Raw genomic sequence first — 828,580 nt, forward strand, 5'->3', positions numbered from 1 at the left:
GTGAATGCACAGCGCAGCTCTGACTCGCCTCAAGTTGAGGTACATTTTTCCATATTAACTTTCGATCAAGTTGAAAATAAAAAAGAGCGCGCAAAGTTCGATGCCATGCCAACCACTTTTCATCTGCAACCTAAACAAGTTGATGAGTTGCGGGAGTTAGGCAGCAGCTTACTTGATCAATCTGAGGAATTCCAAAATTTTCGTAAAGCGCTACAGTGACGAATAGCAAAGTTGTGGTCTGGACTAAACGGGCTACTTGAAGCCAAACAAGACACTCACTATTACACTCTAACTCTAATGTATTGACACTCCAGTGCCGACCCTCTAAAGATTTCGATTCAGTAAACTCTAACAAGGATGAAGCGTTATCTACCCTGTAAACAATCCAATGTCTCTGTTTTTTGAAATCATATCATTTACATATGATAACAAAGCATAACAATATAATTTGAGTGATTACTCAAATTCATCTTGAATGACTGCTCAAGCTAGTTTAAAGTGAAATTAATCAGTTTTATAATTATAACTGTAGTTATCAGCCTACTTCCCTCACAGACGCAATTTACCATTATTAAAAAAGGATCTTTTATGTCCTCTAACCAATCACCCTCGATTATCGTATTTGATGTCAATGAGACTCTACTAGATATCGATACCCTTACGCCTTTATTCGCTCGCCTGTTCGGTAACAAGCACATGTTAAGGGAGTGGTTTGCCCAATTGGTGCTTTATTCGCAAACCATGACTTTATCAGGACTTTATACGCCTTTTGGTGAGCTTGGCGTCGGTGCGTTACAGATGACAGCTGATATCCATGAAATCACACTGACAGATGACGATATCGATGAGTTAAAAGAGCGCATGAGCAAAATGCCTGCTCATCCTGATGCAATACCAGCATTAACCAAACTACGTGATGCAGGGTTTCGACTAGTGACGTTGACCAATTCACCCAGTAGTGCTTCTCCTACGCCACTTGAAAAAGCAGGATTGAGTGAGTTCTTTGAGCAGTCTTTTAGCGTTGAGAAGGTTGCAAAGTTCAAGCCTGCGCCTGAGACTTATCAAATGGCAGCTAAAGAGCTGGCTGTTGAAATGTCAGATTTATGCCTAGTGGCTTGTCATCTTTGGGATACGATTGGCGCTCAAGCGGCTGGCTGCCAAGGGGCGTTTCTCAAACGTCCTTATAACGCCATGTTGCCTGCCTCCAATGTGCCAACACCGAACTTTATGGCCTCAGATCTTGTCACGCTTGCTGAGCAGATTGTTAATGGACAACATGAGTAACCTTAAAACCTGAACAAGTAAAACCTGAACAAGGAATGTTTACCATGAATAAATATATGTCAGGAATTATTGCAGGCTTCATTGCCACCGTCGTTATGACTATTTTACTAATGCTAAAAAGCATGATGGGTCTGATGCCTGATTTAGACATCATAGCTATGCTCGCATCAATGATGGGTGACAGTCTAGTATTGGCATGGCTCGCTCACTTTATGATTGGTTCTATCGGCTATGGTCTAGCAATGGCAGTAGTGGCTGGTGCGGATAGGAGTAAGAATTTTACGCTGATTGGTGCGGTTATAGGTGCTGCTGGTTGGCTTATGATGATGATTGCTCTTATGCCGATGATGGGTAATCGCCTATTTGGTCTAGCTATGCCAAGCGGTATCATGATTCCTATCGCAACCTTAGTGCTCCATTTAATCTTTGGTGTGGTATTAGGTAAGGCTTATGCCAAGCTCGTTTTTAAACATTGAAGCTTATTAAAAATAGCCAACTTATTGTAGAAGGTTTAATTTACCTACCAAGCCTTCTATGTCTCAACACGAATTATTCACATTCATGCAAACCATTAAATAAAGGATAAATCATGCAGTCAAATTACGCACAAAAACTTCAAGCTGGTGTCAAATTTCCCAGTATAGATGTACAAATGCTAAATGATGATGTGAAGTCGCTTGGCACGCCTGAGAACGGTCACGATTGGAAATTAGTCGTTGTTTACCGAGGTCAACATTGTCCAATTTGTACGAAATACCTTAACCAGTTAGAAACCGTAAAAGCATCATTTGCTGAGGCAGGTGTCGATATCATTGCGATATCAGGTGACAGTAAAGAGCAATTAGAGAGTCATTTAGAAAAATTAGATATCAATTTTCCTATTGCTTATGGTTTAACTATTGAGCAAATGAATACGCTAGGGCTCTACATTTCTGACCCACGTTCAGAGAAAGAGACTGATCATCCCTTTGCAGAGCCTGGTTTGTTTGTCATTAATGCTGATGGAGAGATTCAAATCGTCGATATCTCCAACGCGCCTTTTGCTAGACCTGAACTTGAAACCCTTGCGAATGGTTTATCCTTTGTTCGAAAAAACGATTACCCTATTCGTGGTACGCATCGTTAGATATAATTTTATCTAATCTAAAACTCTCATCGATAGAAGTAGTTAGATTCACTCATTTATTCATAATATTGTTATAAATAAATGGGATTTCCAGCAGCTGTGTGAGAATGCGCGCTCAATTACCTAACTCAAGGACGACACATGAAAACGCTCAGAACCCCCGATTCGTGTTTTGCGAATCTGCCCGATTATGATTTTGCCCCGCACTACTTAATGGTTGACGATGGCGAAGGGGGTGAGTTGCGCGTGCATTACCTCGACGAGGGCCCAAGGGACGCCTATCCGGTGTTACTGCTCCATGGGGAACCTTCATGGTGTTATCTGTATCGTAAAATCATCCCAATACTGACTGCAGCAGGACACCGCGTGATTGCACCAGACCTCCCCGGTTTTGGACGCTCAGACAAACCCGCATCCCGTACTGACTATACCTACCAGCGTCATGTCGACTGGCTACAATCAGCACTCGACCAGTTAGATCTAAAGGACATCACCTTGTTTTGTCAGGACTGGGGCGGCCTGATTGGTCTGCGCTTGGTTGCGGCACATCCAGATCGGTTTGCTCGGGTAGCGGCTGGTAATACCATGCTCCCCACTGGCGACCACGATCTAGGAGAAAGTTTTCGAAAATGGCAGAAATTCTCACAGGAAACACCAGAATTTAATGTGGGAGGCGCTATAAAGAGTGGTACTGTTACGGAGCTGCCGCAAGCGGTAATCGACGCTTACAATACGCCATTTCCTGATGAGTCTTATAAGGAAGGTGCTAGGCAGTTTCCATTACTAGTACCTATAACTCCGGATGACCCTGCCTCTGAGAATAACCGCACTGCTTGGATTGAGCTGAGCAAATGGACTAAGCCCTTTATTACTCTATTTAGCGATTCTGATCCGATTACTGCTGGCGGTGATCGAGTAATGCAAAAACTTATTCCCGGAACCAAAGGCCAAAATCATACGACTATTGCCAACGCTGGACATTTTCTTCAAGAAGATCAAGGCGAGAAAGTGGCCGAGCTTTTGGTCAAGTTCATTAATGACAACTAGAGCGTGTTCTCAATCTCAACGAGTGAACCTCTAATGCGTTAAAAATGGCTATATTTCTGTCACTCTTTAAAAATTTCTAGACAATATATTCATACCCTCTGTAAAATTTCCTTTGTAACGTAAGCACATCTTAAAATAAACATTTTAAAACTGCTATTTCATCATGCAAAATGCCGCCCCCATTAGGAGCGGCATCTTTATTTTATGACACTGTTATCTTATAACGCTAAATTTATAACCAATATCGTTAACCATTATTTTTAGAAAGTATTTCTTAAAAATGAATAACCGTACGAATACTCTCACCCTTGTGCATCAAGTCAAAGGCTTCGTTAATGTCTTCTAATGGCATCGTATGAGTGATAAAGTCATTTAATGGGATGTCACCTTGCATATAACGATCGACGTAGCCGGGAAGTTCGCTGCGTCCTTTGACCCCGCCAAATGCTGAACCTTTCCAGACGCGACCAGTCACTAGCTGGAATGGACGGGTTGAGATTTCTTTCCCTGCACCAGCGACACCGATGATGACCGACTCGCCCCAGCCTTTGTGGCAGCACTCAAGCGCTGAACGCATCACATCGACATTACCAATACACTCAAACGAATAGTCTACGCCACCATCAGTCATCTCAACGATGACCTCTTGGATAGGCTTGTCATAGTCTTTAGAATTGATGCAATCAGTCGCGCCAAGCTTCTTAGCCAACTCAAACTTATCTTCGTTGATATCAATACCGATAATACGACTGGCTTTTGCCATTTTTGCACCAATGATGGCGGCAAGGCCAATACCACCAAGACCGAAAACAGCAACGGTAGCCCCTTCTTCAACCTTAGCGGTATTCATAACCGCACCCATACCGGTGGTCACGCCACAACCGAGTAGACAAACCTTTTCTAACGGTGCGTCTTTATCTACTTTGGCCAAAGAAATCTCTGGTAGGACAGTATATTCAGAGAAAGTTGAGCAACCCATGTAATGATAAATTGGCTCACCATCTTTATAAAAACGCGTGGTGCCGTCTGGCATTAAGCCTTTACCTTGAGTCTCGCGTACGGCTGAGCATAGGTTGGTTTTACCTGAAGTACAGAATTTACAGACGCCGCATTCTGCGGTATATAAAGGAATAACGTGATCGCCGACTTGAACGCTGGTCACGCCTTCGCCGATTTGCTCAACGATACCGCCGCCTTCATGACCTAAAATAGCTGGGAATACACCTTCTGGATCTTCACCAGATAAGGTAAAGGCATCGGTGTGGCAGACACCACTGGCGATGATTTTTACCAATACTTCGCCTTTGCGCGGCAGCATGACATCCACTTCTTCGATAGATAGTGGTTGGTTTGGGCCCCAAGCGATGGCGGCTTTCGATTTAATAAATTTATCTGACATAGTTGTCTCTCTTTTTAATTAGTTTTATCGATTATTGAGCACAGACCTATTCATCTTATAGTGCTGACTTAGTAGAGGCAAGCTACAGTTGTACCAGTCTGTGAAGCATTAAACTTTATACTGACCATTATAGTCGTTTCTGCCATGATAACAATGTGCTATATTTACAAATATCTTTTACACAGTGGTAATAATCATGCGCTGGGATGGTATTAGCGAGTTCGTCTATGTGGCGGAGTACGAGAGCTTTACGCGCGCTGCAAAAGAATTGGGCGTCTCAACCGCGCAAGTCAGTCGGCAGATAAGCGCTTTAGAGAAACGTCTCAATATTAAATTGCTATATCGTACAACTCGTAAGGTATCACTGACTGAGGAAGGCCGCGTATTTTATCAGCATTGCCGCAGTGTACTCGATGGCTTGGATGCCGCTGAGCAAGCAGTAAGTAACTTACAATCAAAACCCCAAGGCAGGATTAAACTGACCGCTCCTGTCACTTATGGCGAGCAGCAATTATTGCCACTGGTCAATGATTTCATGGTGCAATATAGTGATATCGAAGTGACGGCATTTTTGAGTAATCAAAAAATCGACTTGGTTGATGGCGGCTATGATTTAGCGATTCGTATTGGTAAATTAAGCGATTCGACGATGATGGCAAAAAAACTTAGCCGTCGTACCAACTTCGTTTGTGCTGCGCCCGCTTATCTCGAAAAATACGGCACGCCTCATGTTCTGTCCGAGCTAAGCCAACATAACTGCTTACTTGGCACTCGTGATTATTGGCACTTTATAGATTTTAAAGAAACAGGTTCTAGAAAAACAGATTCTGGCAAAGATGCTAATAAAGAAAAAAACCTGCGCGTGTCTGGCACGGTGCAATATAACAGTGGTCATAGCCTAGTTGATGCTGCGTTAAAAGGTCTGGGTATTGTGCAGCTACCTGATTATTATGTGCAAAAGTACTTAGCATCAGGCGCGCTGGTCAGCTTACTAGATAACTATAGAGAGCCCGAGGAAAGTATCTGGGCCGTCTATCCGCACAACCGTCATTTATCACCAAAGATTAGGTTGCTCGTAGATTATCTAGCAGAGCGTTTGGCTGTGTAATTAGTTTTGGCTTAGTCATTCTTTAAGAGGTGTTGTAATGCGACCCTTTACTATACGCAGTTTATTACGCACAATGTTATGGTTCACAATGAATATTCGATGTTGTCAGCCATGACTCGCTGAATAAACGACCACAATAAAAAAGGATTTTTTTATGCTTAAGATTATCTCTATCGCTGCCCTAGCTTTGGCCGTATCCTCTTGCGCCAGTGTTGAAAATATTTTAAACGCGCCGGATAAGGTGCAGTCGACGCCAGAAACGATGACTGCTATCAATGCTGAAAAGGGTCTGATTACGATGCAAAGTAATCACTCCGTTCAAGATACCGCTGATAAGCTAGCGGCAATTATTGAAAGCAAAGGCATGAAAGTATTTGCGCGCGTCGATCATCAGAAAAATGCGCAAGGTGTCGATTTAACATTAAGACCGACGCAAGTGATTATGTTTGGTAATCCGAAAGCGGGTACGCCATTGATGAATTGCGAGCAAAGCGTCGCTATCGACTTGCCGCAAAAAATCCTCATCAGTGAAGATGCTGATAAAAAAGTTTGGTTGTCGTACAACAATCCTGAATATCTCAAAGACCGTCATAATATAAAAGGTTGTGATACCCAGTTAGCGAATATCGCAAAAGCCCTTGATGGTGTTAGTAAAGCAGCTATTGCAAAGTAATACCGTTCCCAAAAAATACGATTAACAGCGTTAAACTCGCTTAATCTACTAGATGTAGTACTTGCACTCGTTTTCCTTGCTACTCTAATTTTTGGGAATGTTATAAGCTTTGGGTGAAAATCTGAACAAAAAAAGGTGGGATGCAAAGGCACTCCCACCTTTTTTAGGTCTTTGAAAGATTAACTTATTAGCAATCCTCAGACCGTGCTATTTGCTCATGTAACTCTACTTTCAACTTCTTTGCACATTCGATAATCTTTTTTCGACCAGCAGGAATAGCGCCATATTCAATCGCTATCTCTCGCATTTGTACCGTGACATCATAGTGCGGATAACTGGCATTACGGTGGAATAAACGCTCATCCACTTCAATTAGTGCGGCAAAATCATGCAACTCTTGCAGGGTATCTGCCAGCATGTGGCACCATTTATAGCCTTTAAATTCTATCTGCATAAAATCGACGTATATCGCCATAGAGCTGTACCTTTGAGATTTTTAAATAATTTGGTTTTATTTTAATACAAAACTAACTTAACTTTACGTTTTGATTATTAACCTACTTTCAGAATCGGCTTAATGGTAATGCCACTTGCCGAATCTTCAAACGCTTGGTTAATGTCCTCAAAATCGTAAAACTTAACCAATTTATCAAATGGGAATTGACCAGTTTTAAAGTAAGTAATCAACTGTGGAATAAATACTCGAGGAATAGAGTCGCCTTCGATGACGCCAATCATGCTCTTACCTTCGGCCATCAAGTCATTATGGACATCAATATTCATCTCTGGTGTAATACCGACAATTGCGACTGTACCCAAAGATCGCAAGGCATTCAATGATTGCTTAACAACCGTAGGCACGCCTGTGGTTTCAACGGCATAGTGGCTGCCACCGTCAGTTATTTTTTTGACTTCTATTACGACATCGACATTTTTACCGTTGAGAGTATGGGTCGCGCCAAGCTCTTTTGCCAGCTCAAGACGACTATCATGTACATCAACGGCAATGATATGCTGACAGCCAACAATCTTGGCTGCCATCACTGCACTGAGGCCAACTGCACCAGCACCATAAATCACGATACTAGAACCAAACTCTGGCTTTAGACGATTTAACACCGTTCCAGCGCCAGTCTGAATACCACATCCTAACGGTCCAAGTAGCGCTAAATCGACATCCGGATCGACTTTCACGGCATTTCTAGACTTAGCAATCGCATAAGTGGCAAATGAGGACTGTCCAAAAAAAGTCGCCAGCGTCTCACCATCTTGCGCAAGTCTACGGGTGCCATCGTCCATCGCACCACCGAAGTTCAGCTCATTAAAAGTGTCGCAAACGGTTGGATGACCCGTCAGGCAATGCCCACAATTACCGCAGTGCGCAAATGATAACACTACATGATCACCGACTTGCAAATCAGTTACCCCTGCGCCGACAGCATCCACTATCCCAGACCCTTCATGACCCAGTACGATAGGAAATGGCGCTATGCCCATATCACGCGCGACCACATCAGTATGACAGACGCCAGCTGCAATAATTTTAACCCGTATCTCGTCAATCTCAGGCGTTGCAAGCTGTACAGGCTCTAATTCGAACGCCGCGCCTTGGTTATGAGTTACTGCTGCTTTAATATCCATTAGTATTACCTCTTCAATTAGTTACTTCAGCTAGTTTCTCTCAGGAGCCATATGCTTATAATTTAGCTACGCCTCAACAATGACAATCTGATTTCAATATAGATTACTACTCAGTATATTACTGCTCAGTCGTTTAAGCTCAAAAAGAGACACAAAAGCTAGTCTGCCTCTACATCTCTCTTGAGATATCAATTCTCTTTAAAGTTGTTCTTTAAGCTTATTCTCAAAATGATTTCTATCTACCAAGAATCCAGCCACCATCCATAAATACGTTAGAACCATGCATGTAGTTAGAGTCGTCAGAGGCTAGGAATACAGCACAATCTCCTCTAACTTTTCCGCGCGCTATGTCAGGCATTGATTCGGCAGGCAGTTACAGTAGTCATTGTAGATCTAACTACCATATTAACCCTTCAACCTCGCCTAGCTATCTTGCAATAATTTCAACGTCTGACATGTCTTAGCGCACCAAAATCACCGGTGTCAGTGTGCTGGCGATGATTTCTGTAGTAGTGCTGCCAAGAAACAAGCGCTGCAATTTAGAGTGGCCATAAGCACCAACCACAATAATATCGACATCATTATCTATCTGAAACGACAACAGTCCATCAACAGCATCAAGCTCAGGCAAATGATGAGCCTCTACCTTAAAACCCGCTGACGTTATATGTTCAACGGCATCAGCAAGACTTTTTTTGGCGGCGTCTTTGTCATTACCTACCATCACGATATAACCTTGCAACCCTTTTAATAGCTCACTTCTTGCCACCATCTGTGTAGCTTTGATAGCGGTTTTACTAGCATCAAATGCGACCATGTATGACCTGGGCTCTTCAAATTTCTCTGAGCAAATCAAGACAGGTATGCTTGATGCTCGTGCGACAGTTTCGATTTGGCTGCCGATATTGATGCGGCTGTTCTTATGATCTTCGCCGCGACGCCCCATAATGATGGCACGATTTTCTTCTTTAAAATGTTCAATGGCAGGTAACAATTTACCGCGACGTTGATAAATATTAACTTCTACATCTTCAAAGCTACTTTGCAGATAGCTTTTTGCATCTTGTACCAAGGCATTGCTATAACTGTTCACAACCTTTGCTCTTTTTTCATCCAATTCTGTTAATTCTTCTAATAAATATTCACGACTATTGATTCCTATCGCTCCTGATAAGTCACGTCTGGTCGACGCCGGAACATCGCTAACATGCAGTAACCCAACCGGTAGACCCAACCTGCTGGCATACCATGCCGCATAATCACAAACCGATTCAGTAACCGCTGAGCCGTCAATACAGGCTAAAACGTGCTGTTCTGTTTTCATGATTCATCCTTAAATTTCTAATTATCGAATGGATAGAGTTATCAATGCGCGTCAATAACGCTATTGCATTGCGTCTGTCACTACAGAAATCGTTGCTAGCTGACTACTAAGCAAGCTCATTACTGCTGCAGTAACGGACGTACAACCCGACTTATAGATCCACACCTATAATCATTAAAATACAATAGCTTAGGGGTTATAGACTCAGGCGATGATCATACTATTTAGCATATCATCTCTATCATTGGATAACCGTTTCAAGATGTACTTTTACGATTTGTATAGATTAGCGCCCATTCAGCCTATTCACACTGGCAATCAGCGCCACCATAACCATGCCTATAACGATAAGAATACCTGACATCAGGTGCGCGGCTTCGTAGTTGAGCGCCTCAACTTGCTCATAGATTGCGATGGATACGACTTTGGTCTCGCCGGAGATACTGCCGCCTATCATGAGCACCACCCCAAACTCACCAATAGTATGAGCAAAGCTGATGAGGCTGCCCAAAATAATACCTACCTTTGCTTGTGGGAGCGCGACTCTGATAAAGCGTCTTAGACGGCTGGGCTCTAATAAATGCGCCATCTCCATGACGCTTTGCGGTATACGTAAAAATTGGGCATAGACAGGCTGAATATAGAAAGGTAAGGAATAAATGATAGAGCCGATGACCAGACCTTCAAAGGTAAAGATCAAAGGGCTGATGTTGTGTTCACTGAGCCACTTGCCAATACCCATGCTAGGGCTTAGTAGGAGTAATAAATAAAAACCAATGACGGTAGGGGGTAGTACGAGTGGCATGGCGATAATGCCCATAAGTATAACTTTAAGACGTGCAATCAGTTGCCCACGACTGGGCTTAGCAAGCCAATAAGCGACAGGTGTGGCAAAGAGTAATAAGCATAAGGTGGTAACAGTAGCAAGCTTGATGCTGACTAGAAACGGGCTAAGCATGTTTGACATTAGGGATGGGGCTATCATGATGTCATTGCTCGTTGCGTTAAAGGGTTTATTGTATTTAATGAATCACTATTGAACCGCTAGATAGCCCGCTTGTGAGAAGTGTTGTTGTCCTGCTTTGGAGGTTAAATAATCGCTGAAGTCTGTTGCCGTAGAGGTGTCACTGATTATAATACCGTCTTGCAGGATAGCCGGATAAGAATCGGGCGCTAGGGTAACGAACTGCTCAGGCGTGGCTTTAATAGCTATAATTTGTGATTGCGCAACAAAACCATAATCAACACTACCAGTATGCGCATATTGAAACGCTTGACCAATATTTTCCGCTTGTATTAAACGTTTTTGCTTATCCAAAACATCATACACATGTTGCGCTTGTAGATAAGATTTTGCCGATGCACCATAAGGCGCAAGCTCAGGACTGGCAATGGTTATTTTGGCATTGGTATCGCTCATGAATAAATCAGTCAATGCCGATGGTTTCAGCCCAACCAAAGATTTAGTGACACTATAGAGCACTAGTTGACCTTGCGCATAGGTAAAAGGTTGATGAGACATTTCGCTTTGGGAGCTATCAATAGCTAATTTGGCAGGGAATTCTTGATTGGCTGATAAAAATATATCGTAAGGTGCACCCGCTTTAATCTGCGCGTATAACTTACCAGAAGAGGCGTAAGTAACATCTATATCTTGGTTAGGTAAGCCTTTATCTGTTTTATAGCTTTCTACAATGGCAGGCAGTACGTCAGATAAATTGGCAGCAGCAGCGATACGTAGCGTTTGTGTTTGCTCAGTAGTATCAGCAGCAGAAGCTGTATTTGTAGTATTCTCCTGCGTGCATGCACTTAAAGCCAGTACCGCACCAACTAAAACCGCTGTTTTAACCATTATTACTCAGCCATTTAGAAGAATCATCCTCATAATATTCCTGCTTCCATACCGGAATGTCCGCCTTGATGGTATCGAGTATCCAGCGGCAAGCATCAAAAGCCGGATAACGATGGGCAGAGACGACCCCTACCCATACTGCCACATCACCTATCTCTAATGCGCCAATACGGTGAATAGCAATGGCATGAGTAATCTCAAAACGCTGTTTAGCTTCCTCAATAATGGCACGACCTTGATTCAGCGCTAAGTCTTCGTAACCGTAGTACGTTAAACGATCAACGCTGCTGGCATTATTATGATTGCGCACGCGACCCTCAAAGCAGACAAAAGCACCACAACTGTCATTATCAAGGGTGTTTTTAAGTCTGTCTTCGTCGATAGCCATGTCTAATAAGGCAAAGCCATCGCGTTTAGCTAATTGGTATACCTCATCAACGCTACGTTTGATGGTCATTGAATGGCTATGAACGTTGTCTGTCATTTGCTGTCTCTATTTTCTGTCTTGTTAAATATGAAGCTGTCTACTAAAACTTAACCACCAGCGACTGGGGTGATAAATACCACACTGTCGCCATCATTAATCTGATCTGTCCATTTAGCAAAGTAATCATTCACAGCAACGCGCAGCTCTGACTGCGGACGACTAAAACGATGCTTTTGGCTAAGCTGCTGATACAGCTCAGTCAATGAGGTCGACTGCTGCACGCTGACGGTTTCTTGTTGGCAGTTGGCTTCGTCGGCTAGACTAGCAAAGTATAGGACGTTGATATTCATGGTGGCTGCGGTGTTGGTTGCTACCTCTAAAGTACTCATAATATTCTCCATTCTTGTCAAACTATCCAGCTCAGCTCTGTTGCATAACATCGCTGGTTCTCAAAACGTATTTACTCTTTTAAGCATGACTATAATCTGATTTACCGCCCGTTTTTGTTATCAAACGAACATTATCAATAACGATATCATGTGATATGGCTTTAGTCATGTCATAGATGGTCAGGCAAGCAATACTCACAGCGGTTAAGGCTTCCATCTCGACCCCTGTTTTATGAGTGACTTTGACAGTGCCGCTGACGATAATACTATTCAGTGCATCATCATATTTAAAGGTTAAACCAATCTTATCTAATGGTAGTGGATGGCACAGTGGAATAAGATCGTGGGTGCGCTTGGCGGCCATGATGCCGGCGATATGCGCGGTTTGAGTAATGCTACCCTTTTTAGTCATGCCATCGGCAGCTTTGATTTGTTGATAAATCTCGCTGGGAAAACGCACTTGTCCAACCGCGTTGGCTTCTCGTGTTGTGGCGGTCTTGCCACTGACATCCACCATAGTGATATCGCCGTCACTGTCTAAATGCGATAAAGCGGATTGGGTTACAGCAGATTGGTTATTTTCCTGACTCTTGCTATTCATTTATAGTTTCTCTTACATTTTTTATAAATCACTTAACGATGCACAGGCACGCTTAAATTCCTCAGGCGTATTAAAATTGGTCAAGTGCTGCCAGTTTTTTTCAAATGGTACAGCTTGTACAATAGGTTTGATGAATTGCATTACTCGCCGCTGTCCGCTATCAATATAAGCTTTTAAGTCAGGCTCAACGCTTAATTGATAAAGTCCTAACAATGGATATAAATGGCTGTCATCGGTTAAGCAAATTACTTTTTTATCAACTGCTTGGCTATCTGTTGTTTCGCTTTCGGTAGCTTGACTATCAGTTGCTTGCATTGCTGAAGACTGTAACTTTTGCCATAAATCTATGGCCGATATTAAGCTATCACAGCTGATAACCAGCAGCCACGATGATTGTTTTTTTACTAAAGCATCTGATAAATAAGTATTTACCATGGTTTGCAGGGCCGACTCGATAGCGACTAACGCACCACCTGTATCAATTTGGCTGTTACTATTCTGCCCATCAACATGGTCAGCGCCATAATCAGCAATATGAATAATAGATGCTTGCGAGTTGCTGACTTTTAGCGCTGATTCAACGCAAAAACCGCGTCCATTATCAGCAATCATAATTGGAGTGTTTAAATTTAATGCATGCCGCACATGATAATCAATCAGGCGCTCACCTGTAGGTAGGATGAGTTCCGCTTTAGGCGTGCCCATACGGCTAGACGCGCCGCCCGCTAAAATGACCACACCTGCCAAGCTATCTAAACGGTTTACAGTATCAATCATGACTAGGGTTAGTACGCATAAAGTGTGGCACAAAATTGCACGGACGCGTACGGCTATCAAACTGCTCTTTTAAGATACTCTCCCAACCTGTACGGCACGCGCCTGACGAACCCGGTAGACAGAAAATACCCGTACCATTTGCCATCCCCGCAATCGCGCGCGACTGTACCGTTGACATGCCAATCTCATCTTTTGAGATTAAGCGGAACATCTCACCAAAGCCATCAATCGATTTATCAAACAAGACATTCACCGCCTCTGGCATACTGTCTCTGATATAGAAACCGGTACCACCTGTGGTAATCACGGCATGGACTTTTGGATCAGCAATCCAGCCGCTGATAACGGCTCTTATCTGATAGATATCGTCGGTAATGATCTTGCGATCAGCTAAGGTATGACCTGCTTCGGTCAAGCTATCTGCTAGATACTGCCCTGAGGTATCTTCTGCAAGGGTGCGACTGTCAGAAACGGTTAGAATAGCAATGTTAAGGGGGATAAACTCGGCAGCAGGCTTGCTCATAAAGGTTTCCTTAATAGATGTAAAACTAAGTCGTTAAAAGAATAATGATTAACTTCTTATTATTAGAGATAAAAAAATATAAATCAGACTAACCTATAAATCCGACAACCTAACCACCGATAATCGATAGGTTATGCATAATACCGCTATTGGACTCATGCAAATGATGATGTTCAGGTTTGATTGGCATAAAGCGATGTAAGGTATCAACGAGTCCTTGCACATCGTTTGTTTGCAAATGCTGACGGATATCGTAGTTGCCTTGGTCAAATAAACACAGATGTACACGGCCTTGGCTACTGACCCGTAGACGGTTACAGGTATCACAGAAGTGTTCAGCGTAAGGGGCAATCATACCAATGCGTCCAACATAGTCTGGATGACTGTATTCTACTGCTGGGCCATCGCTACTACCCCGTTCATGCGGTTGCCAACCTTGCTCTATGAGATAGTCGATGATGGTATCGGAGTGCGCATGCTGGGCAAAGAACAAATCACTGTTATCACTGGTTTGCATAAATTCAATAAAGCGGTAAGTGACAGGTCTGTCTTTGACATAGTCGATGGCGGTGACTAGATTCTCAAAAGCGGTCTCTGCCATCAGTACACTGTTTATCTTTAATTTGATATCCGTGGTTTCTAATAAGGTATCCATATCAACGAGCAGCTGCGGCAAGGTATTAAAGCCCGTCATCTTATAAAAGGTGGCGGCATCAAAGCTGTCCATGCTGATGTTGAGTTGATTTAGTCCAGCGGCTTGCCAACTAGCTAGGTGCTTACCAAGTTTATAACCATTACTAGTCATAGCAACAGTCTCAATGCCCGGTGTCTGTTTAATAGTTTGGATAATCTCAACGACGTCGCGGCGAATGGAGGGCTCACCGCCTGTGATTCTGACCTTTTTAGTACCAACTTGGGCAAAGCCGCGAATAAGCGTGGCAATCTCAGGGATGCTAAGCTCGTCATCAGGGCGCTTGCCTTGATAGCCATTGGGTAGACAGTATTCACAGCGAAAGTTGCAAAAGTCGGTGATGGATAGACGCAAGTAAGTCAGACGACGAGAGAAGCCATCGGTTAGGGGCTGATGGTTTTTAATAGCATCATCAGTAGCACAAGTAGTATCGTAAACAACAGGCGCAGCAACAGACGACGGCCTATAGCTATCGAATATAGAGGACTCTGAGGTAGGCGAATATATTTGAGCGCTGCCTATTTTAACGTTGTCATTATTCATATATTACTGCCATCAGTATTGCTAATCACAAGCGCTGCTTTACTACTTATGCTTATCGTTTATCAACCTATTGTAGCGTTTATCTTCAACTTTTCTTGTAGTCATCTTATAGTAAATTAGCAAACGCTCACTTAGCTATGCAACCAAGGAAAAGGTTGCACGATCACCTTACTATTTGCTGCCACATCACCGCTGTCTTTATCTAAAACGATAAAGCAATTGGCACGACTAAGTTGTTTGATTCTATGCGATTGCTGACTTGAGAAACACTCAACTTGATAGTTTCCTGCCTTACCTTGTGATAATACCCCACGTTGAAAGTCTTTGCGACCGACTGATTTTCTAATGTCATTGGTGAGCGTGGCTTTGACGTTGAGTTGCATGGGTTGCTCTGACACGCTAGCGCCTGACATCTGCCACAACGCTGGAATCACAAATTGTAGCGCCCCGACGACAGTGGATAACGGATTGCCAGGTAAGCCAAAGTACAATACGGGCTTATCTAAATCTTTATTCAATTCACCAAATAACTCACCAAACACGAAGGGCTTACCAGGTTTCATCGCTACTTTGTAATGGTTAATCTGCCCGAGCTGCTCAATCACTGTGGTCAAAAAATCATAATCTCCCACCGACACGCCAGCTGTAGAAATCAGTACGTCACAGTCTTGCATGGCTTCGTTGACAGCGGCAGTCGTCTTATCCAAATCATCAGGGATAATGCCATAATCACGAATGGTAATCGGCAAGTCTGTCAGCAAGGTTTTAAGAGTTGGGGTATTGGAGTTATATATCTGCGCTAAGCTTGTGAGCTCATCACCAACAGCAACGAGTTCATCACCGGTCGCGAGCACCCCTACGATAAGTGGTTCAAATAGCTTCACTTGGCTAATGCCTAAATTGGCAAGTAAGCTAATATCAGCAGGATTAATACGTTTGCCTACTTTTAAGACGGCTTCACCTGATTTTATCTCTTCGCCTTGTCGACGAATATTGCTATCGATTTGAGCAGTTTGTGTGAGCGTTATAGCATAAGGCTGAGATTTATCGAGCGTGTCTTTTATTTCCGCAAAATTTGTATTCTCTTGCATAATGACCGTATCACAGCTATCTGGCACGACTGCGCCTGTGAAAATACGCACGCCTTGTCCTGCTGCTAACTCACCAGTGTAAGCACTGCCCGCTTGTGACTCGCCAATGATTTCAATCGTGCTGTCTTTCGATAACGTACTGCCTTGAGCAATCGCATAACCATCCATCGCGGATAGATTTTGTCTTGGCACATCAAAAATTGATTTGATATCTTGCGCCAGTATTTGATTGCGGCTGTCCAGTAGCTTGCAAGTATCGACTGCTCTTTGTTTTAGGGAAAAGTCGTTATTGTTATATTTTTCTACGCGCAGCTTTATCGCTGACTGCAATTCTTCCATGGTAATCATAAAGGGTTACTCTTTTTATTTATAGTAGTGGGACAAAAGGTTAAAAAATAGAAGGCAAAAAGATTTCAACGATGCAAGCAGTCTCTTGGTCTGTTTTTATTATCATTACTAGATCAACTATAATTAGTTCAAGATAAGGAAATTACACTTACTATAACGTGCTACGGATATAAGTTTTTCGCAGCCTCTGTCTGCGTAGGCACAGCAGGCCAGAAAAACTTATATCCGTAGCACTATATTACTTTTAAATTAAATCGACTCTATCCAGCCATCTCTGTGCTCTAGCATGAGCGAGTTGCTCAGGCGTGTCAATATCATAACTGAGCTGATGATTATCCACAGTACTTATCTGACTAGTTGGCAGTCCTCTAATTAAGTAACGCAGCCCTTTATCCCCTGTTAGCAATGCTTGCCATTGTTTTAGCAACTCGTAATCAATCGATAAAGGCAGTCCAATGATATCTTTTTTAAGGGTTTCAGTAGCGGTTGTCTCATCAATAGCATTTTTCTTATCAATAACAGCTTTCTCATCTAAATCCTGCCAGTTGCTCCAATTTTCCAAACTACTATAGCCACTTGCAACCACCGTCTGTGTACCTGCTAGCAAGGTTAGCAAATGCTCCTCATCGAGTAAAATTTGATCAACGCCCATGATTAATACTCGATTGATTAATAAGCTATCGCAGCTATCGGCACTATCCAAACGATTTAACGCTTTAATACCTAAATATAAACTATGCGCCATCCCTGTTTCGGGTATTGGATTCATTATCGTGTGAACATTGTCATGCTGAGTAGCTAACTCGGTAATCGCACTGGCTATTAATAGATTATCTTCAGGAATAACAATGATAATGGCTTGCGGCTGGGTCGCTAATGCAAGCTTGGTCATATAGCAGATTAATGGCTCACCATCTTTGTTGAGGAGTTGCTTCACTTGACCCAAACGCTGGCTTAATCCACTTGCTAAAACAATAACGGCATGGTTTTGAGTCATCATGCGTGGCTCATCATAGCTATATCGCTATTTGCTAAATCTACACATTTAGCTGGCGATGCTTGATTATGCATGACCGCATTTATTTGCGCCATGATACCCAGAGCTAAAGCTTCGGGGCCATCGCCACCTAACTTATAGCCGATAGGATAATGTAATTTGTTTATACCAACAGATAAACCCGCAGGATTGACGTTAGTAGCACTGATTTCTTCAATCAGACGCTCGGTACGATAGCGCGGCCCCAATTGCCCAAGGTACTGATAATGATTGGCATGCGCTAGTAATACAGCAAGGCGAGCGCGATCTTGGCTAAGGCTATGCGACATCAAAGCGACGGCAGCATTATCGCTAAGTTTGAGTAGAGTATCGGTATCTTCTAACGCTAGCGGCAGCACTTCATCTGCTTGCGGAAAACGCATACGCGTAGCATATTGCGCACGACTGTCTACAACGGTGACATGCCAATCTTGCAGCTTTGCCATGGTGACCAGCGGCATGACATCATTGCCTGCACCGCAAATCAGCAGACGGATTTGTGACTCTAATCTTTGTACCAGCCACTCTGTTGTTAAATTAACATTGTCATCATTGTCATCATCTTTTAAAACGACGTATTCGGCATTTTTATCACCAAGCTCATACTGTGCTAAATATTCAACCGTATTGATAAGAGTATTTGAAGCATCAGACCCGGATTGATTTAAGCTGTTATTAGTACCAATACGATTAGTGCCAATGCCATTAGCGCCTATAGTCGTAATTTGTCCTGACTCGGTATAATCATCTAAATTAACGCGCATACCGATTTGCAGTTCAGGATTTGAGTTTTGGCGACTAGCAGAGCGAATTAATGTGGCTATTTTGACAAGTTGCTGCGTACCTCGAACTTGACCAATAACATCCAAAAGCGCCGTCGCTGTCGTTAAGCGCTCAAACAAAACATGTACCCGTCCATTACATCCTAAGCCAAAATTCAACTCGTCTAAATCAAGATCTGGCTCATCATGGAAATCAACATTTAAAAAATCGTCTTTGGACGTCTCTTCTTTAGCAGCTGCTTTCGCTTCGCCATTTTCAGTGTATTCAATATCATCGCCCGTTTGATAAACTTGGACATTAGCGCCATTACGAGTAAGCCAAAAGGCACGTTTGATAATATGCGGCTCAAGGCAGCCACCACTTATCATTCCGACCGAGCGTCCATCTGCGCATATAAGCATCATAGCGCCAGCACGACGATATGCTGAGCCTTCGGTACGGACCACCGTTGCCAATACAGCATCAACGTTTTGTTGCTGAGCCTCGCGTGCCAGCTTAAGAATGTCAGCGATTTGATTCATAACGCCTCTTGTTTTGCTTATGTTATAAGTTGCTTATGTTATAAACAGTTAGGTTGTAAAAACCCGCTAACTAAGCGGGTTTCTTTAATGCAAAAACTTCTATTAAAACGACACTCGTATTTAAAATTACTCTGGCATCTCAGCGAGCAGTTTATCAAGCGTAATCGGAAAGTCATAAACTCTGACGCCAACTGCATTATAAATGGCATTCGCAATGGCAGCAGCCGCACCGGAAATTGCTGTTTCACCAATCCCTTTAATATGCATAGGGTTGGTATAGGGATCGTCTTCTTCTACCAAAATAACATCGAGCTGCGGTACATCGGCATTGACAGGAACATGGTATTCAGCAAGGTCATGGTTGCATAGGCGACCGTCACGCTTGTCATGGATGACTTCTTCCATCAAAGCAGAGCCAATGCCAAATATCATACCGCCATAGCACTGCGAGGTAGCCGTTTTGTGGTTTAAGATACGCCCTGCTGCGAATGCGCCAGTCATACGTTTGACGCGAATCTCACCAGTGACTCTATGTACAGCAACTTCAGCGAAGTTGGCACCAAAGGAAGATTGACGGTATTTTTTGCCATTTTTACCCGGTTTGATTTGACCTTTAGCACTGACTTTTTGATCGTCATATTTAGCGATGATATCTGCCAACGCGTAAGGCTGAGAACTACTAAAATCATATTCTTCCGTCTTAGCTTTCGGAATTGGTAAGCCAGTCTTTTCAGCCACTTTATCCGCTAAGCCCGTTGCCTTTTCTGTTAGACCAGAGAGCTTATCCGTCAAGCCCGGTACTTTTTGAACCAATCCTGTAGCTTTTTCTTTACCAAGTTCAAGCGCAGCTTCAAGAGCAATTTCTGTCACGCTAGGATCATGCTCGCCTGTTTGCTTGATTTGACCATTATCTAACTGGATATTATCAGGATAAAGACCAACCTTATCTGCAATCATCTCACGCAACTGCTCACAGGCTAAATAGACGCTACTGCCCGCACTTGCAGCACCAAAACTACCACCCGAGCCTGATGCAGCTGGTAAATCGCTATCGCCTAATTTCATCTCAACATGGTCAATAGGTAGCCCCAATAGATCCGCAGCGACTTGGGAGAATACCGTATAAGAGCCAGTACCAATGTCAGTCATATCAGTTTCAATAATGGCTTTCACGCCAAGCGCTTTTGAGCTGTCTATCTGCAAGGTTGCACGTGCTTCAGAAGGCTGTAATTGGTTACCACGAGCAGAAGCTGCCATGCCTGTGCCTATCCACCAATCTCCCTCTAACTGACTGGCAGGCTTGGCATTACGTTGACTCCAACCGAACTGCTCAGCGCCTTGTTCCATGCAGGCAATGAGCTGACGCGTTGAGAACGGAATGTCCTGACTGGGGTCATTTTTAGGTTCATTACGGCGGCGCAGCTCAATAGGATCAATATCCAACTGCGAGGCCAGCTCGTCCATGGCACATTCAACCGCAATCATACCAACAGCCTCGCCCGGCGCACGCATCGAGCCTGATAATACTTGGTTCATATCCATTTGTTGGTAGTGTACTCGGCGGTTCTCACCACGATATAAATACTGGGTAGACAATGCGGTTGGCTCAAAAAACCCTTCTTCAGGTAAATTACTAGTCACCGTATCGTGAATCATGGTATTGATAAGACCGTTTTCATCGCAGCCAATAGCGATACGCTGACGGGTGTTTGAGCGCCTTACCGTTGCTTCCATTACCTGTGGGCGAGTCATAGTAATCAGCACTGGACGACCAAGCTCTTTTGCTGCAATCGCTGCCGCAATTGACTCTGGAGCGATGCCCAGCTTACTGCCAAAACCACCACCGACATAATAAGCAATCAGTTGCACTTGATCTTTCTTTAAGTCTAAAGCGTCCATTACTTGCTGTTTGCAAGACGCCAACATCTGGTTAGAGGTGTACATAATGAGCTTATCATCTTCCCAATGTGCCAATGTCGCATGCGGTTCCATAGCTGAGCTGTTTTGGCTTGGGGTATGATAGAGGCGATCAACGGTCACCGCAGCATCAGCCAGTCCTTGCTCCGGATCACCCTGTTCAGAATTTTTATCTGAGCCTTCTTTTTCATTAACATCATGAGCATTGGGCAGCTCTTTGGTAAAGTCGACAGCGGCTTTGTCAGTTTCGTCTTTATAGGTCACTTTGATAGCATTTGCGCCTTCTGTTGCCGCCTCAAAAGTTTCTGCAATCACGACAGCTATGGGTTGACCATGATAAAACACTTCACTCACACCTTGAGTAGGTGCTTTTGTTGCCCCGCCTTGCTGAGCATTACGTAAAAAATGCTTAGGATCGGTCACCACTTTGATGATACCGGGAATATCCTCTACAGAGCTACTGTCAATATTCTCCACTTCACCCTTAGCAATGGTTGCCCCAACCAAGACGCCATACACTTGGTTTTCTAGATGAATCTCTGCCGAATAAGGCGCTTGACCACTGACCTTTAATGAGCCATCAACGCGATTAATGGGTTTACCAACCAGTTTGCTTGCCGTTTTGTCGAACAAAGTGTCAACAGGCTTATCCATGGTCATTTTTTTGGTCGATTCTGCTGGAAGTACTGAGTCCAATAATGACATGATTATGCTCCCTTGCCCGCTAATGCGCGCTGAATAACTTGTTTTAATAAGCGACGTGTCAGTGGTATTTTGAAATCGTTTTGACCACTACCCTTGGCATCTTTTAATAATAAATCCGCCGCCTGCGTAATAACACCATCATTGCCATCGGTGTCAGTTAATAATGCTTCGACTGCCTCATTGCGCCATGGCTGAGTACCGATACCGCCAAATGCTAAGCGAACCGTGTCCAAATTACCGCTATCATCAACGTCTATTACTGCTGCACAAGATACTAAGGCAAACGCGTAAGAGGCACGGTCACGCACTTTGTCATAAGTGTGCATACCTTTGATAGGCGCTGGCAGAACCACATGAGTGATAAGCTCGCCTGACTCTAAAACGTTTTCGATATGCGGCGTATTTTTTGGCAAACAATAAAAGTCTTTAACATCAATCTTGCGAGTTGAGCCGTCCGCTTTAACCGTTTCAATGGTGGCATCAAGCAAACGCATCGCCACCGCCATATCGGATGGATGCTGAGCGATACAAGAGTGGCTCGTGCCTAAAATTGCCAAAGTGCGGTTTTCACCCTCAATAGCAGGGCAACCTGAGCCCGGATTACGCTTATTACAGGCGCTGTCTGTCTGATAAAAATAGTAGCAACGAGTACGCTGTAAGAAATTACCGCCAGTCGTGGCTTTGTTACGTAGCTGTCCAGTTGCACCAGCTAATATTGCACGAGACAATACCGGATAATTTGCAATGACATCAGGATGGGCAGCCAAATCACTATTGCTGACCAGCGTACCGATACGCAGTCCGCCGTCATCAGTCGTTTCTATCTGTTGTAATTCTAAGCGCGTCACATCAACCAATTTAGTTGGCGTTTCAATCTCTAGCTTCATCAAATCTAAGAGGTTGGTACCGCCTGCGATAAATGAGGCTTCTTTAGGAGTAGCAAACATAACCGCTTGCTGCGGTTCAAGGGCACGAATATATTCAAAGCGTTTCATGAGCGGCCTCCTGATGTGCTATTGGCAGTCTTATTATTCGACGACTTGTTACCTAGCTGCGCCTCACTTGGCGGCGGCGACCAAATACCGGTTACTTCTGAGCCTTGTACTGAGTTACTTACAGGCTTTGTAGATTTGTCGGCTATTTGGTTCTCTAAAACTTGAGAGATGGCTTTAATAATATTGGGATAAGCGGAACAGCGACAAATGTTGCCACTCATACGCTCAGCGATTTCTTGTACTAACAGCCCATCAGGATTTTGCAGATCAGTAGTGACGTGGCTTGGCCAGTTTTGTTTGACCTCTTCTATCAGTGCCGTCGCTGAACAGATTTGCCCAGGGGTACAATATCCACACTGGAAAGCGTCATGATCTTTAAAGGCTTGCTGCAACTCAGATAACGACTCAGGCAATCCAATACCCTCAATCGTCGTAATCTCATCGCCATCGTGCATGACCGCTAGCGTCAAACATGAATTCACGCGCTCGCCATTAATGAGGATGGTACAGGCACCACATTGACCGTGGTCACAGCCTTTTTTGGGTCCAGTGATTTGTAGATGTTGGCGGCAGACATCGAGCAATGTCGTGCGCGGGTCGAGATTATCAAGCTGATAATCCTGCTTATTAATCGTTAACGTCAAAGTAGACATGCTGGCTTCTCGCTGGCGGATGATGATAGTTTCCAGATGAGATATTGCTATTCATCCATCTATTCAATATTAATTAACGTGCTGTTAATCATTAAAATTTTAAAAAGTATTGAGGTTATTTTTCCTTAATTGTTCTTAGCTTATAAATCCTTAGTGACTTTTTATTGGCAGCTTCCTATTCCTTTACAGTCTCTTATCAACGGAGACAAATCAGCCTATCAATACGATGAAAATCGACTCAAATAATCCGTTATTTGGTCAACTGTCAAGCTACTGTCAGGTATTAAATACAGCCTAACATCATAATTAACATAGAAAAATAAGCTCAAAACAAGCTATACATTAATATGCTTGGCACAGCTTAGGATATTGTTTTTTTGTAGTAGATAGGAAAAAAATGTTAACGCTCAAGAAAATCTGCCTCTTTCTCATTTGCGCTTACTGAACTAAAATTCCAACTGGCTTAATTTCACTTTTCATCTTACTTCAACCTTTTATATAGTCATTTTATATAGTCATTAACTTATAACGACCAATCTAAAATTTCACTGTTAATAAGATAAATTTCCTATTGTCATCAAACTGTCATCAAAGCTTGGCAAACTACGACACATCTCACAGGAAGTACATTTTGCACTGTTGTCAAACTTTAGGAGTCTTACATGCGTTATTCGTTATTAGCAGTAGCCGTTAGTTGCACTTTAGTACTTACAGCTTGTAATAAATCAACCGACACCGCAGAGTCAGCTGCTGATAGTAGTAGCGCCGTAACCAGCACAGAAACAACTAACAAAACAACCTCCTCGTCAGCAACCGATTTTAAATCTGCTGAAAACATCGCTATGAATATCACCGGTGCAGGCGCTTCGTTCCCGCAACCTATCTATGCCAAATGGTCTTATGACTACAATGCCGCGACTGGTGGTCAAGTGAATTACCAATCAATCGGCTCCTCAGGCGGCATCAAACAAATTCAATCAAAAACGGTAGACTTTGGCGCGTCCGATGCACCGATGACACCTGAAGAGTTGGATGCAGCAGGACTTATTCAGTTTCCGACCGTTATCGGTGGCGTAGTACCGATTGTAAACATCGATGGCATAGAGCCAGGCCAGTTAAAATTGGACGGCACAACGTTAGCAGATATCTATCTGGGTAAGATTAGCAACTGGAATGACCCAGCAATTAAAGCTATGAATCCGGACTTAACGCTTCCTGACGCTGCTATTACTACCGTGTTCCGCTCGGACGGTTCAGGCACGACTTTTAACTTTACCGATTATCTGGCTAAGGTTTCAACTGACTGGAAAGATAGCGTTGGTGTCGATAAAACAGTCAAATGGCCGACCTCTAGCACTGGTGCTGGCGGTAAAGGTAACGAAGGCGTATCAAGTTACGTCAATCGTATGAAAAACTCTATCGGCTACGTCGAGTACGCTTACGCCAAGCAAAATAACATGTCACATGCTGCACTAAAAAATGCGGCTGGCAACTTCGTGCAGCCATCTGCTGAGACCTTTGCAGCGGCAGGTGATATCGACTGGTCACAGCAAGCAGGCTTTTATAAAGTCATCACCAACTCTGAGACTGAGCAAGCATGGCCAATCGCAGCGGCAACCTTTATCTTAGTGCATAAGCAGCCAGAGAATCCGCAGCAAGTGGCTGGCGTGTTGAACTTCTTTGATTGGGCTTACACTCAAGGCGATGATAGTGCCATGGCACTTGATTATGTTCCTTTCTCTGATACCGCTGTTGCGCTCTTTAAAGCGCAGTGGAATGAAGTCAAAGGCAGCGATGGTCAACCCGTCTACAAACCAGCTCAATAGTTTTTAAAAACCCGGTAATGATTCTCGAATTACCCTCTTAAACAATTATTCTCCGGTAGTTGTTTAAGAGGTTTTATCACAGTAAATTTATAAGTAGAGCCGATAATGCATATCGATAGCGCTACTTAATAAGATTTAGTTTGCTGTGATAAGACCTTATTAATCTTTTTGAACCTTTTGATTTAACCCTATTTAATGCTGAGACACTTATGAATGACCTAAGGTCCCAACTGGCTAAACAAAAACGTTACGACGCGCTATTCGTCAATGCAACCAAGGCTTTTGCCATCCTCGTTCTCTTATCATTGGGCGGCATTTTAGTCTCTCTAATCATTGGGGCTTGGCCGAGCATTCAAACATTTGGTCTCGGCTTTTATACCAGTAATAACTGGGATACGGTTGCCAATGAGTACGGTGCGCTAGCGCCTATTTATGGCACGCTGATCACTTCGTTTATCGCTATTTTAATTGCCGTGCCAGTCAGCTTTGGTATTGCGATATTTCTGACCGAGATGTGCCCGAATTTCTTAAAAAAGCCACTTGGTATCGCTATTGAGCTGCTAGCAGGTATCCCTTCTATCATTTACGGTATGTGGGGTTTGTTTGTATTTGCGCCTTTTTTTGGCGATCACATTCAGCCGTGGTTTATTGAACACGTCGGTCCACTGCCTATCATCGGTAAGCTATTTACGGGTGCGCCAATGGGACTCGGCATGTTTACCGCTTCACTGGTACTTGCCATCATGATTATTCCTTTTATCGCGGCCACCATGCGTGATGTCTTTTCCGTGGTACCGGATTTATTAAAAGAATCGGCTTATGGCATGGGTGCGACGACATGGGAAGTCATGTTTAAGATTATCTTGCCCTATACCAAAGCTGGCGTCGTTGGTGGTGTCATCTTGGGACTGGGTCGTGCCCTTGGCGAGACCATGGCAGTGACCTTCCTTATCGGCAATGCCTTTAATATCAGTCCAAGTTTATTTACTTCTGGGGTTACCATTACCTCAGCCCTTGCCAATGAATTTGCAGAAGCCTCTAGTGAGCTACATCTGGCGTCGTTGTTACATTTAGGCTTAATCCTATTTGTCATCACTTTCATTGTGCTGTCGTTGGCTAAGCTCATGCTGATGCGCATGGATCAAAAAGCAGGTAATCGATAGCAGTTCGATTACCTCGGTAAATTTCGATGGTTATTGGTATTGATAAAAATATGGGAAACAAGTTCTATGCCTTCTAACAACGCGGCTAATGCAAACAGCGCAATCGACGCAATCAATAATGGCTTACCTATTAAAAACAGTTTTGAAGGTCGTTATAACAAGCGCCTTTATAACAAACGGCGCTGGGCCAATAAGCTTGGTTTAGGCTTTGCGATGTCAGCGATGTTTTTTGGCTTATTTTGGTTGTTTTGGATTTTATTTACGCTCTTCGTTGAAGGTTTCCAAGGTATAGTGCAAATGCCTATTTTTACCGCCGACACCCCACCTCCTATGAGTGCAGGCGGTTTACGCAACGCCATTGTCGGTTCAGTCATGTTGGCGTTTTCAGGATTGTTTATCGGCGCGCCTATTGGCCTGATGACAGGGATTTATTTATCTGAGTTCTCTCAGGGCAGCATGCTTGGCAAAGTGACACGCTTCTTAAATGATATTTTGCTCTCTGCACCGTCGATTGTCATTGGTCTCTTTATTTATGCATTGATGGTAAAAGGCCAAAGCTTTTCTGGTTGGGCCGGCGCACTGGCATTGGCACTAATTGTCATTCCTGTAGTCGTGCGTACGACTGAAAACATGCTCAATTTAGTGCCCAATAACATTCGTGAAGCAGCCTATGCACTGGGTACACCCAAGTGGAAGATGGTAACACAAGTCACTATTAAAGCGGCTCGAGCTGGACTTACCACAGGCGTATTGTTGGCCTTTGCCAGAATCACGGGTGAGACTGCGCCGTTACTATTTACGGCATTGAATAATCAATACTTTAGTACCGATATGAGCCAGCCAATTGCTAACTTGCCTAATACCATCTATCAGTTTGCCATGAGCCCTTATGACAATTGGCATGCACTCGCATGGGCAGCGGCACTGCTTATTACTGCTTCGGTATTGGTATTAAATGTCTTAGCAAGATTCATTGGCAGTCGAGGTCAAACCAAATAGCAGTCAGAGTCAATAAAGCCTCCCGCCAAATCACCTTACATATAACATTTACTTAAATTTATATTCATTAAGCTAGGTTGGATAAATTATGAATAACGTCATAAGCAAAATCCGTACAACAACTAATACTAACAACTTTAATACGCCAAAAGGCAATCTATTAAATAGACCGATGTCGACAGCAGCGCAAATGCAGCAACCAGATGCGTCAAACTTAAATAAGCAAACACTGCATGATATTCCTAAAAACATGCCTGCAGCTAAAATGCAGATTCGAGATTTGAGTTTTTATTATGGTGATTTTCAGGCACTAAAAAACATCAATATCGACATTCCTGATAAAAAAGTGACTGCCTTTATCGGCCCCTCAGGTTGCGGAAAATCGACCCTGTTACGTACTTTCAATCGTATGTATGACTTATACCCAGGCATGCGTGCAGAAGGCAATATCAATCTTGATGGCAAAAACATCTTAGGTAAAGACGTCGATGTCAACTTGCTACGCGCGCAGGTCGGTATGGTCTTTCAGAAGCCAACCCCGTTCCCAATGTCCATCTATGACAATGTCGCCTTTGGTGTGCGTCTCTATGAAAAGCTAAGCAAAGCTGAGCTGGATAATCGTGTGGAATGGGCGCTAAAAAAATCGGCATTATGGCCAGAAGTAAAAGACAAGCTAAAAGCGTCAGGCTTATCTTTATCAGGCGGACAGCAGCAACGATTATGTATCGCCCGTAGTGTCGCTACCAAGCCTGAAGTACTGTTGCTCGATGAACCAACCTCTGCATTGGATCCTATCTCAACGGGTGCAATCGAAGATTTGATAGAAGATTTAAAAAATGACTACACCATTGCCATCGTCACCCATAACATGCAGCAGGCTGCGCGAGTTTCAGACTACACGGTCTATATGTATTTGGGCGACATGATTGAGATGGGTGAGACGGATCAAGTATTTACCACGCCTGCGCAAAAAGCGACGGAAGATTATATTACGGGGCGTTATGGTTAACGTTGAGCTGATTAAAATTATTGACGCATATTAAGAAAATCACGCCATAAAATACGAATATTCAGGGAATACCTCTCATGCAAAGTGACAAGCATATCTCTAAAAGTTTTGACCAAGATCTGGATGAAGCCATTCGCTTATTTTTATACATGGGTGATAGCGCCGCCAACCAAGTCGCCAAAGCCATCCACGCCCTTATTGATAAAGATGAAACGCTGGCACAAGAGGTCATCGATATGGACTTCGATATCAATCGGATGGAAGTTGAGCTCGATGAGCATATCCTATTATTGGTCGCCAAACGCCAGCCAGCTGCCAGTGATTTACGCTTGGTGATGTCCATTAGTAAAGGTGTGGTTGATTTAGAGCGCATCGGCGATGAAGCGGTCAAAATTGCCCAAATGGCAAACAAAATTGCAGTACAAGGCAAGTCATCATACGGTTACGCTGAGGTCCAACATCTCAGCAATCAGGTTCGTCTCATGCTACATAATGCGCTAGAAGCCTTTAGCCAGTCCAATGCTGAGCAAGCATTTGAAGTCATGCGTAATGATGGCTTGGTCAATGATGAATACCAATCGGCGATTCGCGCTTTGATGACTTATATCATGGAGGACTCGCGGCACGTCTCAAAAGTAATCAATATTATGTGGGTATTGCGCGCGCTTGAGCGTATTGGTGATCATGCACAGAACGTCGCTGAGCTAGTGATTAACTATATTAGTGGGCAAGATGTGCGCCACTCGGACTATAAAATGGTAGAAAAAGCCGTGCAAGAAGCCAATGATAGAATGGCTGCACGCCAAGTCAGTACGACATCAGCCACCATGTCGATAACTGACTTTGAATCGTCAAATAATGGTGAAGGCTGACAAAATAGACCCAGCTTGTTGTAAGATATGCCTCGCATTGTTACCCTGATGAATTATTAGTACCGTTGAGGAATATCATGAAAAAACTACTGGCTGTAACTCCTATTATTTTGTTATTAGCGGCATGCGCGACTAACGCACCCATGCATAGTGGCAACAGCACTCAGGCACAGAAAACTCAAACCTTTACCTGTGACGATAACGCTAAAGTAGCCGCCGCTTATTCAGTGAACGGAAAGGTTGCCAACTTAAGCTTGACCTTGCCTAAGCTTGGCTTACGCAATAAAAGAGTTAATCTTAAACAAGCAGTGTCAGGTTCTGGTGCTCGTTATATTAAGGAATCAAGCTCCAAAGCCAGCTACGAGTGGCAGACTAAAGCCAATGTTGGCGTCCTGAGTATCAGCTCAGTAAACGATCGCAAATACAGCGTTACTTGCCGACTATAAAATCAGCAGTAATATGTTTTCCTAAGCAATTTTTTTTCTAAGTAAACCCTCTTTCTATCATTAGGAAGACCTAAAAAAAGTGCCAGTCGGAACTGACTGGCACTTTTTTTATCAAAAGACACTGTTATTAATAATTATTCCTAAGCTGGTGGCGTACCTTCAGCGTTGGATACGACAGTGTCAATCTGTATCAAAGCATCCATAGGAATAGCGGCGACGCCAATCACTGTTCTCGCTGGCAAGTCGCCATCAAAGAATGTCTTATAAATATCATTTACCGCATCGATATCTGTGATATCTGTAAGTTGGATAGTCATTTTTACCACATCATCCATAACATGGTCGATACTTTCTACAATAGCTTTGATATTTTCTAAGCATTGCTTTGTCTGCGCTTTTATATCACCATCGATTAGTTTACCCGTTTCAGGATTGATAGGTAGTTGACCTGAGAGATGGTTGTAATGAGAGAACGCCACCGTTTGTGTGGATAGCGGATTCTTCGGCGCTTTATCCGTGTTGTTAGCCTTAATAGTGATGCCATGTTTATCTTCAGTGGCTTGTGGCGGTGTGCCATTTCCATGAGACACGATAGCATCAATCTGTACTAAAGCATCCAGCTGTAAATCTGACGCTATCACCATTGTTAGTGCCGGTAAGTAGGCCGCGCTTCCATCACTGGTCGACTCTGGAAAGAACTCTTTATAAACGTCATTTACTACGTCCACATCGGCAATATTCTTTAAAAAGATATTTACTTTGACAATTTCATGGAGAGGAACATCGATACTTTCTAAAATCGCTTCGATGTTTTGTAAGCATTGCTGCGTTTGCTCTTTGACACCACCAGCGACCAGCTCACCAGTTTCAATATCTACAGGCAGTTGCGCTGAGATATTGTTGTAATGAGAAAAAGCGACCGTATGCGGCGATACCGAATCCTTTGGTACTTGTTCATTATTTTTTGGCACTTTTACCAGCTCAACGGGTGCTTGCGGATAAGTACCTTCACCGTTTGAGATAACAGCGTCCATTTGTACTAGAGCATTTCCCATGGGTAGTGCTGCTACTGCTATGACCGTCCGTGTCGGCAGATAGCCTTGAAAAAATGCGGGATAAATTGTATCTATTTCTTTAATATCAGCGATATCTTTTAAAAATATATTAATTTTGATTACATCATTCATGTCATGATCGATGCTTTCTACAATAGTTTTGATATTTTTTAGGCACTGTGCTGCCTGCACTTTTATATCATTCGCGACTAATTCACCGGTGGTAATATTGACAGGTAATTGCGCTGAAATATAGTTGTAATGCGAAAAAGCAACGGTTTGTGTAGATAGTAAATTTTGCGGGGCAATGTCCGTGTTTCTTGATACTTTTATGATAGTGTCATTAATAGTGTCATTAATAGTGTCGTTCATATCGGTATTCCCTATTTGATATGTGTTTTTATATAAGTCTCAGTTTGATGCAGTTTTATCGTGTTCTATAAAAAGCTGGTTGTGGAATAAGACGAGAAAATTAAACTCAAAAAGCCGCAAGAAATCTGTGCGGCTTTTTAGATTTATCATGATAACTGGGTTGCAGCACTAATAGAGATTAGCTAGTGAAGATTAGCCAGCAGCCAATACTCCACCAATGATAGCAACCACGCCGCCTAATGCACGAGTAATACGGTTATCGGCTTTAAGCATCATGGTACCTAGACCGCGACCAATAAAGGTAATGGCTAAGGTTGCGACAACGAAGCCGGCCATATAAAGCAGTAAACTTGAACCTTGGGTCATCTCAGTTCCGTGAGCATAACCGTGGGCGACCATAAACAGCGCAACCAAAGTGCCACCAACAGCAGTCGGCAGTTTTGCCAGCGTCGCAATTAGTACACCAACTAGCAGTACTGACATGGCAATGCCTGTCTCTATCCCAGCCAAACTGACACCAGCCCAAGCGAGGCCTGCGCCCGCTATCATGCCACCGACGACAAATAATGGCGTGCCACGTTTCATCGTGGTGTTTTGGCGAATACTCCAAAAACCAATCGCACCCATGGCTAATAAGTGGTCAAGACCCATTAATGGATGCAGCAAACCGCTAAGAAAACCATTGCTCACGTGCTCGCCATGGCCAGGGTGGGCAATAGCTAAAGTGGCCGTCAGCATCAGCCCGATGGTCATTAATAGCTTCGCCACTGGCAACTTAGTCATTTTATTCATGGTGTTCTCCCTCTGTTCTTTTTGTTTATTATTAACTGGTATATAACTGTTTTTTATATCTTACTTGTACTATAAAGGCGTATCAGCACTGGCAGTTAAGCATTAATAATTAAGCACTTATTCTTAAGCATCAGCGCTTAGCTTTCCAGGACGACGCTCAGGTAACATGCCCTGCTTTAAAATAAAGCTAATGATTTCTTCTACGCCCACGCCGTCATACAGGTTGGTGAATATAAAAGGACGCTCGCCGCGCATCTTTTTCGAGTCACGTTCCATCACATCCAGGGAGGCGTGTACATATTCAGCGATGTCAATTTTATTGATAATCAATAAGTCTGATTTGGTAATACCTGGGCCGCCTTTACGAGGAATTTTATCACCAGCAGCGACGTCGATGACGTATAGGGTTAAATCAGAAAGCTCTGGGCTAAAAGTAGCCGCTAAATTATCGCCACCAGACTCTACTAACACCAGCTCTAGATTAGGATGACGCGTTTGCAAGTCATCGATTGCGGCCAGATTCATAGAAGCATCTTCGCGGATAGCCGTATGCGGACAGCCGCCCGTTTCCACACCAAGAATACGGTCAGCAGGCAAGGCGTCGTGCTTAAGTAAAAAATCAGCATCTTCACGGGTGTAGATGTCGTTGGTGACCACGGCAATGTCATAGTGGTCTTTTAGGGCGCTACATAACTGACGCAATAAGGCCGTTTTGCCAGAACCAACTGGCCCACCGACACCTATTCTTAAACAATGTTTCATGGCTATCTTTCCTTATATATTAGTCGAAATGTATTAGGGCGTGTTGAACATTGAGTATAAATTTCTGGCAAAAAAAATAGCGAACGGGTAATCTTTAAGTTCTCACACAAAAAAGATCTCGTTCGCTATGCCTCGTACTATGCTCAAAAATGAACACTGGACAAGACTAAGACCTATATTACTAGAACTTAATATCTATGACAAAGGAAATCTGAGACTGACCATTGAGGGCATCCTTTATCGTATGCGAACCGGCTGTCCTTGGCGCGATTTACCGGCTTACTTTGGAAAGCCCAATACTGTCTACAAGGCTTATCAACGCTGGTTTCGCAGTAATAAGCTCATTGGACTATTTGCTTTAGTTATCAGAGAGCCTGACCTTGAGTGGGTATTTATAGATGGTACTCATATCAAGGCACATCAGCACAGTAGTGGTCGTCATGAAGCTGCTCAAGCCATTAGTAAGAGTGTCGCAGGACGTGCCACTAAAATTCATCTAGCGGTCGATGCTCATGGCAATCCGATTACCTTTATTCTGTCAGATGGCACAACCCACGATGTTAAAGTCGCATCTGACTTAGTAGATAAGGTTGATTTGAGCAAGACAGACGTTGTATGTGCAGATAAAGGCTATGACTCTGACACACTACGAGAGTATATTGAACAAACAGCAACTTGTAATAATATCCCTCGGAAACGAAACACCAAGTCCTCTAACGACCATATGGATTGGGAGTTGTACAAAGCACGACATTTAGTAGAAAATGCTTTCGCTAAGCTAAAACAGTATAGAGCGGTTGCCACCAGATTTGATAAGCTAAGACAGAGTTATGAGAATACGGTCGCTCTTGCTTGTGCTTATATCTGGCTAAAATTATGAATGTTCAACACGCCCTAGTTAAAGCTGTTATAAAATCGAAGCGGCTATAAAATTAAAGCGCTCGTAAAATAAAAACGATCAGCTTCTAAATAATCTTGAATATTGGGTTTCATGTTGGGCACTACCGAGCGCTAAGCCCGGTAAAACCGGACCCAATTGCTCATCAGTTAAGGCCAGCGCAGTATCAACGGCAGCGACCAGTTGCGGGCGCAATTGCTCGTTTAAACGTTGCGCAGCAGTATGACCTAAGGGCATTGCTTTACATGCGACCGCCAGTTGGTTTTCCAGCCAGCCCCAAGCAAAGCCGAGTAGACTTTGGCGTACAGGCACTTGGCGTTGGTGGGCGGTCCAAGCAAAAACGGTCACATAACCGGGCTCTTCTGGTAGCTTGGCATGACCTAACGCTGTCTGCGGCTGCAACTCTAAACTATTCAGCAAGCGTATCAATGCTTGACCCAAGCGTGTGTCTTCATCGCTGAGCTCAGCGGTCTCACGATTGGCATGTATCCAGTCATTCCAAAAGGCAAGCCCTTCACTGTCACCATTCTCCCAGCAGGTTTGCAAACGTGCCAGCACTGGTAATTCGCAGCGGGACATACCATCGTCAAGTACGCCCTCTAACCACTCGCCAAGCTCAGCCTCATTACATACCCAGCCAAGCTCAAATGCACTCTCTAAGCCTTGCGACCAAGCGAATGCACCGATTGGCAATGCAGGGCTAATCAGTTGCATCAGTCCCAGCAGCGCCAGATCGCTGGTTGCGTTTGGCTGTACGTCAGTGTGCATGGTTATGGTCGTCATTATGGGAATGTCCATGGGCATGATTGTGTTCGTGAGAGTGATCAGTTGCATGCTCATGGGCATGAGAGTGTTCACGGCCAGCTTGCGCATAAGCACCAGATTCAGGATCGAATGGCGCCTGGTGATGACTCAAGGTTGCCCCCAGCAGCACTGCCAATTCTTCTAACACGTGATCTGGCGGGAACCGCACCCAATGACGCCCATCTTCGTCGCTACCAAGGGCGAGCGATACATGACGATTACCTAAGTGATAGCCAAGTCGTCCCAATGCTAAACCGCCCTCAACATAAGCGGTAGTGACTGGCTCATCAGCGGCGCATACTTGGATGATCTCGCCACTACTCGCTTGTAGTAAATCACCATGACGCAGTACCGGACCACGATCAAGGAACAAGCCGACATCAAGGCCGCTATCAGTCACCGCTTTTAGGCGGCCACGTATGCGCAGCTCATAAGGTAAAGTCAGGGTGTCGTGTACATCGGCCTGAGTGCTGCCGTCGATTCTCTTTATTAATTCAAGCATGTTGATATCCTTACAAGCGCTCTAAAACAAATGGTAACGTTGGGCTAATGGTAATTCTGACAGTGGCTCACAAGTTAATAACACGCCATCTGCGCGAACTTCATAAGTTTGTGGATCTACTGTCAGCTCTGGGCAGGCGTCATTGAGCTTCATATCACTCTTACGCATTTGACGGACGTTTTTACATGCCACCAGCCTGCTCTTTAGACCAAGTCTTTCTTCTAATCCGGTATTCATAGCTGCTTGACTAACAAAAGTAATTCGAGTTGCGGCAGCGGCACGACCAAGCGCACCAAACATACGGCGATAATGCACAGGTTGCGGCGTAGAAATAGCCGCATTGGGATCACCCATAGCAGCGCCAGCTATCATGCCACCCTTGAGAATAATTGATGGCTTAACGCCAAAGAAGCCCGGCTTCCACAATACGAGATCTGCCAATTTATCCACTTCAACAGAACCGACTTCATGGCCAACGCCATGAGTGATGGCTGGATTAATAGTGTATTTGGCAATGTAGCGCTTCACGCGGAAGTTGTCCGTACCGCGTTCCTCATCTTCTGGTAACAGACCACGTTGCAGGCGCATTTTGTGCGCAGTTTGCCAAGTACGGCACACTACTTCGCCAATACGACCCATCGCTTGCGAATCAGACGAAATCATCGAAATCACACCCATATCATGCAGGATGTCTTCAGCAGCAATAGTCTCACGGCGGATACGCGAATCGGCAAAGGCAACATCTTCTGGAATACTGGGATCTAGATTATGGCATTCCATCAACATATCGAGATGCTCATCAACGGTATTAATCGTATAAGGGCGTGTCGGATTGGTAGATGATGGCAAGACGTTGGGCAAGCTACAAGCGACGATAATATCGGGTGCATGACCACCGCCCGCACCTTCAGTGTGGTAGGTATGGATACAGCGGTCTTTGAACGCCGCTATGGTGTCTTCCACAAAACCAGACTCATTTAAGCTATCAGCATGAATGGCAATCTGTATATCATAGCGATCGGCCACATCCAAAGCGTTGCTGATAGAGGCTGGAGTCGCGCCCCAATCTTCATGGATCTTTAGACTCATCGCGCCAGCTTCTACTTGTTGTACCAGCGCTTCAGGAGTACTGGCACTACCTTTCCCAAGAAAACCAATGTTAATGGGCAGGTCGTCCACGGCTTGCATCATTTTGCCTAGATGCCAAGGGCCGGGCGTATGGGTGGTTGCGATTGAGCCAGTCGCTGGTCCCGTACCGCCACCAATCATAGTCGTCAAGCCACTCATTAATGCTTCGTCAACCTGCTGCGGACAAATATAATGCACATGAGTGTCAACACCGCCCGCCGTCAAAATTTGACCTTCACCCGCTATAATTTCGGTACCAGGGCCAATGACAATATCGACATCAGGTTGGGTATCAGGGTTACCAGCTTTTCCGATAGCAGCGATGCGGCCATTTTTTAGACCCACATCGGCTTTCACGATACCCCACCAGTCGATAATGACAGCATTGGTAATGACAGTATCCATCACGGTATCGTCGCAGCGCTGACTTTGACCCATACCATCACGAATCACCTTGCCACCACCGAACATGACCTCTTCACCATAATGCGTGTAGTCTTTTTCTATCTCGATCCACAGCTCAGTATCGCCTAAACGAATTCTATCGCCGGTCGTTGGACCATACATATCTGCATAAGCTTGGCGAGTAATTTTCATGAGTTCGCTCCTGAGTCTGAGTTTTGGTTCTGACCCTGATCTAAGGGACCCATTACCTCACCACGGAAACCATAAATATGGCGTAAACCTGAAAAAGGAATTAACGGTACGTCACGGTGTTGACCCGGCTCAAAACGTATTGCCATACCTGCTGCAATCGCTAAGCGGTGCCCATAAGCTTTTTTACGGTCAAAGTCTAAGGCCGCGTTGGTCTCGGCAAAGTGATAGTGAGAGCCGACTTGGATAGGACGGTCACCCGTGTTTGCGACATTGATAGTGATAGGTTCACGATCGACACATAACTCAATGTCATCGCTCTTTAGCTGATATTCACCAGGAATCATAGCAAGTCTCCTCAGACAATAGGGTTATGAACGGTCACAAGCTTCGTGCCGTCGGGAAAGGTTGCCTCAACTTGCAGGCTTTCAATCATCTCAGCGATGCCATCCATGACGTCATCTCGGGTAAGGATCTCGCGGCCCGCACTCATCATATCTGCCACAGTACGGCCTTCACGCGCACCCTCCATAATGGCGCAACTGATCAGCGCTATTGCTTCAGGATAATTCAGTTTGAGGCCTTTAGCCTTACGGCGCTCAGCAAGCAGCCCTGCGGTAAACAATAGCAACTTATCTTTATCTCTTGGCGTTAATTCCATCGCTGACTCCTTCTTATATTATGGTTATCGTTTTATGGAAAGCCTATGTCATTAGAAGGCTTATGTTATTAGTTATTAGTTATTAGTTATTAGATATTAATTGTTAATAGACAGATAAAAGCGTTTGTCAGCACCTAAGCAACTGCTTGGGCGCCAATCGTTAGGTCAACCAAATTCGTGGTGTAATAGCTTTGTGTCCAGTCAATCGCGGACGCAGCACTTCTCGTGCTTGCTGAAATATATCCCAAGCTTCGTTACGCTCTATGCCTAAATAGCGTAGCAGCAATACGCCGCGACGATAGGTAACTGCCCAATGATTGGCAGCGGGTATATGCTCACGTAGTGCAGTGATGGCCTCTAGCGGATCGTCCAATCCAACCGCCCATAACGTCGCATGGACGGTGGCACCGCCCTGCCCCCACATGCCAGCAAATCTTGGATGATCGGGGTCTATGCATTGGCGTTCTATCCATAATGGGCGGCCATTACGGGTGAGATGAAAGCGCTGTTCGAGACGCCCACTAACGAAAGGGAGCTTGCTGGCAGGACGGCCAAGACCGAGAATCTCCCACCCTAAGCATTTGGCGTTATCTTCTAAATCAATGATGATAGTCTGCTCGCCGCGAGAGCCGTCAAAAGCGAGCGTTTCTTGCGGTAGCCATTCTAAAGTAGCGTCATTAGCAATTTTTAGGTGGGTATGCTGGTTCCAAGCAACGCCGTTACTATCAGCTTTATAAAGCTTATTGGCAGCTGGTGTCGTTAATAAAGTATGGGCGTTTGCCGCCACGGTGACATCTATATTGAGCGCATCGCCACTCGCTATACCACCAGGCGGATGCAGCAGATAAACGTGACAGCAGCCATCGCGACCTTCAGGATAGAACGGTCTTTGCACACGCAGGGGACCATAATGGCGAGCTATATTCATGCGGGTAATGCTAATCTCAGCTTCGGCGTGAGCACCAAATCCCAACGTTAAAAATGCCGCCCAATGACGGTTGGCATCAAATTGGTGTCCTGAGTCTGTAGCAGTCTGTTGTACTGTAGATTTATGAGATAAAGTTGTCATTCCATCAAACACCTTTTTATAGGCCCAGCGCGACACATATCGCTGAATCGTTAGCCAATCGTCCTGTTAGACAGGCAATCAACTTAAAATAGCAAAATGAGCAAAATATTCACGTGCGCGGGTGAGGTCAGGTTGACAATACTGGCTTATAGTTGATTCAATTTAAAAGAGAGTCAAGGCAACCGAGTGCAGATGGTTATGTGATACTTCAAGCGAGGTTAACGCTGTTACTCTTTTATAGAGGATTGAATACATTAGCCGTCAATGAATGTCAATATATGGGCATTAAATGCCTAGAAATTGTAAAACTAATTAGTACAGGTAGATTCGATTAAATGTCAGGGTAGTAGATTATATCCCTTGATATGAATATTGGTTTTGGTCACTCAGGACTTGAAAAGAACACTTATGAGAAAACACCTATACTCTATAACTCTTATAGGTTATTAACTAAGGCTTGTCAAGATAATAATCGGAATTTAGCGAAGGACAAACTATGGTTGAATCTAAGTATTATCAGACTTTTAGCTTAATATCATTAGCCAAATCACAGCTCTCGCCAATGTAACCACAAGCGTGTGTCCAACTCAAACTGATGATAATCTGGCTCCATGTGACAGCACAATTGATAAAAAGCCTTATTATGCTCATGCTCTTTAAAATGTGCCAATTCATGCACGACAATCATGCGTAAAAATTCAGGCGGCGCTTCTTTGAATAGGCTTGCCACCGTAATGCTGTTATGCGATTTTAGCTTACTGCCTTGTACACGAGACTGGGTAGTATGAATGCCCAGCGCATGCTTGAGGACTTTTAACTTGCTACTGTAACTGACGTTCGATAACTGACCAATCTTGCGCATAGATTGGTTTTTTATGTCATTTATGTATTGATAAAGTGCTTTATCGCTTTGTACTTGGTGCTGATTAGGGTACTTGTTTTCTAGGTACTCTCCTAGCCTACCATCACTAATGAGCAGTGCCGCTTGGGTTTGAATTTGCTCAGAGTAATGAGCGATGTACTTGAGTGTGGTCACAAATTTATCCTTTGCTTATACAGGGTATGTCCTAGTCAAAACACCTTAAAAATATTACGGTACTGCTGGTATAAGTTTTTCTTGCTTGCTGTGCCTACGCAGACAGAGGCTGCAAAAAACTTATACCAGCAGTACGTGATGTATCGATATTAATTTTCACTGACTAGACTTTAGAACTTGTCTCTATAGATTTTACTCTATCCCTGTTTATTTTTTTCAATAAAAAACCCCATAAGCTGCATTTAACTTATGGGGTCACCTCTTACGATATTTTTATTTGAACATTTAAAACCTATTACTTAATATCATTGTCACGCAATACTACAATAGATTGCCAATGAATCAGTTAACGCTCTAAATGTAGATACTGCAAATGGCGCTCGTACTGATTTAAGATATCGACCAATACTTGCTCTTTAGAGTAGCCAACCAAGTCATACTCTTGCGAGCCATCACTTAAGAATACCTCAGCACGATAATAGTACTCTGCGTGCTTGGTTGAGGTATTGAGCGTGAAATTAGGACGCTCAGCTTTAATCAAATTAACTTCATAAATAAAGTCATCTTCATCACCATGTCCAACTCGTAATTTTAGACCATCTATTTGACCGCTACTCTCATCCATGCCTTCATCTATATCTTGCCCGATATGTGCAGGGTTACGGATATCCAAAGACGTTTTTAGACCGCCAGCTTTAAGTTCATTTTCAACTTCAGTCATTGCAGGTCTGACCACATTTTGCAAAAACCGTTCAACTTGCGCATGTCCAGGGAAGCTAACAATACGTTGTAAACGCGCTTTCCAGCTCTTACCGCTATCAAGCACGTTTGCGGTGCCAACCGTACTGGCTTTGCGTTTATTGCCCTCTTCTTTTAATGATTTCCACATCGACATCATATAGAGCACAAGGATAAGTGAGAAAGGCAAGCCGGCTATCACAGATACTGACTGTAATGACGCAAAGCCACCAGCGAACAGTAGACCCAAAGTAATCAAACCCGTTGCCGCTGCCCAAAACAGACGCAACCAAACTGGTGCGTCGGTATCATTGGTCATGCCTCTTGAGCTTAGGTTCGCCAATACTAAAGCGCCTGAGTCAGCTGAAGTCACAAAGAATACTAGCCCGATAACCACGCCAGCGAACGACAAAACATCACTGTAAGGAAAATACTCAAACAAGGCAAACATGCCCATCGCTGCATCATTAACAGCAATTTCACCAAGCTCGGTTGCCCCATTGGCCACTAAATCTATCGCTGAATTACCAAAGATAGAGAACCATGCAAAGATGAAACCAAGCGGGATAAACATCACACCAAACACAAACTCTCGCAAAGTACGACCACGGCTAATACGCGCGATAAACAAGCCTACAAATGGCGCCCAAGCAACCCACCATGCCCAGAAAAATATCGTCCAGCCTGATTTCCAATCGGCACCAGCAGTACCGTCATAGGCATACACATCAAAGGTTTTGTAGATAATGGTTTGGAAGTATTGACCAATACTTTGGGTAAAGGTATTCAATAGATAAACCGTATTACCCATCACTAATATCGCGATTAATAGCAATATCGAAGAGAGCATGTTGAATTCGGATAAACGGCGTACGCCTTTTTCAACACCGGTCATCGCAGAGATAGCTGCTGCAGCAACCACGCCCACAATGATGAAAGTCTGCACCATTTTACTGGATTCAATACCAAATACATGGGTTAGTCCAGCATTGGCCTGCAATACCCCAATGCCTAAGCTGGTCGCAATACCCATCAGCGTACAGACGACGCCAAAGGTATCAATGCCATCACCCAGCCAGCCTTTAATTAAGCGCTCACCAAAGATAGGCGTCAGTGGTGAACGTAAGGCTAACGGCATGTTTTTACGATAAGCAAAGTACGCCAATGCCATCCCGATTAGCGCATAAATGCCCCAGCCATGTAGACCCCAATGTAAAAAGGTCTGAGCAAGTGCTTCACGCATGGCCGCCTCACTGGCAGGCTCGAGCCCAGTATGCGGCGTTAGATAATGCATCAACGGCTCAGACGCACCAAAGAACAATAAATCAATGCCGATACCAGCAGAGAACAGCATCGCGGCCCACGCTAAAAAGGGAAACTGAGCTTTTTCATGATCTTGACCAAGCTTGATATCACCATACTTGGAGAAGCCAACAAATAATGCAAATATACTATAAGCGGCAACTACCAACATGTAATACCAGCCAAAACTCTCTGATACCCATGCCATACTTGAGCTTAATAATGCCTCACTATAATCTGGAAACGCAATCGTCCAGATGATTAATAAAATAGAAATAATAGCTGAACCTAAAAAAACCGTCTTATTTAGAGTCAGGGGTTTCGTCGCATCTTTTGATGGCGAGCTGTACATAAAAGACCTCAATAGGTAAATTAAACAGGGTCTGATATTGCTTTGTCCGTCATAACCTTATGACTGATAACCGCATGACATATAAATAACCGCATGACGCACAAAGCAGTACCAATGAATAAATTTGCTACCTTTAAACTGTTAGAAAAATAGCAAAGCAAACGATAAACAGAGGCAGCTATAAAGGCTTCATCTGCTTAACATGAGCGCTGATAAAAAAGACCTTTACTGTGAAAGGCCTTCTTACTTGAAATCGTCTTATATTATTTATTATCCAATAGCTTATACAGTCGTTTATCCAACAGAACTATAATCGCGCATCGGCTCCGCTCTGAGCGGTGCGCCATTGGCGACATAATAGTCTGCCGTTGAGCGTGGCAGCTGCACACCGCGCATTTTATCAACGATTTTTTCGGCGAGCATAATCGTAGTCGCGTTAAGATTACCACTAATTATATTTGGCATGATAGACGCATCAACGACTCGCAAGCCACTAATACCGTGCACTAGGCCTTCTCCATTGACCACCGAATCATTACCTTCGCCCATTGGACAAGTACAAGAAGGATGATAAGCCGTCTCACTGTGGTTACGTACATATTCATCCAACTGAGCATCGGTCACCAAATCATCGGTCGGCGCAATAGCACGTCCACGATAAGGATCAAGCGCTGGCTGATGCATAATCTCACGAGTGATACGCATGGCAGCGCGGAACTCTTGCCAGTCTTGATCATGAGACATATAGTTAAATAAGATACTCGGATGCGCGCTTGGGTCTTTTGAGGTTAGCTTGACACGGCCACGACTTGGCGAGCGTAATGAGCCAACGTGTGCTTGGAAACTATGAGAGTTCACCGCACTGCGGCCATCATAACGCACCGCTAACGGCAGGAAATGATACTGGATATTAGGATGGGTAAACTTCTCATCGGTACGGATAAAGCCGCCACCTTCAAATTGGTTTGATGCACCAAGTCCTGTCCCCATAAACAACCATTCAGCACCAATCGCTGGCTTATTCCACCATTTATTGGCAGGCGCAATTGAGACTGGTAGCTTACATTCGTACTGCATATACAGCTCTAAATGGTCTTGTAGATTATTACCGACACCCGGTAAATCCAAAACCTCAGTCACGCCTACATCTTTAAGCCATTGACCAGGACCAATCCCAGAGCGCTGCAACAGTTGCGGTGTGGCAATCGCGCCCGATGAAACAATCACTTCACGAGATGCGTAAAAGTTTTTAGTTTGACCTTGATGTTCTACTTTGACACCGACAGCACGCTTGCCATCGAACAAAATCACATCGGTCAATGCACCCGTTAAAATGGTGATATTGCTACGTGGTTTGGCACGGTCAAGATAACCACGCGCCGTTGATGCGCGGCGACCATTAGGTGTCACAAAGCGATCCATTGGCCCAAATCCTTCTTGCTGATAGCCATTTAAATCATCTGTGCTTGGATAGCCAGCTTGCACGCCCGCTTCAATCATCGCTTCAAACAGCGGATTGACTCCAGGCTTTGAAGTGGTCATCTCAACCGGACCACCCACGCCATGATAATCGTTTTCGCCAGCGTCGCAGTTTTCTAGCTTTTTAAAGTAAGGCAGACAGTCTGAATAAGTCCAATCTTCTAAGCCTTTGATTTTCGCCCAATCGTCAAAATCGAGCGCATTGCCACGGATATAGCACATACCGTTAATCAACGATGAGCCACCAAGCCCTTTACCTCGACCGCAGTCCATCACGCGATTATTCATATTCGGCTCGGGATCGGTTTTGTATCCCCAGTTATAAGTGGTGCCTTGCAACGGCATCGCGAGCGCCGCTGGCATCTGGGTGCGAAAGTCTAAGCGATGGTCTGGACGACCCGCCTCTAACAGCAACACCTTAATGTTGGCATCTTCGGTCAAACGGGTGGCCAGCACGTTTCCTGCTGAGCCTGCACCAACAATGATGTAGTCATACTCAGGTGTGATTGTTGTCATAAAATGCTCCATAATATTGAAAATAAATCATTTAATATCAGTAAGATTGAATCAAAAGGACAAATTAGCCCAAATGAATCAATCTTACTGATTAAGAATCTTCTCAATACAAATTATTAAAATACAGACTCAAACGCGCCCAACTCTACTTGAATAGATTTGGTCTGTGTATAGTGCTCAAGAGCTTCAATACCATTCTCACGGCCAATACCCGAATGCTTATAACCACCAACTGGCATTTGCGCAGGTGATTCACCCCAAGTATTTAACCAGCAAATACCGGCTTCAATCTGAGCAATCACTCGATGTGCGCGAGTCAAATCAGCGGTCACCACCCCTGCTGCCAAGCCGTACTCGGTATCATTGGCACGGCGAATGACTTCTTCTTCGGTCTCATAAGTCAATATCGACATCACTGGGCCAAAGATTTCCTCACGTACGATAGTCATATCATCGCTGCAATCGGTGAACACAGTCGGTGCGACAAACGCACCGTTGGCAAGTTCGCCTGAGGTGATACGTTCGCCGCCAGTTAATAGACGCGCGCCACCCTTTTTACCTTGCTCGATATAGCCAAGTACTCTTTCCATATGCGTAAAGCTGACCATTGGACCCATATTGATATTTTCATCCATTGGATCGCCCAATTTGATACGCTCAACACGCGTTAAGATAGCCTCTTCAAACTTGGCTTGTAGCGCTTTAGGGATAAACACACGCGTGCCATTGGTACAAACCTGACCGCTGCTATAGAAGTTCGCCATCATGGCGATATCAGCAGCGGTATCGATATCGGCATCTTCAAATATAATCAATGGCGACTTACCACCAAGCTCTAAGGTCACGTCTTTAAGAGACGATGATGCTGCACTCGACATGACTTTTTTACCAGTCGGAACGCCGCCAGTAAACGATACTTTGGCGATATCAGGATGCTGGGTTAATGCTTCGCCCACTTCATAATTACCTTGCACGACGTTAAAGACGCCATCTGGCAAGCCCGCTTCGGTAAATATTTCCGCCAGTTTTAAGGCGGTTAATGGCGTGACTTCTGATGGTTTAAAAATCATTGCATTACCAGCGGCTAATGCTGGTGCAGCCTTCCACATCGCGATTTGAATCGGATAATTCCACGCGCCAATTCCGGCGACCACGCCAAGTGGCTCCTGACGGGTATAGACAAAGCTGGTATCACGCAGCGGAATCTGACGACCTTCAATCATCGGTGCAAGACCTGCATAATACTCAATGACATCGGCACCAGTGACGATATCGACATATTTGGTCTCAGAGTAAGCTTTACCTGTGTCTTTGGTCTCAAGTAACGCCAGCACATCATTGCGTTCGCGCAGTATGGCTACTGCGTTTAATAGAATACGACTACGTTCAACTGGCGTCATCGCTGCCCAAACTTTTTGACCTTTTTGCGCCGCAATAACGGCTTCATTAATCTGCTCAGCAGTCGTTTGCTGAATGGTTGCCAGCACTTTACCCGTCGCTGGATTAATATCTTCAAAAGTAGTTAACGAGTCATCGACAGCCAGATAGCGACCATTAATATAGGCGGTTTGTACTTGTTCTAAATCGATAATGTCTGTTAAGTTACTTAGATTTGGGTTCGGATTTGGGTTTGGGTTTGTCTTTGAATCTGTCATGAGTTCTCCTGTCGACGATTGATACAAGCTTTGTAAAAAAGTTAATACCGAATAATTTCGTCATTGTTTAAGTTTTAAAAAATAAAATTTATATGGTTCTTTCTTAAGGTTTCTTTCTTGAGTTATTTGAGAGCGGCGTTTTAATCATTCTCAGGTTGCGTCATTTTTATCAAACGCGCGCGTAATGATTTTTTGTCCGATATATTAATTCCTGAAAAATCAGAGAGCCAAATACCATCAGCGACCAAACGCACCATACACAAGGTTTCGGTATTATCGGTTGCTTCATGCTTCTTTAATTGCTCATTTGACCAATCGGCCCACAGCTGACGTAGCTCGCTATCACCCAGCATCAATACATATAAAGTGGCTTGATTATCAAACTCTTCCTGCCCTTTTTCGCCTAAGCTAATCGTGGCATCGATATAAGCGCGGGTGAAAGAGCCATAACGCACAGGGTCTCCCGCCATAGCTTGATTCACTTCTGCCTCAAACTTGGCCATGGCGTCATGAAACACTTCAAGGATGAGCGCATTCTTAGTAGTAAAGTGATGCATCACGCCACCTTTGGTCACCCCGACCGCATCAGCAACGGCTTGAAAAGTTACCTTTGACAGCCCCTGCTCTAACGTTATTCGTGCCGCCTGATCTAGCAGCGCACGACGCACTACTTCTGGCTGTTTTTTACGTTTATAAGCGTTTTCTGTTTCCATTTTTATTTCCATGTTCATTTTTACCTACCTGTCAGTGCACCACAGAATTAGACAGTAAGTTCATTACAATGACACCGCCAACAATCATCGCAATGCCCACCACCGCTGCTGTATCAAGGCTTTGCTTAAATAACACAATGCCCACAAGCGAAGTTAAAACGATGCCCAGTCCGCCCCACAGCGCATAAGCGATACCAAGCGGTATGGTCTTGATGGTTTGCGTCAACAAGTAAAATGAGATGGCATAAAGCACGCCCATAATCAGGGTCGGCACCAAACGCGTAAATTGCTCTGACTTTACTAAAAACGTCGTGCCAATCACTTCACAAATGATAGCAATGGCTAGGTAACCGTAAGCGATAGTAGTAGGACTCATATTTAGGATACCTATTCAAAACAAACATGGTTTTTCAAATCAAGCATAACTTCTTGATTAAGCATAAGTTAATAAGAATAAAATTTTAAAGCACGTAGCAAAGAAACCATACGGTCGGTATTGTATAGAAATATTCTAGCAATGTGAAGGGCTGGTTTGTATCCTTACCATTCATAGATAGTCAAATGCATCAACTTAACATCTCGTCTCTAATAAGAGCCAGATTAGTATATAGTTGGATATAGGATTGAATATATAATTAAATATAAAGTACGTTGCGCAAAAATGATGGATGAGAATCTTTCGATTTGTTTAGGATTAATAACTAATGATCAACAACCAATGATTAAGGTATCTAACTATGAAACGTGCCAATCAACTACAGCCCTTATCGCGTCAACATCACCTCGGTCTCCATATTGGACGCCACGCCAAAGAATGCGTAGATAATCCTGAGCAGATCGCTGAACATTGGCAAGCGCTGTCCTCTTATATGAGCGATATGCGTCATCATTTCCAGATTGAAGACAATCTAATCATCGCAGCTTTATTGCCTCATCAATCTACTCAGCCTGAGGTCGCATCCATACTCGATACATTGACTACGCAGCATAAGCTGTTGCATGAATCAACAGCAGACATAGAAGCATCTCAAGAGAATAAAAGTGATGCCGTCACTGTGCAGCAAGTTAGACAACTTGCTAACCTGCTATATGACCATGTGCGTTTTGAAGAACGTGAGCTCTTCCCTATCGTTGAAAAATATCTAACAGAGGATGAGTTGGATGTGATTTATGAGGCGAGTCCAGACAGTATTAAGCGCTCAAATGAAAGTCGCTAAATCGAATAGTGATTAGGTTGTAAAAGCAATTCATCAACGCTGATTCAACCTATTCACACTGGCAATCAACGCCACCATAATCATGCCCATAATGATAAGAATACCTGACATCAGGTGTGCCGCTTCGTAATTGAGCGCTTCGACTTGCTCATAGATTGCGATGGACACCACTTTGGTCTCGCCGGAGATACTGCCGCCTATCATCAGCACTACCCCAAATTCCCCAATAGTATGGGCAAAGCTGATGAGGCTGCCGAGGATAATACCCACCTTTGCTTGTGGGAGCGCGACTCTGATAAAGCGTCTTAGACGACTGGGCTCTAATAAGTGCGCCATCTCTATCACGCTTTTCGGTATGCATAAAAATTGGGCATAGACAGGTTGGATATAGAAAGGTAAGGAATAAATGATAGAACCGATGACCAGACCTTCAAAGGTAAAGATTAATGGGCTGATGTTGTGTTCACTGAGCCACTTGCCAATACCCATGCTAGGGCTTAGCAGTAGCAATAAATAAAAACCAATGACGGTAGGAGGCAGTACGAGTGGCATGGCGATAATGCCCATAAGTATAACTTTAAGACGTGCAATGACTTGCCCACGACTCGGCTTAGCGAGCCAATAAGCCACAGGTGTGGCAAAGAGTAATAGACATAAGGTGGTGACAGCAGCAAGTTTGATGCTGACTAAGAACGGACTGAGCATGTCTGACATTAGGGATGGGGCTATCATGATGTCATTGCTCGTTGCCGTTAGTTAGTTAGATCATGTTCATCAGTTTATCATTGGGCAATTTTGCCTACCCATTATTACTCAGCCACTTAGAAGAATCATCCTCATAATATTCCTGCTTCCACACTGGGATGTCCGCTTTGATGGTGTCGAGTATCCATCGGCAAGCGTCAAAAGCTGGATAACGATGCGCAGAAACAACCCCCACCCATACCGCCACATCGCCTATCTCTAATGCGCCAATACGGTGAATAGCAATAGCATGGGTAATCTCAAAACGCTGTTTGGCCTCTTCGATAATAGCTCGGCCTTGATTGAGCGCTAAGTCTTCATAACCATAATAAGTTAAGCGCTCAACACTGGTGGCATTATTATGATTGCGGACGCGACCTTCAAAGCAGACAAAAGCACCGCAACTATCATTATCAAGGGTATTTTTAAGTCTGTCTTCATCGATAGCAATATCTAATAAGGCAAAGCCATCGCGTTCAGCTAATTGGTATACCTCATCAACGCTACGTTTGATGGTCATTGAGTGGCTATGGACGTTGTCTGTCATGTGGTATCTCTATAAGTTATAGTCAGCTGAAAATAAAACTGTTATTTAAATTCAAAAGCGCTACTGGAATGGATTTTGCGCCGCCTCTGTCGGCGTAGGCACAGCACGCAAGTAAAATTTATACCAGTAGCGCTACATTTCTTTGAAAGTGTATCAGCTATATTCTATAAAGTTCTTACTCAACCACCAGCGACTGGGGTGATAAACACCACACTGTCGCCATCATTAATCTGGTCTGTCCAGTTAGCAAAGTAATCATTCACAGCAACGCGCAGCTCTGACTGCGGACGACTAAAACGATGCTTTTGCGTCAACTGCTCATAAAGCTGGCTCAATGAGGTCGATTGCTGCACGCTGACGGTTTCTTGTTGACAGTTGGCTTCGTCGGCTAGACTGGCAAAGTATAAGACGTTGATATTCATGGTGGCATTCAAGTTGGTTTCTACTTCGGTTTCTAATTCAACAGTGTTCATAACATTCTCCATTCTTTACAAACTATTCAGCTTCATTTCATTGCTAATCATTAAAACGAAATCTTATTATCTTAAGCATGACTATAATCTGACTTGCCGCCCGTTTTTTTCACTAAACGCACGTTATCAATAACGATATCATGTGATATGGCTTTGGTCATATCATAGATGGTCAGGCAAGCAATACTCACAGCGGTTAAGGCTTCCATCTCGACCCCTGTTTTATGAGTGACTTTGACAGTGCCGCTGACGATAATACTATTCAGTGCATCATCATATTTAAAGGTTAAACCAATCTTATCTAATGGTAGTGGATGGCACAGTGGAATAAGATCGTGGGTGCGCTTGGCGGCCATGATGCCGGCGATATGCGCGGTTTGAGTAATGCTACCCTTTTTAGTCATGCCATCGGCAGCTTTGATTTGTTGATAAATCTCGCTGGGAAAACGCACTTGTCCAACCGCGTTGGCTTCTCGTGTTGTGGCGGTCTTGCCACTGACATCCACCATGGTAATGTCGCCGTCACGGTCTAAATGCGATAAGGCAGATTGGCTCACAGCAGCTTGGTTATCTTTTTGGGCAGTAGCACGCATTACATACTCTCTTTATCAAACGATCTCTTTGTTTTATTAGTTAACTATTAGACCGTCTTAGATGTTTAAATTATCGCTTTGGCGGCAATCAATCATTAACCAAAACCTGTTTTATAATTTAGTCATAACTTAATCATGGCTCAATCATGACTAGGATTGGTACGCATAAAGTGCGGCACAAAGTTACACGGACGGGTACGGCTATCAAACTGCTCTTTTAAGATACTCTCCCAGCCTGTACGGCATGCGCCTGATGAGCCCGGCAAGCAGAAAATACCCGTACCGTTCGCCATCCCCGCAATCGCGCGCGACTGTACGGTTGACATACCAATCTCATCTTTTGAGATTAAGCGGAACATCTCACCAAAGCCATCAATCGATTTATCAAACAAGACATTCACTGCCTCTGGCATGCTGTCTCTGATATAAAAACCTGTGCCACCAGTAGTAATCACGGCATGGACTTTTGGATCAGCAATCCAGCCGCTGATAACGGCTCTTATCTGATAGATATCGTCGGTAATTAGCTTGCGATCAGCCAAAGTGTGACCTGCTTCGGTTAAGCTATCTAATAGATACTGCCCTGAAGTATCTTCTGCCAGCGTGCGACTGTCAGAAACGGTTAAAATAGCAATGTTAAGGGGGATAAACTCGGCAGCGGGCTTGCTCATAAAGGTTTCCTCGGGAAACTTGGTTTTAATGATTAAAATGAAAGTGGATGGCTGACCAACCTAACCACCGATAATCGATAGATTATGCATAATACCGCTATTGGACTCATGCAAATGATGATGTTCAGGTTTGATTGGCATAAAACTATGTAAGGTATCAACGAGTCCTTGCACATCGTTTGTTTGCAAATGCTGACGGATATCGTAGTTGCCTTGGTCAAATAAACACAGATGTACACGGCCTTGACTACTTACCCGCAGGCGGTTACAAGTATCACAGAAGTGCGCGGCATAAGGGGCAATCATGCCGATTCGGCCGAGATAATCTGGATGACTATACTCTACTGCTGGACCGTCGCTACTGCCCCGTTCATGGGGTTGCCAGCCATGCTCTATGAGATAGTCGATGATGGTATCGGAATGGGCATGCTGGGCAAAGAACAAGTCACTGTTATCACTGGTTTGCATAAATTCAATAAAACGATAAGTGACGGGTCTGTCTTTGACATAGTCGATGGCGGTGACTAGGTTTTCGAAAGCGGTCTCTGCCATTAAAACACTGTTTATCTTAAGTTTGATATCCGTGGTTTCTAATAAGGTATCCATGTCAGCAAGTAGTTGCGGCAAGGTATTAAAGCCCGTCATCTTATGAAAGGTATCTGCATCAAAGCTGTCCATGCTGATATTGAGTTGATTTAGTCCAGCGGCTTGCCAACTAGCTAGGTGCTTACCAAGTTTATAACCGTTACTGGTCATGGCAACGGTTTCTATGCCTTCAGTTTGTTTAATGGTTTGAATAATCTCAACGACGTCGCGGCGAATGGAAGGCTCTCCGCCCGTGATTCTGACCTTTTTGGTGCCAACTTGGGCAAAGCCGCGAATAAGCGTGGCAATTTCAGGGATGCTGAGCTCGTCATCAGGGCGCTTGCCTTGGTAGCCATTGGGTAGACAGTATTCACAGCGAAAGTTGCAAAAGTCGGTAATCGATAGACGCAGATATGTCAGACGACGAGAAAAGCCGTCGGTTAGGGGCTGCGTCACTATATCAGGATTTGCAAAAGAAGTTGATGGAACAGCAGGTGAAATAGGTGCGTACCCATCAGGAGCATGGGGCGTATAAAGAGATACACTCTCTATAGTTGGGGCGAGATAGTTCATAGGTAATTACCGTAATATTGAATATGTTGTGTGCTCTAAGCGTTGCCTCAGGTTGTGAATAGGAAAAGTTCTGTTTAAAGCTTATTATGACAAATAAAGCGCAAATACAAAATAACCCTAAGTAACCTAAAGTCTACCACTAAAGTAGTAGACGCTAAGTTGCTTAAGGTCGTTTAATGATAAGTTTTTTAATAACAGGGTTTTAATAACGGGTTTTTAATGAGGAGCTTTTTAATAACGGATTTTAATAACGGGTCTCTTGCTAATAATCCGAGAAAACTTCTAACTATGCAGCCAAGGAAAAGGTTGTACCGTCACAGTATTACCCGCTGCTACATTGCCGCTGTCTTTTTCTAACACGATAAAGCAATTGGCACGACTAAGTTGTTTGATTCTATGCGATTGCTGATTTGAGAAACATTCAACTTGGTAACTGCCTGCCTCACCTTGCGTTAACACCCCGCGCTGAAAGTCAGCACGTCCGACTGATTTTGTAATGTCATTCATTAGCGTGGCTTTGACATTCAGTTGCATGGGTTGCTCAGGCAAGCTAGCGCCTGACATTTGCCACAATGCTGGAATCACAAATTGCAACGCTCCTACTACCGTGGATAACGGATTGCCGGGTAAGCCAAAGTATAAAACAGGCTTATCAACGTTTTTTGTTAGTTCGCCAAACACGAAAGGTTTGCCAGGCTTCATCGCCACTTTGTAATGATTAATTTGGCCTAGCTGCTCGACGACTGTCGTCAAAAAATCATAATCTCCCACCGACACGCCAGCAGTTGAGATTATCACATCACACTTTTTCATGGCTTTATGAATGACTTTGGTAGTCTGAGCCATATCATCAGGGACAATGCCGTAGTCATTAATGACGATAGGTAAAGAGTCTAATAGGCTTTTAAGAGTCGGCGTATTGGAGTTGTATATTTGCGCTAAAGTTTTTAGCTTATCACCAAGTGCGACAAGCTCGTCACCAGTCGCCAGCAGTCCGACAGTGAGTGGTTTAAACACTTTTACTGTGCTGATGCCTAAATTGGCAAGTAAGCTGATATCGGCAGGATTAATGCGTTTGCCTTGCTGTAAGACCAGCTCATTCTGCTGTATCTCCTCCCCTTGCTTACGAATATGGGCATCTACGTCTGCCGCTTTTGATAAAATAATATCGTAAGGCTGGGTTTTATCAATGTTATCTTTGATATAAGCAAAATTGGTGTTCTCTTGCATGATGACTGTATCGCAACTATCCGGTACGACTGCGCCGGTAAAGATACGAATGCCTTGGCCCTTTTTGAGCTTACCTGTGTAAGGAGCGCCTGCTTGCGACTCGCCAATGATCTCAATGATCATGCCTTTGGGAAGATCACTATTATGAGCAATAGCGTAGCCATCCATCGCCGATAGATTGTGTCTTGGCACAGCAAATGATGAAATAATATATTCAGCCAATATCTGATTACGGCTGTCTAACAGAGCGCAGCTACTCACTGACCTTTTAGATAGCGGCCAGTCGTTTTGATTGTAGTTATTGACCCGCTGCTTTATCGCTGACTGTAACTCTTCGATAGTAATCATAAGCGTACACTCTTTTTATTAACCGTAAGCATTCGCATCTCAAAAGAGACACGTCAAAAGTAGTTAATTAACCCCGAAAGACGTTTTCTTGCTCAAGCGTCATCTCAATCCCTTCTATGTCTGCTTCATCTGCTAAGGTAAACAGATAGTCGCACAGTGACTGATGAAAGGCTCGCTGGCTCAACTTATTGTGTATAGCAGGGCTTACTTGCTCATAAGTCATTTGTATGCCTAGTTGCTTATCCATTACGTCGACGATATGAAAACCATATCTGCTTTCGATAGGACTAGGTGCCAGTCCTGCATCTAATTTGAATAACGTGCTTTCAAATTCTGGTACAGTTTGGCCTTTACTGATGATACCTAACTCACCGTCCTGCTCTTTTGAAGGGCAAGCAGAATATTGCCGAGCTAATTGAATAAATTCAGCATTAGGATTGATATCATTGTTAATTTGTTCAATAAATTCGTAAGCGCTCTTTTTGAGTTTTAGTCTCTCATCACCATCTTCTGGCAAACACGCCAATAAGATATGACGAACGGACATAATCGGGTCGGTCATAAAATCGTGCATATTTTGCTGATAGTAACGCTCGCATGTTGCCATATCAGGTATCGTCGCTTGGACGTTTTTGTCTATTAATGCAGAGATTGCTTGTTCTTCATCTTTTGTCCATGCCGGCTCACCTAGGCTAGGTTCATTCAACACGGCAAGCTTTAATAATTCACGCACTACCAAAGCTTGGGTCGCTAAGAATACAGCGTCTTCTTTGTCTTCTGCTGGATGATACTGTAGCTCTTGCGCGATAGCGGTTCTATCGATCATCACACCGTTGACCAGCACCGACGGTAGCTCGTCGCGGCTAGAGGCAATTAGATTTTTATGATTGCTACGTTCTTCTGCCATCGCTTTTTCGATAAATTCTTGGTCAGAATGCGGTTTTTGAAGATCAGATAATGTTGGCATCATACGAACGATATCATCGCCATTACTCATAGGAATACTATTGGCGACATTTGAAGTATTAGCAGCATGATTGTCACTGTTAACTTTACTAGTAGCATTGCTATCATTAACATAGTCGGCTGGGTTATAGGTACTGACATTCATGGCTGGTACTCCACTAATAATTCATATAATAGAAAATAATATTGAAAACAACATAGGAAATTTAAAAATATTATTCAGACTTTGATTTAAGATAAGTGTATCTCACTCTCAACTCAGTATGGACTATCGTAGGCTGTGGCTTTAGCCCAGCGTTTTTAAATAGTTGAGAGTGGGGTACAAATGTATAAAATAAAGCAGCACTTAAAATCTTAATTATCATGCAACCTAGCTTTTTCTAATAAGCTAACTGTTTAATAATTTACTTAATAAGCCCTCTAAGTGCCGCTCTATTTTTATGATTAAGACAGCTCTAAGCTCATTTTAGGACCGAACGGCTCGTAATGAACATTATCTACCCCATGATCGAGCTTCATCAGCCCATCAATCATACTTTCCATAAATGGCATTGAACCGCACACATAAATATCAGCTGGCTCTGGCAACGTAGCAAGCCACGCTTCATCAAGTATTTGTCCAGAGTCAAAATAGAAAATATGTTTTTCAACGTTTGCCGCTGATTCTAAAAGTTTATTGACCTCAGTATCAAAGGCATGATGCTCTTCATTTTGACAAGCATATACCCAAATGATAGGTCTCTCTGGGTTCGCCGTCACTTGCGCCTCTAACATCGACAAGATAGGTGTGACTCCAACGCCAGCACTCATCAGTACTAATGGGATATCGTTTTGCTGCACTAGATCTTGGTTGAGCTCAAAGTCGCCAGCAGGTGCAGATAATAAAATAGTATCGCCAACCTCTACTTCATCATGTAAATGGTTGGAGACCAAACCATAATGGCCGTCACGATTGTCCCGTCTTACTGCAAACTGAATACCTTTATCGGTATTAGTTGAATATAAAGAATAATGACGCAGGGCTACATGATCACTATCTTCAGGATCGGTTTTTACCGTGATATATTGACCAGCTGTTAGGTTGAGCTTACTTAGATCAATGTTTTGGCTGGTTTCTGAACTTTCATTAACTGGAACGACAGTAAAAGCAGCAATATCTTTAGCAGCAGCTGACTTTGCAACCACTTTGAAAGGTACGAAACCTTCCCACATTGCCTGCTCATACATATCTTCTTCTAGCTGAATAAAGACGCCAGCAATCTCATCATAAGCTTCAGCCCAAGCGTCGATGATGTCATCATTAGCCGCCTCTCCTAGCACTTCTTTTATCGCGCCAAGTAGATGCTTACCCACGATAGGATAATGCTCTGGCAGGATTTGTAAGGCACGGTGTTTATGACTGATTTGTGTCACCTGCGGCAGCAAGATTGCTAAGTTTTCAAGATGCTTGGCAGCGGCTAAAACTGTAGTCGCCAATGCAGTCTGTTGCCGACCTAGCTTTTGATTGGTCTCGTTAAAGATGTCTAACAGTTCAGGATGCTCTTTGAACATGTTCTGATAGAACACAGTGGTAATCGCGGTGCCATGCTCTTCGAGTACAGGTACGGTTGCTTTTACGATTTCTATAGTCTTTGGTGAAGCCATTATGTTTTCCTTAGTGAGTATTGATTGAGTGTTATTTGGTATATATTATAAGATTCATTTTAAATGAATCTTATAATAACTTATCATAACATCAATGCTGTATCACTGTTGTGACTTTTTCTCTTACGACTGTTTCAGCTATCACTGCGACTCTTACCACTATTACTATTGTGAGTTTTTCTGCCTAACAATCTGATAACGGCGACCGAAATACCAGACGGGTGCGCTAATAATATGGATCAATCGAGTGAACGGGAAAATCATAATCAGGGTAATACCCAGCGCCATGTGCAGCTGGTAAATCAGATCGGCTTGCTCAATACGTGCGGCGGCTTGGATAGGTCTTAAGACGGTAATGTCTTGTGCCCAACCAGCAAAGTTCATCATCGTATAACCATCTAAGTGTTGCACAGAAGTAAAAATGGTTATCAAGCCTAAATTAAGCTGAACGAATAAGAGTACGAGTACCAGCTTGTCTGAGAATGATGAAGTGTTGGAAATACGATCATCAGTGAAGCGTCGCCACATGAGCATCGCCAGACCAATCCAGCAAAATACACCGGCTATACCGCCCACTACCACGGCTGCAATCTGTTTATTACCGGCACTGATAAAGGTTTCATAAATAAAATGCGGGGTTAACAATCCGAATAGATGACCAAGTAGCACGACAATGATACCGACATGAAAAAAGTTGCTTGCTAAGCGCATATTTTTGGTTCTGAGCATCTGAGTAGAGCCGGTCTTCCATGAATACTGCGATAAATCAAAACGCACCCAAGTACCAACGATAGCGACGGCCAAAGCAATATAAGGATAAACACCAAAAAGGAATATCTGTAGCAAATTTAGGCCGGCTAGAGCCTCTAAATTAGGACCTGCAATATCCATGTCTTATCTCCTTACGATTAATTGACCGATGATTTTTGGTTCTGGCTTTGTTGGAAGTCCACCCAGTGCACAGGAGCATCAACCACTTTGGCGGCCGCAGATTTTCTAACCCCTGCTTTTGCAGCAAGGCTCTGGGTACTTGTCTGCGAGGGACAGCGCTCTTCTTGCTGTGCATCCAAAAAGGTGACGACTTCTTCTTCCCATTCTTTATCTAGCGCTTCAAAACTGTCGTCGCGCTGCTCTTTACTGATTTTTTCTTGATACTCATCAACCATATCGAGTGGCTTGCCAGCAATCTGTAATAGCGCATTGAAGCAGCCTTTATACAAGCTTCCGCGGTCTTCGAGTCTGGCAGCAAGCAAAGCAATAATGTGACTGACATCAGCGATATCCATACGAATCTGAATATCATCTTCAATAACCGCTGCTTGGTAAGCCAAAAATTCCAAATATAAAGGCAAGAAATCTGGCAACTCTTTAACGCTAATCTCAAAGCCCGCTTCTTGGTATTGATTCATCAAATCGACCATCGCTTGCCCGCGATCACGGGACTCCCCATGCACATGCTCAAACAGCCAAAGCGATAAAGAACGACCACGCTCAAAGAGACCGTCATAACGCGCTTGCGCCTCAAGAGATCCCGTCTCAATTAAGTCTTCAATCAAATTAATAATCTGGATACGCACATCCGGACTAATGAGTGTGGATTTCGCCACTATCTCTGCACAATCTGCGAGCGTATCGCCTAAGAACAGCTCATTACTGGGATAATCTATAAGTAGGCTCAATACTTTTAATAGCTTGAGATCTGAATTGCCAATACTAGGCGGCACAATTGGCTCATTCACTGAATTGGCATTATAAACTTGAGAAGTTTGCATCTTACGACTCCCACTTTTGTACAGTGTCGATGAAATCACGGCGATTGGCTTTACGTTGACCAAACATACTGTTGTCAGAATGTCCTGAGCAGCCTTCACCGAAGGTGAAACCGCAGCCATTACGCTCAGCAAAAGCATCACTTAATGCTTCTTCACGATGGGCAGTTGGAATGACAAAACGATCTTCATAGTTAGCAATAGCAAGATAGCGGTACATCTCTTCAACTTGCAGTTTAGTGAGACCCACGTCATCCAAGATACTTTGTACTTCTTGCTTTTCAACCAGCTGCATACGCTTGTAGCTACGCATGGCCAGCAGACGTTTTAACGCTAAACGTACTGGCTCTTCATCGCCTGCTGTCAGCAGGTTAGCAAGATAACGTAGCGGAATACGCAAACTATCGACATCTGGAATCAGTCCATCCATACCGACTTTGCCAGCTTCGGCAGCATTCTGAATTGGTGACAATGGCGGCACATACCACACCATCGGCAAGGTACGATATTCAGGATGTAGCGGTAAGGCGAGCTTCCAATCTACCGCCAGCTTATACACAGGTGAGCGCTGCGCAGAATCAATCACCGACTGCGGCACGCCATCTTTTAATGCCTGGGCAATCACGACAGGATCATTGGGATCTAAAAACAAATCTAACTGCGCTTGATAGATATCCTGCTCATTAGGAGTGCTAGCCGCTTCGGCAATCTTGTCAGCATCGTATAAAAGCACGCCTAGATAACGGATACGACCGACACAAGTCTCCGAGCATACGGTCGGCATACCTGCTTCGATACGCGGATAACAAAAGATGCATTTTTCAGATTTGCCGGACTTCCAGTTGTAGTAAATCTTTTTATAAGGACAGCCTGAGATACACATCCGCCAGCCGCGACATTTTTCTTGGTCAATCAGCACGATGCCATCTTCTTCACGCTTATAAATCGCGCCACTAGGACAGGCAGCCACACAAGTCGGATTCAAGCAATGCTCACAAAGACGCGGTAGATACATCATGAAAGTATTTTCATATTCGCCATAAATATCCGCTTGGATATTATCAAAGTTCTTATCCTTACGACGTTTTTCAAACTCCGTACCTAGGATTTCTTCCCAGTTGGGACCCCATTCTATCTTTTGCATGCGCTTGCCTGTGATGGCTGAACGCGGGCGGGCGATAGGCTGGTGGTTACTGATAGGTGCGGTATGCAGATGCTGATAATCAAAATCGAATGGCTCGTAATAATCATCAATCTCTGGCAAGTCAGGGTTAGCAAATATATTGGCGAGTACTCTGAATTTACCGCCGATGCGTGGGTTTATGCTGCCGTTGGCATTACGTATCCAACCGCCTTTCCATTTGGTTTGATTCTCCCACTCTTTGGGGTAACCGATGCCGGGCTTAGTTTCAACGTTATTGAACCACGCATATTCCATCCCTTCACGGCTGGTCCAGACGTTTTTGCAGGTGACTGAGCAAGTGTGACAACCGATACATTTATCAAGGTTAAGCACCATGCCTACTTGTGAACGAATTTTCATGGGGTGTGCTCCAAGTATTTATATAATAAGTATTAGTAGAAAAAAGTGCCTTTACCCATCAATGCTGTTTGGCAGTGGACGAGGTAATGCGTTATCTGGCTTGTCTTCTAACCAGTCGATTTTTGACATTTTGCGGATAACGACAAACTCATCACGATTACAACCCACGGTGCCATAGTAGTTAAAGCCATAAGACTGCTGAGCATAGCTACCAATCATATGCGTTGGCTTTAAGATAGTACGAGTCACCGAGTTATGAATACCGCCACGAGTGCCCGTTTGCTCAGAGCCTGGAATGTTGACCAGTTTTTCTTGTGCGTGGTACATCATGGTCATGCCTTCTTTGACCCGTTGGCTGACGATGGCACGAGCGGTGATTGCACCGTTGGCATTAAACAGCTCAATCCAGTCGTTATCGACGATATCGGCTTTTTGTGCATCAACTTCTGACATCCAGACACAAGGCCCACCACGGCTGAGTGTCAGCATGAGCAAGTTTTCAGAATAAGTGCTATGGATGCCCCACTTTTGATGCGGCGTTAAGAAATTCAGCACAATCTCTTTATTACCATTCGGCTTAGCATCTTTGAGCATCTCAGTGGTTTTGGTATCGATAGGTGGACGATACTGCTGCATTTGCTCACCAAATGCCTGCATCCAAGGATGATCTTGATAAAACTGCTGACGCCCAGTAATCGTACGCCAAGGGATAAGCTCATGAACGTTGGTATAGCCCGCGTTATAGCTCACCTCATCAGACTCAATACCGGACCACGTTGGGCTGGAGATGATTTTGCGCGGTTGTGCGACGATATCTTTAAAGCGAATTTTTACATGCTCACTTGATTTGGCCAGATGAGTATGTTCGCGACCAGTAAATTCAGATAATGCTGCCCAGCCTTTGACCGCGACATGGCCATTGGTCTCAGGAGCTAACATCAAGATAGTTTCAGAGGCGTGAATAGCAGTGCTAATATTAGGCCGACCTTCAGAGACGCCGGGTTCAGTGACTCGGTAATTAAGATCACCCAATTGCTTGACCTCAGTTTTCATATCCCAATTCAGTCCTTTTGAGCCGTTGCCTAGTTTTTCTAAGGCAGGGCCAAGCGAGGTGAATTTTGCGTAAGTACTAGGATAGTCACGTTCAATGACTTTAATCATTGGGCAGTTTTTACCGGGTACTGGCTTTTCACCTGCGGTTTTCCAGTCTGTACCACCAAATGGCTGGGCTAATTCGCCAGGGGTATCATGTTGCATCGGCAGAGTGACGACATCAGTCTCAACCCCTAAGTGACCTTTTGAGACTTCAGAGAAGCTCTTAGCAATCCCTTTGTAGATCTCCCAATCCGTTTTAGATTCCCAAGCAGGGTCTGTCGCTGCCGTTAATGGATGAATAAAGGGATGCATGTCTGAAGTATTCATATCGTCTTTTTCGTACCATGTTGCGGTTGGTAGTACGATGTCGGAATATAAACAGGTTGAGGACATGCGGAAGTCTAAGGTGACCACCAAATCTAATTTGCCAGTCGGGCCTTTTTCTACCCAATCCACTTCTTTTGGTTGTAAATGTCCGGCAGGATTCTCTTCATTGAGCAGACCGTTTTTGGTGCCCAAGAAATAATGGAGCATATACTCATGACCTTTACCTGATGAGCCCAATAGGTTTGAGCGCCAGATAAACATGTTGCGCGGGAAGTTGGCGGGATTATCAGGAGATTCACAAGCAAAGCGTAAGCTGCCATCTTCTAGAGAATCGACCACATATTCTTCAACCTCTTTGCCACTTTCTTTCGCTTTGGCGGCGATGGTTAGCGGATTACGGTTCAGCTGCGGTGCAGATGGTAGCCAGCCTGCCCGTTCTGCTTGAATGTTGTAGTCAAGCATATGCTCAGGGAAGAACTTCTTATCGACGAGTGGCGAGAGTATTTCATGGGCAGAGATAGTCTCATGACGCCACTGTGAGCTGTGGTTATAGAAGAAGCTCGTACCATTCATATGACGCGGCGGACGATGCCAATCAAGGGCAAACGCCAGCGGTAACCAGCCGGTTTGAGGACGTAACTTTTCTTGGCCAACATAATGCGCCCAACCGCCACCTGATTTCCCAATACAGCCACAAAGCATGAGCATATTGATGACACCGCGATAGTTCATATCTAGGTGATACCAGTGGTTCATGCCAGCACCAATGATAATCATCGATTTACCATGAGTCTTATGCGCATTTTCAGCGAACTCACGCGCGACTTGGATGACGCGCTCACGGCTAAGACCAGTAATTACCTCTTGCCAAGCAGGCGTGCCCGGTACGGTGGCATCATCATAATCATCAGTGACATGCTCGCCGCCAACGCCATTATCGACACCAAGGTTGGCAACCGTTAAGTCAAATACGGTCGCGACGACAGCGGTCGTGCCGTCAGCCAGTTGTATAGTCTTACATGGGACGGTTTTTTGTTGGATGGGCTCGCCCGGTACTGAGGTGAAGTGCGGATGATCTACATGACCAAAGTAATCAAAGCCAACGACGCAAGTTTCGCTGCTATCTTTTAGCGTAAGCGTCAGGTCAATCTCTGCGCCTGTCGCACCGTTTTTACTTTCAAGATTCCACTTACCCTTCTCGCCCCAGCGATAACCGATAGAACCAAGCGGAGACACCAGTTCGCCATCATGATTAAGTCCGATGGTTTTCCATTCTGGATTGTTTTCTTGACCTAAGTTATCCACTAAGTCAGAAGCACGCAAATAACGACCAGCATGGCGCGCGCCCTCTTCACCCTCTAACATAACGAGTACTGGCAAATCCGTATAGCGCTTGGCGTAATCCAAGAAATAATCACTAGGCTGCTTGAGGTAAAACTCTTTGATAATCACATGGCAAAAGGCTTGCGCGACTGCGGCATCAGTACCTTGCTTGGGGTTCAGCCATAAGTCCGTTAGCTTAGAGACTTCCGCGTAGTCAGGCGTGATAGAGACCGTCTTGGTGCCTTTATAACGAACTTCCGTAAAGAAATGCGCATCTGGTGTTCGAGTTTGTGGAACGTTTGAACCCCAAGCAATGATGTAGTCGGAGTTGTACCAATCGGCTGATTCTGGCACGTCTGTTTGCTCGCCCCAAGTCATTGGAGAGGCTGGCGGCAAGTCACAATACCAGTCATAAAATGACAAGCAAACACCACCAATAAGCGATAGGTAACGACTACCAGCCGCATAACTTACCATCGACATCGCAGGAATCGGTGAAAAGCCAACAATCCGATCAGGACCATAAACTTTGGCAGTATAGACGTTGCTGGCAGCAATGATTTCGTTAACTTCGCTCCACGTTGAGCGGATAAAGCCGCCAAGCCCGCGCTTGGATTTATACTGTTCTGCTTTGATAGGATCTTCTACGATACTGCCCCATGCATCGACTGGATCTGGATACTGCCCTTTGGCTTCGCGCCATAATTTTAATAGAGGCTTACGCACTTTTGGGTATTTAACCCGATTAGCAGAGTACATATACCAACTATAACTTGCCCCACGAGGACAGCCACGCGGTTCATGATTTGGTAGATCTGGGCGCGTTTCTGGATAGTCAGTTTGCTGAGTTTCCCACGTGACTAGACCGTTTTTGACATAGATTTTCCACGAACAAGAGCCAGTACAGTTGACGCCATGAGTCGAGCGGACGATTTTGTCATACTGCCAGCGGCTGCGATAAACGTTTTCCCAATCACGAGCCTCATCACGTGTCTCGCCATGTCCACCGGCGAATTCTCCCTGTTTGCGTTTAAAAAAGCGGAATTGGTCGAGTAAATGACTCATTTTGCTATCCTCTATTTTGTAGCTTATGTTTATGGTCTACGATTAGTTTGACTAATGTTCTTAGCATTGGCTGCATAGCTGAGTACGAATTGGTCTCTCTATATATAAAATCTTGATATAAAAGCTATAAATACTTTTCGATATCATCATTTTAGGGAAGCGCTGGAGGTCTTACTATTATCTAAGATAGGCAGATCACTACTCCCTTAGTGGTAGCCACTTTAAAAATACTATTGCCAAAATATCCCTAAAATATCCATTGAATAAAACCAAGGGCGCTTAGCCAATACATAAATAATGGGAAAATAGCCAAAGAAAACATCGAAAAATGGCCAAAAAGAATGCTACTTACAGAAGCAAGTAGCATGATGAAAAATTTTAACACTATGGCGGCTGTCTAAAACAAATACAAAAACTATAACGCGCTATTGGAATAACTGTTCCTTGCTTGCTGTGCCTACGCAGACAGATGCTGTGCAAAAGTTATCCCTGTAGCGCTATATTTATTTTATAGTGGCTCGACTATATGTTTTTATTAGAAACCTGTTTTTAGCTTGGAAATTCAGCGTTTTTACGACTGTAGTACCACCATGTTAAGACAATACAAACGAGGTAATAGATTATTAAAGCGATAAAAGTACCAAATACGCCCAAACCTGAGCCAAACATTTTTGGCACAAAGAACGCTCCATAAGCGGCAACAGCTGAGGTAAAGCCTACGACTGCAGCTGACTCTTTGCGTATCTCTACGAACAGCGCTTCTGTCCCAATTTTCTCTGGTTTAAGGCGCTCATGCAACGTTCTAAAAATGATAGGAATCATCGTAAAGGTAGAGCCGTTACCAATGCCAGTTGTGATAAACAACACCATGAATGAGATAAAGTAACCAACAAAGCTCCCCTCCCTACTCTCACTAGGCAAAAAGTACATCACTGCCAGTACCGCTAACACCATGACAATGTAATTCCAAAAAGTCACTTTAGCGCCACTGGTCTTATCGGATAACCAACCCCCAAATGGACGAAACAGTGCCCCTACCAATGGACCCAAAAAGGCGAATTTTAAGGCATCTATAGCGGGAAACGAGTGCTTGATAAGCATAGGAAATGCCGCTGAAAAGCCAATAAACGAGCCAAAAGTAGCCATATATAGGATGCACATGATCCAGTTATTCTTACGCTTAAAGATAATAGACTGGTCTTTAAAGGAGGCTTTGGCAGTGGCGATGTCATTCATCCCAAACCAAGCCAATACCGAAAATAGCAAGATAAAGGGCACCCAAATAAAACCAGCATTTTGTAGATAGAACAATGTGCCTGTCTCAGATACCTGAGGATTCCCACCTAGCGACCCAAATGCTGCAAACAGTATCACTAGCGGTACTGTGAACTGCATGACTGACACGCCCAAATTACCAAGGCCTGCATTGAGACCAAGCGCAGTGCCCTGTTCCGCTTTTGGATAAAAGAACGAAATATTGGACATAGATGAGGCAAAGTTACCTCCACCGAAGCCGCATAATAGTGCGATGATGGCAAATATCATAAAGGGTGTATCGGGATTTTGTACCGCAAGCCCCATCCATAGTGACGGAATTAATAAAGAAGCCGTCGATATAGCCGTCCAACGCCTGCCACCAAAGATAGGCACCATAAAAGAGTAGAATATACGTAGCGTAGCTCCAGTCAACCCTGGTAGAGCGGCGAGCCAGAATAGCTGACCATCATCAAAATCAAATCCAATCTCTGGTAGATGTACAATGACTGCACTCCATACCATCCACACTGCAAAGGCAAGTAGCAGTGCCGGTATCGATATCCATAAGTTACGCTTGGCGACTTTTTTGCCGCCACCTTCCCAAAATTCTGCTACCTCAGGACGCCAGTCGGTGATGAGCTTACCGCCTTTCGTATAGTATTTATTGCTCATTCTATTCCTCACTTAGTATCGGCTATGCCTAATTATGATCAGTAACACTCACTTGATGTGCTAACAAAAAGTGATAACTTACGGTACTGTGTTATCACGTCTATTAGTATTAGTACGTAGTGGTAGACCGATACTTGGAAGGGGTAGTATTTAGCACACTAAATTAACTACTGCTTTAGAGGTATATTAAAGATTGACCCTTTAATGATAGATTTATACTGGGGCTTGTACTCTTGGATGTTTTGCAAATATTTCAAACTCAAAAATCTTATAAACCTATACTCCCTGAGAGGTAAAACCTTATTAATTATGAATAGTCGTCTGTTACGTCATTCTCTGCCCCTACATGTTTGGGCTGCTATATTTACAATCTCCATCCTATGCTTCATATCCGCAATAGGTAGCGGCATGCTCGCGTGGATGTCTGAATCAGATGCGCAAGCCATTAATACCGCAGGCTCGATACGTATGGCGACTTATCGTATTAACTATCAGTTAGCGACTGACTTTGCCGAAGATTATCCTTCTAATTTGAATATCGGTCTTGAGAAAAGTGACTTTTCAAGTAATGACATAGTAAGTAATGACTCAGCAAGTAACGACCTAGCAGCCAATGAAATAGCAAATAGGGCTCAAGAACAAAATGAGTTAAGTTATCTCGATAAAGGTAAGTCTGAAAAAGTACAAGTACTCATTGAAGACATGGAAGATAGGCTGACGACATTACGCGACTATCAATCAACCAATGCCAATGAACATAAAGTGATAAACAATGAACTTGGAATAATTGAATCACAGTGGCTTCAAGATTTGAAACCTGCATTGTTAGTGCAAGATAAGCCGAGATTTTATGCTGTGTCATCTCAGTATATTAAGGACGTGGATAGCTTCGTCAGTGAGCTACAGTTTAGAAATGAGCAACGTCAGACTTGGCAGCAGTCTCTACAAGTTGCGTCATTAGCGCTGACTATCATTATTATGTTGGTGGGTATGCAAAAGCTACGTCAAAACGTGCTGCTACCTGTCAAACGCCTTATCCAAGCCAACAGTCAGTTTAAACAAGGCAAGCGCGATACTAGAGTATCGATATCGGGTTATGAAGAGTTTAATAAACTTGGCAACTCTTTTAATGATATGGCGAGCACCATTGAGACTCACCAGCGTTTACTTGAAAATGAAGTACAGATAAAAACCCAGCACTTAGTCAAGGCCAACCAAGTGTTATCGCTGTTCTATGACTTTTCTAAACACCTAACCACCAGTCAAGTGAGCTTGCATCGGCTCGATAATTTAATCACAGACTTTGGCGACCTGTTTCCTCATTTAGACTTCACTTTATGTATTCAAAACAACGCCCTACATAATAAAGACTCTATAGCTTTACATGATGACAAAATGAAAGAGCTATGTACCAAGCTCAACTGTGACAATTGCCTCATTAAAGAAGACGCCCATACCAAGACCTACCCTATTGCCCACCAAAAAGTTGAATTTGGTGAGCTTAAAGTTCGACCTAAATCAACGTTGCTGATGAATAGTGAGTTGTCGCTAGATGATACAGAGCCAAGCAACCAATCCTCACAGCGTATCAAGACGGTAGAGATAGACAGTACCTATCTAAATTCTGAAAATAGCGAGCTGATTGTCGCGCTCACTAACCTTATCAGCACAGCTTTGTCTCTACGTAAACAGCGTCAGCAAGAACATCAGCTCATACTGTTTGAAGAGAGAAGCACTATTGCAAGGGAGCTACATGATTCTTTGGCTCAGTCGCTGTCATATCTAAAAATCCAAGTTAGCGTCTTAGAAAGACATCTTAGTAATGTCTCTGATAAAGAATGTGCAACAGTTATCTCGCAGTATATTGCACAAATAAAAGCAGGCCTCAATTCAGCCTATCAATCACTGCGCGACTTATTAGTTACCTTTCGTCTCACTATAGACAGTGATAACTTTGACGATGCTTTGCATGAGACCGCCAACGAATTTTCTCTAAAAGGCGACTTCCATGTCGTGGTAAATAACAGAGTGATGACGCTAAATTTAAATGCTAATGAACAGGTAAATTTGATTCAAATTACTAGAGAGGCATTATCAAATATCAGCAGGCATGCGCAAGCTGACAAAGTAGAAGTTGACTTGAGTTACGATGAAGACAGATATATTGTCATGACCATTGTAGATGATGGAGTCGGAATATCAGGCACTGTAGACCAGTCTCAGCATCACGGCTTAATGATTATGAAAGAGCGTGCGCATAACTTGGGCGGCGAATTAGTGGTATCTAATAAAGAGCCTCATGGAACGATCGTCACGACTAAATTTATTCCCCATTTCTTTGAAGAGTATGCAACCGAAGAGGCTCATTTATAAGCCCTTAACAACAGTACGTATCAATATTATTATGGATTGACGATAACTTATTATTTTTGAAGACTTATTATTTTTGAAAACTTAAATACCTTATTTTGTAGAATTTTTAATTTGCGAGTATGTTATGAGTACCCATGTTTATACCCCTACATCTCCAGCTAAGCTTTTATTAGTCGACGACCATCCTATGTTGCGCCGAGGCATCGCAGAATTATTGAGCCTTGAAAATGATGTAAAAGTGGTTGGTGAAGCCAGTAACGGACAAGAGGCGCTAGCATTCTTAGAAAATAATGAAGTAGACTTGGTTATCTTAGATCATAAAATGCCTATCCTGACTGGTCTTGAAACCTTAAGAGAAATCAGGGCTAGAGATATTGAGGTAAAAACCTTGCTGTTCACCGTCTCCGATAGTGGCGAAGACGTGCAGGAAGCTTTGAAATTGGGCGTAGATGGTTACTTACTAAAAGATATGGAACCTGAATTAATCATCGTTGATATCCGAAAAGTATTGCGAGGAGAGCTGGTTATCAGTCCAAATCTGGCATCAATACTGGCACAAACACTACGCAAACCCAGCATCGACGATATCGCAAGCAATCTGACTGCCAGAGAATTACAAGTCATCCAAATGATTGCAGAAGGTCTTAGTAATAAAATGATTGCCAATAAACTGGATATCGCAGAATCAACGGTAAAAGTCCATGTTAAACATATTCTGAATAAGACTGGCCTACGGACGCGCGTAGAAGCCGCCGTTTGGACAGTGAATCATTTGTCCAAATAAGCTTATAGTTTAAGGCGTTATAATAGACTCTATTAAACATTCAAATATTAAGACTGACTATAGCTAATCCACCATACTCAAATCTGAAAGGACTAAGAATATGTCGAAGATTAAAATCAGAAGAGCCTATACAGAAAAAGGCAAAGATGATGGGTACTGTATATTGGTGGACCGTTTGTGGCCTAGAGGTATTAAAAAAGAAGATTTGAGTTTTAGCTGGTGGCCAAAACAAATAGCCCCATCGGATAAACTTAGAAAGTCTTTTGCTCATGATGAAGATAAATTCAATGATTTTAAAAAGTCTTACAAAGAAGAACTAGACGACAATGATATGAAAGAGGAATTTTTAGATAAGGTAACTACTCAGCTCAAAAAGCATAACGTTACTTTAATCTACGGCGCAAAAGATGAAGAACATAACCAAGCCGTAGTATTAAAAGAATGGATTGAAGACCAGTTAAAATGATAAAAAATCCACCTAATGATACGCTAGATGGATTTTTTATGGACAGAAAAAACACTATCAACCGTTGTATTCTTTGGCAATTTGCAAATCTACCGACGACATCTTATAGTCTTCACCAAAGGCGTCTTCAGGCTCTTTTAACCAGAAGAAACAAACCATCCAAGCAATAAACGCACCGGCAGCGATGATTAAAAAGAACTGACTTGGCTCTACAAAGGTATAAACAAACAAATAGAATACTGCGCCCACATTGCCATACGCGCCTGCCATACCCGATATCTGGCCGGTCAAACGGCGTTTGATTGATGGAATAATACCAAAGGTCGCCCCTTCTGCGCCTTGCACAAACACTGAGCAGAGAATGGTAAAAACGACGGCGATAAATAATGGCCACTCGGCATTTAGCAATCCCATTAACCCAAATCCGATACCGATGCCAAACATATATATCAGCATAACTAGGCGTCGATTACCGACACGATCAGAGATATACCCTCCTAACGGACGCGCCCACAAATTAACGAACGCAAAAGTTGAAGCCACCAAGCCTGCTACGGTAGGATCGAGCTTCCAAGTCGCGGCAAAAAACATTGGGAGCATAGAGACCACCGCAAGCTCAGCGCCAAAGTTTGCAAAATAGCTTACATTAAGGGCAGCAACGGATTTGAACGGATACTTATCATCTTCCGGGATACCTGCTTTTAGCATGGGTGCATTGACGCTAATCGCCTTATAGATCTGATAGATAACGACAGCGGCGATAAGGAGATAGAAAGCCCAAGCACCGGTCTCACTTAAAAAACCCATGTTTTTAGTGCGATAAACCAATACTCCTAAGATGCCATACAAAGGAATAGTAAATAGGCAGTATAGCCAAAGATCTCGCCAGCTTGAGACCTCTAATGCGCCCGACTTACGTGATTTTTTGTGGGTATCTTCTGTAGGCCCATCTGTTATCAAAAACCAGTACGCAACACCGTATATAGCCATCAGCAAGCCTGATAAGGCAATCGCCCAGCGCCACCCATCATCACCACCGAAGAACTGCAGTGCTACCGTTGGAATAGTAATCGCCGCTGCTGCTGAACCAAAATTCCCCCAACCAGCATAGAACCCCTCCGCAAAGCCAATGTCTTTAGGCTTGAACCATAGCGCCGTCATATGGATACCAACGACGAAGCCTGCACCCACGATAGACATAAATAAACGCGCGACAAATAGCTGCATGGCTGAGGTGCCAAAAGCGAAAAACCATGTCGGTATCGCCATCACTACCATCAATATAGAAAACACCCTTCTAGGCCCAAAACGATCTAAGGCCATGCCCACAACCACTCGGCCAGGAATGGTCAAAGCGACGTTCGCAATCAAGAAGAGCTTGATATGATCTGAGGTTAAATAGCTCTCTGTCTGTAACATAGACGTCGCGAGTGGCGCCATATTGAACCAAACATAAAAGGTAAGAAAAAAAGCAATCCACGTATAGTGAAGCGCTCTTATCTCACGGCGCTCCATTTCCAGCAGCTCTTTTGCATGCATGATAAATACTCTCCACCATAAAACTTGTCAGTTATGAATAGTTCTGATGGAGACAAGATAGCAATAAGTAGTAGCCTTAACTATTGAGCAAAAGCAGTATAAAACCTAGTTTTAATACTACTTAATGAGGATTAAAAGCTATCACTCATTTCTTTTATACTTATTAATACTTAAAGTCGCATGACGATATTGTAGATCCACTATAAAACAAATACAGCACTACTGGGATAAATTTTGCGCAGCCTCTGTCTGCGTAGGCACAGCAAGCAAGGAAAATTTATTCCAGTAGTGGATTATAATTTATGTACTTCTTTTATTTAGGACTGACCATAGTAAAACAGTCTGTAAGTTGTTATATTATGAGAATGATTATCATTAATATTTAAGAACAAGCTTAAAATAAACTAAAAACAAAAGACTTATTAACCAAGGAGCTATCATGACTCGTGCAATCATCCCAAGTCACTGGAAAATAAAACGCTCTACGCACTTTTTTACCAAAGATAAAGTTCCCAAAGCCTTATTAACTCATCACAATACTGCAGAGGGCGTATTTGGCCAAATTTGTGTCATGCAAGGTGTTGTCACCTTTTACGGATTTGCCAACGAAGCCGCTACCGAACCGGAGCAGACCATAGTCATTAAAGCAGGAGAATTTGCCGTTAGTCCACCGCAATACTGGCATCGCGTAGAGTTGAGTGACGACGCACAATTCAATATCAACTTTTGGACCGAAGGTGATACTGCTAACAAGTCACTGTTCAACAGCTCTACCATTCATAGCAAACCTATTAAGAAGTTATTTGATAAGCCTGATGAGCAATAATAATTCTCTATATACTCTAAGTATTGGTTCTAAAAATTCAGCTAAAAAAACCCCCAGTCATTAAACTGGGGATTTTTGGATTTTGCACTACCACATAAGCAACAATCATCGAACGCATGTCAATTGCCAATGCTCAGCAAGTACAACAATCTAGGCTCAACGTACTAAATAGCTGCTGACACAAACTAACACTTCAAAGCCTTAAGCGAAGCCAGTATCATAGCAGCATTGAATTAACCCTAATATTTGAAAATTCAACAGACCCTAATCAAAGGAAAATACAGTGTCACAGGCTCAGCCAACTATCGAACAAACACCTCACCTCACAGACAAGCAAAACAGCGCACTAAAAAACCTTACCATCATGGGCTATCTAGAGGGCACTTCTTTCTTGTTATTGCTCGGCATCGCCATGCCACTAAAATATATGATGGGCATTCCAGAAGCTGTGAAATATGTCGGTATGGCACACGGCGTGTTATTTATCGCCTACATCGTAATACTCATGGGCTCAACCATCAAAATTAAAATGCCGCTTTGGGCTATGCCCGCAGGTGTGCTCGGCTCGTTTTTACCGTTTGGCCCATTTATATTCGACCACTTTTTGAAAAAAAGCTTAAGTAAAAACGAGAAGATAGCAGCCTAAGATAAGTTCTGCTGTGGATACTATTGATGCATGCTTAGTTTAAAACACAGCTTTGATAAATAAGAAGCAATCGGCAACCTTAATTGCTGCATGCTAGTCAGCTCTTAAGTGAGTTTAAATAGCTATTATAAATAGTCGTTCTAAACAGCTACTGCAAATTGCCTTTTTCTAAATTTGCTAAAAATGCTGCAAAACCTTCTGTCGCTCGAGCATCTAGACGGCTGCTAGTAATCACACGGACGCGATTACTCCAAGTAATAGCATAGCCTTGGCTCTCAAACTTTTTAACCAAGTCCACATCTTCATGGCACCTTAATGGGGCAAAGCCGCCAACGGTGAGATAGGCCTCACTGCTAAAACTTAAGTTTGCCCCATGAATATGGCGATGTCCCATCATATCTTGATAATGAGCCATATAATCTTCGCGCGTTTGCGGGGTTAAATTCACCCAGCTATCAACGCTCACCACGCCGCAAATCATATCGGTGGGCTGGTCAGTAATATGGGTAATTTGCTGCACCAGCCAATCTTTAGTCACTACTGAATCGGCATCTGTACAGGCAATCCAAGTTGCGCCATGTGTAATCGCATGGCGAATACCCAAATCTCGCACCCGTCCCACACAGCGATAATCATAGCTTATATAATCAACGCCTGTACCTTTGACTATCGTAAGCGTCTCATCAGTGCAGCTATCAAGCACCACCAGCGGATACGCCGCAATAGTTGAGGGTAATTGCGCAATAGCGGTCTGAACCGATGCCAAGCAATTGGCAATAGTCATCGCCTCATTATGAGCGGGAATCACGATAGCGATTTTCATGTCGACGCTGTGCCTCCCCTTATACCGCCCAACATGCCACCCACTATTTTGCAGACTGTCATACGCGGTTATACCCCATCATATTAAGTTTTCTTGCATAGCAACGGACTTTGGAGAGTGTTGCCAAACATCTAATAAAAAATCACTATCTACAATCTGGCTTTGATGAGTAAAAGCAGGGTGAATAAAAGCGAGATGAGTAAAAACTGTATGAGTAAGAGCTGAACGATCCACTTCATTATTTGTCATATTAAACGCTCGCTGTAAGCGTTGGTGCACCGTCTCGCCAGTCATTACAAAGCCGTCGATAGCATAGCGCCAATGACAGCACAGCAATGTACCGCCTACAGCTAGGTTTTGTTTAATCCAAGTGATAACCGTATCAATATCAATGGACGATAAATAATATAAAATCTCACTAATAACGATTAAATCAAAGGGTGGTTTATTAGCAGATGCGCCATCCGATAAAGGATAAGATTGTAGAAGCACATCTTCTAAACTCAGTAATACGTGAGGAATAACTCCTTGTATCACCTTAGAATGCGATGACTTTCCCAAGCGTTGTTTGGCAAGTTTCACCGCCTGAGCGTTACCATCTATACTGAGCAAAGCCTGACAACGACGGGCTAGTAATTCACTAAACACCCCGTTACCACAGCCCAATTCAATGGCATTGTCATACTCTGCTTGTGGCAATACGGCGAGACACATCTCACGTTTTCGTTTTTCATACCAGCGCGTCTGATACTGCCATGGGTCGCTATTATCACTATATAACGCATCAAAATACGTCTCTGAATAGGTATCAGATTGGGAGTTAGATTGAGTAGCAGTTTGGTTACAGCCCATCGAAGTAGCGTCAGCAACATTTAAACTATTGCTAAGATTCATTGACGGCGTAGATTTAGGATTGTGGCTCATACAAATAAACCTCCCAAGGTTGGCTAATTCTGGCGATGGTTTGAGCCGATAAAATAGGCAGATTACCCGTACTCTCATCAATGGTAATTTGGCTAGTAAAGCAAGCAATAGCTTGAGATTTACGCTGTACTTGCTCATCGGTTAAATCAACTCTGACAGCAGAATGCCAAGGAATCCGACTATCGGCAGGCTGTGCCCAATGCCACGCCCAAATCAATACTTGATAACAGGCTAGATGATGCTGCTTGGCAAATGCGGCGACCACTTGTCCCGTTGCCTCGTGGTCAGGATGTCCATCATGAATAAAGGGCGTCACTAAAATATCGTCAGGCTGGATAATGGCTGCTAACTTTTCAGTAAACTGTGCCTGCGCAGCGAATACCTCGCCATCAGTCAATTCTAAGGCAATAGTCGTCACTTGATGAGCTACGCCCAATACAGCTAATGCGTTGACGCTTTCTTGCGGACGGATAATATCAAGCTGATCTGGAGGATAAATCTTTGAGTCTGGATGGCTTTGTGTGCCGTTAGTCACGTGAATAAGAATGATAGGATTGCCATTAATAGCCAGTTGTTGCAGCAGACCACCACAGCCTAATACTTCATCATCAGGATGTGGCGCAAAGATACACACCCGCTGGTGCGGTGAAAAGTGTTTCGCCATATTTAATCGAGGCAGATTGTGCAGCCCTTGCCAATTTTGCCACGCGTCTTGACTGGTACCATCGCCTTCAATAATACGGTCGCCAACAATCGGATGGTTGCTTTTTATAACATTATCTTTTGTAGGCTCAGCCTTACTAGGCATTATAGTTGCCATATGTTTTCTCGCCTATCAGTTAAGTCGCTGGTTAAGTCGCTAGCTGATTCTCCAGCTAAGACACTAGATAACTCGCCAATCTTTTGCAGATCAAACGCGCCATGACTTTGACGAATAAATACGGGCAAATCTGCTGCTAATCTTGCAAAATGAGCATTACTACAAAACGGTGCTGCGCCTAATGCCTGTCCGACGCCCTCCAGTACTTGGCGCGCCACCTGCTCAACGTTTGCTCTTAATTGACGAATAGCAAGCTCATGGCTGTGCTGCGGCTGGGTATCTATTAAGTGAGCAACATGATAAAAATACTGCCGAGTGACTGCCAATGCTGTCCCAATTTGCCCCAAATACATGGCTTTATAATCGTTCGGTTTTTGTTGATACGCGGTGATTAAATAGCCTGCGAGACAGGTCGCTGCGCCATACCAGCAAGCGGCAACCCCTGCTGCCCCATGCCAAAATCCCACCCGTTCTAAATACACATTTGCTGCCCCAACCTTACTGGTCGCCACCCCATTAAACTGTAGGGTGGCGGTATCAGTGGCTTGCATGCCGACTGCTTGCCAAGCCCTGTTGTCAATCTCAATGCCAGCTTGCTGCATATCTACTATAAGTAGCTGCGAATGACCTTGCTCATCTCGATAAGTGATTAGCCCATGATCAACAATATTTGCCCCCGAACACCATGCTTTGATGCCTGTAACTTTACCCTCTTGATAGCTCAGAGGATGTCCCTCTGCCGCCCAAACCGCCCATAGTCCTTGTGCCGGTTTGTCACAACCCACTTCATGCAAAATACTGAGCGCATCCAAATGTGATTCAAACCATTTGGCAATCGTCAAATCAATACCTGCCACATAAGCCAAAACTTGCCAGCGGATGAATGTATTTGAGTTAGTTTCACATTTGTTTTTTTTAACATCAGCGGCAGCACTAGCAGGATGAGGAATTCTATCGCTATAAGTGACTAAAGTATTTAATATCTCATGGCGCAATTTATCAGTTATACAAAGCGTGCTGAGCGCTTGATTATCAGCGGCTACAATCTCTTCTACAACAGCTTGAATGTTTTCTAACAAAGAACTTTCTGCATTTAACCGTAACATAGGGGTTTCCTAATTATTCTTGTAAGTCAAACGCATGGACCGTGGCTGAGTGCGGGTTATTTGTCTGAGGTCTGTTACCACCGTATAGGTCATCTAAGAAATTTTGCTGCCAAGCGTGTAAATCATCTTGCTGCAGTCCTTGCAATAACGTCTGATAGCGGGACTTTCGCTGCGCTAATGGCATCGTCAAGGCAGTTTTTAAACCCTGTATTATACTTTTCGGCTGATGCGGATCGACAATCACCGCCGCTTGCATTTGCTCGGCTGCCCCTGCATAACCTGACAGCAATAACACTCCAGGATTCTCAGGATTTTGGGCAGCAATGTATTCTTTGGCGACTAAATTCATACCATCTTTGAGCGAATTTACCCAACCAATATCACTGTGCCAAAATGCTCTCATCAATGTCTCGTGGTTCAACACTTTTTCGCTATACGTAATCGCCTGCCAATTATTTGTTAAGTCGTCTGTCAAATCGTCTATCAAAGCATCAGCATCCAAAAAACCAATTTCAAAGGTATCCGCTTGATATTCATTAGGCAGAAATTGCTGATTGATATCATTGACCGCTTGTTTGACACTTTTATAAAGCTGTTGATAAACCGGTAAGTCTAAACGACTAGGACAAGCAATTTGTAATAGCTTTAGCTGATTTTGATAGATTGGATTTTGCTGTAGAAAAGAACCATACGCTGAAAAACGCTCTAATAAACCTTTAGAATAATCAATCCTATCTACCGCTATTATTTGCTGGGCGGCAGGCTTTGTAGCACTATCTTTATGCGTATGTTTTGCAAACTGGGATGAGAAATGTGAGGATAAATGGCTAACTTGCTGCTGGATTTTGTCTACATTAACGCCGATTGGATAGGCATTAATTGCTAAACAGTGCGGAGCACTTAAGTCTAGATTGAGCATCAGCTGTACACCAGCGGAGTTTGTAGTTTTGGAAAAACTTTGCTCGGCATGCAAAGCGTTTGGTAGAGAAGCTTTTGAAAAACTTTCCTGCAAATACCTATCTTTTAAATAACTGTCTCTTGAATAGCTATCTTTTACATACCTGCTTTTTAAAAAAATTTTTTCCAAAAATTCATCCTTTAAATAATGTTGGAATACGTCAATGCAGTTGGTTTTATCTTGCTCAGTTTGGGTGCCGAGCACATCATAATGAGCAAGATACCTAATCAGTTCAGAGCTTTTTTCAAGCTGTTGCCAAAATGCTAACGGGGCAAACGGAATGTGCAAAAAGAAGCCGATACGATTTGTCATACCCATTTGCTTGCAATAATAAGCCATGCTTAAAAAGTGATAATCATGTACCCAAATCACATCATCGGGTTGAATAATGTTTTTTAACTGTCGGGCAAAAAGGCAATTTACCTCTTGATAACCTGCATAATCCTCTGCTGTTTGACTGATTAAATCAGGTTGCTCATGCAGTAGCAGCCACAGCACATTATTGGCAAAACCGCAGTAAAAGTGCTGATATTGTTTGCTCGTTAGGGCCGTAGTCATATAAGTGACTTCTGCATTGGTCTCATGCAGATATGCTGAAGTAGCTTGTTTATTGATGCTGAATTCATTGTTATCACAGTTGTCATCAGCCTCAACAACCTCACCATTCCAACCCATCCAGATGACTGAATTTCCTACTAATACGTCGTGCAAGGCTACTGCAAGCCCGCCTGCCATTGGATTGCCATCGGGCATTTTTACCCGATTAGATAAGACGATTAATCGGCTCATATGATTTATCTCGTTGTTCTTTCAGCAATGGAAGATTAGAGTCTGCTAAATCAGACGATAAAGTGGCGTTTTTTTGATAAAAGACGAATTGGCAAAAGCTTAAAAAGTTATCAAGCAAGACTGTTACTTCATCAATATTACGTACATAGTAATGAGCACACGTTGGCTCACTGCCTACTTTAATACCCATACCTTTTACTGAACTATTCACTGAGCTATTCGCTGAACTACGATATTTTTGTATTGCTCTTTTTTCACTTACCTTGTTTTTGGATACTTCGTTTTCAAATACTGTGTTTTCATTTTGTACGGCAATAAAACCTGCCTCATCAGTAATGTCATCACCAATAAAAATGGCACACAGCTCCTTGTCAGTTTGCATTTTTTCTAACAAGGTTAAGATCGCTGTACCTTTATCCGCTCCTTTTGGCACAATCTCCCAGACGTATTTACCCTGTTTCAACGTCCAGTTAGCATAGTTACTTAAGGTTTTTAGCATAATGGTATGAGCCACATTGGCTAATGTAGGATTTTTACGAAAGTGCAGAGCAACGGAATAAGGCTTATTTTCTATGGTTAAGTCACTATATGACGTACTATATTGGCTAATAATCTGCCTTATAGCAGTAAGTTCGGCATTATCAACATGCGCGGTGCTTGCAACGTTATTGTCGTTTTTTTTGCCTATAGCACTATTAAAGCTACCATTAAGTGCTATTTCTAATCCGTGCGTTGCTGCAATTGGCAATTGTAAAGGTGAGAGCATTTGCTTTGCTTCAGCAAGACTACGCCCTGTCACGATGGCGACTTGTACCCCATAGTTTTGTATTCGTTGTAAAAGCAATAATGTTGCATTTGGGATGATGCTATCTTTTGGATCAAGGGTAAAATCTGCAAGCGTACCGTCTATATCCAAAAACAAACAATAATCTCGCTGATGAGATAAATAATTAGCAAAATTATTTGGTTGGATGTATATAGCTGGCGTATTTAAGCTATGATTTCTTCCTGAAGTCACGCTCGTTCCTTTTTCTTTTTAATAGGACGTTGTGTCTAGCCTAATTTAATTCATATTCAAAATAAATTATGTATTAAAAGCTAACATGTTCGTAAGTGTTTGTTTGTAAACAATAATAACCTACTAGTAAGTTTGCCACAAAGCCAGCTACCCTGTGATGGCAAAAGTATTCAATTTGGTATAAATTTCTTTAGTGTAAGTCTTTTAGTTCATAAACATTGCAAGTAACCGCAAACCACATCATCAATTTCAACTACTGAAAAATCATCGCCTTTGGTAACTACGCCGGCATCATCACGCCAGAGTTTTGATTTTCTATGCTTATGAATAACTTTGCCTTTTTATGAAAAAGCATGCGTTATAGAAAGATTAATCTTGTTTCTCTATATGTCTAATGGCTATTATTGATAACACTTAGTCATAACACTGGGATTCCAACCAACGGCTCAACTTAATAATGTCAGCTTGGTTAGATTTTAGCTCATTGTAAAAAAAATAAAACTCATCCCCTGTTAGCAATTCGTGCATCGGAATTTTGACGAGATTCTGCTTATGGGCTTGATCCAACATCATATAGTTATCAATAAGCGCAATACCTAGGTTATAACGTGCAGCCTCTGTGGCAAGTAGTACGTGGCTGAATTGATTGATTTTTACATTGTTCGGTAATTCAAACCCACCTGCTTTACACCACCTCAGCCAATCATTAGCCGCATTTTCACTTTTCCCAGAATATCTTACTGATAGTATGGGATGTTGCCACAATGCCTCAGGCAATGGTTTGTCCTTTATTTTTTCCCATAGCTTTTGACCACAAACAGGAAATAACTTTTCAGCGAATAAAAACGTGCTGACCACGTTACGCTTTGGCGGATTGACGGTAATAAAACAATCTGAGAATTGCTCATTATAATCGTCTTGGTCTGTCACCATATTTAAGGTTAGCTCAATCTCTGGGTGTTGTTTACGAAAGTCTTCTAATCGAGGAATTAACCAATTAACGGCTACTGAGCTATACAGTGCTAGGCGAATATGCCCAGGTTTATCATATCGAATAGCCTGACTGGTATTCGAAATAACAGCCAATGATCGGTTTATTTCTGTGAAATAACGCGCCCCTATTTCTGTGAGCGAAAGGGTCCGACCTTGCCTATAAAATAAAGCTTCCCCTAGATATTCTTCGAGAGTTCGAACTTGATGGCTCACAGCGCTTTGAGTCACATTCAGGCTTTCTGCTGCTTTTGAAAAACTATTAAATCTTGCAACTGATTCAAAGCATTGTATTGCACGCAATGGTGGTAGTTTCATTATTATCTCAGCTAATACTAAACGTCTTTATATCATTATACGTCATGGGTATATACGAATATACTGCTTACTTAAGCATTAAATTAGCGTCATTCAATTTGATTTCTTGAATATTTTTAGGATAAAGCTGAGGACTACAATGCCAAAGATGAGTGTTGGATTTGCAATGATTTTATTGGTTTTAGGGAATATGGTTGCAATCCTTTCAGATGCGTTGATAAAGGACTTACCGGCTGGAACGGCGGTATATCAATTTGTTCTGTTTCGCCAACTGACAGCTGTTTTAATGCTACTACCCTTTTGCTTCTTGAATAAGCAAGCCAAGCTATTTAGTAACATAAAATGGCATTTCGTACGTGGCCATGTTTGGTTGTTGGGTGCGGTATTTATGGTACTGTCTCTTCAAGCGCTCCCTCTGGCAACGGCTAATGCTATTTTTTATACCACCCCATTGCTTATGTTACCGTTGGGTTTTTTGTTTTATAAAGACAGACTCACAGCACCAAGCATAATCGTGTCAATGCTAGGTTTCGCCGGTATTCTTATCGTCGTAAAACCGACACAAATTAATATGGGCGCTATATTTGCACTGATAGTGGCTGTGACTATGGCTACAAACAACTTATTAGTGCGTAAACTACCCAAGCAGCATACCGTCGCTCAAACTTTGTTTTTGACTAATTTAGTGGGCATACCGTTTGGGCTTAGTTTGGCCTTTTGGGAAAACCAACCGTTGGATTGGTACCCGCTATTGATAGCAGCGGGCTCAAATTTATTTATTTTGATCTATGCGGGTATATGCGTGCTGGTATACCGAGTAGTTGAAGCGCATAAAATCTCTAGTGCAGAATATACGGGGCTGTTAGGGGCAGTGTTCATCGGCATCGTGTGGTTTGATGAGATACCAGATGTCAGTTTATTGGTGGGTTCAGCGTTGATTATTATCCCTTTAATTTGGCTAGCAACACTTGAGTCCACTAAATATAAAAAGCCGGTTCCGATAGAGTAAATATTAATTTTAACAACATTCCTAACCTCTCTTAGATATCAGACATCATGTAAAAAAATCACATCGAGTTGATGTGATTTTTAATTAATAAAAGTCTACAACTATTTTTACTTTTACTTTTAGATATGACGACAATACCCAGTGCCTTAAAAACTCATTTAATTCGAGTATAAAATCCATGCTTTAAATAAGTTGAATGAATATTCAAGTGTTAATTTGAAGGTAAAGATAACACTAACACTACGTTAATTTTCTACAAATTACTAGCTATGATAGCGAATAACAAGAAAAACTAGTCACTCTTTGTATCTTAGGTTAGCTTTTTATTCGTTACTCTTAACATTGCTTGCAACCGCTGACATTAAGTCAGGTACAAACCTTTCGCTAAACCCTGCTATAAAAGCAAAGCAAACCAAAGCATATATATTTTCTTTAAAAGGAGCCAAAGCTAACTCAGAATTAGCACAAAAAACTATGAACAAACCAAACACAATACCAATAAATATTCTAGATATTGCTTCACTATATAGTCCGCGATAACTAATATAAGGATCGATAGAAATTTCATTATTTCTCTGCAAGGATGAAATCATAGTTCCCAAAACTCCAGCGCTGGCTCCAGAGAAGTATATTAAACCCCTATCAAAATATAAATAGCCACATAAAAATAAAATAAGCATAATAATGGTTGTCAGTAGACTAACACAGAAAATTTTTATTTTAAGGTAGCTTTCTATTTGTGAGTATATAAACACTCTCGGTTTCTCAAATAGATCAACATTATCTTGTATTACTTCTTGTCTAAAAGCGTTAGATAATGAAGCGCTCAGCAACCTTGAAACTGCTTTACGTTGGGATTTAGGTAAAGCAGATGTAGCTAAAGACTGTAATGCATTGAAGTCTTCAGCGGGCTTTCTTAAAGATTCATGAAGTTTAGAGTGATGCCATTGTATTAGATCTCCTTTTACCCTATAAATCTTAAAGCGCGGCCCTCTAGAAACAACAGATAGTATTTCATCTTTGTATTTCTCGATATAACTTTCAACTTCCTTGAATAGAGCTTCGGTAGATTTAAGATCATTAGTCCTTAAAGATTCAGAAATTATGTCTGCTAGCATATCATTGATAACTGAAATTCTATTCTGGGTTAGTACGCTCCCAGCTAAAGTTCTTATTCGTTTAGCCGCTAGAAGCACATTGTTTGCATTGTCACTTATTTTATCTATTTCCCAGCAAAGCCCACCATTTGCATTCCAAAATAAAATATAATTTATGGAACTATCATATATGCCAGAAATTTTTGATCCTGTTCTTGTCATATCTCCAATACTATAAAGACGCTTGTCTCTATTTTTTTCTTCTAATGTATTTTCTTCATTTTCTTGAAAGATCAATTTAACCTCCTGAGTTTAAGTATGACTAATATCTCATTCTGTGCTATTCCAGTTTTTTATAATACTCTAAAACGGCACTCAATTTATAATGTTATCAAAAAACAATAACCACTATAAATGTACTAAGCATAAATGATCTCCTGATCTCTATCTTTATATAGAGAAAACTAAAAAGATAAAGCTGCTTACTAGAGGCCTTGATACTGAATCAAGATCGATGTATCTTTGTAAAGATATATCTGGTTTAGCAACTACCTCTTAGATACGCTAAATTAACTGACCACTACCTTTATCCTCTCAACCAAAAAATCTACAGCCGCTTTTACTTTTGGCACTAGATAGCGCTGCTTTTGATATAACAAATACACGGCCATATCAGCATGTTGCGTGATTGCCAATTCATGCTCAAACTTGAGCTCTTGCAACTGCCCTGATTCAAGATATGACGCTAACGCCCAGCGAGTTGACATCAGAATACCTTCATCCTCACAAGCTTTTCTCGCTAGCCACGGTCCATTATTTGAAATCGCAACCGCTGGCCCTGAGACATCATGCCATTGACCATCGATATGACATAACCAAGGCGTTGGCCCTGTCGGCGCTTTAAAATATAGGCCATGATGTTCTTTTAACTCCATCACATTTTTAGGCATACCGTATTTTTCTAAATAGCTTGGTGAAGCGACAGGGATAAACCCATTATCCATGAGCCTTATTGCTAATACACGCTCATTAGGTGCGTAACCACCACGAATAGCGATATCAACATCATCACGTCCCAGCGTCGATAACTCATCACTTAAGCTAACATCTAGGACAATCTCAGGGTATAAAGCGCTAAATTCATCCAGTAATGGCAGTAGTATTTTTTCACCAAAACCCACCATCGAGCTGATACTCAAACGCCCCATTGGCGTGGTTTGATAACTGCGCACCGTTTCATGGCTTTGTTTTAGCTGACTTAATATTTGCTGTACATCGTTATAGTAAATTTGCCCTACTTCTGTCAGTTTGACGATGCGAGTCGAACGCTTTAATAACGTCGCACCCAAACTCTTTTCTAAATCAGCGACTCGCCTTGAGAGCGATGAGGGCGGCACATCAAACACCTTCGCCGCTTTGGTGAAACTGCCCGTTTCGGCGACTTTACTGAAATAGCGTATTGCCCGTAATTGATCCAACTCACTTCTCCATTTAAGAAACAATCGTCAATAATTAGCTTTTAAGAAGCATCTACGCATTTTCGCTCTATTATTGTCTTAAAAGCAATAGTGATTCACATATACCCTTATATACAAGCCAATTAAAACCAGTAATAATAGATTCAACTTAGACATTGCAGCCTTAGTTTTGTTTCTTCGGCAATGCTTCGGCAATAAAAATAACAATCACCTTAATAATGGATAACTGACTGATGATTACTTTGCACGGTTTTGCTGCTAGCAACTATTACAACCTAGTAAAACATGTCCTTTTATATAAACAACTGCCATTCCAAGAAAATCTGGTCTACGGTGGTAGTGACGAGTTACTGGCAGTCAGTCCAGTTGGCAAAGTACCTGCTATCACAACGCTTGAAGATTTTAATATTTCAGAATCGAGCGTCATTTGTGACTTTATCGAAGAGCGTTACCCTGACACTCCTCTATACCCTACAGATGCTGGCGAACGTGCGGTTGTGCGTCAAATCATGAAAATAGCAGAGCTTTATTTAGAGCTGCCAAGCAGACGACTGATTCCTTTTGCCTTTTCAGGTACGGCTATTCCTAAGCCTGTTGCAGCGGAAGTACGCCAAGTATTAGAGCGTGGCATTTCTGCCTTAAATCGCCTAAGTCAGTTTTCACCTTGGATTGCTGGCGAGCAATTTACCATGGCTGATATCTACGTTTATTACGTTAGCACCATTGTTAGCAATTTTGCCTCAAAGCAACTTGACTGGGATGTATTGGCAGAGATACCAGATATGAAAGAGTGGAACGAAGCGATGAGTCAATCTGCCATTGCTCAAACAATAGAAGCAGATCGCTTGGCAAACATGCCTGAGTTTATGCAGAAAGTAAAAGAGCAAATTCAAGCAGTCAACGCCGATTAGTTTTAGCATTAAAAGAATAGCTCAAACTAAGCTTTATTTAAATTCAATAACACATACTTTGACCAATATAAAAAGTGATTGGTTTAACACCCTTAATTATTTGCAGGAGCAAAACATAATGTCAGATACAAACATCCAACTGGTTTCAACCATCAGCGCAGACAATAAATTAACCTTATCTTTGCAAGACATCGATATGCCGCAGCCAGGTGCTGACGAAGTCGTTGTACGCATTGAAGCGGCGCCATTAAACCCATCTGACCAAGCCGTGTTGTTTAGCGCCGCTGATATGTCCACAGCGACTCAGTCAGGTACAGAAGAGCGTCCCGTTATCACAGCGGACGTTGCCGCGCAGTTCATGTCAGCGCTGAAAACGCGTGTTGGCAAAGACACACCTGTAGGCAATGAAGGCGCAGGAACCGTGGTCGCAGCGGGATCATCACCTGCAGCACAAGCATTGATGGGTAAAACAGTAGCGGTGATTGGCGGCGGTACTTATCGTCAATATTTATCTGCCAACGTACAAAGCTGCTTAGTATTAAAAGACGGCACAACCGCTAAAGAAGGTGCTTCCTCTTTTGTGAATCCGCTGACTGCACTGGCAATGGTTGAAACCATGCGTGCCGAAGGTCATAAAGCCATCATTCATGCGGCAGCAGCCTCTAGCCTCGGTCAAATGCTCAACCGTATTTGTATGGCTGATGGCATTGATTTAATCAACATTGTACGTAAAGAAGAACAAGAAACCTTGCTACGTGATATGGGTGCAAAATATGTGGTTAACTCAAGCAAAGATTCTTTCCTTGCTGACTTGACGGCAGCAATTACTGAAACGGGTGCTACGATTGCATTTGATCCTATCGGTGGCGGTCAATTAGCCAGCGATATCCTTAACTGCATGGAAGCGGCAATCACTCGCGATGTCGAAGAATACAACGTGTATGGCTCTAATACGTTCAAACAAGTTTATGTTTATGGCGGATTAAACCGTGGCCCTATTACGCTCAATCGTAACTTCGGTTTTGCTTGGGGTGTTAACGGCTTCTTGTTATTCAATGCACTAGGCAAATTAGGCACTGAAACGGCCATGTCGATGCGTAAACGTGTGGCAGAAGAAATCACCACCACCTTTGCTAGTCGCTACACCCATGAAGTGTCATTGGCAGAGGCGCTACAATTGGATTCGATAGCGGCTTACTCTAAACAAGCGACAGGTGAGAAATACTTAATCACCCCGCAAAGCTAGTGGTTGCTGAAATAATAGATTTTTAAATTATAAAAAAGCAGATACTATTTCTAGTATCTGCTTTCGTATATCTTTAACGGTTATCTAACGCAAATAGAAAAAAGTTTCTACTTCAACAAAACCTCTTGCAAGCTGCCTTAAATTAGCTGATCTTTACTTATCGTTTACAACTATTAGTCTTTGACCTTAAGCCTGCTTACTTGCTATACATTTCTTCATCGCTTCTTTTTCAGTAACGCTTAGGTGACCTTGTGACCTATCCATATCCAAATTAGCTCGACATTCCTGTCTCATTTTTTTTAATTCAGTAGATGCGGCTGGTTTTTGAATATCATTCATCTCATCTGCAAAGGCGATACTCGGCACCATAGCATTGGCAGAATAACTTGTTGCACTGAGTAATGTGGCTAACAATATAAACAAGGTCTGTTTCATTAGAGGTCTCTATCAATTTTTAAAGTGCGTTTTTAATTAGTGTCAAGATCGACTAACGAATAATTTAAAGCACTGTTTGTGACTCTAAGCTCGCTCAGGCTATTATGCCGACTGATTGCTATCATAGCTGGTATATACGTTACGTAGTTTGATGAAAATTAAAGAAAGGTAACAGTTTTTGCGCTCAATAAGGATTTATAGAAATATTGGCTTGCGATGATGAGATGCGACCAAAACATCCTAACAATCGCACTCAAATGATTTGGTAAAAAAAGGTATGTTAGAAAATTCTGCTGCTTCAGGACGTAGTACGAATTAGATTTATAGCAAAGACTATGAGCTTTGAAGGGGTTTTATACTGAGTGCAAGTCTATTACATTAAAACAAGATATATGAATAAACTCCTGTTAATACGCTCAGTTTATCAAGTTTGGTTCTACGGTTTCTTCAGCATACCTCTCTTTTTAAATATGATCACATTACAAACTCGAAAGCAGAACACTTGTTTCGCTATTCAAAATGCCATCAATCTCTCTTACTTGACGCAGCACTTCATCAAATTCTCTCAAGCTTGTAGTGTGTATCTCTGCTACCAAGTCCCACGCACCATTTGTCGTATGTAGCTTAATGAGTTGCGGGATGCCTCGTAACTTCCTAATTACTTGTGACGTAGACTTTCCTGTTACTTCAATCATCATCATAGCTTTGACGGTTTCTTTGTCTAGTGCCTCATGTACTCGAATCGTAAATCCTAAAATAGCACCGTTATGAATCAATCTATCCAATCTGTTTTGGATAGTGGCACGAGAGACTTTGAGTTTTTTAGCAAGGTTTGAGATGGTTGCTCGACCATCTTGTCGAAGTTCAGATATCAGTTCGCTATCTAAAGAGTCATAAGTGTAATACGCCATAAAAATGCTTCCTTCATTGAGTTTTGACATTATGCTAAATAGCACCTAACAATATGCCAAAAAAATGTCCATATTTAATAACTTATTGACATTTTAACTGACAATTATAGTTGGTAGGATATTAATTGTCGGTTCAATAAACAATATTCATGAAAAGGAACAGAATTAATGTCTAAATTTATCGTACCACCCAAGGAAGGCATTCCATTCGTTAGTGTACAAGCGATGGCTAAAATGATTCATGATTATGGCGTTGAGCAATGTATCACAGATCTAGTGGATGCTTTAGAGCAAGATTTCCTTCGTTGGGATCAATTCGAAAAATCTTCTCGCTTTGCTTCGCATTCAAAAGACGGCGTCATAGAGCTCATGCCTGTAAGCGATGGAGAGATGTTTGCTTGTAAATATGTCAATGGTCATCCAATTAATACCAAACGAAATTTACAGACCGTAGCGGCTATGGGTATCTTGTCTGATGTTGAAAACGGGTACCCTATTTTGCTGACAGAAATGTGTATCCTTACGGCATTACGTACGGCTGCCACATCAGCTATGTTGGCCAAACATTGTGCACCAAAAGGCGCTACAAAACTGGCGTTAATAGGAAACGGTGCTCAGTCTGAATTTCAAGCGTTGGGTATGAAAGCCATAATGGGTATCTCAGAAGTTCGTTTGTATGATATTGACCCAGCGGCATCACAGAAAACAGCTGATAACCTTTCAGACTCAGGTTTGAAAGTGATTGTTTGTCGCACGTTAGAAGAAGCTGTTTTGGGTGCAGAGATCATTACTACCTGTACGGCTGATAAAACAAATGCCACTATTTTACGAGACGAGATAATTACAAAAGGTGTTTATATCAATGCGATAGGCGGTGATTGTCCTGGTAAGACAGAGCTGGATAGCAATATATTAATGCGAGCAGATCGTGTGATTGTAGAGTTTGAGCCTCAGACACGCATTGAGGGAGAGATCCAAAATCTATCAAGCGACTTCCCTGTTATTGAATTTCATCGAATCCTCAAAGGTGAAGTGCAAGCTCGAACGTCAGCTGATGATCTCATAGTGTTTGATGGCGTTGGTTTTGCATCAGAAGACTTTACGGCTTTGGTATTTTTACGCGACTTGATCAGAGAGCAAGGAGGATATGAGATTTTAGATCTGATACCTCAGCAAGCTGACCCTAAAAATCTATACTCGGTAGTGAAAGACCATAGCATAGTGACCAATGAAGCTACGGCTGTGTCATAAGTAATTAATATAGTCAGTCCAATATGAAAAAGATACAGCGGGACTGGGAAGAATTTTTTACAGCCTCTGTCGGCGTAGGCACAGCAAGCCAGAAAAATTTATACCAGCTTCGCGTTATTAAATAATGTATCCGTTTTATTTAGTATCGACTATACAAAAAAAATAAGCCCTTCTCATTTTGTGTAACGTTTAAAACCAACATCATTTTTTAAATTTTATCTATGTTTAGCAAGGCTCTTGGACAGCTATGGATATGTTTATTATTTTAAATCTATCTGCTATTTTTCAAGAGCTTTAATATAGAAAAATCAATTTAATCCCAAATTTAAATGATATAAAAAATTTATTTTCTTTAATAGAGACAAAATCATGACTGATATGATGAAAAATATAAGAATAGTAGAAGTTTATTCAGATATTGCAGGATATAAAAAAGGCGCCTCTCTAGGAATTGATGCATTAAAAGCGTCATCAAAAGAACTCAATGCAGATTATTTTGAAAAATTGCAATTCGACAGTATTGAGGATGATAGTAATAGTGAAGGGGAATCACAATTTTCACATGCAAAATATGCTGATGTGATTGAACCGATTATCTCTAAGTTAGCACATAAAATAAAAGATATAAGAAATGAGAATAAATTCCCAATTGTTTTAGCTGGAGATCATTCTAGTTGTGCAGGAACGATGCATGGCCTTAAGATGGCGCATCCCAATTCTGAAATTGGTGTGGTCTATATAGACGCACATGCTGACTTTCATTCACCATATACCAGTGGCTCAGGAAATATGCATGGAATGCCTTTGGCTATGGCTTGTGCAATTGACAATCTGGAATGTCAGCGAAATGAGCTTTCTGAAAAAGAAAAAGAGTATTGGGAGAGATTAAAATTTATGGCTTCTGATGAGCCGTCAATCAAGCCTGAAAATGTGGTTTTTTGTGCCGTTAGAGATTATCAAGAAGAAGAGATGGATTTAATTAAAAGACATAAAATCCCTTTATATACCGTTGCTGAGATAACTCAAAAAGGAATCAGTTCCACAGTAGAGGAAATCTTCAAAAAATTGGAATATTGCGATCACATTTATGTCTCATTTGATGTTGATAGTGTGGATCCTTTATATGTTCCAGGAACAGGTACGCCTGCAATGAATGGGCTGTCATATGAACAAGCAATGCAACTTAACATAGAATTAATCAAGAATAAGAAAGTATGCTGTTGGGAAATGGCAGAAATCAATCCTTTGTATAACAATTCAAAAGATGACTCAACCAGAATATTTAAAATTTTAGAAAAAGTGACACAGTCTCTTTTAAATAATTACTAGTGTGAAGTTATTTAAAATGAGTTAAAGCATCTAACCTAAGTATATTTATTGCAAATATTTCTTTAGGTTAGTTAAAAAATGGACTGCGAGTAACAATAATATGGACATTATTAAAGCCAGTGCTTCGAGTCAAGATGTTAGCAGTATCAATATCAGACAGTTTTTAAAATTCTTTATACCATCTATAATAGGTTTGATGCTTTTCGTATTTCCAATTCCATATGTAGATGGTAGATTTGTATCATATGCAGAAGGATTTACCATTCCTATCTCTGTGTTAAAGGACTATATACAAGGTTACATGGGTAACCTTTTGCCACTGTTCGTCGTAATCTCAATTATGATTACATTGTGTTGTACGTTATATACTAAAATCATGAAACCTTCAGTGATTTTAAATAATGCGTTTTTAAATAATTTACTGAACGTTACAACACCTTGGCTTATTATTAGAATGCTTGGTGCGTTTTTTGTTGTTGTTACCTATTTCAAGTATGGTTATGAATTCATATATTCAGATAGTATCGGGGGATTAATCTTATATGAATTAATGCCAATACTTTTTATCGTGTTTTTCTTAGCTGGATTATTGCTACCACTACTACTTGATTTTGGCTTATTAGAGTTTTTTGGTGTTTTATTAAGTAAAGTGATGAGACCTCTATTTGGTTTGCCAGGTAGATCATCTGTAGATTGTTTAACATCATGGTTGGGTGATGGAACCATTGGCGTATTACTAACTGATAAACAATTGGAAGGTGGGTTTTATACTAAAAAAGAAGCGGCCGTTATTGCTACAAGCTTTTCAGCAGTCTCGATTACATTCTGTTTGGTTGTCATCTCTCAAGTTAAGCTAGAAAGCTACTTTCTCAATATGATTGGGGTGGTTGCTTTATGCGGGATCGTTTGTGCTTTAATAGTACCGAGGTTATTACCTTTATCTAGAATTGAAAATACGTATGTAGTAGAAAATAGCGATAGAGATCATGAAACCATCCCTGAAGGAAAAACATTATTTACGCACAGCTTACATAAAGCCGTTCAAAAAGCAGAAAAGAGCCCAAGCTTTTCTACTTTCTTAAAGGATGGGTTAAAAAATATTTTGGATATGTGGATCGGAATACTACCTGTCGTTATGGCAATCGGGACGATGGGGTTAATCGTTGCAGAAGAAACACCTGTATTTGATTATTTAGGTATGCCGTTTATTCCATTCTTAGAGTTATTGAATATACCTTTTGCAGCAGAAATGTCAAAAACCATTATGGTGGGTTTTGCAGATATGTTTTTACCTGCTATTATCGGCTCTTCAATAGAATCAGAATTAACTCGATTTGTAATAGCTTGCTTGTCAGTTTCTCAATTGATCTATATGTCGGAAGTAGGCGGATTGATTTTAGGAACGAAGATTCCAGTGAGCTTTTTTCAGTTACTAATAATTTTTCTATTAAGAACCATTATTTCATTACCGATTATTGCAATATGTGCTCATATGATTTTTTAAGTATAAGGCTATTTATAGATTAATCTAGTTTTATTCATCGTTGCTTTTTCAGGTAATTTAAAGCTAATTGAATTTTCGTTATTGTAAAGTGTTATAAATAAGATATTCCCGCTATAGTCCATATTTTATAAGCAAAAAAAATCCCCAGTCGTTAAACTGGGGATTTTTTTGTCGAGCTGAATTTGGTAGGCATAAGCAGATTCGAACTGCTGACCTCTACCATGTCAAGGTAGGTCAACCAAAACCCATAAATGTATCTTATATTACATCCCTTTACTTATAATGCCTACAGCGATTTTTAACTTCACGAAAACGCAAAGTTATTTAAAATCATATTAGATTTATTTCGTAAATAGGCACTATAAAATTATAGTGTTTTTACCTCCACTCCCTCCTCGGTTTTTTGAGCTAATTACCTATATTTTCTCCACTTTTTCTGTCCTTTTTACTAAAAAGGCTAGGTTTAACTCATCATTTCGGCGATGACTTTCCTTGTTTATTAAGTTTAATCTCTGCATAATATAAGGAGAATAGCCCTCTAACTTCTGCAGGTTTTGGTCTTATTATGAAACACGTTACTTATATTCATGAACACCCCAATTGGACAGATTGGCAATGGTCAGATAAAAAACTGTTGCCGCTGGTAAGCCAAGTGCGATTGCTTCAAGGTCAGCTTCTCGGAAAATTGCTGACATTAGGATTTGATTTAAATGTTGAAGCTCAGTTAGACGCCGTTACTCTTGAAATCGTTAAAACATCTGAGATCGAAGGTGAAATTTTAAAAACAGATCAAGTAAGATCCTCTGTTGCTCGGCATTTAGGGGTTGATGACCATAATATGCCTGCAGCCTCACGAGAAATTGATGCAGTGGTTGAGATGATGCTAGATACAACATTCCACTATCAAAAGCCCTTATTGTTAGAAGATTTGCTCGGTTGGCATCGAGCGCTGTTCCCAGAAGGCTATAGCGGGCTTTATCGTATTAAAGTTGGCAAGCTTCGGGATGATAGTCAAGGCACTATGCAAGTAGTTTCAGGAGGCTATGGCCGAGAGCGAGTGCATTTTGTTGCTCCTCATGCAGACAGGATTTTTGATGAGTTGGATCTTTTTTTACAGTGGCTTAATATGCCGTCTAGCCAGCAAGATAATTTAGATTTGGTCATTAAAGCGGGTATCGCGCATTTATGGTTTGTGACGTTGCATCCTTTCGATGATGGTAATGGACGGCTGACAAGAGCAATCACGGAGCGAATGCTAGCAAAAAGTGATGGTAGCGCTCAGCGCTTTTATAGTATGTCCGCGCAAATTCTAAATCGGCGCAATGATTATTATAAGGTGTTGGAACGTACACAAAAAGGCGATCGCGATATTACTTTGTGGCTGGTTTGGTTTTTAGAAACGCTGAAAGACGCTTTACTTGCAGCTCAAGCGACCACCGATAAAATTATGGATAAAGCCAGCTTTTGGCAGATGCATCGACATCATGCGTTAAATGATAGACAGATTAAGATGCTTAATAGTTTGATGAGTGACTTTTACGGCAAGTTGACCACTAAAAAATGGGCGACTATTAATAAGTGCTCGATTGATACCGCACTTCGAGATATCAATGATTTGATAGAAAAAGGAATGTTAGAGAAGTCCGCTGCTTCAGGGCGTAGTACAAATTATGAGATTGTTTTATAAGCTTGGGCACTGATTGACAGCTAGTCCTAGTTATACCCTCCCGCAACCTTCTTGACAGCTTCAGCTTTAAATTCGGCTCTAGGAGGTAGTTTTCTTGTTTCTGGTAAGCTCCGATTAATACGCTTAGTTTACCAAGTTTACCTCTACGGTTTCTTCAGCATAGCTCAGCCCCCTTTGGTTTTTATAGTTAATCAAAACAATATACATATTACAGTAATACTAAACCAGTGAGTACACCTGAAAACCTATCATTAGCCTATACCTAAAACATAAAACTTCTAAACGATAACTTAGCTATCATTAGACTTGTTTCTAAAATTAAATGATAGTAATATCTTGCTATTATCAATGAACATTAATTATTAAGTCTAAGTAATAGAGGTCGCGTTATGACCGTTCGTATTTATGTGAGAGCCAGCACTAAGGATCAAGACGCTAAGAGAGCCTTGTCTGACTTGATTACCTTTAGCCAAAGCTATAACGTTAAACATGTTGAGTACGTTGAGCATTTCAGTGGTACAAAGCTCGATAGGCCAGTATTAGCTAAGCTATTAAAAGACGCTGATCAAGGCGATATTCTGCTGGTTGAAAGCGTGGACAGATTAAGCAGGCTATCTCAAGATGATTTTGCAATTCTAAAGCAGCGCATCAAAGACAAGGGCTTGCGATTGGTGGTGGCTGATCTACCAACTACGCATACGGTAAGTAAAGGCATGACAGGTGAGATCCTAACAGTGATTAACCATATGCTGATCGACTTATTAGCAACGATGGCAAAGCTTGATAACGACAAGCGTAGAGAGCGTATCAAGCAGGGATTGGCTAACAGTGGCTATAAGCCCTCCGGTAAGAAGCCTAATACAACGAAACACAATCGTATTAGAGAATTAGACAGTCAAGGCAATATGACAAAAGAGGAGATCGCTAAGGCGGTTGGTGTTGGGGTAGCTACGGTTTATCGGGTGTTAAAGCAGGGCTAGACGACACTATGTCGGAGGGTCTCCAAACCCGGTACGGTTCACCTAGCAAACATTCGTTATTTTTTGGCCTTAACTAAACTTTGTGCGTAATGGTATTTTCTGGCTGACTTCTACTTTGAACGCATGTTACCGCGCACTCAAGGTCATGCTGAAGAATGGTCAATCCTTCAAAAACCATGACGTCATTGGCCGCTGAACACTTTAGCTTTGACTACTAATTAATAGTGTCAAAACGATAAAAAGAGCGCCGATGCACTCTTTTTATTCCTAGTCCGACCTTACAATTCAACTTCCCCCAGCAACTTAGCTGTCGCTCCAATTTTCTGGCCTCATCCTTAGACTTTGGCAAAAGCGTCCCCTACAGTTAAAAAGAGTTCACTACGCTCACTGATAGTTTCTTTAGAGTAAGTGCATTAAAAATTCCGTCATGTCTCTGTCTTTCTACAACTTAAATTTAAGTAAGAAAATCGCGCTAATATTTAAAAAACTCTTTAACAAAAAAAATAATATAAATATTTAAATACATCAGCAAAACAAATATTATCAACATTCACATATCAATAAAGGGAATAAAAATGTCAAAAAATTATAAGCTCAGCCACTATATCTTTCCGCTCATGCTGGGCTTTTTATCAATGAATGCTATAGCGGCAATTAATGTCTATGGTCCAGGTGGACCAGCACCAGCGATGCACGAAGCAGCGAAACAATTTAAAAATAAAACAGGGATTGATGTCCATGTAACCGCGGGCCCTACTTCACAATGGAGCGACAAAGCCAAGCTTGATGCCGACGTCATCTATAGTGGTTCGGAAGCCATGATGTCTGATTTCGAAAGCTTATTTGCCGACAAAATCGTAAAGGACTCGATTGAGCCTATTTACCTACGCCCTGCTGCCATTTTAGTCAGAAAAGGCAATCCCAAACATATTCAAGGATTTAAAGATCTAAGCAGGCCAAACACTAAAGTTTTGGTCACCCATGGCGCAGGCCAAGTCGGCATGTGGGAAGATATTGCAGGTAGAACGGGCAACATTCAGCTCACAAAATCCTTCCGTAAAAATATCGCCATGTATGCACCCAATACAGGCACAGCGAAAAAAGCATGGGAAACTGACAGCAGCTATGATGCATGGTTGGTGTTTAATATTTGGGGAGTCAGTAATCCAGACATTGGGCAAATTATCCCGATCGAACCTGAACTGGTGATTTACCGTGATGCAGGTGTTGCACTAACTCAACACAGTCTAAAAAATCCTGAAGCAAAAAGTTTTATTACGTTTTTAAGCTCTGCACAAGGCCATGCGATTTTTAAACAGTTTGGTTGGAACAAATGAGTGCTTAATTTTAATCTTTGATCCACATTCAAGATCAGTTTCCAAGCTTAAAAAATCGAACTTTTAACAAGCAAATTGGACATAAAAAAGAGCGCCACGGCGCTCTTGATTGAAGAAAATATAACTACTGAACCTCGGCCAAAAGCGTTTGTGCTGCCATTTTACCCAAGGTATTCGATGCCAAAGGACTATCTCCTGTAATTAACTTACGGTCTTGAATACACTGTCTCGACATCTCTTTATTAACCACTTCCACACCCAACTTTTCTAAGCGATCTGCCAGCAACCATAGTCAACATGAAAAAAACGAAAATCTCATGCAAGCCTTTGAAGCGATCCAAGCCAAATACGGCAAATCTAAAATTGCATTGAGTGGTTGTTATTTGCCAAATCGTGCTTGGAGTATGAGCTGAGATCGTTTGACGCAGAATTATTTTAGTTGGGATGGGTTACTTCGGGTGTAGCACCGCCCAGTTCAACATCAGTAAATTCATAAAGTTAGCAACACAATCCAAGAAATAAGAAATTTATCTCTGCACACGACAAAAAAACAAAAAAGTCTGTTAAAGCAAAGGCATAATAGTAATTTTTAAGACGAATAGACCATGCCAAACTTTAACAGACTTAGTGAAACTTTAACTCAAAACCTGAGTATGAACAAGGCAAGAATCACATGTTTGAGCCTAATGATAATAGCCCTGATTACTGCTCAAAGCAGTAATCTTAAAAAAAATAGCAAGACACCTCCCTAAGGGTGGCAAGACCGACAGTCACTATCGCAGACTACAGCGATTTTTTGCCGAAGCGAGGATAGACTACGATCAACTGGCTTTAATGATATATCGACTATTTGGGCTAGGCAAAGTCACCTTAACCATTGACCGCACCAACTGGAAATGGGGTAAAAGTAACCTCAACATCTTTATGCTAGGGGTGGTATATAAAGGGATAGCCATCCCCTTATACTGGCAAATGCTAGATAAGCGAGGTAATACAAACCATCTTGAACGCTGTGAACTTATTGAGCGGTTTATCAAACAATTTGGCAAAGATAACCTTGAGATGATAGTAGCAGACAGAGAGTTTGTTGGCGAAAAATGGTTTAACTGGCTCACCAATAATCACATACCCTTTGCCATACGGATTAAGAAGAACAGTAAAGTTAAGAATCATCATGGCAAGTTGGTACAGATTAAAGAGTTATTGCGCCATGTTAGCCATCAAGAAACATATCGACATGGGCGAATACTGACTGTCGATGGTTGTTTGGTTCGAGTATTTGCCAAGCGTGATAAAGACTATGGTTTAGTGATTGTGGCCACCAATCAACTAGAAACAGTGGATGCGATGACAAGCTATGCTAAGCTAAGCGTTGGGAGATTGAGACTTTATTTGCTTGTCTAAAGGGCCGTGGCTTTAATCTTGAAGATACCCACTTAACCCATCTTGATCGGGTCAGTAAATTAGTCGCAGTGAACGCCTTAGCATTTTGTTGGGCTTATCATGTCGGTATTTATAAAGACAAAGATAAGCCGTTAAAGCGCAAGTTGGGGAGTTTCCCAAACTTTGTGTAACTGCTTATAATCCACTAACAGGAGAATAAGCAATGACTAACCAATCTGACATCAAGAAACTGGCTGAGCAAATGGCCAGCAGCATGAAAAGCTTCGATGACATCAAAGACTTTCAAAAGCAGCTCATGCAGTCCTTCATCGACACTGCCCTAGAAGCAGAAATGGAAGAGCATCTCGGCTACCCCAAGCATGAAAAGGCAGACAGGCCTAATAAGCGCAATGGGCACACTAAAAAGAGAGTCCGTAGCGACACAGGCGAGCTTGAGATCTCCACCCCCAGAGACCGCGACAGTAGCTTTGAGCCTGTACTTGTCAGTAAGCATCAAACCCGTATTTCAGGTCTTGATGATAAAATCATATTTCACTACAGGCATAGCCTTACGTCTTGCGCTTCGGGCAAGTGTCTCCCAGACACTTGCTGATCCTCGCTCATACGCCAAAGGTCAAACCACCACTGAGATCGTAGAGAGCATTAAAGAGCTCTACGATGTCGACATCTCAAGCTCTCTTGTCTCAAGAGTCACCGATAACATATTAGAGGACATCACCGCTTGGCAGAACCGGCCGCTGAGCAGTGTTTATCCTATCGTCTATTTAGACTGCATTGTCATTAAAGTACGTCAAGACAAGCAGATCATCAACAAGGCAATCTATCTGGCCTTAGGCGTTGCTCTTGATGGTAAAAAAGAGCTGCTTGGCATGTGGCTATCAGAGAACGAGGGCGCTAAATTCTGGCTTGGTGTTCTCACTGAGCTACAAAACCACGGGGTTCAAGATATTCTTATTGCCTGTGTAGACGGCCTAAAAGGCTTCCCTGATGCCATTAATACGGTCTACCCTAACGCTCAGGTTCAGCTGTGTATCGTGCATATGGTGCGCTATTCGATGAAGTTCGTACCTTGGACGGACAAGAAGGCCGTAGCAGCTGATTTAAAGGCCATCTACGGTGCTGATACGCTTGAGATGGCAGAGGCCAACCTTGAGCACTTTGATGAAGTATGGGGCAAAGAGTACCCGCATGTCATCAAGTCTTGGCGTAATAACTGGGAGGGCTTAACGGTGTTCTTTGAGTACCCTAAAGACATCAGAAAAGTCATTTATACCACCAATGCGATAGAGTCGCTAAATAGTGTCATTCGAACAGCGGTGAATAAGCGTAAGGTGTTTCCCTCTGATCAAGCCGCCTTCAAGGTGGTCTATTTGGCAACTCAACAGGCATCGTCAAGGTGGTCGATGCCGATTCGTAACTGGACGGCGGCTCTTAATCGCTTTATAATTATGTTTGATGATCGTATCAGTAAGCATTTAATCTAAATGGCAGTTACACAGAATCTGGGATGGGCTCTTGCTGGTATCATTAATTTCGAGCTAAACCTATGACTTTTGCAAGAGGTCTACTGACTAATCATTTTCTAAGAATAAGGAAGTTACTATGAAGCGTATTATGATGTTATCTGCACTAAGTGGTGTTTTAGCGCTTACAGGCTGCTCGACAATGGATAAAGTATTTGGCACTAATATGTCAGGAATGAATGATAACCAGATGGTTAGTAGCAGCGCCGTACCAGTGACTAGTAGAAACGGTATGCTGGTTGATTCTACTAATTACATGACGCTATATACCTTTGACAAAGACACTGCCAATAAGTCGAACTGTACAGGTGATTGTTTAGCGGCTTGGCCAGCACTTACCGCCCCTAACAATGCCAAAAGCGTCGGTCAGTTCTCGACTTTTCAGCGTGATGACGGTACTTATCAGTGGGCTGCCAATAACATGCCGTTATACTTCTTTGTAAAAGACACTAAAGCTGGAGATGCAAACGGCGATAATGTAAAAGGCGTTTGGCATATTGTTCCAACTCAATAAAGCCCAATATATTGTAGAGACAAAAAACAGCAGCTATAACTAGTTATAGCTGGTGTTTTTTTATAGTGATACTGTCTGCAATAATACTTTTTAATACTACCTTATTAAGCAGGTCTGTTCGCCTCATCTTCAGAAGCAAGTGCTGCCTTTTTCCTATATAAAGGAAAGAAGTCAGAATTCAAATCTTCCTCGCTCAGACCAACCTTGGCTACCAATTCGGCATATTTCTCTGGGTTGACAATGAGTCTATAGGTTTTAAAATCAAACTCCTCAGAGGGGGAGCTAAAGCCTTTTTTATATTTGTATAGTGAGTCGAGGCTAGCACCAAGGCCACCGCCAAGGTGAAGTAATTTATAGTTATTTTCCCGCCCCCAGTCTCTTGCCACATGAGTAATCAGTTTAGCAGGCTGCAGTTTTCTATAATCGTCGAGCGTTCCTCCTAAATGATACTGCATAATCCCTGACTCCTCACAGGCAGTGTATAAAGAAGAAGCAATAGGCTTATCTTCTTGATAAGCCGTTATCAACAGCAATCTGCCTTGTAGGTTTTTAGACAAATTATAGTAATAATTGTCATCAAAAAAATAATAATCAGTGGCACCAACATTCGCCATCGTCTCTTCATAAATCTTTGAAAAGATTTTAGCGTTTTCTTCGTCCAACGCTTCAACCTTAGTAGTCACATCCATTTTCATTGCTTTTTTGATGCCACGGCGGTGCTGATTTTGAGTTTCTTGCCAGTATTCTTCTTCAGATTTAGTCAAATCAGAGGCTACTGTTAAGCCATGCTTTATTATTTTGCCAATAGCTGGGGGGCGCTCTCGTTCTTTGTTAATGATGGGATGCAGGCGCATAAACAAAGAGACACAGCCTTCTTCATAAAGAAAATCCTGAAGGCCTTTCAACATAATATCCAGCTCATCAGTGGTCACAGTGTCGTCAACCAGCGGACCGCCATACCCATAAGTAGAAGTGGCATCCCAGTACTTAGCGTCAATCTCTCTTATCATTAAAGGCAAATATATTTTTTTATTATTATAACCCCAGTTCGGGATAAGTGATTCATTAAGCTGCTGATAGTATTGATATTTTCTATTACTCTTGAAGACCAGCTAAGTCTTTGAAGACAGGCTTCTCTATAAACTACTGTCAAAAGCATGACTTTATAAGGTCAGATAATAATTATACAAATAGTATCAACAACTTAAGCACTGGCTTATCCCGAACTGGGGTTTTACTACTAAAATCAATCTTCTGTCAAAATATCAATAAAACTCTGCCAAATGGGGCTTTGATGACGCGCTTTATGCCACACCAGCCACCACGTGCGCGCTAAATCAATACCTGCTACTTTCACCTGCACCAGCTCTGCTTTATCCAATTCTGCTTGAATGACATACTGCGATAAGCAGCCAAGCCCAATATCGGCGCTGACCATATGCTTAATGGCTTCTGACTGCTGAATTGCCATGACAATCTCGGCATGCGGTAGATGCTGCAATAACTGCTCATCGATAATCTGCCGCGTCCCCGAACCCGCCTCTCGTACCAGTAATGGCAGCCTTGCCAATCGTTCAGCGCTGAGCTCATAGCATTTTTCTTTATGGTTATAGTCCATGTTTGCCAGCCATTTACTATGAGATTTAGCAAATACCATCAAGGTATCGGTCCGCCAAGCGCGCTGCTCAATGACTTTCATATCTGTCGGGCGCGGCATACCTTCTACAAGCGCAATATCGATATTTAATTGCTCAACCTCGCCGACCACTTCTTGGGTATTGGCAATATACATATCGATATGGGCATCGGGTAGCGCTTCGTACAATTTGGCAAGCAGCGGTGGCAATACATAATTACCGATAGTCGTGCTAGCACCAATATGAATCTGCCCTGCTTGATGCTTATGATAATGCTCAAGCGTTAAAGCTTGTCCCAAAATCGCTTGTGCCTGTATATAGATAGGATGGGCGTTTGGATGCTGATTGAGCCTGCGCCCGACGCGCTCAAATAGCGGCATTTGTAACCGCGCCTCCAGCTCAGTGAGTGCACTGCTGACCGCTGATTGCGATAAATGCAGCTCTTCACTGGCACGGCTGGTACTGCCAGTTTGATAAATACTGACAAACACTGATAATTGCTTGAGGGTAATCTTTGGTAATACCTGCATGGCTTTTTTCATAATTTCTCTGACACCCTATCTTATTGATACAACCTAAAAACCACCTGTTATTTTAAAAACCCTTTATTATCTAAAAAACCATCTTTTTAGCCCAAAGACTTTTATTAACCTAAAAAATCGATAGTTTTTATCTAATTAATCTGTTTTTATTATAGATTGGTCTGCCTTATAATGTCTATTCATAAGCTTATGCTTATTTCGATTATGGACAATAGGACACTTCGTCATGCACGCCTTAACTAAAACAGTGACCAACTACTTCCCAACCAATCGCCATTTCGCAGGTTTGATAGTGGTGTTTGTCGGTAGCTTATTTTGCTTATGGCTAAATACGAGCTTGGATGTCTGGAGTCACGGGCGCATTATAGGCTTGTCTTCGTTAACGCTAGCGATTTTGATCGGTATGATATTGGGCAATACCGTTTATTCTAGTTTCGCTGAGCAGCTACATGTGGGCGTGACATTTGCCAAAGGTCAAATACTGCGTCTCGCCATCATGTTTTATGGCTTTAAGCTGACCCTAACGCAAGTATCAAGTGTCGGACTGTCTGCGGTGATGAGCGATGCGTTGGTATTGACCTCGACTTTTTTAATCACTTATTGGTTAGGTACAAAATGGCTCAAAGTCGATAAACAAACGACGTTATTGATTGGTGCAGGCGCGAGTATTTGCGGGGCAGCAGCTGTTATCGCCGCAGAGCCAGTGATCAAGGCCGAAGCGCACAAAGTCACTATCGCTGTGGCTACGGTCGTGGTCTTTGGCACCATTGCGATGCTGCTTTATCCGTTTTTATACCATCTTGGTTGGTTGCAACCTTGGCTAAATGCTCAGCAGTACGGGATTTATACGGGTGCCACCATTCATGAAGTGGCGCAAGTCGTCGTCGCTGGTAACGCAGTCAGTCCCGAAGTGGGTGACACAGCGGTTGTCACCAAGATGATACGCGTGATGATGCTCGCGCCGTTCTTATTGGTTTTATCTTTTGCGTTGACCAAAGGCAGTAACGATCAAGGTAACAAACCCTCTGTAATGAGCCGCATTCAACAAGTCAAAGTGCCTTGGTTTGCCTTCATATTCATTGCCATCGTCTTACTGCACACTTGGGTGCCGATGACCGCAAGCTTTGAGCGTAGTATGGTGATACTAGACGATGTGCTGCTCACCATGGCAATGTTTGCGCTGGGTCTAACCACGCATTTGGGCGCTATCAAACAAGCTGGCGTTAAACCCCTTATCTTAGGTGCGATTATGTTTGCTTGGTTAATCGTTGGTGGCGGCTTGATCAATATTGGCATCGCTTCACTGTAAAAAAGCTATTTAACCCCAGTTCGGGATAAGCCACATTGTAACTCATTGATACTATTTACAATGTTGCTACCTGTCCCTGCTGAGGCATATTTTTGATGGTGGGTTTATAGGGAAACCAGCAATAAGCAATTAAACCTGACAGCAAGTTTGTGATAAACCCCGTGACACTACGATGGCGTGAGTGTTCGATTTGGCACAAGTTTTTAAGCTCTCCAAACACCGTTTCAACCAAAGAGCGATGATTGAGTAGTGCCTCATCCATAGGCTCAAGTAATTGGGGTTTCATATTACGCCGAAGTTTGGTTATCAACGTGGTATCACTGTGTTTTGTGAGCCACTCGTTTAGGGCTTTACTGATATAGCCTCTATCCCCAAACACCTTGCCAAACACAGGCGTTGCCATATCCTTAACAGGCGCTCTATCATCGGTATTACCCTCAGTGACTTTGACGGATACCAGCTCACCTTTATGATTGATAATGGCGTGTAGCTTAAAGCCATAGAACCAGCCCATGCTGCTTTTGCCTCGGGTTGCAAGTCCTTCAAAGACTTTATGACGGTAGATACGTTTGTTATGACAAACTGCTATCTTGGTTGAATCAATATAGCTGATACCCGTACAGTCGCCCATCATGCTTTGCAAGTAGGCACATAGTGGCATGATACTGCGCGGCACAAGCTTTATAAATCGCGAGTAGCTCGGCAGATTTGGAAACTCCCGTTTCATCATGCCAAGCATGTGATGGTAGTAAAACGCCTTAAACTGTCGATAACGTAATTGATGAAACAGTACCAAGATGGTCATAATCTCTGCTACACTTATCTGGCATGCTCTTAGCCGTTGACGGCCCGTTGCGATTAAATGAGCGTCAAACTCAGGTTTGAATTGCTGATAAAAGTCGTCAATATGGCAGTATAGTTCGGTTAGGTTGTCCATGTAAGAAGTCCTTGTTGTGAAGTTTGTCTTGGTAAACTCACTTTAGCAATTTTGGGCTTCTTTTTTTATCTTTTTTTGAGCGCTTATCCCGAATTGGGGTTAAATATCAAATGCAACAATAAACAATAAATGACGAGAGGGTATGTATGAAACCTGATAACCATAACTTAACTTTTAAGCAGCATAAATTGTTTGGTGCGCTTATCCTACTGACAGTGACATCGTCGTTATTTGCTTGTAGCGAAACCAATACCACTGCTGCAACCACAGCGACTGTAGAGACGGCAACAGACAGCCAGAATTCAAAAGTCCAAACGCCTAAAACGGTGACTCCGAGCGCTAGCAGTAACAGTGATGCGCTGAGAAACGTCTCTGCGACGGTTTATAAAGATGCCAATTGTGGCTGCTGTAAAGAGTGGATTAGCCATGCCGAAGATCATGGTATGACCGCTGAGGGGCAAGATGTTGCCGACTTAGCGGTATTTAAACAGCGCTACGGCGTCCCTAATAATATGCGCTCTTGTCACACCACGGTCACGAGTGATGGTTATGTGTTTGAAGGCCATGTACCCGCTAAGCATGTTGCAGAGTTTTTAGCAAACCCGCCAAGCGACGCCATTGGCCTTGCTGTACCGGGTATGCCTATGGGGAGTCCTGGTATGGAATATAACAATCAGTTCGACCCTTATCAAATCATGCAAATAAATAAAGATGGTAGCACAGCGGTATATGCTGAGGTTGATAGCGCCAATGCCCAGTTATAGCTGAAAAGGATGATTTTTACTGTCCATCGCTAACTTATTAATAACCCCAGTTCGGGATAAGCGCTCAAAAAAAAGATAAAAAAAGAAGTCCGAAGTTGCTAAAGTAAGTTTACCAAGACCACTTAAGCAAAAAGGACTTCTTACATGGACAACCTAACCGAACTATACTGCCATATTGACGACTTTTATCAGCAATTCAAACCTGAGTTTGACGCTCATTTAATCGCAACGGGACACCAAAGGTTAAGAGCATGCAAGATAAGTGTAGCAGAGATGATGACCATCTTGGTACTGTTTCATCAACTGCGGTATCGACAGTTTAAGGCGTTTTACTACCATCACATGCTTGGCATGATGAAACGGGCGTTTCCAAATCTGCCGAGCTACTCGCGATTTATAGAGCTTGTGCCGCGCAGTATCATGCCACTGTGCAGCTACTTGCAAAGCATGATGGGCGACTGTACGGGTATCAGCTATATTGATTCAACCAAGATAGCAGTTTGTCATAACAAGCGTATCTACCGTCATAAAGTCTTTAAGGGACTTGCAACCCGAGGCAAAAGTAGCATGGGTTGGTTTTACGGCTTTAAGCTACACGCCATTATCAATCATAAAGGTGAGCTGGTCTCCGTCAAAGTCACTGCGGGTAATACCGATGATAGAGCGCCTGTTAAGGATATGGCAACGCCTGTGTTTGGCAAGGTGTTTGGGGATAGAGGCATGGTTGCCTGTGCGGTACTAATTCTAAATAGTGAGCAGCAAGCAAACCTTTGCCACCGTATTTACTCATGGTCCCACTGTTAAAAAGTCTTTAGTAGAGTTATTAAGCCATATACCTCTTCTGCGGGAAGCTGAAAATGAGCTGTCTGTTATGTTTAATCAAGACTTTCTATAGTCATCCGTCCAATTATTTCACTAGCAAAACACCATAGCCGTTTTTTACTTCTTTACTAATAGGTTATACAGCTATTGATAGCACCACTTTCAAAAGCTGTCCTACATACGGTTCTAGTATTATGAAACTTACTGTAATAATCATTTGTTAAGGGATCTGTTGATTGATTTCAATATTAACTTGAGTCTGTTCAGCGCTAATCACTACTGGGTTACCTGATAGATCACCCGACTCTGCGGACGCAGTCCCACTATGGCTAACACGAGCAACGACTGCTAACTGAGTTTTGTCGCTACGGGCAGATTGTAACGTGCGTTCTGGCATCATCGCATCAAGATCGCTTAAACGGATACTGGCTTTACCTTGCTTGATGATACTAATAGGTAAACGTTTGGCGGCAAACGGAGGGCCCCCTTTCACATCACGTATCGCTACAAACAACACATCATTGGCTTTAACCAATGGTAATAGACTCGCATCAATAGAGACGGTAACTTCGATACCTTGCGCGGCTTGCTGCTCTTGCTCGATGACATTAGCACTTAGCTCATCAAGGCTCGCTAGCGCTTTACTATGGTCACCTGGTTTGGCAGCGATGCTCTCACGTAAACGCTTAATCCAACCTTGCGCTTCTGCAAAGTTACTACCACGTGCCTCACCCATTGCCATTAGCATCTGCGCACCTTCATGCTGTGGATTTTTGGCAAGGACATCTTGTAATACACGGCGGCTACTGGCATCAAGCTGACCTTTATTGGCAAAAAAGCTAATCTGCGCATAAGTGGTCGCAATCTCTTCATTGTCTGGTGACAGACGGTAAGCGCGTGACAAAGCTTCAATCGCTGAGTCGGTAGCTTCAAGCGATAAAAACAGCTCTGACAAACGCATCCAGCGATCAGGATCATCGGCATGACGATAAACGTTGGTCTGCATCGCGCTGATAAGCTGCTGGCCGTTTTCGATTGCCCATACAGGTGGCTGATCGATTTTGCCAGTCAACAAGTCATCAGCGACTTTTCCGACCTTGTCTTCGGCCGTCCACAGATCAAACACAGGCGTTCGGTCACCCACCATCAGATACGCCAGCGCAGCCAATACAGGCACCCAAACCATGAGGATCAAGCGGCTTTTGATACCAGGGGTGACCATCGGCGTGACTTCACGCTGGGCATCCAATAGTTGCCGCTCAAGCTCAAGCTTTTGGTTTTGGTAGTGAGCATCATCGATGGTGCCACTGTCTTTGTCTGTTTTTAGCTCTGCCAGACGCTCGCGAAACACCGCCACGTTGATATCTAGTAGCTGGTTGTCCACAGAAGTGCCTGATGTACGCGTGGCGCGCAGCCATGGCATGATGGTAATAACAGCAAGGAGTAAGGCAATCAGTAAGCTTAGAGCAATAAATAAGCCAGCAGTAGAGAATATGGTCATTTTTTGTCCTCGGGGCTTGTGGTGTCATGAGCGTCATTATCGGTGCTATTGGCACGCGATAGCAGACGATCAAGTTCGGCTTTTTCGGCGGCAGTCAGCTCCGAGGCGGTATTATCTACCGTCACTCTACTCTGACCGCTCGCTACCAGCTGGCGGCGACGGCTTTGCCAAAACCACCCTATCAATAATACGATCAGTAGCAATGGCGGAAAAAACCATAAAATCCATGTCGATGGACGTACAGGCGGCTTGTAGCTGATAAAATCGCCGTAGCGCTCTTGCATATAATCCCGGATTTCCGCATCACTACGTCTGTCTTTAATCAAATCATAGACTTTTTGCTTTAAGTCTTGGGCAATCGGTGCATCAGAACCTGCCAAGTTTTGGTTTTGGCATTTCGGGCAACGTAGCTCTTCGATCAATCCTCGGTATTGTGCTTCTTGTTGGACAGAATCAAAATCATAGACGTCAATCGCCGCATAGCTGGTCACACTTAGGAGACAGGCAAGTATTAAGCTCGCTACTTTTATCGTAACGGCCTTTATTGAAAGGGCTATCATTTGCACACCTCTTCAACCTGAATCGCATCTGGACTGACGTTATTATCATTGGCATCATTGAGTACCGTTAAGCAAGGCTCAATACGATCTTGCCAGTTACTCTCGTTAATCTCACCAACAATGTGCTGGCGAATAACGCCTTCACCATCGACAGTGAAAGTCTCAGGCGCACCCGTCAACCCTAAGTCCAAGGCAAACTGGCCGGACAAATCCTGAATAGACATCGAAAAGGGATCACCGCCTCGGTTGAGATAGCTGAGCGCATCACCGATATCGTCTTTATAATTCACGCCAACCAGATTGACACCACGCTCTTCTAGTTGCATCAAAAAAGGATGCTCAATAACGCAAGTTGGGCACCAAGAGCCCCAAATATTCATCAAAAAGGGCTCATCAGGTAAGTTGTCATTGGTCATGATCCGACTGGTATCGGACAACAATGGCAGCTCAAACGCTGGTACTGGGCGTTCAAGCGCGGTATTGGTTACGATTTCAGTCGGCTGCCCCAAACGAAAATAAAGCATAACCATAACAGCAGCAAAGATGATCAGCGGGATCAAAAACCATATTCTAATTTGGCTTTTTTTCATTGTTCGATTACCTTTTGTTTCAGGGGGTTGCTCGGAAAAATGATTAGACTTAGTCATTTTGCTTCTCCCCTATTAGTGTCGTGTTATTAGTAGTGCTTTTAACATCTAAATCAGTAACCGTCGTAAAGCCTGACTTACTCGCTGCAATTTGTGCAGGGGTCTTGGATGTTTTGAGACGATAGCGCCTATCAAGCATACTCAGCAGACCACCCAATGCCATAATAATAGCGCCGAGCCATATCCAACGAATCAATGGCTTCACATAAATACGTACGGCCCATTTATTACTGCCTTCAGCTATAGGTTCACCAAGTGCGACGTACACATCACGCATCAGACTGTCATCAATCGCTGCTTCGGTCATTGGCATCATGCTAATAATGTAATTGCGTTTTTCAGGGTATAACGTAGTCACAGCACGGCTATCTTTACTCACTTCGACCTCAGCTTGGGTCGCATCATAGTTACTGCCTTTGACTTCGCGGAAGCCTTTAACGGTGAAGTCGTAACCTTGGACATGGACCGTTTCGCCAACACTCAATGCCACATCGCGCTCGATACTCAAGGTACTGGTAAAGGCAACACCGATGACCGCTACAATCACACCAATATGTGCCGTTTGCTGACCCCAGTAGCTTAAACGCAGCTTATTTAAGCCTTGCAAAAAGCTTGGTGCATTTTTGGTTTTGTCTTTGAAATCAACCACCATCCAGAACAGTACCCAAAAACTTACTGCTAGTGTTACACCAATATTAAGCATGGCAGATGGACTGACAAAGTAAGTGATGACTGCAGCTAATACTAGACTGCTCGCCGCAATGACCATACCAACGCCTAACAATGGACGCTTATCTTGTTTCCAGCGGATATTGGAGCCCATACCCATGGCAACCAGCAATAGCCATGTTAAAGGCACAAATAGCGCATTAAAGTACGGAGGACCTACCGATACCTGACCCAAGCTAAAGGCGTCGGCAATGATAGGATAGAGGGTACCAAGCAATACCACTAACGTTGCAATCAAAATGATGATGTTGTTAATGACTAAAAATGACTCACGCGAAACTAGTTGATACTGACTTTCAATCGTCAAACGCCAGCCACGCAGCGCAAACATCAGCAAACCACCACCGACGATGATGCCAAGAATCACTAAAATTACCAGACCACGAGTGGGGTCAGCGGCAAACGAATGCACTGAGGTAATAACCCCTGAACGTACAAGGAAAGTACCCAAGAGACTTAAGGCAAAAGCAAAGATAGCCAGCATAATGGTCCATGCTTTAAAGACACCGCGCTTCTCAGTCACTGCCAACGAATGCAGCAAGGCTAAACCGGCAAGCCAAGGCATCAGTGAGGCGTTTTCTACAGGATCCCAAAACCACCAGCCGCCCCAGCCAAGCTCATAATACGCCCACCAAGAGCCAAGAGCGATACCAACGGTCAAAAACCCCCAAGCCGCTAGCGCCCATGGACGCGACCAACGTGTCCATACTGCATCCAAACGCCCTTCCCACAATGCCGCCATACAAAAAGCAAATGGCACCGCTAAGCCCACATAACCCATATACAGCATCGGTGGGTGAACGATCAGCCCAAAATCCTGCAAAAGTGGGTTGAGATCTACCCCATCTACGGGCAGATTGGGCAAGGTACGATCAAATGGCGACGAGGTAAAAATCAGCATCGCTAGCATCATGACCTGCACACCGGCCAATATCACGAGTACCCGCGCGCGCATCGACAACGGTAAGCCACGGCTAAAATAGGAGACCAGCGCGCACCACGTGGCCATGATGGTCATCCACAACAAGAGCGAGCCTTCGTGTCCGCCCCATGTCGCCGAGAGTTTATAGTACCAAGGCAACAAAGTATTAGAGTGCTGCGTGACATAGACGAGACTAAAGTCATTGAAATAAAAGCCTGCCATCAATGCAACAAATGAAAAAATCATGGCAGCAAACTGTGCCCACGCGAGACTGGGCGCGAGACGCTGCCAAGCAACGTGATCGCGCATGACGCCAACGGTTGGTAATACCACCTGCAAAATCGCCAATATAAAGGCGGCCAGCAAGGCAAAATAACCCAATTCTGTGATTAACATACGGTCTAACCCTGTTTACTCTAATATGATTTAAGCTCACTGTAACGGTTGGATTTTTATTATTGGAAACTATTGAAATTTACTGCTATCTCTAGCTCCAATTGTTTTCGAAGTGTTTTGAAAAGCGTGCCGAAAGTAATAGACAATCATAAATATACAACCATCTTTTGTTAGGTAAGAAGAATATTGAATTAGTTAACCGGACTTATAACAGCCTAATGCCATCTAAATAAGACCTAGACGATCACACCTGAAAGACAGGCGCGAATCCACCGCCTGGCGTACGGAAGTTAGTCACCTGACCTTGATACACACGCGCAGCAGGTAGTAACAGTTTTCCGCCATACGTATAAAGACGTATATCTACCTTTCTTGTTGTTACGATGTCATCAATTTTGAGTGATCTCTCTCCTGCAGGGACAAAGGTCTGTGCGATATAATCTTCATCCAGAATGTTTTCGAAGACGCGTCGAGTCAGTTTGCTACCGCGATAAACGCCTTTGCTTCCATGACCAGCAACTGGCTTAAAAAACAGTTGCCGCCGAGTAAGCCACAACTCTGCTGCATCGTCTCTTGATACAATCTTAGTCCTCGGTACAGACCTTTCGAGGCACTCCACTGCAGCCTCATCCAGACCCCAAGAGCGCAATATTTGGGAGTCTGATAGCAATGTCAGGTTTTGCTTATTGGCCAACATAGCATGTACGCGGGGATTGGGTGTCACTACCACAGCACCCTCTAAATAAGCCTGCTTAAGCAATACATGGTCAGGGTCCTCAAATGCAAAGTCGACAAGCCGATTGTAAATCATATCGATTTTCTGGCCATGGGCTGTTAACGTACCGTCGATATACTCGAGTTCAGAGGGATCAAGTATCACAGTATCAATACCTCTAGCTTGGAGCAGTTGACAGGCTAACTCAAACTCTAAGAACATGAACTGACTCTCGGGGTCATTGTCCACAATGGCTATCCGATTGGGCATAGCAACAGCGGACTGTCGCTGCCATTCCTGTTTGAACATGTCAAACACTGCTTCCTCGAACCTATCTAGCATTTGATTGGTTACAGCGCTTTGCTCTGAGGGGTTGCAACAGCGTTTTTGTGCGCGAGCGAGCAACACATTCAGAAATGCGCCACCGGCATTAGTATTGACCTCGATGAGCTGAGGTCCATCGCTACCCAAGTGAAAGTCATAACCCATGAGGGCCCCTATTGGGCCTGGGTCGAAAGCAGCTATTTCTGGTGCCCACGACAGCACTTGCTCTTGATACAATGGCAGTTCGGCAGCTGACTCGATAGCCCTGACGATTCGCTCCATCGCCTCTATCTCTGTTTTGGGAACGAACACGGGTGTTGCTGAAAAAAGCTTATTAAGCTCGTTCGCTCCTATTGGATTGTTTCTAGTTTCTACCAATTGATCTTGAAGGCTTGTATTAAGCGCTTTACGATCAAGGGTAATGCAGTAGCACTCTTGGTTAAGTCGATTTGCAAGACCGTCATTTTTTTCGTTGTTATTAGTTGGGTGTTCCATTTAGAGTCCGTCGCTAAGTAGAGTACTCACGCTGACATACTCTAGTAAAAAGTAAAAAAGGTTCTTGGCGTGTTTAAGTAGTGCTAGCTACTTTCTAATGTTTCATTCCCTGAGACTAAATCATTATTTCGTTCATTTTTAATTAATATCTTTGCTAAGAGTAAACCCAGCTCAAATAATAGCCACATAGGAATCGCCAACAACAGCATTGATACACCATCAGGCGGTGTCACTACCGCGGCGATCCCAAAACAGCCGACTATGATATAACGACGCTTATCTTCTAAACTTTGAGTAGAAACGATTCCGGCCATTATCAGCAATAAGGTAACCACTGGAATCTCAAAAGTCAGTCCAAACACCATAAATAGCTTGAGGGCAAAGCTCAGATAACTGTCAATATCGGTCATTGGTATAACGTTCTGCGGAGCGAACATAATAAAAAATTTCAATACCCCTTTGAGTACGACAAAGTAGGAAAAAGCAACACCAGCATAAAATAGAAATATCGAAGATAGCAGTACAGGAATGGCAATTTTCTTCTCTTTTTTATATAAGCCGGAAGCTACAAATGACCAAATTTGATACAGGATATAAGGCATTGCTAAAAATGCGGCGACGAATATCGTTAAGCGAATGGGTGCCATAAAGTTTGACGTTATATCAGTGGCAATCATGGTCGAATTGATGGGTAACTGCGCCACTAATGGGTCTGATAAAAGATTATAAAGCTCGCGTGAAAATCCCACCAATACTAAGAATATAATTAAGACGACCACGCATATTCTTATTAAGTGCGTACGCAGCTCGATTAAATGTCCGGTAATAGGCATATCGCCAAGCGTACCTAACGTATCTCCAGACTCACTATTCTGTGTTGTATCTGTTGGCGCCTCAAACTCTATATCTGTTATTTTTTCTTGTCGACTTTTTTGCCGTTTAAATAGGCTCACTGATCCGCCTCCTGTTTAATGAACGAGGAGGTAGTATTCTGTTGATGGTCTTTATCATAAGGGGTGATTGACTGATGTGAAGCGTCTAGGCTTTGGTTCTGTGACTGCTCAAACTTTTGCATACTGCCACGCATTTCTGCTAATTCGCGCTTCATATCCGACTCGGTCTGACGGATTTTCGCAAGTTCATTTTGCATTTGTTGACGTGTTTCAGCTAGATCAAGCTCAGCTTCTATTTCAGATTGTAGAGTGGATACTGTACGGCGCAGTTTGGCATACCATTGCCCAGCGGTACGTGCGGCTTGCGGCAGTTTTTCTGGGCCCAATACGATTAAAGCAATGACGCCAAACAAGAGTAATTCGGAAAACCCAATATCAAACATAACAGTCACATATATTAATAGACTACTTAGTGCCGCTATTTATAAGCGGCGCGCTTCATACTTTAGGCTGGTCATCAGTGGAAATAGGGCTGATTTCCATATCATCAGCCTGATTACCTACACGCGTATTTAAATCATTACTTGCAGCTGGCGTACTATTTTCATGGCTAAGCACATGATTTTTGCGAGCATTCTCGGGTTCTTCATCTTTGACCGCTTCTTTAAAACCCTTCACCGCACCGCCTAAATCTTTACCTGCATTTTTAAGCTTGGCAGTACCAAATACGACCACCACTACGACCAATAAAATCAGCCAATGTGTAATAGAAAAGCTGCCCATAACGGTATCCTTATATTTTGTGATCTTGTTTAGACCAGTATGTGTCAGTGTGCTTTAGAACACTTTTTACCGTACCAGAATTATAGTTTCAAACGGCGCAATCGCAGCGCGTTAGCAATCACCGAGAATGACGACAAGCTCATCGCTGCCGCTGCTATCATCGGACTGAGCAGAAGCCCAAATATGGGATAGAGCACACCTGCGGCAATAGGAACACCAAGTGCATTGTAGATAAAGGCAAAAAACAGATTCTGTCTGATATTGCGCATGGTGGCGTGGCTAAGCTTATAAGCTTTGGCAATGCCCATTAAATCACCTTTTAGCAGGGTAATGCCCGCACTCTCCATCGCCACATCGGTACCGGTTCCCATAGCGATACCAACATTAGCTTGCGCTAGCGCTGGTGCGTCGTTGATACCATCACCCGCCATAGCGACCAATTTACCGCTGTCTTGCATTTCTTTGACGATACGGTTTTTATCCTCTGGTGAAACATCCGCATGAACTTCATCAATACCTAATTTATTAGCGACTGCCTGAGCAGTTTTTTCGTTGTCACCGGTTAGCATCACAACTTTTAAACCTGCGTCATGAAGCAGTGAAATAGCCTCTTTAGTGCTTGGTTTAATAGGGTCAGCAACTGAAATAATACCAGCAGCTTTACCGTCTATAGCCACAAACATTACCGTTTCACCGTCTTTTCTACGGACATCAGCTTTAGTGGACAGCTCATTATCAAAACTATTTAGGCTTTCCATAAGCTTAGAGTTACCAATAGCGACTTTCTTACCATCGACCACGGCTTGTACGCCTTCGCCAGTAGTCGAATTAAAGTCAGTAGCTTTAGGAATAATGAGTGATCTTTCTTGAGCTGCTCTAACGATAGCTTCTGCTAAAGGATGCTCGCTAGCGCTTTCTACTGAGGCTACCAATGCGAGGAACTCGTCTTCATCTTGACCTACCTGCGCATCAATTGCGGTAAGCTCGGGCTTACCAGCGGTCAGTGTTCCGGTCTTGTCGACGACAATGGTATCGACTTTTTCCATACTCTCTAACGCTTCAGCATTTTTGATGAGGACGCCGTTTTGCGCGCCTTTGCCGGTACCAACCATAATGGACATCGGCGTCGCTAGACCAAGGGCACAAGGACAAGCAATAATCAGTACCGCAATCGCGTTAACCAAAGCATAGGTCATAGCGGGCTCAGGGCCGAATATCGCCCAGACAATAAAGGTTATGATAGAGGTGACAATAACAATAGGTACGAACCAACCCGCCACTTGATCTACCAATTTCTGTATAGGTGCGCGGCTACGCTGGGCTTCAGCAACCATTTGTACAATTTTAGATAATACTGAATCTGCTCCAACATTGACCGCTTCGACTAATAGCGTTCCGGTGCCATTTACCGTACCACCAGTCACTGTATCTCCTGCTACTTTTGATACAGGGATTGGCTCACCCGTCACCATTGATTCATCAACACTACTATTACCATCGATCACTGTACCATCTACGGGTAGTTTCTCACCTGGTTTAACCCGTAGCTTATCGCCAGTGACGACCTCATCAAGCGAGACTTCGACTTCTTCACCGTTTTCATCGACACGTCTTGCGGTTGGTGGTGCGAGCTCAAGCAAAGCTCTAATCGCACCTGAAGTTTGACTTCTAGCTTTGAGCTCTAATACTTGACCCAGTAGCACCAAGGTCACAATGACCGCTGCCGCTTCATAGTAGACTCCGACTTGACCAGAGGCATCTCTGAAACTGTCTGGGAAAATATCGGGAAAAAAGGTCGCGACAATACTAAAAATATAAGCAGCGCCTACGCCTATCGCAATCAAGGTAAACATATTTAGATTGCGGCTTTTTATAGACTGCCAGCCACGGACGAAAAACGGGGCGGCGCCCCAAAGCACTACAGGGGTCGCGAGCACTAACTCAGCCCATTGTAAGATCTTTGAAGAGATACCATACTGACTAAAATTAACTACGTTTAAGTCAAACATACCGCTCATCACATATATTAATAGCGGTACAGTCAACACGGTACATATCCAAAAACGACGAGTCATGTCGTCAAGCTCTGAGGTGTCCTCTTCACCGATAGTAAGCGTTTCGGGCTCAAGCGCCATACCACATATCGGACAACCGCTATTTCTAACGTCTCTCACTTCAGGATGCATAGGACAGGTATATACCGTGCCATCGTAATCAGCAGGTACTTTATCGTATTTACCGCCTTTAACAGATTTTACTCCGCTACTATCAGTATCCTTTCCATGACAACTGGCGTGACTATCATCTTTAGCAACTTCGTCTTCAGGTTTAAGAAACATGCCACATATTGGGCAGTCACTTTTTTCAACATCTCTTACTTCTGGATGCATAGGACAAATATAAATCGTGCCGTTATAATTTTCTGGTATCTTGTCGTACTTATTGCCTTCGACAGACTTTAACTCAGTACTATTATTAGCATCCGCTTTATGACAATGCGCATGACTGCCCTCATTACTGTTGGATTCAGCAACCTCGTCTTCAGGTTTGAGAAACATGCCGCATATCGGACAATCGCTCTTCTCAGTATCTCTAACCTCAGGATGCATCGGGCAGATATAAACCGTACCACTATAGTTTTCTGGCACTTTATCGTACTGACCACCTTTGATAGATTTTTCATCGGCAATATGTTTCATAAAATCACTCCTTGAAGACAATAAATAAAGCTTTTAAAGCACAATCATCAACCTTTAATTGCTATTCATCTAATTACTAATCTAGATATCTCGAAAATTAAGTTTCAATTGGAACTTAATCTTTATTACGCAAATATTTGAGTAAGGCCATAATAGTCAATATCAGTACCGCAAAAACCAGTACTGTAAACAATAAGGAGACAATAGATTCTCCCCAACCCATACCGTGCATCGATCCATTCATCATGCCGTGCATAGTCCCGTTCATCATACCGTGCATCATAATAACCATTACAAGGACTCCTTATTTGTTATTTCCTTAGTATAAGTAATGATATAGTGCTAGTGTGTGAACGTACACCTCTCAATAGTCTGCTTACTTAATAACACCTAATACAAAGTGCTCAAAATTTGTGACTGCCTATTCCAACTCATCAATAAGCGCTTGCATCTCACCGATTTCACGCTTTTGTGCTTCGATAATGTCATCAGCAAGCTGGCGTACACGTGGATCTTCGATATCAGCACGCGAACTGGTCAAAATAGCAATCGAGTGATGCGGTATCATCGCCTGCATCCAATCCACTTGATTCTACTAATAAATACTAGCGCAATCGATTTACTCAAATTGAAAAGGTTTGCTGACTATTAATACACTAATACCTTCGACCTATTTTGCGAACCAACGATATAGTGGCACGAACAAGATGGCGAAATACCAACCGTAAAGATATGATTCTACAAGTCCAATTAGAAAACCTGTCCACGTCAACCACTCAAAGCCAGGTAGCAGAGGCGCCCAAGCTTCATGCATACTTATCTGTTCGGGTGCAAGTAAGCCAAAGCCTATGCATAACAGGTAACTAATGAGTAGAAACAACGATACACTGTTGCCAACAGGGACAATTCTCAAAGGACTTGTCGTTAAGTTTGATTTGGCCATCTTAGTAATCCTCACTATTGTATGATGTGGTTCAAGCTCAAGATAACCAATCGTATCTAACCATGCTAACTCTAAGGATTTGTATGAATTAAAGCTTTATCCTGTATTGATATTACTTTTTAACTCGTGCGGCGGCGGCAAGTTGACGCCATTGACCCCATTGAGGAATAAACATTGGCACTTGCTGTTTGTAAGCAAGGTAGTCTTTACCAAACTCTTCAAACATATGCCGTTCCTCACGTCGAGCTAACCATGTGTATACAAGCACAATCACTGGAAACAGACCGATTGAAAACAGAGTTGGCCAATGCACCACACCCTCACCGAACAGTGCAATAAACAACCCGGTGTACTGAGGATGACGTACGTAGGCATAGAGTCCATCAGTTACTAAACGATTTTCCCCTCGTGCTTTGTGGACTTGGCGCCAACCTTGAGCAAAAAGACCGACTCCTAAAAATGCAATAGCATAGCCGAGTAGCATTGAGATCATCATGCCTGTCTCACCTAAACCAACAAGGGTCGACCATAAGCTAGCGCTGACATATTGGCTGTCCAAACCAAAAAACCGTACTAATAAATATATAGTGAGCGGAAAGCCATACATTTCTGCGTAAAGTGCAATAATGAAAGCCTGAACTACACCAGCACCCGCCCATTCACGCCAGTTCTTTGGTGCGAAATAACGGTAAAAGAACCAAGAAATCAGAACAATAACAATTAGTGCGAGACCCCAAGTTCCAGCGTGATTAAATGACTCATTCATAGCTTACTTTCCCTGTTGTCTTTATGAATATCGTATTGCATGAAATCAATTCTTGAAGATAGTAAGCAGACGCTTAAATCTATGCAATTTTTAACCAAACAATTTTCTGTAAACTCTTTGATGTTACTGTCAATGATGGTCTGCAAGCGTATCTTTTTCGATAGCTTTTTTCCTCGCTGAAGATTTCAGGTAAACCTGCTCAGCCACAGCAATCACTACAATAGTGACGACTGCTACGCCAAGTACGAATGGATCTGAGTTTAGTTTAATCCAGACAAAACCGCCGAGAACCAACAGGTCAAGAAGTATGGCCACTATAGGCACCCACATCACCGCCTTTATATCCTGACGAAGGTATCGCAAAACACCCCAATGAATGGCGATATCCATAATTAGATAGAAAACAATGCCAAGCGCTGCAATTCGTGATAAGTCAAATAACGTCGTAAAAGCTAAACCCAACACCACAGTATAGACCAACGTATGTTTTTGAACGCTTCCCGGCATTCCCAAATGACGATGAGGCACCAGCTTCATCTCAGTCAACATAGCAAGCATACGAGAGACTGCGAAGATGCTAGCAAGGAGGCCGCCAGCGGTAGCTACCATTGCGATTGCAACTGTGAACCATAGACCATAGTCGCCAAGTGCTGGGCGTGCGGCGGCAGCCAAGGAGTAATCTTTAGTTTCGATGATTTCGGCAAGAGATAGATTACTAGACACCGCGAAACCGACTAGAGTGTAAATAACTACGCATATTGCGATTGATATTACAATGGCACGGCCGACGTTGCGATGAGGATTTTTTACTTCCGAGCCACTGTTGGTAATCGTGGTAAAGCCTTTAAATGCCAGTATGCCTAGCGCCGTTGCGCCAAGAAAGTCACCAACAGTATTAGTGTCATCTAATGTAGAAGAATCAACTGCAAAGCTATCAGCTAGCCAGATACCAACCAACCCGAATATAAGAATACCGACAATTTTTATAATACCGATAACCGATGCAACCCCCTGAATCCAACGATTACCAAGTAAATTGATAAAGAACGCAGCAAGAATAAGCGCGGCGCCAAGGATGGATACCATGCGACCGCTGTCATCGCCACCGAATAACTGCATAGTGTATGACCCGAACGTCCGGGCCAAAAAGCTCTGCGCTATAACCATGGAGAAATACATCAGCAGGGCATTAAATCCAGTCGGTAAACGATCTCCGTATGCCTGATGCAGGTACATTGCAACACCGCCAGCCGACGGGTAAGCGTTAGAGATTTTGATATAAGAATAGGCACTAAAAGAAACAACGATTGCGGCGGCTAGAAAAGCAAGTGGGAAAAGCGAACCCGTCATCTGAGCCATCTGACCGGTCAGAGCGAAAATACCAGCACCGATCATGACACCGGTACCTAGCATAACTGTTCCTGATAATGTCAAACTATCCTTCTGATAGCGAGTCGTTCTATCTTGCTTCATACTTATTCGACCTTAATTTATTTCTTCGTAGAACTTCAGTTTTACAGGTTATTTTTGAAGTAAGGAGTAGGTATAGTTAGAATTAAAAGACGCGATATAGTAAATAGTTTTTAAAGAAGAGCTTACTTATTGGTATCATAATATATTATTCCAACTCATCAATAAGTGCTTGCATCTCACCGATTTCACGCTTTTGTGCTTCGATAATGTCATCAGCAAGCTGACGTACACGTGGATCTTCGATATCAGCACGCGAACTGGTCAAAATAGCAATCGAGTGATGCGGTATCATCGCCTGCATCCAATCCACTTGATCGACCGTTTGCTGAGAGCGTACGCCCCAAAGACCAAAGGCAAATAAAACTACGCTAACCCCATAAACCATCAAGTTTATCTTGGTTTTTTTATACATATTGGTCATAAAGGCGAGCATGATAATTGCCATTACCGCGCCCATATACAGCGCCATATAAGCTCGGGTTTCACTAAAGTAAATATGATCCCACTGATAGGTGTTAAAATACATCATGATAAACATCACCACTGTGGATGTTAAAATCATGATTGTGAACTTTACATAAGGGTTCATTTGCTTCTGTTTATTATCCATATGGTTATTCATATTCTTGTCCTTAATTTAGTAAAAAGGCACCTAAATAAAGAGGTGCCTTTTTTTAGAGCTAGTGTTATAAACTGTTGTTACTTACATGGTTAACACTAGAACCAAAACATCACACCAGCAGTCAGACTATTAGAATCAACGTCTTCGTCCTCTTGACGACGTAAGTCTCGCGCATCACCCAAGGCGCTCTCGTAGCTGAAACCAACATAAGGCGCGAGCTGACGACTGAATGTCTCATAAGCCAGCCTAACTTCAGCTTCAAACTCATTAAAGCCTTTAGTAATACCGTTATCGGTATCATCTTTACTAAAGGCAGTCAGCTCCAGCTCTGGTCTGACCACCCAACGCTGATCTAAGCGCCACTCGTACGCTGCCCCAAGATCAAGCTGGACTTGACCATCAGTATATAGATAAGCTCTTGCGTCAGTCTCAACGAAGTACGGCGCCGTACCAGCAATGCCTGCCATGATTGCGGACTTATCGTTTTCAGTATTATAAGCAATACCCGCTTCTCCATTCCAGAGGATACCGAGCGGCTTCCAATAAGCGAGTGAGCTTAGACTATCGATCTCTTTATCATCGTTAGTTTGAGCACTACCTTCACTGCGTAGAGTGACACGATTACTATCAGTACCGTACCACGTATCAAACTCAAAATCGATTTGGTCATTCTCAAACTGATAGCCCAAAGTTTCTACTGACACACCCCATAACGGTAAGCTACCCATCATCACAGGCTTACCAAAGCGACCATAGGGAACACCGTTCGAGTAGTCAGGGCTTCGAGCATCGGCTGGTGCTTCGCCACCTTGCATTCCTGACATGTCCATACTGCCATGATCCATGCCCGACATATCCATGCCACTATGATCCATACCTGACATATCGCCCGACATATCCATGCCACTATGATCCATATCTGACATGTCACCTGACATATCCATACCACTATGATCCATATCCGACATATCGCCTGACATATCCATGCCACTATGGTCCATATCTGACATATCGCCTGACATATCCATGCCACTATGGTCCATATCTGACATATTGCCCGACATATCCATGCTGCTGTGATCCATATCTGACATATCCATACCAGACATGTCCATACTGCCATGATCCATGTTCGACATGTCCATACTACTATGGTCCATATCTGACATAGTCATGTCTTTTTTAACCGTGGACGGGTCAGCAGCATTAGCAAATGATGATGCTAATAATACCAATGATGATACCCCGGCGAACCGTAAACCTACTTTATGTATTTTCATCTCATCTCTCACCTATCAACCAAAGATTTGCTTAAACAACGGCAACTTCTCTAAACATCCCTGCTTCCATGTGATAGAGCAAGTGGCAATGCCATGCCCATCTGCCAGCTTCTCCGGTGACATCAAAGCTTATCTTTTGTGCAGGCTGTACCATTATCGTATGCTTACGTACTTGAAACTCACCTGAAGGCATCCGCAGATCGCTCCACATACCATGCAAATGCATGGGATGATTCATCATGGTGTCATTGACTAAGGTAATACGTACGCGCTCACCCGGCTTAATATTGACCGGTGCGGCATCTTTGAACATAACCCCGTCTAGAGCCCAAATATAGCGCTCCATGTTTCCCGTCAGATGTATTTCAATCTCTCTGGTGGGTTTGCGCTGCTCTGCCATTATCTCATCGCCGACAGAGCGCAACTGACTATAATTCAAAACCTTTCTATCAATGTTACGTAGATTAATACCAGGGTCATCAAGGTTCATACGCGGACTATCAACGCGCATATCGGACTTAAAGTCATATTCTGTTTTGGCATGTTTAGCGTTATAGCCATTCGATCCCATGGCGCCCATCATGTCGGCCATCGTCAGCCATTCGATTTTGTCCATAGCAGGTATCGCAGGACGAGCACCTTTTTTGGTAGCAAGCGTTGTCGCAACATAGCCTGACCGATCTATGTTTTGAGCAAATATGGTATGCGCGTCTTTAGTGGGCGTCACGATGACATCATAAGTCTCGGCCACCCCAATACGGAAATCATCGATATCGACGGGACTGACATCAATCCCATCCGTCGCGACGACTTTCATTTTTAGGCCGGGGATGCGTACATCAAATATCGTCTGCGCTGAACCATTAATAAAACGTAGTTTGACCGGCTGTCCAGCCTTGACAAGTTGCGTCCAGTTAGCCGCTGTGGTTTTACCATTCATAAGATAAGTAAACGTGGTCTCACCAGATAAATCAGTAAAGTCTGTCGGCATCATCCGCATCTGATTCCACGTTTTGCGCTTATCAAAAGCCGCCTCAAGATCCGTAGCGGCAATATCGGACAATAGCTTTTTAAAGTCTGGCAGATGATAATTATCAAAGTCAGCACGCTGCTTAAGTAGTTTTAGCAGATTATGCGGATCGCGATGCGTCCAATCACTAAGCAGGATAACGTGATCTTCCTCGATAGGATAGCGTTCGCGCCCTTTAGGTTCAATCACAATAGCCCCGCGCATACCGGTCTGCTCTTGGAAGCCAGTATGCGAGTGATACCAATAAGTGCCTGACTGTATCAGTTTAAATTTGTACGTGAAGGTGCTACCCGCAGGAATACCATCAAAGCTGATACCCGGTACGCCATCCATCTCAAACGGCACTAAGAGGCCATGCCAGTGAATAGAGGTCGACTCATTCAGCTGATTATGGACTCGAATGGTGACCGTATCGCCTTCTTGCATCTTAAGCGTTGGCGCAGGCAGTGAGTCATTTATCAGCGTTGCCATGCTTGACTTGCCGTTGACCGTTATCATCTTCTCACTGACATAAAGATCAAACTCTTTGCCTGTCAGTATAGGTACAATGTGATCGGCTCTATCACTATTGACTACGACATTTTGGCTTTTAGTTAAAGCACTATTAGCCATCGTCGGTAGTGTGGATAGCATCGACGCGCCAAGTAGCGTAGATGACCCTGTCAAAAAACGCCTGCGGTTAAATCTGTTTTTATTCATAATATTGACCTAAGTTAATCCATGAAATGAGAGTTGAACTTATATATCTGATAACTTATTAATAGAACTACATCTGCTGCGCTGGCGACTCAATAGCCGCATACACTTGAGTGCTGCCATCCTTGTTCAATTGCATGACTTTATAGGGCATGAATTTACCTTCATACTCCATACCGGGGCTACCAACCGGCATACTCGGTACGGCAAGTCCAATAGCTTGTGCAGGAGGATTTGCTAAGAATTCAGCCATGTATTTAGCAGGAACGTGACCTTCAAAAACATAACCATTAGTAGTGACGGTGGTATGACAAGAGCGCATTTGCTGCGGGACACCGTAACGCTCTTTAAATAAAGATAAATCTGTAACGTCTTGCGCAGTTGCGCTTAGACCATGACCTTCGGCATAGCCTACCCATTCTTTGCAGCAGCCGCAGTTGGCATCTTTATAAACTGTGGCTGAGACGTTTTTGAGTAATGATGACGAGCTGTTAACGGGAGCATTTGTAGGAGCAGAACTTTCATTTTGTACTTGTGCATTCTGGGTAGCAGACTGTTCAACCTTTACTGGTTGAGAATCAGAGCCACTGGTATTAGATTGGCTGCAAGCGGCTAGCGTTAACGAGAGTGACGATGTCACCACCAATAAAAGGACACGACTGGATAACCAGCTATGTCCATTAGAAAGCACATGTGTGTAATGTCTCATTAAATTACTCCTAAACGTCTATTATTATGCTCGATATTCTAAAAACTTACACCCTATATTTAATTCTTATGTACTTAACTAAAAACATTAAATGCAGCACTGTTCAGTACTGCATTATTAATATAATAGCGACAACCGTGAGTTAGGAGGCTTTCATATCTAGAAAGTATTAATGCTGCATTCCAGATTCATCATCCGACATATTCATATCACCGTCAAATGACATGTCCATCATATCGCCATCTATCCTAGTGGTTAGCATCGTGTACTGAGCTTCATCTAATTCAGGTAACGATCTAATGAAGGCTACCATTGCCCACATTCTAGCGTCGTCATGAGAAGCACCCCACGTAGGCATTCCAGATGCCATAATACCGTGCTTGATTGCCCAAAAGCCTTGCTTTGCACCGTCTTCTGTTTGATAACGTTTGACAATATCAGCCTTGGTAAAGTTGGGCGGCTTTGGATATAAGCCCTCACTAAAGTCAGTTTGTGCCACTCCCGGAGACAAGTGACAGCCTGCACACATATCCTTATAGTCCGCGCCCCCAGAAATGATATCGACCTTCTCTAAGTCTGGTACCACAATATCTTTACTGGCATTTGCTATGGAACGATTGCGAGCGGTTTCCAAAAAGCTAAACATCATTGGGCTATGCTCTTGGTCAGCTCCCACATTGACAACACCACTAGTAACAACCGCAAACACGCCAACGATTGCCACAAATACGGTAAAGAGCGCACCCAATAAAAATTTCATATGTTTTCCTAAAACTTTATTTTCGTTAAGTGTTGACTGCTATTTAGCAGAGCTAAAATTTTTAAGATTTACTGTCGTTAGTAACACAGTTTTTTTGGTACATTTGCTTCATTTTACCCATGTTAGCCATCATTGCTTTCATAGCAGGATCTTTCATATCCATCTTGCTATGATCCATTTTTTGCATCATTTGCATATTCTTTTCCAACTTTTCACAGTTCATTTGATCTTTTTTAGCATGCAATTTTGGATCATGCGCCATAGCTGAGGTCGATACGACAAGAGCGATGACCGTCATTGCGATTGATTTAGACAGTAATTTAAATTGTGACATGATTAATTCCTATTATTTGGATTAAAGGTTATTGAGTTCAATAGCTGTTAAACCAGCCTAAATGATACATTAATCATTCTGACTGGTAGATGACGATAAGATTACAATTCTGTCATTCTCACCGCTTTAGATTTTAATGCGCGATATATTCATTTAATATGGCTTCAGCATTTCTATCACGATCGCTACCATATTTTTTTACAAAATACTTTTCAGACTGCAAATGTTGATCTTGATGTTGAACCTGACAAGCCACTCTGGCGTCGACATAACTTTTCTTTTGCTCTTTGGACATTTGTGCATCATTATGATCTGCGTTTCTTGCAAAACTAGTGAGCGCATCACAATTACCGAGAACAGAAGCATCTAAGTTTGTGGTATGCGCATTGGCCGCTGACATGCCCACTAACATCGATACTGAAAGCAAAGCTGCTTTTTTTAATGAACTATAATTTTTCATATAAGACCCTTTAAAGATAAATAACAAACTGTTTAAGTAGGATAATTGCTTTACTCGTAGAGGCAGTCTGTATCAGAGACAAGCCAATATGCGGCGTTGATTTAGAATACTAAATGGTGGCTGACAGCTAGATGACACGGATATTACATGTTCGTTAGGAACAGCATAATATTGTCATCTTCTTGTCATTAAAACCAAATACCAGCATCTGTCTCTATCCAAAGAACACTGTTATAACAAGGGTTCCTGATAAATATATGGCTGATAAGCTAACAATGTTAGTGATACGCTGTTGACAACTATAATGATATAAAGGTAAGCAACGATGAAAGTACTGTTAGTAGAAGATGAGAAAAACCTTGGAGAATATATTAAGAAAGGCTTAACTGAGGCCGGTTTCATCGTGGATCATCACATGACAGGTTTAGATGGCTATCATGCGTTAATGACTGAAGATTTTAGTGTGGTTTTGATGGATGTGATGCTGCCTGACGTCAGCGGCTTTGAGCTGATACAGCGCTACCGTGCTGCTGGAAAGCATACGCCTGTTTTATTTTTAACCGCTAAAGATGATTTAAGCGATCGGATTAAGGGCATTGAAATTGGTGGCGATGATTATCTGACCAAACCTTTTGCTTTTGCCGAGCTAATTGTCCGAATAAAAAGCCTATTGCGGCGTGCCAATCAATCAGACTATAAAAGCTCTGTCATACATATGGCTGACCTAAAAATGGATATTGCTAAACGCACTGTATATAGAGGCGATACCAACATAAAATTGACTGCTAAAGAATTTGCTTTATTACAACTTTTCTTAGAACGTCAAGGTGAGGTACTGCCACGCACTGTGATTGCCTCACAAGTATGGGACATAAATTTTGACAGTGATACAAATGTCATTGACGTCGCTATAAGGCGCTTGCGGATAAAAATTGATGATGGATTTGATATAAAGCTGATTCATACGGTACGCGGAATGGGCTACAAGTTAGAGCCACTGGCTGTCGACGTGGATAGTGGCATGGGCGACGATAGTATTAATAAAGACAGTCTGACATCAAATGAGACATAAATCTAAGAATCGGCGTTGGTCACTGTTATGGCGAACTGTTTTTTTACTGACAATATTTGTTGTTATCTCTCAAGTTATTATTTATATATGGGTTCAGCGCTCTGTTAACGAGCACTTTGAGCAAATGGACTCAGAGATTATTACCCATGCAGCTTTTAACCTGCGTAAACGCATGGTGAATTTTAACGATCACATAGAACCTTTTACAGTGTCAAAGTCGCAAGCGCTAATTGATGCCAATCATCTACATTCTTCTTGGTTAGACTATGATTTAAAAACGTTAATATCAGACAAAAACGGCAATTTATTGTCCAGCGATCCCAGTAATTTCATCAATGATCTACCGGCAGATTTTAGCTTGTTACAACTATTGCAGGACTATCGCGATCAGCAGTTTATGATCAAGATAAATAATAGGCATTACCGAGCCATTATCATTACACATCAAGAGGTTTTGGCATTTATTGCTCTACCTATCGATGTGCATCATCAATATCTTATCCAGTTTAATCGCCAGCTGAGCTTGATACTTATCGCCATTACCTTATTATTGGTTTCAGTAGCAGCACTAAGTGTACACTGGGGTTTTGCTCCCCTAGCTACTATCGTACAAAAGATGAAAGGCATTAATCTTCAAAGGTTAGATGAAAGAATTGTGGTTGGCGATATGCCGTTAGAATTACGTCCACTAACGGAGTCTTATAATTCTATGATGGTCAAGCTTGAAAGTAACTTTGAATCATTATCACGGTTTTCAGACAATATCGCCCATGAGCTACGTACGCCAATAGCGACGCTGAGTACGCAAACGCAAGTCATGTTAACTAAGCCAAGAGAAAGCGACGAATACATTGAGCAATTGCATCATCAGCATGATACGTTAAAGCAGTTATCCGCCATGATTAACGATATGTTATTACTGGCAAAAACTCAAAAAGAGCTGAGTGATTCGCAAATCAGTCATGTCGATATAGAGAGCTTGATCACAAAGCTTATAGATTATTATGAGATGATTGCTGAGGATCGTGAGATAATCTTTGAAAAATCGGGTGATTTTAAAACAGTACTAGGTGATAAAGGCTTATTGCAACGGCTGTTTGCCAACCTGATGTCAAATGCGATTTATTATGCGGCTAGTAATAGCACTATTATGATATCCGCTACTGTCCTCACTTCAAGCACCTCGCTTAATGCGCCAAAAGACGATATTCAATCCCCAGAGCAGCTCTGGTTAAGAATAACTATGACCAACCGTCTAGACAAACCATTAAATCAGATTGAAGCCGATAAACTGTTTGAGCGATTCTATCGTCATGATAAAACGAATACGATGCATTCAGGAACAGGCTTAGGCTTAGGCTTATCTATTGTGCAAGCTATCGCCAATGCTCATAATGGCAAAGTTAGTATTACTATCAAAGATGAGTGTCTTTTTGAGGTTGCTGTAAAGTTGTTGATTGCCAGGTAGTAAATACCTTCATACTGTCTATGAACCGCTCAGATTAGATCGAAGGCGAGTTTACTTGGAAGGTCTCTCTATCCATAAGATGAGATTCTGACTTGCGATAGTTGTACTTTTCAATTGTTGGACAAAAAATTTCTTATATAAGCCTATTTCATACATTCTATTACCAATAATTATGGTGCCTTTATGATGATTCATCCTCAGTATGATCCCGTAGCGCTTTCCTTGGGTCCATTGGAAGTGCACTGGTATGGGCTAATGTATTTGCTAGCCTTTGCTGCCGCTTACGGTTTGGCTTGGTATCGCAGTACCAAACGCGACAATTGGACCACCGACATGGTCTCTGACTTAGTCTTTTATGGCGCGCTTGGTGTCATCTTAGGCGGTCGTATTGGCTATGTGCTGTTTTATCAGTTCGGTGAATTACTCCAAAACCCTGCCTATATATTAAAAGTCTGGGAAGGCGGTATGTCTTTCCACGGCGGCTTTATCGGCGTCATGCTAGGTATGTGGTTCTTTGCCCGTAAATATAAAAAGACTACCTTTCAAGTATTCGATTTTATCGTTCCTTGTGTACCAACCGGCTTACTGTTTGGGCGTATCGGCAACTATATCAATGGCGAATTATGGGGTCGCGTCTCAGACGGTGGCTATAACTGGCTGACCTACTTTCCGCAAGCCGCGGCGTTTGATATGGAGCAATTACAGAGCAATCCACAATTGCAAGAATTGATGATTGAAGTCAATGGTCAATACATATTGCCTCGTCATCCATCACAGCTATATGAAGCCTTTGCCGAAGGTCTGCTGCTATTTATATTCTTATGGTGGTATTCATCAAAACCACGTCCACGTATGGCCGCCTCCGCTGTATTCTTACTAGGCTATGGCATCAGCCGCTTTATCATTGAATTCTTCCGCCAGCCAGATGCTGACCAAGGATTCATATTATTAGGTTGGATGACCAAAGGGCAAATCTTAAGCGCGCCGATGATTATCGCCGGCTTAATCATGCTGATTTATGCTTACAAACGCGGTATTTATGATTGGGGTAAGCAGTCTGCATATTAGAAATAAGTGTCGAGGTGCATGAACAAATAAATATAAATGCAGTTCTAACAAGATACATTCCATTTGCAGAATTAATACCTAACCCCAGTTCGGGATAAGCGCTCAAAAAAAAGATAAAAAAAGAAGTCCAAAGTTGCTAAAGTAAGTTTACCAAGACCACTTAAGCAAAAAGGACTTCTTACATGGACAACCTAACCGAACTATACTGCCATATTGACGACTTTTATCAGCAATTCAAACCTGAGTTTGACGCTCATTTAATCGCAACGGGCCGTCAACGGCTAAGAGCATGCCAGATAAGTGTAGCAGAGATGATGACCATCTTGGTACTGTTTCATCAACTGCGGTATCGACAGTTTAAGGCGTTTTACTACCATCACATGCTTGGCATGATGAAACGGGAGTTTCCAAATCTGCCGAGCTACTCGCGATTTATAGAGCTTGTGCCGCGCAGTATCATGCCACTGTGCAGCTACTTGCAAAGCATGATGGGCGACTGTACGGGTATCAGCTATATTGATTCAACCAAGATAGCAGTTTGTCATAACAAGCGTATCTACCGTCATAAAGTCTTTGAGAGTATGGCGCAAAGAGGTAAAGGTAGTATGGGCTGGTTTTACGGCTTTAAGCTACACGCCATTATCAATCATAAGGGCGAGCTTGTATCTGTTAAAGTCACTGCGGGTAATACGGATGACAGAGTGCCTGTTAAGGATATGGCAACACCTGTGTTTGGGGATAGAGGCTATATCAGTAAAGCCCTAAACGCGTGGCTCACAAAACACAGTGATACTACGTTGATCACTAAACTTCGGCGTCATATGAAACCCCAATTACTCAAGCCTATGGATGAGGCACTACTCAATCATCGCTCTTTGGTTGAAACGGTGTTTGGGGAGCTTAAAAACTTGTGTCAGATTGAGCATTCACGCCATCGTAGTGTCACGGGTTTTATTACAAACTTGCTGTCAGGTTTGATTGCTTATTGCTGGTTTCCCTATAAACCCACCATCAAAAATATGCCTCAGCAGAGACAGGTAGCGACATTGTAAATAGTATCAATGAGTTACAATGTGGCTTATCCCGAACTGGGGTTACCCCATTATTGATAGTAGATTCACTGATTTTTAAATTCTAGGCGTCGCTGTCGAACACCGAAGCAAACTTAAATAACTTATGACGCATTATCTAAAATCACTAACTCTTCATCCGTAATCAATACCATATAAACAAAAAATCGCAGCAACGGAGAAAATTGCCATTTATCATTTACAGAGGATCTGTTATCAATCAAAGCGATTCCAATGTTGAACGTACCCATACTATCTTTACTGATGCTACGCAATCCCTTCATATCAGCTAAATTAAGATGGACTTGTGATGCCGCAGGATGAGCAACTAGCCAATTTTTCGCTGGCAGTAATTGTTTGGCAATTTTGATAAAACGTCGTAACGCTTTCTTTTCTTTGATTGAAAAAGGAACAAACGCCTTACTGTAAGATAGATGCTCTTGGCATAGAGCTATAAACCACTGCCAATCATCTAATGAGTTATCTCGTAGTTTTTGAGCACTGCTTTGCAGTGAAGACAGTAATCTATAATCACTTTTGTACTGAATACTTTTTGGAAGGCCATTTGTTCCAATGAATCTAGGGTTATCATGGCTCGAGGTCACATTGGCTACTTTTCGCGCTCGATTTATAATGATATCTGCGTCGTGTAAATCAATATTAACCATTATTGCAGCCTGCTTTAAAGCTATGCCTAAAGCATTTTGCTGTAATAAGAACCAAATGCTATTCATGCCATAGCGCATAAATAACGTTTCTGTCCTACTTTGTGAATCGACTAAAAGGGTCGTGTTTTTAATACATAAGCGAGGCGCTTCATATTTGCGCTGACTAAGACTTCGAAACAACAACTTTCGGACGCTAGTTAGGCTGACGTCGTTATGGTCGATAATGGCATCATTCTCTTTAAGCCTTTTTCTATTGATGCCAGTGACGTTGTTAATGGCAACAACTGGTAGCTTAATATTAGCGCCGCTCAGCGCATAAGTTGCCATTAAAACAGCGATATGGTTGTAATACTCAAAACTGCGCTGCGGTGATAAATGACCCATGATTCCAGATAGAGCGTACCAGCGATCTTGCGCATTAAGATGCTCACCAAGAACGCCATATTTGATCCGTTTAATGTCTTCTTCGTTATAATCAGTCAAAGCTTTAACAAGCTCAGTATCACCACATAGTACAAGTGATAAATTAGTAACCGCCGTATGTCGAAACGCATGAAAGGTTTGCTCCGGCTTATTACCTGGCTTTTTTGGGATGTCCTGTAAGATACGTCTTAGCAGTTGTAGCGGTACGTGATCATCAATTGGCGTCTTTTCAGAAGATAGTGTGAATATAAAGCTTCTAGGATTAAGACCGACAGTACTTTGTGTGTATCTTATAAATAATGCCAACTCGTCTGGCTGCAACAAAGCATAAATAGGGATTCTACGATTGCTGCCAGCTGTTTTTAAATCACGATAAGGATTACTACGAACAACAAGTGACGGAGACGGTGAATTTAGGCCTTCTATATCAATGTACCGTAATCCTAACAGCTCCTTTTTACGCATTCCTGTTCGATAGACCAGCATAAACATCAAAGCAAACATCTCTCGCTCTAGAATATCCACGCTATGCAAAATCTGTGTAATAATCGCGTGATACATATGAAGGGAAATCAACTCAGCACGAACGCGTCGACCCTCTTTTTCATAGGCAATCGTTACTTGTGGTAGATCGTAATTTTCATGAGCAAAGTTATGAAGGCGTTGTAACAGCTTTGCATAATAAGAAATATTTATGTGACGGCGAACTGTGGTTTTGTACTCCAAAATATCCTCATAGAGCACCTCAAAGTCCTCTTCATCCCAACCATCAATAGGCTGATTCATTGAAAAATACAGCCATTCATAGCCAATGCTTCTAATGTATTGCAACACGGAAGTACTTTTAATAGAATTGTCCAACTCATCTTTTAAAAGAGCCAGTATCCAATCTAAAAACACCCTCTCATTAACTGCAGTGTATTGCTCATACCTTTTTTCTATCCTTTGGATCAAAGTAAGCGGTTTATAGCCTAATCTCTTACTTTTTAGACTTCCTACAATTTTAAAATCACTAGCGATATCCGTAATCAGCTCTGAGCGCCGTACTTTTCTACCATGTAGGCTTGGAGTCGTGCTTTTATCTAATATATTTTCTGATCCTTTTATTGACAACTTTAGAATATCGTCTAAGTCGTAATTTTTTACCGATTTCTTATATTGTCCTTCTAAAAATTCTTTAAACTTCTCTTTGGTCAGCCCTGCTGTATTTTGCTTGCTACTCAGTACCGCTACGGAAGCTTGATCAATATCAGCACCATCAAGCATCTCCCAATGGTAACTTGCGTAAGACAGCATCTGCGGAAAAGTTAAAATCGTCAAACCCCCATTGTTAAGCACTGGTTTTAAAGCGTTTATCAAGTAACTCTCAGCACTTTTTTTTAAACTTTTTTCAGCCTCATCATTGATAGCCAGTTTATTTTTTGCTTGGCGATATCGTAGCAACCAGCATTGGCTGACCATATCTAGAACAATTTGCTGAGTGTTGTAAAGCTGATTTTGCGTGTTACTACGCTCATTGCCATAATACGCTTGTAGAAACCGGACTGATATTAGTAATCGCTTATTGATAAATGGCTGGTATTTTTCATTTATTAGAGCCTCAAGCCAACTTTCAAGTATGGCTTTACTATTAATGCCACCATACATGATGCCAGAGTAAACCAGCCATCCTAATATTTCTTCTAAGCTATACTCACTCGTTTGTGTCCAGTGGTGACTTACCGCTCGTACCATCTCATTAATTTGCTTACCTTTAGTGATCCAATCATTATTAATGAGGAGCGGATTAAATTTTGTGGGCAATACAGTCTTGATATTAGGATAGCGATAATCATTAAGCATAAAATGCTTGTTTTGATAGTCAATAAAACGATTTACCACTTTATAGGCTTGTTTAACTCTTTTCTCTGTTTGGCATGTCTGCGTGATGGTTTGATGAGCATAGCTTTGAAACTCTAAAAACCCTTCTGCATCTATGGGCCTGATTTGTTGATTTAAAACAATATTGAACTGTTGCAACAGCAAATCCCAACGCCACCAGCGCTTATCAAAATATATAATGCGACATCTATGCTTCTCTACTAAAAAAGTATGGCTATGATAAGCACAAGCTTTACGAGAGTATTTTTTAGTATCTTTTAGTATCTTGATATTATCAGGATACGCTTGACGTAGTTGCTCCCATTTGGTTTGAAACTTAGCAAGCAATCCAATTTCAAGCTGCTTGGCCTTCCCTACCTCTTCTAGTATTTGAGGGTCAGGGATATAAGCCTTTTTTCTTCCATCAAATTTTGCCAGTGTATCTATAATTTTAGGCGGCTTGATTTCATTTACGAGCACGACATGCTCCATTCATCATGATTGTTTTTGATATTAATTTCTTTTAAACCCAATGTCTCTGCCAGCTGTTCAAACTGATCACCCACTTGTTTAATCTGATGCTTACTAAGTGATGAGAAACGTCCTAATGCATGTTGGCGCGCTTTTTCATGACCAACAACTGCATTGATGAGCACCATATCAACGCCTAGTCTTTCAAGTTGAGTCCGTACAAAATGACGGGTCCAATAAGGGTCAGTGTCAATAATATCTTTGGTCATATGATAAGCGTCGCCTCGTTTGATGACATCAAGTGTACTGAAGTTCTCTGATAGCAGTCGCAATAATGCGATCTCATTACCTAGACGTATCTCATCAATACATTCGCTAATTTCCTGTTTCAATAAATTATTAAGCTGATAACCAATTAAATAGCTCCGGTAATCGCTTAGTAAGCGTATGAGTGTCGAACATAAAGGTATGAGTCTATGACTCTTTGATTTTCGATTGGGTTTGTCATCAATCATTAGCCAGCCAGCCTCAAGATCGATATCGCTCATCAGTCCGATACCGTTATTTGGTCGTACACCCGTCAATAAACAAAGTACAAACCATACGAAAATGCTGATACGATTAAAATGTGTATTGGCATCAGTACTGCTGTCCGCCCATGCTTGCAGCTCAGTGATAATCTCACGAACATAATTTGGCGTAAATGCAAATACAGAACCTAACGTGTACTTGTGCCAAGGGGTGATATATGACATATCAAAGTGATTGTCTTGATTAAATATACTCAGCGCTAATTTATAGTGAGACAAAATCTCTTCGCTAAGATGACTGCTGTAATACATGGCTGGAGCTTGAGAGGCAGGCGTTCTGCAAATCAGGTCAGCGATGTGAGCATTGCTGTTTGGCGTGTAGCGAGAAAGCACCACATGCAGTGCAGTCTCAATACGATTTGTTGATAAGTATGGCAAACTTATTTTAGCGCGTAGATAGGTAAGATATTCTTGAATATCATTATCTGATGGTAGCTCACCTGTTAATATTTCATCGATAAGCCATTGCGGGACAGGAATTTTAATGATGTCAAGCTGATTTTCATACTTACTACCATTAAACGCTTCTTGCCGTTTGGTAATACCAAGCGAATGCTGAATGTAGCTTCGATTCAAACCAATTTTAAAAATACTCGGATGACCAATGTATCCTGCAATAGTTAAAGATTTAATGGGCAACGCTGTAATCATAGACAGCAACAAAATGTAAGCACAGTCCCGATTGGAAGTGTTGGTTGAAAACTGAGTATCTTGGCAAAGCGCTGAAAATATCCGCTGATAGCTGGACTTTGGTAGTACCCGAACGTTTGAATTGAGCGCGAGTTCTTGTTGAGAAATGTGGTTTTGTTGCAGCGATAAGTCTATCGTTTGGAGCGGAAAAGACAGCCCTTTTGGCAAGTCAGTAGTGACTTCATAACTTATAAAGGGCGGGTCATAATGATCAATACTTTCTTCATATGTGGTGGTTAAGCCCTCATAACTCTCAGTCATCGCCGTATAAAACTGCGATTGCGACTCTAATACGAAATCTTCAAAATGTTCATCATTCGACCCTAGGTCATTTTGAACATTATTGACTGCTAACAATACAGGTTGATTGGCTAGGCTAATAGGCTTTATCTGGTTATTGGGTTCTATTTTTAGACGTTTTTTCACATAGTGAGCATCTTGATAAGACGCTATGATCTTATTAATTTGTCTGACATCAGGAAGCTTTAAAAACTCTTTTTGTGTACGATCACCATACTTAATCGCTAAACGCTTTGACACATCTTGTAGTGATATCAAGATATTATCTACTTTTTGCTCTGGTATCTCAGGAAGCTCACGCCAAATCCAGGTTCGTGTTGCTGCCTTTGAGAATTGAGCCAGTTTAAATTGCATCAAAATATTGTGCATATGCGTCTTTTTGCCATGATACATAAGCAAAACCGCAGTGTGTAACGCAATTGCAAGCCAATACAGCTTCTGCCGAAGACGAACGGTTTGACGACGCTTATACATGATATTTTGCATCAAAATTAAGACTTGCATTATAAGCGGCTTTTCACTGAGCTCAGATCTGCCAATGTGCATATCACGCTCGGCAACCGGTCTCTCATGCAATATTTTTATCACTTTATTAATCAGTTGCTCTTGGTGATCAGCATTGCAATAACCTTCCTGAACCACTGCTACGATATCACCAATAGCTGCTACTGCCCTTTCTCTATTCTTAAAATCGTCATGATCGCCTTGGTGGTTGATGGTCTGTTTGATAACGTCGAGACTCGGTACATCGCGAAGATGGTAGTGAGACTTAATAGTTGACATTATTTTTGTCCTTTTTATAACGTTTATAATAAGTCTGCTCATGAATGTTAATAAGATTACAAAAAGTACCGATAGAGAATTTTTTTGAGCTAAAAAGCTGCTGGTTTATATCAGCAGTGAGAAATCTATTTAAATGAATATAAATTAACCTGATATCTAAATATTTTTGATATCTACATATAATGTCAATCAATTCATAAAATGCATATTTAACCTCGAATTGCGCTTCATTAATTTTTACTATGGATACTTTCTCTGCGCACAACTCTTGGTTAAGATCTACAGTTTTTAACAGATAAAAAACTTCAAAGTTATTCACTAATTGTATTACTTCGCCGGTTTTTATAAATAGTATAGGCTTGGCTAGCGTCAGATTTTGATAAGCTATAAATGTGTTCGAAGATTTAATTTGCGGACGAATGAACTGATTATAGATTTCAAACAATTTGACGATGTCATTAACAATCACGACTGAAGTCTTTTGTAACTTAGCAATAGTGACATTATCCATTTTATATTCCTCTAAAATTTGACCTCTACCCTTGTTAAATACCTTACAACCTTAAAGGATATTAAAAAAGCTGCTCTGAGAGATAAGCGTCAATTGGTGTCGCATATAATTAATTCTGATTTTGATGCTAAAGTGGATGAGAATGACTTGTATTCTAGTTAATCCCCTTACTCACGAGGAACAGGGCTGGTAGCGTAAAGTGATGTTAGCATGCAACGTTTTTATAGCGTGTCGGCTCAAATACTTAAACATCGTAATGATTACTACAAAATATTAGAGCGTACTCAAAAAGGGAATGCAGATGTTACTGAATGGTTGATTTGGTTTTTACAAGCTTTAGAGTAAACACTATTATGCGCACAGAAAACCACGGATAAAATCATCAGTAAAGCCAGCTTTTGGCAGACCCACCGTCAGCAACTATTGAATCCAAGGCAAGTAAATATGGTCAATGTACTGTTGATTAGTGTTTAAGGCAAACTCATGATCAAAAAAAAAGGGGGGGGATAATGACGAAGTGTTCGGCGAATACTGAATTGAAAGCTATTAAGGATTTGGTAGAAAAAAGCATATTAGAGAAGTCTACTGCTTAAGGGCGCAGTACGAGTTATGAGCTAGTCTTATAAAGCTTACTCTCTATCGTAAAAAAACAGTATGACCAAAGAAAAATCAATATACTCGAGAATTCTAAGTTAGTCAGATATCCCTGACCACAGGGGGCCCTCAGTGCCTGCTACTAAAAAGGTTGGCTGCTTATTTTTAAGTTTTGTTAAAAGCTCTATTTCTGTTAGACGTTCATAGATCTTGATTAGATTACCATCAGGATTTTAATGCACAAATCACTTATCACACTGATGTCATCGAATAAGGTCAATAAACTGGCTCATGCCATCTAAGATCCTTAGCGCATATTCGCGTAAATTAATAAATAGATTTCTATTGAACTTTTTTTAATGTTTTTTAGTATCACCAACAATCTTGTCCATCAAGGCAAACAACAGGCCTGAAAGTACAAACGTCATATGAATAATCACTTTCCACATCAACCTATCAGCATCACTCTCACTCATCTCTTTGGGTATATCCATAAATGATTTAAGAAGATCGATAGCAGAAATGGCAACAATAGCACCGATGACTTTAAGTTTTAGGCCAGAGAAATTAATTTTTCCCATCCATTCAGGACGATCCTCATGATCCCCTGTATCAATTTTTGAGACAAAGATTTCATAACCACTGAATATAATGATGAGTAACAAACTTGCGACCAATGACATGTCGATAAGAGCTAACGCACCAACGATCACATCGGCTTCAGACGCACTGAGCACATGGGTGATCATATGCCACATTTCTTGGAAAAATTTGATAAATAATAAAATAATACCGAGTACTAATCCCAAATAAAATGGGGCTAGTAGCCAACGGCTATTAAATATGATTTTCTCTAATCTTTGCTCAGTTTTCTTTAGCATAGGGATCTCTTAAGGTTTTCGATGGTATTAATTACAAGGCTTAATATGATGACAATCACATTATTGGTAATCGCAAATGCATTAATCATGCTTTCAAGGCTGAATGGGAGGTTAAGGACTTCAAAATATAGAAAATAATAATACCTTTCCTCATAATTGCGCTGGTTGCTTATGCTACTATAAAACTGAGCCTTCTATTGCTCAATTTTTTATGCCCATTTTTCTTAACGATTACTCTAACTTTTATAAGGAAAGACACTGATGTGGTTGGCAATACTTGCAGTAGTCGTAGGACTAGCAATTTTGGTATGGAGTGCTGATGTTTTTATTGATGGTGCCGTCGCTTTAGCTAATAAGTTGAATGTACCCAGTTTTTTGATTGGTGTCATCATTCTAGGTTTAGGTACTTCAGCACCAGAGATGATAGTGTCCATGTTAGCTGCTTTAGAAGGTAGCCCTGAGCTAGCATTGGGTAATGCTTATGGTTCTAACATTGTTAATATCGCCTTAGTATTAGGCGCAACGGTATTGATAAGTCCAATTATTATCCGAAAAAGTATTATCAATCGTGATATGCCCTTACTACTGTTGGTGACGGCAGTAGCTGCTTGGCAATTAAGCGATGGCGTCTTAAGTAATACCGACGGTATAGTATTAATAGTACTTCTAGTCGTTGTCTTAGGCATACAAATCATCTTGAGCCTGCGTGAAGGCAACCACGAACATGAAGGCGATACTGTAGAAGAAACTGCAAAAGCTGAACACAGTATGGCGCAAGGTTTAGGTAGGTTGTTTCTTGGTTTGCTCGTATTAATACTAAGCTCGCGCGCTATCGTTTGGGGCGCTATCGAACTTGCTACTTTCTGGGGCTTGAGTGAGCTTATCATTGGTCTCACTATCGTCGCTATCGGTACGTCACTGCCTGAATTAGTTGCGAGCTTGTCGGCCGCACGTAAAGGCGAGCATGATATGGCTTTGGGTAATATTATAGGCTCTAACGTTTTTAATACTTTAGGAGTCGTAGGTGTAGCAGCACTCATTGCGCCTATTACTCCGAGTAGCATTATTCTGTCGCGTGATATATTAGCGATGGGTCTCTTAACCTTACTACTGTTTGCGATGTGCCTATTTGCATTTAAAACCAAGCGTGCATTCGGTCGTACTTCTGGCACCACCTTAGTACTATTTTTCGTCGGCTATACTGTCTGGTTAATTCAGACGGTCAGTATGTAGCAAGTTACTAATAATCACATACGTTTGATTCGACAGTTTACAGTTTCTAATAATTCGTCATAGACTTTCATGTAATTACCTAGGCATCTTCAAATTGAACCGCCCCGACTTTATCGGAGGCTGATTTACTTTAGTCAGGCAGCAATGCCTGACAGGATTAAATTATCATAATACCGCTTTTCGGTGGTGGTTCAAAAAGTAGGCTAAATTAAACATACCCATGATTGATGTAAAAGAAAGCTAAATCAAAGGCTTTAAAGTGATTTTCCAGTTTTTTAGAAAAGTTACAACTTCGCCTAAATGCTCGCCTTACTCGATGTCTGATAGTGCAATTATTACCTTCAATGCCGACCGTGAAAAACTTGCCAATGACTTGGGTAAAGCCCTTAAAACCAGTAACAAAGCTATCCCAGGTATCACTAGCGATTCTAGCACAACTTACGCCTAGGGCTTTCAGCTTAGCTTTAAGCTTTTTGACAGTGTTAAGGTCTCGTTTTCCCCACACATAGGCAACAATTTCACCTGTGTCACGGTGATAGGCATAAATTAGCCATTGTTTGTTGGTTTTTTTACCTACGAATGTCCAAAGCTCATCAATTTCAAGACAGTCGTATTGCCTTTGCTTGGGGGTTATTGGGTAGTGACACTTTTTTAGGGTGGCTAGTACTTTGCCTTTGCTGATTCTCTCAACGCAAGCGATGTCTTTTATGCCACTGCCTCGAACCATAAGATATCGTATTTTGCTATCTTTTTGGGAGTGACATCCTTGGTACGTTAAGGCATGGTCTCCAATAAACTGCCGTTTGCAGTCTTTGCATTTATAGTTTTGTTTACCATAGCTTTTGAAGCCATTTTTCTTTATATTGTCACTTAGACAGGCTGGGCATTTGATGTATAGTGTGATGTGCATTTCACTATTTTATCAATTTCTCAGCCTGTTTTTTTCCCAGCCTACTTTTTGAACCACCACCCGGATTCAGATACCTTTATGAATAAAACAACTTTTAAAATATCGAAAATGGACTGCCCTTCGGAAGAGAACCTAATCCGAATGAAGCTAGATGGCAATTCGGATATTGAATATCTTGAATTCGACATTCCTAATCGTCAATTAACCGTATTTCATCATGGTAATGTTGAAAATATACAGCATGCTATTCATGACCTAAATTTAGGCGACACCCTACTTTCAACCGAAACTATTGACCCCTCTAATTCAAATGATAATATCGAAGTCAAAACTAACGCTAATCATGAAAAAGACGCGGAGCAACGTAAGCTACTGTGGATAGTGCTGGTTATTAACTTTGCCTTCTTTATTATCGAAATGAGCACTGGGCTGATTTCTCGTTCAATGGGATTGGTTGCCGACAGCTTAGACATGTTAGCAGATAGCTTCGTGTACGGAATCAGCTTGTTTGCTGTTGGTGGAACGGTTGTAAAGAAAAAACGTATTGCTAGAATTGCTGGATATTTTCAAATCACGCTAGCGATTCTCGGCTTTTTAGAAGTAATAAGACGTTTCTTTGGCAATGAGCAGTTACCTGACTTTTCTACCATGATTGTTATATCGATTCTTGCTCTGATTGCAAACTCAATCTGCCTTTATATATTGCAAAAATCGAAGAGTAAAGAAGAGGCTCATATGAAAGCCAGTATGATTTTCACTTCAAACGATGTGATTATCAATTTAGGGGTGATTGTTGCAGGTGTTCTGGTGAATTGGTTAAACTCGAGTACCCCTGATTTAATTATTGGGAGCATCGTATTTGCTTTAGTTATTCAAGGCGCCTTTAGAATACTAAAGTTAAGTAAATAGCTGAGCCTAGTAGCTCAAGCAAATAGCCCAAGTAAGTAGCTTAATCAAACCGCTAAGTGTAAAGTAGCTAGGTTTGAAGGAAACAAACATCATAAGGATATGAGACCTCGAGCAGGTGGTGGTTCAAAAAGTAGGCTGGGAAAAAAACAGGCTGAGAAATTGATAAAATAGTGAAATGCACATCACACTATAGGCTAATGATAGGGCAAAAGCGCGGCGACCAGTCCCATAATTCAAAAGCCTGTTATAGATAGTTCCATATTAACAGTCTATTTTGAGTAGTCTGTTAATAGGTTTAAAGGGTGAAATAGCTGGTTCCTTTGGGGTATACCCTTATTTACTGACCAGTTTTATGAGGCCCCTATAATGCTGCCACCCCAAACAACCGACCAATCAATGATGTTGCGACCATAGCGAGCACACCCCATATCACAACTCTAGACGTAGCAGGAATAACAGGGGCACCGCCCAAGCGCGCTGATATTATGCCAAGTAGCGCTAAGCCTACTATCGTTAAAGTCGCGAGTGACCAAACCAGTGTTTGTGCTGGCAAAAGTAAAATACCAATAATCGGTAATATGGCGCCCGCAATGAATGACAATCCAGAAGCAACTGACGCATGAATCGGCTTAGCTTGACTCAGATCTGTCAAACCAATCTCATCTCGGGCATGCGCCTCTAGTGCATCATGCTCAGTCAAAGCTATGGCAACTTGATGCGCTAAGACATGATCCAGTCCACGTTTCTCATAAATTTTGGTGAGCTCAAATAGCTCGCGCTCAGCATTATGAGTCAGTTCATGCAACTCTTTATCCAGATCCGCTTTTTCGGTATCAGCTTGAGACGATACTGAAATATACTCACCAGCTGCCATCGATAGAGCACCTGCGGTTAACGCGGCCATCCCTGTCAATAGCAGTGTTTGACTATTTGCACTTGCTGCAGCGACACCGACTAATAGACTCGCGGTTGAAATCAGTCCATCATTGGCACCAAGTACTGCTGCCCTAAGCCAATGATTGCGATTGCTTAGATGAGCTTCGTCGTGAATAGAATGATGCATAGCATAGATACCCTCAAACGATTTAGACATAAATTAGAATATGTCAGTGTAGCCTATAATGACACACCAATTTCCACATAGTTACCTTGCTTGCTTTAAAGCGATTATTCGATAGGTTATTAGTAAAAAGACTATTGTTTGACTGCCGGCATAAAATAATAACAAAGGCAGCGCGCGACTGTCTGAGCCCACCATAAACACATGAATACTGATGAACATATACGCCATAAAGGTCAAAAAGTGTAGCCAGCGCCATGCTGATTGACCAATATACTGCTTAATATAAAAACTAAACGCACAGATAAATAAGAACCAAAACCCCAACTGCCCCAAGGCCACGCCCACACGCTCAGTCTGAAAACCAAAAGGCATTAGCACCTGCCATAAGTTCAGATTTAAGAAATTATCTGCTAATAAGATACCAGCATGAAACGCGGCAAAGCCTACGGCAATCAGGCTTAGATACTGATGTAAGACAAATACCCGCGCTGCATTAAAGCGCTTGCCTAAACGAGTGCTTAACAACAAGCCAAAAATGACTGCCAACCAAAATAACGTATAAGCGATAACACCGCTTGCCCGTGATAAATACCAAAAGTGTTTATCTGTGCTGGTCAGTAGCTGAGATACCGTCTCTCCCCAAGTTAACGACGCATAACCACCAACTCCGATAGCAATGCTTAACGTTAAGCCAACCCATAGAGCCTGAGTGAGAACATTAGTATTGGAAGCAGTATGACTGCTGGTAGGATGGTCTGTATGCATGACTATGCTCCTATGAATGGCTTTACTTAATGTATTGATATCTAGCGCATGTCGCGTGATAAATTAACTAGCAAGCAGGTTTGGACGCATGGCAGAAGTCACCATCACTTTGTTATCCCTATCTATTAACAACGCCGCAATATGGTGTTTGTTGAGCCACGCCACGGCTGCTTTAACACCAAGAAGCACGCAGTATTTGGCGTATACCTCCGCCGTCATCGCATCTTTCGCCAGTACCGTTGCAGTTAGGACGTCACTTGTTACTGGACGCAAGTCATGCGGATGGATCAAATGATGTTGCCAGCGGCCGTCGTGCAACCAGCGACGATAATCTTGCCCAGATGTGGCGACAGCCCCAGAGCTGAGCTTGAGGATCGCCACATCTTCATCATTGTGAACGTGCTCACTATTGGCAAAATACGGCTTGGCAACAGCCACTCCCCAAGACACCGGTTTATCTGTTGGGTTTTTTGGAACACCAATCGCGATATCCCCACCCATATCGACTAAGCAGGGAATATGCCAGTCATGAACTCGGCTAATATTTTCCGCCAACTGCATGGCGCACCACCCTTTGACATATCCATTCAAATCCAGTGCCATGCCAGCTGGCAGATATACTTGATGTTGTCTGTCAGCTAACTGGCGAAGCTGAATACCTTCTATCTGCTGATTGGCATGGTTAGCACTTGTCGTGTCTTGCACGTTTGTAGGGGTGCTTACGCTAGTAACAGGTAATGATGGCACAGACATTTTGGGCAAGGTCTCAAATGAATGCTTATAGCCTGCGTCCCATAGAGGGTGCAATAACGTTGGTGTTACTAAGCCTTGAGTCTTTGAGACAAAGTGAATGGCACGCTGCAACACCTCAAATAATTCTGAACTCACCTCAGACCATTGGTCGCCACGGTTATTCAGTCTCATAAGCTCACTGCTGTCATCAAAACGACTGAAGATATGTTCCCAGTCAGCTAAGCGCTGCTGAATATCGTTTGTCAAAAAAGCGACTTGTTGGTCTATTCTCATTTGTGAAGGTTGCGCGCTCAGTCTTGTGGTATTTAAGCTAATTTGAATGTGACAACCCATGGCAAACAGTTTAATCGTTGCCAGTTGCGGTGTTGTTTGATTGGACATATTTGTGTGCATTCAAAGCCCTCCCTTGACTAAACATTCAAACTAAATAATCTGTGGTTTTTCTTATTTATTGAGAAGATCGCGTACGAGCGACAACCCTTATTACCTCAACAGGTGCGACTGCATTGACCTGTCGCAATTGATTGATATCAGCGATGGGCGTTGGCGTGACTGCCCTTTCATCAGACTCAGCAACAGCAGTGCTTATAATGGCAGTGCTCACAGGGGCAGTTTTTTGTTCTTGATTGAGTAGTACCAGCCATCCTGCCATAGTACCTGCAATCGAGACCATCATAATGCTGCTTTTAAGAGCGGCAAAAGGATCTGCTTTTTTAGCCGTTTTTTTGACGGCTGGTGTCGAATGTGATTTGGTATTAGTCATCGTATTCCTCCTCATCATGTTGCTGATAGCTCATGGCGATTAGGCGATCATTCTCTTTATAGTATTTTTTATCGTGTGCTTTGCGATGTTTATCCTCTTTACGTTTATCATCATCGTGGTGCTTATCTTCATAATCGTCATCGTCAAATCTCTCAGCACGATAGTCATTGGTCGCAACCGGATTCAGTACAGTGCCGACACTGGCATCAATATAAGTAGCGCCGCTGTCTAATAGCACCTCATAAGCGACGGTGCCGTTATAATTGACGAGCTCGGGTGAAGCCTGCAATACTGAATTGGGCGCGTCTTGCTGCGCAAGCGCAGTTGCTTGCGTGGCTGTGAGTGCCGCCAGAGGTGATGGATTGGCAAATGGGGATTGCGTGAGAGGGTTTGCCACGGCTTTAAAGGACGATAAATCAGAGGATATAGAGGTAATGTCAGTATTTTGACTCATGGCATTCGCAGCTGATAGTGCGTCATCAGCGCTGGGCGACTGGACAGATAAGGCGATAACGCCACCAAAAAACACTAATGAGGTTGCACCAACAGTCAATAATAAGGGTTTTAATAGAGGTAGGCTCATAAGATTGTACTCCGTCTATATTATTAGGGAATACAACTAGCATACGGGGTAAATATTAACTCAACCTTAAGCCCACGCCGATTAATTTTTATCGTTTTATCAGATGCTTGATATCGCTTTTTTATGTCTTATCGTGACGATAAAGCCAGTTTCTGGTTGAGAGCGGTTAGCAAACTCTAACGTCAGACCGTGCAGCTCTGCTATTCGATTGGCAATGGATAGCCCAAGACCGCTACCTAATTGGCTTTGACCTGCTGGGCGATAAAAGCGCTCGCTTAAGCGCGTCAGTTGTTCTGGCTCGACGCCACTGCCATTATCGACCACTCTAATAGCATTGGTGTCGAGCTGAAGTTCAATCAAAGCGCCCTCGGGACAATAGCGAATGGCATTGTCCAACAGGTTACGGATGAGCAGTTTGAATAAAATTGGATTGATAAGGATGGGTAGAATATCAGCAGGATTGTCACAGTTCACAGTGCGTTTTAATTGCATGTGCTTTTCACGAGCCAGCCGATTGACATCACTGAGTACAATATCCGTTAGCATCAACCAATCCGGACTTTCTAATTGCTCAGGAGGTAATTGTTGTTGCGGTTCTATTTTGGCTAAAATCAGCAGTTGATCGACCAAATGAGTGGCCCGCTCAATGCCATTGCTAATGTTTTGGGCATGATAGAATAGCTGATTATCGTCTTCTACGCCAGATAACTGCAATATCTGCTGCTGTAACAAATCAGCTTGTAGCTTTAACGCCGCAAGCGGGCTTCTAAGCTCATGTGAGGCATCGGCGGTAAAGCGCTGCTCACGTGCTAGGGTATCCGCGACTTTTACAAACAAGACATTTAAGGCGCTCACTAACGGTTGGATCTCTTTGGGCACGTCCGCTGTGATGGGGCTATCATCTTGCGGTTGACGCTGTTCAAGCGCACTACTAATCTGAGTTAACGGCATAAACCCCCGCCGGATCAGCCACACCACCAAACCCATAAATGCAAATAGCCCAATCAACATCGGCAGCACTTGCACGGACATGGCATCAGTAATCATCTCTCGGCGAGATTTGAGGTTCTGTCCGACGGCAATGACCCGACCTTCATAGTCATGATCATCATGGACGTAAAATAAACGCCAGCGCTTACTAAAAGGGTTGAGGCGCTGATAGGCAGAATCATGCTCTTCTAAAAACCCATGCTGGTCTGGCAAAAAAGCAAATGATTGACCATTTTCATCAGCCATTAATAGACGGCCTTTTTTATCCCAAATGGCAAAGCCCATATAGTCATCCTCAGCCTCACCAAGATCACCTGATAGCTGCTTACTTTTTAACGCATAGATTTTGGGCGTGTGCTTTTTGTTATCATCCCTTTGCCTATGATGGTCTTTATCGTCCTCTTCTTTGGGGGCGACCCCTATTAAATAACGGGCAACTTGAGTGATTTGGGTGTCATTCATCTCATTGATTTCGTGCCAAAGCTTCCACGCAATAAAGCTTGAGGTAAGCACCCACAGCAAAGGTAAACCAATCAGTAGCGATGTTAATAGCCGTTGCTGAATACTTTTCATAGGCTCACCAAGTAGCAGACAAAGTGGAGGCACCAAAAACAGACCGTTGAATGCCTAACGGTGGTTAATGGTGGTTATGGACTGGATTGAGATAGTAGCCAATACCGCGTTTGGTCAAGATAAAATCATTGCCCAGTTTTTTACGTAAATGATGAATGTGTACTTCAATGGCATTGCTTTCGATATCTTGTTGCCACCCATATAGCTTGTCTTCTAAGCTTGCGCGGCTGTGGATTTGCTTAGGGTGGGTCAGCATTTGCTCTAAGATTGCCACTTCTTTGATGGTTAATTCTACCATTTTGCCTTGATAAGAGACTTGCTGATTCTGAGGCTGATAGGCCACTTCGCCATAACGGACTTCAGGTTGACACCGACCTTGGCTGCGTCTCATCAATGCTTGTAGACGGGCAATCACCTCATCTAATGCAAATGGCTTCACCAAATAATCATCAGCGCCGGCATTGAGTCCTGCCACACGATTGGCAATCGCATCGCGAGCGGTGATAATCAATACTGGCGTATCTATGTGTTTTTCCCGCCAGTTTTTTAGGACGGTCATGCCATCACCTTTTGGCAAGGTCAAATCCAGCAGTACCGCATCAAACATGCCATCTTGCAGCGCCATCTCACCTTGCTTGGCATCACCAAACCAATCCACCATCATGCCATGACTTTTTAAGCCAAGGACAATTCCATCAGCGATGGTGCTGTCGTCTTCTATCAATAATATGCGTGCCATAAGTGCTCCATCGCTTGACTTATTTCATAGTAGTCGGCTTGTCTGTCACCGTTTTTTTGCCCGTTATCATTGATTTAATGAGGTTTTGGCGTTGCCAGTAACTCATGGCAATCGCTGCGATGATATGTAGAGGAACCAGTAGATATAAGCTGTTTGCTAATAACTCATGAATCTCTTCAAGCACCTCTTTATCACCAAACAGCCCTGCTTCCATCAGATAACCGGTTAGTCCTAACCCTATAGTCACAGCCCATAACGATAACATCATCAGTGCGGCCAAGGGGTTATGACCAAGATTCTGCTCATCAACGCGTCGAACGCTTAAATCTGATACATGCCGTTTGAGTCGTTTTGGTGTGGGGAAAAAGCCAGTAAAGCGTGCATAGCGCGTGCCAACCAGACCCCAAAGTAAACGTATGACCACCAGTCCCAAAACGGTATAGCCGACATACTCATGCCACTCACCACCATCTTCGGTAAAAAACAGATTAGCAATAATACCAGCTGCGACTGTCCAATGAGTCACTCTTACTAATAGGTCCCAAACTTTTACTTGCCTCGCTTTAGGCATGTTCGGTACATGTGCAGAAGAGTTGTCCCAATTAATGATGTCTTTTTGGCTCATGGTTGTCACTCCTTAATCATTTGTTTGTTTATTGACAACACCCGCTGCTAAACACTGAAAATCAGCAAGATATCGTAAGCAGACGAGATATCACATCATCTGCCTTATCGCTATTACAACAAACAAATCTTAAGGTGAGCTTAGGACGTTAAAACAGGTAAATCATTGTGCAGCGAACCGGTAGCCTACGTCGTGCCATATACACCACTTAAGAATTATTTAAGAATCAGGCTGTATTATTAGCCATACTTCTCAATAAATACCTACTTGTTAAATCAAGCTTTCTTAACGGCAATAAAATAATTTTTCGGGAGATTCTTATGGCTTTAAAGTCATGGCAAGTGATCGGTAGTGTCGTACTGATCACTTCAATCACTGTACTCATGCAAATTTCCTCTGAAACGTGGATCACATCAGCAACAGTCAGTTTGATAATGGGTGCTTCGGCTTTAGCGTGCATGGCAAGCTCATGCATACTCGCTAGCCGTTGGCACGGTATTGAAAGGCTCTTTGGCGGTCTGGACAGGGTTTATGAAGCGCATAAGTGGATTGCTATATGGGCACTTATTTTCGCTGTCTATCATTTTGTCTTCAAAGCCAAGCTAGACGCTTGGGATCTTGCGCCCATTTTGGAGTTGTCCAAATATTGGACGCGTTTGATGCGTCAACTCAGCCTTGTCGCGTTAGGTCTGATTATACTACTGGCGCTGAATCGCAAAATCCCGTATGGCAACTGGCGTTGGTTGCATAAGTTCTCAGGCCCACTTTTTTTAATCGTTATACTACATTGGCTGAGCTTTGAGTCTCCCATCACACTGACTAGTCCAGCAGGTATTTGGTTAGCACTACTTTGTTCTGTAGGCGTGATTGCAGCATTGTACAAGATGATATTGTACCCATTCATTGCCAAAGCCGGAGAGTATAAGTTAGTCGCTATATCCCAGGGCAAAGCGGCGGTACACTTGGAGTTTGAGCCAGTCCGTAAAGGGTTTCAATTTAAGGCTGGTCAATTTGCCTTTATCTCTCTTAAAGAACCAGGTTTGCACGAGCCGCATCCTTTTACCATAGCTAACGCACCTTCTGATACTGGACACATCCATTTTGTGATTCGAGCATTGGGTGATTATACAAAAAAGCTAAATGAACAAGCCAAAGTGGGTATGTTGGCTGATATTTATGCGCCTCATGGTAATTTTAAACGTATATCAAATGCAGAGCGTGAAATCTGGATTGGTGCCGGAGTAGGAATCTCTCCCTTTATTTCTTGGCAAGAGGATAAAACTATCGGTCATTTTGAACGTGCCACTCTGATATATTGCTTCGATCCTGCGCGTGTTTTTCCAAGTGTTGAGCGTATGCAGGAGATGACAGAACAGTCTGGAGTAGATTTCGTAGCCAACCCAAGTGGCAGTAATGCCATGGCTGAAACCATTCGGCAAGTCGCCAGTGAAGTTAATCCAAAGCAGATTCAGATTAGTTTTTGCGGTCCAAAAGGGCTTTTAGGAAAAGTACAAGAGTTAATGAAAGAAAATGGTATTCCTGCCAAAAATATTCATTATGAGTTTTTTGATTTTCGCTAGAACACGTACAATTTGCCGTGCTTAACACAAACCCAATAAGACAAATGGCACGCTGGCTCAAGTCATAAAGTCATCGGTGCTAGTGCTAAGTAGGCGAACGACAATGGTATACAGATTAATTTAAGTCATCGAACGTTGATCAGGAGCCTGGTGGTTTAAAGGCCGTCTTATACTTAATGGTCTACAGTGACTTAACATGAAATGGATATACCGCCATTTCATGTTAAAAAGGACACTACTGTGTACACGGAGCTACTATAAATAACTAGGAGTGATGATAACAATAGCGTACAACCGAATATTCAAGTCCTCACTAGGGAACCGAACCAGTTAGAGCGCCTGATTGGTTCACAATAGGCATACCCTTATTGAGCTGTTTCCTACTAAAGTTTATTTACCTGCCCTAAGAACAATATAGCATCGGTTTTATTGTCTTTAATCATAAACATAAAGGGATGGTCGGCTGTAATTTCGGCTTTATGAGTCGCCATAACAAGTTGTACACCAATCCCCGTTGCTGCTGCGGCAACCGTGCCTTTTTCGTCAACTTCAACCACCGCTTTATGGATAACAGAATCTACTTTTAACGGTAGCTTGTCATTGAACAAGCTGTAGTTAGCACGACTATCAAAAGCGATGGGCATTCCCATATTGGCCGAGCCTTTCCTAAAAAGTGTGTAACTGCTTATAATCCACTAACAGGAGAATAAGCAATGACTAACCAATCTGACATCAAGAAACTGGCTGAGCAAATGGCTAGCAGCATTAACAGCTTCGATGATATCAAAGACTTTCAGAAGCAACTCATGCAATCCTTATAGATCAAATTATAAATTATGCAAAATTTCTTGAACCAACATGTATTTTATATAGTATATATTATATATATAAAAAATTTTTCTCCTACCAAACCTTACTCTATATACCTTATACATTATTTATATACTATCTACTAGATATAACGCATAGGTGACTTAGAAAATCACGGTCAATGCGAATTAAGCCACGATAACCTTCATCACCGCATAGGTGACTTAGAAACACCAAATTAATGATGGGCTAAACATAGCTAGCTTCATCACCGCATAGGTGACTTAGAAAATCGTGCTAACAATGCCTTGCGCTTGCTTATCCTTCATCACCGCATAGGTGACTTAGAAAAACCGAATCAAACGGATTAAAACCAGCTAATGCTTCATCACCGCATAGGTGACTTAGAAAATAAAGTATTAACGAATGGCTATGCCCATCACCTTCATCACCGCATAGGTGACTTAGAAATCGTGTAAATCGAGTGGGATAAAATCAAGCATCTTCATCACCGCATAGGTGACTTAGAAAATCAAGAAATATCCAATTTAACACCTGAACAGCTTCATCACCGCATAGGTGACTTAGAAATAGAGTGAAGTTTACACCCGCTGGCGTGGCTACTTCATCACCGCATAGGTGACTTAGAAGTCTCGCAAAAAGACTGATTAAACGCTAAGCTTTTGACATAGAAAAAAATAACAAACAATAAAAAACCAGACAGCCTAGGCCATCTGGTTATCAAGTATTATCAAATACCTACCTACTAACCGTAAGCTGTCCCCCAGAAAAACTGATGCATCCATCACAAAACCAAGATTTATGTTGTCTTGCATGGGGGATATCTGCTGGCACATCGAGTTGATAAGGACGACCGCAATACTCGCAATGTATATCACCCAAATAAACCTGGCATTTTGCAAGCGTAGCAAACAACTCATCAGACCTTATATTGTAATCGTAGCAAAGTATCTTTAGATGAGCGATATAGTCATTGGGTGATACGTATGACCAATACTGATAGCACAAACGCTTTGCTACATCATCTAGGCTTGAGTCGAACACAAAGTTAACACTCATGATATTCTCCTCGTTAGTAGCCATAACCAGACGGCGGTAGTAGCTCGTAAATCTCGCTTTGTAGTTGAACATACATATCATCAACCAAATATCCAAGACTCGCATCCAAGCGCTTCTGTACCCATATACGTATTGCCATATGGTTATCAAAGCAAGGCTTGATTTCTAAAAAGCGTGCTAGATTATAACCAGGTTGAATACACAAATCATAAATCAACATATTAGCGATAGTATGGGCATCCTCACTGACATAGCCATTAGGCTTAAACTCGGCAAATAGCTTATCGTAATCAATAATTTTCATTTTTACGTCTCCTTGTCAGTAGATAATTGAGCCATCTGGCTTCGATTTACGAGCGCCTCAAAAGCGCTACCATCCTGCCGTGTCATATTTGGTACATAGCGACTATAAGTGTTAAATAACATCTTAGTCGTTGAGTGCCCCATTTGACTGGCTATCCACTCAGGACTCTCACCTGCCGCCAACCACAAAGTCGCTGCCGTATGGCGTGTTTGATAGGCGTTACGCTTCTTCAACCGTAAAACTTTAAGTGTGGGATGCCAAATACGCTTATTCACATTGTTATAATCCAATGGCTCACCCGTATGTGAGCAAAACACATAATCCGAACGCCTATATGAGATTTCTTTTTGCTCTTTCAGCGCATCATAGACCCATGGAGACATCTGAATAGCACGATAAGACTCCTGTGTTTTAGGAGGAACAATCTTGCCTTTGACTAACGCCTGCTTAATGACAATTTCACGACGATTAAAATCAACGTTATCCCATGTCAGCCCATCAATCTCACTAGTACGCATACCTGTAAAAAATCGCACCAGATAATAATGGCGATAATCCTCCCTCACGCCATTAATAAACGTCCAAACCTCCTCCAGTGTGAGAGGCTGAATATCAGTTTTAGGCTGTTTGAGTGCCTTGATATCATAATAAGGGTTATCAAACTTATAGCGTTTAGCGGCTTCTTTTAGTATCATACCTAAAGGTACCATTATAGAATTGATGCGTGCCGCTGACAGATGTTTGTTAGCTTTTCCGTACGTTACTTTGCCGAGCGATGAACGGAAGGCTAATACATCTGTCTTTTTTATGAGATGAATGGGTTTAGTACCAAACTCAGGAAGCAAATACATATCAATAATCTCCTGTATTTTGCGCTTGTAAGTATCGCGCCACTCAATTTCTTTTTCAGAAAACCACAGTGTTGCGAACTGCTTGAAGGAAGGAACGTTGGTATTAATACATTCCTTACGATCGTTCAAAGCCACCATTTCTGCAGCCTTATCACTTTTCGGAAAGTATTTAGCATAATTAAAAATACCTAACCTAATTTCGGCTTCCATATTCAAAATAATACTTTCAAGCTTTTTACGATTTGCCGGAGTATCTATCAGGTTTGTCGTCTCCCGACAGCGTTTGCCCATATAATAAAAATCGACTATAAGCCTCTTATTTCTGCTTCTAATGCTAGCCATCATATTTCTCCTTATTGCAATGCCATGGCGTTGATGCTACCGGTGATACCAGTACGCATGTCTTTTTCAATTTCTTCCCAAACGTATAAAATCTTGCGACCACCAAAAGGACGTATGTAATGAATGCCTTCAATAAGTACGCTATCCTTAAGCTCATTACGGATCGTGCGCGGATTGTATTTGATACGCTCAGAAAGCTCTTGGGTTGTCAGGTAAGTATGTGACATAATAGATTCCTTGTAAGTTAATTAAGCTACTTTACGAGTCTATCGAACATTAATGTACTTCTATAAAACAACAAAGTACTTCGATACGCTTAATATACCGTTATTTGTTATTCGATACAAGTACTTTTTATGAAATAAAGGTTTTTATTATGATTGTGTCTAATTTGCCAGTTTTATTAGCAGAGCGCAGAATGAAGGTTGCTGATTTGATAAGGATGACAGGCATTAGTAAATCTACAATGCACAAAATCTATAATGAACAGACTTCGCGAATAGATTTTGAAACCATGGATAAGATTTGTGAAGCACTAGATGTGGGTGTGGGTGAATTATTTACTTATATCCCTAACGAGGCATCAGAAGAAGTTAAATAGGTGGTAAAGAAAAGTTTGGAGTAGAGGTCAAATATCGGAGAAGACAAGATAGTGATATTTTAGGTTGGTCACGTTTTACTCACCATTTGGTCACCGAGCTTTTTTAAGAAAAAAGAATACTGATAAAAATAGAGCAGCTACAACACGAATCAAATAGAAGTTTTGCGCTACGACCCTTATAAAACGGGCATAAAAAAAGCCCCAATCATAAAGATTGGGGCTTTCGAATCTGGTAGGCGTAACTAGATTCGAACTAGCGACCTCTACCATGTCAAGGTAGCGCTCTAACCAACTGAGCTATACGCCTATTTAGGTTGAGCATTTTAGCAAGTTTTCGAGACTTTGCAAGTGTTTTCTATCTAAACTAGAAGTTATTATTCAAATAGATGTGATTTAACAGCTTGAACAACCTGATTATATAGTGAAAACCGTAATAAGCAATTATGATGGACAACCTTAACCAAGCTAAATACTTACAACAACCTACATACGTTTTCCTTAAGTTGTTTGAGTGCGCGCTGATATTTAGCATTACTCGCATCGAGCGTACTCAGTCGCCCATAGCGTAGTTGTCGGTAGTCTTGTTTAATGTTATCGATATGCTGTCGAGTGAATGTTAGGTTGTCTGCCATTAATATGTTATCAGGCGCTGCTAGACTATCCGCTAGCCGATCAAGCCACGCTAATTGTCCTTCACTCTCATCACGAGCGAGTAACTTATCGTTTTTACTAATTCGTTTAGACAATTTAGCCAACGGTAAATCTGCCGGATGCCAACGCTTACGTCGACGTTGCCATATTATAAGCACCAACACTGATATGACCACGATGGCACTGGCCGTTAACCAAACTATTTGTTGCATAAACGAGCTGATATTGAACCACTTTAGTAGCGAGCCTGCTTGCTTATCTTGATCGTAGCCAACAACATCTTTTTGCCAATAATAGCTGGCTTGGTCAGACAAACGTCTGAGTGTTTGCAGCATCTGATACTGCTGGTAGCTAATCTGCGCGCCAGCACCATCGCCAAACAATGCCGCTCCTTGCGTTTGAGTTAATGCGTCCATCCCTTGTTCAACACGCTCTGGCGCGACGAATGCAGTCGGGTCAACGCGTACCCACCCCTGACCGTCAAGCCATACTTCAGTCCATGCGTGAGCATCCATCTGCCGTACTTCCCACACGTTGCCACCGCGACTCAGCTCACCGCCTTGATAGCCAGCCACGACTCGCGCTGGAACGCCAGCCGCACGCATCATAAAAGTAAAACTTGAAGAATAATGCTCACAGAACCCTGCTTTGGTATCAAATAAAAACTCATCGATACGGTTATCATTTAGCCGTGGCGGCGATAACGTATAACGAAATTCCGTTTGATTAATCCAGCGCTCAAGCGCTTGCATATAGCGCACAGGATCAGAGCCTGATTGCGCAAATAGCTGCTGAGCAAGTGCACGCGCTTGCGGATTGCCATCGTTAGGTAGAGCCAAGTTAATACGACGAGAGGACTTATCAAGCACAGGGTCAATACGCATTGGTGCAAAACGTAGGACGTTATAACGTAGCTGCTGGGTAACAGGTAAGTCTTTTAATAAGGTAAATTCTGAGGTAATGCTGACGTCTGTACGCTGGGTAAATGGGTAATCGAGACCAAATAACCAGTTTTGTTGAGTTGGCTCCAAGATAACTTCATAGTTATTGGGTGCAAGCTGTACTTCATCAGGAACGGTGGCAAGTGCTTGTTCAATCCATACAGGAATTTGCTTTGTAGGCTGCCACTGCTGCTGCGTGCTACGATTAGGTCGCCATGTCACACCATCAAAGTCACTAAATACCAAACCACGCCAGTACAGCTCATGTTGTGGTGGAGTTTCATCCGCAAACTCAACTCTAAAAGCAAGCGCGGTTGATTGACTTAGATTAGCGAAGTCACCAGGTGACATACTATCAGAGACGCCAGTTGTCGCCTGCTGCCCTGATAGTTGCACTGACCATAATGGCGGTAGCCGTGGAAAGAATAAAAACAGCACCACTAATAACGGTAGTGCCCCTACTCCTAATATGCCAAGTGTACGCAGGCGTCCATCACCGCGTATATTGCCATCATCATTAAGCGCAATGAATGCTAGCAAGATGACAATCGTACCTATGATGACCTCTAAAGTAGTGACTAATCCTTGATTCATCAAAAATAGCGCAGCAAGCACAAACAGTGATAAATTTAACACTACATAAGCATCACGGCGCTTATACAACTCCCAAAGCTTACTAATCAAGCACAGTACTAAAAATGCCACACCCATATCCAGACCAAAGCTTGTGTTATAAGTCAGCCACAAGCCTACCAGTCCTAATAAAAACCCAAGCATTTGCATGCTTTGATACATGCGCTTGAGATGGCGCAGTTGCTTAAACCTCTGTTTAAACTTAGCTTTGATATAAGGCAGTTGGGCAATGATAGTGATTAAAGCAAAGACCATTAACCATAGTGGCAGATGAGCAGCATGGGGAAGGATTACGATAACCTGAGTCAGCAATACCCAATAATAAGCCGGTAGCGCTAGCAATTTTCTATACCATTTTCTGTTTGGGTTATAGCTGTTATTAGCAGTATTTCCCAATGCTAGATTTTCAAAACTTGCAGGCGAGGTTACCGCTGCAAAAGCAGATGAGTTCGGCAAAGATATGTTAGAAGAAGGGTTGCGCGCGCGCTTAGAATCAATCATGACGACTGTGCCAACCGAAGCAAACACACTTGCGCAAATGCCTCGCCATGTCCAATCGCTGACTCTGTATGGCTCTCGTTAGGCAATTGCATGGTAAAGGGCACTCCAAGGCTGCCAAGCGTAATTGCGCCATGAGCCAGTTGCGCAAGCTTTTGTTCATGATGGGCAGCTGGCATATCGGCATAATCTAAAACCTGCTCTACTCCGACTGGATCAGCGAAATGCTTAGTAAGCATCCCCTGACCACGTGCCACATGCGCCCACGAGACTCTTGCTAGTGATTCGCCTTCGATGTAACTATCAAGACGCTCAAAATCATCTTGGCCTTGGATATGTTGACTATACTGTCCACCCGTCGGCAAGTCATCTAAGCTTGCAGTCACATACTGCGTCTGCCAGTCAAAAGCCGATGGCTTTGGATAGACCCAAGCAGTGCGCGCAAAATAAACGTATGACCATGCGCGCATAATACCAAGCGGATAAACCGTACTGACTGTTAATCTAGGAAGCTCAAGCTGACCGCGTTTATAGGTAATAATAGGCAGACGAATAATTTGCTCACCTTGTACGCGCGGTAGCAGTACCTGCAACTTGGGATCGTTATTAAGTAATTTACGGCTACGCTTGCTGTTGCGCTTATGGTCATGTTCGTTATTTTCTTGCTTATCCAACTGATGTTGCTCAAACCTAAACATCAATTGTCGTCTTGGTTGGCGACTCTCACTACGCACTTGCAGGGTCACCCAAACTGGCGCCCCTACTTCTGCCATAGTTACTTCCAGCAATTGAACTTGCAGGCCAGATATGTGCAAAAAGGTCATATGAAAGCTAATCAGCCATATACTAATAAGGTAAAAACAAAGCCCCAAAACCAAGTTATTGCCATAGTTGATACCAGCAATAAAGGTAATCATCAATAGTACAGCGAAAAGTAGCCCTTCACGTCGGAAGAAAATATAGACATTACGCAAGTTGAGAGTAGCACTATCACTCTTGGGAGCACGCTTAGCAAACCAGCGTGCCATTGCTCGTTTGATTGGCTGGGTCAGGGTACGTGGTGATAAGGTGCGCGGTAATACAGTCATAGCTGCCTTGTCATTATGGTTAGCACTTAAATAACTTTGCTTTCGTCCAAATTATTATTTAAACAATTACCGTTACTTCATTGATAATCCGCTGAGCAATGGTCTGTGGTGCTTGCCCACCAACGACATGCGATGGCACAAAGCGCTGACCTAACCTGTGGTCTGTAACAGCAGTAAATACTGCTTGAATATCCTCTGGTGATACCTCTTGATGACCTGACACATACGCATGAGCCTGTGCTGCTCGCTGCAGCGACAATACACCTCGCGGTGATAGCCCATGATACTCTTGGCTAATTCGGGTCTTTGCGACCAGACGCTGTAGATAATCCAGTACCACATCCGCGACATATACTTGTTGAACGCCTTGGCGTGCAAGCAGCACAGCATCCGTAGCAAGCATCGCATCTAAACTTGCGAGTAGCTCTCGACGATCTTGACCTCGGAGCAATGCGCGCTCTGCTGTTGGCGAAGGATAACCAAGCGACAAGCACATCAAGAACCGATCCAATTGTGACTCAGGCAGCGGATACGCACCCGCTTGCTGCATTGGGTTTTGGGTAGCAATGACGAAGAATGGCTTGGGTAAGCGATAGGTCTGGCCATCTTGGGTTACTTGATGCTCTTCCATCGCTTCAAGCAAAGCACTTTGAGTTTTTGGGCTGGAGCGGTTAATTTCATCGGCAAGTAGTAGCTGAGTAAAGATAGGCCCTTTACGGAACTCAAAACTCTGCGTAGTTTGGTTATAGATACTCATACCTAAAATATCTGCTGGCAGCATATCATTGGTAAATTGCACACGATTAAATGACAAACCCAGTAGCTGCGCTAAACCTTGTGCTAACGTTGTCTTACCCATTCCCGGTAAATCTTGCAGTAGCAAATGCCCACCTGCCAGCACACAGCTAAGTGCAAGCTTAACCACTTGCGGCTTATCGAGCACCACTTGATTAAGCTGTACAAGCAATTGCGCCACTTGGCGTTGATTGGCTAAATAATTGGCAGTAGTATTGCTTGAATGCTCTAAACCAAAGTCTGACTCTAACTGAGATACCGTGTTTTTATGAGATGATAAATCGTAAGCATGGTTTTGGTGCATAATAAACTACCAACTTGATTAGAGCATGCTTGAATATTTACAGATAGACTCTGTCAGAGTTATGGTCAATATCAAATACACCCTATTATAATAAGGTTAAAAAGAGCAATCAAAAAGCGTTCTAATGGAAATACGTAAGATTAATTATAATAAAAATAAGGCAGAGTTATTAAAGGTTTGATATCAGTAGCTTGCGGCTGGCTTGTTTTCTGCACCTGCTGGTATCTCGACTGCCTCATTGTTCATCTGCGTGTGCTTAGCCTTTACCACTTGATTCCCATCGCTATCAACAATCGGAGCAGTCATACGCAGAGTAGACAGATAAGCGATAATATCAGCACGCTCATCGGCATCTGGCATCGGGTCTGACAACATCTTTGAATCTGGCATCGCTTTTTGAGCATCTGCAATATAAGGATCTAATGTTTCGGCATCCCATACCCAGCCTGAGCTTGTTAGTGCTGTACCATAGTCATAGTCTTCTAACTCGGCAGCAGGCGCACCGTATATATTCATCAGTTGCGGGCCTTTTTTATTACTTCCCGGGTTTAACTGATGGCACTGGCCGCAAGCCTCTTCATAGATGATAGCGCCATTATCAGCATCCCCTACGCTATACACTGGTAAGGTAACAGGGTCACGATAATCAGGTGGCGTACGCTCACAAGCAGTGAGCGAAAACGTTGCAATTAATATACCACCGAGTGCAATATTGACGTTAATAGGCATATTTATATATTCTTCAGATTTATTGATTGAGGGGGCTTTATAAGCGTGTGAGGATAATAGCAGACGTATAGCGATAATGCAGAAATGTTGGTACGTTCTGAGATGCTGAGCGTACGCTGTTAAATTACATCGAAACTTAATAGCTAATTTTTATGATCTAGAGGGTTTCTGCTCTTTAGACAGTTTCTCTTTAAATACCATTTTTCTTAAACAACGATCTTCTTAAACAACGTTCATCGTTTTATTTGGCATCTCTAAATAATAGCCTTGCAAGTAACGCGCACCGACACTCCATGACACTGACATCGTAGCGGCCTCTTCAATATAAGGCATCAACACATCAATATTAAGCTCATTAGTGCGAACAATCAGAGATTTAATGGCATCCAAATTATCAGGTTTACTGATCTCATTGACATATTCACGAGCCAAGCGTGTCATATCAGGCTGCACGAATTCAGCAATTTCAATTGATTTTGCCGAGGTGCCAAAGTTATGAATACCTACTTGACAACTAATATCGCTCAGAGCTGCAAACTGAGATTTGGCAATCGTAAGGTGATTGGCCACATCTTGCTCATTAAACTGCAGTGTCAAGGCTCCTGATACGCCGCCCACTGCTTTAATTAGCTGACTGGCCACACTAGGCAGTTTTTTATCTATCAATGAGGCACTGGTCAACTGGACTAAGATGCGCGCTTCGGGGTGAGTCTTGCGCACCTCATTCAACTGTTTACAAGCATTGATCAATATCCAGCGGTCTATTTTTTCGCGCAGATGGTGTGTTTTTGCAACTGTCATAAATTTGTCAGGTGTCAACACAGTATTATCAGCGTCGGCTAATGGCAGGCGCAGATAAACTTCAAAAAAGTCACTGCGATCTTGATTGATATCATAAATTGGCTGGAAGAAAAGCTCAAAGCGGTTGTGAGTGATGGCACTTACTAAGTACTCGGCTAAAGCACTATCATCGCTGTTCGCATGCTCACTTGGATCATACAGATGATAAGCATTACCGTGGTTTGCAGTCTCAATTCTAATATGATTAATCGCATCAATAGCACGCTCGAGCAATATTTGCGGCTCGGCAGCGTTAGCGTCCATTTTGACAATACCAATACTGACTGTTGTATTAGTCGTGCGTTCATCAACTTCAATGAGCATATCACTGATATGCTGACGAACACTCTCAGCGAGCTCGATAAGTGCCTGAGACGATAAACCTTCAACTAGAACGGTAAATGCCGTATCACTAAAGCGGCTAATATGACCATCTGCTACTGTCTGCTCCAGCATACGAGCCACTTGCTGAACAGTGGCATCTACTCCTTGCAAACCTAAGCTACTACTGATTTTGCCGATATTATCTAGCTGTATATATAATAAGCCTGCCCTCACCTTACCTTCTAGCACTGATTGGTGTAAAGCCTCAAAACGCTCTTCAAAGCCGCGACGGTTATTAAGTCCTGTTAGGCTATCTTGGCGTTCAGCTACTGCTAAACGTTTAGCAATCTCAGCACTGTTATTGTTATTTTGCTGAATGATAATTTGGGTAACTGGCTCACCATCCAAGGTAGCTGCTGCTAACTGTAGCTTGGCCTCAAAAGTGCTACCGTCCATACGCTTACTTTCAAAATTGAATTCAACTTGCTCGCGATTACCTTTATCGAACTGACGTAAAAACTCTTTAAAGCCTTTAACATTGTCTTTTCCTGCGATAAAATCAATGACTGGCAAACCGATAATATCATCCATCGATTCAAAATTGAATAATTGTAGATAAGGGTCATTGGCAAAGATATGGATCCCTTGATCAATGTAGGCAACGGCACTTTTAGAGTTCTTAATCAAAATATTGGCACGCTGCTCAGCTTCAGAGAGTACATAGCGCAAGGTATTCAGCTGTCGCAGACTACGTAAGTTAGCATGTTGCAGGCAGATGGCCATTACCACTTGCACTTCTTTTTCTGCTAACAGTGCCTTTACCATCACCCCATCAATGACTGCTGGCAAACCATCATCGTTGCGGCCAGTGCCTGCCATCTCATCACTCATAAGCCCAATTATAGGCAAATCAAGGTTTTGTTCCTGCACAATACCGACCACATCAGTGAAGCTCAAATCATAGGCACGCCCAAACACTAAAACATCCCACTGGTGGCGCAGTGACTTTAGCAGCTCTTCTTTATCGTCTAGGAATCCTAGATTAACCTCATCATAATAAGCAGATAATAAACTGACTAAACGCTCAGCGTACAGCTGATCTTCGTCTATAACCAACAGATTTAAGATAGATTTGGTTCTCATAATAGGCCTTTTTATTCTTATAATCGTGATTATAGTATACTATATTACAATAACACTTAAGCAATACTTAACTAATGAATAGTGCCACTTACTTAACTACTATTAACCACAATTTATAAACTATGATTTAAAATAACCGACTCTCCAGTTACTTACAATCAAAAATTAATCGCAATCAAATTTGCGTAAAAATGTGGATTGTATCAGCCTTACTCAATTAAATCTGTATCACTTTATACTGGCTAAACTCCTCACTATTGATTAAGCATTGCTGCAAACAAAGCGTCTTTTGTTTGTTATTAATGCGCAGCATGACTTTATCGTTAGATTGGAAGTGATAAGGAGGGACTATGATAGTAAATTCTGTTTGCAATTCTTTATCACCAGCGATCATAAAAGCTGGTACAAAGCATTGGCTACGGTGGTCTCTAATATCCAATCGCAGGGCACAAGCTGTCAATACATGACCAAATACCTGCCACTCTACTTCAATGTACCTATTTTCAAAATTGAGCCAGCGCACCATACCCATTGACCACTTCAATTTGCTACTATTATTTGGATGATGTAACAATAACAAACTCATCAGGCCTAGTGGTGGCGGAGCCTTATTAAGCTTATCAGTAGTATGAGTATCGACATCAGTTACGATAGTTTTATTTAAATGAGAAGATGGTTTTTCTACCCTTTCATCTATTGCTGTTTGAGGTTGTGTTAGGTCTTCTGTAGGCAATAAATGCAATGTTCTAAATTGCAATGTGGTATCTGCGTGATCAAAAGTCTCAACGTTAAGTGTGATGTTTACAGTGTCTTTTTTGGGCTGCGTATCATAGCGTGGCAATTGCTCAGTCGGTAACTCTGAGGCAGCAATTATGCTCATCAAGCTATGCGCACCTGCTACCTCATAATGAATGTTGTTAAAACCCCTAATGATAGTAGCGCGCTGCTTTGAATGATATTTGGTCGGCATTACCATTTGCCGCTCGACATAACGATGCTTAATCGCCATCAACATTTTATTAACTAGCTGATATTCAATCGCTGCATTATTACTATCAAGTAAGGCCTGCTTGCGCTGATGTAGATATGCTATCAATGGCTCAAGGTCGATAAACAAGCAACGATGATGCTCTTCATAAGGATTGATGGCTGAGTTGGCAGTAAGGTATTCAGGCGGGTTGTCACTTTGCAGATCCACAAAAATACGTGTCTCAGTCTGCGGCTCAATAGTAGCATGGACATGAGTTGACCATAAGGGTAGTAAACGTTGAGTTAACAACATATTGGGACGACGCATGGCACGGACATTCAATAAACTATGCAAGCAAATCTGTACATATAAGTCGTGAATACTAAGCGCATGATTTGTAACTACCTGCGTGCTTAGATTAGTGTGAGCTACATTTACCTCACAAGCTAAGTGATACAACTCATTGAATGCTGCCCATAGATATGGCCGTGGCTGTTGGTAGGATATATTTTGCTCATACAATAACTTTTGATAGGTTATTAGCGATTGATAAATAGTGGCCGCTAAAATGAGCGGTGAGGTTTTTGCTAAAGTTAGAAAACGTCTCCAACCATGTCCTGACGTTGTGCTTTGCTGGTCATTCAACGCTAAGCTCTTACGTTGTATAACATTGTCATAAGCCAAGATAGTCAAATAATATAACGATTCAACTTGAGCAATATATGCCAGCTGCTCGTTGTTGAATGCACCCAACTCATAGTTATAGTGTTTATGCAGTGAGGTAATTAAGCGATCCGAGGCACAGGAGACAATACTCAGAAGCTTAAGTCGCAGTTTATCATCTAAGTCTGCAACAGCCAGCTCAGTCAATATCTGCTCAAGCTGCATTGCCTGCTGAGCCTCAATCTGTGTTGGTAAGCTCGCTGCCCACTTAAGCAGTTGCTGCTCTTGTCCATTAACATAGTTATGCGAAGGCTGTTTTAGTGGTGCTTTATGTGATAAATAATTCTGAAAGTCTGACAGCGTTATCATAAGCCCTCTTTAGCAAAACATTTAAGTTCAGGTTAGCAGTTGACACATCCATTGTTTTCTTAGCACACCACAGAGCATTACTAATGTTTAGTAAAATATACTAACACAACTTACTATGTTGAATACCTTAACTGCCTTTGTAAATATCAATCGGTACTTTAAATGGTCTATTCGGCAATTCTTGTACCAGTTTGGGTACCAGATACCCAGGAAGTGCCGCTAATAATAACCAATATAAGCTAATAGCCGACCGCTCATCGTTATCAAAATGCGCAGCTCCCGCCACTTTATCTAACACATGCAAATAATAAGGCAAAACGCCCGCATCGAATAAACGCTGACTGAGCGCTGTTTGAGTCATTACGCTATCATTAATACCCTTTAATAAGACTGCTTGATTTAGTAGCACGACTCCAGCAACCCGCGCTCGCTGCAAATACTCAGCGGTATTGGTATCAATCTCATTAGCATGGTTGCAGTGAATAACCATGACAATGTTGCAACGACTTTGGCTAAGACGATCTAACAACGCATTGTCCAAGCGCTCAGGAATCACCAACGGTAAGCGCGTATGCAAACGAATAGTCGTCAGTTGCGGTATCGCCTCTAAAGTATCAAGCCATGCAAACAGCCGCCGATTAGAGACACTGAGTGGATCGCCGCCACTCAAGATTACCTCATTCACTTCGGGATGCTCGGCAATATATGATGTGATGGCCAAATGTTCAGCCGAGGTTGGCATATTAGCGTTATAATCGAAATGCTGACGAAAGCAATAACGACAATGAATTGCACAAGCGCCTGTGACTGTTAACAGCACCCTTGATTGGTACTTATGCAGCAACCCTTTGATTGGGTTTTGATCGTTTTCAGCCAACGGATCAGCGACGTAACCCGTCACCGTAATTTGTTCTTGCTTATCTGGCAAGACCTGTTTTAATAACGGATCATTGGCATCGCCAGCAGTCATCTTAGCAACGAAGGCACGCGGGACACGCAGATGAAAGTGCGCTGGGATATAAATCTGGGCTTTTAGCGTCTCAAGATTGAGTACGGTAAGCAACTCATCCACTGAAGTAATCGCTTCGGATAATTGTGTTTGCCAGTTTTTTTGTGTGATTAAATGGTTTATCATGACAACCTAATGCGTGTGCCTAAAAACCGACATTATACGCTGTAAGTCAGCGCGCTATCAAAGCATGCCTATCAAACATAATGGTTTATGCCTATCTACCTTTGCCATTAACAGACTTCGGCCAGTTATGATAGGTATTTAAGCACAGATATCATCATGTCAGGTTTGGTGGCGCACCGATAATTAATCATTAACTTAGTAGCAATCTATCAATATAATTACCGCAACCTTTAGGAGTCTCTTGTGGCAAGTTTTTCTACCAACGAATTTAAAGCCGGTTTAAAAGTCATGCTTGATGGCAATCCTTATGCCATTGTCGAAAATGAGTTTGTTAAGCCAGGTAAAGGTCAAGCCTTCAACCGTGTCAAAATGCGTAATCTGCGCAGTGGCAGAATGCTTGAGCAAACCTTTAAATCAGGTGACAGCTTAGAAGCTGCTGACGTGATAGATACTGAAATGAACTATCTGTATAACGACGGTGAATTTTGGCACTTTATGCATCCTGAAAGCTTTGAGCAGTTACAAGCGGACAAAACAGCGATAGGTAATGCAGCACAATGGTTAAAAGAAAATAGTAACGCACTATGTGTGATTACTTTATTCAATGGCGTGCCATTAACTATTACTCCGCCAAATTTCGTCGAATTACAGATTACTGAAACAGATCCTGGTGTACGCGGTGACACATCTGGCGGTGGTGGTAAGCCTGCCACTCTAGAAACTGGCGCAGTTGTGCGTGTACCACTATTTGTACAACAAGGCGAAATAGTCCGTGTCGATACGCGCACGAGTGACTATCAGACTCGTGTTGGCTAACAAAGTTAGACCTATAAAAAAGCTCAACCATCGTAACGATGGTTGAGCTTTTTTTGGTCTTCGTAATAACTATTTGTAATAACTGAAGGTCAAGATAATGCTTTAAGCCTACCGTCATTGGCTTGTTTTTTTGTGGCTTGTTGATGCATGAGCCAGTATTGTACCAGCGCATTAAGTTGCTCTTTTTTGAAAGGTTTGGTGCAGTAGTCTTGCATACCAACTTTCAGATACTTTTCGCGTTCACCATCCATTGCGTTTGCAGTCAGTGCAATAATAGGTGGTAACGACTTTGGATCATAAATCTCGTGCAGCTTAATCGTTGCTTGCATCCCATCCATAATCGGCATGTGATGATCCATTAGTATCACGTCAAAACGCTGCGGATGTGCTGAGAACTTATCGATAGCTTTTTGACCATCAGTGACATGCGTTACCTTGTGTCCGCTATCACATAGGGCTTTTTTAGCAATCATTGCATTAACGTTATCATCTTCAACTAGTAATATATGTCCCGAATACTGTGAGTCAGGCTCAACATCTATAGTATCCGAGAGCTGCCAATCATCATATTCTGTTTGATCTATAGTTGCTAGTGGCAACAATACTTTAAATGTAGTGCCTTCTCCCACTACACTGTTTGCCCAAATATGACCCCCCATCAAATTAACTAAAGATTTGCATACAGACAAGCCAAGACCCGTACCACCATATAAGCGATGGGTGGACTTGTCTGCTTGGTTATAAGCATCAAATATGGCATCCAATGATTCGGGCTTGATACCGACACCTGTATCTGTAACATCAATACAGACAGTCATGTCATGGCAGATTATCTTATCAGTTTTTAAACCTAGACTGCTGCATCCACCCTCACTACAATGCGGCGCATGGGTGACATTAATACTGACACGCCCACCTTCACGAGTGAACTTAATCGCATTATTAACAAGGTTTGCCAAAATCTGTTTAAGGCGTACCGGATCGCCCTGTATGTAAGGCGATAACTTCTCATTATAATTATAATCAAGTGTTAATCCGCGCTGACGAGCTCTAACTGCAAACAAACTCATAATCTCATCACATAGTACCGATAAATCCATGGGTACAGCATCAATAGTCATCTTACCCGACTCAACTTTCGATAAGTCTAAAATTCCATTGATAATCGCAAGTAAATGCTCAGTTGATACCTTTATATTATCTACATAATCTTTTTGCTCGGCATCTAGGTCAGTATCATCGAGCATCTCGACCATACCAATAATACCATTCATAGGTGTCCGTATCTCATGGCTCATATTGGCCAAAAATTCAGACTTCATTTTATTGGCATGTTTGGCACGATGTTGGTTTTTTTGTAGTTGTAACGCGTCTGCTGCCATATCAGCGAACTGCATTAGCAGTCTCGCCTTGTCGTCATTAAACTCATGATTGGGTTTGATATCGAATAAACAAAGTGAGCCCAAATGATAAGTCTTATTATCCTCTTTTAGAATGATAGGTGCACCGGCATAAAACCGTAGCTTAGGATCTTCTGTCACTAATGGATTATTAGCGAAACGTTTATCAAGCGACAAATCTGGCACGATAAAAACATTATCAGATAACACGGTATAATTACAGATTGCCACTCCACGCTTAGTCATGCACAAACTACCAAATCCATGCGGAGATTTTAGATACTGTACATGCTCGTCCATAAAAGTGATGGCAACCATAGGCACATCAAAAAATAGTTTCACAAGCTCAGTTAAGCGCGAAAATGCGGGCTCATTACAAGTATTAAGCACGTCGTATTCATGCAGCTTAGCAACACGCAAATGCTCATCTAATGCTAGCGGATAGGTATGAATCGACAAAGCTGTCTCCAAATTAATAGGAAGTAATGGGTTAAGCGTTAACTTGCTTGGTCAACATCTGTAACGCTTCACTGACCATAATCATTGCCACCACAGACGTTACAGCGACTGCAGAGCCATAGCCTCCGCATTGTAATCCGCCTGCCTGACAGCTTTTGTCTACACGCGGCGGTTCAGTTGAGTACACACATCTGATACCGAATTTATCTTTTAAGGCACTATTAATACCTTTCTCATGACGCAGTTTGTTACGTAGACGTGCTAACAATGGATCTTGATAACTGTCTTTTAAGTCACTGACTGTAATTTGAGATGGGTCTATCTTACCCCCTGCTCCACCTGCACAAACGAGTTTTAGTTTGTTAAAGCGGCAGTGTAGTGCAATAGCGAGCTTGGCACTCATATCATCGACACAGTCTAAAATGACAATAGGTCTATGCTCGGCAGCGGCAGTTTTTGCTTCATGGCGACTGGGTAATAATTCGACGACATTATCAACAGTTAAAAAATCATCTACCAAATGCAAAGTGAGTTTTGGGTTAATTTCATGCAACCGCGCACCCATCGCTGCTATTTTACTTTGACCAAAAGTACTATCGAGCGCAGGCAGCTGCCGATTGACATTGGAGGCTACCAATACATCTAAGTCGATTAAAGTAATGTTGCCTACTGCGGTACGCGCTAACGCTTCAGCAGCCCAAGAGCCAACGCCACCAACGCCAATAATGTAAACATGTGCAGCAGCAAAGATATCGAATGCAGCTGTACCATATAATGTCTGCGTCCCTTGAAAGCGCCGCTCGTATTGCTGGTCTACAGATGCTACGTTACTTACTGTATTAGTTGCTGCATTTAATGTGCCATGTTCTGAAGCCCCATCAGTAGTGTCCAGTTGTACATCGGTTTGCTTGGGTTGCGGTGGTTGATTCATAACGAATTAGAAGCTCTTGTGATTGGTGAGATCATAGTTAATAGTGTTTTATGCTTAATTTTGACTTATGCTTAATTGCATACTATGTGGGATAAGACCAAGAAGTTTGCAAAGCATTGCAACTATTTTGCCACAATTGATGGGCAAGCTCTGCTGGCTCTACGTTGAGCAATTCACTAAGACTCATCAGCACCCATGGTAAATTGGCGGGTATATTGTGGTTGTGTCCGTCAGCGCCTTGCCATTCATTATCTGGACTTTGTCCCGATGCTAAGCGACTGTCTGATTGGCTAGTTAGTTGATCGTCATCTGATGTCTGACACATGATCGGCGTCATATCAGGACAGTCGGTTTCAATGACCAAACATTCTAATCCGTAGCTATCAACGGCAGCTTTGATGGCGCGGCGCAGCTTTTTGGCGTTTTGGTTGGTAATTTGTCCAGTAACACCAAGCTTAAAGCCCAACTTAACAAACGCTTTCGCCTCTTGCTCACCGCCGCTAAAGCTGTGAGCAATACCGCCTAGCTTATGCGCATTGTAATCATGTGCTTTGATGATGGCCAACGCTTCGGCATGCGCTTTACGGATATGCAGCATCACAGGTAGCTTGTGCGTTACCGCTATATCTAGCTGCGCCTCAAAGAAGCGTTTCTGCTTGGCAAAAGCTTCAGGCTGTTTCATCGCATCGGTGTAGGTATCCAATCCTATTTCACCAATTGCCAGCGGGCGCTGTTCTTGGATCATCTGCGCCATACTAGTGAGATGCGCATCAGTATGCTGTTCGATATAAAAAGGATGTAGACCAAGCGCAATATGCGCTTTAGGGTATAAGTTTGCACAATTAGCTTTGTCCATGCTCTCAAACAAAGGCATTTGTTCGATTGCCTGCTGAGTCTCATACAGTCGAGGAAAATGTTGATGTAGATAACCGACCAACATTAAATGACGAACACCGTGCACATAAGCTTGCTGCGTCTGTGGTTGTCTATCGCTATCAAAGACTGGCGCATCAAAATGAGTATGGGTATCGATAAGAGGATAGACAGCAGGTAATGGGAAGTGGTTTGAAATTGAAGTTGGGTCTGTACGAGTCATAATCCGCCTTGATAATAAGTTCTTTATAGTCGGTTAATGAATGATTTATGAATGAGTAGTTAGTTGATTATGATGATAGAAAATTTTCGGTTTTTAAGTGATTAATAGCTTTGTATCAACACATTAATGCATTGATATAAAGCTATTAGGGCGTGTCCTCATTTTGATAACATAAAAGCGGTTTCTTAACGGTTTACTTTTTCTTACCGAATTCGTTATCTTGAGAGTCTTTAGCTTTAGAACCTTTAGATTGGTGCTTTTTAGTTTTTGAGTCGTCTGCTCTAGATTCCTCATTAGCATTGAGAGTTGCTTGCCAGCTGCTACGTCTTGGTAGCAATAGTAAGGCCGTTCCGACAATACCCAATGTCAGCCACTTTTTTTTATTCATCCACTTAACTCCCAATTACTGTCGCTGTTTTTACTATTGTCTCGCGTACGTTAAAAGCAAAGTTTAATGACAAATTCGGAAGTCTACCACTTAGCGCTTTAGCGGATAAGTAGTAATTCCTGTACTTGGACTATCGACCTTTGTAAACCCTTGCGTTGCAGGTTTTGGCTTTTGATCTCGCTTAGGTACAAGCGGGTTCAGTGGCATCAACTCATAGTCGGCATCAACCTTACCATCCCATCCTTCAGTGCCACTCAATGGCAGCTGCTTAATCGTACCGTTCTTATCTATAACCAATTGCAATACACGCATCTGATTAAATTTACGCTCCGTGACACTAGCGACTGCGCCACCATCGCGTAGGATAGTTGGTTGTAAGAATATAATTAAGTTACTCTTTTGGGTATTGTCACTATCAGATCGGAACAGTCGACCAATAATAGGTATGTTACCTAGACCAGGGACTCTTTGTTGACTGGTCGTCGTGTTATCACGCATCAAACCGCCAAGCGCAATAGTCTGTTGGTCGTCTGCTAAAATAGTAGTATTAATAAGGCTTTTATTAGTAGTTAACCCGCTGGCATTGCCGACGCTACTTGGTACCACTGAAGACACCTCTTGCGAAACTTCTAAACGTACCGTGCCGTTATCACCAATGTGGGGAATGACATTAAGATTAATACCGATATCTTGGCGCTCAATAGTCTGAAATGGGTTGTCAGAAGAGCTACCACTAGTGGTATAAGAGCCAGTCACAAAAGGTACGTTTTGACCGACTAAAATGCTGGCTTTTTCGTTGTCTAACGTCAAAATTGATGGCATGGATAATAAGTTAGCACTAGTAGAAGAGTCGAGTGCTTGCAAAATAGCCCCATAAAATTGCGTATTTCCATTGCGGTCTGTACTACTATCACCAATGCCAAGTAACGCCCCAGCGATAGAGCCAGCTGCAGAGCTGATACCTGATGCGCCGCCGGACAGCACTGCACCGGCAAGTGATGCTGCACTGACTCCAGCATTATTGAAGTTAACTACCCCATAGCCGCTGTTGGCATTGCCCAGTGCCCACTGCACCCCAAGCTGGGTCGCATCATCGCCTGAGACTTCAACGATAGCAGCTTGAATGAGGACTTGTGCACGGCGGTTATCCAGCTGATTGACAGCAGCTTCAATCTCAAACATCAGCTCTGGTGCAGCATTAACGATAATTGAGTTTTGAGTCTCATCAGCGATAATGCTGAACGGGCGGCCGCCAGTGCTTGTACCTGATCCACCTGAGCTAGTCGCAGATGCTGCCGATGAGTTATTACCACCCGTTAAACTGTTACCATTTGACGTATCACCAGTATTACTATTTAACGCACCACTCGTGCCTGTGCTACTAGCATCGTTGAGTGAGGCTGATTCCAAAGTTGAAGTTGCACCAGCACTATTAATAGACTGATTGGCAAGTAAGCCGCGTAGCATCTCTGCGATATGCCCGGCGCTCGCATACTTTAAGCGAAAGACTCGTAAACCGCTTAGCCGACGCGAGGGCGTAGTATCAAGCTGATTGACCATTTCTTGCACTTTAGCAATCATCTCAGGACTACCTTTAACCAGTAGCCTATCACTGGAAGTATCAGCAATAACTTTAAGCTGATTACCTCCTTGCGCCTGCCCTGCACCTGTACTTAAAACCAGTGCGCTAATGAGGTCCATCATACGCTCAGCATCTACATGACGCAGCGGTATGACCTGTAAACTATCATTAACATTATTATCTAAATCGCGAATGAGCGTGGTTAATTGGTTCAAACTATCAGCACGATCAGACAGTACCAGTGCGTTTACTCCAGGCACAGCAGCAGCATGTGCAGATTGTGGCATTAGTGGACGAATAACGCCCAATACCTCCGCTGCTTGCGTATTGGTCAAATAAATAACGCGAGTTGCTAGTGCTTCACCGACACTATCACCGCGCAAATCGACGGCAACACCGGACTGCTTAGCGACATTGTCAGGGACTAGTTTAATCGTCGTTCCTGAATCAATCGCTGCAATACCATTGACCTGCATCACACTCAAAAACAGCTGATAAATCTCATCACGAGATAAAGCTTTGTTGGAGATAACGGTCACATTGCCATTAATACGTGGATCAAGGACAAAGTTTTGGTCGGTAATCGTTGCCACTTCATTGATGAAAGCCTTGATATCCGCGTCTTGCAGATTCACCTTCCAGCTTTCGGCACTGGCAAACCCAAACGTTGCTGCCCATAGCGGCAGTGCTAAACACAATGGCCGACATATATACAGCAAACGCTGCAATGAATGGCGTAAAGGTGTTACTGAAAATTTATGAAAACTTATCATGGTCATAATTACCCATTGTGATATCACTCAGTCTAAACTGAAACGTTGCTAAGATAGCGCTAACAATATTGTCATTTGGTTGAAATAGTGGTGACTTGTTCAAACAGCTTTCATTTAAACACAATAATAGAGTCTAAAACTGCTGACGAATCGTAATCACTTGGTCCCCACGTTTTACTTCAATCTGAGCTTCACCTGACTGCTGAACTTGTTTTAATAAGCCAGCATCTTGCGTAGGATCACTGCCGATACTTTGACCATTCACCTTAAGCACTCGATCACCAGGCTCTAGTCCCAACCGATTACGTACGCCGGCTGGCATCGCAGCGGTGACTTGATAACCTTCTCCTGCAGCCATTACCCCCATACGACTCAAATAGCTGGCTGGACTGTCTTGTAATGCTGTAACGGCTTCATCAATAGCAGAGTTTGAGTTACCTGTATCATTGCTATCGGCAGCAGATCCATTAGCAGAATCAGCAACATCATCACTAGGTGTAGAGTTAGGTATCGGCATCGGTTGCGTTGATGGTAACGAATTATTAGTCGAGCTATTGTTATCTGGCAAACGCTGATTACTCACGTTCCCAGCAGCCATATCACTTTGATCAAGTGGCATTGAGTCCGCCATGCTAATGACAATTTGCTTGCTAGCAGCGTCAGTAATAATGACAGCATTCCAATCGACTGCAATAAGGGTATAGCCACTATCTTGTAAGCTTTCACCAATACGGTAATTTTTTACTTCACCATTTACATCTAATAATGCCGAAGATAAACTTTCTGGTATCGCTAACAGCACCCCTTTTAGAGCCACATTAGGCGGTGGCTGTACGGCAGCTGCAACGGGTTCAGGATCGGCGAAAATAGCAAACAAACTGCTATTATCAGCATTGGATGCTGCATTACTCTGCAATGACTGTATCTGCAATGCAGGTGCAGTAGGCGGCGCTAATATCAGCCATAGTAGACGTGCTGCTGTCCAAGCTAACCAACCAAGGGCCAATAATAACAGCCATGTCGAAAATCGATTCAGGTTATCTATCACTGGTTTTAGGCGTGCCGATACACTCATCATTTAACGCACCCCTAGGCCTGTCATTAACGGCTGGCGAACACTCACCACCGCTGTATCTTTCGGTGCTTGCCCCTCATACTCTGGCATATTCTCTAATAACCGCTGCGTCAAACTCACATCTAGCATATTATCGCCATCAAGATACAAGTCGCCTAAACGCTTATCTTGATTGTCCAATAGATTCATATGTAGCAGGTTTGTATCATTCTTTTGTTCTGTACTGAGTTCAGCGCGCATGGCTGGCATCGTGATATAAAACACTTTACCGCCACTTGGATAACCGACTTCACCGCCAACCCATGTCAGCTGACCATCTGCTTTTGTAAAGCCTATCGACTTTGGATCTGAACCTGACTTGCGTTGCAATGAAATCGCATTGACTTGAATAGGGGTATTGGGCAGCTGCCAATCGACCAATCCAGCGAGCGTTTCCGGCGCAATTTTGCCACTCATATCAGCAACCTGCCAAGCGTTACGCCCTACTTTGATTTGTCCATCAAGGCGCGTCTGACCGGTACTGATGTCGATATCAGCGCCTATTTTACCTAAGAACAATTGCCACGGCTGCCAAGACCAATCGGCTGAACCTGTCAACGGGATGGTCGCTACTGGCAATTGCCAAATGGCTGAGCCTTGCCATAAATTACCTGACACATGCTGCACATAAGGTGAATCCGGTGCGTATTTTTCAATTACCCACGCTGCTGGCATCTGTAACAATGCAAATAGAGTGAATAAAATGAATCCAACCAGCCACCACAGCTTACGAGGACGCTTATGAGACGAAGCAGATGCTTTGGGCACAGTTAGAGTACTCTTATTGGCAAGGTAAAAATGATATTATCATAACAAACAATCACCTATATATGACAGCAAAAAAACCAGTATCTTTATTTAAAGATACTGGCTCTTAAAATCTAATCAGACAATTGTATTATCACTTTAATATATAACTCTCTTTCAAAGAGCTGATAAAGTCAGTGCAATATAGAACGGCTATAGCAAAATATATCTTGCCCATAGTCATTATATAAACAAGCTACCATATTAGCTTGATTTTTATACAGCAAAATCTTCAAGATCACTACCTGCTGCTAGTGCATCAACTAACCACGTAGGCTTACGGCCACGGCCAGTCCATGTCTCTTGATTGTTATCAGTATTACGATATTTGATACTGCGTTTTTTCTCTAATTTTTCACCAGCCTTTAGAATCTCTTCGATGGTACTGTTGCTTTCTTCTGCAATTTTTTCGAACTGCATATAAGCATCATATAAACGCTGGTGTTGTTTTTTGGCGATAAGTTGTTGTGCATTTTCAGTAATGGCACGTAACTCATCTACGTTTAAATTGTCTAAATCAATGGTATTATTTTTATTCATAACAGCCTCGGTTTCAAAAATAGAAATAAGCTCAATAGGTCTTTTATAACTTCTCAAGCGCTGGATAGATATCTAGCAATACTGCTTTACCGCTGTTGATGTCTCTTTGAATATAGTAATTAAACCAGATTTAATGTAAATCCATTTAATCGATTCTATAATATGCGACACCTAATTAAACAGCTTTAGTAACCGTGCGAGATTAACATAATTTTTATCCTTAATGAATAATTAAATATTAATAATAGCATTTAAGTTTTTGAATAATAAAAGTCTATATTCATATTAAATAATATTAGCTTTCATAATCATCTATCAATAACTACGCATATTCTATTATCTTTTATAGACATAAGTTTGTTATAGAAATATGGTTAAACATCTAAATGACTCATTTTATAAACAGCAAAAACCAACTACTTTTTAATTCCCTAACGCATTTAAGGCTATAAAAACATTAGCCATAAAAAAGAGCCTATATTTGAAGGCTCTTTTTTATATTAAAGTCTAAGGTGTATAAGTTAAAAAGGAATATCATCATCTACCGGGCCATCTGGCATAGCCGTAGGTTTTGATTGTGCTGGCGTTTGAGTAGGCTGATTAAACTGATTTTGTTGAGCCGGTGCATTTTGATTATTGAAGCTATTCTGGTTGCTGCCTTGAGCTGCCGCACCGCCAGCTTGATTATAACCACCTTGCTGAGCTGGCTGATTGTTTGCTTGCTGACCAAAGTTGTTTTGATTACTTTGACCGCCTTGATTACCGTAACTGCCGCCTTGATTTTGATTTGAGCCTTGACCACCAAAGTTATTGCTATCTTGACCACCACTGCTCGTGCCATCGAGCATTTGCATTTGCTCAGCACGAATCTCAGTGATGTAACGATCTTGTCCGCTTTGATCTTGGTATTTACGGGTACGCAGACTACCTTCAATATAAACCTTACTGCCTTTACGAAGATACTGCGCGGCAATCTCTCCTAAGCGATTAAATAATGCAATACGATGCCATTCGGTCGCTTCTCTTTTTTCACCGCTTTGCTTATCTGTCCATTGCTCTGACGTCGCAACCGAGATATTGGTCACGCTACCGCCATTATTAAATTGACGTGCCTCAGGGTCTGCTCCAAGGTTACCGATAATGATAACTTTATTAACTCCGCGCATGGTACCGTCCTTTTACTTATGAATAATTTAATGAATAGTTTTAACTGTCATTTAATGGAACCAATTAATACTATCAGTAATTTGTTTTTACTTTAACCAATTTTTGTTTAAATATCTAGGGGGCTTTGAGCAAGATGCGACAGCTCCTGTCGTGAAGTATCGGTCAGCTGGGTTTTGTCTAACTTAAGGTATGCTACCTGTTCTTTTGCCATTACCACCAGCTCATCGACGCCATCTACTGCCAGCATCTGCCGTGACCAATCTTGAATGTTGATATTTTTAGGAATAGTGACTGTCGTACTTGATAGATAAGGCGGCTGGGCAATCGGGATAATGAAAAGCAACGCTGCACCCATGATAGCGGCTAATATGCCCCAAGCCAGCAGATTTGGCTGCGTCAATAGTAAGCCACCCATCGCACCGCCAACAAAGGCCCCAAAGAACTGGCTAGATGAGTTAAGTCCCATTGCCGTCGCTTTATTCGCTACTGGCGCCCGCTTCGAGATCCATGATGGAATGGTGGCTTCAAGTAAATTAAAGCCCATAAAGTATAATAATAGACCTAAAATAATACCCACACCAAGATGACTACCAAAGGCGAGCAACGCTAATGAGGCAGTCATAAGCGCCAATGCTCCTAAAAACACTTGGCGCATTTTGCGTTTCTTTTCGGCAATGATGATAAACGGAATCGCGACGGCAAAGCCAATAAATAACAATGGCAAATAAACCAAGCCCTGCTGGCGTACAGACAAGCCCATCACGTCACTTAGCTGATGCGGCAAAATAACAAATATCGCCGTCATGGTAAGATGTAGCGCAAAGATGCCGATATGCAAGCGGTTTAAATCGCCTATTTTTATCACGCTAGCCAATTGCTGGCCAATCGATTTATTGTCCAAATTATGCTTAAGGACTCGTAGCGGTGTGGGCACGACGAAAAGTAGCATCATCGCTAAAACAGCAAAGCCTGCGGTTAACCAAAATAGTCCGGAAATACCAAGCGAACCAACCAGCAAGGGGCCAAAGGCAAAAGCGAGCATGATAGAGGTGGCAATGGTCAAGCCCATGGTTGCCATCGCTTTGGTGCGCATCTCTTCACGCGTCACATCAGCGAGTAATGCCATCAATACCGCAGAGACCGCACCACTACCTGCCAGCGCTCGACCGATAATGACCTCATAAATATCAGTCGCATTTGCCGCGATGATACCGCCAAGGGCAAATAATATTAAACCCAAAAATATGATAGGTTTACGGGGAAACTTATCCGCGGCAAGGCTCATTGGTATCTGAAAAATAGCCTGCCCTAGCCCATAAATACCGACCGCTAAACCGATCAAAAATGGCGTGGCATGCGCATAATTGTCACCATACACAGAAAACACAGGCACAATCATAAACAGGCCAATCATCCGCAAGGCAAATATACCACCGACCCCCAGAATTGCCCGTTTTTCTACGCTATTCATACTTGCCTCACTGGTTTATCACATCACGACTGACATCTATACATTATGACAATGCACAGCTGCGCTACACTTATGGGTCTATCGACTGCCTCTGGCAACTATCGGCTAGTAAGACTGACAAGTAGCATCTAGAGCTACCTGCTCTAAGAGCGACATGTACCAAATTTAATAATAATTTGGCAAAATGCTCGTCTATTCGCTCAACCCATAAATCAAGCCCCACAGTATAAAACATTCGCTACTTAGTTGCCGAGACTTTTGTCTTCCTGCCTAGACTTACTATTCCACGCCATCCCAATTCATTCATTTTACTCAATAATTTTGTTACTAAGTGCATCTAATACCTACTGATGCCTTGAATAATCCTGTAGTCATGACAATAAAGTAAGACGTTGTAAAAGTTATGATAGAGCAGTATATAAACAGGATAGCCTTATGAACGCGAACAATGATATTACGAGCAATTATTCATAGTACTTAACTATTCGTAGTTTGTAGATATTCCCAGTTTATAAATACTCATAGAGTCTAAAAGATAGAGCTTAAGAGATAAAGCATAATAAATAGTGTCTAAGAATATGAAATTGGCTTATTTATATCCTTTTGTGACATTAAGTCCTTAATTTATTACTCTATGATAACTTTGAGAATGAAATTAACGTTGATAACTTAGTATTCACATACATTACAGCAATAAACCCAATTCAATTAAAATTTAAACTTTTGTCAATATTTAAATAACGAATCGCTTTATAGTTAGAATCATCGAATACCCCAATAAATAATAAGTACCTATAAATCTTTAATGATGGTTATAAAGACCTTTTATTTTTAATAATCAAATAAAGCGTAGTCTATTTTCAAGTAGCATGACTAAATCTTTTAATTAAACCTTATCTACATTTTTGTATTTTATAACCATACGTACATAGTTGTTTTAATAACGCTTTTAGCAAATAGGAAACCCAGAACCGATGGCACACGAGCATATTAAGATTCGCGGCGCACGCACTCATAATCTAAAAAACATCGACTTAGACATTCCACGAGATAAATTTGTGGTGATTACTGGCCTATCTGGTTCTGGTAAATCATCGCTGGCCTTTGATACGCTTTATGCCGAAGGGCAACGTCGCTATGTCGAGAGTCTATCGGCTTATGCGCGTCAGTTTCTCTCGCAAATGGAGAAGCCAGAGGTCGATAGTATTGAAGGTCTCTCCCCTGCGATTGCTATCGAGCAGAAATCAACCAACCATAATCCACGCTCAACGGTCGGTACGATTACCGAAATCTATGACTATTTGCGTCTGCTCTATGCGCGTATCGGTACGCCTTATTGTCCAGAACATGGCGAGCCAATGGTCGCGCAGTCGGTCACCGAAATGGTCGATCAAGTCATGGCGCTCCCAGATGACACAAAACTAATGATACTTGCGCCAGTGGTTCGTGAGCGCAAAGGTGAGCATACAGTTCTGCTTGAGCAATTAATTGGTCAAGGATTCGTACGCGTACGTGTCGATGGCGATGTTTACGATACTGATGAACTACCGACACTCGATAAAAAGAAAAAGCATACGATCGAGGTCGTGGTCGACCGCTTTAAAGTTCGTGACGACTTAGGCAACCGCGTCGCTGAAAGTTTGGAGACTGCCCTACGTTTAGGTCAAGGTTTGGTGACGCTGCACTTTATGGATGGTAATCCAAAAGAAGGCGGTGATGCTAATCAGGTCATGTCTGCCAAGCACTCTTGCCCTGTTTGTGACCGCGCAGTGTCTGAGCTTGAGCCGCGTATGTTCAGTTTTAACAATCCTTATGGTGCTTGCCCAAGTTGTGATGGTCTCGGTAAACGTCAGTATTTCTCAGCCGAAAAGCTGATTACTCACCATGAAAAATCGCTCAATCAAGGCGCGATTAATGGTTGGGATAAGCGTCACGCTTATTACTTTGGCTTGCTTTCGACTGTTTGTAAGCACTTTAAAATCGATATGGATGCGCCGTGGCAAGAGCTGCCAAACGCGCAGCAAGATCTCATCATGCATGGCTCGGGTAAAGAAAAGTTGACCTTTAACTTTACTGATGAGCGCGGTCGTAAAACCAATAAGACGGTACCGTTTGAAGGCGTGCTGCCTTACTTGGAACGCCGCTATGCCAAAACGCAAAGTAACCTTGTGCGTGATGAGCTGGCGAAATACTTGGCGGATACTACTTGTAACGTCTGTGATGGCGCGCGTCTGAATGAGATATCACGCAATGTCCGCGTCAACGAGCATACCATCGCTGAAATCGTCAAGTTGTCTATCGGTGATGCCGCTGACTATTATAAAACGCTGAAGATTGGCGGTCATAAAGGCGAAGTTGCAGAAAAAATCTTTAAAGAGATTAATGAGCGTCTAAACTTCCTCGTCAGTGTCGGACTTGATTATCTATCCCTTGCCCGCTCTGCTGAAACGCTATCGGGCGGTGAAGCGCAACGTATTCGTTTGGCTAGCCAAATTGGTGCGGGCTTGATGGGCGTCATGTATGTACTCGATGAGCCATCGATTGGTTTGCATCAGCGTGACAATGATCGCTTGCTAAAAACCTTAACGCGCTTGCGTGATTTGGGTAATACCGTGCTAGTCGTTGAGCATGATGAAGATGCCATTCGCCAAGCGGATCACGTCATCGATATCGGTGTCGGCGCGGGCGTACATGGCGGTCATATCATCGCTCAGGGTACGGTCGATGACATCATGGCCAATGAAGAATCACTAACTGGACAATATATGTCTGGTAAGAAAAAAATCGAGATTCCAAGCATTCGTCACAAGGCTAAAACGATAGAGATTGAGGAAAAAGGGAAAGCCAAACCGAAAAAAGTACCGATGACCATTGAGCTAAAAGGTGCATCAGGTAACAACTTACACGATGTTGATTTGACCTTGCCAATAGGTATCATGACTTGTATCACTGGCGTCTCAGGTTCTGGTAAATCGACCCTCATCAACCGTACCTTGATGCCACTGGCAGCAACGCAGTTGAATAATGCCTCAACGCTCATCGCGGATAAGCATGACAGCATCAATGGTCTTGAGCATTTGGATAAAATGGTCGATATCGATCAAAGTCCGATTGGTCGTACACCGCGTTCAAATCCAGCGACGTATACCGGTGTCTTTACGCCAGTACGTGAGATGTTTGCACAAACGCAAGAAGCGCGGGCCCGTGGTTACAAAGCGGGTCGCTTTAGCTTCAACGTGAAAGGCGGACGCTGTGAGATGTGTCAAGGTGATGGTCTCATCAAAGTTGAGATGCACTTTTTGCCAGACATGTATGTGCCGTGTGACACCTGTGAAGGCAAACGCTATAACCGCGAGACTTTAGAGATTCACTATAAAGGTAAAAATATCGCCGATGTGCTCGATATGACTGTTGAAGATGCGACTGAGTTCTTCTCTGCCATTCCAGCGATTTATCGTCGCCTGCAAGCGTTGATGGATGTTGGTTTGAGCTACATTCGCTTGGGTCAATCTGCGCCAACATTATCAGGTGGTGAAGCGCAGCGTGTTAAGTTAGCCCGTGAATTGGCCAAACGTGATACCGGACAGACGCTCTATATCTTGGATGAGCCAACCACTGGCTTACATTTCCATGATATTGATAAGCTACTCAATATCTTGCATGCGCTACGTGATAAAGGTAATACTATCGTGGTCATCGAGCACAATCTTGACGTCATCAAAACTGCGGATTGGGTCATTGATTTAGGTCCTGAAGGTGGTAAAGGTGGTGGACTGATTATCGCGGAAGGTACGCCAGAGGAAGTGGCAGAAGTGAAAGGCTCGTATACTGGTGAGTTTTTAAAGCCAATGCTTAAACAAGCGATGAAAGAAGTGAGCTAATTAGATAATAGTTAGAAAGTGATTGAAAGGCTGCTCTTTAGGGAGTGGCCTTTTTTGTTGGGTAATAGTTAAGATATCAAGTTAGATAAGGTGTAATTAAAAATTGACTTTTGAAGCCATTTTACAAAATCAATACCATTTATAGTTGGACTCTTGAGCCATTTTTTCCGAAGAAATTTTTTATGATTTAACTTAGTTATTCATTAATATATGATTAAGATGTTTTAACACATTCTATAACTCTTTATTAATACAGTAACAGGAACACCTATGAATCAATCAAATATCTTAGTCTCAGATAAACCAACTGAATCCTTTATCATAAAAATCATTCTGCCTATAGATAAATGCCCTAAGGTTAAGAATCGTTTTATCAATAGTGAAGGTAAAGCAGAAGTCTATATAACCAAAAAAACGACACAAAAAGATGCTTTAGAAGGACATAACGTATATGCTCTATCAGGCTACCAAGGATTGATAGTACCAAATTACGCTAACTCTCATACTAAAAATGAAATTGAAAATTATTTGAACAATAGATTTGGTAATGACTGGGAAGTTAGACTGGAGAAAGTTAATATAAAAAATAGAACTATTTAAAAACAAGGTTAGCTTATGAGTACGTTAAAAAATAAATGTTACTATTGCGGGCAACCAAAAACAAGTATGGAGCATGTCCCTCCTAAAGTATTTTTTCCTGATAAAAAGTATAGTCACAATGACATTAATCATAGACAAGAATTGATTACCGTTCCTTCTTGTGATGTCCACAACTCTAATAAGTCACATTTAGATGAGTATTTATTCGTTATTATGGCAATAAACATTCTTGCTAATGAGAATGGTCAGCATTTAGCTCTAAAAAAGGCTGTGGATAAAATAATAAAGAGAAAACCTAAATTATTTAAAGAAGTATTAGGGTCAGCACAAGAGGTACTTGTTGATGAATACGGCTTAGGAGAACTACAGTCTACGTTCGCATTCGAATTTGATAAAAATAAGTTAGATGAATGTTTTGACTATATATCTAGAGGTATATATTTTCATCACTTTCAAAAAAACTATGAAGGCAAAGTTAAGTCGCGCTATCAATTTGTAGTATCACTTGATAGCGACTCAGTAACTACAAATAAAAAACTAGAGGAATATCGTCAGTTTGTTAAAGAGAGATTGAATAATATAGAGAAACATGGGCAAAACACTGAAGTTTTTTATTATAAAGTTCTTGAAGAAGGTTCAGATAAGGTTTTTTTTCAATTATCATTTTATGAATCTCTAAAAATAGATATATTCTTACTTACGGAAAGCTCTTAACCTTTATGTAAACTACTCTTACTAGACTAACAAAATTACACTCAACTCAATCTACAAAAGCATAGGAAAGCTAATTCTCCCTAACCTACACAAACTCCCTCTCAAAATTCATTACCCGCGCATCTACGGTCCGCTCTATCTTCTCCTCTATTTGGCTGCATTGTGACTCGACTTCACGTTTAGACAGCCCGACGATTACAAACGTCCATTCGCTGGCATCATGCCGATCACGCTCGCCGCTCTCACATACCGCGACGCTTGGCGTATTGCCAAAGCGGGCGTGCAGGCCGCCCATACGTTGGCGCTTTTCTTTTAATGAGCTACATCCGGATAGCGCAAAAGTCAGCGTTAAGATAGCGATATGCATTTTATTCTCCTTGCGACAGTGGTTTACGCTTTATAATAGTAGCAAATAAGCACGGCAAGTTATGCTATCGTTACCTTGCCGTATCGATACCTCATAACGACTCACACTGTTTATACTAATACCATTCATAAAAATCACAATAGCCAACATGCGTACTCGCCCAATGACCTCTATCAGCTACGTACAGCAACAGCGCATTACTCGATTATGCGTGCGCTGCGGATTACTCCTTATGCAATATGGTGCCGAGTCCGCTGTGGTGGTTGACTTGTCTAAACGTTTGGGATTCGCTTTGGGAATGAGTAGCGTAGAATGTTCGCTTAATTTTAATGCCATCACCTTGACGACCATCTGTGATGAACGCTGTATCACCACTACTCGAGACACTATTAATCAAAGCATCAATGTCAATTTATTGGTACAAATCCAGCAAATTATCAATAAAACCGAAGCCGATACAAATAGCCACAAGCTATATAACAATAAGCTGAAGTCTGAGCTTACTGACCGCACCACCCTTGCGTTTGATGAATTAGATAAAACGGTTTATCCAACGTGGCTGGTAGGTATATTTGTTGGCGCATCTTGTGCCGCGTTTGCGAATCTTAATGGTGGCAGTTGGTCGATTACCGCCGTAACCTTTATCGCTGGCATGGTAGCGATGTTTACCCGCATTTATTTGGCTAAGCACCACTTCAATCCCTTTATCACGGTCATCGTGACGGCATTTATCGCCTCTTTGATTGGGGCGACGACTTACTATTTTGATATTGGTAATAATGCAGATATTGCCGTTGCCTCTAGCGTTCTACTGCTGGTGCCAAGCTTTCCTTTGATTAACTCTTTCTCAGACATCTTAAAGGGCTATGTCAATATCGGCGTTGGACGTGCCGTTTTTACCTATATGTTGACCTTGTCCGCGTGCGTCGGCATCGTGATGGCGCTGATCTTACTGCAAATACAACATTGGGGGTTTTGACATGTGGTTTATAGAAACCGTGGTATTGTCATGCATCATTACCCTTGGTTGGACGCTGATGTTCAGCGTACCCAAACGCTATATTCTGCCTTGTTTGCTGATGACCGCGTTTGGATTTGGGCTAAAAACAGCACTTGTCTATCAGCACATCCATCTGGTGGTTGCCAGCTTCTTTGGGGCGATGCTTGCCAGCTTTTTGGGCGTGTATTTTTCTAAAAAATATACCCTACCACCCAAAGCGTTAATCTCACCAAGTGTCATCTGTATGATGCCAGGTATCGCCGCTTATAAGGCAATGGTTAGTATGGTGCAGATTGGTTATTTTGGTTTTTCGGACGAATTATTTAGCCAAATGATGGTTTATTTGTTTGAGGCCTTGTTTGTTACCTCAGGATTGGTGTTAGGTTTGTCCATTCCCGGACTGTTATTTTATAGACGTCGTGCCATTGTGTAGATAGGTTTAGATGGCGGGCTATTTCTGCCTAAATACTTTTACATACCGATGCGACTCAGCACACCTTCATGATAAAAACCTTGTAAGATTTATTATCATACCCATTACCATAGAGTTCAAAATTGTACCAAAACTTAATAAAGAGACATAACAATGACAAAACATTATGATTATATTTCCATTGGCGGCGGTAGCGGCGGTATTGCCTCGATCAACCGAGCGGCGAGCTATGGCAAAAAATGCGCCATTATAGAAGCTGACCAATTGGGCGGCACCTGCGTAAACTGGGGCTGCGTACCTAAAAAGGTAATGTGGTACGGAGCACAAGTTGCCGAAGCCATCGAAAAATATGCGCCTGATTACGGCTTTGACGTGGAAGTAAAAGGCTTTGACTTTCAAAAGCTGGTCAATAGTCGTCAACAGTATATCCAAAATATTCACCGCTCTTATGATAATAACTTGGCGAAAAATGGCGTTGAAGTGATAAAGGGTTTTGCCAAATTTATCGATACCAATACGGTCGAGGTTAATGGCGAACACATTACCGCTGACCATATTTTGATTGCTACAGGCGGTCACCCTATTCTTCCTAATATCAAAGGCGCAGAACACGGTATTGATTCTGATGGATTTTTTAGGTTAAACCATTTGCCAAAACGTGTGGCTATCGTCGGCGCAGGATATATCGCTGTTGAGATCGCGGGCGTACTTAACAGTCTAGGCGCTGAGGTGCATTTGTATGTTCGTCAGCATTCACCGCTACGCTCATTTGATCATACTATCGTCGAGGCCTTGCTGATAGAAATGGAGCAAGACGGCATTCAACTGCATACTGAAACCACCCTTACTGAAGTCAATAAGAATGAAGATGGCAGTTTAGAGTTATGTACCAAAGATGGCGCTCTTGATACCGTAGATTGCTTGATTTGGGCGATTGGTCGCGCGCCTTCCACCGATACTATCAACTTGGATGTCACAGGCGTTGAGACGACGGACAACGGCAAAATCAAAGTCGATAAGTTCCAAAATACTAATGTTGAAGGCATTTATGCGGTTGGCGATATTATTGAGAACAGTATTGATTTGACGCCAGTGGCTATCGCGGCGGGTCGTAGGTTGTCTGAGCGCTTGTTTAATGACAAAACCGATGAGCATTTAGTTTATGATCTTATCCCGACGGTTATCTTTACCCACCCTGCTATCGGCACTATTGGCTTGTCTGAGATTGACGCTATCAATCATCATGGCAAGGACAATATCAAATGCTACACCTCGACATTTACCTCTATGTATAGCGCGGTGACTCAGCATCGTCAAAAGTGCGTGATGAAGCTAGTGTGCTTAGGAGATGATGAAAAAGTTATCGGTTTGCATGGTATTGGTTATGGTGTTGATGAGATGATTCAAGGCTTTGCGGTGGCGATAAAAATGGGCGCTACCAAAGCTGACTTTGATAATACCGTTGCTATTCACCCTACGGGTTCGGAAGAATTTGTGACGATGCGTTAGATAGACTGGGTGCTATTAGAAGAAAGGCTATTCTTGACGGAATAGCCTTTTTTATTGCCTATTTTTTATTTAGTGTAAAACCACATACTGACAGCACAATCACGATACTGCTATGATGCGTTTAATAATGACCGTTGCGAGATGACTGTGTGGCAGGTATACCTTTTTATATTACCGATTGGTTTAGGCATCATGACCTTGGCAGCAAGCTTACTGTTTTTATTTGCTTACCTGATGTCTGATGACAATGCCACGCGCTTGCCTGCTTTCAACTGGTTTAAGCGTTTAATTATCGTGGCATTTGTTCTGCTAAGCGTTGGCTTGTTTATGACCTTTGGGCATTTTTGGGGTTAGCTCAAGTTTGATATAGATAAAGTTAACCTTTAAGCGTTAACGATTTTCTCTAATTCTAATAACTCTAAATCCTGACGTTTTGGTTCGCCATTATTGCCATCATATGGAAATGGCATCTTATTACCATTCAACTGATAACCACGGCGCTGATAGTAAGCCAATAGCTCAGGTCGATGGCTTAAAATAGACATAGTAAGACGGGTTGGTTGGCTATTACTTTTTAAATGTCTTTCAGCGAAAGTTTCAGCGGCTTGTAATATTACATTACCAACGCCCTGCCCCTGCAGCTCTGGATGTACGGCAAACATACCAATATAAGCTTTGTTATCATTGTCAGTCCTATTAAGGTTGCTCTCATTTGTATTGTCATCAACTTTTATATCGACCGCAATACAACCCAACAGCTCACCGGTTTCATCTCCACCGCGTTCGCCTGTGGTCGTTTTTGGATAAATGAATAGATAGTGTTTTGGATTGGCAATGATGCTTGCTAGCTCAGCTTGAGTGATACGAATACCACCGACTAAATCCGCTTCATTGGTCCAGCCCTCTGTCTCTCGGTAGCAGCGGTTTAGTAACTGTTCGAGTGCGTCAATATCATCCGCTTCTGCTTGTCGTAAAAATACGGACTCTCTATTCAAGTGGTTTTTACCTGTCTGTTCTTTATTCATGAAACTGGTTGTCCTTTTCCGTCTATTTAGTATAAAAGGCTATATGATAAAAGGCTGACCTAAATTAATAGACCAGCCTTTATAGTAAACCTTATCAGATTTAAGTACTAGCGTGATAACGCCTGTGCTTGGTCGATGAGATTAAATCCTGCATTGATTTGCGCACGCGTTGGCGCATGACCACGGCGGAGTAGCTCAGAAAAGGCAACCAGCTCTTTATTACGCCCTAACGTGCTAGCAGCACTAGCACGCGTGTCTTCCCCATCGTCATCAAAGTAATATTCGATATAATCTAGCGTATCTGGCGAGCCAAACAAGATATTGTTATCTGGCGAGGCTGCATGTCCGCTATAGCGTAGGCTTTTGCCATATTGTGCCGTCCAAAAGAAAGGAATACGTTCCTCTAGCGAGTTGACATTGTCTTGATTTAAGATAGCTGCTGCCGTCACGATGCCATGTTGCAGAGCCACCCGCCAATGCTCAATACGCATACGTCCCATTTGGTTGGTCGCTTTAGCAATATCACCGAGCGCATAGACGCCATCACGCAGTTGTAGATGCTCATCCACTTGCACGCCATCTGGAGCGTTCACCTCATTTAAAATCTCTGTACGTGGTGCTACGCCTGTACCTAAAATGACAACATCTGCTGCAAGCGTACTGCCATCTGACAGTTTTACACCGCTGACTTTACTACCTTCTCCATTGATTTCATCAACACCTGCGCCAAATGCGAAGGTAACCCCTTTTTCTTCATGGAGTTTGATGAGCGCATTACTCACCGTTTCAGAGACTATATTGCTCATGACGCGGCGGCTGCGCCCAATAACGGTGACAGATGCTGCCTTTCCCGCCTCCATTAAAGCAGACGCAACCTCCATACCGATAAACCCTGTACCAACAATGATGACACGCTGATCATGACTGGCCGCTTTGATCAGTTTAGCATCTTCCATACTACGTAGCGTATAGACGCCATCCAAATCAGCACCTTTAAAAGGCGGTATCTTAGGCTCAGCACCTGTCGCTACCACTAGGAAGTCCGCTGTTTGCTGCTCACTATTGCCACTCTCGTCTTCTATCACGATAGTGCGCTCATTGGGTAATACTTCGCTGACGGTTTGATTTAAGCGTAGCTCGATATTATTTTTACTGGCCCACTCGCTGCCGCCAAGCATCAAATATTTCTCTTCCATTTTTCCTGCCAAAAATGCTTTCGACAATAAAGGACGGTTATAAGGGGCTTTATCATCTTTACTAATCAAGGTAATCTTACCGCCATAGCCAGTATGACGCAGCTGATTGGCCGTCATAAAACCAGCACCGCCGCCACCAATGATAATAGTATGGGTATCAGTCAGCTTGTCGTTTTCAACGCGTTTATCTATCTTCGCTGAGGTATTGACGGTCAAGCTATCGCCCTCATCTGTCAGCTCATACTGCGTCAATCCGCGCATGGCAACTGGCTCTAATAGCGTGCCATCGCGGCTGTCAAAACTGCCATGATGCCACGGGCAGACCACTCGATTACCACAGCGCATGCCATCACCTAAATCTGCACCAACATGAGGACATTTGCCATCAAAGGCAAAAAACTCGTCCTCATCACGGGTAATTAAAATGATACTATCGTCATCTTGTTTATATGACTTCATACCGCCACTTGGAATGTCAGATTTATTGATCGTTACTAGATTTTTGGCGGCGATTTTGTTATCGGCTTGGTTATTATTAACTTGGCTCATAGGTCATCCTTAACAGTTATAATTATGTTCTGCGTAAAACGTGTTTGAGATAGTCGATATACTTTAATGAATACAGGATTACTGCGGACTACCAAGCGTTACTGGAATGAATTTTACGAAGCCTCTGTCGGCGTAGGCACAGCAAGCGAGAAAAATTTGTACCAGTAACGCATAATAATGTTATGTAACCATTTTATTTAGTATCAAGTATACATTTAAAAAAAGTAGATTCATTGATAGTAGCAAGCCCAGTTAGCGTACGCTGTTTATTTGTATGTTTGCTGCGTTGCAAAACGTAACTTCCTAACCTTTACTAGCCTTTAACGAATAGCTCTATTCTTTCAACCTAAAGCTTATAACCAAAATACAAGACGACTTTATGAATTCTCAAGATCAAGATAACCAGAACGAAATGACAGCTACGTCTACTTCTGAACCTGACTTAAACAGTCAGTCATCTAATAATGAACAGTTTGATATCACCAGTTTTGATATCGAGGCAGCGACGGATACTGCGCAATTACCGCAGCCAACTTTGCCACCTCTCAAACAAGCGACTTACAAGACCCATAACACAGATTTTGTCGTCAATGAAATATTGCCGTTAGACTTTACTGGCGAGGGTGAGCACTTATGGCTACATATAGAGAAGTCAGGGGTGAATACTGCCTATCTGGCTAAATTACTGTCAGAGTGGGCAGAGATTCCCTTACGTGATGTCGGTTATTCAGGACTCAAAGACCGTCATGCGCTGACGACTCAGTGGTTTAGCTTAAGAATACCTTTGAGGCAATTGCCAGAGTCTGAGTTTGCACCAGTAGATATCAGCGACAGCGAGTCGGTCACTATCCTTGCTCAACATTGGCACAATAAAAAGCTTAATCGTGGTACGCACCGAGCTAATCAATTTATTATCACCTTGCGAGATATTGAGTTGGAAAATGAAGATAAGTCGTCTGTAGAAAAGCATTTGCAAAATATCAGCGCAAGCGGCGTGCCCAATTATTTTGGCCCACAGCGTTTTGGGTGGAATGGTAATAATATTCGAGAAGCCTTGGCATTGTTTGCGCGTCCAACGCCAGAAAGTCGACCTCAGCCAAAGAAGAGCAAACGTAAACGTGCGCCGCGAGAGCAAAATTCTATGGAATTGTCTGCCGCGCGTAGCTTAATATTTAATGAGATATTGGCTGCACGGGTACGGGATGGTAGTTGGAATACTGGACTCGCAGGTGAGGTGTTTAACTTAGACGGTTCAGGCTCGATATTTACCAGTGAAGAAATAGACGATACTTTACGCGCGCGAGTTGCTAGCGGTGATATTCATCCAACAGGCGTGTTATGGGGCATGGCTAATGACAAAGTCAGCAGCGTAGCAGCTCAGCTTGAGAACGATGTGGTACAGAGTAGTGCGTTATTAACGCAGCTGGCAATGGGGTTAGAGAAGCGCGATGTGAAAGCACAACGACGAGCGCTACGATTGCCGATTGAAGCCTTGAGTTGGGAATGGCAAGGTAGTCAAAATAGTAATGAGCAAACGCTGGTATTAAACTTTACGTTGACGACTGGCAGTTTTGCGACCAGTGTATTGGCAAGCTTGGTGCAACGGTTAAGCACCTTGTAATTAATTGCGTAGTGCATGAAGGTCAAACAATCTTTATTAAACTGCGCTGTCATTAGCTGCTAGCCAATGGGGTAGCAGCTTTTAGGTGCAATAAAGGGGCTCAATATTACTATTTTCCGCTGCTAGCATCTCGTTGGCGCTAACGACTTGATTACGGCCACGATCTTTGGCTTCATATAAAGCTTTGTCTGCTATCCTAATTAAGCGCTGGCAAATATCACTTGGCAATTGCGCCTTTGGTAGCTCTGGAGCTTGTTTAGTCACCCGCTTACCTCTTCGCGACTTAACTATCTGCGACTTTGTTAGCTGCGGTGCGTGTTCTGTTGACTTTATAGAGGCATATCTTTGCTTAATGCATGTCCGCTCAGTATGAGTCAATGTATAGAGCCCTAGACTCGCCGTTATACTAAAGCTGAGACTATGATTTACTTGAATCACGTGATTGGCAATATCGCAACGCAATTGTTCCGCAATAGTCATCGCTAAATCGTGCGCCATATCAGGTAAGATAATTAGAAATTCTTCACCGCCATAACGGCTAACAATGTCTATATCAGCGAGTGTATCCATCAATATATTCGCAACTTCTTTTAATACTTGATCGCCGACTTCATGACCATAATTATCATTGATATATTTAAATAAATCCAAATCTAACAAGATGACGGTATAGTCCTGAGTATCTGTCAAATCTGCTAGCGTTTGCCGCATTTGGGTCAGACCATAGCGTCGATTCTTCAGTCCTGTCAGCTCGTCATGATTGGCATGCTGTATAATTTCTTTTTTACTGTTATCTAAGATTAATAATAGTGTACTAAATACATATACCATAAAAATAGCTTTGGGCAATGCCAAATACATGTGCGTTGCACGCCAAAAGAATACTGAAGAACGACGAATCTCGTTTATGCTATCCCAGCTAAGCGTACCATCTTGAAAAATAGTGGCTGCTATCGCATTTTCCATATTAGTCATCTCGGTATAAGTCTGATAACTATAAGTACCAAGCGGTAACGAAGTAATGGTGAGTTGACGCATACTGGGCAAATTCACGCCCAAATAAGGCAAAATAGCCACTAACACAATCAAGAATACTTGAATTAAGAATGCATACCAAATATAACGACGGCGTACCAGCATCATCGCCAGCATAGTACCGCCAACTAGCGACACTCCTGAGACCAAACTACTATGACCCATTACCAAAACGACAACTGCAATATATAAGCTATAGACAAAAATTAGTACGATTTGCCAATTATGTAGACGTTTATAGTCATTTTTAATATGCGATAAATGGCCTACCATCCACCAAAAAAACAATCCCATCAGCGTTATGGTTACCCATATTGGATATAATAGCGCCATATCTACATAGCTGCCAAAGGCATCTTGCCGTAACCATACAAGTAGACACCATAACCAATGCATGGTGACTTCCATCACAATGAACAAGGCTAACAATGATGCTCTATCCGCAGCTTGCCACTCAAAAATCATTTGAGAAAGTTTTTTGTAGCCTAGCCGATATATCGATGTAACCATATACGCGTTACCACGTGCACATTCAATCTGTCGTTAACACTAACCCAAACGGAATCGTTTGTTGATAGCCACTGACAGACTGATAGATAAGTTCAAAGCATTAAAAGCGTTGCGCCTTTATTACTATATTAGTATTAATCCTAGGATATGGCAGATGAGCATCTTATTGGTTTACTCTTTAAATGATTGATATGCTTTGTAATTTTTATCAAGCCATCCATCGACGCAGCACTATACTCGTTTTTGTGAATGTTATTCTTACTCGTATAATTCTGATATGTTTATTATTGAGTTTGACAACTTTCAAATAGTTTAGCAATACGATTGTTATAGAGGGTATCTATATACGATATATGGTTGATAATTGCTTCATAATTAATAACTAGTATTTTCAAAAAGTTGCCAGACTCCGAGCTGCTCAGTAGTCAGACTTGGCACATCACCCAAACGTCGCCATGGCATATTACTACCATGAAAGTCACTACCAATTGAAGCGACAAGCTCATGTTCAGCAATACTACGATCAACCATTTTTCGGGTGCTGATCGGCTCACTAGTCGCTGGTAACTCACAAGCATCACCGCCAAGCTGAGCAAACTCTTCGATAAGCTTACGTACTCGTGTAGCCGAAAGCTGATAACGCGTTGGATGCGCGAGCACTGCTTTACCGCCGCAAGCATGAATCAGCTCAATACCATCCGCCATACTCAGGGCATCAATCGCCACATAAGCGGATTTATTGTCGGCTAAATATTTATCGAAAGCCTTTTGTACGGTCTTAACTTCGCCACGCTCAAATAACACTTGCCCAATATGCGCACGCCCAACTGCTTGTGGATTGCCACCAGCTTTATCAAGTACGGCTTGCCAAAGCTCATCATAATCAATATCCAGCAGCTTACTGAGTTTTTCAGTGATACGCTGACCACGAGTTGCCCGGCTTTCTTGCAACTGCTGTAGAGTTTCGTGCATTTTTTCACGATCTGTAAAATCGAGTCCAAGCACATGAATAATTTTATTGGTTGATTTATTCTTACCATAACCGCCGTTTAGCGTATGCTCACAGCTAATCTCAACGCCATTGATAAGCGTCATTCCATATGCAGTTGCTGCTGCTCTAGCTTCATCAATGCCTAGTAAAGTATCGTGATCAGTTAATGCCAGCACATCGACACCAGCTGCATGCGCGCGCTGCACTACATCTGCCGGTGCATAAGTGCCATCAGAACAGGTACTATGGCAATGTAAATCGAATTTCATAAAGTTGGCCTTAGGTTTTTAATACGGATATTGATGGATTAATTGGGAATAATTGAATGAATAATATAATTGATTCAATTTAAAAGATGTACAAGGCAACCGAGTGCAGATGTATAAGTGATACTTCAAACAAGGTTAACGCTGTCACTCTTTTATAGTGGATTGACTATAGCTAAATGGATGAATAGTAATGATACGTATTATGGCTTACGCCTATTATCGAATATGATTGTAGTGTTGTCTGCTTTTTTTTAGCGCAGTAGACGTGTAAACTACCCACTACGTTTTTGTTGGACATCCCACTTGTTATGAAAGCATTACTAGACTTCATTCCTCTGATTGCCTTTTTTATTACTGCCCGTCAGAGCGGTATTTTGGCAGCAGCAGGTGCCTTGCTGATTGCAACTATTATCATTTATGCGATTCATTTCGTGCGCCAAAAAGGTAAATTCGATAAGCAGCAATGGGTTGTATTACTATTAACCATTGTGTTTTGTGGTGGTACGCTACTGCTACGTGATGACATCTATCTACGTTGGAAATCACCAATTATCAACGGTATCTTTGCCTTAACGTTGTTTATTAGTGCGGCTATCAACAAGCCTCTAATGCAACTAGCGATGAAAGATGTGTTCACCCTAACGATGAGTGGCTGGAAAAAGCTAACTGTCGCATGGGCACTGTTCTTTGCCTTTATGGGCGTATTACATTATATCACGGCATTTACAATGTCTGATGAAGCATGGATTAACTTTAAAACCTATGGCTGGATTCCGATTATGTTGGTGTTCGTTGTCGCTCAATTTGCGGTATTAAAAAAGCATCTAAATCCAGCCTTAACTGACAAGTCTGCGAAATAAAGGTTAATAATAGTATCCTGCTTGCTTACTTCTATCAGCATTAAAAATAAAATATACTTTGGTATTCGTTATTTTGTAATAAAAGTTAAATGGTTTCTAAATACCCATAGCGACAATAATTAATTGTTAATGACAAATCAGTATTATTCTTACCGATTATAACTCTTTATTCTTACTACTTATTAAGGAAGGATTATGTCTTTATTTGCTATCATTGGTCATGATGTGGCCAACAGCGCAGCACAGCGTCAAATTACGCGTGCTGAACACGTTGAACGTTTACAAGCTTTAAGTCGCGAGCAACGCCTAGTTATTGCAGGGCCAACCCCTATTGAACATGGTAAAAGTGATATGTCAGGCAGTCTCATTATTGCAGATTTTGACTCACTTGAAGCAGCGCAGGCATGGGCAAGCGCAGAACCTTATCTACGTGATGGCGTGTACAGTCACGTTGATATCAAGCCTTTTATAAAAACGTTGCCAGCACCTACTAACGATATAGCAGATAAGGTAGTGCCATCGTGAGTCAGCGCTCATCTTTGTTAAAAAAATATTATAAATATAGTCTTGCTAGCATCATTGTCATCACTGCGATATCAGCGCAAGCTGCCCCAACGGTCACGAACAATGATCCGGCAGCGACGCCGCCTATAACGAGTCAAAATACCTCTGCTCAATCAACGACACCAGCTAACAATACTTTAGCAGCACAACTACAGCCTTCAGATAAAGCATTATCCGATGCTAACCAAGCGCTACTCAGTCGCAATGCACAGCTACAAAGACAAGTTAATGACTTACAAACTCAAGTTAACGTCTTAGTCTATGAGAGCAAAGGTCAGTTGTTTTTATATGGTGCTTTCACGGTGTTGATTAGCTTATTGGTCGGTATTTTCGTCTCGTGGTTAGTGTTTGTGCGTCGTGAGCGCTGGTAGTATCAGCAGTTGTTATTGATAGACTCTATTCGATATTTCACGCCTACTAACCCTAACTATTTCCAAGCTTCTTCAATGTTTAAGCTTCTCTAATAGAGCCATCAACGCTCCTAAGAACGTTTTCATGCCTACCGCTCAAATCAAAAATGCTGAACCATCAAACGTCATTACTCCTGCCAATATTGACTGGCAAATGGATGATACGGGTAATATGGTGCCAGTGTCAGGTGAGTTTGAGGATGTTTACTTCTCACATGCCGACGGACTAGCGGAGTCGCGTCATGTGTTTTTGGCACATAACCAACTGCCAGAGCGGCTGGCAAACCTTGAGCCAAAGCAGTGCTTTACCATCGCTGAATTGGGTTTTGGTACTGGACTAAATCTCTTGGCAACTTGGCAGCTATGGCGACAACTGCGTGAAACGCATCCACAATTAGCGACTGCGAAACTGCATTTTATTACTACCGAAAAATTCCCGATACCGCTTGCAGATTTAACGCAGATACTGGCATTATGGGGACAGCGTGCGCCCGAGCTGACAGAGATAATTGAGCTATTTTTATCTGCCTATCCTCCTCTTATCGCGGGCTGTCATCGCTTGCATTTTTTCAATGATAATTTGACCGTTGATATATGGTTGGGCGATGCAGCTATCAGCTTAGCCAAATTAGCTTTGGATACTTCTATCAAGCCCGCGCCCTACATTGATGCATGGTTTTTAGATGGCTTTGCCCCTTCTTGCAATAGTACCTTATGGGCTAAAAACATCTTTGCACAAATTCAGCGCCTGTCACGTCCAAAGACGACTGCAGCCACGTATAGCTGTGCCGGTATTGTCAAACGTGCGCTACAAAATTGTGGATTTGAGATTGAAAAAGTTAAAGGCTTTGGGCGTAAGCGTGAAATGCTAACGGCGGTCATGGCTGATAAAGTATATTCGAATGATAGTGATAGCAGTTCTACGCTATCTAGCGCTCACAATCATATCGTAGTTATTGGTGCTGGCGTCTCTGGACTGCTAACGGCATGGTCGCTAGCCAATCACGGTATCAATGTCACCTTACTAGATAAATCAGCCCCCTTAGCCGGAGCATCAGGTAACCCTCGCGCCCTACTCGCACCCAAAATGACGCCTATCCATCATGTCGACGAGCATCTGCATACCATAGGTTATCTCTATAGCAGCAGACTATATCGAAAGCTCAATGAAAAGGCTGCAAAGCAAAATACAGCGCCAGTACTTGAGCCAACTGGCGCACTTGATCTCCTTATGAAAGCCAATATCGGTACGGAGCAAATTTTAGATTATCCCGACGATATGGCAACCACGCTATCGCTTGCACAAGCAAAAGAGACTACTGGATTAAAAACGCAAGATTTATCAGAGAATTTGTACTTACCCCAATCTGGCTTGGTCAACCCACAAGCTTTAAAAAATACAATACTGACCCATCCGTTAATCCGCTTTCAACACTTAGAAGTTAGCAGTATTAACGAGATGGAAAGCCATGTTTGTATTGAAGGCAGTAATCAGGATAAAGATATAATATCTATCATCGCCGATAACGTGGTGATTTGTGCCGCTTTTGAGAGCCATCAGCTAGATAAACGTATTTTTGATTGTCGTAAAATCCGCGGTCAGCTTTCTTGGTTTATTCCCTCAGCAACACAATGGGCAAAACTGCCCAAACTTCCTCTCAAGTACGGTGGCTATTGCACCTCATTTAGCGGGCAAGCTGGTGACAGTAAGTTGAATGAGGTAGTAGAAGGCGAACAGTATTTATTACTAGGCGCAAGCTTTGTGCGCAATGATACAGACACTGGTATTCGTAATGAAGAACACCAGATTAGCCGCGAAAAACTAGTCACTGCCATTCCTGAGATGGAATCGGTCATTCCAACAGATACCAGTCTGTGGCAGGGACGCGCAGGCATTCGCACCCAGACCCCTGATTATCATCCGATGGTTGGGCAATTGGTAGATAGTAAACGGATTTGGACCATGAGTGCGATGGGCGCTAAAGGTTATGCGCTAGCGCCTATATGCGCTGAAACTTTGGCAGATATGATGCTAGGCTCGTTTGCACCATTGTCAGCGGCGATGCTTGCACGACTCTCGCCAAATCGCACGCGTTTGCAAACGCCGCTAACTTGAATAATTGAGCTTTTTAACGAATAATACTATCCTGTATTATTTCTATTTGAAGTCAATTCTAATAGTGAGACATACTCCATGCCTTACCATCAAACTACCCTTACTCTACCTGCCTACGCGCGCGGCATTCATATCATAACGCCAATGATTGAAGATGCGCTTGATAAGCTAATACCTCATACATCTAAAGCAGGTCTAGTACACCTATTTTTACAGCATACTTCCGCCAGTCTCGCTATCAACGAAAATGCTGATCCAGATGTCAGATTAGATACCGAAGACTGGCTTAACAAAATAGCACCAGCCGACCAGCCAGAATATCGACATACGCTAGAAGGTTCAGACGATCTGCCAGCTCATTTTAAAAGTATAATGCTTGGGGTCAGCTTAACCGTTCCACTTATCAATGGCGCATTAGGACTAGGAATGTGGCAAGGTATTTACCTATGTGAGCATAGAGACAACCTCGAAAAATATGGTGGACAGCGAAAGCTAGTTATTACCGTAAGCACTTAGTCATATATTGTCATTCAATAGCAAATTACTGCTCACAGCTTACTATGCTTAAATAAACCCCTCTTGATGGATAACAACCTCATTATGAAAGCCCCTACTTTAGCTTCACTAAAATCCAAGTCCTACTTGCGTGTTTTTCCCGCCATTTTTTTTAGTGTGCTGATACTGACTGCCTGCCAAAAGAAACCAGAACCTGAAACAGCTAACGAAGCCCAAGCTGAAACAACCGTTCAAAGTACGCCTGTTAATGATAACAGTGATAATGATGTAGCTATAGACAGCTCTCAAAACTCGGTTGATTCCATCACAGATTCAGAGCACGATGTTAACTTAAACGAGCTTGAAAACGATATCGAAACGGTAGAAATAGAACCAAATACTGCAGCCGCGACCCCTAATCCAGAACAAGCGATTAAAGGCGCGCAAATCACTGATGTACGTTATAAAAGCGCGTCAGGTGAAACTTTATCCGTCGTCTTTGAAACCTCGGCTGCGGGCGTACTCAATGCCATCGTAACCTTACCTAATAAACCCAAAATGACCCTAAGCGCACCAGAAGGCCAAGGTAATAATCCTACTTATCGCTCAACAGATGGTAGTATTCAGCTGGTCAGTCATGGTGGTGGTAGCGCTATAGATCTTATTCAAAACAATAAAGTCACCAGCTTCGATGCTGTCAGTGCTGAAGCTGAAGTCATCACTGAATAATTTATTAGAAGACACATAGCTTAAGCCCATTAAAAATAATATTTTAAGCAATAAAAAAGGCGGTACACGTTACGATCGTGTGCCGCCTTTTTTATTGCTTTGGTTTAGCCAAAGCCAGTTGTTTGCCCAAACAGGCTGACCAGCCAGCTCATCACGGCCCACAATCCCCAAACAATAAATATCAAAACGACTAGCCCTAATATGTCAGGTATATGCAGATAGAGCCAAGCAACGATTGGATTACGCCAAAAGCGACTTTGCTGCTGTTTGTCTTCTAGTGATTGATGTAAAAATGGCCGATCCATATGCATGGTTTCAGTGATGCCATACTCATCTTGTAGGTGCTGATGTACGATGCCCAAGGTTTTACGACTAGGACGTATAAAGATATCCAGCAGCGTCCCGATACCAGGTACGATGCCAACCACCATATCGATGAGCGCCAGTCTGACTGCTGGTGTCATTTTATGCGCTGGGACACCTAGCTGACGACCCAATATAAACGCATAGCTGGTCAAGGCAAGTCCAGCCAAATCTCCTGCTAGCGGAATAGTCGATAGTGCCGCATCAGCGCCCATCCCTTGTTTGGTAAAAGGGATACGTACTAACGAATCCATGGTATTAGCAAACTTCGCCAATTTACGTTCGGTAGCGATGACTTGCTCGCGTGTTAACCCATGCTCAGCCAGCTTTGCTTGATAGTCTGCCATAGGTTTATCTGTTGGCTTTTTCGCTTTTAATCTCGAAAATTTATTTAGTTTATCCATTAAAAGTCGTCCATAGACAAGCAATTGCTATAAGAGCAAAGACGTAACGCCCTACCCAAATATTGGCTAAAAATGCCTGAAAGCAGGCCAATGCATGACGACTGGCACAAGCGCTGTTTTGCTTAGCAAACATTATCGCTACTAGCGCCAAGCCAAATACTGGTGTCACACCTAACGTCGTTGGTGCAAAGTAATGCCACAACACTACGCCCATTATTAATAGAAATAAGGTTTGTAGTAGTGAGATGATAACTACATCATAGCGGCCAAATAATATCGCCGTTGATTTCACCCCAATCTTTAAATCGTCCTCACGGTCAGCCATGGCATACTGGGTATCGTAGGCTACTGTCCAGCACATGTAAGCTATGAACAACAACCAACACCAGATATCAGGGGCGCCTTGTATGGCTACATAAGCCATCGGTATCGCCCAACCAAAAGCGGCGGCTAAAAACACTTGCGGCAAATGCGTAAAACGTTTCATAAAAGGGTAAATAAACGCCAATATGACCGCACCCAGAGACCAATAGAATACTTCAATAGGCAAGAAAAATAATAAACTGGCACTTAATAATACCAACAGCAAAAATGCAGCGATGGCTTCTTTAGCAGATAAGCGACCATCTGCCAATGGACGGCCTTTGGTACGGGTCACATGACCGTCTACTTTGCGATCGGCGAAGTCATTAATCGCACAACCTGCTGCCCGCATAAAAATCGCGCCCAGAGCAAATAACACAAATATCTTCAGACTTGGCAGACCTGCCGTTGCTCCTTGCTGCTGCGCTTGACCCATCGCTGCCAGCATTACGCCCCACAGCGTTGGCCATAGTAATAGCTCAATGCCTACTGGCTTATCAAAGCGCGTTAGCTGCATGTAGGCGTGTAACTTTTCTTTGAAACTCAAAGCTGAGGGACTGTTGGTCATTAAATCATCTCTAAACATATAGCTTCTAAATATAACGGCTCTAAGTATCTATAGCCTCTAGATATATAGCTTCTAAATATCCTGCCACATCCGATTTGCTTCAATCAGTGATATCTCAGGATATTGTTTACGTAAAGCTTTGATAGCAGGGATTTTATCTTTTTGTGCTGCTTGTTGACGCAAAAAGGCTAATTGCTCTTGTGGGTTGCTCAATTCTTTTAAACGCGCCTCTAACCTTAAAATTCGAGTACGCAGTATGATGTTTATCAATAATAGGCCTGCACCCATGGCCCAAATTATTAGCGTTGTCACTACGTGCTCCTGAGCCTATTGAATTTAAGCTTGTTAATTAGTTTGTTTTACATAGATAGCTAAATAAAATAACCATCAAAGCGTACTGCTTCATTATTCCAGCTTTCACTTGGTTGTTGATTGGCAAGTAACGGCGCAAACTGCGGCCGCTTCACGACCACGCGACCTTGTTTTTCACCATTTTGACTAACAACAGCTTGCGCACTTTGTAGCAATTGTCGTTCTTCTTCTGATGTTGGCGGGCTAGCCAATTGATGCAGTGCTTGCATATGCTTACCTACTTTAGCACCTTTACCCGTCTTACTATCCTGATAGCTATCTTCTGGAAACATCGGATCCAAATAGACCACATCGATTATTTTGCTATTTGCAGTTACTGATTCAGCTTTTAGACTCGAAAAATAGCTGAGCGCATCGGTATTTATAATATGCAGACGCGTCATCAACTTTTGCCAATTCGGTAATGCACTCATCCGCTGCTGCTCTGCTAACAATAGCAATGCCATCAAAGGTTGCTGCTCAAGCATCGTTACTTGCGCGCCTGTACTGGCTAATATCAGACTATCATGACCGAATCCAGCGGTAGCATCGATGACGATACTATCCGATGTGATTTTAGCAGCTTGTAATAACAGCTCAGATTTACGTCCAGCACTCACCACACGGCGTTGTAACTTATCCCATTCCGGTGCGACACTCAGTCCATCACTAAGCCACGATAGCTTGTCTTTGTCATCCAGCAGTAAAATAGGCCGGGTAGATATCTGACTTAATTGCTGGCGACGTTTTTGATTGAGTTTATCGGTAATTAGCTCGGTATTTAAAACGATTGGCAGTTCATGTTCAGTTATTAACGTCTGCAAGCTATCAATCTGCGCTTGCTGTGATTCGCTAACATAGAGTAGCTGGCAATGCACAAAGGCGGTAGCCTCTCTAAACTCTTGCTGCAAAGCGGTCATACCTGCCCTCCCTTTATGTTATCTGCAAACCTAGTAAAACAACGTGCAAATCTAGCCAGCCATCTGATAACCAAACAACCAAGACGCCAGTAATACCACCACCCCAGTAATAATGCGTAGCCACGCAAAAATCGTAAAATCACGGCGACTCACCCACGCGACTAACCAGCGAATACAAAGTAGCGCTACGATAAAGGACACTACTGTGCCTACGCCTAATACCAACCAATCCTCGCTACTGGTCAACACATCACCGTGTTTGAGCAAGTCCAACAAGGCTGCACCTACGATGACTGGGATACCCAAAAAGAATGAAAACTCTGCTGAAGCTTTACGCGAGACCCCAAGCCAAAGGGCACCAATAATAGTGGCCCCTGAGCGTGACGTACCTGGTATCAATGCTAAACACTGAAACAAACCAATCATTAGCGCCGTTTTTAAACTGACCTCTTCGGCTTCTGTAGCAATGATCGTCTTGGGACGCTTTTCCACGTAAAAGATCAGCAAACCACCAATGATTAGCATAATGGCGACAATCATAGGATTGAACAAATAAGTTTTGATTTCATCCGCAAAGGTGAAGCCAACGAGCATAACCGGAACAGTGGCAACGATCAGACTCAGTCCCAACTGCCTTGGATTGGTCATGCCTTCTGCTTTGCCCGTCAGCAGACCCATCAATGCTTGCCATAACCTGCCCCAATAATCATAAATGACCGCTAATATAGCGCCCAACTGAACCACCACAATGAACAAGTCAACTTTGTCTTTGGTCCAAAAGCCCATCAGATCAGCTGATAAGATTAGGTAACCAGTACTAGAGATGGGCAAAAACTCGGTGATACCTTCAACGATACCCATGATGACAGCTTGAATTAACAAGAGTATATCCACAATTATTTTCCTAAAAACAGACCTGTTGGCTGTCCTATATTGTCGTTGCTTTTATAAGGTTTGGCGCATGGTTAATACTACGCATCTAGCTATTATGAATGACGTTTACATTACTGTATTTAAATGACTATGTTAAAAACTATGCTTTACCTTGCTCTTTTAACGTTTTCCACGCTTGGTTGCGCAGATACTTTGGTAGCGCATGCGCCGCATCGGTACCGCCAGAATTTATAAACTGAGCAATACCCAGTTGTCCAATCACTGTCGCATCCGGCCAAACATCGTCATGACATATTTGTCCATCATATAATTTTAAGAGCGACGCGCCATTACCGGCAATAGGAATATCGAGTACTGTTTGGCTATCATAATCCAGCAGTTGCTCAGTGCTCTCTTCATCATTGACTAACACTGGCTGCATGACAGTATGATCTGATTGAGGATCTGATTGCTCGCTATCTTTTATTGCATATTGCCCAAAGTAAACTTGCTGCATACGTGCGTCAAGGGCGCTATATACTTGCGTTACACCATATTGTTGATATGCCCGCTGCGCAATCGCTTGCAGACTTGAGACTCCTACGCAAGGTAAATCATGTGCCACCGATAGCGCTTGTACCACCGCAGTATTAATACGAATACCGCTAAATGCACCTGGACCTCGATTAAATATTAATGCCTGCATGTCCGAAAGGCTCAGTTTAGATTCGGACAGAGCTGCATCGATCATTGGTAAAATTTGTTGGGTCTGCTGGCGCTTACCAGTCTCGGTATGACTCGACAGTACTTGACCACTCGCATCTAAAATTGCGATTGAGCACTGATCGAACACGGTATCCATTGCTAAAAACATTGTAACCTCGGCTTATACTTTTGGCACTATAGTCAGTCCACTATAAAAGTGTTGCTGCGTTAACCTCATTTGAAGTATGACATAACCATCGACACTCGGTTGCCTTGTCCCACTCTCAAAGTACCACTTTCAAATTGAATCGACTACATAAAAAATACGCCCTAATAAAATAGCGCCTATCATAGCATTTAGGGTAAGCGATTTTTATCACTTTCTACGTTTTTCACACTTTATTCATGAGAAGACATATAAACATAGGTGTTCTAATAGGTGAGCTAAATAGCATCCATAAAAAAACCCAAAACTACTTTAGCTCTGGGTTTTTATTAGACTTATAGGGCTAACAAATTCAACTACTACTTAAAAGCGCGTTTTAAACTTTTTTGGCGCTTGGTTTTCCATCTCTTGCATCTGCTTTTGCATCTCTTCAGTGCTAGGCATATTATTAGGATCAAGTCCCATTTGCTTCGCCATTTGTTGCGGCTTCACATCTTTAGGACCGCCTTGCTGACCGCCGCCGCCAAATAAAGGACCGCCGCCCCCAGCTCCGCCACCGCCGCCGCCCATTAACCCTTGCATAGACTTCATCATCTTACTGATGCCTTCAGGCTTGGATATCATTTTCATCATTTTTGCCATTTGCTTGTGCTGCTTGAGCAAACGGTTGACGTCTTGGATCTCACGCCCCGAGCCTGCAGCAATACGACGCTTGCGACTAGGGTTAATCTTATCAGGATTCTGACGCTCAAATGGGGTCATAGAATTAATTAACGCTTCCATTTCACGGACTTTTTCTTCAGGTTTAGCGTCTTCGACAGCTTTTTGCATATCCGAACCGCCCATGCCTGGCATTTTATCAAGGAAGCCCGACATACCGCCCATATTTTTCATCTGCTGGAACTGAGTCAATAGATCCTCAAGGTCGAAGTCGCCGCCCTTTTGCATCTTTTTCGCCATTTTTTCGGCTTTATCACGGTCGATTTTTTGTTCGACTTCTTCAACCAGACTCAGTACGTCACCCATACCAAGAATACGCTGGGCAATACGCTCAGGATGGAATAGCTCTAAGGCGTCGAGTTTTTCACCGCGACCTAAGAACTTAATCGGCTTACCTGTGATAGCGCGTACAGAAAGCGCTGCACCGCCGCGAGCATCACCGTCAGTCTTAGTTAAGATAACACCCGTCAATGGCAACGCATCGTTAAAGGCTTTGGCAGTATTGGCTGCATCTTGACCTGTCATGGCATCAACCACAAACAGTGTCTCGGATGGATTAACCGCAGCGGTTAACGCCTTAATCTCATCCATCATGGTCTCATCGATAGCTAGACGACCCGCCGTATCAATAATCAAGATGTCTTGGTATTGAATTTTTGCTTCTTCGATAGCGCGTAGGGCGATATCAATTGGGTTCTCGTCGCTACTTGAGTTAACGAACTTGGCGTCAACTTGACCGGCTACTTGCTGAAGCTGCTGTATTGCCGCTGGACGATAGACGTCAGCTGAGACCAGCATGACCTTTTTCTTATGGCGCTCTTGTAGATATTTGGCCAGTTTACCTGCAGTGGTGGTTTTACCCGCACCTTGCAGACCCGCTAGTAAGTATACGACAGGAGGCTTACCCGTCATCTCAAGCTGCTGATTAGCACTGCCCATCATTTCGGTCAGCTCATCGTGGACAATCTTTACAAACGCCTGACCTGGAGCTAATTCTTTTAGCACCTCAGCACCAAGCGCCTGCTCTTTAACGCGTTTAACAAAATCGCGAGTGACCGGTAGCGCCACGTCGGCTTCTAACAACGCCATACGCACTTCACGTAACGTGTCTTTGATATTGTCTTCAGTCAGTTGCCCCGTGCCGGCGATATTGCGTAGGCTCGACGATAGACGTTCTGTTAAGGTATCAAACATAAATAACTCTCAATTAAACAATTAAAATATTTTTATAAAAAGGCTTCTTGTTAAGGTATATGCAGTCAAAAAGCACTTTATTAAAGATGGATTAAACAAAATGGTTTAGGGTATCGCACATTTACATCGAATATGATTTATCTAAAAATGATTGACTATCAATACTATAGCGTAATTTCCGCTAAGACTTTAGACGCATTTGGCTTTACTCTAATGGATTGACAGCCATAGTAATACGGTTAAACAAATACTGTTATATAAATACCGCTATATAAACTGTCATCTATTGAGTGGCTTATATAAACCTCTATAAATAGTTGGTGCCTCATAATGAATAACTATTTATGATCTTAGCATCTATGAATAATAATAGAGATGATTCTCAACTAGCCTTCATTTTATGATAGATTGGACGATTATTCTAATAATACCACTTTAGCGTTAAATTGAGCGGCGATTTTGCGCTCATTATGGGATGAGGCTTTTACCTGTGCACCTTGCGTTCATAATTGCTAGTATGGCTTATATAGCAGTCAGTATCCATATCAGTTGGGCGTTGACGAAGAGCAACCCTATTCATAAAGGCTTAAGCCTTGGCTTACTGGTCGTCGGTATGCTCGCACATGCCGCCCTATTATATCCGTATGTGGTTACGTTATATGGGCTAAATTTTAACTTATTTAACATAATCAGCCTAATTAGTCTGTTTTTCTTGTTTTTCTATGTACTCTTCTGTCTGTACCGTCCTATTCTTAGTCTAGGTATCCTAGCCGCACCGACTGCGCTTATTGGTATGACAGTGGGCTATGTTGGCCGCGCACCTTATCAGCCACTAACTGATGTCAGCATCGGTCTTGAAGCGCATATTCTATTATCACTTGCTGCCTACTGTGTGCTGCTGATGGCTACAGTGCAAGCGCTATTTTTGCGTATGCAAATTCGTGAGCTTAAGCATCATACCATCCATCGTTTTTGGGTCAATAAACTACCGCCTCTACAAAGTATGGAGAGCTTATTATTCGATATGATATTGGTAGGCTTTATACTACTTAGCATCGCGCTGGGAATTGGCTTTATCTATGTAGAAGACTTGATGGCGCAGCATATTGTGCATAAGACGGTATTTAGCATGTTATCTTGGTTGCTATTTGGCATACTTTTGATAGGCAATTGGCGCGCTGGCTGGCGTGGCAAACGTGCGGCTAATATTACTTTCTATGCCTTTATCTTATTAGCAATTGGCTTTGTCGGTAGCAAGTTTGTCTTAGAGCTAGTGTTATAGAGTGAGCGTCACAGTCGGTCAGTATAAATCATAAACGATATTGCTGACCGTAACGCTTATTTAATAAGATCTTCTCTCTAATTAAATACCACTGTTTTATTGCCTGTCACAATGACTCGATTTTGCACATGCCAGTTCACTGCGCGTGCCAATACATTGCGCTCAATATCACGACCAATAGCACGTAATTCTACCACGCCCTGACGATGCGTTACACGGTGCACATCCTGCTCAATAATAGGGCCTTGATCGAGCTCTGCAGTGACGTAATGCGCAGTCGCACCGATAAGCTTAACGCCTTTGTCATACGCCTGACGATAAGGATCTGCTCCGACGAAAGCTGGTAAGAATGAATGATGAATATTAATAATCTGCATTGGCCAGCGTTCAATGAAATCAGACGATAATATCTGCATATAGCGTGCTAATACTATTAAGTCGTTACCTGCCATCAATTCATCAACTCGCTCCTCCGCCTCAGGTTTATTATCCTTAGTTACCGGTACGTGATGAAAAGGTATCCCAAAGTTTTCTACCGCTTGACGCAGATCTTCATGATTACTTACAACAGAAGTAATCTGGCAATCGAGCAATCCTCGTTGATGACGCCATAACAAATCCAACAAGGCATGATCAAACTTCGATACCAAAATACCGACCTTCGTCTTAATTGCATTGTCATGTAAATGCCAAGTCATATTATGGCGTTTGGCAACCGTATGCCCGAAGCTGGCCTCAAAGTTATCAATAATCTCGCTCAAACCTTCTAGAACAAACTCTAAACGCATAAAGTACTGTCCACCTTCATGTGCAGTTGAATACTGATCAAGAGAGATAATATTGCCACCATAGCGATGAATAAACTCTGATACCGCTTGTACGATACCTGCTTGATCTCGGCATTTAATGAGCAATGTGGCAGTGTCGATAGCCGTTATAGGTAATGAAGCACTAGATATAGCCTGTGATAAAGTATCCGGTGAAGCATTCGTTGCAGTGTCTGACATAATGTGCCTAATCAAAAAATAAGGTGATTGCTACCTGTGTTTGAAGAACCATTGATAGCATAGCAAGTCAACTATTCTAATCGTTTTTGCAATGTTTTGCTTATTGAGTTGGTTGTTTTACGTTATTTATATTACCAATACGAAAACCCCCAACGCGGGTTGGGGGTTCGTTTTGAGATTGGTAAATACTAGTTGGCGTTGAAACAAGTATCGTAAATACCAAATGGACTTGCCCAGTTAGGACGTGCTGGCTTACCAATATCAACGTCATCTATGAGAACTGGAAAGCTCATTACACGAGACTGTTTTGACTCACTACCATCTACACTAGTATTAACAGTAACTTTTGCTCTATACCATTCTGCATATTCTTTTGGATAACGTACTGAAAAGTCAACTTTCCCGAATTGATCAGTAATAAAATTAAAGTTCTGACTAGAGCTAACTTCATTACCATCTTTATCAAGCACTGCCGCGACATTGATAGGATCTAATTGACCATTGCCATTAACATCTTCACCTGAATCTAAGATACCATTGTTATTAGTATCTTCATTATCACAAGTTCTGTAGAAACCATATCGATTAGTAGGAGAGGTAACCAAAGGGAACAAGAGGGTGCGAATGCTCCAGACCTTCTCATCAGCTTCATCTCTAGCAACAAAAAACTCACCTTTTCCGTAACTACTAGGATTTAAATTGATGGATACGGGCTGATTGATAGCCGGTTTACCTGTGCTATTAAGCACACTGATTGAACCTTTTTGAAAATAATATACCTGACGATCACCGGCAGAAACTTTATCAGCGAAAGCGAAACTGATAAACGTTGATTTCGTTTGTACAGAAAGACTTGAAGTACTTTTAATGCTTTTTGGCTTTACTTCCTGTTCTGTCTTGTCTGGCAATTGAATGAACTTTACCTCAGCTTCGATGATGACACCGTCAGTCTGTGTTGGGTTCTGCCCCGCATTATAAACTACCGTTGCTAAACCACTACTATTAGTATAAGCCACCCCTTGTCCTAAGCTACCGCCAGAGGCATCTTTGGTTGTTGTGAATTGCACGATGGCATTCTTTACCGGAGCGTCATCTTTATCTAACACTCGAGCAATTACTTCAGTAGAGCCACCAACACTAAGAACAGATCGTTCAGTTTGCAGGATCAACTTAGTAGGGCTAATCGATACGAAGCTTAATACTGTTTCTTTAGTATTATCTGGCTGTCCCACCCTTCTATGTGTCGCAATTATAGTGGCGCTATCAGGCACGCTTGACTCAATGTAGAACTCGACCTTTTTATTCATTACCGTTAATATACGACGAGAGCTACCAAAACTTTCAGTCTCACTCATGTCTTTGAAAATTTTACCCTTATTCGTTGTAACAACAACGCTATCACCATTGATACCATCTGGCACATTCAGAGTAACTTTCTTCCTGATACCCACAACTATGTCAGTAGTCTGTTCAAAGTTCATGTTTGAGCTAGTAGCAGACCCTATAGTTAATACATTAGGAATACGTTGAATACTCTTAGGGCCTTTAATCTCAATACTAAATACATAACTATCATCATTTGAAGCATTCAGAGTGGAAGCATTTAAATCAAACCTGAAGTTACCATCAGAATCAGTACTGCTAGTACCTGCTTCTACATTATTACTATACAGAACCACATCTGCGCGATTAATAGGCTTTGCTGCACCATCCAGAATTTGTCCAGATACTGAAAAGTTTTCTCCATTACTCACTATATTTTTAGAAGAAACAACATTACTTGCACGAGTACCCGAAACTATAATAGGGAAGCTTTGCTCAACGATACTATTCTTTTCATCATCAACAACTACCGTTAATAGACTTTCATGATTTAGCTGGGCGTCAACATTTACTCTGCTTTGTAACAACTCGACGGCAATTAGTCCTTGCTCATTAGTGATTTGCTTAGAAGGACTATTCAAAGACAGGCCATATAACGCAGCATCAGTAATACCTATTATCACAGGAACGCCTGCAACGATACCACCTTTCTTATCGGTTACTCTAATATTTACCGTTGCTTTATCCGAACCTGTTAATAGCTCAGTTTTATCTGATGAGATAAACACATCATAAACATCATCTTTTTGCGTGCTGGTATTACCTTCTTGACCAAATAATGTAATAGATTGTTCGATGCCATCAACACTAACCTTTACTATTAAGCCGTTTTTTATAAGAAAATCACTCTGTTCTGCAGTTAGATTATTTCTTGCTTGTAGCTCAATGAAAGCTCTTCCTTTCTCGTCGGTAGTGACTCTAGAGCTAGAAGTGCTAAACAACCCAGTAGCCTTAGGATCGGTGATTTCAAAGGTAACCACCTTATTATCTAACACACCATTTTTAACATCTAATACCAAAGCTTCTATCCTGATGGAAGTATCTTTAGCCGTATTCACATTAATATTAGTATAATTAGATAATATATATACTTCATTTGCCTTAATGGTTGACTCTTCATCACCCGCACCCTGATCATTTGGATCTTGATTATCAGGTGTTACTGGAACCAATCCAATATCAGGTTTTGGCGCGATAGAATCTACGGTATCACTGTCACCACCCCCACCACAACCAGCTAAGGTGAGCGCTAAAGTCAGTGCTGTCAACTGAAACAGCTTAGAAGTAAAAGGTAGCGGGCTATATGACATTTTTTGGACTCCGAATCAGCAATGATGTATTCGAGAAGATAAGCAAGAATCGTTCCCAATCTACAAATATATAAGCAAAAGTAGATAAGGTTACCGTATGTTTACTATATATATAAAGTGTATTAAATTTCTAACAGCAACTTTACTGACTTTTGTTCTAAGTTACAACTAAAAATTATACCTATGGGTTAAGTAATCGATGACATACGAACGTAGATTCAGGGTATAATAGGTGACTTTTATGACGACGATTATCACAAAATAATTTGAATGTTTACTGATTTTATGGTATAAATGTCGGCTTTAAAATTTTCTGAATTGGTCAGTCTGTTATTTGCCTTTAGATGACAGCGAAAACCAGCTCAACCTTCATATAGTTTTGTTTGGTGCAATGGTGCCGCTTGCTGTGTCCATGCCGCAAATACGCGCAACTTGCCCAGACTGGTATGAGAATCCCTCATACCTCATAGATCAGGAGTTCGCCATGTCTAGAGTTTGCCAAGTGACTGGAAAGCGCCCTATGGTGGGTAATAATGTTTCGCACGCAAACAACAAAACCCGTCGTCGCTTTCTACCAAACCTTCACAACCATCGTTTTTGGGTAGAATCTGAAAACCGTTTTGTACGTCTACGTATATCTACTAAAGGTATGCGCATCATTGACAAAGTTGGTATTGATAAAGTGTTAGCAGATTTGCGCGCACAAGGTCAAAAAGTTTAAGCCACGCGCTTGTCTGCCATCATTTAAAGGAAAGCTATCATGAGAGATAAAATCAAGTTGGTATCAACTGCTGGTACTGGGTATTACTACACCACTACTAAAAATAAGCGCACAATGCCTGGCAAAATGGAGATCAAAAAGTTTGATCCTAAAATTCGCCAACATGTGATCTTTAAAGAAGCAAAAATCAAATAATTTGTATTTTTTATAGAATAATTTTCTATAAATAAAATTATTTGAACAATAAAAAAGGGCCTATCAATTGATAAGCCCTTTTTTATTGTCTGCAATTTATATCTTATTATGAATAAATTGCCTTAAGTTCAATCATAGCCTGTTAGCTATAATTCGTAGGTTCTTTATCATAGACATGCGCATGCCACTGACTCATCTGCTTTTGCATAATCACTTGAATAGCTGCATGAATCATATGCTGACCGATAGCTTGAGTATCACTACCAAGCAACTCTTTAAGCTTATCAGAAAAGTCGATGGTCATTAGTGGTGCTTCATCTTGTTCAGCATCACGTAACAATAATCTACCGTCATCTGCTTCTACCAGTTCAAGAGTCGTCTCTTTAGCAAATCCTGCAAACTTATCTTGGGTATCGTTGTCTACTTCTATCTCATTATCAATATCATATGGCATTTAATGTATCCTCAATTATACCGTCTTGTCATTGCATAGAGTTTTACGTCTCAAGACAACATGGGTAAATGTATCATACTCATACAATGGACGCTTTGACCCTAGAATTCAAGAGCATTAACGCAAGTCTTATAAATAAGCCGATATTGACTACGTCATAATAACTGTTAAATTAACGCCAGTAGCGCAATTTGGCTAAGGTAAATAACAAGGCGACGAACATACCCAGATAATACATGAGTTTTAACTCTAGCGTCGGGTCACGATATTTAAATGGCAGTGCGACGGCGGCAGTAGCGGTGGGAAATATTAACAGCATCAGTAGCCAGCTCTCAAAAACATGTAACCAGCCTTGAAACCCTTCGCCATGACTCAGCGAAGCTAACCCTAACAATAGACAAGCAATAATAAGGCTAGTGAACAAAACATTAGGTAGATCTTTTGGGTAAATAATATTCGCAATACGGGTGGGCATAATTTGCATATAAAATTCCAGTCAAGACGAAAATCATGACTTAATAATGATAAAAAATTTATGAATAATGTGAAATTTAGCTATAAGTGCCCATCAACCATAGCAATGAAATACAAGAAGTCAGATAGCCTAGACTTATCGCATTCCAGCCCGCAATATCAGTACCATTCAACTTGTTGAATACACGCGCACCAAGCCAAAAAAGTAACGGAATACCGAGCACAAAAGCAGGTACTATTACCGCCGCATGGCGTAACACATCTCCGACATCATCCCCCACCATTAAGCGAAAACCATATCCAGCAAGGCTCAGTATCAATGAAAATATCGCTAAGCCAATGGTAATTCCTTTGGGTACTAAACTGCGTTTTTGTTGTCGATTAGACGAACCCTTATCGTCTTGTACTGGTGAGGTTGGCTTATCCATAATGCACCTTTTTGTGACGTAAGACTATTCTTACCTGTATCACTATAATGGCTATTTGCTACTATTTACCAAAGCTAACTCTTGACGCATGGCAGTAATAGCTGCCTGATAATCATCTTGATTAAAGATAGCAGAGCCAGCTACAAACATATCAGCACCAGCCTCAGCGATAGCACGAATATTACTCGCTTTGATACCGCCATCTACCTCTAACCTAATATCACGGCCGCTAGTATCGATACGCTGACGGACTTCGCGCACTTTATCCAAGGTACTTTCGATAAACGACTGCCCACCAAATCCTGGGTTGACGCTCATCAGTAATATTTGATCGACTTTATCCATTACATAATCTAAATAATGCAGTGGCGTGGCTGGGTTAAGTACCAAACCACATTTAGCCCCGCCGTCTTTAATCAGTTGCAAGGAGCGATCAACATGTCCACTAGCTTCTGGGTGAAAAGTAATAACGCTAGCACCGGCTTCTAAGAACTGCTCAATCATACCATCGACTGGGCTAACCATTAGATGTACATCAATGGGTGCATCAATACCATAATCACGTAACGCCTTACAAATCATACTACCAAAGGTCAGGTTCGGTACGTAATGGTTATCCATTACATCAAAATGTATGACGTCGGCGCCTGCTTTTAGAACAGTCTCCACTTCTTCGCCCAAACGCGCAAAGTCAGCAGATAATATTGAAGGGGCGATTAGATATTGTTTAGAAGGGCTAATCATAATTGAGCTACCTAATTAATGTTTTGATAAATTGATAATTTTGGTAAATTGACAAAAACGAGAAGGCTTACCTCAACATTATTAATGCTAGATAAACCGATAAACTTTCTATTCTAAAAAACAATGCCTTAAAAGCTTATTCTTCGGAGACTTGTGCCTCGAAAACTGATATCTTAAAAATTACTGTCTTAAAACTACTATCGTGGCTTATATTGGGTTTTGCAATAGGCACGGCCTACTTCGAAAGATCGTTTCGCTTGATGCTTAGTAGAACGACCGGTTACACGTTGGCGCCATAGACGAAAAGATGAGGGTTTTAGCTGTTGACGCATCAATTTAATGACGTTAGCTTCACTAAGTCCATAACTGTGCTCTATAGCGCCAAAAGGCGTTCTATCTTCCCATGCCATTTCTATCACACGTGATATTTGCGCGGCATCCAGTATTTTATCAGCTGCTAAATTATCTGGTCTTGACTGCAACTGATCTGAGCTCACAATATCTAAGCTGAGCGTATCTTTGGTCTTATTATTGGCTGCTCGTTTTGTGCGTAAAGCTGTATCTATGTCAGCCTGCATAGTAGCAAGTGATGATTGTATATTCTGTTGCTGATTATTTAAACGTTCACCTACGGATGACGCTTGATGATATACCATAAACTCTTACCTTTTGCGTATTAAGTATTTAATTAACCAAGCCCTATTTTATATCAATAACTGAGCTTGGTTAAACTATCCGCTAAGCCGTCTATCTACAGTACAGTCACAAAAATCGCTTTATAAATAATAGTTTAGGGTAAAGTTACAGATAAGCATAAGGGTATAACTAGCTCAACTGCGCCATACGCCAATGATGCTCGATATGATCATTAATCACGGTTTGAATAAAGTAATAGCTGTGGTCGTGACCTGCTTGATAGCGTAGTGTTAACGGCTGTTTGGCTTCTTCACAAGCTTTTTGTAGTTTGGACGTTTGTAGCTGACCTTCTGCTAAGAAGTTATCATCGGCACCTTGATCAACTAAGATACTTGAATACTTGCGACCAGCATTTTTAATCGTCTGCGCTGCATCAGCTTGAGCCCACAGATCGTTATCATCACCGAAATACTCGGTATAAGCTGCTTGACCCCATGCTGACTCACTGGCGGCACACACTGGCGATAGCGCTGAGACACTGACAAACTTACTTGGGAACTTAAAACCTAGTAGCAGCGCACCATGACCGCCCATTGAGTGGCCTGTAATACCAAGACTACTAATGGCAAACTCAGAGCGAAGCAAGTCATACAACTCATCTACGATATAACTTTGCATATTGAAGTTTTCGGCCCATGGTGCATTAGTCGCATCGACGTAATAGCTTGCGCCTTGACCCACAAAATAACGTTCATCGTTCGGCACTTCGTCATCTTCGCTACTTCTAGGAGACGTATCTGGTGCAATAAATATCATGCCAAGCTCGCTACATCTTTGCTGAAAGTGCGCTTTATGAGTAACGTTATCGGCGTTACAAGTCAAACCTGACAAATACAATATGGCGGGGCAAAGCTTTCCTGCAAGCGCTTCATCTGGCAAATAAATACTAAACGTCATTGGCGTTTTGGTCGCTGTTGATTGATGACTATAGTAATGCTGTTCACCGTCAAAGCAGCGGTTCACGCTTTTTTGCGTGAGCTGGGTGTTGGCAGATAGACTATTATTGTAAGAATTATTCATGATTGATATCCTTTTTATCGAAATTAAAACAAATGATGCTTATAAAAATTATGCAATAAGACATTTATCCAATAAGACCATGATACCATTTTCAAAAATTAAAGGAGCGCTGAAAAAAGGAACGCTGAAAAAGGACGCACGTATCAACAGCAATTAGGCAAAACGAATAATAAGAAATCTCAAGCAGTAAGACTTCATAAATAGTGTAGTCAATAATTTTTATAGAAACAATTTTTAGGATGAGCTGGAGCCAAGGTGATTGCTATAACATATAGTCATTTCGAAATAAAATCGATACTTTAATAGCCACATGCTACTGGTATAAATTTTTATTGCGTGCTGTTCGCAAGCGTGACAAAGGCTGCAAAAAATTTACCCCAGCAGCACTGTATCGGTTTTAAAATGATCCAATTATAGAAAATTAGCGTTTATCTTCTACTCTGTAGTAGACGTAGCAGTATTCTCCAGCTTATCAGTAGAATCTTCAGGGATAATATTAATAGGGACAGCAGTATTGTTAGTGATGTTCGCTACTGAAGAGCGCGTCTTATCAAATAACGTCTTTTCAAATGCAGGCAAGGCGGTTTTCATTAAGCTACCGACGACCATTTGTGGCTCTGATGACTCAAAGCCCATAAAGCTTTCGCGCTCACTAACACGTAGGCTGGCATCCTTGAACGCTGCCGCAAAACTGGTGTTTTCACGTAAACTTTCCGCAAAGAAGGCTTGACCAAAATAGGTCATTTCAGCCGTATTAGTACAACCAAACGACATTTTATCGGCTGCTGAAGCGGTAATAACGACAGTCGTTGGTGACGTTAGCTCATCAATGAATGAACCAGAATAACAGGCTGATACCACGATCACGCGCCAGCGAATGCCTGATGCATCAAGTGCTTCTCGTAGCCATGCGGCATCTAGATTATCCATCTCTAGTGGAGGGTTGGATAAATGAATAAAGTCTTGGTCACCATGTGATGATAAGGTCATGAATAACACATCTTCATCAGCATCCATTTGCTGACCGATTTTTTTCAAGCCTTGTAAAATACTAGTCTTAGTCGCCACTGGCTCATCTAGCCAGCTATAAGTATTATTAATTAGCGCCAGTGAATGGCCACTGGTTCCAAAGCGTACATCAAACAATTCTCGCACTTTATTAATTTCAGAGCGAAAGACGTTTTGATCAGAGAAGCCTGCCACACCCATGAAATACCAATCACTCTTACCAGGCATGCTGGGATCAATACTGGCTAAAGCTTGCTGTAATAAGCGTGGCTGCTTATAAAGTGCTGCTTCCTCTAAAACAGGCTGTACAGGTACTTGCTTAAAAATAGGTTGATCAGCGACATTACGCTGCCAAATAGTCAATAGTGCCACAGCGCCTATCAGTATAATAATCCGCTCCCACCACGGTGTACGTTGCCTACGAGCAAAGATCCACAATAATGCTAGCGTTTGCCATAAAAACAGTACTAGAAACAATATCGGTAAAAATGAATAACTCCATTCGGGTAACCAGCCGTGACTGCCTAAAACTTGCACAATGCTTTGTAGCAGTGCAGATAACGTGTCGGCCACCAACCATAGCACTACTGGTACAAATACCAGCATCTGGTTGCCAGAACGCCTCGCAAGAATAATACCGACTAAAGAGATGATTGCGGGCCAAATCAAATAGCTGACCAATCCTTGTTCATTGAAGACACTCCCCGCTTCAGCAGCTAACCAAGAAAACAGTACGTTACTGCCTAGCGCTAATAAGGCAAATAAGGCAAATTGTACAAAGGTTGGTTTTACCCAAGAAAACGCACGGGTCGACCCTACCAACATCCAAAGGGCAGCGATAATATTGGCAGCGAAATTGAGCGAGAAGCGCTGAAGTGAAATGGTTTTTAGCGACGAGAGTGGCAAAGACTTAGACCTCTATCCAGTCGAGAGAAATGACTATCATCATACCGATAACATAACCTCATAGTTTATCCTGCTAATCTATCGCGATTGTAACGGATTGTCAGCTAAGACGATAAGCATAATTTGTAAAAACCCATATAAAATATTAACTTAAAAAGCGAATAAAAAAAGGAGGCCTTGAATTCAAGACCTCCTTTCACATCAGCTACTAGACATTACCGCATCAATAATTCATTGACACGTTTAAGATAAGCAGCTGGATCTTCTAACTGACCGCCATCAGCCAATAATGCTTGGTCAAAGATGACTTGCGCAAGGTCGTCAAACTGCTCACTACTCTCAAGCTTTTTGATAAGCGGATGATCAGGGTTAACTTCTAATGTTGGCTTACTCGCTGGTACATCTTGACCCATCTGCTGAAGCATTTGAATCATTTGTGGTGACAGCTCGCCTTCACCAACGACTAAGCAAGCTGGACTGTCTACCAGACGTGTTGAGACTTTGACATCTTTTGCACGTTCGCCTAACGCCACTTTAAGTTTATCGACGACTGGCTTCATGATTTCTTGTGCCTTTTCAGCTTCTGCCTTTTCTTCATCGTCCTGCAAGTCGCCCAAATCTACAGCGCCTTTAGCGATGTTTTGTAGCGGCATATCATCAAACTGAGTCAAGAAGTTCATTGCCCATTCATCGACACGGCTAGTCATTAAGATAACTTCGATGCCTTTTTTCTTAAACAGCTCAAGTTGCGGACTGTTTTTGGCAGCGGCTAAGTTATCAGCCGTTAGATAGTAGATAGCCTTTTGACCGTCTTTCATGCGCGCTTTATAATCTTCAAAGCTAGTCTCGACCTTATCATTAGTGCTGGTGGCATAACGAAGTAACTTGGCAATACGTTCTTGATTGCCCATGTCTTCGCCAACACCTTCTTTGATAACATCGCCAAATTCTGCGTAGAACTGCGCGAATTTTTCTTGCTTGTCATTGTCTTCGCTATTGGCCAAACTTGATAGCATTGTCAGAATGCGACGCGCGTTACCATCACGAATAGATTTCACATCACGTGATTCTTGTAGTAATTCGCGGCTAACATTCAATGGCAAGTCTGCTGAGTCGATAACCCCTTTTACAAAGCGTAGATACATCGGTAGCAGTTGCTCAGCGTCATCCATGATAAATACGCGTTTGACGTAAAGCTTAAGACCATGCTGCTGTTCACGAGTATATAAATCTACTGGTGCTTTTTTGGGGATATACAGCAATTGCGTATATTGAACGCGACCTTCAACACGGTTGTGCGTCCAAGTCAGCGGCGCATCCATGTCATAAGTGATGTTTTTATAAAAATCGACATACTCGTCATCTTCAATCTCAGACGCTGAGCGGGTCCAAAGCGCACTGGCTTTATTGATAGTTTCCCACTCATCGGTAAGTACCATCTCGCCGCCAGCTGGAGTATTGCTCGCCTCAGAGTCTTCCCCTTCTTCCTTTACATCTTCTTGCCAGACTTCTTTACGCATCTGAATCGGCAGGCTGATATGGTCTGAATATTTATTGACCAAACGCTTAATTTTGCCGCGATCTAGGTAGTTATCTTCGCCTTCAGAATATTCTTCTTTTAGATGCAAAGTGATGGCTGTGCCACGCGCTGCTTTATTGATAGGCTCAACCGTAAAGCTACCAGTACCATCTGATACCCAGCGCACCCCTTTATCCGCGGGGTCGCCTGCTTTGCGCGATTCAACACTAATCGTATCAGCTACGATAAATCCTGAATAAAAACCAACACCAAACTGTCCGATCAATTGACCGTCTTGCTTTTGTGATTCAGACAACTTATCTAAGAATGCTTTAGTACCTGATTTAGCAATCGTACCCAAGTTTTCGATGGCATCCGCTTCATTCATACCGATACCATTATCAGTAAAGGTAATGGTTTTGGCCTCGATATCGACTGCAATACGAATACGCAGCTCACCATCGTCTTCATAAAGACTATCGTCATTGGTAGCTTCAAAGCGCAATTTATCACACGCATCAGAAGCGTTAGAAACCAGCTCACGCACAAAAATATCGGCATTAGAATAAAGCGAATGGGTCACTAAATGCAGCAGTTGCGCAACTTCCGCTTCAAAAGTGTGTTTTTTTAATTCAGGGGTACTTTCATTAACGTTACTGTTATTAGTATTGAGATTATCAGCGTTGTTATTATCCGCTTGGGTCTGTTCACTCATAAAAAACTCCTATTATTCTTACCAAAGATGCTGTTAGCAGCATATATTAATCACAAGAACTGCAAGTACTAGCAAATAAGCGCAGCTAATTGATAAAATCTGCGATAAATAATGCTAGGCTGGTTAATCAAATAGGGGCACGGTCAAAAATTTCAAGCATAAATGGTAGCTTTATTAAGTTTAAAGCATCATTTAACTTCTTTTTGCTTATCCTGAATCACAGATTAGCGCGGCATCGGTCGAATAGTTAGGATTTGCTCGCTGCGACCAAAAGGCCCATGCACATCATGCAGTACTGAACTGGTAAGCCCTATTCCGTCATCGCCATATTGCTGTACCGCTTCGATACCAAGCCAGCGACCTTTAGGTGCGCGGTGCATATGAATTTGCAAATCAGTATTGGGGAACATCCACTGGGCGGCTGACAGCTCTATTCCAAGCCGTGGCACGACGCCATTGGCCGTATCAACCATACCTAATAGATGTACCAAATCATCGGTTGGTTCGCCTGCCACCATCTCGATATCATTGGTTATCCAGACCATGCCTTTACCCGCACGACGATCTGGAGAAGCAACCAAACGCACGCTTTCAATAAAACCGCCAGGCCAGCCTTTCATGTCGTCCCAAACAGGCAATCCATCTGGCTGATGCAACGCCTTTTGATCTTCTAACCCTGCAACAACGCTAGTATCTTGAGTCATCAGTCGCCACGCACGAGCGATAATACAATCGCGGCCACGACTGCTCATTACTGCTTCTATTAGCTCGATGGTCTTGCCCGGACGAATGCAACGGGTAGTAACCGTAAACTCATCAAGCGGAATCAGTCCCAAGATATCAAGACTAATACGGGCAACGCGCATATTGGCTTGCGGTGCAAACTTTTCTAATTCGACCGCCAGTAACCCAGTCGCTGGCGCCATGTGTTGTTCATGTTCATTCCACGCACCTTGCGCATGCTCAGTTGGCTGATAATGCGCAACGCAGGTACCATCTGTTTGCTGTTCACGTTTTATAAAGTTGTAATAAGCTGACATAACCATCCTTAGTTTTTTATAAAATCTCTCGGACCAATCCATTGTTTCGATTGTTATGAGAAGTGGCTGTATGTAAAAAACATCACTACGTTTTATTATGAGGGTTTATTAAACACACTCTAATAGTGTTTTTTTGAACTCAGTATTTTTAGACTCAGTATTATTGTGTTACTCATAGGCTATTTGGGCGCTGGTTTACCTTTACGCCCTACCTAATAAGCTCTTGTTTTCTTATATTAAGAATCTTGCGACTCTTTATAATTAAGAATAATAAAAAGATCATAATCACAATTAAGGCACTATAAAAAAGACTATTGTCTTTCATAAAATGCACGATATTCAGCCCAAGCAACACGACAACCAATCCAATTACAAACATATTTATTTTCAATTGCTTGTTAACCTCGTCAAGAGTCGCTTCTGCTAGTACAAACCTTTTTTTCTGTTTTTTCATTCTACCTAACCTATTAGTAGATGGTTTTTATTAAGCACTTTATTTTGAACGGATTATACCTCTACTTGCCTACTTGGGTAACCGGAATACGCAAGGCTTTCGGCAAACTAAAGGTCACGTTTTCCTCAATACCCGACAACTCACTAGGCAAATCACCGCCCCAATCTTGTAGTTGTTGTAGCACTTCTTGAATCAGTATTTCAGGCGCTGAAGCTCCAGCGGTTACCCCAACACTTTGAATCCCATCGAACCATTTACGATTCATCTCGCTAGCATCATCAATCAGATATGCTTGGCAATTCATGCGCTCTGCTAACTCACGCAGACGATTAGAGTTTGACGAGTTTGGTGAGCCCACCACTAAGACGACTTCACAGCGACCGGCCAAATCTTTGACCGCATCTTGACGGTTTTGGGTGGCATAACAGATATCGTCTTTGCGCGGACCTTGAATACTAGGAAACTTGTCACGTAATGCATCGATGACACGAGCGGTATCATCCATCGAAAGCGTGGTTTGGGTGACAAATGCCAAACGTTCAGCATTTTGCACTGTCAACGCTTCGACATCAGTTTCATTTTCAACGAGGTGGATTTGTCCACCATGACGACGGTTAAAGCGCCCCATCGTGCCTTCAACTTCAGGGTGTCCAGCATGTCCGATTAGTACTGCATCCATACCGTCTTGCGCAAATCTTGCGACCTCGATATGTACTTTGGTGACCAAAGGACAAGTTGCATCAAAGACAGTTAGGTCACGACGTGTCGCTTCGTCTTCAACGGCTTTCGAAACTCCATGTGCGGAGAAAATAACGATTGAGCCGTCCGGCACTTCATCCAGCTCTTCGACGAATACCGCGCCACGATTGGCCAAGTCTGAAACCACAAACTTGTTATGCACGACTTCATGACGCACATAAATAGGTGGCTCAAAACGGGTCAATGCTTCGTTAACAATCGCAATTGCGCGATCCACACCAGCACAAAATCCACGTGGATTAGCAAGATAAATTTGCATAAGGCAGCCTATCATTGGATAATTTAGATTCTAAAAAATTAGGGTGAAACGAATACTCTACTTTAGCATAATTTGCTTTTATTGCCTTTTAAAATACCACCGTTCCAGTCGTAATTGAACTGGAGAGGCGACTAACTAAAATAAAAGTATTAAAAGCAGTTTATAATTACCAAGCAATCATGCTTTCTATCACTCTACATGATGGCATTTTATCTTTTTACCAGCCTTTATCCGTTCATTAGGACACACTGTATGACAGGTTCATTATTTATCATTACTGCCGCCTCCGGTACTGGCAAGACCTCACTGGTTAAACAGCTACTTGCTACCACCAACGATTTGACTGTTAGTGTCTCTCATACCACGCGCGCTCCACGACCTGGCGAGATTGACGGTCAGCATTATCACTTTACCAGCATAGATATGTTTACAAAGGCTATCGGCGAAGGACAGTTTTTAGAGCACGCCGAAGTGTTTGGTAACTATTACGGCACCTCAGAGTCAAGTGTACGGGCGCAGTTAGAAGCGGGCATTGATGTCATTTTAGAGATTGACTGGCAAGGCGCGCTGCAAGTTAAAAATATATTTGCCGAGGCAATCATGATTTTTATCTTGCCACCGAGCGTTGCGACGTTACGTCAGCGTCTATCGACACGTGCGACAGACAGTACCGATGTTATTGAACAGCGCTTAGCAGGCTCAGTTAATGAGATGTCGCAGTATGTACATGCAGATTACGTGGTAATTAATGATAATTTTGAGGTTGCCTTGACTGAGCTGAAAGCCATTATCGTTGCTGACAGACAGACTTTAACACGTCAACAACAGCGATATAGTCGCGTTATTACAAACTTATTATCAGGCTCGCCTGACCAATCATAAGCCTAATATTCAATCTTATATCCTCTAAAAGATTAGACGTAAAAAGCAACTGCGCGTTTGGGTAAATAAATGCTATAATAGCCAGTTATTACCCCTTATATTTTTGATACTATTTTTATCGAGTTGCGGGCAATGTCCGTTACTGATAAAAACAACCGAGGTAGCTATCTATGGCACGAGTGACGATTGAAGATTGTTTGGAAAATGTTGATAATCGCTTTGAATTGGTATTAGTTGCCAGCAAACGCGCTCGCCAGCTGGCTAAAGGTATTGCTGAGCCGCTAGTAGAAGTTGACAATGACAAACCTACCGTATTGGCGCTACGTGAAATTGCCGCTGGCAAGATTACTCGTGATATCCTAAATCAGCCGGAGCATACTTTTGCGACCAGCTCACTAGATTTAGCATTATCGGGTGATCATAGCTTTTAGAGCTGTATAATCTTGATTTTATTTAATCTGTAGTAATATAATTTATATTACAGTTTGAAATGAATGCTATAACAAAAACCACAGTGTCATGCTGTGGTTTTTGCCGTTTAAGTCCAATAGGTAAGTCCAGCATGATTTTCTAAACGATTGTCAATAGTCGTTACTCGGAGATAGCTGGTACCATTTATTATTACTTAAAGGTTTTTAAACTGTCTACTCGCTTAGTAGTTGACATTCAACGCAATTTACGATTAATTAGAGGGTGGCGTAGTGATAATGAAGATGAAAAACAGTAATTTTCGAGCTTGCCTATTTTCAAAAAGCATAATCTTTTAAAAGCATTATCGTCCAACCAATATTTAAATAGCATTGTTCTATTTAACGTATAGGCATTGGGCAAGTAGCTTCTACCAAAATCGTAACGAACAATAGGATCGCCACTCTATGAGCCAAACCTTACCCAAACTCAGTCACTATTTGGTTGATGAAGCTCAGTATAATTTACTGCGTTCGGTTGGGTATCTATGTGCAGCTGAGCGCCATGATATTATTGATGCCTGCGCATTTGGTGATGTTGCGCACATAAAAGACAAGCGCAAGTCAGGAGAGCCTTATATTACGCATCCTATTGCGGTCGCTGAAATATTAGCTGGCTTTCGCTTAGATCGGGATACTATCATTGCAGCTATTTTGCATGATACAGTCGAAGATACTGAGGTTAGTGACGAGCAGCTTGAAGAGCGCTACGGTAAGATAGTCGCAAGACTGGTCGATGGGGTAACCAAATTAAAATCCTCCACTCATAATAAGCAACAAAATAAAGCCGCTACCTTTCATAAAATTCTCACCGCCACTTTGAACGATCCACGCGTATTAATTATCAAGCTTGCCGACCGTTTGCATAACATGTCTACACTTGATGCCGTTCGCCCTGAAAAGCAACGCGCTACTGCTCAAGAGACTTTAGATTTTTATGTACCATTTGCACGCTTAATGGGGCTCAATGATATTGCCGATTATATTGAAGTCTTATGTTATCGCAATCTTAACTCTGATATGTATAACAAAATATCTGACAAACTGTTACAGCATGGTCTTGGACGTAATTTTCAAAGGGAAGCTATTCATCGCTATCTGACTATAGTACTCAATAATTTAGAGCTTGGTGGACACGTAAAAGTATTAGACAACCGCGTGGTTATATATCGACAATTTTTCCGTAATCGCGGTGAAATCAATGCCCTGCTCCGTCATTATGCTTTTGAGATTGTGCTCGATAATATTGAAGCTTGTGACAAGCTGGCTTATTATTTGATCAAAAAATACCAGATTGATGATTCTCATATTGAAGACAATATTCGCAGACCGCTACCTGGTGGCAATCAGTCGCTCACCCTCATCTATGAGCGTGATAACGACTGTGTCAAAGTAACTATTTTAACCAAGCAGATGCAGAGTGCGGCAAGACTTGGCGTAATCGGAGCAGAACACGCCTCTGACGTTAGTCAATCAGTCATTCAAGCTTCGTTACGCAATATGAAAGACTTGGTCGATGAAGACACTTTAGATGAAAACAGTCCTGACTTTACGGCGGCTGTCTCTACCATTAATGAGCTGATGGATTACCTGCATTCCAGTAAAATCATTTGCTATAGTCCGCAAGGCCGTGCTTATGAGCTACCACAAGGTGCAACCGCACTAGATTTTGCCTATGCGGTCGGTCCTATGGTCGGAAACGTCGCCGTCGGTGCAAATGTCGATGGCAAAAAAGCCAAGCTTGGTACGGTTGTGAAAAACGGCCAGCTGGTTGAAATTGAAGTCAATAGCCACTCAGAACCAAAAGCTGAATGGCTTGGTTTTGTGGTCACCAACAAAGCACGTGAAGAGATTTTACGTTGGTTTAAAGATTTATCCGCCGCTGACAAGCAGCATCATGGTCAACAAGCTTTAGATCGAGCGTTAAAAACTTACCAAAAAAATCTTGATGATTTGACTGATAGCGATTGGAAAAACTTAATTGAATGGCGCGGCTTACCAGAAAAGAGTGCTCTATTTGAGCAGATAAGTTCTGGCACACTACTACCGCAGCTTGTAGTATCACGCTTATTTAGCGATGAGGTAAGCAATCTACAAGTACAAGGACATAATGACGATATGACGCAGCCCCAACAGCTGATTGCTAATGCTGCAGGTGTTGAGATTGATTTTGCCAATTGCTGCCATCCTATCTATGGCGACCCTATCGTTGGGCATTTATCAAAGCATGGTCTGGTTGTACATCGACATAAATGCTTCTCACTGGACGATATTCGTAAAGACAATCCTTATCAGGTCATACAATTGCGCTGGCGTAGTGATAAGGGGATAAAACAAGGTGAGGCAGTTGAGCAAAGCGGGAAAGAAGGCGGGAAAGTTCGTTTTCCAGCTTATCTAAAACTATCTATCGCTCTTAGCGACGAACAAATCACTGAAGTCATCTACCACTTGCGTCAGCTGAATATCGGCGTCGAAACGGTCGATGTACGTAGCAGTGATACCATTGTTCATATTATTGTCCGTAGCCGCGATCACTTAGCGCAAGGTATTCGTGAGCTGCGCTCTTTATTGGGCTTTCCTAATATCGTACGCCTATATCAGCTCTAAAAACATTTATAACAATTATCTAAATTTTTATTGATTAGGGCGTGTCCTAGATAATCTGTCAAAAAATCGATACTTTTAGCCTAAAATTTTAGAAAAATTCAAAACAATGCTAGACTCTTCTGCTAACTTTTTAGCATACTAAACTAATGAACATACAATAAGGATATAAAATGAGCCGTCAAACCATCCAAACTGATAAAGCTCCTGCAGCCGTTGGCACCTATTCACAAGCAGTTAAAGTGGGTAACACTGTTTATATCTCAGGACAGCTTGGTTTCGATCCTGATACGATGGAATTACGAGACGGTTTTGAGGCGCAAGCGAAGCAAGTATTTGCTAACTTGAAAGCCGTTTGTGAAGCAGCTGGTGGTAGCTTAAATGATGTGGTTAAGTTTAATGTATCTTTAACTGATTTAAGCGACTTTGCCGTACTTAATGAAGTATTCGTTGAAAACCTAAGTGAGCCTTACCCTGCCCGCGCTGCCGTACAGGTTGCTGCATTGCCTAAAGGTGGCGTGGTTGAGATTGAAGCTATTTTATATATTGAGTAACGTTATATATTGGATTAGGCCGTGTCACCAATTAGCACATTGGTACATTTAATGGTCTTAAAATATTAAGTCAAAAAAGTTACTGCTAAAAAACTTCTAGAGTAAGCCCAAATATAGCTATTTGGGCTTATTGCTATTACCCTCATCAATATCATTTTCTAAATATCTAAAAGCTAAATATCTAAACGTTGGGGATGCATTTATGTTGGTACAAGTTGCTCTACCCGTGCCCCTTTATCGGGTATTTGACTATAGCGTACCGGCAGATGTAAACGCCTTATCAAGCTCTTCTTTACCTCATGTTGGTAGTCGCGTCGAGGTATCATTCGGTCGTCAGACTCTAGTCGGTATTGTAGTCGCTCATATCTCGGAAGCTGATAGCAGCGTACCCACGAATAAACTAAAACCCATTAATAAAAGCTTAGATGCTGAGCCTATTTTAGATGCCAGTATGTTAAAGCTGGCCTATTGGCTTGCGCGCTATTATCACTACCCGCTCGGTGATGTCTTGGCAGTCATCTTGCCAAGCTTGGTTCGTCAAGGCAAACCACTGGACTTACTCATTACCCACTGGCGAATTTTGGCGAATGCGAGCGACGACGACTTTCGCGCCAATGCAAAAAAACAAAAACAGCAATTTGATATGCTCAAACTACATGGCGAACGCGGTGCTAGTGAAGACGTACTATTATTGGAAGGTATGGAGCGAGCTTTTTTAAAAACGCTAGAAGATAAATGTCTTATCGAGCGCTATATTGAGCCAAAACAAGCGCTATCTCCTGTCAAATTAGCAAAAATGCCACTCGATCTCAATGATGAGCAACAGCTTGCCGTTGCAGCCATTGTTATCGCCCATGAAGCTGAACGCTATACAGGATTTTTACTAAACGGCATTACCGGTAGTGGCAAGACCGAAGTCTATCTACAAGCGATGCAAGCTGTATTAGAAGCTGGCAAGCAGGTTTTGATTTTAGTGCCGGAGATTGGACTGACCCCGCAGACGCGTGCGCGTTTTGCCAGTCGCTTTGCCGCTCATATCGTCTTACTGCATTCAGGCATGAACAATACTCACCGCCTACAAGGCTGGCAAGATTGCCGCACTGGTCATGCTCAAATCATTATCGGGACGCGTTCAGCGGTACTATATCCTTTTAAAGATTTAGGACTTATCGTCGTTGATGAAGCACATGATGGTTCTTATAAGCAGCAAGATACACTGCGTTATCATGCTGCTGACGTCGCGCTTTATCGCGGCCTGCAATACAATATCCCAGTCGTGCTTGGTACCGCTACCCCTTCTCTTGAGCATTTAAAACTGGTCGATGACGGCAAGTTAGTAGAGTGCCAACTGCTTACTCGTCCTGGCAATGCCAAACCTGCCATGATGCAGCTGATTGATGCGCGCTTGCAAAGTACTCATCAACAAACGACGGATGACGGCGCGCGCTTTGATACAGGTTTGACCGATGCATTGATTGGTGCAATACGGCAAACGCTCGAATCGGGTAATCAAGTATTGATATTCTTAAATCGTCGCGGTTATGCCCCTGTCTTATTGTGTGAGGCTTGCGGTTGGCAGGCGGACTGCCCCCGCTGTGATGCCCATTTAACCGTTCATTATAATAGCCAAGCTCAGCATAGCAATTACTCAAGCAACTCATATCTGAAATGCCATCATTGTGATTGGCAAGCTTATATTCCTACTGTTTGCCCTGATTGCAGTAGTCAAAACTTAGATGCCAAGGGTATGGGTACCACAAGGCTGAGCGAAAACCTACACGCTATCTTTGCCAATCCGCAAACCAGTAAAGAGCTGTATCCGATTATTCAAATCGATCGCGATACTACCAGGCGTAAAGATAGCTGGGAGAATATTTATCAGCGTATCAATCAAGGCAATCCTGCTATCTTAGTCGGCACGCAAATGGTCGCCAAAGGTCATCACTTTCCCAATGTCACCTTAGTTTGTTTGCCCAATGCTGATCGTGGCTTTTTATCAGCAGACTTTCGCTCGCCTGAACATACCGCTCAGCTAATGGTTCAGGTGGCAGGCCGTGCTGGACGCGGTGATAAATCTGGTCGCGTACTGATTCAAACGCTGCAACCAGATAATGAGCTATTATTAAAGCTGGTGAAAGACGGTTATCTGTCATTCGCGCGTGAGCTATTGCAAGAGCGTAAAATGATGGGATTACCCCCTCATAGCCACGCCGCACTAATACGCTGTGAAGGCAAAACCCTTGCGGCTACTACTCAAGCCCTTAAATATGCCATTGCCAATCTGCCTCATGGACACAACCTCGCCGTACTTGGCCCTATCGATGCACCGATGAGTAAAAAGAACAGCCGCTATCACGCACAATTGCTGCTCTTAGCAAAAGATCGGCAGCAATTACACCATGTATTAAATCAATGGTGGCAGCCAGTACTCGCCTTGCCCAGCGCCAAATACCTCAAGCTTACTTTAGACATTGATCCTGTTGGTTGGTAGTCTTAGAGCGTATCCTCAATCTGAACATTAAATTCTAAATGGGCTAAAAAGGGCTAAATAATTTTCCGTTATATCTATTCTCCATTATTTATCTACCGTATTTTTACCTCGTCATTACAGCTTCTAATACTCGGCTATGTTAAATTCATAATTAACCTTTGATAGATTCTGACAAAAATGCAGCATCTACTTTATATAAAGCATAAATTAATATCGACTAGTTTATTTAAATTTCAGCAAACCTGAGTGTTGTTATGAATCAAAAAAATTCAAACCCTGAACAAAGTAACCACTCTTATCAGAATGGAGCGGCTGTGCCTGAGCATCTGCACAAAGATGATGAGAGCAACTACACTCATGACAATCAAGACACTCACGACCACGATGAACACTTAGAGCAAACAACAGCGCCGCGTGATACCAAAGGCTATCAGCGCACTTTACTGTTTAGCTTTATTATCATTACTGGCTACATGTTTATTGAAGCTATCGGCGGCTGGCTCACAGGCAGTTTAGCGTTATTATCTGATGCAGGTCACATGCTAAGCGATGCTATAGCACTTGGCGCTACCCTAATGGCTTTTAAAATCGGTGAGAAAGCGGCTACCCATCAAAAGACTTTTGGCTATAAACGTTTTGAGATATTAGTTGCTACTGTCAATGGCGCTACGCTTGTTATCATTGCGCTGATGATTTTCTATGAAGCAATCAAACGCTTCAATTCACCGCCTGAAATCGCTACCCAAGGTATGCTTATTGTTGCCACCATCGGTATGCTAGTCAATATTTTGGTTGCGTGGCTTATGCATCGAGGTAGCCGCAGTGGAAATGGAAATGAACACGCTCACAATCACAGTCATAGCTCAAATAAAGACAACGCAAATACCAAAGCCTCGGGCAATAAAGAACCCGTTAATCTCAATATGCAAAGTGCTTACTTACATGTACTGAGCGATTTAATGGGATCCGTTGCCGCTATTATTGCTGCGCTATTGATGATGAGTTTTGGTTGGGTCTGGGCAGATGCAGCGGCGTCAGTGATTGTTGCCATACTAATCTTAATCAGTGGTTACCGCGTCGTACGAGATTCGGTACATATCTTAATGGAAGGTACGCCAGAAGGAATATCACTGGTTGATGTTGAGGATAAATTGGTTGCCCATCCACAGGTACAAAAAGTCCATGACCTGCATGTTTGGAGCATCACCAGCGGCTTAAACGCCTTATCTTGTCATGTGGTGGTCGATGGTGACATGAGAATCTCGGATGCCAGCTTATTGATTGCCAATCTTGAACAAAGCTTGTTAGAGCTCGGTATTCATCACGCCACCATTCAGGTCGAAAGCTTATCGCATCCGCAAACTGAGGCACATAGTGATGCGCTGGTCTGTGATATCTCAGAGCGTCCTGCTGATGGTAATAGCCATATTGGTCACAGCCATTAGTAACAGTCATTGGTAATGAAGAATCAATTACTGGCTATTAGGTAGAATCGTAGATGATACAGACGCAGCTAGTTAGTGGTTACCTCTAATGCAGCGGTAAATATAGCGTAATATAGGCCAAACTAACCAAGCTACTGCGGTAATCCAAACAATGAACCCAAGACCTAATAACGTCATTCTAATCCAAAAATCTAAACAGCCATTGTACACATCAGGCAGATAAGCTGGCCCCATATTCGACGCCATCACTAACCAAAATCCAAAGGCTAGTGTCAATCCTATAACAAGTATTCTTATTAACAGTAGGAAGGGAGTTTGGTTGATGCTCCATGATAAATTAGTTTCGATTTTTACTTTATTCCATTTTTCTCAATCTTATAAAGCCTGTCCATTTATAACCTCGTTTGCCTCTTCCGTTAAAATCACCTTAACAACTTTTATCAAGCTTTTGCTTATCCGATTTCAAAAAAAACCATTCCAAGCAGGCTTATATGGTTATAATAACTATTGTAAACCACCGTTTAAGCTATAGATTGACTTTGGCAAACATACTTATTAGTATTTTTTCAACTTATCTATTGATGATATAACACTATGTCTAGACGCTCGGCGCCCTTTGTCGCCCCCGACTATATCGACAACCCTACTTCAACAGACGGCAAAAAACACGCCAAGGTTTTGCTATCAACGCTGCAAGAGGATATCTTCAGCTTTCGTAATGAGCAGTTTCCGCCTGATATTTTGCGCCAAATTCGTGACATGCCCATTTATGAAGGTAACTTAGCAGAAGTCCAAGCCTACCAACAACGCTGGCAAAATCTGCTTGAGCGCGCAATGGCATTTTATCCTGCTGCCAACCTACCACCCGACTATCTACCATTGCCGGCCAGTCTTGAGATTCCACAGTTTATCTACCATGTTCAGCGCCTACATCTAACCAAGACCCATGCAAAAGAATCCAAAAGCTTTGGGTCGGTCGGTGCGCTTACCGATAAATGCGGTGATTACAGTGCTGATGAGATCGCGCGTATGTCGTCAGTATTTGATAATGACGATGAGGCGCGCTTAGTTGCCCATCGTGAATTTATTGATCTGCGCGCGTATGTTTTTTGCCGTGACCATAAAAGCGAGATGTTAGAGCCTGAACGCATACGCTTTTATCGTACTGGGCTTATCGTCCATGCGCTGCCAGATTTCAAAATAATTGATAGTCGGCAGACGCCGCGTAAGCGTCGCAATGACGCATATAGCAATCCGCTAGCGGACAATGGAGTGTGGAAAATTTACCGTAAAAAATAACCATATTATTATTTTATTTACGCGTGTCATTGATTATATTTTGAAGCTTTAAAATAGACAATAGCGTGCTCTATAGTTTATTTAAGCTTATTTGGTTACAGGAAAGATGAGTGAAAGTACTATCAATAGTAGACTAAGCGAACCTGACACCGTATCTAATGTAGATTAGATTGACTATATTTTTATATTGATTGCTAAGGATTTTATATGTTCGCTGCCGCTGCCGGCTCACCAAACTTGATGTTACAAGCCACCATATTTTTGGGTGCAGCGCTGCTTTTTGTTCCACTTGGTAAACGCTTTGGTATAGCCACTGTCCTCGGTTATCTGATTACAGGGCTGATATTAGGCCCAAGTGCGCTAGATGTGGCAGGTGATGCCGAGAGCTTGCTACACTTTTCTGAGTTTGGTGTGGTAATGCTGCTATTCATCATTGGTCTTGAATTGCAACCATCACGGCTTTGGGCACTACGACGCTCTATATTCGTCCTTGGCGGCTTACAAGTTGGGCTTACAGGCACGCTATTGATGGTAATTCTGTATCAGTTTTTCTCTCTAAGACTAGATACTGCTTTCATTGTCGGCTTCGGCTTAGCGCTCTCTTCTACTGCCTTTGTACTACAGATACTGACCGAAAAACAGCAACTCTCTAGTACACATGGGCGTGAAGCATTTACTATCTTACTATTCCAAGATATTGCCGTTATTCCATTATTAGCAGTGATTCCATTTTTATCAGGTGTGCGCGAACAAAGCTACGATTTGATTTATTTTGGCAAAGTTTTTGCCGTCTTTGGTGGTCTTATCCTTGCTAGCCGTTATGTTATCCGACCATTTTTTAAGTTTGTAGCATCCAGTGGTGCTTCAGAGCTACTGACCGCTGTCGCCTTGTTTATCGTCATGGGCGTATCTATTTTGATGGGACAAATCGGTCTGTCAATGGCTTTAGGTGCATTTTTGACCGGTGTACTATTAGCTGACTCTGAATATCGTCATGAGCTAGAAGCAAGTATTGAGCCATTTAAAGGTTTATTACTCGGCTTATTTTTTATGTCAGTAGGTATGCTGACCGATATCAAGCTTATCTTAGCGCATCCTATATTCATAATAAGTTGTGCGTTGGCGTTGATGTTTATCAAGTTTGCCGTGATTACTGCTATTGCAAAAATATCAGGCAATCGCTGGCCGACCAGTATTCGGCTTGGTGTTACCTTAGCTCAAGGCGGTGAGTTTGCCTTTGTTTTATTCAATGTCGCGGCGACTCAAAATGTATTAGCGCCTGAACTGGAAAACACGCTTAATCTAATCGTAACCATTTCTATGGCACTCACACCGTTGGCATTTTTATTACTAGATAAAGTCGGCGAGCCTTTGTTCGCTAAAAGTAAGCCTAGTCGCGAACACGATACGATTCCCGACCATGAGCATCCAGTCATTATCGCTGGTTTTGGACGAGTCGGACAAATTATCGGGCGAGTACTACGCATGCATAATATCGAATTTACTGCCATTGAACGCTCGGCAAATCGAGTGGATTTTGTGCGTAAATTTGGTAACCAAGTCTATTATGGCGATCCAAAAAACCCTGAAATTCTGCGTGCTGCCGGTATCAGTAAAGCACGTATTTTTATTATCGCTGTTGATGATTTAGAGCGCTCTATCACTACCGCTGAGTATCTTCGCAAAAACTATCCTGATTTAGTTGTGCTAGCGCGAGCTCGTGACCGTCAGCATTATTACCGCTTACGTGAGGTCGGTGTGCGTCATATCTGGCGTGAGACCTACTTATCCTCGTTAGATATGTCGCGCGAGTCCTTACAGCTGCTTGGAATATCACCTGAAAAAGCACGTGAGACCATTCAAACTTTCCGCAACTACGATGACGATTTAATTGAACGTCAGCAAGCGATCTATGGTGATGAGGCGCGCCTGATTGAATCAGCACAATCGGCTATGGCTGAGCTTGAAAGCTTGTTTGATGAAGATATCGGTAAAGCGCGCAAGATGGACTTAGGTGAGTTTTATGAAGTCCTTAAGAATCAAGCAACGCCCGTTGATGACGCCCCAGATGATGTCGTTACTGACCCTAAGGCCTAGATGATTTGTGGTTTATTGCTCAGTTTATCGATAGCTCGGTTTGACAGTTACTTAGCTTGATAGTTACTTAGCTTGATAGTTACTTAGTTTGACAGCTACTAAATTTTAAGTGCCAAACATGATTTAATTAGCCATGCAGCGTTTGGGAGCCTGTTTTTTATTAAGTGAGCTTATACAATTCCAGCTATCGCTATCAGGGTTATGGTGAAACACTAAGGTTTGACCATTTAGATAACGTATAGGGAACTTGGCATTTTCAACTGTCGCCACCACTGCACAGTCAGTAGCGGATACACCTTCTACTTGCGTAGTAATATGCATGCGTACCTGCTGTGCATCGGTGCTGAGAGGTAATTTGGTTGGGCACTCTCCCGTTTGCTGATAGATTAGAGCGACCCTATTCTGCGCATTTTTAGTTATGTCATAAGCATCAAACAATACCTCATTTTCCTTTTGTTTGGCGATAATCGGCAAAAACTGCACATTGATCACCATGAGCGCAAAAGCAAAAAATCCAAAACCAAGCCCCAAACCAAATAAGCTCACTCCTCCCTCACGGCGTAGATGCGCTTGTTGCGCTGATTCGTCTCGTGGATGGTCATTAATAGCATCCGCAATTTCACGTCTTGCCATTCGGTAATAATAAGCATCGGTCCAGCGAGCCACTATAAAGGCCCAAAACAGCCAAATAACTGCTGCAATTCCAATACGTGTTGCCATCTGATAGACATCTGGAATATAAGGCATCGCCACAAATTCAAACGTGACTAGCGCGATGACAATATTAAGTTGAATAAAGGACCAGCCAGCAACGCTATAGACAAGAGCGTCCATGTAACGCTTACGATATAGGAGCCAAGGTAAGGTAATAAAGAACGCAGCCCAGTGCCACTTGGGTGACAGATATCCTTGCTGATCAAACTGCGCAAAGCGCTTAAGGTAATAACCTTGTGTACGATGACCAATAAACCATTGATCAAGCTTTTTGCGCTTGAGAGGACTCAGCTGTTCTTGATAAAATGGTGGTGGCGAATCCGTCTCAATAAATAACATAGCAGTAGGCTCTATTAACTGTGCATGATTAAAAATTACTTGAAATTTAGGATTCTAAATAGGGATTTATTGGGTCGATAGGTAACCTTTATTATATGATAATCAAAAGGCAGATGCGATATCACTTTAGTGCCGATAGGTAGCTTAATATAGCGTCTATCTAAGCGCGTTAGTAAGCGATTGATAACTTACTAATAACCACGTCCATTGTAGTTTGGTCATTCATTATAAGATTGGACGTTCACACCCAGGTGTATTTAACTTATAATACGCTCATATTCGTCACTTAATTAAGTTCTATAGATCTTATGAATGAACATTCTCACACCGATAGCCCTTCTCAAAGCCATAACGACATGGCCACTGATACCGATATCGACACTGATATAAATACCAATGAATCTGCATCGACCGACGCAGAAGCGTCTGATAGCAAACACATTCGTATCGTCAATACGTTTATGAAACGCCGCACGCATATGAATAAAAATGCCGAGCTGGCACTAACTGATCCAGAATTTGCTCAGTATTTGGTGAATAATAGTTTCGGTGATGGCGATCTAGAGGGCATAAATGATCTGCGCTCGCTATTTGCTGACACGCCGAATGGCAGTGACGCTCCGCTTACCTTAGAGATTGGTTTTGGGTTGGGTGATTCGTTTATTGAGATGGCCGCAGTTGACCCTACACGCAACTTTGTTGGAGTCGAAGTACATGAGCCCGGTATTGGCAAATGTGCCTATATGGCTGGTACACAAGGCTTGACCAACGTTAAAATTATCAATGGTGATGCCATTCAACTACTGAAGCAGCTGCCAGAAAACCATATTGACCGTATTCAACTTTATTTCCCTGATCCGTGGCAAAAAAAGCGTCATTATAAGCGCCGTTTTGTCAGTCCGGAACGCATGGCTATAGTTGCTCGCAGTCTAAAGCAAGGTGGCTGGTTTCATACGGCAACCGACTGGGAACATTATGCATTTTGGATGGTCGATGTGTTAGATAACTTTGCTGGCCTCAGTAATCAGGCAGGTAAAGGTAGCTTTACTGCACGTCCTGACTTTCGTCCAATGACCAAGTTTGAACGTCGCGGCTTAGAACGTGGTCATGGTGTTTGGGATTTGATTTATACTAAAGACTAAATTTTTATCTTTTTTATAGTTTATATTCAGCATTCAGCGGCTAATCGACTTAGCCGCTTTTTTGTAACATTATATAATCAATTCATGTGCTCAAACTACTCGATTCATGAGCTCAAACTACATAGTATCGCCCTACTTACTCTTGTGGTTGTGCGCTACTCTAGCTTATTGTTATATCATTCATTCTTTTGCCACCCTTCTTATTTTCTAGTATCTATTCTCTGACATCTGTTTCTGTTCCTGCATTTACCAAATATCTACTTCCTAGCTGATAAAGTTTCATTCTACATTGCGGCTATGCAACATTACGCCAGTCTAGTCTTTATTTGAATCCAAAACTTTATCTTCAGAATAATGCAAAGAGCTCTTGCTATTTTCAACTATTGTTTTTATCAAAAAAAATTTTAGCATTCCAGTTTTTCTTAAAGTTTAGGCTAATAATGACTATAAAGGTAACGAGACAATACTACGTGAAACATCGTCAAAAAATATAAAAATTAGCACGATTTTCCTATAAAATCTGAGCTACAAAAACATCTCGACTGAATCTCAAGCTTTTATCATCATCGCAAACATTGATAGCATAAGGGTTTGATGAGTTTTCCCCATAAGCTGTGGATAAGTATGTGGATAAGTGCCTACTTGACACGTATCTAGCTTGATACACTAATGCCTTAGGTAAAATCGTTCATTTTTTGTACAATTTAAATTAATATTAGAATCAATAACTTATGTTATTAAAAAAGTAAAAATAACTTTTTAGAAATTAATTTCAAATATTTTTCATACTAACCTATGTTTCACGAACGAGACTTTAGAGCCTATTATTTTCTGTGGACAACTTAATATTTTTATTGACAAATTTGGCTGGTAGTGAGTCTAAGTTACCATATTAATAGTAAGAATTTCTACTATTTCATTTAACTTTTTCGTCAATTTAAATCATGCGACAGCTATTGTCGCTTGTTCTGTATCAGGTCAAGATGTAGCAGTCAGATTTTGCTATAATTACTTCATCAAATAACACACCTAAAGACATCACTTCTCCAAACTTTTTTCTACTTTTATTATCGATATTTTTTACTGTATAGTGGGACAAAGTATTCTTATAGCGTTTTAGCTAAGATAAATATGAAATTAAAAGTAGGTTAAGATAGACGACCCATGTATTAAAAATTTTTGTTTAATTATCACTATACATTCAAACTTTCGAATTACTCTTTTATGATAAGGACTCCATTATGGACGACAATAAAGCCAAAGCACTTAAAGCGGCACTGGGTCAAATTGAAAAGCAATTTGGCAAAAATACCATCATGCATCTAGGTGACGACTCTGCCATTTTGGATGTTGATGTGGTATCAACAGGCTCATTAGGTCTAGACATTGCCCTTGGCATTGGTGGCCTACCAAAAGGCCGTATCGTTGAGATTTATGGCCCAGAAAGCTCTGGTAAAACTACCATGACGCTACAAGCTATTGCAGAATGCCAAAAGCAAGGTGGTATCTGTGCCTTTATTGATGCTGAGCATGCACTAGATCCAGTTTATGCGCGCAAGCTTGGCGTGAATACTGATGAACTATTGCTCTCTCAGCCTGATAATGGTGAGCAAGCGCTTGAAATCACTGACATGCTTGTGCGTTCTGGGGCGGTTGATATGATTGTTATTGATTCAGTTGCTGCCTTGACGCCGCGTGCAGAGATTGAGGGCGAGATGGGCGACTCACATATGGGTTTGCAAGCACGCTTGATGAGCCAAGCCTTACGTAAGATTACTGGTAATGCTAAACGCTCTAACTGTATGGTAGTATTTATTAACCAAATCCGTATGAAAATCGGTGTCATGTTTGGTAGCCCTGAGACCACAACAGGTGGTAACGCACTTAAGTTCTACGCCTCAGTGCGTATGGACATTCGTCGTATTGGTGCGGTTAAAAATGGTGATGAAATCATCGGCAACCAAACTCGGGTTAAAGTTATCAAAAATAAGATGGCACCGCCTTTCCGCCAAGCAGAGTTTGAAATCACTTATGGTGAAGGTACTAACCACTTAGCCGAAGTGATTGACTTGGGTGTTGAGATTGGTGCGGTTGGCAAAGCAGGCTCGTGGTATAGCTATGGCGATGAAAAAATCGGTCAAGGTAAAGCTAACTCTGTGCTGTTTTTGAAAGAGAACCCTGCTATTGCCAAAGAGATTGAAGATAAAATTCGTGACGAAAAGCTTGGATCAAAAAAAGAAGCAAAAGCAACGGACGCTAATGAAGCCGATGCAGAACTGGCCTCTGAACCTGTACAATAGCAGCTTAATCACTAATCATTATCAATAATCTTGATTTCTTATGAAAATTAAAACATTAGCCGAAATTCTAGCTGAATCGGAAGCCGATTCAGCTAGTACTCCTGTCTCTAAACCAAAAACATCCACTCAAAAGTATTTATCTAAAAAACCTGCCAAAATAAAACAATCTGTAGATAAATCAAAATATGCAAAATCTAGTCCTAGGCGCGCAGATCTTAAGGATGACGAGCCTTCTCAAACCTTTGATAACTCCGACAACGATACTACCTCATTTTTATCTCCTGACCATTCATCCAAATCTTCTAAGTCTAAATCGAAAAAGCGCTTTCATCCGGCTGCCAATTTTGAGCCTGAAGCTAATGAAAGACCTACTTACCAGCTTCCTACATCGCAAAGTATCAGAGAGATGCTAGCAGAAGTTAAACGTAACGTTCATGCTGACGCTATAGTCGATAAGTCCAATATAAAAGAATTTTCAGATATAGATAAAATTAGCGACGACAACACAATTAGTCGCACCGATGAGCACTTATCAGAGCCAGAAAAAGACTGTAGTGAAGTTAATCAAACGGACAACTTACCATCCGCGTTAAAAGCCTACCTACGTACACCTGAGCAGCGACAAGCAGAAGTAGATGCTATCAAAGCTGAAAGTCGCCTACGCTGGTTAGCGTTTTACTATTTATCGCGCCGCGAATATGGCAAAGCTGAATTAAAACAAAAACTACTCGATAAAGAGCAAGATCCTACCAAAATTGATGAACTACTCGATGAGTTTGAAGAGAAGGGTTATCAAAGTGATTACCGTACTACCTTGATGCTTATTCGGGAAAATATCCGTAAAGGTCGTGGACGTGGACGCATCAAACAAGAGTTCTATCGCAAAAAAATAGCCATACCTAGCAATATAGATGAGCTAATTGACATGGCAAATACAGAGTCTGATGAATTTAGCGAGTTCGTTGATGAGGATCCAGAAAGCTTAGTGGAAGGCGTCGACTGGCTAAAGCTTGCGGTAGCTGCACGTACCAAAAAATATGGAAACGACATCCCTATTGAGCAAAAAGACAAAGCACGCCAGCTGCGGTTTTTACAATATCGTGGATTTAAGAGTGATATCTGTTTTGCCGCGCTCAACTATACGTTAGAGACGTTAGATGAACGCTTTTAGCTAATTTTCTTGCAGATTGATTAGGTTAAAGTATTTAGAACGCAATGAATGAACCCTATTAATAATATGTACGCACGTTTAATAATAGCCGAGCACTTTCCACCAAACCAGACCTGCACCTATCCAAACGACTAAGTTAACCACACTCATTATCGCGCCAATACCCCACCACTCCCCTAATGTCACATAATCTGAGTTAAAGATAACTGGAGCGGTACCTGTCGCATAATGAGTCAAGGTCATCATGATGTTGCCTGCTGCCGCAAGTATTAACGCATATAACATTGGCGGTGCACCTAAGCTTAACCCTACTGCGTAAAAGGCTGCGAATAGCGCTGTAATATGAGCAGTAGTACTGGCAAAGAAATAATGGATATACAAATAAACCAAGGTCAAAATCGCTACTGCACCCATCCAACCAACCCCAGTCGTACCAATCATTGACTCGATGTTGCTAGAAAACCAGCTGATCAAACCAAGCTTATTTAGGTAAGACGCCATCATAATTAGCGCACCGAACCAAATAATAGTATCCCAAGCAGACTTTTCTTTGAGCACATCCTCCCACGTGAGTACACCAGTTAATATCAAAGTCGTCAATCCAATAAAAGCCGTCGTCGTGGCATCAACACTAAAGGCTTCACCGAATATAAGAGCAGGAATATTCGCCCACAGTATCAACATCAGTGCAAAGACACCAAGCATAATCTTTTCTTGCTTACTGATACTCCCCATTTCATCCAAATTTTCTGTAGCGAATTTTTTGGCGTTGGGTGTAACTTTTAAGTCAGGTGGATAAATGACATAAATGACCAGTGGCATCAATATTAAACATAGCATCCCAGGTACAAACATCGCCACTGCCCATGTTGTCCAAGACAGTTGAATGTCACCACCTGTTGCTTTGTTAACTAAATCTACGACCAGAGGGTTGGGTGCGGTTGCAGTAATAAACATGCCCGAAGTGATTGGGTTAGCATGATAATTCACCATTGCTAAATAACGGCCAATCTTTTTTTGAGTACCTTCTTCTGGAGTTGAATGGAAACTCTGCGCGATGGATTTCATAATAGGGTGAATAATACCGCCACCACGGGCAGTATTAGAGGGCGTAATAGGTGCAATCATTAACTCAGCTGCAGTTAGGGAATAAGCCACACCAATCGATTTTTTGCCGAAAATAGAGATAAAGTAATAAGCAATACGGCGTCCCAAACCAGTCTTAATCAATCCTCGCGATATCATTACCGCGATACCGATCAGCCAAATAAGCGGGCTTGAGTAGCTTGAGAGAGCATCACTGATTGCCTCTTTCGGGCTCTCATTAGTCACGCCAGTGACAGCCACTAATGTCACTGCAATAATGGCAATTGCGCCAATCGGTAAAACTTTACCAATAATGGCAACAATCGTAGCAATAAACAACGCCAGCATATGCCAAGCTTCAGGTGTAACGTCAGCAGGAACTGGAATAACGAACCAGATAATCAAGCCAACTAAGACGGCAATCGCGGCAGGAATAGGTTTAAATGGCATCATCAGCTCAACCTTATCACACGTATAGTAGGTAGTAATATCTTATTCATCAGCTTCAACAAAACCTAAAACTGTAAATAGATAAAAAAACATATAATGAAGCAGTCATTAACTAATTATATAGCTATGATATAACGATTAGACTAATGCTGCTTTATTGCTCACTTTTTTTAACATAACTATTTAATGTTAACAATGTCACTTAATGCTAAGAGTGCCACGAGTTTCTGATTATTAATTATTGGCCATAAAAAAAGAGTGCGTTATTAAACGCACTCTTTTTTAAACCAAAACATAGTGTACTGAAATTAAAAAATACTTGTCTTATTTCAGCGTACCAAGACGACTAGATAATTGACTAACAATCTGATCAATCTCTTGATTGGCTTCTGATTCATTGTCCAAATTGCCATGTGGCGTTAGCTGATTAAAGACTTCTGGCAGTAGCTCAGCCAGACCTTGGCGTACTTCTACATCATTGGCACCAGTATGCGCAGCGACTTGTTGAATTTCATTCTCGTCAAATAAACGACTGACATCATTAGGATCCAAGTTATCATTAAGTTCATGATTACTCATCCAAGAGCGTGCTTGATTGTCATAACCCATTCCTGTGACTTTAGACAATGCGCCGCTAAGTCCACCGTTACGTTGAATCCAGCTTAGTACCATAGGCATAAGAGCCGCCACTAGCATACCTTTACCACCGAAACCGCTTCTAGTACGCTGACTGCCTAATACGCTACCTAAGATATCACCTAAGCCGCCTGCACCAGAGCTCATACCACCGCGCTGATTGCCACCAGTCAAACCTCCTAAAATATCATCCAAACCAAAGCCATTACCTGGCTGTTTATCGTATTGTTGCGGATTATATTCACGTGTTTGATTGCGACTACCTGTTAATACCCCACCTAAAATATCACCAAGACCACCAGTACGACGCGGATTAATATTCTGATTGACTGGGTTGCGTTTAGAATCTTCTGGATCCATAGCACTACGGGCGACTTGTGTAATTAAATTTCCTAATAAACTCATAGTATTATCCTCTTATTATTTATAATCGTATTGTCATACCTGACATCAGAGCTGTTAAAAGCATAATCTGACCTGCTATCTAATATAACAAACCGTTTTAACTAGCAGGATAGGTATTTTGTTATAACGCGTAGGACTTCGTTAGAGAATAATGAAACATTGAATATAAAAAATTTATACAATCATATTACCCATGTAAATTTTGCCTGAAACAGACAACTTTAAACAATTTTTTCACCTGATATATTCGCTAAAATATTTAGCTGTCGCCATTCATTACGACTGACTTGATCACGAAAAACGGTCACTGTCAGAGTGCGCTTAAAAGGCTCGACAGTCATAAATTCAAAAGTTATCAACCAATGATAACGATGTATATTATTAAGCTCAGCCAGCCATAGCTCATCGCCGCGGCCAGTACGCATAAGTAATTGCCAATCCTGACTCACTTGCTTATACAAAGGTGGCTGACTCAAATGTAACAATATTGGACGTGATAAAGCCAAATAGCTTACTACTACTGCACTGACAACCAGTATCACAACATCTTGCCACAATGATAATTCGGCAAGCCATAATAGTAATACCAGCGCACTTAGCAATCCGACATATATGAGCGCACGAAGATAACTGCTAGAATTAACAGCAGTATCAATACGTAACGGATTGGTTTGCGACGGAGCCATAGCGTTGTCAAGCATAAGAGAGAACCAGATTTTTATAGTGAATCTTTAGCATGGCGCCATGTCTTAATTTTATTTACTAATGTCCATATCGCTTCGTTTTCTGGACGAGCTTGATTGGTAAAGTAATCCAGTAAATCTGGGTCTTCATGAGTAAGCATTTGCGCAAAAGCCTCTTGCTCAGCAGGCGCTGCTGTCAAGTAAAGCTCTTTAACGTAAGGATCAATATAGAAATCTAACTCTTTTAATCCACGGCGTGCTTGATAAATAATACGGCGCTGTTCGTTAGTTGGTTCTGGTTGGGTTATTGCTGTCATAGGTACAGTCTCAATTAAAGATATATTTAAATAGAAGTTTGATTTTTAATCATCGAATAATAATTATGATAGTTAGGCTTTATGCTGATTATGAGTGGATAACTGTTTCCACAATGCCACTGCCTGCTGCATCATTGGCACATTATGGGTACGAATAATGCTTGCGCCTTGTTGCAAAGCCAGCAAGCCAGCGGCAGTCCCTACTGCATCACGATCAGATGCTTTAGTCTCTGCGATCATATTGACTCCGCTATTGGCCAATACTTCTGCTAAAAAACGCTTGCGCGAAACACCAAACATCATTGGTAACCCAAGTATTTGCAAGCTATCAAGCTGTGTTAATAAGGCGCAGTGATGGTCATAGTTTTTAGCGAAACCAAAGCCTGGGTCAATAATTATCTTATCACGCTTCACGCCAAAGCTTGTTACCTCATCGATACGAGCGGCTAACTCAGCAATGACATCGCTAACTACATTATTATACTGCGCTAAATGATTCATGGTTGTCGGCTCACCACGCATATGCATAAGCATGACTGGTATATCAAGTTTGACCGCCATAGCTACTGCACCCTCGCGCTTGAGAGCACGCACATCATTCCAAATGTCTGCACCTGCTTCAAACGCAGTCTCTATAACTGCAGGATTACTAGTATCAATAGATAGCCAAACTGCATCGCCAAGATGTTGTCTGATGGCTTTGACAACTGGCACCACGCGCTGTACTTCTTCAATAGTATCAACGGCATCCGCATTTGGACGTGTAGATTCGCCCCCAATATCGATAATAGTCGCTCCTGCCTCCAGCATTTCTTGACAGTGTGCAACGGCTTTATCAATGGCATTGAATTGTCCACCATCCGAGAATGAGTCAGGTGTTACATTCAAAATGCCCATTATATGTGGTTGAGATAAATCTAAAACTTTATTGCCACTAGACAGAGTATAAGCTGGTAAAGGGAGGAACAATGCCATAATTAATCCATTATTAATAATTGTTTTATAAATAAATATGCTTTGCTAAATGATCGGTCTCAGTTATGTTCTACAAGAAGATAAATACCGAAGCAAATAAATTTAGCTCATCATACCAGTAAATTTATACCAATAAAAAAGCCCTTTAAGAAAAAGGGCTTTTGCATAAATTATTGAATGACTTTTAACTTTACATCGCTGGCAATGGTGGTGGAGTTAAACCCGTTGGCTTAATATTACCTTTTGCGAGATTGACTTCATGTTGGTAAACTTTTGGTGGACGTGGATCTTCACCTGCTAGGATATCCTGCAACTGATCACGGTCAATCGTTTCCCATTTCATTAAGGCATCAACCATTGCATGCATTTTATCTTGATTACCTTCGATCAGCTCACGAGCAATATCATACTGCTCTTCTAACATCCGGCGTACTTCTTCATCAACTTTTTGCTGCGTCGCTTCTGAGATAGTACGGTTACTAGAACCGAAATATCCTTGCGAGCTATCATCATCTTCATACACCATAATACCAAGGGCATCAGACATACCATACTTAGTAACCATGGCGCGCGCCATTTTAGTTGCACGCTCAAAGTCGTTAGAAGCGCCTGTCGACTGCTGATTAATAAATACTTCTTCAGCAATACGACCACCGAATAATATAGCGATATCGCTTAGCATTTTTGACTTATACATACTAGTTTGATCGTGCTCAGGCAATTGCCAAGTCACACCAAGCGCAAAACCACGCGGCATAATAGTCACTTTATGCACAGGATCCGTACCTGGCAATAGCTCAGCGACCAATGCATGGCCCGCCTCATGATAAGCAGTTGCACGGCGCTCTTCTTCGCGTATCACCATTGATTTACGCTCAGGACCCATGTACAACTTATCTTTAGCATCTTCAAAATCATTCATGTCGACGCTAGTTTTATTACGACGTGCTGCAAACAATGCTGCTTCGTTTACAAGGTTAGCAAGCTGTGCGCCACTGAATCCAGGAGTACCACGAGCAAGTGCATTGGCATCAACACCGATAGTATTCGGTAGTTTTCTCAAATGCACTTTTAAAATTTGCTCACGGCCTTTAATATCTGGCAAGCCTACTTGCACCTGACGGTCAAAACGACCCGGACGCAACAATGCTTTATCGAGAACATCTGCACGGTTAGTCGCAGCGATGACAATAACGCCTTCATTACCTTCAAAACCATCCATCTCGACCAGCAACTGGTTAAGCGTCTGTTCACGCTCGTCATTACCGCCGCCCATACCAGAGCCACGATGGCGACCGACTGCATCAATCTCATCAATAAAGATGATACAAGGCGCACTTTTCTTGGCTTGTTCAAACATGTCACGTACACGAGATGCACCGACACCGACGAACATCTCAACAAAATCAGAACCTGAAATTGAGAAGAACGGTACTTTAGCTTCACCAGCAATGGCTCGTGCTAGCAACGTTTTACCAGTACCAGGAGGACCTACCATCAAAATACCACGTGGAATCGTCGCACCAAGCTTGGTAAACTTATCGGGATCACGTAAGAACTCGACAACTTCCACCACTTCTTCTTTGGCTTCTTCACAACCAGCAACGTCTTCGAAGTTGACGTTGATTTGGTCTTCAGTCAGCATTTTAGCTTTAGATTTACCAAAGCTCATTGGACCGCCGCCCTTACCGCCAGCGCCCCCTTGCATGTTACGCATGAAGAACAAGAACAGACCAATAATCAATAGGATTGGGAAACTGGCTATTAACAATTGCATTAACACGCTTTGACGTTTAGGCGCAGTCCCTTGGACTTCGACTTGGTTCTCACGCAATAGTGGCATTAGCTGCTCATCAGTCACAGCTGGCCTAATGGTCTCAAAAGATGAGCCATTTTTCTTCTCGCCGATGATTTGCTCGCCGTCAATCTCAACACTGGCTACTTGGTTTTCGGACACTGCGGTCACAAACTCAGAGTAGTTAAGGTTATCTGGCTCAGATGATTGATCAAAGCCACTAAACACCAGCACCAAAACGCCGATTACCACCAGCCACAATAAGGTATTTTTTACCATGTCGCTCACTAGTTATTCCCATCCCTTACTTATTGGTGTGTTTACTAAACACGTGACGCCCATATATAAATGTAATATAAATTCATCATACATTATCAGACGACTTTGCTTGAAACAAAACAAAGTTAATATATTATGATATGTGGTTTTAACCTGCACAATTCAAGCGAAAGCTGCGTTTATTCAGTTAACAATTGTAGCGGTTTTCGCACCTTATATGACGTACTTTATAAAGTTAATAATAGACTATTTATTAGCTACAACCTATTGAAACAACAAGTTATTTTATTGCTATCCAGAACATCTCTTTTGATCGTGGTCTAGATGCTGCAGGCTTCATACTACGAATCTTACTAAATTTAGACTGCATCTGCTTGCGTAATTCTTGTGAGCCCTCACCTTGAAACACTTTCATAATAAGCGCGCCACCTTCTGGTAAGGTATCCAAAGCAAAGTCTACAGCCAGCTCGCATAAGTACATCATTCGGGGTTGATCAATAGAACTATTCCCTGCTGTGTTAGGTGCCATATCAGACAATACCACATCTACTTGCTTGCCACCGACCTCAGCCATGATTTTGTCAAAAACTTCTGCTTCTCTAAAGTCGCCTTGAATAAACTTCACATCTGCTAAAGCATCCATAGGCAAGATATCAGACGCAATTAAAGTACCTCGTTCACCAACTAGTTTAATTGCAACCTGTGACCAACTGCCAGGAGCACTGCCTAAATCTACTACAGTCATACCAGGAGATATCAATTTGGCTTTATCGTTTATCTCAAGCAACTTATAAGCAGCACGTGCACGGTAGCCATCTTTTTGTGCTTGTTTCACATAATAGTCGTCAATATGCTCTTTCATCCAAGCACTACTACTTTTTGACAAACCTTTATTCTCAATACGCGTGGCCAAAATACCTGCTCCTATTACTTTACAACGTGACAACGTGACAACGTGACAACGTGACAACGTGACAACGTGACAACTTACCAATGTACAACTATTTAAATTTATATTTATATTTTTTATATTCGACAGTATTTACCTGTAGTGGGGTTTAAGCATTAAATCTGCAATGCCTATTTTACTTTTAAGACTGCCTATTTAGAATAAATCTATGATAGTTAATAAAATTAATAGCATTAGTAATGATTTAACAGCTTTATGACTCAGCAGCGTCTATAATGCGGCAAGTTAATCAGTTTAACATTTTCATCACGTAAAATCGTGCAAAATACTGATGATTTCATGCAAGATGGTCACAGATTATTTATAATGAATATTAACTTTTTTAATAACATTGTTTTAATGATATTGTTTAAATAACATTGCTTCTTATTTATTATGACTCGTTATAACAACGCAACTATTTTAAGACTGTCTTTTATTTTTACTAGAATTTAGGAATACTATGCAACTCGATAACGCTACGATTAAACGCTTAAAAGGTATTGGTCATGAGCTCAAACCTGTCGTTATGATCGGTAATAATGGCATTACTCCTGCCATCACTGAAGAGATTGACCGTGCTTTGACTGATCATGAACTTATTAAAGTAAAACTACCTGCTGGTAGTAAACATGACCGCGACTTGGTCAGTACGGAACTTGCTACTGCTGCTAAGGCTGAGGTGATTCATACTATTGGACGTATGGCATTATTACTACGCCAGAATCCAAATGCCAACCCTAAGTTGTCAAACCTAGTACGCCATGCTCAATAGCAAATGAGCAATGAATGATATTGGTTAAACCCATACAACGGTTATAATTATAAAAGCCGCGACGCATCATTGCTCGCGGCTTTTATGTTATCTCTCACTTAATATATTCTATATTGAAAATCTCTGTTAGGTCACTTTTGTCATGAGTCAGCTATTCAACCTAAAACTTGCAACCGAAAATCTATTTACAGATGCAAAGCAGATTGGTGTACCCATTGATCAGCTCCTGCAAATTCGAATTAGCGTAAGTGCTTCAATCATTTATCAGCCCAAGCGACAACTTTGGCTGAGTTATCAAGTTCAGCTGCCATCACCTACCTTAGCTGCGCAACTAGATTGGCCCGCATGGCAACAAACACAGGTCAGTTTCAATGATTACTTGTGGGAGCAGACTTGCTTGGAGTGTTTTATTAGTAGTAAAGCTATTGGTGATAACGAAACGACCAGCTATATCGAAATCAACGCCAGCCCCAATGGGCAATATGCACTGTATAAGTTTAACGACTATCGCACTCCATCGACGCTACCTCCAGAAGCATTACTACAATCAGATAGCAAGACAAAGGCTCATATCATTTGGAAAGACAACTTTTCAGGCCAACAGATAAAAAGCGTAATTGGTCTGAAACCATCTCTTAGACTGGCAAGTCTCGCTATAGATTTAACTGCTGCTAAATTTATTCCATACTATCAGTATCAACGTAGCTTTGGATTGTATTTAGAACAAATATCATCTGACTATTCCAATTCTGAATTGCCTGCTGATATTGGTATCGCGCTGCTACATCCTTGCGTAATTCTACGTTTTGATAAAACCAATTTATACTTCGCATCGGCTCATGCTGCCCCGCCCGACTTTCATCAGCAGTATCATTGGTCAAAACTGGATTACCAAGCTGCACTGTCTAAATCAACGTTGTCTTAAATGAGCTTTATAATTATTAGACGACCTTATCAGACAGCTAAAAACAGATGTTTTTGATTGCAGTTTAACAAGTATAAGAATAAACATAAAAAAACTCAGTAATGTCATAAAGAGCATTACTGAGTTAGGAGAAAACGGTCAATTTTTAGCTTACGGCTACTTAATCAGACTTTATTTGTCAGCCATAGCAAGGTAGATACCACGATCTGAAGCATCATCAACGTACTGCGAATCACGCCATGTAGTATAGTTATGAACGCCGCTGTATGGGCTAATACTGTTCTGACGGAAATCAGAAACCCATCCTGAACCGTCAAAAATTTGGATATGGCCATGCGGACGTTGTGAGCTGCGATCATAGACTACGACATCACCTACTTGTGGCGGCATGTCATTGCTGATTTTGGTAAAACCTGCGTTAGCAAGTGTGCCGCGAGAGGCATACTGATAAGCTGAAGGATTAGGCGTAAATTCGTAACCAGCTGACTGTAAAGCTTTACGTACATAACGGGCACAATATCCAGAGCTTCTAGACAAAGCAACTCGTGACGCACGAGCAGCGGCGATAGCAGGAGCTGAGTTACTATCTGGTACTCTGCTACTAGCTTGCTGCTGACGCTCATATGATAAGCGATTGGTTAACGATGCTAACTGATATTCTTTTTGTTTGGCATGAGCACTTAAATTGTCGATAGCTTGACTGATTTCATCATTGCTAAAGACATGGGCGCCACTATTGGTGCTATAGACGTTGCGACTAGAACCATAGTTTTGAGAAACTGAAATATTTGTGATGGTATGACTCAAGGTATTATTTGGTTGAAAGGTGGTTTCGGCAGCACCACTCGTTTGTGCTAAACCCATTCCCAGTACTGACAAAATTAATAAAGCTTGTTTCATAAATTTACTACCTATTTGTTAATACAAGATTGCTCGTCATCCGTGACAAAGCATTAATTGATTTAGAGGATGTACCATTGAATAACCATGATAAAATCCTTAGTACAGCAGCTAACTATTCAGTCTATGACGATTAACACAGGCATTATTGCCAGTTTGGTTATTCGCCTCTTAAACAGCTCGCTTTATATTCTATATATACTGATATTAGGCATATTTATTTTATAAATCGGCTTTTATCACCTAATTGATGAGTAAACACGATGTCAAAAAAACAGCCTAATCGTCTTGCTGAGCTTATCGACCATCAAGCATTTGCTGGTAGCGCACTACCTCAAACACTAGCTGATAATATGCGTCTTTATACACAAGTAACCAATGAGATAAAAACGCTATTGGTAGACTGTCTACCTGAAGAAATACTTAATACCTGCTGGGTTGTAGGTCTGAGCTCTGAGCAATTAACACTAAGCGTAGCCTCAGTTACTGCAGCCAATCATATTCGATACTTACAACATGCATATCTACAAGTACTGACAACGCAGTCAATTACATTTCAACAACTTAAGAAGATTCGCGTAGTAGTATCGAAAACCAATACTAATAATTCATCGTATAAAGAAAAATTATCATCACTAACTAATAATCTTAAACATGATAAAGCCAATGAAAATCAGGCTCTTAGCCAAAACACAAAGCGGACTATAGCACAGGCTGCAAAGCATGTCACCACTGATGAAAAGCTCAAAAAAGCACTTTTACGACTAGCAAATGAGTAAAATTTCGCATCTTACAATGTAATCTTATGTAAATAAAAACAGAAAATCGACATGGTAACGCTGCATTTTTGTAATTCTATAAACAAAAAAAATCATCTGTCAGCTCTATCCCTATTAAGGATTTGACTAGCAGATGATTTTTTTACTGTCCAAAGCTTTTATATTGTCTAGGCTAGAGCCTAGTTATTAAAAAATATGAAAGTATATATTTTTCAATGTGATTATAATTTGAACGTTGATATTCCCAAAATATGTAATCTTACGTAAATGTTGCGATACTTCGTGTATATTCCTGTATTCATCCTTCAACAGTTAGACCTGTTAGAGGTAAATATTCGATAGGACAGGTTACATTGTCATCAAAAGTTACAATTTCAAAGTTATTTGCATCTGATAAGATTTCACGTACTAACATATTGTTTAAGGCGTGTCCTGATTTATAGGCATTAAAACGACCTATAATAGGATATCCAATCAAATATAAATCGCCTAAAGCATCTAAAATCTTATGGCGAACGAACTCATCAGCAAAGCGTAACCCACCAGCATTTAATATACGAGCATCATCAATGACAATCGCATTGTCCATACTACCGCCCAACGCTAAGTTGTTTTGTCTTAACGTCTCAATATCCTGTAAAAATCCAAAAGTACGCGCCTCACTTAATTGCTCGATGAAATTTTGTGTTGAAAAGTTAAGTTGAGCATGTTGAAAGTCTTTATCGAAAGCTGGATGATCAAAATCAATCTCAAAATTTAATTCAAATCCTTCATAAGGACGCAGTTCTGCCCACTTATCATCAACATCGACACGAACTGGTCGGACAATACGCAGAAACTTCTTTAACTCATCTTGTTCAGTGAAGCCTGCTTGCAATAGTAAGCCCACAAAAGGTGAGGCACTACCATCCATAATCGGAATTTCGCTCGCAGATACTCTTATTAACAGGTTATCTATACCAAGTCCTGCTATTGCACTTAATAAATGCTCAACCGTACCGACGCGCGTACCACCAAATACAAGATTTGATGACATCATGGTATCTTGTACTAAAAAAGCACTAGCTGGAATCGGCTCACTACCCTCAATATCTGAGCGCTCAAAAACCACTCCAGTGTTAACAGGTTGTGGATGAAACTCTAAATCAACAGGCTCGCCACTGTGCAGACCGATACCTGTAATAGCTATAGCTGTTTTTATGGTTCGTTGATTCATGGCTGCTTTCTCACATATTTTGTTACAATTGCCATAGTGTACCACTAGCTCCTATCAATTCGCTATAGTCAAAAATCAGTAATTTACTCATTTCTATGATTGACCCAGCTTATGATGAACTGTTTTTCATTATTAACTTATTAATGACTTGCCTAATTAACACCAATTTTTTAGCTAAAACTATGTTAAAACCTTTTAAATATCTACTATTAACAGATTATAAATACAAAAAAGCCAGCGTTGCTACGCTGGCTTTCTATGAAACTGACATTATTTTTAACAATTTATTAAAACTTTATGATCTAAAAACCGTCGTAAAAAGCATACAATATATTAATATTAGTGCAACTTAAAACAGTTTAATTATTTATTCTGCTGACGTTTAAGATAGTCTTGAATACTGTTAGTTTTGGTCTGTGGTTGCTCTTGAGCAGGTGCAGAACGTGCTCCAGTATCTTGATACGCTTGGTTTTGCGAATGCTTTTGACTGTTCAAAGCACTGGTATGCAGATTGGGATCTACTGGTTGCGTGCTGGTCACAGAAGGCACGGGTTGTTGAACTTTAGGTGCTTCACTTACCTTTTCATCCAACGTCAAACCTGTTGCGATAACCGTAACATGTAAATCATCGCCCATCTCTTCATCAACAACGGAACCATAGAAAATGTTCGCTTCATCAGTATCTGTGATACCTTCCACAATTTCACTGATCTGACTGAATTCATCTAATGATAGAGTTTCTGAAGAGATAACGTTGACTAATAAGCCTTTGGCATTTTCTAAGCATAGATCATCTAACAACGGTGACTTGATTGCCTTTTCAGTGGCTTGACGCGCACGATCATCACCACTAGCACGCCCGACACCCATCATAGCGTGACCTTTAGCTGTCATCGCAGTACGAATATCATTGAAGTCAATGTTAACAAGACCGGAGCGCGCAATAGTTTCAGCAATACCCTGCACTGCATGCAATAACACATCATCCGCTTTTTTAAACGCGTCTTTCATTGAAATATTACCATAGACACTCATAAGCTTGTCATTAGGAATAGTAATGATAGAATCAACGAAGTTTGTCAATTGCTCAATGCCTGCTTTAGCAGATTTGTTACGCTTGCCGCCTTCAAACTTAAATGGTGTCGTAACGACCGCAACGGTCAAAACTTCCATCTCTTTCGCGATACGCGCAATGACAGGAGCTGCACCAGTACCTGTACCACCACCCATGCCAGCAGTAATGAATACCATATCTGAGTTTTCAAGCAAAGTTCGAATCGCTTCCTCTTCGCTTTCTGCAGCTTCACGCCCAACTTCTGGGTTAGCACCAGCACCTAAGCCACGATTACTCTTCGCACCAAGCTGCAATTTATGCGGTACTGTCAGGCGATCAAGGGCTTGTCTATCAGTATTGGCACAAATAAACGTCACGCCTTTGATACCTTGCTGTACCATATGTTCGACTGCATTACCGCCACCGCCGCCAACACCGAATACGGTAAAACGAGCTTGGCCATTATTTTGAGGCTGGTTATCATCTGGCATGGTGTATTTTGACATAAAAAAGATTCTCCAGTTGCAGATAGCGTGATGGTCGATACGTGGTAACGCACTCGCATAAAGTACTATCGACTTACTATATATAAATGCATACAAATAAAATAAGATAATAAAGCTGAGGCTTAGTTGATACGTGTCAAACCTCTATCTAAATGCGCTACGCTAATAATATGGTCTCGCAGTACTACAGTATTTTGTCAAATAAACGTATTAATCGTTAGATTGAGATAGCGCACTTCAAAGACGATTACAAACGTTTATGCTTTTAAATACTTTATTCTAAATACTCTAAAGTATTTTTTTAAGAACACTAGTGAAACGATGGCCGACACTTTGGAAAGTACCTTTTATTCGGCCCTGTTTAATAGCGTCAGGTTCACTTTGCTCACTGTGACGAAACTGCTCACTTTGACTATAGAGTAAAGTTCCGAATGCAGTTTGATAAGCACGATCATTCACCTGTATATTCAGCTGCTTAAATGACTCTTCATTATCAAAATGATTATAAGCACTGATAGCCGGATGTGTGTTAGACAGCACCACTGGCATTTTTAACAGTCTTTTGGCAAAAGGTATCATACCTTTAATGGTACTACCACCACCAGTAAGTACAATACCGCGATCGATATAACTTAACAGATCTGCCTCATGTAACTGTCGAATGACTTCAGTAAATATCTGTACATAACGCGCTTCAATAATGCGTGCTAGATTATAAAGACTGACATTGACCTCGTCACCTGTACCTTGCGGTTTAAAAATAAAAAACGAGCTTGGATCCATACTATTTATATCGACTGTACCATGTGATTTTTTGAGCTTTTCGGCTTCTATCATAGAAATACCGATATCAGCTGAAATATCCATTGTTACTTCATGGCTACCACTTGCGATACAATGAGTAAAAATAAGCTTATTTTCTTTATACACGCAAATACTAGTAGTACTTGCGCCTATATCTACTAGGCAAACACCTTGTTGGCGTTCTTCACCCATTAAACTATATTCGGCGCTCGTTACTGCATCAAAAACAATATGATCGATACCAACATCACACCCTTGCAGCAGCTTTTGTATATTTTGACGGCTAGAGACCGGCATCATCATCATGTGATACATGACTGTGATGTTTTTTGCAATCATCTCAATAGCATCATCAACCATTGCTTCTTGCTCATCAATATAAATACCTTGCTGACAGCAGTGCATCAAATAATAATCAGACGGCAAATCTTGCGATTTAGCATTGGATAATGCTTGTACCATATCTTTAGCACGTACAGTCTCTTCCTCGACCGCTACATTACCGACACTGTTTTTGCTAGACAATTCAGGAGTAGCTAAGGTCAACCATACACTATGTACACGGCAGTTCGCTGTATCTTCAGCATCTTGAATGGCTTGTTTGATGGCACCTTGCAAGCGTTCACGATGTTTGATTTGACCTTGATAAAAATCGCTATTTTTAACTTGCCCAACACCCATAATACGTATGTCTTTTGCAGACACAACGCTGCCGATCACGACATAGACTGCAGTGGCACTCAGATGGACAACAACCAGATTTTCAGTATTTTTCATGGTACCAAACAAATTATCGCTAAACAGGAGACTACATGACGTCTCCATTAAATCATTAGAACAGTACTATTTTGAATTTATACATCATCTATAGCACAAAGACGGCAAAACTGTTGTACAGGTAAGACTAGTTTACGTTACAGGTTGAGCTACCACTGGTTCTACTTGTGGCACTTCAGTCTTCCATGCAACGGTAAAACCGTTCTTATATCTTAAATCTACCGACTGCATATTCTCACGGCGGTCACTTAATTGATTGCTTAAAAGCTGGCTTAAATTAAGTAACTTTTGCGCGGTATTTTCGTTATCGACAATAACCCTTAGACCATTATCGAAACGTACTAACCAAGTCATACGCGGTGTTAGAATGATATCCTCAACTCGCATATCAAGCGGTGCATACCAATCATTAATCTGCTGCATTTGCTGCATAATAACAGGCGCTTGGTTCATCTCACCTTGCAACGTAGCAAATTTTGGCTTGGTTAACTCTTCGCTGTCTGCTGGCACGAATACTGCACCTTGAGCATCGACTAAACGTTCTGTACCAAAATTGGCTACTGCCTGCTTAGGTAATGCTGTGATGACGATACCACGCTGCCAATCTCGAGTCACACTGATCTGATCGACCCAAGCAAGTCCCATTGCAATATCTCGTAACGCCTGCAAGTCAGTTGTAAAAAAACTACTTACTGTTTGCTGACTCATAGTCTGTTGCAAAGCTTGATATTGAGCAGTGGTCAAATCTTGTGTATTGACATGAATAGCAGCTGGCGGTGCATCACGTAGAGCCTTACCACCCATCATTAATATTAATAACAATAGCCCTACTACAAGAGTCATAAAAAAATACTTAACCCAAGTAGGTACTTGCAAGCTGGATCTCGGGCGACGGGCGTCATCACTCATCAAGTCAGTTGTTCCATTGACAGTTTGAGCCATAACCGCGTTTGCCCCTATACCTTGTATATATTTTAGCTTATTAAATATTTCGATTAAATAACTACTGTTTTGCTATGACCGTTTTGCTATAAAAGCCATCAAACTTTAATGCTTTGTCTCTCAATACACGATAAACGCCTAAAATGAGATAAATATCACCAACATAGGGTAATCATTACAATATTAACGTATTTTGATGGTAAACAATAGCCTAACCCATGCTGTAACTAGCGATTTTACACAAGTTTACAGGAAGCTGTGTTATAGCAGGGCTAGCGATACAATCTTAGGATGCATTATATCCGTTTTGTTCAATATAGCACTAAAAATATTAGCAATTTATCTTAATAAATAGTACTAAACTCTATTTATTGTAAAGTAGCAGCGATAAGCTCTCTAACACGATACTAAAAGACAATCTCTAATGAATAGTTTCTCTCTATTAAAGTGTTTGTGCCAGTATGTGCCAGCATAAGGTATCAAAGTCCATACCTCGTGCTTTAGCTGCCATCGGGACTAAGCTATGACTGGTCATACCAGGTACCGTATTGATTTCAAGTAACCAAAAATTGCCAGCTTCATCTTGCATAGCATCGACACGTCCCCAGCCTTTTGCATTAACGGCACGGAACGCAGCAAGGCTCAGGTCTTGCAAATGTTTTTCATCACTACTACTGAGTCCACAAGGAATATAATAGCCAGTATCATTGCGATTATATTTAGCTTCAAAATCGTAAAAGTTAGTGATATCAGCAGGCTCTAAACGAATAACTGGATAGGCTTCATCATCAATAATAACAATTGTAAACTCACGACCCGTAATCCAGCGTTCAGCCATTACTACATCGCCACACTGTACTGCCGTTGCATAGGCCGCAGGCAACTCGTCAAGATGGTTGACCTTAGTCATGCCAATACTTGAACCTTCATGTACAGGTTTAATAATTAAAGGTAAACCCAACATATTCACCACTTGCTGCCAGTCAGTATCAGCTGTCAACAATGAAAATGGTGCCGTTGATAACCCGCAACCCTGCCACAACTGCTTAGTACGAACTTTATCCATGCCCAGCGCTGACGCTAAAATCCCTGAACCTGTTTGCGGAATATCAAACCATTGCAACACGCCTTGTAGCAAACCATCTTCGCCGCCGCGACCATGTAACACGTTAAACACGCGATCATAGTCACGAAGCTCAGTAATGTCTTGATGTTTAGGATCAAAATGAGTGGCATCGACGCCTTGGTTTTGTAGCGCTTGCAATACAGCGGCCCCACTGTCCAATGACACGCTGCGCTCATTGCTACTGCCACCATAAACGACAGCCACCTTACCAAACTCACTCGCATCTTTCACTTTGCTAGGAGCGACAGTTAATAGTGTGTCTTGCTTTAGCTGGTTATTTTCCATAGTATCTTTCTCTGCTTGCGCAGCTGCTGCTAAAGCAGACTCTGGATTAGTAATAAGCGTCGTATTCTCGGCATCATTTATGGCTTCGTTGAGGTTTTTTGCATTTTCTTGATTGTTAATAGACATGTAGATAGTTCCTAAAATTCTTCTAGCTTACTGGATATAGAGATTGTTTGCAGCCAAGTCGATGGATATCTGGCCCACATTACCGGCACCTTGAGTGATAAGCATGTCATTTGCTTTTAATAAGCGTTGCATGACAGGCGCTAGATTGTCCTTATCAATAATCGTTGGTTCAACTTCGCCACGCAAGCGAATACTGCGTGCTAATGACTTAGTATCAGCACCTGCAATCGGGCTTTCGCCTGCTGAATATACTTCTAATAATAATAGCTCATCAACGCTTGAGAGTACTTCGACGAAATCATCATAGCAGTCACGCGTACGGCTATAACGATGCGGCTGAAACAGCATCACTAGACGACGATCAGGAAAACTCTGGCGAGCCGCTTTGATAGTGGCATCGACTTCTTTTGGATGGTGACCATAATCATCAATCAACAAAACATTACCCTCATCAATATCCACAGAGGCATGCTGCTCAAAGCGACGACCGACCCCTTCGAATTTCTGCAGTGCGCGCTTAATCGCTTCGTCATCGACGCCTTCATCGGTTGCCATGGTAATAGCAGCAAGGGCGTTATAGACGTTATGCGTACCAGGGATATTTAATGTCAAGCGTAGCGGCTCACGGTCGCGGCGCAATACGGTAAAGTGAGTCTTAGTACCCTCAGTAACCAAGTCAATTGCCTGTACATCGTTAAACGGCTCAAGACCAAAAGTCAGTACGGGACGGCCAATATCATCAATCATCGCATACAGCTCAGGGTCATCACCGCACACCACAGCCAAGCCATAAAACGGCATATTTTGTAAAAACTGAATGTAAGCAGCTTTTAGTTTATCGAAGCTGTTTTCATAGGTCTCCATATGGTCTTGGTCGATATTGGTGACAATCGCGGCCATTGGATGCAATGACAAAAACGACGCATCAGACTCGTCTGCTTCAGCAACCAAATAACGACTACTGCCAAGCGCGGCATTTTTCCCTGAGGCATTTAGCTTACCGCCAATCACGTAGGTCGGATCGAGCTGTCCTTCTGCCATCATAGTAGTCAGCAAACTAGTCGTTGTGGTCTTGCCATGTGCGCCAGCAACGGCAATACCATGACGATAACGCATTAACTCGCCTAGCATATCAGCGCGTCGAACCACTGGCAGACGCGCTTCTAGTGCTGCTTTTACTTCAGGATTGCTGCGGTCAATCGCTGACGATACGACGATGACATCCGCATTGGCAATATTTTTGGAATCATGACCAATCGATATTTCGATACCAATTTGCTCTAGACGTCGAGTAATCACGCTATCAGCGATGTCAGAACCGCTAACTTGATAGCCTTGATTATTCATAACCTCAGCGATACCGCACATACCTGAACCGCCAATACCGATAAAATGCAAATGCTGAATACGGCGCATTTCTGGTATTTCAATCAAACGCTTAGGTAGAGCTTTCGCAGAGGTAGACATAAGGATTTCTCTTTATTAAAGGCTAATAAAATATGATGAATTAAAAAACTTAGTTACGGAAAACAATCAGTCATGAAAGCAAAGGCTTATGATATAAGCTACAACGCTTGCCAAATGATATCAGCAACTTGCTTACTGGCACTACGATTAGCAAGGGCGTGACCTTTCTTTGCCATCTCCAAGCAAGTATGACGATCAAGTGCTGCAAGCTCATCACTCAAACGCTGCGGTGTCAACTCAGACTGCGGTAATAAAATCGCAGCATCGTGTGACGTCAAGGTGCGCGCATTCGCAGTTTGATGATCATCTACCGCATGCGGTAGCGGCACAAAAATCGCAGCGATACCGACATTTTGAATTTCAGTAACCGTCAAGGCACCAGCTCGGCAAACGATAATATCTGCCCAATTATATGCCGCTGCCATATCATCAATAAATGGCTGCACTACAAACTTATGAGCGCCTAAGTCCTCACTATCATAAGCCGCTTGTGTAGCGCCCTCGTTATTACGCCCGCATTGATGACGCACTTCAAAAGGACGGTCTATTAACGAAAGTGCTTTAGGTACGGTGTCGTTTAATACTTGCGCGCCAAGCGAGCCACCAACCACCAACAATTTAAGCGCTGAACTGTCATTAATGTCATAACGCTCAGTCGGTTCATCCACACCCGTAATAGCGTTACGTACTGGATTACCAACGGTTTCAAGCTTAGCATCCTGTTCACTATTAGCAAAAGTATGCTCAAACGCCTGCATTACCTTAGTAGAAATCTTAGCCAAATAACGATTGCTCATACCGGCAATAGCATTTTGCTCATGGATAATTAGAGGCGTATTAGTCATACGCGCAGCAATACCACCAGGCGCAGTTACGTAACCACCAAAACCTACTACCATATCAATCTGATTGCTACGGATAATTTTAACTGCTGCCATCGTCGCTGATAGCAAGGTAAAGGGTAATTTGACTACACGCCCTATGCCTTTGCCGCGTAACCCTTGCATCGCAATAGGATGAAAAGCGTAACCAGTTGGCTTAACCAAGCCATTTTCCATACCATTCGGCGTACCTAGCCAGTGAATAACGGCACCGCGTTGGGTCAATTCCTCAGCAACTGCCAGTGCTGGGAATACATGTCCACCAGTACCAGCGGCCATCATCAATATATGCGGTGTCTTCATTAACGCCTGCCTTTCTTATCTGTACTAAAATGAATATTAAGTAGTAGCCACTGATATATTGATAGAAGTGATTCACTCTGAAGGCACATACACAAAAGCCCGCATAGTATAGAGGAATCTATGCTCATTTATACAGCATTTTATCGCTTAAATAATGGGTTAAATGGCTATAATATTAAACAATAAAAATGAGAGATATCAAAAAACTAATAACCTCTCATCTCCAAAATATAACCCTTAAAATACAATCCTTAACAACGAGCTTCTATCGCTATCATAAATTCTGTCGCAATATCAGTACCACATTGATCATCAATCTCACGTACGCAAGTCGGACTGGTCACGTTAATCTCCGTAATCCGTCCACCGATTAAGTCTAAGCCGACGAACATTAGGCCTTTTTCTTTGACGATTGGGGCGACTACTTCTGCCACTTGGCGTTCAATATCGGTAAGCGGCATGGCCACTCCGCTACCACCAGCAGCTAGATTACCACGGGTTTCGCCTTTGGTAGGAATACGTGCCAAGCTGTAATCGATTACCACTCCATCGACGATTAACACACGCTTATCACCCTCTTTAATCTCTGGTAAATAACGCTGTGCCATAATTGGCAAGGTTTCAAGCTCAGTTAATATTTCTAGTGTCACCCCGATGTTTGGGCTATCAGCGGTCAGACGGAAAATGCCCGTGCCGCCCATGCCGTCTAATGGCTTGACAATGACATCTTGTTGCTCAGTGATAAATTTGCGAATATGTGCTTGTTTGCTGGTCACAATCGTTGGGCTCATATAATCGCTAAACCAAGTGGCAAATAACTTCTCATTACAGTCGCGAATCGCTTGTGGGTCATTGACCACTAGCACGCCTGCCGCTTTAGCATGATCAAGCATATAGGTCGCATAAATAAAGCGCATGTCAAACGGCGGATCTTTACGCATCAAAATCACGTTATAGTCGCTGACCGGACCTGTCGCCTTATCACCTAACGTATAGAAATTTTCAGGGTCACGCTTTACCGTCACTGGCTGCGTATCGACCATCAATTGCCCACGATCCAACCAAAGATCATGAATCTGACAATAGCCAAGCGTGTGACCACGGTCTTGTGCGGCCCACATCATTGCCAAAGTGGTGTCTTTTTTATAATTAACCTGTTCGATAGGATCCATGATGACGAGTATTTTTAAAGATTTTTTTTGATTTTCTTGGCTCATGATAAGGCTCACTTACGTTATATTATGAATAGGCAGTTATAGGAAATTACAGGCACTTATTTATAGGCAAGTATTCATAAGCACCTGCAATGTAGCAAAGCTTCAATACAACTCAAGAACAGCATTCTAACAACAAACTATACGCCGTACTGCTCACGGTAATGCTGCATTTTTGCTAGTTGGGTCGCGTCTTTATGCTGGCCGTTTTGTGTACCATGGTCGTCAGCTAAATAACTGATTAAATCGTCAATGTTGACGAGTGCACGCACCGGTACTTTTAGGGTCACTACGAGCTCTTGTATAGCAGAATAATCGCTTTGGCCTTTTTCTTTACGATCAAGGGCTACAATAATACCTGCAACGCTTGCGCCAGCTTGCTCTAATATCTCGACCACTTCGCGCATCGCTGTGCCAGCAGTAATAACATCGTCAAGTACCCAGACAGCTTTGCCACTGACATCAGCACCGACTAAGTTACCACCCTCGCCATGAGTTTTGGCTTCTTTACGGTTATAACCCCATTTAGCATTGATACCATGATGCAGCCATAACGCTTGCGCTGTTGCGGCAACGAATGGAATACCTTTATAAGCCGCACCAAAAATGACCAGCTCTTGCTGCTCTGCATCGTTATTGCTAGCATCTATTTGTTCAGCCATCTCTGCGGCCAAGGCATCTGCATAACCGCGCGCTAGTAACGATAACATCTCACCAGTCGCTAGCAAGCCTGCATTAAAAAAATACGGACTGATACGACCAGACTTAAGCACAAACTCACCAAACTTTAAAACTTGATTGTCTAAAGCCAATTGAATAAATTGATGAGATGAGAAAGAAACGTTTTGGGCGTGTTGAGCATTAGTCATTGGGGCATTGAGCATTATGGCTTTCCTATCAGCAAAATAAAGGGCAAAAAATTTGCATTATTGTACGCATTATTGATCAGCTTGACCAACCATTGATGTCGTAATCCTGCATATTGGGATAACGAGTCAACAGGCCACTACGCGATGAGAGATTAAAATAGCATTGACCATCATGGCTCACTTGTATGCCCCAGCCTAAATGGTAAGCCGCAACAATAATATGTCCCGCAAATAGCCGAATCTGACGATACTGATAACGCTGTGCTGGCTCAAGATCAAGCTGACTGAGCAGATAACTACGGACATGCTGACAGATTTGCGCCGCACTATAGCTATGATTGATAGTTTTGCGCGTACTACACTGCTTTAGAGCATGGACAGCGACGCTACACGCCATGATGTCTGTCGCCAAACTGCCCTCGCCTGTCTCAAACTGCTGCGGCTGTAAAATCACTTGCCAATCATCAGCATAAAGACTGCTGAGTAACTCATCAGGATTATAACGTTTGGTCAACGCACGTAACGAGGCAGAAGACGCTTTAGTATTATTTTTATTGGAGCCATTATCATCTTTATTAATCTTTACGGGACTATCAGCAAGCGCAAAACCATAACGATTCAGTTTTGGATAAGCGCGAATCGCCTGCTGAATATCTGACATATCTAATAGAGTCATGTTGCTTAGCGGCGATAATAATGGCTGCTCGCTATGATTTTGATAAAAATTATCAGGAAATTCGACAAGCTTTGCCGCATTTAATAATGACAAATGCTCAGCCAATGCCTCTGACGCAACCAACTCCCATTTCGATAAACTGTCTTCATTAGGCTGATAAAACCGCGCAGAATTTCCATAGAGCCGTCGCAATTGGCCATTTAGGCGTCGAGCAGGCTCTGGAATATCACTTAAAGGCCGCGCAGGGTCAAGTGGCGATTGGCTCGGATCAAAGTTAGGGTGCACGATCGCAGGCTGCTTGCTATCAGGCAACGTAGACGACAGCTCAGCATTGCCTTCTGGCAGCTTATCGCCTATTGCTGCAAGTTCAGCATTGGGTAAGCGATTATCAGAAGTAGAAGGCTGGGTCATGAAATCTCCATAAACTATAAAATATAAAATCAATTCTAATTAAATCAAACTGTCATCTTACTCTTGATGGCGCAAAATATCACGATAACCTACCTGCCAGTCAGGATAATTGAGCCAAGCTAACGGAATGTTGCTATGTAAACGTTTCCCCGTAACAGTTATTTTTTTCTTATCAATAGCAGGAGGCGTCTCTCCTATCTGCTCACTTAACCAAACGCCTAGCTCAAAAGTCGTGACTGGCGCATAGTCAGTGGCGATATAAAGGGGCTTTGGCGCCCCTGTAGTCAGTACATTGGCGATAATATTGACCAAATCACGATCCATAATACGATTGCTCCAGTGTGCGGCTGCCACTGGCTCTTTTTGTGGCTCGCGGGCTTTACGTAGGCGCATTAGACGCTCGCGTCCGTAAATTCCGCTCGGACGAATGACAATGGCTTTATTACCAAAACCTTGTTGCAGCGCTTGTTCTGCTTGGAGTATCACTTTGGAAGCTTCGCGCTCAGGGGTAATAGGCGCGGTATCTTCATCAATCCATTCACCATTATCTTGACCATAAACACCCGTTGAGGAAATAAAAACAACGCGCACAAGGTTGGTTAGCTTATCCGCAAGCTCTGCTAAATGTTGATTAATCGCCAAGTAACTGTCGTGATAACCGCTGGTTGAATATTCATCAGGAGTGACGATAATTGCAATATGAGTAAAGTCTTGCAGCTGCTCAGCGCTAAGCGTCAACGCATCAGCTTGCATAAACTTTGCATTACTATTCAAATCATAATGCTCGCGTTTACTACGAGCAAGACCAGTGACCGAGAAACCGTCCTCAGCAAGTCTATTGGTGACTGGCAGACCGATATCACCTTGTCCGATAATCAGTAAATTTTGCGTACTCATTTTATATCCTTAAAAATAGCGTCTGTATGACAATTGCACATCGTCATTGGCATCGACACGATCTTGCCAGTCGTAGTTGGCATTGATGCGTAATGCTTGTTTTTTATCGATATCGTATTGCAGACCTAAGCTTGAGATCGGCTGCCAATAATGACCGCGGACGTTAGAGTCGTCACTGCTGCCATGATACCAATATGGCAATTGCAATTCAGCCTGCGCGCGTAACTGATTGTTAATCTGATAACGGCAGCCAGCATTTACGCCTGCGCCTACGCGGAAGCCTTTATTCATCCCGCGTCCCGCTTGCCCCTTCCCTGATAACAAGGCATAGCATAGCTGTGGCGGCATCTCACCAGTACCAGCACTAGGTGTACCGAACGCCCACGACCAACCAGTTTCATAGCCAACGCTCCCAACTAAATGGTTCCGACCCTCGGCTTGCGAGCCATCGTTCACGCGCGTCGCTTCGACACTTGCACCCCAAGTCTTGCCTTGCTTAGCAGTATTGACCGGATTAAAAGAGCGTCCGCGCAGCACGGTGAAGTTTTCTAATACCACGCTGTCAGGTTCATTGTCCTTACTGCTATCAGTATCATAAAAGCGCAGCGTAGTGGCAAGCGCTTCTAAATTAAAGAACTGTGAAAATCCTGACGCCCGATCAAGGGTGTCATGAAAGCCTAAACGTAATCCAACATCGACATAGCTATTGTCACCGCGCTGACCAATGCCAATTTGAGCCACTTGCAAAGGATGCCTATCGATAGGATTATTATCCGAGGCGACAATACCGTAATCTATAATCGTTTTTGGGTCAGCATCATCAGCAGATATACTTGATGCCAAATTGCGCTCTGCTGATTTAATATTACGAGCGTCATCTTTAGATAGTTTCTGATAACCAAGCGCCGCAGCTGCCTTAGCCTTATTCAGCTCGGCTTGACGTACGGTACTGTCAGATGGCGTGTAACGAGTATCTGCTAATATACCTTCGTTATTTAGCAGTTGAATCACGTCGGAAGGAATGACGACATAGGGCAATTGACTGAGCAAATCCTGCTCAGGACGCACGACATCAATCAAGCGTAAAATCTCAGAAGCACAGTTGTCCGTGGTGAAATAATAAGGAATGTCTAAATCTTTGGTTTCCCATACATGCAATATGATTTGTTGTACTTCCGCGGGAGTCAAATCCAACTGATACGTCCACGCATCGCGCTCATCGTCTTTGAGATACTTGGCCAGCTTCTCTGGATAAGGATCAATCTCAATTACGTTATTATAAGCACCAGTAGCCGACTTAATAGCGTAAACGGCAAAAGCATCATCAGGATTACCATCGACGGTATCGTTGAGCGCATAAGCATGATGAATTTGGCTAGGATCTGCCGCGCTTGCTGGCGAGTCAATACGCAGCAAAGTGTGAGCAAAAGCGGAGATTGGATTGTCCAAATACTCCTCGGCAAACATAATTGACAGTTGCTCAGGAGCTAGCATGGTCATCCATTTTTTAAGCTCTGGACAGTCAGCTTGCAGGCGCGAAATGTCGATGCCCAAAGTCTCAGTAAGCCAGTGCGTGCGTGCTGGAAAACGACAAATGGCTGAGTTTGAGTTATTGGTAGACTGTGTGATTTGAGGCGCTGCGATTTGATTGGCAAACGCGATGAGCATCGCGTCAAGCTCAGCACTGGCATCCTGTTGTCCACTCGCACTCAGAAAAAACTCTGGACTATCAATTAAGCTTTTGGGCGCACCTTTATTAAATAGCGATTTTTTATCATCTAAAAAATATAATAACCGTCGCCATGTTCTATGCTCGGCAAGATTGTCTGCCTGTACTTGCTTACGCCATGTGGCTAATAGTTGTTCGGCTTGTAGTGAATTAGCTCGATTGTTTTGCACACTCTTATCACTATCCAAATTCACCGCTTTTGCTTGAGGCGCAGCAGTTATATTAGGCGCTAATTCCCCTGTTGTCACTACTGACAATGGCGTTGGCAAAAAAGCCTGCGCATTTGCAGAGAGTAGTAGCCCAGCAATGGCAATCGGCAAACGTGCTCGATGACTACAAGCTCGCAGGCTAATTGTGCTTAAGGTACAATCTACAGATATAGAAGACGGCTTTATAGACATGAGGTAAAATCTCGCACGTTATTATTGATAGGCTGGTAGCGCTGCTAAGGTCTAGTCAACAAGTTCTGCTAGGCTGTTGACTTAAATATTTCAAAAGTTATCTTGGAACTAAATTATTTAATTATTTGGCTCTTAAGTATATAAATTATGTTTGTTATTATTTTACGAAAATTTATTAGATAAATGCTTTAGCTGCATACTTGTTAATACCATTATATAAAGAGAACATTATGCTCAGTTCAGCTATTCCATCGTCAATGACTATCAAAGATGGCCTATTATCCGACGCGACATGGCTTGCATCACCGAATAACAATAGACGACCTGACGATACGACCATTGATACTATCGTCATTCATAATATTAGCCTACCACCCAATGAGTTTGGCGCCTGTGGCACTGACGGCGTACATTATGTAAAAGCGCTATTTACCAATCAATTAGACTGGGATGCACATCCTTATTTTCAGACAATTAGAGGCGCAGAAGTTTCAGCGCACCTATTTATCGAACGTGATGGCACTATTACTCAATTTGTAAATTTCAATGAACGCGCGTGGCATGCGGGCAGATCAAGCTACCTTGGCCTACCTGAATGTAACGATTATAGCATCGGCATCGAGCTTGAAGGGTCAGATTTTGTGACCTTCACCACCGCTCAATACGACACGCTCGCAGCAGTAGTCGCCGCTATATACGCCGCCTATCCTAAAACCCGCCGACACCTAACCGGACACAGTGATATTGCACCGGGACGTAAGACAGATCCTGGTGATTATTTTGAATGGGCGAAGTTACGCGGGCTAGTGGCCGAGAAATTCTGTAAGTAGCGATTACTCATAATAACAGCAGCATTCAATTCCACATTCAATTCATTTATCTATACTATAGATATGCCATGAAAGTGCTATAATCCGTCAGTTTTTTGGAAACAGTAAATCAGCAAACAACCATCAGTAAACAACTTAGCAAAATAGGTTCTCATGGCAAAAAGTCGGTTATTTCGTTCAACCATGGTGGTCAGTAGCATGACCATGCTGTCTCGTATCTTAGGTCTGGTGCGCGATATCGTATTGTTAGGTGTCTTTGGCGCAGGTGGTCTGATGGATGCCTTTTTGGTTGCCTTTAAGATACCTAACTTTTTGCGACGTCTGTTTGCTGAAGGTGCATTTAGCCAAGCTTTCGTTCCTGTACTGTCCGAATATAAAGAAAAATACAGCCTACAACAGGTACAGATTTTAGTCAGTCGTACCTCAGGGGCACTGTTGCTGGTTTTATCCATGCTGACAGTCGTTGTCATTTTAATCGCACCTTGGGTAGTGACATTATTTGCGCCTGGATTTGCCGATCAACCGGACAAATTTGCCATTACCGCTGAGTTGCTACGTCTGACCTTCCCTTACTTGCTATTTATTTCTATGACCGCTTTTGCCAGTGGTATCTTGCAAAGCTACGGGCGCTTTGCTGCGCCAGCTTTTGCACCGGTATTATTAAACTTGTGTATGATTGGCGGTGCACTGATTTTTGCCCCGATGTTCGATACGCCGATTATGGCGCTCGGTTATGCAGTTGCTATCGCAGGTTTGCTGCAGTTCTTACTTCAACTGCCGCAGTTATGGCAACAAAAACTGCTGGTTGCACCTAAAATTGATTTTCAGCACGAAGGTGTTAAGCGTATTCTAAAATTGATGCTACCTGCTATCTTTGGCGTCTCTGTCACTCAGATTAACCTACTGCTCAATACCGTATTCGCTTCTCTCATGATAGGCGGTTCAGTCTCTTGGTTATATGCTGCGGAACGTATGAGCGAGCTACCACTAGGACTAATCGGTGTGGCTATCGGTACGGTTATTCTACCCAGCTTGTCAAAAAGTGAAGCGCAAAAAGATGATGTTAGCTTTAAAAAGACTATTGATTGGGCAGCGCGGCTAATTATTTTGGTTGGTGTTCCAGCATCGGCAGCCTTATTTATACTGGCAGATGTGCTCATGCAGGCGCTGTTTTTACGTGGTGAGTTTACCTTACGTGATGCACAAATGAGCTCGTTGGCGCTACGTAGTATGGCCGGCGGAATTTTGGGATTCATGTTGATTAAAATCTTTGCACCAGCATTTTTTGCGCGTCAAGATACCAGAACACCAGTAAAAATCGGTATTATTTCCGTGTTTGCCAATATGGTTTTCAGTGTTATTTTTATCGGGATATTTTACTTTTTCAAAATACCATTGCATGGTGCCTTGGCTTTAGCGACTACGGGTGCAGCATTCGTGAACGCAGGCTTGTTATATTACTTCTTACACAAGCGTGATATTTTCCGCTTTGGCAGCCATTGGAAAAAGCTTTTTGCCCAGTTTGCGATTTCTACAAGCGCTATGGTCGCAGTCCTTTATGTCATGCTGCCCTACTTCCCAACCGATGATGCTCAATGGCGACGTATAGCGGCTCTGCTCATTATGTGTGCGGTTGGCGCAGTAGTTTATGGCGTAGTATTATTAGCAACAGGCTTCCGTCCTCGTCAGCTAAAACATGGTTAAAACCAAATAAAACGCTGACTTACGAAACCAAAACAAGCTTAGTATGAGAATTGACAGTGCATGACGTTGATAATTGCCATAATGAGTTTTTAATGCATAAATGAATTTTGAGGACCAATATGACAACTAAACAATCTATCCTGCTACGTTTGCCAACCATACTGTCTGCTGGCGTGCTGAGCACCGGACTAGTTATAAGTGGTTGTAGCAACAACGATAATGTAGAAACAGAGACAGCTGCCAATAGTACTGAAAATACTACAGATGTTGTGGAAGTATCTGAGAACGATGTAGCTGGTCAGGCAGAATTAATTGATACTGATAATGCTGCTGAAAGTCAGCAAATAGCTGAGAGCTCTGCTAACAAGCAAAAAAGCCTAGTTACCAATCCGACCGAAGCTGGCACACCAGAAGATACTGTCAAAAAAGCTCTAGATAGCTTATATGATGGCGATGTGCAGCAAGCCGCTGGATACTATAAGGTAGATATGGCAAATTTTGAAGAAGAGCTGGCTAAGACTCAGTCTGCTTTTCAGCAAACTGTCGATGGCGTCACTATTACTGATACTAAATACAATAATGATAAAACCCACGCCACTATCACTGGTGAATTGATGTTAAAAGGTCAAAGTGAGCCTGCGCCATTGACTTATGAATTGCAGAAAATAGACAACCAATGGAAGATTCTAGGTTAAATCTACTCCTTGCCTTCACTTAACATTATTTGTCTGACGTCACTGCTTTACCTAGCATGACAACGTCAGCGATGAAACCCTCCATATCGCAAACTTTCGGCATATGTCCCCACTGCTCAAAACCAAGCTTACGGAATAATCCTAAGCTTGGCTGGTTATGGGCAAATATAAGTGCGATTACATTGTGAATACCTAGACTTGGCGCTCGTGTTAGCATCCAGCGCGTCAGTAAGCTACCCAGTCCTTTTCCATGATAATCCTGATGCAAGTAGATACTGATTTCAGTGCTGATATGGTACGCGGTACGTGCATACAAATCACTAAAGCTGCCCCACGCGACGATTGGCGACGCTGTTTGCGCTGTGCTTTCGTTAGCCTCATTCGCCAATTTAACAACCGCTCTAACAACATAGATTGGGCGCGTTAGACTATTTAGATGCTCCTCAAACCATTCTGCACGCTCTTCACAAGTTACTGGAGCAAGATTGGCCGTTGCTTGTTTGCCCGCAATGCTTTGATTATAGATTGCTAAAATCTCTGGCAAATCAGCCTTGCTGGCACGCTGCACAGTAAATTGCTCATTGAGATTATATGTTGGAGATGTCGATGGTATATCGTTCAAAGCAATGTCAGTCATAGGGTCTCCATAGCTAATGGTAAAGTTTGTGATAAACAATTAAAAATCAATCTTGGTTATTAAACATAGTCAATCTACAGTCGCATTTATTACAGTTATTAAAGAAGAATGGGCGTAGGCGTATATGGGATACTGCAAGCGAGATTAACGCCGTCACTCTTTTATAGTGGATTGACTATACTTGTATTATCAGCAGACTATAGGATGTTAGTATGGCTATTTTACTTTATAATGGCTGGTTTTAGACACATCAATCTTTAATAGAGATGTGTTTTTTCTTTTTTATCTGTTCTTATCTATCATAGCTGAAAATTTATGAACACCTATTTTCTTGAGCAACTGATTGCGTCGCCAAGCACTTTGCCTGCAAATACTAGCCCAGTAGATTTAGCGCCCTGTGTGCTGACTATCGGCAACTTCGACGGTGTGCATTTAGGTCATCAAGCGATGTTAGCCCAAGTTCGTGACATTGCTGACGCGCAAAACCTTAACTCTGCCGTCATGATATTTGAACCACAGCCGCGTGAATTTTTCTCACCAGCGACTGCTCCTGCGCGCCTGACCAATCTTGCAGAAAAGCAAGCCTTGCTCGCAGAATATGGCATTGAGACACTGATTGTAGCAGGCTTTGATAGCGATTTTCGCTCATTATCAGCGCAAGCATTCGCTGATCTTTTAGCACTACGCTTGAACGTAAAATCTTTGGTATTAGGTGATGACTTCAAATTTGGTCATGACCGTACCGGCGACAGTCAGTTTTTGCGTGACTATGGCTTGCATGTCACCAATTTACATACCGTCACGGATGAAAGCGATGCAGCTGAGCGCATTAGCTCTACTCGTGTTCGCGATCTATTATTAGCCGGTGACCTTGACGCTGCTAACACTCTGCTCGGCCGCGACTATACCATTACAGGGTTAGTCATCGGTGGTGATAAAATTGGTCGTACCATGGACTTCCCCACTGCTAATATCGATTTAGAACGCTTAAAACCTGCTCTACACGGTATTTTCGCAGTTGACGTGGTCAGCTTAGATGATGATGGAAAAGTAATACCTAATGGTTTAACAGCACTCGCTGTTGATGGCAAAACAGGCGTCGCAGGCTTACGTCCGTATAGCTTGTTTGGTACAGCGAGTATCGGTACCAGACCCTCTGTCGATAAAGAGCGTGACTGGCGCTTGGAAGTACATTTTCCAGCGTTGCAAGCTGATCTATATGGCTTGACGCTGCAAGTACGATTTTTACATTATCTGCATGGCGAACGACATTATGACGGTTTAGAGGCCTTAAAAATAGGCATTCATAACGATGTAAAAGAATTACTTGATTGGCGCTCAAAGCAGAAAATAAGTTAAAAAGTATGCTTAATTTATAGGCAGAAAAAAACCCACAACCTTAACGCTTGTGGGTTTTCGTTTTAATCAATCTTTTTTATTTTTCTAAGCATCTGGGTGCATGCGTACATTTAAGTCATCAATAACTTCTACCCATGCCGCATCTTTTTCCCACTCTTCTTGTAAGAACATACGCTGATTATCATTCCAGACATCAGACTCTGTTAACTTCTCTTCTTTCGCTAATTTATGTTTTTCAACAAAGCTATCAATCGCTTCGTCAGAGCTATCAAGCCCTAGCTGTGCAAATAATTCATTCATATTGTATTCAGGTTCACCCAACATACTTTTTCTCCTTAAGTGCTACGGATTCAATTGTGCTTATTATTTGAACTAACGTATTCATTGTAGCAAGCTTTATTTTAAAAGCTGTTATTCAACGTTAATCTAACGTTATCAATTGTGTTAACGACTGATTATCAAAAACTAAGAAATCACAGTGCATTGATAACCAAAAATTCAGCATAAATTATTAATGATGCGAATGTTAAAGTACAAAAAAGCCCTCTATATAGAAGGCTTTTTTACATAATACGAATTATAAATAGCGCCAAAGTCTTAGCAAGCTACTTAATTATGGTAATAAATGTGCTACTGCATCACGCTCTTCGCTAAGCTCTTGCTCAGTCGCCGCCATTTTCTCTTTTGAGAAATCTGATGACACATCAACGCCGTCTACGATAGACCAGTCGCCGTTAGCGCAGGTAACTGGGAATGAGTAGATTAAGCCTTCAGCAATACCGTATTCGCCGTTTGAGTAAACACCCATTGATACCCAATCGTTTTCATCACTACCTAGTGCCCACGTGCGCATGTGTGCAATGGCAGCATTGGCAGCAGAAGCGGCAGATGATGCACCGCGAGCTTTAATAATCGCTGCACCGCGCTGTTGTACTTCTGGGATATAAGTGTTTTCGTACCAATCGCGATCTACTAGATCTAGCGCTGGCTTACCGTTTACGGTACAAGCGGTTAGGTCTGGATACTGAGTTGATGAATGGTTGCCCCAGATAGTCATGTTTTTGATGTCATTAACAGTGCTGTCAGTTTTGTCAGCTAACTGTGCCATAGCACGGTTATGATCTAGGCGAGTCATGGCAGTAAAGTTACGTGGGTCAAGATCTGGTGCATTACGCTGAGCGATAAGCGCGTTGGTATTCGCAGGGTTACCCACGACCAATACTTTTACATCACGGCTTGCAACATCGTTCAATGCTTTACCTTGTGCTGAGAAAATCGCAGCATTGGCTTCTAGCAAATCTTTACGTTCCATACCTGGGCCACGCGGACGTGCGCCAACAAGTAATGCATAGTCGATATCTTTAAATGCAACGTTAGCATCATCAGTTTGAACGATACCGGCCAACAATGGGAATGCACAGTCTTCTAGTTCCATGACTACACCCTTTAGGGCGTCAAGAGCTGGTGTGATTTCAAGTAATTGCAAAATAACTGGCTGATCTTTACCTAGCATCTCGCCAGATGCAATACGAAATAGCATCGCGTAGCTGATATTACCAGCGGCACCAGTCACGGCAACACGTAAAGGCTGTTTCATAGAATACTCCCTAATTAATTATTAGATAATGTCGTCATCATTATATAGACAGGCATATTAGATATGGACTTGCTCAATGAGGTATAGACTTGCTCAATGGTAGCGGTCACAAACCGAAAGCTAGTGTAGCACTTCGTTCGGTAAACCGTCTAGAGATAACAACGCGCTTACTGATGTCTATATTGTTACATTTTATACATACAAAAGTTTGTCAGCAAAAAAGACTGTCTGATTAAATAGTAAGTATAGAAAACACAAAAGCCGCCCTAAAGAGGCGGCTTTAATACGTTAATGTATATCTCTAATACTCATAAGCAGCATTGCTCAGGTATAACTATTTACCACCTGAAATAATGAAATTGTTGCCGCAACTGTTTATCACCTCATTGCATCTACCGAATTGACCACCGTCATAACAGACATGGATGTCAGTAAGCACAGACTGACGGCGACTACCAGCCTGACAGATTAAGTCAATACTAGCAGAAGACATTCCACTATTGAGACGAGTCATTTGACTAATAAAACGAGACTTTGAAACTGTGTAGCTATTGCCCGTATTCAACTCGCTAGGTAGTTTTAATGCTCCTGCATAGTTGGTGATTTGACGAAAATAACTGCTAGCACTAAGCGGGCTACACGCACCGTAATGTTGCCATGCTTGGCTGCGCACAGTGGTATCAGGCATGATACGGTTGACTACTTTTAATTGTAATGGAGTCAGGCGCGGATCACTACCGCGTCCACAGCGCTCACCATAACCCATATCTAAGCCAGATACTGTTAAAGAGTAACCTTCTAAACATTGACGCATACGTGCGCGTGAAGGTTGCAAATTACATAAAGCTGGAGTCATCTCAATCATTAACACTCGCTGACCAGTCTGAACCGCATTTGCTGCCTGCGCAGGTAGTGACAGCATAACTTGTAGCAATGCTAAACCTGTAATACTTAAAGTGAGATGACTTAGAGTAAAAGGACTTAGAGTGAAAGGATAGACTTTATCAAAAGTGGTGTTCTGACAGCTTTCTGAGCAATGCTTTTTTGATCGATCGTTTTTCAAAACCGGCTGCCATAATTGAGTCTTTGAGCTCGATACCCTAATAAACTGTTGCACATACCTCTTAACAGATGATTGAAATCTGATAGATATCTGCATAAGCCGATTTGGGTCATTATTTATCATAAGTAAAAAAACATTCAATAGTTATTAGGCGTGAATAATACATTCAGGCAACATCATACAGTGAAATGCACCTAAGTTTTAGGTTTAAAATACCAATAATTAAAGTAGTAACTCTGAATATACAATTTAGTAAAAGTTTTTTAATAACGATAGGTTATCAGATATTAACTAAAGTAATGGTAGCAAAACTCCTTTCTTAATCTATAGCAAATACGTAAGCTGACAGTTAAGTCCTAAGCACGGCACGTACATGCTAACGATCAAGCGCTTTACTACCACTTATAGCAATTTAGGCCTACATTTTAATGTTTTGGTAGACCTAAGTAATGTATACCTTTAAAACGCTGCTGGAACAGTACCCATGCGCTCACTGATAGGCTTAGCACGACCTAACAAACTACTATAGACAGTTGCATTTTCCATTACATGTTTAACGTAATTACGAGTCTCAGGATAAGCTATTGACTCAACATACTGATCAGAGGCCAACGAACCATAGGTAGGTTGCCAACGCTTAGCGTTGTTTGGGCCAGCATTATAACCTGCAGTTGCCAGTACAGGCTGATAGTTCAGCTTGCCTAAGATATCACTCATATACCATGTGCCATAACGAATATTGGTATCACCACTATTGGCACGGCTGGCACTATACGACTCGCCTAAATTACGAGCAATATACTTTGCCGTATCAGGCATGATTTGCATAAGCCCGCTAGCACCAACGTTAGAACGCGCTGATGTTACAAAGCGACTTTCTTGACGCATAATGCCGTATGCCCATGCTGGGTCGATACCTGCCGACTGACTATAACGTACCACTGAATCTTGGTGCGGCATTGGATGTGATAGCGCCAAGCTATTTACTTTGTCAGTATTATCAGCAGCATAGATAGCGCGATCAAGCCAGCCCATATCATGTGCTTGACGAGCTGCTGCAATAATCAAGCCATCATCACGATTATCACGTGCCTGCTTCACCGCCCAGTTCCACTCGCGATTGGCATAGGCACGGCTGGCATCTGCATTGTATAGTGCAAAAGCACGCGCAAAATGTTGGTTCTGCAAAACACGTGCTTTATCAGCATTACTTACGTTCGGCAAGCTACTACCACCTAAACTATTAGCATCAAAGCGTTGACCAACTTTATCTTTTGCCAACAAACCATAGTAATCATTACTTTTGGCCAAATGCTGATACATCTTCTTAGCAGTATTGCGCTTACCACTGTTACTCGATTGCTCGTACGCACGTGCCAACCAATATTGCCACTGATTTAGTTTTTGAGTTTCAGCATCCATTTGTGAGATAGATTCAACTACATCATCCCAACGGCTAAAACGAATGGCGGCTTTAGCATAGTCTTCAGCTTCTTCGAAGTTGAAATCATCATCTAAGCTATTGCGGAACCAGTCAACGGCCTCAGAGCTAAAGCCATCATCGGTGGTATGGTTCATGCGCTGCACACCAATGATACGATAAGCATAACGGCGCGTATCATCGTTTAACAGCTTCGCTGAGCGCTGATTGTCTTGTTTGATATCGAAATCTAACTGCATTGCAGCCTCGCTGTATGACTTCTCGGCGAGTCGCCCAATCGCATACAGATATAGATATTGATTGGTTTGGTTATTAGGCTGCATACCAAAGCGTCCAAAATAGGCGCTTGGATTCAGCTGAATCTCACTCAATGCTGAATAAGAAATGGGAGTGCCAAGGCGTGATGATAAGGCCATGATATCGCCCGTCTTGCCTTTGCGTAACATACGTTTGAGACGTGATGCCCGATCCTGATTACTGATTAGTGTATTATTATTAAGCTCAGTTGCTAGCTGATCGCACAATGCAGGCTGTTTGAGCGTGTTCAACCAAACGTCCGACTTTTCTGCCAACGCTCGCATAGTGTCGCCACCACTATTAAATCCAAGTCCAATTGCACAGCGCTCACTACGATCACCATTGGTAACCAAATTGGCAACTTGACGTACCGACGCATAATCACCTGAAGCGGCTTTTGCTTCTGCAAAGTCAGCGACTAATTTTTCAGCCATGACAGTATCAGGATATTGACGGACGAACTGTGATATGGCAGCAGAGCTTTGGGCATTTAAGTCCAGATTCATACGCCAATATGTTGGATACATGGCAAATAATCCGCCACTCATTAATTGCTCATAATTAAATAGTGCACTGACATCACCACGTTCTGCAGCCAATGCAGCGGCCGTGAAATAATCCACACTATTGTCTTGCTGGTAGCTCTCACCATAAGGTGCAGGCTGTGCACAGGCTACTTGCGACAATCCAAGCGCACTCATTGCCGTAGCGACACTCAGTGCACCAATACGCAACGAGCGAGCTTGTAAGCATGCAGCGGTCATGTGGCTAAGACGTTTGGACGGATGACTCATAGAAGCATCCATACCATTACATTTAGGCATGTCAAAATTGTTGCGGTGGCTGTTCTTGTGATTGGCAGCAGGCTGCTTTGTCATACTTGCTCTCTTTATTATATTAATGATCATTTTGCACTAGAACGCTAAATAAATAAGTCGTTCTAGCTCTCATATCTGTATTGACTGTCTAAAATAAATGCTTAAAGTTGGCAGGTATAAGATGCGTTAACTATGCGCTAAAATAGTCTAGCATTACGCTCATCTGCCAATCTAACAAATATTTATCACTTTATTACTGTTTGCTTAGGATCGAACTAATGTACGATGATAAGGGCATAATACTCATCATACTATATTCGTCTGACTTTCAACCACCACCCTTACTATTTATCAATAAATAAGAGAGTGGCGCGTAACACAAAGGTGATATGACGTTAAACTTCTTCCATCAGCCATACCTATAACGAATTATTGATAAGCAATTGATAGTATTATAAATAATTCATCATGATTGTAGCCGATAGTATACGGTTACTTTTCACATTACTAGATGGTTATGATAAAATACGCCACGCATTAATGGCTTGCCGCTATATTGTTTGATAATTCTTGATAATTGTGGATTTTACTTATGAGTGTTTCTGTATTCGACCCCCGCATTAATGACGCTAGCTCTGAAGCTACTGTCACTGCGCCTGCTATCAATGCACTCGTAGAGCCAAATCTGGCGCAACCATCGGCCGCGACAAAGAAAATATTTATCACCACGCAAGGCTGTCAGATGAACGTCTACGACTCCGGCAAAATGCTTGACGTACTTGGCGATTCGCATGGCATGGTCGTGACCCATGATATCGATGAAGCCGATGTACTGCTCATGAACACTTGCTCAATTCGTGAAAAAGCCCAAGAAAAAGTCTTTTCAGAATTGGGTCGCTGGCGTAAACTGAAAGAAAAACGTCCAGATTTAGTGATCGGTGTTGGTGGCTGCGTAGCCTCGCAAGAAGGCGATAATATTCAAAAACGCGCCCCTTATGTCGATATGATATTTGGCCCACAGACTCTACATCGTCTTCCAGAATTATACGATCAATCGAGCGAGCAACGCGATATAGCACCTAAAAATCGTATTGGTACGATTGATATCTCCTTCCCCAGTATCGAAAAATTTGATTTTCTACCTGAACCAAAAGTAGAGGGTTACAAAGCCTTTGTCTCTGTTATGGAAGGCTGCTCAAAGTATTGCTCGTTTTGTGTGGTTCCCTATACGCGCGGCGAAGAATTATCACGTCCGCTTGATGATGTATTGGCAGAGATTGACAATTTAGCAGCGCAAGGTGTGCGTGAGATTAATCTACTCGGTCAAAACGTTAACGGCTATCGCGGTGAAAAAGATGATGGCAGTATTTGCCGTTTTGCAGAGCTCCTACATTATGTCTCGCATGTCGATGGTGTTGAGCGTATCCGCTATACGACCAGCCATCCGCTAGAATTTACTGACGATATTATTGACGCTTATGCGCAATTACCAGAGCTGGTATCGCACCTGCATCTACCAGTACAAAGTGGCTCGAATAGAATTTTGGCAGCGATGAAACGTAACCACACCATTGATGTTTATATCAATCAGATTAATAAGCTTAGAGCGATTCGTCCTGATATTTATTTATCTAGTGACTTTATCATTGGCTTCCCTGGTGAGTCTGATGAAGACTTTCAAGACACTTTGAATCTGGCAAAAGAGTTGGATTTCGATCACTCTTATAGCTTTATTTATTCTAAGCGTCCGGGCACGCCAGCAGCAGAGCTTGCTGATGATGTGAGCTTCAAAACTAAGAAAGAGCGTTTAGCAGAATTTCAAAAAGTTATCATTGACTCAACGCTTGCCAAAACTCATGAGATGGTTGGCACGACTGCTCGCGTATTAGTTGAACAAATTGCAGACCGTCATCCAGACTGCTTAATCGGTACTGCGGATAACACACGTACCGTCATGTTCCCTTATGACATTGATAAAATGGATGAGCTACTCGGTAAAATCGTTAGTGTACGTGTGACTGACTTTGTGAGTCCGCATATGGTGAAAGGCGAGATTGTCGAAGTGTTGGCTTAAATCTTTAGAAAAATTGAATTAATAAAAAAGCCGTTCGCTACTTACTTATAGCGAACGGCTTCTTTGTGAGTCATATTAATATTAAAAATTATCCATCTTTTACATCATAAAACTATTTAACACTTCAATTAGTAAAGCTGCTGCAATTAAAATAAATATTACCCCGCAACTACGATTCAACCACGTTAAGCGATTGCCCATATCAAGCCAACTTGCCAGCTTTTTGCCACCTAGGGTATAAATAATTTGCCAAATCGTCTCACTTAAAAATAATCCTATGGTTAATAAGATATATTGTGGCCATAGCGGTGCACTAAAATTGATGAATTTAGGAAAAAATGCGGCGAAAAACAAAATCGCTTTTGGGTTAGATAGCGATACCCATATCCCAGTACGAAATAGTGTCATATTGCTCGGTGATACTCTAACTGCCGCACTCGATAGTGAGCGCGGCTGCGGCGTTTTTTTATCAGTCACAGATGACATCGTATCAGGATAGTCAGCCGCGACCTCCTCGCTCATTTCGCGAGCATCACTCATTAAGCTGCCATCACCAGCATCGCGCCATGAGCTGATACCCAAATAGATTAGATATGCTGCGCCTACTGCTTTAATAACAGTGAGCAGCCAAGGTGACTGGCGACTAATTACATCCAAGCCAAGCAAGGTTGAAAGCAATAGAATGAACAAACCAAGGCTTAATCCTGCCAGCGTCCATAGCGTCCGCTTCACCCCATAGTTCATGCCATACTGAAATGCGAGTAGCATATTGGGACCAGGAGTCGCTGAGATAAAAAACGTACTTGCAAAAAACACCGCAAACAGATGCCAAGACATCAACTAACCCCTACTCTTTTATTTAAAATAAACTGAATACATGAAAAAGATGCAAAAAATAAACACCGCCATCAAGACGGTGTATTTTATGCCTATTCATATCAAATATAAACGGTCTGCTATCTAATGGACTAATTAACCGTACAGCTACCTAACAACTTCTGTAAAAACCCATCACAACGCTCAATTTCACTCAGCTCGACATATTCATCAGCTTTATGAGCCTGCTCGATACTACCGGGACCACAGATAATCGTTGGGATGCCAGCATTGGTAAATTGCCCGCCCTCAGTTGCATAAGCTACTTTATGACGTTTATCATCGCCCGTGAGTGCTGCTATTAACGCTTGTAGCTCAGCACTGTCGCTATCGGTCATTGCTGGCACGCTTTCTTCTTGCATCAGCTCAATGCCGGTATCGGCAGCGCGTGCTTGCATTTGTGCGCTGAGCTCTGCAACCTTTGCTTGAATCGGCGCGAGGATATCGTCTTGCGTCATATGCGGCAGATTGCGATAGTCAAAGGTAAACTCACATAGATTGGGGACAATATTGGTCGCCGTCCCACCTTTTATCGTGCCCACTGAAAGTGTCGAATAAGGCACATCAAACAGCGCATCCCCATCATCAAGAGCACCGTCACGATGACTAATCTCTTCCGCCAAGGTATCAACATAACCAATCAAACGACTGGCATAGCTAATGGCGTTGACGCCCTGCGCAGTCAATGATGAATGCGCAGACTTGCCATGGACGCGGCAACGATAAACAGCGATGCCTTTATGTGCCACAACCATCGTCATTTTAGTTGGTTCCCCAACAATACAATAATCAGGTGTGATACCACGTGCTTTTAAATCTGCCAATATTAAGGGCGCACCTAAGCAACCAACTTCTTCATCAAATGATAAAGCCAAGTGCAATGGACGACGTAGCTGACCATTTTTAGATAGCTTCGCAGCTTGTGGCAATAGCGTCAATGCGCAAGCGATAAAGCCTTTCATATCACAAGCGCCGCGTCCATATAGTTTGTCACCACGAATGGTCGCGGTGAACGGCTCTGACGTCCAGTCTTGACCATCAACTGGCACCACATCAGTATGACCAGATAGCACGAGACCGTGGTTGACTTCGTCAGCGTTTGCCCCTGCTGGCACAGTAACGAATAGATTGGCTTTATTTTTGGCTTCATTAAAAGTCAAATCCACCGTTAAACCTAACTGCTCGCAGTAGGCTTGTACATCTTCAATTAATGCTAAGTTTGAATGCCGACTGACCGTATCAAAACCAATCAAGCGCGTTAACCAATCGATACTTTTAGATGGATAGTCAGTATTTTTAAGTTGGCTATCATTATCATTTGAAATCATAGGATATCCTTATCAAAATATAATACCGATCCTAGAAATACGATTAGCTATATCAAACTTGCTAAGCCTACAAGATGTAGTACTCGCATTCGTTTTCCTTGCTACTGTAATTTTTGGGATGGTAAAAAATAAAAAACGTTAGCCTTTTTGGAAAGAACGCTGGTGTAACTGTTTTACTTCTTCGTCTAAGCCTGCAACCGGACCATCTACTGGTACGTTCGGCGCCACTTCTTGAATTGACAAGGTATTGATGGGAGATGAGGATTTGACGCCCATCTCATCCATCCATTCGCCTAACTGTTTTGAGGAGCTAACGTAGACGATACGCCCCAATTCTGCCCAGGCATGAGCAGCAGAGCACATGGCACAATGCTCACCTGAAGTATAAACCACCGCTTTTGCACGCCCCTCTAGAGTCATATTTTCCGCCGCCCATTTCGCGACAGCAATCTCAGGATGGTAAGTTGCATCGACCGTATTGGCACGGTTACGATCTTCACGCAATACATGACCCTCGCCATCGACCAACACACTACCGAATGGCTCATCGCCTGCTTCTAAAGCTTCAGCGGCAAGCTCAACACAGCGACGCAGATGTTGCATTTCATTGTCGGTTATCATAATGCTACTCTTATTCTACTTCTAATAAGTTGTTTAGTAATTAGTCTTACTCTTGAGACAGTTTAAATCTTAATTATGTGGCTCGCAAGTTAGTATAAAGTAAGTACAAAACGGTGCGAGCCACGTGATCAGAAATAGATATATGCAGGGTTGTTGAGTTTTATTAAGTATTTACGATGGATTATTCTGATTCATTACATCCAACACATGTGGCATAGGCTTTGGTAACTTACCTTCCGCTTGCAATTCTTTAGTTGTTTTAGCATCCATAGCGAGACCTGAGATTAGCGCCAACTCTTTAACAGGTTTGCGTTTGCGGGTGGCAAAGCTCACAGGCACCATACGCGCAAACTCATAAATATAAAGGTAGGACTCTTCGCCGCCCTCATACTCTTCATCTTCTTCAAGACGAATACCGCCAATCTTAGCCAAATCCATTAGCATCTCATTTTCTTCGCTAGTTAGGCGACAATCAGTGATACCAAAACCTGTCATAAAGCCATTTGCCCACTGTTTTAACGCCATCACGCGCTCATACAAGTCATGCTCATCGTCAGGTACTAGTGGCGTATACGCATAAGCGTCGTCTTTGTCTTTGAGCTGAAATACCGTATCCTCTGCCTCTTCAGTCAATAAAGTCAATGCAGCATCTGGTAACGGCGCAAAGCTCAACTCTGCCAATACGGTCGCCCATTCTTGCTCAGTAGGCGCGTTGCAAGCCGTCATCAAGCCAGTCATCAAACCATGTAGCTCACAAATACTCACGTCAGTCCAATCTTCAATCGCATTTGACCAAGTATTCCAGCCAGAGATATTGTCATTCATAATAGTTGTCCCATCAATTAGTTAGTAATTATTCGTTAAAGACAGTCGCAACCTTACGATATTTGCAAGACTGCGACTAATAAAAGTAAAAAACAAAGCTCAATACGTGCAATTACTTTGTTGATATAGATATTATGCGGTCACCTATGGCATTATTAAACGTAACGAAGAAAATTCATCCACGCATGACTTGTTAAGGATAAAAACTGACTATGTATGATCAACTTAAAAGCCTAGAAAAAATGATACTCGATATAAAAAAGCAGTATCAGCTCGTCAGTGCTGAACTTAGCAGCCTAAAACAACAACCTAATAGTGACCCAAAAGAGCTGGCCGCCCTCCAAACCAAGCTTGATAGCAGTAGCACTGAACGTGATAACGCTAAAAAACAGCTGGGCGATCTAGATAAACGCTATCAGAACCTTGCTGAAGCCCATCATATGATCGGTGAGGAACAAGACAAGCTGCAAAAACAGCTGAGTGATTTGCAACAACAAAATAGCCAATTACAACAGCATAATGATGAGCTCAAGCAGCAAAACAGCGAAATTAAAAAACAAAACCATGACTTGCAAGAGAAAAACCAGCTCGCTGCCGAACGTACGCAAGTCGTATTAAAACGGTTGACGCGTATTGATCAAATGGAAGGTTAAGCATTCTTTAAATGCATGCTTTATATAAATGATACTGCGGCGTGTCATATACTGATAGCGCCACTCTACTCATATTATTTTAACGACGTTAACTTGTAGGATCTTTTATGACTGATAATAATAGCAACGCCACTCAAAACGACAAATTGCAATCTGAGCAGAATCAAAAACAGCATGAGCACGCTGACAATGCTAAATCAACCAGTGCGCAAGCAGTAACTTCTAACAATACAGCTTCTAATGCCAGCACAAAATCTGCGGCTCCTGAACCACAAATGAAAAAAGTCGATATCGTCATCGCCGGGGTAACTTATCAGATTTATTGCCCAGTGAATGAAGAAGCAGAACTACGTTCAGCGGTCTACTACATCAATGACTTTCTTCTAAACATTAAAAGAGAGGCACCGAATTTAGGTCAAGAGAATTTACTCGTATTATGCTGCTTGAACCTTTATGAAAAAATCCATGCGCATAAAAAGACAGATAACGAGACTGCGCAAGCGTCCAAACAAGCTGAAGCACTACTCAGCAAAATTATGAAAGATGCACAGTCTATTTTGTAAATTTAAACACAGGCTCTTATCTTTCTTTGATAGTACAGCATCCGATAGTGTAGAAAGCAATGCGAATTATCATTTGTAACTCTTACCAGCATGGAAGTCTGCTTGATGCTCATAGTTGCAAAAGAATAACTCTTGGTTAGCTTCAATATTGCTATCGCTGTTTGCAGCTAAGCTAGGCTTGGTTTCAAGGACGCCGCGATATTCAGCTAAGCTGTTGCCGCAGAAATTACAATGACGCGGTGTGGTCACATCGCCCTCTTTTGGCATCATGCTTTTGGGCGCTCGTGGATACATGAACTTATAAAAGCCCCACATCGAAATCCAAATAATAATGATGATAATAATCGCAGCGAACACAGGAATGCTCCTCGGTTTGGCAGTTAATGCGCTATGGGGATATAGTCAATTCACTCTAAAAACGTTACAGCGAGTCTGATAGAAATTTTTGCAGCCTCTGTCTGCGTAGGCACAGCAAGCAAGAACATTTTCATCAGCCTCGCATGGAACTAAAATGCATGATACTCTTATTTAATATAGGCTATAGCTATGATGTAAAGTTTACTGTAAATCATGCTACTAGTACAATCACTGCTCTGTCTACTTACTGTCGGACTAATTATTAAAAAGCTTGAAGCATTTCTTACCTGTGCATAAAAAAACTGGCTACCTATAGCCAGTTTTTTATGGACGCTGTTTAATGCATAGTTTTTATTGATAGCATTTCAAATGGTTTAGACAACAACCTTACAGCTGCAGCTCACTAATATCAGCCACGGTTAAGAACAGCGCCCGTACCTGATTAAGCAACGCTAAGCGATTGTTCTTTAGCGCTGCATCTTCACTATTAACCATCACATTATCAAAGAACTGTGTCAATGGTTCATCTAAACTGGCTAGTGTTTGCAATACTTGCGTGTAGTCAGCCTTTTCGAGTAGTGGTGTCACCGCTGTTTGCGCTTGACGAACGCTACTATATAAAACCTGTTCGGCAGGTTCAGCTAGCAATGCCTCATCCACCTTATCAGCAACGGTTACTTCTGACTTGGCTAAAATGTTAGCCACGCGCTTGTTCGAATCAGCCAACATTGAGGCTTGCGGTAACTCGCTAAAAGTCTGTACTGCACGAATACGTTGATCAAAATCGAGCGGCATGTGCGGATTAATCGCCTGCACCGCCTGAATAGTATCGACGCTGACGCCTTGCTCAGTATACATTGCTCGATAGCGTGAATTTAAAAATGCCATTACTTGGGTAAAGGTATCGCCCATTTTAGCAATCTTACTGCCTTCAGTGCTGGTATAGTTTTTAATTGCCTGCTCAACCAAAGCGACCAAATTAATCGGCAGCTGCTTTTCAATCAAAATACGCAAAATACCAATCGCCGAACGACGCAAGCTAAACGGGTCTTTTGAGCCTGTTGGTGCTTGGTCTATCGCAAAAATACCGACCAGAGTATCCAAGCGATCAGCCAGTGCTAAGCAAATACCAATCGGCGTTTTAGGTAATACATCACCACTAAATTTAGGCAGATACTGCTCTTCCAAACTTGCAGCAACGGCAGCAGGTTCGCCATTTAAGCGCGCATAGTAAGTCCCAGCGATACCTTGCAACTCAGGATACTCACCAACCAGTGAGCTTGCCAAGTCCGCTTTTGCCAACATCGCCGCACGTACTGTTTCCTCAATATCAATTTGCTCACCTTGTTGCTGCATAAGTGTGGCAACAAACGCGGCAAGCTTGGCAATACGCTCAGACTTCTCCCAAATCGTACCCAGTTTGTCTTGGAATACGCGAGTTTTGAGACTTTCAGTCAGTGCAAACAATGGCTGCTTTTGATCTTGTAAAAAGAAAAATTCTGCATCCGCCAAACGCGGGCGCACGACTTTTTCATTACCCTCAATGATTTGCTTAGGATCTTTTGATTCGATGTTAGTAATAAAGATAAAGTAAGGTTGCAGCTTACCTTCTTTATCAGTCAGACAAAAATACTTTTGATCCGCTTGCATAGTCGAGATAAGCGCTTCTTGCGGTACTTGTAAAAAGCGTGATTCAAAGTCAGCTCGTAGCGCAATCGGAAAATCAACCAACGCCGTCACTTCGTCTAACAGATCCTGCGGTACAATCGCATTAGCATTTACTTGATTGGCTAGTGCTTTGACTTGGTTTTTGATGAGCATTTGACGTTTGTCAAAATCAGCAACGACTTTAAGACCTTTTAATAGCTCTTCATAGTCATTAGCATGAGCAATGGTATGATAATCAGGACTATGGAAGCGATGGCCACGGGTTTGCGTGCCAGTTTGGTGGCCTTGGATAGTAGCATCAATGACAGCGTCATCCTGCATCAATACTGCCCATTGTACCGGACGGACGAATTCTTCCCTTGACGCACCTGAGCGCATACGTTTCGCTATTGGCAGGTTATCAAGCGCGGTCTGAAAAATAGCAGGTAACAGCTCCGTGGTCGCTTGACCATGAACCGCCTGCTCATAGCCAACATAATCACCTTTATCGGTGTTAATGGTCGTAAGCTCGCTTGCCTCAATACCTAGGCCTTTAGCAAAACCCATCGCGGCGCGCGTCGGATTGCCATCAGCATCAAATGCGGCTTTAATCGCAGGGCCACGCTTTTGCTCAGTACGGTCAGGTTGCTTGTCTGCAATCCCTTCAATCTGTAACGCTAAACGGCGCGGTGCGGCAAATGCTTTTATACTATCAAAGCTAATATTAGCTTCTGTTAGCTGTTCTTTGACGCTGTTCTCTAATGCATCGCGTAAGGGTTTTAAGCTCTTTGGAGGCAGCTCTTCACACCCCAGTTCAAATAAAATTGTACTCATGGGATGCTCCTATTTATTGTTGTTAGTTGATTGGTTTTTATTTGACTCTTTAGTTTCAGTTGCCGTTTCAGTCTCATCTTTTGGCAAATACTTATCTAAAGCTGCTTGACGATGGTCGTCATCTGCCAATGGGAAGCCCAGCTTGGCACGCGCTTCGACATAACTGACAGCCACTTTACGAGCTAAGGTACGCACACGCAGAATAAAGCGCTGACGTTCAGTCACTGAAATAGCACCACGCGCATCGAGCAAATTAAAGGCATGTGAGGCTTTTAACACCATCTCGTACGCTGGCAATGGCAAACCTGCTGCAACCAGCTTATCTGCCTGCTCTTCGTAAAAGTCAAAAAACTCGCCCATCTTTGGCACATCAGCGTGTTCAAAATTATAAGTGGATTGCTCAACTTCATTTTGATGAAAAACATCGCCATAAGTAACACGGCCAAATTCACCATCTGCCCAAACCAAATCATAGACGCTATCGACGCCTTGCACATACATGGCTAAACGCTCAAGACCGTATGTAATCTCACCAGTCACTGGGAAACACTCAATACCGCCAACTTGCTGGAAGTAAGTAAACTGCGTCACTTCCATACCGTTTAGCCAAATCTCCCAACCAAGACCCCACGCACCGAGCGTAGGCGACTCCCAGTTGTCCTCAACGAAACGCACGTCATGCACCAACGGATCGATACCGATGGCTCTTAGTGAGTCTAAATATAGCTCTTGGATATTAGGTGGATTAGGCTTTAAAACCACTTGGAACTGATAGTAATGCTGCAAGCGGTTTGGATTATCACCGTAACGACCGTCAGTTGGGCGGCGCGAAGGCTGGACATAAGCGGCATTCCAGCGTTCAGGACCTAGCGAACGCAAGAAAGTAGCAGTATGAAAGGTACCGGCGCCGACTTCCATATCATAAGGCTGCAATATCACGCAGCCCTTGTCAGCCCAGTAATTCTGTAAGGTTAAGATTAAATCTTGGAAAGTCATCGGTTGAGAATTCATAAGAAGATCACTATGGAATTAGGAGTGTTAGACCGAACCTGATAAACATTTATGCTCATTGTTCGTGCAGCGCATCCGGCTACATATCTATTTGCCTGCTCACCTTACTAAAAAATGGATATTTTATCCATATTTACAGCAACTAAATTTATCTTACGTTTCAAATATGACAAAAAACGCAGCTATCTTAGTAAATCAATTATCTAGTAAGTTATAAGGTTTAGAATCACATAGCAAAAAAAATACCCAGATGAGTTAACATCTGGGCAGGAGGAAAAGTGTATCGCTGCTATCCTGTTATGGTCAGGCTTTTTGCTTTTTATAGGCTACTTGATATCAACTACTATTTTTTATTACTATTAATCTTGCGTTGTTAAATTTGATGCTATTAATATTATTCTAAAAATATACTACTGATAAGACTGATTGGAAGCCTTAGGCATGACAATCCATAAAACGATATAGATTAAGATACCAGGTACTGCGGCGCTTAGAGTGGAAATTATTACAAATAGAAGGCGTACCCATGTTGGCGACCAACCTACATATTCTGCAATACCGCCCATCACACCAGCGATCATACGGCTGTTCTGTGAACGATGTAATTTTGCTAACTTAGCCAAAGCTTATACCTCTCTTTTTAGACTTATCTTTTAATTTTACTTAATATTATTATTATGAAATTTTTAAATATTACAATTGAGAAGTTAGTCTAATATTGTTTGAAAAACATATTCTAATAGCTATCTTTTAATTGCTTCTTACTCTTCTTAACTTACGGACAATTATAGCAACTAATTAAGCTTTATCTGTTAGCGGTGTAGGTATGGTTTGTGACTTTATGCTACTTAAACTTGCCCTAACCTGTCCTAAATGGTCTGTAACTACCTGATTCTAAATAATTATTTCAAAATGTTTCAAGAATCGCTTTGTTGCTCCTATCTTACTACTATTCTACTGGCAGTTTGCTATATACTTTTGACTTCTCACATAAGACTGCTAGATTGATACTTTAATGACTAACGAAAACTAAATAATCGAATTATTTATATACGAAATTAGTGCTATATTTTTGAAATTTATGAAGTAAATTAAACAGTTAGTTATGAACAAGTAATTGTGGAAAAGCAGCTACAAGCAAGTGATTATAAATAAAAACATTACTATAAGTGCTGCTCTGACAGCTTTTATTGGAAATAGAAATATCTAACGATGAAAAACGTTATGATTTAAACAGACTAAACTATTTATACAGGCTAACAAAAACCAAGCAGCAGTTTACAATAAGCCACCTGTATCAAGGTGCAAAGCTTTATATAGTCTGACCTTAATAAAATCGCTATCCAATGTAATGTGTAATAGAGAATCAATGAAATATTGTATAGTCAGTCCTAAATAAAAGAAGTACAAAGATTATAATGCGCTACTAAGATGATTTTTACGCAGCCTCTGTCTGCGTAGGCACAGCAAGCAAGAAAAAATTATCTCAGTAGCGCTGTATTTATTTTTATAGCGGATCGACTATATAAGTAACTTTTTAGGTAAAATTTTAGGAAATATTATGTACGATAATGGCTTGATGATTGGGCACTTTGAACCACTACATTTGGGGCAGATGCGTAGTATTTTGGATGCTGCAGGGCAAGCAAAATCCTTACACATCATCATTACCGCTCACCCGTCACCGCACCCAGATTTCACTATTACGCTACAAGACAAAGCGCGTTGGCTCCAGATGGCTTGTGCAGATTTGCCATTTATTCACATTCATACCACTCATGAGATTGAGCTGCCACTACACGACAGCTTCGATGATGTGACTATCGATATTGCTGCTAGCAATGCCAAATTGCAACGCCTGATTGAGGCATTAGACCTACCGGCAGAGGCCGTTTTATTCGTTGCGGACAATCATCCAGTGGCGCAGAGCAATATTCAGGAGCAATTACTAATGAAAGTGGTGACTACCCCGCTCCAGCCAGAATTTGACTCTTATGCTATCGCTCGTGATCCCGTCGCCCATTGGTCAGCGATTCATCCACAAGCGCGCGGTGATTACACAAAGACTGTCGCTATCGTTGGCGGTGAAAGCTCAGGGAAGACCACCTTAGTTCATAAACTTGCTAACTATTATGGGGCAAGTTTTGCGCTAGAGATGGGACGACTGTATGTCGGCACGGACTTAGGCGGCAGTGAGATTGGGCTACAATACAGTGATTACGGACCCATCGCGCTCAATCATGCTCAGGCTATGCGAGATGCTGCTGCTGTGGCGACAGCGCCTGTCACTATCGTTGACACTGATTTTGTGACCACACAAGCATTTTGTGAAGAGTATGAAGGACGTACCCATCCCTTCGTTAGTGCCTGTATTGATGAATTTCGCTTAGACCATACCATTATGCTGGATAACAACACGCCATGGGTTGATGATGGCATGCGCTCATTGGGTGACCCTGATGCACGCGGACGTTTTGAGCAGCGCCTCGTCGATATTTTTGCACGTCACAACATAGCGCCGCATTTGATTGATGAACCCGATTATGACGCCCGCTATCAGCAAGCGCTAATCCTTATCGATCAATATGTTTATGGCAAAAAACCATGACTAGCAGGCTCAAAGGCACCAAATTTATAGTCATATTGCTTTTGTCAGTATTTTTCTGATACTCATATTTTTTAGGAAAAGAAGTTATGCGCATTCAGCTATTGGACAACATTACCGGAAAGTGGGCCATGCAATGGATTGTCATCTGGTTCATTTGCGGCGTTATTGCGTTATCTACAGGCTTTTGGCTTACTACAGAACATACAACACTCGATATATTTTATTTGGGTGTCTCTTTTGTCGGTCTAGTCTGTGTAGTGTCGCTATCATTCCGTAAAAACGTCATGGGTAATGGCCTTGGTATGGCAGCGACCGCTGGCGAGGTAGTAGTACAAGCAACTTCTGGTGCAGTAGGCTTGATGCTGGCGCCGTTATTTAACTTTTTTACCCATGTTTATGGATTATTTTATTGGTCCAAGCATACTGATCTTGATGGTGATATGGTACCTAAGTCAGCCAGTAAATGGGTTTGGCTTATCACTGCTACGTTTATTGCCGTTGGCTTAGCACTATTCCCAACGGTCAATGATATTCTTGCAAGCTATGGCTATGCTGTTGTAGAAGACGATAACAGCAAGTTCTTAGGGATAATTTCTTTCTTTTGGATTAACGTTTTAGCCTTCGTGCTGTCTATTACAGCACAAGCAGCAATGATTCTGCGCTATTCATTTAATTGGTGGCTTTGGATTATCGTCAACTTCGTCTGGTTGATAGTAAACTTGATGTCTGGCAACTATATCTTTGCCATTCAAACGATGGTTTATCAAGTTAATGCCTTTATCGGCTTGTACGAATGGTATCGTAGTGAGCAGGATTCAATAGAAGTTTAAATTTAATAGGAATACTAGGGCATGCCCTAAAAGACCTGATAGCAATTAAATTTATCAAAACAAGCTCTTATGACTGTATGGTTTAGCTGATAATATGGTAGATAATCGCAAATAGTGCTACAACTAGTAGTTCAGCTTAACCTTAAATACTGAAAGATCTTAAACACTAACAAGGAGGTTAGTATGTCACGTATCAATCGTACAGGTATGTCCAAACGTACACTTGAGCAATGGCTGAGTGAGTATTCCGTCAGCCATCAAAACTTAATCAATAAAAAGATCCATTGGCTTTGTGTCCCCACTATCTTCGTTAGTCTGTTAGGAATGGGAATGTCGCTATCGGTCTGGTTTACATTGGTACTTAGCGCCTTAGTATTATTGTTTTATATGCGCTTATCTACCCCGTTATTTATGGCGATGGGAATTTTTATCCTTATTTGTCTATCAGTGATGACTTTATTGCCATGGGGCTTTAAGGTTTGGGCAGCTGTCTTCATCGTAGCTTGGATTGGACAGTTTATCGGTCACAAAATCGAAGGCAAAAAACCATCATTTTTTGAAGATTTACAGTTTTTATTAATTGGCCCAGCTTGGGTAGCAAATAGCCTTATGAGACGAGAGTAGCGGTTATTATAGTATTGATTGGTTATCGACCATTCGTAAAATAACTAAGATATCCGCAACGCTCTTACTCATTTTCAACAGCAACAAAAAGCGCCACCCAACTGATAGTCGGATGGCGCTTTTTGTTGCTGCTTCAATCATCAAACACACAATTTATATAGTATGTGTTCGATAGACTAAGCCAGTAAAGAACAATTTATTTACCAAATACTTTCATACGCTCTTCGACAGGCTTAAACTCTTTGTCGCCAGCTGGCTGCTCAATAGCACCGAATACCATTTGCGCATTCAATTCCCAATGTTCATCAATGTTCCAAGTGTCAGCCACTTTTTTATCGATGATTGGGTTGTAATGCTGCAAGTTAGCACCGATGTCGAGGCTAGCCAATGCTGTCCAGATTACATACTGGTGCATTGCATTGGTTTGGTCTGCCCAGATTGGGAACTTGTCAGCATATAAAGGAGCAGCCGCTTGCATGTTTCTAATGACGCTATGGTCTTCAAAGAACATAACCGTACCAGCGCCAGCTTTAAAGCCATCCATCTTTTGCTTGGTCGCAGCAAATTGCTCTTCATTATCGACAATACCACGTAAAGTATCTTCGGTAATTTGCCAAAGTTTTTGATGCTCTTCACCAAACAACACAACGATACGCGTTGATTGTGAGTTAAAAGCTGATGGCGTATGCAAAATAGCATGCTCAACCAGTTTAACGACTTCGTCATTCGATACTGGTAGTTGATTGCTCAACGCATAGACAGAACGACGCTTTTCAGCAAGTTGATGCAACTTCTGTAAATCTGACATAGTACTTCTCCAAATTATTAATATGAATCGGTTAGAATAAATGCTAGATGAGTATGGTTAAAGAGTTAGACTCAATAACCATTCGCTAAAACAATCTAACTGATTATAAAGAAAACCAGCTTAAACTCGTACTTTCTTTTTGTAAAAAAAACTTAACAATGTAATATATTATAAAAGTTATATTAAACAAACTAACCTTTAAAACCTTCAGGCAATTCTGGAGCAGGCAGACGCTTCATATCAGAATCAACTTCACCGAAACGTTCATGACCATTGTTCCAGTCAATAATTGATTGTTCAATCTCAGCTTTGTTGTCTGCGACAAAGTTCCACCATAGTAACACTTGGTTATTCAAAGGCTCACCGCCGATAAACATCACACGCGTACCTTTTTTGGCGACTAGCTTAATGCTTTCATTGTTAGCGACATCGGTATCATGAAAGCGCAGTAATTGATCTTGTGGGCATACTTTGCCTTCAGACTCAATCTCGCCTTCTGTAACCAAGATACCATATTCAAAACCTGGCTCTAAGTTGAGCGTGACTTCACCATCTTCTAAGAAGTAGACATCAATACCGACCATTTTTGAATATTGGATGGTAGGCGCTTCATAGCGCTCGCCTGATACGCTAGTATAGCTACCTGTCGTCAGTATCATCTCCACGCTATCCTCGCGCCACGTTGGCAGCTCTGGATAATGATGGAAGTCTGGCTCAATTTCTTGATCGGTAGGCAATGCAATCCATAGTTGTACCATGCTCAAACCACGGGCGGCATTGGGCGAACCACCAGTATCTGGAAAGACGCTCTGCTCAGTATGGCTGATGCCTCGGTTAAGGCCTGTCCCTGCGGTCATGACGTTGACTTGATTTTTAGTGATCACTTGCTCATTACCCAAGCTGTCTTTGTGCAGCACTTCGCCATTTAACATCCAGCTAAAGGTTTGCAAATTAGTATGCGGATGACGGCCGACTTGCATGCCTGCATCATCTTCATCGAATTCAGCTGGGCCTGCATGATCCAAAAAGCACCAAGCGCCAATAGGCTTTTTGCCCGTATTGGGTAAAAGACGGGCAATTGGAATACCGCCAACATCTGCCAAACGTGGTTCTAAGATATCGATACTCATGGTTCACCTCTTATTATCAATTATGTGATATTCAATGGGATGTACATGACACTGTGCAAAATATGGTATGTACAAAATACAATAGGCAGAAGTAAAAGTAGCGCCGATAAACGATTTACCTGTCATAAATATAAATGTTATCAATATTTCGATACGCTACTTTTAACTATAGTACCTTATGACTCTAATAACCTCTAAATATTAGCATTTAAAGAGTAGCACCAAAACAGTTTAGAAACTGCTTTGGTACCTCTAAGAAGTGTCTTAGAAACTCATCGGCACTTCCATTAGTAGTACCTTAGCATCTTCTTCTACGTCCATCGTGAAGTTCTTAGTATCCCAAACACCAAGTCCATCACGAGTATCCAAAGTGTTACCGTTTACGTTTACTTTACCGCTGATGACAAATATATAGACACCGTTATTAGGGTCATTTAACTGGTAAGTCTGAGTCACGCCTTTGTCAAAATCACCCATGCTAAACCAAGCATTTTGATGAATCCACACGCCAGCAGCATCAGCGTTTGGTGACAATACTTGATTGAACTCGTTCGGCTGCATGATTTCATCCATGCGTACTTGCTGATAACGAGGCGCTACGTTCATTTTGTTTGGAATGACCCAAATCTGTAAGAACTTTACGTCCTCTTTGTCATCGCCATTCATCTCACTGTGAGTAATGCCAGTACCAGCTGACATAACTTGGATTTCACCCGTTTCGATAATGCCATTGTTACCAATGTTATCGCCATGACCGAGCTTACCAGATAATGGGATACTGATGATTTCCATATCGCGATGCGAGTGCTTACCAAAACCTTGACCACCGATGACAAAATCATCATTGATGACGCGTAGTGCGCCAAAGCCCATACGCTCTGGGTTGTGGTAATTTGCAAAACTAAAAGTGTGCTTACTTTTGAGCCAGCCATGGTTTGCATCGCCACGAGAATCTGCTGCATGATAGATAGTTTTCATAATTTATCCTTATTTATTGAGGAGTTAAACATGTCTGAAAATTTACTATTAACGAACTTGTCTAAACAATGGAACTATTATAATTGTTGTTGAAGAAGAGATAAACATGGTAAATCGCAAATAACTATTCTTATTCTAAGAACAATTAAACAACCTAAATAGAGTAATATATTCATAACAGAACAATTAGCATAAGCTGTTAATATTATTAATGTTAACTAAATAGAGTTAAGTCTATAAAATGTTAAATAGATAAAACCAACTAATAAGGAAAGCCAATTATGTCTAATGAGTCAAACAGAGAGTCTTTAAATTACGAGCTGATCGATAATACTGAGCGAAAACGCTTTGAGATTCATGTTGATGGTCATATTGCTTTTGAGGACTATGAGTTTTTTACCACTAGTCAGGGTGAAAAAGGCATTGAATATAAACATACTGAAGTGCCAAAAGAATTGAGTGGACGCGGTATCGCAGGTTACCTTGTTAAATCAATCTTAGATGATGCTGCTGCTAAAGGTTTACGGGTCAAACCCACCTGCCCTTACGTCAATTCTTATATCGACAAGCATCCAGAGTATAAAGCCAACTCTGTATTTCATGACGCAAAACCTTAATAAAGTATCAAGTCAATAATAAAAAACGAGTCAAAAAAAACGCCATGCTAAAAAGCATGGCGTTTTTGATTTAACAATAAACAGTCAATAGCTTATATTACTTATTGCTGTCATCAGTTAAAGCGTTGTAGCTATCGATTAATGGAGCATAAGCTGGGATTGTTTGATAGAAAAGGTCTAGGTACCCTTCCATATCTTCACGCCAGTCACGACGGATTTCATTGGCTACAGCAAACCAAGTCAGTGGTTGTGCGCCAGCAGCTACCATACGATCGATAGCAGAGGTACGGCTAAGCTCATTAAATGTACCTGAAGCATCAGTCACCACAAATACTTCATAGCCCGCTTTTAGGGCAGATAACGCTGGGAATGCAACACATACTTCAGTCACGATACCAGCAATAATCAATTGCTTACGACCAGTGGCTTCAATGGCTTTAACAAAATCTTCGTTGTCCCAAGCATTGATCTGACCAGGACGAGCGATATAAGGCGCATCAGCGAACATCTCTTTTAGCTCTGGCATCATAGGACCGTTTGGACCTTGCTCAAAACTAGTCGTCATCACTGCTGGCAAGTCAAAGTACTTAGTCAATTTTGCAAGTGCCATGACGTTATTTTTGAATTCAGCTGGCTCGATGTCACGAACTAAAGATAATAGACCTGCTTGATGATCTACGAATAACACAACAGCATTATCCAAAGATAGACGGTTGTATAAGTTGTCATCAGTTTTTAAATTTTCATTAGTATTTGAATCAGACATAATACTTTCCTTTTTTAGTGAAAAAATCAAAGTGGTCTAGTGCCATTATAATACACGAACCATTTATTATAGTTAAGTTTAACTTAAAACTTACTATGCAATAGTAAATATTTCTTAAAAACATATTAGCATAATAATTTTATATTTCATTAATATGCTAGTATGTTGTTTGTTAGCTTTATGTTAAAAATTCTTTTTAAATCATAATGATAGCGATTAAATTCAAAACCTATCTAGATTTAAATATTTTTATTTATCACTTCTATCATTATTTTTATTACTGTTACTTTCTATCATTACTACTATTTAATCGATATAGCATTACTTACCTGTTGCATGTTTCAAAGACTGCTTATTACGCATTTTAATTGCCGCGTACAGTACTGGTAGGATGAAAGGTGCTATCGCCCATAGACCGATATAAATGTATAATACCGCGCCAAAAAAGGCACCTAAGGTAAAGCTAGCAACCAAAGTAAAGCTATGTCTCAGACTGTCCATGTTGCAATTATTGCGATCAAATACATAGTCAGACAAGTCGATACCAAGCTGAGTAGTGTTACCTGTCATCAGTAATGTAGGTTTCATCTTACCCATTACTGTTTTACCTGCAGTATTACGAATGGCAAAAGCGGTTAGACCTAAAAAGCCAGTAAAGGCGACTTCTAGCGTACCAGCTTGCTCAAAAGGACCGAAATAGATAGCCGACGCTAAAAATGCGAGTAAAAAGGCGACTTCCGCAAACAGTAAATTACTAAGTATTGGTTTGTTTGCGCTGGCAATATTGATAGCGCGTTTGGTAAGAATGACTGTAATCAAGAATACTGGTAACGCGCCTAATTTGACCCAAAGCCCATCACCACCTTCGACAAGTCCACCACCTGCCATCACCAAGTTACCTGTCACATGGTTGGTAAAGAAGCCGAGCAGTCCGACGAAACCAATGGTATCAATAGCACCGCCAACCGTAGTTAACATTACAGGTATCTGGTAACGTTGCCAAAACGTTAGATTAGAGTCTGGGTTGTTGTCCCGTACCTCATCACTTTCGTCTTTTCTCTCATCTATATTAGCCATTGGACTCTCCTATGAATTTTGTAAACTCATTAACAATTTTTTGTATAAACTTCTGAGTACGTTCGCTGATTTAACTATTATAATTATTGACTATAAATAGATAAACTACGATGAACACAAATATAAGTTCTTATTTTAAGAACAATAGAACTTATAATCATTCAAAAATTGAAAGCGCTTAAAGCCTTAACCAATATTTCGTAAAAAATCCTTATCTCTAGACAAAATCGACAAGTAAAGAACTGGCAGTACAAATAAACCAACTGCCCAATAGCTCAACTTAACATACAGAACAGCGCCTAATAACGCACCAATCACAAAGCTCATGACCAACGCTGAGCTATGAACTAACTTTTTAGCATTCTCAGACGTTCTATTTGATAAGTAATCTGATAGGCCTATTCCTAACTGCGTAGTATTGCCTGTCATCAGTACCGTTGGACTCATGTGCTTAATGACTGTTTTGCTGGCCGTATTACGAATCGCTAAAGCCGTTAAACCTAAGCCACCAGTTATCGCAACGGTAATAGCACCTGCATCGATAAAGGGTTGAAAAGACAAGCCCGCGATCATAAATGCGGTCAAAAACACTGCTTCAGCTAAGAATAAATGACTCAGGATCAGCTGCTGTTTTTTGCTTTTATCTATGTATATCTTCGTTACTACTACCGTCAAAATAAACAGCGGTACAGATGCAAGCTTAATCCATAGACCATCTTCGCCTTTCACCAAGCCGCTACCTGCTAGTACTAAGTTACCAGTAACATGAGCGGTAAAAAACCCAAACAAAGTTATAAAGCCAATGGTATCAATGGCACCGCCAACGACCGTTAGTAACACTGGCGCTTGATAACGTTGCCAAAAGCTTGATGGCTTACCATCTTGAGCACCACTCTTATCATTCTTAGATACAGTATTGTTAGATTCAATGTTGTTAGAGGCGCTGTTATGCACTGGCATTTCCGGCAAACACTACAAACTCATCCACAAACTTTTGCAGGAATTTTTGCGTGCGCTCACTGACGCTACCATCTTCATTTAGGCTATCAGTAGCATGGCCTAGGTATACTTCAGGGCTAATCATCATTTGAGCCGATAGCATTTGCATGCTTTTACGGACATCGAGACCGCTAGCTCTGCCACCATAAGTGCCAGGAGACGCTGTCACTACTGCTACTTTTTTGTCTGTCCAAGCGCTATCGCCATGAGGACGAGAGGCGATATCGATGACATTTTTTAAGGCAGCAGGCATCGTACGATTATGCTCTGGTGTGACAATCAATATGGCATCAGCATTTTTAATCTGCTTACGGACACGATCATAACTCTCAATCGTCTGGTCATCATAATCTTGATTATAAAGAGGCAAGTCTGCGATATTCACTTCTGTCACCGTGAGGCTATCTGGAAATTGCGACACCATATATTCTGCAAACTTACGATTGATTGATGCCTCTCGTAAGCTACCAATGATTAGGGCTATATTCGTCGATGCGTTCATAATGATGAAGACCTCCTCTTTACCGTACGTTAATTGATTTAATTGTGCTTAGCTTAGCGTTACTTAGCTTAGCGTTACTTAGCTTAGCGTTACTTAGCTTAGCGTTGCTTAGTGTAACGTTCTTGTTCTGGGTGCATGATCTTTATCAACTGAATAAGCACCTGGACCATGAGCAAATATCATCAGAAAACCACCCGCCATCGCAATGTTTTTCATAAATGGGTTCATCTGTGATTCGTCATTCCAGAATTGATGGAAAATAAGCGCAGAAACGATATTGAATCCAACAAATAACAATGATATTAGACGTGCTTTAAAGCCAATTAAGATAGCAATACCACCTAATAACTCAAGTGCAATCACTAGTGGCAATAGTATGCTTGGTACGCCTACCGATTCCATATAACCTGCTGTTGCAGCGTAGCCCGTAATCTTAGAAAACCCTGAAAAAATAAAAATCATTGATAAAAATAGGCGACCAATAGGGGCGCTCATATCTTGTAATTTATCCATCATTACTCTCCATAAATTTATGAATATATATTTACGAATGAATATATATTTAAGTTTTTTCGACTGTTTGTTCAGTGGAATTATTGTACACATTGACTAAATTTAGATAAACAGCAATAATCACAAATATCTGTTCTTGTTTTGAGAACAATTAATAATTACTTAATTACTTTAGCGGGGTTTATTTATTGAAGTATTTACAACAGCCCCAAATAGTACAAAAAATAACGGAAATACACATTTTTTGATACTGTTGAGCATCAAATACAGTCGTTTTTTGCTAAACTTATCAATTCAATGGATAAGCTATGCTTAACAAGCAAGCTTCCAAATTAAATCAGTCTTTGAGCTGATAACTGAAAAAGGCGGTATATTTACTCAACCCTGTACTTGCTTATATGTAACCTAATCAATTTACTTACTTAAAAAGGATTATTTATAATGACTTTAAAATCTATCAAACAAGCAAATCGCGCTATGGCTTTTGCTGCTATCAGTGCTCTTGGCCTGCTTAGCACTTTAGGTCACGCTGCTACTTACGAGCTTGACCCTCACCATACCGCAGTGCGCTTTTCTGTCGATCACTTTGGCACGACGACCAACGCTGGTGGCTTTCATAATTTATCGGGCACTCTTGAGTACGCACCTGAAGAGCAAAAAGGCTTTATAGGTATTACTATCCCTATGGGCAGCTTGAGCACAGGCCTCAAAATCTTTGATGGACATCTAAAATCTGCTGACTTTTTCAATGTAGAAAAATACCCAACGGCTTATTTTAAATCTACTGAATGGCAGTTTGATGGCGATAAAGTTAAAGCTGTTAAAGGTGACTTAACGCTGCTTGATAAGACTCACCCTGTCACTTTAACGGCTACTAAGTTTAACTGCTATGACAACCCTTTATTAAAAGCTGAAGCTTGTGGTGGTGATTTTGAAACTACTATCGATAGAACCAAATGGGGTATCGATACTTATACAGATGGCGGTATGATGAAAGACATCAAACTGGTCATTCAAGTAGAAGCTAGCAAAAAAGCAGACCTTAAATAAAGATAGTTCATCTCCTTAAGACAATCTGTAATAACACATTATTTAATAGAAGCAGGCTGGGTTTTTTAACCCAGCTTTTTTTATTTTGCGAAAGTTTTCATGGAAATTCTATTTATAGAACGCCGTTTGCAAAGCTATGAGCTAAAATAATAATACAATATAGCTGGCAACGAACAATAATAAGGTAGCTAAAATGGGACAACTAGAAGATATGGCAATGTTTGTACGCATTGTCGAAGCCGGTAGTATTACTAAAGCCGCTGAGCAGTTAGATGTTGCCAAATCGGCCGTGAGTAGGCGTCTAAAGGATTTAGAGACTCGCTTGGGCAATCAGTTGATAAGCCGGACTACGCGACAGTCTAACTTGACCGAGGCTGGTGAGCATTATTATCGACAGGCGAACAATATACTCAGTGAAGTGGACGCACTTAATGAGCAGACCAGTGGCGCACCTACACGTATTGAAGGCACGCTAAAGATGACGGCGCCACTGTCATTTGGGCTTATGCATCTGAATGATGTGATTGATGAGTACGCCAATCAGCATCCCAATTTAAGCTTCGATTTAGATTTTTCTGATAGACATGTTGACTTGATTGAAGAAGGTTTTGAGTTAGCCATTCGTATTAGAGAGCTACAAGACTCCAGCTATCAGGCAAAACGTTTAGCGCTGATTCGTTATGCGCTTTGTGCCAGCCCAAAGTATTTAGAAAAGATGGGAACGCCTGAGACCCTAGAAGACTTACAAGAACATGAGTTCTTGCAATATGGTCTGGGCAAAACAAGCACGTTAACCCTGACGGACGCGCAAGGGAAAAAACACAACCATACAATAAACGCAAAAATCAAAGCGACTAATGGTGAGTTCTTAGTGGATTTGGCAGTGAAAGGTCATGGTATTATTTTTATACCAACCTTTATCGCTTACCAAAGATTGGCCAAAGGTGAGCTAGTGCCTGTTCTTAAGCAGTATCAATTGCCCACCCTTAATGCTTATGCGGTTTACCCTAAGAACCGCTTCTTGTCACAGCGCTGCCGTTATTTGATTGACTTTATTGCAGAGCGTTTTGGCGACAATCCTTACTGGGATGAGTTCTGATAAATAATACATAAGCGGATTTAACATAGTAGAACCCAACAGTTTTCTAAAGTCGCTATAAACCTTAAAACAATGTTGCTAGTATTGTCTCAAGATATCCATCAGTCATAAGGAGATGCATTATGGATTTGCAAGCACTAGGCATGAAAGCGATTAACGACTTTGATAACGTACGCCAAAGTCCACTACCTCAAGAGCGTCTAAATACAGCTCGCAAGCAGGCAAGCGCATTCAGAGAACGCTTTATGGATGAGCCACCTGTTCAATTTTATCAAAGCGCAGATATGGTTAGAGTGCCCTACCCAACATGGTACGCTTACAGCGGCGTCTATACCCAAAGCACTTATAAATTCCCCTACCTTCATATTCTTAACCGTATTTTTATCATTCAATATCATGACTTTTTAGGCGAATTAAAGACTTTGCTGTTCTCTCCTTCTGATATCGAAGCAGACCGCGAGACGCCGTTTTTTAAGCGCTTAACGGACAAGATGCCCAACTGGTCACCGCTTGAAAGCGTGGTCGCTCCCATCATCCGTGATGTGGCAGGTGCACTTGCGGAAGTCGGCTTAGCACCAGAAGATGTTGATTACATCAGCTATGATCATCTTCATACCCAAGATATACGTCGCTGGCTTGGCACTAAAAATACAGGCACGAAAGATAACGCTGCCTACTTCCCTAATGCCAAAATTTTGGTGCATGAGCAAGAGTGGCTAAGTACCACTGCCTTGCTGCCAGTGCAAGCGGATTGGTATTGTCCCAACGGCATCGAAGGCGTCGACCCTGATAAAGTCATTAAGTTTACTGGGAGTATCCAATTGGGCAAAGGCTTGGCGCTGGTGCATACTCCAGGTCATACCGAGGGCAATCATTCACTAGTCGCGCGCGTGCCAGATGGTATAAGAGTCACCTCAGAGAATGGCGTCGGCGCAGACGCTTATGCGCCAATGAACTCAAAAGTGAATGCCATTCGTCGTTATGCTCAGCAGACAGGCATGGAAGTTATCCTAAACGGCAACACGCTAGAAGGTAGTAATGAGCAATATATCTCGATGGTCATGGAAAAAACCATCGCCGGCCCATCCAAAAACCCTGACTTTCCTAACTGCGCTTCAAGCAGTGAAGCGACCCCTTACTGGCTTATCCCTGGTCATAAAGTCAGTCATCTCATCGGCGAGGCAAAATTCGGAACTTTACAGAAAAAATCGAAAAAAAGTCGCTCAGCGCAGACAACTGCCACGAAAGATAGCTCAATGCAAAAGGAAAGTGCCTAATGGGTTATTTTACCAATAAGACGGTTTATATTACTGGCGCAGCCTCAGGTATTGGATTAGAGACTGCTAAGCAACTGATTAACCAAGGTTCTAACCTAGTACTGTTTGATGTACAACCGCTTGATGAGGTGCTATCAAGCTTGCAAGCTATGAATAAAAATGACGCTTCAATTGCAACCTATCAGTTGGATGTGACCGATGCGGATATGACCACTAAGCAAATCGCTACAGCTGCCGAAAGCTTATCGCCAGATATTTTAATGCATTTCGTGGGGATTACAGGGCCTTGGACTTTTGATGATATGAGCCAAGAGCAATTTGAGCGGGTGATGAACATCAATCTATTCGGTACACGCAACGTACTGGCTGCTGTGCGTCCGTTTTTATCACGTGGCAAGCAAGTCATGGTTACCGCTTCCATGTCATCCTTCACTGGTAGTTATGGCTACAGCTCTTATAGTGCCTCGAAGTTTGCCATTTGGGGCATGATGCAGTCGATAAACTTTGAATGGAAGCCATTGGGTATCGATATCACCGTCTTCGCCCCACCGCCGATAGATACACCATTGACACAATCTGAAGTCGGCGTCATGTCGCAAGCTGGCGTCGGTATGAAAAAGTTAGCAGGTGAGCTGAAGATTGAGGGCGCGGTTAAATCCATATTAAAAGGCGTAGAAAACCGAGAGTTCCTAGTCGTACCAGGCGTAATAGCGAACTTAATTAGATTACAGTTGCGTTTTTTTCCAGTGAAATGGGTGAATTGGATAGGCAATAAAACCGTGGCATTGTCCATGAAGAAGTAAATAGTTTGTTAATTAACTTACAGACAAAAGCCAAGCATATTGCTTGGCTTTTTTTTGTGAAAATATACTGATAATAAAAAAAGCATCATCTAGGGCGTGTTGAACATTGAGTATAAATTTCTGGCAAAAAAAATAGCGAACGGGTAATCTTTAAGTTCTCACACAAAAAAGATCTCGTTCGCTATGCCTCGTACTATGCTCAAAAATGAACACTGGACAAGACTAAGACCTATATTACTAGAACTTAATATCTATGACAAAGGAAATCTGAGACTGACCATTGAGGGCATCCTTTATCGTATGCGAACCGGCTGTCCTTGGCGCGATTTACCGGCTTACTTTGGAAAGCCCAATACTGTCTACAAGGCTTATCAACGCTGGTTTCGCAGTAATAAGCTCATTGGACTATTTGCTTTAGTTATCAGAGAGCCTGACCTTGAGTGGGTATTTATAGATGGTACTCATATCAAGGCACATCAGCACAGTAGTGGTCGTCATGAAGCTGCTCAAGCCATTAGTAAGAGTGTCGCAGGACGTGCCACTAAAATTCATCTAGCGGTCGATGCTCATGGCAATCCGATTACCTTTATTCTGTCAGATGGCACAACCCACGATGTTAAAGTCGCATCTGACTTAGTAGATAAGGTTGATTTGAGCAAGACAGACGTTGTATGTGCAGATAAAGGCTATGACTCTGACACACTACGAGAGTATATTGAACAAACAGCAACTTGTAATAATATCCCTCGGAAACGAAACACCAAGTCCTCTAACGACCATATGGATTGGGAGTTGTACAAAGCACGACATTTAGTAGAAAATGCTTTCGCTAAGCTAAAACAGTATAGAGCGGTTGCCACCAGATTTGATAAGCTAAGACAGAGTTATGAGAATACGGTCGCTCTTGCTTGTGCTTATATCTGGCTAAAATTATGAATGTTCAACACGCCCTAGTCAAAAGTCAGATGATGCTTTTACTTTAATACTTTGATTTCAATACTTTTATATCGTCAATTTTAATCTAAAGTTTGCACACCGCCACCATTTACAAACAGTGTCTGACCACTCACCCACTCTGATATGGGTGCGGAAAAATACAGCATCGCACCAGCGATATCCTCTGCTTCACCTAGACGTTTAATAGGCGTATGCGCTAGCATCTTCTCTTCAATCTCAGGCGTGAGCACTGTTTTTAGTGCGTCCGTTTGCGTGGCACCAGGGCCAACGGCATTAATACGTACTTCTGGGCCGAAGTCATGAGCTAGGTTGGCTACCATATGGTTCACCGCGGCTTTCGATGCTGCATATCCACTCATATCAGGGCTTTTGTTGATACTCGACATCGACGTTGTGATAACGATTGAGCCGTAACCTGACTTTTTCATATGCGGTACACATAGCTGACATAGGCGCCATGCGCTAAAGACATTTAACTCAAAATCACGACGGAAGTCATTCACCGAAATCTCAAACGGATTCTCTTGGCCACCACCGCCACCACCAGCGTTATTAATCAATATGTTGATAGAACCAAATGTTTCCATAGCTTTATCAACCATAGCGACCAAATCTTCATCTTTTAAGATATTACACTCAACCGCCAATGCTTTGACACCATAGCTTTCGATTTCTTGTGCAGCCGCTTTAGCATCGTCAATTTTTAAATCAGCGATGACAATATTTGCCCCAGCTTGTGCTAAACGTAGCGCAGAAGCCTTACCAATGCCATTGGCACCGCCAGTCACGATGGCAGTTTTGCCAGATAAATCGAATAATTTATCAAAGGTTTTAGGTTCAAATGCTTGCATACTTATTCCTTATAATAGTTATTTATATCATTCTTTATATTACTGGCTATAAATTGGTTGTCGGCTCTAACTGAACGACTTAATAAGTATGCGTGGTTTGGCGCATACTTATTAAATGGTTGATGTGACAAATCATCAGTCTTTTGTAATCGACACTTTACAACGAGAACAGTCGTTATAAAAATATCGTATGTTCCAGTAGCTATTAGTATTAGAAATTAGCGCTATAAATTTTACCCATAAAAAAAGCCCCACAATGAAGTGAGGCTTTAGTGCTCTTTCAAGCCATATTTGGAGCGGGAAAAGAGATTCGAACTCTCGACCCCAACCTTGGCAAGGTTATGCTCTACCACTGAGCTATTCCCGCTGAATATCAAACCGTAATATTAATAACTACTACGTCTCGATAGGCTGGCTATTTTAGCAAATATTCTGTGAGTGTCAATATGTTTTTTAAAAATTATTGCTAATATTGTTATTTCCAGACTAAGCTAAAGAGATAATCTGGCATAAACTACTGATTTAATGACAAGTATTAATCGTAAATTGTGTTTGGATTATTTTACGGTGGTAAGAGAAATATATCTGATGTTATGCTTATTTTGTTAATAACCATACGTTTTACAGTTGTAATATATTCATCTACCCTACTTATAACTTTTTTTATCGCTCACTCTTGTCTCCATGTACTATCACCTACCTTGCCTTTCTGTACTTCACTTACAATCATACGTTGTATTGTTACTTTTCCTGCATTGGTTTTACCTCGTTAACATTATTATACTTATGTCTGACAATAGTTCGGGTAAAATTTTACTGGTTAGGTAGATTAGCAGACGGTAGTAGAACTTAAATAACAAACTATCATTTTGTCTACTGTACTAATATCAGCTTTGTTCAACTTTTCTTTTTACTATTTATATCGAGGATATTTATTATGAAAAAACTGCTTACCACTACGGTAATGACAGCTTCACTGTCGGCACTTGCATTGACTGGCTGTACCAGTACCACAAATAGTGGTGCCGTTGGTGTTGACCGTCAGCAGCTGTTACTAGTCTCGAATGAGCAAGTTTTGCAATTATCAGCGCAAAGTTATGCCAAAACAATGCAAGAAGCAAAGGCGCGCGGCTTACTCGACACCAATAAAGCTCAGCTCAATCGTTTAAAGAACATCTCTAACCGTTTAATCGGTCAAGTTGGTGTGTATCGTCCAGATGCAGCGAAATGGCAATGGGAAGTGCATACTATCAAATCTGATCAGCTAAACGCCTTTGTCATGCCTGGTGGTAAGATTATGTTTTATTCAGGCATCATTGACCGTCTAAACCTGACTGACGATGAGATAGCTGCCATTATGGGTCATGAGATGTCTCATGCGCTTCGTGAACATTCACGCGAGCGTATCTCACGCGAATATGCCACTCAAACAGGTATCGGTGTAGCAGCGAGTATCTTTGGTTTGTCACAAGGTCAAGCACAGTTAGCAACCGTAGCCGGCGACCTAGGTCTAAGCCGTCCGCACAGTCGTACACAAGAAGCTGAAGCAGATCAAATTGGTCTTGAGCTAATGGCACGCGCAGGTTACAACCCGCAAGCTACTATTAGCTTATGGCAAAAAATGCAACGCGCTAGCCAAGGTGAACCACCACAGTTCTTAAGTACTCACCCAAGCAGCAGCAATCGCATTGTCGAATTACAATCATTAATGCCTAAGGTAATGCCGCTATACCAAAAATCGCGTCGTTAATCATGAGTTTTTAGACGTTATATTTTGAGTAAGTTCCTTGAATAAGTTGCTATAGATCATAACAAGCAGAGTGCAAACCATGTGTTGCGCTCTGCTTTTTTGTATCTCTAGTTAAGAAGCTTTTGCACCAAAAAACCGTTTACTCGATAATTTTTGGCAGTTAGAGATTCTGTTCTTTAGAAGTTATATTTCTTAGAAGCCATGCCCAATTTAATAGCACCCTGTACAGCTAGCAGCGTCTGCTATAATGGGCACAATATGTCATTCACAAATTGCTAAATTCTAAATAGTTACCATTAGACAAAATTTATTAAGAAAAAAACATCAAGCAAGAATACATTTAAGGATTGCTATGAATACCACACCTACTGCTGATGCTCTAAGTGCCGAGCTACAAGCCCTACAACCTCAGCATATCGAACTGATTAACGAGTCAATGAATCATGCTGGTTATTTTGAAGGTAAAGAAAGCCACTTTAAACTGACCATCGTGAGTGACGCCTTTGAAAGTAAGCGCTTGGTTGGACGCCACCAATTAATATACGGGCTGGTTACACCATTACTGACCTCACAAGGCGGCCAAGTACACGCCTTAGCTATTCATGCGTACACACCGACCGAATGGCAAGGCCAAAGCCCTGATAGCCCGTTATGTGCTGGACAAAACAAGTAGTCAGTCATATTCATATAATAATTAGATATTATAAATAAGCTTGCAAATTGCAACTGTAAAGGAAACCACATTCGATGAAACATTTACATATGCTAATGGCATTACTAGTCGTTGTACTATTTTTATATCAAAGCTATCTGGTGTTAAGCGCCAATAGACGGGCACCACGTGTGGTTAAAATAGCCAATCATATTGTCTATGCTTTAGTCATACTTTCAGGGGCTATGATGCTGATGCAGCTGCTGAGTGCGAACGCACCTGTCCAATGGGTATTTGCTAAAATAATCTTACTTGTCACTGCCATTAGCGCTAGTATTAAAGCATTCAACAATCATGCGACACCTACCCAAAGAAAAACAGGAATTCTCATTGCGGCTATTGCCTACATTGGTATTGTGATACTCGCCTTTGCTAAACCTGCAAACTTATTTTGATTCTGATTTAATCGTCGATTTATCCTTAATAAAATTATTAACTGCACGAAATTACATTTAATAATTGGTGTATTTTTCAATATCTTAATCACTTTATTTTTGCTATCTTAAACAAATACAATCACTTAGCCTTATGGAGCCACTATGAAAACTCTTACTGCAGCGACACTACTAGCATCAGCTGGCATTTTTGGTCTCTCAGGCTGCGCATCTACCGGTAATATCACGCCACAATATGTACCGCCAAGTACTTATCAAAATTATAACTGCCAAACACTTAGCCAAGAATATAACCGTGTAAATCGTTACGTTGATGCCGCTCGTAATGAGCAGTCAACTTTGTCTACTTCAGGTGTCGGTGTTGGGGTTTCTGCTGGACGCTGGGGGATCTCACCTAATATCAGCTTTGGGGTTGGTAAAAGCAACAATACTAAAGCCCGCGATGCTAAGTTATCACGGCTTTACGGCGAGCGTGACGCGATTGTTCAATCTGCCCGTATCCAGCGTTGTAGCTTCGTCAATGGCGTTAAGATTTATGGTGAATAAATAAACTATATATAAAGTCGTTAAGGTATTATCGTTATCTCATCAAAAAAGCCAATACGCAATTAACGTATTGGCTTTTTGTTGTCTAATCATAACGAGCAATAGCTCAATCCGAAATTAAGAATTTAAGCTTTGCACCCACTGGACGATTTGTCCGCTAGATAATGCTCCTGACTGACGTGCGACTTCTTTACCGTTTTTAAAAGCCACCATCGTTGGTAAGCTGCGAATATTGTAAGGTGCAGCAGCTTGCTCGTATTTATCAGTCTGCACTTTGGCAAATACCACTTGAGGTAATTGACTGGCTGCCGTTTTAAACTGTGGCGCCATCATAATACAGGGCTGACACCAGCTCGCCCAAAAGTCAACGACGGTCAGTACATCGTTTTTTTGAATGACTTTATTGGCTGTTTGCGCGTTTAGCTCATGAGGGCTACCAGTCAATAATAGTTGACCACATTTACCACATTTTGGCGCAGCACTAAGCCGTGCAATTGGTACACGATTGGTTGCTTGGCAATGCGGGCATACTAGATGAGAGTTTGGCTCACTCATTATATAACTCCTGTTTCAATGGCTATCATAGTTTATTTTTATTCAAACTATTATCTAAGCCATGTTAAATATACCATAACACTGTACTTATCCATTATCCAAGTGCGTTAATGGGTATTTTTAGATAACGAGTACCGTTGTCTTCTGGCTTTGGAAAGTGACCAGCATCAATATTGACTTGTACCGCTGGAATAATTAGACGTGGCATTCCAAGAGTAGCATCACGACGTTCACGCATCTGTACAAATTCTGCTTCATTAATACCGTCTTTCACATGAATATTGCCCAGCTTCTGCGCAGCGACAGTGGTGGTTGGGCAATGCTTGCGACCTTTACTCGGATAATCATGACACAGATACATGATCGTATTTTCAGGGAGTGCTAACAGTTTTTGGATTGACTGATACAGCGTTTTGGCATCACCACCGGGGAAGTCGCAGCGCGCCGTACCCACATCAGGTGCAAATAATGTATCCCCAACAAAGACCGCGGTTTTTTCTTTATCAGTGGCAATATAGGCCATATCAGCACGCGTATGACCTGGCACATACATCGCGGTGATGGTAATGCTACCAAGCTCTAATGTCTCACCATCGTCTGTCAAAATATCAAACTGGCTGGCATCGGTACGAAAACTGGTATCGAAGTTAAAAATCTGTTTAAATATTTTTTGTACTTCGGTGATATGCTGACCTATAACTAATTGGCCGCCAAGTGTTTCTTTTACATGGATAGCAGCCGATAGATGATCCGCATGCGCATGGGTCTCAATGATATAGATTAGCTCCCAACCATGCTCACGTACAAACTCAATGACCTCGTCAATGCTTTTGGTATCAGTGCTTCCTGAGTTGGAATCAAAGTCCAATACCGGATCGATAATCGCGCACAGTTTTTGCTGAACGTCGGCTAGTACGTGCGTATAGGTCTCGGTGTCGCTATGTAAGAATGAATGAACTTGCATGGCTGCCTCTCTACTTTTATATGAATGATTTAATCGTAAGAGTAATTAATTATATGAGCGTTCGATAATAAGAATGTTTTAATCTCTAAATAACACTTAAGTATAATATTCAGTCGTATATAATATTTAAATGTGCTAACGACTTATTTAAGACAACCAATATAGCAACTACGATACATTTTATCAATTTATATAATGTAATTAATGATAACTTGCTATAATTTTTGATATCATTGATAATTAACTATCTATTTATTAACAAGACAGCGCCCTCTATCGCTCTCTTATATAAGGAGCTCACTCTGACTACTTCTACTTCAGCATTGGGTACATCGACTCACAGCATTAGCGATGATGTATCACTTGATAATACAGCCGACTTTGCACCAATAGATCTTGCTAAGCAAATGCAACAAGCATCCATGCAAGCCAGCCAATTATTGAAGTCGCTCTCGCATCCCGATCGTTTGCTTTTATTATGCCAGCTGACTCAAGGTGAATACTGTGTCGGTGAGCTTGAAGGCTTGGTCGGTGTTGGACAGCCAAGTCTATCGCAGCAGCTGGGCATCCTACGTAAGGATGAACTGGTCACGACACGTCGCGAAGGCAAGCAAATTTACTATAGTATCGCAAGCGACGATGCCTTAGCCGTACTAGAGCTACTGTATCAACGTTTTTGTGCCAAAGCAGAATAATAGCGTACTAGCCTTACTCCTTAATACAACAGGGCTTAATGTAATGATGCTTTCTATTGTGATGACGTATTGATATGGCCTCTATCGCCGCTCGTCTGATTCCTACTTGGCTGCGTCAATACCAGCTAACAGCCTTGCCAACGGATGTCGTCGCTGGTCTTGTGGTAGGCGTACTCGTGATACCGCAAAGCCTAGGCTATGCCGTGCTCGCAGGATTGCCACCTGTTTATGGTTTATATGCGGCGATTGTGCCTGTCATCATCTACGCTTGGCTTGGCTCTAGTAATGTACAAGCTGTCGGACCAGTCGCCATTACCGCTATTATGACTGCCAGTAGCCTGCTTCCTTACGCTGAGCAAGGGACTGAGCAGTACGCGTTGATGGCAAGTTTACTGGCTCTAATGGTAGGGACGCTGCTATGGATTGCTGGGCGATTAAAGCTCGGCTGGATTATGCAGTTTATCAGTCGCGGGGTCTCGGCAGGATTTGTGAGCGGTGCTGCCGTTCTAATCTTCGTCAGCCAGCTTAAGTACTTAACCGACATTCCAATCGCTGGCAGCAGCTTAATCGGTTATCTGACGACCATGCAGATGTATGCGCGCCAACTGCATCCACTGACCTTGCTCATCGGTATTATTGCCTTTGCGCTCTTGGTTGCGAACCGCTACGCGAGCAAATGGGTATGGCGCACTTGGCTGTCATCGTCTTATGCCAAATGGGCGGAGCGCTTGTTCCCACTTATCTTACTTGGTATTGCGATTGTACTCAGTATGGCATTGAATTGGAGTGCGCTTGGAGTCGCGACCATCGGTAGTATTCCGCAAGGGCTACCGAGCTTTACGCTGCCTCATGTGCCAGATGTTCAAGAGGCGCTCAAGCTGTTACCGACCGCAGGACTGATGGCGCTTATTATCTTTGTGTCCAGTAGCTCAGTCGCTAGTACCTATGCTAGGCTACGTGGTGAAAGTTTTGATGCCAATCGTGAGCTGACCGGACTTGGATTAGCAAACCTGTCTGGTGGGCTGTTTCAAAGTTTTGCGGTTGCAGGTGGTTTTTCACGCACCGCTATCAATGTCGATTCAGGCGCCAAAACCCCAGTAGCTAGTCTTGTGACGGTGCTGGTGATGATTGCTGCGCTGATTGCCTTTGGCAATGCGCTTGCCCCACTACCCTATGCGCTACTTGGCGCCACTATCATGGCCTCTATTATTGGGCTAATCGATATTGACACGTTAAAGTCTGCTTGGCAGCGTGATCGCTTAGATGGTGCAAGCTTTATGGCGGCGTTTACAGGTGTGCTGATATTTGGGCTAAATACTGGATTGGTCATCGGCCTGATGGTGTCATTCGCCAGCCTTATTTGGCAATCAAGTAAGCCGCATGTTGCCATCGTCGGACAGCTGGGCGGTACGGGGCACTTTCGCAATATCAATCGTCACGACGTAGTGACCTTTAATAATTTATTACTATTGCGTATCGATGAGAGTCTATTCTTTGGTAATAGCGAGTCAGTGCACCTGCGTATTTTAAATGCCTTGCAGCAGTATCCAGACGCGAATGAACTTATTCTAATTATGTCAGCAGTCAATCACATTGACCTGACTGCGCAAGAGATGTTGAGCACACTTAATCAAGAGCTAGCGCTGCAAGATAAGCGTTTACACTTTAGCTTCGTGAAAGGTCCAGTCATGGATGTCATTGGACACACCCCTCTAATTACCGAGCTATCAGGACAGGTCTACCTAAGCACTTTAGATGCCGTCAATGCATTAAAAGATAGTTAGCGACCACTTTGTTTATACATTAGACCTTCAATCACTATTGTTGCCTACAACAAAATATCGCTATGATAGAGCCTGTGTTATGCTAGCTTATTGTATTGATAAACCTTCTTTAATAAATGCACTTTAACAAACTCAATTGAATCTATTTATGACCGATGATATAACGATCTATAAGCAAATTTACCCAAGCCAATGTATCAAAATTGCAGAGCTTGGCTATCGCTCAGTGCTCAATATACGTCCTGACGCTGAGGTTGATACTCAGCCTAACAGCTGTGATTTTGCCACGGCTACCGAGCAGGCCAACCTAACTTATCATCATATACCTTTTGATGATGAGCGCCTAAGCATGATGACTGTGCAGCAATTTGCTGATTTTTATCGTACCGCACCCAAACCTATATTGATGTTTTGTGGTACCGGTGCACGCGCTAAATTGCTGTATCAAAGCGCGTTGATGCAAGGCTTGTTATAACGTTTATATATTGAGCTTAAAACAATGGGTCTCAATAACAGTATCTGTTAAGAAACAATGTGTCTCAAAAAACAATGTATCTGAGAAAGTAATATCTTAAACAAACACTAACTACATTAAATAAATTATTCTAAGAAAGGAGCTCCTATGAGCCATCAAGTTAGCATTACAGGACAAATCACCCCTGACCAAGTACCTATGATTGCCGAAAACGGCTTCAAAACCATCATCAACAACCGTCCTGATGGTGAAGAGCCTGGACAACCAACCAGCGCTGATATCGAAGCGGCTGCTAAAGAAGCAGGGCTTGCTTATAAAGAAGTATCATTTGCGGGTAGTGATCTCAATCAAAATCACGTCGAAGAATTCGCGGATTTCTTTAATCAAGCTGAGCAGCCAATGCTCATATTCTGTCGTACGGGCAATCGCTCAACGGGTATCTATGAAGCGGCGAAGAAGATGGATTTGTTAGATGATTGATTCGTTGATTGATAACTTAAGATAGTCATTACAGATTATTGATAATTGCGCCCGTCCAAAATTTGGATGGGCGTTTGCCGTTATGACCATCTCGATAATAGTCTCAATAATGGTCACCACTAGCTCTTATAGGGTAAATGGTAATGGATTACTGTCATCTATCATAGCTGTTATATACCAAACAGTCTAAACTACAGCAATCACGTACCTCCTTATTAGTACTTAACTTGCTATTGTTCCAATAATAATAGAATATCGTACTGGTGAATATTTAACATTGAAGACATAATAAGACCTCATTTTTAATAGCTGAACACAGGACCATCCCTATGAAAGATGCACAAAAACCACTATTGATTATAGGTAACAAAAATTACTCATCTTGGTCACTACGTGCTTGGTTATTATTAAAAGCTTTTGACGTAGATTTCGATGAGGAGCTTATTGAGTTGCTTCATCCGTCAGCTACACAAGTTCTTGATGAGCATTCACCAACTGGCAAAGTGCCCGTTTTGATATACGCCCAAGACAAAGTTAACAACAGCGATAAGGTTACGGTGTGGGATACCTTAGCGATTGCCATTCACGCTAATGATTATCTGACAGACTTAGATATTTGGACAGGACTAAGCAAGTCTGATACTAGTATTGATACTAACAACAGGATAAATAGCGCCTATTGCCAAAGCATCGTCGCTGAGATGCACTCAGGACTGATGGGTATTCGTAGTGATATGCCGATGAACATTCGAGCCACAGCGCAGATAGAGCCAAGTGCCGCATGCTTGAACGATATCGCTCGTATAGAAGACATCTTTGAGGATTGTTTAAAAAATCGCTCAAAAGACAGTTACCTGTTTGGTCAATTCACTGCGGCGGACGCTTTTTTTGCGCCCGTAGTGCTACGCTTGCAAACTTATGCTGATACCTCGAGCATAAAATTAAAGCCGACTACTAAACATTATTGTGAGACGATGTTAAACAATCCTCATATACAAGTTTGGCGAGAAGCAGCGCTGAAAGAAACTCGTGTTATTAAAGAAGATGAAGCGGGTAAGATACTTTCGGTGGTTGGGGTATTGGCTGATTAAAACTGAAACAAACTCAAAGTGAAATGTTTGCTAAATTTTTAATAAAGTTTAAGATGATACAACCACAAGGAATGTGGGCTATTTGAAAAGTCATTCTAATATGACTTTCATTTTTACAAGGAATGTTTCATGAGTAATACTGCGCTGGCTCTACTCCCGCTGGCTCTTGCCTATATTATGTTTACCTTAGGGACAGGGTTAAAACCTAGTGACTTTAAGGTGATCGTTAATCATCCCAAAGCGTTTTTCGTCGGATTAGTAAACCAAGTCATTATTGTACCTTTAGTCGCTTTAGCAGTAGTCTTAGTGATGGGACCACCACCAGCCATCGCCTTTGGTATCATGCTGATTAGTTTTTGCCCAGGCGGCGTGACCAGTAATATGCTCACTTATTATGCCAAAGGTAATGTCGCGCTTTCAGTTGCACTTACTGGGGTGGTCAGCTTGTTATCAGTCGTTACTTTGCCCATCTTAATCACTTTAGCCTTTAACCACTTTATGCAAGACCAAGCCGGCTCTATTAGCGCCGTAAAAATTGGTGTGGTGATGTTCTTATTGACGACCTTGCCTGTTACTCTCGGTATGCTTGCTCGCTACAAATTTACTAATTTCATGGTGCGTAGAGGCAGTATTCTAAATGGCTTAGCCAGCATCTTTTTTGTATTGATTGTTTTTGCAGCCATCGCTTCCAACTGGGATCTACTAAAGTCTCAATTGACGTCAATGGGACTTGAGCTGGTTCTTATCATTATGGCCTTATTTGTGCTGAGCATTTTAACTTCTAAAGCGCTAAAGCTTAGCTGGTTTGACACCAAAACGATTTCAATAGAGACCAGTATTCAAAACAGTACGACTGCGATTACTTTAGCGCCTATCATTATGGGAACGACAGTTGGCTTACCCGCCATCGCCTTACCTGCTGCCGTATATGGAGTGCTCATGTATGTGATTGCGCTACCAATTATTGCTTTGATTCGGAATAAGAATTGAGAATTAGTTTTAGTCATTTTCTTTACTGTTAATAACCGATGAAACAATATTTATGAAACGGCTAAACGGATGCCTTTATTAGTTACTTATTAATAATCTAAACAAGACTACTACTGACCATAAAGTACGCTTATCCATATTTTTGATGTACGTTTTTTACTATAAGCATCTTTCAAGTCAATGTTAGACGAAGTCAATTTACAGAGTGTTAAGAATATGATAGATTTAGCCTGTAAAGGATGAAGCAAATAATTTAAGTGTGATTCTAAATCGAAGCACTTTTGTCTTAATAGAGTGTTGCTAACTAGTTTAGCTAGTTAGTTAAATCTATACCATCATCGGTTGGCACTGTCAATCGAAAGATGAGATATATGATTTGTAATATGATTGCTGAGAGCATAGAAATATGAATCCTTAAGTTAATTATTATTATTATTATAATTTCCAAAAACAATAGGGGTGCTACTTCTAATAGTAGCGGCTAGGACAACTTTTATTATTCGCTATATGCGCAAAATGCTAACCCCGTCATCCTTTACCCTTTCAACAGACTCTTAATAATATGCCAAATAAAACTGAACATGATATTTGGTATAAACCAAAGCAATACCCACATATTGGTATTCCTTCTACTAATCATAACGCAACTATTTCATATATTAAAAATAAAGAAAAAGTTGCTGTCCACAGTTTTACGCCTTTTATCCACAAAGTTATCTCTACTAACAGATATCGCAAAGAATATAATTCTTACGGCGAGCTAAAAAACAACGGAAAACGAGTAAATTGTGGAGTGAAAAATCGAGATATATATTACGCTAATCATTTAGATTCAAATATTTACGCCTATTACTCTTCTTTATTACATGAAAATTATGAGGGTATATTAGAAGCGCGTGACCTAGCAGATGTGGTGACTGCTTATAGAAAGATTTTGTTAAATTTGGAACAAATAGGCTCAAAAAACAATATTCATTTTGCAGATGAGGTTTTTAGTTATATTAAGAACAATGCAAGTAATGATAAAGAACTCATCGCTATTACTTTTGACATTAAGAATTTTTTTCCTAGCCTTGACCATAGTCTTTTAAAAAAAAGATGGTGCGAGGTAATTGGAGAAAAACGCCTACCGGAAGATCATTATAACGTATTCAGGAACATCACAAAGTTTGCTTACGTTGAAGAGAAGCATATCTTTAACCTATTTAACAACAAAATACTAGTAAGAAAAAATGATGGTAAATATGCCTTTAAGCCAGTAAAACGCATTGAGCATCTATATAATAAAAAGGCTATAGCTTATTGTTCTATGAAAGATATACACATCATTCGAAAGAGGGGGCTTATTCGATCGAATAAACATATCGGAGGTAAACTGAGGACTTCTGGTATTTGTCAAGGCTCTGCTATTAGTGCTACGTTAGCAAATATTTATATGTTAGATTTTGATGAAATCATTCATAAAAAAATATCTAGTATGGACGGAATCTATCGGCGCTACTCTGATGATATGGTTGTTATATGTCCAATACGTTACAAAACAGAAATTATTCAGCTTTTTAAAGATAAAACTAAAGATATCATACTCGACATTCATGAAAATAAAACACAAATTTTTCACTTTACTTACGACAATAATAGACTAGTTTGTAAGCAGGAATTCAATAATAAGATAACCCAGTACAGTATCAACAGGAATTTTGAGTATCTTGGTTTTAGTTTTGATGGCGAAAACGTTTATCTAAAGACAAGCTCTTTAGCTAAGTATTATCGAAAAATGAAAAAAGGTGTTCGAAGAGGCAGTTTTTATAGTAGTACTATCAGTAATAATACTAGAGGTGAGATTTTTAGAAAAAGACTTTATAAAAGGTACTCATACATTGGATCAAAACGTTATATCAAATACAAACGAGTCAATGGTACAACAAATCAATGGCAGCCTGATAAATATATAACGAACTGGGGTAATTATATCACTTACGCTAAAAATGCTCATAAGATAATGTCAAAATATAGCAGGATTGATTCTCAAATTAAGAGACATTGGAAGAATCTTAATCAAGAGATTCAGCGTTCCAAGTAATTAAATTATATAAGACTTACCCTTTCAATGATTTGTAGTTTCCATAAAAAAGCCACCTCAAAAGAGGTGGCTTTTAGCTAAAATAAAGAGCTGCTTATTGCATAACTAAATATTCAAACGCTGATAATGCGGCTTTCGAACCCTCGCCCATCGCAATATTGATCTGCTTAAAGGGCACAGTTGTCACGTCACCACAAGCAAAGATACCTTTGCGATCGGTGCGGCAACGCTCATCAATCTCAATCTCGCCAAAACGGTTTAAATCGACAAAGCCTTTAATGAATCCAGTATTCGGCACTAAGCCAATCTGTACGAATACCCCTGCCAAGTCACGCTCATGGGTCTCACCTGTGCTGCGATCTTGATAAACAATAGAAGTCACTTTACCATCAGTCGCTTTAATCTCTTGCGTCGCCGCCCCAGTGATAAATTCAATATTGGCTTTTTCTTTGGCTTTGTTAATCAATACCTGATCCGCTTTTAAATCATCTGCGAATTCAAGTACGGTCACATGCTTCACGATACCTGCAAGGTCTAATGCTGCTTCGACACCAGAGTTACCGCCGCCGATGACTGAGATGTCTTTATCTTTAAAGAAAGGACCGTCACAGTGCGCACAGTAGGCAACGCCTTTACCGATATTTTCCTCTTCACCTGGTACACCAAGTTTACGCCATTGCGCACCAGTCGCTAAGATAATACTGCGAGTCTCAAACTTCTCACCCGTGTTTAGATGGATGCTGTAATTTTCTTCTTCCGTCTCGCTGATTTCTTTGACACTCACGTGCTCTTTGAGCGTGATATTGTACTCTTGCAAGTGCTTTTCAAAATTGGCAGACAATTCATTGCCTGTGGTCAATGGCACAGAGATTAAGTTTTCGATATCTTGTGTATCTTTCACCTGTCCACCGATACGATCTGCGACCATCGTCACTTTTAAGCCTTTACGCGCGGTATAAATCGCGGCGGCAATCCCAGCAGGACCAGCACCAATAATAGTCACATCTTGCTGCTCTAACTGCTCGGCATCATCGTCAGCTTCTGCTAATAAATCAGGGAATTGCTCTTGTAGCTTTTCAATGAGCTTGGCGGTATCAATCAGACCATTAGCAAACGGCTTACCGTTTAAAAATACTGCCGGTACGCCTTGGATGTTATTCGTTTCTACTTGCTCTTGGAACAATGCACCATCGATCATCTCGTTGCTGATGTCATCGTTTAGTAGCGCGAATTGGTTCAGCGCTTGTACGACTTCTGGGCAACTGTGGCAAGAGAGCGACACGTAAGTTTGGAACTGCAATGGCTTATTAAAACGCTTAATGAGCTTTTGAATACCCTCATCTAGTTTTAGCGTATGGCCACCCGACTGCAAGATTGCTAAGATAAGCGAGGTAAACTCATGACCACCTGGGATACCGCTAAAGACAATACCAGTATCGGTCAACGTGCCATCAATATGACTACGGACCGCAAAGCTAATCGGACTTGGTAAACTATCATCATTCGCTGTTGCATCAAAATTAATCTTATCCGTAGTACCAGCGATTTTGGTCAAAAAATCAATCAACTCTGCACGTTTTTTATGCTCGCCGCTACCCAATACGAAGGTAATCGGACGAGTCATATTTTCGCTATAGCTTTTAACGGCGTCTAATAAACTTTGATCTATCATGTTTGTTCCTCATTGTTATTCAATATGTAACGGCAACTAAGCGGCGGCACGTTTAAAGATGGAAAGTTTGAAGTAAATAATGTTGTTTGAAGTATAATTTGAATAAGGCCTACGCCCTTTAATGTCCCTATTATCATAGGTTTCGAGGATTTGGGCAAGCTGGTAAACTCAAACTTTATGTTTTATAAAACAAATCGTAAAATCGATTAACCAATTAAATTTAAATTAATAAATCGATAATAGTCCCATTATAACCATGGTATAGAGGTTGTTTTTTCGCTACAATCGAGTGAGGCGAATAGGAAAAAGTCTTATTTACCTACTGGCAGATTGACTTTTAAGAGTGTTTGTTAAAGTTCTTTCTGCTGGTATTAAGCCTTATCACTATTAAGTTAATAGCGCTTTGGCTCAATAAAATCTAAGTCTCAAAATCATAGCAATTCATCACAGCAATCTTAACGACAATGCGCTGATGCTTATTGTAAGCTTGCGCTTCATAACAAGGATGACAACATGAGAAAGACTGATACGTTACAAGACAACAGAGAGATTATTGCCGAACTTAAGCAGAAAGACAGCCACTTTGCCAGTATTTTTGATGAGCATACTCATCTTGATCAGCAAATCAATCAACTTGACAAAGATTTGGTTAAGCACGCCAGTCGTGACGAGGAAATAGAACAAATGAAGCGACGAAAACTGCATTTAAAAGATGAGATTTATAAAATAATCGATAAAAATAAACTACAATCTCATGCCTAATACTTCGTTTCTTATTAGCACATAAAAATAAAAACCCTTCCTAGTTAACAATATAAAAAGACCCCATCAACTTATGCTGATGGGGTCTTTGTCTGTAGCGTTTATCTATCCAAGTGAAACTTTGTATACAACACTACGAACATCTAAATCATTCAAATAAAGCAATACTTAGATTTTACCAACTAGATCAAGGCTTGGTTTTAGAGTGTCGCCACCTTGTTCCCAAGCTGCTGGGCAAACTTCGCCGTCGTTTTCACGAACGTATTGTGCTGCTTTCACTTTACGTAGCATGTCTTTTGCACTACGGCCAATACCGCCAGCGTGAATTTCAGCAACCTGAATCAGACCATCTGGATCGATTAAGAAAGTACCGCGTTCTGCTAGACCAGCTTCTTCGATCATGACGTTAAAACCACGAGTGATACGGCCAGTAGGGTCACCGATCATTGGGTAAGTAACTTTACCGATAGCATCTGAAGAGTCATGCCATGCTTTGTGCGTGAAATGAGTATCGGTTGATACTGAGTAAACTTCAACGCCTAGACCTTTTAGCTCTTCGTAATGGTTTGCCATGTCTTCAAGTTCAGTTGGGCAAACAAAGGTAAAATCGGCTGGATAAAATAGGAAAATTGCCCAGCTGCCTTTTACGTCTTCTGAAGTGATAGTTTTGAACTCACCGTTTACAAATGCATCTGCTGAAAATTCTGGGATTTCTTGATTGATAATAGACGCCATGATTGGCTCCTTTTTTAATTAAGTGTTATTGAGTTAGATTGTGATTATTTATTTGATTGTTTCTGTTAAGCCTTTAACTATCTGGGCTACCTGACAAACTATACGCGAATTCTACGGTTAATCTAGTTAAAAGTTTTTAATGTGATGTTTTGTTTTATTAAACTTGTTAAACTATTCTATCTACTTTTAATCATCAGTGTACTATCGGTAAATTGCTATCATATACTGAATGAACAAGTATAAAAATTGCATTAAAAACCCATTAATAGAGAGGTTTTATGATTACCTTACGTCAGCTTGAATTTGCCTTAGCCGTTGCTAAACACCGTCACTTCAAACGCGCTGCTGAAGACTGTAACATTTCGCAGTCTGCCTTAAGCTTAGGTATCGCAGAGCTAGAAAAACAGCTGGATACGCAGATTTTTGAGCGCAATAATAAACAGGTGCTGATTACCCCTATCGGGCAAGATATCTTGACGCGGGCGCAGCGGGTATTTTCTGAAGTGAGCGATTTGACCACGCGCGCGCACAGTCATCAGACGCCGCTTGCTTACCCTATGACAGTAGGTATCATTCCAACGATTGCGCCTTACCTATTGCCTAAAGTGTTGCCTGCGCTGCGAGAGCATTATCCAGAATTTCGTATGACCATCGTTGAGCAACAAACCGAGCGCCTGCTCGAACAAGTGCGCTACGGTCATATTGATACTGCTATCATTGCACTACCTTATGCAGTAGATGGCCTACATAGCTTTGAGTTTTGGAACGAGGACTTCTTTGCAGTGTTTCCAAAAGACGATGTGCATGCCAAGCTTGAAACCATTAACTCCGATGAGCTAGCGACTGCCAATCTTATGCTGCTGGGTGAAGGACATTGCCTGACCGATCAGACCTTATCTGTCTGTCACTTTGATCGTGCAGAGATGAAATCAAGCTTTTCTGATGCCAGCTTAAACACGCTTATCCAAATGGCACTTGCCAATATGGGTACGACTTTGGTTCCAGAGATGGCGTTAGATCAGCTGCATCTAGAGAATCAAAATGCAGTCGCAGTACCACTGGCAGAAAAAGGACCTCATCGTCATATCGCCTTCGTCACGCGTCTAAATTATGCTCGTGTCGATGACGTAAACTTACTCGGAAAGGTGTTTAAAAAAGCGTTTGAAGATGCTGCAAGTAAACCCTAATCTTGGCAATCGTTTTGCCCTGCACTTATCTGCTATTAATAGCGATATCGAGCCAGCGAAAGTTAATGCGCTTTGGCAAGATATCGCTGTTCGTTATAACGAAACGCAGCGCGCTTATCATACCTTAAGCCACCTTCAGCAATTGTTTGAGCAGTTCGAACAGATTAAGCGTGAGCTTAGTGAGCCACATATTATCGCATTAGCATTGTACTACCATGATGTAATTTATGATCCAACGCGCGCGGATAATGAGCTAAAAAGTGCAGAGTATGCCGTCGGGGCGCTAGGCCATTATCTGAGCGCTGAACACTGCCAGCATATCTATGCGCTTATTATGATGACCGCCAGTCATCAGCTTAATGAGTTTACAGACCCTAACAAAAGCAGTGACGCTGCTTATTTGCTAGATATGGATTTGAGTATTTTGGGTGCGTCTTGGCCTGAGTATGAACAATATGCACAAGCCGTACGCCAAGAATACATGCATGTTCCGCTTGCAGATTATCGTATTGGGCGAACGGCTGTATTAAACGGACTCTTAGCGCATCCTAAACTTTATTTGACTGACTATTACTATGAGCAGTTAGAAGTACAAGCTCGGGATAATATTAAGCGCGAAGTTAATTTGCTACTTTGCTAAGAACTTAATAAACAATTCACTTCCCTGTCGTGCTGGATGCGAGTTATAGCTCGTCTCCATAATTTCAATGTTAAAGTGAGTCTCAAAACGTTGTTGATACTCATCTCTCGTGCCACCAAAGGGTGGTTCCTGACGTCCAAAGTCGACATTAAATAATAAGCCAACCAATTTTCCTTGAGGCTTTAGCAGCGTTGCCATTTGCTGCACATACTCATCACGGCGTGAGGGGTTTATTGCACAAAAAAACGTCTGCTCGAGTATCCAATCAAACTGATATTGCTCAGGGGATAAATCAAAAAAGTCCGCACAGATTAAATGCTCATCCGGAAAGTCAGGATAGCGCTCAGAAAAATCCTTAATTGGCGCAGGGGCAAAATCAACCAAAGTGACATTGGTAAAACCTTGCTCATGCAGATAACCCACCTCGTAAGCATTACCTGCACCCGGCACTAAAATAGCTTGGTCTTTAGCCGATTCAGGCAATTGGTCAATATAGGCTTTGAGCGGTGGCGATACCTGACCCATGTCCCATTGTATGCTCCCAGCCTCATAACGCTGCTGCCAAAACTCGGCTTGATTGACACTATCCATATAACCATCCTTGTATACTGTTTTTATTTTTATAACAATACATTTTGTACCGTTATGAACTATCATATCAGTCTTATCAAGCTTTTTTTATATTATTTACGTGGTGTATAGTTAAACCACTTAAAAGCGATACAGTGCAGATAGAATGGATTTTTTGCAGCCTCTGTCACGCTTGCGAACAGCACGCAAGAAAAATTCATACTAGCTGCACATAGCTATTAACGTATAGATTTTATTTCTCACTAGCTATATTCAATCTAACTTTCCCGTCTTACCTGCCAGCATATTATGCCAATGCTGATAATCCGGCATTGCTGTCGCCACCGTTTGCCAAAACGCACGGCTATGATTGGCATGATGCAAATGACATAGTTCATGGACGATGACGTATTCTGTGCATTCAATAGGATAAGCAGGCAGATATACTGATAGCCAAATCCGTCGCGCGCGGGTATTACAACTGCCCCAACGCGTATGCATTTTTTTCAGGCGTATCTCATTAGCATGAGCACCGACAACTGGTTGCCATTTTTCAAACAGAGAAGGCATGACTTCAGAGAGCTGGTGCCGATAATAAGCAATTTTTTCATCATGACATAAGGTAAATAATTGTTCTACACCCCACAACAGAATAGGACTGTCGGCAGTTGAAGATTGCGCTGAAGGATTTCGTTTGCGCTTATATTGTTCCAATACTTGCGCATGGTTGGCGATCGCCCATGGTACGCGTTTAGCGACAGCTTGCTCAATTTGCGCCATGGTAATGAATGCTGGTGCTGAGACCATCAACGTATACGGCTTTAAGCGAAAATTGATATTTTTGACGCGTTTTTTAATGACATGTAGCTCAATGCCCGCCTGCGCAAGTTGTTCTCTAACAGTATGTAAACTGATGTCGTATCCCCCTTGCTTAGTCGTCATTAGAGTTGAGCCACTATAAAATAAATATAGTGCTACTAGAATAAATTTTTCGTAGCCTTTGTCCGCTAGCTACAGCAAGCAAGGAAAACTTATCTCAGCAGCATTTTATAATGGTTATTCTTTTTTATTTAGCAATCACCACAGTTACAGCGCTTGCAAATGATTGTCAAAAGACATCTTATGTACCTTACTGTCTTTAATAATACACTGAGTTTTCTCAATCTTATCCTGGTTAATTGACCCTGTCGCTGATGTATCATTCACCTCTAACGTCGTTAACTGACCTTGTCCATCACTAACAATAAAACCTGGCTTTTTATCAGTGAACAACACTGATGCTCCTGCACAATCTGGCAAACCGACATCATCAATTAGTTCTCGAGTGTTTAAATCATAAATCGCTGCACAGCCACCAATCGGTGTGGTCACGCATAGCAAATTACGCTCGCTATCGACCGCCACACTGGCGATATATTGATGAAAGCGTTGCCATTGATTATTGGGCATAATCAATGGCTTAAAGTCAGAATCAACGCGCTTATGCGTCAATACTAACGACACATTGATATGCTTATCACCTTGAAACTGAATGCCAATCATGACAGTTCCATCATTATGCATAGCTAAATGACGTACGCTCATTTGATTGTGCTCAGGGAAAATCTGCTCAAGCAATGAGCCATCATGACGATTAAGATACACTAATGACGGACGCATGGTATCTAGGTTTAGCTCTTCACGAGAAGCTTGCTCGGTCTTAATACCACCATTAGCAATCACCAACGTTTCACTATCAGGATGCATAATTAGCTCATGCGGCCCAATACCATGCGAGTCAAACTCTGCTACTTTTTTATAAGCATCATGAGCATCATAGATACCAATTTTACCGTCTAAACTTATGGTGTCATTCTCGGTCACATAGAGCAGTTTACCGTCTAAACTATAACAGGCATGACCATAAAAATGGCGATGGTTTGAAGCTTTGATAGCGAACTTTACTTGCCCAGTCGCTGTATCTAGCACCCAAAACTTCTCGCTTGGACGCCGTCCCATCACTACAACATCACGGTTATGGTCATTATCGCTCAGCTCATTTAGAACGTTAGAGATAGGCTGCACAACGATATCATGCACACGTTCAGGCATGGTGGTCTGCCAAACGACTTCCCTATCCACATCGATACCAACCACACCGAAGTCGTTTTCAGGATTATCATCATCACTGTGATCGTCATTTGCCAATGTAATATTTTTTGGCATAGACGCCACACCACTCACCCAGCAAACTGGGCGCGCTAGCATGGTCGTAGTATGAGCAGTGCTAAAGTCGGTAGTGTTACTATCGCTACCTTTATCCTCTATAGAGTTATGATACGACTGTTGCCACGCAGCAGCGGCTTGCTGACAAGCATAGCGAAATCGCGTTAACTCAGGTTTAGCAGTTGATGATAATAAATGCAATTGAGCACGGACGCCTGCTACATAATCTTGCAAGCTTGCATCAGGCTGACGCTGCTTACGATAGCGATGATGGATACCGACAAGTGCGGCTGTACCCATTATAGTAGACAGTGCTGTTAATGCTGATGTTGTCAACAGCTCATGGCCTAGTCGAGTATTGTGTCTATTGTTTTGATTATTAGACTGTTTGCGTGTTAGACCCTGTGACTCAGAAGAATCTTCAGTCACTAGCGCTACTGTCTTAGCTCTCATGATCTGCATAGTTTAATCGCCATCAGTGCTATTAAAGCCCACACGAAGACCAAGGGTTGGAATCAATTGGCGCTTAATAACACGAGTAATAGTAGTCAGATGCTCATGCAATTCTTGCTGTGTGGCTTTATCCGCAGTCGCTAAATCTTCTGGCATTTGTGCCAACAGCGTGGTGGCATCAGCAAGTGCGGTTGATAAACTATCAGCCACTTCGTTTTCGTTATTACTGCCAAGGATAGCGGTTAAAATTGGATCGGTCAGCGCTTGATTTAGTGTAGCCAATTTAGCATTGATGATAGCGCGGCTTTGCCCAGCGGTAGCGGCTGGTAGATGACCTTTGGCCTTACCCGTTAAACCCAAAGGCTGGTCTATGGCATTAGACTTCATGGTCTCAACCAACGATAGTAGAGAATTAAACCATTGGTTCAAACCTCGATCGCTATCTACTGTTTTATCAATCGCTAATAGTTCAGTGGCATTCTGCTGCCAGTTGTCTTCGATATTTTTTAGGCGTGTACTTAAGGCGCTACTTGCGCTTATCACATAAGCACATTGCCCAGCATCCAAGCTGTCATTAGCATATAAAGCTTCTTCTAATCCTGGTACCCCTTGCACGATAGCGCTTTCGTTAGCCAACTGCTCAGCGGTCAATGTTGGATTAGCAGCGATTAAATCTGCAACGCCGCTGTGTACCAGCCCTCGTTCATCAGGATAATAATTGATATATAAATTGCTCATACTGGCAGTTGCAGGACCGAAATTAATCATTTCTGCATTTGCCCATGCTTGTGCTAACACGAGCCATTGATCGCGCAGCGCTTGTAGTTCATCACCGCTTATTGGTGCTTGCTTGCAATGCTTTTGTGCCAAGTCATGCAATAGATTGCTCTGCTTAACAGCATCTGCATAAGCTGGGATAACAATATCATCAGCCACATGGGTCAGATAGGTTTTTTCAGTATCTGCGCTAATATCGACGGCGACAACTTTATCTACACTGCCGCTATTACTATCTGCTGCGCTATTTTGCGCAACTTTTTGGCTATCAACTTCTGGCGCTTTATTCTCGTCAGCAGGTTTGACGCAGCTTATAAGCAACCCAGCGCTTAAAGCAGATAGCGCCATTGCTAAAGCATGGTTTATTTTCATAAGTTTCTCGGTATTTATATGAGTAATTATTAATATGTTGACTGGTTATTTATTCGTTGAAAATCTAGTCACTAAGACCTGTTTATTAAGACCTGCCATTAAAAATAGATGAATAGCATCGCTTTTATAATGATTTTAAGAACGCATTCAATTCAGTACGCCCTTGTTTGTCTAACTTTAATACTTTTTGTTTCTGTGTTTCAGCTTCTCCGCCATGCCACAATACCGCCTCCATCAACGTACGCGCACGACCATCATGTAAAAATGTCGCTTGCGAATCAACAGTTTGTGCAAGACCAATACCCCACAATGCCGGCGTGCGCCATTCATAAGAGTTGGCTAAAAACTCAACTTGCGCGTCTTTCGGTGGCAATTTTCCCGCAATCGTCCGATCAGCAAGGTCATCACCCATGTCATGCAATAGTAAATCCGTATAAGGATAAATCACTTGCCCATGCTGCTCAAGATGGTCGTCATCGGTTTTTGGCAACTGATATCTTGGCGTGTGGCAACTTTGACAGCCCATATCATAAAAACGTTTTTTGCCCGCCAGTACCAGTTTGTCATCGGCATTGCGGCGATGCGGTACCGCTAAATTACGCGTATAAAATTCGACAAACTTAGTCACATCATCGTTGACTTCGACAGGTGGCTTGTCATTACCTTGCTCATCAGCGCCGGTAGTAGCGCTCAAGCAAGCCGTTTGCGTCGGCATACAGGATTCATGAGGACGGATATTTGAGGTCAAACCCATGTCTTCATTAAAAGCACTTTGGTTTTGGGTAATAAGCTTGGTTTGACCTGCTTTCCAGCCAAAACGACCTAAGGCTGTTTTTCCTGTTTGCGGATCCATTACCCAGTTAAATTTACCGCTAATATCCTCATTAGTATTATTTTTATTGACGCTGACGGCTTGTTTCTTAATAGCTTCATCCGGAATTTGCTCAAGTAAACCAAGCCCAATCATCGGTAAGGCCACTCGCGGCGATACCATTAGCTCATCATCAAATGCACCATAACCAGGTTTGGTTAAGTTAAAAGTTGGCGCACGCAATGTTTCGACATGACCATCGGCAAAGGTGACTGGCTTATCTGTCCACTGCACTGCAATTCTTGCTTCGGCAGGCACGCCTTGAATACCGCGGTCTTGCAGCTGACCACCATACATCGGGTGAACGACTTTTTCGATAAGCGAGTTCTGCAATTGCTCTCGCTGCTTATCCGTCGTCGCTGGCATCGCAAGGCGAATGAGCAAGCTATCTGCATCGTCATCGCTACTCATAGGCGCATGACCACGGCCATCTTTTATATGGCAGGATTGACAAGCAGCGACGTTAAACAATGCCCCAAGACCATCACGACTGTCGGTACTAGCAGGGGCAACGACCCACGGTTGCCGAAAGAAGGCATTGCCAATAAAAAAGTTGCCTTTACGCGAAGCAGATACGTTTGAGGAAGGCTTAGAGTAACTCTCGCTACTGGTAATACTAATACCAGTGTCGCCCCCTTGCTTAATCTCTTGTGGATCAAATGTGGCCAGCTGCTGCATTGGTACGCCAGCGAGCGCCTCAATGGTTTGCGCACGTTCAGGCGCTAAAGCTTGGGGCTTTCCATTATCAGCTACATTGTCTGTTGGTTGACAAGCACTGATAGCCATTGCACCCATAATGGTTAATGCAATTTTAAACGATGTACCTTGCAAGCTTGAAGAAATGAAAGGGAAAGCAAAGGATTTGGTATGAATGGAGCTCATAGGAGTTGCCTTAGTTCTAGATTAGAACCATTAAAATGGCTTGCTATAACAGTATTTATTTCTTATCAATATAGCGGTATAAAAATATATCGACGCTATAACTTGGCGCATTGACCTATTTTATTAAACGTAAAAATACGTTGCTAACTGTCGCTAACAACGCATGTATTATATATAACTTAGACTTCTACAAATATAACTCTCATCAGCTTGTAGTGACTTATCAGACATTATTGATAGCATTAAATTGTTCTACCTAAACAGAAACCAGCTTAGAACTGAGAACCTGCGTCCGCATCTAAATTATCAATACCGACGGCTTTTGCCGCATTTTCAATACCAGCAGTCAGCTCTTGTAAGCTAGTAATGCTATTTTCAATCCAACTACGGCGGACATTTTGTTCTTCAGCCGAGATACCTTGGCTGCTAACTTGACCCGCTGTAGCAATCATTTGGTCAACCTTAATACCTTCTTTTTCGCCTTTTTCAACGATGACATTGAAAGCATCTTCTACTTTTTTAAAGTCAACAGCCAGCTTATCAGCCGCATCTGTATGACCATTATCGACGAGGTACTGCTTGATACCGTAGCCTCCAACGTTCTTACCAGCAACCGTTTGGTAGCTACCATTGAATACATTTTGAATACCGCGTGCATTGTTAGCATAGCTAAGATGTGTCAAGTCACTAAAACACTCGTGCTCATCTTCGGTAGAGCCAGTGACAAAGGCTACCTGTATACGCTCAGAGGCCAACTCTCCTAATGCTAAACTACCCATTTGGTACATTATCTGACGCAGACCGTTGTCGTTTTTGCGCGCTATCAGATCGCTACGTAAATTGTTTTCGCTATCAGGCTGCCATTCGGCTTCCATCGCGGCTAAATCATCGATCAATAACTGAGTAGCGGCTTTTAGAAACTCACCACGACGCTCGCAAATACCAGCATCTTTGTTTACCGTATCGCCGCTGGTACACTGCCCTGCCTCAGTGACATAATCCGTTACTGGACGATTACCTGCTCCTGCGCTTACACCATTAGTATCTTGCCCCCATAACATAAACTCAATCGCATGATAGCCAGTGGTCACATTGGCTTCACTACCACCAATCTCATTCATTTCTGCTAATAACTTGGGAGTAATCGTACTGGTATCTTGCTTTAGACTACCGACCGTAATGCTGTCGCTATTGATGATATTATCTTGGCTGTTGTACTCGCCCTCGTAACTGTCACTGACATAATCAATCAGCGCCTCATCAAGGGGCCATGCATTGACCTGCCCTTCCCAGCTATCTGTACTACCAATTGCACGCTTATCATTTGCAGACACAAAACCTTCATCAAAACGGAAAATCTCAGTTTGCGAATATGGCTGACGTGCGGCTTTATAGGCCGCTTTTGCAGCATCAAGGTTGGCTTGCGTAGGTGTTGCCACATACGTTTCTACCGCAGTTTGCAACATTTTAGCTGTATCTAACGAATCTTTGTAGGCAGCATGAGCCATGTTTGCATAGCTGCTAATTAACCTATCAATGTGAGCTTGCTCTGCAGCTGATAGTTTTACATTACTACTCGATTCTGTGCTCTGTACTTCTGTTTGCGTACCAGTCTCTGCGTCTTCATTGGTTTGCTTAGTACAACCCGACACCATTAATAACCCTGCAAGTGCAGCAGCTAAAGTAGTTGGTAAAATCTTACGGCTCGTCACTGTGGTAATCGTCATACACATCCTCAAAAGATATCGCAAAAGAAAAAGAAGTCATCAATTTTGATTAATTAGCATCAAGCATTTTGACCATATTACAGCAAAGACAACTTACGTCAGACCATCATTCTTAGTCGTAGATGATAAGATGTTCCATATTGCAATAATAAAAAACACTGATGGATTATAAAGTTATTGATAATCATTATCAATATTTAATTTAGATTAATATCACCTTTTTAGCGATGTTTATTTGCCGTAAAATAGAATTCTTCATAGCACTTTCTGAGTTACTTAATCTAACCTTTGTCATATGAATCTTTTCGATTACTAGCTCTTAATTTTTACTCTAAATTTAGCCAATAAAAAAGCCAGCGTAGGGCTGGCTTTTTTATTGTAATATTCTTAAAACATAGACTAAGTAGTAATCTAGTTCTTAGTTTACGCTCTGTGGTGAATTGATAGTTAGCTCAACACGGCGGTTTTGCTGACGACCATAATCAGTGTTGTTATCAGCTACTGGACGTGATTCGCCATAAGCAACAACGTTGATACGGTTAGAAGCAACACCGCGAGCAGTCAGATAGTTAGCAACTGAGTAAGCGCGGTCACGGGATAGACGCATGTTATAAGCATCTGCACCTCTGCTGTCAGTATGACCTGCAATATTTACTGTCGTCTTATTATACTGATTCATCGTTGATGCAAGTTTATCAAGCGTTGGCTTGAAAGATGAACTTAGAGTTGCATCATCAAAAGAGAAAGTAATACTACCTGGCATAACCAAATCGATATTACCAGTTGTTGGATTTTGCTCAACCGTTACGCCCGTACCAGCCATTTGTTGCTCAAGCTGCTTAGCTTGACGCTCCATATAATAACCAACACCAGCACCTAAAGCTGCGCCGATAGCCGCATCACGACCAGTCTTATCGCCACCAGTTGCTTTAGAGATAACTGCACCACCAGCTGCCCCAGCTAACGTGCCAATAGCAGTTTTGTTCAAGCGTTGTTGCCCAGTGTTTGGATCAGTAGTACAACCGCTAAGTGCTAGACCTGATGCTACTGCTGCGATCATTAATTTATTACGCATAATATTTCCTCTTAAGTTAAATTTATTAATTGTACTCTTTTATATTCTAGAGTTTTTCCGTCTAAAATCATGCCATTAATATGATTAATATGCTACATGTTAAAAAGTTTTTTACAGTTAATGATTATAACGCTTTTTAGAAGAATCAGAAGCAATTATATATGACAGTAATATACCTTCACAAGATACCAAACATTAAACAGCTTATTAGGTGTTGTTCACACTCGTCATCATTATCCCAATCTTGACTTCACTGTGTGTAATATTTTGTCACATCTATGTATAGAAAGTGAATGAAACCTTGCCGCTATTATCATAGCTATGAACTTAACTACACGGAAATTTTTTTGAAACTCATTAATATTGTATATTTTTTCGTCTATGATGCGTATTAACCATCCAACTAAAGCTCGATTTTAGACAATAGTTTTTTGAATAATGGCTTTGAGAAGTATTTATAGCATTTGCTACCATGAGTCACGTTAACACTCGTACACTGGTAATGCTTTCTGCTAAAATCGTGCAAGCTTAGTATTATAGATTTATTATCTCATATAAATTTTTGTGACTTACGTTGCTACATTCGTTACTACATTTTTATGAACCATTAATATATGAACCACTAATATTTAGTTTAAAAAGTTGGAACATGACCATCACACCAGCTTTTAGGTTGATAGAACACATTAGCAATTATTAAAATAAAATGATAAATAGAAAAGGACTTATCATGCGACTCACTTCTACCATTCAAAAACTGCATGAGCGTGCACCTAGACTGGGCAAAGCCATCTCTCTCGCAACGGCTACAGGCGTTATTACTGGCAATAGTATTGCCGCTAGTATACCGATATGGTTCATGGGTACCGCCAAGGCAATTACTGGCTTGAAAATTGCTGATGATAGCGTAATTAAAGTTACCAATTATTGGATTAATAGTAATAACGCCTTGATTGATAATATTTTACCAAATAAAGATTGGCGGATTAACCTACCTGATGACGTGCATCCAGATGGTAAATACTTGCTGATTAGCAATCATCAATCATGGGTTGACACCAGTATCGTACAATATGTGAGTGAAAAACGCTTACCATTAACGCGGTTTTTTACCAAGTTTGAGCTGATCTATATTCCTGTGATTGGACAAGCATTTTACTTTTTAGACTTTCCGATGATGCGCCGGCACTCAAAAGAAGCAGTTGCAAAAAATCCAGCTCTGCAAGGTAAGGATATCGAAGAGGCTAAACGTGCTTGTTCCCTATTAAAAAACAAACCCTTTACCCTACTTAACTATCTAGAGGGTACGCGCTTTACCAAGGCCAAACAGGCTAAGCAGCAATCGCCCTATACTCATCTACTTAAGCCACGTGCAGGCGGTCTAGCACTTGCTATTAATGCTTTAGGTGAAGATATCGATGGCATCTTAGACATGACCATCGTTTACCCTGACGGTATACCAACCTATGGCGATTTATGGAAAGGTAATATCAAACGTTTGGGCGTCGATGTACGTTATATTGAGATGTCTGATACATTATTTACGGCTATCCGAAATGGCGGTTATGAAGAAGATGAATCGGTTAAGGCGGAGATGTTTGATTGGATTGGAGAAGCATGGCAACAGAAAGACAAACTCATCGATGAGATGCTAGCCGAGTTTGACACGAAGCTTGAATCTCAGAGCGTTTAATACTTGATTGAACGAATCCTATATCTTATTAGCTTTTATTGATAACGATCTGCTAATTAACTATTAACATGAGTCATTGTGAACTACTAATAACGTAAATTGCTTACAATGACTCATGAATTTATAAGCACCGAATATCGTCGCTCCAACCTAACCACTTATTGATAATAAGGTACGACTGTGTCCGCCTCTACTACTGCCAATCCTGCTACAGATACGAAGCCGCTGCCCAATCAGCTAAAAAATTCCTCATTAGAACCGCAGCACCCTATACGTCCACAGCCGAATCGTCTTAAGCTGACCTACGATATCGTGATGCTAATTGCTATCAGTATTGATTTGCTATTTATTAGTATAGACGCAATTTTGATGAGTAACTTTAGTAGCAATGTGGCAGGATGGTTAGCAATCAGTGATGGTCTTAGCTGGTATCAGACCAGTCTGCATGATCCGTTGCGTACTGTGGGTGGATTTTTTACCATATTTTTGATTATTGAACTGCTTTTGCGCTGGGCAATTGCTATCAAACAAAAGGTTTATTATCGCTGGTTTTTCTTTCCGTTTGTACATTGGTATGAGGTGCTTGGTTGTTTTCCACAACTGCGGGCACTGCGTCTATTTCGAGCGGTGGTTATCGGTCGACGTTTGCATCAACTTGGCTATCAAGTATTACCGCAGCCTTGGATTAACCGCATTAAGTTTTATATTGATCTCATATTAGAAGAGCTATCTGACCGCGTCATCTTAACGACCATTTATAACTTTCGGCAGCAGCTTACTGATTCTGAAGTACATACATCGCTGATTAAATCGACTCTAGATCGTAATCGTGAGCAGATTGAAGCTATGTTGTTATCATTATTACGTCAAGAGCTCGTGCCACAGCTCCAAAAGCTTGCAGGTCAATCAGATGGCGGCAAGCTTATAGCGAACGAAGTTGGCAATGCCATTCAAGATGGACTTGCCAATACTCCTGAGCTACGTCGTTACCTACGTCTGATTCCAATTGCAGGTAGCTTAATTGAGTCACAATTACAACATATTGGGCATAACATCGGCGAAAATGTCGTGTACTCTCTCAACGAGCGACTACTAGATGCTGAGCGCATCGATGCATTGATGGTAACCATTGCTCATAGCATTGCAAGTATTGACGTCAACAATTCGGCTCTTGAAGCATTACTTGCCAGTATTATCAATGATAGTTTGAACGAATTTGAAGCGCAAATAAAAATACAGCAGTGGAAACATCAGGACATGCTTAACTTTTAGGGCGTATAAAGCGCATAGAAGGTGCATGCTACTCTTAACAGACGTTTGGCTATATTTTATGTCAGCTCTTATGTCAATTTTTATGTCCTTAGGGGCTTGTTAAGCACTAGCATCCCTTAGTACACTGCTCATTGATAATGAATATTTTGACGATCTACCCATAATAATAACTGCGCCGTGATCGCAGCGACATTAGTATCTTTTAAGGATTTGCATTATGACGATTTCGGATACAGGCCAGCAAGACATGACATCCCAACCTGCGATAACCTTTTATGGAAAGATGCTGACGTTCTCACGCTTGCAACTGAGTACCGACGACCTAACGGCTATTGAAGCTCATCTGGCGGGTATGCTAAGCAATAAGACCAGTCACATCCCCGTCCTTATCGACAGTAGCATTGAGCAAGATTTACCCGCTCTAATCGAGCTTTTATGGTCATGGGGGCTACAGCCTATCGGTGTAGTAAATGGCCTACTTGATAAGCAAGCACGTGCGCAAAGAATGGCAATATTTCCCGCAGATGGCAAGCGTATAGAGCGCATTGTATCTAGTAAAAAATCCGTTACTCAGTTAAGTCAAACCACCTCTGAAACAGCAGAAGCTCAAGCTGAAAAGAACAATAGCACTGACGATACTGCAGCGCAGACGGACACTAGTATCATAGATGTACCTGCAGAAACTCTATTAAGTAGTGACCATATTACCAGTATGATTTATGACCAGTTGCTACGTTCAGGACAAACCATTAATCATGTTGGTGGTGATTTAATATTGACTAATAGTGTCAATAGTGGGGCTGAAGCCATTACCGATAACAGCCTTCATGTTTATGGCCGTGCACAAGGTCGCCTAGTCGCAGGGGCAACTGGAGACAAAGATGCTCGTATATTTTGTCAGGTATTCAATCCATCATTAGTATCTGTGGCTGGCACTTATTGTCTGCGTGATAATTTACCTGAGAATACTATCGACAAGCCGGTACAAGTACGCTTTGTAGAAGGTGAAGGGCTGGTATTTACTGTGATGGAGAATATCTAACGAGTGATTGTCTACTATGATAGTGTTGATGCGACTAATATAAATAATAGTGTTGATTACTGCTCTAAATATTAGAAAAAAACTGTTGAATATAATACGTTAATATTCGGGAAAGGTAATTTAACAAAACTATCCTACTATAAATCTGTGAGTCAGCCACTATCTACAAGATTAGTAAATAATTATATAAAATAGTATTTATCTTAATAGATTTTTAGCGTTTCTTCTGGACGTACTATAAATTTTTGTTGATTTATGCTAGGCTTACGCTCGCAGATAGTAGTCGTATTACAGTTGCTTATTTTATTTACAAGCAGTTACTTATAAAGGCTTAGTCATATCTTACCTTGTGCTGCGAGCACTAATATTAAGTATTATATGTACGTTTATTAAACGATTTTTATCTATCGAATATCCCATTTAATTATAGGAGTGTGCCATTGTGGCGAAGATTGTTGTAATCACTTCAGGTAAAGGCGGCGTAGGCAAAACTACGACTAGTGCCTCTTTTGCCGCTGGTTTAGCGTTACGTGGCTATAAAACGGTTGTTATCGATTTTGATGTGGGCTTACGTAATCTAGACTTGATTATGGGCTGTGAAAACCGCATCGTATATGACTTCGTTGACGTAATTAACGGTAACGCTCGTCTATCGCAAGCGTTAGTCAAAGACAAACAGCTAGAGAATTTGTATATTTTACCTGCTAGTCAGACCCGTGATAAAGATGCGTTGACAGACGAAGGCGTGGCTGAAGTTATGTCTGAGCTATCTAAGCAGTTTGACTATATCATTTGTGACTCTCCGGCTGGTATTGAGCGTGGTGCACAGCTAGCGATGTATCATGCTGATGAAGCTATCATTGTTACTAACCCTGAAATCTCATCAGTACGTGACTCTGATCGTATCATTGGTATATTACAAAGCCGTACCAAAAAGGTAGAAGATAACCAAGGTTCTATACGTGAGCACCTAATTATTACTCGCTATAATGCTGAGCGTGCAGCAGCTAATGAGATGATGGATATTGATACCATCTCTAACGATATTTTAAAAGTGCCATTACTTGGTGTTATCCCTGAAAGCCACTCAGTGCTTGAGGCATCGAACCACGGTGAACCGGTAATTCATTATACTGATTCGGTCGCTGGTCAATGCTATGACGATATCGTTGCCCGTTTCTTAGGGGAAGAACGTCCGCTACGTCATATTGACGTGAAGAAGAAGAGTCTATTACAGCGCTGGTTTGGGGGTTAATAATGAGTAAGAAAAAAGGATTTTGGAGTAGTCTGTTTGGTACTGACGATCAAAGTAACGCCGGTAGTGCCAATATGGCCACCGAACGTCTTAAAGTCATTGTTGCTAGTGAAAATCGACTAAATAATCGACTGACTGCTGATCGTATCGAAAAGATGAAGCGTGAGATATTAGAAGTGGTTAACAAGTATGTTAACGGCGTACAAATTGACGACGTTAATATCAATCATCGCTCTGAGGATACTCTTGATGTTCTCGAGATGAATATTAGTTTACCCGAACACAAGAAGTAAATTGGACAGATTACTATAAGCTGTAGCCCCTAAGGCGATGCAGACTTAAACGAGAAGCCCTCAGTAATATACTGGGGGCTTCTCGTTTAAAAGTAATTGGCGATTTCGATATAAGTCACTACTTCATACGTGAAATCAGATTATCCTTTTTCACAAACTGATGGTATAGAGCAGCGCCAATGTGGATTAGAGTAAACGCGATAATCATAGGCCAGATGATCTCGGTATGTAAATCATTATAGAAGCGTGCGGCACTACGATCTGGCGTAACAAATACTGGGATTTCAAACAGCCCGAAAATATCGACAGGTCGACCACCATAAACAGACATCATTAAGCCTACAAAAGGCATCGCAATTAACAGTCCATAGAGTACAAAGTGTGACACCTGTGACATCAACAACTGCCATTTTGGCATTGGTACCGGTGGCGGTGCTTTAGTAAATATACGGTTGATAACTCGTGCAATCATCCAAAAAAGCAAGCTAACCCCAAGGGCCTTGTGCAGTCCGATATATAGACTGCTATCAAAATTCCTATATAGCAACATCATTATCCATGTCACTAGCAACAAAATCGCACTAATCCAATGAAACAAGCGGCTACTGACTGACCACTTTTGCACATTCGAATTGATATTACTCATAGATTATTCCATACAGGACACTACTGCCCTATTAAAATCACTTTAAGAAATAGCTCAAACAATACCTTTAAAACGTACTTTTAACAACCATTCTCGTAAAGCATGTTAACGTTTCCAATAAAATGATGACATTATCTGCAATGCTTGAATAGGTGGTTAAGCACAACGGTTGTATAGGAAATCTCAATTAACCATCCAAATTGGTTAGTTGATGAGAAATTTTGTCCAAATCTGGTATCAAGTAAGCCACATCATTGATAGTAACTGTTTGGAACATATAAGATGTAATGATATTTTCTTTAAATGGCGTGTCTATTGTTTTTCCCTCTCCTATACTATCAGCAACACTACTATTATCCTTACTATTGCTCATAGCAATCTGTGCGTAATGCTCAGGTAAATTAGCATCTTTAACATCTGAGATACTGACTTTCATCTGACGTAAATCACCTGCTGTCTGTAGAGCAAAACGATGAACAGTGGTATTACCCTCTAGTACGATAGTTTTATCAATAGGCTTATCATGCGATAACAAATGAAATACTGCCATTTCTTGCTGTTCCCATGGATACGCCCATACAAGCTCATTATAGTCATCAATACTTAAAATTAAACTACTTGGGATAATCCAGTCTGGCTGGTTTTCAGCAGGAATGATAGTTACCTCAAGCATTCCATTATCAGTTGTTAATAGACTAACAGCTTCAAATGAATGTTTTATAATTGGGTTCATACGTCGCTCACAGTAAATGAAGGTGAAGTAATAGTCGCTGTCATCTCACCAATATAATCGGTAAGTTTTTGAGCTAATAGTTCAGGACTACCTATGAATTGGCAATAACCTGAGTCGATAATGGCTTGCGGCTGGCTAGGACAAGTACTCGTGCTTGGATTCTGCACCCATAGCTGACTGTTGTTATCTTGAATTAAATCCAAGTACTGTGTGCCGTCATTGCCCATGCCAGAAAATATAATGCTCACAAGATCACTACCGTAAACGTCACTAGTGTTTTGGAGCAGCTGACCAATAGCAGGCTTATACTCTCCTGCCCATGTTTGCTCTGTCAATATGACTCGACCATCTGAGTCACATACAATCTGCCGATCAATTGGTGCAATTAAACAGTGTCCTGTCCGCAGACGCTGAGTAGTCGTAATTACTTGGCAACGCCAATCGTTATGACGACTTAATATCCTAGGCAAAGTCTCTATCATTTTATGATTAAAATGATGAGCTAGCAAAATGCAGATGGGTAGCGAAGGTGGTAGGTTATCTAAAAACGTCTTAACCGCATTAGGGCCGCCCATAGAAGCTCCTAAGAACACTACATAACGCCAAGGCGGAGGATTGGTGTCAATCACCGGACTATCTAACAACGACGGCTTGTTAAGTAGTTTGGCTAATTTACGCTTCAGCTTGCGCTGCCATTTTGCATAATGTTGCATCTCGTTTAGGTAGGGTGCTGGGCTAAACCCTACCAGTACCGCACTGGATTTGGATGCAGTAATAACGCTGGCTATATTGTTATCATAGTCGCTATCAATCAACCAAATATCAACCTGAGCACTGTATAGTTTGGGCTTATCTTGTAACTGTTGCCGCGATAAACAATCAATTAAAGTAAAGCCCAAGCTGCGGACAGTATCGTTGAAAGCCAAACGCTGATGTTGACTCTCTGCAATCACCAATACTTTAATATCTAGATCTTCTTTATCACTGAGGATAGATGAATGGGTCTTATCCATCATGACTCAAGCTTATCTTTTGACCAAGTAATAGCTGCATTCTGTCTAATAGTTCAGTTTCTTGGAATGGCTTACCCATGTAATCATTTACGCCAATCTCTAATGCCCGTTCGCGATGTTTTTCACCCGTACGCGAGGTGATCATGATAATCGGTATATCTCGCAGACGCTTATCAAACCTTACTTGCGTTGCAACTTCGAAACCATCCATCCGCGGCATCTCGATATCTAATAAGATGAGATCAGGTATAGTCTCCTGTAAGATATCGATGGCATCAACCCCATCTTTAGCAACAGCGACGTTGATACCTTGACGTTCGAGTAAGCGCGACGTGACTTTGCGCACAGTTACTGAGTCATCAACCACGAGTACTGTAATTTGTGACTCTATTCCACCACGTTCAGGTTTCGATGCTTGAGTCGCATTTTGCGTTGGAGCGTTACGCATCAGTGCAATAAGGTCTAAGATTAGCATAACTGACCCATCACCCATGATGGTAGCCGCCGAGATACCTGCCAAATGCGATAATTGGCGACCAAGTGGTTTTACCACAACCTCAATACGAGACCCTGCAATTTGATCAACTTGCAGAGCCAGTTTCTGACCAGCACGGTTCTTAATAACAATAAGCGGCAAGCTGGTGTTGGTACTGACCATTAATTCATTAAGCTTACTGCCAGATAAGATTTCGTTTAAATAACGAACCCGATAATCCTCATCTTCAATATGTAAAGTGGCAGCACCAGATTCATAATAATCATAAAGCTTTTCTGGATTAACACGTATGACGCGCTCGATTTGTACTAGAGGTATTGCATAATAGCGATCTGCTGCACGTACTACCAAGGCATCAGAGACAGCAACTGTCAATGGTAAACGTATGGTAAAGCGCGATCCTTTACCTGCTTCAGACGTTACCGAGACCATACCACCCAACTGACGAATCTCGCTAATAACCACATCCATTCCTACCCCACGTCCTGAGATCTGAGTGACTTGCTGGGTAGTTGTAAGACCGGCGTTGAAAATATATTGAATGATGTCTAGGTCGGTCAGACTATTATCATTTGGATCAATCAAACCCTGAGCGATCGCTTTATCTTTTACTGCGTCAACATTGATGCCGCGACCATCGTCAGTGAGATTAATGACAACTTCACTACCCTCTCGTAATACCTCTAAAGTAATATGACCGCTACGATCTTTACCTGCTGTTAGACGAGTTTGAGTATTTTCAATACCATGATCGACCGCATTACGTAGCATATGCTCTAGAGGTGAGGTAATACGCTCTAGAATGGTTCTATCCATTTCGTCATCAGCATTGATAATCGTTAGCTCTACCGACTTATTGAGTTCGTTAGCAGTCTGGCGCACGATACGCTCAAGACGTGGTGTCACCCGTGTAAATGGCACCATACGCGAGTTCATTAACCCGTCTTGTAATTCAGTCTGGGTACGTGATAATTGTAGCAATAGACCTTCGCTATCACGCGTCTTCTCTAATAAAGTGTTATTAATTTCGATTAAGTCAGATGCTGACTCTGTCAGCGATTTGGACAACTGATTTAACGATGAATATTGATCCATTTCTAGCGGGTCAAAGTCTTCATTATTAATCAACTCATCATCATCAATCTGCGATAAGATTTGTGCTTCAAGCTCAATCTCCATCCGACGTAACTGATCGGCTAAGCGCTGGACAGTAGTTCCCATCTCCTCAATACTGTTAGTTAAACTACTCATACCCATATCAATACGAGCACGGTTAATCGCTGATTCACCTGATAGGTTAATCATATGTTCGATCAAGCCGCCTGAAATACGAATCATCTCGTTATTGCTGGTGCTTTGCTCTTGCTCTGCAAAACTACCTGCCATAGATGGCATCTCATGCAGATTTTCGACTACATGCCCTGACTGTTGCAGCATTTTTGCAGCCAAAATCATACTGCGCTGAGCTTGCAACGATACATTAGGAATATGCTTTAAGTCGTCAGGATTCTTACTAAACTGCTGTAGGGATAAAATCAATGCTGCAGGTGTCGATGGGTTAACCTGTTGCTTGAGGATAAAAACGGCATCAGCCAGCCAGTCATGACAATCTGTCAGCAACTGTGAAATCATTTTGGTCGCTGGTCTTCGAAGAATAGCCAGCTCTTCGTATACTGTCTCCATCTCATGCGCTAGATCAGCAATACCATTCGCCGCCACCATACGTGCGCCGCCTTTAATGGTATGTAAATCTCGCTGTAATGCTTGCAGTGCAGCCACGTCACTGACGTTACTTAGAAATAGCTGTAAATATTTATTACTACTGGCAACAATTTCGTCCGCTTCTTCTAAAAACACTTCTAAAATATCAGGATCAGGCAAACCTTCTGTCCATGAGTTTGCAATGATGCTATCAAGACTAGGGATATCAGAAGCTTGTTCGATATCTTTTTGACTGCTTTCTATCTTATCTAAATGATCATTTTCATGGTTCTGAAGTGCTGGCAAGACTAGAGTAATCGCTGTCGGTAGCTGTTCACTACGCTCGAACTGTTGCAGCTGTTTAATGAGCTCATCAGCGTGAAATGCCTCTTGATAGCGCACGACGTAATCAATCTGCAAGGACAAGGTATCTTGTACCATTTGCATAATAGTCAGCCATTGGGCAGTTGGGTGTAACCGTTGTTCGACAAAAGCTTCATAAATGCTTTCTGCTTCGTGTGTTAAGTCACCGATACTACGAATACCTGCCATCCGCGCGCCACCTTTGATAGTATGCAGGTGGCGTTGTAATACTTTTAAGGCTGCGGTATTGGCACTATCAGCGCGCCACTTACTAAAAGACTGCGCGATGGCGCTATCTAGCTCTTGCGCTTCTTCTAGGAATATTTCTAGTAGCTCAACATCGGTATCGATTGCTTCAAGCTGTAACGTATCTGCTTGTATGCTTTGTACAGTCGCCGTTGGCTCATCGCTATCTTCAAGAACTATCTCGTTGGGAGCAACCACATCATTTAAAGCATTAGAATGTTCTTCAACGTCTATTGTATCAATTGCATATAAATCGCTGAGTATTTGCTGATCAACTTTTAATGACATGCTACCTGCCAACGCATCAAACAAGCCTACTAGCTGGCGATGACCTGCACACAATGCTGTCTGCACTTTTTTATCGTGAGTCGCTTCAAGATTACCATCAAGATAGCTGTACACTGAACATAAAGCTGCTAGTAATGAGGTGAATTTGGGAGAGTCTCCAGTCTGACTTGCTAGCTGTTCAATTTGCTTGAGTTGCTGCTGAACGTAATCCTGAACCTGCTCAATATTTCCATTATTTAACGCCTCACCTAGCTCCCACTCAGCATTTAAAAGTGCATCAACGTCTGTCTCTAACAGCTGCGAAATACTCAGTTTATTGTTTGTTAGTGTGCGTGTCACATCAGACTCGCTTAACATAGCTTGCAAAGAAGCTAAATCTTCTTTATTGAGCGGACTCTCATCAGACAGATTTTTCTGCAAACTTTGTTGATAAGCATTCAGATACCCTTCGATTAATGCTACTGATTGACCCAATGCTTGCAGGTGCTGAGCATTCATTGGCGTATCATGATTTTGTAGCTGCTCTAAGCTATGTTCTATTGTGGCACTAATATCACTAATAGCAGCAAGTGCACTAGAACCTGAAGCCGCTCTTAAAGTATGGAAAGCGCGTACAATCTCATCAGTGACTTCTATATGCTCAGCATCACTATGAGCTTTGACAAAATTATTGATATCTTGTAATAGTGACTGAGCCTCCTCAACAAATATCTTATTGAAGGCTTGTTCTTCAGCACTCTGCGGCGTTGTAATTACTGGTGCATCTGCCATCATCTCATTAATAGAATGAATGGTCTCTAACATGCCATCATTGTCATCGTCACTCATGTCATCGCTGCTATTACTGGAATCACTGTTGATTTCGCAGGCACTAGCTTGGCTATCTGCGTCTAACCATCCTTTACGTAAGCTATCATAGCTAAATTTATCACCATGCTGCTTACTATAAGCATTGGCACATGCTACCCATAACGGCACTATCGTTGGATAATCCTCGTTATGGCTCTCATTATTATTAGCGAACGTCTTAACCAAGTCCGGATAGCTAGCTAGAACATCAGCTATAAGCTGTACAATATCTGCAGACACTGAAATAGTATGGTCTAAAATACGATTAAGCATGTCTTCGATAGACCATGCAAGCTCACCAGTATAGTACGCACCAACCATGCGTCCTGAGCCTTTTAAGGTATGAAAACCTCGACGCACTTCTTTCAACTCAGTTAAGTCAGAAGTTGCATTACGCCATTGCTCGTATATTGGTGTAATCTCAGCTAACACCTCTTCTGCTTCTTCAATAAAGATCTCTTTGATATCCGGATCACTATCTTGAGAGTCGATAGGTAACTGTTGTGCTTGTTGTATAAAAGGCTCAAGGACTGCAGGAATATTTAAATTGGCGACTTGCGTAGAGTTGCTTGCTGCAGTTGCATGAGATTCAGAACTAAAATCAGTTGCCGAATCAATATAGATATTTGCCGTATTTTGCTCACCAGTTGATTCGAGCGGTGCTTCTTTTAAATGAGTCAATGCTGACGAGTCTGGTTCTGTAGATATATCCATACCATAAGATAAAGGCTGTCCTGCTAGTAAATTACTCGTTTGTAAAATAGTAATGGCAGGATCCATACTGGGCTCTTGTAGTGTTGTAAAATCTGTAACTAACACTGATAAGCGTGTGGTAGTCTGGGTTACCAATGTAACCATATCTGCAGTCACTGGTAAGGTTTTGTCTAAGACTCGGTTTAGCAGATTTTCAATTGCCCATGCCATTTCACTCACACTAAAAGCGCCAACCATACGTCCCGATCCTTTCAACGTATGAAAACCTCGGCGCACTTCAGTTAATGGTGATAAATCTTGTACATCTTGTTGCCAGATAGGTAAGAAATCTTCCAAATCAGCCAGTACTTCTCTTGCTTCTTCGATGAAAATGTCGCGAATCTCTTCATCCATCTCAAAGTTATCAGGTTTCACTTGTGTACGGGCAGCTTGCAACTCTTTACTGTCTAAGCTCATTGTATCCGTTACATGCGTAGTGTCTATTTGAGCAACAGTATCATCTGTTAGTACACTTTTATTTAGGACGTTATCAGCAGGCACAATTTCACCGCTGTCATCATAGCGGACGACATCAGACGAAATTAGCTCGCTAGGGTTATAAGTCTGCGTGATCGCCTCGGGCGCTGCTATTAAGTCATCCAATAATTTTTGTGCTTGCTCTACGTATTCATTAGCCTGCTGCAATAAAGATCGATCAAATACTTGCTGCGCTAAGTAATCTAACAACAGCTCGATAGCCGTCACACTCTCTGCTAAAGCTTGAGTGAGATTCCAGCTGATACTTTTTATTTTATGAGTTTCTAACTTAGCGAATAGCTCGCCAAGTTTGTCACTAACTTCGCGCATTGAAGAAAGACCCATTTCTTCAAAAGCACTGCCGATCTCAGCAAAAGCGGCTGATGTTGGTAACAGGTAAGTTTGCTGCTGATGCACATAGTCATTGAAATTGTACTTTACGTCTTCGACTGCAATACGCAGCTGGCGCAAATTATCATCAGTAAAGGTGACAGAATGTATAGCATCTGCGCCCATAACCGTACTATCAGAAGAAGTGGTTATCGTTACGAAAGAAGCTGCATCGCCAATTTTAGTATGGATAGACTGTTCAGTATTATAGATAGCACTGTATAACTCTTGAAGTTGACGTTCAATCTGCGACTGTATCTCTGCAAATACTGACGCTGACATCATATTATCTTTGATATCACTCAAAACTTGATTCACTTGTGACTCGTATCGAGACCAGCCTCGGCACTCAAGTTGTCTTTGGAGTTGCTGTAATGGAATAATAACTGTCTGTGGATTATCAAGCCTAGAAATTATGGACTCAAGCTCAGCCAATATGCGCGGTAAAAAACGTAATGTAGACTCAGTAGATTGTGATAAATGACTTAAGGTGCTATGTGTTTGCTTATCAATATGTTCAAGGCCACTGATTTGTATATAAATATCAGCTATTAAGCCTTCGATAACATCATTACTGGTATCTTTATTAGCATTTATATTAGCTGTCATCAGGATAGCTTCCTGATAACGTCCATCCAATACCTCATCTAACTGTGATAATAGCTGTGCATAAGTTGCAGGTAGTGGTAATGAGTTATCCGCAAGGTTGCTTAACCAAAGCTCCGCCAAAAACCACAAACGCTGCTGAGCCTCGGCATTGTTTGTATGCTTTAGGCTGGCAGCTTGCCACAAGTAATGACTGACTTTTTTCAAACTTAGTAAGATAGCTGAATCATTGTTATTGAAAGCTAATAATTGTTGAACTTGCTGACGCCATGCCAATAACAATTGCTTGTATTGCTCAGGTAACAAAGGAGATAAGAAAGAAGCACTTGATGTTGAAACCTTAGGAATAGCCACGTTGATGGTTTGAGGATGAGCGCTGTGTTTATTAGTAGCCGATGTGCTTTTCAAAGTCACGCTATCTTCTGCTGGCACATGTGTTTGCGGCAACATCTGAGTAAGTTTATCAACAGTTCTATCAATAAGAGCACTTCTATAGCTACCTGTCTGAACGTATTGAGCCAGCTCGTATCGCAATAGCTGGTGAGCAAACTGCCCTATTCGATGCTGTTGAACATTTAATAGCGTGCCATTACTTATACTAGATACGAATAGGTTAAGTCTCGCCGATAAAGTAGCCAGCTGAGGAAGATTAGCCATCGTCAATGCGCCGCTAAGCTCGTGATAATGCTGTCCTATACGTTCAAAGTCAGGATAAGTATCTAACTGCCAGTCCTCAGACACTTCTGATAACTGCTGATCAAAAAGTGGGAGAAGCCATTCTAGCGTCACCATTTCATTTGGCTGATTTTTCATAGGATTATCCTAACTCGTTTATGCACTGATTTTTTGCCACGCATTAACCTGTGAATGGGCAATGCGGCGCATATTTGAAGGTCGCCAAAACAGCGCCTCTCCTGGAGCCAATACGATATGGCCACCTAGCGCACACTGTGCAGACAATCGCGTCAAAATATCACGCTGATCAAACTGTCGAAAATATATCAACACGTTTTGACACAAAATGACTTGCTGCAGATGTGAGGTTGCTAGGCTTGGGGTGAAAATATTGTGCCAGACAAAGCTGACTTGTTCATGCAATTCTGGCATCACTCGCCAATATGCTGAGGTTTTGCTAGGTAGCAATCTATCAAGGAGTAATTTAGGCGATACAGGTAATGCTTGGTCTGTTAGGGACGCTTGGCTTTGGCGTATAGCCTGCGTACCATCTTGGGTAGTTATTGCTAGCGGTTGCATAAAATGCTGATACGCTGACGGAATGAGCTGCTGTTGCCGCTGGTCATATTGACCTTTACGCGCTTTGTTTAATGCTTTCTGACTGACATCTGACCCTAATATTTTATGGTTTGAGATGTTTTTGGCAGCTAAGCTCATAGCTAACGACCATACTTCTTGGCCTGTAGCACAGCCGACACTCCATATACGAAATGGCTCAGCACTACTACTATCGACACTATTGTTAGAATGACCTTGAATAGTGCTCTGTAGTGGCTGAATACAGTACTGATGTGCCAACGCTGTCACAAACGCTATTGAAGGTTCATGACGAAAAAATCGACTTTCAGGAATAAGTACCGTATCAATCAACTGCTGTTTTAATCTTTTGTCTATCTGTACAGCATCCCAAAGCTGTGCTAATGACAACATATTCTCTGCTGCCGTATGCTCAACTGCATTCAGCAACCATTGAGACTGCTCTTTCGGTAATACAAAACCAATCGCTTGTTCGATATAGCGCTGCCATTGACGTACTGCAACTGGCTTATCTTTTAAGCGAAAAACAGTCGGCTCTCTATCCTTTGAATCGCTGCTTTGAAAATTATTGAGCTCTAAACTATTAACTTTACGTTTTATGAATATATTTTTCATCATGGTTGGCACAGTCTTTTGCTTGATGTTTTACAGATCAGCATAGTTTATTAAGCCATCAATATAATACAGTGCTAAAGAGCAGTGCCAGCGTTAGATGAGTTAAGCGCTATTTGGCTTTATCTACGCCATTGCAGAAGCGTGATCTTGAAAATCTTCTTCGTAATCATGCACTTGTTTGTCATCATTCGATATCTTAAAGCCCGTTACTGACTCTTGTAGAGCAGCGGCCATTTCACTCAACTCACCAACTGAACGTGCAGTTGCCATCGTTCCTGACGAGGTTTGCGAGGTAATATCTTGAATAATATTCATTGCATTAGAAATATGACCAGCAGATTCTGCCTGTTGCTGCGCTGCGTTTGAGATGTTTTGGATTAGATCAGCCAAAGTATTAGAGACGCTTTGCACTTCTTCTAGTGCTTCGCCAGCATCTTTTGCTAGGCGTGCTCCGCGCACAACTTCCGAAGTTGTCGTTTCCATCGACATGACTGCTTCACTAGTATCCGCCTGAATGGTCTTAACCAGAGTTTCAATCTGCTTGGTTGCATTAGCTGAACGCTCAGCTAGACGCTGAACTTCATCAGCAACAACCGCAAAACCACGACCAGCATCACCAGCCATTGAAGCCTGGATAGCCGCGTTCAATGCCAAGACGTTGGTCTGGTCAGCAATATCGTTGATTAGACTTACAATATCGCCAATCTCTTGCGAAGATTCACCCAGACGTTTGATACGTTTTGAGGTTTCTTGAATCTGATCACGAATAACGTTCATACCTTCGATTGAACGCTGTACTACGTCTGCGCCGTTATAAGCAATAGCAACTGAGCGCTGGGCAACTGATGCAGACTCCGTCGCATTCGTCGATACTTGATCAATTGATATTGCCATCTCATTAATTGCAGCAGATACACTAGCAATCTCTTGTGCTTGATGCTCAGAAGCTTCAGCAAGTTCAACCGCATTCATCTGAGTCTGTCCAGAAGACTGAGAAACTCGTTCAGCTGTACTGTTAATCACTAATACCAACTGGCGCAATTGGTCAATTGCGAAGTTTACTGAATCCGCGATAGCACCAGTGAAATCTTCAGATACTGTGGCATTAACAGTTAGATCACCTTCAGCTAAGTCACCTAGCTCATCAAGTAGGCGTAGAATAGCCATCTGGTTACGTTCGTTTTCTTCTTGGATCTGACGCGCACGCTCAGATTCAGTTTCTGCTTCTTGACGACGGCGAAGCGTTTCTTTTTCGATTAATATTCGCTCTGTACCACCATGCTGTTTTAACAGTTGCGATAGTGTGTATATTACGCCAAGCAGACCTAACAGAAATATAATAGCAGGCCACATTACACCGGTACGTGTCAAAATATCACGATCGATACCTGCCAATCGTGCCTGAGTATTGGTCGCAAGCTCTCCTAATGCACGGGCATTTTCACGCGACTCAATAGCTGGGCTATTCAACGCTGCAAGCTCTGCTGCCACAGGAGCAACTGCACTATTGAAAGTATCAGATATGTTTTGCAATGCTGGCAATAAACCACCATAGCTTTGCTGTTGCGCATTTAATGTTTGGGCAAATACCTCTGCTTGCTCCGAAAATTCCGCTGGCGTACCGTCAATACTACGAGTCAGTTTATCCATCTCAGTATACAAACGCTCAGCACGTAAGGTTTGAGTCTGCATATCACTGATGGCAGCAACAGGTATATTGGCTGCGACTGCTTGCTCTATAACTTGGCTATAGTCATCTTGCATCTGCTTGGTAGCTGTAGCGACGTTGTCTTTTAAGTCTTGTAGTGCATTTACATCATTACGGTGGCTTAGTACATAGTCGACCTTTTCTTTATTAGCTCGCCATTCGGTCTCAAGGTCACCAAAGACAGACTTGTTATCAGTGGCATTTTGTTGTGCTGAGGTCAATGCCGCTTGATAACGTTGAACGTCGTTTTGTAAAGAATCATAAGCACTAGCGCTCACATCAGAGTCGCGCGAAAAAGTTGCATCATTGACGTTTTGCACAATATTAGCTGCACTGACTTCTAATTGGTTGATGTCACTTAAGTAGTTACTTACTGTTGATAGCGTATTGATTAGCAAAACCAAGCAGGCCACACTCACTAAGGTAAAAACCCCTAATAAAACCTTCCATATGCTATTAGAATTTTTGATAGCTGGTACTTTTTGATTGGCACCAGTTGCAGGGCTTTTTGTAACATCACTCATTGTGCTCATTCCTTTCAAACAGTCGTCTAAGTCGTATCATGTCTGACGTTGTTAATGATCATCAGCTAATGACAGCTCTCTATTAGTCATTGGCAAAACTTTTATTAATAAGGTTTCTATTAATAAAATCCTTCTCAATGCTGACATATCATCTTGGTATGTCAGTCGTTATTACCTTATTTGGCTCTTGTTAAGCTCTATAAATTTAGTAGCAAATATCAAGTGATTATTGCTATCTACAATATTTATTTATATTGCAGCATCAATATAGTCTAGGTCTCGTGCCAGCATGCTTGGCATAAAAACATACCAATCTTGACTGTCTTTAAAGAATTTACCATGGTTGTAAGGAGCAAACGGTGAGCTACTATCGATAGCCTCAGCACGATACTGGCTACGAGTAAACTGTTCGATACCAATGACTCTATCGACTAATAAACCCGAAAATACTGAGCTGTGATCTATAACTATCACTTTACGTTGACTCTTTTGCTGCTGACTAGGGATTTGCAAGAATTGCGCCAAGTCCGTTATTGGCAGTAGACGTCCTCGGACGTTAGCAATGCCTAGCATCCAAGGTTGTACCAATGGCATACTGGTATATTCTGGCATGGCCAGCACTTCAGATACTTCACCCATTGGAGCGACCAAACGCTGTCCACCAATCTCAAAAACTATGCCACGCCAGTCATATACTTGACCACCTTGACGACCACTGCTGCGTGCACGGGCCAGATCAGCTAAGCGTAAAAGCTCGATAAATCCTTTAGAAGCCACAATTTACTCCGTTACTGTACGGATAACGCGTACAAGTTCAGCTTCATCGACCGGCTTGGTTAAATATTCTTTAGCACCTTGACGCTTACCCCAAACTCGATCAGTTTCTTGATTCTTAGTACTTATAATTACGACAGGAATATGAGCAGTTGTCTTACCGCGTGTGATTTTACGAGTCGCTTGAAAACCATTCATTTCAGGCATAACTACATCCATCAACACCACATCTGGCAAGTGTTCAGCAGCCATTAAACAGCCTTTTTCGCCATTAGTCGCTTCTAATATTTGAAAGTTATTTTTCGTCAGTATGTCGCGAAACTTTGCCATTTCAGATGGCGAATCATCTATGACCAACACAGTTGTCATGGTTATTCCTTTTATTGTCAAGGTCATCCGTCAGGACAAGTTGGAACCAACTAAATAATGTAGCAAGTGATATATTTCGCTTTTTCAAAAACCATCTAATCAAGCTGTCACTATCTACTAGCCATTGTTGGTTCTTATGTATTTAATATCGATAGTTTTTTATACTAGTTCAGAGTCGTTAATTACGAGCGATATTGATTAATCGTCTCAAATAGCTCATCTTTACTAAAAGGCTTAGTAAGATACTCATCAGAACCAACAATACGGCCTCGTGCTTTATCAAACAGTCCATCTTTTGAGGACAACATGATCACCGGTGTACTTGCATAATCAGGGTTATTTTTGATCAATGCGCAGGTCTGATAACCATCAAGGCGTGGCATCATAATATCGACAAAAATTATGTCAGGATTATTATCCACAATCTTTGCGAGTGCATCAAAGCCATCAATTGCAGTAACGACTTCACAGCCAGCTTTTTGCAATAAAGTCTCAGCGGTACGACGAATGGTTTTTGAGTCATCAATAACCATGACCTTTAACCCTTCAAAATTATTTTCCATTATTACTTTCCTATGAATAAATATTTATTCTTGACATGGTTGTTACTTACTATTCGATAAACACTTACTTTAACGGTAGCTGCGGTAAGCACTTTTCTTATCTAATGAAGCCAACTTCTGATCTTACTTTTATAATTAATATCCATCATTTTTCGGATAAATATTTCAATCTAATTTGTAACTACAATGTATCAATTAAGTATCTGATGCTCGTTTTAACATAGTCTACCTAGGTTTTCCAGTTATTCAGACCACGTATATAATAATTCGGACGGTTGACATAACCGCCTTTTTTTATCTTTTGTGGTAAGAACAATTTTCGTGTATCTACTCTAGCTATATCATTGATAGCTGTAGTCCAGCTAAGCAGTATAGTTATCGCACCTTCTATGATTTATCTATATAATAAAATGACGTTTACCATAGCGATTGATGACAATGCATATAAGACTTATTAAGTATTGCAAGAACTGTGCCTTATTATTAAGCACTTTACTTATAGTTGCTTGCCAACCTCCAGCACCTGTGGACAATCAACAACCTAATAAGGATAGTGAGCAGGCAGACTCGCCTATTATCTACGGTGTTGATAGTGTCACTATGGCATCCGATTATATTTTGAATATTAAACCCTCACGCTATCAGCCAAGCCTTGGTTTACAAGGTGTTATCAACCCTATTAAACAGTCACGTTTTGTCGCAGCACAAGACGTAATCGTGCAAAAAACACTAGTATCAGAGGGTCAGTGGGTAGAAAAAGGCATGCCTTTATTAATTTTAAAGCGTCAACCATCTACCAATAAGACAGTCAATACGGCTACGAGCAATGAGCAACAAGAGGCTGTAACTACTGCTGGCACTGTAAAACAACCAGCTAACATACAGCAGGGTGATAAGACCAATAGTGACAATGAGGGAAAAGCATCCAAAAATCTGTCTAAAGTGGCTGAACAGCTAACCACGAACAACAATAAACCAGCTGATAACGTAGCTTTAGCAGATTATGACCCAGCAGGTAGCGTAGCTACTAACAAGAATATAGTTACTGACAAGAATTTAGCAATTAGCAAAAATATAGATAACAGCGTAAATAGTGAAAAGATTGATACTAGTCAAGACATAGCTCTTACAGAGCAATCCGCACAATTAAAGCTGTCAGCACAGTCAGTCGTTGTACGGGCTAGCTTTTCAGGCCGCGTCAATAAATTATATGTAAAAACCGCCCAACAGGTTGGTGCTCGCACACCCCTATTGCGTTTGGGTGATGACAAAGATTTGCATTTTATAGCTACGCTTCCTCTCAAGACTAAGTCTCAACTCTCAGTTGGACAAACTGTGAACTTTACAGCTAAGGATTTGCCAGAGCAATTTGTGGGTCAAGTCAGCAAGCTAGTCGCTAGTAACCAACCTGATAAACTGCGGGTTTATGTTAATGTAGTCAAAAATGAAGCAAGTCGCGATAAACTCAAACCTGATATGGTCGTTTCTGGGCGAGTCAATTATGGACAGATAGAAGTCGGTACTATTGTGCCTGAACATGGTATCCACGATGTAGATCTATCAGTACTAAAAAAACCGCCTTATCAGTCGCTTATGCCCCTCACTGCGAATGTTTGGATCATTAAACAAGATCAGCGTTTGACTCGCCTATCAGTAGAGGTGATTAAATACGATCCTAGCACTGATCAATATTTAGTCGCTGGAATCAGTAATGACAGTTTAATTTGTCTAGCAGACTTACCTATAGAGTCAGTTGGTAAAAAAGTAATCGTTTCATAAATACGCTATTTGCAAATACCTTGCTCATCGTAGAAAGAGTAATAATGAAGGTTATATCCAACGGATAGTTCGATCTCAACATATAAATATTAGAATAAATCGTCAATCACGCTATATGATTCTTTGTATTGCCACTTCTTTAATATGGCTGGTAGCAGTTGGCTTATAAGCAGCAGTAATTACATAATGAGTTACATTGTGTAGAAACATTAACAAAGCGTGTCTTGTGTGGTAAGGCCTAAGTTAGGCAAAATAGACACAGTAACATTTGTAATGCGCATTTTTTTGATGACTTTTATAAAATATATTGGTTTATATCTTGGAAAAATTAAAAAGATAACAATTACCATTAAAACAACTATTACTAAATAATTATTAAATAACGACCACTACTAAAGGACAGCTCATGAGTAAACAGATTCTGTTAATTGAAGACGATCCGGATTTGGCTGAATTGATTAGCGATTACCTGACAATGAACTATTATGACGTTCATCATGCAGGGCTCGGTCAAGAAGGCCTTGATATCCTAGACACTAAAGAACGTGATATAGATTTGGTAGTGCTAGATTTGATGTTACCCGATATGGATGGCATGCAAGTTTGCCAAAAGATACGCGGTAACAAAAACAACATGACCAATAAAGTTCCTATTATCATGCTTACAGCAAAAGGTGACACGACAGATCGCGTATTGGGTCTAGAGATGGGCGCTGACGATTACATTGCTAAGCCTTTTGAGCCTCGTGAACTGCTAGCTCGTATTCGCGCTGTTATTCGTCGCCATGAGCAACCAAATCAAGCTGACAGCCAGTCTGATAGCTTAACCTTTGGACGTTTGAGCGTATTCCCTGATAGCCATGAAGTGACGATTGATGAGCAGCCAGTACGTCTAACGACTCATCAGTTTCAGCTATTACATTACTTTGCCACTCATTCTGGTAAAGTACTCAATCGTGAGCAGTTATGGCAAGCTATGCCAAATGATGACAGCTCTGATAACATCGATCGTGCGATCGACGTGCACATCTCACGTCTGCGTGCACTTATTGAAGACAATCCACGCCAGCCAAAACGCATTATTACCGTACGCGGCGTTGGTTATCAATTTGCCACCGATCAGGTCTAATCCAGCATAAAGTCTGTCAGTTCGTTTTAAATAAACTCTGAAAGTAATGAGCAGACGAAAAATAGCCATCACGCCTACCGTGGTGGCTATTGCTAATCATCGATATGAGTGTTTGATAATAGAGAGCATTTAATGCAGCAGTTGGGTTTTCGCTCCGTATTTGCAAAACTATTTGCCAGTGTCATGCTGGCACTTATTTTGTTTGCAGTAGCTATGGTGCTATTGACGCAGCTTGTCCATGACAAGAACGCAGGTATCCGCTCAGAAGTTGTGGCAACACAAATACTTGGACAGATTGATCCTTTTTTGCATGAATTAAATACGGCTATTAGCAAAAACAATCGACTGCAAGCACGCTTTATGTTAGCTGTGGTCAAAAAAAGTTTTGATATTTTTGATGAATCATTGCAAGCCAAAATGGGCCTATACGACAGTCAAGGTCGCCTGCTTATGCAGACGGACAATAGTGATCTGCCGTTAGAGCTACCTGCAACGCCTTCTCTATTAACTCTAATATTCCCATCTTTTTCAGACACACCTCCTACTCAGCAAGCCCAAGTCTATAGCAGCACTGGTTACACACTGCTATATGAGTCACGTTTGGTGCCGAAAAAGCCTGCGTTATCTGCTGCCTTAAACTTATTCACTGGTACGCTGCTACTGCTTATGATTATGGCAGGCGCGCTATGGTGGATTGCACGTTCAATGACATGGCGTATTAACCATATGAGCCAGCAGATGAGTCAGCTTGGTGATGGTGACTTTACTGTACGTGTCAATAGTCGCGGTAATGATGAGATTGCTTTGCTCGCGCGTGGGTTTAACCAAGCCGCTCAAAAAATAGAGCATCTTATTGATGCCAATAATTTATTACTAGCACATGCCTCACACGAGCTACGTACACCTATTACTCGCATTCGCCTACAAATTGAAATGATGGATATGCTTGCAGGCTCGATGCCAAAGGATACGAAAGCGAAGTTTGATAAACGGGCGCAAGCGATCAATCGCGACTTATCAGGGCTTAACGATTTAGTTGAAAGTATACTTTTAGTCAGTCGTCTCGATGCTGGCCATGCTATGCAGCAAGTTGAGCGCGTAGATTTTTATGATTTAGTTAACCAAGAGCGTCAACATTATCCAGAAGCAACCTTAATTGGTGAGCACATTGTGATTGATGGTCAACCGCCGATGTTGACTCATCTCATTCGTAACCTATTGAATAACGCCATGCTACATGGTGTTCCGCCAGTTACTATTTTGCTTTATGGCGTGCAAACTCTTGAAGAGGCAGATACCCTACCTGAATATCTATTACATTCGTTAGTATGCAGTAGCTTTGCTGACTATAGCCGCTCAAATTATGACAAGCATCTCGACGTGACAGGACAATCGAAAGACAACCAAAACGTTAATTTAATTCAGGTAAAGTCTGAGCTTGAAACGCCAACCGATGTATCAGAGCCGTTAGATGTGTTACCGACACCTGTCATTTTTCGAAATGGTGAAACGCTTGCTGAGCATAATAACAAAGAGCACGGTGGAAAGAATAATAGTGATGATGAAGCCGAGCAATCGCAGGCTATATCTAATAATGGTAGCAACCGTAATCAAATAACTGATGCCCTAGCACCAACTATTAGTGATAAGACACTTCAAAATGGTCATAGCAAACTTAGCTCTGATCTGGCTGATAGAATTAAAAGAATGATTTGGAATATCGTTCCAGACTCGCAACAACACTCCACAAATGATGGACTGAGTATCGCTAATATCAAGTCCGTCACTGATAAGCCTGCAACGACTAAATCTATAAATGACAAGGGTAGCAACAAAGGTAAAATAACTAAAGCCAGCAATGACCAGAATACCGATGGTGATAGTGAATCTAATAGCACACCGCGTAAAGAAAGCTTATTTAAAAAGCATCTAAAAAAATCTAAGTCTGAAGATGAGCGCCCTTTGCCAAAATATGCAGTACTCGCGGTTATTGACGAAGGTGCAGGTATTCCAGAAGACAAACGTGAAGAGATCTTTAGTCCGTTTGTACGCTTGCAGCAAAAAAACAAGGGCTCGGGTCTAGGCTTATCGCTAGTATCGCAAATTGTTACTGCCCATCAAGGTCATATCGTTACTGATACTATTAACGGTCATACTAGATTTTTGGTAGTGATTCCAGTCAAACATGACCCTCATCGCAGCCATGATAACCATAGTTAGTTACATGATTAGTAAGTAGGCAGTAAATGACTAACTCATTGACTGCTTTTACAAGTTTGGCGGCAATATAATATTACCTCTTTAATTCCTTGTCCTTATTTACATACTATCCAACCCTCAATCTCAACTATAATCTTTTACATGCCGTAGTACGTATTACTGCTAATAGCTATCTTGTTATAAGACAGTCATGAATCTGCATATCCAAAACGCCTATAAATATGCTATATTACCGCCCCTTATTATATTGTTATTGGCATAGATTCGACACTGTCATCGAGCAATAGTATATCGATGTTACAACCGCTACCCTATTTACTAATTTTGAGCATTCCATGAGTGACATGATCGTTCTAAATGACGTGACCAAAAGCTTTTTAAGCGACCGATCAATAAAAGACAAGGATGGTAAGCCGCATTGGTTCACTGCCGTTGAGCCAACGTCGTTATCTGTCCAAAAAGGTGAAATCTTTGGCTTAATGGGCTATTCGGGTGCTGGTAAGTCCACCTTGTTACGCCTTATTAATATGCTTGAGCGTCCAGACTCAGGTCAGGTCATTATCGATGGTACTGACTTAACCACATTGTCTGCTAGTGATTTGCGTATTGCCCGCCACAATATCGGCATGATTTTTCAGCAATTTAACCTGATGTCTAATCGCACTGTCTTTGACAATGTGGCCTTTAACTTGACGGTTGCTGGTTATCCTCGCCGCGATATTCATAAGCGTGTCATGGATTGTCTTGAGATTGTGGACCTAACGGATCGTGCTGGTCATTATCCTGCACAACTTTCAGGCGGTCAAAAACAGCGCGTTGGTATAGCTCGCGCGATTGCGCCAAGCCCAAAAGTTTTGCTAGCCGATGAGCCGACCAGTGCCCTTGATCCTGCTACCACTCGCAGCCTATTGACCTGTCTACGCGAAATTAATGAGCAGCTTGGCGTGACCATTGTTATTGTGACTCACGAAATGAGTGTCATTCGTAGACTCTGTGATCGTGCGGCATTGCTGCATCAGGGACAGCTACTTGAAGTTGCAGATGTACGAGACGGTCTGATTCAGGCAACCACCCCGATTGGCAAAGGCTTAGTGCACGAAGACTAAGGCGGCAGGAGAAATAGATATGTTGACTGGTACTGAATTGTCTGCCTCAATAGACAAGTTGCTTGCGCTACGTAAAGAGATTTGGCAAGCGTCGTTTGACACTTTCGTTATGCTTGGTATCTCTACTGCAGCTGCCGTTACCATTGGTGGTCTGTTTGGAATATTCTTATTTTTATCCAGCGATCGACAGTTTTTACAGAATAAAGGGCTGTATGCCATATTGGGTGGCATCACTAACTTTATGCGTGCTTTCCCCTTTGTCATTTTGATGATTGCCATGAGCCCATTTACTAAAGCCATTGTTGGCACAGGCATTGGCCCTATTGCTGCATCTTTAGTCCTAGCGATTGCTGGTTCGTTTTATTTTGCGCGTTTAGTCGAGCAAAATCTGCGTGAAGTACCGCGCGGTATCATTGAAGCCACCGAATCTATGGGCGCACGTCCTTTTACGATCATTAAGGTACTACTTAATGAGGCGCGCTCAGGATTGGTACTCTCGGTGACTATTCTAACTATTAGCCTGCTTTCTTATTCAGCTGCTGCTGGTATGATTGGTGGTGGTGGTTTGGGTGACTTAGCTATTCGTTACGGCTATTATCGTTATCAGACTGAAGTGATGATTTTTATCGTCATTATGCTGTCGGTCATGGTCATCTCGATTCAAGCCTTTGGTAATTGGTTAGCCAATCGTTTAGACAAACGCTAAGCCACGTTAGAGAATGCTTGACATTGCAAGCGACTAGGTTTATTTTTGGCAGTAATTACTCCTTATCTCAGCTCATAAGAAAGCAGCATTACTACTTAGAATGTTGCTTTTTTAATGCTCAGACGATAACCATTTTACCCAATCCCATGTATTAATAAGGAAATTTCATGAAATTAACAGATATCAGCCGTCAATTAGCGACCGCATTTGCCGCTGTTGGTGTATCAAGCTTAGTATTAGTAGGCTGTAACAATTCATCAGCGCCAGAAGCGACTAAAGAAGCCGTGACAGAAGGCACAACTGCTGAAACTGCTGCTAGCGATATTGATCCTGAACACACCAAAATCATCATCGGTACTACCGAAGGTGACTTCGCCGATATGGTACGTAACCAAGTCAAAGCCTCACTGGAAGAGCAAGGTTATGAAGTTGAGCTAATTGCTTTTACTGACTATGTCCGCCCTAACTTGGCATTGGCTGAAGGTGATTTGGATATCAATATCTTCCAGCACAAGCCTTATCTTGATACCTTTAAAAAAGAAAACAATCTTGATCTAGTCGAAGTTTTCCAAGTTCCAACCGCACCACTTGGCATTTATTCAGGCAAAAAGACTAGCCTTGATGACGTGTATAAAGGCATGAGCGTCTCTGCGCCGAATGACCCAAGTAACTTTGCCCGTGCATTGGTTATGATGAACGATCTTGGCTGGATTACCTTAAAAGATGATGTTGATCCATTGACTGCTTCAAAAACTGACATCGCTGATAACAGCAAATACGATATCAAAATCGTTGAGTTAGAAGCCGCTCAATTACCACGTGCCCGTGACGAAGTAGACTTTGCCGTTATCAATGGTAACTATGCTACTGATGCTGGCATTGAGCTAACTGAAGCCTTGTTCCAAGAGCCAAGCTTCAACTATGTAAACTGGTCAGCGATTAAGTCTACTGATACTGGTAAAAAATGGGTTGAAGACGTGACTAACGCTTATAACTCAGAAGCCTTCAAAAAGTATGCTCATGATACTTTCCCAGGCTACAAGTACCCAAAAATCTGGGGTAATAACACTGCGCCAGCTACTGCGACTACTGCCCCTGTAGAAGCGGAAGCAGCTCAGTAATTTAAATCTGCTTGAGCAAAAATTTAGACACTTAAAAACGGTTAGTTTCAATAATTAACTAATAGTGCTAAAAGTTCAAATTGTAAATATAAAAAATGCCCACTACTTATGAGTAATGGGCATTTTTTATGGTCTGAATTTTATATTTAGCTTTTGGATTAACCGTTAAATAGTGCTTCTAAACAAGTCCAGTTCAATATCATAACTAGGCTCAGGTTTTTTAAACAGATACTTACCATTGCGAATAGAGGCCAGTACATCCGCGCGCTGACGCACTGCTTCAAATGGACTGTCAGCGTCCAATACTAGGAAGTTTGCTGCCTTACCTACTTCTATACCGTATTCTTCTTCGATATTCAAAGTTTTAGCGCCGTTAAAGGTAATGAAGTCAAGACAGACATCCAGCTGCGGTAATGACATGGTTTGTGCCAAATGAATACCATTATCCAAGATATTCATCATGTTACCGTTGCCCGCTGGATACCAAGGATCATTGATAGAATCTTGACCAAAAGAGATGTTGATACCATTCTCCCAAAATTCCTTCACTCGCGTTAAACCACGACGCTTGGGATAAGTATCTTGGCGACCTTGCAAATAAGCATTTTCAGTAGGCAGCGCAATGAAGTTCATCTGCGATTGTTCAAACAGTCCCATCATGCGAAACGCATAAGCGTCATCTGCCGAACCAAATGAACAAGTATGGCTGGCAGCCGTTCGAGAGCCTATACCTTCAATCATCACCAAAGCATTTAACAGTTGCACGTGGCGGCTCATCGGGTCATCGGTTTCATCGCAATGCACGTCGATGAGCTTGTCATACTTGAGCGCAAGCTCAACCGTCTTACGCACAGAATCTTGACCGAACTCGTATGCCCATTCAAAATGTGGAATACCGCCGACGCAGTCCGCGCCCATCTTCAGCGCCTCTTCCATCAACTCAACTGCGCCTTTATAAGCGTACATACCCTCTTGCGGGAAAGCGACAATCTGAATAGTGACGTTGTCTTTTAGCTCTTCGCGCAGCTCCAGCATTGCTTTAAGCCCAGTCAAATCAGGGTCGCAGACGTCAATATGGGTACGAATATATTGCACCCCTTTGGACACCTCTTCTTGAATACCTTTAAGCATCCGCGATTTAGCATCTTCAAAAGTTTGCGTCTTTTTGACATCGTGCCAGCGAGCAATACCTTCGAACAAGGTACCTGAGGCGTTCTTGGCATCATCACCGCCGCCCGTATAGACATAATCAAGATGCAGATGCGAGTCTACATAAGGCGGTACGATCAAACGACCTTTGAGATCAATCTCTTCTTCAGCAGCAGGCAAATTGTTACCTATCTGCTGAATAACACCGTCTTTGACCAAAATCTCAGTAGCATCACTATTGCGATAGATATTGGCATTGGTAAATTTAATCATGACAAACTCCTATTATTATTGAATAATTATTGATTGAAAATTGCTTATCGAACATTATTTTATTGAAAGCTACTTTATTGAACGCTACCCGACAGTAGGCGCATCCAATGTTTTCTTAGATATGAAGGTAATGATGATGGCAGGAACGAAACAAAAAATGGATAGATACACAATACCTAAGACACCTGTCTCTGGCATATGCACCAAAATCAAGCCCGCAAGCCAAGTGGCAATCATAATTGAGAAGTTGAACACACTTGACTGTACGGAAGTCGCGACGGCTTTTGCTTCGGTGACTTGGTGACTGACTGCTGTTTGGAACATCGTTACTAAGGGTCCGAATGCTAGTCCCCATAATAAAAAGGCAAAATGCGAGAAACCATTCATCCCTCTAAAGAAAACGAATAGCAGCATAGCTATCGCCCCAGATACAAGCATACTGACGATCAAACCGCGCAGATGCGTATCGATAATCTTGGCGGATAGTATGACTGAGATGACAGAACCGATACCGAAGATAAGCAGGGCTAAGCTGATGCCGCCAGTAAAGGCGATAGTTTCTACCAATAAGGTAATGTAAGTGTAGGTACTGTAATGAGCAACGACTGCCAAGAAAGTAAGGGCTAAGACTATCCAAACGCCAGGTATTTTTAGCACGGCTATTGGGGAGTTACTTTGCGTCAGTTTCTCGCCCTTTACCGAAGGTAAAAACTTCATCGCCAATAGAGCAATTACCCCGCCTAGTACACCGAGTACGATAAAGGACGTGCGCCAGCCTACTTGTGTCCCAATAAAGGTCATAATCGGTAGACCCAAACTCACGCCAAAAGTATTACCTGCCATGATGATGGTAATCGCCTTACCATGCATATTCTCTGGCACTAGGGCTGTGCCGTAGGCGGCAATCATTGGCCACATAATACCGGCACAGATACCACCCAGAATACGCATAGCAACAATAAGCGAATAAGATGAAGTGAGCCCGACGACTATATTGGAGACCGCAAAACCTGCCAACAGCGCCATCAAGAGAATTTTACGGTTGATCCACAGCGTCATACTGATTAATGGAATGGCAAAAATCGCTGAAGCCAACGCATAGATACCGACCAAAAATCCGACTTGGGTCTGTTCAATACCAAGACCTGCCGTCATTTGTGGCAAAATACCAGAAGGCATCAACTCTGAGAGAATACCGATAAAAGTAACACTGGCCATAAGACCAAAGATGAACCAAGAAATAGGGTTCTGTCCGACATTATTATTTTTTGACAGATCGTCTTCTGAAAGACGAGCTTTTGAAACGATTGACATAATATCCCCAATCAAAGCAAAGGTTTTTATATGAGTTTAGAGAAATTAAATACTGGAATAATTTTAAGATAACTGTTTGATTCTTTTGAATAAAATGCATATAAAAGACTGGTTATAGCTTAGTTTCTATATTACCTTATAATAACCATACTAGTGGTAAGGATTTGTTCGCTTGAGAGACACTTAACAGTTTGAAAATACTGTTCATCCTACAAATCAGAATAGTAAATGACGTTACAGCCTGTTTGTCCTTTGTAGGAAACCGTCACTCGCCCTTTCACTTTAGCCTGCTTTTTTCTATAGTGGTTAGGCTGTATAGAGGTCGAGACAATAATATTCATGAATAATCGCTCTGTTGATAAGTCCTCTATTAACAAATCATACAAATAACAAGGATAATAATATGAGTACTAAAACCTATAATATTCGTACGGCTGGACAAGCCAATATTCCGGTACTAGGATTGGGTACTTGGCAGTCGACTGGACAAGATTGTGTTGATGTCGTCAGTCAAGGTTTAAAGATGGGTTACGAACATATTGATACCGCTCAAGCTTATGATAATGAAAAGGAAGTCGGTCAAGGTATTAAGCAATCAGGCATATCTCGTGATAAATTCTTTTTGACTACGAAGATTTTTCCTGACGATATGAAGTTTCAACCAGAAAAATTAATCGCAGCGGCTAAACGTTCTTTAGAAAATCTAGATACTGATTATGTCGACCTGCTGTTATTACACTGGCCCGATGATCGTGTACCGTTATCTGAGACTATTCCTGCATTGTGTGAACTACAAAAACAAGGCTTAACGCGCAATATCGGGGTATCTAACTTTAATATTGCTAATATTATTGAAGCCAAGAAGTACGCTGACGTGCCGATTGTGGTCAATCAAGTTGAATTTCATCCGTTCATTAAGCAAAACACCTTGCAGACTTTTTTGAACAATCACCATATTTTATTAGAAGCATACTCGCCACTTGCACGCGGTGATGTGTTTGATAATGAAGTCATCAAAGAAATCGCTGACAAACATAGCGTGACACCAGCACAAATATCATTGGCTTGGATACTATCAGACAAACACCGTATTGCTATTCCAAAGACTTCTAACCCTGAGCACTTGCAAGGGAACTTAGATGCCATCAACGTTCAATTGAGCGCAGATGAATTAGAGAAAATTGGCAGTCTAGCTCGTAGTGATGGTCGCAAAATTGAGCATCCTGACTATACTCCTGTATGGGACGACTAAAATCTATTCATACCAAAATTTGTATATAAAAAGAGCCGCTAATATATTATTAGCAGCTCTTTTTTACTGTTAGTTTGACTCAAACGTTATTGTTGTAGTGTTTCAGTCTCATGAATCGGTTCAGCAGGATTATACTGCTCAGAGGTTGGGGTTAAACCGCTGCGATTGTTTTCTTTCATCGACTTGGCAACTTCTGGTGGCATGTAGTTTTCATCATGCTTAGCCAACACTTCACCAGCCACAAAGATCTCACCCTGCATTTTGCCAGTGGCGACGATGCCTGAGTTTTCAGCAAACAAATCTGGCAAGATACCTTGATAAGTGACCGGAACCGTTGATTCAAAATCAGTAATCGCGAACTCAACATTTAATGGATTGTCTGGTGCGCGCTGTACGCTACCGGCGACTACCATACCACCTGCACGAATGCGCTTATCTTGTGGCGCTTCGCCTTGAGCAATCGCCGTAGCATCGAAATAGTAATCGGTTTGTTGACCAATAGCATAAATGACTAACACTACCGCCACTGCTGCCCCTGCAAGCGTGAACATAACCCACATCAGTTTTTTGCGACGAACTGCGTTCATACCACTACCTCATTGATGAGTCGCTGCTTTATTGAATATAAACAATTTATAAAACAGAAAATATTGAAGAAACTACCATTAGAAAAATTTTTTGAAAGTATCTTTCTAATCGTACTCTTCTAATAGCTATATGGTAGCATTTTTCGGACAAATCAATAAGCCCCACAAGCCCTAATACGGTCATATCTTTACAATTTAGAGGTCATAATTTTGTGAACTAAATCTATGATATTAAAATAATTTTTACATCGGCTGCTTAGTTGCAGGATTAGGGGTTTTAGCAGTACGTTGAGCTTGTCGAGCCTGCTGAATGGTCAGCTGTTTGATAAGTGCTTGGCGCTGCCTGCGACTATATATAATAAAAGCCAGCATCACGCCAACCGCAATTGCCCAACATGACCAGACAAAAACACCATGCTTACCCATGGCGATGAACTCAGATACGCTATAAAAGTAAGGCTGCATAATAGGTTCCTAGCCGTTATTTGTTTTGTCCATAGTTGTGTGGTTATTTGGCTTGCCCACGAATATATTCTTTGACCCACGCTTTACCTTGATCACGGTACAAGATTAGGGTGTTGGTACGATAAATCGTTAATGTTGCGACTAGTAAGTAACTACCGATAATCATAAGTAGCAACGGCATCCACATATCTGCAGACATTTTGGGCGCGGCCGTTAACGTGAAGGTTGAGCCCTGATGTAAGGTATTCCACCACTCTACTGAATACTTGATAATAGGTAGGTTCACTGCGCCGACAATAGATAAAATGGCGGCTGCTTTACCACGGTTGGCGGTATGCTCAAACGCTGCAAACAACGCCATCACGCCCGCATATAAAAACGCCAAAATCAGCATAGACGTTAAACGCGCATCCCAAACCCAGTAAGTACCCCAAGTTGGTTTTGCCCAAATAGAGCCCGTAATCAAACTAATCACGCATAGTAAAAAGCCCAGCGGAGCAAGCGCCTGCGCCACAAGACTGGCCGTCTTAATTTTCCAAACGAGAAAGATGACCCCTAATACGGCGAGGGCAAAATAGATAGAAATAGCGATACTGGCCGCTGGTACGTGAATAAAGATAATACGGTAGCTATTACCTTGTAGGTAATCGGGCGGCGCAAAAGCGAGACCCCAAACGCTACCGATCAGCAGAAAAATACTGGCTAGTATAGCTAACCACTTAACCCAAGGCGCAAAGATGCGAAAAAACTGCTTGGTACCCACAGTGGTCAAGAAGCCTTGCCAGATACGCTGCCATAGGCTAGGAGATGAGACATTATTCAGGTTGGGCATGAGAATAAACCTATTTGCACAGCTTATTGGTTATACGGATACAGCGCAACATTGGCGCTACTACCTGTTAACCTGCCGGCGTTAAACACTGGATAGAATCTACAAGTGACTGTTACTTATTTAACTGGCTATTATAGCAAAGTTGCCAGTTTTCAACATGCTGTTCATACAAATGGCTTTGATAAGAGAAGCAATAACAAGCCAGCCTATACGTTTTAATTTAGCCACGCCATTTTTAAGGTCATTGCAATCACCCATGGCATAACCAAAACCGAGATAATACTACCTGCCAATAATAAAGCCAATATCGGCAAACCATTAAGACCAGTGGCAAATAAATCAACCGCTCCGGTGGCAAAAATTAACACTGGCAACTGCATCGGCAAAGCAATCAAAGGCACCAGCACCGCGCCATTCTTCAATGACAGCGTCAAACTACTGGCGACCGCTGACAACATCAACAGCATTGGACTACCCGTCACAATAGAGGCCATCAATATCCACGCCTCAAACCAGCTGAGCTGAAATAATGGCACGGCGAGTAAACTGAGCACAGCCACAATCCCACTACTAAAAATCCAATGAATGACTAAGCGGATAAGCACCCATAACGGTAGCGAAGCTTTGGCGACGACCAATTGCGCCAGTGTGCCATTGTCGAGAGCAGGTTTAAATAAGCCATCAACGCCCATCACCAGTGACAACAAAGCAGCAATCCACACGGCCGAAACCCCAAGACGCTGCAACAATGCTGGCTCGCTACCTACGGCTAGCGGAAATAAGGTAATAATCACTAAAAATAGTACTAAAGGGTACAACCACTGTACCGCCCCTTGCTGCTTCACGTGCCACTCACGTCGCCATAACTGCATAAAGCTGATACCGCGCGCAGCAGATGCGCTAACGTTTGAGCTTTTATTCGCTACTTGTACTGGACTGTCTTGCATTAGGTTTTCTTGCATGGTGCTCTCTTGCACTGGACTATTTTGTAATGGACTGTCTGTCATTATCCGTCCTTTCACTTATATTTGTCGCACTTATACCATGTAATCTGACAAATCGAGCACCTGATTGGCAACGCCGACAGCCTGATGACTGGTCATCAATATTGCGCCGCCAGTATGGGCAAAATCGCGCAACCTGTCTTCCATTCGTGCCACCATATCGACATCAAGTGCCGTAAAAGGCTCGTCAAGTAGCCATAATGGTGTCACGTCCGGCGTCAACAAATATAATCTTGCAAGCGTAATGCGACGCGTTTGCCCAGCAGATAAATGGCTTGAGCTAATCGTCTCAAAGCCCTGCAATCCCACCCAAGTGAGGGCATTATCAATATCAGCGACACTTGGGGTAATACCATATAAATTCAGCAGAAAGGTCAGATTTTGCGCGACCGTGAGATTGGGATGAATACCTAACTGATGGGAGACATATAAAGGCTGAATAGGTAAAATTTCTGCCCCTTGGTAGTGAACCTCACCAGTAAGCACTGGCAACAATCCAGCCAGTTGCATCAGTAGCGTCGTTTTACCGGTCCCGTTTGCACCAACTAAATGACAGATGCTGCCAGCAGGTAAGTTGAGCGTGACCCCTTCACATAAAGGTATTTCACCGCGTTGAACCGTCAGCTCATTGAGCGCAAGTAAGGGTGCATCCACAGCCGTCATCAAATCTCTCATTATTTATCAAGCGCTAAGCAATATTCATCACAAACGAATACGTTGTTCATGGCATAATACTTTATGCTCACTATATCCACACAGTATAACAAATTGTCGATTACTATGACCTCAAAACCTATGCAGACTTCAAAAGATAACCAAACTCTAAATACTCAAGCATCAGACACTCAAACTCCAACGCCTCATAAAGATGCTGCAACGGCTCATCCTAGCGCAAGCTTATCAGCTGCTAGTCTAACTATGGATAGCTTAATTGATGCTCAAGTTGCCTTTATGCAGCAGTGGTTACAGCAGCAAGCAGAGCCGATGGCTATAGAGGCTTGGCAGTGGTTAGGCGCGCAGCCCCTACATAAATACGTCAGCGCCGATGATTTACAGCACCTAATTAATGACTGGCTACTTAGCCAACCGATGAGCGATGTCATGCGTAAGGATATCCGCGATATATTGCATACTATCATTTATCATCCGGTCAATGACAACGTACCTTTGTCTGAGCTGATGGATGATACTCAGGTTGAGACCCTTGCCAACTATGTGGGTAGCCATGACGAGCAGCGTAATGCCTTGATTCATACGCTAGTCGGCAATGAAACCTTTGCAGACTTGTTGACGCAAACGCTATATCACGCTATCAACGACTTTATGGAAACCACGCTGGATAAAGCAGGCGGTGTTGGCAAACTCATGAAGCTTGGACGCAGCTCATTTGAGAAGGCAACCAACAGAAACCTGGATGAGAAGTTACAGACGTACTTGCATCGCAATATTAAAGACTTAACTCGCCGAGCAGAAGCTAATGCGCAAGAACATTTATCAAATGAAGAAGTCGCTCGGCTCTTGATAACAGGTTGGGGACGCATCAAAGACCAACCGATTAGCCAGCTACAAACCTACTTAAACGATGAGCCTGACCATAGCAGTATTGATCATATCGAAGCCAGCACCCAACAAAGCTATAACCGTCTGCGCTTGTCGCCTTACCTGCGCAGCCTTGTCTCAGCTAGCGTCGACACTTGGTATGCAAACCATCAGTCGGATACGATTGCGAGCGTAGCAGCGAGCTTATATATTGATGAGCCAGCCATGACGCAATTAAGTAGCGCCCTACTTCCTGTCGTGCATGACGCTCTTGAAAGTACATGGCTGACCACTCATATCTATAACATGTTACAAGCATTTTATGCGCAACCTAACATCAAAGATGGTTTTGTATTCAGCAAAGATTAATTTGTGGTTTTAGCTTATTTATCAGTTTTTAATACTATTCATTTATTAGTTAGTACAACACCTATGAGTCAACATAATAAACTCAGCTTATGGCAAAAACTCAAACGGTTCCTGACTACCTCAGCACCGCAGGCTATTGTTGATGACGCAAAAATACCGCAGCATTCATTGTCACTTGCAGATGAAGTTAGCGTTGATAACGATATTGATGTTGGTAAGGATACTAATGTTAATAACGAAACTGATGTTAATGGAGATATTAATACTGATACTCTGCAAGCTGGAACTTATAGCGCCAAGGCTAATAAAAAGTCTAGTGATAAGAAGGCCAATGATAAAAATGCTAGTAACATAAGCGCTGCTAAAACAGACACTAGCGACTCTAATGGCATTATTGATAATACTACTAATACTGATAATAAAAATAACCCCGAAAGCTCTAAAGCGGACTCTTTGAATCAGACTGCTGAGCAAGACAACAATACCGACATAGCTATTGTCGATTACCTTAAACAGTATTTTAATGACAAACAGTGGCACTACACTCATTATCGACCAAAAACAAATGACAGCCAGCAATCGCATCATTTATCCTTAAGGATGCGCAATAAACAATTAGAATGTGGCTATCTGTTTCGTGTGCAAGAGAAAAACAACTTGCTAGCGGTCTATGGTATTTTGCCCTTTTTAGTGCCCGAAAGTCATCAAAACGCAGCAATGTTACTTATTACCCAAATTAATTATGACATGCTAATCGGTAATTTAGAGATGGATGTGAACGATGGCGAAATACGCTACAAACATGCTATCGATGTCGAGGCAGTTGGTATTAATGATCATATCCTTGAGAATTTGTTGCAAAGCGTAATTGCCATGACTACAGTTGCTTACGAGATATTTGATGATTTAATCAACACTCAAGACCCTGCTGAAGATATGCAAACGTTACTTATAGAGCTACGTCAGCAATCCGACTCAAGAACCTTCTTTCTTCCGACTCAGTTTGTTCAATAAAGAGGCTTAATTTAAAAAGTCTTTTAGTTTAGACAGTTTCTTAATTCACAAAAATCTCTTAATTCAAACAACTTAGTAAGATATAAGTCAGTAGCTCTCATATCTTCTAACCCTTTATTACTCTTAATAAGAAGTTCTTTCAAAAATTCATTATCACCCTCTTAAACACCGACACAATTAAAAATTATGCTAAAAATTGCTTACTCTGAAGTTTTCCGTTATTCCGTACCCGACAAGCATCGTTTTCCCATGCAAAAATATACGATGATTCCTGAGCGACTGCTTAGTGAAGGGACTATCACGACCGAGAATTTTTTTGCACCGAAGCGTCTGACAGAAGACGAAATCTTAACCACCCATACTGAGGACTATTGGCATAAGCTTAAAACCCAAACCTTGCCACGCAAAGAAGCGCGCCCTATCGGTTTTGAGATGACCGAAGCGTTAGTAGATCGTGGTCGCCATATCGCTCACGCCACTTATGAATGTGCGTTATATGCCCAGCAGTACGGTGTGGCAATGAATGTCGCGGGCGGCACCCATCATGCATTTGCCGATCATGGCGAGGGATTTTGCGTCTTTAACGATGTTTGTATCGCCAGTAATTTACTATTAAATCGTGGACAGGCGCAGAAAATTTTAATCGTTGATTTGGATGTTCATCAAGGCAATGGTAATGCCAGCATTATGGCGGATGAGCCGCGCGTTTTTGTGTTTAGTATGCATGGCGCCAAGAACTATCCTTTTCGTAAAGAAATATCTGACTTAGATATTGAGCTGGACAACGATACGGGTGATACAGAATATTTACAGATTTTGATGGATACGCTGCCACGCCTAATTAGCGATGTCGCACCCGATATGATTTTTTATCAGTCTGCGGTCGATGTGCTCGCGACCGATAAACTGGGTAAACTTAGCTTAACACAAGGGGGTTGCAAGGCACGTGATGAATATGTGTTGCAGCAAGCAAAAGCCGCTAATATTCCAGTCGCTATCGTGATGGGCGGTGGTTATTCAGAAGATATTGAAGATGTGGTCGAAGCGCACTGTAATACCTTTCGGGTCGCCCAGCAGCTGTATTTTGGTGAGATGGTTGGCTCATGTGCAGCGCATTAATAATCGAGATAAAACCATTTAGTTAAGACGATATAAAATCATAACATCAGAGAAGTAACGAGGCTTTATATGGCAAAAATATTGATCGTTATAGGCATTGTGCTGGTTATTATCGGCGTTATTTGGCTGCTGTTTCCAAGCGCGTTTTCGTGGATAGGTAATCTGCCAGGTGATATCAAACATACCTCAGGCAATACACGGGTTTATTTTCCAGTGGTCACTATGATAGTCATCAGTGTTATCGCTACTATCGTATTAAATTTATTCAATCGCTAACCTGAAAAGCACTGCCTATAGTCAACTCACTTTAAAACCGAGTCAGTGCTATTGGGATAAATTTTGCGCAGCCTCTGTATCAGCAGCACGCAAGGAAAATTTATACCAGTAGCACGTAATTATTGATGGTTCGATTCTATTTGGTACTGACTATACTACAAAAACGCCGTAATCCCCTGCCAGCCCACACGTATACCAAGTACGGTAAGAATCAATAAAATAAGCTGACGAAAGCGTGCTTGCGGCAAGTAACGACGCAGGCGGATGCCGACTAAAAGCGCGGCAATAGATAGGACACTCAGCAGAGTAATTAGCTGCCACTCACTACTGCTAAGCGCCATAATAGGCTCACGCAATACGATGATTTGGGCAATTTTACCCAAGAAATAGCACATGTTGCCGACTTTAGCGATGGTATTTTTATCGTTACTTGCAGACAATAAGTACATCATTAGTATGGTCGACATTGCGTTGGTGGCGCCGCCAATGACTCCTGCACTAAAGCCAACGATAATTAGCACAGGCTTAGTATCAGGCAGACGTATTTGCTTACCGAGTAGTGCATTTATCACATAAAAGCCGATGACAGCCGCTAAGACTAATAAAATGTAAGCACTATCTACCCACAGCAGTAGCTTTGCACCCAAAATACTACCGAGTAAGCTGGTTAACGCGAGCAGCCAATAGCGTCTACCATAATAGATAAAGTTTTGCCAAATACTACGCCCGCCACCTGCCAGCCATGTCATCGCATTTAGCAATAATGACGGGAATATCACCAAGACAATGGCGTGTGGCAACGGATACATGCTGGCAAGCGCAGTAGTAGTCACCAACGTTACACCCAGCCCACTAATACCATGCAGCAGTGATGCTAGTGCAAAAATCACAATCAGCAATAACGTCTGGGTGCTATCGCTATCAGCCATGTCCGTCATAGTAGCTCTAACAGACATATCATTTGCGGCTTAATGCTAATAACTAAATAATTAACCATTAAGACGTTGCATCAGGGTCTCGCCGATAATAGTAGCAAGCTGATCGGCAATTTTATCCTTGCTCGCTTTCTCTAATGTCACCGTATCATTTGCATAGCGCTGAGAGAAAAACACTTGCATCGCATTGTCATCGCTAGCGAAACCAATGTCTGAGCGTGAGACGTCATTACAAGCAATCAAGTCCAAATCTTTGGATGCCAGCTTACCGCGGGCATAGTGCTCTACATCTTGGGTCTCTGCCGCAAAACCGACGACAAACATATCAGGATAAGCGTGTGAAATAGTCGCTAAAATATCAGGATTTTTGACCAAATTTAGCATCATGGCATCTTGGGTTTTTTTGATTTTTTGCGGGGCAGCTTCTTCAGTACGATAATCAGCGACAGCGGCAGTGGCGATAAAGATATCAGCATGGCGCAGGTTAGCTAAGCGCAAGTTATCTAGGTTGCTTTTTAACGTTGTACTTCCTAACGCCATACTTTGCTGCTCCGCCTGATCGTCCGGCTCATGGCAGTCACAGTCGCCATGTTCGTGTTCATGGCTGTGAGTATGGTAGTGGTCATGACCATCATGTTGTTCATTTTCAATCAAAGCCAGTAAAGCAGGATGTGTACCAGCAACGCATTGCTGGGCAGTCGTTAGCATCTCTGCGGCAGACAATACATCAATACGGGTGACCCCAAGCGGCGTTGGTAGCGCGACTTTACCGCCAGCGATTAACGTGACTTGTGCTCCCGCCTCTACGCAGGATTGTGCCAATGCAAAACCCATTTTTCCTGAAGAATGATTGGATAAATAGCGCACCGGATCGATTGCTTCAACAGTAGGTCCTGCGGTAATAACGACCGTTTTACCAAATAGATGCTGTGGGATAGTTTGCTGCGCGTTAAATAAGCGCACCTCTGCTAATAACTGCTCAGGCTCAGGCAAGCGCCCTGCCCCTACATCACCGCATGCTTGCTCGCCACTTGCAGGCTTAATAATATGATAATTCATATCGGCTAGCGTCTGCACATTTAGACTCACCGCTGGATGCGCCCACATTTGCTGGTTCATCGCTGGTGCAATCAATACTGGTGCGGTAGTTGCAAGACATACCGTTGTTAGTAAGTCATCTGCCATCCCCATTGCCAATCGAGCTAAAGTGTTGGCCGAAGCTGGAGCAATGACTATCAAGTCTGCCCACTTGGCAAGCTCAATATGACCCATGCCAGCCTCAGCACGCTCATCAAGCAATGAGATATGTACCTCGTTACCAGTCAAGGCTTGTAGAGTAAGCGGTGTGATAAACGCTTGCGCGCCTGTCGTCATAATGACGCGCACCTCGAACCCCGCTTTAATCAGTAAGCGGGCAAAAACAGCGGATTTATAAGCGGCAATACCGCCAGTAATAGCGAGCACAACATTTGACATAGGCGTGGCATCAATAAAAAGTTAGAAGATAAAATTGCGTTTATAGTAACAATTATGCGATAAATTGGGGAAAGTTTTCTCTCCCAATCTTATTTACTCTCTCATTTATTTAGTATTAACCCATTTTTAAGGAAAAATAGTGGCTATAAAAGACTGGCATGAAGACGATAGACCGCGTGAAAAGCTGCTGAAATTTGGCGCAGCGCATCTTACCGACGCAGAGATTTTAGCAATATTTTTACGTACTGGTACTCAATCACAGTCAGCTATCGAGCTTGCTCGTCATTTGATTGAGCAGTTCGGTAGCCTAGCAGAACTTTTAGCGGCGCCGCAAGAGTCTGTCCTTGCCTGTCATGGTATCGGCCCTGCCAAATATACACAGATATTAGCTTCGCTTGAGATGGGCACACGCTATTTAGATAGTCAACTTAAGACTGGTCAAGCGCTTGGGCGTTCACAGGCGGTCAAAGACTATATTAGTACGCAATTGCGCGGCGAGCATCGTGAGGTCTTTGCCGTACTCTGTCTAGATAATGCTCTAAATCTATTAAACTTTGAGATACTTTTTACTGGAGGTATCTCTTCTTGTTCAGTATGCATCAAGCACGTCCTTCGCCACGCTTTGAGCCATGCTGCCAGTCAGCTAATCGTCGCACACAATCACCCTCATACTGATGCCCAGCCTTCAACGGCTGATGACCTATTGACCTATGAGCTTAAAAAGGCCTGTGATTTACTTGATATCACTTTTATTGATCACATTATCGTTGGCCGTAACGACACTTTGTCTTATGCTGAAAACTGCCTAGCACCATTTTAGTTTATACTGTCTAACAAATGCTTTGTTTTATATGAAATGACTCAGTGAGATTGATACATATTATCGACATAGCGTAGCATTTTCGCTCTTGATAGTTTTTAAGAACTATTTCATATTGGTAGATAACTTTATTTACAATCTGTACCTTTATCGTTTATATCAGTAGTTACTTTATATTTAATGCAGTCAATACTTATCAAATGTATTAATTACTTACTATTTTAAACCAGATAAGCGATAACACTTAAAGACAGCATAAAAAATAATATTTAAAATAGTTTGTCTAATATTGGCTTTAATCATCAAATTATTACCAACTTAGCGTTTTTTATACTTCCTAATTCCCTATTCATATTTTGCCAAGGAGACAGTCATGGCGATTGGCTTATTTATTTTAGCAGTAATCATTCAGTTAGCCGTCGTCTTGGCCATATTTTTACTGTCCTTATCGCGTGTCAGCGGTAGTATCGTTGCTATTATCACTGTAATAGTCACTGCCTTTATAAGTCCGTGGTCGTTAATTTTAGGCATTCCAATTGCGCTGCTATGTCTAGTACTGTTGGTCGCCCCGATGCGCCAAGCACTTATTACCAAGCCAGTCTATAAAGCACTAGGCGGTGCAATGCCAAGTATGAGTGATACTGAGCGTGAAGCACTGGACGCTGGTACTAGCTGGTGGGAAAAAGAGCTGTTTATGGGTGCGCCAAATTGGGATACCTTTGCCAACTACCCTTACCCAGAGCTGTCTGAACGCGAACAAAGTTTTATTGATAATGAAGTTGAGACCCTATGTGCAATGCTCGATGAATGGGAAATTACTCAAGATTATAAAGATCTAACGCCCCAAGCTTGGCAATTTATCAAGGCTAACGGCTTTTTGGGTTTAATTATCCCTGAAGAGTATGGTGGTTTAGATTTCAGCTCTTATGCTCAAAGTCGTGTTATGAGTAAGATTGCTTCGCGCTCGTCAACGGCTGCGGTCAGTTGCATGGTGCCAAACTCGCTCGGCCCTGGTGAGCTTTTGATGCACTATGGTACAGACGAGCAAAAGCAGCGCTGGTTGCCCGGCCTTGCTAAAGGCGAGGAAGTTCCTTGCTTTGGTTTGACGGGTCCTGAGGCTGGTTCCGACGCGGGTGCTATCCCTGATACAGGGGTAGTCTGCTACGGTATTCACGATGGTGAGTACACGCTCGGTCTGCGCATGAATTTCTCTAAACGCTGGATTACGCTTGCTCCTATCGCAACTGTCGTAGGACTGGCGTTTAAAATGCATGATCCAGAAGGTTTGCTTGGTGATCCTATCAAGACTGATTATGGTATTACTTGCGCTTTAATACCTGCTGATCATGAGGGCGTGATTATAGGCCCACGCCACTATCCAAGTGGCTCACCATTTATGAATGGTACGGTCGATGGTACTGATGTCTTTATTCCGCTAGATTATATTATCGGCGGGGTCGAGAACGCCGGTCGCGGTTGGCGGATGCTGATGGAATGTCTTGGAGTTGGACGTGGTATCTCTTTACCAGCGCTTTCAACTTCAGCGAGCGAGATGAGTTATTTATCAGTTAGTGCCTTTTCCAAAGTCCGTGAGCAATTCAAAATCTCTGTCGGTAAATTTGAAGGTGTACAAGATGCAACCAGTCGCATCGCTAGCCAAACTTATATGCTAGAGGCATTTCGTCACTTAGTTACTTGCGGATTAAATCAAGGTGGTACGCCATCAGTCATGACTGCAATGGCAAAATATTATGCGACTGAAACTATGCGTGGAGTGGTCAATGATGCTATGGATGTCGTTGGAGGCCGTGCTATCCAAATGGGCCCACGTAACTTTTTGGCGGCTCCCTATCAAGCTATTCCAGTCTCTATTACGGTTGAAGGCGCAAATATCTTGACGCGCTCACTGATGATCTTTGGTCAAGGGGCGATGCGCTGTCATCCATACCTATTTGACGAGTTGCAACTATTACAAAGTGAGGATAAAGAAGGCGCGTTAAAGCAATTTGATAACTTATTCTTTAAGCATTTAGGTTATACCTTTAATCGCGGTGCGAAAGCCTTTGTCGCAGGTTACGTTGGCGGCAGCAGCAATGCGCCAAGCTTTGCAGATAGCTTTACCCGTCCCTACTACAAGCATATTAACCGTTTAAGTGCTAGCTTTGCGCTCACTGCAGATATGGCATTAGGGTTGCTTGCTGGTGACTTAAAACGTAAAGAGATGCTCTCTGGACGCTTAGCCGACATTCATGGTCATTTATTTATTGCGACTGCTATTTTGCAATTTTATGAGCATGGCAGTAAGTCAGAAGCAGAACGTTTACATGCAGAGGTCGCCCTACAAGATAGCCTGTGTGCTATTCAAGAAGCTTTCGTCTCGTTCTTTGCAAACTTTCCTCATCGGATGGCAGCCAATGTCGTTAGCTTTGTGACGTTCCCTAGTGGACGTATCTTTACGCCAGCAAGTGATGAGCTCAAGACCAGATTGGGTGATACCTTTATGGATGATCATGAAGCCAACCCATTCCGCGACTATCTCAAAACAATGGTGTACTACAACACAGATCCTGATGATGTTACGGGCCGTATGGAACATGCTTATCAGACGCTGCTTGAAGTTGAACCATTATGGCAGAAGTTCAAAAAAGCAGAGCATGACGATAGTTTTGAAGGTTTAACCTTTGAAGATCATGTGGTGTATGCGAGTCAAAACGGTGATATTAGTGAAAGCGAGGCTGAGCAGCTCATTAAATACAATGCATTGCGCTTTGATTCTCTCCTCACCGATGTATTCGACGAGCATCTATTGCACGCACAAGAGCGTTTTAATCCACACAGTTTAGAAAATGCGGTACACCAGCTTACTGATTATGCGCAACTGAAAAACGATGCCCAAGCCAGAAACGGTATATCAGCTGATAATACTCCAACCGAAGATACTGAGCCTACTGGCGATGACAATCCAGACCACGGTTATGAGGCAGATGGCGATGTAAAAATGGTCGATGAGCAGGATACAGCTAAAGAAATCAGTGCCCAAACTGACTTTGATGAGTCGCATCCTGAAGAAGAATCTCTTGATCATCGAAGCCGTGATGCGGAGTCAACGCTTAGTGAACGTATGGGCTACAACCATAGCAAAGGTATTGATAAACAATCAGATTCAGTGGAAAGTAAACCAGTTGATAGTGATAAGGTAGAAAGCGCCTCTACAGAGGGTTCTAAGTGGCAAGATGGATTACGCCGAGAAGAAGATGACAAAGCATAACGATTATGCTTAAATCCCTTTCATAAACTTTAAGACGTTATCTCTAATCGACTCGTAACCTATCAATACTATCGCAAACAAGACTATCGAAAGCAAGATTACCTTATAACGGTAATCTTGCTTTTTTTATGGTTCTTTATAAAGTAGTTAGTTGAATTATAGAATCACTATTGAAAGCAAACTGTCATACGAAACCAAATCCAAGCCTTTGTTTTTTTATTGTAAAATTCATTAATAAAAGTTAATAGATGACTGATAACGTTAAGATTATATGATAAATTAAAATTTTTAATCAACGGTAAAGGAACTCTAATGATGAAAAATATGATTTCACTTGCTGGTGCAGCGAGCGTCCTAACCGCATGCGCGGTACAAAACCCACCAGCAAGCGTGAGCGCACCTAAAGCTTTAGTGGCTGACATGATCGTTACCAATGCTAAAGTAGCTGTGATGGATGATAAGAGAAGTACTGCCGAGGCGATTGCGGTAAAAGATGGCAAAGTATTACGTACAGGTAGCGATGAAGATATCCTACGTTTACGTAGTAAGGACACGCAAGTTATTGATGCGAATGGTAGAACGTTAATTCCGGGTCTTAATGACTCACATCTGCATGTGACGCGTGGCGGTCGTTTTTATAACACTGAACTACGTTGGGACGGCGTTAAATCATTAAAAGAAGCTTTGCGCATGCTAAAAGAGCAAGCCGATAGAACGCCTGAAGGTCAGTGGGTACGCGTGATTGGTGGCTGGTCACCGCATCAGTTTGAAGAAAAACGCATGCCAACTATTGAAGAGATTAACGAAGCAACAGGTGATACGCCTACCTTTGTATTGTACTTATATAGTCGCGGTTGGTTGAATGAAGCGGGTCTAAAAGCCTTAGATATCGATGAAAATACTAAGCCACCCAACGATCAAAGCCGTTATGAAAAAGATAAAAACGGCAAGCTGACGGGTGTGCTCTTGGCTGAACCCAATGCTATGATTTTATATAAAGTGATCGGCGCATTGCCAGCCCTATCTAAAGAAGAGATGATTAACTCGACCAAGCATTTCAACCATGAGCTCAACCGTTTTGGTCTCACCAGTGCGATTGATGCAGGCGGCGGTGGTCATACATTCCCTGAAGACTATGAAGCTTCTAAGGCATTAGCAACCAGTGGTGATTCTTCATTACGCATCTCATACTATTTATTCCCGCAAAAAGCAGGCGAAGAGCGTGCAGCCTTTGAGAAATGGATGGCGAACAACGAAGCCTCTGTCAATGAAGACACTGCTCTAGAGCACGGTTATGAGTTAAAAGGCGGCGGCGAGTACATGACATGGGCAGCTGGTGACTTCGAGAACTTTCTAGCACCCAAACCATTTATTAAAGACAATGAAGACTGGCGCGCGCAAACCAAAGAAATCATTCAAATGCATGTGAATGAGGGCTGGCCGTTTAGACAGCATTCAACCTATGGTGAAAACACTAAACTCATCGTTGACTTGGTAGATGAGATTGACCGTGAAAACAACGGCAAAATCCGTAACGATATGCGCTGGGCCATTGATCACGCAGAGACTGTGAACGATGAGACGTTGAAAGAAATTAAACGTTTAAATGGCGGAATCTCTGTTCAAAACCGGATGTCTTATGCTGGTGAGTATTTCGTCGAGCGTTATGGCAAAGAAGCGGCTAGTACTGCGCCACCATTCAAAAAGATTTTTGATATGGGAATTCCGTTAGGTGCTGGTACGGATGGTACGCGAGTATCAAGCTATAACCCTTGGGTTGCTTTATATTGGCTGAGCACCGGTAAGACAGTAGGCGGCACTCAGTTGTATGGCAAGGATAATGTGCTATCCAGAGCAGATGCTTTGCAAGTGTATACCAAAGGCAGTGCATGGTTCTCCAATGAAGAAAAATTAAAAGGCACGCTAGAACCTGGCATGTATGCGGACTTTGTATTGCTATCTGATGACTATTTCACCGTACCTGAAGAAAAAATCAAAGGTATCGAATCCGTATTAACGATTGTAGATGGTAAGCCAGTTTATGGTGCTAAAGAATACAAAAAGTTTGATCCAAAATTGCCTGCTGTTATCCCAAGTTGGTCACCAGTGAAATATTACGGTGGCTTTCAAAACGCGAAATAAGTTGTTGAGGTAAATAATTTTGTCTTATGTAGAAATCGGTCTGTGCGCAGGCCGTTTTTTTTGTTTGAAACTTCCTTATTAATATATTAATCCCTACCTTATAAATATGAAGTCAGTAAAATTGAATGCAATCCACGCTGGATCGTCACTCTCATAACGTCATCTACATGGCCTAAAAGCCATTCATAAAAATTTTGTTTCATATCAGAAACAAACCGTTTAGAATAAATAATAGCTATTTTCTGGGCACATAGCTTTTATAAGCTGTCATGTCGATAGGTAAATATGACTTGAATGATAAAAAAATCTTGCAGTGCCCCTAACAATTCTTTTATATTGTCCCCCAAAACATGAGACTAGAAAGAATTTAATAGGCGTAACAGGGCTCATGATGAGAGCAGTGGTTATAATCATATTGATTTGAATACCCAGCTTATTACTGAGAGTTACGTACACCAAGGATGTAAGTTATGTGGAAAAATATGGGACTGACGGGCAAGATTATCGTTGCCATGGTGCTCGGTATTATACTGGGTTTATTTATAAATTATTCCGGACTAAACGCTGAAGGCGGCTTTGTTAATACGTATATTACCAATGGCTTCCTTGCTATCATCGGTAAGCTATTCGTTAACTCACTCAAAATGCTAGTTGTACCTTTAGTATTAATCTCTCTTATTTGCGGGGTTTGCGGTATTGGTGACATCCGCTTACTTGGCCGCATTGGTACCAAGACTTTTCTCATCTATATGATGACGACAGCATTAGCTATTGCGACGGCCATTGGACTGGGTATCGTGTTTGGCATTGGTAAAGGCATGAACGTCGAGACCGCAGCAGAATTTGAAGCGGCCTCAGCGCCACCACTGCTTGATGTATTCTCCAATATTATCCCATCCAACCCTATCAGTGCGATGGCAAATGGCGATATGTTATCCATCATTTTCTTTGCCGTTCTAATCGGTATCAGTATCTTGATGGTTGGCAAGCCCGCTAAAGGTTTGGTACAGAGCTTGGAATTAATCAATGAAGTCATCTTAAAGATGGTGACCATCATTATGAACCTTGCTCCTTATGGTGTATTTGCACTGTTGACCAAAGCCATGGCAGAGCTGGGTTTAGATCTTATTTGGTCATTATTGGGTTATGTTGCCGTACTGGTTGGCTCACTGGCTTTCCATTTCTTTATTACGATGATGATCGTGCTCAAGCTATTCTCAGGTTTATCAATCAAGACCTTTTTGGCAAAAATGCGCGAAGTTCAGATTTTTGCATTTAGTACTTCAAGCTCGAATGCCACCATTCCGATTACCTTGCGTACAGTTACCAAGCGTATGGGTGTTAATAACTCAGTCGCTTCGTTTACCGTTCCTTTTGGTGCAACCATCAACATGGATGGTACGGCTATCATGCAAGGGACAGCGACCATTTTCATTGCCAATATTTACGGTATTGATTTGGGCGTGACCGAATATCTGACTGTTATCTTAATGTCGGTATTGGCCTCTATCGGTACTGCTGGTGTACCGGGCGTTGGCTTGATTATGCTATCTATGGTATTTGCCCAAGTCGGCTTACCTATTGAAGGTATTGGCCTTATCTTAGGTGTGGATCGTATCTTAGATATGTTACGTACCGCAGTAAACGTTGGTGGCGATGCAGCAGTGACCGCTATTGTGGCAAAATCAGAAAATAAAATGGACGTTGCTATCTATAACGATCCTAATGCTGGTGCCAAAGACGTATTTGATGGTCATATCGATGAAGACAACGAGCGTGCGTTCTCTGAAGTCTTTAGCGATGGCCTGATGGGTAGTGAGTACGATGATGTTGATCGTCGTCGCTAACTCTTAACATTAAATAGATATAAAAAAACCTCAGTCAAATTGGCTGAGGTTTTTTGTTGGGATAATCCACATAAAGATGTTGTACATTATGGGAAGATTAGCCAAGCATGTACTTAGTCAGCATGGCTAAGCATACCAGCACAATCATCGGACGAATTAGCCTACTGCCACCCTTGACCACCATATGTGAGCCAAAATAAGCCCCTATCGTTTGTCCAACCATCATTGCCAGACCTACTTTCCACAAGACATTACCGCCCAAAATGAAGAAAATCAGCGAGCCAATATTGGTAGATAAGTTCAAGACCTTTGCCGCACCTGTCGCTTCGATAATCTGACGACCACGTAGAGCGACATTACCAAGGGCAAAGAACATACCAGTTCCCGGGCCAATATAACCATCATAAAAACCAATTAAAGGCGCAACGACTTTTTGCCATTTACCTTCTGAAATGCGCGGTGCTGCTTCTATTTCACCAAGCCTAGGTGCAAATAAGGTATAAATACCGATAGCAGCAATCAAGAAAGGAATCAGCTTTTCGAGCAAGTCAGGCGGAGACATCTGCACGGCGATAGTACCGATAACAGAACCGATGAACGCGGCAATAATAGCGACCTTGATACGCTGAGGCTTGACGACACCTTTTCTAATCATCGTAATAGAGGCAGCAAGCGCGCCTGAGGCTGCTTGTAGCTTATTAGTACCAAGTGTCAGCACTGGCGGGATATTGGCCAGTAGCATGGCTGGTATGGTCAACAGGCCACCGCCACCCGCGATAGCATCAATAAAGCCAGCAAGCGCGGCTACCGCAGTGAGCATCAAAATAACTTCTAGGGATAACGATAAGTCCATGAAACTGACCTTGTAATAATCTTCTAATAAAAACAACAGTAAGCGCTAGACTATTAGCCTAGAGCTCATTAACATCAACATGAATATCAAAATAGAATAAAGAATAAGTTGAGAGTTTTATTGAAAAGCAGTTAATTCGCAAATAGATGCGGCCTATTATAGAGTTAAAACTATAAAAAAAACCAAAACGTAACAAAGTCTGTTAGATTTACTAGTTAGTATCCGCCTACTGAGCGGTAAACACTATCTGTCTATGGGCACTATCATGTCACGGCATTATATTTTATGATGGCGGTCGCAAAGCTATCTAGAAAAATAGCTAGACTGTCATATCCTAATAATGGCTGTTGCGAGTATCTATAGCAAAACATAGAATACCTTATAGCAATAAAAAGACTTCAAGGAAGAAGTCTTTAGGCCAAAGATATTTAACTGGTCGTAGTAGCGCTATCAATCATATTATTGTCTTTATATCGCCTGTCATGACCTTGCGCGGTAGACTGATATATATTGTTTAACGCATTTTATTGTTTATATTGATGAAATTATGAGAAACTGAAGCGAGCTATCCGTAATATTACGTAGTTGATAGATAGGCGTTTGAGTTTACTGTACGTATTTAGCAAATGAGGATGATATGGCAATACGAAGGGTTAAAGCGTTTTTTGAATTTGAGGCAGCAGGCGGTATTGTCTTAGCGTTGGCGGCTATTGCTGCAATGATTATTGCCAACTCCCCCCTTAGTGTTTGGTATCAAGGTTTTATTCATGCACCCGTCGCCATTCAAATTGGCGACTTTGCAATTGCCAAAGACGCTCATCATTGGATAAATGATGGTCTCATGGCGATTTTCTTTTTCTTAGTCGGACTTGAGCTCAAACGCGAAGTGCTCATTGGCGAGTTATCTAACGTTAAGCAGATTATATTACCTGCTGGTGCTGCATTAGGCGGCATGATTATGCCAGCCATTGTCTATCTAATGTTCAACTATAGTGAGCCTGAGTTTTGGAAAGGCTGGGCAATTCCAGCAGCAACTGATATTGCGTTTGCTCTCGGTATTTTGAGTCTTTTAGGTAACCGCGTACCCAACTCATTAAAAGTGTTCTTAGTATCAATTGCTATCTTTGATGATATTGGGGCGATTTTAATCATCGCTTTGTTTTATACCAATGACTTATCACTAGAGTCATTAGCGGTCGCAGGCTTGTGTTTGCCTTTCTTATATTTACTTAATCGTCGCAACGTCACCAGCATTACGCCTTATCTGCTCATCGGTGTCATTATGTGGATTGCAGTACTCAAATCCGGTATTCATGCAACCTTAGCAGGGGTGGTTTTAGCACTATTTATTCCTATGTTCGACCGTACTGATCCTGAACACTCACCGCTTGAAGAGCTAGAGCATGATTTACATAATACCGTTGCCTTTGGTATTCTGCCATTATTTGCCTTTGCCAACTCTGGTATATCGCTCAAAGGTGCAGGTCTTGCTGAGCTATTTCATTCAGTGCCACTTGGTATTGCCGCAGGTCTATTCATCGGTAAGCAGATAGGCGTAATGGTCATGTGCTGGTTGATCTTTAAACTTGGTATCTCAACCATGCCAAGAGGTATGAATTACAAGCAAATCTATGGTGCCGCTTTACTGTGCGGTGTTGGTTTTACCATGAGCTTATTTATCGGTGGCTTGGCATTTGCTGGCGATACCACGCTATTCGATGAACGTTTAGGCATCATTATGGGCTCGATCGTATCTGGTATTGCTGGTTACATCATGCTAAAACTAAGCTTAAAAGATAGTGTCAGCGGGACATCAGTGGATTTAACTCGTCATTGATATTTGTACCAAAGGTTTGGATATAGGCAGTAACTATTATGAGTCTTATGATATAAATTGAGCTTCATAATGCGCTAACAGTTTATAACAACTGTTAGCGCATTTGATTATCAGTAGCGCCAGCTATGATGGTACATTATAAATATGAAACCCAAAACTCCTTCTAAAAGTGATACCGACATCTCTAATGAGCAGCTTATACAGCATAAAAAATCTGTAGCGAGCTATCAGCGTCATGGGCGTACTACTGCCATTACAGATCATAGTGATCTACAAGTCCTACGCCGTATCAGGCGTTACTTGCTACCTAAAGACTTCACTATCTCGCAAGATTTATTAGAGGAGATAGTAGCTGGTTACGATATTGGTGATCCGCTGGCGGATGCGTTGGCGGCTGATGGGATTCGCTTTGGCCGTCCGCTACAGAATTTGATAGTCGATGGTAACGTAAATCCTAGTATCAATATTGACCTTACTACTAACCCATCATTTAGCTCATTAACTGAGCAATTTAGCAGTCACCCTGATTGGTTTGATCCCAAGCTTGCGCAAATTGGTGCGGTCGCCTATCGCCGTTATCCGCTGATGCTCATTTGGCTACTGCGTAACGTTGCACTAATGGCAGGCTACAGCATCCCTGCTCTCTCGCTACCGCTCATTCAGACCGGTGCCTTGATGCATGACGCTCTACCACGCTTGATGCGTACCTACGCTTATATCCTAGCGGTATCTGAACACCCACAACTAGACTCTAGCGCGCATCATAATCATAATAATAACCGCAAACCTATTGACCAAGTATTAGCGATCGGCTCTGAGGGCTGGCGCCAGTCAATCCATGTACGTCAGATTCATACATTGGTACGCCAAAACTTACTTAAAGGTAAAGGCAATGCTGCCGCAGGCGTCATACCAAATGCCGATCAACATCATAATCCTGATGGTACTTGGAATACGGCCTATTGGGGCATTCCCATTAATCAGACAGATATGATTGCGACTCACTTGCAGTTTTCACTATTAATTATGCGTGGATTGCAGCTGCTGGGAGCACGGATTAGCACAGAAGAAGCTGAGGGCATCTTGCATCTGTGGAATCTTGCCAGCTACTGGATGGGTGTTGATTTGCAGCGTTTGCCAAAAGATGAAGCCGCCTGCTGGGAATGGCTATATACTTATTTATCCATTCAGCAGCTTGACTTTAAAATGGGCAGACCACTTGCCAAAGCCTTGCACGATTTGCCACGCCAGCTAATGGGTGAGGACAATCGACGTGGACGCTTCGTTGAGATGGTCAATGCTAGTGTGACACGCACCATAGTCGGTGATGATGTTGGTGATGGACTACAATTGCCCAAATCAAAGATACGTTTTGGGGTACTGTCTTCAGTGCCTATCTTGTTCGCTCTTGATACGGCTCGCCAACACAATAGTGCTGTTGCTGACAAGCTTGAGCAGTTCCGCGCTAAGCGCCAAGATAACATGAACTGGTGGCTTAAGAAAAATGATGACTACTATAAATAAAAAACATAGCTCAAGAATATTATTAGTAGTAAATAGAATATCCTGAACCATTATCAATAGCGTCGACAATAACTATAATAAATCCACAAAAAGCGTGTTTGGTGATGCTCTGTGTTAAAGGGTTCTACGTTAAATAAGTGTATATTAAAAGGTTAGACGCTATAAGACTATAACCTTCACAGCCTTGTGTTTTGTATACGGTAATACCATTCAAGCTGCCGATCAAACCCAGTTTCTAGTAGGCTGGCAATGACGCGTCCCGTCAGACCCCACACTGTTTCACCCTCCACTTGCCAGCTGGGTGTGAGTATGGTCGAGGTTTCATCCTGCATCGTGTACTCTACCGAATATTCTACGGTTGGCTGCGTGAGTAACTTTTCAAAATCTGCCCAAAAGATGCGCGATATCTCCCCCATCTCAGGCACCAACACTAAGCCTGGAGCAATGAGAGCTACGATTGGGCGCACACTCATGCCACTTTTAGAGGTTTGAATAGGTAATTGACCGAGCAGCTGTACTTTATTTGGCGGTAGTGCAGTCTCCTCACAAGCTTCACGTAAGGCGGTGACGACATTATTGCCATCGCCTATTTCATACTTACCACCAGCGCATGACACTTCCCCAGCGTGACTATTCATGTGTGCAGCGCGGCGCGTTAGTAGCAGCTTTGGATGGCGCTCATGGGTGATGGCGACCAGTATCGAGGCATCAGCAATCGGTGTCTGATATAGACTGTCTAAAATTCGAGCACTTTGAGAGGTATTGTAAGAGCTATACATCGCTGGACTGGTGACTGCATTTAAGGTCTCATGCTGCACCCGCTCAGCCAACTTTCTGAGTGTAGGTTGACGAATCAACGTTGGTACAACGACTGACAGTTCATCAAAACTTGCAGACTGCGGATGTATTAACATTATAATCGGCCTATATTTTTATCAGTATTAAGTGTCGTTAAGAAGTTTTATTAAGAAGTGTCACTAAGTTAGGTTATCCATAAAAAAGTCTCAAAAAGAAGACTTATCATGAATCAAGTAGCTAAATTTATCAGTATATTATTTAGGAAACGCTAGTGAATAAGATTTTTTCATTAAATAAGATGCAAGGCAAAATCGATGACTGCCCCCAACGATTACCCTTATTTATTATTGGGCTTGCTTGGCTAGGCGGTACGCTGGCAACAGCAGCACTGGCCTTAATTAGTAGTTGGCAAAATGTCGCCATGATTTTGGGCTCATTTGGCGCTAGCTGTCTGCTTATTTTTGCTTATCCAGAAAGCCCGTTTGCTCAACCTAGAAACATCGTTGGTGGTCATTTTATTACCACTTTCACTGGTTTATCTTTTATGTCTATATTCGGTATTGAGTGGTGGAGCTTGGCACTCGCTGTCGGTACTGCTATTGCCCTCATGCTACTGTTTCGAGTACCGCACCCGCCAGCAGGTTCAAATCCATTAATCGTCATGCTGGGCGGTGTTAAGTGGCACTTTTTAATCACACCAACTTTGATAGGTGCACTCGCCTTAGTAGTCGTTGCCTTGATTTATAACAACATCGGCAGAGGCAGACATTATCCTAGGTATTGGTAGTTTCGCTAAGCTATATACTAGCTTTTATCATAGCCTAAATTAGCGCTGTCTAGTCACCACTACGTAAGCTTTACGTGACTGGCTGTTCCTAAACAGGGCAGTCATACCCTATTAACTAGTATATTAACAACTTTTAATTTAAGGCATGTTTGCTCTATTGCTGATAAATGACGTGTTCATGTTACCAACATTCAGCACTGCGCTGTTTTATGCTATCTTAAGATAAAGTTTAGAACTAGAATTATATCTTGTGGTTATACTTATAAAAGCACCACACCGATAAACATATTCAAAAAATCAAAAAACCACTTATCTCTCTTGTTATTTCATCAAAATAAGGCAGTTGATATGCGCTATTGTCTAGAATGCGGTCATGAAGCAGAACGCAAAATACCAGCTACTGATAATATACCGCGCTTGGTATGCCCAAATTGTGGTTATATTCATTACGAAAACCCAAAAGTAATTTGTGGCTCCTTGGTAGTGTATAAAGACAGAGTACTGCTATGCCGCCGCGCTATCGAACCTCAATATGGTTTATGGACCATACCAGCGGGCTTTATGGAAAATGGTGAAACGATGGCTGAAGGCGCAGCACGCGAGAGCTTTGAAGAAGCTGATGCGGTGGTAATCAATCCGAATTTATATTGCATTTATGATATTCCAGATATTGGTCAAATCTACAGTATATATTTGACCGATCTAAAGGATGGTGCCTACGGTATCGGCTCTGAAAGCCTTGATTGTGCATTATTTAGTGAAGAAGACATTCCATGGGATACCATTGCTTTTGAAGCAGTACGTCGCACCTTGACAAGCTATTTTGCTGATCGTAAGCAGTTTGATGAGCTGTCCGACTTCCCTATTCATCAAGATCTTATCGGTAAGGATCAAAGTATTAAACGCTATTAAATTGTATACGAAATAGCAAAAGCCAAGCATTACGCTTGGCTTTTTTTGCATTATCTCTTCTGTAATAAAGCCTCTTAGCTTTTAATTTTGCAAACCTTAAAGTCTAAGTTTTTGATCTCATCTTCTTTATCATATGGCGCGAGTACCGCACGCACATGTTTTTGCCCTTGCAAGTATTGCTTGGCCACGCGCTGCAAGTCATCGACCGTCACTTCTAAAATCGATGCGCGCATTTTACGTTGCCAGTCTGCACCGCGATTATGCAGGTCAGCAAAACAAGCTTTAACAGCTTCGCCTGCTGGAGAGCCTGGCTTATCCATACCTGAGATAATCCCCAAGATAGCTTCTTCTAACTGCTCATCTGTTTGCGGCTCATTCAGTAACCATTCGATACTGGCATCGAAGTGTGCAAAAGTTTCAGCGCAATGCGGATCACGATAGCTAAAGAACTTAAACGAGCAAGCATTGGCATCGTAACCAGCACCGCCACCATAAGCACCACCGCGCTCACGGATAGCACTGTGCAGATAACCATTACGCAGATAAGGCGCTAACACCATTAGTGCTGCCGTGTCCGGATGATCAGCAGCTGGAACGGTATAGGCGCTAGCATTATGATAAACGTTGGTCGGAACTAGCCAAGCTAAATCCTCCACATCGACAGTAGTACCACTTTCTAGCGCTCTGACCGCGTCTTTTTCACCATTTAGAGCTGAGTCTAGTTTTAAATCCGCAAACTCGCTTGGGATATTATCTTCAATACCCGCATCAGAACCTTTTAACCTTTCAGCTAGCTCTGGTGCACGGCTGTCTTTCCAGCTATCGATAATCAAGTTGCTTAAGCGTTCGGTTTGCTCCGCTTCACAAATGATAACGGCATGTTTGGGTAAGCTAATTAAACGCTGATGTAAGTCCATCAAACTGGTTGCTAGCTGATCCCATTGTGCATCATCTTGACTCGCATGCGTTAAAAACTCTTTAAGCGCATTAAGTGCCGGTAAGCCACTGCGTACATACTCTAGCTGCGCTTGACGACTCATACCGCGACTGGCGGTTTGCATCGCATAAGCATGTCCTGAGCCCGCAAGGTTTGACTGCCAGCCTGCTTGACGCTGCTGCAAGATCTCTTTGATACGATCATGCTCAGTAAAGACGCTATGCTCCATCACTTCTTTGAGCAAATCAATGGCTTCAGGTTTACGATTAAGCGCGCGCGTCGCTACGACAAAGTAGCTACTAATTGATTGGCTATCATCAATGTCCGTGCGCTGGCTGATACGCGCCGTCACCCCTGATGAATGCGCTGCTTGCTTAGCTTGCAGCTCATGAGCACTTAAAGAGTCCGTACCTAGCTCAGACAGCAAGCTTAAATATATAGGCAATAGCGGATGATTAATGACTTCATTAACTGGTAACTCACTTGTATCCTCGTGACCAATCGCATCCGTCAACGGCACAATTACTTGATAATAATATAAGCCATTGGTGCCCGCTTCATATTCAAATAAAGTGCTGTCTTGCCCGCTTAGACGTACTTGTTTTTGCGTGCCTTGCTTAAAGCTGATATCCGTTGGTACGTCTTCCAAACCAACTTTCGGTAATAAACTCAAATCATCCGGTGCAGTTTGACGCGCTGCCAAATCTAATGCTTGTTTATGCAGGATATCTTTATCATCAGCCGTCATATCCATCGCGATAGTATCGAGACGGGTTTGCTCAGCTGCTACGAGACGGGCTGTTTTTTCGCTGTCAGGCGTTAGCGTCACGCGGACACGATGCTGATTATCGAGTAAATGCTGTTTAATTAAATTAGGCAACCACTGCTCATCTTTTACCTGTTCACGCAGCCATTGTAGATGCTCATCAACTTCCCACACATCGATAGGATTGCCATCATGTATCGCTGTACTAAAGCCTTCTAACATCAAATTCAGACCATAAGGCATGCTATCACCGCCGATATGACGTTGATCAATCTCAATCTGATGTAGGATAGTTTCAATAGTTTCATCATCAATTGGTGTACTAGCAACTTTAGCCAGCAAGTCCATAATGCCCTGCTCTACCGCTTCGGCATGCTCAGGGTTTGAGCCACGTAATCCAGTATAAAAGACCATCTCATAATGGCTGTCGTCCAGTCCTAATAACGGACTTGGCGAGGTTCCTAGCGGATGACTATCCAGATACGCACGCAACGGCGAACCAGAATGCTCAATCAACACCCCTTCTAACAAACGTAATGCAAGGCGCTGTTTGGGATCGGTAATCGACGGTAGTAACCATGCAACCACATGATGGGTTTGATCAGGGCCAGCTTCGTCAGCAGTATAAGTATCTGTGGCACTAATCGGCGCAGACAAACGCTGCTCCGGACGCGAGACGTGTTTTTTACCTGCTTCAAACTGAATCAAAGCATCTTCATGTATTTTTGCTTGAGTCTCAGCAACCGGAATATTACCAAAGCTCATGATGATACTGTTCGATGGATGATAATGGCTTTGATGAAACTCAACCAACTCATGATGCGTCAGATCAGGAATATCAGCAGGATCGCCACCTGAATTATAGTGATACGTCGTCGTTGGGAATAAATGATGAGCGACCGCATGATAGAGCTGATCAATCTCACCGCTCATGGCACCTTTCATCTCATTAAAGACGATACCCTTAAACTGCGGCTTATCATTTTCGTCTAATTCTACGCGAATACCTTCTTGAGCAAAGTCGAGCGGGTGAATATTGGGGAAAAATGACGCATCAAGATACACGGCAAGCAAGTTAAAGTAATCGTTTTTGTTTTGGGTGGCATACGGATACGCTGTCCAATCGGCAGCGGTCATCGCATTCATAAAAGTATTGAGCGAGCGCTTAATCATTGAAAAGAATGGATCACGTACTGGGAACTTCTCAGAACCACATAAAGCAACATGCTCTAAAATATGTGCCTCGCCTTTTGAATCCATTGGCTGGGTACGAAAGCCGACCAAAAAGGCATTTTCATCACTTGCATGCGCCAAATGATAGTGCATCGCTCCCGTTTTGACATGCTGACTGATCAGCACATCCATTGATAGCGCCTCAATATGGCGATGCTCAATCAGCTCAAATGCTGGATGCAAAGTTAAGTCAGCGGTAAATGGCGTGTCAGTCATAGTTGTCCTTAAAGCTCATAATGTAAATAATGCCCTTACGAGCAGGGTAAATAGATTGATAAAAATTGTCGTTATAAAAACTGTTGTACAGTGGTTATAAGTTATACAGTGTTTATAAATAGTCAGCTCTTATAAAAGAGTTGAACCTCAAAATTATTCTGAGAATTTTTTAAATTTAATCATTTAAAATAATTGGCCTAGCGCTAATAGATGGGGCTCGCACATTGATAAGTCAAGTCAGCAGGAGACAAACTATGACTACGAGCAGTTTAATGAAGGCTTGATGAACATTTATTAATTGTGCAACAACTACTTAATAACGACCACCTCATTCATTACCATCCTCACAACCGAACCCACACAATTACCACAACTAAAATATGGATTTAACCTTAACAAAGATGTTCAGCACTGTTACTATGAAGTTACTATTAATAGGAGCGCATTATGAGCTACCAACATATTTTACTGGTTACCGACTTGCTATCTGATGCCGATATAGTCGCTCAAAGAGCCAAACGTATCCTCGCAGGCTCCCCTGAAGCTAAGTTATCGGTACTGCATATCGTTGAAGATGACATGGTGCGCTTTGGCTATGAGCTAGTACCCGCATCTAGTCTCTCAGGTGATGTCGATGGCAAACATTGGCAAGAAGCACGGGCTAAGCTCGCACAGTTCCTTGCACGTAATAATTTACGAGCAGTCAATTCCGAGGTCACTGCTGCCATTTCTAACGATGAAGGTATTGTTAATTACTGTCGTAAAAAGGACGTTGACTTACTTATTATCGGACGTCATGAGCGCCACGGTATCGCTGCATGGTTAATCGGTGCAACCGCAGATAATATCTTGCCCAATGCTCCTTGCGATAGCCTAGTCGTCAAACTTGATCAGCCAGTACCCCAATAATTCTGGCATGACTGTCTATCCATTTGGCTGCATCAGTTTGGTTCTATAAGTTTGGCTGCAAAATTAGACATGCTTAAATCCTATCAAAAAGCATAGCGGACTATTTGCCAGTACATATCTAAAGGCCACAATCCATTACTTAACAGCAGTCAATAGTAGTGCTATAGTTAAGACTACTTGCTACGAGGAGATCCTCATGACTTACCAACATATTTTACTGGTTACTGACCTATTATCCGACGCCGACATAGTTGCTCAAAAAGCTAAACGCATCGTTGATAATCGTCCTGGTTCCAAGCTATCGGTACTACATATTGTCAAAGATACCATGGTAGGCTTTGGTTATGAGTTGGTACCTGCCTCGAGTTTATACGATGAGATTGACGATGAGCGCTGCCAAGAAGCGCGCGCAAAGCTGGCAAAGTTTTTAGAGCGCAACGAATTAAATGCGGTAAATTCTGAAGTAACCACCGCCATCTCTAACAGTGAAGGTATCGTTAATTATTGTCATAAGCATGACGTTGATTTACTGGTCATCGGACGCCACGAGCGTCACGGTATTGCTGCATGGCTAAGTGGAGCAACGGCTGATAACATTTTGCCAAATGTGCCCTGTGATAGCTTAGTGGTCAGACTTGATAAACCAGTGTCAAAACGCAGCTAATTTATTGGGCGTAGATAGCACTTAGTATCAAACGCACAGTATCAAATACATAGTATTAGACACAAGAAAGCGCGCTGTAGACAGATATCTACGGCGCGCTTTTTTATGTTTAGTACTATATGTCTAACTGCCTTGTTCTTGAATAATATCTATAAAGGTTTGCCAAATCGGGCTTTGGTGACGGGCTTTATGCCAAACTAGCCACCATGTACGCGACAAATCAATGCCCGCTACTTTTACTTGTACCAGCTTGCCCGCCGCTAATTCTGTCTCAATAACATGTTGCGATAGGCAGCCAAGGCCAATATCTGCACTAACCATATGCTTGATGGCCTCCGACTGTTGAATCGCCATAATGACCTCGGCATCGGGTAGATGCTTGAGCAACTTCTCATCGATAATCTGCCGCGTGCCCGAACCTGCTTCACGCACTAGTAGCGGTAATTTGGCTAACTGCGCTATCGTAATATTATAAAGATTCTCATTTTCTTGATAATCAGCCAAACCTACCAACCATTTGCTATCGCGTTTAGCAAAGATCATCAAAGTATCTGTCCGCCATTCTCTTTGCTCAATGGCTTTCATATCTGTCGGACGCGGCATACCTTCTACTAAGGCAATATCAATATTTAACTGCTCGACTTCGCTAACCACTTCTTGGGTATTAGCAATATACATATCGACATTGGCATCCGGCAGCGCCTCGTATAGCTTGGCAAGCAGCGGTGGCAATACATAATTGCCGATAGTCGTACTCGCCCCAATATGAATCTGCCCTGCTTGATACTTATGATAATGCTCAAGCGTTAGTGACTGTCCCAAGATTGCTTGCGCTTGTACATAAACGGGATGGGCATTAGGGTGCTGATTGAGCCTGCGCCCTACCCGCTCAAATAATGGCATCTGCAATCTTGCTTCTAGTTCAGTCAGTGCGCTACTGACTGCCGACTGTGATAGGTGCAACTCCTCACTAGCACGACTGGTGCTACCCGTCTGATAAATACTAACAAATACCGCCAATTGTTTTAGCGTAATCTTCGGTAGCGTCTGCATCGCTTTTTTCATTATTAAATTACACCTTATGCCAGCCTCTCAATATCATTTATTGATATTAACTCCTTAATAATACCTTATTAACCTAAAATTTCGATAATTTATATCTTATTAATCTGTTTTTATTATAAATCAGGTTGGCTTATACTGTCTATTCATAAGCTTATGCTTATTTTGATTTTCTATAATAGGATGCGTCCGTTATGCACGCTTTTGCCCAATCAGTGAATCATTATTTTCCAACTAACCGTCACTTAGCAGGGCTGGTTGTGGTTCTGATCGGTAGCCTATTTTGTTTATGGCTTAATACCAGTTTAGACACTTGGTCGAACGGCCGTATCGTTGGACTATCATCATTAACATTAGCAATTTTGCTCGGTATGCTATTGGGCAATACGGTTTATCCTAATTTCGCTGAACGCTTAAATGCTGGGGTATGCTTTGCTAAAGGGCAGATTTTACGCCTAGCCATTATGTTTTACGGCTTTAAGCTGACGATGACCCAAGTCGCCAGCGTTGGTATGCCAGCGATTATGACGGATGCGCTAGTACTGACTTCAACCTTTTTGTTAACCTACTGGTTGGGTACCAAGTGGCTAAAAGTCGATAGAAAAACAACTTTATTAATTGGTTCAGGCGCTAGTATTTGCGGTGCAGCAGCGGTAATTGCAGCAGAGCCAGTGGTCAAAGCTGAAGCGCATAAAGTTACTATCGCTGTAGCAACGGTTGTGGTGTTTGGCACTATTGCTATGCTCCTCTACCCTTTTTTATATCATCTCGGCTGGTTACAGCCTTGGCTAAACGCCCAACAGTATGGCATTTATACAGGCTCGACCATACATGAGGTAGCGCAAGTCGTGGTCGCAGGTAATGCTATTAATCCTGAGGTTGGGAATACGGCTGTCGTGACCAAAATGATACGAGTCATGATGCTTGCGCCATTTTTACTTATCTTATCCTTTGCTTTAACCAAGGGCGACAATGAAAATAACGATGAGAAGTTGTCGTTTATAGCGCGTGTCAAACAAGTCAACGTACCGTGGTTTGCCTTTATTTTTATTCTTATCGTCATACTGCATACATGGGTGCCAATGTCTGAGGGCTTTGAGCAGAGTATGGTTATGCTAGATGACGTCTTGCTAACGATGGCGATGTTTGCACTGGGTTTAACGACCCATTTAAGCGCGATTAAGCAAGCTGGCGTTAAGCCGCTCATCTTAGGCGCTATTATGTTTGGTTGGCTGATCGTTGGCGGTGGTCTGATTAATATTGGCATTAGCTCTATCTAACTGATTCAATTACTTAATATAGTCAGCCCTAAATAAAGGAAGTACAAAATTATAACGCTCTACTGGGATGAGTTTTGCGCAGCCTCTGTCTGCGTAGGCACAGCAAGCAAGGAAAAATTATCCCAGTAGTGCTGTATTTATCTTATAGTGGATCGACTATACCTATTGCTCAACATTCATCACATTTTCCAAAATCAAAAATGCCTACGACTATCGCAATAGTACGTAGGCATTTTTAATTCTATACTTTGACTTCAAACCATTTGGCATAAAGCTTAAATTATAGATATTAAACTTTTGACATTAAATAGCTTACATTAAATCATAGACGAAAAAAAACGAACCCGAAGGTCCGCTTTTTTATTCATCTTGCTCTAACTATTATCTATAAAAGATAAATTAGATAGCAACGATGTTATGGGCTTGTGGGCCTTTTTGACCTTGAGTTACAGTGAACTCAACTTCTTGGCCTTCAGCCAAAGTTTTGAAACCTGAACCAGTGATTTCGCTGTAATGAGCAAAAACGTCTGCGCCAGTTTCTGGAGCGATAAAACCAAAGCCTTTAGCTTCGTTGAACCACTTAACTGTACCTTTTTGAGTATCTGACATACTAATAATCCTACTTTTTAATTTATTTGTGGCCTAGTGACCGGTAACGCTTGCAAATAGCTACTGAACGATAAATATTAAAACGAAGGATTATAACTAATACTACGAGGTAATGATTTGGTGCAGAACTGCTCTTAAGCTTGAGCGTATTATAAGACGCTAATCCCATTAGCGCAAGCTTTATCTCAAATTTCATGTAAACGAATATATAAAATCGTGCTTTTTATCCGCTATTTGGTGTTTATTTAGCGTTTGGAAGGCGGAACAAATACACCGCTACCCCACTACATACAACGGCTACCACCCATGCCATCCACATCATATCTGCTGGTATTTTATAAAACAACATAGCTGTAGATAATGCCATCATAATAGTCGCAAGCCACTTAGCGTAGCGCGGTACGGCATGATTATCTTCCCAATCACGGACAAACTTGCCAAAAAACTTATGATTGATCAGCCAAAAGTGAAAGCGTCGTGAGCTACGCGCCCAGCAGCCCGCTGCCAATAATATAAACGGCGCTGTCGGCATTACGGGCAATAACACCCCAACAATACCTAAAACAAAGAATATCCAACCCATGATAAGAAAAGTCCAACGCACCGTAGGGTTAGCGGACTGGTTGGTCTTTGGTCGGTAATAAAAGGCATTTTTCTTTTCAGTCATGAAAGTGATATCGGTTGGCGATAGAAAGTAGATAGCTAAAATTAAAATATGAATTCAAGTACGAATCTAAATGAAGAATGATAGCTATCTATATAAGTGTGTAAGCATGCAATAACGTGTGAAACTGCGCAAGGTTATTTTTGCGACATTTTGCTATTAAGAGGTATGTTTGGTTGGGGTTCGAATAAATCGGAAGATTCAAATGAGAGAAGAAATATTATCAAATATGCCAGTAAGTACCAGCCTTGAAACGAATAAAATGTTTGTTCCGCTGTATGCTGAGGAAGTAATCGTCTATTTATAGATAAATTTAATTGAATAAAAAACCGCTCAAACCCTAGACTGTGAGCGGTTTCTGACTGTATGAAGCATTTTTGACAAATAGGTTCTAAACCAGTATCAACGCAATGATCGGGAATATCAAAAAATAACCAAAGACGGCCAAAATTGCGTACTTGGTCTCAATGTCTTTACCACTAAACTTCATTCTAGCCAGCGTATCGCCAAGTTTCAAAATCGAGATGCTATAAAAGTAAAATGCGAATAAAAGCAGCACAATACTAATAGTGAAGATCGCAAGAGAAGAAAGTGCACCAAAGAAGACAACCGTTCCAGGGAATAAAATCTCACCTTTTATAATTAAAACCAGTAGAACGATAGCGGCACCAGACGCAGACGCGTGAAAAAATATAATATCGTGCAAGGTGGCATCCGCTCTATAAAAGCTGGTCTCGATATCCAGCTTATCGCTACTCAGTGCTCTTGGCATAGCGTCTCTATTAATAATGGATTTATACCCTTTTATATTACTCATGGTAACAAGGAAGGTAAAAAACGTCAGGGCGACCCAAAAGACTACGTGTATATTTATCATAGTAATTATCCCTAAATCTATGGAAACATCACTTAAAAATATTTTTTATACCAATACATCTCAAACATAATGGTTTCTGTGTATATAGACCCAACTCCTATAAGAGTTGATGCTATAAGAGTGAGTGCTCTTGTATTTATATTATCAGCCCTATCACGTTGATTTGTAATAAAATGTCTAGTGCGAAGCTTTACTGTAGTGGTGCTAGTCAATGTTGCGCGTGCTGCTAGTGTGTTCGGTGAATCGTATGCGTATAGATCTAATTTGATTTTGTTTTCGGCGTAAAAAAACCGCTCACAGTTTTGTAGGCGGTTTTATTTTTGACGATAGCATTCTGACTTACTTATTCTAACGATTGAATTTGATTGAGCGGCGTATCGGCTGATAGGACAAAGAATAAACTATCAACATTGTCAGGTAGTTTAGATAAGTTAATCTCAAACTCGGCTTGGATACCTTTATTCGCCGTTGGTTGTGACTCGTAATGGGTGAGTTTGATTTGCCCGCATGGAGAGGTTGGCTGATTATAAAACACCATGTAATCATCATTGATCAGTTTACCCGCTGCATCTAAGGCAAAGCAGCTGATGTCCATCTCTATTGGGCTTTGACGAGTGAACTTAAGAGTGATTGGCGCGGTATCGTCAATCGCAAGATTGCTTAAAGGCGAGCGTTGTCCGACGGTGAGATGGTTCATGGTGTTCCTTAATAAATCATACTTAATAATAATTTAATTCACATATTTATAATTTTACTATCTAGCAGGTAGTGTATTTTGTTAACATAAGCTTATTACATACTAGTATAAATCCATATTAGTATTAACTTATATTTCGCTTAAGTATAGGAGGGCGATATGACAGATAAATCCACTTTCGTCCTAAAGCTAACTGGTATTGATTTACAGAATATAAAAGCGGGTGATATAGGTCGCTTGCTTAACGATTTTTGCAAATTACTAGGTGATGAATATTTGTATTTTGATAGTATTTATTCAGGCTCTGCAGTACTGAAAGTAAAAACAGAACCTGAGTACTATACGAATAAAATTGAAAAACTTAGTGAAAACTTAGTTAAACAAAGCTCAGCGTTAGATGATATCCATAAAGTAATGCGTCGATACTCACAACAGTTTACAGATATAGACGCCTCTATTTTCGCTAGTAGAACAGCTGTAAATGATGATGATATGGAACTGATTCATCATATAGATTTTCGTAAACCCTCATCTCATACCTTTGAGCAACCAGAAACTTTTGTTGGTAAATTACTAAAACCTGCGCATGGAAAAGATGATACTGATCATTTTACAATTCTGCTTGGTAATGATAAAACGATATCAGTTTCAGTTCCTAAAAACTTATCGTATGACTTGGCTCCTCATTTAGAATCACTGTGGCGATTTAAAAGCTTAATCAAATTTAGAGGTATAGCTTGTTATGAATTACAACAAAAATACAGCTTACTCTTAAAGAGCTTTGATGCAGATAGTTTCGAGATTATTGAGAATAAAACGATAGCAAGATCTTGGATGAAAGACTTTATTGAATGCGGCGAAAGTGGTTGGCAAAATGATGACGACCCTATTAGTACATGGCTTGAGGAACGTCATTCATGATGGTTATGGTAGATAGTAATTTCCTGACTAAGTTAGTTAACGATAACCAAACATATCGTATCTTCCTCCAATCTCTTGAACGAAGTGAAATATCTTTAGGTTTGCCAACTCCTGTTGTTGCTGAGTTTTTGGTAAAAGACAATAACTATGAACGAGCGACGTTCTTATCTAAGGTCAATAGCTTTACACAAACTTTTGACCTTGATATGAAGTCAGCACTATTAAGTGCAGAAATCTTTCGTGATTTACTAGATATTGGATATATCAAAGAAAATAATAGCGAAAGACAAGTTATCAAAGTTGATATCCAGATTATCAGTATTGCTGTAGCAAATAGAGTTTCTAAGTTATATACCGCAGACAAAGGGATAATAGAGATAATCGATCAGCTTGACTTACCAATTGAAGTCATTAATTTTGAGAAAGATGAACTCTTAGGTATGACGCTATTTGAATCATCATTAGATTGACAGACCCTGATCAAAATAATTTGAGAATATAAAAAAGCCACCTAATCAGGTGGCTTTTTTATATTCAATCACATATCAACGTTATAACGCCTTCAACTGCTCCATCTGCCCCGCCATAGCCGTCAACTGCCCTTCTAACTCAGCCAGTTTTGCCTTCTCAGCATCGACCACTTCCGCAGGTGCTTTACTGACAAAGCCTTCATTACCCAGCTTACGTGAGATACCTTCGGCTTGACCTTTTAACTTATCATATGACTTGCCCAAACGAGCCAGCTCAGCGGTTGGATCGATTAGCCCTTTCATTGGTACGAGGACGCGTAGCTGCCCAACCATACTTGATGACGATAGTGGCACCTCATCGCCTTCTTTTAGTATCTCTAAGCTCTCGACTTTGGCAAGCGCCTTAAACTGGTTTTTGATACGTGACAGACGCGCATCTTCATCAGAAGAGATATTTTGTAGCAGGACTGGTAGACGTACCGCATTACCCAGCTTCATTTCACCACGAATGTTACGGACGCTAGCAATCAACTCTTGTAGCCACGCCATATCAGCTTCGACTTGCTCACTGATTTGAGCGTTATCGGTTTGTGGGTAGTCAGCGATGACGATGCTATCGGTATTTTTACGATCTAATAGCGGTGCAACCGTCTGCCAGATTTGCTCAGTCAGATATGGCATGATTGGATGGCTAAAACGTAGCGCGGTCTCTAGTACATGCAGCAGTACATAGCGGATTTGCGCTTTACGCTCATCTGATACCGAGTCATCATTGAGGCTAGCTTTGGCAAGCTCAACGTACCAATCACAGTATTCATTCCAAATAAACTCATAGATATCTTGGCTGACCATATCGAGACGATATTGGGCAAAATGCTGATGAATGTCTTTAATGCTAGAGTTCAGACGGCTCATAATCCACTTTTCTGGTAATTCCCAAACGTCAGGATTTGCGCTCTGGTCGATAGGTTTGGCATTGCCTTCGCTATCGACGCAGTTCATCAGTACAAAGCGGCTGGCGTTCCAGATTTTATTACAGAAATTACGATAGCCCTCGACACGTTTGAGATCAAAGTTGATATCGCGACCAGTACTGGCAAGTGAGGTAAAGGTAAAGCGCAGTGCATCGGTACCGTAGGCTGGGATGCCTTCTGGGAATTCTTTACGCGTTTGCTTTTCGATTTTAGCCGCATCTTTTGGGTTCATCATATTGCTGGTACGTTTTTCGACCAGCGCTTCCAAATCGATGCCGTCAATCAAATCAATCGGATCTAAGACGTTACCTTTCGACTTCGACATCTTTTGACCATTACCATCACGCACCAGACCATGGACATAAACAGTCTTAAACGGTACTTGCGGCGTGCCATCTTCGTTCTTAACAAAGTGCAGGGTCATCATAATCATGCGTGCGACCCAGAAGAAGATAATGTCAAAACCAGTCACCAACACGCTAGTTGGGTGAAAGGTTTTGAGCACGCGCGGATCAGCGTTAGGATCTGCCCAGTCCAACGTACTAAACGTCCACAGACCTGAGCTAAACCACGTATCAAGCACGTCATCATCTTGGCGCAGTTTCACATCAGCGCTTAGACTATATTTACTGCGTACTTCGGCTTCATCACGAGCGACATAAATCTCACCAGTCGCGTCGTCATACCATGCTGGGATACGATGTCCCCACCAGAGCTGGCGGCTGATACACCAGTCTTGCAGATTGTTCATCCACGCCATATACATGTTTTTATATTGCGCAGGGACGAACTCGATGCTGCCATCTTCGACCGCCTCAATCGCAGGGCCAGCCAGCTTATTGACGGCGACATACCATTGATCAGTCAACCACGGTTCAACGATCGTACCGCCACGCTCAGCGCGCGGTGCTTTTAGCGCATAGTCTTCTACTTCTTCTAGCCAGCCCTGCTCGCCTGCTTGCTCCACGAGGAATTTACGCGCGGCAAAACGCTCAAGTCCCGCGTACTCGCTTGGCGTAGTCTCTAACGTAGGCTCGCGCGTTTGCAAATCAACGTAGACTTCCATCGCTGGTAAGATATTGGCGCGCTCATCGAGGATATTAATCAGCGGCAAGCTGTGACGACGACCCAATTCGTAATCGTTAAAGTCATGCGCTGGAGTGATTTTTACGCAGCCTGTCCCAAAGTCTTTTTCGACGTAATCATCAGCAACTATAGGAACAACGCGACCAGTAATTGGCAAGGTAATGGTTTTACCGACTAAATGAGAATAACGCTCGTCACTTGGGTTAACGGCAACAGCAGTATCGCCAAGCAAAGTTTCCGGACGCGTAGTGGCGACCACTAGATAGTTTTTACCAGCTTGAGTCGTTAGGTCTTTATCAGTGAAATGATAGCGGAAATGCCACAAGCTACCCTTTTCGTCATGGTTTTCAACTTCTAAATCTGACAGCGCCGTCTGGAATTTAGGATCCCAGTTGACCAAACGCTTACCGCGATAAATTAAGCCATCATCAAACAAACGCACAAACACTTCTTTTACCGCATTGGATAAGCCATCATCCATGGTAAAGCGCTCACGTGACCAATCCACCGAGCTGCCAAGCCGGCGAATCTGACGGGTAATATTGTCACCCGACTCTTCCTTCCATTCCCACACTTTATCGATAAAGTCTTCACGTTTCATATCACGGCGCTTAATACCTTGCGCTTCTAGACGACGCTCAACGACCATTTGGGTGGCGATACCAGCATGATCCGTACCCGGTTGCCACAGCGTGTTGTCGCCATCCATGCGGTGATAACGCGTCAAGGCATCCATAATGGCATTATTAAAGCCATGACCCATATGCAACGAGCCAGTGACGTTTGGCGGCGGCAAGGCGATAGAGAACGACTCGTCTTTATCAAAGCTCGGCTTAAAATAACCACTGTCTTCCCAGCCTTGATACATGCCTGCCTCGACCTGTGCAGGATTATAGGCATTCTCTAATTGACTTAAAGCGGCTTGGATAGATTTGGTCAAATGATTGTTGCTATCAGGATTACTCATAAGGCTCTCAGACTAAAACGTAAATGGATTAAATAGAATGGCTTAAATAGATATTTATAATATGACGCACAAGCAAAGCTATCGCTGAATTCATACAATTAACCAACGCAAGCAGGGTTAAAAAATACTGCCAACGATAGATAATAATAGAACAGGTGCGTAAATAAAAAGTTAGTGCGATGATTTTATCTTATATGAGCAAATTTTGTTAGCATCTGATGCTTTTTCCTTACTTGCAATGCTTTTCCATCTGTCACTAGTGATCAAATTGATTTAGTTATTTGTCATCTCAGCTTTATTTAGGTTATGTTACTGGCGAGTTTTCTTTGCCGTAATTCCTATCTGCACCATCTCTGCACACTGCAAATGGAAAGCTGTCTACACTCATAATCTTATATAAGCTTATCCTTATGTCTAACATTACCAGCAAACCTGATAAAGAACCTGCTCCTAGCAACAAGCTTGATAATAGCGATGATGTCGAAGAAGATAACGAGACGCAAGCGATCGAAAAATTAAAGGACGAAGATTTTCCTAAAGAGTTTAGTGATGAAGATAAAGAAACCATTAAGGAAGTCGCCAGTGACAGCAATCTTAGTGAGCCCAAAAGCTATGCCAGTATCCTAGTCGAACAAGTCATCGATGCCAAGGAAACTTTTAATCGCTCGCTTGGCTCATTGTTTACCAGCGCTTTTACTGCTGGGCTAGAGATTGGTATCAGTTTATTTGTCATTCTTTCTGCTTTTGCGCTACTTAACGAAGTAATCCCTAGTCACTATGCAATAGTGTTGGCTTCGCTACTTTATCCAATAGGCTTTATTATCGTGGTTATTGGTCAGTCGCTATTATTCACTGAGCAGACCTCACTGTTGAGCCTACCCGTGTTGAACAAGATAGAACCACTACATAAGCTTCTGCGTCTATGGGGCATTGTCATTGCCGGAAATATCGTTGGTGGTTGTATATTTGCCGCCTTGATGATTGGTCTGGGCTTGAATATGGATCTGTTTAGTGTCAGCGATATTGATGCTTATGCTGAGCATGTTTTGGGGTTTAAATGGTGGGTTATCTTTGGTAGTGCGGTATTGGCAGGCTGGATGATGGGCGTTGCAGCTTGGCTTGTGACCTCGGCACGCGATACGATTAGCCGCATTGTATTGGTCACTCTCATTACTGGTAGCATTGGGTTTTTGGGCTTACATCACAGTATCGTTGGCAACATCGAGGTCTTCTCAGCATTACTATATGGTAATACGGTTAGTTTATGGCGTTATTTGATATTTTTAGTGGTGGTATTAATTGGTAATACAGTGGGCGGCGTGGTGTTCGTCGCGGTATTAAAAAACCGTACCTTCTTATTCGATGTGGCGAAGGTAAAGCAGCAAAATAAAGAGGATAAAAATGACAGGATAGCGCGGATGAATGGACGGCAGCGTTAACGCGTTTTAGGGTTTTCGGTACTGATAACCGCAGTGCCATAAGCAATGGCCTCTACCATACTACCCAGCTGGTTGATATTACTGACTTCTAAACGTAAGCCATAAATGTGGTTGTAGCCTTTTGCTTGTGCTTGGGTACGCATACGCACTAAGGCTTCACGGCGCGAACGATCTAGCAAGGTTTCATAGGTGGTTAGGTTTTTGCCAAATAAGCTTAAGACCCGAGCAATCACCATTTTGAAATAATCTTGCGCAATAACGACGCTACCCAGTACCAGCTCACCTTCACTATTGGCGGCAAGGTTGGCTCGATAAAAACGCTCGCTGGATACGATAATATGAGCCAGCTCTTTTTCTGCCACTGTCAGCTGTGCTAAATGCTGACGTTCATGACGCATACCAAAAAACCAACCGACTGCGAATAATAAAACAAACGGCCCATAGTTAATGAGTATTTGAGTCATAGAATCATTCATGGCACGTCTCTTATCTTAAAAGCGAAAGTGAAGTTGCAACAGCTTTGCAGTCGGTTCACTATCATTAGCCAAAGGGATTAAAACGTGGTAACTCATCAACTGGGGTTTGCGCTGGGCTTGGTTGTTGTTGATTAGACTGATAATCACCGGGTGGGTTGTACGGTGGCTGCGGTGACATAGATTGTTGTTGCATACGTACGGCTTTGACAGCAGTACCATAAACAAACAGCTCTGAGGCTCCTTGTGCAATGCTAGAGGTCGAAAAACGCAGACCGACCACTGCATCAGCGCCTAATGCTTCCGCCTTGACAACCATGCGATCTATCGCTTCTTGGCGTGACTCTTCTAACAGCTCTGTATATGCCGTTAGTTCGCCGCCAACGATATTTTTGAGTCCGGCAAATAAGTCTTTACCGACATGCTTTGAGCGCACAGTACTGCCGTATACCACATCCAAGCGTTCGGTGATTTGATAGTTAGGCAAGTGCTCAAGATTAGAGAGTTGCACAGTCATGGTATTACCTTATCAGTGACTTGTCGTATAAATCAGTGAAGATGAATCAATGAAAATAAATCAGTGACAGCATTTATCTATAAATAAATGCTGTCTACGGACAAATCTAGTCATTGGTATGGAACAATAAAAACAATTCAGTCAAATTGCCTTCAATGCTGTTTGCCATCTGTGCCATCTTGTCTTCATCAGCACGCATCTGTGCAAGTTCTGGGTCTTCATCATCAATACCGCTGAGCAGAATCATTGGTAAGGTCAATACGGCGACATCTTCAGCAGTATCTTCAGATTCAAACCAGTCGCTAGCTTCATCACCATACATAGCATCTACAAAGCCAATCGACCAAGCGACGATATCTGACTCATCTGAAAAGTCGACAGCGACTTCTTCATTGCCAGCATCTTCACCAAAAGGCAGCTCAATAGGCGTCTCATTTTTCAGTTCAGCCATGATAGAGGCGCGCCAGCGATGAATGCCGTCGATGACGTTTTCTGGAAGCTCACTAACATGACCTTCAAACAATGCATCTATCCAGTTTGGCAGTGGACGTCCGATAACCGTGGCGGTCAAAAAACCATGGGTGGCGACACTATCGAGCACAAACTGGCTCTCTTGGTTGTCTAAAAATTCCATTAATTCATCGAAGCTTAATTGGTTGCTCATGGGGTACTTATCCTTGGGTCGATAGATAGCATAATAACTAATAGTGAAAACCAACTTGATTAGCTACTAACACCCTATCTATTAAATACATTATCAAATGCTATAAATAAAATTCACGATTATCATAAAAATATAGTGAATGTAGTCAGTTCAGCTTAGCATAATTGGGTATCGATAAGCTGTTACGTCCTATTATATAACCCAATCGCTAACTGACTTCCGACCAAAGGCTTAAATATCGTCGTCATCATCCCAATCTGCATCGAAGTCATCATCGTCGTCATCCCCTAAATCGTCTAGCTCGTCTTTTAGTGCTTTGGCAAGACGTTTTTCTTCTAGTAAATTATCAATCAAACGACGTTTTTCAAGGCTACTTAAACGTGTGCGTACACTGGTTTCTGCCTCTTCAACCATCTTCGCATCATCATCATCGGCAAACTCACCATCAAAATCATCATCGATATCAGTATCACTCATGACTAACTCCTATTATTTGGGCAATAAATACAAAATACATTGATATACTTATGCCTTATAAAGTCTCAGTCGCACCTTGTCAATCCTTTTTACGCATATCACTACTTTATTATTATTTATAGTTGCGCTTTTTTAGATACTTATCAGGGTCGCCCACTATCTAATCACAGACATTGGTTGGCTATAAAATTAATCGGCTATCTCTTGTTCTTCATCTTCAGTTCCGGTCATCAGCACTGCATTACGAACAGTGGCTAAGCGTTGTATCATGGCATCATTAACGCCATCAAAGACAGCGCATTCACGTTCATATACTGTCGTCGGACGCTTTAAACTCTTCACTTGTACATGACTGCCAATTTGCTTAAGCCCAGAATTAGGCAATAAGATCAGCATTTGTTCTTTTCTACCGACACTCTTTAATAGCTGCGTCATTGCTTGCGTTTGCGCCTCATCACTCACTCCAGCTTTTGCTGGCAGCGCGAAACGTGATAGCTCAATATGCTTTTCATGAATGATTTTATTGAGCATGAGATACAACTTGCCCAACATGACACCAGCCAGTGCAGCTTTTGCATGACTATTATCAGCTTTGAGCACTGCACAGGCACCAACTTCATCAAAACGTGGCTCATTGACAACACTGACACCAAGCAATAGCGGCTGCTTAAGTAGCTCAGTCATTGCCTGATTTAGCAGTTGCGTACATAACGCGAGATAAGGCATACGCATTTCAGGCGCAAGACGCTCTAGCATGTCATATTCATCATGAAACATAATCTGCACACTTACGGTATCGAAAGCGCGGTTAGCAGACAGTTTTGAGGCACTACTAATAAATTTATGGGCACTACTGCTATCGATTCCCGTACTAGCCTGAGCATCAGTTGAGCTATTAACAGTGCTAGTTGAACGACTACTCTGTGTCATATCGGTTGAGGTATTAGAGCTTGTTTGACTATCAGAGCTATTGGTTTGCTGCGATTTTAAATAAGCATTAAGCTCATCATGGATTCCAGCCGCACTGACTTTATTGGTTTTACCAGTTTCGTCACTAGGTGTAGCAGTGTCATTGTTCACATTATTGTTAACGGTACTATTTAAAGTATCATTCGAGCCAGTAGCACTGTCTCTCTCTTCGGTATAATTTTCATTAGGCGCGCGGCCATAACTCAATTGACCAGATTGCACATATTGCTCACGATGCAAGTCTTGAATATCTCGGCTTAGAGCATTGATTTGCTCTTTGGTTGGACGTGCGACATAGCCATATAGCAGCCATAAGAACAGATGAAAAATCAGCGAGCCAATAACGAACGGCCATTGCATCGCGATAATTTCGCCCTTACTGATGTCTTTTAAGGTCAATGCGACACTACCGATAACCGCATCGCCTTTGGTTGCCATCTGGCTAATGGTATCGCCTTGCTGCATAGGTGCATTACCTACTGGCACCAAAATCTCATCATTGCTATCTTTAATCACTATTCGTGCGACATCCTGCTCGCTCGTATAACGATTGGCAATGACACTCAGACTCACGCGGTCTTTGTTTTCTAAAGACAGACGCGCCTCATCGATAAGCTGGGCGACCATTTGCTCGCCTTTTTGCTCACGACTTTTAGTCAACTGCTGATCAGTGCTGATTACCAGCAATAAAGTCTGTAAACAAAAACTGACTAGAATGATAATGGCAAACAACCCTTGCCGCGGCGCTAAATACGTCATGATATGTTAAACTTTTTTGGATAAAGGAAATTAAAAAAACGAGACTGTTGCTCATTTTTTGGAAGAGTATGCTACTAATTGTTCTCATTTAAACGAACTTAATCTAACTGTATTACTAGCCGCGATATGAGCAATTGGCCAGTTAATATTATCTACTATATCATCATAGTGGTCATCATAGATTTAGCTGCCAGTATACATTTAATTATCTGCAAAGTTCGGTCATTATACTAGAGGTGATACCATTATTATTCAACTGTTGTACTTTGCGCTTCATGTATAGGCGATACACAGTAAAACTGTTATTATTCCTAATCTTAACTGCGCATACAAGGGACAATTGAGACATGCCAAAAAATACGCCTTACTCGTTACCAAAAGACAGCAAAGCATGGCAACAAGCCGTTGATTCTGTAGCAGCATTGTTGCCTGCAGATACCAATCTGTTAGACTTTGATACGCTTCAATCTTTACCTCTATTTGCACTTATTGTAGTATTGCCTGCGCGTGTACATGCGCTTGATATTCATCAATACGTGCAGTCTTGGGTTGATGAACAGCCAAACTGGCATCTGGTAACAGTAGCAGAAGATACTGAGGCGAGCTTTGTAGATATTACGATACCGGAAGCGGCTACTGATACAGTTTCTGTCTCCAGCACTGATAATAGCACCAAACAGCCGTTTGTCCCTGCGCAAGTGTTCCGCTATTTATTAGTTCCTGTTACCGATACTCTCATGCATCCTGGTAAAAAAACAGCGGCAGCTCACATTATTGATGACCAGCTAACTACTCGTCTGCGTCATGATTTGGCGGAGAACTACCTAGCGAAAGGCAATAATGGCACACAAAGCCTGAGTATCGACAGCATGAATGTGGTCGATTGTCACATTCTATCTATCGGTCATATGTTGCGTACTCATAAGCTTGTTTGCTTCGATATGGATTCTACTCTAATCGAACAAGAGGTCATCGTTGAGCTAGCAAAGACTGCGGGTATCGGTGAGCAAGTTGAGATAATCACGGAAGCAGCGATGCGCGGTGAGATTGATTTCGATGAGTCTTTTGTTCAGCGGGTATCATTACTAGAAGGCATTCCTACTACTGTACTTGATGAGATTTGTGCGCGCCTTACCCTATCAACAGGCGCTCGTACTACTGTTAGCGCCTTTAAAGCACTAGGCTATCACACAGTACTGGTCTCTGGTGGCTTCACTTATTTTGCCCGTTATATCGCTGAGCAGTTAGGTATCGATGAAGTCCATGCTAATAACTTAGATATCGAAGATGGCGAAGTGACTGGTCATGTGCAAATGCCTATCGTTAATGGGGCTAAAAAAGCCTCTATCGTTGCTCATATCGCTGAGCGCATGGGTATCGAGATGTCACAAGTAGTCTGTGTTGGTGATGGGGCAAATGACTTACCAATGATGGCCAACGCCGATTTAGGCGTGGCTTACCATGCCAAATCTATCGTACAAGCTCGCGCTGATGCGGCGGTAAATGTCACAGGTCTCGAAGGCGTTCTCTATGCGCTTGGCTATCCGGCACTTATCTCTGTATCTTAATTAATAACAATAACTACTCTATGCACTTTTTAGGCATAGAGTTTTGTGCGCCCTAAGCACATTATTTAGATGTTGAGTTAGATTGGTATCATTTGCTTTAATCTAGCTTAACGCCGTTAATTTAATTCTTGTAGCTAATGATTGTCTTTTCATACTTATCTCTTAATACTGATCTTTATTACTTTTTTAGAAAGGAATGTCCATGACGGCATCACCATCACCACGGCCAGACACGCCGTCATCAAGCGCGAAGACCGATGCAGCCTCATTATCAAATCTAGCAGCTGCCCCTTCAAAAGCAGATAATCCAAAGCAGTTACTGGCTGTCTATATCAAAGGGATGGCAATGGGCGCAGCTGATATCGTACCTGGCGTATCGGGTGGTACCATCGCACTGATTGCAGGTATTTATGAGCGGCTTATTAATGCGCTTGGTAGCATTGGTCCGAGCCTTTGGCAAGTATTTCGTCAACATGGTGGCATCAAAGGTCTACTTGCCGTGTGGCGACAGGTCGATGCGACGTTTCTATTATTCTTATTATTAGGTATTGCCACTAGCTTTGCTACTTTAGCAGGCCTTATCAAGAACTTACTAGACAATCAGCCATTGCTTATCTGGTCGTTTTTCTTTGGTTTAGTGGTCGCCACTGTCGTTATTTTATTGAGTGAGATTAAACGCTGGAATGCAGCGCGCGCAGGGCTATTTATCATTGGTATTGTGACAGCGGTAGTCATTAGTAACCTGCCGCTGCTTACCACTACTCCAAGCTTACCGTATTTATTCTTTGCAGGCGCCATTGCGATTTGTGCGATGATTCTACCGGGTATTTCTGGGTCATTCATCTTATTGTTGATGGGTGCTTATGATACGGTTTTAGAAGCGGTACATACTTTTAACCTTAGCGTCATCATCACCTTGATGGCAGGTATGGCAACGGGGCTATTATTATTTACGCGGATGCTCAAGTGGTTATTGGCACGCTATTATCAAGCAACTTTGGCACTACTAACTGGCTTTATCGCGGGCTCACTAGTTAAAGTATGGCCGTGGAAAGTAGACGCTTTGGGTACACTCAATAGTGATGCCATTAACAACGTCGCACCGTGGCAATACCCTGCTGGCGCGCAGTGGCTCACGACATTAGGGCTGATGTTACTCGGTGCAATCTTAGTATCAGCGCTGTCTTGGTGGGGCAACCGTACCAATCGTGTATAATCTATTAACTTATCATTCAAGTTATTGATATAAATGTATTTTTGAAATTATTTATTTACTATAAGCGCCCAGTATTGAGGCGCTTATTTTTATTGATTACTATCTTTTTTAATAAAATAACTGCTATAAACTAGACGACAACCGTTGTCGCAAAGTCGCCTCTCCCCCCTTCAGCTTTCCATGCTTAACTAGCATAATAGTCTTATTGAAATTCACCTTATGAATAGCGAGATGAATGATGTTTTTGACTATATTTTCTGTTGCTGGTGTAGAGATGTGGGGAGGTAGCGCGCTACTTGGCTACGGTTTACTGGCAAGCTTTATTATTGCCATAGCCTTATCCTCGCAGCGCTGGCTACTATGGTATGTGCTTGGTGGTATGGTATATTGGCTGAGCGTTGAAGTGTTACATACTGCTTTAATGAATGGTTTTGGATTATCTGATTGGCATAGTTACGTAGTGGCCTTGGGTGTCAGCTGGTTGCCGCTAGCAGGTTGGGTTTTATATCGAGCGCTACGTTATGATGATGTTAGCCGGACAGTACAGCAAGAGCGCGAGCTGGCTGCTGCACGCTACGTTGAACATACTCCTATCTATGATGACCACTATCAGCCGCGCTTCTAGAAGCAATGTTTTATTAAATATCATTTACTGTTACTAACTGCGCCTAATATTGGCGCATTTTTTGACGCTTATGTTTGATAGAAATGTTTGATGGCAATGTGATGATATTCACTACAGCTTCTGAATTAGTAGCATATTGTCCATTATGAAGTTACATTTGCAAATCTGCAGCTGTAACAAGAATGTAGTTGGTTCAAGGTGTTGTTACATGATGTCTAATAGCTCCTACGCAACTACTAAAGTATTAAAGGTAGATGGTCGTTTATAATTTACGTATATGATTGTCGTGAAAATTAATATAAAGTGGCGTTTATTCAACACCTACATTTTACACACTTATTCTTATACTCATTTTTAGGAGCCTGACTATGTTTACTATTCCTGTGTTAGATATCAAATCTGATCCATTAGACGTATTGCTAGCTGTGGTTGGCTATCGCCTATCCATGCTTGCTGATAGCGATAATGAAGACATCAAAAAACTGTTCGCTGATCGTAAAGTTACTATCGAGCTTGCCAGTGTTGAGTCTAACATCGCACGTCATTTTAGCTTTGATAATGGGAAGTTTAGTCAACGTAGTGGTCACGCTGATAAGCCAGATCTGACTATCAACTTTAAAGATTCAATGACTGGTGTTAAGCTTTTATCTAAAGGTGATCTTCCTGCCTTTATGACTGCTGTTCAAGAAGGCAACCTAAGTATAGAAGGCGATTACAGCTTAATGATGTGGTTCAACAAGCTTGCTAAGCATATCGTGCCTACTATGCCAGAAGAGTGCAAACCATACATTCAAAAAGCGAAACCTTATGCATATAAAGCGCAAAAGTTCGCTCATCACTGGATTGGTGTCGCTAAGCACAAAATTGGTAAATAATGCTCGGTAGCGTTATATGCCTAGAGAGATAGAGTTTGCAAATATCATTACAAACACTATCTGACAGCATTTTTAACAGTGCTCTGATTTTATAAAAAGGTTGCGGTATACTACGGTTACCGTAACCTTTTTTATTTTTTTATTAGTCAGTAATTATTTTAGTTTATCTGATTTTTTCATATTACCCTAAAAGGATTTAACTCATGGCAGGACTGCTTTCAATCAAAGAACCTAACCCACAAGCTGATGATAACTTCCAAGCTAGTAGTAACACTGATATTGGCTCAGACTCTACCACCAGTTTTTTTTCTACGGATAGCTTAGCAACAGAAATCAAACCCTCACCGATCAAACACAGCCGTGAGCAGATTGCGCAGTTATTCGACTTACCGTTAATGGACTTATTATTACAAGCGCAAACGATTCATCGTCAAAATTTTAACGCTAATGAAGTGCAGATTAGTACTTTACTATCGATTAAGACAGGAAATTGTCCTGAAGACTGTGGTTACTGTTCGCAATCAGGTCATCACCGTGACAAAACCAAATTGCAGGCAGAAAAACGCTTAGAAGTTGATAAAGTTATCGCCGCAGCCAAACGCGCAAAAGCCAGCGGCTCATCGCGGTTCTGTATGGGTGCAGCATGGAAACATCCGAGCGCCAAAGACATGCCTTATGTGGTCGAGTTGGTTAAAGAAGTTAAGAGTTTGGGTCTTGAGACTTGTATGACGCTTGGTATGCTAAACCTTGATCAGGCAGCACAATTGGCCGATGCAGGGCTTGATTACTATAATCATAATCTAGATACCTCGCGTCGCTACTATGAGCAAGTAGTCAGCACGCGTAGCTATGACGAGCGTCTTGATACAATAACGAACGTACGCGACTCAGGGATTAATGTTTGTAGTGGCAATATCGTAGGTATGGGTGAAAGCCGTGACGACCGTATCGACTGGGTACATGAATTGCTTAAAATGCCCAAAGCACCCGAGTCTATTCCCGTTAACCTGCTCGTCCCTATTGCCGGTACACCAATCGGCGATAAAGTATTGGCAGATGGTGAGCTATCTGTGCTGGAATGGATTCGTACGATTGCAGTAACGCGTATTTGCTGTCCAAGCAGTTATGTGCGCCTATCTGCTGGACGCGAAAGCCTATCCGATGCCGAGCAGGCTTTGGCGTTTATGGCAGGTGCCAATTCATTCTTTTATGGTGATAAGCTTCTGACGACAGGTAATGCCAGCCAATCTAATGATAATAGGCTAATGCGCGAGCTGGGCTTGACTGCGCAATTCGCGGCACCAAGAGCACCCAAGCAACTGCCAGTTATAGATGCTATGAGCGGTCATCAATCGCAAGTAGTGTTGGCAGAATAGCTTAACGATGTGCTGCTACCATTATCAATTAATCTGCGCTAAGCTTGCCGACGTTTATATATTACGCATATAAGTATTAAGAGACGAGACAACAAGAGAAAACTATGGCAGATTATTTTAACTGGATTAAAGCGGCACATATTATTGCGGTGGTTTGCTGGTTTGCGGCGATCTTTTATCTACCGCGGCTTTTTGTCTATCATGCGATGAGTGACGATCTTATTAGTCAAGAGCGCTTCATTGTGATGGAGCGCAAGCTATATCGCGGTATCATGACTCCGTCAATGATAGCAACGTGGATTTTAGGTCTATGGATGGTAGGACTTGGCTGGGAAGTATATAAAACCCAAGGCTGGCTACATGTTAAGATTTTTCTAGTCATTTTGCTCTCAGCCTATCATGGCGCATGTGGATTTTATCGGAGAAAACTAATTGATAATCCACACTATAAAACCCATAAATTTTGGCGCTGGTTTAATGAAGTACCAGTCTTTGCCTTAGTCATTATCGTCATTTTAGTGGTCGTTAAGCCCTTCTAAAAATTATTTAGAAAACTTAGTTAAATTGACAGCAATTCATACTTTAACAATAAAAAGCGTCCGTGACTTTCATAAGTCACGGACGCTTTTTTATGGCTGTTTGCACGATAGCTTTTCTTGCAAAGAATGAATGAGAAGTAGTGATGAAAAAAATTAAATCCACTACCTAAATACTTTGCACTACCTAACTTGCCCTACCTAAACAGTTGGACGCATGATTTGGTATACATTACTCAAATCATAAACTCGATAACGCGCTGGCTCGCGGCGGTTTTCACCAGCATAGCTCAGTATAAGGGCTTGTTTAGCAGCTTCATCGACCCAGCCGACAAACAGGCCGCTATGCTCGACACCATTGTAGCCATGGTTGATATAATATAGCCAGTCACCAACCTCAATCTCATTACTATTGGCATAAGGGCCTTGTCTATAAGCACCTTTATGTACCGTATCACGCGTTACTCCTGCCCGCTTAAACACCTCGTTTAGATAGTCCCAGCAGCCGCCTTGAATGATTGCACGCTCGTTGAGTGCCATCTTGCGTGCTGTACTTATCACCTCGCGTGCGGCCATACTACTTTGATTTTCAGCGTTACTAAGTAATGGTAGATACTCACTATCGACGTTATCATAACTGCCCGATAAAAATGCAGGCAAGACGGCGGGCGCTTGTCGCTGCACTTCAGGATAGCGATAAGATGCCTTCGATACAGGCGCAGTTTGAGGCTGCTGACTATAACCATACGCATTCGATGTGGGCTGAGTGTCAAAGCTATTGTTATTAGTGTTGTTAATCGTTGAATAGTTAGTACGGGTACGCTGGATAGTCGAGCGTGTATTGATTTTGGCGCCAGGTACTGCCAGCTCAGGTTGGGCTGTTTTTTGTGCGATAAGGGCACTCATACTATCAGCATGCACATAACTTGCACTACTCAAAAATATTAATAATGCTGTGATGGATGCCTTTTTTATGGAAATAAAATTTATAGAAACAGGCTTTGTAGAAGTGTTTTTTATAAAATTGGATGGGGTGGATAACGCCTTATGTAGTGGCGCTTTATATAATCGTACTTTATCTGAGGTAATAACCGACGATGGCGGCATAACCAGCTCCTTTCAAGACAGCAACAAAATTTGCGATAACTGTAAAATTACTAGTTTCTAGTTATAAACTATTTAGGCAGGATGCTGCAAGCTTTATTCATGATTTTCAGATGACAGAAGGTATAAAAATAAAGACGAAAGGTAAGTTAAAAATAGTGAGTAAAAATAAACAAAGAAAAAGCCATCTGTTTAAAGATGGCTTTATCGTTTAAAGATTGTAGTCTAAAAATCGTTATATAAATAATTTCGTTCTAAAAACTTACATTCTAAAAAATTTAGTCGCTATTCATTTTAATATTAACATGGCGCTTATTGAGCACTTGGCCTTCTAATATAGCTTTAGTTGCCTGCGCTTCTTGAACAGTGTCAAAACCACTAATATGGTACTTGCGCACATTATCTGCATTAATAATCTGGAGCTGCTCACCAAAGAGAGTGACTTTATCGCCATCGCTCAGATTGATATGCTCGCGGCGACCGTTATTGTCATGTACCAGCTCGCCTACGCGTACCCATAAGACACCACTGTTAATGTTACCGCTCATGGCTTTTTTGCGCTGTTGCCGTTTTCGATTAAAGATAAAACTACCTACAATCAGCAGGGCAAGCGCCCCAATCGCTAGGCGCTCTGGCAATAGGCTCATTGCCAACGCCACTGCTACGGCACCAATTAACAACGCTGATCCAAACCAAAACAGACCATTGTCACCTGCTGGAGGCTGGCCCTGTAAGGTAATCTTGGCACCGTCATCAGTGAGCTTTAGCATGCATTCGTACCTTTGGTTGCGACCTATTGAGCGGCAAGTAAATCAAAAAGCTGTTCGTTGAGCAGCTCTTCGATGTCAGTGGATTCTTTCGTAAAACTACCAGCCAAGCGCAGTTTGTTGCATCTTAATAAGCTCAGCAATACCCTTTTCAGCAAGGATTAGCATGTCATCAGCTTGAGCGCGGGTAAATGGCTTTTCTTCAGCGGTACCCTGAAGCTCAATGAACTCACCTTTTTGCGTCATTACTACGTTCAGATCAGTATCACAGCTGGCATCTTCTTCATAGTTTAGATCTAGATAAGCTTCGCCATCTTTCATGCCGACAGAGACCGCAGCAACCAAACCAATCAATGGATCAGCTTTTAGTTTTTTGGTCTTTTGGATACTCTCAAGCGCATCGATCAAAGCAATAGCAGCACCAGTCACACTAGCGGTACGCGTGCCACCATCCGCTTGCAAGACATCACAATCAAGATAAATGGTATTTTCACCAAGCTTACTAAGATCAATCATGGCACGTAGGCTACGACCGATGAGGCGCTGAATCTCTTGGGTACGACCAGACTGCTTACCACGTGCCGCTTCACGCTGATTACGGGTATTGGTCGCGCGAGGTAGCATACCGTATTCAGCGGTAATCCAGCCTTTGCCTTTACCTTTTAACCAACGCGGAACACCTGACTCAACACTCGCTGTACACAATACTTTGGTATCGCCAAAGCTGACCAACACTGACCCTTCGGCATGCTTGGTATAGTGGCGCTCAAAGCTAATCGAACGAAGTTGGTTGAGCTCACGGTTATCAATACGCATAAAATTTCCTAGGACGATGTTATAAAAGCAGTGGTATAAAATAGTGATATAAAATAAAAGTAATCGTCTGCCAATGACTTGTTAAGGGGTGGTTTTTAATTAGTCGCCAATTAAAAAGCCGTTAATAATTGAATATTATGAACGGTAGCAGACTTAAAATCTGAGATATCCTAACGTGACAGCCACGCAATAGCAATATAAGTCATTGTTATTACGTGGTGATTTTGACAACAAACATAATCAGAGTAGAGCAAAATAAAGCTCAAATGAGGCAAGCTAAGATAACTTAACGATACCTAGACTTGTTCTATATTTTCAATGCAGGTCAGCATATCAAATAGCAAGAGCCTTATTCTAACCCTTCCATCTTACGTAACTCTTTACGCAATATTTTACCCACGTTTGATTTTGGTAGCTCATCGACGAACTGGATATGGCGTGGACGTTTATAACCAGTCAGTTGTTTCTTACCGAAGTCGAGCAGCTCTTTTTCAGTAACATCGCCTTTTTTGACCACAAACAACTTAGGATCTTCACCGCGCTCATCATTCGGTATACCAATCGCACCGCACTCTACGATCGCTGGATGCTCACTCATGGCTTCTTCAATCTCGTTCGGATAGACGTTAAAGCCAGAGACGATAATCATGTCTTTTTTACGGTCAACAATTTTAATGAAGCCTTTTTCGTCCATGATGCCGATGTCACCCGTTTTTAGGTAGCCGGTTGCGGTAAAGGTCTTGGCGGTCTCATCAGGACGATTTTGGTAGCCAATCATTACTTGCGGACCTTTAACACAGATCTCACCGCGCTCACCGATAGCAACTTCGTTTTCTTCGTCGTCAATTAATACGATATCAGTACTTGATGCTGGAATACCAATTTTGCCAGTAAATTCTGCAATGGTCATTGGGTTAAAGGCAACCACTGGAGAAGTTTCAGACAGACCATAACCCTCTACAATAGGCAGACCGGTGATTTTATGCCATTCTTTGGCCACGCTTGGCAATACTGACATACCGCCGCCGATAGCCGCTTTGAGGTTTGAGAAATCCAATTTAGCAAAGCTATCTTTTTGTACCAAGCCATTAAACAAGGTATTCACTGCAGGAATAAATGATGGCTTATATTTATCCATCTCTTTAATGAGACCATCTAAATCACGTGGATTTGGAATCAATAAGCCTGCAAAGCCTTGATACATACCATACATACCGCAGACCATAAACGAGAACACATGATATAACGGTAAAGCCGTCAAAATCACATCGTCACTATTGATATCGTCTTCAAAAGCGCTGTTAATTAGTACGCTAATCTGTAGCATGTTGGCCACTAGGTTACCGTGAGACAGCATAGCGCCCTTGGCCACACCAGTCGTACCACCAGTATATTGTAATAAAGCCACATCACTTAGCGACAAATCTGGACGCTGGTATTTACTTGCAGATACTGCCCCAAGCGCCTGCTTAAAGCTAGTGCTATTTGGCAAATTATAAGACGGAATCATCTTTTTGATATGGCGCGCGACTAGATTGACCACTACCCCTTTGACTGAGCCCAGCATGTCACCAATCTTACAGACAATCACATGCTCAACTTGGCCTTTATCTTCAGCGTCTTGATAAGTTTTAGCAAAGTTTTCGACGATAAATAATGCTTTTGCTCCGCTGTCATGCAGCTGATGTGATAGCTCACGGCTGGTATAGAGCGGATTGACGTTGACTAATACCATACCTGCGCGGATGATACCGAGCATGACGATAGGATACTGCAAAATATTGGGCATCATTACCCCAACTTTGTCACCTTTAACCAATCCTAATGATTGTAGATAGCTGGCGATTTGACGACTATATAAATCTAATTGCTTAAAGGTAATTGACGAGCCCATACAGATATAAGCAGTTTTTTGCCCGTAACGACGAAAATTGCGCTCAAATACTTCCAGCAAAGAGGTCTCATCATCGGGCATATCAATAGTCGCATCGATACCATAACGCTCATAAGCGTCAAGCCATGGTCTATCACTTGGGATAGTAGGCATGGTAGGAAACACAGTCATATCCGACATTATTTGTGCGTCTTTATGCGCATGGTTTTCACCACTGTTAGCAGGCGCTTGGTCTGGCGTGTTTTTATTAGTACCGCTGTTGTTGGCATTGTCAGTCATAACTTTTCCTAAGTACTACAATTAAAGACGTAGAATAATATAATGATGATACGAATACTGGATTTATGAATAATTATTTGTGAACATAAAGTCATTAGAATGCAGATAATAAATATAAATCACTGAAAATTTCTCATTGTTAAACATGAAAAATCGGATGTTAGAGATAGGTAACCTAAATAGTTATTAGTATCTACGAGCCTACATATTGCTTATAAATAACTTTATATGAATCTACTTAGTTACTCTAATAGGTGATAATAATAACTAATGTCTGCCCTGTTGCCTACGTCCGTACTATAACAGTTTTGCTAAAAAGTCTCCATAATTGCATGTAGATAGAACGCTGTACCCTCTTAATAGAATGCCTCTCATCACCCTAATTCATATTTATACTATAATTAAACCTCACTGAAAATTGACAATAAAAAATGATAAGACCGTATGTAAACGGCCTTATCATTACTGGTATCAATAGTACTGCTTTAATATAAGCTTTTAAACCATACTCTTTAACGCAAATGCTTTAACTTATAAGCTTTAACTTATATGCTCTAGCTAAAAGCCATTATCATAAAGCCAAACGTTTAAGCCTCATTCAAGCATTTAGTATTAAGAAGCGTGGTTTTTTTCTTCAAGCTTACGTAAGTCTTTATGCAAAATTTTACCAACGTTCGATTTTGGTAGCTCATCGATAAATTCAACATGACGTGGGCGTTTATAGCCAGTCAAATGCTCTTTAGCATAGGCAAGAACATCCTCTTCAGTAAGACTGTTATCTTGACGTACAACGAATATTTTTGGAACCTCGCCACTCTTCTCATCTTCAACACCGATGACTCCGCACTCTAAAATCTTTGGATGACCAGCCATCACTTCTTCGACTTCATTGGGATAAACGTTAAAGCCTGAGACCAAAATCATATTCTTTTTACGATCAACGATAGTGACATAGCCTTCTTCATCCATAATCCCAATATCGCCCGTACGGAAAAACCCATCATCGGTCATGACTTCACGAGTAGCATCATCGCGATTCCAGTAGCCTTTCATTACTTGCGGACCACGGACACTAATCTCACCGCGCTCACCTAGCTCAAGCTCGTTACCGGCTTCATCTAAGATAGCAACGTCAGTATCTGGCATTGGTACGCCAATGTTGCCACTGAACGTAGCACTATTAAAGGGGTTAGCTGTTGCGACTGGTGAAGTCTCAGACAAACCGTAACCTTGGACGATGATATTGCCTGTTACCTGACGCCATTTTTCTGCCGTTGAGCTAAGGACTGCCATACCGCCACCCATCGACATGCGCAGCTTACTATGATCCATCGCCTTAAACTCTTCATTATTAGCAAGCGCATTGAATAAAGTGTTTACCGCTGGGAAAAATGCCGGTGGGTTATTTTTATAAGCTTTTAATAGGCTATCAAGGTCACGCGGATTGGGTACTAGGAGGCCGATACAGCCGCGATAAATACCGAACATACCGCAGACAGTAAAGGAAAAAATATGATATAGCGGTAAAGCCGTCAGAATGACAGGCTGCTCGTTACTCTTATCAAACTCATCAAAAGCACTACCCAAAAAGGTATCAGACTGAATAAGGTTAGCAACGAGGTTTTTGTGAGTCAGCATCGCACCTTTGGCAACCCCAGTGGTACCACCGGTATACTGTAAAACTGCCACATCACTAAGACTAATATTGCTTGGGCGTTGATACTTACTTGCCGGACTTTGCTTAAGCATGTTTTTAAATTCAACGCTGTTAGCAATTTTGTATTCTGGTACCATTTTTTTGACGTGACGGACGACTGTATTGACCATAAAGCCTTTTAGCGCACCCATCAAATCGCCCATCCCCGTAATGACGACATGATCCACGACTTTGCGTCCAATATCTTGGTAAGTCTTAGCAAAGTTTTCGACCATAATAAGGGCTTTGGATTCAGAATCCGTCAATTGGTGCTCAAGCTCTTTGGTAGTATATAGAGGATTGACATTGACAAGGGTTAGACCAGCACGCAATACACCAATGACAGCAATTGGTAGCTGCAAAATATTAGGCATCATGACCGCGACTTTATCGCCTTTTACCAGTCCGAGTGACTGCAAATAAGCAGCAACTTGACGGCTATATAAGTCTACTTCTTTAAAACTAATTGAGGAACCCATGCAGACGAATGCCGTTTTGTCACCATGTTTAACAAAGCTCTGCTCAAAAATATCGATAAGCGAGGTATCTTCAGCTGGCATATCAATATCGTAAGTTAGTCCAAGCGTTTCATAAGTTTTTAGCCAGACTTTATCGTTACGACGGGTTAAATTGACTTGATTATCCATAATCTTATTTCTCCTAATGAATTTATGCAGTTAGTGGTAAATACCCCTTTGTTCTTTAACATACACACTTTGTACACACTACTCAATACAAAAGATTGGCACTCGAGTTCTCAAAGTTTCTTGACGTCTATTATTTAATTTAAAATCAAATATATAGGTGATAAACATAAGCGTTTTTCATATCATTCCCTAGCATTAGACAGGTATTTATTAACCTCTATTGTTGCTTGTTTATTTCTGTGTAAAATCACGCCTTTTTATATTTATCAATAAGTATTATCAGCGCTGATGATACGCAGTCTTCAAATTTGTGTTTAAGTGGTCTGTTTTACACGGTCTTGTCATTGGTGCATTAATGGCAGAATCATATATAGTATTTGCTGGCATTTTGGTAAATATCGTCACGTCACGACCTGTCGTCTATTCTAGCTTACACCTTTTTAATTGACGCAATATCCTTTACGATAGCGCTATCTTATTTTTAAGTGAATCCCGCACTTTAAATGTGGCGCGGCACGTAATATATATCACTATATAAACCATACTAATTAAAAACACAGAAGCGAAACCTATTCTATGTCCGATGTTATTGATAATACGATTACACCCATTATTCCAAGTGAACCGATGGATACCCGCTCAGTCGCGGAGTTCACCGAACAAGCCTATCTCAATTACGCCATGTACGTGATTATGGATCGGGCGCTACCCAATATCGCTGACGGCCTAAAACCCGTCCAGCGCCGTATCGTCTATGCCATGAGTGAGCTGGGACTAAAATCGACTGCGAAGGCGAAAAAATCTGCGCGTACGGTCGGTGATGTCTTGGGTAAATATCATCCGCATGGCGACAGTGCTTGTTATGAAGCGATGGTACTGATGGCACAGCCGTTTAGTTATCGTTATCCGCTCATCACTGGTCAAGGTAACTGGGGTAGCCCTGATGATCCCAAGTCCTTTGCCGCGATGCGTTATACCGAAGCCAAAATGTCTGCTTATGCCAATACCTTGCTTGCAGAGTTAGGCCAAGGCACGGTCGATTGGCAAGATAACTTCGATGGCACCATGCAAGAGCCAACCACCCTACCTGCTCGCCTGCCCAATATTTTATTGAATGGTACGACCGGTATTGCCGTTGGTATGGCAACCGATATCCCGCCGCATAACCTCAATGAAGTGGTACGCGCGGCTATTCGTTTGCTAAAAAATCCTGAGCTATCAGTTAAGCAGCTCACCCAATCGATACCAGCGCCTGATTTGCCAACCCCTGCTGAAATCATCACCAGTAAAAAAGATTTGCAGGCGATGTATGAGACTGGTCGCGGCAGCTATAAAATGCGCGCGACCTTTCATGTCGACCCAAAAGAGAAAAATCTCGTCATCATCGATGCTCTTCCTTATCAAGTATCCGGTAATAAAATTCAAGAGCAGATCGCCAAGCTGATGACGGACAAAAAGTTGCCGTGGATTACTGATATTCATGATGAGTCAGATCATGAAAACGCTTGCCGTATCGTCTTAGAGCTAAAATCTACCCGCGTCGACGTGCAGCGAGTAATGAGCCATCTGTTTGCCAGTACTGATCTTGAAAGCAATTACCGCGTCAATATGAACATGATTGGTCTAAATGGTAAACCGCAGGTCAAAAACCTAAAAGAAATCCTTGAAGAATGGCTCGTCTGTCGCCGCTCAGTGGTCACCCGTCGTTTGCAATATCGCCTCGATAAAATCGATAAGCGCTTGCATATTCTCGCAGGTTTGCTGATTGCCTATCTGAATATCGATGAAGTCATTCGTATCATTCGTGAAGAAGACGATCCAAAATTATCATTGATGCAAGGCTATGATCTGACTGAAATCCAAGCTAATGCTATCTTGGACATTCGTCTGCGTCAGCTCGCTAAACTAGAAGAGATTGAGCTGCGCCGTGAGCAAGATGAGCTGGCTGCCGAACGCGCCATCATTCAAGAGTACTTGGACAATCCAGACAGCCTGACCAATCTGATGATTGATGAGCTTACCGCCGATATGAAAGAACACGGTAACGAGCGCGTGGCACAATTGGCAGAACGCGAAGAAGCGCAAGCACTCAAAGAGTCTGACCTCGTACCAAGCGAGCCTGTCACTGCTATCCTATCGAAAGCAGGCTGGATTCGCGCCGCTAAAGGACATGACGTCGATGCTGCTGGCATGACCTATCGCTCAGGCGATAGCTATCAAGCCCACGTGCGCGGCAAATCCAATGAGAGAATCTACGTGCTCGATAGCACTGGACGCAGTTATAGTATCGATGCGCATAGCCTCGCATCCGCCCGTGGTCAAGGCGATCCGCTGACCAGCGTACTCAAACCGCCCGCAGGTGCTAGCTTTGAGCAGCTATTAACGGGTGCGGATGATCAGCGTATCATCCTAGCCAGCTCAGCAGGTTATGGTTTTATCAATACCATTGGCAATCTCGATAGCAATCAAAAAGCGGGGAAAAACGTCATCAACCTAGCGACTGGTAGTCGTTTACTCCCTGTTGCGCGTATCGATGCGCCAGCGGCTATGACTGCCAATGCTAATAACGAAAATGCCGAAGGGGAAAATAGCACCGTAAGCACCACGCCTGACCATGTTGCCGTTGTGACCAATGCGGGATACCTATTGATATTTGCTCTTGATGACTTGCCTGAACAGGCACGTGGTAAAGGTAATAAGTTGATTAAATTAAAAGACGTTGAAGAGGTGCTTGCCATCACGCCACTCAGTCAGCAAGACAGCTTAATTATTACTGCTGGTAAACGCCACGTAACGCTAAAACCTAATGATTTAGCCAATTATACCGGCAGTCGTGGTAATCGTGGTGGACAGCTACCAAGAGGCTTTCAGAATGTGACGAGTGTTGAGGTTGGTTAGTTTGAATAATAGAACCATTCAATTGTTAATTAATTTAAATTTATTTAATGCTTTATTAGATTAAGGAATATTAATCGATATTTGTATATAATCATATATATCAGATTTAAAATCATATTAATTGGAGTCGTAATAGTGACGAGTGATGATGATATGCCTAGTGTAAATTTCACAGTCAAATACGATGGTGAAGCCATTCGTGATCATGAGATGGACGTAGCTTTATTAGCTCCAGCTTTATTGGGAATGCAAAAAATTCTTGAAGAGTTAGTTAAATCTAGTACACAGGGAGAATATAAGACTAGTCTAAAAATTAAAGGCAATGCAAGAGAAGGTTCGATTGAAGTCGAACTAGTAATGCAAGCTGTATCGAATTTATCTACACAAGTCGTTGACTTTTTATCAGGAAAATATGGTGCGGCTGGTGCTAACCTGACGACAATCATAAGTGGTGGTATTGGTAGTTTATGCATGCTCTATTCTCTAGTTAAAAAGTTTGGAAATGAAAAACCTGAGAAAATTACGAGAATTGATGACGATAAAGTACAATTACATTTTAAAAGTGAAACTGTTATCGTTAATCAACATATTTACAACATTTACAACAATTTTGAAGTAAGAGAAAGCTTATATAAAACAGTTAGACCTCTCGAGAAAGAAGGAATCAAAACATTTGATATAATTAAAGATTCTCTATCTATAGTTCACATAGATCAAGAAGAAATAGGAAGATTCTTACCTCCTCGTCTTACCGAGTCTTTATTACTAAATGAAGAAACTACTTTTTTACAGATAAAGGCTATAACATTTGATTTGAACAATAAATGGTCTTTTACTAGAGGTGACGAAACTATAAAAGCTAATATAATAGATCCCTTATTTGTTGATAAGGTATATAAAAGAGATGTTTCTTTTTCGGAAGGTGACATACTTCAGGTAAGGCTTGAGAAAGAGCAGTATATGGAGAATGCTAAACTCAAGACATCTTATAAAATCTTAGAAGTATTAGATCATATAAAAGGTTCTCAACAAATAAATTTAGATCTATAAGCAACGCGTAGGATGGGTTAGTGAAGATTGGGTTAACTTATCTGATATTATTGAGCAATTAAAATCTCAAGTTCTCAACCATGCAGTATTAAACCATCTTTCAGAACACGAAATTGAGCAAAAGATTTTAGCCATTGACCCAAAGGATGTTAATTTTAACAGTGATAGAAGTCTTATTAGGATTAATACTTGATATATAAGTATTGGTTTAAAAAAACTAAGAGTAAAGCAGAGTGCGTCCCTAACCCTGCCTTAACCCCAAAATAGGAATCACCAAGTCTTCCTCGTCGGTCAAATGCTGCGAAAGTAAATCGGTCGCATCCACCAAAGTCTGATGCAATTGCTCCGCCAGCGCTTTATCCTCAACCTCACTTCTCGCCAGCGTATCGTTTTGCACTTGTAGCTTATCGAGTAGCGCATCCAAGCGCACATGGTCGCGACCCAATATCTCAAACCCTGCCTGTAGCTGCGGATATATCCTAATAAACTCAGGGAAAAACCCCTCATCCTCTACCCCATGATGTTGATGCAGTTTGAGCACATGCATATTGATACGTTTCAGTATCTGCGAGCGATACTCTGACCAGTCGTACTCTCCAGATTGATAACCTTTACTAATCTGTGTCAAGATACGCTGACGCTTGCGTATGTTAGTATGTACTTTTAGCCAGCCCGATGTTTTGTAAGCATAATCTGTGCTAAACCATTGATCTGGTGGTAGCTTGTTAAATAAGAACAACCAGTCCATCTCAAGCCGACTATCGGGATGACGCGGTGACAGAGTAAACAAATCCTCATCTGCAACGGTTTTGATAGCACCATCTTTGACAGCAACATTCTTAATAGTAATGCTTTGAGGTGAGTTATCCATTGCCTTGCCCTTGTTAATTGCCTTTACCAGTTACGTTTGCTTAATTAGCTTTCTTATTATCAGGAAGGCTATTTATAGAAAAAAGTGAAATCTAAAAACAAATTAATTAGAAATACTAAAATCAGTCAAATAAATATGTAGAATATAAATATAGTCTAAAATTTAAAAATCAACTGCGCACTTGAGTATGCAGGTCTTGAATATGCATATATAGCCACTATAAATAACAATCTAATCAATGTGTTACATAATTCAGTCAGAAGCCACGTACTGCTATACTACTTCCACTGTAGAATTAAACCCATAATGACAAACACCATCACGGAAGCAGTGTCGAGCGATATTTGGTCACCATTCATAGTAGTGTTTAAAACATAAAGGATAATCATGTTTATTGTAGATAAAGCTGTGAATGCTAATATGCATAACAGAGTAGCCGCCCCTAAAATCATATTTTTTGACATCGATGATACGCTAAGCCGTAACGGTATTATTGCTGAACATAATAAGGCGACCCTCGAGCAACTTGCTAAGACTGACATCAAGCTAGTGATTGCGACAGGACGTTCTAAAGCCATTATTCCAGATGATATTTTGGCGTTATTGGACGACAATATATTGGACGCCATTATCTGTATGAATGGACAATATAGCTTTAATAAAGACGGTCTTATCAGTCATTACCCTTTATCTGCTGAGCAAAATGACAAAATCGTCCAGCTATGCCAAACGAGTGAAATCATTCATAAATTTGACTCTGCGACGCATATCGCATGGTCAAACGAAAACGAGCGTCTGCGTGAATATAATGCCAGAACGCCAAACTCTATCGTTGATCCGGACTATTACAAATTAAACCCTGTCTATCAGTGCTCGGTATTCTTTAACAATCAAGAAGATAAAATGCAAGACGTCAACTTTGCCCAGTACGAGTTAAAACTGGTGCATTGGCATCAGATTGGTGCCGATATCCTGCCAGTAGAAGCCTCCAAAGCACGAGGTATTAGAGATTTATGCGAGCATTATGCTATGGATGTGAGCGAATGCATGGCGTTTGGCGATGGTATGAATGACTTGGAGATGTTTGATTTGGTTGGTTACGCGGTAGCCATGGGCGACTCTCAACCTGCCCTTATAGCGCGTGCAGACTTTGTCACTGGGACTATTGAAGAGTATGGTATTCAAAAGGTACTTGAGCAATTTAAGATAGCGTCATAATTAGAATAGAGTTAAGCGAAACCGTTAAAAATTCTTTTCTTTATAGCCAACAAGAACCCTTGTCAGTAGCTGACAAGGGTTTTTGTTTTGCGAATAATTGCTGAATTTCAAATAACAGACGTAAATAAGCGCTTAGCTCGTAGAATATAGCTGCAAAAAGGCATTTAACGCTTACCTGCTACCAAACCATAAACCCAGCTACCAATTTTATAGAATCCTACGATCATAAGAATAAGTACCACCGCTGCCAACACGTAAGCCAACCAATTGGGCACACTACTCAACCAGCCAATCGTAAATGCCAAACCCATATAAGTCTCCACTGGCCAATTCACCATAGGAGTTGGTGAGCCAGCATTGAACATGGCCATAAATGCCACTAACCCAAGTACAGCAGTAATAATCCCAGCACGTTTGCGGTTATTCATCTCTTTTCTCTTCTAAATTCGATCGAATTACTTATTCACTAGTTAATCTTCTAATTTTTATAGTCTTTACAGTAACAAGGCGCTGTATTAAAACGTCAAGGCACTGTCGAAGCGTCATCAAGGCATTGTCAAGCCACCATCAACAGCGATCGATTGTCCTGTGATAGCCGCACTCAAATCAGACGCCATTAGCAGCACTGAATTGGCAAAGTCAGCCACTGAGGTCGCTTGACGCAACGGTGTGGTAGTAGCGATATAATCAAATACCTCTTCAGTCGTTAAGCTGCTCGCGTCAGTAGTTTTTAGCAGTCCACCTGCCAGCAGATTAACTCGAATACCATACTGTCCTAGCTCCGCAGCCAAGTTACGCGTCAGCCCAATCAAGGCCGATTTAGCAGTCGTATAGTCGTAATAAGTGACTACCGGATTGTAAACGAGGTTGGTTGAGATATTGATAATCTTGCCCATCTGCTGCGCTTTCATTTGTGGTAATACCGCTTGCACTGTATTAACTGCGCCCTTGACGATGCCATCTATTTGCTGAGAAAAATGCGCCCATTTGACAGTTTCAATACTGGTGTAATCAGCACTGGGATTAAACTGGTAACTTGGCAAGGCATTATTGACCAATACATCAATGCGACCATAACGAGCAATGACCTCATCCGCCATCGCTTTTACTTGCTCAAGTTCAGTGACATCAGCTTGATAAGTAAATGCTTGTCCCCCGGTCTCTAAGATATCTGCAACTACTTTTTCGGCAGCTTCTTTACTATTAAGATAATTGACGCAAACGAGCGCGCCTGCTGCTGCCATTTGCTGAGATATCTGTGCACCAAGGCCACGACTGGCACCAGTGACGATTGCGACTTTGTTAGTGAGCAGTGTAGGAATAACCGTATTGGTCTGGTTCATAGTATTTATCCTTTATATAGTTTTATCGAAACATATAGTTTTATAGAGATTTTTATTTAAATTTTAGAAAATATTAAACATTCCAAAGGTGCCAATCATATCATGATTATTAATTATCATAGCGCTTAGCAAAATCTACGATTTTCTAATCAAAGCCTAGCAGATTCGAGCTGCTACCCTTTAAATTATGGCTTCGAATGACCATAACGATATAATTACTGCTAATAAATAGCGGTCAATTATCTAACATGCATCGGTTTTTACTTTTTTGTCTACTTAGGAGAGCTATCTTGTCTCATTTATCATCGTCACGCCTATCCTCAAAAGTTCCTACTCGCGCTGGCAGTCGAGCCGGTCGTGTCATACCCAAAGCATTGTTGGCCGCAGCTGTCGGCTTGGTACTTACTAGCTGTAGCAACTCTGACAATGCTGCGACTGATGGTACGGCTACCAGTAACGAAACCCTTAATTTGTATAACTGGTCAGAGTATATGCCGCAAGAGATTCTTGATGGCTTTGAGGAAGAGACAGGAATCTCGGTCAACTACACGACCTTTGATTCTAATGAAGCGATGTATGCCAAGCTTAAACTGCTTGACGACTCTAGCCAATATGATCTTGCTATTCCATCAACCTATTATGTTGAAAAAATGGCTAAAGAGGGATTATTGCAAGAGCTAGATAAATCAAAACTGAGCAATTTTAAGAATCTTGATACTTCATTTACCAACACTAAGGTCGATCCTGAGAACAAATACTCTATCCCTTATATGTGGGGCAGCACTGGTCTTGCTATTAATGGTGATACTGTTGACCCTGCGACCGTCAATAGCTGGAATGATCTATGGAGTCCTAACTATAAAGGTCAGGTGATGCTGACCAACGATGTGCGTGAAGTATTTGGCATGGCGTTACTGACACTTGGCTACTCAGGCAACAGTCGCAATCCTGATGAGATTAAAGCTGCTTATGATAAGCTCACCACCTTAATGCCTAACGTCAAAACCTTTAATTCAGATGCGACGCGCATGCCCTATATCGAAGGCGAAACTGCACTCGGTATGACATGGAATGGTGAAGCCGTCATGGCCAACGATGAAGGTCTGACCAGCTTGGTTTATAAATACCCATCTGAGGGCGCGATATTATGGATGGACAACTTCGTCATCCCAAAAAACGCCAAGCAAGTAGACGCTGCGCATAAATTCATTGATTATTTGCTACGTCCTGAAAACGCTAAAATCGTTAGTGAAGAGATTGGTTATGCGTCACCAAATATGGCGGCACGCGAGCTTATGTCGGATGAAGTGAGAAACAACCCAACGATTTACCCAAGTAAAGAAGTGCTAGCAAAAGCAGAATTCCAAGAAGATGTGGGTGATGATGCGCTACAGGTTTATCAGCAGTATTGGGATATGCTAAAAACTGGCCGTTAATAGAAAGATAGAAGGTCTGCTTTATAGAACTATCTATAATGACTAACTAAAGTAGCTAAACGGTTAAACACAAATAAAAACGCTGGCTTTAAATGGTCAGCGTTTTTTTATAAATGTAAATCAGTCTCGCCGCCTTTATCCTCAATGCGGCGTTGTTCTCGGCGCTGGTAACGAAGGCCGGAGGCAGCGAACCATTGCGGTTTAGTCGTCTGTAATAAATCACTGAGCCGTTGTAATTGCACTTGTAGAGTTTGAGTTAACCAAAAATAGCCTTGCCACTCAAACCCTAAGTTTTGCACACTTGGATAATCTGATACGGCGATGCGAGTGATAGGCCGAAACACCTCATCACTTGGGCTACGAAGTACTGCTGCCATATGCTGCATGGCTTGGGTCAATTCATGTTGATAGTGTATTAAGAGTATATGATTTTCATCATCAATCTCAATATTAGCCAAACGCGGCGCTGCACTTAATAGTAAATCAATCGTCCCGATAATATTACGATGCGTACGTTGAATGGTTTCTAAGGTCTCTTTTTCAATTCCCGATTCACTTGCTGTAGCAGCGATATGTGGACGAACCGCTAATAGACGCTTATTGATTTTTTGTAGCGCTTTTACCAAGGCCTTATTAACTGGGGTATCAGGGACAGAGCTACTGGTAGGATAAACAAGACTTGCTGAGCTAGTACCTTTAGTGTATTTAAACGGTTTAGGAACCAGAACGTCAGCATCAATATGATTACCGACCCCAGCATAGAGATTGCTACAGGTTTCAAGGTTAGTTGCTAGCAAAAAGCGCCACATCAAAGTAGACTTGAGAGGTAAAACTAAGGTAGCCGCTACTGCTACACCAGCGCCAAGTAGAATATTAAAAGCGCGGTACATACCGTCTTGGCTGACATTGCTCTGATCAGGGCTTGAAACAATCATCAACATGGTTATACCGGTCAATAGACCGATATAACCCAATTGCTTGACCGCTACATAACCGATAAGACCGCTGATGATGCCGATAAGTAGATAGTATATCCACATCCACGTACCAATATCTTGACTCAGCCATAAAAAACCAAGTCCGACACCTACCCCAAGTAATGTACCCAGTATTCGTTCTTTAGCCTTAGTATAAATTGCACCTTGGTATTGCAATAAACCTAAGATGACAAATACCGTAATGGTCGTCCACTCCCCATGGGGTAAGTTGGTAAGCTCGTTCAATAGGAATGCAATGACAACAGCCGTGCCCAAACGTATCGCATGCAAAACATCGGCATGTTGATAACGCGCATAAGGCTCAATCAGCGGGGCAGTAAATCGTTGCCAAAAAGTCGGTTTCACTCGGAATTTCTCTTTTTGTATAGTAAAAAATGTTAAGAAAAAACAATAGCAGTCGTTGAATAATAAGCCATTAAACACGTAACCATTAGACACATAGCCATTAACTGACTACCAAAAAATAACGCCTCTCATCTATTAAAAGACAAAAGACGTTAAAGGTCAAAGCATGCTAGCACAAAATATGAAAAACTTACCTATGCGCTAGCTTTTAGCTGTTTATAGTGTTTTTAAATTTATAGCATATGTTAAACACTATACTTCTAGGAAATCCAATATTCCCTCAGCCGCTTCACGACCTTCCCAAATAGCAGTTACCACCAAATCAGAGCCACGTACCATATCCCCGCCAGCAAATATCTTAGGATTGTTAGTTTGGAACTTAAAGGTCTGCTCTTCCGCTGCTAACACACGGCCGGAGCTGTCCATAGCGACTTGTTGGGTCTCAAACCAGTCGGCAGGGCTAGGACGGAAACCAAAGGCCATAATAACCGCATCACAAGGGATAATTTCCTCAGAGTTAGGAATTGGCTCAGGACGACGACGACCACGGTTATCTGGTGCACCTAAATGGGTAGTGACGACTTTTACCGCGTTGACCTTACCATTTAAGCCGATGATTTCGGTCGGTTGGCGATTAAATAAAAACTCAACCCCTTCCTCGCGCGCATTAACGACTTCACGACGTGAGCCCGGCATATTCTCTTCATCGCGGCGATAAGCACAGACCACCTTCTCTGCACCTTGGCGGATACTGGTACGGTTACAGTCCATAGCTGTATCACCACCGCCCAATATTACGACTTTTTTGCCTTTCAGATCGATGTATTCTTCTGGATCTTTTTCCCAGTCGTTACAGCGATTAACGTTCGCAATGAGGTAATCTAGTGCGTCATGAACGCCTTCCAGCTCTTCGCCAGCGAAGCCGCCACGCATATAGGTGTATGTACCCATACCCATAAACACCGCATCATATTCGCTTAACAGCTCATCGATACTAACGTCAGTACCGATTTCCGTTTCAAGGCGGAATTCAATTCCCATGCCTTCAAAGATGACACGGCGATTGCGCATGACGTCTTTTTCCATCTTAAACTCTGGAATACCAAAGGTCAGTAAGCCGCCAATCTCAGGACGTTTATCAAACACCACAGGTCTCACACCATTTCTAACTAAGATATCTGCACAACCGAGACCTGCTGGCCCTGCACCAATAATGGCGACTTTTTTGTCTGTCCAGACCACATCTGACATGTCTGGACGCCAGCCAAGTGCAAAAGCGGTATCGTTAATATATTTTTCGACATTACCAATGGTCACGGCGCCAAAGCCATCATTTAGCGTACAAGCACCTTCACACAAGCGGTCTTGTGGACAGACACGGCCGCAGACTTCAGGCAGGGTATTGGTACGGTGACACAATTCTGCCGCCTGAAAGATCTGGCCTTCGGTCGCCAGCTTAAGCCAATTAGGAATATAATTGTGTACCGGGCATTTCCATTCGCAGTATGGGTTGCCACATTCAAGACAACGGTGCGATTGCTGAGCAACCGATTCAATTTCAAACGGTTTATAAATTTCGACAAACTCCGTTGAGCGCGTCGCAATGTCTTTTTTAACCGGCTCAAGCCGCGGTACGTCCAAAAACTGGAAACTATTATCTAAGCGTTTTGCCATAATGAATTTCTCTTTTATATTAGGCTCTTTTATAGTAGGTAGTGACAGTTAATGTTGTGCAGCCTAAATGAGGCAAATAGGCACATCGTTACTGTCACTTACCTGCTTAAAACATTCGAGCAGTGAACTTTAAGGTCTCAACCTTATAATTATTTGAAACCTTGACTGGACGATATACACAAAATTATTGTGGATCAGCCGTCGTAGTTTTTAGCAAAGTTGCAACGTTCGCCGCTTTAGGCTTAACCAAATAAAACTTACGAACATAATGCTCAAAGTCAGCCAATATCGTCTGACCCCATGCGCTCCCTGTTTTATCTACATGAGCTTCAATTACTTGATGCAAATGGATACGATGTTCCTCAGTTTGCTCACTTGAGATACGATTCAAATCAATCAGCTCATGGTTACAGCGATCAAAGAAGTCGCCTTCCATATCAAGCACATAAGCAAAACCGCCTGTCATACCCGCACCAAAGTTAAGGCCGGTACGTCCAAGGACTGTAATAATGCCACCTGTCATATACTCACAGCAGTGATCGCCTGTGCCTTCAATGACAGCATGGGCGCCAGAGTTACGTACACCGAAGCGCTCGCCTGCTGTACCTGCCGCATATAGCTTACCGCCTGTTGCGCCATAGAGACAGGTATTACCGATAATAGCAGTATCATGCGCGGTAAAGCTTGAACCTTTCGGTGGATAAATCACAATCTCACCGCCTGCCATGCCTTTACCGACATAGTCGTTAGCATCGCCTTCAAGCTCAATGTGCAGGCCGCCAGCATTCCAAACGCCTAAGCTTTGACCCGCGGTACCCGTTAGATGCAGCTTAATAGGCATGTCGCTCATACCAAGATTGCCCCATACTTGCGCAATCTCACCTGAGATACGGGCGCCAATAGAGCGATCACAGTTACCGACATAGTAGCTATAGTCACCGCCATTGCCTTTACGGATATTGAGCAGCATATCACTGATCATCTGCTCAGCAAGTAAGCCTTTGTCAAATGGCTCATTACGCTCAACTTGACAGGTTTGAGCTTTGCCGCTACTGGCAGGATGACTAAATAGTAATGGCGTTAAGTCAAGATGACGCTGCTTATCCGTATTGCCTTCTAGCACTTCAAGCAAGTCAGTACGTCCGACCAGCTCTTCCATACTACGTACGCCAAGTGCGGCTAACCACTCACGTGTTTCAGTCGCCACAAATTTGAAGAAGTTAATGAGCATCTCAGCTTCACCAATGAAGTGCTTATCGCGTAGCTCAGCTTTTTGAGTTGCAACGCCAGTTGGGCAGTTATTAAGATGACAGATACGCAAGTATTTACAACCAACGGCAATCATAGGCGTAGTACCAAAACCGAAGCTTTCTGCGCCAAGGATAGCGGCTTTTACCACGTCAAGACCTGTTTTGAGACCACCATCAGTTTGGATACGTACCTTATCGCGCAGACCATTAACTCTTAGCGACTGATGAGTCTCTGCTAGACCTAGCTCCCATGGCGAGCCAGCATGATGGATAGATGACAACGGCGAAGCTGCGGTACCGCCATCATAGCCTGAGATGGTAATCAAATCGGCGTAGGCTTTTGCCACACCCGTCGCGATAGTCCCTACCCCTGGACGGGAGACTAATTTAACCGATACCAAAGCATCAGGATTGACTTGTTTTAAATCAAAGATTAGCTGGGCCAAATCTTCAATAGAATAAATATCATGATGCGGTGGCGGTGAAATCAAAGTCACCCCCGGTACCGAATAACGCAAACGTGCAATCAAAGCATTAACCTTGCCACCCGGTAGCTGACCACCCTCGCCCGGTTTCGCACCTTGCGCAACTTTAATCTGCATGACTTCCGCTGAACGTAAATACGCAGGTGTAACCCCAAAACGACCAGAGGCAATTTGTTTGATTTTGGAGTTGCGCAAAGTGCCATAACGTACTGGATCTTCACCGCCCTCACCAGAGTTTGAACGCCCGCCAATGGTATTCATCGCCATGGCGATTGATTCATGCGCCTCAGGTGATAGCGCACCTAACGACATACCAGCAGAGTCAAAGCGCGTTAAAATCTTGGCGGTATCTTCAACTTCATTAATATCAATACTATTATCCGTTTTAAGCTGCAATAAATCACGCAAGGTCGCAACCGGACGACTATTGACCAAATCAGCATACTGACGATAATTGTCATAATCACCAGTACGAACTGCGGTATGCAAGCTGTTGATCACATCGGGATTAAAGGCATGATATTCTTTATTAAAGACAAACTTGAGCAAACCACCTTGATCCAGTGGCGCACGGCGCTTAAAGGCATTTGCAGCTAACTGTGCTTGGTCCGCAGACAAATCTTCAAAAGTTGCTCCCTTAATACGGCTTTGCACGCCTTTAAAGCATAAACTCACGACCTCTTCAGAGAGCCCAACCGCTTCAAATAACTGCGCCCCGCGATAAGAGACAATGGTAGAGATACCCATTTTTGATAAGATTTTCAGCAGGCCCTTATCTAAGCCTTTACGGAAATTAACCCGCGCTTGAATCGGATCGCCCAGTAGCTCACCAGTCGCGACCAAATCATCAATAACATCATAAGCTAAGTATGGATAGATGCAGGTCGCGCCAAAGCCAATCAATACCGCCACTTGATGCGAATCACGTGCCAGACCGGTCTCAACAATTAAGTTAGCATCAGTACGAATACCTTGCGCAATGAGATAATGATGTACCGCACCAGTCACCATAATGGCATTAGCAGGTACTTTATCCGCATCAATGTCTTTATCAGATAATACAATCAAAGTATTACCAGCACGAATAGCGCTCGCCACTTGCTCACAGATAACGATGATGGCATCAGACAGCTTTAGAGTGCGCTCATAGTTTAAGTCAATGCGTACCATTTGAAACGCAGGGTCATTCAAGGTTTCAAGCTGCTGCATTTTACTGGCTGACAATACTGGCGACGATAGAATAATACGATGCGCATCTTTCGCTGATGGTGCAAACACATTGGTTTGGGCACCGAGACAAGTCTGTAGCGACATCACGATAGACTCACGCAGTGGATCAATCGGTGGATTGGTTACCTGTGCGAATTGCTGACGGAAGAAGTCACCAACATGGCGAATTTGCTGCGATAATACCGCCATTGGCGTATCGTCACCCATCGAACCGACTGGCTCTTGAGCATTTTCGGCATTGGGGCGAATGATTTCAGTACGCTCTTCATTAGTAATGTGATACATTTTTTGCAGTGCTTTTAACTTATCACCGCGGCATGCTTGCGCTGCTAGCTCTTCTTCTAAACGCTCATCATCACGAATGCGTTTCGCTTCTTCACGTAACCATTTACGATAGGGATGAGCTTTTTTGAGTAAGGTGGCAATGGCCTTAGTATCCAAAATCTGACCAGTCAAAGTATCAATGACCAGCATTTGACCTGGGCCGACACGACCTTTTGCCAGCACATCTTTAGGATCATAATCCCAAACGCCAATCTCAGATGCAACGGTGATATAGCCGTTCTTAGTCGTCACCCAGCGTGACGGACGCAGACCATTACGATCAAGCATACAGACTGCATAGCGTCCATCTTGAATCACTAGACCTGCTGGTCCATCCCATGCTTCCATATGCTGCGAGTAAAATTCATAAAACGCGCGCAAGTCCATATCCATGCTATCGACATTTTGCCAAGCTGGCGGCACCAAAATCGACATCGCATGGAACAGATTCATACCCCCTGACATGAGCACTTCAAGCATATTGTCTAAGCTTGATGAGTCAGAACCAGTACTGTTGACCAGTGGTGTCAATTCATTCAAATTGGGCAGTTTGTCTGATTTTAACTTTGGCGTACGTGCTTCAGACCAGTTACGATTACCAGTGATCGTATTGAGCTCACCATTATGAGCAAGATAGCGAAATGGCTGTGCCAACGGCCAGCGCGGTAACGTATTGGTTGAAAAGCGCTGATGAAATACCACAATATGCGAAGCTAACCGCTCATCTTGTAAATCTAAAAAGAAAGCTGGCAGATCTGACGGCATCACCAGACCTTTATAAATAATAGTTTGGCAACTTAATGAACATACATAAAACAGCTCATCATCGATTAAGCGTTGCTCTGCTTTTTTACGAGCGACAAACAATTTGCGGTTAAAATCGTCTGCAGCTAGATCTTCGGTTGCATTGACAAAAACTTGCTTGAAATCTGGCAGCGTCTCCCGACCAATCTCACCCACAATGCTTAAATCAAGCGGAACATCGCGCCAGCCAGCAACTTCTAAGCCTTGCGCAGTAATTTCATCACTGAGAACTTGCTGGCTATGTTGGGCTTTGTCATTATCTACATTAACGAATACCATACCTACTGCAAAGTTACCGGTGATAGCAAACCCTTGCTCTTCAGCAATACTTTTAAAAAATGTCGTTGGTGTGGCAAGTAATAGACCACAACCGTCGCCAGTTCTGCCGTCAGCAGCAACACCGCCGCGATGGGTCATGCAGCTTAAGCTATGAATAGCGGTTTTTACTAAATTATGGCTGGCTTGTCCCTCAATGTGAGCAATCAAACCAAAACCACAGTTATCAGAGAAGTCATCTGGCGTGGCCAAATGCGTATGGGAGGAAATCATTGACATGGCTAGTCCTTTTAAGTGAACGGGCAGCGTATATATCTAATGCAGATCATAAACTGAATACCGTAGGCAAAACGGGCTGATGATAAATGTTCATCCGAACAAATAAATGATGCGATCGACAATAGGTTCTAACGCTTTGAAAGGGATGAAAATGCTCATCACTTTCTCATTTATTTGAGAGCAGATTACTAATAACTAGTTGTTAAGCGTTGATAGTGGCAAGATAAGAGCGTCAATAAGATGCTAACTGTTAAAGGGTTAGCACGTTGTTCTTTGCTTGGCAGCTATTAATAACTTTTAATTACAAGCATCAATATGATGCATATATCGATTGACAACTGGCTGGCTGAGCACCTAATAACACGGTGTTCAATTGAGTTTGAATATCAGACGCTCTATATTCAAGCGCCTTAACAACCCTAGGAAGGAGGATAATAAGAGAAGTTGTACCACTTATAATAATCTTAATACAAATGGTCAGTCACTGCGCTTGAAGCAACGGCATTATCATAAAGGCTTGTAGCAAAAGCATTAAGCAAATACCAAACAAAAAATAGCTATTTACGATAACTGTACAGAGCGTCGCCCACATTCATATTAGTTAATGATTATAGAAAAATCTAGTCTTTTTTATTAATTCATTTAATTATGGTCTTAAGAGTCATTTCAAACTTTTAGTATTAGAACACGTAACAAATAGTATTAAAACGCTCATAAAATACTACTGAGTATACTATTTATCAGCTATGAACTTTATATTCCTGCCATGGTTGTTTTTGAATATAAACGTTTAATTTTTAGAAAAAAATAGCTTACTCATTTGTACTGGGTATTGAGCCGTTAATTGAAAAGGCACAAAAAAGCCTGCTAGACATCGCATCTTGCAGGCTTACTTGATAGCAAATCGTAATAGGTAGCTGATAGCCCTCTAAAGAGCTAGTCAGTTTTTTCTTCTATTAGCTCTTTAATACTATCGTTATTGTTTTTAGTTGCCCCAGCGTTGGCGTTCTTGGCGGCGCCAGCATTAGGGTTTTTGTTGCTTGAACTTGGATTAGCATTACTCTTTTCAGCATTGTTTGCCGCACCTGGTTGTTTTGGCGTAGGAACAACCGGTAAGTTTTTAGACTCCGATTCAGCTTTACGCGCGTTGTCTTCTTTTTTGGCTGTAGATGATGGAATAGTGACGCCATCTTCAGTAATCACGGTGCGCTCTTCATTAACTGCTAAGGTTGCAGAAGTATCCTCTGATTGACGAATACTTTCGACATTGCTGCTATCATTGCTGGCTTGACTGTTACCACTCCTAGCTTCATTGCTATTGGCTAAGGTTTCTGCTGTTTCGCGAACTGGTACTTCGCGCTTAGTTGGCTGCAATTTAACCGATCGTGAACGTCTAGTGCTTAAATCTTTAATCGGTCCAGGCCGCTCATAGTTATCGATAATACCGACATAACGGCTAATTTCTTCTGGCAATACACGTACGTCAGCTGGTAATCCAAAATCTATCAGTTTCGCCGCTCCTACCGCCTCTTGTGGACTACTCATTATCCCGTAAGTCAGCATATAGCGCAGTTGATTATTGTCATCACGATAACGAAAGTACGAGAATTTTTTGCGATCATCACGACCTTCTAAATAGCTGGCAATCACTTCATTTTCTGCAACGTTCATTACCTGTACAGTCCACTTGCCTTTATTAGCTAGCAAGTAACGCTTATCTTTAAACTCATCAGGATAGTTGCGCAAATCACGAATGGTATCTTCAAAGTTAATGGGCTGTACATCATTATCTAGCTCATGCAAGGCTGCAACAGATAAAGGCTGCTTGAGCTCAGTACTTAATACTTCTGGCGCTGATATTGGCGCGTTTTCAATTTTGGCACCAATTGCTGGAGTCTGACTAAACATCCAAAGCAGCGCCGTTAAAACCCCAAGAAGTAAAGTCATCATCAGCCAAATCAAAGCTTGACGGCGATATGACCTGCTTTCTGGGCGAGTCGTTGAGCTCGATGTGGCCATGGGTGTTTCCTTGGAAAAATAGGGTTAAGCATACTAATAAAAGTCTGATCAAAAAGACCATTGCCGGCAAACAAGTTTAGAATAAGTTAATTGCATTAGCATTAATATGGGATACATGTGCTAAATAAGAACATGCCTACTTTAATACTGAACTACCTATACTCTATCTTTATGTTGCGACAGTACGTCTGTAAGTAGCTGCGTGTCAAAATCATCTGTTAGCACTGCTTGTCCTATTGATTTTAACAAAATTAGACGGATTTGTCCGCGTTTCACTTTTTTGTCGTGACCCATCAGCTTCAAAGCAGTATCAACTCCGATTGGTGGCGGATTAATGGGTAGGTTGGCAAGTAACAGTACGCGCTTAATGCGAGCTAAGTCATCGCTACTTAGCCACCCCATCATTTGTGATAGCTCAGCGGCTTGTACCATGCCAGCAGCGACAGCTTCACCATGCAGCCAGTTGCCATAACCTTCATGAGTTTCGATCACATGACCAAAAGTATGACCGAAGTTGAGCAGCGCCCGCACACCAGCCTCTCTCTCATCTTGTGCAACAACAGCCGCTTTATACTCACAGCAACGCTTCACAGCTTCGCCAAGTACAGCCAAATCCAGCTCCATCATGGCGGGTAGGTTATGTTCAAGCCAGCTCAAAAACTCTGCATCCATGATTAAAGCATACTTAATCACCTCCGCAAGTCCTGCTGACAACTCACGTGCAGGTAAAGTTCGCAAAGTGCTCATATCAGCCAGTACCATCTGCGGCTGCCAAAAAGCACCAATCATGTTTTTACCCTGCAGATGGTTGATACCAGTTTTGCCGCCAACGCTTGAGTCTACTTGTGACAGCAAGGTGGTCGGAATTTGGATAAAATTCACCCCGCGCATAAAGCTTGCGGCTGCAAAACCAGTCATATCACCGATGACCCCACCACCAAGCGCAACTAAAGTTACATCACGATTAAAATGTTGGGCCATTAAGGTGTCGTAAATTTGATTAATACTGTCTTGGTTTTTGTATTGCTCGCCATCAGGGAGTATGCAAACTGCAACGGTAAATAATTCTGCCAATTGCTTTTGAAGCGGCTGCAAATATAAAGGGGCAACAGTATCATTCGTCACGATTAATACTTGCTGACCAGTAATATAAGGCGCAATGCTGGTCGCCATATTGCACTGCTCAGTAATAACGATTGGGTAATCATGGCTTTGGGTATGAACCGTCAAGCCATCGTTGAATAGTGGCATTGCCATAAAAACTCCTATGTTTAATATGTCTATTTGCTGCTCATCGGAAGGTTTTATAAGAACCTATTAATCTATAAGTGGTTTGGACGTGGAAGCTGCTTCTGCTTCTGCTTTTATTGTCATGTCAGTTACCGTCTGATCTGCTGCTAATACTAAGTCTAAATCTGTGACTACAGGCACACAAAGAGATTCAAGCTGTTGTAACAATTGATTGACCATATGACGAGGATAGGTGTGACCAGTAGGCAAGACAATATGTGCCACTTGTCGATACAATGGATCGCGGGCGCTATATAAATCTTGCAATATTTTTCTGGGATTGGGCTGCTGTAATAATGGGCGCGACTTGTCTTTAGCAGTACGTGCCATTTGTACATCTACTGGTGCGTTCAGATAAACCACAATGCCGCGCTGATGCAAAAACTTCCGATTATCAGCATGCATAACTGCACCGCCGCCAGTTGCAAGGACAATGTCCGTACGTTGGGTCAGCTCGTCTATTGCTCGTGTTTCACGCGCGCGAAACCCCGCCTCACCTTCTTTAGCAAATATCCAAGCAATATCAGCGCCTGTTTGTGATTCGATATACCAGTCACTGTCCACAAACTCTCGTCCCAACTGCTTAGCAAGCAATCGGCCAATGGTGGTCTTCCCTGCTCCCATCGGCCCAACTAGAAATACCGATGGCAATTCCTCCAACATAGCACTCACTCAGATAAATTAACTATCATACAACGTCATCGATATTCTGGCTAGTAACGAGCTGTGATTATTGTCAGTAAAATTAGCTCTTATTAAATTCTAGGCCATAAAAAAGCAAGCACTTAGGCTTGCTTTTTTTATAGCTTACTAGCTGTCAGCAAAATTATATTAATCTAAACGGCTAATACCGTCATTAATTAGTTTTGGTGTAACAAAGATAAGCAGCTCTTCTTTTGCGTTACTACGTACGTCTTTACGGAAAGCACGACCAATATAAGGCAGATCGCCTAAGAACGGGACTTTATCTACCCCATTAGAGATACGATTTTTAAAGACGCCACCAAGTACAATCGTTTGTCCATCTTCTACAATGACGTTAGTGGAGATAGAATCCTCAGCAATAGCGACTTGATTGTTAATGATTGTCGGTGTTCCGTTAGTAATCACCAATTGCAAACCAATCTTGCCATCAGGCGTAATATTTGGGGTTGCTTCTAAGCTTAGCGCTGCCTCTTTGAAGCTAGTAGACGTGGCTCCACTAGCAGACGCTTCTTGATAAGGAATTTGCGTACCAGATGAAACTTTGGCTGTTTGTTTATCTGCTGTCAAAATCTTAGGGGTAGAAATAACTTCACCACGGTTGTCTGCTTGCAGTGCTGATAGTTCTAGATCTAACATGACATCTGACATAGCTAGTAGACCAAATGCAATACTTCCCGCAGGGTTGGCTACGCCTAAATCGACGTTAAGATTGTCAGGACGACTGATGTCGTATTTAGGATATGATACGGTTTGACCATTAACAGTCGTCGTTTCTACATCAAAATCTTTAAGATCCCACAAGGTTTGATTACTACCACCGACTAGCAAGTTACGGTTGTTAGCTGCACCATTAGATAAGATGCCCCAACGTACACCGATCTCTTTACTAAAGCTGTCAGAAGCACTAACGATTCGCGCCTCAATCATAACTTGGCGTACTGGAATATCAATTTTGCTAATGAGTCTGTGAATATTTTCAATGCTATCAGCCACGTCTTTGACAATCAGTGTGTTAGTACGCTCATCAATCGTCACTGTACCGCGGTTAGACAATAAGCTATTGCTATCTTCTACGCGACTATTGCTTGAGCTACCGCCAGATGGACCGCTACCTTGAGAAATAAGGTTAAATACATCTTGTGCTTTAGCGTAGCTTAAGCGTATATATTCAGTACGTAATGGCGCGTAGGCTTCAACGGCTTGCTGAGCTTCAAGCTCCTGTGCTTCTTGAGCTGCCAGTTCAGTAGAAGGTGCAATCAATATAACATTGCCATTCTCACGCTTATCTAAATTTTTACTTTTTAAAATAATATCAAGGGCTTGATCCCATGGTACATTGATTAAGCGGAGCGTGATATTGCCACTAACCGAGTCACTAGCAACGATATTCATATCAGTAAATTGCGCTAGGATATCAAGTACACTACGAATCTCAACATCTTGAAACTCCATAGATAGTGCTTCACCACTATAAACTTTTTCTTCTAGTGTTGGCTCACGCAATAGCTCAGGCTTACTAATACTGATATTGAGCTGATTGCCCGATTGATAAGCTTGATACTCATAGTCCCCAGTCATATTGATGGTAATAACACCACTTTGACCTTGGTTTTTGGTATCAACGCTATCTACAAGCCCACTGTTAATATTTAAGCGACGCAATAAGTTTCTAGGTACGGTACTGCCAGTCATACGTACCACTAATTTATTGCCTTGGCGCTGCACATCAACCGGAATGGCTTCATTGGCAAGTGCAATACTAACATTACCGCCACCATTACTGCCTGCAGCAAAATTCAGTGCACTTAGACCATCATAACTATATTGTTTACTTACTTGTGCGGAGGCCAGCCTAGGATCTAGTAACGGGTTAACACGTACCACCATAGTATCAGCAGGCGCTTGTACTTTAATGACTTCTGAGCCTGTAATAACAGGAGTAATTCCGGCACTACTGGTTTCAACAATAGGTGTCACAATCGCTGTCGTGGTAACAGGGACAGTAGTGATGACTGGGCTATTTTTGACTACTGTACGATTTGGATCAGTAATAGTGAGTAATAAGTCACTACCATCCACAGCAGTAGTATAATCACCGCTTTGTTTTAAGCCTACGATCAAACGCGTCGTACTATCGTTGCTTAACGTAGTGACATCATTGACCATACCAATATTATAATTGTTAAATCGGCTAGCAAGACCATTTTGTACTTGTTCGAAATCCAAAACCAAACGACTAGGATTATCAAGCTGATAAGCAGCAGGCAGTACTGGCGCACCGTTAAATCCTAGACGTAGCTGGGTTACGGCAGGTGCGGTCTGTACCACAGAGACATTGTTGATGCGCTGCTCTGCATAAGCGGTGCTACTAATGGCGACCATACTGATTGCCAACGCAGATATTGCAAAGGTAGAAGACATACGGTTACTCATTGCCATTACCTTGTTATTGCGTACTGTCATTACTTATTCCTCAAAAAACCTGCCAACTTAATTTATAGGAGAGACCAGCGACTGGGGTCTTTCAATAAACCCTGCGCGGCTATCTGGCACAATTTCAATCAAATTAATCTGGGTCGGCGTGATTTCAACAATACGGCCGTCGTTTAGTCCAAGATAATCACCTACTTTAACGCTAGCAACCGAACCATCTGGACGCTGTACCAATGCATACTGTTGACCTTCAGGAGATATTATCATCCCGCGAAAGGTAAGCTGTGCAATCTCATACTGCTCAAGCGGTTCTTTGGTTCGAGTAATATCAGGACGCACACCATCTGTAGGTATGTTTGGACCCTGTACATTCATAAGGCTTGGCGGTAGGAATGGGCTGCGTATTAGACTGGCACTGTATACAAAATCTTCTACTAACTCCGCTTTTGGCGGTGGCTCAATGGGCTGCGAGGGTGAGTTACGAATCTCGCTCATCGCTTGTCCCGCCATACCAATACGATCAGTACAGCCAGTCAACCATAAAGTTGCAATACTTAGGGCAAAAAGGGCCGATAATTTTTTAACATTCATGTTAGTTAGCCCCCGCAGTAGCATCAGTTGCTGGTGTCGTCACTTCATCTTCAGCGGCTACTTCTTTTGAGCGGTAAGTTTTGGTTTGTAGCACTAAATTCAGCTCCGGTATAGCATCTAATGTAGGCTGCGGATTGCTGACTTCAAAATCATGCATCGTGATGATGCGTGGCAGCGCGGCAAGACCACTGATAAAGCTACCAAACTGATGGTACTCACCAAGAGCGGCAATACGAATCGGCTGCTCAATGAAAAACTCATTTTCAATCTCAGGCTCTACCGAAATATCTTGGAAACGGATGTTGCTACCAACACCAGTCATATTAATGCCCTCTACTAACTCTGATACCCGTGTGTCTTTAGGTAGCTGGTCAAGTAAGGTATTAAATTCAGTTTCCATCTGGTTAACTTGAGCTTTATAAGCTTCCAAATGGCGTGCCCGTGACTCTTTTTCGCGGTAGCTATCTAGTAACGTTTGCTGTTCACTTTCAGCGGCTGTAATTTCATCGATTTTACTACTGATTGGCATTGCCCAAGATAAGGCGGCAATGAACGCAATAATAAAACCTAATACTGTTACCTTTACGGGGAGTGGCCAACTGCCATAGTTTTCTGTATCTAAAGACTCAAAACTACGACGAAAATCGTTAAAATTAAACTGCTTCTTGCTGCGTCCTGCTGTTTTTTTAGTCTTAATTAGCGTTTTTCTACGGATAAGCTTCACAACTCACCTCCAGACTCAGCGCCTTCATCAGGATTGGTGCTTTCTGACTGAACTTGCGTTGTGATAACGAACTGCACATAGCTGTCTTCAGGATATATAGGACGTGGCTGCTTACCAGTAGTGACGGTCTCATTAAGTGCAGGAGCAGGCTGATAGGCAGTAATGTTTTGCTGAATATTGCGCACAGCAGAATTATCCATCCATTTACTGCTATCTAAATTACGGATCAAGCTTGATACTACATTTGGGTTATCTGCAAGACCAGTTAGAGTAAGCAGGTCGCCTTCACGCTTTAAATTATTTAAGTAGAGTGCAGACGGTATGGCCTTCGCTATGTCATCCCATAAACGAACGGGAATCGGACGTCGTCCTTGTAAGTCTTGAATAACTTGCATGCGCGAAATAATATCTTCTCGGCGCTGCTCTAAACTATCAATTTCGGTCAACACAGTATCCAAACGCACATTTTCTTGCTCAATCAAAGCATTTGCGTCGCGTTGTTCGTCAAGCTCGTTATTAAAATAGCTCCAAGTTGCAAAGGCAGATAATAGTGCCAGCAACGTAACCGCGACTACTAAGGTGATAAATTCTTTATTACTACGTTCGCGTTCTTCTTGCCGCCATGGCAATAGGTTGATACGAGCCATTAGTCAAAGCTCCTTAACGCAAGGCCACAGGCAGCTAGCAAGCTTGGGGCATCAGTTTCCAATTGCTCATTATCTATATAAGGATCTATAGTCATATTGATAAAAGGGTTAGCTACAGTGACAGGTACACCAAGCTTTTGCTCTACCATACTGGATAAGCCTGGAATAGAACTACTGCCGCCAGCAAGTACGACATGATCAATACTATTGTATTGACTCGAAGAAAAATAAAATTGCAAAGAGCGTGTAATTTGTTGGATAGTGCTTTCTATAAAAGGTGTTAGAATTTCTGGATAATAATCATCAGGTAGCGCACGTTCACGTTTATTAACTGTGGCCTCTTCGAACGACAGGCCATAGCGATTTTGAATGGCTTCTGTCAGTTGTAACCCACCAAATAGTTGTTCACGGCTATAAACAAACTCACCATTTTTGGCAATATATAAAGTGGTCTGATTGTGTCCGATATCAACCAGCGCAACCAATTCAGGCATATTAGGTAGGTTATCAGCCATCAAACCAAACGCCCGCTCTATCGCATGCGATTCAATATCCATAATTTTGGTTTTTAGACCGCCAAAGGTCAGCGCATCGACGCGCTGATCGACGTTTTCTGAACGTGAGGCGGCCAGCAGAACTTGAACTAGATTTTCATCAACTAGCGAGGGACCAAGCACTTCAAAGTCTAGATTGACTTCTTCTAATGGATAGGGAATATATTGATCTGCATCTAAGCGTATCTGGGCTTCGCGTTCGACGTCGCTTAGCACCCTATCCATATCAATAATCTTAGTAATGACTGCTGAGCCTGAAACAGCGGTAGCGCCATCACTGCCTGCGACCTGACAGCGTCTTGCTAAGCGAATAATAGCATCACCAACTGCTTCAGTATCTACAATAAGCTTGTCAACGACTGTACCTGGTAGCAGTCCTTCGATTCCATATGACTTAAGATGAAATATTCCTTGCTGACGCCGTATATTAACCAGCTTTACGGAGGTGGCGCAGATATCTACCCCGACCAAATGTCGACCTTTAGAAGAAAGTAGCCTCACAGACGCTTTGCCTTATATAGATTTACGTTCTGATAGTTATCAGTAATAATTTAACACAATACTTTACTTAATAGACATATTCAAGCATTTAAAGACTCTGTTCAGATAAATTACACTTTTAGCATGACCTGTCTGTTTTGTTCACTGTATAATAAGGTATTTGTTGCAAATTTTAATTGATAAGCCTGATTATGACCAAAAAAAACGCTACTGCTCACCTCGTTCACTTTTTGGTGGGAATTGTTATTGCCTGTCTAGCACTTGCCGTTATCCTTGCATTAACTGTGCCAATTGGCTTCTACGGTATGGCTATGTATTTGTCACCAACATTGCCCAGTATCCAAGAAATCAAAACAGCCAGTCTTGAGATGCCATTGCAAATATATAGCAGCGATGACAAGCTTATTGGTCAATACGGTAATCGTTTATCGCTACCAGTTACCTTTGAAGAAATCCCTAAAGATTTGACCAATGCATTTTTGGCGGCGGAAGACTCATCATTTTTTCAACATAGTGGTATTAGTATTAAAGGTCTTGGTCGCGCTGTTACCGAGGCAGTCACTGATGACGAAGGTCAAACAGGTGGCTCTACTATTACTATGCAAGTCGCTAAAAACTATTTCTTAAGCCCTGAACGTACTTTAAACAGAAAGTTAACTGAACTGTTTTTGGCTCGTAAGATGGAAGATGAGCTTAGCAAAAACGATATTTTGACCTTATATGTCAATAAAATTTATCTAGGCGAAGGCGCGTACGGTATTCGTGCAGCTGCCAAAAAATACTATAGCAAATCTCTAGAAAACCTAACTATTGCCGAAATGGCAATGCTTGCTGGCTTACCAAAAGCCCCATCAAAATATAACCCTGTAGCCAATCCTGAACGTGCACTCACCCGTCGCAATTGGATTGTTGGTCGCATGCACGAGCTTGGTTACATTGATAAGACCCAGTATGATGAAGCAGTCAACGCGCCAATTGGTTTAAAACTCTACCAAGAAAAGCTTGACGTTAATATGCCGTATTTGGCAGAAATGACTCGTTATGCGCTGGTCAATCGCTACGGTGAACAAGTTGTCAATGGCGGTTGGCGAGTACGTCTCACTGTCGACAGTGAAGCCCAAAAATCTGCTGAAGCAGCCGTGCTAAAAGGGCTAATAGCTTATGATCATCGTCATGGCTGGCGCGGAGCAGAAGCGAATGATGAACCTCTAGAAAACTTTCGACGCTACGGTGGCATGTATCCAGCTAAGGTCACCAAAGTTAATTCACGTAGCTTTGAAGCAACGATGCCCTCTGGTGAAAATGTTACCGTTAACTGGTCGGGTATGAGCTGGGCGCGTAAGTATTTTTCAGCAGATCGTATTGGTTACTATCCAAGTAATGCCACACAGATTGTTAGTAAGAACGACATTATTCGCTTACTACCGACCAACAATGGCGGTTGGAAGCTGGCACAAATACCAGAGGTACAAGGTAGCCTAGTTTCATTGAACCCTGATACAGGCGCTGTTAACGCTCTAGTTGGAGGCTTCGATTTTAATCACAGTAAATTCAACCGTGCATTACAGGGCTGGCGTCAACCAGGTTCAACGATTAAGCCATTGGTTTATACTGCTGCTCTAGAAAAAGGCTATCGCCCAGATAGTATTGTTTCAGATCGTCCAATCCAAGTAGGCGAATGGAAACCTAAGAACTCTGATGAACGCTTTTTAGGTGACATTACTTTACGTCGCGGTTTATATCTATCACGTAACTTGGTATCTATTCGTTTACTACAAGCTATTGGCATCTCAGATGCGCGCAACTTATTAGATCAGTTTGGACTTGATAAAGAAAAGCTTCCAACAACTTTGTCATTGGCGCTAGGTGCAGGACAAGCAACACCTTTACAAATGGCCACTGCTTACGCAAGCTTTGCCAACGGTGGGCATCGTATTCAACCTTACTTTATTGAACAAATTTATAATTATGACAATAAGTTATTGTTCCAAGCAAATCCGCAACAAGCTTGCGCATTATGTTTCAATGAACAAGTTGAAAGTCTCAACGAGAAACGGGTTGAAGATTATAATAAATTACTCGAAGATAAAAATGCAGTTATTGAGCCTAACGATGAATCAGTAACTACTGAAGATTTAGAGAAGGACGAAAGTGTAGAAGCAGATAACGATGCTATCAATCTAAATGTATATGATGCTAGTCCAGAAGCAGATCGCTTAAAACCACCTGCTGTACAGTACTTGCAGGCTAGCCAAGCACCACGTATTTTGAAGCCACGAGTTGCTTATGAGATGGCTGATATCTTACGTGATGTCGTACAGCGTGGTACAGCAGTGCGTGCAAAAGCCTTAGGTCGTAACGATATTGGCGGTAAAACTGGTACAACCAATGAAGCTAAAGATGCTTGGTTTGCAGGTTTCCATCCAACTAGTGCTACTGTCGTTTGGATGGGTTTTGATCAGCCATCAACATTGGGGCGTCGTGAGTATGGAGGAGTAGCAGCGCTGCCCGTATGGATGGATTTTATGAGAGCGCAACTAAAAAATAAACCTCATCAATGGGTGTCAGTCAACAACCGTGCCAAATCTAAAAAACAGCAGCAGCGTATATTGGAGATGACTGATGCTGGCGTGATCAATACTGATGAAGAAAATGAGTACACTAGTAGTGCTGCTAAACCAGTAAAACCCAAAACTCAGCAGCGTAAAGCTCCGGAACCTGACCCTATTGAAGCTGAAGAAAGCCGCAACAGTAATACTGGTAACAAAAGTACGGTTTCACCTCCAAAACGCACCAACGATAGCGTTCCTCAAAACCCGCTTTCGGTGACTCCAGCTGAGCGTATGCCGCCAATGCCAGAATAAACAAACAACTCTTCTAATCGTTATTTGTAATATAAAAAAGCTTGCTCAATGATATTTGAGCAAGCTTTTTTACGATATAAAGTTTCTATATGACCTGCCCTACTTGATAATTTTTGCTAATTCAACATGTTTTCTTAAGAGTTCAATATTTATATTACTCTTTAGAACTCTACCATACCTGCGCGCAATTGCTCGATAAGCTCTAAAAACTGCTGACGCCATTCACGTATAGTTGCTTCATCAGGTAACCACTGATTCGACAAGGTCACAACGTTAACTATAAGATCAGGTGAGGCAGCATCGCTTGGTGTTTGATCTACGATAGTATCTGGTGGGACGGCGTATAGACAACGCTGATAGGCACGTTCTATATTTGCCAAAAACCCTTGCTGCTGCAATTGTTGCAGACGCTGTATCTCTGGCGACACTTGAGTACGCTCACTAAGTGCTTGTTCAATACTCTCTAAAGTTGGCGCCTTCATATCCAAACTATAAAATTGTGCAAGCTCTTGCATAAATGCTAAAAAAGTACCGTACAGATGAAATATAGCTGTTTCACAATGCGCTTGGTATAGCTGTTTATCACTACTACTACCCGCTGCTTGACAAGCTAGACGACAAAAATACAGCTTTTGATTGGTTCTATCAGCTTGATATTTGGCAACGCGACCTTTACCCGCCATGCGCTTATCCTTGTATGATATTAATAAAATAGACGCGACTGATATAGACGCATTGGTTAGTGTACTATCTTAGGAGTTAATATAACTATTGTTTTTTTAGTTTTTTAAGCCCATAAAAAAGCCAGCAACATGGCTGGCTTTTTTATTTTAATTATAATTACATGTTAAGCATTTGCTATTAAGACTGACTGTCTTGGTTGAGCTCTTGTGCGAAGGCTTCATCGAAACTGGCAAAGTCTTTGCTATCAGTGCTAGCAGTCATATCAAACGCTGCATTAATGTCTTTATCAAGCAGCTTCTGTTCAGCTTTCTCTTTACGAGCTTTATGATAAGCAAGACCAGTACCCGCTGGAATTAGGCGACCAACAACGACGTTCTCTTTCAGACCGCGTAGTTCATCTACCTTACCAGTAACGGCAGCAGCAGTTAGGACACGAGTCGTTTCCTGGAACGACGCTGCTGAGATAAAGCTTTCTGTTGCAAGACTGGCTTTGGTGATACCAAGTAGCTGACGCTCATACTGTACTGGGAATTTATCTTCCGCTTCTAGTTTTGCGTTAAGTGCTCTGATATCAGCATATTCAGCTTGATCGCCTTTGAAGTGACTTGAATCACCACCATCAGTAATCTCAACTTTGCGTAGCATTTGGCGAATGATAACTTCAATGTGCTTGTCGTTAATCTTCACACCTTGCAGACGATAAACATCCTGTACTTCGTTAACGATATAGTTAGCAAGTGCTGTCTGGCCTTTTAGACGTAAGATATCGTGTGGGTTTTGTGGACCATCAGCGATAACTTCACCACGAGCTACTGTCTCATTTTCAAAGACGTTAATTTGACGCCATTTAGGGATTAGCTCTTCATGTACTTCACCATCTTCATTGGTGATAATGAAGCGATTTTTGCCCTTAGTTTCTTTACCAAAGCTGACTACACCAGTCATCTCTGCCATGATGGCATGATCTTTTGGACGACGTGCTTCGAATAAATCAGCAACACGTGGTAGACCACCGGTAATATCTTTAGTACCTGAAGTAGCTTGTGGTACACGACCTAAGATTGAACCTGCCGCTACTTTTTCACCATCGCTAACACGAATGATCGTTTCAGCAGGTAAGAAGTAAATTACTTCTTTGCCTTCGTCAGTATTCAAGATAATGGCAGGACGTAAGTCTTTTGCAGTACTTGAACGGTCACGAGTAGCAAGAATCTCAAATGAGCTCATACCAGTCGCGTCATCAACTTTAACAGTTGCCGTCATACCATCAGTAATTTCACTAAAGCGTGCTGTACCAGCAAATTCAGTGATGATTGGATGCGTATGCGGATCCCATTTAGCGATAGTCTGGCCACCTTCGACCTGATCTTCATGCTTCACTAATACACTTGAACCATAAGGTACTTTATAACGCTCACGCTCACGACCAAGCTCATCAGTTAAGGCAATTTCAGCAGAACGAGAAACAATAACTAAGTGACCGTCAGTATGCTGAACTGTCTTCATATTCTCGAAATGCGCTTGACCAGCATTACGGACTGAGATGCTATTATCCACTGATGCTGAGCTTGCTGCCCCGCCCACGTGGAAAGTACGCATCGTAAGCTGTGTACCAGGCTCACCGATAGACTGTGCTGCCATGACACCAACTGACTCACCGATATTCACTTTATGACCACGAGCAAGGTCACGACCATAGCACTGTGAACAAACACCATGTGCTACGTTACAAGTAATCACCGAGCGTACCCAGATGTCATCGATTGCATTTTCGTCAAGCACATTAACCCAATGCTCATCGATCAAAGTACCCGCTGGAACCAAGATTTTTGAATCATCATCATTGTACGTGACATCACGCGCTGTAACACGTCCAAGTACTAGATCACCAAGTTTTTCAATGATCTCACCACCTTGGATGTGCGGCGTCATGAGCAAGCCTACATCAGTACCACAGTCATCAGTAGTAATAACTAAATCTTGTGCGACATCAACCAAACGACGAGTCAAATAACCTGAGTTAGCCGTTTTCAATGCGGTATCTGCTAGACCTTTACGCGCACCATGCGTTGAGATAAAGTACTGAAGTACCGTTAAGCCTTCACGGAAGTTGGCTTTAATCGGCGTCTCGATAATTGAGCCATCCGGCTTTGCCATCAAACCACGCATACCAGCAAGCTGACGAATCTGTGCAGCACTACCACGAGCACCCGAATCCGACATGATATAGATTGAGTTAAAAGATTTTTGCTCTTCCTCGATACCTTGAGCATTGATTACTTTATCAGTAGCCAAGTTGTCCATCATCGCTTTAGCGACTTTGTCGTTAGTACGTGACCAGATATCGACAACTTTGTTATAACGCTCACCAGCAGTCACAAAACCTTGCTCAAACTGATCTTCAATTTCACGAACTTCGGCTTCAGCAACTTCAATAATCTGCTTTTTGCTTGGTGGAATGACCATGTCATCGATACCAACAGATACACCAGATAGTGTCGCTTGAGCGAACCCTAGGTACATTAATTGGTCAGCGAACATGACACTACCTTTGGCGCCCATCTTACGATAGCAAGAGTTAATCAAACGTGAGATGTTTTTCTTAGTCATCTCTTGGTTGCACTCATCAAACGCCATACCTTTTGGCATGATATTCCAGATAAGCAGACGACCAGCAACAGTTTCCTTTAGACTAACTTCTTTGTTGGTTTCGTTGCCTTCTTCATCGATATGTGTCTCAGTAACACGCACTTTAATCTTTGCGTTTACATGCAAATCATTTGAACCGATGGCACGTAATGCTTCATTGACGGTAGCAAAAATCATGCCCTCGCCTTTGGCATTCACTGATGAGCGACTGATGTAATACAAACCAAGTACCACATCTTGTGACGGTACAATAATCGGATCACCGTTAGCAGGTGACAAGATGTTGTTGGTTGACATCATTAGCGCACGTGATTCGAGTTGTGCCTCTAACGTCAATGGCACGTGTACTGCCATTTGGTCACCATCAAAGTCAGCGTTGAAAGCAGTACAAACGAGCGGATGCAGCTGGATAGCTTTACCCTCGATTAGTACAGGCTCGAACGCTTGTAGACCCAAACGGTGAAGCGTTGGTGCACGGTTTAGTAGTACTGGATGCTCACGGATAACCATGGCCAGCATATCCCACACTTGTGGCTCTTCACGTTCGACCATTTTTTTGGCCGCTTTAATCGTGGTTGCCATACCGTGTGACAATAATTTTGAATAAGTAAACGGCTTGAATAGCTCAAGTGCCATTTTCTTAGGCAAACCACACTGATGCAGACGTAGCGTTGGACCTACTACGATAACCGAACGACCAGAATAGTCGACACGTTTACCAAGTAAGTTTTGACGGAAACGACCTTGCTTACCTTTGATCATATCAGCCAAAGATTTGAGTGGACGCTTGTTACTACCAGTAATAGCACGACCGCGACGGCCGTTATCTAATAAAGCATCAACTGATTCTTGTAACATACGCTTTTCGTTACGTACGATAATATCAGGAGCGCTTAGCTCTAATAGACGCTTTAGACGGTTGTTACGGTTAATGACGCGGCGATACAAATCGTTTAGATCTGAGGTCGCAAAACGTCCGCCTTCTAGTGGCACTAGTGGGCGCAAATCTGGTGGTAGTACTGGCAAGATGGTCATTACCATCCACTCAGGCTTATTATTAGAATCACGGAATGCTTCTAATAATTTAAGACGCTTAGACATCTTTTTAAGCTTAGTCTCAGAACCTGTCTGCGGAATAGCTTCGCGTAGCTCGTCAATCTCAAGGTCTAAATCAATATCTTTTAATAGATCTTGTACGGCTTCAGCACCCATCTTGGCTACGAATTCATCGCCAAATTCTTCAAGGGCTTTATAATAATCTTCATCATCAAGCAGCTGATATTTCTCTAAGCTAGTTAAACCTGGCTCAGTAACGATATAGCTTTCAAAATACAATACACGTTCAATATCGCGCAAAGTCATGTCTAATAATAGACCAATACGGCTTGGTAATGACTTTAGGAACCAAATATGCGCAACAGGACTCGCTAGGTCAATGTGACCCATGCGATCACGACGAACTTTAGCGGTAGTGACTTCAACGCCACATTTTTCACAGATTACGCCTTGGAATTTACGGCGCTTATATTTACCACACAGGCACTCAAAATCTTTAACTGGACCAAAGATTTTGGCACAGAACAGACCGTCACGCTCAGGCTTGAAGGTACGATAGTTAATCGTTTCAGGCTTTTTAACTTCACCATGCGACCATGATTTAATAACATCAGGTGACGCTAAGGTAATTTGAATACTATCAAACTCACGATTACCGCTAGCGGTAGGGCTTTGCATAATATCGAGTAAATCTTTCAAGTTGCTTCTCCGTTATCTTTATAATCATCTGGCCGCGTTATACAACGTAATGCGGATAAGATGAATGAAGGCAATGAATAGGGTTGAGATAAATGACTAAAAGCAGCAGCAATTAGGCGTGCTGCCTTTAGTGTGACAACTAAGTTTAGAATCAATAAAGCTTTTAAACTTAGTGGGTCTCTTTTAACTCAATATTAAGACCTAGTGATTTGATTTCTTTGGTCAGTACGTTAAACGATTCAGGCATGCCTGGATCCATATACTGCTCACCATCAACGATGTTTTTATACATACGCGTACGGCCTTCAACGTCATCCGACTTCACAGTCAGCATCTCTTGCAACGTATAAGTCGCACCATATGCTTCTAGTGCCCACACTTCCATCTCACCGAAGCGCTGACCACCAAACTGAGCTTTACCACCTAGCGGCTGCTGAGTCACTAGTGAGTAAGAACCAGTTGAACGCGCATGCATTTTGTCATCAACCAAATGGTTGAGCTTAAGCATATACATATAACCGACCGTCACTTTACGGTCAAACTTCTGACCCGTACGACCATCATACAACGTCTGCTGACCATCGCGTGCCATACCAGCAAGCTCTAGCAAGTCTTTAACTTGATGCTCATGCGCACCATCAAACACTGCCGTGCCCATCGGTACACCAGCACGTAAATTGTCCGCCAGCGCCATGATGTCATCATCAGTTAAGCTATCAAGATCAACTTGTTCGCCACCAACTTTGTTATAGATTTGGTCTAAGAAATCACGTAAATCTTTAATCGCTGCTTGTGCTTTGAGCATACCATCGATTTTGTCACCTAGGCCTTTTGCTGCCATACCTAAATGCGTCTCTAGTACCTGACCGATGTTCATACGCGATGGTACGCCAAGCGGGTTCAATACGATATCGACTGTATTACCATTCTCATCATAAGGCATGTCTTCAACCGGCATAATGCGCGATACCACACCTTTGTTACCATGACGACCAGCCATCTTATCACCAGGCTGAATACGACGCTTAACCGCTAAATACACCTTGACGATTTTTTGAACGCCATGTTGTAAGTCATCACCTGCCGTTAATTTACGTTTCTTTTCAGCAAACTTAGTATCGATATCTTTTTGCTTATCGACTAAGTACTCTGCAATTTGTGTCAAACGCTCAGATATTTCTTCTTCAACTGGCTGGATATCAAGTAAAGTCTCAAGGCTCATATCTTTCATATCAGCCAAAGCCATAACTGTACCGGCTTTTAGACCAGAACCGCCGCTGACTTTTTGACCATCAAGTAGATTACCAATACGTCCACGTGCTGCTTCTTCAAAGATACGTAACTCTTCTTTCAAATCTTTACGGTAGCTATCAAGCTGCGACTTTTCAATCGCTTTTGCACGCGCGTCTTTTTCGACACCATCACGGGTGAAGACCTGTACATCAATAACCGTACCTTTGCTTGATGTAGGCACACGTAATGAGGTGTCTTTAACATCAGCAGCTTTTTCACCAAAGATGGCCCGTAGTAGCTTCTCTTCTGGCGTTAGTTGCGTCTCACCTTTTGGCGTGACTTTACCAACCAAGATATCACCTGCGTCAACTTCAGCACCGATATAGACAATACCTGCTTCATCAAGACTTGATAAAGCGGCTTCACCAACGTTTGGAATATCAGCAGTGATTTCTTCTGTTCCAAGCTTGGTATCACGCGCCACACAAGTCAATTCTTGAATATGAATAGTAGTGAAACGATCTTCTTTAACTACTTTTTCAGACAGCAAGATTGAATCTTCGAAGTTATAACCGTTCCACGGCATAAATGCGATGCGAATGTTCTGACCCAATGCTAGCTCACCAAGATCCGTTGACGGACCATCAGCCAAGATATCACCCAAAGCAATCTCGTCGCCTTGGTTAACGATGATACGTTGGTTGATACAAGTGTTTTGGTTAGAGCGTGTATATTTGATCAAGTTGTAGATATCGATACCCGCTTCACCAGCAGTCATCTCGTCTTCGTTCACACGCACTACGATACGCGATGCATCAACATCTTCAATCACACCGCCACGCTTAGCGATAACACAAACACCAGAGTCACGAGCAACATGACGCTCCATACCAGTACCAACTAACGGCTTATCAGCACGTAATGTTGGAACGGCCTGACGCTGCATGTTCGAGCCCATCAAGGCACGGTTAGCATCATCATGCTCAAGGAATGGAATAAGACCTGCTGCTACCGAAACGACCTGACTTGGCGACACATCCATATGCGTCACTTTTTCTGGCGGCATACGAACGAATTCACCATAGCTACGCACACTGACCATTTCATCAGAAAGTGCACCATCTTCAGTCACTGGTGAGTCGGCCTGTGCAATCACAGTACCTACTTCTTCAATCGCTGATAAATACTCAATAACGTCTGTTACTTTACCATCAACCACACGGCGATAAGGCGTCTCTAAGAAGCCAAAGCTGTTGGTTTTAGCAAAGGTCGCAAGCGAGTTGATAAGACCAATGTTTGGACCTTCAGGAGTCTCAATCGGGCAAACACGACCATAATGCGTATCATGTACGTCACGTACTTCAAAGCCTGCACGTTCACGAGTCAGACCACCTGGCCCTAATGCTGATACACGGCGTTTATGCGTGACTTCAGACAACGGATTGTTCTGATCCATAAACTGTGACAACTGACTTGAACCAAAGAATTCTTTGACTGCAGCAGCAACAGGTTTTGAGTTAATCAAATCTTGTGGTGATAAGTTATCAGACTCAGCTGAGCTTAAACGCTCTTTTACTGCACGCTCAACACGTACCAGACCAACACGGAACTGGTTCTCTGCCATCTCACCAACCGAACGAATACGACGGTTACCTAAATGGTCAATATCATCAACTTCGCCGCGACCATTACGGATCTCGATAAGCTCTTTTAGAACGTTAACGATGTCATCATTAGTCAGTACACTGCGCTTGCGTTGGATATCAGGATCATCTGTATTATCAAAGTCTAAACCTAAACGGCGGTTAAACTTCATGCGACCGACATTCGATAAGTCATAACGATCAGCGTTAAAGAACATGCTGTCAAATAGCTTCTCAGCGGTTTCAACCGTTGGTGGCTCACCTGGACGCATGACTTTATAGATCTCGATTAGAGCTTCTTCACGGCTTGAAGTGCTATCAGCGCGTAACGTATCAGCGATATAACTACCCTGATCGATATCATTGGTAAATAGAATGCTGATTTCTTTGATGTCAGTAGCGCTTAATTTAACCAATAATTCATGGTCAATTGGCGTGTTTGCACGAGCAAGCACTTCATCATCAACGATGATATCTTCAGCTAAAATACGCTCATATAGGTATTCATCAGGTACAGCAATTTTCGTCATGCCTGCTTCTTCAAGCTGACGGATACGGCGTGCATTAATACGCTTGCCTTGCTCTACCAATACATCACCCTCAGGTGATACGATATCAAACTGCGCCATCTCACCACGTAGGCGATCAGCAACTAGATCAATTTCGAACTGCTCTTCACCTTTATAAACAGCCACTTTATCGAAGAAAATATCTAAGATCTCAGCAGTGCTTAGGCCTAGTGCGCGTAAAATAATAGAAGCTAGTAATTTACGACGACGGTCAATACGTGCAAAAACTAAGTCTTTGGCATCAAATTCAAAGTCAAGCCATGAGCCACGATAAGGGATAATACGTGCGTTATAAAGCACTTTACCACTTGAATGTGACTTACCTTTATCATGATCAAAGAATACACCAGGTGAACGATGCAATTGCGATACGATAACCCGTTCAGTACCATTAATAATAAAGGTACCGTTATTGGTCATCAATGGCATCTCGCCCATGTATACACTTTGCTCACGGATATCTTTGATAGCCGCTTTACTGTCTTTATCTTTGCTGTCTTTATCTTTGATAATTAGGCGAATTTTGACACGCATAGGGGCTGCGAAAGTTGAGCCGCGTAAAATACATTCACGCTCATCAAACTCAGGTGTACCTAAGTAATATTCAACGAATTGTAACTCTGCATTACCAGAGTGACTTTCGATAGGGAAAATAGAGGAATACGCAGCTTGCAAACCAGTATTCTCACGAGCTTTTGGCTTTTTATGCTCTTGCAAAAATTGCTCGTAAGAATCTACTTGGATAGACAGTAAATATGGGATGTCCATCACAGTGGGCAATTCAGCAAAACTTTTGCGAATACGCTTTTTTTCAGTATAAGAATATGCCATCGAGAGTCCTTACAGTAGACGTGAAAACAAATGAAAAGCGTGGCCAGCATGCATCAATACTATGCAAACTTAGCGACGTAAACGATAATAAAATAAAAATTCTTACTAAAACTGTTTTTTGTAGACAAATACTTCTACTAAAACAGCTGTTTAACTTAATTGGGTTCTAACGGTCGTTGCATAAAAACAATGTACTAAAATCAATACATCAACACGACTATATGAGCACTTTTGCTTGAGATTTCAATAGTAAACCTTGCTAATCTTCTAGCGTCTCATCTCTAAATTATATTATATATATATGACATGAATAGTATCGTCGCTAATATCTACCGTCCATGAACCATTTACCGACAGTAAAACCATGCTAGACTATTTAGAATTAAAAAATTAGGATCAATATAAATATTATTAATAAAAGGAAAGTATGCAGACACAAAAAAATGCCAAACATCTAACGACATTTAGCTTACGTTAACTAATTTCAAAAACTGGCGTGTTTGCGTACATGTATATCGTGTGTCCTTTTGATAGGTATCCACCGCATTAATGCGTACGTATATTGGCAGACACAAAAGGTCAAGCTACGAATTATAATAAAAAAAAGCTGGCAATGCAAGGCATCACCAGCTTTTTTTCGTAACGCGTTAAACTTATTTTAGTTCAACAGTAGCGCCAGCTTCTTCAAGTTTCTTTTTCAACTCTTCAGCTTCAGCTTTGTTAACGCCTTCTTTGATTGGTGCTGGAGCACTTTCAACCAAATCTTTCGCTTCTTTCAGGCCAAGACCAGTAGCTTCACGTACGGCTTTAATTACGCCAACTTTCTTCTCGCCAAAGCTGGCAAGAACTACGTCAAACTCGTCTTTTTCTTCAGCAGCAGCAGCAGCAGGGCCAGCAGCAGCAGGTGCAGCAGCAACAGCAGCTGTTACGCCGAACTTTTCTTCCATAGCGCTGATTAACTCAACGATATCCATTACTGACATTTCAGCGATTGCGTTTAACACGTCATCTTTAGATAGTGCCATGAGAACTCTCCGTTATCTGATAAAAATTAATTGATTTTAATATCGCTTTGATTGTTTGCCAAATTTTCAAATAGTTATGACAATTAAGTACAATCAGCGATGTCAAAGTTACGTTAAAACAAGCAATTAAGCAGCTTCTTTTGCGTCTTTGATTGCTGCAACAGTGCGAACAAGCTTACTAGGAACAGCGTTCATAGTCTGGACAAGCTTGGTCACTGGTGCATTCATAGTAGCCATCAAGATAGAGATTGCTTCGTCGCGAGTTGGTAGCTTCGATACGCGCTCTAGCTCTTCTGGACCATAAACAACACCACCAACTGATACCAATTTGGTCTCTAAAGCTTTGTGATCTTTACTGAAGTCGAAAACGACTCGAGCTGCAGATCCCAAATCTTCCATAGAGAAAGCCAAAAGTAATGGACCAGTCATACGGTCTGACATGCTCTCAAACTTAGTGCCTTCAAAAGCGCGTTTTGCTAGGGTGTTTTTTACCACTTTCAAAACGACGCCTTTCTCACGGGCTTGTTCGCGCAGCTTAGTAAGCTTTGCAACACCAATACCGTGATATTCGGCAGCTACTGCTGAGTAAGCATTAGCAGCAACTTCAGACACTTCAGCCACAACTTGTTGTTTTTGCTCTAGCGTTAATGCCATAAGTTGACTCCTTTAATCTAATCAATCTGCTAATCATATAAAAACTCCAAAACCGAGGCTTTGAATAGTTTAAACACTTAACTAAGACTGACTTGATACGATACGTTATTCGTAAATTCCATAAAAATAGAATTTACTCCTAACGACTGATTACGGCACCGTTATCAGAATGACATCAAGTGATAGGTTGCCCTATCGGCTCTTATCAACAACTGGGTGGGTCACCGTCTGCGTAGGACAACTAAGATTTTCATCTGTCGTCGATTAACAAGAGCAGCTCATTGCCATCAATAATAATCCGAGAATCATTAATAATAACGCAAAACCGCTTTCTACCTACGGTCTTAGACAGCATAGCGTTTGCTACGCTGACCTAATTCTTTAAAGTATTTTTGTGTGCTTTATTTGAAATCGTCAAATAAAGGCGCACTTTTAATTATTTTGCTGTGCGATATGGAACAGGATCAATCGTGATACCTGGGCCCATAGTGCTAGACAAGGTAATTTTCTTAATGAAAACACCTTTAGACGTAGCAGGTTTAGCACGCTTTAGATCTGTGATTAGTGCTTGAGCGTTTTGGATAACTTGCTCAGCAGTGAAACCAACTTGACCGATAGTGGTATGGATAATACCCGCTTTATCAACACGGTACTGTGCTTGACCCGCTTTAGCGTTAATCACAGCTTCAGCAACGTTAGGCGTTACTGTACCGACCTTTGGGTTAGGCATTAGACCACGTGGACCTAGGATAGTACCTAACTGACCAACAACACGCATTGCATCAGGAGCAGCAATAACAATATCAAAGTCCATGTTACCAGCTTTGATTTGCTCTGCTAAATCTTCAAAACCAACGATGTCAGCACCAGCTTCTTTGGCGGCTTCAGCAGCAGCACCTTGAGCAAATACAGCAACGCGTTTGGTTTTACCAGTACCAGCAGGTAGGTTGGTAGCGCCACGAACGACTTGATCAGATTTACGTGGGTCAACGCCCAAGTTTACTGCAATGTCGATAGACTCTTTGAATTTTAGTGCTGGCAAATCATTTAAGATTTGAACCGCTTCTTCAAGTGTGTATAATTTTTCGTTTTCTACACGCTCAGCGATTAATTTTTGACGCTTAGTAAGTTTACTCATTTACACACCCTCCACGGTAATACCCATTGAACGTGCAGTACCAGCGATGGTACGGACAGCAGCATCAAGATCAGCAGCAGTTAAGTCTGCATCTTTAGTCTTGACGATATCTTCTAATTGCGCACGATCGACTTTACCGACTTTAGCGGTGTTTGGTGTACCAGAACCTTTAGCGATGCCAGCAGCTTTACGTAGTAAGTATGCAGCTGGTGGTGACTTCATGATGAAGGTGAAAGACTTATCGCTGTATACAGTGATCTCAGTAGGAATCGGTAGACCCGGCTCTTGATTTGAGGTCGCAGCGTTAAATTCTTTACAGAACGCCATGATGTTCACGCCTTTTTGACCCAATGCTGGACCAATCGGTGGTGAAGGATTTGCTTTGCCTGCAGGCACTTGCAGTTTGATGTAACCATCAATCTTCTTAGCCATGATACTCTCCTAAATGGGTAATAGCGCCAAATCAACATGGTATAACCCTTATTGACTAACAGCTCCCCGGTTGATGAATTTTTTGCTGGTTTAATCTAGCTTTTCAACTTTACTAAACTCAAGCTCAACCTGAGTCGGTCGATTAAATACGTTTACAGTTAACTGTAGTTTAGACTTTTCATAATCCACTTTTTCTACCAACCCTTTAAAGTCAGTAAATGGACCATCAATAACCAATAACTCTTCGCCCGGCTCAAATAACGTTTTTGGACGTGGGTTGGTTTCAGTCTGATTTAAACGGTTAAGAATACGATCCGCTTCTACTTGAGTAATAGGCGCAGGAGTCTCAGGCGTACCACCAATGAAACCCATAATACGTGGGCATTCTTTAACAATATGCCAAGTATTATCGTTCATTTCCATTTGGATCAATACGTACCCTGGAAAGAACTTACGCTCACTCTTACGCTTTTTGCCGTCTTTCATTTCGACGACTTCTTCAGTAGGAACCAATACATCACCGAAATTTTCAGCAAAGTCGCTACGATTAATGCGCTCGATTAATGAGCGTTGCACTTGTTTTTCATATCCTGAAAACGCTTGGACAATATACCAACGCATATCACGCTCCTAATCGTTATAAGTAAAAGTTTGGGTTAAAGGAAGCTAATACGCTCCTATTAACCGATAAACAAACCAACGAACCAATTAAAAAAGTTATCTAATAACCAAATAAAAAACCCAACAATCGCAATCACAACAATCACTTGCCATGTGTATTGAAAGGTCTCATCTTTACCTGGCCACGTGACACGGCGCAGTTCAACTGCCGCATCTCTTAGTAATATTTTAAATGCGCGGCCTTGATTGGTTAACGCTAGACATACTAGTGCAAACACAATAAGCGCGACAATAATACCAATACGTACCCAGACATCATTGGCAAGTTGCCAGTAACCAGGTAGGTATTGATTAACTAAAGTCGCGCCGATCAAAGCAGCTATGGCTAATAGCCATAATACCAAATCTTTTGCTGAACCAGTTTTGGCAACTTCAACGGCAGACGTATTCACCGATGATATGTGCTTATTTTTAGTCAGCATTCCACCAGCAACCGCCTTGGCATCAGATAACTTAGAATCGAGGTTATCTTGATTATCGCTCATAGAGAACTCGCTTTGGAGATGGTGGCTTACAATAAAGAATTTGGTAAGAAGATGGCAGGCGATGTAGGACTCGAACCTACAACCCTCGGTTTTGGAGACCGATGCTCTACCAATTGAGCCAATCGCCTATGGGTGTTGAGGCTGATAATTATACAAGCTTTTAATTAGAATGCAAGTTTTAACACAATATTTTATTACTTTATTCTAATCAATTGGCTATTAACAACAAAATCAGGATTACAGATGACAAATTTGTATGGTTATGTCTTAGCAACCTTAATGACTTTTTGCTTAACTAATATACCTATATGATAAAAATTAACAATAAAAAAGCCACCCTCTTACAAGGATGGCTTTTCGACTACGGTTTAACTTTCTCAGATAACTCTGAGTGGGTTAAATCTTAGTTCAATACGTTAGCAACAACACCAGCGCCTACAGTACGGCCGCCTTCACGAATAGCGAAGCGAAGACCTTTGTCCATAGCGATTGGGTGGATAAGCTCTACGCCCATCTCAACGTTATCACCAGGCATAACCATTTCAGTACCGTCTTGTAATTGGATTGCGCCAGTTACGTCAGTGGTACGGAAGTAGAACTGTGGACGATAGCCGTTTAGGAATGGTGTATGACGACCACCCTCTTCTTTTGACAGTACATATACTTCTGCGTCAAATTTGGTATGCGGGGTGATTGAACCTGGCTTCGCTAGTACTTGGCCACGTTGTACGTCTTCACGCTTAGTACCACGTAGTAGTACGCCACAGTTTTCGCCTGCACGACCTTCGTCAAGCAGTTTACGGAACATCTCTACACCAGTACAGGTGGTTTTTTGAGTGTCACGGATACCAACGATTTCAATTTCGTCACCAACGCGTACGATGCCTGATTCAACACGACCAGTTACAACGGTACCACGACCTGAGATTGAGAAGACGTCTTCGATTGGCATTAGGAATGCTTTGTCGATGTCACGCTCTGGCTCTGGGATGTAGGTGTCTAGTACGTTTAGTAGTTCAACAACTGCTGGTTCGCCGTATGGGCCTTCGTTGCCTTTTAGGGCTTCGGTAGCAGAACCTTTGATGATTGGGGTGTCGTCGCCTGGGAAGTCGTAGTCGTTAAGAAGTTCACGAACTTCCATTTCTACTAGCTCAAGCAATTCTTCGTCATCGACCATGTCGCATTTGTTCATGAATACGATGATGTATGGTACGCCAACCTGACGTGATAGCAAGATGTGCTCACGCGTTTGTGGCATTGGGCCATCGGTCGCTGATACGACTAGGATTGCGCCGTCCATTTGAGCGGCACCAGTGATCATGTTTTTAACATAATCGGCGTGACCTGGGCAATCAACGTGTGCGTAGTGACGTGCTTCGGTGTCATATTCTACGTGTGAGGTGTTGATGGTGATGCCACGTGCTTTTTCTTCTGGAGCTGAGTCAATAGACGCGTAGTCTTTGGCTTCGCCGCCTGAAGTTTTAGCAGCTACGGTTGCGATAGCAGCGGTAAGGGTGGTTTTACCGTGGTCAACGTGTCCGATGGTACCAACGTTGACATGTGGTTTTAGACGTTCAAACTTGGCCTTTGCCATGGGTATTTCCTCTTTATTTGGGATTAGAGTTTTCAACTAAAGTGCTTAAATAATGTTAAGACAATAGCTGAAGCATTCTGACCACATTAAGATAATTGTTAAAAGGTTGCACATGCAATGTGCAGATATTATAAGAAAATCACGACCAATAACAAGTCTTTTAACAAGTTATTGGTATATTCTTCAATGGCAATATAGAGATGCACTCTATATTGCCACTATTAAATACTTTACTTACTCGTCGCCATCTTTAGAATTGAACTTAGAGATGATTTCAGCAGCAACTGATTTTGGAATTTCAGCGTACTTCTGGAATTCCATTGAGTATGTAGCACGGCCTTGTGACATTGAGCGCATTTGTGTGGCATAACCAAACATTTCTGCTAATGGTACTTCGGCACGGATCTGCTTAGTACCGCCAGGCAAGTCTTCCATACCCTGTACCAAACCACGACGACGGTTAAGATCGCCCATGATATCGCCCATGTAGTCTTCAGGCGTTTCAACTTCAACTTTCATGATTGGCTCAAGTAACGCAGGGTTTGCTGCCATGAAACCTTTTCTGAAGGCCATAGAACCTGCCATCTTAAACGAAAGCTCGTCTGAGTCAACGTCATGGTAAGAACCGTCATACAAGGTCGCTTTTACGCCAACTACTGGGTAACCAGCAAGTACGCCATTTTTCATGCGTTCTTGGATGCCTTTATCAACGGCACCATGGAATTCTTTAGGTACGGTACCACCAACAACTTCTTCAGCGAATTCATACTCAACATCGCCTGCTGGATCAAGTGGCTCAAGACGTAGCCAAACGTGACCGAATTTACCACGACCACCTGTTTGACGTACAAATTTACCTTCTTGCTCAACAGTCTCACGAATCGTTTCACGATAAGCAACCTGCGGCGCACCGATGTTGGCTTCAACGTTAAACTCACGTTTCATACGGTCAACAAGAATTTCTAAATGTAGCTCACCCATACCACTAATGATAGTCTGACCAGACTCTTCATCAGTATGCACACGGAACGATGGATCTTCTTTTGCAAGACGACCTAAAGCGATAGACATTCTTTCTTGGTCAGCTTTAGTCTTAGGTTCAACGGCAAGACTGATAACTGGATCTGGGAATTCCATGCGCTCAAGAGTGATAACATTTTGCTCATCACATAGCGTATCACCAGTTGTCACATCTTTCATGCCAACCAATGCTGCGATATCACCAGTACGAATTTCTGCAAGCTCTTCTTGAGAGTTCGCCATCATCTGTACGATACGACCAACGCGCTCACGCTTCATTTTAACTGGGTTATAAACGCTGCTACCTTGCGTCAAAACACCTGAATAAACACGAACGAAGGTTAAGTTACCAACGAACTTATCATTCATGATTTTGAATGCTAAAGCTGAGAATGGGGCTTCGTCTGATGCTTCACGAGTGCCTTCAGTTTCATCTTTGTCATCAAGAATACCCTTAATAGCAGGTACATCCATTGGTGCTGGAAGATATTGAATAACCGCATCCAACATCTTTTGTACACCTTTGTTTTTGAAGGCAGTACCACAAAGCAATGGAATAATTTCGTTATCAATAGTCAACTGACGAATAGCAGCATTGATTTGCTCTACAGACAATTCGCCATTTTCCAGATACTCGTTCATGAGTTCTTCTGAAGCTTCAGCCGCATTTTCTACGAGATGCTCACGATACTCTTCTGCTTTTTCTTGCAATTCAGCTGGTATTTCGCGTTCTTCAAATTCCATACCTTGAGATGCTTCATCCCAATATAGAGCTTTCATAGTGACTAGATCAACAACGCCTTCGAAATCATCTTCTTTACCAATTGGAATAACCAATGGTACAGGATTACCACCTAGACGAGTTTTGATCTGCTCGATAACGCGATAGAAATCAGCGCCAACACGATCCATTTTATTTACAAATGCAAGACGTGGTACTTTATATTTGTTCGCCTGACGCCATACGGTCTCAGACTGTGGCTGGACGCCACCTACTGCACAGTAAACCATGCAAGCACCATCAAGTACACGCATAGAACGTTCAACTTCAATCGTGAAGTCAACGTGACCTGGAGTGTCAATAATGTTGATACGATGTTCGTCAAACTGTTTTGCCATACCTGACCAAAAGCAAGTCGTCGCCGCTGAGGTAATAGTAATACCGCGCTCTTGTTCTTGCTCCATCCAGTCCATGGTGGCTGCGCCATCATGTACTTCACCAAGTTTGTGACTAACACCGGTATAAAATAAAACACGCTCAGTAGTGGTTGTCTTACCAGCATCGATGTGCGCTGAGATACCAATATTGCGATAGCGTTTTAGGGGAGTTTTACGAGCCATAGTGTTTTCCTAGGGAAATTCGTGTATAGATTAATGTGTTGTGTCTCTACCTTATACTCTATGACAAAGCGGTCAGCTTCGTAATATTACTTACTGATTATTGGGCCTAATACGGACAAAAAAAGAGCAAATACTAAGAATAGTGCGGCATCAAATTTGGGATGCTTTATGTAGGACAGCATCATGATAGATGTTCGCCATTTAAGACATATAGTAGTTCAGGCTGTTGAAAAGCCTTAAGCTATCTAATCGTCTTATTGATCATGACGAGAATCAATAGAATAAGTAGTATAACGATTAACCAGCAGATATATTATCTACAAGTTAATCGTATCAATCACATATAGCGTATAAACAACTTAATAAAAAAGTTATTTATAAATGCTAAGCTGCTTTAGAAGCGATAATGAGAGAATGCTTTGTTAGCATCTGCCATGCGGTGAACTTCGTCACGCTTTTTCATAGCATTACCTTTGCCTTCTGATGCATCAGACAATTCGCCAGCAAGGCGTAGAGCCATTGATTTTTCAGAACGCTTAGCAGCAGCTTCAGCTAACCAACGCATAGCCAAGGCAGTACGACGGGAGGGGCGTACTTCCATTGGTACTTGATAGGTTGCACCACCAACACGGCGAGCTTTCACTTCAACCATTGGGCGTACATTTTCTAAAACTTCTTCAAAGAAAGATACTGGATCTTCGATGTTACGCTTCTGGCTTACTGTCTCAAGGGCACCGTAAACGATACGCTCAGCAGTAGATTTTTTACCATGACTCATTACATGGTTGATGAACTTAGCGATGGTTTGGCTACCAAACTTAGGATCCGGTAGGATCTCACGGGTAGCAACGACGCGACGTCTTGGCATAATAATAATCCTTATCTTCAGGAGTGTCTGACATTCACAATCTCGCACCAGTCAATAATATAGGCGGTGTTATATCGAGTTGTCAGTCAGCCTTACTGCATGGCGGTATGTTATGACAGCACATTACTCATTTAGAATAAGAATACTGTTAACACCAAACCCATGCACAGTTAATGGGTGATACAAATAGGCTTAGCTAATATTAAGCTTTAGGCTTCTTCGCACCATATTTAGAGCGACCTTGTCTACGGTCTTTTACGCCAGCACAATCTAATGCACCGCGAACAGTGTGATAACGTACACCTGGTAGATCTTTTACACGACCACCACGAATAAGTACAACACTATGCTCTTGTAAGTTATGACCTTCGCCGCCGATGTAGCTTGATACTTCATAACCAGAAGTCAAACGTACACGACAAACTTTACGCATTGCTGAGTTAGGTTTTTTAGGCGTGGTAGTATATACGCGAGTACATACACCGCGACGCTGTGGGCACGCTTGCAACGCAGGAACTTTTGACTTTTCCTTGATGGTTTTGCGACCCTTACGAATCAATTGGTTAGTTGTTGCCATAAGGCATCCTTCTCCCGTTTGGTATAAAACAAAAAAATGGGCGAATCCACCATCCTCTTCATTAAAAGTGAAGATTTTGAGGCACCCATTTTTAGGACAATGTATTATAAAGATATGTTGCTGCTATTTCAACTACTTATAGTCAGTTTCACTTTACAATGCTGAATAGATATGCATTAAGTATACTCTAATATCGGTTAGCAATACAGTAAAGCATTGGCAGCAACTATAAACAACTTACTACGTACTTCTACAACTGTAATAAGCTTTTAATTTATTATCGACTAAATGGCGATAAAGTCTTATTTTTCAAGGTAACTTTTGGGATATTTTGTTTCGTGCTTTATATACCAACATCCTCTATTATCTTAATCAATAAGAGTCAATCAACCGTTATTTCTTAGCCTTAGTCTTAGCCTTAGTCTTCTTTCCGGTATCAGCTGATTTCTCATTATCTTTATTATTAGATTTAGTGTCAGCAGGTTCGTCTGACTTTTTCTCTGAGGAACTATCAACATTATCAGATTTGTTATCTGAGTCTTTATCCTGCTTGGTTGTCATTTGGCTTACTTCTTCTTCGCTACTACTATCATCAGTGATAAATCGGTTAGCGAGTTTTGGCTCTGGCGCAAATGTTGCTTGAGCTACCCCAAGCACTTCGTCAATTAGACGACTATTGTAGTGCATACCGACAGCAACAGCACTTAATGGTAAGAAACGGCGTATCCACGATAGATTAATTTGATCTAAATCAACCCCTACTTGCCCAGCGATATTGTCTATTTGCTCAGCGTAAAAGTTGACATTTTGATTTTTAAGACCAAGGTTTTTCAGTTCGCTGTGCAATCCGCGACTTTGAGCATTATCGAGTAAACCCTTACCCACCCCAATACCTGCTAGCAGCGCTTGCTTTTCTTGCATCTTGCTCAAATCTGCACTGGCAAGTAGCTCATAAGCCATCTTGATCCCTTGCTTACCAGTCAAAGGCTTGTCATAGACAGCAGCTAATTGATAAACAGAACGCAATGATACCAACAAAAGCCACAAAGTATCAGCCAGCAATCCTGGTAAACCTGCTAAGCCCGTCAGACCACCCAGAGTTGCCAACGCTCTATTCTGATTGGCGATATCAGTGGCTAGCGCATAACGTTGTTCATCATCTAGTACATTAGTATCAGCAAAACGATGCTCGTTCGGCAAATCTAATTGGCTCCAATTAGCTGCTAGTTTGGCTACTTGAACAAAGGCGCTGTCTAATACAGACTGAAATAAACTATTAGGTACGACTTTTTTAGCATATTTACCATACGTAGCAAAACGTGTACCTAATAATTGCTGTGTCGTTTTTAAGGTTTGCTCACGAAATAAATCTTGTTGATAATCCTCATCACCTAAGTTTACTGCCTTGTACTGACGTGGCTTACTTGCTTTGGCATTAGCACTATCAATTAATGATCCCATACGTTCAAGATTATTACGGGTAAAATGGCCAATAGTATTGATACCTTGAGAAAGAGTGCTTCGTTTTGCCATCGTTATATCCTTAGTATGATGATTAAATAACTTAAAATTAAAATCGACAAATCTTTATTATGTACGGCTATGCATTGAGTTTTTTGACGTACCAATTTAATGTACCAATAAACTCTGATAAAACAACAAAAATGTTTGTCTATATCAATGCTCAGGTCATCATTTTAGCTATATCTTAACTTCTATGTCAGTGTGAACAATGTTATCAATATCGTAAAGTTTGTATCTAAAAGTATGGCTTATCTAACGCTATAAGCATGATATAGAAACTATATATGTGTATTTTTTAGCCCATCTACTATCCCTATGACTGCTATAATAACGCATGTTATATTTATAGAAACCAGTCAAACAAGCCTTTTTATCTTACCTTTAAGAATTATTATTTTTTTGCGACTGTTTTGCATTAGAGAAAAGATTTTGAGTCGTTGATACGTTATCATAATAATAACGTAATAATATGCAAATTCAGCTATGGTTGAATGATTGCTTCGTCATTTAATATGACATTATCAAATATTTTAAATATATCAAGTACGAAGGCAGCTACCTAGTAAAAGCGGCAAACATCTACACATAGATAGCAGTTATAAGTATTCACAGCTAGATATTGACAACAATTAATTACTATAAGGAATGGAATATGCGCCGAGTTGTTATTACTGGAGCAGGGATTGTCTCTTGTATCGGACATGATTTAGCCACCGTCACATCTGCTCTTAAACAAGGTCAGTCTGGTATTACATTTAATGAAACTTACGCTGAACATGGGTTTAAGTCGCAAGTAAGCGGTAGCATCGACAAAACGGCGCTAGATACGGCTGGTATTGATCGTAAGTTGAAACGATTTTTTAGCGATGCGAGTCTTTATGCTTACGTCAGTGCGTTAGCGGCAATTAAACAATCTGGTTTGTCACTTGAAACCATCAATCATAATCCGCGTGTCGGCGTGGTAGCAGGTTCGGGTGGTGCATCGACAGAAGATGTAGTCAGCGCAGTCGATGCTATGCGCGAAAAAGGCCTACGCGGGGTCGGAGCAATGGCTGTACCAAAGACTATGAGTAGCTCGGTATCAGCAGCACTAGCAACTGGGCTTAAAATTCAAGGTATTTCTTACTCTATTTCTTCTGCCTGTGCAACTTCAACTCATTGTATCGGCCATGCAGCTGAACTCATTCAACTAGGTAAGGCCGATGTGATACTTGCTGGTGGTAGTGAAGCTGAAGACTGGACCCAGTCGTGTATGTTTGATGCGATGGGTGCGATGAGCACTCAGTACAATGATACGCCTAAACAATCTTCGCGTGCTTATGACAGAGATCGCGATGGCTTCGTAATCGCTGGTGGCGGCGCAATGGTAGTCGTTGAAAGTCTCGAGCATGCACAGGCACGTGGCGCAAATATTTTAGCAGAGATTGTCGGCTATGGTGCCAGCTCGGATGGGGCAGAAATGGTTGCGCCAAGTGGTGAAGGTGCCGTACGTTGTATGCAGCAAGCATTAGCTCAAGCCGGATTAGAGCGTGTTGATTATGTTAATACCCATGGTACCAGCACACCGCTAGGGGATATTACTGAGCTTAAGGCTATTGCTAAAGTATTTGCATCAGACACTGACACTCCTACTAAAAACTCTGTGCCACCTATTAGTTCTACCAAGTCAATGACAGGTCATAGCTTGGGTGCTGTTGGAGCGCAGGAATTAATCTATTGTTTACTTATGCTGCAAGAAGGCTTTATTGCCCCAAGTATTAATATTGAAAATCTTGATGAGGCAGCTGCCCCTTTCGATATCGTCACTGAGCTACGTGAAACTAAGCTAAATACCCTTATGAGCAATAGCTTTGGTTTTGGTGGCACCAACGCGACCTTAATTATTAAAAGGTTTGACGCTTAAACTATGCTCGCATCAAACTCTTCTCAAGATGAGATTAGACAGACTCAATATGCACAAACGCCAGCTATTAAAAATAGCTGGCGTTTTGGCGACTTATCAGCCGCAGAACTGCTACCACAACTGCAGAGGCATTTACTTTCCCAAGATACTAAAGCTAATTGGCAATTGGTTTGGTTAAATAATAATGGGCGACCTGTAATTGGCCTACTACCTAAAGTAAGCTGGTCTGTTTACTCTGCTGACAGCAAAATATCTAACAAGCAGCTGCCCGATTCTAAATATAGAGTAATAAAAAACTTTCGAAATGATAGTAATGCACTAACGACAGCGCATATGAGTTATTCAGAATGGCAGGATGAACTAATCCATTATAGTCAGGCTTACGAGTCTGATAGTAGCGTTTCAAACTTAATAGATAAATCTAATGAGGAACCAAGTTATCATCACGGTCTAATAGGCTTTATTGGTTATGACATTGCTGCTTATGAATTAAGTCCAGCAGCTAAAATCGAACTGGCAGCGCAGCCTTGTGCGGTATTGGGACATTATGATATCTATCTGACCCCGTCTAATGAAGACAAAACTGGCTGGAAATTAAATACTTTAGCACTGGATACTGATAACGAAACAACAAGTTCAATACTAGCTGAGCTTATATCTTACTTTAGTATCTTAGACCATGAACTATCCCAGATAAAAAAGACAGCTGACAATCTTGAATGCCAACTAACTCCCTTAGTATTGAATGCGCGCTGGCATAAAGATGATTATCAGAATGCTTTTGATAAAACTCAAGACTACTTACAACAGGGTGACTGTTATCAAATCAATCTAACGCAAGCTTGGCAAGGCTGCCTTAATAAGTTAGATAGCTCATACAACTATAATGATTCTATAACAACGCTCATTGACTACTTACCTACCCTACATCGAAATACTCAGGCACCATTTGCTGGTTATTTAGGGGTTAATAGTAATTTAGGTGACTTAGATAACTTAGATAGTTTGGAAGCTAACCACTCAACAACTGATAACCATGCTAAAAACGTTAAGCATGTCAAAACCCCACCCTTAAGCTTTGAGCTATTGAGCTGCTCACCTGAGCTGTTTTTTACTTTTATAAAAGATATTGCTACAGGCTCGCATCACATTATTACTAAACCAATCAAAGGTACTCGCCCTAGAGGTATGGATGATGAGCAAGATTTAACCTTAAAGCAGCAATTAATTGACAGTAATAAAGATCGTGCTGAGAATGTCATGATTGTTGATTTATTGCGTAATGATTTAGGTAAATATGCCAAAACTGGAAGTGTAAAAGTACCGCATTTATTCGCAATTGAAAGCTTTAGCAATGTGCATCACATGGTCAGTACCATTGCCGCTGAGCTAAAGCCCGATGCACATCCGTTAGCAGTATTATTTGGTAGTCTACCTGCAGGCTCAATCACTGGTACGCCCAAAAGGCGTGCTGTTGAAATCATCTCTGAATTAGAAGCGGGACCGCGAGGTGCTTATTGTGGCACCATGGGCTTTATGAATTTTGATGGGAGTGGTCAATGGAATGTGCTCATTCGTACATTGCAAGCCGATACATCGTTGAATGTAGCAGGGCAAGTAAGTTTATGGGCTGGTGGCGGTATTACTGTCGCCTCTGATTGTGACGAAGAATATCAAGAATGTCTGGATAAAGTCGGCAACTTACTGAATGTATTAAATCAAGCAGGCATAACCTAAAAAATTTGCTTTTAAAATTTTAGCTGAGCAGTTGAAAAGACTCATATAATTAAATACAAAGTTGAGTAGGTGAATTATTTGCTGGTTTCTAACTTAATAAAAACGTTAACTACCAGCGAATAATTCAATTTTGCACTAATAAAAAATTAGCCAATATTTGATATAGAGTTACTGTCTTCATTGGTCGCTTGCATGGCAGTCAGCGCATCAATTAAACGCTCATGTTGTGCTTGCGTACCAATAGTAATACGTAAGTATTCCTGAATCCGTGGTTTATCAAAATGACGCACAATGATACCTTGTTCGCGCAATGTGCTAGCGACTGCGCTAGCATCACCGTCGTGAGGACGGGCAAACACAAAGTTAGCATGTGATGGCAATACTTGATAGCCCAATGCCGTCAGCTGAATCGTTAATGACTCGCGTAAATCAATAACTTGCTGACGTGTTTGCTCAAAATAGTCGGCATCTAAAACACTGGCAGTCGCTCCAGCTTGAGCTAACTTATCTAACGGATAGCTGTTAAAGCTATTTTTCATACGGGTCAATGCTTCGATTAATGACGCATTTCCAAAAGCCATTCCAACACGCAAACCTGCCAGAGAGCGAGACTTTGAAAAGGTTTGGGTCACTAAGATATTATCAAACTCATTAATTAAACTTACTGCTGAAGCTTGTGTGTTTGAACTGACTTCATCTATACAGGCAAAGTCAATATAGGCCTCATCAATAACAACCACCGAATTAGAATGCTCGCTGGCAAGTTTGCGAATATCAGCAAGCGATAACAATAGACCTGTTGGTGCATTAGGATTGGCAATAATAATACCACTACAAGGCTGACGATAAGCGTCAGGATCTATACTAAAGTCAGCCTCTAACGCAATCTGCACCAGTTCTACACCAAAGGTCTGTGCATAAACAGGATAGAAGCTATAGCTAATATCTGGCGCTAACACAGGGCGTTCTTTTAAAAAGAAGCTGGCAAATACTAAAGCTAGAACTTCATCTGAACCATTACCGACAAATACTTGGTTTACATCAAGACTATATAGCTGTGCTAATGCACTACGCAAGTCATCAGATTCAGGCGCTGGATACAAACGTAGATCATCAGCTTGCTGCTCTAAGACTTTAGCAATGGCTTCCCCCACTTTCGGCGATGGCGGAAACGGGTTTTCATTGGTGTTTAATTTGCATAAATTAGCATGCTGAGGCTGCTCGCCAGGGACGTAAGGTGACAAGTTACGCGCTTTGGATGACCAAAGTCTGGTATCAACTTTTCGTTCGCTCATATGTTATCCTACTAATAGCTAAAATGGTTGCAGACAAGACATAAAATGATAGTAATAATCATGCCTCAATTAGGTTTACAACGCTCTGTTTATGAATAGCGGGAGAGCAGTCTCTACATCAGCTCTTACCTGATAAACAGGAGTAAAACTTCTTTGTCTTTGTAGGATATAAACCTTATCTATGTATAGTAACCAAATCAGATAAGATTTTTTTGCGGCTATTTTAGAAGTGGTACCTAAAAAATAGTCTCTATTAATATCCTACTTAAATTCTATACAGTCACTACTATAACGACTATGTATTTCTGACAAAGGGTTCTTTATAGCCGCTATCCTGTCTATATATCGGCTATTTAAAAGCATTTTACTGGTAACGATAACGAGCTGAGCGCGCATGAGCTTCTAAATCTTCACGCTGCGCTAAAATATCAGCTGTCTCAGCCAGTGGCTTACTACCGCTTTCACTACAATAAATGATTGATGATTTCTTTTGAAAGTCATAGACACCTAGCGGAGAAGAAAAACGCGCAGTTCCCGATGTAGGGAGCACATGATTAGGGCCAGCACAGTAATCACCGATGGCCTCAGGCGTGTGACGTCCCATAAATATAGCACCAGCATGACGAATATCGCCAAGCAGCGCATCAGGGTCGTTAACAGACAGCTCTAAATGCTCAGGAGCAATACGATTAACGAGTGCCATACCCTCACTTCTATCTTTGACCAAGATAAGCGCACCACGATTCTGTAGAGAGTCACGAGCGATATCAGCTTTTGGCAACTCTGCTAATGCTTTTTCAATCTCAGCAGCTACCTCTGCTAGCTGCTCGCTACTTGTCGTTACAAAGATCGCTTGGGCAATACGGTCATGTTCAGCTTGAGACAATAAATCCATAGCTAGCCAGTCAGCGCGATCTTGCGCTTCACCTTCTGCATATACTAATACTTCAGATGGGCCAGCTATCATATCGATACCTACCTGTCCAAAAACGGCACGTTTAGCCGCCGCCACATATTTATTACCCGGACCCGTTATTTTATCCACTGCTGGAATAGCTTCGGTGCCATATGCTAATGCTGCAACAGCTTGTGCCCCACCAATGGTGAAGACACGATCAACTTGTGCTAAATGTGCCGCTGCTAATACTAGTGGATTAAGCACACCTTTAGGCGCTGGTACGACCATGATGACTTCAGTAACGCCAGCAACTTTTGCAGGAATAGCATTCATAAGCACGGAAGACGGATAAGATGCGAGCCCGCCTGGTACGTAAATACCCACACGATCAAGTGGCGTGACTTTTTGACCTAAGCGGTTGCCTAGCTCATCTTCATATTGCCAAGTCTCTTGTACTTGTCGTTCATGAAATGTCTGTACCCGTGTTGCCGCTGTCGTCAATGCAGACTTTACTTTCGCATCCAAATTATCAAAAGCTTTAGCAAGTGAATCTTTCGATAGCTCTAACTCTTGCATCGTCGTTGCTGGATGCTGATCAAACTGCTGAGTCAATGTTAACACTGCATTATCACCATCGCGGCGTACTTGGGTAATAATATCATCAACGGTTTTTAATAAATCAGCATCATTAACCGTCTCAAAGGCTAACAGTGCCGTTAACTGCTGCTCAAAATCGGTATCTTGGGTACTTAACTGGCGCATGACTCAATCCTATGTTTAAGCTAAAAAGATCTCTGTAGAAAGTAAACGCTATAAAAACAATCAAACTATGGTAATGGGATAATGGCTTTAGCCTACTTACTTATTGCTATAAGCAAATGATAAGAGGCTTATATCTTCCAGTAAATACACACGAAAAAACCAGTTTAGCATGCTATGTCTATCATAGAGCGCCAAACTGGTTTTAAAACTCACATAATAGCTTTTGGTATTATCAATAATAAATAACGCTAACACTTAACATGCATCAGACAAATGACCATCAAGAGGCAGCAGCGATACTAGCTTTAAAGCTTTCAAGGATAGGCTCAAGTAACGCAAACTTACGCTTATAGCTGACTTGATTGACAATCAAACGAGAAGAGACATCACAAATGTGCTCACGCGGCTCTAGACCGTTAGCTCGTAGAGTATTACCGGTATCGACCACATCAACAATCAAATCACCCAAGCCAACTAATGGCGCAAGTTCCATAGAACCATAGAGCTTGATGACGTCTACTTGCTGACCTTGGCTAGCGAAGTAAGCACGAGCGACGTTGACGTATTTAGTAGCAATGCGCAGACGACGATTGGGTAATGGTGCATCCTTTACGCCAGCCGTCATAAGTTTACATTGAGCAATTTTCAGATCTAGCAATTCATAAACATGATTAGCACCATGTTCAAGAAGCACATCTTTACCTGCTACTCCAAAATCAGCAGCGCCATGTTCTACATAGGTCGGCACATCGCTGGCCCGTAGAATAAGCACGCGGACATGGGGGTTTGAAGTAGGAAAAATCAGCTTACGTGACGCATCAGGATCTTCGAGGAGATCAACGCCAGCTGCTCGCAGGAGCGGCATCGTCTCTTCTAAAATACGTCCTTTAGATAATGCTAAAGTTAAGCCGTTAAATTCGTTGTCTACTTCATTCAATAAGTCGTTAGTCTGTAAGCGTTCAGTTTTCTCAGTCATAATGACAGGGTGTCCGTGTACAATTGATATCCCTATATATCAGGTGATTAGCAATATATTAGGGATTATTAATGTTATAACGTGGATAAATCTGCGTGTCACACACAAAGCATCGTAAGGTTAATCATTAGTATTGATACGCTCAATATTAACGCCAAGCGCACGTAGTTTTTCTTCAACATGTTCATAACCGCGATCGATATGGTAAATGCGGTCAATCAAGCTCTCACCTTCAGCTGCCGCAGCTGCCATTACCAATGACATCGATGCACGTAAGTCAGTCGCCATCACAGGTGCTGCCGTGAAGTTTTCGACGCCTGTTACTACCGCTGCATGACCATCCACTTGGATAGATGCACCCAAACGATTGAGCTCAGGCACATGCATATAGCGGTTTTCAAAGATATTTTCGATAAAGGTACTGGTACCATCTGCCAAACAAGATATCGCCATTACTTGCGCTTGCATATCAGTTGGAAAGCCAGGGTGCGGCTGAGTACGGATGTTTACAGATCTTGGGCGACCGGTCATTTGGGCGCGAATCCAATCATCACCTGTAGTAATCACGGCACCCATATCTTCGAACTTTTCTAACACGGGCGTTAATAATAACGCAGACGTGTTTTTGGTCAACACATCACCGCGCGTCATCAACGCGCCAGCAAGATAAGAGCCTGTCTCGATACGATCAGCCACTACTGAATATTCACAGCCATGCAAGCGCTCAACGCCCTCGATAGTCATCGTTGAGGTGCCGATACCGCCTATTTTTGCACCCATCGCCACCAACATATTGGCCAAATCAACGACTTCTGGCTCAAGCGCACAGTTACCCAAGACCGTCGTACCCTTAGCAAGTGCTGCCGCCATAATGACGTTTTCAGTACCGCCAACGGTAATCATATCAAATGAGAAATTACAACCAATCAGCTTGCCACCTTTAGGTGCTTGTGCTTTTACATAGCCATTCTCTACGCTAATTGTAGCACCCATGGCTTCAAATGCTTTTAAATGCTGATCAACAGGGCGTGAACCAATAGCACAGCCGCCTGGCAATGAGACTTCTGCTTCACCAAAACGTGCTAGCAATGGCCCAAGTACTAAAATCGATGCGCGCATGGTCTTTACTAGATCATAGGGTGCATAAAAGTTATCGATATTTTTGGTATTGCAAGTGACCGTATCGCCTTGCTTTTGGATATCGATACCCATGCCACCGATCAGTTCAATCAACGTCCGCACATCTTGTAACGATGGCACATTGTGCAATGTCGTTGGGGTCTCAGCCAATATCATAGCTGCAAGCAATGGCAAAGCGGCATTTTTGGCGCCAGAGATAGTAACTTCCCCTGCGATACGACTACTACCGGTGATTAAAAACTGATCCATAAAAGTGACAACCTAGCTGTATGTGTGAAGAAAAGTGCAGTAAATTAGAAAACTAAAAGCTTGCACTATAAAAATAAAAACATTTAACCTTGTGACTGTACTTCCCACTCAGCAGGCGTTAATGCTTGGATATTAAGGGCATGGATGTCGCCACTAGCAATCTTGTCATTGACCAATGCATAGATAGATTGTTGACGCTGTACGGCACGTTTGCCTTCAAAGCTGGCATCGACTACGCGTACGTCAAACTTATTGCCCTGATTGGCAGCTTGAATAAAAGCGTCTGGAAAATGCTGCTGTAAAAATGCGATTAAATCGTCAGCGTTCATGCTCATAGAATATCCTATTATTATATTAGAAGTAGCGTTTGTATGTTCTATATGAGTTTGTATAATTTGCTTACCAATACTGATTGGCATTAGCATAAAAATGCTAGGCTTCATACAAAGGCATCATTATAACAAGAGTTTAACCATCTTACAGTACTGTCTACTCATAAGCACATGTAGCAACTCTACGTTTATTAAACTGTCTATTTTAAATTTTTATCTAAATAAGTTAATACTTGCGCACGTACATCATTGACCCAACGTAATGGCGGTGCCATCGCTCCAATACTGGTAGCATGACTGGCACCTTCGATTTCGCCATTTTCCACCGTTACGCCATGATCTTTCAGCGCCTGAGTCATTTTGATGGTATTGGTCTTATGCACAACTTTGTCTTTTTCGGCAGTTAATAATAAATACGGTGGCTGCTCGCCTTTGATTTGACGGTCGGGCATCACTGCATTTGGGGTAGCATCAGCAGCAAAAGCAGTCACACTGGCAAATTTACGAAAATCATAGCTATAAGGGCCAGCGATACCAATGACCGCAGCGATGTCTTTTGGTTTAATTCCATAAGGTGCCAAAAAATCTTCATTAGACATTGCAGCTACCGCATTGAACGCGCCAGCAGAATGTCCGACCACTGCTACGCGCTTTGGGTCAACATGAAGACTTGGCGCATTATTAACACTCCATGCAATTGCTTGGGCAGTGTCTTCAACGTAATCAGGATATACATGCTCGGGTGCTTTTCGATAATTAATCACTGCGGTGACATAACCTGCCTGAGCTAAGCTTTGACCGACGAAAGCATATTCGTCTTTACTGCCACTCTCCCATGAGCCACCATGCACGAATACCACCATCGGATAAGTATTATTAATGGTATCTTGTGCTTTCATCGCCTGTGCTAACGATTTAGGGTAATAGATATCCAAATCTTGTGCTGGCTCGTCACCATATAAGATGTTCTTGCTGACACTAACGCCGCTGTTTGAGGTGATACCATTTACTACTGCCAACGCTGACAATGCTTGCGCTTGTTGAGTGGCTAACGTAATAGCACCTACTGCCACTATGCCTGCACCTACCAGCTTTAACGTACGCGTATTGCGAGGTTGATTGCTCGCAGAAATATCGTTTGTTATCTCAGTAATATCTGTTTTTTGTTGTGCATTATCAGAATTCGAACCTTTCATTGTTATTATCCCTATGATTACCCAGTCTACAGCTGCCAATACGCCAAATGATTTGGTGACTAATCCATTGCCTTGTTTGTCTGCATTTCTGCATTCAGTCATTTTACTGGCTATCTCATAATTTGACGTGTTTTTAGTGTTATGACTGATAAAGGTTATTGTGAATGACTTTAGAGCAGCAAATGAAGTCATTCATCTATAAACCAAACCCTATTTATCAATGAAAATATAAACAGAAGTTTTTTCGTAGAAATAGAAACAGTTACTTAAAGCTAATTTATTGATTTTGGTATAAATCAATATAAGGGCTGGAAGATTGTTGCTCAGTTGAGTTGCTGTTTTCTATATCACTGTCTTCTATTAAAGTATCGTTACTTGCTGAGTTTGTTGGAGCGACCTCTCTAATAATCGGTGTTGCCCCCGTTGATTGCGCAGTAGTAGCGTTGGCAGGATTACTTTCTGACATGATATCTGCATCATTGATAGGCAAGCCTCTGTCATCCACGACAGTAGTCAGTAATACCAACTCAGTAATACCAGCAGTACTGTTGGCAATATCGATCAGATGGCTTTGCTGAGTAGGTGTCACTCTGCCCATAACATAGACCACCCCATCATTAGTCACTGCCTTTAATTGTGACGCTTTGACTGCATTATTAGCAGCAGTTTTGGCCATTAGCTTTGAGGTAATATAACCATCATGTACGGTCGAGCTATAGCCTCTAGCAACACTAACATCTAGCTCATTATAGACACGGCGTACGTCAGGCATAGAGCTGACTACTTGCTCGATTTGCACTTTCAGAGCCTCAGTTGGCACCTCACCTGTAAGCAGAATTTCGCTGTAAAAACTGTCAATACTTATTCGACTATTGGCTTGCAGGTCTTCTTGCAAACCATAGACGTTTATCTTTGCAGTATGTTCAATACTACGATCAAGCAAGCGCTGAGGGATAGTCCGTTCAGTCACTGGCACGCCATAAGTACCTTCAGTACTATTGGTCAAATAATTGGTCGTACAGCCCGTACTAACTAGGCTAGCCATTACAATAGCACTTATCATCGTACGATTTATAGCGACACGCGGTGTTTTAAAAACGGATTTAAGTGTATGCAACCTTGTCATTATCTTCCTCATAAAGCACAGTCAATATTTAAGTTTTAGTAATAGAATATAGAAAATTCATGTCACTGATTCAGACTAAACATTATAATAATTATATAGGCAGTATGGTCGGTCATAGCAGCACTGTTATATTCAGAGTTGTTGTGTTAATTACTGTCATGCATCAGTACTCTACCCTGAGCACCATGCCAGTTACTTTACTCAATTTTTACCATCAGCGGTTAGGTTTTTAGTAACGGCAGCTTATTAGATATCGGCTTTATGCTTATTGCTAAATACATTTTTCTAAATCACACAAACCCAATACGCTACCACGCTGTCGCCATAAATGCACCCGAAAGCCACTCTGGTTGATAAGATGCTGTGGAATGCTCGGCTATATTATTTTTATCATTGTTATTTTTATCGTTGTTTGCAATGTTACTCGTAGCGCGTTCAATATTATAGGCAATCACGTCGAAGCGACATTCAAAATGAGCGTATTCAGAATGTTGTTGCAAAAAATATTTAGCCGTTTTTATAATCTTGCGCTGCTTGGCCTTGGTCACACTAAGCGCGGCATCACCAAAACTTGAACGTAATCGCTGACGCACTTCAATAAATACCAATGTCGACCATGTCTGCCCTATTTCTAACATCACCAAATCAAGCTCACCAATTTTTGGTTGCTGCCAGTTTTGAGCGATAAGCACTAAACCCTGTCGCTGCAAAAACTGACATGCCTGTTGCTCAAACAAACTACCTTGACGTTGCTTAGGAGACGTCAAAGCCAACGGACGATGACCATTAGTTGCCCTAGCCATAACGTTTGCTCTCCTCATCCTTCATAAAAACAGCAACTCCAAGAATAGTTTGCATGAAAAATAGACTTTATGACTTATAAGTAATCACAGAATAGTCAATTCAGATTTATAATAGCACAACATGATAAACTAACTACTTTTCAGCATTTAACATCATACCTATGACTGCTTTTATAAGTGGCAATGATGATAATAGCCGAAAAACCAATCATGCTGTTTTTATTTATCATCATATTTACGAGGTTTTCATGTCTACCCCTACCGCGATGCCAGCTTGTCTGTATATCGTTGCTACTCCAATTGGTAATTTAAGCGACATGACGCCGCGCGCGATTGAGACCTTAAAGCAAGTGGCTATCATCGCTTGTGAGGACACTCGTACCTCAGGGAAACTATTGGCGCATTTTAGTATCGATACCAAAGGTAGCAATACAAACGATGATGACAAGACTGCTAATAAAATTGACAACACTGACAGTACAACAGACAATAAAACTCGTGGACATAATAAGCTTTGGGCCTACCATGAGCACAACAGCGCTATCCAAACACCCAAGATTATTGAGATGATTCAACAAGGGCATTCGGTTGCATTGATTAGTGATGCAGGAACGCCATTGGTCAGCGATCCTGGTTATCAGCTGGTACAAGCAGCGCATGCTGCTGGTGTAACGGTCTCGCCTATTATCGGTGCGTCAGCTGCTATTGCCGCGTTGTCAGTAGCAGGACTACCTTCTGATCGTTTTAGCTTTATTGGTTTTTTACCTGCAAAAACCCATGGTCGCCAAAAACAGCTATCAGCGTTGAAGTCGCGCACTGAAACGCTCATATTTTATGAAGCACCGCATCGTATCGTAGCAAGTTTAGAGGATATGGCAGAAGTGTTTGGTGCGGATCGCGGGGTAGCTTTTTGCCGAGAGCTGACTAAGACCTTTGAGACTGTATTCAAGTCGACTTTAGGGGAGCTTATTGAATTTGTTAAGGCTGATGATAATCAACAACGTGGCGAAATGGTTGTGGTCGTCGCAGGCGTAAACGTAGCGCAGGACGATGATGATATAAGCGTCCACGATAAGCTCTTGCAACGTCTATTAGAAGATATGTCAGTCAAAAAATCGGCGGCTCTAGCGGCTGATATTACTGGCGTCAAAAAGAACGCCTTATATCAGCGCCTCCTTGAGCTGCAAGCTTAACAATCAATGAAATCGCTGTTTTATTTTAATATTAAAATTGGAGAGATAATCTATGTACGATGTGATGGCGATAGGCAATGCCTTGGTTGACTACGAATTTGTGTTGAGCGATGCAGCCCTAGAAGAGACAGAGCTGACCAAAGGCAACATGACCTTGGCAAACTTTGATGAGCAACAGCAAGTATTGGCATTTTTAAAACTGGCAGAAATCAAACTATCAAAAAAAGCGGGTGGCGGTTCAGCAGCTAATACCATGTTTACCTTTGCTAGCTTGGGTGGTAAGCCATTTTACGCCTGTCGCATAGGTGACGATGTACAAGGAACATTTTATATAAAAGACTTAAACGAAGCTGGCGTTGCAACCTCAGCTAAGTCGATACATACAGGTGGCGTAACTGGATCGTGTGTGGTCGCTGTTACTCACGATGGTGAGCGTACAATGCAAACCTACCTTGGCACTTCAAGTGATATTACTGCTGAGAATGTCGATTTTGAAGCATTGACGCAAGCAGATTGGTTATATATAGAAGGCTACTTAGCGATGTCTGAGAGCATTCAACCCGCCATGACTCAGTTGCGCCAACAAGCAGGTATTCATGGTGCCAAAATCGCGGTCAGTTTTGCAGATCCAGCGGTAGTAAAGTTTGCAAAAGACGGTCTACTCAATATGCTAGGCAATAAAGTCGAGGTAATATTCTGCAATAGTGAAGAGGCGCGGTTATTTACTGAGAAAAAACAATATAAAGCTTCAGCACGTGCATTGCTTGAATATTGCCAGATAGCCGTCGTAACTAATGGCGCGAATGGTGCAGTTATTGCCCATAAACCTGAAAAGGACGGTGATGATATTGTTATTTATGAAGTACCAACACCAAAAGTAGCTAATGTTATAGATACCAACGGTGCAGGCGATAACTATGCTGGAGCGTTTCTATATGCCTTATCGCAGCAATACAGCTTGCCAGAATGTGGTCGTCTTGCCAGCGAAGTCGCCAGTCAAGTCATTCAACAGTTTGGCCCACGTTTAGCGTCACAAGACTATCGAGATATCGCACGCCGTGTATTGGTAGCCTAAAATTAAGCCTTTTCCATACAATTAAACCAATAAAAAAAGCCCATATCAAATCGATATGGGCTTTTTTAGATGACCAATTATGCACTAAGCAGACGCTAAAGCTTGTTCCAAATCTGCTTTGATGTCTTCAATATGCTCAATACCAATAGACAAGCGCACCATATCTTCACTAACGCCTGCCTGCTCTAATTCTTGCTCATTTAGCTGACGGTGTGTGGTCGTTGCAGGATGGCTTGCTAGAGATTTTGCATCGCCGATATTCACCAAACGCGTAATGAGCTGTAGCGCATCGATGAAACGTGCACCAGCTTCACGGCCGCCTTTCACCCCAAAGGTCAAAATCGCTGATGGCGTGCCTTTCATATACTTTTTAGCCAGCTCATGGTCTGGATGATCAGACAAGCCGGCATACTTAATCCAAGCCACTTTATCATGGCTTTTGAGATACTCAGCCACCGCTTGAGCGTTTTGGACATGGCGCTCCATGCGTAAGCTTAACGTCTCCATACCTTGGAGGATACTAAAGGCATTAAGCGGACTTAAGGCAGCACCAGTATTGCGTAATGGCGCAACGCGAGCACGAGCAATAAAGGCCGCTGCACCTACGTCTTTGACGAAGTTTACGCCATGATAGCTAACGTCCGGCTCATTCAAGAGTGGAAAACGTTCAGGATAGTCGCCCCATGCAAATGTACCACTATCAATGATTGCACCACCGATAGACGTACCCGTACCGCTCATATACTTGGTCAATGAATGCACCACGATATCTGCACCGAACTCAAATGGACGGCAAAGCGCTGGCGTCGCCACGGTATTATCAATCACCACAGGCACACCGTATTCATGGGCAATATCGCTGACCGCTTGAATATCAATGATATTGCCAAGTGGATTACCGATACTCTCTGCAAAGACCATCTTGGTCTTATCATCGATTAGATCACGAATAGAGTCAGGATTTTTATGGTCAAAGAAGCGTACTTCGATACCTTGACGCGGTAAAGTATGCGCAAATAAATTATATGTACCACCATATAGTGTCGATACGGCAACGATGTTGTCACCCATTTCACAAATGGTCTGTACTGTGTAAGTAATGGCCGCCATCCCAGAGGCAACTGCGAGCCCGCCTAATCCGCCCTCAAGCGCTGCTACGCGCTCTTCTAACACCGCATTAGTCGGGTTCATAATACGCGTATAGATATTGCCCGCAACTTTTAGGTCAAATAAATCTGCCCCGTGCTGAGTATCATCAAAGGCATATGAGCTAGTATGATAAATAGGCACCGCCACGGCTTTGGTGGTTGGCTCCACGGTATAGCCAGCATGAATCGCTAAGGTCTCTAGGTGCTGCGAATTTTTTGGGCTGTTATCAGTATTATTCTCTGGTTGTCCATCACTCATTACATACTCCTTGGCATTAGTTGAAAACGTCTTGATTAAAAAATCATCTCTAAAAAAGCTATTCTCTAAATCATAGCAATAAAAAAAGCTGAGTTCATCATAACTCAGCTTCTTTATTAAAAGAATAGCAATTTATTCAACACTTAATGACTAATATTCATAAGCTGTAAAATTAATAAGCGTTATTCATACTGTCTTTAGCAGTTATTAAGCGCTTACTTACTATTAAACCTTTATTTATAGTAGGCGTTTTCAGTGCGAGTATGGTCAGTCTCATCGACGACTTGAGTCAACTCTGGTATTTGCTGCTTGAGCTGCACTTCCACGCCTTGACGCAAGGTCATATCAACGGCTGAGCAACCTTGGCAACCACCACCGAACTTCAATACTGCGGTTAAGCCAATGCCTTCTTCTTCAATCAGTTCAAGCAATTGTACATCACCGCCATGCGCGGCCAAGCTTGGATTAATTTCAGACTGCAAGACGTAGTTGATACGCTCTTCGACACTCGCATCAGCGCCAACTTTTGGCACTTTAGAATTTGGTGCACGGAAGGTCAGCTGACCACCAAAACGATCTTTATTATAATCAATGACGGCATCTTCTAAATAAGGGACTGATGCCGCCTCAATAAATGCAGAGAAATTATCATAGGTAAAACGCAGATCGGCGCTATCTTCCTCGCCCGGCTGATTATATGCCATACAGCATTCAGCACGCGGTGTACCTGGATGTTCAACGAATATACGCACACCGATGCCGTCAGTATCTTGTTTTGACAACAAATCTGCCAAGTAACCTTGCGCTGACTCAGTAATAGTAATATTGCTTTTGGTCTCGGTTTGATCAGTATCTAATGCTGATTCGAAGTCTGTAGACTGGTCTAATTGACTGTCAGTTTGGTTGTGCTCACTCATAAGGTTTCCTATGCGTTATGACACAAATGCTATATCTGTCATGGCTGCTGTGTCGTGAATTTTGAAAAATAGGCAGATTATCAACCATCGCAGCTTATCGTTATATTGGCTTGGTTTAACTACGATTTCAATAAAGTTATAACGGTTATTATAGCGCACTCAAGCGATAATTCCGACTGCGCCACTGTGATTTAACTGTGACTGTCATAAATGGCTGCTATTGGTTTTTTTAATACTCAAATCTAAAGCGTAAATGCTGTGAAGCTATAACAACGATACAAAAACAACGATACAAAGTTGTTCTATTGCAAATACCATATCTATTAGTGACTATATTAAGACGGTATTGCCAATTATCAAGCATCGTAGTCTCTTGCGATATACAAAATAAAAAGCGCAAAGCTCTAGTAAGAGCAACTTTCCATTTTTTGGCATTTTATTAAAGTATCTTTTATTAAAGCACTGGTTATTAGAGCATCTATTATTAAAGTACTTGAACGATGTTTACTCGCTCTCTACTTAATAATGGTATCTTTTAAGAATCCTGCGTACCTATACTAAATGATTTGAGTAAATGATTTGAACGAGACCACTTTTATGATGACACAAACGCTAAATCTAGTGACCACTCAAGATGGTGAGCAAATTGCTGTTTGGCAAGTTATTGATAGCGCAAAGGATAATAGTGAGACTGATGATAATGTTGCAGCTGACAGCTCTATAGCCAAAGCGCAAAATATATTACTAACGCACGGTACGTTTTCGGACAAACACACCTGCTTAAAAATTGCAGAGCATTTAGCCAGCTTTGGTCATCACTGCTATATTATGGAATGGCGTGGTCATGGTCACAGCTCAGTGCCAAAAGATAAATTCAACTTCGAAACCGTCGCTACTTATGATTTTGAAGCGACTTTTCGTTATTTATTTGATGAATTAGAATTGGATAATTTGCATTGTGTTACTCATAGCGGTGGCGGCGTTGGCTTGACCATGTTTTTAATCCAAAACCCACTTTATGTTACCAAGCTGAATAGCATCAGCATGTTTGCCTGCCAAGCCTATGGTGCGGTAGTAAATCGCAAAAATTACACTAAGATACTAACAGCCAAATTATTTACACGACTATTTGGCTACATTCCTGCAAAGAGGCTCAAACTAGGACCTTTTAACGAAAGCTACTATACGATGAATCAGTGGTTTGATTGGAACCTACAAAAGAACTTTAAAAGTAGCTTTATTAAACAGAATAAGATTAAACAAAGTAGTATTGAGCAAAGCAAGTTCGCAGAAGACTTCAGTGATAAAGATGCCAATCATGATGACAGCTTCGATTATCGACAGCATATGCCAATGATTACCACGCCTATCTATGCTATTAGTGCCAAAGGCGACAACTTCATCTCCCCGACCGATGGCTGTGAATTGTTTTTCAATGATTTTGATAATTCTACTAACGTGTTTCGTGAATACTCCATCAGTAATGGAAATTTGGACGATTATACCCATAGCCGCATTATGATTAGCCGTAACGCTGCCAAAGAGATTTGGCCGACGGTTGTCGCATGGATTGAGAAGCATGCAAAATGATTTTATGTCTATAAAACCTATATATCTATTACATCTATCCAAATTAACTTCACATAAGATAACTGAATAAGCTTGGTTGATTAGCTAAAGTTGATATCGTTAATACAGTGATATGAATAATTATACCTAAATACATAAAGGAGTATTTTATGAAGTTATATGTGATACCAGGCACATGCGCAGTCGTGCCACATACAGCACTCGAGTGGACAGGCGCTGATTACGAGCTTGAGCTGTTAGATCACGATTCAGTGAAATCAGAAGAATATTTGCGCATTAATCCGCAAGGCGCGGTACCTTCGATAGTTGATGGCGAGACAGTGGTCACTCAAAACATTGCTACCCAAGTCTATATTGATGCCAACTATCCTGATGCCAATATTTTTGGTACAGATGAATCGCCTGACGGACAAGCACAGATTATGCACTGGCTAGCGTTTTTAAATGCCGATCTGCATAAAGCATTTGCCCCGTTATTTGGTCCTGATGGTTTTATCGAAGATGAGTCAGCACAAGAAAAGTTAAAAGCGAAGGCACAAGAGAATATCACTCATCTGCTGAGATTGCCCAATGAGCAGCTCGGTAAACAAGATTATCTAACAGGTACTAAAACGACCGCTGATATCTATCTTTACGTCACCCTGACGTGGGCGAAGAAGTTTGACATCGATTTGTCTGCTTATAAAAATTTTGATGCCTTTATCAAACGCATTGAAGAAGACGAAGGCTTAACCGCTGTGATTGAACAGCAAGGCTTAGAGAAAATTGGCTCGCTATAGATTTTTATAATTATTAATCAATGATTTTTTTAGTAAGACCCTTCTAATCTGTTAGAGGGGTCTTTTATTTTATAGCCAGTTCAAAATAAAATTGATACGTTAAAAAACAATGAATAAAATACGCTAACATCAGTGATTACACACCACTAAACATCTTTGCACTTGTCAGCAAGTCATAGGCTGTGTCAGTATTGGCGTCATTAAATTATTTTCAACCAAAAAAATAAGTAGTAGGAAATCGGCGTCTATGAGTGAATTATCAGAGCAAAGTTCAGATAAGCAAGAGAGTAAACACTACCGCTATCTGGTATTTATTGGTCGCTTTCAACCGTTCCACCGTGGGCATAAAGCTGTCATTGACGAAGCACTAAAACGTGCTGATGAAGTAATCATGTTAATCGGTTCGGCCAATTTGCCGCGTAGTTTGCGCAATCCATTCAGTGTCGCTGAGCGTGCAGCTATGATTCAAGGCGCTTATTCAGCGGATGAGGCCGCACGCATTCATTGCGTAGGCCTAGATGATGCACTCTATAATGACACGCGCTGGCTACAATATGTCCAAGCGGGCGTAAAATCTGTCACTGGTGACTTAAATGCCGATATCGGTCTTATCGGTCACTCTAAAGACAGCTCTTCTTATTACTTATCGCTATTCCCTCATTGGGCATCGGTTTCTGTGCCAAATTATCATAACTTATCTGCCACACCCATTCGCGACAGCTACCTAATGGGTGCATCGCCTACCCCTGAGCGCACGCCTGAGTCCACTCGAAAAGTCTTGAACGAATTCAAAAAGACGAGCCACTATCAGCAGTTGCACGAGGAAGCAGGCTTTATTGATAAGTATAAAAAACAATGGGAATCTGCGCCTTACCCACCGACATTTATGACTGCTGATGCCTTGGTCGTACAGTCAGGACACATTTTGTTGGTAGAGCGGCGCAGCATGCCGGGACGTGGATTATGGGCATTACCAGGCGGGTTCCTTAATCCAAAAGAGACTTTATTTGACGCTTGTATTCGTGAGCTACGTGAAGAGACTCGGCTAAAAGTTCCAGAGCCCGTACTGCGCGGCTCTTGTCATAGTCAACATACTTTCGATGATCCTTACCGCTCCGCACGCGGACGCACGCTTACCCAAGCATTTTACTTTCAACTAAAGAATGACGCAAAAGGCTTGCCAAAAGTAAAAGGTGGCGATGATGCTGCTCAAGCTTTTTGGTTACCACTGGCTGAGCTTGATGCCACTATGATGTTTGAAGACCATTATGCGATCATCACCAAAATGGTTGGGTTGTAATAGCTCATTTAGTTGACCACTTAGTTCATTATCTATAAATTCTTGACCAACAAGAGTCTATATAATTTATTAATTCCCTTTAATGAACTTCTATTTTATAGATTCTATATATATTAGTTTCATCGCCCAAGCCGATAGACGGCAAGGGTCTAACCGTCGCAACTGTCATTCAAAAAAGCAGCTGTGACATCTAAAAGCAGAGGAGTTCTGTGATGTATACCAGCAATTTGAATAATCTCATTCTTAATAGCGACAGTTATAAGACCTCACATTGGGTGCAATACCCAGCTGGCAGTGAGTATCTGTCCAGTTACATCGAAGCCCGTGGTGGCGACTATGATGTGGTATTTTTCGGCTTACAAGCTTTTATTAAAGAGTACTTAAGTACTCCTATTACTCATCAAGATATCGATGAAGCTGAAACAGTAATCCATGCTCACGGTCTGACATTTAATCGTGCTGGCTGGGAGCGTTTGGTCGATAAGCATGGCGGTTATTTGCCTCTACGTATCGAGGCTATGCCTGAAGGCAGCATCGTGCCTGTATCCAATGTCGTTTGCCAAATTACCAATACTGATCCTGATTTTTATTGGTTACCAAGCTATATCGAAACTGCCCTGCTGCGCGCCATTTGGTATCCCTCCACTGTCGCTAGCGTGTCACATTATTGCAAGGGTGTTATCCGCCGTGCGTTAGAAAAGTCTGCTGATAATTCAGAATCACTCATTTTCCGTTTGCATGATTTTGGCTCACGTGGCGCTTCTAGTCATGAGTCGGTAGCGCTCGGTAGCTTAGCGCATTTGGTTAATTTCGCTGGTACTGACTCTATGGCTGCTTTGGTTGCTGCTAGTCGTTGGTATCAAATGGGCAATGATATGCCAGCGTTCTCAATTCCTGCTGCTGAACACAGCACCATGACCGCATGGGGTCGCGATGGAGAGACTGCTGCTTTTGCCAATATGATTAAACAGTTTGGTGGTGAAGATAAAGCCTTTTCAGTAGTCTCTGATAGCTATGACTTATGGAATGCCATTGATAATATCTGGGGCGATGCGTTAAAAGACGATGTCAAAAATATGGGTGGCACCTTGGTTATTCGACCAGACAGTGGCGAGCCAACCAAAGTCGTACGTGAGGCGTTAGAACGTTTGGCAGTAAAGTTTGGTACGACTCTTAACAGTAAAGGCTATAAAGTCTTGCCTGATTACGTACGTATCATTCAAGGTGATGGCATTAGCCCGCAAAGCTTAAGTAAGATCATTGATGTAGTGATGAACGCTGGCTTTAGCGCGGAGAATATTACCTTTGGTATGGGTGGTGGCCTTTTGCAGCAAGTCAATCGCGATACGATGAACTGGGCGATGAAAGCCAGCGCCATTTGTATCGACGGGATATGGAAAGATATCTATAAAGATCCAGTGACTAGCCATTCTAAACGCTCTAAAAAAGGCCGCTTAGCACTGATAAAAGATGATAACGGACAGATAAAAACCATAAAAGTTGATGATTTAAGTGCTGGTGCGGATAGCCTACTACATGATGTTTACGTCGATGGCAAACTGCTCGTGGAAGACAGTCTCACTAGTATACGGGAGCGCGCAGGATGGTAGCTCCTCTTAAAATGTCAGCCATTGCCAAGGATGTATTGCTCGCCCCTATTTACTTATATCAAGGTCGCAAAGTCAAACGCGATACCGTGCGCCTTCCTGAACCAGAAGGCGAAAGACACGGTCATATTCAATTACGCGACTCTACTGAGATGGTAGCAAGTGAGACTACGAAAACGCTGAGCCTAATGATTGTAGGTGACTCCGCAGCAGCTGGTGTCGGTAGTTTGACGCAGCAAGAAGCGCTTGCTGGCAAGTTGATACCTGCTTTACAGCAAAAACTAGTCACTCACACCCAGTTTGATACGCTTAGCTGGTCGTTACAGGCTACGACTGGACATACCAGTTTCGATATTTTACGTCGACTGTATGTCCTACCTACTCCCTACCAGCCAGTTGATATTATGGTTCTGAGTGTCGGCGTTAATGACACTACATCCAATGTCTCTGCAGTAAAGTGGCAACAGCAGCTTGAGCACATTATTGCCATTGCTCAGCGTAAATTTGGTGTACGAGAGCTTATATTTTCAAGTCTACCACCGATGGCACAGATGCCAGCACTACCTTCTCCGCTTAATAACTTTATTGGTGCGAAAGCCACAAGGCTTGATCAAGTATTAGAAGGCGTTTGTGCTGAGCATAACGGTGTACATTATATGGCAGCAAACTTTACGCTAACGGCAGAAAAGCATGCCCATGGTACCCCTATCGATAGCGCCGCTATGTTTGCTAGCGATGGCTTTCACCCAAGCAGCTTAACTTATGGCTTTTGGGCACAGCAATTGGCAGAGTTGATTGCTCAATTGCTTAATTCTCAGCTTGATGGGCATAGCAATTAAAAGCCTCTAAACGATAAACCACTTAAAAACGCTTAAAAAAATGCAAAAAAAACCGCTGAATTATCAGCGGTTTTTTATTACTTAGCAAAATAAGTTTACGCAATAAGCGTAAATTATTCAGCAGAATCAGCAGCTTTCTTGTTACGGCCACCAAACGCACCAAAGCGTTTGTTGAAGCTTGCAACACGGCCTTCAGTAGAAGTTTTACGCTGCTCGCCAGTATAGAACGGATGCGACGCACTTGAAATATCAAGTGGGTAGTATGGGTATTCTTTACCTTCGTATTCACGAGTAGCTTTAGTCTTAGCCGTTGAACGAGTTAAGAAAAACACGTCAGCGTTAGTGTCATGAAATAAAACTTCTTGGTAATTAGGATGGATATCTTTACGCATAATAAACTCTCTATGTCCGATGTATACACAGTATTATTGACGATGGGTCAAAGTTTTTGCAACACTGAGCATACGTAACTGAGGCACTAAGGACATCTGCAAGTCTGGCAACTGCGTCACTGGCTTATTCCAGCACCCAACACCACACCTCTGCTCACCTAGCCTTCCCCAGCGGGAAAATCAAACCGCGATTTTAACGGTTTTTAGTGTTTGATGCAAGCAGCATATAGGCTAAGTCATTGATTTTCGTGCTATCAGAAATATCGATTGTGCTGCCTATGGTACGACTACGTTCACTGAAGGTATCTCTATTAATGTCCCTATCCAAATAGATAGCGAACTGGTAGAGAACAAAGCAAAATAAAGCTAATTTCTCATCATTAACCTTGGCTTACGAATATTCTCGCCAAGCGTTCTATAAAAAAGCAGCCATTATAATGGCTGCTTTTTTATTATTAATATTGTAGTTTTATACTTTATTTGGCTGGAACAACATGCCAAACGCCAAGCTTGTTATCACCATCTTTGTCACCAACTTTTGTATCATTGGCGTAGAAATATAATGGCTTACCATTCATTGCCCACTGGTACTTGCCATCTTCTCGTTGGAATGCAGCAAACTGACCAGAAGCTTTAGCGTTGTTAGGTGCCATAAATGCAGGCCAAGCGACTAAACAAGCGGCACCACATTCTGATTTATTCATTGAATCTTTATCAAAGGTATATAAAGTCATGTGATTGGTCGCATCAACTAACACGCCATTTTTACTAACCACTGGCGCTGTGTTATTGCTAGTTGCTTTAACATCATGCATACCTGATTTGTCATTACCAAACACGTTGTTTAATGTAGAACAACCGGTAAGCGTTAAAACACCCGTTAATGCAGATAACATAAGAATACGTTTCATAATAACTTCCTTGTAATTAAGAACAAAATTTTGTTAGTTTAAATTTTTATGCATATTTTTACTTGTAATCTAAGCTCTGATTTATCAATACACTCAAACTTGACTTCAAGCATTTTAATATAGCATATGCTTTGAAAAAGTCGTTTCTATCAAAATATAAGTTTACAAAAGCGCGTAATTTTTACAAATTCATTAAACTAGTCTGTTTCTTACTCTAAGAATCAATGTTAACTATCATCAAAATTAATTTTGATTTTACTCTCACATCTAGTGAATCTTATCTATCTAATACTTGCTTATTCATTACTTGTCCACCCAATGCTAATCACAGCTATTCGTTGACAAAACTAATGCATCTACTTACTTATTTGCCATCATGTTGGTTATAGATTTTCGTAAAATAACGTCATGAAATACCAATACTCATAAATAATTAAAAGTATGACTATCACGATTCAATATAGACGTTGAACTTGTTGGTATCTGCACGCATATCAATACAAATAACGCATTTAACAAAATATATAAAAAGACACTCAACGAATACGCCGAGCATGACCTTATGCTAATGCTATCAAGGATATGACAACGACAATGACCCAATCTTTTATCAAAGATCAATCACAATCCGTCCAGCACGATGCTTTATCTTATACGCTAAAGAATACCGAAGCTCCTAAACGCGTTGGTATTCTGGGCGGCGGTACAGCAGGAGCAACTATTGCTATTCGCCTAGCCGCTTTAGGGCTTGAGACTTACTTATTTGAAAAGAAAAAATCGCTTATCGATGGGCCGCCAATGTGTCATTTGCATGCTGGTGGCAATCTGTATCGTGAAATCCCTGATGAAGACTGCGTCGCACTTCTCAAACAATGTATCGATATATTGCGGCTTTACCCTTATACGATTGATGTACGGCCAACTGTATTCGCAGTACCGAATCGCGATGAAGGATTGCCCGAAGACTTGCTACCGCGACTTGATATTTTAACGGACGCTTATCGTGAGCTTATTGCAAAAGATGCGAATAATAAAGTACTGGGCGAGCCTGAAAATTACTATCAGCTCTATAGTCACGAGCAAGTGCTAGAGCTGTCTGAACGTGAGCAAGTCGCAGTGCCTAGTACGGTCGATGAATGGATGATACCGGTTGCCAAGTATTTGGACTTAAACAAAGTCAAATTTCCGCTGATTGTCGTACAAGAATACGGTTGGAATATTTTTCGTTTAGCGGCCTCTGCACAGCTAGCGTTAGCAGAATATGACCATGCGCATGTGTTTACGGATACCCAAATCAAGCAAGTAATGCCTGTAGATTGCGAGAATTGTTCGAACGCTGATCACCATGTCACTAAGTGGCGTATTGACTACCAACAAGCGAGCGAGCCGCAAACCGAGTCTATCGAAGTTGATTATCTAGTTAATGCTTGCGGCTTTCGTACCGGCGTTATCGACGATATGGTCGGTGTCAAAGTCACGCGTATGGTTGAGTTTAAGTCCTCTTATATTACGCACTGGGATGATGCTGGCGGACAGATACCAGAGATTATTATCTATGGTAGTCGCGGTACGCCAGAAGGTATGGCGCAGCTCACCCCCTATCCGGGTGGCTACTTTCAGATTCACGGTATGAGTAAAGCGATTACCTTATTTAGTGATGGTTTAGTCGCCTCTAATAAAGGTAGCGCGCAGCCTAAGCTACCGCAGCAATATGTACATTATATTGAAGATGGTTGGGATAAAGCGCCGCTACAAGCGCGTAGCCAGCAAGCGATTGAATATGTGGCTGAGTTTGTACCGACATTTCATAGCGCACGTACGGTCGGTAATGCCTTATATGGTGGGCAGCAAATTCCGGGGCAGGATGACACGCTGCGGGTGGCTGATGTAAGTCTGTATTCTAATATACGCTATGCGCGCGCAGAGAATGTCAAAGCATCCTCAACTTTGATTGCTGCTGATCAGATCGTTGATGAGCTGACAGAGCTTGGTTTAGTAGATAATGATACAGCTGCAAATCGTAGCCGCTACGCCCATAATTGGTCTTATCTTTTGCACAACGATAGCTTAGCGATTGACAAGGTTGCGCGTATATTAGCCGAAGAACGTGGGTTTCCACAGGCAATGGCTGGCGTTAATCTTAGTATTTGTGAAGCAACTTCAGCTGATTTGTCCGCTGTTAAAATATAGTATTTATCATTAGCTTGTAACTTTGGGAAAGGCATAAAAAAGGGAGCAGATAACCAGTCTTTGGTCCCCTGCTCCCTTTTATTTTTTATCATAATTACTGATAGCATCGCTATTAATATTATAGCGTTCTACTCAGTTAGTTTTATAGAACTTGGCTCTCGGTTCCTGCCATTTTTTCTGTATCAACCGCATCGTCTATCGTTACTAATGTCTGTAACAAGTCAATCGCTTCGTTAATGGTATTGCAAACCACCAAACGATCGAGATCCTGCTGCTTCATAAAACCTTGCTCAGTAGTATATTTTAGGTGGTCAATCATACGATCATAGAAGCCATTGATATTAAGAATGATCATCGGTTTTTCATGTTGATATAGTTGACGCCATGTGGCGATTTCCATTATCTCTTCCAGCGTTCCAAGTCCGCCCGGTAAAGTGATAAAAGCATCAGCGTACTCTGCCATAACTGTTTTGCGCGTATGCATCGTGTCAGTCAAATGCAGACGTGTTAGCTGCTCATGAGCGATTTCATGTTTAAGCATAAAGGTCGGAATCACACCGACAGCCTGCGCCCCGCCTTTTATAACTTCGTCAGCTACTGCACCCATAAGACCGATGCTTGCGCCGCCATAAACCAAGCCCATACCATTGTCTGCCAAAGCCCGACCAAGCTCGCGTGCTGCTTGCTCATAGACATCACTATTGCCCAAACGTGAGCCACAATAGACGGCAACCAATGGCATAGCTAACGCTGATTTATCTACTGCTTTTTCAATATGAGCAATATCTTGACTGGTTAGTACTTCATAAGTGTCGTTGTTAATTTTCATTTGCATATAATGCCCCTAACTTTGCGTAAATTCTACGTGGATTATTGTGTTAAATTATTTTTGCTGATTTATTGATTTAGATCATTATTCTGCTTATGCCTTAGTTCAAATCTCTCTACATTATTTTGTTATGTTCAGAGCGTTGCTAGCGGTATGTTGATTACGCATAATAAACATAAATGAAGTTCACGTCTATTTTCAGTTTTCTGGATATATATTTGATAAAAAATAACTCTGGCCAACAATGAGACCATTAAGTATCTTTTGTTTCATTCCTATTCGTCAGTATTTATCTTAACATAAGCCATGCTACCTAATAGTAGCAACGATTTATGACTATGACGCAATTGCCAAATTTTTTGTAAGTACTGATGAGTAAACTCACGCTAATAGCGTACTGTTTATCAGTAATTACTACTGACTAATAAAATAACAAGTTCATTAAGGTATAACGATGCACAACAACCAAGTACCATTCTCTTCAAATCAACAAGACAGTACTACTGCTATTCATGTTGATACTGCAACGAACGATCAGCCCAATACTAATATTGATACTTATTCACTGACCATAATGACTGATCGTAATCGAGCGCTAGCAGCCACTGTTTATCGTCCTAAACAAGCAGTAAAAACAGCGGTCATGATAGCGCCAGCTACTGGTATTAAACGCCAGTTTTACCATAATTTCGCTAACTTTTTAGCAGAGCATGGCTTTGGGGTACTGACCTTTGATAATGAAGGTATCGGTGAATCGCTTACAACCGATTTGGCTAAGTGCGATGCATCTCTTATCAGTTGGGGACGTCACGATATGCCAGCCGTACTTGATGCCCTGAAAGATGAGTTTACCGATGCTACTCATCACTTAATTGGTCACAGCGCGGGCGGTCAGCTAATGGGTTTAATGCCAAACTATAAGGCTATCGCGTCCGTATTCAACGTTGCTTGTTCATCAGGCCGTATCAAAAACATGGATATGCCTTATAAACTTAAGGCAATGGGCTTTATGGATGCCTTTATTCCACTCACTAACTTGACGTTAGGCTACACCCCATCAGATAAAATCGGCATGGGCGAACCGCTACCGCGCGGCGTAGCTAGGCAGTGGCGCGAGTGGTGCAATGGCGCAGGTTATATCAAGACAGCCTTTGGCAAAAGTGTACACACCCATTTTTATGATGAGCTGAGCATGCCTGCATTATGGCTCGGCTTTAGCGATGATGAAATTGCCAATAGTAAAAATATGGATGACATGATTCGCGTATTTACCAAAATGCCAGTCGAAAAACGCTTCTTTGATCCGAAAGACTTGGGGCTAAGCAGTATCGGACACATGCGCTATTTTAGTAGTCGCACCAATGCTAAAGCCCCTGAGTTATGGCAGATGGCGGTGGATTGGCTAAATAATCAGCCATAAGCTTAGGGCAAGTCCTCATTTTTCAACTTTTCTTTCGCAGCTTCTGCTTTGATACGCTTGTTCAAAGCAGAATAGAGCGACGGCTGCATATTATGAATATTACCCAGCATCCATTTCACATAGTTGATTGGCACGTCTTTAATCAGCTTACCTTTATGTTTTCCAAACGGCATCTTACTCACAGGATTGGCTTTATTGGAAATAGCATGAGCCGCGGCAAAGTCAGTCGGCGCAATTTCTAAGCGCTCGCAGCAGGCTTGATAGAGCAAATAACACATGCGTGCATCACCTAGCGCATCATGAGCAGCAACCGTCATCCTGCTTGCCTCGCCTTTTCCTAGTAGTTGCTCAATACATTTGGACTGTCCATAAAAACGCCACTCTGGAAAAGCCACGCGCGCTAGCCGCACGGTACATATAAGCTTGGCAGATGGGCTGCCAATTACTCGCCAATCAAAACGTACATTATGACCAATCAAGTACGTTGGTAACTCGAACTCCTCCAAATCAAAACGCTCAAGCCCAGCCACATCATCATCAGTAATGCCATGAACTTTAATCACGATTGGTGATATAGGACGACCGCTATTAAAATATTTCATCCACTCAAATCCAGTCATCACATTGATGGTCGCAACTTGGATAGGTCGTGGATCTCGACCTTGATCGGTTTCAGTATCGATAATAAGTGCAGTGTCAGTCATAGAGATTTGGCCATATATAGCAGCATTTATTTTTACATGGTATTTTATCTACGTGATGTTTTACGCAGAATTTTAAAAGAAACGTTATATTTATGGGGCTAAAAGCCAAATATAACAACTAAGCATAACAATGCGATACAAACGTTATAGAACAAGACTCCTATAATATCAATGTAAACAATAACAAAGATTTAAGAGAAATTAATGCCATTAGATAACAAGCATCAGCACCCAAAGTCTGCATATTTAAGCCGTGTGCTAAGTGTGCTCATTAAGGCTGCTGTACTATTGACCTTATTATTTGTATTCGACAAACTACTACCGAGCATCAGCCAACAAACACAGTCGTTTGTAGTAGCGAAATGGCAACAACTTAGCTTATTACAACAAGAACTGCCCACAGAAAACAGCCTACCCAGTCCGCTACCAGAACAGCATCTAACTGATACATGGGGCGCTGCACGTAGCCAAGGCCGTACGCATGAAGGTATTGATATTTTTGCACCGCGAGGCACGCCAATACAGGCAACGACGCAAGGTATCGTCAGAAAAGTTGGTGAAAATAATTTAGGTGGGAAAGTAGTCGTCATCGTAGGTCCTGGCGGCGCAGGACATTATTATGCGCATTTAGAAGATTATGCCGACATCTTACCTAATGAATGGGTTGATGCTGGCGACATAATTGGCTATGTCGGTGACAGTGGCAATGCAAAAGGCACACCGCCACATGTGCATTACGGTATCTATATCAATGGTAGCGCAGTTAATCCTTACCTACTTTTACAAAAAGATTAGCACGCATAGGGGTGTAAAACTGGCCAATACTAACGGCTGCTTACATATGGTAGAGATCGACTGTAGTATCAGTCCGTATGCGCTGACCGAACATGGGCAGCTGGGAATACTGCACTAAAAGTCGAGCCTTTGCCTTCCATCGACTCAATTTGCAAGTTGGCATCATATTGATACAAGACGTGTTTCACAATCGCTAGTCCCAACCCAGTACCACCTGTGGCACGACTGCGACCACTATCAATGCGATAGAAGCGCTCCGTCAAGCGCGTAATATGCTGCGGCGCTATACCAATGCCATTATCTTCGACGGCGAAGCGGCAGCCGTCTGATGTTCTAGTCCAGCTAATAGCTATATTGCCACCTTTTGGCGTGTACTTAATGGCGTTAATCACCAAGTTAGATAAGGCACTATTTAAGTACATCTCTGACCCATACAATCCATCATAGGTGTCTATCTGCAGGTGAATGCTATGATTATATTCTTGGTTATAGGCCTGCGCGTCATCATAGATATGAGTCAGTAGCTTGGTCATATCGATATAATTCAGCTCATGGGTTTCTTCGATTTCGATTCGAGAGAGCAGCAATAAGTCATTAACAATTCTATTCATCCGTGCAGTCTGCTGGGTCATCAGCTCAAAACCGCGCCGCCACTGCGATGGCATGTCGGGCTGATCTGAAAAGTTTTCGAGATAGCCCATGAGCACTGTTAGTGGTGTTCTGAGCTCATGCGAGACATTTGCCACAAAATCGCGGCGCATCTCCTCTAAATGATGCAAGCGAGTCACATCATAAATAATCAATAACTTCTCGTCACCAAAAGGCGTGAGCTCACATTTCAAATAACGCTTAGGGTCTCGCCATGACGCCATATGAACCCCATCGTTAGGTGTGGTCATCGTCTGATAGTACTGACGAAATTCAGGTACGGTAATGAAGTCAAAAATGCTCTTGCCCTGATCGGCTGCTTGCAGTAATAGCAAATCCTCTGCGGCCTGATTCCACCACTCCAGACTATCATCATCATTCAGCAAAATTACTGCATCTTGTAGTGCCCGTAGTGAGCTTCTGATTTTCTTAAGTTGACCCATTACTTCTTGCTGAGCAACTTGCTCTTGCTTTCCCTTTTCTTGCTTACTTTGTTGCTCGTTTTCCGTAGGCGTTATCATATAATTCATTATCCTTACCACTATCTACTGCGTTATGATTCACGTGCCGTTTTTTAAAATGGTTATACTTTTTCAATGAGACTAGAGAACCGATAACCCGTACCACGAACGGTTTGAATTAAAGTATCGCAGTCGTGGGGCTTCAATAATTTACGTAAACGCCTGATGTGTACATCAATGGTCCGATCTTCAATATAGACATTACCGCCCCAAACCTGATCTAGCAATTGTGTCCGCGTATAAGCACGCTCTGGATGGCTCATAAAAAACGCCAACAGCCTATATTCTGTTGGACCAATATCAACGACCTTATCGTTAGCCATAACGCGTTGGCCTTTGGGGTCTAGGCTCAGTTTACCTATTTCGATAGGCTTATCAGCACTCAGCGCACTACTACGACGCAATACCGCTTTAATTCTTGAGATTAATTCACGTGTTGAAAAGGGCTTGGTCATATAGTCATCAGCACCAGCATCAAGGCCATGAACCTTACTATCCTCTTCACTTTTGGCCGTCAACATAATGACCGGTATCTCAGCGAGCAATTCATCACTTTTGAGCATGCGACAAAAATCAATGCCGCTTTTATCTCCGGGTAACATCCAGTCTAATAAGATCAGCGCAGGACGATGATCCACCACTTGTTGATGCGCTTCTGAGACATCAGCTGCCTGCAAACTATCAAATCCGGCCATCTCCAATGTCATCACAACCATCTCACGAATCGCTGGTTCATCTTCGACAATCAAAATCTGCTCATTATACATACGACAACCTTATTATTAAGCATTGGTAAAAGCTATATGATACGGAAATTTAGGGTGCAAAAAAGGCGATAAACATTCACTAATGTCTGCTTATTAAACGGATTAATTATGACAGTTTGATGACATTCGCGTTTTAAACTTCTAGGGCGTGTACTCATTTTAAAAATGGTAATAAAAATGAGTACACGCTTTAATACCTTATACTATTTCTAATAAAAAGTTTAGCGGCCCATCATTGATACTTTCGACCTGCATATCAGCAGCAAACTGACCAGTTGCAATATCAGGATATTGGGTCTTAGCATAAGCGACTAATTGCTCAAACAGTACTTGTGCTGCATCAGGCGCCATCGCGCCGCCAAAATCAGGGCGACGGCCTTTGTCTGTCTTCGCCATCAAAGTAAACTGCGGTACCAACAACAACCCGCCCCCTACCTGCTGCACGTTTAAATCTAGCTTGCCATACTTAGCTGGATCATCATGATTATCAAAAATACGATAAGTGAGGATTTTATCGATCATCCGCTTTGCATTCTGCAAGTTATCGTCATGCCCTAAGCCAATATATGCCAGTATTCCGTGCTCAATTGAGCCTATACAACATTCATCAACTGTAACACTAGCACGATTTACCCGCTGAATAAGTGCTTTCATAGATTACCTCCTTAAACAATTATGGTCATACGATTGAGTGCTGACCATGATAAAATACAAACACTTCTTATTATTTTCCAGCTCTATCTTCTCATCTTAATTATTATTCTGGTAACCCGTTATGACTTTATTTACCACTATCCAGCAGTTTGTACCGCAGCAAAAGATCAGCAAAGTGGCCGGACGTTTAGCCGCCAGTCGTCATCCTATGGTTAAACGCGCCTTTATTCGTAGCTTTGCCAAAGCTTATAACGTAAAGTTGGATGAATATGAACGCCAGAGCCTCAACGCTTACGAAAGCTTTAATGATTTTTTTACCCGTGAGCTCAAAGACGATGCCCGTGCTATCGATACTACCATTCATGGCATCGCAAGCCCTGCTGATGGCATAATTTCCCAGCTCGGTCAGATAGAAGACCACAAAATGCTACAGGCTAAGGGTCGATACTACGACATCGGACAGCTACTTGCCGATAGTGAAGATGGCAGCTATTTCGCTGATGGTAGCTTTGCTACTGTCTATCTAGCTCCTAGCAACTATCACCGCGTACACATGCCATTTGCGGGAACTTTGACTAAAACTCGCTATGTGCCTGGCACACTGTTTTCAGTCAATACTACCACTGCCGCCAATATTCCTGACTTGTTTGCACGCAATGAGCGCTTGGTTTGTATGTTCGATACGGCATACGGTAAAGCAGCAGTTGTAATGGTCGGAGCCATGATTGTCGCCGGTATCGAGACCGTAGCGACAGGCAAAATTACGCGAACCGATGATATTCAAGAAGCTGATCATGACATGAAACTTGAAAAAGGTGATGAACTTGGCCGCTTTTATTTAGGTTCAACCGCTATTGTCATATTGCCCAAAGCTGCAAAAGCTGACTGGCAAGATAACATGATGGCTAATAGTTTGGTACAAATGGGTCAGCTGTTAGGTATGGCCAATACTGACAAATAAAATACCACTAAAAAACCCAGTCAGTAGCAAGTATTTATTGCTATTGACTGGGTTTTATTTTTCTTATAGATTTACTGTGCTTTCCGAGAACGTCATACTAAAGTTATCGTCTACGTTAATAACGAAAGTGCTTAGTAATAGGATAAGCAAAAAGGATATTCTCTTCTTGAGTACCGCTTCCGATGTTATGAATAATTAGCGGCGTACCATCGGCGGCCTTCTTATCTGAGACGATACCAATATACGGCAAATTGCCGTCTGGTAGTCGCCATGTCACAATGTCTCCTGCCAAAAAACTGTCTTTATCAGTGATAGATAGTGATTTACCATGATTATCAAAAAACACTTCGAGGTTGGGCACACGGCGATGATCGATGTTTTTATCTGGTGATTTTAGACCCCAAGTCTTTGGATATTCCGACCAATTTGACTTCATGTCGTGATTAACCAGCTGCTGTAAATCTATATTTTGTAAACGATACGCGCGCACAATTACATCGGTACTTATGCCCGTATCCATTGGCACATCGCCGCGTGGAAAGTCCATTTGACGATAGGCAGGATCATAGCTAACTGTCACTCCGAGCTGTTTTTTTGCATCCAGCGCCAGCTTATTTCCACTACTAATAGGGCTGGCAGCCATCACCGGCTGTATCATCATCACTGAGAATACAACTGCTAAGAGAGGTTTTAAACCGTACTGCGTTAGCCTATTCATCCTTTGTGCCTTGTATTATTTATTTTGTGTTGAATAACATCTGATTAGGCAATTCATTATATAGCTCATTTAATAATAGTTATCTTTAATAATAATTAGCTACTTAATCAGATTACTAATGGTCTTAAAGGCCGGATCTTTACTAGTGCGACATAGCTCAAACAAGACAGTCTCAACAGTAGTAATGACCCCACCTGCGCGGCGAATACGCCGTATGGCTTGTTTTTTATCGTACGGAAAGCGCGACCCTACAGCATCGCCGACAATTACTGGTTGCATACCATTATCTAGTAAATCTAACGCCGTCTGCATGACACACACATGCGTCTCAACGCCAAATAGTAGAACGATACTACGATTTTGTTGTGCTAAATAATGCCATGAATCATCGTTGTCGCAAGCACTAAACGTAACTTTTTCAAAACTTTTAGCGTTATCACCTTCTAAAAGCTCAAAAATCTCAGGCAACGTATCACCGAGCCCTTTTTTATATTGCTCATTGAGCATAATAGGAATACCAAGAGCCTGTAGACCTTTAATTAATGTTGATATTTTTTTGACGATGTTCTCGTGATCGTAGATATGTGGCGTTAGACGCTCTTGTACATCAATAAGCATTGCTTGCGTGTTTTCGCGGGCAATGCGGTAGGTACGATCGGTAATCATAGTGGCCATGTTAGGTACACTCCTTGTACGCTTGCAGCAGGTCGCTGCAGACTAAATTGTTAGTTTATAATTATTAGATATACTCTTATTTAGTCATATTTCGTTCAATGCGTCAATGACCATCCTCTTTATTAACAACTTACGAACGTTGTGTCATAGAGGCTTCATTATTATTTACCAATAAAAAAGCCTCCAATCATCTGACTGGAGGCTTCTTCTAAAATGCTGAAATCTTGCAAAGCTACTACAAGTTTAGAAAATTAAACACGCTCAATAATCGTAGCGATGCCTTGACCAAGACCGATACACATCGTCGCTAGACCAATTTCTGTATCAGACTGCTCCATAGCGTTTAGTAAGGTAACCGTGATACGAGCACCCGAACAGCCTAGTGGATGACCTAATGCAATTGCGCCACCATTGATGTTGACGATGTCTTGCTTATCCGTCAAGTTCAAGGCTTTAAGGACTGACAAGCCTTGCGCTGCGAATGCTTCGTTTAGCTCGATGGTTTGCATATCATCGATGCTCATGCCAGCACGCTTAAGTGCTTTGTTCGTGGCAGGTACAGGACCGTAACCCATGATAGCCGCATCACAACCAGCGACTGCCATGCTACGAATACGAGCACGAGGCTTCAGACCTAAATCTTTGGCTTTTTGTGCGCTCATTACTAGCATTGCTGACGCACCATCAGATAATGCAGATGAGGTAGCAGCAGTCACTGTACCGCCTTTAGGATCAAAAGCTGGACGTAGCTTTTGCATTTGCTCCATCGTCGCATCTGGGCGAATTACTTCATCAACGGTACATAGTTGCAGACGACCAGTCGCATCATGACCTTCGATACCGATGATTTCATTATCAAAACGACCTTCAGTGGTCGCAGCCCATGCACGGCGATGAGATTCAAGACCAAAAGCATCTTGCTCTTCGCGGGTGATGTTGTTCATACGACCAAGCATTTCCGCAGTCAAGCCCATCATGTTTGAGGCTTTTGCATAATGCTTTGACGCTTCAGGGTTTAGATCAACACCATGCATCATGCCGACATGGCCCATATGTTCAACACCACCGATGATGAAAACCTCACCTTGGTTAGTCATGATTTGAGCTGCAGCAGTGTGTAGCGCCTGCATAGAAGAACCACATAGACGGTTGACTGTTTGGCCGCCAGCGGTCTTTGGAATACCAGCCAGCAGACCGATATTACGACCGATGTTTAATCCTTGCTCTAAAGTCTGATTGACACAACCCCAGATGATGTCTTCGACGTCGCGTGTGTCAAAGTCGTTACGCTCAACCAATGCACGTACCAATTCAGCAGACATGCTATCAGCGCGAACGTGACGGAACATACCGTTTTTAGTTTTACCCATTGCTGAGCGTACGCCATCTACGATGACCACATCTTTTGGACTTAAAATTGTCATACTATCTTCCTTTTCAATTTTTATTGTCAGTGTTGTCGATCTAATTTGGCTTTATACTCGTCAATCTCGTTACAGGTACGATGCGTATCTCTGCATATAATCAGACTGTATTAACCTTCAATCAAACCGACTAAAACGGTACGTTTGCGGTCAAAGCTATCGATATAGCCATTGCTATCCGCTTCGCCAGCAAACGTACTGCACTTCATCTTAGTAATGACTGCCCATTACGCCGTGGCGTAAAAAGTCTCGCCTGCTGCTGCCATGTCGCGAATTTTTTGCGGGGCTTCATAGGCTTTGCCAAGGTGCGCGTATTTTTCACACAGTGCCAAGTAGTTATCTAGACCCATTTGGTCGATATAACGGCAAGGACCACCGCGGAATGGCGGGAAACCAACGCCCATAATCATCGCCATATCCGCTTCAGATGGCGTGCTGACGATGTTGTCTTCTAGACAGCGTACCGTCTCATTACAGAAAGCTAGCATGGTACGGTCGATTATCGCTTGATCCTCAAACGTTTGCTTGTCGCTATCAGTCGTCGCTTTTAATAGCTCATAAGTCGCTTCGTCAGCCACTTTCTTTGGCTTACCACGCTTGTCTGTTTCATACTTATAGAAACCAACGCCGTTTTTCTGACCTAAACGCTCGTTCTCATATAAATGCTGAATCGCACCTTTATAATCAGGCTTCATGCGGTCAGGATACCCATCTGCCATGACTTCTGCACCATGGACACCAGTATCTAAACCGACGACGTCGATTAGGTAAGCAGGACCCATCGGCCAGCCAAATTTTTCCATAACTTTATCGACATGAACAAAATCAGCGCCTTCTTTCAATAGCAAATCAAATGCGCCAAAGTATGGGAACAATACACGGTTCACTAAGAAACCTGGGCAATCATTCACCACAACTGGCACTTTACCCATCTTAGAGGCTAAAGCAACAGTAGTAGAAATAGCTTCTTCTGAAGACTTTTCGCCACGAATGACCTCGACCAATGGCATACGACTCACAGGGTTAAAGAAGTGCATACCGACGAAGTTTTCTGGACGCTCTAGTGCTTCAGCTAAGAAAGTAATAGAAATAGTTGAGGTGTTTGACGCTAAGATACAATCGTCTTTTACTAGACCTTCTACTTCTTTTAGTACCGCACGCTTAACGTTCGGATTTTCTACGACAGCTTCGATAACGATATCAGTCTCAGCAAAGTCACCATAGTTAAGGGTTGGACGGATACGGCTCAAGGTTTCGCCCATTTTGGTTGGGGTCATTTTGCCGCGATCAACCATCTTTCCTAATAGCTTGCTAGCTTCGCCCATACCAAGATCTAATTGCTCAGACTTGATGTCTTTCATGATGATTGGCAAGCCTTTGCTCGCTGCTTGATAAGCAATACCGCCGCCCATGATACCAGCGCCCAATACCGCTGCTTCATTGATTTCATGTGCTTGCTTGCTATGTTGCTTCGCTAACTTCTTAACCAATTGATCGTTTAAGAACAGACCCACTAAGCTTTCTGCTTGTGGCGTTTTGGCCGCTTTAGCGAAATAAGTCGCTTCTACTTCGATTGCTTTATCACGTGGCAGATTTACATGCTTTTCAATTGCTTCAATAGCAAGCGCAGGCGCTGGGTATTGCTTAGGATTGGCTTTGGCAAAGATCATACCTTTTGCACTGTTAAACGCCATCGCTTGCTCAAGCTGATTTAACTTAACAGGCACCAGTTTCTCTTCACGCTTCGCTTTCCAATCAAGCTCACCTGAGATACATTTTTTGACTAGGTCAATCGCCGCATCTTGCAAGTCATCAGCAGGTACTGTCGCATCAACTAGGCCTAATTTTAGTGCATCAAGCGCTTTTTTAGGTGCACCAGTTGCAATCAATTCAAGAGCATTATCGATACCAATCACACGTGTACTACGAACCGTACCACCAAAACCTGGGAAGATACCTAATTGAGTTTCTGGTAAACCGATAATCGCTTTGTCACTCATGACGCGATATTCGCAAACTAAGGTCATCTCACAACCACCGCCAAGCGCCGCGCCATTGATAGCAGCTACTTTCGGGAACGGTAAGTCTTCAAAGCGATTAAAAGTATCGTTAATACCAACGACCCAATCTTTAATCTCACTTTCTGGCTTCTTAAATGAGCCGACGAATTCAGTGATGTCAGCACCAGCGATAAAGACGCCTTTGCTTGAAGTGACGATTAAACCTTTGACGTCATCAGACTTTTCAAGTGCACTGACCGCTTCAGTAAACTGCTTATTGGTTTCGGCATCGAATTTGTTCACGCTCTCATTTTCGGCGTTGTACTGCATATTGGCGATGCCATCCTCTAGCATTGTCACCGTGATGCGATTTCCTTGATATACCATTTGAAACTCCTTGCTATGTAATAAAAACTATTTGATAAAAATCAAATCATAAAAGCTACGTTTTAGAATTAAAATGAATAGCTTGTTGCTGTTAATAAAACGAGTAAAAACACTGTCAACTTATAAGCTAATGCCTTGATAAATTGAGCAGTGATGATGTCTTTATTATCCCGCGCTCACTGACATGGCGCATCGTTATTATCCTAATTTTTTGCTTCGATATAAGCCTAATGATAAATATATTCGATCAAACCTGAATCTAGACGCAGGTTTAATCCGTAGCAGGTTTAATCCATAATAGTAACTTAACTACGGGGCTTTTGTACCATTAGACCATTTTGACGTCATTTAGTGTAGGGGATTATGCCCCCGACTGTCACAAGCTAATGCCAGACTCACAAGTCACTATTAAATTATCAGCTGGTGAACTGCTATCTAATAGATCAATAACAAGTATCAGCCGCCCAAGCCTGCCTTATATAAGTATCATATTATAGGTTATTCATACGGTTAACATCGTCAATCAATATCAAAGCCCAACACTTCATAACAACACATTCAACCTACAAGTTAAATCATCAATACGTAACCAAAATAAAACAGCGCTTAGCGTGTACGTACAAGCCGTATCAGCTATCATGCTACACTAGCTTGTTATTCGTTTTTGTTCACGTCTTTTCTATTTCTATTTACATGGTGGTTGGTTGAGTTATGTCTGTTTCTTCTGCGCCTCGTTTTGTGCCTTTTACCAATTTTGAGCAATTCCATAGCACGTTGCGCGCGCAATTAGCGCAAGATATCGAAGTACTGTTTGCCTATGCAAGCTTACCAAATCCACTCAATGATGCTTGTCGCTATGTAATGACGGGGCAAGGCAAATTGGTGCGGCCTTTATTGGTAGCTAGTAGCTTCATTAGTATTGATGCGAGTATTAGTACAGATATTGATATAAGTGTCGATGTAGGCAATCCCTCATCTGACCCTACAAATCTGACAGATAACTTGATAAGTGCTGATTTAGAATCGTTGTTAGAAAACGACTCAAATTACGATATGTGTCGCCGTGCTGCATTGGCTGTAGAGCTGCTGCATACGTACTCACTGGTACATGATGATCTACCATGCATGGACGATGATGAACTGCGCCGTGGTCAGCCAACTTGTCATATTGTGTTCGACGAAGCCACCGCTTTGCTGGCTGGTGACGTGCTGCAAACACTCGCTTTTGAAGTGTTAACTGCTGAACTCCCAACCTTTGCACCTTTTGATTCAAACATCGCCAGCCAGCTATTAGCAGTATTTGCTCCGCGCGCTAGGCGTATGGTATCTGGTCAAATGCTTGATCTTAATGCTGAAGCCAGCGCTAATATTTTACAAGAAGATTTAGAAGCTATCCACCGTGACAAAACAGGCGCGTTAATTGAAGCCGCTATGCTGATGGGCGGAATTTGTGCGGGTGCAACCGCTCCGCAGCGTATGGCATTACAAGAATGCGCGCAGCATATTGGTCTCGCCTTTCAAGTACAAGATGATATCTTGGATGTCACCACAACCACTGATACTTTAGGCAAGCCTGCTGGTAGCGATGAGAAATTAGACAAATCTACCTATGTAAAATTAATGGGTGTGGATGCGGCAAAAAGCTACGCACAATCCTTATTTGATGATGGCAGTGCAGCCATCATTCGTGAATTGAGCAGTCGCGAGCTTAGCGATAATGAAGACAATAATGCGTTATTAGCATTGATAGAATGGTTATGGTCGCGTAAAAAATAATACAGTCAACTCAATGTAGAAACGATATAGCATGACTGGTATGAATTTTTTGCAGCCTCTGTCGGCATAGGCATAGGCATAGCAAGCTAGAAAAACTCATACCAGTCACACGTCATAAAACCATGTATCTGTTTTATTTGATATTGACTACAGATTAAAAACTCCGTTAAAACTTTAATCATCAAAAACAGCTAAGAGTGGTCAACATGGACAGCACCCCTACTCCTACTATTTACCTCGGCACTGGTGGTTATAGCGATACTGACTTATTAGGCACGCTTTATCCAACAGGCACTAAAAAGGCTGACTTCTTACGTGAGTATGCTAAGCAATACGGCGCGGTAGAGATTAATAGCACTTTTTATGCACCTATTGGACAAAAAGCCTTTGCCGGTATGGTCAATAAAGCGTACGTGCAAGCAGACAGTCAGTTAAAGTTTGCTGTCAAGCTGCATCAAGACTTTACTCATGCGCGTAAAGGCACTGCCGAACATGCGCAAGCTTTTCTTACTGCCCTCACACCGCTCATCGAAGCCGATTGTCTAGCGCCCCTACTGCTCCAATTCCCGCACGGCTTTGATCGCACTCGTGAGCATCGTCTATATCTGGCAAACCTAGTTAGTTGGTTTCAGGATTATCCGCTGGCCGTTGAGTTTCGTCATAACGGCTGGCATACCCCGCAAGTGGTCGATAGCTTTACTGAGCAAGGCTTGATTTGGTGTAGCGTTGATTATCCCAAAGTCAGTGGTCTACCGCCGTCACGGCTGATATTTACCGAGCGAACTGGTTATCTGCGTATGCATGGTAATAATTTAAACTGGTGGGATGCGATGAGTGCTGCTGACCGTCATGATTATCGCTATAGTGAGACAGAGATGCAGGACTGGGCGCAAGCGATTGCCAATCAGCGTCAGCATTTTGATACATTATATATCTTCTTTCAAAATACAGTTAATGCACATGCTTACTATAATATTGCGATGCTCAGAGAGGCGTTGGGTAAGTTTGGGTTTGAGGTGTTGTAGGTTTAACAATGTGCATCGTTGTAGGCTGGGTTTTTAACCCAGCTTTGAAACTTTGCAAAAACAAAATGCTGGGTTAAAAACCCAGCCTACGCCTACTGCCCGCGCATCTTTAAGCTATATATAAGATGGTGCGCTGGACGCACCCTACCTTCTAAGCTATACAATCTTAATCCCATGGCTGTTGTTCTTTATCAGTAGCATACCTAGCCATAGCTATTAAAGCATTTTTACCCTTATAAAGATTGCGTTCTAAATAAAGACCCTCGAAATACAGTCTACAAAAACAATTATAAAAGTAAATTCTAACCTGATGAGATTCGTTCAAGGGAAATTCACTAGAGTCTGAGAGGTGTTCCTGAATATGAGTCGTTATCAAGGTTAGGATTATAACGTCTGAAGCATAAATTCTAGAGCCTGAGAATATTTTTTTGAACTCACTCTGTGAAATTATATTTGCTCCCTCTAACAAACTTCCAGTTTCAAGTAAGATGGTATGACTCATTACTTCTCGTTCTTTTTTACTTCCCCCTTTAGCTAGAACTATCCATTCATTAAAGGGTCTAAGCGTTAACTGGGTAGCATTTTTAAAAGAAAAAAGCCCTCTCATAAAAAGAAATAAAACTATAGTTATCATAGCGACTATTAAAAAAGTTTCCACTATTACCTCTAAAAAGTATATTAGAAAACTTAAATACAGCAAGTGTCATTCCAACATTAGCACAAACTAGCTATAGTCCATCAAACTAAAAAAAAGGACGCCTCTCAGCGTCCTTTTTTATTAATCAAATACTTAAGTATTAAAGATTACTCTTCAACGCCAGCATCTTGACCTTTATATTTCGCGTTTGCGTAGTCCCAGTTCACTAGCTTGTCTAGGAACGTATCAACATAGTCAGGACGACGGTTACGATAATCGATGTAATACGCATGTTCCCATACGTCACAAGTCAATACCGCTACTTGACCATGTGCCAGTGGCGTATCAGCGTTGGCAGTTTTAGCGATAGACAGTTTGCCGCCTTCTTTATCAGCAACTAACCAGGCCCAACCAGAACCGAACTGTGTTAACGCTGCATTTTTAAACTCTTCACGGAACTTATCATAGCTACCAAAATCTTCTTCGATTTTGGCTTTTAGATCGCCTGTTGGCTCACCACCACCATTGTCTGGCGTCATGCAGTTCCAATAGAACGTGTGGTTCCATACTTGCGCTGCTTGGTTAAACATACCTTGCTTGCTGTCATCTTTTGACGTCGCTTCGATGATTTCTGGCAATGTTTTGTCTTCTAGACCAGAACCTGGTAGCAAATCGTTTAACTTGTTTACATAGGCAGCATGATGCTTATCATGATGATATTCTAGCGTCTCAGCGCTGATATGCGGCTCAAGTGCGTCTTTTGCATAAGGTAGGTCTGGTAAAGTAATCTTTGACATAGTTATTTTATCCTTGCTTATTTGGCCACTCGTATTTTTGTTTATCTTAAAGACAATATCACAAAATACCGAGCTAAATTGGCTGGGTTTATTGTTAATGAATGAACGTTATTGCTTGATGCGCTAGTGCCCATCAGGATGAATCTAAAGGCTAACTTAAAACAGATTAGCATAAACATTGTTATTCACTCAAAAGCCAAGTGATTGACTTAAAAGTTATTATTAACTTTAAATTCACAAGCTATAAGCTATAATTCACTGTAGCTTGCCAGCTATTATAGCAACACATTAGAATAATATCAGTTACCGAATGTTATAGACCCTATTTATAAGGGTTTAAACACTAAATATTGAGCTTAAAGTTAACTATTTACCTTTAATTCTTAACCTTTAACCCTTACTGCTCATTTGCACGTTAAATAGATAACATAAGTAATGCAACGGTTATAAGCACAGAAAACTATATGCTGTAAAATGGTGAGAATATAAAACCTGTAAGCTACCTGAAAATAAACTCTTTGAAAACCAGCAAGTTTTATCAAACAATAATGGACGTATCTTATGAGCTCTGCTTTATCATCACCTGCATCTATTCAAAATCACATGCCAAAAAAATGGGTGCTCGCCAGTAATAATAAAGGCAAGCTTGCAGAATTTAAAAGACTATTTGCTGAAGCCAGCCTAGACGTTACTATCGTACCGCAAGGGCAGTTAGGTATTGAAGATGCTGTCGAGGACGGTTTGAGCTTCGTTGAAAACGCTATTATTAAGGCGCGTCATGCCAGCCGAGTTAGCGGATTACCTGCTATTGCCGATGACTCAGGCTTATGCGTTCCCGTATTGGATAATGCACCGGGCATCTACTCGGCTCGCTATGCAGGTGAGCACGGCAATGATGCCAAAAACAACGCCAAGCTCGTCACTGACTTGCAGCCTATCCGTGATGAGCAACCAGATGCTCCTATTAAAGGCATGTTTGTTTGCGTACTAGCAATGGTACGCCATGCTGATGATCCCCTACCGATTATCGCACAAGGCTTGTGGCACGGTGAAATCTTAGATGCACCACATGGTGATGGTGGGTTTGGTTATGATCCACTGTTTTGGTTGGCAGATATACGAGCGACAGCGGCAAGCTTAAGCGCCACTGATAAAAATAGCATCAGCCATCGTGGTCAAGCCATTCGGCAGCTATTACAACAGTTGTAACTATTTAGTTATAACCATTGATAGTCAGTACAATTAGTAGTTTTTATTAATATAAGTTTCTCAGTATTAATTTTTAGTATAAGTTTATTAGCGATTTTGCCTACCGCCTATCGTGACAGATAGCTTTTACTTTAATTAACAGATAGATTATACTGTTCTACTTTTAAAATTTTATCGAAAGAATCCGGTTATCTCTACTATTTATGAAAGAGCAATGGTGATTGAAGCGCATTAGGTAGAGAACGCTAGTGATTCACTCTCGATATTGGATATCAGATATGGTTATTTGCTCTATCTGATTATCGAGATATAAGTATCGAAAACCCTATTCATTCCAATGGCAATCGACATAACCCGTACGTATTTTGAGGTGCGATTGCCTGTTATTTTAATCATAAAGGTGTAATCAACATGGCTACAGATTTACAAGTCACAACCAACAAGCTGTCAGAAAAAGAAACTCAGCTGACTGTGAAAGTTCCTGTCGAAAAAATTCAAAACAAAGTCGAAGGTCGTATTCGCCAAGTGGCGAAAACTGCCAAGATTGACGGTTTCCGTAAAGGTAACGTCCCTATGTCACATATCCGCTCTCAGTATGGTGCTGGTATTCAGCAAGAAGTCATCAACGATGTCATCCGTGATACTGTATTTGAAGCGATCAAATCTGAAGATATCCGTGCCGTAGGCATGCCTAATATTGATGATGTAAAACTTGAAGACGACTTCTTAGTTTATCAAGCGACTGTTGAGATCTTCCCAGAAGTTGACGTCCAAGGTATTAATGAGATCGAAGTTGAGCGTCATTCTGCGTCTGTTAAAGAGGAAGACGTTGACACCATGATCGAAAACTTGCAAAAGCAGCGTGAAGAGTTCGTTGAGAAAAAAGGTAAAGCCGATAAAGGCAATCAGGTTACTTTTGACTTTGAAGGCTCAATCGACGGCGAAAAATTCGAAGGCGGCTCTGCTGAAGACTTCAAACTAGTCATCGGTAGCAACCAAATGATTCCAGGTTTTGAAGCTGGCATCAAAGGCATGAAAGCTGGCGAAGAAAAAACGATCGACGTAACTTTCCCAGAAGATTACCAAGCTGAAAACTTGGCTGGTAAAGAAGCACAGTTCAAAATCAACGTAAAATTGGTTGAAAAGTCTAAGCTACCAGAAATCAATGAAGAGTTCCTTGAGCTATTCGGCGTAAAAGAAGGCGGTGTTGAGAAGCTAAAAGCTGACGTGCGCAAAAACATGGAACGCGAAATTAAAAACGCTGCCCGTAGCCAAGTTAAGCAAGCGACTTTTGATGCATTGTTAGAAAAGAACGAGTTTGACGTACCAAACGCTATGCTAGAGCAAGAAATCGAGCGTCAACGCAACATGATGATGCAACGTTTTTCTCAGCAGTTCGGTGCGAATGCTGAGAGCTTTGATAAAGACATGCTGCCAAACGAGCTGTTTGAAGAGCAAGCGCTACGTGCTGCCCGTCTTGGTATCATCGTTGCCCGTGTTATCGACACGCAAAAAATAGAAGTAGATCAAGATCGCGTTGAAACCTTCATTAAAGAAGCAGCAGAAAACTACGAAGATCCAGCAGAAGTAATTGAGTACTACACGACTGATAAGCAACAACGTGCAAACATTGAGTCTGTGGTTCTAGAAGACCAAGTGGTTGATTATCTAATCGAGCAAGGCAAAGTAACTGACAAAGAAGTTAGCTATCAAGACCTACTTGCTGCTCAGCAACAACAGCAACAAGCTATGTAATTTAGCGTTTTAGCGCTATTGGTTTAGAATGTATTATGAATGCCCTGACAACTTGTTAGGGCATTTTTATTCGTGGTTTATGTGCTAGCCCCTTGATAATTGTGCACAGACACCCTATCAATAGGGGACAATTCTTCATATAGTGGTTTAAGTAGTTATTGTGAACGTAGCTATTATGAAAGCACAGTTATTGAGCATTATTATTAAAGTTAACTGAAATTAGATACAGCCCAATAATTAAACCAGTTATCATAGTTCCAGTTGTTGTAATGAATCATAATTATTGTTGGTTACAGCAAATTCATGTTGAGCAGAGTTTAATATTTTATAACACTTAAACACGATTATTATTCGATACGCTATTTAACGTACAGCTATTACACCGTATCATTGCAAAATCCTTAGCTCATTTTATATAACTATTTTATGCACTTATTTATCTATAGGACATTTTATGACAGATTATGAACGCATCACTGCTAACCCTCATTTCGATATGCTAATGAGTGCACACACTAATGTGCAAAGCGCTCAAAATACTCAAGGTGCTTTAGTACCGATGGTCGTTGAGCAATCGTCACGCGGTGAACGCTCTTTTGATATTTTCTCGCGTCTATTACGTGAGCGCGTTATCTTCTTGACGGGTCAAGTCGAAGACCATATGGCTAACCTTATCGTAGCGCAGCTATTATTCTTAGAAGCTGAAAACCCTGATAAAGACATTCATTTATATATCAATTCACCAGGCGGCTCAGTAAGTGCTGGTTTGGCTATCTTTGATACCATGAACTTTATCAAGCCTGAAGTATCTACCATTTGTATGGGCGGTGCTTATAGCATGGGTTCTTTCCTGTTGGCCGCTGGTCAAAAAGGCAAACGTTATGCACTAGCCAATTCTCGCGTCATGATTCACCAGCCTTCAGGCGGTGCTCAAGGTCAGGCAACAGATATCGAAATTAATGCTCGTGAAATTCTAAAAACTCGTGCGCGCTTAAACGAGATTTTGGCTGAGCGTACTGGTCAACCAGTAGAAAAAATCGAAAAAGACGTTGAGCGTGACTTTTGGTTAGATGCCAAAGAAGCAAAAGAATACGGTCTGGTTGATGAAGTATTAGAACGCCGCCCTGCTTCGTTGTAATAGAAGCATCTGCTTTGCAGCTATATAATATGAAGTTAACGATAATACCTTTTCCAAAAACTAAAGATAACGCGGAAGATGAGCGTAAGTACTACGCCTGTAGACTTCGCGAGTCTGACCAGTTTAATGACTGTGTGTTTGCTTGTTTTTTGGGAATGGTATGAGTTTTAAATTTTAGGAGTGCCTGTATATGGCAGAAGATAACAACCCGCATTGCTCGTTTTGTGGTAAAGCCAAAAGCGAAGTTAAGCAACTAATTGCTGCTGATGATGCCAATATCTGTAACGAATGCATTGAATTATGTACTGATTTAATCGCTGATAGTGCTACCGATGATGACTCTGATGGCGATATCGATACCTCATGGGTCAATAAAAAATTGCCAACGCCTAAAGAGTTGCGTGCCAAGCTTGATGAGTACGTTATCGGTCAAGACGCTGCTAAAAAGGCGTTAGCTGTTGCCGTTTATAACCATTATAAGCGTCTAAAAGTCAGCCAAACCTTAGCTAATGACAGTAAAAAATCTAAAATTGGCGCTGACGATGCAATGGTTGAGTTGGCTAAGAGTAACATCTTGCTAATTGGTCCAACTGGCTCTGGTAAGACTTTACTGGCGCAAACATTGGCGCGTCTGCTAGATGTACCTTTTGCGATGGCTGATGCTACTACTTTGACCGAAGCAGGTTATGTCGGTGAAGACGTTGAAAACATCGTACAAAAGCTATTGCAAGCGTCTGACTATGATGTGAGTAAAGCTGAGCAAGGTATCATCTATATTGATGAGATTGATAAAATCAGTAAAAAAGGCGATAACCCGTCTATCACTCGTGATGTGTCAGGCGAAGGCGTACAACAAGCCTTGCTAAAGCTCATCGAAGGTACGGTAGCTGCTATCCCGCCACACGGTGGACGTAAGCATCCACAGCAAGAGCTGATTCAAGTAGATACCAGCAATATCCTCATCATCGTTGGTGGTGCATTTGCAGGTCTTGATCAAGTGATTCAGCAGCGCACTGAAAAAGGCGGTATTGGCTTTAATGCTGATGTGAGCTCAAAAGATGATAGCCGTCGCAGCTCAGACTTACTACAACAAGTTGAGCCAGAAGATTTAATCAAGTTTGGTCTTATTCCTGAGCTGATTGGTCGTCTACCCGTTCTCGCTGCATTACAAGAGCTTGATGAAGAAGCCCTTAAACAGATTTTGACAGAGCCTAAGAATGCTCTAGTTAAGCAGTACAAATATCTGTTCGATATGGAAGGTGCTGATATTAGCTTTACCGATGAAGCGCTTGCTGCTATCGCCAAAAAAGCCATGGAGCGTAAAACGGGTGCCCGTGGTCTGCGCTCTATCGTTGAAAATGCCTTACTTGAAACGATGTATGAGCTACCATCAATGAAGAACGCCAAAACAGTAATGGTTGATGAGCAGGTTATCAACGAAGGTAAAACACCTAAAATTGCTTAATTTATTGTTCAGTTAAGACAGTTAATTATAAGTAATTAGCCGTTATTGTAGAAAAAGCGTCTAGCATCTCGTGCTAAGACGCTTTTTTTATGTCTGCTGATTTATTCCCACTGACGCATCGAAAAATGACAGCTGCGTCTATCAATGATAAGTAGATAAAATTAAAATCATGCTAAGGTAGATATTCTGTCTTAATCCCCATATTTAACTGCTGTCATTCATCTTGAATCTTAAGTTCAGATACTGACCATTAATTACTATAACAAAGGACTGTTTGTTATGCTGAATAACGTTACTGCTATGGCAAGCTCATTACGCCAACACTTACCTTTTTCATCCAATGAAGACCATGACATCGCTCCTTATTACCGCGATCATGTTGCCGCTATTACTGGTGCAGGTTCTGGTATGGGGCGTGAGCTTGCCATTCATTTAGCGCAAATGGGCTGTCATGTCGCGCTATCCGATATCAATGCTGAGCAGTTGACACAAACCAAGGATTTACTCGTTGGTTACGATATAAAAGTGACCACCACAATACTCGATGTCTCAGACAATAAAGCGGTTGAAGCTTGGGCAGATGAGGTCATGAGCAATCATGGCAAAGTAAATTTTATCTTTAATAATGCAGGCGTGGCACTCTACTCTACCGTAGAGGGCAGTAGCATTAGCGAGCTTGAATGGGTAATGGATATCAACTTTTGGGGCGTGGTTTATGGCACTAAGGCGTTTTTGCCATTGATTAAAGATAGTGTTAAACAAAGCGAAACTGATACCAGTAATAGCAAAAGCAGCAAATCACGCCAGTTTAATGAGCATGGTCACATCGTGAATATCTCAAGTCTATTTGGCTTAACTGCTCAGCCTTCACAGTCCGCTTATAACGCCAGCAAATTCGCTGTACGCGGCTTTACCGAAAGCCTGCGCCAAGAGTTAGATATCCAGCGCTGCGGCGTGTCAGCAACTTGTATCCATCCAGGTGGTATCAAAACCAATATCGCCAACAGTGCACGCGGTAATGACAGCATAAACGACATTGGCATGCGTACTGGCCCCAAAGCTATTAGAAGTTTTAATAAGTTTTTGAAATTTGATGCCAGCGAGGCCGCTTGGATTATCTTGCATGCAACAGCGACCAATCAGCCACGCTGTTTGATTGGTAATGATGCCAAGATGATAGATACTGTACAGCGCATATTTCCAGCGAGTTATAGTCAAGTGTTAAACGATGTTAATAAGTTGTCTCGCAAGCTAAAACCGCATCGTAATAAAAAACCAAACACGGCCTAAATAGGCTCGTCTAGAAACACTCATTCACACAAAAAAGCGCTCAAACATTAGCAATGTTTAAGCGCTTTTTTAATCAATAGAATAATAGAAAGGTTCTTATATTTAATAAAATTAAATTAACATTTATCTTAAACATAAAAACACTTTACGTTTTTATATACTTTATATATTTATATTTGATACAATCATGTTACTGGCAACTCACAGATTGATTGCTTATTCAATCGTTTTCACGAAATTTAAGTTTATTATTGTCATCATGCAGATTAAGTTATCACGAAAATACGGATTTACATATTATTTTTTATAATAAGGATATTCCAATGAAAATAATTTTACGAACCAACTTAAGGGTCAAGCCTTCCCTTTCCATCCTCATGGCTGCTATCCTTACTATTGGTACTGCGAGCATGACAGCTTGCAGTGAAACTGATACCAAAGCTGTTGACCGTGTCGAAGAAGCTGAAGCCTTAGCACGAGTAAAATCACTTGAAGCACGTGCAGCAGAAATTAGAGAGGACATAATCGCAAAGCCAAGTGCCAAACTAACCATTAGCATGCCAGATGAGTCTACTATTCCAAATGATGAATTTGGCGCAGCGGTACGCCGTGGCCTACAAATTGCCAATCATACTTATAAAGAATTGCCAGATAACGTGGGCAACCAGCTTAACTGTACCAGCTGTCACTTGGGCAACGGTTCAGAAGCCTACGCTGCACCTTGGAACGGTATGCCAGGTATTTATCCTATTTATCGCACACGTGCTGGTCGTGTCAATACCATTCAAGAGAGGATCAATGGTTGTTTTGAGCGCTCAATGAATGGCAAGGCGCTTGATTTAGGTTCAGATGATATGAACGCAATGGTGTCTTATATGAGCTGGTTGTCGCAAGACTTACCTTACGGCGTCTCACCTGAAGGCCGTGGCTTTGTTAAGGTAGATAAAACCTTAGAGCCAAACAGTGATAATGGCAAAAAACTATTTGCTGAAAAATGTAGCGTTTGTCATGGAGAGAATGGAGAAGGTCAGTATAACGATGATGGCACCTATGTTTATCCAGCTGTTGCCGGAGACAAGTCCTTTAACGATGGCGCAGGTATGGCACGAACTTATACCGCTGCATCCTTTATCAAAGGTAAAATGCCATTTGGGCAAGGCAACTCGCTAAGTGATCAAGAAGCGGTCGATATTGCTGGCTACTTTACTCATTTACCACGCCCTGTAAAAGCTAATAAAGATAAAGATTGGCCAAACGGTGATGCCCCCAAAGATGTTCGTCGTTAAAAAGGCGCTTAAGATATAGCCAAAATTTCCCGTATAAAAAGCCCAGTTAATTTAGATAGCTGGGCTTTTCTATTTTAGAAATCATTAAAGATATTCAAACTTATAAAGCTTAAGGCAGCTTCATATCACCAGCAACTAACCAGCCCATACGGCGCATCACATAAGCGACTGTTCCAGCAATCACAGCTGGTAATATAAACATTAATAAAATAATCGCTGTCCATAACTCCGTTGTGCTCATAATACCTTGCGACGCTTCAATAACGCCAAACACGCCGACCAGTCCCGCAGTTCCCATACCAGCGCCTGTAGCCGTACAGGCTAGTCCAAAGCCTACCGTCGCGATAGGACCGACGATGGCGCTAGCGATAACGGCTGGTAATAGTATTAGCGGCTTTCTTAATACATTAGGAATTTGTAGCATACTCGTGCCGAGACCTTGAGATACTACACCACTCACACCGTTATCTTTGAAACTGGCAACGGCAAAGCCAATCATATGTGCTGCGCAGCCAACGACAGCTGCCCCACCAGCCAAACCACCAAGCCCAATGGCAATACAAATCGCCGCGCTTGAAGTTGGCAGTGTCAATAAAATACCAACCACCACTGCAATGACAATACCCATTAATAATGGTTGTAGCTCAGTGGCCGCTTGGATACCTTGTCCAATGGCATCGACAGCAGCGACGATAGGTGGATTAAGTAGCGCACAGACCAATAGAGCAACACCACATACTAATAACGGCACCAACAAAATATCGAGCTTAGTCTTACCCGCGACCCAAGTACCAGCGCGATAGGCGAATACTGAGGCCAGATACGCCCCTATCGGATTACCAGGTAAAGCCACAAAGGTTGCAGGTCCGCCCACTTGCGACGTGAAAAGCGTCCCTGTCATTAGTGCTTCAGAATGTGCCCCAAGCATGCCTGCTACCAAGCAACTGAGCATGACTAACGTTGGTGCTTTAAGGTAATAAGCAATACCCACTCCGATACCAGCGCCCATCAAAATCGAAGCCAGCTTGCCGACAGCGACCAATGCGGGCAAGTCTAACCAGCCACCGATTTGTGAGATGATAAGACCAGCAATCAGGGTGACAAACAGACCTAGAGCCATACCTGTAAAGGCATCGATAAAATACTTTTGAAAAAATGTTTTAATCATGCCAGTAGATGCTGTTGCGGAGTTAGATACAGTCATAGCTATACTCTTCGTGGATGTTTGATAAGCAAGGTACAATAAAACAGCTGAGTAAAAATAAGAGATAAAAAAAACGTCATTACGACGCTTTTTTTATCATGAACAGATGACTAAAGTTATTATAGATAGTTAAAACTAACGACGCTGCTCAACGATAATAGAGTCGATCCCATTATTTTGTAAGCGCTGCTGTGCAGTGGTCACTGCTTGACGGCTATTCATCGGGCGCGAAATGACCTGATAAATTGGCAAACCATTACCCGTCGTATTTTTCACAACTCTAGCGTCTACACCAGCCATCAGTACTTGCGCACGGCGGCGATCGGCTTCATCCGCATCACCGAAGCTATTGATTTGCAAAATGTAAGTGGCAGCAGGTTTAGCTTGTTGTATGCTTGCAGTACCCGCACCTGTATTATTTGCTCGGTTTGCCGTATTTCCAGCAGGCGCTGACCCATCATAGGTTGCATCTTCTTCGACAATAACAATATCATCGCCACTATTGTTAGTTGCCGCACTATTACCACGATTAGGCTCAATAACGGTGCTTTCAGAGATACCGAAGTTACCTGTATCATCATTGCGACTGGCAGAGTTATTTTCAGGCTGAGTGACAACCACATCTGGCTCAAAAGCACCCATATCACCTACTTGACCATCATCTGTCTCACCAATATCTTCATCAGGAATAGTGGCCATTTCTTGATTGGGCAAAATATCATAGAACTCATAATCGCTATTATCAGTATCGGTCTCAACACGTTGTTGTACCTGACGATCAGGGTCTGTCCCAGCAGTGCTATCAGCAGGACTAAAGTTAAATAATGGTGAGAGATATAAAAATACCCCGATCATAAGGGTTAATATGGCCCCGACAAACATCCATAATAAGCCTGATACGCTACTTGATTTGCGCTTTTCAGTCGCACCTTTAGGTTTTTTGGCTAGCATGGATCTCTTTCTCCCTACTGAATCTATCTATCATAATCAAATTATTGCTATCAGTTGCCTACTACATGCTAGACGGTGCAGACAACCCTAATAAACTAAGCCCGTTGGCCAATACTTGACGTACGGCTTTAGACAAACGTAGACGCGCTTGCATCAAATCAACCTCTTCCTGACTTGGCGTCTCACCTGAGGTCAAGCTTACAGGCAAAATACGATTGGTATCATACCAACCATGAAATAACGCGGCTAAATCTTTTAGATAATTGGTCAATACATGCGGCTCGTAACCTGTCGCGGCTCGTAGTAATGTCGCCGGATAACCTGCTAGTAGTTTAATCAGCTCATCTTCATTAGGGGCAGTGAGCAAGTTTTGATGCTCAAGACCAATCGCATCATTTACAACAAGACCGCTTTTTTGCAGCTTCTCTAACACGCGGCAAACACGCGCATGTGCGTACTGGATATAATAAACTTGATTATCTTTGCTTTGTGATTTGGCAAGCTCTAAATCAAAATCAACATGTACCTCTGGTTTGCGTGCCACATAATAGAAACGCGCCGCATCATTACCCACTTCGTGACGCAGCTCACGTAAGGTGACAAACTTGCCCGAACGTGACGACATTTGCACTTTTTCACTACCGCGCCATAATGCCACAAACTGTACCAATACCACATCAAGACGTTCAGCATCGATACCAAGCGCTAATAGTGCCGCTTTTACCCGTGGTACATAACCATGATGGTCTGCGCCCCAGACGTTAATGACTTTATCAAAACCGCGATCAAACTTGTTTTTATGATAAGCAATATCAGAAGCAAAATAGGTCGTCTGACCGTTAGCACGGCGTACCACACGGTCTTTTTCATCACCGAAATCAGTCGATTTGAACCAAATATTACCGTCTTTTTCATATAGATAGCCTTTTTCATCTAACACTTGCAGGGCAGGTTCAATCTCGCTATCAATAGATCTTTCACTGAACCAGCATTCATAGCGTACGCCAAAGTCGTTTAAGTCGTCTTTGATATCGGCCAAAATACTACTTAATGCCGCATTTAAAAACAGCTCATAGCTATCGCCAAGCAAGGCTTTGCTGTTGAAAATCAGCCCGTCGATGTGCGCTTCTTTATCGCCTGACAGCAATGTCTTTTCGCCATCAGCGTTTATCTCAAACTGAGCATCTTCTGGCACATCTTTAGCAATTTCTGCAAAGCTATGTACATAGCTAACACCATGTTGCGCTTTTAATGTCTGTGCGATATCACTGACATAGTCACCTTGATAACCATTGACGGGGAATACTATTTGCTCACCATTGGTCTCTAGATAACGTAAATAAGTACTGGTCGCCAAGATATCCATTTGACGACCGGCATCGTTGACATAATACTCACGCGTAACGTCATAACCGATTGCTTCAAGCAGGTTTGCCACGCTCATACCGAATGCGGCACCGCGTCCGTGACCAACATGTAGGCTAGACGTTGGATTGGCAGAAACGAACTCAACTTGTACTTTTTGTCCTTCAAACTGATCGCTTAAACCAAAACGCTCCTGCAACTTAAAAATATCGTCCAATACGGCAAATTTAGCTTCGGCATTTAAGAATACATTAATGAACCCCGGGCCTGCGATTTCTACTTGGCGAATATTTTGGTTTTCAGGTAACGCGCTGACAATCTTTTCAGCAAGCTGACGTGGGTTGGTCTTAGCTGCTTTGGCAGCCGTGAGCGCGATATTACTAGCAAAATCACCATGACTAAGGTCTTTAGTACGAGTAATTTGGCTATTATTCTGCCAATCAGCTGGTAGCTCACCATCAGCTTGTAGGGTGCGAATAGCATCATTAAATAGGGATGCTAGCGTATCAATTTGGGCTTGTGACATAGGGATTTGAACTCAATTAAATAAACAACAAAAAACAGTATGAAATGTAGTGAATGCGCGCAGTCGATAACTGCTTATTATAATATAGTTGATTCAATTTAAAAGAGGGTCAAGGCAACCGAGTGCAGATGTATAAGTAATACTTCAAGCGAGGTTAATGCTGTAACTCTTTTATAGTGGATTGACTATAGCGACTGACTTTGTAGGGGAGAAATTAGTGTAAAAAGATAAGTAACCTGTAAATATAACAATCTTTGCGCTTTATTGCACTATTTGCACCAAAATTAGCGCTAAAATCTTACTGTTATGATAGCTGGCACTGATAATTAATATAGATAACAGACTTGTCAGCCTTTTAATTTAATTTAGGCCAATTTAATACGGTATGAATAGGATGATATTGCTAATTGGCGATGATAAATTTGCCATGCTAATTGTAGCGTTCCTGTTGCCCCACTAATAGCGACAGTTTATACCAACTCACTTCCGCGTTATAATGACGGTTTGTATTGTACTCCTCTATTTACTGCTCGTTTATTTTATTTATCACTGCTTATTTTATAAGTGGTGACCCGCTTTCTTTGTTAGGGCGATTGTTACGAAAAGAAGCTATAGAATAATAGATATAAATAGAGGACACGTTACTACTTTATAGGATTATGCCATGTTTGCTATTGCTGCTAGTACTGTTACCAGTTGGGGACTGTACGTATTGCTACCCATATTTATTGCGTTTCTATTCTTTATTGTTTGGGATATTTCTAAAAAATCCGAAGCCGGTCGTGCTGGTACTTTTTGGATATTTTTAGCTTTGGGAGCAGGTTTTGTGGGCTTCTTGCTCAAGCTGCTATTAGAAGTCGCCTTTAAAAAGTGGCTGATCTAAGCCTTTATCGTTGACGAATGCATAATACGCTCTAATACATAATAGGCAATCATACCGATAAGCACACCCCAAAATACCGAGCTCAACCCTAGAAACTGCATACCAGATGCAGTGGCTAAAAAAGTAATCAAGGCCGACTCTCTTTGACTGTCATTTTTCATCGCAATATGAATATTAGCTGAAATAGCGCTAATTAGTGCAAGTCCTGCCAGCGCTGCAATCAACTCTTTAGGTAGCAGGCTAAATACCGCCACAATACTACCAGCGAACAAGCCTCCTAAGATATAAAAGATACCGTTGGCGATACCAGCAATATAGCGCCTGTCTTTACATTCATGTGCATCTTTTCCGGTACATAGAGCGGCAGTAATAGCGCCCAACGCAATGGTAATGCCACCGACGCAAGCGACTGCGATAGAAGCAACGCTAAAAACACTTACAATAGGTTTCGCTGGCGTGTCATAGCCACTCAATCTTAGGATAGCCATACCGGGCAAAAACTGTCCGCTTAAGCTGACAAGAATAAGCGGAAGCGCAAGGTTAAATACCGAGCGCCACGTCCATTCTGGCGATATGAATTTAGGTATGGTTATTGTCAAGTTAATATCGACAGGATTCATTTTGCCAAATAAAACACTCAATATAACGCCGCATGACAACACCCAAATCATGGTATATCGTGGTGAGAAACGCTTGGCCAACAAATAGCATGCCAGCATACTAAAGACAATGACAGGCATCGTGTCCGTCGCCACAAACAGATCCAAGCCAAATTGAAATAAAATACCCGCCATCATACCGGCAGCAATGCCGTTTGGAATCCATTTTAAGATTTTGTCAAAGGATCCAGTGATACCGACTAAAAAGATAACAACGGCGGAGATAATGTAAGCAGCGACCGCTTCATTGATGCTCATCTCTGGAAATAAAGTAACCAATAATGCCGTACCGGGCGCCGACCAACCAGCCACAATGGGCGTTTTGTATTTGATAGATAAATAAATACCAGGTATGGCAGCACCGATAGAGATGCCCCAAATCCAAGAAGCCATCATTGCATCGGATACTTGCGCTGCTTGCGCCGCCTGAAAAAATATAACCAACGGCCCTGCATAAGCGATAAGCACGGCTAAGAAACCAGCTACCGAGGCTGATAACGACCAGTCATTTTTCAAAGTTTTTATTAAACTTGCCATATTGCGTCCTTGCAACTCAGCAGTAATCAGTCAGGGCGGTTATAGAAAAAGATATTGTATTGAGTATTAACGATCTGTCAGCAGCGACTTCTAATCAAATTTATTTCTTGGCAATGATGGTCGCACGCATCGGTGCAGGATAGCCTTCAACGGTCTTTGTAGAATCATTGGGATCCAAAAAATCTGCTAACGAGTGATAAGTCATCCATTCAGTTTTGCGCTGCTCCTCAGTCGAGGTCACTGCCACATCTACGCAACGCACGTCAGTGAACCCTGCTTTTTCCAACCAGCCGATTAAGGCCGCAACTGACGGTAAAAAAAATACATTATTCATCTGTGCATAACGGTCATGCGGCACCAGTACGGTATTGGCATCGCCTTCAATGACTAGAGTCTCAAGCACTAGCTCACCACCTTTTACCAGCTGCCCTTTGAGCTGTTGCAAATGCTCAAACGGTGACTGACGATGATAAAGCACACCCATACTAAATACGGTATCAAATAGCTGACTGTGCTCAGGCAAAGCTTCAAGCGGTACAGGAATATAATGGGTACGGTAGCGGCCTGTCTCATGAGCATCTGCCGTACCAACAAAATGACGAATCGCCATAAACTGATGGTAAAACAAGCAAGACGGATCAATGATAATAACCGTATCCGCACCAGCGCCTGCCATACGCCAACCGTGATAACCAGAGCCACCACCGACATCTAATACCCGCCGACCTTTTAATGTCCCCAAATGCGGTACAACCCGTTGCCATTTCCAATCACTGTGCCATTCGGTATCAATCTTAATACCTAACTCATCATCGCCAATCTGACCACCAATTTTAAACGGCCCTTTACGCCACGGCATTAGCTGCTTTAATAACGCTGTTGTTTGTTTGCGCTGAGAGTCATTAAGACTTGCCTCAATCGTCAAGACATCACTATCCAGATCGACAGTATTAACGGTTAGTTCTGGCAAACGCGCCACCGATGCTTGGTAAGCAGGCGCATGCGCATAGTTGGCTTTGTCTTTTATATCACCCAGCCACGTTGGTAATTGCTTTAGCCACTCGTAAGCGCTCGGCTGCTGCTGCGCCAGCTCCAGTAGTGTTAGATATAGTTCGCGTTCGGCGTTAACAATAGTTTGATTGATCATAAAAGTTCAGTTCGGGTTGATTAATGATAACGTTGGTAGAGAGTCTAAAGATTTTAAATACAAAAGCAAAAAAGATGAGCCTTAAGATTGGAGTGCTTTAAGAGTTGGCAAATATGCAGGACATAGCTCGGTATTCTTTAAGAGGTTATGCGTGCCTCGTCCCTCGGCGAAAACGAAGTATTGGACACAAATTTTTTGTAGGGTGTGCCCAGTTTTCGTAGGGTGCGCCCAGCGCACCAGAAAGTCATTAGAACAAAGCATTGCTTTATTCTGCTTGCAAGGATAATCCTTTAAATAGGATTTTCTAACAGCTTATAACGTGAGTGTTTACTTATGCCATTAACTTGAATGCGGCCTATGCCTGTCCTTGCAAAACTTCCGCTTCACTACGAAAGTCCTCATATTCAAAAACACCATAACCATTATCCTGACTTATAAAAACAATTTTGCCTTCTGCTAACCAACTTAATGCATTTTTAGCATCCTCAATAATCTCGGGATATAACTTATATAAGATATTCTCTATATTATGGTTTGATTCAGAGGTTTCGTAGTCTACTAGGTAGAGTCCATATATAATTCCTAACCTTCCTAGAAACCCATAACCGTCACAGTATAACTCGTACATTGCACAAATCGCATTACCACAGTTTTCATCTTTATTAATAATTGAGTATAGATATTCTTTTATTCGGTCGGCCTCAAACTTATGAAAATGGACGTGTCTTGCAAAACTATCATAGTAATCCTTAAAAATATCTTCAGAACTATAATCAAAGGAAATTAGTTCAAGATACAAGTCAGGGTTGCTAGACTCTAATACATTATCTTCATACAACCATTGTTCAAATGATTGGAAGCTTATTTTTCTTGTTAATACTTGATGAATCTTTCTCTCGGCTATAGATGGAATCATATTCATGCCTTACGTTCAATGAGTTGGTGCGCTGGGCGCACCTTACAAAATAAGTTAGACTTGTCAAATTCTCGTAGAGAATGAAGACAGGGCATAACCCACCTGCGTTAATATTGTTATCATTCGGTAGGCTACTATGAAGACAAATTAAAAAGTATAGGTGCTAAATATTTAAGCTTCTCAAAATACTCTACTGCCTCTTGCATTGAAGAAAGTTCATATATTGAATCGTGAGTTAGAGCATTCCTTCTATCTGTTATCTTCGTGATGTCTTTAATTACTTCTTCATCTAATATGCTTTCCCATTCTGTCCTTCTTTTTTTATTAGTTGGCCCTTCGAATGTCTCTAAAAACTCTTTAAATAGTTCGAATTGTTCAATTATTATTAGCTTTGATATTACAGGCTCTACTTTCGATCTCTGCTCACTTAAAGGAGGTAGGGGTATTTGTATTTTACCAACGCCATTCTGAGGTGGGCCTACTACCATACTAGCAACAGTAGAAAAGTGCTCACTCATTCTAAAACAGTAGGGTCTTGTTCTATCAATTTCCTTCTGACCGCTGCCTGCTGACAAAAAAGGGCCTTCCTTCCATGCTTCATTATTTTTCCCAATGTTATCCCAATCTAACATTTTTTCTGCTGCTCTAGCATTATCATAAGTCCAACAACCCGCTAACATAGCCTTTCCCGACCTGTCTATATATGCATCTAAACTATTAATCTTATTCATTACAAATGATCCCTTCAACGCTAATATTTTAAATGACCCATCCTTGAACACCTCTTAAACTGGGAGGTCAGCGTAGAATATACCCAGCACGCATCAAAATTAAGCAAACATATAATACAAAATGGTGCGCAAGGCGGCACCCTACAAGACTTCAGCTTTTTAGTGAGATAAAACTTTAACTACGGTGAATATAAGCACGAGAGCGATGTCACCGCTAGCCCTGACTGGAGCGGTTATTCTGACATAACTACTAGGTTGCAAAGGCTTGGCGGGTCAGGGTGTCGCGTTAGCAGCAACCTGTCCCGCCTATAGCCATGCCCTAGCAGGTATGCCAGATAATAGCGGATGGCAGGAATAGCTCCTCTTATACATTAAAACAATCCTATTTAAACGCCACAATAGAAACAAAGTTTAAAAACTGAAACCATGTCAGATGCCGCTGAAAACCAACTTGTGCTAGACGCGCATGATGCTCATCTAAGGTATCGGTAATGAGGACGTTTTCTAGCGCATTACGCTTGCCGCTGATTTCCATTTCGGTATAGCCATTGGCGCGTTTAAAATCATAATAACGCTCAACCAACCACGCATCGTATTGTTCATCAAAAGCATGGGTCTTTTCAGTCAGCACCAATATGCCGCCCTCGCTCAAGGCGTTATAGATATTGTCTAATACCGCTACCCTATCAGCAGCTGGTAAAAACTGTAAGGTTAAGTTTAAGATGACCATATCACATGGTTCAAGCTTGACATCACGAATGTCAGCAGTGATGACTTCAATGTCGTGCTCAGGATAATTATCACTCAGTAAAGTAGTCGCTTCAGTCGTCATCGCTGGTGAGATATCAATCGCTTTAATCTGCAAATCTTGCGGCTCAAACTCGCCTGCCAACGTCATGCTTGCTGCACCAAGTGAGCAGCCCAAATCATAAATACGACTGACACGCTGACCGTTATCATCTTGTTGACGATACTTACAATGACGACGGGCAAATATAGGCAGCATCGCCAACACTTGACCATAACCAGGGACACTGCGGCGAATCATATCAGGGAAACAAGCCACCACCTGCTCATCGAAAGAAAAGCGTGCGGCTTTATCCAGTGGCGTAGTGAATAAGGTGTCATGTTTGATAGCAGGCTTGGCTTGGCTCATGGTGCGACTCGTTTTTGTTTTTTGGTTTCCATAATGGAACTTTGGTTGGGGATTATTCAGCAAATTTGTTTAATGCTATAGTCGATTCTCTTTAAAACCGAGAAAGTGCTACTGAGATGAATTTTTCGCAGCCTCTGGGAACGCAGCACGCAAGGAAAATTTATACCAGTAGCACGTGGCTGTTAACGGATAGATTTTATATCTCACTGACTATATGTGACTAATAGCATTAGCCCAGAGCAGACTAACGTAGCAAAAGCCCATTATAACATTACTGTTTGTTACTTATCGCGTTTGGCTCGCCTGTTAAGCTGATTAAGTAGAGCTAAGGGTAATAAATTATTGAAAGCAATAAGTCATTGAAAAATGAAAACATTGCAATCAGATAAAGACCTTAGCTCACCTTTATAGCAATAATAATAGGAAAAACTATGCAAACCATTATATTAGGCGGTGGCTGTTTTTGGTGCACCGAATCAGTATTTTTATCAGTAAAAGGTGTGCAATCTGTTGTCTCAGGTTACATGGGTGGCAACGCGGTATCTGCTAACTATGAAGCGGTCTGCAGTGGCAACACCGGACATGTTGAAGTTATCAATGTTGAGTTTGATGAATCCATCGTACCGTTAGAGGTAATACTCGATGTGTTTTTTGCCACCCATGATCCCACCACGATGGATCGTCAAGGCAATGATGTTGGTAGTCAGTACCGTAGCGTGGTGTTTTACACTGACGAAGATCAAAAACCAACCGTTGACCGTACCATCAATAAATTGCGCGATATGGGCGTCAATGTGGTCACAGAAGTACATCCTGCTGTTGAATTCTATCAAGCGGAAGAAACGCATCAAGACTTCTTTAACAGAAACCCAGGACAAGCTTATTGCAACTTTGCGATACCACCAAAGCTTGCCAAATTACGTAAAGAATTTAGTAAATACATGGTGAGCTAACCAATGGATTGAATAAGAAGTTATTCATTTATAGCAAATTTCTAGCGTAGTATTTAATTAAGGCCAAATGCTTATTATATAAGTGTTTGGCTTTTTAATACCTTTAGCATTATCACTTAAAAGGTTATTATAAAAATAACTAATAATATAAACCTTAATGAATAAAGGCGAACGTATGAACCCTGAATTTTGGCAAACACGCTGGCAGGAGAAACGAATCGGTTTTAATCAGTCTGAAGTTAATCCATTATTAATGAAGCACTTTAACCATTTAAACTTGCCTGCTGGGAGCCGCATCTTTGTGCCTTTATGTGGTAAGTCGATTGATATGGTTTGGCTAGCAGCACAGGGCTATGATGTAATTGGCGTTGAATTGTTTGAGACAGCCGTACAAGAGTTTTTTGCTGAGCAAAATATCTCCCCTACCGTCCATCAGCATCTAGATAATCCAGCCGTTAAATATTATCAGGGTCCGCTTGCAGAACAGACAGTCACGCTATGGGTCGCTGATATTTTTGCGCTGACAGCTGAAGATATCGGTGGCGTTGATGCGGTGTATGACAAAGCCGCATTAATTGCTTTGCCAGCCAATATGCGTCCACAGTATAGTGAGCAAATACGGCAGCTAAGTCGCAATACTTCACAAATTTTACTAACGTTAAATTATGATCAAAATAAAAAGGATGGACCGCCATTTTCAATTAGTGGCCCACAAGTGCAGCAATATTACGGTAGCCATTATCAAATTACTGAGCTTGAAAGCGTCGTCGCAAGTTTACATTCAGCGCCAGAGTTGGCAGTGACAGAGCATGTTTGGCTGTTGAATAATAAATGAGATTAATTAGCGCCATGACTAAGCAATAATCAAATGATGGTTAAGCAGTGATTCAATCATAACGGAGAAATCTAATGAAAGTTCTAGTTAGTATCGTAAGCTTAATCGCCTTTTTGCTGGTCGCATTACCAGGTCCGCTTTATAAATTTGGTATTCTTGACTTAGGTACTGCATTTACAGGGTTCAAATTTGGCGTGTTTGCTGGCATCGCTGCACTTGTACTGCTGGGTATACAAGTGTTATTTAAGCGTGATACAGTCAGGCTTAGTAGCGCATTGACAGCAGTGGTACTTTCTGCGATTGCTATCATTATTCCGCTTAGCATGATGAATACTGCTAAAAGTGTACCGCCTATCCATGATATTTCGACCGATTTAATTAACCCACCTGAATTTGTGGCTATTGCCCCACTACGCGCTGACGCACCAAATCCTGCCGCGTACGATGGCATTGAGACTGCAGAGCAACAACGTGATGCCTATCCTGAACTGCAAACACTAACCTATACGCAACCAAAGTCTAAACTAATGGAAGCTACCGAAAAAGCCGTCAATAATTTGGGCTGGGAGCTCGTAAATAATGATGCGAGCGCAGGTATCATTGAGGCCACAGATACTACGACATGGTTTGGCTTTCAAGATGATGTCGTCATACGTGTAACTGATGAAGGTAGCGAACGTCTGGTCGATATTCGCAGTAAATCACGGGTTGGCGGTAGCGATTTGGGCAAAAATGCAGAGCGCATTCGTACCTTTATTGAAGAGTTGGAAGGAGTTTTGGGGGAGTAGTTGGGTTTAAATATGAATAGCATTTTATTGACTCCAAACTATGTTTGGGGTTGATATCAAAAACTATAACTGTGCTCTATCCAAAACCTTCTCCTAATCTCACACCTATATCAATCTATAGTAATTATTTATAGCCTTAGTACTTCGATACCTTTTCTTTATCGTTGATATTGGTTACTCTAAAGCACTATTGTCATACTATATTTTTGAGCACTTTACTTAGTCTGTCACACTTTACGTTTATAGGATATTTTCATGCGTTTGACTCCATTGTCCACCCTATCTTTATTGGCTGCTGCTATTGGCTTTAGTCTAGCCAGTACTGCCCAAGCCGCTCGACCAGAAGCACCAAATTTATCCAATACTGAATTTCAGCAATGTCTAGATGATTTAAAAAACTCGAGTAAATTCCGCGGGGTCAATAGCTCTACCTTTGACAATTACCGTCCCACTCAGCCCGATCCTAGTGTGATTCAATCATTGAATTATCAACCAGAGTTTCAAAAGGACGTCTGGGATTATCTATCAGTATTGGTAGATAAAGAGCGCGTAGAAGATGGTATTCGTGCCAAGCGCCAATGGGCAGATACTTTGCGTAGTATTGAATCACGTTATGGTGTGAAAGCAGAACACGTACTGGGTGTATGGGGCGTAGAGTCGAACTTTGGGCAGACATTAGGCAAAAAACCATTGTTTGAATCGTTGGCTACCTTATCTTGTTTTGATCGTCGTCAAAGCTACTTTCAAGGTGAATATGCCAACGCGCTCAAAATCGTACAAAATGGTGATATCGCACCAAACGACATGACTGGCTCGTGGGCAGGTGCTTTTGGGCAGACGCAGTTTATGCCAAGCACCTTTTTAGAGTTGGCCGTCGATTTTGATGGTGATGGTCGTCGCGACTTAGTCAATAACGTGCCTGATGCGCTAGCTTCTACCGCGAATTTCTTAGATAACCGCGGCTACCGTACCGGTGAGCCTTGGGGCTACGAAGTCAAATTGCCTAACGGATTTTGGGCAGCCTCCAATCGTAAAGATAAAAAGTCGATAAGCCACTGGCGCAATCAAGGTTTAACGCTTGCTAATGGCAACTCGTTACCTTCTGATCTTAGCAGTGCTGGTTTGTTACTCCCCGCTGGTATTGAAGGCCCTGCATTTTTAGTGGGTAAAAACTTCGATACTTTTTATTCATATAACGCTTCAGAAAACTACGCGCTTGCGATTGCCCATCTATCTGATTTGATTACTAGCGAAAACAGCAGTAAAACTGACTTTATAACGGCATGGCCAACGGATGACCCAGGTATCAGTCGTCAGCAAGCCAAAGATATCCAGCAAGCCTTATTAAATGCTGGTTATGATATTGGCGGTGTCGATGGCATCATTGGGGATAATACTCGTACCGCTATACAGCAGTATCAATCTAGCCGTGGTATTTTCCCAGCTGACGGACGTGCAGGGCAAAAGTTCCATCGCCAAATCATGCAAGGTCATGTTCAACCAGGAAGCTCTCGACCTTCTATGCCAGCACCCGCTGATCGTATGGGTCAGCTGATTCAACAGCAGACGACGATTACCCCAAGTAATCCTTCATATGCATCACCGAGCCAGCCTGCAACCTCAAGTAATGTCCGCTATCGTCGTGTAGTCGGTATTGATGGCGTAACGCGCTTAGTCAGAGTCGATGAAGGCTCATAATTGCAAATAGTAGATTAATATTATTTTCGTTTAATTATTCAGTTTAGTCACAAAAAAGCCACGCTAATGATAGCGTGGCTTTTTTATATTTTTCGGTTGCTAGGAGACTTGTGCAAAGATACCTACCTAATAATGTTGATACTTAAGCAACGTTTAAACGATAGGTGGTGGATTCGGTTTGCCGTTGTCGCCATCCCAGTTGTCGCGAGCTTTTTCATCTAAGTCAGCTGGCGTTTTTGGCTCCCACTTACCATTTTCTTTCCAAGTTGCATCGCCCCAATCATTATCTTCCTCTTTTCTATCCAAGTCCTTATAGGCTTGACTAGGATCAATGCCGCGACGTTTCATGTCTGCCACTTGCTCTTCTAATGTACGAAACTGATCGGCATCATGCATAGCTTTTTCTAGGCCATCAATTTCATGATTTAGCTCATCATGTTTAGAGTTAGTCATTACGCTCTCCTTTAATAGTTTAAAATATTTGGTTCAATATGCAAAATTCCACAAAATAATTTTTTATAGATATATTATAAAAACGCTTTTTTATAAGTTTGCTTTATTTATAAAGGTTATTCGCGTCGATCAATCTGTTTGCTAACAGATTAACCTTATCTACTACCCTATTATCGCCAGTGTATAATAGATTAACAACCGCTGACACGTATGCTTTGTATTACAAAACGTAGTCTGTCATTGTCTATCATAGACAACGATAGCACTTACTGATTTTGTCGGCTAAATACTATGAAAGGTAAACATTAATAATGCATTTATATGAATAATTTAACGTACAGAGTAGATTAGTAGATTTACTTACTGTTGGTTCTCTTCAAATAGCTTTTTAGCATAGAAAGTTAGCTTCCATAATTCTTGCGACGTTCTTGCACCTGAAGCTGTCAATTGAATCCAATTCGCAGCAATTAATAGGTTCTGTAATTTGTTTAAGTCATCTTGAGCAATTTGACAGCGCGAGACTGCATGAACATTGGGCATCTTTTTTTTGATATCTTTATCTGCCTTAACAGCGATTAAGCGATTTAGACAGCCTTGTAAACCGTGGCTGGAAAAAGCCCCAGGCATTCGTACCAGCGCATGTAACACTTGTTCCCAAGTCAGACTCGTTGTCATTGTAATATCGCTTAAGTTACCACCCTCATATGCTTGAGCACTGTACTTCATATCGAATTTTTCTAATAGATTAATTGATTGCGTTACGTTATCCGTCACATCATCGCTTTCAGTTGGCGGGCTAATGAGATTGTCGGTAGGATTATAGGATTTACGAATTACGTCAGTAGGAGTACCCGTTTCTAGCGTAGAGCCTTGCTGAGTTAAATTACTCTGTATGAGAGGCTCTTTAATATCATCTGCTTTTACCCAGCTTGGTCTCAGATTCCATTTAGCAGCTACATTGTTATAAGCGGTCTTGAGAAGCTCATCGATATTAGTATTGTCATCATAATAATAGACATCTTCTACTTGTTGCTCGACCAGACGGGTAAAATCATGCAGTTGACGACCCGTGTCAATATCGTGACTTTGAGATTTAATAAAAATGAGCATGGGTTTGAGCTTCGCTTTAGCACTCAAATAGCTCAGATGCATTTGGCTGACCCCTAAATTCTGTGTCGTGCCATAGCTGTCACCTACAATAACGACCGTATGATCGCAAGAGTCAATACATTGCCGCCCATATAAAGAGGCTTGCGGCAGTCTAGGCGAAATATCATAAGTTAAAAACGCACGCGATTGAAAAAACACTGCCAAACCGTCTAATACTAACGGCTGCTCATGGGCTACGCATATTATATGAACGTGATAGCGACGACTTTGCAATATAACCTCTACAACGACAATGATAGTAATGACAGTCAAAAGCGCCTAAACAACTTATTTTTTACAAACTTTAACCTAGCACAATCTTAGCAAAATACAGGCAGTTTGTGAGTGCTTTATGTCAATTATTCTAATAGTGAATTATTCTGATAATGATAGTATGGTGAACTGCTATAAATTAATGTACGAAGACTCAGCCTAACAATCAAAGCATATACTGGATTTGTGTTTGCACCCCTAAAAGACGCGTTATCAACCTATCCAGCTTATCATCATGTTTAGTTGCATAAAAAATCAGTGGCGGTCTTTCGTTATTATGAGTCGTTACTGAAACCTTGGCTTGAGCTAATAGGTTTTTTTCAGCAAGCAAAGACTGTACACGTGCGGCGATGGCCTGTCCTGAGTCTACCACTTGTATAGCTAATTGCTGCGCTTTAATCTCATTAATCAAAAACTCTTTAAAAAAAGGATAATGAGTACACCCTAACACTAGGTAATCGACCCCAATATGCGCAAAACATTGTACTTGTTGTCGTAAACGTTGCGCGACCTCAGATGTCTCTGGCATTCCAGACTCTACCCACGGCACCAGCTGCGGATCAAAGTATTTGGTTACTTGAGTACCATTGGGCATCGCAATATTAGTAATAACTTGATTGAGCAATGTTCCATCTAAAGTAGCTTTGGTAGCCAGTACTGCCACATGACCACTATTGCTAGCTATTACAGCAGGCTTGAGTGCTGGTACTAAACCAACAATAGGAAGGTTTGGATAATGGCGACGTGCCGCTTCTAGCCCATGAGCAGAAGCACTGTTACAAGCAATAACGATGAGTTTACAGCCTCTTTGGTATAGCCATTCTACTGCTACTAGTGTCAGTTTTTCAATATCTTGGCTATCACGATTGCCATACGGTACGTGCAGAGTATCAGCATAATAAATATAACGTTCAGCAGGCAGCTGCTGTGCTAAATGCAGATAAACAGAAAGACCACCTATCCCTGAGTCAAATAGACCAATCGGTGCCGAGCTAGTTTTACTGTTAGCTATATTCGCTGACCTGCCTTTGCTAACCAAAAGACTGTCATCAACAAAGGGTTTATTGATAAATGCTCTATCATTAGCAGAGAGTCTATACGTTATTGAAGGCGAGACGGAATCGGCAGTACTCATAGGATAGTACTGCCATTATGGTATATTTTATAATTGAGATATTGCCTAGTAGGCTGGATATATTGGTTCACAGTGTATTGCCATGCAATTTAATAGAGGAAGACTATAAAACATACCTATTTTAAAACATGCTAGCGTCTAGCACACAGTTTTGTACATTAATTCATGCTACAAAAAGTGAAGAATTAGCTATCAGGCATTAATAGTTGATAAGACTTGCCACCACTTTCTAAAGTGAGTATCACTTCATCGTTCTGCTCTGTCAACTTACCAATTTCTGTTAAGTGATAAAACGTATTACGACCGATGAGGGCCGTTAAGTCGTTGCGAACAAGCATATAAGGACGCACTTGCTCTTTTGCAATATCTTCTTGAGCTACGGTTGGCTTATAAGAGCGTAGTTCAATAGGGTGCTCGTTATCTAGACGTACCACATCACCAGTCGTGGTTGTAAACTCTAACCAGCTTACTCCATTCTCAGTGACAATGCCCACATCATTAATCAATAACGGTACATCTTCAACTTGAATGCGCAACTTTTGCACTGGAGTCTTTAAAAAATACTCACAAGTACCATTACTCTCTTCTTTCCACAGAATAGTCGCAAATAGACTCACCAATGACTGACGGGTCACCAAGCCACCTTCGTGCCACCATTCGCCATTGGCCTTAATGACCAAATCCATATCAGCAACCTGCTCTGGATGCCACTCATCAAGAGGTGGTATAGAACGTCCTTGACGCGTACCGGCTGAAGACTTTAAGTAGTTACTAAGGGAATCTAAATTGCTCAAATCTTGGGTGGTTCCACTATTATTTACGTTGTCAGCTATAGAACTACTTGCTGAATTGCCAGCATCAACACCATTATTTATCTTACTGCTCATAGCGTTATTTCCTAATATTAGTCAGAGTTTGGCAACGACAGCATTACTATTAATTTTAGTTTCGGGTATGATAAAACGATTAGACTTTGTATGCTCATCGTATTAGTCTTACCTTAACACCGATATCTATAAATGCGTATCGTGTTTGTAGGACTTTTCTTTTATAATGAGTAACGATTTTTTATTAAAATGATGATAGGTATGTCGTTTTAATCATCCCTTACTATGTTGTTCATTAATATGATCTCAATCACGATATTGTCGATTAATGCCGCAAAGACAGTTTTTATCGGGCAGCCACATGTCTGAGAGGTAACCGTGTCGCAAGCCATATTATTTAATTGCGCCCCCAATGATACCCATAGACAAGCCACTATAGAGTTTAGGAGTAGGTATGCAAGAGCAAGATAAACAAACGCCAGTCGTTGATGCTGATATCGTCAATACTGACACGCCAGCAACTGTAGACACGACCAAACCAAATACATCGAATCCAAATATGACAAAACCAGAGTCCACAGAAGCGACTCAAGATGTTGTTGAAAATACTCCCGCTGAAGAGATTCCAGCCGAAACTGTTGTAGCTGAAGAAGCGGTTGAAGAAGAAGCCGTCGAACACAACCCAGTTGACAAAGCACCTGCTGAAACAGCTCCTGAGCCTGCTCCAGTAGAGCGTGAAATTGAGCGCGAATCAATGGAGTTTGATGTAATTGTCGTAGGTGGCGGACCTTCTGGTCTATCAGCGGCTATTCGTTTAAAGCAGTTGGCAATCGAAGCAGGCAACGACGAGTTTATGGTATGTGTCGTCGAAAAAGGCTCTGAGTTTGGTGCGCATATTTTATCTGGCGCTGTTATTGAGCCACGCGCCTTGGATGAGTTAATACCTGACTGGAAAGCCAAAGGCGCGCCTTTAAATGTGCCAGCGATTGAAGATCGTGTCTATATGCTTGGTTCTGCGACCAAAAGTACCAAACTTATGGATTCAATCATCCCAGCTAGTATGCACAATGAAGGCAACTATATCGTCTCGCTAGCTAATGTCGTACGCTGGCTCGCTGAGCAGGCCGAGGAGCTAGAAGTTATGATGTTCCCAGGCTTCCCTGCTTCTGACATCTTATATAATGATGATGGCTCAGTAAAAGGTATATTGACGGGTGATATGGGCGTTGCAGCTGACGGTGAAGCCAAGTCTAGTTTTGAGCCGGGTTATGAGTTACTGGCCAAATATACTATTTTTGCTGAAGGCTGCCGTGGTCACCTTGGTAAGCGCTTAATCAGCCGATTTGGTCTTGATAAAGATTCTGACCCACAGCATTATGGTATTGGTCTAAAAGAGCTATGGGAAGTGACGCCAGATAAGCATGAGCAAGGTGTGGTCATGCATGGCTCAGGTTGGCCATTAACTGATACTGGTTCTACTGGCGGCTGGTGGTTGTACTTTGATGAAAACAACCAAGTCAGCTTTGGTATGGTCATCGATCTGTCCTACTCCAACCCATATATGTCACCGTTTGATGAAATGCAGCGCCTCAAACTGCATCCGCTCATTCGCAACGTTTTAGAAGGTGGTAAGCGTATCTCTTATGGGGCACGCGCTTTAACCAAAGGTGGCCTTAACTCTTTACCGAAATTCACTTTCCCAGGTGGTGTACTTGTCGGTGATGATGCTGGCTTCTTGAATCCTGCGAAGATTAAAGGTACACATACCTCTATGAAGTCAGGCATGCTCGCTGCTGAAGCTATTTTCGAAGCATTAAAGGCCGACCGTCAGCATGATGATGTAGTCGCCTACAGCACTATGTATAGAGAGTCATGGCTGTATCAAGATAACTATGAAGCACGTAACTTTGCTCCTGCCATGCACCGTATGGGTCAATGGATGGGTGGGGCCTTTAACTTTATCGACCAAAATATTCTACGTGGCAAGATGCCATTGACTATTCATGATAACTTAAAGGATTACGATCAGCTAGAGCGTGCGGCCCATGCCTATCAGCCAGTTTATCCTAAGCCTGATGGTAAGCTGGTGTTTGATAAATTATCGTCAGTATTTATCTCTAACACTAACCATGCAGAGAACCAGCCAACGCATTTAAAGTTAACGGATCCTACTGTACCTGTTTCTATTAATCTACCTTTGTATGCTGAGCCAGCGCGTTTATACTGCCCAGCTGGTGTCTATGAAGTGGTAAAAGATGCTGAAGGCGCTAAGTTTGTCATCAATGCGCAAAACTGTGTACATTGCAAAACTTGCGATATCAAAGATCCTTCACAAAACATCACATGGGTAACGCCAGAAGGCGGCGGCGGTCCTAACTATCCAAACATGTAAACCATCATTGATATAGATATAGCTTAATAAAAAACCGCTCTTAATAATAAGGGCGGTTTTTTTAATGCTCATACATGTAATAACTCAATAGCAAAGGCTAATCGGTCCAAGCATCGCGATTAGCTTCGTCTTTTAACTTCACAAAGTCATCAGGATTGAATTTGATCTGATCACCCGTTTTGCCTTCTTTGACTTGACGCTCATAGTCGCGCAATATTCTTAGTGCCACAGGTGACAAAATTAGAATAGCTATTAAGTTGGTCAAGGCCATAAGACCCATTGATAAGTCAGCAAAATTCCATATCGCTGGTAGGCTAGCAATTGCACCAACGAACACCATACCTAAGACCATGAAGCGGAATATCATAATCATCACTTTGGCATTTTTGGCGCCAGAGATGAATTCAAGATTTGACTCGCCGTAGCTATAATTGGCGATAATTGACGTAAATGAGAAAAAGAAAATAGCAATCGCGACGAATATAACACCCAAATCACCAACATACTGCGATAGTGCTAACTGAGTCAGCTGGATACCTTCTTGCTCAACATTAGGATCGACCACGCCAGATAAGATAATGATTGACGCAGTTGCAGTACAAATTATTAACGTGTCCATGAAGACACCCAACATTTGCATAAACCCTTGTACTGCTGGATGGTCAGGATGACTTTTCGCAGTCGCCGCAGCGTTAGGTGCTGAACCCATACCTGCTTCGTTAGAGAACAAACCACGCTTGATACCATTAATCATAGCCTGAGCAATACCATAACCAATCACCCCACCTGCTGCTTGCTCAAAACCAAATGCTGACTTCACAATCAAGGCAATCGCTGCTGGGAATTGGCTAAAGTTAGTAACGATAATAAATAGTGCTAATAAGATATACAAGATAGCCATTACTGGTACGATTTTACCCGCGATACGCGCAACCGAACGTAAGCCACCGAATACTACTGGTGCTACCAATACTACCAATACGATACCCGTCATCCACGTTGGAATACCGAAAGCTTCATTAGTTGCCTGTGCGATGGTGTTTGACTGCACACCATTAAAAGCTAAACCGAAGGCGACTAGCAAACATAACGAGAAAAATATCGCCAGCCAGCGCTTACCTAAGCCTTTCTCAATATAATAAGCGGGTCCACCGCGATAAACATTGTCATTATGTGGTACTTTATATGCTTGCGCTAGGGTTGACTCGATGAAGCTGGTCGACATCCCGACGATCGCAGTCATCCACATCCAAAACACAGCCCCTGGCCCACCAAGATAGATAGCAATCGCTACCCCTGCCAAGTTACCAGTACCAACACGCGCTGCAAGAGACGTCATTAAGGCCTCAAAGGAGCTGATACCACCATCTTTGCGTCCTTGGTTAGAGACACGTAACAACTTCCACATGTGTCCAAAGTGTCGAAACTGAATAAAGCGTGTGGCAATAGTAAAATAAAGACCAGCACCAATTAGTACGAACATTAACAGCCCATACCAAGGGTTATTAACAATCAACCAATCATTGTTACCCCAAATTATACTAACACCATAATTTACGATGCTATTAAACAGACCTGCTATCCCTTCACCCATTTTTTCACCTTCATTTCATATATTAGTGATGCTTTGAATCACATCGTAAACTTGTATTTTCTACCTACTAATTCTGTACTTATTATTTCCACACCAAAATCTATAGAGCAACTACATGAACAACCAGTAATACGAAGGTTATTTTCGATCACTTTTCAAAGCGTCTCATATCCTTACATACACAATAACTGCACATAGCACTTCTGTATTTGTATTTTAACTTACTATGATGGTTTTAGCTCTTTTACTCTGTTCAGCCAAAAGATAATGGATCTAAACTAGAATAAGATTTCTTAGCTATTCAATGAATTTCTTTAGATTGTCAGTATTTAAAGGCCTACTATCAACCTGTATTATATTTTTCAATTTTTTATTTATAATATAAATGGCATATAATGAATATAATCATTAATATATTTATGGAATTTTAAGACTTTTAACCTAAAACGATAGATTGACAATCACTATCAGCGTTATTTTTGGTGTAGATTGAGTTAAATTTCTGTTAAATAAACATTTAGTTACAATAAGTAATTTAAATTTACTTATTGTTAATTACACAAATTTTGTATATATTCCTAATAAGTTTATGACTATCCAGTTTAGTACTAGGTCAACGTCTATGTTTGTTTGACTGGTATTGCCAATATAATACCCTTATTTATTTAAGATAATTCGTATATACATATCCACTTATTGTAATAAACATTAACTGCACATACAAAATTTAATTGGCTCAAATGATTAGATTTAATAATTAAACTTAATAATAAAAACAATATTTATCTTAGGGCAATAAACCCCTATAGAACTTAGTTTGAATTCTTATTTTTAGATATTTTAGACTTAGATTGAAAGATTTCTTACAAATAACGTCGTCAGGAAGACGAGATAAAGAAAACAGCGGAACGTTATACCACATATACCTTCATCTATGAATACAACCAACCTATTTATAATGTTACTCAGTATCTACAATATTAAATTTAGTACCTTACAATCTATTTTCAGTGGTATCGAGCCAGTTGCTATTATTTCTTACAAGGCTTTAGTCTTATAAAAGATAGTGTAAAACTTGCTCATGTTGTTAGTAACTTTTGATTATTGATACTAGTTGATCATTCTGTTTTAGTTGTTTATGCCGTATGGCTTTATAATTACGATATAAACAATACTGCCTTAGATGGTATACGCTAAACCAAAGTGACTTGTTAGGCTCCAATCAATAATCTTGTATTTATGTCAGGCAAAAGGAGTTGTCCTATGGAGAACCACAACGATCCATCCGGTTATTGGCGCGCCAATATTCGTCTTATCTTAGGTAGCCTATTTATTTGGGCACTATGTTCTTATGGTTTTGCTATTCTTTTACGTCCTCTCTTAGCAGGTATCAAAATTGGTGGTACTGATTTAGGCTTTTGGTTCGCTCAACAGGGGTCTATTGGGGTATTTATCATCTTAATTTTCTTTTACGCTTGGCGTATGAATAAGTTAGATAAACAATATGGCGTAGACGAGGAATAGAGCATGAGTCAATTTACGATTAATATTATTTTTGTAGGTCTATCCTTCGCTTTATACTTCGGTATTGCTATCTGGGCGCGCGCAGGTTCAACTAGTGAATTTTATGTTGCTGGCGGTGGCGTACATCCGGTCGTTAACGGTATGGCAACAGCTGCTGACTGGATGAGTGCTGCGTCATTCATTTCAATGGCAGGTCTTATTGCTGCTAGTGGTTATGGCGCTTCTACCTATTTGATGGGTTGGACAGGTGGTTACGTTCTATTGGCCATGCTCTTAGCACCTTATCTACGTAAGTTCGGTAAATTTACCGTCCCTGACTTCATCGGTGACCGCTTTTATTCGAAGACTGCTGCTATGATTGCAGTCGTTTGCTTGATTGTCGCATCAACCACTTACGTTATTGGTCAGATGACTGGTGCTGGCGTTGCTTTCTCACGCTTCTTAGAAGTTGAAAACACAACTGGTCTGATCATTGCGGCAATCGTTGTATTCTTCTATGCCGTATTAGGTGGTATGAAAGGGATTACATACACGCAGGTTGCGCAATATGTGGTTCTAATGATTGCTTATACCATCCCTGCGGTGTTTATCTCACTTGAATTGACGGGTAACCCGATTCCAGGCCTTGGTTTGTTCTCAAACCATGTCGAATCAGGCATCCCTATTTTGACTAAGCTTAACCAAGTCGTTACCGACTTAGGATTTGCCTCTTATACGGCTGATGTTCCTAACAAATTGAATATGGTACTGTTTACTTTATCTCTAATGATAGGTACAGCAGGTCTACCACACGTTATCATTCGCTTTTTCACTGTACCTAAAGTGGCTGATGCACGTTGGACAGCAGGTTGGACACTAGTATTCATCTCGTTATTGTACTTTACTGCTCCAGCAGTAGGTGCTATGGCACGTCTAAATTTGATCGACACAGTTTATCCACAAGGTGTGGCTGAAGCGCCTTTAGAATATGATCAACGTCCAGATTGGATGAGAACGTGGGAAGATACGGGTCTCATTAAATACAACGATCTGAACAATGACGGTCGTATCCAGCTATATAGCGATAGTGGACTTGGTGCAGCTCAGCTAGCATTGAACACTGCCGAAGCTGAAGGTGGCGATGTTGCAGCAGCAACTACAGCCGTTGCAGAAGCACAAGCAGCACATGATCTAGAAGTCGATGGTCGCTTTGCAAATGCAGGTTGGGCTGGTAACGAGCTTGATGTAAATGCTGATATCTTAGTACTCGCTAACCCAGAAATCGCGAATCTTCCACCATGGGTTATCGGTCTTATCGCTGCAGGTGGTCTAGCAGCAGCACTATCAACAGCAGCTGGACTACTACTTGCTATTTCATCAGCGATTAGTCATGACTTGATCAAACGTAACCTAAACCCAAATATCACTGATGCACAAGAGCTAAAATATGCTCGTATCACCATGGGTGTAGCGATCGTAGTAGCTACTTATCTGGGTATTAATCCACCAGGGTTTGCCGCACAGGTGGTGGCACTAGCCTTTGGTATTGCAGGCGCATCACTATTCCCTGTACTAATGATGGGTATTTTCTCTAAGCGTATTAACAATCTAGGCGCTATCGCTGGTATGTTGACAGGCTTAATTACTATCTTAGTGTATATCTTTGTCTTTAAAGGTTGGTTCTTCATTAGTGGTACTGCTAACTTCCCTGATACTGAAGAGTATTGGTTATTTGGTATCTCACCCTTATCATTTGGTGCGGTTGGCGCCTTACTTAACTTTATCGTAGCGTTCGCTGTATCTTACGCTACTGCGCCACCACCAGCCCATATCCAAGAGTTGGTTGAGAGCGTACGTTCTCCACGTGGCGCTGGCGGTGCTGTTGATCACTAATTGATTAATTAATAATCTTAGCTGCTAGACATATCGTTTATAGTTATATCTATCACTCACAGGCAGCAGCTGCTTGTGAGTGATTTTTTTATCTCATATTTATAATAAATAATTTTAGGTTTTTAATTTATTAAACGTGTTTAATTAAACGTGCCTATCGCATTAAGGAAGATTTTATGCTTTTTGAGTTTATCGCTACCATCGCTGCTGCATTTGGTATGGCTGGATTAGCACTAGTTATAACTCATCTCAGTAAACTGGCTGGCAAACGCGCACCAAAATGGCTGATTCCTTTATTTGCCGCTATTGGTATTTTTGGCTTTCAAATACATCAAGAGTATAACTGGTACGATCAACAAGTGAGTAAGCTACCTGCAGGTGTGAACGTTGTCAAAACAGCTGAAAGTACAGAATGGTTCCGTCCATGGTCTTATGCTAAACCACAGATATTACGCTTTATAGCAGCAGATACTGGTAATGCCAGCGTACAAGTAGATAATCCAAATGTATATTTGGTTAATTTATATCTGTTTGAAAGACGTAGAAGTGTGCAAAAGATTGCACAAGTCGTAGACTGCAACACTCCTGCACGTGCAGATTATGTGCTACCAGAGAAAGGTAGCAAGCTTACAATTGATGAGCATGTAAAAAAGACTACTGCATGGCGAGAATTGGCGACAGATGATCCGTTATTTATTAGTTTGTGCTTAAATAAAGTCTAATAACGATCACTCATACTTGTATAAGCATGCTTTGAGTTCGCTCCTAGCAGTAAACCGGCGCATAAACCACCGAAGTGCGCCGCAAATGAGATACCAGATTGTGGCATTAAGCCTTGCTTGATAGTGAGCCAATAGCCTGTTCCCATGATAATGCATGCAAGCAAATATCCCCAACGCCGAGCAAATACTGCCCCTCCTATCATGTAACCAAGCATAGCGAAACAAAGCCCTGATGCGCCGATATGAATGGATAATGGTGAGCCAATGATCCAAGTCACTAACCCCGAAGCGACGATCAGCTTTAGAACCGTGCGATAGGCATTATTTTCAAATAGACCAAACAAAAACAAAATCTGTAATAACGTTAACGTATTGCCTAATAGATGGGCGAAATTTCCGTGCATTGTCCATGAGGCAAATACACCGATCATACTGCCTATATCTAATGCACGTGGCACGATACCGAAAATGTTCCACATACCAAATAGGGCAACTTTATTCAAAAAAAACATGCCCCACATCGGCACTAGTACAAACGCATATAAACCAACAACCTGCTTAAGCCGAACCATAACCAACGTTAATAATTGTCGCCAATTCATCTCTTATCTTTTCCTTTAGTCTTTATTGCTCTAGATTGAAACATTTTCATATTATTGGTCTACTAAAGAAGAAGGATGCTGCACAGGTGTAAAAGACAGCGATGAAGCATCTTTACTGGCCGTTAAATAGCTGTTAGCGTGTAATAACGACTCTGAATGATAAGGCACCAATGCTGTAGGCACAAAGCTACGCGCAGCATCGATATGCTGAATAGAATCATCAAAAAAGATATGGGGCGCAAAGGTTTTGAGTACTGCTGTCTTTTCAAGCCCTCCTAAAAAAAATGCCATATCGACATCTACTCCCCACTCACGTAGCGTCTTGATAGCTCGCAAGTCGGCAGGTGCATTACGTGCAGTGACTAGTGCAATCTTTATCGGACAATGATGTAGTCGTGCTGGTAGTCGTTCTTGTAAGCTTGAGAGCTTAATTAACAACTCAGCATATGGGCCTTTCTCAATAGGCAAATCATGCATTTGTGCTTCACGTTCATGAAAAGCACGTAACCCTTTTTGCTTATATAGTAACTCCCCTGAATCATCAAACAGCACTGCGTCACCATCAAAAGCAATACGCAGCTGTTCAGTGTCAAGCTCATAGGTATTTACAGGAGTCGCATCAAGTATTGCACAAGCACAGATATTGGCATCTGCAACTTGCTGGGCATCATCACGATTGGTTGTCAAAAACAAATCAACGTTGAAATCAGCAATATAGGGGGCGACTGGACTACCCGAAATAAAAGCTGAGCGCGATATATTTAATTTATATTCACGAATAGCGTTTAATACTTGAATACCAGTATCAGGGCTACTTTTAGAGACAATAACTACTTCAACTAGAGGTGCTTCGATGTCTAAATCTGTGTGCTGACGACTATATTGGTTTAGATTAAGCAATGCCTTAATGAGCGGATATCCTGCACCAATACTTAAATCGTCGTTCTCACGTGCTGCCATATAATCACGAAATTCTTTAACAGCAGTATTAGGTCGCTGCTGCAATAATTGTAATAAATGAGTTTCTGATTCTGATAGATCAAATAACGCGGTTGCAGAGATTGCAACTATCAGAGTATTACTAAAATCAACTGCCATAAGTGTCTCTACTTATAATGTTTTTATACATTCAAAACTCCAAGTATCCAGTTTACTACATCTTCTATGTTCTTATAATCATAAGAACTGATACGGCAATACAATGTAGTTAGTAAGTTTAAAGTAATAAATACGGTTAACTATCTGCTCTAACGTTTATTTTAATCTTATGCGGCATCAGCTGAGTAAATGACTTTATAGTGAATCCACAAAAAAGCCATATTGTTATTGCAACAATATGGCCGAAAAACACAATTTGATTCTAAAGGCTTATACTTACCTACTTATACTTATACTTATACTTATACTTATCTACTCAGTCTATCTACGTCATTAATCTTTAATTCAACAACACCAAAGAGATAGCCGGGAAAGCGACCAGAATTACCAGTCGAATCACATCAGAGACAATGAATGGTGCCACCCCACGAAACATATCAGACAGCTTAATATGCGGCGCCATCGCCTTAATCACAAAGATATTCATTCCCATCGGTGGCGTAATGAGGCCAAGCTCCACCGTCAATACTGCAATGATACCGAACCAGACTGGATCATAGCCGAGCGCTAAAATAATCGGGAACACCACTGGAATGGTAATCACCAGCATTGCTAGGGCATCCATAAACAGCCCAAGTAAGAAGTACATAAATAAGATGCAGATGAGAACAATCATCGGACTAACTGCCAGTCCCCCAATCCACGTCGCTAACGAATAAGACAGGCGCGAGACTGAGACAAAGTAGCCGAGTGCTTCTGCCCCGAGCAGCATAAAGAACACCACTGCAGACAGTGCTAATGTTTCAATCAATGACTGCTTGAGCCCCTGCATACGCATGCCTTTAGCTGCAGCATAGGCCCAAGAGACAAAGGCGCCGACTGCTGCCCCTTCGGTTGGGGTAAACAGACCAAAGAAAATACCGGCAATAATGACGATAAAGATAAAGCTAAAGGGGATCAAACCTGTCAGTGATAACAGTTTGGCTTTCCAAGAGGTTGGCTCTCCGCGACGGGCTAAATGCGGTTTCCAGCGCACCATAATCATGACAGTGATTGAGTACATCACCATGCCAAGCATGCCAGGCAGGAAGCCTGCGATAAACATGTCACCGACTGACTGCTGAGTTAAGATGGCATAGACCAGTAAGGCAATACTGGGCGGGATCATAATACCGAGGGTACCACCAGCCGCTAAGATGCCGCAGGCAAAGCCTGGCTGATAGCCGTACTTCTCCATTTGCGGCAGGGCCACTTTGGTCATGGTAGAGGCGGTAGCTAGGGATGATCCTGAGATGGAGGCAAAGATGCCGGAGGAGCCAATACCGGCAATCCCTAGGCTGCCTCTAACCCCGCCAAAGATGGTACGGGTGGCTTCAAAGAGTTTGCCTGCCATACCAGAATGGGTGGCAAAGACCCCCATTAAGATAAATAAAGGAATGGCACTAAAGTCATACTTTGCTAAGACGTCAACGGGGATGTCTTTGAGCATTTGCAAAGCGCCCCCTGTGGAGGTGACGGCGCCAAAGCCGACCAGGCCGACGCCTAACATGGCAAGGGCGACGGGGACACGAACCACCACCAATAAAATCATGACAAGTAAGCCGATGGCTCCGATAGTTTCTGGACTCATGCGCCTGTCTCCTCGGCGTCAAAGAACTCGCCCGTTTTAAAGATGTTGATGGATTCGATTAGTGAGCGTATGGCCAGCAGTAGACTTAAGAAGGCGCTGATGGCGTAGATGGGCATCATGGAGATGCGCAGGTCTTGGGTGACTTTGCCGTATTCTATGGCGTCAATGGCGCTTTCATACAGTCCCCAAGTGAAGACGATGCCGATAATAAAGAAGCCCATCATAAAGGTGCCCATCATGTAGCCTTTCATGGCTTGGGACATTTTTTGGGTAAAGACGTCGACGATGATTTGTGAGCGTTCGACAAAGGCGGCAAAGGCGCCAAGGAGCGCAAACAACATGAAGTAGGAGACGATCTCGACGCTGCCTTTGACGGTAAAGCCAAACTCACCGCCCGTAAGCTTAAAGACATAGCGGGCAATGACGTCTAGCATGGTGGTTAAGACGATGATGACCAGACTGACGCCACCAATAAACTGGCACAGTCTGGAGATGAGGGTGCTGATTTTGATTAAAAATGCCATAAGGGGTCTGCCTTCAATGGGTTAAACTTTGCAGGCGGCACTGGCGGCTTTGGCTTTTTCATAAACACCATCGGCATCCAAGCCTAAAGCATTGACATCAGCAAGATATTTCTGTGTTCCTTTTTCAAGCGGACCTTTCCAGTCAGGATCGTTAAGTGGATCAGGGATTTCGACAATTTCATCACCTTTATCTCTAGCCGCTTGTATTGCCATCTGATCATGCTTGTCAAATACTTCACCGACTTTATTGGCAAGTGCCATACCTGAGTTTTTATCAAGAACCTTTTTCAAATCATCTGGCAGACTTTCATATTTGTCCTTATTCATAGTGACCATAAGAGCTGAACTATAAAAAGGAATATTAGTATGATACTTCGTTATTTCATCAATTTTGAAAGCTGTGACTGCCTCCCAAGGGAAACTCAAACCATCAACAACACCACGTTGTAAAGAGGTATACATGTCATTAGCAGGTAACCCTACAGGTGAAGCGCCAGCACTTTCAATAATGTCACCAGCAACTGCAGAAGGACGACGGATACGCATACCCTTCATATCTGCTGGTGTACGAATCAATTTATCTGTAGTATGCAGAGAGCCAGGTCCAGCACCATACATAAATAATAGATGCGAATCTTCATATTCACCAGCAAGCGTCCCATCATCATATAAGGTTTGTAACATACAGCCCATTTGAGTGGCTGAATTAGATAAACCAGGAAGCTCAGTAATCTGAGTTAGAGGGAAACGACCATTAGTATAGCCATGTGCTTGCGAACCAATGTCTATCGTACCTTTGGCAGCAGATTCATAAGTCACATCGGCTTTAGCAAGACCAGCTGATGGATACAACTCAACTTTTAGACGGCCATTAGAATCTGTTTCTATTTGTTTAGCCCAAGGCTCAAATACTTCTGTACTAATAGAAGATGTAGCTGGCCAAAAATGTGAAAAACGCAGAACAGTAGTTTCTTCAGAAGCAGCTGATGAAGTATCAGCATTATCAGACGTTTGATTAGAACAACCAATAAGACTCATGGCTGCCAATGCACCTATTGAAAAAAGAGGAGCTAACTTCATTATCAATTCCTTTTGATAATCACGTGAAAGGGAGTAAGACTTTATATTTAATAACCAATTAATTATAAAACTCTGTTTGTAACACTATTAAGAGTTTATTCGAAATCCATTACATAAACAATACTTTCCTATAACGTTACGAGATACTTGTTATAGCTTATAAATAAAAATACTCTTTAAAATTATCAGTTATAATGATATAAGTCAAATCATTTTAGCTGAATAATAGAAGTATCCCATAAAATTAAATAGACATAATCAGTTTATTTTTTTAAACTCGATATGTAATCATTGGATATAATGAGGTTTTTAAATAATAGAAGCTATTAATAAGCCAGACAAAGAAAACCCCCAACGAATTAACGTTGGGGGTTTTCTAGGAATAGAGAGCTGACGATGACCTACTCTCACATGGGCCGACCCACACTACCATTGGCGCAACGATGTTTCACTTCTGAGTTCGGGAAGGGATCAGGTGGGGCCATCGTGCTATTGTCGTCAGCAAAGGGGGTTAGATATGAGTCTGTTGTTGTTCTTATGACTTCAATATTACTTGAGGCCTGTCAACATAAACCTAACTGAATCAAGGTTTAAGGTGATATCGAAATATTCTTACTTTATAAGCCACTACAGCTCATACAAGATAGATTAATTAGACTTGTATACAAACCACTTGGGTGTTGTATGGTCAAGCCAAACGAGCAATTAGTACAGGTTAGCTACACACATCGCTGTGCTTCCACACCCTGCCTATCAACGTCCTAGTCTTGAACGGCTCTTTAGGGAAATCTAATCTTGAGGTGGGCTTCCCGCTTAGATGCTTTCAGCGGTTATCCCATCCGAACGTAGCTACCGGGCAATGCCACTGGCGTGACAACCCGAACACCAGAGGTTCGTCCACTCTGGTCCTCTCGTACTAGGAGCAGATCCTCTCAAATTTCCAACGCCCACGGTAGATAGGGACCGAACTGTCTCACGACGTTCTAAACCCAGCTCGCGTACCTCTTTAAATGGCGAACAGCCATACCCTTAGGACCTGCTTCAGCCCTAGGATGAGATGAGCCGACATCGAGGTGCCAAACACCGCCGTCGATATGAACTCTTGGGCGGTATCAGCCTGTTATCCCCAGAGTACCTTTTATCCGTTGAGCGATGGCCCTTCCATACAGAACCACCGGATCACTAAGACCTACTTTCGTACCTGCTCGACTTGTGGGTCTCGCAGTTAAGCGCGCTTTTGCCTTTATACTCTACGACCGATTTCCGACCGGTCTGAGCGCACCTTCGTACTCCTCCGTTACTCTTTAGGAGGAGACCGCCCCAGTCAAACTACCCACCATACATTGTCCTCGGTATTGTTATACCTGAGTTAGAACCCCAACATGACCAGGGTGGTATTTCAAGATTGGCTCCACCGAGACTAGCGTCTCGGCTTCAAAGCCTCCCACCTATCCTGCACAAGTCAGGTCAAAGTTCAATGTAAAGCTGTAGTAAAGGTTCACGGGGTCTTTCCGTCTAGCCGCGGGTACACAGCATCTTCACTGCGATTTCGATTTCACTGAGTCTCTGCTGGAGACAGCGCTGCCATCATTATGCCATTCGTGCAGGTCGGAACTTACCCGACAAGGAATTTCGCTACCTTAGGACCGTTATAGTTACGGCCGCCGTTTACTGGGGCTTCGATCAAGAGCTTCGCTTACGCTAACCCCATCAATTAACCTTCCAGCACCGGGCAGGCATCACACCCTATACGTCCACTTTCGTGTTTGCAGAGTGCTGTGTTTTTAATAAACAGTTGCAGCAGCCTGGTATCTGCGACTGCCAACAGCTCAAGGAGCAAGTCCTATCACCATCAACAGCGTACCTTCTCCCGAAGTTACGGTACCATTTTGCCTAGTTCCTTCAGCAGAGTTCTCTCAAGCGCCTTGGTATTCTCTACCTGATCACCTGTGTCGGTTTAGGGTACGATTCGTTTATAACTATTGCTTAGAAGCTTTTCCTGGAAGCATGGTATTTGCCACTTCGCTGTACAAGTACAGCTTGCTATCAGATCTCGGTATAAAATAGCCCGGATTTACCTAAGCTATAAACCTACATCCTTTCACCTGGACAACCAACGCCAGGCTGACATAACCTTCTCCGTCCCTCCATCGCATTATAAACAAGTATCGGAATATTAACCGATTTCCCATCGACTACGCCTTTCGGCCTCGCCTTAGGGGTCGACTCACCCAGCCCCGATTAACGTTGGACTGGAACCCTTGATCTTCCGGCGTGCGAGCTTTTCACTCGCATTATCGTTACTCACGTCAGCATTCGCTCTTGTGATACCTCCAGCATACCTTACGATACACCTTCACAGGCTTACACAACGCTCCCCTACCACTTGAAAACAAATTCAAATCCGCAGCTTCGGCTCCTAGTTTGAGCCCCGTTACATCTTCCGCGCGGGCCGACTCGACTAGTGAGCTATTACGCTTTCTTTAAAGGATGGCTGCTTCTAAGCCAACCTCCTAGCTGTCTATGCCTTCCCACCTCGTTTCCCACTTAACTAGGAATTTGGGGCCTTAGCTGGCGGTCTGGGTTGTTTCCCTCTCCACAATGGACGTTAGCACCCACTGTGTGTCTCCCGGATATCACTCATCGGTATTCGGAGTTTGCATCGGTTTGGTAAGTCGGTATGACCCCCTAGCCGAAACAGTGCTCTACCCCCAATGGTGTTCGTCCGAGGCGCTACCTAAATAGCTTTCGGGGAGAACCAGCTATCACCGAGTTTGATTAGCCTTTCACCCCTATCCACAAGTCATCCCCTGGCTTTTCAACGACAGTGGGTTCGGTCCTCCGGTGCCTGTTACGGCACTTTCAACCTGCTCATGGATAGATCACTCGGTTTCGGGTCTATGCCCTGCAACTAAACGCCCTATTAAGACTCGGTTTCCCTACGGCTCCCCTAAACGGTTAACCTTGCTACAGAACATAAGTCGCTGACCCATTATACAAAAGGTACGCGGTCACCCTAATAAATTAAGGCTCCCACTGCTTGTACGCACACGGTTTCAGGTTCTATTTCACTCCCCTCACAGGGGTTCTTTTCGCCTTTCCCTCACGGTACTGGTTCACTATCGGTCAGTCAGGAGTATTTAGCCTTGGAGGATGGTCCCCCCATCTTCAAACAGGATTTCTCGTGTCCCGCTCTACTTAATATGTTAACGCTAATGTTTCGAATACAGGACTATCACCTACTACGGTCAGCTTTCCCACGCTGTTCTTCTACATTAGCACTAATCGGCTTCTCCCCGTTCGCTCGCCGCTACTTGGGGAATCTCATTTGATGTCTATTCCTAAGGGTACTGAGATGTTTCACTTCCCCTCGTTCGCTTCTTGTACAAGTACAAGATACCTACCTTATGGTAAGTGGGTTTCCCCATTCAGAAATCTCCGGATCACAGGATATTGCCGCCTCCCCGAAGCTTATCGCAGGCTGTCACGTCTTTCATCGCCTCTGACTGCCAAGGCATCCACCATGTGCGCTTCATTACTTGACCATACAACCCCAAGTAGTCTTTCTCTATAAATAGAGTTAGATTCCTAAGTGTTCTACAATCTAATTATGATAACGATATCACCTATGTTTATACGCTTGATTCAGTTCTCTTTACTTTTTTAATAATCAACCCCTGGGATAACAACTGATGTCGTTAAGAGGTCGATTATTAAGGTTAGAAACAACGCGTGAACACGTGTTCCTAACCCAGACTCATATCTATGTTTTTAAATAGTCTCTGTGCTCTCGTCGAGTCACAGATTCTGTATAAAACAGAAAGAAGTAATCAATGCCTATTGGCTGAATCACTTGTTTCTATTTATACATCTACTTATTTATTTGCATACTAAAGAATAGTTTATTATATGGTGGAGCCAAACGGAGTCGAACCGTTGACCTCCTGCGTGCAAGGCAGGCGCTCTACCAACTGAGCTATGGCCCCTGAAATAATGGTAGGCCTGGGCAGACTTGAACTGCCGACCCCCGCGTTATCAACACGGTGCTCTAACCAGCTGAGCTACAGGCCTATAGAGCGTATATATATCACGCCTAGGCTTTAATAAACTAGCTTAAACTAAAGAACAACTTGTTGTGAATTCTTGCTGACCGAATGCCATCTATAAGGAGGTGATCCAGCCGCAGGTTCCCCTACGGCTACCTTGTTACGACTTCACCCCAGTCATCAACCACACCGTGGTGAACGCCTCCCCGAAGGTTAAGCTATCCACTTCTGGTGCAATCAACTCCCATGGTGTGACGGGCGGTGTGTACAAGGCCCGGGAACGTATTCACCGCGGCATTCTGATCCGCGATTACTAGCGATTCCTACTTCATGGAGTCGAGTTGCAGACTCCAATCTGGACTACGATAGGCTTTTTGAGATTCGCATCACATCGCTGTGTAGCTGCCCTCTGTACCTACCATTGTAGCACGTGTGTAGCCCTGGTCGTAAGGGCCATGATGACTTGACGTCGTCCCCGCCTTCCTCCAGTTTGTCACTGGCAGTATCCTTAGAGTTCCCGGCATAACCCGCTGGTAACTAAGGAAAAGGGTTGCGCTCGTTGCGGGACTTAACCCAACATCTCACGACACGAGCTGACGACAGCCATGCAGCACCTGTATTCTAATTCCCGAAGGCACTCCCGCATCTCTGCAGGATTCTAGATATGTCAAGACCAGGTAAGGTTCTTCGCGTTGCATCGAATTAAACCACATGCTCCACCGCTTGTGCGGGCCCCCGTCAATTCATTTGAGTTTTAACCTTGCGGCCGTACTCCCCAGGCGGTCTACTTATTGCGTTAGCTGCGTCACTAAGTCCTCAAGGGACCCAACGACTAGTAGACATCGTTTACGGCGTGGACTACCAGGGTATCTAATCCTGTTTGCTACCCACGCTTTCGAGCCTCAGTGTCAGTATGATGCCAGAAGGCTGCCTTCGCCATCGGTATTCCTCCAGATCTCTACGCATTTCACCGCTACACCTGGAATTCTACCTTCCTCTCACCTACTCTAGCCTAACAGTATCAGATGCAGTTCCCAGGTTAAGCCCGGGGATTTCACATCTGACTTATCAAGCCACCTACGCTCGCTTTACGCCCAGTAATTCCGATTAACGCTTGCACCCTCTGTATTACCGCGGCTGCTGGCACAGAGTTAGCCGGTGCTTATTCTGCAGCTAATGTCATCGTCCGTGGGTATTAACCACGGAGTCTTCTTCACTGCTTAAAGTGCTTTACAACCAAAAGGCCTTCTTCACACACGCGGCATGGCTGGATCAGGGTTGCCCCCATTGTCCAATATTCCCCACTGCTGCCTCCCGTAGGAGTCCGGACCGTGTCTCAGTTCCGGTGTGGCTGATCATCCTCTCAGACCAGCTACAGATCGTCGCCATGGTAGGCCTTTACCCCACCATCTAGCTAATCCGACTTAGGCTCATCTAATAGCGAGAGCAGTAAACTGCCCCCTTTCTCCCGTAGGTCGTATGCGGTATTAATTCGAGTTTCCCCGAGCTATCCCCCACTACTAGGTAGATTCCTAAGTATTACTCACCCGTCCGCCGCTCGTCATCTTCTAGCAAGCTAGAAATGTTACCGCTCGACTTGCATGTGTTAAGCCTGCCGCCAGCGTTCAATCTGAGCCATGATCAAACTCTTCAGTTTAATCTTGCTATGAAGTCCTTTAAAGAGACTTCTAAACTTGGCTCATTTAATCTGGCAAATCGCTAAAAATTATGTTCGTAATGAATTAACTTTGAGTTTTTCTGCTGTCTTAAATGATAATTTTTATAGTTAATAATCTTCCCGAAAAGAAAAGATAGTCAACTTTATTTTTTAGCATTCTGAATCAGCAAAAATCCACACAAGTTGTTCTTTAGTTATGCTTTTAAATAGTGTCAATCTACTGTCGTCCAGTAGTTGATATATAGGGTATTGCTTTCCACTTCATCAACTTAAACCATATGGGTTATGCCTTGAAGCGAGCTGACTATCATATCATAATGATTTGATTTGTCAAGCTTTTATTTCGTTTCGTTTCAATAAGTTAATTGGGTTATTGTTGTGTAATAATACACTGCAATCATTGCCGTTTGTCTCATTGAGGGGCGTATTATAGACCCTTTTAACGAAGTGTCAAGCAGTAAATTATTTTATTTTAAACTGAATTAAAAGTAATTTACCTAGAAGCGTTCTCAATAAGTGGTGAACCACTTATTAAACTGCCTTCCCTTCCGACTGGGACGCATTATACGCGGTTTAAGATGGGGGTCAAGGGGGTTTGTCTGCTATTTTAGAGATTATCTAGCCTTATTATTAATACTACTTGTTTATCAGTCAGTTAGCGTCAAAAATAGTTTTACCTTTATCATAACTGGCCTTTGTTTCTTAAAATCGCTCACCTCTTCTATATAAAAGCCTTCTATATATGACACTTTTATAGCTTGCCAATCTTTTTAAAAAATTCTTTATAGGCAGCGACTTTTTTATCTAACGCTAAAGGATAGGCGCGCGAAGTTGAAGGCAACCTGTATAAGGTGAGATTATTAACACCAGTTTTTTTATTATGGTCGTTTTGCCATTGGTAAGGATAATCCATACTTTGATTGGTCTTAGGATACTTCGACTTGGCAGGTGGCTTAGCTAATAAGTTAAGTAATACCTCGGTTGCCTTGCCTCCTGTCGTAAATAAGGTCTGAACCTTTGGCACTTGTAGCAAGATATTGTCTAAATCAACAGGCGTTACAACGGTTAAATTCTTATCCGAGGCATTGCCCGTTTCACGAATAGCTTGTTTTACTGTCGGACAAGAAGCAATACCGCGCTCGAACATAAAGTCGCGAATACGCTCAGGATCAAAGCGTTTTTCATCACCGACTCTAAAATAATTGGCATCATCAAAAAACACACGCCCGTAAATACGCCACATATCATTATAGAAGTTAGGATAATGAAAACTCATGGCCCATTTGTCAGCTGTCGGTGGAAAAGTTCCCATCATCATCACCGTGGCATTGGGTGGTAAAACAGGACCAAATGGATGGGTTTCTATTTTTGCTGCTGGTATCTCTAACGTTACTGAGCTAGGAGCTGTTTCATTCTGGGTGCTTGATAGTTGTTTGGTCATAATATTCTTCATCAGAAAAGCGGTTTTTTTGGTATCATAGCAGGTCTAAACACTGCTTCACTTGTTATGGCGCTATGATAGTCAAATGTGGTCGACTTAAATAAAACTAACCTCGTTGTAAATGTATTTGGCCCGCTTGATTATTAGAGTATTAAGCTTACTATTTATGGGCTAAATATAGGGTTAATGTGCAGTAAGTGTTTGTATCTTTTATACTAATAGCAATCGCAGTTACTGCGCAAGCATCAGACCAAAAACCAAGAGAATACTTATGAGCGACTTAAAAATTACTGTAATTGAGCATCCGTTAGTCCGTCATAAACTCAGCCTCATGCGCGAAAAAGACTGTAGTACTTATAAGTTCCGTACGCTAACTAAAGAACTTGCACGTTTGATGGCTTATGAGGCAAGCCGCGATTTTGAAATTGAAACGTTCCCGATGGAAGGCTGGTGTGGTGAGATCACTGGTGAGCAAATTATCGGTAAGACGGCAACGATTGTACCTATTCTACGTGCTGGTATTGGCATGCTTGACGGCGTGCTCGATTTGATTCCTACTGCAAAAATCTCTGTCGTGGGTTTGCAGCGCGACGAAGAGACCTTGCAACCAGTACCATTTTTTGAAAAATTCGTCAGCCACATGGACAAACGTCCTGCCCTTATCATTGATCCAATGTTAGCAACGGGTGGTTCGATGGTAGCGACTATTGAGATGCTAAAGAAAAATGGCTGTACCAATATTAAAGCCTTAGTGTTAGTTGCTGCACCTGAGGGCGTACGCTTGGTGAATGAAGCGCATCCTGACGTGACCATTTATACCGCCGCACTAGACAGTCATTTAGATGAGCACGGTTACATCATTCCAGGTCTTGGCGATGCAGGTGATAAAATCTTTGGTAAGCAATTATCAAATAGGTAACTATCGATTGAACCGCAGTTAAGATAGCAACTATTAAGCCAAGACAGTTGGGCTAACAACATAAGCCAAAACAAATACTCGTCATAAAAATTATGCCACAAGCACACAGCATCAAAAGGATATGAAATGAACGTATTGATTACAGGAGCAAGCGCTGGTTTCGGTAAAGCACTGGCTGAACGTTTGGTTGCCAAAGGTCACCGTGTGATTGGCTGTGCCAGACGTATCGATAAACTTAATGCTTTGGCAGAAACTTTGGGCGATTTATTCTTACCCGTAGTGATGGACGTCAGTGATACTGCCTCTATTCCGCAAATTATCGCCGATTTGCCAGATGGCTTTAGTCAAATCGATGTCTTGGTTAACAATGCTGGGCTAGCACTGGGTACAGAGCCTGCCCAAAATGCCAGCCTTGATGACTGGATGCGTATGACAGATACCAATATCAAAGGTCTGATGGCGCTGACTCATGCCGTCTTGCCAGCGATGGCCGCTCGCGATAGTGGTTATATCATTAATGTTGGCTCTATCGCTGGTAGCTGGCCTTACTTTGGCGGTAACGTTTATGGTGCTACCAAAGCTTTTGTAAAACAATTTAGTTTAAATCTACGAGCTGATTTACTAGGTACGCAAGTGCGAGTGACCAATCTTGAACCGGGTAATGTCGCTGGAACTGAGTTTTCAAATGTCCGCTATCATGGTGATGAAGATAAAGCAGCTAAGGTTTATGATGGCTTTAAAACCATGACTGGAGAAGATATTGGTGATATTTTACTTTGGCTCATAGAATCTCCTGCTCATATTAACGTTAACCGTTTAGAAGTGATGCCAGTCGCGCAAACCTATAATGGATTAACGATTGCTAAGCAAGATAGCTAAAAATTGAATCAGAAAGCCAGCCTATAATTTTTTGCAAACTCAAACTATCGACGTTTAAAGTATCAATGTTTAGATTGTCGACGTTTAAAATATCAACGCAATTCATAATAACGAAGCAATACGGCAGTGTCATTTGGCATCGCCGTATTAGTTAGCTTCTCACTACTTAAAACCTGCTCATTTACCAAACGTAAATCATGAAACTCTAATACCAATACTTCATTACGAGTGCGCTCGCTGGTGCGCTTATTATGGCGTATTGGAAATCCAACGACTTGCTTGCCAACGACTTTTATCTGATTCACAATCAAGGTTTGACTGTTTTCTCGTCCTGACTTTAGCGCATCCTGCTTAATTTTTTGAGCCCCTAAGACCACAGTAGCAGGATTGACGGTGCTGGTAAATAATTTATCGAAGCGTGCGCTCTTGGGTATATTTCCAGCGACAAATAACACTTGTCCCAATGGTAGGTATTGAGCGTGGCGCATTAGCTCGGCACGAAACAGCGCTGGCATATCCATATTAAAATTGTCTTCAGTTTGGCTATAGAAAGCTGCAAAACTACGCTGGATATAACGTCCGAATACGGAAGCATTAATCCAATCTTGATAAGTATCGTTTGCTAATAATTGCTTGGTAAAGTCTTTTGGGTCTAAAACAAGGCCACCTGTTAGTAGCGCCATTAACAAGCTATGCGGATTGGCAAAAGTTTGCTTCTCCCATATTTGCGGATAAAGGCTATTATCCAGTCCTGATAATGTCGCTCTATTCATAAACCAACATTCCCTTTTTATTATTAAGCCATCACTTTGACGACTCTTCACCAATAAACATTTTTTATGCTATGGTCAGCCTGACTGTTTTTACTATAACAGCCTATTATCAATAATATAAAGACGTTTTGTGCTAAGCATTTTGACATTAAAATAGTTTGATAACATTAAGATGAGATGACGCCACTTCATGATAAAAAATCTGCTCACACTGCCGATGCAATACCAATTACAGACTATGAACGTCACTACTGCTAACAATATAACGCTCCCAGTCTCAGTCATCGGTAAAGGCAAACCTGTGCTCATGCTACATGCTTACGGCATGGATGCGCGTGAGTTTTTACCGTTTATCTTACCGCTCGCGGGCGAATATCAGTTCTATTTACCGCACTTTAGAGGTTTTGGAGAAGCGAAATCTATCAATTTGACGCAATTTGATTTTGTGCGCCAATATGCTGACGATATTAACGCAGTGATTGAGCAAGTTTGTCATGAGCTAAGCATAGAGTCTCTACCTGTTGCCGCTATTTCAATGGGCGCGCAAGTGATGTGGGCATATTTTGAACGTTTTGGTATATCGCGAGTAAGTCACTATTTGAATATTGACCAAAGCCCTGCTATCCATAATCAGTCTGATTGGCAAGGTGGATTGTTCGGAGCGCGACAGCAAGAGGTGTTTGATATTTTTCATAATGTGGTCGATATGACCCTACCCTATGCCAAAATTGATAGCTTCACGCATCTGCCATTTGCTATCAAACGCCGAGTCACTGATGTCGAACGGCTGTTTTCTTTACTATCAGTAAATCGCTCACGCTCAAAAGCCATCATACAATTCTTGACTCATCAAAATGATCATCAGCTGGTGTTTTATAATCACAGTACATGGCAACACAAGATGCGCTGCTTGCAAGCTTACTTAAAGCTGCCCTACGACTTTCGGGCAGTCATAGAAAAAGTCACTATTCCAGTAGTGAACTTAATTGGTGGTCGCTCTAGATTATATGATCCCGAATGGCAGCAGAAAGTCACCTATATGCTACCTAATGCTATTGAAGTTGTTTTACCGAAGGCGGGTCATGCGGTACCAATGGACGAGCCGATTGGCTTTTATAGAGTGTTAAAGAGATTTTTGGAAGGTTAGGCACAACATTACGCTGTCACATAAAAACTCTATAATCGACACTATAACTTTACAACACGTCATAGTAATTGCTCCGATCTACTTTTATACTAAAAAGCTGACGTTCGCCTTCATTAACCAAAAACCAAATCAAAAAGGTGCGTTATTATAAAAATCTTACAATAATATCAAAAGGATCTGAGCATGCCATATGTGAAAGTTGCAACACAAAACGAGCAATCTGTCGAACTATATTACGAAATCCAAGGTACTGGCAAACCTGTCGTGTTGATTCATGGTTGGCCATTAAGCGGACGGTCGTGGGAGTCACAACTCCCTGCACTGGTTGAGGCGGGTTATCAAGTGATTACGTATGACAGACGTGGTTTTGGGAAATCCTCCCAGCCATGGAACGGGTATGATTACGATACTTTGGCACAAGATTTAAAAGCCTTGATGGATGAGCTAGATTTAACAGATGCTATTATCGTCGGCTTCTCTATGGGCGGCGGCGAAGTGGCGCGTTATCTTGGGAAATATGGTTCAGAGCGTGTCAGTAAAGCCGTACTAGCCTCTGCTGTGCCACCCTATTTATTCAAAGCTGATGACAATCTTGATGGTGGCTTAGAAGAGCAAGATATTCAAGAGTTTTTAGATGGTGTCAGCGGTGACCGTATTGCCTTCTTGAATGACTTTACTAAGAACTTTTTTACCCCAAAAGACGGCAAGTTATTAGTTAGCAAGCCATTACGCTTATATAACCGTGATATTGCTGCATTTGCCTCTGCCAAAGCTAGCTACGATTGTGTCAAAGCTTTTAGCTATACCGATTTCCGTGATGATTTAAAAGCATTTGATGTACCAACTTTGGTCATTCATGGCGATGCGGATCAAATCGTACCGTTTGAAGTGAGTGGTCAACGTTCTCACGATATGATTGCAAATAGTCAACTTCATATCGTTGAAGGTGGTCCGCACGGCATCAATGTGACTCATGCAAAAGAGTTTAATGAAGCTTTGATTGCTTTTTTAGACAGCTAAATAACTTTGTATATATGAACAAGAAAGCGACCTTAAATGGTCGCTTTCTCGTTTGGTTAGTTAAATATGAGGATAGTTTAGAAGAAAGTTTAGAAGAAAGTTTAGAATTAGTCAGCCAAAGCATTAATCAGCTCAAATCTAGGTATTTCTTTACCATCTACCATGACTGTCTCATTAAACATCGCTAACGGTCGCACCCAAACACCATATTCGCCATACAGACAGCGATAAACGACTAACGCTTCTTCCGTTTCAGAATGCTGCGCGGTATGCAATACTTGGTATAGACTGCCTTTATAATGGCGGTAAATGCCTTGGGGAATAGTGTGAGAAATATTATTTTGGTTTTTTGGCGACATAAGATTCTTATTTAGATTAATTACAAGTTTTAGTAGTTTTCATTAAGCTTTTTCGTCAATTCAGCTTTTACTTGTGGCCACTCAGAATTTACCAAACTATACATCGCTGTATCTGAAATAACGCCGTCACGGCAGACTCTATTGCCTCGAATGACCCCATCTTTTTTGGCGCCTAAGCGTTCAATCGCTTCTTGTGAGCGGCGATTGCCAATATCCGCGCGCCAGCCTACGGTTTGATATTCTAAGGTTTCAAATATATAGGTGAGCAGCATGAGCTTACAGGTCGTATTGACATGCGTGCGCCAATACGATTGAGCATACCAGGTATAGCCAATCTCTAAGCGTTTCGCAAAAGGCAAAATATCATGGAAGCTCGTTGAGCCAATCGCTTTACCGGTTGACTCATCAATGACGACAAAAGCTTTTCTATCGGGCATTGATTCTGCAGTATTGATGTAGTCGATGACTTTATCTGGCTCTGGTACAGAAGTCTCGTTTATTTTCCATAGTTCACCGTCTTGGCAAGCTTCGGCTAAGTCATTTGCATAACTTAATGTCAATGGCTTAAGGGTGATTCCATTATTTGATAATGTAGGAAGGTCTAGCATATATTTCTCCTCAAGCCATAATGAACTTATAAACTCTCTTTACCTAACTTGCCATCTTGATTAACCCACCGTCACTTTTGCATAAGCTTTTTTACCTGCTTGGATAACTGCTGTCTGTCCTGAGGTTAAGCTAAAACTTGCGTCGACCACTTCACCATCAACTTTTACTGCGCCCCGTTTTACCATATCTTTGGCTGCTGAGTTGTTTTTGGCAAGTTCAGCTTGGTTCAGAATTTGGGTAATAAATAGTGCGTCTTGACCTTCTAAATCTAGCATTATCTCTGGTAAATCCACTGGTAATTCGCCATCAGCTAGTACGTTACCTGCAGATTTATGCGCATTGGCAGCAGCGTCCGCATCATGAAAACGCTCAATCAATTCTTCGGCTAAAATACGTTTGATTTCTTGTGGATTGCGACCGTTTTCCATCTCTGCCATCAAGCTGTCGACTTCTTCCATCGGCTTAAAGCTTAAAAATTCAAAGTAGCGACGAATTAGGGTATCTGGCATGGATAGTAGTTTTTGGTACATCGTGCCCGGTGCATCATAGATGCCGACATAGTTGTTCAGTGACTTAGACATTTTATTGACGCCATCTAAACCTTCTAAGATTGGCACCGTAATACAAACTTGCGGCTCTTGACCGTAACGGCCTTGCAAAGTGCGTCCCATTAGGATGTTAAAGGTTTGGTCAGTACCGCCAAGCTCGACATCGGCTTTTAGCGCGATAGAGTCATAACCTTGAACTAATGGGTAGAGAAACTCATGGATAGCAATTGGCGTTTGCGCCGCATAGCGTTTAGAGAAGTCATCACGCTCAAGCATACGCGAGACAGTCAACTGGCTAGAAAGCTGAATCATATCGCCCGCTGACATATCTTTGAACCATTCAGAATTAAAGACAATACGGGTTTTTTCTTTATCCAAAATCTTAAATACTTGCTCAGCATAAGTTTGCGCATTGATTTGGATTTGCTCGTCGGTCAATGGTGGACGCGTAGAATTTTTACCAGAGGGATCTCCAATCTTGGCCGTATAATCACCAATTAAAAAATAAATCTCATGACCCAAATCTTGAAAGTGCTTAAGCTTATTAATCAATACCGTGTGACCTAAATGCAGATCAGGCGCGGTGGGATCAAAGCCTGCCTTAATACGTAGCGGACGGTTTAGTTTTAATTTAGCAACTAAATCTTCTTGCGATAAAATTTCTTGCGTACCGCGCTGAATAAGGGCAAGTTGTTCTTCTAAAGTGTATGAATGGTCTGTCATGATGATCTCTTTATTGTCTTTATTGAAAGATTAAATTGTTTGAACTATTTAGAATCTGATAGCCATCAAAAGATGTTAGAATTTGACGGATATACTAGCGTTTTTTAAGGGAAATTGCCATGACCAACCCCGCATCGATTGCTGATACTAATGATACTACTTATTCGAATATGAATTTTGATAATGGTAAAGACAATACTTTAGACAATGGTTTAGAAAAGAGCTCAGATAATATTGACGACTTAAACTATGCCACATTGACCGATGCGCTGGAGCAAACGGTGTTTGAAAGTTTCGATGATGGTTTATACATCGGTATGATGTCAGGTACTAGCTTAGATGGTATGGACGCTGTTCTTTGTCAATTTAATGACAATGTTAATAGCGACGGTATTAATAATGATGACGACACGCAGCAACCCATGCGTTTATTGGCGACTTGTAGCCAGAATTTTCCACCACGTCTCCGTGAAGTGTTATTGGCCTTATGTCAGCCTAATGGTGTTCAAGAATTAACGCCGACAGATGATGAACCAAATAGCGAATTAGACTGGTTCGGTTGGGCAAGCAAAGAGTACGGTGAGTTTGCAAGCGACGTGGTTAATACCTTATTGCAGCAGTCAAATACAGATAGTGAATCCGTACTAGCAATTGGCTGTCATGGTCAAACCGTGCGCCATCGCCCGCAAATGGGCTTTACGTTGCAATTAGTCGATGCCAATATCATCGCTGAGCGTACTGGCATTAGCGTCGTGAGTGATTTTCGTCGCCGTGATATGGCGGTCGGTGGTCAAGGTGCGCCTTTGGTCCCTGCTTTCCATCAAGCATTATTTGCCACGCCTGCCTGTACCCGAATTTTATTAAACTTGGGTGGTATTGCTAATATCACCGTCTTGCCAGCGCTTACTAGTGACCTTTCAAACAATCAACAAGCAGATAGCGTTGTTGGTTATGATACGGGCCCTGCTAATTTATTATTAGATGCGTGGACGGCATTGCATACAGATAATGATTATGATGCTGGCGGTGCATGGGCGCAATCTGGACAAGTCGTTGAGCCGCTACTTAATCAACTGATAGAGCATCCATTTTTTGCACGGTCTTACCCTAAGAGTACAGGTCGTGAAGATTTTAACTTAGCTTGGTTACAGGACGAACTACAAAAATTCGATCAGGCTTCTGCCCATATTCGTTATTCATCCGCTGATGTACAAGCAACCTTGACCGAGCTGACGGCCATTAGTGCTAGTGCGCAAATTAACATGTTTATACAAGCTCATGAAAGCAGTTCGGTTTACGTTTGTGGTGGCGGTGCGCTTAATGATTATTTGATGACACGATTGCAAGCACACCTCCCCCATTGCATAGTAGAGACTACTGCAAGCCTAGGACTTAACCCCGCTTGGGTAGAAGCGGTTGCTTTTGCTTGGTTGGCAAGGCAGACACTTATAGGTGAAACAGGTAACTTGCCAGCCGTTACTGGCGCAAGTAAAGGTGTGGTGTTGGGACAGGTGTGTTTTGCTTAAACATTAAGATTATTATTGAATTTATATGGTATTTAAGCGTGCAATCAATAGCAATATAGTGGCATATTACTCTAGCGTCACTATTCTATGAACTATTAAGTTTACAGACGTGCACTTATGTGCTTTATAATGGCTGCTAAAATAGTAAGATAACGCTATAAATAATATAGAACTATTCCTCAATAGCCATACAATATAAGCAAGTCCATCCCTTTAGGACCGCAAGTACAGGATATATCTCATGAGCCAAAATAGCAGTTCACCGACACCACAACATACCAACACTGCACCAAAACTGCGTCATAAACCACCTCATTATGAGCGTTCTGATGAGATGCGTATCGTCGTCACTGGTATGGGTGCCGTTACCCCACTAGGGGTGGACATAGAAAGCACGTGGACACGGCTGCTCAACGGTGAAAGTGGCATTACCTCAATCTCACATTTCGATGCGACTGACTATCGCGCCCAAATCGCAGGCGTGATTAAAGACTTCGACACTAAGCAATATATGAGCCCCAAAGACGCACGCCGCTATGATGCATTTATGCACTATGGTGTAGCTGCTACTGCAATGGCACTTAAAGATGCAGGCTTCATTGAAGCAATCAGCGCAGAGGACACTCCGGTACAGAATGTCGACCAAGAGCGCTTCGGTGTCATCTTAGGATCAGGCATTGGTGGTATTCAAACTATTGAAGATAGCTGCGCCATGCTAAATGCAAGAGGTGCTAAAAAAGTATCACCATTTGTCGTTCCAGGCTCTATTGCCAATATGGCGGCTGGCCTAGTAGCTATCAAACACAAACTTAAAGGTCCCAATCTTGCGACTGCGACAGCATGTACTACAGGTACGCATGCTATCGGTTTGGCTGCACGCCTAATCGCTTATGGTGATGCTGATGTCATGATTGCAGGTGGTAGCGAGAGAGGCTCGAGCCCATTAGGTATGGCAGGCTTCGCGGCTATGCATGCGCTCTCTACCCGCAATGATGAGCCGACCAAAGCATCACGTCCATTCGATAAAGATCGTGATGGTTTTGTGATGGGTGACGGCGCAGGCGTATTGGTACTGGAAAGCCTTGCTCACGCCAAGGCACGCGGTGCAACCATACTAGCTGAAGTTGTCGGCTTTGGTATGAGTGACGATGCCAGCCATATCACGGCGCCACCTGAAGATGGTAATGGTGCTGCACGCGCTATGCAAAGTGCCCTTAATGACGCAGGTATTGATCCATCACGCGTTGGCTATGTCAACGCTCATGGTACTAGTACGCCTGCTGGAGATGTCGCTGAATCCATAGCGATTGAGACTGTATTTGCTTCGGTCAAAGACAGCATTTTGGTTAGCTCAACCAAATCTATGACTGGGCACTTATTAGGCGCAGCTGGTGGTGTGGAAGCTATCTTTACGATACTTGCTTTGCAGAATCAGCACGTACCGCCGACGATTAATCTAGACAATGTCGAGGACAACTGCAATTTAGACTATGTGGCCAATAAATCACGTAAAGTTGAAAATCTTGATTACGCTGTATCTAATAGCTTTGGTTTTGGCGGCACCAATGGTTCATTAATTTTTGCACGTTGGTCATAGTTATCATAGTTATTGAGCCTAAGTTGAATCATAATTAAGCTATAAAAGTGAATAATGCTATCAATGTAACGTTGGTAGCAGATTTGCTACGTTTGTCCCCTTGCAGCCCCTTATCATAGTTGCGTATGATAAGGGGTAATTTTTAGAAAATTTATGGAAGAGTCTATGTCAAGCTATTCGTTTTCGCATCAATTTTATCAGCGGTGGACCCGTGCGCCAGAGCAGATACGCGCTGCCATTGTCCAAGAATTAACGGATATTACTACTCTGCTGCAAACAGACACTCCTTTTGAAAGTTTTACCTTTAGTCTGCCTGATTTAGACGCGCACCTTGATGAGTTATATAGTGTGCATGAAGCAGAGCAAGCGGCTGCAAAAGAGCTTGCCGATAAGCAGGCGGAACAACGTGCCGCTGCTGAACAACAACGCTTAGCAGAAGAGAAAAAAGCCGCAGAAGAAAAAGCACGCGCTGCAGCAAAAGTTGAGCGTGAAGAAGCTAAGCGCCAAGAAGAAAAACTGCAGATAGAGCAAGCACAAAAACAACAAGCGCAAAAAGAAGAGCGTGCAGCACAATTAGAAGCGGACAAAAACAACAGTGTTAAAGTAGCGCAAGATACAAGTGCAGCAGCTAGTGCCAATAATAATCCTGACACCAGTACTGATATTAGGGTTACAGACAATGAGAAAGATAGCGCTGATGGTAGTGTAAATCCGAACCATCACACTGAACATACTATTGTGAAACCTAAAAAAGGCGCCGCAATTGATTTGTCATTTAAGGATCCAGAGTTAAGCGCTGCCCATGAGACCTTAATTCATGAGCTAGAGATGCACGTAGATGATTACCTCAGTGAGCAAATGATGCAAATGTCTGAGGACTTAAAATCATGGTTACGTGCCGAAGTTAGTCATCAACTAGCTGGCATTACAGAAAAAAACCAAGCTGTCGAAGATATTATTCAAAGAAACATCGCTAAGAAGAACTAGTCTTCGAGAGGGCTTAGCATTTATTGATTATTGCGTTTATTGCTGACGCTCTAAGTGTCTCAGCTAAAAATCTTAAATACAAAAAAGCCCCGTAAATTTTTACGGGGCTTTTTCTATTTTGGATTCATAGATTGGATTAATAGATACAAGCTTTTATTTTTAAATGGCTTGTGTACGCTCGGTCAACCACTCAAGTGCCGCACCATCAACGCGGTCTTTTAGCTCAGCATAGACTTGATTGTGATAGTCGTTTAGCCAATCAATCTCTACTTGATCTAACAATGAAGACTCAATCAAACGGGTATCAATTGGGCAGTAAGTGATGGTTTCAAAGTTTAAGAATTTACCAAACTCAGTCTCAGTCGGACTCGCCACTGGCATATTAACGACTAAGTTTTCAATACGAATACCCCACTTGCCTTCACGGTATAGACCTGGCTCATTACTAGAGATCATTCCCTCTTTCATGGCGCGCTCTTTTGGCGTACTGGCACTATAAGCAATAACTTGTGGGCCTTCATGCACGTTTAAGAAGTAACCAACACCATGGCCGGTCCCATGACCATAATCCATCTGTGCTTGCCATAATGGTGCACGGCAAATCGCATCGATTAGTGGCGAGGCTATACCATCAGGGAAGTTTGCACGCGCCAAAGCGATATGGGCTTTGAGCACCGTGGTAAAGTCACGTTTGTGCTCGCTGCTTACTTTTCCAATACCGACCACGCGAGTAATATCAGTGGTGCCGTTCTGATACTGAGCGCCTGAGTCAATCAGCAATAATCCACCTTCGCCCTCAGCGACATCAAGGTAGCTAAACTTTTCTGGTGTCGCACGGTAATGGGGCAACGCACCATTTTCATTAAATCCTGCAATGGTTGGAAAGCTTGGCGATACATAATGTGGCTGCTGACTACGTACCTCAATCAGCATACTATCAACGTCCAGCTCACTTAAGCGCTCACCGTCTGCTAAGCGCTTCTCAAATGTGGCAAAGAATTCACTTAATGCGGCTCCATCTTGACGCATGGCTTCACGTACGTGATCGATATCTGAGTCAGATTTAACAGATTTTAGCAAAGTGCTCGGTGCCATTTGCTCGATAAAGCCTACATCATCCGCCATCTTCGATAGCGTACCCACTGCGACTTTACTTGGATCTAACAATAGCAAGTCATCTGGCGTCAGCGCACTCAATGCATCTTGTACTGCATCATAATCAGCAAGCGTGATATCGCTATCCTTTAGAGCTTTTTCAATGTCAGCGCTGACTCTATTATCATCAACAAACAATGTCGCCTTATCTTCACTGATTAGCATATGCGCTAAAAACACCGGGTTGTAATCGACATCGGCACCGCGCAGATTGGTCAACCATGCAATGTCATCTAAGCTTGAAAGCAAGTGATGCGTTGCGCCTGCATCGCCCATACCTGCACGCACGGCGGCAAGCTTTGAGGTAGCAGACTGGGCGAGAAACTGCTCATCGTGAGCATATAACTCTGCTGATGGTAGCGCTGGACGATCACTCCATATGTCTGTCAATACATCACGCTCAGTGATTAAAGTAATGTCGTTGGCATCAAAAGCGTCTAGTAACTTATCTTGCTCAGCGATAGATAGCACATTACCATCGACTGCTACGCTATCACCTTCTTGCAAGTGCTCAGCTAACCAGTCAATATGGTTTGGTTGACCAGGCGCGAGCTTTTCTAAGCTGATACCTGTTCCTTCTAGCTGATCAGCTGCGTGCACCCAATAGCGACTATCAGTCCATAGGCCGGCAAAATCAGCCGTAACGACGAGCGTACCTACTGAGCCGGTAAACCCTGACAACCACAAACGTGATTGCCAATATTCTGGTAAGTACTCAGATAAATGCGGATCAGCAGATGGCACAATAATCGCGGTAAAGTCTTGGGCAGCTAAGCTTTTACGTAAGCTATCGATACGATCATGAATGGTTTGTTTATTCATTAAATGCTTCCTTATTGATTTTGGAGAAGTTTTATCGTGAGGCGGCTATGATTAGTCGTCTTATTCGAGCGGGTAAAGTTGCTTTAAAGTTTAATTAAATAATCAGTATTTGAATCAGCCACATTCAATATGTTTGAGAATTAAAATGTTGTAAAAAGTCAGATACCAAATATATGAGGCCAACTATTATTTCAGCAGAATAGTATTAAAGCAGAACATCATTAGATGTTTGGGCAGAAAGTAGGCTTTCAATAGCCTGAGGCAAATATCTCACCAAGTGAAACAATAAAACGTGCTACCAGTAATGGTAACACGTCTCATCATCTGTCATGGACTTGTGCGGTACACTTGCTCAACGACTTATTAAAAACCCTATTAATTAGCTGACTTTATCGGCACGCTCACTTTTTTGTAGCATGTTATTAATAGGCTTCGCTAATACTAATAATAAGGCAGCAGTAACAACCAATAAAATTGTCATCGTCGTAAACAGATCTGGTAAGCCTTCAATCTTATCAGCTGAAACGTTGCCGCCGAAAAATGCGGCAACCAAATTACCCATGGCTAAAGAAGCAAAGAAAAGTCCCATCATCTGACCTTGCATGCCTTTTGGTGCAAGCTTAGTCATTGAAGACAGACCTACAGGACTAAGTGCCAGTTCGCCAAGCGTTAGTAACAGCAAACTACCTACCAACCATAAAGGTGATGCTAACCCACTATCATTAGTCAAAATACTCTTAGAGGCCACAATCATTAAGCCAAAACCTGCAGCAGCAAGTAACATACCGAGAGCAAATTTAACCATACTACTAGGCTCAACGCCTCTATTGCCAAGCTTAACCCATATAATGCTGACAATTGGCGCTAACAGAAGAATAAATAAAGGGTTGAGCGATTGAAACCAAATACTTGGTATCTCAAAACCTAAAACATTAAGATCGGTATAGCGATCAGCAAACAAGTTAAAAGAAGTCGGCTGCTGCTCAAAGCTTGACCAAAACAGCGTCGAGCCGATAATTAAAATAAAACAAATTAACAGACGGAGCTTATCGGTTTTATCAAGCCTAGGTGAAATGAACATAATAGCAAAATAAAGTATCACCACACCTGCGATGATATAGGTCATATACTCAGCCACCATTTGAGGCTGAAACGGCATCATACCTGTAGAGACCAAAATGACGATTGTAGCTAGTAAAGCTAAGAATCCTGCGACCCAGCGACCGACGTTTTTATGGCGATCATTGGCATGTTCCCACTCAGCCGTGATACCTTTTGCTCGTGCATAGCGTGTTAAAGTTTTTTGGGCAGAAAAACGGTATATGAGCAATGAGACTAGCATGCCAAGACCACCGACACCGAAACCAACATGCCACATGCCTTTTTCTTTGAACACCCCAACGATAAGCGCGGCTAATAATGCACCAATATTGATACCCATATAGAATAAAGTAAAGCCGCTATCACGGCGTACATCACCCTTAGAATACAACGCACCGACCATCACTGAAATACAAGTTTTAAATAAGCCTGAGCCCAAAACAATACACATTAGACCGACGAAAAATAATGTCATACCAAACATAGCGGAAAGCGCAATACACAAGTGACCAAAGGCAATAATAATACTACCCCACCACAGGGCACGCTCTTGACCCAGCCAATTATCAGCTAGCCAGCCACCTGGCACTGCTGCCAAGTATAAAGAGCCAGCAAAAATGCCGTAGATAGCAGAAGCGGTTACCTCATCAAAACCAAAACCACCGCTGCCTACCGTTGCCACCATAAAAAGTACTAATAGCGGGCGAATACTATAATAAGAGAACCGTTCCCACATTTCAGTAAAGAACAATGGACGTAATGGCTGAGGGTGTCCCATAAATCCATTATCTAGTGCTTCTAGCTCAGCCGCATTAACCTCTGATTGTGTCTCCGTTCTCATAAGTTTATTCCTTTAACACACTACTATAGAGATGACCAAGCCCTTCATTATTGAGACGGACGGTCGTAAATGCGCGTTATTGTTTCATTAGATTATCAGTATGTAAAGGGAAAGATTGTTTACTATTTGAACAAATGCCTACGAAAACTTGACAAAAAAAAGCACCAACCTATTAAAAACAATAGGTCGGTGCTTTTATACAAGCTTGATAATTAGAAGCTAATCGTGTTGCTTATATATACTGTTAAGTAATGATATTCGCTTACTGTGCAGCTGCGGTGTCGTCAGCAGTACCAGCATCTAAATCACCATCAGCCTGTTCTGCAGTTAAATCAGTACCTTCAACGGCAGCTTGGCTGACTGTACCTGAAGCAGTCGCAGTACCAGCTTCAGCGCTAACTACCGCGCCACTTGTATCTTCTGCAGGTGTTACTGTTGCATCAGCAGGCGTTTCAGTTGCTGTTGCAGCATCTGCTGAAGCAGCTGTCTCTGTCTCTGCGGTGTCAGCTGTTTCTGTATCTTCAGCGGCAATAGCTTCTGCTTCATCAGCCGCTGCCGAAGCCTCAGTAGTTTCAGCCGTGATGTGCTCTCCTGCTGGACGCAAGAATGCTGAAATACCAATAAGTAAGACAATACCTAAAAACAAGGCAATGCCACCTAGAGCATACATAAACTCTTTTTTTGGATTGTTGTTGACGATATCTTCTGACATACCTTATCCACCTTGCACAAAATATTTAAAATTTTAGCCTATTATATCGCAATTTATACCAATGTGTTCAAACCCTTAACTATTTAAAGGAATTATTATTTAGTACATACCAATTAAGCTGTGATAATGACGCTCCTATTTACCAAGCTGAGCGCGAGTGGTTGAGCGCTTACCTAGATAGCTCAATAGTAATAACAGTGCCATGATAAACAAAATAGGGTAATTACCAAGACTCATAAACGGAGTGTTACCAACCCGTGCCTGAATATCACCGCGTAATACTGTGCGCTCAAACTGCGGCGCCCGCTCGACAATACGGCCTTTATGATCAATGATAGCGGTAACGCCAGTGTTAGTTGCGCGCATAAACCAGCGACCATTCTCAAGCGCGCGCATCTGTACCATTTGCAGATGTTGCAGTGGGCCTGCTGAAGTACCAAACCAAGCATCGTTTGAGATAGTTAATAAAAAGTCAGTACCGATTGCATTTTTACGAGTGGTATCAGGGTAAGCAACTTCATAACAAACTGCCGCGCCTAAATTATGCCCACGCACACGTAACGGTGATTGCTGATCACTACCGCGACTATAGCTCATGATATCTTGACTGCCAGCTAGATTGGGCAAGATATCTAGCAAGCCTTCAAAGGGAATATACTCACCAAACGGCACTAGACGCTGTTTTTTATACAAGCCTTCTGCCTCAGCACCCAAGGCAATAACACTATTATAGAATGGTGGATACTTATCGGTACTGGCATCAAATGCTGCTTCATCTTTATAAGGAATACCGGTCACCCATGTGGTATCAGTAGCATTAGCCATTTTTACCATTTCACTGATAAAGCCAACTGCCTCTGTCTGGAACATAGGGATTGAAGATTCAGGCCAGAGCACGATATCACGCCCCCACTCAGTGCTGGTTAAGGTTGCATAAATCTTGAGAGTTTCCACCTGATACTCGGTCAACCATTTGAGATCTTGTGGAATATTACCTTGGATTAATGATACGGATAAATCAGGCGTGCCTTTAGGTTTCGTCCATTGCGGATTGATTAGCCATAGTGCAGTGCTGATGACCAACAGTGCTACAGAAGCAATGGCATAACCTGCACGGCGACGCAAAAGCTCCACTATACTGGCGGCTAATAATACTGCGACGAAAGAGACGGCAAATACACCAGCGACGGGCGCAAGTGAAGACAACCAATACTGCTCAGTAAAGGCGTAGCCAACGAACAACCACGGAAAACCCGTGAACAGCCACGTTTTCATCCACTCTTGTAGTATCCAAAGAGCTGCAAAGGATAATGGCTGCTTGCCAACCACCCGATTAAATATCAAGGCTAAAAAGCCATGAAATAACCCCATCCCTAGGCCCATCAGCGCAATCATAATTAACGCAAGCCATACAGGCGTCGCACCATAAACGTGAATAGAGGTATATAGCCAAAACGCACCAACACACCACAGCCCCGTACCATATGCTTGACCGATAATAAATGCGCGCTTGCCAGTCATATCCGGCAACAGTAGCGCATACAAAATAGCAGGCGATACCAGTGCTAGTGGCCAGATACCATAAGGCGCGAGTGCAAATATAAATATCGCACCTGCAAGCCAAGCAATCAAAATAGTTAACCCTAGCGATAGGCGTTTAGGCTTAGTAGGATTCAAACGCTTTTGTAAATCAACAGTAGACAGGCGCATAGCAATTATCCAGAATCTTATTATTCAAAACATTAAGTTTGAGGCTTCTTTTTTAACAGTAACCGTTTTTTGACAGATACTGTTTGACGGCCACTGGCAGTGCTGAAAATTAAATCCGCCCATGATACCAGCCTATACTAATTAATGGGTAAATTTGCGTAGCAAAAATAGTAAATGCCAAAAAGCAAAAAACACGACCGTAGTCGTGTTCTTACCATAAAAGCTTAAACCTAATATATATGCGTACCTTACATACTTTAGATACTAAATCGGTAAATTAATAGTTGGCAGCCGAGTTCTGGACTGATAGCTGGAAAACTAGTGGCTACCTATTAACAGTCGCTGATCGGCAGTGATTTTGGTCAGCTCTAAATTTTGAATAAAGCGTCCTTCTGCGTCAATGACTTTAATTTCCCAATCATCTATCTGTACGCTCTCACCCTCTAAATCACCCACGTAGCCAAGCGTCTGCATTACAAGGCCACCCATGGTATCGACATCGGTATCATCAAAGTGACTACCTAACTCGTCATTACAGTCCTCAATCACTGTAGAGGCTTGCACGCGCCAAGTATTAGGCTTTTCTGGATGCACAACGATATTATTGATATCACTATCTTCATCAAAGTCATCATGCTCATCGACGATATCACCGACGATTTCTTCTAACAAATCTTCCATCGTGACCACGCCGCCGAAGTTACCAAACTCATCGACTACAATCGCCATGTGTACTTGGGTACGCTGCAATGAGCGTAACAAGGTATCAGAACGCGCATTCTCATTAATATATAGCGGCTGACGTACCAAGTCTTTTAGACGTTTGCTGTCAATCTTGTCTTCTTGATCGCGCACCATATGTACTAAAATAGGAATCAAGTCTTTTGCGAGTAAGATACCAATAACCGCATCATCATCTTGACTGTCAAATACTGGATAGCGTGAATGCGTGGTTTCAAGGATGATATCCATCACTTCAGCAAGGCTAGTACTTTCATGTAGACCTATCACCTGCGGGCGCGGCGTCATGATTTCACGTACTTGCGTGGCTGGCAAATCCAGTACACCTTCGAGCATGTCGACTGTATCTGGCTCTAAGAACTGGCGTGAATCTTGTACCAGACGAATCAATTCATCACGGGTTTCGGGGGCGGTCGATAGCCAGCGTTTTAAGCCGCGCATCGACCAACTACTCGGGCTTGGAACGTCGTCAGACATGGCGATGTGATTTAACCTCTTTAGTTAATGATAATTAATATGATAATAAAACGAGTAATGGAGATTAAAATAATAAATAAAGCTGGCTAACTTATCATTAGAGATAGATAGACCAGTCTAAATTAGCTTCACTTTATCGCAAGCCCACCAGACATTCAACGACAAATTTATCCAAATTGTATTGTCAGTGTGTTATAAACTTTGCTATCGTCAACAACTTCACTTATTTAGCTTACACTTATGTCGCTTCGTTCTGTTATTTCTCAGCTTTTATCATCTCGTAAAGCTAACCCTAGCTTGTCGAACAATACGAGCGACAACGCACGCCAACCAAAAAATTGGCGGCATTATGTTGTGCATTTTTTGATTGCACTGACGCTTATATTATCAGCACTCTGGCTATTAATGTTGCTTGGCTATCAGCTCGGTGCATACAGTCCGGTAACTTGGATAGCGACCATAGTGATTGTCGGTTTGCTAGCATCGGTATTGTCCGTAAAATATCGGCCAAAGCTAGCCAATAGGATTATAGATAAAGCGACTAACAAAACCATTAATCAAAAAACAACCAATAAATGGCTAACTGGAATATATATGGCTGTTTGGGTAGTCGGCCTTGGTTGGTTTTTTTCTATTGAACCCAAACAAAACCGTGATTGGATGGCGGAAGTCAGTCAAAGAGTCTCTTATGAGCGCGATGCCACCAACCCTGATTTGATTACATTTACCAATGTGCGTAACTTTGATTGGCATACTGATGAGGACGCGACTGAACGCTGGGAGACGCGTATAGTTGATATGTCCAAATTATCCGGTATCGATGTGAGTAACTCTTACTGGATGGGACCATTGATTGCCCATACTCTAGTAAGCTTTCGCTTCGAAGATGATAGACCGCTCGCCTTCTCTTTTGAGATTCGTAAAGAAAACGGCGAATCGTTTTCGGCACTTGCAGGCTTTTTTAGACGTTATGAGCTCAGCCTCATTGCCGCTGAAGAGCGCGATATCATTTACACCCGTAGTAATGCGCGCGGTGAGCAAGTTTATTTATTGCCTGTCAGCCATTTGCAGCAGTCGGAAGTCAAATCATTGTTTGAGTCATACTTAACCGCTGCCGATGAGCTTAATGCAAAGCCCGCTTGGTATAACACCTTGACCAGCAACTGTACCAATATTATCTTTTATATGGCACGAATTGTCAGTGGTGAACGGCTGCCATGGGATTATCGAATTTGGGTATCTGGCTGGTTACCAAATTATCTCTACGACGTCGGTATGCTGGATGCCAATCCTGAAAACGGTGGGCAACCATGGTCAATGGACATGTGGTATGAGCGCGCTCACATCAATCCAAAGGTTAGAGGTTTTGACAATCAAGCCAATCTAGATTCTAGCGCTAATAGCAATGAGTTTTCTGCTCAAATTCGCCAAGGCATTCCTATCCCGCCGCTAGCTGATTCGCAGTTAGAGGCTGACGCAGAAGCGAAATCTGCTGCCCAAGCTTCTAGTGATTGAGGTTTTTAGTAACTAAGACTTTCGATAAATAAACCTTCAAGTTAACTAAGGCTTCACCCAATTAACGACTCGCGTCTCCATCTCTTCATCAGACATTCCACTCTCGGAGACGCAGCGCCCTGCCACCCCTATGTTAGCAGCGCGCATTTGCTGCTGCGTTACTACCGCATCTTGAGTTAATAGCAGATGCCAATCCGGTAATGCCTGACCTTTATATAAACGCTTATATGCACAATGGGCTGGCAGCCACATCATGTTCGGCAAATTCTCAATCGTTAATTGAATACAGTCTGGCACGTACTCTTGGCGTGCAGCATAATGCTTGCAATAGCCCGTCGCACAGTCCATTAGCTGGCAAGTCACATCCGTATACTCGACCAGTTCTTCGTCGTCATCATTGTCAATGTACTTAATTAAGCAGCAACTGCCGCAGCCATCACACAAGGCTTCCCACTCACTATGGTTTAATTCAGACAGCTTAAACTGGGTCCAAAACTGTGGACGTAGCGCCGCATCATTTGCCTCACCTGATTGTGTATCAGATGTTATATCAGATGCTTTCTCTGAAAATGAACTTGATTGATGTAACAAATTTAGCCTCATAGAATTACAGTAGCGTTTTATAGAGTCGCAGTATCATTTTGATAAACAGCGTTACAGTATTATAGCTGTTTTTGTTGGTCGCGGGCGTTAAGGTAGAACGAGTCAGACAATTGAAAACGTACAAATATAGTCGATCTACTAAAAAATACAGTGCTACTGGGTTAAATTTTGCGCAGCCTCTGTCTGCGTAGGCACAGCAAGCAAGGAAAAATTATCCGTGTAGCACACTATAATAATTGTACTTTTTTTATCTAAGATTAACTATACAACTAAATAAAACTCACAATATAAAAAAGGACAATAATATGTCAATTAAGACCTTTGAATTGATAAGTACCACTGAAAATGGCATTGAACTAATTAGCTATGTTGCGCTGCCAGAAGACGCCTCAGATGAAAATCCTGTCGCTGGCATTCTAGTCGCACCTGAATGGTGGGGCGTGGTCGATCATCCTAAAACAATCACTGAAAATCTGGCTAAAGCAGGTTATGCTGCCGTAGCAATGGATGTCTACGGCGAAGGTAAACTGACCTCTGATGCAGCTCAGGCTAATATGTGGATGGAGCAAGTGCTCGAAGATCAAGACATGCTGATGGCGCGTTGCCGCTTGATTCTTAACGACTTTAGCGACCAAATGGCAGTCAATGGCGATAATTTAGGCGCGATTGGCTATTGCTTCGGTGGTAAAGTTGTCCTCGATATGGCACGCGAAGGCATGCCATTAAAAGCAGTTGCAACCTTCCATGGCAACCCATCAGCAAAACAGCCAGCGGACGACAAATTCAAGGCTAAAGTATTGGTCGCCCACGGTCGCGATGATTCAATGGTATCAATGGACGCTATCGAAGGTCTGAAATCTGAGCTAGATGCTGCTGATGTTGATTATACTGTTGATGTATACGATAACGCCAAGCATGGCTTTACCAACCCACATGCAGATGAGCGCGCAGCCAAGAATGATGTAGATCTTGGCTACAATGAAGCCGCTGCCAAGCAAAGCTGGGAAAATATGCTAGAGTTTATGAAAGCTAATTTAGGTTAATGCTTTAACAGTTTAAATTAACAAAGCCTTCTAGCTTAACAAGAACTTGAGTAAAAATTTAGCAGAGTATGCTGGTCATACTCTGCTTTTTTGTGCGAAAAATTATTATCGATAGTATAAAACTATATCTGACTTCGGCTTTTTTCAATTCAAAATTCCTATAGTAAGACGCTTGAGCAAATTAAAATAAAACGAGCAATCTACTTTAGGTGCATTCAACTTCTCATTGTGTAGTAAACTTAACCTCATCACAAAAGTAAAAACCTATTGTCTTACTTTTGGCACTCCATTTAAAGAAGGTTGTTATATCAATGAGTAACGCTAGTATCCAGTGGTTCCCTGGACATATGAATAAAGCCCGTAACGAGATTAAAGAAATTATGCCAGAGATGGATGTGGTCATCGAAGTCATTGATGCTCGCATTCCATACAGTAGTGAAAACCCTATGGTAGCAGCGCTACGTGGACAAAAACCTGTCATCAAAATCCTCAATAAAGCAGACCTTGCCGACTCCAATCAAACGCAAGCGTGGATTGAGTATTTAGAAAGTCAGGATCAAGTAAAAGCCATAGCCTGTGACGATAACAAGTCCAGCGAAGTGAAACGCATCGTACAGATATGTAAGCAGTTAATGCCTAACAAAGTAGGCACTGGTAGGCAAATTAAGGTGCTTATCATGGGCATACCAAACGTTGGTAAATCGACTTTGATTAACAGTCTAGCTGGACGCAGCATCGCCAAAACGGGTGATGAACCTGCCGTTACTAAGTCACAGCAGCTGATTAAAATCGATGATGACATCATGCTCTATGATACGCCTGGCATGCTATGGCCAAAAATTGAAAACCCAAATTCAGGCTATCGCTTGGCTGCCACGGGTGGCATTAAAGACACAGCTTTTGATTTTGCTGATGTGGCTGGTTACACTGCTGAATATTTAATTGGGGCATATCCTGAGCTGCTTAAAGAACGTTATAAAGTTGAAGATTTACCAAAGACTGACTGGGAGTTTTTCGAAGTTGCTGGACGTAACCGAGGATTGCTAAAAAGAGGCGGCATCGTTGATACCTACCGTATGTCTGAGATTTTAGTTAATGAGCTTCGCAGTGGCATACTTGGTCGCATTACTTTAGAGACGCCAAAAATGCGTGAAGCAGAGCTACTATTGGTAGATGAGATACGCGCACAAGCGGAAGCCAAAAAAGAGGCTAAGTTAGAGGAAAAGCGTTTACGTAAAAAACGTGCGCGCAAGAATCGGAAGTAGAGCTGGTGTTCACTTAGAACTCATCAGTATTTTATAAAGAAATGAGCCAAACTTGGCTCATTTTAAAGTAATACTTACTTTTTATTATTGGAAATATTTCTTAAATGATATTTTCGAGCTATTTTTATCATAACCTATTCTCTTGCATCAACCCTTACCACACCCCATAAATCACCTTAATCATAAATTCTATATTCATTTTTTGATTTACAAGGAATACTCTTGCCTACTCATTTTTCTCAGTCATCTAATTCTCTCGACTCCTTCGCCCCACGCCTACTTGACTGGTTCGAAACGAACGGTCGCCACGATTTACCTTGGCAGCAGCACCAAACTGATACTCCCAATCCTTATGTCGTTTGGTTATCGGAAGTCATGCTACAACAGACGCAAGTAACGACTGTACTGCCCTACTTCGCGCGTTTTATGGACACCTTTCCGACAGTGCAAGATTTAGCGGAAGCAGAGTGGGATACAGTGGCGGAGCATTGGGCGGGTTTAGGCTATTATGCTCGCGCACGGAATTTGCATAAAGGCGCAAAGCAGTTGGTCGAGATAATTGATGAGACGGGCGACTTTCCACAAACCTTAGCAGGTTGGGAAGCGATATCTGGTGTTGGGCCTTCTACCGCTGGCGCGATTATGGCGATGGGACTGCATCGTTATGGCGTCATCTGTGATGGTAACGTTAAACGAGTGCTGACGCGCTGGGCGGCGATTGACGGTGACATTACTAAGTCTGCCACCACTAAAGAGCTATGGGCATTGGCAGAGCGTTTAACCCCTAGAGAGAGTTCAGGGCTATTTGCGCAAGCCATGATGGATATGGGCGCAACCTTATGTACGCGTAGCAAGCCTGCTTGCCTATTGTGTCCACTACAGGATGATTGCTTGGCACATGCGCAAGGTCGCGAAACCGATTATCCAGTCAAAGCAAAAAAACAACCCAAACCAAGCAAGTTTAGCAATGCCCTACTTATTCAAAGTGTAGACGGTGACATACTGTGGTTACAGCGCCCTGATAACGGCATTTGGGGTGGATTATGGAGTTTGCCGCTACAATTTGTAGAGAAAGTTGATGGCAAAGCTAGTGGCAAAATGACTGATAAAAAACAAGTTGCGAACGACGATAAGCTATTGGCTGTGCCAAGTGACGTACGTAGCAATGAGAAAATATATGAAGCGGAATTTACTACCGCTGAGCAAATTATCCATGAATGGCTAGCAAAGAACGAATTAGTAACAAAATCAATCAGTAACTCTTTATTGGATGACGCACCGATTAAGCATTCACTGACTCACTTTCATTGGTATTTGACACCGCGTCAGCTAGCAATCGATGCTACAAAAATAGTCGAGTTAAATGGCAAACTAAGCGCTGCAGAAATAGAATTTAAATGGCTAACTGCGCAGCAAGCTGAGGACAGCTTAGGTTTACCGCGCGCAATGGGAAAAATTATAGAAGGTTAGAATTTAGAGTAGAGCTAAGTTTAAGACTTTTTAAGACTTAGGCACTCGCAAGCGCATGAGCCCTTCTTGCTGTACGGTGGCGACCAGCTTGCCATCTTGCCAAAACTGACCATGATTGAGCCCCATAGCATTGGATGTCGTATCACTCCACATGTCATATAACAGCCAATCATTTATATCAAAACTGCGGTGGAAGTGCATTGAATGATCAATGCTAGCCGCTTGTAGACCGCTAGTCATAAAGCTGACGCCATGAGACATGAGCCCTGTTCCCACCAAATAAAAATCAGAGGAAAACGCCAAGAGCGCTTGCTGTATAGCAACTGGCTGCGTGCCCAATTCACGAATACGTAACCAGTTGGCTTGCTTAGGTTTCGTTGGCTCTGGATGTATAGGATCGCGTGGCTTGACAGGCTTAATCTCCACATGACGACGACGCATAAAACGAGCTTTAAGCGCATCTGGCACTTTGCCAACATAGCCTTCTTTTAAATCTTGCTCAGTTTGTAGATCTTCAGGTGGTGGATAAACCGGCATATTTTCTTGATACTCCAAACCGTCTTCCATCGGTGCAAATGAAGCAATCATCGAAAATATTACCTGTTCAACAGGTGGCTTACCACGTGCTTGCTTATATTGAATCGCTGTTACTTCACGTGCTGACAAGCTACGACCATCACGCAAACGTCTTACTTTGTAAATCACTGGCTGATTGATATCACCGCCACGCAAAAAATACCCATGTAACGAATGGCAAGGCTTATCCGTATCAAGTGTTTGGGCAGCAGCCATTATGGCTTGAGCCAGTACTTGCCCGCCAAATATACGTGCACCAACGTAATCATGGCTTTTGCCTTCAAATACATCAGGACTGACCTCGATAAGCGCTACCGTAGCGAGCAACTCATCAATCAATTGTGAATAATCAGACATGGCAGTAAGTTTCCTTATTTTTCAGCGACATTCATTGGCAAGCGAGGTTACTACGATACGGCTTAGAATAGCCTAAAACAGTACTTAGAAATGACATTTATCATTAAATTTTGATACGTAATAATAGTATGAGTAATAATGGTAAATAATAGAGCTTGCAGTGAATTACTATTTAATAATGCATTGGTCTTGCCATAATGAGCAATAATGTAACAGAGGAAACATCTTAACCAATATTGCAAGCTTTGACCAGTTGCTAAAAGCTGGCTACCTAGCATTAGCCTGACTGCCTAGGTTAGACTTTTATTACGCAAGTGTATCGAATTATCAAACATTATTTTAAATCTAAATTATTAGATAAATAATTATGCAAAAAAGAGGCGCTATTGAGCACCTCTTTTCTTATACCATTTATAGTAGTTACGGCTTTACAGCAACTAATACACGGATAGAATCTGGCACCAACGATAAGTTCGCTAGCGCTTGTTCGCCTTGTGCTTGTAACTGCTCTAGGCGCTCAATTTCTTCGGGTCGCACATTGGGATTGATGGTTTGCAAATGCTTAAGGCGTTTAATCTCACGTGACCACTGCTGGCTAAAGCGTGCACTTGCTTGCTCTCCGATATCGGCTAGCTGCGCGCGTGCAATCTCTTCAGCCTCATAATAACGGCTCTCAATCACATCGCCACGCACTTTAACGACTTGACGCGCACGGGTTTTATCCAAGCGGTCGATATGCGGCATGATCATCTCGCTACTAATACGCTCGGATAAATCACTACCTTGCTCACTGATAAAGACGCGAATGTTCTGAGTCGGCAACGTCGCTGGTAGGTTTAGTAATTTCGGGGCAATCGCTTCAACTCTAAAATGCACCTCAAGCATAATCATGCCTTGAGGAATAGCATTACTCTTAAGCATTGCCACCGTCGTATTACCAAAGGTACTCGTACTAGCAAGCTCGTAAATCGCGCGCATCAGTGGATGCTCATGAGAAATAAACTCGATATCTTCACGTTGGAGCGCTAGTTCACGCTCGAAGGTCAACGTCATACCTTCTTCTTCATCACCCAGCGGCAAGCCTTCAATATACTCGCTAATCTCAGTACTATCGAGCGGTGCAAGTACCCAAGAACCATCACGCTGGATGCTGTAATCAACATTGGCTGATGCCAGAAAGCGCTCAATAAATTGCGGCAATACATTGTGACCATCAAAGTCGCGCATCGCATCAGCGATACGTCCAGCCACGCGTGGACGGCACGAGTTGTATTCAAGCAAACGATCACGCCCTGCTTGCAGCTGTGCCTCTAGAGCCAAACGCATTTGTAGCGCTTCTGCGATGAGAGCTTTTAAGGTATCGCGATTCTCAGCAGTATCTGCGCCTTCGAGCAACGGTTTGAGCGTTTGAATATATTGCTCTTGCACGCTTTGAGCGGTCGGAGATATCTGATTGAACATATTTAGCGCGCTGTTATACCAATGATATAGACGCTCTTGAGCCGTCCCTTGTACATAAGGCACGTGTAAAGTGATTTGCTGCGTTTGCCCGATGCGATCTAGGCGACCGATACGCTGCTCTAACGTATCTGGATTGGCAGGTAAATCCCATAGTATGAGCTGACTTGCAAACTGGAAGTTGCGCCCTTCAGAGCCAATTTCTGAACATAATAGTATCTGTGCGCCTTCACTATCAGCAAAGAATGCTGCTGCTTGGTCACGCTCAAGCAACGTCATCTGCTCAGTAAAGATAGCCGTCTTAATGCCAGCATGCAGACGTAGTACCGCCTCCAAGCTCTCAACTGTCGCGCCACTACGAGCAATCAACAATACTTTTTGGTGTTTCAACTCACCTTTTAAGATATCAATCAACCACGGTACACGTGGGTCATCTTCTAGCCAGCTGCCATCAGGTTGATTTTCTTCACCCCATAGCTGCTCACGTAGCTTACCTGTCGTCTGGTAGCTATCTTGCCATGCCTCAGGTAGCGGTAATGGATACGGCTGACTGCTACGACCATAAAACCCTTTGACACTCTCACGAGTATTACGGAATAACACACGCCCTGTACCATGACGATCTAACAGCTCATTCAGTGCATAAGTACGTAACTTTTCATCTTCATTAATCGTTGCGAGTTCATCTGCGCTTAAATCCAACAGACTTGTCAAGGCAGCGATTTGTCCATCATTTAACGGCTTATCTTCTATCAATACACCAGCCACAGTGGCAGTTTCCGCAAAGGCTTCTTGACCTGCAATGAATTCATCCAAATCATCAAAGCGATCAGAGTCAAGCAAACGCAAACGCGCAAAGTGACTTTGGACGCCCAGTTGTTCAGGAGTAGCCGTTAGCAACATGACACCAGGGGTTTCTTCAGCGAAATCCGCGATTAAGTCATACTTTTCATTACCGCCTGCCGCTTCATCCCAATGTAGATGATGCGCTTCATCGACTACTAGCAAATCAAAACCTGCTTCCATCGCTTGGTCATACAAGTCAGGATGGTCAAGTAATAGATCCATACCAGCGATAATACATTGCTCAGTGGCAAATACATTTTGCTCAGGATCATGTTCTTTAATGGCAGCGGTGCGGACCAAATCAAACAACGCAAAGTTAAGATTAAAGCGTCGACGTAACTCGATCATCCATTGATACTGCAAACTATCAGGGACTAATATAAGAACGCGCTCAGCCTTACCGGTTAAAAGCTGCTGATGAATAATCAAACCTGCCTCAATGGTCTTACCAAGACCGACTTCATCGGCGAGCAATACACGCGGCGCGATACGTTTGCCAACTTCATGCGCAATATAAAGCTGATGCTCGATAATATCAACACGTGCACCCATCAAACCTTTAAGGGGATGACCCGCTAGTGCTGATTGCATACGTAGGATATCTTGGCGCAAATCGTACCAATCACCGCGTTCAATACGGCCAGCCAATAGACGCTCAAGTGGTTTTGCCAACGTAATATTTGCGGCAAGACGAGTTTCCATAATGCCTTTGGCATGCTCATCGACACCGTATTTCAGGACACCCATTACCTCGTCAACAGCAGTCACAACATAGTTACGACCTTCTTGATCGCAAATATTATCACCGACTTTGAATACAACACGTGATAATGGCGCCGAGCTTTTTGCATAGACGCGGGTCTCTTCGCTTTGCGGAAATAAAATATGTACACAGCGGTCATCGACATCGATAACCACGCCCAAGCCAAGCTCGGACTCAGTATCAGATAAATGGCGTTGACCAACGGCGAATTCGGTACTGTGCAATGAAGCGGCAGAGATAGTCATAAGGCGATGTCTTTTGTACTCAGATGATAAGAAAATGGGCAGTAACAGCGACTACGCTAAACGTGAAGAAACACATTAGCATAGTAAAATTGTCACTATATTAAGCAGGCATCATAGTTTAGAAGATGCATATGTATATTATCTGGTTAAGCTTTTATCTGGCCAAACCATAAAGGCGCACCATTATATAACGTTACCGGCTAGATGCGTGCAATAAGTTGGTTTTTCAAGAGCATATTGATGAGGAATACAGATAATAGAATGACTAATGTTTTACGAAACTTATAGTAATGACAATAGTGAGATACCTATATCTATAAATACGTCTAAAAATTATCAAAGCTAATATATTTAAGGCTATTATTTTACTTCCTATCGTATTTTTAATTTTTGCGCAAAGCATGCTACATTGAGCAGGTACTATCCTAAGTAGCAAATATTCTGCTAGACAGCAGAAGTTAATTATACTCTCTCAATAGAAAAATTATAACCGACTACCCCACTCCACACATTTTAATAAAAACAAGATAAGAAATCTTATAAATAAGGAACAATTATGCGAGCAGTTTTTTTAGATAAAGGAACATTTTCCGATGGCGTAAACTTGCCAGCACCAGCAGGCGTCACTGACTATTTTACTTACGATGATACACCTGAAAATTCCGACCTCATTATTGAGCGTTGCCAAGATGCTGAGATTATCTTCACCAATAAAGTTCAGATTCCTGCTGACGTGATTGCCAAGTTACCTAAACTTAAGCTCATTCAGCTGACTGCCACCGGTATGAACAACGTCGATCAAGAGGCTTGTGAAGAGCACAATGTTACTTTATATAATGTCGCAGGTTACGCGGTCAAGAGCGTTCCTGAACATACCTTTATGCTGATGCTCAATGCGATGCGTGCTGGCATTCATTATCATCAAAAAGTAGCAGATGGTACGTGGCGAGACAATGGTAATTTTTGTCTGCTTGATGTCCCGCTCGTCGATTTAGAAGATAAGACACTAGGTATCATTGGTGTAGGTACTATCGGTAAACGGGTAACCGAAATAGCGCGCGCTTTTGGCATGACCGTATTGTGGGCAGAACATCAAGGACGTACACCGCGCAATGATGACTATACGGCATTCGATGAGGTACTCGCTAATGCTGATGTCATTAGTCTACATTGCCCATTGAACGAGCATACCCAGCATTTAATCAACAAAGATACCTTGGCAAAAATGACCAAGCAGCCGCTACTCGTTAACGTCGCGCGCGGCGGTATCGTCGACAGTCAAGCACTCGCTGACGCTATACATAATGAACAAATCCTTGGCTATGGCAGTGATGTCTTTGAGCAAGAACCTATCACCACAGATGACCCGTTATTAAGTATTAGCGACCATCCGCGCGTTATATTTAGCCCGCATAACGCATGGGGTAGCAAAAGCGCGCAAGAGACTCTATGGCAAATGCTAAGCGAACAAGTCGCAGACTTTATCACTAATAATTAATAGAGTTTTAGCGTGTAAAACGTAGCCAATCATCTTCAACTTTACGATATTTGAGCATAATGCGGTCACTCAAATAGTTGTTCGTCACTTGCCATGGATAACGATCGCCTTGCTTGGGTAGCTCATCTTGTGCGCGGTGCACGTACCCTGCTGATAGCGCACCAAGTACCGTATCTGGTTGTATCTGTACCTGCTCTTGCTCCGTTATAGCCTGCGGAAAAACTACGCTATAACGGTGCTTTTTCATGTGCTTGAGCATCCTAACCACATACTGACAAGCCAGATCAATCTTTAATGTCCACGAAGCATTAGTATAACCAAACATTATCGCCATATTAGGCACACCCTCAAGCATCACCGCTTTATAAGTCATGCGCGCACCTACATCAATGGGCTGTCCATCGACATATAACGCTGCCCCGCCAAGCATTTGGAGTTTAAGCCCCGTTGCCGTCACGATCATATCGGCTTCTATATGATGGCCTGATTTTAGTGCAATCCCTGTCTTTGTAAAATGACTAATCTGATCGGTAACGACCGTTGCCCGCGTGCTATGCAATGCGGTAAATAAATCGCTATCGGGTACCGCACAAAGGCGCTCATCCCACGGATTATAAGTAGGCATAAAGTGGGCGACATCGACACCACTGCCTTTAAGCTCTTTTTTGACGCCATGTTTTAATACTGCTTTCAGGACTTTAGGTGCATGGGTAGCAAATTGATATAGGCCTTGTTGCATCAGAACGTTACGCGTACGCAGTAAGGTATAAGCCTGAGGCTTTGATAAGGGTGAAAACTTACCCGATAGCCAATCAAGAGCGTAATCATCACCAGGCACACTTGCTACATACGTTGGCGAGCGCTGCAACATGGTTACATGGCGAGCGCACTGTTGACCATCAGGATCGACTAGTGCTGGCACTAAAGTCATCGCCGTCGCACCACTACCAATCACCACGATATTTTTATCGTTATAGTCCACATCATGCCAGTGCTGTGGATGCACGATATCACCTTGGAATTGCTCCTCACCTTCGAAATGCGGTCTATATCCTGCATCATAATCATAATAGCCAGTCGCACCGATGATAAAGTTTGCTGTGATCGTATACACCTCGCCACTGGCATTATTTTTGACCATCACTGTCCATTGCTTGGCGACACTTGACCAAGATATCTGCTGCACATCATGCTGATAACGAATCTGTTCTTCAACCCCAAACTCACGCGCCGTATCTGCTATATAGCTTTTGATATCGTCGCCCTTAGCTAGCATTTTGTGATCTAACCAAGGTCGAAAACTATAGCCAAAGGTCAAGGCATCAGAGTCTGAACGGATGCCAGGATAAGTAAACAAATCCCATGTACCACCTAAGTCTGCGCGCTTTTCCAGTATGATAAACGGCTCAGTAACTTTATTTTGGTTTTTGCGACGTTTACTCATTTTTTTGACTGTGGACTTACGATTAAATAGCTTGTGATGACTTTGCTGCAAACGACACGCCATACCAATCCCAGATATCCCCGCACCAATTATTAACACCTCATAATCTGCTGGTGTGTTCGATTGAGGTTTTGAGCGTGCTAGGCGACCTTTTGTCATATTTTTTATAGAATTAATACTGACCATAATCTTGTCCTACTCCAATATCTTCTTACCATCGACTCGCATCACTACAAACACTTAAGCCGTTTTAGCCATCTAGTTAGCGTTCTTACTTCGCTTGATTAAAACCTTAAATGTTCCACTGAGACCTTCAACTTAGCTTTTTATTTTCCGAGAGTGCTGCAAATTTAAAACGGTACTGAACTTTCCCAGTCCATCCAAGCACCAAGCACAGGATGTTTTAGGCGTAACTGCTGAGCATGTAAGTTCAAACGCGGCGCTATTTCTAACGCTAGGCCTTCTGCATAAATAGAATCACCGATAATGACATGGCCAGCATGTACCATATGGACGCGCAGTTGATGACTACGCCCTGTCACCGGTTTTAGCGCTACACGTGTTACCGCTTGACCGTTGCATTGTTCATGAGCGAGCACCTCGTATAGAGTCAAGGCGTTTTTGCTCCAGTCACGATCAACGATATGACGCGGTTTAGTGGTAGGCTCATAACGCACTGGCACCGATATTCTGCCAGTTGCACCAACGTCTTCCCATATGCCAAAAACGCGGGCTTGGTAGGTTTTTTGTGGCAATCTATCAATGAACTGCTTACTGATATTGGTTTGGGCAGCCGCATTTTTTGCGAATATAAGCAGCCCTGAGGTATCCATATCCAATCGATGAATAAGCTTCACATTGGGGTTAGCACGCTCAAGTCGAGCCAGCATACTTACCTTTAACTTTTTACCATCGACACTTAATAGCCCTGCAGGTTTATCTACTACCCAAATGTCATTATCCTCATAAACAGTAACTTGTTGCGCAAATGTTTGAAAAAACTCTAGCGGATACTGAGATTCTTGTAGATTCAGAGCGTTTATGGCGTCATCAGTAAAAGGCATAAAAAATGGCTGCTTATATAAATTGATTTAAATGAATTAAAAAAACATAATTGAATTGTTAAATATGTTTTTAGGAAGATAAAATAGTATAAGTAATCTTCTACAGATAATGTAGCATCTGTTAATTTGTGTTTCGATTTATTGTACTAATACTAGTTGTTAAGCATTTTAACTGCCCTCTATCTGTTAAGACTTGGCAAACATGCTAATATAATGGCACATTTTCACCTCCACTCAACCATTCTTAAATCATTAGTAGATGAGTAATCGGATAAACTTAGGTAATAAATAAGTACTTAAGCTTAATCTATCAAATTATTTTCATCTGCTATTGGTAAAAAAGATGATACAACAAGAGAGAATAATTATGTCAGACCTTATTGTTAACACTACCGATGCAAATTTTGATCAAGACGTATTGCAATCCGATGTGCCTGTGCTAGTAGACTTTTGGGCAACATGGTGCGGTCCTTGTAAGTCAATTGCCCCTATCCTAGAAGACTTGGCTAACGACTATCAAGGTAAAGTAAAAATTGTTAAAGTCGATGTCGATAATAACCCACAAGCAGCAAGTCGCTTTGGTATCCGCAATATCCCAACTTTATTTGTCTTTAAAGACGGTGAAAAAGTGGATTCAGTAATGGGTCTACAGCCAAAATCTGAGCTAGCTAAAGTACTTGATAAGCACTTATAAGTTGCCAATTGCTGATAGGCATCATGTAAATAAATAACCAAAACTGGCCATTATCTGTACAAGATGATGGCTTTTTTGTGTCTTTATCAGCAAAAAAGCCAATAATGCAAATTTTTTAACAAAAATAATTGACAAGTCTAACTTTAAAACCGTATAGTCTGCTGACAAGAGAAACATAATATTTTTCCTAAGCGTCTTGTCGCTGTTCTCCTCGTGTTTATCAACACAAAACACAGTTGTATTACTGAACAAAATTAACAAACATAATTATTGATATTGAGCTCTCATTGCAGGCTTCTATATCCTAGACTCTTATATAGCCCTCTTTGTATTCACATTTGTCATCCTGACACAATTTTGCGCAGCTGATGATAATCTGACACATAAAAATCAATGCTATATAAATCTCAACTCTGTGCACACATCCTATCGCTACACTATCGTTGTTTTAATCAATGTCGTGGGTTGTGCTGCTAATGGCAGTTCTCACCCGATAAATCGTTAATGACCTATCTATGAATTTAACTGAATTAAAGAAAAAATCAATCACTGAGCTTTTGGCTATCGCTAAAGAAATGGGTCTTGATAATATGGCACGTAGCCGTAAACAAGACATTATTTTTGCCATCCTAAAAACTCATGCTCGTAATGGTGAAGCTATTTATGGTGATGGTGTACTTGAAGTCCTACCGGATGGTTTTGGCTTTTTGCGCTCATCTGAAGGCTCTTATTTAGCAGGCCCTGATGATATTTATGTCAGCCCAAGCCAAATAAGACGTTTTAGCCTAAAGACAGGCGATAGTATCGCTGGCACCATTCGTCCACCGAAAGACTCTGAGCGTTATTTTGCGCTATTGAAAGTTGGCGAGATCAACTTTGATACCCCAGATCGTTCGCGCCATAAACTCATCTTTGAAAACTTGACTCCGCTATTTCCAACTGAGCAACTTAAGCTTGAGCTGGGTAACGGTACTACCGAGGATTTGACTGGTCGTATCATCGATCTGATTGCTCCTATTGGTAAAGGTCAGCGTTCTATCATTGTTGCACCGCCAAAAGCTGGTAAGACGATGCTGCTACAGACCATCGCGCAATCGATTACCCGCAATAATCCAGAATGCTACCTAATCGTTCTACTTATTGATGAGCGTCCAGAAGAAGTGACGGAGATGGTGCGTACCGTACGCGGTGAAGTAGTCGCCTCGACATTCGATGAGCCGCCTCAACGTCATGTACAAGTTGCTGAAATGGTTATCGAAAAAGCCAAGCGTCTAGTCGAGCATAAGCAAGACGTTGTTATCCTACTGGATTCTATCACTCGTCTCGCTCGCGCCTATAACACGGTTATCCCTTCATCAGGTAAAGTATTGACTGGTGGTCTTGATGCCAACGCCCTTGAGCGTCCAAAACGCTTCTTTGGTGCTGCACGTAACGTTGAGGAAGGTGGCAGCCTAACTATTATTGCCAGTGCCCTTATTGATACTGGTAGTAAAATGGATAGTGTTATCTTTGAAGAATTTAAAGGTACTGGTAACCAAGAGATTACTCTGGAACGTGATTTAGCCGAAAAACGTGTCTTCCCAGCGATTAATATCAAAAAATCTGGCACACGCCGTGAAGAACGTCTGCTTGATGAAGATAAGCTGCGTAAAGTTTGGATATTACGTAAGCTATTACAACCGATGGATGGCGTTCAAGCGACCGAGTTTTTATTAGATCGTTTAAAAGAAGCTAAAACCAATGATGAGTTTTTTGAACAAATGAAACGTAAATCTCAAAACTAAATTCAGCTGAATATACTAATAGAATATCTGTTATTTGAATATTTTTGAGGATCATCGTTATTGTTAATTTTAATAAAAGAGACTGCGGATAAGCAGTCTCTTTTAGTTTCTTTAGAGCAAAACCAAAACCAGTTAGCTTATTAATTATATAAATACAAGAATACTAAGTGAAAGCACTACCAATGACACAGTGAGGCAACATAAATTACATGGTACTTGCAAAGTTTAGCGTTTCTACTACGACCGTCTAACGTTTAACAGTATAGTATTGACCGTAGTATAAATATGCTTTATAAAACATATTGTATTTATTTTAATTTTGATTATTTAACAGGTGATAATATGAAATTTGCTAAAACTATTGCAATGACAGCCCTTACTAGCTCTGCTCTTATTATGGGTGGCTGTGCAACTAATGGATATAATAGTGGTTTGAGTAACACAGCTAAAGGTGCTGCTGCTGGCGCTGCTGCTGGTGCTCTTATCAGAAGCGGTGGCGATAGCAAAGATATCGCTCGTGGTGCAATCGGCGGTGCGGCAGTTGGTGGCGCTGGTGCATACATTCTTAACAATAGTAGATAATAACTAAATAATTATCTGACATTACTTAGATAGTTTTTAGGTACGTTAAAAATTCAAAAAGCCTGCAATATTAATTGCAGGCTTTTTATTTGATTGTCTTTATCTATGACAATCAGAATCTATGACAATCAGATTGTTCTAGCAATGCTGATTATAGTGCCCCACTGAATGTATCACATGATTGTACGTTGCCACTTTCTAATCCACGTGTAAACCATTGTACGCGCTGTTGACTGGTGCCATGGGTAAAACTATCTGGCGTTACAGCACGGCCACTTGCTTGAGCAAGACGATCATCACCGATCTGGCTTGCAGCATTAATCGCTTCGTCTATATCACCTGGCTCTAAGAACTGCACTCGTTGTTGGTTGCGCTGTGCCCATACACCTGCAAAACAATCAGCTTGTAGCTCTTGTAGCACAGATAACTTATTAGCCTGTGCACGAGTCACCTGACGGCTCGCTTCATTGACCTGCTGGGTGATACCTAACAATGTCTGTACGTGATGTCCAACTTCATGAGAAATGACATAGGCTTGAGCAAAGTCGCCAGCTCTGCCTTTATTTTCGATATCACCTGAACCCTGCTGATCACCAGAAATGCCAAGATTTTGACGCATTTCTGCAAAAAATGACGTGTCTAAATAGACGGTCTGGTCACCTGGGCAATAAAAAGGCCCTGTCGCAGCAGTAGCACTACCGCAGGCCGAACTAACTTGTCCATTAAATAAGATTAATGACGGCTCCTGATAAGTTTGTCCACCTTCATTAAACACTTGATGCCACACTGCCTCAGTATCGGCTAACACTACTTTAACAAACTGAGTATCACGGTCGTCACCTGTAGCTGGCTCAGTGGAGCTGTTATTTCCGCCACCTGCTACTACCTGACCAGTCTGCAATGCTGTCATTGGGTTTACCCCAAATACTAACCATAAAATACCAGCGATGATAATACCTCCGATACCACCACCAATCATTTTCCCACCGCCGCTACTCGTGCGTACGTTAGAACTGCCTCGTCTACCTTGCCATTTCATAATATATCCCCCTAAATTGATAGTATGTATTTTTCAATCTCAATTATTAAACTTAGTAAGTTGAAGCAATACATTGATAGCAAACTTAATTTTTTTAATAACTAATATAGTTATGATTCTTATTAATGATTTAAATTTTAATTGAAAACGTTTCTCGTTATTGGTAACTAGCCGCTGTATTCTTTTAATATTTGTCTATATGTTAGGTGAATCTTTTATCAACTTATAGATATATATCGTGCTAACTATTTATATTTTACTTTATCATTGTAGTCTTTTACGGTTCTCAAACCTTAGTTACAAAAGCCGTCTATTACTTATCTGTCACTCTATGTTCCAATTGATTATACGGAAAACATCTCCGTAAGTTGTATTAAAACTTATATCAAAACGATATCAACAAAGCCTATTCACTATTTTATTGTTACTTAATTGTACAAGCTCTTCTCATTTGAAAAGAAAACATATAGAATGCGTGAAAGCTGAGTAGCTGTAACTAGGATTAGTTGACTTTCGAAATAATTCGGATGCTCAACCCTTTGCCGTGGCTACTGCTCATTTCATTTTTCCGGAGAATACACTATGAATCTTAAATTACTTGCACTTGCTGGTATCATGACTGCTTCTATGGGCTTAACTGCTTGTGACAGCAATACAGAAAACGCTGCTGAAGATTTATCTGACGCACAAGAAGAAGTACAAGACGCTTCTGAAGAGCTAAACGAAGCTGCTGCTGAAGGCGAAGCTGTTCCTGCTGATGCTGAAGCTGCTGTTGCCGATGCTGAAGCTGACATTGCTGATGCACAAGTTGCAACTGCTACTGACGAAATGGACGCTGAAGTTCCTGTAGACGGTACTACTACTAGCGTAGACGTAGCTAGCGATACTGAAGCAGCTAATGCAGCTGACGAAGTTGTAGTTGTTGAAGAACCAGCTCAGTAATTTTCTTTGCTTATGCAATAGAAATATACTGTAGTTCAAAAAAAAGAGAGCCTATGCTCTCTTTTTTTATGCGTATTATTTATAAGTTTTAACAGTGGCTTGCTAGATTTAATAGTCATTATTCAATCTAGCAAGGCACCAATCTTTCATTTTAAATTTATAAAAAATATTGGAACATCAAATCTAATGAATATTAGAATTTGTCTTATAAATAAAAAAGTAAGCATTACTGATCAAATAGACGTTCATCAACCTTCTGACGGAATTTTTGCCCAGTTTTAAACGTGACTACACGGCGCGCTGAAACAGCAACAGGCTCTCCTGTCTTAGGGTTACGACCTGGACGGCTATTTTTATCTTTAAGCTCGAAGTTGCCAAAGCCTGAAAGCTTGACCTCTTTGCCATCAATCAAACTCTCTGACAGTTCATCAAAAAAATTCTCGACCAAGCAACGACCCTCTTGCCTTGTTAGGTTAAGATGACTCATCAAATGCTCAATCATGTCAGATTTGGTTAGGGTGCTCACAGTACGACTCCTATGCTATGTCGAGATATCGGGTATCATGGTTTAGCGGTATGACTGCTATATAAGAATAAGCGATTTATTGATTACGGCCATTAAATGACCGTACTTTTGAATCAAGTTTAGGCATTATAAAGTATTTTTACTCAATTTTTAACAAATCTTGAAATAAAACTCTTTATTAATAACCACTTAGCTAAATATAGTTAGCTATCGCGTAGCTGGGCGCCATGTTGGGCAATCAATATCTGAATCACTTTGTCAGTTGCAGTTTTTATCACTTCGTCAGATAAGGTTTGCGTGTTGTCCTGCCATATTAGCGCAAAAGCTAGCGAACGTTGACCAGTCGGTACATTATCGCCTTGATAGACATCAAACAACCATAAGTCAGTCAGTAGAGCACCTGCTGTATTGCGTATCGTTGACTCTAATGTCTGTAAGCTGATATCACTATCCACCAAGATTGCAATATCGCGGCGTACTTGTGGGAACTTACTTGGAGTGGTAATTGCGTTCTGTTCGCGAGCAAGCGTCAGCAACGGTGCCAGTGATAATTGAGCGACCCAAGTAGCAGGTAGATCTAATTGCTTAGCCGTATTAGGATGCAATTGCCCCAGCCAGCCGACATACTGATCATCGATATATAATTTCGCGCTTTGTCCAGGATGCAAAAAGCTCAAACTACTACGCTCATAGCAGATACGCGCACTATCAATCTGCGCAGGTATTAATTGCTCAATATCATACTTAAGATCATAAAAATCTAGCGCACGATTCTGATAAGCTTGCTCATTCAAAATATTGCCGACTGCTACCAAAGCAATACTTGGTGTCTGTACCAAATCACTAATACTGTGACCAACAAAGCTAAGGCCAGTCTCAAAGAAACGTACGCGTGGCTGCTGACGATTTAAGTTATATTGCACACAAGGCAATAAGCTTGATAGCAAAGTACGGCGCATCACCGCCAAGTCACTAGAGATAGGATTGGCCAGTGCCAACACTTCTCCTAGCGCTTCATCATCGAGCAAAGCTTCTATTTTTGCATCACTAAAGCTAAAGCTAATCGCTTCCATATAGCCGTTATCGACCAATGCAAGCTTCATCTCGTGAGTCAAGTCCGCCGTATCATCATAATCCATGCTGACTTGCAAGTGTGGCAAGACGCTTGGAATATTGTCATAGCCGTAAATACGCGCAACTTCTTCAATTAAGTCTTCTTTAATACTCATATCAAAGCGATAAGATGGCGGCGTACAAATAAGGCTATCCACTTGCTGCGCTACTTCGAACCCTAGCTGGGTCAAAATACGCACCATTACCGCTGGCTCAATCTCAATACCGATGACATCACGGACTTTAGCGATTGGCAAGGTGATTGGCGCACGCGATGGTAGATGATCGCTACTTTCCGCTTTTACTATTTGCCCAGCTTGACCACCAGTAATACTAGTCACTAAATCACAAGCACGTGCCAAAGCTAGCTCTGGTAACTCAAAGTCTACCCCGCGCTCAAAACGTTGTGAGGCATCAGTATGCAAGCCAAAACGGCGTGCGCGCGCAGCAATCGCCAATGGGCTAAAGAAGGCACTTTCTAAAACAATGTTAGTTGTACTATCGGTGACACTGCTACGCTGACCGCCCATAATACCGGCAAGTGCAAGTGCACCTTCATCATCAGCAATGATCAATTCATCACCCGTTAAGGTAATGGTTTGCTCACTCAGTAGGGTAATCGTCTCGGCAGGCTGTGCCAAACGTACAACAATATCCCCAACAATGGTATCGGCATCAAAAGCATGTAGCGGTTGACCTAATTCCATCAATACGTAATTGGTTACGTCAACCAAAAAGTTGTGTGAACGTAGTCCTGACTGGACTAGCGCATCTTGCATCCATTTTGGAGTGTTGATGCTACGATCAATATTACTGATTGACTGTAGTAAATAGCGTGGGCAAGCCTCAACTGCGCTCACTGTTACCGCAGGAGTTGCACCGTTCTCAGTAACTGCTACGTTGTTAGTAATCTCTGGCTGCTGCATCGGCAAATCGTTAATGACCGATATCTCGCGCGCAATACCACGTACACTAAAGCAATCACCACGGTTTGGGGTGATTGAGATATCTAGTATCTGGTTATCTAAGCCTAAGTATTCGCGGATATCTGTACCAATTGGCGCATCAGCTGGCAGCTCAAGCAGACCATCAATATCGTCAACCAAATCAATTTCAGACGCACCGCAAAGCATACCGTTAGAGTCGACACCGCGTAGGTTGCCGTTTTTTATTTTAAAACCCGCGCTATCATTGCTCGGCAACACTGCACCAACGGTAGCAACGGGCGCTTTCATACCGACAGTCACATTGGGTGCACCGCAAACGATTTGTAACGGTTCAGCTGCACCAATATTCACCTGCGTGACACGTAATTTATCAGCATCTGGATGCTGCTCAACGCTTATTACTTCACCGATCACCACACCACTAAAGGCACGGGCAACTGCAAAGCGATCGTCAACCTCTAGCCCCGCCATGGTTAATTGTTCGGCCAATTGCTCACTGGTATTGTTGGGGTTTACCCATTGACGTAGCCACTGTTCGCTAATTTTCATAAATATCTCGGATCAGAATTTTATAATAAAGATTTTGAATTAAAGGTTGGACTATTAACCTGTCATATTAACAAGGAGCACTCTAGCCAAACTGTTTTAAGAAGCGTACATCATTTTGGAAAAATAAACGCAAGTCATCAATACCGTAATACAGCATCGCAAAGCGCTCAATACCCATCCCAAAAGCAAAGCCAGTGTATTTTTCGGCATCAATACCGCAGTTGGTCAGCACTTGTGGATGTACCATACCGCAGCCCATAACCTCAAGCCATTTGCCATTATCATCTAAGATATCTACTTCAGCAGAAGGCTCGGTGAATGGGAAAAATGAGGGGCGGAAACGGACGGTCAGCTCTTTGGCAAAGAACGCTTCTAAGAACTCACTAATTAAGCCTTTTAACTCTGCGAAGGTACTCGACTCAGTAACCATAAGCCCTTCTAACTGATGGAACATCGGAGAATGGGTTTGATCCGAGTCATTGCGATACACCCGACCTGGGCAAATAATACGAATCGGTGGTTCATTCTTTTCCATCGTGCGAATTTGCACTGGACTAGTATGTGTACGCAATAAATAATGTGCGTCAAAATAGAATGTATCGTGCATCGCACGAGCAGGATGATGCGACGGAATATTTAGTGCTTCAAAGTTATAGTAATCGCTCTCAACTTCAGGACCAGTGGCGACATTAAAACCTGCTTGCACAAAATATTGCTGCATACGCTGGGTAATCATCGTTACCGGATGCAAATGACCTTTCTGACCACCGCGCGCAGGCAAAGTAATATCAATATTTTCGGCTTCAAGCTTGGCATTTAATGCCGCCGTTTCTAACTGTTGCTGCTGGTCAGTCAGTGCTTGCTGAATGCGACTACGTACTTGATGCAACCAGCCACCATACGTTTTTTTATCATCGCTACTGAGCTTACCCATCTGTTTTGACCAGCCAGTTAAAGGGCTTTTTTTACCAGTCAGCTGTACACGTAAGTCTTGTAACGCACGCGCATCAGTTACTTGCAAGACCAAAGATTCAGCGGAACTGGCAAATTCATTTAGTTGAGATTCATTGAGCTCGTTGAGCTCCAAGGACAAAGTCGGTAGCGCCGACAAATCGGCAGTGGCAGCAGGGGTAGTCATAAGACGCATTATTCCTGATTTAAACGGACTATTAATTATAGTGATTGGTAATTGTAGGGGTTCGACCAAATATTGCAAACCATTTACCCAGTTGCTTTTATTTAAATACTTTCAAATAACAGAAAATAAAAGCTAGTTATATTAATGGCTTGAATATTTAGACGGTTAGAAATGAAGTTTTAAAAAACAGATAGTTAGCTCAAACATTATCAAAATAAACCGTAAAATAATTTAATATAAAAAAAGCCACCGACTAGCGGTAGCTTTTATTAATATTGTACTATTAATCAATATTATTCCTATCCTTTTACATACTCACTTAAATAAGTTGAATACCTAAAGGACGGTCAATATTTAGGCCAATTCCGCTTTAGCTTTTTCGACCAATGCTGTGAAAGTCGCTGCATCATGCATAGCGATGTCAGCAAGTACACGACGATCGATTGCGATGTTAGCTTTTTTCATGCCATTGATAAAGCGGCTATAGCTTAAGCCGTTTAAGCGTGCACCAGCATTGATACGTGCAATCCAAAGACGACGGAAAGTACGTTTTTTGTTGCGACGGTCACGATAAGCATATTGACCAGCTTTGGTCACTGCTTGTACCGCTACGCGGTAAACACGTGAACGGGCACCGTAGTAGCCTTTTGCGCGCTTTAAGATTTTTTTGTGACGGCGATTTGCCTGTACACCACGTTTTACACGGGCCATAAATTACTCCAAGATTTCTTTAATCACTGTTAAACGAATCACGATGTCATTGAATGATAGACATCGCTATCAGATTGCAACGTCAAATATTTTAAACAAAATATAGATGACAATAGGCTATTAGATGTATGGGCACATACGACGAACTGCTGCTTCGTCAGACTTGTCCACCATCTTAAGACCGCGCAACTGGCGAATACGCTTAGCTGATTTCTTGGTCAAAATATGGCTTTTGAATGCTTGCTTACGCTTAAAGCCATTCGCTGTTTTTTTGAAGCGTTTAGCTGCACCGCTTCTGGTTTTCATCTTAACTTTCATGATGATGTGCCTCTTTTTCTGTGTTAGAACCTGGTCGTCAAATAGTTAATACTGATTAGTAGCGTTAAAAACAACCACTAAACCTCTATCTGCCTCGAGGTGGGAGGCGCTATTTTAGCAGAAGCACGAGGATTTTGCCAAGTAAAGTTTTAGATGAGACTATTTAGGCTTTTATAAAAATATATCTTGGATAGATTGACTAGCCCCTACCATTACTCACTTTATATGACGGCTTACTTGTTATTTTTTTAAAAATCGCTATTAAAAGCTATGATATTGATAATAGTAGATACTTTATATAAAAATAAAAACAGTCAGTGAAGTAATACTACCGCTTATTCCTAAATTGATTGAATGTCAGACTAAGCTATGTTTTATTGATAACAATGGCGTCTGAGACGTTCTGATAATTCATATAGGAGATGACGTTGACAGACCAAGAGTTAGAATTCAATGATGATGTTTTTGTCTTTGAGACAGTTATGCGTGTACGCAATACAGAGATTGATGTCGGCCAGCATTTGACGTTAGAATCTCTTATTACACTATTGGCTGAAGCACGGGCGCGTTTTTTATACTCTAAAGGTATAAAAGAGATCAATTCAGATTATCAAGGATTGATTATTAGTGATTTACAACTGAAGGTTGTTAGTCGCGTTCGCGCTCGTGAAGAGCTGTTATTTGAATTGGGCGTAGAGCAGATATCTGATAAGAGTGGCGATATGGCTATTAAAGTGACTCGTATGTATGATGGCTCACTAGTAGCAAAAGCGCGTAAACGCTTTATTCAATATGACTATCGATCGAATAAAGCTATATCATTTCATAACGATATTAAAGAGGCCTTAGAGCAGAAGCCATTTTAGCCATTATTGATCACTAGTATTAGCTTCTTAGGCCTCATCTCTGCTACTTCTCTGCAACCTAACCTTTATAAGAAGACAGATTATGACCATACCTGCTTGGCTGACTACTGTAAGCTTTAACACCGATGGACTCATCCCTGCGATTGCACAAGATCATGAGACAGGACGCATTTTGATGATGGCATGGATGAATGCTGAGTCTCTACAACTAACCGCACAAACGCAAACAGCGGTCTATTTTTCACGCTCACGTAATCAGCTCTGGCATAAAGGCGAGACCTCAGGTCATACTCAACAGGTGCATGATATTCGTCTAGACTGTGATGCAGATGTGATCGTGCTAAGTGTTACTCAGATTGGCGGTATAGCCTGTCATACAGGGCGCGAATCTTGTTTCTATCAACGTTTAGATGTGTCGGGTTCAGAGCCAGTCTGGCAAACAGTCGATGCAATACTAAAAGATCCGGCTGACATTTATAAATCCGATAACAGAGATTTAGATTCTAGTTTACATAACAGTACGGACGAAAATAATGTAAATAGTTCTATTCGTCAAAAAGATCTTATTAACAGCAATAATCAAGCAAACAAAGATGTTAATACGACTATATTGACACAGCTTGACCGTGTGTTGGCTGAGCGTAAACAGGCAGCAGCAGACAGCTCTTATGTGGCCAGTTTATATGCTCATGGTCTTAATAAAATTTTAGAAAAAGTAGGTGAAGAAGCTACCGAAAGTATCATTGCCGCCAAAGACTTTGCTAGCTGTAATGAGCTTACAGACAAGGCGCAGTACGATGCTGCACGTCATGAATTAATTTATGAGGTAGCGGATGTCTGGTTTCATACTTTAGTAGGATTAGCGTGGTTCGATATAGAGTCCGATGCGGTACTAAGTGAGCTAGGACGACGTTTCGGGCTATCAGGTATTGATGAGAAAGCCGCAAGACAGCCGTAGATGAAATAAGCTTGTGTAATTATTGTTGTTTTCAACTTTTTGTCATCTGTGCGCGTTATAATGTAGCCTTAATGACTTAAATCTTACGTGTCCGAAACATTTTATCGTTCGGCTAGTAAGTTTCAAGTGATACCATATATATTGGTTTTATCAAGACATAAGGATACCGTTATGGGCAGTTTTTCCATTACCCATTGGCTGATTTTACTGGTTGTGGTGGTTGTCGTATTTGGCACCTCCAAACTCAGAAACGCTGGCAAAGATTTGGGCGGCGCAGTAAAAGGTTTTAAAGAAGCCGTTAAAGATGAAGAGACGGAACATGCGCGTAAGCGTCGCGTTCTTGATCATGATGCTAGTGTGTCTAAATCAGATACCGAATTGAATAATACTTCGGCAAATTCGCAGACCGGTACTAAGGTTGATGATATAGAAATCAGTCCTACTACCTCTAATGATAAGCATAAGGTATGATACGCGTCGTCTATAAATTACTTATAAACAGCGTCGTTGAATAGAATGTTGACGAATATATTTGACAGTTATGTTTGATATCGGATTTTCTGAATTACTCTTGTTTGGCGTCATTGCCTTAATTGTATTAGGTCCAGAAAAGCTGCCTCAGGCTGCACGGACTGCTGGGCAATGGTATGCCAAATTGCGTCGTACAGTCTCAACGCTGCAATCTGAAATAGAGGCTGAGCTTGACTTGGCTGAGACTCGCAAACAGATGCAAGACGAGCTTGCTAAAATCCGCCAAACTGAAGCAGATATGAAGCGCGAAATGGCAGAATTGCGCGGTAGTATGCAAGAGTTTGAATATTCGCAACATCAAAGTATGGATGCTATCAACAAACCAAAGAACTCTAATTCAAATCATTATCAGAGCCAAGACGCTCAGAAACAAGACACGATTGATAAGTTGGAGGCAGAAGCTTCTATAACATCAAGTACGCCAACAGAATTTGCTTATGATTATAATTATGAGCAGGATGAAGAGTTAAGAGACTTATCTAATATTTATGACGATGAAGATTTTGATGATTCAAATTTTGATGATCCCAAAAAATACGCCTCAGACCCTTTAGCTACTTCTAACAATATTCCGCATCGTTTTATCACTAGACCATGGGAAAATATGTGGTTCCGTCTTAGTGCTTATGATAAAGCGCACCGCCTACCTGCACCTCCATATCTGCCTAATTATAAAGCAGACACTCTATTGAATGATGGTTTTTCACATTCTAACTTTTCGCATCATGGCTTAGATGAAAAGATGGAGCCTATCGACGAAGAGCTGGAATCTATCCAAGCTGAACTCGAGCTATCAGAAAGCTATTCATCGGATAATACCTCTGATGATGATGTAGACCAAAATAAATTGACTATGCCCTCCTCGTTAATCAAACAGGAGACGCCTAAATGAGCTTATTTAAACGGCAAAAAAGTCGGCAAGAAAAAATAGCGGAGACTGAAGATAGCGCGCAGGAGCAAGCAGATGTCGCACCTGATAGCAGTTCTGATGACATGTTAAGTAAGCTAATCGATATGCCCATTACTGAGCACTTGATAGAGCTGCGTACCCATTTAATCAAAATCTGCGTAGCAATATTAATAATATTTTTAGCATTGGTAGGGTTCTCACGCGAGCTATATAACTTTTTATCAGATCCATTGGTCGCGCAACTACCCGCTAATTCGACCATGATTGCGACAGATATTACCTCTAACTTTATGGCCCCGATACGTCTGACTGTATTTGTGGCCGCATTCGTAGCCATGCCCTATATTCTTTATCAAATTTGGTCATTTGTAGCGCCAGGTTTATATAAGAAAGAGAAAAAAATTGCCATACCTGTCCTGTCATCCTCTATCTTTTTATTTTATACCGGCGTAGCTTTTTCTTACTTTATCGTGCTCAAAGGGGTTTTGAAGTTCTTTATTATGTTCGCCCCGCAAAACGTACTGCCGATGACTGATATCGACAGTTATTTGAGTTTCGCTTTAAAGCTGTTCATGGTATTTGGATTGACGTTTGAGATTCCTGTTGTCACCTTACTATTGATATTGGTTGGCATCGTCTCCATTCAGGGTTTAGAAGATAAGCGACGCTATATTATCGTTGGCTGTTTTGCAGTGGCAGCGGTAGTAACGCCACCTGATGGTGTGTCCATGCTGATGCTGGCGATTCCTATGTGGTTATTGTTCGAGTTGGGTTTATTATTAGCAAAAATATTAATTAAAGAAGATAAAAATGCAGCTTTATCATCTGACGATGACTAGTTTGTTGGTATTACTTTAACTATATCTATTGTAAATAACATGAAAATAATAAAAGATTATAAGTAGCAAGCTGCACAAATCTGATATTGTATTTAAGTCAGAGTGAACTGACGATACATCAATTATCTACCCGCCTCTCATACATATCTCCATTCATTTGTTATCATAATTGAATTGCCAGCCAGCCATTGTTGATCCAGTGGCTTTTTTTACCCCAGTTGTTTTTAATCACTTTTTGTACTTTAGGTAGCTTTTTTATGTCCGCATCTATGCCAGCTTATATGAGCGATCCCACTGATGAACAGCTGAGCGCGCTTAATATGGCGATGGATCACAAGTCATTTAAAGTAGTCGCCTATGCAGGTGCCGGTAAAACAACGACGCTAAAACTTATTGGTGAGCGTCTGCGTGGACGTGGCTTGTATTTAGCATTCAATAAAACCATTGCCAACGATGCGCGGCAAAAGTTCCCACCGCATGTAGAGTGTCGTACCTTTCATTCGCTCGCTTATCGGCACGTTGCTCGTGATATTACGGCTAAGTTATCATTACCACGCTTTTCACCTAAGCGTCTTGGTGATGATCTAGGCTTGCAACCGGTACAAGTGCGCAGGCAAATGGATGGGATTAATAAATACATTACCCTCACGCCTGCCAGATTGGCACGATTCGTTAGTGACGCAGTTAGCAATTTCTGTAGTACTCATGCCAGCTACCCTGCACCAAGACATATTTTGTTTCCAAGCTGGCTCGATGAATCCGACGCAGAGCAGCTGCGCGAAATGCTCTACCCTGCCGTTGAACAGCGCTGGTTGCAGTCTATTGATGCACGCCATCCGGCAGGTATCGGTCATGATATTTATCTAAAGTTATGGGCATTGTCTAAACCTAGCATTCCTGCGGACTTTATTCTATTTGATGAAGCGCAAGATGCCGACCCCTTAATGATGGGAATCTTGACTCAGCAGCCAAGGCAGGTCATCTATGTGGGTGATGCTCATCAGCAAATTTATGAGTGGCGCGGCGCCGTCAATGCGATGAAAAAGCTGCCGTTGCCGCAAACATTATTAACCCAATCCTTTCGCTTTGGTGAACCGATTGCAGAAGTGGCGAATACCCTGCTAAAAGCATTGCAAGAAGACGTCCCGCTTAAAGGCAATCCTCACAAGCAGTCCTCTACTGAAAAGGGTATGGTGCACAGTAAGAAAGACGCTATCCTTTGCCGCACCAATGCTGCCGCTATGGCGCAGCTACTAACTGGACTAAAACTCGGTCACCGCGTGGCGCTACAAGCTGATACTGATCGCATGCTCAAGTTCTGCCAAGCGGCCGAAAACTTAAAAAATGGCAAATCCGCGTACGGCGTACCCGAACTGGCATACTTCTATAATTGGAGTGATGTGCAAGAGTATTCTGAAACCAACGAAGGTAGTGACTTAAAAACGCTGGTTAAACTGGTCGATGACCATGGGACCAATGTGCTCAGTCAAGCGGTGAATAGCCTGACCAGTATCGAAAATGCCGATTATGTCATCTCAACCGCTCACAAAGCGAAAGGGCTTGAATGGTCGCGCGTCCAGCTCGATGATGACTTTTATTATGATGTCACCACTAATGGCATAAAAATTAATCCTGAAGAATTGCGCTTACTTTATGTCGCTTGTACACGTGCTCAGGCCAATTTGGATATTCATAACATTCAAGACTTAATATCAGGATTACAAACGGGTAAAAAAGTGATTTATGGGACTTAATTGCCCTTACTAGATTTTAATATTTTTGCTCGACTTACTTCTAATAATGATTAATTGCCAATGAATAATGATAATAAACAGACTAATTTGTTAAATCAACATAACCATATACAGCAACTGTTTGAACATCCGGTGCGCCTTCTTGCTCCAATGGAAGGCTTGAGCGATCCGCTAATGCGCCAAATTTTGACCCAAATTGCAGCAGACTTAGGTCGTCCTTATGATTGGTCAGTCAGCGAGTTTATTCGTGTTACTCAGCATGTCTTGCCAGCGCACGTGTTTTATAAGTATGTGCCAGAACTTCATCATGATGCCAAGACCGAATCTGGCACACCTATTCACGTCCAGCTACTTGGCAGTGAAGCGCAGTTGATGGCCGAATGCGCAGCTTTTGCCTGTGAGCTTGGTGCGCCTGCTATCGATATCAATTTTGGTTGCCCTGCGAAGACTGTTAATAATCATCGAGGCGGCTCTGTGCTGTTGGATGAGCCAGAAGTCATGTATGAGATTATCAGTGCTGCGCGCAAAGCCGTGCCGGCTCATATTCCAGTATCTGCTAAAATTCGTTTGGGTTATACCGACACCAGTAAGATGGATGATATTAGGGGTGCTATCGCTGACAGCGGTGCAGATTGGTTAACTATTCATGCTCGTACCAAGACTCAAGGCTATAAGCCGCCTGCCTATTGGGATAAAATCGAAGCATTTAATAAGCTCAAGATTCCAGTGATTGCCAACGGTGAAATATGGACCGCTGAGCAAGCACAGTCTTGTATGCAGCAAGCGGGCACTTCACATCTCATGTTAGGGCGCGGCGCAGTCACACGTCCAGATTTGATTGCGCGTGTAGACGGATCTAAGAGTATCAATGATTTGGTAGACAGCTCTATGACAGATACTAAGACTTTGACTTGGCAGGCATTGATACCCCATCAAATTAAATTTTTAGAAGGGCAAGCCAAAAATGACATCGTATTAGTCGGTCGTTATAAGCAATGGCTTGGCATGCTCACTAAAGGCTACAGCGAAGCGCAAGTATTATGGGAAAGCATTAAAAGAGAAAAAAATAAAGCGACTATTATTACTGCCCTACAGACTAGTGCACAGCCATAAATAGCCACTTTTACTTTAAATAATTTTAAAGTTTCTTAAAACTGTAAAGTTGCTTAGATAGCTGCAAAACTAACAGCTACAAAACTAAGCACTAATCCGAATCGCCAAATAAAACAGCATCAAACAGCACACAATTGATAATACCCAAAGCACTGAACGAAACATCGATAAGTTGACAATGTAGGCCAACCCATAGCCAATACGAATCAGCACGTATAACCATGCCAGTGTATTGATAATCGATTGTGGGACAAAGAACAACATCGCAACTAATACCGCTGCCAAAAATACTGGCAAGGTTTCATAGCTATTTTGCTGGGCTGCATTAGCGCGTGCTGCTGCCCCTGTCGTACGTTGTAAAAAATCACGCGGATGTGCATTGTCAGCCAATCTAAAACCACCAATGGCTTTCGCTGTTAACGCCATGGCTAACGGTAGCAAACTTGCAACCACCATCGCCCAAATTGCGGCTGCAACGGTATCAGGAATTAATCCAAATAGTGCACTCATAATTATCTCTACCTTTACCCTGCAATGACTTCAAAATCATGAGTAACATTTACCCCGCCTTGTACCAACATGCGACTGGCTGAGCAGTATTTTTCTGCTGATAAATGAATAGCCTTTTCAACTTGTTTATCTTTGATGTCTTGCCCTGTCACTATGAAGTGCATATGAATATCAGTATATACGGCTGGTACAGTCTCGGCGCGTTGTGCTGTCAACTCACAGCGCACGTCCGTCACTTCCTGACGCGACTTTTGCAAAATTGCTACAACGTCATAACTGGCACAACCACCAAGCCCCAACAATATCAACTCCATCGGGCTGGCACCTTTTTCTTTATCGGCATCAATCTGTACGTTATGCCCTGATGGTGACACGCCCATAAAGGCTTTATTTTCTTGCCACGTAACGCTCGCTTTTGACTCTGACATTGTTCATTGTCCTTTTATAGGTTTTGATTGAATCAATTAACTATTTTTATAGTGAGTAATATTAACAATACTTGGTTAGTGTAGCATAGGCCAAAACAAGGTTTTATAGACTATCTGTCACTCACATCAAACGCTTCTAGATAGTAACTGATATGACAAAATAGCTAGGCTTCGTTGCTTCCCTATTTATCATTTTGATCTTTTCAGTTTGCTTCCAAAACAGCCTTTCTAAGTCGCTGATTTTAAACATCTAAATTCGTGAAACATTTTATAGCAAAATACTGTTACACATTTAGGCTGTTTCTTGGTTTAATGATGGTAATGAAGCTTATTTTATTAGTGTGAATATACCATTCACCCAATAATAATTATGATTGTCGTATTTTTATGCTATTCAGATAAGCTATTTTTAAACAATTTTAAGGGTTTGTTTATGATAGATGCAGACGGCTTTCGCGCCAATGTCGGCATCATCTTGGCAAATACACAGGGGCAAGTTCTGTGGGCGAAACGTATTGGTCACAACGCTTGGCAGTTCCCGCAAGGCGGTATCGACCGCGGGGAGACGCCGATGGATGCAATGTATCGGGAGCTCTGGGAAGAGGTCGGATTATATCCTCGTCACGTAGATTTATTGGCAGTTACGCAAGATTGGTTGCGTTACCGTTTGCCAAAACGCTACGTGCGCCATGGACAATATCCACTGTGTATTGGGCAAAAACAAAAATGGTTTTTGCTGCGCTTAGATGAGCCGAACGCGCAACATATTCGCTTTGATGCGGGTAAACCTGAATTTGATCACTGGCAATGGGTAAGCTATTGGTATCCACTTGGGCAGGTGATTCACTTTAAACGCGGGGTATATCGTCGTGCTTTGCAAGAGTTAGCACGCGAATTACCCCTCAGACAAGAGCTAATTATTCCTGAACAAGATAACCATTTGTTGATGGAATAAATAGACAGCTTAATGCAAAACGTATTACGGATGCTTATATTAATATCTAGAAAATTTAGATACTAATATAAGCATTTTTTATTGCGTATTTGAATGATCATTAAATTCACAACTTATAATCTCAGCAGTAACTTTTGCATCTTTAATATCATTACGTAGCGTTAAAATACTTTGGGTGCGAGTGCCATAATTTGGTATTACTCCATCCTCAGGACCTGTCAGATCTACAGGCTCAATATAGACAGATGATAGTCTTTGTTCAATCTCAACAGCAATACCAGTATCGGGTAGTTTGTCCGCTGGCGCTGGAATGTTGTCTGACAACACAGTGAAGGCAGCGTCTCGCCAGTACTCAAGCGAGTTATTTTCTGCAATTAGCGGCAGTACTTCTTGACGGAGCCGACCACGCAAACGGTCAGTCTTAAACCAGCTGTCTTCTGGCTGACCGTTAGAGAGGACATGCAATCCTGCATACAATGGGGTTGGTGCATGACCGCGATTATTGACAATGACAGCCTGCGTGGCATCACCAATAATAAGGTTAAAGCCCGCGTAGTCTTGCAAGCTGATTTGCCGTGCAAAATCCATTGGACTTATATTACTGGTCAAAAAATCAGTGACGAGTGCGCCACGTGAGCGTTCATCCAAACTCGCCTGCACACCATCGCGAAAGTTCAGTACGGCGGCCCAGCGTCCGTTTTGCTCATAAAAATCGGTATGCTGCTCTTGATGAATACCCAACCAAGTGCCACCACTTTGGCTATCGCGTCCAGCATAGATAGGTTTATCAGACCACTGATGCAGCTCTTCGGTTGGACGCTGCAAAAACTCATCGCGATTAGACAATAGTACTAGTGGCAATTCATCAAATAGCTGCCAAGCAATGGCGACGATGCACATAGAATTCCTTTATGTTTTAAGGTTTACAGTTGTCACGCGACTATCATTTAGCGCGATTGTTATTTTACATTTTTTTGATAACTAATTGGTGTTTAGCTTCTTATCGGCAGGGTAGCTAATTTGATAAGTAGACTGTACCACTTGTGATTGCTTACTCGGCAAATCAAACTCCCAAGCGACTATGCCTTTACTGTCATTCCAATCCTGCTTAGTAACAGGTGGAGTATGGGTTGCTATAACTTTAATACTGTCATCACGGCTGACAGGCTGAGCGCTTAAAACTTGCAAGCGCATGCCACGGTTGTGCTGATTGGTAAACTGATAAGCTTGTTTGGTCGTCAAAGTTTGCAAACGATTAAATACTCCTTTATCACCTTGTTTGTCTTCATCGGTCAACTGCTTCACTAGCATATTAGGATCAACCCCAAAACCAATGCCCTGCTCTTTTAGCGATTGATAGCTATAACGCGACTGTCCAACATAGTTATCATCGCGATATAACTGTAGTGAACCATCAACCCAAGCTGGGGTCAAAAACGGCGCTGATGCATACCAATAAGCCGTTTTCTCGACGCTTGGTGTACTGCGTAGCCAAAGCTTACTATCACCAGATTGCTCATCAATCACCGTCCGTACCCGTCTACCGTCACTTGGAATGCTGATGCGCTGCGGCAAACGATATTCGGTAATGCCGTTTTTATTTTGGCTATTAACAGTAAAGCTCGGCAGCGGTGCCGTATTTGTGGCAGACTCGCCGCCACCATAGCTATCTCTTGCAGAGACTACCACTGGAGTAGCCTCCATAGCAGCTGGCGTATATCTAACCAATTCATTTTGACGCTCTTCATATAAAGATAAGAGCGGTACTCTTGGCAGCTGACTAGTGGTGTTTTGATTGGGATTAATGGTACTCAAAGTAACAGGTACGTTGGTCCAATTCTCTCCCGTTTGTTGGGCGATGACGGCGGAGGCCGTGATACTAAGCTGCTTACTCTCAGTATTTAAGCGTGCTTGATAAGTTGGCTCCCAACCTGCGCCGCGTACTTGGTAATGCAACTTTACTGAGCTTGGCATGCGGCTGGCGGTACGCACACTTACTTGCGTCACACTATTACTTGTTGAGGTTAAGCTACCTGCCATCAGCTGATTAAGTATATCTTGCGCGCGAGCTTGGCGCTGCTGAATATCCAAAATTCTTTTATTAATGCTTGCCGCTTGCGTTTCTAAATCACGCGCATTGTTCGCCAATGTACCATCCGTACTTATTTGCGTGACTTTGGTCAGATTTTGCAAGTACGCTTTGGCTAAGCGTGCCGCTTCTAACTCAGCGTTGATATCGGCTAAGGTAGCCTGTTGCGCCTGCACTTTTGCATCACCTTGGTACTGACATTGTGCTGCTTGCTCACCGCTTAAAGCTTCAATACTGACTTCACCGACATTTACATTGCCAAGTACCTGCACGCTGACACTATCTTGATCAATAGACGGTGATAAACACGAAAATATCAGCGTCTGCTCACCCGTGCCACTGATTGGCAACGTACGAGTTACGCTTGCTAAACCTTGATAAATGGTAACTTGTTCAACACTACTCATGATAGCTTGAGCAGGAGAGACACTTAAAGCTACTAGGCTAACTAAACTTAGCGGTGTCATGAGCTGTTTTAATACCAACTTGCTCGGTTTTTTTGAATAATTTTGATCACTCGAAACTGGTGCTGTTAAAAAGTAAGCGCGCATAATAATTCCTTAAAAATAATATTAATCCATTAACATCGCTGGTTAGCGCAAGCTTACGTGATCTGACGCTATGTAAAAATGACTTATTAATCTGCTTATTATTGTTCTTAAAAAGTGCTCTTGTTCGATTATTTTATGCAGTGTTTATTGTGAGCCTTATTCTAAACCCAGTTTTATATCTTAACGGTTTTCTGTCTTCCTTTCTAGATGTTACCAGCGGCAGATAAGTTGTTACGATGAAACTAGGATGACGGTAATTTGGTATGCCTAAGTAGCTATTTTTGCTATTATGACCCTCATTCTATTATCAATAATTATGATGCCCTTATGAAGATTCATCCTCAGTATGATCCCGTGGCGCTGTCCTTGGGTCCAGTAGAAGTGCACTGGTATGGCCTAATGTATTTATTAGCATTTGCCGCGGCTTATGGTCTAGCTTGGTATCGCAGTACCAAACGTGACACTTGGTCAACCGATATGGTTTCTGACTTGGTATTTTACGGCGCGCTTGGTGTCATCTTAGGTGGCCGTGTCGGTTATGTATTGTTTTATCAATTTGGCGAGCTGTTGCAAAACCCAGCGTATCTTCTCAAAGTTTGGGAAGGTGGTATGTCATTCCACGGCGGCTTCATCGGCGTAATGCTCGGCATGTGGTTCTTTGCACGCAAATATAAAAAGAGCGCTTTTGAAGTATTCGACTTCGTGGTCCCTTGTGTCCCAACTGGCTTACTGTTTGGTCGCATCGGTAACTACATCAATGGTGAGCTATGGGGACGTGTCTCTGACGGCGGTTATAACTGGTTGACTTATTTCCCGCAAGCTGCCGCCTTTGATATGCAGCAACTACAGGACAATCCACAGTTACAAGAGCTGATGACTGAAGTTAATGGGCAATACTTATTACCGCGTCATCCGTCGCAGTTATACGAAGCTTTTGCAGAAGGACTGTTATTGTTTATATTCTTATGGTGGTATTCATCGAAGCCACGTCCGCGTATGGCCGCAACCGCTGTATTCTTGTTAGGCTATGGTATCAGTCGCTTTATTATTGAGTTCTTCCGTCAACCAGATGCAGATCAAGGGTTTGTGTTGTTAGGTTGGATGACTAAAGGACAAATATTAAGCGCACCAATGATTATCCTTGGCTTTATCCTACTCATTTATGCTTACAAGCGTGGCATCTATGATTGGGGTAAGCAAGCAGCTTATTAAGCACCATTTTGCATCAAGCACTATGTTAAGAGCTATATTAAAAATACGTTTTGACAGCGTAGAAGAGCAATTTTATGAGCACTAGCAACTCCATTAGTAACAACAAACAGAGTAAAAACGAGCAAGCCTACTTGGATTTGCTGCGTCAGGTTATCAGTGAAGGTACTGAGAAAGGCGATCGTACTGGTACGGGTACGCTAAGCCACTTTGGCGCGCAGCTGCGTTTTGACTTAGGGTCAGGATTTCCATTACTGACCACCAAAAAAGTGCATTTCAAATCTATCGTCTATGAGCTATTATGGTTTTTAAGCGGTAGTACCCACGTCGATTACTTGCAAGAGCACGGTGTGCGTATCTGGAATGAATGGGCAACGGCAGAGCAGACGGCGCGCTTCAATCGTCCTGCTGGAGATTTAGGGCCAGTTTATGGTCATCAGTGGCGTAACTATGGTGCTACTAAAAACGAAGATAGTCGCTATAATAACGACGGCTTCGATCAAATCACCCAAGTCGTTGAGCAAATAAAAACCAACCCCAATTCCAGACGCTTAATCGTCTCCGGTTGGAACCCAGGTGAAGCAGAGCAAGTCGCTTTGCCACCTTGCCACACGCTGTTCCAGTTCTTTGTCGCGGACAATAAGCTGTCATGCCAGCTCTATCAACGCTCAGCAGATCTGTTTTTAGGTGTGCCGTTTAATATCGCTAGCTATGCGCTGTTGACTCATATGGTCGCGCAAGTTTGCGGACTAGAAGTTGGCGAGTTTATCTGGACGGGTGGCGATTGTCATATTTATCAAAACCACCGTGAGCAAGTCGAGTTGCAGCTGACACGTGAGCTTTATACGCTGCCAACATTGACACTTAACCCTGATGTCGATGATATTTTCGCTTTCAAATATGAAGATATTAGCGTTAATGGTTATGAGTCCCATCCTGCTATTAAAGCAAAAGTAGCGGTATAAAAATCTGTTTTTTACTCCATTTTTCTGATGAGAATAATAAGGATATATTATGAGTTATGCCCATACTGAAGTTGCCCAAATCGTTGCTATCAGTAGCAATCGCTGTATCGGCAAAGATAATGAGCTACCGTGGCATATCTCAGCAGATTTGCAGCATTTTAAAAAGATGACGACTAAACCAAATAATGGCGATATTCAAGGTATTGTCATTATGGGTCGTAAGACTTTTGAGTCGATGGACAGCAAGCCATTGCCAAATCGTGTTAGCTTTATCATTACGACGCAGCTAGATTATGCCGAGAAAAAAGGCCTCAAAGGCCGTGATGACGCTTATGTCGTACATAATTTAGATGACGCATTAACGCAAGCAGCCAGTCTCGCACACGGTGCGCATCTTGATACGATTTGCGTGATTGGTGGCGAGCGCGTCTTTAGAGAAGCATTTATGTATACCGATCGTATTGAGCTGACTCATGTAGACATTGAAATTACTGATGGCGATGCCTTTTATCCTGAGCTGCCAAAAGACTTTGAAATGTCAGCAGAATCTGAGCAGATGCACGATGAGAAAAGTGGGTTAGATTTTAGATTTGCGACTTATGTAAAAAAAGAAGGCTAATGTCATTTGATGTGACGTTGATTATTTATTACTGCAGAGGAGAAACCAAATATGCAAAATTAAAAAAGCCCAGCAACGCCAATTGCTGAGCTTAAAAAACTTTTAGATTAGACAGCTATGGAGTAAGACTCCATTGTTAGCTTACTAATTAAGTTTATTTACCTTCGACAGGTTTATATATTTTATAGTAAATGCTGATAATAGCAAATGCTAATAAATGTCTGTGCTTCATAGTTGTGAAATTATTATCATAATTATGGAGGTTATAATGACCATTCAATGCGATTATCCTAAGGCTGTGCACGTACGTTGGTATCGGAGATGTAGATTTAATCGATGGGAGCGCGTTTGTGAGCACTGCCGCAGTTATCCAAACCAACAGTTAAGTTTCGATTTTTAACGATTAGAAGCTTTTAATTGTTCATTATTAGTTTTGAAATGACAATAGTCTTAGGCTGTTGTCATTTTTCTATGGAAAACTCACTTATTCATGCAGCACTTTATAAACGGTTTTCGCTAATACCGGACCAATTCCTTGCACACCTGCCAGCTCTTGTTGGGATGCGCCAAGCAGTTGCTGCATACCGCCAAAGTGATTGAGCAAGTCACGACGTCGCTTCTCACCCAGCCCTGGTATAACTTCTAGCACCGACGATGAACGGCGCTTATCGCGCTTCTTACGGTGCGCAGTGATAGCAAAACGATGGGCCTCATCGCGAATATGCATTAATAAGTGCAATGCCTTGCTATCCATTGGCAAATCAAGCGGCTCATGTTCAATAAAGTGTAATACTTCAAGCCCAGCCTTACGCCCCTCACCTTTCGCCACACTGATAAGCAACGTATCATTAAGAATACCCAACTCTGTCAATACTTCTTTAGCGATTCCCAGCTGACCTTTACCGCCATCAATAAGCAATAGATCAGGCAATGGCTGCTTTTTATAACGGCGTGTCAGCACTTGCTTCATCGCGGCGTAATCATCACCACCCTGAATATCATGGATAGCATACTGGCGGTAATCGCGTCGGCGCGCACCACCTTGGTCAAAGACTACGCAGCTACCAATGGTCGCCTCACCCATGGTATGGGAAATATCAAAACACTCAATCCGATCAATGGTTCGGTCAGTAACATCGGCCAGCACGTCTTTGAGTGCGCCAAAGCGCGAATGTAATTCTAAATAATCACCCAGCTTAGTCTTAAGCGCATTGTTGGTATTCAGTTTGGCTAAGTCCATCCATTCTGAACGATGTTCACGTACATTGGTTTTAATGACGACTTTGCTACCGAAATGCGTAGCCAGTGCTTCACTCACCGCAACCTGATCAGGTAGCTCATGGCTCAATATAATCTCTGCTGGTAAGTCATCGGTCACCTGAAAATAAAACGAGGTAATAAAGGCGGATAAATTATCAGCGAGCGGCTCGCTACTATCGACATCAGGGAAGTAATTTTTACCACCAAGTACGCGCCCACCGCGTACCGTCAATACGTTGACACAAGTCATGCCTGCCTGACTAGCAATAGCAATCACATCGGCCTCACCCTGTACGGTATAAACCGCTTGCTTTGCCTGTACTTCGCGTAGCATAGACAGCTGGTCGCGATAAAAGACCGCTTTTTCAAAGTCTAACTCTTCGGCGGCGCCTTCCATTTTTTCAATCAAAGCGCTGTGAATGTCACTAGAGTCGCCTTTTAAAAAGCGAATGGTATTATTCACATCCTCTGCATATTCTTCTGACGATACCAAACCCACGCAAGGCGCACGGCAACGCTTAATTTGATACTCCAGACAAGGGCGCTTACGTTGCTTAAAAAAAGTATTGGTACATTGGCGCATCTGAAACATTTTTTGCATCAAAACTAATGTCTCTTTTGCCGCATGAGCAGAGGGGAAAGGCCCAAAAAAACGACCTTTTTGATGATTGCCTTTGCCGCGTCCATAAGCCAGTCTCGGATAAGGTTTATCCGCTGAAATAAACACATAGAGGTAAGATTTATCATCACGCAATAGTACGTTATAAGGCGGACGGTACTCTTTAATCAAGTTTTGCTCAAGCAGTAATGCCTCGGTCTCACTACGGGTAATAATGGTCTCAATGTTATGAATCCGCGCCACCAATGCCCGTGTCTTTGGGTGGTCAATCGTCTTAGCAAAGTAGCTGTTGACGCGGCTTTTAAGCGACTTGGCTTTACCCACATATAAAATATCACCATTTTTACCCAGCATTTTATAGACACCTGGCAAATTTGGCAGACGTTTAATTAGATGCTTAAGACGGGCTTTTTTATCATCGACGGGGCTTGTTTCTGAGACGTTAACCATAGAATTTATTGCTCTCAAGATACTGATATATAGCTGTTTATGGGGCGATAGCGAAAGCTTTGCAAGGTAACTATCAGTGTAACGTCAGACAGAAAAAAAGCCAGCACCTAGCCGACTTTTTCTAATGATTAAAATGTTGTTTGTGTAGCTTATATAGAATAAAACCCTATTAATGACGGAAGTTCGGTAGCAATGCTGGGATACCCGGCAACATACCTACAATAGCCATAACCCCAGTTAATATCACAAAAGTGACAACAGGGATAATCCAGCGGCTCATCTTCGACAGATTAGCACTACGCTCTTTAGACCCAATTAAGCCTAAGTTATCAAGTACAAGTGTAATCGACCACCCAAAAGCAGGATTCACCAGTGCCGATGCAAATACCACAATCGCTGCAGACTGCGTGGTTTTTCCTTCGCGTGTCATCTCCATACCCGCTTCAAGTAGCGGAATAAAAACGCCGACAATTAGCGCCACACACATTACTGGCTCCCAAATGGCCAAATCCATCGGGTAGCCCCAGATACCTGCAATGAGACAGAACAACCCCGTTAATACAGCACCTGCTGGAATAGGACGCTTGGCAATCGCTGCTGGCACAATATATGTACCCCATGATGACGCAAAGTTTGCACCGCCCAATACTGAGCCTGCCACCTGACGAATGGAGGCACTGGTCATCGTATCATCGATATCCATCAGTACACGCTCAGTGCGTTTTGGATAGCTTATTTTTTGGAAGACTTGATGACCTAAGAAGTCTGGTGACCACATGGCTACTGCCAAAACCGCAAATGGTAGCACCACAACGAAGCTCTCAACCGTTGGCAGACCTAGCATCCAACCTGTATCTTCACCCCACCAATACATCGGATTCATATTTGGCAAGCCAGGTGCAGTTTCAAAGGCAAAGGGTGCACCCATAGCAAATGCCACGCCACCACCTAATAAGCAGCTAAGCGGCACAGCCAGCCAACGCTTTTGGAAATTCTCTAACACGGCATAAAGTATAATCGTCAATAGAATGACCACAAAGGCGATATGCGCCATGCCAATGCCTTCTGCCCAAGCAAAGAGGTTTTTGACTTGTGAGATGGTGCCAATAAAGCCCAAATAAAGCAGCAACCCACCGCACACGCCTTTACTGGTCAAGTTTGCCAGCAAACTCCCCCCTTTACTGATTGCCAGCAATAAACCAAAGGCACCAATAAGTAGACCAAAGGCCATTGGATGACCACCAGCGGCAACAACAATAGGAATAAGTGGAATAAGCGGACCATGCGTACCAGCAAGGTTGGCAGTCGGTAGCAGGAAGCCTGAGAATAAGATAACAAAAAACGAGACAATTAACAGCTCATAACGGACGTTTTCTAGAACAAAAGCATCACTTAGACCAAGTGGTCCTGCAAAAGTTGCTGCAATAGCGCCGACCATAACGACTTTACCAATTGTCGCTGCCATTGCTGGAATAGTATCTTCATATTCAAAACGATAATCACGGAACGGTAAATTGGCACGCCAGCGCTTTGGCTGCATAATTTGTAGTTCATGATTTAGATAATCATCACGGCTATCAAAGCTTGAGTTCGGCTGATGCAAATCAGCATAGCTACCTTGCAATTCGTTATCGTAATGGGATGAATTTGACTGCTGCGGATTAGACCCTGAAGCGGGGATCTTGTTACTACTCATCACATCTCCTTATGCTGACTGAGGATTCGATTTTTTATAAATGACGACTTATTTGCCCGAAGTTGTACAAAAAATAAGCTGCCCAACACAAATTGGCAGCCATTGTATGCTATCAAGACAAAGATTGCGAGTTTCGGAGCTAAAACTGTCCTGCATTTATCAACATCTAACTCATAATTAAAACCATGCTGGGAGCATTCTTACGCTAATTAAAAGACTTTTACACATATTGAAAGTCAGTTAAACATTTAATAAAGTATTAATATTATTAAATGTTTAACACTCGTTACGCTTTAAGACTGGTGACGATTTTTATTTTTGATTATGATGGATATCTTTTCGTCAGCCAGTGCTCAATAGAATAGGAATAATAAGTATAGATGCGCCCACACTTGAAGATTGTTACAGATCTCACTAGATATTAATTCATCGCCTACTCTATTAGCATTCCGATTTATATATCAGGCTTGATTATCGAAAGACAGAAGGATAACAGTATGAGCTTCCTACCCAAGAATTTAGAGAACTTAAGACGCAAAACTAAAAAGAATATTATGCCCCTACTAACACCGCATTTACTCAAGCTGCGTATTAATACTTATGCGCCTTATGTCGGTGCTGGTATTAAGGTCGAGCATGTCGACTTGGATCAAGGTTTGTGCGTAGTAAGTATGGGTCTTAACAGTCTGAATAAAAACATCGTTGGTACGCAATTCGGTGGTAGCTTGTATTCAATGGTCGACCCTTTTTATATGCTAATGCTTATGCATCAATTGGGCAGTACTTATGTAGTATGGGATAAAAGCTCACATATTGAGTTCATTGCACCTGGCAATAGTAAAGTTACCACTCGCATGAAAATTCCCAGTACAGAAATTGCCACTATTCAAGATTTAGCAAAAGATGGTGAACCAGTATTCCGCGAATATAGAACGGATATTGTTGATAGTCAGCAAAAAATTATTGCTACCGTTACTAAAACGATTTACATTCGTTTGCGTAAGCACAGCAAGTCTAAAGACCAAAGCAACCGTATAGATAACATTGACTTCTAGGTTTAAAACTTAAAGCTATACAAACAAAAACCCCAATCTGGCATCTGCACAGATTGGGGTTTTGTCTTTTTTGGTACGCCTACTTATTTATATGATAAACCTATGAATAAGGGCTTGTATCTACTTTTGCTTGGTTGCGTACCGTACTATAGACGGTTCATCAACTACAGCAAGCTTAAGCGAAATGCTTAAACTTAGATACCAGGTGCAGTCTCAACTGCACTAGGTACGCCTGCATCAGTTTTTTTCTGAGTTGGACGTGCAACCAGCTTTTCGCGGATACGTGCTGATTTACCAGAACGTTCACGTAAGTAGTATAGTTTCGCACGGCGAACAGCACCGCGGCGTTTCACTTCAATGCTATCGATGATTGGTGAATGCAATTGGAATGCACGCTCAACACCAACGCCGCTTGAAATTTTACGTACGGTAAACGCTGAGTTTAGACCACGGTTACGCTTAGCAATTACAACGCCTTCAAAAGCCTGTAAACGCTCACGTTCGCCTTCACGTACTTTTACTTGTACCACAACGGTATCGCCGGGTGCAAAGTTTGGGCGCTCAAGCAATTGAGCGTTTTCGATGACCTGAACCAATGGATGCTTGTTGCTCATGAGAGTTATCTCCTCACATTAGATAATAGAGGCTTAACGCATATCACCTGTTTGTAATAATTAATCGTGCCTATTATTAATAGTTTGTATTGATTTATATTAATAACAGACACAACATAAATGGGGTCTGAAAAACGGCCATTATCGTATGGCCTGTTTTATTATTGATCAAGATTCTCAGTATTAACTGTTTTTGAACTATTCTTTTTTGCTAGTGCTTTTAGCCATGCAGCTTGTTGCGCGCTTGGTGTAAACACTTGCCATAAGTCTGGTCGTCGCACTTTGGTACGTTCGACCTGTTGACTAAAGCGCCACTTAGCGATATTAGCATGGTGGCCAGATAGCAATACCTCAGGTACTGCCATACCGGCAAACTCATGCGGCTTAGTATAGTGTGGACAATCAAGCAAACCATCGACAAACGAGTCTTGTTCAGCTGACTTGTCATCACCCATTGTATCGGGTAGACGACGTATTACACTATCCATTAATACCATCGCTGGCAGCTCGCCACCACTTAGCACATAGTCTCCAATCGACACTTCCATATCAACATACTGCGATAGTAGGCGCTCATCAATGCCTTCGTAACGACCACATAATAAAATCATGCCATCATACTCAGCCATACTGACCACACTACTCTCGCTCAGCGTTTGTCCTTGTGGCGACATATAAATCACCGGACAATGCGCTTTATCGATACGGCAGCCATGTTGACTAGCGCGCAATCGAGCATCTTCAATAGCTTGCGACAATGGCTCTGCCATCATTACCATACCAGGTCCACCGCCATAAGGACGTTCATCAATACGGCGGTAATTATCCGTGGTATAGTCGCGTGGATTAATGCATTCAATTGTGACCTGCTCCTGAGTCACTGCTCGTCCCGTAATACCAAAATCACGAATCGTAGCAAACATCTCAGGGAAAATACTAATCACAGCGAAATACATCTGACCTCTGCTTAAATAACGACTGTATGAATATATTATTAATTCAATTCTATTAAGATTAAATCAATAATCGCTTGGCCATGCGACATAAACTGCTTTATCGGTCATATCGACCTTTATGACAGTTTGTGTATGCCATGGTATCAGGCGCTCTTCATTATCTAAGCTGTCTGATTTTGCCGCTACACGCATAATGTCATGAGCGCCGGTTTCAAACATCTCAGCAATATTACCAAGATACTCATCTTGCTCATTCAAAACTCTCAGCCCAACCAAATCCGACCAAAAAAACTCGTCTTCAGAAGCTTCAGGCAGTGAGTCTTTAGCGACCCAGATAGCGACACCGTTCATGGTTTCAGCAATATTACGGTCAGGAACTTGCTCGAACTGAGCCACAAGTCCTGTACCTTGCTGACGCCACTTGCTAACAGTCAACGGCTTCATACCAGTGGCAGTTTTGATCCACCAAGGCTGCATGCCAAATATTGCCTCATGCTGATCAGTGTCACTAAACACCCATAGCCAGCCTTTAATACCGTAAGGCTTTTTAAGCTGGCCGATCTTCATAAGAGTGCTGACGTCTGGAACAGATGACATAACGGCTGACCTAACAATGAGTAAAACAGCGATTGTCGATATAAAAACAACCGAACTAAATAGTAAAAACAGTTAATGGCGTACACCAGTAAAACCAGTTACGCTATGTATTTTAAAGTAGACTAAATAACGTAAAGTACGCTATTAGTACTCAACAACCAAAACTTAAGCAGTTGCTTCAGTTTGAGCTGCAGACTTGTTGTAAGCTTTTACTAATGAAGCAACGCGATCTGAAGGTTGTGCACCTTTAGCGATCCACGCATTGTACGCTTCCATGTTTAGGCGTACTGCTTCTTCAGACTCTTTAGCGAGTGGGTTAAAAAAGCCGATGTTTTCAATATAGCGACCGTCACGCGCGCGGCGTTGATCAGCAACAACTACTTGATAAAATGGGCGTTTCTTGGCACCGCCCCGTGCTAAACGAATAACAACCATGTGAATTCTCTCTTTCGCAGGTATACCAAAAAGGGCATAATTATATCACAGTCTTGTTTTATTGAAAACATAAACTGTGTTTATTTAATCACTATTATTACAATAGCTTAAATACCATTTGCAATCCCATTATATTAGGCATTATTCGTTGATAAAGTAGCCAATATCCAGCATTTAACGATAGTAATCCCATAGCACCTGAGTCACTATTGCACTATACTTTATTGCATTCTTGCAAGAGCTATAGATTCTTATGATCAATCCAACTCCTCGTTTGCGTCGAATTGCTTGGCTGCCCCATTCATACTCTAGTACTTGGCTGACGACTTTAATGGTCGCTTTCATAGTAATCATCAGTGTCGGTCTGTCAATTTGGTTTTTTTGGCGCAGTCTGTATCTGCCAGAGCTCAAAAACCACGCTCGCTACCTAACGAGTGAGCTGCGCTTAATGAATAGTGTCAGAGAAGATTGGCGAGATAACCCAAAAATGCAACAGTGGGTCTATAAGAATTCGCACGTAGTAGTGATTGATAATCCTAGTGATTTTCCGCAGGTTGAAGATAAAGCCTTTGTAGGAGTATTTACAGACGTTTTACAACGTGAAATTGGCGCACAATTAGGACGACCTGTCGAAGTTTATTTCAAATTTAAGCCCACACCTCAACTGTGGGTACAAGATAGCCGTAATCAAAGTTTTTGGATTCGTGAACCAGTCGTCTATTATTCGCAATACAGTCCAACATTGTTAGCCCTATTTTTATTAGGACTACCTATTTTGACCCTACTGACGATTATATTGTTAGCACGTCAATTAAACCGTCCCCTTCGTCATTTACAACGTGCTGCAACCAATTATATCAGTCTTGGTCACGCGACTACCTTGCCCACGCGCGCAGGTCCTACCGAGATTCGACAAGTTAATATGGCATTTAATCGACTGTTTACCACACTTAATCAAGCGCAAAAAGAGCGGACTATCATGCTTGCTGGTATCTCACATGACCTGCGCACCCCGCTGACACGCATGCGCTTAACAGCCGAGATGCTGCCAGATGACTTTTTCCGTGAAGGGTTGATTTACGATATTGAAGATATGGATGCAATTTTGGAGCAGTTTATATCTTTTATGAAAGATGGCTCTGATGAGCCTGTGCACCTGACCAATCTAGACGCTATATTTAATGAGATTATGGTGCAGTTTGCGCCTATGAAGTTTGTTTACCAATCAGAACTTCAGAAAGCCGTACCGATACGGCCCCTGTCGATCAAACGCTTGGTTATTAACCTTGTGAACAATGCCAATCGTTATGGTAAACCGCCGATCTATCTATCAGCCACGGTCGTACCGACTTTTATAGAGGCAGCAGTTACAGAAGATACTGATATAGTCACGGAGAGCAAGGTTAATGAAGAAGCTCAAGAGCAATTGATGATATGTGTGCGCGACTGTGGTGATGGTGTCGCAGAAGATCAGTTAGAGCGTATTATGCAGCCATTTGAACGAGGTGAGACAGCACGTACTACTCAAGGTAGCGGGCTTGGTCTAGCCATTGTTAGTCGTATCGCACGTCTACATCACGGTACTGTAGAAGCCATCAATCATCCAGATGGTGGCCTACAAGTTTGTGTCCGCATCCCTCTTCTATCTAAAGTTGCTGGTGAAGAGACCGTCGCTAATAAGCTTCCTAAGCCAGACAATGCTGTTAATGGTGAGGACTACTGATGGTATTAGCTAAAGAAGACCATAGAAAAACTGTTTGAAGAGAGTATTATTCTTTAGTACCAATCAATGGTGGTATATGCTTAGCACTATTAGTAAATGTCATAGGGTGTGTCAGCTCAGCTTGCGCCGCTTGTAGACTTTCGGTAGCAGTTGGTTGTTGTACAAACAAGTAGTAACCAAGCATTAATGCATTCAATAGCACTAAACCACCAAATAAATAAGGCATCCTCAATCTCCTTTTAAAACTTGCATTCAAAATAATGATAAATATAGTATTACCGTAAATATGATTATTAGCTCATTACCGTATGACATATTGCTTCTATTAGTATCTCATGCGGTCAACTCAATCAACCATGCTAAATAGTACTTTTAATTAACACCATTTCATTGTGTTGGCCATTTGCTAGTTAGCATAACTGCTAGGTCACTCATTATCAAAATCACGGTTGCTTTTTTCTTGAGTCAACTCATCAGCGGCTAGAACTTGTGTTAATGGCTTGATAGGCCATGTCATGACAAATCTTGCGCCACCCAGATCATCACTCTCATCTACTTTCATACTACCATTGAACCAAAACGCAATGCGCGACACGATAGACAGTCCTAGCCCATAACCACCTGATGCTCGGGTACGACTATCGTCTAAACGTGAAAATGGAATAAAGACCTTTTCGCGATCAGCTTCAGCAATACCATGGCCGTCATCTTCAACACTCACGAAAGCATTACCCTTTTTGACACCAGCACTGATAATTATAGTGGTTTCTGCATAGCGCAACGCATTACCAGCAAGGTTTTGAATAACTCGGTGTAAATAACGTCGATCCGCTATCGCTGTCACTTTCGCACTAGGTGGCTGCCCAACGATTTTGATAGATTTACCTAAAGCGTTGGTTTCACGCACTACCTGTTCAATGAGTTCCTTAAGGTTTACTGGCTCTAAATCTAACTTTGGCGAACCTTCCTCAAGCTTTGCATAAGTCAAAATCTCGTCAATTAGCCCGTTAAGTGCTTCGATATCTTCATCAATATAGTCACGCTGCATATGGCGTGAGTCTTCATCATCTGTATCAGCAAGCATATCTACAGCAAAGCGAATACGGGCAACGGGGGTACGTAATTCATGCGATACCGCTCGCGTCAACTCGCGCTGCGATTCAATCAAGCGTTTAATGTGTTCTGTCATGGCATTAAATGTCGCGGATAAACGCGCAATTTCATCTTGTCCAATGACCTGTACCTGAATATCAAGATTGCCTTGGCTGACTTCGTTAACCCCTACTTGAATCAGCTGTAACTTACGCTCAAGTGGGAAAATCAACGCATAAACACCTAGGCTAATTAAGAACATGCTGATCAGAACCATACTGATAATTAGATTTAATGGGAACCAGTTAAACAGAGGGACAGGACCCATTACAATAGCCATGTCATTGATTTCGGAAGGTACAATGATTCTAATGGCTGAGTTACCTCGGCTAGTGCTACTATCTTGAAATAATATAACCACTTCATCACGACGTAAACGCGCCATCTGATCATTATCTAAACCTAACGCATTGACACCTTTAAGCTCCAATGGAAAAGAAAATTTCTCTTCTAATTCTTTTAGACGTGTGCGCTTAGCCGACAATGTCGTATAGTAGGACAAGTCATCTAGTAAAAATACTGCCATGGCACGTACTTGTTGTTCTGTGACCTGCGATATTCTGACTGTTAATACGCTGTTGCCATCTGGCAGACGGTGATAGACATCGGCATAGGTAGGCTGATTAATATAGCGCACCACCGTGTCACCATTGTCAAAACGGCGCAGCTCGCTTGAGCTGAAGTCAATCCCATTTATAGGTACAATACGAAAAGTCGAACCAAACAGACTACTGGCATCTGATAACCAATATTCGCGCTGAGTCTCGCTTATTTGACGTCCTATGCCTTCACTCACCAAATAAAAAGCCCCTGTGGCCATATTTTCACGATATGACTGTACCCGTTCCTTATTGATAGTATCCATCAATAACTGGGCAAATAAAGCTACACAGAGGCAGACTATCAACAGTCCGGCATAAATTCGAACAAAAATACTGTGCTTTAGAGAAGAGACTAATGACATACGTGCCGTGACCAAACTGTTGAATAGTAACTGCTAATACCACTCTGTATTGTGAATGACATTAAGCACTGTTTAATAAGATAGAATCTTGAGTTATATATTTCACTGCTATATTTTAATGCGATAAACTACATGCGAAAACTGGCTAAAACCATATCTGTACAGTATATATTCAGCTAGCGTCCATAATTATCGCTTAATTAAACCACATAACGCTTCTCTTAAGTTTAAAAACTTAAAATTTAGCCACAAAAAAACCAGCAGAGCGCTGGTTTTTTATTAATCTGATCGCAACGACAAGTCATTGTCTAGATCAAAGTAAGCTTAGTTGCCTTCTTTAACGAACAGATAGCCTTTACTGCGTACCGTCTTAATACGTTTTGGATTTTCTGGATCATCACCAATTTTAGGACGAATACGTGAGATACGCACATCGATAGAGCGATCTTGACCATCATATTCGATACCACGCAGACGCTCAAAGATATCTTCGCGTGACAGAATGCGACCAGCATTAGACGCAAGTAACCATAATAGATCATATTCAGCACTGGTAAAGTCAACCAACTCATCACCTAGTGTCACAGAGCGACCACCATTATCGATGACCAATTCACCAAACTCAAGACGCTGTGGTACATCTTCTGATGGTGCATTTTCAGAGCGACGTAGCAAAGCACGGATACGTGCTAACAGCACACGTGGTTGAGCTGGCTTAGCAACGTAATCATCAGCACCCATCTCAAGACCTAATACCTGATCCATATCTTCTGTACGTGCCGTCAGCATCAGAATTGGGTTTTGATAATGTGGACGCACTTCACGACAAACGGTCAGACCATCACTACCAGGAAGCATGACATCAAGTACCACTAAATCTGGTTGTTCATTGACGATACGACGAATGGCGCGATTACCATCAGTTTCAATGGCTACTTCTAAACCATTCTTGACCAAATAATCTTGAGTCAACATAGCCAGACGCTCATCATCCTCAACAATCAAAATTCGGGGGGTGTTGTCTTCTTCAGTCATTGTCATTGTTGTATCCTCTAATGTATAAAAATTAATAGCAGGGAATTTAGTAGCACAATAAAATGGAACAATTGATGTTCTTATGGATGGTGCAAACGTGGTAGGACAGTATACTATCAAATAGTCAGCTTCCTATACTATAGCTTATTGTCGTTAACAAAACCTATAAAGAAGATATCCTAAAATTTTAGTCAACGTCCAGTAATTTTAAGTTTTTAATTACTACTATGATTAACTATAGCCCTAACTAGCTATAAATCAAATATTATAGAAAAATTGTTCAGTGACTACTAAAGCTCACTACTCACAATATAACTAAATATAACCATTACTGCTAGTGGCTTAGATGTAGCTAGTATATCGAACTCAATAAGTTCGTTAGTTACTTTGATAAAAGTAAACATTTAAGCTCTAAACAGTCTTTACGTTATTGCTGATTATAATCATTAGCACTTTTCTTGCAGCAAAAAAAACAGCCCTTAAAGGACTGTTTTTATAATACATTAATTAGCGTTAAAATGAAGTATTTTCAAACAACCTTAAGCACGGTTTTTATATTTGCGGATAGTCTGTAACTGTGCAACTGACTCTGCTAATGAAGCTAATGCTGCATTGGTTTGGACAGTATCAGACTGGTTAACGAGCATCTGTTCAGCTTTCTTACGTGCTTCAACGATTTTACTTTCGTCAAGGTTATGTGCACGCATCGCTGTATCGGCTAACACCGTAACCATTTTTGGTTGTACTTCTAACACACCACCTGATACGTAAATGACTTCTTCTTCACCGTTAGGCGTTTGCACTCGCATCGGGCCAGGTTTTAGCAAAGTAATAAGTGGTGTGTGGCCTGGCAACACACCAATTTCGCCTTCGCTACCGCTAGCGATTAACATACTTATTTCGCCTGAATATAACTCTTCACGGGCACTTACGACGCGACATTGTAACGTTGCCATACCTAATTCCTTACGTTCAAAACACAATCAAAACTGCGATGCATTACTGACGAGTAGACATCATAATTATAATCTATCTACTCGTTAGCGACTACTGATACAAATTACGCTGCAGAAGATTTCATTTTTTCTGCTTTAGCAACTACTTCGTCGATGCCACCAGCCATATAGAATGCTTGTTCTGGTAGATCATCATACTCACCAGCAATAATTGCTTTAAAGCTAGCAATGGTATCGCGTAGTGGTACATATTTACCAGGAGCACCAGTAAAGACTTCGGCAACGTGGAATGGCTGTGATAAGAAGCGCTGAATCTTACGCGAACGATAAACGACTAGCTTATCTTCTTCTGATAACTCATCCATACCTAGGATGGCAATGATGTCTTTTAGCTCTCTATAGCGCTGCAAGATTTCCTGTACGCCACGAGCAACATTATAATGCTCTTCGCCAATTACTAATGGATCTAGCTGACGCGAGGTTGAATCCAATGGATCAACCGCAGGATAGATACCTTGTGAAGCGATATCACGGCTTAGTACAACAGTCGCATCCAAGTGAGCAAACGTCGTTGCTGGTGATGGATCCGTCAAATCATCCGCAGGAACATATACGGCTTGAACTGAAGTAATAGAACCTGACTGCGTTGAAGTAATACGCTCTTGTAGCATACCCATCTCTTCAGCGAGTGTTGGCTGATAACCAACTGCTGATGGCATACGACCTAACAATGCTGATACTTCAGTACCGGCTAGTGTATAGCGATAAATGTTATCAACGAATAATAGTACGTCACGACCTTTACCAGTTTCAGGATCTTTGGTATCACGGAAGTACTCAGCCATGGTCAAACCAGACAGTGCAACACGTAGACGGTTACCTGGTGGCTCATTCATCTGACCATATACCATCGCAACTTTAGATTTGCTAAAGTCTTCAGTATTTACAACGCCAGCTTCTTGCATTTCGTGATAGAAGTCATTCCCTTCACGCGTACGCTCACCAACGCCAGCAAATACTGACAGACCTTCATGTTTAAGGGCGATGTTATTGATCAATTCCATCATGTTGACGGTTTTACCAACACCAGCACCACCAAACAGACCAACTTTACCACCTTTCGCAAACGGGCAAAGTAGATCGATAACTTTAATACCAGTCTCTAACAGCTCAGTGCTGTTTGACTGATCCGCATAGCTTGGTGCTTCACGGTGGATAGACCATTTTTCGTCAGCCTCTACAGGACCTTCTTCATCGATAGGACGACCAAGAACATCCATAATGCGACCAAGCGTACCGATACCAACAGGCACAGCAATAGGTGCACCAGTGTTGGTAACAGATAGGTTACGCTTTAGACCTTCGGTTGATCCCATGGCAATAGTACGTACAATGCCATCACCTAGCTGTTGCTGCACTTCTAGGGTGGTTTCGGTACCGTCTACTTGCAAGGCATCATAAATCTGAGGAACTTCGTTACGGTTGAACTCAACGTCAAGAACCGCGCCAATAATCTGTACAATACGACCGCTACTCATTGCGTTCTCCTTGAACTTCTATATATAGGTGTAGTCAATTATGAAACAGCAGCAGCACCGCCAACGATTTCCGAGATTTCTCGGGTAATCGCCGCTTGACGCAGCTTGTTATAAACCAACTGTAAATCGTTAATTAGGTCACCAGCATTATCTGTTGCCGCTTTCATAGCCACCATACGTGACGACTGTTCAGAGGCAATATTTTCCATTACCGCTTGGTACACAATCGATTCGATATAGCGCCCAAGTAAGTCATCAATCAAAGTTTTGATATCAGGCTCGTAGATATAATCCCAGCTAAGTTCCGTCTGCATACCGCTTTCTTCATCGCTAAATGAACCCTCTGGCAAAGGTACCAGTTGATTAACAGTTGGCTTTTGAGTCATGGCATTGACGAACTTGTTATATACGACATAGATACGGTCTATTTTACCGTTACTATAGTCATCAAGCATAGCTTGAACCGGTGAGTTTATTTGCTCAAAGGTCGGCTTATCGCCATAGTCAGTTACTGCAGAAGTTACTTTACCGCCAAAGCTCTTAAAAAAGCTAACACCTTTAGCACCAATAACGGCAAATTCAGCTTGAACTGACTGATCTTGATAGTTTTGAATACTTTTAGATAATGCTTTGAATAGGTTAATATTCAAACCACCCGCAAGTCCGCGATCGGATGTGATGACGATGTAGCCAACCTTATCTACTGGACGCGATACCATGTACGGATGTTTATAGTCTGATGAAGCATGCACCAAATGTGAAATAACCCGGCGCATACTATCAGCATACGGGCGACCCACTTCCATGCGCTCTTGAGCACGGCGCATTTTACTCGCCGCTACCATTTGCATGGCACGAGTAATTTTTTGGGTGCTTTTAATACTGGTGACTTTGGCACGTATCTCTTTTAAGCTTGCCATAATGATTCCAATATAAGAGGGTTAAAAAGCATTGGCGCATGCAACAATCAATTAATATAAAAAATTAAACTTGCAGAATAATGTTTTTCATTCTTGTAGCATTGCGCGATCTAATACCGTCAATGGTTAGAACAGTGGCGCAAATATCTATTCAGACAACGCGCCACTTTATCAAGCTATAAACTACAGCTATAACCAATTCGGCTTAACCCGTTAAATTAATAACTGTGATTTTGTTTAAAGGTCTCTAAAGCTGACTTTAAACGACCTGCGATGTCATCATTGTAGTTCGCAGTGTCATCAATCTCACGCATCAATTCACTTTGCTCATCATGCATATAACGTAAGTAAGCTTCTTCAAAAGAACCAATTTTTTCAACTGGTACATCTGCTAAGAATCCTTCGTTTGAAGCATAGATAACAGCTGCTTGTTCAGCAACAGACATTGGCTGATACTGTTTTTGCTTCATAAGTTCAGTAACACGCTCACCATGATCAAGCTGTTCGCGAGTCGCATCATCAAGATCTGATGCAAACTGAGCAAATGCTGCCAGTTCACGATACTGAGCTAGTGCAGTACGAATACCACCAGATAGCTTTTTAATAATCTTAGTCTGAGCAGCACCACCAACACGAGATACCGAAATACCAGCGTTTACTGCTGGACGAATACCTGAGTTAAATAAGCTAGATTCTAAGAAAATCTGACCATCAGTAATTGAAATTACGTTGGTTGGTACGAATGCAGATACGTCACCAGCTTGAGTTTCAATAATCGGTAATGCGGTTAACGAACCAGTTTTACCAACTACTTCACCGTTAGTGAATTTCTCTACATAAGCCGCATTTACACGTGATGCACGCTCAAGTAGACGTGAATGTAAATAGAATACGTCCCCTGGATAAGCTTCACGACCTGGCGGACGACGTAACAATAGTGAAATCTGACGATAAGCGACGGCTTGTTTTGATAAATCATCAAATACAATTAGTGCGTCTTCACCGCGGTCACGGAAGTACTCGCCCATCGTACAACCTGAGTACGGTGCGATATACTGTAGTGCTGCTGGCTCTGAAGCTGAAGCAACTACTACCGTAGTGTATTCAAGTGCGCCAGTTTGCTCAAGCTTACGTACAACGTTAGCGATCGTAGAACGCTTCTGACCGATGGCCACGTATACACACTTAATACCAGATGATTTCTGTGCAATGATTGCATCGATAGCCATCGCGGTTTTACCCGTCTGACGATCACCAATGATAAGCTCACGCTGACCACGACCGATTGGGATCATGGTATCAACAGCTTTATAACCAGTCATTACTGGTTGATCTACTGATTGACGGTCGATAACACCTGGAGCGATTTTTTCGACTTTGTCAGTCATCTTAGCATCGATAGGACCTTTACCATCAATAGGATTACCCAAGGCGTCAACAACACGGCCTAGCAGCTCAGGACCTACCGGTACTTCAAGAATACGACCAGTACAATAGGCTTTTTGACCTTCTTGCAGCTTTAGGTAATCACCAAGTACTACCGCGCCAACAGAATCACGCTCTAAGTTAAGAGCCATTCCGTAGATTTCGCCTTCAAACTCAATCATTTCGCCGTACATGGCATCTTCAAGACCATGAATCTGCACGATACCGTCAGATACTTTGACAATCGTGCCTTCATTCTTTGCAGTTGCACCCGCATCAAGGTCTTGAATACGCTGCTTAATCAGGTTACTGATTTCCGCTGGATTCAATTGTTGCATTGCCTTGTTTCCTTTAATTTATGATAACCCGCCCACTGACTTAAATGCTCTTATATCACGCAGTTTTTATTCAACTGCGTCGACGAATGGCATTAGGCAGTTAGCTGTGTTTTTAACTGTTGTAACTTGCCACGCATAGAATCATCGATGATTTTATCACCAATTTTGATCGTAGCGCCTGCCAAAAGACTAGGATCAACCGCTTCATGAATTACTACACTAGCATTTAGCGAGGCAGCAAGACGTGTTTCCAACAGCTCACGCTGTGCGTCGGTCAATGGATAGGCAGAAGTCACATATGCGTCAAGCTGCTTTAAGCTTAAAGCCTTGTGACGGCGATAATGCTCATAAACTTCAGGAAGCAGTGCCAGACGCTCTTGTTCTGATAACTGATTAACGAAGTTGCTAAGCGCTATTGATACTTTTGGATAGCTGGCGTTACTGTCATGGCGATGCCCTTGGGTCTCACCTAACAACTGCTTAAAAGCAGAATCACTAGCGCTAGCTACTTGTGTATCATAAAGATCGACCAAAGCAGCTGACTTATGCTCAGCAGAAACGGCTGGATTGTCTAGCAACGGTTGGAACGATTTGTCATTGACAATCGTACTGGCAATGAATAAGAAGTCTTCCCATTCATTGACCACTCCGTGTTCATTGGCATAGTCAAACGCGGCTTTAGCGTACGGTCGTGCTAAGGTTGATAAGTCAGCCATTATATCCTCACAATTACAGCTTCGCCGCCAGTTGGTCTAACATACTGGCATGTTTTTGCACATCGACTTTTTCTTGCAAAATCTTCTCTGCACCAAGTACAGCCAGTTCAGCAACTTGGGCACGCAATGATTCGCGCGCTTGATTGATTTCTTGGTCGATAGACGCTTGCGCTTGTTGACGAATGCGCTCGCCTTCCATTTGGGCTTGCGATTTAGCATCTTCGACGAGCTGATTGGCGCTTTTATTTGCTTGCTCGATCAAAGCCGCAGCTTTAGTCTTTGCAAGATCAAGCTCCTGCTGTACATCTTGCTCCGCGGTAGCCAAATCTGCTTTTGCTTTTTCTGCGGCATTCAAGCCTTCAGCAATTTTACGCTGACGCTCATTAATGGCACCGATAAGTGGTGGCCACACGAATTTCATGCAAAAAATCACAAATATTGCAAAAGCAATGGCTTGACCGATGAGGGTAGAATTGATATTCACGTGATCACCTCTTTGTTAATGAAAAATCAGTTTCATTGATCATGTTTGGCAGTCAAATTTTGACTATATTTGATAGAAAAACTCCGAATACCAAACATTTACAACTGAGCTTTCTGATTAACCTGCTAGAGGGTTTGCGAACAACAATAGCATAGCAATACCAACACCGATCATCGGAATAGCATCAAGTAGACCTGCTACGATGAACATACGAGTTTGCAATTGTGAGCCAAGCTCTGGCTGACGCGCAACACCTTCTAAGAACTTGCCGCCTAAAATAGCAAAACCAATACCTGTGCCAAGTGCGCCAAGACCGATAAGTAACGCTACTGCGATAACTGTGTAACCACCTAATACTGGATCCATTGATGTATCCTCATTTACCTATTGAATGTCTAATTAATGTTCAGTTGATGATGCAAGCGACATGTAAACTATCGTCAGCATCATAAATACGAACGCTTGAAGTGTAATAATCAAAATGTGGAAGATAGCCCACGGTACCGATAACGCCCATTGAATCCAAAACGGCATAAGAGCAATCAGTATGAAAATCAACTCCCCAGCATACATGTTACCAAATAGACGCAGACCTAGTGAAACAGGTTTTGCAATCAAGGTAACAGCTTCTAAGATAAAGTTGATGGGGATTAAAATAATTTGTAAGATAGGGTTTTTGGTACTAAACGGATGTAGTGTTAACTCACCGATAAAGCCGCCCAAACCTTTTTCTTTAATACTATAAAAGATAATCAACACAAAGACAGAGAACGACATGCCAAGCGTGATGTTAGGATCGGTTGTTGGAACAATCTTAAAGAACACATGATGTGGATCATGGCCCATAGCGGCGCCAATCTGCCCAGCAAGACTTGGAATAAAGTCAATAGGCAATAAATCCATCAAGTTCATCAAGAAGATCCACACAAAAATGGTCAATGCCAAAGGTGCGATCAATTTTGAAGTACCACTGTACGAATCGCGGACGTTGTTATCAACAAACTCAACGATTAACTCAACCGCTGCCTGAGTTTTGCTTGGCACGCCTGAAGTAACTTTTTTGGCAACCATCCAAAAGATGGCACAAAATAAAATACCCAGACCAATTGACCATAGCATAGAATCAAGATGGATAGCCTTAAAGCCCATCAGACCTGCTTCTTCAGCAGTATAGGCGACTTTCCAACCTTCGCCCGGCAGATAGCCGTACGTCCAGTTCGTTAAGTGGTGAGAGATATATTCTGATGATGTTTGTTGCTCGGCTGCCATAATGTAAGCTTCTTATTAATCAACGATTTAATCAACTACCAAAGAATACGGTTGTTATCTGATAAGTATACTAATAACAATATTTGCTTAGATTTAACTGAATCCTTTAAATCGGCCAATAGCCCACTATAAATTCATCTCATCTGCAAATAAATTGCGTTCATATTCTCATGTAATCAACAACATCCAACCCATACTTCTCGTGCACATACTGATTTTTGACAGACTTTAATAAAATTTAGTTATCAAAAAAGGGCTTGTGATGATTCATTACTAGCCCTTAGCATCTGCACTTAAACATACTTAAAGTTATAATATTAGTGTTTGCCGTTATCTTGTTCGCAAGATATGTGCTTAATACAGCACGTTTAAGCAAAATAATTAGCTGCCTATCTTAATGCAGCGTAGTATTCGTGTAAAGGCAATTATGTGTTTTTTGTCTACTGTGTAACTAAGGTAGCAGCTAGTAGCGTTTAACAATATAGGTTTGCGCCTATAATTAAATTGTAAAACATTATTTTCGCTAGATTATTGTGCTTGGTAACTAAATATCTGCTTAAACATCAGTTAACAGTCACCTCACGCAATTGATATTGCGACCTTTACCTTTACTCTTAATATGTTGAGCAACTATCTTTATAGTAATTTCACAGTATTCTAAAAACAAATTGTTTATTAATTTTCGACTTAGTCGTAGAGAAGTTAGACGGCAGGATGACACTTTTCGTGCTATTAATAACGTTATGCTTGTATAGTTAGCATTGCTATCATATTAAACAAGTACAGGAGCTTGATAATTGTTTTGAGCAACTGTTCTTCTTGTCGTTAGCGTATGTGCCACAACATCCAACTGTGACTAATTTGCATTACCATAAAACCGATAAATAGCGCAGGCGCAGATAGGGGTTGTACGGTAATAAAAATTAGTGCGAAACCAAACACTGTCAGTAGCCATTTGGCTGCCTGACCTCGATATAGCTGGCTGACAATATGTCGGCGCGCGCGATATCCCGTGTGCCAAAAGATAAAAAAAGCAAATACAGCTTGAGTAGCAAAGCTTAATAGTGCACCAATGGCTGTACTCTTCGCTACGACAAGCTGACTTTGTAGCCAGCTAGTATCTAAAATCCAAGCGACAATGATTAGGATAAATAGTATCCATGCCTGACGCCTAAGGTAGATAGCGATTTTATCTCTTTGCGTGCGTTTGGCAGGTTTGGTCATTAGCTTACCTATAGCGTTGGAATAATAACCGCAGCATTTGGATCATAACAGCATATAAATGGCATGCTTACCTATGAACGGTTCACTATACAGCTGTAACCTTTTAACCAAAATAAAACGCCACTTATTATAAGGAGCAACTAATTATTTAGCAAGCTATATATAGCAAATATCAAGCCTTTAGCTGCTAATTTGCCAATTAATTAGCTATAAGTCCAGTAACCATTACTTAATATTCCAACTAAACCCTTTATAACCTTCAGAAATCTCCGAGTGCTATCAATTGCTAAGATATGCAATCTCGTATCTGCTGAGCCATATTAGTCCAGCCGCTGACGAAGTCTTTACTACCACTCATATCTTCAGCTTGTACGGTAGTATCCACTGGCTGAAGCTTGGCCAGCAAACCTTTAGCAGGACGGCTAGGACTAACCATACACATCCGTTTAGCAGGACGGTGCTCATTAAGCCAACGTAGCTGACTGGCTTTGGGCGCTAGATGATCATCCGTACTTAAGCTACCAATAAGCTCTAACTGCAAAGCTTTTTCAATATATTGATAAGCATCATGATAAGCCCAATAAGGATATGTTTTTTGACTATTTGACTTTGTCAAAGCTACTGCCCTATCGATATGTTGAGCAAATTTCTTTGCGTTGGCTTGATATAGATTTTTGTGTTGTGGATTCGCATGACTGTGAATGACGGCAAGCGCACGGGTAATTGCCTTAGCATTTTCTGGATCTAGCCAAATATGTGGATCCAACGTACCAGCGATAGGTTTGCCCTCGACATCACGCAACGGATGGCGATTAAAAGCATCAAAAGCAAATAAAGAGATGGCATTAGGAGCAGTATTCAAACTGGATGCTAGATTGTTTTCTAGGGGCTCGCCAAACCATACGACAAACTTACTATCTTGAATTGCCTTAATATCCCCAGGGCTAATGCTACCATGATGTCCAACCTCTCCTGCTTGTAATAATCTCTGCGCAGACGGCGCGCCCTCAGTCACTGCATTACTTAATAAAAATAATGGATAGTTGCTTACACTAACCGTTGCTGCTTGTGCAGTCATTATAAATGAGCTCAAGAACAATAAAGATACAGTTAACATCCGTTTGGGCTGACGTAATAATCGCCGTATTCCATCGAAAGATAAGCAACTGAGCTTATTGTGAAAATGCTTACTTCTTTTGACCATATTCACGAGATTTTGGTGATTAGGATGCATGTGACATTTGTCCTATGAGTATAATTTAGAAAATAGAACTTAGATGAATAGATTAGCAGTGTGGAGATTATAATCTTCTGCCGCTATTTTATTATGTTATACTATAACAATAAAAATGGCTAATATATTTGTCATTAATAACCTTTTGAATGTTTTAGCTTATACTGTCGGACGCTATATCATTGTTTTTTGGAGTCTATGCTATGTCTTCTACCTTATCCGTCGATAATCATGTGCACGACAACCATTTGCATGATGTTCAGTATTTTACGCCGCGTGATGTCACTGAGCGTTTAGAAGCAGCTAAAGAACAATGCCGACTACGTGGCGTACGCTTTACTCCGCTTCGTCAGCAAATATATGCGCTGGTATTGCAAACTAATAAACCAGTAGGTGCTTATGATTTAATCACGAAGCTGCAGCAAATGCGTACTATAGCGACCGCGGCGGGTGATAAAGAGGAAGCGCAAAAAAACGTAGCCCCGCCAACCGTTTATCGAAGTTTAGAGTTTTTGTTAAGTGAAGGATTGATTCATCAACTGACTTCAATCAATGCCTATGTCCCTTGTTGTCATCCACGTGCGCAACATACCGCAGCATTTTTAATCTGTGAGCAGTGCCAGCGTGTGCAAGAATGTAGCAGCTTGCCGGTGCAAGAGATGATGAGCTTTGCGGAGCAAGACGCTGGGTTTATTATTACCCGTAGTGTCATTGAAATTAGCGGACGCTGCCAAGCTTGCCAATGAAGCATTTATACAATTTTTAGATTTCCACTCCGTTTTTTAATTAATTTATCGGCTGTCACCCTATGAGCCTTTTAGTACAATCGTCTAATAAGAAACCCCTTCATATACGTACTGACACTCTATCTGCATCTAGTGCTGATAAAGGCCTACCATTACTTACCTTGAATGATATTAGTTATCATATTGGACAGCAGCGATTGGTCCAAAATATTAATATCGATATTGCTGTCAATGAAACTGTTAGCCTAATCGGTCCAAATGGTGCAGGCAAGTCAACGTTGGTTAAACTTATTTTAGGGCTAATTACACCTACTAAAGGCAAGATTACCGATCATCAGCCGCTACAACTGGGTTACGTTCCGCAACGCTTTTCTGTACCTCCTATCTTGCCATTACGAGTGCAAGACTTATTGGGACAAGCAGATAAAAAGCGTTTAACGCCTGAGCAACGCCAGTTCATTTTCGATAACTTGTCTTTAAACCATTTATTATCACGGCAAATGCTCCATCTCTCTGGCGGTGAAACCCAACGCGTACTATTGGCACGAGCCTTATTAGATAAGCCTAATCTGTTGATTTTAGATGAACCAATGCAAGGGCTAGATCCCGACACTGAGATTTGGCTATATCAGTTTATTGATGAGTTACCAGATTTTTTACGTTGCGCGATGCTGGTAGTGTCTCATGATCTACATTGGGTTATGAAAGGCAGCCGACGGGTGATTTGTTTAAACAAGCATATTTGCTGCGAAGGCCAACCTAGCGAGCTTGCCATCACTGCTGAATTTCAAAAGTTGTTTGGTCATCATTATGAGCAGCCCTATGTGCATAAGCCGCATGCTTGTGAGCATCACGTAATGAATGATTTACAATAGACCAAACTAAACGTGCCAAAACTAAAAATAGTTTTTACGACTCCTTTCTTATGAAAAAAATTAACGGATATCAGTTATGACCGCCTGGTTAGCCATCATCGCCCCTGCTTGGATTGCCGGCAGTATTTTAGGTCTACTATCAGCACCGCTTGGCTGCTTGGTATTATGGCGACGCATGGCGTTTTTTGCCGACGCCTTGGCTCATGGGACACTATTGGGAGTTGCACTTGCCGTTTGGTGGCAGCTGCCAATGGGTATTGGTGTTGCCTTGGTCAGTGTCGTGGTAGTATTAGGACTGGTATTGATTGACGATGAACGTCTACCTACTGATGCGGTATTGGCAGTGGTAGCTGTATCGCTGTTGTGCTTAGGGCTATTGACCTTGACCCAGCTTACTGATCAACAAGCGAATGTATTAGGATTTTTGTTCGGTAATCTACTTGAGCTTGATTGGGCTGACTTACCACTACTCGCTGGCAGTGTGCTGGTAGGATTGGGTTTTCTAATATACATCTGGCCTGCTCAAATAAAACTAGCCACCCATGAAGCGCTTGCCCGAATTCAAGGAATTAATCCGACACGGCAGCGCCTATTTTTTATGGGTGTATTAGCAGGTTTCTGTGCGATTGCGTTGCAGGCGGTGGGTAGTTTATTAATAAGTGGTTTATTGGTGTTGCCCGCATTAACGGCACGTTTATGGTCGGCGGCGCCTAGACAGATGGTAATCTTTGCGCTGATCGTAGCACAAGTAGGCGTGACGCTAGGAGTTTGGGGTAGTATTTGGCTTGATATACAGACTGGACTTGCTATTGTATTAGTATTGGCTATTTTGTTTTTTGGTGCACTGATCGTATCCAAAATTTGGACTCAGCCTCATTGAAAATTTCCCATATCAACTGCTAAGCTGGGTTAAATACTGAAATTTCTTGACAGGACTTGAAAAAAAACCATCAACTTTATTTGGCATTTAAAGCTAGAGATTTTATAACATTTGTGCTATAAATTCGCTTTAGCATCAGCTTCTACGGCAATTTTTCTTAGTCTTTAATTGTCTTGATTTAATAAGGGAATGACCTTATGCCAAGCTATCCTGCTCGTAAAATCAGCAGCTCAGATGGTCAAATAAATGTATTACAGATTACGGATATGCATTTATCCACAGTGAAAGGTGTAATCGACAAAAATTTAACATCTAAATGTTGCTGCACACGTAGTTTCGAAGCTGTCTTAAAACAAGCGTTGAGTGAGGATATTCGCTGCGATTTAATTTTAGTGACAGGTGATTTGGTCAATGAAGTCAAACCTGATATTTACGATCATATCTTTGAAGTGTTACACGCTACCAATATTCCCTTTGCCTGTATCGCTGGCAATCATGATGTAACCGATGAGCTTGGGGGTGAGTTACCATATTTTCAGCGTCAATTAGTTCCTCAGCCTGCAGATGCGCGTTTGCTTAGCCGCCATATTATCAGTACTGATTATTGGCAAATCCTACTGCTAAATTCTGCGATTCCTGGCAAGGTTGCAGGTGAGGTTACTAATGCTGATATTGATTGGCTATGCGCGCAGCTAAGCGCTTGTGACAAGCCAGCACTTATTGCATTACATCACCATGTGATGCTTATGCATTCAGAATGGATAGATGCCCACATCGCGGACAATGTATCTGCTTGTTGGCAGCGGATGGCAGCATTTCCACATCTGCGCGTTATCATTAGTGGTCATACTCACCAAGATCAAGTGCGCTATCATAACGGTGTTACCGTCTATACTACCCCATCAACCTGCTATCAGTTTAAGCCTTACGAAGATGACTTCGCTTATGATAAAAGTGCATTACCTGGTTACCGTTGGTTGCAATTAGCCAACAATGGGCAGGTTGCAAGCTGGGTTAAAAGGTTGGATACTTGACGGCCAGTTTTATTGGCTCAAATTGACTCAAATAGTATCGCTATTCAAAAGTTAGTATTATCATAAGTATTCTAGTTACTTAAAGCGCTTGTTTATTACAGTAATGTTCAAGGCTTTTGTTAAATAACACTAGGCAATAATACTAGAATAGATGATACTGCGAGTATTAGCGGGACCTAATTAAGTTAAATGGAGCCAACCCAGACAGACATTACAAAATAAGATGGAAATAGGAGCGCCTAGCATCTCACGTTAGGCAGATTATAATGGCTAGGATAGCTAAGACGACCACCAGCCAAGTTTTCGCAATCGGCCATGTACTCATGAACATTATTATTTATACCTAGATGATAATGTTGATAATAGCAATGACAGGATGCGTACTCGTTCATAAATAAGGTTTTATACCCATTATTATGTTGAGACCACCGTACCATTAGATCAGCTGTGATACTTGCGTTACCATGTGGTAAAACGTTCTATAAAGGATAAGTGATAGCATCTGTTGACACCTATCTAAGTTTTATCTTTTAAAACGTCGTTTTATTGAATTAATTTGAAAAAGTAGGATACCCATATGAGCACCCTGACTAAGAACCCAAGTGATATTAAATTCACCCCTTATGTACCTGCTAAAGACGAAGAGTATATGTCTGATGCGCAGTTAGAGCACTTTAAAGCCATTTTATTGGACTGGAAACATCAACTGATTGGCGAAGCTGATCGTACAAAGACTTATATTCAAGATGAGTCTAGTGCCATGCCAGATATCAATGATCGCGCGACTCAGGAAGAAGAGTTTGCATTAGCACTACGCACGCGTGACCGTGAACGTAAATTGATTCGCAAAATTGACAAATCTATGGCAGAAATCGAGAACGATGATTATGGTTTTTGTGAGACTTGTGGTGTAGAGATTGGATTGCGTCGTCTAGAAGCACGTCCAACCGCGACTCAGTGTATCGACTGCAAAACTTTATCTGAGATGAAAGAGCGTCAAAACCAAGGTCATACCTAAACATTAAACTGACACTTTCATATTAGTACAGTAAATGCCACTAATTGATTATCTGATATTTAAAATAATGAGCGACCAAGTAATTGGTCGCTCATTGCATTTTGGTCAATAAATTTAAGCTTGTTAGCCATTGGTTAACAAAATACATCAGTTTAATAAATATCTTTTTATCTTCATCTCTCTTACTCTACTCTACTCTCATTCCTTTATTTCAATAGCTGCCCATTTTGACATTTATTCATACTACTGAGACCCAAATGCTGATACCTTCTCAGCCACCATCACGCCCTATCGGACGCTTTGCACCATCGCCTACTGGTGAGCTGCATCTTGGCTCTTTGACTACGGCGCTGGCAAGTTATTGCCATATTAAATCTTTAAACGGTGATTGGCTTTTACGTATTGAAGATACCGATACTGAGCGCTGTGACCAGCAATTTAGTGAGCAAATACTAATAGATTTAGAAGCCTTAAGCTTGCATTGGGACGGTGATGTTGTCTACCAGTCTGAACGCATTGATATTTATAATGATTATCTATCTTCAACACTTTTGCCCCTAACTTATGGTTGTCAATGCTCACGCAAGAGTCTAGAGCAGTATTGGGAGCGCAAAGCTATTGTAGAAACTTCAAACTTGCAAAATGCAAACCAGAAACTGCTTAATAGACAACGCTATCCACGCTGCTGTGTAGATGCAAGCCTTAATAAAGATCAACATAAACTGCGCATACAGCTGCCAGACTATTCGATTGGTTTTAGAGATGGTATTCAAGGACTGCAATGGGATAATCCGCAGCAAACCTTAGGTGATATGGTCGTTCGTCGGCAAGATGGCATGATCAATTATATTTTGGCAGCAAGCCTTGATGATGGTTTGCAAGGCGTGACTCATATTATGCGTGGTCTAGATATTTTACCTATGACCACAGCGCAAATCAGTATCATGCAAGCCGCTCGCTTACCTGCTATTGAACAGTGGTATCACCTGCCACTAATATGTAATCCTAATGGCCAAAAGCTCTCCAAACAAAATCTTGCCCAACCGATTGATACCCGCGATCCAAGTAAGCTAATCGCTCATGCTTTACAGCTATTGCAACAGCCTCTAGTCGACATGGACACCCCAGCACGCATGTTAGAGCAAGCAGTGGCTCAATGGGACAATACGCCCTTACAAGGTAAAACCTCTCTAAATATCCCCAATTCCTATATCCCTAACCCTTAAAAAGCAAAAAGCGCCGCTTAATAACGACGCTTTTATTACCTTAATTCTTATGGCTATCGCTAAACGAAACACGCTATCCTTACTTTTAAAATTAACGAGTTTTTGTTAGAAATAACGACATTGGCTTTTTTCTATCTCAGGGCTTTCTTTGTAGATTTTGAGTAGTAACGCGACCATCACCAAACTAATTAGCATTGATGAGCCACCATAACTAAAGAATGGCATCGTCAAACCTTTGGTCGGCATCGCACCCATATTCATAGCAGCATTAATAATCGTCTGCGCAATAAAGATAATCCCAATACCAAAAGCTGTATAACTCATACGCATTTGGCGACGTTTTAGAGCATTGTAGCTGATACGCATAGCACTACCGATGATAAGCGCTTCTAATAATAGAATCATAGTTACGCCAACAAAGCCGAGCTCTTCACCCGTAATAGCCAATAAAAAGTCTGTATGTGCTTCAGGTAGATGTGATAGCTTTTGCACGCTTTCACCATAGCCAACGCCTGTGAACTGCCCGCGACCAAAAGCAATCAAGCTACGTGCCAGCTGATAATCGGTATCTTGAATGTCGTCAAATGGGTCTAAAAACGATAAAACCCTTGTGAGTCGATACTGCACCATAGTAACTGCCAGCACACCAAGCACACCAACTACTGCTCCTAGTGCCACAAACTGCTTATAGGGCGCACCAGCGATATAAAATATCGCAAATACTGTCCCTACAATGACAACCAACGAACCAAAATCAGGCTGTAGCAATAGCAGGAAAGTCAGTAGGCCAATGACTAAGGAAATACGTAAAAATCCATCCCAGCCATTGCGTACCTCAAACGAGCGCCGTACTACAAAGTCAGCAACGAAGACAATCACTACCAGCTTTGCTAATTCTGCAACCTGAAAGTTGATAACGCCTAAATTTAACCAACGTTTTGAGCCGTTGATAGGCGCACCAAATAACGTTGCTATTAGCAGTGCACCAGTCACACCCAGCAAGATAAACTGCGTTTCGGTCTGATACAGCGTCCTTAATGGCACAAAGTAGTATGGTATCGCAGCAGCAATTAATCCAATACCCATGTATAGCAGCTGATGCTCAAAGAAATACAGCTCGGTCATCCCACGACTCAGCGCGAAAGGAATAGAAGCCGAAGCCACCATGAGCAAGCTGAGCACCATCATACAACCGACGCTAGATATCAAAATAGCGCGCGCTGAGGGCAAAGATAAAACACCATCTGAACCAGAAGCCGATTCAGATTTTTGAGAAGAACGAGAAAGGAAAGAGAGTGCCATAATATTTAAATACGCTAACAAACAAAAAAAACACGACGTCTATTCGACGCCACCGTTTAAACTAAATAAAAAATACGCCGAATGACTGTTATAGCTAGTAGCTGTTATAACTTGTCGCTATACAGTCATTTATAATAGCAATTAATAAATGATAACTGGGTCTCATTAGAGAAAAATGACCCCATTAAACTAGAACTGGTTAACTGTGATTGACAGTAGCAGTAATTCATAAGCAAAACAATCATTTATCATCTAAATACTCGGATTAGACAGTCGTATCAGCAGCATCGGTATTTGTAACCAATTGTGCTACCAACTGGCTGAAATAATCACCGCGCGCCGCATAACCGCTAAACTGATCGAAGCTAGCACATGCTGGCGACAATAGTACTGCTTGTACTTGCGACAAACTACTCGCGGTGACTTGCTGAATACTTGCAAATGCACCTTCGAGGGTTTGACACTGATGTAGCACCACATCATCACTTAGCTTGGCAGCGCGCAGATGCTGCTCAATCTGCTGGCTATCCTCACCGATAAACAGAACTTGACTGACGTACTGGTTAATAAAAGGTGTCAACTCGCCAAATTGCTGACCTTTACCTTGGCCACCTAAGATTAATAGTAGCTTACCATCTTTGGGTGCATATACCGCGCCTAGCCCTTCAATAGCAGCGATGGTCGAGCCAATATTGGTTCCTTTGGAATCATTAAAATAATCAATTCCTGCAGCAGTTGCGACATATTGGCAGCGGTGATCAAGTCCTGTAAAGCGTTGTAAGGTAGCAAGCATGCTATCAATAGGTATTCCTGCAAGCTCACCGAGTGCTAGAGCTGCTTGAGCATTAAGCAAATTATGGCGACCTTTAATAATAAGTTTTTCTGCTGATAATAATCGCTCTGTACCGTGTGCCAGATGAATCTGTCCATCAGGATCAGTAATCAGGCCATACTGACCTTTGTCAGGAGCATGAATACCAATGCTTAAACGTGGCAAATTATCTGCTACTAGTGGACGAGTCAACGCATCTTCACGGTTAATAACTACCGATTTGGCACCTTGAAAAATACGATGCTTGGCCTGATGATAACCAAGCATGTCGCCATGACGATCCAAATGATCAGGCGACATATTAAGGACTGTCGCTACTTGAGCACCCAAATTGGTCACGGTTTCTAATTGAAAGCTGGATAATTCAAGGACTGCCAAGGTCATGTCGCTATTAGATAAAAGATCTAATGCTGGCACGCCAATATTACCGCCGACACCAACATTGATACCTGCATCAGCGGCCATTTCACCAACCAAGGTGGTCACCGTACTTTTGGCATTAGAGCCAGTAATGGCGATGATTGGTACATCGCATGCTTCACAAAACAGCTGAATGTCGCTTACAACCGGAATATTAGCCTGTCGTGCTGCTGCGACAGCCTCAGTTTCAAGAGATATACCAGGGCTAATAATAATACGTGCCGCTTTCTGCAATAGCTCAGCATCAATAGCGCCAAACTGACGAATTTCAACAGCAGCAGGTAATTTATCTGCTAACACTGGTGCGGACTGTCCATCTGTTACTGCCACGCGGTAACCTTGTTCAGTCAGATAACGTGCTGCCGATAGCCCTGACTGTCCCAATCCGACTACCACTTGTAGGCCACCGCCTTTATGGATTAAGTTGTCTGTTGCAGCGAAGGTCGTCATATATTTTCCTTTTATGAGGCTATTTACTTGGCTATCAAAAACGATGGTTATTGACACTGCATCGGGCAAGTGCACGATATAAAATTTCTAATTACAATGATGGTGAGCATCATAACGGTATCGTTCATGTTTCGGTACTGCTTTTTTATCACTTTGTGGTATTATGCGGATGTTTTTATATTAAGTTGCTGAGGTCTTAACTGGTAATTTAATTTTGTATTCCGATTAAGCAAGTTGTGACCTTTATTACGCTATTGTCACTTTGTCCTCAATAGCTACTCATACTGTCATTATGTTGTGGCAAACGCTTTTATTATAGCTGTTTTGCCATCTTACCTGACAATCTATCTGCTGTGATACATCATCATAGCCATTTGTGCATTATCTTAGGTTTTAATCATATTTTACTATTGGCAATACTGCAAACGACTCAGTGGCCATACTCTTTATTAAGCATTAATAACTTTTAAAATAGTGCAAGTGCAAGACCGCTTAGCAGCATTAGTCTGTTGGGCGACGCGGTAGCTTTCTTAGTGGCTGGTATTATCAATAGACCGTTATGGTTGACAGGTAGTATGACTACTAGGTAATGATTGCTTTTTTTGCCTCTAACTCTATGCAGTTTACTTATGACATCTTTTTTTGATAGCTTACGTGACGAATGGTTTTCTAATGTACGTGGCGATGTGTTATCCGGTATCGTCGTCGCATTGGCGCTGATTCCAGAAGCCATTGCTTTTTCTATTATCGCGGGCGTCGATCCAAAGGTTGGCTTATACGCCTCGTTTTGTATTGCGGTAGTGATTAGCTTCGTTGGTGGTCGTCCGGGAATGATTTCCGCTGCGACAGGAGCAATGGCTCTCGTCATGGTTGACCTCGTCGCTGATCATGGTTTGCAGTATTTACTTGCAGCAACGCTACTATGCGGTGGTATTCAAATCGTAATGGGTATCCTAAAGCTTGGTAACCTTATGCGCTTCGTCTCTCGCTCAGTGGTGATTGGCTTTGTCAATGCGCTTGCAATTTTGATATTTGCCGCTCAGATACCAGAGCTTAATCCGGCGACTGAACGTGTTGGCTTGACCGTTTATATTATGACGGCAGCAGGTTTGGCGATTATTTATCTATTTCCGCTTATTCCCAAAATTGGGCGCATCATTCCTTCGCCACTCATCTGTATCGTTGGACTGACGGCAGTTGCCCTATATATGAATTTAGATATTCGTAACGTTGGCAGTATGGGCGACCTTCCCGACTCGCTTCCAGTATTTTTGCTACCTGATATTCCCCTTAATCTAGAGACTTTGTTTATTATTGCTCCTTACTCTATCGCCCTAGCTATCGTGGGTCTGCTTGAATCAATGATGACAGCGACGATTGTCGATGAGCTGACTGATACCCCAAGTAATAAAAACCGTGAGTGTCGTGGTCAAGGTATTGCCAACGTCGTTTCAGGTTTCTTTGGCGGTATGGCTGGTTGTGCGATGATTGGTCAGTCAATGATTAACGTAAAATCCGGTGGTCGTACGCGCTTATCGACGTTGATGGCTGGTGTTATCTTGTTAATTATGGTGGTTTTCCTAAGCGATTGGGTCAGTCAAATCCCAATGGCCGCTTTAGTCGCTGTTATGATTATGGTCTCAATCGGTACTTTTAACTGGCAATCTATTCGTGAATTCAAAACCCATCCAATGTCATTTAACATTGTGATGCTAGCGACTGTTTTGACCACTGTATTTACCCATAACTTAGCTTATGGTGTTGGGGTTGGCGTACTACTATCAGCCTTAGCCTTTGCTAATAAAATTGGTCAGTTCTTAACCATATTTAGTGATTATGATGATAGCAGCAATACCCGCTATTATTATGTCCAAGGACAGGTGTTCTTTGCCTCAACGACACAGTTCTTGCAAAGCTTCGATACCAAAGAAGCTTTGGACAATATTGAGATTGATGTGAGCCAAGCCCATTTTTGGGATATCAGTGCAGTCGATACTTTGGACAAGCTGGTCATGCGCTTGCAACGTGAAGGTATTGATGTCAAAGTAGTTGGTTTAAATAATGCCAGTCGTACCCTGATCGATCGTTTCTCTATTCACGATCGCCGCGATATCGGCCTATTGGATTAGACAGACAGGCACAAATTTCTAACTTTTTATCAGAGTCTACTGATCAGCAGCTATTTATTTTAGCTGCTGTGTCGCTCTGTTTCGCTTGACTGTCCTTTCTCCTTGAGATGATGTGATTGCCCTTATGAGTAACTTAAAACCAGATAGTGTTATTGCTTGTCTAGACTGTCCTGATCATGTACAAGCGGTGCTAGATGCTAGTATGTGGGCTTCTTCGCGCCTGCAAGCGCCCGTAGGCTTGTTACATGCAGTGCCAAGCGTACAACAAAAGGCAGCCGTCAATTATTCAGGCTGCCTAAATATTGACGACGAAAATCATTTGCTTGATCAATTCACCAGCCACGAGCACTTGAGTAACTCAGAGCTTAAGGCCCAAGGTAAACTCTTACTGCATCAAGCAACGGCTTATTGTGATCAGAATTTACACAAGCGAAAAATATATACTTTGCATCGACATGAAACCCTAGGCGAGAGTATCGACTATGTTGATGAAAAGTCGCAATTGATAGTTATCGGTCATCACGTTACCTGTAAATCAACTTTAAGCCAGCTAATACGCTTAAGCCACTGCCCTATTTTGGTGACTCATGCACCATTTTTGCCCCCTACTACCGCGTTATTTGCTTTTGATAATCGTGCCACTTCACATAAAATGCTTAATTGGTTATGTAAAACACCCCTTGTTCGATCATTAACCATTCATATTGTGATGGTTGGTAAAGACACTTCTGAAAACTGCGATGCGCTGCGCGAAGCTTATGCGCGCCTCAAACAAGCAGGTATTAACTGTAAAAAATCCTTATTAGACAGTCGCGATGTTTGCTCCGCTTTGAACTACTATCAAAGTGAGCACAATATCGGCTTACTGATGTCTGGTGCCTTTGGGCAATCACGACTACGTGAGCTACTCAAAGGTAGCGAAACCAAGAAGCTATTGGGCACTACCAAAACTCCTTATTTACTCTTTCCAAAAGCCTAAACCTCTTAATAGTTAACTCTATCATTCCTGAATCTCCATAAATATAGACGATATGTCCGCTGCTCTTAGCGCACGTATCGCCTTGCCTTGCGGCTTAATCTAGCGACTGATTAGCTGTCACTATAGTTGCGAAACTTACTCTACTTCTGTCTCTCTTAACTTATCAGTTGATTAATCTTAAATTGCTTAACTATCTATATCCTTATGATAGATATTTCTATGTTCATTCTATTTTAATATTTGCTCCTTGTTCTTTGTAATATTTTCGCAAATCATCACAGGATAGCCTCCCCGCAAAGCACCAAAGTTGGTTATAATAAAGTTCTCGTTGCACCTAACGTTACAGGCACTTCTGCTATATTCGTCCTAAATTTACTTTGTATTTATGCGGACTATTTCGTTTTTATTGCACCAAATACTATGACAATATAAAGCTTTTGCCTGTTATAGTGGCTATCGTTCTGGTATTGAATAAGTCTAAGCGTTCCTCCCCCTTGAGTGCGCTTGGCACAATTCTTGAACGACTTACCATAGGCATGGCGAAGGTATGATGCACTAAAAATTATGCAACGGCCTGCGACATCACTCATATAAGGAAATTTCTTATGAAGTTAATCACTGCGATTTTAAAACCATTCAAACTTGATGACGTGCGTGAAGCACTATCTGATATTGGCGTTAAAGGCGTCACAGTCACTGAAGTTAAAGGGTTTGGTCGCCAAAAAGGACATACTGAGTTATATCGCGGTGCAGAATACGTGGTGGACTTTTTACCAAAAGTAAAAGTTGAAGTAGCGGTTATCGATGAGATGGTTGAACCCGCTATCGAAGCTATTACTCGTATTGCCAGCACCGGTAAAATCGGCGATGGCAAGATATTTGTCACGGCACTTGAGCAGGTTATCCGTATTCGTACTGGTGAAACGGGGCCAGATGCTATTTAAAGCCTGTAGTTAAACAACGGATAAGCAGTCTTGCACATTATTGGTGCAAGTATATTTTTAATAAATATAGTCTTAAAGAGGATAACTGCACCGTAAAGTACATCTAGAAACAAGCCGATCTACCGCATTCACAATTCAAGGGGGAATTAAGATGCAAAGTCAGATTTTTGAGCTGCAATACGCACTCGACACGTTTTATTTTTTAGTGTGTGGGGCACTGGTCATGTGGATGGCCGCCGGTTTCACGATGTTAGAGGCCGGACTGGTTCGATCCAAAAATACCGTCGAAATCTTAACCAAAAATATCGCGCTATTTGCCACCGCTTGCACTATGTACATGATATGTGGCTATGCCATCATGTATGGTGGTGATTTATTTTTAAGTGGTATTGCAGGCGGTGAGACTTTAGTAGAAGATGCCTTAGCAACCTCTGCCGAAAATGGCTTTTCTGGTGATTCTGTTTACTCTGCAGCATCCGACTTTTTCTTCCAAGTCGTTTTTGTAGCTACCTGTATGTCGATTGTCTCAGGTGCTGTTGCTGAGCGTATGAAACTTTGGGCTTTTTTGATGTTTACGGTAGTGATGACTGGTTTTATCTACCCATTAGAAGGCAGTTGGACGTGGGGCGGCAAAGATGTCCTTGGACTATTCAACTTAAATGACATGGGCTTTTCTGATTTTGCAGGCTCCGGTATTGTACATATGGCAGGAGCATCGGCAGCACTAGCTGGTGTATTGTTTTTAGGAGCACGTAAAGGTAAGTACGGATCTAATGGTGAGATACGGGCGATTCCTGGTGCTAACCTACCATTAGCAGCGCTGGGCACCCTTATATTGTGGATGGGCTGGTTTGGCTTTAATGGTGGCTCAGTACTCAAGCTAGGTGATATAGCCAGCGCTAACGCAGTGGCCATGGTATTTTTAAATACCAATGCAGCAGCTGCGGGTGGTGCAATCGGTGCCTTGTTGTTAGCACGCCTTATTTTTGGTAAAGCTGATTTAACCATGCTCTTAAATGGTGCATTAGCAGGTTTGGTAGCGATTACTGCAGAACCCTCCACTCCATCTGCATTGCAAGCGACTCTTTTTGGTCTAATCGCAGGCGCCATTGTAGTGTTATCTATTCTGGCTTTAGATAAGATAAAAATTGATGATCCTGTCGGTGCTATCTCTGTCCATGGGGTCGTCGGCCTGTTCGGTCTACTAATCGTCCCTATTACCAATCCTGCTGCTAGCTTAGTCGGACAAATTGCAGGCGCTGCGACTATTTTCGTTTGGGTATTTATTGCCAGCTCAGTAGTATGGGCAATTATCAAAGTGGTCATCGGTCTACGTATCTCTGAAGAAGATGAGTACGAAGGCGCTGATATTGCAGAATGTGGTATGGAAGCTTATCCTGAGTTTACTAAATAATACCGATATCTAAAAATATGATTAGCTATAAAAATAATAAAAACCCGCATCACCAATTGGTCATGCGGGTTTTATTGTTTTGATTTAAAATATTAACTGAGCAGATATCTGTCATTATCAATTAGATAGATGAGAATAAATGCTTATTTCTTTTTCCACGTTTGACTGCGTGAAAATGGTCCTAAGTAACCTTTTAGATTAAGAGTATCACCGCTTAAATTCGCAGTCATACGATAAGTCTTGTTTTTCTCAGGATCAGTGATAGTACCACCACTGTACTTACCACCACCATCAGCTTTTAAATCAGAGATGATGGTCATACCAACGTGCTTTTTACCCTTTTCAGATACAGTGCTAATTAGCTTACCCGTCAATACGCCATTTGACTCTGTGATTTTGACTACACCTTTAGGCTTGCCGTCATCAAAAGTTTGCCAAGTAGTATTGGCTAATGGATCAGCGGCAAATGCCATAGTGGCCATACTGATACCAGCAACTGCTAAAATAGATTTTGTAAATAGTTTCATAGATCGACTCCATTCGTACGATGATTACTCAAAAACATTATGTTTTCGTGCTTATCCTATGCTATCAGTTGTTTGCTGGTAAATTCTATTAGTAACTTAAACTACTAATAATTTAAACTACGCAATCAACCTAAATAACATCTTCTGCACTCATTATAGACAAAATCCGAACTTTGCCTAGTAATTTTTTATAGATTATTGTTTCTATAAAATTAAAACTATATCAAATAGTTACAGAAAAGGATTGTCTATATTTTCATCTTGTCGGTCATTTTTTTCTTTTGACGTCAGCGTTTTTTTACTGTTTTCGGTAGAGTTTTCAAAAGCTTGTAATATCTTGGTCGTCAGTTCATGTAACTGCTTTGCTTGCTCATGACCTGAATCATTGAGATATAAGTCAACGTCACCATAGATGATAATTTTGTCTTCTTGATTTTCTATAATCAGCTCACCAATCTGCATACTTTGGTGGTTATTTGCAAATGGCTCAATCATTTTACTCTCCATACTCAAGTAGTATTGGGCAATATTAATAGACAATTAATAGACATTATTTAGGCTGGTATTGATCTAAGCTTGCAACTGTGCCACTAACCATTCAAGAATCGCCCATACAAATAACATCCAAGCAGGTTCTTCAATTGGCGCGTCATATGATCTATCCATGTTTTCTCCAGCCTTCAATGGTAGCTCTAATGCTTGCGCTTTGGTTTGTAGGTCAAGTACTGGTAGGACATCGATACCAGTTTTGGCCGTTAACTCATCAATACTGATGACCTCTATACGCTCTGACTCGTCATTAGGGGCATAGTAAACACCTGCTTGATTGGTCGCTGGAACATAAACTGCCTTAAAAAAATGACTAGGTACTAGCACCCGCCCAGCAAGCTGTTTGGTTTTTTTATCGGTAAATGCGACACCCGTGATGGTATAAACCTCACCATATTGCTGAGTTAAATAGCGAGTAGCAGACTCTATATTACGCCAAATATAGCGATTATTACGTGGAGACTGTGGGGCAATATTGGCTAAACTAAAACTGTCATATTGCTGGCTACGTGTCGCCATGTCCGCATTAGGCGCTAAATGCCCACGGTCATAGCCGGAGCCTGAATAATCAGACAATGAGGCACGCGCTGACCTTGGTACTCGGCTCTCTTCGTGAAAGCTGTCTTCACGGTCGATTTCTTTGGCTTGCTGTAAGCGCTGACGGGTCAAATGTTCTGCTGACCATAATGGTGTACGCGATACGCCTGAATACATGACAGCAAAACCGTCCATACAGAGGGGTTGGGTCTTTGCACTTAGCTTATCATTGACAAATTCAGGATAGATACCACCATAAAAAGACTGGCTACATTGGGTAAGATCGTCTGCATGCGCTGGCGATATGCTTACCATGACAGTAATTATCGTCATCATTATGCTATTTTTAAAACTATATATAGGTCTAACAAAACTTATCATTCAACTTTCAACCGTCTATGCTTACTATTACGTATACGCTATCCTAGCAGGGGTCCACAAATAAAGAAAGATAAGGCTCAAGCCGTGACATTTTAATTCGTATCCGCTATACTTAGTCGTTCAAAAATCAAGGTCGTTCAAAAAACGGTGAAGTGGGTGAGTGGCTGAAACCGCACGCCTGGAAAGTGTGTATACGTTCATAGCGTATCGAGGGTTCGAATCCCTCCTTCACCGCCAATCTTATTCTGTTTAATCAAAATCTCATTTCTACTATCTTGTTCTACCCCTTCGTTAATACTTTCAAAGATCTTATGCATAAGGCTTACAGCCTCATTGTGTCACATCTTTTAAAAAAACTTCCTGCAAGAAAAACAACTATGTCATGCTTACCCTATCTATGATTATAGTTTTTATACGCTCACTCATTCAAATACAGCTCCGCCATACTATCAAGTCTAGCTTTTACCTCTTCCCAATTCGGCATTACTTGCGTTAATAAACACCAAAAGCGCTCACTGTCATTATGCTCGGCAATATGGCAGAGCTCATGCAGTATCACATAGTCGATGCATTGCTATTAGGTGCCTTCAGTAAATGCCGATTGAGTATCAAATTACTTTTAATTGAGCAACTGCCCCATTATTTTTTCATTACCATTGATTTAAATATAGAACTATTCGTTGTTAGAGACATTGCTCAAAAATTCGATTATAGTAGACATTTATAGCAATTATCTAAACAAACTGAGGGGTTAAACCATGAAAACACTAGGATTGTGTATTGCAGCAGGGCTGGGCTTAAGCGCTTGTGCTGGTGGTATGAATGGTGGGACGACAGGTAATACTAACCAAAACAATATAGTGACTCAATACCCTGTTGAGGCTGCCATGCTCAACATCTATACCAAACAACGTAGTGATAAATTAGTTGCCGCTGTCGGTAGTCAAAGCCTATCAGCAGACATTCAGGTCACGCCCAAAGGCAGCATGCGATTCAATAATAAATCCGTACAAGGTACAGAAATAAATACGATCAATAAGGTGAATAATCAAATCACTGAGCAATCGGTCGCTATTAATTACTTTACCCTGAACCCATTGGTTTTCTATGGCTTCACGGATAGCACGGGTAAATACTCACTATCGAACCAAACGACCACCATCCCTAAAATGGCTATGGTAGGTGATTCTAGTAAGCTGATTACTGAAAATGTCTATGCTGATAGCAGCATGCGTAACAAGATAGGGACGTATAACCAAGACTGGTCTCTTGCACGAGATACTAATAACACAGCATGGTTCTGTATAGAAACATCAGGCAATCTATTACTCAGCTCTGATCCTTCAGGAACTTCATCAGAATGTTATAAAATCAATGCCAAAGGCGATCTCTTAGCGAGCAAGGTGATACTAAGTCAGCCGAGGAGTAATGGCAGTACTAAGACCGTAACCTTTATCAGTCAGTAATTATTATGTTTATCACATGACCTTTATTACATAGCAATGAAACAAAAAATAGCGCCTAATATGGGCGCTATTTTTATACGATTAAACATGACTATCAAGAACGGTGTTCATGAATATCTTTATGTTTACTTTTCGCGCTCTGTGCAGCCGCTATTCTATTAGACTTATGACGTGAGACTGTCACCTTGTTTTTTACGTGTTTATGTTTAGCGTCTACCTTTTTTACGATAACTTTTTGGTGCTGTACTTGAGCGGTATGATGTTTATTAAAATTGGGTGCCGCATTTGCTTGGCTAACCATTGCCAAGCAAGCAGAAGCCGCTAGAATTGAGTTTACCATTATATTTTTCATTATTATTTCCGTCTGAATTCATATCAACTATGAATTGTGATTGAAGATGCTTTATCTAATATCAAGCTAAACAGCTATCATGAAAAGAGCATCGTGATAAAGGATTGCTTTATCGACAACGAAAATGATAAACGATTCCAGTGTTAAGTAGATTTATGAAAGCTAAAGAAAGGTTGCGATTGTTGCTGGTACTCTGACCTTATCTAAAGCCAACCACATAATAAAAAATTCAGTTTCAGTAGTCAGCACTTTCTGGAACAGTGTGAATTTTAAACAAGTTTGGGCGGTACGGAATATGTGCCAACTACATGAGCTACCATATCGCTAGAGCCTTCTGAGTAAAGGGAGACCTCGCCTACTATCAGCGTGCGCCCTACTTTCATTAAGGTACAATCAGCAATAATACGTGCTTGTGCTGATGGTTTGCGCAAAAAATTAATGGTAAGACTCGTCGTCACAGTTAATGGAACAATACCTATTTTACCTAGTATCGCCACGTAGATAGCTACATCAGCGATGCTCATTAATACAGGGCCAGAGACTGTGCCACCAGGACGCAGCTCGTTTACACCAATATCGTGTGCTAAGGTCGCACCATTCTCATCTACTGCTTCGACAACGCACTTGGTTTGTGGAAACTCTAATGCCATAAAGGCGACAATTTCTTCTTTGGTTGCAGACATATATATCCCTTAAGTCTAATTATCCTTGTTGTGTACTTCCTGCTTTTCTTCTAATTTAGTATCGTCAAGTCGTTGATGCTTCTTCGAATAACGCCTTTCTAAACAATACCTTTTTGAATGATAGCTTCCTAAATGATATCAGTCCATGATTTTGAATGTTTAATTGAAATTATCATAGAATTTGACTATAACCATATTTAAATATCTTCTGTCGGTAGCGTCGCCATTTTCACCCCGCCCCATGTAACAAGTACGACCCCGAGCGCAATCAGCGATGCACCCAAAAACAGTCCCTCTGGAGGAGTCTCACCCTGCAAAAAAATAGCGACAGGAACTCCAACAACCGCTCCTACTGCTCCCAACAAACTTAGTAAAACTGGACCGCCAGTTTTCTGTAGCAAGAAAAGCAATAAGAATTGGCCTGCGAAAATGAATGCTTGTGCAGTGATCAACGCAAGCGGCCCAAATGCTTTTGGCGGAATAGCGAGTGAGAAGTTTGGTAATATGCTAACGATACCAAGTAACACTGCAGCTGCGATCAACATCCCTGGCGCCAGCGCACTGGGAGAGGCATTATCCGGCCAACGTAAGGTACGGTATAGATTGCCAATCGCTAGTAAAACAGGCCCGCACAGCGCCAGTAACACCCAAAATACGCTGGCATCTGGTGCAGAGAACTTGCGCGCCGCTAATACTCCCGCACCTGCCAGTGCGGCTGCTACACCAAAGGCGCGAAGTGCATTGAAGCGCTCCATTCGTAGTGCTAGGGCGCCAAGATAAGTGAGAAGCGGTGGCAAAGCGATAATCAGTGCAACGAATCCTGCACCGACTTGAGGAATAGCTGAGAAGAATATTAAATTGGAGCCTGCAACGCTTACCAGTGCCGCTACTAAATAGTATTCAAAGCTGCGTTTATTTAGAGGGGGCAGCTCATTTCGTAAGAGCGCGATAACTAACAGGATAATAGACGCCCCTGTAATCGACCAAAAAAGAAAAGCCAGCGGGGTTAAGTCTATTTCGCCTGCATATTTTGCCAGATTAGTAGACACTCCTATTAGCGCACCTCCAGCTAACAGGCAAACAAAAGGAACAAACCATCTGGTCTTGTCGCAAGACATTCCTTGCTCTCTGAACTCACTCATCGTTTATCCTAGCTTTGCTCACTTTTTTTGCTATTTTGAAAGCGAGTTATTTAGAGGCTAACTTGTTTATTATTTAGAAAACAACTTGTCTAGAAATTATCCTCAAAAATTCATTGTCATTTATTATTTTCGCTATTTTTAAGAGCTTCTTTCTTCTTTACATCATATTGATTTATTGATATTTTTGTCAAAAAATGTCTTACTAGGTAAGCTCTATACGATCAAATTCAACCATATTGGTAGCTATTATTACCTGACTATTATCCAATCAATATCTGAGTAAATTTTTAGTAAAAATTTTTTATAGAAGTAACATCTATCCTTTACTTAAAGGTATCAAGTATAGTGTTTATGTAATAGAATACCCACAACAGCAGTCATAAATTTTATCAAAAATCAGATTATTCACGAACTATAGTTTGCATATATATGTTCTTATCGTGTATATTCTTTTATATGGATATTAACGATAAAAAAAGGGATATATGGAAATGCAAAAAAGAGTGCATGGTATATCACTCACTGATCATGAGGTATCACTGATACACACTTCATTGAGTAATTTTCAACGAGATCTAATTAATCGTTTTAGGTCTTTAAAAGAAGTGACTGAAGAGGGAGAGGAGGTTTGGATTGGTGATTATGATAGAATTCAACTGGATGTCATCGATTCAATACAGAAAAAACTATCACAATTTTAGGCCAGAGTCATACGTCGCTGTGCAACCACTTAATTTTTGTTATTGGCCCTGCTATCTTGTGTAAACTAATTAACCGTCAATCTCTGACTGGTTAATAAAGCCATGAGAGAAATTTAGAGTCCTACCTCATCTCGCGTCAACGGAACTATTTTGATAGGTACAGCAAACGACCATGCCATACCTGCTGTACATAAGAAATTGCCATTATCAAAAGATACGATGCGAGCCGTAAAATCGTTATTCATTTGATCAGACATAGCTTCCTCATCGCTATCATCGCCTACAGCACACCATATTTGCTTATCACCACGATTTAACATCGCACGCGTTAACTCACTACCAGTTAATTCTTGATACATCCTGATCCCTCCTGTTCATGGCCTACTGTTAGAATGCGAAAAACATCTCATAGTTTAATATCTTTATAAACTCAACTCTTTAAGTCCATCTGAAATGTTTCTATACTGTCACTATCTAATCGTGATAATAAACCAGATTTAATGAATCAGAATTCTATAAGTTATTGTTTTTTTTAGCTATTACTTATTATATAGATGGCGCTTTTTTCATGTTGAACGGTTGCTCAAAAAATATATGTAAGACGAAAAAACATCCCTTACTTATATTTTTACTTCGCTTTGACGCATCTCAATCCTTTTGACAGGGACAGCACAAACCCATAAGTTCCCTTCACTGCAAATGAGATATTCACTGTTGAAGGAAACAATACGATGTATACCGCTATAGTTAGCATTGTTAATAGTCGTGATAGCTTGTTCATCGCTATCATTACTTACAGCACACCAGACTTGCTTGTCACCGCGACTCAACATTGCACGAGTCAAATCACTCCCTACTAAATTATTACTCATAGTTATACCCTTATTAATGAACAATCATTGTTTATTATAAGCATACACTTTGAAATCTCGATTCATGTTTACAGAATGTTAGATTTTGTGACTTTCTTATTTTTAAACTTGCTCGCAATCACTGTATAAAATATTATTGAGAAGGAGCATAAAATAAGCTCTGAGAAGTAATAACTTGGTTAATGCTATATTTATAAATTAACTCTGTGCCATTTCCTTTTCAGATTAATAAAAAACCTTACCACATCTTTATGGCAATCTTGTTAAGGATAATAAAATGAAAAAAATACTATTAAAATCGAATAGCTCACTTCGAACTGCGCTATGGACAGCACTCATCACTGCTCTTATAGGTGTTAGTGCTTGTAGTAATGAAATAGAAGAAGCTGACGTAGATTCAGGTGAAGTCGTCGCCGTAGATCAAGTCGAAAGTGTTGCTGAAGACAATAATGCTGAGGGGACAACCGTAACACAAGACATGCCAGAGTCTTCAAATGATGCGGGTATTGATAAAGCAGCAACCGACTCTGTCGAAAATACCAACGCGGATAAAACAGCCGCAGATGGATTGCAGTAAAGGCTAAGTTAAAAGCAATAAACGCTTAGTTAAGAGCAATAAGAGAAAGAGGCAAGCGAAAATCACAACCGCCTCTTATCTTACTTTAAGCTTATTTTTATGCAGGTGCTTTCAACCGCTAATAACTGATAGCATTGATTACCAATACATTATTTAGACTCTTTACGTATTGGCGCTTCCTTGAGAGATGGTTGCTCTGTTAAATGGCGATTTTCCCAATATAGAGCATTTTTGATACCCAGTTTAGTAGGATCAAAAGTATAGCGAGTAACTCCCGCTTTGCGCTGCATCTCGTAATCTTTGAGAGCCTTTAGTGCAGGACGCGCCATAAAGAAAATAATCAGAATTCCGACGATGTTTAACCACGCAATTAGACCAACCCCAATATCTCCAACCGCCCAAATATAACCCGCTGAATTAAGACCACCATAGGCAATCATCGCCATCGTCAATATTTTAACGAGAAATAATCCTATTTTATTGGCTTTAGGACTAATAGAGCGTGTTAAATAGGCCACGTTGACTTCAGCAATGTAGTAGTTGGCTAAGATAGTGGTAAAGGCAAAAAAGAATACGGCAACCGCGATAAAAATATTACCAAAAGCACCGTAGACTGATTCCATTGCCATCTGAGTAAAAGCAGGAGAGTTAATTTCAGTACCAGCTATTACGTTTTGTACTAGATACTGTCCTTCAGGCAAGGTTCCTTGAATGTTATAGGTTCCCATTGTCAAAATCATAAAGGCCGTTGCAGAACAAACCAATAGCGTATCGATATAGACAGAAAATGACTGTACCAATCCTTGCTGTGCGGGATGATCAACTTCAGCAGCAGCAGCAGCATGAGGTGTCGTACCTTGACCAGCTTCACTAGAGTAAACACCACGTTTGACACCCCAACCTATTGCTGCTCCTAACCCCGCTTGGGCAGTAAAAGCGTCACTAACGATTAATCCAAATACTTGTGGAACCATCTCAAAATTGATGAGCATGATTATCAAAGCCAAAACGATATAGCCGATTGCCATAAATGGCACTACAATTTCAGTAAAGGTTGCAATGCGCTTGATACCACCAAAGATGATAATACCGAAAACGACTAGGATAAGAGCTATCGCACCTAGACGCATGCCACTCACATTTGCGCCCAAAATATTTAGATTGGTGCCTTCGCCCATTACTTGGGTGACGGCATTGACCACACCATTGGTTTGAATACCGGGTAAAAATATACTTAGAGCTATAATAGCAGTAATCGCAAAAACGATACCGTACCAACGCTGACCGAGCGCTTTTTCAAAATAGTAGGCTGGTCCCCCGCGATACTCACCAGTGGTCGCGTCTTTTTCTTTATATATCTGCGCTAGAGTCGCTTCAATATAGGCAGTAGTGGCGCCTAAGAAACCGACCACCCACATCCAGAACACCGCTCCCGGTCCGCCAAAACCAATAGCAGCTGCTACTCCAGCTATGTTGCCCATCCCTACGCGTCCAGCTAAAGATAGAGTCAATGCCTGAAAGGAGGAGATGCCATCGCGGCTGGCCTTGCCCTTGAATATGAGACGTATCATTTCGCCAAAAAGACGCACTTGCGCAAAGCGTGTCACTATGGAAAAAAACAGACCTGCTCCCAAGCACAAGTAGATTAGCGCAGAGCTCCAAATGACTCCGTTTATTGTATTGACTAAACCTTCCATGTGTCGATTCCTAATACTGTCTAATAGTGTTGGTTTGTAGCGTTAGCGTTAGTTTTAATATTGTCAATGTCATTAAAATAAAGAGTAACAACCTCTCTATCACTGCAAATGAACGATGATTTTTCTTTATTCAGCCACTCGGCTTATTGCGAATACTATTGATATCTATCCATAAGAACCATACGAAGATATCAGCGGACAATTAAGAAGCTGCAATTTGGCATAATTTGGGGATAATTGCTAGACAGTTTTCTAATCGGTTTTGTTTGAATTAAATGATATTTAATTTTTTTGAAGATGATAGATTTAATAATGGTTAACTTTAATGAACGCCTTTTCCAGCTCTATTGCCTAATATGATAGAATTAAAAAATCCACTCTATTGACATGGATTTACTAGAATGCTTAATAATATACAATTAAGTGGCCATCGTTACCTTTCTTAATACCTCAAAAACACTTACCACTTATCTAACGTTTATGATGGGTATGTAGATATTGGACACTCTATTCTAGCAACCAAAGCCCAATGCAATATTAAGATGTCGAAATAATAATCTTTTATATCTAGAACATTTTCGAAATAAAATTGATAAACGAAAAAAGGATAACATTATGAAAAAATTATTACTAAGTTCAGTAGTAGCTGTCTCTAGTCTATTTGCCATCACTGCCTGTGCCAATATTGGAGAAGCTAAAGATGCTACGTCAGCACCTACTAGTTCAGCACCTGCTATGCAGCATCATAACCAAGGACAAATGCAGGCCCAGATGCAAAATATGATGTCAGAGCTCAATTTGACTGCTGATCAACGAGCTCAAATGCAAGCTATGAGACAGAATAACAGTGGTAATCATATGCAGAACCACAATGATATGATGCAAATACTGACCCCAGAGCAGCGTCAAAAACTCACACAAATGCGCTCTCAACATATGCAGAAGGACGGGCAAATGATGAATCAAGACAGTCATATGATGAACAAAGATGGACATATGATGAATCAAGGCGGACATATGAATCAGTAAGGTTAGCGCCTTTTTACATGACCTATATAAGCCTAATAAAAAGCGTACCCATTAACTCTGGTGCGCTTTTTGTCTATTAAATAGATTAATATTGGGTAAAAAGCATTTCGATACAGAGTACGTTATAATCCATGAGCACTATTAATCAATAGTAATAAAAACCAATCAATATGAATAACAATAAAAAATAACGGACCGCGCTATGGTATTGGATATCTTGCTCACCATTCACTTTATATTATTGCTGCTTATATCCTTACGAGTGCTGGCGCGTCATGAATTAACTTCATCGGCACGGCTCGCTTGGTTAGTCGTGTTGTTTGTGCTGCCGTATATTGGCGTGGTCGTCTATTGGATGTTTGGCGAAATTCATTTGGGACGCGAATTTACACGTAAATATGAGCAAATTATCGACCAGCTACACAGTAGCAACCCTGAAGTGCTCGGCAATGACGCCTCGTTAATAGAGGCTGTCAAACCAGAGTATCGCGCTGCTTTCGCTTACTCAGCTAACGTGACTGGTTTTCATACTACATTGGGTAATCGTGCTGAGCTGATGGCAGATGCAGCGGCTACACGTAAGCGTATGATTGCAGATTTTGAGGCGGCAACTGATCATATTCATGTGCTGTACTATATTTGGCTAATTGATGGCATGGGTATTGATACTGCACAAGCATTGATACGTGCAGCTAAGCGCGGTGTCACTTGCCGCGCGATGGTCGATGGAATGGGCTCACGCAAGATGGTTGGCTCGAAGGTATGGCAAGAGATGAAAGACGCAGGCGTACAGCTTAGTGTTGCGCTACCGATTAACAATATAATAAAAGTACTCTTACTGAGCCGTATTGATCTGCGTAATCACCGCAAAATCACTGTTATTGACGGTAAAATTGGCTACTCTGGTAGTCGCAACTGCGCAGACCCTGAGTTTCGAGTAAAACCAAAATTTGCGCCATGGGTGGACATTATGCTGCGGGTTGAGGGGCCAGTAGTCGCACAAAATCAAATGCTCTTTGCTAGCGATTGGCTGACTGAAAATCCAGATACACCGCTTGATAGCTTTCCTTATTATACCGAGTCTCATACTGAATCTAATACGCAATGTCAGAAAAATTCAAAACACCAAGGCTTTGCTGCCCAAGTTTTCGCGGATGGCCCGACCCAACGGCATGGATCGAGCCCGCAGTTTTTGGGTGCTCTTATCAGCCAAGCCCAGAACACTTTAACTATCTCAACCCCTTACTTTGTACCAGATTATTCGCTGGTCAGTATCTTATGTGCCACTGCTTATCGCGGCGTAGAAGTCACGATGATTTTCCCAAAGAATAATGATTCGTTGGTAGTAGCAGCGACCAGTCGCAGCTACTATTGGCAATTGCTGCAAGCAGGGGTAAAAATCTATGAATATAGACCAGGTTTGTTGCATGCCAAGACTTTGACCATTGATGGGGAAATCAGTTTGATTGGCTCGACCAACTTAGATTTGCGTAGCTTTGATTTGAACTATGAAAACAACATTGTGTTTAGCGATAAGGCTTTGACTGCTGACATTATCGAACGCCAATATCAGTATATCGCAGACTCCAATGAGGTAAAGCTCGAACAAGTAAAGGACTGGCCCCTACCTTATCGGATTTGGAATAATGTCGTTGCCACAATGGGACCTATACTATAGTCAATCCACTATAAAATAAATACAGTGCGACTGAGAGAGATTTTGCGCAGCCTTTGTCTACGTAGGCACAGCAAGCAAGAAAAATTTATACCAGTCGCAGGTTATAATATTTGTACTTCTTTTATTTAGGACTGACGATATAAAGTTATTAACTTTATTTTTAAGTGGTGAGTTTTTTTAAAACATATACTACAAATTTTGCTTCAGTCATAAATGGTGCGGTCTCAGCACTGGCTAGCAAAGCTTGACGATTCTCAGCACGAGCGCGATAAGCATAAGGCGTCATAGTCAAAAGGTCTGCTAATGCACCTGCCGATAAGCTTAGTGATGTACTAATATTATGCGTGTCTACAAGCTCAAAATAAGGCGCTAAAGTAGGTAAGAATTTCTCAGAATCATGCTCACGGACGCTGTCAAATAATGCCTCACGTATACTAGCCAAATGCCCTATATCAGGCTTGGCAATCAACAAATAACCATCATCTTTTAAGACTGTTGCAAATGCTTCTGGCAATATGGGGCTAAATATACTGCTGATACCCGTCATACTATGAGCGCGTAATGGCAAGTGTGCGGCACTAGTCACTAGCGGATAAATGGCAGCCGTTTTAGTTTCTGTTTTTTCAATTCCTGTTTTTTCAATTCCTGTCTTTTCGACTTCCTTATCTTGTTGATACCAAAGATATTTTGCCGCCTTACTGACTTTAGCAAGGCTGGCGAGCGCAGGCTTACTAATATCAGCAGCAATTAGAGTATCCATACCAGTTTGCGCCATTGCCTGCGTGTAATAGCCTTCTCCGCAACCGATATCTAGCCAGCGTACTGGTTTTTTACTAGGCTCAGCTGCTGTTTTGCCTTGTCCCAACAACTGCGTCAGTTGCTGACAGATTAATGCTTGCAGAGGCTCATAGTATCCTGCGTCCAAAAATCGCTGACGCGCATCAATAGATTGCTGACTGTCACCAGGTGCTTTGGATTTTTTTTGTTGGACTGGTAACAGGTTGACATAACCTTGTCTTGCCATGTCAAATGGATGCGAGGTTTGCTTGGGGTGCAGGCTACCATCACAGCGCCACGTATCTTTAGCAGGCTGCAATGGCGAATAACAAATAGGACAAGTAAATAAGGACACAGGCATCTCAAGTTCAGATATATTTGATGAGCATATTAGCAAAATTCAGCCACAACGGACGACATTAACTATCATTAAATGACAAAAAAGCCATCTCGATATATCGGAGATGGCTTTTTATTGAGCTAGTTAAGATTTTAAACTAACGTAACTTCAAGGTCATTAAACCTAATACCACTAAGACGATAGCAATAATCCAAAAACGGACGACCACTTGGGTTTCTTTCCAACCGATTTCTTCAAAGTGATGATGCAGCGGTGCCATACGAAACACCCGCTTCTTACGTAGCTTATATGAACCAACTTGAATCATAACTGACAGTGCTTCGGCAACGAATAGACCACCCATAATAGCAAAAGCAATCTCTTGACGCGTCATTACTGCAATCGTACCTAGCATCGCGCCAAGTGCCAGTGCGCCTACATCACCCATAAAGACTTGTGCTGGATGAGCGTTAAACCATAAGAATCCAAGACCGGCGCCAATCATTGCGCCGCAGACGATAATCACTTCAGAGTTATAGGCGATATAAGGAACGTGCAAGTATGCCGAAAATCTAACGTCACCTGATACGTATGCCATCGCACCCAAACCTGCTGCCACTAGCACTATCGGTAAGATAGCCAAGCCGTCCAAGCCGTCAGTTAAATTGACCGCATTAGAAGCACCATTAATGACAAAATAGGTAAAGATAATAAAACCGATGCCAAATGGAATCGCAGAGAATGGAATCGTTAAGTTTTTGAAGATAGGAATCAATAAATCCTGCATCTCACGCGTCGTTGCCATATCGGGCTGTAGCGTCGCAATATAGTAGAGTGAAGCCCCTACGAACAACGCACCAATCGACAACCAAAAATACTTTTTGCGAGCAATAAGGCCTTGAGGGTTTTTATATTTAATTTTTAGCCAATCATCTGCCCAACCGACAGCGCCAAAGATAATCATCACAATGAGCAGAATCCAAATATAAGGATTACTCAGTCGCGCCCATAGTAATGTCGCTACCCCGATAGAGGTCAGAATTAATACCCCGCCCATCGTTGGCGTACCGGTCTTAATCAAATGTGACTGCGGCCCATCGTCACGGACCGCTTGACCATACTTGAGTGAGCGCAGGTGACGAATGACCCGCCCACCAAAAAACAAGCTAAAACTAAGTGCGGTAATGACCGCAAGTAGCGCCCGCAGCGTCAACGAAGAAACCGCAAAAAACGGTGTGTAAAACTGACCAAGCCATTCAAACAACCAAACTAACACCGCCTACTCCTCGACTAGCGCATCAATAAGTGTTTCCATTTCCATGGAACGAGAACCCTTGAACAATACAGTACAAGGTTGCGCTTGCTGCGCTTGCAAAAACTGCTGCAAGTACTGCAGTAGACTTTCTTTATCATCAAAAGCATGTGCATTAATCGCACTAACTTCTTCCGCACCAGCAACGCTATACGCAGCATATTCGCCTACGCACAGCAGTACATCGATACCTGTCGCACCGATAGTACGGCCAAGGCTTTGATGTTCACTGACAGCAGCATCGCCTAGCTCAGCAATATCACCCAATACCATAACTTGCGTACCAGTTTGCGCCGCCAATACTTTTGCTGCGGCACGTACGGAGTGTGGATTGGCATTATAAGTATCATCGATAAGCCTGTGCATACCGAGCAGCTGACTATTTAAACGACCCTTTGCTGGGCGAGCATTTTCTAGTCCGACAACGATATCGCTGATGTCGATATTTAACGCATAGGCACAAGCAGCGGCGGCTAAGGCATTATTGACATTATGCTCGCCGGCAAGTGGCAGATTAATATCATGAACACTATTGCCAATATGCAGCTTAAATTCACTGCGTTCAGGCTCTACGTCTAAATGGCTGGCGCTCACGTCAGTATTGCCAAAACCAATCACATGTGAGGTATGCTTTTCAGCAATACGGCGCAGTTGGTTGGTAAAGTCATCTTTATCAGGGACAATAGCAAATTGTGCATCACTTAAAGTATGATAAATTTCAGCTTTGGTCTGACATATACCTTCACGGCTGCCAAATTCACCTAAATGTGCCGTACCAATATTTAAGATACACGCCACATCAGGACGGACAATCTCAGTCGTATAAGCAATCTCGCCAATATGGTTGGCGCCCAGCTCTAGGATTGCGTAACGATGATGATCAGATAGCTCAAGAAGCATCATCGGCACACCCAAATCATTATTTAGGTTGCCACGAGTAATGAGTGTCGGTGCCAAACGACCAAAGATACTACCTAGCATCTCTTTACAAGTAGTCTTACCACTAGAGCCAGTGATAGCAATGACTGTAAGGTTTTGATGCTGATTGCGTCTATATGCGGCAAGCTGCCCCAATGCCAAGCGCGCATCACTAACCACTAACTGCGGAATACTAGTAGAAATCGGGCGCGATACAATTGCTGCGACAGCACCTTGAGCGGCAGCGACATTGATATAATCATGCCCATCAAAGTTGTCGCCACTTAACGCTAAAAATATATCACCTGTTTTGATGGTACGTGTATCAGTGGTAATGCGATTGCTGGTGACTCCAATCTCTGTGCTTGATTGCCCTGCCTGCTCTATCTGTGCTACCTGCCAGTGACTGCCAAGTGCCGCGGTAGCTGCCAGCAAGTTATCTGCTTGCCAGACATAAAGTCCTTGCGACTGAATGGTGTTATTGTTGCCAGCTGTCATAGTGATTGCCTTGTATGGTGACGACTTTATTTCGTTATTTTTTATCTATCTGTTGTTTTTTCATGTGGCTATATTTAGCCGTATGAGGAATTAATTATCTAGATGCGTCCGGCTTGCTGTAATGCCTGCTGCAAGATAACGCTGTCATCAAAATCATGACGGACACCGTTAATCTCCTGATAAGTCTCATGGCCTTTCCCAGCGATAACGACAATATCATCGTCATTGGCATGATGCACGGCATACTCAATTGCTTGTTGGCGGACAGGTTCGATATGAGTACGCTGATATTGTTCTGGACTCATGCCGACCTGCATGTCTTGCAAAATTATATTAGGATCTTCAGTGCGCGGATTATCTGCAGTTAATATCACTTGATCAGCACCCGACAATCCTGCCTGTGCCATCAGTGGGCGCTTGCCAGCATCGCGGTCACCACCGCAACCAAACACTGCCCATAGTTGTCCACGGCAATGCGTTCTTAGGCTATCTAGCACTTGTGTCAAAGCATCAGGCGTATGCGCATAATCCACAATAAAGCAGCCATCATTTGACGGTACTCGCTGCATACGTCCGATTGCGCCTTGTAGCTGTGGCACTAAGCTGGCAACACGCTCAAGACTGATACCTAATGCGACCGCTGCTGCAATCGCCGCTAGTAAATTGGCAACATTAAAACGCCCTAATAAAGGGCTAACAATATTGATATTAGTAGATTGGCTATCGTCCAGTGCACTGCGTAGAGCGATTTTCACACCTTGTAGGCTCGGCTCAATGTCAGTGGCGATAAAATTAGCATTGCTATTAGCTTTAGTTTGCAAACTGTAGGTCCATACGATCAGACCACTAGCTTGTGCGGTATCCATCATTACCTTTGCATACTCATCATCGATATTAATGATAGCGTGCGTCAAGGTTGGGAAGTGAGTTTTATCAAATAGCTTGGCTTTGGCAGCGACATATTCTGCCATATCTGCATGATAATCTAAGTGATCGCGGCTCAAGTTAGTATAAATAGCAACTTTTACTGGTACGCCTTGCAAGCGCTGCTGGTCAAGTCCATGCGAGCTAGCCTCAAGCACCAGTAGATCAGCACTTTGCTCACCCATTTGATATAAAAACTGCTGCACTGCTAAGGCATCACCAGTGGTATGACTGGCCTGTATTAATGCGCCAAGCTTACCATTACCTGCCGTTCCCATGACTGCGCTATTCATACCAGCCAGCTGTCCTAACTGCGCTACTAATTGGCTAATAGTCGTCTTACCATTAGTGCCTGTCACCGCGACGACAGTTGGCAATGCTACTAGCTGCTGATACTGCAGGCGTGCTTGCACTAAACCACCTAAAAAATCACGGATATTTGGTACGTACAGAATGGGGCATGGCAGTACATTGGTATTGTCGAATAAATCTAATAGATTAATTTCCGATAAGATAAAAGCAGCGCACTTGGCAGCTTGCGACAGATAGTCGCGGATTTTTTGATAGTCTTGACCTTGTTGCGTCTGACTCTTTAACAAGATAAATACGTCATCACTAGCGACATGTCGACTATCTAGACGTAAATCTTGAAAAACCGTATTGGCAATCGCGTCTGGATTATCTGCATTTTGCACCATCTTTGATAATTGTCGCCCTAACTCGTCACTACTGCTATCTATAAGTTGTTGCAACGTAACAGCGTCGTGTGATGATGTGGTCATGGGCAAATCCTAGACGATTAAGAAAATTGAAAGATTAAAGCGTGTTGAACAGTGACAAATAGCGATTTCAAAACTGCAGGTATTGTTGATAATTTATAAAAACAATACCTAAATTTTGATATCAGTCATTTGATTCCTGTCATGTACAGTTACTCAGTCTGTAAAGGCTTATCTAAAGGCACATTATACAAGCGTAAAGCCTCTCTCATAACATTATGAAAGACTGGCGCTACTGTTAAACCTGCATAAATCTGACCACGTGGGTCTTCGATGAGCATCACGCCCACGAGTTTCGGATTGGATGCAGGCGCCATACCAGCAAAGACGTTGCGATATTGGTCAGTATAGTAACCGCCATCTGGGTTAATCCGGCGCGAAGTACCTGTTTTACCAGCCACGCGGTAGCCATCAATGGCCGCTGCTTTTGCTGTACCGCCCGGCTCCGTAACTGCCTCAAGCATCTTGACGATCGACATCGCCTGCTCATGCTCCATAATACGCTTACTTGGTAGCGGCTTGTCAGTCTTGGTTAACGTTAATGGATGCATAACCCCACCTGCTGCCAATGCAGCATAAGCTTGCGCTACTTGTGCTAGTGTTACTTGTAAACCATAACCATAACTGACAGTCGCGCGGCGAGCAGTTTCTTTCTCTTTTGGTGTAACCACCAAGCCACTGCCTTCACCAGGGAAATCTAATGGGGTTTTTGACCCAAAGCCAAATTGCTTTTGCATATTGGTAATGGCATCAGGCGGTAGAGACAGGGCAATTTTAGTCGAGGCAACGTTACTAGACTTCTGTAGTAGTGTCGCCATATTAATCCTTCCTAGATTATTATGGTCACGAATCGTATAGCCACGGACGCGAATAGAGCCTGGGTTGGTATCAATTAGAGAATTAGCAGTATATTTACCAGAGTCTAAAGCTGCAGCGACGGTAAAGGGCTTCATCACCGAACCTGGCTCAAAAACGTCAAGCAGCGCGCGGTTACGCTGGTTTTCGCCGGTCATCTCATTAAGATTATTAGAGTTAAACGATGGCCATGTCGATAACGCTAGTACCTCGCCTGTTTGAACATCAACGACCATACCCGTTGACCAACGTGCTTGCTGCAAGCGCCCTGCTTTTTCCAGCTCTTTATAGAGCAAATACTGCAAACGCGAATCAATAGTCAACGCCACATCTTGCCCTGCAACTTCCGGTTCAATCTGCTTAATTTCTCTTAGGCTGTTTTGCTTAGCATCTTTTAATACCAACACCTTGCCATCGTCACCTGCTAGGGTTTTTTCATATTGGCGCTCAATACCTGCACGACCTTCATAACCACCTTCAGGATCGCTAGAATTTTGTCCCATAAAGCCTAATAATTGCGAATTAGGTTGTGGCTGCGGATAATAGCGCTGAAAGAAGTTCTTTTCATAAACCCCAGGAAAATCAAGCGAGCTAACACTTTGGGCAATCTCAGGTGTGACTTTATTAAGTAATGGCAAATAATGTGAGCCCGCTCCCGATGGTAAAGCAGCTTTTACCGCCTCTTCATCTGTGACGTCAATACTGTCGTCAATAGCGACCACTTTTTCTAACTCACTGACTGGAATGTTAGCAGCGGCAGCTAAGCGAGTTAGATCCATATTGTCTAAGCGCTTTTGCATACGTGCTTGTAGCTGCGGACTTTCAGGATTGGCAATTTTGACGCGATTGAGCTCGTAATATTCGCGCGCATAATCATGCGGGCTAAACGATACTGTTGCAAGCGGTGCGCTTACTGCGAGGGGCAGCTTATTACGATCGGTAATCATACCGCGATAGGATTTTTGGGTGCGCACACTAGTAATAAGCTCATTACCTTTATCTTGATAAAATTGCGCGTTAGCTACTTGCAGATAATAGGCGCGTGCTATTAGCAAACCTAATACAACCAGCGCAATTCCCCAGATAGTACGAAAACGGTTTTTATCATTCTCAAAACCACCACGCGATGAAGCACCAGAGGCTTTACTAAAAATAATTTTCTTACGGTTTTTAACACTGGTATAAGCGCCTTGAGTTTCATTCTTTTTTAGGCGACCGAATAGTTTGCCAGCGCGATCATCCGCTTTTGCAGACTTATTATTTGCGGACTTGTTATTTGTAGTTTTGCTATCTGATTTGGCAGCGCTAGCACGACGTAAGGGCTTTATAACCTTACCGCTAGCTGACTTTTTGCTGGTATTTTTCGCTGAGCTTTTTCCATTATCTGTTGATTTTTTATCACTCATTGTCCTGCCTCCACTACCGGAACATCAGGAGACAAATCCGTAGAAGCTCGTGGTCCGTTGGCGTACGAATCATCTTCATCTGAGTCATTAGTCACCACTGGTACCAATGCGTTAGCAACCCCTGGCTGGATAATCAGTTTATCTTTAAGCGTTGGTGAATACATACCTAGCTCGGCGACAGCTCGGCTGGCAATTTGCGGAGTCGCACTGAAGGTTTGCTGCTCGATTAATAGGCGTTGGTGTTCAACTTGTAGCTTACGCTCTTGTTTTTTCATATCTTGCAAGGTTCTATAATCCTGATGATATTGCTGAACGTCTTCGGCTGTTTTGATACCGCTCCACACGATAGCACCTGCTAATAGCAATAATACGACCACATAAATACTGACGACATTAAATCGACGCGCGAATAGTTCGCCGACATCGGTAGTATTAGACATAGCGGCGCGGCGGTTTGCAGGTTTGTCAGATATTGCCATGACGATCTCAAAAAGTGAACTTAAAGTGTAAAAGCGCTAATTATTTTAGAATTACAAACAATTCATCAGCACCATCAATAAAATATAAAACCAAACACACTCATTAACTGGCTAAAAAACAACCAAATAAAAAGTTAACTGCTGAGCCTAGCAGATAATATTTACAGCTCTTTAACAGCAGCGTATTTATTAAGACATTTATTCATATTTGATATAAGGAACAGCGACTAGATGCCTGTCATATATACTTTACTGTTCTACCGCATATATATAATCGGTATCGGTACGAGTCGCCATCCGTAACCATGCACTGCGCGAGCGTGGATTATGACTTACTTCCTCTTTACTCGGACCGACACGTTTAGGTTTACTAAAATAGCGCGGACGATTGGGCGGCATCGGCAACTTTTCGTCTTCCGGATACTGCCCTTTACTATGACGCTGCAAAAACTGTTTGATACGGCGATCTTCTAATGAGTGAAAACTGATGACTGCCAACTGTCCGCCTGATTTTAAAATCGGAATACTTTGTTCTAAAAAGTCATCAACATCGCCAAGCTCATTATTGATAAAAATACGCATAGCCTGAAAACTTTGCGTGGCAGGATGCTTACCGCGTTGCCAATTGGGATGAGCAACTTTAATGACTTCTGCTAGCTCAAGCGTCGACTTGTAGCTGTCCATCTGCTTAATAGCACGGGCGATACGGCGACTGTGGCGCTCTTCGCCAAATTCATAAAGCACATTAGCTAAGGTTTCATCATCGACCTGTTCAAGCCATTCGGCCACTGATTGCCCGCGGCTAGTATCCATCCGCATATCGACAGCGCCATCACGCATGAAGCTAAAACCACGGCTGCCATCATCAATCTGTGGTGATGAGATGCCTAAATCTGCCATAAGACCGTCGACTTGAGTGATGCCCATTGCAGCCAGACTGTCCGTCAAGGTAGCAAAGCTATCATGAATCACATGCACGCGGCTATCTGCACCTGCCAGCTCTTGGGCAACGCTAATAGCGGTTGGATCTTTATCAAAAACAATCAGCTGTGCATCATCAGCAAGCTGACTTAATAATAGCCGGCTATGCCCACCGCGCCCAAAGGTTGCGTCAACATAGATGCCACTCGCCTGTAAGCCAGCTTCACCTTCTGCTCTATTAGGTAGTGATTTGACACCCAATACCGCTGCGACCGCCTCTTGCAATAGCACTGCATCATGTACAAAGTCCAATTCGTCAGACGTAATATCGCCTTGACTAGGCTGTTGATCAATAGTTTGATCCACTTGTTCAGTGGCATCTTGAGCAGAAATATTTTCCATAGAAGACGGGCTCACCACTGACTCGATATCAGCGGTAGAAGAAGGGTTGGCTTTAGAATCTGGTTTAGATTTTGGCTTAGTTTTTGACTTAGGTTTTGATAGTGACACAAACAACTCAATAGATGACGACCAATAAGGCCAGTAATTAGATGAAAATAAACAAGTTATGACTTACCTAGCGTTATTATCGCAAGGATATATCTGTAGTCAAGCACTAGAAGGCCTTTTCATTAAAAATATCACATCTCTCTGTTATACTAGCGCTATATTTTACGCTATTTTTCTAGTTTAACGTCTATTGTTTCATTCGTATTTTTCATGTAAATCTTTCATTTACATTTATCATTGCTATTTTTCACTGCCATTTTCATTAATAACTATATTCTGAGACCTCTATCATGCAAACGTCGACTCAAACCACTACTGCTCCTCGCGGAAAACGCCCTGTTCGTACCCGTATTGCCCCATCGCCTACTGGTTTTCCTCACGTAGGGACCGCTTATATCGCGCTATTTAACTTAGCCTTTGCTAAAGCTCATGGCGGCGAATTTATTTTACGTATCGAAGACACTGATCAAACCCGCTCAACTGAACAATCTGAACAAATGATTTTGGACGCACTGCGCTGGGTCGGTCTTGATTGGAGCGAGGGTCCAGACATCGGTGGCCCGCATGCCCCTTATCGTCAAAGTGAGCGTAGTGACATTTATAAAGAACATGCTGAGAAGCTATTAGATAGCAACAATGCGTTTCGCTGTTTTTGTACTAGCGAAGAGCTAGATGTCATGCGCGCTCAGCAAATGGCCAATGGCGAGACGCCACGCTATGATGGACGCTGTGCTCATTTGGCCCCTGAGAAAACTAGTGCATTGGTCAATGAGGGCAAACCGCATGTGATTCGTATGCGCGTACCGACCGAAGGCGTCTGCCACGTTGAAGATATGCTACGCGGTACTGTTGAGATTCCTTGGACGCAAGTAGACATGCAGGTATTACTAAAAACCGACGGCATGCCGACTTACCATCTTGCCAACGTCGTCGATGACCATTTGATGGACATCAGTCACGTTATGCGCGGTGAAGAGTGGCTAAACTCTGCGCCTAAGCATCAGCTGCTTTATGACTATTTTGGTTGGGAGATGCCGGTACTTTGCCACATGCCGCTACTGCGTAACCCAGATAAATCAAAACTGTCGAAACGTAAAAACCCAACTTCTATTACTTACTACCGTGATGCAGGTGTGCTACCTGAAGCGCTGCTTAACTATCTAGGTCGTATGGGCTACTCGATGCCTAATGACGCTGAGAAATTCACTTTAGATGAAATGATTGCTAGTTTTGATATTCAGCGCGTCTCACTTGGCGGCCCTATCTTCGATATCGAAAAGCTTAACTGGCTAAATGCAGAATGGCTACGTGCCTTAACGCCTGAACAGCTCAAAAATAAAATCCTCGACTGGGCAAGTAACAGCGATAAATTAACCGCTATCGCCGCCGCTATTCAGCCTCGTATTGAATTATTGTCTGATGCGGTTAATTGGAGTGGCTTTTATTTCCAAAACCTACCTGATATTAATGCTGAGAGCTTTACGCATAAATCATTGACGCCTGAGCAAATTGTAGAAATGCTACAACTGGCTCTTTGGCAGTTAGAGACCTTACCAACTTGGTCGGAAGAAAATATCTACGCCACGCTCAAAGGTCTTGCTGCCCATCTTGATATTAAGATGCGTGACTTTATGGCACCGTTCTTTATCGCTATCGCTGGCAGCACCTCATCGACGCCAGTCATGAACTCTATGGCGATTATCGGCGCTGACATGACGCTGACACGTTTGCGTCATGCGGTTGATGTACTTGGTGGCTTGGGTAAAAAGAAACTGAAAAAGCTTGAGAAACAAGCGGTAGAGTTACCAGACTTTTTGGCTGCTGAATAGTTTTTCACTTGTTAGTTGATAATATTATTAATTAGTAATACAGCTAGTTAATTTACAAGAGGGGTCAGGCTAATACTGACCCCTCTTTACATTGATATCAGCATTACGTTAATTGGAAACAAATATGGCCGCCAAAACCGTCACGATAGAAAGCAAAGATTATGTCTTTAACACGCTCAAAGAAGCGCAGAAATACTATGATGCGATCGTAAAAGAGCTTTATGATGCAAAACTTACCCTTACGACAGGGCAAGACTTTGAAGACCTAAAGTGGATATATACAACTTACTGTGATTATAATAAGTCAGCGCGATTAACCGAGTCTGAGATTATAGGCTTTAAAGGCATAAGCACTGTCCGAGAAAAAGGCGGTCAATATATCCCAACTGAATGTTGCGCCATCGTTTTCTCTGATACCAGTGAAGAAGAGTTTTTTACCGACAAAGCCCTAAAAGAGATAGCTATCAAGCAAAACCCACGTTAATTTGAACTCATAACGCTAATAAAACAGCTTTAAACGTATTTTTTAGCATATTTATGAACTATTTTTAAAATAGCTGTTGACAACACTGCCACTCTTACCTAAAATACGCACACTCTTAGCGAGGGGCTATAGCTCAGTTGGTAGAGCACTTGCATGGCATGCAAGGGGTCAACGGTTCGACTCCGTTTAGCTCCACCATACTATTTATAGCAAAGCTCAGTACTACTGAATTTTATAATAAATACTCGCTAGTAGGACGATATCAGCACCTAGGCAATGCTTGCTCTATTATTAATAGATAAGCTATCTGATATTGTGAAGTACCGTTGTAACCATTGGTTATAACACTCTATGCGTCCCCATCGTCTAGAGGCCTAGGACACCGCCCTTTCACGGCGGTAACGGGGGTTCGAATCCCCCTGGGGACGCCACTATTCGGCGTCACTTATTAGCACTTTTGCTTAGCACCTTTTAAGCATAAGATTAGACTAATAAGCGTACCACTAAAAATCCCAGTCATAATTTATTATGACTGGGATTTTTTTATGTCTGTCTTTTATCCAATAGCTTTAACTGCCTCTCTAAAAACCTCTCATTTTATATATTCGTTTTTCCGAAAGTAATAAATTTCAACTTTACAATCAATAAGTTAACCGTATTAACGACAAATCCACACAAGTTTACGCTCAACTGATTTGGTGACACAGATTAACATCTCTATACACAATGTTAGTGTTTTTCTACCTAACTGTATTATGAATATAACTACCTTTTTAATATGATTGCGTTGTACTTATCAGAGGATATTTATAAACCTCTGTATAAGAATTAATGACAGCAATATGCAAACTAGCATTTAAATAACATGTGATAAGGAATTGTTATGTTACCTACCTATACGCCCCAACGTCGCCCATCATGGCGCGGTGTGCTAGCAGGTCTCGTGATGGGACTGATTGTTGTTATGGCAATGATTGCCATCGCCTTAGTTTTAAGCTCATTTATCCCTTTTGATCTAAAAGGCACCAGTATCGCAGCTGGTATCTATGCTGCTATCACTGCATTAGTCAGTGCCTATGTAGCAGGTTTTTTTGCGATTAAATACTCAGCCCCTGAAGCCTTATTCGGCGACGGTACAGATGTCGATCCAAAAGACGCTACTCTAACGGGTATGCTTACTGCCGCTTTAATTGTATTACTAACCACGTTTTTCACTCTTAGTAGTGCCACTGGCATCCTAGCCTCAGCTGGTAATGCAGTTGGTAGTACGGTTAGTACAGTAGCAAAAACAGCAGGCGGTGTAGCAGCAGCTGGCACATCAGCAGCAAGTACGGCAGCAATTGCCGCCCCAGAAGGTACAGTCCAACAAGTTCAACAAAAAGCGCAAGAAGTTTATCAAACGGTATCTGGAAACATTAGTAAAGAAGATATCAGTGCTCTGGTCGCCAAGAATACTCAAAACTTAAACGATCAGCAAATCCAAGCAACAACTAATGTATTGGATGAGTTGGTAAACGAAACTAAAACTGAAGTTGCTGATATGGACTTCACGAGTATCGATACATGGCGTCATATTGATGAGTATGCTAAACAACGTATGGCATCTATCGAACAAACGCTACAAGGCCCTGAACTTATCAATCGCTTACAGCAAGAAGGTTTGACTGAAGCGCAGGCTACTGAAGTACGTTCAGAAGTAGTACAGTCATTCAACGAGTATAAAATGAAAACTGAGCAATACATCGCACAGGCGCAACAAACGGTAGATCAAAACTTACAACAAGCTGAAGACGTTGCTCGTAAAGCAGCATTGTATAGTGGTCTATTTTGGTTAATCAGTACTATTTTAACTTTCCTTGCAAGTATCGTTGGTGCCAAAAGTGCAGCATCGAATCATCGTTTAACTAAGCCTATCGTAACTTGGGGTGACAACGTTAAATAAGATGTTAAGCCGAATAAGTGAGTTATGAGATATTTATTACTGACAAATATTATTAATATATCTTACTAATAGATATGAGTTATAAACAGAAAGCCCAGCCACAATCTATTGTGACTGGGCTTTTTTCCTTACAAGCATAATTGCTTTAATTATTTTAACCACGTATCATATTTTTCGAAAAACACCCAAAAGCAGTTTGACTATTAATTTCGCTTAATTATTTTTGATAAATCTATAACCAACCTTCAAATAAGAATTTTTTTCAAAAGGTTTAGCCAAACAGTACTTATAGTCAGTCCAATATGAAAAAGATACAGCGGGACTGGGGTGAATTTTTTGTAGCCTCTGTCGGCGTAGGCACAGCAAGCCAGAAAAATTTATACCAGTTTTGCGTTATTAAATAACGTATCCATTTTATTTAGTATCGACTATATAATTGGCCAATACTATTCAATGGGATTATTTACCCTTTATTATTTTAAGAGAAAAATTCTAACCAATTTAAATTAAAGCTAGCTCCATAAAATACTTACTTAAAAGGATTTAAGACGATGGCTATCGTTCGTAAGCACGGTGAAGAACAGCCTTATTGGCCTGCCGGTCCCTTCAAAATACGCCTACCCTTTGTACATTACCGTTGGGAAATCCCTGAGATGATTCAGGGTTTGTTCATGTTCGTGGTCAGCCTTGGCATGATTCCCTTGTTAGAGCAATATCTGGGCATGCCATATGATGCGGCACTGGCGTTTTGTGTGGTCGCAGGGCTCATGTATCTATTGCCATCATTGCTTGGTGTGCCACTAGTTCCGGGCTGGATTACGCCTGCTATACCGGTCGTCCTTTTATATCTGCAAGCTTTTGAGCCTGGACCTCAAGCTGTACAAGCGATGTTTGTACTCCAGTTAGAGGTGTTTTTAATCTTTATTGTGTTAGGTCTTACCGGATTTGGTAATCGCCTAGTAAGCTTTATTCCCAACTCATTAAAAGCCGGTATCATCATTGGTGCAGGTATCGCCGCCTTGATGGGTGAGATCAAAGTAGGTGGCCGTGTTGAAGCTACACCAGTCTCACTAATCATTGGCGCGATTATCTCCGCTTACGTGCTGTTTTCAGTTTCTTTTAAAGATAAGATTCAGAGCAATCGCTATGCAAAAATGCTAGCTAATCTGGGTATGATCTCAGGTATGTTGGTTGCTATGGTCGTTGGTTGGGCTATCGGTGAATATCCTCTGCCTAATATTGAATGGGGTATTACCCAGCCGAACTTTGGTCTGATGACTGACTATCTCATCTTTAACGTCGGTATGCCTGATATTAGTGTCTTCTTATTGGCCTTCCCTACCGCAATGATTGCTTATGTCATCGCCTTTGGTGATATTTTGGTGGGTAAAGCGCTGAGCGAGCGTGTGGACAGTATCCGCCCTGACGAAAAAATCGAGACCAATATTACTCGTATCCACGTGGTCACAGGTATCCGTAATGGTGTACATGCTCTATTTGCACCATGGCCAGGACTTGCTGGACCTATCTGGACTGCTGCTCATGCTACGCTTGCGGAGCGCTATGCTCTTGGTCGCAAAGCAATGGACTCCATCTATAGTGGCGGCGGTACCTTCTGGTGGACAGGACTGGTGGCGATATTTATGCTGCCATTGGTCACGTTGTTTAAGCCTGTGTTGCCCATCGCGTTGTCACTAACGCTATTATTGACCGCCTACATTTGTATTATGGTCGGTATTGAACAGCTCAAAAACTCTGCTGAGCGCGGTGTTGCTGGTATCGTAGCGGTGACTTTGGCCATGCCTGCAGCGCAATCAACGATTTACGCGATTGTGATTGGTATAGTGCTCTATATTTTGATTGAAAGACCGAGTGCCAGACAGCGCAAAGAGATGAAAGCAGATTCTCTTTCAGCTAATAACGTTGACTCTGTTGATAAAGATTATTAATAAAATGCTTTGATTGAGCGGGTATCAGCGGAGCATTATTTTCCGCTAATCCCCGCTTTTTTTATGATATTTAAAAGGCAGGTTGGCGATGTTTGGTATTGAGAACTATATGGGGTTTATCTTAGCAGCTATCTTACTGAACCTTACTCCAGGCACGGATAGCATGTACATTATCACGCGTAGTGTCTCACAAGGAAGACAAGCTGGTTTTTATTCTGTGTTGGGTATTACTTCTGGTATTTTAGTGCATACTTTGTTTGCAGCGCTAGGATTGTCATTATTATTGGCTCAATCTCCAATCGCATTTACGATAGTCAAATATGTTGGTGCAATCTACTTGTGTTATCTAGGCTTTAAAATGATAACCAGTAAACCTGAAGCTTCAGTAGCAAACGAATTAAACGAAGATAAAACACTCGCAAACTCCAAATCTCTAGATTATGGGCAAATATATAAACAAGGTGTATTAACCAATGTTTTCAATCCAAAAGTGGCCTTGTTCTTCTTAGCGTTCTTTCCCCATTTCGTCGACTCTAATTACGCTCATGGCATGTTGTCATTTTTAATTTTAGGACTTACTTTTGCTGTAACCGGTCTAATATGGTGCACGTGTTTGGCATTATTGGCGTCACAGTTTAGTAAAAGCTTGAGAGAAAACCCAACAACCGAATCCATTTTAAATAAAATAAGTGGTGTGGTATTTATTGGCTTGGGGGTTAAGCTTTTGACTGAGAAGGGTTGAGTAAAAGAGTTTAAGTCATTAAATTGGGTGATGCTTTGCTAACTCACCCTACAGACCATGCGTCTTATTTTAAAAATAACAGCCCTAAAAAATCATCAAAAAAAAGCCCAATCGCAAAGATTGAGCTTTCTTTCATAAAAAGTCTAATTAACCATTACGCAGCGTCTTTGCTGTCAGTAGCGAGCTGGCGTAGGACATAGTGCAATACACCGCCATGACGCACGTATTCACGCTCTTTTGGCGTCTGCAGACCGACATTCACTTCAAACACTTCTTCTGAACCATCGGCACGAGTAGCAGTGACTTTGGCGGTTTTGCTCTCGCCATTGTCCAGCCCTGTAATACTAATCACTTCTGAACCATCAAGCTTGTAAGTGTCAGCATTCTCGCCATCTTTAAAGGTCAATGGCAATACGCCCATGCCCACTAAGTTTGAACGGTGAATACGCTCGAACGAGGTCGTCAGTACTGCTTTTACACCAAGTAGAATCGTACCTTTAGCAGCCCAGTCACGGCTAGATCCAGAACCATACTCTGCACCGCCAAGTACTACTAGCGGACGCTTATCTTCTTTATATTTCATTGCCGCGTCATAGATAGCCATTTCTTGGCCGTCTTGTAGCGTGGCTTTATCGTCTTTGAAGTAATAAGTATAACCGCCCTCTTTGCCATCCATCATTGAGTTTTTGATACGGATGTTGGCAAAGGTACCGCGAGTCATGACCGCGTCATTACCACGGCGTGAGCCATAGCTGTTAAAGTCAGCTTCCATTACACCGCGCTCTTGCAAGTACTTACCTGCTGGTGAGTCGGCATCGATGTTACCGGCTGGTGAGATATGGTCAGTAGTGATTGAATCACCGAATAAACCTAGGATACGCGCACCTTCGATATCTAGGATACCTTCTGGCTCCATGGTCATATCATCAAAGAACGGTGGGTTCTTAATGTAAGTAGATTCTTCACTCCATGGATACAGCTGGCTATCTGCTGAGCTAATAGCATTCCATGCTGCACTACCGTCAAATACTTCACCGTAGTTTTTGCGGAACATTTCAGCATCGATATTATTGGCAATCAGCTCGTTGATCTCTTCCGAGGTCGGCCAGATATCTTTTAAGAAGACATCATTACCCTCTAGGTCTTGACCTAGTGGATGCGTGGTCAAGTCAATATCGACCGTACCTGCTAGTGCATAAGCAACAACCAGTGGCGGTGAAGCCAAGTAGCTCGCTTTCACATGTGAGTGGATACGACCCTCAAAGTTACGGTTACCTGATAGTACGGCTGCGGCAACCAAATCACTTTCTTCGATAGCCTCTTCAATCGCATCTAACAGTGGACCTGAGTTACCGATACAAGTAGTACAACCATAACCGACCAGATAGAAACCTACTTTCTCAAGTTCATCCATTAGCTGAGACTTTTCAAGATAATCGGTCACAACTTTTGAGCCTGGTGCAAGAGAAGTTTTAACCCATGGTTTAGCGGTCAGCCCTTTAGCCGCTGCTTTTTTAGCGACTAAGCCTGCGCCAATCATAACGGCAGGGTTTGAAGTGTTGGTACAAGAGGTAATGGCCGCAATCACGACAGAACCATCACGTAACTTATACTCTTTATCTTCGATTCTGATAGTACAAGAGGTGCTACCATCCGCGCAGAACGGATTCGGTTTGGCTGCTAACTTTTTAGCCTGCTCTTGCTTACCGCCTTCTTCGTCAAAACGCACCTTGGCTTCGACATCGACTTTACGACCCTTAGTCATCTCTTTTAAGGTCTCGCCAAATTTTTCGTGCATATCAGATAGATTGATACGCTGCTGCGGTAGGTTAGGACCAGCTAGTGCAGGTTGGACAGTACTGAGATCTAACTGCAAGTTACTTGAATAAGTCGCCGCTTTAGTATCGGCATCATGCCACATGCCTTGCGCCTTGGCGTATTTTTCAACCAATTCAATTTGTGCTTCATCACGACCTGATAGACGTAAATAATCAATCGCCATTTGGTCAATTGGGAAAATACCACAAGTCGCACCATATTCTGGAGACATATTGGCAATAGTTGCTCGGTCAGCAAGTGGCATTTGGTGTAAGCCTTCACCGTAGAATTCAACGAACTTGCCAACTACGCCATGCTTACGCAACATCTCAACCACACGTAATACTAAGTCAGTTGCCGTAACGCCTTCAGTGAGTTTGCCCGTCAGCTCAAAACCAACGACTTGTGGAATCAGCATCGATGATGGTTGACCAAGCATCGCCGCTTCCGCTTCAATACCGCCAACACCCCAACCAAGCACACCAATACCATTAATCATGGTGGTGTGACTGTCAGTACCAAATACCGTATCAGGATAAGCCGTCAGCTCACCGTCGACATCAGCAGCCATCACGACACGCGCTAGATACTCTAAGTTAACCTGATGCACGATACCCGTTGCTGGTGGTACAACGACGAAGTTTTCAAAAGCATTACGTCCCCAATGCAAGAACTCATAACGCTCATTGTTACGCTTAAATTCAATTTTTTCGTTCAAATCAAGCGAATCTTCGCGACCATACACATCGACTTGCACCGAGTGGTCAACGACCAGCTCACTAGGAATGAACGGATTGATTTGCTCAGCTTTACCGCCAAGCTTGACCACCGCATCACGCATCGCTGCTAAATCGACGACCGATGGTACACCAGTGAAATCCTGCAGCACCACACGCGCTGGCATAAAGGCGATTTCTTTTGAAGCCTCTGCTGCTGCATCCCAGTTGGCAACCGCTTCGATATGGTTTTTGCCGACAGACTGCCCGCCATCTTCGTTACGTAATAGGTTTTCTAATACTACCTTCATACAAAATGGTAGCTTGCTAATATTTTCATAAGTTTTGGTCAGCTCTGGCAAGCTGTAGTAGGCGTGCTCCTTGCCATCGACCGAAATGGTGTCTTTTACATTAAAGATATCGCTCATGGTAGCTTCCTTATCGTTGTTATAGATCCTGAGCATAAACTATTATAAATTTATGCTTATGACTGGTGGCTAGATAGTTTATTTATTGTTTTATCAAAAATTATAATTTTATGAAACAGTCTGAATGAGCTAAAGATATAAGCATATCTTTAGGGTTAACAATAGCTTCCTTTTACCATAACAAATATACGACGCTTTGTTAACCGCCTAGACGTTATCAAATCGTGGCACAATCGTAACCGCAACAGTAGCTTAGCGGTTTATTGGCAAGGTATGCCATCGCATGTCATTTTTTAAGGCGGCGACCGCTGCGAAACACGAAAGAATCCTCGTAAAAGCTAGAATCTGTATTCTCTGGCCAAAAGTGTGGTACGCCCAAAATAGGCAAAGGTGCAAGTTGACGTGGTGTAACCTCATCTTGTGATAATAATTTATCCATATGTTCGGCCACTTTATTATCCAAATATTGCATACGCTCAGATAGCGGCAAGGCGAAGAAATCTTGCGAGACATTTATAACGATACTGTGCGCGCATAAAGGTTTGCGCGGTTGTATCAGCTGCTCAAGCAAGGCGTGTCCAAAAATATAGACCGCTGCTTGAGAATTGATATTAATTTGTTTGGGGTCATCCCATTTCGAACGCGTACTTACCAAACTCCCCTGCCAGTCAAAATCAATGAGCGCCTCGCCAATACTAGGGTCAGCTGTGACTAGCACTGCGCCATTTTCGTCAAATACCGTAATGGTATCGCGGACGCGCCCTCGACTAGCTCTAATACCTTGCTGCTCGATTTCAAGCATATGATAATAATTGAGCAAGGCTTTAGTCTTGGGAAAAGTTAACCAAATACTGCCGTTAAATAAATCATGCAAGTTGTCACGCGTCGGAATACTGCCAGTCGTGGCAATAAAGCTTTCGTACGCTTTGCCTTCGGGTAACGCATCTTGTGAAACACATTTCAAGGTTTGCGCTTGGTTGTTATGCGCAGGCTTGGTTTGCGGCAAGTGCTGCTGTAAGTCGTTAGCCTGCTGTTGCAATGCTGTATTTAAAACCTTAGCGATAATATCAGGCGTATTTTCTAGTTTATCTGTCTGAGCAGCTTCACTACAGCCACTTAGCTGAGTGATGGTTTTACTTATATAGCCTAACTGGTTTAAGTGACATAGCCATGGTGCTTGCCAGTTAATTTCTGCAAAGCTGTCATCGAGCCTGCTGTCGCATACAGACGGATTATTGATGGACGCATCAAGAGTTGCATCAACAGGCGCATCAGAAGAAGAAGCGGAATAAGGTTTGACAGGTAAATCAGTGGCGGTCATGTTCACTATCTCTATTAGACGACTGGCATGTCTATGGTATCATGGAGCGCTTTTTTACTGCTAGACGAGCGGCTCGAAATGAACGTTTCGCGCGCTATTTATTGATGAGTTTTTATGGCAAATTTTAACACCCACTTAAATGTTGCATTCATGGTCAGTGGTACGCTTAGTTTGACGGTTTATAAAGCGGGACTGATTGATGACTCAGGGTTTTTGATGTGCGTGGCGCTTGGCACCATTGGTGGGCTGCTACCTGATTTAGATTCTGATAACTCGACACCGATTAAGCTTGGGTTCAATATCACCTCCTTTATCTTTGCCTTTGGACTGGTGATGCATTGGCGCAGTGAGCTGAGTTTGCTGGCATTGATAGCATTATGGCTAGCGGGCTATGGTTTTATGCGTTACGTGGTGTTCACTATTTTTACTAATATGACTGTGCATCGTGGTGTCATCCACTCCGTACCTTATATGGCTATACTGGGGCTTGGAATGACCTATGTCAGCTACGATGTTTTAAACTTACCGTTAACGGTTAGCTGGTTTTACGGCTTGTTTTTATTCGGCGGTGCGATGGTACATTTGGCTTTGGATGAGTTATATAGCGTTAATTTATCAAATATGAAAATGAAGCGCTCATCGGGCACGGCGATGAAATTTTATCAGCATAAAGATAAATGGTGGTATCTGCTACTGTACGTCATCCTTGCGCTCTTGGTATATTTTGCACCACCGTTTGATGCATTTTGGCAGCAGCTACGTGACCCAGCACCTTGGGCACAGCTAAAAGTTGGCATCTTGCCAGAAATGTTGGAAAACTGGCTGAATTAAAATTCATAGAACCGCTAAAAATGTAAATAACAACTTGAGTAAATAATGTCAATTTCCGCACAGACCTGCCCTTGCCAAATTAATCCGTCATCAGATGACATCAGCGCGCCCCTACCTTATAGGGATTGCTGTCAGCCTTATCACGATGGCATATGTAATAAAGAAGCTAATGAAGAAAATGATAATGCAGACGGTATAAAAGCGGATACGGCTGAGCGATTAATGCGCACGCGTTATAGTGCTTTTGTATTGGTCAAACCAGAATATATCGTCAAGACCACGCTACCCGTGCAGCAAAGCTTGTTGGATATCAAAGCGATTGAGTCTTGGGCAAAAGAGACAGATTGGGCAGGATTGGAAATCGTAGCGCACACGCCAAAACTCAGTAAACGGCATGCGCAAGTTGAATTTAAGGCTCACTTCCATACAACAGATAGTGCGGCTGATAGTGTAGAAGAAATGATACAAGCGCATCATGAACTGTCTGCCTTTGTAAAAGTAAAAGACAAAGCGAATAATGATGCACGCTGGTACTTTTTAGATCCTACGGTCGCAATGACTGTCAGCCAAAAGCAACCGTGTATTTGTGGTTCGGGTGAGAAGTTTAAACGGTGTTGTGGAATGTATATTTAACCAATATTAAATACTTATTGACCCCTAAACACTCGCCCCAACCGACCGTGCAATCGCAATCCCTTCATCAATCGTCAAAAACTTACGCTGACTTGGGCTGTCTTTATAAATGACGTCACCATCTTGGAATATCAGACATTCATTGACCGCTAACTGTTGCCATTTTTCATTTTCAGTCAGTGGCACAGTCACTAGAATCGTCACTTTATCGGTGTCTGTGGTCACATCACCAAAATTAATCGCTAAATCATCATCTGCCAATTTCGCCTCACCAAACGGTGCTTTGCGCGTAAGATAAAACAACAAGCTACCAGCATAAGCCATTTGCCATCGACCGTTTGATATAAGGCAGTTAAACAGACCGTTAGCTGATAAATAACGACATTGGGTGGTCAAAAAATTAAACAGCGTTTGATCATCAGGACGGGTTTTAAAGCTGCTTTTAAGACGATTGACCAAATAACAAAATGCCATTTCAGAGTCGGTTGAACCGACTGGCTGGCAATGTGAGGCATTGCCATTATCTTGCAGACGCTGACAGCGTTTAATAAACTCGCTATTCATCTGTCCGTTATGAGCAAATACCCACTGCTCACCCCAGACTTCACGGACGAATGGATGCGTATTCGCTAGGCAATTCTGTCCTTGGGTAGCTTTACGAATATGAGCGATGACGTTCATGGCTTTGATTGGATAATTATTAACCAAGTCTGCAACTGGCGATAAGTGGCTTGGACGATTGTCATGGAACAAACGCAGTCCGGTTGAAGCATTGGCCGTGCCATCACCATTAAAGTTGTCGTTATTAAAACAGTCACTACGCTCAAAGAATGCAATACCAAAGCCATCCTCATGACTGTCTGTCATGCCGCCGCGACGACGAAACCCTGCAAAGCTAAAACCGATATCGGTTGGAGTATTACAGTTCATTCCTAAAAGCTGACACATTTATAAGTTACCGCCGTTATCAGTTTGATTGTCTAAGCTATCTGGATTGTCTTGACTATTTTGAGTGCCTTGAGAGTCTTGATCAACCTGAGTATCTGATATGATACCAAGGTCTGCGTCGCTCATATTGTCTAGCAGCACTTCACCACTAGTATCAGTATCGATATTACTTAAGATATCCTGTGCTTGCGCCAAATCCTCATCTTGCACCCAAAGTACGATGCCAGAGTTCATACCCGGAATAGCACTGAGCGCTTGCAAAGAGACGGTGATACCATTATTACGTAGCAGGTTAGCATGCAGCTCACCTTGCATATTGGTGTCATAGCGCGCTAGTTTGTGCCAGTTGTCGACTTGATTGGTCATGAAATCACCTTTAAGGTTTTGGTACATGAATAATTGAACAAAAATGGCTTATGCTAATGCATCTAACTTGTATTCTTTGATTTCAAACTCGCTGTTAGACTTTAGATTTTCACGTGCTTGCTCAGCTTGCTTAATATTGCTAAAAATGCCAGCTATTTGATTGTCTTTACTGGCATTTAAACTAGTATTTAACAGCACAAAAACGATGTTTTGCGCTTTTTCTACATGCGACCAATGATAAGCGGCAAGACGTTTCATTAGGTCAGGATTTTTGACCATGATGTTATCGCCAGTCCGCCCTTCGGTGCGATTGTAGTGAATGACGTTGAGACGTAATAGCCAAAAAATAACAGCCGCTTTTGCCAGCATAACAGGTAAAGCACGTTTTTCATCGTTATTAAGCGGACGTTTTGACTCGTAGCCTTGTAAAAAGGCAGTCATTTTACTACGGTCAAAGTGAACTCGCTCGCCTTGCTCTGCATCGCCCCAAGTAGTACAAAAGTCATTGATAGTAATAGCGATATCCATCACATAGTGCTCGACGCTGACTTCGGTAAAGTCTAACAACCCAGTCAGACGCTCTTCACCCTTCTGTAGATTCCATAGCGTATTATCCGCAAACATATCTAAATGACATAAGCCTTTTGGCAACGTTGTCAGTGGCAACTCTGTGTAAGAGCGCCAAATATCACTCATCAATTTGGCTTCGTCACCTGGCATAAACTGCATTTCACGATCGCGTACATCTGCCCACGGGTATAAAGGCACGCCGTACTGCTCAGCAGGTTGTAATGCTTGCAACGTCTCATGCAACATCGCTAGCGCAGCACCGATATCATGGCACATCGCTTGCGTGGTTTGCTCTGGATGCGACCCTGCTAGGCATGGCACTAAAGTAATGGCTTTGTCTTCATAATGGATAACATAGCATTTATCACTATCCGTACCAGCATCCGAATCAGTCACAGCCAGTGGCGCGGCAACCGGTAGCTTGCCATCTAACTGATTGAGAATAACCGCCATTTTTTCGATGTCTTCTGGTGGACGCTCTTCAAACAAGGTAAACACATAAGAATGCGCGCCATCTACATCATCAGTCGTCTGAATAAACCAGTTAGAGTTTTTGATACCTTGGGTAATCGGAATGGCACGCGCGAAAGATACGCCAAAACTTTGGCAAAAGGCGGCAAACTGATCATTGGTTAACTGGGTATAGACGGACATGACATCTCACTTTTGGCAATGGAATAATAAGTTAAATAGGGCGAATGTGGACGGTAATGACAGTAATTGTACCGCGCATGAGCAAACTATAATGAAAAGCGTAATAATCTTACGAAAACCTGCCTGATATGGCAGTGATTTTGCTAGACTAGCGCTTACAGAATGAATTGATTATAAGGTGAAAGACCCTATGTTAGCAAAGCGTATCATTCCTTGTTTGGACGTTGATAATGGACGCGTGGTCAAAGGCGTGCAGTTTGTCGATATTAAAGACGCAGGCGACCCAGTTGAAGTAGCAAAGCGCTACGACGAACAAGGCGCTGATGAGATTACCTTTTTGGACATTACGGCTACTAACGATGAGCGCGATACTACTTATCATACCGTTGAGCGTATGGCAGAAACGGTATTTGTGCCATTAACCGTCGGTGGCGGCGTGCGTAAAATTACTGATATTCGTAACTTGCTCAATGCTGGCGCGGATAAAGTCGCGATTAATTCGGCAGCAGTGTTTACGCCTGAATTCGTCGGTGAGGCATCGCAGAAGTTTGGCAATCAATGTATCGTCGTGGCGATCGATGCCAAACGCGTCGCTGACATTGAAGTTGATGGCATCATCATGCCGCGTTGGGAAATTTTTACCCATGGTGGTCGCAAGCCAACCGGTATTGATGCGGTTGCTTGGGCGAGCAAAATGGCTGAGCTGGGTGCTGGCGAACTACTAGTCACGTCAATGGACGGTGATGGCACCAAAAAAGGTTATGATTTAGCCTTGATGCAACAGATTACTAGCCGAGTGAATGTACCCGTTATCGCCTCAGGCGGTGTCGGTAATTTACAACATTTAGCCGAAGGCGTATTACAAGGCGGCGTAGATGCGGTACTCGCCGCCAGTATTTTTCACTTTGGTGAGTATACGGTTCAAGAAGCCAAAGAATACATGGCAGCACAAGGTATACAGATGCGCCTGTAATACGTTTGTAAAATATCAATGCATCTGCAAAAAATGTTATCATAGTGCTAACCACTTATTTTCGTTCATTTAACTACTAGTTCATTTAATAATTAACTAGATAGTCGAACATATAGTCGACCAAGCTATTTGAACCAATAATTATATTTAGCTACTAACTTACTCCTATATTTTAATTAAACTTTATTAAGCAAAGGATTTTTTATGTCGAATTTACAACAGCAACGCAATGACGTGACCCATATCGATGGCAACCTACACCAAAATGAAGATGCCCGCATTGGTATCGTCGTTGGTCGTTTTAATGGATTCGTCGTGGAGTCATTAGTTGATGGTGCAATTGATGCCCTACTCCGTCATGGCGTATTGGGTAGCAATATTACCGTTATCCGTGTACCTGGTGCATTTGAATTACCATTGGTTGCCCAGCGCGCTGCTGAGTCAGATCGCTTTGACGCTATCATTGCTTTAGGCGCGATTATTCGTGGTAGCACGCCGCATTTTGACTTTGTGGCTAGCGAGTCTGCAAAAGGCTTAAGCAGTGTTGCTATTGATTATAATATTCCAGTTGCCAATGGGGTATTGACGACCGATAGCATTGAGCAAGCTATTGAACGCTCTGGCACGAAAGCTGGTAATAAAGGCTCTGAAGCGGCGATGGTTGTGCTAGAGATGATTGCGGTTCTATCACAGTTAGATATTGACGATGATAGTGATGACGCTTAAGCTTTATTAACTCAGACTTTATTAAAAAGTGACCGTTTTTAAAGATATGATTAAATGATTAGCGTTGCTTAATCCCATTGTTTGATTGGTGCTGTTACTTAATGATAGCAGCACCTAAATAGTATTAGCCTGCTAAAAATTGGCTATTTTTTGAATTTTCGCCGTATTTCTATACTATTTTCAAAAAATAAAGTAGCAAATTTAATAATGCTCATTTATTTTTTGGATAGGTATCATCTCAAAAATTTAGGTACAGACCCCCTATGACTGACCAACTCAAGCGCGCTATTAGCGCTGCGAAAACCGCACAAACCGATGCTGAAAAGGCTGAAGCTACCAGTATAGCGAGCAGCAGTGCGGGTGATCAAAACTTCGATATGAGTGAGTCTTCTTATAAGACCAGTCACACCGCTGTCCGTAAGGCACGGCGCTTTGCTATGCAAGGTCTATACGAATGGCTCGTTACTGATCGTCGCTTCGATATAGATGGTAAGCTTGGCTGGAAGGCCAATGCGCCGCATGATATCGCTGCACGTACGCGCGCAACCAATGCTATGCATACGGTACATATTGGCTATTATCATGAAATGATGCGTGATATCCCAGAACAGATTGAAGCGCTAGATGCGCTTATTAGTCAGCATCTCGATCGTGAAATCGATAAGCTCGATACCGTTGAGCATGCCATCTTACTTATCGGTGCTTATGAGCTACAGAATCGCCTAGAAATTCCTTATAAAGTAGTGCTTGATGAAGCCATGAAGCTAAATAATCACTTTGGTGCGACTGATGCCCATAAATTAATTAACGCCGTACTAGATAAAATGGCAGTTGAGCTACGCGACGTTGAAGTGCAAGCAGATATCAAAGCCAATCTACGCACCTCACAAAAAACGGCTGCTAAACCTGCAGTAAAAACTGATACGAATACAGATAATAATGCCGATACACATGGCATTGAAGAAAAACCAACTGCTTCAAATAAGCCACGTATCAGTGCCAACAATGCCACTATCAAACGCACTAGCGTTAGTAAAGCCAGTGCAAACATTAGTGACTTTAAGGCGAGTAAAAAAGACGATGCTGAAAACACGGTTGAAAAAGAGAGCATTAAACCAACTGTGATTGATAACGTGAATGACGCTGCTGTTAGTACTGAAAGTGTCGTCAATGAAAAACCTGTAGAAGAAAACGTAGTTGCTAATTATGACAGCAACGAAAGCAACGAAAGCAACGAAAGCAACGAAAGCAACGAAAGCAACGAAAGCAACGAAAGCAACGAAAGCAACGAAAGCAACGAAAGCAACGAAAGCAACGAAAGCAACGAAAGCAACGAAAGCAACGAAAGCAACGACAATACTGCAGCAGATATTGGTCTAAGCGATTCTAATATGGTTAGTGTTGATGCAAAAGATACTGTACTAGATAGCGCTGAGCTAGACGTTACTGATGCAAAAAGCCAAGATTAACCATGAATGAATTTGAGCTGATTGAGCGTATATTCTCACAAATGCAAGCGGCACAGTCATCGCCTTATAATGTTGAAAAGGGCATTGGCGATGATGCTGCAGTAATGGCATTACCCGCAGGAGCACGCTTAGTTAGCTGCATCGATACCTTAGTTCAAGGTCGACATTTTAGTACCGATTGGGATCAAGTTAACGAGCTGGCATTTGCCATTGGTTATAAAGCAGTGGCAGTCAATGTCTCAGATATTGCTGCTATGGGCGCGACACCGCATAGCATTCTACTAGCATTGGCATTACCAGAACGATTAGCCAATCAGCAATGGCTTACTGAATTTGGCAAAGGCTTATTTCATGCTTGTCAATTATTCGGTGTCACCCTTATTGGTGGTGATACCACGCGCAGCGATAATTTAATACTTAGTGTCAGCGCGCAAGGACTACTAGCCGCAGACACGCCAGCAGTCTACCGCTCAGGCGCGCAAGTCGGCGATAAAGTCTATGTATCAGGGTCACTTGGCGATGCCGCCTATGCCTTAAAGTATCCTGACAACGCTCAAGGCGTGGAGCTGGCGCATCGTCTGCACATGCCGACCCCGCGTATTGCATTAGGTGCAGCATTAGCCAAAATTGGCGCCACCGCGATGATAGATATCTCTGATGGTCTTTATCAAGATCTTGGACATATTTGTCAGCAGAGCAGCGTTAGTATGCGGATTAATCTAGAGCAGCTACCTACTAGCAAACCGTTAGCAAGCGTTGATTTATCTGAGCGCTTATTATGTCAGCTGGCTGGTGGTGATGATTACGAATTGGCCTTTACCCTACCTGCTCATATTGAGCCCCCTGTTAATAATAGCGGCAACACTCCAGTCACCTGTATTGGCGAGGTTATAGCAATGGTAGACAAGATAGACGCTGGCACAGATGCATCGACCAATCTATCTCCAAAAAAGTCACGTCCAGAAATTTTCTATCAAAATCAGCCAGTAACACCGACTCATCCCGCACCATTCTCTACATGGCCCAATCTTACTGGTTACCAACATTTTGCAGGTTAATCCATGACCGATCATGACCTATCTAAGCCTGATATCAGCAAAGCCAATGACTGCCCACCTCTACCAGCAAATGCTAGCATGCTTGATCGTGTGGTTTATTGGCTTGGTATTGGTTTAGGTAGTGGTCTACCCCGCCGTGCCCCTGGTACTTGGGGAACGGTTGGTGGATTAATCATCGCCATACCACTATTAAGCTTAGGGTTTGTCCCATTTTTGATTATTACCATTTTATCCTGCATTATAGGTATTTGGATATGCGGTCGTACCTCTGAGCTGATGCAAGGTCATGATGATCCGCATATTGTTTGGGATGAATGGGCAGGTATTTGGATTACCTTATTACCTTTCTCTTATATGGGTCTCACGGCAGCAAACTTTTGGCAGGATATATCGCAAGGTTTATCTATCATGGCCCTTATCGTCGCATTTGTGCTTTTCCGTTTTTTTGATATTATTAAGCCTCCACCGATTGGTTGGGCAGATAAGAAGGTCGCAGGCGGTCTTGGTATTATGCTTGATGACATCATCGCTGGTATTATGGCCGCTGTCGTATGGATATTTGTTATGCTCGGCATGTTAGCGTAGATAGTTGCTGTTTAGAATAATAATGTTACAGACTACCTCATCATACTAAACTCGACGATAACAAAGCTCCATAATATTCACTTAAATGAATATGTATTTTCCCGACATTTGCGTTATAATATCCTTATATTTTGTTACACCTATTATAGAGTAATTATGACAAATTCCCTTTCTGTAATTATCCTTGCTGCCGGAAAAGGCACGCGCATGCAGTCTGCAAAGCCAAAAGTCTTACAGACATTGGCAGGCAAACCTTTACTTGGTCATGTTCTAGATACTTGCGATGAATTAACCGTAGCCAAGACTATCGTCGTATATGGCTTTGGTGGCGATCAAGTACAAACTGCGATGGATGATAAGTATGCGCACCTACCAATTACGTGGGTCGCACAGACTGAACAGTTAGGAACTGGCCATGCCGTTAAAGTTGCTTTAGAGCAACTACCAAAAGACGGTCAAAGCCTTATTTTATATGGTGATGTACCATTAGTAAGCTGCCAGACCTTGGCGACATTACAAGCGGCCAATACTGCCGGTATGTCTATGCTGACATTAACCGTAGATAACCCATTTGGGCTTGGTCGTATCAAACGTGATGCATCAGGAAACATCGAAGCTATTGTCGAGCAAAAAGATGCTAGTACAGATGAACAGAGCATTCAAGAAATCAATAGTGGAATTTACTGCGTTAATAACGCATTGTTGCATAAATATTTGCCTGAACTGTCAAACGACAATGCACAACAAGAATATTATCTGACTGATATTGTCAAAATGGCAGTCGCTGATGGCGTTACGATTGCTGCCATTGAGCCTGAGCATACGTTTGAGATTGAAGGCGTCAATAACCGTCAACAGCTTGCCAGCTTAGAGCGCACATGGCAGAACAAGCTAGTAGCTGACTTGCAAGAAGCTGGTGTACAGTTTGCCGACCCTACTCGTGTCGACATCCGTGGCACATTGACAGCAGGTCAGGACGTATTCGTCGATGTTGGTGTGGTATTCGAGGGTGATTGTACATTAGGTGACAATGTCTATATCGAAGCCGGCTGTATCATCAAAAACGCGCAAATTGGTAATGCTTGCCATCTTAAACCTTATTGCGTCATTGATCGTGCTGAAGTCGGTGCTGGCGTTGACATTGGGCCTTTTGCAAATTTGCGTCCTGAAACAGTATTGTCCGATAACAGTAAAGTGGGTAATTTCGTAGAAATCAAAAAATCAACGATTGGTCATGGCAGTAAAATTAATCATCTCAGCTATGTTGGTGATGCAACCGTAGGCGCTGACGTTAATGTCGGTGCTGGTGTTATTACTTGTAATTACGATGGCGTCAATAAATCGCAAACCATCATTAAAGATAATGCTTTTATAGGCTCGAATGCTAGTTTAGTGGCACCAGTAACGATAGGCGATACCGCTACTATTGCTGCTGGTTCTGTGATTACCAATGATGTTGATAGTAATGCTCTAGGCTTAGGCCGTGCTCGTCAGGTTCAAAAGGCTGACTTCCAACGTCCGACTAAAAAGTCAAAATAGTTAAGCTACTGACAGCGATGTTTGGGCAAACTTAGGCAGCGCGGCAATTTTTGTGGTGCTGCTTACTAATTTTAGGGCGTATTGATAAACCAACATCTAAATCAATATTGTCACCCTTATTACTTATTAATTTAATTTAATTTACCTAATATCATTATACATCTAAATTAAGGAATAGCTATGTGCGGAATTGTAGGCGCAGTTGCTGAGCGTAATATCGCTAATATTTTACTCGAAGGTCTCAAACGTCTAGAATATAGAGGTTATGATTCCGCTGGTCTGACTGTCATTCGTAACGGTGAATTACATCGCGAACGTCAAGTCGGCAAAGTATTGGCATTGGTCAATGCGGTCGCTGATGATCCAGCAAATTTTGACGGTCATATCGGTATTGCACATACGCGCTGGGCGACTCATGGTGAGCCTGCTCAACGTAATGCTCACCCGCATGTCTCAGGTAAAATCGCGGTAGTCCACAACGGTATCGTCGAAAACTATGCTGAGCTAAAAGAAGACTTGATTGCCAAAGGCTATGTGTTTACTTCTCAAACAGATACTGAAGTAGTCGCCCATCTAGTTAATGATATCTATCAAGAGACGTCTGACTTACTAGAAGCCGTTCGCGCTGTTATTCCACTATTACATGGCGCATTCGCTCTTGGTATTGTTCATGTCGATAGCCCAGAAGAGCTGATTGCAGTACGTTTGGGTTCTCCATTAGTGATTGGCGTGGGTATCGGTGAGAACTTTATTGCTTCGGATCAGTTAGCGTTATTGCCAGTCACCAACCGCTTTATGTATCTAGAAGAAGGCGATATTGCTAACATTACTCGTGATCGTATTCGTGTTTATGCGGACGGCGTAGAAGTCAGTCGCAAAATTCATGAGATAGATGCCAAGCAGCATAATGCAGATAAAGGCGAATTTAAGCATTATATGCTTAAAGAAATCTATGAGCAGCCAGACGCAGTTGCCCGTACGGTTGAGATGGCGGTAGATAACGGTGAAACAACTAAGCTACGTGATGACTTTTTACAGCGTCATGAAACAAAGCTCGCTGGTATTCAACACATCCAAGTACTCGCTTGTGGTACCAGCTATCACGCGGGTATGGTTGCAAAATATTGGTTTGAGAATTTAACACGTCTGCCATGCTCGGTCGAAATTGCTAGTGAGTTCCGCTATCGTAATCCTGTCGTCGTTGATAACTCGCTAGTTGTTTGTATCTCACAATCTGGCGAAACCGCTGATACCTTATCGGCGCTACGCGAGATCCAAAAGCATAGTCCAACAGGTTTAGTGAGCTTAGCACTATGTAACGTGCCAACGTCATCGCTAGTACGTGAAACTGATATTTTCTTGCCGACGCTTGCAGGGCCTGAAATTGGTGTTGCTTCTACCAAAGCCTTCACTACCCAGCTCGTAGCACTAGTACTACTATTATTGAAGATTGGGGTCGTACAAAATCGTATCGATAATGAGCGTTTATCATCGCTGCTAGAAAACTTGCATAAGCTACCTGGTCAGCTTCATGCCAGCTTAAAGCTTGATGCGCCTATTAAAATAATGAGTGAAAGCTTTGAAGAGAAAAAGAGCTGTTTGTTCTTGGGTCGTGGTTTGCAGTTCCCAATTGCCTTGGAAGGGGCGCTTAAGCTGAAAGAAATCTCTTATATCCATGCAGAAGGTTACGCAGCAGGCGAGCTTAAGCACGGTCCATTGGCATTGGTAGATAAAGACATGCCAATTGTCGTACTTGCACCGAAAGACAGTATGTTTGATAAGCTCAAAGCCAACATGCAAGAGGTACATGCGCGCCACGGTGAGCTGTTTGTATTCGCCAGTGAAGCCAGCCAAATGGTTGCAGAAGATCGCTTGCACGTGGTCTATGTACCGGATGTCTGCGAAATACTAGCACCGATCGTTTATAGTGTCCCTGTACAGCTGTTGTCGTATCATGTAGCTGTTATGCGTGGCACCGACGTCGATCAGCCACGTAACTTGGCAAAATCGGTTACTGTTGAGTAGGTTTATCCTTCACTAAAAAGCATATTGTCATTGAGTAATTACTTATCATACTGAATCCTCCGCCATCTTATATAAATTAGATGGCGGAGGATTTTTTTGTGAATAACAAGAGTAGAAAGAACCCGATGTAACTTGAAGATTATCTTTGCTATTCTCCCACTATCCGCTGTGCTGATAGCTGGCTGTGCCACAAACTCCGTTTCGACTATACCCTCTGAACAAAGGGCTGTGCTCATTTCTGAATTCCAATCATCACTGCTTTCTGGCAAGCAAGCTAGATGAGAAATAACTGAATGGATTTAGCCTAAAAAACTGAATTCGGGGGCAAATAAATTTATCTGATGTAGATACTTACATGTTCCGTTGTCTGTTATAGTATTCAGTAAAACTTGGCTTATCACTATGATCCTAAATCCTGATAACGATGGCGCCTTTACCATTTCCTTTCTGCTTTTACCTGAATACGCAATGGTAGCCCTGATGTCTGCCATTGAGCCAATGCGAGTAGCCAACCGCCTTGCCGGCCGCGAGATTTTTCGCTGGCAACTGCTTTCCGAGGACGGCCCACCGGTGGCAGCGAGCAACCTACTGGCATTGCAACAAACGGTTGCTATCCGGGATGCCGCAACCCCCCTTAATCTTTTTGTCTGCTCCAGCTTTAATCCGAAAGATTATATCCGGGACGACACCGTGGCCTGGCTCAGAAAACTCCACCGCGTGGGTTCTTTAATCGGTGCCATAGACACTGGCTGCTACCTTCTGGCTGCAGCCGGGCTTCTGAAAAAGCACAGAATAGCCCTGCACTGGGAAGCAGCACCTTCCTTTCAGGAAGATCATCCCGAACTGGAACTCACCAACGAGCTGTTTGAAGTGGAGCACAATCTGATCACCTGTGCCGGCGGAACCTCTGCCATCGATATGATGCTTTATATCATTCAGACAGAGCTCGGCCATGCTCTCGCAATCAAGGTTTGTGAACAGTTTATAAAAAGTGGTATCCGTCAGAAATCGGACAAGCAACGCATCGACTTATCCGCACGGCTCAAAATATACCATCCACGCCTTCTGCGCGTGTTGGAGAAGATGGAAGCAAATCTGGAGTCGCCCTTGTCCACCAAAGAGCTGGCAAAATACGCCCACATTTCCGTTCGGCAGATGGAACGCCTGTTTCGCAGTTTTCTGAACGATTCACCTTCTGGCTATTACATGAAGTTGCGGCTAGAACGATCTCGACAGTTGCTGAAAGAGTCCAGCTTGAGCATTTCTGAAATCAGAATCATCTGCGGATTCAATTCAGCTCCCCATTTCACCCGAAGCTACCGCAAACAGTTCGCTCGCAGCCCGAGTGAAGACCGTTGACATGCATCAAAAAATCTTGAATATATCGCTTTGATTCTGTCTCATACTTTGGGTTGTACGACGGTCACTCCTTTGAGTCTAGGGCGATCCGCTTCCATCTCCAGCAGTGGCGAAACCACGTTCATGCTCGCGGCTGAGCGCCAGACCAGCGCCTGATATTCTTTTGTATTGAGGCCTTTCCAATGCAAGTCCTGTTCGCTAACCTCACGAATTACTTTGGCAGGCGAACCTACCAACAACTGGCGGGGTGCCCCTTTAAAGCCGGCCTTAACAAAACTGCCGGCGGCAACTATGCTGTCCTCACCAATAATGGCACCGTCCATCACTACCGCATTCATACCGACTAGCGCATTACGCTTTACTATGCAGCCATGAAGAATTGCGCCGTGCCCAATATGGCCGTTAGCCTCAACAACGGTATCGGTGTCGCAATATCCATGCATCACACAATTGTCCTGAAGGTTGGAACCATCCTCTAAGATTAAGCGGCCATAGTCTCCACGCAGAGATGCTAGCGGAGCAATGTAAACATTAGGGCCAACAATCACATCACCGATGAGTACTGCTGTGGGGTGAACATAAGCACTGGGATGCACCACCGGAATCAAACCTTCAAACTCATAACAGGGCATAGAATTCATCCTTTGATTAGCGTTGCGGAGACGCGCCTGTCAAGTGTTCACCACCATCCAGGGCGAGACATGTGCCGGTGATAAAACTAGCAGCAGGTGATGCCAAATAAGCTACTGATTGAGCAACTTCTTCGGGTAAGCCCATGCGCTTTATCAGTAGCTTATTGATGCCATCCTGCAGCGCAACTGGGTCATACTGATCCAATGCTTCAGTCTTAATAGTGCCCGGTGCCACGGCATTCACTCGAATACCAAGATTTGACCACTCCCAAGCTAAAGTTCGGGTTAAGTTGACGACACCTTCTCTGGCAGCACCCGCGTGCGCCATACCGGGCAGCCCGTTGGCCTGGCACAAAACAATATTAATGATACATCCGGGTAGCTTACGGTTCATACAGTGCCGGGCAAAAGCCTGACACATAAGAAAAGTGCCGGTGAGGTTAAGGTCAACAACCGACCGAAAGCCATTGGCAGAGAGCTCTAGGGCAGGCGCAGCAAATTGTCCACCAGCGTTATTAACCAATACATCAATACCAATTCCCTGTAGCTCCAGCTGTTCTATTAGACCTGCCACAGAGTCGCTATCGCGGATATTGACTGCCAGTTCGATCGCATCGACACCAGCCTCACGCAGGCTCTGTCCCGCTTCAATCAATCGCTCCTGGTCTCGAGCCGCAATCACCACCCGAGCCCCCAAAGTGCCGAAATTACGAGCTATTGCCAAGCCAATGCCGCTCCCGCCACCGGTTATCAAAACCGTTTTACCGGCAAACAAATCAGTTCTAAATATATTTTCCATAACCTATCTCCTTTTAACACCCTTTCCAGATTGGGGGGCGACCTTCCGCAAAAGCATTGCTGCCTTCTTCGGCATCCTGTGATTGAAGCATGCGTTTGTAAGCCGGCAGCGATCCACTACGCTGAAGTTCAAACGCTTGCTGCACGGAAATTGATTCTCCGGCGGAGACTAGTTCCATGATTGCCTGTTGAGCTAAGGGAGCACTTGCAGCGACTCGTCCGGCCAGCGCCAGTGCCGTCGCTATCAATTCGTCCGGGGCAACAACAGCGTTCACTAATCCCCACCGCAGAGCCTCCTCTGCACTCAGGCGACTACCCGTTAGTAGCATCTCCATAGCAACTGCTCGAGGCAACCGCTTGGGCAGACGAAACACACCACCTGAATCAGGGACAATACCAATCTGAGCTTCGGGTAGGAAGAACTGAGCATGGTCAGCTGCCACGATTAAATCGCAGGCCAAAACCAGTTCAAAACCACCACCAACTGCCATGCCGTTAACGGCGGCAATAACAGGCTTGGTCAGACTGAAAAGTTCGGTCAGCCCGGCAAAACCACCAGGGCCGTGGTGAGCATCTACCGCTTCCCCCGCGGCGGCGCCTTTAAGATCCCATCCCGCTGAAAAGAAGCGTTGGCCGGCTCCAGTAATAATCGCAACCTGAAGAGAAGGGTTCTGCTCAAATTCAGCCAAGGCCTCGTAAAGCTCAAAACTTGTGGCGCAGTCTATCGCATTAGCTTTGGGGCGATTCAAGGTGATTAATAACGCTGAGCCCCTGTGTTCGGTATGTACAGACACTGACATGTTGTTCAATCCCTCTGTTGTTTTTGTATTGGTTGTTCCATTGCCACCACCTTAGCGCAAAGCCCGATATACCCATTGCACAAAATCGTCATAAAAATGCACCAAAACGACAGAACAGATTTTACGCCACAAAACGACACCGTTCATTGTCGTATTTCATGATAAATACGTCGTTTTTGGTCAACCACACCCTTGCACTCCTGCGTAGAGTAAATAATAGTTTAGGCCCGTAAACAAACGGCACATCATCATCAACACTAACATTCCCTGGAGACTTTACAATGGATTTTAATCTTTCCAAAGAGCATCTTGAACTGCAGGCAAAAGCCAAAGAATTTACCGAAACCGTTCTCTTCCCCCATGAAATGGAGTGTGAAGAAAATGACGGCATCAGCCGTGAAACTCACCAAAAGATTATCGATGCCACATTGGCGTGGGGCTTTAACGCACCAAACCATAGCAAGGAAGATGGCGGCCAAGGCTTTAGTATCTTTGAACAGACCATTCTCAACGAGCAACTAGGCAAAGCCACTGGCGCCATCTGGGACGCGCTTTGGTATCCCTCTTATCCCATGCGCTTCGCTACTCAGGCGCAAAAAGAAGAATATTTAATCCCGACTTGTCAGGGCAAACGTCGCGACGCCTATGCCATTACTGAAGCCGATGCAGGCTCTGACCCGACTCAGTGCATGACACGTGCAGACAAGGTCGAGGGTGGCTGGAAAATCAACGGTGAGAAGTGGTTCGTAACCATCGGAGACATTGCCGATTATATTCTGGTACACGCTCACGTAGATGGTGATTCAACCAAACCCACCGTATTTTTTGTTGAAAAGAACTTGCCTGGTGTAGAGCTCAAACGTACACCGCTTTATACCCACCATTTTGCGTTCAAGCACCCTGAGTACATCTTCAACGACGTGATTGTTGGAGAAGACAAAATTCTGGGCGAAATCGGCCAAGGCTACGATATGACCAAGGATTGGTTTGTTGAAGCGCGCCTAGGAATAGCAGCCCGTTGCGTTGGTGGCGCCATTCGAGCCGCTGAAGAAGCAAACAAGTTTGCCGCCGAACGCATCCAATTCGGCCAGCCAATTAATAACTTTCAAGCGATCGAATTCATGCTGGCTGATATGGGCGTCGAAATCATGGCCGCCAAGTCTATGCTCTACCGACTGAGCTGGGAAATCGACCAGACCAGCGACCGCAAGCTTAATCACGCCAGAGCGGCAGCATTGAAGCTGTATTGTTCCGAAATGGTGGGCCGAGTTTGCGACAAGGCTGTACAAATTCTGGGTGGTCGCGGTTATATGCGTGAACAAGCAGTTGAGCGTTTGTGGCGTGACACCCGAGTCGACCGAATCTGGGAAGGCACTTCAGAAATCCAACGTGTCATTATCAGCGGCCAAATTAAGAAGCGTGGCCTCGATATTTACACTGGTTGGTAAGTCCCCTAGGGCTCGCACGAGCGCGCCCTAACTCTTTTTTTGGGCTTATAAGGTTTCTAATCATGACAAAACAAGAAAATCTTCAACGACTGCTTTCACCGCGCAGTATTGTATTTATTGGCGGTTCCAACCTGGCACTTCCTATCCAAAACACTCGAGACATCGGCTTTGATGGCGAAATATGGGTGGTTAATCCCAAGTACGATGAAATCGCTGATATACCCTGTTTCGCCAGCATTGATGATTTACCTGGCACTCCTGACGCGGCGTTCGTATCCATCAATGCTAAGCTGACGGTTCAAGCCGTCGCCGACCTGAATAAAAGTGGGTGCGGCGGCGTGGTTTGTTACGCCGCTGGCTTTGCTGAGGTAGGCAACAATGGCGATGAACTGCAAGACTCACTGATAGAAGCGGCCGGAGATATGGCATTAGTAGGCCCCAATTGCTATGGCTTGCTAAATTTTACCAACGGCGTCGCGTTATGGCCGGACCGCCTTTGTGGTGAGCGTACCGATAAAGGCGTCGCTATTATCAGCCAAAGTGGTAACGTAGCGCTGAATCTGACCATGCACGGCCGCTCACTTTCAATCACCCATGTAATCAGCGTTGGCAATCAGGCAGTATTAGGCGCAGGCGACTATATCGAGCCACTGCTCGAAGACGATCGTGTAACCGCCATCGGTTTTTATATCGAGGGGTTAAAAGATATTGAAACGTTCAGCCGTGCGGCCTTGAAGGCTTTAGAGAAAGGCGTTCCTCTGGTAGTGCTCAAGGCAGGCACTTCGGAGATCGGCACCCAGCTGACCATGAGTCATACCAGCTCCTTAGCGGGCTCTGATGATATGTATCAGGCAATGTTTGATAGGCTGGGCATCCTTCGTGTGCATTCTTTGTCTGAGCTGCTTGAAACCCTGAAGATTGCCTCTCTGTGCGAACTTCCCAAAGGGGATCGTATCGGCGTGCTGACCTGCTCCGGCGGTGATAGCGCCATGCTAGCCGATAGTCTGGATCACTATAAGCTTCAGCTACCAAGCTTATCCAAGGTACAGGAACAAAAACTAGGTGAATGGTTGCCCGATTTTGCCAGTCTTTCCAACCCCTTAGACTACAACACCTCGATTTGGGGCAACCTTGAAGCCTGTACCGAGGTATTTGGCATTATGATGGAGGGCGACTGTGACGCTACCGTATTAGCGTTAGACTTCCCCAAACAGGGCATTGGTGACGATCACGAATGGCAAGTGGCGGTTGATTCTTTAATTGCCGCTCACGCCAACCACCCCAAGACCTGCGCCGTGATCTCTAACCTCAGCGAACTAATGCCGGAGAACGCCCGCCAGCGGTTAGCGAAAGCTGGTATTGCACCATTGCAAAGCCTGAAAGACGGTGTTGCAGCGTTGGCACGGCTTGTGCGTTATGGCGAGCGCCGCCGTCAAGTGGCCGCAATGGATGACCCTGAGCAATTACTTCTGCGCGGGCCTTTATTGGTGGAAGGCGAGAGCAAGATGCTAGATGAGTGGGCCTCTAAGCAACTGGTTGGCCGCTATGGCCTGCAACTACCCGGCGGTCGCTGTGTAAACAAAGCAGATGTGGTAGAAGCAGCGGACGAAGTTGGCTACCCGGTGGTGATGAAAGGGGTCAGCGACAGGCTGGCTCACAAGACCGAGGCTGGGGCCGTCATGCTCAATCTTAAAGATGGCAGCGCCGTGGCCAGCGCTGTTGAGGTAATGGCGGGCCGCCTAGCCGAACAGGGGCTCGCCGATGCCCGCTTTCTGATCGAACCTATGATTTCAGACTTTGTTGGCGAGCTGATCATTGGCCTCAAACGAGATGAACAGTTCGGACTGGCACTGATTGTTGGTACGGGCGGCATTCTGGTCAACCTGCTCAACGACAGTGCAATTATGCTGCTGCCAATTACCCGCGAAGCCGCTAGTACGGCTGTTCTATCACTCAAAAGCAGCGCGTTGCTGCGGGGTTTTCGAGGCCACCCGGAAGGCGACTTGGAAGCCGTAGTAGATGCCATTATGGCCGTAGCTGATTTTGCTATGGATCACTGGGACAGTGTTACCGAACTGGATATCAACCCCTTGATGGTCAGGCCTAAAGGTAAAGGTGCAGTCGCTGCCGATGCCTTGGTTCGATTACAACAGTAGCTTCTTTCTACCGGTTCACACACACTTTTATTGAAACGATTTTTTAAATATTAGAAAAATATAAGGCACCAATAATTGACAGTGCTAGTAATAATTACCTCAAGCAATAACAAATAAAACTTGAGGTACCCCTCCCTAAAGGACTACGTGCGAGGTAAAGGTAATGAATACCGTTCAAAAAAACAATAAATTAACGATCGACCCGGGAATTTTCTGGTCTTCGATAATTGCTATTTTAGCTGCAAGCATTCCTCTTGCTTTATATCCGGAGGCGGGAAAAGCCGCTGTTGATGGACTTTTAAGTTCGTTCACCGGCACCTTCGGTTGGCTCTACTTGCTAACCGGAATCGGCAGTTTCTTTTTTATGGTCTGGCTTGCATACGGCCCTCTGGGGCGGATCAAAATGGGCGCACCCGACGAGCAGCCGGAGTTCAGGACCGTTCCTTGGATTGCCATGCTGTTCTGTGCAGGAATCGGCATCTCAATCTGTAACTGGGCCTTTGTAGAACCGCTCTACCTCTTCTCAGGCCCGCCTTTGGGTATCGAAGGCGGCACCACTGAGGCAGCCGAATGGGCAGCCATGTATCCGATGTTCCATTGGGGCGTAGTGCCTTGGGCGCTGTATCTGATGCCTGCCCTGCCTATGGCGTATGTTCTGTACGTACGTAAGGTCAATGTATTGCGCCTCAGCGAAGCCTGCCGCGGTATACTCGGAAAAGCGGTGGACGGCCCTATCGGTAAGCTGATCGACGTCATTGTGATCTTTTCGATAGTCGGTGGTGTGGGAACCTCTCTGGGACTTTCCGTGCCTTTGGTGTCCGCCCTCTTTCAGGAGATGTTCGGACTGGCAGATTCGTTTGGATTGCAGATGGGGATCCTGACCGCCTGGACCGCGATGATAGCCTGGAGTGTTTATAACGGTCTGAACAAGGGAATTCAGACGCTATCAAATATCAATGCGGCGCTAGGTTTTCTGCTGCTGTTTTTTGTCTTGATTGTGGGGCCAACGATCTTTCTGTTGAACCTTTGGACTAACAGTGTAGGATTGTTCTTAGATAATTTTTTCCGCATTAACTTCTGGACTGATCCAGTGGCAAAGGGTGGCTTCCCCGAGAGCTGGACCATCTTCTACTGGGCTTGGTGGATCGCTTACGCGCCTATGATGGGGTTGTTTGTAGCACGTATCTCGCGCGGTCGTACCATTAAGAACATAATCGTTAATGGCGTAGTCTGGGGTACCCTCGGCTGCTGGGCCTTCTTTGCAATCTGGGGCGGTTATGCTATTGACCTGCAGCTTAGTGGAGCAGTCGATCTGCAGACGATTCTGAGCAGCGATGGCATACCGGCAACAGTCGTAGCGATCTTGAAAACCTTGCCAGTAGCATGGTTGGTAATCCCGTTATTCACACTGCTATGCTTTGTATTTCTGGCCACAACTGTAGATTCTTCCGCCTACATGCTGGCATCGATCTGCACCAAGGAACTCACCGGTTATGAAGAGCCCGCCAGATGGAATCGTATCTTGTGGACCCTTATGCTTGCCTTGGTTGGTGTAGGGCTCCTATCCGTTGGCGGCCTCAAAGCGGTTCAGACCTCCACTATCCTGGTAGCGCTACCGATGATACCAGTACTCATTATCATGTCTGCATCCTTGGTTCGCTGGGCCTACCGTGACTTTGGGGCCGAACTCTCTCCATACGCCATCGCCCGCTGCCAGGTTCAGGGAAAGACTGTAGTAGTACAACAGTACGACGATGGCAAGAAAGTGACGCTCGACGACGGCAAAGAATAGGTGTTCAATTCTAATCCGGATTACTTCGCCAACACCGAGCTAGAACTGAAGCCTTAAACTCAATGCAACAAGACTGACAGTTCAGCCGGCCTTTTAAATCCTTCCCGAGTTCAGAGGCCCCCAAGCGGATCATTCTTCACAAGTACGCTCTCGGTAATATTGGAGTTGGAGATAGCTCGATTAATCTAAAAAATAGATCCTGCATCTTGATACCCAACGTATCAAATATAGCGCCGCATTTAAAATAGAAGCCGTCAATAATATTGGAACATCAGTATGATAGCTAATTACTAAATATTAAGCTCAATAAGTAAGATTAACTAAACTAGTATGATAGGTAATTATTATTAGCCATTTACAGCTTCTATATTTATCAAGGATTTAGAACATTTCTAGTATGATAGATAATTACTCATCATACTGAATCCTCCGCCACCTTACATAAACTAGATGGCGGAGGATTTTTTTTGAATAAAAAAAATGGAAAACCTCAATAATTTGAGGATACTCCAATATAACCGTTATATTAAGGTGGCAAGCACATTGAAAAAGATTAAAATACTAATTTCTAAATCCATTTACCATAACGTCTTTTATGGAAATAAGAGGCAGTCTTTGAGAGTGTATTTGCGATCGTCAAACTTGCTTACATATGGTTGATTCTAATCACTACTCATTGGTATACCGCGTATTTTCTCTGAATCGCAGTCCAAATTTATTATGGCACTACAGATGCGATAAAAAGGATATGTATAAAAGATAGTAGATATATAATGATAGTATTTAAAGTAATAGTATCTAAAGTATGGGCACTGAAAACATGGATATCGAAAGCGGCACTGCTAACCAAATAGAAATTATCTATGAAGATGAGTTTCTGGTGGCGATTAATAAAGAAGCTGGTCTATTAGTGCATCGTAGTTGGCTGGATAAAGGCGAGACGCGCTTTGCCTTGCAACTCACCCGTGATGCGGTAGGTTGCCATGTATTTCCGGTGCATAGATTAGACAAGCCTACCTCAGGCGTGTTGTTGTTTGCCAAGAGCTCAGCTGTGGCGCGCAGTCTTACCGAGGCTTTTACTGAACACAAAGTTACCAAGCAATATCTAGCCGTGGTGCGCGGCTTTATGCCAGAGCAGGGCACCGTTGATTATGAGTTGAGCTTTAAGCCCGATGCCATCGCTGATAAGTTTGCCAACTTGGACAAACCCGCTCAAGAGGCGGTGACCCATTGGCGACGTTTGGCACAAGTTGAGCTGCCATTTGCGGTGTCAAAAAAGCATGACACTAGCCGCTATAGTCTAATGCGCTTAACACCCGAGACCGGGCGCAAGCATCAGCTGCGTCGGCACATGAGACATTTATTCCATCACATAGTGGGTGATACCAGCCACGGCGACGGACGGCACAATCGATTTTTTCGTAGTCAATATGGTTGCACGCGCATGCTACTGCATGCCCAGAGTTTAGCGCTTAGTCATCCTGTTACTGGTGAGCCCTTGTTGCTAAAAGCAGAATTGGATGAGCAATGGATGAACATTTTAAAAGAATTTTCTTGGGTAGAGAGTGCTGAGGTTTAAGCAGTGTTAGGTTTAGGGTTGATCTTGGAGAGTTATATCAAAGCAGTCGAAATACTGGATTTACAGTGGTTAGCAAGTTTTAAAATAAGAAAGACTGCAAATACTGGCGCTATTGTTGAGGGTTTGAGTCCCTAGTGAGGACTTGAAAGCTTGGTTGTACGCTACGTAATTCAATGCATTGACCTACTGAAATAGCGATAGTGTACTTTGTGGTGTACATGCATCGAGATTTTTAAATATCAATTGAGAAGTTTGCGTGCCTTTGATAATAGTTATTTGGTCGCGCCGACATTTGCACTAAAGAATTAATATGTCGCTTTCAATGTATGGCGCTTCTGTCATAGAATGCATGAAATACAGCCAGCTTTTAGCTTGCTACAAACATTGTCCAATAGGTAAATTGATTACTCACTCAAAGAGTTAGCTAAGAAACATCATAGCTGTCTCTTTGAGTTTATTTTAAACAAGGAAATTAAGATGCAAGTAAAAATAGGTTTGTTATTAGCTGCTGTGTTGGCGTCAGGGTCAAGCTTTGCTGCTGATTCCTATAAGGTTTCTACTTCTGTATTTAAAGATGGTGAGTTAATTGCTTCACCTGTGATGCTTGTAAATGCTGAGGAGATGGCATCAATCGCTGTTGACACTGAGTTTCAGTATAACCTGATAGTAAAGCCATATAATGAGCATACTGCTAAAGTCATTACGGCTCTTAAAGTTGGTGACGAGCTTACTGAACAAGAAACGACCGTCGCTTATGATAAGGAAGCTACAGTTGATAATGGTAAAGACAAACTTACTCTACTAGTTCGTAAGATTGCTAGTTAAGGTATACCCCAAGGGAACCAGTCTGATATGCCTGTAGGTACATTTATAGACTACTCAAAGTAGACCGTTGTCATGGAACTACTTATATTAGACTAGGCACGATTTTCGGTACTAAGCAATACAATTCCGTTCGTGAACTTTGCATCTTGAATACATCGATATAAATGCTCAAACCAGCCCCTTGTAAAGGAAGTAAAATCCCACGACGGTTAACAATACCGAAAAGCATTTCTTCAAAATTTCTGGCGATAGTATATGAGCAACTTTTGCACCTAGCTTAGCGGTGAAAAAACTCATAATGCTAATACCTAAAAAAGCATAAATATGGACAAAGCCAATAGTATTAGGGACATCGACTTGCTGTTGCATTCCAAAGAACATAAACCCTAACGCACCCGCAATGGCAATCGGCAGTCCACACGCAGCTGATGTACCGACTGCTTTTTGCATGACCACACCGTAGCGCGTGAGATAAGGCACCGTTAAGCTGCCGCCGCCGATACCGAAAATGGCCGAAGCAACGCCAATAACTCCGCCTGCCGCTAATTGCTTGGGTTTTGAAGGCAGTTCTATATTAGTATGGTTGGCATTATTGACATCATTAGCCTGACTATCGACCTGTTTTTTGCCCCCAAAAAACATCTTATAAGCGACCCACAGCAAAAACACCCCAACGATGAGCTGAAGATATAGCCCTGATATCTGTCCGGCAATCCCTGCCCCAAAAAAGCAGCCAATCGCTAAGCCTGGTGCCAGATTTTTAAAGACAGGCCACATGACTGCGCCCTTTTTATTGTGTGCCATTAACGAGCTGATAGAAGTGACAATGATGGTCGCCAGTGACGTACCTAAGGCCAAATGCATAATGTTGTCAGGACTGTAGCCCATTTGCGTAAAGACAATAAATAATAACGGTACGATGATCGTGCCACCGCCCACGCCAAACAGCCCCGCAGCAAATCCTGCTAGAGCACCTATTATTAAGAAAATGATTAATTCCACAGGATAGTTACTTCTCGGTTAAATGATAGTTTTATAGTCGATGCTAAATAACATGGATACGTTATCTTACAACGTGAAACTAGAATGAATTTTTTGTAGCCTCTGTCGGCGTAGGCACAGCAAGCTAGAAAAATTTGTACCAGTTTCACTGTATCTTTTTTAGATTAAGCTGACTATAGTTAGATGACAATTAAATAATCAATGTCAGAAAGTCAGCTTAAACAATTTCTACTTGACCTACTTGATGGTAAGCGCGGTTGAAATACACTAAGCTTTCACCAGCTCCGCTCTGTTGATCGCTGTATTGATAGCCATGTTTGATGGCGACAACTCGGCACATAAAGATACTATGCGTACCAACTTCTTGAACGTCCTCAATCTCACAATCAAAACTAACCAATGCATCCTCTAAAACAGGGGCACCTGTTGCTAACTGCGTCCAAGAACCATATTCAAATCGCTCTTCTGAGCATAATTTAGAAGCGAAGGCATTGGATATGGATTCATGCTGGGCGCCTAACACATTGACACTTAATGTTTTGTTTTCCAGAAAATGTGCATGTGACCGAGCTGCCTGATTCATACAAACTAGCAATGTTGGCGGGCTATCTGTGACACTACATACCGCAGAGGCGGTAAACCCATGCAGACCAGATTGGCCTTTTGTAGTGACAACATTGACCGCAGTTGTTAATAGAGACATGGCATCTCTAAAATCGTTGGCTTCAATCATATCTTTAATCATTGCTGTAATCCTGAGAAACGTTAAAAAATTGTGCTTCAATTTTAGTTTCGCAAGGGAAATTCTTTAAATATAATTTCCTCAACGACTGAACTTCAATAAGCATCATTCAAGTTAAAAACTCAGCCTAGAAGAATTCAATTTTGCATAAGCTGAGTTAATAAAACCTAAGCCGTCAGTTCTTGACGCACGATTGCAGCGCCTGCACTTAACGCCTTTAGTTTGCCTTGTGCCACTTGGCGCGACAAAGGTGCCATGCCGCAGTTGGTCGAAGGATAAAGCTTATCCGCATCGACAAATTGCAAGGCTTTGCGTAGTGTATCGGCTACCTGCTCAGGCGTCTCAATGTCATTGGTTGCCACATCAATAGCACCAATCATCACTTTTTTACCGCGAATCAATTCAATCAAATCCATCGGTACATGTGAATTTTGACACTCTAAAGAAACAATATCGATATTAGATTGTTGCAGTTTAGGAAAGGCTTGCTCATATTGACGCCATTCTGAACCCAGTGTCTTTTTCCAATCATTATTAGCTTTGATGCCGTAGCCATAGCAAATATGTACTGCCGTTTCACACTTTAGACCTTCTATTGCACGCTCTAACGTGGCAATACCCCAGTCATTGACGTCATCGAAGAACACGTTAAAGGCAGGTTCATCAAATTGGATAATATCTACACCAGCTGCCTCTAACTCTCTCGCTTCTTGATTGAGGATTTTAGCAAATTCCCAAGCCAGTTTTTCACGGCTCTTATAATGACCGTCATATAACGTATCAATCATCGTCATCGGGCCTGGCAGCGCCCATTTGATTGGCTGATCGGTTTGCTGACGTAAAAATTTAGCATCGTCCACAAATACTGGCTTTTGACGGCTCACCGCACCAACGACTGACGGCACACTCGCCTCATAGCGATCACGGATTTTAACGGTTTTACGATTCTCAAAATCTACGCCATCTAAATGTTCAATAAAGGTGGTCACAAAATGCTGACGAGTCTGCTCACCATCACTAACAATATCAATGCCTGCATGCTTTTGTTCTTGCAATGTCAAACGTAGCGCATCTTGTTTGGCTTCAAGCAGTTGCTCCCCTTCTAATGCCCAAGGTGACCAGATTTTCTCAGGTTCTGCTAACCAAGAAGGTTTCGGTAAGCTGCCCGCTGTTGACGTCGGTAATAATAGTTCCATGGTGATTACTCTTTTATATTTTAGTCTTTTATATTTCGGTTGATAAGGGTCTATTAAGCCGCGTGTTTTTTTACCGCTTCTTTTTGCACAGTTTCACTTGTCACAACATAGTTTGCCGCCCACTCATCAAGAATAGCTTTGTATGGCTTAATGAACTCATCTTCCGTAAATTTGCCTTGCGTCACCGCCATTTGGCTGCGCTCTTCGCGGTCATAGACAATTTGAGTCAGCGAATAATCTTGGTACTTCAAACTAGGTTGATACATGTGACCCGCGGTAGAGTTGGCATTATAAATTTCAGGGCGGTAAATCTTTTGGAAGGTCTCCATGGTACTGATAGCACTGATCAACTCAAGATCGGTGTAATCACTTAGCAAGTCACCAGCAAAATAAAACGCTAAAGGTGCAACGCTACCGGAAGGCATGAAGTAGCGAACGGTCAAGCCCATTTTATGGAAGTAAGCATCGGTTAACGACCTATTGTTTAAAGAATAATCATCTTGTTTGTATTCAACCCCTAATACAGGATGCTGATTGCCATTACGCTGATAGACTTTACTGCTTGACACACTGAGGCAAATCACAGGTTGTTTATTAAAGTTGGCTTTGTAGGCCTCTGAGTTCAATAAGTGTTGAAACAGTTTGCCGTGCAAATCGCCAAAATCGGCTGCTGGTGGCGATTTTGGGTTTTTCTCAAAATGTTCTGGCAATAGGATGCTAAAGTCATAATCGCGCACATAAGATGAGAAGCTGTTGCCAATCATACCGTCAATACGCTTGTTTTCTTTATGATCGATAATCGTTGTTTTCAGCGTCTCAATGACTGGAAATGTATGGCCATTGCCTTCGATATCTAAGTCTGCAGAGATAATATCAACTTCAACGGAATAACGGTCAGCGGTTGGGTTATCCCAATGTGCGAGATCATTAAAACGGTTATTTATCATAGTCAGCGTTTTGCGTAAGTTCTCTTGACGACTCTCGCCACGTGCCAAATTGGCAAAGTTAGTCGTCAGACGTGTGCTGTCTGCAGGCTGATAGTTTTCATCAAAACGAATGCTTGAGATGGAATATGTAAACTGTTTACTCATGATAATCCGCTACCCTAATCTACTCTCATTATTTGAGATAAAGCCAAATTTCTGTATGAGATGAATCATACCTAAACCATTACATGAATAAAAACGATACTATTTAAACATAGGATGAATAAAATTCATGTTAATAGGATTATAGTATGAGATGAGATTGGATAACAGAGATTTTGACAACTTACTTGATGGAAAATCAGACCTGTAAAAGCATGAGCGATGCTAACGAAAGCCTAGAGAAAAACTTGGTAGATACTTTTGCCTTTACTAATTTGAAATAGGTCAGTGCTAACAAAGTATACGCCTCTACACTAAGCTCGTTTGAACGCTCTGATCTAGTACAAAACCACATCTTGTTACTACCTAAAAAATTAACTCTCCTCCAAGAAAATATGACTTTTTTGGGTATTTCTTATTATATAAAAACGTATATATTCTAATATCCGAATATATATTGCGGTATATTATACTTTATGTTATATCTATAATAACCCTTGCAACAATAGTGTTATTTTTCTTAGTTGACGTATTGCAACAAGTCTCAAATAAAATATTAGAAAGAGATAAGTTACTAACAGTCCATATAAAGCTGTGTCGGAAAAAGAATGGCACGACCAGTTAAAGATAGGCTTTTATATGTTTGAAAATAAACCTAATCATAAAAAGGGAAAAAGACTAAGAAGTCATTGATTTGAATCAGTATTTTTATTTAGGTTATCCCATAGTATCTATAGTTTGGTAGACATTCTCTTGATTTATTGTTTTTTGCGAGTGTCTTTAATATTAACAATCAACTGTACTGTTAGCGTTTTTTATCATAGTTGGTGTCAGTCTTATCTAGCCTGTTCACTAATTTATTAACTGTTACTTTGAGAGATTAATAAAATACCCGGAGGATTATATGAAACTAAAAAAGATATACAACCGTATTAAATTCATATCCAGAACACCAGCAGACATATCAAAAATAGTGCGAGGACAAAGCTATTATCCTGAAAAAGAAAGGAAATCTAGTCCTACAATTTTTTTAGATAACCTGTTATGGATCATCAAAAATAAAGAGGTGAATTATTTTTATAACTCTAATGGTCTAGATATCAAAAATTGGAGAAGTCCGGACGAATTCTTACCAGATATGAAATTTAGAAGAGAGAGAGAATCTGGTAACTCATGTAAAAATGAGAAATTCAACTACAATTATATAGCTATGCTAAGAGATAAGTATGTATTTGCAAGTTATTTATCATACGTCATTGGAGAGGATAAAGTAGTTCCTACGATAGCTCTATATAATAATGAAGAGGTTTATTTACTTAGTGAACATACGTATATTAGCTTAGAAGACTTCTTTCAAGAAGATACCAAAGTATTTTGTAAGATTATTAACGGAGAAGGCTCAGAAGAAGTCTTTATTCTTGAAAAGAAAGAGGGTAACTATTTTTTAAATAGTAAAAAAACTACTTTGTCAGAATTAAAATTAAAAATGAAAGATTCTAAATATATTTTCCAGGATGTTATTCAGCAACATGAATCTTTAAATAAAATAAACGATTCAAGTGTTAATACTATCAGGATAACAACGGTACGAGGAGCATCAGGGAAGATCAATATTCTTAATTCCTTCTTAAGACTCGGATCGACCAAAGACTCTTTTGTTGATAATGTTAAGACAGGTGGACTAGCGGTTGGTATCGACGATAGTGGATTATTGAGAAAATATGGTTTCTATGATGTACCTTTTGGTACTAAGGTAGAACAACATCCGATTAGCAATACGGTATTTGAAGGTTACCAACTTCCCTATTGGGATGAGGTTAAGGACTTGGTAGAAAAAGCACATAAACAATTTTACTATGTGCAATCGATAGGTTGGGATGTCGCTATTACACCTAATGGCCCAATCTTGATTGAAGGTAACGACAACTGGGGCTCTATTCCATCACAGATTGTAGAAGGTGGTTTAAAAGAAAAATGGTATGAACTTAAAAATGCTTAAAGCTTTAATATTTTATATTAATGTGTGCCTTTTAAATAAATGACAATATAAATTATTTTTATTGGGAGATTTATTATGGTAAATGCAACTATTTCAAATATAAGCAGTAAGCAACCGGTCAATATACTATGGACAGGAGGATGGGACTCAACCTTTAGAATGGTACAACTTGCAGTTTCAGGGGCAGTGATTCAGCCTTATTATGTTATTGATACTGCTCGTATATCATCTCTAACCGAGATTAGACAAATGTATATCATCAAAGATGATCTTTCTCTTAAGTATAAAGACTGTGAAATTAAAGATATTAAACTTATAGAGCTTTCACGAATTGATATCCCTGATAAGTATGTGAAGACACATAAAAGGTTGCTCAAAGACAGTTATATAGGGAGCCAGTATATATGGTTAGCGGCTTTATCAGAGCAGATTGCAGATTTAGAGCTCAGTATTCATAAAGATGATACGGCTGAGTACTTCGTAAGAAAGCTAGTAAATAAAGAGAAAGGCCCAGAGTCTGATGAGTTTGCTATTTTTGGTCGTTTAAAATTTCCTATTTTGGATTATACCAAGCCTGAAATGGAGGAAGAAGCCAAAACTACGGGTGATTTGGACATACTTTATAAATCTTGGTTCTGTCATAAGCCAATTAACAACACTCCATGTGGGATATGCAATCCCTGTAAATATACTATAGCCGAAGGAATGGCTAATCGTTTTACTATTAGAGGAAAAATATATAATAAGGCGCCACGTCTGTTTTCATTGACACGCAAGGTCGTTCATAGACTTATATAATTGGTTGTCATTTAATTGGTTAGCATCATAGGTATCCAAAAAATTGTAGATCTCTAAAAGTAATAGTCAGTATGATAGATAGTTACTTTCTACCAATAAACAAAAGGCCAAGACTTATTCAGTCTTGGCCTTTCTTGTGCTTACTATAACTTATCAACAGCCGGACTGTCGTTATCTTTACCGTGCGGAATCAACCATTTAGCAAACCATCCTGACAAATCATCCATTAAAGTATACACGACCGGAATCACGACCAAACTTAATAGCGTCGAGGTTACCAGACCGCCTAACACAGCAGCAGCCATCGGGCGTCTAAAGGTAGGATCGGCATCACCCCAGCCAAATACCAGCGGCAACATGCCAGCACCCATTGCAATAGTAGTCATAATGATAGGACGGGCGCGCTTGCGACAGGCATCTATAATTGCCTCAAAACGGGCTAGACCTCTATTTTGCGCGATAATGGCATAGTCCACTAGTAAGATAGAGTTTTTGGTGGCGATACCCATTAGCATAATAAAACCAATCATCGAAGGCATTGATAGGCTACTACCCGTAATGACCAAGCCCACGAATGCACCGCCTATCGATAGTGGCAATGCCATCAAAATAGTAAAAGGCTGTAAAATCTTACCAAACAGTAGAATTAAGACGCCTAAGATACAGATAATACCTACGGACATGGCAATGACAAAACCGCTAAATAGCTCAGCCATGTTTTCTGCTTGACCCTGTGCGATCATCGTAATAGACGCTGGTAGTTGCTGCATGGTAGGTGTGTTTTTGACTGCTTCTACCAAGTCGCCAAGCTCGCCAGCACCAGGCTGCACCGTAATCGTAATTGAGCGTTCACGATCGAGGCGACTAATTCGCGCAGGCCCTGTACCAAAGTCAAGGTCAGCGACTTCGCCGACTCGTACGCCTTGACCAGCTGGGCATGTGCTAGGCACATACAACCCTTCTAACTGATTGACGTTTTGTTTGGCCACATCAGGTAAGCGCACCACGATAGGAATCTGCCGCGTATCTAAATTCAGCTTGGACAGACGCTGTTCATAATCTCCCACTGTCGCGATCCGTAAGGTGGTTGCGATATCTTGTGTGGTGACACCTTTATCTGCCATCGCTAGCCGATCAGGGGTCACGGTCAGCTCTTGTTGCGGTAAGCTGCGATCGCTGGTGACAGCGCCTGCAATCGGTAGCGCGCGGATATCCGTCATGATTTGTTGTGCGGTCTGCTCTAGCACTTGCGGATTGGTACTGGTCAATGAGAAGCTATATCCCGTCTCGCCGCCACTCGATAGCCCTACTGTAAAACGAGCACTAGGCACTTCAGTTAATATGGCGCTAATCTGTTGCTCGATCTCTTTTTTAGAGATACGTTCGGCACGTGGGGCAAGGACGATATCTAGACTGGCAATGTTTTTTGCGCCGCCACTTCCACTGCTAGAGTTTGGCCCCATCGCTTCTTGCGCCTGCCCAACTGAAGAGAAAACATGAGTTACCTCAGGCAAAGCTAAAATGCGTTCACGTGCCAATGCGGTTGCCCGTTCGGTATCTTCGAGTTCAACATCAGGCGTCAGCTCAATGCCTACTCGCGTTTGATCAATGTCATTATCAGGAATAAACGAGGTCGGTAGCAGCTGCACTAGGGCTAATGACCCTATAAATAATAATAAGGTGGCGCCCATGGTTAACCAGCGATGATGAAGTGTCCACGATACTATCTTTAAATACCATGTCATCAATGCGCTTTGCTTTTCGACCCGCTGTTTTTCTGGTCGCAAAATATAGGCTGCCATCATCGGCGTAATTAGACGTGCTACCAATAGCGAGGCAAAAATAGCCATCGCTGCTGTCCAGCCAAATTGGCGGAAGAACTGCCCAACTACACCGCCCATAAAGGCTGTAGGTAAAAATACTGCAATCAAGGTAAAGGTAGTGGCAATAACCGCTAGCCCAATTTCGTCAGCGGCTTCCATTGCCGCTTCATAAGGCGTTTTACCCATCCGTAAATGGCGGATAATGTTTTCTACCTCAACGATAGCATCATCGACCAACACACCGATGACCAGCGATAACGCCAATAATGAGATAATATTGAGGCTAAAATCAAACAGATACATGCCCAAAAAGGTAGGAATGACCGATAATGGCAAAGCCACAGCGGCGACGATAGTAGCGCGGATATTGCGTAAAAATAAGAACACCACGACGACTGCTAAAATACCGCCCTCAATCAACATGCGTAATGAAGACTTGTAGTCTTCTTCCACTGGGGTAGCACGGTCGTAGACTTTTTCGACCTCGATATTACTCATCTCAGCACTTAATTGTGCCAGTGCTGCATCCACTCTTTTGGTCACTTCAACTTCACTGGCACCGCGTGAACGAGTGATGTTAAATGCGACCACTGTTTCGCCATCTAGCTTGGCAACAGAGCTAGGGTCAGCCGCACCATCAGTCACTTCAGCCATACGTCCTAACGCTTGCGTGCCTCCAGTAGGGACAGCAATCTGTAAATCGTTAAGCGCGCGCGCGCGCTCTACTGCTCCCAATACCCGAATGGTTTGGGTAGTATTGCCAACTTCAGCTTCTCCGCCTGCGCTGTCTTGCTGAATACCAGCGATCTGCTGAGACAATTGAGGGATGGAGAGTTGCAAGCCACTAAGCACGATAGGGTCAGCGGCGACGGTAATCTCACGTTCAAGACCACCAATACGACTGATAGCGCTTACCCCTTGGATATCAGATAAGCGCTTAGTAATCGTGTCATCCACGAACCATGATAAGTCCTCAACACTCATATTATTACCAGTCACTGAATACGTGACTACTGGAAATCCTGCTGTCGAGACCTTGGTAATAATAGGATCATTAGCAGCTGCCGGTAAGTCTCCACGTACCTCACCGACTGCTGAGCGCACATCATCCATGGCTTCTTGAATGTCTTTTTCTAACACAAACTCAGTAGCGATAGTAGCTGCACCCGTTTGTAGCGTAGTACGAATGTGCTTAATACCTTCAATACTGGTCAGTCTGTTTTCAATCTTTTTAGCAACGTCATTTTCGAGCTGTGATGGTGCGGCTCCCGGCAAAGTAACCGTCACGACGACCGCTGGTAAATCAATATCAGGAAACTGCTGCACTTTCATTTGTTGAAAGCCAAACAAACCGCCGAGTGTTAGTAAGACAAATAGTAAAATCGCAACAAGTGGATTTTTAATCGAATAGGTAGATACATTCATGCTCATGATGTTGCCTGCACAGCTTTACTTTCCACAACGCGTACCAAATCACCATCATTTAAAAAGCTACCGCCTTGTTTGACCAAGCTAATATCGGTCGGCAAAGGCTCTGCAAGTACAACATTGTCCCCAATACGATCTCCTAGGGTCACACGCTGCTGTTGAATACGTCCAACCGTTTTGTCATTCTGGGTTTTGATATCCGTCACTAGCATCACATAATCATAGCCATCATTGCTGACAATAGCGCTATTGGGCACCGTTTGCATGCTCTCGCTACCGAGCAAAAACTCACCGGTTTGATACATACCCGCACGCGCTGCAGGATTAGCATTTAAGCTCGCATAGATAGTAATTTGCCGGTTATTATCCGCTGTCGGCGCGATACGACTCACCTGCCCCATCACCGACTGATCCCTTGGCAAGCTGACTTTAACAGGCGTGCCCACGTTTACATCACCGATTAACTTAGGATCGATATCAGCACGCCACTCTAAAATACCACCTTTAATAATTGTAAATAGGGGCTCACCACCTGCGACCATACCAACCTCAGCCATCTTGTCACTGATTACCCCACTCACTGGCGCAACGACTTTGGCATTCTCAAGGGTTAAACGCTGATTGCTTAGGCGAGCTTTTGATGCTTGCAAGGCAGCTTCTGCGCGTATTCTTGAAGTACGGTAACGGTCCGCTTCTTGTTTACTAATGGCATCTATATCAATTAGGGGTAGCACACGTGCCGCATCCGCACTGGCATTAGCAAGCGTCGCTTCGGCTTCAGCCACATCTGCTTCTGCTTGCAAGACTTGTTGCTGCATAGCATCGGTATCAAATATCGCTAAAACTTGACCGGCTTTGACACGCGTACCTTCTTCGACCAATACACGCTCAATTGCCACGCCATTGACCTTGGCACTGACATTTGCAATATCTTTGGCACTAATCGTACCGTCAGCTGTTAGCGTGTTGCCGACACTATCTTGACTCGGCTGCACTGTTTCAACTGACAAGACGGCTTGGTCATTATCTGCATTGATAGGCGCTATATCACTTTGAGTCCCAATGGTAACGGTTGACTCATCTGTAGTTGAGTCATTACCATCCCAATACTTGCCTAGCAGCACACCCATGACCAGCACTGCTACCAACACAGGCAATAGCCACACTGGCAGCTTCGACGAAGGTTTATGCTTGGGCATATCAGGATTACGATAAGGTGGCAGCTCAGGCTCAGGTGTAGGATTAGACACTTGCTTATCATTAGGGTCTTGCAGGTCACTCATAATCGGTCTCTATAAATAAGCGCATTGATAGAAAAGAAGCTAAACATTAATCTTTAATGGGGTGATATAGACAGTTTATATTATTGATAGCTTTTTGCATTGTAGTCTATCGTACTAGCAGGTCAACTGTAGTTTATCTCTACTCTGTTAAAAAATAATTATAAATAACAGTCGAAAGACAGAGCAAGCGTTCAGTAATAATGATATGAATTTGGAAAATTATGAATGAAGAGTAATGAGTTGATATGACTATCTATATGTGAATATTGGCTAGATATGACGATTAGATTTCGATCTTATTAACTTTTCTCTGTTATCATTTTTTCGATGATAATCGTATCGCTATCGAATATTACACACTACATACGACATACAGTTCTGTCTTGTGTTGTTAGGTTGGTTTGATACTATTAACTCATGACATCATTCACTCAATGACATCATAATAATGGTGGAATTAGTCCATTAACTTTAACTGTATATTGATGTTAAGACGCTGAATACCCAGCACTTTAAATCATAAATCAAGGAGTCCATCATGGCTAATAAAGAAAAAGTAAAAGCGATAAAGCAAGAAATCAAAGAAACCAAGGCAAATATCAAAGACCAGAATAAAAACCTTAAAGATCTTAAAAAGGATCTAAAAAAAGCAAAAAAAGAGAAACCTGAGAAAAAATCTAAGAGTGAGAAAAAATCTAAATAAGCTTTTTTTAGACGCTTGTTAGATATATAAGCTCGTTAAACATAAAAAAGAGGATAGCAATTGCTGTCCTCTTTTTAACGTGTATAGAATAAAGCTTATTGCCATACTTCAGAGTATGAGGTATAGAAATATCAAGCACAATCTAGTCGATTCACTTAAAAAATGAATACCTCGCTACTCACCAAATCATCTTAGGCACTGTTTTAAGCAACTGGTTTAAGCATTGGTATAGCGGCTGGCCTCAGGCATCCAGCGGTGTATCAATTGGCTGACATCGGCTTTACGCGTGGGGTCTGCAATTAAATGCTTGGCCAAACGCTGAGCAATGGCAAATAACTGCTCATCACGAATCAAATCAGCCAGATAATAGCCTACATTACCCGTTTGCCGTTTACCGAGTAACTCACCTGGTCCGCGCAGCTCTAAGTCTTTTTGGGCAATGACAAAACCATCGGTGCTGTCTCGCAGCACGTTGAGACGTTCTGTACCTGTTTCCGACAATGGCTTCTGATATAGCAGCACACAGTAGCTTTTGGTTGAGCCGCGCCCAACGCGTCCACGCAATTGATGTAACTGCGACAGACCCAATCTTTCAGCGTTCTCGATGACCATTAATGATGCATTAGGTACATCAACCCCTACTTCGATGACCGTTGTGGCAATCAATAAATCAAGCTTGCCCGCTTTAAATTCTTGCATGATAGCTTGCTTATCAGCGGACCTCATTTTGCCATGTACCAGGCCGATTCGAATATCCAAACGCTCATGTAAGTCCTCATAAGTGGCTTCGGCAGCTTGCGCATCGAGTACGCTCGACTCTTCCACCAACGAACACACCCAATACGCCTGCCTGCCCGCCTCACAATTAATCGCAATGCGCTCTATCACTTCATCACGGCGATTGCGGTCAATTGTCACCGTAGTAATCGGCGTACGTCCCGGTGGCAACTCATCAATGATAGAAGTATCCATATCACCGTAGACACTCATCGCTAGCGTACGCGGAATCGGGGTTGCAGTCATAATTAGCTGATGCGGAGTACTATTTGCCACGCCTTTATTAGTCAAAGCCATCCGCTGCTCAACGCCAAAACGGTGCTGCTCATCAATAATGACTAAGCCTAATTTAGCGAATTGTACTTGTTCTTGAAATAACGCATGAGTGCCGACGACCACTTGCACAGTGTTCTCGCTCACCGCTTCCAACGCTTCGCGGCGCTGCTTTGCCGTTTGCTTCCCAGCCAGCCAGCCGACACCGATACCCAACGGTTCAAACCACTGTTTAAAGTTCAATAAATGCTGTTCTACTAAAATCTCAGTCGGTGCCATAACGGCTACTTGCCAGCCACTATCAAGTGCGTAGCCCGCCGCTCCTGCTGCGACTAAAGTCTTACCTGCGCCCACATCACCCTGTACCAATCGTAGCATTGGAATAGAAGTCGCCATATCGGCCGTGATATCTTTCATTACACGTTGCTGCGCGCCTGTTAAATCAAAGGGTAATGCCGCAAATAGCTTATCAGCCAATGGGCTTTGCGTGGCACATTTGGGCGCTTTATGCTGATGTAATTGCTGGCGGCGATACAATAGACTGAGCTGATGCGCGGTCAGTTCTTCAATAATCAGACGCTGACAGGCAGCATGCGTACGCGCGCTTAATTGGGTGAGTAGCTTATATTGCTGCCCAGCATCGGTATAGGTAGGCGGCGTATGCAGTAACACTAAGGCTTCAAATATCGTCAAGTTATAGACATTATTATTAGCCGTTCTAGCAGCGACTGTATTGATATCTTGGTTTGTATCAACGCTTGTATTGTAGGCAATTGCATTGGTTTTATTGACGCTATTACCGATAGTATTGTCAGGCACACTACGCGCCAATGTCGAAAATATATCTTCCGAATATTCTGGCTCCGCTACCGATGAATTAGTCGGCTCAAACGGTGCTAATGGCAAGTCAGCCACAACGGCAAAATCTTCTGACGTAAACAACGTCATCGGCAGCCCTTGACTGCGAACGGTTTGTAATGCCAACTTAATTAAAGTGCGCAGCTTGTTCTGATGCAAGCCTTTGACGCTTGGATAGATTGGCTGTAGACCCGTATTAGTAATGTCTGCATTATCAGTAATAATCTGATATTCAGGATGGTGCATCTGCTTACCGTAACGGCTGACTTTAACCTCTCCAAACAACTGTAGCCATGTACCCAGACTCATCGTTTGGGCAAGGCCAGGATAGACTTTAAAAAAACGCAGAGAGATTGTGCCAGTATCATCGTCTACAATCACTGTCATGCCACTGCGCTTGGTATCAACGTGTACTACGCGCCCAGTGATTAACGCAGCTTGCCCATGACCCACATCCGCTATCGGTACCAGTCGACTACGATCTTCGTAATCGCGTGGCAGATGCAGCAGTAGATCAAAGATGCGCGTAATACCCAATTGCGTCAGCTGCTCAGCAACTTTTGGTCCAACTCCTGCCAGCGCCGTCACGGGCATATCTAATGCCGAAATTGGCTGCTTTGACAATACATTGTCTGATAGGTTGGCTGTGGAATGACTAGAGATTGGCATTAAAAACCCTAACGATATTATTTTTAAATTCTGTATGGTTGAATGTTTTATACTTAATTTTCTTCTTAAAGCTGAATCATTCAACTATATTCAAACACGATAATAATCAACAAGCTATGAAAATAATGAACCTAAATCATTATAACTGACAACACTATCGATTATGCTAAGCTATTTAGTAATGATGCGTCTATACACTTAACGGTCAATCAGCAACTCTTTTGCCTATGATTTTTTCCTTTGGAATGTTTTTTACAAGGTCTTTTTATGTCCGTTTATCCTATTCATAATCAAGATTCTCAAACCTCCTATAAAAAATTAATCCGCCCAAGCCTACTGTCTATTTTAGGCTTAGTTATCAGCGCCTGTACTAATATTGCGCCATCCGCAACTCATGCACAAATTCAGCCAGTACCCATTGCACCAAAAGTTGCCTTAGTATTAGGGGGCGGCGGTGCCAAAGGTTTTGCCCACGTTGGTGTTATTAAGGCGTTAGAGGAGAGCGGTATCACACCAACACTGGTAGTTGGAACCAGCGTCGGTAGCTTGGTTGGCAGCCTATACGCTAGCGGCTACACACCGCAGCAGCTTGAGCAATTAGCATTGACCACACCTGATAGCGAGTTGACAGACTTTGTCTTATCCAATCAAGGCTTTATAGAAGGTATCAAACTCAGAAACTTTATCAATGCGAAAGTCGGTGGCCGCACGATAGAAGGCTTCCCAATCAGCTTTGCGGCTATTGCTGCCGAAAAGGACACGCTACAAAAAGCAGTCTTTACTACCGGAGATGCAGGGCTTGCCGTACAAGCGTCTTGTAGCGTACCTAATATTTTTATTGCGCCGCGTATCCCTGAAAAAGTCGGCAAAAAATATGTCGATGGTGGTGTGGTAAGCTTAGTTCCTGTCGATAGCGCCCGCGATTTAGGTGCTGATATTATCATCGCTGTCGATGTGACAGTGCCTACATCGAGTAAAAAGAATATGACTAGCAATTTACTACCTGCTATTACCTCATTAAGTAGCTTTTGGGGATTACTTGAAAACAATTTAGCCTCTAATATAGCTTCTAATAATATAGCCTCTAATACCATAGCTTCTAACCCTACTTATTCGGGCACTAATCATCGCTCATCGATGCGCAATGAACGTGGGCGTGCTGATATCGTAATTACTCCTGATGTCGGTCATATTAGCTCATTAGATACCAGTCAACGTAGCGCACTTATTACTGCTGGCACGCAAGCCACTACCCCGCAGATAAATGCTATTAAAAAATTAATCAGAGAAAAATCTAATAGCAAATACGTGACTCTTTAACGATATACAAACTCAGCTCTAACATAGCCTAATTTTCGTTATAAAAAAAAGCACCGCAATCATCAATTGCAGTGCTTTTCTATTATTGAGCATACCAAATGTTTGCTTTATTTAACTTTTGCGCGATATTTAACCATCACTGTATCATTGAGACCAACGCCTTCGATATCCCAGCGTACCGCTTTATAGTACTGTAAAGGAATCTCTTGAAGTTGATTATCGACCCTGCCACGTAACGGCATGCGTGCAAAGGTCTCGCCATCAGCACTACCATACGGGAATTCAGGCGACACAACACGTAGCAACTCTACTTGCTCAGGGATAGTCAGAGTGACCGTCATTTTACGTACACGGTCAGCATTAGTATTGGTAAAAAACCCTTGATACTCTACAACATTGCCTGACTGCAAGCGTGTGTTGGCATCCACAGGTACCAAAGTCTCTTGTCCATTTGCATCAACGCCAATAAGAGAGGCAGTAATCTTGGTATTAACCGCTTGCACGTTTGATTTGCCGCTATTAGCGTTTGCAGCTGTCTGTACAGCAGCAGATCCGTCAAGTGCAGGCTCTGGAGTTGGCAACATAGCTGACGCTTGTGTTACTACCATCGCGCCGATAAGCGTACCGGCGACGACTTGGAATAAGCGATGACCGCTCCAAGCAGTGAATGGACTAGCCAAATGGTTTATTTTTTTCATGATGTTCATTATTCCTAGTTAATGTATCGGTAAAACAATGCTGATCAAGGGTGTTAGTTTTGAGAATCTAAAACCTCTTTTGCAAAACATATATAACGCACTTGAAGTATAAGTAACGCGAACAATCGATAATGCAGTAGGACTTAGCATAGCAAAAAGCTTTTATGGGTATACTAACCCCGTGTTTAGGTTGTGTATATAGTCAACTAAATAAATTCAGATAGAGATCGTTAAAATAAAAAGATAGCTCATACTGATGTTTTTTGCTATGGTAAATCTTTAATATTCAATAAATCTTTTATATCTCTTATCCTTTACTATACCTACTATTATTGCTCCTATTATGACTACTAGCGCCATGCCCCAGATTAAACCTGAATACGTCCATTGGTTCCGTAACTCTGCGCCTTACATCAACACGCATCGCGGCAAAACTTTCGTGATTATGTTTGGTGGCGAGGCTGTTAATCATCCCAACTTTAGTACCCTTATCCATGACTTTGCTTTGTTGCATAGCTTAGGCATTAAGCTAGTATTAGTACATGGTGCACGCCCGCAGATTGAAAAAAACCTAAAAGAAGTCGGAATCACCTCACCTTTACACCGTGATATTCGTGTCACTCCACGTGCAGCGATGCCCTCCATCTTACAGGCTGTAGGCGCTATTCGTTTACAAATTGAAGCTCAATTGTCCATGGGGCTTGCCAACTCACCTATGTATGGCTCACGCATTGACGCAGTCTCTGGTAATTTTGTGACCGCGCGCCCTTATGGCATTCGTGATGGTGTTGATCATCAGATGACTGGCGAAGTACGATCTATCGATATTGAGGCGATTAAGAACAATCTAATACACGATCATATCGTAATCTTAGGCTCGATGGGCTACTCGGCAACTGGTGAAGTTTTTAACTTACTAAGTGAAGATGTGGCACTTAGTGCGGCAGTAGCGCTTGGTGCGGACAAGCTTATCTTTTTAGGTGAAGAAGCTGACATTAATGATAATGGACGCTTGTTACATGAGATGATTCCAAATGAAGTTGATCGTTTTCTGCGAGAGCGTGATTTAAACAACGAGATAAACTACTTCTTACACTGCGCCAGTAACGCTTGTCGCCAAGGCGTTCATCGTACGCATATTATCTCTTATGCCAAAGATGGCGCTTTATTAGAAGAGCTATTTACGCGTGATGGCTCTGGTACATTAATCAGCCATGACCCATACGAAGAAATTCGTCATGCTAATATTGATGATGTAGTCGGTCTTATCGAGCTACTCACACCGCTAGAAGAACAAGGTATCTTGGTCAGTCGCTCACGTGAGCGCTTAGAACAAGAGATTGATAACTATAGTGTGATTGAGCGTGATGGCATGATTTTGGGCTGTGCAGCGCTATACCCATTAGATACTGATGCGGCAGAAGTCGCTTGTGTGGCTGTTCATCCTGAATATCGTAATGGTAGCCGCGGTGCCGACCTGCTTGCGTTTTTGGAGCAGCAAGCACGCAGCCATGGCTTGCATAAGTTGTTTGTATTGACAACGCGTACCGCGCACTGGTTTGTAGAGCAAGGTTTTGCAGAAGTTGATGCTAGTGTCTTACCGGCAGCTAGACAAGAAAAATACCATAACGGTCGTAATTCTAAAGTTTTCCAAAAAACACTTTAGAAGCTATAAGTCATACTATGTTATAAAAAACATGCTCCATCAAAAAAGCCCTCATATTAGTATGAGGGCTTTTGTATTCTATGATATTAAATGCTTAATGCACATTACTTTACTTTGATACTATTTTACTTTTAATAGCTCAACTGTGAAGATTAATGTGCTGTTAGGTTCGATACCTGAATTACCAGCTTCACCATAAGCGATATCTGATGGGATATAGAACTCATATTTGCCACCCTCTTTCATCAACTGTAGACCTTCAGTCCAACCAGCAATTACTTGATTCAATGGAAATTCAATTGGCTCACCGCGCTCGTAAGAACTATCAAACACAGTACCATCAATAAGTTTGCCTTCATAGTTTACTTCGACTACGTCAGTTGCTTTTGGTGATTTGCCAGTACCCGCTGTCAGTACTTTATATTGTAGACCAGAAGCTGTCTTTTTCACGCCCTCTTTCTTTGCATTTTCTGCCAAGAATGCTGCGCCTTTAGTCTTATTTTCTTCGGCTTTGGTTTGCATGTCTGCTACAAACTTCTCTTCTTGTTCCTTTTGATAAGCCATTAGCACTGCTTCCATTTGTTCTTGGGTTAATGCTGACTCTTTGCCTTCATAACCATCGCGGAAGCCTAGCTCAAAGGTATCAAGGTCTAAATCTTGTACGGCTTCTTTGTTACCTTCTGCCATCATAAAGCCTAGGCTATAGCCTACTTTTTCCTTTGCTGGGCTTTGCTCAGTAATAGAAACACTTGGCGTAGCGCTTTCCTGGTTACCATTGTTAGTACTACAGCCTGTAACTAATAGCATTGCACCAGCCAGCGCGCTGACAGATAAAGTGGTAATTTTTTTCATATAGTACTCTCGAGTTGTCGAATCAGTTGTAAAAAAATATTGAGACGTTATTTGCTAGCTATCATAGCAAATCTTAGTTTTGTGAGCCATGTTTCCAATAAAATTATCGTAATAATGTACAGTCTTTGTTAATATTTGCCGTAAAAATAACAACTTATCACACAATTATAGCGTGAGGTTAAGCATTCTATCTTTAACTGCATCATTATATCAGCTAAGCTTAATCAGCTAAGATGGTAAGTAACTTAAAGTAATTCTACTTATCATGAATATTCGCATGGATAGTTTCGATAAAGCTTTCAATTAGTACATAACTTCAAATACAACAATACTATTTTTAAATAATCGTGTATCCGTCAAAACTAAAACTAATTATTGTTTTATGACTTGTTACAGGGTGATTAAAGGAGGACAGGATGAATCCAATGTTTGCATCTTTTAATGGTTATCTTGGTGGGCCTATCGGCTCCATCATTGGTGCTATTTTGATTTTCGTCATCGGTTGGCTCGTTGCACTTGGTATCGCAGCACTAGTACGTAATGTATTGGCTAAGGTCAATTTAAACCAGCGTATGAACTCTTCAACAGGCAAAACCTACGACCTAGAAGGCATTATATCTAAGGTCGTTTTTTGGTTTATCTTTATAATTGCTATTTCAGGCGCGCTTAGTCAGCTAAACTTAAACTCCATCTCAGCACCGTTTGCAAATATGGTTAACCAAGTACTCGCATTTATTCCTAATCTTATTGGCGCTATTGCTGTTGGTATCATTGGTTGGGTTATTGCTACTGTTGCCCGTACTGCTCTTAACACTGCTTTATCAAAAACCACAATGGACGAACGTTTGAGCGCACAAGCTGGCGTCAAACCTATGAGCAGCACGATTGCTGACATGGTTTATTGGTTTATTCTATTGGTTGTATTGACTATGGTGCTTGGTCAATTAGAGCTTGACGGTTTATTTGCCCCATTAACTAACATGGTAGATAAAATCTTCGGCTTCATCCCTAATATTCTTATTGCTATCGTAGTCTTTGTGGTGGGTTATATCATCGCTAAAGTTGTACGCGGCATTGTAACTAACCTTGTTTCTACCTTTAATGTACAAGCTCTTGCTACCAAAGCAGGTTTAAGCGAAGAAAACAGCTTACCTAATATCGCTGGTTCTTTAGCGTTCTTAGTAGTTATTATCCCAACGGTTATTGCTGCATTAAACGCGCTAAAAATCGAAGTGATTGCTCGTCCAGCTACTAATATGCTTAACAAAATCATGGAAGCACTGCCTAACATCTTTATGGCCGTAGCAATCCTTGTAGTGACTTATTATGTAGTACGCATGGTAGCGAATATCATTAAAGGTTTGATTGAAAACACTCAAATCAATCAACTACCAGCTAAAGTAGGTCTGCAAGAAACAATGGGTGACAAAAAGATTTCTGATCTAGTCGGTTATGCCATTATCTTCTTTGCTATGCTATTTGCCTCTATTGCAGCGGCTGATCTTCTTGGCTTCGAACCTATCTCAGCTATCATCACGATGTTTATCGCCTTCGGTGCAAATATCATCCTAGGTGCTATCATTCTATTCATCGGTTTTTGGCTTGCCAATATCATTGCCGGTGTCGTTGAACGCTCTGAGAAAGGCTCGCAGTTCCTAGCTAATATCGTACGTGTATTAATCATGGGCTTAGTACTAGCGATGGGCTTAAAAGCGATGGGTATCGCTGACTCTATTGTTAACCTAGCATTTGGCTTAACTTTAGGTGCGGTTGCAGTTGCTTTCGCTCTATCATTCGGACTTGGTGGTCAAGAAGCTGCTGCCCGTTTCCTACGTAAAATGCAGGACAAGATGGACAAAGAAAGTGATGAAGCAAAAGCGAAGTCTGCTTTTCATACTGGTTCAAGTACAGAAGATAAAGTTGCTGCAGCAGTTCGTGAGAATACTCCTGCTGCTTCAGGTACAATGACTAGTGACTTACCTACGAGTACTGTTGATAACAACAATCTTAGTACTGGTCATGTAGATATCACTCATGTTGAGACAAGTGATAACGATATCGACACTGGTTCAAACTTAGCGCCAGGTAAAGACTTCACTGATATCGATAATAACAACGACTTAAAATAAGTCTTAGTTAACGATATGTTTTGAACATAAAAAAGACAGCCTAGGCTGTCTTTTTTTATGTTCAAATTTTATATATAAAAATATCATTGCAATATTGCGCCTATAACTTAGCCTTCCGTGCAGGTATAGTCAAACTTAACTGCATTCGCATTGACTCAACTTTACCTGCTGATGGATTATTTTTTGCTGACTCTTTATGCTGCTGATTCAAACGCTGTAATTGCTTGGTTAATTGTCGCTCTTTTTGGTTCATAGCATCGACAGGTTGAATCCATGCATCAATATCTATATAAGTATCATTGTCCTTTTGAACGAATTCTATGCCAAGTACGATAACATGGTGTAGCTCTGCTAATGGCAAGCGCGTTGCTACATCTTGTGCAATTTTCTGCAAATTTGGCTGAATGGCTATTCTACTCTGCTGCGTACTCACACCTTTTCCATAAAATATTATTACATAGTGTCGACCTAGACTTTCATAAGAATGCTGGTGAATAACGTAACCGGCTTCTCTTATACTGGGCGACTGCTCAAGATGCTTATATATTGTGCGTATTAGCTCATGGCGCGAGAATAAGGATTCATCTAGTAATTGCTGTAGCCATTGTATGGACTGCTGACTTGCACCCTGTACGTCATCCATTACAGAATTATCGGTAGCCAATTCAAGCATTTGTCTACTAAGCTGTGACCATAGTGTGGCTGCTTGTTGTCGATGCTGCTGATATGTCTGCTGTGCACTAGTATCTTTATGCTTTTGCGCCAAGCTCATCGCTACCAAAGCTAAATTCGGCTCATTCTGCAAACTGTTTTTAATAAGTGCATTGTCTACAGTTATGGCTTGTGAGAATAAGGCGGTGCTATTCATAAATTGCGACACAAGCGCCTGTTCAGATTCAAAGCCAGCTATACCGCCTATTAATGATTGTTTGAGATTGTCTAAATGGAAGCTCAAAAACCGCCACAAATCACTGGGAGTTTGGACAGCTGCAATAGTTGACTGCCAATCTTGCCAGCTAAACACTTGTAGCATTTGTGCGTCTTCACCAATATCTAATACCAAGTTTTCCATAAAATAGTGCGCACCGAAGCTATGCACTATAGAGTTCATATCGGATAACGCGTTATCTTTTTCAATATTATTATCGGCATTTAGCACCGAATCACTTACCAGCTGGATATCCAGTATTAACACTTCACGAGTAACGGCATTGTTGTTTTCGTCAAGTTGTAAGTAGCGCTTTTGCCATATAATTGCAGATTTAATAATAGATATACGTGCCGCTTCAATATCGACTGCAGCACTTGCACTCGGTAAATACAACGTCACTTCTAGTATACGCAGCTCGCCTGCTGGTAACTTGTAGAAGTGTTGTTCAAAGGAATGCTGTGTATTAGATGCGAGTGGCACAAAAAAGCCCATAGTAGATGTATTCGACTGTAAATAACAAGCCAGCTCATCTAAAGAAGATGGTCGTTTAAGTGATGAATTAATAGCATTTGACACAATACGTGACTCTTATTATTGAATAAATATAAATGAGCAAATGACTTTTAATGTAAAGCAAACATAGCTCGATAAATGCATATATAACTGGCTTTAGGCACAGTAACACTCATATACAAGAAGACTATTATAGAGCGCTGCTTTGCTGTCGCTTTCAAAGCAATGAGTTGTTATGATGGCATAATAACAGCATAACTAGCTGCTCGTTTTACAGATCATAAGCGACTCTAGAATATATTAATTGATTTTACTTGTTTAGTTACTATCTTATAATAACAAGGATTGAAGACTATGAAACGTTTTAAAGAAAAAACGGTTATCGTTACAGGTGCAGGCTCTGGTATTGGCCGTGCTACTGCCATTCGCTTTGCTCAAGAAGGTGCCAGCGTCGTCTTAGTAGGACGCACTGCGGAAACTTTGGAGGAGACTGCAAAAGAGTTTCCACAAGATCGTACATGGATTCATACTGACAACTATCTAACTATCACTTGCGACATCAGTGTACAAAGCCAAGTGCAAGAAATGGTAAAACGAGCCATAGAAAAGTTTGAAAAGATTGATGTATTGGTAAATAACGCTGGTAAAGCGACGCAAGGCAAAATTACAGAGATGTCAGCTGAGGATTGGAAATCAGCAATTGATGTCAATTTGAATGGTACGTTCTATGTCTGTCAGGCTGCTATGCCGCACTTGATTAAGACCAAAGGTAATATCATCAATGTCTCATCACTATCAGGTATCGGCGGTGATTGGAACATGGCCGCCTACAATGCTGCTAAAGCTGGTGTTACAAATCTAACCCGTACACTAGCCTTAGATCATGGTCCTGATGGAGTACGTGTCAATGCGGTCAATCCAAGCGTTACTGAAACGAGTATGACTACTGCTATTCAGGACAACGATACCAAGACCGATCAGTTCTTAAATCGTTGCCCACTAGGGCGCCTTGCTACTCCTGAAGATATTGCAGCTGCTATTACCTTTTTAGCAAGCGATGATGCCTCCATGATTACTGGCGTTAATTTACCGGTCGATGGTGGTGTTAGCGCTTCCAATGGTCAGCCACATTTTTAATATGAAGATAAACCAATCAAAACTGAATCTTATTCATTCAAAATAAAAAAGAAGCCCCTGATATTCTAGTATCAGGGGCTTTTTAGGTATGGATAACTAATAATGACCTGCTGTAACGAAAAACTTAATCAGCTAAATTATTAACGTCTTGTAGCGGCTGCGATAAGCGCTCAGGATATCTTGGTACCACTCCCTGATATTGGCCATAAATTTTTGGTAAATCAGCTGTAATATCTCCAGTAGGATGCACTAAAGACATAAATCGTATTTCTTTAGTTTTATAATCCATGGCTACCGGCAAGATTGGCACATTAGCACCTAATGCTAAATAATAAAAACCTGTCTTCCAATCTTTGGTGTATTGACGTGTACCCTCAGGTGACAACCCTAAAAATAGCGGCTCTCCAGTTTTGAACTTATCAATACTCGCTTGCAAGACTGAACCTTTATTGCCACGATCAATTGGAACAACGCCCATCCAACGTAGTAGCTGAGCAAGGACTGGTATCTTAAATAAAGTGTGCTTACCCATAATACTAATCTGCAAGTCTAATGCAAACAAGCTAGGGATTGCATAGACACCATCAACGTTAGAAGTATGTGGAAGTGCCAAGACTACTGCCTGTGGAATATTCGGAATCTCCCCAACCGTTCGCCAACCAGATGCTTTTAACAGGGCTGAAGCTAATACTGGCGCTACTTTATTACCACGTCTTGGAACCAAGTTGCCCAAGTCTTTTTTGCTAAGTTTAGGAAGTTTAGACAATGCTTTAGAACCTATAGAATTAGAACGAGTAACAGAATTGGATGTCATAAAGGCACCACATAATAAGGTATATTAATATAATAGCATTAAGCTAACGCGACTAAACTGCCTTTTGCAAAATTTTAGCGCCACATAACTATGCACAAGTTGTAAGGCGCTATAACCACAAATCTAGTTTTTGATAATAGTAAATATCTATAACGGAATATTCGCTAGATTGCCTTTGTTCTCAAGCCATGATTTACGATCAGCAGCACGTTTCTTCGCTAATAGCATATCCATCACGCTATTAGTTAGTACCATGTCGTCCATATCTAATTGCACTAAGCGCCGAGTATCACGATTCATCGTTGTCTCGCGCAGCTGCTCTGCACTCATCTCACCTAGCCCTTTAAAACGCGTAATTTGCGCTTTTTTATTGCCAGGAACCTTGGCTAAAATGTGTGCAAGCTCAGGTTCATCCAATGCATAATGAACCTCTTTACCCACGTCCACTCGATATAAAGGCGGCATCGCTACAAATAAATGACCGGCATCAACCAAGGCCGGAAAATGCTTGACGAATAACGCGCAAATTAACGTTGCAATATGTAGGCCATCAGAGTCCGCATCCGCTAAAATACATACTTTGTCATAGCGTAGCTCGGATAAATCATCAGAGGCAGGGTCGACACCAATGGCAATAGCAATATCATGAATTTCTTGGCTTGATAGTACGGTATCTGACGACACTTCCCACGTATTTAAGATTTTACCGCGCAGTGGCAGTATTGCTTGATAATGACGATCTCTTGCTTGTTTAGCACTACCGCCCGCAGAATCACCTTCCACCAAGAATAGCTCTGCCCCATCACGCAAATCACCACGACAATCTGCCAATTTACCGGGCAATGCTGGACCTTGAGTAATTTTTTTACGGGCGACTTTTTTTGCCGATTTTAGGCGACGTCCAGCCTTATTAATAGCCAGCTCGGCAATTTGAGTACCCATATCTGCATGCTGATTTAACCATAGGCTAAACGCATCTTTCGCCAGCGTTTGTACTGCTCCAGCAGCTTCTCGGCTAGATAAACGCTCTTTGGTTTGACCCGAGAACTGTGGCTCAGAAAACTTAAGCGACAGGATATAATTAACCCCATCCCACACATCTTCTGCGGTCAGCTTTACACTACGTGGCAGTAAGTTATGAATGTCACAAAACTCACGTAACGCTTCTAAAATACCCGTGCGCAATCCATTAACGTGCGTACCGCCTTGCGCAGTCGGGATAAGATTGACATAACTCTCTTGAATCGGCGTACCGCCATCAGGCAACCAAGACAGCGCAAAGGTAATGCCAGCACGTGCACCTTTTTTAGCCTCATGATGATAATAAAATGGTGCTTCAGGCAACGTTTCTAGACCATCTAGTTGCTCGTCTAAATACTCAACGACCCCGTCAGTAAATTGCCAAATGACTTTCTCATTATTAATTTCATCAACGAACTCAATCGTCAGCCCAGCTGCTAAGACTGCTTTGGCTTTTAAATTATGCTTGAGCTGTTTTACATTAAATTTAGGGGTATCAAAGAAACTACCATCTGCCCAAAAACGAACTCTAGTACCACGCTTACGCTTATTCGAGCTTACTGTTTCGGTAAGAGTTGTTACTGGCGCGCCATTCTCAAATGCCATATCAAACTGCGTACTATCACGCCATACCGTTACTTCAACTCGCGTTGATAAGGCATTGACGACAGAGATACCCACGCCATGCAAGCCGCCTGAAACCTCATAATTCGAGGTCGAAAATTTACCACCTGCATGTAAACGGGTTAAAATCAGCTCAATCCCTGACTGACCAAATTCAGGATGAATATCGGTCGGCATACCGCGACCATCATCTTCGACTGATAATGATCCATCACTATGCAATTGAACTTTAATAATCTTGGCATAACCAGCCAATGCTTCATCAACTGAGTTATCAATGACCTCTTGCGCCAAATGATTGGGGCGGGTGGTATCGGTATACATACCTGGTCGACGACGTACTGGCTCAAGTCCTTCTAAAACTTCTAACGATTGCGCATTATACTCACTCACAAATGCATCCTTAACTATTCACGTGCGATTAATTCTATCGAACCATTATAACGAAAAATAGCGACATTAACGTTAACAGTCAGTCGCTCACGTCATATAATGTCGTCTGTTTAATTCTCTATGTCAATTTCCATTGGAACTTATAGCAACTGCCGTAGCATACCAATTACCATTGGCAATTGCTCACCGAAGTCACTAAATCTATGATCACCACCCGCTTGCAAAGCTACTGTCGCTCCTTGCTGTTGGTAAAAGGTTTTGGACAGATTAGGATCTAATAATTCATCACCTTCTTTAATTAAAACAGAAACTTTATCAGGATAATTAATTTTTAATAGCTGATTGTCTGCAAACCATTCTAAATCTGCTACCGTTATTGGCCAGCCACCTGTTGTGGTATAAAGAATCTGATTCTTCGATGCTTTGTCATCGTTATTACTATCCAATATAAATTCATTGGCAAATCGCTGCAGGGTAGCATGGGGTTGAGTACTAGGGTTTAACAATAGCGCTGGGCAACCTGTATGGTTACTGACTAAGGTAGAAAAATAACCGCCTAATGAGCTACCGACCAATACCGTATTTGACGATTCAAATTGCTCACCTTCAGCATTTTTGTTTTTTTTATTTAAACTTTCGATTAACGACAGTATTTGGCTGAAAACTTGGTCAGGCGTTTTATTTAAATCAGGGCGTAATACATTGATATCAGGTTGGTACTGGCGACAATAATCTTCTAACAACCTGCCCTTAGTAGAGTTAGCATCGCTGTCTAACCCATGAATATAAATAACGTTCACGTATAATCTCACTTATTCATTTTGTTATGATTACTATATATGGATAATAAAGACTCAGCATAGCATTGAGTCACCAAAAACAGTAACAATAAAACGGCACGCTATTATTCAGTATTTGCGACATAATAGTGGTTTACAATGAGATTATCGACGTTAAAGGAATAACGATAATAGCGATGGAGCAGCCATGAATCAGCAGTTTGAACTGTTCGAGATTGCCAATCCATGCATTGGTGTTTGCCAAAGCAATAGAAAAGGCTATTGCTTTGGCTGCTTGCGTAGTCGCCCTGAGCGTCAGTTATGGCATAACATGACGACGGAACAGCGTCGTGAGGTGCTACGGCTAATCGTTGGACGTAAGCAGCGTGTCGAGCAGATGAGGCAGCGTAAAGGCGAGCAGCTAGGATTCGACTTTGAAGAGATAGTGGAGACAGTTGGGTTGTTTTAAATTGTTCAGATAAATAGGATTTGCTGCACCAGTCATTAGGAATAAAAGACAAAGAAAACCCCCCGTCTAGATAACTAGTCGGGGGGTTTTCAGGAATAGAGAGCTGACGATGACCTACTCTCACATGGGCGGACCCACACTACCATTGGCGCAACGATGTTTCACTTCTGAGTTCGGGAAGGGATCAGGTGGGGCCATCGTGCTATTGTCGTCAGCAAAGGGGGTTAGATATGAGTCTGTTGTTGTTCTTATGACTTCAATATTACTTGAGGCCTGTCAACATAAACCTAACTGAATCAAGGTTTAAGGTGATATCGAAATATTCTTACTTTATAAGCCACTACAGCTCATACAAGATAGATTAATTAGACTTGTATACAAACCACTTGGGTGTTGTATGGTCAAGCCAAACGAGCAATTAGTACAGGTTAGCTACACACATCGCTGTGCTTCCACACCCTGCCTATCAACGTCCTAGTCTTGAACGGCTCTTTAGGGAAATCTAATCTTGAGGTGGGCTTCCCGCTTAGATGCTTTCAGCGGTTATCCCATCCGAACGTAGCTACCGGGCAATGCCACTGGCGTGACAACCCGAACACCAGAGGTTCGTCCACTCTGGTCCTCTCGTACTAGGAGCAGATCCTCTCAAATTTCCAACGCCCACGGTAGATAGGGACCGAACTGTCTCACGACGTTCTAAACCCAGCTCGCGTACCTCTTTAAATGGCGAACAGCCATACCCTTAGGACCTGCTTCAGCCCTAGGATGAGATGAGCCGACATCGAGGTGCCAAACACCGCCGTCGATATGAACTCTTGGGCGGTATCAGCCTGTTATCCCCAGAGTACCTTTTATCCGTTGAGCGATGGCCCTTCCATACAGAACCACCGGATCACTAAGACCTACTTTCGTACCTGCTCGACTTGTGGGTCTCGCAGTTAAGCGCGCTTTTGCCTTTATACTCTACGACCGATTTCCGACCGGTCTGAGCGCACCTTCGTACTCCTCCGTTACTCTTTAGGAGGAGACCGCCCCAGTCAAACTACCCACCATACATTGTCCTCGGTATTGTTATACCTGAGTTAGAACCCCAACATGACCAGGGTGGTATTTCAAGATTGGCTCCACCGAGACTAGCGTCTCGGCTTCAAAGCCTCCCACCTATCCTGCACAAGTCAGGTCAAAGTTCAATGTAAAGCTGTAGTAAAGGTTCACGGGGTCTTTCCGTCTAGCCGCGGGTACACAGCATCTTCACTGCGATTTCGATTTCACTGAGTCTCTGCTGGAGACAGCGCTGCCATCATTATGCCATTCGTGCAGGTCGGAACTTACCCGACAAGGAATTTCGCTACCTTAGGACCGTTATAGTTACGGCCGCCGTTTACTGGGGCTTCGATCAAGAGCTTCGCTTACGCTAACCCCATCAATTAACCTTCCAGCACCGGGCAGGCATCACACCCTATACGTCCACTTTCGTGTTTGCAGAGTGCTGTGTTTTTAATAAACAGTTGCAGCAGCCTGGTATCTGCGACTGCCAACAGCTCAAGGAGCAAGTCCTATCACCATCAACAGCGTACCTTCTCCCGAAGTTACGGTACCATTTTGCCTAGTTCCTTCAGCAGAGTTCTCTCAAGCGCCTTGGTATTCTCTACCTGATCACCTGTGTCGGTTTAGGGTACGATTCGTTTATAACTATTGCTTAGAAGCTTTTCCTGGAAGCATGGTATTTGCCACTTCGCTGTACAAGTACAGCTTGCTATCAGATCTCGGTATAAAATAGCCCGGATTTACCTAAGCTATAAACCTACATCCTTTCACCTGGACAACCAACGCCAGGCTGACATAACCTTCTCCGTCCCTCCATCGCATTATAAACAAGTATCGGAATATTAACCGATTTCCCATCGACTACGCCTTTCGGCCTCGCCTTAGGGGTCGACTCACCCAGCCCCGATTAACGTTGGACTGGAACCCTTGATCTTCCGGCGTGCGAGCTTTTCACTCGCATTATCGTTACTCACGTCAGCATTCGCTCTTGTGATACCTCCAGCATACCTTACGATACACCTTCACAGGCTTACACAACGCTCCCCTACCACTTGAAAACAAATTCAAATCCGCAGCTTCGGCTCCTAGTTTGAGCCCCGTTACATCTTCCGCGCGGGCCGACTCGACTAGTGAGCTATTACGCTTTCTTTAAAGGATGGCTGCTTCTAAGCCAACCTCCTAGCTGTCTATGCCTTCCCACCTCGTTTCCCACTTAACTAGGAATTTGGGGCCTTAGCTGGCGGTCTGGGTTGTTTCCCTCTCCACAATGGACGTTAGCACCCACTGTGTGTCTCCCGGATATCACTCATCGGTATTCGGAGTTTGCATCGGTTTGGTAAGTCGGTATGACCCCCTAGCCGAAACAGTGCTCTACCCCCAATGGTGTTCGTCCGAGGCGCTACCTAAATAGCTTTCGGGGAGAACCAGCTATCACCGAGTTTGATTAGCCTTTCACCCCTATCCACAAGTCATCCCCTGGCTTTTCAACGACAGTGGGTTCGGTCCTCCGGTGCCTGTTACGGCACTTTCAACCTGCTCATGGATAGATCACTCGGTTTCGGGTCTATGCCCTGCAACTAAACGCCCTATTAAGACTCGGTTTCCCTACGGCTCCCCTAAACGGTTAACCTTGCTACAGAACATAAGTCGCTGACCCATTATACAAAAGGTACGCGGTCACCCTAATAAATTAAGGCTCCCACTGCTTGTACGCACACGGTTTCAGGTTCTATTTCACTCCCCTCACAGGGGTTCTTTTCGCCTTTCCCTCACGGTACTGGTTCACTATCGGTCAGTCAGGAGTATTTAGCCTTGGAGGATGGTCCCCCCATCTTCAAACAGGATTTCTCGTGTCCCGCTCTACTTAATATGTTAACGCTAATGTTTCGAATACAGGACTATCACCTACTACGGTCAGCTTTCCCACGCTGTTCTTCTACATTAGCACTAATCGGCTTCTCCCCGTTCGCTCGCCGCTACTTGGGGAATCTCATTTGATGTCTATTCCTAAGGGTACTGAGATGTTTCACTTCCCCTCGTTCGCTTCTTGTACAAGTACAAGATACCTACCTTATGGTAAGTGGGTTTCCCCATTCAGAAATCTCCGGATCACAGGATATTGCCGCCTCCCCGAAGCTTATCGCAGGCTGTCACGTCTTTCATCGCCTCTGACTGCCAAGGCATCCACCATGTGCGCTTCATTACTTGACCATACAACCCCAAGTAGTCTTTCTCTATAAATAGAGTTAGATTCCTAAGTGTTCTACAATCTAATTATGATAACGATATCACCTATGTTTATACGCTTGATTCAGTTCTCTTTACTTTTTTAATAATCAACCCCTGGGATAACAACTGATGTCGTTAAGAGGTCGATTATTAAGGTTAGAAACAACGCGTGAACACGTGTTCCTAACCCAGACTCATATCTATGTTTTTAAATAGTCTCTGTGCTCTCGTCGAGTCACAGATTCTGTATAAAACAGAAAGAAGTAATCAATGCCTATTGGCTGAATCACTTGTTTCTATTTATACATCTACTTATTTATTTGCATACTAAAGAATAGTTTATTATATGGTGGAGCCAAACGGAGTCGAACCGTTGACCTCCTGCGTGCAAGGCAGGCGCTCTACCAACTGAGCTATGGCCCCTGAAATAATGGTAGGCCTGGGCAGACTTGAACTGCCGACCCCCGCGTTATCAACACGGTGCTCTAACCAGCTGAGCTACAGGCCTATAGAGCGTATATATATCACGCCTAGGCTTTAATAAACTAGCTTAAACTAAAGAACAACTTGTTGTGAATTCTTGCTGACCGAATGCCATCTATAAGGAGGTGATCCAGCCGCAGGTTCCCCTACGGCTACCTTGTTACGACTTCACCCCAGTCATCAACCACACCGTGGTGAACGCCTCCCCGAAGGTTAAGCTATCCACTTCTGGTGCAATCAACTCCCATGGTGTGACGGGCGGTGTGTACAAGGCCCGGGAACGTATTCACCGCGGCATTCTGATCCGCGATTACTAGCGATTCCTACTTCATGGAGTCGAGTTGCAGACTCCAATCTGGACTACGATAGGCTTTTTGAGATTCGCATCACATCGCTGTGTAGCTGCCCTCTGTACCTACCATTGTAGCACGTGTGTAGCCCTGGTCGTAAGGGCCATGATGACTTGACGTCGTCCCCGCCTTCCTCCAGTTTGTCACTGGCAGTATCCTTAGAGTTCCCGGCATAACCCGCTGGTAACTAAGGAAAAGGGTTGCGCTCGTTGCGGGACTTAACCCAACATCTCACGACACGAGCTGACGACAGCCATGCAGCACCTGTATTCTAATTCCCGAAGGCACTCCCGCATCTCTGCAGGATTCTAGATATGTCAAGACCAGGTAAGGTTCTTCGCGTTGCATCGAATTAAACCACATGCTCCACCGCTTGTGCGGGCCCCCGTCAATTCATTTGAGTTTTAACCTTGCGGCCGTACTCCCCAGGCGGTCTACTTATTGCGTTAGCTGCGTCACTAAGTCCTCAAGGGACCCAACGACTAGTAGACATCGTTTACGGCGTGGACTACCAGGGTATCTAATCCTGTTTGCTACCCACGCTTTCGAGCCTCAGTGTCAGTATGATGCCAGAAGGCTGCCTTCGCCATCGGTATTCCTCCAGATCTCTACGCATTTCACCGCTACACCTGGAATTCTACCTTCCTCTCACCTACTCTAGCCTAACAGTATCAGATGCAGTTCCCAGGTTAAGCCCGGGGATTTCACATCTGACTTATCAAGCCACCTACGCTCGCTTTACGCCCAGTAATTCCGATTAACGCTTGCACCCTCTGTATTACCGCGGCTGCTGGCACAGAGTTAGCCGGTGCTTATTCTGCAGCTAATGTCATCGTCCGTGGGTATTAACCACGGAGTCTTCTTCACTGCTTAAAGTGCTTTACAACCAAAAGGCCTTCTTCACACACGCGGCATGGCTGGATCAGGGTTGCCCCCATTGTCCAATATTCCCCACTGCTGCCTCCCGTAGGAGTCCGGACCGTGTCTCAGTTCCGGTGTGGCTGATCATCCTCTCAGACCAGCTACAGATCGTCGCCATGGTAGGCCTTTACCCCACCATCTAGCTAATCCGACTTAGGCTCATCTAATAGCGAGAGCAACAAGTTGCCCCCTTTCTCCCGTAGGTCGTATGCGGTATTAATTCGAGTTTCCCCGAGCTATCCCCCACTACTAGGTAGATTCCTAAGTATTACTCACCCGTCCGCCGCTCGTCATCTTCTAGCAAGCTAGAAATGTTACCGCTCGACTTGCATGTGTTAAGCCTGCCGCCAGCGTTCAATCTGAGCCATGATCAAACTCTTCAGTTTAATCTTGCTATGAAGTCCTTTAAAGAGACTTCTAAACTTGGCTCATTTAATCTGGCAAATCGCTAAAAATTATGTTCGTAATGAATTAACTTTGAGTTTTTCTGCTGTCTTAAATGATAATTTTTATAGTTAATAATCTTCCCGAAAAGAAAAGATAGTCAACTTTATTTTTTAGCATTCTGAATCAGCAAAAATCCACACAAGTTGTTCTTTAGTTATGCTTTTAAATAGTGTCAATCTACTGTCGTCCAGTAGTTGATATATAGGGTACTTCTCTTTGCTAAATAACCTTAAACCGTTATGGCTTAACCTATCTAGCGAGCCGACTATCATATCATGATGATTTGATTTGTCAAGCTTTTATTTCGTTTCGTTTCAATAAGTTAATTGGGTTATTGTTGTGTAATAATACACTGCAATCATTGCCGTTTGTCTCATTGAGGGGCGTATTATAGACCCTTTTAACGAGGTGTCAAGCAGTAAATTATTTTATTTTAAACTGAATTAAAAGTAATTTACCTAGGAGTGTTCTCAATAAGTGGTCAACCAATTATTAAACTGCCTTCCCTTCCGACTGGGACGCATTATACGCGGTTTCAGCTGAGGGTCAAGGGGCTTTGTAGAGTTTATTTTATATATATAATAACTCATTGAAATATATCGTTTTAAATAAGCTAAATAAATAGTAACTCTACTAACAACATAGAATAAGTATATTGTTTGATAAGGTCACAAGAGCGTCAAGCTGGATATATACAGAAGAATAATCGAAACTATACGCATAACAATTTATTATCTTGTAAATTTAGCATTCATATCCCTAACCAACAATCTCAATACAGTAAAAAATCAATTTGAGTAGACTTATAGACGTTAAATTATTAGATTATAAAAGAATTTATTAAAGACAAAGAAAACCCCCCGTCTAGATAACTAGTCGGGGGGTTTTCAGGAATAGAGAGCTGACGATGACCTACTCTCACATGGGCGGACCCACACTACCATTGGCGCAACGATGTTTCACTTCTGAGTTCGGGAAGGGATCAGGTGGGGCCATCGTGCTATTGTCGTCAGCAAAGGGGGTTAGATATGAGTCTGTTGTTGTTCTTATGACTTCAATATTACTTGAGGCCTGTCAACATAAACCTAACTGAATCAAGGTTTAAGGTGATATCGAAATATTCTTACTTTATAAGCCACTACAGCTCATACAAGATAGATTAATTAGACTTGTATACAAACCACTTGGGTGTTGTATGGTCAAGCCAAACGAGCAATTAGTACAGGTTAGCTACACACATCGCTGTGCTTCCACACCCTGCCTATCAACGTCCTAGTCTTGAACGGCTCTTTAGGGAAATCTAATCTTGAGGTGGGCTTCCCGCTTAGATGCTTTCAGCGGTTATCCCATCCGAACGTAGCTACCGGGCAATGCCACTGGCGTGACAACCCGAACACCAGAGGTTCGTCCACTCTGGTCCTCTCGTACTAGGAGCAGATCCTCTCAAATTTCCAACGCCCACGGTAGATAGGGACCGAACTGTCTCACGACGTTCTAAACCCAGCTCGCGTACCTCTTTAAATGGCGAACAGCCATACCCTTAGGACCTGCTTCAGCCCTAGGATGAGATGAGCCGACATCGAGGTGCCAAACACCGCCGTCGATATGAACTCTTGGGCGGTATCAGCCTGTTATCCCCAGAGTACCTTTTATCCGTTGAGCGATGGCCCTTCCATACAGAACCACCGGATCACTAAGACCTACTTTCGTACCTGCTCGACTTGTGGGTCTCGCAGTTAAGCGCGCTTTTGCCTTTATACTCTACGACCGATTTCCGACCGGTCTGAGCGCACCTTCGTACTCCTCCGTTACTCTTTAGGAGGAGACCGCCCCAGTCAAACTACCCACCATACATTGTCCTCGGTATTGTTATACCTGAGTTAGAACCCCAACATGACCAGGGTGGTATTTCAAGATTGGCTCCACCGAGACTAGCGTCTCGGCTTCAAAGCCTCCCACCTATCCTGCACAAGTCAGGTCAAAGTTCAATGTAAAGCTGTAGTAAAGGTTCACGGGGTCTTTCCGTCTAGCCGCGGGTACACAGCATCTTCACTGCGATTTCGATTTCACTGAGTCTCTGCTGGAGACAGCGCTGCCATCATTATGCCATTCGTGCAGGTCGGAACTTACCCGACAAGGAATTTCGCTACCTTAGGACCGTTATAGTTACGGCCGCCGTTTACTGGGGCTTCGATCAAGAGCTTCGCTTACGCTAACCCCATCAATTAACCTTCCAGCACCGGGCAGGCATCACACCCTATACGTCCACTTTCGTGTTTGCAGAGTGCTGTGTTTTTAATAAACAGTTGCAGCAGCCTGGTATCTGCGACTGCCAACAGCTCAAGGAGCAAGTCCTATCACCATCAACAGCGTACCTTCTCCCGAAGTTACGGTACCATTTTGCCTAGTTCCTTCAGCAGAGTTCTCTCAAGCGCCTTGGTATTCTCTACCTGATCACCTGTGTCGGTTTAGGGTACGATTCGTTTATAACTATTGCTTAGAAGCTTTTCCTGGAAGCATGGTATTTGCCACTTCGCTGTACAAGTACAGCTTGCTATCAGATCTCGGTATAAAATAGCCCGGATTTACCTAAGCTATAAACCTACATCCTTTCACCTGGACAACCAACGCCAGGCTGACATAACCTTCTCCGTCCCTCCATCGCATTATAAACAAGTATCGGAATATTAACCGATTTCCCATCGACTACGCCTTTCGGCCTCGCCTTAGGGGTCGACTCACCCAGCCCCGATTAACGTTGGACTGGAACCCTTGATCTTCCGGCGTGCGAGCTTTTCACTCGCATTATCGTTACTCACGTCAGCATTCGCTCTTGTGATACCTCCAGCATACCTTACGATACACCTTCACAGGCTTACACAACGCTCCCCTACCACTTGAAAACAAATTCAAATCCGCAGCTTCGGCTCCTAGTTTGAGCCCCGTTACATCTTCCGCGCGGGCCGACTCGACTAGTGAGCTATTACGCTTTCTTTAAAGGATGGCTGCTTCTAAGCCAACCTCCTAGCTGTCTATGCCTTCCCACCTCGTTTCCCACTTAACTAGGAATTTGGGGCCTTAGCTGGCGGTCTGGGTTGTTTCCCTCTCCACAATGGACGTTAGCACCCACTGTGTGTCTCCCGGATATCACTCATCGGTATTCGGAGTTTGCATCGGTTTGGTAAGTCGGTATGACCCCCTAGCCGAAACAGTGCTCTACCCCCAATGGTGTTCGTCCGAGGCGCTACCTAAATAGCTTTCGGGGAGAACCAGCTATCACCGAGTTTGATTAGCCTTTCACCCCTATCCACAAGTCATCCCCTGGCTTTTCAACGACAGTGGGTTCGGTCCTCCGGTGCCTGTTACGGCACTTTCAACCTGCTCATGGATAGATCACTCGGTTTCGGGTCTATGCCCTGCAACTAAACGCCCTATTAAGACTCGGTTTCCCTACGGCTCCCCTAAACGGTTAACCTTGCTACAGAACATAAGTCGCTGACCCATTATACAAAAGGTACGCGGTCACCCTAATAAATTAAGGCTCCCACTGCTTGTACGCACACGGTTTCAGGTTCTATTTCACTCCCCTCACAGGGGTTCTTTTCGCCTTTCCCTCACGGTACTGGTTCACTATCGGTCAGTCAGGAGTATTTAGCCTTGGAGGATGGTCCCCCCATCTTCAAACAGGATTTCTCGTGTCCCGCTCTACTTAATATGTTAACGCTAATGTTTCGAATACAGGACTATCACCTACTACGGTCAGCTTTCCCACGCTGTTCTTCTACATTAGCACTAATCGGCTTCTCCCCGTTCGCTCGCCGCTACTTGGGGAATCTCATTTGATGTCTATTCCTAAGGGTACTGAGATGTTTCACTTCCCCTCGTTCGCTTCTTGTACAAGTACAAGATACCTACCTTATGGTAAGTGGGTTTCCCCATTCAGAAATCTCCGGATCACAGGATATTGCCGCCTCCCCGAAGCTTATCGCAGGCTGTCACGTCTTTCATCGCCTCTGACTGCCAAGGCATCCACCATGTGCGCTTCATTACTTGACCATACAACCCCAAGTAGTCTTTCTCTATAAATAGAGTTAGATTCCTAAGTGTTCTACAATCTAATTATGATAACGATATCACCTATGTTTATACGCTTGATTCAGTTCTCTTTACTTTTTTAATAATCAACCCCTGGGATAACAACTGATGTCGTTAAGAGGTCGATTATTAAGGTTAGAAACAACGCGTGAACACGTGTTCCTAACCCAGACTCATATCTATGTTTTTAAATAGTCTCTGTGCTCTCGTCGAGTCACAGATTCTGTATAAAACAGAAAGAAGTAATCAATGCCTATTGGCTGAATCACTTGTTTCTATTTATACATCTACTTATTTATTTGCATACTAAAGAATAGTTTATTATATGGTGGAGCCAAACGGAGTCGAACCGTTGACCTCCTGCGTGCAAGGCAGGCGCTCTACCAACTGAGCTATGGCCCCTGAAATAATGGTAGGCCTGGGCAGACTTGAACTGCCGACCCCCGCGTTATCAACACGGTGCTCTAACCAGCTGAGCTACAGGCCTATAGAGCGCATATATATCACGCCTAGGCTTTAATAAACTAGCTTAAACTAAAGAACAACTTGTTGTGAATTCTTGCTGACCGAATGCCATCTATAAGGAGGTGATCCAGCCGCAGGTTCCCCTACGGCTACCTTGTTACGACTTCACCCCAGTCATCAACCACACCGTGGTGAACGCCTCCCCGAAGGTTAAGCTATCCACTTCTGGTGCAATCAACTCCCATGGTGTGACGGGCGGTGTGTACAAGGCCCGGGAACGTATTCACCGCGGCATTCTGATCCGCGATTACTAGCGATTCCTACTTCATGGAGTCGAGTTGCAGACTCCAATCTGGACTACGATAGGCTTTTTGAGATTCGCATCACATCGCTGTGTAGCTGCCCTCTGTACCTACCATTGTAGCACGTGTGTAGCCCTGGTCGTAAGGGCCATGATGACTTGACGTCGTCCCCGCCTTCCTCCAGTTTGTCACTGGCAGTATCCTTAGAGTTCCCGGCATAACCCGCTGGTAACTAAGGAAAAGGGTTGCGCTCGTTGCGGGACTTAACCCAACATCTCACGACACGAGCTGACGACAGCCATGCAGCACCTGTATTCTAATTCCCGAAGGCACTCCCGCATCTCTGCAGGATTCTAGATATGTCAAGACCAGGTAAGGTTCTTCGCGTTGCATCGAATTAAACCACATGCTCCACCGCTTGTGCGGGCCCCCGTCAATTCATTTGAGTTTTAACCTTGCGGCCGTACTCCCCAGGCGGTCTACTTATTGCGTTAGCTGCGTCACTAAGTCCTCAAGGGACCCAACGACTAGTAGACATCGTTTACGGCGTGGACTACCAGGGTATCTAATCCTGTTTGCTACCCACGCTTTCGAGCCTCAGTGTCAGTATGATGCCAGAAGGCTGCCTTCGCCATCGGTATTCCTCCAGATCTCTACGCATTTCACCGCTACACCTGGAATTCTACCTTCCTCTCACCTACTCTAGCCTAACAGTATCAGATGCAGTTCCCAGGTTAAGCCCGGGGATTTCACATCTGACTTATCAAGCCACCTACGCTCGCTTTACGCCCAGTAATTCCGATTAACGCTTGCACCCTCTGTATTACCGCGGCTGCTGGCACAGAGTTAGCCGGTGCTTATTCTGCAGCTAATGTCATCGTCCGTGGGTATTAACCACGGAGTCTTCTTCACTGCTTAAAGTGCTTTACAACCAAAAGGCCTTCTTCACACACGCGGCATGGCTGGATCAGGGTTGCCCCCATTGTCCAATATTCCCCACTGCTGCCTCCCGTAGGAGTCCGGACCGTGTCTCAGTTCCGGTGTGGCTGATCATCCTCTCAGACCAGCTACAGATCGTCGCCATGGTAGGCCTTTACCCCACCATCTAGCTAATCCGACTTAGGCTCATCTAATAGCGAGAGCAACAAGTTGCCCCCTTTCTCCCGTAGGTCGTATGCGGTATTAATTCGAGTTTCCCCGAGCTATCCCCCACTACTAGGTAGATTCCTAAGTATTACTCACCCGTCCGCCGCTCGTCATCTTCTAGCAAGCTAGAAATGTTACCGCTCGACTTGCATGTGTTAAGCCTGCCGCCAGCGTTCAATCTGAGCCATGATCAAACTCTTCAGTTTAATCTTGCTATGAAGTCCTTTAAAGAGACTTCTAAACTTGGCTCATTTAATCTGGCAAATCGCTAAAAATTATGTTCGTAATGAATTAACTTTGAGTTTTTCTGCTGTCTTAAATGATAATTTTTATAGTTAATAATCTTCCCGAAAAGAAAAGATAGTCAACTTTATTTTTTAGCATTCTGAATCAGCAAAAATCCACACAAGTTGTTCTTTAGTTATGCTTTTAAATAGTGTCAATCTACTGTCGTCCAGTAGTTGATATATAGGGTACTTCTCTTTGCTAAATAACCTTAAACCGTTATGGCTTAACCTATCTAGCGAGCCGACTATCATATCATAATGATTTGATCTGTCAAGCTTTTATTTTAAGTTCTTCAGTAAGATAGTCGCTTCGTTAGTAGTAAACCTTCTTACTAATTTCGCTGCTATTCCCTTGCTGTGGGGCGTATTATAGACAGTTTGAGCTGGGTGTCAACCGCTTTTTCTAAGCTTTTTAGATTAATTCTAAGAAATATAAAATAACAGATGTTTTTCAATAGGTTACAATGAAAGGTATTTTCTAATGCCTGTATAATATACTAAGAATCGCTATTTAGATCTAGGTAGACTACTAGATCATACGGTTTGGAGTACTTTTATAATTCCTATGACCTATTATCTTTAACTTTTTTGATATGCATCTTTCTTTAGTCTGTATCGACTTATCTATCGACACTATTGATATTATAGACAGTGACTATATATAGATGCTGCTTATAATAGAAGTAGAACTATATATAGTGAGAAGTAAGAGACATAGGTAGTTTATAAATGCATAGGTTATTCGATTAGCCTTATCTTATAATATAGCCATTATCTGTTTGTCATGTGTTCAACAATATCTTCATTAGATATTATATTTCCTATAGTCTAGGTGAACTATCTCTCTAACCCTTGCCGCCTAGTGTTTATAGATGGTTTTTGTTATAGTAGTTGCCCTAATGGCATTACTTGTCTTGCACTGTCAGTTAACCGTATTTAAAGGGCATGTTGCTGCGTTTTTTTTATGTATTAGCTGTATTAGTAGGTTGGATAAACAACCAAACAGCTATATATGAGCTAAACGTGTTCGAATAATGCCTGTATCTCTTAACGTATCACGTTTAACGTATATAATTTATGTGGTCTCACGGTCATATGATTGATAGTTGCAATCATCACTGCCAACGGACTCAAAAACAGGTGAATAGATTATGGTAGCGATTACTTTACCCGATGGAAGCGTCAAAAACTTCGAAGGCAATACTACAGTCATGGAAGTGGCACAAAGCATTGGGGCGGGTCTTGCTAAGGCCACGGTCGCTGGACGTGTAGATGGTCATCTAGTTGATGCTTACGATCCTATCGTCTCTGATGCTAAGGTTGAGATTATTACCCCAAAAGACGATGACGGTGTCGATATTATTCGTCATTCATGTGCTCACTTGTTAGGTCACGCTGTTAAACAGCTCTACCCTGACGTTAAAATGGTCATTGGCCCTGTCATAGATGATGGCTTTTATTACGATATATATAGTGAGACGCCGTTTACACCTGAGCATATGGAAAAAATTGAAAAACGCATGATGGAGCTTATTAAGCAAGATTATGATGTCATCAAGAAAATGACGCCACGTGCTGAAGTAATAAAGATATTTGAAGAACGTGGTGAGGATTATAAGCTCAAATTAATTAATGATATGCCAGGTGAAGAAGCTTTTGGCTTGTATCATCATCAAGAGTATGTGGATATGTGTCGTGGTCCTCACGTACCTAATACACGTTTCTTAAAAGTATTTAAACTGACTAAAATGTCAGGTGCCTATTGGCGCGGTGATGCTAAGAATGAACAGCTACAACGTATTTATGGTACTGCTTGGGCAGACAAAAAACAGCTAAAAGCATATATCCAACGTATCGAAGAAGCAGAAAAACGTGACCATCGTAAGATCGGTAAAGCGTTAAATCTATTTCATATGCAAGAACAAGCCCCAGGCATGGTATTTTGGCATGCTAATGGATGGACGATTTATCAAGTACTTGAGCAATATATGCGTAAGGTACAATATGATAACGGCTATGAAGAAATCAAAACGCCGCAAATCGTTGATCGTAGTTTATGGGAGCGTTCTGGACATTGGGGCAACTATGCGACCAACATGTTTACTACGTCGAGTGAAAACCGTGATTATGCGGTAAAACCGATGAACTGTCCGTGTCACGTACAAGTATTTAACCAAGGCTTAAAGTCTTATCGTGACCTGCCATTACGTATGGCTGAGTTTGGCTCATGTCACCGTAACGAACCATCAGGCTCACTACATGGTTTGATGCGCGTACGCGGCTTTACACAAGATGATGCGCATATCTTCTGTACCCAAGCACAAATTCAGCAAGAAGTGGCAGACTTTATTAAGCTAACCCTTGCTGTTTATGAAGATTTTGGTTTTGATAATATCATTATGAAGCTTTCAACTCGTCCTGAAAAACGGGTTGGTAGCGATGAGTCATGGGACTTCGCTGAAAAAGCCTTAGCTGATGCTCTTGATAGCTCAGGTCTTGACTGGGATTATCTACCGGGCGAAGGGGCATTTTATGGTCCTAAGATTGAATTTAGTCTTAAAGATAGTTTAGGTCGCGTATGGCAGTGCGGTACTATTCAGGTCGATCCTAATATGCCTGAACGTCTCGATGCTGAATTTGTTAATGAGCAAAATGAGCGCGAAGTACCTATTATGTTGCACCGTGCAATCTTAGGTTCGTTTGAGCGCTTTATTGGTATACTTATCGAAAACTACGCTGGATGGATGCCTGTTTGGCTTGCTCCGCAACAAGTAGTTGTTATGAATATTACCGATAAACAGGCAGAAAGTTGTAAAAATGTCGTTAATGAGCTAAAAAATGCAGGTTTACGTGCAGTTAGCGACTTGCGTAACGAAAAGATTGGATTTAAGATACGAGAGAAAACATTAGAACGTATTCCCTATATGCTAGTATTAGGGGATAAAGAAGTTGAATCAGGCAGCGTCAATGTCCGAACCCGCGAAGGTGAAAACCTAGGCGTGATGACTGTCCCTGAATTCATCAAATTAGTACAGACTGCCGTTGCCGAAAAAGGCCGTCAGAATCAAAAAACAGATCAGGAGTAATACCTATTAAACAGTCAAACCGTCTGAACACCAATGAAGATATCAGTGTTAAGGAAGTTCGTCTTGTCAGAGAAGACGGCGAACAAATGGGCGTGGTCGATATCGATACCGCTATGAAAGCGGCACGTGATGAAAATCTAGACTTAGTTGAATTAGTGCCGGATGCCAAGCCGCCAGTATGTAAGATCATGGATTATAAGCATTTCCTTTATGATCAGAAGCAAAAAGCGAAAGAGGCCAAGAAAAACCAAAAGCAAACTCAGCTTAAAGAGATGAAACTGCGTCCTAGTACTGAAGAAGCTGATTATCAGGTAAAACTGAAAAAAATCGTTAGCTTTTTGGAAGACCAAGACAAAGTTAAAGTTAGTATTCGCTTTCGTGGTCGCGAAATGGCGCATCAAGACATTGGTCGTAAGCAACTTGAACGTATCATTGAAGATACTGCCGATATCTCAAACGTCGAACAACATCCAAAAATGGAAGGTCGACAAATGGGTATGCTGCTTGGGCCTACCAAGAAAAGGTAATTGGACGGCGAATATTTAAGCTTGCCATATTTACTTGTCTTTATTTTTGACCATCAATATGCTGCGGGATATTGATGGTTTTTTACTATTGTTTGTCATAAATTTATTATTCTAATTACCACATAGTTTTACAAAATCAGCCTTCACGACTCTTTGGTTACACGGTAATCTTAAAATCTATTCCGCATTTTCTATTAACAACAACTTAATAACTATAATTCAATTAATAGACTCTCAGCTCCTATAATTGCTGTTTGAATTAGAATAATGGACAATAATCAAAATTATTTAGTAATCCAAAATATTTGATCTATTACTTATCTATAGGAAAACTTATGCAAGAACTAACACCTCCAGAAAATACGAATACGCCAAGTATCTCTCTGACTCCTCCAGCTCCTGTAAAAGAAATAGAAAAAAGTGAGGCAGATCAGATGGTTAAGTTGGATGAGAGCCAAATTCCAGAGCTTGATGCCAAAGTCGATGCTTTCGTTGATCATGTCATTACCAACCCAGTGCATGGTCCTGACTTTCAGCAAAACTTGCAATCCATTCATAACTTGGGCACTAAGGAAATCCGTGAATCTGCACAAGTATCTAATCGGATGCTGGAACTTCCTGCCAAGAGTATCAACGATAGCTTGTTTGATAACTCACCGATTGCCAAATCTCTTACTGAATTACGCGGTATTGTAGAAGATTTGGATCCGAGTAAAAAAGAGCTGACCAGCTCACGCAAACTATTCGGTCTCATTCCATTTGGCAATAAAGTACAAGATTATTTCCGCCAATATGAATCGGCGCAATCACATATCAATGCAGTGGTGACCAGTCTATACAATGGTAAAGACGAGCTACTCAAAGACAATGCCATGATTGAGCAAGAAAAAGTCAATATGTGGGATTTGATGCAATCTATTCGTCAGTATATCTATGTTGGTAAAAAGATTGACGAACAGTTAGAGCAGAAGGTCTATGCTCTAGAAGCTACTGACCCTGAAAAAGCACGTATCATTAAAGAAGAAATGCTATTTTATGTACGCCAAAAAAATACTGATTTTTTGACTCAGCTGGCTGTTAACGTACAAGGCTATTTAGCGTTAGATACCATTCGCAAAAATAACTTAGAGCTTATTAAAGGGGTTGATCGCGCTACCACTACTACCATTTCGGCATTGCGTACTGCAGTAGTCGTAGCGCAAGCCATGACAAATCAAAAGCTAGTCTTAGATCAAATTACAGCGTTAAATAAAACGACTAGTAGTCTGATTGAGTCTACCTCAGCTATGCTTAAACGCCAATCTGGTGAAATTCATGAACAAGCGACCAGTAGCACTATTGAGCTTGATAAACTACAAAATGCTTTCAATAATGTCTACGATACGATGGATATGATTAGTAATTATAAAATTGAAGCACTAGAAAATATGAAGCAAACCGTTAATACTTTGACGACTGAAGTGGATAAAGCGCAAAAATACTTGGACAAATCTAACCAAACCACTGTGCTTGAAGTTTCAAAAGAAATAGATAGTAAAAAGATTACAAACAAATCTGGTGCTACTGATATCGATATTTGATACAGCAGTTTGTCCAGTAAAAGCATGCTGTCAAATACACATAACATCATTGACGCAAGATATTAATCTGTTGTTCGTGTTAAGATAGCCATTATTAATAATTTTAAAAATAGATACGGTAATTTATGAGTTGGAATGATCCAAACGCCTCAAGCGAGGCACAAAAATACGATAATCCTATCCCTAGTCGTGAGCTGATATTACACACGATCGCTGAACACGGTGAAGCGACACATCAGCAGCTGGCAAAAGCTTTCGATATCAATGATCCTGATCAATTTGATGCGTTGGGTAATCGTCTAAAAGCAATGGCTCGTGATGGCCAAGTTAACCGCGAAGGGCGTCCTTATCGCTTTCGTACAGTCACGCAGCAAGATGTTGTCACTGGTACAGTATCTGCTCACCCAAAAGGTTTTGGCTTTGTCGTGTTGGCAGATATGCCAGATTTGTTCCTGCACGAAAAGCAAATGCGTTGGGTGTTCAACGGTGATACGGTCAATGCTATTGGTACGTCGACAGACAACCGTGGTCGTACTGAGGGCCGTATTGTTGATGTAACCGAACGTCATCAAAACCATTTTATCGGTACGCTTGCTCGTGATGAAGATGGCTACTGTGTTGAGCTTGGCAGTCCTAACAATCATCAGCCGATTACAGTCACCGAAGATAACATACAAGAGTTAGGTGCTAAGAAAGGCGATCCGGTTAAAGTTGATGTCATTGACTGGCCTAATCAGCATGAGTTTGCTACTGGTAAGATCACCGAAGTACTTAGCGATGATAATGATCGTGAGCTGATCATTGAGACGACTCTACTTAATTACGATATTCCGTCTGAATTTAGCGAAGCGGCACTTAAGCAAGCTAACGACTACCGAGAGCCTAGTAAAAAAGACTTAAAGGGTCGTACCGACTTACGTGATTTGCCGTTAGTAACTATTGATGGTGAAGATGCGCGTGACTTTGATGATGCCGTGTTCGCTGAAAAACGCTCTGGCGGTAACTATCGCGTACTGGTCGCTATTGCTGATGTTAGCCATTATGTGACGCCAAACTCTCCACTTGATCAAGATGCTTATGAACGTGGTACTTCAGTTTATTTCCCGCATCGCGTCATCCCAATGTTGCCTGAAGTACTGTCGAACGGCTTGTGTTCGCTTAACCCTTCAGTTGATCGATTATGTATGGTTGCCGATATCAAAATATCGCGTGCTGGCAAGGTGACAGGTTACGAATTCTATCCTGGGGTCATGCATTCACAAGCACGTTTAACTTATAACCAAGTCAATGATTATTTTGCCAATCCAAAAGATGACAGCATTCCAAAATCATTGACAGATAATAAAGATGTCAAAAAATCTGTCGATACGCTACATCAGTTATATGACTTGCTCATTAAAAAGCGCGAAGAACGTCATGCGATGGAATTTGAAACTGTTGAGACTTATATTAAGTTTAATGAGAAAGGCGGTATCGCGGCTATCTTGCCACGTACTCGTGGCGATGCTCATAAGCTCATCGAAGAGTGCATGTTACTTGCCAATACCTGTGCGGCAAACTTTGCATTGAAAAACGAGCTACCTGTACTATATCGTAATCACGATAAGCCTGATGGCGAAAAATCAATGCGTGTTCATGAATACGCAAAAAACTTTGGTTTAAGCTTTCCAGAAGAAAGCCCAACGCAAGCGGATTATCAACGCATTATTGAAGCCACGAAAGATCGTCCTGATGCGGTTAGTATCCACAGCATGTTACTACGCTCGATGATGCAGGCCAACTACGCACCTGATAACATCGGTCACTTTGGTTTGGCATATGATGAATATAGCCATTTCACTTCACCGATTCGCCGCTATCCTGACTTGATGCTACATCGTGCCATTAAAGCGAAAGTAACTAATAGTCAGCATCCCGTCATGGACTTCTCTCTTGATGGTGCAGGTACGCAGACTTCAGATACCGAACGCCGTGCTGAAAAGGCTTCACGTTTTGTAGAATCTTGGCTTAAATGTCATTACATGAAAGATCATGTAGGCGAAGAATTTGATGGTGTCGTTACTACAGTGACTAGCTTTGGCCTATTTGTGACGTTGACTGATCTATATATCGATGGTCTAGTACATATCTCAAATGTCGGTGATGATTTCTTTGTCTATGATGAACAGCAGCAGCAGCTTATCGGCAAAGACAAAGGCACTTTGTTTGGACTTGGTGATTTGGTCAAAGTAAAAGTCGCTGGTGTCAATATGGATTTGCTCCAAATTGACTTTGATTTAAAAGCCAAGTTGCAATCTAGTGAGATGAATCAAACAAAGAAAGGCCAGCCTAAGAGAAGCTCAGCTAAGAAAAGCAGTAGCCGGAACAGTAAAGGTGCTAGCAAAAAGAGCTAAATTGATGTTTAAATCTTAAATCAAAAAAAAGGCTAAGGTTATCTTTAGCCTTTTTTTATGCTTCTAATTTATGTGCTTCTAGTGAACTACTGAGTATTGATCACCTGATCTAAGCGTTCTTGGTCGGCTTTCTGTGCTTGGTTTATTTGGCTAGTCGCATTATCCATGATAGCTTTAGGCTGTTTCCCCAAAGGCTGGCTTGCTACATCTACTGAATGGTTGGTATCTTGATGAGGAACAACCGTGGTGGTCGACGTAGGCGTGACACTGTTTGCCACTACTGCTCTATTCTGTTCATGGCGATTACCATTGATGATATTGAAACCTAGTAAAATGACAATACCTATCAGTGCTAGGATAATTAAATGTTTCATCTGCATGACTTACTTCTCGTGATATTGCTAAGTTTGTCATCTTACAATGCATTTATTATGCCTAACTTTTATACCTTACGATAAAGATCATTCTTGTGGACTATTTTTGTCTAATAAATCCGTTTCATTAGAACTTTCCGCAATTTCTTGTTCAACTTTTTCCATCAGTTTTTCATCAGGACGAGCATCAAACACGTCATCAGCATTATCTCCATTCAGGATTTGCTTAGCGCGCGCTTTAGCCTGTTTTTTATCTTTATCATCTGCTGAATTTTCACTACTCTGCTCATTCTCTGGTACAGAAGTCATGGGCGTTACAGTCAGCTCAGAACTGTCTATACCTTTACCATTTTGCATATGCTCAAACGCTTTTTCTAATTTATTGTTAAAACGTAGTCGATAAATAGGTTCAGGTAAGCTGAAGCCTTGATTTTCTAGAGCATGCTTAGTTTCACGAATAGCAATACTACGTGCTTTAGCAAAGTCAGTCTCTGACTGATCCACCCAAACTTGAAACTCAAGAACGATGTTAGAATCACCAACATGAGTGATGACAGCGATAGCTTTAGGTTTGTCTAAGACAAAACTTAATGTGCTTATCGCGTCTAGTCCAACTTTAATTGCCGCTAATGGATCATCATTGGCATCAACACCTAGTTCGAAGGTAAAACGGCGCTCAGGATTTTTAGTATAGTTTAAAATAATTCCTTTAAAAACTTCGGCATTCGGAATACGTAACTGATTACCGTCTAACGTCATTAGAATAGTTGCCCGTGAGGTCAAGCGCACTACAATACCCTCATGCTCGTTGATTTTTACTTGATCACGAGCACGAAATGGCTGACGAATACTTAGCATGAGAGAGGCAATATAATTCTCAATAGAATCCTTTACTGCGAAACCAACAGCAATACCAATTACCCCTGCACCGCCAAGTAGCGTGCCTAAAATAGTCTCTGCACCTATCAAGCTCAACGCCAAAATTAGACCAAAAACAATAAAAATCACTTTAATCGTTTGGGATAACAGCTCGGCTACAAAGGGATTGGGAGTCAAACGCTGCCATATTCCTTGACGTTTGGACAACCAACTGCCAAACCAAGCCACAATGCCAAATATAACAATGCCTACCAATAATAACGGTAAAGCTTTGACTAAATTTGTACCTTGAGTTTTGAGGCCTTGATATACTGTTGAAACATTATCTTGTACATCGAGCGTACGATTAATCTTATCTTCAACCGTCACTACATCCGTTAAGCGATTGGTAAGGTTAATCGCTTGCTGGGCTTTTTTCTCGTTCGGGGTTTCCCCTGTTAAAGTGACAACACCTTGGGTAACACTGACATTGACTGTCTGTAAGCCATCAATCTCGGAGAAAATACCGCTAATACGCTGACGAATGTCATTGTCTTTTTGCGGGGTAGGTGTGGTTTCAATTTGAGCATTATTAGTGCTCTCACCACTGATAACTGGCGGTGCCTCTATCGGCGCTGGTGCAGTAGGTAACACGTTACTTTCTGGTTTAGGCGCTGTAGCAGGTTCTTCTTCTGCACTTATAGAAGTATTGCTATCTACATTTGATACTGCTGCAATGCTTGCCAACTCTTCACCAATGGCATGAGCAGGCAAGCCATAAAAAATAATAATTGATAATAATAGCCGACCTAGGACTTGCAAATATTTATGTATAGATAGATGGTCAAAAAAAGCTATCATAAGTATCCTTTATTAATGTATCAACTATAATTGCCTATATGATAAACATAGGCAACTATATTAATAGACTATCAACTGTCTAGATAACTTTGAGCCTCGCCAAGATCTAGTGTACCTTCATAAATGGCGCGCCCTGTAATGATACCTTCAATACAATCACCATAAGGCTTTAACAGTTTAATATCTTGCATATCAGTGACACCGCCTGAAGCGATCACTGGCAAACCACCCTCACGTGCCAAATTGACCGTTTGCTCAACATTGACGCCTTGCATCATGCCATCACGAGCTATATCGGTATAGACGATTGACGATACACCAACATCAGCAAAACGTTTAGCAAGCTCAGTTGCTTTAGTATCGGTGACATTTGCCCAGCCATGAGTGGCTACCATACCGTCTTTGGCATCAATACCAACGATAATGTGTCCTGCAAACTCGCGACAAGCCTCAGTAACGAAATCAGGATCTTCAACCGCTTTTGTACCGATAATAATATGAGTAAGGCCTGCAGTGATATATTGCTCAATAGTATGCAGATTGCGTACCCCGCCGCCTAATTGAATAGGTAGTTTGGGATAAGCTTTAGCAATATCATGAACCACGCGCTTATGTACGGGTACACCATCAAATGCGCCATTAAGGTCAACCAAATGCAGACGCCTTGCTCCCTCTTTAACCCAGCGACCTGCTACCGCTACGGGGTCATCAGAAAATACCGTATCATCCTCCATACGGCCTTGTTTTAAGCGTACACATTTGCCATCTTTTAGATCGATAGCTGGAATAATCACAGGCGCAGCACACATACAGCATTCCTTATAAAAATATTTTATTAAAAAAAAGTAAAACAGAAACAACAATAATTGAAAAATGTTAAGAAAATAATATAAAGTATGCACTTAACTGAATATTTATATTCAACAGATTAAATACAACTTAAGTTTGTGTTTTTAGTTAGAATTCTAGTCGTCGTTTGGCTAAAATTAATTATTGATAACTATAAGTTTCAGCCTTTAAATTCGGCACTACAATTAGATAAATTCAATTACTAACTGGCAATTTTAGGTTAATTTAGCGTATAATCCTAGGTAAATTTGTATTTGTTTCTATATCTTAGCCACGCATGACGAGCATCTACAGATAGCTTGATAATGTTCGACTATAAAGGTATGACAAAGTACAGACAACAAGTCGGTGAAATGTTGACCATAACCTTGTCTGTTATTCCGATAAACCAGTAACGAGTAGATTGGCATGGTTTGAAGTTGTATGCTAATCGCTTAATTGGTTTGTTTTTGATCAGATTATCATATATTGAGTCTAACGGTCTTGTGACCATCCTAGAACTCATCTATATGATACTAGTATTACAATGTTTCAAATTTTAATAAAACGCGTGGTAAGCCTATCTTTGAATTAAAGTGCTCACTCTAAGCGACTAGCTTTGGAGGTTTATTTTAATTTGATAGATTTATCATGCATCTTGGTAGCCGGTCGCCATATTGGTAATTCGAATAAGACGTTAACGTGTTGTTAAGGAGTCTAAGGTCAGCGTTAATACTCTTACTTGCAGTAATACTTAAGCTTTACGTTTAAGGCGTTCAATCACAGCTTTGCTTTAGGGCTGCTGCTGATTGACAGCTTTTAATTAAGCTTTTGCTAATACTGCCGTCGTACCAAACAGGACGTCTGGTATCGTTTTAGACTATGGACTAAGTTTTCGCTTATGATTACCATCAAGAAAGGTTTGGATTTGCCCATCACAGGTGAGCCCTCCCGCGAGATATCAGAGCACAGACCAGCACACGTGGCACTTGTTGGTTACGATTACGTAGGTATGAAGCCTACGATGAATGTCACAGAGGGTGACATCGTAGCTAAGGGTCAACCCGTTTTTGAAGACAAAAAACGAGTGGGTGTTATTTATACTGCCCCTGCTGCTGGTAAAGTCATTGCCATTAAACGTGGCGAACGTCGTGTCTTTGAAAGTCTTGTAATTGAGGTTGACCCAAACGGTGAAGAAGTAGAGTTTCAGCGCTATGACTCCCAGCAACTTGCTGACTTAGACTCTGAAGCTGTTGAAACTCAATTGCTTGCTTCTGGTGAGTGGACTGCATTTCGTACGCGTCCTTATAGCCGCGCGCCTGATATTGGCGCTCGTCCGCATGCTATCTTCGTCACCGCTATGGATACCAATCCACTAGCGTTTGACCCGATGCTACTGATTAATGAACAGACACAAGCGTTTAATGACGGCCTTGCTGTTTTATCAACGCTGAGTCCCAAGACTTTCGTTTGTCATCATTCTGAAGCCAATATAGCACCAGTGCCACATACGGCGACAAACAATGTTACTGAGTATCATAGCTTTGCGGGTAAACATCCAGCAGGTCTTGCTGGTACGCATATTCACTTTTTGCATCCAATTAGTCGCGGTGTGACCGTCTGGACGATTGGCTATCAGGACGTGATTGCTATTGGCAAACTCTTTACCACTGGTCGTTTATATACGCGTCGTCTGCTAAGCTTAGCTGGCCCTGCGGTCAAATCCCCACATTTAGTGGCAACTGAGCGCGGTGCCGATATTACAGCATTGACCAAAGGTCAATTGGCTGCTGGCGAGAACCGTATTATTTCAGGTTCAGTACTGTCTGGTCGCAGGTTGTTTACTAATGTGGCCTACCTTGGTCGTTTTCACAATCAGATCAGTGTGTTATCTGAGGGTCGTGAGCGCCCAGCGTTTCACTTCTTTAGTCCGGGTGCAAATCGCTTCTCTAAACTTCCTATTTATATTTCGCAATTTTTTGGTGGCAAGAAGTATAACTTTACCACGACGAGCAATGGCTCACCGCGAGCGATGGTACCTATCGGGGTTTATGAAGAGGTCATGCCGCAAGATTATCTGCCGACCCAGCTATTACGTGCTTTAATCGTTGAAGATATTATCACTGCGGTTGATTTAGGCGTACTTGAACTAGACGAAGAAGATTTAGCATTATGCACCTTCGTATCTCCTGGCAAATATGAATTCGGTGATATTTTGCGTGATAACTTAACTCGCATTGAGCTGGAGGGCTAACCACGATGAAATTTTTACACAATATGTTCGATCGTATGGAACCGTCTTTCACCAAAGGTGGCAAACACGAAAAGTACTACGCTATCTTTGAGATGTTTGATACGTTTTTACGTCAACCAGGCTCAACGACTTATGCCTCATCACACGTACGTGACGGTATTGATCTGAAGCGCATTATGATTACCGTATGGCTATGTACCTTTCCAGCAATGTTTTGGGGTATGTACAACGTCGGTCATCAAGCATTAACCGCCATCGCTCAATTGGGTTTGCAACCTGAGGGCTGGCGTACCATAATCACTGGCATGGCTGGCTATAATCCAGATAGTATCTGGGCAAGCTTAGTCTACGGGGCAATGCAATTTTTACCGATTTATATCGTCACCTTTGGTGTTGGTATTCTCTGTGAGATTATATTTGCCGTAGTGCGTGGGCATGAAGTAAACGAAGGTTTCTTTGTGACCTCAGTACTGTATGCACTGATTTTGCCGCCAGATATTCCATTATGGCAAGTTGCTTTAGGTATCATCTTCGGTGTAGTCGTTGCTAAAGAAGTATTCGGCGGTACTGGTAAAAACTTCCTTAACCCTGCTCTATCAGGTCGTGCATTCTTATACTTTGCTTATCCAGCCTATATGTCTGGTGACTCAATATGGACAGCAGTCGATGGTTTCTCTGGTGCAACGCCACTTGGCCTTGCAGCACTTGGTGTGACTCCTCAGGACTTCGTTGATGTCTATGGCAATGCGATCACTTGGGGTGATGCGTTCTTAGGTAATATGCAAGGCAGTATCGGTGAAGTATCTACGCTTGCAATTTTGATGGGTGCGGCCGTTCTACTTTGGACGCGCATTGCATCATGGCGCATTATGGCAGGCTGTGTGGTTGGTCTTATCGCCACCTCTCTTGTCTTTAATATGATTGGCTCTGAAGACAATCTGATGATGAACCTACCATTTTATTGGCATCTAGTTATTGGTGGCTTTGCTTTTGGTGCTGTCTTTATGGCAACTGATCCAGTTTCAGCTGCACATACTAATAACGGCCGCTGGGCTTATGGTATTTTGATTGGCTTTATGACGGTACTGATTCGAGTAGTCAATCCAGCCTTCCCAGAAGGCATCATGCTGGCCATTCTATTTGCTAACTTATTTGCTCCATTGTTTGATTACTTTGTGACCCAAGCAAACATCAAACGCCAAACAGCTCGGAGGGTTCGTTATGTCCAAGCCCAAAAGTAATAATACAAAAACCATCAGTGTGGCATTGACGCTATGCTTGGTGTGTTCAGTATTGGTTTCAGCTGTTGCAGTTGGTCTTAAACCAATGCAAGTTGAAAACGCACGCTTAGACCGTAATAAAAACATCCTAGTAGCAGCCGGTATGTATGATGCTGAATCTGACACCGCTGCAGACGTTGCTGAACGCTTTAAAGATTTTGAAGTCGAGATTGTTGATTTAAACAAAGGTAACTATCTCGATGATGACGCTTTGAAAGTAGCGGGTATTCCTGATCGCAATGCTTATGATGCTAGTCAAGCAACTAAGAATAAAGCTTTGAGTGAAGATCTAGGTAGCAATGATCCTGCTGGTATTGGCCGTAAGCCTAAATACGCAAAAGTCTATGTTAAAAATGATGATGCGGGTAAACCTGAAATGGTTGTGCTACCGATTCAAGGTTATGGATTATGGGGCACTATTTACGGTTTCTTAACGCTTGAAAGTGATATGAATACCATTAAAGGTATTAGCTTTTATGAGCATAAAGAAACCCCAGGTCTAGGCGCTCGTATCGAAGAGCCAGAGTGGCGCGCAAAGTGGAGCGGTATCCATTCATATGATGAAAATGGTGATGTTGCTACTGGTGTGACCAAAGCTGGTAACCCAAAAGAAAACTGGGTAGATGGTATTAGCGGTGCAACGCTTACTGGTCGCGGTGTAAGCAACATGATTCAGTTTTGGTTAGGTGAGCAAGGCTATAAACCTTACCTAGATGCGCTGCGCGAAGAGAGCGGTCAAACAATTGATAAAGCTGATACACAAGCCAAATCAGATAACAAGGCAGCTCAACCTACAACCGAACTGGCAGCAGCGCTACCAGTAGCAAACGGCAAGGAGGCATAACATGGCTGACACAAAAAGTATTTTAACCTCGCCTATTTTTGATAATAACCCCATCGCCCTACAGATATTAGGTATCTGTTCGGCGCTAGCGGTAACGACGAGTATGTCGAATGCCTTAGTCATGTGTGTGGCATTGACATTGGTAACGGCTTTTTCAAGTTTCTTTATCTCAATTATTCGTAAGCAAATCCCATCAAGTATTCGTATTATTGTACAGATGACGATTATCGCCTCATTGGTTATCTTGGTCGATCAGGTGCTAAAAGCAGTTGCTTACGATGTCAGTAAAGGACTATCGGTATTCGTTGGTTTGATCATTACTAACTGTATCGTCATGGGCCGTGCAGAAGCATTTGCCATGAGTAATCCACCAGTACCAAGCTTTTTAGACGGTATTGGTAACGGTCTTGGCTACTCTGCGGTACTGCTATTTGTCGCTACTATTCGTGAGCTCTTAGGTTCAGGAACGTGGTTCGGTATCACTATCCTACAACCAGTAACTGACGGTGGTTGGTATTTACCAAACGGTCTATTATTATTACCGCCATCAGCGTTCTTTATTATTGGTTTATTCATTGCCATTGTCCGTATTTGGAAACCAGAACAGGTTGAAGAAGCAGAATTTGTAATGAAGCCGCAGTCTAAAGGTATGGCACACGGAGGCGGTCACTAATGGGACATTATATTAGTTTATTTATAACCTCAGTTTTTATTGAGAATATGGCGCTTGCCTATTTCTTAGGCATGTGTACCTTTTTGGCAGTGTCCAAAAAAGTCTCCACAGCTATCGGTCTTGGGGTTGCTGTCATTGTAGTAATGGCCATTACTGTGCCATTGAACAATCTATTGTTCCAGTTCATCCTAAAAGATGGTGCGCTGGCATGGGCAGGCTTCCCTAATATTGATCTTAGCTTCCTAGGTCTACTAAGTTATATTGGTCTAATTGCTGCTACCGTACAGATATTAGAGATGTTCTTGGACAAGTTTGTACCAAGTTTATACAACGCTCTTGGCGTGTTCTTACCGCTAATTACTGTGAACTGTGCCATTTTAGGTGGCGTACTATTTATGGTAGAGCGTGACTATAACTTTAGTGAGTCTGTGGTATATGGCGTAGGTGCAGGTTTTGGTTGGGCAATTGCTATCACCGCATTAGCAGGTATTCGTGAAAAGCTTAAATATTCAGACATTCCAGCACCGCTGCGTGGTCTTGGTATTACCTTTATTACGGTTGGCCTTATGTCGCTCGGCTTTATGTCGTTCGGTGGTATGTCCATTTAAACCGCTAAGCTTAGTGCCGCTAATTAATTGATTGTTTAATTCATGAATTAGCGGATGCTCTAGCTTAAAACCCTATTTAGCTATTTGACCTATTTAATTCATTTATTCGGTAGGCGTTCGGGTAGAGTGATAAATTCATACTCCCGCACCCCTACCCCATAGATTAAGGATACATATCATGGATTATGCTACGGCGATTGGTGGCGTTGCTATGTTTACCTTGATCATCATGGGCCTCGTTGCCATTATTTTGGCGGCACGCTCAAGACTGGTCAGTTCAGGCGATGTTACTATTCATATCAATGATAATCCCGATAATGATGTTGTGACTCCAGCAGGCGGTAAACTACTACAAACTCTTGCCAGCGAAGGTATATTTTTATCTTCAGCATGTGGTGGCGGTGGTACGTGTGCTCAATGTCGCTGCCGTGTTATTGAAGGTGGTGGTTCTATTTTACCCACCGAAGAAGGCTATTTTACTCAAGGTGAAATCCGTAATCATATGCGCTTGGCTTGTCAGGTAGCTGTCAAGCAAGATATGAAAATCGAGATTGATCCTGAATTCTTTGATGTACAAAAATGGGAATGTGAGGTTATCTCGAACGATAACGTTGCAACCTTTATTAAAGAGTTGGTGCTGAAAATTCCAGATGGCGAAGAAGTTAACTTCCGTGCTGGTGGTTATGTACAGCTAGAAGCGCCACCGCATGAAGTACATTATAAAGACTTTGATGTTGATGAGGAATATAGAGAAGATTGGGAAAAATTTGGTATCTTCAAATATGTCTCAAAAGTTGATGAGCCGGTCATTCGTGCTTACTCAATGGCCAACTATCCTGAAGAAAAAGGCCTCATCAAGTTTAATATTCGTATCGCAAGTCCACCTCCACGTGGTCCTGACGGTATTCCACCAGGCAAAATGTCTTCTTGGACGTTTAGCTTAAAGCCTGGCGATAAAGTTACGGTATCAGGCCCTTACGGTGAGTTTTTTGCTAAAGATACTGAAGCTGAGATGATCTTCGTTGGTGGTGGTGCTGGTATGGCTCCAATGCGCTCGCATATCTTCGATCAGCTTAAACGCTTAAATTCTGATCGTAAGATCAGCTTTTGGTACGGTGCGCGCTCTATTCGTGAGATGTTCTATGTTGAAGATTACGATCAACTAGAAGAAGAGTTTGATAACTTTGAGTGGCATGTGGCCTTATCTGATCCACTTCCTGAAGACAATTGGAATGGCTATACTGGCTTTATTCATAATGTCTTGTTAGAAGAGTATCTAAAAGACCATCCAAACCCAGAAGACTGTGAATACTACATGTGTGGGCCACCAATGATGAATGCTGCCGTCATCGATATGCTACACAGCCTTGGTGTTGAAGATGAAAACATCATGCTTGATGACTTTGGCGGTTAAGCTTAATAGTTAAAATACTTGTTTATTTTGACTTATGCTTATTTTGACGGTCACTATGAAATGCATAAAAAAGAGCGTCAATAGTGGCGCTCTTTTTTTTAATCCATTTTTGCTGTTGGATAAATCCACCATGTTAACTAAAGATAAATCCTACATAAGCTTACCTACAACTAAGCCTCAGGATGAACGAAGGACAGCAGGTAATACTGTATTATTTGCTGCTGCAGCACTTAGCCTAGCTAGTTTAACAGCCTGTCAACAAACGCCTGATTATAATTATTTGATCGGTGAAACGATGGGCACAAGCTACCATATCAGTTACCAGTTGCCAGAAGATGTCGATGAAGCAGATATCCAAGCGGCTATCAACGAACGTTTGCAACAGATCAATGACAGTATGTCGACGTACCAAGCTGATTCTACTATCTCTAAATTCAATAAGTTAGGTAAAGACATGCCTATCATCATTGATGCCGATTTTAGTCGCGTGCTCGATGTCTCGCGACAAGTCTATACCGAATCCGGTGGAGCATTTGATCCTACCGTTATGCCTCTTATCAATACTTGGGGGTTTGGTAGCACCATGACCGTTGAACGCTTACAAAGCCCACCTAGTGCAGAGGCTATTGCACAAGCAAGTGCCTTGGTAGACTTTGATGGTGTCGTAAAACAAGATCAAATGATCTACAAAACTAAAGATGGTATTGGTTTGGATTTTTCGGCAGTAGCGAAGGGTTATGGCGTCGATGTCATCGCTGATGTACTCAGAGATCGTTATCAAATTCGTAATTATATGGTTGAGATTGGTGGGGAAATTGCGACTGCTGGCGTTAGCAATCAACAACAGCCTTGGCAAATCGCCATCGATGCCCCTATTGAGGGTAGTACTGTGAGCGAGCGCCAGACTATCACTGCTATTCGTCAACCTATAAAAACCAACAACCAGTTACATCTAGCGACTTCAGGCAACTACCGTAATTCAGTGATATTCGATGGCAAGCACTATAGCCATACGATTGACCCTACTACTGGAAAACCTATCGTTGGTGGTGCACCTTCGGTAACTGTTGCGGCAGACTCAGTCGCACTTGCGGATGCATGGGCAACTGCTCTCACTGCTATGCCTTATGAGAAGGCACTTAGTGTCGCTAAACAACAAAATTTAGCCGCACTATTTGTGATATTAGCTGATGGAGTACAACCGAACGATTCGGTAGATAGTCTCGATGATTGGCAAGTAGTACAGACGCCTGCGATGCAAGCATTACGTGCTGATAAACAGCCTTAGTCTCTAATCATTATGCTTTAAAGCATACTCGAAGAGTAAACGGACAGTGCAAAAATTTGCTATACTATTAAGGTGTTATCTCTATAAATAAAGATAGCACCTCTATTTTTAAAAAACGAGGTTTCCTCTATGTTTAGTCAATTGCTTCCAATGCTTGCCATCACCTTTACCGTATTTATATTGTTCTTTGTATTTATGGGTATTGGCTATATGGTCAAGAAAAAGCCGCTTAGAGGATCTTGTGGCGGTGTTGCTAAATTGATGGGCGATGAAAACTGCTCATTCTGTGGTAATGATCCTAATAAATGTGACTCAATCATCGCTGAACAGCAAGAAAATGCGTTAAAAGCCGCTCAATTAGGTAAATCTGTATAAACGCCTGCGCTAGTTACCATACGCTGGTAGTATTTACCTAACATCTGTTCCTATAATAGCGTCTAGTCCTTTGAAATGGATTGGCGCTATTTTTAGTTGTGCTATGCAATTATTTATAAATAGCTCTTTATAGTCAGCTTTCAAAATATTCAGCTTTTCAAAGTCACTACTCATATACTATGTTCGCCCTATTCAATAGGGTAGCAAGCTTGTATTTCTTGCGCTCTGCAAGTACTTTCTAGTTCTGATTTATTATATCAATCACCGTTTAGGTGCGTTTTCTATGGTGTTATTTGCAAGCGACGACTCTATCGGCGCTGTTTAATGACGTGTCCTTTTTCTTACTCTAATAGTCGTGCTGCTATGTCTACTTCTCCAAACTCGCAGTCATTTAAGCTGCCCTCATCACGCTTCACTTTTTGGCTCGTGTTATGTGCCATGATTTTACTTGCCACCAATATGCGTGCGCCAATCGTTGCTCTTGGCTCTATTGCGCCAGTAGTACAAGATGCGCTCAATATTTCTGAGACTCAGATTGGTTGGCTAGGTGCAGTGCCCATGCTGACTTTTGCAGTGGGCGCGCTTATCGCACCATCAATTGGTAAGCGCTTTGGGCTTGAGAATACGCTGATTGTGATGATTGCGTTATTAACGACGGGTATGATTATTCGTACCGTTATGCCAACTTGGATTGGGTTTTTAAGTGGCACATTATTACTAACGTTAGCCATTGGTTTTGCCAATACCTTAGCTGCGCCCGTTATTAAACAGCGTACGCCGAATCATATTCCGCTGATTACTGGTTTGTTTAGTCTAACGATGACGGTGACGGCAGGCATAGTAGCAGGAGTCGTACTACCGCTATCTGAGCAGGTAGGCTGGCAGTGGGCGCTTGGTGGTTGGTCGATTTTAGGCATATTTGCCATTGTACTTTGGGTATTTTTACGTCTGCGTCTCGGCTCATCTAGTCATCAAGCGGTTGTCCCACCTGCATCAGGATCTTCAGAGATATCCATGTGGCGCACGCCTTTTGCTTGGCAAATTGCAGTCTTTATGGGTTTGCAGTCACTGCTGTTCTATACCGTTGCCAGTTTCTTGCCATCTATTTGGGTAAGCCAAGGACTATCAGCCGTTAAAGCCGGACAAATGGGTTCGGTATTTCAATTTATGGCACCGATCGCTATCTTAAGCTTAACTTGGCTGGTAAACCGGGGGCGTCCTATTCAAGCGTTGGCGGTATTTGCTGCTGTGTTAAACGTCATTGGTATCATAGGGGTAAGCTACTTATCTACTGACCTTGCATGGTTATGGTCAGGCTTAATGGGCATTGGCTGCTCAGCGATTTTTACCTTAAGCATGATGTTGTTCTCGCTACGAACTTATACGACCAACCAATCTAGCGAGCTGTCTGGCATGGCTCAATTCGTTGGGTATTTGATAGCGTTTTTTGGTCCATTAGGGACTGGTTGGCTACATGAAGCGACTGGTAACTGGGATTTACCCCTTTTTATTATGTTAATCTTGATGATTATCAACGTTGTGATTGCTTGGATGGTCAGTCGTCCGGTGATGGTCGATGGTCGCCCTGCTTAACTTAAAGCATGTTTGATGTATTATTAACTATCAGCAGCCACTAGCAATGCCGACTTGTGAATTATTAAAGCGCGTTTAATAATGATAAATTCAAAGGAATGAAGATGAGCAACTCTATCAAGTACAACAAAGCTGATGCTGAAAACCAAGTCGATTTATTACCTGCTGTTGCCAATTATCTAAAGGTATTAAATGAGCAGCTGCTCCCTGCATTTATTAACACAGGCAGTATCCCTAACGCCATCAATGCCAGAGATGGCCTAGCAAATTTAACTCATACCTTTGTCACCGAAGCCGTGAATGTGGCGCTAATAGTCGATGACATCATTGAATGTGATGCGTCAACTAACGATGCTTATGATGTGCCTACTTATCATGTACCAGTGCGCCTTTTTTATCCTAGCTTGCCTGATGCTTCAATAAAGCAGACTGAGCAAACACCACCACCCGTGATGCTGTACTTTCATGGTGGCGGTGGTACAGCGGGTAGCGTCTCTGTTTATCATCAAATTCTATGCCGTTTAGCGAAGCATACTGGGCACATTATTGTTGCCCCAGAATACCGCCTTGCACCAGAAAATCCTTACCCTTGTGCTCAAAACGATGCTTGTACCGCTTTGCTTGGATTGAATAAACTACTCGCCCGCCATCACATTAGCACGAATGAGCTAGTAATAGCAGGAGACAGTCATGGTGGGGCATTAGTCACCAATCTGCTACGCGACCCTAGAATAATAGAGTCAGGCATAATAAATGATATCAGCGCGCAAGTACTGATATATCCGAGCGTTGACTTTACTATGAGCTGTCCCTCTATTGAAAAATACGCCAATGGTTATCTGCTCAGTCAAGCACGTATCAGTTGGTATTTTGACCAGTATTTTCAACACAACTTTCAACACGATGAAGACAGACAGGCAAAGTCCGCTCTATTTGCCAGCTCAGATGAGCTGGCGCATCAACCCCCTGCCCTTATCATTAATGCAGCGATCGACCCGTTATATGATGAAGGTGTCGCCTATGCCGCCAAACTTAGCGAAGCTGGTGTTGAGACGCAGCACATCACTTATGACAAAGTCATTCATGCTTACCTAAATATGGAAAATCTTAATCCTGATATTTGTAAACAAACTTATCAGGCCATATCCGAATTTTTGGGTAGCAAAAGTTCTGAATAACGCTAACCAATCTCAGACAGTCAGCGGCTATCAAAATTGTTAAGGTGTTTTTTGATCATAGTATCAGCTACTTGTGAATATTAAGCCTGACCTAATATAAAGCAAATAATGCCAATAAATATGTAACGGAATCACTATGTCATTGCCTTTAATAAAGCCTTATTTATCTAAATTTTTATCAAAGAAACTTAGCTTAGCGCTACTGACTAGCTTAGCGTTGATAGCGTGTAGTCCAGCCACTGATAAAGAGGCTGACGCTAACGACCCAGTAGTAGATGCTTCTCAAACAGAAGCTATGAACAATGCTACTAATGAGGTTTCACGTGAAACAGTGAATCAACAAGGTAATATAGCAGCTATAGAACAACCTATTACTATCTTGGCACTTGGCGACTCTCTGACCGAAGGTCTAGGGGTAGACCCTGATGACAATTACCCTGCCCAATTAGAATCAACGCTCAAAGATATGGGCTACGAGAATGTCAAAGTCATCAACTCAGGTCTAAGTGGGGAAACCAGCACTGGCTTGATCAACCGTTTGGACTGGGTTGCACAAACCAAGCCTGATATTACTATTTTGACCATCGGTGCGAATGACGCTATCCGTGGTATTGACGTCGCAACCGTTGAAGCAAATATCCGTACTGCTGTTAAACGCTTGCAAGACAATGGCAGTGAAGTTATCTTGGGCGGCATGCAGATTTATGACAATCTTGGCTCTGATTATGTACAGTCGTTTGCCGCGATTTATCCCCGCGTCGCTAAAGATATGAACGTCACCCTTATTCCGTTCTTCTTAAATGGTGTGGGCGGTGACCCTGAGCTAAACCAAGCTGACGCCATTCATCCGACCAAGGATGGCTACACAGTTATCGTTAATGATAATATCCTGCCAATCTTAGCGCCTAAGCTTGAAGCAATGGTAGAGAATGAAAGCAACTGATTCGACTGACTGAGAAAATTTTAACAAGCCAGTGCAAGTAACAGACACTACGTCAACTGAGACCCTGTAATGACCTTATCAAATCCGACTGCACCAACATCAGAAGCTATATCAAATTCTGCACAGCAAGCCCTACTAACCGCCTCGCATCTCAATAAAACCGTGCAAGTCGGGGAACAATCGCTGTCTATTATCAAGGACGTTAGTATTCATGTTGATGCTGGCGAGTTTGTAGTGATTATGGGTAAATCAGGCTCGGGTAAATCAACTTTGCTTGGTTTGCTGGCAGCGTTAGATTATCCCGATAGCGGCTCCGTTGAGCTGGCTGGACAGACATTAAGCAGTCTTGATGAAGATGCCCTTGCCGTCATTCGTCAACGTGATATGGGCTTTGTTTTTCAGTCATTTCACCTATTACCAACTTTGACGGTGGCGGAAAACATTGCCTTCCCGCTTGATATCGCTCGACGTCCGAATAAAGCACGCGTCAACGAATTGATTGAAGCCGTCGACTTAGGTCATAGACGTCATAGTTTGCCCAATCAACTATCAGGCGGTGAGCAACAACGCACGGCGGTGGCTCGAGCATTGGTATCGCAGCCAAAAATTGTCTTCGCTGATGAGCCGACAGGTAATCTGGATGAGCAAAATGCTGATCAAGTAATGAACCTGCTATTAGATTTACGCCAGCAGACGGGTTCGGCACTCGTCGTCGTGACTCACGATCCTGCGCTTGCCGAAATGGCGGATCGAGTCATTACTATGCATGACGGTATGATAGATGGGTCGAAAGTTAATGGATAACATGGATAAAGAGTCAAATTATTCTGGTGGCATGATAAGCCAGCTTTTCACTCGCGATCTAGGCTCGCAAGCCTTGAGTCGCAGCTGGTGGCGGCGCTGGGTATATCCGGTGCTGTTTTTATTAACGCTCACGCTATCGCTTGCCACCTACCTCACTCTTGATTCTATCCAGCAGTCTGTTGATAGCTACATCACAGACAATCAGCGCGCGCTAATCGGTGGTGATCTGATACTTGAGAGTAATCAAGAATGGCCAGCGGACATTTTAAAGCAAGTCCAAACCTTGCCTGACGACCAAATCGTCTACGATCATCAGTTCAGCTCTATGGTAGTTACCGACGAGCAAACCTTACTGGTGCGCGTTAAAGGTATCACGCCGGCTTATCCGCTATACGGAACAGCAGAAACGGCTTCGGGCAAACCATTATGGCAACAACTCAAGCCTGACACCGTGGTCGTCGCTCCAGAAGTATTACAAGGTATCAATGCCAGTATTGGCGATAGCATTACCATTGGTGAAGGGCAATTTACGATCAGCGATGTGCTGACCAAAGAGCCGGATCGTCCGCTCAGTGCCTTTGACTTTGGTGGGCATGTACTCATGCAAGCAGACGCGCTGGAGGCAACCAACTTACTCGGTCAACGTAGCCGCGTGCGTTATCGCATTGAGATGGCAGGAGACGCTGAGACCATAGAGCCACTACGTGAGCAATTAGAGCAAACCTTGACCAGCTACCCTGATATTAGGCTGTCTGATATCGATTCAGAGGACACGCAAATATCGCGCATCTCTGACAATGTGTTGATGTTTTTGAAGTTACTGGTCATTGCGGTATTGCTATTATCAGCGGTGGCGATGTATGGAGTCATCACGGCTTTTGTGACCAAGCAGCAGTCTAATAATGCGATTCGCTTGGCCTTAGGTGAACCTCTCAAATCTCTCAAACGTAGCTACTATCAGCTACTGATAGCGACCACTATTATCGCTTGTATCGCAGCGAGTATACTGAGTTTCGGCTTACTGCAAGTCGGTCAGCCGTATCTTATTGCCATCCTGCCAGCAGACGTCGGCTTAGCCATCAACCCTGTCAGTATAATCAAAACCATTATCATTGCTTTAGTACTAACCTTACTGATTGCCCAGCGCGGCTTAAGCACCCTTAGCACTACCAAGCCTGCAACATTGCTCAATCAAGGTGCTAGCCAGCAATCACAAAACTTACCTTGGTATCGACGCCTACCCCTATTATGGTACGGACTGATGCTCATAGGACTGTATGCGTTCTTTGCTTATGAAGTTGGCTCATTAACATTTGGCGCGCAGCTACTTGCTGGTTTAATTGCCTTTGTGGCGATATTTTGGCTATTAGCACGCGCTTGGCTATGGCTGCTTACCAAATTGGCGATGAATACTGATATCAGTTGGATGAAGCGCATTGCCATTCATAACCTTGCGCGTAAAGGCAACCAATCTGCACTGTTCTTTGTCACCCTATCGTTATCAGTCGCTGTCCTCACGCTCATCACCACGCTCAATCATAGTATCAATGCGCAGTTTATTAATGCGTATCCTGAAGATGCACCGAATTTGTTTTTATTAGATGTGCAAAGCAATCAACATGAGGATATTAATGCTTTAATTGGTACGCCAGTGAGCTATTATCCTGTCATTCGCGCCCGCGTGGTCACCGCAAATGACGTACCCGCGCAAGATATCGAACCTGCGGATGGCTTTGATGAGCCTACCCGCGTCTTTAATTTAAGCTACGCAGATACGGTGATGGACACTGAGTTTATTACTGATGCAATAGAAGACAATGAGCTGTACTCGCCTATCGAAACTATCGAAGCTGATGGTCAACAAGGCCAAACGCCACAGATTGCGCCACTGTCTATTTTGGATACCGCGGCAGGTATGCTCAATGTCGGCCTGGGCGATCAGGTTCGTTTTAATATTCAAGGTATCGAAATCGTCGGTCAAATTACCAGTATTCGCTCACGTTACGAGCGTGGCCCAAGCCCGTATTTTTATTTCTTGTTTGAGCCATCGGTGCTATCTGCTGCTCCGCAAATCCAATTTGCCACCGCACATGTGGCAGAAGATGCTATCCCAGAGCTGCAAGGGAAACTGGTGCGCGAATTCCCTGCTGTCACTACCATTGACGGTACGGCAATCGCCGAACAAGTCCAAGAGCTGGTGGTACAAATGAGCCGCTTGGTCTATGTCTTTACCCTACTGGCATTGCTGACAGGTGTCATGGTTTTGATTAGCTCGCTGCTCTCAACCTCGCAAGATCGCATGCAAGAAAGCGCTTCGTTCAGGCTATTAGGTATGCAAAAGCGCGACTTGTATATGCTCAATATCCTAGAATTAGGCGTGCTTGGTATCAGTGCGGCGACATTTGCGGTCGTTATCGCCAGTGTTGGCGCATGGGCTGCGATTACCCAATGGTTTAACCTACGCTTTAGTGTGCCGTGGATGAGCTTAGGCATTGGCGGTGCAGCATTAGTTGCCTTGTTATTTGGCATTGCTATTATTTATGTACGCTTGGTGATTGGACGCGGGATTATGGCGAGAGTGCGGGCGATGATTTAGAGGTTATTGAATATGTTTTTTACTAGGAGAAGGAAATGTTACAAGAAAAGCTGTTTGAGCGTTATATGAGTATTGCTGAAGAGCATCAAGAGTTTTTAGAAAAATCCTTATCCTATAACGATTTAGCAAAACTACTTTTGGGCAGTGTACCTGATGAATACGAACAAGCGCCTAATAAAATACTAATTGTTGGTAGAGAAACTAAGGGTTGGTTAAAGAGTTGGAATGACTTCCAATATGATAAAAATGGAATTAAGCGGTCAATGGATGAGAGTAAAGACTTCGTACGAGACCAACTAAAAGAAAAGAAAAAAGATACTCGTGGTAAATCATTCTTTAATTTTGTACGTGATATTGCGAAAAAAAGTGGCGATAATGGTATTTTATGGGCTAACATCTATGCCTCTGACTATAAGGGCGGGCATATCAATCACATAAAAGATAAGGACATGATAAAAGAGATAGAAACTATTTCTAAAAAAATTATTGTCGCTCAAATTGAGGTACTAAATCCCGATATCATCATATTCGCTACAGGCAATCAGGGCATTGCAGCAAGACGTAGATACTTCCCAAATTCGGAGTTGAGAGAACGTACAGCTATTGAAGGCTACCCTTCAAAGGATTTATGGGCTTTTAAACTACCCGATTATGACGCTCAGTGTTATCGCATACACCACCCTAGTTCATTTAGTAATGAGAAAAGGCAAGCAAGACAAAAACTTATTGAAATATTGCCGAGCATATAATTATTAAGTGTTAGTCAATCTCCCTATGGGCGTTGTCTGTAACAAAAAAACTTTATAGCCTTTTATGTGTCGAAGCGAGTCATGATTCGTTAATTTTTCGATGGCTCGTCGGGGTATATTACACTGATATAAGCATTGTTTAATGTACTCATTGCCATGCCATAAAGCACCATGTCAGAGTCATTCATTTTCCGATTAACCATTTCTATAATTTCACTAGATTGCTCAAGGTTTCCAGGGTTAATTGTATGGATGTAAAGCAATAGACTTTTAACGTCTTTTATAGGAAGGTTACCTATAAATCCTTCAACCTCCTGTTTATTTTGCTTGAAAAAATCGTCTGATAAATAAAGTTTTGATTCTGCATATTGAGTATATGGGCATTGATTAAAAAAACTGACAATGTCATTCAGATCCATAGCGATATAGCTCCCGTGCACACTCAACATAGCTTGGAACTGATGTACAATCCTATCAACCTGCTTAAGCTCACAGCAAACCACACCATCTATGACGTTATCAATTTCCATAAATCTACGACTGGTTCTTATGCCAATCAACAATTCTGCACCTGACTGTTCTTTTAATGCACTAAGACCTTCTTCATTCCACTCATCGTCAAATAAAAAGAAAGCGCAGCAACAAGGTACGCTAAAGTCACCTTTAGGATCATACATTTTAAATTGTGTTTTTAGTTTCCAGTCGTTGATAATATCATCTGGTATAGAATATTTTGAGCCTGTCGATTTAGTAGCTTTAAGCTGAAAATTTTGGTCTGCAATACTGTTGCCATTATTTTTTGATGGTTTAGTTTTGAGGTTAACTTCATCAAGTGATTGCTGTACATTATTCACTGTAATTCCCTTTATCATCTAAAATAGTTCTATCTGAAGCACGCTGCCATAGCATTTTCATAAAGTTTACTGAACATAATAGCAGAGCTTATTCGGTGGATTACGCCTTATCTACATCTTCTACGAGAATTTAAAAAGTCTAACCCACCCTACGCCAAATCTAACTCTTACCAAAACTTTGCTTAACTAATTAATAGTCGCCTTGAGGAGCGGTTTAGCCTCGACAGTAGCGGGTATAATTATGTGACCACTGGCTTGCGGGGACTTGGCTGAGAGGGTTATACACTATCAGCCTTTAGTCACCGCGCCAGTGGGCATATAAGATATGAGCGGATGGCGAGATTAGCTCCAAAACCCTCAGCATCTAAAGCCTCAAACCAAAACCCTCCCAGCTCACATCTCAGTTATTTTAATCCTAACTATTGTCAATAAAATCATTAATTTGTCGAGTGATTATCTTCCATAGCTTGACTTGCGAGGCTCGGCTGCCTGCACCCATATGCGGGGTTAGAATGATGCGAGGATGACCTTCGTTAGCGAGCTGGACAATCGGGTCATTTTCGCTAGCAGGTTCTTGTTCAAAGACGTCGGTGGCATAGCCGAGTATTTGCTCCTGTTTGACTGCGCTAGCTAAGGCCTCGCTATCGACAATCTTGCCACGTGCGACGTTGACCAGTAGCGGTTTTTTGCTCATTTTGCTTAGGGTGTCTTGGTTAATGAGATGTTTGGTTTCCTCGGTGAGCGGGCAATGTATGGTGATGACATCGGAGTTACTAAGGACGGTTTCAAAGTCGGTATAGTCGTCATTACGAGGCTTGCGACCTTGGCGCTCTGCCCATAGGACATTCATGTCATAGGCTTTGGCAAGCTTGGTGATCCGCTTACCAATGTCGCCGATACCAATCATACCGATGGTTAAGCCTTCGAGGTCAATGGCCTCAGCATCGATGATGTCGGCTCGCCCCTTCTCCTTCCATTCGCCACTTTTGACTTTGTTGTGATAATTGATACTGGCACGCATGGCGCTGAGTAATAGCATCATGGTGTGCTCGGCGACGGTAGCACTGGCAAAATCCGGTGCGTTTAGGACTTTGACGTCGTTGTCTTCGCAGGCTTGTTTGTCAATATGGTTGGAGCCGACAGAGAGGAGCTGGATGAGTTTGAGATTGGGTAGCGCTTCAATCACTTCACGCTCGATACGTAGGGAGCCATTAATCATGATGTCGGCATCTTGACAGCGCTCAATGATGGTTTTATTGTCTTGTGGGGTTTCTTCAAAGGTGACGTAGTCCGTTATTTTTTTAGGGGTAGGTCGCGCAAGGTCGGTAGCAAATCTTTTTTCATCGAGTAATACGGCTTTCATGAGGGACTCCTTTTTTAATGGTAGCTCTTTTATTTAAAACTTACTATATAAGGGTTACAGCTGAGGATGTGTTAGCGTTTGTTAGACATCGGACAAGCTCTTGTGTATTAAGGTCTGCATCAAGCAAGGTTGTTTACTCACCTCGTCGCCGTCATTTGATATACTAGCGCCACTTTACCAATCAAATAACATGACAACCTCCTCCAAAACAGCATGGTAACCTTATGAAATTCTCAAAATTTGGTCAGAAATTTACTCAGCCAACTGGCATCTCGCAACTGATGGATGATCTGGGCGATGCGCTAAAAAGCGATAAGCCCGTCAATATGCTTGGTGGTGGTAACCCTGCGCGTATCGATGCGGTGAATGAAGTGTTTTTGCAGACCTATCAAGCGCTTGGGCAAGATATCCTCGATGCCGAACAAGACGCCAGCGTAAAAGAGAAGCATTCGGATAACACTGCGCTTAATAGCATGAGTAACTACTCGAATCCACAAGGTGACGCGGCGTTTATTGATGCGTTGGTCGACTTCTTTAACCGCCATTATGATTGGAACTTGAGCGCGGAAAATATCGCCCTGACCAATGGCTCACAGAATGCTTTCTTTTATTTGTTCAATCTATTCGGCGGGGCCTTCAGTGATAATAAGCTTGATGAGCATGGTCAAGATAAAGACAACCAGTCCGTCGATAAATCTATCCTGCTACCACTTGCCCCTGAATATATTGGCTATAGTGATGTACACGTCGATGGTCAGCACTTTATGTCGGTGTTGCCGCATATCGATGAAGTCACTCATAATGGCGAAGAAGGCTTCTTTAAATATCGGGTGGATTTTGAGGCATTAGAGAACTTGCCCGCGCTCAAAGAAGGTCGTATTGGGGCGATTTGCTGCTCGCGCCCAACCAACCCAACGGGCAACGTCTTGACCGATGATGAAATGGCGCACTTAGCCGAGATTGCCAAACGCTACGATGTGCCACTGATTATTGATAATGCTTACGGTATGCCGTTCCCTAATATCATTTATTCAGACGCGCATCTGACGTGGGATGAGAATACAATTCTTTGCTTTAGTCTCTCTAAAATTGGCTTACCGGGCGTACGTACTGGCATCATCGTCGCGGCTCCTGAAGTGATCGCAGCGGTCAGCGCCATGAATGCGGTGGTCAATCTAGCCCCTACCCGCTTTGGTGCCGCCATTGCCAAGCCATTGGTAGAAAACGACCGTATCAAGCAGCTATCGGACAACGACATCAAGCCGTTTTATCAGCAGCAAGCAAAACTGGCTGTGAGACTTTTGAAAGAAGCGCTGGGTGATTATCCTTTGATGATTCATAAGCCAGAGGGTGCGATATTCTTTTGGCTATGGTTTAAAGACTTGCCGATTACCACGCTTGAGCTATATGAGCGTCTTAAAGAAAAAGGCACGCTCGTCGTACCAAGCCAATTCTTCTTCCCTGGTGTTGATGTTAGCGACTATCAGCATGCGCACGAATGTATTCGCATGAGTATCGCTGCGGACGAGCAGACATTAACGGATGGTATTGCAGTGATTGGTGAGGTGGTGCGTGAATTATACGATGAGGCTGCAAATAAGAATTCTTAAAGCACTTTATCGTAGGAATGGTTAATTATAGAAATAAAAAACGGACTCATTAGTAGTCCGTTTTTTTGTGCCGTTTAGTCATGGATTGAGGTTTATTGGTTGGATGAAAGATTGTCGTCCACTTATTCAATGCATGAAGCACATAGGGTACCAAGCAAGTATTGATAAGATCACGGATACTTGCCTTTATGTCTATCATTCCTAATGCAGAAAAACCTCTCGGCCTAATAATATGGAGGTTATCCAAATACTCTCCCAATAAAGCAATGCCAGTCACCACGATTAACGCCATGAATGACCTAATACCTTGCTTTTTGATGATGGGCAGCAGCACAAGCAGGCATAGCAAATAAACGCCGACGCCAACATAGATATGCAGAGCATCTTTGGCCAGTCCGGTTATCTCAATGATATCGATTTTAAAGGCAGTAAAGTCCACTGGGTTGTTCCAAATTTAAGATGCCCTAGACTAACCGATAATGCTGATGCTGAATAGCATTTTTAATAGTGAGGCTAGGTAGCAAAGAGAAAATTGGCAAAACTACGACATATAGTCGCAAGGTCACGATATTACCGCTAGCCCCGACTGTAGCGGTATCCTGCTAACGACGATGGCGTTGCGGACTAGGTCTGGGAGTGGTCGCTCGGTTTTAGATGGAACGCTACCAGACCTATAAGTCTGCACGCCAGCGTCTAGGCAGATACAAGCGTAAGGCGGGATTGGCTACACATCCCACTCAACGAAGTTCTTTAACAGTTGCAAGCCAGCGGTGTGGCTTTTTTCTGGATGGAACTGGGTGGCAAATAAGTTGTCTTGAATAACACTGGCACAAAATGGCTGACCATAATCACAAACGGCAGCTACTTGTGAGCTATCGGTAGGCGCGCAATAGTAGCTGTGCACAAAGTAAAAGTGCGCGTTGTTGCCTATGCCATTCCACAGTGGATGGTCAAAATCCATACTGTTAATGGTATTCCAGCCCATGTGCGGTACTTTAATCGTGGCGCCCTGCTCGTCTTTCCACGTTGGGTCAAAGGCTTCTACCGTGCCGTTTAAAATATCTAAGCAATCCGTACCGCCATTCTCAGCGGTCTGCTCAAATAACGCCTGCATACCAACACAGATAGCCATGACAGGCTTGTTAAATATCGCCTGACGTACGACCTCATCAATCCCTGCTTCATGCATACCAATGATGCAATCGCGCATGGCACCGACACCGGGGAAAACGATTTTGTCGGCTGCAGCGACGACTTTTGGGTTATTGGTAATAGAGACTTCTGCGCCTACCGCTGATAATGCTTTGCCAGCTGAGTGCAAATTACCCATGCCATAATCTAATAGTGCAATCTTTGTAGCTCTACTCATCTAGAACGCCTCTTTGGTCGACGGTAGCGTATTCAACGCACGCTCATCATATTCACACGCCATACGTAACGCACGAGCAAAGGCTTTAAAAGTAGATTCGATTTGGTGATGGCTGTTTTTGCCTTTGAGATTATCCAAATGCACCGTCATCCAAGAGTGATTGACGAAGCCGTAGAAGAACTCACTAAATAAATCGACATCGAACTTACCCACGTGTGAACGGGTAAAAGGAATGTCCATATGCAAACCCGGACGACCTGACAGATCAACGACTGCGCGCGTTAAAGCTTCATCAAGTGGCGCATAAAAATGCCCATAACGACGGATGCCTTTTTTATCGCCTAGAGCTTTATTAAAGGCTTGTCCAAGGGTAATGCCCGTATCTTCAACACTGTGGTGATCATCGATAAAAGTATCGCCGGTGCATTTGATGTCTAAGTCAAACAAACCGTGACGCTTGATTTGATCAATCATGTGATCCAAGAATGGCACACCAGTGTCTACAGTGCCTTGACCCGTACCATCAAGATTAACGGTACAGGTAACTTGCGTCTCTGCAGTAATACGCTCGACGGTGGCGATACGTGCTGGGCGACCATGTAGGTTAAGATTTGAAGATGGATTTTGCTCAGATGTCGTTGTTGAATTGGCGGTCATGTCTACTCTCTATCAATGAAAAGCGGTCAATAAAATAGGACGAAAAAGCGCCCAATAAATTGTCATTCGTATCTAAATCAGATAATAACGGAAAAATCCAAAAGAGGGGGTAGTGTCTAGGTAAAATGCCCAGTTATTCAGTTGCTTACATAGGTTTCTTACCTAAGTTGATTACATAACTTTTATGCATTAGCTTCATGTATAAGAAACACTGCCTAGCCTCATCATAGCAAACCCTAACCACTACTGCCACGACCAAGCAGTAAACCACGCACAAAATCATGTCATTCTGCTAAAATAGTGAATTCAGTTTTATCAATCATTACCCGTACTGATTCTACAACGCCATGCTATATCAACTTACTAGGAACCAACTATGCCTTTAGAAGCGATTGCCATCAATAGCTTGGATGCCCCACTCATTAAGAAACCTGCACGTGAGAATGAGTTATCTGAGCGCCTGCATGCCTTGTATGATAGCGATGATGCGCAGCCTGATGGTCTCGAGGTATTAAATATCGTTGAGCAAGGTTTTAAGCGTGGTCAGTATCTTTACGTCGGTATGTTTAATGATAAGCCTATCGCCGCCGTTGCCTGCTTTGATGATGGGCAAACTGATGCCAAGCGCTTGCAGTATCTTACCGTGCATGCAGAAAATCGAAAACGCGCCATCGATGCCAAGTTTATTAAATTGGTTTATGATGCCGAAGTGAAAAAAGGCGTACGTGAATTTGTCCCTGTTGATGCGGATATTCACCGTATCATGAGCGAATATGAGCTACTGCGTGTTAAGGATTAATCCTAAGGTTAAAACCTTGGATTGAGCTTATATTTGACTATTTATGCCTTTTTATCGCCTATTATGCAAAAACCACTTGACAGTAACGCCTATATTTAGTTTAATAGCGCCTCAACGAAGACGGCTCGATAGCTCAGTCGGTAGAGCAACGGATTGAAAATCCGTGTGTCGGCAGTTCGAACCTGCCTCGAGCCACCATTCGTTTAAGAATTCTAAAAAGCCCCAAACATTACTGTTCGGGGCTTTTTTTATGCTTAATTTTTATGGCCTTTTATATAGTAAGTTAGATAGTCAGTCCATAATAAGACACTACTCTTGATACAGCCGACCGCGTAATAGCAAATGACAACGCTCACGCGAGTCTAAATCATAAATTGTTGCGCGGTAATCAATACCGTGACGCCCTTCAAAAAATATCACTCGATCGCCCACTGCTAAAAAACAAGAAGTACGGGCATCATAGATAAAACCATCAATCACAAATGCCAAATCACGATCTATCTCACGCACCATATAGGTCTCGCCTTGCGGAATCAAACGCTCAAACCACGCGCTATGAGCCGCATTAGTGCTTAGCACACTTGTGAGTAGCAGCGCTGATATCATAAGTGCGCTTGTTAATGACATCGTAAAAGTTGAGCCAGCTAAGCTGATTTTATTTACGATATTTTTATTACCTGCCATGAAATCTACCTGCTTAGACCTGCTCAATGATTGATTCTACTAATGACTCTTCTCATGCTAAACACTTACTGTCACGGTTGCATAACATTTTTGTGCTGTTTTTTAGACAGCTGCGCTCAGTATACTCGATAGTATTGATAATGATAAATTTGACAGCTGAATTCTAGAAAGATTGCTACTAGATGATTACTAATAGGGACAAGCTATGAGAGAGTTTGATTATGATTTGGATTATAAAAACTTAGACTTACGTGCGCAGCCTGAGCTGTACCGCGTCGGTCGTGGTGAACAAGGCGTATTATTGGTAGAACCTTATAAGTCCGAAATCCTGCCGCACTGGCGCTTTGCCACGCCTGATATTGCGACAGAAAGCAGCGAGACTATTTATCAGTTGTTTTTAGATTATCTGGCTGCCGATGACTTCGTCGGTGCGGATATGGCGCGCAAATTCATCCAAATGGGCTATACCCGCGCGCGTCGCTACGCCAATCATAAAGGCGGCAAAAAATATAAGGGACCAGTACCTGATGATAAAAAAGGCCAAAGCGGGGCCCATGGGCGCGAAGAATTACCACGGCAAGAGGAAGATCCGATTAAAGCAGAATCTGCCCGTATTTTTAAACAAAAATGGGATATGTGCCGCAAAAATGAAACCTATCTAAAGATGAAAAAAGAGCATCGTGAGCGCTATAAAGAAGTTGAATAGCATATATTGAAAGTCAGATATTAAAAACATTAGTAACAGTTAGTTTTAACGGTTTGCTGTGCTATGGTAATACAGAACGAAAACCTAAAATTTAAATCTAATAACTTAAAAAACGAATGCAATACTTCTAGGTAGCGAGGAATAATGGATAAGCAACTTTTAATTTTTGACTTCGATGGCACCTTAATCGATAGTGTGCCAGATTTGGCTGATGCCACCAACGCCATGCTTACCACTCTTGGTAAAGAAACCTACTCTCTCGACACCATACGTAACTGGGTCGGCAATGGCTCAAGGATGCTGGTCGAGCGCGCGTTGGTGGGCAAGATAGAAGTCTTAGAAGGTGAACTAACGGTCGAGGAAGCCGATCACGCTGAGCAAGTATTTTTTGAGGCTTATAACAATATTAGTGGTAGCAAAACCGTCGCCTACCCAGATGTAGACAGCGGACTAAAAAAACTCAAAGCAGCGGGCTATACGTTGGCATTAGTGACCAATAAACCCATTCGTTTCGTTCCTAAAATCTTGCAATCCTTTGGCTGGCAGGATTTATTTGTAGAAGTCTTAGGCGGTGATAGCCTACCCGTTAAAAAACCAGATCCCGCTCCTCTAATGCATGTCTGTGAGGCGTTAGATGTCACCCCAGACCAAGCGGTCATGATTGGTGATTCAAGAAACGATATATTAGCTGGACAAAACGCCAGTATGAACACACTTGGATTGTCTTATGGTTATAACTATGGGCAAGACATTCGAGATCTAAACCCTACCGAAGCATTTGATGATTTTGCTGCCTTGGTTAAATACCTCTTAAAGGCTTAATATTTTAAAAGATTGGCCTTTTAATAGAACTAGAATAATTAATTGATAAGCAAATAACCCTTTACCCTACGCACTTGCATTCTGCGACGAGACCTTTGATATGACCGTACCTAGCGATATTGCCATCGCCCAAAATGTTACCTTACAGCCCATCAATGACATTGCACAAAAACTTGGTTTATCAGCCACTCACATCGAACCTTACGGACATTTTAAGGCAAAAATAAATCCAGCCGATGTGTTTGCCATGCCAGCTAAGGCAAAGCAGAGCAAATTAATATTGGTCACTGCCATTAACCCAACGCCTGCTGGCGAAGGCAAAACCACGGTCACCATCGGCTTGGCTGATGCTCTGAACCGCATCCACAAGCAACAAAACAGCGGTGAGAGAACGGTGGTTGCCATACGTGAGCCATCCATTGGCCCAGTCTTTGGGATCAAAGGTGGCGCAGCTGGTGGCGGTTACGCGCAAGTACTACCTATGGAAGATATCAACCTGCACTTTACCGGTGACTTTCATGCGATCGGGGCGGCAAATAACCTGCTGGCAGCGCTATTAGACAACCATATCTATCAAGGTAACGAGCTGAATATCGATCCAAAACAAGTATTCTGGCGTCGTGCAGTAGATATGAATGATCGTCAACTGCGCAATATTATCAGCGGTATCGGCAAGACCACAGATGGCGTGATGCGTGAGGATGGTTTTGATATTACTGTCGCCTCTGAAGTGATGGCTATCTTGTGCTTGGCGACAGACTTAAACGATTTAAAACAGCGCCTAGGTAATATCTTAATAGCTTATAACAAAGACAAACAGCCAATCTACGCCAAAAACCTCAATGCTCATGGTGCAATGGCGGTACTGTTAAAAGAAGCCATTAAACCCAATTTAGTCCAAACGATTGAGGGTACGCCTGCCATCGTCCACGGCGGTCCATTTGCCAATATCGCCCACGGCTGTAACTCCGTTATTGCAACCCGCGTTGCCATGCATTTGGCAGACTATACGCTTACTGAGGCGGGTTTTGGTGCCGACCTTGGTGCGCAAAAGTTCTGTGATATCAAGTGTCGATTGTCAGGATTGACGCCAGATGCGGCTGTTATCGTCGCCACCATTCGAGCGTTAAAATACAATGGTTGTGTCGCCAAAGAAAATCTAACCATTGAAAACTTAGCAGCGCTTGAGCAAGGCCTGCCAAATCTAATGAAGCATATCGAAAATATGCAAGAAGTCTATGGACTGCCCGTAGTCGTCGCCATTAACCAGTTTGTCAGTGATACCGACGCTGAGATTGAGCTGGTGCGACAAGCTTGCCTAGAAAAAGGCGTGGAAGTTGCCCTAACGCAAGTATGGGAGAAAGGTGGCGCTGGCGGTGAAGAATTAGCAAATACTTTACTAAGTTTGCTCAATGACAACAGTAATAAACCTAGTCAATTTCGTTTAGCTTATGACAGTGACAACAGTATTGCAGAGAAAATTCGCACGATTGCGCAGCGAATCTATGGGGCTGATGATATTGATATTAGCAGTCTGGCCGAGGCTAAGATAAGCCGCCTAGAAGAACTCAATCTCGATAAGATGCCAGTTTGTATCGCCAAAACCCAGTATTCGCTTAGTGATAATGCCAAACTACTGGGGCGGCCTACGGGTTTTAATATTCATGTGCGCGATATCAGCATCTCCTCTGGCGCAGGTTTTATCGTGGTGATTTGTGGCCCTATCATGAAAATGCCTGGATTGCCTAAACGCCCTTCAGCGGAGCATATTGATCTAGACGATGCTGGTAATATTACTGGGCTGTTTTAATTTAAAAATAAACTACTTACTACGATAACTCAGCGCCTCAGACACATGGGCGCTAGTAATGTCGATACTATCGGCAAGATCAGCGATAGTGCGCGCGACTCGCAATACTCTATGGTAACCACGGGCAGATAGATTCAAGCGTTGCTGAGCTAGCTGTAGTAATTGCTGCTCGCCCTCGCCCAACTGAATATATTTATCAATCTCGCTAGGGCTCAGCTCGTTGTTTACTTTCTGTTGTCGCTTTAACTGATGCTTATGAGCAACAGCTACTCGAGTGCGTACCTGCTCAGATGTTTCGCCAGCTTGAGCGTTTTGCAGGTCTGCAATCGGTAACGCTGGCACAGTAATATGCAAATCAATACGATCAAGTAGCGGGCCTGATAGTTTATCTTGATAGCGCTTAATCTGTTCAGGTCGGCAACGACAACGGCCTGATGTATCGCCATCATATCCGCAAGGGCAAGGATTCATCGCCGCCACCAGTTGAAAGTTTGCTGGAAAGGTCATCTGCGAGTTGGCACGGCTAATAGTGATTTGCTTCGCTTCTAACGGCTGGCGTAATACTTCTAACACGGTACGATCGAATTCTGGTAATTCATCAAGGAATAAAACGCCCTTATTCGCAAGGGTAATCTCACCAGGTTTCGGACGTGAGCCACCACCAACCAATGCCACGGCTGAGATGGTATGATGCACTTGTCTAAATGGGCGCGTACCATAATCGTAATCACTATCTGCCACTGAATAGGTACTGGCAACCTCTAACGCGTCCTCGTCACTTAAATCAGGCAGGATAGTCGGTAGCCGCGATGCCATCAACGTCTTGCCCGAACCAGGTGGCCCTGTAAATAACAGAGAGTGACCACCTGCAGCGGCGATTTCTAAAGCACGTCTAGCATGATGTTGACCTTTGACATCTGCCAAATCTACTTTATAACCTGCATGTTGCTGTGTCGGACTGGGCTGAACGACCTCTAAACGCTCATAAGTAGCATTTGGATTTGTTAGTGATTGCAAATGATCGCAAACGGCTTTTAGACTATCCGCCGCCAATATCTCTACCCCTTCGACACGGCTAGCCTCAGCTCCATTATCTATCGGTACGATTAACTGCGCTGCTTGTGGTTCTTGCAGTTGCTCATTCAGCTGTTGTTCATTACTTTTTGACGCCTTCGATACTTTTGACGTTTTTAAGGCTAACGCTTCCGCTTTTATTGCTCGAGCGACAGCCAAGCTACCTGTCACTTGCCGCAAATTTCCATTTAACGCAAGCTCACCGATAAACTCAAACCCTGATAATACTTCTGGATCCAATTGATCACTGGCTGCCAAAATACCAATGGCAATCGGCAAATCTAGCCTTGCGCCATCTTTGGGCAGGTCTGCCGGTGCCAAATTAATCGTTAGGCGACGATTAGGAAACTGAAATCCTGAATTAAGAATCGCTGAGCGCACTCTATCTTTGCTCTCGCGTACGGCGGCTTCTGGTAGACCCACAATCGTTAACGCTGGCAGGCCTTGCGACAAATGAACTTCAATGATGACCTTTGGGGCATGCAAACCGACGACTGAACGGGTATAGACTTGGGCAAACGACATCAGCGTTTCCTAATATAGAGAGCTATTGATAATAGAGCATTATTTATCAACGCGCAAATGTCGTGTTTTATTGTTTATAAACGTATCAAGTTACAACTGTCTGAAATTACGAGTTTGGAATTAAGATAATTCATTAGCTAGTCTATAAAATGCACGATAGCAGCCTAAGTTTTTGTTGTTCAACACTTTAAAAAAGAAACTCGCTTCTAGATATAAGCCAAACGATAGAGAATTTATACCCAAAATAGCTTTATTAATTTGCTAGCAAAGACAATTAAAGTTGGTATATGATAAACGAGTGCTCTTATGCTTAATCTTATTTAACAAAGACTTACGGCTTACACTTCATTGATAACTTCTTATGACTGTTTGTACTGGTATAAGGACATTCTAAAACCTCAACCTCAACCTCAACCTCAACCTCAACCTCAACCTCAACCTGAAATATCGAAGACCAGCAAGAGCATTATTGGCAATAAAAGGAATTTATTGATCATGTAAAGCTTAATGGTTAGCTTTTGCCACAGCTTTACATAACACCAATTAACCATGGATGGGTAAGCTTATGAGCATCAAAGTGCTTAATCAGCGTGTATGCACACTCACGCTATTGACGGTAGCAGTATCATTAGGATTGTCCGGCTGTTTCGGAGATGACGATGATAACTCTTACACTCCTTCTGTGACGTATTCAGCAGATATCCAGCGTACTGAATTCGGCATACCACATATCACTGCTAAGAATTATAAAGGTCTAGGCTACGGTGTAGGTTATGCTTTTGCTGAAGATAATATCTGCTCGTTGGCGCGTGAAATTGTGATTGCCAATGGTCAGAGCATGCTTTATTTAGAAGATGACGGTAACGTCGCTAGTGACATCTTTTATACGTGGTATAACTCCCAAACCCGACGTGCTGAATTCTTAGCGGCTCAAGACCCAGAAGTTATCGACGCTGTCAAAGGCTATGCTGCTGGTTATAGTCGCTATTTACGCGATAAAGGCGTGGCTAATCTTGACCCTGATTGTGCCGGAGCTAAATGGGTACGTGAAATCAGTGTCGATGATTTGCTAGCTCTTTATGGTAAAGCCAACTTGCGCGGTGGATTATCTAACTTTGTGGGTCCAATCGTTGCAGCAGCGCCACCAGCACAGAACAGCATAATGAGTAGCTCTAGAATGCGTTCTATTGGCCCAGAACCCGAAGTTGAATTTGATATGACCACCATCAATGTACTAGATGGCGGCAGTAATGCTTATGCGTTAGGCAAAGATGTTACCGATACCAAAAGCGGTATACTATATGGCAATCCACACGAGCCGTGGAATGGAGTCCAGCGCTTTTATCAATTCCATCTTACCTTACCCGGTGAGCTTGACGTCATGGGTGCTGCCCAACAAGGTCAACCGTTCCCCAATATCGGCTTTAACAAAGATGTCGCTTGGAGTCATACTGTTTCTACCGCCAAACGCTTTACTCTTTATCAGTTGAGCCTAGTGAACGGCGACCCCATGAAGTACAACTATAAAAATAGTGACGGTAGTGTCGAACAACGTGACATCGAGAAGGTCGATGTGACTATCCAATTGCCTAATAATGAAACGTTGGTGCAGCCCATCTATCTTTCGCATTTTGGTCCTATGCTAGCGGTTGATAAGGTTAACGGTGGCTTGCCAGCTTGGGGTGCTAATAATTTGGCATTTACGATTCGTGATGCAGCATCGGAGAACCCACGATCACTTAATCAATGGCTGGGCATGAACAAAGCCACCAGTGTTGAAGATTTAAAAGATAGTATGCAAGATATCGTCGGCTTAGGGTTTGTTAATACCATTGCCACTGACAGAAATGGCAAAGCACTTTACGCTGATATCTCGACAGTACCTCACGTTACGGCACAAAAATTAAATACCTGTATTACCAATCAACCATATCTACAAGCGTTGGTTAGCTTCGACTTGCCAGCACTAAACGGCAGCACGGCTGACTGTGAATGGGGTAATGATGCAGACTCACCACAAGCAGGCATCTTTGGACGCTCAAACTTGCCATTCTTAATTCGTAATGACTATGTCGCCAACTCAAATGACAGTTATTGGTTGAGCAATCCTGAAGAGCCACTAACTGGTTTTTCACCACTGTTGCGTCGACGCTTGCAGCCATTTGTAGGGCCTAATCCTGTAAACGGTGTGCCGCTGCTGATGCGTACTCGCATGGCATTTGAGCAGATACTAGATCGACTCGACAATTCGGACGGTCTTGGTGGTACTAAATTTACTGTAGACAACCTTCAAGATGTCGTTTATGGCAATCGCAGTTATGTTGCCGAGTTGGTACTTGACGATGTATTAGCGGATTGTAATGCCAATCCAATCATGCCGTTAACCAGTGGTGCAACCATTGATGCTACTCAAGCCTGTAATGTCCTAACCAACTGGGATCGTCGTGACAACCTTGATAGCAAAGGCGCTCACGTATTTAGAGAGTTCTGGCGTAATGTCAACTTCACTGAAACAACTGATGCTGCGTTTAATGTTAAATTTGATGTGAATGATCCGCTCAATACGCCTCGCGATTTAATCATCGATAGTGATACGCGTAAAGCTTTAGGTGATTCAATCGCGTTTTTTAATGGCAAAAACATAGCCCTTGATGCCAAGTTAGCGGATCTACAATATGTAATCGATGCAGGCATGAACAACGCAAAAATCCCTATGCATGGTGGGCTAGGACGTGAAGGAATATTCAACGTTGCACAAGGTCAAGGTTTAAATGAGGATGGTACCTACAAACCAATTAGTAACGGTCCAACTTATATGCAGACAGTGACCTTTGATGATAAAGGGCCTGTTGTAGAAGCGTTGCTGGCCTACTCGCAATCGGCGGATACCACAAGACCGTATCACCGTGACCAAACGCGTCGCTACTCGAATAAAGAGTGGATTCGCCTACCTTTTAGCGCTAGTGAAATCTCCAATCAAGCGGTTGGTAATAAGATTAAATTAAGAGAATAGCTCTAGGGTAAATTGAAGTAAGTATTATAAAGACATACATAAGAGCTCAGATAAACTCTGGGGTTCTTTGCTTATTATCGAAAAATTATATCTAATAACTGATTAACAACGTCCGTAGTTTTCTAAAAACTAAATAGACTATTAGCCCTTATTCTATGCTATGAGGTTAAATCAGAGTGGCAGAAGACGAATTGACAATCAGTGAGCGCCAACATTTACAGTCTTTTTTGGACAATAATTCTTTAAACAATTAATTCATAGCTATCGAGTCAAGTGTGGGGGTACAAAAACCAATCAACCACCACAATAATAGTAAGGATTTGCTATAATAGTCGCTATATATTTAGCCATTAATACCCTATCAAAAACTTTGATAGACCATGTTTTAGCCTTTAAAGTATAGCTATTTTTATCTTAGATAGATGGATTTGGTATAAGGAATGCCCCATGAGTGAAGTGAACAGTAACACCCAGCAGCCTTACAACCATGCTAATGAGCAGCCGACTACGGTACGCCCTGTCATGCAGCCTGACAATCCGTATGCCAGTACGCGCGGCAGCATCATGACTAAGCAGCTACCCGCATTCGATGAAGCGATTATAAATAAATACAACCGCTCAGGGCCGCGTTATACTTCTTACCCGACCGCTTTAGAGTTCTCACCGATGCCAGAGGGACTTGAGACAAAAATCCTGCAGAATCGTGAAGCTCGTGCCCCACTATCACTATATTTCCATATTCCATTCTGTCGTCATCTTTGCTACTACTGCGCCTGTAATAAAATTATCACCAAAAAAAATAGCGACTCAGGCGATTATCTGCAGTATTTAATCGCTGAGATTAAGCACAAACGTCGCTTATTAGCTACGCCAGATGATAGTGATAAACCACTCGTCAAGCAGCTACATTTAGGCGGTGGTACGCCAACGTTTTTGCGTGATGAAGAAATGGTACAGCTGTGGGAGTTTTTGCAGACGCAGTTTGAGTTTTTACCTGAAGATGAAGGCGACTACTCTATTGAGATTGATCCACGTGAGCTAAGTGGTGAGACCTTAAAAGTATTACGCAACCTCGGTTTTAACCGAGTAAGTTTAGGGGTGCAGGACTTAGATGAGATGGTACAAATCGCGGTCAATCGCGTGCATTCAGCAGAGTTGATTGAAAACGTGCTCACTGAAGCGCGCGAATTGGGCTTTCACTCTATTAATATTGACCTGATTTATGGTCTGCCGCATCAAACGCCTGCTACCTTGGACAAAACGGTACGCCGCATTATCGAGATGTCGCCAGATCGTCTGTCGGTATTTAACTATGCACATCTGCCTGAACGCTTTAAAGCCCAGCGTCAGATTAAAGATGAGGATTTGCCAGATCCAGTGGCTAAGCTCGCTATGCTTGGCAACACCATCAATACGCTGACCGAAGCTGGTTATCAATATATCGGTATTGACCACTTTGCTAAGCCTGATGACGAGCTGGCTGTCGCACAGCGTGAAGGCAAATTACATCGTAACTTCCAAGGTTATACCATCATGGGCGACTGTGATTTGCTAGGTTTTGGCGTCTCATCCATCAGTCAAATTGCCAATACCAACACCCGCTATATCCTACAAAACGATACGGATCTACAAGCTTATCAAGCCAGTATCGATGCGGCGCAAAACAACCCTGCTATCATGCCGGCGGTAAAAGTTATTAAAACGTCAATAAAGGATCGCTTACGTGAATATGTGATTATGAACTTACTCTGTCACGACTATATCGACTTTAGAGACGTCAATCAAAAATTCGGTATCGATGCTATTACTTACTTTATTGATGAAATTCAACAGTTGGGCGAGATGCAAGAAGATAAGCTCATCGATATGGATGCCGCCGGTATTCGCGTATTACCAAAAGGTCGTCTGCTTGGTCGTAACGTGGCCATGGTGTTTGATGAATATCTTGATAAGAAGCATAAAAATCGCTTTTCTAAAGTTATTTGATTTTATTATCTTCTAAATTAAAAAGTAGCCATAAAAAAGACCTCAACTGAGGTCTTTTTCGTGTACGTTTATAGTCGTCTATCGTCTGTTAAACTTTCAATTTATCACCAACCATACCCTTAACCGTACTTAGGATATCAGCGGGTAATACTACCATTTTCGAATTATTAGATTCAGCCAACTGACGAATCGACTTGATATACTGCTCACCAAGCAAATAGACAATCGGCATCTCTTCATCTCCCATGGCAGCGGTAATAAGACGAATCGACTCTTCAGACCCTTTAGCCAGTACGACTTGCGCTTCGGCATCACGACGTGAAGCCTCTAGGCGACCATCCGCTTCCAAGATAGCAGCCTGTTTTTGACCATCGGCACGCGTCACTGTCGCACGACGTAGACGCTCTGCCGCTGCTTGCTCTTCCATTGACGCCTGCATGGTTTGCGAAGGGTTAATATCTTGAATCTCTACCGTTTTTAGCGTAATGCCCCAATCAGCAATATCTTCTGAAATCGCATGCTTGAGCAATGCTTTGATCTCATCACGACTAGATAATGCGCTGTCCAAATCCATCTCACCGATGATTGAACGCAATGAGGTTTGTACTAGATTGCGAATCCCGTACTCGTAGTCTTCGATACCATAAACTGCTTTATCAGGACGTACGATATTAATATAAGCAACCGCGTTAGCGATAATTACCACATTATCGCGGGTAATTACTTCTTGTGACGGAATATCTAATACAATATCTTTCGTTGTTACTTTATAGGACACCGTATCAATAAAAGGAATAATCAGCGTTAAACCAGGCTCTAGCGTTTGATTATATTTGCCTAAACGCTGCACGATCCATTTATAGCCTTGCGGTACGATACGCACTCCCTTAAAGACGGTCAGGGCAATTAAAGCAACTAATACCAGCATAACGATACTAATACTATTCATGCTACTCACGATGCTATTCATAATGCTCTCCTTGAACCATTGCCATAAATGGTGCAGCAATGTCTTATTTATTTAATCTCTACAACTCCGATGTATCTTACGATCTTGCAAGTCATTGCTATGCTGAAAAGAAAACAATATCTCATGCTACTAAATAAACGTTGCCAATAAAGTGCTGAGACCGCTTACTTATCTGTAAACTTTTTTTTAAGACGATCTCTATCAAGACCAGGTTTATTAAGATTTAACCTATTAACCTGAGCTTTACTTGCGACAGGACGACTGCCAACAACAGGGGCAATATTAGGCTGATTAACGATAGGTGCTTCTATACGCTTAGTTGGCGCGACGATCAGCTCATTACCGCTGATATCAGTGACAACAACTCGATCACCCACCTCGACCGTTTCATCATGTGTCCGGCATGGCCATTCATCTGCACCCACAATGGGTACATTGAAACGTACCATTCCAAGTTTACCCGCTTGCGGCTTAACGACAATCATACCAGTTTCACCGATAATCACACTGCCACCCAATCCAGCTTTTGTACGGTCTATCGATAATGGCTTAATATATTTAACCCAAGCAAACATGAACAATACCGACAAAGCTAGCCAAATAATAACTTGTAATATTAAGGGGACAGGTAATAACCATGACAGAGCAGCAACGATAATAGCAGCAGCGCCAAACCAAAGGCTTGCAAAGGTAGGGATAAATATCTCAGCAATCATTAATAAAAAGCCCAATACCAGCCAGTGCCAAGGTTCAATCATCCAAATAGTCTCAATCATCAGCGTACCCTCCTTTGCAGTTCTAGCTTTTAATGTAGCACATTTTGTCGCTTAATAATGTCTTAAAAATCAATACAGTATTGTCATTCATGGGAATGATGTAGCTTGGTTTATGAAGATATAGTTTTCAAATAAATTTAAACAAAAAAAACGACCACATTAAGTGATCGTTTTTTCTGTTTTACTAAGCTTCGATGTCTATTTTTCTAAACTTGTCTATTAATAAGCTTAGAATTTTAGATTTGCACCTAAAGTCAGTAAAGTAATATCTTCAGCAACATAAGCATATTCAGTTTCAATGCTCATGTTAGGGTTAAAGTTATAACCTAAACCAATACCACCAGCAAGACCACTATCACTATCGCTTTCACTAATAGAATTTCCGAAATTGTCACTTAAAGAAGCATCAATTTCAGCTTTAGCAAAGCCTAGTTTACCTTTGGCATATAGACCAGTATTAGGGAATTGATAACGGTAAGTACCGTAAGCACCATAAGTTTTAAGGTCATATTCAGCTTTAACGATACTAGTACCTGTGTCAATATCAGTGTCACTAGAGCCTACATACTCAACTTCAGCACCAAAGTTAGAATCGAAATTATAACCAGCATAAACACCATAAGCAGTAGGATCGTCTAAATCATCAGTATCTACCAAAAATTTACCAACTTTAACACCAACATACGGCTGCCCTGCATAGTTGACTGCCGCTTGTGCACTAACACTCATCAAAGAACCAGCTACTAAAGCCAGTAATGTTTTTTGTAAAGCTTTCATCATATTTCCCCAAAATAATTTTTAATCAATATTCTTATAAAGATTACTATTTACTATAAAACCATCTTATCCAAAAATGGTGGCGGTATATTAACAGGGTTAATTACTAAAGCAAACAACTGTTTTATCTTAATGGTATTAAGCAAAAAAAAACGACCACATTAAGTGATCGTTTTTTTTGTTTTACTAAATCTTGAAGCTTATACTTTTTAGTTTATTCGCTAACAATCTTAGAATTTCAATTGAGCGCCGACTGTCATAAGGTCTGCATCATTACCTAGCATGTCGTATTCAGCTTCGACACTAAAGTCCGAGTTAACTGAGTAACCAAGACCTACACCACCAGCAATACTGGTATCACTATCAGAGAAATTACGTGTCAAAGTACCTTTGCCTTCTACTTCAGTTTTAGCGACACCTAATTTACCTTTGGCATATAAGCCGGTATTTGGGAAAGCATAACGATAAGTACCATATGCGCCATAAGTTTTGGCATCAACTTCACCGTTATAGTAATCAGCATCATCTGAACCTACATATTCAGCTTCAATACCGAAGTTAGGGTCAAAGTTATAACCGCCATAAACACCGTATGCTGTTGGATCATCTGTACCAGAACGATCTAAGTCGAACTGACCAACTTTCACACCAACGTATGGTTGACCAGTGTAGCCATTACCATAAGATACAGCGGCTTGTGCGCTCACGCTTAATAAAGAACCAGCTGCTAACGCAAGTAGAGTTTTTTGTAGAGTTTTCATTGTTATCTCCTTGAAACGAAATTTGACAAACAAGTTAGTTATTAGTGTTGGCTGTTATAGCCATATCGCCTTGTTTGCTAACGATGAGTACATAGTAACAAACTATTTCAAAGACTCTGTCAGTGTTTAATAGTATGAGGGTTAAGATTTGCAAGTGTTTATCATCACTCTGGTTACAAACCCAAAGATATGAAATTTTTTGTTACAAGTAGCTATTTTGTGCAATACTTCCCACTTATTAGTTAGATAATTAATGCCAAAAATTAGAAGTAAGGTAAAGGAATATATAAATATGGCAAGTTTTATAGTGGCGCAATTGCAAGAATCATTGACACACTTGAAATCCCAGCAGCAATATCGTCGTTTACCAAGCCTAGAACATCAGGGACGTTACGTGATTAACCAAGGCAACACTCTACTTAATATTGCCAGTAACGACTATCTAGGCCTAGGCTGCGACATTGAGTTGCAAACTGAGTTCCTAAATAAAGTAGAAAAGTTGCCATTGGCACAGCTACCTAAGATGAGTGCCACTTCCTCACGGTTGCTCACAGGGAATGATACACAGTTGCAAGCACTAGAATCTGAGTTGCAGAATTGGTATCAGGCAGCCGTCCGCAAACAAAATGCAGATAAGTTAAAATCGGTGTTGGTATTGAACAGCGGCTATCATGCTAATATTGGTATCTTGCCAGCACTAACGGCGCTACCAATCAAGACCCTTATTTTGGCAGACAAACTGGTACATGCCAGTATCATCGATGGACTACGTTTGAGTCAAAGCAAGATGGTCACTTATCGTCGCTACCGTCATAATGATTATGAGCATTTAGCTAAATTTATTGCGCAAGCAGATCCAACTGTTGAGCGCATTATTATTGTCACTGAAAGTATTTTTAGTATGGATGGTGACCGTGCTGATTTGCTTCAGTTAGTGCATTTAAAAGCCAAAGATTCTCGCATTGAGCTTTATGTCGATGAAGCACATGCAGTCGGTATTTTAGGCGCTACAGGTTTGGGACTAGCAGAAGAAACACATACCTTGGCTGATATTGATTATTTGGTCGGTACCTTTGGTAAAGCATTTGCTTCAGTTGGTGCTTATATAATGTGTGATGATGTCGTCAAGCAATGGCTGATTAACACCATGCGCCCGCTGATTTTTAGTACTGCGCTCCCTCCTATCAATCATGCATGGACACGCTTTATCTTGGCAAAGATGCCAAAACTAAATGATCAACGCACACATCTAGCACAGTTATCTATGAAACTTAGTCAAGCCATCAATCACCTACATCCTGTGTCGTCAACTACCCAAAATATAAGCTATGATTCACCTATTGTTCCCTATATATTGGGCGATAATGGGCGTGCTCTGGCCAAAGCGCAACAACTGCAAGCGGCAGGATTTTACGCATTGCCTATCAGACCGCCTACCGTTCCTGCAAACACAGCTCGTATTCGTTTAGTCATGAATGCCAAACTGACGAATGAAGACTGCGATCGATTGATACAACAATTATGATTCTATTATGCAGTAGAAGGCTAACTATATAGAGTCGCTCAAAGATAATTTGAATACTAGGAAGGCGAGTACAAGTACTGCCAATAGTAGACTGAGAGCGCCTGACACCGTATCCGATTTAGATAGGATTGACTATATCAAGCGACAATTGACTTACTTGGATGTGATAAACAATATGGAAATGCTCGCCACACCTTATAACTTCAGCGCCAGAAAACAGACCATCGCTCGTCATTTTTCTAATGCCAGCGACTATGACCAACATGCCAATATTCAGCAGCAAGTCTGTCAGTATTTATTGGCCAGTATTGCTCATAACAGACAAGATAGTGTGTTAGAAATTGGTGCAGGCACCGGTCAAATGACACGCCTACTAGCGGCATGTATTCAAAGTCAGCATTGGCTTATCAATGAGTTGTGCACGGAACAAGCTACTACATTGCAATCAATTTTACCAACCGCCAAAATAGCGATTGGTGATGCTGAGACGATGGATTTCGAGAGACTACATAGCTTGATCATTAGTGCCAATGCGATACAGTGGTTTGATAACCCTTTAAGTTTTGTAGTGCAATCAGCATTGTGCTTACAAGCTAAAGGTCAATTGTTATTTAATACCTTTACTTCAAATAACTTTCTCCAAGTTAAAGCATTAACTGGTCAAGGACTACACTATCCAGATATTGATGAATGGCGATTTGCACTGGCTGATGCCGGCTTTGAGAAAATTCAGCTATCGACTCAGCGCTTTGATTTACCGTTTGCTAATCCCTACGCTGTATTGAAACATATGAAACTGACAGGAGTGTCGACCAATCTAACGCAGACCCAATCTACTAACTCCCAACCTTTTATATGGACAAAAGCACGTTTAAAACAATTTGAGCTGGATTATTGGCAGCATTTTTCAGCACAAGATGAAGATGGTCAGGCTTACGTTAATTTGACTTATGAGGTACTGACAGTAAATGCTTTTAAACCATAAAAACACAACGTATCGTGTAGTAATGATAATAACCATAAAAAAAACGCACCCCGAAGGATGCGTTTTTTTAATTTAATTACTTATGATTATATAAGTTCTTATTTTTTGTCTTCGTTTACTTCAGTAAACTCAGCATCGACCACGTCATCATCAGCTTGGCTACTATCAGCTGATTCAGCTCCTTGTTGGAACTGACTTGGATCCATACCTTCAGCGCCAGCACCGGCTTCAGCATAAATCTTCTGACTGACTGGCAAGAAAGCATTGTCTAACGCTTCAAGCTTCGCTTTGATGTCATCATGATCATCTTCTTTAGCAGCTGTTTCAAGCTCAGAGATAGCGGTTTCTACTGTTGATTTTTCTTCATCAGTCACTTTGTCTTCAGCTTCTTTCAATGCTTTTTGAACCGCATGGATACGACCATCAGCTTCGTTACGAACTTGCGCTAAGTTAGCAAATTTCTCGTCTTCTTCAGCGTTGGCTTCAGCGTCACGCACCATTTGTTCAACTTCTTCATCTGTCAAGCCAGAGTCTGCTTTGATCTGGATGCTCTGTGCTTTACCAGTACCTTTGTCAGTTGCTGAGATGTTCATGATACCGTCAGCGTTGATATCAAAAGTTACTTCGATCTGTGGTAAACCGCGTGGCGCTGGTGGAATCTCAGTCAAATCAAAACGTCCAAGCTGTTTGTTTTGATTGGCGATTTTACGCTCACCTTGATACACCTGAATCGTTACTGCTGGCTGGTTGTCTTCTGCCGTTGAGAATACCTGTGATTTCTTGGTAGGAATCATGGTGTTTTTCTCAATAACAGGCGTCATTACACCGCCCATCGTTTCGATACCTAGTGTCAATGGCGTAACATCAAGCAATAGTACGTCAGTTTTGTCACCAGACAATACCGCACCTTGAATCGCTGCACCAGCGGCTACTGCTTCGTCAGGGTTCACGTCTTTACGTGGCTCTTGACCGAAAAATTCTTGTACTTTTTTCTGTACTAGTGGCATACGAGTCTGACCACCGACTAAGATAACATCATCGATATCGCTGAGTTTAATACCAGCATCTTCAAGAGAAATCTTACAAGGACCCATCGTGCGCTGAACTAGCTCTTCAGTTAGGCTCTCTAGTTTTGAGCGACTGATAGTGACGACTAAATGCTTAGGACCACTGCTATCAGCAGTAATATATGGCAAGTTCACTTCAGTGCTTTGCGCGCTTGATAACTCAATTTTAGCTTTCTCTGCCGCTTCTTTTAGACGCTGCATCGCAAGAGAGTCACCTTTAAGGTTCACGTCTTGCTCTTTTTTGAATTCAGCAACTAAATATTCAATCAAAGCTGAGTCAAAGTCTTCACCACCAAGGAATGTATCACCATTGGTTGCTAGTACTTCAAACTGCTGCTCGCCATCAACGTCAGCGATTTCGATGATTGATACGTCAAACGTACCGCCACCTAAGTCATAAACAGCAACCGTGCTATCGCCTTGCTTTTTGTCCATACCATAAGCAAGTGCAGCCGCTGTTGGCTCGTTGATAATACGCTTTACATCAAGACCAGCGATTTTACCCGCATCTTTAGTTGCTTGGCGCTGTGAATCGTTAAAGTAAGCTGGTACGGTAATAACCGCTTCAGTCACACTTTCACCAAGATAGTCTTCGGCGGTCTTTTTCATTTTTTTCAAGATTTCAGCAGAAACTTGTGGTGGTGCTAATTTCTTACCGTTAACTTCGACCCAAGCATCGCCATTATCAGCTTTAGCGATTTTGTATGGCACCATGCCGATGTCTTTTTGCACCACTTTGTCATCAAAACGACGACCGATCAGACGTTTGATTGCAAACAAAGTGTTGTTTGGGTTGGTGACTGCTTGACGCTTGGCTGACTGACCAACAAGCGTTTCGTCATCTTTATAAGCGACGATAGATGGTGTAGTACGTGTACCTTCAGCGTTTTCGATGATTTTAACTTTATCACCTTCCATTACGGCTACACACGAGTTAGTTGTACCTAAATCAATACCAATTACTTTACCCATAATTAATTACTCCAAATTTATTCTAGATTACTGTTTATAAGATTGCTGCTTATCTAAGCTACTTTGTATATTGGTTGCTAGGCGCATTTACTGTTCATACTATTGAGCTGTACTGAATAAATGCGACTAGACTTGGTATATCAGACCTTAAGTGGTCACTTGTTGCTTTATATCGGTTTACGTTTATGGTTTTTCAAGTCAATGACAGTACATTAACTCGGTTTTGTGTGAAGTTTTGTGAATATCCCTACTTTTGCTAAGGCTTACCTTCATTCCCACTTCGATTACTGACCGACACGTACCATAGCGGGACGCAATAGGCGACCATTTAAGTTATAGCCTTTTTGCAACACAGTGCCAACGATATCCGCTTCTGCTTCTGGGTCAATACCTACTGCTTCATGGAAATCAGCATTAAACTTCTCGCCTTGTGGATCAACCACTTCTACGCCATGCTTATTGAGTACGGTTAGCAGCGCTTTATGAGTCAATTTAACACCTTCAGCGACTGGATCTTCAGGATCAGCCATCTCGACAGCACGCTCTAGGTTATCGACGACCTCTAACAATTCTTTAGCAAATTTTTGCAAAGCGAATTTTTTGCTTTTATCCGCTTCTTGCTCCATACGCTTTTGCGCATTGTAAGCTTCAGCATTGGCTCGAGCGGTACCTTCTTTAGCTTGTTTGACCTCACCTTCAAGCTCAGCGATACGCGTGTGAAAAGCATCGATATCGATATCGTTTTCGATAGTATTGTCTTCGCCAGAGTTATTTCCTGGATTAAACTCTTTCATAGTTTCCTCTAAAATGCTTTCATCACGGTCGATATTGCTCTGTGCCGCTTTTGGGTCATTTGCGTCAAACTCGTGGTTGGGTGCTTGTTCAGTCATGATAGCTCCTTATGATTTTATTAATGAGTCTTAAACTTAATGTAAAATAAAACCGCTAAGCGCGGATTTGTTATAAATGGATTTGTTGGAAATAACCGCTTGGTATAATTATGTTCTGATAGCTGCTTGATAAAGGCCATAGGGGCAAATTTCAAGCCTAAACAAGATGAATTTTTAGCTTTTGATGAAATAATGAGCTTTAATAGACAACGATGGACTTAAAAGATACTAAAAGCTGAGAGTAAGTGGCTCAACAACATGATAATTTTATTATCTGTCATAAGTCGCTAACCTTTATATATTTTCGAACTCATTCTCTCACTTGGTTGAATTTACTAAGGAATGTTATGCCAGTCCTACCAATTCCATCCGTAAATGTACTGGTAAGTAAAATTGCTAATACAATAAAAGCGCTACGCAGTCGAGCAAGCAGTGATGCATCAGAACGTAGTCCATCAAAAGGCAGTTCAGCAAAAGGTAGTAAACTGCTAATTAATCATCTAAACAATAGCCTTTCTAGTGATATTCACCACTCAAAAGCGAGCTATCAAAAGCACGCATTTCACTATGTGCTAAAAGGTCTCGGCTATCTGCCTACGCCCCTACTTGAAAGGCTTAATACCTCTTTACAGGGTTCTAACACTAAGCAATACCCACATGCTGATGCCCACTTGCGTTTGATTATAGCGCTAAATAATAAGCTTAAGCGCCCGCTACGTATCGATAAACTGACTACGTTACGACATAAATTTGCAGCTGACGCAGTCGCTATGCAAGCGCCAAACGTCTGGCAACAACTGGATAATGATTTAAAGCTGCCGATTAAAGATAATGCAGAAATCAACGCAAAAAATAACGCGAAAACTAGCACACAACGTAAGGCAGAAACTGGCGCAACGGTTCGCTGGCAAGATGAAATAATAGCTAACGCTGACGGCGATGATATGACGGTGCGCTGTTATCAGCAGCATGGGCAAAGTGTTGATGAAACTAACCGCGATAAAACAGTCATGTTGTTCTTTCATGGCGGCGGGTTTTGTATTGGCGATCTTGATACTCACCATGAGTTTTGTCACGCAGTCTGCAGACAAACAGGTTGGCCTGTGGTCAGTGTCGACTATCGATTGGCGCCAGAGTACGCTGCCCCAACCGCTCTTAGAGACTGCCTAGCTGCTTATGAATGGTTAGCTGAGCACTGCCATACTTTGGGTGCCTTGCCATCGCGTATTGTACTATCAGGGGATAGTGCTGGTGATTGCTTAGCCATCTTGGTCGCTCAACAAATCACTGCGCCAGATGCTACGCAATGGTTGAATTTAGAGTTAGATGAAAAAGACATGATTAATAAGTTGCAAGACTTGCCTAGTCCACTTGCCCAACTTCCTCTCTATCCTGTGACCGATATCGAGACGAATTATCCTAGTTGGGCATTATACGGTAAAGGGTTATTGCTCGATTACAATGATGTGGAAGTGTTTGACACAGCCTACATGCAACATAGTACTTTGACAGGCTCACACCCGCTTACATCGCCTATGCACGGTAATAACACGCATATGTGTCCTAGCTACATTGTGGCGGCTGAACTAGATATCTTACGTGATGAGGCTCTAGTTTACGCTGACCAATTACAAGATAGTCGTATCGCGACTAAGACCTATACTGTGCTAGGCGCGCCGCATGGCTTCATTCATTTAATGAGTATTCATAAAGGTATTGGTCATGAGACGGCTGGTATTATTGACAAGTTTGCCAGCTTTGTCCGTCAATTACTTACCACTAAGAGTGATTAACCAAATCTCTGAGCGCGAACCCAAGCGAAACGGAATACCCCAAAAACCATAGCCGGATGACACTACAAAGTGTCCATGACCAATCGCTTCATAACCATAACCTAGACGGTTAATAGCACTGACGATAAAATTAGCAGGAAATACCTGTCCATTATGAGTATGTCCTGCCACTTGTAAATCAATGGGTAGCTGGCTATGTTCAACAATATCGCTAGGGCGATGGTCTAGTAATATAATGGGCTCATCTACATTTACTTGCGCCAGTAATTCTGTCGTCGCTACGCGCTCACGTTTATGATTATCAAAACGGCCAACCAACCAAATCGGTTGATCTTGATGCGTCAAGCAGACTACATCATCGTTCAACAAATGCACGCCAGCACTACGTAAAGAATAACTAATGGGCTGTTCATGCCCGTATAAATCATGATTGCCTAATGTCGCATAGACCCCGTAAGGCAGGCTAGCACATAGTTCAGTTAAGTTTGCCTGCATATCATAGGCTGTAAATGCTTCGGTATTATCATCCATAATATCGCCCGGCATTAACAGTATATCCGCTTCAGACTGAACGACAAGGCGACGTAGCCTATCTATCGCACCGCTACCAAACAGTCGACCAATATGTAAATCACTGGCTACCGCAATACGCAGTTGCCCTACCATCGGTTTATTAATATTAATAGTTTTTTTACGCACAACAGGTACGTAGGCGCTATATAAAGCATAAATGAACAGACCGATAAAGATAAGCAGAGCGAGCACTCGTAGTCCAAATGCAATCACCGAAGCATTACTAACTGAAGCATTACTAATAGTGCCATCACTAAGGGTTACTATTAGCCAATAACCTCCGTATAACAAGCTGATTAGCAACGCGGTTAGTACCATGAAATGCATGAACAACATCCAACTACTCACCCAGCGATAGCTATTGGCAAACACTCTTTTGACACTCAGTAGCAGCAAACTATTGGTAATGATAAATATAGTTACCATTACTGCGGTTTGTAAGGTAGTCGTTGTCCAAGGCTGTAACCACCATTGTAAGCTTAGCGCAGCTCCTAAACTAAAAAGCTGCAACAGTACAAAAATGGTGATAAAAAATGCGTAGCGCATGAGTAATTCCAGAGTGATTTTGGTATTTAAAGAAATTTAGACAAGACAAAAAATTTTAAGCGGAAGTTTGGTAACGTATAAAAAGCCTCTACTATGCTTATATAGTAGAGGCTTTTAGCATGGGCATTAGGTCATTTATTTAAACAGTTTATGGAGCAGATTGTAACCTAATCATCCATATCTCAGAGCGCGTTCCTAGCCTAAATGGTACAGGACCAAAACCATAGCCTGAAGATACTAGAAACTGCGTATTTTCTATATTTTTGGTACCGTGTACCAGTGGTTGAAACCACTGTTTTAGCATCGTCAATGGAAATATCTGTCCGCCATGCGTATGTCCCGATAAGTGCAAATCTACGGGTAAATCGCTGATCTCTTCTAGCGCTGTAGGACGATGCTCTAAAAATATAGTCGGCTTATCGGTATCAACCTTCGACAGTAATTCTGATGCTGATAAGCGTGTAGAATCTACATCGTCTGAACGCCCGACTAACCACACTGACTCGTTAAGCAATACACTCTCATTATCCAGTACTGTGATACCTGCATCTGTTACCGCTTCAGCGATTGCTTCTTCGTACCCTAAATAATCATGATTTCCTAATACAGCATACACGCCAAGCGGCGCTCGCAGTTTTGATAATCGCTCATGCATATTGGTTTTGTCGTAATAGATAGTAGTATCATTCATAATGTCACCTGCCAGCACTACCATGTCAGCATCCTGAGCATCGATGAGATTGACCAACCTATCTATCTGTCGATTGCCAAACCATCTACCTAAGTGCGTATCGGATACTAAGGCAATATCTATTGGCTCATTCAATGGCTTGGTTGTCGTAACAGTTAACTGATGTACCACTGGCGAGTAAGCATTAAATACCGCTAAACTTACGATGCCAATATATATCATTATGCCGATGCTACGTATGAGCTTAGGTCGGCACTGACCTTTCAATAACTTATAATATATCAGAGCAATAGCGGCGGTAATCAGCGCAGCATAGATCATAAAGCCTTGCAAAATACCCACGACTAAATAGATATGAAAAGGTGCGAGCCAAAAATCACTAAGCCCATAAACGAGCGCCACATTATTAATGATGAAAATGGATGGTAAAATTGCTTTTTTTATAATCGAACGTTTTGGCTTAATGAGCCACCATAAGATAACGCTTGTGGTTAACGCCAGCAGTTGGGTGATGATAATAAAGAAAAACCACATAATAATATCTGATTGCATAAAGATGGCGTCATCTTATAACAAATTTATGCGAATCTGTATTGCTGAAACTTTTTTCATAGATATTCCACTTTCTGCCTACTAATATTAGAGCGTGTCATCAATTAGCACATTTATAAAATTAGTAGTCTTAAAATCTAAATGATGACATGCCCCAGTTTTATCAAAAACTTTGTTCGAGCCTTTATTCTTATCATCCTTACCTTACAAAATCTAATGACTTATTAGGATATATATCTACTGTATAGGTTTCACGTGAAACAGTATTACCTTCTATAATTTTTGCTATCTTCACTATTTCTGATCTTCTAACGCCTGCTTAAACGTTGGTTGCTTAAACTCATATCCTGCGTCCTGTAATGCTTGTGGCAATACCCTTTGCCCATCAATCAGTAGCGTCGACATCTCACCGAACATCAGCTTAAGCAAAAACTCTGGCAAAGTGAAAAACGTTGGACGATTTAGCCATGATCCAAGTGCTTTGGTAAAAGTATGATTGGTTACTGGGTTAGGCGCAGTGAGGTTATAGACCAGCGCTGGCGTATCATTTGTGGTTTTTAGCGAGTTATCCTGCGTGGTCTGACCGTTCGTATAATCAGTACAATGCTTTTCAATGATAAATATCGCAGCCCCTACCCAGTCTTCACGACTGACCCAGCTCATAATTTGATTGCCATCACCCAATTGTCCACCGACGCCCATCTTAAACGGTGTTAAAAGCTTACCCAGCATACCGCCATCAGGATGAATCACCACACCAGTGCGCACAATAGCCACAGGTACGCCATGTTCAGTGGCCTTGAGCGCTAACTGCTCCCAATCATCACATAATTTATGAGCAAAATCCGTCTCAAAACTACTACTTTCAGTCAATGGCTTATCACCTTGCACTCCATACCAGCCAATCGCGGAACCGCTAACCAGCAGTTTAGGCTTGGCGCTACTGCGTGCAATAAATGCTAATATTGACTCGGTAGGCTTAACGCGGCTCGCCATTAGCTGCTCTTTACGGGTATCGCTCCAACGCGAGTCTGCAATCCCAGCACCTGCTAGATTTAGAACGACATCGAAGCTTTTATCAGTCTTTGCAAGCTCATCATAAGTCATCATAGCGATATCGTCAGGGTGTGCTTGGCTGCTATCACGAGTCAACCAAGTAATATGCAGCTCTTTATTCTGTGCGCGGTAACGTGTCATCAGCTCACGACTAAATGCACTACCTAAGAATCCTGAGCCACCACTGATTAGAATATTCATACCTTACTCCCTATATCTTTTGCTTAGCATTCAGTTGAAATTAATCCTTTGTAACTATCCTCTTCCTTTTCGGATGTTATATCAAAACCACTTTTACATACTTTTGGTAAAGCAAGGCAACTAGCGATAACAGCATTTACAGCGCCGAACAGGCCTACGATAAACATAAAAGCTAATAGCACCCCAATTTCCATCCATGAGTGTATCCCTAAATATATGACGATTACGCCCATATAAAATGCAGATGACACAAATCCAATTAAAAAGGACATACGTATACTTTTATGATCACCGCGCCATATCTTTTTACTAGCAACGATAATACCTGTTGATAAAGCAGGGATAAAACCAAGTAATCCAACATATAGTATTGGTTGATAACTAATCTGGACAAAATCTGCTTCTCTAAATATCAATAAAACGCACAATTGCACAATCAGCCCACCAATAACACTACCAAGCCCTGCAAATAAGATAATGACTTGTAAATAAGGATAAGCATCAACCCTGTCATTCATTTTCATTATATTTATCCTATAAAAGTTCATCGTTAACTTAGTATAAATAGGGTTTTGGTAGCGCTAATGAATTTGCCATGGATAATTGGTGGATAAGTATCTCAGTTTTTCTAGTCTATCCATTACGCAAAACGTTTACGAATAGGACACTCGCCATCATCGTTGCTATGGTGATAGCTATCTTTTATTTTGTTCCATCGATTTTTTATAAAGTCCGTAACAGCAGACATATCGGGCAATACATGCTGATCGGTCAAGTGTGGCGCTACTGCATCCAAACGCTTAGCTAACTCCGGTAAATGATTGGATGGCACAGCAGGAAATAGATGATGCTCTACGTGATAGAGCAAGTTAAAAGTCAATATGTTGACCAATGGGTTACGCTCAGTGCGGGCTAGCGTTTCATCACAATCATGATGCACACCCCACACAGCAATGATTCCGACACTAGCATTTGCCAACATCATGGTCAGTAAGTGATACATCAACACTTGCGCTAACATGGCAAGAGCTGGGATAGTCAACGCGGTCAATACAAGGGCAACTAAGATAACTAAAGCAATTAAACTAAACTCTAACCAAGCCAAGTTTTGATTGCGGCGACTACTTAGACGCATTCCTTGGCGATAGATATCGAACCGATAGGTTATGCCGCCTATCATCGCTTGCCACCATGACACTTTTGCCAGACTACCCTCAATATCACTATCGCCCAGAGGGTCACGATGATGCTCCATATGAGTGGCTCGAATGCTATGCAAGCTGGTCATCAATAACACACTAAGCAACAGCAATATGGCGGTAGTCGCACGTTTACCTGTACCTAAGCTATGATGATAACCATCATGAGCTTGGCGAAAGGCCGCAGCAAAAAACAGATACGACGCGCCGCACGCTAGTACATACCAAGATTGACTGGCAAACCACCATGACAGCAATAAAAACGGATAAGGCAAAATAAGGTTATAAGTAATTTGGCCGCGAGTCAGCTGGTGCAAGTCTTTCCACTCTACTGAGCTAACAGCATCTTTGATCGCTTGCTCTTTATTACCATGTGTTTTATTTGCTTTCATGTCACACATCCATTTGTCATTACTGCTACTAAAGGGAGTCTATATAAGCGCTACATCATTACATTAATTTCTGTTAAAACAGAAATATGTACTCAAAATTTTTTATTTTTACATAGTTAGATTATCCTAGAACCTTTTTAATACTCGCACCTAGTTTCAAAATTTTTTTAAGGGCGCTAGTCGGTAGTCTAAGCATCTCAGATGACCAAGTGGTAACTGTATCAACGAATTCTTGGGTATCACGAATACGTGCTTTTACTTCGCTATTTTCATGTTCAAACTCAGGGCTATTCATCAGTTCTTGTAAAAACTGTACTGTTGGATCCAGCTCACGCTTTTGGCGTTCAACTACAATGATACGTGCGAGCTCCCAAACATCAGTATTGGTCGTAAAATGATCTCGCCTGTCACCTAATATCGAAACCTTTTGTACCAATCCCCAATTTTGCAATTCTTTAATACTGTTTGAAACATTAGAGCGAGCAACCCCAAGAGTTTCGGTGATTTCTTCAGCATCTAACGGCTTACCAATGATATATAACAATGCATGAATTTGTGACATGGTGCGATTGACACCCCACTGCGAGCCCATTTCGCCCCAATGTAAAATAAATTTTTCGGTCACAGGATTTAGTTTCATGATTGATATCTACTCACTATTTTCTAGAATTTATAACTGCCTTCTTGACTCATAGTGCGCCATTCTTTTATTTCTGTCAATAGTGAAATTAAGTAATCATACTGACTGTTTGAATGATTGCTACCCCCTAACGAACGATGAGGCCTGTGGTTGCATCACAAATTTGGCTTGGTAAGGTATAACCTAGGGTCTCAGCTTTTAAGTAGCTGATTTGCTCGCCGAAATAAGCATAGGCATCAGTAAAGCTCATAGCAGGGGGCTGCCCTGATGGATTACAGCTTGTGGAAACTAATAGCCCAAACGGATTATGAGCACTTACCATCTGTTGGCATAACTGACGGATAATAGGGTGAGCGATAACTCTAACAGCGACAGTTTGGTGCTGACCCCTTATCCAAGGAGGTATGCTTGTAGCAAGTGTGCTCGGAATAGGCAATAACCAAGTATGCGCTTGCTGCTCTTGAGTATAATCAGTATTGTTATCTGTCTGCCAGCTTTTCACGACTTGCTCACGTTGAGCATCTTCTAATACCTCTAATAAAGGTGTTAAACGCTCTGCACTATCGGTAATGACGATCATACCTTTAGCTTGTGGACGCTGTTTGATAGCTAAAATACGCTGAACTGCCGCTTCATCATAAGCATCACAGCCAATACCCCAAACGCTTTCCGTTGGATAAGCAAGTAGCTGCCCTTCTTTAAGCCACTTAGCAGCTTGGACGACAGAGTCGGTAATGAATGGTGCGGATTGTTTCATGACTTGAATACTTCAGGATAATAGAAGATTAAGCACTCATAATAACATATGATAAAGAAAGACTAGGATAGCGGAGTTTGAAATTGTCGAAATTGTTCTTAGCTTAAATACTCAATAACTGGAGTACAAAGAAACTTTGAGATAAAAAAACATGACTTTAGACGCGCAAATAACGCCCGCCCTGCACGTTGATAACGCCCAATAACTCAAGCTCCATCAACTGCCCAATGAGCTGCGGCGGTACAATCTCAGTGGCAACCAATAGCGCATCTAAATCTTGTCCATGCCAGTCAAGTTGAGCATAAACGACCTTTAAATGTTCAGGTACGACTATCGCGCTGCGAGGGGATTTGATATTAGATGACGCTGGTTGGTCAGCAGTTGCGATAGGACTTCCGCTAGTGTCTATAGAGCTAGAGGACGGGACGCTCTGCAATTGATTACTGTTAGATTTGAGTATATTTACTGACTGATAGGTTTTACTATCATAATCCAGCTGACCATTAACATCTTCTAGCACTTGCTTAGGATGATAAATCAAAGTCGCGCCTTCACGTATCAGGTGATGGCAGCCTTCAGCATTACTATTATCAATATGACTTGGAATCGCAAAGACTTGTTTGCCTTGCTCAGAGGTTAGACGCGCAGTAATTAGCGAACCGCTTTGAACAGTAGCCTCTGTTACAATCGTCGCCAAGCTCAGTCCAGCAACTAAACGGTTACGACGCGGAAAAGTATGTTTGTGCGGCTGCGTGTGTGGCAATAGCTCACTGATAATACAGCCACCTTGCTCGATAATCTGAGCAAATAATTGATCATGATGGTTGGGATAGTACACATCAATACCCGTACCCATGACACCAACGGTACGACCTTGATATTCACGATCGGCTTGAGCTAACGCACCTAAATGCGCCCGCTTATCGACGCCCATTGCAAGGCCGCTTGTGACGACGTAACCTGCCTGCGCTAAATACTGTGCTATATCAAAAGTGATTTTTTGCGCATGGGCGGTGGGTTTTCGGCTACCCACGATAGCGATTTGTGCTTGCTGCAAGCGCGCGCTATTACCACGATAAAATAGCAATGGTGGCGGATCATAAATTTGCAGGAGCTGAACAGGATAATCGGGTTGATCGGCAAATAGCAGGCTATAACGTTTCTCTATCAGCGCTTGCTGAATTTTATCGATACTGGCCAGCGTTTGCTCTGGCTGTTCATGACGTTTAAGGTGAGTGTGGTGAATACCTAACTGTCGCCATGCTTCTACCGTAGCCTGCCAAGCAAGCTGTGCATCACCAAAAGACATAATAAGCTTATGATAAGCAGACAATGATGCATTTACCTCATACCACAATGCCAATATAGCGCGCTGTTCAACTGATAAAGGAGGTAAATGTACCGTCATGACTGTTTTACTCGTAGATAATTGCTATAGAAGCTTTATAGATAAGGCGGTGGTAACAGTTGATCGCCAACATTCAGTGGTAGCTCTGAGCTTAAAACATAAGCGTAACTGATATCATCAAAAGTGTTGAATACCATCACCATACCAGACAGCTCGCTTGGCAAGCGTACAGGCGTGTCGTTATCTTTAGTATCACGTACTAAAGGCCCTTTTTGGTAGACAGACAGCACATCACCAGGTTTGGCGCCTTGCGTGCTACCTAAATTGATAGCTACCACACTACCCTTTGCCGCTGAGCTGATTGAATCCATAACCCGAACAATCAAACCACCACGATTTACAGTTGCAGGCTCAGGATAGAACACTGGTGGAATAGAATTATCCAGCTCTACAAACACGCGATCGCCTTCACGTACTTCTTTGCCATAAGAGTCGGTAAGTTGCAAACTACTTACGCCGTTCTCTTCAACGCTAGTTACCAAGCCAGTTGCTACTTGGGTGACTTCAAGACCAATAACTTTTTGGGTTCTGGGGTCGACATACAGCTCACCTTCACGATATACGCCATAACGTTGTCCAACGATAAGCGGAATTCCTTTGGTATAAATCTTATCGCCACTAGCAGTAATCAGGTTGCGCTTTTTGGACGCCAAGACATAAGGGGTAGTGTTGAAATCTTTTGGATTCACAATAATCGTTTTATCTAACCAGTGCTGGATCGCTGCACGTGGAATCGGTGGAATACTATTGGCTACTGAAGTAACCGCAACCGTGCTAACGACTACATTGCCTGTTATTTGCTTTTCGATACCAGCACAACCTTCGCCTGTATCGACCCCAATTAACGTCTTACCTTGAATGACGCATAAAATGAGTACGTCATTAGGATAAATAAGGTTAGGGTTTTTAATTTGCTTATTGGTGGCCCAAATCTCTTTCCAGCGCCATGGGCTGTCTAAATAACGCCCTGAGATATCCCATAAAGTATCGCCTTTTTTGACAATATAGCGGTTGGGCGCATCTGCTTTAATGGTTGGGGCTGGGTTATTAGCTTGAGCAGTATTCATCAACATTACACTACTGAAAGCTGTGATAAGCAGCGCTTTTGCTATAGAGTTTAGGCTCATTTTCATGGTTGTATCCACAAGTTTTAAGGTACCGCGTAAATAGGGTTTTTGTTGTTTTATTACTTATCCCTGCAAGATTGAATCCAACAAGTTACCTAGTTGGTAGATTAATCGCCAAGACAGTTAAAATTACAATTATATACACATTAGCATATAATTAGACATCTGTTTACATAAAGTTAACCTGCAGAATATTTTATTGATTCTTGAATAGATAAGAGGTATGTATGAGACCTATATCACTCATAATACCAATCAATGATTCATTTGAAAAAATCTGTTTTACCGATGCCGAAAGAGAATACGTGACTTTTTTTCCTACTATTTTCAACCAGTAATACTGGTTTTTGAGTGGTGCTATTCATGGTTTATTCATTATTATTAAGCAAGCATTAAAAAGCCCCGCTACCTAGATTATTTAGGTAATGAGGCTTTTGGTTAACTATTCAAAGTTTCACGTGAAACGGATTATTTAGGCTAGAGTTGGTTGTACATGCTGACGAATCTGCTCAGCGACCAACTCTGCTTTATTGTCTAAGATAACAACATGCTGCTCTAAATCTTCCAAACCTTCGGTGTGGGCTGGACGTGCGATATCTATTGGGCCAATAGCTTCAACGATAGTCTCTGCAAATTTGACTGGCAATGCAGTCTCTGCGCAAATAATAACTTCGCCCTCTTGCTGAAGCTCTTTGGCGACTTTGATACCATCAGCCGTATGTGGGTCGACCAATTCGCCATATTGTTCATATAAAGATTTGATTGTTTGTAAACGGTCGGCGTGGGTAGACTTGCCCGCAGCAAAGCCATAACGGCTATTAACGGCATCCAGTACATCTGACAAATCAAAACCTTGACCTGATTTTACACCCTCAAACAATTCATGAACACGCGCACTGTCTTTTTCTAGTAATAGATAAACAAAGCGCTCAAAGTTAGAAGCTTTGGAGATATCCATTGAAGGGCTAGAGGTCACGTAGGTTTTGTCAGTCGCACGTGGCTGGTAAGCACCTTGATTAAAGAAGTCATTGAGCACATCGTTCTCATTGGTCGCGACGATTAAACGCCCTATGGGTAGTCCCATCTCACGAGCAATGTGACCTGCGCAAACATTGCCAAAGTTCCCTGAAGGAATACTAAAGCTTACTTGTTCATCGTTGCTATTCGTCACTGCAAAGTAAGCTTTAAAGTAGTAAACAATCTGCGCTAAGATGCGACCCCAGTTAATGGAGTTGACCGTGCCTAAGTTATAAGCGGCTTTAAACTCTGCATCTTGTTGTAAGGCTTTGACGATGTCTTGGCAATCATCAAACATACCGTCGATAGCGATATTATGAATATTATCATCGGTTAAGCTATACATTTGCGCACGCTGGAATTCACTCATTTTTCCATGTGGTGACAGCATAAAGACTTCGATATTTTCTTTACCGCGCAGTGCATATTCTGCCGCACTACCTGTGTCACCGCTGGTCGCACCAATGATGGTAATGCGTGCATCTTTTTGCTTAAGTACATACTCAAAAGCATTGCCCAAAAACTGCATCGCCACATCTTTGAACGCTAGCGTTGGACCGTTGGACAATCCTAAAATATAGAGATTATCTTCAAGCTTACGTACTGGCGTAATCTCTGCACTGCCAAATACCTCAGTCGTATAAGTACGCTCTACAATATCTTTTAGATCAGCATAAGGAATATCTGTAGCAAAGCGCTGCATGATAGCTAGCGCCAACTCTGGATAGCTAAGCGTGCGCCATTCATCAAGCGTCGCATTATCGATATTTGGATAGTGCTCAGGCAACATCAAGCCACCGTCTGGCGCTAGCCCCATTAAGAGCACATCACTAAAATCCATCGGCGCTGTCTGACCACGGGTACTGATATATTTCATGGTTATTCCCTACTTAAAACGTCTAAAGTTAGTCTTTAGTACCTGAATTAGTACCTGAGTCTCAACATCGTATAAACTATCGTAGACTAGTGTTTTTAGCCTAGCATTTTGCTTGCGCAAAGGTTTATGCTTGGCTAGTAAGCACCAGCCTATATCAATGAATTTAGAAGGCTGAGAGTGAGGTTCTATAATATTGTATTTTATTGAGCCGTCTTTTGCAGCAAAGCATAATAAAAACCATCGCCACCCATATTATCAATCGGTAAGCACTGACGACCGATAGCTTGCGCGATGCCCCAGTTGCAATCCTCGGTAAACTCAATGGCAGTCGCATTGTTATAGTGAGTGAGGAACTCTTGCATTTGTTCGACGTTTTCTTGCTTTAAGATAGAGCAAGTCACATATAATAGATAGCCACCGACTTTAAGTTGTGGCCACAGATTATGCAAGATATCCGCTTGTAACAGTGCGGTTTGCTCGACGTCTTCTTCCGTACGCAAGATACTGATATCAGGATGACGACGAATCACCCCAGTAGCTGTACAAGGTGAGTCTAGTAATATAGCGTCAAATACGAGCTTGCTCTTTTTCTTACCAGCCCCTTGCCATGTCGTGGCGTCCGCACAAACAATATTGAGCGCGATGTTTTTTTCAGCTTGCTCTAAGTCTTGCTGTGTTAAATTTAGGCGCTGTAAGTTTTCATAAATACGCTCGATACGCGGTGCTTCATTATCGATAGCCGTTACCTTGATGTTATTAATCACAGGTGACGTTTCAGCATCTTCTTGTTTCACGTGAAACAACGACGACTCATCTAAGCTCAATAGTTCTAACCAATGAGCCAGTTTACCGCCGGGTGCAGCGCAAGCATCTAAAATGTGTAGCTGGTTATTATCAGCGTCTGAATCAATGTCTGTATTAGACTTATCAGCACTAACTTTATTCATTAAAGCGGTATGAATGAGTGGCGCAGCAAGTTGAGCATGCATATCTTGTACGCTGGCAGCACCTTCAGCGAAATGAGGCAAAGCGTTCACTGCAGTGCTTTGATGTAACCTAAGACCTTTGGTTGATAATGTTGTAGGCGTGGCTGTATCTGACGAACTCATTAAGTTAAAACCACTGGTTAGCTCAACCAAATCCGCTTCTATCTCTGCCCCATCCAATGCTTGCTGATAATCCTCTACTGAGCTAACCCCTGAGTTTACCCGTAAAAACATCGGCGCAGCTTGGCGTAAACCTTGAGTCAGCTCATCATACTGCTCGCTCCAGTCCTGCTTAAGCTGATAGGCAAGCCAATTCGGTAGACTATGCTTTTTGTCGCACTTCTTACGGAACTTGCTTGGGTTCTTAGCTACTTTACGTAAGATGGCATTGATAAGACCTGTCGCATGCGCAAACTCGATTTCTTTCGCCGCTTCGACCGTTTCATGAATGGCCGCATGGTCAGCGACTTCTAAGTATAGTAGTTGTACTAGGCCCACTTGAATGGTGGTGCGCACCTCAATCTCATCGATAGGATTATCTGCCAAGCTATCGAGCAATCGTGCAAGTGCATACCATTGACGTAGAGTGGTTAGCAATAGGGCGTGTGCAAAGCCTTTATCGCCATCATGCAAACTGTTTAACAATGGGTCAAGAACGCTTGAGAGCGACTGACCATTTTGAATAGCCAGTAAGGTGCGAATTACTCGTACGCGTACGCTGCCATTCATAATGAGATTGCTTGAACGTTTGAGCTTATTATTTCTTGGCGCAGTGCTGGTTTGTCTCATTAAATTTGATTTCCTTGACGCATGATCGATAGCGTCTTGTGCAAGTGGGATTGCTTATAATTAAAGTACATTAAGCTTAATTGAATTATTTCGAATCAGTCGTAAACTGGTCACCATCATCAAGCTGATTGCCATGACAGACTTGCTCAGCGGTAACGGGTTTGCTACCAGCAAACTGTAATTTGGTTATGGCGAGCGTGCTAGCAGGTTGTTCTTTATCGTCGGTTTGCTGATTGTTACCACAGGCTATTAAAATGGCTTTACGTCCAACACTAATAACTTTGCCTGCTGGCTCTGTCGTTTGCTGCGACGGATTAACTGCTAAGCTTTCTAATATCTTTACACGTGCACCATCTAAAAAAGTATAAGCGCCAGGCCACGGTGTTAAACCACGAATTTGACGCTCAATAACGGTAGCAGACTGCGTCCAATCAATCTCGCCCTCAGTTTTTACCAGCTTTTCAGCGTAATTGGCTTGATTGTCATCTTGGGCAATTGCTTTTGCTTGGTAGCTTGGCAAATCTTGTAGGACAGTGCTTATAGCAGTTGCCCCTAAGTCGGCTAACTTATCATGTAAGCTTGCCGCCGTATCATTATCAGCGATAGTACAGCTTACTTTATGGAGCATATCGCCGGTATCCAGCCCCTTATCCATCTGCATGATGGTAATGCCGGTCTCAGAATCTCCTGCTAATAGCGCGCGATGGATAGGTGCAGCACCGCGCCAACGTGGCAGTAGTGAGGCATGAATATTTAGACAACCATAGGTAGGTGTGGTCAACACACCAATGGGCAAAATAAGACCATATGCTGCAACGATCAGCACGTCAGGCTGATAGCTTGATAACGTTTGCCTTGCGACCATACCTTCTGCGCTGGATTTTTTGAAGGTAGCAGGCTGTTCAACAGGAATGTCATGAGTGAGCGCTACTTGCTTGACCGCAGACGCAGCCAGCTTTTGGCCACGTCCCGCTTTCCGATCAGGCTGCGTATATACCGCGACCACATCTATATTAAGCTGCTCTTGCTGAGCAATTAATGACTCAAGACTAGAAGCGGCAAATTCCGGCGTGCCTGCAAACACTATGCGCAAGCGATTGGGTCGTACAATACTTTCAGAAGCAGAGTTAATTGTGGTCATAACACCCATATTACATATTAGATTAGTAGTCGTGACATTATAGGTGAGTTTACAGTGTAGTGCTATGATTGTGGTTCAAGACCATAGCAGTCTATTTTGGGTTATATTTGCAATCTATATTACTGATGTATTCTATATCGACATAAGTTTATCAAAACTAACTATTAACCCATACTTATCACATTATGTTTAAATATTTGACTAAATAAACCTCTTTTTTCTGACCTAAAAGTTCGCTAAGCTGCTAAATTAGTACGATTGCCATAACCATGCTGGTAGTAAATTTGTTACTATAAGTAATCTATATTACTGCTTATCACAATAACCTAAAAAAATTTAACAATAAAATCCAAGAATTATAGGTGAAAACTAGCGGTTAAAACGTACCATCCAATTATTAGAGTAGATTATTTTAGCTTACCATCGCACTACCTTGTCGCGCAGGTATAGGATAATATCCCCATGCAACAGTTTCAGTCATTAAAACGTCTGCTTTTCTTTTACATCTTGACGCTGCTGATAATGCTGGTCTTATACTATGCCATGATGTTTTCGGTACTCAAAACCCAAAGCCAAGAACATAGCCAAGTTGTTTTTATGGCGCTAAAACATGAAACGACTGATCATGCCGTACCGACAGAGGCTGAGGTTGAAAAAATACTTACCAAACCTTTTTTTCAGGATATCAGTTATCAGTTAATTCTCATGATGCCTTCTGGGCAGACATACGTCTATCGTCACACTCAGCCTTTTGAGCAACAATTTTCTAATATCAGTTTTCCTACACTTACGACTACATCTAAGACTGCAACAAGCTCATATCAGATAAATAATGATACCCTGACAGGTAAAATTAAGGTTGAAAGTGGTCATCAGATATATGTAGTACTGCGCCATCAACCTCTTGATATAAACTGGATATCTTACCGGTTTTGGTTGCCTTTGATGACAGCAATTATGTTGTTTAGTCTAGCACTACTTTATATGCTCAAACGCCGGACTAATTGGGACCAGTTAGTACAGTATACAGAAAGCCTGACGATGTCATCTAAGGAAGCCTATTTACCGCCACCGTTTGTAAAGGAAACAACCACCTCCGAATTCTTGCGCTTAGGTCATTCTCTAAGCCGGGTCAGCTATCAGCTACACGATCATCATCGACGCATCAAAACGCTTAGCCAGCGTTTGGAACATTTGGTTAATCAAGCACCTTTGCCAATGCTTATGGTCATGCGCCAAGGTCACATAAGTTTTTTTAATCAGCGCTTTGAACAAGTTTTTACTACTGCTTTCCAGCGTGATTCTAATTATAGCTTAACGGATTTTTTGACTGGCAGTGATAAAGCGACCCAACAACTATTACAGAAACTATCTACTCTACGCGTTACTCGTAATCTGTTAGTTTATGGCTTAGAAGATAAACAAGCTTATCAGTTACATATCACTCCATGGTTTGGGGCACACGGACAAGTTCATGGCTTTACCGTATTACTCAATAACGTCGATAAGCTCGTTAAACAAGTAGATGACCTACAGCTTCAAAACCAGCAAGCGCAATTACAAATAAAAGAATTTGCTAAACTTAGATCTATTATTGGTCATGAGTTACGTACCCCGCTAAACGCAATTATTGGTACGTTAGAGTTGATAGAGGCGAATCGCTTAACGCCAGGTCAGCAAGAAGTGCTATCCATGTTGAGTCAGTCTAGTCAGTCAATGCTAGCGATGCTGAACGATATGCTCGACATGGCAAAAATAAAAGCAGGTAAGGCTGATATCGTCAATGAGCCTACTGATATTTTTAAACTTGGGCAACATATTAGTGATTTGATGGTCGGTAGCGCGCGCAGGCAAGGCATTAATTTATTGTACTTCTTTGCCCCTGACTGTCCGCGCTATGTCAGCACTGATGGCAACCGCCTACGCCAAATTCTGCTTAACTTACTAGATAATGCGATCAAATTCACCCCAGCAGGTTATGTGGCGTTAATTGTTGAGCCCATTACTTATGAGCAGATGTGTTTTATCACTAGTCTCAACAGTAAGCGCACCTTAACCAGTGCTGCACGTAACCAAAACTTAGCGCCTGATAACCGCCTACCCAATACGGTCGTTAATACTGGGGCTAACCATCAATGGATGCGCTTTAGCGTCAAAGACACAGGGATTGGCATTGCAGATTCTGAGCAGCACAGACTTTTTTCATACTTCAATCAAGCAAATAAGCAAATTAGCCAAAAATTTGGTGGTACAGGACTCGGTCTTGCTATCTCCAACAGCTTCGCGCAGTTATTAGGTGGCTTTATTCAACTAGATAGCGAGCTTGGCATAGGCAGTAACTTCTCTCTGTACTTACCTTGTCATACGCCAACTTATCAGCCGATATATCATTTCCACAGCAGCCTAACCCATATTCGCCTCATTGCTGTTGTTGAACAAGAGATTTGCGCAACATTTCTACAGCAGGTGTGCTCACATCTATCGTTGCCTGTCAGTATCTATACCAATTTAGACAGTGCTGCTGCGCAACAGTTATATGAGCAGCTAGAAAAGGAAGCACAAATACTAAAACCAGTATTGCTACTAGATTATGAATATTATGAGACTCACAGCCTTTTACCAGCTCATCTTTCAGTGGCTACTGAAATCTCAAAAACAGGTAGCCCAGCGAAACCCAATGACAATGAAAAAAGCAAGATTATTAATAATTTACTGAATAATACTTCCTTACCAAAACTCTTATTAAGCATGAAGCCCGAACGCAGCATTACTTCTTCGTTATTGGACAAATTTGACGGATTTTTGAATAAACCTTTAGATATTGCATTGTTACTATCTGAGCTAATACGTTTAGCACAGCCAGCAACCATTACTCAGAAAAATAAAGATACTATTGACGATGTTGAGAGTAAAAAGGAATTCACTGTGGAAGTTGATACTAAGGAAGCATCTACAGCTCCTTTGGTTTTAGTTGTCGATGATAACTCGACCAATCAAAAGATTACTTGTAAGCTATTGGACAAATTAGGCTATTCTTGTTTGGTTGCAGATAATGGCCGACAAGCCTTAGAGCAACTTGATGTTCAGAGACAAAAAATTGCCCTGATTCTTATGGATTGCCGTATGCCAGTTATGGATGGCTTGCAAGCTACCCAAATCATACGATCGCAAGGAGATAGTATTCCTATCGTCGCATTAACTGCCAATAATACAGAAGATGATCGTGAGGCCTGTCGCTTAGCAGGAATGGATGATTTTTTGGCCAAACCTATCAATAAAGATAAATTGCAGACGGTTTTGCAAAGCCTAATGACAACCGAATAAGCTATCTATCACTTATTATCGACTATCACTTCATTCTGCTTTCGTTATTTTCAATAGCTCTGATAACTGTCTTAGGGCGCGTCCTCAATCTGAATGAACGAACTCTTAATGAGGACACACCCTAGTATTTAACAAAATATTTGTTATTTCATAAAGCCATTATCCGCTAAAAAAGCTTCTGTAATCTGGCTTTGCGGACTTGGCGCATTCATGCCACTAGTTTGCGACTTGTTTATTAAACGTTCTAAGTAGCGCGCAACGATATCCACTTCGATATTAACTTTGCTGCCAACCAGCCAGTGCTTAGCGATATTGGTCACTTGCGCGGTATGAGGAATGATATTTAAAGAGACAATGTTGTCACGTACAAGGTTGGTCGTCAGGCTAATACCATCAACCGTGATAGAGCCTTTAGTCGCCGTATAGTGAGCCAATTCTTGTGGTATCTCAATTTCGATATAGATAGAGCGCGCATCTTGTTGTAGCTTACTGACCACCCCTACTCCGTCAACGTGACCGGCAACGATATGTCCCCCAAAACGAGTCGTTGGGAGCATCGCCTTTTCTAAGTTGACAATATAACCTGCTTTTAGCTCTTCAAGCGCTGTACGAGCAATCGTTTCACGTGAGACATCAACAGAATAATGATTACTACCAAACTCTACGACGGTCAAACAAATACCGTTTGAAGCAATAGAATCCCCTAACTTTACATCACCAAAATCTAAATCATCAGACTCTATCGTCAAACGTATGTCACCGCCCGTAGGCTGCATGGATTTAACCTTTCCAACACTTTCTATAATTCCGGTAAACATATAGACCTCATCTCATTATTATATTGCCGTTATCGACAACGTATTTTGATTTATTGATAGCATTTGTCTGAGCTAGATTTTTAGTGAAACATGATCTCATTTTAAGCTCACTAGGGGATAAGTTGTGGATAAGTAACCATAAATCAACCTAGGGCACATTAAAAACCTCTGTTTCCGTCAAGTTATCCACAGAAAACCAAACTTTGACCAAAATTAGGAATTTGTTGAACTATAAACCCAAGCCATTGATTAATATGCACTTTTATTTATTTTTAGATAAAAATTTCGATCTATTAGTTTCATGTGAAACAAAGTTATACACAGTTTCATGTGAAACCCGATGTAAAACCAGCTACTTATCCACACTTAGTACATGTTTAGCACAGATTGTGGATAAGCTGTTTATAAATAACAAGTTATAGAGGGTGCAAGGTCAGTTTAAGATCAGGAGTTAGTTGTTCATGGCTATGAATATCAAACCGTAGCTGCTGAGCTAAAGTTAAGGGACTGAAATCGACCATCGGTCGTGCTTGTGCTCCCAATAAGCAAGGCGCTTGATAGACAATTAACTCATCTACCAATTGTTGGCTTAAAAAGCTACCAGCGACGCTAGCGCCCGCTTCTACCAATACGTCATAGCATTGATGCTCACTGACTAAATTTTTAAGTAATGCCGTTAAGTTATCTTCACGCCAATAAAGCGTATCTGCTTGGCGGCATAACTGATAATCAGCTTGTGGATTGTGTTCTAAACGCTGACGCCTATCGAGTATCACTATCTTTGGTGCCGGAACATGGTCAGCTGGCATACCTAATTGAGTAGAGCGCACGTTAAGCTGTGGATTGTCAGCAATAACGGTCTCACTGCCTGTAATGATTGCGCCACTTTGCGCACGTAGCTTTTGTACATCCTCACGAGCCGCTGTCGAAGTAATCCATTTCGACTCCCCAGACGCCATCGCTGTACGACCGTCAAGGCTAGTGGCAATTTTGAGACGTACATAAGGCATTTGAGTACGCATCGCCTTTAAAAACCCACGGTTCAATGCCTCTGCTTGCTCTGTTAGTACACCAACCGTGACTGCAATGCCGGCCTGCTCTAAAAGTCTCACACCGCGTCCAGCAACTTGTGGATTGGGATCAAGACCGGCAATCACGACACGTTTTACACCAGCCTTAATAAGACCCAAAGCGCATGGTGGCGTACGCCCTGTATGACTACAAGGCTCTAAAGTCACATAAGCGGTTGCTCCTATTGCCTGCGCACCAGCATCTTTGAGCGCAAATACTTCCGCATGGGGCTCACCAGCTTTGGGATGGAATCCTTGACCAACTATCGTCTCTGCTTGAACGATGACACAGCCTACGGCTGGATTAGGCCTAGTGGTATATAAACCTTGCTTAGCTTGCTCAATAGCGAGCATCATAAAGTAGCGGTCTTGCGCATCTTGAGCGTGATTTGGAATCGACATAGAGGTAGACTTAATTTATAAGAGAAAATTGAAGCAAGTTATAGTAAATTCGCTATAAAAACGATACAGCGAGACTGGTATAAATTTTTTGCAGCCTCTGTCAGCGTAGACACAGCAAGCAAGAAAAATTTATACCAGTTGCGCATCACATTACAACGTATTGATTTTATTTGGTATCGACTATAGCTTATTTTTCATTTGGGCGGATATTGGCAATCTCTTGATGAAACGCATCGATATCTTGAAAATCACGATAGACACTGGCAAAGCGCACATAAGCAACATCATCTAATGTTTTAAGCTCACTCATAATAATCTCGCCCAAGACCTTACTACTAATCTCTCGCTCACCCATCTGTCTGACCCGCTTCTCAATACGGCTAATCATTGCCTCTTGCTCATCAATTGTGATGGGGCGCTTCTGTAAGGGTAATAAGATGGAGCGACGCAGTTTCTCATTATCATAGGGCTCAATCTTGCCACTTGATTTGATAATTCTTGGCATCACGACTTCTACCATCTCAAAGGTCGTGAACCGCTCTTGACAGCCACTACAGGAACGGCGACGGCGCACTTGCGCACCTTCCGCAGCAAGACGCGAGTCGATAACTTTGGTCTCTGACGCGTTACAATACGGGCAGTGCATAGCGTTTTCCTTATTTTAATATTAAGAGCAAGAGCCTTTATTCATCAAACCAAAACGTTAAAAATTTAACATTTTATATAGAGTAGTCAAAAATAAATACATCCATTTGCTAATCACTTACCAATACAAAAACTGCCAAATATTTTACCCAATAGGTCATCAGCACTAAATTCACCAGTGATCTCACCCAAACTGTGCTGAGCTTGACGTAAGCTTTCAGCAACGAGCTCACCTGCTTGAAAAACAGTTAGCTGTTCGTGCGCCTCTGCTAAATAATCAGCCGTCCGCCTGAGTGCATCTAAGTGACGTGTACGGGCAATGAGACTGTTTTCTGGTGGATGAAAGCCTACCTTAGCACACAACGCTTCGACCAGCGTATCAATACCAGCGCCTGTTTCACATGAAACATTGACTTGTTCATAGCCTCGGTCTTTTATTTCTATTTGCGCGATAGAGGTTGTATATTTACCGCTACTATCATTCAATAAGTCGCTTTTGTTAGCAATAATCAATAAGCGTTTGGCCTCTGGTAGCTCACCAAATAATTGCTCAGCAAGCTGTAGCGGTGTACTTTCTTCTTCAAGGTCACGGGTAACATCATAGACCATCAGCAGCATATCAGCCTGCGTAATAGCGGTACGCGCACGTTCAATTCCTATACGCTCTACGGTATCTTCTGTGTCACGTAGACCTGCCGTATCGGTAAGATGGAGCGTTAGACCATTAAGTACCACAGTCTCTTGCAGCGTGTCGCGAGTGGTACCTGCTACATCAGTAACGATAGCGCGCTCTTGTCCTGCTAGACGATTGAGCAAGCTCGATTTGCCTGCATTTGGTCTGCCTGCTAAAACCACATGGATACCGTCGCGTAATAGCTGACCTTGTTTTGCCGTTGCCAATACTTGCTGTATCTTGTCTTGTGTTTGCTCTAGCTTACCTTGTATGACACCGTCAGATAAGAAGTCTACGTCCTCTTCATCAGGGAAATCAATCGCAGCTTCAACATGCAAACGCAAGTGAATTAGTTGCTCTAACAGCTGATTGATCTTCTGTGAAAACTCACCGCTGAGTGAACGAATGGCACTACTAGCAGCGGCGGCACTGGTCGCATCAATGGCATCTGCAATAGCCTCTGCCTGCACTAAATCCAATTTATCGTTATCAAAAGCACGGTAAGAGAACTCCCCTGCACTGGCTTGTTTTGCGCCTAGCTCAAAGACCCGCGCTAGCAGTTGATTCTGCAAAATCATACCACCATGCCCTTGCAGCTCAATCACATCTTCACCTGTAAAAGAATGCGGACCCTTAAAATATAATACCAAACCTTCATCAATGACCGTGCCATCAGCCTGATAAAAACGGCAAAAATTGGCCATACGTGGCGTAAAAGCAGACTTACCAGTTAGCGCACAGGCGATATCATATGCACGCGCACCTGACAGACGTATAACGCCCACACCACCACGCCCAAGCGGTGTAGCGATAGCGGCAATCGTGGCCAGTCCAGATGAGTTAGACTTTCCAGATGAATCAGGTACGGCCAATGCCATCTCTAAGGAATCCACAATTACTCTCATTAACTAAAAACCCCATTATAGACGGCTGGAGACAGACTGACAAAGCAAACTTTAAATAGTGATATTCCGCTGTTGTTTTATTCTTTTTTATTCAGTGTCAATTGAATGCGATACAAGTTTATCACGTATAAAAAAACCACCGCTTGCGCGATGGTTCTTGTTGTTCACTAGTATTGATCAACTATCAGTCAAGGACTTTAACCGTACGTTGTTTTTGCTCTTCTTCTACTTTTTTATTCACAATATATTGATGCGTCATACTAAATAAGTTGTTCACCGTCCAGTACAACACTAGACCTGCTGGGAAGAACAGCATGAAAGCAGTAAAGATAATCGGTAAAAACTTCATGACTTTCGCTTGCATTGGATCAGCTGGCTGCGGGTTTAGCTGCTGCTGTACAAACATTGAAGCACCCATTAATAATGGTAATATGAACCACGGATCCATCGCTGATAGATCTTGAATCCACAAAATCCATGGCGCATGACGCAGCTCAACACTTTCGACCAATACCCAATACAACGCTAAAAAGATTGGCATCTGCATCAATATTGGCAAACAACCTGCCATTGGATTGACTTTTTCTTCTTTATAAATGCCCATCATTTCTTGCGACATTTTCATTCTATCGTCGCCATGCTCTTCTTTAAGCGCCGCCAATCTCGGTGCAATAGCTCGCATCTTTGCCATCGAATAGTAGCTCTTATTAGAGAACCACATTAAGGCAAATTTAACCAAGATAGTCAGAACAATAATTGACCAACCCCAGTTACCAATGATTTTGTGGATACCATCAAGTATGGCGAATAAGATTTTTGATATTGGCCATAATAGTCCATAATCAACGGTCTTGTTCAGACCTACAGCTACGTCTTTAAGCTCAGACTGTACTTTTGGTCCTGCATATAATGTTGCATTTAACGTTACTTGCTTGTCAGGCGCAACATTGACAGGCTGACTATTAAAGCCAATAAAATAATCACTACCAGTTTCACGACTAAAGAATTTACCTGTAAAGTTTTCAGGGGTCCATGCAGATACAAAATAATGCTGCACTATTCCAACCCAACCTTTGTCACTGGTAGTAGTCAACTCACCATCGCTAAACTTGCCAAACTTCAGCTTATTATAGGGATCGTCAGGTGTACCCCAAGCGCCGCCCAAATAGGTCGCCATACTCAGCGCACCTTTATCAGACATACCAGGATCTTTACTATCGTCGCGTTTTAACTGTGCAAACATTTGACCTTGCCAAGCATTCGCAGAAGCGTTTTGGATCTGATAACTAATATCAATAGGATATTTATCTTGGGTGAAGGTAAAAGTCTTGGTAATTGTCACGCCATCTTTTTTATAAGTTAGCGGTACTGACAACGTTTTTTGCCCTTCCTTCATCGCATAATTGCTAGCAGTATGGCTGTAATTAGCACGGCCTTCTGCTGTATCAATACCATCTTGACCAATTAGACCAGATTGAGCGACGTAAACACGATTGCTGTTATTCTCTAACAATACGAAAGGCTCATCGCTATCGAGCGTAGCATCATACTGCTTAAGAGCAGCATAGACGATGTCGCCGCCTTCTGGATTGATTTTGATGTCATAGCGATCAGTCGTTACCGTGATTAGACCTGAATTTTTAGCAGGTGTCGTAGTCACAGCACCAGTATCGACAGGTGATGTCTGCACTGGAATATCACCTGCTGCACCGGTAGTAGATGGAATGTCAGCACCTACTGACGTTGCAGCTTCTGGCGCAGTGTCTACAGCTGGTGCATCGGCATAATCATCTCGCCATGCCAAAATCAGCAGATAAGCGGTGATTAGCATCGCAATGATGATCATCACCCGAAATATCTTTTGCATAAACCTTTCCTAGATTAAAAAATTAGGGAATGAAAAATTAGGGCATGTGTCCTGACTTTACAGCACAGCTATATTCATCACTGACAACTGTATTGGTAGTCATTTACATAAAATGTGCATCATTTTACTAAAATTTCGTCTCGAATGATACCAAGAGTGTGGATAACTTGTGGGTAACTAAATAGAAGTGATGAAATAATATGCCAACAGCAAACATAATAAGGAGTCTATTGTGGCGCACCTTAAGAGATTGACTTCATCAAGTAGTTTAAACGTGAAACATAACTCTGGCTATCTTTGTACACCCCAAACCCTTGTGCCCTGACATTAACTAATGTAGTAGAGGGTAGATATTGATAACTATAAGACGCTAAAGGTAAGGGTACAAAATCAATACCATGCCCACCTAAAGGATGACAGCTTCCAATACGTTTTAACAGCAGCCAGCTCCCTGCCCGAACCCCATGCCATGCCAAAGCCTGTTTGCCATAGTTCGAACACGTTGGATAATAACGACAACGGGCAGGTAATATTGGACTTATTACCTTTTGATAAAAAATAATTAAGATATATAAAAACTTATAAATAAAATTTTTTTTATCTTTAAAAAAATAATTCATTTTATTTTTTTTCTATTTTTTTAAAGATATTATTTATTTGATTTTTTAATTCTTTATTATCTATACCTTTTATAGATTTTTTAACGATAAATACAATATCTTTATTTTCTAATATAAAAGACTTTGTTCGAAACTGCTCACGTATTTGACGTTTAATTAAATTCCTAGCAACAGCAGTAGGTACTTTGCGTTTAGTAATAGCCATGCCCACACGTGGTTGCTCATGAGTATTAGTGCGTACGAAAGCCATTAAATGACTCTGATGGAGCTTACGCTCAGGTGCATCAAATACCTCACGAAAGGCAGCAGGCGTCAGTAGACGTTGCTCTTTAGTGAAGCGGGCGGTAGGTGTAGCTGAGTTAGTATTGGGCATAGTACAACCTAAAATAGAAGCTAATGACAACATCAGATGTAATAGTAAAATGTAGAAACAAAAAAAGCGCCGATGTGGGCGCTTTTAATATATGGCTACGTGTCAGTTGTGATGATTGACTATCGCAATCTATAATTAATAAATACACAACAAGCACTATTAGCCATGCTTATCGCAATCTACTGATTATACAGTAAGGCGATGACGTCCTTTAGCGCGGCGACGAGCTAAGACCTGACGGCCTTTTTTAGTTGCCATACGAGCACGGAAACCGTGAGTACGTTTACGCTTGATCACGCTTGGTTGGAATGTACGTTTCATAACTCACCTATCAAAATAATGGACTAAATTCGTAATAACGGAGGATTATACCATTCCATTATATTTTGGTCAATAAACTAATTTACTGTGTTATTAACCCATCATTTTTATTCAAGTGATGACCAGTTTTTACTCACTTATTATTTGTTAAATTGAATGGTTAAATATCTATTTGATAGGTATCTTGTGCAAAAGTTATCCACAGAATTAGTCGAACTCTATAATAACTAATTAATTAATATATATAAGTATTGTTATTATTGGGGGCCATATTATCTGTGGATAAGTCGAATTTATTGTTTGTTATCAAAGTACTAAGCTATGGGTAAACCTGTGGATAACCTGTGGGTGAAATATGGATAACTTGGCTTATTGACTTATCCACAAAACTGTCCACAGTCTTATCCACAAAAAACAGGATGTTATCCACAGGCTATCTGTGTTAAATTAGCCCCCAGCTTGATGTGCGGTTTTGGCTTGTTCAACGCTATTACTTTTATGCAGTACGCATAAGTTATAGCGACTAAAGAGTTACAAGCAAAAGCGTTGATGCACACTTATTTATTTTAGGTT

General features: G+C 42.3%; 694 protein-coding genes, 14 tRNA genes, 9 rRNA genes, 8 pseudogenes and 1 CRISPR repeat array (1 of these 726 running past the window's edge). Of the genes and pseudogenes, 282 read left to right on the plus strand and 443 right to left on the minus strand.

Annotated elements, in window-relative coordinates; translation table 11 throughout:
* From AK825_RS10445 to AK825_RS10465, 5 genes are all read left to right on the plus strand, one after another.
* On the plus strand, positions 1-219 hold the final stretch of the coding sequence (locus tag AK825_RS10445) for a patatin-like phospholipase family protein (protein ID WP_203226475.1). The gene continues 984 nt to the left of window position 1, outside the view; only the last 219 of its 1,203 coding nucleotides appear in the window; its start codon lies beyond the left edge, outside the window; it ends in the stop codon at positions 217-219.
* A gap of 369 nt (positions 220-588) precedes the next feature.
* Positions 589-1,284: a haloacid dehalogenase type II gene (locus AK825_RS10450; RefSeq protein WP_068037081.1), complete on the plus strand. Its 696-nt coding sequence runs from the start codon at positions 589-591 to the stop codon at positions 1,282-1,284.
* A 44-nt stretch (positions 1,285-1,328) separates the two neighbouring features.
* A complete protein-coding gene (locus AK825_RS10455) occupies positions 1,329-1,760 on the plus strand; it encodes a DUF6789 family protein (RefSeq protein ID WP_149031859.1) in 432 nt (143 codons plus the stop codon).
* Positions 1,761-1,873: 113 nt separating this feature from the next.
* Complete coding sequence (locus tag AK825_RS10460; RefSeq protein WP_068037087.1) at positions 1,874-2,410, plus strand: peroxiredoxin-like family protein; 537 nt, start codon at positions 1,874-1,876, stop codon at positions 2,408-2,410.
* Between the two features lie 141 nt (positions 2,411-2,551).
* Positions 2,552-3,457 (plus strand): haloalkane dehalogenase, encoded by a 906-nt coding sequence (locus tag AK825_RS10465; protein WP_068037090.1) that lies wholly within the window; start codon positions 2,552-2,554, stop codon positions 3,455-3,457.
* 274 nt (positions 3,458-3,731) lie between these two features.
* Here the strand turns inward: AK825_RS10465 and AK825_RS10470 are convergent, their stop codons facing one another.
* The gene (locus tag AK825_RS10470) at positions 3,732-4,856 is read right to left on the minus strand and encodes an S-(hydroxymethyl)glutathione dehydrogenase/class III alcohol dehydrogenase (RefSeq protein WP_068037093.1); all 1,125 of its coding nucleotides are present in this window, start codon (positions 4,854-4,856) and stop codon (positions 3,732-3,734) included.
* Between the two features lie 196 nt (positions 4,857-5,052).
* Here AK825_RS10470 and AK825_RS10475 point away from each other — a divergent pair, with 196 nt between their 5' ends.
* Both AK825_RS10475 and AK825_RS10480 read left to right on the plus strand, forming a co-directional pair.
* On the plus strand, positions 5,053-5,964 hold the full coding sequence (locus AK825_RS10475) for a LysR family transcriptional regulator (RefSeq protein ID WP_068037096.1): 912 nt from the start codon (positions 5,053-5,055) through the stop codon (positions 5,962-5,964).
* A 154-nt stretch (positions 5,965-6,118) separates the two neighbouring features.
* Entirely contained in the window at positions 6,119-6,637 is a 519-nt protein-coding gene (locus AK825_RS10480) for a DUF302 domain-containing protein (protein WP_068037099.1), read from the plus strand.
* 187 nt (positions 6,638-6,824) lie between these two features.
* Here the strand turns inward: AK825_RS10480 and AK825_RS10485 are convergent, their stop codons facing one another.
* The 17 genes from AK825_RS10485 to AK825_RS10565 all read right to left on the minus strand — a co-directional run bounded on the left by AK825_RS10485 (position 6,825) and on the right by AK825_RS10565 (position 23,454).
* Positions 6,825-7,112 (minus strand): DUF4031 domain-containing protein, encoded by a 288-nt coding sequence (locus AK825_RS10485; RefSeq protein WP_068037102.1) that lies wholly within the window; start codon positions 7,110-7,112, stop codon positions 6,825-6,827.
* A gap of 77 nt (positions 7,113-7,189) precedes the next feature.
* Positions 7,190-8,278 carry an NAD(P)-dependent alcohol dehydrogenase gene (locus tag AK825_RS10490; protein ID WP_068037105.1) on the minus strand — a complete coding sequence of 363 codons (1,089 nt, stop codon included), beginning with the start codon at positions 8,276-8,278 and terminating at the stop codon, positions 7,190-7,192.
* Between the two features lie 460 nt (positions 8,279-8,738).
* On the minus strand, positions 8,739-9,602 hold the full coding sequence (locus AK825_RS10495) for a universal stress protein (protein ID WP_068037108.1): 864 nt from the start codon (positions 9,600-9,602) through the stop codon (positions 8,739-8,741).
* Between the two features lie 286 nt (positions 9,603-9,888).
* Positions 9,889-10,587: a molybdate ABC transporter permease subunit gene (gene modB / locus AK825_RS10500; RefSeq protein ID WP_068037110.1), complete on the minus strand. Its 699-nt coding sequence runs from the start codon at positions 10,585-10,587 to the stop codon at positions 9,889-9,891.
* Between the two features lie 48 nt (positions 10,588-10,635).
* A complete protein-coding gene (modA, locus tag AK825_RS10505; protein WP_068037113.1) occupies positions 10,636-11,454 on the minus strand; it encodes a molybdate ABC transporter substrate-binding protein in 819 nt (272 codons plus the stop codon).
* Positions 11,447-11,938 carry a molybdenum cofactor biosynthesis protein MoaE gene (locus AK825_RS10510; RefSeq protein ID WP_068037115.1) on the minus strand — a complete coding sequence of 164 codons (492 nt, stop codon included), beginning with the start codon at positions 11,936-11,938 and terminating at the stop codon, positions 11,447-11,449. The genes modA and AK825_RS10510 overlap by 8 nt, the downstream gene beginning before the upstream one ends.
* A 50-nt stretch (positions 11,939-11,988) precedes the next feature.
* The gene (locus tag AK825_RS10515; RefSeq protein WP_068037119.1) at positions 11,989-12,270 is read right to left on the minus strand and encodes a MoaD/ThiS family protein; all 282 of its coding nucleotides are present in this window, start codon (positions 12,268-12,270) and stop codon (positions 11,989-11,991) included.
* Positions 12,271-12,349: 79 nt separating this feature from the next.
* A complete protein-coding gene (gene moaC, locus AK825_RS10520) occupies positions 12,350-12,871 on the minus strand; it encodes a cyclic pyranopterin monophosphate synthase MoaC (protein ID WP_068037122.1) in 522 nt (173 codons plus the stop codon).
* A 21-nt stretch (positions 12,872-12,892) separates the two neighbouring features.
* Entirely contained in the window at positions 12,893-13,648 is a 756-nt protein-coding gene (locus AK825_RS10525) for an NTP transferase domain-containing protein (RefSeq protein WP_068037124.1), read from the minus strand.
* The gene (moaB, locus tag AK825_RS10530; protein WP_068037126.1) at positions 13,641-14,171 is read right to left on the minus strand and encodes a molybdenum cofactor biosynthesis protein B; all 531 of its coding nucleotides are present in this window, start codon (positions 14,169-14,171) and stop codon (positions 13,641-13,643) included. The genes AK825_RS10525 and moaB (AK825_RS10530) overlap by 8 nt, the downstream gene beginning before the upstream one ends.
* Positions 14,172-14,280: 109 nt before the next feature.
* The gene (gene moaA / locus AK825_RS10535) at positions 14,281-15,405 is read right to left on the minus strand and encodes a GTP 3',8-cyclase MoaA (protein WP_068037130.1); all 1,125 of its coding nucleotides are present in this window, start codon (positions 15,403-15,405) and stop codon (positions 14,281-14,283) included.
* A gap of 131 nt (positions 15,406-15,536) precedes the next feature.
* Positions 15,537-16,844, minus strand: coding sequence for a gephyrin-like molybdotransferase Glp (gene glp / locus AK825_RS10540; protein ID WP_068037133.1), 1,308 nt, complete (start codon positions 16,842-16,844; stop codon positions 15,537-15,539).
* A gap of 244 nt (positions 16,845-17,088) precedes the next feature.
* Complete coding sequence (locus AK825_RS10545; protein ID WP_068037135.1) at positions 17,089-17,844, minus strand: NTP transferase domain-containing protein; 756 nt, start codon at positions 17,842-17,844, stop codon at positions 17,089-17,091.
* On the minus strand, positions 17,841-19,184 hold the full coding sequence (locus tag AK825_RS10550) for an XdhC/CoxI family protein (RefSeq protein WP_068037138.1): 1,344 nt from the start codon (positions 19,182-19,184) through the stop codon (positions 17,841-17,843). Before AK825_RS10550 ends, AK825_RS10545 begins: the two co-directional genes overlap by 4 nt.
* Positions 19,185-19,310: 126 nt before the next feature.
* Positions 19,311-21,806 (minus strand): xanthine dehydrogenase family protein molybdopterin-binding subunit, encoded by a 2,496-nt coding sequence (locus AK825_RS10555; RefSeq protein WP_068037142.1) that lies wholly within the window; start codon positions 21,804-21,806, stop codon positions 19,311-19,313.
* Between the two features lie 2 nt (positions 21,807-21,808).
* The gene (locus AK825_RS10560) at positions 21,809-22,801 is read right to left on the minus strand and encodes a xanthine dehydrogenase family protein subunit M (RefSeq protein WP_068037146.1); all 993 of its coding nucleotides are present in this window, start codon (positions 22,799-22,801) and stop codon (positions 21,809-21,811) included.
* On the minus strand, positions 22,798-23,454 hold the full coding sequence (locus AK825_RS10565) for a 2Fe-2S iron-sulfur cluster-binding protein (RefSeq protein WP_068037149.1): 657 nt from the start codon (positions 23,452-23,454) through the stop codon (positions 22,798-22,800). The genes AK825_RS10560 and AK825_RS10565 overlap by 4 nt, the downstream gene beginning before the upstream one ends.
* A 662-nt stretch (positions 23,455-24,116) precedes the next feature.
* Between AK825_RS10565 and pstS the strand changes: the two genes are divergently transcribed.
* From pstS to AK825_RS10595, 6 genes are all read left to right on the plus strand, one after another.
* A complete protein-coding gene (gene pstS / locus AK825_RS10570; protein ID WP_068037152.1) occupies positions 24,117-25,280 on the plus strand; it encodes a phosphate ABC transporter substrate-binding protein PstS in 1,164 nt (387 codons plus the stop codon).
* 209 nt (positions 25,281-25,489) lie between these two features.
* Positions 25,490-26,443: a phosphate ABC transporter permease subunit PstC gene (gene pstC / locus AK825_RS10575; protein ID WP_068037156.1), complete on the plus strand. Its 954-nt coding sequence runs from the start codon at positions 25,490-25,492 to the stop codon at positions 26,441-26,443.
* Positions 26,444-26,509: 66 nt separating this feature from the next.
* Entirely contained in the window at positions 26,510-27,442 is a 933-nt protein-coding gene (pstA, locus tag AK825_RS10580; RefSeq protein WP_082787234.1) for a phosphate ABC transporter permease PstA, read from the plus strand.
* 250 nt (positions 27,443-27,692) lie between these two features.
* Positions 27,693-28,451, plus strand: coding sequence for a phosphate ABC transporter ATP-binding protein PstB (gene pstB / locus AK825_RS10585; RefSeq protein ID WP_068039347.1), 759 nt, complete (start codon positions 27,693-27,695; stop codon positions 28,449-28,451).
* A gap of 77 nt (positions 28,452-28,528) precedes the next feature.
* Positions 28,529-29,323, plus strand: coding sequence for a phosphate signaling complex protein PhoU (phoU, locus tag AK825_RS10590; RefSeq protein ID WP_068037159.1), 795 nt, complete (start codon positions 28,529-28,531; stop codon positions 29,321-29,323).
* Between the two features lie 77 nt (positions 29,324-29,400).
* Positions 29,401-29,769 (plus strand): MliC family protein, encoded by a 369-nt coding sequence (locus AK825_RS10595; RefSeq protein ID WP_068037161.1) that lies wholly within the window; start codon positions 29,401-29,403, stop codon positions 29,767-29,769.
* A gap of 140 nt (positions 29,770-29,909) precedes the next feature.
* Here the strand turns inward: AK825_RS10595 and AK825_RS10600 are convergent, their stop codons facing one another.
* The 3 genes from AK825_RS10600 to ureG form a co-directional block, all read right to left on the minus strand.
* Positions 29,910-31,196, minus strand: coding sequence for a RidA family protein (locus tag AK825_RS10600; protein ID WP_264753624.1), 1,287 nt, complete (start codon positions 31,194-31,196; stop codon positions 29,910-29,912).
* Positions 31,197-31,388: 192 nt separating this feature from the next.
* Positions 31,389-31,988, minus strand: coding sequence for a HupE/UreJ family protein (locus AK825_RS10605; protein ID WP_068037164.1), 600 nt, complete (start codon positions 31,986-31,988; stop codon positions 31,389-31,391).
* A 123-nt stretch (positions 31,989-32,111) separates the two neighbouring features.
* The gene (gene ureG / locus AK825_RS10610; protein ID WP_068037166.1) at positions 32,112-32,750 is read right to left on the minus strand and encodes an urease accessory protein UreG; all 639 of its coding nucleotides are present in this window, start codon (positions 32,748-32,750) and stop codon (positions 32,112-32,114) included.
* A gap of 127 nt (positions 32,751-32,877) precedes the next feature.
* On the opposite strand from ureG, the gene AK825_RS10615 reads away from it, so the two are divergent.
* Positions 32,878-33,630 (plus strand): IS5 family transposase, encoded by a 753-nt coding sequence (locus AK825_RS10615; RefSeq protein WP_068034672.1) that lies wholly within the window; start codon positions 32,878-32,880, stop codon positions 33,628-33,630.
* Positions 33,631-33,708: 78 nt separating this feature from the next.
* Here the strand turns inward: AK825_RS10615 and AK825_RS10620 are convergent, their stop codons facing one another.
* From AK825_RS10620 to AK825_RS10675, 12 genes are all read right to left on the minus strand, one after another.
* On the minus strand, positions 33,709-34,431 hold the full coding sequence (locus AK825_RS10620) for an urease accessory UreF family protein (protein WP_264753625.1): 723 nt from the start codon (positions 34,429-34,431) through the stop codon (positions 33,709-33,711).
* Positions 34,406-34,954: an urease accessory protein UreE gene (ureE, locus tag AK825_RS10625; RefSeq protein WP_068037169.1), complete on the minus strand. Its 549-nt coding sequence runs from the start codon at positions 34,952-34,954 to the stop codon at positions 34,406-34,408. The genes AK825_RS10620 and ureE overlap by 26 nt, the downstream gene beginning before the upstream one ends.
* A gap of 21 nt (positions 34,955-34,975) precedes the next feature.
* Complete coding sequence (gene ureC / locus AK825_RS10630; RefSeq protein WP_068037171.1) at positions 34,976-36,679, minus strand: urease subunit alpha; 1,704 nt, start codon at positions 36,677-36,679, stop codon at positions 34,976-34,978.
* On the minus strand, positions 36,676-37,023 hold the full coding sequence (locus AK825_RS10635) for an urease subunit beta (RefSeq protein ID WP_068037174.1): 348 nt from the start codon (positions 37,021-37,023) through the stop codon (positions 36,676-36,678). The genes ureC and AK825_RS10635 overlap by 4 nt, the downstream gene beginning before the upstream one ends.
* A gap of 11 nt (positions 37,024-37,034) precedes the next feature.
* Positions 37,035-37,337 (minus strand): urease subunit gamma, encoded by a 303-nt coding sequence (gene ureA, locus AK825_RS10640; RefSeq protein WP_068037177.1) that lies wholly within the window; start codon positions 37,335-37,337, stop codon positions 37,035-37,037.
* A gap of 160 nt (positions 37,338-37,497) precedes the next feature.
* Positions 37,498-38,406, minus strand: a complete 909-nt coding sequence (locus tag AK825_RS10645; RefSeq protein WP_068037178.1) for an urease accessory protein UreD — start codon at positions 38,404-38,406, stop codon at positions 37,498-37,500.
* A gap of 547 nt (positions 38,407-38,953) precedes the next feature.
* Positions 38,954-39,442, minus strand: a complete 489-nt coding sequence (locus AK825_RS10650) for a M48 family metallopeptidase (protein WP_068037182.1) — start codon at positions 39,440-39,442, stop codon at positions 38,954-38,956.
* 346 nt (positions 39,443-39,788) lie between these two features.
* Positions 39,789-41,834, minus strand: a complete 2,046-nt coding sequence (betT, locus tag AK825_RS10655; RefSeq protein WP_068037185.1) for a choline BCCT transporter BetT — start codon at positions 41,832-41,834, stop codon at positions 39,789-39,791.
* 294 nt (positions 41,835-42,128) lie between these two features.
* Positions 42,129-43,829 carry a choline dehydrogenase gene (gene betA / locus AK825_RS10660; protein ID WP_068037187.1) on the minus strand — a complete coding sequence of 567 codons (1,701 nt, stop codon included), beginning with the start codon at positions 43,827-43,829 and terminating at the stop codon, positions 42,129-42,131.
* A 116-nt stretch (positions 43,830-43,945) separates the two neighbouring features.
* Positions 43,946-45,418 carry a betaine-aldehyde dehydrogenase gene (gene betB, locus AK825_RS10665; RefSeq protein ID WP_068039355.1) on the minus strand — a complete coding sequence of 491 codons (1,473 nt, stop codon included), beginning with the start codon at positions 45,416-45,418 and terminating at the stop codon, positions 43,946-43,948.
* 206 nt (positions 45,419-45,624) lie between these two features.
* Complete coding sequence (locus tag AK825_RS10670; protein ID WP_068037190.1) at positions 45,625-46,197, minus strand: TetR/AcrR family transcriptional regulator; 573 nt, start codon at positions 46,195-46,197, stop codon at positions 45,625-45,627.
* A gap of 31 nt (positions 46,198-46,228) precedes the next feature.
* A complete protein-coding gene (locus AK825_RS10675; protein ID WP_068037193.1) occupies positions 46,229-46,573 on the minus strand; it encodes a multidrug efflux SMR transporter in 345 nt (114 codons plus the stop codon).
* 361 nt (positions 46,574-46,934) lie between these two features.
* Between AK825_RS10675 and AK825_RS10680 the strand changes: the two genes are divergently transcribed.
* Complete coding sequence (locus AK825_RS10680; protein WP_068037204.1) at positions 46,935-47,414, plus strand: hemerythrin domain-containing protein; 480 nt, start codon at positions 46,935-46,937, stop codon at positions 47,412-47,414.
* Positions 47,415-47,447: 33 nt separating this feature from the next.
* On the opposite strand, the gene modB (AK825_RS10685) is transcribed toward AK825_RS10680, so the two are convergent.
* The 14 genes from modB (AK825_RS10685) to AK825_RS10750 form a co-directional block, all read right to left on the minus strand.
* Positions 47,448-48,146 carry a molybdate ABC transporter permease subunit gene (modB, locus tag AK825_RS10685; protein ID WP_068037207.1) on the minus strand — a complete coding sequence of 233 codons (699 nt, stop codon included), beginning with the start codon at positions 48,144-48,146 and terminating at the stop codon, positions 47,448-47,450.
* A 67-nt stretch (positions 48,147-48,213) separates the two neighbouring features.
* Positions 48,214-48,705, minus strand: a complete 492-nt coding sequence (locus AK825_RS10690; RefSeq protein ID WP_068037210.1) for a molybdenum cofactor biosynthesis protein MoaE — start codon at positions 48,703-48,705, stop codon at positions 48,214-48,216.
* Positions 48,706-48,884: 179 nt separating this feature from the next.
* Positions 48,885-49,178, minus strand: coding sequence for a MoaD/ThiS family protein (locus AK825_RS10695; RefSeq protein ID WP_068037212.1), 294 nt, complete (start codon positions 49,176-49,178; stop codon positions 48,885-48,887).
* A gap of 71 nt (positions 49,179-49,249) precedes the next feature.
* The gene (moaC, locus tag AK825_RS10700; RefSeq protein WP_068037215.1) at positions 49,250-49,771 is read right to left on the minus strand and encodes a cyclic pyranopterin monophosphate synthase MoaC; all 522 of its coding nucleotides are present in this window, start codon (positions 49,769-49,771) and stop codon (positions 49,250-49,252) included.
* A gap of 140 nt (positions 49,772-49,911) precedes the next feature.
* Positions 49,912-50,442: a molybdenum cofactor biosynthesis protein B gene (gene moaB, locus AK825_RS10705; RefSeq protein WP_068037218.1), complete on the minus strand. Its 531-nt coding sequence runs from the start codon at positions 50,440-50,442 to the stop codon at positions 49,912-49,914.
* 60 nt (positions 50,443-50,502) lie between these two features.
* The gene (moaA, locus tag AK825_RS10710) at positions 50,503-51,600 is read right to left on the minus strand and encodes a GTP 3',8-cyclase MoaA (protein ID WP_068037222.1); all 1,098 of its coding nucleotides are present in this window, start codon (positions 51,598-51,600) and stop codon (positions 50,503-50,505) included.
* 282 nt (positions 51,601-51,882) lie between these two features.
* Positions 51,883-53,178 (minus strand): gephyrin-like molybdotransferase Glp, encoded by a 1,296-nt coding sequence (gene glp / locus AK825_RS10715; protein WP_068037225.1) that lies wholly within the window; start codon positions 53,176-53,178, stop codon positions 51,883-51,885.
* A 67-nt stretch (positions 53,179-53,245) separates the two neighbouring features.
* The gene (locus tag AK825_RS10720) at positions 53,246-54,289 is read right to left on the minus strand and encodes a peptidylprolyl isomerase (RefSeq protein ID WP_082787235.1); all 1,044 of its coding nucleotides are present in this window, start codon (positions 54,287-54,289) and stop codon (positions 53,246-53,248) included.
* A 299-nt stretch (positions 54,290-54,588) separates the two neighbouring features.
* Positions 54,589-55,788 carry a globin domain-containing protein gene (locus tag AK825_RS10725; protein WP_068037228.1) on the minus strand — a complete coding sequence of 400 codons (1,200 nt, stop codon included), beginning with the start codon at positions 55,786-55,788 and terminating at the stop codon, positions 54,589-54,591.
* 165 nt (positions 55,789-55,953) lie between these two features.
* Positions 55,954-56,679 carry a respiratory nitrate reductase subunit gamma gene (gene narI, locus AK825_RS10730; protein WP_068037232.1) on the minus strand — a complete coding sequence of 242 codons (726 nt, stop codon included), beginning with the start codon at positions 56,677-56,679 and terminating at the stop codon, positions 55,954-55,956.
* 17 nt (positions 56,680-56,696) lie between these two features.
* Positions 56,697-57,560, minus strand: coding sequence for a nitrate reductase molybdenum cofactor assembly chaperone (gene narJ / locus AK825_RS10735; RefSeq protein ID WP_082785703.1), 864 nt, complete (start codon positions 57,558-57,560; stop codon positions 56,697-56,699).
* 1 nt (position 57,561) lies between these two features.
* Positions 57,562-59,100, minus strand: coding sequence for a nitrate reductase subunit beta (gene narH / locus AK825_RS10740; protein WP_068037235.1), 1,539 nt, complete (start codon positions 59,098-59,100; stop codon positions 57,562-57,564).
* 51 nt (positions 59,101-59,151) lie between these two features.
* The gene (locus tag AK825_RS10745; protein WP_068037238.1) at positions 59,152-62,910 is read right to left on the minus strand and encodes a nitrate reductase subunit alpha; all 3,759 of its coding nucleotides are present in this window, start codon (positions 62,908-62,910) and stop codon (positions 59,152-59,154) included.
* 549 nt (positions 62,911-63,459) lie between these two features.
* Entirely contained in the window at positions 63,460-64,839 is a 1,380-nt protein-coding gene (locus AK825_RS10750; protein ID WP_068037242.1) for a NarK family nitrate/nitrite MFS transporter, read from the minus strand.
* Between the two features lie 408 nt (positions 64,840-65,247).
* Here AK825_RS10750 and AK825_RS10755 point away from each other — a divergent pair, with 408 nt between their 5' ends.
* The 3 genes from AK825_RS10755 to AK825_RS10765 all read left to right on the plus strand — a co-directional run bounded on the left by AK825_RS10755 (position 65,248) and on the right by AK825_RS10765 (position 68,462).
* Positions 65,248-67,212, plus strand: coding sequence for a histidine kinase (locus AK825_RS10755; protein ID WP_227514059.1), 1,965 nt, complete (start codon positions 65,248-65,250; stop codon positions 67,210-67,212).
* Positions 67,213-67,336: 124 nt separating this feature from the next.
* Positions 67,337-67,996: a two-component system response regulator NarL gene (narL, locus tag AK825_RS10760; protein ID WP_068037247.1), complete on the plus strand. Its 660-nt coding sequence runs from the start codon at positions 67,337-67,339 to the stop codon at positions 67,994-67,996.
* A 100-nt stretch (positions 67,997-68,096) separates the two neighbouring features.
* Positions 68,097-68,462 (plus strand): DUF488 family protein, encoded by a 366-nt coding sequence (locus tag AK825_RS10765; RefSeq protein ID WP_068037250.1) that lies wholly within the window; start codon positions 68,097-68,099, stop codon positions 68,460-68,462.
* Positions 68,463-68,519: 57 nt separating this feature from the next.
* On the opposite strand, the gene AK825_RS10770 is transcribed toward AK825_RS10765, so the two are convergent.
* Entirely contained in the window at positions 68,520-70,001 is a 1,482-nt protein-coding gene (locus AK825_RS10770) for an MFS transporter (RefSeq protein ID WP_068037253.1), read from the minus strand.
* A 439-nt stretch (positions 70,002-70,440) separates the two neighbouring features.
* On the opposite strand from AK825_RS10770, the gene AK825_RS10775 reads away from it, so the two are divergent.
* Together AK825_RS10775 and AK825_RS10780 are read left to right on the plus strand one after the other, a co-directional pair.
* Positions 70,441-70,827, plus strand: coding sequence for a DUF1971 domain-containing protein (locus AK825_RS10775; protein WP_068037256.1), 387 nt, complete (start codon positions 70,441-70,443; stop codon positions 70,825-70,827).
* 304 nt (positions 70,828-71,131) lie between these two features.
* Positions 71,132-71,473, plus strand: coding sequence for a DUF3817 domain-containing protein (locus tag AK825_RS10780; protein ID WP_264753658.1), 342 nt, complete (start codon positions 71,132-71,134; stop codon positions 71,471-71,473).
* Between the two features lie 148 nt (positions 71,474-71,621).
* Here AK825_RS10780 and AK825_RS10785 read toward each other — a convergent pair whose 3' ends face one another.
* The 7 genes from AK825_RS10785 to AK825_RS10815 all read right to left on the minus strand — a co-directional run bounded on the left by AK825_RS10785 (position 71,622) and on the right by AK825_RS10815 (position 79,219).
* Entirely contained in the window at positions 71,622-72,296 is a 675-nt protein-coding gene (locus AK825_RS10785; RefSeq protein ID WP_068037261.1) for a glycosyltransferase family A protein, read from the minus strand.
* 78 nt (positions 72,297-72,374) lie between these two features.
* A complete protein-coding gene (locus AK825_RS10790; protein WP_227514163.1) occupies positions 72,375-73,148 on the minus strand; it encodes an SAM-dependent methyltransferase in 774 nt (257 codons plus the stop codon).
* Positions 73,149-73,203: 55 nt separating this feature from the next.
* Positions 73,204-74,040 carry a PIG-L deacetylase family protein gene (locus AK825_RS10795; RefSeq protein ID WP_082787236.1) on the minus strand — a complete coding sequence of 279 codons (837 nt, stop codon included), beginning with the start codon at positions 74,038-74,040 and terminating at the stop codon, positions 73,204-73,206.
* On the minus strand, positions 74,028-75,146 hold the full coding sequence (locus AK825_RS10800; RefSeq protein ID WP_068037267.1) for an acyl-CoA dehydrogenase: 1,119 nt from the start codon (positions 75,144-75,146) through the stop codon (positions 74,028-74,030). Before AK825_RS10800 ends, AK825_RS10795 begins: the two co-directional genes overlap by 13 nt.
* Positions 75,147-75,159: 13 nt before the next feature.
* Complete coding sequence (locus AK825_RS10805; RefSeq protein WP_068037270.1) at positions 75,160-76,893, minus strand: trehalose-6-phosphate synthase; 1,734 nt, start codon at positions 76,891-76,893, stop codon at positions 75,160-75,162.
* A complete protein-coding gene (gene otsB / locus AK825_RS10810; protein ID WP_082787237.1) occupies positions 76,868-77,911 on the minus strand; it encodes a trehalose-phosphatase in 1,044 nt (347 codons plus the stop codon). The genes AK825_RS10805 and otsB overlap by 26 nt, the downstream gene beginning before the upstream one ends.
* A gap of 414 nt (positions 77,912-78,325) precedes the next feature.
* Positions 78,326-79,219 carry a LysR family transcriptional regulator gene (locus AK825_RS10815; protein ID WP_068037272.1) on the minus strand — a complete coding sequence of 298 codons (894 nt, stop codon included), beginning with the start codon at positions 79,217-79,219 and terminating at the stop codon, positions 78,326-78,328.
* 139 nt (positions 79,220-79,358) lie between these two features.
* Here AK825_RS10815 and AK825_RS10820 point away from each other — a divergent pair, with 139 nt between their 5' ends.
* Positions 79,359-80,228 (plus strand): DMT family transporter, encoded by an 870-nt coding sequence (locus AK825_RS10820; protein WP_068037276.1) that lies wholly within the window; start codon positions 79,359-79,361, stop codon positions 80,226-80,228.
* A gap of 323 nt (positions 80,229-80,551) precedes the next feature.
* On the opposite strand, the gene AK825_RS10825 is transcribed toward AK825_RS10820, so the two are convergent.
* Together AK825_RS10825 and AK825_RS10830 are read right to left on the minus strand one after the other, a co-directional pair.
* The gene (locus tag AK825_RS10825; RefSeq protein ID WP_068037278.1) at positions 80,552-81,622 is read right to left on the minus strand and encodes a hypothetical protein; all 1,071 of its coding nucleotides are present in this window, start codon (positions 81,620-81,622) and stop codon (positions 80,552-80,554) included.
* 272 nt (positions 81,623-81,894) lie between these two features.
* A complete protein-coding gene (locus tag AK825_RS10830; RefSeq protein WP_068037281.1) occupies positions 81,895-82,803 on the minus strand; it encodes a LysR family transcriptional regulator in 909 nt (302 codons plus the stop codon).
* Positions 82,804-83,036: 233 nt separating this feature from the next.
* On the opposite strand from AK825_RS10830, the gene AK825_RS10835 reads away from it, so the two are divergent.
* On the plus strand, positions 83,037-83,714 hold the full coding sequence (locus AK825_RS10835) for a glutathione S-transferase family protein (RefSeq protein ID WP_068037284.1): 678 nt from the start codon (positions 83,037-83,039) through the stop codon (positions 83,712-83,714).
* Between the two features lie 118 nt (positions 83,715-83,832).
* Positions 83,833-84,960, plus strand: coding sequence for a zinc-binding dehydrogenase (locus AK825_RS10840; RefSeq protein ID WP_068037286.1), 1,128 nt, complete (start codon positions 83,833-83,835; stop codon positions 84,958-84,960).
* Positions 84,961-85,146: 186 nt separating this feature from the next.
* On the opposite strand, the gene AK825_RS10845 is transcribed toward AK825_RS10840, so the two are convergent.
* On the minus strand, positions 85,147-85,395 hold the full coding sequence (locus AK825_RS10845) for a hypothetical protein (RefSeq protein WP_068037289.1): 249 nt from the start codon (positions 85,393-85,395) through the stop codon (positions 85,147-85,149).
* A 479-nt stretch (positions 85,396-85,874) separates the two neighbouring features.
* A complete protein-coding gene (locus AK825_RS10850; protein WP_264753626.1) occupies positions 85,875-86,336 on the minus strand; it encodes an Lrp/AsnC family transcriptional regulator in 462 nt (153 codons plus the stop codon).
* A gap of 138 nt (positions 86,337-86,474) precedes the next feature.
* On the opposite strand from AK825_RS10850, the gene AK825_RS10855 reads away from it, so the two are divergent.
* From AK825_RS10855 to AK825_RS10865, 3 genes are all read left to right on the plus strand, one after another.
* Entirely contained in the window at positions 86,475-87,557 is a 1,083-nt protein-coding gene (locus AK825_RS10855; RefSeq protein WP_068037295.1) for an ornithine cyclodeaminase, read from the plus strand.
* A gap of 369 nt (positions 87,558-87,926) precedes the next feature.
* A complete protein-coding gene (locus AK825_RS10860; protein ID WP_068037299.1) occupies positions 87,927-88,886 on the plus strand; it encodes an arginase in 960 nt (319 codons plus the stop codon).
* A 100-nt stretch (positions 88,887-88,986) separates the two neighbouring features.
* The gene (locus tag AK825_RS10865) at positions 88,987-90,390 is read left to right on the plus strand and encodes a YjiH family protein (protein WP_082787238.1); all 1,404 of its coding nucleotides are present in this window, start codon (positions 88,987-88,989) and stop codon (positions 90,388-90,390) included.
* 183 nt (positions 90,391-90,573) lie between these two features.
* Here the strand turns inward: AK825_RS10865 and AK825_RS14695 are convergent.
* Positions 90,574-90,663, minus strand: a tRNA-Ser gene (locus AK825_RS14695).
* 292 nt (positions 90,664-90,955) lie between these two features.
* On the opposite strand from AK825_RS14695, the gene AK825_RS10870 reads away from it, so the two are divergent.
* The 4 genes and pseudogenes from AK825_RS10870 to AK825_RS10880 all read left to right on the plus strand — a co-directional run bounded on the left by AK825_RS10870 (position 90,956) and on the right by AK825_RS10880 (position 94,394).
* On the plus strand, positions 90,956-92,077 hold the full coding sequence (locus AK825_RS10870) for a Fic family protein (RefSeq protein WP_068037302.1): 1,122 nt from the start codon (positions 90,956-90,958) through the stop codon (positions 92,075-92,077).
* Between the two features lie 389 nt (positions 92,078-92,466).
* Positions 92,467-93,057 carry a recombinase family protein gene (locus AK825_RS10875; RefSeq protein WP_058368781.1) on the plus strand — a complete coding sequence of 197 codons (591 nt, stop codon included), beginning with the start codon at positions 92,467-92,469 and terminating at the stop codon, positions 93,055-93,057.
* A gap of 99 nt (positions 93,058-93,156) precedes the next feature.
* Positions 93,157-93,275, plus strand: a pseudogene (locus AK825_RS14910) (acyl-CoA dehydrogenase); the annotation flags it as partial.
* A gap of 357 nt (positions 93,276-93,632) precedes the next feature.
* A complete protein-coding gene (locus AK825_RS10880; RefSeq protein WP_058368377.1) occupies positions 93,633-94,394 on the plus strand; it encodes a substrate-binding domain-containing protein in 762 nt (253 codons plus the stop codon).
* A gap of 124 nt (positions 94,395-94,518) precedes the next feature.
* On the opposite strand, the pseudogene AK825_RS14595 reads toward AK825_RS10880, so the two are convergent.
* Positions 94,519-94,683: pseudogene (locus AK825_RS14595) on the minus strand (protein deglycase HchA); the annotation flags it as partial.
* A 28-nt stretch (positions 94,684-94,711) separates the two neighbouring features.
* On the opposite strand from AK825_RS14595, the gene AK825_RS14990 reads away from it, so the two are divergent.
* From AK825_RS14990 to AK825_RS10895, 4 genes and pseudogenes are all read left to right on the plus strand, one after another.
* Positions 94,712-94,807 (plus strand): DUF4113 domain-containing protein, encoded by a 96-nt coding sequence (locus AK825_RS14990; RefSeq protein ID WP_145990099.1) that lies wholly within the window; start codon positions 94,712-94,714, stop codon positions 94,805-94,807.
* A gap of 319 nt (positions 94,808-95,126) precedes the next feature.
* On the plus strand, positions 95,127-95,798 hold the full coding sequence (locus tag AK825_RS14600; RefSeq protein ID WP_227514164.1) for a transposase: 672 nt from the start codon (positions 95,127-95,129) through the stop codon (positions 95,796-95,798).
* A 202-nt stretch (positions 95,799-96,000) separates the two neighbouring features.
* A pseudogene (locus AK825_RS10890) lies at positions 96,001-97,282 on the plus strand (IS256 family transposase).
* Between the two features lie 118 nt (positions 97,283-97,400).
* A complete protein-coding gene (locus AK825_RS10895) occupies positions 97,401-97,835 on the plus strand; it encodes a hypothetical protein (protein ID WP_068037304.1) in 435 nt (144 codons plus the stop codon).
* A 104-nt stretch (positions 97,836-97,939) separates the two neighbouring features.
* On the opposite strand, the gene AK825_RS10900 is transcribed toward AK825_RS10895, so the two are convergent.
* Positions 97,940-98,767: a GNAT family N-acetyltransferase gene (locus tag AK825_RS10900; protein ID WP_157822716.1), complete on the minus strand. Its 828-nt coding sequence runs from the start codon at positions 98,765-98,767 to the stop codon at positions 97,940-97,942.
* A gap of 314 nt (positions 98,768-99,081) precedes the next feature.
* Positions 99,082-100,014 (minus strand): LysR substrate-binding domain-containing protein, encoded by a 933-nt coding sequence (locus AK825_RS10905; RefSeq protein WP_068037308.1) that lies wholly within the window; start codon positions 100,012-100,014, stop codon positions 99,082-99,084.
* Between the two features lie 226 nt (positions 100,015-100,240).
* On the opposite strand from AK825_RS10905, the gene AK825_RS10910 reads away from it, so the two are divergent.
* Complete coding sequence (locus tag AK825_RS10910; protein ID WP_068037311.1) at positions 100,241-101,323, plus strand: YeiH family protein; 1,083 nt, start codon at positions 100,241-100,243, stop codon at positions 101,321-101,323.
* A 55-nt stretch (positions 101,324-101,378) separates the two neighbouring features.
* On the opposite strand, the gene AK825_RS10915 is transcribed toward AK825_RS10910, so the two are convergent.
* Positions 101,379-102,260, minus strand: coding sequence for an IS982 family transposase (locus tag AK825_RS10915; protein ID WP_068037314.1), 882 nt, complete (start codon positions 102,258-102,260; stop codon positions 101,379-101,381).
* A 146-nt stretch (positions 102,261-102,406) separates the two neighbouring features.
* On the opposite strand from AK825_RS10915, the gene AK825_RS10920 reads away from it, so the two are divergent.
* Together AK825_RS10920 and AK825_RS10925 are read left to right on the plus strand one after the other, a co-directional pair.
* The gene (locus AK825_RS10920) at positions 102,407-103,024 is read left to right on the plus strand and encodes a DUF411 domain-containing protein (RefSeq protein ID WP_068037317.1); all 618 of its coding nucleotides are present in this window, start codon (positions 102,407-102,409) and stop codon (positions 103,022-103,024) included.
* Positions 103,025-103,168: 144 nt separating this feature from the next.
* Positions 103,169-103,762, plus strand: a pseudogene (locus AK825_RS10925) (IS982 family transposase); the annotation flags it as partial.
* Between the two features lie 304 nt (positions 103,763-104,066).
* Here AK825_RS10925 and ccmI read toward each other — a convergent pair.
* The 21 genes and pseudogenes from ccmI to AK825_RS11025 form a co-directional block, all read right to left on the minus strand.
* On the minus strand, positions 104,067-105,347 hold the full coding sequence (gene ccmI, locus AK825_RS10930) for a c-type cytochrome biogenesis protein CcmI (protein ID WP_062844964.1): 1,281 nt from the start codon (positions 105,345-105,347) through the stop codon (positions 104,067-104,069).
* Entirely contained in the window at positions 105,344-105,907 is a 564-nt protein-coding gene (locus tag AK825_RS10935; protein ID WP_062844965.1) for a cytochrome c-type biogenesis protein, read from the minus strand. Before AK825_RS10935 ends, ccmI begins: the two co-directional genes overlap by 4 nt.
* Complete coding sequence (locus AK825_RS10940; protein WP_058025866.1) at positions 105,904-106,554, minus strand: DsbE family thiol:disulfide interchange protein; 651 nt, start codon at positions 106,552-106,554, stop codon at positions 105,904-105,906. The genes AK825_RS10935 and AK825_RS10940 overlap by 4 nt, the downstream gene beginning before the upstream one ends.
* Positions 106,547-108,601 (minus strand): heme lyase CcmF/NrfE family subunit, encoded by a 2,055-nt coding sequence (locus AK825_RS10945; RefSeq protein ID WP_068037320.1) that lies wholly within the window; start codon positions 108,599-108,601, stop codon positions 106,547-106,549. Before AK825_RS10945 ends, AK825_RS10940 begins: the two co-directional genes overlap by 8 nt.
* 244 nt (positions 108,602-108,845) lie before the next feature.
* Complete coding sequence (locus AK825_RS10950) at positions 108,846-110,135, minus strand: hypothetical protein (protein ID WP_068037323.1); 1,290 nt, start codon at positions 110,133-110,135, stop codon at positions 108,846-108,848.
* A gap of 83 nt (positions 110,136-110,218) precedes the next feature.
* On the minus strand, positions 110,219-111,088 hold the full coding sequence (gene tatC, locus AK825_RS10955; RefSeq protein ID WP_068037325.1) for a twin-arginine translocase subunit TatC: 870 nt from the start codon (positions 111,086-111,088) through the stop codon (positions 110,219-110,221).
* Positions 111,085-111,471, minus strand: coding sequence for a Sec-independent protein translocase protein TatB (gene tatB / locus AK825_RS10960; protein ID WP_036599454.1), 387 nt, complete (start codon positions 111,469-111,471; stop codon positions 111,085-111,087). The genes tatC (AK825_RS10955) and tatB (AK825_RS10960) overlap by 4 nt, the downstream gene beginning before the upstream one ends.
* Positions 111,472-111,526: 55 nt before the next feature.
* A complete protein-coding gene (tatA, locus tag AK825_RS10965; protein ID WP_011959992.1) occupies positions 111,527-111,811 on the minus strand; it encodes a Sec-independent protein translocase subunit TatA in 285 nt (94 codons plus the stop codon).
* Between the two features lie 80 nt (positions 111,812-111,891).
* The gene (locus tag AK825_RS10970) at positions 111,892-114,510 is read right to left on the minus strand and encodes a copper-translocating P-type ATPase (protein ID WP_068037328.1); all 2,619 of its coding nucleotides are present in this window, start codon (positions 114,508-114,510) and stop codon (positions 111,892-111,894) included.
* Between the two features lie 115 nt (positions 114,511-114,625).
* Positions 114,626-114,802 (minus strand): hypothetical protein, encoded by a 177-nt coding sequence (locus AK825_RS14765; protein WP_157769651.1) that lies wholly within the window; start codon positions 114,800-114,802, stop codon positions 114,626-114,628.
* Between the two features lie 129 nt (positions 114,803-114,931).
* A pseudogene (locus AK825_RS10975) lies at positions 114,932-115,102 on the minus strand (DUF305 domain-containing protein); the annotation flags it as partial.
* 78 nt (positions 115,103-115,180) lie between these two features.
* The gene (locus AK825_RS10980; protein WP_068037331.1) at positions 115,181-115,453 is read right to left on the minus strand and encodes a DUF5676 family membrane protein; all 273 of its coding nucleotides are present in this window, start codon (positions 115,451-115,453) and stop codon (positions 115,181-115,183) included.
* A 112-nt stretch (positions 115,454-115,565) separates the two neighbouring features.
* On the minus strand, positions 115,566-116,219 hold the full coding sequence (locus AK825_RS10985) for an isoprenylcysteine carboxylmethyltransferase family protein (protein WP_068037334.1): 654 nt from the start codon (positions 116,217-116,219) through the stop codon (positions 115,566-115,568).
* 129 nt (positions 116,220-116,348) lie between these two features.
* On the minus strand, positions 116,349-117,692 hold the full coding sequence (locus tag AK825_RS10990; RefSeq protein WP_068037337.1) for an APC family permease: 1,344 nt from the start codon (positions 117,690-117,692) through the stop codon (positions 116,349-116,351).
* A gap of 145 nt (positions 117,693-117,837) precedes the next feature.
* Positions 117,838-118,314: a DUF305 domain-containing protein gene (locus AK825_RS10995; protein ID WP_068037340.1), complete on the minus strand. Its 477-nt coding sequence runs from the start codon at positions 118,312-118,314 to the stop codon at positions 117,838-117,840.
* A gap of 95 nt (positions 118,315-118,409) precedes the next feature.
* Positions 118,410-119,594: a copper resistance protein B gene (locus tag AK825_RS11000; RefSeq protein ID WP_068037343.1), complete on the minus strand. Its 1,185-nt coding sequence runs from the start codon at positions 119,592-119,594 to the stop codon at positions 118,410-118,412.
* 31 nt (positions 119,595-119,625) lie between these two features.
* Positions 119,626-121,323, minus strand: a complete 1,698-nt coding sequence (locus tag AK825_RS11005) for a copper resistance system multicopper oxidase (RefSeq protein WP_068037346.1) — start codon at positions 121,321-121,323, stop codon at positions 119,626-119,628.
* Between the two features lie 67 nt (positions 121,324-121,390).
* Positions 121,391-122,029 (minus strand): DUF411 domain-containing protein, encoded by a 639-nt coding sequence (locus AK825_RS11010; RefSeq protein WP_068037351.1) that lies wholly within the window; start codon positions 122,027-122,029, stop codon positions 121,391-121,393.
* Positions 122,030-122,198: 169 nt separating this feature from the next.
* Positions 122,199-122,789, minus strand: a complete 591-nt coding sequence (locus AK825_RS11015) for a cytochrome c (protein ID WP_068037353.1) — start codon at positions 122,787-122,789, stop codon at positions 122,199-122,201.
* A 61-nt stretch (positions 122,790-122,850) separates the two neighbouring features.
* Entirely contained in the window at positions 122,851-123,123 is a 273-nt protein-coding gene (locus AK825_RS11020; RefSeq protein WP_068037357.1) for a hypothetical protein, read from the minus strand.
* 133 nt (positions 123,124-123,256) lie between these two features.
* Positions 123,257-123,583, minus strand: coding sequence for a hypothetical protein (locus AK825_RS11025; RefSeq protein WP_011959984.1), 327 nt, complete (start codon positions 123,581-123,583; stop codon positions 123,257-123,259).
* Between the two features lie 325 nt (positions 123,584-123,908).
* On the opposite strand from AK825_RS11025, the gene AK825_RS11030 reads away from it, so the two are divergent.
* The 4 genes from AK825_RS11030 to AK825_RS11045 all read left to right on the plus strand — a co-directional run bounded on the left by AK825_RS11030 (position 123,909) and on the right by AK825_RS11045 (position 128,243).
* Positions 123,909-124,655 (plus strand): heavy metal response regulator transcription factor, encoded by a 747-nt coding sequence (locus tag AK825_RS11030; protein WP_068037359.1) that lies wholly within the window; start codon positions 123,909-123,911, stop codon positions 124,653-124,655.
* Entirely contained in the window at positions 124,645-126,123 is a 1,479-nt protein-coding gene (locus tag AK825_RS11035) for an ATP-binding protein (protein WP_068037363.1), read from the plus strand. Before AK825_RS11030 ends, AK825_RS11035 begins: the two co-directional genes overlap by 11 nt.
* Positions 126,124-126,306: 183 nt before the next feature.
* Positions 126,307-127,191: a prolipoprotein diacylglyceryl transferase gene (lgt, locus tag AK825_RS11040; protein ID WP_011959981.1), complete on the plus strand. Its 885-nt coding sequence runs from the start codon at positions 126,307-126,309 to the stop codon at positions 127,189-127,191.
* A 182-nt stretch (positions 127,192-127,373) separates the two neighbouring features.
* Positions 127,374-128,243 (plus strand): IS982 family transposase, encoded by an 870-nt coding sequence (locus tag AK825_RS11045; protein WP_068037366.1) that lies wholly within the window; start codon positions 127,374-127,376, stop codon positions 128,241-128,243.
* Between the two features lie 122 nt (positions 128,244-128,365).
* On the opposite strand, the gene AK825_RS11050 is transcribed toward AK825_RS11045, so the two are convergent.
* From AK825_RS11050 to AK825_RS14915, 5 genes are all read right to left on the minus strand, one after another.
* On the minus strand, positions 128,366-131,692 hold the full coding sequence (locus AK825_RS11050) for a site-specific integrase (RefSeq protein WP_158511270.1): 3,327 nt from the start codon (positions 131,690-131,692) through the stop codon (positions 128,366-128,368).
* Positions 131,683-134,046: a hypothetical protein gene (locus tag AK825_RS11055; RefSeq protein WP_068037372.1), complete on the minus strand. Its 2,364-nt coding sequence runs from the start codon at positions 134,044-134,046 to the stop codon at positions 131,683-131,685. Before AK825_RS11055 ends, AK825_RS11050 begins: the two co-directional genes overlap by 10 nt.
* Complete coding sequence (locus AK825_RS11060; protein WP_068037374.1) at positions 134,033-134,557, minus strand: hypothetical protein; 525 nt, start codon at positions 134,555-134,557, stop codon at positions 134,033-134,035. The genes AK825_RS11055 and AK825_RS11060 overlap by 14 nt, the downstream gene beginning before the upstream one ends.
* A gap of 950 nt (positions 134,558-135,507) precedes the next feature.
* Positions 135,508-136,032, minus strand: a complete 525-nt coding sequence (locus AK825_RS11065; RefSeq protein WP_068037376.1) for a TIGR00645 family protein — start codon at positions 136,030-136,032, stop codon at positions 135,508-135,510.
* The gene (locus AK825_RS14915) at positions 136,026-136,121 is read right to left on the minus strand and encodes a hypothetical protein (protein ID WP_227514060.1); all 96 of its coding nucleotides are present in this window, start codon (positions 136,119-136,121) and stop codon (positions 136,026-136,028) included. The genes AK825_RS11065 and AK825_RS14915 overlap by 7 nt, the downstream gene beginning before the upstream one ends.
* 172 nt (positions 136,122-136,293) lie before the next feature.
* Here AK825_RS14915 and AK825_RS11070 point away from each other — a divergent pair, with 172 nt between their 5' ends.
* A complete protein-coding gene (locus AK825_RS11070) occupies positions 136,294-137,265 on the plus strand; it encodes a calcium/sodium antiporter (RefSeq protein ID WP_068037378.1) in 972 nt (323 codons plus the stop codon).
* A gap of 208 nt (positions 137,266-137,473) precedes the next feature.
* On the opposite strand, the gene AK825_RS11075 is transcribed toward AK825_RS11070, so the two are convergent.
* Positions 137,474-138,175 (minus strand): IS1-like element ISPssp2 family transposase, encoded by a 702-nt coding sequence (locus AK825_RS11075; RefSeq protein ID WP_011959554.1) that lies wholly within the window; start codon positions 138,173-138,175, stop codon positions 137,474-137,476.
* Between the two features lie 78 nt (positions 138,176-138,253).
* On the opposite strand from AK825_RS11075, the gene AK825_RS11080 reads away from it, so the two are divergent.
* Positions 138,254-139,084 carry a cation transporter gene (locus AK825_RS11080; protein ID WP_011959978.1) on the plus strand — a complete coding sequence of 277 codons (831 nt, stop codon included), beginning with the start codon at positions 138,254-138,256 and terminating at the stop codon, positions 139,082-139,084.
* Positions 139,085-139,445: 361 nt separating this feature from the next.
* On the opposite strand, the gene AK825_RS11085 is transcribed toward AK825_RS11080, so the two are convergent.
* From AK825_RS11085 to AK825_RS11120, 8 genes are all read right to left on the minus strand, one after another.
* A complete protein-coding gene (locus AK825_RS11085) occupies positions 139,446-140,147 on the minus strand; it encodes a VIT family protein (protein WP_011959977.1) in 702 nt (233 codons plus the stop codon).
* 81 nt (positions 140,148-140,228) lie between these two features.
* Positions 140,229-140,912: a hypothetical protein gene (locus tag AK825_RS11090; protein WP_011959976.1), complete on the minus strand. Its 684-nt coding sequence runs from the start codon at positions 140,910-140,912 to the stop codon at positions 140,229-140,231.
* A 63-nt stretch (positions 140,913-140,975) separates the two neighbouring features.
* Positions 140,976-142,058, minus strand: a complete 1,083-nt coding sequence (locus AK825_RS11095) for an FAD:protein FMN transferase (RefSeq protein ID WP_011959975.1) — start codon at positions 142,056-142,058, stop codon at positions 140,976-140,978.
* Between the two features lie 55 nt (positions 142,059-142,113).
* Complete coding sequence (locus tag AK825_RS11100; RefSeq protein WP_020444569.1) at positions 142,114-142,428, minus strand: hypothetical protein; 315 nt, start codon at positions 142,426-142,428, stop codon at positions 142,114-142,116.
* Positions 142,421-143,011: a PepSY domain-containing protein gene (locus tag AK825_RS11105; protein WP_011959973.1), complete on the minus strand. Its 591-nt coding sequence runs from the start codon at positions 143,009-143,011 to the stop codon at positions 142,421-142,423. The genes AK825_RS11100 and AK825_RS11105 overlap by 8 nt, the downstream gene beginning before the upstream one ends.
* Positions 143,012-143,110: 99 nt before the next feature.
* Positions 143,111-144,574 (minus strand): ATP-binding protein, encoded by a 1,464-nt coding sequence (locus tag AK825_RS11110; protein WP_011959972.1) that lies wholly within the window; start codon positions 144,572-144,574, stop codon positions 143,111-143,113.
* Positions 144,575-144,638: 64 nt separating this feature from the next.
* Complete coding sequence (locus tag AK825_RS11115; protein ID WP_020444568.1) at positions 144,639-145,313, minus strand: response regulator; 675 nt, start codon at positions 145,311-145,313, stop codon at positions 144,639-144,641.
* 19 nt (positions 145,314-145,332) lie between these two features.
* The gene (locus AK825_RS11120; RefSeq protein WP_082787241.1) at positions 145,333-145,938 is read right to left on the minus strand and encodes a cytochrome b/b6 domain-containing protein; all 606 of its coding nucleotides are present in this window, start codon (positions 145,936-145,938) and stop codon (positions 145,333-145,335) included.
* Between the two features lie 320 nt (positions 145,939-146,258).
* Here AK825_RS11120 and AK825_RS11125 point away from each other — a divergent pair, with 320 nt between their 5' ends.
* Positions 146,259-147,518, plus strand: a complete 1,260-nt coding sequence (locus AK825_RS11125) for a ferredoxin reductase family protein (protein WP_020444588.1) — start codon at positions 146,259-146,261, stop codon at positions 147,516-147,518.
* Between the two features lie 383 nt (positions 147,519-147,901).
* Here AK825_RS11125 and AK825_RS11130 read toward each other — a convergent pair whose 3' ends face one another.
* The 5 genes from AK825_RS11130 to AK825_RS11150 form a co-directional block, all read right to left on the minus strand.
* Positions 147,902-148,168, minus strand: coding sequence for a serpin family protein (locus AK825_RS11130; protein WP_011959968.1), 267 nt, complete (start codon positions 148,166-148,168; stop codon positions 147,902-147,904).
* Positions 148,169-148,471: 303 nt separating this feature from the next.
* Positions 148,472-148,979: direct repeats of the CRISPR family, unit length 28 nt; unit sequence CTTCATCACCGCATAGGTGACTTAGAAA.
* Positions 148,980-149,087: 108 nt separating this feature from the next.
* Entirely contained in the window at positions 149,088-149,408 is a 321-nt protein-coding gene (locus AK825_RS11135) for a hypothetical protein (protein WP_068037380.1), read from the minus strand.
* Between the two features lie 13 nt (positions 149,409-149,421).
* A complete protein-coding gene (locus tag AK825_RS11140; protein WP_011959966.1) occupies positions 149,422-149,712 on the minus strand; it encodes a hypothetical protein in 291 nt (96 codons plus the stop codon).
* Between the two features lie 2 nt (positions 149,713-149,714).
* A complete protein-coding gene (locus AK825_RS11145) occupies positions 149,715-150,905 on the minus strand; it encodes a DUF3596 domain-containing protein (protein ID WP_041773283.1) in 1,191 nt (396 codons plus the stop codon).
* An 11-nt stretch (positions 150,906-150,916) separates the two neighbouring features.
* Positions 150,917-151,132 (minus strand): hypothetical protein, encoded by a 216-nt coding sequence (locus AK825_RS11150; protein WP_011959964.1) that lies wholly within the window; start codon positions 151,130-151,132, stop codon positions 150,917-150,919.
* 149 nt (positions 151,133-151,281) lie between these two features.
* Between AK825_RS11150 and AK825_RS11155 the strand changes: the two genes are divergently transcribed.
* Positions 151,282-151,506, plus strand: a complete 225-nt coding sequence (locus tag AK825_RS11155) for a helix-turn-helix transcriptional regulator (RefSeq protein WP_068037382.1) — start codon at positions 151,282-151,284, stop codon at positions 151,504-151,506.
* Between the two features lie 230 nt (positions 151,507-151,736).
* Here AK825_RS11155 and AK825_RS11160 read toward each other — a convergent pair.
* The 8 genes from AK825_RS11160 to epmB all read right to left on the minus strand — a co-directional run bounded on the left by AK825_RS11160 (position 151,737) and on the right by epmB (position 162,589).
* Positions 151,737-151,813, minus strand: a tRNA-Val gene (locus AK825_RS11160).
* Positions 151,814-151,979: 166 nt separating this feature from the next.
* A complete protein-coding gene (locus AK825_RS11165) occupies positions 151,980-154,232 on the minus strand; it encodes a DUF3488 and transglutaminase-like domain-containing protein (RefSeq protein WP_068037383.1) in 2,253 nt (750 codons plus the stop codon).
* A complete protein-coding gene (locus AK825_RS11170) occupies positions 154,229-155,317 on the minus strand; it encodes a hypothetical protein (protein WP_227514061.1) in 1,089 nt (362 codons plus the stop codon). Before AK825_RS11170 ends, AK825_RS11165 begins: the two co-directional genes overlap by 4 nt.
* 58 nt (positions 155,318-155,375) lie before the next feature.
* On the minus strand, positions 155,376-156,416 hold the full coding sequence (locus AK825_RS11175) for an AAA family ATPase (RefSeq protein WP_068037385.1): 1,041 nt from the start codon (positions 156,414-156,416) through the stop codon (positions 155,376-155,378).
* 183 nt (positions 156,417-156,599) lie between these two features.
* Positions 156,600-157,145, minus strand: a complete 546-nt coding sequence (locus tag AK825_RS11180) for a c-type cytochrome (protein WP_082787242.1) — start codon at positions 157,143-157,145, stop codon at positions 156,600-156,602.
* 222 nt (positions 157,146-157,367) lie between these two features.
* Positions 157,368-159,452 carry an EAL domain-containing protein gene (locus AK825_RS11185; RefSeq protein ID WP_068037386.1) on the minus strand — a complete coding sequence of 695 codons (2,085 nt, stop codon included), beginning with the start codon at positions 159,450-159,452 and terminating at the stop codon, positions 157,368-157,370.
* A 217-nt stretch (positions 159,453-159,669) separates the two neighbouring features.
* On the minus strand, positions 159,670-161,454 hold the full coding sequence (locus AK825_RS11190) for a hypothetical protein (protein WP_068037388.1): 1,785 nt from the start codon (positions 161,452-161,454) through the stop codon (positions 159,670-159,672).
* A 127-nt stretch (positions 161,455-161,581) separates the two neighbouring features.
* Positions 161,582-162,589 (minus strand): EF-P beta-lysylation protein EpmB, encoded by a 1,008-nt coding sequence (gene epmB / locus AK825_RS11195; protein ID WP_068037390.1) that lies wholly within the window; start codon positions 162,587-162,589, stop codon positions 161,582-161,584.
* 243 nt (positions 162,590-162,832) lie between these two features.
* Here epmB and efp point away from each other — a divergent pair, with 243 nt between their 5' ends.
* Positions 162,833-163,405: an elongation factor P gene (efp, locus tag AK825_RS11200; RefSeq protein ID WP_068037394.1), complete on the plus strand. Its 573-nt coding sequence runs from the start codon at positions 162,833-162,835 to the stop codon at positions 163,403-163,405.
* An 89-nt stretch (positions 163,406-163,494) separates the two neighbouring features.
* Here efp and AK825_RS11205 read toward each other — a convergent pair whose 3' ends face one another.
* The 10 genes from AK825_RS11205 to AK825_RS11250 form a co-directional block, all read right to left on the minus strand.
* Positions 163,495-165,264, minus strand: coding sequence for a GAF domain-containing hybrid sensor histidine kinase/response regulator (locus AK825_RS11205; RefSeq protein ID WP_227514062.1), 1,770 nt, complete (start codon positions 165,262-165,264; stop codon positions 163,495-163,497).
* Between the two features lie 31 nt (positions 165,265-165,295).
* The gene (locus AK825_RS11210) at positions 165,296-166,195 is read right to left on the minus strand and encodes a tRNA threonylcarbamoyladenosine dehydratase (protein WP_082785708.1); all 900 of its coding nucleotides are present in this window, start codon (positions 166,193-166,195) and stop codon (positions 165,296-165,298) included.
* An 82-nt stretch (positions 166,196-166,277) separates the two neighbouring features.
* A complete protein-coding gene (locus tag AK825_RS11215) occupies positions 166,278-167,291 on the minus strand; it encodes a TatD family hydrolase (protein ID WP_068037399.1) in 1,014 nt (337 codons plus the stop codon).
* A gap of 193 nt (positions 167,292-167,484) precedes the next feature.
* The gene (locus AK825_RS11220; RefSeq protein ID WP_068037401.1) at positions 167,485-167,679 is read right to left on the minus strand and encodes a hypothetical protein; all 195 of its coding nucleotides are present in this window, start codon (positions 167,677-167,679) and stop codon (positions 167,485-167,487) included.
* Between the two features lie 90 nt (positions 167,680-167,769).
* Positions 167,770-170,040 (minus strand): type II secretion system secretin GspD, encoded by a 2,271-nt coding sequence (gspD, locus tag AK825_RS11225; RefSeq protein ID WP_227514063.1) that lies wholly within the window; start codon positions 170,038-170,040, stop codon positions 167,770-167,772.
* 127 nt (positions 170,041-170,167) lie between these two features.
* Positions 170,168-171,112: a type II secretion system protein N gene (locus AK825_RS11230; RefSeq protein WP_068037402.1), complete on the minus strand. Its 945-nt coding sequence runs from the start codon at positions 171,110-171,112 to the stop codon at positions 170,168-170,170.
* Positions 171,113-171,916: a type II secretion system protein N gene (gene gspN / locus AK825_RS11235; RefSeq protein WP_068037403.1), complete on the minus strand. Its 804-nt coding sequence runs from the start codon at positions 171,914-171,916 to the stop codon at positions 171,113-171,115.
* A gap of 255 nt (positions 171,917-172,171) precedes the next feature.
* On the minus strand, positions 172,172-172,495 hold the full coding sequence (locus tag AK825_RS11240) for an H-NS histone family protein (RefSeq protein ID WP_068037404.1): 324 nt from the start codon (positions 172,493-172,495) through the stop codon (positions 172,172-172,174).
* A gap of 521 nt (positions 172,496-173,016) precedes the next feature.
* On the minus strand, positions 173,017-173,661 hold the full coding sequence (gene ssb, locus AK825_RS11245; RefSeq protein WP_068037407.1) for a single-stranded DNA-binding protein: 645 nt from the start codon (positions 173,659-173,661) through the stop codon (positions 173,017-173,019).
* A 107-nt stretch (positions 173,662-173,768) separates the two neighbouring features.
* Positions 173,769-175,133, minus strand: coding sequence for an MFS transporter (locus tag AK825_RS11250; RefSeq protein ID WP_068037410.1), 1,365 nt, complete (start codon positions 175,131-175,133; stop codon positions 173,769-173,771).
* Between the two features lie 974 nt (positions 175,134-176,107).
* Between AK825_RS11250 and uvrA the strand changes: the two genes are divergently transcribed.
* The 3 genes from uvrA to AK825_RS11265 all read left to right on the plus strand — a co-directional run bounded on the left by uvrA (position 176,108) and on the right by AK825_RS11265 (position 180,328).
* Positions 176,108-179,014, plus strand: a complete 2,907-nt coding sequence (gene uvrA / locus AK825_RS11255; protein ID WP_068037429.1) for an excinuclease ABC subunit UvrA — start codon at positions 176,108-176,110, stop codon at positions 179,012-179,014.
* A 270-nt stretch (positions 179,015-179,284) separates the two neighbouring features.
* Positions 179,285-179,614 (plus strand): hypothetical protein, encoded by a 330-nt coding sequence (locus AK825_RS11260; RefSeq protein WP_068037437.1) that lies wholly within the window; start codon positions 179,285-179,287, stop codon positions 179,612-179,614.
* A gap of 15 nt (positions 179,615-179,629) precedes the next feature.
* Positions 179,630-180,328 (plus strand): hypothetical protein, encoded by a 699-nt coding sequence (locus AK825_RS11265; RefSeq protein ID WP_068037439.1) that lies wholly within the window; start codon positions 179,630-179,632, stop codon positions 180,326-180,328.
* 85 nt (positions 180,329-180,413) lie between these two features.
* Here AK825_RS11265 and AK825_RS11270 read toward each other — a convergent pair whose 3' ends face one another.
* Complete coding sequence (locus AK825_RS11270; RefSeq protein WP_068037440.1) at positions 180,414-180,695, minus strand: DUF503 domain-containing protein; 282 nt, start codon at positions 180,693-180,695, stop codon at positions 180,414-180,416.
* 163 nt (positions 180,696-180,858) lie between these two features.
* Here AK825_RS11270 and AK825_RS11275 point away from each other — a divergent pair, with 163 nt between their 5' ends.
* From AK825_RS11275 to AK825_RS11290, 4 genes are all read left to right on the plus strand, one after another.
* Positions 180,859-181,674: a threonine/serine exporter family protein gene (locus AK825_RS11275; RefSeq protein ID WP_068039378.1), complete on the plus strand. Its 816-nt coding sequence runs from the start codon at positions 180,859-180,861 to the stop codon at positions 181,672-181,674.
* Between the two features lies 1 nt (position 181,675).
* Positions 181,676-182,128, plus strand: a complete 453-nt coding sequence (locus AK825_RS11280; protein WP_068037441.1) for a threonine/serine exporter family protein — start codon at positions 181,676-181,678, stop codon at positions 182,126-182,128.
* 153 nt (positions 182,129-182,281) lie between these two features.
* Complete coding sequence (gene gorA, locus AK825_RS11285) at positions 182,282-183,637, plus strand: glutathione-disulfide reductase (RefSeq protein WP_068037442.1); 1,356 nt, start codon at positions 182,282-182,284, stop codon at positions 183,635-183,637.
* Between the two features lie 141 nt (positions 183,638-183,778).
* Positions 183,779-183,991 carry a hypothetical protein gene (locus AK825_RS11290; RefSeq protein WP_068037443.1) on the plus strand — a complete coding sequence of 71 codons (213 nt, stop codon included), beginning with the start codon at positions 183,779-183,781 and terminating at the stop codon, positions 183,989-183,991.
* A gap of 29 nt (positions 183,992-184,020) precedes the next feature.
* Here the strand turns inward: AK825_RS11290 and AK825_RS11295 are convergent, their stop codons facing one another.
* On the minus strand, positions 184,021-184,662 hold the full coding sequence (locus AK825_RS11295) for a GNAT family N-acetyltransferase (RefSeq protein WP_068037445.1): 642 nt from the start codon (positions 184,660-184,662) through the stop codon (positions 184,021-184,023).
* Between the two features lie 107 nt (positions 184,663-184,769).
* The gene (locus AK825_RS11300; protein ID WP_068037447.1) at positions 184,770-186,407 is read right to left on the minus strand and encodes an FAD-dependent oxidoreductase; all 1,638 of its coding nucleotides are present in this window, start codon (positions 186,405-186,407) and stop codon (positions 184,770-184,772) included.
* A 379-nt stretch (positions 186,408-186,786) separates the two neighbouring features.
* On the opposite strand from AK825_RS11300, the gene AK825_RS11305 reads away from it, so the two are divergent.
* The gene (locus AK825_RS11305; protein WP_082787243.1) at positions 186,787-188,028 is read left to right on the plus strand and encodes a tRNA pseudouridine(13) synthase TruD; all 1,242 of its coding nucleotides are present in this window, start codon (positions 186,787-186,789) and stop codon (positions 188,026-188,028) included.
* An 81-nt stretch (positions 188,029-188,109) separates the two neighbouring features.
* On the opposite strand, the gene AK825_RS11310 is transcribed toward AK825_RS11305, so the two are convergent.
* Both AK825_RS11310 and AK825_RS11315 read right to left on the minus strand, forming a co-directional pair.
* The gene (locus AK825_RS11310) at positions 188,110-189,573 is read right to left on the minus strand and encodes a GGDEF domain-containing protein (RefSeq protein ID WP_082787244.1); all 1,464 of its coding nucleotides are present in this window, start codon (positions 189,571-189,573) and stop codon (positions 188,110-188,112) included.
* Positions 189,574-189,948: 375 nt separating this feature from the next.
* On the minus strand, positions 189,949-190,833 hold the full coding sequence (locus tag AK825_RS11315; protein ID WP_068037449.1) for a PHP domain-containing protein: 885 nt from the start codon (positions 190,831-190,833) through the stop codon (positions 189,949-189,951).
* Positions 190,834-191,141: 308 nt separating this feature from the next.
* On the opposite strand from AK825_RS11315, the gene ispZ reads away from it, so the two are divergent.
* From ispZ to AK825_RS11345, 6 genes are all read left to right on the plus strand, one after another.
* Positions 191,142-191,693: a septation protein IspZ gene (gene ispZ / locus AK825_RS11320; RefSeq protein WP_068037451.1), complete on the plus strand. Its 552-nt coding sequence runs from the start codon at positions 191,142-191,144 to the stop codon at positions 191,691-191,693.
* A 195-nt stretch (positions 191,694-191,888) separates the two neighbouring features.
* Entirely contained in the window at positions 191,889-192,218 is a 330-nt protein-coding gene (locus AK825_RS11325; protein WP_068037454.1) for a YciI family protein, read from the plus strand.
* Positions 192,215-192,628 carry a hypothetical protein gene (locus tag AK825_RS11330; protein WP_068037456.1) on the plus strand — a complete coding sequence of 138 codons (414 nt, stop codon included), beginning with the start codon at positions 192,215-192,217 and terminating at the stop codon, positions 192,626-192,628. The genes AK825_RS11325 and AK825_RS11330 overlap by 4 nt, the downstream gene beginning before the upstream one ends.
* 124 nt (positions 192,629-192,752) lie before the next feature.
* A complete protein-coding gene (mnmC, locus tag AK825_RS11335) occupies positions 192,753-194,783 on the plus strand; it encodes an FAD-dependent 5-carboxymethylaminomethyl-2-thiouridine(34) oxidoreductase MnmC (RefSeq protein ID WP_068037459.1) in 2,031 nt (676 codons plus the stop codon).
* 78 nt (positions 194,784-194,861) lie between these two features.
* On the plus strand, positions 194,862-195,299 hold the full coding sequence (locus tag AK825_RS11340) for a secondary thiamine-phosphate synthase enzyme YjbQ (RefSeq protein WP_068037462.1): 438 nt from the start codon (positions 194,862-194,864) through the stop codon (positions 195,297-195,299).
* A gap of 84 nt (positions 195,300-195,383) precedes the next feature.
* Entirely contained in the window at positions 195,384-196,007 is a 624-nt protein-coding gene (locus AK825_RS11345; protein ID WP_068037473.1) for a hypothetical protein, read from the plus strand.
* Positions 196,008-196,111: 104 nt separating this feature from the next.
* On the opposite strand, the gene AK825_RS11350 is transcribed toward AK825_RS11345, so the two are convergent.
* The 7 genes from AK825_RS11350 to ffh form a co-directional block, all read right to left on the minus strand.
* Positions 196,112-196,717, minus strand: a complete 606-nt coding sequence (locus AK825_RS11350; RefSeq protein ID WP_068039388.1) for a DUF4112 domain-containing protein — start codon at positions 196,715-196,717, stop codon at positions 196,112-196,114.
* A gap of 49 nt (positions 196,718-196,766) precedes the next feature.
* Positions 196,767-197,705, minus strand: coding sequence for a 4-hydroxybenzoate octaprenyltransferase (gene ubiA, locus AK825_RS11355; protein ID WP_068039385.1), 939 nt, complete (start codon positions 197,703-197,705; stop codon positions 196,767-196,769).
* Between the two features lie 72 nt (positions 197,706-197,777).
* Complete coding sequence (locus AK825_RS11360; RefSeq protein WP_068037474.1) at positions 197,778-198,017, minus strand: hypothetical protein; 240 nt, start codon at positions 198,015-198,017, stop codon at positions 197,778-197,780.
* 59 nt (positions 198,018-198,076) lie between these two features.
* Positions 198,077-198,976 carry a class I SAM-dependent methyltransferase gene (locus AK825_RS11365; protein WP_068037475.1) on the minus strand — a complete coding sequence of 300 codons (900 nt, stop codon included), beginning with the start codon at positions 198,974-198,976 and terminating at the stop codon, positions 198,077-198,079.
* Positions 198,977-199,027: 51 nt separating this feature from the next.
* The gene (locus AK825_RS11370; RefSeq protein ID WP_068037476.1) at positions 199,028-199,870 is read right to left on the minus strand and encodes an undecaprenyl-diphosphate phosphatase; all 843 of its coding nucleotides are present in this window, start codon (positions 199,868-199,870) and stop codon (positions 199,028-199,030) included.
* 139 nt (positions 199,871-200,009) lie between these two features.
* Positions 200,010-200,723 (minus strand): tRNA (adenosine(37)-N6)-threonylcarbamoyltransferase complex dimerization subunit type 1 TsaB, encoded by a 714-nt coding sequence (gene tsaB, locus AK825_RS11375; RefSeq protein WP_068037479.1) that lies wholly within the window; start codon positions 200,721-200,723, stop codon positions 200,010-200,012.
* A 360-nt stretch (positions 200,724-201,083) separates the two neighbouring features.
* Positions 201,084-202,634 (minus strand): signal recognition particle protein, encoded by a 1,551-nt coding sequence (gene ffh / locus AK825_RS11380; protein ID WP_068037482.1) that lies wholly within the window; start codon positions 202,632-202,634, stop codon positions 201,084-201,086.
* Positions 202,635-203,109: 475 nt separating this feature from the next.
* Between ffh and ccsA the strand changes: the two genes are divergently transcribed.
* The gene (ccsA, locus tag AK825_RS11385) at positions 203,110-203,916 is read left to right on the plus strand and encodes a cytochrome c biogenesis protein CcsA (protein WP_068037485.1); all 807 of its coding nucleotides are present in this window, start codon (positions 203,110-203,112) and stop codon (positions 203,914-203,916) included.
* 77 nt (positions 203,917-203,993) lie between these two features.
* Here ccsA and purU read toward each other — a convergent pair whose 3' ends face one another.
* Together purU and AK825_RS11395 are read right to left on the minus strand one after the other, a co-directional pair.
* On the minus strand, positions 203,994-204,854 hold the full coding sequence (gene purU, locus AK825_RS11390; protein ID WP_068039391.1) for a formyltetrahydrofolate deformylase: 861 nt from the start codon (positions 204,852-204,854) through the stop codon (positions 203,994-203,996).
* A 257-nt stretch (positions 204,855-205,111) separates the two neighbouring features.
* Positions 205,112-207,616 carry an Ig-like domain-containing protein gene (locus AK825_RS11395; protein WP_068037486.1) on the minus strand — a complete coding sequence of 835 codons (2,505 nt, stop codon included), beginning with the start codon at positions 207,614-207,616 and terminating at the stop codon, positions 205,112-205,114.
* Between the two features lie 484 nt (positions 207,617-208,100).
* Here AK825_RS11395 and rpmB point away from each other — a divergent pair, with 484 nt between their 5' ends.
* Positions 208,101-208,337 (plus strand): 50S ribosomal protein L28, encoded by a 237-nt coding sequence (gene rpmB / locus AK825_RS11400; protein ID WP_068037487.1) that lies wholly within the window; start codon positions 208,101-208,103, stop codon positions 208,335-208,337.
* Between the two features lie 39 nt (positions 208,338-208,376).
* Entirely contained in the window at positions 208,377-208,532 is a 156-nt protein-coding gene (rpmG, locus tag AK825_RS11405; RefSeq protein ID WP_068037488.1) for a 50S ribosomal protein L33, read from the plus strand.
* 142 nt (positions 208,533-208,674) lie between these two features.
* Here rpmG and AK825_RS11410 read toward each other — a convergent pair whose 3' ends face one another.
* The 10 genes from AK825_RS11410 to ispH form a co-directional block, all read right to left on the minus strand.
* Positions 208,675-208,986: a hypothetical protein gene (locus AK825_RS11410; protein WP_068037491.1), complete on the minus strand. Its 312-nt coding sequence runs from the start codon at positions 208,984-208,986 to the stop codon at positions 208,675-208,677.
* Between the two features lie 172 nt (positions 208,987-209,158).
* Positions 209,159-209,470, minus strand: a complete 312-nt coding sequence (locus tag AK825_RS11415) for a hypothetical protein (RefSeq protein ID WP_068037494.1) — start codon at positions 209,468-209,470, stop codon at positions 209,159-209,161.
* Between the two features lie 67 nt (positions 209,471-209,537).
* Positions 209,538-209,888: a hypothetical protein gene (locus tag AK825_RS11420; protein WP_068037496.1), complete on the minus strand. Its 351-nt coding sequence runs from the start codon at positions 209,886-209,888 to the stop codon at positions 209,538-209,540.
* A gap of 51 nt (positions 209,889-209,939) precedes the next feature.
* Positions 209,940-210,632: a ribulose-phosphate 3-epimerase gene (gene rpe, locus AK825_RS11425; protein ID WP_068037497.1), complete on the minus strand. Its 693-nt coding sequence runs from the start codon at positions 210,630-210,632 to the stop codon at positions 209,940-209,942.
* A gap of 197 nt (positions 210,633-210,829) precedes the next feature.
* On the minus strand, positions 210,830-211,078 hold the full coding sequence (locus tag AK825_RS15015; protein WP_275477977.1) for a TIGR03643 family protein: 249 nt from the start codon (positions 211,076-211,078) through the stop codon (positions 210,830-210,832).
* A 379-nt stretch (positions 211,079-211,457) separates the two neighbouring features.
* The gene (fghA, locus tag AK825_RS11435; RefSeq protein WP_068037498.1) at positions 211,458-212,348 is read right to left on the minus strand and encodes an S-formylglutathione hydrolase; all 891 of its coding nucleotides are present in this window, start codon (positions 212,346-212,348) and stop codon (positions 211,458-211,460) included.
* Positions 212,349-212,783: 435 nt separating this feature from the next.
* Positions 212,784-214,262 carry a C13 family peptidase gene (locus tag AK825_RS11440; protein WP_068037499.1) on the minus strand — a complete coding sequence of 493 codons (1,479 nt, stop codon included), beginning with the start codon at positions 214,260-214,262 and terminating at the stop codon, positions 212,784-212,786.
* 215 nt (positions 214,263-214,477) lie between these two features.
* Positions 214,478-216,496: a molecular chaperone HtpG gene (gene htpG / locus AK825_RS11445; protein ID WP_082787247.1), complete on the minus strand. Its 2,019-nt coding sequence runs from the start codon at positions 216,494-216,496 to the stop codon at positions 214,478-214,480.
* A gap of 224 nt (positions 216,497-216,720) precedes the next feature.
* The gene (locus tag AK825_RS11450; protein ID WP_068037504.1) at positions 216,721-217,536 is read right to left on the minus strand and encodes a thioesterase family protein; all 816 of its coding nucleotides are present in this window, start codon (positions 217,534-217,536) and stop codon (positions 216,721-216,723) included.
* A 515-nt stretch (positions 217,537-218,051) separates the two neighbouring features.
* A complete protein-coding gene (gene ispH, locus AK825_RS11460; protein ID WP_068037506.1) occupies positions 218,052-219,008 on the minus strand; it encodes a 4-hydroxy-3-methylbut-2-enyl diphosphate reductase in 957 nt (318 codons plus the stop codon).
* 252 nt (positions 219,009-219,260) lie between these two features.
* Between ispH and gmk the strand changes: the two genes are divergently transcribed.
* The 8 genes from gmk (at position 219,261) to AK825_RS11500 (ending at position 230,847) form a co-directional block, all read left to right on the plus strand.
* Positions 219,261-219,890 (plus strand): guanylate kinase, encoded by a 630-nt coding sequence (gene gmk, locus AK825_RS11465; RefSeq protein ID WP_068037509.1) that lies wholly within the window; start codon positions 219,261-219,263, stop codon positions 219,888-219,890.
* 170 nt (positions 219,891-220,060) lie between these two features.
* On the plus strand, positions 220,061-220,321 hold the full coding sequence (gene rpoZ, locus AK825_RS11470; protein ID WP_068037513.1) for a DNA-directed RNA polymerase subunit omega: 261 nt from the start codon (positions 220,061-220,063) through the stop codon (positions 220,319-220,321).
* Between the two features lie 444 nt (positions 220,322-220,765).
* Positions 220,766-222,964, plus strand: a complete 2,199-nt coding sequence (locus AK825_RS11475) for an HD domain-containing protein (protein WP_068037516.1) — start codon at positions 220,766-220,768, stop codon at positions 222,962-222,964.
* Between the two features lie 170 nt (positions 222,965-223,134).
* Entirely contained in the window at positions 223,135-223,515 is a 381-nt protein-coding gene (locus tag AK825_RS11480; protein WP_068037519.1) for a RidA family protein, read from the plus strand.
* A 202-nt stretch (positions 223,516-223,717) separates the two neighbouring features.
* Positions 223,718-226,006, plus strand: coding sequence for a primosomal protein N' (locus tag AK825_RS11485; RefSeq protein ID WP_149038762.1), 2,289 nt, complete (start codon positions 223,718-223,720; stop codon positions 226,004-226,006).
* Positions 226,007-226,260: 254 nt separating this feature from the next.
* Positions 226,261-227,451: a cation diffusion facilitator family transporter gene (locus AK825_RS11490; RefSeq protein WP_068037522.1), complete on the plus strand. Its 1,191-nt coding sequence runs from the start codon at positions 226,261-226,263 to the stop codon at positions 227,449-227,451.
* A 594-nt stretch (positions 227,452-228,045) separates the two neighbouring features.
* Entirely contained in the window at positions 228,046-228,750 is a 705-nt protein-coding gene (locus tag AK825_RS11495) for a hypothetical protein (RefSeq protein WP_068037525.1), read from the plus strand.
* A gap of 207 nt (positions 228,751-228,957) precedes the next feature.
* Positions 228,958-230,847, plus strand: coding sequence for a monovalent cation:proton antiporter-2 (CPA2) family protein (locus AK825_RS11500; RefSeq protein WP_068037528.1), 1,890 nt, complete (start codon positions 228,958-228,960; stop codon positions 230,845-230,847).
* Positions 230,848-230,970: 123 nt separating this feature from the next.
* Here the strand turns inward: AK825_RS11500 and AK825_RS11505 are convergent, their stop codons facing one another.
* Positions 230,971-231,900 carry a DUF2628 domain-containing protein gene (locus AK825_RS11505; protein WP_068037530.1) on the minus strand — a complete coding sequence of 310 codons (930 nt, stop codon included), beginning with the start codon at positions 231,898-231,900 and terminating at the stop codon, positions 230,971-230,973.
* 356 nt (positions 231,901-232,256) lie between these two features.
* On the opposite strand from AK825_RS11505, the gene trmB reads away from it, so the two are divergent.
* The 3 genes from trmB (at position 232,257) to AK825_RS11520 (ending at position 236,513) form a co-directional block, all read left to right on the plus strand.
* Positions 232,257-233,042, plus strand: a complete 786-nt coding sequence (trmB, locus tag AK825_RS11510) for a tRNA (guanosine(46)-N7)-methyltransferase TrmB (RefSeq protein ID WP_149038804.1) — start codon at positions 232,257-232,259, stop codon at positions 233,040-233,042.
* 1,241 nt (positions 233,043-234,283) lie between these two features.
* The gene (gene recA / locus AK825_RS11515) at positions 234,284-235,342 is read left to right on the plus strand and encodes a recombinase RecA (RefSeq protein WP_068037536.1); all 1,059 of its coding nucleotides are present in this window, start codon (positions 234,284-234,286) and stop codon (positions 235,340-235,342) included.
* 40 nt (positions 235,343-235,382) lie between these two features.
* Entirely contained in the window at positions 235,383-236,513 is a 1,131-nt protein-coding gene (locus tag AK825_RS11520; protein ID WP_068037539.1) for a regulatory protein RecX, read from the plus strand.
* 78 nt (positions 236,514-236,591) lie between these two features.
* Here AK825_RS11520 and AK825_RS11525 read toward each other — a convergent pair whose 3' ends face one another.
* The 7 genes from AK825_RS11525 to AK825_RS11555 form a co-directional block, all read right to left on the minus strand.
* Positions 236,592-238,049: an anion permease gene (locus AK825_RS11525; protein ID WP_068039401.1), complete on the minus strand. Its 1,458-nt coding sequence runs from the start codon at positions 238,047-238,049 to the stop codon at positions 236,592-236,594.
* A gap of 324 nt (positions 238,050-238,373) precedes the next feature.
* On the minus strand, positions 238,374-239,090 hold the full coding sequence (locus AK825_RS11530; protein WP_068037542.1) for a YidB family protein: 717 nt from the start codon (positions 239,088-239,090) through the stop codon (positions 238,374-238,376).
* A gap of 221 nt (positions 239,091-239,311) precedes the next feature.
* Positions 239,312-239,791 (minus strand): hypothetical protein, encoded by a 480-nt coding sequence (locus AK825_RS11535; RefSeq protein ID WP_227514065.1) that lies wholly within the window; start codon positions 239,789-239,791, stop codon positions 239,312-239,314.
* Positions 239,792-239,808: 17 nt separating this feature from the next.
* Entirely contained in the window at positions 239,809-240,090 is a 282-nt protein-coding gene (locus tag AK825_RS11540) for a succinate dehydrogenase assembly factor 2 (protein ID WP_068037546.1), read from the minus strand.
* Positions 240,091-240,162: 72 nt separating this feature from the next.
* Positions 240,163-241,065, minus strand: a complete 903-nt coding sequence (gene folP / locus AK825_RS11545; RefSeq protein ID WP_068037549.1) for a dihydropteroate synthase — start codon at positions 241,063-241,065, stop codon at positions 240,163-240,165.
* 190 nt (positions 241,066-241,255) lie between these two features.
* Positions 241,256-243,148, minus strand: a complete 1,893-nt coding sequence (gene ftsH, locus AK825_RS11550) for an ATP-dependent zinc metalloprotease FtsH (RefSeq protein WP_068037551.1) — start codon at positions 243,146-243,148, stop codon at positions 241,256-241,258.
* A gap of 271 nt (positions 243,149-243,419) precedes the next feature.
* A complete protein-coding gene (locus AK825_RS11555) occupies positions 243,420-244,052 on the minus strand; it encodes an RlmE family RNA methyltransferase (protein ID WP_068037556.1) in 633 nt (210 codons plus the stop codon).
* Between the two features lie 499 nt (positions 244,053-244,551).
* Between AK825_RS11555 and AK825_RS11560 the strand changes: the two genes are divergently transcribed.
* Positions 244,552-244,863: a YhbY family RNA-binding protein gene (locus AK825_RS11560; protein WP_068037559.1), complete on the plus strand. Its 312-nt coding sequence runs from the start codon at positions 244,552-244,554 to the stop codon at positions 244,861-244,863.
* Positions 244,864-245,005: 142 nt separating this feature from the next.
* Positions 245,006-245,788, plus strand: a complete 783-nt coding sequence (locus AK825_RS11565) for a hypothetical protein (protein ID WP_068037562.1) — start codon at positions 245,006-245,008, stop codon at positions 245,786-245,788.
* A 171-nt stretch (positions 245,789-245,959) separates the two neighbouring features.
* Here the strand turns inward: AK825_RS11565 and AK825_RS11570 are convergent, their stop codons facing one another.
* Complete coding sequence (locus AK825_RS11570; protein ID WP_068037565.1) at positions 245,960-246,688, minus strand: CHAP domain-containing protein; 729 nt, start codon at positions 246,686-246,688, stop codon at positions 245,960-245,962.
* A 263-nt stretch (positions 246,689-246,951) separates the two neighbouring features.
* Between AK825_RS11570 and AK825_RS11575 the strand changes: the two genes are divergently transcribed.
* Positions 246,952-247,467 carry a hypothetical protein gene (locus tag AK825_RS11575; protein WP_068037567.1) on the plus strand — a complete coding sequence of 172 codons (516 nt, stop codon included), beginning with the start codon at positions 246,952-246,954 and terminating at the stop codon, positions 247,465-247,467.
* A 298-nt stretch (positions 247,468-247,765) separates the two neighbouring features.
* Here the strand turns inward: AK825_RS11575 and lpxC are convergent, their stop codons facing one another.
* The 12 genes from lpxC to AK825_RS11640 form a co-directional block, all read right to left on the minus strand.
* Complete coding sequence (gene lpxC / locus AK825_RS11580) at positions 247,766-248,683, minus strand: UDP-3-O-acyl-N-acetylglucosamine deacetylase (protein ID WP_068039407.1); 918 nt, start codon at positions 248,681-248,683, stop codon at positions 247,766-247,768.
* A gap of 363 nt (positions 248,684-249,046) precedes the next feature.
* Positions 249,047-250,243, minus strand: a complete 1,197-nt coding sequence (ftsZ, locus tag AK825_RS11590; protein WP_068037572.1) for a cell division protein FtsZ — start codon at positions 250,241-250,243, stop codon at positions 249,047-249,049.
* A 288-nt stretch (positions 250,244-250,531) separates the two neighbouring features.
* Positions 250,532-251,824, minus strand: coding sequence for a cell division protein FtsA (gene ftsA / locus AK825_RS11595; protein ID WP_203226476.1), 1,293 nt, complete (start codon positions 251,822-251,824; stop codon positions 250,532-250,534).
* Between the two features lie 132 nt (positions 251,825-251,956).
* Positions 251,957-252,766 (minus strand): cell division protein FtsQ/DivIB, encoded by an 810-nt coding sequence (locus AK825_RS11600; RefSeq protein ID WP_068037577.1) that lies wholly within the window; start codon positions 252,764-252,766, stop codon positions 251,957-251,959.
* A gap of 442 nt (positions 252,767-253,208) precedes the next feature.
* Entirely contained in the window at positions 253,209-254,123 is a 915-nt protein-coding gene (locus AK825_RS11605; protein ID WP_068039411.1) for a D-alanine--D-alanine ligase, read from the minus strand.
* Between the two features lie 207 nt (positions 254,124-254,330).
* Positions 254,331-255,770 (minus strand): UDP-N-acetylmuramate--L-alanine ligase, encoded by a 1,440-nt coding sequence (gene murC, locus AK825_RS11610; protein ID WP_068037579.1) that lies wholly within the window; start codon positions 255,768-255,770, stop codon positions 254,331-254,333.
* Positions 255,771-255,868: 98 nt separating this feature from the next.
* Positions 255,869-256,954 carry an undecaprenyldiphospho-muramoylpentapeptide beta-N-acetylglucosaminyltransferase gene (gene murG / locus AK825_RS11615; protein WP_068037581.1) on the minus strand — a complete coding sequence of 362 codons (1,086 nt, stop codon included), beginning with the start codon at positions 256,952-256,954 and terminating at the stop codon, positions 255,869-255,871.
* A gap of 251 nt (positions 256,955-257,205) precedes the next feature.
* Positions 257,206-258,171, minus strand: coding sequence for a glutathione synthase (gene gshB / locus AK825_RS11620; RefSeq protein WP_068037584.1), 966 nt, complete (start codon positions 258,169-258,171; stop codon positions 257,206-257,208).
* A 137-nt stretch (positions 258,172-258,308) separates the two neighbouring features.
* A complete protein-coding gene (gene pyrE, locus AK825_RS11625) occupies positions 258,309-259,037 on the minus strand; it encodes an orotate phosphoribosyltransferase (RefSeq protein ID WP_068039414.1) in 729 nt (242 codons plus the stop codon).
* A 76-nt stretch (positions 259,038-259,113) separates the two neighbouring features.
* Positions 259,114-260,124, minus strand: coding sequence for a hypothetical protein (locus tag AK825_RS11630; RefSeq protein WP_068037586.1), 1,011 nt, complete (start codon positions 260,122-260,124; stop codon positions 259,114-259,116).
* 57 nt (positions 260,125-260,181) lie between these two features.
* A complete protein-coding gene (locus tag AK825_RS11635; protein ID WP_068037589.1) occupies positions 260,182-261,021 on the minus strand; it encodes an SDR family oxidoreductase in 840 nt (279 codons plus the stop codon).
* Positions 261,022-261,030: 9 nt separating this feature from the next.
* Positions 261,031-263,151, minus strand: a complete 2,121-nt coding sequence (locus tag AK825_RS11640) for a DUF4105 domain-containing protein (protein ID WP_149038763.1) — start codon at positions 263,149-263,151, stop codon at positions 261,031-261,033.
* 230 nt (positions 263,152-263,381) lie between these two features.
* Here AK825_RS11640 and ampD point away from each other — a divergent pair, with 230 nt between their 5' ends.
* The 3 genes from ampD (at position 263,382) to AK825_RS11655 (ending at position 266,380) form a co-directional block, all read left to right on the plus strand.
* On the plus strand, positions 263,382-263,981 hold the full coding sequence (ampD, locus tag AK825_RS11645) for a 1,6-anhydro-N-acetylmuramyl-L-alanine amidase AmpD (protein WP_082787249.1): 600 nt from the start codon (positions 263,382-263,384) through the stop codon (positions 263,979-263,981).
* 153 nt (positions 263,982-264,134) lie between these two features.
* Entirely contained in the window at positions 264,135-265,685 is a 1,551-nt protein-coding gene (murJ, locus tag AK825_RS11650) for a murein biosynthesis integral membrane protein MurJ (protein WP_068037592.1), read from the plus strand.
* Positions 265,686-265,804: 119 nt separating this feature from the next.
* Positions 265,805-266,380, plus strand: a complete 576-nt coding sequence (locus AK825_RS11655; RefSeq protein ID WP_068037595.1) for a hypothetical protein — start codon at positions 265,805-265,807, stop codon at positions 266,378-266,380.
* A 25-nt stretch (positions 266,381-266,405) separates the two neighbouring features.
* Here AK825_RS11655 and AK825_RS11660 read toward each other — a convergent pair whose 3' ends face one another.
* Positions 266,406-267,017: a GNAT family N-acetyltransferase gene (locus tag AK825_RS11660; protein WP_068037597.1), complete on the minus strand. Its 612-nt coding sequence runs from the start codon at positions 267,015-267,017 to the stop codon at positions 266,406-266,408.
* Positions 267,018-267,332: 315 nt separating this feature from the next.
* On the opposite strand from AK825_RS11660, the gene ribF reads away from it, so the two are divergent.
* On the plus strand, positions 267,333-268,376 hold the full coding sequence (gene ribF / locus AK825_RS11665; protein WP_068037598.1) for a riboflavin biosynthesis protein RibF: 1,044 nt from the start codon (positions 267,333-267,335) through the stop codon (positions 268,374-268,376).
* 84 nt (positions 268,377-268,460) lie between these two features.
* Here the strand turns inward: ribF and AK825_RS11670 are convergent, their stop codons facing one another.
* The 4 genes from AK825_RS11670 to AK825_RS11685 all read right to left on the minus strand — a co-directional run bounded on the left by AK825_RS11670 (position 268,461) and on the right by AK825_RS11685 (position 273,538).
* The gene (locus AK825_RS11670) at positions 268,461-268,700 is read right to left on the minus strand and encodes a DUF2789 domain-containing protein (protein WP_068037599.1); all 240 of its coding nucleotides are present in this window, start codon (positions 268,698-268,700) and stop codon (positions 268,461-268,463) included.
* A gap of 289 nt (positions 268,701-268,989) precedes the next feature.
* Positions 268,990-269,973, minus strand: a complete 984-nt coding sequence (locus AK825_RS11675) for a malate dehydrogenase (RefSeq protein ID WP_068037600.1) — start codon at positions 269,971-269,973, stop codon at positions 268,990-268,992.
* A gap of 334 nt (positions 269,974-270,307) precedes the next feature.
* Complete coding sequence (locus AK825_RS11680; protein WP_227514066.1) at positions 270,308-271,036, minus strand: hypothetical protein; 729 nt, start codon at positions 271,034-271,036, stop codon at positions 270,308-270,310.
* A 459-nt stretch (positions 271,037-271,495) separates the two neighbouring features.
* On the minus strand, positions 271,496-273,538 hold the full coding sequence (locus AK825_RS11685) for a lytic transglycosylase domain-containing protein (protein WP_068039423.1): 2,043 nt from the start codon (positions 273,536-273,538) through the stop codon (positions 271,496-271,498).
* 646 nt (positions 273,539-274,184) lie between these two features.
* On the opposite strand from AK825_RS11685, the gene miaB reads away from it, so the two are divergent.
* Positions 274,185-275,666 (plus strand): tRNA (N6-isopentenyl adenosine(37)-C2)-methylthiotransferase MiaB, encoded by a 1,482-nt coding sequence (gene miaB, locus AK825_RS11690; RefSeq protein WP_068037601.1) that lies wholly within the window; start codon positions 274,185-274,187, stop codon positions 275,664-275,666.
* A gap of 99 nt (positions 275,667-275,765) precedes the next feature.
* On the opposite strand, the gene AK825_RS11695 is transcribed toward miaB, so the two are convergent.
* The 4 genes from AK825_RS11695 to AK825_RS11710 all read right to left on the minus strand — a co-directional run bounded on the left by AK825_RS11695 (position 275,766) and on the right by AK825_RS11710 (position 279,316).
* Positions 275,766-276,503: a LysE family translocator gene (locus AK825_RS11695; protein ID WP_068037603.1), complete on the minus strand. Its 738-nt coding sequence runs from the start codon at positions 276,501-276,503 to the stop codon at positions 275,766-275,768.
* 131 nt (positions 276,504-276,634) lie between these two features.
* Positions 276,635-277,870, minus strand: coding sequence for an acetylornithine deacetylase (argE, locus tag AK825_RS11700; RefSeq protein WP_068037604.1), 1,236 nt, complete (start codon positions 277,868-277,870; stop codon positions 276,635-276,637).
* Between the two features lie 138 nt (positions 277,871-278,008).
* Positions 278,009-278,491: a nucleoside deaminase gene (locus AK825_RS11705; protein WP_082787250.1), complete on the minus strand. Its 483-nt coding sequence runs from the start codon at positions 278,489-278,491 to the stop codon at positions 278,009-278,011.
* A 171-nt stretch (positions 278,492-278,662) separates the two neighbouring features.
* Positions 278,663-279,316: a UPF0149 family protein gene (locus tag AK825_RS11710; protein WP_068037605.1), complete on the minus strand. Its 654-nt coding sequence runs from the start codon at positions 279,314-279,316 to the stop codon at positions 278,663-278,665.
* Between the two features lie 212 nt (positions 279,317-279,528).
* On the opposite strand from AK825_RS11710, the gene AK825_RS11715 reads away from it, so the two are divergent.
* Complete coding sequence (locus tag AK825_RS11715) at positions 279,529-279,969, plus strand: hypothetical protein (RefSeq protein ID WP_068037606.1); 441 nt, start codon at positions 279,529-279,531, stop codon at positions 279,967-279,969.
* A gap of 107 nt (positions 279,970-280,076) precedes the next feature.
* Positions 280,077-280,532, plus strand: coding sequence for a cell division protein ZapA (locus AK825_RS11720; RefSeq protein WP_068037608.1), 456 nt, complete (start codon positions 280,077-280,079; stop codon positions 280,530-280,532).
* Positions 280,533-280,601: 69 nt separating this feature from the next.
* Here AK825_RS11720 and AK825_RS11725 read toward each other — a convergent pair whose 3' ends face one another.
* The 4 genes from AK825_RS11725 to AK825_RS11740 all read right to left on the minus strand — a co-directional run bounded on the left by AK825_RS11725 (position 280,602) and on the right by AK825_RS11740 (position 285,004).
* A complete protein-coding gene (locus tag AK825_RS11725; RefSeq protein WP_082785715.1) occupies positions 280,602-280,889 on the minus strand; it encodes a hypothetical protein in 288 nt (95 codons plus the stop codon).
* Between the two features lie 387 nt (positions 280,890-281,276).
* Positions 281,277-283,370 carry a glycine--tRNA ligase subunit beta gene (gene glyS, locus AK825_RS11730; protein ID WP_068037609.1) on the minus strand — a complete coding sequence of 698 codons (2,094 nt, stop codon included), beginning with the start codon at positions 283,368-283,370 and terminating at the stop codon, positions 281,277-281,279.
* A 9-nt stretch (positions 283,371-283,379) separates the two neighbouring features.
* Entirely contained in the window at positions 283,380-284,366 is a 987-nt protein-coding gene (gene glyQ, locus AK825_RS11735; RefSeq protein WP_068037610.1) for a glycine--tRNA ligase subunit alpha, read from the minus strand.
* Positions 284,367-284,791: 425 nt separating this feature from the next.
* Positions 284,792-285,004, minus strand: coding sequence for a PspC domain-containing protein (locus AK825_RS11740; RefSeq protein WP_068037612.1), 213 nt, complete (start codon positions 285,002-285,004; stop codon positions 284,792-284,794).
* Between the two features lie 902 nt (positions 285,005-285,906).
* Between AK825_RS11740 and nadR the strand changes: the two genes are divergently transcribed.
* The 3 genes from nadR to AK825_RS11755 all read left to right on the plus strand — a co-directional run bounded on the left by nadR (position 285,907) and on the right by AK825_RS11755 (position 288,443).
* A complete protein-coding gene (gene nadR / locus AK825_RS11745; protein WP_264753659.1) occupies positions 285,907-286,989 on the plus strand; it encodes a multifunctional transcriptional regulator/nicotinamide-nucleotide adenylyltransferase/ribosylnicotinamide kinase NadR in 1,083 nt (360 codons plus the stop codon).
* 86 nt (positions 286,990-287,075) lie between these two features.
* Positions 287,076-287,819: a nicotinamide riboside transporter PnuC gene (gene pnuC / locus AK825_RS11750; RefSeq protein WP_068037627.1), complete on the plus strand. Its 744-nt coding sequence runs from the start codon at positions 287,076-287,078 to the stop codon at positions 287,817-287,819.
* A 183-nt stretch (positions 287,820-288,002) separates the two neighbouring features.
* Positions 288,003-288,443, plus strand: a complete 441-nt coding sequence (locus AK825_RS11755) for an Mpo1-like protein (RefSeq protein WP_068037629.1) — start codon at positions 288,003-288,005, stop codon at positions 288,441-288,443.
* A gap of 196 nt (positions 288,444-288,639) precedes the next feature.
* On the opposite strand, the gene AK825_RS11760 is transcribed toward AK825_RS11755, so the two are convergent.
* The 3 genes from AK825_RS11760 to AK825_RS11770 all read right to left on the minus strand — a co-directional run bounded on the left by AK825_RS11760 (position 288,640) and on the right by AK825_RS11770 (position 291,359).
* The gene (locus tag AK825_RS11760) at positions 288,640-289,251 is read right to left on the minus strand and encodes a nitroreductase family protein (protein ID WP_068037631.1); all 612 of its coding nucleotides are present in this window, start codon (positions 289,249-289,251) and stop codon (positions 288,640-288,642) included.
* Positions 289,252-289,442: 191 nt separating this feature from the next.
* Entirely contained in the window at positions 289,443-290,381 is a 939-nt protein-coding gene (locus tag AK825_RS11765; RefSeq protein WP_068037634.1) for a pirin family protein, read from the minus strand.
* A gap of 264 nt (positions 290,382-290,645) precedes the next feature.
* Entirely contained in the window at positions 290,646-291,359 is a 714-nt protein-coding gene (locus AK825_RS11770) for a pirin family protein (protein ID WP_068037637.1), read from the minus strand.
* Between the two features lie 281 nt (positions 291,360-291,640).
* On the opposite strand from AK825_RS11770, the gene AK825_RS11775 reads away from it, so the two are divergent.
* A complete protein-coding gene (locus AK825_RS11775; RefSeq protein ID WP_068037640.1) occupies positions 291,641-291,976 on the plus strand; it encodes a GNAT family N-acetyltransferase in 336 nt (111 codons plus the stop codon).
* A 97-nt stretch (positions 291,977-292,073) separates the two neighbouring features.
* On the opposite strand, the gene ycaC is transcribed toward AK825_RS11775, so the two are convergent.
* The 5 genes from ycaC to AK825_RS11800 all read right to left on the minus strand — a co-directional run bounded on the left by ycaC (position 292,074) and on the right by AK825_RS11800 (position 295,836).
* The gene (gene ycaC / locus AK825_RS11780) at positions 292,074-292,742 is read right to left on the minus strand and encodes an isochorismate family cysteine hydrolase YcaC (RefSeq protein ID WP_068037643.1); all 669 of its coding nucleotides are present in this window, start codon (positions 292,740-292,742) and stop codon (positions 292,074-292,076) included.
* A 321-nt stretch (positions 292,743-293,063) separates the two neighbouring features.
* Positions 293,064-293,720: a YoaK family protein gene (locus AK825_RS11785; protein ID WP_227514166.1), complete on the minus strand. Its 657-nt coding sequence runs from the start codon at positions 293,718-293,720 to the stop codon at positions 293,064-293,066.
* A gap of 285 nt (positions 293,721-294,005) precedes the next feature.
* Positions 294,006-294,779, minus strand: coding sequence for a YoaK family protein (locus AK825_RS11790; protein ID WP_082785716.1), 774 nt, complete (start codon positions 294,777-294,779; stop codon positions 294,006-294,008).
* The gene (locus AK825_RS11795; RefSeq protein ID WP_068037654.1) at positions 294,766-295,320 is read right to left on the minus strand and encodes an NAD(P)H-dependent oxidoreductase; all 555 of its coding nucleotides are present in this window, start codon (positions 295,318-295,320) and stop codon (positions 294,766-294,768) included. Before AK825_RS11795 ends, AK825_RS11790 begins: the two co-directional genes overlap by 14 nt.
* A gap of 108 nt (positions 295,321-295,428) precedes the next feature.
* Positions 295,429-295,836 carry a DoxX family protein gene (locus AK825_RS11800; RefSeq protein WP_264753630.1) on the minus strand — a complete coding sequence of 136 codons (408 nt, stop codon included), beginning with the start codon at positions 295,834-295,836 and terminating at the stop codon, positions 295,429-295,431.
* Positions 295,837-296,274: 438 nt separating this feature from the next.
* Here AK825_RS11800 and AK825_RS11805 point away from each other — a divergent pair, with 438 nt between their 5' ends.
* The 5 genes from AK825_RS11805 (at position 296,275) to AK825_RS11825 (ending at position 300,998) form a co-directional block, all read left to right on the plus strand.
* Complete coding sequence (locus AK825_RS11805) at positions 296,275-296,883, plus strand: YceI family protein (RefSeq protein WP_264753631.1); 609 nt, start codon at positions 296,275-296,277, stop codon at positions 296,881-296,883.
* A 193-nt stretch (positions 296,884-297,076) separates the two neighbouring features.
* Positions 297,077-297,982 carry a LysR family transcriptional regulator gene (locus AK825_RS11810; RefSeq protein ID WP_068037660.1) on the plus strand — a complete coding sequence of 302 codons (906 nt, stop codon included), beginning with the start codon at positions 297,077-297,079 and terminating at the stop codon, positions 297,980-297,982.
* A gap of 122 nt (positions 297,983-298,104) precedes the next feature.
* The gene (locus AK825_RS11815; RefSeq protein WP_203226477.1) at positions 298,105-299,259 is read left to right on the plus strand and encodes a hypothetical protein; all 1,155 of its coding nucleotides are present in this window, start codon (positions 298,105-298,107) and stop codon (positions 299,257-299,259) included.
* Positions 299,259-300,062, plus strand: a complete 804-nt coding sequence (locus tag AK825_RS11820) for an SDR family NAD(P)-dependent oxidoreductase (protein WP_068037663.1) — start codon at positions 299,259-299,261, stop codon at positions 300,060-300,062. Before AK825_RS11815 ends, AK825_RS11820 begins: the two co-directional genes overlap by 1 nt.
* 183 nt (positions 300,063-300,245) lie before the next feature.
* Complete coding sequence (locus tag AK825_RS11825) at positions 300,246-300,998, plus strand: IS5 family transposase (protein WP_068034672.1); 753 nt, start codon at positions 300,246-300,248, stop codon at positions 300,996-300,998.
* 80 nt (positions 300,999-301,078) lie between these two features.
* Here AK825_RS11825 and AK825_RS11830 read toward each other — a convergent pair whose 3' ends face one another.
* Both AK825_RS11830 and AK825_RS11835 read right to left on the minus strand, forming a co-directional pair.
* Complete coding sequence (locus AK825_RS11830) at positions 301,079-301,870, minus strand: glucose 1-dehydrogenase (protein ID WP_068037666.1); 792 nt, start codon at positions 301,868-301,870, stop codon at positions 301,079-301,081.
* A 292-nt stretch (positions 301,871-302,162) separates the two neighbouring features.
* Positions 302,163-302,237 (minus strand) — tRNA-Gly (locus AK825_RS11835).
* A gap of 570 nt (positions 302,238-302,807) precedes the next feature.
* Between AK825_RS11835 and AK825_RS11840 the strand changes: the two genes are divergently transcribed.
* From AK825_RS11840 to AK825_RS11855, 4 genes are all read left to right on the plus strand, one after another.
* Positions 302,808-303,620 carry a M48 family metallopeptidase gene (locus AK825_RS11840; RefSeq protein ID WP_068037667.1) on the plus strand — a complete coding sequence of 271 codons (813 nt, stop codon included), beginning with the start codon at positions 302,808-302,810 and terminating at the stop codon, positions 303,618-303,620.
* A gap of 352 nt (positions 303,621-303,972) precedes the next feature.
* Positions 303,973-304,293 (plus strand): BolA family protein, encoded by a 321-nt coding sequence (locus tag AK825_RS11845; protein WP_068037668.1) that lies wholly within the window; start codon positions 303,973-303,975, stop codon positions 304,291-304,293.
* A 74-nt stretch (positions 304,294-304,367) separates the two neighbouring features.
* The gene (locus AK825_RS11850) at positions 304,368-304,727 is read left to right on the plus strand and encodes a SirB2 family protein (protein WP_068037669.1); all 360 of its coding nucleotides are present in this window, start codon (positions 304,368-304,370) and stop codon (positions 304,725-304,727) included.
* A 144-nt stretch (positions 304,728-304,871) separates the two neighbouring features.
* Positions 304,872-305,273: a hypothetical protein gene (locus AK825_RS11855; protein ID WP_068037672.1), complete on the plus strand. Its 402-nt coding sequence runs from the start codon at positions 304,872-304,874 to the stop codon at positions 305,271-305,273.
* Positions 305,274-305,390: 117 nt separating this feature from the next.
* On the opposite strand, the gene trxC is transcribed toward AK825_RS11855, so the two are convergent.
* On the minus strand, positions 305,391-305,828 hold the full coding sequence (gene trxC, locus AK825_RS11860; RefSeq protein ID WP_068037675.1) for a thioredoxin TrxC: 438 nt from the start codon (positions 305,826-305,828) through the stop codon (positions 305,391-305,393).
* A 94-nt stretch (positions 305,829-305,922) separates the two neighbouring features.
* Positions 305,923-306,792 (minus strand): MBL fold metallo-hydrolase, encoded by an 870-nt coding sequence (locus tag AK825_RS11865; protein WP_068037677.1) that lies wholly within the window; start codon positions 306,790-306,792, stop codon positions 305,923-305,925.
* A gap of 407 nt (positions 306,793-307,199) precedes the next feature.
* On the opposite strand from AK825_RS11865, the gene AK825_RS15035 reads away from it, so the two are divergent.
* From AK825_RS15035 to AK825_RS11900, 7 genes are all read left to right on the plus strand, one after another.
* On the plus strand, positions 307,200-307,487 hold the full coding sequence (locus tag AK825_RS15035) for a metalloregulator ArsR/SmtB family transcription factor (RefSeq protein WP_068039438.1): 288 nt from the start codon (positions 307,200-307,202) through the stop codon (positions 307,485-307,487).
* Positions 307,488-307,561: 74 nt separating this feature from the next.
* On the plus strand, positions 307,562-309,271 hold the full coding sequence (locus tag AK825_RS11875; protein ID WP_068037678.1) for a SulP family inorganic anion transporter: 1,710 nt from the start codon (positions 307,562-307,564) through the stop codon (positions 309,269-309,271).
* A 148-nt stretch (positions 309,272-309,419) separates the two neighbouring features.
* A complete protein-coding gene (locus tag AK825_RS11880) occupies positions 309,420-309,746 on the plus strand; it encodes a sulfur transferase domain-containing protein (RefSeq protein ID WP_068037681.1) in 327 nt (108 codons plus the stop codon).
* Positions 309,747-309,893: 147 nt separating this feature from the next.
* Positions 309,894-310,226 (plus strand): TIGR01244 family sulfur transferase, encoded by a 333-nt coding sequence (locus tag AK825_RS11885; RefSeq protein ID WP_068037683.1) that lies wholly within the window; start codon positions 309,894-309,896, stop codon positions 310,224-310,226.
* 329 nt (positions 310,227-310,555) lie between these two features.
* Positions 310,556-311,317, plus strand: a complete 762-nt coding sequence (locus tag AK825_RS11890) for a glutathione S-transferase family protein (RefSeq protein WP_068037685.1) — start codon at positions 310,556-310,558, stop codon at positions 311,315-311,317.
* Between the two features lie 129 nt (positions 311,318-311,446).
* Positions 311,447-312,307 (plus strand): bile acid:sodium symporter family protein, encoded by an 861-nt coding sequence (locus tag AK825_RS11895; protein WP_068037690.1) that lies wholly within the window; start codon positions 311,447-311,449, stop codon positions 312,305-312,307.
* 562 nt (positions 312,308-312,869) lie between these two features.
* Positions 312,870-314,390 carry a reverse transcriptase domain-containing protein gene (locus AK825_RS11900; protein WP_068037700.1) on the plus strand — a complete coding sequence of 507 codons (1,521 nt, stop codon included), beginning with the start codon at positions 312,870-312,872 and terminating at the stop codon, positions 314,388-314,390.
* A 94-nt stretch (positions 314,391-314,484) separates the two neighbouring features.
* Here the strand turns inward: AK825_RS11900 and ahpF are convergent, their stop codons facing one another.
* A complete protein-coding gene (gene ahpF / locus AK825_RS11905) occupies positions 314,485-316,062 on the minus strand; it encodes an alkyl hydroperoxide reductase subunit F (protein WP_068037702.1) in 1,578 nt (525 codons plus the stop codon).
* Between the two features lie 513 nt (positions 316,063-316,575).
* On the opposite strand from ahpF, the gene AK825_RS11910 reads away from it, so the two are divergent.
* Positions 316,576-316,824 (plus strand): DUF465 domain-containing protein, encoded by a 249-nt coding sequence (locus tag AK825_RS11910; protein ID WP_068037704.1) that lies wholly within the window; start codon positions 316,576-316,578, stop codon positions 316,822-316,824.
* Positions 316,825-316,992: 168 nt separating this feature from the next.
* Here the strand turns inward: AK825_RS11910 and ahpC are convergent, their stop codons facing one another.
* On the minus strand, positions 316,993-317,559 hold the full coding sequence (gene ahpC, locus AK825_RS11915; protein WP_068037706.1) for an alkyl hydroperoxide reductase subunit C: 567 nt from the start codon (positions 317,557-317,559) through the stop codon (positions 316,993-316,995).
* A 278-nt stretch (positions 317,560-317,837) separates the two neighbouring features.
* Here ahpC and AK825_RS11920 point away from each other — a divergent pair, with 278 nt between their 5' ends.
* Positions 317,838-318,746: a hydrogen peroxide-inducible genes activator gene (locus AK825_RS11920; RefSeq protein ID WP_068037708.1), complete on the plus strand. Its 909-nt coding sequence runs from the start codon at positions 317,838-317,840 to the stop codon at positions 318,744-318,746.
* A complete protein-coding gene (locus tag AK825_RS11925; RefSeq protein ID WP_068037710.1) occupies positions 318,727-319,386 on the plus strand; it encodes a hypothetical protein in 660 nt (219 codons plus the stop codon). The genes AK825_RS11920 and AK825_RS11925 overlap by 20 nt, the downstream gene beginning before the upstream one ends.
* Here AK825_RS11925 and AK825_RS11930 read toward each other — a convergent pair.
* From AK825_RS11930 to AK825_RS11960, 7 genes are all read right to left on the minus strand, one after another.
* A complete protein-coding gene (locus AK825_RS11930) occupies positions 319,375-319,977 on the minus strand; it encodes a methyltransferase domain-containing protein (RefSeq protein WP_068037712.1) in 603 nt (200 codons plus the stop codon). The genes AK825_RS11925 and AK825_RS11930 overlap by 12 nt on opposite strands.
* Before the next feature lie 252 nt (positions 319,978-320,229).
* Positions 320,230-320,898: a YgjP-like metallopeptidase domain-containing protein gene (locus tag AK825_RS11935; RefSeq protein WP_068037714.1), complete on the minus strand. Its 669-nt coding sequence runs from the start codon at positions 320,896-320,898 to the stop codon at positions 320,230-320,232.
* Between the two features lie 144 nt (positions 320,899-321,042).
* On the minus strand, positions 321,043-322,623 hold the full coding sequence (locus AK825_RS11940; RefSeq protein WP_068037717.1) for a DUF1513 domain-containing protein: 1,581 nt from the start codon (positions 322,621-322,623) through the stop codon (positions 321,043-321,045).
* A gap of 3 nt (positions 322,624-322,626) precedes the next feature.
* The gene (locus AK825_RS11945; protein WP_068037720.1) at positions 322,627-323,763 is read right to left on the minus strand and encodes an imelysin family protein; all 1,137 of its coding nucleotides are present in this window, start codon (positions 323,761-323,763) and stop codon (positions 322,627-322,629) included.
* A 124-nt stretch (positions 323,764-323,887) separates the two neighbouring features.
* Complete coding sequence (locus AK825_RS11950) at positions 323,888-325,516, minus strand: di-heme oxidoredictase family protein (RefSeq protein ID WP_068037723.1); 1,629 nt, start codon at positions 325,514-325,516, stop codon at positions 323,888-323,890.
* Between the two features lie 272 nt (positions 325,517-325,788).
* Entirely contained in the window at positions 325,789-327,243 is a 1,455-nt protein-coding gene (locus AK825_RS11955) for an imelysin family protein (protein ID WP_068037726.1), read from the minus strand.
* Positions 327,244-327,661: 418 nt separating this feature from the next.
* Positions 327,662-328,318: an OmpA family protein gene (locus tag AK825_RS11960; RefSeq protein ID WP_068037728.1), complete on the minus strand. Its 657-nt coding sequence runs from the start codon at positions 328,316-328,318 to the stop codon at positions 327,662-327,664.
* 730 nt (positions 328,319-329,048) lie between these two features.
* Between AK825_RS11960 and AK825_RS11965 the strand changes: the two genes are divergently transcribed.
* The 5 genes from AK825_RS11965 to minE all read left to right on the plus strand — a co-directional run bounded on the left by AK825_RS11965 (position 329,049) and on the right by minE (position 333,873).
* The gene (locus AK825_RS11965) at positions 329,049-330,011 is read left to right on the plus strand and encodes an acyltransferase (protein ID WP_068037731.1); all 963 of its coding nucleotides are present in this window, start codon (positions 329,049-329,051) and stop codon (positions 330,009-330,011) included.
* Between the two features lie 180 nt (positions 330,012-330,191).
* Positions 330,192-331,283, plus strand: coding sequence for a hypothetical protein (locus AK825_RS11970; protein WP_227514067.1), 1,092 nt, complete (start codon positions 330,192-330,194; stop codon positions 331,281-331,283).
* Positions 331,284-331,500: 217 nt separating this feature from the next.
* Positions 331,501-332,325, plus strand: coding sequence for a septum site-determining protein MinC (gene minC / locus AK825_RS11975; RefSeq protein ID WP_068037733.1), 825 nt, complete (start codon positions 331,501-331,503; stop codon positions 332,323-332,325).
* A gap of 442 nt (positions 332,326-332,767) precedes the next feature.
* Complete coding sequence (minD, locus tag AK825_RS11980) at positions 332,768-333,580, plus strand: septum site-determining protein MinD (RefSeq protein ID WP_068037737.1); 813 nt, start codon at positions 332,768-332,770, stop codon at positions 333,578-333,580.
* A gap of 2 nt (positions 333,581-333,582) precedes the next feature.
* Positions 333,583-333,873, plus strand: coding sequence for a cell division topological specificity factor MinE (gene minE / locus AK825_RS11985; protein WP_068037739.1), 291 nt, complete (start codon positions 333,583-333,585; stop codon positions 333,871-333,873).
* 118 nt (positions 333,874-333,991) lie between these two features.
* Here the strand turns inward: minE and AK825_RS11990 are convergent, their stop codons facing one another.
* From AK825_RS11990 to pilG, 9 genes are all read right to left on the minus strand, one after another.
* Positions 333,992-334,519 carry a cytochrome b gene (locus tag AK825_RS11990; protein WP_068037742.1) on the minus strand — a complete coding sequence of 176 codons (528 nt, stop codon included), beginning with the start codon at positions 334,517-334,519 and terminating at the stop codon, positions 333,992-333,994.
* Positions 334,520-334,706: 187 nt separating this feature from the next.
* A complete protein-coding gene (locus tag AK825_RS11995) occupies positions 334,707-335,252 on the minus strand; it encodes a hypothetical protein (protein WP_068037744.1) in 546 nt (181 codons plus the stop codon).
* Positions 335,249-336,268, minus strand: a complete 1,020-nt coding sequence (locus AK825_RS12000; protein ID WP_227514068.1) for a chemotaxis protein CheB — start codon at positions 336,266-336,268, stop codon at positions 335,249-335,251. The genes AK825_RS11995 and AK825_RS12000 overlap by 4 nt, the downstream gene beginning before the upstream one ends.
* Positions 336,258-343,247, minus strand: coding sequence for an Hpt domain-containing protein (locus AK825_RS12005; RefSeq protein ID WP_068037747.1), 6,990 nt, complete (start codon positions 343,245-343,247; stop codon positions 336,258-336,260). Before AK825_RS12005 ends, AK825_RS12000 begins: the two co-directional genes overlap by 11 nt.
* 18 nt (positions 343,248-343,265) lie before the next feature.
* Positions 343,266-344,324 carry a CheR family methyltransferase gene (locus tag AK825_RS12010; RefSeq protein ID WP_227514069.1) on the minus strand — a complete coding sequence of 353 codons (1,059 nt, stop codon included), beginning with the start codon at positions 344,322-344,324 and terminating at the stop codon, positions 343,266-343,268.
* Between the two features lie 120 nt (positions 344,325-344,444).
* Positions 344,445-346,553, minus strand: a complete 2,109-nt coding sequence (locus AK825_RS14920; protein ID WP_227514070.1) for a methyl-accepting chemotaxis protein — start codon at positions 346,551-346,553, stop codon at positions 344,445-344,447.
* A 249-nt stretch (positions 346,554-346,802) separates the two neighbouring features.
* Entirely contained in the window at positions 346,803-347,330 is a 528-nt protein-coding gene (locus AK825_RS12020) for a chemotaxis protein CheW (protein WP_068037751.1), read from the minus strand.
* A 3-nt stretch (positions 347,331-347,333) separates the two neighbouring features.
* Positions 347,334-347,696, minus strand: a complete 363-nt coding sequence (locus tag AK825_RS12025) for a response regulator (RefSeq protein ID WP_068037754.1) — start codon at positions 347,694-347,696, stop codon at positions 347,334-347,336.
* A 182-nt stretch (positions 347,697-347,878) separates the two neighbouring features.
* Complete coding sequence (gene pilG, locus AK825_RS12030; RefSeq protein ID WP_058369474.1) at positions 347,879-348,259, minus strand: twitching motility response regulator PilG; 381 nt, start codon at positions 348,257-348,259, stop codon at positions 347,879-347,881.
* 525 nt (positions 348,260-348,784) lie between these two features.
* Here pilG and AK825_RS12035 point away from each other — a divergent pair.
* The 6 genes from AK825_RS12035 (at position 348,785) to AK825_RS12060 (ending at position 356,320) form a co-directional block, all read left to right on the plus strand.
* Positions 348,785-350,038, plus strand: a complete 1,254-nt coding sequence (locus AK825_RS12035; protein WP_227514071.1) for an HlyD family efflux transporter periplasmic adaptor subunit — start codon at positions 348,785-348,787, stop codon at positions 350,036-350,038.
* A 406-nt stretch (positions 350,039-350,444) separates the two neighbouring features.
* A complete protein-coding gene (locus tag AK825_RS12040; RefSeq protein ID WP_068037760.1) occupies positions 350,445-351,167 on the plus strand; it encodes a response regulator transcription factor in 723 nt (240 codons plus the stop codon).
* Positions 351,168-351,299: 132 nt separating this feature from the next.
* A complete protein-coding gene (locus AK825_RS12045) occupies positions 351,300-353,387 on the plus strand; it encodes a sensor histidine kinase (protein ID WP_068037763.1) in 2,088 nt (695 codons plus the stop codon).
* Positions 353,388-353,722: 335 nt separating this feature from the next.
* On the plus strand, positions 353,723-354,493 hold the full coding sequence (locus AK825_RS12050; RefSeq protein WP_068037765.1) for a methionine ABC transporter ATP-binding protein: 771 nt from the start codon (positions 353,723-353,725) through the stop codon (positions 354,491-354,493).
* A 109-nt stretch (positions 354,494-354,602) separates the two neighbouring features.
* Complete coding sequence (locus AK825_RS12055; protein WP_203226544.1) at positions 354,603-355,199, plus strand: methionine ABC transporter permease; 597 nt, start codon at positions 354,603-354,605, stop codon at positions 355,197-355,199.
* Positions 355,200-355,366: 167 nt separating this feature from the next.
* Positions 355,367-356,320, plus strand: coding sequence for a MetQ/NlpA family ABC transporter substrate-binding protein (locus AK825_RS12060; protein WP_068037776.1), 954 nt, complete (start codon positions 355,367-355,369; stop codon positions 356,318-356,320).
* 165 nt (positions 356,321-356,485) lie between these two features.
* On the opposite strand, the gene AK825_RS12065 is transcribed toward AK825_RS12060, so the two are convergent.
* Together AK825_RS12065 and AK825_RS12070 are read right to left on the minus strand one after the other, a co-directional pair.
* On the minus strand, positions 356,486-357,742 hold the full coding sequence (locus AK825_RS12065; RefSeq protein ID WP_068037779.1) for an amidohydrolase family protein: 1,257 nt from the start codon (positions 357,740-357,742) through the stop codon (positions 356,486-356,488).
* A gap of 84 nt (positions 357,743-357,826) precedes the next feature.
* Positions 357,827-359,056 (minus strand): MFS transporter, encoded by a 1,230-nt coding sequence (locus tag AK825_RS12070; RefSeq protein ID WP_068037782.1) that lies wholly within the window; start codon positions 359,054-359,056, stop codon positions 357,827-357,829.
* A gap of 403 nt (positions 359,057-359,459) precedes the next feature.
* On the opposite strand from AK825_RS12070, the gene AK825_RS12075 reads away from it, so the two are divergent.
* The gene (locus AK825_RS12075) at positions 359,460-360,308 is read left to right on the plus strand and encodes an aldo/keto reductase (RefSeq protein ID WP_068037785.1); all 849 of its coding nucleotides are present in this window, start codon (positions 359,460-359,462) and stop codon (positions 360,306-360,308) included.
* A gap of 86 nt (positions 360,309-360,394) precedes the next feature.
* Here the strand turns inward: AK825_RS12075 and ccmE are convergent, their stop codons facing one another.
* The 5 genes from ccmE to ccmA form a co-directional block, all read right to left on the minus strand.
* On the minus strand, positions 360,395-360,895 hold the full coding sequence (gene ccmE, locus AK825_RS12080) for a cytochrome c maturation protein CcmE (protein ID WP_068037788.1): 501 nt from the start codon (positions 360,893-360,895) through the stop codon (positions 360,395-360,397).
* 243 nt (positions 360,896-361,138) lie between these two features.
* Positions 361,139-361,360, minus strand: a complete 222-nt coding sequence (gene ccmD / locus AK825_RS12085; protein ID WP_068037791.1) for a heme exporter protein CcmD — start codon at positions 361,358-361,360, stop codon at positions 361,139-361,141.
* 43 nt (positions 361,361-361,403) lie between these two features.
* Positions 361,404-362,192 carry a heme ABC transporter permease CcmC gene (gene ccmC / locus AK825_RS12090; RefSeq protein WP_068037800.1) on the minus strand — a complete coding sequence of 263 codons (789 nt, stop codon included), beginning with the start codon at positions 362,190-362,192 and terminating at the stop codon, positions 361,404-361,406.
* Between the two features lie 215 nt (positions 362,193-362,407).
* Positions 362,408-363,064: a heme exporter protein CcmB gene (locus AK825_RS12095; protein ID WP_068039454.1), complete on the minus strand. Its 657-nt coding sequence runs from the start codon at positions 363,062-363,064 to the stop codon at positions 362,408-362,410.
* Between the two features lie 165 nt (positions 363,065-363,229).
* Positions 363,230-363,859, minus strand: a complete 630-nt coding sequence (ccmA, locus tag AK825_RS12100) for a heme ABC exporter ATP-binding protein CcmA (protein ID WP_068037802.1) — start codon at positions 363,857-363,859, stop codon at positions 363,230-363,232.
* 117 nt (positions 363,860-363,976) lie between these two features.
* Between ccmA and AK825_RS12105 the strand changes: the two genes are divergently transcribed.
* The 4 genes from AK825_RS12105 (at position 363,977) to AK825_RS12120 (ending at position 367,513) form a co-directional block, all read left to right on the plus strand.
* On the plus strand, positions 363,977-365,104 hold the full coding sequence (locus AK825_RS12105; RefSeq protein WP_068039457.1) for a hypothetical protein: 1,128 nt from the start codon (positions 363,977-363,979) through the stop codon (positions 365,102-365,104).
* 63 nt (positions 365,105-365,167) lie between these two features.
* A complete protein-coding gene (locus tag AK825_RS12110; RefSeq protein WP_068039460.1) occupies positions 365,168-366,118 on the plus strand; it encodes a YbjN domain-containing protein in 951 nt (316 codons plus the stop codon).
* Between the two features lie 186 nt (positions 366,119-366,304).
* The gene (locus AK825_RS12115; RefSeq protein WP_068037803.1) at positions 366,305-367,237 is read left to right on the plus strand and encodes a histone deacetylase; all 933 of its coding nucleotides are present in this window, start codon (positions 366,305-366,307) and stop codon (positions 367,235-367,237) included.
* 69 nt (positions 367,238-367,306) lie between these two features.
* On the plus strand, positions 367,307-367,513 hold the full coding sequence (locus AK825_RS12120; RefSeq protein ID WP_068037805.1) for a DUF2905 domain-containing protein: 207 nt from the start codon (positions 367,307-367,309) through the stop codon (positions 367,511-367,513).
* Between the two features lie 155 nt (positions 367,514-367,668).
* Here the strand turns inward: AK825_RS12120 and AK825_RS12125 are convergent, their stop codons facing one another.
* Complete coding sequence (locus tag AK825_RS12125; protein WP_068037807.1) at positions 367,669-368,451, minus strand: sulfite exporter TauE/SafE family protein; 783 nt, start codon at positions 368,449-368,451, stop codon at positions 367,669-367,671.
* Between the two features lie 51 nt (positions 368,452-368,502).
* On the minus strand, positions 368,503-369,924 hold the full coding sequence (coaBC, locus tag AK825_RS12130) for a bifunctional phosphopantothenoylcysteine decarboxylase/phosphopantothenate--cysteine ligase CoaBC (RefSeq protein ID WP_068037809.1): 1,422 nt from the start codon (positions 369,922-369,924) through the stop codon (positions 368,503-368,505).
* 139 nt (positions 369,925-370,063) lie between these two features.
* Between coaBC and radC the strand changes: the two genes are divergently transcribed.
* The 4 genes from radC to AK825_RS12150 all read left to right on the plus strand — a co-directional run bounded on the left by radC (position 370,064) and on the right by AK825_RS12150 (position 378,001).
* Entirely contained in the window at positions 370,064-370,744 is a 681-nt protein-coding gene (radC, locus tag AK825_RS12135) for a DNA repair protein RadC (RefSeq protein ID WP_068037812.1), read from the plus strand.
* A gap of 373 nt (positions 370,745-371,117) precedes the next feature.
* Positions 371,118-374,012, plus strand: a complete 2,895-nt coding sequence (locus AK825_RS12140) for an acyl-CoA dehydrogenase (protein ID WP_068037814.1) — start codon at positions 371,118-371,120, stop codon at positions 374,010-374,012.
* 312 nt (positions 374,013-374,324) lie between these two features.
* On the plus strand, positions 374,325-376,154 hold the full coding sequence (locus tag AK825_RS12145; protein WP_068037817.1) for an amidohydrolase: 1,830 nt from the start codon (positions 374,325-374,327) through the stop codon (positions 376,152-376,154).
* Positions 376,155-376,624: 470 nt separating this feature from the next.
* Positions 376,625-378,001 carry a dicarboxylate/amino acid:cation symporter gene (locus tag AK825_RS12150; protein ID WP_068037820.1) on the plus strand — a complete coding sequence of 459 codons (1,377 nt, stop codon included), beginning with the start codon at positions 376,625-376,627 and terminating at the stop codon, positions 377,999-378,001.
* Positions 378,002-378,098: 97 nt separating this feature from the next.
* On the opposite strand, the gene AK825_RS12155 is transcribed toward AK825_RS12150, so the two are convergent.
* Positions 378,099-378,854, minus strand: coding sequence for a TSUP family transporter (locus tag AK825_RS12155; RefSeq protein WP_068037831.1), 756 nt, complete (start codon positions 378,852-378,854; stop codon positions 378,099-378,101).
* 637 nt (positions 378,855-379,491) lie between these two features.
* On the opposite strand from AK825_RS12155, the gene nhaA reads away from it, so the two are divergent.
* A complete protein-coding gene (gene nhaA, locus AK825_RS12160) occupies positions 379,492-380,691 on the plus strand; it encodes a Na+/H+ antiporter NhaA (protein WP_068037834.1) in 1,200 nt (399 codons plus the stop codon).
* 144 nt (positions 380,692-380,835) lie between these two features.
* Positions 380,836-382,215 (plus strand): oxygenase MpaB family protein, encoded by a 1,380-nt coding sequence (locus AK825_RS12165; protein WP_068037843.1) that lies wholly within the window; start codon positions 380,836-380,838, stop codon positions 382,213-382,215.
* Between the two features lie 176 nt (positions 382,216-382,391).
* On the opposite strand, the gene AK825_RS12170 is transcribed toward AK825_RS12165, so the two are convergent.
* Positions 382,392-383,129 carry a CoA pyrophosphatase gene (locus AK825_RS12170; RefSeq protein WP_068037846.1) on the minus strand — a complete coding sequence of 246 codons (738 nt, stop codon included), beginning with the start codon at positions 383,127-383,129 and terminating at the stop codon, positions 382,392-382,394.
* A gap of 155 nt (positions 383,130-383,284) precedes the next feature.
* On the opposite strand from AK825_RS12170, the gene AK825_RS12175 reads away from it, so the two are divergent.
* A complete protein-coding gene (locus tag AK825_RS12175) occupies positions 383,285-383,800 on the plus strand; it encodes an HPP family protein (protein WP_227514072.1) in 516 nt (171 codons plus the stop codon).
* Between the two features lie 348 nt (positions 383,801-384,148).
* Entirely contained in the window at positions 384,149-384,712 is a 564-nt protein-coding gene (locus AK825_RS12180) for an NUDIX hydrolase (protein ID WP_068037849.1), read from the plus strand.
* A gap of 74 nt (positions 384,713-384,786) precedes the next feature.
* On the opposite strand, the gene AK825_RS12185 is transcribed toward AK825_RS12180, so the two are convergent.
* On the minus strand, positions 384,787-387,864 hold the full coding sequence (locus AK825_RS12185) for an insulinase family protein (RefSeq protein ID WP_068037852.1): 3,078 nt from the start codon (positions 387,862-387,864) through the stop codon (positions 384,787-384,789).
* A 447-nt stretch (positions 387,865-388,311) separates the two neighbouring features.
* Here AK825_RS12185 and AK825_RS12190 point away from each other — a divergent pair, with 447 nt between their 5' ends.
* Together AK825_RS12190 and AK825_RS12195 are read left to right on the plus strand one after the other, a co-directional pair.
* Entirely contained in the window at positions 388,312-388,773 is a 462-nt protein-coding gene (locus AK825_RS12190; protein WP_068037855.1) for a universal stress protein, read from the plus strand.
* 196 nt (positions 388,774-388,969) lie between these two features.
* Entirely contained in the window at positions 388,970-389,437 is a 468-nt protein-coding gene (locus tag AK825_RS12195) for a universal stress protein (protein ID WP_068037856.1), read from the plus strand.
* 123 nt (positions 389,438-389,560) lie between these two features.
* Here AK825_RS12195 and AK825_RS12200 read toward each other — a convergent pair whose 3' ends face one another.
* Positions 389,561-390,502: a LysR substrate-binding domain-containing protein gene (locus AK825_RS12200; RefSeq protein WP_068037857.1), complete on the minus strand. Its 942-nt coding sequence runs from the start codon at positions 390,500-390,502 to the stop codon at positions 389,561-389,563.
* A gap of 191 nt (positions 390,503-390,693) precedes the next feature.
* Here AK825_RS12200 and AK825_RS12205 point away from each other — a divergent pair, with 191 nt between their 5' ends.
* Positions 390,694-391,779 (plus strand): YeiH family putative sulfate export transporter, encoded by a 1,086-nt coding sequence (locus AK825_RS12205; RefSeq protein ID WP_068037860.1) that lies wholly within the window; start codon positions 390,694-390,696, stop codon positions 391,777-391,779.
* Between the two features lie 399 nt (positions 391,780-392,178).
* On the opposite strand, the gene AK825_RS12210 is transcribed toward AK825_RS12205, so the two are convergent.
* From AK825_RS12210 to AK825_RS12225, 4 genes are all read right to left on the minus strand, one after another.
* Positions 392,179-392,388: a cold-shock protein gene (locus AK825_RS12210; RefSeq protein WP_010201661.1), complete on the minus strand. Its 210-nt coding sequence runs from the start codon at positions 392,386-392,388 to the stop codon at positions 392,179-392,181.
* Between the two features lie 241 nt (positions 392,389-392,629).
* Positions 392,630-393,055 (minus strand): YbaN family protein, encoded by a 426-nt coding sequence (locus tag AK825_RS12215; protein WP_068037862.1) that lies wholly within the window; start codon positions 393,053-393,055, stop codon positions 392,630-392,632.
* Between the two features lie 388 nt (positions 393,056-393,443).
* Complete coding sequence (locus AK825_RS12220; RefSeq protein WP_068037866.1) at positions 393,444-393,929, minus strand: hypothetical protein; 486 nt, start codon at positions 393,927-393,929, stop codon at positions 393,444-393,446.
* A 343-nt stretch (positions 393,930-394,272) separates the two neighbouring features.
* Complete coding sequence (locus AK825_RS12225) at positions 394,273-394,626, minus strand: TerD family protein (RefSeq protein WP_068037867.1); 354 nt, start codon at positions 394,624-394,626, stop codon at positions 394,273-394,275.
* Positions 394,627-394,785: 159 nt separating this feature from the next.
* Between AK825_RS12225 and AK825_RS12230 the strand changes: the two genes are divergently transcribed.
* Together AK825_RS12230 and AK825_RS12235 are read left to right on the plus strand one after the other, a co-directional pair.
* Complete coding sequence (locus AK825_RS12230) at positions 394,786-395,547, plus strand: hypothetical protein (protein WP_068037868.1); 762 nt, start codon at positions 394,786-394,788, stop codon at positions 395,545-395,547.
* Positions 395,544-396,017 (plus strand): hypothetical protein, encoded by a 474-nt coding sequence (locus tag AK825_RS12235; protein ID WP_068037869.1) that lies wholly within the window; start codon positions 395,544-395,546, stop codon positions 396,015-396,017. Before AK825_RS12230 ends, AK825_RS12235 begins: the two co-directional genes overlap by 4 nt.
* Positions 396,018-396,098: 81 nt before the next feature.
* Here the strand turns inward: AK825_RS12235 and AK825_RS12240 are convergent, their stop codons facing one another.
* Positions 396,099-399,044 carry a valine--tRNA ligase gene (locus AK825_RS12240; protein ID WP_068037872.1) on the minus strand — a complete coding sequence of 982 codons (2,946 nt, stop codon included), beginning with the start codon at positions 399,042-399,044 and terminating at the stop codon, positions 396,099-396,101.
* A 410-nt stretch (positions 399,045-399,454) separates the two neighbouring features.
* On the opposite strand from AK825_RS12240, the gene AK825_RS12245 reads away from it, so the two are divergent.
* Positions 399,455-400,483 (plus strand): formate/nitrite transporter family protein, encoded by a 1,029-nt coding sequence (locus AK825_RS12245; protein WP_082785719.1) that lies wholly within the window; start codon positions 399,455-399,457, stop codon positions 400,481-400,483.
* On the opposite strand, the gene AK825_RS12250 is transcribed toward AK825_RS12245, so the two are convergent.
* From AK825_RS12250 to AK825_RS12270, 5 genes are all read right to left on the minus strand, one after another.
* Complete coding sequence (locus tag AK825_RS12250; RefSeq protein WP_068037877.1) at positions 400,480-400,959, minus strand: heavy metal-binding domain-containing protein; 480 nt, start codon at positions 400,957-400,959, stop codon at positions 400,480-400,482. The two genes, AK825_RS12245 and AK825_RS12250, sit on opposite strands and share 4 nt — an antisense overlap.
* 64 nt (positions 400,960-401,023) lie before the next feature.
* A complete protein-coding gene (locus AK825_RS12255) occupies positions 401,024-401,473 on the minus strand; it encodes a YbjQ family protein (protein WP_068037880.1) in 450 nt (149 codons plus the stop codon).
* A 106-nt stretch (positions 401,474-401,579) separates the two neighbouring features.
* Positions 401,580-402,137, minus strand: a complete 558-nt coding sequence (locus AK825_RS12260) for a UPF0149 family protein (RefSeq protein ID WP_068037883.1) — start codon at positions 402,135-402,137, stop codon at positions 401,580-401,582.
* A gap of 231 nt (positions 402,138-402,368) precedes the next feature.
* Complete coding sequence (locus AK825_RS12265) at positions 402,369-402,614, minus strand: hypothetical protein (protein WP_068037886.1); 246 nt, start codon at positions 402,612-402,614, stop codon at positions 402,369-402,371.
* 189 nt (positions 402,615-402,803) lie between these two features.
* Positions 402,804-404,342 carry a hypothetical protein gene (locus AK825_RS12270; RefSeq protein ID WP_068037889.1) on the minus strand — a complete coding sequence of 513 codons (1,539 nt, stop codon included), beginning with the start codon at positions 404,340-404,342 and terminating at the stop codon, positions 402,804-402,806.
* Between the two features lie 347 nt (positions 404,343-404,689).
* On the opposite strand from AK825_RS12270, the gene serB reads away from it, so the two are divergent.
* The 6 genes from serB to hemJ all read left to right on the plus strand — a co-directional run bounded on the left by serB (position 404,690) and on the right by hemJ (position 410,541).
* Positions 404,690-405,910: a phosphoserine phosphatase SerB gene (gene serB / locus AK825_RS12275; RefSeq protein ID WP_068037891.1), complete on the plus strand. Its 1,221-nt coding sequence runs from the start codon at positions 404,690-404,692 to the stop codon at positions 405,908-405,910.
* A 202-nt stretch (positions 405,911-406,112) separates the two neighbouring features.
* The gene (locus AK825_RS12280; RefSeq protein ID WP_068037894.1) at positions 406,113-407,126 is read left to right on the plus strand and encodes a DUF368 domain-containing protein; all 1,014 of its coding nucleotides are present in this window, start codon (positions 406,113-406,115) and stop codon (positions 407,124-407,126) included.
* Positions 407,127-407,364: 238 nt separating this feature from the next.
* Complete coding sequence (gene aciT, locus AK825_RS12285) at positions 407,365-407,751, plus strand: AciT family ciprofloxacin tolerance protein (protein ID WP_068039467.1); 387 nt, start codon at positions 407,365-407,367, stop codon at positions 407,749-407,751.
* A 368-nt stretch (positions 407,752-408,119) separates the two neighbouring features.
* Positions 408,120-408,626 (plus strand): SCP2 sterol-binding domain-containing protein, encoded by a 507-nt coding sequence (locus tag AK825_RS12290; protein ID WP_068037896.1) that lies wholly within the window; start codon positions 408,120-408,122, stop codon positions 408,624-408,626.
* A 203-nt stretch (positions 408,627-408,829) separates the two neighbouring features.
* Positions 408,830-410,002: a biotin synthase BioB gene (bioB, locus tag AK825_RS12295; protein WP_068037898.1), complete on the plus strand. Its 1,173-nt coding sequence runs from the start codon at positions 408,830-408,832 to the stop codon at positions 410,000-410,002.
* Positions 410,003-410,106: 104 nt separating this feature from the next.
* Positions 410,107-410,541 carry a protoporphyrinogen oxidase HemJ gene (gene hemJ, locus AK825_RS12300; RefSeq protein ID WP_068037901.1) on the plus strand — a complete coding sequence of 145 codons (435 nt, stop codon included), beginning with the start codon at positions 410,107-410,109 and terminating at the stop codon, positions 410,539-410,541.
* Positions 410,542-410,739: 198 nt separating this feature from the next.
* Here the strand turns inward: hemJ and AK825_RS12305 are convergent, their stop codons facing one another.
* From AK825_RS12305 to AK825_RS12325, 5 genes are all read right to left on the minus strand, one after another.
* Positions 410,740-411,645, minus strand: coding sequence for a hypothetical protein (locus AK825_RS12305; RefSeq protein WP_227514073.1), 906 nt, complete (start codon positions 411,643-411,645; stop codon positions 410,740-410,742).
* Positions 411,646-411,920: 275 nt separating this feature from the next.
* Complete coding sequence (locus AK825_RS12310) at positions 411,921-412,412, minus strand: hypothetical protein (RefSeq protein ID WP_068037903.1); 492 nt, start codon at positions 412,410-412,412, stop codon at positions 411,921-411,923.
* 96 nt (positions 412,413-412,508) lie between these two features.
* On the minus strand, positions 412,509-413,225 hold the full coding sequence (rph, locus tag AK825_RS12315; RefSeq protein ID WP_068037906.1) for a ribonuclease PH: 717 nt from the start codon (positions 413,223-413,225) through the stop codon (positions 412,509-412,511).
* Between the two features lie 349 nt (positions 413,226-413,574).
* Positions 413,575-415,290, minus strand: a complete 1,716-nt coding sequence (locus AK825_RS12320) for an AMP-binding protein (RefSeq protein ID WP_227514167.1) — start codon at positions 415,288-415,290, stop codon at positions 413,575-413,577.
* 720 nt (positions 415,291-416,010) lie between these two features.
* Entirely contained in the window at positions 416,011-417,741 is a 1,731-nt protein-coding gene (locus AK825_RS12325) for an AMP-binding protein (protein WP_068037909.1), read from the minus strand.
* A 576-nt stretch (positions 417,742-418,317) separates the two neighbouring features.
* On the opposite strand from AK825_RS12325, the gene parC reads away from it, so the two are divergent.
* Both parC and AK825_RS12335 read left to right on the plus strand, forming a co-directional pair.
* Positions 418,318-420,639 (plus strand): DNA topoisomerase IV subunit A, encoded by a 2,322-nt coding sequence (gene parC / locus AK825_RS12330; protein WP_068037912.1) that lies wholly within the window; start codon positions 418,318-418,320, stop codon positions 420,637-420,639.
* 135 nt (positions 420,640-420,774) lie between these two features.
* Positions 420,775-421,689 carry a hypothetical protein gene (locus AK825_RS12335; RefSeq protein WP_149038764.1) on the plus strand — a complete coding sequence of 305 codons (915 nt, stop codon included), beginning with the start codon at positions 420,775-420,777 and terminating at the stop codon, positions 421,687-421,689.
* A gap of 241 nt (positions 421,690-421,930) precedes the next feature.
* Here AK825_RS12335 and AK825_RS12340 read toward each other — a convergent pair whose 3' ends face one another.
* On the minus strand, positions 421,931-422,560 hold the full coding sequence (locus tag AK825_RS12340) for a hemerythrin domain-containing protein (protein WP_082787252.1): 630 nt from the start codon (positions 422,558-422,560) through the stop codon (positions 421,931-421,933).
* A gap of 387 nt (positions 422,561-422,947) precedes the next feature.
* Between AK825_RS12340 and AK825_RS12345 the strand changes: the two genes are divergently transcribed.
* Positions 422,948-423,778 carry a Cof-type HAD-IIB family hydrolase gene (locus AK825_RS12345; protein WP_227514074.1) on the plus strand — a complete coding sequence of 277 codons (831 nt, stop codon included), beginning with the start codon at positions 422,948-422,950 and terminating at the stop codon, positions 423,776-423,778.
* Between the two features lie 164 nt (positions 423,779-423,942).
* Here AK825_RS12345 and AK825_RS12350 read toward each other — a convergent pair whose 3' ends face one another.
* On the minus strand, positions 423,943-424,206 hold the full coding sequence (locus tag AK825_RS12350) for a hypothetical protein (RefSeq protein WP_068037918.1): 264 nt from the start codon (positions 424,204-424,206) through the stop codon (positions 423,943-423,945).
* Positions 424,207-424,323: 117 nt separating this feature from the next.
* On the minus strand, positions 424,324-425,121 hold the full coding sequence (locus AK825_RS12355) for a 3-oxoacyl-ACP reductase (RefSeq protein WP_068037923.1): 798 nt from the start codon (positions 425,119-425,121) through the stop codon (positions 424,324-424,326).
* Between the two features lie 290 nt (positions 425,122-425,411).
* On the opposite strand from AK825_RS12355, the gene AK825_RS12360 reads away from it, so the two are divergent.
* The gene (locus AK825_RS12360; protein WP_082787253.1) at positions 425,412-426,557 is read left to right on the plus strand and encodes an extracellular solute-binding protein; all 1,146 of its coding nucleotides are present in this window, start codon (positions 425,412-425,414) and stop codon (positions 426,555-426,557) included.
* 107 nt (positions 426,558-426,664) lie between these two features.
* On the opposite strand, the gene AK825_RS12365 is transcribed toward AK825_RS12360, so the two are convergent.
* From AK825_RS12365 to AK825_RS12415, 11 genes and pseudogenes are all read right to left on the minus strand, one after another.
* On the minus strand, positions 426,665-427,900 hold the full coding sequence (locus AK825_RS12365; RefSeq protein WP_068037926.1) for an FUSC family protein: 1,236 nt from the start codon (positions 427,898-427,900) through the stop codon (positions 426,665-426,667).
* A 252-nt stretch (positions 427,901-428,152) separates the two neighbouring features.
* Positions 428,153-429,574, minus strand: a complete 1,422-nt coding sequence (locus AK825_RS12370) for an FAD-dependent oxidoreductase (protein WP_068037928.1) — start codon at positions 429,572-429,574, stop codon at positions 428,153-428,155.
* A gap of 184 nt (positions 429,575-429,758) precedes the next feature.
* Entirely contained in the window at positions 429,759-434,222 is a 4,464-nt protein-coding gene (gltB, locus tag AK825_RS12375; RefSeq protein ID WP_068037931.1) for a glutamate synthase large subunit, read from the minus strand.
* Between the two features lie 936 nt (positions 434,223-435,158).
* Positions 435,159-436,241: a hypothetical protein gene (locus AK825_RS12380; protein WP_068037933.1), complete on the minus strand. Its 1,083-nt coding sequence runs from the start codon at positions 436,239-436,241 to the stop codon at positions 435,159-435,161.
* A gap of 156 nt (positions 436,242-436,397) precedes the next feature.
* On the minus strand, positions 436,398-437,498 hold the full coding sequence (gene aroB, locus AK825_RS12385; RefSeq protein ID WP_068037935.1) for a 3-dehydroquinate synthase: 1,101 nt from the start codon (positions 437,496-437,498) through the stop codon (positions 436,398-436,400).
* Positions 437,499-437,669: 171 nt separating this feature from the next.
* Positions 437,670-438,194: pseudogene (gene aroK, locus AK825_RS12390) on the minus strand (shikimate kinase AroK); the annotation flags it as partial.
* A 168-nt stretch (positions 438,195-438,362) separates the two neighbouring features.
* On the minus strand, positions 438,363-440,699 hold the full coding sequence (gene pilQ, locus AK825_RS12395) for a type IV pilus secretin PilQ (RefSeq protein ID WP_068037938.1): 2,337 nt from the start codon (positions 440,697-440,699) through the stop codon (positions 438,363-438,365).
* 27 nt (positions 440,700-440,726) lie between these two features.
* Positions 440,727-441,260: a pilus assembly protein PilP gene (locus AK825_RS12400; RefSeq protein WP_149038765.1), complete on the minus strand. Its 534-nt coding sequence runs from the start codon at positions 441,258-441,260 to the stop codon at positions 440,727-440,729.
* Between the two features lies 1 nt (position 441,261).
* Positions 441,262-441,984 carry a type 4a pilus biogenesis protein PilO gene (pilO, locus tag AK825_RS12405; RefSeq protein WP_068037944.1) on the minus strand — a complete coding sequence of 241 codons (723 nt, stop codon included), beginning with the start codon at positions 441,982-441,984 and terminating at the stop codon, positions 441,262-441,264.
* On the minus strand, positions 441,981-442,631 hold the full coding sequence (locus tag AK825_RS12410; protein ID WP_068037947.1) for a PilN domain-containing protein: 651 nt from the start codon (positions 442,629-442,631) through the stop codon (positions 441,981-441,983). The genes pilO and AK825_RS12410 overlap by 4 nt, the downstream gene beginning before the upstream one ends.
* Complete coding sequence (locus tag AK825_RS12415) at positions 442,631-443,686, minus strand: pilus assembly protein PilM (RefSeq protein ID WP_068037950.1); 1,056 nt, start codon at positions 443,684-443,686, stop codon at positions 442,631-442,633. The genes AK825_RS12410 and AK825_RS12415 overlap by 1 nt, the downstream gene beginning before the upstream one ends.
* A 191-nt stretch (positions 443,687-443,877) precedes the next feature.
* On the opposite strand from AK825_RS12415, the gene AK825_RS12420 reads away from it, so the two are divergent.
* Positions 443,878-446,550: a PBP1A family penicillin-binding protein gene (locus tag AK825_RS12420; RefSeq protein WP_068037954.1), complete on the plus strand. Its 2,673-nt coding sequence runs from the start codon at positions 443,878-443,880 to the stop codon at positions 446,548-446,550.
* A gap of 161 nt (positions 446,551-446,711) precedes the next feature.
* Here the strand turns inward: AK825_RS12420 and AK825_RS12425 are convergent, their stop codons facing one another.
* From AK825_RS12425 to AK825_RS12495, 15 genes are all read right to left on the minus strand, one after another.
* The gene (locus AK825_RS12425; protein WP_068037957.1) at positions 446,712-447,233 is read right to left on the minus strand and encodes a DUF6586 family protein; all 522 of its coding nucleotides are present in this window, start codon (positions 447,231-447,233) and stop codon (positions 446,712-446,714) included.
* Between the two features lie 178 nt (positions 447,234-447,411).
* Positions 447,412-451,638, minus strand: coding sequence for a DNA-directed RNA polymerase subunit beta' (rpoC, locus tag AK825_RS12430; RefSeq protein ID WP_068037960.1), 4,227 nt, complete (start codon positions 451,636-451,638; stop codon positions 447,412-447,414).
* 169 nt (positions 451,639-451,807) lie between these two features.
* Positions 451,808-455,914, minus strand: a complete 4,107-nt coding sequence (gene rpoB / locus AK825_RS12435; protein WP_068037963.1) for a DNA-directed RNA polymerase subunit beta — start codon at positions 455,912-455,914, stop codon at positions 451,808-451,810.
* 653 nt (positions 455,915-456,567) lie between these two features.
* The gene (rplL, locus tag AK825_RS12440; RefSeq protein WP_011514491.1) at positions 456,568-456,939 is read right to left on the minus strand and encodes a 50S ribosomal protein L7/L12; all 372 of its coding nucleotides are present in this window, start codon (positions 456,937-456,939) and stop codon (positions 456,568-456,570) included.
* 126 nt (positions 456,940-457,065) lie between these two features.
* The gene (rplJ, locus tag AK825_RS12445) at positions 457,066-457,593 is read right to left on the minus strand and encodes a 50S ribosomal protein L10 (RefSeq protein ID WP_068037967.1); all 528 of its coding nucleotides are present in this window, start codon (positions 457,591-457,593) and stop codon (positions 457,066-457,068) included.
* A gap of 436 nt (positions 457,594-458,029) precedes the next feature.
* The gene (rplA, locus tag AK825_RS12450) at positions 458,030-458,731 is read right to left on the minus strand and encodes a 50S ribosomal protein L1 (protein ID WP_068037970.1); all 702 of its coding nucleotides are present in this window, start codon (positions 458,729-458,731) and stop codon (positions 458,030-458,032) included.
* Complete coding sequence (gene rplK / locus AK825_RS12455; RefSeq protein WP_010201717.1) at positions 458,732-459,163, minus strand: 50S ribosomal protein L11; 432 nt, start codon at positions 459,161-459,163, stop codon at positions 458,732-458,734.
* Between the two features lie 90 nt (positions 459,164-459,253).
* A complete protein-coding gene (gene nusG, locus AK825_RS12460; protein WP_068037974.1) occupies positions 459,254-459,784 on the minus strand; it encodes a transcription termination/antitermination protein NusG in 531 nt (176 codons plus the stop codon).
* 59 nt (positions 459,785-459,843) lie between these two features.
* Positions 459,844-460,329 (minus strand): preprotein translocase subunit SecE, encoded by a 486-nt coding sequence (gene secE, locus AK825_RS12465; protein ID WP_068037977.1) that lies wholly within the window; start codon positions 460,327-460,329, stop codon positions 459,844-459,846.
* A 52-nt stretch (positions 460,330-460,381) separates the two neighbouring features.
* A tRNA-Trp gene (locus AK825_RS12470) sits at positions 460,382-460,457 on the minus strand.
* A gap of 275 nt (positions 460,458-460,732) precedes the next feature.
* Entirely contained in the window at positions 460,733-461,923 is a 1,191-nt protein-coding gene (gene tuf / locus AK825_RS12475) for an elongation factor Tu (protein WP_068034471.1), read from the minus strand.
* Positions 461,924-462,157: 234 nt separating this feature from the next.
* Positions 462,158-464,284, minus strand: a complete 2,127-nt coding sequence (gene fusA, locus AK825_RS12480; protein ID WP_068037980.1) for an elongation factor G — start codon at positions 464,282-464,284, stop codon at positions 462,158-462,160.
* A gap of 394 nt (positions 464,285-464,678) precedes the next feature.
* Entirely contained in the window at positions 464,679-465,152 is a 474-nt protein-coding gene (rpsG, locus tag AK825_RS12485) for a 30S ribosomal protein S7 (protein ID WP_068037983.1), read from the minus strand.
* A 202-nt stretch (positions 465,153-465,354) separates the two neighbouring features.
* On the minus strand, positions 465,355-465,729 hold the full coding sequence (gene rpsL, locus AK825_RS12490) for a 30S ribosomal protein S12 (RefSeq protein ID WP_010200611.1): 375 nt from the start codon (positions 465,727-465,729) through the stop codon (positions 465,355-465,357).
* A 393-nt stretch (positions 465,730-466,122) separates the two neighbouring features.
* A complete protein-coding gene (locus AK825_RS12495; protein ID WP_068037986.1) occupies positions 466,123-467,262 on the minus strand; it encodes an EcsC family protein in 1,140 nt (379 codons plus the stop codon).
* Between the two features lie 643 nt (positions 467,263-467,905).
* On the opposite strand from AK825_RS12495, the gene AK825_RS12500 reads away from it, so the two are divergent.
* Both AK825_RS12500 and AK825_RS12505 read left to right on the plus strand, forming a co-directional pair.
* The gene (locus AK825_RS12500) at positions 467,906-469,156 is read left to right on the plus strand and encodes a beta-ketoacyl synthase N-terminal-like domain-containing protein (RefSeq protein WP_068037989.1); all 1,251 of its coding nucleotides are present in this window, start codon (positions 467,906-467,908) and stop codon (positions 469,154-469,156) included.
* Between the two features lie 3 nt (positions 469,157-469,159).
* Positions 469,160-470,893 carry an anthranilate synthase component I family protein gene (locus tag AK825_RS12505; protein ID WP_068037992.1) on the plus strand — a complete coding sequence of 578 codons (1,734 nt, stop codon included), beginning with the start codon at positions 469,160-469,162 and terminating at the stop codon, positions 470,891-470,893.
* Between the two features lie 146 nt (positions 470,894-471,039).
* Here the strand turns inward: AK825_RS12505 and hisC are convergent, their stop codons facing one another.
* From hisC to AK825_RS12545, 8 genes are all read right to left on the minus strand, one after another.
* The gene (gene hisC, locus AK825_RS12510; protein WP_068037995.1) at positions 471,040-472,188 is read right to left on the minus strand and encodes a histidinol-phosphate transaminase; all 1,149 of its coding nucleotides are present in this window, start codon (positions 472,186-472,188) and stop codon (positions 471,040-471,042) included.
* A 364-nt stretch (positions 472,189-472,552) separates the two neighbouring features.
* Complete coding sequence (gene hisD / locus AK825_RS12515; RefSeq protein WP_068037998.1) at positions 472,553-473,848, minus strand: histidinol dehydrogenase; 1,296 nt, start codon at positions 473,846-473,848, stop codon at positions 472,553-472,555.
* Between the two features lie 280 nt (positions 473,849-474,128).
* Positions 474,129-474,824, minus strand: a complete 696-nt coding sequence (gene hisG, locus AK825_RS12520) for an ATP phosphoribosyltransferase (protein WP_068038001.1) — start codon at positions 474,822-474,824, stop codon at positions 474,129-474,131.
* 120 nt (positions 474,825-474,944) lie between these two features.
* Positions 474,945-476,213 carry a UDP-N-acetylglucosamine 1-carboxyvinyltransferase gene (gene murA / locus AK825_RS12525; RefSeq protein ID WP_068038004.1) on the minus strand — a complete coding sequence of 423 codons (1,269 nt, stop codon included), beginning with the start codon at positions 476,211-476,213 and terminating at the stop codon, positions 474,945-474,947.
* Positions 476,214-476,296: 83 nt separating this feature from the next.
* Positions 476,297-476,548 carry a BolA/IbaG family iron-sulfur metabolism protein gene (locus tag AK825_RS12530; protein WP_068038007.1) on the minus strand — a complete coding sequence of 84 codons (252 nt, stop codon included), beginning with the start codon at positions 476,546-476,548 and terminating at the stop codon, positions 476,297-476,299.
* Between the two features lie 197 nt (positions 476,549-476,745).
* A complete protein-coding gene (locus tag AK825_RS12535) occupies positions 476,746-477,741 on the minus strand; it encodes an alpha/beta hydrolase (RefSeq protein WP_082785721.1) in 996 nt (331 codons plus the stop codon).
* Between the two features lie 277 nt (positions 477,742-478,018).
* Positions 478,019-478,867, minus strand: coding sequence for a BON domain-containing protein (locus tag AK825_RS12540; protein ID WP_068038010.1), 849 nt, complete (start codon positions 478,865-478,867; stop codon positions 478,019-478,021).
* A 308-nt stretch (positions 478,868-479,175) separates the two neighbouring features.
* Entirely contained in the window at positions 479,176-479,670 is a 495-nt protein-coding gene (locus tag AK825_RS12545; protein WP_227514075.1) for a YraN family protein, read from the minus strand.
* 248 nt (positions 479,671-479,918) lie between these two features.
* Between AK825_RS12545 and rsmI the strand changes: the two genes are divergently transcribed.
* Together rsmI and AK825_RS12555 are read left to right on the plus strand one after the other, a co-directional pair.
* On the plus strand, positions 479,919-480,863 hold the full coding sequence (gene rsmI, locus AK825_RS12550) for a 16S rRNA (cytidine(1402)-2'-O)-methyltransferase (protein ID WP_068039488.1): 945 nt from the start codon (positions 479,919-479,921) through the stop codon (positions 480,861-480,863).
* A gap of 52 nt (positions 480,864-480,915) precedes the next feature.
* Positions 480,916-481,938, plus strand: coding sequence for an adenosine kinase (locus AK825_RS12555; protein ID WP_068038016.1), 1,023 nt, complete (start codon positions 480,916-480,918; stop codon positions 481,936-481,938).
* 84 nt (positions 481,939-482,022) lie between these two features.
* Here AK825_RS12555 and AK825_RS12560 read toward each other — a convergent pair whose 3' ends face one another.
* Both AK825_RS12560 and nfuA read right to left on the minus strand, forming a co-directional pair.
* Entirely contained in the window at positions 482,023-483,345 is a 1,323-nt protein-coding gene (locus AK825_RS12560) for an aminotransferase class V-fold PLP-dependent enzyme (protein WP_068038021.1), read from the minus strand.
* A 233-nt stretch (positions 483,346-483,578) separates the two neighbouring features.
* Positions 483,579-484,262, minus strand: coding sequence for a Fe-S biogenesis protein NfuA (gene nfuA / locus AK825_RS12565; protein ID WP_068038023.1), 684 nt, complete (start codon positions 484,260-484,262; stop codon positions 483,579-483,581).
* A 597-nt stretch (positions 484,263-484,859) separates the two neighbouring features.
* On the opposite strand from nfuA, the gene AK825_RS12570 reads away from it, so the two are divergent.
* The 5 genes from AK825_RS12570 to AK825_RS12590 all read left to right on the plus strand — a co-directional run bounded on the left by AK825_RS12570 (position 484,860) and on the right by AK825_RS12590 (position 490,377).
* The gene (locus AK825_RS12570; protein ID WP_068038027.1) at positions 484,860-485,852 is read left to right on the plus strand and encodes an alpha/beta hydrolase; all 993 of its coding nucleotides are present in this window, start codon (positions 484,860-484,862) and stop codon (positions 485,850-485,852) included.
* A gap of 149 nt (positions 485,853-486,001) precedes the next feature.
* Positions 486,002-486,631 carry a glutathione binding-like protein gene (locus AK825_RS12575; RefSeq protein WP_068038032.1) on the plus strand — a complete coding sequence of 210 codons (630 nt, stop codon included), beginning with the start codon at positions 486,002-486,004 and terminating at the stop codon, positions 486,629-486,631.
* Between the two features lie 247 nt (positions 486,632-486,878).
* Positions 486,879-487,931, plus strand: a complete 1,053-nt coding sequence (locus AK825_RS12580; protein ID WP_068038035.1) for a bifunctional nicotinamide-nucleotide adenylyltransferase/Nudix hydroxylase — start codon at positions 486,879-486,881, stop codon at positions 487,929-487,931.
* Between the two features lie 212 nt (positions 487,932-488,143).
* The gene (locus AK825_RS12585; protein ID WP_068038038.1) at positions 488,144-489,541 is read left to right on the plus strand and encodes a nicotinate phosphoribosyltransferase; all 1,398 of its coding nucleotides are present in this window, start codon (positions 488,144-488,146) and stop codon (positions 489,539-489,541) included.
* Positions 489,535-490,377 (plus strand): SGNH/GDSL hydrolase family protein, encoded by an 843-nt coding sequence (locus AK825_RS12590; RefSeq protein WP_068038041.1) that lies wholly within the window; start codon positions 489,535-489,537, stop codon positions 490,375-490,377. Before AK825_RS12585 ends, AK825_RS12590 begins: the two co-directional genes overlap by 7 nt.
* Positions 490,378-490,490: 113 nt before the next feature.
* Here the strand turns inward: AK825_RS12590 and AK825_RS12595 are convergent, their stop codons facing one another.
* The gene (locus AK825_RS12595; RefSeq protein ID WP_068038044.1) at positions 490,491-490,769 is read right to left on the minus strand and encodes a type B 50S ribosomal protein L31; all 279 of its coding nucleotides are present in this window, start codon (positions 490,767-490,769) and stop codon (positions 490,491-490,493) included.
* Between the two features lie 476 nt (positions 490,770-491,245).
* Complete coding sequence (locus tag AK825_RS12600) at positions 491,246-491,680, minus strand: hypothetical protein (protein ID WP_068038047.1); 435 nt, start codon at positions 491,678-491,680, stop codon at positions 491,246-491,248.
* A 594-nt stretch (positions 491,681-492,274) separates the two neighbouring features.
* Here AK825_RS12600 and AK825_RS12605 point away from each other — a divergent pair.
* On the plus strand, positions 492,275-493,870 hold the full coding sequence (locus AK825_RS12605; RefSeq protein WP_068038050.1) for an FAD-dependent oxidoreductase: 1,596 nt from the start codon (positions 492,275-492,277) through the stop codon (positions 493,868-493,870).
* A 142-nt stretch (positions 493,871-494,012) separates the two neighbouring features.
* Here the strand turns inward: AK825_RS12605 and AK825_RS12610 are convergent, their stop codons facing one another.
* Complete coding sequence (locus tag AK825_RS12610; RefSeq protein WP_068038053.1) at positions 494,013-494,705, minus strand: TIGR00730 family Rossman fold protein; 693 nt, start codon at positions 494,703-494,705, stop codon at positions 494,013-494,015.
* A gap of 568 nt (positions 494,706-495,273) precedes the next feature.
* On the opposite strand from AK825_RS12610, the gene AK825_RS12615 reads away from it, so the two are divergent.
* The gene (locus AK825_RS12615) at positions 495,274-496,119 is read left to right on the plus strand and encodes an alpha/beta fold hydrolase (protein WP_068039491.1); all 846 of its coding nucleotides are present in this window, start codon (positions 495,274-495,276) and stop codon (positions 496,117-496,119) included.
* 2 nt (positions 496,120-496,121) lie between these two features.
* Here the strand turns inward: AK825_RS12615 and AK825_RS12620 are convergent, their stop codons facing one another.
* A complete protein-coding gene (locus tag AK825_RS12620) occupies positions 496,122-496,823 on the minus strand; it encodes a DUF3820 family protein (RefSeq protein WP_068038055.1) in 702 nt (233 codons plus the stop codon).
* Positions 496,824-497,027: 204 nt separating this feature from the next.
* On the opposite strand from AK825_RS12620, the gene AK825_RS12625 reads away from it, so the two are divergent.
* Entirely contained in the window at positions 497,028-497,618 is a 591-nt protein-coding gene (locus AK825_RS12625; protein ID WP_068038058.1) for a M23 family metallopeptidase, read from the plus strand.
* Between the two features lie 68 nt (positions 497,619-497,686).
* Here the strand turns inward: AK825_RS12625 and phoR are convergent, their stop codons facing one another.
* The 3 genes from phoR to dtd all read right to left on the minus strand — a co-directional run bounded on the left by phoR (position 497,687) and on the right by dtd (position 500,208).
* Complete coding sequence (phoR, locus tag AK825_RS12630; RefSeq protein WP_068038061.1) at positions 497,687-498,787, minus strand: phosphate regulon sensor histidine kinase PhoR; 1,101 nt, start codon at positions 498,785-498,787, stop codon at positions 497,687-497,689.
* Between the two features lie 62 nt (positions 498,788-498,849).
* Entirely contained in the window at positions 498,850-499,554 is a 705-nt protein-coding gene (gene phoB, locus AK825_RS12635; protein WP_068038064.1) for a phosphate regulon transcriptional regulator PhoB, read from the minus strand.
* Between the two features lie 198 nt (positions 499,555-499,752).
* Positions 499,753-500,208: a D-aminoacyl-tRNA deacylase gene (gene dtd / locus AK825_RS12640; protein ID WP_068038066.1), complete on the minus strand. Its 456-nt coding sequence runs from the start codon at positions 500,206-500,208 to the stop codon at positions 499,753-499,755.
* Between the two features lie 121 nt (positions 500,209-500,329).
* Here dtd and asd point away from each other — a divergent pair, with 121 nt between their 5' ends.
* The gene (gene asd, locus AK825_RS12645; protein WP_068038069.1) at positions 500,330-501,169 is read left to right on the plus strand and encodes an archaetidylserine decarboxylase; all 840 of its coding nucleotides are present in this window, start codon (positions 500,330-500,332) and stop codon (positions 501,167-501,169) included.
* A 115-nt stretch (positions 501,170-501,284) separates the two neighbouring features.
* Here asd and AK825_RS12650 read toward each other — a convergent pair whose 3' ends face one another.
* The 4 genes from AK825_RS12650 to fadB form a co-directional block, all read right to left on the minus strand.
* Entirely contained in the window at positions 501,285-501,887 is a 603-nt protein-coding gene (locus AK825_RS12650) for a DUF1287 domain-containing protein (RefSeq protein WP_264753633.1), read from the minus strand.
* Positions 501,888-501,986: 99 nt separating this feature from the next.
* Entirely contained in the window at positions 501,987-502,562 is a 576-nt protein-coding gene (locus tag AK825_RS12655) for an isochorismatase family protein (RefSeq protein WP_068038081.1), read from the minus strand.
* A gap of 251 nt (positions 502,563-502,813) precedes the next feature.
* Complete coding sequence (gene fadA, locus AK825_RS12660; protein WP_068038084.1) at positions 502,814-503,986, minus strand: acetyl-CoA C-acyltransferase FadA; 1,173 nt, start codon at positions 503,984-503,986, stop codon at positions 502,814-502,816.
* A gap of 227 nt (positions 503,987-504,213) precedes the next feature.
* The gene (fadB, locus tag AK825_RS12665) at positions 504,214-506,373 is read right to left on the minus strand and encodes a fatty acid oxidation complex subunit alpha FadB (protein ID WP_068038087.1); all 2,160 of its coding nucleotides are present in this window, start codon (positions 506,371-506,373) and stop codon (positions 504,214-504,216) included.
* 711 nt (positions 506,374-507,084) lie between these two features.
* Here fadB and AK825_RS12670 point away from each other — a divergent pair.
* Positions 507,085-508,149 (plus strand): polyprenyl synthetase family protein, encoded by a 1,065-nt coding sequence (locus tag AK825_RS12670; protein WP_068038090.1) that lies wholly within the window; start codon positions 507,085-507,087, stop codon positions 508,147-508,149.
* A gap of 206 nt (positions 508,150-508,355) precedes the next feature.
* Complete coding sequence (locus tag AK825_RS12675) at positions 508,356-509,174, plus strand: DUF72 domain-containing protein (RefSeq protein ID WP_068038092.1); 819 nt, start codon at positions 508,356-508,358, stop codon at positions 509,172-509,174.
* Between the two features lie 166 nt (positions 509,175-509,340).
* Here AK825_RS12675 and AK825_RS12680 read toward each other — a convergent pair whose 3' ends face one another.
* Positions 509,341-509,832, minus strand: a complete 492-nt coding sequence (locus AK825_RS12680; RefSeq protein ID WP_149038766.1) for a hypothetical protein — start codon at positions 509,830-509,832, stop codon at positions 509,341-509,343.
* Between the two features lie 146 nt (positions 509,833-509,978).
* Positions 509,979-510,608 (minus strand): superoxide dismutase, encoded by a 630-nt coding sequence (locus AK825_RS12685; protein WP_068038098.1) that lies wholly within the window; start codon positions 510,606-510,608, stop codon positions 509,979-509,981.
* Between the two features lie 561 nt (positions 510,609-511,169).
* On the opposite strand from AK825_RS12685, the gene rdgB reads away from it, so the two are divergent.
* The 6 genes from rdgB (at position 511,170) to AK825_RS12715 (ending at position 518,751) form a co-directional block, all read left to right on the plus strand.
* Positions 511,170-511,817, plus strand: a complete 648-nt coding sequence (gene rdgB / locus AK825_RS12690) for an RdgB/HAM1 family non-canonical purine NTP pyrophosphatase (protein ID WP_068038101.1) — start codon at positions 511,170-511,172, stop codon at positions 511,815-511,817.
* Between the two features lie 411 nt (positions 511,818-512,228).
* Complete coding sequence (gene tig, locus AK825_RS12695) at positions 512,229-513,572, plus strand: trigger factor (RefSeq protein WP_068038105.1); 1,344 nt, start codon at positions 512,229-512,231, stop codon at positions 513,570-513,572.
* A 502-nt stretch (positions 513,573-514,074) separates the two neighbouring features.
* A complete protein-coding gene (clpP, locus tag AK825_RS12700) occupies positions 514,075-514,710 on the plus strand; it encodes an ATP-dependent Clp endopeptidase proteolytic subunit ClpP (protein ID WP_203226545.1) in 636 nt (211 codons plus the stop codon).
* Positions 514,711-514,900: 190 nt separating this feature from the next.
* The gene (clpX, locus tag AK825_RS12705) at positions 514,901-516,175 is read left to right on the plus strand and encodes an ATP-dependent protease ATP-binding subunit ClpX (protein WP_068038108.1); all 1,275 of its coding nucleotides are present in this window, start codon (positions 514,901-514,903) and stop codon (positions 516,173-516,175) included.
* A gap of 279 nt (positions 516,176-516,454) precedes the next feature.
* Complete coding sequence (locus tag AK825_RS12710) at positions 516,455-517,465, plus strand: SDR family NAD(P)-dependent oxidoreductase (protein ID WP_082787254.1); 1,011 nt, start codon at positions 516,455-516,457, stop codon at positions 517,463-517,465.
* Positions 517,466-517,788: 323 nt separating this feature from the next.
* On the plus strand, positions 517,789-518,751 hold the full coding sequence (locus tag AK825_RS12715) for a c-type cytochrome (RefSeq protein ID WP_068038110.1): 963 nt from the start codon (positions 517,789-517,791) through the stop codon (positions 518,749-518,751).
* A 109-nt stretch (positions 518,752-518,860) separates the two neighbouring features.
* Here AK825_RS12715 and AK825_RS12720 read toward each other — a convergent pair whose 3' ends face one another.
* The 3 genes from AK825_RS12720 to argS all read right to left on the minus strand — a co-directional run bounded on the left by AK825_RS12720 (position 518,861) and on the right by argS (position 522,797).
* Entirely contained in the window at positions 518,861-519,955 is a 1,095-nt protein-coding gene (locus AK825_RS12720) for a PTS sugar transporter subunit IIC (protein ID WP_068038113.1), read from the minus strand.
* A 135-nt stretch (positions 519,956-520,090) separates the two neighbouring features.
* A complete protein-coding gene (locus AK825_RS12725) occupies positions 520,091-520,906 on the minus strand; it encodes an SPOR domain-containing protein (protein WP_068038117.1) in 816 nt (271 codons plus the stop codon).
* Positions 520,907-520,967: 61 nt separating this feature from the next.
* Entirely contained in the window at positions 520,968-522,797 is a 1,830-nt protein-coding gene (gene argS, locus AK825_RS12730; protein WP_068038120.1) for an arginine--tRNA ligase, read from the minus strand.
* A 664-nt stretch (positions 522,798-523,461) separates the two neighbouring features.
* On the opposite strand from argS, the gene AK825_RS12735 reads away from it, so the two are divergent.
* Entirely contained in the window at positions 523,462-523,680 is a 219-nt protein-coding gene (locus AK825_RS12735; RefSeq protein WP_068038123.1) for a DUF2788 domain-containing protein, read from the plus strand.
* Here AK825_RS12735 and benE read toward each other — a convergent pair.
* From benE to cmoA, 5 genes are all read right to left on the minus strand, one after another.
* Complete coding sequence (gene benE / locus AK825_RS12740) at positions 523,677-524,876, minus strand: benzoate/H(+) symporter BenE (protein WP_068038126.1); 1,200 nt, start codon at positions 524,874-524,876, stop codon at positions 523,677-523,679. The genes AK825_RS12735 and benE overlap by 4 nt on opposite strands.
* A gap of 100 nt (positions 524,877-524,976) precedes the next feature.
* Complete coding sequence (gene cmoB, locus AK825_RS12745; RefSeq protein ID WP_068038128.1) at positions 524,977-526,023, minus strand: tRNA 5-methoxyuridine(34)/uridine 5-oxyacetic acid(34) synthase CmoB; 1,047 nt, start codon at positions 526,021-526,023, stop codon at positions 524,977-524,979.
* A 355-nt stretch (positions 526,024-526,378) separates the two neighbouring features.
* Positions 526,379-526,939 carry a hypothetical protein gene (locus tag AK825_RS12750; protein WP_068038131.1) on the minus strand — a complete coding sequence of 187 codons (561 nt, stop codon included), beginning with the start codon at positions 526,937-526,939 and terminating at the stop codon, positions 526,379-526,381.
* Between the two features lie 134 nt (positions 526,940-527,073).
* Positions 527,074-527,670, minus strand: coding sequence for a hypothetical protein (locus AK825_RS12755; RefSeq protein WP_068038134.1), 597 nt, complete (start codon positions 527,668-527,670; stop codon positions 527,074-527,076).
* Between the two features lie 382 nt (positions 527,671-528,052).
* Positions 528,053-528,826 carry a carboxy-S-adenosyl-L-methionine synthase CmoA gene (gene cmoA / locus AK825_RS12760; protein ID WP_068038137.1) on the minus strand — a complete coding sequence of 258 codons (774 nt, stop codon included), beginning with the start codon at positions 528,824-528,826 and terminating at the stop codon, positions 528,053-528,055.
* Between the two features lie 431 nt (positions 528,827-529,257).
* On the opposite strand from cmoA, the gene msrA reads away from it, so the two are divergent.
* The 4 genes from msrA (at position 529,258) to AK825_RS12780 (ending at position 533,100) form a co-directional block, all read left to right on the plus strand.
* Positions 529,258-529,779, plus strand: coding sequence for a peptide-methionine (S)-S-oxide reductase MsrA (msrA, locus tag AK825_RS12765; RefSeq protein WP_068038139.1), 522 nt, complete (start codon positions 529,258-529,260; stop codon positions 529,777-529,779).
* A gap of 175 nt (positions 529,780-529,954) precedes the next feature.
* On the plus strand, positions 529,955-530,614 hold the full coding sequence (tmpT, locus tag AK825_RS12770) for a thiopurine S-methyltransferase (RefSeq protein ID WP_068038142.1): 660 nt from the start codon (positions 529,955-529,957) through the stop codon (positions 530,612-530,614).
* A gap of 74 nt (positions 530,615-530,688) precedes the next feature.
* Entirely contained in the window at positions 530,689-531,402 is a 714-nt protein-coding gene (locus tag AK825_RS12775; protein ID WP_068038146.1) for a DUF1499 domain-containing protein, read from the plus strand.
* 255 nt (positions 531,403-531,657) lie between these two features.
* A complete protein-coding gene (locus AK825_RS12780; protein ID WP_068038148.1) occupies positions 531,658-533,100 on the plus strand; it encodes a lytic murein transglycosylase in 1,443 nt (480 codons plus the stop codon).
* 153 nt (positions 533,101-533,253) lie between these two features.
* Here AK825_RS12780 and AK825_RS12785 read toward each other — a convergent pair whose 3' ends face one another.
* From AK825_RS12785 to AK825_RS12800, 4 genes are all read right to left on the minus strand, one after another.
* Positions 533,254-533,553 (minus strand): hypothetical protein, encoded by a 300-nt coding sequence (locus tag AK825_RS12785; RefSeq protein ID WP_068038150.1) that lies wholly within the window; start codon positions 533,551-533,553, stop codon positions 533,254-533,256.
* Positions 533,554-533,913: 360 nt separating this feature from the next.
* Positions 533,914-534,975, minus strand: a complete 1,062-nt coding sequence (locus tag AK825_RS12790) for a DUF4062 domain-containing protein (protein WP_227514076.1) — start codon at positions 534,973-534,975, stop codon at positions 533,914-533,916.
* A gap of 166 nt (positions 534,976-535,141) precedes the next feature.
* Entirely contained in the window at positions 535,142-536,110 is a 969-nt protein-coding gene (gene murI, locus AK825_RS12795; RefSeq protein WP_082787255.1) for a glutamate racemase, read from the minus strand.
* A 185-nt stretch (positions 536,111-536,295) separates the two neighbouring features.
* Positions 536,296-536,997, minus strand: a complete 702-nt coding sequence (locus AK825_RS12800; protein WP_068038153.1) for a DUF1285 domain-containing protein — start codon at positions 536,995-536,997, stop codon at positions 536,296-536,298.
* A gap of 694 nt (positions 536,998-537,691) precedes the next feature.
* Here AK825_RS12800 and AK825_RS12805 point away from each other — a divergent pair.
* Positions 537,692-539,329, plus strand: a complete 1,638-nt coding sequence (locus AK825_RS12805; protein WP_068039508.1) for an electron transfer flavoprotein-ubiquinone oxidoreductase — start codon at positions 537,692-537,694, stop codon at positions 539,327-539,329.
* Positions 539,330-539,426: 97 nt separating this feature from the next.
* Here AK825_RS12805 and AK825_RS12810 read toward each other — a convergent pair whose 3' ends face one another.
* Positions 539,427-540,923, minus strand: coding sequence for an alanine/glycine:cation symporter family protein (locus AK825_RS12810; protein WP_068038156.1), 1,497 nt, complete (start codon positions 540,921-540,923; stop codon positions 539,427-539,429).
* 1,263 nt (positions 540,924-542,186) lie between these two features.
* On the opposite strand from AK825_RS12810, the gene AK825_RS12815 reads away from it, so the two are divergent.
* From AK825_RS12815 to AK825_RS12825, 3 genes are all read left to right on the plus strand, one after another.
* On the plus strand, positions 542,187-542,447 hold the full coding sequence (locus tag AK825_RS12815) for a DUF4212 domain-containing protein (RefSeq protein WP_068038159.1): 261 nt from the start codon (positions 542,187-542,189) through the stop codon (positions 542,445-542,447).
* 3 nt (positions 542,448-542,450) lie between these two features.
* The gene (locus tag AK825_RS12820; RefSeq protein WP_068038161.1) at positions 542,451-544,319 is read left to right on the plus strand and encodes a sodium:solute symporter family protein; all 1,869 of its coding nucleotides are present in this window, start codon (positions 542,451-542,453) and stop codon (positions 544,317-544,319) included.
* A 176-nt stretch (positions 544,320-544,495) separates the two neighbouring features.
* Positions 544,496-545,041: a hypothetical protein gene (locus tag AK825_RS12825; protein WP_068038164.1), complete on the plus strand. Its 546-nt coding sequence runs from the start codon at positions 544,496-544,498 to the stop codon at positions 545,039-545,041.
* Here the strand turns inward: AK825_RS12825 and AK825_RS12830 are convergent.
* The 11 genes from AK825_RS12830 to AK825_RS12880 all read right to left on the minus strand — a co-directional run bounded on the left by AK825_RS12830 (position 545,038) and on the right by AK825_RS12880 (position 557,017).
* A complete protein-coding gene (locus tag AK825_RS12830; protein ID WP_068038167.1) occupies positions 545,038-545,643 on the minus strand; it encodes a rhomboid family intramembrane serine protease in 606 nt (201 codons plus the stop codon). The two genes, AK825_RS12825 and AK825_RS12830, sit on opposite strands and share 4 nt — an antisense overlap.
* Positions 545,644-545,694: 51 nt before the next feature.
* On the minus strand, positions 545,695-546,741 hold the full coding sequence (locus AK825_RS12835) for a 5'-nucleotidase (protein ID WP_068038170.1): 1,047 nt from the start codon (positions 546,739-546,741) through the stop codon (positions 545,695-545,697).
* Between the two features lie 340 nt (positions 546,742-547,081).
* The gene (locus AK825_RS12840) at positions 547,082-548,371 is read right to left on the minus strand and encodes a TRAP transporter large permease (RefSeq protein WP_068038172.1); all 1,290 of its coding nucleotides are present in this window, start codon (positions 548,369-548,371) and stop codon (positions 547,082-547,084) included.
* Complete coding sequence (locus AK825_RS12845; protein WP_068038174.1) at positions 548,368-548,895, minus strand: TRAP transporter small permease subunit; 528 nt, start codon at positions 548,893-548,895, stop codon at positions 548,368-548,370. The genes AK825_RS12840 and AK825_RS12845 overlap by 4 nt, the downstream gene beginning before the upstream one ends.
* Before the next feature lie 21 nt (positions 548,896-548,916).
* On the minus strand, positions 548,917-549,975 hold the full coding sequence (locus AK825_RS12850) for a TRAP transporter substrate-binding protein (RefSeq protein ID WP_068038177.1): 1,059 nt from the start codon (positions 549,973-549,975) through the stop codon (positions 548,917-548,919).
* Between the two features lie 388 nt (positions 549,976-550,363).
* Positions 550,364-550,478: ribosomal RNA gene (gene rrf / locus AK825_RS12855) — 5S ribosomal RNA — on the minus strand.
* A gap of 181 nt (positions 550,479-550,659) precedes the next feature.
* Positions 550,660-553,520 (minus strand): 23S ribosomal RNA (locus AK825_RS12860).
* A gap of 365 nt (positions 553,521-553,885) precedes the next feature.
* Positions 553,886-553,961 (minus strand) — tRNA-Ala (locus tag AK825_RS12865).
* Between the two features lie 8 nt (positions 553,962-553,969).
* A tRNA-Ile gene (locus AK825_RS12870) sits at positions 553,970-554,046 on the minus strand.
* Positions 554,047-554,139: 93 nt separating this feature from the next.
* Positions 554,140-555,678 (minus strand): 16S ribosomal RNA (locus tag AK825_RS12875).
* Together the 16S, 23S and 5S rRNA genes with 2 tRNA genes alongside form the textbook arrangement of a ribosomal RNA operon.
* 772 nt (positions 555,679-556,450) lie before the next feature.
* On the minus strand, positions 556,451-557,017 hold the full coding sequence (locus AK825_RS12880; protein ID WP_346243091.1) for a DNA glycosylase: 567 nt from the start codon (positions 557,015-557,017) through the stop codon (positions 556,451-556,453).
* A gap of 394 nt (positions 557,018-557,411) precedes the next feature.
* Here AK825_RS12880 and upp point away from each other — a divergent pair, with 394 nt between their 5' ends.
* Both upp and AK825_RS12890 read left to right on the plus strand, forming a co-directional pair.
* Positions 557,412-558,059 (plus strand): uracil phosphoribosyltransferase, encoded by a 648-nt coding sequence (gene upp / locus AK825_RS12885; protein ID WP_068038182.1) that lies wholly within the window; start codon positions 557,412-557,414, stop codon positions 558,057-558,059.
* A gap of 126 nt (positions 558,060-558,185) precedes the next feature.
* Complete coding sequence (locus tag AK825_RS12890) at positions 558,186-558,938, plus strand: SDR family NAD(P)-dependent oxidoreductase (RefSeq protein ID WP_068038185.1); 753 nt, start codon at positions 558,186-558,188, stop codon at positions 558,936-558,938.
* Between the two features lie 92 nt (positions 558,939-559,030).
* Here the strand turns inward: AK825_RS12890 and AK825_RS12895 are convergent, their stop codons facing one another.
* Positions 559,031-559,711, minus strand: coding sequence for a hypothetical protein (locus AK825_RS12895; RefSeq protein WP_068038187.1), 681 nt, complete (start codon positions 559,709-559,711; stop codon positions 559,031-559,033).
* 190 nt (positions 559,712-559,901) lie between these two features.
* Here AK825_RS12895 and AK825_RS12900 point away from each other — a divergent pair, with 190 nt between their 5' ends.
* The gene (locus AK825_RS12900; protein ID WP_068038191.1) at positions 559,902-560,858 is read left to right on the plus strand and encodes an alpha/beta hydrolase; all 957 of its coding nucleotides are present in this window, start codon (positions 559,902-559,904) and stop codon (positions 560,856-560,858) included.
* A gap of 183 nt (positions 560,859-561,041) precedes the next feature.
* A complete protein-coding gene (locus AK825_RS12905) occupies positions 561,042-561,878 on the plus strand; it encodes an alpha/beta hydrolase (RefSeq protein ID WP_068038194.1) in 837 nt (278 codons plus the stop codon).
* A gap of 107 nt (positions 561,879-561,985) precedes the next feature.
* Here AK825_RS12905 and AK825_RS12910 read toward each other — a convergent pair whose 3' ends face one another.
* The 3 genes from AK825_RS12910 to tyrS are packed head-to-tail and all read right to left on the minus strand — an operon-like array spanning position 561,986 to position 564,117.
* Entirely contained in the window at positions 561,986-562,237 is a 252-nt protein-coding gene (locus AK825_RS12910; protein WP_068038197.1) for a DUF1653 domain-containing protein, read from the minus strand.
* Between the two features lie 29 nt (positions 562,238-562,266).
* On the minus strand, positions 562,267-562,845 hold the full coding sequence (locus AK825_RS12915) for a GNAT family N-acetyltransferase (RefSeq protein ID WP_068038202.1): 579 nt from the start codon (positions 562,843-562,845) through the stop codon (positions 562,267-562,269).
* Between the two features lie 60 nt (positions 562,846-562,905).
* Positions 562,906-564,117 carry a tyrosine--tRNA ligase gene (tyrS, locus tag AK825_RS12920; RefSeq protein ID WP_068038205.1) on the minus strand — a complete coding sequence of 404 codons (1,212 nt, stop codon included), beginning with the start codon at positions 564,115-564,117 and terminating at the stop codon, positions 562,906-562,908.
* Positions 564,118-564,236: 119 nt separating this feature from the next.
* On the opposite strand from tyrS, the gene AK825_RS12925 reads away from it, so the two are divergent.
* The 3 genes from AK825_RS12925 to AK825_RS12935 all read left to right on the plus strand — a co-directional run bounded on the left by AK825_RS12925 (position 564,237) and on the right by AK825_RS12935 (position 568,227).
* Complete coding sequence (locus AK825_RS12925; RefSeq protein WP_068038208.1) at positions 564,237-565,643, plus strand: anhydro-N-acetylmuramic acid kinase; 1,407 nt, start codon at positions 564,237-564,239, stop codon at positions 565,641-565,643.
* 334 nt (positions 565,644-565,977) lie between these two features.
* The gene (gene fabF, locus AK825_RS12930) at positions 565,978-567,240 is read left to right on the plus strand and encodes a beta-ketoacyl-ACP synthase II (protein ID WP_068039511.1); all 1,263 of its coding nucleotides are present in this window, start codon (positions 565,978-565,980) and stop codon (positions 567,238-567,240) included.
* A gap of 165 nt (positions 567,241-567,405) precedes the next feature.
* Positions 567,406-568,227 (plus strand): hypothetical protein, encoded by an 822-nt coding sequence (locus AK825_RS12935; protein WP_227514077.1) that lies wholly within the window; start codon positions 567,406-567,408, stop codon positions 568,225-568,227.
* Between the two features lie 159 nt (positions 568,228-568,386).
* Here AK825_RS12935 and AK825_RS12940 read toward each other — a convergent pair whose 3' ends face one another.
* The 5 genes from AK825_RS12940 to AK825_RS12960 all read right to left on the minus strand — a co-directional run bounded on the left by AK825_RS12940 (position 568,387) and on the right by AK825_RS12960 (position 575,786).
* Positions 568,387-570,204 (minus strand): aminopeptidase P family protein, encoded by a 1,818-nt coding sequence (locus tag AK825_RS12940; protein ID WP_068038215.1) that lies wholly within the window; start codon positions 570,202-570,204, stop codon positions 568,387-568,389.
* Between the two features lie 379 nt (positions 570,205-570,583).
* Entirely contained in the window at positions 570,584-572,146 is a 1,563-nt protein-coding gene (locus AK825_RS12945; protein WP_068038218.1) for a peptide MFS transporter, read from the minus strand.
* 262 nt (positions 572,147-572,408) lie between these two features.
* The gene (locus AK825_RS12950) at positions 572,409-572,858 is read right to left on the minus strand and encodes a hypothetical protein (protein ID WP_068038221.1); all 450 of its coding nucleotides are present in this window, start codon (positions 572,856-572,858) and stop codon (positions 572,409-572,411) included.
* Between the two features lie 135 nt (positions 572,859-572,993).
* The gene (gene lnt / locus AK825_RS12955; protein WP_068038224.1) at positions 572,994-574,568 is read right to left on the minus strand and encodes an apolipoprotein N-acyltransferase; all 1,575 of its coding nucleotides are present in this window, start codon (positions 574,566-574,568) and stop codon (positions 572,994-572,996) included.
* Between the two features lie 318 nt (positions 574,569-574,886).
* Positions 574,887-575,786 (minus strand): CBS domain-containing protein, encoded by a 900-nt coding sequence (locus AK825_RS12960; RefSeq protein ID WP_068038225.1) that lies wholly within the window; start codon positions 575,784-575,786, stop codon positions 574,887-574,889.
* 240 nt (positions 575,787-576,026) lie between these two features.
* Here AK825_RS12960 and AK825_RS12965 point away from each other — a divergent pair, with 240 nt between their 5' ends.
* Positions 576,027-577,301: a DUF4105 domain-containing protein gene (locus AK825_RS12965; protein WP_068038228.1), complete on the plus strand. Its 1,275-nt coding sequence runs from the start codon at positions 576,027-576,029 to the stop codon at positions 577,299-577,301.
* A gap of 45 nt (positions 577,302-577,346) precedes the next feature.
* On the opposite strand, the gene AK825_RS12970 is transcribed toward AK825_RS12965, so the two are convergent.
* Positions 577,347-577,892, minus strand: a complete 546-nt coding sequence (locus AK825_RS12970; RefSeq protein WP_227514078.1) for a YcgN family cysteine cluster protein — start codon at positions 577,890-577,892, stop codon at positions 577,347-577,349.
* 317 nt (positions 577,893-578,209) lie between these two features.
* Between AK825_RS12970 and AK825_RS12975 the strand changes: the two genes are divergently transcribed.
* The 3 genes from AK825_RS12975 (at position 578,210) to mutY (ending at position 581,682) form a co-directional block, all read left to right on the plus strand.
* Positions 578,210-578,947 carry a dienelactone hydrolase family protein gene (locus AK825_RS12975; protein ID WP_068038234.1) on the plus strand — a complete coding sequence of 246 codons (738 nt, stop codon included), beginning with the start codon at positions 578,210-578,212 and terminating at the stop codon, positions 578,945-578,947.
* A 311-nt stretch (positions 578,948-579,258) separates the two neighbouring features.
* Positions 579,259-580,212 carry a ribosome biogenesis GTPase YlqF gene (gene ylqF / locus AK825_RS12980; RefSeq protein ID WP_068038237.1) on the plus strand — a complete coding sequence of 318 codons (954 nt, stop codon included), beginning with the start codon at positions 579,259-579,261 and terminating at the stop codon, positions 580,210-580,212.
* Positions 580,213-580,434: 222 nt separating this feature from the next.
* Complete coding sequence (gene mutY, locus AK825_RS12985) at positions 580,435-581,682, plus strand: A/G-specific adenine glycosylase (protein WP_068038241.1); 1,248 nt, start codon at positions 580,435-580,437, stop codon at positions 581,680-581,682.
* A 30-nt stretch (positions 581,683-581,712) separates the two neighbouring features.
* On the opposite strand, the gene AK825_RS12990 is transcribed toward mutY, so the two are convergent.
* Both AK825_RS12990 and rapA read right to left on the minus strand, forming a co-directional pair.
* Positions 581,713-582,615, minus strand: coding sequence for an acyl-CoA thioesterase II (locus AK825_RS12990; RefSeq protein WP_068038243.1), 903 nt, complete (start codon positions 582,613-582,615; stop codon positions 581,713-581,715).
* Positions 582,616-583,035: 420 nt separating this feature from the next.
* Positions 583,036-585,927 (minus strand): RNA polymerase-associated protein RapA, encoded by a 2,892-nt coding sequence (gene rapA, locus AK825_RS12995; protein WP_068038248.1) that lies wholly within the window; start codon positions 585,925-585,927, stop codon positions 583,036-583,038.
* Between the two features lie 556 nt (positions 585,928-586,483).
* Here rapA and AK825_RS13000 point away from each other — a divergent pair.
* Positions 586,484-587,425: a D-2-hydroxyacid dehydrogenase gene (locus AK825_RS13000; RefSeq protein ID WP_068038251.1), complete on the plus strand. Its 942-nt coding sequence runs from the start codon at positions 586,484-586,486 to the stop codon at positions 587,423-587,425.
* A 7-nt stretch (positions 587,426-587,432) separates the two neighbouring features.
* Here the strand turns inward: AK825_RS13000 and AK825_RS13005 are convergent, their stop codons facing one another.
* Positions 587,433-589,055: an NAD(P)/FAD-dependent oxidoreductase gene (locus tag AK825_RS13005; protein ID WP_068038255.1), complete on the minus strand. Its 1,623-nt coding sequence runs from the start codon at positions 589,053-589,055 to the stop codon at positions 587,433-587,435.
* Positions 589,056-589,219: 164 nt separating this feature from the next.
* Positions 589,220-589,933: an RluA family pseudouridine synthase gene (locus AK825_RS13010; RefSeq protein WP_068038258.1), complete on the minus strand. Its 714-nt coding sequence runs from the start codon at positions 589,931-589,933 to the stop codon at positions 589,220-589,222.
* A 367-nt stretch (positions 589,934-590,300) separates the two neighbouring features.
* Here AK825_RS13010 and trxA point away from each other — a divergent pair, with 367 nt between their 5' ends.
* The 3 genes from trxA to AK825_RS13025 all read left to right on the plus strand — a co-directional run bounded on the left by trxA (position 590,301) and on the right by AK825_RS13025 (position 592,993).
* Complete coding sequence (trxA, locus tag AK825_RS13015; RefSeq protein ID WP_068038261.1) at positions 590,301-590,627, plus strand: thioredoxin; 327 nt, start codon at positions 590,301-590,303, stop codon at positions 590,625-590,627.
* A gap of 515 nt (positions 590,628-591,142) precedes the next feature.
* Positions 591,143-592,411 (plus strand): transcription termination factor Rho, encoded by a 1,269-nt coding sequence (rho, locus tag AK825_RS13020; protein WP_068038263.1) that lies wholly within the window; start codon positions 591,143-591,145, stop codon positions 592,409-592,411.
* 342 nt (positions 592,412-592,753) lie between these two features.
* The gene (locus AK825_RS13025) at positions 592,754-592,993 is read left to right on the plus strand and encodes a hypothetical protein (protein ID WP_068038266.1); all 240 of its coding nucleotides are present in this window, start codon (positions 592,754-592,756) and stop codon (positions 592,991-592,993) included.
* 151 nt (positions 592,994-593,144) lie between these two features.
* On the opposite strand, the gene AK825_RS13030 is transcribed toward AK825_RS13025, so the two are convergent.
* Positions 593,145-594,032 (minus strand): neutral zinc metallopeptidase, encoded by an 888-nt coding sequence (locus tag AK825_RS13030; protein WP_068038269.1) that lies wholly within the window; start codon positions 594,030-594,032, stop codon positions 593,145-593,147.
* Positions 594,033-594,614: 582 nt separating this feature from the next.
* Between AK825_RS13030 and AK825_RS13035 the strand changes: the two genes are divergently transcribed.
* Positions 594,615-594,974, plus strand: coding sequence for a hypothetical protein (locus tag AK825_RS13035; RefSeq protein ID WP_068038272.1), 360 nt, complete (start codon positions 594,615-594,617; stop codon positions 594,972-594,974).
* Between the two features lie 226 nt (positions 594,975-595,200).
* Here AK825_RS13035 and AK825_RS13040 read toward each other — a convergent pair whose 3' ends face one another.
* The 5 genes from AK825_RS13040 to rpmI form a co-directional block, all read right to left on the minus strand.
* On the minus strand, positions 595,201-595,500 hold the full coding sequence (locus tag AK825_RS13040; RefSeq protein ID WP_068038276.1) for an integration host factor subunit alpha: 300 nt from the start codon (positions 595,498-595,500) through the stop codon (positions 595,201-595,203).
* A 203-nt stretch (positions 595,501-595,703) separates the two neighbouring features.
* Positions 595,704-598,109 (minus strand): phenylalanine--tRNA ligase subunit beta, encoded by a 2,406-nt coding sequence (gene pheT, locus AK825_RS13045; protein ID WP_068038279.1) that lies wholly within the window; start codon positions 598,107-598,109, stop codon positions 595,704-595,706.
* Between the two features lie 82 nt (positions 598,110-598,191).
* Positions 598,192-599,247, minus strand: coding sequence for a phenylalanine--tRNA ligase subunit alpha (gene pheS, locus AK825_RS13050; RefSeq protein WP_068038284.1), 1,056 nt, complete (start codon positions 599,245-599,247; stop codon positions 598,192-598,194).
* 354 nt (positions 599,248-599,601) lie between these two features.
* Entirely contained in the window at positions 599,602-599,958 is a 357-nt protein-coding gene (gene rplT / locus AK825_RS13055; RefSeq protein WP_011281252.1) for a 50S ribosomal protein L20, read from the minus strand.
* Between the two features lie 120 nt (positions 599,959-600,078).
* On the minus strand, positions 600,079-600,276 hold the full coding sequence (rpmI, locus tag AK825_RS13060) for a 50S ribosomal protein L35 (protein ID WP_011281253.1): 198 nt from the start codon (positions 600,274-600,276) through the stop codon (positions 600,079-600,081).
* Between the two features lie 428 nt (positions 600,277-600,704).
* On the opposite strand from rpmI, the gene AK825_RS13065 reads away from it, so the two are divergent.
* The 7 genes and pseudogenes from AK825_RS13065 (at position 600,705) to AK825_RS13095 (ending at position 607,247) form a co-directional block, all read left to right on the plus strand.
* The gene (locus AK825_RS13065) at positions 600,705-601,142 is read left to right on the plus strand and encodes a thioesterase family protein (RefSeq protein WP_068039514.1); all 438 of its coding nucleotides are present in this window, start codon (positions 600,705-600,707) and stop codon (positions 601,140-601,142) included.
* Positions 601,143-601,224: 82 nt separating this feature from the next.
* Positions 601,225-602,100 (plus strand): bifunctional phosphoribosyl-AMP cyclohydrolase/phosphoribosyl-ATP diphosphatase HisIE, encoded by an 876-nt coding sequence (gene hisIE, locus AK825_RS13070; protein WP_068038288.1) that lies wholly within the window; start codon positions 601,225-601,227, stop codon positions 602,098-602,100.
* A gap of 171 nt (positions 602,101-602,271) precedes the next feature.
* Complete coding sequence (gene tatA, locus AK825_RS13075; protein ID WP_068038291.1) at positions 602,272-602,571, plus strand: Sec-independent protein translocase subunit TatA; 300 nt, start codon at positions 602,272-602,274, stop codon at positions 602,569-602,571.
* Between the two features lie 70 nt (positions 602,572-602,641).
* Positions 602,642-602,911: pseudogene (gene tatB / locus AK825_RS15040) on the plus strand (Sec-independent protein translocase protein TatB); the annotation flags it as partial.
* Between the two features lie 608 nt (positions 602,912-603,519).
* Positions 603,520-604,380, plus strand: a complete 861-nt coding sequence (gene tatC / locus AK825_RS13085; protein WP_068038295.1) for a twin-arginine translocase subunit TatC — start codon at positions 603,520-603,522, stop codon at positions 604,378-604,380.
* A 257-nt stretch (positions 604,381-604,637) separates the two neighbouring features.
* A complete protein-coding gene (locus AK825_RS13090) occupies positions 604,638-606,134 on the plus strand; it encodes a UvrD-helicase domain-containing protein (RefSeq protein WP_068038298.1) in 1,497 nt (498 codons plus the stop codon).
* A 60-nt stretch (positions 606,135-606,194) separates the two neighbouring features.
* Complete coding sequence (locus AK825_RS13095) at positions 606,195-607,247, plus strand: tRNA-dihydrouridine synthase family protein (RefSeq protein WP_068038301.1); 1,053 nt, start codon at positions 606,195-606,197, stop codon at positions 607,245-607,247.
* A gap of 84 nt (positions 607,248-607,331) precedes the next feature.
* Here AK825_RS13095 and AK825_RS13100 read toward each other — a convergent pair whose 3' ends face one another.
* Together AK825_RS13100 and AK825_RS13105 are read right to left on the minus strand one after the other, a co-directional pair.
* Positions 607,332-607,757 (minus strand): MAPEG family protein, encoded by a 426-nt coding sequence (locus AK825_RS13100; protein ID WP_068038304.1) that lies wholly within the window; start codon positions 607,755-607,757, stop codon positions 607,332-607,334.
* A gap of 14 nt (positions 607,758-607,771) precedes the next feature.
* The gene (locus AK825_RS13105) at positions 607,772-608,185 is read right to left on the minus strand and encodes an OsmC family protein (protein ID WP_068038307.1); all 414 of its coding nucleotides are present in this window, start codon (positions 608,183-608,185) and stop codon (positions 607,772-607,774) included.
* Between the two features lie 433 nt (positions 608,186-608,618).
* On the opposite strand from AK825_RS13105, the gene AK825_RS13110 reads away from it, so the two are divergent.
* A complete protein-coding gene (locus AK825_RS13110) occupies positions 608,619-609,140 on the plus strand; it encodes an RNA pyrophosphohydrolase (protein ID WP_068038310.1) in 522 nt (173 codons plus the stop codon).
* A 78-nt stretch (positions 609,141-609,218) separates the two neighbouring features.
* Here AK825_RS13110 and AK825_RS13115 read toward each other — a convergent pair whose 3' ends face one another.
* Complete coding sequence (locus AK825_RS13115) at positions 609,219-610,040, minus strand: NRDE family protein (RefSeq protein WP_068038314.1); 822 nt, start codon at positions 610,038-610,040, stop codon at positions 609,219-609,221.
* An 81-nt stretch (positions 610,041-610,121) separates the two neighbouring features.
* Positions 610,122-611,780: a DUF4139 domain-containing protein gene (locus AK825_RS13120; RefSeq protein ID WP_068038317.1), complete on the minus strand. Its 1,659-nt coding sequence runs from the start codon at positions 611,778-611,780 to the stop codon at positions 610,122-610,124.
* A gap of 327 nt (positions 611,781-612,107) precedes the next feature.
* Between AK825_RS13120 and lgt (AK825_RS13125) the strand changes: the two genes are divergently transcribed.
* The 3 genes from lgt (AK825_RS13125) (at position 612,108) to AK825_RS13135 (ending at position 614,573) form a co-directional block, all read left to right on the plus strand.
* On the plus strand, positions 612,108-612,992 hold the full coding sequence (gene lgt / locus AK825_RS13125) for a prolipoprotein diacylglyceryl transferase (RefSeq protein ID WP_068038320.1): 885 nt from the start codon (positions 612,108-612,110) through the stop codon (positions 612,990-612,992).
* A 74-nt stretch (positions 612,993-613,066) separates the two neighbouring features.
* Positions 613,067-613,954: a thymidylate synthase gene (locus AK825_RS13130; protein WP_068038323.1), complete on the plus strand. Its 888-nt coding sequence runs from the start codon at positions 613,067-613,069 to the stop codon at positions 613,952-613,954.
* Between the two features lie 49 nt (positions 613,955-614,003).
* A complete protein-coding gene (locus tag AK825_RS13135; protein WP_068038326.1) occupies positions 614,004-614,573 on the plus strand; it encodes a dihydrofolate reductase in 570 nt (189 codons plus the stop codon).
* A gap of 484 nt (positions 614,574-615,057) precedes the next feature.
* Here AK825_RS13135 and uvrC read toward each other — a convergent pair whose 3' ends face one another.
* A complete protein-coding gene (gene uvrC / locus AK825_RS13140; RefSeq protein ID WP_068038328.1) occupies positions 615,058-616,902 on the minus strand; it encodes an excinuclease ABC subunit UvrC in 1,845 nt (614 codons plus the stop codon).
* A gap of 169 nt (positions 616,903-617,071) precedes the next feature.
* On the minus strand, positions 617,072-618,598 hold the full coding sequence (locus AK825_RS13145) for a DUF3360 family protein (protein ID WP_068038333.1): 1,527 nt from the start codon (positions 618,596-618,598) through the stop codon (positions 617,072-617,074).
* A 497-nt stretch (positions 618,599-619,095) separates the two neighbouring features.
* On the opposite strand from AK825_RS13145, the gene AK825_RS13150 reads away from it, so the two are divergent.
* Positions 619,096-619,653: a DUF4442 domain-containing protein gene (locus AK825_RS13150; RefSeq protein ID WP_068038337.1), complete on the plus strand. Its 558-nt coding sequence runs from the start codon at positions 619,096-619,098 to the stop codon at positions 619,651-619,653.
* A 194-nt stretch (positions 619,654-619,847) separates the two neighbouring features.
* On the opposite strand, the gene rplS is transcribed toward AK825_RS13150, so the two are convergent.
* The 4 genes from rplS to rpsP all read right to left on the minus strand — a co-directional run bounded on the left by rplS (position 619,848) and on the right by rpsP (position 622,255).
* Positions 619,848-620,267, minus strand: coding sequence for a 50S ribosomal protein L19 (rplS, locus tag AK825_RS13155; protein WP_068038340.1), 420 nt, complete (start codon positions 620,265-620,267; stop codon positions 619,848-619,850).
* Positions 620,268-620,428: 161 nt separating this feature from the next.
* Positions 620,429-621,223, minus strand: a complete 795-nt coding sequence (gene trmD, locus AK825_RS13160; protein WP_068038343.1) for a tRNA (guanosine(37)-N1)-methyltransferase TrmD — start codon at positions 621,221-621,223, stop codon at positions 620,429-620,431.
* Positions 621,224-621,286: 63 nt separating this feature from the next.
* The gene (gene rimM, locus AK825_RS13165; RefSeq protein WP_068038346.1) at positions 621,287-621,820 is read right to left on the minus strand and encodes a ribosome maturation factor RimM; all 534 of its coding nucleotides are present in this window, start codon (positions 621,818-621,820) and stop codon (positions 621,287-621,289) included.
* Between the two features lie 165 nt (positions 621,821-621,985).
* The gene (gene rpsP / locus AK825_RS13170) at positions 621,986-622,255 is read right to left on the minus strand and encodes a 30S ribosomal protein S16 (protein WP_068038349.1); all 270 of its coding nucleotides are present in this window, start codon (positions 622,253-622,255) and stop codon (positions 621,986-621,988) included.
* Positions 622,256-622,508: 253 nt separating this feature from the next.
* On the opposite strand from rpsP, the gene AK825_RS13175 reads away from it, so the two are divergent.
* The gene (locus tag AK825_RS13175; protein ID WP_068038353.1) at positions 622,509-623,978 is read left to right on the plus strand and encodes an ATP-binding protein; all 1,470 of its coding nucleotides are present in this window, start codon (positions 622,509-622,511) and stop codon (positions 623,976-623,978) included.
* 46 nt (positions 623,979-624,024) lie between these two features.
* Here AK825_RS13175 and AK825_RS13180 read toward each other — a convergent pair whose 3' ends face one another.
* The 13 genes from AK825_RS13180 to AK825_RS13240 form a co-directional block, all read right to left on the minus strand.
* Positions 624,025-624,204: a hypothetical protein gene (locus AK825_RS13180; protein ID WP_068038356.1), complete on the minus strand. Its 180-nt coding sequence runs from the start codon at positions 624,202-624,204 to the stop codon at positions 624,025-624,027.
* Between the two features lie 201 nt (positions 624,205-624,405).
* Positions 624,406-626,094: an ATP-binding protein gene (locus AK825_RS13185; RefSeq protein WP_068038359.1), complete on the minus strand. Its 1,689-nt coding sequence runs from the start codon at positions 626,092-626,094 to the stop codon at positions 624,406-624,408.
* A 324-nt stretch (positions 626,095-626,418) separates the two neighbouring features.
* On the minus strand, positions 626,419-627,129 hold the full coding sequence (locus tag AK825_RS13190) for a response regulator (protein ID WP_068039516.1): 711 nt from the start codon (positions 627,127-627,129) through the stop codon (positions 626,419-626,421).
* Between the two features lie 539 nt (positions 627,130-627,668).
* A complete protein-coding gene (locus AK825_RS13195) occupies positions 627,669-628,085 on the minus strand; it encodes a F0F1 ATP synthase subunit epsilon (RefSeq protein ID WP_068038362.1) in 417 nt (138 codons plus the stop codon).
* 104 nt (positions 628,086-628,189) lie between these two features.
* On the minus strand, positions 628,190-629,623 hold the full coding sequence (atpD, locus tag AK825_RS13200) for a F0F1 ATP synthase subunit beta (protein WP_068038365.1): 1,434 nt from the start codon (positions 629,621-629,623) through the stop codon (positions 628,190-628,192).
* A gap of 38 nt (positions 629,624-629,661) precedes the next feature.
* A complete protein-coding gene (gene atpG / locus AK825_RS13205) occupies positions 629,662-630,543 on the minus strand; it encodes a F0F1 ATP synthase subunit gamma (protein WP_068038369.1) in 882 nt (293 codons plus the stop codon).
* 218 nt (positions 630,544-630,761) lie between these two features.
* The gene (gene atpA / locus AK825_RS13210; protein WP_068038372.1) at positions 630,762-632,306 is read right to left on the minus strand and encodes a F0F1 ATP synthase subunit alpha; all 1,545 of its coding nucleotides are present in this window, start codon (positions 632,304-632,306) and stop codon (positions 630,762-630,764) included.
* Positions 632,307-632,398: 92 nt separating this feature from the next.
* Positions 632,399-633,022, minus strand: a complete 624-nt coding sequence (locus tag AK825_RS13215) for a F0F1 ATP synthase subunit delta (protein WP_068038375.1) — start codon at positions 633,020-633,022, stop codon at positions 632,399-632,401.
* Positions 633,023-633,035: 13 nt separating this feature from the next.
* The gene (locus tag AK825_RS13220; protein WP_068038378.1) at positions 633,036-633,506 is read right to left on the minus strand and encodes a F0F1 ATP synthase subunit B; all 471 of its coding nucleotides are present in this window, start codon (positions 633,504-633,506) and stop codon (positions 633,036-633,038) included.
* Between the two features lie 117 nt (positions 633,507-633,623).
* Positions 633,624-633,872, minus strand: a complete 249-nt coding sequence (gene atpE / locus AK825_RS13225; RefSeq protein WP_010197960.1) for a F0F1 ATP synthase subunit C — start codon at positions 633,870-633,872, stop codon at positions 633,624-633,626.
* Positions 633,873-633,905: 33 nt separating this feature from the next.
* Positions 633,906-634,775, minus strand: a complete 870-nt coding sequence (atpB, locus tag AK825_RS13230; protein WP_068038382.1) for a F0F1 ATP synthase subunit A — start codon at positions 634,773-634,775, stop codon at positions 633,906-633,908.
* Positions 634,776-635,600: 825 nt separating this feature from the next.
* Positions 635,601-635,999 carry an ATP synthase subunit I gene (locus AK825_RS13235; protein ID WP_068038385.1) on the minus strand — a complete coding sequence of 133 codons (399 nt, stop codon included), beginning with the start codon at positions 635,997-635,999 and terminating at the stop codon, positions 635,601-635,603.
* 286 nt (positions 636,000-636,285) lie between these two features.
* A complete protein-coding gene (locus tag AK825_RS13240) occupies positions 636,286-637,077 on the minus strand; it encodes a zinc ABC transporter substrate-binding protein (protein ID WP_227514079.1) in 792 nt (263 codons plus the stop codon).
* 359 nt (positions 637,078-637,436) lie between these two features.
* On the opposite strand from AK825_RS13240, the gene AK825_RS13245 reads away from it, so the two are divergent.
* The 6 genes from AK825_RS13245 to gluQRS all read left to right on the plus strand — a co-directional run bounded on the left by AK825_RS13245 (position 637,437) and on the right by gluQRS (position 643,012).
* Positions 637,437-637,979 (plus strand): transcriptional repressor, encoded by a 543-nt coding sequence (locus tag AK825_RS13245; protein WP_068038388.1) that lies wholly within the window; start codon positions 637,437-637,439, stop codon positions 637,977-637,979.
* 62 nt (positions 637,980-638,041) lie between these two features.
* Positions 638,042-638,854 (plus strand): metal ABC transporter ATP-binding protein, encoded by an 813-nt coding sequence (locus AK825_RS13250; protein ID WP_082787258.1) that lies wholly within the window; start codon positions 638,042-638,044, stop codon positions 638,852-638,854.
* 76 nt (positions 638,855-638,930) lie between these two features.
* Positions 638,931-639,734 (plus strand): metal ABC transporter permease, encoded by an 804-nt coding sequence (locus AK825_RS13255; protein WP_068038391.1) that lies wholly within the window; start codon positions 638,931-638,933, stop codon positions 639,732-639,734.
* A 197-nt stretch (positions 639,735-639,931) separates the two neighbouring features.
* A complete protein-coding gene (locus AK825_RS13260; RefSeq protein WP_068038394.1) occupies positions 639,932-640,768 on the plus strand; it encodes a metallophosphoesterase in 837 nt (278 codons plus the stop codon).
* Between the two features lie 577 nt (positions 640,769-641,345).
* Positions 641,346-641,786: an RNA polymerase-binding protein DksA gene (gene dksA / locus AK825_RS13265; protein WP_068038396.1), complete on the plus strand. Its 441-nt coding sequence runs from the start codon at positions 641,346-641,348 to the stop codon at positions 641,784-641,786.
* Positions 641,787-642,043: 257 nt separating this feature from the next.
* Entirely contained in the window at positions 642,044-643,012 is a 969-nt protein-coding gene (gene gluQRS / locus AK825_RS13270) for a tRNA glutamyl-Q(34) synthetase GluQRS (protein WP_068038399.1), read from the plus strand.
* Positions 643,013-643,117: 105 nt separating this feature from the next.
* On the opposite strand, the gene ftsW is transcribed toward gluQRS, so the two are convergent.
* Together ftsW and murD are read right to left on the minus strand one after the other, a co-directional pair.
* Positions 643,118-644,314 carry a putative lipid II flippase FtsW gene (gene ftsW, locus AK825_RS13275; protein ID WP_203226479.1) on the minus strand — a complete coding sequence of 399 codons (1,197 nt, stop codon included), beginning with the start codon at positions 644,312-644,314 and terminating at the stop codon, positions 643,118-643,120.
* Between the two features lie 265 nt (positions 644,315-644,579).
* Positions 644,580-646,016 carry a UDP-N-acetylmuramoyl-L-alanine--D-glutamate ligase gene (gene murD / locus AK825_RS13280; RefSeq protein WP_068038405.1) on the minus strand — a complete coding sequence of 479 codons (1,437 nt, stop codon included), beginning with the start codon at positions 646,014-646,016 and terminating at the stop codon, positions 644,580-644,582.
* A 629-nt stretch (positions 646,017-646,645) separates the two neighbouring features.
* On the opposite strand from murD, the gene AK825_RS13285 reads away from it, so the two are divergent.
* The 4 genes from AK825_RS13285 (at position 646,646) to AK825_RS13300 (ending at position 651,482) form a co-directional block, all read left to right on the plus strand.
* A complete protein-coding gene (locus tag AK825_RS13285; protein WP_068038408.1) occupies positions 646,646-648,145 on the plus strand; it encodes a SulP family inorganic anion transporter in 1,500 nt (499 codons plus the stop codon).
* A 124-nt stretch (positions 648,146-648,269) separates the two neighbouring features.
* Positions 648,270-649,124 carry a universal stress protein gene (locus tag AK825_RS13290; protein WP_068038410.1) on the plus strand — a complete coding sequence of 285 codons (855 nt, stop codon included), beginning with the start codon at positions 648,270-648,272 and terminating at the stop codon, positions 649,122-649,124.
* Positions 649,125-649,729: 605 nt separating this feature from the next.
* Positions 649,730-650,068 carry a P-II family nitrogen regulator gene (locus tag AK825_RS13295; RefSeq protein WP_010197981.1) on the plus strand — a complete coding sequence of 113 codons (339 nt, stop codon included), beginning with the start codon at positions 649,730-649,732 and terminating at the stop codon, positions 650,066-650,068.
* A 151-nt stretch (positions 650,069-650,219) separates the two neighbouring features.
* A complete protein-coding gene (locus AK825_RS13300) occupies positions 650,220-651,482 on the plus strand; it encodes an ammonium transporter (RefSeq protein ID WP_068038413.1) in 1,263 nt (420 codons plus the stop codon).
* A 143-nt stretch (positions 651,483-651,625) separates the two neighbouring features.
* On the opposite strand, the gene AK825_RS13305 is transcribed toward AK825_RS13300, so the two are convergent.
* From AK825_RS13305 to AK825_RS13315, 3 genes are all read right to left on the minus strand, one after another.
* Positions 651,626-652,009: a DUF2147 domain-containing protein gene (locus AK825_RS13305; protein WP_068038415.1), complete on the minus strand. Its 384-nt coding sequence runs from the start codon at positions 652,007-652,009 to the stop codon at positions 651,626-651,628.
* A 231-nt stretch (positions 652,010-652,240) separates the two neighbouring features.
* Positions 652,241-652,504 (minus strand): hypothetical protein, encoded by a 264-nt coding sequence (locus AK825_RS13310; protein WP_068038418.1) that lies wholly within the window; start codon positions 652,502-652,504, stop codon positions 652,241-652,243.
* 75 nt (positions 652,505-652,579) lie between these two features.
* Entirely contained in the window at positions 652,580-653,410 is an 831-nt protein-coding gene (locus AK825_RS13315; RefSeq protein ID WP_227514080.1) for a DNA/RNA non-specific endonuclease, read from the minus strand.
* A 212-nt stretch (positions 653,411-653,622) separates the two neighbouring features.
* Between AK825_RS13315 and AK825_RS13320 the strand changes: the two genes are divergently transcribed.
* Positions 653,623-653,713 (plus strand) — tRNA-Ser (locus AK825_RS13320).
* 181 nt (positions 653,714-653,894) lie between these two features.
* On the opposite strand, the gene AK825_RS15000 is transcribed toward AK825_RS13320, so the two are convergent.
* Positions 653,895-654,035, minus strand: a complete 141-nt coding sequence (locus AK825_RS15000; protein ID WP_264753634.1) for a M48 family metallopeptidase — start codon at positions 654,033-654,035, stop codon at positions 653,895-653,897.
* A gap of 199 nt (positions 654,036-654,234) precedes the next feature.
* Here AK825_RS15000 and AK825_RS13330 point away from each other — a divergent pair, with 199 nt between their 5' ends.
* Positions 654,235-654,942, plus strand: a complete 708-nt coding sequence (locus AK825_RS13330; RefSeq protein ID WP_068038425.1) for a hypothetical protein — start codon at positions 654,235-654,237, stop codon at positions 654,940-654,942.
* A 94-nt stretch (positions 654,943-655,036) separates the two neighbouring features.
* On the opposite strand, the gene AK825_RS13335 is transcribed toward AK825_RS13330, so the two are convergent.
* From AK825_RS13335 to AK825_RS13360, 5 genes are all read right to left on the minus strand, one after another.
* Positions 655,037-655,294 carry a hypothetical protein gene (locus tag AK825_RS13335; RefSeq protein ID WP_068038428.1) on the minus strand — a complete coding sequence of 86 codons (258 nt, stop codon included), beginning with the start codon at positions 655,292-655,294 and terminating at the stop codon, positions 655,037-655,039.
* Positions 655,295-655,563: 269 nt separating this feature from the next.
* Entirely contained in the window at positions 655,564-655,977 is a 414-nt protein-coding gene (locus AK825_RS13340; RefSeq protein ID WP_068038431.1) for a PaaI family thioesterase, read from the minus strand.
* Positions 655,978-656,174: 197 nt separating this feature from the next.
* Positions 656,175-657,119 carry a DMT family transporter gene (locus AK825_RS13345; RefSeq protein WP_068038434.1) on the minus strand — a complete coding sequence of 315 codons (945 nt, stop codon included), beginning with the start codon at positions 657,117-657,119 and terminating at the stop codon, positions 656,175-656,177.
* A gap of 814 nt (positions 657,120-657,933) precedes the next feature.
* Positions 657,934-658,179 carry a hypothetical protein gene (locus tag AK825_RS13355; protein ID WP_068038441.1) on the minus strand — a complete coding sequence of 82 codons (246 nt, stop codon included), beginning with the start codon at positions 658,177-658,179 and terminating at the stop codon, positions 657,934-657,936.
* Between the two features lie 261 nt (positions 658,180-658,440).
* The gene (locus AK825_RS13360; RefSeq protein ID WP_068038444.1) at positions 658,441-658,692 is read right to left on the minus strand and encodes a hypothetical protein; all 252 of its coding nucleotides are present in this window, start codon (positions 658,690-658,692) and stop codon (positions 658,441-658,443) included.
* 277 nt (positions 658,693-658,969) lie between these two features.
* Here AK825_RS13360 and AK825_RS13365 point away from each other — a divergent pair, with 277 nt between their 5' ends.
* Positions 658,970-659,269, plus strand: coding sequence for a hypothetical protein (locus AK825_RS13365; protein WP_068038448.1), 300 nt, complete (start codon positions 658,970-658,972; stop codon positions 659,267-659,269).
* 149 nt (positions 659,270-659,418) lie between these two features.
* On the opposite strand, the gene AK825_RS13370 is transcribed toward AK825_RS13365, so the two are convergent.
* Entirely contained in the window at positions 659,419-660,966 is a 1,548-nt protein-coding gene (locus AK825_RS13370; RefSeq protein WP_068038451.1) for an alanine/glycine:cation symporter family protein, read from the minus strand.
* Between the two features lie 615 nt (positions 660,967-661,581).
* Here AK825_RS13370 and AK825_RS13375 point away from each other — a divergent pair.
* Together AK825_RS13375 and cls are read left to right on the plus strand one after the other, a co-directional pair.
* A complete protein-coding gene (locus AK825_RS13375) occupies positions 661,582-661,995 on the plus strand; it encodes a hypothetical protein (RefSeq protein ID WP_068038454.1) in 414 nt (137 codons plus the stop codon).
* Between the two features lie 202 nt (positions 661,996-662,197).
* Positions 662,198-663,673: a cardiolipin synthase gene (gene cls / locus AK825_RS13380; protein WP_068038459.1), complete on the plus strand. Its 1,476-nt coding sequence runs from the start codon at positions 662,198-662,200 to the stop codon at positions 663,671-663,673.
* A gap of 160 nt (positions 663,674-663,833) precedes the next feature.
* On the opposite strand, the gene AK825_RS13385 is transcribed toward cls, so the two are convergent.
* The 7 genes from AK825_RS13385 to rsmH form a co-directional block, all read right to left on the minus strand.
* The gene (locus tag AK825_RS13385) at positions 663,834-664,811 is read right to left on the minus strand and encodes a putative RNA methyltransferase (protein WP_068038462.1); all 978 of its coding nucleotides are present in this window, start codon (positions 664,809-664,811) and stop codon (positions 663,834-663,836) included.
* Between the two features lie 136 nt (positions 664,812-664,947).
* The gene (gene mraY / locus AK825_RS13390) at positions 664,948-666,066 is read right to left on the minus strand and encodes a phospho-N-acetylmuramoyl-pentapeptide-transferase (protein WP_068038464.1); all 1,119 of its coding nucleotides are present in this window, start codon (positions 666,064-666,066) and stop codon (positions 664,948-664,950) included.
* 3 nt (positions 666,067-666,069) lie between these two features.
* Positions 666,070-667,518: a UDP-N-acetylmuramoyl-tripeptide--D-alanyl-D-alanine ligase gene (murF, locus tag AK825_RS13395; RefSeq protein WP_068038467.1), complete on the minus strand. Its 1,449-nt coding sequence runs from the start codon at positions 667,516-667,518 to the stop codon at positions 666,070-666,072.
* Positions 667,519-667,616: 98 nt separating this feature from the next.
* Positions 667,617-669,224, minus strand: coding sequence for a UDP-N-acetylmuramoyl-L-alanyl-D-glutamate--2,6-diaminopimelate ligase (locus tag AK825_RS13400; RefSeq protein ID WP_068038472.1), 1,608 nt, complete (start codon positions 669,222-669,224; stop codon positions 667,617-667,619).
* A 149-nt stretch (positions 669,225-669,373) separates the two neighbouring features.
* Entirely contained in the window at positions 669,374-671,482 is a 2,109-nt protein-coding gene (locus AK825_RS13405) for a penicillin-binding protein 2 (RefSeq protein WP_068038475.1), read from the minus strand.
* Positions 671,479-671,961, minus strand: a complete 483-nt coding sequence (locus AK825_RS13410; RefSeq protein ID WP_068038479.1) for a cell division protein FtsL — start codon at positions 671,959-671,961, stop codon at positions 671,479-671,481. The genes AK825_RS13405 and AK825_RS13410 overlap by 4 nt, the downstream gene beginning before the upstream one ends.
* A 249-nt stretch (positions 671,962-672,210) precedes the next feature.
* Entirely contained in the window at positions 672,211-673,392 is a 1,182-nt protein-coding gene (gene rsmH / locus AK825_RS13415; RefSeq protein WP_227514081.1) for a 16S rRNA (cytosine(1402)-N(4))-methyltransferase RsmH, read from the minus strand.
* 290 nt (positions 673,393-673,682) lie between these two features.
* Here rsmH and gltX point away from each other — a divergent pair, with 290 nt between their 5' ends.
* From gltX to AK825_RS13450, 7 genes are all read left to right on the plus strand, one after another.
* A complete protein-coding gene (gene gltX, locus AK825_RS13420; protein ID WP_068038483.1) occupies positions 673,683-675,221 on the plus strand; it encodes a glutamate--tRNA ligase in 1,539 nt (512 codons plus the stop codon).
* Positions 675,222-675,345: 124 nt separating this feature from the next.
* Positions 675,346-675,705, plus strand: a complete 360-nt coding sequence (locus tag AK825_RS13425) for a hypothetical protein (protein ID WP_068038487.1) — start codon at positions 675,346-675,348, stop codon at positions 675,703-675,705.
* Between the two features lie 122 nt (positions 675,706-675,827).
* A tRNA-Ala gene (locus AK825_RS13430) sits at positions 675,828-675,903 on the plus strand.
* Between the two features lie 157 nt (positions 675,904-676,060).
* Positions 676,061-676,136 (plus strand) — tRNA-Glu (locus AK825_RS13435).
* Between the two features lie 452 nt (positions 676,137-676,588).
* Positions 676,589-677,647 carry a hypothetical protein gene (locus tag AK825_RS13440; RefSeq protein ID WP_068038489.1) on the plus strand — a complete coding sequence of 353 codons (1,059 nt, stop codon included), beginning with the start codon at positions 676,589-676,591 and terminating at the stop codon, positions 677,645-677,647.
* Positions 677,648-678,198: 551 nt separating this feature from the next.
* On the plus strand, positions 678,199-679,596 hold the full coding sequence (locus AK825_RS13445; protein WP_068038493.1) for a solute carrier family 23 protein: 1,398 nt from the start codon (positions 678,199-678,201) through the stop codon (positions 679,594-679,596).
* 88 nt (positions 679,597-679,684) lie between these two features.
* Positions 679,685-680,338: a LysE family translocator gene (locus tag AK825_RS13450; RefSeq protein ID WP_068038497.1), complete on the plus strand. Its 654-nt coding sequence runs from the start codon at positions 679,685-679,687 to the stop codon at positions 680,336-680,338.
* A gap of 154 nt (positions 680,339-680,492) precedes the next feature.
* Here AK825_RS13450 and acnA read toward each other — a convergent pair whose 3' ends face one another.
* Together acnA and AK825_RS13460 are read right to left on the minus strand one after the other, a co-directional pair.
* On the minus strand, positions 680,493-683,300 hold the full coding sequence (gene acnA, locus AK825_RS13455; protein ID WP_068038500.1) for an aconitate hydratase AcnA: 2,808 nt from the start codon (positions 683,298-683,300) through the stop codon (positions 680,493-680,495).
* 286 nt (positions 683,301-683,586) lie between these two features.
* On the minus strand, positions 683,587-684,621 hold the full coding sequence (locus AK825_RS13460; protein ID WP_068038502.1) for a DUF3025 domain-containing protein: 1,035 nt from the start codon (positions 684,619-684,621) through the stop codon (positions 683,587-683,589).
* Positions 684,622-684,735: 114 nt separating this feature from the next.
* Between AK825_RS13460 and AK825_RS13465 the strand changes: the two genes are divergently transcribed.
* Positions 684,736-685,452, plus strand: coding sequence for a metal-dependent hydrolase (locus AK825_RS13465; protein WP_068038506.1), 717 nt, complete (start codon positions 684,736-684,738; stop codon positions 685,450-685,452).
* A gap of 45 nt (positions 685,453-685,497) precedes the next feature.
* Positions 685,498-686,085, plus strand: coding sequence for a YchJ family protein (locus AK825_RS13470; RefSeq protein WP_068038508.1), 588 nt, complete (start codon positions 685,498-685,500; stop codon positions 686,083-686,085).
* Positions 686,086-686,109: 24 nt separating this feature from the next.
* Here AK825_RS13470 and AK825_RS13475 read toward each other — a convergent pair whose 3' ends face one another.
* The 3 genes from AK825_RS13475 to AK825_RS13485 are packed head-to-tail and all read right to left on the minus strand — an operon-like array spanning position 686,110 to position 688,623.
* Positions 686,110-687,033 carry a class II glutamine amidotransferase gene (locus tag AK825_RS13475; RefSeq protein WP_068038511.1) on the minus strand — a complete coding sequence of 308 codons (924 nt, stop codon included), beginning with the start codon at positions 687,031-687,033 and terminating at the stop codon, positions 686,110-686,112.
* Positions 687,034-687,399 carry a hypothetical protein gene (locus AK825_RS14925; protein WP_149038769.1) on the minus strand — a complete coding sequence of 122 codons (366 nt, stop codon included), beginning with the start codon at positions 687,397-687,399 and terminating at the stop codon, positions 687,034-687,036.
* A gap of 48 nt (positions 687,400-687,447) precedes the next feature.
* On the minus strand, positions 687,448-688,623 hold the full coding sequence (locus AK825_RS13485) for a homoserine kinase (protein WP_068038514.1): 1,176 nt from the start codon (positions 688,621-688,623) through the stop codon (positions 687,448-687,450).
* A gap of 190 nt (positions 688,624-688,813) precedes the next feature.
* Here AK825_RS13485 and hisF point away from each other — a divergent pair, with 190 nt between their 5' ends.
* The 8 genes from hisF (at position 688,814) to AK825_RS13530 (ending at position 698,357) form a co-directional block, all read left to right on the plus strand.
* Positions 688,814-689,596 (plus strand): imidazole glycerol phosphate synthase subunit HisF, encoded by a 783-nt coding sequence (hisF, locus tag AK825_RS13490; protein ID WP_068038517.1) that lies wholly within the window; start codon positions 688,814-688,816, stop codon positions 689,594-689,596.
* Positions 689,597-689,800: 204 nt separating this feature from the next.
* Positions 689,801-690,322 carry a 6,7-dimethyl-8-ribityllumazine synthase gene (ribE, locus tag AK825_RS13495; RefSeq protein WP_010200525.1) on the plus strand — a complete coding sequence of 174 codons (522 nt, stop codon included), beginning with the start codon at positions 689,801-689,803 and terminating at the stop codon, positions 690,320-690,322.
* A 263-nt stretch (positions 690,323-690,585) separates the two neighbouring features.
* Complete coding sequence (nusB, locus tag AK825_RS13500; RefSeq protein WP_068038520.1) at positions 690,586-691,791, plus strand: transcription antitermination factor NusB; 1,206 nt, start codon at positions 690,586-690,588, stop codon at positions 691,789-691,791.
* Positions 691,792-691,793: 2 nt separating this feature from the next.
* Positions 691,794-692,849: a thiamine-phosphate kinase gene (gene thiL, locus AK825_RS13505; protein WP_068038523.1), complete on the plus strand. Its 1,056-nt coding sequence runs from the start codon at positions 691,794-691,796 to the stop codon at positions 692,847-692,849.
* Between the two features lie 3 nt (positions 692,850-692,852).
* The gene (locus tag AK825_RS13510) at positions 692,853-693,434 is read left to right on the plus strand and encodes a phosphatidylglycerophosphatase A (protein WP_068038526.1); all 582 of its coding nucleotides are present in this window, start codon (positions 692,853-692,855) and stop codon (positions 693,432-693,434) included.
* 156 nt (positions 693,435-693,590) lie between these two features.
* On the plus strand, positions 693,591-694,973 hold the full coding sequence (glmU, locus tag AK825_RS13515; RefSeq protein WP_068038530.1) for a bifunctional UDP-N-acetylglucosamine diphosphorylase/glucosamine-1-phosphate N-acetyltransferase GlmU: 1,383 nt from the start codon (positions 693,591-693,593) through the stop codon (positions 694,971-694,973).
* Positions 694,974-695,153: 180 nt separating this feature from the next.
* Entirely contained in the window at positions 695,154-696,998 is a 1,845-nt protein-coding gene (gene glmS, locus AK825_RS13520; protein ID WP_068038533.1) for a glutamine--fructose-6-phosphate transaminase (isomerizing), read from the plus strand.
* 402 nt (positions 696,999-697,400) lie between these two features.
* Positions 697,401-698,357: a GlxA family transcriptional regulator gene (locus AK825_RS13530; RefSeq protein ID WP_068038541.1), complete on the plus strand. Its 957-nt coding sequence runs from the start codon at positions 697,401-697,403 to the stop codon at positions 698,355-698,357.
* A 41-nt stretch (positions 698,358-698,398) separates the two neighbouring features.
* Here AK825_RS13530 and caiE read toward each other — a convergent pair whose 3' ends face one another.
* Genes caiE through AK825_RS13545 form a run of 3 tightly spaced genes read right to left on the minus strand, consistent with a single transcriptional unit; the run spans position 698,399 to position 700,587 of the window.
* Positions 698,399-698,989 (minus strand): carnitine operon protein CaiE, encoded by a 591-nt coding sequence (gene caiE, locus AK825_RS13535; protein WP_068038545.1) that lies wholly within the window; start codon positions 698,987-698,989, stop codon positions 698,399-698,401.
* A 16-nt stretch (positions 698,990-699,005) separates the two neighbouring features.
* The gene (locus AK825_RS13540) at positions 699,006-699,788 is read right to left on the minus strand and encodes an SDR family oxidoreductase (protein WP_068038549.1); all 783 of its coding nucleotides are present in this window, start codon (positions 699,786-699,788) and stop codon (positions 699,006-699,008) included.
* 13 nt (positions 699,789-699,801) lie between these two features.
* Positions 699,802-700,587, minus strand: coding sequence for an enoyl-CoA hydratase-related protein (locus tag AK825_RS13545; protein ID WP_068038552.1), 786 nt, complete (start codon positions 700,585-700,587; stop codon positions 699,802-699,804).
* Between the two features lie 281 nt (positions 700,588-700,868).
* Between AK825_RS13545 and AK825_RS13550 the strand changes: the two genes are divergently transcribed.
* The 5 genes from AK825_RS13550 (at position 700,869) to AK825_RS13570 (ending at position 708,387) form a co-directional block, all read left to right on the plus strand.
* On the plus strand, positions 700,869-702,035 hold the full coding sequence (locus AK825_RS13550) for an acyl-CoA dehydrogenase family protein (protein ID WP_068038555.1): 1,167 nt from the start codon (positions 700,869-700,871) through the stop codon (positions 702,033-702,035).
* 62 nt (positions 702,036-702,097) lie between these two features.
* A complete protein-coding gene (locus tag AK825_RS13555; RefSeq protein WP_068038559.1) occupies positions 702,098-704,191 on the plus strand; it encodes an acetate--CoA ligase family protein in 2,094 nt (697 codons plus the stop codon).
* Between the two features lie 163 nt (positions 704,192-704,354).
* On the plus strand, positions 704,355-705,983 hold the full coding sequence (locus AK825_RS13560; protein WP_068038561.1) for a BCCT family transporter: 1,629 nt from the start codon (positions 704,355-704,357) through the stop codon (positions 705,981-705,983).
* 820 nt (positions 705,984-706,803) lie between these two features.
* Positions 706,804-707,562: a tRNA pseudouridine(65) synthase TruC gene (truC, locus tag AK825_RS13565; RefSeq protein ID WP_082787297.1), complete on the plus strand. Its 759-nt coding sequence runs from the start codon at positions 706,804-706,806 to the stop codon at positions 707,560-707,562.
* Positions 707,563-708,039: 477 nt separating this feature from the next.
* Complete coding sequence (locus tag AK825_RS13570) at positions 708,040-708,387, plus strand: hypothetical protein (RefSeq protein WP_068038567.1); 348 nt, start codon at positions 708,040-708,042, stop codon at positions 708,385-708,387.
* Positions 708,388-708,555: 168 nt separating this feature from the next.
* Here AK825_RS13570 and AK825_RS13575 read toward each other — a convergent pair whose 3' ends face one another.
* The 4 genes from AK825_RS13575 to AK825_RS13590 form a co-directional block, all read right to left on the minus strand.
* On the minus strand, positions 708,556-709,389 hold the full coding sequence (locus tag AK825_RS13575) for a sulfite exporter TauE/SafE family protein (RefSeq protein ID WP_068038570.1): 834 nt from the start codon (positions 709,387-709,389) through the stop codon (positions 708,556-708,558).
* Between the two features lie 217 nt (positions 709,390-709,606).
* On the minus strand, positions 709,607-710,122 hold the full coding sequence (locus AK825_RS13580) for a flavin reductase (RefSeq protein ID WP_203226547.1): 516 nt from the start codon (positions 710,120-710,122) through the stop codon (positions 709,607-709,609).
* A 176-nt stretch (positions 710,123-710,298) separates the two neighbouring features.
* On the minus strand, positions 710,299-711,327 hold the full coding sequence (locus AK825_RS13585) for a methionine synthase (protein WP_068038577.1): 1,029 nt from the start codon (positions 711,325-711,327) through the stop codon (positions 710,299-710,301).
* A gap of 53 nt (positions 711,328-711,380) precedes the next feature.
* Entirely contained in the window at positions 711,381-712,418 is a 1,038-nt protein-coding gene (locus tag AK825_RS13590) for a DUF1852 domain-containing protein (RefSeq protein WP_068038580.1), read from the minus strand.
* Between the two features lie 901 nt (positions 712,419-713,319).
* Here AK825_RS13590 and AK825_RS13595 point away from each other — a divergent pair.
* The gene (locus AK825_RS13595) at positions 713,320-714,414 is read left to right on the plus strand and encodes a sugar-transfer associated ATP-grasp domain-containing protein (RefSeq protein ID WP_068038583.1); all 1,095 of its coding nucleotides are present in this window, start codon (positions 713,320-713,322) and stop codon (positions 714,412-714,414) included.
* 75 nt (positions 714,415-714,489) lie between these two features.
* A complete protein-coding gene (locus AK825_RS13600; protein ID WP_068038588.1) occupies positions 714,490-715,212 on the plus strand; it encodes a hypothetical protein in 723 nt (240 codons plus the stop codon).
* A 143-nt stretch (positions 715,213-715,355) separates the two neighbouring features.
* Here the strand turns inward: AK825_RS13600 and AK825_RS13605 are convergent, their stop codons facing one another.
* Together AK825_RS13605 and AK825_RS13610 are read right to left on the minus strand one after the other, a co-directional pair.
* The gene (locus AK825_RS13605; RefSeq protein ID WP_068038591.1) at positions 715,356-718,466 is read right to left on the minus strand and encodes an efflux RND transporter permease subunit; all 3,111 of its coding nucleotides are present in this window, start codon (positions 718,464-718,466) and stop codon (positions 715,356-715,358) included.
* Entirely contained in the window at positions 718,463-719,746 is a 1,284-nt protein-coding gene (locus tag AK825_RS13610) for an efflux RND transporter periplasmic adaptor subunit (protein WP_068038593.1), read from the minus strand. Before AK825_RS13610 ends, AK825_RS13605 begins: the two co-directional genes overlap by 4 nt.
* Positions 719,747-720,284: 538 nt before the next feature.
* Between AK825_RS13610 and AK825_RS14835 the strand changes: the two genes are divergently transcribed.
* On the plus strand, positions 720,285-720,449 hold the full coding sequence (locus AK825_RS14835) for a hypothetical protein (protein ID WP_203226480.1): 165 nt from the start codon (positions 720,285-720,287) through the stop codon (positions 720,447-720,449).
* A gap of 216 nt (positions 720,450-720,665) precedes the next feature.
* Here the strand turns inward: AK825_RS14835 and recG are convergent, their stop codons facing one another.
* On the minus strand, positions 720,666-723,026 hold the full coding sequence (recG, locus tag AK825_RS13615; RefSeq protein WP_068038596.1) for an ATP-dependent DNA helicase RecG: 2,361 nt from the start codon (positions 723,024-723,026) through the stop codon (positions 720,666-720,668).
* A 267-nt stretch (positions 723,027-723,293) separates the two neighbouring features.
* Between recG and AK825_RS13620 the strand changes: the two genes are divergently transcribed.
* The gene (locus AK825_RS13620) at positions 723,294-724,346 is read left to right on the plus strand and encodes a patatin-like phospholipase family protein (protein WP_068038599.1); all 1,053 of its coding nucleotides are present in this window, start codon (positions 723,294-723,296) and stop codon (positions 724,344-724,346) included.
* Between the two features lie 107 nt (positions 724,347-724,453).
* On the opposite strand, the gene AK825_RS13625 is transcribed toward AK825_RS13620, so the two are convergent.
* A complete protein-coding gene (locus tag AK825_RS13625) occupies positions 724,454-725,044 on the minus strand; it encodes a hypothetical protein (protein WP_068038602.1) in 591 nt (196 codons plus the stop codon).
* Positions 725,045-725,387: 343 nt separating this feature from the next.
* On the opposite strand from AK825_RS13625, the gene argA reads away from it, so the two are divergent.
* Positions 725,388-726,710 carry an amino-acid N-acetyltransferase gene (gene argA, locus AK825_RS13630; RefSeq protein WP_068038605.1) on the plus strand — a complete coding sequence of 441 codons (1,323 nt, stop codon included), beginning with the start codon at positions 725,388-725,390 and terminating at the stop codon, positions 726,708-726,710.
* 120 nt (positions 726,711-726,830) lie between these two features.
* Here argA and AK825_RS13635 read toward each other — a convergent pair whose 3' ends face one another.
* Positions 726,831-727,562, minus strand: coding sequence for an FKBP-type peptidyl-prolyl cis-trans isomerase (locus AK825_RS13635; protein ID WP_068038609.1), 732 nt, complete (start codon positions 727,560-727,562; stop codon positions 726,831-726,833).
* A 416-nt stretch (positions 727,563-727,978) separates the two neighbouring features.
* Between AK825_RS13635 and AK825_RS13640 the strand changes: the two genes are divergently transcribed.
* Positions 727,979-729,691 (plus strand): mechanosensitive ion channel, encoded by a 1,713-nt coding sequence (locus tag AK825_RS13640; protein WP_068038611.1) that lies wholly within the window; start codon positions 727,979-727,981, stop codon positions 729,689-729,691.
* Positions 729,692-729,791: 100 nt separating this feature from the next.
* On the opposite strand, the gene AK825_RS13645 is transcribed toward AK825_RS13640, so the two are convergent.
* Positions 729,792-731,198 (minus strand): hypothetical protein, encoded by a 1,407-nt coding sequence (locus AK825_RS13645; protein WP_068038614.1) that lies wholly within the window; start codon positions 731,196-731,198, stop codon positions 729,792-729,794.
* Between the two features lie 291 nt (positions 731,199-731,489).
* Here AK825_RS13645 and AK825_RS13650 point away from each other — a divergent pair, with 291 nt between their 5' ends.
* Positions 731,490-732,272, plus strand: coding sequence for an SDR family oxidoreductase (locus AK825_RS13650; protein WP_068038618.1), 783 nt, complete (start codon positions 731,490-731,492; stop codon positions 732,270-732,272).
* A 124-nt stretch (positions 732,273-732,396) separates the two neighbouring features.
* On the opposite strand, the gene AK825_RS13655 is transcribed toward AK825_RS13650, so the two are convergent.
* The 3 genes from AK825_RS13655 to AK825_RS13665 form a co-directional block, all read right to left on the minus strand.
* Complete coding sequence (locus AK825_RS13655; RefSeq protein WP_068038621.1) at positions 732,397-733,086, minus strand: lysophospholipid acyltransferase family protein; 690 nt, start codon at positions 733,084-733,086, stop codon at positions 732,397-732,399.
* A 147-nt stretch (positions 733,087-733,233) separates the two neighbouring features.
* Positions 733,234-735,123 carry a DNA topoisomerase IV subunit B gene (gene parE / locus AK825_RS13660; protein ID WP_068038624.1) on the minus strand — a complete coding sequence of 630 codons (1,890 nt, stop codon included), beginning with the start codon at positions 735,121-735,123 and terminating at the stop codon, positions 733,234-733,236.
* 140 nt (positions 735,124-735,263) lie between these two features.
* A complete protein-coding gene (locus AK825_RS13665) occupies positions 735,264-735,923 on the minus strand; it encodes a YqiA/YcfP family alpha/beta fold hydrolase (protein WP_068038626.1) in 660 nt (219 codons plus the stop codon).
* Positions 735,924-736,110: 187 nt separating this feature from the next.
* Here AK825_RS13665 and AK825_RS13670 point away from each other — a divergent pair, with 187 nt between their 5' ends.
* On the plus strand, positions 736,111-736,371 hold the full coding sequence (locus tag AK825_RS13670; RefSeq protein WP_068038629.1) for a DUF1289 domain-containing protein: 261 nt from the start codon (positions 736,111-736,113) through the stop codon (positions 736,369-736,371).
* Positions 736,372-736,472: 101 nt separating this feature from the next.
* On the opposite strand, the gene rrf (AK825_RS13675) is transcribed toward AK825_RS13670, so the two are convergent.
* The 10 genes from rrf (AK825_RS13675) to AK825_RS13720 form a co-directional block, all read right to left on the minus strand.
* A 5S ribosomal RNA gene (gene rrf, locus AK825_RS13675) occupies positions 736,473-736,587 on the minus strand.
* Positions 736,588-736,768: 181 nt separating this feature from the next.
* Positions 736,769-739,629 (minus strand): 23S ribosomal RNA (locus AK825_RS13680).
* 365 nt (positions 739,630-739,994) lie between these two features.
* Positions 739,995-740,070, minus strand: a tRNA-Ala gene (locus AK825_RS13685).
* A gap of 8 nt (positions 740,071-740,078) precedes the next feature.
* A tRNA-Ile gene (locus AK825_RS13690) sits at positions 740,079-740,155 on the minus strand.
* A gap of 93 nt (positions 740,156-740,248) precedes the next feature.
* Positions 740,249-741,787 (minus strand): 16S ribosomal RNA (locus tag AK825_RS13695).
* 960 nt (positions 741,788-742,747) lie between these two features.
* Positions 742,748-742,862: ribosomal RNA gene (rrf, locus tag AK825_RS13700) — 5S ribosomal RNA — on the minus strand.
* A gap of 181 nt (positions 742,863-743,043) precedes the next feature.
* Positions 743,044-745,904: ribosomal RNA gene (locus tag AK825_RS13705) — 23S ribosomal RNA — on the minus strand.
* A 365-nt stretch (positions 745,905-746,269) separates the two neighbouring features.
* A tRNA-Ala gene (locus AK825_RS13710) sits at positions 746,270-746,345 on the minus strand.
* An 8-nt stretch (positions 746,346-746,353) separates the two neighbouring features.
* Positions 746,354-746,430: transfer RNA gene (locus AK825_RS13715), tRNA-Ile, on the minus strand.
* 93 nt (positions 746,431-746,523) lie between these two features.
* A 16S ribosomal RNA gene (locus AK825_RS13720) occupies positions 746,524-748,062 on the minus strand.
* A gap of 1,232 nt (positions 748,063-749,294) precedes the next feature.
* Between AK825_RS13720 and thrS the strand changes: the two genes are divergently transcribed.
* The 4 genes from thrS (at position 749,295) to rnr (ending at position 755,729) form a co-directional block, all read left to right on the plus strand.
* The gene (gene thrS / locus AK825_RS13725) at positions 749,295-751,229 is read left to right on the plus strand and encodes a threonine--tRNA ligase (protein WP_068038632.1); all 1,935 of its coding nucleotides are present in this window, start codon (positions 749,295-749,297) and stop codon (positions 751,227-751,229) included.
* A 23-nt stretch (positions 751,230-751,252) separates the two neighbouring features.
* Positions 751,253-751,756, plus strand: coding sequence for a translation initiation factor IF-3 (gene infC / locus AK825_RS13730; protein ID WP_068038635.1), 504 nt, complete (start codon positions 751,253-751,255; stop codon positions 751,754-751,756).
* Between the two features lie 335 nt (positions 751,757-752,091).
* Positions 752,092-753,336 (plus strand): toxic anion resistance protein, encoded by a 1,245-nt coding sequence (locus AK825_RS13735; RefSeq protein ID WP_068038638.1) that lies wholly within the window; start codon positions 752,092-752,094, stop codon positions 753,334-753,336.
* A 125-nt stretch (positions 753,337-753,461) separates the two neighbouring features.
* Positions 753,462-755,729, plus strand: coding sequence for a ribonuclease R (gene rnr, locus AK825_RS13740; protein ID WP_068038641.1), 2,268 nt, complete (start codon positions 753,462-753,464; stop codon positions 755,727-755,729).
* A gap of 86 nt (positions 755,730-755,815) precedes the next feature.
* On the opposite strand, the gene AK825_RS13745 is transcribed toward rnr, so the two are convergent.
* From AK825_RS13745 to hisA, 3 genes are all read right to left on the minus strand, one after another.
* Positions 755,816-756,103: a hypothetical protein gene (locus tag AK825_RS13745; protein ID WP_227514082.1), complete on the minus strand. Its 288-nt coding sequence runs from the start codon at positions 756,101-756,103 to the stop codon at positions 755,816-755,818.
* Between the two features lie 87 nt (positions 756,104-756,190).
* Positions 756,191-757,822, minus strand: a complete 1,632-nt coding sequence (locus AK825_RS13750) for a mechanosensitive ion channel family protein (RefSeq protein ID WP_068038647.1) — start codon at positions 757,820-757,822, stop codon at positions 756,191-756,193.
* A gap of 71 nt (positions 757,823-757,893) precedes the next feature.
* The gene (hisA, locus tag AK825_RS13755) at positions 757,894-758,631 is read right to left on the minus strand and encodes a 1-(5-phosphoribosyl)-5-[(5-phosphoribosylamino)methylideneamino]imidazole-4-carboxamide isomerase (protein WP_068038650.1); all 738 of its coding nucleotides are present in this window, start codon (positions 758,629-758,631) and stop codon (positions 757,894-757,896) included.
* Between the two features lie 920 nt (positions 758,632-759,551).
* On the opposite strand from hisA, the gene AK825_RS13760 reads away from it, so the two are divergent.
* From AK825_RS13760 to AK825_RS13825, 14 genes are all read left to right on the plus strand, one after another.
* Positions 759,552-760,904 carry a Na(+)-translocating NADH-quinone reductase subunit A gene (locus AK825_RS13760; RefSeq protein WP_068038653.1) on the plus strand — a complete coding sequence of 451 codons (1,353 nt, stop codon included), beginning with the start codon at positions 759,552-759,554 and terminating at the stop codon, positions 760,902-760,904.
* 5 nt (positions 760,905-760,909) lie between these two features.
* Complete coding sequence (locus AK825_RS13765) at positions 760,910-762,145, plus strand: NADH:ubiquinone reductase (Na(+)-transporting) subunit B (RefSeq protein WP_068038656.1); 1,236 nt, start codon at positions 760,910-760,912, stop codon at positions 762,143-762,145.
* A complete protein-coding gene (locus AK825_RS13770; RefSeq protein WP_068038660.1) occupies positions 762,126-763,028 on the plus strand; it encodes a Na(+)-translocating NADH-quinone reductase subunit C in 903 nt (300 codons plus the stop codon). Before AK825_RS13765 ends, AK825_RS13770 begins: the two co-directional genes overlap by 20 nt.
* A gap of 1 nt (position 763,029) precedes the next feature.
* Positions 763,030-763,701, plus strand: coding sequence for an NADH:ubiquinone reductase (Na(+)-transporting) subunit D (locus tag AK825_RS13775; protein ID WP_068038663.1), 672 nt, complete (start codon positions 763,030-763,032; stop codon positions 763,699-763,701).
* Positions 763,701-764,309: an NADH:ubiquinone reductase (Na(+)-transporting) subunit E gene (gene nqrE / locus AK825_RS13780; protein WP_068038666.1), complete on the plus strand. Its 609-nt coding sequence runs from the start codon at positions 763,701-763,703 to the stop codon at positions 764,307-764,309. The genes AK825_RS13775 and nqrE overlap by 1 nt, the downstream gene beginning before the upstream one ends.
* Before the next feature lie 178 nt (positions 764,310-764,487).
* Positions 764,488-765,723, plus strand: a complete 1,236-nt coding sequence (nqrF, locus tag AK825_RS13785) for an NADH:ubiquinone reductase (Na(+)-transporting) subunit F (RefSeq protein WP_068038669.1) — start codon at positions 764,488-764,490, stop codon at positions 765,721-765,723.
* A 130-nt stretch (positions 765,724-765,853) separates the two neighbouring features.
* Entirely contained in the window at positions 765,854-767,011 is a 1,158-nt protein-coding gene (locus AK825_RS13790; RefSeq protein WP_082787261.1) for an FAD:protein FMN transferase, read from the plus strand.
* Between the two features lie 129 nt (positions 767,012-767,140).
* The gene (gene nqrM, locus AK825_RS13795; protein WP_068038672.1) at positions 767,141-767,386 is read left to right on the plus strand and encodes a (Na+)-NQR maturation NqrM; all 246 of its coding nucleotides are present in this window, start codon (positions 767,141-767,143) and stop codon (positions 767,384-767,386) included.
* Between the two features lie 324 nt (positions 767,387-767,710).
* Positions 767,711-768,979 carry an MFS transporter gene (locus AK825_RS13800; RefSeq protein WP_068038675.1) on the plus strand — a complete coding sequence of 423 codons (1,269 nt, stop codon included), beginning with the start codon at positions 767,711-767,713 and terminating at the stop codon, positions 768,977-768,979.
* A 104-nt stretch (positions 768,980-769,083) separates the two neighbouring features.
* The gene (locus AK825_RS13805; RefSeq protein WP_068038678.1) at positions 769,084-770,157 is read left to right on the plus strand and encodes an alpha/beta hydrolase; all 1,074 of its coding nucleotides are present in this window, start codon (positions 769,084-769,086) and stop codon (positions 770,155-770,157) included.
* Between the two features lie 136 nt (positions 770,158-770,293).
* Complete coding sequence (locus tag AK825_RS13810) at positions 770,294-771,100, plus strand: arylesterase (RefSeq protein ID WP_068038681.1); 807 nt, start codon at positions 770,294-770,296, stop codon at positions 771,098-771,100.
* 69 nt (positions 771,101-771,169) lie between these two features.
* Positions 771,170-771,904: an ABC transporter ATP-binding protein gene (locus tag AK825_RS13815; protein WP_068038684.1), complete on the plus strand. Its 735-nt coding sequence runs from the start codon at positions 771,170-771,172 to the stop codon at positions 771,902-771,904.
* Positions 771,882-774,500: an FtsX-like permease family protein gene (locus tag AK825_RS13820; protein WP_227514084.1), complete on the plus strand. Its 2,619-nt coding sequence runs from the start codon at positions 771,882-771,884 to the stop codon at positions 774,498-774,500. Before AK825_RS13815 ends, AK825_RS13820 begins: the two co-directional genes overlap by 23 nt.
* A 35-nt stretch (positions 774,501-774,535) precedes the next feature.
* Positions 774,536-775,249, plus strand: coding sequence for a hypothetical protein (locus AK825_RS13825; protein ID WP_068038690.1), 714 nt, complete (start codon positions 774,536-774,538; stop codon positions 775,247-775,249).
* 89 nt (positions 775,250-775,338) lie between these two features.
* On the opposite strand, the gene AK825_RS13830 is transcribed toward AK825_RS13825, so the two are convergent.
* Positions 775,339-776,103 carry a hypothetical protein gene (locus AK825_RS13830; protein ID WP_149038770.1) on the minus strand — a complete coding sequence of 255 codons (765 nt, stop codon included), beginning with the start codon at positions 776,101-776,103 and terminating at the stop codon, positions 775,339-775,341.
* Positions 776,104-776,518: 415 nt separating this feature from the next.
* On the minus strand, positions 776,519-777,466 hold the full coding sequence (locus tag AK825_RS13835) for an NAD(P)-dependent oxidoreductase (protein ID WP_068038696.1): 948 nt from the start codon (positions 777,464-777,466) through the stop codon (positions 776,519-776,521).
* Positions 777,467-777,690: 224 nt separating this feature from the next.
* On the opposite strand from AK825_RS13835, the gene AK825_RS13840 reads away from it, so the two are divergent.
* Complete coding sequence (locus AK825_RS13840; protein WP_068038698.1) at positions 777,691-779,076, plus strand: valine--pyruvate transaminase; 1,386 nt, start codon at positions 777,691-777,693, stop codon at positions 779,074-779,076.
* Between the two features lie 49 nt (positions 779,077-779,125).
* Here the strand turns inward: AK825_RS13840 and AK825_RS13845 are convergent, their stop codons facing one another.
* From AK825_RS13845 to hisB, 3 genes are all read right to left on the minus strand, one after another.
* Positions 779,126-779,515, minus strand: coding sequence for a hypothetical protein (locus AK825_RS13845; RefSeq protein WP_068038701.1), 390 nt, complete (start codon positions 779,513-779,515; stop codon positions 779,126-779,128).
* Between the two features lie 285 nt (positions 779,516-779,800).
* Positions 779,801-780,445 (minus strand): imidazole glycerol phosphate synthase subunit HisH, encoded by a 645-nt coding sequence (gene hisH / locus AK825_RS13850; RefSeq protein ID WP_068038704.1) that lies wholly within the window; start codon positions 780,443-780,445, stop codon positions 779,801-779,803.
* Positions 780,446-781,102 (minus strand): imidazoleglycerol-phosphate dehydratase HisB, encoded by a 657-nt coding sequence (gene hisB, locus AK825_RS13855; protein WP_068038706.1) that lies wholly within the window; start codon positions 781,100-781,102, stop codon positions 780,446-780,448.
* 376 nt (positions 781,103-781,478) lie between these two features.
* Here hisB and AK825_RS13860 point away from each other — a divergent pair, with 376 nt between their 5' ends.
* Both AK825_RS13860 and AK825_RS13865 read left to right on the plus strand, forming a co-directional pair.
* On the plus strand, positions 781,479-781,901 hold the full coding sequence (locus tag AK825_RS13860) for an acetyl-CoA sensor PanZ family protein (RefSeq protein WP_068038710.1): 423 nt from the start codon (positions 781,479-781,481) through the stop codon (positions 781,899-781,901).
* Positions 781,902-782,023: 122 nt separating this feature from the next.
* A tRNA-Phe gene (locus AK825_RS13865) sits at positions 782,024-782,099 on the plus strand.
* Between the two features lie 111 nt (positions 782,100-782,210).
* Here AK825_RS13865 and AK825_RS13870 read toward each other — a convergent pair.
* On the minus strand, positions 782,211-782,585 hold the full coding sequence (locus AK825_RS13870; protein ID WP_068038716.1) for a hypothetical protein: 375 nt from the start codon (positions 782,583-782,585) through the stop codon (positions 782,211-782,213).
* A 205-nt stretch (positions 782,586-782,790) separates the two neighbouring features.
* On the opposite strand from AK825_RS13870, the gene AK825_RS13875 reads away from it, so the two are divergent.
* From AK825_RS13875 to AK825_RS13885, 3 genes are all read left to right on the plus strand, one after another.
* The gene (locus tag AK825_RS13875) at positions 782,791-783,291 is read left to right on the plus strand and encodes a DUF4385 domain-containing protein (protein ID WP_068038719.1); all 501 of its coding nucleotides are present in this window, start codon (positions 782,791-782,793) and stop codon (positions 783,289-783,291) included.
* Between the two features lie 144 nt (positions 783,292-783,435).
* Positions 783,436-784,113, plus strand: a complete 678-nt coding sequence (locus AK825_RS13880; protein ID WP_068038722.1) for a phosphoglycolate phosphatase — start codon at positions 783,436-783,438, stop codon at positions 784,111-784,113.
* A 100-nt stretch (positions 784,114-784,213) separates the two neighbouring features.
* Positions 784,214-785,923, plus strand: coding sequence for a formate--tetrahydrofolate ligase (locus tag AK825_RS13885; protein WP_068038725.1), 1,710 nt, complete (start codon positions 784,214-784,216; stop codon positions 785,921-785,923).
* Positions 785,924-785,935: 12 nt separating this feature from the next.
* On the opposite strand, the gene AK825_RS13890 is transcribed toward AK825_RS13885, so the two are convergent.
* Complete coding sequence (locus AK825_RS13890; RefSeq protein ID WP_068038728.1) at positions 785,936-787,522, minus strand: YifB family Mg chelatase-like AAA ATPase; 1,587 nt, start codon at positions 787,520-787,522, stop codon at positions 785,936-785,938.
* A 565-nt stretch (positions 787,523-788,087) separates the two neighbouring features.
* On the opposite strand from AK825_RS13890, the gene AK825_RS13895 reads away from it, so the two are divergent.
* Both AK825_RS13895 and hemN read left to right on the plus strand, forming a co-directional pair.
* Positions 788,088-790,535 carry a penicillin acylase family protein gene (locus AK825_RS13895; RefSeq protein ID WP_068038730.1) on the plus strand — a complete coding sequence of 816 codons (2,448 nt, stop codon included), beginning with the start codon at positions 788,088-788,090 and terminating at the stop codon, positions 790,533-790,535.
* 447 nt (positions 790,536-790,982) lie between these two features.
* Positions 790,983-792,521: an oxygen-independent coproporphyrinogen III oxidase gene (gene hemN, locus AK825_RS13900; RefSeq protein WP_068038733.1), complete on the plus strand. Its 1,539-nt coding sequence runs from the start codon at positions 790,983-790,985 to the stop codon at positions 792,519-792,521.
* 88 nt (positions 792,522-792,609) lie between these two features.
* Here hemN and AK825_RS13905 read toward each other — a convergent pair whose 3' ends face one another.
* The 4 genes and pseudogenes from AK825_RS13905 to AK825_RS13920 all read right to left on the minus strand — a co-directional run bounded on the left by AK825_RS13905 (position 792,610) and on the right by AK825_RS13920 (position 795,805).
* The gene (locus AK825_RS13905) at positions 792,610-793,470 is read right to left on the minus strand and encodes an SPFH domain-containing protein (protein ID WP_068039533.1); all 861 of its coding nucleotides are present in this window, start codon (positions 793,468-793,470) and stop codon (positions 792,610-792,612) included.
* A 341-nt stretch (positions 793,471-793,811) separates the two neighbouring features.
* Positions 793,812-794,267, minus strand: a pseudogene (locus AK825_RS13910) (NfeD family protein); the annotation flags it as partial.
* Positions 794,268-794,495: 228 nt separating this feature from the next.
* Complete coding sequence (locus AK825_RS13915; protein WP_068038736.1) at positions 794,496-795,044, minus strand: porin family protein; 549 nt, start codon at positions 795,042-795,044, stop codon at positions 794,496-794,498.
* A gap of 230 nt (positions 795,045-795,274) precedes the next feature.
* Positions 795,275-795,805, minus strand: a complete 531-nt coding sequence (locus AK825_RS13920; RefSeq protein ID WP_068038740.1) for a porin family protein — start codon at positions 795,803-795,805, stop codon at positions 795,275-795,277.
* Between the two features lie 292 nt (positions 795,806-796,097).
* On the opposite strand from AK825_RS13920, the gene AK825_RS13925 reads away from it, so the two are divergent.
* Together AK825_RS13925 and AK825_RS13930 are read left to right on the plus strand one after the other, a co-directional pair.
* Positions 796,098-797,330: an 8-amino-7-oxononanoate synthase gene (locus tag AK825_RS13925; protein WP_068038743.1), complete on the plus strand. Its 1,233-nt coding sequence runs from the start codon at positions 796,098-796,100 to the stop codon at positions 797,328-797,330.
* A gap of 175 nt (positions 797,331-797,505) precedes the next feature.
* On the plus strand, positions 797,506-798,315 hold the full coding sequence (locus AK825_RS13930; RefSeq protein WP_068038745.1) for a methyltransferase domain-containing protein: 810 nt from the start codon (positions 797,506-797,508) through the stop codon (positions 798,313-798,315).
* A 98-nt stretch (positions 798,316-798,413) separates the two neighbouring features.
* Here the strand turns inward: AK825_RS13930 and dnaK are convergent, their stop codons facing one another.
* Both dnaK and grpE read right to left on the minus strand, forming a co-directional pair.
* On the minus strand, positions 798,414-800,354 hold the full coding sequence (dnaK, locus tag AK825_RS13935; RefSeq protein WP_068038747.1) for a molecular chaperone DnaK: 1,941 nt from the start codon (positions 800,352-800,354) through the stop codon (positions 798,414-798,416).
* 284 nt (positions 800,355-800,638) lie between these two features.
* Positions 800,639-801,244, minus strand: a complete 606-nt coding sequence (gene grpE, locus AK825_RS13940) for a nucleotide exchange factor GrpE (RefSeq protein WP_068038751.1) — start codon at positions 801,242-801,244, stop codon at positions 800,639-800,641.
* A gap of 347 nt (positions 801,245-801,591) precedes the next feature.
* Between grpE and AK825_RS13945 the strand changes: the two genes are divergently transcribed.
* Positions 801,592-803,037, plus strand: a complete 1,446-nt coding sequence (locus AK825_RS13945) for an alpha/beta hydrolase (RefSeq protein WP_068038752.1) — start codon at positions 801,592-801,594, stop codon at positions 803,035-803,037.
* Here the strand turns inward: AK825_RS13945 and AK825_RS13950 are convergent.
* The 12 genes from AK825_RS13950 to fmt all read right to left on the minus strand — a co-directional run bounded on the left by AK825_RS13950 (position 803,014) and on the right by fmt (position 816,989).
* Entirely contained in the window at positions 803,014-804,156 is a 1,143-nt protein-coding gene (locus AK825_RS13950; RefSeq protein WP_068038755.1) for a metallophosphoesterase, read from the minus strand. The two genes, AK825_RS13945 and AK825_RS13950, sit on opposite strands and share 24 nt — an antisense overlap.
* A gap of 148 nt (positions 804,157-804,304) precedes the next feature.
* Positions 804,305-805,399: a metallophosphoesterase gene (locus AK825_RS13955; RefSeq protein WP_227514085.1), complete on the minus strand. Its 1,095-nt coding sequence runs from the start codon at positions 805,397-805,399 to the stop codon at positions 804,305-804,307.
* A gap of 294 nt (positions 805,400-805,693) precedes the next feature.
* Positions 805,694-806,656: a TIGR01777 family oxidoreductase gene (locus tag AK825_RS13960; protein WP_068038758.1), complete on the minus strand. Its 963-nt coding sequence runs from the start codon at positions 806,654-806,656 to the stop codon at positions 805,694-805,696.
* Between the two features lie 23 nt (positions 806,657-806,679).
* Positions 806,680-807,180 carry a hypothetical protein gene (locus AK825_RS13965; protein WP_068038760.1) on the minus strand — a complete coding sequence of 167 codons (501 nt, stop codon included), beginning with the start codon at positions 807,178-807,180 and terminating at the stop codon, positions 806,680-806,682.
* Between the two features lie 116 nt (positions 807,181-807,296).
* Positions 807,297-808,247: a fatty acid desaturase gene (locus AK825_RS13970; RefSeq protein ID WP_068038764.1), complete on the minus strand. Its 951-nt coding sequence runs from the start codon at positions 808,245-808,247 to the stop codon at positions 807,297-807,299.
* 121 nt (positions 808,248-808,368) lie between these two features.
* Positions 808,369-808,887, minus strand: coding sequence for a MarR family transcriptional regulator (locus tag AK825_RS13975; RefSeq protein ID WP_068038767.1), 519 nt, complete (start codon positions 808,885-808,887; stop codon positions 808,369-808,371).
* Positions 808,888-809,014: 127 nt separating this feature from the next.
* A complete protein-coding gene (locus AK825_RS13980; RefSeq protein WP_068038770.1) occupies positions 809,015-809,644 on the minus strand; it encodes an L-threonylcarbamoyladenylate synthase in 630 nt (209 codons plus the stop codon).
* A 157-nt stretch (positions 809,645-809,801) separates the two neighbouring features.
* The gene (gene dprA, locus AK825_RS13985) at positions 809,802-811,052 is read right to left on the minus strand and encodes a DNA-processing protein DprA (RefSeq protein WP_068038774.1); all 1,251 of its coding nucleotides are present in this window, start codon (positions 811,050-811,052) and stop codon (positions 809,802-809,804) included.
* Positions 811,053-811,087: 35 nt separating this feature from the next.
* Positions 811,088-812,185, minus strand: coding sequence for a LysM peptidoglycan-binding domain-containing protein (locus AK825_RS13990; protein WP_068038776.1), 1,098 nt, complete (start codon positions 812,183-812,185; stop codon positions 811,088-811,090).
* Positions 812,186-812,651: 466 nt separating this feature from the next.
* Entirely contained in the window at positions 812,652-814,073 is a 1,422-nt protein-coding gene (thrC, locus tag AK825_RS13995) for a threonine synthase (RefSeq protein WP_068038780.1), read from the minus strand.
* A gap of 200 nt (positions 814,074-814,273) precedes the next feature.
* Positions 814,274-815,848: a transcription antitermination factor NusB gene (locus AK825_RS14000; RefSeq protein WP_068038783.1), complete on the minus strand. Its 1,575-nt coding sequence runs from the start codon at positions 815,846-815,848 to the stop codon at positions 814,274-814,276.
* 85 nt (positions 815,849-815,933) lie between these two features.
* A complete protein-coding gene (fmt, locus tag AK825_RS14005) occupies positions 815,934-816,989 on the minus strand; it encodes a methionyl-tRNA formyltransferase (RefSeq protein WP_068038785.1) in 1,056 nt (351 codons plus the stop codon).
* A gap of 462 nt (positions 816,990-817,451) precedes the next feature.
* On the opposite strand from fmt, the gene AK825_RS14010 reads away from it, so the two are divergent.
* The gene (locus AK825_RS14010) at positions 817,452-820,313 is read left to right on the plus strand and encodes a response regulator (RefSeq protein ID WP_068038788.1); all 2,862 of its coding nucleotides are present in this window, start codon (positions 817,452-817,454) and stop codon (positions 820,311-820,313) included.
* Positions 820,314-820,456: 143 nt separating this feature from the next.
* Here the strand turns inward: AK825_RS14010 and AK825_RS14015 are convergent, their stop codons facing one another.
* The 8 genes from AK825_RS14015 to rpmH form a co-directional block, all read right to left on the minus strand.
* The gene (locus tag AK825_RS14015) at positions 820,457-821,131 is read right to left on the minus strand and encodes a riboflavin synthase (protein WP_068038791.1); all 675 of its coding nucleotides are present in this window, start codon (positions 821,129-821,131) and stop codon (positions 820,457-820,459) included.
* A gap of 416 nt (positions 821,132-821,547) precedes the next feature.
* The gene (ribD, locus tag AK825_RS14020; protein ID WP_068038794.1) at positions 821,548-822,603 is read right to left on the minus strand and encodes a bifunctional diaminohydroxyphosphoribosylaminopyrimidine deaminase/5-amino-6-(5-phosphoribosylamino)uracil reductase RibD; all 1,056 of its coding nucleotides are present in this window, start codon (positions 822,601-822,603) and stop codon (positions 821,548-821,550) included.
* Between the two features lie 187 nt (positions 822,604-822,790).
* Complete coding sequence (gene nrdR / locus AK825_RS14025) at positions 822,791-823,249, minus strand: transcriptional regulator NrdR (protein WP_068038797.1); 459 nt, start codon at positions 823,247-823,249, stop codon at positions 822,791-822,793.
* Positions 823,250-823,362: 113 nt separating this feature from the next.
* On the minus strand, positions 823,363-824,799 hold the full coding sequence (gene mnmE, locus AK825_RS14030) for a tRNA uridine-5-carboxymethylaminomethyl(34) synthesis GTPase MnmE (RefSeq protein ID WP_068038800.1): 1,437 nt from the start codon (positions 824,797-824,799) through the stop codon (positions 823,363-823,365).
* A 211-nt stretch (positions 824,800-825,010) separates the two neighbouring features.
* Positions 825,011-826,693, minus strand: a complete 1,683-nt coding sequence (yidC, locus tag AK825_RS14035; protein WP_068038802.1) for a membrane protein insertase YidC — start codon at positions 826,691-826,693, stop codon at positions 825,011-825,013.
* Between the two features lie 242 nt (positions 826,694-826,935).
* Positions 826,936-827,313 (minus strand): membrane protein insertion efficiency factor YidD, encoded by a 378-nt coding sequence (gene yidD / locus AK825_RS14040; RefSeq protein ID WP_068038805.1) that lies wholly within the window; start codon positions 827,311-827,313, stop codon positions 826,936-826,938.
* Position 827,314: 1 nt separating this feature from the next.
* Positions 827,315-827,686, minus strand: a complete 372-nt coding sequence (gene rnpA, locus AK825_RS14045; RefSeq protein ID WP_068038808.1) for a ribonuclease P protein component — start codon at positions 827,684-827,686, stop codon at positions 827,315-827,317.
* Positions 827,687-827,872: 186 nt separating this feature from the next.
* Positions 827,873-828,007: a 50S ribosomal protein L34 gene (gene rpmH / locus AK825_RS14050; RefSeq protein ID WP_007394757.1), complete on the minus strand. Its 135-nt coding sequence runs from the start codon at positions 828,005-828,007 to the stop codon at positions 827,873-827,875.
* Between the last annotated feature and the right edge of the window lie 573 nt (positions 828,008-828,580).

Source organism: Psychrobacter sp. P11G5 (genome assembly GCF_001593305.1).
GTDB lineage: Bacteria > Pseudomonadota > Gammaproteobacteria > Pseudomonadales > Moraxellaceae > Psychrobacter.

Coding starts and splice junctions, on each gene's coding strand:
- AK825_RS11600 (WP_068037577.1), bottom strand. CDS start 252,766: ATGGCTCAAACTGTCAATGGAACAACTGACTTGATGAGTGATGACGCC.
- tuf (WP_068034471.1), bottom strand. CDS start 461,923: ATGGCAAAGGCCAAGTTTGAACGTCTAAAACCACATGTCAACGTTGGT.
- AK825_RS11800 (WP_264753630.1), bottom strand. CDS start 295,836: ATGATGGATAAATTACAAGATATGAGCGCCCCTATTGGTCGCCTATTT.
- ccmA (WP_068037802.1), bottom strand. CDS start 363,859: ATGACGGCTGTGGATGCACCCTTACTTGCGCTCAATGAGCTGACGGTT.
- AK825_RS11065 (WP_068037376.1), bottom strand. CDS start 136,032: ATGCTAAAGAAAACTGAGCAAAGATTAGAGAAAATCATATTTAATAGC.
- AK825_RS12555 (WP_068038016.1), top strand. CDS start 480,916: ATGTACGATGTGATGGCGATAGGCAATGCCTTGGTTGACTACGAATTT.
- ftsA (WP_203226476.1), bottom strand. CDS start 251,824: ATGAAAAATACTGAAAATCTGGTTGTTGTCCATCTGAGTGCCACTGCA.
- AK825_RS12420 (WP_068037954.1), top strand. CDS start 443,878: ATGACCAAAAAAAACGCTACTGCTCACCTCGTTCACTTTTTGGTGGGA.
- AK825_RS12110 (WP_068039460.1), top strand. CDS start 365,168: ATGAGTCAACATAATAAACTCAGCTTATGGCAAAAACTCAAACGGTTC.
- AK825_RS13285 (WP_068038408.1), top strand. CDS start 646,646: ATGACATCTTTTTTTGATAGCTTACGTGACGAATGGTTTTCTAATGTA.
- glp (WP_068037133.1), bottom strand. CDS start 16,844: ATGATTACCATGGAAGAATTGCAGTCAGCGATAAAGCTGCGCGTAGAA.
- narI (WP_068037232.1), bottom strand. CDS start 56,679: ATGGATATTGCAGGTCCTAATTTAGAGGCTCTAGCCGGCCTAAATTTG.
- AK825_RS10785 (WP_068037261.1), bottom strand. CDS start 72,296: ATGAAAATCGCTATCGTGATTCCCGCTCATAATGAGGCGATGACTATT.
- uvrA (WP_068037429.1), top strand. CDS start 176,108: ATGGCACACGAGCATATTAAGATTCGCGGCGCACGCACTCATAATCTA.
- rpmG (WP_068037488.1), top strand. CDS start 208,377: ATGAGAGATAAAATCAAGTTGGTATCAACTGCTGGTACTGGGTATTAC.
- thrC (WP_068038780.1), bottom strand. CDS start 814,073: ATGAAATATATCAGTACCCGTGGTCAGACAGCGCCGATGGATTTTAGT.
- AK825_RS12990 (WP_068038243.1), bottom strand. CDS start 582,615: ATGTCTGATTATTCACAATTGATTGATGAGTTGCTCGCTACGGTAGCG.
- AK825_RS13605 (WP_068038591.1), bottom strand. CDS start 718,466: ATGAGCATGAATGTATCTACCTATTCGATTAAAAATCCACTTGTTGCG.
- AK825_RS12095 (WP_068039454.1), bottom strand. CDS start 363,064: ATGCAGTTATGGCGACGTGAGTGGCACGTGAAGCAGCAAGGGGCGGTA.
- AK825_RS10945 (WP_068037320.1), bottom strand. CDS start 108,601: ATGTTAATCACAGAATTGGGTTATTTTGCCTTGCTGGCCGCCTTTATA.
- AK825_RS12605 (WP_068038050.1), top strand. CDS start 492,275: ATGACCCAATCTTTTATCAAAGATCAATCACAATCCGTCCAGCACGAT.
- rpmH (WP_007394757.1), bottom strand. CDS start 828,007: ATGAAACGTACATTCCAACCAAGCGTGATCAAGCGTAAACGTACTCAC.
- tatB (WP_036599454.1), bottom strand. CDS start 111,471: ATGTTTGATATTGGGTTTTCCGAATTACTCTTGTTTGGCGTCATTGCT.
- AK825_RS12810 (WP_068038156.1), bottom strand. CDS start 540,923: ATGGGTGAAGGGATAGCAGGTCTGTTTAATAGCATCGTAAATTATGGT.
- AK825_RS13610 (WP_068038593.1), bottom strand. CDS start 719,746: ATGAGTGACCTGCAAGACCCTAATGATAAGCAAGTGTCTAATCCTACA.
- AK825_RS13870 (WP_068038716.1), bottom strand. CDS start 782,585: ATGGCAGGTAATAAAAATATCGTAAATAAAATCAGCTTAGCTGGCTCA.
- ccmD (WP_068037791.1), bottom strand. CDS start 361,360: ATGCAGCCTTACTTTTATAGCGTATCTGAGTTCATCGCCATGGGTAAG.
- AK825_RS10915 (WP_068037314.1), bottom strand. CDS start 102,260: ATGGACAACCTAACCGAACTATACTGCCATATTGACGACTTTTATCAG.
- AK825_RS11415 (WP_068037494.1), bottom strand. CDS start 209,470: ATGCAAATTATGCCCACCCGTATTGCGAATATTATTTACCCAAAAGAT.
- AK825_RS12305 (WP_227514073.1), bottom strand. CDS start 411,645: ATGCCGCCATCGTCGGTTATTACCTCAGATAAAGTACGATTATATAAA.
- AK825_RS12940 (WP_068038215.1), bottom strand. CDS start 570,204: ATGAATAAACAAACCATTCATGATCGTATCGATAGCTTACGTAAAAGC.
- AK825_RS13485 (WP_068038514.1), bottom strand. CDS start 688,623: ATGTCCGTCTATACCCAGTTAACCAATGATCAGTTTGCCGCCTTTTGC.
- AK825_RS12610 (WP_068038053.1), bottom strand. CDS start 494,705: ATGCAAATGAAAATTAACAACGACACTTATGAAGTACTAACCAGTCAA.
- AK825_RS12880 (WP_346243091.1), bottom strand. CDS start 557,017: ATGATGATGGGAACTTTTCCACCGACAGCTGACAAATGGGCCATGAGT.
- murF (WP_068038467.1), bottom strand. CDS start 667,518: ATGACAGCTGGCAACAATAACACCATTCAGTCGCAAGGACTTTATGTC.
- pstB (WP_068039347.1), top strand. CDS start 27,693: ATGCCTGCAGCTAAAATGCAGATTCGAGATTTGAGTTTTTATTATGGT.
- AK825_RS13980 (WP_068038770.1), bottom strand. CDS start 809,644: ATGAAACAATCCGCACCATTCATTACCGACTCTGTCGTCCAAGCTGCT.
- AK825_RS12890 (WP_068038185.1), top strand. CDS start 558,186: ATGAACGTATTGATTACAGGAGCAAGCGCTGGTTTCGGTAAAGCACTG.
- AK825_RS10765 (WP_068037250.1), top strand. CDS start 68,097: ATGTCGAAGATTAAAATCAGAAGAGCCTATACAGAAAAAGGCAAAGAT.
- AK825_RS11790 (WP_082785716.1), bottom strand. CDS start 294,779: ATGCCAGTGCATAACAGCGCCTCTAACAACATTGAATCTAACAATACT.
- hisIE (WP_068038288.1), top strand. CDS start 601,225: ATGACCATACCTGCTTGGCTGACTACTGTAAGCTTTAACACCGATGGA.
- AK825_RS10970 (WP_068037328.1), bottom strand. CDS start 114,510: ATGAAACATATTGCCGATGAAAAATCTATCAAAGGTGGTCAGTACGAT.
- AK825_RS11450 (WP_068037504.1), bottom strand. CDS start 217,536: ATGTCAGCTTATTACAACTTTATAAAACGTGAACAGCAAACAGATGGT.
- AK825_RS12205 (WP_068037860.1), top strand. CDS start 390,694: ATGCACGCTTTTGCCCAATCAGTGAATCATTATTTTCCAACTAACCGT.
- uvrC (WP_068038328.1), bottom strand. CDS start 616,902: ATGGTTAACGTCTCAGAAACAAGCCCCGTCGATGATAAAAAAGCCCGT.
- glyS (WP_068037609.1), bottom strand. CDS start 283,370: ATGAGTACAATTTTATTTGAACTGGGGTGTGAAGAGCTGCCTCCAAAG.
- ahpF (WP_068037702.1), bottom strand. CDS start 316,062: ATGATAGATCAAAGTTTATTAGACGCCGTTAAAAGCTATAGCGAAAAT.
- AK825_RS13640 (WP_068038611.1), top strand. CDS start 727,979: ATGAATCCAATGTTTGCATCTTTTAATGGTTATCTTGGTGGGCCTATC.
- nqrM (WP_068038672.1), top strand. CDS start 767,141: ATGTTTAGTCAATTGCTTCCAATGCTTGCCATCACCTTTACCGTATTT.
- moaA (WP_068037222.1), bottom strand. CDS start 51,600: ATGAACTATCTCGCCCCAACTATAGAGAGTGTATCTCTTTATACGCCC.
- AK825_RS12670 (WP_068038090.1), top strand. CDS start 507,085: ATGTCTGTTTCTTCTGCGCCTCGTTTTGTGCCTTTTACCAATTTTGAG.
- rpsP (WP_068038349.1), bottom strand. CDS start 622,255: ATGGTTGTTATTCGTTTAGCACGGGGCGGTGCCAAGAAACGCCCATTT.
- AK825_RS13475 (WP_068038511.1), bottom strand. CDS start 687,033: ATGTGTCAGCTTTTAGGAATGAACTGTAATACTCCAACCGATATCGGT.
- AK825_RS11060 (WP_068037374.1), bottom strand. CDS start 134,557: ATGGATAATGTCACTATTGCTAAGTTACAAAAGACTTCAGTCGTGATT.
- AK825_RS11825 (WP_068034672.1), top strand. CDS start 300,246: ATGCCTCGTACTATGCTCAAAAATGAACACTGGACAAGACTAAGACCT.
- AK825_RS12070 (WP_068037782.1), bottom strand. CDS start 359,056: ATGTCAATCGTTTCAAAAGCTCGTCTTTCAGAAGACGATCTGTCAAAA.
- rdgB (WP_068038101.1), top strand. CDS start 511,170: ATGAGCTCTGCTTTATCATCACCTGCATCTATTCAAAATCACATGCCA.
- AK825_RS12540 (WP_068038010.1), bottom strand. CDS start 478,867: ATGACAAGGTTGCATACACTTAAATCCGTTTTTAAAACACCGCGTGTC.
- trmB (WP_149038804.1), top strand. CDS start 232,257: ATGGCCACTGATACCGATATCGACACTGATATAAATACCAATGAATCT.
- rplK (WP_010201717.1), bottom strand. CDS start 459,163: ATGGCTAAGAAGATTGATGGTTACATCAAACTGCAAGTGCCTGCAGGC.
- AK825_RS12345 (WP_227514074.1), top strand. CDS start 422,948: ATGTTTATTGTAGATAAAGCTGTGAATGCTAATATGCATAACAGAGTA.
- AK825_RS13825 (WP_068038690.1), top strand. CDS start 774,536: ATGTTACAAGAAAAGCTGTTTGAGCGTTATATGAGTATTGCTGAAGAG.
- AK825_RS13580 (WP_203226547.1), bottom strand. CDS start 710,122: ATGATTGAAGCCAACGATTTTAGAGATGCCATGTCTCTATTAACAACT.
- AK825_RS11760 (WP_068037631.1), bottom strand. CDS start 289,251: ATGTCAGATTTACAGAAGTTGCATCAACTTGCTGAAAAGCGTCGTTCT.
- AK825_RS13960 (WP_068038758.1), bottom strand. CDS start 806,656: ATGAATATTCTAATCAGTGGTGGCTCAGGATTCTTAGGTAGTGCATTT.
- AK825_RS11170 (WP_227514061.1), bottom strand. CDS start 155,317: ATGACTGTATTACCGCGCACCTTATCACCACGTACCCTGACCCAGCCA.
- AK825_RS12830 (WP_068038167.1), bottom strand. CDS start 545,643: ATGAATTGGCGACAATTATTAACGTTGGTTATGGTTCGGCTTAAGCAG.
- serB (WP_068037891.1), top strand. CDS start 404,690: ATGCCAAAAAATACGCCTTACTCGTTACCAAAAGACAGCAAAGCATGG.
- AK825_RS13470 (WP_068038508.1), top strand. CDS start 685,498: ATGTCAATTTCCGCACAGACCTGCCCTTGCCAAATTAATCCGTCATCA.
- AK825_RS12560 (WP_068038021.1), bottom strand. CDS start 483,345: ATGAGTGATGGACAACCAGAGAATAATACTGATAACAGCCCAAAAAAT.
- AK825_RS13340 (WP_068038431.1), bottom strand. CDS start 655,977: ATGTCTGCAACCAAAGAAGAAATTGTCGCCTTTATGGCATTAGAGTTT.
- AK825_RS11960 (WP_068037728.1), bottom strand. CDS start 328,318: ATGCGTAATAAATTAATGATCGCAGCAGTAGCATCAGGTCTAGCACTT.
- AK825_RS11305 (WP_082787243.1), top strand. CDS start 186,787: ATGAATTCTCAAGATCAAGATAACCAGAACGAAATGACAGCTACGTCT.
- AK825_RS13405 (WP_068038475.1), bottom strand. CDS start 671,482: ATGAGTGATAAAAAATCAACAGATAATGGAAAAAGCTCAGCGAAAAAT.
- AK825_RS12895 (WP_068038187.1), bottom strand. CDS start 559,711: ATGAATAGAGCGACATTATCAGGACTGGATAATAGCCTTTATCCGCAA.
- AK825_RS13245 (WP_068038388.1), top strand. CDS start 637,437: ATGTCTTCTACCTTATCCGTCGATAATCATGTGCACGACAACCATTTG.
- AK825_RS13300 (WP_068038413.1), top strand. CDS start 650,220: ATGCAAAGTCAGATTTTTGAGCTGCAATACGCACTCGACACGTTTTAT.
- AK825_RS13365 (WP_068038448.1), top strand. CDS start 658,970: ATGAAAAAAATACTATTAAAATCGAATAGCTCACTTCGAACTGCGCTA.
- AK825_RS11785 (WP_227514166.1), bottom strand. CDS start 293,720: ATGTTAACTACGGTTGGCGGTGCTATTGATACCATTGGTTTCGTCGGA.
- AK825_RS11035 (WP_068037363.1), top strand. CDS start 124,645: ATGAGACATAAATCTAAGAATCGGCGTTGGTCACTGTTATGGCGAACT.
- pilG (WP_058369474.1), bottom strand. CDS start 348,259: ATGGAAAATAATTTTGAAGGGTTAAAGGTCATGGTTATTGATGACTCA.
- AK825_RS14990 (WP_145990099.1), top strand. CDS start 94,712: ATGCAAGCCTTTGAAGCGATCCAAGCCAAATACGGCAAATCTAAAATT.
- AK825_RS11920 (WP_068037708.1), top strand. CDS start 317,838: ATGATTACCTTACGTCAGCTTGAATTTGCCTTAGCCGTTGCTAAACAC.
- trxA (WP_068038261.1), top strand. CDS start 590,301: ATGTCAGACCTTATTGTTAACACTACCGATGCAAATTTTGATCAAGAC.
- AK825_RS10790 (WP_227514163.1), bottom strand. CDS start 73,148: ATGGGCTGTAACCAAACTGCTACTCAATCTAACTCCCAATCTGATACC.
- mnmC (WP_068037459.1), top strand. CDS start 192,753: ATGCCTACCGCTCAAATCAAAAATGCTGAACCATCAAACGTCATTACT.
- moaC (WP_068037215.1), bottom strand. CDS start 49,771: ATGCGTGCTACTGCCCAAAAAGATAACCAAGCTGCTGTGAGCCAATCT.
- AK825_RS10840 (WP_068037286.1), top strand. CDS start 83,833: ATGTCAGATACAAACATCCAACTGGTTTCAACCATCAGCGCAGACAAT.
- AK825_RS12820 (WP_068038161.1), top strand. CDS start 542,451: ATGAGTCAATTTACGATTAATATTATTTTTGTAGGTCTATCCTTCGCT.
- AK825_RS11815 (WP_203226477.1), top strand. CDS start 298,105: ATGGATTTGCAAGCACTAGGCATGAAAGCGATTAACGACTTTGATAAC.
- AK825_RS13750 (WP_068038647.1), bottom strand. CDS start 757,822: ATGATAGCTTTTTTTGACCATCTATCTATACATAAATATTTGCAAGTC.
- AK825_RS13090 (WP_068038298.1), top strand. CDS start 604,638: ATGTCCGCATCTATGCCAGCTTATATGAGCGATCCCACTGATGAACAG.
- AK825_RS10905 (WP_068037308.1), bottom strand. CDS start 100,014: ATGAAAAAAGCCATGCAGGTATTACCAAAGATTACCCTCAAGCAATTA.
- AK825_RS12155 (WP_068037831.1), bottom strand. CDS start 378,854: ATGGACTTATCGTTATCCCTAGAAGTTATTTTGATGCTCACTGCGGTA.
- AK825_RS11810 (WP_068037660.1), top strand. CDS start 297,077: ATGGGACAACTAGAAGATATGGCAATGTTTGTACGCATTGTCGAAGCC.
- AK825_RS11890 (WP_068037685.1), top strand. CDS start 310,556: ATGAAAGATGCACAAAAACCACTATTGATTATAGGTAACAAAAATTAC.
- cls (WP_068038459.1), top strand. CDS start 662,198: ATGGTATTGGATATCTTGCTCACCATTCACTTTATATTATTGCTGCTT.
- tatA (WP_011959992.1), bottom strand. CDS start 111,811: ATGGGCAGCTTTTCTATTACACATTGGCTGATTTTATTGGTCGTAGTG.
- AK825_RS11300 (WP_068037447.1), bottom strand. CDS start 186,407: ATGAGCCAAGTTAATAATAACCAAGCCGATAACAAAATCGCCGCCAAA.
- AK825_RS10935 (WP_062844965.1), bottom strand. CDS start 105,907: ATGATAGCCCTTTCAATAAAGGCCGTTACGATAAAAGTAGCGAGCTTA.
- AK825_RS11135 (WP_068037380.1), bottom strand. CDS start 149,408: ATGAGTGTTAACTTTGTGTTCGACTCAAGCCTAGATGATGTAGCAAAG.
- rpmI (WP_011281253.1), bottom strand. CDS start 600,276: ATGAAAGTTAAGATGAAAACCAGAAGCGGTGCAGCTAAACGCTTCAAA.
- narL (WP_068037247.1), top strand. CDS start 67,337: ATGAGTACCCATGTTTATACCCCTACATCTCCAGCTAAGCTTTTATTA.
- AK825_RS12960 (WP_068038225.1), bottom strand. CDS start 575,786: ATGTCTGACGACGTTCCAAGCCCGAGTAGTTGGTCGATGCGCGGCTTA.
- AK825_RS10595 (WP_068037161.1), top strand. CDS start 29,401: ATGAAAAAACTACTGGCTGTAACTCCTATTATTTTGTTATTAGCGGCA.
- AK825_RS12535 (WP_082785721.1), bottom strand. CDS start 477,741: ATGAAAGGTTCGAATTCTGATAATGCACAACAAAAAACAGATATTACT.
- moaA (WP_068037130.1), bottom strand. CDS start 15,405: ATGAATAATGACAACGTTAAAATAGGCAGCGCTCAAATATATTCGCCT.
- AK825_RS11185 (WP_068037386.1), bottom strand. CDS start 159,452: ATGAGAACCAAATCTATCTTAAATCTGTTGGTTATAGACGAAGATCAG.
- coaBC (WP_068037809.1), bottom strand. CDS start 369,924: ATGTCAAATGTTGTGCTCGCTATTACTGGCGGTATTGCCGCTTATAAA.
- yidD (WP_068038805.1), bottom strand. CDS start 827,313: ATGAATTATTTTTTTAAAGATAAAAAAAATTTTATTTATAAGTTTTTA.
- rplJ (WP_068037967.1), bottom strand. CDS start 457,593: ATGGCATTAACGCTAGAGCAAAAACAACAAGTTGTGGCTGAAGTGTCT.
- AK825_RS11865 (WP_068037677.1), bottom strand. CDS start 306,792: ATGCAAGTTCATTCATTCTTACATAGCGACACCGAGACCTATACGCAC.
- AK825_RS11090 (WP_011959976.1), bottom strand. CDS start 140,912: ATGCATACAGACCATCCTACCAGCAGTCATACTGCTTCCAATACTAAT.
- AK825_RS12140 (WP_068037814.1), top strand. CDS start 371,118: ATGGCGATTGGCTTATTTATTTTAGCAGTAATCATTCAGTTAGCCGTC.
- gltB (WP_068037931.1), bottom strand. CDS start 434,222: ATGTCAATGATTTCCTCCCATACGCATTTGGCCACGCCAGATGACTTC.
- AK825_RS13530 (WP_068038541.1), top strand. CDS start 697,401: ATGATCCTAAATCCTGATAACGATGGCGCCTTTACCATTTCCTTTCTG.
- AK825_RS10450 (WP_068037081.1), top strand. CDS start 589: ATGTCCTCTAACCAATCACCCTCGATTATCGTATTTGATGTCAATGAG.
- AK825_RS12755 (WP_068038134.1), bottom strand. CDS start 527,670: ATGAATAAGATTAATAGTTTAGATGCATATATAGACAGGTCGGGAAAG.
- AK825_RS10525 (WP_068037124.1), bottom strand. CDS start 13,648: ATGATTGATACTGTAAACCGTTTAGATAGCTTGGCAGGTGTGGTCATT.
- AK825_RS13670 (WP_068038629.1), top strand. CDS start 736,111: ATGAATCAGCAGTTTGAACTGTTCGAGATTGCCAATCCATGCATTGGT.
- AK825_RS11675 (WP_068037600.1), bottom strand. CDS start 269,973: ATGAAACAGCCTTTACGTGTTGCCGTGACTGGTGCCGCTGGTAATATC.
- AK825_RS12575 (WP_068038032.1), top strand. CDS start 486,002: ATGAAGTTATATGTGATACCAGGCACATGCGCAGTCGTGCCACATACA.
- dtd (WP_068038066.1), bottom strand. CDS start 500,208: ATGAAAGCACTTATTCAGCGGGTAAATCGTGCTAGTGTTACAGTTGAT.
- AK825_RS13030 (WP_068038269.1), bottom strand. CDS start 594,032: ATGAAATGGCAAGGTAGACGAGGCAGTTCTAACGTACGCACGAGTAGC.
- rnpA (WP_068038808.1), bottom strand. CDS start 827,686: ATGCCCAATACTAACTCAGCTACACCTACCGCCCGCTTCACTAAAGAG.
- hemJ (WP_068037901.1), top strand. CDS start 410,107: ATGGCAGATTATTTTAACTGGATTAAAGCGGCACATATTATTGCGGTG.
- gltX (WP_068038483.1), top strand. CDS start 673,683: ATGCAAACGTCGACTCAAACCACTACTGCTCCTCGCGGAAAACGCCCT.
- murG (WP_068037581.1), bottom strand. CDS start 256,954: ATGAAGACACCGCATATATTGATGATGGCCGCTGGTACTGGTGGACAT.
- moaB (WP_068037218.1), bottom strand. CDS start 50,442: ATGAGCAAGCCCGCTGCCGAGTTTATCCCCCTTAACATTGCTATTTTA.
- secE (WP_068037977.1), bottom strand. CDS start 460,329: ATGAGCGATAATCAAGATAACCTCGATTCTAAGTTATCTGATGCCAAG.
- AK825_RS10805 (WP_068037270.1), bottom strand. CDS start 76,893: ATGAGCCGATTAATCGTCTTATCTAATCGGGTAAAAATGCCCGATGGC.
- AK825_RS13860 (WP_068038710.1), top strand. CDS start 781,479: ATGCCTTTAGAAGCGATTGCCATCAATAGCTTGGATGCCCCACTCATT.
- AK825_RS11850 (WP_068037669.1), top strand. CDS start 304,368: ATGAAACATTTACATATGCTAATGGCATTACTAGTCGTTGTACTATTT.
- AK825_RS13510 (WP_068038526.1), top strand. CDS start 692,853: ATGACCGATCATGACCTATCTAAGCCTGATATCAGCAAAGCCAATGAC.
- epmB (WP_068037390.1), bottom strand. CDS start 162,589: ATGATAAACCATTTAATCACACAAAAAAACTGGCAAACACAATTATCC.
- rpsL (WP_010200611.1), bottom strand. CDS start 465,729: ATGGCAACAACTAACCAATTGATTCGTAAGGGTCGCAAAACCATCAAG.
- AK825_RS10680 (WP_068037204.1), top strand. CDS start 46,935: ATGAAACGTGCCAATCAACTACAGCCCTTATCGCGTCAACATCACCTC.
- AK825_RS12600 (WP_068038047.1), bottom strand. CDS start 491,680: ATGAAACGTATTCTTATGTTATCTGCATTAACGGGTGTTTTAACGCTT.
- thrS (WP_068038632.1), top strand. CDS start 749,295: ATGGTAGCGATTACTTTACCCGATGGAAGCGTCAAAAACTTCGAAGGC.
- murJ (WP_068037592.1), top strand. CDS start 264,135: ATGGCAAAAAGTCGGTTATTTCGTTCAACCATGGTGGTCAGTAGCATG.
- AK825_RS11900 (WP_068037700.1), top strand. CDS start 312,870: ATGCCAAATAAAACTGAACATGATATTTGGTATAAACCAAAGCAATAC.
- AK825_RS11275 (WP_068039378.1), top strand. CDS start 180,859: ATGACCTCTATCAGCTACGTACAGCAACAGCGCATTACTCGATTATGC.
- AK825_RS12200 (WP_068037857.1), bottom strand. CDS start 390,502: ATGAAAAAAGCGATGCAGACGCTACCGAAGATTACGCTAAAACAATTG.
- AK825_RS12945 (WP_068038218.1), bottom strand. CDS start 572,146: ATGAGAACGGAGACACAATCAGAGGTTAATGCGGCTGAGCTAGAAGCA.
- AK825_RS10725 (WP_068037228.1), bottom strand. CDS start 55,788: ATGGCTTCACCAAAGACTATAGAAATCGTAAAAGCAACCGTACCTGTA.
- AK825_RS13290 (WP_068038410.1), top strand. CDS start 648,270: ATGAGTAACTTAAAACCAGATAGTGTTATTGCTTGTCTAGACTGTCCT.
- lgt (WP_011959981.1), top strand. CDS start 126,307: ATGATGATTCATCCTCAGTATGATCCCGTAGCGCTTTCCTTGGGTCCA.
- atpG (WP_068038369.1), bottom strand. CDS start 630,543: ATGGCAAGCTTAAAAGAGATACGTGCCAAAGTCACCAGTATTAAAAGC.
- narH (WP_068037235.1), bottom strand. CDS start 59,100: ATGAAAATTCGTTCACAAGTAGGCATGGTGCTTAACCTTGATAAATGT.
- AK825_RS12380 (WP_068037933.1), bottom strand. CDS start 436,241: ATGGCCACATCGAGCTCAACGACTCGCCCAGAAAGCAGGTCATATCGC.
- AK825_RS12570 (WP_068038027.1), top strand. CDS start 484,860: ATGATGACACAAACGCTAAATCTAGTGACCACTCAAGATGGTGAGCAA.
- AK825_RS11940 (WP_068037717.1), bottom strand. CDS start 322,623: ATGCAGATCATGAGAGCTAAGACAGTAGCGCTAGTGACTGAAGATTCT.
- AK825_RS10675 (WP_068037193.1), bottom strand. CDS start 46,573: ATGAGTCCTACTACTATCGCTTACGGTTACCTAGCCATTGCTATCATT.
- AK825_RS13295 (WP_010197981.1), top strand. CDS start 649,730: ATGAAGTTAATCACTGCGATTTTAAAACCATTCAAACTTGATGACGTG.
- ccsA (WP_068037485.1), top strand. CDS start 203,110: ATGAGGCTTTTACCTGTGCACCTTGCGTTCATAATTGCTAGTATGGCT.
- AK825_RS10695 (WP_068037212.1), bottom strand. CDS start 49,178: ATGAACACTGTTGAATTAGAAACCGAAGTAGAAACCAACTTGAATGCC.
- lpxC (WP_068039407.1), bottom strand. CDS start 248,683: ATGAATCAACGAACCATAAAAACAGCTATAGCTATTACAGGTATCGGT.
- AK825_RS12840 (WP_068038172.1), bottom strand. CDS start 548,371: ATGAGTCCAGAAACTATCGGAGCCATCGGCTTACTTGTCATGATTTTA.
- AK825_RS12675 (WP_068038092.1), top strand. CDS start 508,356: ATGGACAGCACCCCTACTCCTACTATTTACCTCGGCACTGGTGGTTAT.
- AK825_RS10545 (WP_068037135.1), bottom strand. CDS start 17,844: ATGATGACTCAAAACCATGCCGTTATTGTTTTAGCAAGTGGATTAAGC.
- AK825_RS13735 (WP_068038638.1), top strand. CDS start 752,092: ATGCAAGAACTAACACCTCCAGAAAATACGAATACGCCAAGTATCTCT.
- AK825_RS12905 (WP_068038194.1), top strand. CDS start 561,042: ATGCCATATGTGAAAGTTGCAACACAAAACGAGCAATCTGTCGAACTA.
- AK825_RS12010 (WP_227514069.1), bottom strand. CDS start 344,324: ATGATGAAAAATATATTCATAAAACGTAAAGTTAATAGTTTAGAGCTC.
- AK825_RS13775 (WP_068038663.1), top strand. CDS start 763,030: ATGGCTGACACAAAAAGTATTTTAACCTCGCCTATTTTTGATAATAAC.
- AK825_RS13130 (WP_068038323.1), top strand. CDS start 613,067: ATGAGCACTAGCAACTCCATTAGTAACAACAAACAGAGTAAAAACGAG.
- AK825_RS12835 (WP_068038170.1), bottom strand. CDS start 546,741: ATGGCAGTTGATTTTAGTAATACTCTGATAGTTGCAATCTCTGCAACC.
- AK825_RS11995 (WP_068037744.1), bottom strand. CDS start 335,252: ATGAACCCAATTATAAAACATTCATTTGAAGCTGTTAGTCTATTAACA.
- hisG (WP_068038001.1), bottom strand. CDS start 474,824: ATGACTGAGAAAACTGAACGCTTACAGACTAACGACTTATTGAATGAA.
- AK825_RS12355 (WP_068037923.1), bottom strand. CDS start 425,121: ATGAACCAGACCAATACGGTTATTCCTACACTGCTCACTAACAAAGTC.
- AK825_RS13650 (WP_068038618.1), top strand. CDS start 731,490: ATGAAACGTTTTAAAGAAAAAACGGTTATCGTTACAGGTGCAGGCTCT.
- AK825_RS13310 (WP_068038418.1), bottom strand. CDS start 652,504: ATGATTGAGCCATTTGCAAATAACCACCAAAGTATGCAGATTGGTGAG.
- AK825_RS11190 (WP_068037388.1), bottom strand. CDS start 161,454: ATGATAACGCTGTCAGACTTTCAGAATTATTTATCACATAAAGCACCA.
- AK825_RS13305 (WP_068038415.1), bottom strand. CDS start 652,009: ATGAAACTATTTACAAAATCTATTTTAGCAGTTGCTGGTATCAGTATG.
- AK825_RS11055 (WP_068037372.1), bottom strand. CDS start 134,046: ATGTCAACTATTAAGTCTCACTACCATCTTCGCGATGTACCGAGTCTC.
- AK825_RS11885 (WP_068037683.1), top strand. CDS start 309,894: ATGAGCCATCAAGTTAGCATTACAGGACAAATCACCCCTGACCAAGTA.
- AK825_RS10620 (WP_264753625.1), bottom strand. CDS start 34,431: ATGACGACCATAACCATGCACACTGACGTACAGCCAAACGCAACCAGC.
- AK825_RS12800 (WP_068038153.1), bottom strand. CDS start 536,997: ATGAGCAGTAAGATAAATAATGGTGTTGATGCTGGCAATTCAGCAAGT.
- AK825_RS11025 (WP_011959984.1), bottom strand. CDS start 123,583: ATGAAAAATTATAGTTCATTAAAAAAAGCAGCTTTGCTTTCAGTATCG.
- AK825_RS10895 (WP_068037304.1), top strand. CDS start 97,401: ATGAAGCGTATTATGATGTTATCTGCACTAAGTGGTGTTTTAGCGCTT.
- AK825_RS14925 (WP_149038769.1), bottom strand. CDS start 687,399: ATGACCAATCAAGTCGACAACTGGCACAAACTAGCGCGCTATGACACC.
- AK825_RS13955 (WP_227514085.1), bottom strand. CDS start 805,399: ATGCAATCAGATATTATTATGTGGTTTTTCTTTATTATCATCACCCAA.
- AK825_RS10615 (WP_068034672.1), top strand. CDS start 32,878: ATGCCTCGTACTATGCTCAAAAATGAACACTGGACAAGACTAAGACCT.
- AK825_RS13805 (WP_068038678.1), top strand. CDS start 769,084: ATGAGCAACTCTATCAAGTACAACAAAGCTGATGCTGAAAACCAAGTC.
- AK825_RS12815 (WP_068038159.1), top strand. CDS start 542,187: ATGGAGAACCACAACGATCCATCCGGTTATTGGCGCGCCAATATTCGT.
- AK825_RS11635 (WP_068037589.1), bottom strand. CDS start 261,021: ATGAGTACGCAAAATTTACTGATTATCGGACAAGGTGATATCGGTCTG.
- rplL (WP_011514491.1), bottom strand. CDS start 456,939: ATGGCACTATCTAAAGATGACGTGTTAAACGCAATCGCTGAAATGTCA.
- AK825_RS11105 (WP_011959973.1), bottom strand. CDS start 143,011: ATGAGCCTACCTCTATTAAAACCCTTATTATTGACTGTTGGTGCAACC.
- AK825_RS10495 (WP_068037108.1), bottom strand. CDS start 9,602: ATGAAAACAGAACAGCACGTTTTAGCCTGTATTGACGGCTCAGCGGTT.
- ubiA (WP_068039385.1), bottom strand. CDS start 197,705: ATGACCAACAGTCCCTCAGCTTTGAGTTTCAAAGAAAAGTTACACGCC.
- ribE (WP_010200525.1), top strand. CDS start 689,801: ATGTCGAATTTACAACAGCAACGCAATGACGTGACCCATATCGATGGC.
- AK825_RS13545 (WP_068038552.1), bottom strand. CDS start 700,587: ATGTCAGTGTCTGTACATACCGAACACAGGGGCTCAGCGTTATTAATC.
- clpX (WP_068038108.1), top strand. CDS start 514,901: ATGGCAGAAGATAACAACCCGCATTGCTCGTTTTGTGGTAAAGCCAAA.
- AK825_RS12055 (WP_203226544.1), top strand. CDS start 354,603: ATGCTTGGTATCTCTACTGCAGCTGCCGTTACCATTGGTGGTCTGTTT.
- AK825_RS12500 (WP_068037989.1), top strand. CDS start 467,906: ATGCGCCGAGTTGTTATTACTGGAGCAGGGATTGTCTCTTGTATCGGA.
- ureE (WP_068037169.1), bottom strand. CDS start 34,954: ATGCTTGAATTAATAAAGAGAATCGACGGCAGCACTCAGGCCGATGTA.
- pstA (WP_082787234.1), top strand. CDS start 26,510: ATGCCTTCTAACAACGCGGCTAATGCAAACAGCGCAATCGACGCAATC.
- AK825_RS11820 (WP_068037663.1), top strand. CDS start 299,259: ATGGGTTATTTTACCAATAAGACGGTTTATATTACTGGCGCAGCCTCA.
- AK825_RS12965 (WP_068038228.1), top strand. CDS start 576,027: ATGTCGCTTCGTTCTGTTATTTCTCAGCTTTTATCATCTCGTAAAGCT.
- AK825_RS11315 (WP_068037449.1), bottom strand. CDS start 190,833: ATGAAATTCGATTTACATTGCCATAGTACCTGTTCTGATGGCACTTAT.
- AK825_RS12710 (WP_082787254.1), top strand. CDS start 516,455: ATGCTGAATAACGTTACTGCTATGGCAAGCTCATTACGCCAACACTTA.
- AK825_RS11480 (WP_068037519.1), top strand. CDS start 223,135: ATGAGCCGTCAAACCATCCAAACTGATAAAGCTCCTGCAGCCGTTGGC.
- glp (WP_068037225.1), bottom strand. CDS start 53,178: ATGATTACTATCGAAGAGTTACAGTCAGCGATAAAGCAGCGGGTCAAT.
- AK825_RS12125 (WP_068037807.1), bottom strand. CDS start 368,451: ATGACGGACATGGCTGATAGCGATAGCACCCAGACGTTATTGCTGATT.
- AK825_RS13145 (WP_068038333.1), bottom strand. CDS start 618,598: ATGAGTAGTAACAAGATCCCCGCTTCAGGGTCTAATCCGCAGCAGTCA.
- pilQ (WP_068037938.1), bottom strand. CDS start 440,699: ATGACAGTACGCAATAACAAGGTAATGGCAATGAGTAACCGTATGTCT.
- AK825_RS11175 (WP_068037385.1), bottom strand. CDS start 156,416: ATGCACCAAAACCATGCTTACGATTTATCATCTCATAAAAACACGGTA.
- AK825_RS11795 (WP_068037654.1), bottom strand. CDS start 295,320: ATGAACGCATCGACGAATATAGCCCTAATCATTGGTAGCTTACGAGAG.
- upp (WP_068038182.1), top strand. CDS start 557,412: ATGAGCGACTTAAAAATTACTGTAATTGAGCATCCGTTAGTCCGTCAT.
- fmt (WP_068038785.1), bottom strand. CDS start 816,989: ATGACCACAATTAACTCTGCTTCTGAAAGTATTGTACGACCCAATCGC.
- AK825_RS10485 (WP_068037102.1), bottom strand. CDS start 7,112: ATGGCGATATACGTCGATTTTATGCAGATAGAATTTAAAGGCTATAAA.
- AK825_RS12780 (WP_068038148.1), top strand. CDS start 531,658: ATGCGTTTGACTCCATTGTCCACCCTATCTTTATTGGCTGCTGCTATT.
- fusA (WP_068037980.1), bottom strand. CDS start 464,284: ATGGCTCGTAAAACTCCCCTAAAACGCTATCGCAATATTGGTATCTCA.
- rplA (WP_068037970.1), bottom strand. CDS start 458,731: ATGAGTAAACTTACTAAGCGTCAAAAATTAATCGCTGAGCGTGTAGAA.
- AK825_RS11855 (WP_068037672.1), top strand. CDS start 304,872: ATGAAAACTCTTACTGCAGCGACACTACTAGCATCAGCTGGCATTTTT.
- AK825_RS11115 (WP_020444568.1), bottom strand. CDS start 145,313: ATGGCACGCATATTATTGATAGAAGACGACAGCACCATCGCTGATGGA.
- AK825_RS13180 (WP_068038356.1), bottom strand. CDS start 624,204: ATGCCTTATTTATTTGGTGGTTTAGTGCTATTGAATGCATTAATGCTT.
- nqrF (WP_068038669.1), top strand. CDS start 764,488: ATGGATTATGCTACGGCGATTGGTGGCGTTGCTATGTTTACCTTGATC.
- AK825_RS13095 (WP_068038301.1), top strand. CDS start 606,195: ATGAATAATGATAATAAACAGACTAATTTGTTAAATCAACATAACCAT.
- AK825_RS13560 (WP_068038561.1), top strand. CDS start 704,355: ATGAATACCGTTCAAAAAAACAATAAATTAACGATCGACCCGGGAATT.
- AK825_RS11765 (WP_068037634.1), bottom strand. CDS start 290,381: ATGAGTATCGATATCTTAGAACCACGTTTGGCAGATGTTGGCGGTATT.
- AK825_RS10690 (WP_068037210.1), bottom strand. CDS start 48,705: ATGACAGACAACGTCCATAGCCACTCAATGACCATCAAACGTAGCGTT.
- AK825_RS13620 (WP_068038599.1), top strand. CDS start 723,294: ATGTCCGTTTATCCTATTCATAATCAAGATTCTCAAACCTCCTATAAA.
- AK825_RS12000 (WP_227514068.1), bottom strand. CDS start 336,268: ATGATGGATAAGACCCATTCATCTATCCTCAGTGATAAAGAAGATCTA.
- AK825_RS12245 (WP_082785719.1), top strand. CDS start 399,455: ATGTCTAACATTACCAGCAAACCTGATAAAGAACCTGCTCCTAGCAAC.
- AK825_RS11925 (WP_068037710.1), top strand. CDS start 318,727: ATGCTGCAAGTAAACCCTAATCTTGGCAATCGTTTTGCCCTGCACTTA.
- AK825_RS10560 (WP_068037146.1), bottom strand. CDS start 22,801: ATGAAACGCTTTGAATATATTCGTGCCCTTGAACCGCAGCAAGCGGTT.
- AK825_RS12655 (WP_068038081.1), bottom strand. CDS start 502,562: ATGGCCACTATGATTACCGATCGTACCTACCGCATTGCCCGCGAAAAC.
- AK825_RS13885 (WP_068038725.1), top strand. CDS start 784,214: ATGACCGTACCTAGCGATATTGCCATCGCCCAAAATGTTACCTTACAG.
- AK825_RS13115 (WP_068038314.1), bottom strand. CDS start 610,040: ATGTGCATCGTCGCCATTGCTTGGCAGCTATTTGATGAATTGCCACTA.
- AK825_RS14920 (WP_227514070.1), bottom strand. CDS start 346,553: ATGAGTGATGTTACAAAAAGCCCTGCAACTGGTGCCAATCAAAAAGTA.
- AK825_RS12210 (WP_010201661.1), bottom strand. CDS start 392,388: ATGTCAGATACTCAAAAAGGTACAGTTAAGTGGTTCAACGAAGCTAAA.
- AK825_RS10875 (WP_058368781.1), top strand. CDS start 92,467: ATGACCGTTCGTATTTATGTGAGAGCCAGCACTAAGGATCAAGACGCT.
- AK825_RS12150 (WP_068037820.1), top strand. CDS start 376,625: ATGTGGAAAAATATGGGACTGACGGGCAAGATTATCGTTGCCATGGTG.
- lnt (WP_068038224.1), bottom strand. CDS start 574,568: ATGCGCCTGTCTACTGTTGATTTACAAAAGCGTTTGAATCCTACTAAG.
- AK825_RS11565 (WP_068037562.1), top strand. CDS start 245,006: ATGAGTCAGCTATTCAACCTAAAACTTGCAACCGAAAATCTATTTACA.
- AK825_RS11100 (WP_020444569.1), bottom strand. CDS start 142,428: ATGACTAATACCAAATCACATTCGACACCAGCCGTCAAAAAAACGGCT.
- moaB (WP_068037126.1), bottom strand. CDS start 14,171: ATGAGCAAGCCTGCTGCCGAGTTTATCCCCCTTAACATTGCTATTCTA.
- gluQRS (WP_068038399.1), top strand. CDS start 642,044: ATGCTGATACCTTCTCAGCCACCATCACGCCCTATCGGACGCTTTGCA.
- AK825_RS13570 (WP_068038567.1), top strand. CDS start 708,040: ATGCAAGTAAAAATAGGTTTGTTATTAGCTGCTGTGTTGGCGTCAGGG.
- AK825_RS11075 (WP_011959554.1), bottom strand. CDS start 138,175: ATGCACATCACACTATACATCAAATGCCCAGCCTGTCTAAGTGACAAT.
- AK825_RS11250 (WP_068037410.1), bottom strand. CDS start 175,133: ATGAATAGCGTAGAAAAACGGGCAATTCTGGGGGTCGGTGGTATATTT.
- moaC (WP_068037122.1), bottom strand. CDS start 12,871: ATGAATAGCAAGAGTCAGGAAAATAACCAATCTGCTGTAACCCAATCC.
- AK825_RS13345 (WP_068038434.1), bottom strand. CDS start 657,119: ATGAGTGAGTTCAGAGAGCAAGGAATGTCTTGCGACAAGACCAGATGG.
- AK825_RS13600 (WP_068038588.1), top strand. CDS start 714,490: ATGGTAAATGCAACTATTTCAAATATAAGCAGTAAGCAACCGGTCAAT.
- AK825_RS12505 (WP_068037992.1), top strand. CDS start 469,160: ATGCTCGCATCAAACTCTTCTCAAGATGAGATTAGACAGACTCAATAT.
- AK825_RS11930 (WP_068037712.1), bottom strand. CDS start 319,977: ATGGATAGTGTCAATCAAGCCGAGTTTTGGCAGCAGCGTTATGAGGCT.
- minC (WP_068037733.1), top strand. CDS start 331,501: ATGACGATTTCGGATACAGGCCAGCAAGACATGACATCCCAACCTGCG.
- AK825_RS13540 (WP_068038549.1), bottom strand. CDS start 699,788: ATGGAAAATATATTTAGAACTGATTTGTTTGCCGGTAAAACGGTTTTG.
- dksA (WP_068038396.1), top strand. CDS start 641,346: ATGAGCACCCTGACTAAGAACCCAAGTGATATTAAATTCACCCCTTAT.
- ssb (WP_068037407.1), bottom strand. CDS start 173,661: ATGCGCGGAGTTAATAAAGTTATCATTATCGGTAACCTTGGAGCAGAC.
- phoU (WP_068037159.1), top strand. CDS start 28,529: ATGCAAAGTGACAAGCATATCTCTAAAAGTTTTGACCAAGATCTGGAT.
- AK825_RS10555 (WP_068037142.1), bottom strand. CDS start 21,806: ATGTCATTATTGGACTCAGTACTTCCAGCAGAATCGACCAAAAAAATG.
- AK825_RS13895 (WP_068038730.1), top strand. CDS start 788,088: ATGAGCATCAAAGTGCTTAATCAGCGTGTATGCACACTCACGCTATTG.
- AK825_RS10605 (WP_068037164.1), bottom strand. CDS start 31,988: ATGAATAAAATGACTAAGTTGCCAGTGGCGAAGCTATTAATGACCATC.
- AK825_RS12195 (WP_068037856.1), top strand. CDS start 388,970: ATGACTTACCAACATATTTTACTGGTTACTGACCTATTATCCGACGCC.
- cmoA (WP_068038137.1), bottom strand. CDS start 528,826: ATGAGCCAAGCCAAGCCTGCTATCAAACATGACACCTTATTCACTACG.
- grpE (WP_068038751.1), bottom strand. CDS start 801,244: ATGACTGAACAAGCACCCAACCACGAGTTTGACGCAAATGACCCAAAA.
- rpmB (WP_068037487.1), top strand. CDS start 208,101: ATGTCTAGAGTTTGCCAAGTGACTGGAAAGCGCCCTATGGTGGGTAAT.
- AK825_RS12280 (WP_068037894.1), top strand. CDS start 406,113: ATGACGGCATCACCATCACCACGGCCAGACACGCCGTCATCAAGCGCG.
- AK825_RS12075 (WP_068037785.1), top strand. CDS start 359,460: ATGAGTACTAAAACCTATAATATTCGTACGGCTGGACAAGCCAATATT.
- AK825_RS11670 (WP_068037599.1), bottom strand. CDS start 268,700: ATGTTGGGTGAACCTGAATACAATATGAATGAATTATTTGCACAGCTA.
- rpoB (WP_068037963.1), bottom strand. CDS start 455,914: ATGGCATATTCTTATACTGAAAAAAAGCGTATTCGCAAAAGTTTTGCT.
- AK825_RS11570 (WP_068037565.1), bottom strand. CDS start 246,688: ATGAAACAAGCTTTATTAATTTTGTCAGTACTGGGAATGGGTTTAGCA.
- AK825_RS11020 (WP_068037357.1), bottom strand. CDS start 123,123: ATGTCACAATTTAAATTACTGTCTAAATCAATCGCAATGACGGTCATC.
- AK825_RS10850 (WP_264753626.1), bottom strand. CDS start 86,336: ATGTCAAAACTCAATGAAGGAAGCATTTTTATGGCGTATTACACTTAT.
- ccmE (WP_068037788.1), bottom strand. CDS start 360,895: ATGAACGCAGTTCGTCGCAAAAAACTGATGTGGGTTATGTTCACGCTT.
- AK825_RS13465 (WP_068038506.1), top strand. CDS start 684,736: ATGGCAAATTTTAACACCCACTTAAATGTTGCATTCATGGTCAGTGGT.
- AK825_RS11150 (WP_011959964.1), bottom strand. CDS start 151,132: ATGTCACATACTTACCTGACAACCCAAGAGCTTTCTGAGCGTATCAAA.
- ampD (WP_082787249.1), top strand. CDS start 263,382: ATGCTCAGTTCAGCTATTCCATCGTCAATGACTATCAAAGATGGCCTA.
- AK825_RS10600 (WP_264753624.1), bottom strand. CDS start 31,196: ATGAACGACACTATTAATGACACTATTAATGACACTATCATAAAAGTA.
- AK825_RS13250 (WP_082787258.1), top strand. CDS start 638,042: ATGAGCCTTTTAGTACAATCGTCTAATAAGAAACCCCTTCATATACGT.
- AK825_RS13240 (WP_227514079.1), bottom strand. CDS start 637,077: ATGACTGCACAAGCAGCAACGGTTAGTGTAAGCAACTATCCATTATTT.
- AK825_RS13005 (WP_068038255.1), bottom strand. CDS start 589,055: ATGGTCAGTATTAATTCTATAAAAAATATGACAAAAGGTCGCCTAGCA.
- AK825_RS11295 (WP_068037445.1), bottom strand. CDS start 184,662: ATGAATAAAGAACAGACAGGTAAAAACCACTTGAATAGAGAGTCCGTA.
- AK825_RS11120 (WP_082787241.1), bottom strand. CDS start 145,938: ATGAGCCAAAAAGACATCATTAATTGGGACAACTCTTCTGCACATGTA.
- phoB (WP_068038064.1), bottom strand. CDS start 499,554: ATGTATAATGAGCAGATTTTGATTGTCGAAGATGAACCAGCGATTCGT.
- AK825_RS11880 (WP_068037681.1), top strand. CDS start 309,420: ATGACCGATGATATAACGATCTATAAGCAAATTTACCCAAGCCAATGT.
- parC (WP_068037912.1), top strand. CDS start 418,318: ATGTCCGATGTTATTGATAATACGATTACACCCATTATTCCAAGTGAA.
- AK825_RS13990 (WP_068038776.1), bottom strand. CDS start 812,185: ATGAAAATGAGCCTAAACTCTATAGCAAAAGCGCTGCTTATCACAGCT.
- ribF (WP_068037598.1), top strand. CDS start 267,333: ATGAACACCTATTTTCTTGAGCAACTGATTGCGTCGCCAAGCACTTTG.
- AK825_RS13930 (WP_068038745.1), top strand. CDS start 797,506: ATGGAAATGCTCGCCACACCTTATAACTTCAGCGCCAGAAAACAGACC.
- AK825_RS11910 (WP_068037704.1), top strand. CDS start 316,576: ATGAGAAAGACTGATACGTTACAAGACAACAGAGAGATTATTGCCGAA.
- AK825_RS11410 (WP_068037491.1), bottom strand. CDS start 208,986: ATGCCATATGATATTGATAATGAGATAGAAGTAGACAACGATACCCAA.
- AK825_RS11165 (WP_068037383.1), bottom strand. CDS start 154,232: ATGATTGATTCTAAGCGCGCGCGCAACCCTTCTTCTAACATATCTTTG.
- ahpC (WP_068037706.1), bottom strand. CDS start 317,559: ATGGCGTCTATTATCAATCAAGAAATCCCAGAATTTTCAGCAGATGCA.
- AK825_RS13590 (WP_068038580.1), bottom strand. CDS start 712,418: ATGAGTAAACAGTTTACATATTCCATCTCAAGCATTCGTTTTGATGAA.
- pheS (WP_068038284.1), bottom strand. CDS start 599,247: ATGACTACCCCTGCTGCCACTGCCGATTTGTCGGCGCTACCGACTTTG.
- AK825_RS13110 (WP_068038310.1), top strand. CDS start 608,619: ATGATAGATGCAGACGGCTTTCGCGCCAATGTCGGCATCATCTTGGCA.
- AK825_RS12805 (WP_068039508.1), top strand. CDS start 537,692: ATGGAGTTTGATGTAATTGTCGTAGGTGGCGGACCTTCTGGTCTATCA.
- AK825_RS11830 (WP_068037666.1), bottom strand. CDS start 301,870: ATGCAAGCATTTGAACCTAAAACCTTTGATAAATTATTCGATTTATCT.
- ribD (WP_068038794.1), bottom strand. CDS start 822,603: ATGTCGATTCCAAATCACGCTCAAGATGCGCAAGACCGCTACTTTATG.
- AK825_RS11955 (WP_068037726.1), bottom strand. CDS start 327,243: ATGACGATTACCACAGTGACGAGCCGTAAGATTTTACCAACTACTTTA.
- murI (WP_082787255.1), bottom strand. CDS start 536,110: ATGAGTACTGCCGATTCCGTCTCGCCTTCAATAACGTATAGACTCTCT.
- AK825_RS14765 (WP_157769651.1), bottom strand. CDS start 114,802: ATGGTTATTATGATGCACGGTATGATGAACGGGACTATGCACGGCATG.
- AK825_RS10475 (WP_068037096.1), top strand. CDS start 5,053: ATGCGCTGGGATGGTATTAGCGAGTTCGTCTATGTGGCGGAGTACGAG.
- AK825_RS11560 (WP_068037559.1), top strand. CDS start 244,552: ATGCAACTCGATAACGCTACGATTAAACGCTTAAAAGGTATTGGTCAT.
- AK825_RS11950 (WP_068037723.1), bottom strand. CDS start 325,516: ATGAGCTCCATTCATACCAAATCCTTTGCTTTCCCTTTCATTTCTTCA.
- AK825_RS10860 (WP_068037299.1), top strand. CDS start 87,927: ATGACTGATATGATGAAAAATATAAGAATAGTAGAAGTTTATTCAGAT.
- AK825_RS13360 (WP_068038444.1), bottom strand. CDS start 658,692: ATGAGTAATAATTTAGTAGGGAGTGATTTGACTCGTGCAATGTTGAGT.
- AK825_RS12845 (WP_068038174.1), bottom strand. CDS start 548,895: ATGGCATTTTTAATCAAAATCAGCACCCTCATCTCCAGACTGTGCCAG.
- ispH (WP_068037506.1), bottom strand. CDS start 219,008: ATGCAAATTTATCTTGCTAATCCACGTGGATTTTGTGCTGGTGTGGAT.
- AK825_RS13135 (WP_068038326.1), top strand. CDS start 614,004: ATGAGTTATGCCCATACTGAAGTTGCCCAAATCGTTGCTATCAGTAGC.
- AK825_RS11490 (WP_068037522.1), top strand. CDS start 226,261: ATGAATCAAAAAAATTCAAACCCTGAACAAAGTAACCACTCTTATCAG.
- AK825_RS12935 (WP_227514077.1), top strand. CDS start 567,406: ATGTCAAGCTATTCGTTTTCGCATCAATTTTATCAGCGGTGGACCCGT.
- modB (WP_068037207.1), bottom strand. CDS start 48,146: ATGATAGCCCCATCCCTAATGTCAGACATGCTCAGTCCGTTCTTAGTC.
- glyQ (WP_068037610.1), bottom strand. CDS start 284,366: ATGACTTTCCAAGATTTAATCTTAACCTTACAGAATTACTGGGCTGAC.
- AK825_RS10490 (WP_068037105.1), bottom strand. CDS start 8,278: ATGGATATTAAAGCAGCAGTAACTCATAACCAAGGCGCGGCGTTCGAA.
- AK825_RS11805 (WP_264753631.1), top strand. CDS start 296,275: ATGACTTTAAAATCTATCAAACAAGCAAATCGCGCTATGGCTTTTGCT.
- AK825_RS11000 (WP_068037343.1), bottom strand. CDS start 119,594: ATGAAAATACATAAAGTAGGTTTACGGTTCGCCGGGGTATCATCATTG.
- AK825_RS11395 (WP_068037486.1), bottom strand. CDS start 207,616: ATGTCATATAGCCCGCTACCTTTTACTTCTAAGCTGTTTCAGTTGACA.
- mnmE (WP_068038800.1), bottom strand. CDS start 824,799: ATGGCATTGGCCGTACCTGATTCATCTGGAAAGTCTAACTCATCTGGA.
- AK825_RS11775 (WP_068037640.1), top strand. CDS start 291,641: ATGTCTAATGAGTCAAACAGAGAGTCTTTAAATTACGAGCTGATCGAT.
- AK825_RS12045 (WP_068037763.1), top strand. CDS start 351,300: ATGCAGCAGTTGGGTTTTCGCTCCGTATTTGCAAAACTATTTGCCAGT.
- tig (WP_068038105.1), top strand. CDS start 512,229: ATGGCTACAGATTTACAAGTCACAACCAACAAGCTGTCAGAAAAAGAA.
- hisC (WP_068037995.1), bottom strand. CDS start 472,188: ATGAGCGAACGAAAAGTTGATACCAGACTTTGGTCATCCAAAGCGCGT.
- yidC (WP_068038802.1), bottom strand. CDS start 826,693: ATGCAAAAGATATTTCGGGTGATGATCATCATTGCGATGCTAATCACC.
- nrdR (WP_068038797.1), bottom strand. CDS start 823,249: ATGCACTGCCCGTATTGTAACGCGTCAGAGACCAAAGTTATCGACTCG.
- AK825_RS10870 (WP_068037302.1), top strand. CDS start 90,956: ATGAAACACGTTACTTATATTCATGAACACCCCAATTGGACAGATTGG.
- AK825_RS14000 (WP_068038783.1), bottom strand. CDS start 815,848: ATGAGACAAACCAGCACTGCGCCAAGAAATAATAAGCTCAAACGTTCA.
- ftsZ (WP_068037572.1), bottom strand. CDS start 250,243: ATGTCAAAATACACCATGCCAGATGATAACCAGCCTCAAAATAATGGC.
- AK825_RS10720 (WP_082787235.1), bottom strand. CDS start 54,289: ATGAATGTCAGTACCTATAACCCAGCCGACTATGTTAATGATAGCAAT.
- tsaB (WP_068037479.1), bottom strand. CDS start 200,723: ATGTTTTTAGCAATGGATACCGTGTTCGATCAGTGCTCAATCGCAATT.
- AK825_RS12615 (WP_068039491.1), top strand. CDS start 495,274: ATGACTGATCGTAATCGAGCGCTAGCAGCCACTGTTTATCGTCCTAAA.
- AK825_RS12915 (WP_068038202.1), bottom strand. CDS start 562,845: ATGCTAGACCTTCCTACATTATCAAATAATGGAATCACCCTTAAGCCA.
- trmD (WP_068038343.1), bottom strand. CDS start 621,223: ATGTATTTCGCTGTGATTAGTATTTTCCCTGAGATGTTTGCTACGATT.
- pyrE (WP_068039414.1), bottom strand. CDS start 259,037: ATGACTAATGCTCAACACGCCCAAAACGTTTCTTTCTCATCTCATCAA.
- AK825_RS13970 (WP_068038764.1), bottom strand. CDS start 808,247: ATGAAAGCAAATAAAACACATGGTAATAAAGAGCAAGCGATCAAAGAT.
- AK825_RS11265 (WP_068037439.1), top strand. CDS start 179,630: ATGAGTACGTTAAAAAATAAATGTTACTATTGCGGGCAACCAAAAACA.
- AK825_RS13035 (WP_068038272.1), top strand. CDS start 594,615: ATGAATCTTAAATTACTTGCACTTGCTGGTATCATGACTGCTTCTATG.
- AK825_RS10940 (WP_058025866.1), bottom strand. CDS start 106,554: ATGACTAAGTCTAATCATTTTTCCGAGCAACCCCCTGAAACAAAAGGT.
- rimM (WP_068038346.1), bottom strand. CDS start 621,820: ATGTCATCTGTTCCAGACGTCAGCACTCTTATGAAGATCGGCCAGCTT.
- AK825_RS13000 (WP_068038251.1), top strand. CDS start 586,484: ATGCGAGCAGTTTTTTTAGATAAAGGAACATTTTCCGATGGCGTAAAC.
- ffh (WP_068037482.1), bottom strand. CDS start 202,634: ATGTTTGATACCTTAACAGAACGTCTATCGTCGAGCCTACGCAATATC.
- AK825_RS13585 (WP_068038577.1), bottom strand. CDS start 711,327: ATGGAACTATTATTACCGACGTCAACAGCGGGCAGCTTACCGAAACCT.
- AK825_RS13100 (WP_068038304.1), bottom strand. CDS start 607,757: ATGAGTGCACTATTTGGATTAATTCCTGATACCGTTGCAGCCGCAATT.
- msrA (WP_068038139.1), top strand. CDS start 529,258: ATGCAAACCATTATATTAGGCGGTGGCTGTTTTTGGTGCACCGAATCA.
- fghA (WP_068037498.1), bottom strand. CDS start 212,348: ATGAATAATTCTTACAATAATAGTCTATCTGCCAACACCCAGCTCACG.
- AK825_RS12825 (WP_068038164.1), top strand. CDS start 544,496: ATGCTTTTTGAGTTTATCGCTACCATCGCTGCTGCATTTGGTATGGCT.
- tatA (WP_068038291.1), top strand. CDS start 602,272: ATGGGCAGTTTTTCCATTACCCATTGGCTGATTTTACTGGTTGTGGTG.
- tyrS (WP_068038205.1), bottom strand. CDS start 564,117: ATGACAGACCATTCATACACTTTAGAAGAACAACTTGCCCTTATTCAG.
- AK825_RS10745 (WP_068037238.1), bottom strand. CDS start 62,910: ATGAGTCATTTACTCGACCAATTCCGCTTTTTTAAACGCAAACAGGGA.
- AK825_RS12025 (WP_068037754.1), bottom strand. CDS start 347,696: ATGACAACTGTGTTGGTCATAGATGATTCGCCATCTGAAATGGCAAAG.
- AK825_RS11685 (WP_068039423.1), bottom strand. CDS start 273,538: ATGACCGCTGCATGCTTACAAGCTCGCTCGTTGCGTATTGGTGCACTG.
- murD (WP_068038405.1), bottom strand. CDS start 646,016: ATGACGACCTTCGCTGCAACAGACAACTTAATCCATAAAGGCGGTGGC.
- AK825_RS13745 (WP_227514082.1), bottom strand. CDS start 756,103: ATGAAACATTTAATTATCCTAGCACTGATAGGTATTGTCATTTTACTA.
- AK825_RS11015 (WP_068037353.1), bottom strand. CDS start 122,789: ATGAAATTTTTATTGGGTGCGCTCTTTACCGTATTTGTGGCAATCGTT.
- ureG (WP_068037166.1), bottom strand. CDS start 32,750: ATGAAACATTGTTTAAGAATAGGTGTCGGTGGGCCAGTTGGTTCTGGC.
- AK825_RS11770 (WP_068037637.1), bottom strand. CDS start 291,359: ATGAAAACTATCTATCATGCAGCAGATTCTCGTGGCGATGCAAACCAT.
- AK825_RS12400 (WP_149038765.1), bottom strand. CDS start 441,260: ATGAATGTTAAAAAATTATCGGCCCTTTTTGCCCTAAGTATTGCAACT.
- AK825_RS12900 (WP_068038191.1), top strand. CDS start 559,902: ATGATAAAAAATCTGCTCACACTGCCGATGCAATACCAATTACAGACT.
- AK825_RS15035 (WP_068039438.1), top strand. CDS start 307,200: ATGCAACAAGCATCCATGCAAGCCAGCCAATTATTGAAGTCGCTCTCG.
- rpsG (WP_068037983.1), bottom strand. CDS start 465,152: ATGCCAAGACGTCGCGTCGTTGCTACCCGTGAGATCCTACCGGATCCT.
- AK825_RS12785 (WP_068038150.1), bottom strand. CDS start 533,553: ATGACTAACTCTAAACATGATGAGCTAAATCATGAAATTGATGGCCTA.
- AK825_RS13450 (WP_068038497.1), top strand. CDS start 679,685: ATGTTTGGTATTGAGAACTATATGGGGTTTATCTTAGCAGCTATCTTA.
- AK825_RS13975 (WP_068038767.1), bottom strand. CDS start 808,887: ATGAAACTAAATCCTGTGACCGAAAAATTTATTTTACATTGGGGCGAA.
- glmU (WP_068038530.1), top strand. CDS start 693,591: ATGACAAATTCCCTTTCTGTAATTATCCTTGCTGCCGGAAAAGGCACG.
- AK825_RS12325 (WP_068037909.1), bottom strand. CDS start 417,741: ATGGATAATCAAGTCAATTTAACCCGTCGTAACGATAAAGTCTGGCTA.
- AK825_RS11230 (WP_068037402.1), bottom strand. CDS start 171,112: ATGATGAGTGTATCGGCACGCCTAAAACCAGTGATAGATAACCTGAAT.
- AK825_RS10755 (WP_227514059.1), top strand. CDS start 65,248: ATGCTCGCGTGGATGTCTGAATCAGATGCGCAAGCCATTAATACCGCA.
- argA (WP_068038605.1), top strand. CDS start 725,388: ATGACTACTAGCGCCATGCCCCAGATTAAACCTGAATACGTCCATTGG.
- AK825_RS12975 (WP_068038234.1), top strand. CDS start 578,210: ATGTCAATTAAGACCTTTGAATTGATAAGTACCACTGAAAATGGCATT.
- AK825_RS12410 (WP_068037947.1), bottom strand. CDS start 442,631: ATGGCTCGTATCAACCTATTGCCATGGCGGCAAGAAGAACGCGAACGT.
- AK825_RS14010 (WP_068038788.1), top strand. CDS start 817,452: ATGCAACAGTTTCAGTCATTAAAACGTCTGCTTTTCTTTTACATCTTG.
- AK825_RS13875 (WP_068038719.1), top strand. CDS start 782,791: ATGAGAGAGTTTGATTATGATTTGGATTATAAAAACTTAGACTTACGT.
- AK825_RS12910 (WP_068038197.1), bottom strand. CDS start 562,237: ATGTCGCCAAAAAACCAAAATAATATTTCTCACACTATTCCCCAAGGC.
- AK825_RS10835 (WP_068037284.1), top strand. CDS start 83,037: ATGATTACTTTGCACGGTTTTGCTGCTAGCAACTATTACAACCTAGTA.
- AK825_RS12370 (WP_068037928.1), bottom strand. CDS start 429,574: ATGGCAAAACGCTTAGATAATAGTTTCCAGTTTTTGGACGTACCGCGG.
- AK825_RS13635 (WP_068038609.1), bottom strand. CDS start 727,562: ATGAAAAAAATTACCACTTTATCTGTCAGCGCGCTGGCTGGTGCAATG.
- AK825_RS11220 (WP_068037401.1), bottom strand. CDS start 167,679: ATGAATAAAAAAAAGTGGCTGACATTGGGTATTGTCGGAACGGCCTTA.
- AK825_RS11030 (WP_068037359.1), top strand. CDS start 123,909: ATGAAAGTACTGTTAGTAGAAGATGAGAAAAACCTTGGAGAATATATT.
- AK825_RS11180 (WP_082787242.1), bottom strand. CDS start 157,145: ATGCCTATTAACGTCAATATTGCACTCGGTGGTATATTAATTGCAACG.
- AK825_RS13400 (WP_068038472.1), bottom strand. CDS start 669,224: ATGACCACATCATCACACGACGCTGTTACGTTGCAACAACTTATAGAT.
- AK825_RS11140 (WP_011959966.1), bottom strand. CDS start 149,712: ATGAAAATTATTGATTACGATAAGCTATTTGCCGAGTTTAAGCCTAAT.
- atpB (WP_068038382.1), bottom strand. CDS start 634,775: ATGGCAGCCGAGCAACAAACATCATCAGAATATATCTCTCACCACTTA.
- AK825_RS10855 (WP_068037295.1), top strand. CDS start 86,475: ATGTCTAAATTTATCGTACCACCCAAGGAAGGCATTCCATTCGTTAGT.
- glmS (WP_068038533.1), top strand. CDS start 695,154: ATGTGCGGAATTGTAGGCGCAGTTGCTGAGCGTAATATCGCTAATATT.
- dnaK (WP_068038747.1), bottom strand. CDS start 800,354: ATGGGTAAAGTAATTGGTATTGATTTAGGTACAACTAACTCGTGTGTA.
- AK825_RS11575 (WP_068037567.1), top strand. CDS start 246,952: ATGTCAAAAAAACAGCCTAATCGTCTTGCTGAGCTTATCGACCATCAA.
- nfuA (WP_068038023.1), bottom strand. CDS start 484,262: ATGAGTGAGCACAACCAAACTGACAGTCAATTAGACCAGTCTACAGAC.
- argS (WP_068038120.1), bottom strand. CDS start 522,797: ATGTCACAAGCCCAAATTGATACGCTAGCATCCCTATTTAATGATGCT.
- AK825_RS11240 (WP_068037404.1), bottom strand. CDS start 172,495: ATGAATAAAAATAATACCATTGATTTAGACAATTTAAACGTAGATGAG.
- AK825_RS12720 (WP_068038113.1), bottom strand. CDS start 519,955: ATGACTGTATCTAACTCCGCAACAGCATCTACTGGCATGATTAAAACA.
- AK825_RS10865 (WP_082787238.1), top strand. CDS start 88,987: ATGGACATTATTAAAGCCAGTGCTTCGAGTCAAGATGTTAGCAGTATC.
- AK825_RS11085 (WP_011959977.1), bottom strand. CDS start 140,147: ATGCATCATTCTATTCACGACGAAGCTCATCTAAGCAATCGCAATCAT.
- AK825_RS11640 (WP_149038763.1), bottom strand. CDS start 263,151: ATGTCTATAAAGCCGTCTTCTATATCTGTAGATTGTACCTTAAGCACA.
- AK825_RS12725 (WP_068038117.1), bottom strand. CDS start 520,906: ATGCTAGCCAAAAAACCTAAAGGTGCGACTGAAAAGCGCAAATCAAGT.
- AK825_RS11005 (WP_068037346.1), bottom strand. CDS start 121,323: ATGAATAAAAACAGATTTAACCGCAGGCGTTTTTTGACAGGGTCATCT.
- AK825_RS11495 (WP_068037525.1), top strand. CDS start 228,046: ATGTCTAGACGCTCGGCGCCCTTTGTCGCCCCCGACTATATCGACAAC.
- AK825_RS13920 (WP_068038740.1), bottom strand. CDS start 795,805: ATGAAAACTCTACAAAAAACTCTACTTGCGTTAGCAGCTGGTTCTTTA.
- AK825_RS10770 (WP_068037253.1), bottom strand. CDS start 70,001: ATGCATGCAAAAGAGCTGCTGGAAATGGAGCGCCGTGAGATAAGAGCG.
- pstS (WP_068037152.1), top strand. CDS start 24,117: ATGCGTTATTCGTTATTAGCAGTAGCCGTTAGTTGCACTTTAGTACTT.
- AK825_RS13555 (WP_068038559.1), top strand. CDS start 702,098: ATGACAAAACAAGAAAATCTTCAACGACTGCTTTCACCGCGCAGTATT.
- aroB (WP_068037935.1), bottom strand. CDS start 437,498: ATGGCAATGCCACTATTCAACGATGGCTTGACGGTTCATACCCAAAGC.
- lgt (WP_068038320.1), top strand. CDS start 612,108: ATGAAGATTCATCCTCAGTATGATCCCGTGGCGCTGTCCTTGGGTCCA.
- atpE (WP_010197960.1), bottom strand. CDS start 633,872: ATGGATCCAGTATTAGGTGGTTACACAGTTATCGCAGTAGCGTTACTT.
- AK825_RS12595 (WP_068038044.1), bottom strand. CDS start 490,769: ATGCGTAAAGATATCCATCCTAATTACCAAGAAGTTTTATTTCATGAC.
- AK825_RS13815 (WP_068038684.1), top strand. CDS start 771,170: ATGACCTTATCAAATCCGACTGCACCAACATCAGAAGCTATATCAAAT.
- pstC (WP_068037156.1), top strand. CDS start 25,490: ATGAATGACCTAAGGTCCCAACTGGCTAAACAAAAACGTTACGACGCG.
- atpD (WP_068038365.1), bottom strand. CDS start 629,623: ATGAGTAGCGGTCGTATTGTACAGATTATTGGCGCGGTTCTTGACGTT.
- gspD (WP_227514063.1), bottom strand. CDS start 170,040: ATGACCATGATAAGTTTTCATAAATTTTCAGTAACACCTTTACGCCAT.
- AK825_RS12950 (WP_068038221.1), bottom strand. CDS start 572,858: ATGTCAGAAGATATCGTCAACAACAATCCAAAAAAAGAGTTTATGTAT.
- rpoZ (WP_068037513.1), top strand. CDS start 220,061: ATGGCACGAGTGACGATTGAAGATTGTTTGGAAAATGTTGATAATCGC.
- acnA (WP_068038500.1), bottom strand. CDS start 683,300: ATGAGCGATATCTTTAATGTAAAAGACACCATTTCGGTCGATGGCAAG.
- AK825_RS13445 (WP_068038493.1), top strand. CDS start 678,199: ATGGCTATCGTTCGTAAGCACGGTGAAGAACAGCCTTATTGGCCTGCC.
- AK825_RS13840 (WP_068038698.1), top strand. CDS start 777,691: ATGAAATTCTCAAAATTTGGTCAGAAATTTACTCAGCCAACTGGCATC.
- AK825_RS10455 (WP_149031859.1), top strand. CDS start 1,329: ATGAATAAATATATGTCAGGAATTATTGCAGGCTTCATTGCCACCGTC.
- AK825_RS10550 (WP_068037138.1), bottom strand. CDS start 19,184: ATGAATCAAATCGCTGACATTCTTAAGCTGGCACGCGAGGCTCAGCAA.
- AK825_RS12040 (WP_068037760.1), top strand. CDS start 350,445: ATGAGTAAACAGATTCTGTTAATTGAAGACGATCCGGATTTGGCTGAA.
- AK825_RS13185 (WP_068038359.1), bottom strand. CDS start 626,094: ATGTCATTAGTCTCTTCTCTAAAGCACAGTATTTTTGTTCGAATTTAT.
- AK825_RS10990 (WP_068037337.1), bottom strand. CDS start 117,692: ATGAAGCAAGATAGAACGACTCGCTATCAGAAGGATAGTTTGACATTA.
- folP (WP_068037549.1), bottom strand. CDS start 241,065: ATGGCATTGTTCCTCCCTTTACCAGCTTATACTCTGTCTAGTGGCAAT.
- AK825_RS13375 (WP_068038454.1), top strand. CDS start 661,582: ATGAAAAAATTATTACTAAGTTCAGTAGTAGCTGTCTCTAGTCTATTT.
- hisD (WP_068037998.1), bottom strand. CDS start 473,848: ATGCGCCAGTTAAGTACCCAAGATACCGATTTTGAGCAGCAGTTAACG.
- tatC (WP_068038295.1), top strand. CDS start 603,520: ATGAGCTTATTTAAACGGCAAAAAAGTCGGCAAGAAAAAATAGCGGAG.
- AK825_RS11145 (WP_041773283.1), bottom strand. CDS start 150,905: ATGGCTAGCATTAGAAGCAGAAATAAGAGGCTTATAGTCGATTTTTAT.
- AK825_RS10480 (WP_068037099.1), top strand. CDS start 6,119: ATGCTTAAGATTATCTCTATCGCTGCCCTAGCTTTGGCCGTATCCTCT.
- AK825_RS12190 (WP_068037855.1), top strand. CDS start 388,312: ATGAGCTACCAACATATTTTACTGGTTACCGACTTGCTATCTGATGCC.
- AK825_RS11290 (WP_068037443.1), top strand. CDS start 183,779: ATGACTGTGTGGCAGGTATACCTTTTTATATTACCGATTGGTTTAGGC.
- AK825_RS12580 (WP_068038035.1), top strand. CDS start 486,879: ATGAGTGAATTATCAGAGCAAAGTTCAGATAAGCAAGAGAGTAAACAC.
- atpA (WP_068038372.1), bottom strand. CDS start 632,306: ATGCAACAATTGAATCCAGCGGAAATCAGTAACCTGATTAAGCAGCGT.
- AK825_RS12775 (WP_068038146.1), top strand. CDS start 530,689: ATGAAAGTTCTAGTTAGTATCGTAAGCTTAATCGCCTTTTTGCTGGTC.
- AK825_RS12270 (WP_068037889.1), bottom strand. CDS start 404,342: ATGACGTATTTAGCGCCGCGGCAAGGGTTGTTTGCCATTATCATTCTA.
- AK825_RS12250 (WP_068037877.1), bottom strand. CDS start 400,959: ATGAATGATTCTATGACTCAAATACTCATTAACTATGGGCCGTTTGTT.
- AK825_RS11945 (WP_068037720.1), bottom strand. CDS start 323,763: ATGAAAATAAACCATGCTTTAGCAATGGCGCTATCTGCTTTAAGCGCT.
- AK825_RS11010 (WP_068037351.1), bottom strand. CDS start 122,029: ATGAGACATTACACACATGTGCTTTCTAATGGACATAGCTGGTTATCC.
- AK825_RS12180 (WP_068037849.1), top strand. CDS start 384,149: ATGCGCTATTGTCTAGAATGCGGTCATGAAGCAGAACGCAAAATACCA.
- aciT (WP_068039467.1), top strand. CDS start 407,365: ATGTTTTTGACTATATTTTCTGTTGCTGGTGTAGAGATGTGGGGAGGT.
- AK825_RS11965 (WP_068037731.1), top strand. CDS start 329,049: ATGCGACTCACTTCTACCATTCAAAAACTGCATGAGCGTGCACCTAGA.
- AK825_RS10670 (WP_068037190.1), bottom strand. CDS start 46,197: ATGGAAACAGAAAACGCTTATAAACGTAAAAAACAGCCAGAAGTAGTG.
- AK825_RS13175 (WP_068038353.1), top strand. CDS start 622,509: ATGATCAATCCAACTCCTCGTTTGCGTCGAATTGCTTGGCTGCCCCAT.
- ccmI (WP_062844964.1), bottom strand. CDS start 105,347: ATGACCATATTCTCTACTGCTGGCTTATTTATTGCTCTAAGCTTACTG.
- AK825_RS11070 (WP_068037378.1), top strand. CDS start 136,294: ATGTGGTTGGCAATACTTGCAGTAGTCGTAGGACTAGCAATTTTGGTA.
- rpe (WP_068037497.1), bottom strand. CDS start 210,632: ATGATTAGCCCTTCTAAACAATATCTAATCGCCCCTTCAATATTATCT.
- AK825_RS13355 (WP_068038441.1), bottom strand. CDS start 658,179: ATGTATCAAGAATTAACTGGTAGTGAGTTAACGCGTGCGATGTTAAAT.
- AK825_RS12005 (WP_068037747.1), bottom strand. CDS start 343,247: ATGAAAAATCAGCCAAATGAAATGGTGACGCTAGAATGGCTTCTCCCA.
- AK825_RS12215 (WP_068037862.1), bottom strand. CDS start 393,055: ATGACTGAAAAGAAAAATGCCTTTTATTACCGACCAAAGACCAACCAG.
- AK825_RS11325 (WP_068037454.1), top strand. CDS start 191,889: ATGTCTTTATTTGCTATCATTGGTCATGATGTGGCCAACAGCGCAGCA.
- AK825_RS13105 (WP_068038307.1), bottom strand. CDS start 608,185: ATGTCAGAGTCAAAAGCGAGCGTTACGTGGCAAGAAAATAAAGCCTTT.
- AK825_RS11350 (WP_068039388.1), bottom strand. CDS start 196,717: ATGGCAGACTATCAAGCAAAGCTGGCTGAGCATGGGTTAACACGCGAG.
- gshB (WP_068037584.1), bottom strand. CDS start 258,171: ATGAGCCAAGAAAATCAAAAAAAATCTTTAAAAATACTCGTCATCATG.
- truC (WP_082787297.1), top strand. CDS start 706,804: ATGGATATCGAAAGCGGCACTGCTAACCAAATAGAAATTATCTATGAA.
- hemN (WP_068038733.1), top strand. CDS start 790,983: ATGAGTGAAGTGAACAGTAACACCCAGCAGCCTTACAACCATGCTAAT.
- AK825_RS10515 (WP_068037119.1), bottom strand. CDS start 12,270: ATGAGTACTTTAGAGGTAGCAACCAACACCGCAGCCACCATGAATATC.
- AK825_RS10985 (WP_068037334.1), bottom strand. CDS start 116,219: ATGAATGAGTCATTTAATCACGCTGGAACTTGGGGTCTCGCACTAATT.
- trxC (WP_068037675.1), bottom strand. CDS start 305,828: ATGAGTGAGCCAAACTCTCATCTAGTATGCCCGCATTGCCAAGCAACC.
- nhaA (WP_068037834.1), top strand. CDS start 379,492: ATGGCAATACGAAGGGTTAAAGCGTTTTTTGAATTTGAGGCAGCAGGC.
- AK825_RS12850 (WP_068038177.1), bottom strand. CDS start 549,975: ATGAAGTTAGCTCCTCTTTTTTCAATAGGTGCATTGGCAGCCATGAGT.
- AK825_RS13925 (WP_068038743.1), top strand. CDS start 796,098: ATGGCAAGTTTTATAGTGGCGCAATTGCAAGAATCATTGACACACTTG.
- AK825_RS11840 (WP_068037667.1), top strand. CDS start 302,808: ATGAAAAAACTGCTTACCACTACGGTAATGACAGCTTCACTGTCGGCA.
- AK825_RS12120 (WP_068037805.1), top strand. CDS start 367,307: ATGGCAAAAATATTGATCGTTATAGGCATTGTGCTGGTTATTATCGGC.
- miaB (WP_068037601.1), top strand. CDS start 274,185: ATGAGTGTTTCTGTATTCGACCCCCGCATTAATGACGCTAGCTCTGAA.
- AK825_RS13800 (WP_068038675.1), top strand. CDS start 767,711: ATGACGTGTCCTTTTTCTTACTCTAATAGTCGTGCTGCTATGTCTACT.
- AK825_RS13330 (WP_068038425.1), top strand. CDS start 654,235: ATGAAAACACTAGGATTGTGTATTGCAGCAGGGCTGGGCTTAAGCGCT.
- AK825_RS13010 (WP_068038258.1), bottom strand. CDS start 589,933: ATGCCTTTTACTGATGACGCCATAAACGCTCTGAATCTACAAGAATCT.
- argE (WP_068037604.1), bottom strand. CDS start 277,870: ATGATTTCAAATGATAATGATAGCCAACTTAAAAATACTGACTATCCA.
- AK825_RS11535 (WP_227514065.1), bottom strand. CDS start 239,791: ATGCTTGACAACGCTATGGCTCCGTCGCAAACCAATCCGTTACGTATT.
- AK825_RS11310 (WP_082787244.1), bottom strand. CDS start 189,573: ATGGTTACATCGATATATCGGCTAGGCTACAAAAAACTTTCTCAAATG.
- cmoB (WP_068038128.1), bottom strand. CDS start 526,023: ATGATCAATCAAACTATTGTTAACGCCGAACGCGAACTATATCTAACA.
- AK825_RS11475 (WP_068037516.1), top strand. CDS start 220,766: ATGAGCCAAACCTTACCCAAACTCAGTCACTATTTGGTTGATGAAGCT.
- AK825_RS12115 (WP_068037803.1), top strand. CDS start 366,305: ATGCTAAAAATTGCTTACTCTGAAGTTTTCCGTTATTCCGTACCCGAC.
- AK825_RS13315 (WP_227514080.1), bottom strand. CDS start 653,410: ATGGTAAGCATATCGCCAGCGCATGCAGACGATCTTACCCAATGTAGC.
- AK825_RS12685 (WP_068038098.1), bottom strand. CDS start 510,608: ATGTCAAAGATTACTTTACCAGACCTACCTTATGCAAAAGACGCACTT.
- AK825_RS13880 (WP_068038722.1), top strand. CDS start 783,436: ATGGATAAGCAACTTTTAATTTTTGACTTCGATGGCACCTTAATCGAT.
- AK825_RS11080 (WP_011959978.1), top strand. CDS start 138,254: ATGAATAAAACAACTTTTAAAATATCGAAAATGGACTGCCCTTCGGAA.
- AK825_RS12165 (WP_068037843.1), top strand. CDS start 380,836: ATGAAACCCAAAACTCCTTCTAAAAGTGATACCGACATCTCTAATGAG.
- AK825_RS11215 (WP_068037399.1), bottom strand. CDS start 167,291: ATGACTCGTACAGACCCAACTTCAATTTCAAACCACTTCCCATTACCT.
- rplS (WP_068038340.1), bottom strand. CDS start 620,267: ATGAGCAACAAGCATCCATTGGTTCAGGTCATCGAAAACGCTCAATTG.
- AK825_RS11660 (WP_068037597.1), bottom strand. CDS start 267,017: ATGACTGACATTGCTTTGAACGATATACCATCGACATCTCCAACATAT.
- modB (WP_068037110.1), bottom strand. CDS start 10,587: ATGATAGCCCCATCCCTAATGTCAAACATGCTTAGCCCGTTTCTAGTC.
- AK825_RS13765 (WP_068038656.1), top strand. CDS start 760,910: ATGAAATTTTTACACAATATGTTCGATCGTATGGAACCGTCTTTCACC.
- AK825_RS13915 (WP_068038736.1), bottom strand. CDS start 795,044: ATGAAAGCTTTACAAAAAACATTACTGGCTTTAGTAGCTGGTTCTTTG.
- gorA (WP_068037442.1), top strand. CDS start 182,282: ATGACAAAACATTATGATTATATTTCCATTGGCGGCGGTAGCGGCGGT.
- AK825_RS11705 (WP_082787250.1), bottom strand. CDS start 278,491: ATGATAACCGACAATGAAATGCAACATCTGCGTCGCTGTGTTGAGCTT.
- AK825_RS12240 (WP_068037872.1), bottom strand. CDS start 399,044: ATGAGTAATCCTGATAGCAACAATCATTTGACCAAATCTATCCAAGCC.
- minE (WP_068037739.1), top strand. CDS start 333,583: ATGAGTAAGAAAAAAGGATTTTGGAGTAGTCTGTTTGGTACTGACGAT.
- AK825_RS11125 (WP_020444588.1), top strand. CDS start 146,259: ATGGCTTTAAAGTCATGGCAAGTGATCGGTAGTGTCGTACTGATCACT.
- AK825_RS11365 (WP_068037475.1), bottom strand. CDS start 198,976: ATGACCGCTTTGCAGCAAGAGTTTAGAGAGGCTACCGCCTTTGTGCAT.
- AK825_RS13810 (WP_068038681.1), top strand. CDS start 770,294: ATGTCATTGCCTTTAATAAAGCCTTATTTATCTAAATTTTTATCAAAG.
- AK825_RS12350 (WP_068037918.1), bottom strand. CDS start 424,206: ATGAATAACCGCAAACGTGCTGGGATTATTACTGCTGTACTTGGGTTA.
- ureA (WP_068037177.1), bottom strand. CDS start 37,337: ATGGAATTAACGCCAAGAGATAAAGATAAGTTGCTATTGTTTACCGCA.
- AK825_RS11655 (WP_068037595.1), top strand. CDS start 265,805: ATGACAACTAAACAATCTATCCTGCTACGTTTGCCAACCATACTGTCT.
- AK825_RS13260 (WP_068038394.1), top strand. CDS start 639,932: ATGCCAAGCTATCCTGCTCGTAAAATCAGCAGCTCAGATGGTCAAATA.
- AK825_RS11530 (WP_068037542.1), bottom strand. CDS start 239,090: ATGAGTTTATTAGGAAATTTAATTACACAAGTCGCCCGTAGTGCTATG.
- AK825_RS11845 (WP_068037668.1), top strand. CDS start 303,973: ATGAATACCACACCTACTGCTGATGCTCTAAGTGCCGAGCTACAAGCC.
- AK825_RS13150 (WP_068038337.1), top strand. CDS start 619,096: ATGAGCTTCCTACCCAAGAATTTAGAGAACTTAAGACGCAAAACTAAA.
- AK825_RS13215 (WP_068038375.1), bottom strand. CDS start 633,022: ATGGCTGACTTATCAACCTTAGCACGACCGTACGCTAAAGCCGCGTTT.
- modA (WP_068037113.1), bottom strand. CDS start 11,454: ATGGTTAAAACAGCGGTTTTAGTTGGTGCGGTACTGGCTTTAAGTGCA.
- AK825_RS14835 (WP_203226480.1), top strand. CDS start 720,285: ATGGCTAATAAAGAAAAAGTAAAAGCGATAAAGCAAGAAATCAAAGAA.
- AK825_RS13835 (WP_068038696.1), bottom strand. CDS start 777,466: ATGAAAGCCGTATTACTCGATGAAAAAAGATTTGCTACCGACCTTGCG.
- AK825_RS13905 (WP_068039533.1), bottom strand. CDS start 793,470: ATGAATAGTATTAGTATCGTTATGCTGGTATTAGTTGCTTTAATTGCC.
- AK825_RS12220 (WP_068037866.1), bottom strand. CDS start 393,929: ATGATAAATATACACGTAGTCTTTTGGGTCGCCCTGACGTTTTTTACC.
- clpP (WP_203226545.1), top strand. CDS start 514,075: ATGAGTGCACACACTAATGTGCAAAGCGCTCAAAATACTCAAGGTGCT.
- AK825_RS13385 (WP_068038462.1), bottom strand. CDS start 664,811: ATGCCTGTGTCCTTATTTACTTGTCCTATTTGTTATTCGCCATTGCAG.
- AK825_RS10800 (WP_068037267.1), bottom strand. CDS start 75,146: ATGTTACGGTTAAATGCAGAAAGTTCTTTGTTAGAAAACATTCAAGCT.
- AK825_RS11720 (WP_068037608.1), top strand. CDS start 280,077: ATGACTGATAATAATAGCAACGCCACTCAAAACGACAAATTGCAATCT.
- rplT (WP_011281252.1), bottom strand. CDS start 599,958: ATGGCCCGTGTAAAACGTGGTGTACAGGCAAATCGCCGTCACAAAAAA.
- AK825_RS10510 (WP_068037115.1), bottom strand. CDS start 11,938: ATGACAGACAACGTTCATAGCCATTCAATGACCATCAAACGTAGCGTT.
- betT (WP_068037185.1), bottom strand. CDS start 41,834: ATGTACAGCTCGCCATCAAAAGATGCGACGAAACCCCTGACTCTAAAT.
- pheT (WP_068038279.1), bottom strand. CDS start 598,109: ATGAAAATTAGCGAACAGTGGCTACGTCAATGGGTAAACCCCAACAAT.
- AK825_RS12065 (WP_068037779.1), bottom strand. CDS start 357,742: ATGATTAAATTTACCAATGCCAATATCTATCGCAATAGTGATGCTACT.
- rnr (WP_068038641.1), top strand. CDS start 753,462: ATGAGTTGGAATGATCCAAACGCCTCAAGCGAGGCACAAAAATACGAT.
- AK825_RS13950 (WP_068038755.1), bottom strand. CDS start 804,156: ATGCGCTACGCATTTTTTATCACCATTTTTGTACTGTTGCAGCTTTTT.
- hisF (WP_068038517.1), top strand. CDS start 688,814: ATGTTAGCAAAGCGTATCATTCCTTGTTTGGACGTTGATAATGGACGC.
- AK825_RS10775 (WP_068037256.1), top strand. CDS start 70,441: ATGACTCGTGCAATCATCCCAAGTCACTGGAAAATAAAACGCTCTACG.
- AK825_RS13370 (WP_068038451.1), bottom strand. CDS start 660,966: ATGGAAGGTTTAGTCAATACAATAAACGGAGTCATTTGGAGCTCTGCG.
- AK825_RS10880 (WP_058368377.1), top strand. CDS start 93,633: ATGTCAAAAAATTATAAGCTCAGCCACTATATCTTTCCGCTCATGCTG.
- AK825_RS13120 (WP_068038317.1), bottom strand. CDS start 611,780: ATGCGCGCTTACTTTTTAACAGCACCAGTTTCGAGTGATCAAAATTAT.
- AK825_RS12230 (WP_068037868.1), top strand. CDS start 394,786: ATGACAGATAAATCCACTTTCGTCCTAAAGCTAACTGGTATTGATTTA.
- AK825_RS12425 (WP_068037957.1), bottom strand. CDS start 447,233: ATGGCGGGTAAAGGTCGCGTTGCCAAATATCAAGCTGATAGAACCAAT.
- rph (WP_068037906.1), bottom strand. CDS start 413,225: ATGCGTATTGATAACCGTGAGCTCAACCAACTTCGTTCGATTAGCTTT.
- bioB (WP_068037898.1), top strand. CDS start 408,830: ATGGCAGGACTGCTTTCAATCAAAGAACCTAACCCACAAGCTGATGAT.
- AK825_RS10465 (WP_068037090.1), top strand. CDS start 2,552: ATGAAAACGCTCAGAACCCCCGATTCGTGTTTTGCGAATCTGCCCGAT.
- AK825_RS12495 (WP_068037986.1), bottom strand. CDS start 467,262: ATGGCAAAACGAAGCACTCTTTCTCAAGGTATCAATACTATTGGCCAT.
- AK825_RS10950 (WP_068037323.1), bottom strand. CDS start 110,135: ATGGAACACCCAACTAATAACAACGAAAAAAATGACGGTCTTGCAAAT.
- AK825_RS12650 (WP_264753633.1), bottom strand. CDS start 501,887: ATGAATAGGCTAACGCAGTACGGTTTAAAACCTCTCTTAGCAGTTGTA.
- AK825_RS13890 (WP_068038728.1), bottom strand. CDS start 787,522: ATGTCGTTTGCCCAAGTCTATACCCGTTCAGTCGTCGGTTTGCATGCC.
- AK825_RS13425 (WP_068038487.1), top strand. CDS start 675,346: ATGGCCGCCAAAACCGTCACGATAGAAAGCAAAGATTATGTCTTTAAC.
- AK825_RS10565 (WP_068037149.1), bottom strand. CDS start 23,454: ATGTCTACTTTGACGTTAACGATTAATAAGCAGGATTATCAGCTTGAT.
- AK825_RS12620 (WP_068038055.1), bottom strand. CDS start 496,823: ATGACTGACACTGCACTTATTATCGATACTGAAACCGATCAAGGTCGA.
- AK825_RS10845 (WP_068037289.1), bottom strand. CDS start 85,395: ATGAAACAGACCTTGTTTATATTGTTAGCCACATTACTCAGTGCAACA.
- AK825_RS13790 (WP_082787261.1), top strand. CDS start 765,854: ATGTTAACTAAAGATAAATCCTACATAAGCTTACCTACAACTAAGCCT.
- AK825_RS12265 (WP_068037886.1), bottom strand. CDS start 402,614: ATGAGTGATACTGATATCGATGATGATTTTGATGGTGAGTTTGCCGAT.
- ylqF (WP_068038237.1), top strand. CDS start 579,259: ATGAGTAACGCTAGTATCCAGTGGTTCCCTGGACATATGAATAAAGCC.
- murA (WP_068038004.1), bottom strand. CDS start 476,213: ATGGATCAGTTTTTAATCACCGGTAGTAGTCGTATCGCAGGGGAAGTT.
- thiL (WP_068038523.1), top strand. CDS start 691,794: ATGAATGAATTTGAGCTGATTGAGCGTATATTCTCACAAATGCAAGCG.
- rsmI (WP_068039488.1), top strand. CDS start 479,919: ATGTCTACCCCTACCGCGATGCCAGCTTGTCTGTATATCGTTGCTACT.
- AK825_RS11990 (WP_068037742.1), bottom strand. CDS start 334,519: ATGAGTAATATCAATTCGAATGTGCAAAAGTGGTCAGTCAGTAGCCGC.
- AK825_RS11260 (WP_068037437.1), top strand. CDS start 179,285: ATGAATCAATCAAATATCTTAGTCTCAGATAAACCAACTGAATCCTTT.
- AK825_RS12530 (WP_068038007.1), bottom strand. CDS start 476,548: ATGAGCATGAACGCTGACGATTTAATCGCATTTTTACAGCAGCATTTT.
- AK825_RS14915 (WP_227514060.1), bottom strand. CDS start 136,121: ATGATTAATGCATTTGCGATTACCAATAATGTGATTGTCATCATATTA.
- ycaC (WP_068037643.1), bottom strand. CDS start 292,742: ATGTCTGATTCAAATACTAATGAAAATTTAAAAACTGATGACAACTTA.
- AK825_RS13820 (WP_227514084.1), top strand. CDS start 771,882: ATGGGTCGAAAGTTAATGGATAACATGGATAAAGAGTCAAATTATTCT.
- AK825_RS12290 (WP_068037896.1), top strand. CDS start 408,120: ATGTTTACTATTCCTGTGTTAGATATCAAATCTGATCCATTAGACGTA.
- AK825_RS12185 (WP_068037852.1), bottom strand. CDS start 387,864: ATGACTGACACGCCATTTACCGCTGACTTAACTTTGCATCCAGCATTT.
- AK825_RS14015 (WP_068038791.1), bottom strand. CDS start 821,131: ATGTTTACCGGAATTATAGAAAGTGTTGGAAAGGTTAAATCCATGCAG.
- AK825_RS10920 (WP_068037317.1), top strand. CDS start 102,407: ATGAAACCTGATAACCATAACTTAACTTTTAAGCAGCATAAATTGTTT.
- dprA (WP_068038774.1), bottom strand. CDS start 811,052: ATGACGGTACATTTACCTCCTTTATCAGTTGAACAGCGCGCTATATTG.
- AK825_RS13440 (WP_068038489.1), top strand. CDS start 676,589: ATGTTACCTACCTATACGCCCCAACGTCGCCCATCATGGCGCGGTGTG.
- AK825_RS12340 (WP_082787252.1), bottom strand. CDS start 422,560: ATGGATAACTCACCTCAAAGCATTACTATTAAGAATGTTGCTGTCAAA.
- AK825_RS13655 (WP_068038621.1), bottom strand. CDS start 733,086: ATGACATCCAATTCTGTTACTCGTTCTAATTCTATAGGTTCTAAAGCA.
- AK825_RS12170 (WP_068037846.1), bottom strand. CDS start 383,129: ATGTTAATACATCCGCAGTCTGCAAGTTTTGATGAACTGTCAGTCGTT.
- murC (WP_068037579.1), bottom strand. CDS start 255,770: ATGTCTACCTCTGCGAAAGCTCTACCTAAGCGTTTGATTGAAATACCA.
- AK825_RS12050 (WP_068037765.1), top strand. CDS start 353,723: ATGAGTGACATGATCGTTCTAAATGACGTGACCAAAAGCTTTTTAAGC.
- AK825_RS13550 (WP_068038555.1), top strand. CDS start 700,869: ATGGATTTTAATCTTTCCAAAGAGCATCTTGAACTGCAGGCAAAAGCC.
- AK825_RS12145 (WP_068037817.1), top strand. CDS start 374,325: ATGATGAAAAATATGATTTCACTTGCTGGTGCAGCGAGCGTCCTAACC.
- AK825_RS13025 (WP_068038266.1), top strand. CDS start 592,754: ATGAAATTTGCTAAAACTATTGCAATGACAGCCCTTACTAGCTCTGCT.
- AK825_RS12060 (WP_068037776.1), top strand. CDS start 355,367: ATGAAATTAACAGATATCAGCCGTCAATTAGCGACCGCATTTGCCGCT.
- AK825_RS11280 (WP_068037441.1), top strand. CDS start 181,676: ATGTGGTTTATAGAAACCGTGGTATTGTCATGCATCATTACCCTTGGT.
- rapA (WP_068038248.1), bottom strand. CDS start 585,927: ATGACTATCTCTGCCGCTTCATTGCACAGTACCGAATTCGCCGTTGGT.
- ccmC (WP_068037800.1), bottom strand. CDS start 362,192: ATGCCCAACCTGAATAATGTCTCATCTCCTAGCCTATGGCAGCGTATC.
- AK825_RS11485 (WP_149038762.1), top strand. CDS start 223,718: ATGTTGGTACAAGTTGCTCTACCCGTGCCCCTTTATCGGGTATTTGAC.
- nusG (WP_068037974.1), bottom strand. CDS start 459,784: ATGCGTTGGTATATTGTCCAAGCGTTTTCAGGATATGAAAAACAAGTG.
- narJ (WP_082785703.1), bottom strand. CDS start 57,560: ATGCAAACTTCTCAAGTTTATAATGCCAATTCAGTGAATGAGCCAATT.
- caiE (WP_068038545.1), bottom strand. CDS start 698,989: ATGCCCTGTTATGAGTTTGAAGGTTTGATTCCGGTGGTGCATCCCAGT.
- AK825_RS12715 (WP_068038110.1), top strand. CDS start 517,789: ATGAAAATAATTTTACGAACCAACTTAAGGGTCAAGCCTTCCCTTTCC.
- AK825_RS11420 (WP_068037496.1), bottom strand. CDS start 209,888: ATGGATAAGCCAACCTCACCAGTACAAGACGATAAGGGTTCGTCTAAT.
- AK825_RS12260 (WP_068037883.1), bottom strand. CDS start 402,137: ATGAGCAACCAATTAAGCTTCGATGAATTAATGGAATTTTTAGACAAC.
- AK825_RS10795 (WP_082787236.1), bottom strand. CDS start 74,040: ATGGCAACTATAATGCCTAGTAAGGCTGAGCCTACAAAAGATAATGTT.
- nqrE (WP_068038666.1), top strand. CDS start 763,701: ATGGGACATTATATTAGTTTATTTATAACCTCAGTTTTTATTGAGAAT.
- AK825_RS12255 (WP_068037880.1), bottom strand. CDS start 401,473: ATGACTGTGCAACTCTCTAATCTTGAGCACTTGCCTAACTATCAAATC.
- AK825_RS11710 (WP_068037605.1), bottom strand. CDS start 279,316: ATGAATGACAATATCTCTGGCTGGAATACTTGGTCAAATGCGATTGAA.
- AK825_RS12585 (WP_068038038.1), top strand. CDS start 488,144: ATGTATACCAGCAATTTGAATAATCTCATTCTTAATAGCGACAGTTAT.
- AK825_RS11715 (WP_068037606.1), top strand. CDS start 279,529: ATGTATGATCAACTTAAAAGCCTAGAAAAAATGATACTCGATATAAAA.
- AK825_RS11525 (WP_068039401.1), bottom strand. CDS start 238,049: ATGCCATTTAAACCTATTCCTGCCGCGATTGCCGTCTTAGTTGGCTTG.
- AK825_RS12310 (WP_068037903.1), bottom strand. CDS start 412,412: ATGCTAAAGCTCACTGATGACGGTGCCAAGATTACCTTACAGGGCCAG.
- ftsW (WP_203226479.1), bottom strand. CDS start 644,314: ATGGCACTCTCTTTCCTTTCTCGTTCTTCTCAAAAATCTGAATCGGCT.
- fabF (WP_068039511.1), top strand. CDS start 565,978: ATGCGTATCGTCGTCACTGGTATGGGTGCCGTTACCCCACTAGGGGTG.
- benE (WP_068038126.1), bottom strand. CDS start 524,876: ATGGCAAGTTTAATAAAAACTTTGAAAAATGACTGGTCGTTATCAGCC.
- pnuC (WP_068037627.1), top strand. CDS start 287,076: ATGCGCATTCAGCTATTGGACAACATTACCGGAAAGTGGGCCATGCAA.
- hisA (WP_068038650.1), bottom strand. CDS start 758,631: ATGTGTGCTGCGCCTGTGATTATTCCAGCTATCGATCTAAAAGATGGC.
- phoR (WP_068038061.1), bottom strand. CDS start 498,787: ATGATAACGCCTACGGAAAACGAGCAACAAAGTAAGCAAGAAAAGGGA.
- AK825_RS12105 (WP_068039457.1), top strand. CDS start 363,977: ATGACCTCAAAACCTATGCAGACTTCAAAAGATAACCAAACTCTAAAT.
- AK825_RS13625 (WP_068038602.1), bottom strand. CDS start 725,044: ATGAAAAAAATAAACCATTTGGCTAGTCCATTCACTGCTTGGAGCGGT.
- fadB (WP_068038087.1), bottom strand. CDS start 506,373: ATGGTATATCAAGGAAATCGCATCACGGTGACAATGCTAGAGGATGGC.
- AK825_RS11505 (WP_068037530.1), bottom strand. CDS start 231,900: ATGTTATTTATTGAGACGGATTCGCCACCACCATTTTATCAAGAACAG.
- AK825_RS11695 (WP_068037603.1), bottom strand. CDS start 276,503: ATGTCTTGGCATCTGTTTGCGGTGTTTTTTGCAAGTACGTTTTTTATC.
- AK825_RS11210 (WP_082785708.1), bottom strand. CDS start 166,195: ATGAATCAACCACCGCAACCCAAGCAAACCGATGTACAACTGGACACT.
- AK825_RS10910 (WP_068037311.1), top strand. CDS start 100,241: ATGCACGCCTTAACTAAAACAGTGACCAACTACTTCCCAACCAATCGC.
- AK825_RS13460 (WP_068038502.1), bottom strand. CDS start 684,621: ATGACCGCCACTGATTTACCTGTCAAACCTTATTCCGCTTCTTCTTCT.
- AK825_RS10980 (WP_068037331.1), bottom strand. CDS start 115,453: ATGGCCAAATCAAACTTAACGACAAGTCCTTTGAGAATTGTCCCTGTT.
- AK825_RS10635 (WP_068037174.1), bottom strand. CDS start 37,023: ATGATTCCTGGTGAATATCAGCTAAAGAGCGATGACATTGAGTTATGT.
- AK825_RS11895 (WP_068037690.1), top strand. CDS start 311,447: ATGAGTAATACTGCGCTGGCTCTACTCCCGCTGGCTCTTGCCTATATT.
- AK825_RS12750 (WP_068038131.1), bottom strand. CDS start 526,939: ATGATTCCATCTATAGCCGAGAGAAAGATTCATCAAGTATTAACAAGA.
- AK825_RS12545 (WP_227514075.1), bottom strand. CDS start 479,670: ATGGCTAGGGCAACTAATGGTCATCGTCCGTTGGCTTTGACGTCTCCT.
- AK825_RS13335 (WP_068038428.1), bottom strand. CDS start 655,294: ATGAAAAATATAATGGTAAACTCAATTCTAGCGGCTTCTGCTTGCTTG.
- gmk (WP_068037509.1), top strand. CDS start 219,261: ATGACAGGTTCATTATTTATCATTACTGCCGCCTCCGGTACTGGCAAG.
- AK825_RS11540 (WP_068037546.1), bottom strand. CDS start 240,090: ATGACAGCAATAACCCAACCAGAACCAACTAACGAACAGCGCCGTATT.
- htpG (WP_082787247.1), bottom strand. CDS start 216,496: ATGAGTGAACAGACCCAAGCGGATAATAACAACGCTGATAATCTCAAT.
- AK825_RS12925 (WP_068038208.1), top strand. CDS start 564,237: ATGACCAACCCCGCATCGATTGCTGATACTAATGATACTACTTATTCG.
- AK825_RS12235 (WP_068037869.1), top strand. CDS start 395,544: ATGATGGTTATGGTAGATAGTAATTTCCTGACTAAGTTAGTTAACGAT.
- AK825_RS13760 (WP_068038653.1), top strand. CDS start 759,552: ATGATTACCATCAAGAAAGGTTTGGATTTGCCCATCACAGGTGAGCCC.
- AK825_RS11500 (WP_068037528.1), top strand. CDS start 228,958: ATGTTCGCTGCCGCTGCCGGCTCACCAAACTTGATGTTACAAGCCACC.
- AK825_RS13965 (WP_068038760.1), bottom strand. CDS start 807,180: ATGAAAATGAATGACAGGGTTGATGCTTATCCTTATTTACAAGTCATT.
- AK825_RS13235 (WP_068038385.1), bottom strand. CDS start 635,999: ATGACCAAACCTGCCAAACGCACGCAAAGAGATAAAATCGCTATCTAC.
- AK825_RS12590 (WP_068038041.1), top strand. CDS start 489,535: ATGGTAGCTCCTCTTAAAATGTCAGCCATTGCCAAGGATGTATTGCTC.
- AK825_RS11630 (WP_068037586.1), bottom strand. CDS start 260,124: ATGACCCAGCCTTCTACTTCTGATAATCGCTTACCCAATGCTGAACTT.
- rho (WP_068038263.1), top strand. CDS start 591,143: ATGAATTTAACTGAATTAAAGAAAAAATCAATCACTGAGCTTTTGGCT.
- AK825_RS11345 (WP_068037473.1), top strand. CDS start 195,384: ATGAAAGCCCCTACTTTAGCTTCACTAAAATCCAAGTCCTACTTGCGT.
- AK825_RS11875 (WP_068037678.1), top strand. CDS start 307,562: ATGGCCTCTATCGCCGCTCGTCTGATTCCTACTTGGCTGCGTCAATAC.
- AK825_RS11110 (WP_011959972.1), bottom strand. CDS start 144,574: ATGAAAAGTATTCAGCAACGGCTATTAACATCGCTACTGATTGGTTTA.
- betA (WP_068037187.1), bottom strand. CDS start 43,829: ATGACAACAATCACACCTGAGTATGACTACATCATTGTTGGTGCAGGC.
- hisB (WP_068038706.1), bottom strand. CDS start 781,102: ATGACCGCCAATTCAACAACGACATCTGAGCAAAATCCATCTTCAAAT.
- AK825_RS11520 (WP_068037539.1), top strand. CDS start 235,383: ATGAAAATTAAAACATTAGCCGAAATTCTAGCTGAATCGGAAGCCGAT.
- AK825_RS10645 (WP_068037178.1), bottom strand. CDS start 38,406: ATGACAACTTTATCTCATAAATCTACAGTACAACAGACTGCTACAGAC.
- AK825_RS13410 (WP_068038479.1), bottom strand. CDS start 671,961: ATGGCAATATCTGACAAACCTGCAAACCGCCGCGCCGCTATGTCTAAT.
- AK825_RS11095 (WP_011959975.1), bottom strand. CDS start 142,058: ATGCACACAAATATGTCCAATCAAACAACACCGCAACTGGCAACGATT.
- recG (WP_068038596.1), bottom strand. CDS start 723,026: ATGCCAATCTCTAGTCATTCCACAGCCAACCTATCAGACAATGTATTG.
- ispZ (WP_068037451.1), top strand. CDS start 191,142: ATGAAAGCATTACTAGACTTCATTCCTCTGATTGCCTTTTTTATTACT.
- hisH (WP_068038704.1), bottom strand. CDS start 780,445: ATGAGTAGAGCTACAAAGATTGCACTATTAGATTATGGCATGGGTAAT.
- fadA (WP_068038084.1), bottom strand. CDS start 503,986: ATGACAATTTTAAGTCCAAAAGATGTGGTCATCGTAGATGGCGTACGC.
- nusB (WP_068038520.1), top strand. CDS start 690,586: ATGACTGACCAACTCAAGCGCGCTATTAGCGCTGCGAAAACCGCACAA.
- AK825_RS12225 (WP_068037867.1), bottom strand. CDS start 394,626: ATGAACCATCTCACCGTCGGACAACGCTCGCCTTTAAGCAATCTTGCG.
- AK825_RS13945 (WP_068038752.1), top strand. CDS start 801,592: ATGCCAGTCCTACCAATTCCATCCGTAAATGTACTGGTAAGTAAAATT.
- AK825_RS10995 (WP_068037340.1), bottom strand. CDS start 118,314: ATGAATAACCATATGGATAATAAACAGAAGCAAATGAACCCTTATGTA.
- AK825_RS10820 (WP_068037276.1), top strand. CDS start 79,359: ATGCCAAAGATGAGTGTTGGATTTGCAATGATTTTATTGGTTTTAGGG.
- asd (WP_068038069.1), top strand. CDS start 500,330: ATGACTTTATTTACCACTATCCAGCAGTTTGTACCGCAGCAAAAGATC.
- AK825_RS13595 (WP_068038583.1), top strand. CDS start 713,320: ATGAAACTAAAAAAGATATACAACCGTATTAAATTCATATCCAGAACA.
- AK825_RS10460 (WP_068037087.1), top strand. CDS start 1,874: ATGCAGTCAAATTACGCACAAAAACTTCAAGCTGGTGTCAAATTTCCC.
- AK825_RS11270 (WP_068037440.1), bottom strand. CDS start 180,695: ATGCATATCGCTATCTTAACGCTGACTTTTGCGCTATCCGGATGTAGC.
- AK825_RS10470 (WP_068037093.1), bottom strand. CDS start 4,856: ATGTCAGATAAATTTATTAAATCGAAAGCCGCCATCGCTTGGGGCCCA.
- AK825_RS13255 (WP_068038391.1), top strand. CDS start 638,931: ATGACCGCCTGGTTAGCCATCATCGCCCCTGCTTGGATTGCCGGCAGT.
- recA (WP_068037536.1), top strand. CDS start 234,284: ATGGACGACAATAAAGCCAAAGCACTTAAAGCGGCACTGGGTCAAATT.
- AK825_RS11935 (WP_068037714.1), bottom strand. CDS start 320,898: ATGACGACTAAGCAAGGGGGATACGACATCAGTTTACATACTGTTAGA.
- AK825_RS12320 (WP_227514167.1), bottom strand. CDS start 415,290: ATGACTGTGTTTCCTACCATGCCTACTATCCCAAGTGATAGACCATGG.
- AK825_RS13770 (WP_068038660.1), top strand. CDS start 762,126: ATGTCCAAGCCCAAAAGTAATAATACAAAAACCATCAGTGTGGCATTG.
- AK825_RS10750 (WP_068037242.1), bottom strand. CDS start 64,839: ATGAGCAATAAATACTATACGAAAGGCGGTAAGCTCATCACCGACTGG.
- AK825_RS11130 (WP_011959968.1), bottom strand. CDS start 148,168: ATGGGAATGCCCATCGCTTTTGATAGTCGTGCTAACTACAGCTTGTTC.
- AK825_RS12735 (WP_068038123.1), top strand. CDS start 523,462: ATGTTTGCTATTGCTGCTAGTACTGTTACCAGTTGGGGACTGTACGTA.
- AK825_RS11045 (WP_068037366.1), top strand. CDS start 127,374: ATGGACAACCTAACCGAACTATACTGCCATATTGACGACTTTTATCAG.
- ureC (WP_068037171.1), bottom strand. CDS start 36,679: ATGAAAATTACTCGCCAAGCTTATGCAGATATGTATGGTCCAACGACC.
- tmpT (WP_068038142.1), top strand. CDS start 529,955: ATGAACCCTGAATTTTGGCAAACACGCTGGCAGGAGAAACGAATCGGT.
- AK825_RS13190 (WP_068039516.1), bottom strand. CDS start 627,129: ATGACTGAAGAAGACAACACCCCCCGAATTTTGATTGTTGAGGATGAT.
- AK825_RS11155 (WP_068037382.1), top strand. CDS start 151,282: ATGATTGTGTCTAATTTGCCAGTTTTATTAGCAGAGCGCAGAATGAAG.
- AK825_RS12625 (WP_068038058.1), top strand. CDS start 497,028: ATGCCATTAGATAACAAGCATCAGCACCCAAAGTCTGCATATTTAAGC.
- AK825_RS10815 (WP_068037272.1), bottom strand. CDS start 79,219: ATGAAACTACCACCATTGCGTGCAATACAATGCTTTGAATCAGTTGCA.
- AK825_RS11755 (WP_068037629.1), top strand. CDS start 288,003: ATGTCACGTATCAATCGTACAGGTATGTCCAAACGTACACTTGAGCAA.
- AK825_RS13195 (WP_068038362.1), bottom strand. CDS start 628,085: ATGGCAACGTTACAATGTCGCGTCGTAAGTGCCCGTGAAGAGTTATAT.
- AK825_RS11340 (WP_068037462.1), top strand. CDS start 194,862: ATGCCTTACCATCAAACTACCCTTACTCTACCTGCCTACGCGCGCGGC.